The sequence below is a fragment of the Streptomyces spectabilis genome, from assembly GCF_008704795.1.
GTDB classification, from domain to species: Bacteria; Actinomycetota; Actinomycetes; order Streptomycetales; family Streptomycetaceae; genus Streptomyces; species Streptomyces spectabilis.
This window is the reverse complement of the sequence record NZ_CP023690.1, coordinates 8,964,765-9,807,160: the sequence shown is the minus strand read 5'-3', so window position 1 is coordinate 9,807,160 and position 842,396 is coordinate 8,964,765. Positions and strand designations below refer to the sequence as shown.

General features: G+C 72.9%; 678 protein-coding genes, 12 pseudogenes and 2 riboswitches. Of the genes and pseudogenes, 327 read left to right on the top strand and 363 right to left on the bottom strand.

Going from position 1 to position 842,396, the window contains the following annotated elements; genetic code table 11:
• Window positions 1-83 precede the first annotated feature (83 nt).
• The 4 genes from CP982_RS41450 to CP982_RS41435 all read right to left on the bottom strand — a co-directional run bounded on the left by CP982_RS41450 (window position 84) and on the right by CP982_RS41435 (window position 4,362).
• On the bottom strand, window positions 84-803 hold the full coding sequence (locus CP982_RS41450; RefSeq protein WP_150508607.1) for a DsbA family oxidoreductase: 720 nt from the start codon (window positions 801-803) through the stop codon (window positions 84-86).
• On the bottom strand, window positions 800-2,041 hold the full coding sequence (locus CP982_RS41445) for an acyltransferase family protein (RefSeq protein WP_245004342.1): 1,242 nt from the start codon (window positions 2,039-2,041) through the stop codon (window positions 800-802). Before CP982_RS41445 ends, CP982_RS41450 begins: the two co-directional genes overlap by 4 nt.
• Window positions 2,038-3,660, bottom strand: coding sequence for an MFS transporter (locus CP982_RS41440; protein WP_229879767.1), 1,623 nt, complete (start codon window positions 3,658-3,660; stop codon window positions 2,038-2,040). Before CP982_RS41440 ends, CP982_RS41445 begins: the two co-directional genes overlap by 4 nt.
• A 99-nt stretch (window positions 3,661-3,759) precedes the next feature.
• Window positions 3,760-4,362, bottom strand: a complete 603-nt coding sequence (locus tag CP982_RS41435) for a TetR/AcrR family transcriptional regulator (RefSeq protein ID WP_229879765.1) — start codon at window positions 4,360-4,362, stop codon at window positions 3,760-3,762.
• Window positions 4,363-5,317: 955 nt separating this feature from the next.
• Here CP982_RS41435 and CP982_RS41430 point away from each other — a divergent pair.
• Window positions 5,318-6,505, top strand: coding sequence for an IS701 family transposase (locus tag CP982_RS41430; RefSeq protein ID WP_150508611.1), 1,188 nt, complete (start codon window positions 5,318-5,320; stop codon window positions 6,503-6,505).
• Between the two features lie 56 nt (window positions 6,506-6,561).
• On the opposite strand, the gene CP982_RS41425 is transcribed toward CP982_RS41430, so the two are convergent.
• The 4 genes from CP982_RS41425 to CP982_RS41405 all read right to left on the bottom strand — a co-directional run bounded on the left by CP982_RS41425 (window position 6,562) and on the right by CP982_RS41405 (window position 12,994).
• Window positions 6,562-7,296 carry an SDR family NAD(P)-dependent oxidoreductase gene (locus CP982_RS41425; RefSeq protein WP_150508612.1) on the bottom strand — a complete coding sequence of 245 codons (735 nt, stop codon included), beginning with the start codon at window positions 7,294-7,296 and terminating at the stop codon, window positions 6,562-6,564.
• Between the two features lie 439 nt (window positions 7,297-7,735).
• Window positions 7,736-8,584, bottom strand: coding sequence for an NAD(P)H-binding protein (locus CP982_RS41420; RefSeq protein WP_150515219.1), 849 nt, complete (start codon window positions 8,582-8,584; stop codon window positions 7,736-7,738).
• A gap of 1,467 nt (window positions 8,585-10,051) precedes the next feature.
• On the bottom strand, window positions 10,052-10,240 hold the full coding sequence (locus CP982_RS42900; RefSeq protein WP_245004359.1) for a hypothetical protein: 189 nt from the start codon (window positions 10,238-10,240) through the stop codon (window positions 10,052-10,054).
• Window positions 10,241-12,460: 2,220 nt separating this feature from the next.
• On the bottom strand, window positions 12,461-12,994 hold the full coding sequence (locus CP982_RS41405) for a GNAT family N-acetyltransferase (RefSeq protein ID WP_150508614.1): 534 nt from the start codon (window positions 12,992-12,994) through the stop codon (window positions 12,461-12,463).
• A 756-nt stretch (window positions 12,995-13,750) separates the two neighbouring features.
• On the opposite strand from CP982_RS41405, the gene CP982_RS41400 reads away from it, so the two are divergent.
• Window positions 13,751-14,239, top strand: a complete 489-nt coding sequence (locus tag CP982_RS41400) for a hypothetical protein (RefSeq protein ID WP_229879763.1) — start codon at window positions 13,751-13,753, stop codon at window positions 14,237-14,239.
• Between the two features lie 1,773 nt (window positions 14,240-16,012).
• A pseudogene (locus CP982_RS43320) lies at window positions 16,013-16,792 on the top strand (ScbA/BarX family gamma-butyrolactone biosynthesis protein); the annotation flags it as partial.
• Window positions 16,793-17,021: 229 nt separating this feature from the next.
• On the opposite strand, the gene CP982_RS42880 reads toward CP982_RS43320, so the two are convergent.
• The 6 genes from CP982_RS42880 to CP982_RS41370 all read right to left on the bottom strand — a co-directional run bounded on the left by CP982_RS42880 (window position 17,022) and on the right by CP982_RS41370 (window position 24,904).
• On the bottom strand, window positions 17,022-17,216 hold the full coding sequence (locus tag CP982_RS42880) for a hypothetical protein (protein WP_170316301.1): 195 nt from the start codon (window positions 17,214-17,216) through the stop codon (window positions 17,022-17,024).
• 9 nt (window positions 17,217-17,225) lie between these two features.
• On the bottom strand, window positions 17,226-19,859 hold the full coding sequence (locus CP982_RS42875; RefSeq protein WP_150515217.1) for an acyl-CoA reductase: 2,634 nt from the start codon (window positions 19,857-19,859) through the stop codon (window positions 17,226-17,228).
• A 137-nt stretch (window positions 19,860-19,996) separates the two neighbouring features.
• Window positions 19,997-21,163, bottom strand: a complete 1,167-nt coding sequence (locus CP982_RS41385) for a LuxE/PaaK family acyltransferase (protein WP_150515216.1) — start codon at window positions 21,161-21,163, stop codon at window positions 19,997-19,999.
• Between the two features lie 59 nt (window positions 21,164-21,222).
• Window positions 21,223-22,374 (bottom strand): GNAT family N-acetyltransferase, encoded by a 1,152-nt coding sequence (locus CP982_RS41380; protein ID WP_150515215.1) that lies wholly within the window; start codon window positions 22,372-22,374, stop codon window positions 21,223-21,225.
• Complete coding sequence (locus tag CP982_RS41375) at window positions 22,371-23,645, bottom strand: MFS transporter (protein ID WP_150515214.1); 1,275 nt, start codon at window positions 23,643-23,645, stop codon at window positions 22,371-22,373. The genes CP982_RS41380 and CP982_RS41375 overlap by 4 nt, the downstream gene beginning before the upstream one ends.
• Window positions 23,642-24,904: a phenylacetate--CoA ligase family protein gene (locus CP982_RS41370; protein WP_150515213.1), complete on the bottom strand. Its 1,263-nt coding sequence runs from the start codon at window positions 24,902-24,904 to the stop codon at window positions 23,642-23,644. Before CP982_RS41370 ends, CP982_RS41375 begins: the two co-directional genes overlap by 4 nt.
• 874 nt (window positions 24,905-25,778) lie before the next feature.
• On the opposite strand from CP982_RS41370, the gene CP982_RS41365 reads away from it, so the two are divergent.
• From CP982_RS41365 to CP982_RS42865, 5 genes and pseudogenes are all read left to right on the top strand, one after another.
• Window positions 25,779-26,390, top strand: a complete 612-nt coding sequence (locus CP982_RS41365) for a TetR/AcrR family transcriptional regulator (protein ID WP_150515212.1) — start codon at window positions 25,779-25,781, stop codon at window positions 26,388-26,390.
• Window positions 26,387-26,785 (top strand): DUF6069 family protein, encoded by a 399-nt coding sequence (locus CP982_RS41360; RefSeq protein ID WP_150515211.1) that lies wholly within the window; start codon window positions 26,387-26,389, stop codon window positions 26,783-26,785. The genes CP982_RS41365 and CP982_RS41360 overlap by 4 nt, the downstream gene beginning before the upstream one ends.
• 90 nt (window positions 26,786-26,875) lie before the next feature.
• Window positions 26,876-27,124 (top strand): hypothetical protein, encoded by a 249-nt coding sequence (locus tag CP982_RS41355; protein ID WP_150515210.1) that lies wholly within the window; start codon window positions 26,876-26,878, stop codon window positions 27,122-27,124.
• 94 nt (window positions 27,125-27,218) lie between these two features.
• A pseudogene (locus tag CP982_RS42870) lies at window positions 27,219-27,407 on the top strand (phytoene/squalene synthase family protein); the annotation flags it as partial.
• Between the two features lie 258 nt (window positions 27,408-27,665).
• A pseudogene (locus CP982_RS42865) lies at window positions 27,666-27,965 on the top strand (VOC family protein); the annotation flags it as partial.
• A gap of 50 nt (window positions 27,966-28,015) precedes the next feature.
• Here CP982_RS42865 and CP982_RS41345 read toward each other — a convergent pair.
• A complete protein-coding gene (locus CP982_RS41345; RefSeq protein ID WP_150515208.1) occupies window positions 28,016-28,306 on the bottom strand; it encodes a hypothetical protein in 291 nt (96 codons plus the stop codon).
• Between the two features lie 523 nt (window positions 28,307-28,829).
• Between CP982_RS41345 and CP982_RS41340 the strand changes: the two genes are divergently transcribed.
• The gene (locus CP982_RS41340) at window positions 28,830-29,891 is read left to right on the top strand and encodes a beta-ketoacyl-[acyl-carrier-protein] synthase family protein (RefSeq protein ID WP_150515207.1); all 1,062 of its coding nucleotides are present in this window, start codon (window positions 28,830-28,832) and stop codon (window positions 29,889-29,891) included.
• Between the two features lie 79 nt (window positions 29,892-29,970).
• On the opposite strand, the pseudogene CP982_RS41335 reads toward CP982_RS41340, so the two are convergent.
• A pseudogene (locus tag CP982_RS41335) lies at window positions 29,971-30,657 on the bottom strand (MBL fold metallo-hydrolase); the annotation flags it as partial.
• Window positions 30,658-30,712: 55 nt separating this feature from the next.
• On the opposite strand from CP982_RS41335, the gene CP982_RS41330 reads away from it, so the two are divergent.
• The 4 genes from CP982_RS41330 to CP982_RS41315 all read left to right on the top strand — a co-directional run bounded on the left by CP982_RS41330 (window position 30,713) and on the right by CP982_RS41315 (window position 33,975).
• Window positions 30,713-31,186, top strand: coding sequence for a TetR family transcriptional regulator C-terminal domain-containing protein (locus CP982_RS41330; RefSeq protein ID WP_308294331.1), 474 nt, complete (start codon window positions 30,713-30,715; stop codon window positions 31,184-31,186).
• 209 nt (window positions 31,187-31,395) lie between these two features.
• Entirely contained in the window at window positions 31,396-31,674 is a 279-nt protein-coding gene (locus CP982_RS41325) for a polyprenyl synthetase (protein WP_150515205.1), read from the top strand.
• The gene (locus CP982_RS41320) at window positions 31,664-32,719 is read left to right on the top strand and encodes a polyprenyl synthetase family protein (protein ID WP_150515204.1); all 1,056 of its coding nucleotides are present in this window, start codon (window positions 31,664-31,666) and stop codon (window positions 32,717-32,719) included. The genes CP982_RS41325 and CP982_RS41320 overlap by 11 nt, the downstream gene beginning before the upstream one ends.
• A gap of 95 nt (window positions 32,720-32,814) precedes the next feature.
• Complete coding sequence (locus CP982_RS41315; protein ID WP_150515203.1) at window positions 32,815-33,975, top strand: oxygenase MpaB family protein; 1,161 nt, start codon at window positions 32,815-32,817, stop codon at window positions 33,973-33,975.
• 123 nt (window positions 33,976-34,098) lie between these two features.
• On the opposite strand, the gene CP982_RS41310 is transcribed toward CP982_RS41315, so the two are convergent.
• Window positions 34,099-34,314, bottom strand: coding sequence for a hypothetical protein (locus CP982_RS41310; protein ID WP_229879107.1), 216 nt, complete (start codon window positions 34,312-34,314; stop codon window positions 34,099-34,101).
• Window positions 34,315-34,704: 390 nt separating this feature from the next.
• On the opposite strand from CP982_RS41310, the gene CP982_RS41305 reads away from it, so the two are divergent.
• Both CP982_RS41305 and CP982_RS43315 read left to right on the top strand, forming a co-directional pair.
• Complete coding sequence (locus CP982_RS41305; protein WP_150515201.1) at window positions 34,705-35,424, top strand: RNA polymerase sigma factor; 720 nt, start codon at window positions 34,705-34,707, stop codon at window positions 35,422-35,424.
• A gap of 262 nt (window positions 35,425-35,686) precedes the next feature.
• A complete protein-coding gene (locus tag CP982_RS43315; protein ID WP_372503540.1) occupies window positions 35,687-36,349 on the top strand; it encodes a hypothetical protein in 663 nt (220 codons plus the stop codon).
• Between the two features lie 54 nt (window positions 36,350-36,403).
• Here the strand turns inward: CP982_RS43315 and CP982_RS41295 are convergent, their stop codons facing one another.
• The gene (locus CP982_RS41295) at window positions 36,404-40,141 is read right to left on the bottom strand and encodes an nSTAND1 domain-containing NTPase (protein ID WP_150515200.1); all 3,738 of its coding nucleotides are present in this window, start codon (window positions 40,139-40,141) and stop codon (window positions 36,404-36,406) included.
• Window positions 40,142-40,251: 110 nt separating this feature from the next.
• Between CP982_RS41295 and CP982_RS41290 the strand changes: the two genes are divergently transcribed.
• A complete protein-coding gene (locus CP982_RS41290) occupies window positions 40,252-41,829 on the top strand; it encodes a glycosyltransferase family 39 protein (protein ID WP_229879108.1) in 1,578 nt (525 codons plus the stop codon).
• Between the two features lie 241 nt (window positions 41,830-42,070).
• The gene (locus tag CP982_RS41285) at window positions 42,071-43,660 is read left to right on the top strand and encodes an alpha/beta hydrolase (RefSeq protein ID WP_150515199.1); all 1,590 of its coding nucleotides are present in this window, start codon (window positions 42,071-42,073) and stop codon (window positions 43,658-43,660) included.
• 62 nt (window positions 43,661-43,722) lie between these two features.
• On the opposite strand, the gene CP982_RS41280 is transcribed toward CP982_RS41285, so the two are convergent.
• The 6 genes from CP982_RS41280 to CP982_RS41260 form a co-directional block, all read right to left on the bottom strand.
• On the bottom strand, window positions 43,723-44,802 hold the full coding sequence (locus CP982_RS41280; RefSeq protein WP_150515198.1) for a beta-ketoacyl-[acyl-carrier-protein] synthase family protein: 1,080 nt from the start codon (window positions 44,800-44,802) through the stop codon (window positions 43,723-43,725).
• A 264-nt stretch (window positions 44,803-45,066) separates the two neighbouring features.
• Entirely contained in the window at window positions 45,067-45,900 is an 834-nt protein-coding gene (locus CP982_RS41275; RefSeq protein ID WP_150515197.1) for an MmyB family transcriptional regulator, read from the bottom strand.
• A gap of 335 nt (window positions 45,901-46,235) precedes the next feature.
• A complete protein-coding gene (locus CP982_RS42860; protein ID WP_229879109.1) occupies window positions 46,236-46,580 on the bottom strand; it encodes a hypothetical protein in 345 nt (114 codons plus the stop codon).
• 49 nt (window positions 46,581-46,629) lie between these two features.
• Window positions 46,630-47,262 carry an NAD(P)-binding protein gene (locus tag CP982_RS42855; protein ID WP_372503539.1) on the bottom strand — a complete coding sequence of 211 codons (633 nt, stop codon included), beginning with the start codon at window positions 47,260-47,262 and terminating at the stop codon, window positions 46,630-46,632.
• Between the two features lie 178 nt (window positions 47,263-47,440).
• A complete protein-coding gene (locus CP982_RS41265; protein WP_150515196.1) occupies window positions 47,441-48,487 on the bottom strand; it encodes a DUF6461 domain-containing protein in 1,047 nt (348 codons plus the stop codon).
• 73 nt (window positions 48,488-48,560) lie between these two features.
• On the bottom strand, window positions 48,561-48,896 hold the full coding sequence (locus CP982_RS41260; protein WP_150515195.1) for a hypothetical protein: 336 nt from the start codon (window positions 48,894-48,896) through the stop codon (window positions 48,561-48,563).
• Window positions 48,897-50,245: 1,349 nt separating this feature from the next.
• Between CP982_RS41260 and CP982_RS41255 the strand changes: the two genes are divergently transcribed.
• The 5 genes from CP982_RS41255 to CP982_RS41235 all read left to right on the top strand — a co-directional run bounded on the left by CP982_RS41255 (window position 50,246) and on the right by CP982_RS41235 (window position 54,640).
• Window positions 50,246-51,172 carry a hypothetical protein gene (locus CP982_RS41255; protein WP_229879110.1) on the top strand — a complete coding sequence of 309 codons (927 nt, stop codon included), beginning with the start codon at window positions 50,246-50,248 and terminating at the stop codon, window positions 51,170-51,172.
• A gap of 131 nt (window positions 51,173-51,303) precedes the next feature.
• Window positions 51,304-52,833, top strand: a complete 1,530-nt coding sequence (locus CP982_RS41250) for an amino acid permease (protein ID WP_229879111.1) — start codon at window positions 51,304-51,306, stop codon at window positions 52,831-52,833.
• A gap of 179 nt (window positions 52,834-53,012) precedes the next feature.
• A complete protein-coding gene (locus CP982_RS41245) occupies window positions 53,013-53,915 on the top strand; it encodes a phytoene/squalene synthase family protein (RefSeq protein WP_150515194.1) in 903 nt (300 codons plus the stop codon).
• A gap of 111 nt (window positions 53,916-54,026) precedes the next feature.
• The gene (locus tag CP982_RS41240; RefSeq protein WP_150515193.1) at window positions 54,027-54,266 is read left to right on the top strand and encodes a hypothetical protein; all 240 of its coding nucleotides are present in this window, start codon (window positions 54,027-54,029) and stop codon (window positions 54,264-54,266) included.
• Window positions 54,266-54,640 (top strand): toxin Doc, encoded by a 375-nt coding sequence (locus CP982_RS41235; RefSeq protein WP_138957558.1) that lies wholly within the window; start codon window positions 54,266-54,268, stop codon window positions 54,638-54,640. Before CP982_RS41240 ends, CP982_RS41235 begins: the two co-directional genes overlap by 1 nt.
• Before the next feature lie 33 nt (window positions 54,641-54,673).
• Here the strand turns inward: CP982_RS41235 and CP982_RS41230 are convergent, their stop codons facing one another.
• A complete protein-coding gene (locus CP982_RS41230) occupies window positions 54,674-55,561 on the bottom strand; it encodes an SCO6745 family protein (protein WP_150515192.1) in 888 nt (295 codons plus the stop codon).
• Between the two features lie 108 nt (window positions 55,562-55,669).
• On the opposite strand from CP982_RS41230, the gene CP982_RS41225 reads away from it, so the two are divergent.
• The 3 genes from CP982_RS41225 (at window position 55,670) to CP982_RS41215 (ending at window position 57,126) form a co-directional block, all read left to right on the top strand.
• Window positions 55,670-56,248 carry a TetR/AcrR family transcriptional regulator gene (locus CP982_RS41225; RefSeq protein WP_150515191.1) on the top strand — a complete coding sequence of 193 codons (579 nt, stop codon included), beginning with the start codon at window positions 55,670-55,672 and terminating at the stop codon, window positions 56,246-56,248.
• Between the two features lie 226 nt (window positions 56,249-56,474).
• Entirely contained in the window at window positions 56,475-56,840 is a 366-nt protein-coding gene (locus tag CP982_RS41220) for a VOC family protein (protein WP_150515190.1), read from the top strand.
• Window positions 56,841-56,856: 16 nt separating this feature from the next.
• Window positions 56,857-57,126, top strand: a complete 270-nt coding sequence (locus CP982_RS41215; protein WP_150516003.1) for a DUF1905 domain-containing protein — start codon at window positions 56,857-56,859, stop codon at window positions 57,124-57,126.
• 429 nt (window positions 57,127-57,555) lie between these two features.
• Here CP982_RS41215 and CP982_RS41210 read toward each other — a convergent pair whose 3' ends face one another.
• Together CP982_RS41210 and CP982_RS41205 are read right to left on the bottom strand one after the other, a co-directional pair.
• Complete coding sequence (locus CP982_RS41210; RefSeq protein ID WP_150515189.1) at window positions 57,556-58,194, bottom strand: hypothetical protein; 639 nt, start codon at window positions 58,192-58,194, stop codon at window positions 57,556-57,558.
• Window positions 58,195-58,377: 183 nt separating this feature from the next.
• Window positions 58,378-59,106: an ArsR/SmtB family transcription factor gene (locus CP982_RS41205; RefSeq protein WP_150515188.1), complete on the bottom strand. Its 729-nt coding sequence runs from the start codon at window positions 59,104-59,106 to the stop codon at window positions 58,378-58,380.
• Window positions 59,107-59,162: 56 nt separating this feature from the next.
• Here CP982_RS41205 and CP982_RS41200 point away from each other — a divergent pair, with 56 nt between their 5' ends.
• Complete coding sequence (locus CP982_RS41200) at window positions 59,163-59,828, top strand: flavin reductase family protein (protein ID WP_150515187.1); 666 nt, start codon at window positions 59,163-59,165, stop codon at window positions 59,826-59,828.
• A 19-nt stretch (window positions 59,829-59,847) separates the two neighbouring features.
• On the opposite strand, the gene CP982_RS41195 is transcribed toward CP982_RS41200, so the two are convergent.
• The 3 genes from CP982_RS41195 to CP982_RS41185 all read right to left on the bottom strand — a co-directional run bounded on the left by CP982_RS41195 (window position 59,848) and on the right by CP982_RS41185 (window position 65,380).
• On the bottom strand, window positions 59,848-60,504 hold the full coding sequence (locus CP982_RS41195; protein WP_150515186.1) for a hypothetical protein: 657 nt from the start codon (window positions 60,502-60,504) through the stop codon (window positions 59,848-59,850).
• 240 nt (window positions 60,505-60,744) lie between these two features.
• Window positions 60,745-64,899: an FG-GAP repeat domain-containing protein gene (locus CP982_RS41190; protein ID WP_150515185.1), complete on the bottom strand. Its 4,155-nt coding sequence runs from the start codon at window positions 64,897-64,899 to the stop codon at window positions 60,745-60,747.
• A 253-nt stretch (window positions 64,900-65,152) separates the two neighbouring features.
• Window positions 65,153-65,380 carry a hypothetical protein gene (locus tag CP982_RS41185; protein WP_150515184.1) on the bottom strand — a complete coding sequence of 76 codons (228 nt, stop codon included), beginning with the start codon at window positions 65,378-65,380 and terminating at the stop codon, window positions 65,153-65,155.
• Window positions 65,381-65,560: 180 nt separating this feature from the next.
• Here CP982_RS41185 and CP982_RS41180 point away from each other — a divergent pair, with 180 nt between their 5' ends.
• The 3 genes from CP982_RS41180 to CP982_RS41170 are packed head-to-tail and all read left to right on the top strand — an operon-like array spanning window position 65,561 to window position 68,759.
• Window positions 65,561-66,124, top strand: coding sequence for a toxin-antitoxin system, toxin component (locus tag CP982_RS41180; RefSeq protein ID WP_229879112.1), 564 nt, complete (start codon window positions 65,561-65,563; stop codon window positions 66,122-66,124).
• Window positions 66,125-66,126: 2 nt separating this feature from the next.
• Window positions 66,127-67,320 carry an MAB_1171c family putative transporter gene (locus CP982_RS41175; protein ID WP_150515183.1) on the top strand — a complete coding sequence of 398 codons (1,194 nt, stop codon included), beginning with the start codon at window positions 66,127-66,129 and terminating at the stop codon, window positions 67,318-67,320.
• A complete protein-coding gene (locus CP982_RS41170; RefSeq protein ID WP_150515182.1) occupies window positions 67,317-68,759 on the top strand; it encodes an FAD-dependent oxidoreductase in 1,443 nt (480 codons plus the stop codon). Before CP982_RS41175 ends, CP982_RS41170 begins: the two co-directional genes overlap by 4 nt.
• 147 nt (window positions 68,760-68,906) lie before the next feature.
• Here CP982_RS41170 and CP982_RS41165 read toward each other — a convergent pair whose 3' ends face one another.
• Together CP982_RS41165 and CP982_RS41160 are read right to left on the bottom strand one after the other, a co-directional pair.
• On the bottom strand, window positions 68,907-69,599 hold the full coding sequence (locus CP982_RS41165; RefSeq protein ID WP_150515181.1) for a VOC family protein: 693 nt from the start codon (window positions 69,597-69,599) through the stop codon (window positions 68,907-68,909).
• Between the two features lie 91 nt (window positions 69,600-69,690).
• Entirely contained in the window at window positions 69,691-70,596 is a 906-nt protein-coding gene (locus CP982_RS41160) for an NADP-dependent oxidoreductase (protein WP_150515180.1), read from the bottom strand.
• Between the two features lie 147 nt (window positions 70,597-70,743).
• Between CP982_RS41160 and CP982_RS41155 the strand changes: the two genes are divergently transcribed.
• The 7 genes from CP982_RS41155 (at window position 70,744) to CP982_RS41125 (ending at window position 87,097) form a co-directional block, all read left to right on the top strand.
• Window positions 70,744-71,109, top strand: a complete 366-nt coding sequence (locus CP982_RS41155; protein WP_150515179.1) for a MerR family transcriptional regulator — start codon at window positions 70,744-70,746, stop codon at window positions 71,107-71,109.
• 183 nt (window positions 71,110-71,292) lie between these two features.
• Window positions 71,293-71,772: a hypothetical protein gene (locus CP982_RS41150; RefSeq protein ID WP_150515178.1), complete on the top strand. Its 480-nt coding sequence runs from the start codon at window positions 71,293-71,295 to the stop codon at window positions 71,770-71,772.
• 596 nt (window positions 71,773-72,368) lie between these two features.
• Window positions 72,369-79,895, top strand: coding sequence for a type I polyketide synthase (locus tag CP982_RS41145; RefSeq protein ID WP_170316608.1), 7,527 nt, complete (start codon window positions 72,369-72,371; stop codon window positions 79,893-79,895).
• A 478-nt stretch (window positions 79,896-80,373) separates the two neighbouring features.
• Complete coding sequence (locus tag CP982_RS41140; RefSeq protein WP_150515176.1) at window positions 80,374-80,685, top strand: CU044_2847 family protein; 312 nt, start codon at window positions 80,374-80,376, stop codon at window positions 80,683-80,685.
• The gene (locus CP982_RS41135) at window positions 80,682-81,557 is read left to right on the top strand and encodes a S1 family peptidase (protein WP_150515175.1); all 876 of its coding nucleotides are present in this window, start codon (window positions 80,682-80,684) and stop codon (window positions 81,555-81,557) included. Before CP982_RS41140 ends, CP982_RS41135 begins: the two co-directional genes overlap by 4 nt.
• A gap of 59 nt (window positions 81,558-81,616) precedes the next feature.
• Window positions 81,617-85,789 carry a CHAT domain-containing protein gene (locus CP982_RS41130; protein ID WP_229879144.1) on the top strand — a complete coding sequence of 1,391 codons (4,173 nt, stop codon included), beginning with the start codon at window positions 81,617-81,619 and terminating at the stop codon, window positions 85,787-85,789.
• 111 nt (window positions 85,790-85,900) lie between these two features.
• Window positions 85,901-87,097, top strand: a complete 1,197-nt coding sequence (locus CP982_RS41125; RefSeq protein WP_150515173.1) for a cation:proton antiporter — start codon at window positions 85,901-85,903, stop codon at window positions 87,095-87,097.
• A 34-nt stretch (window positions 87,098-87,131) separates the two neighbouring features.
• Here CP982_RS41125 and CP982_RS41120 read toward each other — a convergent pair whose 3' ends face one another.
• The 3 genes from CP982_RS41120 to CP982_RS41110 all read right to left on the bottom strand — a co-directional run bounded on the left by CP982_RS41120 (window position 87,132) and on the right by CP982_RS41110 (window position 88,620).
• Window positions 87,132-87,611 carry a hypothetical protein gene (locus tag CP982_RS41120; protein ID WP_150515172.1) on the bottom strand — a complete coding sequence of 160 codons (480 nt, stop codon included), beginning with the start codon at window positions 87,609-87,611 and terminating at the stop codon, window positions 87,132-87,134.
• 95 nt (window positions 87,612-87,706) lie between these two features.
• The gene (locus CP982_RS41115) at window positions 87,707-88,393 is read right to left on the bottom strand and encodes a Rossmann-fold NAD(P)-binding domain-containing protein (RefSeq protein ID WP_150515171.1); all 687 of its coding nucleotides are present in this window, start codon (window positions 88,391-88,393) and stop codon (window positions 87,707-87,709) included.
• Window positions 88,390-88,620: a hypothetical protein gene (locus tag CP982_RS41110; RefSeq protein ID WP_150515170.1), complete on the bottom strand. Its 231-nt coding sequence runs from the start codon at window positions 88,618-88,620 to the stop codon at window positions 88,390-88,392. The genes CP982_RS41115 and CP982_RS41110 overlap by 4 nt, the downstream gene beginning before the upstream one ends.
• Window positions 88,621-88,666: 46 nt before the next feature.
• On the opposite strand from CP982_RS41110, the gene CP982_RS41105 reads away from it, so the two are divergent.
• Window positions 88,667-89,236, top strand: a complete 570-nt coding sequence (locus tag CP982_RS41105; protein ID WP_150515169.1) for a TetR/AcrR family transcriptional regulator — start codon at window positions 88,667-88,669, stop codon at window positions 89,234-89,236.
• Between the two features lie 50 nt (window positions 89,237-89,286).
• On the opposite strand, the gene CP982_RS41100 is transcribed toward CP982_RS41105, so the two are convergent.
• Entirely contained in the window at window positions 89,287-90,165 is an 879-nt protein-coding gene (locus CP982_RS41100; RefSeq protein WP_150515168.1) for a sigma-70 family RNA polymerase sigma factor, read from the bottom strand.
• Window positions 90,166-90,251: 86 nt separating this feature from the next.
• On the opposite strand from CP982_RS41100, the gene CP982_RS41095 reads away from it, so the two are divergent.
• Entirely contained in the window at window positions 90,252-90,710 is a 459-nt protein-coding gene (locus CP982_RS41095; RefSeq protein ID WP_150515167.1) for a carboxymuconolactone decarboxylase family protein, read from the top strand.
• A 49-nt stretch (window positions 90,711-90,759) separates the two neighbouring features.
• Here CP982_RS41095 and CP982_RS41090 read toward each other — a convergent pair whose 3' ends face one another.
• Complete coding sequence (locus CP982_RS41090) at window positions 90,760-91,635, bottom strand: Scr1 family TA system antitoxin-like transcriptional regulator (RefSeq protein WP_170316607.1); 876 nt, start codon at window positions 91,633-91,635, stop codon at window positions 90,760-90,762.
• 273 nt (window positions 91,636-91,908) lie between these two features.
• Here CP982_RS41090 and CP982_RS41085 point away from each other — a divergent pair, with 273 nt between their 5' ends.
• Window positions 91,909-92,370: an ATP-binding protein gene (locus CP982_RS41085; RefSeq protein ID WP_150515165.1), complete on the top strand. Its 462-nt coding sequence runs from the start codon at window positions 91,909-91,911 to the stop codon at window positions 92,368-92,370.
• Between the two features lie 15 nt (window positions 92,371-92,385).
• Here the strand turns inward: CP982_RS41085 and CP982_RS41080 are convergent, their stop codons facing one another.
• The 5 genes from CP982_RS41080 to CP982_RS41065 all read right to left on the bottom strand — a co-directional run bounded on the left by CP982_RS41080 (window position 92,386) and on the right by CP982_RS41065 (window position 97,156).
• Window positions 92,386-93,300 carry an alpha/beta fold hydrolase gene (locus tag CP982_RS41080; RefSeq protein WP_170316606.1) on the bottom strand — a complete coding sequence of 305 codons (915 nt, stop codon included), beginning with the start codon at window positions 93,298-93,300 and terminating at the stop codon, window positions 92,386-92,388.
• Between the two features lie 240 nt (window positions 93,301-93,540).
• Window positions 93,541-94,227 carry a restriction endonuclease gene (locus CP982_RS41075; protein WP_150515163.1) on the bottom strand — a complete coding sequence of 229 codons (687 nt, stop codon included), beginning with the start codon at window positions 94,225-94,227 and terminating at the stop codon, window positions 93,541-93,543.
• Window positions 94,228-94,407: 180 nt separating this feature from the next.
• Window positions 94,408-95,274 (bottom strand): hypothetical protein, encoded by an 867-nt coding sequence (locus CP982_RS41070; protein ID WP_150515162.1) that lies wholly within the window; start codon window positions 95,272-95,274, stop codon window positions 94,408-94,410.
• Window positions 95,275-95,472: 198 nt separating this feature from the next.
• Window positions 95,473-95,610, bottom strand: a complete 138-nt coding sequence (locus CP982_RS42040; RefSeq protein ID WP_170316605.1) for a hypothetical protein — start codon at window positions 95,608-95,610, stop codon at window positions 95,473-95,475.
• A gap of 316 nt (window positions 95,611-95,926) precedes the next feature.
• On the bottom strand, window positions 95,927-97,156 hold the full coding sequence (locus tag CP982_RS41065) for a neprosin family prolyl endopeptidase (RefSeq protein ID WP_150515161.1): 1,230 nt from the start codon (window positions 97,154-97,156) through the stop codon (window positions 95,927-95,929).
• A 571-nt stretch (window positions 97,157-97,727) separates the two neighbouring features.
• Here CP982_RS41065 and CP982_RS41060 point away from each other — a divergent pair.
• The 4 genes from CP982_RS41060 to CP982_RS41045 all read left to right on the top strand — a co-directional run bounded on the left by CP982_RS41060 (window position 97,728) and on the right by CP982_RS41045 (window position 102,910).
• Complete coding sequence (locus CP982_RS41060; RefSeq protein WP_150515160.1) at window positions 97,728-99,755, top strand: hypothetical protein; 2,028 nt, start codon at window positions 97,728-97,730, stop codon at window positions 99,753-99,755.
• Between the two features lie 117 nt (window positions 99,756-99,872).
• On the top strand, window positions 99,873-100,955 hold the full coding sequence (locus CP982_RS41055) for a hypothetical protein (RefSeq protein WP_150515159.1): 1,083 nt from the start codon (window positions 99,873-99,875) through the stop codon (window positions 100,953-100,955).
• Between the two features lie 24 nt (window positions 100,956-100,979).
• On the top strand, window positions 100,980-101,843 hold the full coding sequence (locus CP982_RS41050; protein ID WP_150515158.1) for a DUF3592 domain-containing protein: 864 nt from the start codon (window positions 100,980-100,982) through the stop codon (window positions 101,841-101,843).
• A gap of 122 nt (window positions 101,844-101,965) precedes the next feature.
• Window positions 101,966-102,910, top strand: a complete 945-nt coding sequence (locus CP982_RS41045; protein ID WP_229879114.1) for an aldo/keto reductase — start codon at window positions 101,966-101,968, stop codon at window positions 102,908-102,910.
• Window positions 102,911-102,979: 69 nt separating this feature from the next.
• On the opposite strand, the gene fabG is transcribed toward CP982_RS41045, so the two are convergent.
• Entirely contained in the window at window positions 102,980-103,771 is a 792-nt protein-coding gene (gene fabG, locus CP982_RS41040) for a 3-oxoacyl-ACP reductase FabG (RefSeq protein WP_150515157.1), read from the bottom strand.
• Between the two features lie 351 nt (window positions 103,772-104,122).
• Between fabG and CP982_RS41035 the strand changes: the two genes are divergently transcribed.
• On the top strand, window positions 104,123-104,926 hold the full coding sequence (locus CP982_RS41035; RefSeq protein WP_150515156.1) for an alpha/beta hydrolase: 804 nt from the start codon (window positions 104,123-104,125) through the stop codon (window positions 104,924-104,926).
• Between the two features lie 130 nt (window positions 104,927-105,056).
• Entirely contained in the window at window positions 105,057-105,797 is a 741-nt protein-coding gene (locus CP982_RS41030; RefSeq protein ID WP_150515155.1) for a class I SAM-dependent methyltransferase, read from the top strand.
• 96 nt (window positions 105,798-105,893) lie between these two features.
• On the opposite strand, the gene CP982_RS41025 is transcribed toward CP982_RS41030, so the two are convergent.
• A complete protein-coding gene (locus CP982_RS41025) occupies window positions 105,894-107,009 on the bottom strand; it encodes a TolB family protein (protein ID WP_170316604.1) in 1,116 nt (371 codons plus the stop codon).
• Between the two features lie 252 nt (window positions 107,010-107,261).
• Here CP982_RS41025 and CP982_RS41020 point away from each other — a divergent pair, with 252 nt between their 5' ends.
• Window positions 107,262-108,719 (top strand): amidase, encoded by a 1,458-nt coding sequence (locus tag CP982_RS41020; protein ID WP_150515154.1) that lies wholly within the window; start codon window positions 107,262-107,264, stop codon window positions 108,717-108,719.
• Between the two features lie 46 nt (window positions 108,720-108,765).
• Here CP982_RS41020 and CP982_RS41015 read toward each other — a convergent pair whose 3' ends face one another.
• The 4 genes from CP982_RS41015 to CP982_RS41000 form a co-directional block, all read right to left on the bottom strand.
• Window positions 108,766-108,957, bottom strand: a complete 192-nt coding sequence (locus CP982_RS41015; RefSeq protein WP_150515153.1) for a DUF6221 family protein — start codon at window positions 108,955-108,957, stop codon at window positions 108,766-108,768.
• Window positions 108,958-109,025: 68 nt separating this feature from the next.
• Entirely contained in the window at window positions 109,026-110,588 is a 1,563-nt protein-coding gene (locus tag CP982_RS41010) for a PTS ascorbate transporter subunit IIC (protein ID WP_150515152.1), read from the bottom strand.
• A gap of 48 nt (window positions 110,589-110,636) precedes the next feature.
• Complete coding sequence (locus CP982_RS41005; protein WP_150515151.1) at window positions 110,637-111,425, bottom strand: PTS sugar transporter subunit IIAB; 789 nt, start codon at window positions 111,423-111,425, stop codon at window positions 110,637-110,639.
• A gap of 81 nt (window positions 111,426-111,506) precedes the next feature.
• On the bottom strand, window positions 111,507-113,171 hold the full coding sequence (locus CP982_RS41000; RefSeq protein ID WP_150515150.1) for a carboxylesterase/lipase family protein: 1,665 nt from the start codon (window positions 113,169-113,171) through the stop codon (window positions 111,507-111,509).
• A 245-nt stretch (window positions 113,172-113,416) separates the two neighbouring features.
• Here CP982_RS41000 and CP982_RS40995 point away from each other — a divergent pair, with 245 nt between their 5' ends.
• A complete protein-coding gene (locus tag CP982_RS40995) occupies window positions 113,417-114,454 on the top strand; it encodes an aliphatic amidase (protein WP_150515149.1) in 1,038 nt (345 codons plus the stop codon).
• Between the two features lie 73 nt (window positions 114,455-114,527).
• Here CP982_RS40995 and CP982_RS40990 read toward each other — a convergent pair.
• Window positions 114,528-115,970, bottom strand: a pseudogene (locus tag CP982_RS40990) (S8 family peptidase); the annotation flags it as partial.
• Between the two features lie 530 nt (window positions 115,971-116,500).
• Window positions 116,501-119,257 carry a helix-turn-helix transcriptional regulator gene (locus CP982_RS40985; protein WP_150515147.1) on the bottom strand — a complete coding sequence of 919 codons (2,757 nt, stop codon included), beginning with the start codon at window positions 119,255-119,257 and terminating at the stop codon, window positions 116,501-116,503.
• Between the two features lie 148 nt (window positions 119,258-119,405).
• Between CP982_RS40985 and CP982_RS40980 the strand changes: the two genes are divergently transcribed.
• Window positions 119,406-119,906: an ATP-binding protein gene (locus CP982_RS40980; protein ID WP_150515146.1), complete on the top strand. Its 501-nt coding sequence runs from the start codon at window positions 119,406-119,408 to the stop codon at window positions 119,904-119,906.
• A gap of 101 nt (window positions 119,907-120,007) precedes the next feature.
• Here CP982_RS40980 and CP982_RS40975 read toward each other — a convergent pair whose 3' ends face one another.
• On the bottom strand, window positions 120,008-120,268 hold the full coding sequence (locus tag CP982_RS40975; protein ID WP_150515145.1) for a hypothetical protein: 261 nt from the start codon (window positions 120,266-120,268) through the stop codon (window positions 120,008-120,010).
• Between the two features lie 63 nt (window positions 120,269-120,331).
• Here CP982_RS40975 and CP982_RS40970 point away from each other — a divergent pair, with 63 nt between their 5' ends.
• Window positions 120,332-120,979, top strand: a complete 648-nt coding sequence (locus tag CP982_RS40970) for a class I SAM-dependent DNA methyltransferase (RefSeq protein WP_150515144.1) — start codon at window positions 120,332-120,334, stop codon at window positions 120,977-120,979.
• Window positions 120,980-120,992: 13 nt separating this feature from the next.
• Here CP982_RS40970 and CP982_RS40965 read toward each other — a convergent pair whose 3' ends face one another.
• The gene (locus CP982_RS40965) at window positions 120,993-122,060 is read right to left on the bottom strand and encodes a methyltransferase (RefSeq protein ID WP_150515143.1); all 1,068 of its coding nucleotides are present in this window, start codon (window positions 122,058-122,060) and stop codon (window positions 120,993-120,995) included.
• Between the two features lie 159 nt (window positions 122,061-122,219).
• Window positions 122,220-122,750, bottom strand: a complete 531-nt coding sequence (locus CP982_RS40960) for a GNAT family N-acetyltransferase (protein WP_150515142.1) — start codon at window positions 122,748-122,750, stop codon at window positions 122,220-122,222.
• Between the two features lie 132 nt (window positions 122,751-122,882).
• Between CP982_RS40960 and CP982_RS40955 the strand changes: the two genes are divergently transcribed.
• Window positions 122,883-123,662 (top strand): hypothetical protein, encoded by a 780-nt coding sequence (locus CP982_RS40955; RefSeq protein WP_150515141.1) that lies wholly within the window; start codon window positions 122,883-122,885, stop codon window positions 123,660-123,662.
• On the opposite strand, the gene CP982_RS40950 is transcribed toward CP982_RS40955, so the two are convergent.
• Complete coding sequence (locus tag CP982_RS40950; protein ID WP_150515140.1) at window positions 123,639-124,253, bottom strand: XRE family transcriptional regulator; 615 nt, start codon at window positions 124,251-124,253, stop codon at window positions 123,639-123,641. The genes CP982_RS40955 and CP982_RS40950 overlap by 24 nt on opposite strands.
• A gap of 142 nt (window positions 124,254-124,395) precedes the next feature.
• Between CP982_RS40950 and CP982_RS40945 the strand changes: the two genes are divergently transcribed.
• The 3 genes from CP982_RS40945 to CP982_RS40935 all read left to right on the top strand — a co-directional run bounded on the left by CP982_RS40945 (window position 124,396) and on the right by CP982_RS40935 (window position 126,911).
• Entirely contained in the window at window positions 124,396-125,394 is a 999-nt protein-coding gene (locus CP982_RS40945; RefSeq protein ID WP_150515139.1) for an alpha/beta fold hydrolase, read from the top strand.
• Between the two features lie 66 nt (window positions 125,395-125,460).
• Window positions 125,461-125,823: a PadR family transcriptional regulator gene (locus CP982_RS40940; protein ID WP_150515138.1), complete on the top strand. Its 363-nt coding sequence runs from the start codon at window positions 125,461-125,463 to the stop codon at window positions 125,821-125,823.
• Window positions 125,820-126,911 carry a hypothetical protein gene (locus CP982_RS40935; protein WP_150515137.1) on the top strand — a complete coding sequence of 364 codons (1,092 nt, stop codon included), beginning with the start codon at window positions 125,820-125,822 and terminating at the stop codon, window positions 126,909-126,911. The genes CP982_RS40940 and CP982_RS40935 overlap by 4 nt, the downstream gene beginning before the upstream one ends.
• Before the next feature lie 89 nt (window positions 126,912-127,000).
• Here the strand turns inward: CP982_RS40935 and CP982_RS40930 are convergent, their stop codons facing one another.
• Window positions 127,001-127,375 carry a VOC family protein gene (locus CP982_RS40930; protein WP_170316603.1) on the bottom strand — a complete coding sequence of 125 codons (375 nt, stop codon included), beginning with the start codon at window positions 127,373-127,375 and terminating at the stop codon, window positions 127,001-127,003.
• A 207-nt stretch (window positions 127,376-127,582) separates the two neighbouring features.
• Here CP982_RS40930 and CP982_RS40925 point away from each other — a divergent pair, with 207 nt between their 5' ends.
• Entirely contained in the window at window positions 127,583-128,305 is a 723-nt protein-coding gene (locus CP982_RS40925) for a response regulator (RefSeq protein WP_229879116.1), read from the top strand.
• Window positions 128,306-128,324: 19 nt separating this feature from the next.
• Here CP982_RS40925 and CP982_RS40920 read toward each other — a convergent pair whose 3' ends face one another.
• Window positions 128,325-130,013 (bottom strand): sensor histidine kinase, encoded by a 1,689-nt coding sequence (locus CP982_RS40920; RefSeq protein WP_376700127.1) that lies wholly within the window; start codon window positions 130,011-130,013, stop codon window positions 128,325-128,327.
• A gap of 642 nt (window positions 130,014-130,655) precedes the next feature.
• Between CP982_RS40920 and CP982_RS40915 the strand changes: the two genes are divergently transcribed.
• Window positions 130,656-131,927, top strand: a complete 1,272-nt coding sequence (locus CP982_RS40915; RefSeq protein WP_150515134.1) for a globin domain-containing protein — start codon at window positions 130,656-130,658, stop codon at window positions 131,925-131,927.
• 97 nt (window positions 131,928-132,024) lie between these two features.
• Here the strand turns inward: CP982_RS40915 and CP982_RS40910 are convergent, their stop codons facing one another.
• The 6 genes from CP982_RS40910 to CP982_RS40885 form a co-directional block, all read right to left on the bottom strand.
• Window positions 132,025-132,558 carry a GNAT family N-acetyltransferase gene (locus CP982_RS40910; protein ID WP_150515133.1) on the bottom strand — a complete coding sequence of 178 codons (534 nt, stop codon included), beginning with the start codon at window positions 132,556-132,558 and terminating at the stop codon, window positions 132,025-132,027.
• A complete protein-coding gene (locus CP982_RS40905) occupies window positions 132,555-132,761 on the bottom strand; it encodes an MbtH family protein (protein ID WP_150515132.1) in 207 nt (68 codons plus the stop codon). Before CP982_RS40905 ends, CP982_RS40910 begins: the two co-directional genes overlap by 4 nt.
• Window positions 132,762-132,839: 78 nt before the next feature.
• The gene (locus CP982_RS40900) at window positions 132,840-152,846 is read right to left on the bottom strand and encodes a non-ribosomal peptide synthase/polyketide synthase (RefSeq protein WP_150515131.1); all 20,007 of its coding nucleotides are present in this window, start codon (window positions 152,844-152,846) and stop codon (window positions 132,840-132,842) included.
• A gap of 13 nt (window positions 152,847-152,859) precedes the next feature.
• Window positions 152,860-171,372, bottom strand: coding sequence for a non-ribosomal peptide synthetase (locus tag CP982_RS40895; RefSeq protein WP_150515130.1), 18,513 nt, complete (start codon window positions 171,370-171,372; stop codon window positions 152,860-152,862).
• Between the two features lie 101 nt (window positions 171,373-171,473).
• Complete coding sequence (locus CP982_RS40890) at window positions 171,474-172,823, bottom strand: serine hydrolase domain-containing protein (RefSeq protein WP_150515129.1); 1,350 nt, start codon at window positions 172,821-172,823, stop codon at window positions 171,474-171,476.
• Between the two features lie 84 nt (window positions 172,824-172,907).
• The gene (locus tag CP982_RS40885) at window positions 172,908-174,128 is read right to left on the bottom strand and encodes a cytochrome P450 (protein ID WP_150515128.1); all 1,221 of its coding nucleotides are present in this window, start codon (window positions 174,126-174,128) and stop codon (window positions 172,908-172,910) included.
• Between the two features lie 1,401 nt (window positions 174,129-175,529).
• Here CP982_RS40885 and CP982_RS40880 point away from each other — a divergent pair.
• The gene (locus CP982_RS40880) at window positions 175,530-176,144 is read left to right on the top strand and encodes a hypothetical protein (RefSeq protein ID WP_150515127.1); all 615 of its coding nucleotides are present in this window, start codon (window positions 175,530-175,532) and stop codon (window positions 176,142-176,144) included.
• A gap of 78 nt (window positions 176,145-176,222) precedes the next feature.
• Here CP982_RS40880 and CP982_RS40875 read toward each other — a convergent pair whose 3' ends face one another.
• Entirely contained in the window at window positions 176,223-176,882 is a 660-nt protein-coding gene (locus CP982_RS40875; RefSeq protein ID WP_150515126.1) for an RNA polymerase sigma factor, read from the bottom strand.
• Between the two features lie 166 nt (window positions 176,883-177,048).
• On the opposite strand from CP982_RS40875, the gene CP982_RS40870 reads away from it, so the two are divergent.
• A complete protein-coding gene (locus tag CP982_RS40870) occupies window positions 177,049-178,095 on the top strand; it encodes a MerR family transcriptional regulator (RefSeq protein ID WP_150515125.1) in 1,047 nt (348 codons plus the stop codon).
• 38 nt (window positions 178,096-178,133) lie between these two features.
• Here the strand turns inward: CP982_RS40870 and CP982_RS40865 are convergent, their stop codons facing one another.
• Window positions 178,134-178,793 (bottom strand): fasciclin domain-containing protein, encoded by a 660-nt coding sequence (locus CP982_RS40865; RefSeq protein WP_150515124.1) that lies wholly within the window; start codon window positions 178,791-178,793, stop codon window positions 178,134-178,136.
• A gap of 232 nt (window positions 178,794-179,025) precedes the next feature.
• Here CP982_RS40865 and CP982_RS40860 point away from each other — a divergent pair, with 232 nt between their 5' ends.
• Window positions 179,026-180,699, top strand: a complete 1,674-nt coding sequence (locus tag CP982_RS40860; RefSeq protein ID WP_150515123.1) for a molybdopterin-dependent oxidoreductase — start codon at window positions 179,026-179,028, stop codon at window positions 180,697-180,699.
• Window positions 180,700-180,714: 15 nt separating this feature from the next.
• Here CP982_RS40860 and CP982_RS40855 read toward each other — a convergent pair whose 3' ends face one another.
• Both CP982_RS40855 and CP982_RS40850 read right to left on the bottom strand, forming a co-directional pair.
• The gene (locus CP982_RS40855; protein WP_150515122.1) at window positions 180,715-181,470 is read right to left on the bottom strand and encodes an anti-sigma factor; all 756 of its coding nucleotides are present in this window, start codon (window positions 181,468-181,470) and stop codon (window positions 180,715-180,717) included.
• The gene (locus CP982_RS40850) at window positions 181,467-182,051 is read right to left on the bottom strand and encodes a sigma-70 family RNA polymerase sigma factor (RefSeq protein ID WP_150515121.1); all 585 of its coding nucleotides are present in this window, start codon (window positions 182,049-182,051) and stop codon (window positions 181,467-181,469) included. The genes CP982_RS40855 and CP982_RS40850 overlap by 4 nt, the downstream gene beginning before the upstream one ends.
• Window positions 182,052-182,336: 285 nt before the next feature.
• Between CP982_RS40850 and CP982_RS40845 the strand changes: the two genes are divergently transcribed.
• Both CP982_RS40845 and CP982_RS40840 read left to right on the top strand, forming a co-directional pair.
• Window positions 182,337-183,953 carry an SDR family oxidoreductase gene (locus CP982_RS40845; RefSeq protein WP_150515120.1) on the top strand — a complete coding sequence of 539 codons (1,617 nt, stop codon included), beginning with the start codon at window positions 182,337-182,339 and terminating at the stop codon, window positions 183,951-183,953.
• A 44-nt stretch (window positions 183,954-183,997) separates the two neighbouring features.
• Window positions 183,998-185,374: a cryptochrome/photolyase family protein gene (locus CP982_RS40840; protein WP_150515119.1), complete on the top strand. Its 1,377-nt coding sequence runs from the start codon at window positions 183,998-184,000 to the stop codon at window positions 185,372-185,374.
• 28 nt (window positions 185,375-185,402) lie between these two features.
• Here the strand turns inward: CP982_RS40840 and CP982_RS40835 are convergent, their stop codons facing one another.
• From CP982_RS40835 to CP982_RS40820, 4 genes are read right to left on the bottom strand one after another with little or no spacing between them, the layout of a single operon-like run.
• Entirely contained in the window at window positions 185,403-186,005 is a 603-nt protein-coding gene (locus CP982_RS40835; RefSeq protein WP_150515118.1) for a DUF6286 domain-containing protein, read from the bottom strand.
• Entirely contained in the window at window positions 186,002-186,994 is a 993-nt protein-coding gene (locus tag CP982_RS40830) for a DUF6286 domain-containing Asp23/Gls24 family envelope stress response protein (protein ID WP_150515117.1), read from the bottom strand. The genes CP982_RS40835 and CP982_RS40830 overlap by 4 nt, the downstream gene beginning before the upstream one ends.
• On the bottom strand, window positions 186,991-187,176 hold the full coding sequence (locus tag CP982_RS40825) for a hypothetical protein (RefSeq protein ID WP_150515116.1): 186 nt from the start codon (window positions 187,174-187,176) through the stop codon (window positions 186,991-186,993). Before CP982_RS40825 ends, CP982_RS40830 begins: the two co-directional genes overlap by 4 nt.
• Window positions 187,177-187,221: 45 nt before the next feature.
• Window positions 187,222-187,734, bottom strand: coding sequence for an Asp23/Gls24 family envelope stress response protein (locus tag CP982_RS40820; RefSeq protein WP_150515115.1), 513 nt, complete (start codon window positions 187,732-187,734; stop codon window positions 187,222-187,224).
• 182 nt (window positions 187,735-187,916) lie between these two features.
• On the opposite strand from CP982_RS40820, the gene CP982_RS40815 reads away from it, so the two are divergent.
• From CP982_RS40815 to CP982_RS40805, 3 genes are read left to right on the top strand one after another with little or no spacing between them, the layout of a single operon-like run.
• Window positions 187,917-188,504 carry an RNA polymerase sigma factor gene (locus CP982_RS40815; protein WP_229879118.1) on the top strand — a complete coding sequence of 196 codons (588 nt, stop codon included), beginning with the start codon at window positions 187,917-187,919 and terminating at the stop codon, window positions 188,502-188,504.
• Window positions 188,495-189,187 (top strand): Asp23/Gls24 family envelope stress response protein, encoded by a 693-nt coding sequence (locus tag CP982_RS40810; protein ID WP_221514729.1) that lies wholly within the window; start codon window positions 188,495-188,497, stop codon window positions 189,185-189,187. The genes CP982_RS40815 and CP982_RS40810 overlap by 10 nt, the downstream gene beginning before the upstream one ends.
• Window positions 189,181-189,528, top strand: a complete 348-nt coding sequence (locus CP982_RS40805; protein ID WP_150515114.1) for a hypothetical protein — start codon at window positions 189,181-189,183, stop codon at window positions 189,526-189,528. Before CP982_RS40810 ends, CP982_RS40805 begins: the two co-directional genes overlap by 7 nt.
• Window positions 189,529-189,605: 77 nt before the next feature.
• On the opposite strand, the gene CP982_RS40800 is transcribed toward CP982_RS40805, so the two are convergent.
• Window positions 189,606-189,956 carry a MarR family transcriptional regulator gene (locus CP982_RS40800; protein ID WP_150515113.1) on the bottom strand — a complete coding sequence of 117 codons (351 nt, stop codon included), beginning with the start codon at window positions 189,954-189,956 and terminating at the stop codon, window positions 189,606-189,608.
• 136 nt (window positions 189,957-190,092) lie between these two features.
• On the opposite strand from CP982_RS40800, the gene CP982_RS40795 reads away from it, so the two are divergent.
• Entirely contained in the window at window positions 190,093-190,830 is a 738-nt protein-coding gene (locus CP982_RS40795) for an anti-sigma factor antagonist (RefSeq protein WP_150515112.1), read from the top strand.
• Between the two features lie 25 nt (window positions 190,831-190,855).
• On the opposite strand, the gene CP982_RS40790 is transcribed toward CP982_RS40795, so the two are convergent.
• The 4 genes from CP982_RS40790 to CP982_RS40775 all read right to left on the bottom strand — a co-directional run bounded on the left by CP982_RS40790 (window position 190,856) and on the right by CP982_RS40775 (window position 194,604).
• Complete coding sequence (locus CP982_RS40790; protein WP_150515111.1) at window positions 190,856-191,620, bottom strand: GNAT family N-acetyltransferase; 765 nt, start codon at window positions 191,618-191,620, stop codon at window positions 190,856-190,858.
• A 175-nt stretch (window positions 191,621-191,795) separates the two neighbouring features.
• A complete protein-coding gene (locus tag CP982_RS40785; RefSeq protein ID WP_150515110.1) occupies window positions 191,796-193,013 on the bottom strand; it encodes a hypothetical protein in 1,218 nt (405 codons plus the stop codon).
• 272 nt (window positions 193,014-193,285) lie between these two features.
• Window positions 193,286-194,251, bottom strand: coding sequence for a hypothetical protein (locus tag CP982_RS40780; protein WP_150515109.1), 966 nt, complete (start codon window positions 194,249-194,251; stop codon window positions 193,286-193,288).
• 8 nt (window positions 194,252-194,259) lie between these two features.
• Window positions 194,260-194,604: a winged helix-turn-helix transcriptional regulator gene (locus CP982_RS40775; RefSeq protein WP_150515996.1), complete on the bottom strand. Its 345-nt coding sequence runs from the start codon at window positions 194,602-194,604 to the stop codon at window positions 194,260-194,262.
• 111 nt (window positions 194,605-194,715) lie between these two features.
• On the opposite strand from CP982_RS40775, the gene CP982_RS40770 reads away from it, so the two are divergent.
• Window positions 194,716-195,375 carry an NAD(P)-dependent oxidoreductase gene (locus CP982_RS40770; protein WP_150515108.1) on the top strand — a complete coding sequence of 220 codons (660 nt, stop codon included), beginning with the start codon at window positions 194,716-194,718 and terminating at the stop codon, window positions 195,373-195,375.
• Between the two features lie 192 nt (window positions 195,376-195,567).
• On the opposite strand, the gene CP982_RS40765 is transcribed toward CP982_RS40770, so the two are convergent.
• The gene (locus tag CP982_RS40765) at window positions 195,568-195,765 is read right to left on the bottom strand and encodes an antitoxin (protein ID WP_150515995.1); all 198 of its coding nucleotides are present in this window, start codon (window positions 195,763-195,765) and stop codon (window positions 195,568-195,570) included.
• Between the two features lie 215 nt (window positions 195,766-195,980).
• On the opposite strand from CP982_RS40765, the gene CP982_RS40760 reads away from it, so the two are divergent.
• Together CP982_RS40760 and CP982_RS40755 are read left to right on the top strand one after the other, a co-directional pair.
• Window positions 195,981-197,354 carry an alkaline phosphatase gene (locus CP982_RS40760; protein WP_221514728.1) on the top strand — a complete coding sequence of 458 codons (1,374 nt, stop codon included), beginning with the start codon at window positions 195,981-195,983 and terminating at the stop codon, window positions 197,352-197,354.
• Window positions 197,355-197,578: 224 nt separating this feature from the next.
• Window positions 197,579-197,926, top strand: a complete 348-nt coding sequence (locus tag CP982_RS40755; protein WP_150515107.1) for a DoxX family protein — start codon at window positions 197,579-197,581, stop codon at window positions 197,924-197,926.
• Between the two features lie 95 nt (window positions 197,927-198,021).
• Here CP982_RS40755 and CP982_RS40750 read toward each other — a convergent pair whose 3' ends face one another.
• Window positions 198,022-199,059, bottom strand: a complete 1,038-nt coding sequence (locus CP982_RS40750) for an alpha/beta hydrolase (RefSeq protein WP_150515106.1) — start codon at window positions 199,057-199,059, stop codon at window positions 198,022-198,024.
• 290 nt (window positions 199,060-199,349) lie between these two features.
• Between CP982_RS40750 and CP982_RS40745 the strand changes: the two genes are divergently transcribed.
• From CP982_RS40745 to CP982_RS40735, 3 genes are all read left to right on the top strand, one after another.
• Window positions 199,350-199,943: a helix-turn-helix domain-containing protein gene (locus tag CP982_RS40745; protein WP_150515105.1), complete on the top strand. Its 594-nt coding sequence runs from the start codon at window positions 199,350-199,352 to the stop codon at window positions 199,941-199,943.
• 29 nt (window positions 199,944-199,972) lie between these two features.
• A complete protein-coding gene (locus CP982_RS40740) occupies window positions 199,973-200,380 on the top strand; it encodes a hypothetical protein (RefSeq protein ID WP_030672105.1) in 408 nt (135 codons plus the stop codon).
• A gap of 438 nt (window positions 200,381-200,818) precedes the next feature.
• The gene (locus CP982_RS40735; protein ID WP_150515103.1) at window positions 200,819-201,358 is read left to right on the top strand and encodes a hypothetical protein; all 540 of its coding nucleotides are present in this window, start codon (window positions 200,819-200,821) and stop codon (window positions 201,356-201,358) included.
• A 2-nt stretch (window positions 201,359-201,360) separates the two neighbouring features.
• Here the strand turns inward: CP982_RS40735 and CP982_RS40730 are convergent, their stop codons facing one another.
• Entirely contained in the window at window positions 201,361-201,762 is a 402-nt protein-coding gene (locus CP982_RS40730) for a Rid family hydrolase (protein WP_150515102.1), read from the bottom strand.
• A 104-nt stretch (window positions 201,763-201,866) separates the two neighbouring features.
• Here CP982_RS40730 and CP982_RS40725 point away from each other — a divergent pair, with 104 nt between their 5' ends.
• Window positions 201,867-202,250 carry a winged helix-turn-helix transcriptional regulator gene (locus CP982_RS40725; protein WP_150515101.1) on the top strand — a complete coding sequence of 128 codons (384 nt, stop codon included), beginning with the start codon at window positions 201,867-201,869 and terminating at the stop codon, window positions 202,248-202,250.
• Between the two features lie 32 nt (window positions 202,251-202,282).
• Here the strand turns inward: CP982_RS40725 and CP982_RS40720 are convergent, their stop codons facing one another.
• From CP982_RS40720 to CP982_RS40685, 8 genes are all read right to left on the bottom strand, one after another.
• Window positions 202,283-205,162, bottom strand: a complete 2,880-nt coding sequence (locus CP982_RS40720; protein ID WP_150515100.1) for a type 2 lanthipeptide synthetase LanM family protein — start codon at window positions 205,160-205,162, stop codon at window positions 202,283-202,285.
• Between the two features lie 133 nt (window positions 205,163-205,295).
• Window positions 205,296-205,493 carry a DUF6229 family protein gene (locus tag CP982_RS40715; protein ID WP_150515099.1) on the bottom strand — a complete coding sequence of 66 codons (198 nt, stop codon included), beginning with the start codon at window positions 205,491-205,493 and terminating at the stop codon, window positions 205,296-205,298.
• Window positions 205,494-205,608: 115 nt separating this feature from the next.
• The gene (locus CP982_RS40710) at window positions 205,609-208,416 is read right to left on the bottom strand and encodes an AfsR/SARP family transcriptional regulator (protein ID WP_150515098.1); all 2,808 of its coding nucleotides are present in this window, start codon (window positions 208,414-208,416) and stop codon (window positions 205,609-205,611) included.
• 275 nt (window positions 208,417-208,691) lie between these two features.
• A complete protein-coding gene (locus CP982_RS40705; protein ID WP_150515097.1) occupies window positions 208,692-209,756 on the bottom strand; it encodes a methyltransferase in 1,065 nt (354 codons plus the stop codon).
• A 66-nt stretch (window positions 209,757-209,822) separates the two neighbouring features.
• Window positions 209,823-210,644, bottom strand: a complete 822-nt coding sequence (locus tag CP982_RS40700; RefSeq protein ID WP_150515096.1) for a helix-turn-helix domain-containing protein — start codon at window positions 210,642-210,644, stop codon at window positions 209,823-209,825.
• A gap of 103 nt (window positions 210,645-210,747) precedes the next feature.
• The gene (locus CP982_RS40695) at window positions 210,748-211,215 is read right to left on the bottom strand and encodes an NUDIX hydrolase (protein ID WP_150515095.1); all 468 of its coding nucleotides are present in this window, start codon (window positions 211,213-211,215) and stop codon (window positions 210,748-210,750) included.
• 46 nt (window positions 211,216-211,261) lie between these two features.
• Window positions 211,262-212,887 (bottom strand): amidohydrolase, encoded by a 1,626-nt coding sequence (locus CP982_RS40690; protein ID WP_150515094.1) that lies wholly within the window; start codon window positions 212,885-212,887, stop codon window positions 211,262-211,264.
• 184 nt (window positions 212,888-213,071) lie between these two features.
• On the bottom strand, window positions 213,072-213,713 hold the full coding sequence (locus CP982_RS40685) for a TetR/AcrR family transcriptional regulator (protein WP_150515093.1): 642 nt from the start codon (window positions 213,711-213,713) through the stop codon (window positions 213,072-213,074).
• A gap of 68 nt (window positions 213,714-213,781) precedes the next feature.
• Between CP982_RS40685 and CP982_RS40680 the strand changes: the two genes are divergently transcribed.
• Genes CP982_RS40680 through CP982_RS40670 form a run of 3 tightly spaced genes read left to right on the top strand, consistent with a single transcriptional unit; the run spans window position 213,782 to window position 217,295 of the window.
• Window positions 213,782-215,239: a purine-cytosine permease family protein gene (locus CP982_RS40680; protein WP_150515092.1), complete on the top strand. Its 1,458-nt coding sequence runs from the start codon at window positions 213,782-213,784 to the stop codon at window positions 215,237-215,239.
• A 60-nt stretch (window positions 215,240-215,299) separates the two neighbouring features.
• The gene (locus CP982_RS40675; RefSeq protein WP_150515091.1) at window positions 215,300-216,031 is read left to right on the top strand and encodes an MgtC/SapB family protein; all 732 of its coding nucleotides are present in this window, start codon (window positions 215,300-215,302) and stop codon (window positions 216,029-216,031) included.
• 49 nt (window positions 216,032-216,080) lie between these two features.
• A complete protein-coding gene (locus CP982_RS40670) occupies window positions 216,081-217,295 on the top strand; it encodes an erythromycin esterase family protein (protein ID WP_150515090.1) in 1,215 nt (404 codons plus the stop codon).
• 3 nt (window positions 217,296-217,298) lie between these two features.
• Here CP982_RS40670 and CP982_RS40665 read toward each other — a convergent pair whose 3' ends face one another.
• Both CP982_RS40665 and CP982_RS40660 read right to left on the bottom strand, forming a co-directional pair.
• Window positions 217,299-218,000, bottom strand: coding sequence for a response regulator (locus CP982_RS40665; RefSeq protein WP_150515089.1), 702 nt, complete (start codon window positions 217,998-218,000; stop codon window positions 217,299-217,301).
• 5 nt (window positions 218,001-218,005) lie between these two features.
• Window positions 218,006-219,136, bottom strand: a complete 1,131-nt coding sequence (locus CP982_RS40660; RefSeq protein WP_229879119.1) for a sensor histidine kinase — start codon at window positions 219,134-219,136, stop codon at window positions 218,006-218,008.
• Between the two features lie 154 nt (window positions 219,137-219,290).
• Here CP982_RS40660 and CP982_RS40655 point away from each other — a divergent pair, with 154 nt between their 5' ends.
• On the top strand, window positions 219,291-221,123 hold the full coding sequence (locus CP982_RS40655; RefSeq protein WP_150515088.1) for an alpha/beta hydrolase: 1,833 nt from the start codon (window positions 219,291-219,293) through the stop codon (window positions 221,121-221,123).
• A 99-nt stretch (window positions 221,124-221,222) separates the two neighbouring features.
• Here CP982_RS40655 and CP982_RS40650 read toward each other — a convergent pair whose 3' ends face one another.
• Together CP982_RS40650 and CP982_RS40645 are read right to left on the bottom strand one after the other, a co-directional pair.
• A complete protein-coding gene (locus CP982_RS40650; RefSeq protein WP_150515087.1) occupies window positions 221,223-221,561 on the bottom strand; it encodes a hypothetical protein in 339 nt (112 codons plus the stop codon).
• 148 nt (window positions 221,562-221,709) lie between these two features.
• The gene (locus tag CP982_RS40645) at window positions 221,710-222,681 is read right to left on the bottom strand and encodes a helix-turn-helix domain-containing protein (RefSeq protein ID WP_150515086.1); all 972 of its coding nucleotides are present in this window, start codon (window positions 222,679-222,681) and stop codon (window positions 221,710-221,712) included.
• A gap of 110 nt (window positions 222,682-222,791) precedes the next feature.
• On the opposite strand from CP982_RS40645, the gene CP982_RS40640 reads away from it, so the two are divergent.
• Window positions 222,792-223,832 (top strand): saccharopine dehydrogenase family protein, encoded by a 1,041-nt coding sequence (locus tag CP982_RS40640; RefSeq protein ID WP_150515085.1) that lies wholly within the window; start codon window positions 222,792-222,794, stop codon window positions 223,830-223,832.
• Between the two features lie 78 nt (window positions 223,833-223,910).
• Here the strand turns inward: CP982_RS40640 and CP982_RS40635 are convergent, their stop codons facing one another.
• Window positions 223,911-224,771, bottom strand: coding sequence for a calcium-binding protein (locus CP982_RS40635; protein WP_229879120.1), 861 nt, complete (start codon window positions 224,769-224,771; stop codon window positions 223,911-223,913).
• Between the two features lie 502 nt (window positions 224,772-225,273).
• Here CP982_RS40635 and CP982_RS40630 point away from each other — a divergent pair.
• Together CP982_RS40630 and CP982_RS40625 are read left to right on the top strand one after the other, a co-directional pair.
• Window positions 225,274-226,263: a hypothetical protein gene (locus CP982_RS40630; protein WP_150515083.1), complete on the top strand. Its 990-nt coding sequence runs from the start codon at window positions 225,274-225,276 to the stop codon at window positions 226,261-226,263.
• A 197-nt stretch (window positions 226,264-226,460) separates the two neighbouring features.
• Window positions 226,461-227,033 (top strand): dihydrofolate reductase family protein, encoded by a 573-nt coding sequence (locus CP982_RS40625; RefSeq protein ID WP_150515082.1) that lies wholly within the window; start codon window positions 226,461-226,463, stop codon window positions 227,031-227,033.
• Window positions 227,034-227,068: 35 nt separating this feature from the next.
• On the opposite strand, the gene CP982_RS40620 is transcribed toward CP982_RS40625, so the two are convergent.
• Window positions 227,069-227,944, bottom strand: coding sequence for a dienelactone hydrolase family protein (locus CP982_RS40620; RefSeq protein ID WP_150515081.1), 876 nt, complete (start codon window positions 227,942-227,944; stop codon window positions 227,069-227,071).
• Between the two features lie 111 nt (window positions 227,945-228,055).
• Here CP982_RS40620 and CP982_RS40615 point away from each other — a divergent pair, with 111 nt between their 5' ends.
• Window positions 228,056-229,060 (top strand): GlxA family transcriptional regulator, encoded by a 1,005-nt coding sequence (locus CP982_RS40615; protein WP_150515080.1) that lies wholly within the window; start codon window positions 228,056-228,058, stop codon window positions 229,058-229,060.
• A 149-nt stretch (window positions 229,061-229,209) separates the two neighbouring features.
• On the opposite strand, the gene CP982_RS40610 is transcribed toward CP982_RS40615, so the two are convergent.
• From CP982_RS40610 to CP982_RS40590, 5 genes and pseudogenes are all read right to left on the bottom strand, one after another.
• A complete protein-coding gene (locus CP982_RS40610) occupies window positions 229,210-230,199 on the bottom strand; it encodes a BtrH N-terminal domain-containing protein (RefSeq protein WP_150515079.1) in 990 nt (329 codons plus the stop codon).
• Window positions 230,196-230,999, bottom strand: a complete 804-nt coding sequence (locus CP982_RS40605; RefSeq protein WP_150515078.1) for a MerR family transcriptional regulator — start codon at window positions 230,997-230,999, stop codon at window positions 230,196-230,198. Before CP982_RS40605 ends, CP982_RS40610 begins: the two co-directional genes overlap by 4 nt.
• Before the next feature lie 137 nt (window positions 231,000-231,136).
• Complete coding sequence (locus tag CP982_RS40600; protein ID WP_150515077.1) at window positions 231,137-232,042, bottom strand: geranyl diphosphate 2-C-methyltransferase; 906 nt, start codon at window positions 232,040-232,042, stop codon at window positions 231,137-231,139.
• A gap of 15 nt (window positions 232,043-232,057) precedes the next feature.
• Window positions 232,058-233,403: pseudogene (locus tag CP982_RS40595) on the bottom strand (family 2 encapsulin nanocompartment cargo protein terpene cyclase).
• Complete coding sequence (locus CP982_RS40590) at window positions 233,363-234,775, bottom strand: family 2B encapsulin nanocompartment shell protein (RefSeq protein ID WP_150515076.1); 1,413 nt, start codon at window positions 234,773-234,775, stop codon at window positions 233,363-233,365. Before CP982_RS40590 ends, CP982_RS40595 begins: the two are co-directional and overlap by 41 nt.
• An 801-nt stretch (window positions 234,776-235,576) precedes the next feature.
• Between CP982_RS40590 and CP982_RS40585 the strand changes: the two genes are divergently transcribed.
• The 3 genes from CP982_RS40585 (at window position 235,577) to CP982_RS40575 (ending at window position 238,980) form a co-directional block, all read left to right on the top strand.
• Window positions 235,577-236,179, top strand: a complete 603-nt coding sequence (locus CP982_RS40585) for a sigma-70 family RNA polymerase sigma factor (protein WP_150515075.1) — start codon at window positions 235,577-235,579, stop codon at window positions 236,177-236,179.
• Window positions 236,176-237,312 (top strand): maleylpyruvate isomerase family mycothiol-dependent enzyme, encoded by a 1,137-nt coding sequence (locus CP982_RS40580; protein ID WP_150515074.1) that lies wholly within the window; start codon window positions 236,176-236,178, stop codon window positions 237,310-237,312. The genes CP982_RS40585 and CP982_RS40580 overlap by 4 nt, the downstream gene beginning before the upstream one ends.
• Before the next feature lie 96 nt (window positions 237,313-237,408).
• The gene (locus CP982_RS40575; RefSeq protein ID WP_150515073.1) at window positions 237,409-238,980 is read left to right on the top strand and encodes an acyl--CoA ligase family protein; all 1,572 of its coding nucleotides are present in this window, start codon (window positions 237,409-237,411) and stop codon (window positions 238,978-238,980) included.
• Here the strand turns inward: CP982_RS40575 and CP982_RS40570 are convergent.
• From CP982_RS40570 to CP982_RS40555, 4 genes are all read right to left on the bottom strand, one after another.
• Window positions 238,941-239,558, bottom strand: a complete 618-nt coding sequence (locus CP982_RS40570) for a hypothetical protein (RefSeq protein ID WP_150515072.1) — start codon at window positions 239,556-239,558, stop codon at window positions 238,941-238,943. The two genes, CP982_RS40575 and CP982_RS40570, sit on opposite strands and share 40 nt — an antisense overlap.
• Window positions 239,542-240,927, bottom strand: a complete 1,386-nt coding sequence (locus CP982_RS40565) for a HAMP domain-containing sensor histidine kinase (RefSeq protein WP_150515071.1) — start codon at window positions 240,925-240,927, stop codon at window positions 239,542-239,544. The genes CP982_RS40570 and CP982_RS40565 overlap by 17 nt, the downstream gene beginning before the upstream one ends.
• The gene (locus tag CP982_RS40560) at window positions 240,927-241,628 is read right to left on the bottom strand and encodes a response regulator transcription factor (RefSeq protein ID WP_150515070.1); all 702 of its coding nucleotides are present in this window, start codon (window positions 241,626-241,628) and stop codon (window positions 240,927-240,929) included. The genes CP982_RS40565 and CP982_RS40560 overlap by 1 nt, the downstream gene beginning before the upstream one ends.
• A gap of 62 nt (window positions 241,629-241,690) precedes the next feature.
• The gene (locus tag CP982_RS40555; protein WP_150515069.1) at window positions 241,691-242,380 is read right to left on the bottom strand and encodes a M15 family metallopeptidase; all 690 of its coding nucleotides are present in this window, start codon (window positions 242,378-242,380) and stop codon (window positions 241,691-241,693) included.
• 388 nt (window positions 242,381-242,768) lie between these two features.
• Between CP982_RS40555 and CP982_RS40550 the strand changes: the two genes are divergently transcribed.
• Together CP982_RS40550 and CP982_RS40545 are read left to right on the top strand one after the other, a co-directional pair.
• Complete coding sequence (locus CP982_RS40550) at window positions 242,769-243,383, top strand: hypothetical protein (RefSeq protein WP_150515068.1); 615 nt, start codon at window positions 242,769-242,771, stop codon at window positions 243,381-243,383.
• A gap of 155 nt (window positions 243,384-243,538) precedes the next feature.
• The gene (locus CP982_RS40545; protein WP_150515067.1) at window positions 243,539-243,949 is read left to right on the top strand and encodes a RidA family protein; all 411 of its coding nucleotides are present in this window, start codon (window positions 243,539-243,541) and stop codon (window positions 243,947-243,949) included.
• Between the two features lie 17 nt (window positions 243,950-243,966).
• Here CP982_RS40545 and CP982_RS40540 read toward each other — a convergent pair whose 3' ends face one another.
• Window positions 243,967-244,689, bottom strand: coding sequence for a class I SAM-dependent methyltransferase (locus CP982_RS40540; protein ID WP_150515066.1), 723 nt, complete (start codon window positions 244,687-244,689; stop codon window positions 243,967-243,969).
• 156 nt (window positions 244,690-244,845) lie between these two features.
• Here CP982_RS40540 and CP982_RS40535 point away from each other — a divergent pair, with 156 nt between their 5' ends.
• Window positions 244,846-245,361 (top strand): hypothetical protein, encoded by a 516-nt coding sequence (locus CP982_RS40535; RefSeq protein ID WP_170316602.1) that lies wholly within the window; start codon window positions 244,846-244,848, stop codon window positions 245,359-245,361.
• 17 nt (window positions 245,362-245,378) lie between these two features.
• On the opposite strand, the gene CP982_RS40530 is transcribed toward CP982_RS40535, so the two are convergent.
• Window positions 245,379-246,485: a serine hydrolase domain-containing protein gene (locus CP982_RS40530; RefSeq protein ID WP_150515064.1), complete on the bottom strand. Its 1,107-nt coding sequence runs from the start codon at window positions 246,483-246,485 to the stop codon at window positions 245,379-245,381.
• Window positions 246,486-246,701: 216 nt separating this feature from the next.
• Here CP982_RS40530 and CP982_RS40525 point away from each other — a divergent pair, with 216 nt between their 5' ends.
• Both CP982_RS40525 and CP982_RS40520 read left to right on the top strand, forming a co-directional pair.
• Complete coding sequence (locus tag CP982_RS40525) at window positions 246,702-247,688, top strand: ATP-grasp domain-containing protein (protein WP_229879125.1); 987 nt, start codon at window positions 246,702-246,704, stop codon at window positions 247,686-247,688.
• 7 nt (window positions 247,689-247,695) lie between these two features.
• Window positions 247,696-248,931, top strand: coding sequence for a GNAT family N-acetyltransferase (locus CP982_RS40520; RefSeq protein ID WP_212669216.1), 1,236 nt, complete (start codon window positions 247,696-247,698; stop codon window positions 248,929-248,931).
• 60 nt (window positions 248,932-248,991) lie between these two features.
• Here the strand turns inward: CP982_RS40520 and CP982_RS40515 are convergent, their stop codons facing one another.
• Entirely contained in the window at window positions 248,992-250,077 is a 1,086-nt protein-coding gene (locus CP982_RS40515) for a TolB-like translocation protein (RefSeq protein WP_229879127.1), read from the bottom strand.
• A 232-nt stretch (window positions 250,078-250,309) separates the two neighbouring features.
• Here CP982_RS40515 and CP982_RS40510 point away from each other — a divergent pair, with 232 nt between their 5' ends.
• The gene (locus CP982_RS40510) at window positions 250,310-250,804 is read left to right on the top strand and encodes a MarR family winged helix-turn-helix transcriptional regulator (protein WP_150515989.1); all 495 of its coding nucleotides are present in this window, start codon (window positions 250,310-250,312) and stop codon (window positions 250,802-250,804) included.
• 14 nt (window positions 250,805-250,818) lie between these two features.
• On the opposite strand, the gene CP982_RS40505 is transcribed toward CP982_RS40510, so the two are convergent.
• The 5 genes from CP982_RS40505 to CP982_RS40485 are packed head-to-tail and all read right to left on the bottom strand — an operon-like array spanning window position 250,819 to window position 258,539.
• Complete coding sequence (locus tag CP982_RS40505) at window positions 250,819-251,811, bottom strand: tellurite resistance/C4-dicarboxylate transporter family protein (RefSeq protein ID WP_268255498.1); 993 nt, start codon at window positions 251,809-251,811, stop codon at window positions 250,819-250,821.
• On the bottom strand, window positions 251,808-252,557 hold the full coding sequence (narI, locus tag CP982_RS40500; RefSeq protein ID WP_150515062.1) for a respiratory nitrate reductase subunit gamma: 750 nt from the start codon (window positions 252,555-252,557) through the stop codon (window positions 251,808-251,810). Before narI ends, CP982_RS40505 begins: the two co-directional genes overlap by 4 nt.
• The gene (narJ, locus tag CP982_RS40495; protein ID WP_150515061.1) at window positions 252,554-253,183 is read right to left on the bottom strand and encodes a nitrate reductase molybdenum cofactor assembly chaperone; all 630 of its coding nucleotides are present in this window, start codon (window positions 253,181-253,183) and stop codon (window positions 252,554-252,556) included. Before narJ ends, narI begins: the two co-directional genes overlap by 4 nt.
• Window positions 253,180-254,814 (bottom strand): nitrate reductase subunit beta, encoded by a 1,635-nt coding sequence (narH, locus tag CP982_RS40490; protein ID WP_184924915.1) that lies wholly within the window; start codon window positions 254,812-254,814, stop codon window positions 253,180-253,182. The genes narJ and narH overlap by 4 nt, the downstream gene beginning before the upstream one ends.
• A complete protein-coding gene (locus CP982_RS40485; RefSeq protein ID WP_150515060.1) occupies window positions 254,814-258,539 on the bottom strand; it encodes a nitrate reductase subunit alpha in 3,726 nt (1,241 codons plus the stop codon). The genes narH and CP982_RS40485 overlap by 1 nt, the downstream gene beginning before the upstream one ends.
• Window positions 258,540-258,861: 322 nt before the next feature.
• Here CP982_RS40485 and CP982_RS40480 point away from each other — a divergent pair, with 322 nt between their 5' ends.
• Entirely contained in the window at window positions 258,862-259,779 is a 918-nt protein-coding gene (locus CP982_RS40480; RefSeq protein ID WP_150515059.1) for a glutaminase, read from the top strand.
• Between the two features lie 28 nt (window positions 259,780-259,807).
• Here the strand turns inward: CP982_RS40480 and CP982_RS40475 are convergent, their stop codons facing one another.
• Complete coding sequence (locus CP982_RS40475; RefSeq protein ID WP_150515058.1) at window positions 259,808-260,218, bottom strand: hypothetical protein; 411 nt, start codon at window positions 260,216-260,218, stop codon at window positions 259,808-259,810.
• A gap of 38 nt (window positions 260,219-260,256) precedes the next feature.
• Window positions 260,257-261,222: an LLM class F420-dependent oxidoreductase gene (locus CP982_RS40470; RefSeq protein ID WP_150515057.1), complete on the bottom strand. Its 966-nt coding sequence runs from the start codon at window positions 261,220-261,222 to the stop codon at window positions 260,257-260,259.
• Window positions 261,223-261,366: 144 nt separating this feature from the next.
• Between CP982_RS40470 and CP982_RS40465 the strand changes: the two genes are divergently transcribed.
• Window positions 261,367-262,590 carry a glutamate--cysteine ligase gene (locus CP982_RS40465; protein WP_150515056.1) on the top strand — a complete coding sequence of 408 codons (1,224 nt, stop codon included), beginning with the start codon at window positions 261,367-261,369 and terminating at the stop codon, window positions 262,588-262,590.
• Window positions 262,591-262,716: 126 nt separating this feature from the next.
• Here the strand turns inward: CP982_RS40465 and CP982_RS40460 are convergent, their stop codons facing one another.
• Window positions 262,717-262,917 carry a hypothetical protein gene (locus tag CP982_RS40460; protein ID WP_150515055.1) on the bottom strand — a complete coding sequence of 67 codons (201 nt, stop codon included), beginning with the start codon at window positions 262,915-262,917 and terminating at the stop codon, window positions 262,717-262,719.
• Window positions 262,918-263,825: 908 nt separating this feature from the next.
• Here CP982_RS40460 and sph point away from each other — a divergent pair.
• Window positions 263,826-264,797, top strand: coding sequence for a sphingomyelin phosphodiesterase (gene sph, locus CP982_RS40455; RefSeq protein ID WP_150515054.1), 972 nt, complete (start codon window positions 263,826-263,828; stop codon window positions 264,795-264,797).
• Between the two features lie 18 nt (window positions 264,798-264,815).
• On the opposite strand, the gene dnaE is transcribed toward sph, so the two are convergent.
• Window positions 264,816-268,415 (bottom strand): DNA polymerase III subunit alpha, encoded by a 3,600-nt coding sequence (gene dnaE, locus CP982_RS40450; protein WP_170316601.1) that lies wholly within the window; start codon window positions 268,413-268,415, stop codon window positions 264,816-264,818.
• Between the two features lie 199 nt (window positions 268,416-268,614).
• Here dnaE and CP982_RS40445 point away from each other — a divergent pair, with 199 nt between their 5' ends.
• On the top strand, window positions 268,615-269,544 hold the full coding sequence (locus CP982_RS40445) for a LysR family transcriptional regulator (protein ID WP_150515052.1): 930 nt from the start codon (window positions 268,615-268,617) through the stop codon (window positions 269,542-269,544).
• A 39-nt stretch (window positions 269,545-269,583) separates the two neighbouring features.
• Window positions 269,584-270,021, top strand: a complete 438-nt coding sequence (locus CP982_RS42270) for an SRPBCC family protein (RefSeq protein ID WP_184924912.1) — start codon at window positions 269,584-269,586, stop codon at window positions 270,019-270,021.
• A gap of 26 nt (window positions 270,022-270,047) precedes the next feature.
• Here CP982_RS42270 and CP982_RS40435 read toward each other — a convergent pair whose 3' ends face one another.
• On the bottom strand, window positions 270,048-270,794 hold the full coding sequence (locus CP982_RS40435) for a class I SAM-dependent DNA methyltransferase (protein ID WP_150515051.1): 747 nt from the start codon (window positions 270,792-270,794) through the stop codon (window positions 270,048-270,050).
• 118 nt (window positions 270,795-270,912) lie between these two features.
• Between CP982_RS40435 and CP982_RS40430 the strand changes: the two genes are divergently transcribed.
• On the top strand, window positions 270,913-271,107 hold the full coding sequence (locus tag CP982_RS40430; protein ID WP_150515050.1) for an antitoxin: 195 nt from the start codon (window positions 270,913-270,915) through the stop codon (window positions 271,105-271,107).
• Between the two features lie 68 nt (window positions 271,108-271,175).
• Here CP982_RS40430 and CP982_RS40425 read toward each other — a convergent pair whose 3' ends face one another.
• The 3 genes from CP982_RS40425 to CP982_RS40415 form a co-directional block, all read right to left on the bottom strand.
• Window positions 271,176-272,390, bottom strand: a complete 1,215-nt coding sequence (locus CP982_RS40425; protein ID WP_184924909.1) for an FAD-dependent monooxygenase — start codon at window positions 272,388-272,390, stop codon at window positions 271,176-271,178.
• Between the two features lie 114 nt (window positions 272,391-272,504).
• Complete coding sequence (locus CP982_RS40420; RefSeq protein ID WP_150515048.1) at window positions 272,505-276,641, bottom strand: hypothetical protein; 4,137 nt, start codon at window positions 276,639-276,641, stop codon at window positions 272,505-272,507.
• 2 nt (window positions 276,642-276,643) lie between these two features.
• Complete coding sequence (locus tag CP982_RS40415) at window positions 276,644-280,348, bottom strand: hypothetical protein (protein WP_150515047.1); 3,705 nt, start codon at window positions 280,346-280,348, stop codon at window positions 276,644-276,646.
• Window positions 280,349-280,812: 464 nt separating this feature from the next.
• Here CP982_RS40415 and CP982_RS40410 point away from each other — a divergent pair, with 464 nt between their 5' ends.
• Window positions 280,813-281,538 (top strand): SIR2 family NAD-dependent protein deacylase, encoded by a 726-nt coding sequence (locus tag CP982_RS40410; RefSeq protein WP_150515046.1) that lies wholly within the window; start codon window positions 280,813-280,815, stop codon window positions 281,536-281,538.
• A gap of 54 nt (window positions 281,539-281,592) precedes the next feature.
• Here the strand turns inward: CP982_RS40410 and CP982_RS40405 are convergent, their stop codons facing one another.
• The 3 genes from CP982_RS40405 to CP982_RS40395 form a co-directional block, all read right to left on the bottom strand.
• Window positions 281,593-281,931 (bottom strand): hypothetical protein, encoded by a 339-nt coding sequence (locus CP982_RS40405; RefSeq protein WP_150515045.1) that lies wholly within the window; start codon window positions 281,929-281,931, stop codon window positions 281,593-281,595.
• Between the two features lie 117 nt (window positions 281,932-282,048).
• A complete protein-coding gene (locus CP982_RS40400; RefSeq protein ID WP_150515044.1) occupies window positions 282,049-283,581 on the bottom strand; it encodes a cellulase family glycosylhydrolase in 1,533 nt (510 codons plus the stop codon).
• A 119-nt stretch (window positions 283,582-283,700) separates the two neighbouring features.
• A complete protein-coding gene (locus CP982_RS40395; protein ID WP_150515987.1) occupies window positions 283,701-285,119 on the bottom strand; it encodes a S41 family peptidase in 1,419 nt (472 codons plus the stop codon).
• Between the two features lie 356 nt (window positions 285,120-285,475).
• Here CP982_RS40395 and CP982_RS40390 point away from each other — a divergent pair, with 356 nt between their 5' ends.
• Together CP982_RS40390 and CP982_RS40385 are read left to right on the top strand one after the other, a co-directional pair.
• Complete coding sequence (locus tag CP982_RS40390) at window positions 285,476-287,191, top strand: sigma-70 family RNA polymerase sigma factor (RefSeq protein WP_229879136.1); 1,716 nt, start codon at window positions 285,476-285,478, stop codon at window positions 287,189-287,191.
• A gap of 197 nt (window positions 287,192-287,388) precedes the next feature.
• Window positions 287,389-289,467 carry a M6 family metalloprotease domain-containing protein gene (locus CP982_RS40385; RefSeq protein WP_184924905.1) on the top strand — a complete coding sequence of 693 codons (2,079 nt, stop codon included), beginning with the start codon at window positions 287,389-287,391 and terminating at the stop codon, window positions 289,465-289,467.
• A gap of 108 nt (window positions 289,468-289,575) precedes the next feature.
• On the opposite strand, the gene CP982_RS40380 is transcribed toward CP982_RS40385, so the two are convergent.
• A complete protein-coding gene (locus tag CP982_RS40380; protein ID WP_150515042.1) occupies window positions 289,576-289,941 on the bottom strand; it encodes a hypothetical protein in 366 nt (121 codons plus the stop codon).
• A 254-nt stretch (window positions 289,942-290,195) separates the two neighbouring features.
• On the opposite strand from CP982_RS40380, the gene CP982_RS40375 reads away from it, so the two are divergent.
• On the top strand, window positions 290,196-291,308 hold the full coding sequence (locus CP982_RS40375; RefSeq protein ID WP_229879138.1) for a PQQ-dependent sugar dehydrogenase: 1,113 nt from the start codon (window positions 290,196-290,198) through the stop codon (window positions 291,306-291,308).
• A gap of 87 nt (window positions 291,309-291,395) precedes the next feature.
• On the opposite strand, the gene CP982_RS40370 is transcribed toward CP982_RS40375, so the two are convergent.
• From CP982_RS40370 to CP982_RS40360, 3 genes are all read right to left on the bottom strand, one after another.
• On the bottom strand, window positions 291,396-291,812 hold the full coding sequence (locus CP982_RS40370) for an MmpS family transport accessory protein (protein WP_030671889.1): 417 nt from the start codon (window positions 291,810-291,812) through the stop codon (window positions 291,396-291,398).
• A gap of 96 nt (window positions 291,813-291,908) precedes the next feature.
• The gene (locus tag CP982_RS40365) at window positions 291,909-293,306 is read right to left on the bottom strand and encodes a M28 family metallopeptidase (protein ID WP_150515041.1); all 1,398 of its coding nucleotides are present in this window, start codon (window positions 293,304-293,306) and stop codon (window positions 291,909-291,911) included.
• A gap of 155 nt (window positions 293,307-293,461) precedes the next feature.
• Complete coding sequence (locus CP982_RS40360) at window positions 293,462-294,256, bottom strand: SAM-dependent methyltransferase (RefSeq protein ID WP_150515040.1); 795 nt, start codon at window positions 294,254-294,256, stop codon at window positions 293,462-293,464.
• A 256-nt stretch (window positions 294,257-294,512) separates the two neighbouring features.
• On the opposite strand from CP982_RS40360, the gene CP982_RS40355 reads away from it, so the two are divergent.
• The 4 genes from CP982_RS40355 (at window position 294,513) to CP982_RS40340 (ending at window position 299,329) form a co-directional block, all read left to right on the top strand.
• Window positions 294,513-295,049: a (2Fe-2S)-binding protein gene (locus tag CP982_RS40355; protein ID WP_150515039.1), complete on the top strand. Its 537-nt coding sequence runs from the start codon at window positions 294,513-294,515 to the stop codon at window positions 295,047-295,049.
• Between the two features lie 28 nt (window positions 295,050-295,077).
• A complete protein-coding gene (locus tag CP982_RS40350; RefSeq protein ID WP_150515038.1) occupies window positions 295,078-296,082 on the top strand; it encodes an FAD binding domain-containing protein in 1,005 nt (334 codons plus the stop codon).
• Entirely contained in the window at window positions 296,082-298,343 is a 2,262-nt protein-coding gene (locus CP982_RS40345; protein WP_150515037.1) for a xanthine dehydrogenase family protein molybdopterin-binding subunit, read from the top strand. Before CP982_RS40350 ends, CP982_RS40345 begins: the two co-directional genes overlap by 1 nt.
• A gap of 119 nt (window positions 298,344-298,462) precedes the next feature.
• A complete protein-coding gene (locus CP982_RS40340; RefSeq protein WP_229879140.1) occupies window positions 298,463-299,329 on the top strand; it encodes an SAM-dependent methyltransferase in 867 nt (288 codons plus the stop codon).
• A 13-nt stretch (window positions 299,330-299,342) separates the two neighbouring features.
• Here CP982_RS40340 and CP982_RS40335 read toward each other — a convergent pair whose 3' ends face one another.
• From CP982_RS40335 to uriH, 5 genes are all read right to left on the bottom strand, one after another.
• On the bottom strand, window positions 299,343-300,041 hold the full coding sequence (locus CP982_RS40335) for an alpha/beta hydrolase (RefSeq protein WP_150515036.1): 699 nt from the start codon (window positions 300,039-300,041) through the stop codon (window positions 299,343-299,345).
• A gap of 104 nt (window positions 300,042-300,145) precedes the next feature.
• The gene (locus tag CP982_RS40330; protein WP_150515035.1) at window positions 300,146-300,673 is read right to left on the bottom strand and encodes a hypothetical protein; all 528 of its coding nucleotides are present in this window, start codon (window positions 300,671-300,673) and stop codon (window positions 300,146-300,148) included.
• An 81-nt stretch (window positions 300,674-300,754) separates the two neighbouring features.
• Entirely contained in the window at window positions 300,755-303,472 is a 2,718-nt protein-coding gene (locus CP982_RS40325; RefSeq protein WP_150515034.1) for an ATP-binding protein, read from the bottom strand.
• A 184-nt stretch (window positions 303,473-303,656) separates the two neighbouring features.
• Complete coding sequence (uriT, locus tag CP982_RS40320) at window positions 303,657-305,102, bottom strand: uridine transporter UriT (RefSeq protein WP_150515033.1); 1,446 nt, start codon at window positions 305,100-305,102, stop codon at window positions 303,657-303,659.
• Complete coding sequence (uriH, locus tag CP982_RS40315; protein ID WP_150515032.1) at window positions 305,099-306,046, bottom strand: uridine-preferring nucleoside hydrolase UriH; 948 nt, start codon at window positions 306,044-306,046, stop codon at window positions 305,099-305,101. Before uriH ends, uriT begins: the two co-directional genes overlap by 4 nt.
• Before the next feature lie 306 nt (window positions 306,047-306,352).
• Between uriH and CP982_RS40310 the strand changes: the two genes are divergently transcribed.
• From CP982_RS40310 to CP982_RS40300, 3 genes are all read left to right on the top strand, one after another.
• The gene (locus CP982_RS40310; RefSeq protein WP_150515031.1) at window positions 306,353-307,366 is read left to right on the top strand and encodes a LacI family DNA-binding transcriptional regulator; all 1,014 of its coding nucleotides are present in this window, start codon (window positions 306,353-306,355) and stop codon (window positions 307,364-307,366) included.
• 102 nt (window positions 307,367-307,468) lie between these two features.
• Window positions 307,469-309,046, top strand: a complete 1,578-nt coding sequence (locus tag CP982_RS40305) for an FAD-dependent monooxygenase (RefSeq protein ID WP_150515030.1) — start codon at window positions 307,469-307,471, stop codon at window positions 309,044-309,046.
• Between the two features lie 178 nt (window positions 309,047-309,224).
• Window positions 309,225-310,037, top strand: coding sequence for an ATP nucleotide 3'-pyrophosphokinase (locus CP982_RS40300; RefSeq protein ID WP_150515029.1), 813 nt, complete (start codon window positions 309,225-309,227; stop codon window positions 310,035-310,037).
• A gap of 43 nt (window positions 310,038-310,080) precedes the next feature.
• Here the strand turns inward: CP982_RS40300 and CP982_RS40295 are convergent, their stop codons facing one another.
• The 6 genes from CP982_RS40295 to CP982_RS40270 form a co-directional block, all read right to left on the bottom strand.
• Window positions 310,081-310,695 carry a GrpB family protein gene (locus CP982_RS40295; protein WP_150515028.1) on the bottom strand — a complete coding sequence of 205 codons (615 nt, stop codon included), beginning with the start codon at window positions 310,693-310,695 and terminating at the stop codon, window positions 310,081-310,083.
• 141 nt (window positions 310,696-310,836) lie between these two features.
• The gene (locus CP982_RS40290; RefSeq protein ID WP_150515027.1) at window positions 310,837-311,424 is read right to left on the bottom strand and encodes a DoxX family protein; all 588 of its coding nucleotides are present in this window, start codon (window positions 311,422-311,424) and stop codon (window positions 310,837-310,839) included.
• A gap of 64 nt (window positions 311,425-311,488) precedes the next feature.
• Window positions 311,489-311,884 (bottom strand): hypothetical protein, encoded by a 396-nt coding sequence (locus tag CP982_RS40285; RefSeq protein WP_150515026.1) that lies wholly within the window; start codon window positions 311,882-311,884, stop codon window positions 311,489-311,491.
• Between the two features lie 112 nt (window positions 311,885-311,996).
• Entirely contained in the window at window positions 311,997-312,503 is a 507-nt protein-coding gene (locus CP982_RS40280) for a GNAT family N-acetyltransferase (protein ID WP_150515984.1), read from the bottom strand.
• Between the two features lie 407 nt (window positions 312,504-312,910).
• A complete protein-coding gene (locus CP982_RS40275; RefSeq protein WP_221514724.1) occupies window positions 312,911-313,486 on the bottom strand; it encodes a GNAT family N-acetyltransferase in 576 nt (191 codons plus the stop codon).
• Between the two features lie 135 nt (window positions 313,487-313,621).
• Window positions 313,622-314,164 (bottom strand): IS630 family transposase, encoded by a 543-nt coding sequence (locus CP982_RS40270; protein WP_212669214.1) that lies wholly within the window; start codon window positions 314,162-314,164, stop codon window positions 313,622-313,624.
• Here CP982_RS40270 and CP982_RS40265 point away from each other — a divergent pair, their 5' ends adjacent.
• Genes CP982_RS40265 through CP982_RS40255 form a run of 3 tightly spaced genes read left to right on the top strand, consistent with a single transcriptional unit; the run spans window position 314,165 to window position 315,831 of the window.
• Entirely contained in the window at window positions 314,165-314,863 is a 699-nt protein-coding gene (locus CP982_RS40265) for an HNH endonuclease (RefSeq protein WP_229879142.1), read from the top strand.
• 15 nt (window positions 314,864-314,878) lie between these two features.
• Window positions 314,879-315,562 (top strand): hypothetical protein, encoded by a 684-nt coding sequence (locus tag CP982_RS40260; protein ID WP_150515025.1) that lies wholly within the window; start codon window positions 314,879-314,881, stop codon window positions 315,560-315,562.
• Window positions 315,563-315,597: 35 nt separating this feature from the next.
• Window positions 315,598-315,831 (top strand): transposase, encoded by a 234-nt coding sequence (locus tag CP982_RS40255; protein ID WP_150515024.1) that lies wholly within the window; start codon window positions 315,598-315,600, stop codon window positions 315,829-315,831.
• Here CP982_RS40255 and CP982_RS40250 read toward each other — a convergent pair.
• Both CP982_RS40250 and CP982_RS40245 read right to left on the bottom strand, forming a co-directional pair.
• Window positions 315,798-316,289, bottom strand: a complete 492-nt coding sequence (locus CP982_RS40250) for a hypothetical protein (protein ID WP_150515023.1) — start codon at window positions 316,287-316,289, stop codon at window positions 315,798-315,800. The two genes, CP982_RS40255 and CP982_RS40250, sit on opposite strands and share 34 nt — an antisense overlap.
• A 45-nt stretch (window positions 316,290-316,334) precedes the next feature.
• A complete protein-coding gene (locus tag CP982_RS40245; protein ID WP_150515022.1) occupies window positions 316,335-316,808 on the bottom strand; it encodes a hypothetical protein in 474 nt (157 codons plus the stop codon).
• A 181-nt stretch (window positions 316,809-316,989) separates the two neighbouring features.
• Between CP982_RS40245 and CP982_RS40240 the strand changes: the two genes are divergently transcribed.
• Window positions 316,990-317,523 (top strand): hypothetical protein, encoded by a 534-nt coding sequence (locus tag CP982_RS40240; protein WP_229879143.1) that lies wholly within the window; start codon window positions 316,990-316,992, stop codon window positions 317,521-317,523.
• 242 nt (window positions 317,524-317,765) lie between these two features.
• Here the strand turns inward: CP982_RS40240 and CP982_RS40235 are convergent, their stop codons facing one another.
• Complete coding sequence (locus CP982_RS40235) at window positions 317,766-317,984, bottom strand: hypothetical protein (RefSeq protein ID WP_150515021.1); 219 nt, start codon at window positions 317,982-317,984, stop codon at window positions 317,766-317,768.
• 193 nt (window positions 317,985-318,177) lie between these two features.
• The gene (locus CP982_RS40230; RefSeq protein ID WP_150515020.1) at window positions 318,178-319,095 is read right to left on the bottom strand and encodes an SDR family oxidoreductase; all 918 of its coding nucleotides are present in this window, start codon (window positions 319,093-319,095) and stop codon (window positions 318,178-318,180) included.
• Between the two features lie 98 nt (window positions 319,096-319,193).
• Between CP982_RS40230 and CP982_RS40225 the strand changes: the two genes are divergently transcribed.
• Window positions 319,194-319,883: a TetR/AcrR family transcriptional regulator gene (locus CP982_RS40225; RefSeq protein WP_212669213.1), complete on the top strand. Its 690-nt coding sequence runs from the start codon at window positions 319,194-319,196 to the stop codon at window positions 319,881-319,883.
• Between the two features lie 288 nt (window positions 319,884-320,171).
• Here the strand turns inward: CP982_RS40225 and CP982_RS42845 are convergent.
• Window positions 320,172-320,620: pseudogene (locus tag CP982_RS42845) on the bottom strand (IS5 family transposase); the annotation flags it as partial.
• A gap of 427 nt (window positions 320,621-321,047) precedes the next feature.
• Between CP982_RS42845 and CP982_RS40215 the strand changes: the two are divergent.
• The 5 genes and pseudogenes from CP982_RS40215 to CP982_RS42835 all read left to right on the top strand — a co-directional run.
• The gene (locus CP982_RS40215) at window positions 321,048-321,587 is read left to right on the top strand and encodes a hypothetical protein (RefSeq protein ID WP_150515018.1); all 540 of its coding nucleotides are present in this window, start codon (window positions 321,048-321,050) and stop codon (window positions 321,585-321,587) included.
• 396 nt (window positions 321,588-321,983) lie between these two features.
• Entirely contained in the window at window positions 321,984-323,597 is a 1,614-nt protein-coding gene (locus tag CP982_RS40210; protein ID WP_150515017.1) for a hypothetical protein, read from the top strand.
• Window positions 323,594-323,998 carry a hypothetical protein gene (locus CP982_RS40205; protein WP_150515016.1) on the top strand — a complete coding sequence of 135 codons (405 nt, stop codon included), beginning with the start codon at window positions 323,594-323,596 and terminating at the stop codon, window positions 323,996-323,998. Before CP982_RS40210 ends, CP982_RS40205 begins: the two co-directional genes overlap by 4 nt.
• A 274-nt stretch (window positions 323,999-324,272) precedes the next feature.
• Window positions 324,273-324,518: pseudogene (locus CP982_RS42840) on the top strand (NF041680 family putative transposase); the annotation flags it as partial.
• A 124-nt stretch (window positions 324,519-324,642) separates the two neighbouring features.
• Window positions 324,643-324,894, top strand: a pseudogene (locus CP982_RS42835) (transposase domain-containing protein); the annotation flags it as partial.
• A gap of 1,028 nt (window positions 324,895-325,922) precedes the next feature.
• On the opposite strand, the gene CP982_RS40195 reads toward CP982_RS42835, so the two are convergent.
• From CP982_RS40195 to CP982_RS40180, 4 genes are all read right to left on the bottom strand, one after another.
• Window positions 325,923-326,606: a CBS domain-containing protein gene (locus tag CP982_RS40195; protein ID WP_184924899.1), complete on the bottom strand. Its 684-nt coding sequence runs from the start codon at window positions 326,604-326,606 to the stop codon at window positions 325,923-325,925.
• 305 nt (window positions 326,607-326,911) lie between these two features.
• Window positions 326,912-327,424, bottom strand: coding sequence for a flavodoxin domain-containing protein (locus tag CP982_RS40190; protein WP_150515015.1), 513 nt, complete (start codon window positions 327,422-327,424; stop codon window positions 326,912-326,914).
• 12 nt (window positions 327,425-327,436) lie between these two features.
• Window positions 327,437-328,168, bottom strand: a complete 732-nt coding sequence (locus tag CP982_RS40185) for a CBS domain-containing protein (protein WP_150515014.1) — start codon at window positions 328,166-328,168, stop codon at window positions 327,437-327,439.
• A 32-nt stretch (window positions 328,169-328,200) separates the two neighbouring features.
• The gene (locus tag CP982_RS40180; RefSeq protein ID WP_150515013.1) at window positions 328,201-330,981 is read right to left on the bottom strand and encodes a bifunctional acetate--CoA ligase family protein/GNAT family N-acetyltransferase; all 2,781 of its coding nucleotides are present in this window, start codon (window positions 330,979-330,981) and stop codon (window positions 328,201-328,203) included.
• A gap of 178 nt (window positions 330,982-331,159) precedes the next feature.
• Between CP982_RS40180 and CP982_RS40175 the strand changes: the two genes are divergently transcribed.
• The 3 genes from CP982_RS40175 (at window position 331,160) to CP982_RS40165 (ending at window position 335,639) form a co-directional block, all read left to right on the top strand.
• Complete coding sequence (locus CP982_RS40175) at window positions 331,160-332,056, top strand: universal stress protein (protein ID WP_150515012.1); 897 nt, start codon at window positions 331,160-331,162, stop codon at window positions 332,054-332,056.
• Window positions 332,057-332,172: 116 nt separating this feature from the next.
• The gene (locus CP982_RS40170) at window positions 332,173-332,577 is read left to right on the top strand and encodes a CU044_2847 family protein (protein WP_212669212.1); all 405 of its coding nucleotides are present in this window, start codon (window positions 332,173-332,175) and stop codon (window positions 332,575-332,577) included.
• Between the two features lie 50 nt (window positions 332,578-332,627).
• Window positions 332,628-335,639 carry a trypsin-like peptidase domain-containing protein gene (locus tag CP982_RS40165; protein WP_150515011.1) on the top strand — a complete coding sequence of 1,004 codons (3,012 nt, stop codon included), beginning with the start codon at window positions 332,628-332,630 and terminating at the stop codon, window positions 335,637-335,639.
• A 12-nt stretch (window positions 335,640-335,651) separates the two neighbouring features.
• On the opposite strand, the gene CP982_RS40160 is transcribed toward CP982_RS40165, so the two are convergent.
• Window positions 335,652-335,861 carry a hypothetical protein gene (locus CP982_RS40160; protein ID WP_150515010.1) on the bottom strand — a complete coding sequence of 70 codons (210 nt, stop codon included), beginning with the start codon at window positions 335,859-335,861 and terminating at the stop codon, window positions 335,652-335,654.
• Window positions 335,862-336,113: 252 nt separating this feature from the next.
• Between CP982_RS40160 and ppdK the strand changes: the two genes are divergently transcribed.
• The 3 genes from ppdK (at window position 336,114) to CP982_RS42030 (ending at window position 342,332) form a co-directional block, all read left to right on the top strand.
• Window positions 336,114-338,798 (top strand): pyruvate, phosphate dikinase, encoded by a 2,685-nt coding sequence (gene ppdK / locus CP982_RS40155; protein WP_150515009.1) that lies wholly within the window; start codon window positions 336,114-336,116, stop codon window positions 338,796-338,798.
• Between the two features lie 231 nt (window positions 338,799-339,029).
• Complete coding sequence (gene adhE, locus CP982_RS40150; RefSeq protein WP_150515008.1) at window positions 339,030-341,690, top strand: bifunctional acetaldehyde-CoA/alcohol dehydrogenase; 2,661 nt, start codon at window positions 339,030-339,032, stop codon at window positions 341,688-341,690.
• Window positions 341,691-341,969: 279 nt separating this feature from the next.
• Window positions 341,970-342,332 (top strand): hypothetical protein, encoded by a 363-nt coding sequence (locus CP982_RS42030; RefSeq protein WP_170316300.1) that lies wholly within the window; start codon window positions 341,970-341,972, stop codon window positions 342,330-342,332.
• A gap of 82 nt (window positions 342,333-342,414) precedes the next feature.
• On the opposite strand, the gene CP982_RS40140 is transcribed toward CP982_RS42030, so the two are convergent.
• The 4 genes from CP982_RS40140 to pflB all read right to left on the bottom strand — a co-directional run bounded on the left by CP982_RS40140 (window position 342,415) and on the right by pflB (window position 347,627).
• Window positions 342,415-344,025 (bottom strand): caspase family protein, encoded by a 1,611-nt coding sequence (locus tag CP982_RS40140; protein ID WP_150515007.1) that lies wholly within the window; start codon window positions 344,023-344,025, stop codon window positions 342,415-342,417.
• Complete coding sequence (locus CP982_RS40135) at window positions 344,006-344,416, bottom strand: hypothetical protein (RefSeq protein ID WP_150515006.1); 411 nt, start codon at window positions 344,414-344,416, stop codon at window positions 344,006-344,008. Before CP982_RS40135 ends, CP982_RS40140 begins: the two co-directional genes overlap by 20 nt.
• 206 nt (window positions 344,417-344,622) lie before the next feature.
• Window positions 344,623-345,369 (bottom strand): pyruvate formate-lyase-activating protein, encoded by a 747-nt coding sequence (gene pflA, locus CP982_RS40130; protein WP_184924880.1) that lies wholly within the window; start codon window positions 345,367-345,369, stop codon window positions 344,623-344,625.
• Window positions 345,366-347,627, bottom strand: coding sequence for a formate C-acetyltransferase (gene pflB / locus CP982_RS40125; RefSeq protein WP_150515005.1), 2,262 nt, complete (start codon window positions 347,625-347,627; stop codon window positions 345,366-345,368). The genes pflA and pflB overlap by 4 nt, the downstream gene beginning before the upstream one ends.
• Window positions 347,628-348,017: 390 nt before the next feature.
• On the opposite strand from pflB, the gene CP982_RS40120 reads away from it, so the two are divergent.
• On the top strand, window positions 348,018-348,221 hold the full coding sequence (locus CP982_RS40120) for a hypothetical protein (protein ID WP_150515004.1): 204 nt from the start codon (window positions 348,018-348,020) through the stop codon (window positions 348,219-348,221).
• 214 nt (window positions 348,222-348,435) lie between these two features.
• On the opposite strand, the gene CP982_RS40115 is transcribed toward CP982_RS40120, so the two are convergent.
• On the bottom strand, window positions 348,436-348,900 hold the full coding sequence (locus CP982_RS40115) for an OsmC family protein (protein ID WP_150515003.1): 465 nt from the start codon (window positions 348,898-348,900) through the stop codon (window positions 348,436-348,438).
• Window positions 348,901-350,149: 1,249 nt separating this feature from the next.
• On the opposite strand from CP982_RS40115, the gene CP982_RS40110 reads away from it, so the two are divergent.
• The gene (locus CP982_RS40110) at window positions 350,150-350,641 is read left to right on the top strand and encodes a Gmad2 immunoglobulin-like domain-containing protein (protein ID WP_150515002.1); all 492 of its coding nucleotides are present in this window, start codon (window positions 350,150-350,152) and stop codon (window positions 350,639-350,641) included.
• 66 nt (window positions 350,642-350,707) lie between these two features.
• Here CP982_RS40110 and CP982_RS40105 read toward each other — a convergent pair whose 3' ends face one another.
• On the bottom strand, window positions 350,708-351,613 hold the full coding sequence (locus CP982_RS40105; protein ID WP_150515001.1) for a universal stress protein: 906 nt from the start codon (window positions 351,611-351,613) through the stop codon (window positions 350,708-350,710).
• A gap of 354 nt (window positions 351,614-351,967) precedes the next feature.
• Between CP982_RS40105 and CP982_RS40100 the strand changes: the two genes are divergently transcribed.
• Entirely contained in the window at window positions 351,968-353,710 is a 1,743-nt protein-coding gene (locus tag CP982_RS40100; RefSeq protein WP_150515000.1) for a sensor histidine kinase, read from the top strand.
• Here the strand turns inward: CP982_RS40100 and CP982_RS40095 are convergent.
• From CP982_RS40095 to CP982_RS40085, 3 genes are all read right to left on the bottom strand, one after another.
• Entirely contained in the window at window positions 353,696-354,688 is a 993-nt protein-coding gene (locus CP982_RS40095) for an Acg family FMN-binding oxidoreductase (RefSeq protein WP_150514999.1), read from the bottom strand. The two genes, CP982_RS40100 and CP982_RS40095, sit on opposite strands and share 15 nt — an antisense overlap.
• Window positions 354,689-354,842: 154 nt before the next feature.
• Complete coding sequence (locus tag CP982_RS40090; RefSeq protein ID WP_150514998.1) at window positions 354,843-355,544, bottom strand: response regulator; 702 nt, start codon at window positions 355,542-355,544, stop codon at window positions 354,843-354,845.
• A 170-nt stretch (window positions 355,545-355,714) separates the two neighbouring features.
• Window positions 355,715-356,179 (bottom strand): cyclic nucleotide-binding domain-containing protein, encoded by a 465-nt coding sequence (locus tag CP982_RS40085; protein ID WP_150514997.1) that lies wholly within the window; start codon window positions 356,177-356,179, stop codon window positions 355,715-355,717.
• A gap of 279 nt (window positions 356,180-356,458) precedes the next feature.
• Between CP982_RS40085 and CP982_RS40080 the strand changes: the two genes are divergently transcribed.
• The 4 genes from CP982_RS40080 to CP982_RS40065 all read left to right on the top strand — a co-directional run bounded on the left by CP982_RS40080 (window position 356,459) and on the right by CP982_RS40065 (window position 360,301).
• Window positions 356,459-357,349 (top strand): universal stress protein, encoded by an 891-nt coding sequence (locus CP982_RS40080; protein WP_150514996.1) that lies wholly within the window; start codon window positions 356,459-356,461, stop codon window positions 357,347-357,349.
• 441 nt (window positions 357,350-357,790) lie between these two features.
• Window positions 357,791-358,408 carry a DoxX family membrane protein gene (locus CP982_RS40075; protein WP_150514995.1) on the top strand — a complete coding sequence of 206 codons (618 nt, stop codon included), beginning with the start codon at window positions 357,791-357,793 and terminating at the stop codon, window positions 358,406-358,408.
• Window positions 358,409-358,543: 135 nt separating this feature from the next.
• Window positions 358,544-359,395 carry a universal stress protein gene (locus CP982_RS40070; RefSeq protein WP_150514994.1) on the top strand — a complete coding sequence of 284 codons (852 nt, stop codon included), beginning with the start codon at window positions 358,544-358,546 and terminating at the stop codon, window positions 359,393-359,395.
• Between the two features lie 24 nt (window positions 359,396-359,419).
• Window positions 359,420-360,301: a universal stress protein gene (locus tag CP982_RS40065; protein WP_150514993.1), complete on the top strand. Its 882-nt coding sequence runs from the start codon at window positions 359,420-359,422 to the stop codon at window positions 360,299-360,301.
• A gap of 14 nt (window positions 360,302-360,315) precedes the next feature.
• On the opposite strand, the gene ppk2 is transcribed toward CP982_RS40065, so the two are convergent.
• Window positions 360,316-361,116, bottom strand: coding sequence for a polyphosphate kinase 2 (gene ppk2, locus CP982_RS40060; RefSeq protein WP_150514992.1), 801 nt, complete (start codon window positions 361,114-361,116; stop codon window positions 360,316-360,318).
• Between the two features lie 35 nt (window positions 361,117-361,151).
• Here ppk2 and CP982_RS40055 point away from each other — a divergent pair, with 35 nt between their 5' ends.
• From CP982_RS40055 to CP982_RS40035, 5 genes are all read left to right on the top strand, one after another.
• Entirely contained in the window at window positions 361,152-363,536 is a 2,385-nt protein-coding gene (locus tag CP982_RS40055) for a phosphoketolase family protein (RefSeq protein ID WP_150514991.1), read from the top strand.
• Window positions 363,537-363,575: 39 nt separating this feature from the next.
• Window positions 363,576-364,592 carry a type I glyceraldehyde-3-phosphate dehydrogenase gene (gene gap / locus CP982_RS40050; RefSeq protein ID WP_150514990.1) on the top strand — a complete coding sequence of 339 codons (1,017 nt, stop codon included), beginning with the start codon at window positions 363,576-363,578 and terminating at the stop codon, window positions 364,590-364,592.
• A 677-nt stretch (window positions 364,593-365,269) separates the two neighbouring features.
• Entirely contained in the window at window positions 365,270-367,318 is a 2,049-nt protein-coding gene (locus CP982_RS40045) for a sensor histidine kinase (protein ID WP_150514989.1), read from the top strand.
• A complete protein-coding gene (locus tag CP982_RS40040; RefSeq protein WP_150514988.1) occupies window positions 367,315-369,432 on the top strand; it encodes a sensor histidine kinase in 2,118 nt (705 codons plus the stop codon). The genes CP982_RS40045 and CP982_RS40040 overlap by 4 nt, the downstream gene beginning before the upstream one ends.
• Entirely contained in the window at window positions 369,429-370,091 is a 663-nt protein-coding gene (locus CP982_RS40035; RefSeq protein WP_212669211.1) for a response regulator transcription factor, read from the top strand. Before CP982_RS40040 ends, CP982_RS40035 begins: the two co-directional genes overlap by 4 nt.
• An 823-nt stretch (window positions 370,092-370,914) precedes the next feature.
• Here CP982_RS40035 and CP982_RS43060 read toward each other — a convergent pair.
• From CP982_RS43060 to CP982_RS40020, 4 genes are all read right to left on the bottom strand, one after another.
• Window positions 370,915-371,049, bottom strand: a complete 135-nt coding sequence (locus tag CP982_RS43060; RefSeq protein WP_260422752.1) for a hypothetical protein — start codon at window positions 371,047-371,049, stop codon at window positions 370,915-370,917.
• 392 nt (window positions 371,050-371,441) lie between these two features.
• Complete coding sequence (locus CP982_RS40030) at window positions 371,442-372,131, bottom strand: DUF2637 domain-containing protein (RefSeq protein WP_150514987.1); 690 nt, start codon at window positions 372,129-372,131, stop codon at window positions 371,442-371,444.
• 318 nt (window positions 372,132-372,449) lie between these two features.
• Window positions 372,450-372,644, bottom strand: coding sequence for a ferredoxin (locus CP982_RS40025; RefSeq protein ID WP_150514986.1), 195 nt, complete (start codon window positions 372,642-372,644; stop codon window positions 372,450-372,452).
• Window positions 372,644-373,870 (bottom strand): cytochrome P450, encoded by a 1,227-nt coding sequence (locus CP982_RS40020; RefSeq protein ID WP_150514985.1) that lies wholly within the window; start codon window positions 373,868-373,870, stop codon window positions 372,644-372,646. Before CP982_RS40020 ends, CP982_RS40025 begins: the two co-directional genes overlap by 1 nt.
• A 345-nt stretch (window positions 373,871-374,215) precedes the next feature.
• Between CP982_RS40020 and CP982_RS40015 the strand changes: the two genes are divergently transcribed.
• Window positions 374,216-374,461: a chaplin gene (locus CP982_RS40015; protein ID WP_150514984.1), complete on the top strand. Its 246-nt coding sequence runs from the start codon at window positions 374,216-374,218 to the stop codon at window positions 374,459-374,461.
• A 3-nt stretch (window positions 374,462-374,464) separates the two neighbouring features.
• Here the strand turns inward: CP982_RS40015 and CP982_RS40010 are convergent, their stop codons facing one another.
• Window positions 374,465-374,998: a GNAT family N-acetyltransferase gene (locus CP982_RS40010; protein ID WP_229879082.1), complete on the bottom strand. Its 534-nt coding sequence runs from the start codon at window positions 374,996-374,998 to the stop codon at window positions 374,465-374,467.
• Window positions 374,999-375,088: 90 nt separating this feature from the next.
• The gene (locus tag CP982_RS40005; RefSeq protein WP_150514983.1) at window positions 375,089-377,353 is read right to left on the bottom strand and encodes an ATP-binding cassette domain-containing protein; all 2,265 of its coding nucleotides are present in this window, start codon (window positions 377,351-377,353) and stop codon (window positions 375,089-375,091) included.
• Between the two features lie 384 nt (window positions 377,354-377,737).
• Here CP982_RS40005 and CP982_RS40000 point away from each other — a divergent pair, with 384 nt between their 5' ends.
• Window positions 377,738-378,067 (top strand): peptidase inhibitor family I36 protein, encoded by a 330-nt coding sequence (locus CP982_RS40000; protein WP_150515975.1) that lies wholly within the window; start codon window positions 377,738-377,740, stop codon window positions 378,065-378,067.
• 311 nt (window positions 378,068-378,378) lie between these two features.
• On the opposite strand, the gene CP982_RS39995 is transcribed toward CP982_RS40000, so the two are convergent.
• Window positions 378,379-378,588 carry a DUF2180 family protein gene (locus CP982_RS39995; protein ID WP_150514982.1) on the bottom strand — a complete coding sequence of 70 codons (210 nt, stop codon included), beginning with the start codon at window positions 378,586-378,588 and terminating at the stop codon, window positions 378,379-378,381.
• Between the two features lie 268 nt (window positions 378,589-378,856).
• On the opposite strand from CP982_RS39995, the gene CP982_RS39990 reads away from it, so the two are divergent.
• From CP982_RS39990 to CP982_RS39975, 4 genes are all read left to right on the top strand, one after another.
• Window positions 378,857-379,297: a Fur family transcriptional regulator gene (locus tag CP982_RS39990; protein ID WP_150514981.1), complete on the top strand. Its 441-nt coding sequence runs from the start codon at window positions 378,857-378,859 to the stop codon at window positions 379,295-379,297.
• A 152-nt stretch (window positions 379,298-379,449) separates the two neighbouring features.
• Window positions 379,450-379,779, top strand: a complete 330-nt coding sequence (locus CP982_RS39985; protein ID WP_150514980.1) for a hypothetical protein — start codon at window positions 379,450-379,452, stop codon at window positions 379,777-379,779.
• A 284-nt stretch (window positions 379,780-380,063) separates the two neighbouring features.
• Window positions 380,064-380,447: an RNHCP domain-containing protein gene (locus tag CP982_RS39980; protein ID WP_150514979.1), complete on the top strand. Its 384-nt coding sequence runs from the start codon at window positions 380,064-380,066 to the stop codon at window positions 380,445-380,447.
• 26 nt (window positions 380,448-380,473) lie between these two features.
• Window positions 380,474-380,902: an RNHCP domain-containing protein gene (locus CP982_RS39975; protein WP_150514978.1), complete on the top strand. Its 429-nt coding sequence runs from the start codon at window positions 380,474-380,476 to the stop codon at window positions 380,900-380,902.
• A gap of 53 nt (window positions 380,903-380,955) precedes the next feature.
• On the opposite strand, the gene CP982_RS39970 is transcribed toward CP982_RS39975, so the two are convergent.
• The 3 genes from CP982_RS39970 to CP982_RS39960 form a co-directional block, all read right to left on the bottom strand.
• The gene (locus CP982_RS39970; RefSeq protein WP_150514977.1) at window positions 380,956-382,680 is read right to left on the bottom strand and encodes an acyl-CoA dehydrogenase family protein; all 1,725 of its coding nucleotides are present in this window, start codon (window positions 382,678-382,680) and stop codon (window positions 380,956-380,958) included.
• Between the two features lie 98 nt (window positions 382,681-382,778).
• Window positions 382,779-383,336 (bottom strand): PadR family transcriptional regulator, encoded by a 558-nt coding sequence (locus CP982_RS39965; protein ID WP_150514976.1) that lies wholly within the window; start codon window positions 383,334-383,336, stop codon window positions 382,779-382,781.
• 93 nt (window positions 383,337-383,429) lie between these two features.
• Complete coding sequence (locus tag CP982_RS39960) at window positions 383,430-384,392, bottom strand: SMP-30/gluconolactonase/LRE family protein (protein ID WP_150514975.1); 963 nt, start codon at window positions 384,390-384,392, stop codon at window positions 383,430-383,432.
• A 165-nt stretch (window positions 384,393-384,557) separates the two neighbouring features.
• Between CP982_RS39960 and CP982_RS39955 the strand changes: the two genes are divergently transcribed.
• Entirely contained in the window at window positions 384,558-385,472 is a 915-nt protein-coding gene (locus CP982_RS39955; RefSeq protein WP_150514974.1) for a cobalamin-binding protein, read from the top strand.
• 36 nt (window positions 385,473-385,508) lie between these two features.
• On the opposite strand, the gene CP982_RS39950 is transcribed toward CP982_RS39955, so the two are convergent.
• Together CP982_RS39950 and CP982_RS39945 are read right to left on the bottom strand one after the other, a co-directional pair.
• Window positions 385,509-385,916, bottom strand: coding sequence for a (2Fe-2S) ferredoxin domain-containing protein (locus CP982_RS39950; RefSeq protein ID WP_221514722.1), 408 nt, complete (start codon window positions 385,914-385,916; stop codon window positions 385,509-385,511).
• 62 nt (window positions 385,917-385,978) lie between these two features.
• A riboswitch (cobalamin riboswitch) is annotated at window positions 385,979-386,102 on the bottom strand.
• Between the two features lie 79 nt (window positions 386,103-386,181).
• Complete coding sequence (locus CP982_RS39945) at window positions 386,182-387,402, bottom strand: cytochrome P450 family protein (RefSeq protein ID WP_150514973.1); 1,221 nt, start codon at window positions 387,400-387,402, stop codon at window positions 386,182-386,184.
• A 226-nt stretch (window positions 387,403-387,628) separates the two neighbouring features.
• Here CP982_RS39945 and CP982_RS39940 point away from each other — a divergent pair, with 226 nt between their 5' ends.
• Window positions 387,629-388,252, top strand: coding sequence for a TetR/AcrR family transcriptional regulator (locus CP982_RS39940; protein ID WP_150514972.1), 624 nt, complete (start codon window positions 387,629-387,631; stop codon window positions 388,250-388,252).
• Between the two features lie 108 nt (window positions 388,253-388,360).
• Here CP982_RS39940 and CP982_RS39935 read toward each other — a convergent pair whose 3' ends face one another.
• Both CP982_RS39935 and CP982_RS39930 read right to left on the bottom strand, forming a co-directional pair.
• Window positions 388,361-389,584, bottom strand: a complete 1,224-nt coding sequence (locus tag CP982_RS39935) for an MFS transporter (protein ID WP_229879081.1) — start codon at window positions 389,582-389,584, stop codon at window positions 388,361-388,363.
• 186 nt (window positions 389,585-389,770) lie between these two features.
• The gene (locus CP982_RS39930) at window positions 389,771-393,001 is read right to left on the bottom strand and encodes a bifunctional cytochrome P450/NADPH--P450 reductase (protein ID WP_150514970.1); all 3,231 of its coding nucleotides are present in this window, start codon (window positions 392,999-393,001) and stop codon (window positions 389,771-389,773) included.
• Between the two features lie 353 nt (window positions 393,002-393,354).
• Here CP982_RS39930 and CP982_RS39925 point away from each other — a divergent pair, with 353 nt between their 5' ends.
• Window positions 393,355-393,588 (top strand): hypothetical protein, encoded by a 234-nt coding sequence (locus CP982_RS39925; protein WP_150514969.1) that lies wholly within the window; start codon window positions 393,355-393,357, stop codon window positions 393,586-393,588.
• Window positions 393,585-394,322 carry a hypothetical protein gene (locus CP982_RS39920; RefSeq protein ID WP_150514968.1) on the top strand — a complete coding sequence of 246 codons (738 nt, stop codon included), beginning with the start codon at window positions 393,585-393,587 and terminating at the stop codon, window positions 394,320-394,322. The genes CP982_RS39925 and CP982_RS39920 overlap by 4 nt, the downstream gene beginning before the upstream one ends.
• On the opposite strand, the gene CP982_RS39915 is transcribed toward CP982_RS39920, so the two are convergent.
• Together CP982_RS39915 and CP982_RS39910 are read right to left on the bottom strand one after the other, a co-directional pair.
• Window positions 394,319-395,803 carry a hypothetical protein gene (locus CP982_RS39915; RefSeq protein WP_150514967.1) on the bottom strand — a complete coding sequence of 495 codons (1,485 nt, stop codon included), beginning with the start codon at window positions 395,801-395,803 and terminating at the stop codon, window positions 394,319-394,321. The genes CP982_RS39920 and CP982_RS39915 overlap by 4 nt on opposite strands.
• A gap of 104 nt (window positions 395,804-395,907) precedes the next feature.
• Window positions 395,908-396,597, bottom strand: coding sequence for a GNAT family N-acetyltransferase (locus CP982_RS39910; RefSeq protein ID WP_150515973.1), 690 nt, complete (start codon window positions 396,595-396,597; stop codon window positions 395,908-395,910).
• A 247-nt stretch (window positions 396,598-396,844) separates the two neighbouring features.
• On the opposite strand from CP982_RS39910, the gene CP982_RS39900 reads away from it, so the two are divergent.
• Window positions 396,845-398,293, top strand: a complete 1,449-nt coding sequence (locus CP982_RS39900) for a hypothetical protein (RefSeq protein ID WP_170316599.1) — start codon at window positions 396,845-396,847, stop codon at window positions 398,291-398,293.
• Here the strand turns inward: CP982_RS39900 and CP982_RS39895 are convergent.
• On the bottom strand, window positions 398,201-398,866 hold the full coding sequence (locus CP982_RS39895) for a TetR/AcrR family transcriptional regulator (protein WP_150514965.1): 666 nt from the start codon (window positions 398,864-398,866) through the stop codon (window positions 398,201-398,203). The genes CP982_RS39900 and CP982_RS39895 overlap by 93 nt on opposite strands.
• A gap of 153 nt (window positions 398,867-399,019) precedes the next feature.
• On the opposite strand from CP982_RS39895, the gene CP982_RS39890 reads away from it, so the two are divergent.
• The 4 genes from CP982_RS39890 (at window position 399,020) to CP982_RS39875 (ending at window position 402,451) form a co-directional block, all read left to right on the top strand.
• The gene (locus CP982_RS39890; protein ID WP_150514964.1) at window positions 399,020-400,444 is read left to right on the top strand and encodes an MFS transporter; all 1,425 of its coding nucleotides are present in this window, start codon (window positions 399,020-399,022) and stop codon (window positions 400,442-400,444) included.
• A 34-nt stretch (window positions 400,445-400,478) separates the two neighbouring features.
• On the top strand, window positions 400,479-401,318 hold the full coding sequence (locus CP982_RS39885; protein ID WP_150514963.1) for an SDR family oxidoreductase: 840 nt from the start codon (window positions 400,479-400,481) through the stop codon (window positions 401,316-401,318).
• Window positions 401,319-401,452: 134 nt separating this feature from the next.
• The gene (locus tag CP982_RS39880; protein ID WP_150514962.1) at window positions 401,453-402,109 is read left to right on the top strand and encodes a class I SAM-dependent methyltransferase; all 657 of its coding nucleotides are present in this window, start codon (window positions 401,453-401,455) and stop codon (window positions 402,107-402,109) included.
• A 180-nt stretch (window positions 402,110-402,289) separates the two neighbouring features.
• Window positions 402,290-402,451, top strand: coding sequence for a hypothetical protein (locus CP982_RS39875; RefSeq protein WP_229879080.1), 162 nt, complete (start codon window positions 402,290-402,292; stop codon window positions 402,449-402,451).
• A 94-nt stretch (window positions 402,452-402,545) separates the two neighbouring features.
• Here CP982_RS39875 and CP982_RS39870 read toward each other — a convergent pair whose 3' ends face one another.
• The 9 genes from CP982_RS39870 to CP982_RS39835 form a co-directional block, all read right to left on the bottom strand.
• Window positions 402,546-404,516: an elongation factor G gene (locus tag CP982_RS39870; RefSeq protein ID WP_150514960.1), complete on the bottom strand. Its 1,971-nt coding sequence runs from the start codon at window positions 404,514-404,516 to the stop codon at window positions 402,546-402,548.
• A gap of 182 nt (window positions 404,517-404,698) precedes the next feature.
• A complete protein-coding gene (locus tag CP982_RS39865; protein WP_150514959.1) occupies window positions 404,699-405,352 on the bottom strand; it encodes a DUF5825 family protein in 654 nt (217 codons plus the stop codon).
• 68 nt (window positions 405,353-405,420) lie between these two features.
• Window positions 405,421-407,343, bottom strand: coding sequence for a RiPP maturation radical SAM C-methyltransferase (locus CP982_RS39860; protein WP_150514958.1), 1,923 nt, complete (start codon window positions 407,341-407,343; stop codon window positions 405,421-405,423).
• A 68-nt stretch (window positions 407,344-407,411) separates the two neighbouring features.
• Window positions 407,412-407,540, bottom strand: coding sequence for a hypothetical protein (locus tag CP982_RS43055; protein ID WP_260422751.1), 129 nt, complete (start codon window positions 407,538-407,540; stop codon window positions 407,412-407,414).
• Window positions 407,541-407,553: 13 nt separating this feature from the next.
• Window positions 407,554-409,287, bottom strand: coding sequence for a S9 family peptidase (locus CP982_RS39855; protein ID WP_150515972.1), 1,734 nt, complete (start codon window positions 409,285-409,287; stop codon window positions 407,554-407,556).
• A 59-nt stretch (window positions 409,288-409,346) separates the two neighbouring features.
• Window positions 409,347-410,591 carry an MFS transporter gene (locus CP982_RS39850; protein ID WP_150514957.1) on the bottom strand — a complete coding sequence of 415 codons (1,245 nt, stop codon included), beginning with the start codon at window positions 410,589-410,591 and terminating at the stop codon, window positions 409,347-409,349.
• 429 nt (window positions 410,592-411,020) lie between these two features.
• Complete coding sequence (locus tag CP982_RS39845) at window positions 411,021-411,515, bottom strand: hypothetical protein (protein ID WP_150514956.1); 495 nt, start codon at window positions 411,513-411,515, stop codon at window positions 411,021-411,023.
• 89 nt (window positions 411,516-411,604) lie between these two features.
• Window positions 411,605-413,113 carry an aspartate ammonia-lyase gene (gene aspA / locus CP982_RS39840; protein WP_150514955.1) on the bottom strand — a complete coding sequence of 503 codons (1,509 nt, stop codon included), beginning with the start codon at window positions 413,111-413,113 and terminating at the stop codon, window positions 411,605-411,607.
• A 77-nt stretch (window positions 413,114-413,190) separates the two neighbouring features.
• Complete coding sequence (locus CP982_RS39835) at window positions 413,191-414,234, bottom strand: asparaginase (RefSeq protein ID WP_150514954.1); 1,044 nt, start codon at window positions 414,232-414,234, stop codon at window positions 413,191-413,193.
• A gap of 188 nt (window positions 414,235-414,422) precedes the next feature.
• Here CP982_RS39835 and CP982_RS39830 point away from each other — a divergent pair, with 188 nt between their 5' ends.
• Window positions 414,423-414,890 (top strand): Lrp/AsnC family transcriptional regulator, encoded by a 468-nt coding sequence (locus CP982_RS39830; RefSeq protein ID WP_150514953.1) that lies wholly within the window; start codon window positions 414,423-414,425, stop codon window positions 414,888-414,890.
• 52 nt (window positions 414,891-414,942) lie between these two features.
• Here CP982_RS39830 and CP982_RS39825 read toward each other — a convergent pair whose 3' ends face one another.
• The 4 genes from CP982_RS39825 to CP982_RS39810 all read right to left on the bottom strand — a co-directional run bounded on the left by CP982_RS39825 (window position 414,943) and on the right by CP982_RS39810 (window position 420,297).
• Entirely contained in the window at window positions 414,943-415,749 is an 807-nt protein-coding gene (locus CP982_RS39825; protein WP_150514952.1) for a maleylpyruvate isomerase family mycothiol-dependent enzyme, read from the bottom strand.
• 111 nt (window positions 415,750-415,860) lie between these two features.
• Window positions 415,861-417,600, bottom strand: a complete 1,740-nt coding sequence (locus CP982_RS39820) for an ABC transporter ATP-binding protein (protein WP_150515971.1) — start codon at window positions 417,598-417,600, stop codon at window positions 415,861-415,863.
• 227 nt (window positions 417,601-417,827) lie between these two features.
• Window positions 417,828-419,390 carry a murein biosynthesis integral membrane protein MurJ gene (murJ, locus tag CP982_RS39815; RefSeq protein WP_229879101.1) on the bottom strand — a complete coding sequence of 521 codons (1,563 nt, stop codon included), beginning with the start codon at window positions 419,388-419,390 and terminating at the stop codon, window positions 417,828-417,830.
• A 250-nt stretch (window positions 419,391-419,640) separates the two neighbouring features.
• Window positions 419,641-420,297 carry an NADPH-dependent F420 reductase gene (locus tag CP982_RS39810; RefSeq protein WP_150515970.1) on the bottom strand — a complete coding sequence of 219 codons (657 nt, stop codon included), beginning with the start codon at window positions 420,295-420,297 and terminating at the stop codon, window positions 419,641-419,643.
• Between the two features lie 222 nt (window positions 420,298-420,519).
• Here CP982_RS39810 and CP982_RS39805 point away from each other — a divergent pair, with 222 nt between their 5' ends.
• Both CP982_RS39805 and CP982_RS39800 read left to right on the top strand, forming a co-directional pair.
• Entirely contained in the window at window positions 420,520-421,218 is a 699-nt protein-coding gene (locus CP982_RS39805; protein ID WP_150514950.1) for a type 1 glutamine amidotransferase domain-containing protein, read from the top strand.
• A gap of 242 nt (window positions 421,219-421,460) precedes the next feature.
• Window positions 421,461-422,333, top strand: coding sequence for an aldo/keto reductase (locus CP982_RS39800; protein ID WP_150514949.1), 873 nt, complete (start codon window positions 421,461-421,463; stop codon window positions 422,331-422,333).
• A 9-nt stretch (window positions 422,334-422,342) separates the two neighbouring features.
• Here the strand turns inward: CP982_RS39800 and CP982_RS39795 are convergent, their stop codons facing one another.
• Window positions 422,343-423,590: an MFS transporter gene (locus tag CP982_RS39795; protein WP_150514948.1), complete on the bottom strand. Its 1,248-nt coding sequence runs from the start codon at window positions 423,588-423,590 to the stop codon at window positions 422,343-422,345.
• Between the two features lie 296 nt (window positions 423,591-423,886).
• Here CP982_RS39795 and CP982_RS39790 point away from each other — a divergent pair, with 296 nt between their 5' ends.
• The 3 genes from CP982_RS39790 (at window position 423,887) to CP982_RS39780 (ending at window position 428,067) form a co-directional block, all read left to right on the top strand.
• Window positions 423,887-425,410 (top strand): methionine--tRNA ligase, encoded by a 1,524-nt coding sequence (locus tag CP982_RS39790; RefSeq protein ID WP_150514947.1) that lies wholly within the window; start codon window positions 423,887-423,889, stop codon window positions 425,408-425,410.
• Window positions 425,411-425,867: 457 nt separating this feature from the next.
• Window positions 425,868-427,184, top strand: a complete 1,317-nt coding sequence (locus CP982_RS39785) for a phosphatase PAP2 family protein (protein WP_229879099.1) — start codon at window positions 425,868-425,870, stop codon at window positions 427,182-427,184.
• Between the two features lie 178 nt (window positions 427,185-427,362).
• Entirely contained in the window at window positions 427,363-428,067 is a 705-nt protein-coding gene (locus CP982_RS39780) for an HD domain-containing protein (protein WP_150514946.1), read from the top strand.
• Here CP982_RS39780 and CP982_RS39775 read toward each other — a convergent pair.
• Window positions 428,064-428,675, bottom strand: a complete 612-nt coding sequence (locus tag CP982_RS39775; protein WP_229879097.1) for a CGNR zinc finger domain-containing protein — start codon at window positions 428,673-428,675, stop codon at window positions 428,064-428,066. The two genes, CP982_RS39780 and CP982_RS39775, sit on opposite strands and share 4 nt — an antisense overlap.
• Before the next feature lie 112 nt (window positions 428,676-428,787).
• Here CP982_RS39775 and CP982_RS39770 point away from each other — a divergent pair, with 112 nt between their 5' ends.
• From CP982_RS39770 to CP982_RS39760, 3 genes are all read left to right on the top strand, one after another.
• Window positions 428,788-430,032 carry an MFS transporter gene (locus CP982_RS39770; RefSeq protein WP_150514945.1) on the top strand — a complete coding sequence of 415 codons (1,245 nt, stop codon included), beginning with the start codon at window positions 428,788-428,790 and terminating at the stop codon, window positions 430,030-430,032.
• Window positions 430,033-430,141: 109 nt separating this feature from the next.
• The gene (locus CP982_RS39765; RefSeq protein ID WP_150514944.1) at window positions 430,142-430,636 is read left to right on the top strand and encodes a hypothetical protein; all 495 of its coding nucleotides are present in this window, start codon (window positions 430,142-430,144) and stop codon (window positions 430,634-430,636) included.
• A gap of 118 nt (window positions 430,637-430,754) precedes the next feature.
• Window positions 430,755-430,967, top strand: a complete 213-nt coding sequence (locus tag CP982_RS39760) for a DUF5999 family protein (RefSeq protein WP_150514943.1) — start codon at window positions 430,755-430,757, stop codon at window positions 430,965-430,967.
• A gap of 33 nt (window positions 430,968-431,000) precedes the next feature.
• Here CP982_RS39760 and CP982_RS39755 read toward each other — a convergent pair whose 3' ends face one another.
• Entirely contained in the window at window positions 431,001-431,618 is a 618-nt protein-coding gene (locus CP982_RS39755; RefSeq protein ID WP_150514942.1) for a TetR/AcrR family transcriptional regulator, read from the bottom strand.
• 101 nt (window positions 431,619-431,719) lie between these two features.
• On the opposite strand from CP982_RS39755, the gene CP982_RS39750 reads away from it, so the two are divergent.
• The 3 genes from CP982_RS39750 to CP982_RS39740 all read left to right on the top strand — a co-directional run bounded on the left by CP982_RS39750 (window position 431,720) and on the right by CP982_RS39740 (window position 434,585).
• The gene (locus tag CP982_RS39750) at window positions 431,720-433,225 is read left to right on the top strand and encodes a cytochrome P450 (protein WP_170316598.1); all 1,506 of its coding nucleotides are present in this window, start codon (window positions 431,720-431,722) and stop codon (window positions 433,223-433,225) included.
• A gap of 80 nt (window positions 433,226-433,305) precedes the next feature.
• A complete protein-coding gene (locus CP982_RS39745; protein WP_150514940.1) occupies window positions 433,306-433,551 on the top strand; it encodes a hypothetical protein in 246 nt (81 codons plus the stop codon).
• The gene (locus CP982_RS39740) at window positions 433,548-434,585 is read left to right on the top strand and encodes a glutathione S-transferase family protein (protein WP_150514939.1); all 1,038 of its coding nucleotides are present in this window, start codon (window positions 433,548-433,550) and stop codon (window positions 434,583-434,585) included. The genes CP982_RS39745 and CP982_RS39740 overlap by 4 nt, the downstream gene beginning before the upstream one ends.
• Before the next feature lie 42 nt (window positions 434,586-434,627).
• Here the strand turns inward: CP982_RS39740 and CP982_RS39735 are convergent, their stop codons facing one another.
• Window positions 434,628-435,896: a glycosyltransferase gene (locus CP982_RS39735; RefSeq protein ID WP_150514938.1), complete on the bottom strand. Its 1,269-nt coding sequence runs from the start codon at window positions 435,894-435,896 to the stop codon at window positions 434,628-434,630.
• Complete coding sequence (locus CP982_RS39730; RefSeq protein WP_150514937.1) at window positions 435,893-436,741, bottom strand: MerR family transcriptional regulator; 849 nt, start codon at window positions 436,739-436,741, stop codon at window positions 435,893-435,895. Before CP982_RS39730 ends, CP982_RS39735 begins: the two co-directional genes overlap by 4 nt.
• Window positions 436,742-436,944: 203 nt before the next feature.
• Between CP982_RS39730 and rpmF the strand changes: the two genes are divergently transcribed.
• Entirely contained in the window at window positions 436,945-437,115 is a 171-nt protein-coding gene (rpmF, locus tag CP982_RS39725; protein WP_150514936.1) for a 50S ribosomal protein L32, read from the top strand.
• A gap of 42 nt (window positions 437,116-437,157) precedes the next feature.
• Window positions 437,158-437,688 (top strand): GNAT family N-acetyltransferase, encoded by a 531-nt coding sequence (locus CP982_RS39720; protein WP_150514935.1) that lies wholly within the window; start codon window positions 437,158-437,160, stop codon window positions 437,686-437,688.
• Window positions 437,689-437,765: 77 nt separating this feature from the next.
• Here the strand turns inward: CP982_RS39720 and CP982_RS39715 are convergent, their stop codons facing one another.
• The 3 genes from CP982_RS39715 to CP982_RS39705 all read right to left on the bottom strand — a co-directional run bounded on the left by CP982_RS39715 (window position 437,766) and on the right by CP982_RS39705 (window position 439,969).
• Window positions 437,766-437,999: a hypothetical protein gene (locus CP982_RS39715; protein WP_150514934.1), complete on the bottom strand. Its 234-nt coding sequence runs from the start codon at window positions 437,997-437,999 to the stop codon at window positions 437,766-437,768.
• 15 nt (window positions 438,000-438,014) lie between these two features.
• Window positions 438,015-438,701, bottom strand: coding sequence for a TNT domain-containing protein (locus CP982_RS39710; protein WP_150515967.1), 687 nt, complete (start codon window positions 438,699-438,701; stop codon window positions 438,015-438,017).
• Between the two features lie 143 nt (window positions 438,702-438,844).
• A complete protein-coding gene (locus CP982_RS39705; protein WP_229879079.1) occupies window positions 438,845-439,969 on the bottom strand; it encodes a hypothetical protein in 1,125 nt (374 codons plus the stop codon).
• 352 nt (window positions 439,970-440,321) lie between these two features.
• Here CP982_RS39705 and CP982_RS39700 point away from each other — a divergent pair, with 352 nt between their 5' ends.
• Both CP982_RS39700 and CP982_RS39695 read left to right on the top strand, forming a co-directional pair.
• On the top strand, window positions 440,322-441,248 hold the full coding sequence (locus tag CP982_RS39700; RefSeq protein WP_150514933.1) for an NADP-dependent oxidoreductase: 927 nt from the start codon (window positions 440,322-440,324) through the stop codon (window positions 441,246-441,248).
• Between the two features lie 56 nt (window positions 441,249-441,304).
• On the top strand, window positions 441,305-442,240 hold the full coding sequence (locus CP982_RS39695; RefSeq protein ID WP_150514932.1) for an AraC family transcriptional regulator: 936 nt from the start codon (window positions 441,305-441,307) through the stop codon (window positions 442,238-442,240).
• Window positions 442,241-442,280: 40 nt separating this feature from the next.
• Here CP982_RS39695 and CP982_RS39690 read toward each other — a convergent pair whose 3' ends face one another.
• Window positions 442,281-443,375 carry an alpha/beta hydrolase family protein gene (locus tag CP982_RS39690; protein ID WP_150514931.1) on the bottom strand — a complete coding sequence of 365 codons (1,095 nt, stop codon included), beginning with the start codon at window positions 443,373-443,375 and terminating at the stop codon, window positions 442,281-442,283.
• Window positions 443,376-443,475: 100 nt separating this feature from the next.
• Here CP982_RS39690 and CP982_RS39685 point away from each other — a divergent pair, with 100 nt between their 5' ends.
• The 4 genes from CP982_RS39685 (at window position 443,476) to CP982_RS39670 (ending at window position 447,428) form a co-directional block, all read left to right on the top strand.
• Window positions 443,476-444,132, top strand: a complete 657-nt coding sequence (locus CP982_RS39685; protein WP_150514930.1) for a GNAT family N-acetyltransferase — start codon at window positions 443,476-443,478, stop codon at window positions 444,130-444,132.
• Window positions 444,129-445,058 carry a PaaX family transcriptional regulator C-terminal domain-containing protein gene (locus tag CP982_RS39680; RefSeq protein ID WP_150514929.1) on the top strand — a complete coding sequence of 310 codons (930 nt, stop codon included), beginning with the start codon at window positions 444,129-444,131 and terminating at the stop codon, window positions 445,056-445,058. The genes CP982_RS39685 and CP982_RS39680 overlap by 4 nt, the downstream gene beginning before the upstream one ends.
• 191 nt (window positions 445,059-445,249) lie before the next feature.
• Window positions 445,250-446,383, top strand: coding sequence for a lactonase family protein (locus CP982_RS39675; RefSeq protein WP_150514928.1), 1,134 nt, complete (start codon window positions 445,250-445,252; stop codon window positions 446,381-446,383).
• Between the two features lie 91 nt (window positions 446,384-446,474).
• Window positions 446,475-447,428 carry a 2-dehydropantoate 2-reductase gene (locus CP982_RS39670; RefSeq protein ID WP_150514927.1) on the top strand — a complete coding sequence of 318 codons (954 nt, stop codon included), beginning with the start codon at window positions 446,475-446,477 and terminating at the stop codon, window positions 447,426-447,428.
• A 72-nt stretch (window positions 447,429-447,500) separates the two neighbouring features.
• Here the strand turns inward: CP982_RS39670 and CP982_RS39665 are convergent, their stop codons facing one another.
• The 5 genes from CP982_RS39665 to CP982_RS39645 form a co-directional block, all read right to left on the bottom strand.
• Window positions 447,501-448,094 carry an isochorismatase family protein gene (locus tag CP982_RS39665; protein ID WP_150514926.1) on the bottom strand — a complete coding sequence of 198 codons (594 nt, stop codon included), beginning with the start codon at window positions 448,092-448,094 and terminating at the stop codon, window positions 447,501-447,503.
• 103 nt (window positions 448,095-448,197) lie between these two features.
• Window positions 448,198-448,914 (bottom strand): DUF2470 domain-containing protein, encoded by a 717-nt coding sequence (locus tag CP982_RS39660; protein WP_150514925.1) that lies wholly within the window; start codon window positions 448,912-448,914, stop codon window positions 448,198-448,200.
• Window positions 448,915-449,114: 200 nt separating this feature from the next.
• The gene (locus tag CP982_RS39655; RefSeq protein WP_150514924.1) at window positions 449,115-449,534 is read right to left on the bottom strand and encodes a GNAT family N-acetyltransferase; all 420 of its coding nucleotides are present in this window, start codon (window positions 449,532-449,534) and stop codon (window positions 449,115-449,117) included.
• Window positions 449,535-449,611: 77 nt separating this feature from the next.
• Window positions 449,612-450,259, bottom strand: coding sequence for an MBL fold metallo-hydrolase (locus CP982_RS39650; RefSeq protein ID WP_150514923.1), 648 nt, complete (start codon window positions 450,257-450,259; stop codon window positions 449,612-449,614).
• On the bottom strand, window positions 450,259-451,344 hold the full coding sequence (locus tag CP982_RS39645; protein ID WP_150514922.1) for an S-(hydroxymethyl)mycothiol dehydrogenase: 1,086 nt from the start codon (window positions 451,342-451,344) through the stop codon (window positions 450,259-450,261). The genes CP982_RS39650 and CP982_RS39645 overlap by 1 nt, the downstream gene beginning before the upstream one ends.
• A gap of 110 nt (window positions 451,345-451,454) precedes the next feature.
• Between CP982_RS39645 and CP982_RS39640 the strand changes: the two genes are divergently transcribed.
• Both CP982_RS39640 and CP982_RS39635 read left to right on the top strand, forming a co-directional pair.
• Window positions 451,455-452,273 carry an ABC transporter permease gene (locus tag CP982_RS39640; RefSeq protein ID WP_150514921.1) on the top strand — a complete coding sequence of 273 codons (819 nt, stop codon included), beginning with the start codon at window positions 451,455-451,457 and terminating at the stop codon, window positions 452,271-452,273.
• A 16-nt stretch (window positions 452,274-452,289) separates the two neighbouring features.
• Window positions 452,290-452,781 (top strand): glutathione peroxidase, encoded by a 492-nt coding sequence (locus tag CP982_RS39635; protein ID WP_150514920.1) that lies wholly within the window; start codon window positions 452,290-452,292, stop codon window positions 452,779-452,781.
• Window positions 452,782-452,861: 80 nt separating this feature from the next.
• Here the strand turns inward: CP982_RS39635 and CP982_RS39630 are convergent, their stop codons facing one another.
• Window positions 452,862-453,413, bottom strand: a complete 552-nt coding sequence (locus CP982_RS39630) for a DinB family protein (RefSeq protein ID WP_150514919.1) — start codon at window positions 453,411-453,413, stop codon at window positions 452,862-452,864.
• Between the two features lie 422 nt (window positions 453,414-453,835).
• Here CP982_RS39630 and CP982_RS39625 point away from each other — a divergent pair, with 422 nt between their 5' ends.
• The 4 genes from CP982_RS39625 to CP982_RS39610 are packed head-to-tail and all read left to right on the top strand — an operon-like array spanning window position 453,836 to window position 458,188.
• Complete coding sequence (locus tag CP982_RS39625) at window positions 453,836-455,116, top strand: hypothetical protein (RefSeq protein WP_150514918.1); 1,281 nt, start codon at window positions 453,836-453,838, stop codon at window positions 455,114-455,116.
• On the top strand, window positions 455,113-455,997 hold the full coding sequence (locus CP982_RS39620) for a TRAFAC clade GTPase domain-containing protein (RefSeq protein WP_150514917.1): 885 nt from the start codon (window positions 455,113-455,115) through the stop codon (window positions 455,995-455,997). The genes CP982_RS39625 and CP982_RS39620 overlap by 4 nt, the downstream gene beginning before the upstream one ends.
• A 36-nt stretch (window positions 455,998-456,033) precedes the next feature.
• Entirely contained in the window at window positions 456,034-457,080 is a 1,047-nt protein-coding gene (locus tag CP982_RS39615) for a hypothetical protein (RefSeq protein ID WP_150514916.1), read from the top strand.
• The gene (locus CP982_RS39610; protein WP_150514915.1) at window positions 457,073-458,188 is read left to right on the top strand and encodes a hypothetical protein; all 1,116 of its coding nucleotides are present in this window, start codon (window positions 457,073-457,075) and stop codon (window positions 458,186-458,188) included. Before CP982_RS39615 ends, CP982_RS39610 begins: the two co-directional genes overlap by 8 nt.
• A gap of 28 nt (window positions 458,189-458,216) precedes the next feature.
• On the opposite strand, the gene CP982_RS39605 is transcribed toward CP982_RS39610, so the two are convergent.
• Window positions 458,217-459,590, bottom strand: a complete 1,374-nt coding sequence (locus CP982_RS39605) for an aspartate aminotransferase family protein (RefSeq protein ID WP_229879078.1) — start codon at window positions 459,588-459,590, stop codon at window positions 458,217-458,219.
• A 90-nt stretch (window positions 459,591-459,680) separates the two neighbouring features.
• On the opposite strand from CP982_RS39605, the gene CP982_RS39600 reads away from it, so the two are divergent.
• From CP982_RS39600 to CP982_RS39590, 3 genes are all read left to right on the top strand, one after another.
• Window positions 459,681-460,634, top strand: coding sequence for a LysR family transcriptional regulator (locus CP982_RS39600; protein WP_212669210.1), 954 nt, complete (start codon window positions 459,681-459,683; stop codon window positions 460,632-460,634).
• A gap of 30 nt (window positions 460,635-460,664) precedes the next feature.
• Window positions 460,665-461,534: an AraC family transcriptional regulator gene (locus CP982_RS39595; RefSeq protein ID WP_150514913.1), complete on the top strand. Its 870-nt coding sequence runs from the start codon at window positions 460,665-460,667 to the stop codon at window positions 461,532-461,534.
• A 110-nt stretch (window positions 461,535-461,644) separates the two neighbouring features.
• Window positions 461,645-462,250, top strand: coding sequence for a TIGR03086 family metal-binding protein (locus CP982_RS39590; RefSeq protein ID WP_150514912.1), 606 nt, complete (start codon window positions 461,645-461,647; stop codon window positions 462,248-462,250).
• 68 nt (window positions 462,251-462,318) lie between these two features.
• Here CP982_RS39590 and CP982_RS39585 read toward each other — a convergent pair whose 3' ends face one another.
• Window positions 462,319-462,951 (bottom strand): GNAT family N-acetyltransferase, encoded by a 633-nt coding sequence (locus tag CP982_RS39585; protein ID WP_150514911.1) that lies wholly within the window; start codon window positions 462,949-462,951, stop codon window positions 462,319-462,321.
• A 252-nt stretch (window positions 462,952-463,203) separates the two neighbouring features.
• Here CP982_RS39585 and CP982_RS39580 point away from each other — a divergent pair, with 252 nt between their 5' ends.
• Complete coding sequence (locus CP982_RS39580; RefSeq protein WP_150514910.1) at window positions 463,204-464,130, top strand: S1 family peptidase; 927 nt, start codon at window positions 463,204-463,206, stop codon at window positions 464,128-464,130.
• A 98-nt stretch (window positions 464,131-464,228) separates the two neighbouring features.
• Here CP982_RS39580 and CP982_RS39575 read toward each other — a convergent pair whose 3' ends face one another.
• The 3 genes from CP982_RS39575 to CP982_RS39565 all read right to left on the bottom strand — a co-directional run bounded on the left by CP982_RS39575 (window position 464,229) and on the right by CP982_RS39565 (window position 466,251).
• Window positions 464,229-464,822, bottom strand: coding sequence for a cupin domain-containing protein (locus CP982_RS39575; protein ID WP_150514909.1), 594 nt, complete (start codon window positions 464,820-464,822; stop codon window positions 464,229-464,231).
• A gap of 56 nt (window positions 464,823-464,878) precedes the next feature.
• Window positions 464,879-465,298, bottom strand: coding sequence for a peptidase inhibitor family I36 protein (locus tag CP982_RS39570; RefSeq protein WP_229879077.1), 420 nt, complete (start codon window positions 465,296-465,298; stop codon window positions 464,879-464,881).
• A gap of 179 nt (window positions 465,299-465,477) precedes the next feature.
• Window positions 465,478-466,251, bottom strand: a complete 774-nt coding sequence (locus CP982_RS39565; protein ID WP_150514908.1) for an AraC family transcriptional regulator — start codon at window positions 466,249-466,251, stop codon at window positions 465,478-465,480.
• Window positions 466,252-466,397: 146 nt separating this feature from the next.
• Between CP982_RS39565 and CP982_RS39560 the strand changes: the two genes are divergently transcribed.
• The 4 genes from CP982_RS39560 (at window position 466,398) to CP982_RS39545 (ending at window position 471,240) form a co-directional block, all read left to right on the top strand.
• Entirely contained in the window at window positions 466,398-467,582 is a 1,185-nt protein-coding gene (locus tag CP982_RS39560; protein ID WP_150515963.1) for an MFS transporter, read from the top strand.
• Window positions 467,583-467,670: 88 nt separating this feature from the next.
• Window positions 467,671-468,795: a carboxylate-amine ligase gene (locus CP982_RS39555; protein ID WP_150514907.1), complete on the top strand. Its 1,125-nt coding sequence runs from the start codon at window positions 467,671-467,673 to the stop codon at window positions 468,793-468,795.
• Between the two features lie 244 nt (window positions 468,796-469,039).
• Window positions 469,040-470,245 (top strand): D-alanyl-D-alanine carboxypeptidase family protein, encoded by a 1,206-nt coding sequence (locus CP982_RS39550; protein WP_150514906.1) that lies wholly within the window; start codon window positions 469,040-469,042, stop codon window positions 470,243-470,245.
• Window positions 470,242-471,240, top strand: coding sequence for a Gfo/Idh/MocA family protein (locus tag CP982_RS39545; protein ID WP_150514905.1), 999 nt, complete (start codon window positions 470,242-470,244; stop codon window positions 471,238-471,240). The genes CP982_RS39550 and CP982_RS39545 overlap by 4 nt, the downstream gene beginning before the upstream one ends.
• 55 nt (window positions 471,241-471,295) lie before the next feature.
• On the opposite strand, the gene CP982_RS39540 is transcribed toward CP982_RS39545, so the two are convergent.
• Both CP982_RS39540 and CP982_RS39535 read right to left on the bottom strand, forming a co-directional pair.
• Window positions 471,296-472,027 carry a siderophore-interacting protein gene (locus CP982_RS39540; protein WP_150514904.1) on the bottom strand — a complete coding sequence of 244 codons (732 nt, stop codon included), beginning with the start codon at window positions 472,025-472,027 and terminating at the stop codon, window positions 471,296-471,298.
• Window positions 472,028-472,146: 119 nt separating this feature from the next.
• Entirely contained in the window at window positions 472,147-472,560 is a 414-nt protein-coding gene (locus CP982_RS39535) for an SsgA family sporulation/cell division regulator (protein WP_150514903.1), read from the bottom strand.
• 179 nt (window positions 472,561-472,739) lie between these two features.
• On the opposite strand from CP982_RS39535, the gene CP982_RS39530 reads away from it, so the two are divergent.
• Complete coding sequence (locus CP982_RS39530; RefSeq protein ID WP_150514902.1) at window positions 472,740-474,404, top strand: sigma factor; 1,665 nt, start codon at window positions 472,740-472,742, stop codon at window positions 474,402-474,404.
• A gap of 96 nt (window positions 474,405-474,500) precedes the next feature.
• Here the strand turns inward: CP982_RS39530 and CP982_RS39525 are convergent, their stop codons facing one another.
• Entirely contained in the window at window positions 474,501-474,734 is a 234-nt protein-coding gene (locus CP982_RS39525) for a hypothetical protein (RefSeq protein WP_150514901.1), read from the bottom strand.
• A 152-nt stretch (window positions 474,735-474,886) separates the two neighbouring features.
• Here CP982_RS39525 and CP982_RS39520 point away from each other — a divergent pair, with 152 nt between their 5' ends.
• Both CP982_RS39520 and CP982_RS39515 read left to right on the top strand, forming a co-directional pair.
• Window positions 474,887-476,251: a carboxyl transferase domain-containing protein gene (locus CP982_RS39520; protein WP_150514900.1), complete on the top strand. Its 1,365-nt coding sequence runs from the start codon at window positions 474,887-474,889 to the stop codon at window positions 476,249-476,251.
• A gap of 77 nt (window positions 476,252-476,328) precedes the next feature.
• Complete coding sequence (locus tag CP982_RS39515; protein WP_150514899.1) at window positions 476,329-477,867, top strand: ATP-dependent DNA ligase; 1,539 nt, start codon at window positions 476,329-476,331, stop codon at window positions 477,865-477,867.
• A gap of 13 nt (window positions 477,868-477,880) precedes the next feature.
• Here CP982_RS39515 and CP982_RS39510 read toward each other — a convergent pair whose 3' ends face one another.
• Entirely contained in the window at window positions 477,881-478,501 is a 621-nt protein-coding gene (locus tag CP982_RS39510; protein ID WP_150514898.1) for a DUF2867 domain-containing protein, read from the bottom strand.
• A gap of 85 nt (window positions 478,502-478,586) precedes the next feature.
• Between CP982_RS39510 and CP982_RS39505 the strand changes: the two genes are divergently transcribed.
• Together CP982_RS39505 and CP982_RS39500 are read left to right on the top strand one after the other, a co-directional pair.
• Window positions 478,587-479,240, top strand: coding sequence for a TetR/AcrR family transcriptional regulator (locus CP982_RS39505; protein WP_150514897.1), 654 nt, complete (start codon window positions 478,587-478,589; stop codon window positions 479,238-479,240).
• Window positions 479,241-479,608: 368 nt separating this feature from the next.
• Complete coding sequence (locus tag CP982_RS39500) at window positions 479,609-480,190, top strand: snapalysin family zinc-dependent metalloprotease (protein WP_150514896.1); 582 nt, start codon at window positions 479,609-479,611, stop codon at window positions 480,188-480,190.
• Between the two features lie 230 nt (window positions 480,191-480,420).
• On the opposite strand, the gene CP982_RS39495 is transcribed toward CP982_RS39500, so the two are convergent.
• From CP982_RS39495 to CP982_RS39470, 6 genes are all read right to left on the bottom strand, one after another.
• A complete protein-coding gene (locus CP982_RS39495; RefSeq protein WP_150514895.1) occupies window positions 480,421-481,650 on the bottom strand; it encodes a DUF1015 family protein in 1,230 nt (409 codons plus the stop codon).
• Window positions 481,651-481,731: 81 nt separating this feature from the next.
• Window positions 481,732-483,012, bottom strand: a complete 1,281-nt coding sequence (locus tag CP982_RS39490) for an MFS transporter (RefSeq protein ID WP_150514894.1) — start codon at window positions 483,010-483,012, stop codon at window positions 481,732-481,734.
• The gene (locus CP982_RS39485; RefSeq protein ID WP_229879076.1) at window positions 483,009-484,094 is read right to left on the bottom strand and encodes a PLP-dependent cysteine synthase family protein; all 1,086 of its coding nucleotides are present in this window, start codon (window positions 484,092-484,094) and stop codon (window positions 483,009-483,011) included. Before CP982_RS39485 ends, CP982_RS39490 begins: the two co-directional genes overlap by 4 nt.
• Window positions 484,095-484,234: 140 nt before the next feature.
• On the bottom strand, window positions 484,235-484,660 hold the full coding sequence (locus CP982_RS39480; protein WP_150514892.1) for a hypothetical protein: 426 nt from the start codon (window positions 484,658-484,660) through the stop codon (window positions 484,235-484,237).
• Window positions 484,661-484,805: 145 nt separating this feature from the next.
• The gene (locus tag CP982_RS39475; RefSeq protein ID WP_150514891.1) at window positions 484,806-485,267 is read right to left on the bottom strand and encodes a hypothetical protein; all 462 of its coding nucleotides are present in this window, start codon (window positions 485,265-485,267) and stop codon (window positions 484,806-484,808) included.
• A 109-nt stretch (window positions 485,268-485,376) separates the two neighbouring features.
• Window positions 485,377-485,949, bottom strand: coding sequence for a GNAT family N-acetyltransferase (locus tag CP982_RS39470; RefSeq protein WP_150514890.1), 573 nt, complete (start codon window positions 485,947-485,949; stop codon window positions 485,377-485,379).
• A gap of 9 nt (window positions 485,950-485,958) precedes the next feature.
• Between CP982_RS39470 and CP982_RS42025 the strand changes: the two genes are divergently transcribed.
• The 12 genes from CP982_RS42025 to hemC all read left to right on the top strand — a co-directional run bounded on the left by CP982_RS42025 (window position 485,959) and on the right by hemC (window position 496,577).
• A complete protein-coding gene (locus CP982_RS42025) occupies window positions 485,959-486,099 on the top strand; it encodes a hypothetical protein (protein ID WP_170316597.1) in 141 nt (46 codons plus the stop codon).
• 375 nt (window positions 486,100-486,474) lie between these two features.
• On the top strand, window positions 486,475-486,990 hold the full coding sequence (locus tag CP982_RS39465) for a DUF6174 domain-containing protein (RefSeq protein WP_150514889.1): 516 nt from the start codon (window positions 486,475-486,477) through the stop codon (window positions 486,988-486,990).
• Window positions 486,991-487,121: 131 nt separating this feature from the next.
• Window positions 487,122-487,388 carry a hypothetical protein gene (locus CP982_RS39460; RefSeq protein WP_150514888.1) on the top strand — a complete coding sequence of 89 codons (267 nt, stop codon included), beginning with the start codon at window positions 487,122-487,124 and terminating at the stop codon, window positions 487,386-487,388.
• A 187-nt stretch (window positions 487,389-487,575) separates the two neighbouring features.
• Window positions 487,576-487,863: a hypothetical protein gene (locus CP982_RS39455; RefSeq protein WP_150514887.1), complete on the top strand. Its 288-nt coding sequence runs from the start codon at window positions 487,576-487,578 to the stop codon at window positions 487,861-487,863.
• A complete protein-coding gene (locus CP982_RS39450; RefSeq protein ID WP_225987489.1) occupies window positions 487,853-488,422 on the top strand; it encodes an RNA polymerase sigma factor in 570 nt (189 codons plus the stop codon). The genes CP982_RS39455 and CP982_RS39450 overlap by 11 nt, the downstream gene beginning before the upstream one ends.
• The gene (locus CP982_RS39445; protein WP_229879075.1) at window positions 488,419-489,480 is read left to right on the top strand and encodes a hypothetical protein; all 1,062 of its coding nucleotides are present in this window, start codon (window positions 488,419-488,421) and stop codon (window positions 489,478-489,480) included. The genes CP982_RS39450 and CP982_RS39445 overlap by 4 nt, the downstream gene beginning before the upstream one ends.
• Window positions 489,481-489,661: 181 nt before the next feature.
• Entirely contained in the window at window positions 489,662-490,147 is a 486-nt protein-coding gene (locus CP982_RS39440) for a cation:proton antiporter regulatory subunit (protein ID WP_078868768.1), read from the top strand.
• Between the two features lie 4 nt (window positions 490,148-490,151).
• Window positions 490,152-491,417, top strand: coding sequence for a cation:proton antiporter (locus CP982_RS39435; protein ID WP_229879074.1), 1,266 nt, complete (start codon window positions 490,152-490,154; stop codon window positions 491,415-491,417).
• 69 nt (window positions 491,418-491,486) lie between these two features.
• Window positions 491,487-491,924: a nuclear transport factor 2 family protein gene (locus CP982_RS39430; RefSeq protein WP_150514886.1), complete on the top strand. Its 438-nt coding sequence runs from the start codon at window positions 491,487-491,489 to the stop codon at window positions 491,922-491,924.
• A 134-nt stretch (window positions 491,925-492,058) separates the two neighbouring features.
• The gene (locus CP982_RS39425) at window positions 492,059-493,645 is read left to right on the top strand and encodes an MFS transporter (protein ID WP_229879073.1); all 1,587 of its coding nucleotides are present in this window, start codon (window positions 492,059-492,061) and stop codon (window positions 493,643-493,645) included.
• A gap of 43 nt (window positions 493,646-493,688) precedes the next feature.
• Window positions 493,689-495,236 carry an MFS transporter gene (locus CP982_RS39420; protein WP_150514885.1) on the top strand — a complete coding sequence of 516 codons (1,548 nt, stop codon included), beginning with the start codon at window positions 493,689-493,691 and terminating at the stop codon, window positions 495,234-495,236.
• A 405-nt stretch (window positions 495,237-495,641) separates the two neighbouring features.
• Window positions 495,642-496,577 (top strand): hydroxymethylbilane synthase, encoded by a 936-nt coding sequence (gene hemC, locus CP982_RS39415; RefSeq protein ID WP_150514884.1) that lies wholly within the window; start codon window positions 495,642-495,644, stop codon window positions 496,575-496,577.
• Window positions 496,578-496,618: 41 nt separating this feature from the next.
• On the opposite strand, the gene sigJ is transcribed toward hemC, so the two are convergent.
• A complete protein-coding gene (sigJ, locus tag CP982_RS39410; protein ID WP_150514883.1) occupies window positions 496,619-497,554 on the bottom strand; it encodes an RNA polymerase sigma factor SigJ in 936 nt (311 codons plus the stop codon).
• Window positions 497,555-497,769: 215 nt separating this feature from the next.
• On the opposite strand from sigJ, the gene CP982_RS39405 reads away from it, so the two are divergent.
• Window positions 497,770-498,243: a carboxymuconolactone decarboxylase family protein gene (locus tag CP982_RS39405; protein WP_150514882.1), complete on the top strand. Its 474-nt coding sequence runs from the start codon at window positions 497,770-497,772 to the stop codon at window positions 498,241-498,243.
• Between the two features lie 95 nt (window positions 498,244-498,338).
• On the opposite strand, the gene CP982_RS39400 is transcribed toward CP982_RS39405, so the two are convergent.
• Window positions 498,339-498,725 (bottom strand): hypothetical protein, encoded by a 387-nt coding sequence (locus CP982_RS39400; RefSeq protein ID WP_150514881.1) that lies wholly within the window; start codon window positions 498,723-498,725, stop codon window positions 498,339-498,341.
• A gap of 443 nt (window positions 498,726-499,168) precedes the next feature.
• Here CP982_RS39400 and CP982_RS39395 point away from each other — a divergent pair.
• From CP982_RS39395 to CP982_RS39380, 4 genes and pseudogenes are all read left to right on the top strand, one after another.
• Window positions 499,169-499,816, top strand: a pseudogene (locus CP982_RS39395) (ATP-binding cassette domain-containing protein); the annotation flags it as partial.
• Window positions 499,817-499,959: 143 nt separating this feature from the next.
• Window positions 499,960-500,754 (top strand): ABC transporter permease, encoded by a 795-nt coding sequence (locus tag CP982_RS39390; RefSeq protein ID WP_150514880.1) that lies wholly within the window; start codon window positions 499,960-499,962, stop codon window positions 500,752-500,754.
• A gap of 16 nt (window positions 500,755-500,770) precedes the next feature.
• Window positions 500,771-502,165, top strand: a complete 1,395-nt coding sequence (locus tag CP982_RS39385; RefSeq protein WP_229879072.1) for a sensor histidine kinase — start codon at window positions 500,771-500,773, stop codon at window positions 502,163-502,165.
• Between the two features lie 12 nt (window positions 502,166-502,177).
• Complete coding sequence (locus CP982_RS39380) at window positions 502,178-502,822, top strand: response regulator transcription factor (RefSeq protein WP_150514878.1); 645 nt, start codon at window positions 502,178-502,180, stop codon at window positions 502,820-502,822.
• Window positions 502,823-502,869: 47 nt separating this feature from the next.
• On the opposite strand, the gene CP982_RS39375 is transcribed toward CP982_RS39380, so the two are convergent.
• Window positions 502,870-503,688 carry a septum formation family protein gene (locus CP982_RS39375; RefSeq protein WP_150514877.1) on the bottom strand — a complete coding sequence of 273 codons (819 nt, stop codon included), beginning with the start codon at window positions 503,686-503,688 and terminating at the stop codon, window positions 502,870-502,872.
• Window positions 503,689-503,879: 191 nt separating this feature from the next.
• On the opposite strand from CP982_RS39375, the gene CP982_RS39370 reads away from it, so the two are divergent.
• The 4 genes from CP982_RS39370 to CP982_RS39355 are packed head-to-tail and all read left to right on the top strand — an operon-like array spanning window position 503,880 to window position 512,458.
• Entirely contained in the window at window positions 503,880-506,531 is a 2,652-nt protein-coding gene (locus CP982_RS39370; RefSeq protein ID WP_150514876.1) for a dynamin family protein, read from the top strand.
• 14 nt (window positions 506,532-506,545) lie between these two features.
• Entirely contained in the window at window positions 506,546-510,121 is a 3,576-nt protein-coding gene (locus CP982_RS39365) for an Hsp70 family protein (protein ID WP_150514875.1), read from the top strand.
• A 5-nt stretch (window positions 510,122-510,126) separates the two neighbouring features.
• On the top strand, window positions 510,127-511,509 hold the full coding sequence (locus CP982_RS39360; RefSeq protein ID WP_150514874.1) for a hypothetical protein: 1,383 nt from the start codon (window positions 510,127-510,129) through the stop codon (window positions 511,507-511,509).
• 31 nt (window positions 511,510-511,540) lie between these two features.
• Entirely contained in the window at window positions 511,541-512,458 is a 918-nt protein-coding gene (locus tag CP982_RS39355; protein ID WP_150514873.1) for a protein kinase family protein, read from the top strand.
• A 37-nt stretch (window positions 512,459-512,495) separates the two neighbouring features.
• Here the strand turns inward: CP982_RS39355 and CP982_RS42020 are convergent, their stop codons facing one another.
• The 4 genes from CP982_RS42020 to CP982_RS39340 form a co-directional block, all read right to left on the bottom strand.
• The gene (locus CP982_RS42020) at window positions 512,496-513,260 is read right to left on the bottom strand and encodes a protein phosphatase 2C domain-containing protein (RefSeq protein WP_170316596.1); all 765 of its coding nucleotides are present in this window, start codon (window positions 513,258-513,260) and stop codon (window positions 512,496-512,498) included.
• Entirely contained in the window at window positions 513,257-514,108 is an 852-nt protein-coding gene (locus CP982_RS42015) for a vWA domain-containing protein (RefSeq protein WP_170316595.1), read from the bottom strand. The genes CP982_RS42020 and CP982_RS42015 overlap by 4 nt, the downstream gene beginning before the upstream one ends.
• A gap of 2 nt (window positions 514,109-514,110) precedes the next feature.
• The gene (locus tag CP982_RS39345; RefSeq protein ID WP_170316594.1) at window positions 514,111-516,042 is read right to left on the bottom strand and encodes a caspase family protein; all 1,932 of its coding nucleotides are present in this window, start codon (window positions 516,040-516,042) and stop codon (window positions 514,111-514,113) included.
• Between the two features lie 82 nt (window positions 516,043-516,124).
• On the bottom strand, window positions 516,125-519,628 hold the full coding sequence (locus CP982_RS39340; protein ID WP_150514870.1) for a CHAT domain-containing protein: 3,504 nt from the start codon (window positions 519,626-519,628) through the stop codon (window positions 516,125-516,127).
• 518 nt (window positions 519,629-520,146) lie between these two features.
• On the opposite strand from CP982_RS39340, the gene CP982_RS39335 reads away from it, so the two are divergent.
• Entirely contained in the window at window positions 520,147-521,559 is a 1,413-nt protein-coding gene (locus CP982_RS39335) for a PP2C family protein-serine/threonine phosphatase (RefSeq protein ID WP_150514869.1), read from the top strand.
• Window positions 521,560-521,699: 140 nt separating this feature from the next.
• Here the strand turns inward: CP982_RS39335 and CP982_RS39330 are convergent, their stop codons facing one another.
• On the bottom strand, window positions 521,700-523,199 hold the full coding sequence (locus CP982_RS39330; RefSeq protein ID WP_150514868.1) for a DNA-binding protein NsdB: 1,500 nt from the start codon (window positions 523,197-523,199) through the stop codon (window positions 521,700-521,702).
• 234 nt (window positions 523,200-523,433) lie between these two features.
• On the opposite strand from CP982_RS39330, the gene CP982_RS39325 reads away from it, so the two are divergent.
• The 3 genes from CP982_RS39325 (at window position 523,434) to CP982_RS39315 (ending at window position 527,572) form a co-directional block, all read left to right on the top strand.
• Complete coding sequence (locus CP982_RS39325) at window positions 523,434-524,621, top strand: aminoglycoside phosphotransferase family protein (RefSeq protein ID WP_150514867.1); 1,188 nt, start codon at window positions 523,434-523,436, stop codon at window positions 524,619-524,621.
• 174 nt (window positions 524,622-524,795) lie between these two features.
• Complete coding sequence (locus CP982_RS39320) at window positions 524,796-526,358, top strand: alpha/beta hydrolase (protein ID WP_150514866.1); 1,563 nt, start codon at window positions 524,796-524,798, stop codon at window positions 526,356-526,358.
• Window positions 526,355-527,572 (top strand): serine hydrolase domain-containing protein, encoded by a 1,218-nt coding sequence (locus CP982_RS39315; protein WP_150514865.1) that lies wholly within the window; start codon window positions 526,355-526,357, stop codon window positions 527,570-527,572. Before CP982_RS39320 ends, CP982_RS39315 begins: the two co-directional genes overlap by 4 nt.
• Before the next feature lie 52 nt (window positions 527,573-527,624).
• On the opposite strand, the gene CP982_RS39310 is transcribed toward CP982_RS39315, so the two are convergent.
• Window positions 527,625-528,695 (bottom strand): PP2C family protein-serine/threonine phosphatase, encoded by a 1,071-nt coding sequence (locus tag CP982_RS39310; RefSeq protein WP_170316593.1) that lies wholly within the window; start codon window positions 528,693-528,695, stop codon window positions 527,625-527,627.
• Between the two features lie 235 nt (window positions 528,696-528,930).
• Between CP982_RS39310 and CP982_RS39305 the strand changes: the two genes are divergently transcribed.
• On the top strand, window positions 528,931-530,118 hold the full coding sequence (locus CP982_RS39305) for a serine hydrolase domain-containing protein (RefSeq protein ID WP_150514863.1): 1,188 nt from the start codon (window positions 528,931-528,933) through the stop codon (window positions 530,116-530,118).
• A 228-nt stretch (window positions 530,119-530,346) separates the two neighbouring features.
• Window positions 530,347-532,323: an N-acetylmuramoyl-L-alanine amidase gene (locus CP982_RS39300; RefSeq protein ID WP_150514862.1), complete on the top strand. Its 1,977-nt coding sequence runs from the start codon at window positions 530,347-530,349 to the stop codon at window positions 532,321-532,323.
• Between the two features lie 81 nt (window positions 532,324-532,404).
• On the opposite strand, the gene CP982_RS39295 is transcribed toward CP982_RS39300, so the two are convergent.
• The 3 genes from CP982_RS39295 to CP982_RS39285 form a co-directional block, all read right to left on the bottom strand.
• A complete protein-coding gene (locus CP982_RS39295; RefSeq protein WP_150514861.1) occupies window positions 532,405-532,755 on the bottom strand; it encodes a hypothetical protein in 351 nt (116 codons plus the stop codon).
• Window positions 532,756-532,951: 196 nt separating this feature from the next.
• On the bottom strand, window positions 532,952-533,452 hold the full coding sequence (locus tag CP982_RS39290; protein WP_030675137.1) for a glycosyltransferase family protein: 501 nt from the start codon (window positions 533,450-533,452) through the stop codon (window positions 532,952-532,954).
• A gap of 119 nt (window positions 533,453-533,571) precedes the next feature.
• Complete coding sequence (locus CP982_RS39285) at window positions 533,572-534,264, bottom strand: CGNR zinc finger domain-containing protein (RefSeq protein WP_150514860.1); 693 nt, start codon at window positions 534,262-534,264, stop codon at window positions 533,572-533,574.
• Between the two features lie 163 nt (window positions 534,265-534,427).
• On the opposite strand from CP982_RS39285, the gene CP982_RS39280 reads away from it, so the two are divergent.
• From CP982_RS39280 to CP982_RS39265, 4 genes are all read left to right on the top strand, one after another.
• On the top strand, window positions 534,428-535,153 hold the full coding sequence (locus tag CP982_RS39280; protein WP_229879071.1) for a leucine-rich repeat domain-containing protein: 726 nt from the start codon (window positions 534,428-534,430) through the stop codon (window positions 535,151-535,153).
• A gap of 740 nt (window positions 535,154-535,893) precedes the next feature.
• Entirely contained in the window at window positions 535,894-537,120 is a 1,227-nt protein-coding gene (locus tag CP982_RS39275) for a hypothetical protein (RefSeq protein WP_150514859.1), read from the top strand.
• A complete protein-coding gene (locus tag CP982_RS39270; RefSeq protein WP_150514858.1) occupies window positions 537,117-539,327 on the top strand; it encodes a tetratricopeptide repeat protein in 2,211 nt (736 codons plus the stop codon). The genes CP982_RS39275 and CP982_RS39270 overlap by 4 nt, the downstream gene beginning before the upstream one ends.
• A complete protein-coding gene (locus tag CP982_RS39265) occupies window positions 539,324-539,860 on the top strand; it encodes a flavin reductase family protein (protein ID WP_150514857.1) in 537 nt (178 codons plus the stop codon). Before CP982_RS39270 ends, CP982_RS39265 begins: the two co-directional genes overlap by 4 nt.
• On the opposite strand, the gene CP982_RS39260 is transcribed toward CP982_RS39265, so the two are convergent.
• On the bottom strand, window positions 539,825-541,183 hold the full coding sequence (locus tag CP982_RS39260) for a lysine N(6)-hydroxylase/L-ornithine N(5)-oxygenase family protein (RefSeq protein WP_150515959.1): 1,359 nt from the start codon (window positions 541,181-541,183) through the stop codon (window positions 539,825-539,827). The two genes, CP982_RS39265 and CP982_RS39260, sit on opposite strands and share 36 nt — an antisense overlap.
• Before the next feature lie 756 nt (window positions 541,184-541,939).
• On the opposite strand from CP982_RS39260, the gene argB reads away from it, so the two are divergent.
• On the top strand, window positions 541,940-542,749 hold the full coding sequence (argB, locus tag CP982_RS39255; RefSeq protein ID WP_229879088.1) for an acetylglutamate kinase: 810 nt from the start codon (window positions 541,940-541,942) through the stop codon (window positions 542,747-542,749).
• On the opposite strand, the gene CP982_RS39250 is transcribed toward argB, so the two are convergent.
• Window positions 542,733-543,254 carry a GNAT family N-acetyltransferase gene (locus CP982_RS39250; protein ID WP_260422749.1) on the bottom strand — a complete coding sequence of 174 codons (522 nt, stop codon included), beginning with the start codon at window positions 543,252-543,254 and terminating at the stop codon, window positions 542,733-542,735. The two genes, argB and CP982_RS39250, sit on opposite strands and share 17 nt — an antisense overlap.
• Window positions 543,255-543,435: 181 nt before the next feature.
• Window positions 543,436-543,648 carry an MbtH family protein gene (locus CP982_RS39245; protein ID WP_150514854.1) on the bottom strand — a complete coding sequence of 71 codons (213 nt, stop codon included), beginning with the start codon at window positions 543,646-543,648 and terminating at the stop codon, window positions 543,436-543,438.
• A gap of 168 nt (window positions 543,649-543,816) precedes the next feature.
• On the opposite strand from CP982_RS39245, the gene CP982_RS39240 reads away from it, so the two are divergent.
• Entirely contained in the window at window positions 543,817-544,932 is a 1,116-nt protein-coding gene (locus CP982_RS39240; protein ID WP_150514853.1) for an alpha/beta hydrolase-fold protein, read from the top strand.
• A 99-nt stretch (window positions 544,933-545,031) separates the two neighbouring features.
• Here CP982_RS39240 and CP982_RS39235 read toward each other — a convergent pair whose 3' ends face one another.
• The 7 genes from CP982_RS39235 to CP982_RS39205 all read right to left on the bottom strand — a co-directional run bounded on the left by CP982_RS39235 (window position 545,032) and on the right by CP982_RS39205 (window position 563,934).
• Window positions 545,032-546,732: an ABC transporter ATP-binding protein gene (locus CP982_RS39235; protein WP_150514852.1), complete on the bottom strand. Its 1,701-nt coding sequence runs from the start codon at window positions 546,730-546,732 to the stop codon at window positions 545,032-545,034.
• On the bottom strand, window positions 546,719-557,677 hold the full coding sequence (locus tag CP982_RS39230) for a non-ribosomal peptide synthetase (protein WP_229879070.1): 10,959 nt from the start codon (window positions 557,675-557,677) through the stop codon (window positions 546,719-546,721). Before CP982_RS39230 ends, CP982_RS39235 begins: the two co-directional genes overlap by 14 nt.
• 80 nt (window positions 557,678-557,757) lie before the next feature.
• Complete coding sequence (locus CP982_RS39225; RefSeq protein WP_150514851.1) at window positions 557,758-559,545, bottom strand: ABC transporter ATP-binding protein; 1,788 nt, start codon at window positions 559,543-559,545, stop codon at window positions 557,758-557,760.
• A gap of 2 nt (window positions 559,546-559,547) precedes the next feature.
• Entirely contained in the window at window positions 559,548-560,600 is a 1,053-nt protein-coding gene (locus CP982_RS39220; protein WP_150514850.1) for an iron-siderophore ABC transporter substrate-binding protein, read from the bottom strand.
• A gap of 314 nt (window positions 560,601-560,914) precedes the next feature.
• Complete coding sequence (locus CP982_RS39215) at window positions 560,915-561,754, bottom strand: ABC transporter ATP-binding protein (protein WP_150514849.1); 840 nt, start codon at window positions 561,752-561,754, stop codon at window positions 560,915-560,917.
• Between the two features lie 45 nt (window positions 561,755-561,799).
• Window positions 561,800-562,861, bottom strand: coding sequence for a FecCD family ABC transporter permease (locus CP982_RS39210; RefSeq protein WP_184924866.1), 1,062 nt, complete (start codon window positions 562,859-562,861; stop codon window positions 561,800-561,802).
• A gap of 14 nt (window positions 562,862-562,875) precedes the next feature.
• Entirely contained in the window at window positions 562,876-563,934 is a 1,059-nt protein-coding gene (locus tag CP982_RS39205) for a FecCD family ABC transporter permease (RefSeq protein WP_150514847.1), read from the bottom strand.
• A 349-nt stretch (window positions 563,935-564,283) separates the two neighbouring features.
• Here CP982_RS39205 and CP982_RS39200 point away from each other — a divergent pair, with 349 nt between their 5' ends.
• Window positions 564,284-565,231 carry a methionyl-tRNA formyltransferase gene (locus CP982_RS39200; protein ID WP_150514846.1) on the top strand — a complete coding sequence of 316 codons (948 nt, stop codon included), beginning with the start codon at window positions 564,284-564,286 and terminating at the stop codon, window positions 565,229-565,231.
• A gap of 155 nt (window positions 565,232-565,386) precedes the next feature.
• On the opposite strand, the gene CP982_RS39195 is transcribed toward CP982_RS39200, so the two are convergent.
• On the bottom strand, window positions 565,387-566,094 hold the full coding sequence (locus CP982_RS39195) for a hypothetical protein (protein ID WP_184924863.1): 708 nt from the start codon (window positions 566,092-566,094) through the stop codon (window positions 565,387-565,389).
• A gap of 88 nt (window positions 566,095-566,182) precedes the next feature.
• Here CP982_RS39195 and CP982_RS39190 point away from each other — a divergent pair, with 88 nt between their 5' ends.
• The gene (locus tag CP982_RS39190; RefSeq protein WP_150514845.1) at window positions 566,183-567,760 is read left to right on the top strand and encodes an amidohydrolase; all 1,578 of its coding nucleotides are present in this window, start codon (window positions 566,183-566,185) and stop codon (window positions 567,758-567,760) included.
• 160 nt (window positions 567,761-567,920) lie between these two features.
• Window positions 567,921-569,042 (top strand): M4 family metallopeptidase, encoded by a 1,122-nt coding sequence (locus tag CP982_RS39185; RefSeq protein WP_150514844.1) that lies wholly within the window; start codon window positions 567,921-567,923, stop codon window positions 569,040-569,042.
• Here CP982_RS39185 and CP982_RS39180 read toward each other — a convergent pair.
• Window positions 569,035-569,784 carry a TetR/AcrR family transcriptional regulator gene (locus CP982_RS39180; protein WP_150514843.1) on the bottom strand — a complete coding sequence of 250 codons (750 nt, stop codon included), beginning with the start codon at window positions 569,782-569,784 and terminating at the stop codon, window positions 569,035-569,037. The two genes, CP982_RS39185 and CP982_RS39180, sit on opposite strands and share 8 nt — an antisense overlap.
• Before the next feature lie 162 nt (window positions 569,785-569,946).
• Between CP982_RS39180 and CP982_RS39175 the strand changes: the two genes are divergently transcribed.
• Window positions 569,947-572,178: an MMPL family transporter gene (locus CP982_RS39175; RefSeq protein ID WP_150514842.1), complete on the top strand. Its 2,232-nt coding sequence runs from the start codon at window positions 569,947-569,949 to the stop codon at window positions 572,176-572,178.
• Between the two features lie 70 nt (window positions 572,179-572,248).
• On the opposite strand, the gene CP982_RS42010 is transcribed toward CP982_RS39175, so the two are convergent.
• The 4 genes from CP982_RS42010 to CP982_RS39155 all read right to left on the bottom strand — a co-directional run bounded on the left by CP982_RS42010 (window position 572,249) and on the right by CP982_RS39155 (window position 580,190).
• The gene (locus CP982_RS42010; protein ID WP_170316592.1) at window positions 572,249-575,662 is read right to left on the bottom strand and encodes an SAV_2336 N-terminal domain-related protein; all 3,414 of its coding nucleotides are present in this window, start codon (window positions 575,660-575,662) and stop codon (window positions 572,249-572,251) included.
• Between the two features lie 921 nt (window positions 575,663-576,583).
• The gene (locus CP982_RS39165) at window positions 576,584-577,534 is read right to left on the bottom strand and encodes an AAA family ATPase (RefSeq protein WP_150514841.1); all 951 of its coding nucleotides are present in this window, start codon (window positions 577,532-577,534) and stop codon (window positions 576,584-576,586) included.
• Window positions 577,531-579,792 carry a VMAP-C domain-containing protein gene (locus CP982_RS43050; RefSeq protein ID WP_150514840.1) on the bottom strand — a complete coding sequence of 754 codons (2,262 nt, stop codon included), beginning with the start codon at window positions 579,790-579,792 and terminating at the stop codon, window positions 577,531-577,533. Before CP982_RS43050 ends, CP982_RS39165 begins: the two co-directional genes overlap by 4 nt.
• Entirely contained in the window at window positions 579,789-580,190 is a 402-nt protein-coding gene (locus CP982_RS39155; protein WP_221514720.1) for a CU044_2847 family protein, read from the bottom strand. The genes CP982_RS43050 and CP982_RS39155 overlap by 4 nt, the downstream gene beginning before the upstream one ends.
• A 139-nt stretch (window positions 580,191-580,329) precedes the next feature.
• Here CP982_RS39155 and CP982_RS39150 point away from each other — a divergent pair, with 139 nt between their 5' ends.
• Entirely contained in the window at window positions 580,330-581,628 is a 1,299-nt protein-coding gene (locus CP982_RS39150; RefSeq protein WP_150514838.1) for an aminotransferase class V-fold PLP-dependent enzyme, read from the top strand.
• Between the two features lie 87 nt (window positions 581,629-581,715).
• On the opposite strand, the gene CP982_RS39145 is transcribed toward CP982_RS39150, so the two are convergent.
• The 5 genes from CP982_RS39145 to CP982_RS39125 form a co-directional block, all read right to left on the bottom strand.
• Window positions 581,716-581,961, bottom strand: coding sequence for a DUF397 domain-containing protein (locus tag CP982_RS39145; protein ID WP_150514837.1), 246 nt, complete (start codon window positions 581,959-581,961; stop codon window positions 581,716-581,718).
• Between the two features lie 103 nt (window positions 581,962-582,064).
• A complete protein-coding gene (locus tag CP982_RS39140; RefSeq protein ID WP_150514836.1) occupies window positions 582,065-583,246 on the bottom strand; it encodes a thiolase domain-containing protein in 1,182 nt (393 codons plus the stop codon).
• On the bottom strand, window positions 583,239-584,312 hold the full coding sequence (locus tag CP982_RS39135) for a thiolase domain-containing protein (RefSeq protein ID WP_150514835.1): 1,074 nt from the start codon (window positions 584,310-584,312) through the stop codon (window positions 583,239-583,241). Before CP982_RS39135 ends, CP982_RS39140 begins: the two co-directional genes overlap by 8 nt.
• Window positions 584,309-585,274 carry a Zn-ribbon domain-containing OB-fold protein gene (locus CP982_RS39130; RefSeq protein WP_150514834.1) on the bottom strand — a complete coding sequence of 322 codons (966 nt, stop codon included), beginning with the start codon at window positions 585,272-585,274 and terminating at the stop codon, window positions 584,309-584,311. The genes CP982_RS39135 and CP982_RS39130 overlap by 4 nt, the downstream gene beginning before the upstream one ends.
• Window positions 585,275-585,292: 18 nt before the next feature.
• Window positions 585,293-586,102, bottom strand: a complete 810-nt coding sequence (locus tag CP982_RS39125; protein WP_150514833.1) for a crotonase/enoyl-CoA hydratase family protein — start codon at window positions 586,100-586,102, stop codon at window positions 585,293-585,295.
• Between the two features lie 171 nt (window positions 586,103-586,273).
• On the opposite strand from CP982_RS39125, the gene CP982_RS39120 reads away from it, so the two are divergent.
• The 5 genes and pseudogenes from CP982_RS39120 to CP982_RS39100 all read left to right on the top strand — a co-directional run bounded on the left by CP982_RS39120 (window position 586,274) and on the right by CP982_RS39100 (window position 590,323).
• Window positions 586,274-587,878, top strand: a complete 1,605-nt coding sequence (locus tag CP982_RS39120; protein WP_150514832.1) for an acyl-CoA synthetase — start codon at window positions 586,274-586,276, stop codon at window positions 587,876-587,878.
• A gap of 79 nt (window positions 587,879-587,957) precedes the next feature.
• Window positions 587,958-588,536 carry a carboxymuconolactone decarboxylase family protein gene (locus tag CP982_RS39115; protein ID WP_150514831.1) on the top strand — a complete coding sequence of 193 codons (579 nt, stop codon included), beginning with the start codon at window positions 587,958-587,960 and terminating at the stop codon, window positions 588,534-588,536.
• Window positions 588,533-589,399, top strand: coding sequence for an RNA polymerase sigma-70 factor (locus tag CP982_RS39110; protein WP_150514830.1), 867 nt, complete (start codon window positions 588,533-588,535; stop codon window positions 589,397-589,399). The genes CP982_RS39115 and CP982_RS39110 overlap by 4 nt, the downstream gene beginning before the upstream one ends.
• A 30-nt stretch (window positions 589,400-589,429) precedes the next feature.
• A pseudogene (locus CP982_RS39105) lies at window positions 589,430-590,034 on the top strand (RHS repeat-associated core domain-containing protein); the annotation flags it as partial.
• 76 nt (window positions 590,035-590,110) lie between these two features.
• Window positions 590,111-590,323 carry a hypothetical protein gene (locus CP982_RS39100; protein WP_150514829.1) on the top strand — a complete coding sequence of 71 codons (213 nt, stop codon included), beginning with the start codon at window positions 590,111-590,113 and terminating at the stop codon, window positions 590,321-590,323.
• Here CP982_RS39100 and CP982_RS39095 read toward each other — a convergent pair.
• The 7 genes from CP982_RS39095 to CP982_RS39065 all read right to left on the bottom strand — a co-directional run bounded on the left by CP982_RS39095 (window position 590,292) and on the right by CP982_RS39065 (window position 597,781).
• On the bottom strand, window positions 590,292-591,539 hold the full coding sequence (locus CP982_RS39095; RefSeq protein ID WP_150514828.1) for an epoxide hydrolase family protein: 1,248 nt from the start codon (window positions 591,537-591,539) through the stop codon (window positions 590,292-590,294). The two genes, CP982_RS39100 and CP982_RS39095, sit on opposite strands and share 32 nt — an antisense overlap.
• Before the next feature lie 48 nt (window positions 591,540-591,587).
• On the bottom strand, window positions 591,588-592,127 hold the full coding sequence (locus tag CP982_RS39090) for an HAD domain-containing protein (RefSeq protein ID WP_150514827.1): 540 nt from the start codon (window positions 592,125-592,127) through the stop codon (window positions 591,588-591,590).
• 22 nt (window positions 592,128-592,149) lie between these two features.
• Window positions 592,150-592,758 (bottom strand): cysteine hydrolase family protein, encoded by a 609-nt coding sequence (locus CP982_RS39085; RefSeq protein WP_150514826.1) that lies wholly within the window; start codon window positions 592,756-592,758, stop codon window positions 592,150-592,152.
• 50 nt (window positions 592,759-592,808) lie between these two features.
• Complete coding sequence (locus CP982_RS39080; RefSeq protein WP_150514825.1) at window positions 592,809-595,409, bottom strand: caspase, EACC1-associated type; 2,601 nt, start codon at window positions 595,407-595,409, stop codon at window positions 592,809-592,811.
• On the bottom strand, window positions 595,406-595,768 hold the full coding sequence (locus CP982_RS39075; protein ID WP_150514824.1) for an effector-associated constant component EACC1: 363 nt from the start codon (window positions 595,766-595,768) through the stop codon (window positions 595,406-595,408). The genes CP982_RS39080 and CP982_RS39075 overlap by 4 nt, the downstream gene beginning before the upstream one ends.
• 132 nt (window positions 595,769-595,900) lie before the next feature.
• Window positions 595,901-596,533: a chorismate mutase gene (locus tag CP982_RS39070; RefSeq protein ID WP_229879069.1), complete on the bottom strand. Its 633-nt coding sequence runs from the start codon at window positions 596,531-596,533 to the stop codon at window positions 595,901-595,903.
• A gap of 96 nt (window positions 596,534-596,629) precedes the next feature.
• On the bottom strand, window positions 596,630-597,781 hold the full coding sequence (locus CP982_RS39065; RefSeq protein ID WP_150514823.1) for a DUF6777 domain-containing protein: 1,152 nt from the start codon (window positions 597,779-597,781) through the stop codon (window positions 596,630-596,632).
• A 346-nt stretch (window positions 597,782-598,127) separates the two neighbouring features.
• Between CP982_RS39065 and CP982_RS39060 the strand changes: the two genes are divergently transcribed.
• Window positions 598,128-599,906 (top strand): B12-binding domain-containing radical SAM protein, encoded by a 1,779-nt coding sequence (locus tag CP982_RS39060; RefSeq protein WP_212669208.1) that lies wholly within the window; start codon window positions 598,128-598,130, stop codon window positions 599,904-599,906.
• Between the two features lie 11 nt (window positions 599,907-599,917).
• Here the strand turns inward: CP982_RS39060 and yddG are convergent, their stop codons facing one another.
• Window positions 599,918-600,904, bottom strand: a complete 987-nt coding sequence (gene yddG / locus CP982_RS39055) for an aromatic amino acid exporter YddG (protein WP_229879068.1) — start codon at window positions 600,902-600,904, stop codon at window positions 599,918-599,920.
• Window positions 600,905-601,159: 255 nt separating this feature from the next.
• Between yddG and CP982_RS39050 the strand changes: the two genes are divergently transcribed.
• Window positions 601,160-601,522: a DUF6086 family protein gene (locus tag CP982_RS39050; protein WP_150514821.1), complete on the top strand. Its 363-nt coding sequence runs from the start codon at window positions 601,160-601,162 to the stop codon at window positions 601,520-601,522.
• Window positions 601,523-601,550: 28 nt separating this feature from the next.
• Here the strand turns inward: CP982_RS39050 and CP982_RS39045 are convergent, their stop codons facing one another.
• Both CP982_RS39045 and gap (CP982_RS39040) read right to left on the bottom strand, forming a co-directional pair.
• The gene (locus CP982_RS39045) at window positions 601,551-602,099 is read right to left on the bottom strand and encodes a hypothetical protein (RefSeq protein ID WP_150514820.1); all 549 of its coding nucleotides are present in this window, start codon (window positions 602,097-602,099) and stop codon (window positions 601,551-601,553) included.
• A gap of 49 nt (window positions 602,100-602,148) precedes the next feature.
• Window positions 602,149-603,153: a type I glyceraldehyde-3-phosphate dehydrogenase gene (gene gap, locus CP982_RS39040; protein ID WP_150514819.1), complete on the bottom strand. Its 1,005-nt coding sequence runs from the start codon at window positions 603,151-603,153 to the stop codon at window positions 602,149-602,151.
• Window positions 603,154-603,364: 211 nt separating this feature from the next.
• Between gap (CP982_RS39040) and CP982_RS39035 the strand changes: the two genes are divergently transcribed.
• Entirely contained in the window at window positions 603,365-603,850 is a 486-nt protein-coding gene (locus CP982_RS39035; protein WP_184924860.1) for a MarR family winged helix-turn-helix transcriptional regulator, read from the top strand.
• Window positions 603,851-603,891: 41 nt separating this feature from the next.
• On the opposite strand, the gene CP982_RS39030 is transcribed toward CP982_RS39035, so the two are convergent.
• Window positions 603,892-605,028 (bottom strand): PQQ-dependent sugar dehydrogenase, encoded by a 1,137-nt coding sequence (locus CP982_RS39030; protein WP_150515954.1) that lies wholly within the window; start codon window positions 605,026-605,028, stop codon window positions 603,892-603,894.
• A gap of 216 nt (window positions 605,029-605,244) precedes the next feature.
• On the bottom strand, window positions 605,245-606,006 hold the full coding sequence (locus tag CP982_RS39025; protein WP_212669207.1) for a maleylpyruvate isomerase family mycothiol-dependent enzyme: 762 nt from the start codon (window positions 606,004-606,006) through the stop codon (window positions 605,245-605,247).
• A 64-nt stretch (window positions 606,007-606,070) separates the two neighbouring features.
• On the opposite strand from CP982_RS39025, the gene CP982_RS39020 reads away from it, so the two are divergent.
• Window positions 606,071-607,048, top strand: a complete 978-nt coding sequence (locus tag CP982_RS39020) for a MerR family transcriptional regulator (RefSeq protein ID WP_229879067.1) — start codon at window positions 606,071-606,073, stop codon at window positions 607,046-607,048.
• A 71-nt stretch (window positions 607,049-607,119) separates the two neighbouring features.
• Window positions 607,120-609,777: an AfsR/SARP family transcriptional regulator gene (locus tag CP982_RS39015; protein WP_150514818.1), complete on the top strand. Its 2,658-nt coding sequence runs from the start codon at window positions 607,120-607,122 to the stop codon at window positions 609,775-609,777.
• Here the strand turns inward: CP982_RS39015 and CP982_RS39010 are convergent.
• Both CP982_RS39010 and CP982_RS39005 read right to left on the bottom strand, forming a co-directional pair.
• Window positions 609,741-609,944, bottom strand: coding sequence for a hypothetical protein (locus CP982_RS39010; RefSeq protein ID WP_150514817.1), 204 nt, complete (start codon window positions 609,942-609,944; stop codon window positions 609,741-609,743). The genes CP982_RS39015 and CP982_RS39010 overlap by 37 nt on opposite strands.
• A 147-nt stretch (window positions 609,945-610,091) precedes the next feature.
• On the bottom strand, window positions 610,092-610,904 hold the full coding sequence (locus CP982_RS39005; RefSeq protein ID WP_245004354.1) for a hypothetical protein: 813 nt from the start codon (window positions 610,902-610,904) through the stop codon (window positions 610,092-610,094).
• A 957-nt stretch (window positions 610,905-611,861) separates the two neighbouring features.
• On the opposite strand from CP982_RS39005, the gene CP982_RS39000 reads away from it, so the two are divergent.
• Window positions 611,862-612,185, top strand: a complete 324-nt coding sequence (locus CP982_RS39000) for a YkvA family protein (protein ID WP_150514816.1) — start codon at window positions 611,862-611,864, stop codon at window positions 612,183-612,185.
• Window positions 612,186-612,195: 10 nt separating this feature from the next.
• Here the strand turns inward: CP982_RS39000 and CP982_RS38995 are convergent, their stop codons facing one another.
• Entirely contained in the window at window positions 612,196-612,717 is a 522-nt protein-coding gene (locus tag CP982_RS38995; RefSeq protein ID WP_150514815.1) for a GtrA domain-containing protein, read from the bottom strand.
• A gap of 309 nt (window positions 612,718-613,026) precedes the next feature.
• Window positions 613,027-614,244, bottom strand: a complete 1,218-nt coding sequence (locus CP982_RS38990) for an MFS transporter (protein WP_150514814.1) — start codon at window positions 614,242-614,244, stop codon at window positions 613,027-613,029.
• Between the two features lie 99 nt (window positions 614,245-614,343).
• On the opposite strand from CP982_RS38990, the gene CP982_RS38985 reads away from it, so the two are divergent.
• The 6 genes from CP982_RS38985 to CP982_RS38955 all read left to right on the top strand — a co-directional run bounded on the left by CP982_RS38985 (window position 614,344) and on the right by CP982_RS38955 (window position 618,484).
• Window positions 614,344-615,429, top strand: coding sequence for a helix-turn-helix domain-containing protein (locus tag CP982_RS38985; protein ID WP_150514813.1), 1,086 nt, complete (start codon window positions 614,344-614,346; stop codon window positions 615,427-615,429).
• A gap of 64 nt (window positions 615,430-615,493) precedes the next feature.
• Window positions 615,494-615,688: a hypothetical protein gene (locus CP982_RS38980; RefSeq protein WP_150514812.1), complete on the top strand. Its 195-nt coding sequence runs from the start codon at window positions 615,494-615,496 to the stop codon at window positions 615,686-615,688.
• A gap of 426 nt (window positions 615,689-616,114) precedes the next feature.
• Entirely contained in the window at window positions 616,115-616,474 is a 360-nt protein-coding gene (locus CP982_RS38970; RefSeq protein ID WP_150514811.1) for a DUF6479 family protein, read from the top strand.
• 112 nt (window positions 616,475-616,586) lie between these two features.
• Complete coding sequence (locus CP982_RS38965) at window positions 616,587-616,913, top strand: plasmid stabilization protein (RefSeq protein ID WP_150514810.1); 327 nt, start codon at window positions 616,587-616,589, stop codon at window positions 616,911-616,913.
• Window positions 616,914-616,993: 80 nt separating this feature from the next.
• Window positions 616,994-617,407: an SRPBCC family protein gene (locus CP982_RS38960; protein WP_150514809.1), complete on the top strand. Its 414-nt coding sequence runs from the start codon at window positions 616,994-616,996 to the stop codon at window positions 617,405-617,407.
• A 42-nt stretch (window positions 617,408-617,449) separates the two neighbouring features.
• Window positions 617,450-618,484, top strand: coding sequence for a DNA topoisomerase IB (locus CP982_RS38955; RefSeq protein ID WP_150514808.1), 1,035 nt, complete (start codon window positions 617,450-617,452; stop codon window positions 618,482-618,484).
• A gap of 4 nt (window positions 618,485-618,488) precedes the next feature.
• Here the strand turns inward: CP982_RS38955 and CP982_RS38950 are convergent, their stop codons facing one another.
• The 5 genes from CP982_RS38950 to CP982_RS38930 form a co-directional block, all read right to left on the bottom strand.
• On the bottom strand, window positions 618,489-619,049 hold the full coding sequence (locus CP982_RS38950; protein WP_150514807.1) for a 2'-5' RNA ligase family protein: 561 nt from the start codon (window positions 619,047-619,049) through the stop codon (window positions 618,489-618,491).
• 101 nt (window positions 619,050-619,150) lie between these two features.
• A complete protein-coding gene (locus tag CP982_RS38945; RefSeq protein WP_150514806.1) occupies window positions 619,151-621,487 on the bottom strand; it encodes an FGLLP motif-containing membrane protein in 2,337 nt (778 codons plus the stop codon).
• A 220-nt stretch (window positions 621,488-621,707) separates the two neighbouring features.
• Window positions 621,708-622,547 (bottom strand): endonuclease/exonuclease/phosphatase family protein, encoded by an 840-nt coding sequence (locus CP982_RS38940; RefSeq protein ID WP_150514805.1) that lies wholly within the window; start codon window positions 622,545-622,547, stop codon window positions 621,708-621,710.
• 170 nt (window positions 622,548-622,717) lie between these two features.
• Window positions 622,718-623,209: a hypothetical protein gene (locus CP982_RS38935; RefSeq protein WP_150514804.1), complete on the bottom strand. Its 492-nt coding sequence runs from the start codon at window positions 623,207-623,209 to the stop codon at window positions 622,718-622,720.
• A 160-nt stretch (window positions 623,210-623,369) separates the two neighbouring features.
• Complete coding sequence (locus tag CP982_RS38930; RefSeq protein WP_150514803.1) at window positions 623,370-624,266, bottom strand: ion transporter; 897 nt, start codon at window positions 624,264-624,266, stop codon at window positions 623,370-623,372.
• A 144-nt stretch (window positions 624,267-624,410) separates the two neighbouring features.
• Between CP982_RS38930 and CP982_RS38925 the strand changes: the two genes are divergently transcribed.
• The gene (locus CP982_RS38925; protein ID WP_150514802.1) at window positions 624,411-625,445 is read left to right on the top strand and encodes a PucR family transcriptional regulator; all 1,035 of its coding nucleotides are present in this window, start codon (window positions 624,411-624,413) and stop codon (window positions 625,443-625,445) included.
• A 53-nt stretch (window positions 625,446-625,498) separates the two neighbouring features.
• Window positions 625,499-625,969 (top strand): GNAT family N-acetyltransferase, encoded by a 471-nt coding sequence (locus CP982_RS38920; RefSeq protein ID WP_150514801.1) that lies wholly within the window; start codon window positions 625,499-625,501, stop codon window positions 625,967-625,969.
• Between the two features lie 62 nt (window positions 625,970-626,031).
• Here the strand turns inward: CP982_RS38920 and CP982_RS38915 are convergent, their stop codons facing one another.
• Window positions 626,032-626,436 (bottom strand): ATP-binding protein, encoded by a 405-nt coding sequence (locus tag CP982_RS38915; protein ID WP_150514800.1) that lies wholly within the window; start codon window positions 626,434-626,436, stop codon window positions 626,032-626,034.
• Between the two features lie 466 nt (window positions 626,437-626,902).
• Here CP982_RS38915 and CP982_RS38910 point away from each other — a divergent pair, with 466 nt between their 5' ends.
• The 4 genes from CP982_RS38910 to paaK all read left to right on the top strand — a co-directional run bounded on the left by CP982_RS38910 (window position 626,903) and on the right by paaK (window position 630,403).
• Window positions 626,903-627,778 (top strand): helix-turn-helix domain-containing protein, encoded by an 876-nt coding sequence (locus CP982_RS38910; RefSeq protein WP_150514799.1) that lies wholly within the window; start codon window positions 626,903-626,905, stop codon window positions 627,776-627,778.
• A gap of 21 nt (window positions 627,779-627,799) precedes the next feature.
• Complete coding sequence (locus CP982_RS38905; RefSeq protein ID WP_051855528.1) at window positions 627,800-628,012, top strand: DUF397 domain-containing protein; 213 nt, start codon at window positions 627,800-627,802, stop codon at window positions 628,010-628,012.
• Between the two features lie 124 nt (window positions 628,013-628,136).
• Window positions 628,137-628,955, top strand: coding sequence for an SAM-dependent methyltransferase (locus CP982_RS38900; RefSeq protein ID WP_150514798.1), 819 nt, complete (start codon window positions 628,137-628,139; stop codon window positions 628,953-628,955).
• Window positions 628,956-629,101: 146 nt separating this feature from the next.
• Window positions 629,102-630,403 carry a phenylacetate--CoA ligase PaaK gene (paaK, locus tag CP982_RS38895; RefSeq protein ID WP_150514797.1) on the top strand — a complete coding sequence of 434 codons (1,302 nt, stop codon included), beginning with the start codon at window positions 629,102-629,104 and terminating at the stop codon, window positions 630,401-630,403.
• 31 nt (window positions 630,404-630,434) lie between these two features.
• On the opposite strand, the gene CP982_RS38890 is transcribed toward paaK, so the two are convergent.
• Window positions 630,435-631,058 (bottom strand): DJ-1/PfpI family protein, encoded by a 624-nt coding sequence (locus CP982_RS38890; protein WP_150514796.1) that lies wholly within the window; start codon window positions 631,056-631,058, stop codon window positions 630,435-630,437.
• 24 nt (window positions 631,059-631,082) lie between these two features.
• Window positions 631,083-632,600, bottom strand: coding sequence for an acyl-CoA synthetase (locus tag CP982_RS38885; RefSeq protein WP_150514795.1), 1,518 nt, complete (start codon window positions 632,598-632,600; stop codon window positions 631,083-631,085).
• A gap of 85 nt (window positions 632,601-632,685) precedes the next feature.
• Between CP982_RS38885 and CP982_RS38880 the strand changes: the two genes are divergently transcribed.
• On the top strand, window positions 632,686-633,003 hold the full coding sequence (locus tag CP982_RS38880) for a YqfO family protein (RefSeq protein WP_150514794.1): 318 nt from the start codon (window positions 632,686-632,688) through the stop codon (window positions 633,001-633,003).
• Window positions 633,004-633,043: 40 nt separating this feature from the next.
• On the opposite strand, the gene CP982_RS38875 is transcribed toward CP982_RS38880, so the two are convergent.
• From CP982_RS38875 to CP982_RS38855, 5 genes are all read right to left on the bottom strand, one after another.
• Complete coding sequence (locus CP982_RS38875; protein WP_150514793.1) at window positions 633,044-633,709, bottom strand: response regulator transcription factor; 666 nt, start codon at window positions 633,707-633,709, stop codon at window positions 633,044-633,046.
• Entirely contained in the window at window positions 633,706-634,812 is a 1,107-nt protein-coding gene (locus tag CP982_RS38870) for a sensor histidine kinase (RefSeq protein WP_229879064.1), read from the bottom strand. Before CP982_RS38870 ends, CP982_RS38875 begins: the two co-directional genes overlap by 4 nt.
• A gap of 107 nt (window positions 634,813-634,919) precedes the next feature.
• Window positions 634,920-635,444, bottom strand: coding sequence for a hypothetical protein (locus CP982_RS38865; protein WP_150514791.1), 525 nt, complete (start codon window positions 635,442-635,444; stop codon window positions 634,920-634,922).
• A gap of 147 nt (window positions 635,445-635,591) precedes the next feature.
• A complete protein-coding gene (locus tag CP982_RS38860; RefSeq protein ID WP_150514790.1) occupies window positions 635,592-636,329 on the bottom strand; it encodes a VOC family protein in 738 nt (245 codons plus the stop codon).
• A gap of 79 nt (window positions 636,330-636,408) precedes the next feature.
• A complete protein-coding gene (locus CP982_RS38855) occupies window positions 636,409-638,667 on the bottom strand; it encodes a helix-turn-helix domain-containing protein (RefSeq protein ID WP_150514789.1) in 2,259 nt (752 codons plus the stop codon).
• Window positions 638,668-638,812: 145 nt separating this feature from the next.
• On the opposite strand from CP982_RS38855, the gene CP982_RS38850 reads away from it, so the two are divergent.
• Entirely contained in the window at window positions 638,813-639,220 is a 408-nt protein-coding gene (locus CP982_RS38850) for a hypothetical protein (protein WP_150514788.1), read from the top strand.
• 72 nt (window positions 639,221-639,292) lie between these two features.
• Here CP982_RS38850 and CP982_RS38845 read toward each other — a convergent pair whose 3' ends face one another.
• The gene (locus CP982_RS38845) at window positions 639,293-639,871 is read right to left on the bottom strand and encodes a hypothetical protein (protein WP_150514787.1); all 579 of its coding nucleotides are present in this window, start codon (window positions 639,869-639,871) and stop codon (window positions 639,293-639,295) included.
• A gap of 265 nt (window positions 639,872-640,136) precedes the next feature.
• Here CP982_RS38845 and CP982_RS38840 point away from each other — a divergent pair, with 265 nt between their 5' ends.
• Both CP982_RS38840 and CP982_RS38835 read left to right on the top strand, forming a co-directional pair.
• Entirely contained in the window at window positions 640,137-641,816 is a 1,680-nt protein-coding gene (locus tag CP982_RS38840) for an AfsR/SARP family transcriptional regulator (RefSeq protein ID WP_150514786.1), read from the top strand.
• A gap of 102 nt (window positions 641,817-641,918) precedes the next feature.
• The gene (locus CP982_RS38835) at window positions 641,919-644,333 is read left to right on the top strand and encodes a penicillin acylase family protein (protein WP_150514785.1); all 2,415 of its coding nucleotides are present in this window, start codon (window positions 641,919-641,921) and stop codon (window positions 644,331-644,333) included.
• A gap of 43 nt (window positions 644,334-644,376) precedes the next feature.
• Here the strand turns inward: CP982_RS38835 and CP982_RS38830 are convergent, their stop codons facing one another.
• Together CP982_RS38830 and CP982_RS38825 are read right to left on the bottom strand one after the other, a co-directional pair.
• Window positions 644,377-645,933: an acyl-CoA synthetase gene (locus CP982_RS38830; RefSeq protein WP_150514784.1), complete on the bottom strand. Its 1,557-nt coding sequence runs from the start codon at window positions 645,931-645,933 to the stop codon at window positions 644,377-644,379.
• A 92-nt stretch (window positions 645,934-646,025) separates the two neighbouring features.
• Window positions 646,026-647,129, bottom strand: coding sequence for an NAD(P)H-dependent flavin oxidoreductase (locus tag CP982_RS38825; RefSeq protein WP_150514783.1), 1,104 nt, complete (start codon window positions 647,127-647,129; stop codon window positions 646,026-646,028).
• 194 nt (window positions 647,130-647,323) lie between these two features.
• Between CP982_RS38825 and CP982_RS38820 the strand changes: the two genes are divergently transcribed.
• Window positions 647,324-648,556, top strand: a complete 1,233-nt coding sequence (locus CP982_RS38820; protein WP_150514782.1) for an FAD-dependent oxidoreductase — start codon at window positions 647,324-647,326, stop codon at window positions 648,554-648,556.
• An 88-nt stretch (window positions 648,557-648,644) separates the two neighbouring features.
• On the opposite strand, the gene CP982_RS38815 is transcribed toward CP982_RS38820, so the two are convergent.
• The gene (locus CP982_RS38815) at window positions 648,645-649,751 is read right to left on the bottom strand and encodes a YihY/virulence factor BrkB family protein (protein WP_150514781.1); all 1,107 of its coding nucleotides are present in this window, start codon (window positions 649,749-649,751) and stop codon (window positions 648,645-648,647) included.
• A 135-nt stretch (window positions 649,752-649,886) separates the two neighbouring features.
• Between CP982_RS38815 and CP982_RS38810 the strand changes: the two genes are divergently transcribed.
• From CP982_RS38810 to CP982_RS38800, 3 genes are read left to right on the top strand one after another with little or no spacing between them, the layout of a single operon-like run.
• Window positions 649,887-650,504, top strand: coding sequence for a hypothetical protein (locus CP982_RS38810; RefSeq protein WP_150514780.1), 618 nt, complete (start codon window positions 649,887-649,889; stop codon window positions 650,502-650,504).
• A 2-nt stretch (window positions 650,505-650,506) separates the two neighbouring features.
• Window positions 650,507-650,923, top strand: coding sequence for a phage holin family protein (locus CP982_RS38805; RefSeq protein WP_170316591.1), 417 nt, complete (start codon window positions 650,507-650,509; stop codon window positions 650,921-650,923).
• The gene (locus tag CP982_RS38800; RefSeq protein ID WP_150514778.1) at window positions 650,899-651,402 is read left to right on the top strand and encodes a DUF3618 domain-containing protein; all 504 of its coding nucleotides are present in this window, start codon (window positions 650,899-650,901) and stop codon (window positions 651,400-651,402) included. The genes CP982_RS38805 and CP982_RS38800 overlap by 25 nt, the downstream gene beginning before the upstream one ends.
• Window positions 651,403-651,489: 87 nt before the next feature.
• On the opposite strand, the gene CP982_RS38795 is transcribed toward CP982_RS38800, so the two are convergent.
• Window positions 651,490-654,048 carry a PA14 domain-containing protein gene (locus tag CP982_RS38795; RefSeq protein WP_150515950.1) on the bottom strand — a complete coding sequence of 853 codons (2,559 nt, stop codon included), beginning with the start codon at window positions 654,046-654,048 and terminating at the stop codon, window positions 651,490-651,492.
• 373 nt (window positions 654,049-654,421) lie between these two features.
• Between CP982_RS38795 and CP982_RS38790 the strand changes: the two genes are divergently transcribed.
• Window positions 654,422-655,588, top strand: coding sequence for a S1 family peptidase (locus CP982_RS38790; RefSeq protein WP_372503493.1), 1,167 nt, complete (start codon window positions 654,422-654,424; stop codon window positions 655,586-655,588).
• 78 nt (window positions 655,589-655,666) lie between these two features.
• On the opposite strand, the gene CP982_RS38785 is transcribed toward CP982_RS38790, so the two are convergent.
• The gene (locus CP982_RS38785; RefSeq protein ID WP_150514777.1) at window positions 655,667-656,308 is read right to left on the bottom strand and encodes a TetR/AcrR family transcriptional regulator; all 642 of its coding nucleotides are present in this window, start codon (window positions 656,306-656,308) and stop codon (window positions 655,667-655,669) included.
• Window positions 656,309-656,378: 70 nt separating this feature from the next.
• Here CP982_RS38785 and CP982_RS38780 point away from each other — a divergent pair, with 70 nt between their 5' ends.
• Window positions 656,379-657,590 carry a serine hydrolase domain-containing protein gene (locus tag CP982_RS38780; protein WP_242785941.1) on the top strand — a complete coding sequence of 404 codons (1,212 nt, stop codon included), beginning with the start codon at window positions 656,379-656,381 and terminating at the stop codon, window positions 657,588-657,590.
• Here CP982_RS38780 and CP982_RS38775 read toward each other — a convergent pair.
• A complete protein-coding gene (locus tag CP982_RS38775; protein ID WP_150514775.1) occupies window positions 657,584-671,062 on the bottom strand; it encodes a non-ribosomal peptide synthetase in 13,479 nt (4,492 codons plus the stop codon). The two genes, CP982_RS38780 and CP982_RS38775, sit on opposite strands and share 7 nt — an antisense overlap.
• Before the next feature lie 724 nt (window positions 671,063-671,786).
• On the opposite strand from CP982_RS38775, the gene CP982_RS38770 reads away from it, so the two are divergent.
• Window positions 671,787-672,539 (top strand): GNAT family N-acetyltransferase, encoded by a 753-nt coding sequence (locus tag CP982_RS38770; protein ID WP_150514774.1) that lies wholly within the window; start codon window positions 671,787-671,789, stop codon window positions 672,537-672,539.
• Window positions 672,540-672,638: 99 nt separating this feature from the next.
• Here CP982_RS38770 and CP982_RS38765 read toward each other — a convergent pair whose 3' ends face one another.
• Window positions 672,639-673,031: a cytidine/deoxycytidylate deaminase family protein gene (locus CP982_RS38765; protein WP_150514773.1), complete on the bottom strand. Its 393-nt coding sequence runs from the start codon at window positions 673,029-673,031 to the stop codon at window positions 672,639-672,641.
• A gap of 239 nt (window positions 673,032-673,270) precedes the next feature.
• On the opposite strand from CP982_RS38765, the gene CP982_RS38760 reads away from it, so the two are divergent.
• Together CP982_RS38760 and CP982_RS38755 are read left to right on the top strand one after the other, a co-directional pair.
• Window positions 673,271-674,527, top strand: a complete 1,257-nt coding sequence (locus CP982_RS38760) for an SLC13 family permease (RefSeq protein WP_150515948.1) — start codon at window positions 673,271-673,273, stop codon at window positions 674,525-674,527.
• A gap of 83 nt (window positions 674,528-674,610) precedes the next feature.
• Window positions 674,611-675,099: a universal stress protein gene (locus CP982_RS38755; RefSeq protein WP_150514772.1), complete on the top strand. Its 489-nt coding sequence runs from the start codon at window positions 674,611-674,613 to the stop codon at window positions 675,097-675,099.
• A 27-nt stretch (window positions 675,100-675,126) separates the two neighbouring features.
• On the opposite strand, the gene CP982_RS38750 is transcribed toward CP982_RS38755, so the two are convergent.
• The 3 genes from CP982_RS38750 to CP982_RS42005 form a co-directional block, all read right to left on the bottom strand.
• A complete protein-coding gene (locus CP982_RS38750) occupies window positions 675,127-675,597 on the bottom strand; it encodes a Crp/Fnr family transcriptional regulator (protein WP_184924857.1) in 471 nt (156 codons plus the stop codon).
• Between the two features lie 212 nt (window positions 675,598-675,809).
• Window positions 675,810-676,313, bottom strand: coding sequence for a hypothetical protein (locus CP982_RS38745; RefSeq protein WP_150514771.1), 504 nt, complete (start codon window positions 676,311-676,313; stop codon window positions 675,810-675,812).
• 32 nt (window positions 676,314-676,345) lie between these two features.
• Window positions 676,346-678,265, bottom strand: a complete 1,920-nt coding sequence (locus CP982_RS42005) for a carboxypeptidase-like regulatory domain-containing protein (RefSeq protein ID WP_170316589.1) — start codon at window positions 678,263-678,265, stop codon at window positions 676,346-676,348.
• 711 nt (window positions 678,266-678,976) lie between these two features.
• Between CP982_RS42005 and CP982_RS38740 the strand changes: the two genes are divergently transcribed.
• The gene (locus CP982_RS38740) at window positions 678,977-679,999 is read left to right on the top strand and encodes a S66 peptidase family protein (RefSeq protein ID WP_150514770.1); all 1,023 of its coding nucleotides are present in this window, start codon (window positions 678,977-678,979) and stop codon (window positions 679,997-679,999) included.
• 35 nt (window positions 680,000-680,034) lie between these two features.
• Here CP982_RS38740 and CP982_RS42000 read toward each other — a convergent pair whose 3' ends face one another.
• Window positions 680,035-680,211 carry a hypothetical protein gene (locus CP982_RS42000; RefSeq protein WP_170316588.1) on the bottom strand — a complete coding sequence of 59 codons (177 nt, stop codon included), beginning with the start codon at window positions 680,209-680,211 and terminating at the stop codon, window positions 680,035-680,037.
• Window positions 680,212-680,466: 255 nt separating this feature from the next.
• Here CP982_RS42000 and CP982_RS38735 point away from each other — a divergent pair, with 255 nt between their 5' ends.
• The 4 genes from CP982_RS38735 to CP982_RS38720 all read left to right on the top strand — a co-directional run bounded on the left by CP982_RS38735 (window position 680,467) and on the right by CP982_RS38720 (window position 685,645).
• Window positions 680,467-680,835, top strand: a complete 369-nt coding sequence (locus tag CP982_RS38735; RefSeq protein ID WP_150514769.1) for a CATRA system-associated protein — start codon at window positions 680,467-680,469, stop codon at window positions 680,833-680,835.
• Complete coding sequence (locus CP982_RS38730; protein ID WP_150514768.1) at window positions 680,832-682,340, top strand: CATRA conflict system CASPASE/TPR repeat-associated protein; 1,509 nt, start codon at window positions 680,832-680,834, stop codon at window positions 682,338-682,340. Before CP982_RS38735 ends, CP982_RS38730 begins: the two co-directional genes overlap by 4 nt.
• A gap of 82 nt (window positions 682,341-682,422) precedes the next feature.
• A complete protein-coding gene (locus CP982_RS38725) occupies window positions 682,423-684,858 on the top strand; it encodes a CHAT domain-containing protein (protein WP_150514767.1) in 2,436 nt (811 codons plus the stop codon).
• A gap of 277 nt (window positions 684,859-685,135) precedes the next feature.
• Complete coding sequence (locus CP982_RS38720; RefSeq protein ID WP_150514766.1) at window positions 685,136-685,645, top strand: hypothetical protein; 510 nt, start codon at window positions 685,136-685,138, stop codon at window positions 685,643-685,645.
• On the opposite strand, the gene CP982_RS38715 is transcribed toward CP982_RS38720, so the two are convergent.
• The 10 genes from CP982_RS38715 to CP982_RS38670 all read right to left on the bottom strand — a co-directional run bounded on the left by CP982_RS38715 (window position 685,626) and on the right by CP982_RS38670 (window position 704,492).
• Window positions 685,626-687,170: an alpha/beta fold hydrolase gene (locus CP982_RS38715; protein WP_150514765.1), complete on the bottom strand. Its 1,545-nt coding sequence runs from the start codon at window positions 687,168-687,170 to the stop codon at window positions 685,626-685,628. The genes CP982_RS38720 and CP982_RS38715 overlap by 20 nt on opposite strands.
• A gap of 165 nt (window positions 687,171-687,335) precedes the next feature.
• Window positions 687,336-688,736, bottom strand: a complete 1,401-nt coding sequence (locus CP982_RS38710; protein WP_150514764.1) for an MDR family MFS transporter — start codon at window positions 688,734-688,736, stop codon at window positions 687,336-687,338.
• Window positions 688,733-698,707 carry a non-ribosomal peptide synthetase gene (locus tag CP982_RS38705; protein WP_150514763.1) on the bottom strand — a complete coding sequence of 3,325 codons (9,975 nt, stop codon included), beginning with the start codon at window positions 698,705-698,707 and terminating at the stop codon, window positions 688,733-688,735. The genes CP982_RS38710 and CP982_RS38705 overlap by 4 nt, the downstream gene beginning before the upstream one ends.
• 1 nt (window position 698,708) lies before the next feature.
• Window positions 698,709-699,494, bottom strand: coding sequence for an ABC transporter ATP-binding protein (locus CP982_RS38700; protein WP_150514762.1), 786 nt, complete (start codon window positions 699,492-699,494; stop codon window positions 698,709-698,711).
• Complete coding sequence (locus tag CP982_RS38695; protein ID WP_150515946.1) at window positions 699,491-700,450, bottom strand: FecCD family ABC transporter permease; 960 nt, start codon at window positions 700,448-700,450, stop codon at window positions 699,491-699,493. The genes CP982_RS38700 and CP982_RS38695 overlap by 4 nt, the downstream gene beginning before the upstream one ends.
• A gap of 80 nt (window positions 700,451-700,530) precedes the next feature.
• Window positions 700,531-701,577 carry a FecCD family ABC transporter permease gene (locus CP982_RS38690; RefSeq protein ID WP_150514761.1) on the bottom strand — a complete coding sequence of 349 codons (1,047 nt, stop codon included), beginning with the start codon at window positions 701,575-701,577 and terminating at the stop codon, window positions 700,531-700,533.
• Entirely contained in the window at window positions 701,574-702,569 is a 996-nt protein-coding gene (locus CP982_RS38685) for an ABC transporter substrate-binding protein (RefSeq protein ID WP_150514760.1), read from the bottom strand. The genes CP982_RS38690 and CP982_RS38685 overlap by 4 nt, the downstream gene beginning before the upstream one ends.
• Window positions 702,570-702,745: 176 nt before the next feature.
• Window positions 702,746-703,600 carry a siderophore-interacting protein gene (locus tag CP982_RS38680; RefSeq protein ID WP_150514759.1) on the bottom strand — a complete coding sequence of 285 codons (855 nt, stop codon included), beginning with the start codon at window positions 703,598-703,600 and terminating at the stop codon, window positions 702,746-702,748.
• A complete protein-coding gene (locus CP982_RS38675) occupies window positions 703,597-703,836 on the bottom strand; it encodes a phosphopantetheine-binding protein (RefSeq protein ID WP_144322707.1) in 240 nt (79 codons plus the stop codon). Before CP982_RS38675 ends, CP982_RS38680 begins: the two co-directional genes overlap by 4 nt.
• A gap of 398 nt (window positions 703,837-704,234) precedes the next feature.
• Complete coding sequence (locus tag CP982_RS38670; RefSeq protein ID WP_150514758.1) at window positions 704,235-704,492, bottom strand: hypothetical protein; 258 nt, start codon at window positions 704,490-704,492, stop codon at window positions 704,235-704,237.
• Window positions 704,493-704,672: 180 nt separating this feature from the next.
• On the opposite strand from CP982_RS38670, the gene CP982_RS38665 reads away from it, so the two are divergent.
• The gene (locus CP982_RS38665; RefSeq protein ID WP_150514757.1) at window positions 704,673-705,875 is read left to right on the top strand and encodes a hypothetical protein; all 1,203 of its coding nucleotides are present in this window, start codon (window positions 704,673-704,675) and stop codon (window positions 705,873-705,875) included.
• Entirely contained in the window at window positions 705,868-706,437 is a 570-nt protein-coding gene (locus tag CP982_RS38660; RefSeq protein WP_150514756.1) for a hemerythrin domain-containing protein, read from the top strand. Before CP982_RS38665 ends, CP982_RS38660 begins: the two co-directional genes overlap by 8 nt.
• Before the next feature lie 28 nt (window positions 706,438-706,465).
• On the opposite strand, the gene CP982_RS38655 is transcribed toward CP982_RS38660, so the two are convergent.
• The 5 genes from CP982_RS38655 to CP982_RS38635 form a co-directional block, all read right to left on the bottom strand.
• The gene (locus CP982_RS38655) at window positions 706,466-707,089 is read right to left on the bottom strand and encodes a TetR/AcrR family transcriptional regulator (protein WP_150514755.1); all 624 of its coding nucleotides are present in this window, start codon (window positions 707,087-707,089) and stop codon (window positions 706,466-706,468) included.
• 100 nt (window positions 707,090-707,189) lie between these two features.
• Window positions 707,190-708,758 carry a phytoene desaturase family protein gene (locus CP982_RS38650; protein ID WP_150514754.1) on the bottom strand — a complete coding sequence of 523 codons (1,569 nt, stop codon included), beginning with the start codon at window positions 708,756-708,758 and terminating at the stop codon, window positions 707,190-707,192.
• Between the two features lie 127 nt (window positions 708,759-708,885).
• On the bottom strand, window positions 708,886-711,192 hold the full coding sequence (locus CP982_RS38645) for a serine/threonine-protein kinase (RefSeq protein WP_150514753.1): 2,307 nt from the start codon (window positions 711,190-711,192) through the stop codon (window positions 708,886-708,888).
• Window positions 711,165-712,100 carry an oxygenase MpaB family protein gene (locus CP982_RS38640; protein WP_144322701.1) on the bottom strand — a complete coding sequence of 312 codons (936 nt, stop codon included), beginning with the start codon at window positions 712,098-712,100 and terminating at the stop codon, window positions 711,165-711,167. Before CP982_RS38640 ends, CP982_RS38645 begins: the two co-directional genes overlap by 28 nt.
• 91 nt (window positions 712,101-712,191) lie before the next feature.
• Entirely contained in the window at window positions 712,192-713,004 is an 813-nt protein-coding gene (locus CP982_RS38635; protein ID WP_150515945.1) for an ArsR/SmtB family transcription factor, read from the bottom strand.
• 216 nt (window positions 713,005-713,220) lie between these two features.
• Between CP982_RS38635 and CP982_RS38630 the strand changes: the two genes are divergently transcribed.
• Window positions 713,221-714,738 (top strand): FG-GAP-like repeat-containing protein, encoded by a 1,518-nt coding sequence (locus tag CP982_RS38630; protein ID WP_150514752.1) that lies wholly within the window; start codon window positions 713,221-713,223, stop codon window positions 714,736-714,738.
• Between the two features lie 79 nt (window positions 714,739-714,817).
• Here CP982_RS38630 and CP982_RS38625 read toward each other — a convergent pair whose 3' ends face one another.
• The 7 genes from CP982_RS38625 to tkt form a co-directional block, all read right to left on the bottom strand.
• The gene (locus CP982_RS38625) at window positions 714,818-715,567 is read right to left on the bottom strand and encodes a nucleotidyltransferase domain-containing protein (RefSeq protein WP_150514751.1); all 750 of its coding nucleotides are present in this window, start codon (window positions 715,565-715,567) and stop codon (window positions 714,818-714,820) included.
• A 238-nt stretch (window positions 715,568-715,805) separates the two neighbouring features.
• Window positions 715,806-716,690: a phosphogluconate dehydrogenase (NAD(+)-dependent, decarboxylating) gene (gene gnd, locus CP982_RS38620; protein ID WP_150514750.1), complete on the bottom strand. Its 885-nt coding sequence runs from the start codon at window positions 716,688-716,690 to the stop codon at window positions 715,806-715,808.
• A 6-nt stretch (window positions 716,691-716,696) separates the two neighbouring features.
• Window positions 716,697-718,355 (bottom strand): glucose-6-phosphate isomerase, encoded by a 1,659-nt coding sequence (pgi, locus tag CP982_RS38615; RefSeq protein WP_150514749.1) that lies wholly within the window; start codon window positions 718,353-718,355, stop codon window positions 716,697-716,699.
• Window positions 718,348-719,289, bottom strand: coding sequence for a glucose-6-phosphate dehydrogenase assembly protein OpcA (gene opcA / locus CP982_RS38610; protein ID WP_150514748.1), 942 nt, complete (start codon window positions 719,287-719,289; stop codon window positions 718,348-718,350). Before opcA ends, pgi begins: the two co-directional genes overlap by 8 nt.
• Window positions 719,286-720,836 (bottom strand): glucose-6-phosphate dehydrogenase, encoded by a 1,551-nt coding sequence (gene zwf, locus CP982_RS38605; protein ID WP_150514747.1) that lies wholly within the window; start codon window positions 720,834-720,836, stop codon window positions 719,286-719,288. The genes opcA and zwf overlap by 4 nt, the downstream gene beginning before the upstream one ends.
• A complete protein-coding gene (tal, locus tag CP982_RS38600; RefSeq protein ID WP_184924852.1) occupies window positions 720,833-721,996 on the bottom strand; it encodes a transaldolase in 1,164 nt (387 codons plus the stop codon). The genes zwf and tal overlap by 4 nt, the downstream gene beginning before the upstream one ends.
• A 28-nt stretch (window positions 721,997-722,024) precedes the next feature.
• On the bottom strand, window positions 722,025-724,109 hold the full coding sequence (gene tkt, locus CP982_RS38595) for a transketolase (protein ID WP_150514745.1): 2,085 nt from the start codon (window positions 724,107-724,109) through the stop codon (window positions 722,025-722,027).
• 205 nt (window positions 724,110-724,314) lie between these two features.
• On the opposite strand from tkt, the gene CP982_RS38590 reads away from it, so the two are divergent.
• The gene (locus tag CP982_RS38590) at window positions 724,315-725,229 is read left to right on the top strand and encodes a helix-turn-helix domain-containing protein (RefSeq protein WP_150514744.1); all 915 of its coding nucleotides are present in this window, start codon (window positions 724,315-724,317) and stop codon (window positions 725,227-725,229) included.
• Between the two features lie 18 nt (window positions 725,230-725,247).
• On the opposite strand, the gene CP982_RS38585 is transcribed toward CP982_RS38590, so the two are convergent.
• Window positions 725,248-726,438 (bottom strand): acyl-CoA dehydrogenase family protein, encoded by a 1,191-nt coding sequence (locus CP982_RS38585; RefSeq protein ID WP_150514743.1) that lies wholly within the window; start codon window positions 726,436-726,438, stop codon window positions 725,248-725,250.
• 477 nt (window positions 726,439-726,915) lie between these two features.
• Window positions 726,916-728,235 carry an amidohydrolase/deacetylase family metallohydrolase gene (locus CP982_RS38580; RefSeq protein ID WP_150514742.1) on the bottom strand — a complete coding sequence of 440 codons (1,320 nt, stop codon included), beginning with the start codon at window positions 728,233-728,235 and terminating at the stop codon, window positions 726,916-726,918.
• Window positions 728,236-728,651: 416 nt separating this feature from the next.
• On the opposite strand from CP982_RS38580, the gene CP982_RS38575 reads away from it, so the two are divergent.
• Window positions 728,652-729,587, top strand: coding sequence for a COG4315 family predicted lipoprotein (locus CP982_RS38575; protein WP_150514741.1), 936 nt, complete (start codon window positions 728,652-728,654; stop codon window positions 729,585-729,587).
• A gap of 38 nt (window positions 729,588-729,625) precedes the next feature.
• On the opposite strand, the gene CP982_RS38570 is transcribed toward CP982_RS38575, so the two are convergent.
• Complete coding sequence (locus CP982_RS38570) at window positions 729,626-731,077, bottom strand: FAD-dependent monooxygenase (protein ID WP_150514740.1); 1,452 nt, start codon at window positions 731,075-731,077, stop codon at window positions 729,626-729,628.
• Between the two features lie 71 nt (window positions 731,078-731,148).
• On the opposite strand from CP982_RS38570, the gene CP982_RS38565 reads away from it, so the two are divergent.
• Complete coding sequence (locus CP982_RS38565) at window positions 731,149-731,790, top strand: TetR/AcrR family transcriptional regulator C-terminal domain-containing protein (protein ID WP_229879971.1); 642 nt, start codon at window positions 731,149-731,151, stop codon at window positions 731,788-731,790.
• Between the two features lie 21 nt (window positions 731,791-731,811).
• Here the strand turns inward: CP982_RS38565 and CP982_RS38560 are convergent, their stop codons facing one another.
• From CP982_RS38560 to CP982_RS38535, 6 genes are all read right to left on the bottom strand, one after another.
• Window positions 731,812-732,288 (bottom strand): VOC family protein, encoded by a 477-nt coding sequence (locus CP982_RS38560; RefSeq protein WP_150514739.1) that lies wholly within the window; start codon window positions 732,286-732,288, stop codon window positions 731,812-731,814.
• A 123-nt stretch (window positions 732,289-732,411) separates the two neighbouring features.
• Entirely contained in the window at window positions 732,412-732,873 is a 462-nt protein-coding gene (locus CP982_RS38555; protein ID WP_150514738.1) for an NUDIX hydrolase, read from the bottom strand.
• A 110-nt stretch (window positions 732,874-732,983) separates the two neighbouring features.
• A complete protein-coding gene (locus CP982_RS38550) occupies window positions 732,984-733,607 on the bottom strand; it encodes a maleylpyruvate isomerase family mycothiol-dependent enzyme (protein ID WP_150514737.1) in 624 nt (207 codons plus the stop codon).
• 59 nt (window positions 733,608-733,666) lie between these two features.
• Entirely contained in the window at window positions 733,667-734,638 is a 972-nt protein-coding gene (locus tag CP982_RS38545) for a universal stress protein (protein ID WP_150514736.1), read from the bottom strand.
• Window positions 734,639-734,741: 103 nt separating this feature from the next.
• On the bottom strand, window positions 734,742-737,120 hold the full coding sequence (locus CP982_RS38540; RefSeq protein WP_242785939.1) for a phosphoketolase family protein: 2,379 nt from the start codon (window positions 737,118-737,120) through the stop codon (window positions 734,742-734,744).
• Window positions 737,121-737,371: 251 nt separating this feature from the next.
• Window positions 737,372-738,241, bottom strand: coding sequence for a universal stress protein (locus CP982_RS38535; RefSeq protein WP_150514735.1), 870 nt, complete (start codon window positions 738,239-738,241; stop codon window positions 737,372-737,374).
• A 387-nt stretch (window positions 738,242-738,628) separates the two neighbouring features.
• Here CP982_RS38535 and CP982_RS38530 point away from each other — a divergent pair, with 387 nt between their 5' ends.
• Window positions 738,629-739,207, top strand: a complete 579-nt coding sequence (locus CP982_RS38530) for an Rv1733c family protein (protein ID WP_150514734.1) — start codon at window positions 738,629-738,631, stop codon at window positions 739,205-739,207.
• Between the two features lie 55 nt (window positions 739,208-739,262).
• Here CP982_RS38530 and CP982_RS38525 read toward each other — a convergent pair whose 3' ends face one another.
• Both CP982_RS38525 and CP982_RS38520 read right to left on the bottom strand, forming a co-directional pair.
• On the bottom strand, window positions 739,263-740,186 hold the full coding sequence (locus tag CP982_RS38525) for an NAD-dependent epimerase/dehydratase family protein (protein ID WP_150514733.1): 924 nt from the start codon (window positions 740,184-740,186) through the stop codon (window positions 739,263-739,265).
• A gap of 439 nt (window positions 740,187-740,625) precedes the next feature.
• Window positions 740,626-741,342, bottom strand: a pseudogene (locus CP982_RS38520) (GbsR/MarR family transcriptional regulator); the annotation flags it as partial.
• Between the two features lie 253 nt (window positions 741,343-741,595).
• Between CP982_RS38520 and CP982_RS38515 the strand changes: the two are divergent.
• The 4 genes from CP982_RS38515 (at window position 741,596) to metE (ending at window position 746,520) form a co-directional block, all read left to right on the top strand.
• Entirely contained in the window at window positions 741,596-742,495 is a 900-nt protein-coding gene (locus CP982_RS38515) for an ABC transporter ATP-binding protein (RefSeq protein ID WP_150514731.1), read from the top strand.
• Window positions 742,492-743,373, top strand: coding sequence for an ABC transporter permease (locus tag CP982_RS38510; RefSeq protein WP_150514730.1), 882 nt, complete (start codon window positions 742,492-742,494; stop codon window positions 743,371-743,373). Before CP982_RS38515 ends, CP982_RS38510 begins: the two co-directional genes overlap by 4 nt.
• A gap of 122 nt (window positions 743,374-743,495) precedes the next feature.
• Window positions 743,496-743,708: a hypothetical protein gene (locus CP982_RS38505; protein WP_150514729.1), complete on the top strand. Its 213-nt coding sequence runs from the start codon at window positions 743,496-743,498 to the stop codon at window positions 743,706-743,708.
• Between the two features lie 124 nt (window positions 743,709-743,832).
• A riboswitch (cobalamin riboswitch) is annotated at window positions 743,833-744,022 on the top strand.
• A 179-nt stretch (window positions 744,023-744,201) separates the two neighbouring features.
• On the top strand, window positions 744,202-746,520 hold the full coding sequence (gene metE / locus CP982_RS38500; protein ID WP_150514728.1) for a 5-methyltetrahydropteroyltriglutamate--homocysteine S-methyltransferase: 2,319 nt from the start codon (window positions 744,202-744,204) through the stop codon (window positions 746,518-746,520).
• Between the two features lie 63 nt (window positions 746,521-746,583).
• On the opposite strand, the gene CP982_RS38495 is transcribed toward metE, so the two are convergent.
• Entirely contained in the window at window positions 746,584-747,954 is a 1,371-nt protein-coding gene (locus tag CP982_RS38495; protein ID WP_150514727.1) for a hypothetical protein, read from the bottom strand.
• 217 nt (window positions 747,955-748,171) lie between these two features.
• Between CP982_RS38495 and CP982_RS38490 the strand changes: the two genes are divergently transcribed.
• Window positions 748,172-749,482, top strand: a complete 1,311-nt coding sequence (locus CP982_RS38490) for a molybdopterin-dependent oxidoreductase (RefSeq protein WP_150514726.1) — start codon at window positions 748,172-748,174, stop codon at window positions 749,480-749,482.
• A 364-nt stretch (window positions 749,483-749,846) separates the two neighbouring features.
• On the opposite strand, the gene CP982_RS43155 is transcribed toward CP982_RS38490, so the two are convergent.
• The 3 genes from CP982_RS43155 to CP982_RS38470 are packed head-to-tail and all read right to left on the bottom strand — an operon-like array spanning window position 749,847 to window position 752,019.
• On the bottom strand, window positions 749,847-750,611 hold the full coding sequence (locus tag CP982_RS43155; RefSeq protein ID WP_150514725.1) for a class I SAM-dependent methyltransferase: 765 nt from the start codon (window positions 750,609-750,611) through the stop codon (window positions 749,847-749,849).
• The gene (locus tag CP982_RS38475; RefSeq protein ID WP_150514724.1) at window positions 750,608-751,276 is read right to left on the bottom strand and encodes a TIGR04282 family arsenosugar biosynthesis glycosyltransferase; all 669 of its coding nucleotides are present in this window, start codon (window positions 751,274-751,276) and stop codon (window positions 750,608-750,610) included. Before CP982_RS38475 ends, CP982_RS43155 begins: the two co-directional genes overlap by 4 nt.
• Window positions 751,273-752,019, bottom strand: a complete 747-nt coding sequence (locus CP982_RS38470; RefSeq protein WP_229879206.1) for a glycosyltransferase family 2 protein — start codon at window positions 752,017-752,019, stop codon at window positions 751,273-751,275. The genes CP982_RS38475 and CP982_RS38470 overlap by 4 nt, the downstream gene beginning before the upstream one ends.
• A 123-nt stretch (window positions 752,020-752,142) precedes the next feature.
• Between CP982_RS38470 and CP982_RS38465 the strand changes: the two genes are divergently transcribed.
• Both CP982_RS38465 and CP982_RS38460 read left to right on the top strand, forming a co-directional pair.
• Window positions 752,143-752,955 carry a response regulator transcription factor gene (locus CP982_RS38465; protein WP_150514723.1) on the top strand — a complete coding sequence of 271 codons (813 nt, stop codon included), beginning with the start codon at window positions 752,143-752,145 and terminating at the stop codon, window positions 752,953-752,955.
• The gene (locus CP982_RS38460) at window positions 752,952-754,067 is read left to right on the top strand and encodes a sensor histidine kinase (protein ID WP_150514722.1); all 1,116 of its coding nucleotides are present in this window, start codon (window positions 752,952-752,954) and stop codon (window positions 754,065-754,067) included. Before CP982_RS38465 ends, CP982_RS38460 begins: the two co-directional genes overlap by 4 nt.
• A gap of 27 nt (window positions 754,068-754,094) precedes the next feature.
• Here CP982_RS38460 and CP982_RS38455 read toward each other — a convergent pair whose 3' ends face one another.
• On the bottom strand, window positions 754,095-755,144 hold the full coding sequence (locus CP982_RS38455) for an NAD-dependent epimerase/dehydratase family protein (RefSeq protein ID WP_150514721.1): 1,050 nt from the start codon (window positions 755,142-755,144) through the stop codon (window positions 754,095-754,097).
• Between the two features lie 275 nt (window positions 755,145-755,419).
• Between CP982_RS38455 and CP982_RS38450 the strand changes: the two genes are divergently transcribed.
• Window positions 755,420-756,004 (top strand): YbhB/YbcL family Raf kinase inhibitor-like protein, encoded by a 585-nt coding sequence (locus CP982_RS38450; protein ID WP_229879204.1) that lies wholly within the window; start codon window positions 755,420-755,422, stop codon window positions 756,002-756,004.
• On the opposite strand, the gene CP982_RS38445 is transcribed toward CP982_RS38450, so the two are convergent.
• From CP982_RS38445 to CP982_RS38430, 4 genes are all read right to left on the bottom strand, one after another.
• Window positions 755,988-758,114: an MMPL family transporter gene (locus tag CP982_RS38445; protein ID WP_150514720.1), complete on the bottom strand. Its 2,127-nt coding sequence runs from the start codon at window positions 758,112-758,114 to the stop codon at window positions 755,988-755,990. The genes CP982_RS38450 and CP982_RS38445 overlap by 17 nt on opposite strands.
• Window positions 758,111-759,337, bottom strand: coding sequence for a beta-ketoacyl-[acyl-carrier-protein] synthase family protein (locus CP982_RS38440; RefSeq protein WP_184924846.1), 1,227 nt, complete (start codon window positions 759,335-759,337; stop codon window positions 758,111-758,113). Before CP982_RS38440 ends, CP982_RS38445 begins: the two co-directional genes overlap by 4 nt.
• Complete coding sequence (locus CP982_RS41995; RefSeq protein WP_170316587.1) at window positions 759,334-759,600, bottom strand: acyl carrier protein; 267 nt, start codon at window positions 759,598-759,600, stop codon at window positions 759,334-759,336. Before CP982_RS41995 ends, CP982_RS38440 begins: the two co-directional genes overlap by 4 nt.
• A gap of 571 nt (window positions 759,601-760,171) precedes the next feature.
• Window positions 760,172-760,678 carry an HD domain-containing protein gene (locus CP982_RS38430; protein WP_150514718.1) on the bottom strand — a complete coding sequence of 169 codons (507 nt, stop codon included), beginning with the start codon at window positions 760,676-760,678 and terminating at the stop codon, window positions 760,172-760,174.
• Window positions 760,679-760,754: 76 nt separating this feature from the next.
• On the opposite strand from CP982_RS38430, the gene CP982_RS38425 reads away from it, so the two are divergent.
• From CP982_RS38425 to CP982_RS38400, 6 genes are all read left to right on the top strand, one after another.
• Window positions 760,755-761,318: a DinB family protein gene (locus tag CP982_RS38425; RefSeq protein WP_150514717.1), complete on the top strand. Its 564-nt coding sequence runs from the start codon at window positions 760,755-760,757 to the stop codon at window positions 761,316-761,318.
• Window positions 761,319-761,408: 90 nt separating this feature from the next.
• Complete coding sequence (locus CP982_RS38420; protein ID WP_150515939.1) at window positions 761,409-762,296, top strand: LysR family transcriptional regulator; 888 nt, start codon at window positions 761,409-761,411, stop codon at window positions 762,294-762,296.
• 203 nt (window positions 762,297-762,499) lie between these two features.
• Window positions 762,500-763,156: a hemerythrin domain-containing protein gene (locus tag CP982_RS38415; RefSeq protein ID WP_150514716.1), complete on the top strand. Its 657-nt coding sequence runs from the start codon at window positions 762,500-762,502 to the stop codon at window positions 763,154-763,156.
• 178 nt (window positions 763,157-763,334) lie between these two features.
• A complete protein-coding gene (locus tag CP982_RS38410; RefSeq protein WP_150514715.1) occupies window positions 763,335-764,645 on the top strand; it encodes an SgcJ/EcaC family oxidoreductase in 1,311 nt (436 codons plus the stop codon).
• Window positions 764,646-764,723: 78 nt separating this feature from the next.
• The gene (locus CP982_RS38405; RefSeq protein ID WP_150514714.1) at window positions 764,724-765,191 is read left to right on the top strand and encodes a MarR family winged helix-turn-helix transcriptional regulator; all 468 of its coding nucleotides are present in this window, start codon (window positions 764,724-764,726) and stop codon (window positions 765,189-765,191) included.
• 617 nt (window positions 765,192-765,808) lie between these two features.
• Window positions 765,809-766,417, top strand: a complete 609-nt coding sequence (locus CP982_RS38400; protein ID WP_150514713.1) for a DJ-1/PfpI family protein — start codon at window positions 765,809-765,811, stop codon at window positions 766,415-766,417.
• Between the two features lie 43 nt (window positions 766,418-766,460).
• On the opposite strand, the gene CP982_RS38395 is transcribed toward CP982_RS38400, so the two are convergent.
• From CP982_RS38395 to CP982_RS38370, 6 genes are all read right to left on the bottom strand, one after another.
• Window positions 766,461-767,279, bottom strand: a complete 819-nt coding sequence (locus CP982_RS38395; RefSeq protein ID WP_150514712.1) for an alpha/beta fold hydrolase — start codon at window positions 767,277-767,279, stop codon at window positions 766,461-766,463.
• 25 nt (window positions 767,280-767,304) lie between these two features.
• On the bottom strand, window positions 767,305-768,516 hold the full coding sequence (locus CP982_RS38390) for an ABC transporter substrate-binding protein (RefSeq protein ID WP_229879203.1): 1,212 nt from the start codon (window positions 768,514-768,516) through the stop codon (window positions 767,305-767,307).
• 68 nt (window positions 768,517-768,584) lie between these two features.
• Window positions 768,585-769,523: a hypothetical protein gene (locus CP982_RS38385; protein WP_150514711.1), complete on the bottom strand. Its 939-nt coding sequence runs from the start codon at window positions 769,521-769,523 to the stop codon at window positions 768,585-768,587.
• Complete coding sequence (locus tag CP982_RS38380) at window positions 769,520-771,016, bottom strand: VWA domain-containing protein (protein WP_170316586.1); 1,497 nt, start codon at window positions 771,014-771,016, stop codon at window positions 769,520-769,522. Before CP982_RS38380 ends, CP982_RS38385 begins: the two co-directional genes overlap by 4 nt.
• 34 nt (window positions 771,017-771,050) lie before the next feature.
• Entirely contained in the window at window positions 771,051-773,477 is a 2,427-nt protein-coding gene (locus CP982_RS38375) for a serine/threonine-protein kinase (protein WP_170316585.1), read from the bottom strand.
• Window positions 773,474-775,201 (bottom strand): trypsin-like serine peptidase, encoded by a 1,728-nt coding sequence (locus tag CP982_RS38370; protein WP_150514710.1) that lies wholly within the window; start codon window positions 775,199-775,201, stop codon window positions 773,474-773,476. The genes CP982_RS38375 and CP982_RS38370 overlap by 4 nt, the downstream gene beginning before the upstream one ends.
• A gap of 78 nt (window positions 775,202-775,279) precedes the next feature.
• Here CP982_RS38370 and CP982_RS38365 point away from each other — a divergent pair, with 78 nt between their 5' ends.
• The 7 genes from CP982_RS38365 to lanL all read left to right on the top strand — a co-directional run bounded on the left by CP982_RS38365 (window position 775,280) and on the right by lanL (window position 784,443).
• Window positions 775,280-775,576: a trypco2 family protein gene (locus CP982_RS38365; protein ID WP_170316584.1), complete on the top strand. Its 297-nt coding sequence runs from the start codon at window positions 775,280-775,282 to the stop codon at window positions 775,574-775,576.
• A gap of 337 nt (window positions 775,577-775,913) precedes the next feature.
• A complete protein-coding gene (locus CP982_RS38360; protein WP_150514709.1) occupies window positions 775,914-776,978 on the top strand; it encodes a radical SAM protein in 1,065 nt (354 codons plus the stop codon).
• A gap of 61 nt (window positions 776,979-777,039) precedes the next feature.
• Window positions 777,040-777,123, top strand: coding sequence for an ALQxL family class IV lanthipeptide (locus CP982_RS43310; protein ID WP_223279873.1), 84 nt, complete (start codon window positions 777,040-777,042; stop codon window positions 777,121-777,123).
• 85 nt (window positions 777,124-777,208) lie between these two features.
• A complete protein-coding gene (locus CP982_RS38355; protein WP_150514708.1) occupies window positions 777,209-778,882 on the top strand; it encodes an ABC transporter ATP-binding protein in 1,674 nt (557 codons plus the stop codon).
• A complete protein-coding gene (locus CP982_RS38350) occupies window positions 778,879-780,681 on the top strand; it encodes an ATP-binding cassette domain-containing protein (protein ID WP_150514707.1) in 1,803 nt (600 codons plus the stop codon). The genes CP982_RS38355 and CP982_RS38350 overlap by 4 nt, the downstream gene beginning before the upstream one ends.
• Window positions 780,668-781,726, top strand: a complete 1,059-nt coding sequence (locus tag CP982_RS38345) for a radical SAM protein (protein ID WP_150514706.1) — start codon at window positions 780,668-780,670, stop codon at window positions 781,724-781,726. The genes CP982_RS38350 and CP982_RS38345 overlap by 14 nt, the downstream gene beginning before the upstream one ends.
• Window positions 781,723-784,443: a class IV lanthionine synthetase LanL gene (lanL, locus tag CP982_RS38340; protein WP_150514705.1), complete on the top strand. Its 2,721-nt coding sequence runs from the start codon at window positions 781,723-781,725 to the stop codon at window positions 784,441-784,443. The genes CP982_RS38345 and lanL overlap by 4 nt, the downstream gene beginning before the upstream one ends.
• A gap of 132 nt (window positions 784,444-784,575) precedes the next feature.
• Here lanL and CP982_RS38335 read toward each other — a convergent pair whose 3' ends face one another.
• Window positions 784,576-785,178: a hypothetical protein gene (locus CP982_RS38335; protein ID WP_150514704.1), complete on the bottom strand. Its 603-nt coding sequence runs from the start codon at window positions 785,176-785,178 to the stop codon at window positions 784,576-784,578.
• A gap of 112 nt (window positions 785,179-785,290) precedes the next feature.
• Between CP982_RS38335 and CP982_RS38330 the strand changes: the two genes are divergently transcribed.
• The 7 genes from CP982_RS38330 (at window position 785,291) to CP982_RS38300 (ending at window position 793,585) form a co-directional block, all read left to right on the top strand.
• On the top strand, window positions 785,291-787,237 hold the full coding sequence (locus CP982_RS38330; RefSeq protein ID WP_170316583.1) for a trypsin-like serine peptidase: 1,947 nt from the start codon (window positions 785,291-785,293) through the stop codon (window positions 787,235-787,237).
• A gap of 363 nt (window positions 787,238-787,600) precedes the next feature.
• Complete coding sequence (locus CP982_RS38325) at window positions 787,601-789,133, top strand: pyridoxal phosphate-dependent decarboxylase family protein (protein WP_150514702.1); 1,533 nt, start codon at window positions 787,601-787,603, stop codon at window positions 789,131-789,133.
• Complete coding sequence (locus CP982_RS38320) at window positions 789,133-790,248, top strand: pyridoxal phosphate-dependent aminotransferase (RefSeq protein ID WP_150514701.1); 1,116 nt, start codon at window positions 789,133-789,135, stop codon at window positions 790,246-790,248. The genes CP982_RS38325 and CP982_RS38320 overlap by 1 nt, the downstream gene beginning before the upstream one ends.
• A gap of 13 nt (window positions 790,249-790,261) precedes the next feature.
• Complete coding sequence (locus CP982_RS38315) at window positions 790,262-791,470, top strand: MFS transporter (protein ID WP_150514700.1); 1,209 nt, start codon at window positions 790,262-790,264, stop codon at window positions 791,468-791,470.
• Between the two features lie 45 nt (window positions 791,471-791,515).
• Window positions 791,516-792,508 (top strand): dihydroxyacetone kinase subunit DhaK, encoded by a 993-nt coding sequence (dhaK, locus tag CP982_RS38310; RefSeq protein ID WP_150514699.1) that lies wholly within the window; start codon window positions 791,516-791,518, stop codon window positions 792,506-792,508.
• A gap of 62 nt (window positions 792,509-792,570) precedes the next feature.
• A complete protein-coding gene (gene dhaL, locus CP982_RS38305; RefSeq protein ID WP_150514698.1) occupies window positions 792,571-793,182 on the top strand; it encodes a dihydroxyacetone kinase subunit DhaL in 612 nt (203 codons plus the stop codon).
• Complete coding sequence (locus tag CP982_RS38300; protein WP_150514697.1) at window positions 793,175-793,585, top strand: PTS-dependent dihydroxyacetone kinase phosphotransferase subunit DhaM; 411 nt, start codon at window positions 793,175-793,177, stop codon at window positions 793,583-793,585. The genes dhaL and CP982_RS38300 overlap by 8 nt, the downstream gene beginning before the upstream one ends.
• A gap of 12 nt (window positions 793,586-793,597) precedes the next feature.
• Here the strand turns inward: CP982_RS38300 and CP982_RS38295 are convergent, their stop codons facing one another.
• The 4 genes from CP982_RS38295 to CP982_RS41990 form a co-directional block, all read right to left on the bottom strand.
• Complete coding sequence (locus CP982_RS38295) at window positions 793,598-794,608, bottom strand: ROK family protein (protein WP_150514696.1); 1,011 nt, start codon at window positions 794,606-794,608, stop codon at window positions 793,598-793,600.
• A gap of 54 nt (window positions 794,609-794,662) precedes the next feature.
• Window positions 794,663-795,715: an ROK family protein gene (locus CP982_RS38290; RefSeq protein ID WP_150514695.1), complete on the bottom strand. Its 1,053-nt coding sequence runs from the start codon at window positions 795,713-795,715 to the stop codon at window positions 794,663-794,665.
• A 39-nt stretch (window positions 795,716-795,754) separates the two neighbouring features.
• Entirely contained in the window at window positions 795,755-796,486 is a 732-nt protein-coding gene (locus tag CP982_RS38285) for a hypothetical protein (RefSeq protein ID WP_150514694.1), read from the bottom strand.
• A 95-nt stretch (window positions 796,487-796,581) separates the two neighbouring features.
• Window positions 796,582-797,091 (bottom strand): RNA polymerase sigma factor, encoded by a 510-nt coding sequence (locus tag CP982_RS41990; protein WP_170316582.1) that lies wholly within the window; start codon window positions 797,089-797,091, stop codon window positions 796,582-796,584.
• 153 nt (window positions 797,092-797,244) lie between these two features.
• Here CP982_RS41990 and CP982_RS41985 point away from each other — a divergent pair, with 153 nt between their 5' ends.
• Both CP982_RS41985 and CP982_RS38275 read left to right on the top strand, forming a co-directional pair.
• On the top strand, window positions 797,245-797,445 hold the full coding sequence (locus CP982_RS41985) for a hypothetical protein (protein WP_170316581.1): 201 nt from the start codon (window positions 797,245-797,247) through the stop codon (window positions 797,443-797,445).
• A 116-nt stretch (window positions 797,446-797,561) separates the two neighbouring features.
• Window positions 797,562-798,740: an acyl-CoA dehydrogenase family protein gene (locus CP982_RS38275; RefSeq protein WP_150514692.1), complete on the top strand. Its 1,179-nt coding sequence runs from the start codon at window positions 797,562-797,564 to the stop codon at window positions 798,738-798,740.
• A gap of 18 nt (window positions 798,741-798,758) precedes the next feature.
• Here the strand turns inward: CP982_RS38275 and CP982_RS38270 are convergent, their stop codons facing one another.
• Complete coding sequence (locus CP982_RS38270; RefSeq protein ID WP_150514691.1) at window positions 798,759-799,634, bottom strand: GNAT family N-acetyltransferase; 876 nt, start codon at window positions 799,632-799,634, stop codon at window positions 798,759-798,761.
• A gap of 183 nt (window positions 799,635-799,817) precedes the next feature.
• Here CP982_RS38270 and CP982_RS38265 point away from each other — a divergent pair, with 183 nt between their 5' ends.
• Window positions 799,818-801,035, top strand: a complete 1,218-nt coding sequence (locus tag CP982_RS38265) for an alpha/beta hydrolase family protein (protein ID WP_150514690.1) — start codon at window positions 799,818-799,820, stop codon at window positions 801,033-801,035.
• Between the two features lie 7 nt (window positions 801,036-801,042).
• On the opposite strand, the gene CP982_RS38260 is transcribed toward CP982_RS38265, so the two are convergent.
• The gene (locus tag CP982_RS38260) at window positions 801,043-801,660 is read right to left on the bottom strand and encodes a TetR/AcrR family transcriptional regulator (RefSeq protein ID WP_150514689.1); all 618 of its coding nucleotides are present in this window, start codon (window positions 801,658-801,660) and stop codon (window positions 801,043-801,045) included.
• Between the two features lie 272 nt (window positions 801,661-801,932).
• Here CP982_RS38260 and CP982_RS38255 point away from each other — a divergent pair, with 272 nt between their 5' ends.
• The 3 genes from CP982_RS38255 to CP982_RS42810 are packed head-to-tail and all read left to right on the top strand — an operon-like array spanning window position 801,933 to window position 805,631.
• Window positions 801,933-803,408, top strand: coding sequence for an MFS transporter (locus tag CP982_RS38255; RefSeq protein WP_150514688.1), 1,476 nt, complete (start codon window positions 801,933-801,935; stop codon window positions 803,406-803,408).
• A 37-nt stretch (window positions 803,409-803,445) separates the two neighbouring features.
• A complete protein-coding gene (locus CP982_RS38250) occupies window positions 803,446-804,228 on the top strand; it encodes an SDR family NAD(P)-dependent oxidoreductase (protein WP_150514687.1) in 783 nt (260 codons plus the stop codon).
• Between the two features lie 35 nt (window positions 804,229-804,263).
• Window positions 804,264-805,631: an alpha/beta hydrolase fold domain-containing protein gene (locus CP982_RS42810; RefSeq protein ID WP_229879202.1), complete on the top strand. Its 1,368-nt coding sequence runs from the start codon at window positions 804,264-804,266 to the stop codon at window positions 805,629-805,631.
• Window positions 805,632-805,649: 18 nt separating this feature from the next.
• On the opposite strand, the gene CP982_RS38235 is transcribed toward CP982_RS42810, so the two are convergent.
• Both CP982_RS38235 and CP982_RS38230 read right to left on the bottom strand, forming a co-directional pair.
• Entirely contained in the window at window positions 805,650-806,198 is a 549-nt protein-coding gene (locus CP982_RS38235) for a GNAT family N-acetyltransferase (RefSeq protein ID WP_150514686.1), read from the bottom strand.
• A gap of 211 nt (window positions 806,199-806,409) precedes the next feature.
• A complete protein-coding gene (locus CP982_RS38230; RefSeq protein ID WP_150514685.1) occupies window positions 806,410-806,829 on the bottom strand; it encodes a nuclear transport factor 2 family protein in 420 nt (139 codons plus the stop codon).
• Between the two features lie 208 nt (window positions 806,830-807,037).
• Between CP982_RS38230 and CP982_RS38225 the strand changes: the two genes are divergently transcribed.
• The 3 genes from CP982_RS38225 to CP982_RS38215 all read left to right on the top strand — a co-directional run bounded on the left by CP982_RS38225 (window position 807,038) and on the right by CP982_RS38215 (window position 809,176).
• Entirely contained in the window at window positions 807,038-807,430 is a 393-nt protein-coding gene (locus CP982_RS38225) for a VOC family protein (protein WP_150514684.1), read from the top strand.
• A gap of 67 nt (window positions 807,431-807,497) precedes the next feature.
• Window positions 807,498-808,091 carry a 3'-5' exonuclease gene (locus tag CP982_RS38220; protein WP_150514683.1) on the top strand — a complete coding sequence of 198 codons (594 nt, stop codon included), beginning with the start codon at window positions 807,498-807,500 and terminating at the stop codon, window positions 808,089-808,091.
• A 98-nt stretch (window positions 808,092-808,189) separates the two neighbouring features.
• Window positions 808,190-809,176, top strand: coding sequence for a fibronectin type III domain-containing protein (locus tag CP982_RS38215; protein ID WP_150514682.1), 987 nt, complete (start codon window positions 808,190-808,192; stop codon window positions 809,174-809,176).
• A 39-nt stretch (window positions 809,177-809,215) separates the two neighbouring features.
• Here CP982_RS38215 and CP982_RS38210 read toward each other — a convergent pair whose 3' ends face one another.
• Window positions 809,216-810,778 carry an amidase gene (locus tag CP982_RS38210; protein ID WP_372503491.1) on the bottom strand — a complete coding sequence of 521 codons (1,563 nt, stop codon included), beginning with the start codon at window positions 810,776-810,778 and terminating at the stop codon, window positions 809,216-809,218.
• A gap of 169 nt (window positions 810,779-810,947) precedes the next feature.
• Window positions 810,948-811,523, bottom strand: coding sequence for a PadR family transcriptional regulator (locus CP982_RS38205; RefSeq protein WP_150514681.1), 576 nt, complete (start codon window positions 811,521-811,523; stop codon window positions 810,948-810,950).
• Between the two features lie 149 nt (window positions 811,524-811,672).
• Between CP982_RS38205 and CP982_RS38200 the strand changes: the two genes are divergently transcribed.
• Window positions 811,673-812,125 carry a nuclear transport factor 2 family protein gene (locus tag CP982_RS38200; RefSeq protein WP_150514680.1) on the top strand — a complete coding sequence of 151 codons (453 nt, stop codon included), beginning with the start codon at window positions 811,673-811,675 and terminating at the stop codon, window positions 812,123-812,125.
• 43 nt (window positions 812,126-812,168) lie between these two features.
• Here CP982_RS38200 and CP982_RS38195 read toward each other — a convergent pair whose 3' ends face one another.
• The 3 genes from CP982_RS38195 to CP982_RS38185 are packed head-to-tail and all read right to left on the bottom strand — an operon-like array spanning window position 812,169 to window position 814,800.
• A complete protein-coding gene (locus CP982_RS38195) occupies window positions 812,169-813,494 on the bottom strand; it encodes an aldehyde dehydrogenase family protein (protein ID WP_150514679.1) in 1,326 nt (441 codons plus the stop codon).
• The gene (locus CP982_RS38190) at window positions 813,491-814,105 is read right to left on the bottom strand and encodes a TetR/AcrR family transcriptional regulator (RefSeq protein ID WP_150514678.1); all 615 of its coding nucleotides are present in this window, start codon (window positions 814,103-814,105) and stop codon (window positions 813,491-813,493) included. The genes CP982_RS38195 and CP982_RS38190 overlap by 4 nt, the downstream gene beginning before the upstream one ends.
• Window positions 814,106-814,107: 2 nt before the next feature.
• The gene (locus tag CP982_RS38185; RefSeq protein WP_150514677.1) at window positions 814,108-814,800 is read right to left on the bottom strand and encodes a type 1 glutamine amidotransferase domain-containing protein; all 693 of its coding nucleotides are present in this window, start codon (window positions 814,798-814,800) and stop codon (window positions 814,108-814,110) included.
• 158 nt (window positions 814,801-814,958) lie between these two features.
• On the opposite strand from CP982_RS38185, the gene CP982_RS38180 reads away from it, so the two are divergent.
• The 4 genes from CP982_RS38180 to CP982_RS38165 all read left to right on the top strand — a co-directional run bounded on the left by CP982_RS38180 (window position 814,959) and on the right by CP982_RS38165 (window position 818,648).
• Window positions 814,959-815,927: a LysR family transcriptional regulator gene (locus CP982_RS38180; RefSeq protein WP_150514676.1), complete on the top strand. Its 969-nt coding sequence runs from the start codon at window positions 814,959-814,961 to the stop codon at window positions 815,925-815,927.
• Window positions 815,928-816,094: 167 nt separating this feature from the next.
• On the top strand, window positions 816,095-816,598 hold the full coding sequence (locus CP982_RS38175) for a hypothetical protein (RefSeq protein WP_150514675.1): 504 nt from the start codon (window positions 816,095-816,097) through the stop codon (window positions 816,596-816,598).
• A 155-nt stretch (window positions 816,599-816,753) separates the two neighbouring features.
• The gene (locus CP982_RS38170; RefSeq protein ID WP_150514674.1) at window positions 816,754-817,497 is read left to right on the top strand and encodes a sugar phosphate isomerase/epimerase family protein; all 744 of its coding nucleotides are present in this window, start codon (window positions 816,754-816,756) and stop codon (window positions 817,495-817,497) included.
• Between the two features lie 14 nt (window positions 817,498-817,511).
• Window positions 817,512-818,648, top strand: a complete 1,137-nt coding sequence (locus CP982_RS38165; protein WP_150515933.1) for a Gfo/Idh/MocA family protein — start codon at window positions 817,512-817,514, stop codon at window positions 818,646-818,648.
• A gap of 34 nt (window positions 818,649-818,682) precedes the next feature.
• Here the strand turns inward: CP982_RS38165 and CP982_RS38160 are convergent, their stop codons facing one another.
• From CP982_RS38160 to CP982_RS38150, 3 genes are all read right to left on the bottom strand, one after another.
• A complete protein-coding gene (locus CP982_RS38160; protein WP_150514673.1) occupies window positions 818,683-819,273 on the bottom strand; it encodes a PadR family transcriptional regulator in 591 nt (196 codons plus the stop codon).
• 53 nt (window positions 819,274-819,326) lie between these two features.
• The gene (locus CP982_RS38155; RefSeq protein WP_150514672.1) at window positions 819,327-821,357 is read right to left on the bottom strand and encodes an NADPH-dependent 2,4-dienoyl-CoA reductase; all 2,031 of its coding nucleotides are present in this window, start codon (window positions 821,355-821,357) and stop codon (window positions 819,327-819,329) included.
• 124 nt (window positions 821,358-821,481) lie between these two features.
• Complete coding sequence (locus tag CP982_RS38150) at window positions 821,482-822,015, bottom strand: hypothetical protein (protein WP_150514671.1); 534 nt, start codon at window positions 822,013-822,015, stop codon at window positions 821,482-821,484.
• A gap of 359 nt (window positions 822,016-822,374) precedes the next feature.
• On the opposite strand from CP982_RS38150, the gene CP982_RS38145 reads away from it, so the two are divergent.
• Window positions 822,375-822,872, top strand: coding sequence for a methylated-DNA--[protein]-cysteine S-methyltransferase (locus CP982_RS38145; RefSeq protein WP_150514670.1), 498 nt, complete (start codon window positions 822,375-822,377; stop codon window positions 822,870-822,872).
• Window positions 822,869-823,642 (top strand): 2OG-Fe(II) oxygenase, encoded by a 774-nt coding sequence (locus tag CP982_RS38140; protein ID WP_150514669.1) that lies wholly within the window; start codon window positions 822,869-822,871, stop codon window positions 823,640-823,642. The genes CP982_RS38145 and CP982_RS38140 overlap by 4 nt, the downstream gene beginning before the upstream one ends.
• Here CP982_RS38140 and CP982_RS38135 read toward each other — a convergent pair whose 3' ends face one another.
• The gene (locus CP982_RS38135; RefSeq protein WP_150514668.1) at window positions 823,643-823,879 is read right to left on the bottom strand and encodes a hypothetical protein; all 237 of its coding nucleotides are present in this window, start codon (window positions 823,877-823,879) and stop codon (window positions 823,643-823,645) included.
• 158 nt (window positions 823,880-824,037) lie between these two features.
• On the opposite strand from CP982_RS38135, the gene CP982_RS38130 reads away from it, so the two are divergent.
• Window positions 824,038-825,834 (top strand): DnaA ATPase domain-containing protein, encoded by a 1,797-nt coding sequence (locus CP982_RS38130; protein WP_170316580.1) that lies wholly within the window; start codon window positions 824,038-824,040, stop codon window positions 825,832-825,834.
• A 13-nt stretch (window positions 825,835-825,847) separates the two neighbouring features.
• Here the strand turns inward: CP982_RS38130 and CP982_RS38125 are convergent, their stop codons facing one another.
• Both CP982_RS38125 and CP982_RS38120 read right to left on the bottom strand, forming a co-directional pair.
• Window positions 825,848-826,516: an alpha-ketoglutarate-dependent dioxygenase AlkB family protein gene (locus CP982_RS38125; protein WP_150514667.1), complete on the bottom strand. Its 669-nt coding sequence runs from the start codon at window positions 826,514-826,516 to the stop codon at window positions 825,848-825,850.
• On the bottom strand, window positions 826,516-827,670 hold the full coding sequence (locus CP982_RS38120) for a methyltransferase (RefSeq protein WP_150514666.1): 1,155 nt from the start codon (window positions 827,668-827,670) through the stop codon (window positions 826,516-826,518). The genes CP982_RS38125 and CP982_RS38120 overlap by 1 nt, the downstream gene beginning before the upstream one ends.
• Window positions 827,671-827,850: 180 nt before the next feature.
• On the opposite strand from CP982_RS38120, the gene CP982_RS38115 reads away from it, so the two are divergent.
• The 6 genes from CP982_RS38115 (at window position 827,851) to CP982_RS38090 (ending at window position 833,322) form a co-directional block, all read left to right on the top strand.
• On the top strand, window positions 827,851-828,675 hold the full coding sequence (locus CP982_RS38115) for an SGNH/GDSL hydrolase family protein (protein ID WP_150514665.1): 825 nt from the start codon (window positions 827,851-827,853) through the stop codon (window positions 828,673-828,675).
• Between the two features lie 18 nt (window positions 828,676-828,693).
• Entirely contained in the window at window positions 828,694-829,947 is a 1,254-nt protein-coding gene (locus tag CP982_RS38110; protein ID WP_150514664.1) for an acyltransferase family protein, read from the top strand.
• 129 nt (window positions 829,948-830,076) lie between these two features.
• The gene (locus tag CP982_RS38105; RefSeq protein ID WP_184924840.1) at window positions 830,077-830,727 is read left to right on the top strand and encodes a GerMN domain-containing protein; all 651 of its coding nucleotides are present in this window, start codon (window positions 830,077-830,079) and stop codon (window positions 830,725-830,727) included.
• Window positions 830,724-831,416: a response regulator transcription factor gene (locus CP982_RS38100; RefSeq protein ID WP_150514663.1), complete on the top strand. Its 693-nt coding sequence runs from the start codon at window positions 830,724-830,726 to the stop codon at window positions 831,414-831,416. Before CP982_RS38105 ends, CP982_RS38100 begins: the two co-directional genes overlap by 4 nt.
• Window positions 831,413-832,849, top strand: a complete 1,437-nt coding sequence (locus CP982_RS38095; RefSeq protein WP_150514662.1) for a sensor histidine kinase — start codon at window positions 831,413-831,415, stop codon at window positions 832,847-832,849. Before CP982_RS38100 ends, CP982_RS38095 begins: the two co-directional genes overlap by 4 nt.
• Window positions 832,846-833,322 carry a GerMN domain-containing protein gene (locus CP982_RS38090; protein ID WP_150514661.1) on the top strand — a complete coding sequence of 159 codons (477 nt, stop codon included), beginning with the start codon at window positions 832,846-832,848 and terminating at the stop codon, window positions 833,320-833,322. Before CP982_RS38095 ends, CP982_RS38090 begins: the two co-directional genes overlap by 4 nt.
• Window positions 833,323-833,362: 40 nt before the next feature.
• Here CP982_RS38090 and CP982_RS38085 read toward each other — a convergent pair whose 3' ends face one another.
• From CP982_RS38085 to lnt, 3 genes are all read right to left on the bottom strand, one after another.
• Entirely contained in the window at window positions 833,363-834,070 is a 708-nt protein-coding gene (locus CP982_RS38085) for a hypothetical protein (RefSeq protein ID WP_150514660.1), read from the bottom strand.
• A gap of 120 nt (window positions 834,071-834,190) precedes the next feature.
• Window positions 834,191-834,661 carry an NUDIX hydrolase gene (locus CP982_RS38080; protein ID WP_150514659.1) on the bottom strand — a complete coding sequence of 157 codons (471 nt, stop codon included), beginning with the start codon at window positions 834,659-834,661 and terminating at the stop codon, window positions 834,191-834,193.
• 10 nt (window positions 834,662-834,671) lie between these two features.
• Window positions 834,672-836,264: an apolipoprotein N-acyltransferase gene (gene lnt / locus CP982_RS38075; RefSeq protein WP_150514658.1), complete on the bottom strand. Its 1,593-nt coding sequence runs from the start codon at window positions 836,262-836,264 to the stop codon at window positions 834,672-834,674.
• A gap of 214 nt (window positions 836,265-836,478) precedes the next feature.
• On the opposite strand from lnt, the gene CP982_RS38070 reads away from it, so the two are divergent.
• Window positions 836,479-837,516 (top strand): O-antigen ligase family protein, encoded by a 1,038-nt coding sequence (locus CP982_RS38070; protein WP_150514657.1) that lies wholly within the window; start codon window positions 836,479-836,481, stop codon window positions 837,514-837,516.
• 32 nt (window positions 837,517-837,548) lie between these two features.
• On the opposite strand, the gene CP982_RS38065 is transcribed toward CP982_RS38070, so the two are convergent.
• Window positions 837,549-838,106 (bottom strand): hypothetical protein, encoded by a 558-nt coding sequence (locus tag CP982_RS38065; RefSeq protein WP_150514656.1) that lies wholly within the window; start codon window positions 838,104-838,106, stop codon window positions 837,549-837,551.
• Between the two features lie 126 nt (window positions 838,107-838,232).
• Window positions 838,233-839,033: a glutamate racemase gene (locus CP982_RS38060; protein ID WP_170316579.1), complete on the bottom strand. Its 801-nt coding sequence runs from the start codon at window positions 839,031-839,033 to the stop codon at window positions 838,233-838,235.
• Window positions 839,034-839,091: 58 nt separating this feature from the next.
• On the opposite strand from CP982_RS38060, the gene CP982_RS38055 reads away from it, so the two are divergent.
• Window positions 839,092-840,282, top strand: coding sequence for a glycosyltransferase (locus tag CP982_RS38055; protein WP_150514655.1), 1,191 nt, complete (start codon window positions 839,092-839,094; stop codon window positions 840,280-840,282).
• Window positions 840,283-840,322: 40 nt separating this feature from the next.
• Here CP982_RS38055 and CP982_RS38050 read toward each other — a convergent pair whose 3' ends face one another.
• Complete coding sequence (locus CP982_RS38050) at window positions 840,323-841,636, bottom strand: TerD family protein (protein WP_483409934.1); 1,314 nt, start codon at window positions 841,634-841,636, stop codon at window positions 840,323-840,325.
• A gap of 280 nt (window positions 841,637-841,916) precedes the next feature.
• Between CP982_RS38050 and CP982_RS38045 the strand changes: the two genes are divergently transcribed.
• The gene (locus CP982_RS38045; RefSeq protein ID WP_150514653.1) at window positions 841,917-842,369 is read left to right on the top strand and encodes a DUF6643 family protein; all 453 of its coding nucleotides are present in this window, start codon (window positions 841,917-841,919) and stop codon (window positions 842,367-842,369) included.
• Window positions 842,370-842,396 lie beyond the last annotated feature (27 nt).

Sequence of the window (842,396 nt, the reverse complement as noted above, 5' to 3'; positions counted from 1 at the left end):
CGGCCGCGCCGCTTCCCCCTGCCCGCCCCGCCCCGCCCCGGCCGGGCCGGGCCGGGCCGGGGCGGGGCGGGGCGGGGCGGGGGTCAGGTGCCGTGCAGGCGGGCCGGGCCCGCCTGCGGGCGGGCCTTGGGCACCGGCGCGGGAAGCGGCATCCCGGGCGGGGCCTGGGTGGTCATGTCCCACACCCCCGCCGGGGCCGGCGCGGCGGGTGCCGTGCCGGCGGCGATCGCCTCGTCCACGGCCCCCGCCAGCTCGGCGGCCGTGGGCACCCCGTCGATGCGCCGCTGCCCGGCCACGATCACCGGCACCATCGACACCTGTGCCTGGCCGCGCGCGTGCGCCAGGCCCTGCTGGTGGGCGCGGGCGTAGCGGGCCGACATGATGGCCGCGCGGAACCCCGCCCGGTCCAGGCCCGCCTCCACCGCGAGCGCGGCCAGGACCGTGGGATCGGAGATGTCCTGCCAGTGGTGGAAGTAGGCGCCGAAGACCAGGTCGGTGTAGCGGGCCCCGGCGCCGTGCTCGGCCGCGTAGCGGTAGCCCAGCAGCGCCATCCGGGCCCGGCGCAGCGGGGTGCCCGGCGGCCCGGCCAGATGCACGCCGCGTTCGGCGCCCAGCGGGCGCACCGAGTTCTCCCACACCCCGCGCGGGTACTCCCCGGCCTCCTCCACGCAGTTGGGGTTGACCTCGAAGGGATGGAAGGCGGGGGCGGCGTCCTTGCCGTCCAGCGCCCTGGCCAGCACATGCCGGGTGATCAGGCTGTAGGGACAGATGAAGTCGAACCAGACGTCGATCGTGACGGTCATCGGGCCTCTTCGGACGCGGGCGGAAGAACCGGACGGGCAGCGGGCGCGGGGCCTTTCGCCCCGCGGGCCCGGGGCAGCGGGCCGCGGGCAGACGGGCGCGGGCGGGGGCGGGGGCGGGGGTGGCCGAAGCGGCGCAGCAGGGGCTGCTCGACGGCGGTGTGCATCGCCCAGGCCAGCACCAGGGTCAGGGCGGCGGCGGCCATCAGCAGCCCGGCCGCCGCCGGGGTGGAGAAGGCGCGGTGCTCGCCCAGCGCGCGGTGGCCGTGGAACTGCACCAGGCGGTGCAGCAGGTAGAAGGCGAAGGACACCTGTCCCAGCCAGACCAGGGGGCGGGCGGCGAACGGGCTGGGGCGGCCGCGCAGATCGGCCTGGGCGCCGGCGGCGACCAGCCAGGCCAGCGGGAGCACGCCGAGGGCGGCGATGCCGTAGGCCACCGGGGCGGCCAGGGCCGCGGTGTAGGCGCAGGCCAGGGCCAGCAGCGGGGGCCACAGCCCGGCGTGGGGCAGGCGGCCGGTGCTCACCAGGCGGGCCATCAGCATGCCCAGGACGAACTCCGCGGCGCGTACCGGCGGGAAGGCGAGCAGGAACCAGTAGTGCTCCTCGCTGATGGCCAGCCAGTGCAGGTGCGGCCCGGCCGGCCACAGCGCGGCGGCCGCGAGCGGCATGAGGGCCACGGCCGCCGCCAGGGCGGCGGCCCACCGCCACAGATGTTCGGGGCGGATGCGGCGCACGCCCGCCCACAGGGCGGGAAAGGCCAGGTAGAACAGGGCTTCCGCGCTCAGTGACCAGCTGACCGGGTTGGCGCTGAGGATGACGTCGGCATCCGGCCACCAGGCCTGCACCAGCAGCAGGTTGGGCAGCAGCCCGGGCCGGGGCAGGCCGGCGGCGGCCAGCAGCACCACGGCGGCGGCCAGGGTCAGCAGATGACTGGGGTAGATCTTCCACAGCCTGCGCCGCCAGAAGGCCCGCCAGGTGTCGCGGGGGCGGGCGGAGAAGGCCAGCACGAAGCCGCTCAGCACGAAGAAGAACGACACCCCCGTCCAGCCGGCCTGGCTGACCGCCTCGGCGAAGGCGTCGTTGACCCGCCGGTCGGCGAAGAGGTTCTCGTAGGAGGCGTGGAAGCAGAACACCAGCAGCGCCGCGGCGAACCGCATCCCGGTCAGCGACGGCAGCCGCCCGCCGCGCACGGCAGGCCGCGCCGCGGGCCGCGGGGCGGGCGGCGGGGCGGGGCCGTTCACCGGTGCGGGCCGGGCGCGCGGGCCGGGCCGGGGGCGGGGTGCAGCAGGCGGGGCGCCAGGGCCAGCGCGGTCAGGGCCAGCAGCGCGGCCACCGCCAGGCCGGCCCCGAACGCCGCCGGGTCCGCCGGGTGTCCGCCGCCGCGGGCGGCGAAGGCCAGGCCGGTCAGGGTGACGCCGAGTGCCATGCCGAGCTGGGCGGCGGTCTCCAGCACCCCCGAGGCCGCGCCCGCGAGCCGGGCGGGCACCTGCTCCAGGGCGGCGGCGAACAGCGGGCTGACCCCCAGGCCCTGCCCGAAGCCGATCACGGCCAGGCAGGCCGGCAGCACCGCGGTGTGGGTCCGGTCCGCCACCGCGGCGGCCAGCAGCGCCAGCGTGCCCGCGGCGTTGAGGGCGTAGCCGGCCACGAGCAGCCGGGGGCCGATACGTTCCTGCAGCCGCGGGGCCCCCAGTGAGGCCAGCACGAACATCACCGCCAGCGGCATGAAGCACAGTCCCGCGCGCAGCGCGCCGTAGCCCAGGACGGTCTGCAGGTGCAGGGTGAGCAGGAAGAACAGGCCCGCGTTCCCGGCGAAGAAGGCGACGGCAAGCGCGCTGCCCGCGCCGAAGCGGCCCCCGCTGAACAGGCCCGGGTCCACCACCGCCTGCCCGCCCCGGCGGGCCAGCGCCCGCTCGTGGCGCCAGAACAGGGCGGCCCCCGGCAGCGCGGCCGCCGGCAGCACCAGGCTCCACACCGGCCAGCCGGCCCCGTGCCCGAGCGTGAGCGGCACCAGCAGCGACACCAGGGTCCCGGCCAGCAGCAGCGTGCCCGTCCCGTCCAGTGCCGCGCCCCGCCCGCCCCGCCCGCCGCGCCGGCCGCGGCGGCCGGTGCTGTGCGGCGGGCGGCGGGCGGGGGGCAGGGTCAGGGCGGCGCCCAGCAACAGCAGCAGCCCCAGCGGCACGTTGAGCAGGAAGACGGGGCGCCAGGACAGGCCGAACAGGTCGGCGTGCAGGAGCAGGCCGCCCAGGAGCTGGCCGGCCACCGAGGCGCCGCCGATGGTGGCGCCGAACATAGCGAAGGCGCGCACCTGGCGGCGGCCGGTGAACGCGGTCTGCAGCACGGACAGGACCTGGGGGTAGAACAGGGCGGCGCCCAGGGCCTGCACGGCGCGGAAGGCGATCAGCGCGGGCGCCGAGGCGGCCAGGCCGCAGGCCAGGGAGGCGGCGGTGAACAGGGCCAGGCCCGCCAGGAACAGCCGCCGGGGGCCCCACAGGTCGCCCAGGCGGCCGCCGGCGACCAGGAACAGGCCGTAGGCCAGCAGATAGCCGGAGACGGTCAGTTCGGCCTGGGCGAAGCTGGCGCCCACCCCCGCGCGCACGGCCGGCAGCGCCACGTTGACGATGAACCCGTCCATGACCGCCAGGAAGGTGCCGCCCATCACCACCACCAGCAGCAGCCCGTCCCGCCGCCGTGCCCCCGCATCAGTGCCCGTGCCCGCCTCCCTCTCCGGGGCCGGGTCCGTCGCCGTCTCCGGGTCCGTCTCCGGGTGGGGGCCGGCGGCCGCGGGCGGGGCGGCGGGGGCGGGGGCGGGGGGTGCGGGGGGCTCGGGCTCGGCGGGGGCGACGACGTCTGTGTCCGCCACGGGGCAGCTCCTTGCAAAGACACCGGCAGCAGGGGGTGCTTCCCACCCTCGGCGGCCACGGGCGGTGCGGCAACGCCGACTTGCGCAAGACGCAGCCGCCTACCCCTGGCGCCCGCACCGGATGCCGTACAGGGCCAGCTCCCAGATCCGCGCCAGCTGTTCGGGGGCGCTCTTGCAGGTGTCGCAGCCCTGGGCGGCGCAGCTGCGCAGGTAGGACTCCACCCCGGCCACCAGGTGCCCGACCAGGGCCAGGACGGTGCGCGGGTCGCAGCCCGCGCGCAGCTGGCCCGCGGGCATGGCCTCCAGCAGCCCCTCCACGGCCGGCAGCCAGGAGGAGGGCCACGGCGCGCCCTGCGGTGCGCTCTCGCGCTCGCGGGTCAGGCGGGCGGCGGCGCGCACCACCGCTTCCTCCTGGAGCAGCGCGGCCAGCTCCAGGGTGAGGTCCACGACCGTCTCCAGGGCCGCCTCACGGCCCGTCAGCAGCCGCTGGACGGCGTCGCGGGTGACGGTGAGCCCGCGCAGCTGCACGGTGTCGGCCAGCTCGTCCTTGGTGGGGAAGTGGAAGGTCAGCGCGCCCATGGAGATGCCCGCCGCCTTGCTGATCCGGCCCAGGGAGGTGCCGTGGAAACCGGCCCGGTCAAAGGCCTCGGCGGCGGCCTGCACCAGAGCCTCGCGGGTGCGTGCGGCGCGTTCCTGTTTCACTGTCGACTCCCTTGGGGACGTGGGACACCCCCGCGCACCACAGACCGGCGCAGGGGGGTGAAGGCGGTACATGAGCGGTCGGAGCGGGGCGCACGGCCGGCGCGGACGGCGGGCCCGCGCGGCCGGGCGGCGGGCCCGGCCCGCGCCCCGCCGCCGCGGGCCCCGGTGCCCGCCCGCCGCGGGCCGGGGACCGGCGCCCCGCGGGGCGCCCGCGCGGGGCCGCGGGCGGTCCGGGCGGAGCCGCGGGCGCCGCGGGCGGGCCGGCGTGTCCGGCCGCCGGCCCCGCCGGACACGGCGAAGGCGCCGGACACGCCGGGTGCGGCGGATGCGGCGGGTGCGGCAGATGCGGCGGACACGCCGGATGCAGCGGATGCGGCGGATGCGGCGGGCGGGCCGGGTACGGGGGCGGGAGCGGGGGGCTGCCGGTCCGGCCCGGGGCGGCGGGCACCGCCGGTGCGGGCCCGGGCGCCGTGTGCACCCGCCTGTGCGCCACCGAAGCCTCCCTTCCCCGCGACCGACGTACCGGACTTTGAGCCTCCGACGCGAAGAGAGCCACCACAACGCCAACGTGGGAAAGCCGCAGGGTTCTTTTTCCCTCCCCACTCCCCCTCTTTCCACAGTTTTTCGCCCTTTCGTCCGACCGGACACCGAAGGCCCGGACTCTCCCGCGAATCCCCCGAAGCCCCACACCACCCCCACCCGCCGGGACCGCACGGCCCACCGGGCGGCGGGGCGGGAGGGGGCGGTGCGGGCAGGGTGCCGGGGCGGCGTGCAGGGGCCCGCGGGGCGGGGCGCGGGCGGCGGCGCGCGGGGCCGGGGGGTGCCCGCGCGGGCGTGAAGTCCCGTGCCGGGCGCCGGAGTTCACCAAGTCGCACCGGTGCGCTCCCCGCTCTCGAAAACAAAGCGAACGTTCGCTACGCTTTTTGGGTCGGACACGTCACGGAGGGGAACGACCATGGCCGGACAGCAGCAGGTGGGGGTGGCGTCAGCGGCGGGGGGCAGTGATCCGCTGCCGGCGTTCGCCGCGGCGCTCTTCGGGCATCTGCCGCGCGCCGATCAGCGGCGCTGGGCGCAGGGGTATCTGCAGGGACTGCTCTCGACGCCGGGCAAGAAGTCGGTGCGGCGCCTGGCGGCGGCGATCTCCGATTCGCCCACCGCCTCGCAGTCGCTGCAGCAGTTCATCAACGCCAGTCCCTGGGAGTGGGACCCGGCCCGCAAGGAGCTGACCCGGTATGTGGAGCAGCGGGGCGCCCCGCGGGCGTGGATCATCGCCACCGCGGTGCTGCCCAAGCGCGGCGGGCACTCCTGCGGGGTGCACCGCCGCTTCGTGCCCGAGGCCGGGCGCACCATCAACTGCCAGCTGGGCATCGGGGTGTTCCTGTCCCTGGGCGAGCTGCAGCTGCCGGTGGACTGGCGGCTGATGCTGCCCGAGCAGTGGAACGCCGACGAGCGGCTGCGCGAGCGCGCCCGGATCCCGGCCCTGGCCCGGCACCGGCCGCTGTGGGCGCACGCCGCGGACCTGGCGGCCACCCTGGCCCGGCGCACCCGGCACACCCCGGCGCCGGTGGTGGCCGACATGAGCGACCACACGGACGTCGCGCAGCTCATCGAGCAGCTGCACCGCCAGGGGCGCGCCATGGTGGTCTCGGTGCCGCCGGGCATGGGGGTGTGCCCGGCCACCGCCCGCACCACCGCCGCGCACCTGGGCGCCCACAGCCCCGGCGGGGCGCGGCAGTTCCTCTACCAGCACAGCACCCGCCACCCGCACGTGGTCACCGTCACCACGCCCGAGCACGGCCAGCGCCACATCCGGATCCTGTCCGGCCTGATCCGCCTGCCCGGCACCGCCCACACCCTGCGGATCTTCACCCAGTGGCGGCCCAGCCTGCAGCGCCCGGCCCGGGTGTGGGTCTCCAACCTCTTGGACGCGCGCCTGGACGAACTCATGGCCCTGGCCCAGCTGCACACCCGCACCCGCGCCACCATGACCCATCTGGAGGACGAGTGCGGGCTGCTGGACTTCGAGGGCCGCTCCTACCCCGGCTGGCACCACCACATGACCCTGGTCTCGGCCGCCTACGCCTACAGCCGCCTGTGCGCCCCGGCTAGCGCCGCCGCCCCGCCCCTGCCCCGCACCGCCTGACCCTCCCCGGCCCCCGCCCGGGGGGCGGCACTCCGGGCGGGGGCCGGGGGGTGGGGTCAGGCGGCGGTCCAGCCGCCGTCGACGGCCATCGCGGCCCCGGTGACGAACGAGGCCCGGCCGCTGCACAGCCAGGCCGCGGCCTGCGCCACCTCCTCGGGGCGGGCCATGCGCTTCTGCGCGGAGCGGGCCACGAAGGACTCCTCCAGGGCGGGCGCCTGGGCCAGGACATCGTCCATCAGCTCGGTACGGGTACTGCCCACCACCAGCGCGTTGACCCGGATGCCCCGGCCCCCGTACTCCTCGGCCGCGGCCCGCGTCAGGCCGATCACCCCGTGCTTGGCCGCCACATACGGCGCCGCCGCGCCGGTGGCCACCACCCCCGCGACACTGGCGGTATTGACGATCGCACCGCCGCGCCCGCCCGCGAGCATCTGCGTGACCTGCGCCTTCAGACAGTTCCAGGCCCCGCGCAGATTCACCTCCACGATCCGGTCGAACACCTCGTCGTCCGTCTCGTGCAGCCGCGTGCCCGCGGTCGCCCAGCCCGCGTTGTTGAACGCCGCGTCCAGCCCCCCGAAGACATTGACCGCCTCCTTCACCACCCGCACCGCGTCCTCGGCGACCGTGACGTCCCCCGCCACCGCCAGCGCCCGCCCGCCGCCCGCCTCGATCTCCCCGGCCAGCGCCCGCAGCCGCTCCTGACGCCGCGCCATCAGCACCACCGCCGCCCCCTCCGCCGCGAACAGCCGCGCCGCGGCCGCACCGATCCCGCTCGAGGCACCCGTAATCATCACCGTCGCCCCGCCCAGCAGACCCCGCCCCGCTCCCAGAACATCCCTCACCAGCAAACCCCTCCCCGATCCGATCCCGTATGAGTCCCGCACCCGCACCGGCCCCCCGGCCCACGGACACACCGGCGTACCGGCGTGCTGATGTGCCGGTACGCCGGTGCCGGTGTACCGACTTGCTGACGTGCCGACGTACGGATGTGCCGACGTGCTGGTGCACCGGCGTACTGGTGTGCCGGCCTGCCGGGGTGTCTGCGCACCCGGGCCCGGCGGCCGCAGACGCCCCGGGCGGGCGGATCCCGCACACCGGCAGCAGAAACCTTTCCCCGCCCCCGGACCCCACAGGCCACAGGCCGCAAGCCCCTGTCCCCGGGCCCGGAAGGGGAAGCGGTGCCCGCCGGGCGGCGGGGCGCGGGCGCCCGGCCCCCTGCCCGGGGCCGGGCTAGCGGAAGAAGCGGGCATGGCGCCGGGCCCAGTCGGCGAAGTCGGCCGGTGCGCGGCCCGTCACCTGCCGCACCGCCTGGCTCACGCCCGCCTTCGCCCCGGCCCGCTGGCGTTCGGCGCTCTCCAGCAGGGCCCGCGCATACGGTTCGGGATACCGCGCGCGCCACAGCCGCCACGCTTCCTGCACGTCCAGTTCCTCGAACCGCAGCGGCCGCCCCAGCACCCGCGCCAGCACGGCCGTCTGCTCCCGCGCGCACACCGGCCCCGGCCCGGTCAGCTCGTAACAGCGCCCCGCATGGCCCGGCGCGGTCAGCACCCGCGCGGCCACCGCCGCCACATCCGCGGGATCCACGCACGCGTTCACCGACGCCCCGTACACCGCGCGCACCACCCCCTGGCGCCTGACCGACGGCGCCCAGCCAAGCGCCTTGGACATGAACGCCCGCGGCCGCAGCAGCGTCCACGGCAGACCGCACGCCCGCAGCCGCTCCTCGCACGCCCGCTGCCAGCACGTGATCACATCCCCCGCGCCGGGATCCGTCACCGCGAGCGCGGACAGCTTCACCACATGCCCCACCCCCGCCCGCACCGCCGCCCGGAGCACCCGCTCATCGTGATCGGGGCGCAGCGGGTCACTGGTGATCAGCAGCAGCGCGTCCCCGCCCGCCAGCGCCCGCTCCAGCGAGCGCCGGTCGGCGAAATCGGCCCGTACCTTCTCGCCCCCCACCCCCGCCCGCGCCGCCGCCCGCGGATCACGCGTCAGCGCCCGCACCTCATACCGCGCCTCCAGCATCTCCACCACCAGCCGCCCCACCGTCCCCGAAGCCCCCGCCACCACCACCCGCACACCACCCGAACCGCCCCCACCACCACGCCCACGCCCACGCCCGCCTCCGCCTCCGGCACGGGAGCCGGAGCCAGTGCCGAGGCCAGGGCCAGTGCTGGAGGCGGGGCCGGTGCCGGAGGCGGTGCCAGGGTCGGAGGCGGTCACACTGCCCGCTCCACGTATCCCGCCCACACCCCCCGCATCACCTGCATCACCTGCATCACCTGCACTGCTCCCGCCACCCGCACCACCAACACCTCCCCCACCACCTGCACTACCAGCACTTCCCCTGGCGCCCGCGCCACCGGCGCCGCCCCTGGCGCCCGCACCGGCTGCCGCACACATACGGCCCGTATCCCCCGCACCGCCCCAACTGCCCCCGCCCCCGGCACCGCCCTCGCCCGCCGCGCCAACTGCCGTACGCCTACGGCCCGTGCCCCCGCCACCGCCGGGGCACCCGCGCCGCGCTCCGGGCCCCCCGCGCGGACGCCGACATGGGCGCTGTGGGGCCCCGGCCCCTCAAGTCCGGGTACGGCGCGCCGCCCGAAGCCCCGCCGCCCGCACCGCATGCACCGACCGCGCAGCCGGTACCGGCCCCGCCGTCCTCGCCGCGCGGGCCACCCGCACCGGCTGCCGCACACGCACCGCCATCACCACACCCGCCCCCCGCACCGCCCGCAACACCCGTACTCCCACATCACATGAGGCATCCGCGCCGCCCGCACCACACCCGCTGCCCGTCTCCCCGCACCACCAGTACCGCCCCGCCACCGGTACGGCCGCTGCCGCCTCCGCCGGCCCCGCCACGCACACATCCCGCGCCGGCCGCCCCACCCGCAGGGCCGGTGCCGCAGCTACTGTCCACACCACCCGGACCGTCCCGCCCGACCTCGCGGCCGGCAGTGACCGCACTCCCCGTACGGGCGACGGCACCGACAGCCCCCGCACCGCCTGTACCAGCTCCACCACGCCCGCCACCCGCACGGCCCGCACTGCCAGCCCCGCACGCACCACCAGCACCGCCCGGCCAGCCACCTGCACCCTCCGGACCACCCGCACCCGATACCCCGTCAACTCCCCCGGCCCCGCCCGCCCGCCCGCACCGGCCGCACCGCGCACGCCACCCGCACTGGCCGCACTGGCCGCGCTGGCCGCACTGGCCGCACTGGCCGCACTGGCCGCACTGGCCGGGCCGAACGCGCCGCTCACCCCTCGGCACCCCCCGTACCACCCACGCGGTCGCCGCCACCGGCACCGCCCGCACGGCCGCCTCTACGGCCGGCGAGGTCCGCGCGGGCACCGAGGTCCGCGCGGGCGGCACGGTCCGTACTCCCCTCACGGCCCGCACCGCCCACGGCATCCGCCTGGCCCGCGCGCTGGGCACGACCGGCCCGGCCCGCGCGGCCCGGCCCGTCCGTCTTGTCGTCCGTCTCGCCCGGGCTGTGAACGCCCCTGCCGGTAACGACACCCCGCCCCCTCTTTTGTCGGCTACTGGCCCCGGCCGGGATCCAGATCGATCGCGGCCGCGGCCTGCGCGCACGCGATGCCCGGCAGCAGCAGCTGCCACATGTGCACGATCCGCTGCGGCAGCGACGCCGTCGTCCCGGTCAGATGCGCGTGCTGCTGCGTCCCCGTCATCGCCCCGACCACGAACTCCGCCACCACCTCGGGCTCCACCCCGGCGCCAGCTCCCCTGCTCGCGCGCCACTTCCAGCCAGCCCTGGAAAATCTTCTCCCACTCGTAGAACGACGTGTCGTCCTCGATCCCGTGGCTGCGCTGCTCCACCGCCAGCCGCACACCCGCCCGCAGCAGCGGATTCACATTCAACTGATGCGCCCACACCAGCGACAGGTCCACCAGCCGCTGCAGCCCCTGCGAATGCACCCGCGGCACCATCACCTCCGGCTGCGCGCGGATCACCGCACGCGCCAGCGCCTCCTTGTTCTCGAAATGGAAGTAGACGGCCCCCAGCGTCACCCCCGCCGCCGCATGATCTCCCGCATACTCGCCCCCGGTACCCCAGCTCGTCGAAAGCCAGCGCCGCCGCCCGCAGAATGTCATCCCGGGTCTTCACAGCACGCTCCTGCTTGGGCTCCACCATCGAGCGTCCCTGCCCTTCCTCGCCACAAAACGAACGGCCGTTATTTTACGCCCCGCCCCGCCCCGCACCAGGCCGCCAACCCCACCCAAACCCACCCCGGACACCTACCCCCGGCCCGCCACCCGGCCCCGCCGGATCACGCCAACACCCCGGCACGATCAACACCCCCCAGACACCCCGGACGGCCCACACCCCGCCCCCGGCACCGGGCGGGCCGACTCCACGGAACAGCAGTCCGGCACGACGAGACCACCGGCACAACAGGCGGCCAGGCCGCACAGTTGCAGACAACAGGCCGCGCCCGGCCGGACCCGCACAGCACAGCCCGCGGCCCGCGCCAGCGCATCCCCAAGCCCCGCAGGCAGCCGCGCGCGGCGGCACCACCGGCCCCGCCAGGACCGGTCCGGGCAGAGCAGGCCACCGCCCGCACCCCGAAGAACCCGCAACAGGCCTGCCCGGACAGGCACATGCGCTGACGGGCACAGCACCGGACACGGCCACCGCCTCCCCCGGGGAGCGGCCGGGACACAGCCAGCAGCCTTCCCGGGCAAGCGACCGGACGCGGCGGCGGCCTCCCGGGTGAGCAGCCCGGTGCGATGGCTGCTTTCCCCGGTGAGCGGCCGGATGCGGGGGCAGTATGAGCGGGCCGTGCGCCGGGACGGGCAGCATCTTCAGGCCGCTGCCGTACGCCTCCGCCGGGCCACCGGCCCCGCGGCCGCAGCCGGCACACCGCCACGAGCCACCGGCATCCGGCCCCGCGCCCCTGGAACCCGCCGCCGGACCCGGCCCGACCCGGGCCCCGCCGCCCCGTACTGCGCAAACCGGCCACCCGCCCGAAGACACCGGCACGGACACCGCACCCGGACGCCGACCCACCGCCGCAGCCACAGCAACACCCGGCCACCGACACCCCCGCCCCGCCCCCGCCCCGCCCCGCGAGCCGGACAGAACCGGAACCAGACCCGCCCGGACTCCAGCAACCTCCCCCCCCGGGGGGGCGACCCGGCCTGCCGGAACGCCGCCCGTCCCCGGCACGACGGGAATCCCTGAAATCCCCACCCCTGCTAAGGGGTAGGTCAGACCTGCTCATCTGGGTTCCCCGCCCTGAGCCAGCCGGCCCGTGGTGGAGTGCCGCAGCGGAGCGGCCGCCCGATAGGGCGGGGCGAGTTGTCCAGGGTGAGCGAAGCTCAGCGCGCAGCGCCGCCGCAGGCGCCCCTGGCCCCCGGCACGGCCCGCGCCCTGCATGAGCGGGCGGCCCGTTCCTCGTTGTTCGACAGCAACCGAATGGGGAACCCGAGCGAGCCCGGGGCATTCCGCCGGTTTCCCCTCACGCCCCGGCCCGGCAGTTGGCCACCGGCCCCCGCTCACCGACGGACCCGGACCCACGCCCGGCCCGCGGCGGACCACCGGCACACCGCCGCACCCGGTGGACGGTGACCGCACCCCGGAAAAACCGGAACCGGAAAGAGAACACCCCTCCCGCCGAACCACACAGCCACGGCCCCGAGGACTTCCGCCGCACCGAATCACCGCACGCCCCGCCCCGCGCGCCCGCTCGGTACCGGCCCCGACAGGAGCGCCCCGCACCCCGGCAGCGGCCGCAGTCCCGCGAAAGCGAAGACCGGCGACAGCCCGCCAGCCCGCCAGCCCGTCGGCCCGTCAGGGAAAAGGCACCATCCGCCGCCCGCAGGCGGCGGATGGTGCCGCGGCCGACGCCCCCCGGGGGACGCAGGAACAGGAGCCAGAAGCCAGGGGCAGGGGTCAGGGTCTTGTGGCGGCCGGCGGCCGGGCCGGCTCACGCCTGGAACTCGGTGAGGTCGATGCCGTGCACCCGCACCGGATAGCCGTACACCGGGTGCGCCATCTCCCGCTCGGGCACCATCCCGAGCTTGCGGATGACGTTCTCCGAAGCGCTGTCCCCCACCCGGCTGACACTGATCACACGGTCCAGACCCCGGTCCTGCAGGGCGAACTCCAGCGTGGCATGGGCGGCCTCGGAGGCATACCCCTGCCCCCAGAACTGCGAGCCGATCCGCCAGCCCACCGCCACCCCGGGCAGCACCTGCGCCAGCGCCTCGGGCACGGACAGCCCCGCAAAACCGATCAGCTCACCCGAGGCCAGCAGCTCGACGGCGAAGAGCCCGAAACCCTCCTCGTCCCACTCCTGCTCCCACCGCTCGATGTCCTCGGCCGTACGCTCCAGGTCCCGCACCGAACCGTCCCCGATCCAGCGCATGACCCGCAGGTCCGCATGAATGTCCGCCATCGGCACAAGGTCATCGTCCTGCCAGCCACGCAGCAGGAGACGGGGAGTACGGATCTCAGTCATCCCCCCATCCTGCCCAACCCAACACCCCCACCACCAATCCAGACCCCACCTCCACCCCACCCGCACCCGCACCCGCACCCGCACCCGCGTGGAGTCCACCGCGACACCCCCGTTCAGGCCCCGTCCGCACCAGCACGGTGAACACCCGCCCCAGGCACCCTCGGCGCCCCGTCTCCGCAGCCGGCTCCAGACGCCCCGCCCGGTGCCGTACCCCTCCGGCACACAGAGCCACGGCCCTCCGGCCCGGAACCCGGACGCAACCGCGCCGCTCACCCCGCGGCAGCCACGCCACCGGCCACCGCGCACCGGCGCCCGGCCCGGGAGCAACGGCCCGTCTCCGCACCCGCCACCCACCCGCCCGCCCGCCACGCATCCGCCGGCAACACACCCGGACCGGCAGCCAGCCGGCCCCAACGAAGCCGCCCGGACGCCACACCACCCGCAGCACGCGCGGCACACCAACCACCAGACACGGCCAGGCCGACAGCCCGACCACCGGCGCAGGCACCGGCAGCACCACCGGGCCACGAGACCGCTGGGGCAGCACGGCCGGGCAACGAGACCGGGGCCACGGCAGCCCGCCCCGGCACCACGGCCCTCCGCACCACCCCGGCCCGGCCCCCTGGACAGGGCCGGGGCCGCGCCCTTCACCCCCAGCCGGCCGCCCGCACCGACAAGAACGTTGGCCCGCCCGCACCCCTCCCGCCCCGAAGCCCCTCTGGCGCACCCGCCACAACAGCGCGCAAGCTGACCCGCATGGACTGGCTGCCCCTGCTCTCCACCCTGACCGGAGCCGCGATCGGCATCATCGCCACCCTCCTCGCCGAGCGCAGCCGCTGGAAACACGAAGACGCCAAAGACGCCCTCCGGCTACGGCTCGACACCTACACGCAGTACACCACCACCGTCAAAGTCCTCGGCGAAACCCTGCGCGCCCTGGCCGCACAAGAACACCCCTCCCCCGGCCACCGGGCACACGCCCTCAACGAAGCCTTCCGCACCTCCGACATCGCCACCGCATCCGAACGCCTCTGGCTCACCGCACCCGAACCCGTCATCCACGCCGCCGACACCGTCTTCCACTGCCTGCGAAACATCCGCGACAGCTACATCAACGGCACCCCCGTCAGCAGCCCCGAAGACCACACACACTGGCAAACACGCGCCACAGCAGCCGCCCACATGCGCACACTCATGCGCAAAGACCTCGGCATCACCCCCCTCACCCCACACCACACCACCTGAACACCCCCACCAACCCCTCCCGCACACCGCCCCCGACCCAAGCACCAGACCCGACCCACCACCCACACCAGAAACCAGACCACCCCACCCACCCCACACCCACACCACCCCGCAGAACGAAACCACCCGGAGCAACCACAGACACCCACAGACCCGGACCGGCCAGGAGCCGAGCCGGCCCGCCGACGGGAAGACACCAGAAGCCAGAAGCCAGAAGCCGGAAGCCGGAAGCCGGAAGCCGGGAGCCGGGAGCCGGCACAGCGTCAGCCCTCAAGACAGAAACGGCCTGAGAGCCGGGAACACCGGCAGCCAGCCCAGAGACGCAGACACACCTCCCCGAGGCGAACGGCCGAGGCAAAGACCCCCAGGCAGCGAGGAGATACCGGGCACCAAACACTGCACCCGCCCCAAGACCCGGGGAACAAGAACGGCCAGGGACACCAGACCACATCAGCCCGAACGGCACAGACCCGAACGACAGGGCGGCGCCCCGGAGAACACGGGGCGGCTCCGCAGACACCCAGAGACCAGAGAACCACCGACCACCCAAGACCCGGGCACCGCCAACCCGGAAGAACACAGGCAGCAGGAAGCGAACACAGCCGGGGACAAGGAGACACCGGGCACCAACGCAGCATCAGCCCTGAGAGCCGAAGACGCCGGAGAGATGCCGGAGAGAGGCCGGAGAGAGGCCGGGCACCATCAGCCCGCCCGGAAGACAGAGACAGCCCCCGAGACACCGGCCACCGAAGCACTGGGCACCGCCAGCCCGGAGAACCGGAGACAGCCGGGAAGCGGAGACGGCCAGAGAGCCGGAGACCCCCCGGAGGGGGCGGAGCCGGCCCGGAGGGCGGAGCCGGCCCGGGATGGGAAGACGCCGGGCACCGGACACCGTCAGCCCTGAAGACAGAAACGGCCGCAGAGCCAGAGGCACCGCCAGCCCGGAGGCGAAGACCCCCGAAGAGGAAACAGCCGGGCCGAAGCCCCCCCCGGGGGAGACGCCGGGCACCAAGCACTAACACACCGTCAACCCGGAGAACACAGACGCCCGAAGGGCCGACGACGCCCAGGAGGCCCCGGAGGCCGGGAAGCCCCGGAGGCCGGGAAGCCCCGGAGGCCGGGAAGCCCCGGAGGCCGGGAAGCCCCGGAGGCCGGGAAGCCCCGGAGGCCGGGAAGGCGGGAAGGCGGGAGGGTGCCCGGCACTGAAGCGCCGGGCATCGTCAGCCCCGAGCGCAGGGGCAGCCGAGGGGGGACGGCCGCCCCCCGGGGAAGGGAGGGGGAGCGGAGACGCCCGGGGACAGGGAGGCGCCGGGGACGGGCGCCGACGCGGCGTCAAACCTGAAGACACAGACGGACCCGGGGGCCAGACAGCCCGAGGGCCGGGGACACCGCCCCCCGGGGGGCGCCCCCCCCGGGGGGCGGCGGAGACAGCCCGGGGGCCGGGGGCACCGCAGCCCGCGCGGGGGCGGAGCCCCCGGGGGGCGGGAAACGGCCACCCGCGCCGCGACGGATGACTACCTTCCACTTTCAGCCACCCGCAGCCCCCGCGACCCCGCCCCGCGGCCCCAACTCCCGCCCCCCGCCGAACAGTTCCGGTCAACTCCACCACCCCGCCCGCCCCCGCACCACCCCCGCCCGCCCCCGCCCCGCCCCCGCGTGCACCCGCCCGACGAGCCCGGCTTCCCCCCGTACCCCCACCACGGCCCGCCGCCCCGGCACCCGGTGCCAGGGACAGGATCCGGACACCCCTCGACAACAAAAAGAACACTCGTTATGTTGCTGGACGGCGAGACAGCGCCAACCGAGCACAAGTGCAAGCGGTCACTCGCAACCACTCAACGGGGGCTCACCATGCCTGTCACCCAGCACCTCACCCGCACACCCGCCCGGAACACCCTCGCACCCCACCACGTGCACAAACACAACCCCGCCGAAGTCCTCCTCACCGGCCTCGACACCCTGCGCACCGACACCTTCACCGTCACCGCCAGGTGGCCGACACACCACCCCTTCTACACCCCCACCCCCCACCTCAACGACCCACTGATCTTCATCGAAACCATCCGCCAGTGCTTCCCCCTCCTCGCCCACCACGCCTACCACCTCCCCCACGGCCACCACCTCATCTGGCAATACCTCACCGCCGACATCAACCCCCACGCCATGCACCACACCCCCCACCACCCCGCCCACCTCACCCTCCACATCACCTGCTCCGACATCCGCCGACGCCCAGGCGGCCACCTCACCGCCCTCACCCTCCACGCCATCGCCCTCAGAAACGGCACCCACCTCGGCACCGCACAAACCCGCTTCTCCGCCCACTCCCCCACCATCTACCAACGCATCCGCGGCACCCACCCCAACACCCCCACCACCCCACCACCCCCCACCCACCCCACCCACGTAAACCGCCACCACCCCCACGACGTCGTCCTCGCCCCCACCCCCCACCCCCACCACTGGCTCCTGCGCAACGACACCACCCACCCCACCCTCTTCGACCACCCCGTCGACCACACCCCCGGCATGCTCCTCCTCGAAGCCGCCCGCCAAGCCACCCACGCCACCCACCACACCACCACCCACACCACAGACACCCGCACCGGCACCGGCACCCGCACGAGTACGGACACGGACACCGGCATGGGCGCGGGCATGGGAACAGACACACTCACCCGCACCACCCACACCCGAACCGCCACCCTCACCCGCACCCACACCACCCGCACCCACCCCCACCCCCGCACCGCCACACCCGCCACCCCACCCGGACCACCCCCTACCCCACCCACATCCACGCCACCTTCCTCCAATTCCTCGAATACACCACCCCCACCCACATCACCACCACCACCCAAACCACCCCCACCAACACACACACCAACGCCACCACCAGCCCAGACACCCCCACCACCACCCACATCACCGCCACCCAGAACAACCACACCGCCTTCACCAGCACCATCACCACCACACCCCACCCCTAACCCACACCAGACCACCACCACACAGCGGGCCAGGGCAGGCCAGTACGGGCCAGGGCAGCCACCCGCCCCAGCCCGCCCCCACTACATCGACACCCCCTCACATCAACCACCCCACGCAACTTCCCACTCCCCCCAGTGCGCTCAAAACCCTGGCCGTCGACAAGCTCCACCGAACAGGCCAACAAACCCTCCTCCGTGACGGCCGCGGCGAGATCGGGAATGGCCGCCAGGAACACAGCCCGCGCCCGACCAGGATCAGCGGCATACCGCCCGTCCAAACGCACCGTCAAACACTCACCGGCAGCCCCGGCCGTCAGCATCAACTGCAACTCGCCGCAGTAACCCAGACGCTCCTGAGCCACCTCCACGAAACGGCGGTAGTTGAAGAAATACGAACCAATACGGAACACATCGCCGTGGCGGCCCAGGAGTTCGATGCGCGGAGCATGGCTGCCGCACGGGCAGACGCCTGTCACGGCGCGGCCCAAGTCGCCGATCTGATAGCGCTCCAGGCGCTGGCCGGAGCGGTGGCGGCTGGTGAAAACCAGCCGACCCGGCTGTCCTGCGGCCGCCGGGCGGTCCTCCTCCGGGTCCAGGATCTCCAGGGTGTGCAGCTCGGTCAGGATGTGGTGCACCGTGCCCTCGGCGTGGGCGCACTGGTAACCCAGCGGGCCCAGGTCCGTGCTGCCGTAGGAGGCGGAGCGGATGACCTCGACGCCGAAGGTGTCGGTGAGGGTGCGGCGCTGCTCGGCGGTGAAGTGTTCGCCGCCGTAGAACACCTTGCGGATTCCGCCGTACGAGCGCAGCACCTCGCCCTGGGAGTGGAACAACTGCCAGAGGTAGGACGGCATGCCGAAGAGGGTGTCGACGCGGTGGGTGACCAGGGCCTCGACGACCGTCGCGTGGTCGGTGCTCGCCGCCATCGGGATCTGGGTGGCGTTCAGGCGCTCCAGGATGGAGAAGAAGCTGATGAACCCGCCGTACATGCCGCCGCAGAAGAAGAGGTTGGCGGCGCGGTCACGCGCGGGGTCGAACCCGGCGGCGAGCAGGCCGCGCGCGGCGGCCCGCATCTGGGTGTCGTAATCGTGGTGGGTGAACAGGGACAGGGCCGGGGTGCCGGTGGTGCCGCCGCTGCGGAAGTACAGCTGGGCGTGCTCGGGCGCCAGTGTCGCCAACTGCCGTTGTACGCCTGCCTTGTCGAGGAGGTCGCCGGTCGGCGGGGCGGGGGTGGGCAAGGGCGCGACCAGGTCGTCCAGGCAGGCGGTGGTCTTGAAGTTCCCGGTGGTCTGGACGCTGACGCGGCGGCTGTAGCGCGGGAGCGCGTAGACCCCGTCGTGCGGTTCGCCGTCGTAGCTGTCCAGCATGCCGCCGACGGGGGTGACGCGCAGCGCGCCCGCGGTGATGAGGGTGCGGGAGAGCCGGGCGATGTCGGTGCGGCTGCCGCCGACGGCGGCGGTCTGGAGGTAGCGGCGCATGGGGCGCAGCGTGGCGGTGATGTCGCGGGCGGGCAGCGGCTTGACCCAGATGCTGCGGTGCAGTGGGGACGCGGTGAGCGCGGGGCGGGTGTCGGCGAGGACCCGCCAGGTCCCGTCGTCGGCTGCGACAACCTTGGTCAGGCCCAGGTGCTGTTCGAGGCGGGCGAGCAGTTCGGTGGTGGTGATCTCGGCCTCTTCCGCGGCATCTGGGTACGAGCCCGGGACGGCGGCAGCGGAGGCCTTGGCCAGGGCGGGAGCGAAGGCCTCGGCGAAGGCGAAGACGTCCTCGGCGTCCTCGGTGTCGAGGTAGACCACCTGAGGGCTGGAGCACGCCTGCTGGTCGAGACGGCAGACGTCCGCGGCGAGGGCTTCCAGCGTCGCCGGGTCCTGCCAGACGTCACGCGTCAGGTAGGCGAGGGAGATCTTGTGACCCCACTCGACCAACCGGCAGCCGGGCGGGGCGAGTTCGGCGATGGCTGCCACCGCTTCCTCGCCTCCCCACACGGCGATGGCATCGGCGGGCGAGCACATCAGGCCCAGCCAGTCCTGACGGCTTGAGGAGAAGCGCAGCGCCACGATGTGGCGGGCGAGTGCGCCGGTGGGGTCGGCAGCGGCCAGTTCGGCGAGCAGGTGCTGGGCGAGCAGGGTGTCGCCGCTGCTGGTCTTGAGTACGTTGACGTTGCCCGTGAGCAGGCCTTCGACGACGCTCAGCGGCGCGACGGCCGCGGCGTTGCCGGGGGCGATGTGCACCAGCAGGCCGACCGGGGCCCAGGCCTCGAAGACGGTTTCGCGGGCGTCGGGACGGGTCAGGCGCTCGGGCGCGGTGCCGCCGAGCTCACGCCGCAGCTTGCGCTCCAGGGCGGGCCGGGCGAGCGCGGCGGCCAGTTCGGTGAGAGTCGCCTCGGCCTCCGCCGGGTCGGCGAAGTGAGGGGTGCACCGCTCCCGTACCGCGCTCGCGGGATCGCTCAGCGCGGCGCTGAGCGCCGCGCACGCGCTCAGGACGGTCTCGGTGGGAAGGGGTTCGGCCAGGGCCTTCTCGACCAGGGCCGGAAGGTCCGCCAGACGGGCGGCGGTCTCGGCGTCGTCGAGGAACTCGCCCTGCCAGTAGTGCACGTCTTCGGTCGTTGCAGGGGTCACTTCGAGGGGTGCTTCCATGGTCGTTGTCTCAGGCGTGGTTGTCTCAGGCGTGGTTGTCTCAGGCATCGCGGTCTCAGACGTCGTTGTCTCAGGCATCGCCGTCCCAGGCATCGCCGTCTCAAGAGTCGCGGTCTCAGGAGTCGACGTCGGGGTACTCATGCCCGTCCCTTCAGCAGCTCGGCGGCAGCCACCGCGCAGCTGCGGTTGCGGCTCACCCCGGCACGGCCGTGGATGGTGAACCACGGCGTGGGCAGCGGGCAGCCGCACTCCTCGGCGGGGTGCAGCGAGGCGAGGTCGCCCATGACGACGCTCTGGGCCGGTACGGAGGTGATGTACGGGGAGACCAGGTGCAGGAACCCGCGTTCGCCGTACGGCAGCGGTCGCAGGGTCCGTGTGTCGCGTACGGCGGCGCGGGACCACACCGGCACGTGCAGCCGGTGCCGGGCACACTCGATGTAGGGCACGCAGTGCTCCACGGAGCCGAAGGTGTCGCGGATCCGCTCCGGCTCGACGCCGAGCAGCTCGGTGACCTGCGCGTAGAACTCCGCCTTGCCGATCCGCTGGTCGGCGTGGCCCTTCCAGCCGCCGCCGAGCACCACCAGCGATCCCGCGGGCAGCTGGATCGGCGGCGTGCCCTGGGCGCGCATCCTCTCCAGGGTGAAGTGCAGGAACGCGGGGAAGCCGAGGATGCGGACCGGCAGGCCCTCCTCCGCGTACCGCCGCAGCGCGCTGACGCAGCCGTGCACGTCGAACTCGTGGCCGTCGCCGGTGTGGCGCAGGGCGTGGGTGACGTCCTTGGCCGGGGCGAAGTCGCACAGGTAGTTGTCGGTGAAGGAGGTGCCGAGCTTCATGCTCGGGGCTGGTTCGTAGCTGTAGAGCAGGTAGTTGACGGGCTGGTCGGGGGTGATCCAGCCGTAGTGGTCGAAGATCCGGGCCACCATGCGCTGGGCGGAGCGGATGGTCCACTCGTCGAAGAACATCTGTGACTTCTGACCGGTGGTGCCAGAGGAGGTCAGATGGAGGAAGACGTCCTCGCGCGGGATGGACAGCACCTCGTGCCGCTTGAAGAAGGTGGCGTGGACCAGCGGGGTGCGGATGCCGGCGCCCACCGTCGGTGCCGCGGCCTCGGGCACGTCGGCGAGCAGCGAGCGGAAGAACGGCGAGCGCGCGGCGTGCCAGTCGTTGGACTCGGCCATGGCGGCCGCGAACAGTGCGTCGGCGGCGGGCCCGTGGGCGTACGGCTCCGACAGGTCGCACAGGCGCTGGACGTGGGCGAGGGTCTGCGCGTGCGGGACGTGCACGGGGGCGAGATGGGGGTTCACCGGAGTGTCAGAAGTGACCGAGGCGTGCGGGACGGCCGGGGCCTTTGGGGTAAGCGTATTCACTGGGCAACCTCGTGGCGGGGCAGATAGGTGGCGGTCCAGGCCGTCAAGTAGGCGCTCACATACGGTTGGAGCGGCCCGCTGACGGCGATGGTCCGGAAGTCGATCTGGCGGCTGGTGCGGGAGAGCACCACGTAGTCGTGGAAGGTCTCGCCGATGCGGCGCATGGCCGGGTAGACGGCGCTGGGTACGAAGCCCTGGGCCAGGAAGGCGGTCAGGCTGGCGGTGTCCGACAGCGGAAGGAGCGTCTCCACGTAGTCGGCGCCGGACCGGGAGACCGTTCTCATCAGGGGTTCCAGGGCGTGCGTGACGGCCGCCGGATAAGGATGTACGGCGATCAGGGCGCAGCTCCCGGCGACCGGGTTGAGGTCCACGTACGCCTCGAAGGCGCCGTCCGGCGGCACCAGGACGGCGTTGGGGGCGTGCAGCGGGTAGTAGCGTCCGGCGGGGTCCGGGAAGAGTTCGAGGAAGCGGCGGCGTACGAATCCGGGCGCGCTGATCACTTCCAGGTCCGCGGTCGGCGGCTGGGCCGGGCCGTCGGGGCCGACCGATCCGAGGGTGTCCGAAGGCAGTACGACTCCGTACGGGACGCCGGTGCTGGATTCGGCGGCGGTGAGCAGCGGCCCGAGCGCGGCGGGCGCGCGGTGCACGCTCGCGCGGCGGGCCAGGACCCCGTCGGCGAAGCGGGCGAACAGGCCCAGGCTCTCGCATCCCGCCACTTCGGCGGCGTTGGGCAGCAGGCCGAGCGGCTTGAAGCCGTTGCGGACCACGACCTGTTGGGGCCCTTCGGTGACCATGCGGACGGTGGCGTAGACGGAGTCCAGGCGCTCGGCGGCGAAGGCCGCGTCGCACACGGCGCCGGTGAGGCGCCCGGCGAGGCCGCCCCGGCGGCGGTCGGGGTGGACCGCGAGGCCGACGAGCTTGCCGATGCGGCTGCCCGGGTCGGTCTGCACGACCGCGGAGCCCGCCAGCGCGCCGCTGTCGGCGAGCCGGGCGGTGAGCCAGTGCGTGTGCGGGTCGGTGATCAGCCGCCGCATCACCGCGGGGTCGCTGCCCAGCGGTACGGGGTATCCGTGGCCGTACACGTCGAAGTACAGCTGCCGCAGTTCCGCGATGTCCTGGAGCGTCGCGGGGGCGAAGACGGCGGTCATCGGACGGCCTCCGGGACAGCGGCGGGGGCCACGTCCGGAACGCCCGGCGCCTTGGCGTGTCCGTGCCGCCCGAGCAGGAACAGGGCCGCCGCGACGGGCAGCAGGCCCACGCCCTGGACCAGGCAGAGCCAGCGCGCGTCCAGGCGGTCACCGAGCGCCCCGAACAACAGGGAGGACAGCGGGAAGGTCGCGCCGAGCAGCGCCTGCATCACCGCGAAGAACCCCGGCTTGTCGGCGGCCGGGACCGACCGCTGGAACAGGGCGACGAAGCGTACGCCGATGACGCCGAGGCACCAGCCCGCGAGGCCGAGCGCTGCCAGCGCCACCGCCGCGCTCGGCGCGATGCCGGGCAGGGCGAGCGCGAGCGCCATCAGCGCGAGGCAGGTGCCGCCGACCGTGGTCGGCGCACCCGGGATGCGCCCTCCGGTGAAGGATCCCAGCAGGGTTCCCGCCCCGAGGGCCGCTTCCAGAGCGGCGACGGTCGAGCCCCGGCCGTCGAGGACCGAGCGGGTGTAGAGCGGCATGACGACGTACACGGCCGTCGTGAAGACGTTCGCCACGGCGAAGCAGAGCAGGGCCCGCCGGATGAAGGGCAGGTCGGCCAGGATCTGCCGCAGCGTCCGGGGCCGCGGTACATCGGCGGCCGGGCCGGAGGCGGCCCTGGGGAAGCGGGTCAGCGCGACGAGCAGGGCCGCGAGGAGGTACGCGGCCGCGCACCCGGCGACGATGCCCGCCAGGTCCCAGGCGTCGACGAGCAGCGGTCCGAGCAGGCCGCCCGCGAGCCCGGCCAGGGACTGCGTGGACAGCTCGAAGCCGGTCGCGGCCTCGATGTCGGCGTCCTCGACCAACTCGGGCACCGAGGTGGTGAGGCACGGGTCGAACAGGGCCTGGCAGCCCGCGAGCAGCAGGGCCGCGGCGTAGACGACGGCGGTGGGCAGCGGGGCCGCGCAGGTCCAGGTGGCGGTTGCGGCGGCGACCAGGCCCGCCACGGCCGCAGCGCCGGCGAGGACGGTGCGGTGCGGGCAGCGGGCGATGACCCTGGCGACCAGCGGTACCAGGAGCACCGGGGGCAGCGTGCTGACGGCGAGGAACGCCCCGGAGGCGACGCCGCGGCCGTCACCCCCCACCTGGCTGACCAGCCACCACACCACGCCGACCTGGAACATGCGGGCCGCCGCCTGGGTGAGGACCTGCGCGGTCCACACCGCTCCGAAGGAGCGGTTGCGCAGCACGACGGGCAGTCGGCGACCCGTTCTCACGGTCGCGGTCATGAGCCCGGCCGTTCGTCCACGACGCGGATCAGCTTGCCCGAGCGCGCGTTGACGGCCAGGTCGCCGTGGCGTACCCACTCCACTGTCAGCGGGTGGATGTGCCGGGCCCGCACCGCCTCGTCGAAGAGCGGGCGCTCCGTCAGGAGTTCCTTGCGGATCGCGTCGGCGAGGTGGCCGCGTCCGGCGGGGTCGGTGTCGGCCGCCAGGCGCAGCAGCAGGCCGTCGCGACCGTCCCAGTGGCGCAGGACCAGCTGCGCTCCGGTCACGTGGCCCGCGACGTCGGCACGTCGGACGAGGTCCTGTACGTCCTGCGTGTAGAGCGAGACCGGCCCGACACGCACGCCTTCCTGTGAGCGGCCCAGGATCCGGAAGTACCCGGCCGCGGTGCCGGTCCACTCGGCGCGGTCGCCCGCCGGATAGCGCAGTACGGGCATCAGGCGTCGGCGCAGGTCGCTCACCACGACCTTGCCGGGCACGCCGGGTTCGGTGATCGGCTCACCGGTCTCCTCGTCGAGGATTTCCACGACGCTGTACGGGGTGAAGGCGCGGTGGACACGCGAGTCGGGGCCCGGCACGGAACGCCCGAGGAGTCCGGCGTCGACGCTGGCGTACCCCACCGAGCGGGGCCGGGCGTTGGGGAACGCGCGGGCGAGCAGGGGTTCTTGGTCCGCGTACAGGCTCTCCCCGCCGAAGAGCAGCAGTTCCACCTGCGGGAGTTGCCGGTCGGCGGTGACGAGGTGGTCGGCCAGGGCGCACAGCGTGGTCGGGGTGCCCGCGACCACCTCCACGTCGAACTGCTCCAGGGTGTGCACGGTCGACTCCAGCGGCGCGGCACCGCCGATGGGCAGCCGGACGTTGGAGACGGGGCAGCGGTGCAGCGAGTCGAGGATGAAGGTGAAGCTGGCGTACAGCTCACCGGCATAGAAGAGGTCGGCGACCCGGTGGCCGGGGCGCAGCCCGGAATCCACGAGCCCGGCGCCGAAGGCGGTGGTGAAGTCCCGCCATTCCTCTCGGGTGTAGAAGGAGAATTTGGGCGAGCCGGTCGTGCCGCCGCTTTTGAAGACGACGGCCTCGTCGAGAGGGCCGGTCAGTAGTTGATTGTCCCGGGGCGTATTGGCCTGCCAGAACGCGGTCTGGGGCACGACCGGAAGCTGCGTCAGATCGGTGACGCGGTCCGGAAGCCCCGCATAGAGCTCGGCATAGAACGGAGATTGACGGCGCACGAAGCGTATGAGTTCCGTCAATGGTTGAACGGGCATCAATTCCTGCTTTACGACATACGAAGGCGGCGACATCCCCTGTGGGAGAGATCGCCTGGTGTGGTTGGGTGGCGTCCGCCTGCCGGGGCCTGCCCGGACCTTCTGTCACGGGCGGCCCGCCGGTGTCACGGACTGCGTCCAGAAGATTACCGCATGGCGAACGCTCCGAATTCCCACCTGTGTTCTGGACTCCCGCCAGCGACATCTTCCAGCCACTGCGCTCCGAGTCCACGCGTGGTGGGGTTTTGAGGGCGCGTCAGGCGCGTGGATCGCCCTTCGCACCGTGAGGGCCGAAGGCCCACGATCACGCTCTCGCACGTATGGCAATGGACAACCGAATCATCACCCAGTACGTCGTCGCAGCCGCCTCCGCATACCCCCAAGCCCCCCGCGCGAGGCGAACTCACTCCGAAGCCCCAGCTCACGCAGCTATGCCACATGAGGGCTCATCGCCACCCGCGACAACCCCCATGCGGTCCACAGCTCGCCACACCACCTGGCAGCAGGCCAGCCCGGCGAAGGCGTCCCCCACCTCACGGCCACCGAACTCGCTCAACCGGACGCGCAGTCAACCAAGCTTCTGGCGAACGAGCCCGCAACCCCACGCGGGGCCTCGCACAGCGCGCGGTCGGGCCCGAGCGCCTGGCAGCGACTGGCAGCGACTGGCCGAATGTGGACACAAGCGATATCTCGCCGCAGGCGTGCCGATCTTCAACGCGCCTACGCCCTATGCCGCTTGGGCGATTGACCGCGTCTCAGACCGCCCCCACCGCCACAGGAGCCGCCCTGTCGAGAGCCGTCGGGCGCAGGAAAACGAGCGGAGTGAGGACTCACTCATTGACGGAGTGAGCACTCACTCCGTACTCTCGCGGTCATGACAGCGTCCAAGGAGAACCAGACCGCCCGCCGCCGAGCCCCGGGCATGTCGCCGGAGCAGCGCCGCGAGATGATCATCCAGACCGCGATCCCGCTGATCGCCGAGTACGGCGCCGCGGTGACGACCGCGAAGATCGCCCGTGCCGCGGGCATCGGAGAGGGCACGATCTTCCGCGTCTTCGCCGACAAGGACGAACTGCTGCAGGCCTGCGTGGCCAAGGCGCTCTCCCCCGAGCACGCGGTCCGCGAACTCGACGCGATCGACGTGTCCCAGCCGCTGCCCGACCGGCTCGCGGAGGCCGCCGAGGCACTGCAGGCGCACCTGGCCAGGATGGGCGCGATCCTCGGCGCGCTGGGGCATCGCGGCGGCAAGCACCCCGGCTCGGTGCGCGGCGCGGGCCGCGACGAGTCGACGACCCGTATCCGCGCGGCCCTCGCGGAGCTGCTGGAGCCCGACAGGGCCTCCCTGCGCCGACCGCCGGAGCAGATCGCGGCCCTCTTCTTCGGGCTGCTCTTCACTCAGCCGCGTACGGAGGACGAGCCCGACCTGACCGCGCAGGAGTTGGCGGAGGTCTTCCTGTACGGGGCGCTCTCGGGGGACGCCGCATGAGCCCGTGGAGAGGGCGCCCGGCGGTGGTGGCCCTGGCCGTCCTGGCTCCCGTCCTGGTGTGGTTGGTCGCGGATCCACTGCTGGGGCACCGGCTGCGGATCGCCGACGGAGAGCGGACACTCGACATCGGCGCCGTGCCCGTGGCGGTCGTCGCGCTGCTCGTCTCGCTCTGCGGCTGGGGGCTTCTGGCCGCCCTGGAACGGTTCGCGGCGCGGCGCGCCCGCGTCATCTGGACCGGGGTGGCCGGGGCCGTACTGGCCGGTTCCTTCCTGCCGTTCATCGGCGACGGCATGGACGGCGGCACCCGGGTCGCCCTCGCCCTGATGCACTTGGCGGTGGCGGCGGTACTGATCCCGGGCCTGGCCGGCAGGCCGCCCAGGGCGGGAGCGGCGTAGTTCCGGCTGTCGCCGCCCCTCCTACCGGCCCAGACTTGAGGACCGGGGCGCTAACCGGTGACCCGGTGAGAGGGCTGGATGATGACCTGCTTGACGGAGGCGCACCGTGTCGTACGGGCCTACAGCACCACCTGGTACGAGCCTGTGACGTCCATGCCACCAGGGCTCGGGGAGGCCGTGACCACGGCCTCCCTGTGCATGCGCGGCATCGACGAGGTGGAGGGCCATCCCCGGCTGTCCGGGGAGACGAAGGCGCGGGCGCTGCGCCGCATGTCCGGTGCCTGGCAGCTCCGTCCTGGTGAGACGGCGTTCGCCGCGGCGGTCGCGGGCTGGCTGTGAGCAGAGCCCGCCGGAGGTGAGTCTGCGGCTGGCGGAGTGGACGGCGCTGGCCCCGGTGGAGATCGCGCCGCGGGTGTGCGAGACGTTCGCGACGATGGCCGAGCGGATGGCGGCCTGGGCCGAGACCGGTTTCGTCATCCGCAACGAGCCGGATCTGGACCGCTACACCTATGTGGTCGCCGGAACGCTGGTGCTGCTCCTTTCGGATCTGTGGCAGTGGCATGACGGGACGACCGCGCACCGTGGGCACGGGGTCGGCTACGGCCGCCTCCTCCAGGCGGTCAACATCCTCATCGACCGGGCGGAAGACGTCGGCCGGGGTGTGGACTTCTGGCCCGACGGCTGGGGAGAGGCGGAGATGGCGGCGTACGCGCGGCAGGAACTGGTGCCGGCCGAGGCATATCTCGCCGGGTTGGCGCCGGGCCCGGCCCGCACCTTCTGCGCCGCTCCTCTGGCCCGTGCGAGGGAGGCGATGCGCGCCAGGCCCTGGGTGGCGACGGCCCGCAAGACTCGTTCCCCCCGGCCCGAAGGAGGCCGGATCGAGCAGCACCTGGGGCTGAAGCGCTCTGACGCGGGACCGCCGCACGCGGTCGTGTTCGACACCAAGCCGATCGCGTTCGCCGTCCGCGACGTCGTCGCGGGCGTCGACCTGGACGCGGTCCCGCAGCCGGGCCAGGGGGTGGCGCTGTGGCTGCACGCCCCCGACGCGCAGGACATCCACGACGCCCTCGCCGCCGCCGGCGCGACGATCGTCTCAGCGCCCGTCGACGGCCCGTTCGGCCGCACCTTCACGTTCGCGGACCCCGACGGCTACCAGGTGACCCTCCACGACCGCGGCTGAGCCGTGCGTCCTGGGCTGCGGCGCAGCAGGCGCCCTGCGCGGGCCTCTCCTCACGGCGGGCCAGCCGCCAGGGACACGGCGACGCCCTCTCCCGGAATGCCGACATCATCAGCACCGAGGCCAACGCCCACGGACGCGAGTGCTGACTGACGCCCCAGCAGATACACGCCCTCGCCCAGCTGCCCGCCGCCCACCTCCAGGAACGCTACGCACACAGCCCGTTCAGCCGATTCGGCTTCACAGGCATCACAGCCGTAGGCCCGAACCAGACATTCAGCGGCCGACACGGCATCCGAGTCGGCGCCATGCCGGTGGAACTCATCGAGATCGGTCCTGTTCACAGCGCGACCGGCCTCGTCGTCCGCCTGCCGGATCAGGCCATCGTCGCGGTGGGCGACATGTCTTCGCCGATGACCGCCCGGTGCACTGGCACGGTTCTTCCTCCTCCGCACTCAGGGCCTGCCAGACAGTCATTGACCTGGGCCCACGCTGATCGTGCCGGGCCATGGCCGGGTCCGCGACCCGGCCGAGGTACGCACCTGTACGACGTGTCTCGGCGGGCTTGGGCATCTCATCAAGGAACGGCACACCAGGAGGTGGCCCGCCTATCGGGCTGCCGCCGACATCCTGGCGCGCGGCTTCTATCCGGACACGGGCGCCCCGAACGCGTCGTCATCATCACTGGCGCCACATACGCTCACCTCGACGGCCGCAAGCCCCCAAGCGCGTGCTCTAGGTCGCCGAGCAGGCGGCGCGCTGGACCTACGAGCAGCGCCTCCGTCCCGGCTACGACGGCATAACCCGGCGGGGCGCCCGCGCCGACCAGCCGCACCTCAGCGACCAGAGTGACAGCAGGAGCAACGAGTGCAGACCTACGTCAGCCCGCCCGGGATCGCGCACGGGCAGTACGACATCGCCACCGACGACATAGCCGCCGTCATGCGTCGGCACCATCCCAGGCCCACCGCACACCCGGACGTCCTCGCCACGGCTCGCGCGGTGAGCGGGCGGCGCCGCAGACGTGTGCACCCGTTTCCCGACGGCCGTGAGCCCACGCCGTACACGGCGGAGGACCGCCACCGCGATCTGCGCGAGCTGATGGAGCAGGCGTGCCGCAGCGCGCTGCGCCAGGCGGGGATATCCGCGCAGGACGTGGGAGGACTGGTGGTCGTCCAGGATCCGTCCCCCGCTGGGGCCGATCAGCTCCTCGACAGCGACTTGGTACTCGCCCTGGGGCTGCCGTCCACGACCGCACGCGTGCCGCTGACCGGCTTAGCCGGCACCGGCGCGGTCCACGCGCTCATCGTGGCGGAGGACATGGCGCGCCTGGGCAAGCCCACCCTGGTGGTGACGGCCGAGATCCACCAGCCGTTGACCGCCCTCACCGCCGGCACCGCCTCCCCCGCCACGCTCGTACGTCAGCTCATGGCCGGCGACGGCGGCGCGGCCGTGATCGTCAGCGGCGAAACCCTCACTGCACCCGGTCTGGTCATCGACGAGACCTGGCAGTACGCGCATCCCGACACACGCACCTCCGCGCAGGCCGAGGAACTCGGGCATCCCGCCCAGGACCATCCGGGCCTGGCAGCACTGCCTTGGCTGCGGCCGGGCCAGCGGCTGCCCGACTTCGCACTCGTCCACCCCGGCGTCCCGGACCCGCTGCACTCCCTGTCCGGAAGGAGCCCCTTGCCGCAGCGGGCACTTGAGCCCTCGCTCGTCGGCATCGCCGAGGACGGCGACCTGGGCGCCGCAGCCGTGCTCCAGATGCTGACCCGTCTCCACCAGCGGCCTCCCGCCGCCGGATCCCCAGGACTGCTTCTGGGCCTGGCCCCAGGCTACCTGGCAGCAGCATGCAGGGTCAGGTGGACCCCCTCAGCCACTACCCGGCAGGAGCGGCCGAAGTCGGCGCACAGAGCTGCTTCCTGACCGCTTGCGTGCACCGCATCGATTCAGTGGAGAGCGTGAGCGTCTGCGAGAAGTGCCCTCTGCCTGGCTTCGTTTCCGGTCATGTGGCCAGGTCCAACCATTGACCGACGGCCAGTACGTGTGCGCGCCGTGCGGCGTGGGTGCGGAACTCGCTCTCCGGGTCCGAGACCTCGACGTAGCCCGCGATCTTGTCCGGCTGCTCCGCCTCGTAGTGCATCGGCACTGCGTAGCGGGCGTCGAGGATCTCCGCGGCCGCGGCGGCCTGCCTCGGGTCCAGCGCGGCGGGCAGCGGGCTCGGCGGCTGCAGGTGCGGCGCGTCGACCACCGCGCCGTTGGCGGGCAGGAACACCGCGTCGAACGGGCTGAACCGGCGCGCGATGAGCCACCAGTAGCCGTGGAACATCGTGTCGCCGCCGTGGAAGACGCGCTGCCCCTCGGCCTGCACCACCCAGTTCAGCTGCGGGTCGCCGAGGCCGTCGACGGCGGGGACCGCGGTGACGCTGAACGGCCCGACTTCGCGGGTGGACCAGGGATCGACGACCTCGGCGGCCAGCCGGTGCAGGGCCAGTTCGCGCTCGGCCGGGAGCGTCGTCACATTGTCTACGTCGTCGCCGTGGCCGGGCGCCGGTCGCAGCACCGGCGCCCCAGGCATCAGCGCATCCGCGAGCGCGGCCGCGTCAGTGTGGTCCCGGTGCAGATGGGTGACCAGCGCGACGGCGGCCTTCCCACTCGGTACCGCCAGCCGCTCACCGGGCTTCCACGCTGTGCCCGAGGAAGGGCTTGACGGCATCACCATCGGCCGGCTCGCCGAGGAACTGGAGATGAGCAAGTCCGGGGTGCACAAGCACTTCGGCGCCAAGGAGACGCTCCAGATCTCCACGCTGGACAAGGCGTTCGTGGACTTCTGGCACCGGGTGGTCGAGCCCGCGCTGGCCGAGCCGCCGGGGCTGCGGCGGCTGCGCGCGGTGTGCGCCAACTCCGTGGGTTACCTGGAAGAACCCCTGCTGCCCGGCGGCTGTCTGATGACCGCGGCGCTCACCGAGTACGACGGCCGCCCCGGCCGGGTCCGCGACGCGGTGGCCGAGGTGTGGTCGCGCTGGCGGGAACAGCTGCGGGCGGACCTGACCGCGGCGGTGGACAACGGCGAGTTGCCCGCCGGGTTCGACATCGACCAGGCGCTGTTCGAGATCGTCGCCGCCGGTCTCGCGCTGAACGCGGCCATGCAACTCCAGCACGACCGGGCGGCCGTGGGCCGCGCCGACCGCGCCATCGAACGGGCCCTGTCCCAGTCCTGACCCCACGCCAGGCACTGACCCACCACACCAAGACCTCCCCATAGGTGGTCGAGCGGGTCGACACACGGCAGCCCCGGTGATTCGTACAGTCGCGCAATGCGATCACTCGATCGTGAGTTCCTCCGCTCACGCGCCCGACGTGGCGCGATGCTCGGACGAACGGCGCGGGACCGGCGCCGACCGGATGTGTGCTGCGGGTGGGGAAGAGCATGACGCGAGAAGCGGGACGTCCAGGGCGGCTGGACGAGCAGGCGGTGTTGTTGGTGGCCGGGCTCGCCGATCTGGCGGTGAGCACGGTGGGTTCGGCCCTGGGAACGGTACGAGGGCTGTTGCGCCGGTCGGACGCCGCGGATCTGGCGGCGCAGGCGGAGCACGACCTCGTGGCGCGCGGGCGCCTGGTCCTCGACCGGTACGCGGTCGTCCCACCGGCCCACTTGGAGGTCCTGGCCCAGCACGCGCTCGCCCGCAGGGCCGCTGATGAGGGCTGACCGGTGGGAGCCGGAGACGTTCAAGAACCGCACTGACGAGGTGCTGCGCCGGTTCGTCGCCCAGGAGGCCGATCAGTTCGCCGCGATCGATCCGCTCCTCACGCCGGTGGCCGAGCAGTTGGAGGCGGCGGTCGCGGACGGCAAACGGCTGCGGGCGGCGTTCTGCTACTGGGGCTGGCGCACGGTCGGGCAGCCGGACAGCGACGCGCTGGTGCGGGCGGCGGCGTCCATGGAGCTGGTGCACGCCGCCGCGGTCGTGCACGACGACCTCATCGACGACAGCCCGCTGCGCCACGGCCGCCCCACGGCCCATGTCGCGCTGCGCGGTGCCGTGCGCCGCCGCCCGCGCGCCGATGCCGCCGCAAGATCCCTTGCGATGCTGGCGGGAGACCTGCTGATGGCACTCGCCGGGCAGCTCTTCGCCACCAGCGGTCTGCCCGCCGCCTATCTGGCCCGCGCCCGCCCGCTGTGGTCGGTGATGGCCCGGGACCTGGTCGCGGGCGAATGCCTGGAGATCCTGCGCACCGGTGCAGGACCGGACACCACCGCGTCGCTGAAGGTGATCCGCTACAAGACGGCCAAGTACACCGTCGAGCAGCCCTTGCTGATCGGCGGTGCCCTGGCCGGAGCAGGCGCGGCGCTGCGTGAGTGCTACTCCGCGTACGGGCTGCCGCTGGGCGAGGCGTTCCAGCTGCGGGACGACCTGCTCGGCCTGTTCGGAGATCCGCGACGTACGGGCAAGGCCAACGCCGACGACGTACGCGGCCAGCGGCCCACGGCCCTCCTTGCCGAGACCTGGCGCCTGGCCGGCGCCGACGACCGCGAGCGGCTGCGCGCCCTGCTGGGCCGACGCCGCCTGGACACCGACGCTCTGGACGCGGTCCGCGAGGTGATGCGCCGTCTCAAGGCTCCCGATCGCATCGAGGACATGATCAGCGCGCGGGTCGAGGAGGCGCTCGGCGCTCTCCACGAGCTGAACGTACCCGCGCACGCCGCCGCCGCGCTCGCCGCGCTGGCGCAGTCGGCGGCGGTCCGCCCGTCCTGAACCCTCGCGGCCGAGCAGGCTCAGCCCCGCGCCCCGGCCCGCCACTCGTGGGCGGTCGCCCGTGGACGACCCCGTCAAACACAAGGAGCCCTGCCATGACCCGCACCGAGGCATCGATGGACGCCCTGCGGCAGGCCGGTGACGAACTCGCCGACGCCACCGTCGCCACCCTCTTCGAACGCGGCCAGGTGGGCACGTTCAACACCCTGATGCGCTACGTCTCCACCGCCGGCGCCCCCCTGCCGGACGGGCTGCCCGACGTCGCACGGGAGTACCTCGAAGCCACCCGTGTCCCTCCGCCCTGGGTGGACTGGTCGGAGATGGAGAAGGCACGGCTGTTCTTCATCGACAACAACGTGCACATCTCGACCGCCCTGTCCTTCGCCTCCATGCCCGCCTGCTACGTCGTACCGCATGTGGCGAAGCTGCTGTCGGCCTCCCACGGGTTGAACTACCCCTCGAAACGGATGGCGGAGACGGGCCAGTTCACGGTCTATCTGATGCAGCCCGACGCCTTCGAAGCAGGGAGTCGTTTCATCCCTGCCGCCCAAAAGGTCCGCCTGCTGCACGCCTCCATCCGCCACCACCTCGCACGCGAGAACCAGTGGGACAGCGCGGCGCTGGGGGTGCCGATCTGTCAGGAGGACATGATCGGCGGGCAGATGTTCTTCTCACTGCTCGTCCTGGACAGCCTGCACCGCCTCGGCATCCACATGACGCAGGAGGGCGCGGAAGCCTACTACTACGCGTGGCGCGTGGTCGGCGCCATGCTCGGCGTCGACCAGGACGCCGTCCCCAAGACCCTCGACGAGGCCCGGCAGTTCCTCGACCTGTACATGGTCCGGCACATGGGCCCCTCCGAGGACGGCGCGCACCTGACCCGGCAGCTCATCGACCTCTACGAGGAAGTCGTGCCCGGCACCTTCTTCGACCCGATCGTCTCCGCCCTGATCCGCTACCTCGTCGGCGACACCTGCGCCGACTGGCTCGACGTGCCGCACACCCCGTGGGACACCGTCGTCAAGGCCGTGCCCCACCTCCTCGGCGTCCTGGAGACCCTTGAGGACCGCTCTCCCCTCGGCGCCTGGGCCCTGGACCGACTCGGTCACCTCACCACCGTCCTTGAGCTGTCCTCCCTCACCCGCGGACGCGTCATGCACTACGCCATCCCCGAACAGCTCAAGAAGGACTACGGCGTCTCCAACGCGGTCCCCCGCACGCGCCGTTGGACCCCACCGGCCGCGACGGTCTCCTGATCACCACGCGTCCGGACCTTGGCCGCCGGGCCGTGCTTCTCCGCCCGGGCGGGGGCGCCGTGCGGGCGCTGCCCCGCCGCTGCGTCAGTCGGCGCTCCCCGTTGCCTCCGCGCAAGCGGGACATCAGCCGATGAGGCCTCGGAGCACCGGAACGCCGGCGCCGCCTGCCGTGAGGCCGACCAGGGCCGCTTCGGCGGCCGTGCCGCCGCCGACGAAGACGAGCCCGCCCATGACCAGGCCGACGACGACCGCTGTCAGGAGCACGAGGGCGGTGTGCACCGTCAGGAACGGACCGCGCTCGGGCTGGTTCGGCGGCGTGGGTGCGGACGAAGAACTCACGTACGTCTCCATGGCTGGTTCGGGGTTGTGACGACGACTCCTATGTCGCAGCCGTCCGGGTACCCCACGGGCGTGTCACGGCGGACGGGCCTCCCTCGGACTGCCCCGAAGAACCTTCGGACCGCCCCAAAGAATCTTGGAAGGGCCCGTGGGGTCCTCGTCGGCGGCGGACGTACAAGGGGGCGTCCCGTGCGGGAGCCGAGGTAGCCGCCAGACCGAGCGCTTCCGGCCGGGGCGCGACGGTGACAACCAGAGGGGGAGGCGATGCGAGATGACGGCCGGCCCGGCGACGGGCAGTCCGCCGGTACGCGTGCCCGCAACCCACAACCTGCCGGTGAGCCCCGCGGGAATCAGCTCGGCGCCCCGGTCCCCGCGAGCACACTGCGTAAGGTGGACGCCCCTCACAGACGCGAGACGCGCCGGTTGCAGGAGAACATCGACCGTCGCATGGCCGACCAGCACATGGTCCTGCTGCTGGCCCGGGACGGCTTCGCAGGGCGTCGTTACGAACGGTTCGCGGAGGAACTGGCCCGGTACGGGATCTCGGTGTTCCGCGCCTGGATGCACTCCGGGTTCTTGTTCCAGCTCCTCGCCGCGCACGGCTTCGACCTCCACCCTGATGAGCACGAGATCGAAGAGCTGGCCCGGGACGGCGACGTGCGGGAGGAGTTGGCGACGATGACTGTCGCCCGCGCCCTGCCGCGGTTCCGCCAGCGGGCCCTGGTGGAGGGCGGGTGGAACCGCGACGGCGGCGCCAGCGTCGCCACGTACTTCATCGGCGCGTGCGTATACGAGTTCCCCAACGAATACCGCAGGCACCGCAGCCACCAGGAGAGGTGGCGCCGCGCCGTGCACCAGGCCGGGGCCACCGCCGAGAACCCCACGGTCAACAACGTCGCCTCCGAGGTCCTGGGCAGGCTTCGGGTCCTTGACGACCTCACCAACATCTGCGACCCGCGCATGCGGACGGCCGTCGCCCTGACGCTCGACGACTACACGCAGGAAGAGATCAAGGAGATCCTGGGCGCGTCATCGGTCCGCGCCGTCGAGGGACTGCTCTACCGGTGGAGGACCGCGGCAAGGCGGGAGGAGGGTGAGCGCCATGGGTGACCAGGACGAGCCCGTCGACGCCCGGGACGGGGCCGTCGACGCTCAAGATGAGGCCGTCGACACTGACGAAACCTTTGACGCTCTGTTGCGGCAGTCGTCCCTGGGTGCCACGGGCGCCCGGCAGCTCAGCGAGCGCACGCCGCTCTCCCTGGCCCGCGCGGTGCGCAGGATCGCGGACGACGAGGTTCCTGATGGTCTGCGCGCGTCGGCGCTGCGCGCGGTGTTGGCCACAGCGAGCGCCGAGGCCGTTGACGCGAGCCGCGTGGAGCAAGCGTCTGGGCGCCCTGGAGAGCCCTCCCGCCGTCAGTCGTCCGCAGGCCGTGCTCCGGCTGCCAGGGCACGTACGTCTGTCTCTCAAGGAACTCGCGAACGTTCCACCGACGGCCCGGGGCGTAGTGCCGTCGGCCTCCAGGAAAGCAGGAACTCCGACGTCTCCCGCACCACCGGTGACCACAGCACCGGTGACCACAGCGCCGCCGCGCACACCCGTGCCGACCACACCGAGGAAGCCGACCACACCGACGAGCAATGCGCCGAAGCCCCCCGGCTCTGGCACGTCACTCTGTCTGTCACCGGCCCGGCCAGGCCGCTGGCCGAGGTCCGCCGGGCCCTTGAGCAACTGGCCCACGAGTACCCCTTCATCCTGACCACCCGTTACGCGACCGACCACGCCGAGATCCGCTACTGGGAGGAGGCCCGCGACCTGCACGACGCGGCCGCCGTCGCACTGCGGGTGTGGGGCGAGCACCGGGGCTCCGCAGGGCTGCCGTGGGAGGTCGACGGACTGGAGGTCATCGACCGTCAGACCTACCACCAGCGCATCGCAGACGCATCGGCCGTCACCGACTCCGGCGTGGACGAGCCGCGAGGCGGACGCGGCAAGGCGGTCGCGGATCGCGGCCGCCCCTCCGGTGATTCCGCATGACTGTCTACGGAGGCACCATCCGAGCCCCCTGCTGGGATCGCAGAAGTTCGCTGCTCAACACGTATCGCGGAAGGGCAGATTCGGCAGATAGGTCTCCCACTGCGCACGCGTGAGCCCCCCGTCGGCCCGTCGGCACGCCGTGGCCGCCGCGCGCGCGGCGGCGAGCGGCACCTCCCGTACGGGGGTGCGCGGTGTCGCGACCCGCAGCGCGTCCCCGGCGAAGCCGAGCGCGAGGACGGGGCCGTCGGTGGCCGGGTACTCGGCGCCGGTGAGGCGCGGGGTGTCGGTCTCCCAGACGCGGACGCCGCCGTCCTCGCGGCCCATGGCGATCAGGCGGCCGTCCGGTGAGAAGGCGAGCGACATGGCATCGCCCGCGGCCGAGGCGTGCGACTCCGCGGTGAGCGCGCCGAGGCGGCGGGTGCCGCGTGCGTTCCACAGGGTGAGTCTGGCGTTGGCGTCGACCACGGCGAGGTAACGACCGTCCGGGCTGAAGACCGCGTACGCCAGTGCTCCTTCCCCGCGCAGGACCCTCGTCGAGCGGCCGGTCGTGACGTCGGTCAGCTTGCCGTTCGAGGCGAGGACGAGCCGTCCGTCCGGGGAGATCTCGCTCCAGAGCCCACCCGCGTGCCCGCGCAACGCGCGGGAGGGCGCCCGAGTGCCGACCTCCCAGACGTCGAATAGCCCCGCGTCGTTATCCCGGACCTCGGCAGGCGAACCGGAGGTCAGGGCGGGCACGTCGTCGCCGGGCACCGTGATGCTGTCCACCATCGACGGAACGAGCTGGTCGGCCGGCTCACGGCGTGCGCCGACGTTCCACCGGAACACCCGCGCCCCGAGGGGGTCCCCACGCCGGTCCACGACGGAAGCCGCGGACACGAGGGTGTTCCCGCTCGGGCTGAACCGCAGGAGCGGAGCGGGACAGTCCGGGCATGCCCGCCCCGGTAGTCGTGCTCGTACGCGGCCGTCGCGCGCGTCACGCAGCTCTACGTCCTGACCCGCGCGACCGCTTCCCGCGACCGCCAGGGTGCGGCCGTCCGGGCTGAACTCCGCCCGGGTGATGGGGCGGTCGGCCGAGCCCGAGCCCGCGAGCGCGTCGCGTACGTCGATGGCGCGCACCACCGCGCCGTCGGTCTGGTACCTGATCACTCCGTCCGCCCGGTCGAGGCGGGGCACTCCGTACACGGGCTCGACGAGGGCGTACCGCATCACCGGCGCGCCGGGCCTCGCCGTACGCCACAGCGCCAGTTCGCCGGGGGCGCTGGTGACGGCCAGGCTGCCGTCCTCGCTGTAGTCCACCTCGTGCTCGTCGACGTCCGGTACGTCGAGGCGCGGGCGCTCCCTCGCGGAATCCAGCTCCCGTGTCCGCACCCTGCCCCCGGCGGTGAAGGAGAGCGCACGGCTGTCCGGGGTGAAGACCCGGCTCTCCGCCGCGCAGGCCAGCCGTTGTGCGGCACGCGGCCACGGCACGTGTCGCGTCCTGCCGCCGTCGAGCGGGTGGAGGGTCAGGTTCCGGCCGTCCCGCGTGCAGGTGAGGAGGCGTCGGCCGTCGGGGCTGAGCAGCGGAGACGGGCTGTCTCTCGTGATGTCCCCGGCGACGCGCGCGAGCCGCTTGTGCCGCCGCACGTCCCACACCTGGACGACCATGCGGCCGCGTCCCCTGCCATGCAGGTCCCGGCCACGGAGTTCCCGGCCGCGGATGACGAACAGCCGTCCGCCCGCAGCGAATTCGCCTTCCACATCCGCCAGGTGGGGCGTACCGAGGGGCGGGGTGACCGTGCGCCCCACCCGTACGTCCCGGACGGAGAACCCCCGTTTCGTACGGAGAGCGAGCAAACCGCCGTCCGGGCTGAAGGCCGCGAACCGCCGGGAGACACCCGGGTACGCGTCCGTCCCGAGCCGCCGTCCGCTGCGCGCGTCCCACCACGTCACCTCGTCGCGGTCGACGACGGTCAGGACGCGGCCGTCGTCGCTCAGGAGAGAGGGGGAGTTCGGGGCGTTCCCCGCCTGGAATCCGGCGACCGTCGCGACCTCGCGCTGTGCCCCCGCGGTCCGTACCGCCTCGCGCGTCTCCGGCAGGTCGGCGATCCGCCAGGCCGCGACGCCGAGGCGGATCGCGGTGCGGGGGTCGGACACGCGCAAGGTCTGGGCGATGCTCGCGATGCGGCGGGCCTGGGCCTCGGCGGCGCGGCGGTCGCTGACGCGGTTCTGCTGCCAGGCGAGGGCGCCCGCGACCGCGGCGAGGCACACCAGGACGGCGAGCGCGGACAGGAGCGCGCGGCTGCGGCGCGCGGCGCGTGCCTTCGCGCGGACGCCGTGGTCGTGGGCGGCGAGGGACGCCGCGAGGAAATCGCCTTCGAGGGCGGTGAGTTCCGTGGTGTCGGTGAAGGCCTCACGAGCGGTGGAGAGGCGCGTTCCCCGGTACAGCGCGCCGGGGTCGCGCTCCAGGTCACGCCAGCTCAGCGCGGCCTCGGTCAGCGCGCGGTGCAGCCGCAGCCGCTCCCGGTCCGTCTCGATCCAGCGGCGCAGCCTGGGCCAGGCGCTGATCAGCGCCTCGTGGGCGAGGTCGACGCGCGTGCCGTCGACGGTCAGGAGCCGCGCGGCGACCAGGCGTTCCAGTACGGCGTCGCAGTCGGAGCCGAGTTCGGCGCGCTCGACGGTGCGCCGGGTGTCCTGCGTCCCGTCGCCGGGCGCGACCATGCGCAGCAGCAGCGCCCGCGCGCGGGCCGCCTCCGCTTCCGTGAAGTGCCCGAAGACCTCCTCCGCGGTGTGCGCGACGGCTCCCTGGACCCCGCCGATCGCCTCGTACGCCGTCAGCGTGAGCGTTTTGCCACTGCGCCGCCGCCAAACCTCGCGCAGCGCGTGGGCCATGAGCGGCAGACCGCCGGGCTCGTCACCGGTGTCGGCGACGAGCCGTGCGGTCAGTGCCCTCTCGACGACGAGCCGTTCGGCCACCGCGGGCCGCACGATCGCCTCGCGCAGCCGGTGCGGCGGCAGCGGCCCGACGAGCAGCGTCGCGTCCCGCAGGGCCTCGGCGAGCGGCCCGTGCTCGGCGAGGCGCCCGTAGAAGTCGGCGCGTACGGCGATGACGACGCGCAGGCGGCTGCCGGGGGCGCGGGCGGCGAGCACCCGCCCGATGAACCGCTCCCGCTCGGCCGTGTCGTGGCAGAGCGAGAAGACCTCCTCGAACTGGTCGACGACGAGGAAGGTGTCACCGGCCTCTCCGCTCCCCTCGCCTCTCCCTTCGCCGTCCTCGGCGCCTTCGTCGCTCGGCTCGAACCGGGCGCTGTGCGTACGAGCGGGTCGTTCACCCGGCGTGAGGACGCGGACCGCGGCGAGGCGGGGGCCGTCCGCCGGGGCGGGGCCCCCGTCCCGTAACGCCGGGATCAGGCCCGCCCGCAGCAGCGACGACTTGCCGCTGCCGGACGCGCCGACGACCGCCGTGAGACGGCGGCGCCCGGTCAGGGCCAGCAGCTCGGCGACGAGGTCGTCGCGGCCGTGGAAGCGGTCGCGGTCGTCGGGGCCGAAGCGGGCGAGTCCGGGATAGGGCGACCCGCCCCCGTCCGGAGCGGGTTCGGCGGCGAGCGCCTCGCGCCACCGCGCCTCCCACGCAGCGCGGTCGCCGCCGCACGCCTCCACGTAGGCGAGCAGCACCGGCAGGGAGGGCAACCGGTCGCCCGAGGCCGCGGCCGACAGGGTGGGCGCCGAGTACCCGGTGCGCTCGGCGAGGGCCCGGTAGGTGGGGCTGCCCGCTTCGGCGCGGAGCTTGCGGAGGTCGTACGCGAAACGCTGCACGGGCCCCGCCGTGGGCTCCAGTGGTTTCTCCCGCCGCCCCATCGCTCCCCCTCCCCCGCCCCGGCCCCCACAGACCGGCCGAAGCGACGCTAGCAATTGATAGGCGGCCCGTGACAGGGCTGCCTATCAACCGGCACGCGGCTGAACTCGGGTTTCTCCTCGCCTCCTTCGTGCTTCTGGAGCCCGCCATCGCTGCCGTCGACACCTCTTCGCACGCGTCAAGACCCGCGCGGACGACCGCTCCTCCCGTGGCCTCGCGCCGTCGGCGCGGACACGCGTGGGCCGTCGCGGCGCCCGGCGTCCTGCTGTCCCTGGTGCTCGGCCTGTGGGGCGTACGGCGTGAGGGCACGCTGTGGCGGGACGAGGCGGTCACGTACGACATGGCGCGGCGCGGCCTGCCCGACCTGTGGCACACGCTGGGGAACGCGGACGCCGTCCACGGGCTGTACTACCTCCTCATGCGGGGACTGTTCGCCCTGTGTGGGGACGTCGACCCGCTCCTGGTGCTGCGGCTGCCGTCCGTGGCGGCGACGGCCGTCGCCGCGGCCGGGGTGGCGTGCCTCGGCCGACGGCTCGCGGGGCCGCGCGCGGGGCTCCTGGCCGGGGCGGCCTTCGCGTCGCTGCCCCTGGTGCAGCGGTACGCGCAGGAAGGACGGTCGTACGCGCTGGTCCTGGCGGCGGTCGTGTGGGCGACGTACACGCTGGTATGTGCGGTGGAGACGCGCGGTCCGCGCCTGTGGGTCCTCTACGGGGTGCTGATGCTGACGGCCTGCCTCCTGCACGAGTTCGCCGTGCTCGCCCTGGCGGCGCACGCCGTGGCGCTGCCCCGCGCGGCTCGGCGCCGCTGGTCCGTGGCCGCCACGGCCGTCACCCTGGGGCTCGCCCCCTTGGCGCTCCTCAGTCACCGGCAGTCGGCACAGGTGGACTGGATCGGCGGCCCCAGCTGGTCCGCGGTGCTGTGGTCGCTCGGCCTGTGGACGCTCGGGCTGCTCGCCGCGGTGGTCGTCACGGGGCGACCGACCTCCCCGCGTGCAGCGCGCGGCACCGTCTCGCTGCCGGTCCTCGGGCTCGCGCTGCTCATCCTGCCCCCGCTCGCCCTGGGGCTCGTCTCCCTGGTCAAGCCGCTGTATGTGGACCGGTACGTGCTGTACGGGCAAGCCGGTCTCGCCCTCCTTCTCGGCGCGGCCCTGGACCGGCTCACGCGCGGAGCCCGACGACGCGCCCTCGCGGCGATCGCAATGTCGGTCACCGCCGCCGTGGCCCTGATGCCGCTCTGCCTCGACATACGGGCCCCGGAGAGCCGGGTCGACGACACCACGGCGGCCGCGCGGGCCCTGCGCGACATCGGAGCGCCTGGCGACGCCGTGCTCTACCTGCCGCTGCGCCGCCGCGTCTGGGCACTGCCGTACCCGTGGGCCGCGCGCGGCCTGCACGACATCGCCCTCGACCGGAGCCCTGCCGCCTCGCACACCCTGTACGGCACCGAGGTGGCCCCCGGCGTCCTGCGCGCCCGTCTGGTCGCCGAGAGCCGGGTCGTCGTGGTCACCGATCCCGCCGGACAGCCCGTCGACGCGGTACCGGGCGAGACGGTGAAGCGGCAGGTCCTTGCGCACCACTTCGAACCGTGCGCGACCCGCCGCGCCCACGGCGCCCGCATCGTCCTCTACGCCCGGCCGGGGCTTTGCTGATCGCTGGTGGGGCCGGATGACATGGCTGCGGACGCGAGCACCGTGTCATCTCCGACGCCATCGGCATGGCCCAACCGTCTGTCCACCCGGCAGGGGGCCGCTTTCACGCGACTGTGCATCGCGTACTCCGTAACGGAGTTGACGCTTCCATGGCAGGGGTCGCCGATCGGACATCCACCGGTCTAGTACATCCTTTGGTCGCACACCTATATCGCCTACGCCGACCGGAAGGACCGTGTCCGTGACCCACCCCTCACGACGCCGCCACCTCTCACGACGCCGCCACCTCGCACCGCTGCTCGCGCTCGGCGTGACGGCGGCGCTCGTTCCCCAGTTAGCTCTCCAGTCGGCCTCGGCCGCCGCGTCTGCCGCGGAGCCCCCCGCACACCAACTCGCCCCGTACACCGGGCAGAAGCTGACCTGGAAGCCCTGCGCGGCCGACCTGCCCGCCACACTCCAGTGCGCCACGCTCAAGGTGCCGCTCGACTACCGGAGACCCGACGGCAAGCGCATCGACATCGCGATATCCCGGGCCGAGACGAGCGTACCGGGCAAGCGGCGCGGGATCATGGCCTTCAACCCCGGAGGTCCTGGAGGACCGGGGCTCGACTTCCCCGACATGGCCGCCAAGGAACTGCCCAAGCAGGTCACCGAGCGCTACGACCTGATCGGCTTCGACCCCCGCGGGGTCGGCGAGAGCACACCCGTCACCTGCGGGCTCGGCGGCACCGACCTCAGCTTCCCGCGCCCCAACCGGAGCCGGCAGGAATTCGACGCGAACACGGCCTGGTCGAAGAAGGTGGCCCGCGCGTGCCGGGCGCGGGCGGGCGGTCTGCTGCCGCACATCACCACCCGCAACACCGCGCGGGACATGGACGTGATGCGCGCGGCCCTGGGCGAGAAGAAGCTCAGCTACTACGGACTCTCCTACGGCAGCGCTCTCGGCGCCGCCTATATGCAGCTGTTCCCCGGGCGTGCCGACCGGTTCGTCGTGGACAGTGCCATCGACTCACGTCGGATGTGGCGCGGCATGTACCGCATCTGGGCGCCGTCATCGGAGCGAGCGTTCGAGCGGTGGGCGAAGTGGACCGCCGAGCGCGCGTCTGTGTACCACCTGGGCGGGACGCCGAAGCGGGTCCGCGGCGCCTTCTGGATGCTGGTGAAGCGCGCGGAGCGGGAACCGATCGAGCTGGACGGGGTGAAGTACGACGGCGCCGGCATACGCGACCTGATGCGCGCGCAGTTCGTGAAGGTGCGCCAGAGCGCCGAGCTGGTGGTCAAGCTGAAGAAGGCCGCCTCGGGCCAGTCGGTCCCGCCCGGCCCCGCCGCGCCCCCGGCGGCACCTCCGGGTGACAACGCGGCCGTGAGCCAGTGGGCCGTGGTGTGCGCGGACGGCTCCGACTGGCCGCGCGACGTGGCGACGTACCGCCGGGACGTGGTCCGCGACTCGGCCCGCTATCCGCTGTACGGGGACTTCGTCTCCGGAACCTCTCCCTGCGCCTACTGGCCCAGGGCCGCCGAAACCGCCGGACCGGTCAGCAACCGCGTCCCCTCCCTGATCGTGCAGAACGAGTGGGACCCGCAGACTCCCTTGGCCTCGGCACGCAGCCTGCACCGCGACCTGAAGGGCTCGCGCCTGGTCACGGTCCGCGGGGGCGAGGGACACAGCGTCCGCTTCTACACCGATACGCGTAACGCCTGCGCGGATCGGCAGGTCGATGCGTATCTGATCACCGGCGAACTCCCTCGCGAGGACGTCACCTGCCAGGCCGCTCCGGACGCCCGGAAGCGGTTGGCTGCGGCACCTCCGCTATTTGGCCTCGGAGTCTGACCGACAGCGAGTCGGCGCCTGTGAAGGGCTAGTGAGGCTCGTCGAACCGAGGTGATGGGCGTCTACTCAGCGCCCTCGCGGCTGGTCGTCGGGTTGTGCCATCGGCCCTCGACCGCGGCTCCGGTGAGTCCAGGACCGATGCCCAGCAGGAGGGTACGGCTCCCGTGGAGCGGGCCACTGGCCGCGGTGCGGGCGAGAACGTCCAGGACTGCGACGCCGCCCAGATTGCCACGGGTCCGCAGGCTTTCCCACGAGTGCGTGAGGAGTTCAGGGGCACAGCCCAGGCCCTTGGCGGCGTCCTCCAGGATCCGGGGGCCGCCCGGGTGTGCGATGACGACCTCGGGCACCCAGTACGGGTCGGTCTTGCGCAGCCACTCCCACAGCGGGCCCATCAAGTGGTTGATGCCGTCAGGGGCCCACTTCTCCGAGGTGAAGTGCAGACCGGTGGGTTCGACCTCGAGCGTGTAGGAATCCACCGTGTTCGGCACGACCTGCTGCCAACTGCCACCGACTTCCAGGCAGGCGTTGCGGGGGTCGCTGGAGACGACGCAGGCGCCTGCCCCGTCGCCGAACAACATCCGGTAGAGGATGCCCGCCGGGTCGTTCTTCTCACGCCGGTACACGGTGCTCAGCGCCTCGCCGATCACGACCAGGATGCGCAGCCCTGGCATGGCGTCGGCGAGCCGTGCGGCCCAGGCCAGGGCATGGGCGCCGCCGACGCAGCCCAGCTGGGTGGCGGGCATGCGCATGACGTCCGGCCGCAGACCGAGCTCGTTGACGAGGTGGACGTCCAGTCCGGGGGTCGCGGGCGTGGTGCTGTGACTGGTGACGACGCAGTCGACGTCGGTGCGGTCCAGGCCGACGGCGTTGAGGGCGTCGCGGGCCGCTGTCGTCGCCAGGCGGTACATGGCCGGGCGAGCGCGGTTGTTGCGTTCGGTCACCGTGCCGATCCGGGAGACGACCTCCAGCGGCGCGACGAACCGCCGCGTTTCAACCTTGAGGTTCCCGGCCCAGCGATTGATGACGGCGGGAGAGGGCACCTGAGGGTCCGGGGGCAGGGCCTCGACGATGTCGCGGACGATGGCCGACGTGGGTATCTCATGCTCTGGGAGGACGATCGAGGGCCGGGTGACGTAGGCCACGAGGGCGCTCCGTTCTGCACACGCGAGGGATGTGGTCTGTAGCCGCCCCCTCAGTGCACAGGCCTGTTCTGTTCCTGCTGCTCGGTCAGTGTCCCAGCCGTGAAGGGAGCCCGCGGGAGCGGACTGGTCGACGGTCGCGGTCGGGAGGTCGCTCTGACGGGTGAGGCTCTCGCAGATTACATGGGGAGGATCAGTGCACACTCCGGCTAAACCTCGCGAACCACATCAAAATCAAAGCGAAGTCGAGAAGCGGCAGGTTCCCCGTCAGGCGACCGGCGTCCATTTCATGAAGATGACCCGCCCGTGGTCGACACCCACGGGGGTGCCGGCGGCCGCGTCCAGCACGCCGATCTCCCGGCGGGTGCCGTGGACCATGAGGCGGCGCGAGCCGTCCGGATGGATGCAGGAGTCCAGGACGCTCTCGTACATCTCCTTCAGGTCAGGGTGCTGAAGCACCTCGCGTTCGATCTGCCGCAGTTCCTCGTGTGCCTTTCTCCGTTCGTGGAGCGCGCTGGCCAGCTGGCTGAGCGCCACCGGCCCCCAGCCCTCCGCCCAGCCGGGCATGGCGGCGCGGCTGTCCTCCTGCGGGGGCAGCGACAGCATCCACCGCATGACGTTCTGCGGCATGGGATTGAACAGGGCGTTCGCGGCCTCGTTGTACGTCAGGACGTTCCAGGCCCCATCGCTGATGTACGCCGGGTGCTCCTGCCCCTGGATCGCCCAGTTCCAACTGTCGTGGAGGGCGAGCATGCTGGCCGGGCGCAGCGGGCTGGGGGCCCGGTGGCCGAAGGCGGCGATGTAGAGGTCGTGCCACTGGTGCTCCTGCAGGTTCAGGATCGTGGCGATGCGGCGCAGCAGTTCGTCGGAAGGGTTGGCGATCAGGCCGCGTTCGAGACGCGCGTAGATCCCGCGGCTGGCGTCGTAGCCGAGGAGCAGAGAGATTTCGACCTGGGAGAGGTAGGACAGGCGGCGCCCACCCGGGCCCCGTGCGGCGGTCAGTCCCGCCTTGTGTCTCAGTTCGGGCAGTTCCGGGTAATCGGCAGCATCGGTGCGCCGACGCGCGCGAGTCAATATCAGACCGAATCGTTCGCTGTCCATGAATCCTCCCCAGGGCCCGCCCGCGACCAGCGCCGGCCCGGGCCTCTCTTCAACGTTCAGTCATCCGAGATCGTTCGCACTGTGCACCGGCCCGTCCTTCCATCAGAATCGACCGGCTGTGCGGTAGCGATCTTCGCGTATGCGGACGACGGTCCGCTAGGAGGGGGGTCCGTGATGTGCAAGAAGGCCCGTGGCGGGTCAGTCGGTCGTGCTTTGCGTACGCGCGCGGTGCCGAGTCCCGCGCGCCGACGTGCCTCATCCACGTAGGGACTTTCCGCAGGGGCTGGGCCCAGGAACAAGAACCCGATCAGCTGTGGCTCTGCCGACACACCCGGTCAGCGATGCGCGGCCGCAGGGAGCAGTGCGCGGCCGACGCCGGCCAGGAAGCGGGGTGAGCGCAGGACGGAGGGATGTGTCTTCATGTTCACCACGTCGAGGAGTACCTCGTTGACCCGGCGGTCGGCCGCGGAGGCTCTGTTGATCCGCTCGAAGAGCTTCTTGGAGATCGGGTAGCCGGGCGGGTAGGGCCCGTTCACGTGTGGCAGGGCGAGGTCCGAGAGCGTCGACAGGTCCCAGGCCGCGTCCACGCAGACCGCGAGGTGCTCGAAGTACGCCCACGCGGGGCTCCGCAGGTCGTGAGGCCGCCGTAAATAGGCCGCCAGGCACGAGGCGTGCAGCACGGCTGACGTTATTCCCTGTGCGTAGACGGGATTGTACGAAGCCACCGCGTCACCGACGGCGAACAGTCCACCGGGCAGCGCTTTCAGCTTCCCGAATTGACGCCGTTGGGAGTGCGCCAAGTGGTAGGGCTCGACGTCGGTGAGCATGTCGCACCGTTCCGCGATCACGCGGAACGGGTGAGGACCGATGCGCCGCATGCGCTCGGCTGGAGCGGCCCATCGCGTCGACGACGGCGTCGGCCTGAAGCTCTCGGACAACACCGCTGTGCGGTTCCCGGTAAAGGATTCCGGAGATCCGGGGACCGGTGAACTCCAGCCCGCAGGCCTTGCTCCGCACCGTGGTCACGTGCTTCTCGGCGGATACGCGCCGACGTACGTGGCCCTCGAGCAGTTCCCGTGTCACGCCGACCAGTTCATTGCCCGGCACCCCGAACTTGCGCGCCCCCGCCGTGTACATTTCGATCTCTTCACCCGCTGCCAGTGAGGCTCCGTCAGCCACCAGGTCTCGGGTGAGATGGGGAAACATACGGTCCAGCTGTGTGCGCCCCATATCCAGCAGCGCATGGAGTTGCTGGCGCTGCGGAACGCCATTGCGTAAGCCGCCGGAATGGCCGTCCGGCTCCACGATCGTCACGTGGACGCCCGCTTGACTCAAAACGCGTGCCGCCGTGAGTCCGGCGATGCCCCCTCTGCAGTCGCCGGTTCACCCCGGAGTCCGCAGGTGAAACAGCACTCCGGCACACTCTGAAACTCACGGCCGGGCCCTGCCCGCTGTCGGCCACCGCTGTCTCCCCGCCTTCAGCGGGCCGACGCGGCGGACCGCGGCCTCGTGACCGGGATCGGGATCGGCCCCGGCGAGTTCATCGAAGACCGCGCCGGGCCGCCGTGTGCAAGTGCTCGACCATCCGGAACTCCTGAACTCGTTCATCGCCACCGACCACCACCGTGGCCAGATCGCTGACGATGTCCGGCAGGCGGCCCACAGGCAGGTCGGCGGCCACGCAGTCGGCCAGGACGCCGAACACGGCGGCCCGTCGGAAGGAGAGCTGGGAGGGGCTCTCCCACGCGGGTACGAAGGCGTCGTCTTCCTCGGCCCGTGTATGGGCGTGGGACAGGTACGTATGGTGTGTGGCGGCGAGTTCGTCGCGCAGCCGGGCCCTCGCCGCGGCATCGAGTCCGTCTGCCGCGAGGGCTGCCAGGGCCAGCGGGTGTTCACTCAGATCGAGGTGCGCCAGGGCCAGATCCAGCGCGTGGCGGCCCATGCGCCCCAGCGCCGGGGCCAGGTCCGCCAGATAGCCCACGAAAGGCTCCCGCTTGAGCAGCGGCGAGTCGGCAAGGCCCTGCGGCAGCAGGTGGTCCGGGACGGGCTCGATCTTCACCGCGCGGTGCGGGCCCTGTACCCACGGGGTGTCGAAGCGCGCACCCGTCGCGCGCTCGACCGCCGCTAAGCCCGAGCCCCAGTCGGGGAACCCCAAGGTCAGCCCCATCAGCAGGGGCTGCCAGGCATCGGGGTGCGCTCCGTACACCTCCTCAGGCGCGTTCATGTCGAGGGCTGACGAAACCAGTCCGTCCTCGGCCAGGCTCAACCGGGAGACCAGGTTGATGTTCCAGAAGGCGCTGGCGGTGCGGCCCATGCCAGACAGGGGGCGCAGCACTTCCTCACGCGATCCCTCATAGCCGTTGCTCTCCACGACGACGACCGCCGGGCCCGACCGGGAAACCAGGATGAGGTCCCCGTCGTAGTGCTCGCGCAGTTCCTCCAACTCCGTGGGTCGGGCCTGCTCGGGATCGCCACCGAAGAGCCGGATCACGGCATCCTTGTCCCCGCCGTGTACGGCCGTGAACGTGGCCGCCTCCTCAAGCCCCAACTCGGTGAGGAGGCCATCCAGGTGCTCGGGTGAAGTCATGCCCGCATTGTGGCCACCACTGACATCGGGCACTCGTCCGGGTGGGTGCGACACCGTCCGACCGCAGTGCAGGTCAAACCACGCTGTCGCTATCGCTACTGAGAGTCCGCCTCGCTTCGTCCCAGAGCCGCTCGAATTCGGCTGCGGAGATCTCGGTCGCCCGGGGCTGCTCCTGCCAGCCGTCCACGGGGCCTTCGGCGAGAACGCCGTACCGCTCTTCATAGCGCGCCATCGCTGCGAGATCGGCATGGCCACGCAAGTGCAGCACCTCTGCCAGGGAAGCAGCCGTCACCGGCCGCGAGTCCTGCGCCCTGACCTCCACCTGACGCACCGCACAGACTTCGTCATCGGCCTCGAAACACAGCCACAGGTCTTCGTCTTCGTAGTAGGTGCGGAACCACGTTGTCATGTCGCTATCCTGACCCACCGCCGTGACCAAACGCGCCAGCGCCTTCCGGCCTCTGCTGCCGCCACGCTCCACCGCGGGGGTCCCCAGCCTTCCCTAACCCTGACGAGCCGTGTAGGAGCTGCGTCTGTACGCCCGTACGGAGGGCCGCGAGCAGCAGGCGCACCGAAGTGAGCCGGTCCCGTGCGGCGTGCGAAGCGGGCACGGGGCCGACCCGGTGCCGCCTCCTGTCACAGCGGCACCCCAACGCTACGACCAGTGTCTCTGTCCGGCACGCGGCGCTCTGCCAGGCAGGTGGCGCGACCTCTCGGCCCATGCGCCTCCGCCCTCCAGGCCCGGGCCTGGCAGGCAGACGTGAAGGTCCTTGGCAACACCGCGAACCAGGTGATGCGCCGCGCGCCATTGAAGATGGACATCCTGGCTATGTCCAAAGGCAAGGTGCGAGGGCCGCTCGGCCCTCGGCGCGGATGGTCCTTCGACGGCTCCGCGGAGATGCAGTTCCGGCACTCGATGAATCTCGGCCAGGAGGACCTCGTCGCCGCTCGGCAACCTGACCGGCCCGCGCGGGCACTCCCTGCGCTGTTGCGCGTACCTTCCGGCGGACCACCGTACTCACGCGGGGGGGGAGAGAACGGGAACGACGCCGTGTCACCGGTGGATCCCATACCCTTTGGCGCACGCCAACTCCCCACCAGACCAGTCGTGTTCGCCAGGTCACACACGCTACCTGATCATCCGTCAGCAGACGGTGTGTCAGGGCGCACCTCGGCTCGCCGTACCTGCCGAGGATGGCCGAAGCTCGCTTCCCCACTTTGAGTTGGTACGCACGCGCATCTTGCGGCCAGAGGGATTAGGGGGGAGTAATGATGGGTGCACCGGCGCCCCCGCGCGCACCGGGCGGGGTTCACCACCCTCCTCGGACTCGATGACGGCTGCGCACACGCGATCGCCACCGCCGCGAAACGGGACCTGCATGTGCCGGTGAGGGCAGCACGGCACCGCGGCGCCACGAGGCGTCGGCACCACGGCACCACGGGGCGTCCGCACCACGGGACCACGACCACCCGCACGCACCGCCCTGGCCGGCAAGAGCCACCGCACCCAGGCCTCTTCGGACGGCGGCACGCACAGCAACGTCACTCGTAACGGGCCACGTGAACCGGCGGCACAGACCATGAGGGGGACGACGCACATGGCACCAGGACAATCTCCGCCCCACGGCGCCCGGCGGAGGGGACACACCACCCGAAGCCCCCTGCTCCGGGGCCCCGGCCGAAGTCGTATCCATCTCCCCCGCGACGAGGCCGAGCGCCCTGGAGCAGGGCTTCCGACCGCCCACAGGAAGCCGAGCCGTGTCCACCAAGCTTGACTCACACCCGGCGAGGGACGACGAGGCGCTGCGGCACGTGCTCGAGGACGCCTCGATGGGCCGGTGGGAAGGTCCACGGGACGTGCTCACCGCCACCGGCTCTGACTGGGACCGCAGGATCTTCCGCCTTCAGGTCCTCGCCGAGGCCGGGGCCCGCCTCAGGTTCGCCGACACCTGGGCCGAGGCCGAGCCGCACTCCCCGCACGCCCTCGCCCTGCTGGCGAACGTACAGGCGCTGCGCGCGATGATCGCGGGACACGACAAGGGCCGGACCCAGATGGAAGAGGCGTGGGCCACCTGCCGAGCCGCGCTCGACGTGTGGCCGCAGGACGTGGCGCCCCTGGTCGTCATGCTCGCGCTGCTGCGCACCCACGCCCCCGACCGCGACACGCTCGACCACGTGTGGTCGGAGATCAAGCAACGCGATCCGTGGAACCGCGAGGCGCACCACGAGATCGTCACCTACCTCTTCCCCCGCCATCACGGCGCCCAGGGCGAGGCGATGTGGTGGGCCGAGGAGCAGGTCGCCCTCGCTCCCCCGGGTCTGCCCCTCGCGGTCCTGCCGCTCGTGGTGCTGGCCGAGGCGCACCGCTGTCGGCAGGAGCAGAACCAGGGCGCGTACGGGCTCGTGATCCACCCCTGGGCCGACTGCCCCCAGGTCGAGCACGCCCTGGAGCGCTGGTGGCGCTACCGGACACCGCAGCCGCACGCCTGTTTCGCCGATGACGCCAACTACCTGGCGCACGCCCTGTCGTTCGCGAACCGCCACGGCGAGGCCCGTGAGGTCTTCGACGCGATCGGCCCGTACGCCACGCACGTCCCCTGGTCCTACTGCGGCCGCGCCCGCGAACTGTTCCTGCGCCACCGCACCTGGGCCTACAGCCCGCCCCGGCGGCGAAAGCGCCCCTGAGAGCGGAGCGGCCCCGCACGTCACCACCATCAAGCAGAAGTCGCACGGAAGTCGCAGAAACGTCGCACGGAAGTCCCACCAGAGCCCCACCAGAGTCCGGCAAGAGTCTCGCAGGAAGGGAAGGGCACCCGGTGCCTCTCGATGTATCCCGCGTCTCCGACGAGGAGCGCCTCAAGCAGCTCGGCTACCGGCAGACGCTGTCGCGCTCCATGTCCGGCCGCGCCAACTTCGGCGTCAGCTTCACCATCATCTCGATCCTGTCCGGCTGCATGACGCTGTACGGCTACGGCATGAACACCGGCGGCCCCGCCGTCATCATGTGGGGCTGGCTGTTCGTCGGCCTCATGACGCTGTTCGTCGGCCTGTCCATGGCCGAGGTCTGCTCCTCGTACCCGACGAGCGCGGGCCTGTACTTCTGGGCCCACCGCATGGGCCCGCCCCGCACCGCCGCGGCGTGGGCGTGGTTCACCGGCTGGTTCAACACGCTCGGCCAGATCGCGGTCACCGCGGGCATCGACTTCGGTGCCGCCACCTTCCTCAACGCCCTGCTGGATCTGCAGTTCGGCTACGCCGCCACCCCGGAACACACCATCGTCCTGTTCGGCGCCATCCTGGTCCTGCACGGCGTCCTGAACACCTTCGGCGTGCGCATCGTCGCCTTCCTCAACGAGCTCTCCATCTGGTGGCACATCGGCGGCGTCCTGGTCATCTGCGGCGCCCTGGTCCTCATCCCCGACCACCACCAGTCGACCCGCTTCGTCTTCGGCGAGTTCGTCAACAACACCGGCTTCACCTCCAGCCTCTACGTGGTGGCCATCGGGCTGCTGATGGCCCAGTACACCTTCACCGGCTACGACGCCTCCGCCCACATGACCGAGGAGACCATCGACGCGGCCACCGCGGGCCCCAAGGGCATCGTCCGCTCGATCCTCGTCTCCCTCGCGGCCGGATTCGTCCTGCTCTTCGGCTTCACCTACGCCATCCAGTCGTACTCCGGCGCCCTCGACTCGGACACGGGCGTGCCCCCGGCACAGATCCTCATGGACGCCCTCGGCGCGGCGACCGGCAAGTGGCTCCTCGTCGTGATCATCGTCGCGCAGCTGTTCTGCGGCATGGCCTCGGTGACCGCCAACTCCCGCATGATCTACGCGTTCTCCCGCGACGGCGCCCTGCCCTTCTCCCGGGTGTGGCACAAGCTCCATCCAGGCACCCGCACCCCCACCAACGCCGTCTGGCTCGCCACCGGCGGCGCCTTCTGCCTGGGCCTGCCCTACTTGTGGAACAGCACCGCGTACGCGGCCGTCACCTCCATCGCCACCATCGGCCTGTACATCGCCTACGTCATCCCCACGTTCCTGCGACTGCGGCAAGGCGACCGCTTCGAACGCGGCCCCTGGCACCTCGGCTCCTGGTCCACCATCGTCGGCACCATCGCCGTCGCCTGGGTCGTGGTGATCACCGTGCTCTTCATGCTCCCCCAGGCCTCCCCGGTCACCGCCAAGACCTTCAACTACGCCCCCATCGCCGTCGGCGTCGTCATCGCCTTCTGCACCACGTGGTGGCTGGCCTCGGCCCGGAAGTGGTTCCTCAACCCCCACCACCCACGCAACCGGGCCCCGCACCAGGTACAGGTCGTCGAGCAGGAGGCGAGTCGCCCTTAGCGTCCACGTTCGCGTCGTCCGGGGCGGCGCACGCGCGGCCCGCCCTCGTCCGGCTGCCGGGCGGTGCGTAGCTTTGCGGGTGGTGGGCCGTCGCCATTCCGTGGGGACCGCGTACGGTCACCTCGGAGTACACGTCGTGTGCGGGTCGGCGGTCACCGGCCGGGGAGCTGAGGAGTGCGATGAATTCCTGGAAGGCCATGCTGGACGCGGCGGGCATCGACGGTCCCGAGCCGCGCGCGGACTTCACGCGCCTGCGCCACGTGGTCTCGCGCTACCGACGCCACCAGTACCTGGCCGTCCGCCTGCTGCTGCCCGGGGCCGTCGTGCCGCACGTGATCGCCGCTACGGTCTTCATGCACTACACCGACACCCTCCTCGACCGGGAAGGGCCGGTGGAGCAGCGCGCCGCCGACTACGACCGGTGGGAGAAGCTGGTGCACGAAGCGCTCGCCACCAAGCAGAGCGACCACCCCGTGCTGCGTCCTCTTCTGCACACGTACGGGACGTACCCCCAGCTCGAACACCACATCAAGGAGTTCCTCGGCGCCGGGCACGTGGACCTGGAGTTCTCCGGGTTCGCCGGGGAAGAGGACTACCAGCACTACGTCGACGGCTACTCCCTCCCCGCGTTCATGCTCGTGGCCCATCTGCTGGCGCCCGACGCGGACGAGGCCGGCTACCGCGGCGCCTGCCGTCAGTTCATCGACGGCAGCCAGCGGCTCGACTTCGCCACCGACCTGGCCGAGGACCTGCGCGCGGGACGGCTGAACATCCCCGCGCAGACGCTGGAGCGGCACGGGGTGACCCGTGCCGACCTCGCATCGCGCACGGACTCCCCCGAGGTCCGCGCCCTCCTGGCCGAGTTGATCCGACAGGCGGAGGCCAGTCTCGTCGAGAGCTACGCGCTGGTGACGCATCTGCCCGAGGCCCATCGCCCGATGGGCCGGGCGCTCATCGGCATGGAAGAACTGACGGCCGACGCCGCCAGGCGCAAGGGAGCGCAGCTGCTGAGCTCCTCGGCGCGCGCCTCCGTCCCGGCGGCACTGCGCCTGCTGGCCCGCGAGTACCGGCGCCGGAGCTGACCACAGCCGTGGGGAGCGGCGGACGGGAGCCGACGGACGGGAGCGGCGGACGGCGAGCTGCCGCAGACGGAAGGATTCCGATCAAGGTACCTAGTAGGTACCATCGGAGTCATGCCGTCTTTGAACATCAGCTACAGCGACGAGGAGATGGAGGAACTGCGGGCCGCCGCGGCCGCCGCAGGCGTCTCCCTCAAGCAGTACGTCCACGACCTGTCGCTGCGCGAGAAGCAGCGGCTGCAGTTCGTGCGGTACGCCGTGTCCTGGGGCGAGCGGCACCGCGGCGAGTTCGACGAGGCCTTCCCCGACGAGGTGCCCCCGTCGCCCCGCGCCCAGGGCACCGAAGCCGCCTGATGGTCCTCCACATCGACATCGCCTGGCTGCTCGACGTCCAGGAGCAGTCCGTGCCCGAGGACGTCACCGTCGCGGACTACTCCGCCCTGGTCGCCGCGGTGGCCCGCCACAAGACCCGTATCCCCCGCCCCGGCATCACGCCGCCCGACGCGGCCTGGCGCGCCGCCGCCCTGCTGCACACCCTGGTCCGACTCGAACCGCTGCCCCACCGCAACTCCCTGTACGCCTGCCAGGTCGCCGTCTCCTACATGCACGCCTGCGGCGAAGGCATCGACCCGCCCTACGGCGCGCTCGTCGAACTGGTCCGTGACATCCAGGGCCGCAAGACCACCGTGTACCAGGCGGCCGACCGCATCCGCGGCTGGCGGCTCTGACGTCGCTCCGCCGCGGTGGGGGCGCCCGACGGCTCACACCGTGCCGATCCCCAGCGTGTTCGTCCCCGGCAGCATCCCCGAACCGATGACCGCCACCCAGTAGTCCCCCAGCAGCTCGCTGAGCCGGTCCGCGCCGGCCGCGCCCAGCGCCTGCCAGGGTGCCGCCGCCAGCTCGTCCGTGTGACGCTCGACCTGGGCGCGCAGCGCGCGCCCCGCTTCGGTCGCCGTGCCGTCCGCCTCCACCAGGCCGCGGCCGACCAGGCGCTCGCGCCCCGCGGCCCACTCCTTCTCGCTCCAGCCCCGGCTCCTGAAGGTCTCCTCGGGCGCCGCCCCGATGGCCGCGAACGACACCAGTGACTCCACCGGGTCGAGCCCGGCGATCAACAGCGCCGCGAGATGGCCGTCCCCACGGTGTTCGCGCAGGATCGTCGCGGCCTGCCAGAGCACCAGGTGAGGGGCCTCGGGCCAGGGCTGCGCCGCGTTGGCGGCGGCCAGGGGCCGGCCCGCGTGCTCCGCGGCCTCGGCGACGCGGCGCGCCAGGGCGGCGGCCTCGGCCAGCTCGCGGTCGTCGAGGCGGCCGCCGAGGAGCGCGCGGTACGTACGATCGACGGCGCGACGGCGAGCGTCCAGGACGGTCGCGGGGTCCGCGGCGCCCCAGACGGAAGGGATGTGCTCCCTGACCATCCCGGGGCTGAAGCTGTAGAACGCCGACGTCACCTGCTCGTGGCCGACCGCTCCGAGCGGCGCGGCCCGCCAAGCGAAGTACCGCGGCCAGCGGCCGGACTCGATGCCGAGCCCGTCCGCCTCCGCGGCGGCTTCCGGAGCGAAGTACACCACCGCGTGCAGCGGCTCCAGCAGATGCCACAGCTGACGCACGCGGCCGAGCTCGATCTGCCCCGCCTGATCCTTCTGGTCCGCCATGGCGCTCTCCCCGTCACAGGTCATCCATCCGTCCGAACTTGACAGTGACAAGATTGCTCGCGCCCCTCGAACTTGTCAACGCCTAGATGTGGCGCGACCATGGGGGACATGGCCACCACCAACAGCGGCTCGTACCATCACGGCGATCTGTACCGCGCCGTCCTGACCGCTGCCCTCGACGTCATCGCCACCGACGGGCCCGGCGCCCTGAGCCTGCGTGATCTCGCCCGTCGCGCGGGCGTCTCGCACGCTGCCCCCGCCCACCACTTCAAGGACCGCACGGGCCTGCTCACCGCGATCGCCGCGGAAGGGTACGAGCTGCTGGCGGACGCCCTGGCCGAGGGTGCCGACCTGCGCGAACGCGGGGTGTGCTACGTCCGGTTCGGGATCGAGCACCCCGCGCACTTCCAGGTCATGTTCCGCCCGGACCTGCTGCGCGGCGACGACGCCGCCCTGCTCGCCGCCCGCACCCGCGCCGGAGCCGAACTGCGGGCCGGGATCGCCGAGGTCCCGGCGAGCGGGCGCGGCGAGGACGCACGACTCGCGGGCATCGCCGCATGGTCGCTCGCCCACGGATTCACCACGCTCCTGCTGAGCGAGAACCTGCGGGACCCGGTGGGAGAACGCGATCCGGAGGACGTGTTCCGGACCTTGGCCGAGCTACTGTTCTCCGGCGGCCGGGGTTAGGCGGTCACGTGGGTTCGACGCAGCGGTCGGCAGGTCGATGCCCTGGGGGCGAGAGGCCGTTCAGCCGACGCAATGGCTGCTCAGGCATCGAGGGCGCTGCCCAGTGCCGCATCAGGCAGCGTTCGCCCTGTTGAGGGCCCTGTCCGGTCGATCGTCGTGGCCAGCGATGAGTTTTCCCGTTGGCCTCCGTCCTACCTGGTGAACGCCAAGGACGTGGAGGCAGGCAATGAGCAGGACCACTCACATCACGCAGGTCGCCACGGTCGGGATTCGCGTCACCGACCAGCAGAAGGCGACCGAGTTCTACGTCGGTGAGCTCGGCTTCGAAGTACGACGCGACGTGCCCTTCGGCGAAGGACGCTGGATCGAGGTGGCACCGCCTGGAGCGACCACGACTGTCGCGCTCGTTCCCGAAGGAGTCACGACCGGTATCCGTCTTACGACCCAGGACGCCGACGCCGACCACGTGCACCTGCGCGCACGCGGCGTCGACGCCGATGCAGAGGTCGTGCGGATGGGGCCCGCAGTACCACCGATGTTCGCTGTGCGTGACCCGGATGGCAACAACCTCATTCTCGTCGAAAGCTCCTGAACAGGCGGTATCCATGATGGACAAGCAATTCACCGCGACCCTGCAGAAGAGCCCGAAGAACGGCGGCTGGACTTACGTCGTGTGGCCTGAGTCGGCCGAGTTCTTCGGCACCCGCGGCCTGGTGAAGGTCCGGGGCACTATCGATGGTCATCCCTTCCAGAGTTCCTTCATGGCCCTGGGGGACGGCAGGCACAAGCTGCCTGTGAAGGCGGAGGTGCGCAAGGCGATCGGCAAGGAGGAAGGGGACACCGTGACCGTCCATCTGAAGGAGCGGGTAGACGACTAGCATCCGGAACGATTGCCCTGGCGTGATGTGGCGCGGCGCGCCGTCTGGCTTGATCCCCCAGCCGGTGCGCCCCGCGAGGTGATCCCCCGCATGCCGTCAGCGAACGCCTGTGTGCAGTTGTCGACAGGGCGAACGTTGCCTGATGCAACGCTAGTCCCCTACCTCATGGGCGCAGGCGCTCAACGTGGCGTCATCCTCGGTCGGGCTGGGACAGGGCGGGTCGTCGTAAGTGCTCGATGGAGTCTCCGACGGCGCGCCACGGCCCGGGTCCACCGCGTGGCCCTCACCACCGCTCAAGTAGAGCGTCAGGAGCCCACCGACCACCACGAGAACCGCCCACACGGCCATGACCACCGGCCACCAACGTCGCCGCACTCGTCACCTCTTCGCGCGTGGGCACAGCTGCACCGCGCCGGTCCCGCACCGTCGTCACGCCGACGAGCGCGACCGCTCCTTGCGGCCTTCGTCCGCGTCCTCGTCCGGCGCTTCGCCTCCGTCGTCCGTCACATCTGGTTCTGTCAGTTGAGTGCTGGGGGTTGGGCCGGAGCCCGCATCAACTTCGTCCGATGAAAGCAGCCAGGAACCGTCGGATTGCTTCACGAACGTCACCGTGTGCGGCAGTGAGTACTCCTCGTACTCCGGTGCTCCCCCAGCCACGTCCGCAGGTGTGAGCGGCGCGTAGAGACGGCCGTCTTCAGTGATCTCGAGGGTGGCGACATTGCCATCGAGCGATGAACCCGTGACCGTGACGTCAACGACAGCCTTGCTGTAACCGCCGTCGACACCCTCGTACATCTTGCCCTTCGCCTTGAGTCTCACGAACTCGTCCTCAAGGCGATCCGCCATGGGCGGAGTGGCGCCCAGGAGGGTGCGTCGCGGGGCTTGAGGGCTGGTCGTCACCATGCTGGCTCGCGTCTGGAGGTAGCTCTCCGCGAGGTGCGACAACTCCGCTGTCCGGGCCGCTGAAATGGATTCGGAGTCTGCGTCGCCCAGGCCTGACGCCTGAGTTGCCAGCAGTCCGCTCAACACCGCAGCGGCGAGTCCGGCGGCAGCTTGCTTCGTGCGCACGCGTTTCACTCCTGCCCCCGGCCGGATCGTGGCTGATTGGCATCAGTTGTATCCATCGGGAGGGGCAGCGCCGTCTCCGCTGGCGCGGCAAGGCTGGTTTGGAGGTTGGAATGACTTGTTCCTGTGGGGCGAAAGCGCCATGGAGCAGCGTAGAGCGGTGAAGCCGGTGTACGTGTAGGGCGCTCATCTCCCGGCGAGCAGATCACCGGGCAAGCCGAGGTGGTGGTGGAGAGCCTGTTCGCCGAGCGGGGTGACGACGACCGCGCGGGTCGTGCCGACGCGGCTGATCCAGCCTGTGTCGAAGGCGTGCCGGCACAGGGCGGCACCGACCGCGCCGGCCAGATGGGGGCGGCGTTCGGTCCAGTCCAGGCACGACCGCACCGACGGCCGACGCGTCCCCGTCGGGACGGTGATGCCGAGATCTTCGAGCCAGTCCGCTCCGGCGCGGGTGAGGCTGAGCCCGTGTGCCAGATCGAGTAGGCGTCGCTCGATCATCGTGTCGGTGATGGCCACCCCGATGGTCCCGGCGAGGTGGTCGTAGCAGGTGCGGGCGTGCGCGAGGGCCTGTCGGCGGCCTGCCGCCGACAGGGTGCGGGGAGGTGCGGCGTGTTCGGGGGCCAGCGCCGCGAGGCTTTCGACCAGCTCGGCGACGTGGGGCCCGGCCAGACGCACGTAGCGATGGCGGCCCTGGCGTTCCTCGGCGAGCAGGTTTCCGCGTACGAGCAGATGCAGGTGCTCGGTCGCGGTGGAGGGCGCCACTCCCACGTGTCGGGCCAGTTCCGTCGCCGTCCATGCGCGGCCGTCGAGCAGGGCCAGACAGAAACCCGCCCGCGTGCCATCGGCCAGAAGCCTCGCCACGGAGGCCAGATCGGGGCCGCTCCCCGGTGCCCGCTTCGCATTCATGCAGTCCATTGTCACCCGTGACGCTTCGGCCGCTACCGAAACATCCGGCTCCTACGCTTCCCTCCATGAACACAGCACCTCCCGGGATCCGGGCCCAGGAAACAGCCGTCACCCACGTGGAGATCACACCGAGCATCCTGTACTTCGGGACGCCGGTGGTGCTCCTGACCACGGAGAACCAGGACGGCACCTTCAACCTGGCCCCGATGTCCTCCGCATGGGCCCTCGGCCATACGGTCGTCCTGGGTCTGGGCCGCGACGGACAGACCGCGCACAACCTCGGCAGCCGCCCCGACGTGGTGATCAACCTGCCCGCCCCCGCCCAGTGGCCGGCGGTGGAACGTCTCGCGCCCCTGACCGGCCGGAACCCGGTGCCCTCCACCAAGCCCGACGGCTGCCGCTTCGAGCCGGAGAAGTTCGCCGCGGCCGGGCTGACCGGCGAACCGTCCCACCTGGTCCGGCCTCCTCGCGTCGCCGAGTGCCCGATCCAGCTGGAGGCCCGCGCCGAGCGGGTGCGGCCCGACGTCTCGGGAGAGTTCGTCATCGTGGAGGCCGTCGTGCGCAAGGTCCATGCCGATGCCCGCGTCGTCGTGCCCGGCACCGACCACATCGACCCCACGGCCTGGAGCCCTCTGATCTACAACTTCCGCCACTACTTCGGACTCGGCCCGGAACTCGGCCATTCGTACCGCACCCAGACACCTCGCGGTTCCCACCAAGTACCGGCGTAGTGCTCGGCCCGGCCTGCCCTCAGGAGGACTCGACCCGCACCTCCACCACCGAGAGCCACTTGCCGTCCTGCTGGACGGTGACACGCAGGAGGGTGCCGTCGCCGACGGCGGGGCCCGACCAGCGCGGCCGCTCGCCGCCCCGGTACCTCAGACCGCAGGCCTCCAGTTCCGCCTCGTAAGCCGCACGCTCGCGTCCGGCCACCTCCGGGCTCGCATAGGAGACGATGCGGTGGCTCGCGGAAGCCGCGCCGTCGGCGCCCTCGGAGTAGTACGTGGCGGAGTACTGCACGTGCTCGGGGGTCTTCCGCTCGCGGAACGAATCGGGGCACGAGCCGCTCTCCGCGATCCGCGGCAGCGGTGAGTCCTTCGTGTCCTCTTCCTGGGCCTGCCAGTGCCAGCGGCCGTTCCCGGGGACCTCGTCGGGGGGCAGGATCCGCGGCATTCCGTCGACGACGATCGCCGGGGTGCTCGGGCCGGTCGACGGGCGCGCGCGTCCCTCGTCGCCGTCCACGCCCGCCCACACCAGCGCCCCGGCCATCACCGCCGTCGCGGCCACGACCGCGCCCGCGGCTTGGCGCCGGGCCCGCCGCCGCCCGCCCCGCGCGCGCACCTGCACAGCACTCGGCAGGTGCACCACCACGTCGTCGAGGAGTTCCTCGATCTTCACGTCAGCCATGGTTCGCGACCTCCTCGGTGATGGATACGGGACGGGCCGCGCCGTTGGTCGCGCCCGTCTCCGGCAGGTCCAGGAGGTGGTGCAGGGCCGCCACCTGTGCACGCCCGGGAGGGCGGCGATGTTACGTCTCCGTTCCGGCGGGTGGCTCCTGCGCCGACCGATGGCGTCGAGCGGCAGGCGTGACAGGGACCCGCGCTGCGGGCAGCAGTGGTTCGACGCCGGCCGCAGTGCCATGGGCGATCACGCTTCGAGTTGCTCCAGTGTCTTCTTGGCGTTGGCGAGTTTGGGCCCGTAGGTGACGGGGTCCTCGGTGTTGAGCTGGGTGTAGAGGTCGACGGCTTCCCGCACCAGGTCAATGGCGCGCTGCCGCTGGCCCGTGCTGACCAGGAAGGCAGACGCGGGCGACATGATCCAGTCGGCCAGTTGCGGGCGGTGGGAGGGGTTCTTCGTGCTGAGGGTCCGCAAGTTGTCGACAGCTGAGACGGTGAGACCGGTCGCCTTGGCCTGGAGCTCGGGCTTGCCCCACAGGTGGAGAGCGATGTCGATCGATGCCCACGAGAGGCGGTAGGCAAGCTCATCGTCATCCGGGTTCTCCGCGACGAGCGTGCGATAGAGACTGATCGACTCGTCGCCCACCGCCACGGCCTCGTCCCAACGCCCCGACTGTGCGAGGAATGCCGCTGCCGGAGAAGCCGCCCACTGGGCGAGCTGCCGACGGTAGGAGGGGCTCCTTCTGCTGAGGGTCCGCAAGTTGTCGATGGCTGAGACGGTGATTTCCGTCGCCCTGCCCTGGAGTTCCGGCTTGCTCCAGAGGTGGAGGGAGACCTCGATGGACGACCACGAGACGCGGTAGACGAGCTCGTCGTCGGCCGGGTTCTGCGCGGCGAGCGTGCGGTAGAGGGTGATGGCCTGTGTTCCGAGCAGATGCGCCTCGTCCGTGCGGCCGACGTGCGCGAGGAACGGCGTGGTCGGCGAGGTGGCCCAGGCGGCGAGCTGGGGCCGGTAGGTGGGGTTCTTGGCCGCCAGCATGCCGGCCGTCGAGGTGCCTTGGAGGGCGAGGTCGGCGGCTTCGGCCTGGAGGTCGGGCTTTTGCCACCAGTGCCCGGCGATCCCGATCAGGGCCTCGGCGGCGCGGTGGGCGAGTGCGTCGTCCTGCGGGTGATCCGCGGCGAGCCGCCTGCAGAGTGCGATGACTTCCCGGCCGGTGATCACCGACTCCTCCCAGCGGCCCGCTGCCGCGAGGAAGTGCGTCAGGCGGACCAGTGCCTGGGCGGTCTGGGGCAGGTGGCGGGGGTCCAGCTGGGTCAGGCGGCGCAGGAGGAGGCACGCCGTCTGTTGCGGATCGACGGCTTCCGCGGCGCGCTGGTTCCCGGACAGCTGGCCGGCGCACGCCTCCAACGCGGTGGCCAGGCGTTCCGCTCCCGTCTGCTCCTCGACGGTCAGGGTGTGGTCGGCGGTGGCCCAGTGGTACGCCACCGGTCGATTGCCGAGCAGGGGACGGGTGAACAGCTTGCCGCTGGAGGGGTCGAACACGGCCAGCTCCGCTGTGCCGTCGCCGTCATAGTCGGCGGGTACCGGGAAGTCACCGGCCTGGCCCCAGGTCTCGGTGAGGGTTTCACCGTCCGAGGACCGCCGGACGTGCCAGAGCCCCTGCTCCGGTTCCCAGACCGTCTCGTCCACGATGCCGTCGCCGTCGAAGTCCGCCCGTACGATCATGGGCGCGGGCGCCGGACCAGGGGACTTCCGGCGGAAGTGCCAGTACCAGAGGGTGACGTAGGCGGCGCTCAGGCCGCCGAGGTCGAGCTGGGCCTCCTGGGCGGCGGCCGGCTCGATGGTGATGCGCCAGGTCGTGGCGGGGCTGCGGCCGTAGAAGGCCTGGTCGGTCATCGGCCTGCCGGGGTCGTTCTTGTCGAAGGTCGCCTGGACCGTGCTGGACCGGGGGCCGGCCGTCGCCGTGCGCGGGGAGCCGTCGCGGTACCGGTTGGTGGCCGCGCCCGGATGCTCGACCAGTACGGTCATGCGGGGGTTGGCACAGGTGGCGCCCAGCAGGCCGACGTGCAGGTAGGCGGTCTTCATCTCGAAGCGGTCGGCGAACGCGTCGAGGGGGACGGTGAAGCTCGCGGTGCCGTGGGTCCTGAGCGCGTTCAGCACCTCGGGAGCGGTCAGGCGGAGGTAGTGGACGTCCTGGTTCAGGCCGTACGAGTCGTACTCCTTGCGCCGGTCCATGAGCGCGGACAGCTGCCTCTTGGAGTACTGGTACTGCTCCAGCAGGCCGTTCACACGGCTGTCGTCGCCGCGGGCCAGCGGGTGGTAGGCGTTCTCGATGTCATCCGGGTGCAGATAGCCGAAGTCGAAGGTGAAGGCGGGCGCGTGGCTGCTGAAGGTCCAGAGGTCCACTGTCCGGTTGGCGTAGTAGCAGTACTCGGTCAGCAGGTCCATGTAGTGCTGGTTGCGGGTGATCATCCGGCGGCAGATGTCGATGAGCTGGGAGATGTCACGCTGCCAGCCCCCCTCCAGGTTCGTCAGGCGCGCGATGTCGTTCGCATTGACGGCGATCTTGGCATCGGCCACGGCCAGGTTCAGCTGCTGATGGGTGATCTCCAGCATCTGCAGCGCCCGCTCCCTCGCCAGCTCCAACTGCCGGACCAGGAGGTTCTTCTCCTCGTTCTCCAGCTTCCCGTCGACCTTGGCCTGGAAGAGCTGGACCAGGGTGCCGGACGCGTTGATGAACGCGGCGGCCTTGTCACCGAGGTCGGTGAGCTTGGAGGTCTTGATGTCGATCCCGGGGCGCGGCTTGGGAACGCCGCTGGCCCAGTCGAACCAGTTGACCAGATAGCTGCCGTCCCGGTACTTCCCCGTAGCGGTGTCGAAGCCTTCCATGGACGCGGCGGTCTTGGCGAGCATGTCGCTCGCGACGAGCATGGCCGCGATGGTGGCCCCGCCGGTGTAGAGGGCGGAGACGGCGGCGGCGACCACGATGGCGGCACCGATCACCGGACCCAGATCGTTTCCCGGCGGGAACTCCAGGCGCTCGCTGGCCATCTTCGTGCGGACCGCGTCGAGTTGGGCCTGGACCTCGCGCAGCTGTTTGTCGAGGATGTCCGCCCGGCCCTTGGCGGCGTCGACTCCCGCCTTGGCCGCCCTTCGCTCCGTGTCCAGGACCGTCTTCATGTCGTTGAGGTGGCCCAGATCGGTCTCGACCAGCTGGATCTTCTGCGCCTCCCCCTTGGCGAAGAGCAGCAGGTCCGTCGCCGCCGTGTACACACCCACCACCAGATCGCCGTAGGCGGTGACGAACTGCTCCTGTGCCGGGAAGTGCGGCACGACATCCACGTCGTACGGCACCCCGAGGGGGGTCAGGTTGGTGGCGAGGTACCGGGAGAGTTCCACCGCGCGGGCATGCCCCGGCCGCAGCACGAGCGCCTGGGTGAACTCGTGCCCGGCCGTGATCCGGTTGTCGTTCCTGTCCGCCAGGCCCGGTGCGTAGCAGCGGAACAGGAACTCGCCGACCCGTGTGCGGTACTCCGCCCAGGCCTCGGTGTACACCGCTCCCAGCTCCCCGCGCGCTATGGCCCACCACGCGTCGGCGGTGTGCGTGAGGAACGCGGGGGTCACGCCCGGGCCCGCAGCCGGGCCGGGCTGGCCCGCCGGACCGTCCCGCCCGGGCTCTCCGGGGCCGTTGTAGCCCCCGCCTCCGGCTCCTCCGCCGCCTCCCGCCCCGGCGGGTCCTGCGTCGCCGCCACTGCCGTCGCCCAGCACGCCCGAACGCTCGACGGTCTCCACGCGTATCTGGGCACCCGGCCCGCCGACTGCCCCGTTTCCGCCGCGTCCGCCCGGGCCGCCGTAGCCGGGATCCCGGCCGTCCTCGCCCGGCTTGGGCGGCTTGGTGCCGTCCTTGCCCTGACCTCCTTGGCCGCCGGTGCCGCCCGAGCCACCCCTGCCGCCCCGCGCGACCAGCCGTACGTTGCTCGCTCGCGCCGCGAGCAGGGTGATCGGAGTGGCCGCGCCCCCTGGCCCGCCGTTGCCGCCCGGGCCTCCGGACTTGCCGTCGCGGCCCCCCGCACCGCCGCCGGTGCCCCCGGCGCTGCCGATCTCGCCGCCGACACCGACAGGTCCAGTGGTGTCGACGCCTCCGCCGTTGCCCCGGTAGGTCTCGGCAACCAGCAGCACTGGGTGCCCGGTCACGGACAGGACGTACCCGGGATCGTGCGTGATCTCACGAGCGATCAGCACCAGCCGCGTCCCCGGGGCCGGTTTGTCCCCGCGGATCTCGTGCGACAGGGCGCTGTTGACCCTGATGGTGTCCCGCAGATAGACCCAGTCGGCTGCGGATACGTCGACGTTGCGCGCCTGCTGTACCAGGTCCGCAGAGGTCCCAGGGTTGGCTGAACTCATCACGTGTTCCTCCGGTCGATGTGTCGGCCCGACGGCGGTGCGGCGCTCGGACGCGGAGAGGGCGGGCTGGCGCTACGGAACCGGGCTCTACCGCGCTGTCGGGCGGCCGCGCCTCCTGCCGGGCGGGCAGGGCCGGACCGTCGTCCGGCTGCCCGAGCCGACCCCCGCGCCCTGGCACCCACAGCCCTGCCCACTCCCCCGTCCGGGCACATCCGGCGCCAGTGCCCCTGCCGTCACGGCTTGCCCAGGATGCCTACGCGGGGCCGATGGCACACATTCCGGTCCACTGAGCGGAACACGCGGCCCTGACCGGGAGTTTCGCGCTGCGGCAGGTGCCCAGGCGCACCGGCGCGTACAGATCGACGACACCTGAGACGTGAACGAAGGTCACGGCGGTGTCGCAGATCTGACGTCCTGACACCATTTCTCCGGCCTGATCCCCCGGCAGGCTTTTCGCTTTCATAAAGCCGATGGTGGTCACAGCGTGACGAGTAGGAGATCGTCGGTAACCACGGGGGGACTTGCCGGTGCGTCTGCTCACCGCGGGCGGTGCCTTGGGAGCCGAGCGGCACACGCGTAGCCGACGGGTGCGGCAGCGCCCTCCGAACCACTGCCCGGGCACGGTGTCACCCGTGTCCGCCAGACCGGCCGACGGAGAGACATGGGAGTCGAGCGGACCATGCGCCGCCTGTGCAACACGCTGCTGGCCGGACTCGAACTGCCCTCCTCAGCCACGACAGTCGACCTCTTCGCGGCGCTGTGCGCCCGCATGAGCCAGGAGCGGTCCCGGAGGGTCACGTTCCAACTGGTGCATTTCCCCACCACGTCGTCCGTGAGCGGGCTCTGGCTGAATCTCGACGGCCAAGACCTGCTGGCCGTGGAGCGGCACACCGACCCGAGTCACCAGTGTGTGATCTTCGGCCACGAAGTCTGGCACATGTATCAGGGCCAGTGCCGTCCCGGCGGACAGGAAGCGGTGCTCGCCACCCGGCTGCTGGCCGGGAAAGTCGACCTGGAATCCGCCAAGGACGCGGTCCTCCGGGTGGCGGCCCGCACCCACTTCGACAACGAGACGGAGGAGCGCGAGGCCGACGCCTTCGGCTACCGGCTCAGTACGCGCTGCCGTCCCCTGCTGAGACCGTCCGCCGACGGCAGCCGCACACCGCGCGACGCGCTGGCTCGACGCATCGAAGCGGCACTGGGGCACCGCGGGCCACAGGAGTAGACGTGCAGGACTCGGCCTACTACTTCCCCGCTGCGGCTCTGGCCGTGGCCACCGCCGCCAAGACGCCTGCCCTGATCCGTCACAGGCACGATCCGTTCCTGCGGTCGGTGTGTGCCCTGTTGGTCTTGTCCGTGGCCGTGTTCTTCTTCGCCGCGCCGCCGACCATCGCAGCCGTGAACGACCTCACCGGCATCGTCAACTTCTCGGCTCCGCTGGTGTATTGCGTCATGTCTGCCTTCAGCGCCGCCTGCCTGGCCCTGATCATCAACTGGCGCGGCGGGCGGCCCGAGGACGTCCGCCGTGCCGCCCGCGGTTGGATCACCGCCTACGGGGTGGTCATCGTGCTGCTGATCACGCTGTTCGTACGCGGTGACGCCCCCGTCGAGCGGCTGCGCGACCTGGACACTTACTACGCCAACACCCCTTACATCCGCGAGATGATCGTGCTGTACCTGGTGTCGAACACGGTGGCGGCCGTGGTGATGACGACGCTGTGCTGGCGCTGGTCGATGAGGGTGCACGGCTGGCTGCGCGCGGGACTGGTCGTCATCGTCATCGGCTACGCGGGCAATCTCGCCTTCGACGCCACCAAGTACGCCGCCGTCGTCGCCCGCTGGAACGGCGCCGACTGGGACGAGTGGAGCACCGACTACGCCCCGCCGCTGGCCGCGGGCGGCGCCGTGACCAGCGCCGTGGGGTATCTGCTCCCGCTGGTCGGGCAGCGGCTGTCCGACGCCCGGCGCAACTGGTCCGCGTTCCGGGCCCTGGGCCCGCTGTGGCGCGCCTTGCACCGGGACGCGCTCCTGCCGCCCGTCCCGATGCCGTGGTGGTCGTCTTCCGGGCTGCGCCTCACTCAGCGCGAGGCCGCCATCTACGACGGTCTGCTCGCCCTGACTCCCCGCCTGGACCCGGCGGTGCACGAGCGGGCCCGGGCCAGGGCGCTGAGGGCCGGGGCGCACGCGGACGAGGCGGAAGCCATCGCTCTGGCCGCGATGGTCGTCTGCGCACTGGACGGCAGGGGGGAGATCCGGCCGCCTTCGGAGGACGCCTCCTCCCCCACGCTGGCGGTCAGTTCAAGGGTCCTGGTACGCATGTCCCGTGCCTTGGCCCAGTCTCCCGTCGTCCATGCCGTCCGCCAGGACGCCTCACGCGGCGTGCGCCAGGACGCCTCACGCGCAGAGAGCCAGCCGTCATGACGCCTTCCCGGCCCCGTTCCTCGTACCGTCGACGCCGAGCCGTCGTCATCGGTGCCGGTCTGACCGGCATGCTTGCCGCGGCCGCGCTCGCCGAGGTGGCCGACGAGGTGGATGTGATCGAGCGGGACACGCTGCCCGTCGGCCCGCGGCCGCGCCAGGGACTGCCCCAGGCCCACCACGCCCATCTGCTGTGGTCCGGAGGCGCCCGCGCGATCGAGGCGCTGCTGCCCAGGATCACCGATCACTGGCTGGCTGCCGGGGCTCGCCGCATCCCGTTGCCCACCGGCCTGGTCAGCATGAGCGCGGCCGGCTGGCTGCCTCGCTGGCCGGAGATGCAGTACGTCATCGCCTGCAGCCGTGATCTGCTCGACTGGGTGGTCCGCAGCCGCGTCCTCACACACCCGGTGATCACCGTGTACGAGCGGGCCGAGCTGCTGGGTCTGACCGGAACGGCCCGGCGCGTGTGCGGGGTGCGCTTCCGGGCCCGGGACGGTACGGAGGCCACGCTCGACGCCGATCTGGTCGTCGACGCCAGTGGCCGCGGCTCGCGCGCACCGCGGTGGCTCGCCGCCCTCGGCGTGCCCGCCGTGCGCGAGGAGACCGTCGACTCCGGACTCGCCTATGCCAGCCGCTTCTTCAGGGGTCCGGAAGGCAGCGAGCGGTTTCCCATCGTCAACGTCCAGTCCGATCCGCGCCGCCCCGTGCCGGGGCGCACGGCGACCATCGTGCCGATCGAGGGCGCCCGGTGGCTGGTCACCCTCTCCGGCACCCGCGGCGGGCAGCCCACCGGCAGCGCAGGTGCCTTCGCCGACTTCGCGCGCCTCCTGGTCCGCCATCCGGTCGTCGGCGACCTCATCCCTCGGGCCGAACCACTCACCGACGTAAAGATCTCGCACAGCACGGTCAACCGCCGCCGCTTCTACGAGAAGCTCGCCACCCCGGAGGGCTTCCTCGTCCTCGGCGACGCCGTGGCCACCTACAACCCCCTCTACGGCCACGGCATGTCCGTGGCCGCGCAGAGCGCGCTCGCCCTCCGCGACACGCTGCGCACCCACGGTCTGGACGCCCACGGGTTGGCCCGCCGGGTGCAGAAGGCCACCGCGCGTCCGGTCGGCACCGCCTGGGACCTGGCGGCCGGGCAGGACATGCTGTACCCCGGAGCCATCGGCAAGCAGTCGCACATGGGCGCGAAGCTGCTGCGTTCCTACGTCGACCGGCTGATGCTCACCGCCACCGGCCGCCCACGCGTCACTCGCGCGTTGTTCGATGTGGTGACGCTGCCGAAGCCACCGACGTGTCTGTTGCACCCCGATACGGTGCTCGCCGTCCTGCGCGGGCCCGGGCGGGCGCCGGTCGCTCAGCCACCGCTGACGTCGTTGGAGTGGCGCGTCGGCAGTGGATCCGAGACCGTCGAGCACACAGGGACTCACGGCGGCTAGGGCTTGCATCAAGAGTGGATCTTGGCGGCATCAATCGCCTCAGACCCCACCGCGCCATCGCCACGCGATACGACGAGCTCGCCGTCCGCCAGGACGCGGCCGTCCTCGCCCCAGCCCTCAACGAGCGCCTGTGGCCTGCACGTTGTCTCAGTTGTCCCGGCCCTGCCATGTGGTGACGCAGGCTTCGTTCCCCTCCCGGTCGGCAAGCACCCAGAACGCGGGGGCACGGGCCGCGGACACAAGCCGACCCCCAGCCGCCAGCGCGTTCTCGATCCGTCGGGGTGCCTCGTCGTGCGGAACACTGATGTCGAGGTGGATGCGATTGCGCTGCGGACGCGCGCGGTCCATGTGCTGGAACCAGATGGCCGGGCCCTGCCAGAGCGGATCAACGAGCGGATCCTCCGCTCCCTCGGCGCCCGCCTCATCGGCATAGCCCAACACCGCCTTCCAGAACGGCCGGATCCCGGCGATGTCCAGGGCATCGATGGCGATCTCGACTAGCTGGACAGACCGTGGCGCCCCCGTTCCGCTTCCAGCCTCCGGCAGAAACCCTGACGTGCCGACAGTGGCAGAGATCCGACGCGCGAGCTCGACATCCCGGGTGGTGACCGTCGCATGGTCCAACGACTGCAGAGTGAAGACGGCCCGGTCGGCGCGGACATCGACGCGGAGGTGCCGATCCGCGTCGTCGCCACACACCGCGACAGCGTCCGCCGCCAAGCTGATCGCTTGCGCCAGCGTCCCGACCGGAACCGACGTTTGCAACGAGCCCAGCAAGTAGCGCCACCCGTGATCCTGGACCGCCTCCGACGCTTGCTGCCGACTCAAGATCTGCTCCATGACCGCATCCTCGCAGCCCCGCTGTCAGCCGCGTCCGCCGGTACGTCCCGTACGCGTCGAAGGCGCGAGGAGCCGCGGACCGCGGGCAAGCTCACACGCACACCACGATCTTCCCCCGCGTGTGTCCGCGCTCGGCGTGCGCGTGCGCTTCCGCGATCCGTTCGAGCGGGTAGGTGCGCTCGACGCGCGGTGTGTAGTGGCCTTGCCGGCCGAGTTCGCCCGCTTCGGCGAGGAGCGTGGAGTCGTTCGCCGCGTTGACCAGATGGACGCCCAGGCGATGCGCGTTGGTGTAGTCGGCGATCGTCGCCACGCGGGCGGGGTCGCCCACGATCGCGATGAGGTCGGTCAGGGAACCGGAGGCCGCGGTGTCGAGGGCGAGGTCGACACCGGTCGGAGCCAGGGTGGCGAGCCGCTCCGCGAGGCCGGGGCCGTAGGTGGTGGGAACGGCTCCGAGAGAGGTGAGGTACTCATGGTTGCGCTCGCTGGCCGTCCCGATCACGGTGGCGCCCTGTGCCACCGCGATCTCGACCGCGGCACTGCCCACGCCTCCGGCGGCGCCCTCGATGAGAAGGGTGCGTCCCCGCAAGGGACCGAGCACCTTGAGGCCGCCCAGCGCGGTCACGGATGCCAATCCGGCACCGGCGGCCTGCTCGTCGGTCCAGGTGGTGGGCGCGTGGGCCCAGGCCGAGAGCACGGCCAGCTCCGCTGTCGCGCCGGTGACGCCGCCGAGCCCGAAGACACGGTCGCCCATGCTCACCCCCTGCACGCCCTCACCGATCTCGTCGATCACGCCGACGACATCGCGTCCGGGAATCGCGGGCAGTTCCACGGGGAGCACCTCGCGCACCGCGCCGGAACGCACCTTCCAGTCGACGGGGTTGACACCGGCCGCCGCGACGCGGACGCGGATCTCGCCGGGCCCGGGACGCGGGTCCGGCACCTGCTCGACCACGAGGGTCTCCACACCGCCGTACTCGTGATAACGCACTGCGCGCATGACGTTCTGCCTTTCCACGCGGCCGGAACCGGCCGTTCGCGAGCTCAGTGGGGGTGAATGGCCGGCGATCACCGACGCCCCCTACGCTAAAAGCTGACGTTGGCGTCAGGTGCAAGTCGGGCGGGCCGCCCGAACGGAGGAGGACCGGTGCGCATCGGTGAGGTCGCCGACAAGGCGGGAGTGAGCGTCCGGGCGCTGCGCTACTACGAGGAACAGGGTCTGCTCCCGGCGCGCCGCAGCCCCGGCGGTCAGCGGCACTACCCCGACTCCGCCGTCGGCCGGGTCCGGCTGATCCAGCAGCTGTACGCCGCGGGCCTGCCGAGCAGGGTGGTCCGTGAGGTGCTGCCGTGCGTGGACTCGGGTGACGTACCCCCGGGGCTCCTGGACCAGTTGGAGGCCGAGCGCGTTCGCGTCGACCAGCGGATCACCGACCTGCTCGCGGTGCGCGACCGGCTCGACGACGTGATCGCCGTCACGCGGGACCCTGATGCCGACTGCTCTCACACGCAGTGAGCATCGCTACCAGCAGCGAACGGCACCACCCGCGAGGATGAACGAACGACACGCACGGGTGATTTCGCCCTGCGCATCGTGGCCAGCACGGCGTGTTGGATTGACTCTGAGGTCATGGACAAGTGGTTCATGACCCACACAAGCGCACACCGATTCCATGTATCCGCGCGGTGGGCAGCGCGGTTGGCGACCCTGCTGGCCGCCGCGACGCTCGCCGCCGTCACCCTGGACGCCGCTCACGCCGGTGCGGCGCCACCGGCGACGAACTGCTTCGTCAACGGCCAGCGCCAGCCGGGCCCCGAGATCTACGGCACAGCTGGTGACGACGACATCCAGTGCGACAGGCTCGACTCCGGAGACGTGATCTTCGGCCACCACGGGAACGACACCATCCGAGTCACCTACAACTACGCCGGAGTCATCAACGGCGGCAACGGCCGGGACACCATCCGCCTCGAAGAGGAGAACACGGGCCTCATCCAGGCCGGCGACGGCCGCGACGACGTCATCGCCTCCTACAACAACGGTCGATTCGGCCGCATCCATGGCAATACGGGTGACGACGAGATCCAGGTCCTGCTGAACCACGGGCAAGTCGACGGCGGCCCCGACAACGACGTGTGCCGCGTCAACGAGGGCACTGTCCTCAACTGCAATCCCTAGGCAGACAGTCGGCGAGCCCGCTGGGCACAGGGACCCCTCCCCCTGGACTCAGCGGGCTGCGCCACGCCGCACTTCGCCCGGCCAGTGGGCTCTCGGCTCCCCGGGCAATTCCCCAGGCATACGGGCGCGGGCACGGCCTCGTGGAAGAGTGAGCCAGGCGTCCACTGTGGCGTCTCTGCCGCCGTACGCCGCGCCGAGCCCTGGAACCCCTGTCAGCTCCAACCCCCCATGCCACACGGGCGTTCGGACGCGGACAGCACTCCGAAGCAGGCGCAGAGCACCACGACTGCATGCGCCGCCGCCAGGGGCCCGAAAACCGCCGAAACGCGGTGCCCCAACGCGAGTTCCCCGGCCCCCGCGTCACCGGCTTCCTCCCTGGTGAACCGGATCGACCTGCCCAAGGACAGCCCGCCGCTGGCCGCGGCGGGATGGATTTGTCAGGATGGCCGCGAACAGGAGTGTGTACAGAGCGCATAGCTACGAATAATTCCGCCATCCTTGTGGGCCCACGGCTACCAACCGCCCCTTCGGGCAGCTTCTGTTGCGATGGCACCAGCTCTGGCTCAAAGGAGGCGGTGGTGGAGGGTGAACCTGTCGTGACTCTGGATGAGCCGATAGCGGTGGTAGGCGCGTCGTGCCGGTTACCGGGCGGGATCAACGGCCTGGACGAGTTGTGGACCGCGCTGGTGGGAGGGCGTGACCTGGTCGGTGTGGCGCCGCCCGACAGGTTCGACGCGAAGCGGTGGCTGTCGGCGAACCCCCGCCGGAGCGGCAAGTCGTACACGGTGGCGGGCGCGTTCCTGGAGGACGTGGCGGGCTTCGACGCCGACTTCTTCCAGATCTCCCCGCGGGAAGCGGCCCAGATGGACCCGCAGCACCGGCTGCTCCTTGAGCTCGCGGTGGAGGCCCTGGACGACGCGGGCGCCGTCACCAGCGAGCTCGCGGGCACGGACACCGGTGTCTACGTCGCTGTGGGCGGCCACAGTTACGCCCTGCTGCAGGCCATGCGGCCCCGGCTGATGGACAGCCACAGCGCGCTGGGCATCATGACCTCCTTCGCGGCCAACCGCATCTCCTTCCACTTCGATCTGCGCGGGCCGAGCCTGGTGGTGGAGTCCGCGTGCTCGTCGTCTCTGGTGGCCCTGCACGAGGCGTGCGAGGCGCTGCACCGGGGACGGGTCGGCATGGCCGTGGCGGGCGGCGCCAACCTGCTGTTGGCTCCGACCGACTTCGTCGCCTCCTCCCGTGCCACGATGCTCTCCAGGAGAGGCCGTTCACAGACGTTCTCCGCCGCCGCGGACGGCTATGTGCGCGGTGAGGGCGGCGGCCTGGTGGTGCTCAAGCGGCTCGCGGACGCCCAGCGCGACGGTGACCGCGTGCACGCGCTCATCCGGGGCATCGGCACCAACAACGACGGGCACACGCCCGGCATTTCGGTACCGGACGCCGGAGCGCAGCTGTCCCTGTTGGAGCAGGTCTATCGCCGGGCGGGTGTCGACCCGGGCGATGTGGTGTACGTGGAGGCCCACGGCACGGGCACGCCCGTGGGTGATCCGATCGAGTGCCGGGCACTGGGTCAGTGGATGGGCCGCACGCGGGGGGCGGCCGATGCCCTGCCGATCGGCTCGATCAAGACCAACGTGGGGCACCTGGAGGGTGCTTCCGGGATCGCGGGCCTGCTCAAGGCGGTGCTCGTGCTCCGCCACGGGGAGATCCCGGCCTCCTTGCACGGCACGCCCCTGAGCAAGGCGATCGACTTCGCCGCTCTGGGTCTCGAACCCGTCCTCGCCCGGCGGCCCCTCGCGGTGGACGCGCGCTCGTTGGTCGGCGTCAACTCCTTCGGCGCGGGCGGGTCCAACGCGCACGCGATCCTCGCGCCTCCTCCCCCGGCCGCGGCCGCGTCTGCCGAGCCTGCCGAGCCTGCGGAGCACTCGGACGTACGGACCGTACCGGTCGTCGTCTCCGCGCGGACCCGTGACGCGCTCGCCGAGGCTTCGCAGCGGATGGTGCGGCGTCTGGAGGGCCTGGAGGAGCCGGACTTCTATCATCTGGCCGCCACGTCGGCTCGCCGCCGTGAGCGGCACCCGTACCGCGCGGCGGTCCTGGCGAGCACCACCCGGCAGGCCGCCGAGCGGCTGAGGGCGCTGGCGGAGCGCTCGCCCGACTCCCGGGCGGCGGCCGCCGCCCGTGGAGTCGCGCGCGGCAAGGTGGCGTTCGCGTTCAGCGGCAACGGCTCCCAGTGGGCGGGCATGGGAGCCGATCTCCTGGACGGCGACGCGGTGTTCGCCGCCGCCGTGGCGCGGGTGGACGCGCTCCTTGCCCCGGCCCTCGGCTGGTCGGTGGAGCAGGAGTTGCGCGCGGCGAAGCCGGAGAGCTCCGCCGCGACGGAGATCGCCCAGCCGTTGCTGTTCACCGTGCAGGTGGCCACGGTGTGCGTGCTCGCCGAACGGGGTTTCAAGCCGGAGGCGGTGGTCGGGCACAGCGTCGGCGAGGTCGCGGCGGCGTGGGCCGCGGGCGCGCTCGACCTGCCCACGGCGTGCCGGGTGGTCGCCGAGCGCAGCCGGGCCCAGGCACCGACCGCGGGCCTGGGCCGGATGGCCGCCATCGGGGTCGGCGGCGAACAGGCCCGCCTCCTGCTGGCCCCCTACGAAGGACGCCTGGAGATCACGGCGTTCAACAGCGATCGCGACCTCACCGTCGGCGGCCCCCTGGTCGCGCTTGAGGAACTGGGCGCCGAGGCCGTACGGCAGGGGATCTTCTTCCGGCTGCTCGACCTGGACTACGCGTTCCACACCTCGGCGATGGACGGCATCGGTGACGGTCTCCTCGCGGCGCTCGAAGGCGTCGAGGCGCGCGCCACGGACACGGCGTTCGCCTCGACGGTGACCGGAGGTCTCGTCGACACCCGCAAGCTGGGCGCGGGCTACTGGTGGGACAACGTGCGGCAGCCGGTGCGGTTCGCCTCCGCCGTCCGGGAACTGCTCGCCGAGGGCTGCGACACGTTCGTGGAGATCGGGCCCCATCACGTCCTCAAGGGCTACCTCGCCCGGCTGTGCTCCGAGGTCCCCGCACAGACGGCCGTCGTTCCCACACTGCTGCGCGACGCCGACGGGCCGGGCTCGCTCGACACCGCGCTCGCGCATCTGCTGGCCGTCGGCGCCGACGTCGTATGGGAGGAGTGGCTCCCCCGGCCGGCCCGGGTGGTCGATCTGCCGTCCTACCCCTGGCAGCACGAGCGGCACTGGCACGGAGCCCCCGACTGGTGGGACGAACGCCTTGCGCTCGGCAGCGTCGGCCATCCGCTCCTGGGAGAGCGCGCGGCGGGCCCCGATCCGGGCTGGGAGTGCGATGTGGAGCCCGAGCGGGTGCCGTGGGCGGGCGACCACCGGATGAGTGAGAGCGTGGTCATGCCCGGCATGGCGTTCGCGGAGATGGCCGTGGCCGCGGGCGTCGAGGTGTTCGGCGCGCCCATCGAGGTCGTCGGCCTGCGGATCGACACCGCGCTGACCCTTCCCTGGCAGGACGACGCGATGGAGGTGCGGCTGCGCACCAGCCTCAGTCCTGACGACGGTGTGACGCAGATCAGCAGCACCGACGGCCAGGGGTCCGGCTGGCGGGCCCACGCGCGCGCCCAGGTGCGGCGTCTCCTGCGGTCCCGGCCCGGCCCACTGGACCCCGAGGCCGGTGCCGGTGCGGCTGCCGCTGCCGCTGCCGCTGAAGGCGAGCGGGCGGCCCAGGCCCACTACGCCCGCTGCGCCGAGGCCGGGCTGACCTACGGCCCGCTCCTGCGGGTCCTGTACGACCTGCGGCGGACGGCGGACACCGTCACGGCCCGCTACGCGCTGCCGCTGTCCGACGGCACCGCCTTTCACGCCCACCCGGTCGTCATGGACGCCGCGCTGCAGGCCGCCCTCGCGCTGCTGCCCGACGACGGCCGCATCTACCTGCCCGTCGCCGCCGGTGCCGTACGGTGCTGGCACACACCGGACGCCGTCGGCCTCATCGACGTACGAGCGCGGGCGATCACATCCGACGAAGGCATCGTGGACGTCACGGTGACCGACGCGGACGGCGCGGTCGCCCTGGAGATGACCGACGTACGGCTGAAGGCGCTGGACGAGCGCCGCCGACGGCCCACGGAGTACTACACCACCGAGCTGCGCGCGGTGCCGCTGGCCGCCGCCCCCGCCCCGGTCATCACGGCGTCCGAGGTGGCGGAGGAGACCCGCGCCGAGCGGGAGGCGCTGCCGCGCGGGTGGCGGGACAGCCGGGAGAACGGCCTGGCCGCCCGGACCGGCGAGCTCAGCGGCCACTTCTTCGCCCAGGCCGTGCAGGACATGCTGCCCGGCGAGCAGGAGTTCAGCCTCGGCCGGCTCCTCGCGGCGGGACTGCGGCCCGACCGGCAGCTGTTGGTCCGCTCACTGGCCCGGATGGCTTGCGACGCCGGGATCATGACCGCCGTGGGCGACCCCGACACCGTGACCGCCCCGGGTGACTCAGCCATCACGACCACCCGCTGGCGGATCGTCGCGCCGCCGCGCCCCGCCGCCGTCCTGCAGAAGATGACCGACGACTTCCCGGGCGAGGCGGCCTTCCTGACGCTGTGCACCCTGTCCGGCAGCCATCTGGCACCCATGCTCCGGGGTGAACTCGACCCGGTGGACCTGATGTTCAACGGCGCCGACCGGGAACTCATCGAGCAGGTGTACAGCACCACCGTGCCCTCCCGCCTGGCCCGGCAAGCGGCCGGGATCTATCTGCGCGAGTTCCTGGCGCGCTGGCCCGCCGACCGGCCGCTCAACGTGCTGGAGGTCGGCGGCGGCACCGGCGGCACCACCGCGTCGCTCCTCCCGCTGCTGCCCCCCGAACGCACCCGGTACGTCTTCACCGACGTGTCGGCCGGCTTCTTCACCCGCGCCCAGGAACGCTTCACCGCCTACGACTTCGTCGAGTACCGCACGCTGGACATCACCTGCGACCCCGTGGCGCAGGGCTTCGCCGAGGGCGAGTTCGACCTAGTGATCGCCGCCAACGTCCTGCACGTGGCGCCGCGCCTGACCCAGGCGCTCCACCACGTGACCTCGCTGCTCGGCGACCGGGGAGCCCTGCTGGCCGTGGAGGCGAGCGACCCGCGCCTGGACAACCTGTGCTTCGGCGGCTTCGACGGCTTCTGGCAGTTCACCGACGCGCCCCTGCGCACCCGCAGCTGCCTGCTGACCGCCGACCAGTGGATGCCGCTGCTCGCCGAGTGCGGCTTCACCGACGCCACGTACGCCACTCGGGACCTCGACGTCGACCACGCCGACGACAGCGTCCTCTTCGCCACCCGCACAGCCCCTGATACGACGCCTGCCGGCGCGGAGCCCGCCGCACCGGACGGGCGCGACGCCCCGCGGTGGCTCGTCGTCGCGGAGCGCCCCGAAGCGGAGCTGACCGGTCGGCTCGTCGACTCGCTGCGGCGGTGCGGCAGCCCCGAGGTGGCACTCGTTCCGGCGTACGACGTCTCCTGCGCGCAGTGGCCGCCGCAGCGGGGGGAGCGGCCGTCCGGCGTCGTCGTCCTCCTGGACGAGGCGGCCGCCGGGACCACGGCGACGGCGGCTCGGCGGCCGTCGGGCCGCTCCTCACCCGACGACCTCGTAGATCCCATGCTCCGACGGGCCGCCATGCTGCGGGATCTGGTCGCCGCCCGGCGCCGCGACCCCTCGACCGACGTCCAGCCGCTCGTCGTCGTCACCCGGCCCAGCGGCGCACTGCCCGCCCCCGAGCGCCCCCTCGTGCCCGCGGACGCGGCCGTGTGGGGCATGGCGCGCAGCCTGGCGAACGAAGAGCCTTCACTGCGCATCCGGCGCATCTCCCTGGACCGCGGCGACGACGCCGCGTCGGACGCCGCCCGGCTCGCCCAAGTGATCAACGCGGACACGGCGGAGGACGAACTCGTCTTGACCCGCGGCGGCTGCTTCGCTCCCCGCACGACGGCCCGCCTGCCCGCCGCTCCACCGCCTGCGGGCACGCCCTTCCGCCTCCACACCGACCGCGGCGGCCCGACGCCGTCGCTGTCCTGGATCCAGGACGAGGAGCGCGCCCCCGGCCCCGGGCAGATCGCGATCGCCGTGCGGGCCGCCGCGCTCAACTACCACGACGTCATGACCGTCACGGGCTTGATCACCGAAGACGCCGACTCGGCCGACTTCGAGCACGACCGCGTGGGTCTGGAGTGCGCGGGAACCGTCACCGGAGTCGGGCCCGGGGTGACGGGCTTCGCGCCCGGCGACCGCGTGTTCGCCTTCACCACGTCCTCGATCTCCTCCCAGGTGACCGCTCCGGCCCGGCTCGTGGGGCACATCCCGTCAGGGATGAGCTTCGCCGAAGCCGCGACGCTGCCCATCGCCTTCGCCACCGTCCACTACGGCCTCAGCGACCGGGTCGACCTCCAGGCGGGCGAGACCGTCCTGGTGCACGGCGGTGCGGGCGGCATCGGCCTGGCCGTCCTGCAACACGCCCGGCACGTCGGCGCCCAGGTCATCGCCACGGCGGGCACCCCCGCCAAGCGCCGTCTGCTCCGCCACCTCGGGGTGACCCACGTCCTCGACTCACGGAGCCTTGACTTCGCCGAAGAGGTCCGCAGGCTCACCGACGGCGAGGGAGTCGACGTGGTCGTCAACTCCCTGACCGGCGAGGCCGCTGCCCGCAGCCTGGACCTCCTGCGCCCCGGCGGCCAGTTCGTGGAGCTCGGCAAGCGCGGCTTCCAGGCAGGCAGCCGTCTGCTGCTCGAGGCGCTCGCCGCCAACTGCAGCTATCTGGCCGTCGACATCCTCAAGGTCGTCGCGGGTCCGCCGGGCCGCGCCCAGCGGATCACCGAAGCCGTCGCCGACCTCGTCCGCCGCGGCGTCTACCGGCCCCTCCCGCACACCCTTCATCCCGCGGCGCACCTACAGGAGGCGTTCACCCTCCTCCAGCACTCGCGCCACATCGGCAAGGTCGTCCTGTCCCTGGAAGAGCGTCCGCCGGTCCGCTCCGTACCCGCCCCACTCCATCTGGACCCCCACGGCACGTATCTGATCACCGGTGGCCTCAGCGGCTTCGGCGCCGCCACCGCCCGCCACCTGGCCACGCTCGGAGCCCGGCACCTCACCCTCGTCGGCCGCCGCGGCGACAGCACCCGCGAATCCGCGGACCTCCTCAGCGACCTGCGCGCCCGGGGCGTCGGCGTCAGTGTCCACGCCACCGACGTCACCGACCCCGCGGCCCTCCGCGCCGTGATCGACGCCGCTGCCGTGCCGCTGCGCGGTGTCGTGCACGCCGCGATGGAGCTGAGCGACACCCTCCTCCGGGACGCCACCGACGAGGCCTTCCGTGCCGCGCTGCCCGCCAAGGCCGCGGGCGCGCATCTCCTCGACACCCTCACCCGCCGCCACGACCTGGACCTCTTCGTCCTCTACAGCTCGGCGAGCTCCCTGCTCGGCTGGCCGGGGCAGGCCAACTACAACGCGGCCAACGTCTACACCGAAGCCCTGGTCCGGTCACGGCGCGAGGAGGGCCTGCCCGCCCTCGCCGTCGGCTGGGGTGCCATCGCCGAGGTCGGTTACGCCGCCCGCACCTATACGGACGAACACCTCGGCCGGCAGATCACCGCTCCCCTGGCTCCCGACACGGCCCTGGAGACCCTCGCGCTCCTCACCCACTCCACCGTCGACGTCGCCACCGTGGCCGCCCACGTCGACTGGCACCGGGTGCGCACCGCCACCGTGGCCGGCGACGTCCCCCGCCACACGCACGTACTCGCGACCGTGCCCGAAGCCACCGACGGCTCCCACACCCTGCGCGAACAGATCACCGCACTCGACCCCGCGCAAGCGGAGACCCTGGTGCGCGACACCCTCACCGAACTGCTCGCCCGGCTCCTGCGCACTCCCGCCGAACGCATCGACCAGTCCCTCGCCCTCAAGAACCTCGGCATCGACTCCTTGCTCGCCACCGAACTCACCACCACCATCCGCCGCAACCTCAACTGCGAACTCGCCACCCTGGCCGTCATCAACGCCCCCGGCACCGACCATCTGGCGCGCATCCTGCTCCCCCAGCTCATGACCCCCGACGGTGCGCGCAGAGACCCGGATTCGTAGGTCGTACGCATGGCTCGCGCGCCGCCGCTGATGTCGGTCGGCCGGGAGTCCACCGCACGTCACACAAGTGGGGGCGCCTCGTGATCCACGAGGCGCCCCCAGTGCGGTGTCAGCGGTGGCCGCCACCTCGCGCACCAGCTCCGCGCGCTCCCAGAGCGTCAGTGCCCGCACTGCCGCGTCCCGGACCTGGGGACGCCGGTCGCGCAGCGCCTCCTGCCTTTCTCGTGTTCCTGCGGGAGCGCGGCGATTCCCCAATGGCGGGGTTCGGACGGCCGCCCCGGGTGAACGTGTCCGCCTGGGGTGCGTGGTGGCGTGGTTGCGGAGTCCGGGCGCGCTCCCCGTCTCGCCGAAGTCGTGACGCGCACGCTCGGCCGTCGATACGCTGCGCAGCGACACACCGCGCGTCAACGTCCGCTGCGCAGGCGGCACTTCGCGTCCGGCGAGCGTCCGGCGCGGCACGGGGGAAGCGGGTAGAGCCATGACCCACGTCAGAGTCGAGACCGTCGCGCTCGACGCGGGCGGGAACCGGCAGATCGCCAGCAGGACGCGGACGACGTCGCCGCTCGACGACCGTGCCGCCGAGGTCGAGGAGGCCATCGTGCAGGCCTCGGCCATCGCGCAGCAGTCCCTTTCGCAGGTGCCGGAGCGCGACGGCTGGCGGGTCTCCAGCATGCAGGTCACCTTCGGCCTCACGCTCGCCGCCGAGGCCGGAGTCATCCTCTCCAAGGCCTCCGCCGAGGCGTCCTTCGAGGTCACCCTGACCGTGGAGCGGGCCTCGGACGCGCCGTGACCTGCGAACCGTACTGGGTGGATCTGCACCGGGCCGAGCAGCGGCTCGGCGGCGGCTTCCTGCTGACCAACTGGCTCGTGCTGACGGCACTGCACTGCCTGCGCGGCCTCGTACGCATGGACGAGCCGGTCGACGTCGTCCTCGCCGACGGCCGTCGGCTCGAAGCCCGCGTCAGCCGCCTTGACGCCGAGGCGGACCTGGCGCTCGTCAGCATCGCGCCGCCGCAGCGCGCGACCCCGCAGCTCCCGAAGTCGGGGCCCGCCCGGATCGGCGGCCGCTGGCGGGGCCCGTACCGCCCCGCCGCCGACGAAGTGGAGCTCAGCGGGCGCATCGACACCCGGGCGGCGGCCCATCTGTGCGCGGGCGGCGGCACCATCGAGGCGCTCCAGCTGTCGGCGGACCAGTTCCTCGGCGACTACTCGGGGTACTCCGGCGGCCCGGTCGAGGACACGACGCACTGCGACGGCCACACCGCCGAGCCCACCAGGGGCAAGGACGCGGTGGTGGTCGGCATCCTCCTGGAGCAGGTGCCGGAGCGGACCGCGGCCGACCGGGCGGCCAACGTCCTCTTCGCCGCCACCATCGCGGAGGCGATGCGCCGCTTCGACTACCTGGACGTCGCCCACCTCATCGACGTGCTCCGCCCGCCCGGCGGCGCGGAGCCCACCGTCGCGAGTGCCCCGCCGCCCGCGGCCTTCGTGCCCGCCCCGATGGCCGGGCCCCTGTCCGCAAAGGCCGACGAACTCCTGGAGACCATCCAGGAGTGGTCCAGGCAGGGCCTGATGGACCCGGCCCAGATCGCCGAGCTCACCTTCATGGTGGCGAAGCGGAAGATCCAGGCCGAGCTCGGCGAGGGCGGTGGTGACCCATGACGGACGGAAGGCGGACCCTTCGGCGGCGGCCGCGGCCCGCGAGGAACCTGTTGCGGCACGTGCTGGACCAGGCACGAGCCGCCGTGCGCGGCGACCGCGGAGCCCAGACCCGGCTCTTCGACGGCCTGTCCCGGCTGCGCCGCTCCCCCTCCGCCCTCGGCCCGGCCACCGCCGCACAGGACTTGGCGGCGCTGACCGCGCTCCTGGACGCGCTCGGCCGGCACGGCGACGCCCAGGCGCTCCTCGACGACCTGGCATCGGGGATTCTCCAGGGCACGGTGCAGGTCAGCCCGGAAGCCGTGGCCCGCAACCAGCTGGCCGCGCTCCTCGCCGGACGCGGGCAGCTCACGGCGGCGGCCCGCCTCCTGGAGGACGTAACGCCCCCGGATGCACCCCCTTCGGACGCACCCTCTCCGGATGCACCCCCTCCAGACTCACGCGCTTCGGACGCGCCCCCTTCGGACGTCGCCCCCGGGACCACCACGCTCGCCGCGCACACCCTCGCCAACGCCTCCGGTATCGCCTTGCGGCGCGGTGACCTCGCCGCGGCACGGCGGCAGGCGGGTCAGGCACTCGACGCGCTCGGCGCGGGGGCCGACCCCGCGTCCCGCCGCGACGTACGGCTGCTGGCGCTGGCCGTGAGCACGGCGGCGGCGCGCGCCGAGGGCGACCATCACAGGGCCGACTCGCTGCTGCCCGCCCTCGAAGGCGCGGTGCGGGACGTGGTGGCCGCACGCGGCAGCGACCACCCCGCTTCCCTGTCCGCGCTCGTCACCCTCGCCTCCGCCGAGTCCGCGTCAGCGCGCGCGGCGGGCGACGCTGAGCGCTCGGAGCGGGCGGCCGACGTGCTCGCCATCGCGGCCCAGAAGGCATCGGCCCTCATGGGCCCCGAGCATCCGCAAGCGGTCTCCGCGACGCTCGCCCTCGCGGCAGCCGAGTACGAGGCCGCGACCGGCTCCGGGTCCCCGCGGCGCGTCGACGACGCCAGGGAGCTGATGGCGGCCGCGGGCGAGCGGGCCGGGGCGCTCCTGCGGGACACCGGCGCGAACACCGAGGGCTCGCGCGGCGCGGTGGACGCCGGACATCCCGGGGTCGTCGGAAGCGCCCGGCCCACCGGTGCCGCGAGCGATGCAGGAGCCACCGTCGAGGAGCCGGGCAGCCACGGCGCCACCCCACCGGCGGGCGACCCCACCGAAGCCGAACTCGCCCTGACCCGGGACCAGGTGCGCGACGCCCTCATCCCCCTTCCGTCCCGCACCCCCCGGGCCCCCGTCCTGTGGGGGCGCCTCGGCGAGCTGAGCCTTCAGGACTTCGTCCGTGGCGGGGAGCCCCACGATCTCATCGCGGCCGCCGAAGCCTTCGAGGTCGCCTTCCGCACTCCCGGGGACACGGCCCACTGGCACCGGTGGCGCCTTCTGTACGGACACGCCAAGGTCCTGCGGCACGAGATCAGCGGCGGCGCCGGACTCCTGGACGAGGCGCTGGAGTTGCTCACCACCGGCATGGCCTCCCTGCCCCCGGGCGACGCCAGCGGCGACGGCCTGCGCGAGCTCGGCTTCCGGCTCCTCGCCGAGTGCTCCAGACGACGGTACGAGTACTGCCGCGACCACCCGGGCCTGCGGCCGGAGCTTCGGCCGCAGGATTTGCTCGACCTGACCCTGCGCCACCACGAGGCGGCCTTGGCCCATGTGCCGCCTCGCACCGCGGAGTCGGCCGCCTTCATCGAAACGCTCGGCCGCCTCCATCTGGAGCGCCACCGACTGCGAGGCGAGACGCAAATCCCCGCCACCACCGGCCGGGCCACGCCCTCGGACGGCGACAGTGCGACGGAGGGCCCCGTGGACAGCGACAGCGCGGCGGAGGGCGCCTGGGGAGCGCTCGCCGCCGCCGCGTACGCCCACGGCCTGATCTGGCGCGAGACGCACGACGAGGCCCACGCCGCCCCGGCCGATCCGGCGTTCGCCGTTCTGGTGTCCGCGCCCGATGCCCTGGAGCGGCTGTCGCCGCATGTCCTCGACACTCTCGGGCGTCTTGCTCACCACCGGGGGAAGGCCCGCTCCGACCGCGCGACGCTCAAGCACGCGATCACCCTCATGGATCTGGCCGCGCAGGCGTGGCCCGCCGCGTGTCAGGAGGAGCGTGCCGCCTCGATCGGCCTCCAGGTCCAGCTGCGTCGCGACCTGTTCCGGGCGAGGCGCGGCACCCGCCCCGACGACGCGTACGAGGGCACGCGCGCGGTGGACCTGGCGGAACTGGCCCGGGAGTTGACGACCGAACCGGGCCTGACGGCGAGTGCAGTCGTCCTTGACTCGTTCTCCTGGAACACGGGACGCGAGGAGTCCGGTCATGCCCGCCTGAGCGCCGCTCAGATCGCCGCGCTCCAGGCCCAGTCGTGTCTGAGCGGAGGCGACCTGGCCACCGCGGACCACCACCTCGCCACCGCGACCGGCATCCACGCCGCGTTCGGCGCCGACCACCCCGCGCGCCTGGAGATGTGGTTGCTCCTGGCGCACACCGGAATCCTCCGCGACTCCCTCGCCCACCGCCTCGGCGAGGAGCCCACCGGGCACCTCGTCGCGCCGCCAACCCCGGCCCAGATCCGCCAGGGCGCCGCCCGGCTCTCCGGCGCCTGGCGCACCCAACTGCTCGGTGAGACCGCCATCCACCTGCTGGTGGGCAGCGACGAGGGCCGGTTCACCGAAGCACTGGCGCTCCTGCGCGAGGCGTACGAATCCCTGGACAGCAGCGACGACGCCTTTCTGCGCTACGCCTACTACCTGGGCAGCGCCGAATGCGCCGCCGCCACGGCGCGGTACGACAGGGCCGAGCGCGACGCCGGGCTCGACAGCGGGATCCGCCTCCTCAGGCGAGCGGCCGCCGCCCGCTCCGGGGGACCCGGCCGGAAGGGTTGGGGCAGCGTCATGATCGCCCTGGCCCGCGCCTACCGCACGCGCGACGCACGGCACCTCGACGACCGGGCGGCGAGCCTGCGCGCCGGGCTCGCAGCCGTGCACGCTCTGGCGACGCCGCCCGTCCTCGGACGCGACCGCCCCGGCCACCGCTCCCCCGGCCACAACGCCGTCGTGGCACGGGCCGTCACCGCGGCCCGCGAGGTCGCCGCCTGGTGCTGCGACGACGGCGAGCTCACCGAGGCCCTCTACCTGCTCGATCTCTGGCGCGTTCTGTCCCTGCGCGGCGAGCCCACGGGCCCGCCGCCGGCCGCCGACGAGATCGGTCGGGCCCTGTGCGCGTCCGGCAAGCACGCGCTGGTGTATCTGGCCCCGGCGACGCACTCCCACGTCGGCACGGCGCTCGCGGTCACCGCGGCGGGCCAGGTGCGCGCCGTCCCGCTGCCCGGCCTGACCGAGGACGCCCAGCCCTTCGCGGAGTACGCGCGCGGCGCCTCGCCCGGCGCCGAGCTGCTGAGCTGGGCGGCGCGCGCCGCCATCACCCCGGTCCTCACAGCGCTCCTGCCCGGGTGCTCCCGCCTCGTCCTGGTGCCGTTGGGCGCCCTCAGCGGCGTCCCCTGGCACGCCGCACGGAAGCGGACCACGCGCCTCCGTCGCCGTGGCGGCGGATACGCCCTTGAGGCCGCGGAGTTCTCCTACGCCGTCTCCGCCCGGGCGCTGTGCGACGCGGCGGCCGCCCCCCGCGCGCCCGACGGCGGACCACCGTCCGCTCCCGCTCCGGTGACGGCCGCGCGCGACCCCAAGGACGCGCTGTCCCAGTTGCGCACCGCCCCCGCGGCCGACGGCGGCGTCCTGCTGCTCGCCGGTCCGGCCAGCTACCACACGGACGACTTCGGCCGGTCCGAACTGACTCTGCCCGAGGGCCCGTTGGCTCTGGCATCCGTCGCCGAAGCCATCCGCCACAGCGGCCGCGCCCCCACCGCGGTGCTGGTCACCGACTGCCACGGCGACGGCCTGACCTCCGGCGCCGAGGCGTCGCTGCGTTTGGCCCGCGCCCTGCTCGGGGCGGGTGCGGGCGCGGTGGTCGCACCCCTGTGGCCCGTACGCGACCGGGCGAAGTCGGTGTTCCTCCACCTCGTGCACCACTGCTTGCTCACCCAGGACACCACCCCCGCCGCGGCACTGCGGCGGGCCCAGCTGTGGCTCCTGGACCCGTACCGCCGACTGCCCGACGGCTGGGGCCCTGACCTCGCGGAAGAGGCGAGCCGCCTGAGCGCGGACGACCCCGCCGACTGGGCCGGGTACGTCTGCTTCGGCCCCTGACCACAGGCGGCGGCATTCAGGGCGTGTCAATCCCTCCTCCCGGAGCGGCGGCCCCGAGACTGGTCATCCCTGTTCACGGGAGTTCCCCCACGTCCTCTGCTGCGGGTTGTCGTGCCGGCTTTCATCGTTGTGCTGTCGCTGCTGTTCCTCTGGTCCCTCGTCTCGCGCCGGCTTGCCCGGTGGAGCATCACCGCGCCGATCGCCTTCGTCGTGGCGGGCATCGTCCTCACCCGCGGCCCGCATCCGGCCGTGCCGTTCGACCTGGACGCGCACAGCTTCGAGGTGGCCGTCGAGATCGTGCTGGCCGTGATGCTGTTCATGGACGCCACTGAGGCCCGTGACTACGAACGCCTGGGCAGGTCGGTCGGCGAGGGCCGTCTGCTCGGCATCGCTCTGCCCGCGTCCGTGGCCCTGGCCACCGTCCTCGGCGCCCTGGTCTTCCCCGGCACCAGCTGGTGGCTCCTGGCGGTGGCCGCGCTCGTCGTCATGCCCGTCGACCTCGCGCCGATCGCCGGGTTCCTGCGCGACGCGCGGGTTCCGCTGCGGGTGCGGGCCGCGCTGAACATCGAGGGCGGCTTCAACGACGGCCTCATCTCGCCCCTCTTCCTGTTCTGCGTGGCGAACCTGGCCACCGCGCACGGCAGTACGTTCGCGGAGCTGCTCTGGAGCGTCGTCAAGGGCGCACTGCTCGCCGTCGTCATCGGCAGTCTGCTGGGAGCGGGGGCCGCCTGGCTCGTGCGGCGGGCGCGGGACGACGGCTGGGCCCGTCCCGCCGCGCTGCGCACGGCGAGCCTCGTCCTGCCGTTCCTCGCCTACGCCGTCGCCACCACCGCGGGCGGCAACGGCTTCGTCGCGGCCTTCGTCACCGGCCTCTGGTACGCGACCACCGCCCACGCGATCGCCGGGGACAACCTCGGCCTCGTCCACGAGGTCTCGGAGCTGATGGCGCTGGCCGTGTGGTTCACCCTGGGCAAGGTGGCCACCGACGCGTTCGCCGACGGCGTCTCCGCGCGCGTCGTCCTGTACGGGCTGCTCGCCCTGACCGTGGCCCGCCTGGCGCCCGTGATGGCCTCGCTGACGGGCACCGACCTGCCCCGCACCGAACGCTGGGCGGTCGCCTGGCTCGGCTCGCGCGGCGTCACGTCCATCGTGTTCGCCCTGCTCGCCTACATCCAACTCCCGCCGGACGAAAGCGACTTCATCGTCCAGGTGATGTGTACGACGGTCCTGCTGAGCGTCGCGCTGCACGGCATCACCCAAGAACCCGTCGCCCGCTGGTTCGCGCGCGCCCCGCAGTCCGCCACGTGACGCCCGTCGGCGGACGCACCGGGAAGGGCCGGGGTCAGGCGTTCTTCCACGCGGTACGGGCCCGGGCGGCGAAGTCCTTCGCGTCCTCGCGCCGCGCCACCGTGCCGTAGCGGTCCGCCAGCTCGTCGACCGGTCCCTCGGCCGCCTCCTTGACGTCCAGGACGAGCAGGCTCGTGCCGTCCTCCACGTCCGCGCTGAGCAGGATCATCGCGGCGTACTCCTCGCCCTCGCGCTGCGCCTCGAGGGTGCTGCCGAGCGCGGCGCCCGCCGTGGCCCCGAGGAGCGCGCCCAGCGGACCGGCGGCGAGGCCGAGCAGCCCGCCCACCGCCCCGGCGCCGACCGTCGCCTCGCCCGCCTCCGTGTTCTCGCCGAGAGGAACGTCCAGCGTGCCGTCTGCGGCGCGCTCCAGGACCGCGACCTGGCGCAGGCCCGGCAGCCGCAGGGCATCGGCGTAGGCGACCCGGCACTGCTCGGGATCGCCGAAGGCGAGAGTGACAACCCGATGGACAGCCATGCGTGAGCGACCCTCCTGCTCATGACGCTGAGTGATGCCATCGACGCTAGGTCACACTCCTCACCGCCGCCACCGTGGTGTGCGGTCGTGGTCGCTCAGGCGGTCCGGCCGATGCGTGCGAGGTCGTTGATCCCCCGGGGGCCCTGGTGGGGCTCGGGTGCCCCGGTGGCAGCTACGGCGATCATCGCGCGCCCGAGTTGCTCGGTGGTGGTGACCTGGTGCGGCAGCAGCCGCCTCAGGAGGGGGTAGAGCGGGGCGAGCACCGCGTAGAGGGCCCGGTACAGGCGGGTCCTGGAGGTGATGCCGTGGAGGGGCTGGATGTAGCCGGGCCTGAAGAGGTACGTGGTCATCGGGAGGGCGAGCAGGTCGTTCTCGGTCTTCCCCTTGACCCGGGCCCACATCGTCCGGCCCTGTTCGGTGCTGTCGGTGCCCTGCCCGGACACGTAGACGAACGTGAGGCCGGGGTTCTGGGCACAGAGGGCGCGTGCGACCGACAAGGTGAGGTCATGGGTGACGCGGCGGTACGCCTCCTCGGTCATGCCGACGGCGGAGACGCCGAGGCAGAAGAAGCAGGCGTCGTATCCGGACAGCTCCTTCGCCATGTCCGGCCGGGTCACCAGTTCCGCCAGGTCGGGGGCGACGATCTCCCGCAGCTTCGGCTGCTCGACGCCGAGAGTCGTACGTCCGAGCACGAGGACTTCGCTCACGCGCTCGTCGCGCAGGCACTCCCGCAGGACCCCTTGGCCGACCATGCCGGTCGCGCCGAACAGAACTACCCTCATCGGTTCACGGTTCCCTTCTGCCGCTCCACGGCGGCGTCACTCATCCGCTGGAGCGTCGGTCCGATGGCCCGGTCGAGGAAGCCCCGCAGGGGGCGGGCGAGCAGCTTGCCGGGCCTGGTCAGGTCGAACGCCGCCCGGTACACGATCCGGCAGCTCGTCTCGTCGACGGGTTCGAGGCGAACGCGCTCGACGAGCTCCGCCTTGCCCCACGCCCTCAATGTAGCCACCGACAACAATGATGTCAACGACAACATCGAATGCTAGGGTGCCGCCATGGCGTACCACCACGGGAATCTCCGGTCCGAGCTGCTGGCCCGCGCCGAGGAAGTCGTCGCCACCGACGGCGCCGACGCGCTCTCGCTGCGCTCTTTGGCCCGCGACCTCGGCGTCTCGCACGCGGCCCCCAGCCGGCACTTCGCCGACCGCCTCGCCCTGCTCGACGCGCTCGCCACCCAGGGCTTCGGACGGCTCGAAGCAGCGCTTGAGGCCGCCGTATCCAGTGACGGGACGTTCGAGGAGCGGCTGCGCGGCGCCTCCCTCGCCTACGTCGGGTTCGCGACCGGGCACCCGGCGCTCCTTGAACTGATGTACGCCCGCAAGCACCGCGACCCGGCGCCGGAGCTGCGCGCCGCATCGGACGCCTGCGCCCGGACCCTGCTCGGCCTCCTCGCGGACAGTGGCGGGGCGATCAGCGACCCGGAGCGGTTCGGCGTGATCCTCCTCGCCTGTCTTCAGGGCATCGCCACGTTCGTCGCCGGTGACAGCCTGCCTCCGGAGCACCGCCCCGACGAGCTTGTCGCCGATGCCGTCCAGCGCCTCCTGCGGGGATCGCGCGACCGCTGACCCTCCACGAACCCGGGTTCGCGGACGAACGGCCCGCCGTCAGCAGGGAGTCACACCGGGTCCGGCAGGCCCATGACGGCGAGTACGGCCGGGTCGATCACGGCGGTGATCTCGGTGATGCGGCCGTCGGTGACGGTGAAGGCCAGGACGGAGAGGGGGGTACCGTCCGCGCTCCAGGCGATGACGCCGGGGCAGCCGTTCACGGTGGCCGCGTGTCCGCGGGCCGCACCGCCGGCCACGCGGGCGCGGGTGGCGACTTCGGTGGCTCCCAGCGTGACGAACCTGCCGTTCGGGGTGTGGACGGTGAACTTCACTTCGGGGTGCAGAACGTGCAGCAACTGCTCGAACTCACCGTCGCGGGCCGCGGCCAAGAAGGCCTGGACCACCTCGCGTTGCTGTCGCCCGGCACCCGTCGGCTGCTCCTGGGCGGACCGCACCTTCCTGCGAGCCCGGCTGGCGAGCATCTTGGTCGCGTCGGCGGACTTGCCGAGAATGGTGCCGATCTCCGCGAACGGCACGGCGAACACGTCGTGCAGGACGAACGCCAGCCGTTCGTCCGGGCGCAGCGAGTCGAGGACCGTCAGGAGCGCGAGACCGACGGAGTCCCCGAGCGACACGAGTTCGTCCGGAGCGGGAGCGGTGTCGAGCGTGACGGTGGCTTCGGACGGCCGGTCGTCGAAGGAGACTTCCGGGCGGGTCCGGCCCGAGCGCAGCACGTCGAGGCTGATGCGGCCGACCACGGTGGTCAGCCAGCCGCCGAGGTTGTTGATGGTGTCGGCGTCCTGGCGGGACAGGCGCAGCCATGCCTCCTGGACCACGTCTTCGGCGTCGGCGTGCGATCCGAGCACGCGGTGGGCGACGGCTCTGAGCCGGTCGCGGTGGGACTCGAAGGCTTCGGCGATCGGGTCCGTGGGCGTGGTGCCAGACATCGTGTTACCTCCGTGAGAGCTGCTCCGTCATAGGGATGACGGGCAACCGCCCCGCAACGTAACCCGATGAAGGAGAGCACTCTCCCATGGAGAACCGCCTCAAGAACAAGAACACGAACAACCCCGATGTGTGGACCGCCGTCCAGCACCTCCACAAGGCGATCGCCGCCGGGGGCGTCGATCCGAAGCTGCTCGCACTGGTCCACCTGCGCGCCAGCCAGATCAACGGCTGCTCGGCGTGCGTCTACGCCAGTGTGGCCGGGGGCAAGAAGGCCGGTGACACCGACGAGCGGCTGCACAATGCGGTGGCGTGGCGCGAGGCGCCGTTCTACACCGAAGCGGAGCGTGCGGCCCTGGCGTTGACCGAGGCCGCCACCCGGATACAGGACGGCGCGGCGGGCGTCACCGACGCGATCTGGGAAGAGGCCAACGCCCACTTCACGGAGGAGCAGATCGGCGCGATCAACCTGGAGATCGCACTGACCAACTTCTTCAACCGCCTCAACCACACCATCAAGGAACCGGCCGGCCAGACCTGGGGCTGAGCCCGGCAGCGCCGATCGCCCCTGACCCCGCGGGGTGACTGGCCCAGGTTCAGGGAACGCGCGCGACGGCCCCCTCCTCCGGGGGCAGGTGCGGGGTGAGGGTGGTCGGCCAGGTGGCGGCGGCCGCGGTGCCGTTCAGGGCCTGGCGCCAGCGGGCGACGGTGGCCTCGTCGTCGGTGATGGTGGTGGCGAAGGGCCGGTGTTCCACGACGTGGTCGGGGATGTCGGCGTCCACGCGCAGATGCCGTACGGGCGGCGCCCCGAGGAGCGGGTACGGCGCGGAGTCCAGGGGCATGACCTGGAGGGCGGTGCGTTGCTCGGCCAGGCCCGCTTCGAGTGCCTGGAGCTGGGCGCGGCGCACGCCCGGCCCCCCGATGACGGGGTGCAGGGCGGCGGCGGACAGGACGGTCCACAGGCGGGCGCCGCGCTGCCGCTGGCGCTGCTGCCGCTCGTGGACGAGTTCCACGGCCAGGTCGATGTGCGCGGGCGGCGCCTCGGGGTGCAGCGCGCGGTGCAGGGCCGCGGTGTAGGCCGGGATCTGCAGCAGGCCCGGCACGTGCCCGGGTGCCCACAGGCGGATGGCGGAGGCGGCGCTCTCCAGCGCGATCCAGTGCTGGTAGGCCGCACTCATGACCGGGCGGTAGCGATGGTGCCACCAGCCGGGTTCGGCGGCCTGACGGGCCTGTTCGAGGAGGGTGCGCAGGGCGTCGCCCCGTACACCGTACGCCTGGAGCAGCTGCTCGATCTGGACGGTGTTGATGCTGGTGGCCGCGCTCTCGATGCGGCGGATCGTCATGTGGGTGGTGCCCACGAGCTGGGCGGCCTGCGCGGGGCTGAGCCGTGCCTGTTCGACGCGTACGCGCTGCAGACGGCGGGCGAGTACACGGTGCGCGATCGTCGGGCTCGCGCGCGGAGCCTGGGCCACGGCATCTCCCCGTCCCTGGTCAGTGGCTGGTTTTCCGCCACGGTTCCGCGGCGGCTGGCGCCTCCAGATTGCCATGCGTGTGCATCACACGCATGGTGGATACTGTGTCTACCCCCATACGGCTCCCGCGCTCCGCGTGCCGCACGGGGCCCGCACGGCACGGACAGCAGCGCCAACCCTGAGGTTGATCATGCTCTTCCCCCGCACCACCGCCTCACATCGCCCGCCGATACTCCCCGGGCCGGGAGCCCTCCTTCCGGGAGGTCCGCGCGGATGAGCTCCGATCCCCCCGACGCGGTGCTGCCGCTCGGCAACGAACCGAGCGCGGCGCCGTTCGCCCGCAACTACACCATCGCCGTCCTGGAACGCTGGCTCGACGGCCGGAACGGCCACGCCGATGTCATCGACGCCGCCGCCCTCATCACGACCGAGCTGGTCAGCAACGCCCTGCGCCACAGCACGCCCTACAACCTGCGCCTTCAGCTGAGGGGCGAGTCCGTGGTCATCACGGTCACCGACACCGGCAGACAGCTGCCGGTGCGGCGCGCGTCGAACCCTTACGACGTCAGCGGGCGCGGCCTGGAACTCGTCGAAGCGTTCGCCACGCACCTGGGCTGGGGCCGCGCCGCGGGCCGCAAGGCCGTCTGGGCCCGGCTGGATCTGCCCCCGGCGCAGGGCGGCCCCGGCCGAGTGGGGGCTCAGCGCGGCCCTGCCCGGACCACCGAGCCGCGGTAGCCCGGACATGGCCGGTCACGCGAGTGGCGTGTGCACCGCCGTCGGCCCCGCACCGGTCCCGGTCCCGTCGGGCTCGGCCGCGCGCGGCGAGCCGCCGCCCCCGTGCTGAAGGGCTTCCTCGCAGGTCAGCTCGACCACGGAGACAACGGATGACGAGTGCCGTGTGGGCAGCCGATGGCAGCCGCGCGGTACGACGTGGAGCCGGGCCGCGGGCAGTTGCGCGGCCAGGCGGTGCGAGTGGACGGGCGGAACGGTGGGATCGTCCTCCCCGACGAGGACGTGTACGGGGATGCGCCGCAGGGCGTCCAACTCGGTGACGTCGTGGCGCATCAGCGCTTTGAACCACCGGCCGGCCACGTCCATGGGCGGCTGCGTGCTCAGCCGCGGCTGCCAGAGGTTGTGCAGGCGGAGCGCCACGCCGGGCGCGTACACGCACACGCTGGCCATGACGTGCCGCATCAGGCCGACCAACCGCGTCGGGAGCGGATACCCGGCGGCCGCGAGGTCGAGACCGCCGCCGCTGGTCGCCACGAGCAAGGCCCCGGTGACCTTGTCCCCGAAGAGCCGGGGCCGGGCAGCGGCCAGTTCGAGGACGGCCGCGCCGCCCATGGAGTGTCCGACGAGGACGACCGGTACGTCCCCGGGCGCGGTGGCGGCGATGACGGCGTGGAGGTCGTCGGCCAGCAGGGACATCGCCGGGCGGGCGGTGCCGGTGGTGGAGTTGCCGTGTCCGCGCTGGTCGTAGCGCACTACGAGGGTCCTGGGCCGGGACAGTTGTTCCACGGTCTTGTCCCAGATGGCAGAGGTCGCCTGCCAGCCGTGCGCCAGGACGAGCACCAAGTCGGGGTCGCGCGGCCCGTGCGGGTACAGGGCCAGGCGGGCGCCATCGGGCCGCAGCAGGCCGACGGGGGTGCGGGGGATCTCGGGCACGAACGTCTCCTTGGTGCGGACGGCAGCACGGCTGCCCGGGCGAGCGATGACGACACGGCGCGCCCTCGCGCGGCAGGGCCGTTTCATGCCCTGCCGCAGGTGAGAAGGCACCCGAACAACAGACGCAGGAGGCCACCGCTCTGGTTGTAGAAGGGCTCGCTGTCGCCCTCGCCGACCACGCCCGGAGCCTTCTCGCGCAGCGGCTGCCACGGGGCCGTGCCTGCCGCAGGCGGGGCCGACTCAGACGGGCCGGGGTCGCGTAGCCCCGCCGCCGCTTCCGCTCAGCGGGATCAGCGTCTCCAGATGCGCGCCCCTGACCCAGGCGCCCAACAGGTCGCGGTGCAGAGCCACGATGTCCTGACGCACCGCAAGGCCAAGGGCGGCCTTGGTGAACGTACGGCAGGTGGTGACGAACAGGGCGACGTCCGCACCGTGTTCCAGGCGGGCGGTGCCGACGAACTTCTGCATGTCCTGCGAGGACACGCTGCGATGGGGCGCGTACTTCTTGCACTGGACGACGAGCTTGCGGCCATCGGAGAGACAGCCGACGACATCCGCGCCCAGGTCGCCGCTCTTGCCGCTCACGACGACCTTCGTGCAGCCGTCCCTTCGGCACAGATCAGCGACGTACCGCTCGAATTCCTGCCAGGAGAGCGCGTCCACTTCCGTCATCGACAGCTCGCGCGCCCGCGCCTCCTCCTGGGCTCGCCAGTGCCGGTCCTCGCCGACCGCGCGCCGGTGCGCACGCCACAGGCCCCAGCCCGCCCCGCCCACCACGGACAGGGCGCACACGACCGCCAGGACGGGCCACACCGCCGCCCAGTTCCCCGCCACCCACAGGCCAGCGGCCAGCGCCGCCACGCTGCCCCAGCCCTGCACCTGCCTGCGCGTCCGCTTCCGCAACCGCCGACGCCGTCGCGCTGCCATCAGAGCCCCCCCCACTCCCCGGTCCCGTGCCCCGCAGTGTGGAAGCCCGGCCGGGCCGCGGCAAGAGGGCCTGGTCCCATGTGAGGCACCGGCGGTCGCACCGGACCGGGTACGAGACGGTGGGTCACAGGCATGTCATGCCAGCATCAGAAGCGCCGCCGGGAGCGGCCTGGCCTCAGCTCACCTGTGCGGCCGAGGCGCGTAGTCCTCGGGGGCACGGGGGGCGTGGGAGCCCGCCTCGGCGTACAGCGCACGGATCGCGGTGACCAGTTCCGGATGGTCGTCCAGGTCGACGCTGTCGCTGTCGACGGCGTAGCCGATCAGGCCGAACATCTCGTGGATGAGGTGGTCCTGTTGAGCGGCGGTCAGCCGGTCGGGGTCGGGCGGCGCGGAACGCTCGGGGTCCTGCAGGTCCTCGATGCGGGGCAGATGCCGCTGCTGGGCCGCGCGGTGGGCGGCCTCGGCCCGCACCGCCTCGGCGAGCCGGGCGGGCCAGGCAGAGCGGAGCGGGGCCGGGTCGGGCTCGCCGGAGCGGTGGGCGTGCAGGGCCGCGACGGCGTTGGCGCGGGTGGCCCTGGGGCACCGGTCGGCACGCTGCTGAAGGTGGGGAACTGCCGCGAAGCGCCGGGCTAGGGCGGTGATTTCGCTGCGGTGCGCGACCGCCCAGCGCTGCTCGGCGTGGCGGTCGCGATGGGTCCGGACGGCTTCGACGCGCTCGCTCTGCGTCAGCGGGTGGCCGACGATGTCATCCTGATCGCGGCGCAGTTGCAGGTAGCGGCGCTCGGCCGCCTGGCGGGTGCGCAGTTCCAGTGCCGTCGCGATCCGGGACCAGATGACGTTCTGGTGGCGGGCAGCGGCGATCAGCCGTGACTCGTCCGTCAGAAGCTTGTCGCGCAGCAGGCGTGTGAGCAGCAGGGCGGCGAGCAGATCGGTCTCGGTGACGTGGTCCGCGGCGTCTCGTTCGACCAACTCGGTGATCCGGTCGTACTTGGCGGCGATATCGGCCAGTGCCCCCGTGTGCGGTAGCGCGCTCGTGATCTGAGCCATCTCCCCCAGCCAGGCGTGCGCGCCGGGTGATTGGGGCGTGTGCAGATGACGCCAGGCATCACCGCGGTTGATTTCGGCATCGGGGTATCGCGGAAGTGTCGTCTTACTGATGACGTTTTTCGTCGTCCTTAAGACGACACTGCTTGGTTCCGGCATGTCTTCTCATCCTTTCCTTTCGCCATAGGGGGCGTGGTGTGGCTATTCACGATTTCCTGGCGTGAGGTCCTCGTCCGGCCCCGGCCTGCGTCGGCGCCAGGCGTTGACCAGGGCACTGGCTGCCGCTCCGGTGGCCAGGGCCAGGACTCCCGCGACGTACTCGGGCCAGGCATCGCTCATCAAACTGTTCAACATCGCAGTTCAGCGCACTGCCGTGCGCTCATACCCCTTCAGATGTCGGGAGGGGGCGACAGCTCGCCCGGCGAACATTCTTATGCCAAAGACATGATCGCCACTTACGGTCGAGGGGTGGCGGACCCTAGCGAATTGGCGAACCTCGGTGAGATGGGGGAATGCAGAAGCCCGGCTTGCCATACCACGCAACCAGCGGGGTGTTCACGCACGCGGCGGAGCCCCGGCCCATGACGGGCCGGGGCTCCGCGCCGACTGGCCGCACCCCAGGGCACCTTCCTCGCCCCTCATGCGGCAGCGGGATTCAGCAGGAGTTCCCGCCCGGCCCTCCGAAGAACAGGTAGCTCCCCCAGTCGGACCCTGAGTTGTTGGTGATCTGGAGGGAGTAGCAGGGGCCGTGCACCGATCCCGCCTCCGAGAGGTTCGCGTGCACCGTGCCGCCGCTCACGGGGTACACCCACGCGACGCGCTGGTACGCCGCCTGCCCGAAGCCCGCCGACGCGCGTTGTCCGGAGCCCATCGGGGGCCACTGGGTGATCAGGGTTCCGACCTCGCCGCCGAACTTGGCGCGGGCGGCGTTGGTGGCCATCGGCCCGTTGTCGAACCATGCCGCCGGGTAGCAGCCGATCGCGTGGTCGTCGAAGTAGAGCCACCACGCGTTGTTGGTGAAGTAGAAGCCCATCTTGTGCTCGACCTGCGTGCCGCCGCTCTGCGACACCGCCAGCGGGGCGCCCGGACGGACGTAGGGGTTGGAGACCGGCTGGAACGCCTGGCCTTTGTCGTTGTAGAAGGAGTGTCCGGCTTCGTAGTTCCGCCGGGTGGAGAAGACGAAGAAGTGGGGCGTGGCGTTGCCGTACATCTCGATGTCGACGTGCCAGCCGCATTCCACGGTCTGCAGGACGGGTCCTTCCAGTCCGGCGTAGTACCACTGCTGGCTGAAGGTCGACTGGTTCGACGCCGCGGCGAACGGGTTCCACACGTTGATGCGGCTTGCTCCGCCCAGGCAGGTGATGTTCTGCTCGCCGGTCGCGTATCGCTTGCCGAGCGCGGCTGCCGTTGCCTCGGCGTCGGCGGGGGGCCTCTGCTTCGCCGAGGAGGCCGCGAGGTTCGGGAACCGGCACAGCCCCGAGAGGGTGGTGCGGTACAGCGGCGTGGTACCGGCGGGGGCGCTCCGTACGGCCGACTGCGGCGGTGGGCTCACGGCTTCCCGCGACCTCGGGTCCTGTGTCATCGGCTGGTCGGGGCCGGGTGGTTGAGGGGGGCCTTGGTCGGGAGCGACGGCGAGGCCTCCCCAGCGGCGCGCGGCGGGGTGCGCGTCCTCGGGGATGCAGTCGACGACTTGGCCGTCGGTTTCGACGTAGCTCTCGACGGTGTCGACGCCCTGGTAGAGATCCAGGACGTACGCCTGCATCTCGTCGAAGTCCTGTGCACTCGCGACGGCGGCGCCAGGCAGTCGGCGTGCTTCCTCGTACGTGGTCGAGGCGACGGACCTGAGAAAGGCGTCCAAGGGCTGCGGGGAGATTTCAGCAGTCATGGGGAATGCTCCTTGGTCGGATATCCGCATGCGCACGGTCAGCGGCTGCCCCGGGTACCGAGCCTTCCAGAGGGCACCGACGACGAGGAGCCGTTTCGATTACACCTTCGACTCGCGTCTGGATGTCGGGGCACGGGCCTAGTTCACCCCTATGAGGGAGGGGAGGCCGCAAGGCCCGCGAACCGGCCACCAGCCTCACATTTTCCTCATCGTCTTCACTCAGCCTTCTCATCCAAGGCCACACCTGCCACGCTCACCCCGGCTGCCGGACCGCCCGCAGCGTGAGTGCTGCCGCGTCCGCAGACACTTCTCGTTTCGCGACCAACCCGAGAACAGGGGGAGTCACGTGCGCATTCGCCATACCGCTCTGTCCGCTCTTACGGCCTTCCTTCTGCTGTCCACCGGCCTGGTGTTCAACGCGCCGTCCGCCGCGGCCACTTCCGGCCCGGCCAGCGCCCCGGCACTGAGCACACAGGGAGCGCCAGCAGCAGCCCAGGGCGCAGAAGAAGCACGCAGACCCCGGGGCGGGGCCGACCCCTCGGGCGGCCAGTACGTCCCGATGAGGGCCCGCGTGCTGGACAACGTCGCGGTGGAACCCGGCGCGACGCTGACGGTGAGACTGTCCGGTACCGCGGGACTTCCGGCCACGGGGCTCGACTCGGTCGCCGTGAACGTGGCCGCCAAGGGCGACAGCGACTCCGGGACGGTGGTCGTCTATCCGTCGGGCGAGCTGGAGCCGGACGCGACCAGCGTGAGCTACGACAAGGCCCACTACGCATCCACGACGCTGGTGACCAGGGTCGGCTCCGACGGCCAGATCAAGGTCGTCAACCAGGGCACGGCCACCATGCGCGTATATCTGGACGTTCAGGGCTACACCCTGCGACAGGACGACAGCCAGGGCTCTTCCTATGTGGCCCTGCCGCCCCAGCGCGTCCTGAACCCCACCGGCCTCGGCGGCGGGGGCAACCTCGAACTCAAGCCTCTCGGCAAGGGCGGCGTACCCGCCGCCGATGTCACCGCCGTCGCGCTGACCGTCACGGCCAAGAGCACCTCCACGGGCACCATACGGGTCTACCCCGCGGGCGAGGGCTGGCCTGCCGACGCCACCATCGACTACCCCAAGGACGCGGCCCAGCAGAACTTCGCCATCGTCAAGATCGGTGCCAACGGCGCGGTCAACATCCACAACCTCGGCTGGGGCAGCGCAGACGTCGCGGTCGACGTGGTCGGCTACTTCACCCGCTCCACCGGTACCGCCCAGCGTGCCGACCTGCGCTCTGTTCCCCCGGTCAGGGTCGCCGAGAAGCTGGTGATCCCGGCAGGCGGTGACAAGGTCGTGGACCCGCGAGGCGTGGCGGGCGTCCCCGTCCTCAACACCACGGCCGTCGGCATCAGTGTCACCGCCTTCGGCACCGGAACGGGCGGCATCCAGGTGCACCCCACCCAGACCGCCGCCGCCCCGGGCCCCACGGTCAGCTACGTTCCCGACAGCGAGGCCACTGGCTTCACCCTCGCCAAGCTCGGCGGTGACGGGAAGGTCAACCTCCACAACACCGGATCGAGCCCGGTGACCGTCTGGGTCGACGTCCTGTCCTACGCCGAGCTCGTCGACCGCAGCTTCCCGGCCCCGTCCACCGTCGGCGAGGCCATCGAGAACATCACGGGCACCGCGGACGTCAGCGGCACCGTGGACAGTGACAGCGAGAACATCGCCATCACCACCAAGACCGACGACTCGGGTACGACGACGGTGAAGGTGCCACGGGACCCGCAGCAGGGCATCAAGGTCAGCAACGACTCGGGGACCACCACCCTCAAGCTGCCCGCCTCCGGCACCGCCACCCGCACGGCCGGGGGAACCGTCCTCTACGACGGCACCAGCGCCCACCACTCCATCGGCGTGCAGCCCACCACCGACGGCGGCTTCCGCACCTTCGCACACCTCGACGACGCCTCCGCCCCGACCAGTTACTCCTTCCCCCTGGACCTGCCCACCGGCACCCGGCTGGCCGTCGACGAACTCGACGGCAGCGCACTCATCGTCAAGGAGCACGCCAGCACCACGGAACCCGCGGTGCTCCTCGAAGAGGTGACCCGGATCCAGAAGCCCTGGGCCAAGGACGCGAACGGGCGGACCTGGCCCACCAGTTACACCATCGAGGGCAACACCCTCAAGCTCAACATCGATCTCACGCCGGCCGCCGACACCTCCGGCGCCACCGTCTCGCCCCGCTTCCCCGTGGTCGCCGACCCGTGGGTGAAGAGGAACTGCGGCATCGTCACCTGCTCCTGGTACTTCAGCAAGGCCACCACGCGCTGGATCAAATCGAAGTTCGACAACCACGGCTGGAAGGTGGCGACAGCCAGCACCGTCATCTGCGGCAACCTCCCGCACCCCGTGGCCAAGGGAGCATGTGCCATCGCCATCGCCTACTACTACAACAGCGCCTTCAACAACACCCGCGCCGCGTACAACCGGGGAGGGTGCCTGGTGGTGAGAGTCAACGTCCTGTGGGGCGCGACGCCCGCCACCGCGTGGAGAACGGTGCGATTCGACAACGTTCCACTCAGCAACCGGTACTGCTACAGCAGCTGACGCAGCACCCGACCGCGGCCATGAACTCGCTCACCACGCCTACCCTTGCGGGCCGCGACGGCGAACCCTCATCCCAGGGCCTGTCGGCCGTCACCGATGATGTGCACAATCGGCGCCATGACGATCACCGCGGGCGCACCGCCCACGCACGACAAGCCCGCCGACCTCGCTCTGGGGTTCCTGACGGGCGGGGTGATCGGGGCGTCGCTGACCGCCTTCATCGGGGGCTGCGTCGTCGAGAAGGTGCCGCTGATCGTCACGGGGCTCGCCCTTCCCGCGGTCTTCGGGCTCGTCTTCTTCCTTGCCACGCTGCCGCGCCGTGCCCGGGAGGCCGCGGTCGTGCCGCGTGTGGCGCTCGCGATGATCGAGAGCCTGGAGGCCGTCGGGGGCGAGACCAGCGATGTGCCGGTGCGGTTCGAGCTGTCCGTCGTGCCGGACGACGCATCCGCGTTCCGGGTCGAGATGCGGCAGGAGGTCAACCTCGTCGAGTTGCCCGACTACCGGCCGCGCGGGGTCGTGGTGGTGGAGTATCCGCCGGACCGGCCGTGGAAGACGCGGATCGTGAGGCGGCCGACGCCGCAGTGGGAGGAGCGGGCCGCCGCGGCCCGGCTGGACTCGGTGCCCGGTCCGGCCATGAAGAGCGAGACCGAGGGGGGTTGTTCCGGCTCGCTCCTCACGCTGTTGGGGCTGCTGCTCGGTTCGGCCGCCGTGCTCTTGCTGTTCCGTGCCGACCTGTTCGGCTCCGACGGGAGCGAGAGCGGCTCCCCCAGGCCGTCCGTCTCCTCCTCGTCGTCCACGAGCACCGTGACGTCGGCGACGGGCACGGTCACCCTCGGCCCTGGCCAGTCGATGCTCGACGAGGGTGAACTGCGCAAGGCCGTCGAGTCGTTGACGCGGAGCGCGGACCGGCGCCGGGCGCTCACCGTCGTGGTGCAGGACCGCCTGCTGACGGTCGTCTTCGCCTCCCGTGGTGTGAAGGGGGCCGGGTTCGACGCGCGGTCCCTGCCCTACGACCGTGTGCCGGGCCTGGTCGAGGAGGCCAGGACCACCCTCGGCGTCGAGTCCCCGCGGAGCTGGCAGCTCACCGCCGACGGGGTCACCGGCTCGCTCACCCTCAGGGTCGTGGTCACCGGCGGCGGGGGCACCGGAACGCTGGAGGCGGACGGCCGGGGCAACGTCCTCCGGCACAGCGGAAGTTGACCGGAACGTCAGGAGGAGGGGCGCATGGGGTGGGACGAGGTCCTGACGCTGTGGTGTGCGGCGTGGGGTGTGGCGGCGCTGGTCGGCTACGGCATGTCGCTGGCCGGGGTGACCAAGGCGCAGCGCACGGTCCGGCTCACCGGACGGATCGAGCGGGTGCGGGAGCCCCGGCACGGCGGTTCCCGGGCGGGCGGGATATCGGTGGTCGTCTCCTACCGGGACCCGGCCTCGGGTCAAGACGTGATCGTGACCAACGACGGCGAGCGCGGCGAAACGATCACCTGCGCGTGGGAGGGCCGGGAGATCGGGGTCAGCCATCCCCGAGGCAGACCGCACGCCTACCGATTCTCCAACACCGTGCAGGAGGCCAGTCGTGGCCTGGGCCGGCCCGGTTTCGCGGTCTTCCTCGTCTACGTCGGCCTTGTGGTCCTCGCCGCGGTCGGCCGGGGGTGGCCGTGGGCTCTGATCGGCTTCGGCGGGCCGGGGGCCGTCTTCGCCGCCGCTCATCTGCCCGGGCCAGTACGCGCCAAGAACCGGCGCGTCGAGAGACTGGCGGCGATGGACAGCGTGCGCGGGCAGGTCGTCGCGGTCCTGAAAGACGTCAGCGTCGACCAGGACGACGGCCACACCTTGACGACCATCACTCCGGTCGTGTCGTTCACCACCCGCGAGGGCACAGCCGTCACGGCCCACTGCACGTCGCACCTGCCGGACCCCGCCAACGCGTACGGCCGTGAAGTGACGGTCCACTACACGGCCGCCGACCCGGCCGAATTCACGCTGGACCGCGCGGCCGAACACCGCTCGGAGGGGCAGGACGTGACGTTCAACGTCGTGGTCACCGTCGTACTCGCGGCGACGGCCGTGGCGGGAGCGGCGATGCTCTGAAGCGCCGTGAACGAAGGCCTGCGACAAGGAAGACCTGCAGTAAGAACGTGTGTCCTGGGCACATCTCAGAAGTGAAGGGCCACTGGGACACAAGGACCACGGGGACAGAGGGAGGGCGACGCATGGCCGAACAGACCGACGTACGCGCCGGACAGCCGGTGTACGGGTGCATGGGGCTCGGCGGTACCTGGGACAGCGTGCCGTACACCGCCGCGGACATCGCGCACGCCGAGGCCGCCGTCGAGGCTGCCCTCGACGTCGGCATGACGGTGTTCGACCACGCCGACATCTACCGGCGCGGCAAGGCCGAGGCGGTCTTCGGCGAGTTGCTCGGCCGGGCGTCCGGGCTGCGGGAGCGCATCGTCGTGCAGACCAAGTGCGGCATCCGGCAGGCCGACGGCCACCACCCCGGCATGTACGACCTGCGGAGCACGCACATCGTCCGGAGCGTCGAGAAGAGCCTCACCCGGCTGCGTACCGACGTGATCGACGTACTGCTGCTGCACCGGCCCGACCCGCTGGCCGACCCGCAGGACATCGCGAAGGCCCTCACCTCCTTGCACGGGCAGGGTCTGGTGCGCCGCTTCGGTGTGTCGAACATGAGCGCCGCGCAGATCGAGCACCTCCAGAGCCACCTCGACATCCCGCTGGTCGCCAACCAGCTGGAGATGAGCCTGGGCAGCCGGGACTGGGTCGAGGCGGGCGTCCTGGTGAACACCCCGGCGGCGGCCGCGAACGGCTTCCCGCACGGGACCGTCGAGTACTGCGACGCCCGCGAGATCCAGCTCCAGGCCTGGGGCGCCCTCGCCCAGGGCCGCTACACCGGCGCCGATGACTCACCGACCGCGCGACTCGTCTCCGACCTCGCCGAACGCAAACAGACCACACCGGAGACGATCCTGCTGTGGTGGCTGCAGCGCCACCCGGCCCGCATCGCCCCGGTCATCGGCACCAGCCGGCCCGAACGCATCCGCGCCTGCCGCGACGCCGTCGGCCGCGAGCCCGAACTCACCCACGAGGAGTGGTACGACCTGTGGGTCACCGCGCGGGGCGGCCCCTTGCCCTGAACGACCCGCACAGAGGCCACGTGGGCGCCCTGTGCGGGCCGCTGTGCGCCATCGAAGGTCCATCGAAGGTCAGGGGCGGGCGGCGAAGGCGTCGAGGGATTCGGGGAGGGTCTGGCCGCCGTCGATGGTGAGGGTCTGGCCGGTGATGAAGGAGGCCTCGTCGGAGGCGAGGAAGAGGACGGCGTGGGCGATGTCGGACGTCTCGCCGATGCGGCCCAGCGGGATGCAGTCGGTCATCCGGCGCAGGTAGTCCGGCCCGAGGTCGGTCAGGCCCTCGGTACGGACGTTGCCGGGCAGGACGGCGTTTACGGTGATGCCGTGCGGCGCCAGCTCCAGGGCGGCCCCGCGCAGGAAGCCCAGCTGCCCCGCCTTGCTGGCCCCGTAGTGGGACCAGCCCGCGTAGCCGGTGGTCGGCCCGGTGATCGAGGAGGTCAGAAGGACACGGCCGCGCCCGGCCGCCCGTTCCAGGGCGGGCAGACAAGCGCGTACGGAGAGGATGGAGCCGCGCAGGTTGACGCCCAGGACCTCGTCCACGTCCTCGGCGGTCAACTCCCGCAGCGGACGCTCGGGGAAGACCCCCGCATTGGCACACAGCACGTCGATGCCACCGTGGCGCCGCTCCGCCTCGGCCGCCATCTCCTGGATCTGCTCCGGCTGCCGCACGTCCATGCCGATCCCTGAGACCCGCCCGCCGGTGACCTGCGCGAGGTGGTCGGCCACCTTGCGGGCCGTCTCCGCGTCACGGCCCGTGAGCAGCACGGCGGCGCCTTGGCGGGCGAACAGTTCGGCGATGCCGTGCCCGATCCCGCGCGTCCCTCCGGTCACGATGACAGACCGGTCCTGCCAAGGCGTGAACGTCATGGTGTGTGCCCCTTCGTCGCTTCCTCGCCGGTCCTCGCCGATGAGGCCCGGCCGGCGGCCACGGTAGCGAGATCAGCAGGAGACACACGGACGTGACGGCGAAGACCGGCCAGAGGAGTGTCGGGCGGCGCGGCCGTGAGGACAAAGTGTGCGGCTCACCGCGCCCGTCTCCGCGGGTGCGCGCCGCTCCCGCGCGCGTTCACGGACACGCGGTGCCAGACTGGAAACGAGTGGTCCTCGTACGGTGCCGCACGTGCATCGGCGCATGTCAGAGCGCGTGCCGCGCGCACTCCGCCGACCGGCGGGGTGTTCCCCAGGGAGCGAGAGAGGGAACTCCACAGGAGGTACCCCATGGCAGCGAACCGCACGCGCGTCATGTTCATCCATGGTCTGTGGCTTCACTCGACAAGCTGGCAAGGGTGGGCCGAGCGATTCCGGGAAGCCGGCTACGAGCCCCTTCTGCCGGAATGGCCCGGAGTCCCGGACACCGTCGCCGAAGCGCGTGAAAAGCCCGGGCCACAGGCCGGTGTCGGCCTGGCCGAGATCTCCGAACACCATGCCCGCATCATCCGCGGCCTCGACACCCCGCCGATCCTGATCGGGCACTCCGTGGGCGGCTTCATCGCCCAGCACCTCCTGGGCCAGAACCTCGGGGCGGCCGCGATCGCGATCTGCCCCGGTCAGATCAAGGGCGTCAAGGCCATCGGCCCGGCACAAGCGAAGTCGGCGTTCGCGTTCCTGCGCAACCCGGCCAACACCAAACGCACGGTCTCCCTCAACCCCGCCCAGTTCCGGTACGCCTTCGCCAACGCGGTGTCCCAGGAGGAGTCCGACGACCTGTTCGAGCAGTGGACGATACCCAGCCCGGCCCGGCCGCTGTTCCAGCTGGCACTGGGCAACTTCGCCCCCAACTCCCCCGCCAAGGTCAACACCGGCAACGAGTCCCGCGGGCCGCTGCTCCTGCTGTCCGGCAAGCTGGACCACACCGTCCCCGACGTCCTCACCCGCTCCACGTTCAAGCAGTACCGCCATTCCAGCGCCTCCACCGAGTACCAGTGCTTCGAGGACCGAGGCCACTCCCTCATCGTCGACAGCGGCTGGCCCGAACTGGCGGACACCTCCCTGACGTGGCTCCGCGGGAACAACCTCACCTGACGGTCCCCTATCTCCGCTCGACGCATCGGTCGGCTGGTCCTGACCCTCAGGGCAAGTCTGTTGGCCTCCGCGGTGTGGTCGCGGCGCTACTGGTCGCGGCGCCGTGCCGCCCTCGCTATGGTCCCCGGTCATGAGTGACTCCTACGCGGGACTCTCGGCCCACTACGACCTGATCATGACCTCCGGCTACTACGACTACGACGCCTACGCCCGCGCCCTGATCACCCTCATCGGCGACCGCCGCGAGCTCCTGGAGCTGGGAGTGGGGACCGGTCTCGTCTGTGCCAAGCTCCTCGGCCTCAAGGCCTCCGGGCTCACCATCACGGGCATCGACCACACGGAGAGCATGCTCGCGCAGGCGCGCCGCCGCCTCGGCGAGCGGGTGCGGCTGGTCGCCGGGGACATCCGCGAACCCGTGCTTACGGCGCCCTTCCAGGCGGCGTACTCCGTGGGTGGGATCTGGTACTTCATCCATGACGAGCAGAACGACGCGATCATGCTCGGCAGTCACCTCGTGACGGAGGAGGACAATGCCACGGCGCTCGCCCACCTGCACGACGCGTTGGCGCCCGACGGCATCCTGGCCCTGGCCGTCCAGGTCCCACACCACGCCTACGAGCGCCCGCTGCCCGGCGGCCTCGTGTATGCCCAGGAGGTCCGCCAGGTCGACGTCGGGGTCTTCGTCAAGGACTACTACGTCAAGCAGGGCGGTACGGAAGGACGAGCCGGGTCGGGCGAGATCGTGGCGCACATGTGCTGCCCGTACCGGGTGTTCCCTGCGGGTCGGGCCGAGCGGCTGCTCACACAGTGCGGGTTCCGCTCCGAGGGCCCCACGGGCGACGGGCTGTTCCGCCAGTTCACCCGGCAGTAGCAGCCCCGTAGCACCTGGCTGAGCGCTGCGCTGGCGCCTTGCTCGATGCCCGGGTGGGTGGTGTCGCCCGTCAGAGCCCGACCGGAGCCCCGCAGGTCAGAGGAAGTGGCGCACGAACACGTCCGACTTGCCGTTGGTGTCACCGGGCACGATGTCGTCGGCCGTGGACTGGAAGACCACATCGCGCCCGCCGGCGCTGACCGCGTCGGGCCTGGCCGAGGCGGGCTGGTGCGCGACGGTCTCGTCGGTGCCCGTCGGCAGGTCGCGCAGCACGAGCGAGGGGCCGGTCGTGTCGTGCGGGGCGTACAGCAGATAGCGGCCGGTGGGATCAATGGCCACGCCCCGCGCGTTCGGCACCAGTTGGGCGGTGCCCGCGCTCACGTCGTGGACGTAGGTGTCGGAGCCCGAGAGGTAGACGACCTTGTTCCCGTCGTCGCTGAGCTGGACGAGCGTCGCCGCTTTGGACGGGCCCTCGATCGGGCCGGAGGCGGTGGCACCGGTCGGGTCCCACACGAAGACGTCCTGTGCCTTGCCGTCCTGGTAGGCGACACGGTGGCCGTCGCCGCTGATGGACGGGGCGGACGGTTGGGTGTGGCCGAAGTCGGCGAGGGTCTGTTTGGTGCCGGTGTCCCAGTCGTGCACCTCGATGCGTTGGCCGGACGCCGATGGCTTGCGGATGACCAGGGCGATGTGGCGGGCATCCGTGCTCAGCGAGGGCTGGTTGCAGCTGTAGGCCGAGCAGTTGGCGGACACCGTCGCTCCCGTGCTCACCTGGTACTGGCGGATCCGCACGTTGTTCACCCACTGCACCGGGTAGGCGACGTGCTCCCCGTCGCCGCTGATCACCGGGGGCTGGAGCGGGGACAGTGATCCGATCCGCTTGGTCTGGCTCGTCCGATGGTCGCGCACGTACACCAGGTCGCCCGGCTCCGGGGCGTCGGGCGTGAGGTTCTTCGCCGACGACGAGAAGACGACGTGGCGGCCGTCGGGTGTGATCGAGGCGCCGGACGAATTGCCGTCGGCCTGGGTGCCGTCGCCCGCGACGGTGATCCTCTCGACACCGGCTCCGCGGCCGCCCGCGACGCCCTCGGGGGCCGTGGGCCCGGCCGAGGCGGCTGCGGGCAGCGCCGCCGTGACCGCGCAGACGGCGACCGCCACGCTCAGGGCGGCCCGCACATGTCTGGTGGTGCTCCGGTTCGGATGTACCGTCATTTTCCCCCCAAGAAGGACACGGCTTCTCCTCCAGTTCCTCACCAGAGGACCACAGGCATGCAACCGCGAGGGAGCAGTGGGGTCAAGACGGCGCTGCGGGGTCGGTGCGTCATATGACGCGTTGGGGGCCGCTGGTCGGGTCGGCACCGGCGTAGTCACCGGACTGCACCGGACCGGGCTGGCTCGCCGGTTCGTCCCGTTGCGCGAAGAGGCGTTTTATGGCTTCACCGAGGGCCCCGTACTGTCCGATTCATGTTCACGGAACGGATTTTTCAGACGGCCGAAGAACTCATGGCCGCGCTGCGCGCGGGTGAGGTGTCCTCGGCGGAACTGACCGACGAGGCGATCGCCCGTATCGAGCGGGACGACACGGCGGTCAACGCGATCTGCGTGCCGGACTTCGACCGTGCGCGGGCCGCCGCGCGCGACGCGGACGAAGCGCGTGCCCGCGGTGAGGACCGGCCGCTGCTCGGCCTCCCGGTCACGGTCAAGGAGTCCTTCGACATGGCCGGACTGCCCACGACTTGGGGCATGCCGCCGCACCGGGACTTCGTACCGGCCGAGGACGCGGTGCAGGTGTCGCGGCTCAAGGACGCGGGCGCGGTCATACTCGGCAAGACCAACGTGCCCTTGGGCCTGCAGGATGTGCAGAGCTTCAACGAGATCTACGGCACCACCAACAACCCGTGGGACCACGGCCGTACGTCAGGTGGCTCCTCCGGCGGATCGGCGGCGGCCCTCGCCTGTGGATTCGGCGCGCTGTCCATCGGCTCCGACATCGCCGGTTCGTTGCGCACCCCCGCCCACTTCTGCGGCGTCTACGCGCACAAGCCGACACTCGGCCTCGCGGCGTCCCGCGGCATGGTCCCGCCGCCAGGGCCCGCCCTGCCCGTCGAGTCCGACCTCGCCGTCGTCGGGCCGATGGCGCGCACGGCCCGCGACCTCTCGCTCCTGCTCGACGTCATGGCAGGACCGGACCCGCTGACGCTCGGCGTGGCCCACGACGTGACGCTGCCGCCCGCCCGACACGAGCGGCTCCGCGACTTCCGGGTCCTGGTCCTCGACGAACACCCGCTCATCCCGACCGGGTCCGCCGTACGGGCGGGCGTGCAGCGGGTGGCCGACGCCCTGATCGACGGCGGCGCCCGCGTCGAACGGCACAGTCCGCTGCTGCCCGACCTGGCCGAGGCCGGGGTGCTCTACACGCAGTTGCTGATCTCCGGCTCCGTCGCGCGCTTTCCCGTCGAGGGGTACGAGCAGCTGCGGATCCGGGCCGCCGAGCTGAGCGAGGACGACCAGAGCCTCGACGCCACGCGGCTGCGCGCCATGGTGTTCAGCCACCGCGACTGGATGGAGGCGAACAGCCGCCGCGAGCTGCACCGCCACGCCTGGCGGCAGCTCTTCGCCGAGTTCGACACCGTGGTGTGTCCGATCACGCCCACCCCGGCGTTCCCGCACGACCACGACCCCGATCCGTTGCGCCGCCGACTCGACATCGACGGCGTCGGCCACCCCTACTTCGATCAGCTCGTCTGGGCCGGTGTGGCCACCATGCCCGGCCTGCCCGCCACCGCCATTCCCGCGGGCCGGTCCCCCGAAGGCCTTCCGGTGGGGGTGCAGCTCATCGGCCCGATGCTCGAGGACCGCACCCCGCTGCGCCTTGCCGAGCTGCTCGAGCGAGAGATCGGCGGCTTCCGGGCACCGGTGTAGCGCGAGCCCGCAAGGGGCAGGAGCAGCCCCCGGTCACCCCGCGCGGCTACGCCTGCCACTCCTCGAGGTAGCCCAGCCGGCTCGCGTACGGCTGGGCGAGCAGGCGGACCGTCGTCCACGCGACAGCGGCGCTCTGCGCGTTCTCCGCGTGGCGCCATACCCGCAGGTTGAGCCCGACGATGCGCCGCTTGGCCTCGGTCTCGGTCAGGATCTGCCGCGGCACCCCGCACGAGCGCACATGACCGCTCCCCGGAGGGCCGGGGCGGCGCGCGCCAGGGCGTGCGGGGCACGATGGCCCCTGGGGCGTCAGTCCGTGCTCGGCGGCGCGGGTGGTCTCGGTGCGCCCGGGGGCGGGGCGATCTTTCCGTACGCGGTGGTCGGGGCGGCGGGTGCCGTGGAGGGCGGCGGTTCCTCGCGGGGCAGGAGCGCGTCGCGGCGGGCGCCCGGGTCCCAGCCCGTTTCCACGACCCGCTTCTGCATGACGATGGCCCCGGCCAGGATCACCGCGCCGAGCAGCAGCATCAGGACGACGCCTCCCGCCGTCCCGGCCTTGGCGGCGTTGCCGATGAGGGCGCCGAACCAGCCGAAGTCCGCGTCGCCGAACGTCGTGTTCTCCTTGCCGAAGGCGCCGAGGACCTCCAGGAGCAGCGCGGGCAGGAACGTGATGAGGACGCCGTTGAGGAAGGCGCCGACCACCGCGCCGCGTCGGCCTCCGGTGGCGTTGCCGTACACGCCCGCCGCTCCGCCGGTGAAGAAGTGCGGCACCAGGCCGGGCAGGACCAGAGCGAGGCCGAAGGCCGGTTCGAGGATCCAGGCGAGCAGGCCGAGGCTGACCAGACCGCCGACGAAGCTGGAGATGAAGCCGATGAGGACGGCGTTCTGCGCGTACGGGAAGACGATCGGCGCGTCCAGCGAGGGCACCGCGCCCGGCACCAGCCTGTTCGCGATGCCCTGGAAGGCGGGCACGAGCTCGCCGAGGATGGTCCGTACGCCGAAGAGGATCACGGCGACGGCGATGCCGAACTGGAGGCCCTGCATGATCGATTGCATGACGTACGCGCCGATGCCGGGGGCCGCTGGACCGCCGTCGGTGGCGAACGCCTTGAACGCGGCCTCCTTGCCCGCCTTGGCGAGGAACACCAGCGACATGATCACGTAGATGAGCACCATCGACAGGGCCGTGGCGACCATCGAGTCCCGCAGGAAGCGCAGGCCCTCGGGCAGCTTCATGTCCTCGGTGGAGCGGCTGCGCCGACCGACGACCTGCCCCGCGGCCCCGGCGACGACGTAGCCCGCGGTGCCGAAGTGACCGATCGCGACGGTGTTGTTGCCGGTGACGCGCTTGGTCCACGGGTGGGCGAAGGCGGGCATCGCCACCAGCAGGATGCCGAGCAGGACCCCGCCCACGACGACCACGACCCACGACTCCTGTCCGGCGGTGGCCAGCACCACCGTCAGGAGCGTGGCCATGAACAGCATGTGATGGCCCGTCAGGAAGACATAGCGCAGCGGCGTGAAGCGGGCGAGCACGAGGCTGACCGCGAAGCCGAGGATCATCAGCCAGGCCACCCGCGAGCCGTACTCGGCCTGGGCGATGCCGACGATGGCCTCGTTCGTCGGGATCACGCCGTGCGCACCCGTCGACCCCTGGATCATCTCGCCGAGCGGCGCGAGGGCGGCCACCACGAGGCCCGCGCCCGCGCCGATCAGCAGGAAGCCGAGCGTCGCCTTGATCGCGCCGCCGAGGACCTGCCCCGCCGACTTGCGCAGGGCGATCAGACCGGCGGCCGTGATGAGCCCGATCAAGTACGCGGGCTGGCTGAGGATTTCATCGACCAGGAACTTCGCCACCGACACCAGCCAGTCCACGACGTCCCACCTCCTGCTTCTTCGCTGTTGTCGCGTGCGGTGCCGCGCTCACACGTCGTACGTGTCCCGCAGCACCCGGTCGGCCTCCGCGGCGGAGGTGAAGTCGTCCACGACCTTCACGGGGATGCCGACGTCGCCGAGGGTCCTGGCGATCTCGCGGGACGTGAGGATCGCGACGGCCTCCGCCGCCTTGCCCTTGGCGGAGATGGTGTCGGTCGCCTCCACGGTCACGTACCGGCTCCACCCCCAGCGGTCGAGGACCTGCTCCAGGGTGTTCTTCAGGAACAGGCTGGTGCCCAGGCCGTTGCCGCAGACGGTGAGGATCTTGTGCACGGTGCGGCCGCCGGTCGCGGCGCCTTCCGCCGCCTTGCCCCGCACGGGTCCCGGCTCCTCCCCCGCGAGGAGGGCCCGCAGGGCCTGCGGCGTGGGCGCCTCCCGCAGGGCCCGCTCGGTCTCCGGATCGGCGAGCAGCCGGGCCAGCGAGGCCATCGCCTCGGTGTGCTGCGAGGCGTCCCGCGCGGCAAGCGCGACGACCAGGTCGACGGGGTCGTTCGTCTCGTGCCCGAACTCCACCGGCCGCGCGAGCCGCACCCAGGACATCCGCGTACGCAGTACCGCGGGCGAGGGCCGTGCGTGCGCGAAGGCGAAACCCGGCGCGAGCACGATGTACGGACCGTTGTCCTCGACGCTCCGGATCATCTCGGCGGTGTACGTGTCGGTGCTGCTTCCGGTCGCCACCAGCAGCTCGCCCGCAGCCCGGACGGCACCGCGCCAGTCCTCGGCGGCGGCGCCGAGCCGGATCGCCTCACTGGGCAACAGATCACTCACAGACACCATGGAGCTGATCGTTCCACAGGCCCCGGTGCCTGGCCCAGGCCGGTGGGCATCATCTCCGGGGCCAGGCGGGGGCTCATGCCGTCAGTCGGCCAGCCGGTCCCAGAACGCGCAGTGGTGTGCGGCGGCGGCGTCCACCGGGCGGATGCCGCCCGCGCCGGGTGCCAGGGACTGCACGGTCGGGCCGGGGCCGAAGCGGGGCCACTCGGGGGTGTCCGGGGAGTTCGGGTCGCCGGTGGTGGCGAAGCGGGTCCAGTAGGCCGTCATGTGGTCGGCCAGGGCGCGCTGTTCCGGGGTGAACTCCGGCACCGTGGCCCTGGGGAAGAGGTAAGCCAGCTCGAAGCCGTGGGCCGCCCCGTAGGGATAGCCCGCCACCACCGGCAGGCCCGGCAGGCGCGGCGCGTTCGCGTCGCTGAACAGATAGGCGTACGTGGGTACGCGCGCGGCCAGGGCGCGGTCCGCCCGCAGCGCGCCGCAGGTGAACGAGGCGTCGGTCACCAGGGCGGCCCACGCGAGGCCCGGCGAGGGGTGATCGGCCAGCGGGTACCGCGCCTCGACGGCCGGCGCCGACGCGCCGAAGGAGTGGGCGAGGCGGGCCCGGTACGCGCGGGCGTCAGGGATCGGGGTCGTCGACTGGGTCAGGGCGAGGAAGAGCCGCATCTCGTCCCGATTGGTTCCCTGCACCACGGGGACGCGGTGGAAACGCCCCTTCTCCAGGGCCCGGTCGGGGCGCAGGGGCAGTCCGCCACCGCCGTAGGAGACGAGGGAGAACGTCTGCATCAGGGCGGGTGTCACCAGTTCGTCGGTGCTCAGACGGCGCAGGCAGTCGAGCGTGTCGCCCGGCCGCACGCAGCCGAGCGTGGCGGCCGCGGCCACGCCCGCGGTCTCCGTACGGCTCCGCGGTACGAACGGCTCGTAGCGGGGCTGTGCGGGGACGACGGCGCCGCGCGGGAACGCGGTCATGCAGGACCCGCTCTGCAGCGCGGCCCGCTGGAAGAGTCCGGCGGACTTCGGCGACGTGAGGTGCGCGCAGGTGCTCAGCGCCCCCGCGGACTCGCCGAACAGCGTCACGCGGCCCGGGTCGCCGCCGAAGCGCGCCGCGTTCGCCCGCACCCAGCGCAGCGCCGCACGCTGGTCGGCGAGGCCGAAGTTCGTCGCGCCGCGCAGCTCCGGGTGGCCGAAGAAGCCGAGGACGCCGAGCCGGTAGTTGAGCGTCACGACCACGGTGTCGCCCCGCACGGCGAGGCGCTCGGCGCGGTACGTGGAGCCCGAGCCGAACGTGAAGGCGCCGCCGTGCACCCACACCATGACCGGCCGTCCCCGGCCCGGCGCCGGGGACGACGGTGCGGTCACGTTCAGGGTGAGGCAGTCCTCAGAGCCGGTGGCCGGACCGGACCCGAGCATCGGGAACTGCGGACACTGCGGGCCGGGGGCGCCCGCGTCGCGCACCCCCTGCCAGGGCCGCGCGGGCCGCGGGTCGCGCCAGCGCAGCGGCCCGGTCGGCGGTGCGGCGAAGGGGATCCCCTCGAAGGTGTCGTACGCGTCGTGGGAGCGGCCCCGCACCGGCCCGTGGTCGGTGACGACGACCGGTCTGTCGGCCGCCGGGCCACGCGCCGTCGGACGGCCGCTTTCGTCGGCGCCCGCCGCCGGTACGGCGACGGCGGCGGTTGCAGTGAGGAGGGCGGACAACGCGAGGACCAGCGCGCGCAGCGCGCCGCCCCGGCGTCGTGGGGGACGGGGTTCCGGCATGATGACGTCCTTCGGCGGCCGGGGGCCCACGGGTGGGCCCGAGCGCCCGAGTACGTACCCCGGACCGCTCGTGGTCATCTGTTCGGGGGCCCGTACGCGGCGGGTTTCACCCGTTCATCCGCACCGGCCTCGGGCCGGACGTCGGCTGTGGCCGTTCGCTGTCGGAACGCTTGTCATGCCGACGGGCCGGGCGCTTGTCTGGGCGGGGACACCCTCGTACGGCAACGCAACGGAAGGAGCGGACGATGCGCCATGGCGACATCTCCTCCGGCCCGGACACTGTCGGGGTCGCAGTCGTGAACTACAAGATGCCCCGGCTCCACACCAGGGCCGAGGTCCTTGACAACGCGCGGAAGATCGCCGAGATGGTGAGGGGCGTCAAGGTCGGCCTGCCGGGGATGGATCTCGTCGTCTTCCCCGAGTACTCCACCCACGGCATCATGTACGACCCGGACGAGATGCTGGACACCGCGTCCCGCGTGCCCGGCGAGGAGACCGACGTCTTCGCCGCCGCCTGCCGCGAGGCGGGCGTCTGGGGCGTCTTCTCACTGACCGGCGAGCGCCACGAGGACCACCCGCACAAGCCGCCGTACAACACGCTGGTGCTCATCGACGACCGGGGCCGGATCGCGCAGACGTACCGGAAGATCTTCCCGTGGTGCCCGATCGAGGGCTGGTACCCGGGGGACACCACGCGCGTGACCGAGGGCCCCAAGGGCATGAAGATCTCGCTGATCGTCTGTGACGACGGCAACTACCCCGAGATCTGGCGGGACTGCGCGATGAAGGGCGCCGAGCTGATCGTGCGCTGCCAGGGCTATATGTACCCGGCCAAGGAGCAGCAGGTGCTCATGGCCAAGGCGATGGCCTGGGCGAACAACGTCTATGTCGCGGTCGCCAACGCCACGGGGTTCGACGGCGTGTACTCCTTCTTCGGGCACTCCTCACTGATCGGCTTCGACGGGCGGACGCTGGGCGAGACCGGTGAGGAGGAGTACGGCATTCAGTACGCCCAGCTGTCGGTGTCCGCGATCCGTGACGCGCGCGCCCGTGACCAGTCGCAGAACCACCTGTTCAAGCTGTTGCACCGCGGCTACTCCGGGGTGCACACGGCGGGCGAGGGCGAACGGGGTGTGGCCCAGTGCCCGTTCGACTTCTACCGGCTGTGGGTCACGGACCCGGCCAAGGCCGCGGAGAACGCCGAGGCCATCACGCGGGACACGGCGGGCGTCGCGGAGTGTCCCGTCGGCTCGTTGCCCGTACCGCGTCCGAAGGAGCAGTGAGTGCTGCTGGGCGTACGCGGGGCGGGGCCCGGTGCCGTCGCGGCACCGGGCCCCGGTGGGCTCAGCGTGCGCCGAGTGCGGACAGGGTCGTCGTCGCGTCGGCCAGGCCCGCGCCGCAGCCGCCGGAGCAGGTGCCGGGCAGGGGGCGGGCGTTGCTCTTGATGGCCGACTCGATCTGCGCCGGGGTGATGCCGGGGCTCGTCTGGTACATCAGGGCGGCGAGGCCCGCGATGTGCGGTGCGGCCATGCTGGTGCCCTGGTAGGCGACGTAGTTCTCGCTGCCGATGCCGCGGGTGCCGGAGTTCAGCGTGGACAGGATGCCGTCGGCGGTGTTGGGCGAGGTCTCGCCGCCGGGGGCGGTGATGTCCACGGCGCTGCCGTAGTTGGAGTAGACGGCCCGGTTGCCCTGGCGGTCGGCGGCCGCGACGGCGATGACGTTCTTGCAGCTGGCCGGGTTGAAGTTCGCGGCGTTGGCGTTGGAGTTGCCGGCCGCGACGACGACGGTGGTGCCGCGGTTGACGGCGGCGTTGATCGCGCTCTGGGTACCGGCGTCACAGGCGCCGCCACCGCCCAGGCTCATGTTGATGACGTCGGCGGGGTACGGGTTGCCCGTCACACCCTGCACGGTGCCGCCGGAGGACCAGGTGATGGCGTCGATGATGTCCGCCGTGGTGCCGCCGCACTTGCCCAGGACGCGGACGGGCTGGACCTTGGCCCGGTGGGCGATGCCGGTGACGCCCTTGGCGTTGTTGCCGGACGCGGCGATCGTGCCGGCCACGTGGGTGCCGTGCCAGGAGTTGTTGGTGTCGCGGGCGGGCACGGGCTGGCCGTTGCGGTCCGTGCCGCACTCGCCGCGGTTCATCCAGTCGCCGGGGTCCGCGGGGTCGCTGTCCCGGCCGCCGCCGTCCTGGGCCATCCAGGCGTCGGAGATGAAGTCGTACCCGGAGACCACGTTCGCGGCCAGGTCGGAGTGGTTGACGTAGCCGGTGTCGATGACAGAGACGTTGACACCTTCGCCGGTCGCGCCCTTGGCCCAGGCGCCGGGGACGTTCATGCCCGCCCGGTCCTCGAAGAGGTCCCACTGCCGGGGGTAGTACGTGTCGTCGGGGGCGGCCGCGGCGTACATGCGGGTGTCGGGAACGACGTAGGCGACGTCGGGGTCGGCGGCGTAGGCGGCCATGACGTCCTTGACGTCCTTGGTGCCGAGCTTGTCGCCGAGGTCGACCAGGGCGGCGCCGGTGCCGAGGCGCCGCTTGAAGTCGAGGCTCTCACCGACGTCCTCGCCCTTGTCGCGGGCGTCGTCGCGGGCCTCGGTGTTGGAGGTCGCCTCGTCGGCGCGTGCGGTGTAGCCGACGATGATGCGCTCGGTGGGGACCGCCTTCGCCACGGACGCGCCGGGGGTGGCGGCGGCGTCCGGGCCCGGGGCTGCGAGGACGGTGGTGACTCCGGTGCCGAGCAGGGCGGCCGTGGTGGCCGCCGCGAGCAGGGATATGCGTGTGCGTCTGGAACCGCGCAAGGTGTGGCCTTTCACGGGCTGGTCCGGGCAGGCCGGACCAGCGGTTCGTGCCGTGCATGACAAATCGCTCGATGTACTGCGCGTCCGGCCGTTTCGTGCGTGTGGGGATGTGGGGGCGGCACGGACGCGCTGACGCGCGGGCGGCGCGGGTCCGTCCGCCGGGTCATCGGCGGACGTGCCCCGCACGGGAACCGCGGGGGACAGTCGTCAACCGCCCGTCGGTCGGACGGGGCGCCTGGTGGGGATCCCTGCGGAAGTGCCGTTGCGCATCACCGGCCGGGCGCACGTCCGTCCGTCACGCAGGATTCGTACGACCTGCAACAGATGAATGTTCGACCAACCGGTGGCAGGGAACTTATGGCCGAGCGGACACCGCGCCTATCCGGAAGGGCCAACCTACGGATACGCAATTAACCAGGGCCGTGAGCCGTGTTGGTCTAGGCCTGACCTGGGGTTTTAGCGGCGGAGTGAGCATCGGCTCCCTCAACACACCCTCGCCCGGGGCATGTTGGGCCGTACGAATGCCGGAGCTACTGGCCGGCCATGCCCAACTCCTGCCGTGTCGCTATGCCCAGTTTGCGCATGGCCCGGGCCACGTGCTGTTCGACGGTACGGGGCGACAGATGCAGGGTGGTGGCGATCTCGCGGTTGGTCAGGCCGTTGCCCGCCAGTTCGGCGACTTCGCGCTCGCGCGGGGAGAGCTGGTCACGGTAGGAGGGCCGACCGGGCCTGCGGCGTTCCTTCTCGGGCTGGTGGGCGCGGGAGAGCGCGCGCACGCGGGCCGCGTCCCAGGCCGCGCCGAGGTCACTGAACTGCTCAGCGGCGAAGGCGAGTTCGGCGAGGGCTTGCTCGCGGGTGCCGCTGCCGGCGCCTTCCGGGGTGTCTTGGTCCGCCGCTCTCAGGGCACAGCGCCCGGCGCCCTCGGCCGTCAAGGCGCGGGCGTAGGGCCGGGGCAGGGCGGCGAGGGCGGTCGATGCCTGCTGGTAGAGGGGTACGGCCCGCGCCGGGTCGCCGGTGGCTTCGGCCAGCGCGGCGCGGGTCCACACCAGGGCCGCGTCGGCGGAGGGGGACGCGAGACCGGTCAGGCCGTGGGCGAAGGCGTCCGCGATCTCGTGCGCGCCCGCGGCGTCGCCGTCGCGCGCCAGCGCCTCCACCGCCCAGGGCGCCAGCTCGGCGGCCCACACGAACACGCCCTTGGTGAGGATGGCGTTCCAGGCGGAACGGGCCTGCGCGGCGGCGCCCGCCAGGTCCTCGCGCGCCAGGGCCAGCCGGATGAGCGCCCCGGCCAGGGTCGCGCCCAGGGGCGCGGCGGCGTGTTCGGCCAAGGGCGCTTCCTTGCCCGACAGCCACGATCCGGCCGGGCCCCAGCCGCCCCGGGCGAGGCGGAGCAGGCCCAGTACGGTGCGGGCGTCCGCCGAGATGACGGGCATGTCGGCGGTTTCACGGACGAACGCCTCGCAGCGTTCGCTGAGGCCTTCCCACTGTCCCGTGGCCCACTCCAGGAGCAGCCGGGTGCCCATCGCGGTCCGCTCGGTGTAGGGGGCACCACTGCGCGCGGACAGCTCAAGGCCCTGGTCGAGGAGTTCGCGCGTACGGTCGTAGAAGCCCAGCCACACCGAGGAGTCCGCGGCGTTGCACAGGCCGCGGGCCACGTGGCGGCGGCAGCGCGGGTCGGGGCTGTCGACGGGGAGGGCCTTCAGCAGCTCCCAGCCCTCGGGGTTGCCGTAACTGAGGGCCAGGCCCGCCCGGTTCGCGGCCACGGCGGTCTTCACGACCTCGTCGCCGCTCGCCGCGCTGGCCCGCTCGGCGTCGCGCATCCAGGCCAGGTGGACGTCCAGGGAGTTACCCGGCCAGTAGGGCATGGCCAGGGCCGACATGGCCCGGGCCGCCAGCTCCGGCCGCTCCTCGCGCAGTTCCGCGGCGGACCGTTCCAGCTCCGCCCAGCCGTGTGTGCTCCTGCCGACCTGGTTGCACAGCAGCAGGCCCAGGTCCAGGCGCATCTCGCCGCGCACGGCCTGCGGCAGGTTCTCGTCCTGCACGATCTGCGTGAGCACCTCGACCGTCTGGTCGGAGCGCAGCGCGACGACGGCGCTGGCGGCGAGCACGGGAGCGAGACGGGCTCGCGCGGGCCGGGACACCAGGGGCGAGGCGAGCGTGTCCTCAAGGAGCGCGATGGCTTCCTGGTGGCGGCCCTCGGCGGCGGACTGCCGGGCCGCGCGTTCCACGGCCCGCAGCCAGGCGCGCATCTCACCACCGGCCCGGCGGTGGCGGGCCAGGGCCGCCCACGGCACGGGGTGCCTGCGCTGGAGCAGTGCGGCCGCCCGGCCGTGCAGTTCCTGGCGTACGGGACCGGGGACCGACTCCAGCACGGCGGTGGCCGCCAGCGGAACCGGCAGGACGTAGCGGTGCTCGGCGTCTTCCAGGAGGGCGGCTCCCTCAAGGGCGGCTATCAGGGCGCCTGCGCCATCGGGCCCTGCGTGGCCGTTGCGGTTGTCGCGGTTGTCGGAGCTGTCGGAGCTGTCGTCCGGTGCCGCCGTCTTCGGCGGCGCCAGTCCGGCCACCGTCAGCAGGTCCGCCCCGGACGCCGGTTCACCGAGGACCGCCGCCGCCCACACCACGCGCCGTGCGGGTCCGGGCAGGGCGCGGGTGCGGTGCAGCATCAGCTCGGCCAGCCGCACGGGCACCCCCGCGGCGTCGACGTCGGCGGCGGTGCAGCGCTGCCCCGCGCTGTCGCGCAGGACGGCCAGCAGGTCGACCACCACCTGGGCCACGCCGCCCGACAGTTCGTGCAGCCGTGCCGCCGCTTGCGGGGCGCACCCCTCCCCCAGTGCCGAGCTCGCCGCCTCGGCGACCTGACCGGCCTGCCAGGGCCGTACGTGGTGGCGCAGGACCACCAGGTCCTCGGGGTAGCGAAGCGGTGCCGCGCCGAACGGCAGGCCGGGGTGGGCCAGCTCTTCGGGACGGTAGGTGACGACGACGGCCCCCCTCGCGCCCGGGCGCTCCACCAGATCCCGCACCCGGGCCAGGGCGTCCTCGTCCGCCACGTGGACGTCATCCACAAGGAACAGGGCCGGGGCATCGGCGCCGAGGTCCGGGGGCTGCTCGCGGCCGCAGCTCCAGGACGTGACCGCGCCGACGGCCTCCGGCAGCCCGGCCAGGCGCCGCAACAGCCGGCTCTTGCCGGTGCCCGCGGCTCCACCGACCAGGACCAGGACGGGGTCGGCGCTCTTCTCGGTCAGAGTCCGCCGTATCCGGCCTATCCAGAATTCTTCACCCTGCGTGACCACGCTGCTCCTGAACGCCGTCTACCAGGCCTTCCGGCCTTCTTTGCGTATCCGTATTTCGCCCGGCACTGATTGCTTTTCGCCCACCGCGGTTGACAGCGTGCTAAGCGCCCGTGCTGCGACGCCGCGGGCACGGCAGCGGGAGGACCGCATGATCACCGCCCAGTACGAGCGCCGGTCCCGGACGGGCACCGCTGCGATCCCGGCCACGCCTCCGGCGCCTCCTGGTCCGGCCGCCGCGCACCGTGAGTCGCTGGCCACCCTTGCGGCCACCGCCGAAGCGGCCCCGGCCCTGCGCCGCTCGGCGACGGCGTCCGCGCGCGCCTGGCACCTGGATGCCGCCACCTGCGAGGCGCTGGCGCTCGTCGTCACTGAGCTGGTCACAAACGTCATACTGCACAGCGGCAGCCCCCGTGTCACTCTGCGGCTGCGGCTGCTGCCCGGCGTCCTGCGCGCCGAGGTCCACGACACCGGCTGCTGGCACCGCCGGGTGACGCGCCGCCGCGCCGCCGCCACGGACGGTGCCACCGCCGACCCGCTGCGCGCCGAGTCCGGCCGCGGCCTCGCCCTCGTGGAGGCGTACGCGGACCACACCACGATCCGCCCTTCGCGCACGGGCACGACCGTCCTGGCCGAGTTCGCCCTGCGCTGAGCCGCGGACACCGGGCGGGCCCCAGGCGGCCTTGCCTCCGCGGCGGCCGTGGACTCCGGCGTCGCCGACCTGACGGGAGTCCGCAGCGGCGGGTGAGGAGGTCAGGCGAACGGGTCGCCCGTCACCCCGCCGAGGCGGACGAGGCCGGGCCTGCCGTCGTCGGTGACGCGTACGTACAGGGTGTAGGCCGAGCCCGTCTCCGCCGCCTTGGCGCGCGCCCAGGCCAGGACCTCCTCGACGTCGGCGCCCGTCACCTCGTACTCGTCCGATGCCGTCGACGACCTGTCCCAGAAGTACACCCGGTAGGTGGCGTCGTCCTGCTCCCAGGTGGTGTCTCGCGGATCCACTCCTCGTACGTGCATGGGCCAACCGTAACGACCCGCCCCACGGGCGGGCGCTCCGGCTCCATCCGCTACGGTCTCCCGGTGACCGAGCCTCAGACGTTGCAGACCACCCGTGAGTCCTATGACGCCATCGCATCGACCTACGCGGAGCTGTTCCGCGACTCCCTGCGCGAGCGCCCTCTGGAGCGTGCCCTCCTGGGCGCGTTCGCGGAGCTGGTGCGAGCGAACGGGGGCGGTGAGGTCGCCGACCTCGGCTGTGGGCCGGGGTACGTGACCGCTCATCTGCACGGGTTGGGCCTGAACGCCTTCGGTGTCGACGCTTCCCCGGCGATGGTGGAGCTCGCTCGCGAGGCGCACCCCGGGCTTCGGTTCGAGGTCGGCTCGATGGCCGCCCTCGACATCGAGGACGGCTCGCTGGGCGGAGTCCTTTCGCGGTGGTCGGTCATCCACACCCCGCCGCGGGACGTGCCGCCCGTCCTGGCCGAGATCGCCCGGGTGTTGGCTCCCGGCGGGCAGCTGTTGATCGACTTCCCCGCCACCGACGGCCCCGACCACGAGACGCAGGCGTACGACCACGCGGTGGCGACGGCCTATCGCTGGTCCCCCGACGTCCTCGCCGCGCTCCTGCGCGACCACGGGCTGGCCGAGGCCGCCCGTACGGTGATCGAACCGGCCCCCACCGACCAGCGGCAGTTCCAAGAGGTCCAGTTGCTCGCCCGCAAGGCGTAGCCCTCGGTCCCGCTCAGGAGCCGTCCGTCCCTGACGCGTCGTCCAAGGCCTGGGCCTCGACGATGCTCAGGACGGTAGGTGTGGGCACGACGCGGGTCAGGCGCAGGCCCGCCGCCGTCAGCAGCGTACGGAAGTCGTCGTACGTGCGCTCGCGGCCCACGAGCGAGGTCATCATCAGAAGGTCCAGGTCCTTGGCCTGGTGGGGGCGGTTGTCCGGTGCGATGACCGCGTCCACCACGAGGATCCGGCCGCCCGGAGCGAGCGCGCGGCGGCAGGCGCGCAGCAGGCCGACGCAGCTCTCGTCCTGCCAGTCGTGCAGGATGCGTTTGAGGACGAGGATGTCGCCCCGTGGCACGTCGGCGAAGAAGTCGCCCTCGGCGGTGGACCACCGGCCGGCGAGCGCCTCGTCGTCGCCCAGTTGGTGCCCGGCCAGGACGTGGGTCCGGTCGTACAGGACACCGTCGAGCCCCGGGGCGGCCCGCAGGACGGCGGCGAGGAATCCGCCCTGGCCGCCGCCGACGTCCACGACGGTGCCGGTCTTCGGGAAGTCGTAGGCGTGGGCGATCGGTCCGTTCTCCACGCCGGACATGGCGGCCATGCCGTCGTGGAAGACGGCGGCGGTCTCGGCGTCCTGGGCGAAGTGGTCGAAGAACGGCTGGGGGAAGATCTCCTCGAAGACGGATTCGCCGGTGTTCAGGCAGTGGTCCATCCGCCCCGCCGGGAGCCAGAACGTACGGTCGGTGATCATGAGGATCGCGTCCCGCACGGACCCTGGGACGTCGGACCGCAGCGCCTGCCCGGCCGCCTCCAGGCGGAACCTCCCCTGTTCGTCCTCGCCGAACAGGCCCCGCGTGGCGAGCAGTCGGAGCACCCGGGTCAGGGCCGCCGGATCCGTCCCGGTGGCGGCGGCCAGCTCGGCGGGTGCGCGCGGTCCCTCGGGGAGGTGGTCCGCCACGCGCGCGAGAGCGGCCGCCCTGAGCGCGGCCGGGAACACGAAGCCGAGCGCCGCCTCGACGAGTGCGGCCCCTCCCCCGTCCCCGCCGCGCGCCGCCCGCTCACCGGCCGTGCCCGTGTCGCTCATCGCCCCGGCTCCTTCCGCTCCCGTGCCCGGTCGAGCACAGCCGTGCCCCACGGGCCGCTCCCTCAACCCCTGTGTCCCCAGGACGGGTTGTTGATGGCTCATACTTCACGGTCCGGCGGACCGTGAGGTCACGCGACGGGAACCACCGGCCCGCCAGCCCTACGGCTTCCAGTCCCGGGCGAGGAGCCCGAGCAGCACCTCGTCGACGAATTCGCCCATCACCCAGGCCGAGGAGCGGAGCACGCCCTCGCGGACGAAGCCGTTGCGTTCGGCGGAGCGCAGCATCGCGGGGTTGTCCGCCAGCGTCTCGATCTGCAGCCGGTGCAGGCCGCGCACGACGAAGCCGTAGTGGCTGAGGACGGCGACCACGTCGGTGCCGTAGCCCTTGCCGCGGGCGGACGGCAGCAGGCCGAGGCCGATGTGCGCGGACCGGTTGTGGTTGTCGATGTTCCACAGCACCGCGTCGCCGACCAGTGTGCCGCCGCCCAGTTCCACCACGGAGAACGAGACGTGCCGCTGCTCCTTGTCGTCCACCACGAACTGCGAGTCCTTCGAGCCGGGCGTGACCGGTCGCCACGGGCGGGTGTCGGACCGCGAGTAGTTGACCACGTCGTCGTTGAGCTCGGCCTGGAGGATCGGGATGTCGTCCTCGTGCCGGGCCCTGAGCCCGACCTTGTCGCCCCTCAGCATGCGAGCTTCCTATCCGAGGGGAGCCATCGGCGGCAAACCGTTTCGCACGGGCGAGAAGTCTGTCCGGAAAGCACACCCTGCGCGGCGCCCCCGGCACTTCGTCCGCTGATCAAGCCGCTAGCCTCCGTATGCATGACCGATACTCAAACCCACGACCAGCGCGTCGGTGAGCTCGTGAGACCGCCCGCCCGCCGCGTCCTGTGGTGCGCCGCAGGAGCCACCGCGCTGTTACTCGCCGCCGACCTCGGTACGCGTGCCTACAACCACTACGACTCCATACCGACCATCCGCAGGTTGGTGAACGTCGACGTCGAGGCCAACTTGGCCACGTGGTGGAACAGCACGCTGCTGCTGGCCGTGGCGGGGGTGGCGCTGGCCGCCGCGCTGCTCAGCGGGCGCGACGCGCGCCCGGGGCGCCTCTCGTGGCTCGGTCTCGCCGCCGCCACCGCCCTGTTGAGCATCGACGAGACGGTGTCGTTGCACGAGCGCCTCGGCGAGGTCGGCCGGTCGTGGAAGGAGTGGGCGGGTGGTGCGCTGCCCACGCACGCCTGGGTGCTGCCCGGCGCGCTGCTCGCGGCGGCGGGCACCGTGTGCGCCGTGCTGTGGGCGCGCAAGCTCCCGCGCGACCTGCGGAACGGGGTGCTCGGCGCACTGGGGGTGTATCTGGGCGGGGCCCTGGTGACCGAGGCGTTCAACGGCTGGGCGCTCGAGAACGGCCACAGCGTCGTGCTCATGCTGGGCACGCTGGTGGAGGAGGGCCTGGAGATGAGCGGCTGCATCGTCGCCCTCGCCGTCCTCAGCCGGTACGTGATCCTTGAGCGTGACCCGGCGTCCGGGCGCGCGGCGGTACGGCTGCGGGGCGACTGGGCCCCGGCCGAGCCGCGGACCTCAGGCGCCCCTGAGCGGCCCTGAATCGGCTGTGACGCGCGGCCGCAGGCGCTCGCCCTGCGGCCCGAACATGACGAGGTACTCGACCGGTCCGCCCGACCCGGCGTTGGCGACTCCGTGCGGGGTGCGGGTGTCGAACTCGGCGACTTCTCCCGCGGTGAGCACGAGGTCGTGCTCACCTAGCGCCAGCCACAGCCGCCCGGACAGCACGCACAGCCACTCATGGCCTTCGTGGGACGACTGACGCGGCCGTGACGGCTGGTCGCCGGTCGCGGGCAGGACGTGCTTGTGGGCGTGCAGGCCCCCGACGAACCGGGTCAACGGCAGGACGGCCTTGTCGCTCGACGGCCGCCGCCGCGGGGGCCCGCACGCCTCCCGCGCCGCGGCGGGCGCCGTGCCTGCCAATTCGTTCAAGGGGGTGTCGTACGCCTTCGCCAGGCGCAGCAGCAGTTCCAGGTTCGGCTTGCGGCGGCCGTTCTCGACGCGCGACAGCGTGCTGAGGGGGATGCCGGTCGCGCGGCTCACGTCGGTGAGCGTGTCTCCGCGCCGCTCGCGCGCGGCCGCGATCCGCGCCCCCATGGCGGCCACGACCTCGTCGACGTCGTCGTCCCTCATCCCGCCCCACTCCTCCCAAGCCGGTTTGTGCGACCCCTTTGACCTGTCAGTTTGCCAAAGCGTCAAGGGCGTTCACGTTCCCCGGCCGTCGAGACGCATGATCGATGCGTACCCGCGGTCCGCTGGAACACGAGGAGAAGCCATGCACCGGCCCACGCCGTCCGAAAAGCCGCGCCATCGCGTCGTCGACGCACCCGCCGGGAGGCTGCACCTGGTCGAGCAGGGGGCCGGGCCGCTGGTCCTGCTCGTCCACGGCTTCCCCGAGTCCTGGTACTCCTGGCGCCGTCAGCTCCCGGCACTCGCGGCGGCGGGGTACCGGGCGGTCGCACTGGACGTGCGCGGCTACGGCCGCTCCTCCAGGCCGTCGGCGACGCGGGAGTACCGGATGCGCGCCCTGGTGGAGGACAACGTCGCCGTGGTCCGCGCCCTGGGCGAGGAGACGGCGGTGGTCATCGGGCACGACTGGGGCTCGAACATCGCGGCGACGTCCGCGCTGCTCCACCCCGAGGTCTTTCGCGCGGTGGGTCTGCTGAGCGTTCCCTACGTCCCGCCCGGCGGCCCCCGCCCCAGCGAGGTCTTCGCGGGGATGGGCGGGGACGAGGAGTTCTACGTCTCGTACTTCCAGGAGCCCGGCCGGGCCGAGGCCGAGATCGAGCCCGATGTCCGGGGCTGGCTCGCGGGCTTCTACGCGGCGCTGTCCGCCGACACCATGCCCGCGCGCGGGGAGCCCGACCCGCACTTCGTCAGCGGCGGCGCGACACTGCGCGACCGCTTCCCCCAGGACCGGCTGCCCTCCTGGCTCACCGAGGCCGATCTCGACGTCTACGCCGGGGAGTTCGAGCGCACCGGGATGACCGGCGCCCTCAACCGCTACCGGAACATGGACCGTGACTGGGAGGACCTCGCCGGACTCGACGGCTCGCCCCTCACCCAGCCGTCCCTGTTCATCGGCGGCGCCCTGGACGCCTCCACGACCTGGATGGCCGACGCCGTCCAGGCCTACCCGGCCACGCTTCCCGGCCTCGTCTCGTCCCACCTCCTGGACGGCTGCGGCCACTGGGTGCAACAGGAGCGTCCGGACGAGGTCAACCGTCTCCTGGTCTCTTGGCTCGCGGCGGTGTCCGTGCCGGGGGGTGCGTGATCGCGTACTCCCCTCTCCGACTATTCTGGATTCCGTAATAGTCGGTGAAACAGAGGAGCGACCTCGGTGGCAGACCAAGCGGCGGCCCATGGGACGGCGGCCTGGACCCGGGCGGCCCTGCCGCTCTGCCTCCTCGGGGTCCTCGACGGCGAGGCGAGGAGCTACGGGTACGCCCTGCTCAGCCGCCTCGCCGACGCGGGACTCACCGGCGTGAAGCCCGCCGCCCTGTACCCCGCCCTGAGCCGCCTCGAAGAGGAGGGCGCCGTCGAGATCGAGTGGGGCGCGGGAGAAGGCGGGCCGGGGCGCAAGTACTACCGGATCACCGAGGCCGGACGGCAGCGGCTGCGGCGGGAGCGAGCCGCGTGGCACGCGTTCACCGCCACGGTCGCCACGCTGGCCGACGGTGCGGGGGACGAGGAGCAGCCGTGACCACGTCACAGAACGAGTCGCAGAACAAGACGCGGAAGAACAGGCTCCGTTGGGACCGCGAGGAGGACGCGGACTGGGCGGCGACGGTCGAGGTGCGTCTCGTGCTCGACCACGACGCGCCCGCCGGGCTCGCCGACGACGTCCTCACCGAGGTGCACGAGCTGGTGCGCGAGGAGGGGCGCACCGCCCAGGAGCTGTTCGGCGCGCCGGCGGCGTACGCGCGTTCCGTCGCCGATGAACGGGTCAGCGAGGAGTACCGGGCGCGGACCGATACGCACGGCCTCACCCCCGGAGAGCGCCTGCCCGCCGCGCTCGGCACGCTCGGTGTGGTCGGTGTCGTCCTGTGCGCCATCTCCTGGGTGAGCGACGGGCTGTGGGTGGAGGTGAGCTGGCCCGCCGTCGTGGCCGTCACCACCATCGTCCTCGCCGTCGTCCTGACCGCCGTGGCCGTCGTCGCGCGGTCCGCAGGGCGGTTCAAGGGCGCGTACGCCTTCGCCGCCGGTGTGCCCGGCGTCATCGCCGCCGGAGGCGGGGTCGGCGTCGCCGTACCGGAGGGGCACCTGTTCAGCGTGCCCGTGCCGGTCCTCCTCGCCGGGTGCGCGGCGTGGGCCGTGGGCACCTTCGCCTTCCCGGAGCGGGTCGTCGACCGGTGGTTCGCGGCGCACCCGCCCGCGGGACGCGACGACGCGGCGTGGCTCGCGCGGCTCGGCGGGCTGCTGCGCGGGCGGCACGGCATGACGATGGCCGAGACGCGCGGGCACGTGCGCGAGGCCCGGCAGCACCTCGCCGCCGTGCCCTCCGGCGAGCACGCCGAGGACGTCTTCGGGGACGTCGAGATCTACGCCCTGCGGCTCGCCGACGGCCCGCGCCGCAAGCAGCGCGCGGCCCGCCGCAAGATGTACGGGACGCTGCTGCTCCTCGGCCTGGTCACCATGCTGTTCGTGGACCAGGTGGTGGACTCGGGGGCCTCCCTCGACTTCTGGCTCGCGCTCTACACCGGCGTGGTCGGCAGCCTGGGCTGGACGGCGGTCAGCGAATGGCGCGCCAGCCGCCGCCCGGACGCCGCCGAGTCCAGCGGCGCCGAGTAGGCCCTCCTCCCTGGCCCGCTCAGCAGGTGGAGACTGGCCTGGTCGGCCGTGGCCCGTCCCGGTGCCACGGCCGGCGAGGCCCGGTGGGCTCAGTGCTGGCACAGGCAGAACGGATGCCCGGCCGGGTCCGCGTAGACGCGCCAGTTGGCGTCCGCGCGCAGTTCGTCCGTGCGCTCCAGGACGGCGGCGCCGAGGCTGAGGGCGCGCTCCTCCTCCATGTCGAGGTCGTCCACGTCGAAGTCCAGATGGAGTTGTTGCGGGTGCTCCTGGCCGGGCCACTCCGGCGGCCGGTAGCCGTCCACCCGCTGACAGGCCAGGGGCGTTCCCTCGAAGCCGTGCACCTCCACCCAGTCGGGATCCTCCGGTTCCGCGACGACTCTGCCGCCGAGCAACTCCGCGTAGAACTCCGCGAGCCGTACCGGATCCGCGCAGTCCAGCGCGATCGCCTGCAGCCTTCGAATCACTTGCGACACCCCTTGTTCTCCGGTCACTTCCGTGACACCCGTACGGGGTCGGTAGTACCCGTCACCGCGGCCGGGATGCGCGGCCGTCCCCCGGACCGCCGTCGGCTTCACCCGAAAGCGAGCCCGACTCATCCCATCGGGCTGCCGGTCGCTGCTGCCCGGGGCGGGCCGTCGGAGCGCACCGCCCGGCCCGTAGGCTGGTCTTCCGTGGAAGCACGTACACACACCGAACCCGTTCCCGCGCCCGTCTCACCGCTGCGGGTGTTCATCCTCGACGACCACGAGGTGGTCCGGCGCGGCATACGCGACCTGCTGGACGCCGAGCCGGACATCGTGGTGGCAGGGGAGGCCTCGGACGCCCGCGAGGCGCTCCTGCGTGTGCCCGCGGTCCGGCCCGACGTCGCGGTGCTCGACGTGCGCCTCGGCGAGGGCGGCAGCGGTGACCACGCGGGCGTGGAGGTGTGCCGGGAGTTGCGGGCGCGCATGCCGGACCTCGCCTGTCTGATGCTGACGTCGTTCGACGACGACGAGGCGCTGTTCGACGCGATCATGGCCGGAGCGGCCGGATACGTGCTCAAGCGGATCGACGGCTCGGACCTGGTGCACGCCGTGCGCACGGTGGCGGGCGGGGCGTCGATGCTGGACCCGCGCGCGACCGCCCGGGTGATGGCGCGCCTGCGCGACCCGCGTCCGGAACCCGAACCCGCCCTCTGTCCCGGGCTTGAGCGGCTGTCCCCGCGCGAGACGGAGATCCTTGCGCTGATCGGTGAGGGGCTGACCAACCGGCAGATCGCCGACCGGCTTTTCCTCGCGGAGAAGACCATCAAGAACCGGGTCTCCGCCATCCTGACCAAGCTCGGCGTCGGCCGCCGCGTCCAGGCCGCGGTGATCGCCGAGCGGCTGCGGGAGCGGCAGGACGCCCGGCGGTAGCCGGGGAGTTCGCAGGAGTTCAGTCGCAGGGCAGCGGCACCCGCCACTCGATGCGGGTGCCGCCCTCGGCCGGGCACTCGACGGTGAGGGTTCCGGCGCACTGCTCGGCCCGGGAGCGGAGGTTGGCAAGACCGCCGCTGCGGCGCGGCCGGTCGGCCTTCGGGGGGATGCCCACGCCGTCGTCCGTGATGGTGAGGACGACGCCGTCCCCGGCTGCGGGAACGGCGAGGACCACGTCCGCGCGGCGGGCCCCGGCGTGCCGGGCGACGTTGCTGAGGGCCTCGGCGGCGACGGCGAGGACGTGTTCGGCCACATCGGCGGGCACGGTGGAGTCCACCGGTCCGTCGATGCGCAGGGAGGGGCTGAAGCCCAGGGACTGGGCGGCGAGCCGGGCGGTGTCCGGCAGGCGGCGGCGCAGGCCCGGACCGCCGCGGTCGTCGCCCGCGGACCGCAGTTCGAAGATGGTCGACCGGATGATCTGGACGGTGGTGTCCAGGTCCCGCACCGCCCGTGCCACGCGTTCGGCGGCGTCGGGGTGCTCGATCATGCGGGTCGCGCTCTGCAGGGTCATGCCGGTGGCGAAGATCCGCTGGATCGCCAGGTCGTGCAGGTCGCGGGCGATGCGGTCGCGGTCCTTGAGGATGGCCAGCTCCTCCGACTCGGTGCGGTGCCGGGCGAGTTCGAGGGCGATCGCGGCCTGATCGGCGAAGCGGGAGACGAGCGGCACCTCGGTGTCGTCGAAGGCCGGGCGGCCGGATCGCCTGCTCAGGCGCAGGGCGCCGGGGGCCGATGTGCCCTGGGACAGCGGGACCACGATGGTCGGGCCGTAGGCGGCCGCCGCGCCGAACGGGTGGGCGCGCGGGTCGCTTTCGGCGTCCGCGGTGGCCACGGCCTCGCCGTTGCGGGCGGCGAGCCCGGCGAGGGACTCCCGCGCGGGCAGGGTCACGCCCTCCATGTCCGCGGCGCCGGGGCCGTGCGCCACCTCCACGGTGAGCAGGTCGCCGCCCGCCGGGGCCGGGAGCAGCACGGCGGCGAGGTCGGCGTCGGCCACCTCGCTCGCCCGGCGCGCGATGAGGCGCAGGACCTCGCGTGCCGCGGTCCCCGCGAACAGGCTGCGGGTGATCTCGCTCAGCGCTTCGAGCCAGCGTTCGCGCCGGCGGCTCTCGTGGTAGAGGCGGGCGTTGTCGATCGCCACTCCGGCGGCGTTGGCCAGGGTCGTCAGGACGGCCTCGTCGTCGGCGTCGAATCCCGCGCCGCCGCGCTTCTCGGTCAGGTAGAGGTTGCCGAACACCTCGTCCCGCACCCGGATGGGCACCCCGAGGAAGGTCCGCATCGGCGGATGGTGCTCGGGGAAGCCGAAGCTGGCCGGGTGGGATCCGAGGTCCGTCAGGCGCAACGGGGCCGGGTTGCTGATGAGTTCCCCCAGGATGCCGCGTCCGCAGGGCGCCTGGCCGATCCGGGCGGCCAGTTCGTCGGCCATGCCCACCGGCAGGAACTGCGAGAGGCGACGGCCGTCACCGATCACGCCGAGCGCCCCGTACTCGGCGTCGGTGAGCGTGACGGCGGCTTCCACGATGTCCCGCAGGACCTGGGGGAGTTCGAGGCCGTGCCCCAGGTTCATGACGGCGTCGAGCAGGTTGTGGATGCGGTCCGGCACGTCGAGCCGCGGCCGCGCGGGGGCTGCCGCGAGGGCTGGTGAGTCGGGCATCGAGGGAACTCCTGATTCGGTCGGTCCTCCGTAGCGTACGGCCGCCGCTCCTGCCCGAGCGCATCGGCCGCGCTTCCTTCCGCCGTCACGTTCGCCCTGGTCAGCGGCGTACCGAGAGAGGCCGTTGGACCCTACCCGCGGGTCCGCGCGGGGACTGTTCGGCCCTATCGGGACCCGGTGCCCCACCGGCGATCATGTGGCGGCGGCCGGGAAGCGCCGCGCCCCGTCCCCCCGTAGTGTCGGCGCTTCCCGGCCGCCGACGTGGTGAGCGACAAGGAAGGACGCCGTCCGGTGGACGAGGCGCAGATACAGCAGGTGACGGCCGCGCGGCCCCGAGGCGGTCCCGCCGTGGCAGGCCGGGCGGACCGGCCGTCTTCGGCGGTGTGACGGCGCTGTTCATGCGCGCCGAGCCGGCCCGGCCCGTTGCGTTCGCCCACGGCCGCACGGTCCATCGCCGCGACCGGATCGAGCGCGAGCGATAGGACGCGAGCACCGGGTCCTACTGCCTCGACAGGGCCGAAGGTCCCTGCGTATCCCGCTCTCCCCAGGGCCGGATGCCCCTAGAGGTAGGGCCGTTCGGGCAGCGGTCCCCGGTGCGAGACTCGCGGAGCACTCCACGGAGCCAGGGCAGGAGAACCCGCTGTGACGACCGACCCCACCGACCAGTTCGACGAGTACCGCGTGCTGCTCTCGCGCCAAGAGGCGAAGCGGCTGCGGCAGAGCCTGTTGAGCCCTCCCGCCCCCGTGGCGGCGGATCCTGTCGATGCCCCACTTGGTGCCGACCACCTCCACGACGGGGCGGACGACCGCGGACTGATCACCGAGACGCTGCCCCTCGTCACCCCTTTCGACCTGCTCATCTCGGATCTGTACGCGGTCATGTTCGACCAGCATCCGTATCTGCGGGGCCTCTTCCCCGAGTCAATGGCCTTCCAGCAGGCCCATCTGGAACGGGCCTTCCACTTTCTGATCGACCGTCTGGACCGCCCGGAGGAGGTGACCGCCTTCTGCGCCCGGCTCGGCCGCGACCACCGCAAGCTGGGGGTACGCCCGGTGCACTACGAGGTGTTCGAGACGGCTCTGGTGGAGGCGTTGCGCCGCCGGGCCGGCGCCTTGTGGCGCCAGGACGCGGAAGAGGCCTGGAAGCGCATGCTGCGGCGGGCGGTGGCGGCCATGGTGCGGGGCGCGGAGGCGGCTCTGGCGGAACGGCCCTTCTGGAACGCGACGGTGACGGAGCATCAGCTGCACCGGCCGGACCTGGCCGTGCTCCGGGTCTCCCCCGCCGAGCCGTTTCCGTACCGCGCCGGTCAGTACGCCCTCCTTCAGTCGCCCCTGCTGACGCGCGCCTGGCGGCCGTTCCACGTGGCGTGCGCTCCCCGGCGGGACGGTGACCTCACGTTCCACATCCGCCGCACAGGACCGGGCGGGGTGAGTGACGCGCTGGTCCACCGCACCCGTGTCGGGGACCCGCTCCTCATCGGCCCGGCCCAGGGCACGATGACGCTCGGCGACGACGACCTCAAGCACGACGTCGTGATCGCGGCGAGCGGCACCGGCTGGGCCGGTGCCAAGGCGCTCGTTCAGGACCTGGCCCGGCGCCGTCTGCCGGGCCGGGGCGCGCAGTTGTTCCTCGGCGTGCGCACCCGTGACGATCTGTACGACCTGGCCGCCGTGGCCGATCTGGAGCGCCGCCACCCGTGGCTGCGTACCGTCACCGTGACCGGTGGGGCCGCCGAGGGCGACGCGTTCGCCGAGGCCATGGCCCGGCGCGCGGCCTTGTCGCGCGGGCTCGTCTTCGTGAGCGGCCCGCCCGCACTCGCCGCCACGGTGCGGCGGCTGCGCGCTCTGGGCCTGCCCGCGGAGCGCGTGCGCCACGACCTCGCCGCCTCCTCGCCCGCCGCGCTCGGGGGCTGAACTCCGCATCCGCCCCGGCCGCCCCACCCCTCGGCGGCCCTGGCGGTGACCGTCGTCCGTACGGGGCGGACCCGGCGGCCGGGACGGATGCGGTGGCTCACGCCGTGTCGGTGAGGGGGATCAGGATCATCTTGGTCACCGTGCCGTCCTCGCCGACGACGTCGCGGACGTGCCGGGCGTTGAGGCGTCGGCAGAGCGCGAGGCTGGCCTCGTTCTCCGCGCCCACCATGCCGTACACCTCCTTGAGCCCGAGGTTGTCGGCGGCGTGGCGCATCAGGCCGTGCACCACCTCGGTGCCGAATCCCTTGCCCCAGTACTCCGGGAGCAGCGCGGCGATCAGTTCGTGGCCGTCGACATTGCCGGTCTTCTTGCACTCCGCATGGCCGATGTAGGCGCCCTCGTGCCAAATGCCCCAGGCGTCGAAGAGGCGCTGGGGATACACATCGGTGAAAATGGCCTTGTACAACGTGCGCAGATCGGGTTCGGGGACCTGGTCCTGACCCATCCAGCGGCAGACCACCTCGTTGCGCAGCAGGGCGACGAAGTGGTCCTCGTCCTCGGGACGGTAGGGCGTGAAGTCCAAGCGCTCGGTCCGCAGCGGTGGTGGCGTCGTCGGCGGGGTCGTCGTCATCGGGGAGCTCCTTGTTCCATTCGTTCGCGCAGGCTGCGGGGGCGCATGTCGGTCCATACCTCGTCGACGTAGGCGGAGCACTCGGCCTGGGTGCCCTCCTTGTCCGTGCGGTGCCAGCCCGCCGGGACATCGACGTCTATCGGCCACAGCGAGTACTGGTCCTCGTCGTTGCGCAGCACCTGGTAGCGGGTGGTCTCATCCATGGCGTGTCTCCTCTCGTGGGTGTGGTGTCACCGCCCCGGGGCACCGGCGGTGCGGGTGCCCCGGGGCGGAGTGTGGGGTCACAGGCTGCCGCGGGCGTGCCTGGCTATGTGGTGCAGGGCCGTGCTGAACTCCTCGGCGACGCGGCGCACCGTCTCCGTGTCGTGCAGTCCTGTGCGGTGGTGCCAGGTGAACGCGAGGCGGCCGTCCTGGACGGCGCCGACCACCTCCAGGGGGTGGGAGCCGCTGTCCCGGGGGTCGTGGTCCTGGCCGAGGGAGCCGTGCTCGGCGCGCACCAGGCCGCTGCCGGGGTCGGCGGGCCGGGCGTCCCACTGGCCGAGGTAGTTGAACACCACCTGGCCGTGCGCGGCCGCGCCGAGCCGCTCGCGCACCTCGGGCGGGCCGAAGGTGCGCAGGGCGCCGTAGCCGAGGCCGTTGCCGGGCACCACACGCAGCTGGCGGCGCACGGACTTCACCAGGGCACGCCAGTCCCGGGACGCACCGAGGTCGTCGGGCCGGGTCACCTGGAGGGCGACGGGGTGGACGGTGGTGAACCAGCCGACCGTACGGGACAGGTCGACGCCGTCGAGCAGGTCCTCGCGGCCGTGTCCTTCGAGGTCGAGGCGGACCCGGTCGCGGCCGGTCCAGCGGGCGAGCGCAAGGGCGAGGGCGGCGAGCAGGACGTCGTTGACGCGGGTGCGGTAGGCGGTCGGCGCGGCCCTCAGCAGCGCCGTGGTGTCCTCCTCGGTCAGTTCCACGGTGACCTGCCGGGCCTCGCCCTCGTCCGTTGCGGGCGCCTCGGCGGCCGGGAGCGGTTCGGCGGTCACCGTCTCCTCCCAGTACGGCAGTTCGTGGTCGAGGCCACCCTCGGCGACGTGCGCGGCGAGCCGTAGGGACCAGTCCCGGAAGGAGGTGGTGCGCTCCCCCAGGGCGACGGGTTCGCCCGCGGCCGCCTGCCGGTAGGCGACCTCCAGGTCGTCGGCGAGGATCCGCCAGGACACCGCGTCGACCACCAGGTGGTGGCCGACGAGGAGGAGGAACACGGGGCGGTCGGCGTCGCCGGTGAACAGCGTCGCCCGCAGCAGCGGGCCGCGGCCCAGGTCGAAGCCGGTGTGCAGGTCGTCGGCGGCCTTGCGCATGCTCTCGTCGGCTTCCGCCTCGTCGAGTCCGCGCAGGTCGTGCTGGGTGAGCAGGCCGTCGGCCGCGGTGTCGGCGGGCGGCTGGTTGAACTGCTGCCAGCCGTCGGCGTCCTGGGTGAAGCGCATGCGCAGCGCGTCGTGGTGTTCGAGCAGTGCCTCCAGGGCGGCGCGCAGGGCCTCCGGGTCGGGGGCGCCGTCGAGTTCCAGGAGCGCCGACTGGTTGAAGTGGTGGTGTGCGGCGCGTGGCGTGGTCAGGAACCACTCCTGGATGGGGGTGAGGGGTACGTCGCCGCTCACCGGGCCCTCGCCGGAGCGCTGCGGCGCGGTCCTGACGACGGCGGCCAGCTCGGCCACGGTCTGGTGGGTGAACAGGTCGCGGGTGGCCAGGTGCAGTCCGTCGCGCCGCAGCCGCGACACGACCTGCATGCTCAGGATCGAATCGCCGCCGAGGAGGAAGAAGTTGTCGTGCGCGCCGACGTCGTCGACGCCGAGGACGTCGCCCCAGATGCGGGCGACGCGGCGTTCGGTCTCGGTGCGGGGCGCGACGTGCGGCCCGGTGGCGGTGTGCGCGGGCCCGGGTGCGGGCAGGGCGCGCCGGTCGGCCTTGCCGTTGGGGGTGAGCGGCAGCCGCTCCAGGGGGACGAACACCGAGGGCACCATGTGCAGCGGAAGGAGCCCGGCGAGGTGTTCGCGCAGTTCGGCCGCCGGGAGCTGTTCGGTGTCGTCGGCGGCGGGGACGACGTACGCCACGAGCCGGTCGGAGCCGCCGTCGGCGCGGACGACGACGACCGCGTCGCGCACCCGGGGGCTGCGGCGCAGGGCGCTCTCGATCTCGCCCGGTTCGATGCGGTAGCCGCGCAGCTTGATCTGGTCGTCGGCGCGTCCGGCGAAGCGCAGCGCTCCGTCGGCGTCCCAGCGGACCAGGTCGCCGGTGCGGTACATGCGCTCCCCCGGCGGCCCGAACGGGTCGGCGGCGAACCGCTGGGCGGTCAGGCCCGGCTGGTTCAGATAGCCGCGGGCGAGGCCGGGCCCCGCGACGTACAGCTCGCCGGTCACTCCGGGCGGAACGGGCCTGAGGGCGGCGTCGAGGACGTACAGACGGGTGGCGCCCGCCGGGCGGCCGATGGGCGGGGCGCCCGCTCCCGGTGCCAGGGGGCCGGTCCAGGAGGCGACCACGGTCGCCTCGGTGGGCCCGTAGGAGTTGATCATCCGGCGGCCGGGGGCCCACTCCTCCACGAGGTCGGGCGGGCAGGCCTCCGCGCCGACGATCAGCGTGCGCAGGTGCGGCAGGCTCGCCGCCGTCTCCGGTGGCACGGTGGCGAGCGCGGCGGGCGGGATGAGGGTGTGGCTGACGTGCCGCTCGGCGAGGACCTGGGCGAGGCGCTCGCCGACCAGCGGCCCCTCCTCGCCGGTCACCAGGGCGGCGCCGCTGAGCAGGGAGACGCACAGTTCCAGGACGGAGGCGTCGAAGCTGGGCGAGGCGAACTGGAGGACCTTGTCGCCGGGGCCCGCCGCGTACCGCTCGGCGGCGGCCGCGGCGAAGCCCGCCAGGCCCCGGTGCGTCACCACGACGCCCTTCGGGGTTCCGGTGGACCCGGAGGTGTAGATGACGTACGCGGGGTGGTCGCAGGTGAGCCACGCGGTGCGGTCGCTGTCGGTGGGCGCCGTCTCGGGCCCCGCGGCGGCCCAGACCTCGGCCGGGTCGTCCAGGGTCAGCCAGGCGCCCGCGTCGCGCACCATGAACTCGCGCCGCTGCTCGGGGTAGGCGGGGTCCACGGACAGGAAGGCTCCGCCCGCCTTGGCGACCGCGAGCTGTGCCACCACCGCTTCGGTGGTCCGGGACAGGGCGAGGGCCACCACCCGCTCGGGGCCGACGCCGCGGCCGATGAGGTGGTGGGCGAGGCGGTTGGCGGCGCGGTCGACCTCTTCGTACGTGAGCTGCCGGGAGCCGTCGTCGAGCGCCACCGCGTCGGGCGTGCGGGCCGCCTGCCGCTCGAACAGGCGCGGCAGGGTGACAGCGGTGACCGGCGGGACGGCGCCGCGGCCCTGCTCCAGGAGGGTCTTCAGCTCCGCGTCGGACGACAGCGGCAGGGCGCCCAGGGGGCGGTGCGGGTCGTCGGCGACGGCGGTCAGGAGCGTGCCGAGCTGGTCGGCCATCCGCTCGGCGGTCGCCGCGTCGAACAGGTCGGTGTTGTAGGTGAGCAGGCCGTGCAGCGCTCCGGAGTCCGTCTCGGCGAACTCCAGGGTGAGGTCGAACGCGGCGTGCTGGAGCTCCGCCTCGATGTCGGAAACGTCGAGTCCCGGCAGGTCGAGGTCGCCGGTCGGGGTGTTCTGGAGGACCACCATGACCTGGAAGAGCGGGGTGCGGCTGGTGTCGCGCACCGGCTGGACCTCGTCCACCACGCGCTCGAACGGCACGTCCTGGTGCGCGAAGGCGTCGAGCACGGTCTGCCGTACGTCGTCGAGGAACTCGGGGAAGCCGCGCTCGGGCTCGACCCGTGAGCGCAGGACGAGGGTGTTGACGAAGAAGCCGACCAGGTTCTGGACCTCGGGCCGGTCGCGGCCGGAGGTGACGGTGCCGACGGCGATGTCCCGTCCGCCCGACAGGCGCGCGAGGAACGTCTGCGCGGCGGCGACGAGCGTGGTGAACAGGGTGGCTCCGCGCTCCCGGCCGACGCGTGCGAGGCGCCGGGCGGTCCGGGGTGCCAGGGTCAGGCGTGCGGTCGCGCCGTGGTGGGTGCGCACCGCGGGGCGCGGCCGGTCGGTGGGCAGGTCGACGGGCTCGGTGTCGGCCAGGTGCTCCTTCCAGTAGGCGAGCTGGGTGTCGGCGTCCGCGCCATCGGCGGTGCGCTGCCAGTGCGCGTAGTCGGCGTACTGGACGGGAAGGGCCGGGAGGTCGCCGGTGCCGGTGCCGAGGGCCTGCCGGTAGAGGTGGGCCAGGTCGCCGGTGAGGACGGCGGTGGACCAGCCGTCGGTGACGATGTGGTGCAGGGTGAGCGCCAGGACGTGGTCATCGGCGGCGAGGCGCACCAGGGCGGTGCGCAGGAGCGGGCCGTGGCGCAGGTCGAAGGGGCGGGTGCGCTCGTCCGTCAGGAGGTGTGCCAGCTGGGCCGCCCGGTGCTTCTCGGAGGTTCCTGACAGGTCGTGGGTCGGCAGCGGTACCGCGCGCGGCGGGTGCACGAGCTGTACGCCGTGGCCGTCGACGGTGTCGAAGGTGGTGCGCAGCGACGCGTGCCGGGCCACCAGGCCGCTCAGGGCCTCGGTGAGGGCGTCGGTGTCGAGGCGTCCGCGCAGCCGCAGCGCGAACCCGGTGACGTACTCGGCGGTGCCGCCGGGCGCGAACTCCGCGAGGAACCACAGGCGTTGCTGCGCGTACGACATGGGGGCGGTGGCGCGGGCGACGGGGACGATGGCGGGGCGTGCCGTGCCGGTGCCCCGGTCGGTGGTGACGAGGGCGGCGAGCGCGGCCGGGGTGGGGTGGGTGAAGACCGCGCGCGGCGAGACGTCCGTGCCGAACTCCTCGGCCAGGCGGGAGGCGAGGCGGATGCTGAGGATGGAGTCGCCGCCCAGGGTGAAGAAGTCGTCCTCCGCGCCGGGCAGGTCCGTGCCGAGGACGTCGGCGAAGACGTCGGCGACGCGGCGTTCGGCGTCGGTGCGGGGCTCGACGCGCGCGGCGCGGCCCGCACCGGTGTCCGGCTCCGGCGCGGGGAGCGCCGCCCGGTCGACCTTGCCGTTGGCGTTGAGCGGCAGGGCCGCCAGCGGGACGTACGCGGAGGGGACGAGGTAGTCGGGCAGGGAGCGGGCGGCGAACGACCGCAGCTCCTCCAGGTCGTCGCCGGCCGGTCCGACGAGATAGGCCACCAGACGCCGGGCGCCGGGCCGGTCCTCGCGGGCCACCACCGCGACGTCCGCGACGCCGGGGTGGGTGGCGATGGCGGCCTCGGCCTCGCCGGGTTCGACGCGGAAGCCGCGGATCTTCACCTGGTCGTCGGCGCGGCCGAGGAAGGCGACCGTGCCGTCCGGGTGGCGCCGGGCCAGGTCGCCGGTGCGGTACATGCGGGCGCCGGGCGGCCCGTAGGGGTCGGCGAGGAAGCGGCCCGCGGTCTCGCCGCCGCGGCCGAGGTAGCCGCGTGCCACGCCCTCGCCCGCGAGGAACAGTTCGCCCGCGCAGCCCGGCGGCACGGGCCGCAGGCGGGCGTCGAGGACGTGTGCCCGCATGGTGTCCAGCGGGTGGCCGATCGGCACGGTGTCGGGCACGCCGGTCGCGTCGGCGAGGGCGAAGGAGGTGGCGAAGGTCGTGGTCTCGGTGGGGCCGTAGCCGTCCACGACGGTAAGCCCCGGGCAGGCGGCGAGGACGCGGCGCACGGCCGGCGCCGGGACCACGTCACCGCCGGTCCACACCTGGCGCAGGCCGGTGAAGCAGTCCGGGGCGTCCTGGGCCAGGAGCCGGAAGAGGCCCGCGGTGAGCCACAGCGCGCTGAGGCCGCCGTCACCGGCGAGCCGCCGCAGCAGGGCCGCGTCCACCGCCCCTTCGGGGGCGACGACCACGGAGCCGCCGGTCAGCAGGGGCGCCCACACCTCGAAGGTGACGGCGTCGAAGGCGACCGGGGAGTGCAGCAGGACGCGGGCGCACACGCCGTCCGCGAAGCGGCTGTCGGTGGCAAGAGCGGCCACGTCGCGGTGGCGCACGGCGACCGCCTTGGGCCGGCCCGTGGAGCCGGAGGTGAACATCACGTAGGCCAGCTGGTCGGGGTCGGCCGACGCGGCGATCGGCGTCCCGGCGGGGTCGGTGCGCGCGGCGGCGACGTCCTCACCGGTGAGCCCGGTGGCGGCGTCGACCTGGTCGAGCAGGGCGCGGCGGCGCTCCTCGGGGGCGCGGGTGTCGATCGGCACATAGGCGCCGCCCGCCTTGAGGACCGCGACCTTGGCGACCACGAGTTCGGCGGAGCGGTCCATGAGCAGGGCCACGCGGTCCTCGGCCCGCAGGCCTTCGGCGAGCAGCCGGGCGGCCACGCGGTCGGACCAGTCGTCGAGTTGACGGTAGGTCACCTGCCGGTCGCCGTCCTGGAGAGCGACCGCGTCGGGGGTGTGGCGGGCCTGTGCGGCGAACAGGGCCACCGGGGTGCGCGGCGGCGTCCGGTCGGTGCCGGTGGCGTTCCACCGCTCCAGCAGGTCCCGGTCATCGGCGGTGAGCAGGTCCAGGTCTTCGACGGCGCCTTCGAGTCCTTCGGCGAGCCGGGCGAGCAGCGCGGCGAGGCGGTCCGCGGCGCGTGCGACGGTGGCCGGGTCGAAGAGGGCGGCGTCGTAGGCCAGGTCGAAGCCGAGCCCTTCGGCGAGATGGGCGCGCAGGCACAGCGGGAAGGTGGTGGCGTCGTCGGCGCGCACCTCCTCGACGCGCACGCCGGTCCTGGCCGCGGCCGCCTCGTCGACCGGGTAGTTCTCGAACACCACCATGCTGTCGAACAGCGCCTCGCCCGACGGGACGTCGGTGAGGGCCTGGATGCGGGGCAGCGCGAGGAAGTCGAAGCGGCGTGCGTCGCTCTGCCGCTCCTGGAGGTCGCGCAGCCAGAGCAGCACGCCGCCGGCGGGGACGCGTACCCGCGTCGGCACGGTGTTGATGAACATGCCGACCATGGAGTCCACGCCGGGCAGCTCGGCGGGGCGGCCGGAGACCGTCGTGCCGAACACCACGTCGTCGCGGCCGCTGTAGCGGGCGAGGAGCAGTCCCCAGGCGGCCTGCACCACGGTGTTGACGGTCAGGCCCGCGCGGGCCGCCGTCTCCCGCAGCGCGCGCGAGACGTCCGGGTCGAGTGCGCGCGTGACGGCCGCGGCGGAGCGGGCGCGGTGCGCCTCGGCGGGAACGCGGTCGTAGGGCAGCGGGGTGCGCGCGGCGCATCCGGCGAGCTCCTCGGCCCAGTGCGCTTCCGCCGCGGTCTCGTCCTGGTCGGCGAGCCAGCGGAGGAAGTCCGCGAACGGCCGCCGGATCGGAGCGGCGGCGTCGGGGCCGCCGGTGAGCGCGGCGTAGCGCTCGCAGACCTCGATGAGGAGCTGGCCGCTGCTCCAGCCGTCCAGGATGAGGTGGTGCGACGACCACAGCAGCAGGACCTCGTCACCGGGCAGGGCGGCCAGGGTGATCCGGGTGAGCGGCGCGGCGGTCAGCTCCATGCCCGCGGCGCGGTCCTCGGCGAGCAGCCGCTCGACGGCCTCCGCGCGCCCGTCGGGTGTCAGTGCGCGCCAGTCGAGGTGGGTGACGGGCAGTTCGGCGCGGTGGTGGACCACTTGTACGGGCTGCGGAAGGCCCTGCCAGTGGACGCTGGTGCGCAGCGCCGGGGTGCGGTCGGCGACCTGCTGCCAGGCGGTGGCGAGCGCCCGGGGGTCGGTGACCCCGGAGAGCCGTACCGCCGTGCGGTCGAAGTAGGCGCCCGCGGTGTCGACGAGGCCGTGGAAGAGCATGCCGGCCTGAAGGGGCGTCAGCGGCAGGACGTCCGCGACGTGCTGCCCGTCGCCGACGAGCCGGTCCAGGTGTTCCTGGGTGAGCCGGGCGAGCGGGAAGTCGGAGGGCGTGCGGCCGCCCGTGTCGGGGCGGGCGCAGTGGGCGACGATGTCGCGCAGCGCCGCGCGCGTCTCCTCGGCGAGTCGGCGCACGGTGGCCTCGTCGTAGACGGCGGGCGGGTAGGCCACGGCGAGTTCGAGGCGCCCGTCGTGGACCACGCCGGTGATGTCGAGAAGGTAGGGGCGGGTCTCGTCGGGGTCGGTGTCGCGGCCCGCGGACGGCAGGGCGGGGCCGTAGAGCCCGCCGCCCCGGGGCCCGCCGGTGTCCCACTGGCCGTGGTAGTTGAACCCGACCTGGGGTGCCGGCCCTTCGGCCAGCGGGCTGTCGGGAAGGAGGTGGCGCAGGGCTCCGTGGCTGAGGCCGTGCAGGGGCACGGCGCGCAGCTGCTCCTTGACCGAGCGCAGCGTGTCGCGCCAGTCGGCGTCCGGGGCGACGGTCAGGGCGAGGGGGAACTCGGCGGTGAACCAGCCGACGGTCCGCGACAGGTCCACGTGCTCGAAGAGGTCCTCGCGGCCGTGGCCCTCCACTCCGACGAGCACGGTGTCGCGTCCGCACCAGCGGGCCAGGGTGCGGCCGATGGCGCTGAGGAGCACGTCGTTGACCTGGGTGCGGTAGACGTCGGGGACCTGCCGCAGCAGGGCGTCGGTCTCGTCGGGCTCCAGGGTGACCGTGACGGTGGCGGCGGCGCCGTGGGTGTTGGGGCCGGGGCGCCCGGCGGGCAGCTCCGCCGCCGCCGTGGCGGTCCGCCTCCAGTGGGCGAGGTCCGGCTCCAGGGCGCCGGAGCGGGTGTGTTCGTCGAGCCGGGCGGCCCAGTGGCCGTACGCGGTGCCGACCGGGGGCAGCTCGACGGGCCGCCCGGCCGCGGCGGCGCGGTGGGCGGTCTCCAGGTCCCCGAGCAGGATGCGCCAGGAGACTCCGTCCACCGCCAAGTGGTGGACGGTGAAGACCAGTTGAGCGGGCCGGTCGGGGCCGCGGTCGAAGACCAGGACCCGTACCGTCCGGCCCTCGGTGGGGTCGAGCGAGGCCTGGGCCGCGTCGGCCGTGCGCTGCACCTCCGCCTCCAGGGCCGTCTCGTCCAGGCCGGTCGCGTCGTGGAGGGTGAACACGAGTCCCGGTGCCTCGGCCAGGAGTTCCTGGCGCCAGCCCTCGTCGGTGCGGCGGAAGCGGGTGCGCAGGGCCGCGTGGTGGCGTACGACGGCGTCGACCGCCTGCTCCAGGGCGGACAGGTCGGTGCCCGGGGTCAGTTCGAGGCGCTGGGTCATGGTGAAGCGCAGCGCGTCGCCGGGGCGGCGGGCATCGAGGTACCAGCGCTGGATCGGGGTGAGCGGCGCCTCGGCGGGCGGGGCGGCGCCCGGGGCGGCACCGGCCGGGCCGGCGTCGGTGGCGCACAGGGCGAGCTCGGCGACGGTCGGCGCGCGGAACACGTCCTTGGTGGTCACGGCGAGGCCGGCGCGGCGGGCCCGGGAGACGATCTGGATGCTGAGGATCGAGTCGCCGCCGAGCGCGAAGAAGTTGTCGCGCGCGCCCACCCGGTCCACGCCCAGGACCTCCGCCCAGATCGTGGCCAGGCACTCCTCGGTGCCGGGCCGCGGCGCCACGTAGGACGTCCGGGTGTCGGGCCCCGAGGGCGGGGCGGGCAGGGCGCGGCGGTCGGTCTTGCCGCTGCTGGTGCGCGGGATGCGCGTCAGCGGGACGAACGCCTGCGGCACCATGTGGTCCGGCAGCGTGCGGCGGAGCCCGGCCCGCAGTTCGTCGCCCGTCGGGGTGCGGTCCCCCGCGGGCACCACGTACGCCACGAGCAGGGCGCGGCCCGCGTGCTCATGGGGCGCCACCACGGCTTCGGCGACGTCCGGCCGGGCCGTCAGGGCGGCCTCGATCTCGCCGGGTTCGATGCGGAAGCCGCGGATCTTGACCTGTTCGTCGGCGCGGCCCAGGAACTCCAGAAGGCCGCGGTCGTCCCAGCGGGCGCGGTCGCCGGTGCGGTACATGCGCGTGCCCGGCGCCCCGTAGGGGTCGGCGAGGAAGCGCCCCGCGGTCAGGCCGGGCCGGTTGAGGTAGCCGCGGGCCACCTGCGCGCCCGCCAGGTACAGCTCGCCCGGGGTGCCGGGCGCCGCCGGGCGCAGCGCGTCGTCGAGGACGTAGGCGCGCAGGCCCCGGCCGGGGCGGCCGATGACCGGGCGCTCGGGCCGCTGCGCGCACGGGCCGTAGACGGCGTCGACGGTGCACTCGGTGGGTCCGTACACGTTGTACGCGGTGACGCCGAGGTCCTGTGCCGCGCACAGCTCGCGCCAGGTGTCGGCGCCGAGCGCCTCGCCGCCGACGAGGAGCACGCGCGGGTGGTGGCGGCCGGGCGCGAGGAGGCCCGCGGCGGTGAGTTCGCGCAGGAAGGACGGGGTGACGTTCACCAGGTCGAGGCGGCGCTCGGCGACCTGGGCGCAGAACGCCTCCGGGTCCAGGCGTACGTCCTCGTCGACGAGGTGGACCTCCTGGCCGAGCGCGAGCAGCAGCGGCCCTTCCCAGGAGGTGTCGAAGGAGAAGGACGCGCTGAGCGCGGCCCGCAGCCGCCGTCCGTCGGCGGTGTGGGGGGCGACGAGCCCTTCCTGGTGGTCGTGGCAGAGGTTGACGAGCTGCCGGTGTTCCACGGCGACGCCCTTGGGCCGCCCGGTGGAGCCGGAGGTGTAGATGACGTACGCCGTGGTCGCCGGGCGCAGCGGCGCGATCCGGTCGGCGTCGGTCGGGTCGTGGGCGGGCAGCCGGTCCCAGGGCACCGCGCGCAGGGTCTCGGCGGTCAGGAGGGCCCGCGGCGCGGCGTCGGCGGTGAGGTACGCGACGCGCTCCTCGGGCAGCTCCGGGTCGAGGCAGAGCAGGGTGCCGCCCGCCTTGAGGACGGCGAACAGGGCCACCATCTGGTCCGAGGTGCGCGGCAGGCGCGCGGCCACGGTGTGCTCGGGGCCGACGCCCTGGGCGATGAGGTGGTGGGCGAGCCGGTTGGCGCGCTCGTTGAGGGCGGCGAAGTCGAGCGTGGCGTCGCGGGCCACCAGGGCGGTGGCGTCGGGGGTGCGCGCGGCCCGCGCCTCGAACAGGGCGGGGAAGGTGGTCTCCGGGGCGGGTGCCGGGCCGCCCTGCCACTCCTCCAGGACCTGGCGTCGTTCGGCGGCGGTCAGCAGCGGCAGCGCGCCGACCTCCTGGTCCGGGTCGTCGGCGACCGCTTCCAGGAGCAGCCGCAGTTGGGCGGCGAGGCGTTCGGCGGTGCCGGGGTCGAACAGGCCGGTGCTGTACTCCAGGTGACCGGTGACGCCGCCGTCGTGCTCGACGAAGTCGAAGGCGAGGTCGAAGGTGGCGTGCCGCACCGGAGGGGTCACGGCCTCGACGTCGAGGCCGGGCAGGCCGGGCGCCTCGGTGCCCAGGTTGTGCAGGGCCACCATGACCTGGAACAGGGGGGTGCGGCTGGTGTCGCGCTCGGGGCGGACCGCGTCCACCACGCGCTCGAAGGGCACGTCCTGGTGGGCGAAGGCGTCGAGCGTCGCGGCGCGCGCCCGCTCGAGGAGGCGGCGGAAGGACAGGCCGGGGGTGACCTCGCCGCGCAGCACGAGGGTGTTGACGAACATGCCGACCACGTCGTGGAGTTCGGCGCGCTCGCGGCCCGCCGTCACGGTGCCGACGGCGATGTCCTGCTGGCCCGTCCACCGGGCCAGCAGGACCTGGCACGCCGTCAGGAGCGTCGTGTAGAGGGTGGCGTCGGCCTCGCGTCCCCGCGCGCGCAGCCGCTTCACGAGCGGGGCCGGGAGCGGGAAGGTGACCAGGGCGCCCTCCCGGGTGCGCACGGCGGGGCGCGGCCGGTCCGTCGGCGGCTCCAGCGGGGTCAGGCCGTCCAGGACCTGCTTCCAGTGGGCGAGCTGCCGCTCGGCCTCGTCGGTGCGGCCCCGCTGCCAGGCGGCGTGGTCGGCGTACCGCACGGGCAGTTCGGGCAGCTCGGGGCGGCGGCCCTCGCGCGCGGCCGTGTACAGCTCGCCGAGGTCGCGGCCGAGGACGCCGAAGGACCAGCCGTCGGTGACGATGTGGTGGAGGGTCAGGACGAGCACGTGCTCGGCGTCGGCGAGCCGGACGAGGCGGGCCCGCAGCAGGGGTCCCGTGCTCAGGTCGAAGGGGGTGGCGGCCTCGTGCTCCAGGAGGGCGTCCACCGCGTCGGCAGGGGCGTCGGTGAGGTCGTCGACGCGCAGGTCCACGCCGTGCGGCGGACCGACGATCTGCCGGGCTCTGCCGTCCTGTTCGGCGAACGTGGTGCGCAGGGCCTCGTGCCGGGCGACCAGGCCGTCGAGCGCGGTGCGCAGGGCGGGCTCGTCGAGCGCGCCGCGCAGGCGCAGGGCGGACACCGTCGTGTACTCGGTGCTGCCGGGCTCGAAGCGGTCGAGGAACCACAGGCGCTGCTGGGCGTACGACAGCGGCGCCGCGGCGGCCGGGTCGGCGGCCGGGATCACCTCGGGGGCCGCGGTGCCCGCCGGTTCGCCGAGGGCGGCGGCCAGGGCGCACACGGTGGGGTGGGTGAAGAGCAGCCGGGGCGAGACGTCGGCGCCGAAGGCCGCGCGCAGCCGCGAGGTGACGCGGACGGCGAGGATGGAGTCGCCGCCGAGGGCGAAGAAGTCGTCGTCGGCGCCCACCTCGTCGGTGTCCAGGACGTCCGCCCAGGCGGCGGCGACCAGGCGTTCGGCCTCGGTGCGCGGCGGGGTGCGGTCGCCCCGGGCGGCGAAGCCGTCGGCGCCGGGCGCGGGCAGGGCGCGCCGGTCGAGCTTGCCGTTGACGGTCAGGGGCAGCGCGGCCAGCGGGACGTAGGCGGCGGGCACCATATGGGCGGGCAGCAGGCGTTCGAGGTGCGCGCGCAGCTCGGCGGGCGCCGGGGCGCCGCCCTCGCCCGCGCCGACGACGTGCGCGACCAGGCGCCGGGTCCCGGAGGTGTCCTCGTAGGCACCGACGGTGGCGGCGCCGATGCCGGGGTGGGTGTGGAGGGCGGCCTCGATCTCGCCGGGTTCGATGCGGTAGCCGCGGATCTTGACCTGGGTGTCGGCGCGGCCGAGGTACTCCAGGGTGCCGTCGGGCCGCCACCGGGCCCGGTCGCCGGTGCGGTACATGCGGCTGCCGGGCGGCCCGAACGGGTCGGGCAGGAAGCGGGTCGAGGTCAGGGCGGGCAGCCCCAGATAGCCGCGGGCCAGCCCTTCGCCCGCCACGTACAGCTCGCCGACGGCGCCGGGCGGTGCCACGGCCAGGTCGTCGTCGAGCACGTGGACGCGCAGGTCGGGGATGCCGGTGCCGATGGGGCTCGCGGCGCCCGCGCGGACGGTCGCCGTGTCGAGAGGGGCGTAGGTGACGTGCACGGTGGTCTCGGTGATGCCGTACATGTTGACCAGGCGCGGCGCGTCGTCCGGGTGGCGGGCGTACCAGTCGGCGAGCCGGTCGACGTCGAGGGCCTCACCGCCGAAGATCACCTGTCGCAGCGTCAGGCGTGCGCTCAGGTCGGGGTGTTCGGCGTCCGCGCGGACCAGGGGGTAGAAGGCGGACGGGGTCTGGTTGAGGACCGTGACGCCTTCGTCCGCGAGGAGGCGCAGGAAGTCCTCCGGGGAGCGGGCCGTGTCGTCGGGGACGACGACGAGCCGGCCGCCGTGCAGCAGCGGGCCCCACAGCTCCCATACGGAGAAGTCGAAGGCGTAGGAGTGGAACAGCGTCCACACGTCGTGCTCGTCGAAGCCGAACCGGTCGCGGGTGCGGGTGAACAGCCGCACGACGTTGGCGTGCGGTACGACCACGCCCTTGGGGCGGCCGGTGGAGCCGGAGGTGTAGATGGCGTAGGCGGGGCTCTCCGGCAGCGGGCGCCGGGCCGGGCCGGGGCCTGCGGCCGGGCGCCGTTCGAGGTCCGCCCGGACGTGCGCGTCGTCCAGGAGCAGGACGGGGAGGTCGGTGCCGGGCGTGCGCACGTCGGTGTCCGCGGTGGTCACCAGGGCCACCGGGGCGGCGTCGGCCAGCAGGTGGGCGACGCGCTCGGCGGGCAGCTTGGGGTCGATCGGCAGATAGGCGGCGCCGGACTTCAGGACGGCGAGGACCGCCACGACCAGGTCGGTGGAGCGGGGCAGGGCGAGCGCCACGAAGCGCTCGGGGCCGGCTCCGGTCTCGGCGAGCCGGTGGGCGAGGCGTCCGGCCGCCGCGTCGAGGGCGGCGTAGTCGAGGCGGTCGGCTCCGCAGGTGACCGCGGTGGCGCGGGGGGTGCGCGCGGCCTGGGCCTCGAAGAGGTCCACCAGGGTGTGCGCGGGCCGTCCGTGCGCGGTGCCGTTCCAGTCGGTCAGGATCCGCCGGCGTTCCTCGGCGGTCGTCGTGGCGAGGTCGCGCAGCGGCCGGTCGAGGTGGTCGGCGAACTGCGTGAGGAGCAGGCAGAGGCGGTCGGCGAGCGCCCGCGCGGTCGCGGCGTCGAACAGGTCCGGGTCGTAGGCCAGGTCGAAGCCGAGCCGCTCGCCCTGGTAGGCGCGGAGCACCAGCGGGTAGTTGGTGGCGTCGCGGGAGGTGACGTCCAGGAGGCGGACGCCGGTGGTGGCCGCGCGGGCCTCGTCGAAGGGGTAGTTCTCGAAGGCCACCATGCTGTGGAACAGCGGGGTGCCGGACGGCACGTCGCTCAGGGCGGTCAGTTCGGCCAGGGAGACCGCGGAGAAGCGCCGCGACTCGGCCTGCGCCTCCTGGAGTTCGCGCAGCCACGCGCCCGCCGTGCGGCCGCTGTCGACGTGGACGCGGGTGGGCAGGGTGTTGATGAACATGCCCACCATCGACTCCACGCCGGGCAGTTCGTCGGGGCGGCCGGACACGGTGGTGCCGAACACCACGTCCCGCTCGGCGGCGTGGCGGGCGAGCAGCAGCGCCCAGGCGCCCTGGACCAGCGTGTTGGCGGTGAGCCCCGCCGCCCGCGCGGTGCGGGCGAGGCGCGCGGACGCCGCGTCGGACAGGCCGGTGGTGTGGACGCCCGCGGAGCGGGCCCGGTGGGCCTCGCGCAGGGGCCGGTCGACGGGCAGCGGTGTCGGCGAGGCGAAGCCCGCGAGGACCTGCTGCCAGTGGGCGCGCGCGGCTGTGCCGTCCTGCTCCGCCAGCCACCGTACGTAGTCGCCGAAGGGGCGGCGCACGGGCGGCGGCGTGGTGCTGCCGGTGGTGAGCGCCGCGTACCGCTCGCCGACCTCGGTGAGCACCTGGGCGAGGCTCCAGCCGTCCAGGATGAGGTGGTGGGAGGTCCACAGCAGGTGCAGGCGCGCGTCGGGAAGACGGACCAGCGTGAGCCGCATGAGGGGGGCCGTCGCGAGGTCGATGCCGCGCGCGAGGTCGTCCGCGCGCAGCCGGTCGAAGCGGGCGGCGCGCTCGTCCTCGGCGACGTCGCGCCAGTCCACGTGGGTGACGGGCACGCGGGCCTCATGGTGCACGACCTGGAGCGGGGCGGGGACGTCCTCCCACACCACCGACGTCCGCAGGGCGGGCGTCGTGTCGGCCACCTGCTGCCAGGCCAGGGCGAAGGCGTGCGGGTCCGCCACGCCGTCCAGGAGCAGTGCCGCCTGGTCCACGTACACGTCGTCGGCGCCGCCGACGAGGCGGTGGAAGAGCATGCCTTCCTGGAGCGGCGTCAGCGGCAGCAGGTCCGCCACGTTCCTGCCGTCGCCGACGAGACGGTCCACACCGGCCTGGTCCAGGCCGGCCAGGGGGTAGTCGGAGGGGGTGCGGCCGCCCGCGTCGGGGCGGGCGCAGTGCTCGGCGATCGCGGTCAGCGCGGCGGCCATGCCCGCGGCCAGGTCCTCGACGGTGGCCGTGTCGTGCGTGTCCTGGCTGTAGTGCCAGGTGATCTCCAGTTCGCCGTCCGCCGCCACGGCCGTGACGTCGAGCAGGTGGTCGACGGGCTCGTCGGCGGCGAGGTCGCGGCCGGGGACGTCGGCGGCCGGGGCGAAGTCCCCGGTGCCGGAGGTGTCCCACTGGCCGTGGTAGTTGAAGGACACCTGGGGCAGCGGCAGGTCCCGCAGCGCGCGGGCCGACGGGTCGGGCGAGCCGAGGCGGGCGAGGGCCTCGTAGCTCAGGCCGCGCCGGGGCACGGCCCGCAGCCGCTCCTTCACGGCCTTGAGCGTGGCGCCCCAGTCGGGCGCGCCGGGCGGCCCGACGGGGGCGAGGGTGACGGGGTACTGGGTGGTGAACCAGCCCACCGTGCCGGACAGGTCGAGGGCGTCGTCCTCACGGCCGTGGCCCTCCAGGGCGACGGTGACGCGCCCGGCGCCCGCCCAGTCGGCGAGCACCCGGCAGAGGGCGCTGAGCAGCACGTCGTTGACCTGGGTGCGGTAGACGCCGGGCACCCGGCGCAGCAGCGCGTCGGTGGTGGCGCGGTCCACCCGGGTGCGGACGGTGCGCACGGATCCGGCGCGCGGGGCCGCGGTCCGGTCGACGGGCAGCGGGGTGCGGGGCTCGGCGGCCTCCGCCGTCCAGGCGGGCAGGTCCTCGTCGAGGCCGCCGGACCGGACCAGCTCGGACAGGTGGCAGGACCAGTCGGCGAAGGGGGTGGCGGCGGGCTCCAGGCGGACCGGCTCGCCCGCGGCGGCCTGGCGGTAGGCCTGCTCCAGGTCGCGGAGGAGGATGCGCCAGGAGACGCTGTCCACGGCCAAGTGGTGGGCGGTCAGGAACAGTTGCGTCCGCTCCCCTGCCTCGGGCCGCACGCCTGCCCCGGGCCGCTCCCCCGCCCCTGCCGGCTCCTCCGCCGCGGGCCGCAGCAGGGCCGCGCGCAGCAGCGCGCCGGTCTCCGGGTCCAGGGCGGCGCGGGCCGCGTCGGCGGCCGCCTCCCGGGCGGGTGCGGCGTCGGCGGCGGGCAGGTCGTGGCGGGTCAGGAGGCCGGTGGCGGGCCCCTCTCCGGGGTCCTGGCGCCAGGTGCCCTCGGTGCTCACGAAGCGCGTGCGCAGCGCCGGATGGTGGGCCGCGAGGGCTTCCACGGCCCGTTCCAGGGCCGCTTCGTCCAGGTCGTACGGCAGGTCGAGCAGCAGGGACATGCTGAAGTGCCGCAGCGGTCCGTGGGTGGCGAAGAACCACTCCTGTACGGGGGTCAGCGGGGCGGGCCCGTCCGTGCGGGCCCGGCGCGGCGCGGGAACCTCGGCGCTGCGCAGGGACGCGGCGGCGGCCAGGTCGGCGACCGTCTGGTGCCGGAACACGTCCTGCGAGCTGAGCCGCAGTCCGGCGGCGCGGGCGCGGGAGACGGCCTGGATGCTGAGGATGGAGTCGCCGCCGAGCTCGAAGAAGTTGTCGGTGACGCCCACCCGGCTCGCGCCGAGCACCTCCGCCCAGATGGCGGCCAGGGTCTCCTCGTCGGGGGTGCGCGGGGCGACGAACTCCCGTTCGCGGGAACCGGTGTCGAGGTCGGGGGCGGGCAGCGCCCTGCGGTCCAGCTTGCCGTGGGCGGTCAGCGGCAGCGCGTCGAGCACGGTGAACGACGACGGCACCATGTGGTCGGGCAGCACGCGGCGGCACGCGGCCCGCAGCGCGGAGGCGGCGGGCCGGCCGGCGCCCGCGGCGGGCGCGACGTAGGCGGCGAGGCGCAGATGGCCGTGCGCGTCGGGCACCGCGACGACCGCTGCCCCGGAGACGTCCGGCAGATCGAGGAGCACGGCCTCGATCTCCCCCGGCTCGATGCGGTGGCCGCGCACCTTCACCTGGTCGTCGGCGCGGCCCAGGTAGTCGAGTTGCCCGTCGGCGGTCCAGCGGGCCATGTCCCCGGTGCGGTACATGCGCGTGCCGGGCGCGCCGAAGGGGTCGGCGAGGAAGCGGGCGGCGGTGAGCCCCGGCCGGCCCGCGTAGCCGCGGGCCACCTGCTCGCCCGCCAGGTACAGCTCGCCGCCGACGCCGGGCGGCACCGGCTTGAGCCGCCGGTCGAGGACGTAGGCCCGTACGCCCGGCAGCGGGCGGCCCACCAGCGGCCGCCCTTCGCCCTCGATCCGGCAGGCCAGCGCGTCGACGGTGCACTCGGTGGGCCCGTAGAAGTTGTACGCGGCCACGTCCTGGTGTCCGGCGAGTTCGCGCCACAGGGCGGGGCCGATGGCCTCGCCGCCGAGCATCAGGATCCGGGGGTGGTGGCGGGGGTCGCTCAGGAGTCCGGCGGGCAGCAGTTGCCGCAGGTACGAGGGCGTCAGGTCGAGGAAGTCGACGCGGTGTTCGACGACGTACTCGACCAGGGCGGCGGCGTCCAGGCGTGTCGTCTCGTCGACCAGGTGCAGCGGATGGCCGTCGGCCATCAGGAGCACGCCCTCCAGCGAGGTGTCGAAGGAGAACGACGCGGTCAGCGCCACGCGCAGCGGACCGCCGCCCGCCGCGGCGACGAAGCCCTCGCGGTGCCCCGCCAGGAGGTTCGTCAGGGAGCGGTGCGACACGGCGACGCCCTTGGGGCGGCCGGTGGAGCCGGAGGTGTAGATGACGTAGGCGGTGGTGTCCGGGTCGAGCGGCACGGCCGGGGGCCCGGCGGCGGGGGCGGCGTCGGGCACGGCCGCGAGGGCGGCCTCGTCGAGGACGAGGGCCGGTCGCGCGTCGTCGAGCAGGAACCGCACGCGCTCCTCGGGCAGCGCCGGGTCCAGCGGCAGATAGCCCGCGCCGGACCTCCAGACGGCGAGCATCGCCACGATCATGTCGGCGGTGCGCGGGAGCCGCAGCGCGACCAGTCGTTCGGGCCCGGCGCCGTGGGCGGCGAGGTGGTGGGCGAGGCGGTCGGCGCGGGCGTCGAGCGTCGCGTAGTCGAGGCGTTCGTCCCCGGCGACCAGGGCGGTGGCGTGCGGGGTGCGGGCGGCCTGCCCGGCGAAGAGGTCGGGGACGGTGTCGGCGGCGGGGGCCGCGGTCGCGGTGGCGTTCCAGTCCTGGGTGATCCGCCGCGTCTCCTGCGGGGAGAGCAGGGGGATCGTGCCGAGCGAGCGGTCCGGCTCATCGGCGGCGGTGTCGAGGAGCCGCACCAGTTGGTCGGCCATCCGCTCGGCCGTGGCGGTGTCGAACAAGTCGGTGCGGTACTCCAGGAGGCCGACGAGTTCGTCCCCGTCGGGTACGAACTCCACGCTCAGGTCGAAGGTGGCCGCCTGCCGGGGCACGGTGACCGGCGTGGCGCCCACGCCGTTCATGCCGGGTGCCTCGGGCGGGGCGGGGTGCAGCAGGACCATCACGTCGAACAGCGGGTTGCGGCCTGCCTCGCGGGTCGCGCCCACGGTCTCCACCAGGCGCTCGAAGGGCGTGTCGCCGTGTGCGAACGCGTCGTTGACGGTGTCCGCCGTGGCTCCCAGGAGGTCGCGGAAGGACCCGGCTTCCGCCACGGGGGTGCGCAGCACGACGGTGTTGACGTAGAAGCCGACGGACCTCTCCAGGTCGGTGTGGGAGCGGCCGGGCGTCAACGAGCCGATGATGATGTCGTCCTGCCCCGACCAGCGGGCGAGGAGTGCCTGGCAGCCCGCGACCAGGGACGTGAACAGGGTGGTGTGCCGCTCCGTCGCGAGCGCGCGAAGGCGGGCTGTGGTGGCGGTGGACACGGTGAAGGTGTGGACGGCGCCCGCACCCGCCTCTTCGCCGCGGCGCGGCCGGTCAAGGGGCAGGTCCGGCGGCACGACGCCGGTCAGCTGCCCGGTCCAGTAGGCGAGGTGCCGCTCGAGGCGCGGCCCGGAGAGGCGCTCGCGCTGCCACACCGCGAAGTCCGGGTACTGCGCCGCCACCGGCGGCAGGTCGGGTGCCGTGCCGCGGGCCAGCGCGGCGTAGGCGGCGCACAGCTCCTCCAGGACCACGCCCATCGACCAGCCGTCGGTGACGATGTGGTGGGCTGTGAGGAGCAGGACGTGGGCCGTTTCGGCGCTGCCCGGCTCCCGCAGCAGCAGGGCGCGCAGCAGCGGGCCGCCGCTCAGGTCGAAGGGCCGCTCGTACTCCGCGAGGAGGGCCTCCTCCAGGGCGGCCTTCCCCGCGGCGGGCAGGTCCCGCACGGGAAGGGGCACCGGACCGGCCGGGCTCACGGTCTGCGCGGGGCGCCCGTCGGTCTCCTGGAACGTGGTGCGCAGTGCCTCGTGGCGCTCCACGACGGTGTCCAGGGCGCGGGAGAGGGCCGCACGGTCCAGGGCGCCGGTGAGCCGGAGCGCGACGGCGCTGTTGTAGCGGGAGTCGCCGGGGCGCAGCCGGTCGAGGAACCACAGCCGCTGCTGGGCGAAGGACAGCGGCAGCGGCTCCGACCGGTCCGCGGGCGGGATGCCCGGCCGTCCGGCCGTGCCCGGTGTCCCGTCCTTGCCGGGCGGCGTCGTTCCGGCCGCGCCGGCGCGCCCGGCGAGGCGGCGGCGCAGCGCCTCCTGGAGGTCCTTGGGCAGGGCCGCGGCGCGGTCTCGCTTCGAAGACGTCATGGTCTGGCAGTCCTCACCGTTCGTCGTGGTCGCTGTCGCCGCGTGCGGCGTCTTCGAGTTCGCTGAGCACCTGCTCCTCCACCAGGTCCGCCAGGGCGGCGACCGTGCGGTGGACCAGGACGTCGCGGGGCGTGAGGGTCACGCCGAACGCGTCGTTGGCACGGGAGGCGATGAGCAGGGCACGCAGGGAGTCGCCGCCCAGGGAGAAGTAGTCGTCCTCCACGCCCACCACCGTCTGCAGGACCTCCTCCCACAGGTCGGCGATGGCCTCCTCGGTGGGGGTGCGCGGGGCGACGTGGCCGGACGTCTCCTCCTGGTCCGGTGGCGGCGCGGGCAGCGCGGCCCGGTCGGTCTTGCCGTTCTGGGTGAGCGGGAAGCGGTCGAGGACGACGTACGCCGAGGGGACCATGGGGCCGGGCAGGGTGCGGGCGGCGAGCGCCCGCAGCTCCGCCGCGGCGGGCCGCTCGGCACCGGGTGCGGCGAGCAGATGGGCGACCAGGCGCGGCAGGCCCGGCTCGTCCTCGCGCACCGTGACCACGGCGTCGAGCACGGCCGGGTGGCCGACGAGCGCCGCCTCGACCTCGCCCGCCTCGATGCGGTGGCCGCGCAGCTTGAGCTGGTGGTCGGTGCGGCCCAGGTAGTGCAGTTCGCCCTGGGCGTCGCGCCGGACCAGGTCGCCGGTGCGGTACATCCGCGAGCCGGGCGGACCGAACGGATCCGCCGTGAACCGCGAGGCGGTCAGCGCGGGACGGTTCAGATAACCGCGGGCCAGCGAGGGGCCACTCAGCCACAACTCCCCCGCCACACCATCCGGCACCGGCCGCAACCGGCCATCCAAAACGTAGACCCCGGTGTCAGGCAACCGACGGCCAATGGGCGGCGCGGAACCGTCCGCCGTCAACGGACCCGACCACGTCGCGACCACCGTCGCCTCAGTGGGCCCGTAGGAGTTCACCAGACGGTGGTACGGCGCCCAGCGGGCCACCAGTTCGGCGCTGCACGCGTCGGCTCCGACGGTCAGCGTCTTCAGGTCCGGCAGGGTGCCGGGGGTGTCCGGCGGCAGCGTGGCGAGCGCGGCAGGGGGCAACAGGGTGTGCGTGATGCGTGCGGTACGCAGGACCTCCGCCAGTTCCCCGCCGAGCAGCGGCCCCGGCGTGGGCACGACCAGGGCCGCGCCGTGCGGCAGGGACATGCACAGCTCCAGGACCGACGCATCGAAGCTCGGCGTCGCGAACGCCAACACCCGGTCCCCGGGCTCCACTTCATAGTGCGCGGCCTCAGCGGCGGCAAAGCCAGCCAGACCACGATGAGTCACCACCACACCCTTGGGCGTACCGGTCGAGCCTGACGTGTAGATCACATACGCCGGATCGTCGAGGCACAGCGGACGGGCCCGGTCCGTGTCCGTCGGCCGACGCTCCGGGACACCCTCCGCCGCGAGCAGATCGGCCACCTGATCGGCGTCGAGCGTCAGCGCGGGCGCCGCGTCCCGCAGCATGAACGCCACCCGCTCCTCGGGATACCCCGGGTCCACCGGGACATAGGCCGCGCCCGCCTTGGCCACACCGAGCTGGGCGAGGACCATCTCGGCCAAGCGCGGCAGGACCAGGGCGACGAGGTCACCGGGGCCCACACCTCGGGTGATCAGCTGGTGCGCCAGCCGGTTCGCACGCGCCTCCACCTCCGCGAAGGAGAGCGTCAGGCCAGGCCCGACCAACGCCGTCGCGTCCGGCGACCGGTCCACGGCAGCCTCGACAAGCACGGGCAGCACCTCCGGCACGACCGGAGCCAACTCGGGACGCACCGCACCCCGCACCAGCCGCTCGTACAGCTCGGGCGGCAGGGCGTCCACGGCGTCCAGACGCGTCCCGTCCGGCGCGGCGACGAGGGCGCGCAGGGTGTGGACGAGCTGGGCGGAGAGGGAGCGTGCGGTCGACTCCTCGAAGTAGCGGGGGTCGTAGCCGACGACGACGCCCATCCGGCTGCCCGGCAGGATCACCACGGTCAGGGGGTAGTTGGTGGACTCGTGGGCGTCGAGGTCGCGTACCCGGACGCCGTGCGCTCCCGCCGTGTCGTCGCCGACGGGGTAGTTCTCGAAGACCAGCAGGCTGTCGAACAGCGGTGTCCCCGGGGGCAGTCCGCTGACGGATTGCAGGTCGGTGAGCGGTACGTGGTCGAAGCGGCGGTCCTCGGCCCGCGCGTCCTGCGTCGCGCGCAGCCACGCGGCACACGGGGCGTCGCCGTCCACGGTGACCCGGGCGGGCAGCGTGGTGATGAACAGACCCGCGATGGTGTCGGCCCCTGGCATGTCCGCGGGCCGTCCGGAGACGGTCGTACCGAAGCACACGTTCCGGTCGCCGCTCCAGCGGGAGAGGAGGAGCGCCCAGGCGCCCTGCACCACGGTGTTGAGGGTCAGCCGGTGGCGCCGGGCGAAGCCCGCCAGGCGGTCCGTCTCGCTCTCGTCCAGGTACTCCGCGAGCCAGCTGCCGGAGCGGGCGGGGGCTCCCTGGACGGGCCTGCGGTCGTACGGCAGCGGGGTCGGGGCGGTCAGGTCGGCGAGCGCGCCCGTCCAGTGCTCCTCGGCCCGCGCGGTGTCGCGGGCCGCGAGCCAGGCGGCGTAGTCCGCGAACGGCCTGCGGTCCGGCAGCCGCGGCTCCTCCCTCCGGGAGAGGGCGGCGTGGGCGGCCACGACGTCCCCGAGGACGTGGAAGACGCTCCATCCGTCGAGCAGCGCGTGGTGGAAGGTCCACACCACGCGCACCTCGTCCGGGGTGAGGCGGATCAGGGCGACGCGCAGCAGCGGCACCCGGTCCAGGTCGATACCGCGGGCCTTGTCCTCGGCGAGCAGGCGCTCCAGCTCCGCGTCGCGCGCGTCCGGCGCGAGGGCGCTCCAGTCGTGTTCGGTGACGGGCACGGCGACGGCACGCCGCACCGCCTGGAGCGGCACGGGCGCCCCGCTCAGGACCACGGCGGTGCGCAGTACGGGTGTGCGGTCCACGACGTGCTGCCAGGCGGCGGCCAGCACGCGGGCGTCGGGCACGCCGTCCATGACGAACGTGATCTGCTCGACGTAGAGCCCTTCTGCGGGCTCGTCCATGCCGTGGACGAGCATGCCTGCCTGGGTGGGGGTGAGCGGGTAGAGGTCCACCACATCGCGTCCGGTGCCCACCAGGCGGTCGACGCCGTCCTGGTCCAGCGGGGCCAGCGGGAAGTCCGACGGGGTGCGGCCCCCGGCGCCGGGTTCGGCGCAGTGCCGCGCGATGGCCCGCAGTTCGTCGGCCATCTCGGCGGCGAGCCGGGCGACGGTGTCGCTCCGGTGCACGTCGCGCGAGTACGACCAGGTGAACTCCAGGCGCTTGTCCGTCACGCGCCCGATCACGTCGATGAGGTGCGGGCGGTCCGCGGCCGTGTCCATGCCGCCCGCCAGGTCGCCGTGCGGCGCGTGCAGCAGGCTCCCGGAGGCGTGTCCGTCCTGCTGGCCCAGGTAGTTGAAGGAGATCTGCGGCAGGCCGGGAAGGCCCGCGCCCGCCGTCGGGTGCAGATGGCACAGGGCGCCGTGGCCGAGGCCGCCGTGGGGCACGGCGCGCAGGCTCTCCTTGACGGACTTCAGCGCGGTGGCGGTGTCCGCGTCGCGCGGCACGTCGAGCGCGACGGGGAACACGCTCGTGAACCAGCCGACCGTGCGGGACAGGTCGACGTCGTCGAAGAGGTCCTCCCGGCCGTGGCCCTCAAGGGTCACGGCCACCCGGTCCCGCCCCGTCCAGCGCGCCAGGACCCGGCCCAGGGCGCACAGCAGCACGTCGTTCACGCGGGTGCGGTAGACGCCCGGCACGTCCTGGAGGAGCTGCCGGGTCTCCTCGCTGTCGAGGCCCACCGTCACGGACTCCTCGCTCGCGGCGGTGTTCGCCCCGGTGAGGTCGGTCGGCAGGGTGGGGCCGTCGGGCACGTTCCGCCAGTGGTCGAGTTCGCCGTCGAAGCCCCCGGCCTCGGTGTGCGCGGCGAGACGGCGGGCCCACGCCTGGAAGGACGTCGTCTTCGGCCCGAGGTCGGCCGGGTTCCCGGCGCGCAGCGCCCCGTACGCGGTGTCGAGGTCCTCCAGGATCAGGTGCCAGGACACCGCGTCCACCACCAGGTGGTGGGCGGCGAGCACCAGGACCGGTCGTCGGCCGCCGCCGGAGCGGCACAGCGCGGCCTTGAGGAGGGGCCCGGATTCCAGGTCGAAGCCCGCGCACAGGCGGTCGACGAGAGTGGCGGGCGGCTCCCCCGGCAGGTCGTGCACCTCCCAGTGGACCGGTTGCCCCGGCGCGGTGCCGTGCTGGCGGCGGACCCCGTCGGCGTCCGTCGGGAAGCGCAGGCGCAGCGCGTCGTGGTGGTCGTGGACGGCGGCGAGCGCGGCGCGCAGGGCGGCCTCGTCGGTGTCGGCGGCCAGCTCGTAGGAGACGGCCTGCGTGAGGTGTGCCGGGTCGCCGGTGAGGGTGTCGAACAGATAGCGCTGGACCGGTGTGAGCGGTGCCTCGCCGACCACGGCGCCCTGTTCGGCCGCCGTGCCGGCGGCAGGTAGGTCCTCGGCGGCGGTGGCCAGCTCGGCGATCGTCTGATGGCGGAACAGATGCCGTGGCGTCAGGGCGAATCCGGCCCTGCGGGCCGCGGCGACGATCTGGATGCCGAGGATGGAGTCCCCGCCGAGCGTGAAGTAGTTGTCCTGCGCGCCCACGTCGGGCACGCCGAGGACCTCGGACCAGATCGCGGCGAGCGCCTTCTCCGTGTCGGTGCGCGGCGGGACGCCGCCCCCGTCGGCCGGGGCCGACCACACCGGGTCGGGCAGCGCGTTCCGGTCGAGCTTCCCGGTGGCCCCGAGCGGCAGTCGCTCCAGCGGTACGACGACCGCCGGGACCAGGTGGTCGGGGAGGGTGCGGGCGAGGAAGTCGCGCAGCGCGACGGGGTCCGGGGCGTCGCTGCGGCGCGGCACCGCGTACGCCACGAGGCGGCGGTGGCCGTCGCGCTCCGACACGCGGGCGGCGGCCGCGGCCACGTCCGGGTGCCCGGCGAGGGCCGCCTCCAGCTCACCCAGCTCGATGCGGAAGCCGCGCACCTTCACCTGGTGGTCGGTGCGGCCCAGGTAGTGCAGTTCGCCCTGGGCGTCGCGCCGGACCAGGTCGCCGGTGCGGTACATCCGCGAGCCGGGCGGACCGAACGGATCCGCCGTGAACCGCGAGGCGGTCAGCGCGGGACGGTTGAGATAGCCGCGGGCCAGCGAGGGGCCACTCAGCCACAACTCCCCCGCCACACCATCCGGCACCGGCCGCAACCGAGCATCCAGGACGTAGACACCCGTGTAGGGCAGCCGACGACCGATGGGCGGCGCGGAACCGTCCGCCGTCAACGGACCCGACCACGTCGCGACCACCGTCGCCTCAGTGGGCCCGTAGGAGTTCACCAAGCGGTGGTACGGCGCCCACGCTGCCACGAGCTCCGGACCGCAGGCGTCGGCGCCGACCGTCAGTGTCTTCAGGTCCGGCAGGGTGCCCGGGGTCTCCGGTGGAAGCGTGGACAACGCGGCGGGGGGCAGCAGGGTGTGCGTGATGCGCTCCGTCCGGAGCACCTGCGCGAGGTCCGCACCGAGCAGCGGCCCCGGCGCGGGCACGACCAGGGCCGCGCCGTGCGGCAAGGACATGCACAACTCCAGGACCGACGCGTCGAAGCTCGGCGTCGCGAACGCCAACACCCGGTCCCCATGCTCGACTTCATAATGCGCGGCCTCAGCGGCGGCAAAGCCCGCCAGACCACGATGCGTCACCACCACACCCTTGGGCGTACCGGTCGAACCGGACGTGTAGATCACATACGCCGCATCGTCAAGCAGCAACGGACGCACCCGGTGCTCGTCTGTCGGGCGGTCCTCCCTCGAACCGTCCGCCAGCAGGTCGGCGACCCGCTCCGCGTCGAGCGTCAGCGCGGGCGCCGCGTCCCGCAGCATCAACGCCACCCGCTCCGCCGGATACCCCGGGTCCACCGGCACGTACGCCGCGCCCGCCTTGGCCACACCGAGCTGGGCAAGGACCATCTCGGCCGAGCGCGGCAGGACCAGGGCCACCAGATCACCCGGACCCACACCCTGGGCGATCAACCCGTGCGCCAGCCGGTTCGCACGCGCCTCCACCTCCGCGAAGGACAGCGTCAGACCCGGCGCCACCAACGCCGTCGCGTCCGGAGACCGGTCCACGGCAGCCTCGACGAGCACGGGCAGCACCTCCGGCACGACCCGAGCCAACTCGGGACGCACCGCACCCCGCACCAACCGCTCGCGCTCCTCCGGCGCCAGGACGTCCACCGCGTCCAGGCGGGTCTCGTCGGACGCGTCGGCCAGGAGACGCAAGGTGTGCAGGAGCCGCTCCGACAGGGAGCGCGCGGTCGACTCCTCGAAGTGGGCGGGGTCGTAGTCCAGGATGACCGACAGGATGTCCCCCGGGGCGACCACCACGTTCAGCGGGTAGTTGGTCGGCTCCACGTCGCGTTCCTGCTCGATGGCCAGGCCGTGGCGGGCCAGGGCGCCCTCGTCGAACGGGTAGTTCTCGAAGACCACGATGCTGTCGAACAGGTTCGTGCCGCCCGGCACCTCGCTCCAGGTCTGGAGCTGGGCGAGCGATACGAAGTCGTGCCTGCGGGACTCCGACTGCGCGGCCTGGAGCTCCCGCAGCCACTCCAGGAGACCGCGGCCGCCGTCGATCCGTACGCGCGTGGGCAGGGTGTTGATGAACACCCCGACCATCGAGGTCACCCCGGGCAGTTCGGCGGGGCGCCCGGAGACGGTGGTGCCGAACACGACGTCGTCCCCGCCGCCGTACCGCGACAGGAGCAGCGCCCAGGCGCCCTGCACCAAGGTGTTGACGGTCAGTCCGGCACGCTGCGCGGTCTCGCGCAGCCGCGCCGACGTCCCGGCGTCGAGGGCCACGCCGACGGTCCCCGAGGACGACGTGCGGTGCGCCTCGGCGGGCCGCCGGTCCCGGGGCAGCTCGGTCGGGGCGGAGAACCCGGCGAGCGTCTCGCGCCAGTACGCCTCCGACCGCGCGGTGTCCTGCCGCGACAGCCACTCCAGATAGTCCCGGAACGGTGCGCGGTCGGCGATCTCGGGGCGGCGCCCGGCGGTCGCCGCCGCGTACCGCTCGCACACCTCGTCGAAGACCTGGGCCGCGCTCCACCCGTCGAGCAGGATGTGGTGGAACGTCCACACCATCCGTACGCGGTCCGGTGCCAGACGGATCAGGGTGAGGCGCATCAGGGGCGCTGCGCCCAGGTCGATCCCGGCGGCCCGGTCCTCGTCGAGCAGCCGGTCCATCTCCCGGGCGCACCAGTCGGCGGGACGGCCGGTCCAGTCGTGGTGGGCGACGGGCACGGTGGCCCGGTGCCGGACCGCCTGGAGCGGTTCGCGGGTCTCCTGCCACACCAGGCGTGTGCGCAGCATCGCGTTGGCGTCGGCGGTCCGCTGCCACGCCTCGGCCAGGGCGTGCGGGTCGGTGACGCCGCACAGCACCAACTGGACCTGGTTGACGTACGTCCGCGCGTCGGGGTCCATCAGGCTGTGGAACAGCATGCCCGCCTGCATCGGCGTCAGCGGATACAGGTCCGCGACCGCGCGGCCGTCGCCCACGACGCGGTCCAGGGCCGCCTGGTCCACGCGGGCCAGCGGGAAGTCCGACGGCGTACGGCCCCCGGCGTCCTCGCGGCAGCAGTGCGCGACGATCTCGGTGAGCGCGCGCAGCATGGCGTCGGCGAGGCGCGCGACGGTCTCCTCGTGGTGCAGCGTGTGGCTGTAGTGCCAGGTGATCTCCAGCTCCCCGCCTTCGACGCGGGCGATCACGTCGAGGAGGTGCGGGCGCGCCGCGTCGGGCGCGTCGGCGCCGCCGAGTCCGCCGAGCACGCCGCGCACCAGCGTCCCGTCACGGCCCGTCGGCCAGTCGAACCGGCCCAGGTAGTTGAAGCTGATCCCGGGCGCGGGTGCCGCGGCGAGGCGGTCGTCCCCGGCGAGGCGGGCGAGGGCGCCGTGGCCGAGGCCCCGGTCCGGCACCGCCCGCAGCTGTTCCTTGACGGACTTCAGGGCGGTGCCCCAGTCGGCGTCCGGTACGTCCAGGGCGATGGGGTACAGGCTGGTGAACCAGCCGACCGTGCGGGACAGGTCGATGTCGTCGAAGAGCTGGTCCTCGCGGCCGTGGCCCTCCAGAGCAACCGTGACGGTAGAACGTTCGATCCAGTCGGCGACGGTACGGCCGAGCGCGGTCAGGAGCACGTCGTCGATGCGGGTGCGGTAGGCGCCGGGCGCCTTGCGCAGCAGGTCGTCGGTGTGCTGCCGGTCCAGGCGCACGGTGACCGAGCGGACGTCGGCCATGGTGGTGGTGCCCGGTGCGGCGCCGGTGTCCAGGGGCAGCGGTGCGGCGCAGCGCCCGGACACGTCCCGCCAGTGGGCGCGCTGTTCGGCGAACCCGCCGGACGCGGTGTGCGCGCGCAGGCGCCGGGCCCACTCCTGGACGGACGTGGTGCGTTCCGGTAGGCGTACCGGTGCACCCGTACGCGCCTGCTGGTAGGCGGTGTCCAGGTCCTCCAGGAGGATGCGCCAGGACACTCCGTCGACCACGAGGTGATGGACGGTCAGGAGCAGACGCGGACGCGCCCCGGTGAACAGGCGGGCGTTCAGGAGCGGGCCGGTGGCGAGCGGGAACGCGACGTGCTCCGCGGCGTCGGGGCCGTTCGTGTCGCAGACCTCCAGGAGGTCCGGTGCCGTCCCGTCCGGGCCGGGGACGTGCTGGCGCCAGGCCCCGTCGTCGCCGAGGACGAACCGGGCGCGCAGGGCGTCGTGGTGGGACCACAGGGCCGCGAGGGCGCGGCGCAGGGCGTCCGCGTCGACGTCCGGGTCGGTCTCGACGAGCAGGCACTGGTCGAAGACCTCGGGGCGGCTCGGCCCGGGGTCGAGGAACCAGTGCTGGATGGGCGTGAGCGGGACCTCGCCGGTCACGGGGCCGGTGCCGGCGACGGCCGCGGCCGTTCCGGTGGCGGCGGCGAGGGCGGCGACGGTGGGGTGGCGGAAGAGATCGCGCGGAGTGAGCCCGAGCCCGGCGGCGCGGGCACGCGACACGACCTGGATGCTCAGGATCGAGTCGCCGCCCAGGGTGAAGAAGTTGTCGTCGGCGCCGACGCGGTCCACGCCCAACAGGTCCGCCCAGATGTCGCTGAGGACGCGTTCGGCCTCGGTGCGGGGCGGGCGGTAGGCGGTGTCGCCCGCCGTGGACCAGTCCGGCGCGGGCAGCCTGCCCCGGTCCACCTTGCCGTTGGCGGTCAGCGGCAGCTCCGGCAGCGTGACGAAGGCGGCGGGCACCATGTAGTCGGGCAGTTCGGCGGCCACGTGGGCGCGCAGTTCGCTCGTGGTCGGCGCGCCCGCCGCCGTGGCGGGCACGAAGTGGGCGGCCAGGCGCTTGCGTCCGGCGTGCTCGCACACGGACACCACGGCCTCGGCGACGCCCGCGTGCGCGGTGAGCCGGGCCTCGATCTCGGCGGGCTCGACGCGGAACCCGCGCAGTTTGATCTGGTCGTCCGCGCGCCCCACGAAGTGCAGTTCGCCGTCCCCGCCGAAGCGGACGATGTCGCCGGTGCGGTACATGCGGCCGCCGGGCGGGCCGAACGGGTCGGCCACATAGCGGGCCGCCGTCGCGCCCGACTGCCCGACGTAGCCGCGGGCGAGCCCGGCTCCGGCGATGTACAACTCCCCCGGCACACCCGGTGGTTGCGGCTGGAGGGCGGCGTCGAGGACGTACGCGCGGGTGTTGTCGAGCGGGCGTCCGATGGGCAGCACCGGAGGCAGCGGGTCACCGGCGCGGAAGGCGCGCCGCGTCGCGAAGGTGGTGGTCTCGGTGGGGCCGTAGCCGTCGACGACGGTAAGGTCGGGGCAGGCGTCGAGGACGCGGCGCACCACGGCGCCCGGCACGGCCTCGCCCCCGGTCCACACCTCCCGCGCGCCGCGCAGGCACGTGGGGTCCTCCTGGGCGAGGAGGCGGAAGAGGCCCGCGGTGAGCCACAGGAAGCGCACGCCGCGCTCGGTGATCGCGCTCCGGACGACGGCGGCCTCGACGTCGCCCGGCGGGGCGAGGACGGCCGTCCCGCCGCGCAGCAGGGGCGCCCACAGCTCGTACGTGGAGGCGTCGAAGGCGTGCGGGGAGTGCACGAGGACGCGGTCGTGCCCGGTGAAGGCGCGGTCGAACGCCAGGGCGGCGACGTCCCGGTGGCGCGCGGCGACGCCCTTGGGGGTGCCGGTGGAGCCGGAGGTGAACATCACGTACTGGACGGAGTCGGGGTGCAGTGCAGGGGCGGCGGTGTGCGGTGGCGCCTGCTCCGGCTCGTGGTCGGGCCGCAGCACGGTGCCGTCGGGCAGCACTTCCCGCGCCGTCCGCTCCCACTCGGCGTCGGTCAGGATCAGCTCCGCGCCCACCTCGGCGAGTATGCGCCGCAGCCGCTCGCTCGGCGCCCGGCCGTCGAGGGGGACGTAGACGCCACCGGCGAGGGCGAGCGCGAGCTGGGTGACGACCAGGCCGACCGAGCGGTCCATGAGGACGCCGACGGGCACTTCGACGCTCACGCCGTGGGCGGCGAGCCGGGCCGCGAGGACCCTGGCCCGGACGTCCAGGTCCCGGTAGGTGAGGCGGTCGGCGCCCGCCTCCAGGGCGGGGGCGTCGGGCGTGCGCCGCACCTGTGCCGCCCACAGGTCCGCGACCGTCGCCTCGGGGGCGGGGGTGGCGGTGTCGTTCCACTCGTCGAGGACCTGGCGGCGGCGGGCGGGGGTGAGCAGGGGCAGGCGCGCGGGCGGGCGCTCGGGCCCGGCGGCGATGCCGTCGAACAGGACGGTGAGGTACTCGGCCATCCGCGCGACCGTGGCGGCGTCGAACAGCGCGGGGTCGTAGCCGAGGCGCAGGCCGAGTTCCGCACCGGGGTAGGCCACCAGGCTGAGCGGGTAGTTGGTGGTCTCGATGCCGTCGAGGTCGCTCAGGCGCAGCCCGTGGGCGGCGGCGAGGTCGTCGTCGACGGGGTAGTTCTCGAACACGACGATGCTGTCGAACAGGGCGGCCTGCTCGGGGAGTTCGGTGAGGGCCTTCATCCGTGTGAGCGGCACGTGGTCGAAGCGGCGGTCCTCGCTCTGGTCGTACTGGAGGGCGCCCAGCCAGTCGACGAGGGTGCCCTCGCGCGGGACCCGGACGCGGGTGGGCAGGGTCGCGATGAACAGGCCGGTCATGGCATCGGCGCCCGGCAGCTCGGGCGGCCGTCCGGAGACGGTGGTGCCGAAGACGACCTCCTCCCGGCCCGCCTGGCGGCTCAGGAGCAGCGCCCAGGCGCCCTGGACCAGGGTGTTGAGGGTCAGGCCCGCCGTCCTGGCCAGGTCTTCGAGGGCGCGCGTCGTGGCCTGCGGCACGGTGACGCGGACCGCCTCGGTGGACTCCGCGTGGTGGGTCTCGCGCGGCTCGCGGTCGTAGGGCAGCGCGGTCGCCTCGGTCAGGCCCGTGAGGCGCTCGCGCCAGTGCCGCTCGGCCCGTTCGCCGTCGTCGCGGTCACGGTCGCGCAGCCAGGCCACGTACTCGCTGAAGGGGCGCCGTGCGGGCAGTGGGTCGCCCCGGTCCTCGGAGCGGGACAGGCTCGCGTGGCAGGCGAACACGTCGGACAGGACCTGGAACAGGCTCCAGCCGTCCAGGATCAGATGGTGGAAGGACCACACCACGCGTACGGAGCTGTCGGAGAGCCGGGCGAGGGTCAGGCGCTGGAGCGGGGCGCACGCCAGGTCGATGCCGCGCTCGCGGTCCCGGTCGAGCAGGTCCCGCAGCCCGTTCCCCCGCTCGTCGTCGGCCGGTTCGCGCCAGTCCAGGTGGGTGACCGGCACGGACGCGTGACGCCGTACCACGAGCAGCGGTTCGGGCACGTCCTGCCAGACGGCGCGGGAGCGGAGCACCGGGGTGCGGTCCGTCACGCGCTGCCAGGCCGCCGCGAGCACGGCCGGGTCGGGCACGCCGTCCAGGACGAACGACACCTGCTGGAAGTACACGCTCTGGTCGTCCTGCGAGAGGCCGTGGAAGAGCATCCCGGCCTGGGTGGGCGTGAGCGCGTGGACGTCCTCGACGGCGCCGGGGTCTTCGCCCACGACGCGGTCCACGGCCGCCTGGTCGAGCCGCGCCAGCGGGAAGTCCGAGGGGGTGCGGCCGCCGGTGCCGGGTCGGGCCGCGTGCCGGGCGATCCCGGCGAGCGCGTCCGCGAACCGCGCGGCGAGGCCCGCGACGGTCGCCTCCTGGTGCAGCGCGTCGGAGTAGAACCAGGTGAACTCCAGTACGTCGCCGTCGAGGTGCCCCACGACCTCCAGCGGGTGGGGGCGCGCGGACAGCGGGTCGGCGTCCAGTTCGAGGGGGCGGCACGGACCGGCGTACAGGCCGTCGGGTGTATCCGGGAGCCCGAACCGGCCCAGGTAGTTGAAGCTGACCTGCGCGGCGGGCGCGGCGGGCGCCGTGCCGGGTCCGGTCAGGTAGCGCAGCGCGTCGTGTCCCAGGCCGTGCCGGGGCACCGCGCGCAGCTGCTCCTTGACCTGCTTCAGGACGGCGTCCCAGTCGGCGTCCGGCGGGACGGCGAGGGCGACGGGGTGGCGGGTGGTGAACCAGCCGACGGTCCGGCTGGTGTCGACGTCGGCGAACAGCTCTTCGCGCCCGTGGCCTTCGACGTCCACCAGGACGCGCTCGTATCCGGTCCACGCGCACAGCACGCGCCCGAGCGCGCTCAGGAGCACGTCGTTGACCCGGGTGCGGTAGGTGTCGGGAAGGGTGCGCAGCAGGGCGGCGGTGTCCTCGGCGGTGAGGCGTACGGTCACGGAGCGGGCCGTGGCGTAGGTGTTGGCGCCCACCGCGTCCGTGGGCAGGGACGCGGTGGCGCCCGCGAGGGCCCGCGTCCAGTACGCCGTCTCGTCGTCGAAGCCGCCGTCGGCCGCGTACGCGGCCAGGCGCCGGGCCCAGTGGCGCAGCGGGGCGGACTTGGCGGGCAGTGCCGCCCGGGCGTCGCGGCCCTCGCGGCGGGCGCGATAGGCCCGGTCGAGGTCTTCGAGCAGGAGGCGCCAGGAGACCCCGTCGACCACGAGGTGGTGGACGGCCAGGTGCAGGACGGGCGGGAGCTGCGCGTCCCGCTCGTGCAGCACGGCGCGCAGCAGCGGGCCGTTGCGCAGGTCGAAGGGGCCGTGGTGCGGCGCGTCGGTGGCGGGGCCGGTGTGGCGCGCCAGGCGCAGGCGCGGGGTGTGCTCGTCGACGTACCAACGCGCGCCGGTCGCGCCGTCGTTCTGGAAGTGGGAGCGCAGCGCGTCGTGGTGGGCGACGAGGTCGTTGAGGGCGCCTTCGAGCGCCGCCGTGTCGACCGTCTCGGGCAGCTCCACCGACAAGGTCTGGGCGAAGTGACCGGACCGTGCGGCGGCGCTGTCGAACAGCCAGTGCTGAATGGGCGTCAGCGGGGCCGGTCCCGTGGCCGGTACGTGCGCCGGGGCGGTGGGCCGCTGTCCTTTCGCGGTGTCCGCGCGGCGGGCGAGGTCGGCCACCGTCTGGTGCCGGTAGACGTCGCGGGACGTGATGGTCAGGCCCGCCTGCCGGGCCTGGGCGACCACCTGGATGCTCAGGATGGAGTCGCCTCCGAGCGCGAAGAAGTTGTCGTCCGCCCCGACGCGCTCCACGTGCAGGACATCGGCCCAGATGCGGGCGAGGACGCGCTCGGTGGGCGTGCGCGGCGGCACGTGGCGGGCGGTGCGCCCGGCGGGCCCCGGGTCGGGCAGCCGGTCGCGGTCCAGCTTGCCGTTGGGGTTCAGGGGCAGCGCGCCGAGTCCGACGACGACGGCGGGGACCAGGTAGTCGGGCAGGGCGCGGCCGAGCTCGCGGCGCACCGCGTCCGGGTCCACCCGCTTGCCGGGGGCGGGGACGACGTAGCCGACCAGGCGCCGGTGGCCGTCGCTCTCGCGGGCGGCGGCGGCCGCCTGCGCCACGCCCTCGCAGCGCAGCAGCGCCTCCTCCACCTCGCCCAGTTCGATGCGGAAGCCGCGCACCTTGACCTGCTGGTCTGTGCGGCCCAGGTACTCCAGCTCGCCCGCCTGGGTCCAGCGCACCAGGTCCCCGGTGCGGTACATGCGGTCGCCGGGCGCGCCGAAGGGGTCGGCGACGAAGCGGGTCGCGGTCAGTCCGGGGCGGCGCAGGTATCCGCGCGCGAGGCCGCCGCCGCCGAGGTACAGCTCGCCCGTCACGCCCGGCGGCTGCGGGCGCAGCAGCCGGTCCAGGACGTAGGCGCGGGTGCGGGCCACGGGCCTGCCGATCGGCGGGGCCTGGTCGGGCTCGGTCTCGTCGGCGAACCAGGCGGTGGCGTAGACGGTGGCCTCGGTGGGGCCGTAGATGTTGGCCACCTCGCAGAACGGCATGGCCCGCCGCAGGTCGCGCACGGTCTGCGCGGGCAGCGCCTCCCCGGCGAGGACGAACGTGTCCGAGGCGATGGCCGCGCCGCCCTCGGTGAGCAGCCGCGCGATCACCGACGGCACGCCGCTGACGAGCCCGGCGCCGCGCAGGTCGGGGTCCTCGGCGAGGGCGGCCAGGTCCGCCACCACCTCGACGCCGCCGCCCGCGAGCAGCGGGCAGATCAGCTCGAACACCGAGACGTCGAAGTTGAGCGAGGTCGAGGCGATCACATGGGCGAGGCGCTCGGGCCCGAACCGTTCCTCCACCCACTCGGCGAGCGCCGCCACGCTGCGGTGGGCGACCACGACGCCCTTGGGGCGGCCGGTCGAGCCCGAGGTGTAGATGACGTACGCGGGGTGGTCGGGCAGCAGCGGCCGTGCCAGGTCGGCCGCCGTCAGGTCCGCGTCCCCCGGCAGGTCCGCGCAGTCGGCCGGGCAGTCCTCCAGGATCAGCGGCTCGCAGTCCGCGGGCAGCGCGCCGGCGGTCTCGCGGGCGGCCACGACGAGGGCCGGGGCGGCGTCGGCGAGCATGAAGCGGATGCGCTCGGCGGGGTAGCCGGGGTCGACGGGCAGATAGCCCGCGCCGGACTTCAGGACCCCCCACAGGGTCGGGACCAGGTCGGCGGAGCGCGGCAGGCACAGGGCCACCAGCGTCTCGGGACCCGCGCCGCGGGCGACGAGCTGCCGGGCGATGCGGTTGGCGCGCCGGTTCACCTCCGCGTAGTCGAGGCGCGTGGTGCCGCAGGCCACGGCGGTCCGGTCGGGGGTGCGGGACACCTGGGCCTCGAACAGCGCGGGCAGCGTGGGCGCGGCGGTGTCGTCTCCGGCGCGCACGGGCGGGTTCCAGGCCTCGATGAGGGTGCGCCGCTCGCCCTCCAGGAGCAGGGGCAGTTCGGCGAGCGTCCGGTGCGGCCTGTCCGCCATGTCCTCCAGGAGGCGGTGCAGATGGCGGCTCATCCGGGCGACGGTGTCCACGTCGAACAGATCGGTGTTGAACTCGACGGTCAGCTCCCGGCCGCCGTCCGCGCGCGGCGCGAACTCCAGGACCAGGTCGAAGCGGGAGGCCGGGCGCGGCAGCGGATGGTCCTCGACGCTGAGGGCGCCCGCCCGCGGCGGGTGGTCCGGTGCGGTCTGCTGGACCACGAGCACCTGCACCAGCGGCGTACGGCTGGGGTCCCGGGGCGGGGCCAGTTCCTCGACGACGCGGTCGAAGGGCACCCCGTCGTGTGCGAAGGCGTCCAGGACGGTCGCGCGCATGCGCTCCACGAAGCCGCCGACGGTGGTGGTGTCGTCGACCTCTTCGCGCAGCACCACGGTGTTGGCGAAGAAGCCGGTCACGTCCTCCAGGTCGCGGCGCCGACGCCCGTTGGTGACGGTGCCGAAGGCCACGTCGCGCTGACCGGAGTACCGGGAGAACAGCACGGCCGACGCGGCGGCGAACAGGGTGAACACGGTCGTGCCGCGGTCGGCGGCCAGCCGCCGAACGCGCTCGACCAGGTCCGCGGGGAGCGGGTGGCGGTGCGCGGCGCCGGCGGTGGTGCGCACCGGCGGCCGGGGCCGGTCGGTGGGCAGGTCCAGCTGCTGCATGCCGGTCAGATGCCGCTTCCAGTACGCGAGGTCCTCGCTGTCGGCGCCGGAGGAGCGCCGGCGCCGCTCCCACACCGCGAAGTCCGGGTACTGGACGGTCGGTGCGGACAGGCCGTCCGGCGCTCCGGTCGTCTCCGCGTGGTAGAGCGCGGCCAGTTCGCGGGTGAGCAGGCCCACCGACCAGCCGTCGGTGACGATGTGGTGCTGGGCGAGCAGCAGCAGGTGCTCGTCGTCGGTGACGCGGACGAGGAGCGCTCTGGTGAGCGGTCCCGCCGTCAGGTCGAAGGCGCGGCCGAGCTCCTCGGTCAGCAGCCGTTCGGCGACCTCGGCGCGCCGTCCGGCGGGCACGTGCGCCACGTCGGCCGTGCGCAGGGGCAGTTCGGCCTCGGGGCTCGTCCGCTGCACGCCCTGCCCGGCCACTGTGGCGAAGGTGGTGCGCAGGGCGTCGTGGCGGGCGGCGAGCCGGTCAAGGGCGCGGCGCAGCGCGGCGCGATCCAGGTCGCCGCGCAGTCGCAGGGCCACGCCGGTGTTGTACTCCGTGCCGCCCTCGCTGAGGTCGTCGAGGAACCACAGCCGCTGCTGCGCGCTGGACAGGGGCAGGGGCCGGTCGCGCGGGGCGGGCGGTATCGGCTCCGGCGGGGCGGTGGCGGACGGGTCGCCGATGAGCGGGGCGAGGGCGGCGACGGTCCGCGCGGTGAACACGTCCCGCACCGCGAGACGGACGCCCAGTTCCTCGGTGACCCGCGACAGCGTCCGGGCGGCGAGGACGGAGTCGCCGCCGAGGTCGAAGAAGTCGTCGTCGGCGCCCACGGCGTCGACTCCGAGGACCTCCCCCCAGATGGCGGCCAGTGCTTCTTCCCGGGGGGTGCGCGGCTGGGTCCACCCCTCGGCGGCCTCGCGGACGGGGGCGGGCAGGGCGCTGTGGTCCACCTTGTGGTGGCTGGTGAGCGGGAGTTCGTCCAGGACGACGACGGCGGACGGGACCATGTGGGCGGGCAGGACGGCGGCTGTCGCCGCGCGCAGCGCCGCGGGCTCCGGGGCGCTGCCTGCGTCGGTGGGTGTGACGTAGCCGACGAGCCGTCGCCGTCCCGGCTCGTCCTCGCGCACCACCACGACGGCCTCGCGCACGCCGGGCAGGCGCAGGAGCGCCGCCTCGATCTCGCCGGGTTCGATGCGGAAGCCGCGCACCTTGACCTGGCGGTCGACGCGGCCGAGGAACTCGAGCTCGCCTTCGGCGTTGCGGCGGCCGCGGTCGCCGGTGCGGTAGAGGCGGGCGCCGGGCGGGCCGAAGGGGTCGGCGACGAAGCGGGTCGCGGTCAGTCCTGGGCGGCCGTGGTAGCCGCGGGCCACGCCGTCCCCGCCGACGTACAACTCGCCGTCGGTGCCGGGCTCGACCGGTCGCATCGCCGCGTCGAGCACGTGCACCTGGGTGCCGGTCAGCGGGGTGCCGATGCTCGGTGCGCCGCTGCCCGCGGTGAGGGGTCCGGTCCAGGAGGCGACGACCGTCGCTTCGGTGGGGCCGTAGGAGTTGATCATCCGGCGGCCGGGGGCCCAGCGGTCGACGAGGGCCGGCGGGCAGGCCTCGGCTCCCACGATCAGCGTGCTCAGATGGCGCCCGACGTCGCCGCCCGCCGGGTCGGGCAGGGTGGCGAGGGCGGCGGGCGGGATCAGGGCGTGGGTGATGCAGTGCTCTTCCAGGACGGCGGCGAGTTCGTCGCCGAGCCACGGTCCGTGCGGGGGCACCACCAGGGTGGCGCCGGACAGGACGGAGCTGCACAGTTCGAGGACGGCGGCGTCGAAGCTGGGTGAGGAGAACTGCAGGACGCGGTCGCCGGGCCGCACGGCGTACCGCTCGGCGCAGCCGCGGCTGAAGCCCGCCACGCCCCGGTGGGTGACGGTCACGCCCTTGGGCCTGCCGGTGGATCCGGAGGTGTAGATGACGTACGCCGCGTGGTCGGCGTCCACCGGCTCGGGCCGCGGGTCCTCGGCGGGACCGGCCGCGTCGTCGAGGACGGCGCGGACCCGGGCCAGGTCGTCCAGGACCACCGCGGGCGCGGCGTCGGCCAGCATCAGCTCGCGCCGCTCGGCGGGGTAGCCCGGGTCCACGGGCAGGAACGCGGCGCTAGCACGTGTCACGGCGATCTCCGCCGCGATCAGTTCCATCGACCGCGGCAGCACGAGGGCCACCGTGCGGTCCGGTGCGGCCCCGCGGCGCAGGAGGTCGGCGGCCAGGCGGTCGGCCCGCTGTGCCAACTCCCGGTAGGACCAGGTCCTTTGGCCGTCGGTCACCGCGGGCGCGTCGGGCGTACGGGCCACCCATGCGGCGAACAGCTCACCGAGCGTTGGGTGCGGGTGCGCACCGGAGCTCCCGCTTCCGCCGCCGGTGGCGACGTGGTCGGCCGGCGGCAGGGAACTCGCCGGGGTGGGCTCGTCATGCAGGTCCGTCATGGGGGGATGTCCTTCGGCGCGGGGACGGTGCGGGTACGCGCGGGCACGGGGACTTCCCGGCAGGGCAGGGCCGGGCGTGCTCACGCCGGAGCTGGGTGTGCTCAGGAGGTGCTGGTGCGGCGGGCGGTGCGGCCCGAGATCTGCACGCGGTCGACGGTGCCGGTGGCGGCGTCGCGGTGGAAGCGGCCGCCGGGTTCGCGGCGGCCGGTGGCCGGATCGACCAGGTCGCACGTCAGGTCGGCGTAGCAGACGAGGGGCAGCGGAAGGTCGCCGTCCACGGACAGCGCCGGGGAGCCGTCGACGTCGAGGGTGATGCGGTAGGCGAGCGCGCCGTTGCGGTAGGTGCCGACGCACTCGGGGAGGGCGACGGGTTCGCCCCGTTGCGCGGGTGCCGGAGCGGTCGGCACGCGCACGCCGGTGAGCCGGGTGAGGTCGTCGGCGAGGTCGTGCCACAGGGCGGTGGCGCCACCGGCGTTGCCCGTGAAGGCGACGACCACGCCGCTGTCGGGCTCGGCCCGCAGATGGCAGGAGGTGCCCTGGGCGTTCCCGTCGTGGCCGCACCACCAGCGGCCGTCCTCCTTGAACAGCGCGACACCCAGGCCCCAGGCGTCCGCGAGGACTCCGGGGTCGGCGCCGGGCACGGGGGTCCGCATGAGTTCCGCGACGGCGGGCGGCAGCACGGCGGACCTGCCTATCAGGGATCTCCCGAGGGCGGCCAGGTCCTGGGCGCTCGCAAGGAGGGCGCCCGCCGGTGCCTCGACGGGGGCGAGGTTCTGCCGGGCCGGGCGCAGCTGTCCGGTCGCGGTGTTCAGGGCGTGGCCGACGGCGGCCGGGCGGGTCGGGGCGGACGCGCCGAGGTGGGCGGCCGTGGTGCCGAGGGGTTCCAGGAGCAGGGCGCGGACGGCTTCCTGCCAGGTCATGCCGGTGACGGACTCGATCAGCCGCCCGGCGGCGACGTAACCGGCGTTGGAGTACGAGAATCCGGTGCCGGGTGCGAACAGCGTGTCCTGGGTGGCGCAGACGCCCGCCAGGTAGCGCGAGACGGTGGTGCCCGCGGCGGTGTCCGAGTCGGGTCCCGTGGGCAGGCCCGCGGTGTGGCTGAGCAGGTGACGTATCGTTACCTCAGGTAACGCGCGTAGCTCGGGCAGGAACGCGCTCGCGGGGTCGTCGAGTTCCAGGTCGCCGTCGTCGGCGAGGAGCATCACGACGGCCGCGGTGTAGGCCTTGGTGACGGATCCCAGGGGTACGGCCGTGTCCGCGGTGAACGCGGTGCCGGTGGTGGCGTCGGCGGTGCCGGTGTGCACGCTGACCACGTCCGTGCCGATGTCCACGGCCAGGTGGGCACCGGGGACCCGGTGGGTGCGCGCGAGCACGTCGAGACGGTCCTGCAGGGCTTCGCGTAGGCGGGACGGCGACCGCTCGATGATCGTGGCGGCGGTGGTGTACGGCATGACGAAGTGGCTCCCGTTAAACAGTGGCTCAGGGCGGGTGGCGCGCCGACCGGCGGGCTCCGGGCCGGACGTGGGGCGCGGTGCTTACGGTCTGACGACGTCGACCGGCAGGTGGCGGACGCCGACCAGGACGGCGGGGTTCTGGTACGTGACGTCGTCGTAGGTCGAGACGGAGAGGTCGCGGAAGCGGTCGAGCAGCATCCGCAGCGCGATGCGGGCCTCCAGGCGGGCCAGGGGCGCGCCGAAGCAGAAGTGGATGCCGTGGCCGAAGGTCAGATGCGGGTTCGGGCTGCGGGTCACGTCGAGGACGTCCGGCTTGGTGAAGCGCTCGGGGTCGCGGTTGGCGGCGCCGAGGTGGGCCATCACGAGGGCGTCGGCGGGCAGTTCGTGGCCGCCGAGGACGACGGGCTTGGCGACGCGGCGGCCCAGTTCGGGGAAGGGCGGCAGCCAGCGCAGCACTTCCTCGATGGCGTCGGGCAGCCGTCCGGGGTCGGCGCGCAGGGCGGTGAGCGTGCCGGGGTTGCGGTCGAAGGCGACCAGGGCGTTGCCCAGGAGGGCGGTGGTGGTGATGTGTCCGGCCACCAGGAGCAGGGCCACGAACCCGACCATCTCCTGGTCCTCCATGCGGACGCCGTCCACCTCGGCGGCGATGAGCTTGCTGATGAGGTCGTCGCCGGGCGCGGCACGGCGGCGGCGGATGTGCTCCAGGACGTAGCCGTTCATCTCGCGCACGGTCGGGGCGATGGCCTCCAGGGCGCGCTCCAGGTCGGCCATGTCCGGCGTCTCACTGAGCTGGTCGCCGCCGAAGAGGGTGGCCGCCCACTCCTGGAACAGCGGGTGGTCCTCGGCGGGGATACCGAGGAGTTCGGCGATCACGATGATCGGCAGCGGGTAGGCGAGCGCGTCGACCATGTCGATCCGGTCGCGGTCCGCCACGGCGTCGAGGAGGCGGGCGCACACGGCCTCGATGCGCGGTTCGAGCCCGTGCACCACGCGCGGGGTGAACGCCTGGCTCACCAGGGTGCGGAACTTGCGGTGCTCGGGCGGGTCCATGCCGACGAAGTTGCCCTGCCGGAAGGCTTCGAAGTCCTCCTGGGTGGGGGCGATCGGGGTCATGTCCGAGGAGTACGTCGCGGGGTCGGCGAGCACGGCGGCGACCCCTTCGTGGTTGACGACGTGCCACACCCCCTGTGCCTCGTCGTGGTGCACGGGCCCGGCCGCACGCAGGGCCTGCCACTGTTCGGTCAGCGTGTCGAACAGTAAGTGGTCCTGTGTCGATGAGCTGTTGCTCGAATTGCTGGTCACTTCTCTCCCTTGAGTGGGGGGATGCGCGGGCACGACGAAAGCAGGGGGTGGGGCGGTCGCTCTGGCTGAGTCGCCTCGGGCACGCGGGGCGGGGCCGTCGTGGCACCGCGCGGGTCGCGTGTCCTCGCACGGGCCGAAGGGCCCCGCGGGGTGAACGCGGCGTGCGGGCAGGCCGATGGAGCGTCCGTCACGGAGGGCGGGCAGGCCCTAGCGACGGGCGGTGTCCTCACCGACCCGCACGCCTGCCATCCGCCGTCACCGGGGCCGCTTGGCCTGGCTCAACACGTCCGCCCCATCGCACTTCGGCTTTCCGTCCGCCCTTCGGCGAAGGACGGCACCTGTTGTGCGAACCAAGCCGACATCACTCATCCCCCAGTGAAACGATCCCCGCGGCTGTGCGCGAGATTTCCCCATGCTCGTGCGAATCGGTGGCGCGGCCCCGCGAAGGCGGGACTCCCCGCTGCGGACGACAACGTACGCACATCCCATGGATGCGGTCCTGTGCTTTGCACCACGCATATTCAGAGCACCCTCGCCACAGTCTTCACGGTGGGTCACTCGATAGCAACCCCCAGAAGTTGAACGGAGGGTGCTTCCACCGTCTGTTTTGCGTAACCGCCGAGTAGCTTTCGAACGGTCTTGTTCGCTCCTCAACAATCCAGTGCGGACCGCCGCCACGCGTGTGCCCCACCGCCCCATGGCCAAACACCCAACCATAGAAATCGCCGCCTTCCGCCTGCTGACATCCGGCCAGGAGCGGCCCCCACCAGGCACGGTCGCCTACCTTCGACCAGGAGCGACTGCCGCCGTGAAAGATGGTGACCGGTTTCGCACCCTCGCTGCCCACTTTGACGCCATCCCACGACATGGACCGATCAGGGATGCCCGGCCTCCGGAGGGCCCCTCCGACTGGGATCCAGCCGTGGCCGAATTTCATAGGGGGCGCACAGGGGCGCACGGTCACGCATTGTGCGCGGGCGCGCGCTTCCAGCAGAAACCTCTTTCCTTCTTCATCTCCGTGGAATTCTCTCCGGTTAACGGCGAATGTCGGGTTAACGGCCAATGCCTTGGCCAATGATTGGGGTATGCACGGGACGAAAGAAGATCCTTTCTCGCTTCGCGACGGCATCGCCGCCACCGATAAGGAGCACCTTTATCGATCTCGTACGGCTGCATGATCGCAAGGGTGGGTGCCGCCCCACCTGGGACTCCTGACACACCGGACGACACCGCGGCCGGAAGAGGAAGCGGTCGGTCCATACGGGCGGAATCGGCTCACCTTGCGGGTGTTTCAAGCCGATTCAGGGTGCCGGTGCGGAGAGACGGGTGTGGCTGCACATGCTTCTGACATGAGCGGTGCCCGAGAGGCGGGTATCGCGTCCTGAGACAGGGGGGTCTTGCATGAACAAGGGACGACGCGCGGCCAGACGGGCCGCTATCGGGGGTGCCGTCCTCGCGGCAGCGGTGCTTGGCGCGCCGCCCGCGCTCGCTGCGGACCGGGGAGCCGCGGCCGACATGCCGGGCTTCCTTGAACCCTCGGATCTGCCCCCGGACCCCTTCTCGGCCTGGTACTACTCCAGTTTCCCCACGGAAGGGCCGCACTGGCCGCTGTGCGTGACATCGGCGCTCCCGGACAGCGACGTCTGGCACGCGACGTACTCCACGCCGGAGACCGCCGGGGCGACGCAACTCTCCGTGACGTTGCCGACGGAGGCGGAGGCCGTCGAGACGGCCGCGCGCTTCGAGACCGAGGTCCGGGGCTGCAAGCAGCGCATGGAGCAGGAGGACCCGAACCGGCCCGTGACGTTCTGGGACCACGGCGGTCTCGACGTGGAGGAGGGCGCCCACGCGTACGGCATCGGCTTCCAGGGCGGCTGGGGCTACCAGAACCAGCTGATCTCGGTGGGCCGTGACGGACGCACCGTCACCGTCGTGACGTGGGAGAGCAACTGGGGCGACCCGCCCGTGGACGCCTTCAAGGGGACCACGCGCACGGCCGTGAACAAGCTGCACTGAACGAATGGGGGTCCGGGCGTCGCGCCCGGGCCCCCGCCCCCGGTGCGCGCCGCCGCGACGCGGCCGCTGCCGCCGGGGTCATCCCGGGGTCTCCCCCGCACCGCTCTCCCGCAGTTGGCGGCGCAGCTGCTCGAGTCCCCGGCGGGCGTGGCTCTTCACCGTCCCGAGCGGCCAGCCCGTGACCACGGCGATCTGCGGCTGGGTGAGGTCGTCGTAGAAGGCGAGCCTGAGCACGCGCCGTTGGGCGGGTGACAGACGGCTCACCTCGTGGCCGATCATCACGCGGTCGAGCACGGCCTCCGGGTGGTCGGCGCGCCGGTTCTCCCGTGCGGGCGGCACGGTCGCCGCGAGGGCGACCAGGTCCGCCCGGCGCGTGCGGGCCGCGAGGGCGTCGGCGATCTTGTGGCGGGTGATGCCGATGAGCCATCCGGGGAACGTGCCTCTGCCGACCGCGTAGGTGGTGCGCGCTCGCCAGGCGGCGAGGAACACCTGCTGGGTGATGTCCTCGGCCTCGCGCGCGTCACCGAGTGCGCGCCGGCCCAGTGCGTGGACCAGTGGCCCCCAGCGGCGGAAGGCGGCGGCGAGGCCGTCCTCCCCGCCGGACACGAAGCCCCGGGCGATGTCCTCGTCGCTCTGCTGCGCCTCGGCCTGCTCCGGACCCGCGCGCCGTGGGGGCGCGGGTGGCTGGTCAGCCACGCGGGGGCCGAGCGTCCGTCGGGCGGAGTGAGTGGAGGGCATGACTGCGGCTCCTTAGGCAGGGAACTGCGGCTGCGCGGCGAGCGGTCGGACCGCTCCGCCGACCGGGGCACGGTGTCCGCCTCAGCGGGGGCGGCCGGGTTCTCATCGTCCGCAGGCCGCGTCGAACGAAGCAACATGCGTCGTTTCTGCGTCGTATGGTGACTGCGTGGCCGACAAGCAGCAGGCGGAGCGGGACGGGGGCGACGGCGCCGCCGTGACGACGGGGGCGCTCGCGCGGCGTCTGGGCGTCTCACCGACCACACTGCGGTCCTGGGACCGGCGCTACGGCCTGGGCCCCGCCGTGCGCGCGGACGGCCGCCATCGCCGGTGGAGCCGCCACGACGTCGCCATGGTCGAGGACATGTGCAGGCTCACCGCCACGGGCGTGCCACCGGCGGAGGCCGCCCGGATCGCCAAGCGGCGCGGCCGCGGCCCGGCCGAAGGTCCTGCGACGGGTGTGCCGACCCCGCCCGCGCCTCCGCCCGCTCCCGTACGCGGTGATCGCGCCGGGGGCGGGCTGCCGCTCGGGGACGTGCGGCAGGAGTCCAGGGGCCTGGCCCGCGCGGCGGTGCGCCTCGACGCACCCGAGGTGCAGAACCGGCTCAACGCCCTGGTCAGGGAGCACGGCCTGACGGTCACCTGGGACGAGGTCATGGTGCCGACCCTGCGGGCGGTGGGCCGGAAGTGGGCGTCCTCCGGGGACCGTTACGTAGAGGTCGAACACCTGTTGTCATGGCACATCTCGACCACGCTGCGCAGCGTGCCGCTGCTCGTCCCCGCCCGGCCCGCCGTCGACGCCGCGCCCGTGCTGCTGGCCTGCGTACCGGACGAGCAGCACACCCTGCCGCTGGAGGCGCTGCACGCCGCCCTGGGCGGGCGGGGCGTGCCGACGCGCATGCTCGGCGCCGCCGTTCCCGTGGAGGCGCTGCTCGCGTCGGTGCGCCGCGTCGGCCCGGTGGCCGTGGTGCTGTGGTCCCAGGCGCGCTCCACGGCCAGCGTCCCGCTCGCCCAGCACCTGACCGCCATGGAATGGGGCGTGAAGGGGGCGCGGCGCAGCCCCGCGGTCCTCACCGCGGGTCCCGGCTGGGCGGGCAGAGCGGTGCCGGGGCTCGTGCGCTGCCACGGCCTGGAGGACGCGGCAGCCACGCTCGGCGGGCTGTACGGCGACCTCCTGGAACCGCCGTCCACGGCGGCGCAGGCGGCCGACCACTGACCGCCGCTAGTGCTACGCCCCAGCGGCGAGCGGGCGCGTCACTTCTTGGGCATCAGAACGCTGTCGATGATGTACACGTTCGCGTTGGCGGTCCTCACGTTGCCGCACACGACGGCGGCGGAGTCGTTGACCTCGTACGACTCCCCCGATCCCGAGGTCCTGAGCCTGCTCTTCTCCAGGGTCGGGAAAGAGCCGTCCTCCAGGGCCTCGGGAGTGAGCTTCTGCCCCACGACGTGGTAGGTCAGAATGCTGGTCAGCTGTGCCTTGTCGTTGAGGACCTCGTCCAGGTCCTTCTGGGGGATCTTGGCGAAGGCGTCGTTGGTGGGCGCGAACACGGTGATGTTCTCGGCGTTGTTGAGCGTGTCGACGAGGCCGGCCTTCTTGACCGCGGTGACCAGGGTCGACAGGGCCGGATTGTGCGAGGCGGCCGTGGCGACCGGGTCCTTGGCCATGCCGTCGAAGCTGCCCGCGCCGTCCTTGGGAACCGAGGAGCACGCGGGGCCGAACGGCTCGTCGGCGCTCTTCGTCGCGTCGTCCGCGGCGTCCTTGCTCGCGTCGTCCCGCGCGGCGGTGGACTTCTTGCCGGAAGCGCCGTCCTCGCCGTCGCTGTCGTCCGAGCACGCGACGAGGGCCAACGGCAGGACGGCCGCGGTGGCCAGGGCCAGGGCGACGCGGCGCATACGGAAGGTGCTGCTCATGATCTGCTCCTCGATGGGGGGTCGGAGGGAGCGGAACTGCTCTTCCGCTCCCCGCACCGGTGATTCGGAGCTGTGGGCCGTTCGGCTTGGCCGTTCCCCCGAAGAGATCAGTCCGTTCTCGGTCGCCGCAGGTCATCGCGGCGCTGTCCCCCAAGACTCGGTGTGACATCCCGCGTGCCCCGCCCGTGGTGCGGAACCAATCCGTCCACGGGAGCGGCTACGGATGCCCGGTATGAGCGATGAATCGAGAACCCCTCGGCGCCGCACGGCCCTTCGCCTCGGCGCCTTGGGCGCGGTGAGCGGACTGCTCGCGGGCCACACGGCCTTGGCCGTGGCCGAGCTGGTGTCCGCCGCGGTGCGTCCCGAGGCCGGGCCCGTGGTCGCGGTCGGCGGCGCTGCCATCGACAGGACCCCCGCGTCCCTCAAGCTGTGGGCGATCCGTACGTTCGGCACGAACGACAAGCTCGTCCTGCAACTCGGCATTCTCGGCGTCCTGGGCCTGTTCGCTCTCGTCCTGGGCGTCCTGGCCGCGCGATACCGGCGGGTCGGCTCCGCGGGCGTCCTGCTCTTCGGGGCTGTCGGGGCGCTGGCCGCGACGGCGCGTCCGGACTCCACGGGCGTGGGGGACGCGCTGCCCTCCGTCGTCGGCGCCGCGGCCGGCGCCGCGCTGCTGTACTGGCTCGCCGGGAGGCTCCGGCAAACGCCGCCCGCCGAGGTACGCGCGAAGCCACGGCCGCCGTCGTCCGACGAACCTGCCGAAGCTGATGAACGCGGGCGCCCCGAACGCGACGGCGGGGAAGGCACACAGGGCCCCGGATGGGATCGTCGCAGGTTCATCGGCGCCGCCACAGCCGCGGCCGCCGCGTCGACGGGTGCTGGTCTGCTCGGCCGGGCACTGAACCGTGCGGGCGGCGAACGGGCGGCGAAGGCCCGCAGCCGCGTCGCCCTGCCACCACCGTCCTCGCCCGCTCCCCGGGTGCCCCGGGGAGCGGCCCTGCGCGTCCCGGGCATCAGCCCGTTCACCACGCCCAACGCGGACTTCTACCGGGTGGACACCGCCCTCGTCGTGCCCCGGGTCGTGCCCTCGTCCTGGAGCCTGCGCATCCACGGCAGGGGCGTCACTCGTGCGCTTCGGCTGTCCTACGACGACTTGCTGAGCATGCCTCTCGTCGAGCGCGACATCACGCTCACCTGCGTATCGAACGAGGTCGGCGGGCCGTACGCGGGCAACGCGCGCTGGATCGGCGTGCGCCTGGAAGGCCTCCTCGCCCGCTGCGGTGTCGAACCGCCGTCCCGGGGCGGCCCCGCCGATCAGCTGGTCGCCCACTCGGTCGACGGAATGACCCTCGGCACTCCGGTGGAGGACGTGATGGACGGCCGCGACGCGATGCTCGCGCTCGGCATGAACGGCGAGCCGTTGCCGCTCGCCCACGGCTTCCCGGTGCGCATGGTCGTCCCCGGCCTCTATGGGTACGTGTCCGCCTGCAAGTGGATCGAGGACATCGAACTGACCACCTTCGACGACTACGACACGTACTGGGTCAAGCGGGACTGGGCGCGGGAGGCACCCGTCAAGACCCAGTCCCGCATCGACACGCCCAAGCCCTTCGCCCGCCCCGAACCGGGCACGGTCGTGATCGCCGGGGTGGCGTGGGCCCAGCACCGCGGCATCGACAAGGTCGAGGTCCGCGTGGACGACGGCCCCTGGCGGCGGGCCGACCTCGCCGCGGAGGACACCCGGGACACCTGGCGCCAGTGGTCCCTCCCCTGGGAGGCCACGTCCGGCAGTCACACGCTGACCGTCCGTGCCACCGACCGCACCGGCACCACACAGACACAAGAACGCACCCGTACCGTCCCGGACGGTGCGAGCGGCTGGCACTCCGTGCTCGTCACCGTCGGCTGAGGCTCGCCGACGACGTCAGGCGGGGAAGTCCACGAGCGCGACGGGCGGTGAGGTGGGCTCCGCCGAACCGCCCGCGGGCTCCACGGTGATGCCCATGCCGGTGGCGTCGCCGACCGGGCCCTCCATCAGGACCGCCGTGGTGGAGCGGTCGCGGTCCATGAGTCCGGCGGAGCGCATGGAGCCCTTGTCGTCGAACCACAGCTGGTAGACCTTGCCGCGGGGCGGCTCGGCCATGCCGGACGCCAGGAGCGCGGCCCGGTCGCGGCTGCCGGAGACGACGACCGTCGCACGTGCCCCGTCGGCGAGCTTCGCGGTGCGGGCCCTCGCGTCGGGCGCGGCCAGCAGGGCCGCCAGGTCGTCCGACCGCTCCTCGGCCTGTCGGGCCGTCTCGCGCGCCTCTTCGGCCTGGTGCTGCTGCCAGACGGCGGTACCGCCCAGGGCGGCGGCCGCGGTGAGGCAGGCGGCGAGGGCCCAGCGGGGCGCGCGGCGCACCCGGTGCCACGCGGCGGCGCCCCGCGGTTCCGGCCGCGACGGCGGTGCCTCCTGACGGACCGTGGTGATGCGCCGGAGCACCTCGTCCTTCATCGCACGGCGGGGCGGGGCGGCCGCCGCGAGGCCGAGGCGCGCCGCGGCCGCCGTCAGTTCCCGCACCTCCTGGACGCAGGACGGGCACCGGGCCAGGTGCTCCTCGACCATGCGGCGCTCGTCGTCGTCCAGGGCGTCGACGGCGTAGGCACCGGTGAGCGTGTGGGGGTCCGCGCCGATGGTCATGCGCTCACTCCCAAGCAGTCGCGCAGCCGGATGAGGCCGTCGCGCAGGCGGGTCTTGACGGTGCCCAGGGGCAGCGAGAGGAGTTCGGCGACCTGACGGTAAGTCAGGCCGCGGTAGTAGGCCAGCGTCACGGACTGCCGTTGGACCTCGGTGAGGGCGCGCAGGCACCGGCGGACCTGCTCGCGCTCAAGACGGGTCTCGACCTGCTCGCTGACCTCGTCGTACTCCGGCGTGTGCGTGAGCAGGGCCGCCTTCTGCTCCCGGGCGGTGGCGGCCTCCACGGAGCGGACGCGGTCGACCGCGCGCCGGTGTGCGAGGGTCAGGACCCAGTTCATGGCGGTGCCGCGGTCCTCCCGGTAGCGCGGGGCGGTGCGCCACACCTCCACGAGGACTTCCTGGGCGACCTCCTCGGACTGGGCGTGGTCGCGCAGCACGCCGCGCACCACCCCGAGCACGGGGGCGGTCACCGCGTCGTAGAGGGACGAGAACGCCTGCTGGTCGCCACGGGCCACCCGGGCCATCAGCTCCTGAAGGTCGGGGCCCGGTGCCGCCCGGGATCCGATGTGCACGACTTCCTTCACGTGAGGGCCTCCCGGACAGCGGTGGATGTTCTTCCGTATTCCGAAGCCGGGGGCGTCATGGATTGGCCTGACGCGCGATGTGTCCGCGGATTCCCGCGTCGGGCCTCGGCATGAGTGCCGTGTCGCGTGCTCGTGGGTGGTCCGTGGCCGAGGAGCGTCTCCGCCCGTCACCCGCGTAGCTGCCCGCGCCGGGCGCATCCGTCCGGCTCGTTCGCACCGTAGAGAGTGATGACGGACGCGCTACGGCGACGGCGGCCGAGCGAGCGGCGAACGGCGGGAGCCACGATGAGCGACGACGACACCACGGCGACCGGGTCCCGGGCGGGCGGTGGTCCGACCTGCCTGGTGACCGGCGCGAGCGGGTACATCGGGGGGCGGCTCGTCCCGGAGCTGCTCGCCGCGGGCCACCGGGTGCGCTGTCTGGCCCGTACCCCGCACAAGCTGCGTGACCATCCGTGGGCCGACCGCGTGCAGGTGGTGCGGGGCGACGTCACGGATCCCGCGTCGGTCGCGGAGGCCATGCGCGGCGTGGACGTGGCCTACTACCTGGTGCACTCCCTCGGCACCGGGCGCGGCTTCGAGGAGACCGACCGGCGCGCGGCCCGCGTCTTCGGGGAGCAGGCCCGCCGTGCCGGGGTCGGCCGGATCGTCTACCTGGGCGGTCTGACCCCGGGGACGGTGCCCGAGCGGGAGCTGTCGGCGCATCTGCGCTCCCGCGCGGAGGTCGGGCGCGTGCTGCTCGACTCGGGTGTCCCGACGGCCGTGCTGCGCGCCGCCGTGATCATCGGCTCCGGCTCGGCCAGCTTCGAGATGCTGCGCTACCTCTCCGAACGGCTGCCGGTGATGGTCACCCCGCGCTGGGTGCGCACCAGGATCCAGCCGATCGCGGTGCGCGACGTGCTGCGTCTGCTGGTCGGCTGCGCGGACCTGCCCGCCGATGTCAGCCGCGCCTTCGACATCGGCGGTCCCGAGGTGCTCACCTACCTCGACATGATGCGGCGCTACACCGCCGTCGCCGGTCTCCCCCGGCGCCTCATCCTGCCCGTGCCCCTCCTGACGCCCGGCCTGTCCAGCCACTGGGTGGGCCTCGTGACGCCCGTGCCGTCCCGGATCGCCCGCCCGCTGACGGAGTCCCTGCGGCACGAGGTGGTGTGCGCCGAGAACGACATCGCGCGGTACGTGTCCGCGCCCGCGGGACATCCCATCGGATTCGACCGCGCCGTCGCCCTCGCGCTGCAGCGCGTCCGCGAGGCCGAGGTCACCACGCGCTGGTCGTCGGCCTCCGTGCCCGGGGCGCCCAGCGACCCGCTCCCCACCGACCCCGACTGGGCGGGCGGCAGCCTCTACACCGACGTGCGCGAACGGGAGACCGAGGTCGCGCCGGAGGCCCTGTGGGACGTCATCGAGGGCATCGGCGGCGAGAACGGCTGGTACTCCTTCCCGCTGGCGTGGGCGGTGCGCGGCTGGCTCGACCGGCTGGTGGGCGGTGTCGGCCTGCGCCGGGGCCGCCGTGACGCGCGACGGCTCAGGGTCGGCGACTCCCTGGACTTCTGGCGGGTGGAGGAGATCGAACGCGGGCGGCTGCTGCGGCTCCGCGCCGAGATGCGCCTCCCGGGCCTCGCCTGGCTGGAGATGCGGGTGGACGACGACGGGGCCGGGGACGTGCGCTACCGGCAGCGTGCCCTGTTCCATCCGCACGGTCTGCTGGGTCAGCTCTACTGGTGGAGCGTCTCGCCCTTCCACGCGGTCGTCTTCGGCGGCATGGCCCGCAACATCGTCCGCGCGGCCGAGCGCGCGACTCCCCCGCCGGCCGGCGGCGGTGCCCACCGCCCGGACGCGGCACCACAGGACCCAGGCGCCACGGCAGCGCATCCGCGGAGCGGTCTCCGGCGGAAGACCTGAGTGTCCCCAGCGGCTCCGCGCTCCCCCGAAAGAAGTTGACACCCATGCACGTCTCGGTCGTCCTGTTCACCTCCGACCTGCGCCTGACCGACCATCCGCCGCTGCGGGCGGCCCTGGACGCGGCGGACGCCGTCGTACCGCTGTTCGTACGGGACCGCGCCGTCGAGGCGACCGGGTTCGCCGCGCCCAACCGCAACGCCTTCCTGGACGACTGCCTGGCCGATCTGGACTCCGGGCTGCGCGAGCGGGGCGGGCGGCTCGTGGTGCGCTCCGGCGACCTGGTGGCGGAGGTGTGCCGGGTGGTGACCGAGGCGGACGCCGACGAGGTGCACATGTCGGCGGGGCACACCCGGTTCGCCACCGTCCGGGAGGAGCGGCTGCGCTCCGCCCTGGAGGCGGCGGGGCGCCGCCTCTTCGTGCACGACGCGGTGACCGTCGCCGTACCGCCCGGCACGGTGACCCCCGCGTCCTCCGACCACTTCGCCGTCTTCACGCCGTACTACCGGCAGTGGGCGCAGGTGCCGCTGCGCCCGGCCTTCGGCACCCCGCGCCGGGTGTCCGTACCGGAGGAGGTGGGGGGCGAGAAGGTGTCCGCGCACGGCGGGAGTTCCGAGGTGTCACCCGCGCTGCCGCCCGGCGGGGAGAGCGCGGCCCGCGGCCGGGTGACCGCGTACTGGCGCCGTGGTCTGGGCGCTTATGAGGACACCCGCGACGACCTGGCCGCCGACGCCACCTCGCGCTTCTCGCCCCATCTGCACTTCGGCACGCTGTCCCCGGTGGAGCTGGTGCGGCGCGCGCGCCGCCACGGCGGTCCCGGCGCCGAGGCGTTCGTCCGGCAGCTCGCCTGGCGCGACTTCCACCGCCAGGTCCTCGCCGCCCGGCCGGACGCCGCCCGCGCCGACTACCGCACCAAGCACGACCGCTGGCGCACGGAGCGCACCGCCGCCGAGGACATCGAGGCCTGGCGCACGGGCCGCACCGGCTATCCGCTCATCGACGCGGCCATGCGGCAACTGCGCCACGAGGGCTGGATGCACAACCGCGCCCGGCTGCTCACGGCGAGCTTCCTGGCCAAGACCCTGTACGTCGACTGGCGGATCGGCGCCGCCCACTTCCTGCACTGGCTGGTGGACGGCGACGTGGCCAACAACCAGCTCAACTGGCAGTGGATGGCGGGCACCGGCACCGACACCCGCCCCAACCGGGTGCTCAACCCGGTCACCCAGGCCAAGAAGTACGACCCGGAGGGCACGTACGTGCGCCGCTGGGTCCCCGAACTCGCCGGTGTCGACGCTCCGTTGGTGCACGAGCCGTGGAAGCTGCCCGGCCTCGACCGCGCGGCCCTCGACTACCCCGACCCCGTCATCGAGCTGTCCGACGGGCTCGACCGCTTCCGGCACGCCCGCGGCAAGCAGCCGTAGCAAAGCCCCGCTCGCCGCCCCTGGGCGCTCACCGCAGTCGGCGCGCGGCGTGCGGGCGGACCTCGAAGTGGATCTCGGTACGGAGCGTCCGGGGCGCGACGGACTCCCGCGCCTCGGCCAGCGTGCCGCGGGCGAGCCGCTGGAGCACCGCGGCCGGTGCGGCGCCGGGCGTGAGCGTCACCGTGACGTGGGCCCGAAGGCGCCGCGGGCGGCCGTGGAGGCGCACCCGGGCCCGGTCGACGCCGGGCGTGGACCGGGCCCGGTCGGTGAGGGCCGCGGCCAGGGCCGTGCCGGACAGGGTGATGCCGCCGTCCTTCGCGGGCCTCGGGTCTCCCAGGGGCAGCCGGCGCAGTCGCCCCGGCCGGATCCCGTACGCCGCCCAGGCCCCGAAGGCGAGCACCCCGAGCGCCAGCGCGGCGATCACGGCGGCGGGCCACAAGGCGTGCGCCCGCCACCGGTCCAGGGCCGCCGCGTCCAGCCACACGCGGTCGGGGTCCAGGCGCGCCCACCCCTCGGGCAGCCGCCGTCGCACGGCGTCGGTCGTCGAGGCCAGTGCCGCGCCCGCGAGCACGGCGAGACCGCCGGTCACCAGCAGGGCCGCCCTGTTGGCGGTGGAGCGCAGGCCACTCATCCCGGCGCTCCTCCGCCCGCGTCGACGGCCGCGGCGGCGGGGACGTCCGGCCCGGACCGCAGCCGCACGCGCAGCCGTGGAGGCCGGGCGAGGCCGCATCCGCCCAGGGCGTCCTCCGCCGCGCGCGTCACCGCTTCCAGCGCGCCCGGCCGATCGCCGAAGGCCAGTTCCGCGCGCACCCGCGCCCGACGGCGGCCCACCCGCACCCGGACGCGGGTGATCGCGGGCAGCACGGCGACGGAGTCGCGCAGCAGCACCGCCACCGCGCCCCGGGGGAGTTCGGCTCGGGTGTCCTCGTCGGGCGGTGCCATCGGCAAGCACGCGCGACGGCCCGGGGTGACGGCCAGGACGACCATCCACAGGCCGAGCAGGATGGTCCCGGCCGCCGCGAGGCCGGTGACCGTGCCGCCGTCGGGCCCGTGCGCGGACAGCCACGCGACCAGGCGGACGCGCCACTCGGCCGGAGCGCGCCCGGCCGCGTGCACCGCCACCATGTCGTACAGCGGCACCGCGCACCCGGCCGCGACGACGAGCGCGCCCACGGCGACGGGCAGGCGGCGCGGGGACCAGGGCCGCCGGGCCCGGCGCGCGGGACGCGGGCCCGGCTTCGCCGAGGAGACAGCGGGGGCTTCCAGCGGACCCTCCGTCCCCTCGGGGCCCCGCTCGCACCGGTCCAGGGCCCGGACGTGCACGCTGACGGGCCGCACGGTCAGACCGGTGAGTTCGGCGGTGCGCGCGGTGACGTGCCGCTGGACCGCACGGGCCGACGCGTCGAGGACGCCCGGGTACGGCAGTGCCACGGTGACCCCGACGCGGGCGCTCGGGCCCCGCACGACGGCGGAACCGCCGTCGGCGCGCACCCCGCCGGGGATCGGCGTCTGTGCCGCGGCGCGCTGCGCCACACGGCGGACCGCGCGGTCGGCGACGGTCGTCGTGCCGCGCTGCGCCGGGGGCGTGCGGGGTGCCGACGGGCGCGGGGGCGTGGTCATCGGCGCTCCGAGCCGCGGCCGGTGAGGAACTCGCGCAGGCCGACGCCGTCGTCCACGAGTCGCCCCACCACGAAGCCCACCGCGCCGAGCGCGGCCACGAGCAGGAAGGCGCCGAAGCCGCCGAACCAGCCGGCGAATCCCAGGGCCATGCCCACGATCAAACTCACTAGGGCTGTACTCATGCTTCACCTCATGTCGGGGGACGGGACGTCACGACGCGCGGGCGCTCACTCCACGCGCGCCGAGCCGTTGTCGGCGTTGTCGTCCTCAGGCAGGTGCACGTCGTTGATGGCGACGTTGACCTCCACGACCTCCAGACCGGTGATGCGCTCCACGGCGGCGATGACGTTCTCGCGCACGTCGTGGGCGACGTCCGTGATCGGCACGCCGTACTCGACGACGACGTCGAGGTCGATGGCGGTCTGGCGCTCGCCGACCTCCACCTTCACGCCGCGCCCGACGTTCGAGCGGCCGCCCGGGACGCGGTCGCGTACGGCGCCGATGGCACGGGACAGGCCGCCGCCCATGTCGTACACGCCGGGGATCTCCCGCGTGGCCATGCCCGCGATCTTGACCACGACCACGTCGGCGATGGACGTCCTGCCGCGCGTGGCCGCAGGCTCGTCGGCGCCGGTGCGGCCGGTGAGGGTGGTGGCTCCCGGCGCGTTCTGCCGGCCGCCACCGGTGTTCTCCGCGGTCTGGGGCGTGTTCGCCTTCGAAGCCAGCTCTTGAGTCGCCATGGGGCCTCTCCTCGTCTCACGGTGGTGTCCGTAGGTGCCTTCCTCTGCTCTGACCCGAGTGCCCGTGCGCGTGTTACGCATCCGCGGGCACTTCTTCGACCGAACAGGAATCGGTCAGGGTCGCGTAACATCCGCGCCCCCGGCCGTGTCGTAAGGAGAGGACCACCAGAGAGGAGCCGAGCGTGCCCGGGGACGACTACGGGACACCGTGGGAAGCAGGACCTTCCCCCCGGCACGACGACGCGTTGCTCGCGGTGCGGGCGGCGGAAGGGGACGAGGAGGCCTTCGAAGTGCTCGTCCTGTGCCACGGCCCCCGGCTGCTGCAGCTGGCCACCCGGCTCCTCGGCAGCCCGACGGAAGCGGAGGACGCCGTGCAGGAATCGTTCGTGAGCGCCTGGCGCAAGCTGCCCGAGTTCCGCCGTGACGCTCGCTTCGGCACCTGGATGCACCGCATCGTCACCAACAGGTGCCTCAATCTGCTCCGGGCCCGCCCCCGTGTCGCGGGCCTCGATGAGGTGCCCGAGCCCGCCGCGCCCGAGTACCAGGTCTCGCCGCCGCGGGCCGTGGAGGGCTTCGCCGCCGTCGAGGACCTGACGAAGGCCATGGAGGGCCTCTCGGCGGAGCAGCGCGTGTGCTGGGTCCTGCGCGAACTCGACGACATGCCGTACGAGTCCGTGGCCGAGACGGTCGGCATCACGACGGGAGCGGCGCGGGCCCGGGTCTTCCGGGCGCGGCGCCACTTGATGGAGACGATGGCGGCATGGCGGTGAACGAACACGGCGGGCCCGGAGCGGGCGACGAGACGCCGATCCCGTCCGGCGGCACCCCGGACGGGACGGCGCCGGAGGAGGAGCGGCTGCTCTGCGGCCGCAGGCTCATCGAGGTCTGGGAGGCCGGGGAGGCGGGCGAGCCGGATCCGCACGTCGCGGACTGCCCGTACTGTCTCCCGGCGCTCGACGGCTTCTACGAGTTGCAGGACGTGGTGCGGCGGGCGCGGGACGCGCAGCGCTCCGCGTGGCCCTCGGACGCCTCGGCGCTCAGTGCGCGGATCATGGACGTGGTCCGGCTCGAACTGCGGCCCGGGCGCACGCTTCCCCTGGGGGAGCCGGACGAGGACGCGTGGATCGTGGAGGCCGCGGCCGCGCGCACGTTCCGCGCGGCGGCCGAGACGCTGCCGGGCGTGCGGGCGGGCAGCTGCCGCGTGGCCCCCGCGGGGCCCGGCGGTTCGACGCGCGCCCCGGTCGGCGTGCGCATCGAGATCCAGGCCGCCCCGTTCTGGGACCTGCCGGAGGTCGCGGACCGCGTACGGCGCCGGATCACCGACGCGGCCGCGGACGACCTGGGCCTGCGCGTGGCGGCCGTCGACGTGGTGATCACCGATCTGCTCGACGGTCCGCCGTCGGCGGACGGGCCGCGTGGCGGTACGGACCGGAGCGGAGGCGGGGCATGGTGACCGGGGCGCAGGACGACCGGCGGCTCGTCGAGGCCGTCGCCGCGGCGGTGGGCGAGGTCCCCGGGGTGGCCTTCCTGCGGCCGGGGCTCGCCGAACGCCTGCGCGCCGCCGCGTCGGCGCGCCGCGTCGACAGCGCGCCGACGGCGCCGACTTCGGCCGTACGCGTCCGCGGCGCGAGCGGCGGCGGCATCACCTTGGAGGTGTTCGTGGTGGCGCACCGGGGCCGCCGTGCCCTCGACGTGACCCGCGCGGTCCGCGAGGCGGCGACGCGGGCCGCGCGGACCGTCATGTCAGCGAGGGTCCCGGTGCACGTGTCCGTGACGGTCAGCGGCATCGTGTGACGGCGCACGGAGGTGCGGGCACAGCTGGCACCGGGCGCAGGCCTCGACGTCGGCGACGGCCTGGGGGCAGGACCGGTTCAGGCGCCCCTCATGGATTCCTGGTCGGCCTGCGGCGCGGCGGCGTGCGGGGCGTCGACCTGGGCCAGGAGGCCCAGGAGGGACGAGACGGTGAGGCCGGCCTCGGCGGGGTGACGCAGGATCGTTCCCGGTTCGATCTGGTAGGTGTTGCCGCGCCCTTCGCGGGTGTGGGACAGGTACCCGCTGTGCTCCAGATCGGAGATGATCTTCTGGACGGCGCGTTCCGTGAGTCTGCAGTGAGCGGCGATGTCCCGGACCCGCGCGTTCTGGTCCTCGGCGATGACAGCGAGTACCCGCGCGTGGTTGGTGATGAACGTCCATCCCGTGTGCGGCTCCGATGCTCCACTCATGGAGCAGATCGTACGCTAGGTGATTCAGGCATGAAAATACGTGAACCAGATTTCGTGTATCCGTTGACGTTGGTTCGTGGGGCGGCGAATCTGGTGACGGCAGAAACACAGGTGCTCCAGGCCAGGGGAGAAGACCATGCCGCAGGCGGCGCAGCCAGAGACCGGGCGAGCCGAAAGCCGTGCCGGGCTTGCCGCTTCCCGCGGCACGGCACCGCAGACCGAGCTGACGCTCCACACCCGGGCCGAGGGCGACCGGCTGGTGGTCGCCGTCCGCGGTGATCTCGACCTCGACACGGACCAGGAGCTGCGACGGGAGCTGCGGGCGGCGCTCAGCCGCTCCGCCCACGGCATCGACGTGGACCTCGGCGGCGTCGAGTTCTGCGACTGCTGCGGCCTCAACACCCTGCTGACCCTGCGACAGCAGGCCCTGGACGAGGCGAAGTCGGTCAGGATCCGCGCGCTCAGCCCGGCGGCCGAGCGGGTCTTCGCCCTCGCCGACGCCCTCCCCCTGTTCACGACCGGGGCCGACGCGGCGACGGGCGTCCCGTCCGCCGCCGACGGCTCCGGCAACTCCGGTGACTCCGAGGTCAATCTGCGCGTCAAGGTCGTCCAGCTGCGGCGTGCGATGCAGACGCGGGGCCCCATCGACACGGCCCGCGGGATCCTGATGGCCGTCTTCACCCTCGGGGAGGAGGAGGCGTGGGACGTCCTGGTCATGACCTCGCAGAACACCAACATCAAGCTGTATCTGCTGGCTCAGCAGGTCGTCGGTTCCATCAAGGGCGCCCCGCTGCCGGAAGCGGTCCAGGAGCAGCTGTCCGCCGCCGTCACCCACGTCACGGCCGTACACGAGCGGGCCAGGACCGGGCAGTGAGGCGCGGCGCCCCGCGCCGCGGGCCTCACGCCGCGCCGACGATGCGCGCCGAGACGCAGTGGTCCTCGTCGCGGTAGCCGAGCCGGTCGTAGAGCCGCTGCGCGGGTGCGTTGTCCGAGATCTGCCAGAGGGTGCAGAAGCCGTGCTCGCGCACCGCGTACCTGGTCAGCCAGGCGGTGAGCGCGGCACCGAAGCCCTGGCCGCGCCGGGACGCGTCGGTGGCGACGGACGCCATCAGCGGTGCTCCGCTGTCGCGCAGGCTGCTCAGGGCGCCGCAGGCGACGAGCTGCCCGTCGGCGTCGCGGATCCCGGCCCAGAGGCTGACGTCGGCGGAGCCGGGGCCCGTGGAGTGGGCCGGGCTGTGCGCGCCGAGGAAGGCGATCAGTTCCTCGTGGTGCTCCTCGCCGAGCGCGACCACGCGCTCCTCGTTGCGCATGACGGGCGGCTCCACGAGCGTCCAGCGGAAGACCCACTCGACGACGTCGGTGAGCTCGCGCCGCTGCCCCACCAGCTCGTCACTGCCGCGCGGGCCGGTGAACTCCCGTATCGCACCGGGTCGTTCACGCTCGGCGTTCAGCACGAGTTCCGCGGCGGCCGCCGCGTCGCCCACGCTCCACACATGTCCGCGCCCGGCGTCCAGCCAGGCGACCGCGCCGTCGCCGGACCAGCCGGTCCGGTCGTCCTGGCGCCGCCGCGCGGCGCCGAAGCGCAGCAGGGCGGCACCGGACTGTCGCTCCAGGCCCTGGTCGAACAGGTCGGCGGTCCGGGAGACAAGAGTCGTAGCCTGCATCGCTCTCTGCAAAGGAAGGGGGTACGGGTACACGGATCCGGGAACGTCAGGCGCTCGACCGACCGGGACGGCCACTCTGACATACGGGCCCCGGGGCGGCGCAAATCGGCTCTGACGTGGCCATATACCGAGGGTCGCCCACCCAGGACGGCCCGGCCGGTGCGGCGGGGCCTCGTCAGTGGCTCAGCGCCTCGGCGAGCTTCGCCAGCCGCTGCCGCACGTCCTCGCGGGCACCGTCCTTCCCCGGCACCCGGGTCCGCAGGCTGAGCAGTTCGGTGCCCAGCTCCCGGACGCGGCCGGGCTCGGTGACGCGGTGCCAGGCGTGGTGGGCGCGGTCGACGGCCTCCGCGACGGCGGGGTGGCTCTCCGGCTGCTCGGCCATCAGACGGGTGACCGCGCCCCGCATCCACAGCTCGCACGCCCGGTCCACGGCACCCTCCGCGAAGGCCAGGAAGGCGCGCACCTCGATCCAGTGGGCCACCTCGGGCGAGGTCGCGCCGTGGCCGCGCAGGGCGTTCTGCTCGCACGCGGCGGCGACGGCGGCGGCCTCCGCGTGCCGCCCGGCCTGGCTCGCCTCGCTGATGGCGCGGTGCGGATCCGCGAGGGACAGGGCCGCGGTGGGCGGCGCGGGCGCGGCGGAGACGAGGGCGGCGGTCGGCGCGCCAGGTGCCGTCCTGGGTTCGGGGACGCCGACGGGAACGCCCACAGGATGCCGCTCCGCGGGGGGCGCCGGAGCGACGCCTCCCAGCCAAAGAGTCGCGGCGGCGTCGACATCGGGCACGGCGGCGCCGACGGCCTCCTCGTGCAGCACATGAGCGGGAGGAGTGGCCGAAACCGTGCGCAGTATGTGGGCGAAGGCGCGCGTGTAGGCAGGAGTGGGCCGATGGCGGCGGTCCTCCAACTGCACGGCTCCGTACAGCGCGTAAGGGCCGTCGAGCGCCTGCTCACGGCTGACGAGCGCCTGCCACACACCGGCGTCAGCGGCCAGGTCGGCGACCACGGTCGTGCTGCCCGGCGGCCGGTGCCGCAGCTCGGCGGCGAGCCAGTGCCACGGCAGGGCCGTGTAGCGGACGGTGCGTGCGGTGGTGCGGGCAAGGGCCAGGTGGAGGCGGTGCTGGCGGGTGTCGACGACCAGGTGTCCGGCCGCGTACACGAGCAGGTGCCCCTCCGCGGCGGCAGCTGTGCGCAGACACGTCAGAACGGTCTGGGGGTCGTCGGGATTGGCCAGTTGGACCGCGCTCGCCTGCCGGGTGCCGACGAGCCGCGCCGGCGGGAGCGCGGCCAGCGGCGGCAGTTGGGCGGTGACGGCGAGCGGGTGGCGCACCGGTGGCTCGGCGGCAATCAGCAAGGCGTATCCGGGCAGGTCGTGGTCGGTGCTCGTGCTGTTCGCCATGCCCAGCACCGTATCTGGCCAGTCGGCGGGCGCCGGAGTCTTTCGCCCGACTCCTCCGGCGCGAGCGCGCCACTTGTCTCCTTCCAGGCCGAATGGTCCCGAACGCGGCGGGCGCCGCACCGGAGACACTCGGCCAAATCCGGTGCGCGGCACGCATGGCCGACGCCCGCTCGGGCACACTGATGGCCGGGCCCGCCGTGCTCCCCCGTCGCGGCGGGCCCACCTGTGAGCAGGCTGTGCCGACCGGGGCGCGCGGCTCGGCGGCGCGTCGTTCAGCGGTGGTCCGCAGCGTCCTCGTAGACCAGTCTGCTCGTCTCCGACGGCATCCAGGGGATCCCCTGGACCGGCTGCCCTTCGGGCAGGACGGGCGCCAGGGCCAGGAAGACCTCCCGGACCCGCTCCGGACCGTAGGCCCAGATGTTCTCCGTCGCCCGGAGCGATGCCCCGCCGCCGGGGAGCGGCTCCACCTCGTGGAAGGCGCCGCTTCCGCGCAGGGCGTCGATGCCGCCGAGCGCGGCCACCACGCCCGGGGGACAGACCGTCCACCACGCATATCCACGGAGCACGGTGTCCAAGTGCGGGAACGTGTCCTCGAGGAGCAGCCCGAGATCGGTTTCGAGGGCGGTCCTCCCCGTGACGGATTCGCCGTCGTCCGTGATGTTTCCGTAGAGGAGGCCCTCGTGACGCCGCACCTGCGTGCGGAAGAACTCGGTCCAGCGTCGCTGGGCTCCGTGCCGGGCACCGGGGTCGGTGAACTCCTCCGTCGTGCGGGACGCGACGAGCGAGACGCGTTCCGGGGTTTCGTGTTCCCTGACCACGGACACGTCGAGCCATGGCTCGTCGGGGTCGCCGTCGCGGCCGATGGCCCTGAGTCCGACGCTCGCGTGACCGGGCATGGCGGCGAGGTCCCGGAGAAAGGCGGTCCAGTTCTTCGGGGTCCAGGGGACTTCGTACGGCTTCTGGCGGCGCTCGGTGGGTTCGAGGAGCACCAGGGTCGCCCACAGCTCCCCCGGTGCCGCTTCGCCGCGGCTGAGTGCGGCGGCACGGTGGGTGAAGTCCGCCGCGGGCGTGAACCGCGCCCCCAGCGGGCCCGCGAGTTCGTCGAGCGCGGCCGAGAACCAGGCTTCGGCCAGTTCGCGATAGGCGGCCCCGCTCGCCGGGCAGGGCAGGTTGATCTCCGCGCGCAGCGTGGAATTCAGCGTGATTCCGCCCTGCGCCTCTCCGTCGTGTCCGGCCATGGCTGCGCTCATTCCGTCTCGTAGGCCGCTCTCGCCGCGACGATCTCCGGCGCGTGGGTACGCGCCCAGTCGCAGGCGAAGTCCAGCGGTTCGAGCAGCGAACGCCCCAGAGCGGTCAACTCGTACTCCACTCGCGGCGGGTTCTCGTCGTGCACGGTCCGGCTCACGAAACCGTTGCGCTCCATCGAGCGGAGCGTCTCGGTGAGCACCTTCGGGGTGACCCAGTGCAGCGGCACCCTCAGCTCGGTGAACCGGCGCGGGCCGCCCTCCAGACAGCGCAGCACCATCCCGGTCCACTTGTCGCCGACGCGGAACGGCCCCGCCCGGTCGGAACAGCCGGGATCGGCGAACATCTCCGGGTGCAGGGGCTGGTGCGACGGCTGCGGCGCTTGCTGGTTCACCCACCCGACGCTAACCCCAGTACCTTTGCAGTAACCAGGCACCCCCGTCCTACCGTCGGCCGCATGAACAACGACCTCATCGTTTTCGGAGCGGGTGGACGCGTCGGCCGGGCGGCGGTGGCCGAGGCCGTGGCGCGCGGCCACCGGGTGACCGCGGTAGTACGTGACCCCGCCACGTACCAGGACCTGGGCGGCGAGCACGTCACCGTCGTACGGGGAGACGTGACCGATCCGCGCTCGGTGGCGGCCCTCGCACCGGGTCACCGCGCGGCGGTCAACGCGTCGGCGCGCCTCGACATCGGCTCCGAGGAATACTTCACCGCGGCGGCGAACGCGCTGGTCGCGGGGCTCGCGGAGGCGGGTGTGCGGCGGCTCCTCGTCCTGGGCATCGCCACCACGCTGGAGACGGCCCCCGGCGTACGGATCATGGACGGCACGGACTTCCCTGAGCAGTGGCGGGCCTTCGCCCAGGGGCACGTCGCGGAGTTCGAGCTGCTCTCCGCGGCCGGGCCGGAGCTCGACTGGCTGATGGTCGTGCCGCCGCTGGACCTCAACGCCGACGCCGCGCCCACGGGCGGCTACCGGACCGCCGTCGGCACCGTCCTCGACGGTCCGGGCCGGATCTCCCACGCGGACCTCGCGATCGCCCTGCTCGACGAGATCGACACACCGCGCCACAGCCGCGTGCAGCTGGCGGTGACAGCGGGCGCCGCCGGGGTCTGACGGCACCACGTGTCCGCGAGCGCGCGGAGCGCCCCGTCCGACCGGACCGGGCGCTCCGCGCGCCACCGCACCTCGCTCCCGCCGTCCCCGCGTACGGCCCGACACGGGCCACGGCCGGGAGCCCTCCGCCCCCGTCTCACGGGTGCGCCGCGCCGCGCCCGCCGCCTGGCCGCCCCTCCCCCGGCGTACGGCTCAGGCCTTCTTCTCGCCCAGCTTCCCGACGACGTCCTGTGCCTTGTCCACTGCGGTGTCGATCTTGCCGCTGTGCTTGCCGTCGGTCTTGCTGTCGATGAAGTCGCCGACCTTCTCAAGCCCGCCCGAGATCTTGTCACCGTGGGCCTGCGCCAGGTCCTCGGCCTTGTCCTTGAGGTTCTTCAGGGCGTCGAACATGTACTGCCTCGTCCTTCTCATTCTGGGTTTCCCCTGGTCAGGGCCATGATCCCATGCGGTTGGCGCGATGGGGCGGCTGGGGGCGCGGCCCCCGCTCGACAAGATCCACTTCGTGTCACGCGCACGTCAGGGAAACAACGCCGGGGCGTTCCCGCCGGTTCACACAGCGCTGGTGAAGTGTCCGACAAGTCCAGTACTTCATCGAGGAGTCGTGCATGTCCATCCCGCGCCGGTCCCCCCGCACTCTCATAGTCGCCGCTTCCGTGGTCGCGGCCACCGCCACCGCCGCCGTCGCGGTCACCGCCACGGCGGGGGCCTCGGGCGGCAAGGAGCAGGCCCAGGCCGCGATCAAGGGCGGGAAGGCGAAGAACGTCATCCTGCTCATCGGTGACGGCATGGGAGACTCGGAGATCACGCTGGCCCGGGACTACACCGTGGGCGCGAGTGGCCGTCTGAACATGGACAAGTTCCCGCTGACGGGCAGCTACACGACGTACGCCGTGCACCCCGACGGCTCCCCGGAGTACGTGACCGACTCCGCCGCCAGCGGCACCGGCTGGGCCACCGGCCACAAGACCGTGAACGGCCGCATCTCCAAGACGCCGGACACCGACAAGGCCGTGCCGACGATCCTGGAGCTCGCGCAGCGCAGGGGCTACGCCACCGGCTCGGTGACCACCGCCGAGCTGACCGACGCCACCCCCGCGGTGCTCGCCTCGCACGCCACCGACCGCAGCTGCCAGGGCCCCGCCGACATGGCCAAGTGCCCCGCCGACACCATCGCCAAGGGTGGCCCCGGCTCCATCGCCGAGCAGAGCGTCAACCACAAGGTGGACGTGCTCCTCGGCGGCGGCAAGCAGCGCTTCGACCAGAAGGTCACCGACGGCAAGTACAAGGGCCGCACGGTCACCGAGCAGGCGAAGAAGCTGGGCTACCAGGTCGTCACCGACAAGGCGGGCCTGAAGGCCGTCAAGCCGGGCAAGCCCGTCCTCGGCCTCTTCGCCGACGGCAACGTGCCCACGGAGTGGACCGGCAAGCCCGCCGCCCTCGGCGGCACCGCGCCGCAGCGCTGCGTCACCTCCAACCCGGGCCGCCCGGACGGCACCCCGGCCCTCGCGGACCAGGCCACCCAGGCCATCAAGCTCCTCGAGGCCAAGCAGCGGAAGCAGCACTCGAAGCAGGGCTTCTTCCTGCAGATCGAGGGTGCCTCCATCGACAAGCAGGACCACGCGGCCGACCCGTGCGGCCAGATCGGTGAGACCGCCGCGTTCGACCGCGCGGTGAAGGTGGCGCGCGCGTACGCCGCCAAGCACCCCGACACCCTCGTGGTGACCACCGCCGACCACGGCCACACCAGCCAGATCGTGCCGCTGGACGCCCAGCCGCCCGGCATGACCTCCACCCTCGTCACCGACGAGGGCCAGCAGCTGAAGGTCAACTACTCGACCAACCCCCCGGGCAAGGCCCAGGAGCACACCGGCACCCAGGTCCGCATCGCCGCCCAGGGCCCGCAGGCCTACCGCGTCCTCGGCGTCACCAACCAGACCGACCTGTTCACCACGGTCCGCGAGGCGCTGCGCCGGCGCTGACCCGGCTTGAGCCACGCCCGTACGGCACACGACCCCAGCGGTGGTGTGCCGTACGCGCGTGTGGGGTCGCAGGGGCGCCTCCGCACACCGGTGGACGAGAAAGCCGTGCGGACCTGTCACATTCCCCGGCGCCGGTGCGTCAGACCCGTGACGGCGACGCCAGCGACGCTGGGAGGCCGTCGTCGCAAGCATCCGACCCGCTCAGCCGTCTCCGAGGAGTGCCCATGTCCACCACCGCCGTCGTCGTCACCGTGCTCACCGCCGCCTGGGTCGGCTTCTCCGGCTTCTCGCTGCTGCGCAAGGCCGCGTTCGTCACGGAGCCGCTGGTCCAGTACGGCGTCCCGCAGTCCTGGTGGACCCCGCTCGGCCTGGCCAAGACCGCCGGCGCCGTCGGCCTGCTCGTCGGCCTCGCGGTGCCCGCGATCGGCGTGGCGGCCGGGATCGGCCTGATCCTGTACTTCGGCGGCGCGGTCATCACCGTGCTGCGCGCCCGCTCGTACAAGACCGTCGCCTTCCCGGTGCTCTACCTGGCGCCCGTCGTGGCCGCCCTCGCCCTCGGTCACGCCGCCTGACCAGCAGCCCCCTCCCCCGCGACACCCCAGCCCGCGACCGGCCGTCCCCACCGATCGCGGGCTTGCGCGTGAACGGGGCCCGGATCGGGCGCCGTTCACGCGTCCTTCGTGCCCGACTGGGCGAGCAGGCGCCGCAGCCAGCGGGTGCGGGCGTCGCGGGCGTCCAGGCTGACGGCCGCCTTCGGCGCGATGCCGTCGAAGCCGTGGTAGGCGCCGGACCACACGTGCAGTTCGGCCTGGCCCCCGGCCCGCCAGATCGCGTTCGCGTACGCGATGTCCTCGTCCCGGAACATCTCGGCCGAGCCGACCTCGATGTAGGCCGGGGGCAGCCCGGCGAGGTCCGTGGCCCGGGCGGGGGCCGCGAGGGGCGACAGGTCGGCGGCGCCGTAGCGGTCGCCGAGCACCGCCTGCCACACGGTCGTGTGCGAGGTGAGGTCCCACAGGCCGCGGCCCGACATCTGGTGGCTGGAACAGGTGCTGTTGCGGTCGTCGAGCATCGGGCACAGCAGCAGTTGCCCCAGCGCCCCGGGCCCCCCGCGGTCACGGGTCAGCAGGGCCAGGGCCGCGGCGAGCCCGCCGCCCGCGCTCTTGCCGCCGATGATGACCCGGTCCGCGTCGACGTCCAGTTCGGCCGCGTGCTCGACCGCCCAGACGAGTCCCGCGTAGCAGTCCTCCAACGGCCCCGGGTACTGCGTCTCCGGCGCGAGCCGGTACTCCACCGAGATCACCGCGAGACCCAGCGGCAGGGCCCACTCGCTGAGGACGCGCGGCAGCACGGACCAGGCGTTGCCCATCACCATGGCGCCGCCGTGCAGGTAGTACAGCAGGGGCAGCGGGCCCGCGAGCCCCGCGGGCCGCGCGCTCACGAGTGTGACGTCGGGTGCGCCCCGCGGCCCCGGTACGCGCAGCTCCGTCACCTCGAAGCGGCCGTCGGCGCGCAGCTCTTCGGCCGTCGGCCGAGGACGTGACGCCGCGTCCCGGGCTCGCCGCTCCTGGAGGTTCTCCGGGGTGACCGGCTCCCTCGGCCCGGCGCCCAAGGCCGCGAGGGCGACGCTCAGTTCGGGGTCGAAAGGGGGCGCCGCGGCCGTCTCCGGGACGCGGCAGGGCCGATCCGGTGCGGGGCCGCGGCTCATGATCCGCCCTCCGGTCGGACGGCGGCACCCGCCCCGGCACGACAACCCACCCCCGCGCACGCGCGCCCTGGGAACATTCGTCTGAGACCCATACGGCGTACCCAATCACACCCCCGCCCCCGCGCCCTGGTGGCACGGGGGCGGCCGCCTCCCTCACCGCCCGTCCGGGTACGGACGTTCACGCAGTTCAGGCAGGGTGCCGCCGGACGCTAAACCCGTCGGGGGCGCCGCTGAGTACGTTCGGCGTCAGTCCGAAATTCATCTCGCTCGGGACGTCACGGGAGGCCCCAGTGAGCTTCATCATCCACCGACATCTGCCGGACGAACGAGCGGTGTTCACGCTCTTCCGGGACGTCTACCTCGGTGGGGCACCCGTGTGGGCCGTCCAGGAGTGGGTGCGGAAGGAGGCAGCCGCGTACTACGCCTCCGAGGTCCGCCGGTTCAGCTCGAACTGGGTCGAGTTCCGCGGCAGGACCATCGCCAAGGCGCGCAAGCACCGGAGTGCGCTCCTGTCCGGCCGCTCGGGCCCCGCCACCTTCTATCTGGAGGACCTTCCCCCGCTGCTTTCGAGACAGCTCGACGAGCATCTCAACGACGCCGATCTGCCGCCGGGATGGGATCCGGCCGAGAAGAAGCAGACGATCCTCGGCGGCCTGCACTACGTGAGCGAGGGCAATCTCTCGGAGCGCGAGAAGGCGGTCTTCCACATGGCCGGGGTCATGCGGATGCCGAGGCCCGAGATCGCGGACGCCATGGGGATCACGACCGGCGGCGTCAAGGCCCACTTCAGCAACGCCTGGAAGGCCATGAGCGAGGACCACGTGGACGTCGACGGCCTCGAGTGGCTCCTGTCCGGACGGCGACGCGAGCCCGTGCATACGTGAAGCGGCACGTGAGTGACGAGAGGGAATCGATGACCAGGCCCTGCACCACCAGCACCGCCAAGGAGGAGGCTCCGATGGGTGAGTTCCGTACCTATTCGTTCGACCCGGAGAAGCATGTCCGCGCCTACGCCGACACCGTCCACAAGGCCTGCCGGGACGAACGCCGGTCCACCCGGGCGCGCACGCACAGCACGATCGCCAAGGTGCCGAACGCGGCGATGCCGCTCGGCGCCGCCATGGTCAGCATCTGCATGACCGTCACGATGCTGCTGTTCTGGGGGATCTCCACGGCGGTCGCCCTGCAACTGGGGGCCGGGATGGCGACGCTGTACACCGCGACGAACGACGTGCGGATCTCGGTGGTCCGCAACAACCCCGGCTGGCGGCAGCGGCACCGGATCCTGGCCCGCCTCATCCCCCAACACCCCGTGGACTAGCCGGGGTTCCGCCCAGCGCCCGCCAGGATTCCGAGCCCGTGGCAGACGCTGAGCGGCCTCGGCCCGTCCACGGCCCCGCGCCACCTCCTCGACCTCATCACGGAAGAGCCGATGCCCTCATTTTCATCGCGACGCCCCGCACGGAGAACGAATGACCGGGAAACACCTCAGTTCGCACGCTTCCGCGTGTCCGCCCGGCCGGAACGGGCCGCGTCGTGCCCAACCCCGTCCGGACCACGGCGGCCGCGCGCGATAGCGCCGTCCGGCCGGGCGCGAAAGCCCTGAAACGACCGCGGCCCCAGGCTTGGTGGAGCCCGAGGCCGCAGCTGTGATGTGCGCCGCGTCACCGGCGCACGGAGAACCTTCAGACGCTCGTCGGTCGACCTGTGCAGGACCTGGCCGGCGGGCTTCCTCCTAGTTCCCGGTTAGGACAACCTCATGGTGCCCCCTTGTTCTTCCTCTCCGTGGCAAAACACGGATGACACCTGCGGCAGCGGTCTGTTTCAGGCCAGCAGCGCGGCGTCGGAGGGCTTCAACGACACCTTCACCTGGGTCGCTCTCCTCACCGCGCTCGGCCTCGTCCTCGCCGCCGTCTACCGCTGGCGTGACAAGAGGGCCAAGCTCCTGGAGAAGGATTACGTGGTCCTCGACAAGGTCGTCGTCGAGCTCGACGCCCTCCAGTCCCTGACCGCGACCCATGCAGACCTGGGCGGCCTGAGGAGGGAACTCAGCCTCGTCAAGCAGGCGGAGAAGCGCTTCCCGAAGATTCCGTTCGGCGCCGTCGTCGACACGGTCGAGGCATACGAGACGACGGTGTTGAGCACCGAATGCGCCAAGCGGATCACCAAACGGATCTCCGACAAGAAGTCGGTGACCGAGGCGCTGGAACTCTCGCGCCGGCAGGGTGCGAAGATCGCGGACGTCCGTGCCGCGATCGACGCCGCTCAGCGCGTCATCGACCGCCGCCTCAGGCGATGACCTCAGCCGGGCAGCCGTACGTCGGCGACGAAGCCGATCTCCACGACCTGGCCGGGGAAGGTCAGTTCGGTGACGCCCACCACGGTGCTGGCCGGGCGGTGCTTCCCGAAGTAGGCGAGGTTGCCCGCCGCCGCGGCCTCGGCGTGCCGCCGCAGATCCACCACGTACAAGGTCTGGGCGACGATGTGGGCGCGGGTGATGCCGTAGTGGTCAAGGATCCTGTCGACGTTGGCGTACGTCTGCCGCAGTTGGGCGGCGAAGTCGTCCGCGTGCCGGAACGCGCCCGCCGCGTCGAGCGAGAGCTGTCCGGAGGCGTGGATCAACTCGCCGCACCTGATGGCCTGAGCGTAGCCGAAGGCGCTCTCGGCCGGCACGTCGCAGTGGAAGACATCGGTGGTGGTCATGGTGCACTTCCTTCTCCCGTGGCGGTCTCTTGTGGTTACTCGGAAACCGTAGGAGAGTGAGCGCCGACCTGGAAGAACGCACTTTTCCGTGACAGGGGTACCTCATGGTGACCAAGCAGCTCCTCAAGGGCCTGCCCGAAGACGCCGACTTGAGGCGGGCGGACTCCCTCGCGCGGGAGATCTTCTCGGACATCGCCAACAAGTGGGCGTTCCTGATCATCGAGGCGCTCGGCGAACGCACCCTGCGCTTCAGCGAGTTGCGCAACGAGGTCGAGGGCATCAGTCACAAGATGCTCACCCAGAACCTGCGCATGCTGGAGCGCAACGGCCTGGTGGAGCGGACCGTGTACCCCACCGTGCCGCCGCGCGTCGAGTACGCCCTCACTGGTCCCGGCCGGGCCCTGCGCGCAGTCGTCGACGGCATCTGCGGCTGGACCCACGCCCACCTCGGCGACATCGAGACCTCCCGCGAACGCTTCGACGGCTGACGCCGCCCGGCGCGGTGTGGCCGGCCGAGGCGTCAGTCGAGCAGCAGCGGGTCGGGCAGTCGGGCCGCGGGGTGCATGCGCAGGAGGGTGTGGAGCACTCCCGCGAGGCCGGACATGAGGCTCGGGGAGAACGCCTCGCGGGCCAGGCCGCCGACCGGACCGCGTTGTTCGAGGCCGGTCAGGATCTCGCCGTCGAGGTCCTGCGGGTCCCCGACGCCCAGGGACGTCAGGAACTCCCAGAGGCCGAGGTCGCCGTGGCACAGGGTGTGGCTCCAGCCGAAGCCCTCGGTGGCGCAGGCGCGCGCGGCGCGCCGGGCCACCTCCAGGTGAGCGGGGTCGCCCGCGCGCCGGTGGAGGTCCAGCATGGCGACGCCGATGCCCGTGCTGCCGTGGCACCAGCTGGTGAAGAAGTCCTCCTCGGCGCCGACGCGCACGTCGAGCCAGTTGTCGTGCTCGGGCCGGTAGAGGGACTCCTGGTAGGCGAAGGCCCGCTCGGCGAGGCGGGCCCAGCCGCGCCGTTCGCCGGGCGACCCCGCCTCGGTGAGGGCGAGCCGCAGCAGGGACCAGCCGATGCCGGTGGCGCCGTGGGCGAAGCCGCCGATGCCCTCGGGGTTGAGCCGGGTCGTCCAGCGGGCACCGCTCCCGTCGACGAGGGCAAGGCCTGAGAGGCGGCGGCCGATCCGCGCCGCGGCGGCCAGCCACCGGTCCTGCCCCGTCGCCTCGGCCAGACCGAGCAGCGGGACGATCCCGCCCGCCGCGCCGTTGAGGAGGTCCACCTCGACGTCGTCGTCGACCAGCGGGCCCGCCTCCAGCAGCACGGCCCGTTCGGCGGCCCGCGCCAGGAACCGGTCCTCGCCGCGCACCCGGTGCAGCGCGAGCCACGTCCACACCTGTGACGCGGCACCGCTGAAGGCGCCCGCGGACGGCGTCGGCGTCCGGTCCTCGGTGCTCTCCAGGACCCGCAGGGCCCCCGCGAAGGCCTCGGCGACGCCCGGCACCTCGTCCGCCCGCCCGGCCCGCACCTCCTGGTCGTACTCCGCGAGCGTCAGCGCCACCCCGCCCTGCCCGGTGTAGAGGTCGGCGGGCAGCACCCTGATCGACCATCCGGCGGGCGTGAACACCGGGCTGATCCAGGTGACCGTGCCGTCGTCGCCGCGCACCGCGCCGTCGCACAGGCGCCGCACCATCCCCGCGGCCAGCTCCCGGCGGCGGCGCTCCCGGTCACGGGCGTGCGGGTCGCGGGCGGCGGTCTGCACGCGCGGGGGCAGCGACCGCTCGTTGAGGTACGCGCCCACCAGCGCGTCCTGGATCACCGACTCCTCCAGGGCCAGGTCGGCGGTGCGCCAGTCCTCGACGGTGGCGCGGACGACGCCCGCGTCCACGGGGAAGGTGACCATCGGCACGTCACCGACCAGGAGGTCCGCGATCTCGCCGTCGATGGCGGCGCGGTCGGTCGGCGCGCCCGGCAGCACCTCGGCGTTGCGCCGCAGGATGTCGCGGGCCCGCTCGACCGCGGTCGGTTCGTCGTGCAGCGACGCCGGGTGCCACAGCATCCGGCCGATGTCGACGTACGCCTGCGTCGGCCGCAGGATGCGCCGCGCCCGGGCGCCTTCGAAGCGGCGCAGGAGCGCGTGCGGATCGGTGCCGGGCCGCCGCAGGTGCGCGGTCAGCTCGCGGAAGCCCGCCAGGATCCGGTCCCAGTACGCGCTCAGGACCGGGGTGGGGCTGGGGTGGTTGCCCGCCGTGGGCATGGCCACCAGGTCCACCTGGAAGCGGGCCGCCGCGGTGCCGCCGTCCGCGATCACGGGGTGCGGGATCAGCGGCTGCTGGCCGGGGAGCGCCCCGATCCCGGAGATGTCGACGCCGCCGAGCGCGAAGCCCGTGCCGCGCACGGGCAGCAGGCCGGTGCGCAGCACGGTGCGGCGGATGGCGGCCGCCGCCACGTCGACCGCGTCGCCGCGGCCGCTGGGCGGGAAGGGCGCGGGCGCGTCGAAGAGGGTCTCGGCGTCCACGATCACCGGGACCGGGCCCGCGGCGATCATGTTCTCGGCGTGCATGTCGGTGCCGCCGACGCAGCGCAGGACGGCGAGCCAGTGGCCGACGTTGCGGTAGAACGCGGCGAGTTCGGCGTCGTCGGCGCAGTAGCGGTGCGCGACGAACTCGGCCCAGCCGTAGCCGTCGCGGGCCAGCGTCCTCGGCACCCGGACGCGTGCGTCCGGCGGCGGGGCGCCGGGCAGGTCTGCGAACAGCTCGTCGAGGAGCGCGCCGAGGGCGACGTCGGCCCCGGACGGCCGGGGCTTGTACATGACGCTTCCGGCGGCGAAGTCCACCCGGCTGACGGTCAGGCCGCCCCGGTGGCTGTCGCCCGCGCCGAACGCGACGGCCCGCACCTCCCCCGCCGGCCCCGCGAGCAGCGGCGTCAGCAGGTCACGGTCCGTGGCGAGGCGCTCGGCGAACCGGGCCGTGGCCGCCACCGAGAGCCGCGCCACCGACGCGACCCGCGAGCCGAGGGTGGGGTACCGGTGGGCAAGGCCGTCCAGATAGCCGTCCGCACCGGCCTGGTCGATGAACGCGGCCCAGGTCCGGTCGTCGGACCCGGGGTCGGCCGCCGCGCCCGCGCCGGTCGGACCCGGGTCCGTCGCCATGCGCAGCGCGTGCAGTTCGATCAGGAAGAGGCGGGACAGCTTCGCGTGCAAGGAGGTGAGCAGGGCGGTGTGACCCGCCTCCAGGATCACGTCCCGCTCGCGCCCGCCCAGCGCGTCCACGGCGGCGAGGCGCCGGGCCAGCTCCTCCCGCCAGGGGCGGGCGATGTTCCGTACGGGCCGGGCGAACCATCGCGCCTCGTCCCGGCCTTGCCCGGCCCCGTCCGTCCGGTCCTGCCGTGCGGTCTTCTCCGGTGCCGCTCCGCTCACGGGCCACCGCCTCCGTCCCGCGCCGCGCGTCGGCGCCTGTCGAGCCGCTCCGAAGGGGGTGCGGGGAGCCGCGAGCCGAACCGGCGTGCTCCCGGTGCCGGGAGTGCCGTGGCCCGTGGCTCCCCGCGAGGGGTCAGCAGCACCAGCTGCCGTGCGACCCGCTCGGGCTGGAACAGAAGCCGTACAGGGAGTCACTGGGGTCGGTCAGCGCGGCCTCGGCCGCGCTGCCGCCGACGTAGAGCGGCCCCGCGGGGTTGGCCTGGCCGTACGCGCTCTCGGCGCCCGACAGCCACGCTTCGAGAACGGCGGACTGCACACGGGTCTGGGGCATGGGCGGGCCTCCGGAAGTAGGAGTTGGGGACGGATTGTCGAGACCTGAGTATCAGCCGGACTCAAAGCCTCCTCAGCCGCCTGATCCGGCCACGCTCACGCGGGTTTCGTGGGGCTCAGGACGGCCCTTGGGACAGGAGGGAGCGCACGCGCTCGGCCTGGCCCTCCCGGCCCTGGGTCTCGTACAGGGCCAGGGCCTGCTGCCATGCCGCTCGGGCCGGGCCCTCGTTGCCCAGGGTGCGGTGGGTCTCGGCCAGGTTGGCGAGGGTGTCGGCCTCGTTCGAGGAGTCCGCGTAGCCGCGGAAGAGGGCCAGGGCCTGCTCGTAGTACTCCACGGCCTGTTGCTGTCGGCCCGTGTGGTGGGCGATGTAGCCGAGGCTGTCGAGGGTGGAGGCGGCGTCGGCGGGGCGGCCGTGCTCGCGGTAGAGGCGCAGCGCGTGCTCGCAGTGGGTCTGTGCCTGCGGGTAGCGGCCGAGCCGGGCGTGCATCCAGCCGACGGCGTTGAGCTGGTTGGCCTGCCAGACGGGGTTGTCCAGGCGCTGGTAGAGGGCGAGGGCGCGCAGGGCGTGTTCGAGGGCACGCTCGTCGTCGCCGTGCTGCTCCCAGACGCGGCCGAGGGTGCGGCAGATGTGGGCCTGCCCCGCGATGTCGTCGGTGCGTTCGGCCACGGTGAGGGCAAGGCCGATGTGGTCGAGGGCCGCGCCGTGGTCGCCCGTCAGGGCGCGGGCGTGGCCGTAGCGCCAGTGGGCGAGGGCCCTGGGCGCGGGGGCGTCGCCGTGCCGCTCGGCGGCACTGAGGGCGGCCCGCCAGGCGGTGAGGTACTCGGCCAGGTGGTAGCCGCCCTGGTGGTACGAGATGAGCGTCCAGGCCAGTTGCCAGACGTGCGGGAGGCGGCCGGTGTCCAGGGCGAGGGACTGCACGGCGAGCAGGCAGGCGTGTTCGGCGTCGAACCACCGCAGCGCGGCGGCGGTGTCCGCCGGGCGCAGCGGGCCGCAGCCGGGGGCCGGGGGCTCCGGCCTGACCATGAACGGCGTGTTCGGCCCGTCGAGGAGCCGGTTGGCGGCGAACGCGGTGTGCAGATGGAAGTCGACAAGACGGTCGAGGGCTGCCTCGACGTCCCTTTCGGACCGCCGGCGGGCGGCCTCTGCGGCGTACAGCCGGATCAGGTCGTGCGTCCGGTAGCGGCCGGGGCGGTCCTGGCGGACCAGGTGCGCGGCTTCCAACTCGGCGAGGAGCACGCGCGTCCGGGCTTCGGGCAGTGCCGCGAGGCTCGCCGCGGCGGCCGGTGCGATGTCCGGTCCCGGGGCGAGGCCGAGGAGCGCGAACAGGGTCGCGGCCGCCGGAGTGAGCGCTTGGTACGAGGCCTCGCAGGCGGCGCGCAGACTGGCGGTGAGGTCACCGGCGTCCAGGGCGTCGAGGCGGTCGGCGGCCCGGCTCAGTTCCGTGGCCAGGACGGCGAGCGGGGCGTCGGGCTGGGTGGCGGCGCGGGCGGCCACGATGCCCAGAGCCAGCGGCAGGCCCGCGCAGTGGTCGAGGAGCGCGTCCACGGCGGCGGGTTCGCCTGCCATCCGGGGCAGGCCGAGATGGCTGACCAGAAGCCGGTGTGCCGCGTCCCGGCCGAGGACGTCGAGCGACAGCGACCTGGCGCCGTGCGTGGCCACCAAGGCGGTCAACCGACTGCGGCTGGTGACCAGGACCGTGCAGGAGGGGCTGCCGGGCAGCAGCGGGCGGATCTGGTCGGCGTCGCGGGCGTTGTCCAGCACGATCAGCATGCGGCGTTCGGCGACGAGGCTTCGGTAGAGCGCGGCCCGCGCGTCCGGGTCCGACGGGATGCTGTCCGGGTCGGCGCCGAGGGCGTCGAGGAAGCCGCGGACGGCGGTGGGCGGGGGCATCGGCGGCGCCGCCGGGTCGAAGCCGCGCAGGTTCACGTACAGCTGGCCGTCCGGGAAGCGGTGGGCGTTCTCGTGCGCCCAGCGCACGGCGAGCCACGTCTTGCCGACGCCGCCGATGCCGCCGATCGCGGAGATGACCACGGTCCCGCCCCGGCCGTCTGCCGCGGCGGCGCCCAGGGTCTTGGTGAGGCGGTCGAGCTCCTCGTCGCGCCCTGTGAACACCCCTGGTGAGGCGGGCAGTTGGCGGGGCACGGGCGGCGGTGCGGCAGGCGGGAGGCGCGGCGGGGTGAGGGGGAGGTCGCCGGTGAGGATCCGCTGGTGCAGTTCCCGCACGGGGCTGCCCGGGTCGACGCCGAGCTCGTCGGCGAGGCGTTCCCTGAGGCGGCGGTAGTGGGCGAGGGCATCGGCCGTCCTGCCCGCCCCGTGCAGGGCGAGCAGGAGCTGGCCCGCGAGGCGCTCGTCCAGCGGGTGCGCGTCGGCTCTCGTGGTGAGCGCGGCCAGGAGTTCGCCGTAACGCCCTTGCCGAAGGGCGATGTCGGCGCGGTCCAGGTCGACCGCGTGCCGCTCGCGGGCGAGGGCTTCGCGCAGGGCGTTGAACCAGGGCGTGTCCAGACCGGCGAACGCCTCCGCCTGCCAGTGGGCGAGGGCCTGGTCGTACAGGACCGCGGCGTGTCCGTCGTCCGCCGCGGCCCGGGCCTCGGCCACCAGGTCCCGGAAGCGGTGCAGGTCCACCGCCGAGGGATCGACGGTGAGCCGGTAGCCGCCGGGCCGCTTGTCGATGTGCGCCCCGGTCGTCCCGGCCTGGCCCAGGGCCTTCCGCAGGCGGGACAGATAGCTGTAGAGGGAGGACCGGAACCGCTGCGGGGGCCGGTCCGCCCAGACGCGATCGGCGAGTTGGTCCACGGACACGGTGCGATTGGCGTCCACGAGGAGCGCCGCGAGCACGCCGCGCTGGCGCAGGTGCCCGATGCCGAGCGGTCGGCCGTCCAGCAGGACCTCGACGTTTCCGAGCACCGCGAACCGCGCCGTCACCGCACCGACCCTCCTGCCCCCGTCGCCCGCGCCCGGCCGCTCCCCGTCGGTACTCGGCCGTTCCCGGCGCCTGTCGACGCGCGCCGCACGGCGTCCCGCGGGCCTGGTCGCACCACCCTGACCGGGACATTCAAGGTTTGTCCAAGGCTTGCCCCACCTTGACCGAAACAGGGTGGGGCCGAATCAACCAAAAGGGGCTGGCTCATGCCTTTTTGCGATCCCGGGCCGTTCGGCGAGGGCGGCCTGGATCATGACGTGGCCGCGGCCGCACGGGGTCAGTCGGCCACGGCCTCGATGACGGAGAAGGGCGGGGCCGCCGCCAGCGGGGTGACCGAGGTCAGGGCCAGGCCCGCACGGTGGCACACGTGCTCGAAGTCGGTGCGGGTGCGTTCCCTGCCGCCCACGTTCACCATCATGTTGAGGTCCGTCAGATAGGTGATCCCGCCGTCGGTCACGTCGGCATCGGCGTGGATGTCGACGACTTCGGGCAGGACGGGCTCCACGATCAGGACGCGTCCGCCGGGCGGCAGCACCTCGCGGCAGTGGCGCAGGATGGTGACCGCCTGGTCGTCCGTCCAGTCGTGCAGGACGCTCTTGATCAGATAGAGGTCCGAGCCCTTGGGAACCGAGCGGAAGAAATCCCCCGCGGTCACGGAGCAGCGGTCCGTCAGACCGTGCCGTGCAAGCGTCCTCGGCGTCCCGGCCAGGCCATCCGCCGTGTCGAACACCACTCCGGTGAGGGCCGGATGGGCGTCGAGGACACTTGCCAGGAGGGTTCCGTCACCGCCGCCGACGTCCGTGACCGAGGTGAACCGGCCGAAGTCGAAGGCGTGTGGCAGCGCGGCGGCGGTCTCCGCGACGGCCTGGCTCATCGCCGCGTTGAACTGCCCCGACAGTTCGGGGTGGTGGCCGAGGTGACTGAAGAAGTCGGTGCCGAAGAGGGTGTCGAAGGCGACCTCGCCGGTGCGGACGCTGGTGTCCAGGTGCTCCCAGGCGCGCAGCAGGGTGGGGTCGGTGAACATGCCCACGAAGGACGTGAGGGACGCGGGGTGTTCGGGGTCGAGGAGCCCGCCCGCGGGAGTCAGCGAGAAGCGGTCGGGGGCGTGTTCCTCCAGCAGGCCGAGCCCGGCCAGGGCGCGCAGCAGCCGGGTCATGGGCTGGTGTGCGGTTCCCGCGTCGGCGGCCAGGTCCGCGGCCCGGCGCTGTCCGTCGCCGATGAGTTCCACCACCTTCAACCGGACCGCCGCGCGCAGGGTTTGCGCGGCCATGCTGCCGAACGCGAGCCGGACGACCAGTTCGCCGTCGGCCGCCTCGGCCGCTCGGACATCGGTTTTCGACATGGGTGTCTCCCTGTTCGTGGGGTGTGTGCCCTCTACGTGAGATGTACGGGCTCTGTGCGAGCCCGGTCAGGCGGCCGACGTGGCCGTGCCGGCCAGCGCGCCCGGCGTGCACCCGGCGAGGGCCTGTACGTCGCGATGGAGATGGGGCTGGTCGACGTAACCGCAGGCCAGGGCGGTGTCACTGGGGTTCTCACCGGCGCCGAGCGCGCGGGCGGCGCGGTCGAAGCGGACCAGCATGGCGGCGCGCTTGGGGGTGAGGCCGATCTGGTCGCTGAACCTGGACCACAGCTTCTTGCGGCTCCAGCCGCAGGAGGCGGCGAGGTCGGCGACCCGTACGCGGCCGCTGCTGCGCACGATGGTCTCCCAGGCGGCGGCGACCTCCGGTGTCATCGCGGGGGCCGGGGCGGCCCGCCGGGTGAGGAACGCGTCGGTGAGTGTGAGCCGTTCCTGCCAGGTCGCGGCGGCGGCGAGCCGCTCGCGGAGGTGTCGCTCGCGGTGCCCCCACAGGTCTTCGAGGCTGGTGATGGACCCGTCCAGTTCGCGTGGGGAGACGCCGAGCACCGCGTAGGCGGCCCGGGGTGACAAGGTCACTTCGACGCACTCGACCCGCTCGCCGCGGATCCGGGCCGGGCCCGGCGTCAGCGCCGCGACGAAGCTCCGCAGGCGCCGGTCCCCCGTGGCGCTCTCCACCGTGACCGGGTCGTCCCCGAGCCCGATGACGACGACCACGGCGGGCTGGGGAAGCACGCGCAGGTCGAGGCCTGCCGCGGCACGGTCGCGGAAACCCGCCATCCGGACGCCGTCGAGGGACGCGCTGCCCGGGGCGACCTCCCAGCCGTCCTCGACGTCACGGGCAAAGGGGGCGGGCCCCGCTTCGTTTCTGTGCATGTCTCCACAGTCGCCGACTCCGGCGGTCCTGTCTTGGACGAAAGTTCCCGCGGTCCCACCCGCACGGGTGCCGTGCGGCGGGCGGGCGGCGGCTCCAGCCGCCTCAGCCCACCGGCACGAGCCCGCTCCGCCGCAGCATCGGCAGGATCTCCTCCTCCACCGCGGGAGCGAGCCGTACATCGGTCTCGGTGCCCGCGATCCAGCGCAGACGGGCCAGTTCGGCCGCGGGCCGTGGCACCTGACTGAGGCCCGCGGTGAAGACCGTCAGATGCAGGGGCACCCCTTCAAGGGCCGCCGTCGACTCGATCTCGGCCAGGAACGTCGGCGCCACGGGACGGACGCCCAGTTCCTCGTCCAACTCCCTGACCAGGGCCTCCAGCGGCTCCTCGCCCGCGTCCGGCTTGCCGCCCGGCAGATAGAACACGTCCGGGGCCGCCTTCTTGCTCACGACCAGCAGACGGCCCTCCTGGACGATCACGGCGGCCACGACGGCCAAGGACTCCGGCCCGTCACGCAAGGAGTCCGACCCGTCGCGGCCGCCGTCGGCGACCGCTCCTCCGATATGTGCCATGCACATCATTCTCGCAGGCGCCTGCCGCCGCGCCCGCGTCGGCCGGTCACAACCGGGCGTCCCGGTGGGTCGGTTCGCCGTCGACGACGGTGAGCAGCACCGGGAGGTCGGGCAGTTCGGTGGCGGCGGTGGTGAGCGGATCGGCGGCGAGGACGGTCAGATCGGCGCGGTGGCCGATCGCGATGCGGCCCGCCTCGTGCTCCTCCCCGGCCGCGTAGGCGGGGTTGACGGTCATGCCCTGGAGCGCCTCGAGGGCCGTGAGGGCCTGCTCCGGGCCGTGCGGGTCCTGGGTGAGGTCGCGGCTCGGGCGCCGGTGGCGGGCCCCGGCCATGACGCCGAGCGGCGGGGCGGGAGCGATGGGCCAGTCGGAGCCGAGGACGACGACGGCCCCCGAGTCGTGCAGGTCGCGGCAGCGCCAGGCACGGGCGGCCCGCTCCTCGCCGAGGCGGCGCGACCAGTTGTCGGTGTGGTCGGCCCGGGTGAAGTCGCAGCAGTGGGTCGGCTGCATGGAGGCGACGACGCCGAGCTCCGCGAAGCGGCGCAGGGTGTCGTCGGGGACGGTCTCGATGTGCTCGACCCGGTGCCGTACCGCGCGCCAGTCGTCGGCCTGGGCCTTCTCTACGGCGTCGAGGACGTGGCGTACGGCCGCGTCGCCGATGGCGTGGGTGGCGGTGGGCACTCCAGCGCGGTGGAGCGCGCCGATGACGCGGGTGTACTCCTCGGGGTCCGGCCAGAAGGCGTCCCGGGACTCGCCGTGGCAGTCGGGCTGTTCCAGCCACGCGGTGCCGTTGTCGATGGTGCCGTCCATGAAGATCTTCACGCCGTCGGTGCGCCACAGGCGGCCGCCCGTGCCCTGCTGGTCGATGAGTGCGCGCAGGCCGTCGGCGTCGGTGCCGGGCTGGCACCAGGGGGCGACCCGCAGCCTGAGCGGCAGGTGCCCGGCCTCGTCGAGTTCGGTGTAGAGGGCGAAGCTGTCGCCGTTGGCGTCCATGGCGTGACCGCCGGTGAGGCCCGCGGCGGCCATCGTCCGCAGCGCGGCGGCGAGCCGGTCGCGGCGCTCCTCGCGGGTGGGCTGCGGGGCGGCCCGCCGCACGAGTTCGCAGGCGGCCTCTTCCAGGAGCAGCCCGGTGGGCCGCCCTTCGGCGTCGCACACCACCTCGGCGGTCGCCTGGTCGAAGGTCCGCGGCCCGTCGACGTCCGCGAGTTCGAGGGCGCGCCTGCTGGCCAGCATGGAGTGGGCGTCGAAGAGCAGCAGTTGGGCGGGGACGCCGTCGAGTACGTCGTCGAAGGGGGCGGTCGCGACGGGGACGCCCGCGAACACGTTGGGGTCGAGGCCCCAGCCGCGCAGCCACGCGCCGGGGGCGAGGCCGCGCACCTCGCGGGCGAGCGCGGCGCGCACCTGGACCACGTCGGTACAGCCCGACAGGTCAAGGCCGTCGGTCAGTTCGGCACCGGTCACGGGGTGGATGTGGCCGTCGACCAGGCCCGGTGTCACCACCGCGCCCTTGAGGTCGATGACCTCGGTGGCGGGGTCCGCGAGGGCGCGGACCTCCTGGGCGTCTCCGAGGGCGGTGATGCGTCCGCCCGCCGCGGCGAGCGCGGTCTGCGGCAGGAACTCACCGGACACCGGGTCGAGCAGACGGGCCGAGAGCAGGATGAGGGAGGTGCGCACGGGGGTCTCCTTGCGGGGTCGTCGGTGGGAGCGGCGACGGTCTGCGTTCTTGCTGCTGCGTACTGCGTACTGCGCGTACTGGCGGCTGCCTTCTGGCGGCTGCGTGCTGCGTGCTGCGTGCTGCGAAGGGAATCGGTCAGGATCAGCGGCGGCACGACACGGGCAGACGTGCCGCCGGGGGAGGTCAGTCGGACGTCGTGGGCCTCAGCGCGCCCGGTTCCAGGCCGAGTTCGCGCTCGGCCGTGATGGCGGGAAGGCACAGCACCTCGGGCGGGCTGTCGAGGGCGTCGCCGCTGTTGACGAGCGCGCCGAGGCCGTCGAGCACGACCAGGATCCGCATGGCCGTCACCATCGGGTCGTCGGTGCGGAACTCCCCCCGTGCGACGCCGTCGCGGATGTGCCCTTCGAGCCGGTCGCGCCAGGCCGCCTCCTGCGCGGTGACGCGGGCGCGCAGCGCGGGTCGGTAACGGCTGAGGTGCCGGGCGTTGAGCCAGAGGCGGCTGAGGTCGTCGAACGCCTCTCCGACGGCCAGGGCGAAGAACCGCGCCAGGTGCCGGGTGCAGGTGGCGTCCGCCCGGTCGGCCGGGAGGAGTTCGTCGAGTTCGGAGCCGGCGGCGGTGCCGTAGGCCTCGGCCACCAGGTCGTCCACGGCCGGGAAGTAGTGGCTGATGAGTCCCGGCCTGACGTCCAGTTCCTCGGCGATGCGCCGGAGCGTGATGCACTCAAGCCCCTCGGCCAGTGCCACCCGAGCCGCAGCCACAACGATTTCCGCACGTCGAGCCGCTGGAGACTTACGGATTCGCTTGTTCTGGAGCCTTGACGTCATGGAATCCATGCTATTGAGTGTGCGACCAATAAACAAGCAGGTGGGTACCCAGCTTCCGGAGGGGCCGCATGGCGTCCACGCTTCCCGACCCGCACGAAGTCCCCCTCAGCCCCCGGACGGCGCATCAGGAGGCGCCGCCCCCGACGGGCGGGGCGGGCCGCATCGAGGCCCACGGCATCGACCACATCCCCGAGCAGGAGCGGCACGGCCACCCCCGGCGGCTGTTCTCCGTCTGGGCCGCGGCGAACGTCAACTATCTGAGCCTCATCGTCGGCGGCACCCTGGTCCTGATGGGCCTGACGCTGTGGCAGGCCCTCGCGGTGATCGTGACGGGCAATCTGTTCTGGTCGCTCACCGGGCTGCTCGCCGTATCCGGCCCGGCCGCGGGCGCCCCGAGCGAAGTGATCACGCGCGCGATGTACGGAATCCGCGGCAACCGCGTCAACAACGCGGTCGTCGGCTGGATGATCTCCGTCGCGTACTTCGCCCTGAACCTCGCCGCCGCCGCGACCGCCGCGTTCTCGCTCGTCGAGAAGACCGGTGCCACCGCGAGCACCGGCGTGAAGGTCGTCGTGGTCCTCGCCATCGCCGCGCTCACCCTGACCATCGGCGTCTACGGCCACGCCACCATCATGAAGCTGTACCTGCCGATCACCCTGGCGCTCGCCGCGGTCTTCGCCGTCGTCGCGGTCTGCGTGTTCCGGCGCGCCGACTACGCCTACGCGCCCGTCGAGCCGCTGACCGGCGCGCAGTTGTGGGCGGTCCTCATCTCCGGCGTCACCCTGGTCGGCGCCGCTCCGCTGTCGTACACCACCAGCGCCGACTTCTCCCGCTATCTGCCGAGGACGACGTCCGCCAAGGCCGTCCTCGGCTGGACCGCCCTCGGGGGCTTCCTGCCCGGCGTCGTCGTGTGCTCCCTCGGGGCGCTGGCCGCGACGGCGGTCGACATGGCGGACCCGCAGGCCGGGCTCCAGGGGATCCTGCCGGGCTGGTTCGACCCGGTCTTCCTGCTCGCCCTCGTCCTCGGCACGATCGCCCTCAACGCCCTGACCTCCTACAGCGCCGGGCTCGCGCTCCAGGCCGTCGGCATCCGCATCCGCCGTTCCCTCAGCGTGATCGCCGACGGCACCGCCGCGGTCTCCCTCACCCTGTACGCGCTCCTCGTCTCCGACTTCCTCGACACCGTCAGCAACGTCCTCCAGCTCACCGTCGTCCTGCTCGGCCCCGCGACCGCCGTCTACGCCACGGACATCCTGCTTCGCCGCAACCGCTACGACGGTCGTGCCCTGATGGACGAGACCCGCGCCGGCCCCTTCTGGTACACCGCCGGGGTCAACCCGGCCGGGGCCCTGGCCCTGGCGGGCGGCGTCACCGCGGCGGCCCTGTGCGTCGACACCCTGTACACCGGGCCGGTCGCCGGGGCCCTGGGCGGCATGGACCTCTCGCTGCCCGTCGGCATCGTCGTCGCCTCGTCCCTCTACACGATCCTCACCCGGGCCACGGGCCGCTGCCGCGACCGCGGTTGAGGCGACAGGTGTGCCCGGCACCGTCCGGGGCAGGGGCGAGGGCGGTGACAGGAGGTGCACATGGTCCATCTGGCGATGCCCCTGTGGGGCCTGCGGAGCGGGCAGGGCCCCCGGCAGCTCTCCGAACTCGGGCTCGCCCTGCTCCTCTCGAGCCTCATCGGCTGGGAGCGCGCGGCCCGGCACAAGAGTGCCGGGCTGCGCACGTACACCCTCGTGGGCGTCGCGAGCGCGCTGATGATGGAGGTCTCCCAGCACGGCTTCGACGGCGCCCTCCGGCTGGCCGACGTGTCCTTCGACCCCTCCCGGGTGGCCGCGCAGATCGTCTCCGGGATCGGTTTCATCGGCGGCGGCCTGATCTTCGTACGCCAGGACGTGGTGCGGGGCCTCACCACCGCCGCCGCGGTCTGGCTCACCTGCGCGGTGGGCATGGCCTGCGGCGGCGGCCTGCCCGTGCTCGCCCTGGCCGCGACGGCGCTGCACTTCCTCGTCGTGCGCGGCTACCCACGGCTCGCCGCGCGGTGGTTGCCCCGCGCGAGCGGCTCCGCCTTCGCCCTGCGCATGACGTACCGCACGGGTACGGCCCTCCTCCCCCAGCTGATGGAGACGTGCACCCGGCGCGGATTCCGCATCCTCCAGGTCAAGGTCGACCGGCTGCCCGGCGGGAGCGATCCCGCCGCCCGCGTCCTGCTGTCCCTGGAGGGCACCGCCGACACCGGCAGGCTGGCCGCCGAGCTCTTCGACAGGGACGACGTGATCGAGGTCGAGGTGACCGCGGCCACCGACGAGGAGTAGTCAGCCGCTCCTTGACCTCAACCGAACTTCACGTATGAGCATCTGAGGCATGACGAACGACACCACCGCTCTTCAGGACTCCCTCCCCGCGCCCGTGGAAACCCCGGGTCAGCGGCCCGTCGGCGCCGGGCCGCTCTCCGAAGCCGCGCTCGACGCCCTGGCCGATGCGCTCGCCGTCGAGGCGACCATCATCGGCATCGGCGAGTCCACGCGGTTCTCCCGGGACACCTTCGGCATCCGTGACCAGCTCTTCCGTCGGCTCGTCCGGCGGCACGGCTTCCGGGCGCTCGCCGTGCAGGACAGCGCCGACGTCGCCGCCGACCTCGACCGGTACGTGCGCGGCGGCGCGGGCTCGGCCGAAGCCGTGCTCGCCGGTGCCTGGCGTCCGTGGCGCACCGCCGAGATGGCCGAAGCCCTCGACTGGATCCGGGAGTTCAACCGGGACCACCCGGACGATCCCGTACGGGTCTTCGGCGTGAAGCCCGCGCAGGCGCGGTCCGACGACTACGACGCGGTCCTGGACCACGTGCGCGCGTCCGCCCCGGAACTCCTCGCGGACGTGGCGTCCCACCTCGACCCGATCCGGACCGCGCACGACATCGACGAGCACGTGCAGCGCGCCCGGGGCACGCATCCCGGGCGGCCGTTCGCCGAGCACGCCCGCGACGCCCTCGCGCTGATCCGGGCGCTGCCCGGCATCGGGGACGACGACGTCGTGACCCGGATGCGCCTGATCGAGAGCTTCCACGCGGGCAGCGTCGCCGGGCGCGGCAGCTTCACGAGCGACACCGCGAGGGAGGCGGACGCCCTCAGTGACACCCAGCTGCGGACCGGCCTGCGCATGGTCTATTGGGACGGGATCGCGCACACGGCGGCGGCCGGGACGACCATGGGCGACGCGGCTCCCGAGTCCGGTCCACAGCCCACCGCCGGCACGCTCCTGCGGGAACGCCTCGGCGCGCGGTACGTCTCCGTGGCGATCGGCTTCCACCACGGTGACCTGGGGGTCGTCGCCGTTCCCGAGCCGGGCGCGGATCTCCTCGACGCACGGCTCGGCGAGACGGATACGCCCGCACGCTGGCTTGACCTGCGCCACGACGACGTACGCCGCCAGTGGGACGGCCCCGCGAGGCTCCGCGTCATCAGCGGCGTCTACGACCCGGCGCAGGACGCGTCCCAGTACGTCGCGGTCGCTTCGCTGGCCGACGCGTTCGACGTGCTCGTCCACGTGCGCCGGGCGACTCCCGTGCGGTGGCTGGCCTGACCGTCAGGCGCGGCCCATCTGCCCCGACTCCCAGGCCCAGGCCGCGATCTCGACGCGGTTCCGGACGGCGAGCTTGGCCTGGATGTTGACCAGGTGGCTCTTCACGGTGGCGACGGAGATGTACAGGTCGGCGGCGATCTCCTGGTTGGTGCGGCCGCGCGCCACGAGCCGGGCGACGTCCAGCTCCCGCTCGGACAGCTCGTGCGGTGCGGCCCCTTCGGCCGCCGCGCCGCACTGCGGGCCGTGCCGGTCCGCCATGCGCGAAAGGAGCCGCAGCGTGACGGCGGGCGAGACCAGGGCGTCGCCGCGGGCGGCGGCGCGCACCGCCTCCACCAGGAGACCGGGCCCGGCGTCCTTGAGCAGGAAGCCGACGGCGCCGGAGCGCAGGGCCTCGTCCAGGTAGTCGTCCTGGTCGAAGGTGGTCACCACAACGACGTGCAGGGGGTCGACCGCGTCCGGACCGGCAAGGAGACGGGTCACCTCCAGGCCGTTGAGCTTCGGCATGCGGACGTCGACCAGGCACACGTCGGGGCGCAGCCGCCGGGCCAGCTCCACGCACGCGGCGCCGTCCGCGGCCTCGCCGACCACCTCGATGCCGGGCTGCGCGGCGAGGATGAGACGGAAGCCGGTGCGCACCATCTCCTGGTCGTCGGCGATCAGCACGCGCAGGGGCGCGGTGGCGGTCTCGGGGGTCGTAGCGCTCATCGTGGTCAGTGTGGCAGGTGCGCCGGGGGGAACTCGGCGCGAACCCGCCAGCCCCCGTCCGGGGCGGGCCCCGCGTCGAAGCGGCCGCCGAGCGCCTCCACCCGCTCGCGCAGGCCGACCAGGCCGAGCCCGCCGCTGCCGCCGGGCGGCGGCCGCTCCCCCGCGGGCGCGGGCCCGTTGCCGACCTCGACGCGCAGTCGGCTGCCGCGCGCCGTCAGACGTACGCGGACCTCGTCGGCCCCGGGTGCGTGGCGGCGCACATTGGTGAGGGACTCCTGCACGACGCGGTGCGCGGACGTCTCGACCTCCGGTGCGAGGGCGAGGGCCCGGGCGTCGGCGGAGACGTCCAGGGTGGCGGCCGCTCCCCCGCCGTCGCCGTGCGCGGCCACCAGGGCGGCGAGTTCGGTGAGCAGGTCTGCGGGCCGGGTGGGGGCGTCGGGCGCGGCCCGCAGCACGTGCACGAGGCGCCGCATGGAGGCGAGCGTCTCCGTACCGGCCCGCTCGATGCCCGCCAGGAGCGGGTCGAGCTGCTCGGGCGCGGTCTCCCGGATGGTGCGGGCCGCCTGGGCCTGGACGACGATGCCGGTGACGTGGTGGGCGACGAAGTCGTGCAGGTCACGGGCGAGGGCGAGGCGCTCCGCCTCCTGCACGGCGCTCACGGCGCCGGCCCGGCGCCGGTCCAGGGAGCGCAGGTAGCAGCCGAGCGCGAGCGCGCCGCCCGCCGCGACCGTCAGCAGGAAGGCGAAGGTCTGGGCGTCCGAGGGGAAGCCCATGCGCACCGGCGCGGCCGCGATCGCGACGGCCAGGAGCGGGCAGAGGACGTACGCCGCGGGCACCCGTGCCGTCCGGGCCGCCACGGCGAGCAGCGCGAGCAGGGCCGCCGACTCCAGCACCCCCCAGCTGCCGCCCGCCGGAGCGAACCGGAGCATCCCGAGCGTCAGCGCCCCGGACGCCAGCGCCGCCGCGGCCGTGAGGGTCTCGACGGCGACGCGGTGGCACGCGAGCAGTGCCCCAAGGGCCAGGGGACCGGACAGCAGCGGGAGCCGGGATCCGTCCGGTCCGTTCGACACGAGGTCGCCGAGCCAGAGCAGCAGCGCGGGCGGCAGGGCGAGGAGCAGCATGCGGCGGCGGTTCACACAGCGAATGTACGGACCAGGTCGTACGCGGGGGCTCAACCGAAAGCCGGACCGGCGCGGCTCCGATCCATCGAATGGCTGAGGCGGCGCCCGGCGGCGCTCGGCGACCGTGGGGATACGCAGCATTCCAGGACTCCTGAAGAGAGCGACGCCCATGCCCCGAATTCCGCGCACACCGGCCTGTGCCCTCGGCGTGGCCGCGCTCGCCGTCCTTGTGACGGCGTGCGGCGGCTCGTACAACCCCTTCGACGACCACCAGGAGAAGGCGACGTACAAGACCGGGGCCGAGGCGAAGGAGGACCGGAAGTCCGTGCCGCGATGGCTGCCGGACGACGCCACCGACGTCTCGTACGTGATGTCGACGACCGGCGAGGACCGCATCCTGCGGTTCACGGCGAAGGACGGCGCGTTCCCGGCCTCCTGCGTGCGGGGGAAGCCGCAGGGCAAGCCGCGCCTCAAGGCCGACTGGTTCCCGTCCGACGTTGCCGCGAAGGCCGGCTTCAACTGCGGCTCCTGGTCGGGGGCGCGCATCGGGGGCGCCCTGTACGCGTGGCAGGACCGCGACGTCGCGTCCGTGGGCCGGGGCACGGCAGCCGCGCGGATCCCGGCGCAGCGCGTCGCCTGGAAGGCCTGCCCCAGCGGGGAGGGCATGCCCAAGGGCGCCGACTGCGGCACCGTGCGTGTGCCCGTCGACTGGAAGAAGCCCGGCGGCAAGAAGATCGACATCGCTGTCGCCCGGCGCACGGCCACGGATCCGGACCGGCGCGTCGGCACCCTCGTCTTCCTGCCCGGCGGCCCCGGCAACTCCGGCGTCGACACGGTCCGGGCCACCGACGCGTGGGGCAGCCTCGAGCGGCGCTTCGACATCGTCAGCCTCGATCCGCGCGGTGTCGGCGCGAGCAGCCCGGTGCGCTGTCCGGCCGGGCCGTACGTCGCCATGGCGGGGGACAAGAAGCCCGCCGCCTCGGCCGCGGAGTTCGCCCGCGAGCGGAAGCGGGCGAGCGCCTTCGCCGAGGACTGTGCCCGCGCGTCCGGCCCTGTGGCCGCGCGCACCGACGCCACCAGCGTCAGCCACGACGTCGAGACCGTGCGCGCCGCGCTCGGTGAGGACCGCGTGTCCCTGTACGGGCACTCGTACGGCACCGTCTACGGTCAGCGGTACGCGCAGCTGTACGGCGAGCGGGTGCGGGCCGCCGTGCTCGACGGCGTGATGGACACGGCGGTGAGCCGACGCGACTTCAGCGCGACGAGCGCCCGCGCCCTGGAGCGGGCCTACGGACAGTTCGCCCGGTGGTGCGGCACGAGCGACGAGTGCGCGCTGGGCGACAAGGACCCGCGCACGGTCTACTGGCGCGTGGCCGCCAAGGCCGCCGACGGGACCTTGCGCAACGACGGCAAGAAGGTCACGCCCGCCGCCCTGAACGGCACGCTCGACCAGATGCTCCTGACCCCGTCCTGGCCGGTGGTCGGCGAGTACCTCCAGGCCCTGGACAGCGGGAAGCCCTGGCAGGAGGACGCCGAGGAGCAGCCCGCGGCAGAGCTGCTGCCCGTCGCCGACCAGGCGGTGTGCGTCGACCTGAACCTGCGCGCCCCGGACGCGGCGGCCTACCTCGCCGACCAGAAGGCGGCCCGTGAGGCCGCGCCCGCCTTCGGCTTCTCGCCGAACGCGGTCGGGTACGCCAACCTGTGCCTGGGTCTTCCGGAGCGTCCCACGCCCCGGGCGGCGCGGCCCGAAGAGTTCCGCACCGAGAAGCCGATGCTGCTGATCAACGCCCGGCACGACAACGCCACGCCCGTCGACTGGGCCCGCTCCGTCGCACAGCGTCTCGGCGACAAAGCGACGCTCGTGGAGGTCGACGGCTGGGGGCACGGCGCGAAGGTCTTCAACGGCGGCGGCGAGCGGGAGGCCATCGTCGACTACCTCACGCGCCTGGCCGTGCCCGCGCCCGGCAGCGTGGTCAAGGGCAGCGTGCCGCCCGGCGCCTGACCGCACCGCGCTCGATCGAGCGACGGCGCGCGCCCGAGCCGGTCCGACCGCCCGCGAGCGGTCGGACCGGCCTGCACACGGAGCCGCAGCCTCTGCGGATCACGCTCGCACGGTGACGGTCAGGCGCTGCGAGGCGTGCCAGTCACCGGCGGGGTGGCCCACGAGATAGCTCACCCGCGCTGTGCCCGGGGAGAGCCCCACGACGGTGAAGACCTTGACCTCTCCGACCTCACCGGCGTCGATGACCTGCGTGTCTATCCGGGACGTGCGCAACACGCCGGTGTCCCAGCGCAGTTGGACCTGGTCCCCCGCGGCCATCCCCGCGTACGGCTCGATCCGCACCATCAGCTCGGTCCCGCGACCGTCGAGGGTGACGACTCCGTCGGCGGCTTCGTGGATCCTCGGCGCGGCCAGCGGATGTCCCGATGCGTCCTTCATCTCCCGGCCCCCTGCTGCTTGTTGTCCGGCCAGGGAACCGCGGCGTCCGGGCCCCTTGGCTTCCCTCTCCTTCACTGTCCATTCTTGACGGACTCCCTTACACGTAGCATCAGCTCGCCTTACGTTTGCCCATCGTTTGCCGAAGCGGCTACTTCACGCCGCGCGCGGGTCCCTTGACGGGGCCTCGTGACCGGAATGTGCGGCGGTAGGCGTCCGGCGGCACGCCGACGGTGCGGTTGAAGTGGCGGCGCAGGGTCGTGGCGGTGCCCATCCCGGTGGCCGCGGCGATGGCGTCGATGCCGTCGTCGGTCCGCTCCAGCAACTCCTGGGCGCGGCGGATCCGTTGGGTCAGCAGCCATTGCAGCGGGGTGGTGCCGGTCGCGGCCTTGAAGTGCCGGCCCAGGTGGCGCGAGCTCATCCGCGCCCGGCGGGCCAGGTCCTCCACGGTCAGCGGTTCGTCGAGGCGCTCGATCACCCAGGGGAAGAGACCGGCGAGCGGATGGTCGTCCCGGGCGGGCACCGGGGCGGTGACGAACTGGGCCTGGCCGCCGTCCCGGTGCGGCGGCACGACCAGGCGGCGAGCGACGGCGTTGGCGACCGACGAGCCGTGGTCCAGGCGGACGAGGTGCAGGCAGAGGTCCATCGCTGCGGCCTTGCCCGCGGAGGTGAGCACGCTGCCGTTGTCCACGTAGAGCACGTCCGGGTCGACCTCCACCCGCGGGTGGCGGGCGGCCAGTTCCCCGGTGTGCGCCCAGTGCGTGGTCGCGCGCTTCCCGTCGAGCAGGCCCGCGGCGGCCAGGACGAAGGCGCCGGTGCACAGGGACGCCACGCGCGCGCCCGCGTCGTGGGCCGCGCGCACCGCGTCGACCAGTTCGGCGGGAGGCCGCACGTCGACGTCGGCCCAGCCGGGGACGATCACGGTGGTGGCGTGGCGGAGCCGGTCGAGGCCGTGGTCGGGCTCGAGCCGGAACCGGCCGAACCGCACCGCGTCCGCACCGCACACGCTGACGTCGTACCAGGGCCCGGGGACGGCGTCCGGTGCGGAACCGAACACCTCGTACGCCACGGACAGTTCGAAGTGGAGCATCCCGTCGGTGACGGCGAGCGCGACAGAACTCATGTCCGAAATTGTATGCGTCATGTCGTTCCAGACACTCACGCAGGGCGTCCGCAGCGGCCAGGATGGTCCTAGTTGATCGTTCAAACACGATGCGAGTGCGAGGAGCAGTCATGGCAACGGGGCAGACGGTGGCGGTGTACGGCGCGTACGGGCACACCGGCCGGTTCGTGGTGGCGCAGCTGCGGGAGCGCGGGTTCGTCCCGGTCCTGTCCGGTCGGGACGCCGACAAGCTGCGGGCGCTGGCCGCGTCCCACCCCGGTCTTGAGGTCCGGCCCGCCCCGGTCGACGATCCGGCCGCGCTCGATCGCGCCCTCGCCGGTGCGGCGGCCGTGGTCAACTGCGCCGGGCCCTTCGCCACGACCGCCGCTCCCGTGATCGAGGCGGCGCTGCGCGCCGGGATCCCGTACCTGGACGTGGCGGCCGAGATCGAGGCCAACGCCGACACGTTCGCGCACTTCGCGGACCGGGCCCGGGCCGCGGGCACGGTGATCGTGCCCGCGATGGCCTTCTACGGCGGCCTCGGCGACCTGGTGGCCACGGCCGCGATGGGCGACTGGACCAAGGCCGACGAGGTCCACATCGCCTACGGCCTGAACGGCTGGCACCCCACCCCGGGCACGCGCGCCGCGGGCGCGGTCTCCCGGGAGCGGCGCGGCGGCCGGCGCGTGCGCTTCGCGAACGGGCGGCTCGAGTACCGCGACGACGCCGCGCCCACCCTGAAGTGGGACTTCCCCGACCCGGTGGGCACGCGTTCCGTGATCGGGGAGTTCTCGATGGCCGACGTCGTCACGGTCCCCAGCCATCTGGCCGTTCCCGAGGTACGCACGTACATGACCGTCGAGGCGGCCGGGGACGTGACGGCCCCGGACACACCGACCCCGGCGGCCGTCGACGAGCGGGGCAGGTCCTCGCAGACCTTCCTCGTCGACGTCGTCGTGCGCTCCGGCGACACCGAGCGGCGCGCCGTGGCCCGCGGCCAGGACATCTACGCGGTCACCGCGCCGCTCGTGGTGGAAGCGGTGCACCGCGTCCTGACCGGGCGGGTCAGGGCGGTGGGCGTCGCCTCCGCGGGCAGCGTCTTCGACGCGCCGGACTTCCTCCGCTCGCTGGCGCCGCACATCACCGTCGAGACCTTGGGGCCGCGCCCGTAGCCTGCGGCTCCGCTCGTGCGGCGGCGCGGACCCGGGACGGTCGGCCGCCGGCCCCGGCGGCCGACCTTGTGCGGGGTGTCAGTCCTGGTGGACTTCGTTCCTGCCGGGGCCGCCGGACAGGGTGTCCCGGCCGGCACCGCCGTACAGCTTGTCGTCGCCGCTGTTGCCGTAAATCGTGTCGTCGCCGCCCTCGCCGCGCAGGACGTCGTTGCCCTTGCCGCCGTAGACGAAGTCGTCCCCGGCACCGGCGCGGATCGTGTCGTCGCCGTCACCGCCGGAGAGGTTCTGCCGGTTCCCGGTGCCGCGGATCACGTCGTTGCCCGCTTCGCCCTCGACGTCGCTGTTCTCGCCGCTGGCGTAGATCGTGTCGTTGCCGTTGCCGCCCTTCGAGATGGCGCCCCGGCCCGCGCGGATCGTGTCCTTGCCGTCGGCGCCGAGCACGACGCTGACCTCGCCGACCGTGAGGGTGTCGTCGCCCGCGCCGCCCAGGATCGAGTTGCCCTGGACGCCCGCGGCCTCGGTCAGGGTGTCGTTGCCCTTGCCGAGGTCGAGCGCGGCGAAGTAGTAGGCGTCGTCCGTCCTGTTGGTGTACTTGACGGTGTCGTCGCGGTCACCGGTGGACAGCTCCAGGGTGGCGTACGGGTCCTGGCTGTCCCGGGTGTCCACCTTGCAGGACACCTTGGTGCGGTCGGAGCTCGTGGGGTAGGTGCAGCCGCTGCCCGCCTTGATGGTGACCACGTCGTCGATGACGTAGGTGAGGTTGTCGATGCCCGAACCGGTCCTCGACGCGGTGACGTCCAGCTTGTTCACCTGGCCCGCGGCGGCCGTGTAGACGACCGACTTCCCGTCAACCGCGGCGGTGGCCGACGGCGCGGCGGCACTCGCCGATCCGGACAGGAGCACCGGCGTGGCGATCCCCGCGCCGAGAGCCAGTGCCAACGCCGAAGCAGCGCTTAACGTACGGCCATTGATGAGTCGAGAGCGCATTTCCCAACCTCCATGAGAAGTAAGTGGTTTCAACAACAACGTGGGACTCGTGGAGTAGGCACTTGGTTGCATTCCCACCGTCCAGGAAAGCCGCACCCAGGCTCGATCAATCCTCCGCCATACACCTCTGACCTGCACCTTTCATATCCTCGCGAGCAAATTGACAACACAGGGAAAGGGTGAGTTCATCGTGAATTCACCCACACCTCCAGGCAATCGCCCTGAACTCGAGCGCATGTAACGGCATTTCGTGCGGCGACACTCCGTGGGCGGTGCGAGCGCCTTTGCGGAGTCGACTGTTCACGGCGCGTCACACCGTCCCGCGCCACGCACACCGCGCACACCCCGCACCCGCCGACGGACCGCGGAGCCGCCGCGCGGCCGCAACGGCACCCTGGCTCGAAACCGATCATCGAAATGATCATGGACGGGGCATCGCATGTATACCTTTGCCGTGACTTTGCGTTCTTTCTTCACCCGTTCCTGTGCCGTGGCCGTCCTCGCCACGGCCGCCGTCTCCGCACCGGCCGCCGCGGCGGAGCCGTCGGCGGCGGCTCCCCGGGCCGCCGCCCCGGCCGACAACACGCTGTGCGTCTACAGCACCGAGATCACCGAGAGGACCACCGGCGGCTACGTCTGGGACGTGGGCACCCGCGCCTACACCCTCTGGAAGTCCGAGGACTTCCAGAACAAGTACGGTCAGCTCTCCTACGGCGAGCAGACGAACAAGCTCCTGTACGAACTCAACGTCAGCCAGCACGTCTTCGGCCACAGCTGGCTGGTGCACTTCAACTCGCACGGCGCCTTCGAGCGCAAGCTCGCCAACGGCGGCACCGCGCGCTACGACACGTACTCGTTCCAGCCGCAGGACCCCGACGGCCGCAACGGCGACGGCAGCACGGTGGACGGCATGTCCGTCAACTACACCGGCTACGACATCAACACGCCCGGCAAGCCGCTGATCGAGTGGGACCGGCCCAGCCGCAAGCAGGACCGCAACGGCGCCTACGCGCCCCGCGCGGCCCGCTGCAAGGCGCTCAACCCCGCCCAACAGGCCGCCTTCGAGAAGGAGATCGAGCGGCGCAAGCAGGTCGACGAGAAGTACACCCTGCTGCCCACCTGGAAGTACCTGCTGACCGGGGGCTGGGCCGGCACCCCCGCCCGCAACTGCACGACGTTCGCCCTTCAGGTGTGGGACGCCGCGATGGTCAACGCCCCCGCCGAACGCATCGACCCGACCCTCCGGCTGCCCGCCGCCGAGCTCAACCGGCTCGGCGCCAAGGTGCCCGCCGACCTCACCCAGAGCGAGTTCTCCGCCTGGATCCCGGCCCTCGCGGGCAAGTGGATCCACGAGAAGAACGGCAACCGGGACGAGAACGACGAGGTGCCGCGCTTCGCCACCGACGACCCCGCGCCCGCACCGGTCAGGCACCTCGCGCCCTGATCCGGCGCCGCGACGGCGACAGCGACAGCCGCCCGCTCGGAGGACCGAGCGGGCGGCGACCGATGAGTTTCTCCACGGCCCGAGGTCATAGATCATGGCTGGTGCGGCCGACGCCGCGTGGGCGGCGGGAGCGCGCACCGACCGAACTCGCCGAGAACCGGGCACCTGAACCGGACACGAGAGACCGAGGAACCCAGATGCGTACTGTGATCAGCACCGCTTTCGTCTCGCTCGACGGCGTCGTGGAAGCTCCCGGCGGCGAGCCCGGTTACCGCAACTCGGGGTGGACCTTCAAGGACGTCGAGTTCCTCCCCGAGGCCTTCGAGATCAAGGGCCGGGAGCAGCAGGAAGCCGCCGCCATGATGATGGGCCGGGTCAGCTACGAGGCGTTCAGCCCGGTGTGGCCCGCCATGGAGGACTTCGCGGACTACAAGGTGATGCCGAAGTACGTCGTCTCCACCACCCTCGCGGAGAGCGACCTGGTGTCGAACTGGGGCGAGACCACGATCCTGCGCACGCTGGACGACGTCGCCGCGCTCAAGGAGACCGACGGCGGCCCCATCATCATCCACGGCAGCGCCACCCTGAACCGGAGCCTTTCGGACGCCGGTCTGATCGACCGCTACCACCTGCTCGTCTTCCCGCTCCTGCTGGGCGCGGGCAAGCGCCTGTTCAGCGACACGGACAAGGACACCCAGAAGCTCAAGCTGATCGAGCACGAGGCGTACGCCAACGGCCTGCAGAAGAACGTCTTCGACGTCGTCCGGTGAGGTGACGGCTCGGGCTGCGGCCACGTGCCGGGGCGTCAGTCGGTCCCGGCGTCCGGCAGCCCGAGCCGCTCGGCCAGGAAGGCGATGATCTCGTCGCGGGCCCGCGCGGTCGGATGACCCTCCTGGTCGACGAGGTGTGCCGTGACGACGCTGTGGGCGCAGCCGACGACGTCCCGGAAGAAGGGCGGAGGGTCCGTGTGCGCCGCCGCGCCGGGCAGGACGCGGCCGTCGAAGGCGTCGCCGAGCAGCGCGCGGTAGGCCGCGAACCGCCGGCCGGTGCACCACGTGTCGTCGTCGAAGCGGTAGCCGAGCACCCGCAGTCCGTCCCGCTCGACGCGTTCGGCCACGGCGGCGGCGTCCTCGGCGCTCATCTCCAGGCCGCCGGGGTCGTCGAGCGGCAGCGACGGATGGTTGACCACGGGGGCGATGACCGCGGGTTCGAGCGTCATGGTCAAGGCGAAGTTGCCGGTGAAGCACAGCCCGACCGCGCCGACGCCGGGCCCCCCGCGCTCGGCGTGCGCCACGCGGGCGAGGCCGCGCAGCCAGCCCACGACAGGGCTGGTGCCTCCTTTGGCGAACGCCCGGAACTCGGCGCTGACGCAGGCGGGCCGCACCACGCGCTCGACCGCGTCGGCACGCGGATAGGCGCCGTCGACGCCGAAGAGCGAAGGCAGGTACACGGAGAGCCCGGCAGCGCGCAGCCACCGCGCGAACCGCGCGACATCGGGGCTGATGCCCGGCATCTCGGGCATCAGGACGACCGCCGGCCCCGACCCGGTGACGTACACGGTCTTGCCGATGCCCTCGACGCTGACGGTCCTCCGGGTGAAGTCGTCCAGCGGATCGTCCTGGGCCCGTGGCGGACGGCTCCCGGTCCGCGACAGGTCTCTGTGGGCTCGCTCGGTTGTCATGGGCGCAAGGATGGCGAGAGGCTGCCTCTCCGGAGAAGCGGCGGTATCGCCATGTCTCACGGTGATGTCGCCAAACGATGTCGCCACCCGTCGGGTGACCGGAGGTGCCGTATGAGTCCGCTGCGCGTGAGTGTCCTCGCCTACCCCGGCTGTTTCGCGTCGGAGGTGTTCGGCGTCCTCGACCTGCTGACCATGGCCACGCACGTCGCCGCGGCACACGGGGCCGAGGAGCCGTCGTACGAGGCGTCGGTCGTCTCCCCGCGCCGCAGCGTGACCGCGTCCGGCGGCTCGCGCGTCGACGTCTCGGCGGTGCGCCCCGCGGACGTCGTCGTCGTGCCGGGCTTCGAGCTGTCCCCGGCGATCGACCTCGACACGACCCTCGCGAAGCTGGCGCCGGAGACGGCCGCGATCCGGGCGGGGGCCGCTTCGGGCGCCGCGGTCGTCTCGATCTGCGTCGGCGCCTTCCTGATCGCCGAGGCCGGTCTGCTGCACGGGCGCGAGGCGACGACGTCCTGGCTGTTCGCGGACCGCTTCGCGCGCCGGTACGCCGATGTGCGGGTCCGCCCCGACCAGTTGGTCGTCACCGACCGGGGCGTGACGACCACCGCCGCCTTCAGCGCGATGTACGACTTCGCACTGCGGCTCGTGCGCGAGCACGACGGCCCGCGCGTCGCCCGCGGCACGGCGCGCGTCGCGCTCCTCGACGACGCGCGCTCCAGCCAGGCCGCCTACGTCGACCCGGAGCTGCTGCCCACGGCAGGCGCGGGCTTCTCGCACCGGGTGAAGCGGTGGCTCGACCAGCGCCTCGCCGCCCGCTACGACCTGACCGCCCTCGCCCGCGCCTTCGGCGTGAGCACGAGGACGATGCTCCGGCGCTTCGGCGACGAGGCCGGCGAGACGCCGCTCGCCTATCTGCAGGGCGCCCGGGTCCGCCGCGCCAGACTCCTGCTGGAGACGACCGACAGGACCGTCGCGAGCATCGCGGGCGACGTCGGGTACCGCGACGCCGGGACGTTCAGCGGCGTCTTCGCCCGGCACACCGGCCGACAGCCGAGCGCGTACCGCTCGGCGTTCCGACGGCACGAGCCCCCGGAGAACCTCTTGACGCGCACATGACCCACAGATACCTTCCGCACCGATCGCCGGTCAGATGACGGCCCCTGGTACGGGAACGGCGCCGCCGTGCCGTCCTCACTGTGCGGCGGCACGGTCAAGAAGGGCCTCGGCCCGAAACCCTTCCTGAGGGCGCCCCGACCCCCGGCTCCTCAGTCCCGCAGGAGGCTCAGTTCCCGCATGGCCTCGCTCTCGATGCGGGACAGCTCGCCGAGGACCGTGCCCGCTTGCACGAGACACCGCTCGTCGTTCGACTCACCGGCCTTCTCGACGAGCGCCGCCACTTCGGTCCACAGCGTGGCGGCCTCGGCGTACAGCGTCTGCCCGGTGCGCAGGTGGTCGCTGTCGACCAGCTCGGCGGACTCGGCGAGGAAGTCGCGGTACAGGTTGCGGAACAGGGCACCACCGGTGCCGCCGCGCTCCATCAGGAGGGCGGCAAGCGGCAGGTCCCGCTGCGGGTCATCACTGCGCCGGAGCCAGGTGCGGACGAGCTTTCCGGCCTTCTCGATGCCTCGGTGGCCCAGGTTGGCGATGGGCGGATGGAGGAAGGCCTCGGCGCAGGCCTTGATGGCGGGAACGATGTGGTCCCGCGGCCGCACGGCCCCGGCCGGAGCGGTGAGCGTGAAGGAGCGGTGCCGGGCGGACATCGGACCGCGCGCGGCCCTGGCCTCCGCGAGGCCGGTCAGTGCCGTGGTCACCGCTCCGCCCTGCTGGGCGGTGTCCACCAGGTAGGCGTCGTCCTCGTCGTAGCCGTACATGGCGACGACGTGACCGGCGAAGTGGACCTTCGAGGTGAAGTAGTCCAGGTAGTAGCTGTCGAGCTGGAGCCCGACGGGCCGGCCCTCGTCGAGCGGCCCCGCCACGTTCTGCCAGGCCTTGCGGGCGGACGTGGTCTCGCGGACCTGGAGGTCGAGGCCGAGCCGTGCGGCCACGTTCCGCGTGAGCTCGAAGGGTTTCACCCGCCCTCCGAGGAAGGGGAAGTCCTGGTTCTTGCTGTCCCAGTAGATGAACGTCAGCCCTGACCCGAGCCCGAACAGCATCGGCTCGGACAGGTCGATCCCTTCGTGCTTCAGCAGCACGTCAAGCGCTGTGGTCTCGCAGTGCCGCATCCCGCGGGCATCGACGTCCTTCACTCGCGTCATGCGTTCTCCTCGACAGGGATGACCAGCCTGGTCATCAGTTCTTCCGGTGGTGCTTCCGCGGGTCCGACCAGATAGGCCTCCCGTACGGGTCCGTGCGGGCGAAGCCCGCGCTCGTGGATGGCGGCGAAGAGGGCGTTGTAGGCCAGGGGCAGCTGGGCGTAGGGCCCGATGTGCACGGTCTGGGCCGCGGGCCCCGGGGGCAGCACCTCACGCGTCAGGCCGGGGACGCGCGCGCCCTGCGGCGTCTGCGCTCCCACGGCGATCCGGGTCCGCTCCTCCAGGTCCAGGGGGTACAGCCCCCACAGCGGCGGCTCCCATCCGACCGATGCCCCGCCGAGCAGGGGCAGCAGTCGGCCCACGCACGCTCCGACCGTGTCGCCGATGTCCGTGGCGGCGCAGGTCGCCCGCGTCACCGCCAGGTGCCGCGCGGGTTCCGTGGCGACGCTGACCTCGTACCCGGGCAGGCCGCCCTCTTCGAGCCGCTCCAGCATTCCGAGGCGCGCCCGGTCCCGGCTGATCCGCTCGGCGAGGCGGTCGCGCTCCGCGCGCAGGAGCTCCGCCCTGCGCCCGGGCTCGGCGGCCAGGGCCTCGGCGATCACGGCCAGGGGCAGATCCATCTCGCGCAGCAGGGCGATGGTCAGGGCGTCGCGCGCCTGGCCGGGCGCGTAGTAGCGGTAGCCGGAGCTGGCGTCGACGTGTATCGGCGCGAGCAGCCCCGTCTCGTCGTAGTGCCGCAGCTGTTTCACGCTGAGCCGGCACAGCCGGGCGAAGCGCCCGATGGTCAGAAGTTCGTCTCGCACGTCTCCATCGTGGACTCTCCCCCCGTGGGAGAGTCCACCCGAGCCGGTCCGGCCCTGCCGCGTGTCCCGGCGGCGGGGGCACGGCGGGGGCCGGACCTGTCGGACGACGGGCCCGGCCCCCGTGCTCTCCCGTCGGCTCAGACGCGGTCGGCGGCGATCAGGACGTACTGGAACGAGCCGTCCCTGTACGAGTTGATGAACGCCTCCTCAATGCCCGTGACCAGGGACGACGTGGCCCGCAGCTCCCAGTACGGCAGGGTCGCGGGGGTCAGGTCGACGACGGCCTGCGGCACCAGGCGGTTGTCCGCCATCGCGCGCAGATACTCCCGGCGGGAGTGGATGTTGCACTCGAAGTGCGCGTTGATCTGCGAAACCCACTTCGACGGCTGTCCGTACCGGGGGTTCCAGCAGCCGGTGATCGTCACATAGCGGCCGCCCACGGACAGGACGCGGGAGTGCTCGGCCATGAGGTCTTCCAGGTCGACGTACATGCTCGACTCGTTGTTCCACGAGCCCGCGGCCTGCCCGGTCTCGAAGGGCATGGCGAGCATGTTGCAGACGCGGGAGCGGACGGAGTCCTCGATGCCCAGCTCCAGGGCACGCTGATTGCCGAATTCGGCCTGCTTGGCCGACAGGGTCAATCCCTCGACCTTGCAGCCGAACCGCTGGTGGGCCATGACCATGGAGCCGCCGCGGCCGCAGCCCGCGTCGACGAGCGTGTCGTCGCGGGCGATGGCGCCGAGGTGGTCAAGGAGCATCTCGGCCTGCGCCGACTCCAGGCGGTGCAGCTCGGCGATCAGCCTCTTCTCGTACGCGTCGTCCCCGGTGTCCCCGAGTGCGGAACGGTCGACGTCACCGATGCCGTAGTGGTGGTGGTAGAGGCCGTCGACGTCGCCGAGGCGCAGATTGACGGGCCGGGCCTCGTGGTCCCAGTAGCGCGCGATGTCGCCCTGGTAGGGCGTCGCCGGGGCGGGGATGAAAACGGGCTGGTCGGCAGAGCCGTTCACAGACGTGACATCGGTGGTGAAATCGGTGCTGGACATTGGATAAGTCCCCCTTTACCAGAAATCGGGAAGGCTGTAGCGGTAGGTGTTGGTCATGTGCCAGTAGTGGTTGCCGTCGACCCAGACGGCCACGCCCTTGAGGAAGCGCAGCACGCGCGGGTCGGGGAAGGAGGCGGCCAGCTCCGCGGCCGCGGCCTCGAACTCGTGCATGAGTTCGTTGTGGACCTCGATCGCCTTGAGGTAGGCCTCCTTCTCGGAGACGTCCTCCCGCTCGGCGATCACCACGGGCAGGTTGAGGTGCTTGCCGGGGCTGGCCAGCTCCTTGGTGTACGAGTACAGGTCGTTGACGATGGTGGTGGCGTTGCCCGCCAGGGCGATGACCCGCTGCATGGCGGGCTGTGCGTGCAGGTCCGCCGGGAGTTCGTAGCCACCGACGGTGTCGGTGATGGTGGGGCAGGGGCGGAAGTTGTTGAACTGGCGCATCGCCAGGTACTCCCACACCTGCGGCACGTAACTCGTCTCGGCCCAGGCCGCCTCCGCGAGGTACCCCAGGTGCAGCCGGGCCATGTCGTGCCGGAACCGGTCGGCCTGGGAGGGGGTGGCCAGCTGGACGAAGTACTCCATGGCGGAGCGGTACGCGCGCCGCGGGGCGTCCGACTGGAGGGATTCCACCCAGTCCGGCGTGTACTCCTTCGTCGTGTGGAGCGGGTCGAGCGCGGTGTGTGCGAGCAGCAGCCTGCCGCCGAGCCCCACCGGGGAGCCGCCGTGGTCCTCGCAGTAGCAGTCGTCGACCGCGTTCTCGGCGACCATGAGCCGGGCGGCGACCATCACGTGCTCGACGGTGGGCGCGTCCGGGTGGCAGGCGACCATGTACCGGCTGGTGGAGAAGCCGTCGAACTGGTCCTCCCACTCCGGGGGGTACGCCTCGACCTCGTCCACCGCCCAGCGCTTGATCCGGTGGCCGACCTCCTCCACCCGTACGGGATCGGGCTCCGGCACCGGGTGGAAGTACAGACCGGGGATCGGCCTGCCCTCCGCCGGAGGCGGCTGCTCCGGCGGCTCGGGTGTCAGCGACTCGGCCTCCGGCGGCTCCGGATCCGGCGGGACCGGCAGCTCGTCGCGCCGGACCAGGCTGAGGCTCGCCGTGCCCAGGCCGCTGGGGCCGCGCAGGACCCGGGCGAGCGCGGGGTTCGCTTCGCTCGCGCTCGGTGGCAGGGGGGAAGGCCCGGAATCGGGCATCCGTGACTCCTAGATGACGTGGGTGGGCCGCCCTGGGCCCGGCTCCCCGGCGTGCCCGGCCGGTCCGGAGCGGCACGGGCCTTGGCAGCCGGGGGAAGGCAGGCCTCGACGGCGGGACGGCTAGTCGGGCCTGCGGGCGATCTGGACGTTCTCCAGCACACCCAGTGCGTCGGGCACCAGGACGGCCGCGGAGTAGTACGTCGTCACGAGGTAGGACAGGACCGCCTGGTCGTTGACCCCCATGAAGCGCACCGAGAGGCCCGGTTCGTACTCCTCCGGCAGGCCGGTCTGGTGGAGGCCGACGACGCCCTGGTTGTCCTCGCCGACGCGCATGGCGAGGATCGAGCTGGTGTTCTCCTTGGTGATCGGGATCTTGTTGCAGGGCAGGATCGGGACGCCGCGCCAGGCCGGGACCTGCTGCCCGCCGAGGTCGACGTTGTCCGGGTAGAGCCCGTGGGCGCTGAACTCGCGCCCGATCGCCGCGATCGTCCTGGGGTGGGCGAGGAAGAACTTGGTGCCGCGGCGGCGGCAGAGCAGCGCGTCCATGTCGTCCGGGCTCGGCGGGCCCGCGTGGGGCTGGATCCGCTGCTTGAGGGCGGCGTTGTGCAGCAGCCCGAACTCGCGGTTGTTCACCAGCTCGTGCTCCTGGCGCTCGCGCAGCGCCTCGATGGTGAGCCTGAGCTGTTCCTCGGTCTGGTTCATCGGGCCGTTGTAGAGGTCGGCGACCCTCGTGTGGACCCGCAGGACGGCCTGGGCGACGGAGAGTTCGTACTCGCGCGGGTGGAGTTCGTAGTCCACGAACGTGCCGGGGAGCGACGGCTCGCCCGTGTGTCCGGCCGAGAGCGCGATCTCGGCCTCGCCGTGGCGGTTCTGCCGCTGCTGGGGCAGCGTGCTCCACTGCTCGATGTGTGCGCGCAGGCTCGGCGCCGCGTCCAGGAGGGCGGCGAAGTCGCGGCGGGACAGTGTGACAAGGGTGCCGTCGGTCTCGGCGGTGGCCGTGAAGTCCCAGGTGGCGTCGGCGTCAAGGAGGGCGTCGTCGCCGAAGCGGTCGCCGTCGCCGAGCACCGCGACCGCGACCTCCTCGCCGTACTTGCCGACGGAGGTCTGGTTGATCCGGCCGTGGGCGATCAGGTGGAGCCGCTCTGCGGCCGCGCCGCGCTCGACCAGGACCTCGCCCGCACGGAAGTCGTGCTGCACGCACCGGTCGGCGATCGCGGTCAGCACGTCGTCCTCTTCGAAGCCCCGCAGCAGGGCCAGTTCGCCGAGTTCCCGGGGGATGACACGGACGTCCGCGCCGTCCTGCACGAAGTCGATGCGCCCGTCGCCGACGGTGTACGTCAGTCGGCGGTTCACCCGGTAGGTGCCGCCCTTGGTCTCCACCCAGGGCAGCATCCGCAGCAGCCAGCGGGAGGTGATCTCCTGCATCTGCGGGGCGGATTTGGTCGTGGTGGCCAGGTTGCGGGCAGCCGCCGTGCCCAGGCTGGTCCGCGGCTGCGGCTCCAGCTGTGCCTCCCGGCTGGCGTCAACGGTCATCGGGCAAGCTCCTTCACAAAGCACGTGACGGCAGCCAAGGGCACGCCTGTGCATAACTGTTGAAAGTTGATAATTCGGGGCTAATATCGGTGAATCCGTCCAGAACTCAGGGAACAGTAACGGCCGTTGTGCCCCGTCCACCCAGGAAATCCATGGGTATTACTTCGATGCAGTGAGCTTGACCGGCAGGGCGTTTGCGGCGGTCATCAGTGGTTTTCGGACAGCAGTCAATCCGGCCCATAGACATGGTGCGGCCGCACACTCCTCTTCCCTCCCCGGCGTCTCACACCCAACCCGGAGGGACTGGTACCGAATCCCTGGACGACGCCTCGTCAAACCGCCCTGCACGCACAGACGTTGACGTAGACAAGGCCCCCCTTCCCTCAGGACGCAATCCGCGCGCCCGGCTCAAACGAACCCCCCGCACAGACATGTGGCACTCCGCCGATGCGCAAGATCACGACAGACCAGGGAAGGGTCCATGACCACACGCGAGAAACGCCGTCGTACGCGGCAACCAATCCTGCTGGGGGTCCCGTTGCTGTCCGCCGGAGACATCGTGCTGCCCGCCGTGCCGAGTTCGGCTTGCGAGGGGTGAGCACACACGAGTGCGGGGGATGCGGGGAGTGCTCGTCCACTCCCCCGTACACGTGCGCGTCCAGCTCCCCTCCCCCCGCCGCGGCACGGCGTCCGCCCGGCCCGTCACGGGGGTACGGGCCGCGGCGGGCGCCGGCACCGCCGCGACGGCACCGATTTCCGCCAGGGGGTCCCGGAACCACGCCTTCGCGGGACACTTCCGCCATGGCCTCCTCCCATCAGGCGCAGCCGCGCGGCGGGCTCGACGAGGCGACCGGGGCCGTTCCGGAGGACCGTCTGGAGGTCCAGGCCCTCCTGCTCGCCGCCGACGAAGACGCCTTCCGCGAGATCTACGAGCGGTACTCCCCGCTCGTACGGGGCCTCGCGGCGCGCATCACCCGCGACCACAGCGCCGCCGACGACGTCGTTCAGGAGGTGTTCGTCCGGCTCTGGGAGAGCCCGCTGTCCTACGACCCGGCCCGTGGACCCCTGCGCGCCTGGCTCGGCGTGGTCGCCCACCGGCGCGCCGTCGACTGGGTCCGCCGTGAGGAGCGGCACCGCAGGACCGCCGAGCCACCGGCGCCTTCGGGCCACGACGAGACCGCCGAGACCGTGACCGCGCGCCTTGAGGCGCTCGGTGTACGCTCCGCCGCGGCCCGGCTGCCGGACACCTTGCGCACTCCGCTGCTCCTCGCCTACTACGGAAGCCGTACCTATCGTCAGGTGGCCGGTGACCTCGGCATCCCCGAAGGGACCGCCAAGACCCGCCTGCGGGCCGCCCTGCGCGCACTGGCCGCGGCACTCGCGGAGGAAGGGATCACACCATGAGCGGTGCCCCCCGCCCCGCGCCCCACGAACACGCCGCGCTGCGCGCCCTGTTGGGCGCATGGCTGCTCGACGCCTGCTCGGACCAGGAGAGCGCCGCCGTGGCGGCGCACCTGGAGCACTGTGCCCCGTGCGCGGCCGAGGCGCGGTACCTGTACCCGGCCACCGCCGCCCTCGCGGAGCCGTCGCCGCATGAGGACGCGGCACCGCACGAGGCCACCGCGCCGCCCCCGTACGACGGCACCGCCACGGCCGGACCCACCGGGAACCAGCCCCGCCCTTCCGGCGACCGCGTCACGGTCCTCGCCTTCGCCCGCCGACCGCCCGCGCCCCGTGCCGTCCCGCCCCACATCCGTCCGTACACGGACCAGGTGGCCACGCTGGACGCCGTCCTGCGCGACCTGACCGCCGAGGAGTGGGACACCCTCACCGTGGAGGGCTGGACGGTGGGGCAGCTGGTCGCCCACCTCGCCGCGACCGACAGCCTCCTGACCGAGGCGCTCGACGCCGGGACCCGCGGCCCGCTCGACCTGCCGGGCGACACGGTGCCCGCCCGCACCCGGGCCTGGACGTCGTGGGCGGTCGAGCGGTCCCCCCGGTCGATCCACGCGGCGTGGCGCGCGCAGGCCGACGCGCTGCGCGCCGTCCTGCTCGGCGAGGCGGCCCTCCCCGCCGATGCCGAGCGTCCTCTCTCCCTCGCCGGTGACCCCCCGCTGCCCGTGGCCCACCACACCACCGCGCGCGCCTTCGAGACCTGGATCCACACCCGGGACATCGCCCTGCGCACCGGCCGTCGGCTGCCGCCGCCCACCACGCGCTCCCTGTCCCTCATGTCCGACTTCGGCGTCCGCCTGCTCCCGCTCGCCATGCGGATGCGGGGCACACCCCTGGGCCGCCGCGTCCTGCGCCTCGAACTCACCGGCCGCGGCGGTGACACGTGGCTCCTCACCGACCCGGGCCAGGCCCCGCCGACAGGCCCTCCCGACGCCCATCTCGCCCTCGACGCCATGGAGTTCTGTCTCCTCACCGGGGACCGCCTCGCGCCCGCCGAGGCCGCGGCCCGCACCCGCGTCAGCGGGGACGCCGCCCTGGCCGAGGCGGCCCTCGCGGCGGCGTCCGCCTTCGCCGGTCCTTGATCGAGCACGGGGCGCCCCGGCGGCCGGGCCCCCGGGTGCCGGGCCCATGGGCCCCGGGCAGCCCTCCCCCCCCCAGCCGACACGTGAGGACTTCCGATGCATACCCCACTCACCCCGCTGGCCTTCCTGCGCCGCTCCGCCGAGGTCCATCCCGACAAGACAGCGATCGTCCACGGTGAACTGCGCCTCACCTACGCCGAGTTCGCCGCGCGGGCGACCCGGCTCGCGCACGCGTTGCGGGCCTCCGGCGTCGCGCCCGGTGACCGGGTCGCCTATCTCGCCCCGAACATCCCCGAACTGCTCGTGGCGCACTTCGGCGTGCCGCTGGCCGGTGGTGTGCTGGTCGCGGTGAACACCCGCCTCGCGCCGGCGGAGGTCCGCCACATCTGCGACCACTCCGGCGCCCGCCTCCTGGTGGGCGACGCGGAGTTGCTCGCCTCGGCTGGTCTGGACACCGGAGGGCTCGCCACGGTCCGCGAGATCATCACCGTCGGAGCAGGCGCCGGTGCGGCGCCCGGCACGCCGTACGCGGCGTTCCTCGCCCGGGGCGACGACAACCCGCTGCCCTGGGACGTCCCGGACGAGAACGCGGTCATCGCGCTCAACTACACCTCCGGCACGACCGGGCGGCCCAAGGGCGTCATGTACACCCACCGCGGGGCCTACCTCAACGCCCTCGGTGAGGTGCTGCACTCCCGGCACACGCCCGACAGCGTGTATCTGTGGACGCTGCCCATGTTCCACTGCAACGGCTGGTGCACCGCCTGGGCCCTCACGGCGATCGGCGGGACCCATGTGTGCCTGCGCGCGGTGGTCGCCGAGGACGTCTGGCGGCTGCTGGGCACCGAGGGGGTCACGCATCTCAACGGCGCTCCGACCGTGCTGCTCACCCTCGCGACGGCCCCGCAGGCCCACCGGCTGCGGCGCCCGCTCACGGTGACGGTCGCGGGCGCGCCGCCGAGCCCCACCCTGATCCGCCGCGTGGAGGACCTCGGCGCCGACGTGGTCCACGTCTACGGACTCACCGAGACCTACGGCCCGTACGCCGTGTGCGAGCCGCAGCCGTCCTGGGACGCCCTGGACGGCCCGGCGCGCCACGCGCTGCGGGCCCGGCAGGGCGTCGGCATGATCCAGACGGACGGCCTGCGCGTCGTCGACGCGGACATGTGCGACGTCCCCGCCGACGGCACCACGATCGGCGAGGTCGTCATGCGCGGCAACAACGTCATGGCGGGCTACTTCGAGGACACCGAGGCCACCGCCGAGGCCTTCCGCGGCGGCTGGTTCCACTCCGGGGACCTCGGGGTGCGGCATCCGGACGGCTATGTGGAACTGCGCGACCGGGCCAAGGACATCATCATCTCCGGCGGCGAGAACATCTCGACCGTGGAGGTGGAGCGGGCCCTGGACTCGCACCCCGCGGTGCACGAGGTGGCGGTCGTGGGCGTGCCCGACGAGAAGTGGGGCGAGCGCCCGAAGGCCTTCGTCGTGCTGAGCCCCGCCGCGGACGGGGTGGAGGTGACCGCCCAGGACCTCATCGACCACGTGCGCTCCCGCCTGGCCCGCTTCAAGGCGCCGGACCAGGTCGAGTTCGTCGCCCGCCTGCCGAAGACGTCGACCGGCAAGATTCAGAAGTACGTGCTGCGGGAGCGCCCGGGGCAGGCCTGAGCGGCGGCCCTCCGGGGCAGGTCGTGCCACGGGCGCGAGGCGACGACCGGCACGCCCGAGGCCCGTGCCCGGTCGGCCAGCCAGCTGCCGTACCGCACGCTGACGTCCGCCCGGTGCTGCTGGGGTCCGGCGTCCGGTTCGCGCGCGAGGTAGTTGGCCACCACCTGCTCCGTGTCGTCCTCGTGGACGAAGACGGCCCGGACGGGTCCGCCCTGCACCGCCAGTTCGGGGAGCAGGTAGTCGCCTTCGACGATGACGGGCGTATCGGTGTCCACGTGGTTGGCCACCACGGCCTCGACGGCGGGAAGCAGTGTCCGGGCGATCGCGATCTGCCGCTCCACCACGGACTCGGGCGACTCGTACGCCGCTTCGGGGTGGGTGCGCCAGACGTGCAGCTCGGGAAGGTGCTCGGGCCGGGTCACCGCGAGGAGCGCCTCCACGATGTCGTCGACCTCCACGACGGGGGTGTCGAACCGTCGTGCCAGTGCGCGGCTGACGGTCGTCTTGCCCGTCCCCGAGGCGCCGCCGACGAGGAGGACGCGCCAGTCCGGGCGGGTCGGTTCACTGGTGGTGTTCACGCGGGAACGGTAGCGACCGCCCGGCGGGCTTCTTCGGGTGGGGCGGGAGCTGGAAGCCGACCTCCGCGCCGCCGCCGGTCGCGCCGGTGGCGAAGACGGTGCCCTCGTCGGCCGTGATGATGTCGTGGACGATGGCGAGGCCGAGCCCCGACCCGGGGATGGACTGGGTGCGGGGGCCGCGGAAGAAGCGGTCGAAGACGGCGTGCCGGTCGTCCGGAGCGATGCCGGGGCCGTGATCGCGTACCGTCAGGCGGCTGCCGTCGACGCGGAGGACGATGGGCGCGGGGGCCTCGCTGAACTTGACGGCGTTGCTCAACAGGTTGTCGACGCAGCGTTGCAGCGCCCGGGGCCTGGCCCGGACCGGGACGGGCCCCTCGACCGTGACGGAGATGTCGCGGCCGGTGCGCTGGCGGTAGCGCTGCGCGCTGTCTTCCGCCACGGCGGGCAGGTCGACGCTCGTCGGGTCCTCACCGGTGTACCGGTCGGTGGCCAGCTCGACGAGTTCGCGGACGAGCTCGTCGAGGGCCGTGGTCTCGGTGACCAGGGTGGTGAGGATCTGCTCCTCGTCCTGCGGGTCGAGCCTGCCGCGGGCCCGTTGGAGGAGTTCGGCGCTGCCGCGCACCGAGGTCAGGGGGGTGCGCAGTTCGTGGCTCGCGTCCTGCACCAGTTGCTGCTGCTGGGCGCGGGAGCGGCGCAGCGCGCCCAGCATGGCGTCGAAGCTGCGGGTGAGCTGGCCGATCTCGTCCGCCCCCGCGGGCGGCAGGGGCGTCGACAGGTCCTGGGTGGTGGTGATGCGCCCGGTGGCGCGGGCCAGACGGCGGACCGGGCGCAGGATGCGGCCCAGGACGATCCAGCTCAGCACGGCGGAGAGGCCGGTCGCGGCCAGGGTGGTCCAGGGCACGCGCCACAGGAAGGCGTTCTCGACGCGTACGGCGCCTTGGTAGTGCTGGCCGACCATGACCGCTCCCCCGTCGGGCAGCGGCTTGGTCAGCACGCCGTACTCACGTCCGGAGACCACCACGTCCCGGCGGTTGGTCCCGGCGCCGGTGCGGGCCACCCGGCGGTCCGCCTCCGAGACCGGCAGCAGGTGCCGGCCCGGGCTCAGGGGGCGCACGGTGCCGTCGGCGAGCAGCAGCTGCTCGGTGGTGTCGGGGCGCACCGGCGGTTTGCGGGACGCGGCGAGCAGGGTGGTGACCGTGTCGGCACGGTCTTCGAGCCCGCGCTCCAGCTCGTTGCCGACGAGTTCGCTGACGCTGCGGTAGGACGCGGCGACGGTCACGGTGATGGCGAGCACGACCGCCGCGACGACCACGAGGGTGACCTTCGTGCGCAGGGCGAGGCGGGCCAGCCACGCCAGGGGGCGCGCCATCACGCCGACCTGACGGTGTAGCCGACGTTGCGCACGGTGTGGATGACCCGTGGGGCGCCGTCGCGTTCGGTCTTGCGGCGCAGATAGCCGATGTAGACGTCGAGGGAGCGCGACGTGGTGTCGAAGTCGTAGCCCCATATCCGCTCATAGATCTGGGTGCGGGTGAGCACGACCCCCGGGTTGTTCAACAGCAGTTCCAGGACGTCGAACTCGGTCTTGGTCAGGTCGAGCGGGTGGGGTCCCCGGTGGGCCTGGCGGGTGGCGGGGTCCAGGGTGAGGTCACCGACGGCCAGGAGCTCAGCGGCGGCCGCGGGAGGATCGGTGCGGCGCAGCAACGCGCGGATGCGCGCGAGGAGTTCCTCGGTGGCGAAGGGCTTCGCGAGGTAGTCGTCGGCCCCGGCGTCGAGCCCGGCGACGCGGTCGCCGATCTGGTCCCGGGCGGTGAGCACGAGCACGGGGAGGCGGTCGCCGCGCCTGCGCAGCATCCGGCAGAGCGCCAGTCCGTCCAGGCCCGGCATCACCACGTCCACCACCGCCAGATCGGGGCCCTCCTCCTCGATCAGGGCGAGCCCGCGCAGTCCGTCGGGGGCCGGCAGGACGCGGTAGCCCTCGAAGCGCAGCAGTTGGTCCAGGGTGCTGCGCACGCCCGGGTCGTCCTCGACGACCAGGACCGTGCGACGGTGCTCAGTTGCCTCAGTCATGAGCACATCTTCGCTGGTGGGGGCCCTGAACGTGGTGGGCGGCCCCCGTTGTGAGGCTGCGTTCAGGCCGTCGAGGTGTGTTCCGTCGGACCGTAGCGGGCCGCGTCCGCGCCGGTGAGCAGGGCCCAGTAGCGGTCGCCGTAGGACCAGTGCCACCACTCGGTGGGGTAGTTCACCAGGCCCGCGGCGGTGAGCACCGAGCCGAGCAGCTCCCGGTGGGCGCGGGCCCGGGCGCTGATGTTGAGGGCGTCGGTGTAGCAGGCGCCCTCGCTCTCCTCGGGGTCCGCGTTCATGCGGGTGCCCAGGTCCAGTTCGCGTCCGTCGGCGTCGGCCAGGGTGAGGTCGACGGCCGCGCCCGCGCTGTGCGGGGAGATCTCCGGCGGCGACACGTACCGGCTCGCCGCCGCGTGGAGCCGCTCGGCGGGCCAGTCGGGGTGCAGCGCCCGCAGTTCGTCGGTGTACTCCTCGAAGTACGCGCGCTGCAGCGCGAGCGGCCGGTATCCCTCGACGAACAGCAGCCGCACCTCGGGCGGGAGCAGCGACTGGGCCTTCAGTAGGCGCTCCAGGACGCCTGCGCGCAGTTGGGCGAAGGCGTCCGCGGGCCGCAGGTGGGCGAAGCCGTCGTCCGGGTCCCGCTGCCGGTCGTCGACGCGCAGACCGCCGTCGGTCCGTACGTTGACGAGCTGTTCGCCGCACTCGGTGACGGGTATCGCGGCGACCCTCGGATCCGACATCAGAATGATCTCGCTCATCACGCGATCATCTCCCAGGAGGGCCGCGCCCGGAAGGGGACTTCGGTCCTGTCATCGGCGGACTCGGCGCATCGGCCCGGTGCCGGTCGCGTCCCGTCCGCGCGAAGTCAACCGCGCGGGCGCGCTCGCCACCCCGCGGAGTACGACGTCCCAACCCGGACTGCGACCGCGCGACTTGGGTACACAGGCCGCCCTTGGGTAGAGAAGGAGCCATGTCCTGCCTGCCGCACCTGGTGACCGGTGTCGTGGTGGCCCATGTGGTGTCACGCTGATGAACCCCGCGCAACGTGTCGCCAGAGCAAGTCTCGCCGACTAAGCAGGATCATGGCGAGAAACATGCGGGTAGGATCCGCCGACACCCCGTTCGCACTCAGGAGAGGTGGACGTCATGTCTGACGCCCTCACCACACCGACCGGACTCGAGAGTCAGTACGCCACGCAACTGGCGACCGACCTTGAGCGCAATGCCACCGAGCAGGAACGTATCGGAACCGAAGTGCAGTCCTTGCAGGAGCAGTTGCGCGGCCTGCAGCACGACCGCGAGCTGCTCCTGAAGATGCAGCAACTGCTGGACGACGGGCCCTCGGGCGCCGTCCGGCAGGCCGGTGCGTCCCGCACGGCACGGGTCCCCGCGCCCCGTGAGTCCGCACCCCGCGCCAAGCGCACCGTGCGCAAGAAGGCCGCGGCCGCCGCCAAGGCCAAGCCGCAGCCCAAGTCCACCGAAGGTCCCACCCTCATCGAGCTGGTGCGGACCCACCTGGGTCAGCAGGCCGAACCGCGCTCGGCGGCCGAGGTGACGACCGCGCTCACCCAGGGCCACCCGGATCGCACCATCAAGACCACGGTCGTGCGCACCACGCTGGAGAAGCTGGTCGCCAAGGGCCAGGCCCAGCGCACCCGGCAGAAGAACTCCGTCTTCTACAGCACGCCCGACGCCACGGAGCAGGCGGAGAAGTCCGACGAGGGCGCGGCGGCCGCCGAGAAGCCGGAGTCGAAGGACTGACGTCCGGTCCGAAGATTGTTCTGTCCAGCGGAATGCGAGGAACGGCACGGGACGTTCTCATAGAACGTTCAAGCAGTTGGGGAGCCGGACCGGCTCCCCACCAGTGCCGCCCTCGCACCGCGTGGCGGCCGCACATCGCAAAGGATCGCCAGGACATGACGAACGACGCCCGCACCCTCACCAACCCCGACACGCTCCACGACCCGGCCCCCTTCGGTTACAGCCACGCCGCATCGGCGCCCGGCGAACTCGTCTTCATCGGCGGCCAGTACGCCTCCGACGCCACCGGCGCCCCGGTGCCCGGTGACTTCGCCGCCCAGGTCGAGCTGGCCTTCGAGCGGCTGAGATCGGCCCTGGAAGGGGTGGGTCTCGGCTTCGAGCACGTCGTGCGTCTCGGCACGTACATCGTGGACCACGACGTCGACAAGCTCGGCGACCTCGGCAAGACGCTCCACGCCCACTTCGGGGACCGCCTCCCGGCGCAGACGCTCAGCGGGGTCGCCTCGCTCGCGCTGCCGGGCATGCTCTTCGAGGTCGACGCGGTCGCCGTCCGCCCCGTCGGCTAGCCGATGCGCCGCGGCCGTCACGGCCGCTCAGCGCGGGGGTGCCTGCACGGCCGGCGCAGCCTCACGGCCAGGAACAGCGGCTGGCGGTGGGTCTTGTCGTACCGGCGCGGATCGACCCTCCGGGCCTCCTCCATGGCTCTCGGCTCGACGAGCTTCTCCACCAGGAAGCCCGCGCCGAGCAGTTCGCCGAGGAAGACCTCGAGGGTCATCCGCCGGTACGTGAGGGTGAACCCGTCACCGAACGGCAGCTCCACCCGGTCGTCCGCGAAGTAGGACCCGCCGAAGTACGTCCAGTCGCTGGTCGGGTGGGTCGTGGAGACCAGCAGGGTGCCACCCGGCCGCAGCACGCGCCGCACTTCGGCGAGCAACTGCTCGCGCGCCTCGACGTGGTGGAGGACGAGGGCCATCACGACCACGTCGAACACCTCGTCCCGCAGGAAGTCCAGCGGCTCCTCCAGGTCGTGCCGGCGCAGCACGGCACGCTCACCGACCCGCTCCCGCGCGGCCGCCAGCAGGGACTGGCTCCCCTCGACACCGGTGACGTGCGCGGCTCCCCGCTCCAGGAACGCGGCGGCGTAGTGCCCGCCCCCGCATCCGAGGTCGAGGACCCGCAGCCCCCGCACATCACCGGCCAGTTCGAGCATCGCCGGGCGATCGGTGTACGCGTGGTACACGCTGTCCGTGGCCTGCGCGGCGAACTGCTCGCCCATCTCACCGTGGTACGCGGTCTCAGCTGTCATGCCGCGATCCTCGCAGCAACTTCCGCGCGTCTCGCGGCAGGGCCGGGGTGGCTCGATCACGCCATCGGGCCGTAGTGCCTGCCCGGCTCGGCCGGAGGCGGGGCCCGGCCGCTCGCGGCGGGCGAGCTGAAGTCCCTCCTGCTCCGGGACGCGGACGTGCCGCAGGCCGAGCGCAGCACGGTGCAGGGGCCCGTGCCCCGCTACGACCCGCGGGTGAGGGTGCCGGGCCGGGGCTGCCAGGACGTGTTCGACGCGCTCGTCGCGCACCACGCGTCCACGTCAGTGATCCAGGACTTCTGGTGGAAGGGCACGCGCTGGGGCGGTCGCACCTGGCTGGCCTCGTACGCGGGCGCCGGGGCCGCCGAGCGGTTCCAGAAGCTGACGGACGGGCTCAAGAGCTGCGGGACGCTGGTGGGGCAGACCTCGGAGGGCAGGCTCAACTCCCGGATATCCCAGGTGAGAACGGCGGCGTTCGGTGACGAAGCGGTCACCCTCGATCTGAGTTCGACAGGGCCGGACGGCACCGCGCTGGTCGACCACCACACCTGGGTGCGCGTGGGATCCCTCACCGTGGACATGAGCGACCGCGGTGCCGAGCGTCCGCCCCGCTTCCCCATCGACGTGGTGATCGACAGGCAACTCGACCGGCTCACCCGGGAATCGCGGACGTAGCGCGCCCACCCTCGGGGTCAGGCGCGCAGGCCCATGAGCCCGTCGTAGGCGGCCATCACGACTTCCAGGCCCCGGTTGTCGTCTTCGGGGCCGCGCATCTGGTTCGTCACGTAGGCCACCGCCATGCGGGCGTCGGGCTCGACCATCACGAGGGAACCGCCCCAGCCGCCCCAGCCGTAGGTGGTGCCGAACAGGCCGTAGCCCATGCCGTACCGCACCGAGGTGCCCAGGACGCGGTCCTCGCCGTGGAACTGCTCCTCCCACGCGCGGTCGCAGCCCGCCTTCGAGAGCAGCCGCACCTCGCCCACCGCTCCCCCGCACGCGAGGACCGACTGGACGAGCGCGACCGAGCGGGCGTTGCCGAATCCGCTCGCGGCGGGGATCTCCGCACGCCGCCAGGCGACGCTGTTGCCGTCGCGTACCCGGATCGCGGTCGCGGCCGACGGGGCCGAGCCGGGGCCCGGCGCGCTCGCCGCGTAGTCCTCGTCCCGGGACAGCGGCGGCACGGTGAGCGCGACCCGTCCGTCGTGCTCGGCGGGAAGACCCAGGTGGAAGTCCGCGCCCAGCGGCCCGGCCACCTCATCGGCGAAGAACCCGCCGGGGCCGCGCCCGGTGATCCGGCGCACGACCTCGCCGACCAGGAACCCCTGGGTGAGCGAGTGGTATCCGGCGGCGGTGCCCGGCTCCCAGCGCGGCGCCTGCGCGGCCAGGCGTGCCGTGGCCGCCTGCCAGTCGTACAGCTCGTCGACCGGGCCCTCCCAGTCGGGCAGGCCCGCGGTGTGCGCGAGCAGGTGCCGGACGAGGACGGCCTCCTTGCCCGCCGCCGCGAACTCCGGCCAGTACCGTGCGACCGGCGCCTCCAGGTCGAGCTCGCCGCGGTCGGCCAGGATCAGGGCGCACAGCGCCGTCATCGTCTTGGTGACCGACCAGGAGTTGACGAGGGTGTCACCCTGCCAGGGAGTCGTACGGGCCGCGTCGGTGAAGCCGCCCCAGACGTCGACCACCGGCTCGCCGTCCACGAAGACGGCTGCCGAGGCTCCCGCGTCCCCCGAGTCGAGAAGCGCCGCGAGGGCTTCGGGGACGGCGGTGAACAGATCATCATATGTGCCCTGAACGTCGGCCATGCGGGGAATCTAGCCCCTGTCGCCGCATCTCGGTCAACCGGTTTTCCGGCGGCACGGCCGCTCCACCACGCCCGACCGGCCCGGTCCGCCGCCGCGGCGCCCCGGTCGCGACCCGGCCATACCGCCGGTGCCCGGCCGCCGGTCGCCGGTCCTTCTGTGAGACTGGCCCCTTCCGATCCGCCGCTCACCAGGGCGGCGTCGAGACGAGGAGCCAGTGTGCAGCCACAGGACCGTACCCGCCCGGTGATCGCGGCGCCCGCGCGCGTATGGATGCTGGTGCGGCAGCAGCCCACCGCGCTGCGCAGGTCCACGCGTGAACTCGCCGACGCCCTCGCGGACGCCCACGGCGAGCGTTTCGCGGTGTGGCACACCGACGAGCTGCTCTTCGGCGTCCAGGGCGGCCGCCTGGTCCTGCGCACCCTCGGCGGCGCGGAACTGCCCGCTCCCGACGTGGTGTGCGTACGCCAGGTGGCGGGGCCCATGCGCGACGACCGCGAGGTGACCCTACTGCGGCACCTGGAGCGCATGGGCAGCATCCTCGTCAACGGCGTCGGCGCCCACCTCAACAGCCGCAACAAGATCTGGCAGCTGCAAGAACTCGCCCTGGCGGGCCTTCCGGTGCCCGACACCCTCTCCTACGCCACCGCGCCGCTCGAAGGGGTCGTCCGCAGCCTCGGCACGGAGGGGGCGTGCGTGGTGAAGACCGTCAGCGGCTGCAAGGGCACGCAGGTGTTCCTCGCTCCCGACGCCCGGATGCTGCGCGCGGTGGCGGGCAGCCTCCAGCAGGACGTCCCGTTCCTGTTCCAGGAGCATGTGGCGCACTCCCACGGCCGTACCCTGCGCGTCATCGTGGTGGACGGCGAGCCGGTGGACGCCGTCCTGCACACCTCCGACAACGGCGGCCTCACCGCCAACATCGCGAAGGGCGGCTCCGCCGCGCTGTGCCGGGGGCGCTACCCGCGCGCGGAGGCGCTCGCGGTGGACGCGGCCCGCGCCCTGGGCCTGGACATCGCCGGGGTGGACCTGCTGTTCGCCTCCGAAGACACCTACACCGTCTGCGAGGTCAACGCCGTCCCGGGCTGGCGCCCGGCGATGGACGCGGTCGTCCCCGCCATCACCGCCTGTGTGAACCGTCGTCTGGCCGCCAGGAGCGAAGGTGCCGGGGGAAAATCGATGGACGACCAGGTTCGGGCGCTGCGATAGTCCGGCGGTGAAGACGATCGTGCCCCCTCCCGCTCCCGTTCCGCTGCCCGGCGGGCTCGTGCTGCGAGAGGCCCGCCCCGCGGACCTCGATCAGATCGGCGCGCTCCTTGCCGGGCGGGGTGAACCGGCCGACGCCCTCGACCACCGCCTCGTGGTCGAGGACCCGGAGGCCGGGTGGTCCGCCTGCGCCGTGGTCGTCGACGGCGACCGGGTCGTCTCCACCGCGACGCTCCTCGACGAGGACCTCCGCGTCGGCGGCGTCCGGCTCCCCGCCGGCCAGGTCGAACTGGTCGCCACCGCCAAGGAGTACGAGGGGCGCGGGCTCGTGCGGGCGCTGATGGGCTGGGCGCACGACCGCTCCGCCGCGCGGGGACACGTCGTCCAGGCGATGATCGGGATCCCGTACTTCTACCGCCGGTTCGGCTATGAGTACGCCATCGACATCCCGCAGGCCCTGGCCGTGCGCACGCCTCCGCCCGGCGAGGGGACGCCCGCCCTGCGCGCCGCCGGGCCGGACGACATCCCCGCCGTGGCGGCCCTGCAGGACGCGGCCCAGGAGCGGTTCGACGTGGCGATGCCGCACTCGGCCGCCTGCTGGCGGTGGCTCCTTGAGCACGAGGCGAGCGACCTGCGGGTCCTTGAGCGCGACGGCGCCGTCGTCGCCGCCGGGCGCACCACACCCCCGGACGGCGATGTGCTCCTCGCCGAGGCCGCAGCGCGTGACGAGGCGGCGGCCCGGGAGCTGCTGCGCGGTGTCGCCGCCCTGGTCCCCGACGGCCGGGTGCGCGTCGTCGACCGGGCGGGCACGGTGACCGCCACCGCCTGGCAGGAGTTCCTGGAGCCCGAACCGCGCGAGCAGGCGGAGCAGTACTACGTCCGCATCCCGGATGTCGCGGCGCTCCTGGATCTGCTGCGGCCGCTGCTCTGGCAGCGGCTCACCGCGGCCGGTGCGGATCCGGGCGGCCGCGACATCATCGTGTCCACGTTCGGCGCCCACTACCGGATCCCGGTCCTCCCCGAAGGGCTCGGTGCCGTGGTCACCGGCGGGCCGATGCAGGGCCCCAGGGCCGTGGCCGGCGCCGGGGTGGCTCCCGACCAGCTGCCCGCCCTGCTCTTCGGCCCGCACGGCCTGAAGGGTCTGAGCCGGATGCGGCCCGACGTCTACGCCGCGCGGGAAGAGCTGTTCCAGGCGCTCTTCCCGCCGCTGACCGCGGATGTGCTCAGCTTCTACCTGCCGTACTGACATCTGCCCGCGGGGCCCGGCGCGGTCGCGACGGCCGCGCCGGGCGGAACGGTCGGGTCGTCAGTGGGCCCGCCACAGGAAGATGTCGGCCTTGCCGTTCGTGTCGCCCGGTACGACGTCGGCGTCGAGGCTGTCGAAGACGAGACGGCTCTGTCCCGCGATGGCGCCGGGCACGGCCCTGGCGTTGTCGTGGACGACGGTCTCGTGGCCGCTCGGGACGTGGCGCAGACGGAGTTCGGAGTACGCCACGGGGTCGTTGCTCTGGTGGAGCACCTGGTGGCCGTTCTGGCTGAGCGCGTCGATCCTCTTGCCGGGCAGCCGGGTGACGGCACCGGTGGGTACGTCGCGGACGTAGGCGCCGTCCGCCGTGTTGATGGCGACGGTGCGGCCGTTGCCACTGAGCTGGACGAGTTCGCTCGACCCGCTGTCGTCGACGCGGACCCGGGTGCGCTGGTCGCGGTCGTAGCGCCAGACCTCGCCGGTGCCCGCGTCGCGGTAGGCGACGTAGCGGCCGTCGGCGCTGATGGAGGGGGCCTGCATGTCGCGGGTGGAGATCGGCGGGCCCTCGCTCACGGTCTCGTAGGTCCCCTTGACGCGGTCGTAGACGTCGACGCGGGACGGGATCGAGGGGTGGTCGGGCTGCTGGGTGAAGGCGATGTAGCGGCCGTCGGCGCTCATGGTGGCGCTGTCGGACCCGGCCTTCGACGGACCGCTGCTGACGATCTTCGTCTCGCCCGTCTCCAGGTCGGCGAGCTTGACCTTGACGGTGTGACTGCCCCAGCCGAGGTAGGTGACGTACCGCCCGTCGTCGCTGACGGCGGGGTCCTGCAAGGAGTCCCTGATCCGCTTGACCTCGCCGGTCCTGTTGTCACGGATGTGGACGGCGCCGGGCGGGCGGGGCGTGGGTTCCTGGGTGAGGTTGGTGGCGGCGCTGTGGAAGAGGGTGAAGGCGCCGTTGCGCGAAAGGGCCGCGTGGGTCGAGCCGTTGTTGGCCTCGGTGCCGTCGGCGGCGACGGACACGCGCCGCACGCTCGGCGCGTGTGACCCCGCGGTGGCGGGCAGCGCGGTGAAGGTGACGGCGCCGACCGCCGTGACCGCGACGGCGGCCGTGCGGATGCGTAACGCGCCTGCGGCGGACGACTGCACGCGTCTAGCCAAGGACATGTTCCCCCCAGAGCGTGTCGCCCCCGGCCCGACGCCGAGGGCCTCCACGGATCCAAGCGCACCCCCCGGCACGGGTCAATCGGCTGCAATGCGTACAACCTGGACGGGCGCCTAAGCGTCTCCGCGGTGCGCGGTGGTCTTGGGAAGGCCGGAGGAGTGGACGAGCCCTGTGCATCCCGATCCGGCCATGGGGCGTATGCCCTACGGTCTTGCCATGGTGTCGAGTGCGGTGGTCGAGGAAGAAGACGTGGTCGCTGTGGTGATGGCGGCCTCGCGCCTGGTGATGGGCATGTCGGCGCGGGCGTTGGCCGAGGTGGACGAGTCGCTCTCGCTCCCGCAGCTGCGGACGATGGTCGCCCTGGAGGGGTGCGGCCCGGTGAAACTGGCGGAACTCGCCGAGGTGCTTGGGGTGAACGCGTCGACCGCGCTGCGTGCGGTGGTACGGCTCGAAGCGGTCGGCCTCGTGGACCGCCGGGCCAATCCCGACAGCCGACGCGAGGTGATCCTCACACTGACGCCGTCGGGCGCCACCCTGGTGGCACGCGTGCTGCGGCACCGGCGCCGGGAGGTGGCGAAGCTCGTCGAAGCGGTGCCGCCCGAGGCGCGGTCCGGCCTGGTGGCGGGGTTGCGGGCGCTATTGGACGTGGCGGGCGACCGCTCCGTCCATGTCCCCGAGGCCGCCGAGGAGTTCCGCCGGCTGGTGCTCTGACCCACGGTGCCTGCTCATGGCCGGACCGGTCGCCGCGACGCCACGGCGTGGCCCTGGACCGTCAGCCACACCGCCGCCGCGACCCACGCGAGGAGGTGCACGGCGGTGCTCGGCGCATGGGGCGCCAGCGTGGTGGTGACGCGCGCGGTGGCGGTGGCGTACATGCCGACGGGGAAGACCACGCACCACAGGGCGGGTTCGTACGTCAGCGGAACGCGGTGGCGCAGGTGCCGCCAGCAGCCGGTGGCGAGCAGGGGCGGTATCAGAGCGGTCGCCCCACCCCAGAGGACGACCACGGCGAGACCGACTGTGCCGCGCAGCGCGTGTGGCAAGGAGGCCTCGTGGTCGTGGAGTTGGGTGCCCGCGAGGGTGCTGATGGCCACGGCCCCCATCGCGACCCAGTACGCGGGAGTGCAGCGCGCGGGTGTTGGCGGACGGCGCAGCAGTCGGCGGCCGAGCACGGCGGCGGTCACCGCGTACAGCAGGACCCCGCACCACCACAGGACGAGCGCAGACGGCACGAGCACATGGCGCGGCGGCAGGCTGGTCAAGCAGAGGACCAGCGACTGGAGGCCGACGGTGGCCAGGAACCAGGTGCCGTCGGCCTCGCGTGCGGCCGCACGCGGCAGACGCGTGAGGCAGCGGGCGAGCGCCACCCATGCCACGCCTGCCAGGGCGAGGAGGACGTACGCCGCCCCGCGTGCGGGCCCGTGGCCGAGGCGGGCGGCGAGGACGCCGGACGCGGCGACGAACGTGAAGTGGCCGAACACCCCCTTCGGGTCGGCCAGTTCGGATCCGAGGGCGGCCGGGTGACACCCGGCCTTGAGGCAGCTCGCCGCGAGGAGGCACGCGTAGAGCGCGCACGCGAAGGCGAAGAGCAGCGTGGAGACCGTGCGGGCCCCGGCTTCGTTCAGGGCCCGGGACACGATGCCGGTCGCCATCACGGGCGCGAAGCACGCCGGTGGCAGCGACCGGCACCGGTCACGGAGCCGGAGCCCCTCTCTCACCGGCGGGCGGCGGTGTTCCGTACCTGCGGGGAGGCCACCGGGGCGGAACGGCTCACGGGGACGTGCCGTGCGCCGCGGGAGCGGTAGACGATGTACGGGCGGGCCAGATAGCCGACCGGGGCGGTGAAGGCGTGCACGAGGCGGCTGAACGGCCACAGGGCGAACAGCGCCATGCCGAGCAGCGTGTGCGTCTGATAGACGAACGGGGCGTGGGACATGGCCGACACGTCGGGATCGAGGGCGAACAGGGAGCGGACCCACACGGAGACGCCGAGCCGGTAGTCGTAGTGGTGGGGCGGGGTGGTGGAGGCGGTCGCGGCGAGCCCGGCCACGATCACCGCGGCGAGGAGCGGATAGACGGCGCGGTCGCTGCGGCTGGTGGCGCCACGCACGGCGGGCACGCGCAGGCGGCGGTAGAGCAGGATCGCGAGCCCGGCGAGGGTGGCGAGGCCCGCGATGCCGCCGACGAACAGGGCGTTGGCGTGGTAGAGCCACTCGTGGACGTGGACGCGGTCGGTGAAGGCCTCCGGGATGAGCAGGCCGATGAGGTGTCCGCCGATGACGAGGAGCAGGCCGAAGTGGAACAGGGGGCCGCCGATCCGCAGGAGCCGGCTCTCGTGCAGCTGGCTGGAGCGGGTGGTGAAGCCGAACCGGTCGTAGCGGTAGCGCCACATGGTGCCCGTGGCCATGAAGGCCACGACGAGGTAGGGCAGCACGCCCCACAGGGTGGTGTGCAGGTGGTTCACGGGACGGGCTCCTCCTCGTACGGGTGCGGGACGGCTCGTCGGGGGAACGGCAGGAGCCCGACCGTCTCGGTGGGCGGGCCGCCGCGGGCCAGGCGCAGGGCGGCGGCGCGGTCGCCGGGCGAGGCGCCGGGCAGGGTGCGGCAGACGGCTTCGAGGACGTCGGCGTACGGGCTGCGGTGGTCGCGGAGCGCGAGCCGCAGCAGCTCGACGGCGGCGCGGTGCTCCCGCAGGGCGGCACGGCCCGGTTCGGGGCAGCGGGCGGCGAACTCCAGGGCCAGGGGCAGGAAGTCGGGCAGTTCGTCGGCGGGCGGCCGCCAGCCGTGCGCGCGGTACAGGTCCTGCCAGCGCAGCAGGGACTGGCCGCGGCGGCGCGTGTCGCCGTCGGTGTAGTACGTCAGGTGCAGGGTGCGGCGGCGGCTGCGGTCGAAGGTGGCGACGTAGCGGGCGGACAGGTCGAGCACGGGGACGTCGGCGACGGCCGCGCAGAACCGCAGCAGCGGCTCCGCGCGCGGGCCGGGGGCGGTGGCGAGGGCGTCGGTGACCGTGCGGAGCCGGTGCGGCCAGTCCGCGTCCGGGTGGAGCAGGAGCAGGGACGCCGCCTGGTGGACGAGGGGGAGGTCGCTCATGCCTGGTGTCCCTCGCGCCCCGGGAAGAGGCCCGCGGGGCGCCCCCGCCCGTTCCAGTTGAGGAGGTTGACGCGGCCGCGCAGCGAGGTTCCGGCGTGTTCGGGCTCGGGCTCGGCGGTGCCGGGCAGCGGGGTGTGGAAGGCTTCGGCGTCGTACATGCCGGGGCCGTGGTCGTGGTCGAGGCTGCAGCCGTCGGGTTCGTCGCCGGTGGCGGTGGTGTGGTAGCCGGTGGGAATGACGTAGCGCTCGTCGTACTTGGCGAGGGCGAGGAGGCGGTACATGGCCTCGATCTCCCCGGTGTCCATGCCGACGGCGCGGGAGATGGCCGGGTCCTGCTCCTCGCCGAGGTTGACGCGCCGCATGTGGGAGCGCATCGCCGCGAGGCGGCACAGCGCGGCCTCGACGGGGGCGGGGTCGCCCGCGGTGAAGAGACCGGCGAGGTAGGAGACGGGGATGCGCAGCGAGTCGATGGCGGCGAAGAGCTTGGCGGGGTCCTCGCCGTCGTGGCCGGTGGCGGTGAGGGACTCGACCACGGGTGACAGCGGCGGGACGTACCAGACCATGGGCAGCGTCCGGTACTCGGGATGCAGGGGCAGGGCCACCTTGTAGCGGCTGATCAGGTCGTACACCGGGGAGCGGCGTGCGGCCGTGATCCAGTCGTGCGGGATGCCCGCCGCCTCGGCCGCGGCCGCGACCCGGGGGTCGGCCGGGTCGAGGAAGCAGTCCAGCTGTGCCTGGTAGAGGTCCTTCTCGTCGGCGGTGGCGGCGGCCTCCCCCGCCTTGTCGGCGTCGTAGAGGATCACGCCGAGGTAGCGCAGGCGGCCGACGCAGGTCTCGGAGCAGACGGTGGGCTGTCCGGCCTCGATCCGCGGGTAGCACAGGGTGCACTTCTCGGCCTTGCCGGTGGTGTGGTTGAAGTAGACCTTCTTGTAGGGGCAGCCGGTGACGCACATGCGCCAGCCCCGGCAGCGGTCCTGGTCGACGAGGACGATGCCGTCCTCGATGCGCTTGTACAGCGCGCCGGAGGGACACACGGCGACGCAGGACGGGTTGAGGCAGTGCTCGCAGATGCGGGGCAGGTAGAACATGAAGGCCTGCTCGTACTCCAGGCGCACCTGTTCGTTGAGGTCCCGCAGGACGGGGTCACCGGCGAGGTGCCGGGGTCCGCCGCCCAGGTCGTCGTCCCAGTTCGGGCCCCAGGTGACGGCGGTGGGCCGCCCGTCGATCTGGGAGCGCGGCGCGGCCGTGGGGACGTCGTCGCCGAGGGGCGCGGTGATGAGGTTGTCGTAGTCGTACGTCCACGGCTCGTAGTAGTCGTTCAGGGAGGGCAGTTCGGGGTTGGCGAAGAGCCGGGCGAGGCGGCGGGCGCGGCCGCCGCTGCGCGGCACGAGGCGGCCGTGCTTGAGCTGCCAGCCGCCCTTCCACCTGTCCTGGTCCTCGTAGCCGCGGGGGTAGCCCTGTCCGGGGCGGGTCTCGACGTTGTTGAACCAGGCGTACTCGGTGCCCGAGCGGTTGGTCCACGTCTGTTTGCAGGTGACCGAGCAGGTGTGGCAGCCGATGCACTTGTCGAGGTTCATCACCATCGCCACCTGTGCCAAGCAGCGTCCGACAGTGGCTTCGTCACGGGGCATCAGTACTGCACCTCCTGGGAGCGACAGCGGATGACGGTGACCGCGTCGCGCTGGTTGCCGGTGGGGCCGTAGTAGTTGGGGGCGAAGGACAACTGGGCGTGTCCGCCGATGAGGTGGGTCGGTTTGACGAGCAGCCGCGTCAGGGCGTTGTGGACACCGCCGCGGCGTCCGGTGCGCTCCGACTTGGGGACGTTCACCAGGCGTTCCTGCACGTGGTACATGAACACCGTGCCGGGTGGCATCCGGTGGGACACGACGGCGCGGGCGACGACCACGCCGTTGGCGTTGACCGCTTCGATCCAGTCGTTGTCCGCCACGCCGATCGCCTCGGCGTCGCTCACGCTGATCCAGATGACCGGGCCGCCGCGGGCGAGGGTCTGCATCAGCAGGTTCTCCTGGTACTCGGAGTGGATGGACCACTTCGAGTGGGGCGTCAGATAGCGCACGGTCACCGAGGTGCCGTCGGCGGTCGGCTGCTCGCCGAGGAGGGCCAGGTCGAGGGGTGGCCGGTAGACCGGCAGCTGTTCGCCGAACTCGGTGATCCAGGGGTGGTCGAGGTAGAAGTGCTGCCGTCCGGTGAAGGTGTGCCAGGGCTTGCGGTGCTCGGTGTTGATCGTGAAGGGCGCGTAGCGCCGGTCGGACGCCTCTTTGCCGGACCACTCGAAGCTGGCGCTGACCTGCACGGGCCGGGCCTGCGTGTCGGAGAAGACGACGCGCCGCTCGGCGACCGACGCGGCGAGTTCCTCCAAACCGCTGTCGCCGCCGCAGCGTTCGGCCAGCCGGCGCAGCCCTTCGGCGGCGACGCGGCCGTTGGTGGTGCCCGAGAGGGCCAGGATCGCCTCGCACAGCTTGACGTCCGTGTCCAGCAGGGGCCTGCCCCGGGCCGGTCCTTCGGCGGCGGTGCCGCAGCGGGCCGTCAGCCAGTGGCTCTCGGCCGTGGTGCGGACGGTGACTCCCTTGACCTGCATGCCCTGTTCGTCGGGCAGCGGGCCGAGCGCGGCGAGCTTGTCGGCGATGGCCCGGTAGTCGCGTTCGACGAGGGCGTACTGCGGTGCGGTGGGTCCCGGTGGCGGTGCCTCGCCGGGGGTGTCGTGCTGCAGGGCGGTGGCCACGAGGTCGTGGGCGACGTCCAGGCGGCCGTGGGCGAGCCGGGACACCTCGGCGGCGAGCCCGTGGAAGATCTCGAAGTCGGTGCGGGCCTGCCAGGGCGGGTTGATCGCCGGGGAGAAGGCGTGCACGTAGGGGTGCATGTCCGTGCTGGACAGGTCGTGCTTCTCGTACCAGGTCGCGGCGGGCAGCACGAGGTCGGCGAAGAGGGTGGTGGAGGTCATGCGGAAGTCGAGCGCGAGCAGCAGGTCGAGCTTGCCGCGCGGGGCCTCGTCGCGCCAGGTGACGTCCTGGGGCCGGTCGCCGGGCGGGACTTCCTCGGCGCTCGCGTTGTCCGTGGTGCCCAGGAGGTGCCGCTGGAAGAACTCGTTGCCCTTGGCCGACGAGCCGATCAGGTTGGCCCGCCACACCGTCAGGACGCGGGGCCAGTTGGCGGGGTCGTCGGGGTCCTGGAAGGCGGGGGTGAGGCGGCCCGCCGCCTGTTCGGCGGCCACCCAGGGGCCGGGGTCCGCTCCCGCCTCGCGGATGCGCCGCCCCAGGGTCAGCGGGTTGGCCGCGAAGGTGGGGTAGGCGGGCATCCACCCCTGGCCGGTCGAGCGGGCGATCAGGTCCGCGGTGTGCAGTCCGCTCAGCGCGCCCGCCCCGGTCGGCGAGGCGAGGGCGTCCGCGGTGGTGCGGTCGTAGCGCCACTGGTCGGTGTGCAGGTACCAGTAGGGCGTGCCGGCCATCTGCCGCGAGGGGCGGACCCAGTCGGAGCCGGTCGCCAGCTGCTGCCAGCCCGCGTAGGGGCGGACCTTCTCCTGGCCCACGTAGTGCGCCCAGCCGCCGCCGTTGACGCCCTGGCAGCCGGTGAGCAGCAGCAGGGTGAGGAAGGAGCGGTAGATCGTGTCGGAGTGGAACCAGTGGTTGGTCCCGGCCCCCATCACGATCATGCAGCGGCCCCGGGTCTGCTCCGCGGTGCGGGCGAACTCCCGGGCGGCGCGCACCACCGCCCCCGCGGACACCGAGGTGATGGCTTCCTGCCAGGCGGGGGTGCAGGGGGCCGACGCGTCCTCGTACGGGACGGGCGGCTTCCCGTCCAGGGCCTCGCGCGCCACGCCGTACTGGGCGAGCATCAGGTCGAACACCGTGGTCACCAGGCGGCCGCCGACGCGTGTCGTGGGCACCGTGCGGCGGACCGTCGCGCCGGCTCCGGCTCCGCCCGTCTCCTCCGCGCCGTCCGTGCCGCCCGCCCCGCCGGTTCCGCCCGTTCCGCCCGCTGCGTCGAAGCGGGGCAGCACCACCGTCGCGGTTCCGGCGTCCGCGTGCCCCAGCAGGCTCAGGAGGGGGTCGAGGTCGCCGAGGTCGAGGTTCCAGCGGCCTTCGCCGCCCTTGCCCCAGCGGTCGCCGAGGGTGCCGTTCGGCACCACGGTCGCGCCCGTCACCGCGTCGATGAACACGGGCATCCAGCGCCGCGCGTCCGCGTGCGCCTCCCGCGCCCGGTCCGCGTCGACGGCCGTGACGAAGGAGCCCGGGGCGTACGTTCCCTGCTCCCGCTCCTCCAGGGCGACGAGGAAGGGCAGGTCGGTGAAGCGTTTGACGTAGTCGGTGAAGTACGGCACCCATCGGTCGACGAAGCACTCGCGCAGGATCACATGGCCCATCGCCATGGCGAGCGCGCCGTCGGTCCCGGGGTGCGGGTGCAGCCACTCGTCGGCGAACTTCGTCGCGTCGGCGTAGTCCGGCGACACGACGACGACCTTCTGGCCGCGGTAGCGGGCCTCGGCCATCCAGTGGGCGTCCGGGGTGCGGGTCACCGGCACGTTCGAACCCCACAGCATCAGATACGCGGCGTCCCACCAGTCCCCGGACTCGGGCACGTCCGTCTGGTCGCCGAAGACCTGCGGCGAGGCCACGGGCAGATCCGCGTACCAGTCGTAGAAGGACAGCATGGGCGCGCCGATCAGCGCGTGGAAGCGGGCGCCGACGGCGTGCGAGGCCATCGACATCGCCGGGATCGGCGAGAACCCGGCGATCCGGTCGGGGCCGTACGCGCCGAGGGTGTGCACATACGCGGCCGCGGCGATCTCCAGGGCCTCCTGCCAGCTCACGCGCACCAGGCCGCCGTGGCCGCGCGCGGCCTGGTAGCGGCGCCGCCGCTCCGGGTCGCCGGTGATCTCGGCCCAGGCCGCGACGGGGTCGCCGAGCCTCCGCCTGGCGGACCGGAACATCTCCACCAGAACGCCGCGGGCCAGCGGGTACCGCACGCGCGTGGGCGAGTAGGTGTACCAGGAGAAGGACGCTCCGCGCGGGCAGCCCCGCGGCTCGTAGTCCGGCCGGTCGGGCCCGGTGGAGGGGTAGTCCGTGGCCTGCGTCTCCCAGGTGATCAGGCCGTCCTTGACGTACACCTGCCATGAACACGAGCCCGTGCAGTTCACCCCGTGGGTGGAGCGCACCACCTTGTCGTGCGCCCAACGGTCCCGGTAGGGCTGGTCATTGACGGTCTGGCCGGGCCGGAAGACCGCCCGGCCCTCCGGTGTCGTGGGCGCGTTCTGAAGTAATCGGCCGATCTCCAGCAGCCGCTCGGCGGCGTCCGCCGCGGCGCGCCGCGCCTTCGCCCTGCCTCGTCCCCTGCCCATGTGCGGGCTCCCCTCGGGCATCGCGGTGCCGTCGTGCGGTGGTGGTCACGTCGGCACACACCTCATCGATCGAGGGTCAGAGTGCTCCTGGTCAGGCTCTGGTGTGGACCATTTTTCGGCCAGTTGGTTGTAGTTAGAACTTATTTTTCTTGCTCTTTGCAATGGTTCAGCGCGCGATCGCTCACCCGTTCCCCGCGCGTCGGAACAGGCCAGGTGGAGGCAGCCTCCGGGCACCGCCCACGGCCCTGATCGTTTCCGCCCGTGACCTGCCGTAAGGTACTGACGCCCCACCGCAAGAAGCACGAACACGGAGCAAGTACGCGTGTCACCCTCCCTCCAGCCGGTCCTCGACCGCATCGCTGACGAGATCCAGCGCCTGCCGGGCCGCGGCCGCCCGGCCGACTACATCCCGGCGCTCGCCTCCGCCGACCCCCGGCGGTTCGGGATGGCGGTCGCGGAGCTCGACGGCACGGTGTACGGCGTCGGGGACTGGCAGCAGCCCTTCTCCACCCAGTCGATCACCAAGGTCTTCACGCTCGCCCTCGATCTGAGCCTGGAGGGCGAGCTGCTGTGGGAGCACGTGGGCCGGGAGCCGTCGGGCAACCCCTTCAACTCGCTGGTGCAGCTGGAGTACGAGCACGGCATCCCGCGCAACCCCTTCATCAACGCCGGGGCCCTCGTCGTCACCGACCGGCTGCAGAGCCTGACCGGCGACGCGGCCGGGGTGCTGCGCGACTTCCTGCGCGCCGAGTCCGGGAACGACCGTCTCACCTTCGACGAGCACGTGGCCGACAGCGAGACCGAGCACGGCGACCGCAACGCCGCCCTGGCCCACTTCATGGCGTCGTACGGCAACATCGCCAACGCCGTGCCCGAGCTCCTCTCCCAGTACTTCCGCCAGTGCTCCGTCGAGGCGTCCTGCGGCGACCTCGCCCTGGCCGCCGGGTTCCTCGCCCGGCACGGCATACGGGCCGACGGCTCCACGCTGCTCACCCGCAGCCAGGCCAAGCAGGTCAACGCGGTCATGCTGACCTGCGGCACCTACGACGCCGCGGGTGACTTCGCCCACCGCGTGGGCCTGCCCGGCAAGAGCGGTGTGGGCGGCGGCATCATCGCCGTCGTGCCCGGGCGCTGCACCCTGTGCGTGTGGAGCCCCGGCCTCGACCAGCGCGGCAACTCCGTGGCGGGCGTCGCCGCGCTCGACCGCTTCACCACGCTCACCGGGCTCTCCGTGTTCTGAGGGCGGTGGTTCCGAGGGCGGTGCGGGCTCAGCGTCCGGCGTACGGCGCCCCGCGGTCGGCGCCCGTCAGACGCAGCTGGACCTGCACCTCCTGGTCGCCCGACGCCGTGCCCTGGGCCGCGGCGCTGAAGGCCCCTTCGAGCACCGCCCGCAGACGGCCGACCGCCGCCGGGCCGCCCTGCAGATCGGCGGTCACGGCGCCCGAGAGGAGCACCCCGGGCACCGGGCCCGGGGCCTGCGCGGCCAGGAAGGAACCCGTCCACACAGCGGGGCGGCTCGCCTCGGTCTGGCGTGGCGCGTCGTCCCCGCGGTCGCCGCGGAAGTGCGTGCACAGGGCTCCGAAGACCGCGTCCGCGTCGGCGGCCGAGCAGTCGCTCAGCACCACCTGCACCAGGTCGGGGGACGAGTCCTGCGCCTGCGGGCTCGGGGTGTCGTTCATGCTGTTCTCCAGAGGGTTCGCGGGTGGCTGTCGCGGCGTCACAGGTCGCGCAGCGCGGGCAGCAGTTCCTTCTCGGCCCAGTCGATGTACGGCAGCTGGTGGTCGCCGCCGACCTGGACGAGGGCGATCTCGGTGAAGCCCGCCTCCGCGTAGGGGCGGACGGCGTCGACGAACGTGTCGACGTCGGAGCCGCACGGGACCTGCCGCGCGATGTCCTCGCGCGTGACGTGCTGGGTGGCAGCGGCGAAGCCCGAGGGGCCGGGCAGCTCGGCATTGACCGGCCAGCCGCCCACGCTCCAGCGGAACTGCTCGTGGGCGCGGGCGATCGCCGCGTCCTTGTCGGGGTCGTAGCAGACGGGCAGCTGACCGATGCGGGGCTTGCCCCGGCCGCCGTGCCGGTCGAAGGATTCGAGCAGCTCGGCCTTCGGTTCGGTGGCGATGACCAGGTCGGCCTGGCGCCCGGCCAGGGCGCACGACAGCTCGCCGGAGACGGCCACCCCAATGGGCGGCAGCTCGTCCGGCACGTCCCACAGGCGCGCGTTCGTCACGTCGAAGTGGGCGCCCTGGTGATGCACATTGTCGCCGGTGAAGAGCTCCCGGATGATCTCCACGGCCTCCTCCAGCATCTCCAGGCGGATCTGCGGGGAGGGCCAGCCACCGCCGACCACGTGCTCGTTGAGGTTCTCGCCGCTGCCGAGGCCCAGCCGGAAGCGGCCCTCGGACAGCAGCTGCATCGTGGCGGCCTTCTGCGCCACCACGGCGGGGTGGTAGCGCAGCGTCGGACAGGTCACGTACGTCATGAGCGGGATCCGCGAGGTCGCTTGCGCGGCCGCGCCGAGCACGCTCCACGCGTACGGCGAATGCCCCTGCTCCTCCAGCCACGGGAAGTAGTGGTCGGAGGTCACCGAGAAGTCGAACCCGGCGCCCTCCGCCGCGACCAGATGCTCGACGAGGGAGCGCGGCCCCGCTTGCTCGGTCATCATCGTGTAGCCGATTCGTACCATAATCTACGCTTTCGCCTTATCGGCCTGGCTGAAACCTGTGCGCACGACCGGTCGCCGGCGCACGGCTGCGCCCCGGGAGTCGGGGTACTGGGTACCGAGTGGCCCCCACAGTCCGAAGTAGGCGGGCCGGAGAGGTGGCGTCTGATGCGTACCGTGGGTGTGGAGGAAGAGCTGCTCCTGTTCGACCGTGCGAGTGGGGAGCCGCGGGCCCTGTCGACGGCCGTCCTGGCCCGCGCCGCCCGGGACACCGCCGAGAGACCCGGATCCGCCGAGGACGGGGGCGCGGACGGGGACGGGGACGGCGGCGCGCACGGCGCCAGGGACGACGGGGACGCCGACCACTCCGAGCACTCCGAGAACTCCGAGAACGACGCCTTCGAGGACGACGCCTTCGAGAAGGAGCTGCACGGCCACCAGATCGAATTCGCCACCCGGCCGCAGTCGGACATGGACAGCCTCTCCGCCGAGATCGTCCGGTGGCGGGCGGAGGCGGCCCGGCACGCCGGGGACGTCGGCGGCTCGGTGGCCGCGCTCGCCACCTCTCCCCTGCCCGCGAGCCCGTCCGTCAACGTGGGTGGCCGCTTCCAGTGGATGGAGGAGCAGTTCGGCCTCACCACCCAGGAGCAGCTGACCTGCGGCTGCCACGTCCACGTCTCGGTGGAGTCGGACGAAGAGGGCGTGGCCGTCGTGGACCGGATCCGGCCGTGGCTGGCGGCCCTCGTCGCGCTGAGCTCCAACTCGCCGTTCTGGCAGGGCAAGGACAGTCAGTACGCCAGCTACCGCAGCCGGGTGTGGGGACGCTGGCCGATGGCGGGCCCCACGGAGCTCTTCGGCTCGGCCGAGCGGTACGAGCAGCAGGTCAGCGACATGGTGACCACAGGGGCGCTGCGCGACCGGGGCATGATCTACTTCGACGCCCGGCTCTCCCACCGCTACCCCACCGTCGAGATCCGGGTGGCGGACGTCTGCCTGGACGCGGGCACCACGGTCCTGATCGCCGCGCTCGCCCGGGGCCTCGTCGAGACGGCCGCGCGGGAGTGGCGCGCGGGCACGCCGCCGCTGGGGCACGGCGTCAGCCTGCTGCGGCTCGCCGCGTGGCGGGCCGCGCGCTCCGGCCTGGACGACACTCTGCTCCATCCGCTGTCGATGCGCCCTGTCCCCTGCGCCGAGGTGGTGCGGGCCCTGCTCGACCACGTGAGCGACGCCCTCGCCGACAACGGCGACCTCGCCCTGGCCCGCGAGCGCACGGCACGACTCCTCGACCACGGCACCGGAGCCCGCGTCCAGCGAGACCTCTTCGCACGCACGGACAGCCTGAGCACCGTGATCACCGAGTGCGTACGCCGCACGCAGGCGCCACCCACCTGATCCCTGACGGCACCTGCCTGGGCATCGCCGTGGCGCTCGCCGCGACGGCGACGCCGGCCACGACGGCCCCGAGCGCGACAGCCACCGATAGGCCCCGGCTCGTCGATCACCGAGTTCCGCTGTGACTCAGTCAGATTTCTCGTACGGACTGCACTTCTCTATGTCCTCGGGGACTCTCTTGGATTGACGCGCAGCAGTGCTCCGAGTTTGCACTGATTCGCCGTTCGTGCTGCGGGCGCCCGAATCCCAGAGGCCGCTCCGTGTTTCCGGCGCCTGCCGCCCGCTCTTCTCGCCCTCTTCCTGGTCGGCCTTCTTGTTCTTCGCCATGACGCCTCCGGGTTCGGTGATCCCCCGGTTCAGTAGCTCACCGGTGCTTCATGGTCAGAACCTGACGTAGGCCGAACGGGTTACTCGCCAGCAAGGCGAGGGACGGCTTCATACGGGGTACGGCCTGAACTTGGTCTGGACCTCAGCCTGTTCATGAGGCATTTGGCACCCTGTCGTGTGACTCGGCGGATACGCATAGCCCATTCGGGCTATTGAAGACTAGGCGCAACCGGTGTGTTGGAGCAGCGGAGAACTGCGTAAAGATGGGTGGAGCGAGAGGCGCCAGCCCCGCCATCGAGCAACCCAACCCACCAGTCCAGGAGTTCCGCCATGCCCGAAAGCGCATCGTCGAGGCCGTTTCTCGAGATCCACATCGGTGGCTTTCACCTCGTGGTCCAACGCGTGCCGGTGCGCCTCCTCGCGGTCCTCGCGGCAGTGACATGCTCCGGCTTCACGGCCTGGTGGACTAGTCATTGATGCAGGGCGAGGCGGCCCGACGTCCGCACCGGGGCGGAGCCATGCACGGGGCTGTCACATCCCTCGCCTGTCAGCGCGGCGCGCCGGACATCCCTGTCAAGTGATTCCGCTGACCATTCAGCGCGTCCCCGGGTGGCTAGTCGCCGTCGTCACCACGGCGGGCGGTGCCGCGGGGACATGGTGGGCGCAGCGGTAGACCCCATGTGATCCCCGGGCGGCCGGGCCCACTCCCCTCTCGGTCCAGCACGAACCGGCAGGTAGGTGGACCGCCGCGCTCGCGGCACGCCGGGACGGTGGTCCGTCGCCCGGGCGCGCCCCATGATCCTCTCCACGCTCACCCGTACGTCAATCCGTCGTAACCCACGCCGCCTTGGATGACCGCGCCGGTGCTTTGAGCCGGTTCCGTTCCCACCCCCACAGGGAGAGACTCCGTGCCCCACTCCACCCCGCGCACCGCCCTGGGCATCACCGTGGCGCTCGCCGCCACGGCGACGCTGGCCGCGACGGCCCCGAGCGCGTCGGCCGCCGACACGCCCCGGCTCAAGGTGCTCACGTACAACGCCTTCCTGTTCAGCAAGACGCTGTACCCGAACTGGGGGCAGGACCACCGGGCCAAGGAGATCCCGGCCGCCGGCTTCTTCCGGGGGAACGACGTCGTCGTGGTGCAGGAGGCGTTCGACAACTCCGCGTCCGACGCCCTGCAGAAGAACGCCTCGGCGCAGTACCCGCACCAGACGCCGGTGATGGGCCGCGGCAAGTCCGGGTGGGACGCCACGGGGGGCGCGTACTCGGCGCTGACGCCGGAGGACGGTGGCGTGACGGTCCTGAGCAAGTGGCCGATCGTGCGCAAGGAGCAGTACGTCTACAAGGACGCCTGCGGCGCGGACTACCACTCCAACAAGGGATTCGTGTACGCCGTCCTGGCGGTGAACGGCGCGAAGGTGCACGTGGTCGGCACCCACGCGCAGTCCACGGACCCGGGCTGCGGGGCGGGCGAGGCGGCTGCGACGCGCGCCAAGCAGTTCAAGGAGGTGGACGCGTTCCTCGACGCCAAGCGCATACCGGCGAACGAACAGGTGCTGGTCGCGGGCGACTTCAACGTGGACTCGCGCAGCACGGAGTACGCCTCGATGCTCGCCGACGCCGGTCTGGCGCCCGCGGACGAGCGGACCGGGCACCCGTACTCCTTCGACACGCGGGACAATTCGATCGCATCGGAGCGCTATCCGAGCGACCCGCGCGAGGACCTCGACCACGTCCTGCACCGCCAGGGGCACGCCCGTCCTGCGGGGTGGAAGAACGAGGTGGTCAAGGAGCAGAGCGCCCCCTGGACGGTGTCGAGCTGGGGCAAGCAGTACACGTACACCAATCTCTCCGACCACTATCCGGTGGTGGGCGGCTGACGGACGCGCCCGTCGGGGTCACCCGGTGCCCGCCCACGCGTCGGCCCCGAAGGTGCCCTTGACGTCGGAGGCGAGGGTGGCGGCGTTCACCCTCGCCTCCAGGGCGTAGACGGTGGTCTTGCGCGGGCCGCGGACGGTGAGGCGGACGGGGCTGTCTCCGGGGTGGGCGGCCAGGATCCGTTTGAGGCCGGCCACGGACCGCTCGGTGACGCGGTGGGCGGGCAGGGCGAGCAGGACGGGCGGCCTGCCGCCGTGCTCGGCGGAGGACACGTCGAGCACGGTGAGCTCGCGGCCGAAGACGTTGAGGGTGCCGTCGCGGTCCTCGGCCCTGCCCCGGACGGAGATGACGTTGTCCTCGGTCAGGGCGTGCTGGACCAGCTGGTAGGCGGCGGGGAAGAAGAGGACCTCCACGCTCGCGTCGCGGTCGGCGAGCTGGACGACGGCCCAGGCGTTGCCCTGCTTGGTCACCTTGCGCTGGATGCCGGTGATCAGGCCGGAGAGCCGGACCTCGCCGCCGGTGCGGCCGGAGGCGAGGAGTTCGGCGATGGAGCGGTCCCGGGCGCCGGTGAGGATGTGCTCGGCGCCGTCGAGCGGGTGGGCGGAGACGTAGAGGCCGAGCATCTCGCGCTCGGTCGCCAGGAGCTGTCCGCGCGGCCACTCCGTCGCGTCGAGGGGGAAGTCGAGACCGAAGGCCGGTGTGTCGGCGTCCTGCGGGCCGCCGAGGTGCGCGAACAGGTCGTCCTGGCCGAAGGCCGCCGCCTTCTTCACCGGGGTGATCGCGTCGATGGCGTCCTCGTGGACGGCTGTCAGGCCCTTGCGCGAGTGCCCGAGCGAGTCGAAGGCCCCGGCCTTGATCAGGGATTCCACCGCCCGTTTGGGCAGCGCGGGCAGGTCGGCCTTGTCGAGGAAGTCGGGGAAGGAGGTGAACTTCCCCTTGCGGCGGCGGGCGTCGACGACGGCCTCGATGACGCTGTCGCCGACGTTGCGCACGGAGCGCAGGCCGAACCGGACGTCGTCGCCGATCGCGGTGAACTCCGCGAGGGACTCGTTCACGTCGGGCTGGAGGACCCGGACGCCGTTCTTGCGGGCGTCGGCCAGATAGACCGCGGCCTTGTCCTTGTCGTCGCCGACCGAGGTGAGCAGGGCGGCCATGTACTCGGCCGGGTAGTTCGCCTTGAGGTAGGCGGTCCAGTACGACACGAGGCCGTATCCGGCGGTGTGGGACTTGTTGAAGGCGTAGCCGGAGAACGGCAGCATCACGTCCCAGAGGGCCTTGACGGCCTCGTCGGAGTAGCCGTTCGCGCGCATGCCGCCGTGGAACTTCTCCCACTCGGCGGCGAGCACCTCGGGCTTCTTCTTGCCCATCGCGCGGCGCAGCATGTCGGCGCCGCCCAGGGTGTACCCGGCGAGCTGGCGGGCGATGGCCATGATCTGTTCCTGGAAGATCAGCAGGTGGTGGGTGGAGCCGAGGATCGGGTCGAGGGCCTCCTTCAGCTCGGGGTGGATCGGGGCGGGTTCCTGCTTGCCGTTCTGCCGCAGCGCGTAGTTGGTGTGGGCGTTGGCGGCCATGGGGCCGGGCCGGTACAGGGCGTTGGCGGCCGCGATGTCCTCGAAGCGGGTGGGTGCCATCAGCTTGAGCAGGGCCCGCATGCCGCCGCCGTCGAGCTGGAACACGCCGAAGGTGTTGCCCTCGGCGAGCAGCCGGTACGTCCTCGCGTCGTCGAGGGGGATCACGACGGTGTCCGGGTCGCCGTCGCCCGGGTCGACGGTGGCCAGGCGGACTCCGCGGTTCTCCCGGATGTTGGCGAGGGCCTGGTCGATGACGCCGAGGTTCCGCAGGCCCAGGAAGTCCATCTTGATCAGGCCCATCGCCTCGCACGACGGGTAGTCGAAGCCGGTGATCTTCGCGCCGTCGGCGGCGCGCATGTGCAGCGGGATCCGGTCGGTGAGGCGCGTCTTGGACAGGATCACGGCGGCGGCGTGCACGCCGGTGCCGCGGGTGAGGCCCTCCACGCCGCGCGCGGTGTCGATGACCCGCTTGACGTCCGGATCCGCCTCGTACAGCTGCCGGAGCTCCCCGGCCTCCGCGTAGCGCGGGTGCGCGGGGTCGAAGACGGCGGCCAGCGGGGCGGGCTTGCCGTTCTGGTCGGGCGGGAGCGCCTTGGTGATGCGCTCGCCGTGGGCGTAGGGGTAGCCGAGGATGCGCGAGGAGTCCTTGATCGCGTTCTTCGCCTTGATGGTGCCGAAGGTGTTCACGAAGGCGGTGTACTCGTCGCCGTACTTCTCGGTGACGTAGCGGACCATGCGGTCGCGTCGGCGGTCGTCGAAGTCGAGGTCGACGTCCGGCGGGTTGATGCGCTCGGGGTTCAGGAACCGCTCGAAGAGCAGGCCGTGTTCCAGCGGGCACAGCTCGGTGATGCGCGTCGCGTAGGCGACGAGGGAGCCGGTCGCCGAGCCGCGGCCGGGTCCGATGGGGATCCCGTTGTCGCGGGCGTAGCGGCAGATGTCGGCGACGACGAGGAAGTACGCGCTGAACCCCATGGGGCCGATGACCGACATCTCGGTCTCGAAGCGGTCGAGGACGTGTGCGGGGACCGGGTCGCCGTAGCGCAGGATGAGCCCCTTGCGGACCTCCTCGCGCAGCCACGACTCCTGGGTGTGGCCCTCGGGGACGTCCGGGAAGCGCGGCATCTCGTCGACGTGGTCGAAGACTTCGTCGTAGGGCTCGACGCGCTCGGCGATCAGCAGGGTGTTGTCGCAGGCCTGTGGGAGCTCCGAGAACAGCGCGCGCATCTGGGCGGCGCTCTTGAGGTAGTAGCCGGAGCCGTTGAAGCGGAAGCGCCTCGGGTCGTCCTTGTTCTTGCCGACGCCGATGCACAGCAGGTTGTCGTGGGCGTCGGCCTGGTCCTCGGTGACGTAGTGCGCGTCGTTGGTGGCGAGCAGGGGGATGCCGAGTTCGTCGGCCAGGCGCAGCAGTCCGGCGCGCACCTCGCGTTCGATGTCCAGGCCGTGGTCCATCAGCTCCAGGAAGTAGTTCTCGCGGCCGAAGAGGTCCTGCCAGGCCGCGGCGGCGGTCTTCGCCTCGTCGTACTGGTCGAGGCGCAGGCGCGTCTGGATCTCGCCGGAGGGGCAGCCTGTGGTGGCGATGATGCCGTCGGGGCGTTCGGCGATCAGCTCGCGGTCCATGCGCGGCTTGCCCGCGGGGAACTGGCCCTCGTAGCTGGCCCGGGTGCTGAGCCGGAAGAGGTTGCGCAGCCCTTGGGCGTTGCGGGCCCACATGGTCATGTGGGTGAAGCGGCCGCCGCCGGAGACGTCCTTGGAGCCCTCGCCGTCGTGACCGACGGCTCGGCGGCCGCCCGGCCCCCAGAACTCCTGCTTGCGCGCGAAGCGTGACGAGGGCGCCATGTACGCCTCGACGCCGATGATCGGCCGCACGCCGTCGAAGTCCTTCGCCACCTGCGCGAACTCGTAGGCGCCGAACATGTTCCCGTGGTCGCTCATGGCGATGGCGGGCATCCGCTGCCGGGCCACCTCGGCGAACATGGGCCGCAGCTTCTGGGCGCCGTCCAGCATCGAGTACTCGGTGTGGTTGTGCAGATGGACGAAGGAGTCGGACACGGGTGCGTCACCTCCGGGGTGAGGGGCGGGGCGCCGCCGGGCCGGGGCATGCGCAGCACGCTCGCGACCGGCCGGTTCGGGCAACCATTCGTTGACCGGCGCCGTCAAGGCGCCATCAAAGCGAGCGTCCACGCCTCCGATCAAACAACCTGCTCCCCAGCGAGCCACAACCATGTGTTGTGTCAGTAGGCTGCGCGGTGTGGATCTCAACTCCGTACGCACCTTCGTCGCCGCCGCGGATGCCGGGCAGTTCCAGAAGGCCGCCGTCGATCTGTCGCTCACCCAGCAGGCCGTCTCCAAGCGTGTCGCCGCGCTCGAGGAGGAGCTCGGCGTGCGCCTGTTCGCCCGTACTCCGCGCGGGGCCCGGCTCACCATCGACGGGCAGGCGTTCCTGCCGCACGCCCGGGCGCTGCTCCTGGCCGAGGAGCGGGCCGCCGCGTCCGTGCGCCCGGGGCGGCGCGCCCTGCGCGTGGACGTGGTCGGCCGCCGCGTCGCGACCGCGGGTCTGGTGCGCGACTTCCACCGCGCGCACCCGGACGTGGAGCTCGACGTCGTCACGCTCTACGGCGCCGACGCGGCCGTCGAGGCCCTCGCGTCCGGCACCATCGACGCCACGTTCCGGGCCGTGACCATGCCGGGCCGGCAACTGCCGGACGGCATCAGGGCGGTGCCCGTCCTCGACGAGCCGCTGCGCCTGTTCACCGGGCCCGCCCACCCGTTCGCGTCCGCCCCGTCGGTCAGGCTCGCCGACCTCGCCGGGCACCGTATCTGGATGCCCGGCAACGCCCCCGGGACCGAGTGGGCGGCGTACTACGACGCGCTCGCCGAGGCCTTCGGCCTGTCCATCGACGCGATCGGCCCCGACTTCGGCGTCGAGGCCCTCCTCGACACGATCGTGGACTCCACGACCCTCGCGACCTTCCTGAGCGAGCGCACTCCCCTCGTCTGGCCGGTGGGCCACGACCTGCGGCTCGTGCCCCTTCGCGACCCGACGCCGGTCTACCCGCACTCCCTGCTCTGGCGCGCCGACAACCCGCACCCGGCCCTGGCCACGCTGCGCGACCACCTCGTCTCCGCGCACCCGGACGCGCCGGATGCCGACGTCTGGAAGCCGGAGTGGGCCCGCTGACGGCGCCTCGTGGCCCTGCGGTCTGCCTACGATCGGCGCATGGCCCTCTTCCGCATCGTCCGCACCACGCCGCTGAGCGCCGACGAGGCGTGGCTGCGCCTGACGGACTGGGAGCGGCACGGGCAGGTCATGCCCCTGACCAGGGTCACGGTCTCCGGGGCGGCGGGCGGCGTGGGCGCCCTGCTGACCGCGCGGTCCGGGGTGGGGCCGCTGGCGTTCGAGGATCTGATGGAGGTCGTGGTCTGGCGGCCGCCGCGGGGACGGCACGGGGCCTGCCGCCTGGTCAAGCGCGGCACCTTCGTCACCGGCTGGGCCGAGATAGAGGTGGGCCCTCGCAGCGACAGCGGGGGCGCGCGGGTCGTCTGGCGTGAGGAGCTGCGGGTCCGGTGGCTGCCGCGGGCGCTGGATCCCGTGGTGGCGCGGTCGGCGTCGTGGCTGTTCGGGCGGGCCGTCGACGCGCTCCTCGCCGGGCGTTGACTCAGTGGCCGAGGGCCGGGGGCCGGTCAGTCGGCGGGCTTCTCCCACACCGAGACATGGCTTGTGCTCTCGCTGGTGAAGGGCTTGCGGTGCCAGTCCTCCCAGCGGTCGCGCAGCCGCAGTCCGGCGAGCCGCGCCATCAGGTCGAGCTCGGCGGGCCACACGTACCGGAACGGAACCGCGCGGTGCTCGGCGCGGCCGTCGACGATCGTCACGTAGTGCGAGCTCATCGACTGCGTGGCGACGTCGTAGGTGTCGAAGGCCCACTGCGTGGAGCTGATGTGGAACGGTACGGCGGTCTGGCCGGGCGGCAGGAGCCGCAGGTCGGGCACGCCGACCTCGATCACGAAGCTGCCGCCGGGGCGCAGATGGGCCGCGGCGTTGTGGAAGCAGGCCACCTGGGCGTCCTGCGTGGTCAGGTTGTTGATCGTGTTGAAGACGAGATAAACGACGGAGGCCGAGCTCGCGTCCGCCACGTGGGTCGAGGCGAAGTCGCCGATGGTCACGCCGACGGCGTCGCCGCCCGGCTTGTCCCGCAGCCGGGACGCCATGGCCCGGGACATCTCGATGCCGTGCACCGGGACGCCGCGCCGCGACAGCGGCAGGGCGATGCGGCCCGTGCCGACGCCGAACTCCAGCGCCTGTCCGTCCCCCGCCAGCGCGGCGAGGACGTCGACGACCGGGTCCACCGCCTCCGGGCGGAACATGTCCGCCGACGACTCGTCGTAGGTGGCGGCGACCTCTTCCGCGAAGTGTCCGTCCTCATGGGGCATGCCGGGACGGTAGCGCCCGGGGCTCCGGTGACGCACAGGGTTTTCCGCCGCACGGGATGCGGATCGGTCGGTGCGCGGTGAACCTGGAGACAGGGGCGACAGCGCAAGGAGACATCCCATGTCTGTGATGGACAAGCTCAAGCAGATGCTGAAGGGCCACGAGGACAAGGCGGGCCAGGGCATCGACAAGGCGGGAGACTTCGTCGACGACAAGACGCAGGGCAAGTACAGCAGCCAGGTCGACACCGCCCAGGAGAAGCTCAAGGGGCAGCTGGGCGGCGACCAGGGGCAGCAGAACCCGCCGCAGTCCTGATCGAGGCACCGAGTGGTCCGGGCCCCGGCCCGGGCCACGGGGACGGCACGTGACCCGGCCGCTCGGCGCTAGTCGCGACCGGCCGGGGCGCGCGTGTGCGCGGTCCTGGCGAGCTTCGGGCCCAGCCAGCGCTTGAACCGGCGCAGCGCGTCGACCTGTCCGACGGCCTTGTCGAGGCCGTAGTAGAGCTGCGGCGGGACGTACGGCAGCAGTGGCGAGTGGCGCTGGCCGAGCAGGGCGAACATGCGGTGCGGGGGCAGGTTGATGTACCGCGGCAGGTTCTCGTACCACTGGGCGCTGTGGCGGGCCGCGCTCTGGACGGGCAGGAGGGCGGCCTCGCGCTCCCGCTGGTAGGCGGCGAGCGCTCCCGGGAGCGTGGGGTGAGCGCGCAGGGCCGCGGCGAGGGCGATGGCGTCCTCCAGGGCGAGGGTGGTGCCCGCGCCGATGGAGTAGTGCGTGGTGTGCGCGGCGTCGCCGAGGAGTACGACGTTGTCGCGGTACCAGCGCTGGTTGGTGAGGGTCTGGAAGGTCAGCCACTGGGTCCGGCCGTCGCTGGTGGAGCGGCCGATCAGCGGGTGCCCGTCCAGGAGGCGCTCGAAGAGCTTGCCGAGGAGGGTCAGGCCTTCGGCCTCGTCCGCGCGGTCGAGGCCGAGCCCGGTCCAGGTCTCCGGGGCGCACTCGACGACGCAGGTGCTGCCCTCGGCGCCGTAGCCGTACGCGTAGCACCAGATCCAGCCGTGCTCGGTCTCCACGAAGGCGAAGGTGAAGGCGTCGAAGACCTTGGGGGTGCCGAGCCAGATGTACGGGTTGCGCCCGGCGGTGACGCGCGTGCCGTGGTGGTCCGCGCTCCGGCCGCGCAGCGTGCTGTGCAGGCCGTCACCGGCGACGACCAGGTCGGCGTCGGCGGGCAGTTCGTCGGCCGTCATCTCGTGGCCGAACTCCAGGCGGACGCCGAGGGACCGGGCCCGTGCGGCGAGGAGTTCGAGGAGCCGGTGGCGGCCGATGCCGAAGCCCTCGTCGCCGCGGTGGCGTGTGCTCCGGTCCCCCACGTGTGCGACGCCGTCGCACCAGCGGACGGAGGCCTCCTCGACGGCGCGCGCGGACTCGGGGTCGTGCGCGTGGAGTTTGTCGAGGAGCCCGCGCCAGTACGTGACGCCCCAGCCGTAGGTGGAGCCCTCCGCGTTGCGCTCGTGGACGGTGATCTCGGTGGACGGGTCCTGCCGTTTCAGCAGGATGGAGAGATAGAGACCGGCGGGCCCGCCTCCGACGCAGGTGACCTTCACGCACACCTCTGCAAGTTGCTCACGATGACCATGCGATGACAGAGAGTAGCAGCAGAGGTGGTGGTTTCCCGACGCGCTGCGGTGGGGCCCGGCCTGCTCGGCCGGGCCGGTTTCCTACAGCTTGAAGTCGATCCGGCCCAGGAGGCCGACGGTCAGGTCGAAGTAGTCGGCGTGCACCAGGCGCCTGGCGGCCGGTAGGGGGGTGCCGTTGACGGTGACCGTGTCGGTCGCCGTGTCCTTGTCGGTGCGGTAGAGCTCGTGCTCCTGGACGAGCAGCCGGTAGAGGGTGAGGGGTTGACCGGTGGGGGCCGTGATGCCGCCGGACCAGGCGAAGCCCGTGCCGTCGGCGCGGCAGGCCAGGTCCGCCGGGGTGCCCAGTTGCTTCCAGTCCATGTCGTCGTCGCCCAGGCTCGCCCGGGTCTGGAGGGTGAGGGTGACCCGGCGGCACGCGGCCGCGGCGGCGGTGCCCGTGCCGCTGATCTCGCCCAGTTCGTTGTACGTGGCCGGGCCGGTGAGGGCGACCGTGAGCTGGGTGCCCTCGCGCCGCCCGGTGAGCGTGCGCGGCGGCAGGAGCTGCGCGAACTCCGCCCGCTCCACCTTCGACAGGTGCAGCGGGTCGATCGCGTACGGCTGGTAGCGGGCGAGCGCGAGGCGCAGATACGGGAAGTAGGCGGTGGCACCGCCGCTGCCGAAGTCCACGTCGATGTCGACGTACCAGAGCTTGCGTCCCTTGTCGTACGACGGGGTGAAGGCCGCGGCGTCGACCAGGACCGGGGCCGTGTCGGGTGAGCCGGGCAGGCGCAGACCGGTCGGGCGCTTCTCGGCGTTCGGGAAGTGCGTGGCCTGCGGGCGCGGCAGGACCGTGGTGTCGGACCAGACCGGGTCGACGCCCCAGCGGGTGGCGAGGGTGTCGGGCAGGCCAGTGCCCGTGTCGAGCACCACGGCGAGCATCTCGTCGTCGCCCGAGGAGTACCAGGGGCGGTTCAGATGGACGCGCAGGCCCGCGGGGCGGCGGCGCTGGGTGACGGCCGCCCGCTGCTGGTCGACGCTGCGGTCGTGGCGCAGGGTCGGCACGACGTAGGCGACGGCGGGTGGTTCGGGCCTGCGGGAGCTGGGCACCGGCAGGGGGGCCGCGGTCGGGCCGAGGCGGGTGACCTTGGCGCGGTCGTCGGTGAGGCTGGGGTGGAAGTACTCGCGGAAGCGGGTGACGGCGGTCGGCGTGTACAGGACGTTGCGGTGCCGGGTGTCGCCGAACTCGTGGGTGCGGGTGACCCGTTCCTCGTCGTCGGTGTAGCCGAGGGTGATGTCCTCCAGCTGCTTGTGTCCGGCGACGCGGGTGGGCCCGGCCTGGGTGACGTCGTCGAGCCACTCGCTCCAGCGGGCGTCCACCTCGACGTGGCCGGTGCTCTCGGCGTGGCTGGTGACCTGGAGGGTGATGTCGGCCGCGGTCCGCTCGGCCACCCGGGACGCGGCGAGTTCGGCCAGGCGCGGTGGCTCGACGGGCTTCTCCACCGCGTGCACCAGCGTGATCTCCGTCCACGGCGTGAGCATCCAGTTCTCGCCGTCGGCGGTGGCCCGGGTGAGGAACGCCCGGTCCTCGTCGCGCAGGTCCTGCCAGAAGGCGGACTCGGTGAGCAGCCCCCACTGGCGCAGCAGGGGGAGCTTCCGCGGGTCCAGATAGCAGCTCAGGCGGACCGTGGCGATCTCGCCCTTGGGCAGGTACACCTCCAGGACGCGCTGGGTGAGACCGACCCAGTGGGGTTCGCCGCTGCCTTCCTTGATCCGGATCCGGAAGGGCTCGGCCTGCGGCCAGGAGCCGGGGAAGGGGATCTTGCGGTTCTCCCGGTCGCCGGGAAGGCCGCGCAGCATGACGCCCTCGGCGAGGACGTCCGGGAGGTACGGCAGGAGCAGTTGGTGGGTGTCGTGCACGATGAACTCACCCCGCTTCAGCCCGGCGCCGCGGCGTGCGAGGGGCAGCGGGGTGACGGGCAGCGGGTCGTGCACGTCGTGCTTGGCGACGCGGATGGAGCCCTCGAGCAGCAGGTCGCGCTGGAGGTGCGGCCAGTGCGGGTCGCGTACGACGGTGTCCAGGAAGGACCCGGACTCGCGGGAGGCGGCGGCGAAGTACTCCTCGCGCACCCGGTCGGGTCTGCCCGCGCCGAAGGCGGCGTCGAACACACCGTGTTCCTCGGCCATCTGCAGGGCCGTCTTCGGCGGTGCCACGTGCCGTTCCGCGATCGGCTTGTACTGGCGGTCGAGGCCGTCGACGTCGGAGCGCGCCTTGTGGTCGGGGACGTTGGAGCGCCACAGGACGTACTCGTCGGGCGAGATGTGGCGGCCGTCGTCGGTGACGGTGCTGCGGATGACCAGGCGCTCGGCGGACTCGCCTTCGTTGAACGGCAGGAGCGGCACCACCACGGGCTGCGGGACAGGCTCCCAGCGGCCGTAGGTGAGGGCGTCGGACTGGACGGCCTCGGGTGTGCTCGCCGTGTGCTCGAGGCTGTTCCCCGCGAGGTCGACGACGCGGGCGCGCATGCGGTACGTGCGGCCGAAGCGCAGCGCGGGCAGCGAGCCGGGCTCCGCCGTGAACCTGGTCTCCAGGGGCACGTCCGGCGACACGGGCGGGGCGGGTGCCTCCGGCTCGTCGTCGAGGCCGATGGTGCGGCCCGGGCGGGGCGCGGCCAGGCTCCAGCCGTGCCAGCCGAAGACGGCCTGGTGGCCGTAGACGTCCTCGGCGCCGACGGACTGGGCGGTCACGGCGCTGGCGCGCACCAGGCCCTCGTCGGGGCGGACCTGGAGGGGCACGGGCTGCTGTCCGGGCCACCGGATCGTGTAGCGGCCGCGGCGGCGCAGCAGCGACTGCCACTGGCGGACGGCGCCGGTGGCCGGGTCGACGGTGCCGATGTCCACGCGGTAGCCGCGCACCAGGCTCTCGGCCGTCAGATGGATCTTCCCGGTGCCGGCGCGGCGCTTGAAGTCGGTGCCGATCTGCCCCGCTAGGTGCCGGTCGCGGTCGGTGTGCAGCAGGGTGATGCCACCGCCGCGGGCGGCCGGGGTGGCGGTGCCCGCGACCTGGTAGGCGACCGATCCGGGGCTCGCCGGCACCTCGCGGTCGTACAGGACCGCGATGGTGCGGGCGTAGTCGAGGTGCTTCAGGACCGCGGCGTCCACGTCCAGTTCGGTGAGGTGCCAGGTGTCGGGAGCGCCGAGGTTCAGCATCCCGCCGGTGATCAGGCCCTCGGTTTCGACTCCCGCTTCGAAGACGCTGCCCCGCACGAGCCGGATCTTCGTCCAGGGGCAGCGCGCGTCGGCGTTGAGGACGTCGGCGCCGGGGACGCCGCTGTCGAACCGCACCCGGACGGAGGCGCCGTCGGGCACGCCCGCGGGCAGGGTGAACTTCCGGTCGACGACGAGGCCGAACCTGCGCTGCAGCTCCGGATAGTCGCCGAGCAGGCCGCACGCCTCGTGGAAGTCGACGCGGTGCGTTTCCTCATCCTCCGACGCGGCCTGGGGCGTCGGCTTGGGCCGGTCGTAGAACAGGGCGGTCTCGGCCAGGGGCAGCATGTGCTGGTGCGCGGTCTGGTGGTACACGTCGGTCGTACGGTCCATGAAGCGCGGGGTGAAGTCGTCCGCGGCGGCACGCGGGTCGTCGCTGTGCGGGTTGAGCGCCGCCTTCACCGCCTCGTAGCCCTTCGCCATGTCCCGGCCGATGGTGAGGACCTGTGTGCTGATGATGTCGGGCATCAGATACAGGGCGGGCATCTCCCAGCCCCGGTGGTCCGTCGGGGGCTCCTCGCACAGGGCGCGCTCCTGGCGGGCCCATTCGCCGCCCAGGCGGCTGCGCGTCGTGGTCACCGCGACGGCCTGGTACACGCCGGTGACCTCGTCGTGCACCATCTTGCCGGGGAAGGAGCGCAGCGTCTTCGGTGCCTCGGCGGCGAGCGCGGCCGCCTGCGTCGGCGCTTTCACCAGGGTGGTGTCCTTGAACAGGGCCTGCCACACGTCGAGGTCGGCCGCGGGGTAGCGGCCGGTCGGCTCGTGCTGGGTGACGTAGGTGTGTTCGGGGGTGTCGAACTCGAACGTCAGACCGGACAGCAGGGTGGTGAGCCGCTCGGGCCATCTGATGAACGCGTCGGACTGGCCGAGTCGGCTGATGTCGGTCAGGTTCGGGGTGACGAGGACGGACACGCGTACGGTGTCACCCTCGATGACACCGTCGGGCAGGACGGTCCATCGGATGCTGTCCACCATGGTCAGTTCACCTCCGCGAAGGCCGTGCAGTAGTCGAGGACGGGGTCGACGCGGGCGCCCGTGACCGGGTCGGTGTACGGCGACATGAGGTCGGCGAACGACGGCGGTGTGAGCTCGGGGGCGGGGGCGGCGCCCGCGAACCCGTCGCGCTTGCCGCTGCCGGCGAACTTCTTCTCGCAGCGGATCGTCACGGACTTCTCGAAGAAGCCGATCTCGATGCTGATGGTGAGGCGGGCGCGGCCGACGGCGTAGCCGTCCTCGTAGCCGAGTTCCAGGTAGAGCTCGATGGAGGCGGAGACGATGCCGAGGACGTCGACCTCGCCGCGGGCGCGGAGGTAGCCGACGAGCTTGACGCTCGGGCGGCTCACCTTGTGGTCCGGCCTGCTCGGGTCGGGCGTGATGTGGCGCACTTCGAGCCGGAAGTAGACGCCCGCCATGACGGACAGGCTGCCGCTGGCCACGCCGAAGTTCATGGACACCGCGGCGCCGAACTCCAGGGCGGCGTCCAGGACGGCGATTTCCTTGGGGTTCAGGACGATGCCGAAGTAGCCGCCACCGCCGAGCATCGACACGGTGAGGCGGAAGGGCGCCTCGCGGCGGCAGAAGGAGAAGCCCGCCTGGAGCGGGGTGTTCCCGATGAACGGCACGGAGAGCATCGCGTTCAGGGAGAGGTTCTCCAGGCTGAACACGCCGACGGCCGCGTTGGGCAGCTGCATCGAGTAGTTGGCGTGGATGCCGGAGCTGTCCACGGTGAGGGCGGGCGGGTCGCTGAAGCCGTCGAGCGGGATGAGGTTGCGCAGGGTCTGGATGAACTCCAGGTGGCCGATGAACTCGAGGTCGCGGAACTTCACCTCGACGTCCGGCTTCTTCCCGGCGCGCATGGTGAAGCGGATCCGCTCGAAGTCCAGGGCGATCGCTTCGAAGTCCGGGACCATGCGCAGCTTGAAGTTGTCGAGCGTGCAGGTGACGTCGGCGGCCTGGGGCACGTCGGGGCGCAGTGAGCCGCGCAGGTCCGCGACGAGGGTCAGCTTGCCGGTGGGCCAGAAGACGGCGTCCTTCTCCCGCGTCGGGGGGTCCTTCCGGTCCGGCGCCCACGGTTTGATGTCCGGCTGCCACTGAAGGCGGGAGCTGACGACGTCCGGCAGCTTGGCGCCGAGCGCGGCCGTCTTGATGGCGTCCCGCAGCGCGAGGACTTCTCCCGCCCCGTTCTCGTACGTGGCCGTCGCCTCGGCGATGCGGGTGAGCAGTTGCCGCACCCCGGTCTCGACCCCGGCGGGCAGGTTGACGCGCAGGTCCCTCAGGGCGTCGGCGAAGGCGCGGAAGGCGGTGTCGACGTCCTCGATGCGCGTGGGATCGGGACGGTGTTCCACGTTGCTGGTGATGTAGGCGAGGAGCACCTCGACGAAGCGTGTCGCGGTGTCGACGACGCGGGTGACGCGGTCGGCGGTCTCCGGGAACTGCTCCTGGACGCTTGCCAGGGTGTCGCGCAGACCGCGCAGATCGCTGAGGAAGCCGGTGACGGCGTTGACGGTCGCCGTGAGGAAGTTCGGCGCCTTGAGCTTGTCGAGGCCGACCTCCTTGAGGATCTCCCACAGCGGGAACATTCCGAACAGCTTGGCGTCGGCGATCTGCTTGAAGTAGTCGAGCGGGTTGAACCGGCCCTGGAGGAGGTTGACCCACTTGTCGGCCGGGTCGGCGGCGGGCCCGAGGGACGTGGCGGGGACGGCGGCGACCGGGCCGGTCAGCCGGGACAGACCCGCGACGGAGAAGTTCGGCTGGGCGAGGGCTCCGGCGCTCTGTCCTCCCCCGCTGAAGGTCAGGTCGAAGGGCTCGACGAGTTCGATGAACAGCTGGCCCTTGTTCGCGTCGGTGAAGGCATCGCGTACGTACGGCTCGGGGTGGAACACCGACTGCGGCCGGTCCCCGCCGGAGCCGGTGCCGAAGCGGCTGAGGGCGGGCACGACGGCCCGTGCCCAGCGCACGGTGGGCAGGAACAGGGGCTCATCGGCGGGGGCGGACGCCGGGGTGTTCGCGGCGCCCCAGACGAGCTGGCCGGTGGAGAGGGTCGTGTCGTCCGGCTTGTGGCTCGGCGCGTAGGCGATGGCCTGGCCGCGTACGTCGGCGACGACGCGCTTGACCTCGTCGTGGCTCAGGTCGGGCGGCGCGGGGCTCGGCGCGGTCAGGGCCGGTGTGTAGCGGGCGACGAAGTTCTCCACGTCGGCACGGCTCTCGTACAGGTTCTTGCCGACGAAGGCCATGGGCGTGCGGAACTCCACGAGGCGGCCGTCGAGGTCGGTCATGCTCACCTGGAACTGGAAGGGCACCTCCTCGTCGGTCTCCGGGAAGAAGGCGAGCCTCTTGTTGGGCGGGTCCTCAAGGGCTTCGGCAAGGCCGGGGAAGGGGCGTGGCGCGTGCAGGTCGGGGGTGACGAGGGTGAGCAGGCGGACGCTGGTGAACGGGAAGAGGCGGCGCAGCCGCTTCAGTTCCTCGGTGTCCTCGGGCGCGCCGTAGCGGCGGACCGGCTCGCGCACCATGATGAAGAACCGCTGGTTGAGGTAGGCCGCGTGGTCGGGCCTATCGCGGTCGAACTTGCGCTCGGTGACCTTGACGAGGTCCGCCAGATGACCGAAGGGGAAGAGACGGCCCCGGTACATGACGCGTACGTAGTGGTCGCGGCCCAGGGACGCGCGGTGGCGCCACTGGGTGACCTCGAAGCCGGCGGGCGGCCGGTCCCAGCGCCCCAGGGAGTCGAGCCAGCCGCCCATGGCGGACAGCATGAGGTTGTCACCGGTCAACGGTGTCGGCTGAAAGCCCCCCGGCAGCTGGGTGTTGGAGCTGAGGTGCACCACGGATGACCGGTCCTCGGGGGTCATGGCCATGATGAAGTCGTTGCCGGTGGGGTCAAGGGGGTGGGGGACGGCCGGGTCGAAGCCCGGGTCGCGCGTCCAGACGGCGCGGGCACCGGTGGCGGGCAGGCGGGTGTGCCACAGTTCGACGCGGCCGGTGGGGTCGGCGAGTTCGGTGCTGTGGGACCAGGTGGCGCCCTGCGGCGGCGACAGCAGGAGCCGGTAGGGCAGTTCGATGCCGGTCTTCGGGTCGTCCGGGTTCGCGAGCGGGTTCTCGGGCCGGGCTCCGGCGGCGGGCTCCGCGGCCGGGGCGGCGCGCAGTCCCGCGTCGACGGGTGCGTCGGCGCCGTGCCGCGCCGTGAGCTCCGCCACCGTGCGGGCCAGGCGCAGGGCGTGGAAGACGTTGTCCGGCGCGCTGGTCACGGCCTGGTGCAGGCCCGTCGCGGCGGCCGGTGCGCGGGCGGCGTCGACGACGCGCAGGGGCAGCTCCCGCATCGCGGTGAGCAGGCCGGTGTCGGTGTAGGTGACGGTCTTCTGGGCACCCACCTCGAACACCAGGACGCTGCGGCCGCCGATGCGGGAGGCCACGGGCGGCGGCTTGTGCGGTTCGCTCCCCGCGAGGGCGGCGTCCTGGGCGGCTTCGGGGAGGCCGGGGCTGATCTCGAAGAACGCCTGCTCGACGACGTGCTGGGGGCCGAAGGTGACGACGAGGTGGCCCGGCTCGTCCGGCTCCGCGCGGACCAGTTGACGGGGGCCGAGCACGGGCTTCTCCAGGCGCAGGCCCAGGAAGCGGAAGTGCAGGTCGAGGAGGTCGGTGGCGCGCAGCAGGCGGTAGGGCTGCGGCGGCGGTGGCACGGACATGGGTTCTCCCATTGCCGGGTCCGAGGACCCCGTAGGGCGGCATGGTGTGTCGCGGGAGTGGTGGAGGGAGGCGTGTCAGGACGCCGGCGTCGCGGCCGACCGGCCTGGCGTGCGGTGGGAGGAGGGAGCGGTGTGCCCACGCCGTCGCCGGAGTGAGGCGTGGCAGAGCCGCCACGGAAGCGAAGTGAGATGCGCCCTGGGATGTGTGATCCATGGTTCTATCGCACGCCGGACGCTGTCGTCGCTGTCAATTTCGGCCTTCATGCCAGCTCCTGCCCGCACGCCGCTTCCGACTCAGGATCCCTGTGCGGCGGGAGCGCGCGGGGATCGATGCGCGCAGCTCACCCCATCGGACGAGCCGGAGGCGGCCGGAGGCGCGCCGCCGGGCCGGGCGCGGGCGCGACGCGGTGCGCCCGGCGGAATCCGTTCGCCGCGGCGCGCCCCCGCGCCTTACCCTCGGCGGCATGAGCAAGCCTCTCGTCGCCCTTCTCAGCGGAGCCGGCATCTCCACGGACTCCGGCATCCCGGACTACCGCGGGCCCAACGGCCTGTGGCGGCGCGACCCCGAGGCCGAGAAGCTCGTGACGTACGAGTACTACATGGGCGACCCGGAGATCCGGCGCAGGTCGTGGCAGATGCGGCGGGAGAACCGGACGCTGCGGGCCCGGCCGAACGCGGCGCACCACGCGGTGGTGGAGTTGGAGCGCTCCGGCGTCCCGGTGCGGGTGATCACGCAGAACGTGGACGGGCTGCACCAGTTGGCCGGGATGCCGGACCGCAAGGTGCTCGAACTGCACGGCTCGGCGCGCTCCGTGGTGTGCGCCGGGTGCGGTGCGCGCGGGCCGATGGAGGAGGCGCTCGCCCGGGTCGAGGCGGGCGAGCCGGATCCGGCGTGCACCACATGTGGGGGCGTCCTCAAGTCGGCGACGGTGATGTTCGGCGAGCGGCTCGATCCGGAGGTGCTCGGCGACGCCGTGGCGATCACCAAGGCCTGCGAGGTGTTCATCGCGGTGGGCACGAGCCTTCAGGTGCAGCCCGCGGCGGGGCTCGCGGGCCTCGCCGCCGACTTCGGTGCGCGCCTCGTGATCGTCAACGCCGAGCCGACTCCGTACGACGACCGGGCCGCGGAGGTGGTGCGCGAGCCGATCGGCACGGCGCTGCCCGAGTTGCTGCGGGGGCTCGCCGGCTAGGGGTGGACGGCGGGGCCAAGGAGGGGCGGCCCCGCCGTCCTGAGGGGATGGCTCTCAGCCGAACTTCACGCTGTGCGGAAGGGGCTCGAAGTAGCCGCGCTCCTCACCGGCCTCCAGGGTTTCCGCGGCTTCCTCGCAACCGTGGTCGTAGTACACGGTGGCCTCGGTGTCGGTGTCGTTGTAGACGGCGTCGGCGCCTTGGAGCAGGAGGTAGCACTCGCCGTTGTCCGGGTCCTCGATCTCCAGGTCACCGGACTCGGGCGAGTGGTAGAAGAAGATGCCGTCGGCGGCGTGGGCGGTGCTGGTGGGCAGGGCGGTGAAGACGGCGAGGGCGGCAGCGGCGGCGAGGGCCGCCCGGCCGACGCGCGCCGCCTTCATGCGTGTGGTGGTCATGGGTGCCACGGTTCCGGACGGGGGTGGAGACACCCAGGGGACACGGTCCCAGACGACCGGGAAGCAGGAGCGGGCAGCCGGTCCGCGCGCCCCTGGTTCGCGCCTGGCACGCCCCTCTCAGTCCGCCTTCCGCTCGGGTGACTCGTGCGGGCCGTGACCCGGGCCGGGTGTGACCCGTACGTCGACCGCCTCGTGGCGGGCCGCCCACACCTTCACCTGGCCCGCCCGTCCCGCGGGCACGCTGTCTGCGCTGGCGTGCGCCCCGCGGCCGGAGACCTGGACGCGCCATCCGGTGGGGCTCGGCGGCAGGGAGAGCTCGGTGGTGCCGGGGCGGCGCGTGGCCCGGTAGGAGAGGCGGTAGGTGGCGGTGCCCGGGTCGTGGACGTCCTCGCGCACGGTTCCGGCGACCGCGGGGGCGTAGGGCGTCGCGGTGCGCTCCTTGTTCGTGCGGAAGCGGCCGTCGGGGTCGAGCGCGCAGTAGCCGCCGCCGTAGCACCACACGTAGCCCGCCCAGCCGGAGGAGTAGCGGTTCAGCGAGGCGAGGGCGTCGTCGTAGAAGCGGCGCATGTTCGGCAGACCGTTGTTCAGGGGGCCCCACTCCCCCACCACGACCGGCAGCCCGTGCTCGCGCGGGTAGGCGGTGACGGCCCGCTCGTACGCCTCGATCCAGCCCGCCGACGGGTCGTAGTCGGCGCCCGCCTCCATCGCCGTGTTGTAGAAGTGCGGCGCGTACACGACCCGTTCGTCGTCGATCCGGCCGAGCCCCGTGGGGACGCCTTCGCCGACGATCGGGGTCGGCTCGACGAACAGCCAGGTGGCGTGGTCCCGGGTGCGGATGGCGTCGGCGAGCCGGTTGTACAGGGGGGTGAGCTGGGTCGCCTCGATGCGGCGGGCGGCGGTCGCCAGGCCCTCGCCGGGGCGGAGTTCGCCCATGGGCTCGTTGATGAGGTCGTAGCCGAGCAGTGCCGGGTGGCCGCCGAAGCGGTCGGCGATCAGGCGCCACATGCGGACCTGGGCGGTGCGCAGGTCCGCGTCCTCGTAGAGGTGCGTGAAGGCGCGCTGGACGGCGGGCTCGAAGTACTCGGCGAACCAGTCGTCGGGGTGCGGGGTGAACGGAAGCCCGTCGGTCCGCGTCGCCCAGCGGGGGATTCCGCGGTGACCGAAGGCGGGTCCGAACACGTCCTGGTGGGCGTCGAGGACGACCTGGACGCGGTGCTTGTGCGCCCAGCCGAGGATGCGCTGGATCTTGCGCAGATAGCGGTGGCTGTAGTGGCCGCGGCGCGGCTCCAGGTCGTCCCAGAAGACGAGGAGGCGGGCGACGTTGAAGCCGCGGGCGCGCAGGTCCCTGAAGTGGCGTTCCGTGATCGCGCTGAGTGCTTCGTCACCCTGGTGGGTCTTGTCCTCGACGTTCCAGCCGCGGAGCGTGAGAGTGCGGCCGCGGCGGTCGGTGAGGCGGGGGATGTCGGTGGCTCCGGCCGGGGGCGAGGTGCCCCCGGCTCCGGCGCGCGGGCTGTCGTCGGCCCGCGCGGCCGCGGGCCCGGCCTGGACGGTGGGGGGACCGGCTTGGGCGGTGGGGGTCAGCACCCCGCCCAGGAGGGCGACGGCGAGGAGCACGGCCGGGACGAGGCGGCGCACGCGGCGCGGAGCCATGGCGGACCTCCGGTGGTTGACGGGAACACCCTCGGTGTCGAAGTGTTCGCGACATCCAACATGTTCGCTGACGGTCCATCAAGACATCTGCGTGAGGCTCTGGTTGGTGTTCCCCTCGGTCACCGCGCGGTCAGGACGCGCAGGGCCCGGTCGAAGGCCGAGTCGCGGTTCTTGGCGAACTCCTCCTTGGTGAAGACGGGTTCGCTCAGGTGCGGCGGGACGCCGGTGCCGTCGAAGGTGCGGCCCGTGCGGGTGAGGAACTCCTCGTTCGGCAGCCAGACGGCCATGCCGCCCGGGAGGTCGCGCGCCAGGACGTCGGAGAACACGCCCTGGGTGGGCCGGCCCACGCGCACGGTCCTGCCGGGCCGGTCCATCAGGGCCTGTGTGAAGGTCTCCCCCGCGCTCACGGTCGAGCCGCCGGTCAGCAGGGCGATCGGGCCGGTGTAGCGGGGAGCGTCGGCCGGGCGGACGCGGATGGGCTCGGGGCGGGTGTGCTTGCCCGGGTCCGCGGGGTCGTTGCGGGCGCGCTTGGAGTACGCGACGTAGGGCGTGTCGGTGAGGCGCTCGGCGATGCGGATGCCCAGGAGGTCGGAGCCGCCGCCGTTGACGCGCAGGTCGATCATCAGGCCCTTGAGGCGCTGGGTGCGGTCCTTGGTGAGGACGGTGTCGAGCGCCCGGTCCAGCTCGGCCAGGTGCGCGGCGAACGGAGCGCCCTGGGGCGCGTATCCGGCGAAGCCGGAGATCCGCAGATAGCCCTGGCCGCCGGGCAGGTCGGCGTAGGTGATCCGGCCGCCCGCGAAGTCCTTGCGGTACGTGGCGTGCTTCAGGTCGCGCTTCTCGATGAACTTCTTGACCTTGGTGTCGAGTTTCTTCGAGGGCATGACGGTGCCGGGGCGGACCTCGGCGTAGACGCGCTTGCCGTCGATGACCGCGACGTGGGCGTCGTGGAGCGGCTTCACCATCTTGCTGAAGATCGAGAACAGTTCCTTGCGCGTGGTGTCCGTGTGCACCTGGGGGCGGTAGCGCTCGCGCACGGCGTCCCAGTCGACGCCCTTGGCCGCGAAGAACGGGTAGTTCTCCGCGAAGGACTGCCAGAACACGTCGAAGGCGGCACGGGGCCCCTTCGGGGCGGGGCGCGTGCAGTCGTCCGGCAGCGCCTGGACGCGCCGCAGGGCGCGGTGGCCCACGGAGCTGTCGAAGCTCAGGGTCGCCCGGTCCTTGCCGGGCCCGGTGCGGACGGTGCGGACGCTGCCGTCGGCCGCCGTGTAACGCCCGTTGCCCGTGCGCCGGGCCGAGTCGCCCTTGAGGCAGCTCACGGAGGTCGTCTGATACTCCTGGAGGATTCCGTTCCGTAGGGCGAGGACGGTGCCGTAGCCGTCCACGCGCCAGTAGCCGTCCGCGGTCGGCCGCTTCTCGCCGGTGGTCCGACGCTCGTCGCCGGTGGTCGGACGCTCGTGCGCGACGGCGCTCGGCGCGGCGCCCGCGGCCAGGGCCAGGACGACGGCGGTGGCGGTGGCGGTGACGGTGGCGGTGCGCACGATGGGGCCTTCCGGATGGGCGAGGGGTTCGGTGACGCGGGCCGGTGACGCGCTCCGTGTCGCCCTCACGCTTCCGTACGGGGCCCGGCGCGGCCATCCGGCTGCCTGGTGGTGCGGGGGTGGGGACAACCCCCGCCGCTCGACACGAGCCGGTCCGGACCACGTCCGTCCCAGGGTTCTCACACGCCACTCGACATCACTCAGACCTCACAACATCACTCAGGCCTCACACCGCTCGACGTGACACAGGTCTCAAAGTGATCTGCGCGGTTTCTGTTATCCCCTCGCGCCCCGCAGGATCTCCGATGCAGTGGGCGTACTCAGCACCACGCAGCGATCAGGACAGGAGATGTGCCGTGCAGCACGATCAGTGGGAGCCGCAGCAGGGGGACGGCGCCGGGCTTACCGCTCTCGTCGTCGCGGGACGGGCCGGGGACGCGCGGGCCCAGGACGAGCTGGTCGCCGCCTTCCTGCCGCTCGTGTACAACATCGTCGGGCGCGCCCTCAGCGGGCACGCCGACGTCGACGACCTGGTGCAGGACGTCATGGTGCGGATGCTCAGAGGGCTTCCCGGCCTGCGCGACCCGGCCTCGTTCCGGTCCTGGCTCGTCGCCATCGCCATGAACGAGACCCGCCGCCACCAGCGGCCCGCGCCCGTCGACAGCGGTCTTCAGGACGCGTACGACGTCCCGGACCCGGGCGGTGACTTCACGGACGTGACGATCCTCAGGCTCGGTCTGTCCGGGGAGCGCAAGGAGGTCGCGCGGGCCACGCGCTGGATGGACGACGACTACCGGGAGCTGCTCGCGCTGTGGTGGCTGGAAGCCGCCGGTGAGCTGTCGCGGGGCGAGGTCGCCGCGGCCCTGAAGCTGACCCTTGAGCACACCGCCGTGCGGGTGCAGCGCATGAAGGCCCAGCTGGAGACGGCACGCGTGGTCGTGCGCGCCCTGTCCGCCGAGCCGCGCTGCCCCGTCCTCGCCCAGGTGGCGGCCACCTGGGACGGCAGGCCGTCCGCGCTGTGGCGCAAGCGCCTGGTGCGGCACACCCGTGACTGCGCGGCCTGCGGTGGCCTCGGCGCACGCCTCACGCCCGCGGAGGGACTGCTCGCCGGGCTCGCTCTCGTGCCGCCGCTGCTGGTCATGGGAACCGGGCACGTCGCCGGGACGGGCGCCGGCGGCGACGCCATGGCGTCGACCGCGCACGCCGGATACGGCGATACCGGCATACAAGCGATGTATCCGTACGAACCAACATCTTTCGGAGAGGGCGGAGTCGACGACGTGACGCCCCTCTCCTCGACGGGCACCCCGGGCTCGCGCGCGCGGCTGCGGCAGGGGCGGCGCAGCGTGCGCCGGCGGCGGCAGGCGGTCGGCGCGGGCGCCGGTGTCGCCGCGATCGCCGCCCTCGCCGGTGTGATGCAGCTCGCCGACGGCTCCTCGGGGAGCCCGGACAAGGGCTCGGCGGTGGCGCTGGAGTCGAACGAGTCCTCCGCGGAGCCGTCGGCCACGGTCGAGCCGAGCCGGTCGCCGTCCCCCTCCGCGTCGCCGTCGAAGACCAAGAAGCCGTCGCCGACCGCGAGTCCCTCGCGCGCGAGCAGGAAGAAGACGCCGAAGGCCCCGCGGCCCACGCCCTCCAGGACGGCCGCGCCCCGCCCCACGACCGAGAAGCCCGCGCCGCCCGCGCCCTCCGGGTCACAGGCCCAGCAGGTCCTCGGTCTTGTCAACACCGAGCGCGCCAAGGCCGGGTGCGCTCCCCTGACCCACAACGCCGCGCTGGCCACCGCCGCGCAGCGCCACTCCGCCGACATGCGGGCGCGCGGCTACTTCGACCACGCGTCGCCGGACGGCACCGACCCGGGGCAGCGCATCACGGCCGCGGGCTACAAGTGGAGCACGTACGGCGAGAACATCGCGCGGGGCCAGCGGACCGCCGCCTCCGTGATGGACTCCTGGATGAACAGCGAGGGCCACCGCGCCAACATCCTCAACTGCTCCTTCAAGGAGCTGGGCGTCGGGATCGAGCAGGGCGACGGCGGCCCGTGGTGGACGCAGAACTTCGGGGCGCGGGGCTGACGGGCGAGGGGCTGACGGGCGAAGCGCCCGGCCGCCTCACGGACGGCCTCGCGGACGGTGGGCCCTCAGCTGTGCCCACCGTCCCACCAGGCAGATCCGTCCCAAAAGACTGTTGACACCCCAATGGCGCCCGGCGGAGGGTACCGCTGAACGGCTTGTCATGTTCTTGTCCACACCCTCCAGGCAAGAGGTGAGCCTTGTTCCTCCGCCGTACACGTCGCAGAAGTACGCTCGGCGCCAGAGCGCGCCGCCTCCCGGCCCGCCGCCTCGGTCTCCTCGCGGCGCTCCTGGGACTCACCGCCTCCGCCCTCGCCATCGGCCCGGCCCGGGCGACCCCCGAGCCCACGCGCCGCCCTCCCCTCGTCCAGCCCATCGACCCGCAACGCTGGCAGAACCCCGACGACATGACGTGGGCCGACCACCGGTCCGTGCCCGGCACCGACTGGGCCGACCCCGACCTCAAGCCCACCCAGCGCACCTTCAAGGGCGCCCTGGTGCTCCTGGACTACCCCGACGAGGAGTTCACGGTCAGCAAACCGGCCGGATCCAGCCTCTTCGGCAACCCGCAGCCGAGCGCGGCCAACGTCCCCCGCGCGCAACTGCCCGCGTTCTACCGCGACTTCCTCAACAAGCCCGGCGCGCTCAACCGCGGCCACACCATCAACGAGTACTGGATGGAGGACTCCGGCGGCCGCATCGGCGTCGACCTGACCTCCTTCGGCGTGTACCGCATGCCGTACAAGTCCTTCCAGTACGGCATCGAGCCGCAGATGAACCCGGGCGCGTGTCCGCGCGGCAGCAGTTGCGGCAAGGACATCCGCGCCGACGGCAAGGCCGCCTGGACCGCCGACGTGGGCGGCGGCGAGACCGCCAAGTACGACTTCGTCTTCTTCCTCACCGCCGGGCAGGACGAGTCGTCCGTGTGGCAGGAGTTCGGGCAGATGAAGTTCGCCTCGCCGCAGGGCGTGCCGTCGGCGTGGGGCCCGCCCGCACCCATCGCCACCGGCAACAACTCCGCGAGCACCCGCTACGTGCCGTGGACGTCCTGGGCGGCCGCGGCCCGCATCTGGCCCAACGCGACGGCCGGTTCGTCCACGCAGGCCGAGAGCTCCGGGATGGGCGTGTACGCGCACGAGCTCAGCCACATCCTGGGGATCGGCGACAACTACAACAACCCGTACGGCAAGCCGCTGCGCCGCGCCTACACCGGCATCTGGAGCATGCTCTCGCGCGGCTCCTTCAACGGCCCGGGAGGCCCGCACACCCGCTGGCAGATACCGGCCACCAACGGCGGCTCGATGGGCTCCCAGCACGTCCTGCGCGACAAGCTCAAGCTCGGCATCGTCGACGAGAAGAACGTGCTGCGCCTGGACCGCGACGCGCTCAAGGGCTCCGGCACCGTCGTGGCCCGCGTGACCGCCCGCTCCGCGCCGCCCGGCGCGAAGGGGCTCAGCGGCGTCAACATCACCATGAACCGCGATCTGTCGCCCGCCTGCGATCCGGCCACCGACCCCCTGTGCGACGGCGGCGGCTACCAGAACTACACCGTCGAGGTCGTCGACCGCATGGGCATGGACTCCTTCACTCCGGACAACGGCGTGCTCCTGTCCAAGACGAAGAACGAGGACCGGGCCCCGTTCGCGTGGGTGGTCGACGCGCACCCCGAGGACATCGACATGGTGGACTTCAAGCGCCCCGACGGCACCCTGCAGAAGATCACCATGGGCGACTACCGGCAGCTCAGCGACGCCCTGCTGCACGCGGGCGCCGACTCGGGCAGCGAGTACGAGTACGTGGACCGGGCCAACAGGCTGCACTTCTACGTCCTGGACCTGGAGCGCACCCCGAGCGGCGTCCTGTCGTACACGATCGCCGTCAAGTCGCTGGACGGCGCGGGTCCGCAGCGCCGGGGCGTGGCGCTGGAGCGGGGGTACGCCAAGGGCAGCGCCGAGCGCCGGGCCGTGTGCTCCTTCGACCTGGCCAACACCGGGCGCGGACTGCCGTCGCGCCCGGGGCACCCCGAGAACGTGGACCGCTATCTGCGCTCCGACGTCTACCGCCTGTCCGCCCAGGCGTCCGGCCACGGCTGGTCCGCCTGGCTGCCCAACCGCCTCGCCACCGCGAGGTCGGGCCAGTCCGTCGAGGTCGACGTCGCCGTGAGCGCGCGGCGCGACGCCGACCGGCACGGCCGCGTGGTGCTCACCGCCCGCTCGGAGAGCGATCCGGGCAAGTCCGCGAAGGCGGTCTGCAAGGTGCGCAAGGGCGGTCACCACTAAGGACACCGCCTTGGGCGCCGCCGCCGAGGCGGGCCCGGAAGCGCGACGCGGCGGCCCCCGCACCGGTTCCGCATCCGGTGCGGGGGCCGCTCGCGCGGCGTCGGCCCGTCAGTTCAGCGGGGCCTTGGGAGGCGTGCCGTAGAAGGTGATGCGCGGCCAGCCGCGCTTCGCCGCGACCTCGTTGAGGGCTTCGGCGATCTCCTCGGGCGAGATGTCGTACTGGGCGGGCGACTCCTCGGTCTTGACCTTGAAGGTCAGATTCAGCTCCGCGTAGCCCGTGCCGTGCTGGACCCGGCCGCTGAACTCCGTGCCGGGCGGGAACGCGACAGCCGCCGTCTGCGTCCTCTCGGCGGTCTCGGGGGCCTTCGCGCCCTTGTCGTCGTCCGCCTGCGCCGTACCGGCCGAGGCGAGCACCGCGCCCGCCGCGGCCGAACCCGAATAGCCCAGCAACGATCTTCTGGAGACTCCGGACATGTTTCCCCTCCTGACAATCACTGGCCCCTCCCCTGGAGGCCCGCGGTGATCATAAGTAACGCGGCGGGCCCATGGGCCGGAACAAGATCGTCCATATGAGCGCGGCCGCGAACCCGCTCCACAGCGGCCACCGGAGAACGGCCGATCCCCCTCGTTGACAGGTACATCACATGCTCCTACGGTGCCCCCACCCAACAGGGAAGCTTCCGCACTGCCAGGGCCATCAACTCCCCCCACTCCCCCTGGAGGACACCGTGTCACGCATCCGACGCCACCCGTCCCGGACCCTGGGCACGCTGGCGGCCGCGGCCACCGCCGTCTCGCTCTGCGCGGCCCTGACCACCGCCGACGCCGCCACGCGGGCCGAGCCGGGCACCCCCGACCCCGGCACCGTGACGACCCTGGCCAGCGGCCTGGACGTGCCGTGGGGCCTGGCGTTCCTGCCTGACGGCGCCGCGCTCTTCACCGAGCGCAACACGTTCGACGTCTACCGCCTCACGAAGACGGGGCAGAAGACGCTCCTCGGCAAGGTGCCCTACTCCCAGACCACCGGCCTCGAAGGCGGCCTGATGGGCCTGGAGATCTCGCCGACCTTCGCCACCGACCACTACCTGTACTTCCTGCACACCTCGACCGACGGCAACCGCATCGCCCGGATGACGCTGGAGAACAACACCCTCACCGGGTACAAGGTGCTCCTCGGCGGCATGACCAAGAACCGCGCCCACAACGGCGGACGGCTGCGCTTCGGCCCCGACGGCAAGCTCTACGCGGGCATGGGCGACGCCCAGAACGGCGCGCTCGCGCAGAACAGGAACTCCCTCAACGGCAAGATCCTGCGCATCAACCCCGACGGCACGATCCCCTCCGACAACCCCTTCGGCAACGCCGTCTGGTCCCTCGGCCACCGCAACCCGCAGGGCCTCGACTTCGACTCCCAGGGCCGCCTGTGGCAGGCCGAGTTCGGCAACAACGTCATGGACGAGGTCAATCTGATACAGAAGGGCGGCAACTACGGCTGGCCCAACTGCGAGGGCACCAGCGGCAGCTGCACCGGCTCCGTCCCGCCCAAGAAGACCTGGCCGGTGGCCTCCGGCTCGCCCAGCGGTCTGACCATCATCAACGACCACGTCTTCGTGGCCACCACCCGGGGCCAGCGGATGTACCGGATGCGCATCGACGCGAACTCCGGCCTGGCCGACCAGCGGACGTACTTCCAGGGCACGTACAACCGGCTGCGCACCGTCGAGGTCGATCCGCAGGGCGACATCTGGCTGACCACGTCCATCGACAGGGACGGCGCCCCGGGCAACGACCGGATCCTGCTGATCGACGTGGTGTACTCGGGCGCCGCCGACCGGCGGTGACGCGCCCGGCCCGCCGCCCCTCAGCGCACGCGGACCGGCGGGGGCGCGTCCCGGAACCGAAGCCGGGACGCGCCCCCGCCCGGAGTGCTACTTGCCCATCGGCGAGACCGCGATGCAGCCCGCCACGACGTTCTCGCCGGACGCCTCCTTGATGACCTTGCCCTTGTAGATCACCTTGCAGGTGAGGTCGGAGCCGGTCGGGTCCGTGGAGATCGGGACGACGGTGGGCGGCATGATCCCGCGCAGCGTGACCGTCTTCTTCCAGGGCAGCTCCGGCTTGGCGGCCTTCTCCAGCTTGGGGTTGGCGGCGGAACCCGCACCGGCGGCGAACTCGATCTCGTCGACGCTCTTGCCGGAGACCTCGTAGGTCACCTCGTACTTCTCGTTGACGGCCTTGTCGACGGCGTCGACGGCCTTCTTCTCGGCCTCGGAGCAGGCGCCGAGCGTCAGGGCGAGACCGGCGGCGGCGAGCGCGCACACGGCGGTGCGGATGCTTCTCTTCATGTGCGCAGACAACAGTAAAGAGCACGCAAAGTCAATCTCTGACCGGCCGATATCCCCAGGTCACCGGGGGCCGTGGCGCGACGGACCGCACGCCTTTCAGCGCTGCGGCGCCGGGAACGCGACCGGGCTGCGCAGACCGGCCCGGTTCACCGCGCGCACGCCGAAGAACACGTTGTCCTTGGAGAGGTCGACGGTGTGCCGGATGGCATCGCCCACGGGGACCGCGTGGGTCCACTCCGGCGAGGTCGTCTCGCGCCACACGACCTCGTAACCGGCCAGGTCCGGCTCGCCGCCGCGCTCCCAGACCAGCTCGGTCGCGTTGGTCAGGGCCGTGGTCACGATCTTCGCGCCGCGGGGCGTGCCCGGGGCCTGGGCCAGGCTCCACAGGGCGGCGCCGTTGACGCGGGCGACCCGCGCGACGAACGGGAAGTCGCAGAACTCGGGCAGGTCCCCGTACTGCTTGCCGTCGACGATCCGCACGTCCTGGTGCTGGTGGGCGTAGTCCTCGGCGGGTTCGGTGAACCGGCCCGCCGGGTAGGCGCGTTCGAGGAACGGGATGTGGTCGCCGCCGCGCAGATAGCGGTCGCGCCGGTAGATCACGCGGACCTTCATGCCGGTCGCGTCGGGGTCGGCGACCTCGCGCACGAAGCGGGCGAGCTGGCGCGAGGGCGAGTCGTTCTCGCCGCCGACGGAGCGCCGGACGTCGGCCTCCTGCGGCGTCTCGGAGGTGGGGACGCCCTCGGCGAAGAGCCGGATGGTGTGCGGGTCGCGGCTGCCGTCGTCGGCGGTGGAGCTGCCCACGATGTCGTTGGTGAACATCCCTTGTACGTCGACCCGTCGGTCCTTGTAGCTCTGGGCGAGGTGGGCGGCGCCGTACAGCCCCTGCTCCTCGCCCGCCACGGCGGCGAACACCAGGGTCGCCGCCGTGCGCCGGGTCGCGAGGACGCGGGCCAGCTCCAGGACCACGGCGACCCCGGAGGCGTCGTCGTCGGCGCCCGGGGCGTCGCTGGTGTGGTCCATGGGGTCGCTGGCGCGGGAGTCGTAGTGCCCGGAGACGACGTAGACGCGGTCGGGCGACGCCGTGCCGCGCAGGGTGGCGACGACGTTGGAGATCCGCGTCGGGGCCGGGATGCGCGGACCGGGCGGCTGCACCCAGGACTGGAGGTCGACGGTCATGCGGCCGTCGGACTTCCGGGCGTACTCCCGCATCCGGGCGAGGATCCAGTCGCGCGCGGCGCCGATGCCGCGTTCCGGGTCGTCCTGGTCGGAGAGGGTGTGCCGGGTCCCGAACGCGGCCAGGCGGCGTACGGTCGCCTCGATGCGGCGGTGGTCGATCTCCCGCAGCAGGGCGCGCAGTTCGCGCGAGGGCGGCCGCGGGGCGAGCCGGGCCGGTTCGGCCGCGGCGGCCGGGCTCGCGGCCTGGACGGTGGCGGCGGCCGCGGTGGCGGCGCCGGTGAGGAGGGTGCGCCGAGGGGTGCCCTTCGGATTCGCCATGGGCACATGGTCATGCACGCAACAACGGGCCCGCAAGACGCGCACCGCCCGGAGTCGCCCGGGGCCCGGCTGTCGCGTCCGCGCCCGGACCCGACGGCCGGTGTCAGCCCTCGGGCGCGACGGCCGGTGTCAGCCCTCGGGCGCGACGGCCGGTGTCAGCGCTTGCGCGCCACGCCCCCGAAGTCGTCGACCTCCACGGGCGGCCGGCCCTCGCCCGGCTCGGGGCGCCAGCGCGAGACGGACACCACGCCGGGCTCCAGGAGCTCCAGGCCGTCGAAGAAGCGGGCGAGCTGCTCGGGGCTGCGGTTGACGCGCGGGTTGTCGCTCTCCTCGTTCCACTGCTCGATCATCTCGCGCATCCGCTCGGGGTCGAGCACCTCGGTGTCGTCGCAGAGGACCAGATAGCTGCCGGAGGGCAGGGCGTCCATCAGGCGGCCCACGATGGCGTAGACGGAGTCGTCGGTGATGTGCGCGGTGATCCCGAGCAGCATCAGGGCGACGGGCCGGGTGAAGTCCAGGGTCTTGGCGGCCTGCTCCAGGATCGCGTCCGGGTCGCGCAGATCGGCGTCGATGTACCCCGTCGCGCCCTCCGGGGTGCTGGTGAGCAGCGCCTCGGCGTGGGTGAGCACGATCGGGTCGTGGTCGACGTAGACGATCCGCGCGTCGGGGGCGAGGCGCTGGGCGACCTCATGGGTGTTGTCGGCGGTGGGCAGCCCCGTGCCGACGTCCAGGAACTGACGGATGCCCGCCTCTCCGGCGAGGTGGCTCACGGCCCGCACGAGGAAGTGCCGCTGGGCGCGCGCGATCTCGATGATCCCCGGGTTGGCCGCACGGATCTGGTCGCCCACCTGCCGGTCGACCTCGTAGCAGTCCTTGCCGCCCAGCCAGTAGTTCCAGATGCGGGCGGAGTGCGGCACAGTGCTGTTGATCAGCGTGGGGTCATACGACATGAGGGCCCTCCCGGGGTCGACCGCAGCGGAGCTTAACGCAGCTCTCGGCGGCCGTCGGCGCCGGATACGGCCACCACGGCGGCGGGCAGGGCGGGCACCCTCGACGGGCGCTCCGGATGGGCGTCGGAGGCCGGCGTCGCAGCCCGGGCAGCGTGAGACGTTCCGTACCAGTTACTCACTGATTGCCCGACTCTGCTCCTTGTGTGAGGCTCACTCTTGGCACGACGCGTCCCGCAGGGCCTGAGGAGGCACCGCCATGACAGTGCGCACACCGGAGACCAGCACGGCACCGGACACGGGCGAGCGCGGTCCAGGGCCGGTGAAGGTGCGGCTCGCCGTCAACGGCGCCGAGCGGACCGTCGAGATCGAGCCGCGGGTCAGCCTGCTGGGAGCGCTGCGCGACAGCCTCCAGCTGACCGGCGCCAAGCGCGGCTGCGACCAGGGCACCTGCGGGGCGTGCACGGTCCAGGTGGACGGACGCCGGGTGCTCGCCTGTCTGACCCTCGCGATCACCTGCGAGGACGCCGAGGTCACCACCATCGAGGGCCTCGCCGCACCCGACGGCACCGGCGACGGGCAACTCCACCCGATACAGGAGGAGTTCATCCGGCACGACGCCTTCCAGTGCGGGTACTGCACACCCGGCCAGATCATGTCGGCGCTCGGCTGCGTCCAGGAGGGGCACGCCGACGAGGACGCCGACATCAAGGAGTGGATGAGCGGCAACATCTGCCGCTGCGCCGCCTACCCGAACATCCGGGCGGCCATCCGCGCGGCCCGCACGCGGACCTGAGACCGAGAGCCCGAGGAGTCCACCGGCCATGCGCCCCATCAGCTATCTGCGCCCCGACGGCACCCAGGACGGCATCGAGAGCGCGCTGCGCGCCGTCGCCACCGACCCCGGAAGCCACTTCCTCGCGGGCGGCACCACCGAGGTCGACCTGCTGCGCCAGCACGTGCTGTCCCCGCACCGCCTGGTCGACATCAACCGGCTGCCGCTCGCCGGGATCGAGGAGCTGCCCGACGGCGGGCTCAGGATCGGCGCGCTCACCCGCATGAGCGAGGTCGCCGCCGCCCCCGCCGTGCGCCGCCGCTTCCCGTTCGTCGCGCGGGCGCTCGAACTCGGCGCCTCCGCGCAGCTGCGCCACATGGCGTCCATGGGCGGCAACATGATGCAGAAGGTCCGCTGCGGCTACTACCGGGACGCCGAGTCCCGCTGCAACAAGCGCCTTCCGGGCAGCGGCTGCGCCGCCCTCGGCGGCGTCAGCCGCACGCACGCGATCCTCGGCACCAGCGAGCACTGCATCGCCACCCACCCCTCCGACGTCGCGGTGCCGCTCGCGGCGCTCGACGCCCGCATCCACACCCGCACCCTCGACGGCGCGCACACGTACGACACCGACGCGTTCTTCCTGGCGCCGGGCGACACCCCCGATCGCGAACACCCGCTCACGCACGGCGAGTTGATCACGGCGATCGAGGTGCCCGCCCTCGCGATGGCCGAGCGTTCGCTGTACCTCAAGGTCCGCGACCGGGAGTCGTACGAGTTCGCGCTGGTGTCGGTCGCCGCCGCGCTCGACGTCGAGGACGGCGTGGTCAAGGGGGTGCGGATCGCGCTCGGCGGCGTCGGTACGCGGCCCTGGCGGGCCCGGCGCGCAGAGGACGCCCTGGTCGGCGCGGTCGCCACGGCACAGAGCTTCGACCTGGCGGCGCGGGCCGAGCTCGGCGCCGCCCGCACCACCGCGATGAACGCCTTCAAGCCCGAGCTCGCCCGCCGCACCCTGGTCCGGGCGCTCGAAACGCTCACCCGCGACGGGAGCCGGTGATGACCACGACCACACAGCGGCCGAAGGGCCACGACGGCCCGATCGGCCGCCCCCTGGACCGCGTCGACGGCCACGCCAAGGTCACCGGCGGAGCCCGCTACGCCGCCGAGGTCCCGCTGCCCGGACTGACGCACGCCGTGCTCGTCGGCGCCCGCGTCGCCCACGGCCGCATCACCTCCCTCGACACGACCGAGGCGGAGCGGGCCGACGGCGTCGTCGCCGTCCTGACCCACCAGAACCTGGGGAAGATCGCCACCCAGCCCCGACTGCTGCCCTCGCTCGCAGGCTCCGTGGCCCCCGGTGAGACCTTCTTCCCGATGCAGAGCGACGAGATCCACTACGCGGGCCAGCACGTCGCCCTGGTCGTCGCCGACACCTACGAACGCGCGCTGCACGCCTCGCACCTGGTGCGGATCACCTACGCCGAGGAGCCGTCCGTCACCGTCATCGACCAGGGCCGCGACCAGGCGTACGAACCGGAAGCCATCTTCGCGGGGTTCGTTCCCGGCCGCTCGGAGCGCGGCGACGTGGCCACCGCCCTCGACGGGGCCGCCGTGACGGTGGACCGCACGTTCACCTTCGCGGCCAACCACCACAACCCCATCGAGACCTCGGCCACCACCGCGTACTGGGAGGGCGACCGGCTCACGCTGCACGACGCCACGCAAGGCGTGACCGCCACCCAGCACACCGTGGCCGCGCTCCTCGGCATCCCGCACACCCGCATCCGCGTCATCGGCCACTACACGGGCGGCAGCTTCGGCGCCAAGGCCATGGTCTGGCACCATCCGGCCCTCGCGGCGTTCGCCGCCCGCGCGGTGGGGCGCCCGGTGCGGCTCGCCCTCACCCGCGAGCAGATGTTCTTCGGCTGCGGGCACCGCGAGGAGCAGGAGCAGCGGATCGCCCTCGGCGCCGACGCCGAGGGACGTCTGGTGGCCCTCCGGCACCACAAGCTGTCGCCGACCTCGCCGTTCGACCACTGGGCCGAGCCGTCGCTCGGCGTCGCCGGGCAGATGTACGCGTGCCCGAACTACGAGGGCGTCTACCGGCTCATCCACGCCCACACGATGACCCCGACGTTCATGCGCTGCCCCGGCGAGGCGACCGGCCTGTTCGCCCTGGAGACCGCCATGGACGAGCTGGCCGAGCGACTCGGCCTCGACCCGCTGGAGCTGCGGCTTCGCAACTGCTCCGACACCGACCCGGCGTCCGGCCGCCCCTGGAGCAGCAGCGGTCTGCGCGAGTGCCTGCGGCAGGGCGCCGACCGCATCGGCTGGGCGCGCAGGTCCGCTCCCCCGGCCGAGGACGGCGACTGGCTGATCGGCCTCGGCATGTCCGCGAGCGCCTATCCGGTGTACGGACCGTACAACCCGCAGCGCGCCCGCGCCCGCGTGTACGCCGACGGCACCGCCGTCGTCCAGGCGGCGGTCACCGACATCGGCACGGGCGTCCTCACCGCGATGACGCAGGTCGCCGCGGAGGCGCTGGGCCTGCCGGTGGAGCGGTGCCGCTTCGAGGGCGGGGACACCGACCTGCCCAACGTCGCCGCCGCCGTCGGCTCCTCGGGCGCCGGCATGGTCAGCGCCGCCGTGCACACCGCCGCGAGCGCGCTGCGCGAGCAGTTCGTCGCCCGCGCGGTCGCCGACGAGGGCTCCCCGCTGCACGGCGCGGACCCCGCCGACGTCGTCGTCCGCGACGGCCGGATGGTCCTGCGCGGCTCGCCCGGGACCGGCGAGGGCTATGCGGAGCTGCTGCAGCGCCAGTTCCTGCCGGACCTGGAGGCGACCGGGTCGTGGGGGCCGCCGCCGCAGGACGCGCCGTACGCGTCGATGACGTTCGGCGCGCAGTTCGCCGAGGTCGCCGTCGACCCCGTGCTCGGTCTGGTACGGGTGCGCCGCCTCGCCGGTGCCTTCGCGCCGGGGCGCGTCCTCAACGCCAAGACCGCGCGCAGCCAGTTGATGGGCGGCATGATCTGGGGCCTCGGCCAGGCCCTCCTGGAGGCCACGCACATGGAGCCCGGCACCGGCCGCTGGGCGAACGCGAGCCTCGGCGAGTACCTGGTGCCGGTGAACGCCGACGCGCCCGACGTGGACGTCGACTTCGTCGAGGTGGCGGACACCGTCGTCAACCCGCTCGGCGTCAAGGGCGTCGGCGAGGTCGGCCAGGCGGGCGTCGCCCCGGCCATCGCCAACGCCATCCACCACGCCACGGGCCGACGGGTGCGCAAGCTGCCCATCACGATCGAGGACATCATCGCCTAGCCGTCGTCGACGGCACATTCCTGGCTCAACTACGTCCTCACGAACCGCTCGGGTGACAGGTGCAATGTCCTTGTACGTGCGGAGGGTTGGAATCCGCACCCACAAGGAGGAGACGCACCATGGCAGCGGAGGCACAGGGCACGGCTCCCACCCCCGACGAGGTCGGGGCGATGTACGACCAGTACGGCGACCTGCTGGCGGACCTGCTGGGTTCGAGCGCCGTGCACATCGGCATGTACGTGCCGCACGGCACGCGCGCACCCGTGACGACGCTCGTCGACATGGCCGACGTCGCGCAGGACCGGCAGACCGAGCACCTCATCGACACCTTCGACCCGGCGCCGGGCACCCGCGTGCTCGACATCGGCTGCGGCACCGGCGCGCCCGCGCTGCGCCTGGCGCAGCGCACCGGGTGCCGCGTCACGGGCATCACGGTGAGCCGGACCCAGCTGGCCCGGTGCCAGGAGCGGCAGGCGGTCCATCCGGCCGCTGAGCGCGTGGAGTTCGCGTACGGCAACGCCATGGCGTTGGAGTACGACGACGCGTCGTTCGACGCCGCCTGGTCCATCGACTGCGTGCCGCACCTGTCCGACCGCGCCCTCGGCCTGCGGGAGGCGCTGCGCGTGCTGAAGCCCGGCGGGCGCTTCCTGCTGACCGAGTTCACGCTGCGCGGCACGCCCACCGAGGCGGAGATGTCCGCGTACACCACGCTGTGGGCGTGTCCGCCGCTGCGGCCCTTCGCCGCGCTGATCGGCGAGATCGACGAGGCCGGGTTCCAGGTGGAGCAGGTGCAGGACATGACCACCAACGCCGTGCTGTGCGGCGAGCTGATGGGCGTGCTGTACCAGGACCGGCGCGAGGAGATCGAGCGGCGCTTCGGCAAGGAGGCGCTCACCCACACCGACCCGCTGATCGGTCCGTTCCGTTCCTTCACCCGCCGGCACACGGGCTATCACGTCCTGGTGCTCCGCAAGCCGGCGGGCTGAGGCTCGCGGAGGGTCAGCCGGAGCCGGCCTCGTCGGCCGCCGCCTCGATGAGGTCGGTGACGGGGACCGGCTGGGAGGCAAGGGAGGCGTGGCCGGCGTCGAGTTCGATGGTCTTGCGCGGGTTCATGCGCCGGGCCATGCGGCGCTCGTTGTCCGGGTGGATCATGCGGTCGGCGGTGGAGACCTGGTACCAGCACGGCTTGGCGCGCCAGGCGGGCGCGGTGATCGTGTCGCCGAACGTCGAGCCGAGCGGCGCCTTCTGCGTGACGGCCATGACCAGCGCCTCGTCGGGCGTGAGGTCCTGGGCGAAGCTCTCGTGGAACGCGTCCTGCTTGATCCACAGATAGCCGTCGGAGTCCGGGGCGATGTTGTCGAAGGCGGCCGGGGGCTTCTCCTGGCTGATCTGTCCCGGGCTCTCCCCGGCGTCCGGCGCGAACGCCGCGACGTAGACGAGTGCGGCGACGTTGGGCAGGTCGCCCGCCTCGGTGATGACCGCGCCGCCGTAGGAGTGGCCCACGAGGACCACCGGCCCGTCGATCTGCCTGAGCATCTTGCGGGTGCGCTCGGCGTCGTCGGCGAGGGAGGTCAGCGGGTTCTCCACCGCGTGCAGATCGTCGAAGCCGCGCTTGTTCAGCTCCACGATGACGTTCGCCCAGTGGGCAGCGCCGCCCCAGAATCCGTGCACCAGAACAACGGCCGGTCTGCCTGCCATGGCGATTCCACCTGTTCGTTCCACGATCCCCCATCGGCTGATGTGCGCTCTCACGCTATGCAGGCCCGGTCCGGGGCGCGACCGGAGGCCTGGGCCGCACGGTTTCAGCCGCGCGCGCCGGTCAGCTCGTCGAAGGCCGCGAGCAGGTGCAGGAACGGGGCCTCGCCCCACGCGGCCACCGCGAGGGCCGCCGCAAGGACCGCCCTGCCGTGCGCGCCCGCGCCCTCGTCCTGCCAGGAGGCGCGCAGCGCCGCGTCGTCGCGGCTCGCCCAGGCCCGGACCGCCCGGACCGTGCCCGGCTCGTGGCGGGGCGGGCCCGCGGCGGCGATCCGGTCGGCAGTGCGGACGACGTCGGCCGGGGTGAGGGTGCGCGGCCCCGACAGGACGACGCCGACGACGAGGCCCAGGACGTCACGGGTGACGGAGGGCAGCTGGGCCCGCACCGCCGGGTCCGTGGTGTCGAGGGCTGCTGCGATCGTCGCGGAGTCCCCGCGGGCGTAGGCGCGGACCAGGGCGACACCTCTGCGCGTCGCTTCCCGGCCCGCCGGTTCGGCGGACCCGGGGCGCCGCCGGGTCCGGTCGGCCTCCATGAGCGACCCGTGGGGACCGTGCGGTGCGGGGTGCGAGGTCATGCCCCGGCTCCTTTCGCGAGACGTGCCCCGATCCTCCGACCTCAAGTGCGGTTGAAGTCAAGCCCGGCCGCGCCGGGCGGATCACCGGGGCTTCGGGCCGGGCCCTTCGTCGAGGTCCACGCGAGCGAGTTCGGCGCGGGCGGCGACGCCGGACTTCGCGAGGACGTCGGCCACGTGGCGGTGGACCGTACGGGGGCTGAGCAGGAGCTGCGCCGCGATCTCGCGGTCGGTGAGGCCTTCGGCGGCCAGGCGGGCCACGTGCCGCTCGCGCGGCGTGAGCGCCGGCTCGCCGGGCGGTGCCGGATCCGGGCGGTGGATCCGCTCCCCGGCCCGCTCCTGTGCGGCCAGGGTGCGTTCGAGCAGAGGCGCGGCGCCGAGCCGGCGGAAGGTCTCGGCCGCGTCGGCGAGCTGTGCGCGGGCGTCCGTACGCCGCCGGGCCCGGCACAGCCACGTGCCGTACAGCAGACGCGTACGGGCGTGGTCGAAGGGGCGGCGGGCCGCCTCGGAGGCGTCGAGGGCCCGGCGGAAGAGCGCCTCGGCGTCGCCGCGGTCGGCGGTGAGGAGCGCGGCGGTGCGGTCGGCGGCGGCCCGCGCCCAGTCGGCGCCGGTGCGGTCGGCCCAGGCCCGCAGGGTCCGCAGGGCGGCTCGCGCGTCGGCCCGCGCACCGGTGCGGAGCGCCGCCTCCGCGGTGTCCGGGGCGGCCAGCAGCGCGAGAGTGGGGTGCGCGGCGTCGTGGCCGGGCTCGGTGAGGCGGTGCAGCCACTGAAGCGCCTCGGCGTCCCGGCCCGCGAACAGGGCGGCCTGACCGCGGATCCAGTACGCGGCGGCGGTTAGGTCGCGCGCACCGCGCGGCACCGCACGCTCCACGGCACGGTCGGCGAGCACGGCGGCGGCGGATGCGTCACCGCGCAGCGCGGCAAGCCAGGCGAGCGAGAGGCGGCACTGGGCCGCGGCGTGGTCGGCACCGGTCTCCTCCGCGACGCGCAGGGCCTCGGTGGCGTCAGCGGTGGCCCGGGCCCAGTGGCCGCGCACGATGGCGAGGGGCGCGGTGTGCGGGGCCGTGCGCACCAGCGCGCCGGTCACGTCGGTCGCCCGCAGCTCGCCGAGGCGGGCACGGTGGGCGTCGGCGAGTGCGGCCTCCTCGCCCCAGGCCACGGCGAGCGGGGCGGGCGGGAGCAGCGGCCACGAAGCGGCGCCGAGCCGGGCGACGGCTTCGCCGGTGAGGGACGCGGCGGCGGACGTCTCGCGCTCGGTGTCCCACCACTGTTTGAGCGCGGGCAGCAGCGCGGCCTCGGGCAGGTCTCCGTCGGTGGCGAGCCTCTCCAGGACGCGCAGGGCCTCGGCCTGCCGGTCGGTGGAGCCCGCGGACCAGCCGGCCCGCACGGCCACGCAGGCCAGTTCGACGGCGCGGCCCCGGTCGGCGACTGCGCGCAGGTCCCGCAGGAGCAGCCGGTTCGCGCTCTCCTGGTCGCCGTGGGCGTGTGCGATGAGGCCGCGCAGGCCGCCGCTGATCCCGGCCACGACCTCTTCGGTCGCGCACCGCTCGGCCTGGTCGAGCAGGTCGCGTGCGGTGTGGGCCGGCCCGGCCTCCCAGGCGGACCGGGCGGCGAGGGCGAGGCGTCTGCCCTTGTCGTGCGGTGCGGCGGACAGCTCGGCAGCCCGGCACAGGGCGCGGACGGCCGAGGCGTGGCCACCGCGCCGCCGGGCCTGCCGGGCGCAGTCCTCCAGCTGGGCAGCGACGGCGTCGTCGGGTCCTTCGGCGGCGGCCGCGCGGTGCCAGGCCCCCAGGGCGGCGCGGTCCTCGCCGGTCACGGCGTCCGCGAGGGCGCGGTGGACCCGGCGGCACTCCGCGGGCGGGGCGTGGTCGTAGACGACGGTGCGGACCAGAGGCGCACGGAAACCGACGCGGTCGCCTTCGGCGTGCAGCAGACCGGAGCGCAGGGCGTCCTGCCAGGCGTGTTCCGTGACGCCGAGCGTGGCGGCTGCGGCACGGACGGCGTGGCGGTCGCCGCGGTCCTCGGCGGCGGCGACGAGGAGCAGCGTGCGGGTGGGCGCGGCGAGCCGTTCGACACGCGCGACGGCGGCCCGGCGCAGACGGGAACCGACGCCGCGTGGCCCTGCGTCGACGTCGGGCGGTTCGCTCAGGGCGAGGGGGTTGCCGTGTGCGGCCCGCAGGGCCCGGCGGACGGTCTCGCCGTCGGCGTCCGGAGCGGCATCGCGTACGACGGCTTCGGCGGCGGTGTCGTCGAGCCCGCCGATCTCCAGGACGGTGCCGCCGTCGCCGGGGCCGCCGGGCGCGGGGGCTTCGTGGCCGACGGCCAGGAACAGGGCGATGGGTTCGCCGGGTACGCGGCGGGCGACGAAGGCGAGGCACGCGGCGGTCGGCTCGTCGAGCCACTGGGCGTCGTCGACGGTGATCAGGAGGGGCTGTTCCGTGGCGAGTTCGGACAGCAGCGTGAGGGTGGCGACGCCGATGAGGAAGCGGTCGGGGCACTCCCCGCCGCGGCCGAGCGCCGCGCGCAGGGCCGCGGCCTGGGGTGCGGGCAACGCGTCGATCCGGTCGGCCACCGGCCGCAGCAGCGTGTGCAGCGCGGCGAAGGCGAGCGGGGCCGCCGTGCGGGTGCCGCGACAGGCCAGGGTGGTGAAACCGGTCGCCGTGGCGGCGGCGTGCTCGAGGAGAGCCGTCTTGCCGATGCCGGGATCCCCCCACAGCACGAGCGCCGCGCCGGTACCCTCACGCGCCTCTCGCAGAACACGGGCGAACGCGGCCTTCTCGTAGTGCCGTCCGTGCACGTTCATGTGGTCGAGATTTTAGGGCAGACACGGTCCGTCCTGACAAAGAGTCTCGCCATTCCCCTCCTACGGACTGTGTTCGACCGGTCCCCGTCCGGCCGCGCCCCGAGGGGCGCCCGAAGGGGCGCGGGGAACTGCGCGACCAGCCACGACGAACCCGCAGCCGAGGACACCGCGCCCCAGCGAAGCGCTAACCGTGTTCTTCGGCCGACACCGGCTTCGGGATCAGGAAGGACGTCACGAAGGCCGCCGCGATGAGGACGACTCCGGCGATCATTCCCGCCGAGTAGCCCGTGACCGAGGTCTTGTCCGCCGGCGCGGCCGCGGTCTGCACGGCGAACAGGACGGCGAAGCTCAGGCCCGCGCCCAGGTTGAACGCGCCCGCGTTGAGGCCGGGCAGCACACCGGGGCTCTCCTTCGGCGAGAGGACGATGCCGAGGCCGTTGAGGACGATGTTGGCCACGCCCGCGTACGTGATGCCGATGAGGATCGAGGAGAGGAGCAGCAGCGGGCGCGAGTCGGCCTGGAGCGTGACGAGCATCAGGGCGACGGTCGCGGCCGAGCCGACAAGACCGAAGCGCAGGACCTTGCCGTAGCCGAGGGTGGCGGCGAGGCGGCCCGAGAGCGGGCCCATGGCCAGGCCCGCGAGGGCGTAGGGGGTCAGGGTCCACCAGGCGGACTGCTCGGCGGTCATGCCGAATCCGGCCTCCGCGTTCTGCGCGAACGCGGGGATCATGCCGTTCATGACGGCGAAGACACCGGTCATGGTGAGCACGGTCGTCAGGAGCAGGGCCCAGGTGGAGCGCTGGCGCAGGTGCCGGGTCGCCACCAGCGGGTGGCTGCTGCGGTCCTCGGCGCGCCAGAACACGGCGAAGGCGGCCGCGGCGACGACGGCGAGGACGGCCACGAGCGGCCAGTTGGCGTTGCCGAGCTTGCCCGCTTCGTTGAGGGCGACGAGGGCCGCGCCGACGGAGACGACCAGGATGGCCACGCCGGGCCAGTCCATGCGGGTCCCGGCGGCGTCGGCCGCGGTCGACTCGGGGGTGAGCACGGCGACCAGGACGGCGGCGAGACCGGCGACGACGGCCATCACCCAGAACACCGACTGGAAGCCGTAGTGGTCGGCGAGCGAGCCGCCCGCGATGGAGTCGACGCCCGCGATGCCGCCGTTGACGGCGGTGATGACGCCGAGCAGGGTGCCGTAGCGCTTGGGCTCGTGGACCTCGTTGCGGAGCATGATCAGGCACAGCGGGACCGTCGGCCCCGACACGCCCTGGATGACGCGGCCCACGAACAGCATCGGCACGCTCTGCGCGAGCGCGGCCACGACACAGCCCACCGCCATCAGGACCATCATCGCGGCGAGCACCCGGCGGCGGCCGACGAGGTCGCCCAGGCGCGGCAGGAACAGCGAGAACAGCGCGGCGGAGGTGAAGAACGCCGTCTGGGTGAGGCCGACCTCCGCGGTGGTCGCGTCGAGGGAGTCCTCGACGTTCTGCAGCGCCGGGCTGAGCATGCTCGCGTTCAGCTGGAAGGCGAAACACGCCACGAGGAGGGCGACGACGAGGACCCAGAGCCGGACCGGGCGGCGGCCCGGCGCCGTCGTGGCGGCGGGCCCGGTGACGGAGGCGTTCACGCGGACACCTCGCCGATGCGCTCCAGGGCGTCCACGACGAGGTCCCAGAACCGGCCGTGGTCCAGGTCGACGGCGACCTGGGTGTGGCAGTCGGCGGGCGCGGGCGAGCGGAAGTCGGCCACGGTCATGCCGAGGGTGAGGGTGCCGGTCAGCTCGATGTCCACGGGGGCCTTGCGCACCGTCATGACGCTCGGGTCGATGACGTACGCGACCGCGCACGGGTCGTGCACCGGCGGGTGCTCGAAGCCCTGCTCCCGCAGGTACATGGTGCCGAAGAAGTCCAGGAGCTCGCCCACGAACGCGGCGGGCCCCGTGCCCACGGCGGCGATGCGCGCGACGACCTCGGGGGTGGCGAGCGCCTGGTGCGTCAGATCGAGGCCGACCATGGTGAGGGGCCAGCGCTCGTTGAAGACGATGTGCGCGGCCTCCGGGTCGATCTTGATGTTGAACTCGGCGACGGCGCTCCAGTTGCCGGTGTGGTAGCCGCCGCCCATGAGGACGACCTCGCGGACGCGCTCGGCGATGCGGGGCTCCTTGCGCACGGCAAGGGCGATGTTGGTCAGACCGGCCGTCGGGACGATCGTGATCTCGCCGGGCTCGTGGGACATCACCGTGTCGATGATGAGGTCGACGGCGTGACGGCGGTCGAGCTCCAGGGTCGGCTCGGGCAGGACGGGTCCGTCCAGGCCGCTCTCGCCATGGATCGACTCGGCGACCTCGACCTCGCGCACCAGGGGGCGGGGGCAGCCCGCCGCGAAGGGCACGCCGGTGATGTCGGCGATGCGGGCCACGGACAGGGCGTTGCGGGTGACCTTCTCCAGGGTCTGGTTGCCGACGACGGTGGTGACCGCGACCAGTTCGACGTCCGGGTTGCCGTGGGCCAGGAGCATGGCGATCGCGTCGTCATGCCCTGGGTCACAGTCGAGGATGATCTTTCTGGCCATCGCGGAACCTCTTTGTTCGGCTGAGGCGGCGCTGGCGGGCGTCACCTCGGGAAAACGTTCTCCGAAGACTTTGTGCACGGGTGCGCATTATGTCAACGATCCGGAGTACTCCGTTCATGCTCCCGTGCTACGCCCCTGACCTGGTAGTACGTCAGGCCTGTCCCGAGCGGTCCACCACTGTGTCGCGCTTTGGTGCCCCTGAGTGATGTCCAAGGCCGTTGATAACGTTCTCCGAAACGTACTGAAGGGGAACGTGCCGAAGGGGAACGTACCGAAGCGGAACGTTCCGAAGGGGGTGGGCAGGGCGTGGCCGATGTGACGCTCCGGGACGTGGCGCGGGCCTCCGGCTGCTCCGTCGCCACCGTCTCGCGGGTCCTGGCCGGGACCCGGCCCGTGGGCGCCGACACCGCACGGCGCGTCCGGGCAGCCGCGGCGAGCCTCGGCTACCGGCCCAACCACGCGGCCCGCGCCCTGCGCAACCGCGCCACCGGCACGGTCGGCCTCGTCCTGCCGCAGATCACCAACCCCTTCTACCCGGCCCTGGTCCGGGAGCTGACCCACGCGCTGCACGCCGAGGGGCGTGCCGTGCTCCTCGCCGACTGCGACGACGACCCCGTGGCGGAGGCGGAGCGCATCGAGGACCTGCTCGGCCGCCGTGTCGACGCCCTCCTGGTGATCCCGGCCGACGAGCGGCGCAGCCGGGACGCGGTGGCCGCTGCGGCGGCCCGGGTGCCGCTGGTCCTCCTGGACCGCCGGTGCGGGCCGGGCGTCGCCGACTCCGTGGCCGTCGACAACGCCGCCGGCATGGCGCTCGTCCTGGAGCACCTCGCGGCCACCGGGCGCCGAAGGCCGTGCTTCGTCGGCGCGCACGGCACGGCGTCGGCGGCCGCCGAACGGCGCGCGGCGTACGCGGCCGGGTCCGGCGCGCTCGACGCCGCGGCGCCGGAGCGGACGGCGCTCGGCGACTTCTCCGTGGCGTGGGGCCGGGCCGCCGTCGACGCGCTGTGGGAAGCGCGGCCCGACGCCGTGGTCTGCGCGAACGACCTCATCGCGATCGGTGTGCTGCAGCGCTTGCAGGAGCTGGGCGCGGACGTGCCCGGCGAGGTCGCCGTCACCGGTTTCGACGACATCCCGATGGCAGGCCTCGCGGCCCCCGGCATCACCACGGTCCGCCAGCCGGTCGCCGAACTGGCCGCCGAGGCGACGCGGTTGCTCGCCCACCGCCTCGGCGCCGACGGCGCGGGACCGCAGCGGGCGCTGCGGCTGGCTCCGGACCTCGTGGTGCGGGGTTCCAGCGCCGCGCCGCACGTTCGGGCGTAAGCGGGGTCACGGGCGTTGCGGCCCGCGACGGGGTCCGGGAAATTGACCCCATGCCGGCTCAGCCGTCGTCGAGGCCGCCGCACCCGCCGCTGAGGAGCCGAGATGCCCGGAGCAGAGGCCGATCCGGAGGTCCTGATCGTCGGCGGCGGGCCCGTCGGGCTCACCGCCCGCGCGCTGCTCGCCCGCTGGGGGGTGCGGACGACGCTGGTCGAGAAGCACACCGAGCTGTCCCCGTTTCCCCGGTCCCGGCTCGTCAACGTGCGCTCGATGGAGATCTACCGCCTCCTCGGCCTCGCCGCCCCCCTCACGGACCGGGCCTTCGCGCCCGAGTACGGCCGCATCCGCTTCCGCGACACCCTGTGCGACCGCGACTTCGCCACGGCGGCGATGGTCGGGGTCAACGCGCCGGTGCCCGAGAGCCCCGAGACCGGAGTGCTCACCTCGCAGGACCGCCTTGAACCCCTGCTCCTTGCGGCGGCGGACACGCCGGTGCGGTTCGGGGTCGAGCTCGTCGACCTGGCGGAAGAGGCCGACGGCGTCGTGGCCGTGCTCGCCGACCGCCGCGGCGGCGAGCGGACGCGGGTCCGCGCGCGGTACGTCCTCGCCTCCGACGGCGCGAACTCCACCCTGCGGCCGCTCCTCGGCATCGGCACCACGGGCCCCGGAGCCCTGGGCAGCTTCACCACCGTCGTGTTCGACGCCGACCTCAGCCGCTGGTGCGCACGCCGGCCCGCCGGGGTCTACTTCACCGCGCACGGGTCCTTCGGACCGGTCCACCCCGAAGGGGGCTGGATGTGGTTCGGCGTCACGCCGGACGACGCCGCGGACGCCGACTGGCCCGGCCTCGTCTCCCGCGCCCTGGGGCCGGGCGCCGGGGTGCGGCCCGAGGTGCGGCGGGTGCAGCACTGGGTGATGAACGCGTTCGTCGCCGAGCGCTTCCGGCACGGCCGGGTGCTCCTCGCCGGTGACGCCGCGCACGCGCTGCCCATCACCGGCGGCCTGGGCATGAACACCGGCGTCGCCGACGCGCACAACCTCTGCTGGAAGCTGGCGGGCGTCCTGCGCGGCTGGGCGGGCCCTGCCCTGCTGGACACGTACGGCACGGAGCGCCTGCCCGTCGCCCATCGGACCCTGGACCAGACGGTGGCCGGCACCCGCCTCATGGTCGAGGTGCAGAGTCGGCGGCACGAGCAGCTCCGCTCCGGCGAGGCGACGTCGGATCCGGTCGAACTCCCTTGGTCCGACCGGTACTTCGCACAGCTGGGCCTGGTGCTCGGTGTCGCCTACCGCTCCCGGGCCGTGCTCACCGACACCCCCTCGTCCCCCGGCCCGGCGGATCCGTCGGCGCCGGGCACGGACTACGTCCCCACCCCCAGGCCCGGCCATCGCATGCCCCACCTCTGGCTCGCCCCGGGCCGCTCGACGCTCGACGCCTGCGGCGAGTGGTTCACCCTGTTCACACCGGACCCGGCCCGGTGGGTGCAACGGCTGGGCGGGCCGTGGCCCTCGCGCGTGGAGGCCCTCACCGCCGAGCAGGCCGACAGCTGCGCGCTGGGCGCCCACGGAGCGCTGCTCGTCCGGCCCGACGGCCACATCGCCGCCCGCTGGCCCGACGCCCCGCCGAGCGACACCGCGCTCCGCCGGGCCCTCGCGGCGGTCACCGGCTCGGCAGGCGGCTGACAGCCCCGCTCCCCCACGCGATTCCGCCGCCGGACGGCCGCATCACGCCAATGTCCGCCGCGCGGGCCGCTCGACGGTACTTCTGCGCCGTTCGTCCGTTGTCCCCGGCGACGATCACCGCCCGCCCCGCTGAACCGGGGCGGGCGGTGCCACGCGCGAGAAGGGACACCACCGCCGCATGACCACGCAGCACCGCCTGGGCCGGACCGCCGCCGTACTGGCCGCCGCCGTCGCCCTGTCCACGGCCACGACCGGGCTCACCGCGTACGCCGCCGACCACTCCGCCAAGACGGGCAAGCACACCACCGCCACCGCTCCGCACGGCGGCCCGGCGCAGCGCGACGACGAGGACGGCTGGGAGCGCGACGGGCTGCGCCTGGATGCCGCCGAGAACCGGAAGGTCGACACCTACCTCGCCCGCGCCCGTGCGGCCGAGCCGTCGATCAGCAGCGACGTACGGGACGCCGCCGACCTCAGCCAGGCCGAACTCGTCGGCTTCGACCACCGCCTCAAGTCCCCCGACTCCCTCAAGCGGAAGGTCGCCACGGACCTCAAGGAGCACCCGGAGCAGAACGTCGACGACGCCCTGGCCCGGCTGAGCGACGCGGTGCGCTACACCTTCCAGTGGTCCGACGACGACTACGTCACCGGTGTCACCATCGCCTCCGAGGTACTGTCCGCCTGGGGCAACGACAACACGAAGTGGTCCAACACCTGGGGCCGGCCGAAGGGCTACAAGGGACTCAACTCGGGCTGGCGCGCCCCCGGTTCGCAGCAGCGGTTCGAGGTGCAGTTCCACACCCCGGCGAGCAAGTACGCCCAGGAGGAGACGCACAAGCTGTACGAGGAGCTGCGGCTGCCCTCCACCAGCCCCGAGCGCAAGAAGGAGCTGCAGGAGCAGCAGGACGCGATCTTCGCCGCGGTGCCCGTCCCGGACGGCGCTCCCGCCCTCGCCGCGCCCGGCCGCACGGCTCTGGCCCCGGCCGCCTGACGCCCGCCGCGCGGCCCCGGCCACCCGGCCGGGGCCGCCACCCTCAGCTCCCCCGCGCCGCCCGCTCCAGGATCTCCGCGACCACGTCCGACTTGGCGTCGGCGTAGTTCTGCGTGTACGCCCAGGTGCGGGCGGCGAGTTGCCGCTTGGTGCGGGCGTACAGCTCCCGGTCGTCCGGGTGCGCGCGCAGCCGGTCACGGAACGACAGCATGCGCGTCACCTCCGGGCAGCCGCTCGGGAACACGTGCAGGTTCGCCGAGTCGGCGCCCGACCCCAGGTCCTGTTTGCGCAGCACGCGGTGCTCGAACCACTCGGGTTCCCGGATGGCGAGCCGGAATCCGATCCCCTCCAGGGCCGGTACGTACGCCGCCTCGTCGCCGGGCTCGGGCAGGGTGAGCACCATGTCCACGACCGGCTTGGCGACGAGCCCCGGCACCGAGGTCGACCCCGCGTGCTCGATCTCGTGCCGCACTCCGCCGAGCACGTCCCGGATCGCCGCCGCTTCCCGTGCGAAGGCCTCGGCCCAGCGCGGGTCGTACGCCCTGAGCGTCACCTGCCCATCGAGGCGCGGCGCCGCCCCGACCGTGGCCGCCTCGATCTCCTGCGCGCTCATCGGCACACGAGCCTGTTCCTCGTCCTGACTCTCCTGTGCGGGCATGACGGCTCCTGTTCGGGGAGTGGTGGTGGACTCCCCCACCCAAGGCGGAGAGCGACACACCGTCAAGTACGTCCGCTTTCGCGCTGAATGACACCGGGGCGGCACCCGCGGGTGCCGCCCCGGCCTGCCGGGCGTACCGGCTCAGTCGCGCAGGACGACCAGGACGAACGCGGCCGAGAGGGCGCCGAGGGCGACCGCCGCGACGCCTCGTGCGAAGCGGTGGTCCCGCAGGACGGGCAGGAGGTGGTCGGCAGCGACGCGGCCCGGTCCGGTGAGGGCCAGGGCCACCGCGCCGGTCAGCAGGACCAGGTCGTACTCGACGCCCTCAGGGGCGAAGAAGCCGCCGCCCCACTTGGTGGCGATGGCGTTGAGCATGATGCCGAGGATGCCCGCGCCCGCGAGCGGGGTAAGCAGTCCGATGGCGAGGCCCAGGCCGCAGAAGGTCTCGGTGAGGGCGGCGACCCAGGCCATCGCCTTGGCGGCCTTGTAGCCGTCGGCGGCGAAGTACTCGGCAGTGCCGTTCAGGCCACCGCCGTCGAACCAGCCGAACAGCTTCTGCGTGCCGTGCCCTGCCATGGTCAGTCCGACGGCGACGCGCAGGAGCAACAGCCCGAGGTCGGTGCCGGTCCGGAGGTCGGGAGCGCCGGGGGCGGCCCGGTGAAGGACGGGCGCACCCGGGGTGGTCAGGCCCTCGGAAGGGGCCGGGGGACGGGAAGGGTACGAAGACATGCTGGATCTCTCCTTGGTGACGACGGAACGGTGCGCGGCAAGCGGGGAGGGAGGAGAGGGCCCTCTACGTTCTGATGACGCACGTTCTATAGAGATCGACAGCGGTGGCGTCGGCGGGGCCCGTCGGGCGCCACGTGGCGGCAACGGGTGCCGCGTCGCCGCTGGTCGGCGCGGGCCGGGGAGCGGACGCACAGGGCTGGTCGGGTCGGGGCAGCGCCGCGCTGCGCGGCGTGTCCTGCCCGTCTCCGTCCTGGCAGCCACTGGTGTCGGGTCCCACCGACACCTCGACGGCCGAGCCGTACGGGGCCGTCGCGCGCGTGCGCTCGGCCTTCTCCGGGGCGGAGGAGGCCGACGCCGCGCCTGAGCCGAAGGCCGTGAGCATGCAGACGACGAAGGCGAGCAGGCACAGGGCGCCGGTGCGCCACGCACCGCGCCGGATCCTGACCTCTCGCCCGCTCATGCCGCCCGATACTAGGTCCGCACCACGGAGATACTGAAGACTTCAATGAGCCTGATGCGCCACGGCTGCACACGCTTCACACGGCCGTACGCGGCTTCACTTGTACGCGGCTTCACACCGGGCGCCGCATGCAGACCCTCGGCCACCGGTCCAGGCCGTGGGCGGCCTCCTTCTGCCGCACCGCCCGCAGCTCCGGGCCGATCGACGCCTCGTCGACGGTCTCGAAGCCGCAGCGGGCGTAGTACGGCGCGTTCCACGGCACCTCGGCGAAGGTGGTGAGGGTGAGCGCCGGGATTCCACCGGCCTTGGCCGTGTCGGCCAGGTGCTCGATGAGGGCGCGGCCGACGCCGCGGCGCGCGTGGTCGGGGTGGACGGACACCTGCTCGACGTGCAGAGCGCCGTCGACGTGGTCCGCGAGGAGGTACGCGACGGGCCGGTCGCCGTCGTCGACCGCGACCCAGGCGCGCCCCGCGCGCCGGTAGTGCGCCAGCTCCGCGAGCGTCGGCGGCTCGTCGTCGGCGATCTCCGGCATGCCGACGTCGCGGAAGCAGCGGCCCGCGGCCCTCTCGATGTCCTGGAGCAGGGGAAGTTCACCGGGGTCGACCACTCGAATGCGCATCATCCAATTGTTCCCTATGACCGCGCGGTGGAGTACCGCCCAAGCAGCACGAACGGACAGCGGCTCGTAACGCCGTGCACATCCAGTGCACAGCGCTCGCCGTCAGGTCTCCACAAGCGGTTCGGCCATGTAAGGCCAGAGCGCTTCCGCCCTCACAAGCCGACTTGCCTTCCTGCGCAGTGAAGCCCCCACCGGTCATGACTGCTGCTCCTCTCCTTCCGTTCACTGCGCGATCCGCGATATCTACCCTCCCGAGAAGGAGGCCCTCGGCGTCTTCGCCATCCACCTCACCCCTGCCTGGTGGCTCGTCACGGAACCCTGGCCGGGCTATCGGTCGATGAATGAATCAGGGAGTCGGCCGCAAGTGCGTCTTCGGTTCGGTGCGGGCGGGGTGTTTGCGGGGATCGTCAGCCGCAGTCAGCCAGGGCTGTCGTGCCGGTTTCGCCGACGGGCCTGTCGATGCGATAGACGTAATGGGTGCGGTCGTCGTCCGGATGGTCAGGGGCCAGGTCGGCGGTGCCGATCCTGAGCAGTCCGGCCTTCTCCAAGGCTCGCCATGACGCACGGTTGGCGGCATGGACCGGGACGACGACGGCGGACGCGTCCGGATAGTCGGTCCATGTGGCCGCCACGATCGCCCGGATGATGCGGGGCCCCAGTCCCTGCCCCACCCGTGCAGGGTCGCCGAGCAGGTAGTCGATCGTGACCGCCGTGTCGGGGAGTTCGACCTGGCCGGCCACCTCCGCGAGGTAGTCGGGGTAGTCCGCGAACCGGCACCGTTGGACCAAGGCGACCGGCGTGTCGTCCAGCATGACCAGAAGATCCTCGGACGGCTCTTCGCCGCGCGTCGCCGGCCCGAAGTCCCGCGCGACCGCCTCCATGGAGGTGTCGTGGCTCCACCAGCGGGCCACATGCGGTTGCATGAGCCACTCCCGCAACACCCCGAGGTCCCCCTCGGCCACCCTCCGCCACGTGATCACCATGCCTCCTCACCCCGCCAGGTCACGCCAACCCTAGCCAGTGGCTCGTCAGCCATGGCTGGGTAATCGGTCCATGACCGGATAGGTGAGTTGGCTGCGAAGGCCGTCTTTACGAGTTGGTGCGGTGCGAGCGTTGCGTCAGCGGATGTAGGCGGCGATGGCGGCGTTCTGCTCGTCGTGGCTGCGGTGGTCGGTGCCGTTGAGTGCGAAGTAGCGCAGGGCCGCGAACTCGGCCTCGATCCAATTCAGCCATGAGCCGTAGGTCGGCAGGAATACCCGCTCGATGCCGTTGCCGGCCACCCAGGCGCGGACCTTGGCGTGCTTGTGCGGGGAGAAGTTGTCCAGCACCACATACAACTTCTCCCCGGGCCAGCGGGCGCGCAGGGCTTTGAGGAGGTCGAGGAACTCCCGCCACCGATTGCGTGGGCGGATGCGGTAGTACACCTTGCCGGTGGCCAGGTCGAGGGAGGCGAGCATGTGCCTCACGCCGGCGGTGCGCCGGTAGGTGGCACGGAGCCTTCGTGGACGCCTGACGGGCCCCCATGCCTTGCCCTTGCGGGGCATCAGGTTCAGCGGCCCGAAATCGTCGACGCATATCACCCGCCCGTCGACGAGCGGAGTGTCGTACAGCGCCAGGACGCGGTGCATCTTGGCGATGAACTCCGGGTCGGTGGACGCCACGTGGTGGTGGTCTTCCAGGAGACTTTGCCCTCGCGCAGGATCCGACGCAGGGTCTCCCGGCTGATGGCGTCGGTCACCATCTGCTTGATGAGGTGGCCGGCGAGCTTGCTCAGGCTCCAGGTGGAGAACGCGGCGATGCCCCAGTCGGCGGGGGACGTCCGGGCAATCAGGCAGATGTGCTCGCGCACCTGGTCACTGGCCGGCGATGTCTTTCGACTCGCACGGCTGCGATGGGTTATGAAGGCCTCGATGCTGATGACGCTCGCCAACAAGCACCGCTCATCGGTGTCGAAGATGGCCCGCAAATGCGCGGCCACCATCGAGACGCCGCACGGGCCGCGCAAGTGCTTCGAAGCCCGCGTCGAACAGCCAGGCAGGAAGCCTCTGGTCGGACGGTTCGGCGGGATTCCGCTGAGACAGAACAAGAAGGTGGTCATCACCGACCGCCAGCTGGCGCCGGTCAATATCAAACGCGAGGAGCTGGTCACCCGGCTCCTCGCGGGACGATGCGAGGCATGTGGGTGTGTCGACGAGGTGGAAGTCCACCATGTCGCCAAGCTCGCAGGCCTCGGAAGATCCGGCGATCGGCCGCCGTGGGCAGATCTCATGGCCGTGAGGCACCGCAAGGCCCTTGTGGTCTGCGGAAATTTCCACGTGGACATCCACGGAAGAAGATCCGTCGCAGCACTCACGGAGTAATCACTGGAGAGCGACGTGCGAGGAAAGCTCGCATGCGTCGTTCGGGCTGGGGGCCGTGGGAAAGGGACCTGCTCAGCAGGCACCTCGCCGACGGCCCACCAGTACCCTTGGCACAACCTGGGCGAAGCCGCCGAGAAGTGCGTCTACCGGCACCGCGACTGCCTGCGCCCCACGCCGCAACCGCCGGAGGAGCCCCAGGGCGAGGCGGCGTCGGCCGCGTCATCGCCCTGGCCAACAGGGCACCGCTTCGCCGAACGCACCCGCGCCGAGCACGCCACCATCCACGCTCTGCTCGCCGCCGGACACGGCAAGCGGTCCGTCGCCCGGCAACTCGGCATGACGCTCAACACGATCCTGCGCTTCTCCCGCGCCGCCACTCCGGAAGAGATGTTCACCGGGCAGTGGCAAAACCGTCCGACCAGGCTCGATGCCTACAAGTCCTACCTCGATCAACGTTGGCAGAAAGGATGCACCAATGCCTGGAAACTATGGGAGGAGATCAAGGAACAGGGCTATCCCCGCGGATACGCCGGAGTCCGCGCCTACGTCAGCAGGAATCTCCGCGGCAAGCCCCGACCAGTCGGTCCCCGCCCGCCATCGGCCCGCGCCGTCACACGCTGGATCCTGACCCACCCCGACACCCTGCCTGAATGCGACCGGATTCAACTCAAGGTGGTCTTGGCCAACTGCCCAACCTGACTGCGCTCGCCGGGTACGTGCGCTCCTTCGCCTGCATGGTCACCGAGCTGCACGGCGAGCGGCTGCCGGAGTGGATCGAATCTGCCCGAGCCGCCGCCGACCTGCTCAGCCTCAGCCGGTTCGCCCAGCACCTCGAACGCGACCTCGATGCGGTCATCGCCGGCCTCACCCAGCCGTGGAACTCGGGTGTCGTCGAAGGCCACGTCAACCGGATCATTCTGTGGAATCAGCGATGTCAAGCCGTGTGCTTGTGCATCACGTCGAGGTAGTGCCGATCGTGGTGCGGAACATGGTGGTCCCGGCCAGGCAGGCTAAACACAGCGCAGACCTCGGCCGGCTGGGTGAGGATGCTCGACTGCTCGCCGAAGGTCAGGACAGAGTTGACCTCGTGGTGACAGCCGGCGGTGTCGAGGGCAGTGACCAGTTCCTCGCGGAGCACGGTGGCCTCGAATGACTCGGAATCGGGCAGGACGAGCGGCGGGAGTTTGGCGGTCGAACCACGCCAAAGGTTGATCCAGATGCCACTGACGGCCCGCTGCGTGACCACCAGTCGCAGCCCGTTCCAGGAGTAGGGGTAGCCGTCGATATCGGGCCCCTTCATGATGTGGGCGGGGTGCGGGCGCCCCGGGCCGAGCAGGTCTTCAGCCTCGGTCAGCGGCATCCCGCAGTGAAGAGGGCCGATCCGGCCGGTTCGGGCGAAGTCGACGAGCACGTTCATCAAGGTCACGGCAGTGACTGTGACACTCTCCCGGGCCTGTGCGCACTCCGATTATCAGCGCGGTGCGGAGCCCGCCCCGCCCTGTCGGACGTCGACGATCGGCAGAAGACGGGCTGTCGTCGGGAGGTCCAGTTCGCGTGGTGTCGGGCCGGCCGGAGTGGGTGTGTCGGCGAGGCGGTCGAGTAGCCGGTCCAGGGCCGCCTGTCCGTCCACATCATCAGCCAGGTCGCCGCCTGCTCGTGCCGGCCAAGTACCTGCCACTTCTCCGTCAGCGCCGAACCCCTCAGGGAAGACGTCCAAGAACTCGCGACGCGAGGGGTCGGTCTCCTCCGCAGCCATCGAACCGAGCAAGTCCATGAACGGGTGTGGCTCCTCTGGAGGGACGGGAGTAATCATGGCCATCCGCACCTTCACCAAGAGAAGTTGATCCGTTCGCACTCCGTATGCGCCCGCCGCCCGACCCGCCGATATACCGAACGCGATCTCAGCGTCATGGACCTCTCCCGTCAGCGTGAAGGCGGTGATCATGACGGGGCAGGGAAGCCCTCAAGGCACCAAACCAGCTCACGGTGTCCCTTCGGAGGAGCTACACGACGTGTGAGCAGAGCTTGAGCGGGCTCCGAGGTCGGACTGTGCTCCCCCACGCGGCGGACCACGGTCCATCCAGTGGGATGATCCCCAGATTCCGCAGCTCCGGCAGGGTGAAGACATGGCAACCACAACACCCCTTCCTCAAGTCCCCACCGGGGCCGCGCCGACAGCACCACTCCGCGTACCCGTCTGGGCCGAACGCATCGCGCATGCCATCCCCCTGGTAGTCCTGCCCGTCGGCATCTGGCGGCTGCCCTTCGCGTTCGGATCCGGCATGGGCGGTGAACCACTGCCCCCGGCCTGGTACAACGCCCCCTACGTCTTCGGCCTGACGATCCTCACGGAGCTCTGCGCCCTGCTCAGCTTCGGCCTCGTCCGCCGCTGGGGCGAGGTCGTCCCCCTCTGGGTGCCGTACCTCGGCGGGCGCCACATCCCGCCGACCGCCGCCATCATCCCCGCCACCCTCGGCGGCCTCCTCTTCACCGGGCTCGGCGTGCACTGGCTGCACGAGGCGATCACCGCGGGCACGGCGGCCTGGCCCTACGACGCGGGCTGGGACGTCCTGGCGATGGTGATGAGCGGCCTGATGAACCTGTGGGGCCCGCTGCTCCTCATCCTCACCTACGCCTACTACCGCCGCCGCTGCACCTGAGACGCACCACGCCACCATCTGGCACGCGGTCGCAGGAAAGTTCCGATGGGGGTGGCTCCGCGGGAGGGCCAGGCACGCCTGGGCCCATCTGCACCTGCACAAACAGAAGTTGATCAGTCCGCGCCCCTCGTACGCGCCCGCTGTGCGACCGGCCGATATACCGAGCGCGATCTCAACGTCATTGATCCCTCCCCGTTTGCGCGGACACGGCGATCATGACGGAGCAGAGAGCCCTTCAGGCATCAGACCGCCAGCTCACGGTGTCCCTCCAGAGGAGCCACACCCTCCATGAAATCGCTTCGCTGATCATTCGGCAGGTGAGACACCAGAGCGGCGACACTTTCCAGGACCTTCACCGCGCCATCCGGGTCCATCTGCTCGTCCTCGCACCCCTCCACGAACCAGAGGACATCGACCAGCGCCTCTGCCAGAGCTCGTGTCAGCGACGCATACCCGGACATAGAACGGCCTCCTCCACAGCAATCGACAGAGTGCGGCCATCTCACCACAGGCCACAGACATCACCACTGGTGAGCTCTCCACAACAAGTGGGCCAGAGCCAAGGAGCAGCACTTGTCCGCCACTTCGGGAGGTGGCGCGAGAGCGTGAGGAACCGAACGGCCTTGGCTGCCGCAGGCTGCGGCTGGGTGTCGTTTACAGTCGCTGGGTCTGGATGGAGACCCCTGTGAGTCGTTCGGCCACGGTCCACAGGCGTGCTGCGGCGGTCTTGTCCCGAGCACTGCGCGGCAGGGGGGCGGCCTTGGTGGGGCCGACCATGGACCAGCGCGGACCGTAGTAGCCGCCGGGTGTGGCGGCGGGGTCGGTGGCCGCGTACAGCAGCGGTTCTGCTCCCTGTTCCGGTCCCTGGGACGGCACGATCTTGTACAGCAGCGATTCGAGCCGGCCGGGTCGGCCGCCGTTCAGGGTGGGGCCGGAGGTCATCAGGTTGGTGCGGGTGTAGCCGGGGTGCGCACCGGCCGACAGCAGCGGCCAGGCGTGCTGCGCGGCGAGGTCGGCCAGGTGGATCATCATCAGCAGGTCGGCGAGCTTGGACTGGGCGTAGGCCCGGGTGGGGCTGTAGGCGCGGGTGGACTGCAGGTCGTCGAAGCTGATGCGTGCCCGGTTGGCGGTGCCGCTGCTCATCGTGGCGACCCGCGGGGCGGGAGCGGCCAGCAGCAGGGGCAGGAGCTGGACGGTGAGGGCGAACGGGCCGAGGAAGTTGCTGCCCAGCTGCAGCTCGAAGCCGTCGTCGGTCTCCGTGCGCCGGGGCACGTTCATCACGCCGGCGTTGTTCAACAGCAGATCCAGTGGCTTGCCCTCGGTGGCCAGGCCGTCGGTGAACTCGCGGACCGAGGACAGGCTGGCCAGGTCCAGGCGGCGGACCTCCACCCGGGCGCCGGGGTGTGCGGCGAGGATCTCGTTCCGGGCCTGCTCGCCTTTGGCCGGCGTGCGCACCGCGAGGACGACGTGGGCCCCCGCTCCGGCCAGCCGCTTGGCGGCCTCCTTGCCGGTGCCGCTGTTCGCGCCGGTCACCACGGCGACCTTTCCGCGCTGGTCAGGAACCTGGTACATGACGAAACTCCATAACGGACTGCCGGTATCTTACCTCCGATCACCATAACGGACCACTGGTATCTACGCAATGGACCAGTGGTCCGTAATATGGGGGCGTGACATTCCAACGTGCCCGCACCGACGAACAGCGCAGCCAGCGGCGGCGTCAGATCCTGGACACCGCGGCGGCGATGCTGACCGAGATGCCGGTCGCGAAGCTGAGCCTGAACGAACTGAGCCGCCGCGTCGGCCTGGCCAAGGCGAACGTGCTCCGCTACTTCGACTCGCGCGAAGCGGTCCTGCTCGACCTGCTCGATACCGAGATCCAGTCCTGGATCACCGAACTGGAGCGAGCACAGCCGGGCGGCGAGGGCACAGCGCGAGAACGCGGGGACCAGCTGGCCGACCTGCTGGCCACCTCGATGACGCGGCGGCCCGTGCTGTGCGACCTGCTGAGCGCGCAGGGCGCCGTACTGGAGCACAACATCTCTGCCGAGACCGGCATCCGCCACAAGCGCGCCGCCCGCACATCACTGAAGGACCTGGTCCAGCTCGTCCTGCGCCACCTTCCCGAACTCGGCACCGAGGGCGCCGCCGCACTGGTGGAAACGACTTTGTTGATGGCCATGACAGCCTGGCAGTGCAGCCGCCCCTCGGAGGCGATGCTGGCGGTCTACGCCTCCGACCCCGAACTGGCCTCCATGCGTCTGGACTTCACCGACCTCGTCCGCCGGACCACGGCAGTGACGGCCTCCGGCCTGCTGGCCCGACACGAAGCACCGAACAACGCCGTCCCGGCCTCCTGAACGACAGCCACTCCCCACCTCCACGAAGGCCCGGTGCACCTTCGCGCTCTCGAACCGCCGCCTCCCGAAGTGGCGGACAAGCACTGCTCGTTCTCATAAACAAAACCAACATCCCGGAGATCCGCCTCACGACTACATCGGAACCACCTCCGCAGTGCGCCCTTCGATGCCTCGGTAACTGGCTGGCTCTGGCCCCGCGGTTCCTTCGCAGGTCCAGGCCAGGTCCCGCAAGTGCGCCCCAGGCGGCCAGCAGGCCGTACACGGGCCCTGTTGTGCGTTCCGTGGTTCCGCCAGGTGGACCTTCGTGGTGAGACCGCCGCGGGGAGCAGCCGAGTCCTTGGTCGCCCTGGTGGCGGGCTGGCCGCTCTCGCCTGCCGGTCACCTTCGGGGGCCGGAGACGGTCTCCTGCGACGTGCTGGTGAGCCCGACAGACTGTTGAGTCCACGATTGCCATTGACCAGTCGATGCGTTCCTGCATATCGGCATCGGCTTGGACGGCCCACAGGAACTTCTCTCACCTGCCGTCCGCCGACCAGCGGCTGTGCCGGTCGTATGCCGCCTGACACTTACCGAACCGGGAAGGCAGAACGCGCCACGGGACACCGGTCCGCAACCGGAGTAGAACCCCGTTGATCACCCTGGGGCGACACGTCCAACGCCCGCACCGCCCCACGTTCCTCGGCAAGTACGACTCCAGCCCCAGCCCACTCCGCGTCACTGAGATCGCCCCGCCCCACGCACCCAGGAACGAGACCTCGCCGGGGTTCGCCTCTGAACCGTCGGACAGGCCCGAGGTGCGCACAAAGACTTGAACGACGTGCGAGGCCGGGAATCTGCTTCAGCGGGACGCCCCCTGGAACGGAAACTGAGGGGGGAGAACTTGGTGAAGGGCGCCGACGGGCTCGACACCGGGGCCGACGAGGACCCGTCCTGCCGCCTCATGCCGACATGCCCGAGAAGGAGTCGCCGTCATCCGCGCCGAGGCCACCCGGCGCCAGCCCCGCTGCCCCTGCGCCCACTGCGCCGAGTTGGAACGCGAGCAGGCCATCGACGATGGCGTATCGCACCGAGCCCTCCGATGACCCGCCGCTTCCACATGTGACCCCGCGCCCCGCCGTACGTCCCTCGTTGCGGCGGGGCCTTCGTCGTTCCTGCACGATGACGGTGCGCGCGCCGCTACGCTCCGGGGCCACACCGACCTCAACGTCACCGCCGAACTCATGCTCGGCGCCCCAAGGCCAGCTCCCCCCCCCGCTGGACCGCGCCGAGGCCGAACCGCAGGAGCCCTCCTCCTCGTTCCTGTGCAGCGACACCGCCGCCCAGCACCTGTCCCGCCTCGCTGACGAACCCGTCGAGGCCGACGGCGCCCTGCACGACTGCCTGCTCAACCTCGTCCAGGAACGGGACCCAGCCCTGTGGTGGCAGTTCGCCGCCGGCGCCGGCAACGCCACCGCCGCCCACTGTCTCTACCTTCTCCACCTGCACCACGGCGAACTGCGCGACGACTGGGCACACCAAGCCTTCATCCTCGGCGCCCAGATCCAACTCACCCCACGCCCCTGCTGCCACCAGCTGGACACCCACACCAAAGCACTACGCGAGGCCGTCGACCGCCTGAAAGCCGACCAAGTCGACGGCGCCCACCTCCACCACCCCGACCAACACCTCGCCGGCCGGATCGAAGAACTCGCCGACGCCTGCTGACCGTCCTGAGCGGCCAGGGGGTGCAGGCGATTGGCGGGCCGGAACTTCCACACGATCCCGTTCATGGACCCTCCGGTCATCCAGCCGACTGCGCACCCGGACCGACAAGGGCAACAATAGACGGATGAACCCCTACTCCACAGCGGTTAGTTCATGGCCTCGAACCACTCAGCCGTCACGCAGAACCCAGCATCATTGGTCGACACCATCTAGAACGGTAGGACGAGTCAAAAGATCTGCGCTCGGCTTGAATTGCGTAGTGCTCGGAGAAAGGGTTCTGTTGGAGGAATGTTCCCGGACAACGGTGCTTGGCCCGGCGAGCTGGCCCATACTGGACCGACTACGGTCGCCAACTTCTCGCATTGACACGAGAGTTCGAAGTATCGGGGGTGTGGCGTGCAGAGCTGCTCCCGTACGGAAGCCACCCGCTTGCTGTGCGCCGGCGTCTACCTCGACTCCGACTTTCGCCACAAGGTGATCGAGGAACTGGTTGAGCATGAAGAGCGCCCTATCGCCCCTTCTCTGGGAATCGACGCCGGCGCTGTGCTGAGTCACGCGTTGCGCGCTCGTACCCAGGAGCTCCATGTAGCCTGCGTGATGCTTGCCGCCTGGGCCGCCTTCTTCGCGTTCGAAGTGGATACCGGCGGCCTGCACATCGACTTCGCCGACGGCAGATGGCTCGACATGCCGGTGCTCTGGGCTCCGGCGTACGCGGTGGTGTGCTGCCTGCTGTGGGCCGGGCGAGTGAGTACGGGCCGCAGCATCGCCGTGTACACCCTCGACCGGGCCACGCTGAAAAGGGCAACACACGGGATCAGGCGGCTCACCCTGCTCCTGCCGCTCTTTCCGCGGACGCTGATGCTCGCGTACTGGGCCACCGTTCTTTTCATCCTGTTCACCAAGGGCCACAACCTGTACGCGGTGTACTTCCCGCTGCTCATGACGAGTGTCGTATGGCTGCACCGCAGCCGGGTGGCGTGGATCATGTCCCACCAGCTGGACCGGGACGTCTTCCCCCGGCTGCCGCCGCCTCCTCTACCGGACACCCGGACCTATCGCCGTATCGGTAGGGCCATTGCCCGCGAACAGTACGCAGGGTTGGCTCTCTACGACCCGTCCCGCCCCTTCGTGGGTGCCGGAAAACCGTACGAACCGTGGTCGTTCGCGATCGAGCTGAAACCGAAGCGCGGGGCTGAGGTCAGTGACCGCCCGCTGGGGACCCGTACCATCGTCGACCTGATCAGACCGCGGCTGGAGGCACTGCGGGAGTCGATGGCAGTCACGAGCCGGGACCGGCTGGGCGACCTGGAAATCGATGAGATCGTCTATCTGCCTGCCGGCGCGGTGCCGCGCACAAGTGTTTCCTATGACACCGCCACTGTGGCATGGCACATCCGAAACGCCGTCGACGAGGGTGGAGAGGCGCGCCGCCACTTCCTGCGAATCCGGATCAGTGCGTGGCAGGAGCACATCGTGGTGACTCTGCTGGTACGGGTGCACACGCAGGGCGGGATGCTCGTGCTGGAAGTGGCCCCGCACGTTCTCACCCCGGTCCGGCCGGAATTCACGGCGGTCGACGTGATCGCGGCACGAGCCCGCCTGGTACTGCGCGACGGCCTGCAGGCGCTGCTCACCAGCCCCACCGCCACCTTCGCCTCGGGTGTGTCCGCGATCGGCACGGCTGCCGCGGTGTGCCGGACCTGGCTGGCCGATCCGCAACGCGCGCTACCGGACGGGCCCGTCACCTCTGTGCGGGAGCTGGGCAGTGTGGAGGAGATCTCGCTGTTCCAGGAGATGGACGTCAGCCGTTACGTGAAGACGTTGCAGGACCGGATCGCCAGCGGGGTGCTCGACGCACTGCGTACCGAAGGCTACGAGACCGGCGAGTTCGAGCAGCAGATCGTCAATGTCAGCGGCGGCGTCTTCATCGGCGCGATGAGCGGCGGCGCCGTTGCCGTCGGTGGCGGGGCAACGGCAGAAGACCGGGGCGGAAGGGGAGGCAGGACATGACCACGAGCCGGGATGCCGACGGCGGACCAGGCGGGCAGGGGCACATCTCTATTGGGGTGATGACGGGAGGTGCCGTGGCCGCGGGGGCAGGTGCCCACGCCATCGACGCCGCGGTGCGGACCGCGGCGGGGCGGCCGGGCGAGGTAGTCGACGCTCCGCCAGAGCTGCTTGGGGCGATCCGAACCCTGCGCGAGCACCTGCGCATGATGACGCCAACCGATGAGACAGCCCAGGTCGATGAGGCTCTCGCCACCCTGGAGGAGGACCTTTCAAGCACGGGCAGGACGGAACGGGGCCAACTGGCGCTGCTGGCATCACGCTTAAACGTCGGCGCCACGGCCCTGGCAGGTCTGGCATCCGCGGTGGCTGTGGCCCAGACCATCAGCACCTTGCTGGGCTGAGACCGAAGGAGGCGGTCAGCATGGCGCAGTGGGACACCCATCGACAGGAATGGGTGCGGGACACTCAGGGCCCGCCGCCCGGACTGCGTGGCTCGCGGATTCTGATACTGGCGACGGTGGCGATACTGCTGTGCTGCGCTCTGGGGTATGGAGCTTGGTTGCTGCTGCGGGGCATCGACTGGGGAAGCGACGAGCCCTTCCCGGGGGTGAGCCTGAGCGCGGAACATGTGCCTCAGAGCTTGCGATGACGTGACGGCGGCAGGGCCCAGGCGGAATGATCCAGGGCACAGTCATCCTGCTCGAAGTGGACCGCCTGCCCGGCGACAGTGACCCGATTCCGGTCTGGCTCCGGTCCTCGAAGACCGGCCTGAACCTCCGAGGTCGATGACCGATGGCCGGTGTTCCTGCGCCAGTTCGACATCGAGCACACCTTCCGCCTGTCAAACAGGCCCTCGGATGGACCCGGCCGAAGACGCGTACGCCACAGGCCACGAACCGCTGGACGTGGCTCGTCATAGCGCGATGCCGCGAAGTCAAGGGCCCAAAGGCGGCGTCAAGAGGGCACGAAATGCTGCAGGGCCCCTACTGTCCAGGGGATCGACCAAGATCTTCCCGAGAGCTGGGGCCCTGTGGTCCAGTCTGTCATGGCCGCCGGCCATCTCGGTGAGTTAACGCAGGCCGTGCCCCCGGAGTCGGTGGACGTAGTTCTGGAGGGGACCGGAGCGCGGAAGCGACGGCTGCGATGTCTTCCGCCCCAGGTAGGGGTGTACTTCGTTTTGGCTTTGGGAGTTTTCGATCGTCTCGGCGCCCGCCTCGTATGGACCAAGCTGGTCGCGGAGCTGACCGTCTGCGTCCCCGAGCCTTCCGAGAAGGCGCTTCGCGACCTGCGTCAGCGAATCGGCCCGGACGGCAGATCGAGTGCGCCTACCTGGCGCTGCGTCACACACTCCTCAAGGCCCGCGTCCTGCGCTCGAAGGATCCTGCCGGACTCACCCTGGAAGTATGGGCACCGCTCACCCTCTACCAGGCATCGCGATCCGCCACGGTCACCACCGTGGAGACCCAGCTTGGTGCCGTCCCGGACCGCGCCGCCTTCATCATCGCCCTGGAGGCCGCCTACGACACCGTCACCCTCGCCACCACCCGACAGCGGCCCTCGGCTACGTCCACACGGACCTGGTCGGGCACATCGGCACCGGTCTCCTGGGCGCCTTGCTTCCCCAACGCCGCCCGCGGACCTCCGTTCGGATCGCGAAGCGCGGCATCTCGCGCTACCACACCTGGAACCGCGATCCACGCCCCCGCAACAGCCCTCCACTCACTGCCAACGACATCACGGTCAAGGCCCTCGTTCTCCCGACCGCACAGGGTCCGGCCCTGAAGGCATCCACCCCTGGGACCGGTTCTGCCAGATCCTTACCGCGCACGCCAACCAACCCATGCCCGCCCACGACCTCGCCGACCAGATGAGGCTTACGGCACTCCAATCCCGCAGGAACCTCGCTTCTCAACTCTGCTTCTGGACCCGCCACAGCCTGCTCACCCCCGAGGCCGCGGCCGATCTCCGCGGCCCCTGGGAGAAGCGGGCCGAGCATGCCCGGCTCATCCCGGCCCGCGTCCGCCGCGGGATTCGGAACCTCCGCACGACACTGCCCTGTCCCCCGCGCGAGCACCGAAATATGCCGGCCCAGGCACTGGGCACCCTTCAGGCCGAAGAACGGCAGCCAGCGTCCCCGGCTCGTACGAGGAAGGCAGCACGAGCCGATAGACCAACAGCCCCATCCACGGCTGCAGACGGGAGAAGTCCGGCCTGTCTTCCTAGTCGAGGACCACGACCTCCCCATCTAGATCCGCCGGTCCCTCCACGCTCTGGCCCGGGGCACAGAGCGTGGAGTACGCCGCGGCTCCCCAAGAGGCGGCCCGCTCACGGATGGGACAGATCGAGACGGATGTCGACGACGCCCTCGACCGCGCGGGCCGCCCGGGCGAGCACTGGTACGAGCGCCTTGTCTCGCAGCGTACCGGCGAGCGTGACGATGCCCTGATGCACGCGGACCTCGACTCCGGACGAGGCGGGCAGCGGCGCGAGCACGCTGCTGCGGACCTCCTCGGCGATGTCCACGTCCGCGCGGAGGAAGACCTTGAGCAGGTCGCTGCGGCTCACCACGCCTTGTAGCAGGCCGGACTCGTCGACGACGGGCAGTCGCTTGACCCGGCGCCGTGCCATGATCCGGGCGGCTTCGGCGAGGGTGGCATCGGCATGGACAGTGACAGCGGGGCTCGACATCAGCTCGCCCGCGGTGACCGCACCTGCCTTGACCATGTCGGACAGGCGGCGCAGCACGTCGTAGCGGGTGGGGTCGGTGTCCCGGAGCTCCTCCTTGGGCAGCAGGTCCGCTTCGGACACGACGCCGATGACGCGGCCTTCACCTTCGAGGACGGGCAGGGCGCTGATCTTCCACTGCTCGATGAGTTCGACGACTTCCTTGAAGGGGGCATCGCGGCCCACGGCGATGCTGGTGTGCGTCATCACGTCGCTGACGGTGTACGGCGAGTGCGTGGGCAGCGCCTCGGGGGACTCTGGGGCGGTGCGTGGGGTGTCAGGCATGGGGGCCTCCGGTGGTGTGCGTACAGCGGTCAAGTTGAGAGTGGGTGACGCGGGAGACGCACGGGTCGTGATTGCGCCTCGTTCGTTGGCACAGGTCCGTCAGTTCCGCGTCGGTCACGTCCTGAACGGGCAGTGCCCGAGAGGCGGTGAGGCGAGGTCGTCCTCGCACTAGCGGGGGGACCGATTCTGTCCGGAGCCCCCCCCCAGCGCGCCGGTGCCGAAGGCGGAGCTCGGTCTCGTGGTTGGAGAGCCCCGTCGGAGGTCCGTCGCCGCTGAGTGTGGTGGGCACCCGGGTGGGCATCACGTCACCCCCTGCTCTCTTCCGCAGGCACGAGTTGCCGCGCGATGCTCTCCGCCCAGGTGGACACCGCGTCGAAGTCGCGGAAGTCGCCACCCTCGCCGGACTTGACGATCATCCGCGCGAGCCGGCCGTCGGCCCGTGCGTCGAGCCGCCCGCCGAACGTCATGTGCTCGCGGGCACCGAGGCTGTGCACCAGGCGCCGCACCGAGGGCGGCGGCGGAAGGTTCCGCCGCGCGGCCGAGGAGTCCAGCGGGCCGCTGCTGAACAGCCACAGCGGGAGCCGGGCCAGGGCCCGCCGGTGACGGCGTGCGAAGCGGCGGGCGTCGCGCTGCCACCGCCCGGCGTACAGCGCGCCGCCGAGGACCACCGCTCGGTACGGCGTCAGGTCCCGTACCGAACCGGCGGACCGCACCTCGGTGGTCAGCCCTGCCTCGCGGAGCACGTCGCCGGCCCTCCGGGCCAGTTCAGCGGTCGAACCGTACGTCGATCCATAGGCGACGAGAACGGTCGGTGCCATCGTGCACCTCCCTCACAGCTTGCGCAGCCAGTCGTCGGCGACGCCCTTGAGCGCTTCGTCGGTGGGCCGCAGATGGGAGTCGTCGTAGCGGTAGGTGAGCTTGTCGACGACGGCGACGACGCCGTCCGTCTGCTGGGTCATGCGCACGGCCACGGACACCTCGCTGCGCCGTTCCAGCTGTCCGCACAGAGTCACCACGCCGTCGAGGACGTCCACGGTGAGGGTGTGGGGAGCCAGCCACAGCGTGTCCACCAAGACCTGCTGGACGACTTCGCGGCGGATCTCCGCGTCGGGCCGCAGGAAGACCTGGAGCAGGTCGCGGCGGGTCACGATGCCGACGAGCCGTTCCTCGTCGTCCACGACCGGCAGCCGTTCGACGCGGTGCCTGGCCATGGTGCGGGCGGCCTCGACGATGGTGTCGTCGGCGTGCACGGTGCGGGCCGGCTGTGACATCAGCTGTCCGGCCATGCGGGCGTGGGCCTTCGCCGCGGCCCTGCGCGCGCCCGGCAGCAGCTTGTGCCAGCGAACTGCGGGGGCAGGCGCGTACGGGTCCTCGGCCTCCGCCTGCCGGATCATGAGGTCGGTCTCGGAGAGCACTCCGATGACCTGTCCGTCGGCGTCGACCACCGGCAGGCCGCTGATGCGGTGGCTGGCGAGGAGACGGGCCACTTCCTTGAACGGGGTGCCGTACCCGGCGGTGACGACGTCACGTGTCATGACCGAGCCGACCTTGCTGTGCTTCATATGCGTTCGCCTCCTCGGCGCACCGCCCTGGTTCAGCGGAGTCGTCGTAGTTGTCGCAGGTAGGGGTCTTGGGAGCGGCGCGGCAGCAGCCGGATCCGCACGTCCAGGGCGGTGATCCGCTCGGGCCTGGCCAGGACCGGGTTGAGGTCGGCCTCGGCGAGTTGCGGCAGGTCGCTCGCGAGCCGCGAGAGCCGCAGCAGCAGTTGTTCGATGCCTCGCAGGTCGACCGGGCCGCCACCGCCGTGTCCGAAGAGCAGCGGCGCGCAGCGCGGCGCGGTGATCAGGTCGTGCACGTCGTGGTCGGTGAGCGGCGCGAGCCGGGCTGCGTGGTCGGCCAGGACCTCGGTGGCGGTGCCGCCGAGGCCGGAGAGAACCAGCGGCCCGAAGACCTCGTCCTGGACGACGCCAGCGAACAGCTCGGTGCCGCGCGGGGCGAGCGGCTGGATGACCACGCCGGTCATCAGGTGCCCGAAGCGGGTCTCCAGGTCCCGGTAGGCGGCGCGGACCTGGGAGTCGCCGCGCAGGTCGAGGTGGAGCGCACGCTGGTCCGCCTTGTGCAGCAGGCCCGGCCAGTGCGCCTTGAGGACGACGAGCCCGTCCGGGCCCTTGAGACGTTCGGCGGCGAGTACGGCGTCGTCCTCGGTCTCGGCCCAGGCCCAGGGCAGTTGGGGAATGCCGTAGCAGTCCATGAGTTCGGCGCACTCCCCCGGGCCGAGCCAGCCGCCTTCGGGGTGCCGGTCGAGGTAGGCCTCGACGGCCGCGCGGGCACGGGGCGCGTCCACGCCGTCGAGCTCGGGCACTGTGCCGGGCGGCCGGGCCAGCCACCGGCCGCGCGCGACCGCGTGGGCCAGGGCGCGGGCAGCCGCCTGCGGCTCGGCGTACGCGGGTACGGTACCTGCGGCGGCGGGCAGCAGCCGTACCGGCTGCTCCTGGTCGACGAGCACCGCGGCGACCGTCTTGTCACGACGCCGGTCCGGGGCGTGGGTGAGGGACCGGACGAGGACGTCGCCGGTCGCCGCGGCGACCGCGGTGGGCACGAGCGCCACCAGGACCGCGTCGACGCACCCGCTCGCCGCGACGCGGTCGACGCAGGCACTCAACTGCTCCTCGCTGACCGCGGCGGTGGCGTCGATGGGGTTCACGGCGCTCGCGCCGTCAGGAAGCACGTCGAGTACGTCCTCGACGAGCTGATCGCTCAGTGGCGGGAGGCTCAGTCCGGCCTCTGCGCAGGCGTCGGCGGCCAGCACTCCGGCTCCGCCCGCGTTGGTGACCACGGCGATCCGGGGTCCCGACGGCAGCGGCTGAGAGTGCAGGAGGGCGGCGGCTTCGAGGAGTTCGGAGACGGAGTCGGTCGCGGTGATCCCGGCCTGGGCGAACAGTGCCCGGCGCGTCATGGTCCCGGTGGCGGCCGCCGCGGTGTGCGATGCGGCGGCGGCGCGGCCCGCCTCGGTGCGCCCGGCGTCGACCGTCAGGATGGGCAGCTTCCGGGTCACGCGCCGCGCGGTGCGGGAGAAGGCACGCGGGTTCCCGAACGACTCCAGGTGCAGCACCGCCAGGTCAGTGGTTCCGTCGCACTCCCACCACTGCAGCAGGTCGTTGCCGCTCACGTCGTACTTGTCGCCGAGCGAGACGAAGCTGGACACGCCGACGCCGAGCCGGGCGAGTCCGCTGAGCAGCGCGATGCCCACGCCGCCGGACTGCACGGCCACTCCGGCAGTGCCGGGGGTGGGGTGGGTGGCGGCGAAGGTGGCGTCCAGGCTGATGTCCTCCTCGGTGTTGGCCAGGCCCAGGCAGTTGGGCCCGACGAGGCGCATGCCGTGGGTGCGGCAGGTGTCCAGGAGGGCCCTCGCCTGGGCGGCGTCCAGGCCGGAGGAGAGGGTGAGCAGGGCTCGTACGCCGAGCTTGCCGCACTCCTCGGCGGCGCTGGGGACCTGGGCCGCGGGCACGGCCAGGACGGCGAGGTCCGGGACCTGGGGCAGCGCGTCCACACTGGGGTGGGCGTGGATGCCCAGGACCATGGCGGAGTGCGGGTTGACGGCGAACACCCGGCCCTGGAAGCCGCCGGTGCGCAGGTTGCGCAACACGGCTCGGCCCACCGAACCCGGTTTGCGGCCGACTCCGATGACGACCACGGACTCCGGACGCAGCAGCGGACGCAGACTCGCCACGTCGGCGGTGCGTCCGCGAGCCTCGACGGACGTCAAGTAGCTGTCGGTCTGATCGAGTTGGACGACACATCGCACTTCGCTGCCGTCGAAGTGTCGTGCGGTGCTCAGGCCGAGGTCCGCGAAGACCTTGAGGACCTCGTGGTTCTCGGCGAGCGCGTCGGCGGTGAAGGCGGTGATCCCGTCGGCACGGGCGGCTGAGACCATGTGCTCCAGCAGGAGGGTGCCGACACCTCGGTGGTGCCAGTGGTCGGCGACGGCCAGGGCGATGTCGGCGGTGACCTGTCCCGGTGCCGGAGAGTCGCCCTCGGTGGGTTCGTACTCGGCGATCCCGATGAGGTGCCCGTCGTGTTCGGCGAGGAGCGCGCGGTAGCCCGAACGGCCGCCCCTCACAGGCACGGAGCCGCCCGGTGCGGCGCACTGCCGCAGGCGCGCCGCTGCCTGCGTGGCCGAACGGAAGCTGGCCACGAAGAACCTGAACCGCAGTTGCTCCGGGGTCATCGTCTCGTACAGGCGCAGCGCCGCGTCGTGGTCGTCCGGTCCCGCGAACCGGATGCGTACCGTCGTGCCGTCTGCCAGCAGGGCGTGCGTGGAGCCGCCCGTCGCCGTGCGGGGAGCGGGAGAGCTGGGAGCGGTCCTGCTGGCCATGGCCTACCTCGCGCTTCTGTTCGGTCGGTTGACGTCTTCAGCGTCCGGCTCGGCGGGCGTGCCGCGCAGTGGCCGGACGGGCACGAGCCGGGGCCGGTCGGCCCCCGCCGGAGGCCGGTGTGCCCGTGTTCCCGCCGACCGTGTCGCGCGACGCTTGCGGTACGAGGAGGTGAGGTCGATGCTCCGGCCGATCGTGGTGGGCCTGGACGGCTCACGAGAGAGTGTCGCCGCCGCGGACTGGGCGGCCAGGGAAGCGTTGCGCCGAGGGCTCCCCTTGCGTGTGGTGCACGCCTGGGAGGGGCTTCCCAGGGACGGTGAGGCAGTGAGTCTGCCCGAGCTGTCCGCCCCGCAGTACTGGGCGCGGCGCATCCTGCGGGGCACCCTGGACCGGCTGTGCGAGCGGTACCCGCAGGTTTCGGTGACCGCCGAGCAGATCGGCAGGTCTCCCGTCCCCGCGCTGCTCGACGAGGCCGGGACCGCGGAGTCGCTGGTTCTCGGCAGCCAGGGGTTCGGCGGCCTCGGCGGGCTCCTCGCCGGTTCGGTGGCGATGGCCGTGGTGGCACACGCACCCACACCCGTGGTCCTCGTACGTGCGGGCTTCGACGCCGTGGCCGAACACCTCCCTGACGGTTCCGGCGCGGCATCGGCGACGACGCCGCACCGATCGGTCGTGGCGGCTGTCGACCTGCGCCACAGCTGTGACTCCGTGCTCTCCTTCGCCTTCGAGGCCGCCCAGCGCCGCGCCGCGCCACTGCACGTGGTGCACGCCTGGCGGCTGCCGAACACCCGTGGCGCCACCGATGAGCAGGGGCACGTGCCCACCCAGCGGGACGCCGAGTGGGTCCTGGAAACCGTCCTCGAACCGTGGCGGGACAAGTACCCGGACCTCACCGTCCACGCGACCGCGGATCAGGGCCGTCCTGTGCACGTGGTGCTGCGCGCCGCACAGCATGCGGGGCTGCTGGTGCTGGGCCGTGAGATGCGGCGCGGCAAGGTGGGCACTCATGTGGGGCGCGTGACACACATGGCCATCCGGCAGGTGAGCTGCCCGGTGGCTGTCGTCGCCCATGCCTGACGCGGGCCGCTACGACGGACGCGTTTTCTCGTACGCTGGGAGGGTGCCCGAGGCAGGGCCGTCTTCAGCCACCGCTGGACGGCGGCGGGCGGCGGCCTCGGGGCGGGGGAGGCTCCATGACAGTCCACAGCTCGAACTCGGAAGTACGCGGCCCTGAGGCGTCGGCCGCACCCGGCGGCTTCGCCAAGAGGTCTCACGACCGCGCCCAGGGCCGTCCTCTCCCGCCCGAGAGCGGACCGCTGTTGGTCGACTTCGCGGCCGGGCGTGGCCTTCGCCAGGTCGCGAGCGGCCCCGCCGATCTCGTCCGCCGGTCCGAAGCGGCCGTCGACTCGGCGATGGGCACGATCCATTCGATGGCACGCCGCGTCGACGAGACCATCGGTGCTCTTGCGCACCGCCCCGACGAGGTGGAGGTCGAGTTCGGCATCACGCTGGACGCCGAGAGCGGCGCGCTGATCGCCAAAGTGAGCGCGGGGGCCTCCCTCACCGTGCGGCTCGCCTGGGGCCCGGGCCCCCCGTGACCGGGGCGCCACCTGCCGGGTATCAGGTCCGACTGCAGAACGTGCGGCTGATGACCGTGCGGGTCGCGCTGTCCGACGGAGGTGCCACGCTCGGGACCGGTGTCGCGATCGCCCCACAGGGGCTGGTCGTCACCTGCAGGCACGTGCTGGAGGCGGGCGGGCTCGACGTGAAGGCCGCGGAACCCCCGCGCGTCGACGTCCACTTCCCGTCCGTGGACCACTGGAAGGCCCTGCGGCTGCGGGCGAGCGTCGTCGCGTACTGCGCCGACAGCGACGACGACCTGGTGTGTCTGCGGACCGAGGCTCCCCTGCCCCGCGGCCGCGTCGCCGTGCTCGGGGACGCCGCCTCCTCCCAGTGGCACGAGTTCATCACCTACGGCTACCGCAGCCTCGGCAAGTACCGTGGTCTGCTCGCCCAAGGCACCATCATGGGCGAGATCGAGGCTCCCGAAGGGCACTTCCTGCTCGCCGAGCCCGTGCAGCTGAGGTCGTCGGACGTCGCCGAGGGGATGAGCGGCGCGCCGGTCCTCGACCGCGTCCGCAATCTGGTCGTGGGCATGGTCTCGGAGAAGTGGGGCTCGGGCGCCACGGCCGAGGACCGCGACACCGCCTGGGCCGTCAACGCACACCTGGTCACGTTTCCCCCGTTCTCCCTCGTGGTGCGGTCCGACGCGCTGCCCATGGAGCACGCCGAGCCGCCGCGCATGGCCGACGAACTGCTCGGCCGGGTACAGCCGCCGCGCTTCGACCACCTTGAGCACGCGCCGCGCCCGCTGACCGAATGGGTTGTGCGCGAGTCCGTCCTGGAGCGCGTCGACCGGGCGGCGGACGACCCCGAGACACTGGTGGTGGGACTGGTCGGGTTCGGCGGAGAGGGAAAGACCACGCTCGCCCGCCAGTGGCTGGAACGCCGCCGTACGCCCGACGACACCCCGCACCTCGCGGACCGGTCGCCTGCCACGGACACGCGCTGCTTCTGGTGGAGCTTCGCCGAGCGCCCCAGCGCCGACGACTTCCTGGAGGCCGCGCTCGACTACGTCAGCGGCGGCCGCGTCACCTCCGACGACTGCGCCGACGGGCGCGCCCGCGCGGAGATCGTCGCCTCCCTGCTCGGCACGCAGCCGTACGTGTTCGTGCTCGACGGCCTGGAGACCGTGCAGGAGCAGCGAGGCGACCACTACGGCAGCGTGCTCAGCGCCCACCTGCGTGACTTCCTGACCTTCTTCGCCACGCCCGGCCACCGTTCCCTGTGCCTGGTCACCTCGCGCGCGCCGATCGTCGACCTCGTCGCCTTCGTGACGTACCGGCAGATCGACGTCCCCGCGCTGACCGGGCCGGCCAGTCGGGACCTCCTGGCCACGTCCGGGGTAACCGGCTCCGACGCCGCCCTGGAACGCGTAGGTCTGCGCTGGGGCGGGCACGCGCTCACCCTCAGTTTGATCGCGGCGTACCTGGTCAGACGGCACGGCGGGGATGTCCGCCGGGTGAACACCCTGCCGCCGCCCGACCCCGACCTGCCGCGCGCCGAGCTCGTGCACGACGTGCTCGCCCAGTACGACGCGTGTCTGTCACCGGCGGAGCGGCACCTGCTCGTCGGCCTGAGCGCGTTCCGCACGCCGGTGGGCACGGAGGCCTTGCAGGTCGTGCTCGCCCACGGCACTCCCGGGCAGGAAGGCGCTGCCCCGGTCTCCGAGCCGTCCGCGCCGCAAGCAGCGTACGCCGCGGCATTGGTGCACCTCGTCGACGCCCGCGTGGTGCGGCGCGACCAGGACGGTCGAGTCAGTACGCATCCGCTCGTACGCGCGTACTTCGCCGCCTCCGTTTCACCGGTGGACACCGTCCGGCTGCACACCTGGGCCAAGGGTTACTACCTCCGCGTCGCCGAGGCGAGTGCCGAGCCGCCGACTACGCTCGAAGGGCTCGATCCGCTCATCGAGGCCGTTCACCACTCCTGCCGTTCCGGCGCGTACGCGGAGGCGTACGCGCTGGTCACCCACGCGCTCTACGCCGGTGACCGCGGTCTGATGACCCGGGAACTCAACGCCTACGACATGGTGCTGGCCTGTCTCGCCGACTTCTTCCCGCGCGGCGATGTCCGCCGTGAGCCCCATACGGCCGACGGCCTCCCCCAGATGCGCGGCTGGCTGCTGCACGAAGTGGCGACCAGCTTGCAGATGCTGGGACGGCTGTGGGAGGCGGTCGCCACGCTGCGTCGCGCCGAAGCCGCCTTCCGTGGCCTCGGACGCCACCACCAGGCCGCCATCAGCTGTCAGAACCGGGTCGAACTGCACTTCGCTCTCGGCCAGTTGACGACGGCCGAGGGGGCCATCACGCACGCGTACGAGCTGGCGGGCCGAGCCCAGGACCGCGAGGACGAACTCGTCGCCGAGACCCTCCACGGCACTCTCTGCCACTACCGGGGGCAGGACGCGGAGGCAGAGCACGCCTTCGCCTCCGCGCTGCGTCTGGCCCGGGAGTTCACCCCCATACCCCTGCTGTACGGCTGGAGCGGCATCCATTATGCGGAGCACCTGCGCGCCACGGGGCGCCCTCGTGCCGCACGCCGTGTCCTGGAGGCCAACCTGGAGATCTGCCGCCGGGCCCGCTGGACCGCCGACGAGGCCGTCAGCCTGATCGGCCTGGGCGAGCTGGCCCTGGACGGGGCCCGGCGGAGCGGCGCCGCAGGACGCCGGGCGGCTCTGGCGGAAGGCCGCACGCGGATCGAAGCCGCGCACACTCTGGCGCAGAGCACCACTCGCCGGGATGTCCTGATCCGCTCGCTGCTCGCGCGCTCCCGGCTCGCCTCCGCCGCCAACAAACCCTCCCTCGCCCGCGAGGAGGCGACGCAGGCCTTGTCCCTGGCCTACAGCGGCGGCTACCGCATCGCCGAGGTCGAGGCCCGCCTGGCCCTCGCCCGCATCCACCACGGGGCCGACGACCCCGACGCGGCCTGGCAGGAGCTGATCCGGGCCGCGGAGACCGCCCAGGAGATCGGCTACCGGCGGGGCGAAGACGCCGCACGAGAGCTCGAAGGCCTTCTCTCCGGGGACGGCATCGAATAGGGCGGAAGTCCCTCAGCCCTCCGAGTGGCTCGTCTGCCCCGTGTCCTCGCTGGTCTCGTCACCGACTTCGCCCTCACCGACGACCTCCTCCTCGTCGTCGACGTCGTACGCCGCGAACTCCCGTGCCACAGAAGCCAACAGCGCTTCTGGCACGCGGCCGTCCATGGCGGTGGTGTGCTGCTCGTCAGGAGGATCCGGCACTTCGTCCGGCGGTGCTGCCATATCCCCCTCCTCTCCCCCGCCATCCTCCCACCGCCGGGGCCGAGCGGCCCACCGCCGAGGACGTCCAGTACCTGTCACGGGGCGGGGGCCGCGTTCAAGGATGAGAAGGCACCGTGTGGACGGACCGAGCGTGCGGATCACACCACGTGACGTACGAGGGGCGTGGCCGGGCGGTGCCGTTCCGCGCCTTCGCGCACGGCCGACCCCCGTTGGCACTCCCAGTACGCCCCGGCAGAAGGGAAACACACCGCCATGGACCAGTACGTGTACGCGTTCACCGAGGGCGGCCGCGACATGGCCGGCCTGCTCGGCGGCAAGGGTGCCAACCTCGCCGAGATGACCCGGCTCGGCCTTCCCGTGCCGCTCGGTTTCACCGTCACCACCGAGGCCTGCCGCGCCTACCTCAGCACCGGAGCGGAGCCGGACGGCCTGGCCGACGAGATCGCCGCGCACCTGACCGCCCTGGAGCGGGAATCCGGACGGCGGCTCGGGCAGGCGGACGATCCGCTGCTGCTCTCCGTGCGGTCCGGGGCACGCTTCTCCATGCCCGGCATGATGGAGACGATCCTCGACATCGGCCTCACCGACGACTCCGTGCGGGGCCTGGCGAAGGCGTCGGGCAGCGAGCGCTTCGCCTTCGACTCCTACCGGCGTCTCATCCAGATGTTCGGCAGCACGGTGATGGGCGTCGACTCCGCTGTGTTCGAAGGCGCGCTGTCCCGCCTGAAGGAGTCCCGGGGCGCTCCAGACGACCTGCACCTGGACGCCGCCGACCTCGCCCGGCTCGTCGAGACCTACAAGGTCCTGATCCGCGAGAGGACCGGCGAGCCCTTCCCGCAGGACCCGGCCGAGCAGCTGCGCCGGTCGATCCTCGCCGTCTTCGCCTCCTGGAACAGCGAGCGGGCCCGTCTCTACCGCCGCCGCGAGCGCATCGCCGACGACCTGGGCACCGCGATCAACGTCCAGCGCATGGTCTTCGGCAACCTCGGCCCCGACTCCGGCAGCGGCGTCGCCTTCACCCGCGACCCGGCGACCGGCCGCCCCGGGCCGTACGGCGACTACCTGTCCAACGCCCAAGGCGAGGACGTCGTCGCGGGCATCCGCAACACCGTGCCCCTGACCGAGCTCCAGCGCCTGGACCCGCCGTCGTACGCGCGGCTGCGCGAGCACCTGGCGACGCTGGAGGCCCACTACCGGGACCTGTGCGACATCGAGTTCACCATCGAGCGCGGCACGCTGTGGATGCTGCAGACCCGGGTCGGCAAGCGCACCGCCGAGGCCGCGTTCGCCCTCGCCGCCGCACTGGCCGACGAGGGGATCATCACCCCTGACGAGGCGCTGGCCCGCGTCGGCGGCGAGGGCCTGGCCAGGCTGATGTTCCCGCGGTTCGACGCCTCGGCGGTCGGCGTGGCGCTCGCGAACGGCCTTCCGGCGTCGCCCGGCGCCGCCGTGGGCGCGGCGGTGTTCGACTGCGCCGAAGCGGTGCGCCGCGCCGCCGCGGGAGAGAGCGTCGTACTGGTACGGCAGGAGACAACCCCTGACGACCTGCCGGGCATGGTCGCCGCTCAGGCCGTCGTCACCAGCCGAGGCGGCAAGACCAGCCACGCGGCCGTCGTCGCCCGCGGCATGGGCAAGGTCTGCGTGTGCGGCGCCGAGCAACTCGACGTGGACCTGAACGGGCGCCGCTTCACCGCGAGTGGTGTCACCGTCGAGGAGGGCACCGTCATCTCCGTCGACGGCTCCACGGGTGCCGTGTACGCCGGGGCGGTCCCGCTGGTCGACTCCGTGGTCATGCGGTACTTCGAGACGGGCGAGGGCTCCGCAGGACTGGTCGACGCGGTGGCCCGCGCCATGGGCCACGCCGACGCCGTCCGGCGCATGGAGGTGCGGGCGAACGCCGACACGCCGGAGGACGCCGCGCGGGCCCGGCGCTTCGGCGCACAGGGCATCGGTCTGTGCCGCACCGAGCACATGTTCCTCGGCGACCGGCGGCAACTGGTCGAGGCGATGATCCTGGCCCGTACGGGCGAGGACCGCGAGCGGGCGCTGGAGGCCCTGCTGCCCCTGCAGCGACAGGACTTCGTCGGGATTCTGGCGGCGATGGACGGCCTGCCGGTCACCATCCGTCTCCTCGACCCGCCGCTGCACGAGTTCCTGCCCGACCGCACCGAACTCGCCGTGCGCCTCGCCGCCGCAGAGGCGCACGGTGACGGGACGAGCGAGCACGACGCCGAGCTGCTCGACGCCGTGAACCGCATGCACGAGGAGAACCCCATGCTCGGCCTGCGCGGCGTACGCCTGGGTCTGGTGGCACCGGGTCTCGTCGCCATGCAGGTGCGTGCCATCGCCGAAGCCGTGGTGGAGCGCAAACGGGCGGGCGGGGACCCGCGTGCCGAGATCATGGTCCCGCTCATCGACACGGTCGAGGAGCTGCGTCTCGTGCGCGAGGAGGTGGAGCAGGTGCTCGCCGAGGTCTCGGCGGCCTCGGGCGTCCCGGTCGCGTGCCCGGTGGGCACGATGATCGAGCTGCCGAGGGCGGCCCTCACCGCCGGGGACATCGCGCGCGAGGCGGAGTTCTTCTCCTTCGGCACGAACGACCTCACCCAGACCACCTGGGGCTTCTCCCGCGACGACGTCGAGGCCGCCTTCTTCTCCGCCTACCTCGACAAGGGCATCTTCAAGGTCTCCCCCTTCGAGACGATCGACCGCGAGGGCGTCGGCCGACTGGTCGAGATCGCCGTCGCCGAGGGCCGGGCCGCCAGGGCCGAGTTGAAGATCGGGGTCTGCGGCGAGCACGGCGGCGACCCGGAGTCGATCGCCTTCTTCCACGCGGCGGGCCTCGACTACGTGTCCTGCTCCCCGTTCCGCGTGCCGGTGGCCCGCCTCGAAGCAGGCCGGGCGGCGCTCTCCGGTACGGACACGAGCGACACCAGGTGACAGCGCGGCAGCCCTCCCGTGTCCGGCGGCGACGGGCCCGGGGTCCCGGGCGGACCGTTCGGCCCAGCGGATCCGGGACCGTCAGCCTCCACCCGTAGCCCGAAGAGGCCCTCGGCTCCTTCCCGGGGGCGCGCCACTGTGCTGAGGAGGGGCCCGGGTCCGCCAGGTCCCTTCCACGCCGCTCACGCCCGCACCGCGGTGCCGGCTCACGACGACGGAGGCAGACCTTCCATGACCCGCAACGAAGACCGCTCCCGGACCGCTTCCCCGGCAGACCCAGCGCCGGGCGCCACCGTCGCTGTGGACCGCCTGGTCTCGGCCGGGCTCACCGCACTCGCCGCGTACGAGGACCTCACCCAGGAGCAGGTCGACCACATCGTGAACAAGGCCTCGGTCGCCGCCCTGGACCAGCACACCGCGCTGGCGCGCCTCGCGGTCGAGGAGACCGGGCGAGGGGTCTTCGAGGACAAGGCCGTCAAGAACATGTTCGCCTGCGAGCACGTCACACACAGCATGGGCCCGATGAAGACGGTCGGTGTCATCGCCCGTGACGACACCGAGGGCATGGTCGAGATCGCGGAACCGGTCGGTGTGGTGTGTGCGATCACCCCCGTCACCAACCCCACCTCCACCACGATCTTCAAGGCGCTCCTCGCCCTCAAGACCCGCAACCCCGTCGTCTTCGCCTTCCACCCCGCCGCCCAGCGCTGCAGCGCCGAGGCGGCACGAATCGTACGAGACGCGGCCGTCACGGCGGGGGCACCGGAGCACTGCGTCCAGTGGATCGAAGCCCCCTCCGTCGAGACGACCGGCGCGCTGATGCGCCACCCCGGTGTCGCGCTCATCCTGGCCACCGGCGGCAACGCCATGGTCAAGGCCGCCTATTCGGCAGGCAAGCCCGCCCTGGGCGTGGGCGCGGGCAACGTACCCGCCTACGTCCACAAGACCGCGCTGCTGCGCCGGGCGGTCAACGACCTGGTGCTGTCCAAGGCGTTCGACAACGGCATGATCTGCGCCTCCGAGCAGGCCGTCATCCTGGACGACGCGATCTACGACGCGGCCCTGTCCGAGTTCCGCACGCTGCACGCCCATCTGGCCACCGCGGAAGAGAAGGCGAAGCTGGAGGCGTTCCTCTTCCCCGCAGGGGCCGAAGGCTCGGGCTGTTCCCCCAAGGTCAATCCGGCGGCCGTGGGCCAGAACCCGGTGTGGATCGCCGAACAGGCGGGCTTCAGCGTGCCCGCCGGCACCTCGCTCATCCTGGTGGAGGCCGACGGGGTCGGCCCGGCGGAACCGCTGACCCGGGAGAAGCTCTGCCCGGTGCTCACCGTCCTGAGGGCCGGATCCGAGCACGAGGGCTTCGACCTGGCCGCCGCCATGGTCGCCTTCCACGGACAGGGCCACAGCGCCGTCATCCACGCCGAGGACCCGGACCTCGCGGAGGCGTACGGCAGGCGCCTGCGGGCCGTACGGATCATCGTCAACGCCCCGTCCTCGCAGGGCGCCATCGGCGGCGTCTACAACAGCCTGCTGCCCTCGCTCACCCTCGGCTGCGGCTCGTGGGGAAGCACGTCGGTGTCCGACAACGTCTCCGCCGCCCAGCTCCTGAACGTCAAGCGCCTGACCACGCGCCGCAACAACCTCCAGTGGTTCAAGGTGCCGCCGAAGATCTACTTCGAACCGCAGGCCATCCGCTACCTCGCCGACATGCCGGACGTGCACCGTGTCACCGTCGTCACCGACGCGACCATGACCCGCCTCGGCTTCGTCGACCGGATCAGGCACGTCCTGCGCGGCCGTCGGCAAACCGTCACCGTCCAGGTCATCGACAACGTCGAACCCGAGCCGAGCATCGACGCCGTTCAGCGCGGCGCCCGCCTCATGCGGGACTTCCGCCCGGACACCATCATCGCGCTCGGCGGCGGCTCCCCCATGGACGCGGCGAAAGTGATGTGGCTCCTGTACGAGCAGCCGGACGTCGACTTCGCCGACATGCGGCACAAGTTCTTCGACATCCGCAAGCGGGCCTTCCGCTTCCCCGTGCTCGGTTCCCGCGCCCGTCTGGTGTGCGTACCCACGACGTCCGGCACCGGCGCCGAGGTCACCCCCTTCGCGGTCATCTCCGACCCCGCCACCGGCAAGAAGTACCCCCTGGCCGACTACGCGCTCACCCCCAGCGTGGCCATCATCGACCCACAGCTCACCACGGACCTGCCACCCGCCCTGGCAGCCGACAGCGGCTTCGACGCGCTCACCCACGCCATCGAGGCGTACGTGTCCGTGTACGCCAACGACTTCACCGACGGCCTGGCCCTGCACGCGATCCGCATGGTCTTCGACCACATCGAGGCGGCCGTGAACGACCGCGCCCGGCAGCCGGAGGCACGCGAGAAGATGCACAACGCGGGCACCATCGCGGGCATGGCCTTCGGCAACGCCTTCCTCGGCATCGTCCACGCCATGTCACACACCCTGGGCGCCACCTTCCACATCGCGCACGGCCGCACCAACGCCGTGCTGCTGCCGCACGTCATCCGCTACAACGGCACCGTCCCCGCGAAGCTCACCGGCTGGCCCAAGTACGAGCACTACCGCGCCCCCCAACGCTTCCAGGACATCGCCCGCACCGTCGGCCTGCCCGCCACCACGCCTCAGGAAGGCGTGGAGTCACTCGCCCACGCCGTGGAGCGACTGCGCGACGCCATCGGCATCGAGCCGTCCTTCCAGTCCCTCGGCGTCGACGAGACCGCTTTCCTCAACGCCCTGCCCCAACAGGCCCTCAACGCCTACGAGGACCAATGCGCGCCCGCGAACCCGCGGATGCCGATGCTCGACGACATGACGGAGATCATGCGGGCGGCGTACTACGGCACCAGCATCGGGCCGACCTCATAGGAACCGAGCCCGGCTCCGTGAAAGGGAGTCCCGGGCTCCCTGCACTCGCTCATGGGAGGCATCATGCGTCTGAACCCACCGCCGGGTTGGCCCCCTCCGCCGGACGGCTGGATACCGCCACCCGGCTGGCGGCCGAACCCCAGTTGGCCGCCTCCGCCGCCCGGCTGGCCTCTCTGGGTCAACGAACCGGAACGCCCGGCCCGGTCGCCCGCGGCATCATTCCTCGTCCTGGCGGCCGGAGTGACAGTTCTGATCGGTTCGCAGCTGAGCTTCTTCACCGTGGCGGGCATCGATGTGCCGTTCAGCAACGACGAGTACCGGACATCGTGCCGGATATGGGCGGTGCTCCTCATCATCATCGGCTTCGTCGGATTGGCGAGGAAGCAGGACAGCTTCAGGCGCGGCACAGCCACGATCGTCCTGTCGTTCCTGATCAACTCCTCGGCCTGCATGGCTCTGGGATCGGCCAGGAGCTTCACGGCCTCGTGGATGGACCCCGAGCCCGGCGCCGGTCTCGTCCTCACTTCCGTCGGCTCACTCGTCGCCCTCTTCGCGGGGGTGCGCATGACACGGGCCGGCGCATCGCAAGCGCCCTACCCCGTGGCCTCGCCTCAGCGGTTCGGCGGTCCCGGCGGCGTATGACCACGGGGGGGGAACGAGCGCGGGGCCAGGGCAACGACTGGCTGCCGCACGCGTTGACCGGCCTTCGAGCGGCACACACCCCTCACTGGAGGCTCACTGTGACGAGGAAGGCCCCGAGGATGAACAGCAGGAGAGTGAGAGCCGCGTACAGGACGACGACCGGGCCCCGCGGGCGGCTGTCGCCCCTTCCTGGCAGTTCGTGCCCGTCTTCGGGACGCAAGTCCCGTGACGGACGCACGGGAGCGGCTCCGCGAGAGAGTGCCGCTCGCCTGGACCGCATCCGCCGGATCTGGCCCTGCAACTGCTCAGTACGGGCGAAGTCGCTCGACGCCCACGCCCTGTCCACTTCACGCTCGCACCACTCGATGTCCCGCTCCAAGAGGCTGTGCTCATTCATGGCGAGACGCCGTTGCTGTTCCGCCGAGAAGTCGTCCCAATAGTTTCGGTAGACGGCCAGAGCATGTGGGCGCTGTATCGCGTAGTCGAGCAACCCCTCGTATCCCGCACACATCTGGCCTTCGGTCTCAGGGGCCAGGATTCCACCCATGTGCAGTTCCTGGATCAGGTCCGAAATGAAGGTGGGGGTCGGTACCACTTGGCCGCCGAGGAATCGAGTCACCTCCCCTCCGGAATAGCCGTGGGCTCGCTCGAACTGCTCCGGCGTGCGTCGCGTGTAGGGGAACACTGCTCGCAAGTATGCAGCGAAGACCTGGAGCGGCTGCTCCCCCGAGTCGGCCGGCCAGAATCGGGGCGGATCGTGCATCACTGGCATTCCGCGATGCGGGTCCGGAGAGTACGCCCGGTGAGAGGGGGCTTCCGCGCGAGGGAGTGGGGGCGGCGAGGAAGGCCTGGGTGGTACGACGGTGGTCTTGGTGCGTACGTCATGTGCGAGTGGGCCGGTCCGACGATGGGCCGGTGCGGTCGGCAGTGGCAGGTCCTCGCTGGGTACCCGAGCAACCGCTAGTCGACCATCGCACCCCAGCAACCAGCGCCTCGGCGTCTGCCGACCCCCGTCGGCCAGAATGCGGTCCCGCACGTGGAGATAGAGGTCGTCGACAGATACGACGCCGTCCCCATCGACGTCGGCCTGACCGGTGCGCAACCCGTCGACGACGGCTGCTGTGAAGGTGGAGAGACTACCGCGGTCCAGCTCGGTGATGCGGCTGTCCTCCCAGGCGAATTGGAGCGCGTTGGTCGCGGTGATGACCGCAATTCCCGTCCCCTCGAATCTCTCCCGGAGATTGACGGATCGGTCCGCCTTGGTACTCGGGGTAAAGGCACCGCTGTAACAGCAGTCAAGCAGGACGACGATGCTCCTGGCAGCACAGCGTTGCAGTTCGGCGCTCAGGAACGCCGCTGGAACGGCGCTGGACTCCAGCAGCTCGGGATCGTGATCAGTGTCGACTCCCGCGAAGTACAGACAGCCGTCGTCGTCCTTGATGCCGTGACAGGAGAAGTAGATGAAAAGCTGGTCGTCAGTCCGGCGTCGTACGAGGAATTCTTGCAGCCGTCGCCGGATCACGTGTGCTGACTCGTTGCGGACGGTGTGCACCGAGTAGTTCCCGATGTGGGGCGCCGTCAGGACCTCAGCGAGCGCACGGACGTCCTGGTCCGGTGCTCTGAGTTCACGCAGCTGCGGGTCGTGGTACGACGACGTCGCGACCAGCAGGGCGTCACGTTGGGGCACGCCCATCGGATGTCTCCTCGTCTGCGGCGGCGGACCACCTGCGGCGGAAATCCGCGATCAGTTCACGCTGTTGCTCTTCGGACAGACCCGAGACCAGCAGAGAGCGGCCGTCCTCCACGATCTCCACAGTCCGCCCTGCCGCACGCGCGGACCAGCTCTGGATCATCGCCACCACAGAGGTCAAGACGGCTGGTGCCAAGCTGACGATCAGTGCGCCCACGACGACGGCGTCCCCGGCCTTGGCGCCGTCGGACGTCTCGCCGTTCCGCAGCAACCGGGCGCCCTCCACGCCACTCTGCAACAGGAGCCTGCGCAATTGCTGTGTTCCACGCACGCGTTCCTGCTCGTCGGAATCCACACCGGTCCGGATCACAACGCAGATGTCTCTACGGCTCATTTCCCCCTCCAGGAGAGGGCGCGGCTCGTCCTCATGCCTCAGCCCTCTCGTCCTCCACTTCTTCGACTCCTCGCGCTCGCACAGAAAGAGTGTGACGCCTCAACGCGTGACCGGACTATGGGTCGATCGACCCGAACACTGACCGAACAGCACCCCTTCCCCCGTGGTGGCGGTTCCGCACGCAGTGCGTCATCCACGGCGCCACCTCAGTACGCCCGAAGCCCGTGTCTCCGGAACTGTTCCCGCACCCCCTCGACGAGTTCGGGCCCCGGACCTGGCGTATCGCGCAGCGGGAAGGGAAGGCCGAGGGCGTCGTACTTGTGGGCCCCGAGTTTGTGGAACGGCAGGACGTCCACCCGCTCGACGTTGTCCAGGTCGGCCAGGAAGGCGCCGAGGCTGTCGACGCGGGCCGGGTCGTCGGTCCAGCCGGGGACCAGGACGTAGCGGATCCACATCGGGACGCCGAGCCGGTTCAGGCGGGTGGCGAAGCTGAGGGTGGGGGCGAGTTCGCCGCCGGTCAGCTTACGGTACACCGCCGCGTCGAAGGATTTGATGTCCAGGAGGACGAGGTCGGTGTCGGCGAGCAGGGAGTCGTCGGCGCGGGCGCCGAGGAAGCCGGAGGTGTCCAGGGCGGTGTGCAGGCCCGCCTCCTTGCAGCGGCGCAGGACGGAGGCGGTGAAAGCGGGCTGGAGCAGGGGCTCGCCGCCGGTGAGGGTCACTCCGCCGCCAGCGGCGGTGAGGAAGGGCCGGTAGCTGTCGATCTCCGCCATCGTCTCGTCGACGGTGGCCGGTCGGCCGTCGCGCATGTGCCACGTGTCGGGATTGGCGCAGTAGAGGCAGCGCAGCGGGCAGCCTCTGACGAAGAGCACGAAGCGGGTGCCGGGGCCGTCCACGCCTGTGGAGAGGTCCCAGGAGTGGACGCGTCCCGTCACCTGGTCGGTCGCGGTGTTCACAGCGCTCCGTGGAAGGTGCGGCTGATCACGTCGAGCTGCTGCTCGCGCGTCAGGCGGACGAAGTTGACGGCGTACCCGGAGACGCGGATCGTCAGCTCCGGGTACTTCTCCGGGTGTTCCATGGCGTCCTCGAGCACGGCCCGGTTCAGGACGTTGACGTTCATGTGGAAGCCGCCGGAGGCCACGTAGGCGTCGAGGATGCCGACCAGGTTGCCGGGCCGGTCGTCCGGGTGGTGGCCCAGCCCCTCGGGCGTGATCGTGGTGGTCAGGGAGACGCCGTCGCGCGCCTGCTCGTAGGGGAGTTTGGCCACGGACAGCGCCGATGCGACCACCCCGTGCCGGTCACGGCCGTTCATCGGGTTGGCGCCGGGCGCGAAGGGCTGTCCGGCGCGGCGCCCGTCGGGGGTGTTGCCGGTGTGCTTGCCGTAGACCACGTTGGAGGTGATGGTCAGGACGGACTGCGTGTGCTCGGCGCCGCGGTAGGTGGGGTGCTTGCGCACCTTCGCCATGAAGGACTCCACGAGGTCGACGGCGATCGCGTCGGCGCGGTCGTCGTTGTTGCCGTAGGCCGGGTACTCGCCCTCGGTCGTGTAGTCGACCGCCAGTCCGGTCGCGTCCCGGATCACCTTGACCCGGGCGTACTTGACGGCCGACAGGCTGTCGACGGCCACCGAGAGCCCGGCGATCCCGCAGGCCATGAAGCGATGCACGGGGTGGTCGTGGAGCGCCATCTCGATTCGCTCGTAGGCGTACTTGTCGTGCATGTAGTGGATGACGTTGAGCGCGTCGACGTAGGTCTGCGCCAGCCAGTCGAGCATCCGGTCGTACGCCACCCGCAGCTTGCCGTACTCCAGGTACTCGTTGCGCAGCACGGGCGCCTCGGGGGCAACCTGCTCGCCGGTCAGTTCGTCGCGTCCGCCGTTGATGGCGTACAGCAGCGCCTTGGCCAGGTTGACGCGCGCTCCGAAGAACTGCATCTGCCGGCCCACCGTCATCGCCGACACGCAGCAGGCGATCGCGGTGTCGTCACCGGTGCGCGGCCGCATCAATTCATCGGACTCGTATTGGACGGCACTGGTATCGATGGACACGCGGGCGCAGAACTCCTTGAAGCCTGCGGGCAGTCCGGGGGACCACAGCACGGTGAGGTTCGGCTCGGGCGCGGGACCCAGGTTGTAGAGGGTCTGCAGGAAGCGGAAGGAGGTGCGGGTGACCAGGGGGCGGCCGTCGACGCCGATACCGCCGATGGACTCCGTCACCCACGTCGGGTCGCCGGAGAACAGGGCGTCGTACTCGGGCGTGCGCAGGAACCGCACGATCCGCAGCTTGATCACGAAGTCGTCGATGAGCTCCTGGGCCCGGCGCTCGTCGATGACGCCCTCGTCCAGGTCCCGCTGAAGGTAGACGTCCAGGAAGGTCGACGTGCGGCCAAGCGACATCGCGGCGCCGTTCTGCTCCTTCACGGCGGCCAGGTAGCCGAGGTACAGCCATTGCACCGCCTCGTGCGCGGTGACGGCGGGGCGGGTGACGTCGCAGCCGTAGGTGGCTGCCATCTGCGCCAGCTCCCCCAGCGCCCGTACCTGTTCGGCGAGTTCCTCGCGGTCGCGGATGACGTGCTCCGTGGAGGCACGGGCGTCCAGCAAGGCGCGTTCGGCTCGCTTGGCGGCGATCAGCCGGGCGGTGCCGTACAGCGCGACGCGCCGGTAGTCACCGATGATCCGGCCGCGGCCGTAGGCGTCCGGCAGACCGGTGATGACTCCTGCCTTGCGGGCGGCCCGCATCTCCGGCGTGTAGGCGTCGAAGACGCCGTCGTTGTGGGTCTTGCGGTAGGTGCCGAAGACCTTCGTCACGAACGGGTCGGGTGCGCGGCCATAGGCCCGCAGTCCGTTCTCGACAATCCGCAGACCGCCGTTCGGCATGATCGCACGCTTCAGTGGGGCGTCCGTCTGCAGACCGACGACGAGCTCCCGATCGCGGTCGATGTAACCGGGGGCGTGCGAGGTGATCGTCGAAGGCGTGGCGGTGTCGACGTCGAGGATTCCCTTGCGCCGCTCCTCGGGGAACAGCGCGCTGACCTTGTCCCACACCGCGCGGGTGCGGTCGGTGGGGCCCGTCAGGAAGGCCTCGTCGCCCTCGTAGGGCGTGTAGTTGGCCTGGACGAAGTCGCGCACGTCGACGCGCTCGCGCCACCGCCGGCCTGTGAAGCCGCGCCAGGCGGTCTCCGGCGCCGTCGCGTTTGTCGGAGCCACTGTCGTCATCGCTTGCCTCCGCGTCAACTCGCACTGCCGTCCGCAGGACTCAGCGGACGCCTCCGCTGTCGATGCTCGTCCCCGGCGGGGGCCGCCGACAGGGCCGTCGGGCTTCCTCCGCGGGCCGACCGGCCCTGATTCCGTGGAGCCGCACGGCCGACGTTCCTCGGCCTTCGGCCTGTTCCCTCATCGTCGAGCGGCCCGCGACACCCATCGGCCTGCCCCGTCGGCTTCGTCCAGTCATGAGATCCCTACGACTCCCAGGCGCTGACGGGCTCAGTCGGGTCTGCCCGTTCGGTACCGCGCCAGAGCCTTCCGGCACGCTGCGCCGTCGACCCTCAAGGAATGCGATGGAAGCGGAACAACAGCCTGGACTCGCGGCGAACGGAGAGGCACGTCATGGGTACGTCCTTGACTCCGGACTTCTGGCAGCTCTTCGTCGTACTGGTGGTCACATCAGTGGTGCTCACGGTGATCATCAGTGCGGCCCTCGATGCTCTGGTGGTGCGTCTGCGTCAGCGCCGTTCGCCTGAGGTGCGGCCGCCCCAGCGGGTACGGCGACCGCGCAGGGGGGACCAGGTCTCGGCAAGTCCGGGCTCCTGAGATCCCTGGGTCCGCCCGGACGAGAAGGCGGCCGACTCAGGGTCCGTGAGGAGCAGCTCGGCAACGCCTTCCTCCAACCGCCGCCCTGACGTCCTTCTCGGTGACGGCCCGCCCTGAGGCCCCGAGCAGTACCTTGCCCTGAAGCGTGGCGGGTTTTCCCGGTGTTCCCCATGGGTTCGGCGGCCCATTCATGACGTTCTCCTCGTCCGGACGCTCAGTCCACGGTGACGCTGACGTCGGGTGGCTGACGCAGGGTGTTGTGTACCGTGCAGTGGTCGACCACCGCGCGCAGAGCCCTCCGCTCGGTCGCGGTGAGCCGTACGGGCAGCAGGAGCCGCAGGCGGACAGCCGCCACGCGGGCAGGCCGGTCTGCGGCCATGTCGAACTCGCACCGCACGCGCAGGTTCTCGTACGGCAGGTGATGGCGTCGCAGGAACTGGCCCGCGTAGTAGGCGACGCAGGTGGCGAGCGAGGAGACGAACAGTTCGACCGGGGTGGGCCCGTCGTCGTCCCCGCCCGCCGTGAAGGGCTGATCGACGGTCAGCTCGTGGTCGCGGATGAACACCGCGTACGCCTGTCCGGAGATGTGGGTGATGTCGACGTGCTGTGCTACCGACGCTGGAAGCAGTGGCGTGTGGTCCGGCTCTTCCGCGGCGGGCGCGGTGATCTGGTTGTTCATCTCTGTGCCTCCTTCACGTGCGTCGTCCCGCGATGCCCGATCCACCGGGTGGCCGGTGCCAGGCGACTCCTGTCGGCCGAGCGCACCGAACGCGTCCGGCCCTGCCTTGCTTCCAGCTCAGCGCGCGGGGGCCCGGCCTGCCACGGGCCGGGCGGGCCGCACCCGGACCGATGGGCCCCTCAAGAGCGGCCGTGTGCTCGCCCCTCAGGCCCTGGAGTGGCGGTGGCGAGCCGTGACGGCGCCCGGCGTCGCCCCGATTCCCCCCGAGCCGTCGAACGTCGTCACCTGAAGTACCGTCACATCCACCAGCGCCCCGCACACTCCTGTCTCGCGGTCGACGAGGCCCCCGGAGGGGCGGCGCCCAATACGGCCCCCTTCCCGCCGTCCATCGTCCCGCTCCGCCTTCCGCCGTCGGACGGGCTGTCCGGGCCCCGCCTGGGGGCATTCGGCATCTCAGCCTCCCCTACTGGTCGCGCCACGCTTAGGCAACCGGCCCCGACGGGGTGGGCCGGTAGGGGGAGGTAGTCATGACAGCCGTGCGCGATGCTTCGCCCCACGTCCGTGCGGCCCACCACTTGGTGCGTGCTGCCGTACTGGCGCCCTCGCTGCACAACTCCCAGCCGTGGCTGTTCGCGTGCTCCGACAACGCGTTGCTGCTCTACGCCGACGGCCGACGGCGCCTGCCGTTCTGCGACCCCTACGGGCGGCAGTTGGTGATCAGTGCTGGCGCGGCTCTGTTCAATCTGCGGCTCGCCATAGGGGTGCCGGCAGCGACGAAGCCGGTCCGAGCGTCGGCCCCCGGACGTCCCACGAGTACAGCGCCCGCCGTAAGCGCAGGGAGCGTTGGGACCGCAGGTACCGCCGCAGGCATCCGTCGTCGACGTCCAGTGGTCGGTAGCACCGGACGGGTGCCGGGACCTCACGCCGCTTCAGGGGGCACCAGGACCTGTCCGATGGGTCGTGTGACTGTCCCGCATCTTGATCGTCGTTCGCGTGGCGGGTTGACGACGAAGATCCGCGTGTCGGTGAGGGCGGACTCCCAGCGGGCCAGCATGACGCGACGGCGAGTGCCGGACTTGGCCGTGGTGCTACAGCGCGCCGCAGCCACTCGCCGCGCGGGCCGAGCGGCCCGTCCTCGGGGTCGTTCGGCGAGCACGGCCAGCGTGCCCGAAAGCGGCTCTTGCCGTGTTCTGAGAACGGAGTTGAGTGGGCGGTAAGGAGCACGTTCCTTCTCCACACGGGAGGGTTCATGACGAACCGGATCGACCAGCCGCGCAAGCTCGACCTCGTGGCCAGCACGATCCACGTGAGCGGCATCGGCACGGGACACGAGGCCACGCTGCAGTACCGCGTCGGTGACGGTCACGACGAGGTGACCGGCCACTTCACGGTCGGCGGCGGGACGGGCGAGCACGGGCAGTTCCACGTCCAGGTCGACGTGCGCAAGGCCTCGTTCAAGGCCGACCAACTGCTCGTCCAGGTCTTCGAGAAGAGCCCCAAGGACGGCAAGGAGATCAACGTCGTGACCGTGCCCGTGCTCTACGGGACACGCATCGTGCCGGGCTACTACGGCTACCGCGAGCACAAGGTGGTCAAGGGCGACACCCTTTCGGGCCTGGCCAAGACCTACTACGGAGACGCCGCCCTCTACCAGCGCATCATGCGCGCCAACCCGGACCAGATCACCGACCCCGACAAGATCTTGCCGGGGCAGCTGCTCCGCGTCCCGATCGGCACCTGAGCCGTCCTCCGGCCGCCGCCGTGACGGCGGCGGCCGAACCGGTTGCCACGTCACCGCCCGAGAGCCTCAGGAGTGGGGAACGACGGCCACCGGGCAGCGAGCGTGGCGGCTGACCGCATGCGTGACGGGACCGGTGCGCGTGCCCACGTACGGCTCCTCGCGCGTGCGCCGGCCCACCACGAGCAGGCAGGCTTCAGCGGCGGCCCGCACCAGCGGTGGCGACGCCCTTCCCTCGACGATGTCTCCGGTCACGGCAACGGTCGGGTACTTGTCCCGCCACGTGCACAGCACGGCGCTCTGGAAGCCCCGCCGCTCCTCCGACCACTGCGGCCCGTCGATCAGGCCCACCTCCCCCGGGCCCAGGCTGAGCACTGACGGCGCACGCCAGGCGGAGACGACCCGAACCCCGGTGTTCCGCAGCCGCGCCGCGTCGAAGGCGAAGTCGATCACCTCGTCGCAGGGATCGTTCAGGTCGAGCCCCAACACGACGTCACGGCCGCCGGCACGGGGCACGCCCGCGCGGCGGGCGTCGTACCGCCATCGGTCGTCCGGCGCTCGCCCGACGCGGACGAGTACGACGGGGCACGAGGCCCGGGCCACCACTGCTCGGGCGACCGACCCCAGGACGAACCCAGTGAGAGCGCTCAGGCCACGGAACCCCAGGACCAGCACCGCCGCCTCCTCGGCCGCGGACAGCAGCGCCCTGGACCCGGGCCCTTCGGCCTGCTCGGAGGCGACACGCACACCGGGGCACGCGGCCCGCACGTACTGCTCCGCCGCGCGCAGGACACGCAGGGCCACAGGTCGCCGCGAAGCGCTCTCCGAGGCTCCGGACGACACGGGCGTGCACCAGGCGCGCACGTGCAGCAGTCGTGGTGGAACCTCCCGGCGCGACGCCTCGCAAGCCGCCCACACGGCAGCGGCGCGGCTCTCGCGGGATTCGTCGACTCCGGCAATCACCTGACGCGTCATGGCACGGCACCCCCCACATGTGTCTGTCTCGACGCGTCCACTCCGCCGAGCGATGTGTTCCCCTCGGCTCGGCCCGCTCTCGCTCCGCCATCGTCACGCCCCCGCACGGTGACGGGCAGGGGCCGAGTGGACCGTTCCCCGGGTCCGTACGTCCCCGCCCGGCCCGTCCTGGCGGTCGGTGGCCGAGGCACCGGCCAACCAGGCCTTCCGTACAGCCACCGGTGGCCTGAAGCCGGACTTCGTCCCGTGCCGACGTGCCCCGATCACGCCCGGCACCACATCGGCGACGGTACGGTGAACACCAATGCCATCGGTTGACCACACCAAGTTCACGTGAGCCAGGTGGAGGAAGCGATGACCGGGGAAGCGATCGACGACCGGGCCGGTGACGCCGAGCGCCACCTGCCCAAGCTGCGTCTCGACGAACTGCTCGACGAACTGCAGACACGCATCGACGCCGCCCGGGGAACCCGCGACCGCGTGCACAGCCTGCTGGAAGCGGTGCTGTCGGTGGGCCGGGAGCTGGATCTGCCGCAGGTGCTGCGGCGCATCGTCGAGGCCGCCGTGGTCCTCGTGGACGCCGAGTACGGTGCCCTCGGAGTGATCAGCGACGATCGCACGCTGTCCCAGTTCCTGACCGTGGGCATCGGCGAGGAGGAGCGGGCCCGGATCGGTGACCTGCCCAGCGGCCACGGCATCCTCGGCGAGCTGATCCGGCACCCGGTGCCGCTGCGGCTGCCGGAGCTCTCGGAACATCCGTCCTCGTACGGCTTTCCCCCGGGGCATCCGCCGATGCACTCGTTCCTCGGCGTACCCATCCGGGTGCGGGACACAGTGTTCGGCAATCTGTACCTGACCGAGAAGCGCGGCGCACAGGAGTTCGACGCCGAGGACGAGTCCGTGCTGTCGACGCTCGCCGTCGCGGCCGGGGTCGCCATCGAGAACGCGCGCCTGTACGAGGAGACGCGGCTGCGTGAGCGTTGGATGCGGGCGAGCGCCCAGGTCACGAGCACCCTGCTGTCGGGCGCGCCGAGCACCGAAGTCCTCAGGTTGATCGTCGAGCAGGCCAGGGAGATCGTGTCCGCCGACGTCGGCATGATCGCTGAGTACGTCGCCAACTCGGAGGAGATGCGGCCGCTGCTCGCCGTCGGGGCCGACGCGGAGCGCCGCGGGGGCCTTGTCCTCCCGGCGCGCGAGGGGCTCGTCGGAGCCGCGCTCGACACGGCGGAACCCGTGGTCAGCGCCGACATCTCCCACGACCCCCTAGGGCGTGGGGACGGCTCGCCGTGGGCCGGGCTCGGCCCCGTGGTCGCGGTGCCGCTCGGCGCCGGGGGCAAGTCCCGCGGGGTCTTGGTGCTGGGGCGGCTGAGCGGTCGTACGCCGTTCTCCGACGCTGACGCCGGGCCCCTGCTGGGCTTCGCGGGCCAGGCCGCGCTGGCCCTGGAGCTCGCCGACCGGCGGCGTGACGCGGAGCAGATCACCCTGCTCCAGGACCGCGACCGGATCGCGCGCGACCTGCACGACCTGGCCATTCAGCGGCTCTTCGCGGTCGGCATGACGCTGCAGAGCACGCAGCGCTTCGTGGATCACTCCGAGGCCGTCGAGCGGCTGTCGCGAGCGGTCGACGACCTCGACGACACGATCAAGATCATTCGATCGACCATCTTCGGCCTGCGCACGCACGGCGGCGGGGCGGAGCGCGCGGGCCTGCGGGGCCGGGTGTCGCGGGTGGTCGGCGACTCCGCCACCTCGTTCGGCTTCACACCCGCCCTGCGGATCGAAGGACTCGTCGACACCGACGTCCCGGCCGACGTCGCCGACCACGTGCTCGCCGTCCTCGGCGAGGCGTTGAGCAACGCGGCCCGGCACGCGCAGGCACACGCTGTGGACGTGCACCTGCACTGCGCCGACCGCGAGTTGACGCTCACGGTGACCGACGACGGCTGTGGCATCCCCGAGGAGGTCAAGCACAGTGGTCTGCGGAACCTGGCGGAGCGCGCCCGGGCGCTCGGCGGCACGCTCGCGATCGGCGCAGGCCCGGACGGGAGCGGTACGCGCCTGGTGTGGCACGTACCGACCGGTTCAAGCCGGAGTTGAACCACCGCCGCCGGACAGCACCCGCCGGACGTCGCGGCGCGGCGTGGACGGTCCTGACGGGCCGTAGCCCAGACGGATGACCATCTGCGCGTGGCCGCGCCCATGACTGGGTGGTGGCGCGAGCCGCTCGCGCAGGTCCGGCCATTCCAGGGCCTGGTGCAGCAGCGACGCGCGCACACCATGGGTGGTGGCCACCAGGAGCACGCGTTCCAGGGCCTGGCCCGCGCGCAGCCAGTCGGCCCGCCGGTCGTGCGCCGTGGACAGCAGGGCGACCGTCGGGTGCCGCTCGAAGGCCTGGGCGGGCAACCCGCCGGGGTGCGGATGGGCGCCGAAGTCCCGCATCGGCATACGCTCCTGGAAGTCCTGCGGCCCCAGGGTCCGGGCGGGCATGCCCAGGCCCGACCGGTCCGGGTCGCGCACCCAGTGGCGGCTCTCCGTGGCCCTGTCCGCGCAGGCGTTGTTGCGTCGTTCGCCCTCCCTCGTCACGAGCAGCAGTCGCCGGATCTCGACGGCGGAGGGCAGCGTCAGCCACGCGCCCTCGGACCGGGCTGCTTCCGAGAGTTCGGCGAGGACACCGGCGGGCAACGGCGTCTCGGAGAAGGGGAACCGGCTGCTGCGCCGGCGCCACAGGGCGTCGTACAGACCCGATGGGCGCGGCTTCGCGCTGCCGCCGAGCCGGACCGCGGCCAGCAGCCCCGGCGTGTCCGGGCGGGGCAGTAGCCGAGTCACCGGTTCCCAGCCGACGTGGGCCACCGCTACACGCAGATTGAGGATCGCGCACCCGACCGAGACGTGCAGGGCCCGCCCGGTCGGGTCGGTGTGCCGCAGGCCGCGTTCCACGGCGGCGTGGATCTCCAGCGTGACGGTGTCCGGGTCGAGCCGGAAGCGCCACGGCTGCGTGTTGTGGAGGGACGGGGCGGCCACGGCCGCGGACACCAATTTCTCCAGGATGGACGCGTTGAGCGTCGTAGGACTCATGGCGAACTCCTCCCCGCCCGGCGCCGTGGGGGCCGGGGCCGGTCCGTGACCGGTGATCAGTCCGGTGCTCCTGCTGACCAGCCTGGGGGTGCCCGCCGTCGGCCGGGGAGGGGCCATACGGTCTCCTGCCGCAGCCGGGCGGCCCGTACGCCCTTCACCGTGCGGCGTCACCGCCCCGCTCGGGAGCTTGCAACTGCGTGGCGATGACCGCCGCCTGCACGCGGCGCTGCACTCCGAGCTTCGACAGCAGCCGGGAGATGTGGTTCTTGACGGTCTTCTCCGAGAGGTAGAGCCTCTTGCCGATCTCGCGGTTGGTCAGACCGTCGCCGATCAGGGCCAGGATGTCCCGCTCACGCTCCGTCAGGCCCGCCAACTCGGGCGCGACAGCGGGCGTCTCGACGGGCTCCGCGCGCAGGGAGCGCATCAGCCGCGCGGTCGTCGTCGGGTCGAGGAGGGACTGGCCCGAGGCGACGGTGCGCACCGCCGAGACCAGGTCGGATCCCTTGATCTGCTTGAGTACATAGCCCGCCGCTCCGGCCATGATCGCGTCCAGCAGGGCCTCCTCGTCGTCGAAGGAAGTCAGCATCAGCACGGCCAGGTCCGGCATCTGGCTGCGCAGCTCGCGGCAGACGGTGATGCCGTCCCCGTCGGCCAGGCGCACATCGAGCACCGCTACGTCCGGGCGCAGCGCGGGCCCACGAGTCAGCGCGTGTTCGGCGCTGTCGGCGTCGCCGATCACCGCGATGTCCGGTTCGGCGTTCAGCAGGTCGGTCAGTCCGCGTCGGACGACTTCGTGGTCGTCCAACAGGAAGACGCGGATCGGATCCTGCTCCGTGAAGGTGCGTGTCTCAGTCATGACGGCCTCTGCTCCCCTGTCCGTCGCGGTGGCTGTGACGGGCTGCGGACTGCCCGTGTGAGCGTTGACCACGCTCTGGTACGCAGATCATCACTCGCTGGCATCAGGCGCACCAGTGCCGACCGGTGTCGGGCACGCGGAAGCCGCCGGGGTCCGGCCACCGCGGCCGATCACAACGTGCTACCGCTGCCGTACGGCGCGTACAGGTCGAGGAGACGGGTGCGCGCCGAGCGCAGTCGGTGGGCGAGGGTGCCGCCCACCCAGTCGGCGATCGCCAGGCCGAACGCGGGATCGCCCTGGCACATGGCCCGCACGGCCGTGGCGTCGAACTCGTATGCGCGCACCGGCGACGCCGTCTCGGCGCCCAGGTGCCACACGGGCGGTCCGAACAGCCAGGACCAGCCGACCAGTTCGTCGTGGCCGAGGGTTTCGATGACGGCCGCCCGGCGACCGGGCACCTTCATGTCGAGGTCGATCGAGCCGGTGCGCACGACCCAGAAGTGATCGGCACGCCCGCCCTCCGAGAAGAGGCGTGTCCCCTGGGGGAACGAGACCTCGTGGGCGACGCCCATCAGGCGCTCCCGATGTTCGTGAGGCAGTGACCGCAGGGTATGGGATGCGGACGAAGTGTTCATGGCGTCCTCCGAGGCAATCAGGTGGACCTCCTTCCAGCATGATCCGAGACTCCGTACGAGGCCATGGGCCACTCGGCCCTCAGACAGGTCACCTGGCTCCCACGAGGACATCGGGCACACCCGGGCTTGTGGTGAGCTGATACAGGACAGCCGTGAAAAGGCCGAACGACCTCCATCCGGGCCATGCGGGCCCTTCCCTCGTCTGCGTACCGGCGCGACGGTCGGTCCTGAGGGCCGTGTCGGCATCGGGCGCGGCCACGGATGCGGGAGGTGCGCACCATGGATCGGTTCGTCACTGCGGGTGTCGACGGTTCCGCGGAGAGTCTCGCGGCCGCTCAGTGGGCGGCTCGGGAGGCGCTGCGCCGGAGCGTCCCGCTGCGCCTCGTGCACGCGTGGAGGTGGCATCCGCATCCGGCCTCGTCGGTCCCGGCCGACAGTACCGAGCGCGCGGTCGCCGAACAGGTCCTCAGCGAAGCCGTGGGCAGCGTCCGCGCCGCCCATTCGGGACTGCGGATCGATGAGCGGCTGGTGCCCGGCGCCCCGGTCACCGCTCTGGTCTCCGCCGCCGAGACGTCGGAGCTGCTGGCCGTCGGGTCCCGCGGCCTGGGCCGTGTCGCCGGATTCGTCGTCGGTGACGTGTCGCAGCGGGTCGTCGCCCGCTCCCCGTGCCCGGTCGTTCTCGTCCGCAAGGGCGAGACCTCCGCCGATGAGCACCTGCCCGCGCTGCACGGCATCTCCCCGGACGAAGTGCCGGAGACTCCCTACCGCGACGTCGTGCTCGGTCTCGACACCGAGCACCCTTGTGACCAGCTGATCGAGTTCGCCTTCGTCAGCGCGCGGGAGTACGGGGCGTCCCTGCAGGTCGTCCACGCCTTCCGCCCCGCGCCACCGCGTACGGCTGAGGGACAGCCGTTCCCGGGGCCGGAGTTGCTCGCGGCCCAGGAGCGTGCTGTGATCGCCGCGCTGCGGCCGTGGTGCGCGAAGTACCCCGAGGTGTTCGTGGTCGAGTGCGTCTCGGAGGAGCGAGCCGCCGGTGCACTGGTCCACGCGGCGAGGGCGGCCTCCCTCGTCGTGGTGGGGCGCAAGGCGTCCAGCAGCCACCTCGGCGCGGTCACCCACGCTCTACTGCATCACGCCGCATGCCCGGTGGCCGTCGTACCGCATCAATGACTCAAGTCGATTCAGCCTTCACGGACGGCGCGCGCATCGGGGGCCACAGGCCACGTCCGGGGCACCGCGAAGCACTGCCGCGTCACCGCCTCACCCGTCCGCCCCGAGATCCTCTCGCATAGCGTCCTGGTCACGTTTCCAGCGGATCCGGTCAGCGATCAATGTCGATCCGACACCGATGGTCGCGCCGAGTCCCGTCCCCATGAGCGTCCCCCAGTCCACGGGCCCACTCTAGGGCCGTGATGTGCGGCGGTCTCGCCGTCGCCCAGCCAGGCGCGAAGTGCCGTACGGTCGCTGCCGCACCGGGACCGACCGGCCTTCTCAGAAGGACCTTCCGGCCCCGGTGTCCCGGACGTTCGGCACACGGCCCGGCCGGGTCCGTGCGGCCAGAGTGAGGGGTGCCCCACGAAGACGCCGTCGAAAGCCGGAAGGAGCACGACCATGAGCACCCACGACCACCCGCACCGGAGCATGGGGGTTCCCATGCCCTCGTTCAAGCGCCGCACCGCGGCCCACGCGGCATCCGCGGCCGCGCGTACGCACACCGCCCGGGCCTACGCCTTCGCCTCCCTGCGCCTGTTGATGGGGGCTGTCTTTCTGTGGGCCTTCCTCGACAAGGCCTTCGGGTTCGGCTACGCCACCGCGTCCGGAAAGGGCTGGGTCGACGGCGGGTCGCCCACCAAGGGGTTCCTCAGCGGTGTGGCAGCCGGGCCGATGGAGTCCACGTTCCACTCCTGGGCGGGTGACGCCTGGGCGGACTGGTTGTTCATGACCGGGCTGCTCGGCATCGGCATCGCCCTCGTCTCCGGTGTCGCCCTGCGCCTGGCGGCCGCCGCCGGGACGGCGATGATGATCCTGATGTGGATGGCCGAGTGGCCGCCCGCCAAGCACCTCTCCGACGGCTCGCCGAGCATGTCCACCAATCCCGTCCTGGAGTACCACGTCATCTACGCGGCCGCCCTGATCACGCTCGCCCTCGCCTCCGCCGGTGACGCGCTCGGCGCCGGTGCCCGTTGGGTGAGGCTGCCGTTCGTACGTGACCACAGCTGGCTGCGGTGAACCTGTCGAGGCCCCGGGTGAACGGCCGGTGCGCGGCAGGGCCTGTCGGTCCTGAGCCGGGACCTGCGGCCCCTGCCCCAGGGTCACGGCACGCGCAACGCTGACACGACAACACCGGAGCAGGAGGTGGGCGACATGCCCCGAGCCGTCATCGTGGGCCTCGACGGCTCACCCGAGAGCCAGGCCGCCACGGAGTGGGCCGCCAGGGAAGCGAAGCTGCGCGACCTGCCGCTCACCCTCGTCAGCGTGCTGGAACCGGTGCCAGAGCCTGTCACCCAGGCGCCGCTCATGGGACCGGAGACGAGCCGGCACTGGATCGACCGCATCCCTCGCGAGTACGCCGAGGGGCTGCGCCTGCGGCACCCCGGCGTCACGGTCGGCGTACGCCGACTCTCCGGCAGCCCCGGGGACCTACTGCCGCGACGGGCTCGGGAGGACGAGGCACTGCTCGTCCTCGGCTCGCGCGGCCTGAGCGGACTCACCGGGTTCCTGGTGGGCTCCGTGGCGCTCGCGGCCCTCGCCCACGCCGGGCAGCCGGCGGTGCTGGTGCGCGCCGGGGAACAAGCCGTCGACGAGCACCTGATGGACCCCGTCGGCATCCCGTCCACGGCCGCTCCGTACCGGCCCGTGGTCCTCGGCCTGGACACCGTGAACCCGCACGACGCCGTCGTCGCCTTCGCCTTCGAGGCGGCCGCGCGCCGCTCCGCCCCGCTGCGCGTCGTGCACGCGGATCCGGACCCGCGCTCCCCGGCCGAGCTGGCCGGGATGCTGCGGCCGTGGGCCCGTGCGTTCCCCCAAGTGGCTATCGTCGACGAGGCCCGTTCCGGCGGTGCGGCCCAGCACGTGACCGCTGCCTCCCAGGACGCCTCCCTCCTCGTGGTCGGCCGCCGGATCCGCCGCACCCCGATCGGCCCCCACATCGGGCCGGTGGTTCACACCGTGCTCCGCCGCGCCGCGTGTCCCGTCGCGGTCGTCCCGCACCACTGAGCGTGCTGAGGAGAGGTGAGGTGGATGGAACTCCCCCTCGTCGTAGGTGTCGACGGCTCCGACCACAGCCTGCGCGCCGTCGACTGGGCCGCCGACGAGGCGGCCCTGCGGGAAGTGCCGTTGCGGCTGGTGTACGCCGCGTCGTGGGAGAACGACAGCGAGACCCCTCTCGCGCACCTTCCGGGCAAGCCGTCGGCCATGGAGCTGGCCGACTTCGTCGTCTACACCGCCGCGCAGCGGGCGCACCGCCGCGAGGAGGGCCTCAAAGTCTCCCTCCACGTCAGGCACGAGGATCCCGTCCCCGCGCTGCTGAGCGAGGGCCGCAGCGCCCTCGCCCTGGTGGTGGCCTCACGCGGGCGCAGCCGCCTCGCAGAGCTGCTGCTCGGATCGGTCAGCCTCGGCGTCGCCGCCCGCGCCGACTGCCCGGTGATCGTGCTGCGCGGCAGCCACGACAACCAGGCCAGGGCCAGTACGCGACAGCGCGTCATGGTGGGCGTCGGCGAGCAGCCGCACTCCGCGGCGGCCATCCGGTTCGCCTTCGACGAGGCCGAGCACCGGCACGTCGTCCTGGAGGCCGTACACGTGTGGCGTCGATCCCTGTACGAGACCCCCGTGCCCGACCATCGGCCCGGTGAGCCCTCCACCTCCCACGAGCGGCTCGCCGCGGACGGCCTCGCCGCGGCACTGCGCGACGCCGTGTCGGACCACCCCTCTGTCGCGGTGCTGGAGCACGTCGTCGAGGGCGCCGCTCACCTGGTGCTCCTCGACGCCTCAGCCCGTGCCGACCTGCTCGTGGTGGGCGCTCAGCGGCGGCGCGGACCGTACGGGCTCCAGCTCGGCCGCGTCGCGCACATGCTCCTGCACCACTCGGCCTGTCCGGTCGCCGTCGTACCGCAAGCAGCGTGATCGGAGTGCGCGGTTCAGAGCGTCGCCGCGTGGTCCGCAACATAGGTCTGCAGGTCACGCGGCGGGCGCTGGTAGCCGGTCGACGCGGGCCGTGGCGGCAGTTCGAGCACCGGCGGGGGCACCTCGTGGTAAGGCACGGAGCCGAGCAGGTGGGCGATCATGTTCAGCCGGGCCCGGCGCTTGTCGTCGCTCTCGACCACGTACCACGGGGCCTCCGCGATGTCGGTGTGCACCATCATCTCGTCCTTGGCCCGGGAGTAGGCCTCCCAGCGCGTGATGGACTCCAGGTCCATCGGCGACAGCTTCCAGCGTCGCGTCGGGTCCTTCAGGCGCCGCTGGAAGCGCTCCTGCTGCACCGCGTCGCTCACCGAGAACCAGTACTTGCGCAGCAGGACGCCATCCTCCACCAGCATGCGCTCGAAGATCGGGCACTGACGCAGGAACAGCTGGTGCTCCTCCTTGGTGCAGAAGCCCATGACGTGCTCCACCCCGGCGCGGTTGTACCAGCTGCGGTCGAACAGCACGATCTCCCCGGCCGCCGGCAAGTGCTCGACGTACCGCTGGAAGTACCACTGGGTGCGCTCGCGCTCGGTGGGCTTGGGCAGAGCGACGATGCGCGCGACCCGCGGATTCAGATGGTCCGCGATCCGCTTGATGGTGCCGCCCTTGCCCGCGGCGTCCCGTCCCTCGAACACCACGACCAGCCGGGCACGCTCCGCGCGCACCCACTCCTGGACCTTCACCAGTTCCGTCTGCAGGCGCAGCAACTCCCGCTCGTACACCCCACGCGGCAGCGACGACGCCTTGCCCGTCATGCCGTTCCCTCCGTCCGACGACTTACGGAGTCCTCATGCCCTCGGCCGAACACCAGAACAGCACCGTACTGACCGATGACGAACTGCGCACCCTGGACGCCCACTGGCGGGCAGCGAACTACCTCGCCGCAGGTCAGATCTACCTCCTCGCCAACCCTCTCCTGACCGAGCCGCTGACGGCCGAGCAGGTCAAGCCCCGCCTCCTCGGCCACTGGGGCACCTCACCCGGACTCAACCTCGTGCACACCCACCTCAACCGGATCGTGCGGGAGCGCGACCTGGACGCGCTGTGCGTCTGGGGACCCGGACACGGCGGCCCCGCCGTGCTCGCCAACTCCTGGCTGGACGGCAGTTACAGCGAGACGTACCCGGACGTCACGCGCGACGCGACGGGCATGGCGCGGCTCTTCCGGCAGTTCTCGTTCCCCGGCGGCGTGCCCAGCCACGTCGCGCCCGAGACGCCCGGCTCCATCCACGAGGGCGGCGAGCTCGGCTACTCGCTCGCCCACGCCTACGGCGCCGCCTTCGACAATCCGCGCCTGCTCGTCGCCTGCGTCATCGGCGACGGCGAGGCGGAGACGGGACCGCTCGCCACCTCCTGGCACTCGAACAAGTTCCTCGACCCGGTGCACGACGGTGCGGTCCTGCCCGTCCTCCACCTCAACGGCTACAAGATCGCCAACCCGACCGTCCTGGCCCGCCTCCCCGAGGACGAACTCGACGCGCTGCTGCGCGGATACGGACACGAGCCGATCCACGTCACCGGCGACGACCCGTCGCGGGTCCACCGTGCCATGGCCGCCGCCCTCGACCGGGCCGTGGACCGCATCGCGGAGATACAGCACGCGGCCCGCGAGGAAGGCGAGGCCGAGCGGGCGCCCTGGCCCATGATCGTGCTGCGCACGCCCAAGGGCTGGACCGGCCCGGCCGAGGTCGACGGCGAGCCGGTCGAGGGCACCTGGCGATCCCACCAGGTGCCGCTGGCCGGTGTCCGCGACAACCCGGAGCACCTGCTGCAGCTGGAGGACTGGCTGCGCTCCTACCGCCCCGAGGAACTCTTCGACGCCGAGGGCAGGCCCGTGCCCGACGTGCTCGCCTGTGTCCCCGAGGGCTCCCGCCGCCTCGGCTCCACCCCGCACGCGAACGGCGGCCTGCTCGTGCGCGAGCTGCCCATACCCGACCTCGACCGCTACGCCGTCCCCGTCGACAAGCCGGGCGCCAGCCTGCACGAACCCACCCGGATCCTCGGCGACCTGCTGGAGCAGGTCATGCGGGACACCTCGGAGCGCCGGGACTTCCGCCTCGTCGGCCCCGACGAGACCGCCTCCAACCGGCTGGGAGCCGTGTTCAGCGCCAGCGGCAAGGCATGGCAGGCCGCGACCCTCGACGTGGACGAGCACCTGGACCGGCACGGCCGGGTCATGGAGATCCTCTCCGAGCACCTCTGCCAGGGCTGGCTGGAGGGCTACCTCCTCACCGGCCGCCACGGCCTCTTCTCCTGCTACGAAGCGTTCGTGCACATCGTCGACTCCATGGTCAACCAGCACATCAAGTGGCTCAAGACATCGCGCGAGCTGACATGGCGCGCGCCCATCCCGTCCCTCAACTACCTGCTCACCTCGCACGTCTGGCGCCAGGACCACAACGGCTTCTCGCACCAGGACCCCGGCTTCGTCGACCACGTCCTCAACAAGAGCCCCGAGGTCGTGCGCGTCTACCTGCCGCCGGACGCCAACACCCTGCTCTCCGTCGCCGAACACGCCCTGCTCAGCCGGGACTACGTCAACGTCATCGTCGCGGGCAAACAGCCCTGCTTCGACTGGCTGTCCATGGACCAGGCCCGCGCGCACTGCGCCCGCGGCGCGGGAATCTGGGAGTGGGCAGGCTCGGCCGGCGACGGCCGCGAACCCGACGTCGTCCTGGCCTGCGCCGGTGACGTCCCCACCCAGGAGACCCTGGCCGCCTCCGCGCTGCTGCGCCGCCATCTGCCCGAGCTGGCCGTCCGGGTCGTGAACGTCGTCGACATCGCCCGCCTGCTACCCCGCGAGGAACACCCGCACGGGATGAGCGACTTCGAGTACGACGGCCTCTTCACCACCGACAAGCCGGTCATCTTCGCCTACCACGGCTACCCGTGGCTCATCCACCGCCTGGCCTACCGCCGCACCGGCCACCCCCACCTGCACGTGCGCGGCTACAAGGAGATGGGCACCACGACCACGCCCTTCGACATGGTCGTGCGCAACGACATGGACCGCTACCGGCTCGTCATGGACGTCATCGACCGCGTCCCCGGCTGCGGCGTCCGCGCCGCCGAGCTACGCCAGAAGATGGCCGACGCCCGCACCCGCCACCACGCCTGGATCCGCGAACACGGCACCGACCTGCCGGAGGTCGCCGAGTGGACCTGGACCAGCTGAAGCCCTGAGAAGACCCGATCCGCGAAGGAGCGCACCACCATGACCGTACGCGTCGGCATCAACGGCTTCGGCCGCATCGGCCGCACCTATCTCCGCGCGGCCCTCGACCGCGCCGAAGCGGGCACGCAGGACATCGACGTGGTCGCTGTCAACGACATCGCGCCGCCCGCCACGCTGGCGCATCTGCTGGAGTACGACTCGACGTTCGGGCGCATCGGCCGCGCGGTCTCCTACGACGACACGTCGATCACCGTCGACGGCAGGCGGACAGCCGTCACCGCCGAACGCGACCCGTCCGCCCTGCGCTGGGGCGATCACGGCGTCGACATCGTCATCGAGTCCACCGGCCGCTTCCGCGACCGCGCCTCCGCCGAGCTGCATCTGAAGGCGGGTGCCCACACCGTGCTGCTGTCCGCGCCCGGCAAGGACGTGGACGCCACCATCGTGCTCGGCGTCAACGACGACGCCTACGACCGCCGACGCGACAGGATCGTCTCGGCGGCCTCCTGCACCACCAACTGCGTCGCACCAATGGTCAAGGTGCTGCACGAGCGCTTCGGCGTCGAGCGCGGCGTGATGACCACCATCCACGGTTACACCAACGACCAGGCCCTGCTCGACGGCCCGCACAAGGACCTGCGCAGGGCCCGCTCGGCGGCCCTCAGCATCATTCCCACCAGCACCGGCGCGGCCCGGGCCGTGGGCCTCGTGGTCCCCGAGCTCGCGGGTGCCCTGGACGGGATCGCGGTCCGCGTGCCCGTGGAGGACGGCTCCCTCACCGACCTCGCCGTGGTCCTGGCCCGAGAGACGACCGCCGAGGAGATCAACGCGGCCTTCGCCGAAGCCGCCGACGGCCCGCTGCGCGGCATCCTGCGCGTGTCGAAGGCCCCCATCGTCTCCCGCGACGTCATCGGCGACCCGTCCTCCTGCGTCTTCGATCCCGCCCTCACCCAGGTCCACGGCACCCTGGCCAAGGTCTTCGGCTGGTACGACAACGAATGGGGCTACACGCACCGGCTCCTCGATCTGACGGCGCTGGTGGCCCAAGACCGATGAACACCCGACACGACGCTGTCGGCTCCAGCCCCACGCGGGCTGGGAGCTAGCGCGCTCTCTTGGGGCGCGCAGCCTGGGAGTTCGCACAAGAAGCCCTCGCCGACGACATCGCCCACGTCCAAGGCGACACCACCGGCGAGGGCATCCAGCTCCTCCAGCCCGGCCGCCTGCGCATCGCGCTGCCGGAAATCCGACCGGCCTCCGATCCCCGTGGTTCTGGCAGACCGCGCGGTGGCGGTGGCACCAAGGGAAGAGTACTCGCTGGCACTTCCGTGCTGAGGCGTGTGTGAATCCCCAGCAAACGTTCCACCGCGTCACGAGCACTGGCCATTGCTTGCTCCCTGGGCCCCGTTCTGGGACGTTCGTCATGTGACAGGAGCAACTGCTCCTCGACTGATGCGACTTCACTTCGTTCGTTGCTCGCCAGTCGAAGAGTCATTCGGCATCACGGTCGGCCACCTGATCGCGGACAGGCGGTCCCTGACCATCCGTCCCGCGCCCCGCCAGCCGAATGGGCGCTCCCCTCCCCGAGCCTCCGTTCTCCCCGGAATTCCACCCAGCCGAGCCATACGCACGGGGAGGGACCTATGGGTGCGTCCGCGGCAAATTGTTCGAGGGCCGCGAGATGCCCAGTGAGACCTCAACTGGCCTGGGCAATATGGATCAGCATCCTTCTCATGGGTGTGGCGACCTTCACCCTGGTCCTGCCCACCCAGTCCGCCCCTCGCCCTGAGTGGCACACCTGGGAGCTTGCCATAGGGGAACCCATCGCCCTGGTGGCGTACTCCTACCCAGGGTTCGTCGTGGCCCGACAGCGCCCGGGCAACCCTATCGGATGGCTGCTGCTGGTATCCGGCTTCGGGGGGCTGCTCGATGCGCTGGGGCATGCATACACGGACTACGGGTACAGGCGTCACATCACCGGGGTCGCACTGTCGGGATGGGTATCAAATTGGGCCTTCGCGCTGAACCTCTTCCCTCTCTTCCTGTTGCTGTTGGCGTTTCCTGACGCCCAGCTCTCGGCCGGGCGGATCCGATTCGCCGCGTGGTACGTCAGCGCGTGCGGACTACTGGTGGCCCTGTCCGCGAGCGTCATTCCCGGCCCCGTCGACCAGGACTACTACCCCACGCTCGAGAATCAGTTCGGCATTTCAGCACTCACTTTCCTCGCCCGCTACGAGGGCCCGTTGTCGTTTTTCCTGGTGGCTTGTCCCTTCCTCCTCTCCGCCTATCTCTTGCTGTGGCGGTTCCGGCAGTCCTCAGGGCCGACACGACAGCAATTCAAGTGGATCGCCTTCGCGGTGCTGGTGGACACAGTCGTGGCAGTGGGGACGTTCCTTGTCGACCGAGACGCGTGGTTCACCGCCGCGGTCAACTTGATGCTCGTCGTGTTCAGCATCTGCCTCGCGCTGGCCATCGTCCGTCACGGCTTGTTCGACATCGACCGTCTGTTGAATCGCTCGCTCGTCTACCTGAGCTTGACGGGGTGCGTGATCGGGTTGCACGTCGGTGTGGTGGGCCTCTCCGGGCTCCTGCTCCGGCAGTCCGCCCCAGGTCTGGCCTCACTGCTCTCCACGGGTGTGGTGGCTTTGGCCCTCCAGCCGTTGCGCAATGCGCTCCAGAAGACCGCGAGCCGGGTGGTGTACGGCCTGCGCGACGACCCGTACGCGGCCCTGGCCGGTCTCGCCCGCAGACTTGAGGCAGTCGGCGCTCCCGCCAGGGTGCTGCCGGAGGCCGCCGCTACCGTGGCCGAGGCGTTGCACTTGCCCTATGTGGCCGTCGAACTGGACGGCCCCACCAGGACGGGACGGGTGCGGGCCGTGACGGCCGCCTACGGCGCCGAGGCCCCCATCGCGCTGCGTTTCGCGCTGTCCCATCAAGGTACGGAGATCGGAGCGCTCACAGTGGCGGCCCGATCGACCGACGAACGGTTCTCAGCCTCCGATCTGCGACTGCTCCGGGATGCCGCGCTCCACATAGCCCAGGCAGCGGCGAACGTACGGCTCTCGTTGGACGTTCAGCACTCACAGGAACGTGCCGTTGCCGCGCGGGCCGAGGAGCGCCGGCATCTGGCCAAGGCGCTGCGCGAAGGAGTCGGTCCGGCACTCGGCGACGCGACCGGCGCGGTGGATGCCGCGGCCACACTGGTCCGGACCGACCCCGGGCGGGGGCCAGAACTTCTGGCCGCGGCCTTGGAGCGCATCCGCGAAGGCACAGAGAACCTGCGCAGGATCTCGATGGAGTTGCGCTCGCCCGTTGATCAACTGGGCCTCCGTGAAGCCATGCTGAGCTATCTCGACCGGGTACCCCTGGCCGTCCGCATCACCTTGCCCGACGACATACCCCCACTACCTGCGGCAGTGGAAGAGGCGACGTACCGGATCCTGACCGAGGCGATGGCGAACGCCCTCCAGCGAGGCCAGGCCGATGGCGTGCACGTCAGCTTCGAACTGGCTGCCAGGCATATCACGCTGACAGTGACAGCTGACGGCCCGGATCCCCCCACAGTGGACCAGCGCGTCGCCGACCTGGCCCCGGCACTCGAGCTCGCCACCCAGATCGGGGGAACCTGCGAGGTGCGTCGCTCTGCCGGTGGCGGCACCGAATGCACCGCGCGCCTTCCCCGTCGACTGCCCGGATCCGCACTCCCGGAGGCTCGGGAGGCCCCTCCCTTGCAGCCGGGAACGGGCCGACACGAGGGTGATCGTGCTGGAGGTGGGCCATGAACGAGCTCGCGGGAGCTCAGGCGACGCGCGCGGCACCTGATGCGGCGGCTCGGCTGCTCACACGACTGGCGAAGAAACGGACCGCATGGACCGTATCGGTGGCCACCGCGCTCGTCGTGGCGGCGACGGTGACCTTCGCGGTGCTGTCCCGGGCCGCCCCGCGTCCGGCGTGGCATCCGTGGTGGCTGATCGTCGCGGACTCGATGTTCGGCGTCCTGCTTCCTTCGCTGGGCACGCTGGTGGCCTCGCGCCGTCCGAGCAATCCTGCGGGATGGTTACTGCTCGCCGCTGGGTTCGGCGCGGCATTCGACTCGCTCGTGCACGCCTACGCGCTCTACGCAGTGCCCCGCGGGCTGCCCGGCGGCGTACTGGCCGCCTGGTCGGGCAACTGGAGTTTCGTACTCTTCACCTTTCCGATCATGTTTCTCTTCCTGATCTTCCCGAACGGCCGCCTCCCCACGCCATGCTGGCGTGTCACTGCCAAGTACGTGGGCGCCTGTGGGCTGCTGAACGTGATTGTCGGGGCCCTCCTGCCAGGAACGCTCGGGAACGGCTACTTCCCCTCGATCACCAATCCATTGGGCCTTCCGGCGCTGGAGCCCGTCGTACCGCGCCTCGGGCTCATCTCGATCGTGACGAATCTCCTCCCCCTGCTGCTGTCGGTGGCCTCCTTGCTGTTTCGATACCGCCACAGCACTGGGCTGGTACGGCGTCAGCTGAAGTGGGTGGCCTGGGCCACGATGGTGGCCATCCTCCTCGTGACCGTACAGATCATGGTGGGAGACAGGCCCCTCGGTTCGATCGCCATCGGCCTGGTACCGGTACTGCTCAGCGCGGCCATCACCGTCGGGATCGTGCGCCACAACCTCTTCGACATCGACCGTCTGCTCAGCAACACCCTGATCTACGCCGCGCTGACCGGCCTCGCGGTCGGCTTGTACATCGGCACGGTCAGCGCCTTCGGGCTGCTGCTGCAACGCTCTTCCTCCGGCTTGGCCGCCCTCTTCGCCACGGGCGTGGTGGCCGTTCTGCTGCAGCCCTTGCACACCTTGTTGCACCGCTCCGTGAGCCGACTCGTCTACGGCCTGCGAGATGACCCCTACACGGCGCTGGCCGTGCTCGGCAGACGTCTGGAAGCAACTCACGATCCGAAGAGGATCCTGCCCGAAGCGGCCGCCGCAGTGGCCGAAGCCCTCCGCCTGCCCTACGTGTCCATCGAGCTGGTCACCTCGTCATCGGCGGGCCGCAACCACACCCGCGTCGCCACCCGCGGTACGGAGCCTCACGAACTCATCGAGCTGGCCTTGGTGCACCAGGGGGAAGAGATCGGCAGCCTGATAGTGGGGCCCCGCTCCCCCGGTGAGCACTTTTCGAAAGCGGACACGCGCCTGCTCCGGGACGCCGCACGGCACATCGCGCAGGCCGCCTCGGCCGTACGCCTGTCGCTGACGCTGCTGGCCGCGCAGGAGCGAGCCGTTGCCGTGGCTGCCGAGGAACGCCGACGGCTGGCCCGCGACCTGCACGACGGGGTCGGTCCCGTGCTCACGGGTGCCACTTGGACCCTGCAAGCGGCCCTGACCACCTTGCACAGGGACCCCGATGCCGCGCACGAGCTACTGGCCACAGCCCTGGTGCACCTCCGCCAAGGCACCGAAGACCTGCGCCTCATCGCCACGGGCCTGCGCTCACCGGCCGATCAGCTCGGGCTGCGGGAAGCCGTTCTGACCCACCTCGGCCGCGTTCCCCTCACCATGCACACCGCCCTGCCCGATGACATCCCACGGCTTCCGGCCGCAGTGGAGGAAGCGGCCTACTGGATCCTCGCCGAAGCCGTCGCCAACATCCTCAGGCACGCTGATGCCGACAACTGCTGGGTGACCATGGACCTCGACGACACGCTGTCCTTGACCGTCGCGGACGACGGCTCCGGCCTTCCGGACCGATTCCGCCCCGGAGTGGGGATCGCCTCCATGCGGGAGCGTGCTGGTGAGATCGGTGGCACATGTGACATCCGTCCGCGCCCCCGTGCGGGAACCGAGGTCGTGGTGTGCCTGCCGCGGGCCCTCCCCGGCGCCGGGACCGGACGTCAGGCGGTGAAGGGCGGCATCACGTGACAGAGCAGAGCATCCGCGTCGTCATCGCCGACGACCACGCCTTCACCCGGTACGGGCTGCGTGTGTTGCTCGAGTCCGACGCCGGGATCACCGTCGTCGCCGAGGCCCGGGACGGCAGGGAAGCCGTGGAGCAGACGATCGGACTCCGTCCCGACGTCGTCATCATGGACGTACGCATGCCCAACGGCAGCGGACTCTGGGCGACCCGGGAGATCCGAAGAGCCCATCCGGACACCAAGGTCCTCGTCCACTCCGAGTACGAGACGGACCCCAACGTCATGGCCGCGATGCGCGCCGGCGCCTCGGGGTTCCTGATGAAAGCGGGAGACGTCACCCAGATCATCCGCGCGGTCCGCGACGTCGCCGCCGGTGCCTGGATCTTCAACCTTTCCGACACCTCTCGCATGCGCCCGTGGTTCGACGAACTGCGCACAGCACGGCGCGACGGTGCCTTCCCCGAACTCACGCCCCGGGAACGCGAGATCCTCAACCTCATCGCAACCCCGTCGCAGACCACGGCCGGCGTCGCCGCCCGCCTCGGCATCAGCACCAAGCGCGTGGAGAACGCGGTGACCGACATCAAGACCAAGCTGGGTGCCGCCGACCGTGCGCAACTCATCGCCATGGCGCGGGCCGCGGGGCTGGGAACGGGGCCGTGACCTGCTCTTCCCGCCTCCTCGGTAGACCGTTCCCGTGACGGTGGGAGCCACTCATCCGCAAGCTGGATTCCACAGAGGTCACGCGGACACGGTCGCATCGGGGAGAAGCAGATGCACGACAAGAAGCCAGAACGTCACAGGACACGGCCCGAGAGGAGGCGTGGTCGCAACTGGGGCAGGGCCACGCGGCTGTGGACACCGGCTGTCACGAGCAGCATCACAACAGCCATCGCCGTCTACGGGGCATGGCGCGGGCAAGGAACGTGATCGCGAGCTGATCCGCCTTCTGAGGCGCTGCCTCCGGGAACTGCGGTGCGCGGCGACGTCTCCGACAAGCCGTGCGTCGCGGGCCGTCACCGCGAGACGCCTGCTCCGTTCGGTCCCCGCTCGAACGCAATATGTGCCCCTGACTGGACCATTCCTGTGGACCGGCAGCCCCTTCCGGCTCAACCGGCCGTGGTGGGACAGTCCTGGCAGAGTTCGAGCGGGGCATTTTCCGTGGGGTGGTGCGGCCGATGCACAAGTCCGAAGGCAAGCGGGTTCCGTGCTGGCGGTGGCGCCGCAATCCCCAGCGATGACGCAGCAATGTGGTGGAGGCATGGGTCATCCTGATCGTATGGGCGACAGCGACGGGCGGGGGGAGCGGCAGTCGGTGCCGGTGGCGCGCACGCGGTGGAGAAGTCCGCGGAGCAGGAACGGCAGGAGCGGCGATTGGTCCAAGCAGTGCTCCTGGAGGACGCGTCGGCCGATGCGGGGCACCGGCGCCGCGTCCCAGTTCGTACGGTGCCCGGCACCTCGCGGTCGCACCGGGCCGCGGGTTGCCTCACTCGCACGACGTGTCCGCCGGGCAGAAGGAGGCGCGAGCTGTCGTGAGCCTGCTCTCCACTTCTGTGACCTCGGGGCCTGCGGACACGATGCCGTACAGCATCGTGTCCTGAGCCTCGAAGCGGTGGTCCATGACCTGCTGCGGACCGTCCTCCGAGTCGTAGTGGAAGGAGAGCCGCGCCCAGGTGTCTCCGGATCCCCGGTCCAGGACCTCGTATCCGGAGCGGCGGTACGCGTACCCGAAGGCGGGGTTTCCTCCGCTTCCCGCAACGACTCCTGTGTTGTCTGCTCGATGACTTCGAACAGAGTCAGACGGCTGGCCCCGTCCTGGGAGGCAGAGGTGACAACGGTCGGCAAGCCTTCCCGTTGCTCCGTGGAGCGCGTCCAGCCTTCCGGCACCGTGACCGTGGAACCGAGCGGATCCGTCGACGAGCTGACCACGTCGCTGGCTAACCACGCACGGACCCGAACCTGATCTCTCAGCGTCACACGACACGACAGCGACACTCGCGAAACGGTGTGGCACTACTCATTCGGCCGGTGGCCGCGTACGCCAACGTTACGGCCGTCGCTCCGACGCCTCCGCACCAGAGCGGCCAACCGCCTGGAGCGGGCCGCACCGACGCGTAGTTCCCTACGCAGGGTCTCGGCGGACACGGGGCGCTGATGCACCTCCCGGTATCGGGCATCCAGCGCCTGCGCCCTCGCCAGCAGCGGATCCTCACCTTCGTCCGCCCCCTCACTGTCTGCGGAGGTGCTCCTCTCTTCCGCGGGCCCGGCCTCGCCGTCTGCGGGGACACCGGTGCGGTGCATGAGCAGTTCCACCGCCAGCAGCAGTGCGACCGGAGGCCAACCAGCGACCAGCACTGGCTGCCACGCCAGAGCTGGTGCTGCCGCGGTGTTCGCGGCCAACGAGACCGCGATACCCAGCAGAAACGCCGACCACATCGCGCCGCGCGTCCGGCGTGTGCCAGTTCCAGGGCTCTTCAGCAGACCCGCCGTGGCCAGCAGCAACAGGCCGTCGACGGACAACGGCCACAGCGCGGCGCTGACCTCATCCGCTCCGCCTTGCAGCGCGAACGTACGCTGGTGCACGTAGGAGGCATAGGCCGCGACCCCGGCCACGAGGAGGGCACACAACGGCCTGATCCATGAGTCGAGGGTGAAGCCTCGCCCCTTATCGGCCGCCTTTCGGTTTTCGGGGGCCTGACTCATCGGAGCCGCCATTCGCCACGCGCTTGGCCGTTCCGTGCGATCGCCGCACGCCCGTCTCGCGCAGGCCCTGGTACGCGAACCGAGGTCAGAACGCGTGCACATCGCGTGCACACTCCCACGGGAACTCCCGGGAAGCCCCAGGCAGAGACGGGAGGTCCGCCCTCGCGGACAGAGGCTCCGACCCCTATGGGCGCCCAGGTCAGAGGCCCGGCAGAAGCCAGGTGAGCGGGAACCAATTGTTCCCGACGGCTTCGGTCCGTGCTCCTGCTTTTCCTCGCGGAGCGGGCGGGGGCCGCCACCGGCCCCCGCCCGCGCGCGTCACTCGCTCTCGACGGTGATGGCCTGCACCGGGCAGGCGCGTGCTGCCTCCTTCAGCATCGGGTCGTCCGCTCCGTCGGCGCTGCCGGGCAGCAGTTCGCTGAACCCGTCGTCGTCCTGGGTGAACACGCCGGGGGCGGTCAGGACGCACTGGCCCGCGCCGATGCAGCGGTCCGTGTCGATCGTGATGCGCATCAGCCGCGCCCCCAGCTGACGGGCAGCTCGATGAGTCCTTGGATCGTGTCGCCCGGCTTGATCGGAACCTCGTCGGGCGGGACGGCGAGCCGCAGGTCGGGGACCCGGGCGAGCAGTGATGCGAAGGCGATCTCCAGCTCCAGACGGGCGAGGTTCTGCCCGAGGCACTGGTGGATGCCGAAGCCGAAGGCAAGGTGGTGGCGGGCGCTCCTGCGGACGTCGAGGTCGTCCGGTTCCGCGTAGACGGCGGCGTCGCGGTTGATGGCCGACGCGGCGAGGAACACGCCCTCGTCCGCGCGGATGGTCTGCCCCGCCACCTCGATGTCGGCGGTGGCGACCCGCTGGAGTCCGTCGGCGATCGACAGGAAGCGCAGCAGTTCCTCGACCGCGTCGCGGACGAGTTCCGGCTCCGCGCGCAGGGCGGCGAGCTGATCCGGGTGTTCGAGCAGTGTGAAGGTGCCGAGCGAGATCATGTTGGCGGTCGTCTCGTGCCCGGCGACCAGCAGGATCAGCGCCATCCGCGCCAGTTCGTCGCGGTCGACCTCGCCGGTGTGCAGCCGCTCGCGGACGAGGTCGTCGAGCATGCCTTCGGCGAGGCCCGCCTCGGCCCCGGGGTGGCCCTCGGCGATCCCGGCCTTCCGGTCGACCAGTCCCTCCAGGTACTCCATGAGGTCACGGCGCGCCTCGTCGGACTCGTCGGCCGTCTTGCCGCGCAGCAGGCGGCGCGAGGCCTCCTCGAAGAAGTCGTGGTCGGCGTACGGCACGCCGAGCAGCTCGCAGATCACCATGGACGGCACGGGAAGCGCGAACGCGGACACCAGGTCCACGGGCGGCCCCTGTTCGAGCATGGCGTCCAGAAGCTGGTCGACGATGTGCTGGATGCGGGGGCGCATGGCCGCCACCCGCTTCACGCCGAAGGGCGGGATGAGCATGCGGCGCTGTCTGTTGTGCTCGGGGTCGTCCACGCCGAGGAGCGCGGTCCGCACGCGGCGTGAGAGCTCGAAGCGGGGAGCGATGTTGGGAAAGGCCGGATTCTGTCGGTTTGCGGAGAGGCGGGGGTCGGTGAGCAGCGCCTGCGCTTCGGCGTGCCCGGTGACCAGCCAGGCCTCGGTGTCGTCGTAAAGCGTGATGCGGCTGAGCGGGCCCTGTTCGCTCAGCGGGCGGTAGCCGGCGGGCGGGTGGTAGGGGCAGGTGCGGTCCTGAGGAAAGGGAGCTGCTTGCGTCATGCTGTCTCCGGTGTATGGACGGGCGGATGGATCTGCCGGTCCCCCGAGGCGTTCCGCTCCCCACTACATGCCCCTTGCAGCCATTTGGGCTATGTGCGGTTCGGCCAAGTTCGTCGCGCATGTCCCCCACAGGGATGATGAAGGCCGGAAACAGTGCCTCCTGAAGCCGTGCCGCGCCGCGCCCGTCCCAGCTCCCTCGATCCGCTGCGCGCACCGGACATCCCGCAGCCCCCACCGAATTGGCCGGTTCTCGCTGTTCATTCCATCGGGCTACCAGGACTTTCTCCCGTACCGCGCTGCGGCGAGGCTCGGGAGGAACGATCCCTTCGCACCAGGAGGTACCCCATGCGCACTCGCGCGCTCCTCGCCTCGGCCGCGCTCGCCGTGACCGCGCTGGTCGGCGGCGCCACCTCGGCCGCCGCCGACGCCGACGCCGACGGCACGGTGGAGAACTCGCCCGGCGTCCTCAGCGGCAACCTCGTCCAAGTGCCGGTCGACATCCCCGTGAACCTCTGCGGCAACACCGTGAACGTCGTGGGCGTGCTCAACCCCGCCACGGGCAACAAGTGCTCGGACGGCCACGGGAAGTAGCGCCTAACGCGGCGCGGCCAGGCCCTTGAGGTCGCGGACGTACCAGTTGTGACACGTCCCGTCCGTCTCCCGGACCTGCTTCATGTACGTGAAGCCCGCGCGCCGTGCCACCGCTTCCGACGCGGCGTTGGCGGGGTCCACCCGGATCACGCCGACGCGCGCGCCCTCCGTCGCCGTGTAGCGGCAGACGAGGTCGACCGCGCGGGTCGCGAGGCCCCGGCCGCGCCAGGCCGGGTAGAGCCCGTAGGCGATGTTGGCCGCGCCGGGGGCGAGGCCCGGCAGGGTGAGCCGTACGTCGATGGTGCCCGCGAGCGTCAGGCCGTCACCGGCACGCACGCCGAAGGCGCGCAGCGTGCCCTTGTCCGCCCACTGGTCCTGGCAGTGGCGCACGTACTCCTCCGTGCTCGCCCGGGTGCTGGGCTCGCCGTTGAGCCAGCGCACGAGGAGGTCGTCCTCGCCCGCCAGATGCGCGTCGACGTCCTCCAGGGTCAGGGGGGACAGGGTGACCACGCCGTCCGACAGCTCGATGTTCCGCACGGGGCGACTGTCGCCTCCTGTCGCCGCGAGGGCAAGCGAATATCACGGGCGGTGCCGTGGGGCGCGCGGCCCGCACCCCACGGCACGGGCTCAGGAGGCCACGTACTCCCGAAGGTGACGTGCCGTCAACGTGCTTCCTCCCTCGACGAGTTCGGCGGGCGTGCCGGTGAACACCACCTCGCCGCCGTCGTGCCCGCCGCCCGGGCCGAGGTCGATGATCCAGTCGGCGTGGGCCATCACGGCCTGGTGGTGTTCGATCACGACGACCGAATTGCCGTCGTCGACGAGCCGGTCGAGCAGGGCGAGCAGCTTGTCCACGTCGGCCAGGTGCAGCCCGGTCGTCGGCTCGTCCAGGACGTACGTGGACGACTTCTCGGCCATGTGGATGGCGAGCTTCAGCCGCTGCCGCTCCCCGCCGGAGAGGGTGTTGAGCGGCTGCCCGAGGCGCAGATAGCTCAGCCCGACATCGGTCAGGCGGCCGAGGATGGTGTGCGCCTTGCCCGACGGGAAGAAGTCGTGGGCCTCGGCGACCGACATGCCGAGCACCTCGCTGATGTTCTTGCCGCGCAGCGTGTACGTCAGGACCTCGGGGGTGAACCGCTTGCCCGCGCACTCCTCGCACACCGACGCGACCTGCGCCATCATCCCGAGGTCGGTGTGGACGAGGCCGATGCCGTTGCACTTGGGGCAGGCGCCTTCGGAGTTGGCGCTGAACAGCGCCGCCTTGACGCCGTTGGCCTGGGCGAAGGCGGTGCGGATGGGACCGAGGAGGTTCGTGTACGTCGCCGGGTTCGAGCGGCGCGAGCCGCGGATCGGCGACTGGTCGGCGACCACGACGCCGTCCTGTCCGGACAGATAGCCGTGGATGAGGGAGCTCTTGCCCGATCCGGCGACGCCGGTGACCACGGTGAGCACCCCGAGCGGCACGTCGACCGCCACGTCCTTGAGGTTGTGCCGGTCGGCGCCCTTGATGGACAGGTGCCCCTGGGGCGTGCGGACGCTTCCGCGCAGCTCGGCCCGGTGACCGAGGTGGCGTCCGGTGAGGGTGCCGGACGTCCGCAGGCCCGGGACGTCGCCGGTGTAGCAGATCCGGCCGCCCGCCTCGCCCGCGCCGGGCCCGAGGTCCACGACGTGGTCGGCGATCGCGACGACCTCCGGCTTGTGCTCGACCACCAGCACGGTGTTGCCCTTGTCGCGCAGCCGCAGCAGCAGGCCGTTCATGCGCTGGATGTCGTGCGGATGCAGGCCGATGGTCGGCTCGTCGAACACGTACGTCACATCGGTGATGCTGGAGCCGAGGTGGCGCACCATCTTCACGCGCTGCGCCTCGCCGCCGGACAGGGTGCCCGAGGGCCGGTCCAGGCTGAGGTAGCCGAGGCCGATCTCCACGAGCGAGTCGAGGAGGTCCCGCAGACCGGCGAGCAGTGGCGCCACGCCCGGCGCGTCGATGCCACGGACGAACGCCGCCAGATCGCTGATCTGCATCGCCGAGCACTCGGCGATGTTCAGCCCGCCCACCTTCGAGGCGAGTGCGGCCCGGGTGAGCCGGGTGCCCTCGCACAGCGGGCAGCGGGTGAACACGACAGCGCGCTCGACGAAGCTCCTGATGTGCGGTTGGAGCGACTCGCGGTCCTTCGCCAGCCAGCTCCGCTGCATCTTGGAGACGAGGCCCTCGTAGGTGAAGCCGTTGGAGCCCACCTTCACCTTGACGGGGCCCTTGTGCAGCAGGTCGTCCCACTCCCGCGCGGTGAAGTCCCGCAGCTTCTTGTCGGGGTCGTGGAAGCCGGAGTTGACCATGATCTGCCAGCTCCAGGAGTCCACCGCGTAGTAGGGGACGACTATGGCCCCCTCCTTCAGCGAGAGGTCTCGGTCCACCAGCTGGTCGACGTCGACGGTCGCGACCTCGCCGGCGCCCTCGCAGTCGGGGCACATCCCCTCGGGCACGTTGAAGCTGAAGGCTCCCGCGGTACCGATGCCCGGCCGACCGAGGCGGCTGAAGATGATGCGCAGCATCGTGTACGCGTCCGTCGCGGTGCCCACCGTGGAGCGCGAGTTGGCGCCCATGCGCTCCTGGTCGACGACGATCGCCGCGCTGAGGTTGCGCAGCTCGTCGACGTCGGGGCGGCCGACGTTCGGCATGAAGGACTGGATGAACGCGGCGTACGTCTCGTTGATGAGCCGCTGCGACTCGGCGGCGATCGTGCCGAAGACCAGGGAGGACTTCCCCGATCCCGAGACTCCCGTGAAGACGGTCAACCGGCGTTTCGGCAGGTCGAGCGATACGTCCTGCAAGTTGTTCTCCCGCGCACCGCGGACCTGGATCACGGAGTGGCTGTCGGCGGGGGTGACGTTCACGAGCGCTCCTCGCACTTTGGTTCGACCTGAGGGAACAGCGTACACCGTACCCAGTGAGGGCGAGGGGGATATCGGCACGCCTCCCGGCCGGGGGCGTTCACCAAGGCGTCACGCCCCGCATTCGCCTTCCGCGCGCCGCACTTGCGAAGAAAGGCTTCTTCTCTCCCATTGATCCGTCGTTCGGGTGAATGCCCGAATGCCGTCATCGCGCCGAGGGCAGTCTGGCCGTGCCCGCCCAGCAGCAGCGGCGCCCCCACCTATGTGGTTCAAGAGAAACGAACAGAAAGGCCCCTCCCGCACATGAGCACGAAGCCCGTCTCCTCCGCCTCCAAGAACCCCGCCAAGCGCGGCCTCCTCGCCACCGTGGCGGCGGCCGCCCTGCTGATGACGGGCGGCCTGGTCGCCGCCGCGCCCGCCGGTGCCGCCGACTGCCCCAGCGGCCACTTCTGCACCTGGGAGCACGCCAACTACGACGGCCAGCGCGCCAACTGGTCCGGTGACGACGGCTGGTGGGAGAGCTGGATCGCGGACGAGGACTCCTCCTGGGCCAACCACGGCATCTCAGGCCCCGGCGTCAAGGACCACGTCAAGGTGTACTCGCGGGCCCACCAGGGCGGTCACATGACCATCTGCCTGACGCCGGGCCAGGAGGTCCACTACAACGGCGCGGCCAATGACAACGGCGACTCCCACACCTGGGCCATGAGCTGCTGAACCCACCACGTCGGCGCGGGCCCGCACCCCTCTTCCGGGGTGCGGGCCCGTTCACATGCTCAGCGGGGCAGCACGTGCCCGCCGCGCCCGTCGGGGGCAGCGGTACGGCCGCGATGACGGGCCGCATGGTCAGGCCGATCAGGAGTACGGCCGGGGCGTACGCGAGCGGACGGCACCGGGTCCGGCTAAAGCGTCGGGGCCGGAGGACGTGGTGGCTCCGGGCTCGGCGGGAGGGTGCACGACGCACCTCCTCGGGGGTGACGGGGCGAACGGCCCGGCCGGTCAGGGAGGTGACGGTGGATCGGCCCGGCTCAGGCGGAGACCTCCGCCGCGTGGCACGTGCGGCAGACGACGCGGCGGCCCGGCCGGTCCCGCGTCGCCTTGCCCAGGCCGCCGGGCCGATGGAGGACGGTCGGCGTGACGTGCCCGTGGTCGGCGCAGACGACCAGGTTGCAGCGGCTGCAGATGCCGATGCCCGTGGTGGCGCCCCTGCCGTCGAGGTCGCAGTCGTAGCACTTCATGGGGGGTCTCCGTCGGGGTCGCACGCCGGCGGCCTCCCCGGTTCGGGGCACAGCTGTCCCCGGAACCGGTGGGGCGGCGCGGCGGAAGAGGGGTGGGGTCGCGTACGGCGGCGGTCGCGCGCCGATCGGCTCGGGCGGTCGGCGGTCCGTCGCCGTACGAGACAGTAGCCCGCCAGTTTGGACAGAGTCAATTCTAGGATCGGATCGCGCTCAGGGTGCCGGGCGTGATCCCGTTAGACTTCCGGGACGGAACTGGGGGTGCATCGTCATGGAGCAGCGAGCGGCCGGACTGCTCAGGGCCAAGGGGCTGCGCAGCACGGCACAGCGTCGCGCCGTGCTCAGCGCCCTGGACGGCCATCCGCACTCCACGGCGGCCGAGTTGGAGAGCCGCATCGGCGTCGCCGCCGAGGCCTCGCCCGCCGCCGGGAGCCTGTCCCGGCAGGGCCTGTACAACGTCCTCGACGACCTGGCACGGGCGCGGTTGATCCGCTGCATCGAACCGGCGGGCTCCCCCACCCGCTACGAACTGCGCGTCGGGGACAACCACCACCATCTGGTCTGCCGGTCCTGCGGCCGCATCGAGGACGTCGACTGCACCGTCGGCCACGCCCCGTGCCTGACGCCCGAGAACGACCGCGGCTTTGCGGTCGACGAGGCGGAGATCATCTGGTGGGGCGTGTGCGCGAGCTGCCGACCGGCACGCGGCTGAGGCGGGACCCCACGCCGAGCGGCCGTCACTTCGCCGCCGCCCTTCCCGTCCGAACCGGGAACGTTTCCCGGCCCGTCCCGGCGCCGCCCCCTATTGCTCGGGAGTCTCCCGGCAGCACGCTCTAGATGCTGTCCGAACAGGGAGGAAACGGCATGAAACTCTCGATCCGCAGGCTCACCACCCTCGGCACCGCGCTCGTCGCGGCCACGGTGCTCATGGCACCCACCGCGTCGGCCGTCAAACCCGGCGAGACGTTCCGCTACGGCACCCTGGACTGCACCGCCGCGACGGACTTGAACAAGAACGGGTCGCTGAGCTGCACCGGCACCATGAACGTCACCTGGCGGGCCAAGGTCAAGTGCAAGGCGGGCTTCACGTACTACGGCACGTGGCAGAACAACGTCGACGGCGGCACCAAGGAGTCCAAGACCGAGTCCAAGTGCGTCTTCGCCGTCGAAGACATCATCATCGACCCCATCTGACCCGCGCCCGCACCAGCGCTTTAATCGTTGGCGCACGCCACGACGCCGTGGCTAACCTGGCGTTCACACCGCTGATCACCGACCGGGCCGTGTGCCCCTGAGAGAGGTGTCTTGATGCCCCGGGTCGCGCCGAGCGCGCCTCGCCGCACCGTCTGAGCGTCCGTTTCTCGCGCCCCCGCGTCCGCGCGGCGGCCGGACGCCGGAATTCCGGTGCGCTCGTTCCGCCGAGGCCGCTCGGCCTGCTCTTGCTGTCGTTTCCCATTCCTCAGCAAGGAGTATCCCGGGTGTCCCACCACACCGGCGCTCGTCAGAGCGACGCCCACAACACCCTCAAGCTCACCACCTTCGCCTGCGCATGGTGCGGCCTCACCGTGTCCGCCACCACCGCCGACGGCGTGCCGCGCGACCACTGCCCGTCGTGCCTGCACTCGCAGCACGTCACCGACCACGTCGAGGGCGGCCCGAGCCCGTGCCACGGGCGGATGTCACCGATAGCCATCGCCGTCCTGCGGACCGGCGACTGGCGGGTCATCCACCGCTGCGTGCGCTGCGACGAACTCACCTCGAGCCCCGTCCGCACGGACGACAACCAGCTCATCCTGATGCGCATGGCGGTCCGGCCGCTCGCCCAACCGCCCTTCCCGCTCGAAGCGTTCGGCTCCCTGTGACCCGGACCGAAGGGAAGGAGACCACCATGCCGCGACGCAACCACTCCCGCGAGCCGTCGTCGGCGCGCCTCCGCCCGCAGCGGCACAAGGACGTCCTGCATGCTCGGGGCGGCCACCGCGCGCACGACTTCCGGTGCGTCGGCTGCCGGCTCGACGTGTCCCTGGACGCGCCGGGCACCGGGCACCGCAACCACTGCCCGCACTGCCTGGCCAGCCTGCACGTCGACCACCGCGTCCCCGGTGACCGGGCCTCGCCCTGCCGCGGCCGCATGGAGGCGCTGACCATGACCGCGCGCCCGGACGGCGAGTGGATGCTCATCCACGAGTGCCTGACGTGCGGCGAGCTCAGCGCCAACCGCGTCGCGGGCGACGACAACGCGCTGGCTCTGGTGCGCCTGGCCCTCAAGCCGCTCCAGGACACCGGGGTCGCCCGGCGCACACTGCTCACCCTGTGACAACCGGGGCCGCCGTGGCGACACGGCGGCCCCGTACCTGCGCGGCTCCGGGGCTACGGCGCCATCTCGTACGTCCCGGACAGCGCCTCGACACGGGCCCAGACGCGCGCCAAGCGAGCCTCGTCGACGACCGGGCGCCGGACTGCGCCGAGGGCCCAGCCCTGCTGCGCGGCGGTGGCGGAGTCCTTGCCGTGCAGCTCGACGGCGTACGCAGAGAAGTCCCGTACGAGGACGGCGAAGAGCTCGTCGAGCACGTCCTGCTCCAGGCCGGTCAGGCGCGCCTGCTCCAGGATCAGCTGGCCGTGCACGACGAGCGCGAACAGCTGGCCGACGGCGAGGAGCAGATCGAGGTCGCGGCTCTGCTCCTCGTCCGGGGCTGCCGTGGTGACGAACTCGCAGAGGGCGTCGGCCTGTTCGCGGAAGCGGGCGACGTTCGGCACGTCGGCGTACGCGTCGTAGGCGGTGCGCCAGTCGTGGAAGCGGATGGAGCCGAGGCCCCGGGCCGGTCCCTGCTGGAAGAGGAAGGCGTCGTCGGCCGCGTCCAGACGGGTCGGCACGGGCGCGTACTCGGCCGGGTTCAGCAGGTGGTTGCCCATGAACTTCAGGATCAGGGCCAGGTTGACGTGGACCGTGCCCTCCAGCTTCGGCAGGCCCCGGATCTCGGTGGCGGCCTGGGCGAAGTAGGTGTCCTTCTCGAAGCCCTTGGCCGCGATGACGTCCCACATCAGGTCGATGACCTTCTCGCCCTCCGTGGTCACCTTCATCTTCGTCATCGGGTTGAAGAGGAGGTAGCGGCGGTCGTCGGGCCCGGCCGAGCGGAAGTAGTCCACGGCGCGGTCACTGAACAGCTTCATGCCGACGAGGCGGACGTAGGCGTCGGTCAGCTCGCGGCGCACGTGCGGGAACGCGGTGACGGGACGGCCGTAGAGGATGCGGTTCTGGGCGTGGGTGACGGCCTCGTACATCGCGTGCTCGCAGATGCCGATCGCGCCGGTGCAGAGGTTGAACTTGCCCACGTTGACGGTGTTGAGGGCGGCGTCGAAGGCCGCGCGGCCGGTGTGCAGGATGTCCTCGGCACGGACCGGGTAGTTCTCGAGCCGGAACTCGCTGACGTACTTGGAGGAGTCCACGACGTTCTTCACCAGGTGGTACGCCTCGTGGCGGCTGTCCGCAGCGAAGAAGACGTAGCCGTCGGGGCCCTCGACGTCGGTGCGGCGGCCGAAGACGGAGACGAGGCCCGCGGCGTTGCCGTTGCCGATGTAGTACTTGGAGCCGCTGGCCCGGAAGCCGCCGTCGCCGTCCGGCTCCAGGAGCATGTCGGTGGAGTAGATGTCGGCGCCGTGGGTCTTCTCGGACAGGCCGAAGGCGAACACCTCGCCCTGCGCGAGGAGTTCGGCGGCGCGGGCGCGGGCGGCGGCGTTGTCGCTCTGCCAGACCGGGCCGAGGCCGAGGATGGTGACCTGCCACGCGTACCAGTAGTCGAGCCCGTAGAAGCCGAAGATCTCGTTGAGGGCGGCGATCCGGGCGGTGTCCCAGCGCTTGTCGCCCTCGCCCTCCCCGGCGGCGGACGCCGGGGTGAGGAAGGTCGCGAACAGGCCCTCCTTGGCGGAGAACTCCAGGAAGTCCGCGAGCCAGGCGCGGGAGCGGTAGTCCTCGATCAGCCTGCGCTTGCCCCGCGCCTCGAACCAGTCCACGGTCGCGCGCAGCAGCCTGCGGGTCTCGGGGTCGAAGTGGGTCGGGTCGTAGGTGCGGGGGTTGAACAGCAGCGCGTCGGCCATGGCCAGTCGCCTTTCCGGCTCGGGGTCGGGGAGGTCCCGGACGTCGTGGAAGGGAAGGGGGTGGGGAAAGCTGGAGGTGCGGGAGAGCTGTGGATACGTCAGCGCCGGGCGCCGAGCCGTTCGAGGGTGTCGATCACGTCGTCGAGCCAGGCGAGCGTCATCTGCTCGTACGCGATGCCGCCGCGCAGCACGACGTGCTGGAGCTCCTGGCGGTCGTCGAGGGGAGCGGGGGCCTCGGGTCCGGTGAAGTCGCGCCGCTCCCCCGCGAGGTAGTGCGCGAGCCGCTCGGCGTGCGCCTGGCGGTAGCGCCGCACCTCGCGGATCAGCGCGGCCGGGTCGTCGAAGGCCGCGCCACGGATCTTCACGGCGAGCTCGTGCCGGACGCTCTCGGGTTCGATCGGCTCGTGCAGCCACCCGGAGAGCGCGGCGCGGCCGAGGGCCGCGACGGAGTACTCCTTCTTGTCGGGGCGGTCCTGCTGCGCCACCTCGCGGGCCTCGATCCAGGCGTCGCTCTCCATGCGCTTGAGGACGCGGTAGATCTGCTGGTGCGTGGCGGTCCAGAAGTAGCCGATGGACCGGTCGAACCGCCGGGCCAGCTCGTAACCGGAGCCCGGCTGCTCCAGCAGGGAGACGAGGATCGCGTGCTCAAGCGCCATGCCCGAATCCTTCTATGCAACTCGTTGCATAGACAAGCGGTGCCGTCCAGGTGAGACACGGCTCACCCGGACCGGCACGGCGGCTTCGGCCGTCTACGAGGGGTCGGCACCCGCGGGCACTTCGTAGATCTTCCCGTCGACGCCCGCCCGGTAGAGCCTGCCCGCGGAGAAGCCGCGGTCGCCGTGGCCGTAGGCGACCTGGGTGGAGAGGTGGAGGCCCGAGGCCACGGCGCACAGGCGCCCGTCCTCGACGCGCCAGATCTGGCCCGCCGCGTGGGTGGTGATCAGTGGCCGCCCCTTGCTGTCGAGGGTGAGCCCGTCGGGGAGCGCGAGGACGTCGGACGGTGCCACCGAGACCCAGCGCCGCGGGTGTGCCGGGTCGTCGGCCGGGATCCGGTAGAGGCCGGGGGCGACCGTGGTCTGGATGACGTAGACCTGCTCCCCGTCCGGGGACACGGCGATCCCGTTGGACTGGGGCACCCTGGCCCAGGCCGGGTCGACCTCGCCGTCCGGCGTGACGCGGCCGATGTTCCGCCCGCCCAGGGTCGTGGTGTACACGGTGCCGTCGGCCGCGAGCGCGACGCCGTCGATGCCGCCGAGCCCGGCGGCGTACGTCGTGACCTCGCCGGTGTCCGGGTCCACGAGGAGGAGCTTCGACGTGGGCAGCGCGTCGCCGGTGAGCGAGTGCAGGACGTCGTTGCCGGTGCCGACGAGGAGGCGGCCGTCGTCCCGCACGACGATCCCGCCGTTGGCGCCCACGTTTCCGGTGAGGGGTACGGGGGTGCGGCCCGGCGCGTCGATCCGGTAGACGCGGCCGGTGAAGTACGCGGTGGCGAACATCCGGCCGTGCCGGTCGACGACGATCGACTCGACCCAGTCGGGGATGCGCGCCACCTGCGCCGGCGCTCCCGGTCCCGTGGCGGCACAGGCCGGTGCCGCGGACGCGGGGGCGGGTGCGAGCACACCCGCGGCCGCGGCCAGCAGAGCCAGCGACACGATGCCGCGGCCCGGCCCCCGTAAGACTCCGCGCGGCGCCCTGCTCACCTTCAACGTCATCGGTTCCCCTCCGTCGTCGGGTCGGTCTGCCCGGCGAAGTATCGGGGCCGGGGGCCGCGAGCACCACAGCCAGGGGGCGTCTGCTCGGACACACCGGCGGGGGTCGGGGCCGCGACCGGGGCCGGGGCGGGACCGGGGCGAGGACCAGGGCCTTAGGGTCGGCACATGCGCATCGTCTCCCTGCTCCCCGCCGCCACCGACATCGTCGCCGAACTGGGCCTGGCGGACCGGCTCGTCGGGCGCACCCACGAGTGCGACTGGCCGCCGCGCGCGGTGGCGTCCGTGCCCGTGGTGACCGGTGCCGACCTGGATCAGGAGACCTTGAGCAGCCGTGAGATCTCCGACGCGGTGGGCGGTTCCGCCCACTCCGGGTCCTCGCTGTACACCCTCGACACCGAGGTGCTCGCGGCCCTGCGGCCCGATGTGGTCCTCACGCAGGACCTGTGCGACGTCTGCGCGGTGTCGTACGAGAGGGTCAGCCGCACCGTGCGGCTCCTGGACGCGGGCACCCGGGTCCTGAGCCTGGAGCCGCGCACCCTGGACGACGTACTGGACTGCCTGGTCACGGTCGGCACCGTGCTCGGGGTGCGGGAGTCCGCCGAGCTGCGCCGGGCCGAGCTGCGGGCCCGTCTGGAGCGGGTGCGCGAGCGGACCGCCGGACGTCAACGGCCCCGGGTGGTCGCGATCGAGTGGCTGGATCCGCTGTGGCCCGCCGGGCACTGGGTGCCCGAACAGATCGCCGCCGCCGGGGGCGAACCGCTCCTTGCCGCGCCCGGCGAGCACACCGCACCCATGACCTGGGACGCGGTGCGCGCGGCCCGGCCGGAGGTGCTGCTCGTCCTGCCGTGCGGCTTTCCGCCCGAGCGGACGCTGCGCGAGACGGACCTGCTCACCCGGCTGCCCGGCTGGTCCGAGCTGCCCGCCGTCCGGGCCGGGCGCGTCTGGGTCCTGGACGGGCCCGCGTACTTCAACCGCCCCGGCCCGCGCGTCGTGCGCGGGGCCGAGGTGCTGGCCCACGTCCTGCACGGGGTGCGGGCCGGGACGGCGGTGACCCCGGCGGAGGCGCGCCCGTTCCGCTGACGGCGAGGCCCCGACGCCCCGGCCCGGCGCGGCCGTTCAGGACACGGCGCGGCGGCGCGGCGGGGTGAAGGCGTACAGGTCGAGGATCTCCGGTCGCGGGGCGACGCCCGGGCCTCCGGCGCGGACCCAGGCGACGATGTCCTCGGTCGCGTCCGCGTCGTTGACCAGGCCGAGCCACACCGGTCGGGCACCGGCCGCACGGCCCTCGGCGGAGGGCTGGACCACGATGACGTTGGCCTGGTCGCACACGTCCAGGCAGGCCGAGACGCGCACGGGCGCCTCGGCCCGCAGGCGCGCGGTCTGCGCGGCGTGGTCGACGCCTGTCACCTTCGGGCTGCCGCAGCAGCAGTCCCGGCACACGACGACCCGGCAGGGCGCCGGGGCGGCGGCCGCCCCGGAACTCCGCGCGGCCCCTGCTGACTTGCCGACCGGTCTTGCGGGCATGCCGCGTCCTGCCTCTCTCCGGGGAGATCCGCCCCGGTGTTCCGTGGAGGAGGCGACCGCGTGAGTCTCCTGGCTCTCGGGTCGATGCCCGTCCCGGCCTTCCCACCCCTCGCGGGGCAGTGGCCAGTCGGGACAGGCTCGCCGATCACAGTGGCGGGACCGCGCCGGATTCACACCGGCTTCCTCGGACCGCCGTCGCCTTGTCGCCCGTCATCATTCCATCCGGCCGTCCGGTGGTACCCGGGGGCCCGGCTCCGGGGCCGCGCTATCCGCCGTACAGGGTGACCGGCAGGGCCTGGACGCTGTTGCTGACGAAGGACGGCAGCGGCACCAAATCGGCGCGCGGTACGGCGAGTTCCAGGTGCGGGAACCGCCGGAACAGAGCGGGCAGGGCGATGCCCGCCTCAAGGCGCGCCAGGGCGGCGCCGAGGCAGTAGTGCGGGCCGTGCCCGAAGGACAGGTGTTTCGGCCGGGGGCGCGCGATGTCGAACTCGGCGGCGTCGGCGCCGAATCGGCCGGGGTCGCGGCCCGCGGCCGCGTACGAGGCGAGGATGGCCTCGCCGCGCGGGATCACCACGGTGCCGACGGGGATGTCGTCGAGGGCGTAGCGCAGCGGGAAGTGCGCGACGGGCGAGTCCCACCGCAGGGTCTCCTCCACCACGGCGTCCCACGGCCGTCGTCCGGTCGTGACGGCGGCGCGCTGTTCGGGGTGGGTGAGCAGGGCGGCGGTCGCGTTGGTGATCAGGTTGAGGGTGGTGCCGTGGCCCGCGACGAGAACCAGGATCAGGGTGCCGATCAGCTCCGGCTCCGAGAGCCGGTCGCCGTCGTCGCGCACGGCGATCAGCCGGCTGGTCAGGTCCTCCCCCGGCCGCGCCCGCCGTTCGGCGACGAGGTCGCCGAGGAGCGCGTGCAGCCGTCGTTGGGTGGCGATGGTCTCGTCGGGCGTGGTGACGCTGCTGGTCAGGCTGGCGGAGAGGGTCCGGAACTCGTCGAAGCGCTCCTCCGGCACGCCGAGGAGGTCCCCGATCACGGCCATGGGCAGCGGATAGGCGAAGTGCCGGCGCAGGTCCACGGCGTCGCCGCCGCGCTCCGCGAGGGCGTCGAGAAGCCGCAGCGTGATCGCCTCGACGCGGGGCCGCATCGCGGCGACGCGCCGCGCGGTGAAGGCCTGGGTGACCAGGTCCCGCAGGCGGCGGTGCTCTTCGCCGTCGGCGGTGGTCATGCCGCGGTTGGTGACCACGCTGATCAGCGGCCACCCCTCCGGCACCTCTCCCGCGCGCCACGCGGACCAGTGCGCCGGGTCCTTGGCCGTACGGGGGTCCGCCAGGAGTTCTCGGAGCAGGTCGTGGCGGGTGATCACCCAGGCGGGCACCCCGCCGGGCAGCCGCACCCGCACGGCGGGGCCCAGCGCGCGGAGCTTCTCGTTCTCGCCGTGGATGTCACCGGCGCTCGCGTCGAGGCGGAAGAGGGGGGTCTGGGTGTCCACGGGTCACCTCTGGCTGGTCGACGACGGGGTCGATCGTGGAGCGCGTGCGCGGGACGGCGACTGGATCGTACGGTTGCGCGCGCGCCCGGAGAAGAGTGCGCGCGGCACCTGTCCGGCGAGTCGCACGCACGTTCCAGCCGGGTTGTTCGGTCGAGTTGTCCCTCGAGTCGCTCCGCCGAGTTGTTCAGTCGACTTTTTCGGCTGACTATGTCGCTACTATGTACGCATGGCTCATGTGACTGCGGCCGAGCGCCGCCCCCAGCTGATCAAAGCGGCCATCGCCCTCATGGCCAGGGAGGGTGTCGCCGCCGGAAGCACCCGCGCCATCGCCGCCGAGCTCGGTGTCGCCCAGGCGACGGTGCACTACACCTTCGGCACCAAGGAAGACCTGTACCGCGCCGTCATGGAGCAGCTCAGCCAGGACCTGCTGGCACAGGTCCGGGAGTCCGCGCCTGCGGACGCCGGTTTCGAGGAAACGCTCGCCGCGCTCACCGGGGCGCTGTGGCGCACCGTGGGCGAGCAGCCCGCCAGCCATCAGTTGCTCACCGAACTGACCATGTACGCCCTGCGGACACCGGCGTTGCACGAGGCTCTGGAGAGTCACTTCCGCCAAGCGCACGACGTGGCGGCGCAGTTGGTGACGGAGGCGGCCGAGCGCACCGGCCAGCGGCTCGCCGCGTCCCCCGACACCATCGCTCGCTTCCTGCTCGCCGGTTTCGACGGGCTCATCCTGCAGCGTCTGGCCCTGCCGGACGAGGAGGCCGAACGGCACGTCGTGCGGGCCCTGGCCGCGGGGGCGGCGGCGCTGGCGGGCGGCACCCTCGGCCTGCCGCGGGCGGCCGGCGCCTGACAGCGCGCGAAGCGGCCACCTCCCCTGCTCGGAGTCGGGGGAGGTGGCCGCTTCGCGTGGTGGGCCCGGGGCAGTGGGGCCGAACGGCGCCCGCGGTGTGACGGGCGCTCAGCGGGTCGGGGCCGCTCGGGCGGGCTCGGGACGCCGGGCCCGGTCGGCCGTCGCGCTGGCGACCGTCATCCTCAGCGGCGGCACCGAGGCGACGAGGGTGCCGAGAGCCAGGAGGACGCCGAGCACTCCGGCGCCCGCCGTGTCGAGGACGGCGCCGACGGCCAGCGGACCGATGCCGGTGCCCAGCGCGCTCGCTCCGCTGAGGGAGGCCACCAGGCGCCCGCTCGGGTCGAGGAGGGCGGCCGCCGCGAGGGTCTGTACCAGGACGGCCAGCTGGCAGGCCTGCCAGAGGACCGCCGCGACGACGAAGAGCACCGGGTCGCGCGTGAGCACCAGGACCGCCATCGAGAGGGCCTGCGCCACGATGAAGCCGGCCAGGGACCGCGTACGGCCGAAGCGGCGGGCGGCAACGGGGCCGAGTGCGGCGCCGACGAGGGCCACGACACCGGACACGGCGAGGACCACCGACACGGCCGATGCCGACATGCCGGCGTGTTCGCGCCCGAAGACCGAGGCGTACGCCCAGGCGCCCTGGGTGACGGCCCACAACAGCGCGATCGCGCCCAGCAGGACCCAGGAGGGGGTCGCCGTCGTGGTCGGGCCTTCGGCCTCGGGCGTGGCCCCGGCCCCGGTCCCGGGCGCCGTGGGCGTCGCCGTCGCCGGGCCGTCGGGGAGCCCGCGTACCAGGGGCCAGGCGAGCAGACACCACAGCGCCATGACCAGGAAGCCGGTCCCCTCCCCCAGGCTGTGGTTGGCCGCGGGCACCGCCATGATCAGCAGGGCGGTCACGACCACCGTGCCCGCGATGGTGACCGCGGAGGCCTTGTCGGCGTCGTCGGTCGCGGCGATCGCGGCCGTGGCGGCCGCGTAGACCGCGCCGAGTCCGGCGCCGATGACGAGGTTCGCCAGGATCAGGGTCGGCAGGTCGCTCGCCGCGGTCGCCCCGACGAAACCCGCTCCGGCGACGGCGAGGCCGGTGCGGGTCATGCGTACCCGGCCGGGCCGCGCGGCCCGGCCCGCGAGCCGCAGGGTGACGACCGCGGTGGCCATGAGCTGGGCCGCGCCGACGAGTCCGGCACCGGAGTCCCCGAGCCCGAACCGTGCGGAGAAGTCGTCGATGAACAGCGGCATGAGGTTCGCGCCGCCGTTGCCCAGGGTCGCGCCGGCGATGAGCGCCACGGCGACGCCGAGGGTCAGGACCGCCGTCCTGCGCGCGGTCACCGGTGGGCCCTCGGGGTGCGGTCGGCCACGGCGCATCGGCGCGTGGTCGGGTGTGCGAACGGCATCGGAGTCCTCTCGGTGGGAGGTGCGGAAGGAGTGCTCGGGGCTCCGGTGGCCACGGGCGCTTCGGGCGCCCGTGGCCACCGGGTGGGGCGAGCGGGGAGCCGGGTGCGGCTGCCGCCCGCTTCAGCCGGTCCAGACGTCCTCGACGTAGCGGCCGGACTCGACGAGGGCGTCCAGCCAGCCGGCCGCCTGCTCGTCGTCCGCGCCGGTGTGCTCGCGGTGGACGGCCATGAACGCCTCCCGCACCGCGGGGGCCATCCGGCGGCCGTCGCCGCAGACGTGGACCCGGCCGCCCGCCCGCAGCACGTCCCACACCTCGTCGCTCTCCCGGGCGATGCGGTCCTGGACGTAGCGGGCGCCGCCCTCGGGGGCCTGGGAGAAGACGGGCCGCATGCTGACCGCTCCGGCCGTCTGGGCCCGCTCGAACTCCTCGCGGTGCAGGTAGTCGACCTCCGGGTGGTCGCAGCCGAAGTAGCACAGGAGCGTGCCGGTGGACCCGGTGTGCAGCCGGTCGAGGACGGCTCCGCGGAACGGCGCGAGGCCGGTGCCCGCGCTGACCAGGATGACCGGCACCGTGTCGTCGTCGGGAAGGCGGAAGGACTCGCCGCACGGCAGCACCCTGGCCCGGAGGGTGTCCCCGGCCCGCACGCCCTGCACGTAGTGCGAGGCGATGCCGTGGAACGTGCCCTCGCCCGCCCGGTGGGGCGCGGCGAGCAGCGACACCATCAGGTCGATCTCGCCGGGCGCGGCCTGCGCGGAGGACGAGATGGAGTAGTGGCGCGGGCGCAGCACCGGAAGGAGTTCCAGGAAGCGGGCGAACGGCAGCTCGCAGGCGCGGAAGCGCTCCAGCAGGTCGAGGACGCTGAGCCCCGGCGCGGTGACCTGCTCGTGGAAGGCGTCGGCGTCCGCCGCGGCGAGTTCGGCCAGGGGGCGGCGCTCGGGCGGGCAGGCGGTGTGCTCGGCGAGGACGGCGATCTGCTCGGGTGTGGCTGCGGTCTGGAGTTCCACGAAGTCGGTGAGCAGGTGGCGCAGGGTCAACGGCCGGTCGACGGGAAGGGTGTTGCGGCTGCGGCGGCGGGCGCTCAGCCGCACGGTGCGCTCCAGGTCGAGGCCGAAGCGGTCCGCGACCCGCCGGACGAGGGTCTCGGGGTTGCGCGGCAGGACGGCCAGGTGGTCGCCGGTGCGGTAGGTGACGCCTTCGGGCAGCCGCAGCTTCAGAAAGCGCTTGGAGCGGCCCAGCTCGTGCTCCATGTCGACGAGTTCGTAGGCGTCGAGCACCTCCATGGGCTGTACGCCGTGCCGGGCGGCGAGTTCACCGGTGACGCACGCGGTGGCGTCCTCCAGCTCGTACAGGCCCGGCTGCTCCTCGGGGCCGGGCTCGGGGCGCGTCGCCTCGTCGTCGGCGGTGCCGTAGCGGTCGAGCAGCGCCGTCCACAGCTCCGCGGTCCAGCGGTCCACGGCGCCCGCGAAGTCACCGGAGGCGTCCGCGGCGCCGCGCTCCAGGAGCGGGGTGGCGCCGGCGGCGGTGAGCCACCGCTCGATGAGGGTCGGCACGTGCTGGTAGGTGGCGGCCCAGTTGCGGTCGCCGACGCCGAGGACGGCGTACTGGAGGCCGTCGAGGGCGCCGGGCTCCAGGCCTTCAAGCCAGGTGACGAACTCGGCGGCGTCGTCGGTGGGCCGGCCGTTGTAGGAGGCGGCGACGATCACGACGGGGCCGTCGGCGGGGCTGAGCCTGCCGGCCAGGTCGTTGAGGGGCGCGACCGCGGTGGTGAACCCGTGGTCGTCGCCGTCGGCCGCCAGGTCGTGGGCGAGTCCCGCGCAGGTGCCCAGGTTGGAGCCGTGCAGCAGGGTGAGCGCGGTCGCGGCCGCCCGGCGGGCGGCGGGTCGGTCCGCGCTCACGGGCGCCGCGCTCGCGGCGGCGGGCAGGCGTCGCTCACCGCTGGTGCGCCGGGCGAGCTTCAGGGTGAACGCGTCGGGCTTGATGGTGAGCGACTGCTTGATCGTCAGCCGGTAGTCGGTGTGGTCGAGCAGGCGGTAGCGGTGGACGAGCAGGCCGAGGAGCAGCGTGGCCTCGTGCAGCGCGAACTGCCGTCCGATGCAGGCGCGCTCGCCGCTGCCGAAGGGCTTGAAGAGGTGGACCGGGCGCGCGGCCTCGCGCTCGGCCGTGAACCGCTCGGGGTCGAACAGCTCGACGTTCTCGCCCCAGGCGGGGTCGCGGTGCAGGGCCGGGGTGAGCACCAGCAGGCTCTCGCCCTGCCGCACGGGGTACGTGCCGCCGATGACGGTGTCCTCGATCGGCTCCACGGCGAAGGCGGGCGCGGTCGGCCAAAGGCGCAGGCTCTCGTTGAGCACCTGACGGATGTACGTCAGCTTGCCGATGTCGCCGTACTCGGGCGCGGGCGCGTCCGCGTCGCCCCACAGCGCGTCCACCTCCGCCTGTGCGCGGGCCAGTACCTCGGGGTGCTTGGTCAGGTAGTACAGGGCGAACGACAGGGCGCCGCTGGTGGTCTCGTGCCCGGCGATGAGGAACGTGATCACCTGGTTGCGGATGTTCACGTCGTCCAGGGGCTCGCCGGTCCGCGCGTCACGGGTGTGCAGCATCCGGCCCAGGAGGTCGTCGGTTCCGGTGTCCCCGGAGGCCCTGCGCTGCCGGATCACCTCGTCGACCAGCTCCGTCATCAGCACGGCATCCTTGCGGAACTGCTCCGCCTGCTTCCAGCGGAACACCTCCGTGCCCGGGATCGACTCGCCCTTGGTCTGGGTGAAGGCGAGCGCCCTGCTCATCGCGTCGACGAAGGGGTGCGCCTCGTCGCGCCGGAACGACTCGAAGTCGTAGCCGAATCCGCAGAGTCCGATCGTGTCGAAGGTCAGCCGGGTCATGTCCTCGGGCACGTCCACCGGGTCCGCGCCGGCCGCGCGGTCCCACTTGGCGATCAGCGACCGGGCGACGTCGAGCATCGTCGCGTGGTAGCCGCGCATGGCGCCGAGCGAGAACGCGGGCATCAGGATGTCGTGCGCCTTCTGCCAGTTGGGCTCGTGGTGGAAGGCCGTGAAGAGGCCGTCCCCCGCGATCTCCCTGATCTCGACGAGGTCCCCGTGCACGTTCTTGCGGAAGCGGGTCTCGTCCGACAGCTCGGCCACCAGGTCAAGGCCGCCGACCACCACGGTCTCGGAGCCGAAGGCGCGGATCCGGAACACCGGGCCCAACTCCTTGACCTCGTTCATCAGATGGACGAGGCCGTCGGCCCCGCTCGGGATGTCGAGCGCGTGACCGATCAGGGGGAGCGCCGGGCGCTCCGGGATCGCCTGTGCCGTCGTCGTGGAGGTCGGCTCGGTGGTGGACGCGTGAGTCATGGAGGGGCCTTTCGTTCCGCACGGCAGGTCGCTTGATCCATAAGATACAACCGACTTGGTCACCTGACCATGTCGGCTGATTGTGTTGCTCGACACGGTCGGTTGGCTGAACCTTCCGGGTGTCCGAGGCGTCGAGGGTCCGCACGCCCGCGCCGACGTGCGCGCCGCGAGCGGCGAAGGGGGCGCGTAGACGGGGCCCCTTCGGGCGCAGGGGCGGCACCCCTGCCGTCTGGCGTAGCCCGGCCGCCACCGCCTTCGCCGACCGTGGGGACGCGCCTACGCCGGCCTCCCGGCGCACCGGCACTCGCGCGGCGCACGCCGGACCAGGGGGCGCGATGGGGGGCAGGGACGCGGTGGGCGCGATCGCGGCGGTGATCGGCGCGGTCGGCATGATCGCGGCGGCGTTCATCACCGTGTGGGGACAGGATGGCGGCGGCGAACGGCAGAGCCCGGGGACGATCGTCCAGACCAACGAGCGGGGCGACAACCAGGTTTGCGTCGGCCAGCGCGTCCAATGCGGCGCAGGAGCGACATCGAGCGCCCCCGGCACGGACCGGCCCGCACCGCGAGGGAGTTCCGGCGGATGACGAGAGCGCCGCACCGCACCGCATCGGCGGTGGCGCTGCTCTGCCTGCTCCTCCCCCTCAGCGGCTGCGGCGGCGACAAGGGGGCCTCGCAGGGCCAGAGCAACGAGAACGGCAACAACCTCGCCTGCAACGGCCATCACGTCCAGTGCGTCAACGGCACCCTCATCGTGTCGCCGCCGCCCGCTTCGCCGTCGTCGTCGGACAGCGCGTCGCCCTCACCGTCCGACAGCCCGTCGCCGTCCGCGTCCCCCTCCCCCAGCTGTACGCCCACGCCCACGGACGACGGCGGGGACTCCGGCGGCGACGGTCCCGACGTCACCGCCGCGCGCCTGGACCGCGCGCCCCGGGCGGTGCTGCGGGGGCCCGGCCTCGGCTCCCTGCGCATCGCCGTGCTCGACGTGGACTCGCCGCAGCCGCGGTGGAGCACCCTGGGCATCGGCGCCCGCCAGCTGCGCGCCGCCGGGGTCGGCGGGGTGCTCTTCCGGCTGCCGTCGCCGGTTCCGGCTTCGGTGAGCGTCGACACCGCACAGGCCCCGACCGACGTGGAGTACGTCTTCTTCGACGGCAACGGCCTGCGCCTGGGCACCCAGACGGCCGCCAGTTGCGCGGTGCTGTGCCCCTCGTTGACGCAGAACCTCGTCACCGCCCCGCAGTACCAGCACCTCTTGGTGACGGATGCCGGGCGCAGCGCGGGCTGGCCGCTCGGGCAGCGCTACCTCTCCACCAACGGCTAGGCCAGACCGCCCGCCGCCCGGATGAGGCGTACGAGGTCCTGGTGGAACACGTCGTAGTGCGCGCCCCGGGGTGGTCCGCCCTCGCGGATCAGCTCGGACGCGTCGACGCCGACGTACCCGGAGGACGGCAGCGCGCCCTCGGCGAGCGCGTCGGCCAGGGTGAGGGCGGGGCTGCCGTCCATGCCCTGGATCCCGTCGTAGCCGAGCGCGCCCCAGGTCCGCCCCGCGCCGGAGAGCAGGGCGCCGTCGCCGATCCTGCGGCACGCGAGCGGGAAGAACAGGCCGAGTTCCAGGTCGTGGTGGGAGTAGCAGCACACGACGGGTCCCGCCACCCGCTGGTGCAGGCCCGCAAGGGCTCCCCCACCGCTCAGTTGGGGCAGGTGCTCGGCGAACGCGAAGTGGGAGAGGGCCGCCTGGAACAGGCACAGCGAGGCGACCCGCTCGTCCGGCCCGAGGCCCCGCGCGGCGTAGGCCACCAGGCGGGCGCCCGCGCCGTGGCCCACGAGGTGGATGCGGGTGTCGGGCAGGCCCTCGCCGAGGCGCCGCAGGAGCGGGGCGAGACCGCGCTCGCCGACGAGCCCGGCGTGCCTCCTCATCGCGTACGACGCGACCTGGCACAGCAGTTGGCGGGCGCCGTCCCACACGCGGTCCGACGGGCCCTCGGCACGCGGGTCGCGCAGGGGGCGCTCGCTCGGCGCGAGGGACTCGGGCCTCGACAGGCGCTCGGTGGGGTCGTCGGCGGAGCGCGGCCCGGCCGTGCCGGACTCCGTGAGCGTGCCGTGCTTGGACACGTCGGGCGCCCCGGAGCCCGACTGCGCCTCCTCGAACCGCTCGGGGCTGCGCTCCTCGACCCGGTCGGTCTCCTGCCTGGCCGCGTCGAGCGCCTCGGCGAAGCCCTCGCACACCTGGGTGGGGCTGTCGATGAGCATGGCCGGGTCGGTCTGCGGCAGGACGTCCGCGCCCAGGTCGGTGCCGTAGGCGTGCACGGGGGTGTCCAGGGGCTGTTCGACGAGGCGGCGCAAGGCGATGCCCACGTCGTCGAGGGGGCCGTTGCCCGGGGGCCGTTCGTCCAGCAGCCCGAGCAACCTGGCGAGGGTGTCCTCGCCCTCGGGGAAGACCCGGCGCAGCCCGGCGAGGTCGGTGTCGGTGAGACCGGTGCCGGTGGGCCGCTCCTCCTGACCGTCATCCGGTCGCGCGAAGCACATGCTCGGCCAGCGCACTCCCAGGAGTCCCACGCCCTCCGTGCCGCCGACCTCCGCGAACAGGGTGCGGCAGCGCGCGTCGACCCGCTCCGTCAGGCCGGGCTCGTGGTGGGCGGTGTGGGCGAGCACGACCAGGTGGCGCACGCCCGCCTCGCGGGCCGCGTCCGCCACCCGGTCCCCCTGCCGCTCGTCCTCGGCGTCCCCGTGCGCGTCGAATCCGACGTCCCACCACGGCGGCGCGTTCGTGGTCCTGTCCCCTGTTCCCCGCGTGTCCCGCATCCGCCCCCCTGTTGTCTCGCGAGCACCGTGACGCGACGTCACATGCACGGCGAGTGCCCACACCGGGGCGGGCTACGCACGGCGGCTTGCGGCCCCGAGCCCGGTCACGGGGTGCGGAAGCCCTGGAACGTCACGGGCTTGCGGGTCTCGAACCCGAGTCCCTCGTAGAGGGCGATGGCGGCGGAGTTCGCCTCGGCCACGTGCAGGAACGGTTGCTCGCCCCGGGCCAGGATGCGTGCGGACAGCGCGCGCACCAGACGGGCGGCATGGCCCTGGCCGCGTACCTCGGGGGCCGTGCACACGGCGCTGATCTCGGTCCAGCCCGGCGGCCGCAGCCGCTCGCCCGCCATCGCCACCAGGGATCCGTGTGCGCGGATCCCGAGGTAGGTGCCGAGTTCGACGGTGCGGGTCCAGAACGGCCCCGGCTCGGTGCGCTTGACGAGGTCGAGCATCTCGGACACGTCGTCCGGGCCGAGGTCCACGATCGCGACGTCGGCCGCGGAGCGCGGCCCGCCGGGCTCGCGCCGGTCGGGCCAGATCATCTGGCGCCCCTCCAAGACGAAGACCGGCTCCCAGTCGGACGGCGGGGCCGCCGCGTTGCTGAACATGTCGGCGAAGCCGTCGTGGCCGAGCAGTCGCGCCAGATCGGACCAGTCCGCCGGGTCGGGCTCCGTCGGCAGCGCGCAGAAGGTCGTGACGTCCGGCAGGTAGGTGGCCGCCCGGCCGACCCGTCGGGCCAGCTGCGCGTGCTGTCCGAGCAGCGACTCGGCGACGGGGTTGTCGAGCACGGTCATATCAGTGTTCACGCGCCTGATCTTTGCATCCCGGCCCTGCCCCGACGCAGCGAGGTCGCCGCACGCCTCGCCCGACCAGACGTGCGCCGAGGCCTCGCTCGTGCACCGGGGGTCGCGGCGGAGTGAGGGGGTCCAGGGCGCCGCCGGGGTGGGCCACCACGCTCCGCCCCGCGCTGCCGCGGCGGCGCGGCGGGCCGTCGAGCGCGACGCCCGACCGACAGGTGTTGACGGCAGAGATAATGGGCCTGTGACTGAAATGGGTGGGGACTTGGATCAGTTGGGCGGCGACGAGCGGTTGGCACAGGAGTGGCTCGGCGGCCTGACGCTCCAGCCCGCCTTGCCCGCGTCGGTACTGGCGCGCCTGCTCACCGTGGAGGAACTGCCCGCGTTCACCCCCGTCTGGCTCACCCTGTGCACTCTCGACCGGGAGAGCACGGCCGTGCTGGTGGCCGCCCCACAGTCCGACCACCGGAGGCAGGCCGCGGAGAACCCGTCCGCCGATGTCGACGCCCTGGTGCCGCTGGCCCGCGATGCCGAACCCCGGGTCCGGTTCGTCTACGCGCTGGTCGCCGATGACTTCGGGCGACGCGTACCGGACGGAGTGGCGGACATTCTGGCCCGCGACAGCGAGGCGAAGATCCGGCGGACGGCAGCGCGGTGGGACCTGCCGATGCCGGTGCGGATGCGGCTCGTCCAGGACGAGGACGCCGCGGTGCGGGCCTCGGCCCTCACCGCGGAGCTGTGGCCCCTGCTTCCGGCCGCCGTACGCGAGGCGCTGCTCGCCGACCCCGAGCCCCTGGTCCGGGACGCCGTCGCCGCGCTGTTCCCGGGCGAGCCGGAACCGGAACCCCGCCCCGCGCCCGACGTCCGCGTACAGGACCCGGACCCCGCCGTACGAAGGGCGGCGGCCCAGGACCCCGAGGTGCCGACCGCCCTGGCCCTGCGACTCGCCGAGGACCCCGACGACAGCGTCCGGCTCTCCCTCTCGATGCGCGAGGACCTCACCGAGGAGCAGCGCTCCGCCATCGCGTACGTCGTGCCGCACGGCTATCACGTGCCCCCGCGCTGGATCGAGGAGCGCGGCCACGAACCGGACGTCGCCCGCCGGGCCGCGGCCTCCGGCCACGTCCTGCTGCGACGGAGCATCGCCAGGCAGCCGCAGCTGCCCGCCGACGTGGTGGACCGGCTGGCCGCCGACGAGGACTTCTTCGTCAAACTCACCCTGTGCGAGTCGTGCCGGGAGGCCCCGCACGCCCTCGTACTGGAGATGTACGCCCACTGGCACGGCCTGAAGTGGGCCTTCCTGCGCAACCATCCGAACTTCGCACGGCCCGGCCTCGCCCGCTTCGCCGATCACCCCAATCCGCGGCTGCGCCACGCGGCCCTGGACGATCCCGAGGCCGGGCCCGAACTCCTGCTGCGGCTGATCGACGATCCGGACGTCGGCCGCTGGGTGCTGCGGGACCCCCGGCTGCCCCGCGAGGAGCTGCACCGGCGCCTCGGCGTGCCCGGCTCCGCACGGGACGCCGCGGCGAATCCCGCCCTGCCGCCCGCGACGATGCACCGGCTCCTCGACCTGGCCGGGGTGGCCGGCTGCCGCGCGTCAGCGGGTGGGGGTGTGGAGGATGCCGTTGATCAGGACCTCCAGGGCCCAGGTGTCGCGGTCGCCGGCGGAGAAGAGCGCCTGCCGCAGTGAGGTGACCATCGGGTAGCGGTCGGCGGGCAGGGCGGCGTAGCGGCGGTCCGCGGCGGCGATGGCGCTCACCTCGTCGGAGCCCTTGGAGTCGTAGGCGCTCTGCTCGGTGGCGGCCGCGGCGGTGTGGAGCCAGAGGAGGTCGACGGCCCAGGCGGCGGCCTTGTCGTCGAGGCCGCCGTCCTTGAGCAGGGCGAGCGCGCGGTCGAGGACGAGCAGGACGTTGTCGCCGGTCGGAATGGCGCCGAGGGCGACGGCGGCCAGGCCCTCGTGGCGGCTCATCGCGTCGACGGCCGCGGCGATCAGGGCACGCAGCTGTTCCTGCCAGGTGCCTTCCCAGGTCAGCCGGACCTGTCCGAGGGCTTCGTCGAGCATGGCCGCCATGAGGTCGTCGCGGTTGGCGACGTAGACGTAGAGCGAGGCGGGGCCGGTGTCGAGCTCCTTGGCGACGCGGCGCATGGTCAGCGCCTCCAGGCCGTCGCGGTCGAGGATCTTCAGGCCGGTGCGCACGACGACGTCGCGGCTGAGGGGGGCCTTGGCGGGCCGCGCGCGGCGGCTGACGGGCTGCGTGCTCATGGGGAAACCCTAGCCCGAAACGAACACTGTTTGACACGAACACCGTTCGTTACTTACCTTCGGAACGAACGATGTTCGCGACGAACCATGTTCGTCCTGGAACTGTCTTCGTCCTGCCGGAAGCCCCTCCGTCCTGTTGCCGGAAGCCCCCTCATGACCACCACCCTCGCCACCCCGCCCGCCCCGGCCGGGGTGCTGCCTCCCGCCCGCCGCCGGGCAGTCCTCGCCGTGATCCTGGCGGCCGAGGTGCTCGACCTGATCGACGCCACCGTCACCCACCTCGCCGCGCCCACCATCACCGCCTCGCTCGGCGGCGGACCGTCCCTGATCCAGTGGCTCGGCGCCTCCTACGCCCTCGCCCTCGGCGTGCTCCTGGTCGTCGGCGGGCGGCTCGGCGACAAGTACGGACGGCGCCGGGTCTTCCTGACCGGCCTCGCCGGGTTCACCGTCGCCTCCGTCGCCTGCGGCCTCGCCACCGGGCCCGCCCCGCTCGTCGCGGCCCGCCTCGTCCAGGGCGCCTTCGGGGCGCTGCTGATCCCGCAGGGCTTCGGCATCCTCGGAGCCGTCTTCCCCCGCGACCGGATCGGCAAGGCGTTCAGCGCCTTCGGGCCCGTCCTCGGCCTGTCCGCGGTCGGCGGCCCGATCCTGGCCGCCGTCCTGATCGACACCGATCCGCTGGGGCTCGGCTGGCGTGCCATGTTCCTGATCAACATCGTGCTCGGCGGCGCCGCCCTGTTCGCCGCGCACCGTCTGCTGCCGCACGACACCGGCGACCGGGCCACGGTCATCGACACCGTCGGCTCGGTGCTGCTCGCGGGGGCGATGGCGGCCCTGCTGTTCGGCCTGATCGACGGCCCCGCCCACGGCTGGCGCCCGGCCGCCTGGGTCGCGCTCGCCGCGTCGGCCGTGTTCTTCGCCGCCTTCGCCCGCCGCCAAACCACCGCGACGAACCCGCTGATCAAGCCCTCACTGTTCCGCAATCGCGGCTTCGTCTCCGGACTCGTCCTGGGCATCGCCTTCTTCGCCGCCGTCGCCGGACTGCTGTACGTCGTCTCCCTGTTCCTCCAGGGCGGCCTCGGCTACTCGCCGCTGCGCACCGCCCTGGTCGGCAGCGCCCCCGTGGCCGCGGGCATCGTCGTCGCCTCGATCGCCTGCCACCGGCTCATCGGCCGTCTCGGCCGCACCCTGATCCTGATCGGCCTCGTCACCACCCTGACCGGCACGCTCGGCCTGTGGGCCGCCGTCCACACCTGGGCGACCGGCACCGGTCCTGCCGTCATCGTGCTCGCGGCCGTCGTGATCGGGCTCGGCATGGGCACCTGCTTCGGCACCGTCTACGACATCACCCTCGGTGACGTCACCCCGGACGAGGCCGGCTCCGGCTCCGGCTCCCTGACCGCCGTCCAGCAGCTCGCCAACGCCCTCGGCGCCGCCGCCGTCACCACCGTCTATCTGCACACCCCGCACCGGCCCGCCGAGGCCATGACCACCAGCCTCCTCGTCGTGGCCGCGATCACGCTCGCCTGCTGCGGCCTGGTGCGCCTGCTGCCGCGCAGGTCCCAGCCCCAGCACCACTGACCCACTCTTCCGACCAGAAGAAAGCACCGGAACCATGTACTTGATCACCGGAGGCCGCGGCGCGGTCGCCACTCGTCTGACCACCCTGCTCCACCGCGACCGGCTGCCCGTCCGCGTCGGCTCCGCCCGCCCCGAGGACCTCACGCCGCCCGACGGAGTCGCGACGGTCCGCCTCGACCTCACCGACCCGGCCACCTTCCCCGCCGCGCTGGACGGCGTCACCACCGTCTTCCTCTACGCCGCCCCCGACCGCATCGGCGACTTCGCCGCCGAGGCCCACCACGCCGGTGTCACCCACGTCGTGCTGCTCTCGTCCTCCAGCGTCCTCGGCCCCGACGCCGCCGGCGACCCGCTCGCCAAGTCCCACCTCGACGTCGAACAGGCCCTGCTGGCCTCGCCGCTGACCACCACGATCCTGCGGCCCGGCTCCTTCGCCTCCAACGCGGGCGCCTGGGCCTGGCCCATCAAGGCCGGAAGGCCCGTCAGCCTGCCCTATCCGCACGCCCACAACGACGCCATCCACGAACACGACGTCGCCGAAGCCGCGTACGCGGCCGTGACCGATCCCCGGCACCGCGGCGGCCGGTTCACCCTCACCGGACCCGACTCCCTCACCTTCGCCGGGCAGATCGAGCAGCTCGCCGCGGCCATCGGCCGCCCGATCCCGGTCCACCGCGCCTCCCGCGAAGAGTGGAAGCGGGAGATGGCCGACCACATCCCCGCCGTGTACGCCGACGCCCTGCTGAACTGGTGGGAGTCCCACGACGGCAGGCCCGTACCCCTCACCGACGCGGTCGAGCACCTCACCGGCCACCCCGCCCGCCCCTTCACCACCTGGGCCGCCGACCACGCCACCGAATTCACCGCCTCCTGAACCGCCTCCTGAACGGTCAGGCCGTGGTGACGCCCCGTCACCACGGCCTGAAGCCATGACGCCCGGACGATGAGGGGCATTGCTCGAAGCGCGGAGACGACCGCCCCGGCCAGGCCCGGGAAACGAGGTCACTCATGGTCATGCGCCTCTACGACGGCAGCGCCGACGACGTCGACCACGGCGCGTTCGGGCACCGCCACGCCTCCTGCCGCCGCCCGGACGAGCGCATCGCCCACGTCATCGCCCAGGCCCTCGGCGACGCGCGTGACGTCCTCAACGTCGGCGCGGGCACCGGACCGTACGAAGCCACGGCCCGCACGATCACCGCCGTCGAGCCCTCGCTCGCCATGCGCGCCCAGCGACCCGCCCGGCTCGCCACCGCCGTCGACGCCGTCACCGAAGACCTCCCCTTCGCCGACGGGCAGTTCGACGCGGCGATGACCCTCTTCAGCGTCCACGAGTGGTCCGACGCCGAGGCCGGGCTGCGCGAGATGCTCCGCGTCACCCGCGGCCCCGTCGTCGTCCTGGCCTGTGGCCCCGCGCGCGTCCGCGACTTCTGGCTCTACGAGTACGCCCCCGACGCCCCGGAGACCGAAGCCCGCCGCTACCCCTCCCTGCACCGGCTCGCGGCCGCGCTCGGCGGCACCACCACCGTCCGGCCCGTACCCATCCCGCTGGACTGCACCGACGGTTTCAACGAGACGTACTACGGCCGTCCAGAACTCCTGCTGGACCCCGCCGCCCGCCAGGACTTCGACGGATCGCTGGTGCTCCTGCGCGCCACCCCGTGAGGCCGGTGCGGTCCCTCGCGCGCCGAAAGACGATCGCCCCGCTGCTCGTCGAACGGACCCCTTGCGCACACCCTGCGAACGCCCCGGAGGCAAGCACCGGGTCACCCCCTCCCCCTCCTCCCACCGAGCACGCCGAGTAGGGTGATGCCCCCGACGACCAGCAGAAACGGACGACAAAGCGTGCATACCGCAGAGCCCACCGCACCCATCTACGACCTGCTGATAGCCGAACGAGGTGACGTGGTCGCCATCGCCGCCCGCACCGCGGAGGAGACCCAGCGCGAAGCCGACGCGATGCTGGACTTCAGCGCTCTGACCGGGCGCCGGGACCGCACGGCGTAGGACGCCTTCCGCGCCTGCCGCGACGCGGGGTCACTCGGTGCCCTCTGGCACGCGGCACCCGGGAGGAGTGGTGACCGCGTCCCCTCGCCGTCGCTCACATCCGCCGGTGGGCGTGCAGCAGGTACTCCTCCCGGTGCAGCGGGTTGTGGTCCGTCCGGGCCCGGGTCGGCGGGGGCGTCGTCGCGCGGTAGTGGCCGAAGGACGTCTCCAGGACGCCCTCGCCACCGGTGAGCTCGGGCAGCTCGCGCTCTAGGCCGTGCACCTGGTCCGCGGGCAGGTGGCCCTCGACGACGAACGCGTCACCGCGTGCCGCGGGTGTTCCCGGCACGGCCCGGTGGCGGGCCAGGGCGAGCGCCACCGGCGCGTACGCCTCCTGCGGGACTTCGAGGACGAACCGGTGCATCGGCTCGTGGACCACCGTCCCGGCCCGGCTCAGCGCGGTCATCAGGACCAGGGGCGTCAGCGCGCGGAACTCGCCCGCCGTGCTCCTGATGCTGCAGAAGCCCGAGTGGGTCATCGTCACCACGCAGTCGGGGACCTGCCAGCCGTACACCCCCTGCGTCAGTGTGGTGCGGACCGTCTCCTCCACGGCACGCATGTAGGCCGGCGGCAGCGAGCCGAGTTCCACGTCGAGCCGGAAGGTGACGCCGTCGCCCGCCCGGCCGGGCTCCACGCGCAGCCCCACCGTCGCCAGGAAGGGATTGTCCTCCTCGTCGAGGATCTCGTGGGCCGCGCCGGTACCGGTGACGCGCTCGACGCAGATCGGTGTCGTCTGCCGGAACGCGACCGTCAGGTGCTGTTCGGCCAGGCTCGCCGCGAGGACCTCCTTCTGCACCTCGCCGTAGAGGGAGACGGACAGCTCCCGGCCGCCCGGGTCCTGCCGCAGCCCGATCAGGGGGTCCTGCTCGGCGAGCCGGGTCAGGGCCATGTGCAGCGCTCCCTGGTCGGCCGGGTCCGCGGGCACCACCACGGTTTCGAGGGAGGGCGGCGCGAAGACGTGGTCGTAGGGGCGGCCGAGCAGCGGGCTGCCGATCACGTCGCCGACGCGGACCGCCGCGAGCCCGCGCAGCGTGGCGATCTCCCCGGCACGCGCCGCCGTCCGGCGCTCCAGCGCGCCCCGGTCGAAGACGGCCGCGTCGGTGACCTTGGCCTTGGTGTCTCCGACCGCGACGCGCTCGCGGACCGCGAGCGAGCCGGAGAACAGCCGGGCGTACGCGACCTTCTCGCCGCCCTCGCCGCGCTCCACCTTGAAGACCCGCCCCGACAGGGCGCCCTCGGTGTCGGGGTGCTCGGCGGGCAGCAGCTCCTTGATGCCCGCGACGAGTTCCCGGATGCCCGCGCCGGTGATCGCCGAACCGACGTACACCGGATGCACCCGGCCCTCGCGGGTCTGCGCCACGAGGGCGGCGTGCAGCCGCTCGTACGGAACGGAGGCTTCGTCGGCCACGTACGCGGCGAGGAGGGCGTCGTCCCGTGCGGTGAGCACGTCGAGGAGCCCGCGCGTGAAAGGGGCATCGCGCTCGGTGAAGGCCGTGACGCGCGCCGTGTGCGTGCCGAGGCCTTCGGTGACGCGCCCCATCGCGACGGTGGGCACGCCGAGCCTGCGCCCGGCCTCGCGCAGGACACGCGTGTCGTCGGCGCCGCGCCGGTCGGCCTTGTTGATGAAGAGCAGGGTCGGGATGCCGAGCCGTTTCAGCGTCCGCATCAGGATGCGCGTCTGCGGCTGTACGCCTTCCACGGCGGAGACGACGAGCACGGCCCCGTCGAGCACGCCGAGGACCCGCTCCACCTCGGCGATGAAGTCGGGGTGGCCGGGCGTGTCGATCAGGTTCACCGAGACGGCCGAGGAGCCGCTGCCGAGCCGGAAGTTCACGACCGCCGACTTGATGGTGATGCCGCGGCGGCGCTCCAGGTCGAGCGAGTCGGTGTGGGTGCTGCCCGCGTCGACGCTGCCGATGGCGTCGATGGCCCCGGCCTCGTACAGGAGCCGCTCGGTCAGGCTCGTCTTGCCGGCGTCAACATGCGCCAGGATTCCCAGGTTCAGCGTGCGGTGCGTGGTGCGCACAGAGCGTCATGTCCTTCAGGTTGATGACTGTTCCTTTCGTCTGGGACATGGACGTTCCGCGCATCGCCTGCTCCTTGATCTCGTCGGCTGCTGCGGCGATGGTCGCACCCGGGGTTCAGGGCCGTCGACCGAATATTCCGGCGCGGCCCTCATATTCCGGCGCGGCCCGCACGGCACCTCGTTCAGATCGCGATCGACTGCTGGAGCCAGCGGCTGACGCGGTACGGGATCCACCAGGCGTACGAGCCGACGTCCAGGGCGAGTTGTTCGCCGCGGAAGTCGTCGAGGGCGGCCTGCGGGACGGTGTCGGCGGGGGCGCCGTAGTCCAGGAGGTCGATGGCCGTCTCGTACTCGGGTTCGTCGGCGGTGAAGCGGCGCAGCTCGCCCCAGCGGCGGTCACGGATCTGGATGAAGCCGGGCCCCTTGCGCCACAGGCATTTGCACAGGTAGTGGCCGCGCCGCCAGGTGCGCAGGGAGTCCTCGGCGTCGGCGGGGCCCCGGAGCGCGGCGGGCGGCTGGAGGTGGCTGAGCACCCGCAAGGCGTCCCCCGCGTCCGGGTCGAGCAGCAGCTCCCACTCGACCATGACGGCGCGTGCGGTCAGGTCCCTCACCAGGCTGAGCCAGTGCAGGGCGGCGACCGGATCGGTGGCGGCGGTCAGGTCGACGGGGGCGGGCAGGCGCACCCGGCGCGCGCCCAGCTCCCACAGGCGCGCCGCCTCGCCGCGGGCCGGGCCCGGCAGCGGCACCTCGCCGAGGAACATGCCGGGCAGCGCGCACGCGGCGGGGTCGTAGTCGCGCCAGGCAAGGAGCGTGGGCGAGGTGAGCGTTGCGGTCATCGGGCTCCTCGTCGGACGGTCGAGCGATCGGGCGGGCAGGCGGTCGGGCGGGCGGCCGACCGGGCGGGTCAGGCCGGCTCGGGCACGGCTGCGGAGTCGGCCGCGCCGTCCTCCGCGTGGACGTGCCGCATGAAGTCGAGGCGCAGCAGGTCCTCGTTGACCGCGGCCGGGGCGATGTGGACGTACTGGCCCGCGTCCGCGAAGACGATGCCCAGGGCGAGCCAGGAGTCGAGGAGCCGCCGCAGCCGGTCCTCGTCGACGGTGGCTTCCGGGACGCGCGCGGCGGCCTTGCGGGTGAGGGCCTGGAGGCCGTGCGGCTGGTCGAGGAGGCGGAAGACGGCCAGCTCCAAGGGGTCGCTCAGCTCCATGGCGCGCCAGGCGAAGGCGCGCCTGCGACTGACCAGGACGATGCGGTCGCCGTGGTCGTCGTGGGTGAGGCGGGCGTCCGTGTGGTGCTTCTTCCAGTCGCCGAGGGCCGCGTTGAGGGCGTTGACGGTCTCCTCGCCGACGCCTCGGGCCGGGGCCTCGAAGACGTACGCCATGCCGTACAGCTCTTCTTCGGGCAGGTCGTAGGTGAAGCGGTAGTGCGCCTCGGGGCGCAGCCCGGTGAAGCCCAGTTCGGGCCGCTCGAAGTAGGGGCTGAAGCGCTCGATGGCGATGCGGGCGGAGAGGTCGACCGGTGGGTCGAGGTGTTCGAGGGCGGGGATCTGCGCGACGACCGGGTCGTAGTCCTCGGCGCTCTCGCCCGGGAAGCCGTGCAGATAGTTCCAGGCGACGGAGAGACCGGTCTCGGCGCCGTCGCGCAGCATCCGGACGTTCTGGCAGCCGCTGACGCCCTTGTCCATCAGGTCGAGGACGCGGCTGTTGAGGCTCTCGATGCCCGGCTGGACGTAGATCAGTCCGGCGTCGGCGAGGGTGCGCAGCTGGCTGCGCTTCATATTGGCCTTGATCTCGATGTGCAGGCGCAGGTCGTACCCGCTGTCGATGATGCGGGGCAGCACGGTCGTCAGGTAGCGCATGTCGAGGATGTTGTCGACGACGTACATGTCGAGCACCCGGTGGCGGCGGGCCAGGTCCATGATCTCTTCGTAGAAGGTGTCCGGGCTCTTGGAGCGGAACTCCATGAACGAGCCGTTGAGCCCGCAGAAGGTGCAGTGGTGCTTCTCGCCCCACCAGCAGCCGCGGGCGCCTTCGACGACGAGCTTGGGCTCCACCCAGTTGCGGGCCACCGAGGCGGCGAGGCGCTCGAAGTAGCCGCTGTAGTCGGGCGGCAGGATGGCGGCGGGCGGCAGCGGCCGGGTGGCCATCGGGTTGGCGACGCTCACTCCCGTCGCGTCGCGGCGGCACAGGCCGGGCACGTCGTCGACCGCGGACTCCTCGCCGAGCGCGGTGAGCAGCTGCGGGAAGGCGCCCTCGCCCTCGCCGCGGACGACGTAGTCGACGAAGGGGAAGTTGCGGTGCACGGCGGCGCCCTGCTCGCCGTCGCAGTTGGCGCCGCCCAGGACGGTCACGACGTGCGGGGCGAGTTCCTTGACCCGGCGGGCGGCGGCGAGCGCGGCGGTGTTCTGCTGGAAGGTGGAGGTGAAGCCGACGACGTCGGGCTCCTTCGCCACGATCTGCCGCGCGATCATCTCGACGAACTCGGGGACGACGCGGTGCAGTTCGCGCGTCATTTTCATCCGCGCGGCCTTCAGCTTGCCGGTCATCGTGGCGGTGAACTCCTCGTCCCGCCAGCCCGGGTCGTCGTACAGGGCGGAGGAGAAGACCCAGTCGCCGCAGCCCATGAAGTACGAGGAGAGCGCGTAGTACTCGTAGTCGTCACCGGTGAACTCGGTGCGCTCGGTGATCCAGTCGGTGAAGGCGAGGTTGGCGTGCAGGACCTCGGCGGTGGCGCCGGGGACGCGCTCGTCCACGCTCCGTTTGAGGATGCCCAGGGCGAGGGACGGAAGGTCGATGGGCGACCAGGGCATGTTGACCAGCAGTACGCGCATGGGCGCTCCTCCGATGGTGGGGCCGGCCGGCCCCCGGGGGGTGTTCCCGGGGGCCGACCGGTTCGGGATCAGTCCTCGACGCTCTCTTCGCCGTCCTCGGCGTTGCGGAACGGGACGGTGACCGTGATGCCGATGCTCGGCTTCCGGTTCGTCTCGTCCTCCGCGAGCGGGTCGTTGTGGATGACGTCCTTCTGCATGGGCTCTCTCCTCTCAGTGATGGGCGGTGCGGTGCGCTGACCCCCCTCCGGGCGGACGGGGGCGTCTGGGTGGGGTGGTGCCGCGGAGCTCCCGGTCGAGGAAGAGCACCGCGCGGCGCAGCACGGCCACGTGGTCGCCGCCGTCGTAGCCGTCGTGTCCGGAGTCGAGCCACAGGGACTCGTGCCGGGCACCGATGGCGTGGAGGGCGCCGAGGTAGGAACGGACCTGTGCCGCGGGGCACTTGGTGTCGTGCGTGGCGGCGACGACCAGGAGCGGATCCCGTACGTGGACGGCGTAGCGGATCGGGGAGCTGTGCGCGTAGCGTGCGGGCACCTCCTCGGGGGTGCCGCCGAAGAGGCGCTCGTCGAGGGCGCGCAGGGCCGGGGTCGCCGAGGCGTGGGCGGCGGCGTAGTCGGCGACCGGCTTCACGGCGACGCCCGCCCGCCACAGGCCCGGCCGGGTGCCGAGGGCGAGCAGGACGAGGTAGCCGCCCCAGGAGGTGCCCCACAGGCCGGTGGCGTCGGGGCGGATCAGGCCGCGCGCGGCGAGGTCGGCCCGCACGGCGGCGAGGTCCTCGACCTGGGTGTGGCCGACGCCGTCGGGGAAGGCGCGCTGCCAGCGGGGGCCGTAGCCGGTGGAGCCGCGGTAGTTGACGCGGGCCACGGCGAAGCCGGAGGCGACCAGGGAGTGCACGGTGCCGTCGTAGGCGTCGCGGTCGTGGTCGGCGGGGCCGCCGTGCACCAGGAAGACCGCGGGGAACGGGCCGGGACCGTCCTCGGGGAGGCTGAGCAGGGTGTGCACCGGGCCGTCGGGGCCGGGCGTGCGGATGTCGCGCAGGGTGCCGGGGACGCTGCCCTCGACGGTGCCGAGCGGCGGCAGCGGCGTGCCGGCGGTGGAGGCCATCCGCGGCGGGTGCGTCGTGTCGGTCCAGAGGGTGTGGAGGTCGCCGCCGGGGTGCGGGGCGGCGTCGAGAAGGGTGCCGGGGGGCGCGGGGACGGCGTCGAGGGTGCGCCGTTCGAGGTGGGCGCGGTGCAGCAGGGAGCGCCCGTGGCGGTCCTGGCGGATGAGGACGGAGCGGCCTTCGGGGTACCAGCGGGCGGTGATCTGGGTGTCGAACGCGCACCAGTCGTGCGTCACGGTGCCGGTGGCGGGAGTCCAGGTCTCCAGCAGGTAGCGGTCGTCGCGCTCGCGGACGAGGAGCAGGGTGGCGCCGCCCGGTCCTGTCGGCGCGAAGCCGAGGGCCCACAGCCTGCCGTGCGCGCCGTCCCCGGGCAGGACCGCGGCCGCGGAGCCTTCGGGGGTGAGGACTGTGACGGCGCGGGGCGAGTCGGCGGCGCGGGTGAGGGCCAGCAGGTCGCCCGCCGGGGTGAGTCCGGCGAGCGCGGCGGGGCCGTCGACGCGCGTCACCTCGCGGCCGGGGCCGCCCCGGGATCCGATGTGGACGGCGGTGCCGTCGTCCAGGCCGACGCCGACGGCGGCGATGGCGCCGCCGGTCACCGCGAGGCCGCGGGCGGTGCCGTCCGGAACCCCTGCGAGTCCGGGCCTGCCGGGACCGCCGGTGAAGGGCTGGAACCGCCAGTGACCGACGCCCCGGGCGTCCTCGGCGAACCACCAGACCCGCGCGTCCCGGTCGATCGCGCCGTGCAGGGTGCCGCCCGGCCGGTCGGTGACCCGGCGCGCGCGGCGGGTGGCCACGTCCCAGGTGAAGACCTCGCAGCGGCCGTCGGCGTCGGCGGTGAACACCATCCGGCGCGGATCGGCTGCGCACACCTCGGGCAGGGCGGCGCGGTAGACCTGGAAGCGACTCACGCGGCGGCCTCCGTGAGGGCGGCCCGCCGGGTGGTGTGCACGGCGAGCAGGGCGGTCAGGACGGCGCAGCCGAGGGCGGGCGCGGCGGTGTCCACCCGGTCCGCGAACACTCCGGCGAGCACCGGGGCGAGGGCCGCGGCCCCGCCGGACGCGGTGCCGAGGACCGCGCCGACGCGCGCCTGCACCGCGGGCTCGGCCACCAGCAGCACCCGCGCCTGGAGGACCACGGCGGCCAGTGGGACGAGCAGGCACACCGCGCCGAGCAGCAGTCCGTACGCCCAGGGTCCGGACGCGGTGGCGAGTGCCGCGGTGAGCGGGACGAGCAGCCAGGTCACGGCGGTGACGAGCCGGGCGGCACCGAAGCGGACCGCGACCTTCGGCGCGGCGAGCGAACCGGCGAGTCCCGCGCCGCCGGAGACCGCGAGGACCACGCCGAGCGAAAGCGCGCCCGTGCCGGAGCGCTCGAGGGCGAAGACGGCGGCGTAGTAGAGCGCGACGGCGACGCCGTTGACGAGGGCGATCCAGACCAGGACGAGGCGGAGCAGCGGCTGCCGCCGTACCAGGCGGAGGCCCGCCGCGGCCTCGCGGAGCAGGCCGTCTCCCGACGGCTCCGCCGGGGCCTTCAGGTCGGTGCGCATCCCGCGAACGCAGCCGGCGGCGACGGCGTACGAGACGGCGTCGGCCAGGAAGGGCAGGGCGCGCGAGAGCTGGTAGGCGGCGCCGCCGAGCGCCGGGCCGAGGATCAGCGCGCCCTGGTCGGCGGCGGCGAGCCGGGCGACCGCGCGGGGCTGCTCGTCGGGCGGGCAGACCAGGGCGACGGTGCCGCGCGAGGCCGCCTCGTGGCAGGCGGTGGCGAACCGCTCGACCAGGACGGCGCCGAGGAGGTGCGCGAGCGTGAGCCGCCCGAGCGCGAGGGCCAGGGCGACGGAGCCCATGGCGAGGGCGGAGACGGCGGCGGACCAGAACATGATCGTCTTGCGGGCGCCCCGGTCGGCGGGGATCGCGGCGAGCGGGCCGAGCAGGATCCCGGCGGCCAGTGAGAGCCCTGCGACGAGTCCCGCCGTCTGCGCGGAGTGGCCGAGCGCGAGGAGCAGCAGCGGCAGGACGACGCCGGACGCCTGGGTGCCGAGCGCGTCGGCGGCGTTGGCCCACCAGAAGAGGCGGAAGTCGCGGGCGGAGAGGGGCCGCGACGCCACATCACCCTGGCGGTCCGGTGTGCCCGCGTCCGTCGATGGCTCCACGCAACCCCCTCACATTCATGAAGCACCTGTGTAGAGATGTGCAGATAGTGAAACGAGAGCGGGATCGTAGCCAGCCCTCGGAGCGGCCTACAAGATGGCGGAGTCGCTGACTGAAAAGCGCCGTGGCGGGACCCATGGAGCGCACACCGGACGGAACATCAAGAGGAGGAGTGAGTTCCGCCAGGCCGCGCGGACCCGCTGGTGCCCGAGTGGTGGATGTGACGTGCGAGGCAGGGTGAGGGACGTCAACGCCTGGGGCCGACGGGGTTCTTGTGGTACCGACGGTCCGTCAACTCCGGTACGCGGGAACGTGGTTGAGGGTTCCACTCCGGCAGGATGATGGCCGGTTCCCGACGACAGGAGTGCTCGCCGGCTCCGCCAGGGACGGGCATCGACGACGCAGCCGGCGAGCGTTCGGGAGAGGGACGGTCAGCCCTCGGGCGGCACGGGCAGGGTCCGCGCGACGTGTTCGTAGGCCGTCAGGACGTCCAGGAAGGCCTCGCGGCCCCAGAGCGTCAGGCCGAGGAGCACGGTGAGGACGGCGGTCACGTGGATGTCGCCGAGCGGATCGTCGGCGTGGGCGCTCCGGAGCCCTTCCCGGTCGCCGCGGGCCCAGGCGCGGACCGCCTCCGTCACGGTGAACTCGTGGTCGGCCGGGGCGACGGCGGCGACCTCGTCGGCGAGGCGCACCACTTCCCGGGTCCGCAGCTCCCGGTCCGTCAGCTGGACGATGGCGAGGGTGGACCGCAGCAGGCCGCCGAGCACGGCGTACGTCTGCCGCTGTTCGGCCTCACCGGCACGGGCCAGGGCCCCGGTCACCGCGACGGCGTCGCGCGCCGCGTAGCCGCGGACCACCCCGAGGGCACGGTCCGCGGCCGTGGCGGCCGCTCCCGGCCCGACCGGTCCCCGCTGCGCGTCGCTCATGATCGCCACGCTAGGTCAGCGCGGTGCTCGTGGACTCCGTCTGTGGTTGCGGCCGGGCTCGGTCGATGGCACTAGGACCGTCGAGAGCGCTAGGACCACTGGACACGCTGGTCGGACGCGCCCGCCAGGCGTTCGGGAGTGAGCAGCTCGGCCAGCCGCTCGGCGGGCAGCAGGCCCTTCTCCAGGGTGAGTTCGGCGACGCCGCGGCCGGTGCGCAGGGCCTCCTGGGCGATGGCGGTGGCCGTGGTGTAGCCGATGTGCGGGTTGAGCGCGGTCACCAGGCCGATGGAGTTCTCCACGGAGGCGCGCAGCGCTTCGGTGTTCGCGGTGATGCCGCCGTCCGGCCCCGCGACGCAGCGCTCGGCGAGGGTCAGACAGGCCGCCCGCAGGGACGTGATGCTCTTGGCCAGGGCGTGCAGGATGACCGGCTCGAAGGCGTTGAGCTGGAGCTGTCCGGCCTCGGCGGCCATCGTGACGGTGAGGTCGTTGCCGATGACTTCGAACGCGACCTGGTTGACGACCTCGGGGATCACCGGGTTCACCTTGCCCGGCATGATGCTCGAACCGGCCTGGACCGGGGGCAGATTGATCTCGTTGAGCCCCGCGCGCGGCCCCGAGGAGAGCAGCCGCAGGTCGTTGCAGGTCTTGGAGAGCTTCACCGCGATGCGCTTGAGGACGCCGGAGAGCTGCACGAACGCGCCGCAGTCCTGGGTGGCCTCGACCAGGTTCGCGGAGGTCACCAGGGGCAGCCCGGTGATCTCGCACAGCTGGCGGCGGGCCGTCTCCGCGTAGCCGGGCGGGGTGTTGAGGCCGGTGCCGATCGCGGTGGCGCCGAGGTTGATCTCGTGCATCAGCTCGACGGCCTCGGACAGTCGACCCCTGTCCTCCTCCAGCATGACCGCGTACGTGGAGAACTCCTGGCCGAGGGTCATGGGCACGGCGTCCTGGAGCTGGGTGCGCCCCATCTTCAGAACGTCCCGGAACTCCACGGCCTTGGCGGCGAACGCGTCCTGGAGCACCGCCATGGCCTGGAGCAGCCCGTGCACCGCCGTGATCGTCGCGATGCGCAGGGAGGTCGGGTAGGCGTCGTTGGTGGACTGGCTGAGGTTGACGTCCTCATTGGGGTGCAGGTGCGCGTACTCCCCCTTGGCGTGGCCGAGGAGTTCGAGGGCGCGGTTGGCGACGACCTCGTTGACGTTCATGTTCGTGGAGGTCCCGGCACCGCCCTGGATGACGTCCACGACGAACTGGTCGTGCAGGTGCCCCGCCCGGATCTCCTCGCAGGCGGCCACGATGGCGCGGGCCTTGTCCGCGGGCAGCAGGCCCAGTTCCTCGTTGGCGCGGGCCGCGGCCTGCTTGACGGCGGCAAGCGCGTCGACGAGCTGCGGGTACACGGAGATCGGGACGCCCGTGACGGGGAAGTTCTCCGTGGCGCGCAGCGAGTGGATGCCCCAGTACGCGTCGGCGGGTACGTCGCGGTCACCGAGCAGGTCGTGCTCACGGCGGGTGCGCGGGGGCCCGGCCGGGGTGTGCGGAGCGTCCGCGCCGAGCGGGCGGTCGGATGCGGGTGCGGCGGTCGGCCGGGCGGGGGCGGTCATGGGGTGGTCCTTCGAGTACGCGAGGCGGTGCGGGGAGGAGTCCCGGAGCGCGGGGCTCCGGGGGGCGGGGGCGCGGGTCAGGCGGCCGAGGCGGATTCCTGGCCCTGGCCCAGGTCCGGGGTGCCCAGGAGCCGGCGGAGCAGCGCGCCCTGCTGCCGGGGCGCGGCGTCCGCGAGCAGCGCGGCGAGGACGGCGATGCGCGCCTGCCCGGCCCGCAGGGTGCCGGTGAGGACCGCGCCCGCGGCGACCAGGTCGACCGCGCCGCCGCCGGTGTAGATCTCGGCGACCGGCCCCGAGTGCACCCGGGTGGTGAGGGCCACCAGGACGCCCCGGTCCACGGCGGCGGCGATGGCCTCGGCGAACTGCGGTGTCGCGTTGCCCGCTCCGGTGGCGACGAGCACGATGCCCCGGGCCCCGGCCGCGACCGCGGCGTCCAGGAGCAGCGGGTCGGCGTCGCAGTGGTGCATCACGATGTCGACGCGCGGCAGCGCGCCCGTTCCCGTCGGCACGGGCAGCGCCTCGGGCCGCTCGGGGCGCCGGTCGATGTCCACGCGCCCGAAGCCCAGCCGCCCCACGAGCGGCCCGGACGGGTCGGCGAAGGGGTGCGGGTCCAGGGTGCGGGTCTTCACGGTGCCGCGCGCCGCGTGCACCGTGCCGTCGAAGACGACCAGGACCCCCATGTCCCGTACCGTCGCGGCGACTTGCAGGGCGTCGTACACATTGCCCGGACCGTCGCCGTCGGCGGCGCCCAGCGGGCGCTGCGCGCCGGTGAAGACCACCGGGCGCGGGTCGTCGTGGTGCAGGTCGACGAAGAAGGCCGACTCCTCCAGGGTGTCGGTGCCGTGGGTGACCACGACACCGGCGACACCGGCGTCGGCGAGCGCCTCGTGCACCGCGCGCAGCAGCGTGAGCTGGCGGGCGGAGGTCATGCTGGAGCTGTTCACGTTGAACAGGTCGACGACCTCGACCGTGACGCCGTCCGGCACGGCGGCCTGGGCCAGGACCTCGCCGCCGGAGGCGTCGGCGGCGTACCCGGTGCCCTGCCAGCGGCTGGCGATGGTGCCACCGGTGCTGATGACGACGACCCGTCGCGGGGCCGTCCGGGGTGCCAGGTGCGTCATCGGCGCGGGCCTGCCTCTCCATGAAGTCGGGAGTGCGGCCGGGCGCCGCTCGTGGCACCGCGCCGACCGCATCGAACCGACGGCCCGAGGTTCACGGACAGTCGCGCCGCAAGAATAGGCGAGTCCGTGCGCAATAGGATTGCGATATCAACCCGTGAATGCCGCCGGAGCTGGTGCACAATTGCGCCATGGACCGGATTGATCTCGATATCTTGCGTGAGCTCCAGAAGGACGGTCGGCTCAGCAACCAGGAGCTGGCGCAGCGGATCGGCCTCAGCGCCTCCCCCTGCATGCGGCGGGTGCGGCAGCTGGAGCAGGACGGGGTGATCCAGGGCTACCGCGCGATCGTGGACCCGGAGGCGGTCGGCCGTGGCTTCGAGGTCCTGGTCTCCATCGAGGTGCGCCGGGACCGGGAGACGGTCGAGGCGTTCGAGGCGGCGCTCCAGGACATCCCCGACGTGATCGAGGCGTACCGCCTCTTCGGCAGCCCCGGGTGCCTGCTGCGCATCGCGGTCGCCGACCTGGCCGCCTACGAACGCCTGTGGATCGAACGCCTCACGACCCTGGACGGGGTCACCGAGGTCAACTCCCAGATCATCATGAAGCGCATCAAGGAGCCGCGCGGCCTGCCGGTGGACCGGGTGCCGAAGTCCTGAGCGGACGGCACCGGCCAGTGCGGGCCCTCGGGCCCATCAACGCGCCCGCCCCCTACTTCCGCAGCCAGTGACTCACCGTCTCCCGCCACTGCTCGTACAGGGCCCGGTCCCCGATGATCTCGGGGCCTTCGGCGAGGACCGACTCGCGCTGGTAGAGGGACAGGAGCAGCGCGGAGGCCGGGCCGCGGACCGCGACCGCGGCCTTCTCGTGCGCGCGCCGGGTGGTGATGGCGTCGCCGGTGAGGTCGACGAACCACTCCCCGGCGTCGTCGGACTCGGCGTCGGCGTCGGTGGCGTGGAAGTGGACCGTGCGGCCGGGGCCGAGCAGGGCGCGCAGCCGCTCCTCGGACTCATAGACCTGCGGCAGCACGGTGAACTCCATCCATTCACCCACGCCGATCAGCGCGACGTCCGTCGCCAGGGTGTACGGGCCGCCGACGGCGACGGCCGCGTCCGCCCGGTGCAGGACCGTCTCGAACAGCATGCGGCGCGCCCAGAACTCCGGGGTGCCGCCGGGCGCGGGCGTCCACACCGGGGCGTCCGGTCCCGCCTCGCGCAGGGTGCCCGCGAGGCGCGCCGCGCCCCCGGCCACCCGGTCCGCGAGCGCGGCGGCGTCGGCCGCGTCGTCCCCGGCGACGTCGTCGACCTCGTCGTGGGGCACCGGGCCGCTCGCCCGGGTGCGGACCACGGCCTCGGCCCAGCGGTGCGCGCCGCCCACGTGCCGCAACAGGTCGCCGAGGCTCCAGCCGGGGCAGGTCCGCACCGGCACCGCCAGGTCCGCGTCCTTGACCTGGGTCCTCAACAGGTCTGCCTGCGTGATGATTTCGGATACGTGACGATCGAAGGTGACCTTGGTCATGACCTCACGGTAGATCACGGCGCCGGGCTCCCGCGCGGGCTTTCCCCACGCCGCCCGCCCGATCGCGATCACGCCGCCGCCTCCGGTCCCGGCGCCGCCGCGGTCCGCGCGTCAGGACGCGGTCGCCAGGAACTGCGTCGCCGCCAGCTCGCCGTACAGCGGGTCCTCCGTCACGAGTTCCTCGTGCGTGCCCGTCGCGCGGACCCGGCCCGCGTCCATGACGACGATCTGGTCGGCGAGCGTCACCGTCGACAGGCGGTGCGCGACGACCAGGACCGTCACCTCCCGGGACACCTCGGCCACGACGTCGCGCAGCGCGAGTTCGTTGACCGCGTCGAGCTGCGAGGTGGCCTCGTCCAGGAGCAGCAGCCGAGGCCTGCGCAGCAGGGCGCGGGCGATGGCCACGCGCTGGCGCTCACCGCCGGAGAGCTTGGAGCCGCGGTGGCCGACGACCGTGTCGAGGCCGTCGGGCAGCCGCTCGACGAGGGCGTCGAGCCGGGACCGCACCAGCACGTCACGGAGGTCGTCCTCGGTGGCGTCCGGGGCGGCGAACACGAGGTTCTCGCGCAGGGTGCCCGCGAGGACGGGTGCGTCCTGCTCGACATAGCCGATGGCGGCGCGCAGATCGGCGAGCGGCCAGTCCCGTACGTCCTTCCCGTCGACGAGGACGCGGCCGCCGGTGGCCTCGTAGAACCGCTCGACGAGTCCGAACACGGTGGTCTTGCCCGCGCCGGACGGGCCGACGAAGGCGGTCATGCCGGGGCTCGGGACGATGAAGCTCACGCCGTGGTGGACCAGGGGCAGCTCGGCCTGGTAGCGGAAGGTGACGTCGTCGAAGGCCACCGCCGCGGGAGTGTGCTCCGCCCCGGCCGCGCGCGGCGAGGGCTCGTCGAGCTCCTCGGTCTCCATGCGCTCGGCCCGCACGATGCGGGCGACGGCGGCGGAGCCCACCTGGTACTGGGTGACCGCGTCGACGAGCCTGCTCACCGGGTCGATCAAGTAGAAGAGCAGCATCAGGAACGCCACCAGGGTGGCCACCGAGATCGCCTCGGAGGCGACGCGCGCGCCGCCGACGCCGAGCACCGCGAGGAACGACACCTGGATGGCGAAGCCCATGGAGCTCCACGCCACCGCCTGCCACTTGGCGGACTTCACGCCGTACCGCCACGCCTCGTGGGCGGCCTCCTCCACGGTGGCCGTCTCGCGCCGCTCGGCCCCGGATGCCTTCAGGGTGCGAAAGGCACCGAAGGCGCGCTCCAGGGCGGTCGAGATCTTGCCGACGGCTTCCTGGGAGCGCTCGGTCGCCTTGGAGATCTGCGGCATGACGAGGGCGGTGGCACCGCCGAAGAGGACGATCACGCCGAGGGTGACGCCGAGGAGCACCGCGTCCATGAAGGCCATCATCACGATGGTCGCGATGACGGTGAGGGCGCCGGAGAACGCCGACACCACCGACTGCGTGGTGACGGCCTGGAGCAGCGTCGTGTCCGAGGTGACGCGGGACATCAGGTCACCGGGCTGCACGCGCTCGATCTCGCTGACCTTCAGCCGCAGCAGACGGCGTATCAGGGAGCGCCGGGAGTCCAGGACGACGGACTGGGCGGTGCGTTCCAGGATGTAGCTGCCGACGGACTCGACGGCGGTGCCGATGACGAGGAGTCCGGTCAGCAGGATCAGGATCGAGGCGATGGACTCGTCGTCGGACAGCCGGTTGACCAGTTCCTCGATGGCCACGGGCTGGGCGAGACCGGTGGCCGCGCCGATGAGCGTGAACAGCGCGCCCAGCGCCACCACGCCGCGGTGCGGCCGGAAGTGCCGGTAGAGCACGCTCCAGGTCTCCTTGGCCGGCAGGCGCTCGGGTCTGCCCGTCCCGCCGTCGGCCTTCGTGGGCTCCTCACTGCTGTCTTCAGTCACGTTTTGCTCAGCCTTGGTCTGCTCGGTCGGGTCTCTCTCGGCCTGGGGCCGCTTGCCGAAGGAAGGATCAGCGCCAGTCACACCTGGCAGGACGCAGGGCGGGGGCACCTTGCCTGACTCGACCGCACGGACATTCGAGCATCGATTTCCGGCCAGCCAGGGCGTCAGCGCAGCCGCAGCCTCAGCTCACCGACCCGCAGCAGCCGCGCGAGCAGCAGATAGCCGAGGGCCATCGCGGCCGCGCCGGTGGTCAGCGCGAGCGCGGTCCGCAGGGTGCCCGCGGCCCCATCGGCCGCGAGTCCGTGCGCGACCGCCCAGGCCAGCGCACCCGCGGGGGCGGCGGCGAGGCCGAGCTTGCCGTAGGTGCGGAGCAGGCGCTTGCCGTCCATGCGCCCGCCGAGGCGCCTGCGCAGCAACCGCGCGGTGAGCAGCAGCCCCACGGCGTACGACAGCGTGTACGCGCCCGCCATGCCCACGACGGCCCAGCGCGGCGGGAGGAGGTGGTGGCAGGCGGTGGCCAGGGCGATGTTCACGGCGGCGATCCACACGGCCATCCAGAACGGCGTGCGCGTGTCCTCGAAGGCGTAGAAGCCGCGCAGCAGCAGGTACTGGGCGGAGAACGGGATCAGCCCGAGCCCGAAGGCCTGGAGCATCTGGCCGAGGGGCTGCGCCGACGAGGCGTCGGCCGTGCCGTGGCCGAACAGGAGGGTCGCGGTCTGCGGGCCGAGCGCGAGGAAGAAGAACCCGGCGGGCACGATGACGGCGCCGGTCAGGCGCAGCGCGCGCGACAGCTCACCGCGCAGGTCGTCGGTGCGGCCCTGCGCCGCCGCCGTGCTCAGTCGCGGGAGCAGCGCCGTGACCAGGGAGACGGTGACGATGGACTGCGGCAGGAGCCAGATGGTCTGCGCGTACGAGTACGCCGTGTACCCGGCGCCCGCGGTGGGCAGTTGCTGGTCGGCCGCGTTGGCGTAGTTGGTGACGACGGTGAGCGCGACCTGGTTGGCGAGGACGAACAACAGGGTCCAGCGGGCCGCCCGGGCGCTCTTGCGCAGGCCCGCGCCGCGCCAGTCGAACCGCGGCCGGAAGCGGAAGCCCGCCTCACGGACGTACGGGATCAGGGCGAGGGCCTGGAGGGCGATGCCGCAGGTGGTGCCGGCGCCGAGGAGGCGGACCTGGCTCGCGGTGATGTCCCCGACGTGGTCCGGCGCCGTCATGAGGCCCAGATAGGCGCCGAACATGCCGATCAGGACGATGTTGTTGAGGACGGGCGTCCACATCATCGCGCCGAACTTCTCCCGGGCGTTGAGGACCTGCCCCAGCATCCCGAACATCCCGTAGAAGAAGATCTGCGGGAGCAGGAACCGCGCGAAGACGACGGTGAGTTCGAACGCCTCGTGGTTGTCCGGGGTGTCGCGCATGTACAGGCCGACGATCTCGGGAGCCGCCCACACCGCGAGGGCCGTGCCCACGGCGAGCACGCACAGCACGAGCGTGACCAGGCGCTGCTCGTAGGCCCGGCCGCCGTCGGGGTGGGTGGTCCGGGCGCGGACCAGCTGCGGCACGAGCACGGCGTTGAGGGCGCCGCCGATCAGCAGCGTGTACAGGCCCGTCGGGACGGTGTTCGCCGTGTTGTACGTGCTGGCGAGCAGTCCGGTGCCCAGTGCCGCCGCCTGGAGGACCTGGCGGATGAGGCCCGTCGCGCGGGACACGACGGTGCCCACCGCCATCAGGAGCGAGGAGCGCGCGAGGCCGCCGCCCTTCCCGGCCGGGGCGGCGCGCCTGCCCGGCCGTGCGCCGCGCTTCGGTGGGGCGTGCCGCCCCCTCCTGCCTCGGTGCCGTCCCCCGCGCCCGTTCAGCTGCTGCCGCTCGTCGGGCGGTGAGCCCGCCGTGGTGTTGGTCCCCTCCGTCATCGCGCCAATCTACCCATCGAAGATCATTCGGCGGGAAGGGGGGCGGACCGAACGGCGGCGCCGCCTCCTACGCCCGGAAGGTCTCGGGCCGTTCCGGGCTCGCCTCCGCCAGGGCCTTCGTGACCTCCGCCGTGCCCGCCCGCAGGCCGTACACCGGGGTGTCGGGCTGCTGGCGCCAGGACTCGTCGATGCCGCCCGCGTCGACGGTGTCGAAGCCGAGGGCGTCGATGAGGTCGCGGACGGTGGCCTTCGCCGACTCGTCGTCCCCGGCCACGGGCAGCGCGATGCGGCCGGGGTCGCCCGCGGGCAGCGGCTTGTCGAGGATGTCCTCGGCGTACGTGCCGTTGAAGGCCTTGATGACCGGGTGGCCGATGTGCTGCTCGGTCCAGCGGCTCTCGGTCAGGCCGTTCTCGATGGCCTCGATCTTTCCGTCGCGGCCCGGGTAGTAGTTGCCGGTGTCGATCACGGCGAAGCCCTCGGCCGCCCCGTCGAACAGGCCGGACGGCAGGTCCGGGACGTTCTTGAGCGGGACCGTCACGACGACGACCTCCGCACCGCGCGCCGCCTCGGCCACGGTGACGGGCGTGGCGCCGGTCTCCTCGGCGAGAGCGGTGAGCGTGTGCGGGCCGCGGGAGTTCGCCACGGACACGTCGTGGCCGAGCGTGGTCAGACGGCGGGTGAGGTTCCCGCCGATGTTGCCCGCGCCGATGATGCCGATCTTCATGAGGTCCTCCAGGGCCAGACGCGCCGCGACCCCGTGCCGTCGACGCATGTGCCTCCAACCCCGGGTCGCGGCGCTCTATTTCCCTGTGAACAGGGGATGAACAGGCACGCGGACCACGCATCGGTCCGGCGTTGGCTATTCCCTCCCAGCCATCGGATGTCCAATGGCAGCGACTTGCTTCCCTATTGGATACCTATGGCTCGGTCGGCCTACCTTCGGGGCATGTCGAAGATTCTTTTCGTGATGACCGGCGCCGCGCACTGGACCCTCGCCGACGGCACCCCGCACCCGACGGGCTTCTGGGCCGAGGAGGCGGTGACGCCCTACGCGGCCCTCAAGGCCGCGGGCCACGAGATCGTGGTCGCCACGCCGGGCGGCGTCGTACCGCCCGTGGACCGCGCCAGCCTCGCGCCGGAGGTGAACGGCGGCGAGGAGGGCGCCGCGGAGACCGCCGCCGCCCTTGCCGCCTTCACCGAACTCAACTCCCCCGTCCCGCTCGACGGCGTGGACCTGGACGCCTACGCCGCCGTCTTCTACCCCGGCGGTCACGGCCCCATGGAGGACCTGGCGGTCCACGCCGCCTCCGGCAGGCTGCTGACCCTCGCGCTGCAGTCGGGCAAGCCGCTCGCCACGGTGTGCCACGCCACGGCGGCGCTGCTCGCCGCCACCGCGGCCGACGGCACCAACGCCTTCGCCGGCTACCGCCTCACCGGCTTCACCAACGCCGAGGAGACCCAGGCCGGTCTGGCGGACAGGGCCGCCTGGCTGCTCCAGGACCGGCTCGTCGAGGCGGGCGCCGCCTTCGAGGAGGGCGAGCCCTGGGCCCCGTACGTGGTCGTGGACCGCAATCTGATCACGGGTCAGAACCCTGCGTCCTCCGCCGGGGTGGCCGCCGAGCTCCTGAAGCGGCTGGAGGGCTGAGTCCGGCGGGTGGCGGCCTGCCCCGTCCTGTCCGTGTCCTGTCCTGTCCGACGTGACGCCCCACCTGCACGGGAGCCGCGGCCGGGCACCGGCCGACGGACTGCCGGTGCCCGGCCGAAGGCGCCCTTCACGCCTTCTTGCGCATAGGTTCGGTGTCACACACCTCGTGTCACTCATACCGTGTCGTTCGTACGTTGTGATCCATATGTCGCGATCCGTACGCTGTGAAAGGACCGCTCCCCATGAGCACCCCGAACACCTCGCGTCCCGCCGCCGCCTCGGGCACGTTCGCCCTGGGCGGTGACCTGCCCGTCCACCGCCTCGGCTACGGCGCCATGCAGCTGACCGGCCCCGGCGCCTGGGGCGAGCCCAAGGACCGGGACGAGGCCGTCCGCGTACTGCGCCGTGCCGTCGAGCTCGGTGTGACCCTCATCGACACCGCTGACGCCTACGGCCCGTTCGTCAACGAGGTCCTCATCAAGGAGGCGCTGCACCCGTACGCCGACGACGTGGTCATCGCGACCAAGGCCGGCTTCAGCCGCCCGGGCCCGGACGAGTGGCAGCCGCTGGGCCGCCCCGAGTATCTGCGCCAGCAGGCCGAGCTGAGCCTGCGCCACCTCGGCGTGGAGCGCATCGACCTGCTCCAGCTGCACCGCATCGACGAGCAGGTGCCGCTCGCCGACCAGTTGGGTGCGCTCGCCCGGCTCAAGGAGGAGGGCAAGGTCCGTCACATCGGTCTGTCCGAGGTGACCGTCGAGCAGCTCGCCCAGGCCCGCGAGATCACGGAGATCGCCTCCGTGCAGAACAAGTACAACCTGGCCGACCGCGCCTCCGAGGACGTCCTGGAGTACGCCGAGCGCGAGAACATCGCGTTCATCCCGTGGTACCCGATGGCCACCGGCGAGCTCGCGCGCCCGGGCGGGCCGCTCGACGCCGCCGCGAAGGAGCAGGGCGCCACTCCCTCGCAGCTGGCGCTCGCCTGGCTGCTGCGCCGCTCCCCCGTGGTGCTCCCCATCCCGGGCACGTCCCGGGTGGCGCACCTGGAGCAGAACACCGCGGCTGCCGGGATCACCCTGACCGACGCCCAGTTCGAGGCGCTCGAAGCCGCGGTCTGACCCCGGCCGTCATCGGCTCCGGCGCCCACCGGCCACGGTGGGCGCCGGACCGCCTGCCCGTCCGGCGCCCCACGCGAGCAGGACCGCCGTCGCGGCGACCAGACCGCCGCAGACCATCACCGCGGCCGCCGACGCCCGGTCCACCACGGCGCCACCGGCCAGCGCACCCAGGGAGAAGGTCGCCTGGAAGGAGGCGGTGAAGAGGACCGAGGCCGCCTCCGGCGCACCGGGCGCCGCGACGGCGAACCAGGTCTGCGAGCACACCGGCACGGCTCCGTACGCGACTCCCCAGACGACGAGCAGCGCCACCGCGCCGCCCGCCCACCGCCCGACGACCGGCAACAGCAGCGTGGCCAGGGCGATCAGTCCCGCCGCGACGGCGAAGGCGGCGCGCGGCCGACGGGCCGCCACCGCCCCGCCGACGAAGTTCCCGATCACCCCGGCCGCGCCGTACACCAGCAGGAACAGGGTCACGAGGCCCGGACCCACCTGCGTCACCTCGCCCAGGAAGGGTGCTACGTACGTATACGCACCGAAATGCGCGAGGACGACGAGGAAGGTCATGAGCAGCGCGAGCCGCGTCCCGGAGCGCCGCAGCAGTCCGCGCAGGGCCGTCGGGTGAACGGCTTCGGCGGGCGGCAGCGGAGGCAGAAGGACCAGCATCGCCACCCATACGGCCAGGGTCAGGACCCCCATGGCGGCGAAGGCGGTCCGCCATCCGGCGACGTCCCCGACGAAGGTGCCGAGGGGCACGCCGAGCACCGAACCCAGCGGAACGGCCGAGAAGATGACCGCCTTCGCCCGGCCCACCGACTCCCGGGGCACGAGGCGCTCGGCAAGACCGGCCGCTATCGACCAGAAGCCGCCGATGGTGACGCCCACGGCGACGCGCGAGACGAGCACGAGCCAGTAGGCGGGCGCGGCCGCCGCGAGTGCGCTCGCGGCGGCGAGCAGCAGCATGAAGGCGCCCATCATCGTGCGCCGGTCCACGCGCGCGGTCGCCATGGTCACGACGGGCGCGGAAAGGGCCGCCAGCAGACCGGGCATGGTCATCATCAGCCCGGCCGTGCCGTCCGTGACCCGGAAGTCGTGGCCGATGGCGGGCAGCAGGCCGATGGGCAGGATCTCCACCGTGACGATGGCGAAGATCCCCATCGCCACAGAGGCGACGGCGAGCCGGCGGATGAGCGGGGGCCGGGCGTCCACAGCGGGCTCTTCGGGGGCGGGCATGGCTGAGGCGGTGCTGGCGGAAGGCATGGGTCCGTCCTGGTGAGGGGCTGATCGCGGGCATCAGTCCAGCAGGGGTCCCACCCGAGGTCTGGCAGGTACGCGACGCGATGGTCCGGCGCCGAAGCCACCGCGCCGAAAATTCCCCGCCCTCGTTCCCCGCACGGCTGCTAGCATCCCCACCATGATCACGTCCGAGTGCAGCTGCGCGATGATGCCCCGCCAACGGGGCTGCTGATACCGGACGTTCGCGTTTCCGAGGCCCCGAGTCGGGGCCTCGTTCCGTTTCCGGCTTCGGAGCCCCGCCTCCCCCACTGGAGGTTCCGATGACCACACCCCGTACGTACGTCACGACGACGATCCCGTACGTCAACGCCCGCCCGCATCTGGGCTTCGCCCTCGAAGTCGTCCAGGCGGACGTCCTCGCCCGCCACCGGCGCCATCGCGGCGACGAGGTCCGGCTCCTGAGCGGGACGGACGACAACTCCCTGAAGAACGTCCTGGCCGCCGAGGCCGAGGGCGTGCCCGTGCGGGACCTCGTCGACCGCAACGCGGAGGCCTTCTCGGCGCTCCGGGCACCGCTCGCCCTCTCCTTCGACGACTTCATCCGGACCAGCCGCGACCCGCGCCACCGCGTGGGCGTGGAGCGGCTGTGGCGCCAGTGCGCGGCGTCCGGGGATCTGTACCGCAAGCACTACGAGGGCCTGTACTGCGTCGGCTGCGAGCAGTTCTACACCCCGGCCGAACTCGTCGAGGGACGCTGCGCCGAGCACGGCACCGCACCGCAGCCCGTCGCGGAGGAGAACTGGTTCTTCCGTCTGTCCCGGTACGCGGACCGGCTGCGCGAACTGATCACCTCCGGCGAGCTGCGCGTCGAGCCCGCCGCCCGCCGCAACGAGGTGCTCGCCCTCATCGACGGCGGCCTGCACGACTTCTCCGTCTCCCGCTCGCACACCCGCGCCCGGGGCTGGGGCATCCCCGTCCCGGACGACCCCAGCCAGGTCGTGTACGTCTGGTGGGACGCCCTCGGCAACTACGTCACCAGCCTCGGCCACGGCACCGGCGATCCCGCGTACGCCCGCTGGTGGGAGGGGAGCACCCGCCGCGTCCACCTCGTCGGCAAGGGCGTCGTGCGCTTCCACGCCGTCTACTGGCCCGCCATGCTCCTGTCGGCCGGCCTTCCGCTGCCCACGGACGTCCTCGTCCACGACTACCTCACCGTCGACGGGCGCAAGATCAGCAAGTCCAGCGGCACGACCGTCGACCCGGCGGAGCTGGCTGACGCCTACGGCACGGACGCGGTCCGCTGGTGGCTGCTGCGGGACGTGCCCCGGGTCGGGGACGCGGACTTCACCCGGGAGCGGCTCGTCGCGCGGGCCGACGCCGACTTCGCCGGGGGTCTCGGGAACCTCGTCAACCGGGTCGTGACCATGGCGCACCGCTTCCGCGACGGCCGCATCACCCGTACGCGGGGCGCCGTCGCGGGCACGGAGCGGCTCGACTCGGCTTGTCGCCACGTACAGGAGGAGGTCGACGCGGCCCTGGCGGACTTCGACTTCCGACGGGCGACGGCGGCGGTGTGGCGGATCGTGGAGGAGGCCAACCGCTGCGTCGACGCGACGCGCCCCTGGGAGCTGGCCAAGGCCGAGCGCGCCGGCGACGAGCAGGCGGGCGCCGATCTCGACGCGGTCCTGGCCGCCCTCCTCCGCGCCTGCCGTGCGCTCTGCGACCAGCTCGCCCCCTTCGTCCCGGACGCGGCGGCCCGCGTCGCGGCCCAGCTGACGGAGACCGACGGCCGCATCCCGACGGCACGCCCCCTGTTCGCACGGATCGGCGGCCCTGCGGACTGAGGCCCCGCAGACCGCCGGGCAGTGACGCCTCCCCCGAGTTGATCGTGACCCTCGCGCCCATTCCGTAGCCGAGCGGAAACTGAACGTGACATTCAGCGACTCGGGGGGCGTCAACGTCCTCCCACGGGCGACCAGTTCACCCCTACGCGCCCACGGTTGAGACCCGCGGCCAACCCATGGAACCCTCAACGTCCGTAAGGCGTCGAGAGATTCATGCCCCCTACGCGTCGGACTCTTCGAGCACAGGATCGACTCGCCTTCTTACAGCCCGTGACCAGCGAAACCCACTCGCGCCGCTCCGATAGCATGATCCGACTCACGACCACCTCCTGCCCGCCCCCGACCGCGAACCCGTGCCGTCAAGGACACCGGGCTCACCGTTTAGCTAACGTCTAACAAATCGGCCAGACAATTGATATCCAAAGCATCGCGGCTGCTCTCGCGAATTAACTGCAGAATTTCATTCGCCACGCTGCGCCAACCACGGGTGATCCTGTGGGCCACCGCGGGTGTGGTGACCCTTGGATTCCTCATCGTGCTTGAGATCGCCGCGCGCCGCTACGGGCTGCCGGGGCCGATCACCAACCAGGTGCAGGAGGTGATTCTCCCGCCCGCTTCGGGGCCGCTGCTCTATGCGGGCATGGCCTTGATGATGGTGGTGCTCACCTGGCGGGAAAGGTTCGTCGCGCTCGGCATCGCGGTCGCGATCGACATTCCCTTCTTTCTGGTCCGGTGGGCGCTCGGCGAGAAGCTGACGTTCGGCAACGGCGCGCTGTGGGTGGTTCTGGGCTACGCGGTCATCGCCGTCACGCGCCGCACCGGCAAGGAGCGGATGCTGCTCCTGAAGGGCGTCGGTCTCGGCCTGCTGCTCGTGGCCGGCCGCAAGACCGGTGACGCCTGGCTGCTCATCACGTCGAAGACCCGGCCGACGGTGCTCGACCAGTACGTGGCGACCGCCGATCACGCGCTCGGCAATCCGTCGTGGCTGGCGGGCCGGATCGTCAGGGCGGCCGGTCCGTTCGGCGAGCACTTCCTCGACTTCGTCTATGTGCAGCTCGCGGTGGCCGCGGTCGTCGTCGCCGCGTACCAGCTGCGGAACGTGGCGGGCGAGCGCCGCTTCCCCCGCCACCACCTGGTGCGCACGTTCCTGGTGATCGGCCTGCTCGGGCCGAGCATCTACATGATCTTCCCGGTGGTCGGGCCGGTCTTCGCCTACGGCACGGGCGCCTTCGGCACCGGCGGCGAGCAGTGGGCGGTGGCCAACATCTGGCCGGACACGCTGCCGGGCATGACGCCGGGCCCGATGACGTACGACGGGATCACCCCGCGCAACTGCATGCCCAGCCTGCACACCGCGTGGGCCACGATCATCTTCATCCACTCCCGCAAGGGCCCGCGAGCGCTGCGCTACGCGGGCACGTTCTGGCTGGTCGCCACGCTCTCCGCGACGCTGGGCTTCGGTTACCACTACGGCGTGGACCTCATCGCCGGCGTGGTCTTCGCGCTCACGGTCGAAGTGGCCGTGCGTTCCCTGGCCCTCGGCTGGGACCGGTCCGCCATCCAGCTGGTCGCCCACGGGGCGGCGGTCTTCGCCGCGCTCCTGGTGTCCTACCGGTACCTGGCCGTGGACATGGCGACGTACCCGTGGATATTCGGACCGCTCCTCCTGCTCGCGATGACCTCCGTGATCTACGGCTACGTACGCACCACCAAACGCTCGGCCCCGAAGCCCACCCCGTCCCTGCACCCGGAACCGCAGCCGGAAATGGTGTGATTCCTTCATAGTCGGGACAGACCGAGCCCCTCCGCGCGTGGCCGTGCGCGGAGGGGCTCGGTCATGCGCCCACCGGCCCTGCCCTGCCTCCCTTCCCGGGGAAGCCGTTGAGCGCATGGCAGCATAGGTGGGCTTTTCGTCATTGCTGACATCGCTGAACCGCTGAAGAATTTCCCGCATGACGCGAGAGAACACACAAGCAGTGAAGACAGCGGATTCGGGCGACACCGCATGGGGGGAGTTCGGCCTTCCCGAGAGTGAGGTGGCGCGGGAGGCGCTGCGGTACACGCGGGGCATCGAGACGCCGGCGATGTTCCACCACAGCATTCGCACGTACCTGTACGGCCGTTGCGTCGGCGAGCGGCGCGGGGTGGTTCCCGGGCGCGACTACGACGACGAGCTGCTCTTTCTCGGATGCGTGCTGCACGACCTCGGCCTCACCGAGGAAGGCAACGGCGAGCAGCGGTTCGAGGTCGACGGCGCGGACCTGGCCGCCGAGTTCCTCACCCGGCAGGGGGTGCCGTCGGAGCGGGTGGAGGTCGTCTGGGACGCGATCGCCCTGCACACGTCCGAGGGCATCGCCTCGCGCAAGCGGCCCGAGATCGCACTGGTGTCCGCGGGGGCGCGGACGGACATCGCGGGCCATGCCGGTCAGCTGCCGCCCGGGTACGCCGACCGCGTGCACGCCGCGCTCCCCCGGCTGCACGCGGCCGCGGTCCTCCACGACGTGATCGTCGCCCAGGCCCTCGCCGAGCCGCGCAAGGCCCCGCCGTTCAGCCTGCCCGGCGAGCTCCTGATGCTGCGGACGGAAGCCCCGCGGCCCACGTGGAAGCAGATCACTCAGTCACCGGGCTGGAACGACTACGCCGGTTACGAGGGCTAGGCTTCCTTCGCCTTGCGGTGGTTCGCCACGCGCTCCCGGGTGGCGCAGCGGCGCGAGCAGTAGCGCCGTGCCGCGCCCCCGCCGACCGCGAGGTACACGTTCGCGCAGCGCGGCGAGGCGCACAGGCCGCCCGGAGGGCGCTGACGGTCCCACACGAGCACGGTCAGGGCCATGCACGACGAGGCGAGGAGCCACTCCGCCCAGGGCGCCTCGTCGTCGCTGTCCAGGTGCGGGTGCCACGGCGCGCCGCCGCCGTGCGCGGTGAGGCGGACCGGGCCGCAGCTCTCGGCGAGGATGCGGTTCAGGCGGTGGGCGGCGGTGTCCACGTCGGGCGCGGCGAAGACCTCGCGCAGGGACGCGGCGGCGGCGCGCATCGCCCGTACGTCCTCGGCGGACAGGTCGAGCGGGTCGTCCTCGCCGTACTCGCGCAGCACCGCCCGGACCGCCGCGGCGTCCGGTGCCGCGTCCGGTGTCCCGCCGAGGACGTTGACGAGCGCGGCGGCGCGCCGCGCGCTGCGCACCACGGAGTGCCGGGTCGACCAGTCGCCGTCCGGGCCGCCGCCGGTCTCGCCCACGCCGCCCGGACCGTTCGCCGACTCCCGCATCATCTCTCCCATCACCTGTCCCCGCGCGCCTGTCCCCGCGCCTGTCCCGCCTAGGGATCTCGCCGGGGTGTAACGCTCTTTCCTTGGATTTACGTTACTGCGTAACGTGCTGAGCATGATCAGACGTTACAGACTCTCGTCCTACTTGGCAGGCGCCATGGCGGCCCGTACCGGTGACGAGATGTCGGGGCCCGCCCTCCTGCTCGTCGGGCTCGCCGTCACCGGGTCCGCGTCCGCCGCGTCCGCGCTCCTTGCCGGGATCACCGTGTCGGCGGCGGTGGGCGGCCCCGTCATCGGGGCCATGCTCGACCGCGCGGCACGGCCGGGGCGGCTGCTCGCGGGCGCGCTCGCCGCGTACGCGATGACGCTGCTGCTCATCCTGCTGGGCCTGGGGCGGATCCCGCTGCCGGTGGTGGTCGCCACCGCCGTGATCGGCGGGCTGCTCGGTCCCGCGCTCGCCGGTGGCTGGACCGCCCAGCTGCCCCGCGTGGCCGCCCCGGACGGGTTGCCGCGCGCCACCGCCCTCGACGCGCTGACCTACAACGTCGCGGGCCTGGCCGGACCAGTCCTGGCCGGGCTCGTGGCCCTGCTGGCCGGGGCCCCTGCGGGCGTCGTCGTGTCCCTCGCGCTGATCCTGCTGGCGCTGCCCGCGGCCTGGGCCCTGCCCGCCCGCTCTTCGCCTGAGGGCGGCTCGGTGGGGGCTTCCCGGGGCGCCCCCGCGACGTCGATCGCCGACGATCTGGTCTCCGGGTTCGTGGCCATCGCCCGCACCCGGCCGCTCGCCCGCGCGACGCTGACGTCCGTCGTGTCGTACGTCGGTCTCGGCGTGCTCGTCACCTGCACGCCCCTGCTGGGCGACGCGGCGTTCGGCTCGCCGCACTCCGGGACGTTCCTGCTGACCGTTCTGGCGGCCGCGGCCCTCGCCGCCAACGCCCTGCTGGCCAAGCGCCCGGGGCTGCTGCGGCCCGACGCCACCGTCCTGGCGAGCACGCTCGTCCTCGGCGCCGCCTTCGCCCTCGCCGCGACCGCGTCGCCGGTGCCCCTCGTCGCCGCGATGGTCGTCGCGGGGGCAGCCGAAGGCCCCCAGCTCACCGCGCTGTTCGCGGTCCGGCACCGGGAGGCGCCGGAGCGGCTGCGCGGCCAGATCTTCACCACCGGCGCCAGCCTGAAGATCACCGGTTACGCGGTCGGAGCGGGCCTCGGCGGGCCGCTCGCCACCTGGTCGCTGCCCGGCGCCCCGCTCGTGGCCGCGGCCTGCGAACTCCTCGCGGCGGCGGGCTACCTGGCCTGCGGTGCACCGTCGCGGCGCGTCGGCGGGCGGCCGCCCCGCTCGTGGACGAGGGCCGGATCGGGCACGTGACCAGAGTGGTACGTCACCCTGACGCGCAGCCGCCATGCCCCGGCAACCGGCGCGCGTCGCCGTAACGTCCGCAACGCCCTTCACTGCTGCCCCACCGGAAAGGCCTCCGATGTCTCCCAGAGCGGCGAGCGATGCCGTGGTGCTCCAGGACTACGACCAGCACGGCCGGGTGTGGGCACTGGCCCCGGCCACGGGGTTGCTCACCCCCGCGTCCGGGCGCTGTCACGGCTTCCTCCACCTCGACACCGGGACCGGCGGCACGGGCGAACTCCCCGTCGCCGCCGCCCTGTACGCGGAGGGACCGGGCACCGGAGCGCTGTGGCTGCAGTACGGGCCGCGCCGGTGGGACTGCGCCACGGTCGCCGTACGGCAGGCGTGCGAGGCGGACGGGCACCGCCTGTTCACGGTCTTCGGACAGCGCGGGCCGGAGCTCGAACTCCGCTACCCGGCACCGGATCCGGGCCCCGCGGAGCCCGCTGACGACTGGATCGACACGGTCGCCGACGACTTCTTCCTCTGGACCGCCGAGCGCCTCACCGACGACACGGAGGGCGCACGGCGCGCACTGCTGAGGCACTTCGGCACGGGGTTCCTGCCCGTGTGACTCAACATGCCCTAGTAAGCCCCCGAAGCGATGACTCCGTGAGCGAGCCGGAGTCATTACACGTACTAGAGGGTGCCACGCGAAGCGGCACCGACGTACTGCGACCCGGAGGTGTGCCATGTGCGCCCATCAGCCGCCGTGCCCGTCAGCGCAGGGTTCCGACCGGGACGCCGCGCTGGTCGTCAGCGCCCACCCCGAACAGGGCTGGAGTCTGCTGTGCAACGGCACCATCGTCTTCGACGACACCGGTGAACTCCTGCCCGACGGACGCGTGGTGCCACCACTGCCCCCGCTCTCACCAGAGCCCCCGACCCTGGCGATAGCGGCCTGAGCGGCGCGCCTCCCCCGGCATGACGGGCCGCGCTCACGGCAGGATCGCGCCGAGCAGCGCCCGCGCGCACAGGTCCCGCACCTGATCGCGGCCCAGCTCCCCGTCGTCGAGCGTGTCGAGCCACTCCAGGCACACGGCGACCATGAAGGCCAGCCAGCCGCGCACGGCGAGGCGCACGGCGGGCAGGTCGTCGGCCAGGTGCGCGGTGCCGGGGTCGGCGGCGAGGGCCGCGAGGATCTGCCGCTCCTGGGCGGCGAGACCCTCGCGGTAGACCTCGCGCACCACCGGGTCCCCGGCCGCCTCCGCGCTGTGGAAGGCGCGGAAGCCCTGGGCGTTCCGCTCGACGTACGCGAGGAACACGTCGAGCCCTGTGCCGATCTGCTCCCGGAACGGCAGGCCCGGCTCGGCCGTCGTCAGGCGCAGCATGCGCGCGCTCTCCCGCTGGACGACGGCGGCGAAGAAGTCCCGCTTGGTCGGGAAGTAGTGGTAGAGCAGGCCGCGCGAGACGCCCGCGATCTCGGCGACCTGCTCGATCCAGACCTCGTCGTAGGGGTTTCGCGCGAAGAGGCGGGCGCCCACGGTGAGCAGCTGTTCCCTGCGCTCCTCCGTGCTGAGTCTGCGGCGGGTGCGCTCCTGGGCGTTCGCGGCCATGCGAGCACCTTACTTGACGTCGGTTCAACAGCGGGCAGAGACTGGCCCCGACTATTGAATCCACGTACAAGAAGGCCGAACTCGGCTGGCTGGCAAGGGAGATGGTGGTCGTGGCGCAGACGACGCGACAGCCGGGCGGTGCCACCGCGCTGCCCAAGGGGTTTCGGGGCGCGGAGCTCGGCTGGCCGCAGCTGCGCCGGATCCCGCATCCGCCGCGCCGCGTGCCGCTGCTCGGGGACGTGCTCGGTGTCCGTCCGCGCACGCCCATCCAGGACTCCATGCGGATCGGGGCAGGGCTCGGGCCGATCTTCCGGCGCAAGGCCTTCGGCAAGGAGATCGTGTTCGTGTGGGGCGCGCGGCTCGCGGGCGAGCTGGCCGACGAGGCGCGGTTCGCCAAGCACGTGGGGCTCGGCGTCGCCAATCTGCGGCCCATGGCGGGCGACGGCCTGTTCACCGCGTACAACCACGAACCGAACTGGCAGCTCGCGCACGACATCCTCGCCCCCGGCTTCAGCCGGGACGCCATGGCGGGCTACCACCCCCTGATGCTGGACGCGGCCGGACAGCTGACGGACCGCTGGGACGCCGAAGCGGCGGCGGGGCGGGCCGTCGACGTGCCCGGCGACATGACCAAGCTGACGCTGGAGACGATCGCCCGCACGGGCTTCGGGCACGACTTCGGCTCCTTCGAGCGCACCAGGCCGCACCCGTTCGTGACCGCGATGGTCGGCACGCTGTCGTACGCCCAGCGCCGCAACGTCGTGCCGCCCGCGCTGGCGCCCGTACTGCTGCGCGGCGCCGAGCGGCGCAACGCCGCCGACATGGCGTACTTGAACCGGACCGTGGACGAGGTGGTGGCGGCCCGCCGCGCGGCGGACGCCTCGGGCGCCCACGGGGACCTCCTGGACCGGATGCTGGAGGTCGCGCACCCGGAGACCGGCGAGCGCCTGTCGGCCGAGAACATCCGGCGCCAGGTCATCACGTTCCTGGTGGCCGGGCACGAGACGACGTCCGGCGCCCTGTCGTTCGCCCTGCACTATCTGGCGCGCGACCCCGGGGTGCTCGCCCGCGCGCGGGACGAGGTGGACCAGGTGTGGGGTGACGCGGCGCCACCGGCGTACGAGCAGGTGGCGAAGTTGCGGTACGTGCGCCGCGTGCTCGACGAGTCGCTGCGGCTGTGGCCGACGGCACCCGCCTTCTCGCGGGAGGCCCGCGACGACACCGTGCTCGGCGGCGTGCATCCGATGCGCCGCGGCGCCTGGGCGGTGGTCCTGGCGGCGCTGCTGCACCGGGATCCGGAGGTGTGGGGCGAGCGGCCCGAGGAGTTCGACCCGGACCGGTTCGCGCCCGCCGCCGTGCGGTCGCGGCCCGCGCACGTCTTCAAGCCGTTCGGCACGGGCGCGCGGGCCTGCATCGGCCGTCAGTTCGCGCTGCACGAGGCGACGCTGGTACTCGCCCTGCTGCTGCGCCGCTACGACCTGCGGCCCGAGCCCGACTACCGGCTGCGGGTCGGCGAACGCCTCACTCTGATGCCCCGGGGGCTGCGCCTCCGGCTCACCCGCAGAGGCGTTCCGGGACCTTCGGACGGGTACGCGCGGGGCGCTTGAGGGGCAATTGTCAGACCCGTGCGCAAGAGTGGAGGTTGCACTTTCACACAGTGGACCCGCGGGTTAAGGAGCCAAGCGACATGACCGGCACGACGTATCCCGAACTGGCCGCGGCCCAGGCCTGCTTGCGGCTGCTGCACACCGCGCGCGCCGCGCTGTCCGACCCCGTGACACCGCAGACCGCGGCGCTGCTCGCCGTGCCGATCGCGGACGCCGACGAGGCCCTGCGCAGGGCGGGCCTCGCGGGCAACGAGGCGGCTCTGCTGAACCGCATCTACGATCTCGCGCCCCTGCCCGCCCCCGCCCGTGAGGGGAGCGTGCGGTGAGCGGCGACGACAGCGACTCCCAGGCGGCGAAGAGCAACGCCGCGTACGGCAAGAAGCCCTTCAAGCGCTCCAAGAGCCACTTCGCCGACCGCGTCACGGCTGACGGCCGCGACGGCTGGCCGGTCGAGGCGGGGCGCTACCGCCTGGTGATCAGCCGCGCCTGCCCCTGGGCCAGTCGCGCGGCCATCTCCCGGCGACTGCTCGGTCTGGAGTCCGCGCTGTCCCTGGCGGTCGTCGACCCCATCCAGGACGACCGAAGCTGGCGCTTCACCCTCGACCCCGACGGCCGTGACCCGGTCCTGGGCATCCGCTATCTGAGTGAGGCGTACGACGCGCGGGAGACCGGCTATCCGGGCGGCGTGAGCGTTCCGGCCCTGGTGGACGAAGTCAGCGGCAAGCTGGTGACGAACGACTACCAGCAGCTGACCCTCGACCTCGCCACCGAGTGGCGGGACCTGCACCGGCCGGGCGCGCCCGACCTGTATCCGCAGCCCCTGCGGGACGAGATCAACGACGTCATGGACGGCATCTACCGCGACGTCAACAACGGCGTGTACCGCGCGGGGTTCGCCGCGAGCCAGAGCGAGTACGAGGCCGCGTGCCGGGACGTGTTCCGCCGCCTGGAGGAGACCTCGCGGCGGCTCGCCGACCGCCGCTATCTGGTCGGCGACAGCATCACGGAAGCCGACATCCGCCTGTTCACGACCCTGGTGCGCTTCGACGCCGTGTACCACGGCCACTTCAAGTGCAACCGCTGGAAGCTGTCGGAGGACCCGGTGCTGTGGGCGTACGCCCGCGATCTCTATCAGACGCCCGGCTTCGGCGACACCGTCGACTTCGACCACATCAAGCGGCACTACTACGAGGTGCACACGGGCATCAATCCGACGGGCATCGTGCCGCTCGGACCCGACCTCGACGGGTGGCTGACGCCGCATCACCGCGAGGGGTTCGGCGGTCGCCCGTTCGGCGACGGGACGGCGCCGGGGCCGGTGCCCGACGGCGAGGAGGTGCCGGTGACGGGGCAGCCGTGACGGAGGGCGTCCGCCCAGGGCGGCGGGGCGCGGGCTCGCTCCTCAGGGGCGCCCCGGGCGTGGGGTGCGCCCGGCACGCCGGGTGCGCCCGATGCGCGGGGCTCGCCCGATGCCTTCGACGGCCTTGAGGACCTGCCCCGCTCCGTCCTCCGTCGCCATGACGCGGGCGACGGCCTTCGCGGCGGCCGTGTGCGCGCCCTCGCGCACGGCACGGGTGAGGGCGTCGGCCAGGCGTTCCGCCGTGAGCTGCTTGTACGGGATGACGGTGGGCGCGGCACCCAGCGCGGCGAGACGGCCCGCCCAGAAGGGCTGATCGGCGGCGACGGGCACCGGCACCGCGGGGACCCCGGCCCGCAGCCCCGCCGCCGTGGTGCCCGCGCCCGCGTGATGCACCACGGCGGCCGTGCGCGGGAAGAGCAGGGCGTGCGGCACCTCACCGACCGTCAGGATTCCTTCGCCCGTGGCCTGCAGACCGGCCCGGCCGGTCTGCAGGACGCCGCGCAGCCCGGCGCGGCGCAGGGCCGCGACGGCCAGGTCGCTCAGCCGCTCGCCCTCGCCCGCCGCCATGCTGCCGAAGCCGATGAACACCGGGGGCGGGCCGTCGTCCAGGAAGTCCTCGACGACGGACGGCAGCCGGGCGCCGGGGGCGTGGTGCGGCCACCAGTTCCCCACGACGTCCAGCCCCGTGCGCCAGTCGGCCGGGCGCCGCACGACGGCCGGGGAGAAGCCGTGGAGGACGGGCCAGCCCGCCGCTTCCTGCCGGGCGCGGACGGCGGCGGGTGCGACGGCGGGCAGGTCGAGCCGGGCGCGCAGCTCCCGGACCGCGTCGGCGTAGACGCGGTCGACCATGCGCAGCGAGAAGCGGCCCGCCGCGCGGTTGCCCACGGCGCCGAGGGAGCGCCCGCCGCTCACCACGGGCGCGAAGTCCCGGGTCGGGTGGACGGGCTGGAGGTAGGCACCCAGGGTCGGCACGCCCATTGCCTCCGCGAGCTGCCAGCCGAGCGGCGCCGTGGTGGCGGACAGGACGAGCAGGTCGGCCCCGTCCTCGGCGGCATCGGCGACTCCGGCGCCGAGTTCCCGGACGAAGGCGCTCGCGGTTCTGATGAGGTCCTTGCGGCGCGTGGCGGGCCCGCTCCCTCCCGGATCGCCGGGCAGGGGGCGAAAGCGCAGGCCGGAACCGCGCACAAGGCGTTCGAAGGTGGCGTGGGCGGCGAGCGTGACGTCGTGGCCCGCCCCGGCCGCGTGGGCGCCGAGGCCCGTGTACGGGGCGATGTCGCCGTACGAACCGGCCGCGGTGATCAGGATCTTCATCGGCTTCCTTCGGCTGAGGAGCGGGACGACAGGGCACTCTCACCCTCAGGTTTAGGGTGAGGTTGAGCGTTGGCGGGGTCGTGCGCGGCGGCGTTCGCGTGGACGGCCTGCCACAGATAGCGCGCGAGTCCGGGCCGCTGCTCCGCGGGCGGCACGAGCAGGGCGAACGCCCGCGGGTCGGCCACGAAGTCGTCGGCGATGCGCAGGTGCATGGCGGGCGGGCAGTCCGTGAACCAGCGGCCGATGTACTGCCGGTGCCGCTCGGCGAGCGCCCTGACCACGGGTCCATCGGGAGGCCGCTCGACATCGAAGGCCGCGAGGACCTCGGCGCGCCAGGCCGCCGCCTCGCTCATGATGCGGGCCCAGTCCTCCTTGGAGTGCTCGGCGGCGCGGGCCATGGCCTGCCGGTACCCGGCGCCGCCCTGCCACTTCAGCTCGGCATCGGTGGCGTAGCTGAGGTCGAAGCCGATCTCGCCGAACACCTCGAACCGCTCGCGCGGAGTGAGCCGCACGCCGGTCCGCTGCACCTCCATGGCCCGCTCGGCGACCTCCACGAGCCGCTCCAGTTTCCCGATCTGCTCCCGCAGCGCCTGGTGCCGGGCCCGTAGCCGGTCGAGCGCGTTGGCCTGCGGGTCCGCCAGGATCTCCGCGATCTCGTCGAGCGCGAAGCCCAGCTCCCGGTAGAACAGGACCTGCTGGAGGCGGGCGAGGTCGGTGTCGCTGTAGAGGCGGTAGCCACCCGGGCTGCGCTCGCTGGGCGTCAGCAATCCGGCCCGGTCGTAGTGGTGCAGGGTACGGACGGTGACCCCGGCGAACCCGGCGACCTGTCCGACGGTGTAGCTCATGGCGCTTGCCCTTTCGTCGGCGTACAGCGTGCGGCCTGACGCGACGTGAGGGTCAACAGGACGTCGCCGGTGGCAGCCGCTTCAGCGACGCCGCCACCAGGCAGCCGGACCGTACCCCTTTATTACCGCACCCCTTTGTTAATGGAAGCCATTTTCATGTACGGTCGACAGGCCCCGCCCACCCCACCCCCAGGAGGTTCCCGATGGCCGTCCCCAAGCGGAAGATGTCCCGCAGCAACACCCGTCACCGCCGCGCCCAGTGGAAGGCCAGCACGGCCCAGCTCGTCCCGGTCACGGTCGACGGCGTCACCGTGCACGTGCCGCAGCGCCTGGTCAAGGCGTACGAACGCGGGCTCATCCCCGTCGAACGCTGACCCGGCGGCCCCGCTCCCCCGGCGCTGAGGGATCATGCCGGAATGACTGATCATCTGTCTGAACCGGCGACGGCCCTGCGGCTCGCGGAGTACACGCGTGCCGACCAGAACGAAATCCTCGGCGACGGCCCCGACCCCTTCGGCGTCGCGGACACCGGCCTCACCTGGCTGCCCAAGGAGGAGCACTTCGGTGTCCGGCTCGACGGCCGCCTGGTGGCCCACACCGGTCTGCTGCGGGCGCCCATAGCGATCGGCGGCACCACGACCGAGGTCGTGGGCATCGGCGGAGTGGCCGTCGCGGCGGACGTACGAGGACGCGGCCTCGCCCGCACCGCCATGGCCGCCGCCCTTGACCACGCCCGGACGATGGGGCCGCGCCACGGGCTCCTCTTCTGCCGTCCGCCGCTCGTCGCCCTGTACGAGCGGCTCGGCTGGCGGGCGCTCGACCAGGACGTGTACGTCGAGCAGGCCGACGGACCCGTGGTGATGCCGCTGCGGACCATGTGGACGCCGCTGCGGGACGGGGCGGACTGGCCCGCGGGAGAGGTCCGGCTCCTGTCGTTCCCCATGTGACAGGTGACCGCGGGCGCGTCCTCAGGCCTCCGCTCTCGGCTCTCGGCTGTCGGCTCTCGGCTCTCGGCTCTCGACGCTCAGGTCAAGAGCCGCAGCATCCGCCGGCACGCCTCGGCCTCGTCCAGGCCCCGCGCCAGCGGCTGCCACGCGCCCCTTTCGTACGTCCCGACCTCCCACGCCCCCTGACCGTCACCGCGCAGGTACACGAAGTCCGGGGGTGTGGGCACCGGTTCGTGGACGCCCTCGATCCAGTGGTAGCCGTCGGGCACGCCCGACGCGCGCAGCGCGGACCGCAGTGCGTGGACGTCCACGGTGCGCCCGCGCCGTCAGGCCTTGGCGGGCTTCAGGTAGCCGTGCTCCAGGAGCCACTTGACGTTCAGGCGCTGCCCTTCGCCCGGGTTGAGGAAGCCGGGGTCGAGCTTGATCTGCTCGCCGCCGCCGGGCTGCTCGAACCAGGGCGCTATGCCGCCCTGCCAGACGTCGAACGGCTTGGCCACCTTGTACACGCGGTAGTCGCAGGCGTACGCGGCTTCGCGGGTGTTGAGGTTCTGCGGCGGCAGGGAGCGCTCCGCGTAGGAGTCGCCCGCGGGCGCGAGGAAGGAACCGTACTCCGAGCCGAAGCGGTCGAGCCGCTCCCCCGGCTCCAGGGTCTCGCGGTGCTTGTCGACCTGGCCGTTGACCGTCTCGAAGCCGTCGTTCGGCGGGTACTTCCAGCTGCCCGTGGAGGCCGGGCCCTCCCAGTACTTCTTCAGGAACGCGGACGGCGTGAGCTTTCCGGTGCGCTTCCAGCCCTTGAGGAGGGGGCCGACCGGCCGCTGCCACTTCTTCGGCAGCCACGCGGGGCCGAGGCGCGCGTCGTCCTGGTAGGTCCCGGTGCACGGCTCGTGCGGCGTGCCGGTCGACGTCGGCGGCTTCGGAGCCGGGGCCGCGGTCGCGGCGGGGGCGGCCGCCACGGCCGTCGCGAGCGTGGCCGTCACTCCCATCGCGGCCAGGGTCGTACGGATCCGGATCACACGGCTGTGGTCCACTCAGTGGCTCCTCGTCTGCGCTCATGGCTGTTCCCGCGCGGTGGCGCGGGAACAAAGATTCACCCGCACAGACGGTCGATCCGTGGTTCTGGAGGGTCGACTGACCGATATGACATGCCTGGTGACGCCTATTCGGCCAAAACGCATCGGGGCCCGGTCCGGGCGGCGTACGAGCGCGCGCCGATGAGCAGGGCCCAGCCGAGCCCGGCGAAGGCGAGGCCGCCGAACGCCACCATCCATGTGAGCCCGGAAGCGGTGGTGAAGACGCCCTCCGGCTCCGGGCTCGGCAGGACACCGGCCGCCATCAGCGCGGCACCGAGCGTCAGGAGCGTTCCGTAGCAGGCGAGTCCGGCGCCGGTGAGCCAGGCCGGAGCCAGTGGCAGCAGCCGCGGCACGCGGCGCCCGGACAGGAAGGGCGCCCAGCGCGGGAAGACCTGCCCCCAGCGGTGCAGCAGGCCCAGGAGCAGGAAGACGCCGAGGAGCGCGGCGAGGACCGTGACGTCGATGCCCACCGACGCGAGGGCCCTGGGGGCGCCGGACGACTCCGTCTCGACCTCCCGCCGCCAGGCTTCCGCGCGCACGCCGATCGCGTCGCCGCCGCACAGCCAGACGGTCTTCACCCCGGCCCAGGGCAGCAGGCCGCACAGCAGGGCGTACGCCGTCGCTCTCGTCCGGCGCGGCGCGGACGACGGCGCCGGATGCGCCAGGGGCCCGTCGTTCGGGCCGGCGTGCGCCTGCCCGCAGCGGGGGCAACGGCCCTTGAGGCGACGGCGGTAGGCCACGGCGACCGCGGTGAGCAGGACCGTGCTCCCCGTCGTCAGCAGGAGCTGCACCAGGCCGGTGACGCTGTCCACGCCCGAGCCGGAGGCCAGCGTCACGAAGGTCGGCGGAACGCCCGGCACCGTCCAGCCGAGCGCGGGGATCAGGACGACCAACGACACCCCGACCACGGTCCGGCCCCGTCGGGTGAGCGCCCGCGTGGAGGCCAGGCTCACCCCCGCGGCGAGGATTCCCGCGACGGCCGTGGCGAGCAGCGCGGCGGGCGGGTAGTACCGCTCCCCCGCCAGCGGTACGCCGGTGCCGGACACCGCCCAGGCCGCCTGCACGGCGGCGCTCGTGACGGCCCACAGGGCGGCGGCCCGCGGCGCCAGGGCGGGCCAGCGCCGCCACCACGGCGCCCTGGGCGCGTCACTGCTCGGGCCCGAACCGGCGGGCGCCGCCGGGGAGTCGGGAAGGGGGGTCGGGAGTGTCACGGTGTCCTCCGGATCGGCAAGGGCGGTACGCGACCTGGCGTCCGCGCTCCCGAGCCTCCCGGCGCCGGGCACCCGGCACATCGCTCCGTCGGCGCACCCGCCTCCGCCGCGCGGGGGAGACCGTGTGCGCCCGGTGGTGACGATGGGACCGCGCCGCGGACGGTGGCCGCGAGGGCCTCGGCGCCACCGCATGGCCCGCACTCCTGTCGCGTGAGACGACAAGACATCTTTTGGAGCGTGCAGGATATTCAGCGGCTCGTTCGATCTTCCTAGGGTTGAGCACATCAACACGCCGGGCGGGGCCGCGGATCGCCTCCGCGGCCCGAGCCCCCAGCCACGAGGAGATCCCGTCATGCGCGCAGTCATCCAGCAGTCCTTCGGCGGTCCCGAGGTCCTGGAGACCGTCGAGACCGAACGGCCCACGCCGCTGGGCGGTGAGGTGCTCGTCCGGGTGCGCGCCAGCAGCGTGAACCCGGTCGACGTGGCGGTCCGGTCGGGTGTCTACCCGCTGCTCGGCGAGCCGCCGTACGGCGTCGGCTGGGACATCTCCGGCGTCGTCGAGGAGGCGGCGCCCGGCGCCCGGTTCACGCCCGGTGACGAGGTGTTCGGCATGCCGTTCTTCCCGCGTGCGGCCACCGCGTACGCGGACTACGTAGCCGTGCCGTCGCGCCAGGTGGCCCGCAAGCCCGCCGCCGTCGACCACGTGCACGCGGCTTCGGTGCCGCTCGCCGGGCTCACCGCGTGGCAGGGCCTGGTCGACGCGGCCCGGCTCGGCGAGGGCCAGCGCGTGCTGATCCACCGGGCCGCGGGCGGCGTAGGGCACTTCGCCGTGCAGATCGCGAAGGCGCGCGGCGCGCATGTGACCGCCCTGGCGAGCGCCGCCAAGCACGAGTTCGTCCGCGGCCTGGGGGCCGACGAGGTCATCGACTACCGCACGACCGACTACGCGGAGGCGGTCAAGGACCTCGACGTGGTCTTCGACTCCTCGTCGGACGGCATGCGTGCGCTGTCGGTCCTCCGCCCCGGCGGGACCCTGGTGAGCATCATGGAGCACGGGAACCAGGAGCTGGCCACGGCCGTCGAGAAGGCGGGCCGCCGTTTCGCGGGTGTCTCCGTGGAGCCTGACTACGCGTCCCTGGAAGCGATCGCCCAGCTCATCGACGCGGGGCGGATCCAGCCGCACGTCTCCGCGACGTTCGACCTCACCGAAGCCGCGCAGGCGCACGAGCTGGTCGCGTCCGGTCGCACTCAGGGCAAGGTCGTGTTGACCGTCTCTTGATCAACGGGCCGTATCGTGGGCGGCCCGATCGTGAACGACGACGAAGGGGCGGGGCGTTGGACATCCTGACCGAGGCGCTGAGCTCGATGCGGACCGGGCATCCCACATCCGTGCGCACCGAGGGGCGCGCCCCCTGGGGCCTGCGTCTCCCCTCCGTCGCCGGTGCCGGTTTCCACGTGGTGCTGCACGGCACCTGCTGGCTGATCCCCATGGGCGCCCCCCCTCTCCAGCCGATCGCCCTCAACCCCGGCGACGTGGTCTTCCTGCGGGACGGCACCGCGCACGTCCTCGCCGACCACCCCTCGACACCGGCCGAGGAGGAGCGGGCCGAGCAGTTCAGCCCGGGTTCGCCCATCGGCACGGTCACGCTGGGCGGCGAAGGGCCGCGCACCAGCCTGCTGTGCGGCAACTACCACCTGGACCAGGGGCGTCCGCATCCGCTGGTGGGGCAGCTGCCCGAGGTGGTCCATCTGTCCACCGGGCGCGGCCGCCACCCGGAGCTGAGCGCCGCCGTCCAGCTCCTCGGCACCGAACTGGAGCACCCGCGCATCGGCTCGGCCGGGATCGTCCCCGCCCTGATCGACTCGCTCCTGCTCTACATCCTGCGGGCCTGGCTGGAGGACCAGCCGCCCGCCACCGCCAAGGGCTGGGCCGCCGCGCTCAGCGACTCCGCGGTCGCCCCGGCCCTGGCCGCGATCCACACGGACCCGGCGACCCAGTGGACCGTCGAGTCCCTCGCCGATCGCGCGGGCCTGTCCCGCGCGGCCTTCGCCCGCCGCTTCGCGACGCTGGTCGGGGAGCCGCCGATGGCGTACGTGACGCGCTGGCGGATGACGACCGCCGCCCAGCTCCTGCGGGAGTCCCAGGTCCCCCTGACCACGGTCGCCGCCCGTACGGGCTACGGCTCCGAGTACGCCTTCGCCAAGGCCTTCAAGCGCGAGTACGGCCAGGCTCCCGGCGGCTACCGCCGCCGCTCGCGCGCCGGCGCGTGAGCCTTCCACCGAGCGCCGCACCCCGCGCACCGGCCGCGCCTCACCCCTCCGGGACCTCGAGGTCCCGGACGAAGTGGCGTTGCCCGGTGAGGAATCCGGAGGCGTAGACCGACCGGGGGGCGAACACCGCGGTGAGGGTGATCTTGATCTCGGAGCGCTCGAGGTCGTACGGCACCAGGGAGTGGGTGGCGTCCGGGTAGCGCTCCACGCGCAGGCCCGTGGCGGGCAGGAGCGCCCGGTAGGCGGACTCCGTCTCGGCGACGTCGACGTTGTCGTCGTGGCCCGCCAGGACGAGCAGGACCGGTGTGCCGGACATCGCGCGCAGGTCCGCGGTGGCGTCGGCGGTGTGGTTCCGCGAGACGAAGCGCCATCGGTCGGCGGTCATGCCGCGCGGGTCGTGGACGGCGGAGCGGTACGCGTCGTACGACGCGCCCTCGCGCAGCAGCCGCAGCGTCACCTCGCGTCTGCGCAGCTCGGCGGCCTTCCGCGCCGGGGACGCGCCGTCGCGGCGCAGCTCGGCGAGGAGGTTGTAGCGGCCCTGGCGCTGCCAGTTGACAGCGGGCGAGACCGCGATGACGAACTGGAGGTTCCGGTCGCGGGCGGCGACCTTGGGCAGCACCCAGCCCGCCTGGCTCGCGCCCCACAGCCCTACGCGCCGCCGGTCGACGTCCGGCCGGGCGCGGGCCCAGGCGACCGCGGCCAGGGTCTCCTCCGCCCGGTCGGCCATGCTCTGCTCAAGCCAGTCGCCGCCCGAGCCGTCGACGCCGGGCTTGCTGAAGGACAGCGAGGCGTATCCGGCCTTGGCGAAGGACTCCCACAGGGGCCGGTAGAACGAGTCGTGGGTCGCGTCGACGGGCCCGTCACCGTGGACGAACACGACCACGCCGAACGGCCCTTCGCCCTTCGCCGGGCGGGCGAGGACGCCGTCGAGCGTGTGCCCGTCGTGCCGCAGGCGCACCCGCTCCTCGCGCAGCGCGTACGTGTTCTGCCAGAGCACGACGCCGCCGAGCCCCGCGGCCACGAGCACGGCGCCGACCAGGCACCACACCACTACGCGGCGCCGTCTGCTCGCCTGCCGTCTGCTCGCCTGCCGCCTCCTCAGTACCCCCCACACGCCGCGCAGGTGCCCTCGCATACCCCACCCCGAATCTATTGTTTGAGAAACGCCCGTTCTGAGCATGAACGTAATACACTCGAACGCACAAGGGGCGGATCGACGGGGAGGAGCGGTACGCATGAGCACGACGGAGCACGGGCGCACGGCGGCGGCAGACGGAGCACCCGACGTGCGGCGAGGCGTCCCCGAAGGCGCGGAGGACCAGGTCGCCGCGCTCTACTGGGAGGCCTTCGGGCGGAAGCTGGGTCCGGGTCTCGGCCCGGCCGACGCCGGGCAGGCCTTCCTCGCCCGGCACCTCCACCACGACCGGGGTGTCGTCGCCACGCGCGGCGAGCGGGTGGTGGGCGTCGCCGGATTCCAGCTGGACGGGCGCGCGCTGACCGGCGGGGGCATACGCGACGTCCTGTCCGCGTACGGCCCGCTGCGCGGCCTGCCCCGGCTCGCGGTGCTCGCCCTCTTCGAGCGGACCGCCGCCGCCGGGGAGCTGGTCATGGACGGCATCGCCGTGGCAGCGGACCAGCGTGGTCACGGCATCGGCAGCCTGTTGCTGCGGGAGGTCGCCGCCGTCGCGGCCGAGGCGGGCTGCCGCCGCGTCCGCCTGGAGGTCATCGACGTCAATCCGCGAGCCCGCGCCCTGTACGAGCGGCACGGCTTCACCGCGACCCGGACCCGGCGCACGCCGTATCTGCGTTCCCTGATGGGCTTCGACGCGGTGACGCCCATGCACCGCGCGGTCACGCCCGCGCCCACCCCCACAGCCCGGGAGACACGATGAGCACCACCGCACGCGAGATCGCCGACGCGTCCGCCGACCGGCCGGAGATCCCGACGCGCCTGCTGGTCCACGCCCTCGTCCGCGAGGACGGCACGGTCGACGCGGGCGAGCTGTACACGGTCGCGAACGTCCTCGGCATGAGCGACCAGCAGGTCCGGCTCTGCGTCAAACGGCTCGTCGGCGAGGGCCGGTTCACCCACGAGGGCCGGGGCCGCAAGGCCGTGCTGCGCGCCGTCGCCGACGTCACCGGCTCCCTCGCCCCGGACGCCGCGTATGTGCGGCACGCGTACCGCCAGGATCAGGGCCTCGCGCCCTGGGACGGCACCTGGCACCTGTTCGCCTTCGCCGTGCCCGAGTCGAGCCGCGCCGCCCGCGACACGCTGCGCGACACCCTGCTGCACCTCGGCGCCGCCCCCGTCCAGGGCGGTCTGTACGTGTGCGCCAACGCCGTCGAGGACCTCGTGGAGGCGCAGGCCCGCCATCTCGGCGTCCTGCCCTCGGTCACCTTCCTCACCAGCAGGGATCTGCGTATAGGCGGCCTGGACGCGCCCCGCGAACTGGCCGCGTCCCTGTGGCCGCTCCCGGAGATCGCCGAGCGCCACGACCGGCTCGCGGCATTCGCCGCGTCCTGTCTCGCGGTACTGGACAGCGCCACGGGGCCGACGGACGTCGAGCGGCTCACGCTGGCCGTCACGCTCGCCTCCGCGTTCTCCGCGGCGATGGAGCCGGACCCGCTCCTTCCCCCCGAGCTGCTGCCCGAGCCCTGGCCGGGAAGCAGGGCCAGGGCTCTCACCGCGCGCTGCTGGGCGCGCCTCCTGCACACGCGGTCGACCGAGGGGCGGTCCACGCCACGCCTGTTCCGCCTCTACGAGGACGCGTTGGCAGATGCACACGAGCAGGAGGACGGAGAGCGAGTCGACGCCTGACGTCCTCGCCTGACGCCCTCGTGACGGGGAGGGCGGTGGAGCGGAGCGCGCGGTTCGGGTCCGCCAGACACCCCCTTGTCCGCGTTGCACATGATGCAACCCATGTTGCGACTATTGCCTGTTCAACCGCCCAGGGTCCAAGGTGTCTGCCACACCGCCACTACCGTCACTTCTGACACACGAGGTGCAGCATGGACAGACGCCGGTTCATCGCTACGACGCTCGCCGCGGCTGCCGCCGGAGCCGTCACCACCACGTCCGCGGGGGCCGCGCCGCTCCCCGCCAGCGGGCGCCCCCTCTTCCTCGGCACCTACACCTCCGAGCCGGGCGGCGGCACCGGCATCGGCCTCGCCACGTACGACGAGACGACCGGCCGCGTCACCGGTGCCGGGACGCTCGCCGGAGTCCTCGATCCGTCCTATCTGACGGCGCACCCCTCGGGGCGGACGCTGTACTGCGTCAACGAACGGTCGCCGGGCGGTGTGACCGCCGTCGCGCTCTCCCCCGACGGCGCCCACCGGGTGCTCGGCACGCGCGACACCGGAGGCGCGGGGCCCTGCCACCTGTCCGTGCACCCGAGCGGCCGCTGGCTGCTCAGCGCCAACTACAGCTCCGGCAGCGTGGCCGTGCACCCCATCGAGGAGTCGGGCGCGCTCGGCGAGCGCACCGACCTCGTCACGCACTCCGAGCCCGCGCCCGGTCCCGGGCAGCAGGGCCCGCACGCCCACCAGATCGTGACGTCGCCGGACGGCCGCCACGTCCTGGCCGTCGACCTCGGGACCGACACGGTGTACACGTACCGTCTCGACACGGAGGCGGGCAGGCTGCGCCCGGTCACGCGCGTGACGCTGCGGGCGGGCGCCGGGCCGCGCCATCTCGCGTTCCACCCCTCGGGCTGCTTCGCTTACGTGGCCAACGAGTTGGACAACACGGTCGTGGCCTGCGCCTACGACGCCACGACCGGGCGTCTGACGCCCGGTGAGCCGCAGTCCACGGGCACCCCGCCCGGCATCACGAACTACCCGGCGCAACCCCTCGTGACCCGCGACGGCCGCTTCGCGTACGTCGCCAACCGGGGGCACAACTCCCTGGCGCGGTACGCCGTCGAGCGCGACGGAGCCCAACTCCGCCTCCTCGGCACGACGTCATCGGGCGGGGACTTCCCGCGGCACCTGGCCTTCTCCCCCGCGCAGCGGCTGCTGTTCGCCAGCAACCAGCGGTCCGGTTCGGTCAGCGTCTTCCGCGTCGACGAGGGCACGGGCGAACTCACCCTGACCGGCGAGCCGTTCAAGGCACCGGTCGCGGTGTGCGCGCTGCCCTTGTAGTCGTAGGGCGCCGCGCGGTCCCGGCATAGTCTGACCCGATCCGGGCCGCGGGCGCCCGGCGCGACGACCGGGAATCAAGGGGAGGTTCTCCATGGCGGGGAAAGCAGGGGCGAGGCAGGTCCGCGTCGCGGTGATCGGCACCGGCGGGATCGGCGGGTACTTCGGCGGACGGCTCGCCGCCGCCGGGCACGACGTGCGCTTCGTCGCGCGGGGCGCCCATCTGGAGGCCCTGCGGCGCGACGGTCTGCGCGTGGACAGCACGGCAGGGGACTTCGCCGTGGCCCCGGTGCGCGCGACCGACGACACCCGGGACATCGGGGAGGTCGACTACGCCCTGCTGTGCGTCAAGACCTGGCAACTCCCGGCCGCCGTCGCCGCGTTGAAGCCGCTCGTCGGTGCCGACACGGCGGTCGTGACGTTCCAGAACGGCGTGGAGGCTCCCGAGCAGGTGGCGCGGGCGGTCGGCCGCGGCGCGGTCCTGCCCGGCACCGCGAAGATCATCGCGCGGTTGGACGGGCCGGGGCGCGTGCGGCATGCCGGCGGCCCGGCCGCGCTGGCGTTCGCGGAGTGGGACAGCAGCGCGTCCGAGCGCGTGGAGCGCCTCGCGTCCGCCCTCACGGGCGCGTCCGTGGCCGCCTCTGTGCCGGACGACATCTGGGCGGAGCTGTGGTCCAAGTTCCTGTTCGTGGTGCCCTTCGGCGGGCTCGGCACGGTGACGGACGCGCCGTTCGGCGTGCTGCGCTCGCGGCCGGGGACACGGAAGCTCCTCGTCGAGGGCATGACCGAGATCCAGCACCTGGCCGCGGCGCACGACGTGGCGCTGCCGGAGGACATCGTGGCGCGGACGCTCGCCTTCCTCGACCAGCAGCCCGCCGAGGGCACGTCGTCGCTCCAGCGCGACATCCTGTCCGGCCGCCCGTCCGAACTCGACGCGTGGAACGGCTCGGTCGTCCGGCTCGGCGAGCGCACCGGGACGCCGACCCCGGTCAACCGCTATCTGTACGAAGTGGCGAGCGTCCTCGCGACACGGTCGGCGGACGCCTGATCACGCGTCCCGCCGACGTCTGTGGCCGCCCACCGCGCGGGCGGCCACAGGCGTCCCGCGCCCGGGCGCGCCTCAGGAGGCGGTGAAGCTCACGTCGTCGGCGCTCGGCACGATCTCGACCTCGTCGCCGAGGGCCCACTCCGCGACGCGCGAGACCGTCGCCGCGGGTACGGCGTCGCTGATGCCCTCGGCCGCCGGGATGTCGTACGTCCCATGAGCGTCGTGCGGCATGACCACGCGGAAGTCCAGATCGAGGGCGGTGCGCGCGGTGGCGCTCACACACATCTCCGACATGACGCCGCAGACCGCCAGCGACGTGACGCCTTCCTCGCGCAGCAGCTCCTCCAGTTCGGTCTCCTCGAAGCCGTCGTCGTACTCCTTGCGGATCACGACCTCGCCGCGGTCGGGGTCCACGGGCAGGTGGAGGCGCCAGCCGGGCGTGCCCGGCTCGTCGGTGGCGCCTTCCGGGCCGTCGTTCTGGAGCTGGACGACGAGGGCGTCGGCCGCGCGGGCCTTGGCGATGAGCTGTTCGGTGCGCTGGAGCACACGCTCGACGTGAGGAATGGCATCGTCGCCGGAGACGAAGGCGGACTGCATGTCGACGACGATCAGGGCCTGAACCGGTTCCACCGGATCGTTGGGCAAAGACTTACTCTGCGCGCTCATGGTGCCCATCATGCCTGGATCACTCCGGTGACCGGTAACCGGCCCATCGATCAGCGCGGCCCCATCTCCCCCACGGGGAAAAGCGGTTCGGCCGGAAGGGTCCTCAGGACTCCGGCGGAGCCGGACGCAGCGCGGGGCGGCGCAGCAGTCGCGCCTTGGTGAGCAGGGCGTGCATGCACTCGGTGACCTGGCCCAGGTCCTCGACGGGCGCGTGGAAGGGCAGACGCACATCGGCCTGACTGCTGACGCGTTCGAGGCGCAGGGTGAGGCCGTGCCGGTCGATGGCGAACGGTTTGACGTTCACGACACCGCTCAGGCTCTCCGCGGCGATGAGCCGGGTGAGCTGCTCGACGGCGTCGGGATGGGAGTCGGCGAGGTGGGTGAGCAGCCGGGACTCCGCGTGGGCGAGCGGGTCGGGGTCCGCGAGCGCGAACTCCTCGAGGTCGACGCCGGTGCGGCCGTGGGTGTCGTGCAGGACGACCGCGGTCGGCTCGAAGACGAGTTCGTCGCGGGTGGCCGTGAGCGAGCCCGAAAGCCACAGGCGGCTGCGCACCCGGTCCCGCACCGGCACCGGCGAGACGTCCGCGAACTCCACGAGGGTGGACGGCTCGCCGCGCGGCGCGCAGATGAGGGCGGCCGCGAGGGCGCTGTCCTCCGGCGGGTCCAGGCGTACGGCACCCCGCTCGCTGACGCTGTGGGCACCGAGGAGTTCGTCCCTGCCGATCTCCGTGGTCACCGCGCAGGACCAGGCGGTGGCGAGCACGGAGCGGGCGCGCGCCGCCGCTGCGGGCATGGTCGTGCTGATGTGTCGGACACCCATCCTCAACCTCCATAAGGTAAGCCTTGCCTAACTTATCGGAGATCGAGGAGCGCTGCCAGCACGCGCGACCTGCGGCGCACCCCTCTCGACGGATCGACCGGATCAGCAGGCCCGCCCCCTCGCCGGGTCGACAGAGCCGTCACCCGACGCGGATCGGCGGGGCCGTCACTCGATGCCGATCGGCAGGGCGCCGGACGGCGTCAGACGCAGCGCTGCATCCCGATCGACACGGGAGCCGTGTCGCGGAAGCCGAACTTCTCGTACAGGAAGCGCGCGTCGCCGTCCGCGATGAGGGAGACGTACGCCCCCTTCGGCGCCCGGCGCTCCAGTTCGTCGACGAGCGCGGCCATGATCTGCTTGCCGAGCCCCTGCCCCTGATGCGCGGGCAGGACGGCCATGTCGACGATCTGGAAGACACACCCGCCGTCGCCGACGACGCGGCCCATGCCGACGGGCTCGTCCCCGGCGTGGACGGTGACGGCGTACCAGGTGCGGGGCAGTCCGGCCGCGGCCTGCTCGACCGTCCGCGGGCTCAGCCCCGAGGCGGCGCGAAGGTGGAGGTAGGTCTCGACGGAGGGCGTCTCGGCGCGGACTTCGTAAGGGCCAGTATGCGTATTCACCCGCTACAGGCTAGCAGTGCGGAAAGGCCACCCGCGGGGCATTTCCGCAGGTGGCCTTCCAGGGGGTGACGCCGGACTCAGTGGCCGCGCGCGATCCACTCCCGCACGTGACCGGACTCCGAGCCGATCGTGGTGTCGTCGCCGTGGCCGGTGCGCACGACCGTCTCCGGCGGCAGCGTCAGGAGCCGCTCACGGATCGACTCGACGATCGTCGGGAAGTCACTGAAGGACCGGCCGGTGGCGCCCGGTCCGCCCGCGAACAGCGTGTCGCCGGTGAACACGGTGCCCAGACCCGGTGCGTACAGGCTGATGGCACCCCGACAGTGGCCCGGGGTGTGCAAGACCGTCAGGGTCGTCCCCGCGACGTCCAGTTCCTGGCCGTCGGCCAGCTCGCCGTCCGGCGCGCGGTCCGGGTGGGTGAGCTTCCACAGCTCCAGGTCGTCCGGGTGCAGCAGGACGGGAGCGCCGGTGCGGTCGGCAAGCGCGGGGGCGGCGTCGACGTGGTCGTCGTGGGCGTGGGTGCACACGATGGCGACGAGGCGCCGGTCGCCCACGGCCGCGGCGATGGCGTCGGCGTCGTGCGCGGCGTCGATGACCAGGACCTCGCGGTCGTCACCGACGAGCCACACGTTGTTGTCGACGTCCCAGGTACCGCCGTCGAGGGAGAACGTGCCGGAAGTGACGAGGTGTTCGACGCGGACGGGGCCCTCCGTCGCGGGGGCCATCAGAAGACCACCACCGAGCGCAGCACGTCGCCGTGGTGCATCCGCTCGAAGGCCTTCTCCACCTCGTCGAGCGCGATCGTCTCGGTCACGAACGCGTCGAGGTCGAGCCGCCCCTGCCGGTAGAGATCGATGAGCATGGGGAAGTCCCGCGCGGGCAGGCAGTCGCCGTACCAGCTCGACTTGAGCGCGCCGCCGCGCCCGAAGACGTCGAGCAGCGGCAGGTCGAGACGCATCTCCGGGGTGGGCACGCCCACCAGGACGACCGTGCCCGCCAGGTCGCGGGCGTAGAAGGCCTGCTCGTACGTCTCCGGGCGGCCGACGGCGTCGATGACGACGTCGGCGCCGAAGCCGCCGGTCAGCTCCCGGACGGCCTCGACCGGGTCGGTCGAGCGGGAGTTGACGGAGTGGGTCGCGCCGAGGCCGCGGGCGGTCTCCAGCTTCCGGTCGTCGATGTCGACGGCGATGATCTTCGCGGCTCCGGCGAGCCGGGCCCCGACGACGGCCGCGTTGCCGACCCCGCCGCAGCCGATGACGGCCACCGAATCGCCGCGGGTGACCCCGCCGGTGTTGATGGCGGCGCCGAGACCGGCCATCACACCGCAGCCGAGCAGACCGGCGGCGGCCGGGGACGCGGCCGGGTCGACCTTGGTGCACTGCCCGGCCGCGACGAGGGTCTTCTCGGCGAACGCGCCGATGCCGAGCGCGGGCGCCAGCTCGGTGCCGTCGGCGAGGGTCATCTTCTGCCGCGCGTTGTGCGTGTTGAAGCAGTACTGGGAGCGGCCCCGCCGACAGGCGCGGCACTGGCCGCACACGGCACGCCAGTTGAGGATCACGAAGTCGCCCGGCGCGACCTCGCTGACGCCGTCGCCCACCGACTCTACGACGCCCGCCGCCTCATGGCCGAGCAGGAACGGGAATTCGTCGTTGATGCCGCCTTCGCGATAGTGCAGGTCGGTGTGGCAGACACCGCACGCCTGGACCTTCACCACGGCTTCCCCAGGCCCCGGATCCGGCACGGTGATCGTCTCGATCCGTACCGGCTCGCCCTTCGCGCGTGCGATCACGCCCCGCACTTGCTGCGCCATGACTGGTCGCCCTTCTGTCGCTGCGTACGTCCGTCCGGCGCAATCGCCTCACCAGAGGACGAACGCGCCGGTAGGAAGGAGCCTACGGCCCCCGCGCCTAGGGTGTGCCTGTGCGTGTACTCGCTGCTCAGACGCTGCTGCCCGTGAACGTGACACTGGGTGTCGTCCTGCTGGTCCTGCTCCTGGCGGCGGCCTCGGCGGCGGCGGTGTTCCGGCTCTCGCCGGACGGGTCGCGCGGCAGGGCCCGGGAGATCGCCGTGGCCGGCGCACGGGCGACGGCGCAACTGGCCGTGGTCTCCTCGCTCATCGGCTGGGTGGTGCACCACACGGCGGCCCTGTTCGCGTTTCTGCTGCTCATGCTGGGCGTGGCCGCGCGCACAGCGGGGCGCCGCATCACGCCGAACGACACCTGGTGGTGGGCGGCGGTGCCCATCGCGACGCCCGTCGTGCCGGTGGTCGCCGTGCTCACCCTGACCGGGCTCGTCCCGGTGCGCGGCATCGCCATGGTCCCGGTGACCGGCATCCTCATCGGCGGCGCGCTCACCGCGACGGTGCTCGCAGGGCGCCGCGCCCTGGACGAACTTCACACCCGCTTCGGCGAGTTCGAGGCGGGCCTTGCCCTCGGTCTGCTCCCGCACGACGCCCGTCTGGAGGTCAGTCGTCCGGCCGCGTCCGACGCACTCCTTCCCGGGCTCGACCAGACCCGCACCGTCGGCCTGGTCACACTTCCCGGCGCGTTCGTCGGCATGCTGCTCGGCGGCGCCTCGCCCGTGCAGGCGGGCGCGGTGCAGCTGTTCGTCCTCATCGCCCTGATGGCGGTGCAGGCGATCGCCACGGCCGTCACCGTCGAGCTGGTCGCCCGTGGCAGGCTGCACCGCGACGGGCCGCCGGAGCCCGCCCGGCCCGGCTCCGCGCCCGGCCGGGCCTGAGCGTAGGCTCCGCAGCATGTCTGTCTACGACGCAGTAGAGATCGAGAGCCTCCAGGGCGGCCCCGCGAACCTGTCCCAGTACCTGGGCAAGGCCGTCCTGATCGTCAACGTCGCCTCCAAGTGCGGCCTCACCCCGCAGTACGCCGGCCTGGAGCGCCTCCAGGAGACGTACGCCGCCCGTGGCTTCACCGTCCTCGGGGTGCCGTGCAACCAGTTCATGGGCCAGGAGCCCGGCACGTCCGAGGAGATCGCCGAATTCTGCTCGGCGACGTACGGCGTGACGTTCCCCCTGACGGAGAAGGTGGACGTCAACGGCGCGGGGCGGCACCCGCTGTACCAGCACCTGGTGACGGAGGCGGACGCCGAGGGCCACACCGGCGACATCCGCTGGAACTTCGAGAAGTTCCTGGTCTCCGCCGACGGGACGGTCGCCGCCCGCTTCGCCCCGCAGACCGAGCCCGAGTCGGCCGAGGTCGTGGCGGCAGTCGAGGCGGCGCTGCCCGCCTGACGTCCGGGCCGCCGCGGCCGGTGGACACCTGCCGGGAGGCGGGTGTCCACCGGTCGCGGCGCGGGGACGGCGTCACGCGGTCACTGTCCGACCCTTCCGTCCACGCACTCCCGCAGCAGGTCGGCGTGCCCGCAGTGGCGGGCGTACTCCTCCACGCGGTGCACCAGCAGCTCCCGTATCGAGATGTTGTTTTTCCCCACGCGCGCGCCCAGGTCCGGGTACCGGGCAAGCGCCGCGTCGGTCTCCGCCTGCTCCCGCTCCAGGTCCGCGTACGCGGCGTCGACCACGGCCTGGTCGGCGACGGCCCCGTCGAAGTCCCCGTCACGCACGCCGTACAGCTTCGGCAGCGGATCGCCGAGCCAGCCGCGCCAGTCCCGCTCGACTTCGGCGAGGTGCCGCACCAGGCCGAGCAGCGACATCGTCGACGGCGGCACCGACCGGCGGGCCAGCTGCTCCGCGTCAAGACCCTCGCACTTCATCCGCAGAGTGATGCGGTAGTTCGTCAGGTAGTCCTGGAGGGTCGGGAGCTCGCCGTCCGGCGTGCCCCCGTTGTCGCGGGGGTCGTCGCCCGGGTCCGCCCACATGTCGGGGTAGACGGTCGCCTGGGTCCATCGGGAGGGTTGATCATTCATGGCCCCATGGTCGTCCGCGAGGTCCCGGACCCGCCAGTGAGTTTTGGCCGGGACTGGCCTTCCCCGGGCTCCGGCCGGGCAGGACGCGGTGCGGGGACGGCGGAGTGCGCCCTGGCCGTCGACGGTCCGACAGCCACCCGCCGAAGGACCTCAGCCGTCACACGAGCCTGCCGCACCACAAAGGGCATGCATTCCCTCACGGGGAATGGAAATGCCGCCACATTTCCATTGTTCGGGAAAGCGCGAGGCGATGCCGTAATCGCTTTCTGGCAGTAGCATCTCGGCTACACAATCGGCCGGTACGTTCAACTCGACGCTGGGGGGCGAACGGTTGAACGAATCAGGGTCTTGGGGGCCCTGAATGCGCTACGGCTGCCTGTCCGGGGGGACTCATGGGCGACATGATCGGCGCGGGAGACATCGTGAGCGCTGTCAGCAATGTGCTGGTGGCGGGGTTGCAGTACCGGCAGGCGGCCGACGATCGACGAGCCACCGCCGATGAACGCCGGGAAACGCAGGCGCACGAGGCGGAACTCGAACGCCTGCGCACGGAGAATCTCCGCGAGGAGGCTCAGCTCAATCAGCGATTGGCCCGGGAGGAGGCAGCGCACCAGGAAGCCGTACGCCGCAGCCGGGTCCAGGAGGAAATCGACCGGGACCACTACCCGTTCCACGGCCTTCCGGGAAGTTTCCGGGCCGACCTCGAACTCGAGTACCGAGATCTCTCACAGAAGCCGGTACTGGCCCTCCTGATGCCGGACACACGTCAGGATGGAACCCCCTGGCACGGGCTCCGCGCACGGGTGATGGGGGACCTTGGATCGTACGAGCGGCTGAATCTGCTCCGTGTGCGGCTCACCGACCGGCACTTCGCCTGGCCGCACGCCCGGCTCTACGCCAACGACCTCAAGGACCTTCCGGCGCTCGTCGTCGAGACCTCGCACGACCTGTACCGACTCCATGTGCGCATCGGCGGCTGTCACCTCAGCGGAGACCGGGGCGGCAGCCGCATCCAGGCCAGCCAGCAGGTCTACGTACTGCGGTTCCCCACCCTCTCCGCCTGGACGCCGGAGCGGATGGAGGTCCTCAACAGGACGGCGAGCGCGCGCCTGGCGTTCCCGCTGCCGACCCCGACCGACGACCAGCAGCTGATGGAGGTCAACCGCGAGCTGGCCAGCCGCATCGTGGCGCTCTGCGTCGTGGCTGCCATGGACGGCTTCCACCTGCTGCGCCAGCCCGTCTACGACGAACAGTTCGACCGGGCCGCCGAGGCCACCGGCCTGTGCGACGACGACTGGCCCGTCGACCTCGGCGTACCCGCGGACATCGCGGCCGACCCCGCGTACCACCTGCTGCACATCGCGGAGCGGCACCTCGTCCGGGGCGCGTCCCGGACGGCGCTCGACACCGTCACCGAGGTCATCGAGGTGTCCCGCTCGGCGCCCCTGGCCGACAAGCACCGGGACAAGGCACGCGAGTTGCTCGGGCGGTTGCCCGACTCCGGCGACACCCGAGCGCTGCTCGCCCGCCTGGACGCCCCGCCGCGGCCCGAGCCCGCTCCCCCGCGCCTTCCCGCCGATGCGCCGACCGTCTTGCGGCCGACGCGCCCCACGCCCGGTACGTACTCCCACGACCTGCACGACGAGCACGGGTACGACCCCAGCGGCGACCCCCTCGGCACGGGTGGCGGGACGGCGTCGTGAACATAGTGATGCTGGGGCACAGCCAGGCCGGCAAGACGACGTACATGGCGCTGATGTACAGCACGATGAACAACGGCCCGTACGGCTTCGAAGTGCTCTGCCAGGACCGGGCGCAGCACCAGCAGCTGCTCCTCGCGGCCCGGGCCGTACTGCGCGGGGACTATCCGCCGCCGACCGACCACCGGCAGGTCTACGAGCTGAAGTTGCGGCACGGCCCGAGCGACCTGGTCGACTTCCGCTGGCGCGACCACCGCGGCGGCGCGCTCACCGAACGGTCCACCTCCGGGCAGTCAGCCGAGCTGCGCCGCGACCTGCTCGCGGCGGACGCGCTCGTCGTCTTCGTCGACGCGTACGAACTGCTCACCTCGCCCAGGGGAGCCCGCAAGGTCAGGTCCCTCATGGCGCCGATCACGGCGGCCCTCGCCGACCGGACCACGTTCGCCCCCTTGGTCATCGCCCTGACCAAGTGCGATCTGCTCGGCGATGACGACGACGTCCGACGCTTCAACCAGGCCTTCGACCCGCTCATCAACGCCGTACAGCAGAGCCGCCACGTCTACGGCACGCTCATCGAGCTGGCCTGCGGACCACAGCCGCAGAACGTCGTCGGCCCGGTGCTCTTCTGCCTCTACTGGGCCATCGCGAAGCGCGCCGAGGAGCTCAACGGCCACATCGAGTCCGCCATGCGGCAGGCCGCCGCGTACCAGGCGCAGAACCACCTGGTGGGGCGCTGGCGTGCGGCCTGGCGCGGCGAGCCGCACCCGGGGTGGAGCGCCGCCGAGATGCTCAACCGGGCGCAGGCCCAGTACGCGCAGCTGCAACCGCTCATCGAGCCGGGCAAGCGGCTCGAGAACCTCCTGGGCGAACTACCACTGTTCTGAAGTCGAAACCCACGCGGCAGGACCGGGGGCCTCGCTATGAGTACCGACGACACCCACCAGATCACCGTCACCATGCTCGGGCCCAGCCTCTCGGGCAAGACGACCTTCCTGCTCGGGATGTACTCCGTCCTGTCGGCGGGCCTCAACAACTACTTCCTGCACGCCTGCGATCCGGATCAGGACCTCGACCTCTCCGAGGCCTGGGACGCGCTCATCGACGACGGGCTGCTGCCGCCGCCCAACGAGGCGGACCGGCTCAAGCCGTACTCGTTCGTGTTCCGGGAGCACTTCAACCCGCTGCTCTCCATCGACTGGCTGGACTACCGCGGCGGCGCCCTGGACGACCGGGTGCGCGGCGAGGACAGCGACACCTCGGCGCTCATCGCGCGGCTCGACCTGTCGGACGCGGTCTACCTGGTGCTCGACGGCAGGTATCTGCGGGATCCCGTGACGCCCCACACCGTGCGGCGGGTGCAGCGCGCCTCCAAGGCCCAGCGCATGACGTACCTCCTCCAGGAGTCGATGCGGAACAGGAGGAAGGCCGACCAGCCGCCGCCCGCCGTCGTCGTTCTGGTGACCAAGGCGGACCTGGTGGCGGAGGCGCGGTCCCCGGCCGAGCGCGCGGTCATCTGGGACCAACTGGTGGAGGACGTCACGAAGGTGCTGCCGGTCTGCTTCCAGCAGGGCGTCACCACCCTCGTCTGCCCGGTGATGCTGGGGCACTTCGGAGCCGAGGAGACCCAGCAGGTGGATCCGCAGACCGTCCGCCCCATGGGGCTGCACAAGCCGATCCTCTTCTCGCTCCTTCGGTATCTGGAGGAGATCCGTCTCGGCCTGCACCAGACGGAGTCGGACTTCCGCCAGGAGGTGAGTCGGCGCGAGCTGGCCGTCGCGAACCACCGTCCCACCTTCTGGCGCAAGGGCCGCCACCTTGAATACGTCGAGGCGGTGGTGGACGCTCGACAGCGGGTGGAGGAAGTCGCCCAGATGGCACGGCTGGCCCTCGAGTTCCACACGCGCGTCGCACGCGAGCTCAGGGGCCTTCCCGTCTTCAAGGACGGAGTGAAGATCAGCGATGTCTGAACCAGACGAGGCGCACCGGCCGAGGGAGTCCGGGGGGCGCCCGGACGCGGACGAGACCTCCCCGCGGGAAGAGGCCCGTCCCGGTGAAGGGGGTCCGTGGACTCCCGTGGTCTACGGCCGCACCAGGCGGGCCGACCGCTGGTGGCGGGCAGTCCCGAGGGACGTGGACCGGGAGTGGCTGGCCGCCGTGGTCACGGGGCTCACGGCGGGCGGCCGGGACCTGGACCAAGGGCCGCGGTTCCTGCTCGCGCAGAACCGCCGCAACAGGCTGGTCGGCGTCGCCTGTCGCGCCGCCGAGATCAGCACCTCCATGAACTCCGACGGCTCGCGCCCGCTGTACTGCTTCGTCGGCTGGTGCGCGCCGCTGGCCGGGGCCGCGGGCGGCGGTCCCGTCCTCGCCGAGCTCCAGGACCGCTACGTGCCCTGGGCCTCCCCGGTGTACGAGAAGTGGATGAGGGCGGACTGGGAGACCCACCCGAGCCGACTCCACCAGCCACACGAGCCGCCGCCGGGCCCGCCGCCGTGGGGGACGGCCCCGGCGAGGACAGCTCCCCTGCGTCCCGAGCCGGAGCACCCCCTGCACTGGCCGGCCGCGGACGCCGACATTCCCTGGCGCATCGCGAGGGACAGCGGGTCGCCCTGTGCGGTATCCCTCGGCTGGCGCCGGGCCCGGGACGCGCAGGCCTTGACGGGGGTCCGGTCCGACATCGCCGCCGACGACGTACGCGAGGTGGTGAAGGCCGGGCGTCCGGCCCCACCTCCCGCTCCGCCGTCGCGGCCGCCGCCCGCCTCTGCGTCGCCCGCCAAGCAGGCCGGCCCCCGCACGGGTGATGGCCCGTCAGGCGGCTCGTCCCCGGGTCGTCCCGGGAATCCTCCTGTCGTGCCCCGCGCCCTCCGGCCGTCGGCGGACGGCTCCGGGAAGCCGCCGGCCGTTCCACAGGATCCGCGGGTTCCGCGGAAGGAGGCGTCACCGGGCTGGTCTCCGCTGTCCAAGACCTGGGAATGGGGGCGGCGCAAGATGAAGCGCCTGGTCTCGCCCTCGGACGGGCAGGACACGGCCCAGGGACGACGCGGCGAAGGGCGGTCCGGACGGGGGCAGGGCGGCTGAGTCGGGTCTCACGGTGAAGGCGCAGGCCTCAGAGCTCCGCGCGGGCCTCGGCGATCGCCTGGTCGAGGATCGTCAGGCCGAGGGACAGCTCGTCCTCGGTGGCGGTCAGCGGCGGTGCCATCCGCAGGACCCCGCCCATGCCCGGCAGTTGGACGATGTTCATGTGCAGGCCCAGTTCGAGGCAGCGCCGGGTGACGTGCGCGCCCAGCTCGCTGGAGCTCCGCTTGCTCTCCCGGTCGACGACGAGTTCGAGCCCGGCCAGCAGGCCCCGGCCGCGGATGTCGCCGACGACCTCGTGCCGCTCGGCGATGTCCGTGAGGCCCTGGCGGAGGAACGCGCCGAGGCTCCGCGCCCGCTCGTCGAGCCTGTCGCGGACCAGGACGTCGAGGACGGTGTTGCCGACCGCGGCCACCAGCGGGTCGGCCACGTGCGTGGTGAAGAACAGATACCCGCGGTCGTACGCCTCCTGCTCGATCTCGGCGCTGGTGACCACGGCCGCGAGGGGGAGCCCGGCGCCGAGCGTCTTGGACAGCGTGAGGATGTCGGGCACGACGCCGTCGCGCTCGAACGCGTACCAGGTCCCCGTGCGGCACAGGCCGGTCTGGGCCTCGTCGAGGATCAGCAGCATGCCGCGTTCCCGGCACCTGTCGCGCAGGGCCGCGAAGTAGCCGGGCGGCGGCTCGATGATGCCGCCGGAGCTGAGGATCGGCTCGACGAGGCACGCGGCGAGGCTGCCGGTCGACTGGGCGTCGATCAGGTCGAAGGCGAAGTCCAGCTGGCGGCGCCAGTCGAGCGCGCCGTCGGCCGTGGTGAAGTCGGGGCGGTAGGCGTTCGGCACGGGAATGGCGAAGTTGCCCGGAGCGCCCGGGCCGTAGCCCTTGCGGCCCGCGCTGTACGTGGCGGAGGCGGCGGCCTGCGTCATGCCGTGCCAGGACCGCGCGAACGAGACGATCTCGTGCTTGCCGGTGACGAGCTTGGCCATCCGGACGGCGGCCTCGTTCGACTCGGCGCCGGTCGTCAGCAGGAGCGCCTTCTCCAGCGGCGCGGGCAGGCTCTCGGCGAGGCGCCGGGCGAGGTCGACGACCGGGCGGCTGAGCATGCCGCTGAAGAGGTGGTCGAGCGTCGCGATGCCCTGCTGGACGGTCGCGACGATCTCCGGGTGCGAGTGGCCGAGGATCGCGCTCATCTGCCCGGAGGTGAAGTCGAGGATCTTCCGGCCGTCCGCGGTGTACACGAAGCTGCCGGCGGCGCGGTCGATGATCTCGCGCGTGAACGTGCCGCCGTACCGGACCAGATGCCGGTCGGCATCGGCCCAGAAGGCCTCCGGCGACGACGGTGACGCCCGCCCGGGGACGGGGGCCAACGGAGCGGTGAGGGGCGGAGGGGTGTGCGAATCAGCCATGCGGCCGACGGTAGGCCGCCCCCGAGCGACACGTCCATCTCACAATTCCGGCTTTCCTGTTCGGCGGAACCGAACAACAATCGTGGGGTGATGAACCCCTGGAGACTGCGTCTGCTCACCCAGCTGGACACACTCGGCACCGTCCGGGCGGTCGCCCAAGCCGCCAATCTGAGCCCGTCGAGCGTGTCGCAGCAGCTCGCCGTGCTCGAATCCGAGACGCGCACGCAGCTCATCGAACGCACGGGGCGCCGGGTGCGCCTGACCTCCGCCGGGCTGATCCTGGCCCGGCGGGCCCGGGCGATCCTCGACCACATGGACAGCGTCGAGGCCGAGCTGCGCGGGTTCGGCGAGGAACCGGCCGGGCTCGTGCGCCTCGGGGTGTTCCAGAGCGCGATCCACACCATGGCCGTACCGGCGGTGACCCGGCTCGCTCGGGAGCATCCGCATCTGGACGTCGAGGTGCTCCAGCTGGAGCCGCACGAGAGCATGCCCGCGCTGCGGGGCGGCGACGCGGACCTCATCATCACGACCACGGACTTCGACGAACTGCCGCTGGGGCCCGACCTCGACCTCGTACCGCTGGCCACGGACTCGATCCTGCTCGTGGTGGATCCCGGGCATCCGGCGGCCGGGCGCGGCGCCGTGGACCTCGCGTCCCTCGCGGACGAGGCGTGGGCGTTCGACATGCCGCAGTCGTACATGGCGAACCTCGCGCTGCGCCTGTGCCGACAGGCACGGTTCGAGCCGCGGGTGGTGTGCCGGTTCAGCAACTACATGATGGCGCTCCAGCACGTCGAGGCGGGTCTGTCGATCGCGCTCCTTCCGGGCCTGGCGGTGGACCGCCGCTATCGCGTCGCCACCAGCGAACTCGCGACCCCCGTGACGCGTACCATCACGGCGGCGGTCCGCCGCGGCGCTCCGCCGCGCGCGGGGGTGCGCGCCGTTCTGGACGCGCTGCGACAGCCTCCGGACGCGTCCCTGCCCGCGGGCACCCGACCGCATCGGGCACAGGATGTCGGGTCGGGCGGGGTCGGTCCTTCCTAACGTGAGTGATCGAAAGGGAAGGAGATCCGCGTGCTGGAGCGGCTGAACCAGGCGATGGAGCACATCGAGGCGCACCTCGGCGAGCCGATCGAGGTGCGCGACCTCGCGCGCATCGCCATGACGTCGGAGTACCACTTCCGGCGGCTGTTCTCGGCGCTCGCGGGGGTCCCGTTGTCGGAGTACATCCGGCTGCGGCGGCTGTCCACGGCGGGTGCCGAGGTGCTCGCCGGTGAGCGGACGCTGCTCGACATCGCGGTGCGCCACGGCTACGGATCGGGCGAGGCGTTCGCGCGTGCGTTCCGCGCCGTCCACGGCGTGGGGCCGAGCGAGGCCCGCCGCACCGGAGCGGCGCTGCGCTCGCAGCCCCGGATGTCCTTCCGACTCATCGTCGAAGGGAGCAGCAGCATGCGCTATCGGATCGTGGACAAGGACGAGTTCCGCGTGGTGGGCAGGAAGGCCCGCGTCCCGCTCGTCCACGAAGGGGCCAATCCGGCGATCGCCGAGTTCATCCGGAGCATCGACGCCGAGACGCTGCGACGCGTCGCCGCACTGTCCGACCAGGAGCCGAAGGGGATCGTCGGGGTCAGCGACCAGCTCGACCCCGGCCGTGCCGAGGGGACCCAACTCGACTACTACCACGGGGTGGTGACGGGCGCGGAGGCGCCGGAGGACCTGGACGCCCTCGCCGTTCCCGCGGGAGCGTGGGCCGTCTTCGAGAACTCCGGTCCGTTCCCGCAGGCGCTCCAGCACCTGTGGCGGGACGTGTTCACGCAGTGGTTCCCGTCGAACCCGTACCGGAGCAGGCCAGGGCCGGAGATCCTGCGGGTGAACGTCTCCGAGGACCGGGCACGGGCGGACGCCAGGCTCTGGATTCCCGTGGAGCGGTCCGCTTCCGGCTGACGGGGCGCCTCGTGGTGGTGCGGGCGGGACCCGCCCGCACCACCACGAGTGATCACATCGGCGACCGATTCCCGCCGGACGCAAGGTCATCGGCGAGCCAGGCTGAGCACATGAACGACACGGACGACGCACTGCTCGGCTACTTCGACACCGCGGCCGACGGTTTCGGCGCCCGGCTCCGAGCGGTGCCGGACGCCTCCTGGGAGAACTCCACGCCCTGCTCCGCCTGGAACGTACGGCAGTTGGTCAAGCACATGATCCAGGGCAGCCGCGTCTACTCCGCGCTGCTGCGCGGCGGCGGCAGCGCGGAGTTCATGGCGAACCTGGACCAGGAGGACGCGCCCGGCGACGACCTGGTGGCCGTGTACCGGGAGGCGGTGGCCGAGTGCCGGGCCGCGTTCCACGCCACCGGCGCGCTGGACCGGGTCGTCGACTACCCGTTCGGTCCCGTGCCGGGCAGGCAGTTGCTCGGCCTGTACGTGGTGGACGCCGTCACGCACACCTGGGACCTCGCCCGCGCGGTACGGCTCGACGAACGACTCGACACCCGCGCGGTGCGCTGGGTCCTCGGCAACGTCGAGTGGATCTATCAGGACGTCAGCGAAAGCCCACTCGTGGACGGCGACCGCTACTACGGGCGGCCGCAGCGGACACCGACGCCGGACGCCGCGCCCGCACAGGACCGTCTCCTGCGCCTGATGGGGCGAACCCCGTAGGCCGCGTACCGGCTGCGAGCCGAGCGTGAACCGGCCGCGAACCGGCCGTGATCACCGACCCTTCCCGGTCACGGCCGGTAGATGCACGCCGCCAGTGGAGCGCTCTGCTTCCAGCCCAGCGTCCCGTACAGGGCGTGGCCGTCGTCGGTCGCGCCGAGGACGCCGAGGCCCGCGCCGCGCGCCAGCGCCTCGTCGGCGAGGACGCGCATCACGTGGCTGCCGAGGCCCCGTCGCCGGTGCGCCTCGTCCGTGACGACGCGGTCCACGACGGCGGCCTCACCGAGGACGGCCATCTGCCCCTGGGCGGCCGGTGCGCCCGTCTCGTCGCGCACGCGCACGAAGGTGACGCCGTCGCGCGTCTCCACCGAGGCGGTGTAGCCGTCCGGTACGGCCGGGTCCGTGGCCCGGAAGGACACGGACATCAGATGGCCGCACTCCTCCTTGTCGACCGTCCAGCCCTCGGGCAGCCAGGGCTCGACCTCCTCCGGCTCCCCGGGCACCTTGAGCCAGGTGTCCGGCACACGCACCGAGGCCGCCGCCGCGCGCACGACGGACTCGGTGGCGTACGGCAGTACATGGCGCCCCACTTGACCGGCGGTGCCCACGTCGAGGTAGATCCCCCACGGCCGCTCCACCGGCGGCGGCGTGCGCCGCGACACGGCCCAGCCGGCCGCCCAGGTCCTGACAAGTTCCGGAACCACACGGTCCTCCCGAAGTCGTCGCTCCTTGGCCTCGCCTGTGCGTCACACACGAGGATCGTACGATAAACAGTACGCCAGAGCAGAATATCGCTCAGCACGGAAGACTTGAAGTCCCTTGTGCAGCACGGAGGTTCCGCGGAGTCGGCCGTACATGGTCTTGTTCCTGGGGGTGGGGTGGCCCAAGAATGCGCATGACAAAGCTGGGGGGTCGGTCGACCCTCCGGTCACAGAGCCATCAGAGGGGACCCCCACATGAACAAGCCTCTCGTCGGTGCCGTCTTCACCACGCTGCTCCTCGGCGCGACGGCGATACCCGCGGCCGCCATCACCAACGAGGCGCCGACGGCCGACAAGCGCACGACAGCGACCAAGCCCGTGGCCGCGACCAAGGCCAAGGTCAACGCCAAGGCCGTCACCTACGCGGGCACCGTGGCGCTCAGCAACTGCTCCGGCTCCGTCGTGCGCGTGCCCAATTCCCAGCCCACCGACAAGGCGCTCGTCCTGTCCAACGGCCACTGCCTGGAGACCGGCTTCCCCGGCCCCGGCCAGGTCATCGTCAACCGTGCGTCCACCCGCAGCTTCACCCTCCTGAACGCCAGCGGCGGCAACGCGGGCACCGTGCGCGCCAGCAAGATCGCGTACGGCACGATGACCGACACCGACGTCTCGCTGTACGAACTCACCAGCACCTACCGCGACATCGAGACGCGCTACGGCATCAAGGCCCTCGACCTCGACGCCGCGCACCCGCAGGCGGGCCGGGCCATCACGGTCGCCTCCGGCTACTGGAAGCGCATGTACAAGTGCAACATCGACGGCTTCGCCTACCGGCTCAAGGAAGGCCGGTGGACCTGGAAGGACTCGGTCCGCTACACCCAGCCCTGCCAGGTCATCGGCGGGACCTCCGGCTCACCGGTGATCGACGACCAGACCGGCAAGGTCGTGGCCGTGAACAACACCATCAACGAGAGCGGCCAGCGCTGCACCGACAACAACCCGTGTGAAGTCGACGAGAACGGCAACGTCACCGTCCGCAACAGCATCGGGTACGCCCAGCAGACCTACATCGTGGTCCCCTGTGTCGGCGCCGGCAACAAGATCGACCTGAACCGTCCGGGCTGCACCCTGCCCAAGCCCGCGGCGGCCGCGAAGCACCGCACGCCCGCCGGCCGCAACTAGCAACCGGTAACCGGCAACCAGCAACCAGCAACCGGTCGAGACGGCGGGGCCGCGGCGGCAGTCGCTCCGTGGCCCCGCCTCAGACCAGAGGCCGAGGCTCAGTAGAGGCTGGAGAACAGCACGACGACCATCTGCGCGGGCTCGTCGCCGTCGTTGCGGAAGGTGTGCGGATGGCCTGCCGCCCACTGGATGCGGTCCCCCGCGCGCAGTTCGTGGTCGACGCCGTTGTAGCGGGCCACGAGCGTGCCGCGGGTGACCATCACCAGGTCGGTGCCCTCGTGCTGGAGGTCCTCGACCAGGCCGCTGTGCGGCGCGAAGTCCCCGGTGACGACCTGGTATCCGAGCTCGGGGGCGCGCAGCACTCGGTAGACGACTCCCGGGGCACGGTTCAGGGTCTCCTGTTCCTCCCTGGGGTACACCGAGGGCGTGGCGCGGCCCCGGGAGAAGCCGAGGAACGAGCCGACGTCGTGCCCGAAGACCTTGGCGAGGCGCCCGAGCCGCTCCAGGGCGATGTCGGTCTCGCCGCGCTCCAGGGAGGCGAGGAACGACACGGACAGGCCGCACTCCGCGGCCACCTGACGCAGCGACATGCCCCGCTGGGCGCGCAGCCGGTGCAGGACCTCGCCCGGGGGCGGAAAGCCCAGCTCGGGGTCCCTGGAGGACGTTCGGGTCGAGGGGTCCTGAGCAGCCATGACCGCATCCTAAGACCGCGGTCCCCCGCCGGGCCCGGGGGCCTGCGACCGAAGGCTCAGCCGTCCTCGCCGGGCGGCGTCCCGCAGCTCGGGCCGCCGGGCCCGTTGAACTGCACCGAGCTGAAGAAGTCCCGGTAGGTGGGGAAGAAGTTGCCCTTGCCGGTCGGCCCCGACGAGGTCACGGCCGTGCAGCCGGAGTAGGCCGTTTCCGACCAGAGGTAGATGGTCGACGGCGTCCGGTTCCAGTCCGACTTGGCGCGGTTGTCCATCTCTCCGAGGTCCGCGGTGTTCCCGTTGAGCTTGATCATGTCGCCGGTCCCGTCGAGACCCGAGAACATGCAGTAGAAGCCGTCGGGGCACCGGTCGTACCCGTCGGCCGCGTGGGCCGTGGACACCGGAGCCGCCGCGACGGCTGTGGCGGCCACCGCCACGCACAGCGCGGAGAGCCTCTTCCTCATCGCCTTCACCCTGGGCATGCCGATCCTCCGTCCTCGGGGCCCGCGCGTTCGCGGACTGCGGCCACCGGAACGGTGGCACGCGGGCCGTGGTGCCCCCAGGTTTGTTGATCTGCTCGGTGTGTCGCGATCCCCCACACGTGGGGCGTACGGAAGTCGGTACGGCGCGGGGAGCGCGCAGGGAAGCCGGTGCGCCCGGCTCAGGCACGCCGTTGGTGCGTGCCCGGCGTATAGCCGAACGACCGCCGGAAGACGTCGATGAACGCGCTCGTCGAGGACCAGCCGCAGCGGTGCGCCACCGCGGTGACGGGGACGCCGTCGCCGAGCATCCGCAGGGCGTGGTACAGCCGTGACTGGGTGCGCCACTGCGGGAAGGTCATGCCGAGCTCGGAGCGGAAGAGACGGCTGAGGGTGCGCTCGCCGACCCCGGTCGCGGCACCGAGCCGGGCGAGCGTGCGGGGGTCGGCGGGGTTGTCGTGGACGAGCGCGCAGACCGCCGCGAGGCGCGGGTCCGCGGGCGTGGGCAGCCGCACCGGCTGCTGCGGGGACGCGCGCAACTGGTCGCGCAGGACCGCGCGCAGCCGGTGGCGCTCCGGGCTTCCGCTCTTGGGGCCGCGGGCGTATTCGATGATCAGCTCGCGCAGCAGCGGGCTGACGGCGAGGACGGTCGGCTCGTCGAGGTGCAGCGGGTTGTCGTCGGCGGGCAGACCGACGAAGTACATCTCCAGGTGTCCGTACGCCCGGTGGGAGTGGACGGTGCCCGCGGGCACCCAGATGGCGCGGGTGCCGGGCGCGTACCACGTACCGGCGTCCGTGGTGACCGCGACGACCCCGGAGCCCGCGTAGGCGATCTGGTGGTCGTCGTGCCGGTGCGCGTCGATGCGGTCCCCCGGGGCGAGGACCCGGACGTGGGTCGGGGCCACGGGGGTGTAGCGGATGGGCTCCGGTTCCGGCGGGGGCGCGGCTTGCGGCATGGGCTCCACGGCTTCCCCGTATGGTGTGCGTCACGCTGGCGGGTAATCGTCAGACCTTGGCATTTTATCGGAAGCCCGACAGGGTGGGGCGGGGCGACGATCGGTCCGTGTCCAAGCCCTCGCCCCGCAACAGGCCCCTGACCCTGATGTCCCTCGGCCACACCTGTGTGGACGTCTACCAGGGAGCCGTGGCCGCCCTGGTCCCGTACTTCGTGTCCGAGCGGGCGTATACCTACGCCGCCGCCTCCGGCATCGTCCTCGCCGCGTCGCTGCTCTCGTCGGTGGTGCAACCGCTGTTCGGGGCGCTCACCGACCGGTGGGCGATGCCGTGGCTGCTTCCGGTGAGCACAGTGGTCGGCGGCGTCGGTGTCGCGCTCAGCGGCGTCTTCGACTCGTACGCCCTGACCTTGGTGGTGGTCGCCGTGTCCGGCATCGGTGTCGCCGCCTACCACCCGGAGGCCGCGCGCGTGGCGCGCGTCGCCAGCCGCGGCAGCCACACGGCGATGGGGTGGTTCTCCCTCGGCGGCAACATCGGTTTCGCCACGGCCCCGTTGCTCGTCGCGGCCGTCATCGCGACCGGCGGTCTGCGGGCCTCTCCGCTCCTCGTCGTGCCCGCCCTGGCCGGAGCGGCGCTGTGCGCGGCGGCGCTGCGCGAGGTCAAGGCGCCGCTCGCGGCCACGGCGGCGGCCGCCCGTGCGGCCAAGGGCACCGGCGCCGACGACTGGGCCTCGTTCCTGCGGCTCTCCGGCGCGATCGTGTGCCGCTCGATCGTGTTCGTCTGCCTGAGCGCGTTCATCGCGCTGTACGTGCGCGAGCGCGTCGGCGGCGGCGAAGTCGCCGGTACGGCCGGCCTGTTCGTGCTCTACATCGGCGGCGCCGTGGGCACGGTGATCGGCGGGCGGCTCGCCACCCGCTACAGCCGGGTCGCCGTCGTGCGGTGGTCGTACGCCTTGAGCGTGCTCGCCGTCGCCGGTGTCGTGTTCGTCCCCGGACCGCTGCTCTATGGGTGCGTGGCGCTCACATCGGCGGGTCTGTACGTGCCCTTCTCCCTGCACGTCACCCTCGGCCAGGACTACCTGCCGAGCCGCGTCGGCACCGCCAGCGGGGTCACGCTCGGCCTGACCGTCAGCGTCGGCGGCGTGGCCAGCCCCCTCATCGGCTCCCTCGCCGACGCCACCTCGCTGCGCACCGCCCTGGCCCCGCTGATCGTCCTTCCCGCCATCGGCTGGCTCCTGCTGCGGCCACTGCGCGAACCGGCCGAGCCCGAACGCCCCGCTCCGGTACCGGTCGAGGAGCCCCCTCGTGCTGACACGGTTCGAGGACGCCGGTGAGGTACTGGCCGGGGCCTTCAAGACGCACGGCGTAATTGGCGATATTCCGTCAGATCCGGATTTTCCTCCGGGTGTCACCATGGCCCCTATGGGAAACCCCGGGGACACGGCAGGGTCGGCGGCGACCGTCACGGTGGGGGTCGAGGAGGAGTATCTGCTGGTCGACCCGGTCACCCGGGAGCTGAGCCCCAGCGCCGACAAGGTCGTGGCGGAGGCCGCCGGTGAACTCAAGGACCGGGTCACCACCGAAATCACGCGCTACCAGGTCGAAGGACGCACCGACCCGCACACCGACCTGGCCGAGCTCGCCGTCCAGATCCGGTCCACGCGCGGAGGCATCGCGCGGGCCGCGGCCCGGCAGGGGCTGCGCGTCATCTCCAGCGGCACACCGGTCCTCGGGCACCCCGTGCCACCGGCCTTCACCAGCACGCCGCGCTATGTGAAGAGCCTCGCGCAGTTCCGCGCCCTCGACTACGAGCAGAGCACCTGCGCCTGCCACATCCACGTCGGGATCCCCGATCTGCCGACCGCGTTGCGTGTGAGCAACCACCTGCGGCCGTGGCTGCCCGCGCTCGTGTCCCTGGCGGCCAACTCGCCCTACTGGTACGGCGAGGACACCGGGTACGCGAGCTGGCGCACCTTGGTCTGGGGGCGCTGGCCGGTCTCGGGGCCGCCGCCGTACTTCGAGTCCCAGAGCCACTTCGAGGACCTCGTGGAGGACCTGATCGCCACCGACACCCTCCTGGACCGGGGCGGCTTGTACTGGGACATCCGGCCCTCGCACCACGTGCCCACGGTGGAGGTCCGGGTCGCGGACGCGGCCTCCACCGTGAGCGACGTGGTGCTGCTGGCCGGGGTCGTCAGGGCCCTGGCCTGCGCCGCGCTCCAGGCCATCGAGGCCGGGGTGCCCCCGCTGCGCCCGCCGCCGGAGATGCTGCGGGCCGCCTGCTGGCGGGCCGCGCGCGACGGGCTCGGCGGGGACGGCATCGACCTGTCCACCAGGCGCCTCTCGCCCGCGGCCACACAGGCCGCGCGCCTCCTGAGCCGGGCACGGCCCGCCCTCGAACACCACGGCGACCTCCCACTGGTGCGCGCCGCCTGGTCCCGCCTGCGGGCCGACGGCGGCGGCGCCGAACGCCAGCGGGCGGCGTACCGGCGGCGCGGCAGCCCCGTGGACGTCATCGACCACCTCATCTCCAGCGTCGAGACCTGACCCCGCCCGCGGCGCCCGGTGCTGTCCGCCCGCCGCGACTTCGGTCGTCCCACCGTCGGCTTCCGGCCGCGGCATGAGGGCTGGGGCGCGCGCGACACGTGTGCGGCACGTGTGCGGCGCCCTCGCCCTCACCGGCCTCGCGCGGGCCGTGCGCACCGCCCGACTGGCGGAGTTCGAGCGCCCGACGACCCCGGCCGGGCCAAGCCGATCTGCGTGGTCCCGAGGCCGCTCCTACGGTGGCTGAATGACCATCAGATTTCTGTCGCCCGCCCTGCGCCGCTCTCTTTTCCGCACGTCGGCCCTCACCACCGGGGCGTTGGTCTGCCTCACGGGCACCGCCGCGTGCGCGGAGCCCACGCCGCCCGTGCGGCAGCCCGCCTACACCTCGTCGCTGCTCGACCGGCCCGGCACCCAGGTGCGGCCCGGGTCCGCCGCCCCGCCGCTGCCCGGCGTCTCGGCCCTGTCCTGGGTGGTGGCCGACGCGCGCACGGGCGAAGTGCTCGCCGCCCGCGACGCGCACCGCAGGCTGCCGCCCGCCTCCACGCTCAAGTCGCTGTTCGCCCTGGCGGCCCTTCCCCGGCTGCACCCGGACACACGGCACACGGTCACCGACGCCGAACTCGCCCGCGTCGGCGGCGGCAGCAGCCTGGTGGGGGTCTCGGCGGGCCGCAGCTACCGCGTGTCCGACCTGTGGCGCGGCGTGTTCCTCAGCTCCGGCAACGACGCCGTGCACGTGCTCACCGCCATGAACGGCGGCATGGACCGCACCGTCAGGCAGATGCGCGCCAAGGCCCGGGCGCTCGGCGCCCGCGACACGCACGTCGTCTCGCCGGACGGCTACGACGCCGCGGGCCAGGTCTCCTCCGCCTACGACCTGGCGGTGTTCGGCAGGGCGGGCCTCGCGGACCCGCAGTTCGCGCGCTACTGCTCGACGACGGTCGCCTCCTTCCCCGCGGGCGGCTGGTCGTATCCGATCCAGAACACCAACCGGCTGCTCACCGGCGCGGGCGGCGTCGCCCGCTACCCCGGTCTGATCGGCGTCAAGAACGGTTACACCAGCAGGGCCGGGAACACCCTCATCGCCGCCGCCCACCGGGGCGCGCGCACGCTCGTGGTGACGGTGATGAACCCCCAGAACGGCGGCTACGCCGTGTACGAGGAGGCCAGACGGCTGCTCGACTGGGGCTTCGCGGCGGCGGGCCGGGTGCGCCCCGTCGGCTCGCTGGTGCCCGCGAAGCCCCGCACGGCGCCCGACAGGGCCCGGCACGCCGCCGCGGCGGCCCCCGCGTTCGCGCCGTCCACGGAGTCCGACGACGACTCCGCCTGGCCCGCCCTCGTCCTGGTCGGGGCGGGTGCGGCGGTGCTGCTCGCCGGGTGCGTGGTGATCGTGCGGCGGCGTGCGGCTACGGTGACCCGACGGTCGGGCGCGGGAGGGGAGTTCGTGGAGTGAGTGAGCCGCTGGGGGTGGCCGTTCTGGGCGCGGGCCACATGGGTGCCGATCATGTGCGCCGTCTCGCGCGGACGGCCGGGGCGCGGGTGGCGGCCGTCGCGGATCCGGACACGGGGCGGGCCGAGCAGGCGGCGGCCGGGCTCGACGGCGTGCGCGTGCACGCCGAGGCCCTCGCCGCCCTCCACCAGCCCGACGTGCGGGCCGTGTTGGTGGCGTCCCCGGACGCCACCCACGAGGAGGCGCTGCTCGCGGCCGTCGCGCGCGGCCTGCCCGTCCTGTGCGAGAAGCCCCTCGCGCCGGATCCCGGGGCGGCGCTGCGGGTTGTCGAGGCGGAGGCACGGGCCGGGCGCGCCCTGATCCAGGTGGGGTTCATGCGCCGCTACGACACCGCGTACCGGCGGCTGAAGGCGCTGCTCGACGCCGATGAGCTGGGCAGGTCGCTGATGCTGCACTGCCGGCACCGCAATGTGTCCTCTCCCCCGCACTTCACCTCTTCGATGCTCATCAGCAGTTCGGTGTCCCATGAGATCGACGCGGCGCGCTGGCTGCTCGGCCAGGAGATCACGGCGGTGACCGTGGCCCGGCCCCGGCCGTCGTCCGGGGCGCCCGCCGGGCTGCTCGACCCGCAGCTCGTGCTGTTCGAGACGGACGGCGGCGTGCTGGTCGACGTCGAGGTCTTCGTCAACTGCGGCTTCGGCTACGAGGTGACGTGCGAGGCGGTCTGCGAGCGGGGCACCGCCCGCGTCGGCGACGAGCCCGCGATGGTCGTGCGCTCCAAGGGCGGCGCGCGCCGGGAGATCGCCCAGGACTACCTGGTGCGTTTCGCCGACGCCTACGACCGTGAGGTCCGGGCCTGGGTGCGGGCGGCGCGCGCGGGGCGGACGGCGGGCCCCGGCGCCTGGGACGGATACGCGGCTGCGGCCGTCGCCGAGGCCGGGGTGCGGGCGCTGGACTCCGGGGAGCGGGTCACCGTGGAGCTGGCCGAGCGGCCCTGAGCCCGCCCTCGGGTCGGATGCCCCGCACTCACCGCGCCGCCGTGTGCCGTCGCCGTCAGCCGCGCCCCGGCCGCCAGTAGCCGAGCGCGTGGACCCGGTCCTTGGGCAGCCCCAGTTCCTTGCGTACGTACGCGGTCAGGGCGCGGGTGGTCGTCGTGTCACAGGTGATCCAGGCGTAGGCGTCGGGCGCGTCCTCGACGGCGGCGGCGAGACCCGCCTTGGCCTGCTTCACCAGTTCCGCGCCGGAGGCCTGCCGGTCGATCCAGTGCACCTCGTGCAGCGCCGGGTCGACGCCCAGCGGCAGTTCGCGGTCCGAGGCGTGCTGCGTCTCGAACCAGATCGTCGCGGGGATGCCCGGCATCGACTCCAGGAGGGAGTTCACCGCGGGCAGCGCGGCCGTGTCGCCCACGACGAGCAGCCGCGACGGCTCCGGCTGCGGCAGGTCGAAGCCGGTGCCCTGCACGGTCGCCTCGATCGTGTCACCCGGTCCCGCCTTGCGCGCCCACTCGCTCGCGCAGCCGTCGTGCAGCGCGAACTCCAGGCTGAACGTGCCCTTTTCGGGGTCCGGGTCGACGAGGGTGTAGGCGCGCTGATGCGGTTTGCCCGCGTTGTCGAACCACAGCCGCACCCACATCGTGGGGTGCACACCGGTCTGCGCGAGCATGCCGCCGTCGGTGACGTGCAGACGACGGTAGTGATCCGTCACGTCCTCGGCACCGGTCACCGTGAACCGGAAGTCCTTGCCTCGGAACAGCTTGAGGACGACGCCTTCCCAGCCGTGGCCCACCCCGGTCTCCTCCCCTGAGATCCTGAAACGCCCGTTTCACGTGGAACATGCGAAACCTACGGACGCACGTGATCGAGTTAGGCTAGCCTAACCTATATTCAAGGGGCGGGTGCGCCGGTTCAGACTCCGCCGAGGAGCTCCGTCAGACCGCGGTCCAGATCGAGCCCCACCTCCTCGCCCTCCGCGGCCACGACGGCGTACGTACGCATCAGGAAGCGCCGCAGCGCACCCCGGTCGAACTGCACGAGCGCGAGGCCGTGCGGCGCGTGGAACTCCAGGACGGTACGCGCGCGGCCGCATGGCCAGACGTGCACGTCACCCGTGCCCGCCGGGGCGTCCAGCCCCTCCTCCAGCAGGCGGCGGGCGAAGACCCAGGTGACCTCTGCGCCGTCCAGGGACACCTCGGGCGGGAAGGCGACCTGCACCGCGAGCGGATCGCTCGCGGCGTAGCTCAGCGCCACGGGGATCGGACGCTCACGGCCCTCGGGGGTGATCAGGCGGGCACGGGCGGACTGCTCAAGCGTGACGGCCATGGTCGGGCTCCACTTCTGCCGGTTCCTTACCCCTACGACCCAGTGACAGGTGCCCGCATTACGGAAGTGCATGAAGAGCCCGCTGTGACCTGCGTCACCTATCCCTGATATGTCCGACATTTCTCACCTAGTCTTTCGACCTCATCCACACCTCCGCAGTGGGACAGGAGTGTCCTGTCATGTCCGACGTCCCTGCCGACGTCCCCTCTGACGTCCCCGCCGTCGTTCCGTCCGAGCCCGCCACGGACGCGTCCGGAGCCGTCACCGCCGCTTACGCGCGCGTCTACGAGGCCGAGCACCCGCGTCTGGTGGCGTACGCCCGCTCCCTGACCGGCAACGCCTGGGTCGCCGACGACCTGGTCGCCGAGGCGCACTTCCGTGTCTGGCGGCGCCTGGCCGCGGGGCACGAGATCGAGAACGTGGCGGCGTACCTCATGACGACCGTGCGGCACCTCGCGGTGTCGGTGGGGCAGGCCGCCGCGAAGGAGACCCCGCACGATCCGCAGGCCCTCTGGGCGCCCGAGGTCATCGACGTCACCACTGTGGCCGACGGCGTGGGCGACCCGGCGGCGCGGGTGTCGTCCGTCGACCTGCTGACGCGCGTCCTCGGCCAGCTGCCCGAGCGCTGGGTGAAGGCGCTGTGGCTCGCCGAGGCCGAGGGGCAGCCGCTCGACGCGATCGGCCGGAGCATCGGCGCGGGCCGCGGCGCCACGGCGGTGCTGCTGCACCGGGCCCGCGAGGGCATGCGCCAGGCCTTCCTGCGCGCGCACCCCGGTACGCCCGAGAGCCCGGCCTGCGAGACCCACTGGGACCGCATGCCCGCGCACATACGCGGCGAGGCCTCGCCGCGGCAGTCCGAGACGCTGGTCGCCCATCTCGGCGGCTGCTCCGACTGCCGGGCCCGTCTCGCCCTCCTGACCAGCGCCAACCACCGGCTGCCCGCGCTCGTCGGGCCCGCTCTGCTCGTGTTCGTCCTCGGCGGCGCGGGCAAGTTCCTGGTGCCGCTCGCGGCCGGAGCAGGCGCCGGGGCCGCCGCCTCCACCGGCGGGGGCACGTCCGGCTCCGGCGGGCTGCTGCACGGCCTGCGGCACGCCCTCACCGCGGGTGGGAAGCTTCCCGCGGCCGTGGTCGGGGCCGTCGGCACCACGGTGGCCGGAGCGGCCGTCGCGGCGGGCCTCGTCCTGAGCGGCACGGGTCACTCAGCGGACCCCGCCCGCGCCGTGACGGCGGAGAGCGGCGTGGCCTCCCGTCCGGTGGAGGCGCCGGGTGAGGCACCGGAGTCAGCGCCGGACGTCGCCGCGCCGGAGCCGCGGCCGGGCACGGCGGCGGAGCCGCGGCCCGAGGCTCCGGCGGTTCCCCCGGCTCCCGAGGCTCCGGTGGTTCCGGTGGCGCCCCCGGCTCCCCCCGCCCCCGTGGCTCCCGTGGCTCCCGTGGCTCCCGTGGCTCCTCAGCCTCAGGCCGAGCAGCCCGCTGAGCAGCCTGCCGACCCGCCTGTCGAGCAGCCGCAGAACCCGGCCCCCGTACAGCCCGAGCAGACACAACCTGCCCCGCCCATCTCACCAGTCCCGCCCGTGACGCCACCGGAACCGCCTCGCCCGCCGGAGCCGACGCCCACGCCCACGCTCCCACCCACCCCCACGCCGAGCCCGGCACCGACGGAACCCCCGGCACCGTCCCCCACACCGACCCCGACGCCCACCCCGCCTCCGGAACCCACGCCCACCCCGACGCCGGTGGAGCCCACCCTTCCCCCCGACCCGACGCCGACGCCGACCCCGCCGCCCACCACGGGCCCGGTCTGCGACCACTGGGTCGGTCCCCTCTTCATCTGCCGCGGCTCCTGACGGAGCCGACAGCACGGACGGGCGGACACACGCCGGCGGGAGCCGGTCGTGGTCCGCCCGTCCTCAGGTCAGGCGCCGGGCGTCAGGCGCGTGGCGTCACCAGTTGTAGACGATGTCCCCGTTGCTGTTGACCATCTTGAACGTCCCGTCCCCCTGGTCGATCACGCACCCGAAGCCACCGTCCCCGGTCGCCCCGCAGAACGTGTCGGCGCTGGCCGGGCCCGCCACGGCGATCCCACCGCCCACGAGGGCCCCCACGGCGGCCACGGCGACGGCGAACCTCTTGACCCGCCTGCGACCGGGCGTGCTGCTGTTCCGCTGTATGTGCATTGCTGACTCCCTACTGCCAATGGGCTGTCGGTCACAGGGGGTTCGGAGCAGCCACCCGGCCGGATTGCCGCCTTCGTACCGAAGCCCTGTGCCGGTCGGGCGTACAAGTCGGTCCTCGACGGAACGCGGCAGAGCGGGTAGGAGTACGAGGCGTGTCCTCACCTCATACGCATCGCGCCGCCGACAGCGCCGCCGCCCGTGTCTCCGCGCGCCAGGCCATCGCCGCCGTCACCTCCGACTTCACCGAGCTTCCTGAGCCAGTGGGGGCGGGGCGGCCCGACGGCCCGCTCGCCTGGTCCGGGTACGACGACGCGCGCGCCGCGGCGTACGAGCGCACCGGCGAGACGGAGTCCGTCGTGTGCGGCACGGCCGTCGTCGAGGGTGTCCGCGCCGTCCTGGTCTCCTTCGAGTTCCGGTATCTGGGCGGCTCGCTCGGGGAGCGGACCGGCGACCGTCTGGAGGCGGCGTACGCGGCGGCCCGCGCACACCGACTGCCGCTCGTCTCGCTCGTCGCGACCGGCGGCAGCCGGATGCAGGAGGGCATGCGGGCCCTGTCCCAGCTCCAGCGCGTGGCGGCCCAGTCGGCGCTCAACCGCGCGGCCGGGCTGCCGCAGATCGCCGTGGTGCGCGACCCGACGACCGGGGGCGGCTGGGCGACCTTGGGGGCGGGGGCCGACGTCGTGCTCGCCCTGCCCGGCGCGCAGGTGGGGTTCGCGGGCTCGCGGGTCCGGCCGCCGGACGCGGACCCGTCGGCGTACACCGCCGAGGGCCAGCTGGCGGCGGGCGCCGTCGACGCGGTCGTCCCGGCGGACCGGCTGCGTACGCGCCTCGGCCGCTGGCTGCGGCTGCTCGGCTCGCCCGCGCGGGGGCCCGTCGCGCCGCCGCGCGCGCTCGGGGACGCGCGGCCGCCCGGTACGGGCTGGGAGGCGGTGCTCCGGGCCCGCTCGCCCGAACGCCCGCGCGCGGCGGCCTACCTCGACGCGTACTTCTCCTGGCGGGAGCAGATCAGCGGGGACCGGTGCGGGGGCACGGACGCGGGCCTGCTGTGCGGGTTCGGGCTGCGGGAGGGCCGGTCGGTCGCGTACGCGGCCCAGTGCGGCACCGCGACGCGCCCCGCCGGGTACCGCACGGCGGCCCGGCTCATCCGGCTCGCCGACCGCCTCTCCGTCCCCGTGCTCACCCTGATCGACACTCCGGGGGCAGCGAACGACGCCGAGGCCGAGCGCGCGGGGGCGGGCGCCGCGATCGCGGACGTCTTCGCCGCGGTGGCCGCCGCGCGCACCCCCGTCACCAGCCTGGTCATCGGCGAGGGCGGCTCCGGCGGCGCGCTCGCCCTCGCCGCTCCCGGCCGCACCTGGGCGGCGCCGGACAGCTACTTCTCGGTGATCGCCCCCGAGGCGGCGGCCGCCATCCTCAAGCGTCCGCGCGCGGACGCTCCCGGCCTGGCCGAAGAACTGCGGCTGCGCCCGCGGGACTTGGTGGACCTGGGCGTGGTGCGCGGCATCGTCGGGCACTGAGCGGACCGCCGGGCCGGGCATCGATCCGGACGGCGGCCCGCCGTGCGGGATCGGGCCCCGCGTTGCAGGATGGCGGCATGTTGTTCGCCAGGGTCGCCGAGGTGTCCAAGGAGGTGGCGGCGACGGCGGCGCGGTCGCGCAAGGTCGCCCTGCTGTCCGACCTGTTCCGGGCCGCCGGGCCCGCCGACGTCCCGCTGGTCATCCCGTATCTGGCGGGACGGCTTCCGCAGGGGCGGATCGGGGTGGGCTGGAACGCGCTCAAGGAGCCCGTCGCCCCGGCGCCGGAGCCGACCCTCGCGGTGGCGGACGTGGACGCGGCGCTCACCGCCCTCGCCGCGGTCGCGGGCGCCGGAGCGCAGGCGGAACGGCGGCGGCTCGTCCAGGAGTTGCTGGGCGCGGCCACGGCGGACGAGCAGAGGTTCCTGTTCGGCCTGCTGACCGGTGAGGTGCGCCAGGGCGCCCTCGACGCGGTGGCCGTGGAGGGGCTCGCGCGGGCCACCGGGGCTCCGGCGCCGGAGGTGCGGCGGGCCGTGATGCTGGCGGGCGGCCTCACACCGGTGGCGCGGGCCCTGCTCGAACGAGGGGCGGACGCGCTGGCCGACTTCCGGCTGACCGTGGGCCGCCCCGCCCAGCCCATGCTCGCGCACAGCGCTCCGACCGTCGGTGAGGGGATCGACAAGCTGGGGCCGTGCGCGGTCGAGGAGAAGCTGGACGGCATCCGCGTCCAGGTGCACCGCGACGCCGACGACGTGCGTGTCTATACGCGCACCCTGGACGACATAACGGATCGCCTTCCCGAACTGACGGCCCTCGCGGGCGAACTGGCGGGTTCACGGTTCATCCTCGACGGCGAGGTCATCGCGCTCGACGCCGACGGGCGGCCCCGCACGTTCCAGGAGATCGCCGGGCGCGTCGGCTCGCGCCTCGACGTGGCCGCCGCGGCGGCCGAACTGCCCCTGTCCCCCGTCTTCTTCGACGCGCTGTCCGTCGACGGCCAGGACCTCCTCGAACTGCCGCTGCGCGAGCGGCACGCGGTGCTCGCGCGGCTCGTGCCCGAACCGATGCGCGTACGCCGCCTGACCGTCGAGGACCCGGCCGACGACGCGGCCCGCCGCGCCGCCGACGACTTCTTCGCCGCGACCCTCGCGCGCGGGCACGAGGGCATCGTCCTCAAGGGCCTCGACGCCCCCTACAGCGCGGGCCGCCGCGGCGCGTCATGGCTGAAGGTCAAGCCCGTGCACACCCTCGACCTGGTGGTCCTGGCCGCCGAATGGGGCCACGGGCGGCGCACCGGCAAGCTCTCCAACCTCCATCTGGGCGCCCGCCGCCCCGACGGCACCTTCGCCATGCTCGGCAAGACCTTCAAGGGCATGACGGACGCGATGCTCACCTGGCAGACCGAGCGCCTGCGCGAACTGGCCGTCAGCGAGGACGGTTTCGTCGTGACCGTGCGCCCCGAACTGGTGGTGGAGATCGCCTACGACGGTCTGCAGAAGTCCTCGCGGTACCCGGCGGGCGTCACGCTCCGCTTCGCCCGGGTCGTCCGCTACCGCGAGGACAAGCGGGCGGCGGACGCGGACACCGTGGCCACGGTCCTGGAGCAGCACCAGGCCTGAGCCCGGCCGCGGATCATTCCGGGTGCGCGGCCCCGCCGGCGCGCCGATGCGGGCGGCCGTGCTCCAGCCAGGCACGTTCCCACTGGCGGGTCAGCGCCGGATAGACGATGAGGTAGCGGAACGGAAGGACGCCCGCCATGTAGAGGCGTCCGAAGAGGCCGTTGGGTTTGACCAGCGCCGCCATGCGCAGTTCGTACGCGCCGTCGCCGGTCCGCACCCAGCCCACGTGCATGATCGTGTGGACGGTCTTGTTGCCCAGCTCGCGGGCCGCTTCGTCGTCGAGCTGGTACACCTCGGAGAACGGGTCGGTGCAGGGGACCGCGTCGTTCGCGGTCCGGGCGAGGTCGGGCGGGAGGCGGTCGCGCAGCGAGGCGACCCGCCCGCCCAGGCCCGCCCGCGGGGTGTCCCAGCCGAGCAGCGCGCCGAGCTTCCAGCGCACCGCGAACAGGAACCGGACCGCGACGGGGTCCTTCTGGTTGTCGTACGCCGTCTTGAGCGCCTTGACCATCACGGGGAAGTCGTCGGGCCCGGCGTCGGGCGCGCGGAACGACCACACGTCCTCGATCCGGAAGTCGCGGGTGAACTCGTGTATCCGCCACGGCTGTGCGGTGTGGGCGGCTTTCGGGATGCGCATAGGTCATTCCTTCCGAGCCGGCGTGCCGGAACCCTTGGTTATGGAACCATTGGTTTCGTTACCACTGGTTCCGTATGATGCACCCATGTCTGCTCGGAAGCAAGCGCGCAACCAAGGGGGCCGCCCCCGGGACGGCCGCGTCGACGACGCCATCGCCTCAGCCGTCCGAGAGCTGCTGACCGACGTGGGGTACGCGCGCCTGACGATGGCCGAGGTGGCCGCGCGGGCGGGCGTGGGCAAGGCGGCGATCTACCGCCGCCACGCCACCAAACAAGAGATGATCTTCGACGTGCTGCTGCCGGACCGGTTCCTGGCCGTGGCGCCCGACCTCGGATCGCTCCGCGCCGATCTGGCCGCCGTGCTCGCCGAGGTCGCGGACGCCATGAGCCTGCCGCCGCAGGGGACGGTCCCCGGCCTGCTGGCCGATGTCCACGCCGACCCCGCGCTCCGGGACCGGTTCGACGAGCGGTACGTGGGCGCGCAGCGCCAGACCCTCACCGAGATCCTGGACCGCGCCGCCGCCCGCGGCGAACTCGCCGCCCGCCCCGACCCGGCCGCCCTCAACGCCCTGCTCGTCGGCCCCGTCTTCGCCTGGCTGTTCCTCCTGTCCGAATCCCCCGCCGGCCTCCCCGTCCTCACCTCCGCCGTCCTCGACGCGATCCTCGCCCTCGTGGGCCCGGGGCCGTCCGCCGCCCCGGTCGCATCCGGCGCCAAGTCCGCGCCTCCGCACCGCCTTTGAACGTGTCGGCATCCCGACAAGACGGGGCTTCTCCGACCTTTGCGCGGGGTCGAAGGGCCGCTCCGGAAAAATTCTCAGCCCTGGGGCTGCTGTTGCGCGCGTTCGGCGCTGTACCGTCTCGCACGAGCGTCGGTGGTGTGGAATGGAGCGACGCATGCCCAGCCCCCTGACCCGAGTCGGCACCGCTGCGGCGGGCGCGCTCGGGTGCTCGCGCACCTCTCGGGCGTACGTCCTCGTCCTCTCCCACGCGCGTCTTCCACCGCTCGGACGGCGGTCGGCGCGGGGCCTTGCTGATCACGCCACCCTTCCTTCCATTTTCTCGGTTCCCGGTGGAACCGAGCCCCCACAGAACGAAGGGACAGACGACCATGCTGCACCCCATACGGCTGGGATTAGCCGGTACCGCCGTGGCGGTCCTCCTCACCGCGGTCCCGGCGGCGAACGCCGTGGCCGCGCCGGAGCCCGCCGCCGCGAAGAGCGACGCCGCCGCGGTGACGCTCCGCTACGACTCCAGCCGGGCCAGCGGCTGGGAGGCCGCCATCACGGCCGGAGTCGCCTCGTGGAACGGGAACGTTGACAACGTCAAGCTGGTCAAGGCCGCGCCCGGCACCCGGGCCGAGATCCAGATCGTGGCCACCAGCGGCTGGCCGCAGGCCACCCTCGGCCCGGTCCGCCCCGGCGGCCGCGCGGTCGTCCAACTCGGCCAGCAGGCCGTCACCGACGGCCACGACAAGACCCGTATCGCGGCTCACGAGATCGGCCACAACCTGGGCCTGCCGGACACCAAGCCCGGCCCGTGCTCCCAGTTGATGTCGGGCTCCAGCGCCGGTACCAGCTGCAAGAACGCGGTGCCCGACGCGGCCGAGCAGGCACGGGTCGAAGCCGCGTACCGCAACGGCGCCGCGGCGCACACGCCCACCGACGGCCGCGTCCTGGTCGACGCGCGGTAGCCGCGAGTCCTGAGCACGACCTCGGCACGACGATGCCCGACCGTGTTCCCCACGGTCGGGCATCAAGCCGAGTGTTCCGTCCCCGTCAGTGCCCCCGTGGCATGTGTCCTTCCCTCATGCCGCCAGCCTGGCGGGCCCGTGTGCTGGAGCCATGACGTCCGCGTACGGGCTGTGCATCGGATGCCCGGTCGCCCTCCGGCGGGGGCGCGGCCGCTCCCGCCCGTCGGCCCTTACGACAGGCCGATGACCCGCAACGCCAAGCCGATCGCCGGTTTCGGCCCGAACGACGTGGACTTGCGGGGCAGCAGCACCCCGGCCCGGGCCAGCTCCCGCACCTGCTCCTCCCCGAGCGCGGGCAGCAGCACGGCGCTGCCACTGCCGGGCGCGGCGACCGCCGCGACCGCCCGGTCCGCGTCGTGCAGATGACGTACCGCGCCGGGCAGTTCCGGCACCGACCACGCGGCGCCGAGCAGGAGGTGGTCGGCCACGGCGGAGGGAAGCGCCGCCCACTGCGGCGGCCGGCCGGTGAGGGCGTCGCGCAGGGCGCCGGGGTCCGGATCGCTGACGGCCCAGGCCCGTCCCCCGCCGACGAGGACCACCTCGTCCGGCGCGGGCGGGCGCGGCCCCCGCGGCAGCCGCCGGACGCGCGCGACCTCGACGGCCGCCGACGCCGCCTTCTCCGGGTCGAGGCCGGGGAGCACCCGATGGATCGCGGAGAGCCGCGGCGGATGGGCGACCGTGTCCACGAACAGGGCCAGGCTGCTCGTCCAGGGACCGCTCCCCTCCGCGCCCAGGCTCAGACAGGCGGCGTGGCGGTGGTGGCCGTCGGCTATGAGGGCCTGGTCGGTCTCCACGCCCGCGCTCAGCAGGGCCGTTTCGGCTTCGTCGTGGCACGCCCACATCAGGTGGGTCGTGTCGCCGACGCGGGCCACGGCCGTCGGAGTGCGCCGGGTGATGTGGTGCGTGATCTGCGTGGCCGTGGACCGCGTGCCGCGGTACGCCAGGAGCAGCGGCTCCAGTTGGGCCCGCAGGCCCGCCATGTGCGCGGCGCGCTGGCGTACGACGTGGGCGGAGACACCCTCGTGCGGCAGCAGGGGCCACTCCGTGCCCCGCGCGCGCGGAATCGGCAGTTCGCCGATCACTCCGCGCTGCAGGATCCGCGCGCCGCGCTGCTGCTGGTACACGTACAGGGCGGGCCGTTCGTCGCGCCGCAGTACGCCGCGCCGCAGCCAGCGCTGCAACTGGCCCGCAGCGGCCTGCGGGTCGGCGGCGTAGAGGAGGCGCGCGATGTGGTGCGGGCGCACGCGCTGGGCGCGCGCGTGCGCCGGGTCGAGGTCGTCGTGGGGCGGGGCCACGAGGGCGGACAGGTCGCCGGCGCGGTCCTCGTCGTAGCGCACGGCCCGGAAGGGGCGCAGGCGCGGCGGAGTCGGGCCGGACACGGTCGGGTCGGAGGTGGGCATGGGGCACTCCTGTGGGATGACGCGGCCTGCCGGGGGCAGGCGTCAGACGACGCCTGCCCCCTTCTGCCACGGGTCAGTGGGTCAGGCGGCCGCGGGCCGCGGCGCGGGCGGCGCCAATCGGCCAGTGCGGTGCAGGCCGTACAGCGCGCTCGCGCAGGCGAGGCCGAGCGCGAACAGCGCGGCCCAGGGCAGCGCGGGAAGCCCCGCCTCACGTGCGGCGTCGAGGGCGGCGCCGGTGAGGAGGTTCCCGACCGTGATGCCGACTCCGCACACGGTGTTGTAGAGGCCGTAGTGGGTGGCGACGAGACGATCGCCGGAGAGCCTGACGATGGTGTCCATCTCGAAGGGGTAGGCGATCATCGTGCCGAGGGCCAGGAGCAGCGCGGCGAGCGCCGGCGGCACGGCGGCGAGCGCCCACAGGCCGATGCCGGACCCGGGCACGGGCACGGCGGTGGCCAGGAGCAGCGGCACGAAGGCGACCCCCATCACGGCGAGGCCCCTGACCAGGGCTTCGCCTGGTTCGTAGCGGGCCTTGCACCAGGCGGTGACCTTGGTCTGGCCGACGATGGTGCTCAGTCCGCTGACGGCGAAGAGCGCCGCCACCGCCACGGTGCCGAACTGCCCGTCCCCGCCGACCCTGCGCACGTCCAGGGGCAGGGCCAGATAGACCTGGAAGGACAGGACGTACGAGCCGATCATGGCGGTGGAGAACAGCAGGAACGGCCGGTTGGTGAGGATGCCCCGCCACTGGGTCAGCACGCCCTCGCCCGCGCCCTGGGCGCGCTGTCCGCCGCGGACGGGCAGCGCGCGGATCTGCACCACCGAGAGCAGGGCGAAGATCGCGGCCGCCACCAAGCAGGTGATGCGGAAGTCGACCCCGGTGAGGACCATGCCGACCAGCGGGCCCAGCAGGATCCCGGCCTGGTAGAAGACGTTGAAGAGGGCGAACGCCTCGACCCTGCGCTCCCCCGCGTCCACCGCGAGGTACGCGCGCACCGCCGGGTTGAACAGCGCGCCCGCGAGGCCGGTGGCGGCCGACGCGGCGAGCAGCGCGGGCAGCGAGTCGACCAGGCCGAGCGTCGCGAAGCCCACGGTCCGCAGCACGCAGCCGGCGACGATGAGGGGTTTGTAGCCGAACCGGTCGGCGAGCGTGCCGCCGACCAGGAACATGCCCTGCTGGCTGAAGTTGCGCACGCCGAGGACGAGTCCGACGAGCCAGCCCGCCAGGCCGAGCGTGCCGGAGAGGTGGGCGGCCAGATAGGGCATGAGCATGTAGAAGCCGAGGTTGATGGTGAACTGATTCACCATCAGCAGCTGGACGCTGCGCTCGTAGGACCGCAGCTGCGCGAGGGTGGCTTTCACCGGCCCGCCTCCCCGGCGGCGGTCAGGGTCAGCGGGTCGACGACATCGGCGCACCGGGTCCAGCGGTGCACCTCCTTCTCGTCGGCGCGGCCGATGACCTCCGGTTCGGCGGGCGGCGGTCCTTCGAGCAGCCCGTGCCGCGCGCAGTACTCGTCGTCGTACACGGTGCCGAGGTAGCGCTGCGGTCCGTCCGGAAAGATCGCGGCGATGCGGGTGTCGGCGGGCAGGGTGCGGGCGAGCCAGCCCGCGACGAGCGCGACGGCGCCGACGCTCCAGCCGCCGGTGGCGTAGTGGGACGCGGCGAGGCGCCGGCAGGTCCACACCGCCTCCTGCGGGGCCACCCAGTGGACCTCGCGGAAGGTGTCGTAGGCGACGTTGCGGGGGTAGATGCTGGAGCCGAGGCCGCGCATGAGGCGGGTCCGGGCGGGCTGGCCGAAGATGGTCGAGCCGATGGTGTCGACGCCGACGATGTCGATGTCCGGGTAGAGCTGGCGCAGGACGCGGCCGACGCCCGCGGAGTGACCGCCGGTGCCGACGCTGCACACGAGGACGTCGATGTGGCCGAGCTGGGCGGCCAGTTCGAGGCCCAGCGGGGTGTAGGCGCTGGTGTTGTCGGGGTTGTTGTACTGGTCGGGGCACCACGAGCCGGGGTGGGCACCCAGCAGTTCGGTGACGCGGTCGCGGCGGGCCTGCTGCCAGCCGCCGGTGGGGTGCGGCTCCGCGACGATGTCGACGCTCGCCCCGTAGGCGGTGAGCAGGCGCGTCATGGACGGTTCGAGGCCGGGGTCGGTGACAAGGGTGACGGGGTGGCCGTGGACCATGCCGGCCAGGGCGAGGCCCAGGCCGAGGGTGCCGCTGGTGGACTCGATGATCCGGCCGCCGGGGCGCAGTTCGCCCCGGGAGCGGGCCCGCTCCACCATGTGCAGGCCGGGCCGGTCCTTGATGCCACCCGGATTGAAGCCTTCCAGCTTGGCCCAGAAGCCGTGTCCTGCGGGCGCGAGGGGCTCGGACACGCGCAGCAGCGGCGTGTCCCCCACGAGGGCCGACAGGGCGGAACGGTCGGTCGTCCTGGCGATGTTCATCGGTGACTGCATCTCTTTCGCTCTCGCTCGACGAATGCGCGGTGCGTGTTCATCTCGCGTCGCGGCCTCGCGGCGGACGGGCGGTCCGTGTCTGCGGGGTCGCGAGCGCGGCAGCCGGGGTGTGGCTGCGGGCGAGCGGTCTAGATGCGCCACCGGGCCGTGCGGACGAGAGCCGTCCTGCCCGTACGTGTTCTTCGACGCCGCTGTGTCCTGCGCGGCTTCGGCCCTCTGAGCACCGCGAAGGCCGCGGCGGCCGTGAGGACTCCCGCGCCGGTGGGCGGCTGATCCGCGGCCGGGGCGACGGGGGTGCGCAGGGGGCCGTCGGGGGCGCACTCCTCCGACCCGTGGTGTCGGTGGGGGCTGTGGGGTGCGGCATCCTCTGTGGTGGGAACGGCGACCGCGACGGGCGGGCGCTCGGGCCCGTGGTTCTCGTCGAGCGGTCCGTGCACGAGGGCGCACAGCCCCATGACGGCGAGGAGGCTGCCGCGCACCAGCGCGGCGATCCTCCGCCGCCACGGTGTGCGCCGCCGCCGCGGGCGGACGGGCATGCGGGTGGGTACGGACACGGGTCCTCCGGTCGCGCCTCCTCGACGGCGGCAGCCGTGGGGAAGGCGCGACGGATGTGAGTGGGGGGTGGGGGGAGCGGACGACCTCCGGCCACAGCCGCTCCCCACCGTTCGGGGACGGGAGGGCGTGGCCGGGTGTCGCGGGCTAAACCTGTTGGACCACGGATGTCTTGAGGGCCACGGCGGGCGTGACCGCGTACTCAGCCGTGCCGGGGCTCCGTCCCGCGGCCGGGTGTCCGGGCGTGTCCGGCTGCCCGACGGAGGCCGCGAGGCAGGAGGGCGCGAAGGCCGGTCCCTGCGTGGGCTGTCCGGAAGCGCACTGTTCGTTGGAGTGGACGGGGCCGTGCTCTGCGTGCCCGTCGCCCGCCGCGCCCAGGGCGGTCGGCTCGGCCGTGGTGACGGGCAGGTCCTCGGCCGCGCTCTGCACGGACACGGCGCTGGTGGCCAGGTGCGCCCCGGTGGTGCCGGGACTCGCCCCGTGTGTGAGGGCGACGGCGAACAGCAGCACGGCGAGCGCGAGGAACCGCAGCAGCGGCCCCGGCGCGACGCTGGACTCCGCTACAGCACGGGCCCGCACGATGTGCCGGGGTGACCAAGCCGTAACCACGTCGTGATACTAACCACCGCCGGACGATGCTCAGCCAACTCTCCAGAAACAACAGCATCACGCCAGGCAAATGACCGAATCCCCTACGGAACCGCGCCGGAGTGCGTGGTCAGCGCAGGTCGAGCCGCATCAGGACGCGGGGGTGCCCGGACAGCACCGAGGTGGTGTCGGCGGCGTGGGTGAACCCGGCGCGTTCGAAGTTCTTGCGGATCCCTGCGTAGGCCATGGTGAGGTCCACCCGGGCGTCGCCGTTGTCGAGCGGGTACGCCTCGATCACCGGGGCGCCCTGGTCGCGGGCGAACTCCACCGCACCGGCGATCAGGGCGTGCGAGATGCCCTGCTTGCGGTGGCCGGGGCGGACGCGGACGCACCACACCGACCACACCGGCAGGTCGTCCAGGTGCGGGATCTTCCGGCTGCGTGCGAACGAGGTGTCCGCGCGCGGCGCCACGGCTGCCCAGCCGACCGGCTCGTCACCGTCGTAGGCGATGACTCCGGGAGGCGGGTCGGCGCGGCACAGCCCGGCGACGTACTCGCCCCGGGCGGGGCCGCGGAGTTCGTTGTTGAGTTTGGCCGGGATCCGGTAGCTGAGGCACCAGCAGACGTTCGCTCCCGGTGACTTCGGACCGAGCAGGGTGCGGACGTCGTCGTAGGCCGACGCCGGGCGGACCTCGATGACCATGGAGCCACGATGTCACGACGCACGCGCCGACGCCGCTCGATCGAGGGGCCTTCCGCGATCACGACGGGCCCCCGCGGGCACGAGACGGGCGGACTCGGCGTACGGAACGGGCATCTGTCCGCCCCGTGCGGGCGCGTGCCGCCCGGCTGAGCACCGGGAACCAAGGGGGCCGCTCAGTCACAACCGGTCAGAGAAAGGGTCCTCGCGGGCAGGGGTGACCTGTTGCCCAGCCGGTAGAAAGGTCTACGGCTGTCAGTTTCGAGTGGTTGCGGACGGCAGCACAGCCGCGCTGATGCGCCCGCGCGCCGCCACCTCGCTCACGCGTCCGGGGTCGCCTACAGGTGCTGGGGCCCCGGCCACGGGAACGATTGACGTCGGCGGCAGCGGACACGGCGTGCATGGCGGTGACCGGGCGGTATCCCGGTCACCGCCGTACGCGCGCGTCCACGGCGGCTTCCCTTCCCCCCTTCGAACGTTCCTGACCCCGGCGGCGTCATAGCGGTATCCGTCGTCGAAAGGGCCGACATGACCACCGCGCGCTCTCGTGTTCCCGTCCGCCTCCTGGCTTCCGCCGCTCTGGTCGCGGGGGTGGTGGGCGCGGCCTCCGCCTGTGGGGACGAACCCTCCGCGTACGTGCTGAAGGCGCAGCCCGCGCCCGCTTCCTCGGCGGGCGGGGCCGGATGGAAGGAGCCTTCCTCGTACGCGTACACGCTCAGGTCGGGTGAGGGCGAGCGGTCCTTGATCGGGACGTTCCGCGTGACGGTGCGCGACGGGAAGGTGAGCGAGGCGGTCGGCCTCGACGACAGCGGGCGCCGGGTCGTCAAGGAGCTGCCCGACCAAGTGCCGACCATCGGCGCGCTGTTGAAGGAGGCCGAGCGGGCCGAGCGCGAGAAGGCGCACAAGGCCGAGACCCGGTACGCGGCCGACGGGCACCCGGTGCGGATCACGCTGGACTGGGACAAGGCCGCGATCGACGACGAGGCCCTGTACGTCATCAGCGCCTACAAGCCGCTCGGCGGCACGGCACAGCCAAACGGGTGACGAACGGTCACCTTTCCGGCCGAGGCGCTGTTACGTGTTGCGGCAGGGCGAGATGAGTGTCCGACCCCGACGCTCCGACGGCATGGCCGTCGCGTTCCGCAGGCCGCCGCTGCCGGGAAGGAAGAACGATCGTGAAGATCGCCAAGGCCGCCTTCGGTGTCGTCGGCGTCGCGATGGCCCTGGGGGCCGCGACTCCCGCCGTCGCCGCCGAACCGCTGGGCGGCGGACAGCAGTTGCTGGACACCGCCGTCACCGGGAACAAGACCCCGCTCGACGCCGTCGACGTGAAGAAGGTCGTCGGCACCGTGGACGAGACCGCGGGGAAGCTGAAGAAGGCCGACGCCGCCACGGGCGCGGCCAAGGTGAGCGAGGTCGCGAACGGCGCGGGCGCCCTCTGACGTCCAGCGCGACGACGCGGCGCCCCGGGAGACCGGGGCGCCGCGTTTCGTTTGCCCCCGCACCCCGCCGCCTCACGCGCACGCCCCTTCGAGATGACCAGCGCCATGTCACAACTCCGCGCTACAGAGCCACTGTTGAGCGAGCGGCGCCGCGGTGGCGGCGCGGGAGACGAGAAGGGGCACGCGCGTGGATCCTGTGGTGGCCGGGGCAGTGGCGACGGTGCTCGTCAGTGTCGTCAGCGGCGTGGTGAAGACAGTCCGCCTGTGGATCGGCAGGGAGGTGGAGCTGGCGCGCATCACCCACGAGGCCCTGACCGAACGGGTGCGCTGCACCGCCCCGGTGGCGTCGCTTCGGGAGTCCCGCGACGGCCATCACGTCCAGGTCGTCGCCGCGTGGCACGGAGCGGAACGAGCGGCCGCGCGTCCGGATCCGTGGATCGGGGGTGGCTGTCGTGGAGGAGGCCGTGAGCGCTGAGCTGAGTCCGCCGCGGCCGCTGGAGGCCGATACGGTCGCCCTGCCGGGCCGGGAGCTGGCCGAGGAGCTGCACGAGTCGGAGTACCCGGCTCTGGTGCGGTTCCTGCTGTTCCACGGAGCTTCCTGGAGCGAGGCGCAGGACGCCGCGCAGGACGCGTTCACGCAGATGTGCGCGCCGGGCGTGTCCATCCGTTACCCCAAGGCCTGGCTGCGCACGGTGGCCTGGCGTTCGTGGGTGGCGCAGCAGGTCCGACTGGAGGACAGCTGCGCGGAGCCGCCGGAGCCCCGCGTGCTCGTGCGGTGGCAGACGCCCGCGCACGCGGCGGAGCTGGGCGAGGAGGCCCGGCACGTCACCGCCCTCCTGCTCGGGCTCCCCGCCAAGCAGCGGGCCGCGATGGCCTGGCACCTGGACGGGTTCACCACCCAGGAGAGCGCTCGCGCGATGGGGACGACACAGGCCGCGGTCCGGCAGAACCTGGCACGGGCCAGGGCCGCGCTGCGGGCCGGTCTCGGCCTGGCGGGCGGCGGAGTCGGCGACGTGCACGAGGGGTGGCGATGAACCGCGACGGGGGCACGACGGGTCACGACCGGGAGTCCCCGCCGGGCCCCGGCCCTCACGGCGCACGCGCGGCCGACCGCGCCCTTGACGGTCTGCTGGCCGCCGCGCACCGGCGCGTCGGCATCGCCGTGCACGACCGGATCATGGGGCAGGGCGGTCCGCCCGAACTCCGCGACCCCGACCTCGCCCTGGACCGGATGCTCGCCACCACGTACCGGCAGACCGAACTCGCCGTCACCACGCGGCTCGACCGGGAGACCCGGGCCGCGGCCGGGGAGCCGAGGGCGGCGCAGGAGCCCGGGGCGCCCGTGGACGGCGCGCTGATGCGGCGGCCCGCGGCGGTCCGCCTCAAGTACCGCCTGGAGGCGCTGCGCATCGCCCATTCCTTCGGCCCCGTGGGCCTGCTGGACTCGCTGCGGGCCGCGCTGCGCGCGGCGCGGCGCCTCGCGGAGCTCCTGGAGGCGGGCACGGCGCCCGCGGGGGCGCGCGACGCCGTCCGCCACCTCGACGCGCGCCTGGCCCAGGTACGCCTCCCGCCCGCGCCCCGGCGCCGCGCGTCGCCCGTGATCGGCAGCGACTACCTGGCCGCCGTGGAGGACCTCCTCGCGCCGGGCGCGGAACAGCTCGTGCGGGCCGTGCGGGACGTGCGGCTGCTGTTCGGCGAGGAGCTCGTGCCGTGCCTCGTGGGCGGGACGGACGGGGCGGACAGCGCGGGTGAGGCGGGCGGGGGGACCGCTGCTCCCCGCTACCCGCTGGGCGCCGACGTCGTGGCGCAGGACCTCGTGGACGACCTGGCCGACGCCCATGACCAGGCCGTGTCCCTGTGCCGCGCGATCAGCGACGTGGAGCGGGCCTGCACGGACTTCGTCGGGGCCGATCTGCGGGCCGCCCGCCTCGACGGCGTGCAGCTGGAGGGCATCAGGTGGGACGCGGCCACCGCGTGGCCCGCGGAGTGGGAGCCCCTGATCCGCCGGGCGTCGCTGCCCGTCGGCGGGGAGCGGGGCGTGCTCGTCGTCGCGGCGGAGCCGTACGACAGCGTCGTGTCGGCCGACGCGTAGACGGCCGCGCGCGGCGGAGGGGGAAGGGGCGGGCTCCCCCGGGACCCTGCCGGTGCCCCCGACCTCCCTCCGCGTACCACCAAGCACCGGCCAAGGAACGGCAAAATCCGGACCGATAGGGTGGCATGAACACGAAGCCACCCACCAGCACGAAATGACCCACCAGCACCAAGGGAGAGCTGTGTCCGCCTCACGTTTGAGCCGCACCCCGTTGCCCGGCATCGGCACGCGCTACGACCTCACCACGCGTGAACAGCGACGGCTTTCCGTCGTGGCGCACCGGGACGGCGGGCGCACGCTCAGCGCCTACCGCTCCGACGACCCGGACGCCTGCGCCCTCTCGCTCCGGCTCAGCTCCGGCGAGGCGGCGGCGCTCGGTGACGCGCTGCTGCCCGCGCCGCAGTGCTCCACGGTGCTGCACACCACCGACCTCGGCCTGGTCGCCGAGCGCGTCGAGATCGCCGGTGCCTCGCACTGGAACGGGCGGCTGCTCGGCGAGACGCGGCTGCGCACCGAGACCGGCACGTCGGTCGTGGCGGTGCTGCGCAGGGCGGAGGCCATTCCGTCGCCCGCGCCGGACTTCCGGCTCGCGGGCGGGGACACGCTCATCGTGATCGGCACCCGCGAGGGTGTGGAGAGCGCCGCGACGATACTCGGCCGGGAGTGAGCGCGTGCACTCTGCTGTCCTACTGATCGAGTTCGGCGCGATCATCCTCGCGCTCGGCCTGCTCGGGCGGGTCGCCGGGCGGTTCCAGTTCTCCCCCATCCCGCTGTACCTCCTCGCCGGTCTCGCGTTCGGCACCGGCGGTGTGCTGCCGCTCGGCGCCAGCGAGGAGTTCGTCGCCATAGGCGCGGAGATCGGCGTCATCCTGCTGCTCCTCATGCTCGGCCTGGAGTACACGGCCAGCGATCTGGTCAGCAACCTCAAGACGCAGTACCCGGCGGGGATCGTCGACTGCGCGCTCAACGCGGTGCCGGGCGCGGCCGCCGCCCTCCTGATGGGGTGGGGTCCGGTCGCGGCGGTCGTACTCGCCGGAGTCACCTGGATCTCGTCCTCCGGCGTCATCGCCAAGGTCCTCGGCGACCTGGGGCGGCTCGGCAACCGGGAGACCCCGGTGATCCTGAGCATCCTGGTCCTCGAAGACCTGGCCATGGCCGTCTACTTGCCCATCATCACGGCCCTGCTCGCCGGGGTTGGCTGGGCCGCGGGCGGTCTCACCCTCGCGATCGCGCTCGGCGCGGCGGGCCTCGTGCTCTTCGTCGCGGTGCGCTACGGGCGTCTCATCTCACGGTTCGTCTCCAGCGACGACCCGGAGAAGCTGCTCCTGGTCGTCCTCGGCCTGACCATCCTGGTCGCGGGCATCGCCCAGCAGCTGCAAGTGTCCGCCGCGGTGGGCGCGTTCCTCGTCGGGATCGCGCTGTCCGGCGAGGCCGCCGAGGGCGCGCACACCCTGCTCGCGCCGCTGCGCGATCTGTTCGCCGCCGTGTTCTTCGTCTTCTTCGGCCTGCACACCGATCCGGCGAGCATCCCGCCAGTGCTGCTTCCCGCCCTCGCGCTCGCCGTCGTCACCGCCTGCACGAAGATCGCCACCGGGTACTGGGCCGCGCGACGGGCCGGCATCTCCGTCAAGGGGCGCTGGCGGGCGGGCGGCGCGCTCGTGGCGCGCGGCGAGTTCTCCATCGTGATCGCGGGCCTCGCGGTCTCCGCGGGCATCGAGCCGTCGCTGGGGCCGCTGGCCACGGCGTACGTCCTGATCCTGGTGGTGGCGGGGCCGCTCACCGCACGCTTCGTGGAGCCCGTCGCCGCCTTCGTGAGCGGCCTGTCCCGGCACCGGGACGACCAGGGCCGCACGCAGGAGCGTCCTCCCGCGGACCGTCCCGAGGAGCGCGCTCCGGCAGCCGAGCCGCTTACCTCCGAGGTCATCGACGTGGACTGAGCCCTCCCCGACACTGTCGATCACGCCGCGCGCCATCGGGGCGCGCGGCGTGACCCGGGGAGGAGCCACATGAGCGAGAACACGTCCACGGCCACGCGCGCGGCCGTCCAGGAGCTGCTGCGCCGGATCGGCGAGGGTGCTCCGGAGCGGATCGCCGCCCTGTACGCGCCGCGCGTCGACTGGCTGCTCGACTGGCCCGACGCCGAGCACAGGCGCGCCGCCACGCCCTGGATCCGGCGCCGGTCCACGCGCGCCGACATCGCGGAGCACTACGGCCAGCTCGGCGCCTACCACGTGCCGGGCGAGGCCGCCACGCAGATCGAGCGGATCCTCGTCGACGGCCCGGACGCGGTCGTCCTCGGGGAGATCCGGCAGACCGCCAAGCCCACCGGGCGCGCCTACCGGGCCCGGTTCGCGCTGCACCTGACCGTCGAGGACGGCCTGGTCACCCGGCATCACGTGTACGAGGACTCGCTGGCCGTCGCCAAGGCGTTCGCCGGGCGGTGAGCGGCGCGGCGCGAGCGTTCCCGGCGCCGTCCCGCCCAGGTCGCGGCACCGTCCCCGCCCAGGTCGCGGCGTCTGGGCGGGGCGCTTAGCGTGTGACGGGGGTGTCTTTCGAGGCGGGGGGTCTGGAGGCCACCATGGACCACACGCCCGGCCCAGAGCCCGCGCCGCGGGACACCCCGGACCCGATCCCCCACGGGGCGGAACCGATCGCCCATACGGCGGACCCGAGGCCGCAGTCGGCCACCCCGCCGCCCGCGCACACCGCGCTCCACACGGGCGGGAAGCACGAGCACCGGTGGCTGATCCTCGCGGTCATCGCCGTCGCGCAGCTCATGGTGGTCCTGGACGCGACGATCGTGAACATCGCGCTGCCGTCCGCCCAGCGCGACCTGGGCTTCACCGACGGCAACCGGCAGTGGATCGTCACCGCCTACGCGCTCGCCTTCGGCAGCCTGCTGCTGCTCGGCGGGCGCATCGCGGACCTGGTGGGCCGCAAGGCCGTCTTCATCGCGGGGCTCGCCGGATTCGCGCTCGCCTCCGCGCTCGGCGGCGCCGCGACCAGCTTCACCATGCTGGTCGTCGCCCGCGCCCTGCAAGGCGTGTTCGGGGCGCTCCTCGCACCCGCCGCGCTCTCGCTGCTCACCACCACGTTCACGGATCCGCGCGAGCGCGCCAAGGCCTTCGGCATCTACGGCGCCGTCGCGGGATCGGGCGCGGCCGTGGGCCTGCTGCTCGGCGGCGTCCTGACGGAGTACCTGGACTGGCGCTGGTGCCTGTACGTCAACCTCGCCTTCGCCGCGGCCGCCATCATCGGCGGCGCCCGGCTGCTGCACCCGGGAGCCCCGCCGGACCGGCCGAAGCTGGACGTGCCGGGCACCCTCCTGGTCTCCGCGGGCCTGTTCTGCATCGTCTACGGCTTCTCCAACGCCGAGACCCACGCCTGGAGCGACTGGATGACATGGGGCTTCCTCGCCATCGGCGTGGTGCTCGTCGCCGCGTTCGCCTGGTGGCAGACGCGGGCCGCGCATCCCCTGCTGCCGCTGCGGGTGGTGCTCGACCGGGACCGCGGCGCGTCGTTCCTCGCCATGTTCATCTCCGGCGCGGGCATGTTCGGCGTGTTCCTGTTCCTGACGTACTACATGCAGCAGATCCTCGACTACACACCGGTCAAGACCGGTCTGGCGTTCCTGCCCATGGTCGCGGTCATGGTCGTGGTGTCCGTGCTCACCACCAACGTCTTCGTGCCGCGGTTCGGCGCCAAGCCCATCGTGCCGCTCGGCATGGGCCTCTCGGCGGCCAGCATGGTCTGGCTGACGACGCTCGGCACGAGCAGCGGCTACGCCGCCCACGTGCTGCCGCCGCTGCTGGTCATGGGACTCGGACTCGGCCTCGTCTTCGCCCCGGCGATGAGCATGGCCACCGCGGGCGTCGCCGCGCACGACGCGGGCGTCGCCTCCGCGATGGTCAACACCACCCAGCAGGTGGGCGGTTCGATCGGCACGGCGCTCCTGAACACCCTCGCCACCAGTGCCGCGTCGAACTACCTGGCGGGGAAGCGGCCGACGCCCGCCGTCCAGGCCGAGGCCCAGATGCAGAGCTACGAGACGGCGTACTGGTGGTCGGCCCTCTTCTTCGCGATCGGACTGCTCGTTACGTTCGTCCTGTACCGCAGGGGCCGTCCCGTGGGCGGGCACCTGAGCGAAGGCGCGGTCCACATGTGAACGCGCGCCGATGAACGCCGCCGAGCGGGGAGGAGGGTGAGCGATGACCACGTCCTCCTCCCCCGTGCCGTCCTCCGCCGACAACGCCGGTGTGGCCCTGGCGTCGCCGCGCGGCCGCTGGGTCCTCGCGTGCGCGGTCCTCGCGTCCGGCATGGCGATGCTGGACGGCACGGTCGTCAACGTCGCCCTGCCGACCCTCGGCCGCGACCTGGACGCCTCGATCTCCTCCCTCCAGTGGGTGGTCAACGCCTACATGCTCACGCTGTCCGCGCTGCTGCTCCTGGGCGGCGCGCTCGGCGACCGCATCGGGCGGCGGCGCACACTCGTCATCGGCGTGGTGTGGTTCGCGCTCGCCTCCGCGCTGTGCGGGCTCGCCCAGGACGCGGGCACACTGATCGCGGCGCGGGCTCTGCAAGGGGTCGGCGGCGCCCTGCTCACGCCCGGTTCCCTGGCCCTTGTGCGGTCCTCGTTCCGGTCCGAGGACCAGGCCAAGGCGGTGGGCGCCTGGTCGGGGCTCGGCGGCGTCGCCGGGGCGGTGGGGCCGTTCCTGGGCGGCTGGCTGATCGACGGACCGGGCTGGCGCTGGATCTTCCTCATCAACATCCCGCTGGCCGCGGTCGTGCTCCTCGCGGCCCGGCACGTGCCGGAGAGCCGCGACGAACGCACCGCCACCCAGCGGTTCGACGTCCTGGGCGCCGTGCTCGCGGCGCTGTTCCTCGCGGGCGTCAGCTTCGCGCTGATCGGCGCGTCCGGTGACTCGTCGGCCGCGGCCGGTCTCCTGCCGGGGCTCGGCGGTCTGCTCGCGGGCGCCGCCTTCCTGGCCGTCGAGCGACGGCGGCGCGACCCGATGCTGCCCCTCGGCCTGTTCCGCTCCGGCCTGTTCTCCGCGGCGAACGTCATGACGCTGTGCCTGTACGCCGCCATCGGCGGCATCCTGTTCCTGCTGCCCGTCCAACTGCAGACGACGCTCGGCTACGACGCGTTGCAGGCGGGCACGGCGACGCTGCCGATCACGGTCCTGATGCTGCTCCTCTCGGCGTCGGCGGGCGACCTGGCCCGGCGCGTCGGACCGCGCCTGCCCCTCACCCTGGGCCCGCTGATCGCGGCCGCCGGCGTCCTGCTGATGCTGCGGATCGGGCCCGGCTCCTCGTACGCCGCCGACGTGCTGCCCGCGGTCGTCGTCCTGGGCGTGGGCATGAGCGTGTTCGTGGCGCCCCTGACAGCGACGGTCCTGGCCTCCGTGGACGCCTCCCGTGCCGGGCTCGCCAGCGGCGTCAACAACACGGCCGCCCGCATCGCCCAACTCCTCGTGGTCGCCGCCCTGCCGCTGGCCGTGGGTCTGACCGGCACGGCGTACGCGGACCCCGACGCGCTGGACACGGCCTTCGGCAAGGCGGCGTGGGGCTGCGCGGGCCTCTTCGTCCTCGCGGCGCTCGCGGCGGTGGTCTTCATCCGGCCCCGCCCCGACGACTGGCACACCGAGTCGGGCAACGCACCGCACTGCAAGGCCAATGTAGCGGTGTCGGCACCGCCGTTGGAGCCAGGAGTGTGCGGCGGGGAGGGGGACGAGGGCGGCCGACGGGCGGTGTGAGCCCGCGGGTCGGCTCGGGCTGACCGGCCGGTAGGGCCGGGCCACGGGATCCGGACACAGATCGTGCGGGACGGAGAGCTCGAAGGGGAGGTCCCGGTGTTCCACGACAGCGCGCGGACGGACCGCGCGGACTTCGCACACGACGACGAGACGTGGCCCGCCGACCGCCGCGGGAGTGGCGCGGGCAGGGCTCCCACGACTCCGACAGCTCCCGGAACCGGCCGCCACCTGGAGGGTTGTCCGGCGTACGGGGCCGATCCCGGAGCGAGGGGGTCCGTACGCCGAGCGCGTCGGGCGCGTGGCGAAGGGCGGACGGTTCGCCTCCGTCAACCGCCAGGTTCCGTAGCCCAGTTAGATGACGCGCCGGTGCCGGGGCCTCGCCCGCGAGGGCCTAAGGTGTACGTCATGTCCGCTCCCGAGCTGATCCGCATCGTCTCCCGCTCCTCCCCCATGGCCCTGGCCCAGGTCGAGCGCGTACGCACCGAACTCGCCGCCCTGCACCCCGGAGTCCGTACCGAGGTCCTGCCCGTGACGACCTCCGGGGACCGCTGGATGGGCGACCTTGCGCAGCTCGGCGGGAAGGGCGCGTTCACCAAGGAGGTCGACGCGGCGCTGCTGGCCGGTGAGGCCGACCTCGCCGTGCACTGTGTGAAGGACGTGCCCGCGGACCGGCCGCTGCCGCAGGGCACGACGTTCGCCGCCTTCCTCAAGCGCGACGACATCCGCGACGCGCTGATCCACCCGGACGGCCTGACGCTCGACCAGCTCCCCGCGGGCAGCCGCATCGGCACGTCGTCGGTGCGCCGCATCGCCCAGCTCGCCGCGTCCCACCCGCATCTGACGTGCGTGCCGATGCGCGGCAACGCGGGCCGCCGACTGCAGAAGCTCGCGGCGGGCGAGGCCGACGCCCTGATGCTCGCCGTGTCCGGCCTGGAGCGGATCGACTCGATGCACCTGGTCTCCGAGGTGCTGTCCGTGGAGACGATGTGTCCGCCGATCGGCGCCGGGATCCTGGCGCTCCAGTGCCGCGAGGACGACGCCGACACCATCGACCTGGTGAGCGGGCTCGGGGACCGCGACGCCTGGCGCGAGGCCACGGCCGAGCGGATGTTCCTGCACGTGCTCCAGGGGCACTGCAACTCGCCGATCGCCGGGTACGCCCGCTGCGACGCGGGCGGCGACCTGTCACTGCGCGCCCGGGTCTTCACGCCCGACGGCAAGCGGGTCCTCAACGCCCACGAGTGGGCGGGCCCCCTCGACCCGGCGACGCTCGGCACCTCGGTGGCCGTGACCCTGCTGCGGCAGGGGGCACGTGAGCTGATCGACTCGATCGCGCACTGATCCGGTCGGCCCCGGTGGGCGGTGGTGCGGTGCGGCCATAGTCAGGCCGTCGTCCACGGCCGGAGCTTCTCGGGGTTGCGTACCGACCAGAAGCGGCTGATCCGGTCCCCCGCGAAGTCGAACGCGACCACGGACGCGATGGCGCCCTCGTGCTCGACCACCAGGCCGGGCTGACCGTTGACCGTCCGCTCCACGAGCATCAGGTCGGGCACCATGGTGATCACAGTGACGAGCTGGCGTGCGACCGCCTCGTTCCCCACGGTGAGCGGCACGGTGCTGACCATTCCCCCGCCGTCGGCGAGACCCACGGCATCGGGGTCGAGGAGGTCCACGAGGGCGGCGATGTCCTTGGCCTCCCACGCCTCCTTGAACCGCCTGACGACGGCGGCGCGCTGTGCCGCCGGGGTCGCCGCGGGCGCGTCCGACGCGCGCATGCGGCGGCGCGCCGACGAAGCCAGCTGACGGCACGCCGCCGGTGTCCTGCCGACGATCTCGGCCACCTCGGCGAAGGAGTAGCGGAAGACGTCGTGCAGGACGAACGCCACGCGCTCGGCCGGAGTCATCGACTCCAGCACCACGAGGAACGCCATGCTGACCGACTCGTCGAGGGTGACCCGGTCGGCCGGATCGGCCGCCCTGCCGCCCGACCGCGCGTCCGCCCACTCCCTGTGGTCCGGCACCGGCTCCGGAAGCCATGCGCCCACATAGCTCTCGCGCCGGGCCCGCGCCGAGCCGAGCAGATCGAGGCAGATGCGGCTCGCGACCTTCGTCAGCCAGCCCCCGGGCGAGGCGATGGCCTCCCGCCGCTCGCGGGACATGGCGTACCAACGGGCGTACGTCTCCTGTACGACGTCCTCGGCGTCGGCGAGGGAGCCGAGCAGCCGGTACGCGACGTTGATCAGCTGACGCCGCTCGCTCATGATCGCGCTCAAGCCCGGGTCCAGGCCGTCGTCCTCGGATTCGTACGGGGTCCTCATGGTGTCGCTGCTCCTTTGGCCGTGTCCGCCGTCACCAGTACGACGAAGCAGCCCGCCGAAATGTGAGATCGGCGCGGGGCCTCACATTCCGCGAGGCTGCCTCGTCGGAGGTGCGCAGCGAGCACGGCTCGTGACTGCGGCGCGCACGCGGTCCCACGAGCGGCGCTCCGTCCACTCGGCGCGGCCTGGTGGTCGCGCGTACCAAGGAGATCATCATGGAACCCCGTCTCAACTTCCTCGCCCACCCGGCCTCGGGCAAGGCCCTCAAGCACCTCGCATCGGCGGGCAAGGCGCTCGCGGAGTCCACCCTGCCCGACGCGACCCGGGAGTTGGTGGCGCTGCGGGCCAGCCAGATCAACGGCTGCGGCTTCTGCGTCGACATCCACACCAAGGAGGCCACGCACGCGGGAGAGACCCTCACCCGGCTCCACCTGCTCGCGACGTGGCGGGAGGCCTCGGTGTACACCGAGGCCGAGCGGGCCGCCCTGGAGCTCACGGAGCAGGGCACCCGCATCGCCGACGCGGCCGGCGGGGTCACCGAGGAGACCTGGGCCAACGCCGCCAAGCACTTCGACGAGGACCAACTCGCCGCGCTGGTGGCGGAGATAGCCGTCATGAACGCCTTCAACCGCCTGAACGTCATCACCGCGAACCCCGGAGGTGACTACCAGGTGGGCCAGTTCGCCTAGGACGGGCCGAGCGCGGGACCGCGGTGTCCATCGCGGTCCCGCGCCCGTCCGATTCCGCTGTCGGCTACCAGCCGCCGGCTGTCAGCCGCCAGCTGTCAGCGGATCGGCCGGAACGAGTAGTAGTGGTGGGACGGGTCGTTCCACGAGAAGCCCGGGGAGACCAGTGCGGTCGCGCTGCCGGAGCAGTTGCTGGTGGGCCACAGGTGGACCGTGCGGTTGGTCTTGTTGGTCCCTCGGACGGCGCCGCCCGAGGACGTGTTGTAGCAGCGGCCGACCTCGGGGTCGAACTCGATGGTGCGCGCGCCGCTGCTCTCGTAGTACTCGAAGTAGCAGCTGCCACCGCCGGGCGGCGGGCACGCGGGTTCTCGGGCCTCGGCTGCCGCTCTGGACCCGGTCGCGCCGCCCGTCTGGGCCAGGCCGGTGAGGCCCAGGGCGAGCACGCAGGTCAGGGCGATGCGCAGGGTGGTCTTGGGGTACGTCATGGTTCCGCTCCTCGGTGTCGCGAGCACGCTCTGGTGCTTGCCCAGCTGATGTTTGACGGCTGATGTTTGACGGCTAGGGCTGTCGGCGGGTGTTTGTCCCGACACTTCCGGATCGTGAGGTCCACGCGGCACGGTCGTCCATCACCCACACGAGCGGGAGCGGCGCGCAGGGGGGCTCGTTGGCTGGATCCTCGGGGTGCGGGCGGCGCCGTCGCCGTCGCCGTCGCCGTCCGGGGATCGTGATCGGTCGCTGCTGGCTCTCGTCGTCGGCTCTCGTCGTCGACTTTCGTCGTCGACTTTCGTCGCTTGCGGCCGATCGCCGCCTGGGGGAAAACCCCCAGGTCAGTCGGAGGAAATCACCGTTCCTGCGGTGCTGGTGGGCGGCCTAGCGTGAGGTGTGTTGACCACGCCGGGCGCGGGCCGGGCTTACCGCAGGAGTTGTGATGATCGAGGTCCAAGAGCTCACCAAACGGTACGGACCCACCACCGCCGTGGACGCCCTGAGTTTCGAGGTGCGTCCGGGGGCCGTGACGGGCTTCCTCGGGCCGAACGGCTCGGGCAAGTCGACCACGATGCGCATGGTCATGGGCCTGGACAAGCCCGACACCGGCTGGGCCCGGATATCCGGACGCCTGTACGGGGAGCTGAGCTGGCCCCTGCGTGAAGTGGGCGCACTCCTGGAAGCGCGCACATTCCATCCGGGCCGCAGCGCGCGGGCGCACTTGGCGGCGCTCGCCGCAGGCGGTGGCATCGCGAGGGCGCGGGTGGACGAGGTGTTGGGTGTCGTCGGCCTGAGTGACGTCGCCGGGCGGCGGGCGGGGACGTTCTCGCTGGGGATGGCCCAGCGACTCGGGATAGCGGCCGCGCTCCTGGGCGATCCGGAGGTACTCCTCTTCGACGAGCCGGTGAACAGCCTCGACCCGGAAGGCGTGCGCTGGATCCGCGAGTTGATGCGCTCCCTGGCCGCCGAGGGCCGCACCGTGCTGCTGTCGAGCCATCTCATCAGCGAGATGGCGCTCACCGCCGACCACTTGGTGGTGATCGGACAGGGGCGGCTCCTCGCCGACACCTCGGTGCGAGAGCTCACGGCGGACGGCCGCTCACTCGAAGAGGCGTTCTTCGAGCTGACCAGCGGATCCGCCGAGTACCGCGGCGTCACCACCCCTCCGTTCCCCAGTACTCCCCAGCGGGCCCGCGGCGTCACCAAGCCCGTCGGCGCCGAGAGGAATCCGCAATGACCACCCTCGCCACCACCGCCAGTGCCCCCGCCAGGTACGGCTTCCGTCAGGCCGCCCGCATGGAGTGGGTCAAGCTGCGCACCCTGCGCTCGACGTTCTACGCGCTGTTGCTCACCGTGGTGAGCATGGTCGCGATCGGCGTCGTCACCATGGCCAACACCAAGGCGCCGTCGCCGGACAAGGCAGCCACCTTCGATCCGACGAACAACGTCCTCGCGGGTGTCGCCCTCGGCCAGTTGCTCATCGGGGTCCTCGGCGTCCTCATCGTCACCGGGGAGTACTCCTCCGGGTCCATACGCTCGACACTCGCCGTCCTACCCGACCGCCGCCTCCTGCTGACCGCCAAAGCGTGCGTGTACGGCGGGGTGGTGCTCCTCGTGGGCGAGGTCGTCGCCTTCCTGACGTTCTTCGCGGGGCGTGCCGCCCTGGCCGCAGGGGTGCCGAGGCCGGACCTCGGGGACGCGGGAGTGCTGCGGGCCGTGCTGATGTCCGGCGCCTATCTGGGGATGATCGGCCTGATGGGCCTGGGGATCGGCGCGATCATCCGGCACACGGCGAGCGCCATCGCCTCGCTCGTCGGCGTCACTTTCGTCCTGCCCGCGCTCATCGGCGGCATATCGGGTCCCACCGTCGCCAAGTACTTCCCTACCATGATCGCTGGTAACTCCCTCGCGGTCACCAAGCCGGTCTCCGACATGCTCGCTCCATGGACCGGATTCGCCGTCCTGTGCCTGTACACCGCCGTTGTCCTCGGCGTGGGCGCACGGCTGCTGGCCCGACGCGACGCCTGACAGGAAAATGATCACTATGCACGACACCAGCGAGGCTCCCTCGCGCTCGCACTCCCCCACTGCCTCCGGGCGCTCCTTCCTCCGCGTGATGCTGCGAGCGCCCCTGACACGGCGCGCCTGGAGAGAGACGGCCTACTGCCTGCTCGCCCTTCCGCTCGGGCTTGTGGGCGGCGTCGTCCTGGCCGTATTGCTCGCCCTGGGCGCGGGCCTGGCGGTGTCGCTGCTCGGCGCGGTCGTCGGTGTCCTGATCCTGGTCGCTGGGGTGCGACTGGCGCGGGCCCTCGGCTCGGTGCACCGGCGCATGGCAGCGGGGCTCCTCGGCGAGCGGTTGCCGGCCCTGGAGCCGCCCTCCGCGGGCACGGGGCTCTTCGGACGGCTCGACGCGGGGCTGCGGGACGGCGTGGGCTGGCGAGCCGTGTCCTACGTCCTGGTGAAGCTGCCGGTGAGCGCACTCGGGATGTATGCGGTGCTGTGGTGGCTGACCGGTCTGGTCAATGTCACGGCGCCGCTGCGGTGGGCGGTCTTCGGGCAGCAGCCGAGCCCCGGTGACACGGACGGCATGCCCGTCCTCACGCCGATTCCGGCCGGTGACCTCGAAGTGGACACCTTCGCCGGGACGTTCGGGGCCCTTGCGCTGGGTGTGGCGCTGCTGCTGCTCGCACCGTGGCCGACACGGCTTGTGGTATCGGCCGACCGCTGGCTGCTGCGTGCCCTGCTCGGCCCGAGTCAGCTCGCCGACAGGGTGCGTGACCTGGAGGAGACCCGCGCCCTGGCGGTCGACGACTCGGTGGCGCTGCTGCGCCGCGTGGAGCGCGATCTGCACGATGGAGCGCAGGTCCGGCTCGTCGCGGTCGCCATGAGCCTGGACATGATCAAGGAGCGGCTCGGCACGGCGGACAGTGACGACCGGGCCGATCCCTCCGACGACCCCATCGACCTGACCCGTGTGCGACAACTCGTCGACGGTGCCCATCGGAACGCGACCGAGGCACTCACCGAACTGCGCGACCTCGCCCGGGGCCTGCACCCGCCGGTGCTCGACGACGGTCTGCCGGACGCCCTCGCCACGCTCGCCGCCCGCAGCAGCATCCCGGTCGAGCTGACCGCTGATGTGCCCCGGCGCCCCACCCCGGCGATCGAGACCATCGCGTACTTCTGCGCGGCCGAGCTGCTCACCAATGTGATCAAGCACAGCGGCGCGACGCAGGTGATCCTCACGGTGGACGAGTGCCACGACGGGATGCTGCGGCTCCAGGTCGTGGACGACGGCCGGGGCGGTGCGGCCGTCGGCGCGGGCAGCGGCCTGACCGGTCTCGTCCAGCGGGTGCGCCCGGTCGACGGCCGACTGGTGGTCCACAGCCCCGAGGGTGGACCGACGACAGCGGTCGTCGAGCTGCCGATGCACGCGTGAGAGCATTCCACCATGCGTGTCGTGATCGCCGAGGATGCCGCTGTACTGCGGGAATTGCTGGCCCAGATGCTTGTGGAGCGGGGGCATGAGGTGTGTGCAGCCGTCGGTGACGCGGACGCACTGCGCGTGGCGGTGGCCGAGCACCGACCCGACGTCACCGTCGTCGACATCCGGATGCCGCCGTCCCATACGGACGAGGGCCTACGGGCCGCCATCGACATCCGCCGTACGCACCCGGGCACGGGAGTGCTGCTGTTCTCGCAGTACGTGGAGACGAAGTACGCCACGCGGCTGCTCGCGGGCGGCTCGGCAGGGGTGGGCTATCTGCTGAAGGACCGGGTCGCCAACATCGCGGAGTTCGCGGACGCGCTGGAGCGGGTGGCGGCGGGCGGCACCGCGCTCGATCCCGAGGTCGTCACCCAGCTCGCGGGCGCGAGCCACCGCGCGGCGGAGCTGGCGCCGTTGACCGAGCGGGAGCGGGAGGTGCTGAAGCTGATGGCGGAGGGCCGTTCGAACGCGGCGATCGCACAGGCCCTCGTGGTGTCGGCGGGCACGGTGGAGAAGCATGTGGCGGCGGTCTTCGACAAACTGGGGCTGCCCGTGTCGCACGACCACAACCGACGGGTGCTCGCGGTGATCCGCTATCTGCGGGCCTGATGAGCCGCACAGGTCCCACGTCCGACGGCGCGACCGTGGAGTGCTGGTCAGTCGGAGGCGGTGAAACCGGGGGCGTCCGACAGGGCTGAGCCGTACAGCGCGCTCTTCGAGCGGTCCATGAGGTAGCAGAAGACGGGGCGGCGGCCCACGCTCCAGGAGGAGCGGCCGACGGTGCCCGCGGTCCAGTTCAGGTCGTCGGTGCCGAGGTAGGCGTCGGTGAAGGCGGTGAAGCGCTGTGCGCACTGTTGTCGGGCGTGCGCCTGGGCGACGGCGTCCCCGGGGTAGGTGGTGGCTCGATAGCGCGGGGCGGTGGCGAAGAGCTCGAAGTGGTGGGCGTCGTCGCAGTCGACGCGCAGCGCTGTGGTGCGGGCCTCGCGTGCGGCCACGCAGTCACCCACGTCGAGGTCGGCCCAGCTGACGGGCGTACCGGAGGGGGTGTCTGTGCCCGGATCGGTGTCGGTGGCCGTGGCAGCGTCCGTGGCTGTGGTTGTGGCTGTGTCCGTGGCCGAAGGAGAGTCCTCGCCTCCTGCCGCCGCCGTGGTCGTGTGCGTGTCCGTGGAGGTGTGCGGTGTGCGTGAGCGGTCGGGGAAGGGGCCTACGCCCCAGGCGGGCAGCCAGTCGTTCGGAAGGGTCTCCTGGCTGAGGGCGGCCGCCGCCGAGGTGCCCAGGGCGAGCACGGCCACGAGCACGAGGGCGCCGCGTCGTACCCGGCGGCGGCGCGGGGCGGTGGGGCGGCCGGGGCCCGGCCCGTCCACGTGTCGTCCGGTGGGCAGGTCGGGCTCGGGGACCCAGGAGTACGGGATCTGGAACTCCCCCGGGTCCCGCGCGTAGGGGTCCCCCTGATGTCCCTGGCGCGGCGTGGCCATATCCCGAGGGTGCCAGGCGCAGGTCGTACCGAGTACAACTCCGCGCGAATTCAGGGAAATTGGCACATCCTGTTGCCCAACGGGGGCGTTTCGCGGGACATTGCCCTGAGCGCCGACTGCGGCGGTTCGTCACGGTCCCGAGGGCCGGTGGCACCCTGCGCGGGGACGGCGCAGGGGGGAGGTCCGCTGTCATGGGCGCCAGTACGGACATGTACGCCCAGTGGGCGGTCGGCATGCTCGAAGCCCTGGAGCGCGCTCCGGCGCACGATCCGGACGAGGACGCGCTCGCGTCCCGGCGGGCGGAGTTCCGGTCGGGGGTCGCCCATCTCCTGGGGGAGGCGCGTGATCCGCTGTCGATCGGTGTGGTCGGCGAGTTCAGCGCGGGCAAGTCGCTGCTGATCGAGGCGCTGCTGGGGATGCCGGGTCTGCTGTCGGTGAGCCACGTGCCGACCACGGGGAACGTGACGGCCATCCGCATAGACCAGTCGAGCGACGGGGAGCCGGGGCCGTCGTTGCAGGAGCGCGCGGTCGTCTACTGCACGGCGCCCGAGACCGCCGAGCTGATGGCGCATCTGCACGGCAGGCTGAAGGAGTTGGCGGGCCTGGAGGGGCTTGGCGAGCGGGAGCTGGACGAGCTGGGTGCGGCGCGGCCGGGGCCCGAGGGGTGGCAGCCGCTGGTCGACTGGTGCCGCCGGTACGGCCTTTCCGCGCAGGGCTCCAAGATGAGTGCCGTCGCCGAGGAGACCCTGCTGCTGCACGGCGCGTACGAAGAGGGCGCGCCGCTGCTCGGGCGGCGCTACGACCTGTCCGACGCGCAGGCCAAGCAGGCCATGTCGCTGCCCAGCGTGCCGCGGGAACGGGACGGCGGCTGGGACCGGCGCGGCACGGCGGCGCCGGGCAGCCGGATCCCGGACGACGTGCTCGCCGCGTGCGTACCGCTGATCAGGAAGGTCGAGCTGCGGGTGCGGGTGCCGCGGACCGTGTGGGACCTGGGGGACGTGGGCGCGCTCACGCTGATGGACTTTCCCGGTCTGAACAGCCCCAAGTCGGGTGTGCGGGACCGGTTCCTGAGCCGGCGCGAGCTGCGTGACATCCACACCGTGCTGGTCCTGATGAACGCCCAGCGCGGACCCGTGGCCAGTGAGCAGGACTTCTTCGACATGCTGCGCGAACCCACGGCGGACGGGCGCGAGCGCAGGTCGGACGAGGAGCTGCGCGAGAGCATCCTGGTCGCGGGCGGCCGCTTCGACCAGCTGCCGGTCGACGACGCGGCCGGCCTCGAGGCCGCGCTCCTGGGCGCGCCCGAGCGCCTGACGGAGCGGCGGCTGCTCGGCCAGAAGGACACCGGGGTGCTCGACGACATCGTCGAGGCCTCGCAGTCACTGCTGCCCGCCGGGCAGCACAAGCAGCTCATCCTGGTTTCGCCCATGGTGGGTCTCGCCGCGCTGCGCGCCTCCGGCGTCCTCGGCGGCGAGGGGGCGGACGGGACGCGCGCCCGCGTGCGCGAGGCGGGCAGCGACACCGGCCAACCGGTGCTGACCGGCCTGTGGGCGCGCGTCGCCGACCGGCTCGAAGCGGACGCACCGGGCAGCGGGCTGATCCGGGCGCTGCGGGAGTACGCCCACGACGGCGGGCTGCGGCTGCTGCGCGGTGAACTCACCGCGCACGCCAGGGAGCACGGTGGCACCCTCAAGAGCAGCGCGGTGCGCCGTCGGGCCGGAGCGGTGGAACGGGCCCGGCTCGCGCTGATCACCGCGGAGCGCTCGGCGCACCCGGAGACGGAGTACCCGCCCGCGTACCAGGAGATCCAGCGGACCCTGCACTCCACACGGCAGGCGCTGGCCGCGCTGCGCGAGGTGCTCGTCCTGGAGCGGGCCACGGACGGGGCGCGCGGCGACGACGCGCTGCGCCGGCACTTGGTCGACGAGGCCGCCGTGGCGGTCGCCGCATGGCCGCAGTGGAAGGAGCTGTTCGCGGCGGTGGACCGGGAGCGGCACCTGGTCGTGGCGCCGCACGCCACCGAGGGCGACGCGGACTTCGCCCAGCACGTGCAGGACGAACTGGCGCTCCTCGGCCTCTTCACGCAGGAGCCCGCCGCCGCGGAGAGCGATCCGGCGCCGGGCATTCCGAGCGGCCCCGAGGAGCTCCTGGTGGCGTTCCGGGCGTCGCACGAGGCGCTGCTTGCCCTCGTTCACGACCGGATCCGGGCCGCGTACGAGGCGCGGCTCGACGACCACGCCGACTCCCTCGAGGACCTGCGCCGCGACTGGATCGAGATCACCGCGGAGGAGCAGCGGCGCGGCAAGCTGCCCCCGCCGCGCCGGGACCGGCTCGGCGCGCTGATCGCCACGACCAACCCGGAGTGGTACCGCGCGGAGCTGCGGCAGACGGTGCCCCCGCAGCCGGATCCGGTGGACGTGGACGCCGGCTTCCCGCTGCGGCTCGACCGCTGTTTCCCCTGGCATCCGGACCAGCCCGAGGACCGTGACCCGCTGGAGCGCCATGTCGCGCATGTGGTCCGGATGCGGCGCGAGCTGGTCGCCGCCCTCGTGGATCTGGTGCACGGGCATCTGGCTGCCCACCAGGCGGAGTTCGCGCGGCAGGCGGGCAAGGCCCTGGCACAGGGCGAGCGCTATGTGAACGCCACCGACACGCCCGAGCTGCTCCTGTCCGGCCTGCGCGGCGACGGCGCGGCCCAGGGCGGCGCCCCACTGGACCTGGCCGCGCGCCTGGAAGCGATGCCCCTGCCCCGGCCGTCCGCGCGCCCCGGCGCGGCCCGCGGCGGGCGGACGTCCACCGTCAAGGGCCCCGCCCAGCAGCCCACCGCCCTGCGCAAGTCCTGACCCACGGAGACGCCATGGGACTGCATGCCCGTTTCGTAGCCTCGGGGCCGTCGTGCGTGGCGGACGCCCGCGGCGGCGGATTCACCCTGCTCGGCCCGCTGTCGGCCGTCCAGCTGCCCGATGTGGAGCTGCGGCCGACCGGCGGGGGTGTCGTCGTCAGCAAGGCCGAGGTGCTGCACACGGACCCCGGCCTTCCCGTGCTCGAAAGGACCGCGCTCGACGGCGCGTTCCGCTCCGTGGAGGGCCAGGTCGTCAGGGCGCCGGTGACCGTGCGGGCGCGCGGTGCCGTGGCGCTGGCCGAGCGTCTTGAGCGGACCGCGCTGCCGCTGGTCGTCCGCTTCACGCATCACGAGATCAATCCGGTCACCGGGCGTCCCGTGGGCACCATCCACGCCACGACCGAGGTCTCCACCATCCTGCGTCTGGACATGGCCATGGCCCCACCCGTGCCACCCGTCCCGCCGGTCCCCCCGGCCTCCCAGGCCGCTTCGGCACAGAGCTCCGGCTCCAGCTCCGGACAGTGGTACGACGCCGAGCTGTGGTCCAGGTCTGCGGCCAGTGAGCCCGCCCGGCGCGGCGACGCCTTCGCCGCGCCCAGCGCGTCCCACGCCGCGCCCGCCGACCCCGCGCCCCGGCCCCCCGGGGCCGCCGAGCCCACCGGTGCCGCGCCCGGCGGCCCGGGAGCACGCCGGGTGCCGGAGGGCGCCGTGCGTCACTTCGGCTTCGCGGCGGTGGACTTCGGCACGACGAACTCCACGGTCACCGTCCACGACATGCGCCAGCTCGACGTGCGCGCCATGTCGCGGTACCAGGAGGGGCGTCTGCGCAAGGAGCTGATGAAGCTGCTCGCCGATCCGGACGCGTGCGCCGGGGAGCGGGCGCAGTGGCGCGAACTGCTCACCGACGTCGCGCGGCAGTACCTCACGGAAGGCGACGCTCCACGGGCCGAGGCGGGCGGCGGGCAGGCGCTCGCGAACGCCTTGGAGAGCGGGTACGGCGGAGACGGCTGGGTGCACGCGCTGTACACCGCGCTCGAACTGCGGATCGCGTCCCGGGACGAGCGGCTGCGCCGGGCGGCGACGCCCCTGCTGCACCAGTGCTACCACCGGGCCTTCGACGAGTTGCCGCTGGACGTGCTCAGGCTGTTCCCCGTCGACCTCGACCAGTTGGGCGGCACGGAGCTGGCCAGCCGCATCGAGGTCGTCGCCACGAACCCGGAGCTGCGGGTGCGGATGGGCCAGGAGCGGATCCCGGTGGGCGGACTGCCCATGGGCGGGGCCCAGTCGTACCGGGGCGTCAAGCAGTATCTGGGACGCGATCACGAGATGCCGGGCCTCGAGCGCTTCACGGCCGACGACCTGATCCGTGAAGGGCTGCGCTATCTGCTCGACCAGACGGACGACTACCTCGCCGCCAACCCCAAGGAGTTCCACCAGGGCAGGCTGGACCACGTCGTGATGACGTATCCGACGGTGGCGCCGCCCGGGGTGCGCCGCAGGCTGCGGGAGCTGGTCGGCGCGGGGGCCGACGGCGCGGGCGACGGGCTCGGCGTGACGCTGGTGGACACCCAGTTCGACGAGGCGGTGGCGGCCGCGCTCTTCTTCATCATGCGGGACTTCGGCGGCGACTTCGTGGCCGGTGTCGAGGCGTTCCGGGCGCGCTGCCGCCCGCTGCCCGGCCCGTCCCCGGCCTGGCAGCAGAACGTCCTGGTCATCGACATCGGCGGCGGCACCACTGACCTGGCCCTGATCAATCTGCGGCTCAAGGACGCGACGCCCGACCCGGTGCCGGGTCAGGATCCCCGGTTCACCGGCCGTCTGTACGTCCTCACGCCCACGCTGCTCGGGTCCACCGGCCACCTCCAGCTGGGCGGCGACCTCATGACGCTGCGCCTCTTCCGCTGGTACAAGGCGGCCTTCGCCGACCATCTGCTCACCGGCGAGGCGGAGCGGTTCGAGCACGTCGTGGGCTCGCTCAAGGCCCCGTACGCCGTCGACGGCCGCTATGTGCCGCGCACCCTGCTCGACCGCGACCCCGAGATCGAGGGGTATCCGGCGGACCTGGTGGACCGCGTGGTGCCCACGCGGTGGAGCGCCGACACCGTGGTGGCGGCGGACCGGGAGGACGCGGAGCAGACGTTCTGGCTGCTGTGGGAGCTGGCCGAGGACGCCAAGTTCCGGCTCGGCGCGGGCGAGGCCGCGTACCAGCCGCTGCCGGAGACGCTGGAGGTGCTCCTGGGGCGGCTCGGGGCGGCGGGCGAGCACGCCGGGGCAGGCGGCGCGTGGACGCCGGTGCTCGATGCCGCGACGTTCGCGGGGCTCCTCGCGCCGGACCTCAAGGAGATCATGGATCTCGTGGTCGCCCTCACGAAGAACATCGTGACGGCCAGCGAGCTCGACCGGATCTTCCTCACCGGCAAGAGCAGCCGGATGCCGCTGGTGCGCCACACCTTGGAGCGCAGGCTGCGGCAGGAGAGCGAGGTGCGGTGGAACCCCGCGGGCGTCGCCGTGGAGGAGGAGTACGGCAAGAAGGCGACGTCCATCGGGGCCTGCTGGGGCCACCACGTCCGCCGGTTCGCGCACACCGTGCGCAACGCCCAGGGCGTCCTCGGCCGCGGCCGCTACGTGCTGCGCATCGAGGTGGACAACCTCAGCTACTACCTGCCGTGCGACTTCGGCCCGACGTACCAGCTGGCGGCCAACGACCCCACGCACGCGCTGCTGAGGGTCGGCGCGCGGCTCAGTCCCATCGGACCCGGCGGCACCTGGGCGGTGCGCAGCAAGTGGCAGAGCCTGCCCGCGAGTCTGCGCATCCACCGCAACATCGGCACCGGCTGGAAGGAGTGGGGCGCCTTCGACCCGGACGCCTGGGTCCGCCTGGAGGAGCCCGGCTTCACGCTGAACATGGCGGAGTGGACCCGCGAGGCGAAGTTCCAGGTGGAGGTGAACGCCGATCTCGACCTGGCCGTGCACCTCGCGCGCGGCGCGCCGCAGTACGAGGTGGAAGGCCCGGCCCCGGTCCAGGTCGACCTCGGCGGCGGCCCCGGCGGCCAGTGGGTGCCGATCGAGATCGTCGCCGACAACCGGGTGGCCGGGGACCGGCCGGACAAGGGCGTGGTCGTCTTCAGCCTGCTCCAGGACCCACGCCGCCCCGCGGCGGCGCAGGCCGAGGCTCCGCGCTTCGACGAGGTGTTCCGGGTGCGGGGCGCGGGGCCGGACACGCGGGCGGTGCGGGGCATGACGAGCGGGCCGATCGGGCCGCCGCCGTACGACGGCTGGTCGTTCTATCTGCGCTATCCCGGAGAGCCCGAGCGGAAGTGGGACCTGCTCGGCGTCGTGTCCGTGCCCGAGCGGAGCGGCACGGAGTCGGCGTACGGCGCCGAAGGCATGGAGGCCGAGCAGGGAGTGACGTACGTGGCGACGCTCGACGAGCAGGGGCTGCTGCGGGTGCACCGGGAGCCGGTCCCGTACTGGAGGGCCGCCTCGCTCGCCGGGATGTGGGGCGCGCCGGGTTCGGTGTTCCGAGTGGACATGAGCGACACGAAGGCCTCGTACATCGCCGAGCGCGATCCGTTCAACGGGGGGCACTGATCGCTGTGGACGCGCTGCGCAGGCTCAGCCGACTGCCGGATTCGCACCTCGCGGCGCTGGCACGCGCCCACCTGGCGGGCGTGCGGGCCGCCCTCGGCGTGGCCCTGGATGCGCTGCCCGACGACGCGGGCGCGGCGGAGTGCCGGGCCGCGCTCGCGGAGGTGGCGGCGGTCCTCGCACCGGAGGGTTCGCCGCCGGAGGGTGAGCCCGGCACGCTCCCGGGCACCACCGAGGCCGAGGGATCCGTGACGACCGGAGCCGTGACGACCGGAGACATGTCGACCAGAGCCATGGCGGCCGGAGCCATGGCGGCCGATTCCGCGGCCGCCGGTTCCACGGCCGACTCTTCCGCCGACGAGAGCACCCCGCCGATGGGCACCCCCGTACCGGTCACGCGGGAGCCGGTCGCCCCGGTGCCCCCGGATCCTCTGGAGCCCCAGGAGCCCGTGCCGGCGAAGCCGTCCGTGCGGCCCTCCCCTCACGCCGACGCCGAGCTGGCCGCGCTGGCCGCGGAGTTGACGCGGAGCCAGGAGTGCGCCACCTTCCTCGGCCCGCTGGCCGTGCCCGAGGCCGACGACACGGCCGCGCTGTGGAGCTGGTTCCAGTTGACGCTGCTGCGCCTGCCGAGCGCGTACGCGACGCGGTGGCGCGCGCGGGCGGCGGACCTCGCGGTGGCGGCACGGACCGCGCCCGAGGAGCGGTGGGACGAGTGGCGGGCGCTCGACGGCGTCGAGGTGGTCCTGCCGCCGCTGCCGCGTGCCGGAGTCACCGGCGTGCGCCTCGGCGCGGCCGGGCCCCTGGCGGACTGGGCGGTGACCGCCGCGGGCGGCGTCCACGGCGTGCTCCCGGCCTCCGGGGACCGGTCGCCGCTCGCCCTCTGTGTCGTCCTGTCCGGCTGGGTGGCCGAACTCGCCGCGCGGGACGGCCAGTTGCACCACTGTCTGGAGAGCGTCGCACATCGGGGCGTGATCCCCCTGTGCGACGCCGAGGCACGTGCGACCTACCGCCAGGAGCTGGCCCAGCGGCTCGGACGGCTGGCCCGGCAGACGCCGGGCTCGCCGGAGGAGCTGCGGGCCGCCCTCGCGGTGGACGAGGCGCTGTGCTCGGTCCTGCACCTGCCCCCCGCCGCACCCGGCAGCTGGTGGGCGCGGGTCGCCGAGGCGTCCCAGCGGATGGTGCTCGAACTGCGGCGCCGGGTGCGGGACAACGGCGGCGACGTCGCCGTGCAGGTCCTCGCCCCGACCTATCGCGAGGCCCGCCGCCGTACCGGGGGCAACGACATCCCCCTGGACGCGGGCGGGCGCAAGGGCCAGGTGCTCGCCGGGCTGCGGCTGTGGGCCAGCGTCGAGGGCCGGGAACTGCCCGGCCGGGTGGTGTACCGGGCATGAGGCGTCCCGGCGGGCCCGAGGGGGACCCGGCATGAGCGGCACGCCGGGCCGCCCGGCACGCTGGCCGACGAAGACGGAGTACGCACAGGCGGTGCAGGACCCGGCCACGGCGTTCGCCGAGCCGGATCTCGCCGGGGGCGTCCTCGACCTCAACCGGCTCGGCATGCCGCGCACCAGCTCCGGGCGGAGCGCGGTGGTGTTCCGGCTGCTCGGGCCGCGCGGCGCGTGCGCCGTGCGCTGCATGACGCGGGCGGCCGCCGCCGGTGCCCTGCGCTACGACGCGCTGCGCCGCTATCTGCGGGGCCGCGCCTGCCCCGCCCTGACCCCCGCGACCTGGCTGGAGCAGGGCATCCAGGTGGGCGGCGCGTGGTGGCCGGTGGTCCTGATGCCGTGGGTTCCGGGAGACACCTTCGACCTCGCGCTTTCGCGGCGCCTGAGCGAGCCGCGCGCCCTGCGGCACCTGGCCGCGAACTGGCGCGTGGCGCTGCGCCAGCTGGCCCGCGCAGGCCTCGGCCACGGTGACCTCCAGCACGGCAACGTCCTGGTGGACGACGAACTGCGGCTCCAGCTCGTCGACCTGGACGGGGTGTGGGTGCCCAGCGGCCAGGACTGGCCGCGCGCCGACGCCGGTCACCCCGACTACCGCCACCCCAAGGAGGACGGCGCGCCGCACGGGGTCCGCCTGGACGCCTTCCCTGCCTCCGTCATCTTCCTGTCGACGCTGGCCGTGGCCGCGGACCCGGGCCTGTGGAAGCTGCACACCCAGGAGAACCTGATCTTCCGTGCCGCCGACTTCGCGCGCCCGCGCGGCACGCCCCTGTGGGACCGTCTCGCCCGCTCCCCCGACCCGCGCGTCTCGGTACTCGCCGACCGTCTGGCCACGGACTGCAAGCGCGCCCCCGGTCAGGCGGGCACCCCGGAGGACCTGGTGGCCGCCCTGCACCGGTGACCGCCCGGCCCTTCGCCCAGGGGCGTCCGACCCCGTGTCACTCCAGGTCGACGCGGCACCGCACCAACGTCACGTCGTCCTCCTCCAGTTCGCCCCGTCGCCACAGCGCGCGTACCTTCGTGGCGAACGTGCTCGCGTCGCACTGTCGCAGGAAGTGCCATACGTCCGGGCTGTGGGCGGCCCGGGTCAGGGCCCAGCGGGCGAGGGCGTCCGTCATCACGAGGAGGTCGTCGCCCGCGCGGCTCGCTCCGGCGATGACGTGTGCGGCGCTCACCGCGTCCGGCAGCGCCGTGGGGGACGTCGGCAGCAGGGCCGGGGCCGAGGTGAACTGCTCGGGGTGGTGGAGCGGGAACGACAGGGTCGGCGCGGCACCGCGCAGGGTCACCAGGCAGGTGTCGCCGACGGCCACGGCCAGCCACCGCAGGGTGTCCGCGCCGGGCGGCGCGGGGTCGGCCACGAATCCCAGGAGGGTGGCGTAACTGCCGCGCTCGACGGCGTCCCAGAGGTACGGCGGCGCCTGCGGGGACAGGCGTACGCACCGCGACCACTCCGCGGCGGCCGCGCGGACCCAGTCGCCGAGCGCGGCGCCGTCGAAGCCTTCGGGGGGCCGTGCCACGAACCGGCGGACGAGGCAGTGCGCCCAGGGGCCGGAGGCGAGGGCGCGGGTCGCGCCGTCGGAGACCGCGATGCGCCCGCGCGCCGGGTCGAGCGCCGCGGCGTCCTCGCTCGGTTCCGCGGCCGACTTGGGCACGGCGAGCACCTCGCCGCCGACGAGCGCGAGCGACGGCCCGGTACCGGTCACCCGGCGCGCACCCGGCCGGTGGTGGCGGTGCCGATCCGCATGAAGTCGACCAGCTCCGGCACGTCCGCGTTGTACACGAAGCCGCGGGCGCCGGGGGCGATGCGGTCGGCGTAGCCCGCCTCCTCCACCAGGCCCGCGGGCAGTTCGCTGGACATCTCGTACAGCAGCTCGGTGGCCGGGTCCGTGCCGCCGACGGGGGCGGAGGGGAAGTACACGGCATGCTCGCCGCGCGCCGACAGGTGCAGGTTGAACAGCAGGAGGCGCCCGTCGGCGGTACGCAGCCTGCGCAGCCGGGCCGCGGCCCGGCGCGGGTCGCCGTCGGTGGCCATGCCGTCGGTGACGTGCAGCACGATGGGCGGGAAGGAGTCGCGGTGCCGGGCCGCCCAGCGCTTGAGCACCTTGTGCGCGTACTGGAGCGCCGCGCACATCGGTGTCGAGCCGTACCAGACGGGGTCGAGCCACACCATGCTGCGGCGGCTGACCTGGCGGTAGCGGCCCTCACTGTCCGGGAGGAGCTTCTCGCGGGTCTCCACGCGCGCGTAGCGCGGCAGATGGGCGCTCGGCACGAGCGGCTCGCGGCCTGCGGCGCCGACGACGGGGGCGACCGTGCCGGGCCCGCCGTAGCCGATGACGCCGACGTCGAAGTAGTGCCGGGGCTCCTCCTCGCGCACGTCCTTGGTGCACTCGATGAGCACGGCGTACAGCACGTCGTTGACGGTGTCGCTGAGGGCCTGGCCCTTGCGCACCTGTGCGCTGCCGCCGATGGCCTGCTGCATGGTGCCGGACTGGTCGACGAGGAAGAGGAAGCAGCCGGGCCGCCGCCGGTCGATGCGCTGCTGGTAGGGCACGGTTACCTCCCGGCGTGCGGGGCGTGGTCGGACGGGCCGGTGCGGCGCCCGTGGTGGAGGAGGACGTCGCAACGCGTGACGCGGTAGCGCACCGGTGGCTCCGCGGTCTGCGGCACCCGGGCGTCGCGCACGCCGGTCAGGACGTCGTCGACCAGCCGCTGGAGGGCCGAACCGCCGGGCCCGCGCCGGGCGATGCCGCGCTGTGCGAGCCGCGTCAGGTCCTGCGGCCGGTCGGTGACGACGGCGACGAGGGTCTCGGGCCGCGGCGCGCCGCGGGGCAGGCCGTCGGGCCAGTACAGCTCGATGCCCGCGAGCCGGTGGCTGCCGGGGAGCCGGAACAGTTCGTAGTGGGCGTCCGGGTCGAGGCCGACGCCGGCGGGCTCGGTGGTGGTGAGCTGGGTGACGGCGCCGCGCAGACCGACGTCGAACACGGACACGTGGCGGCGTTCGGCGGCCCTGTTGTGGATGCTGACGACGATCTCGTCGCCGTGGAAGACGTGTGCGCCGCTGCGGTCCAGGGGCAGTTGCGTGCCGTCGGCGCACAGCAGCGCGTAGTGGAAGGCGACGTCGTCGGGGAGCGCGGCCGGGCCCGTGCCGGAGGCCAGGGCCCGGACGTGGGCGGCCCGCGCGAGCTGACGCAGGTCCTGGGTGAGGGAGTCGAGCCCGGCGTCGGTGGCCGGGGTCGCGCCGGCGCTCAGCGGTTCGCCGTCGGAGTCGGCCAGGCGCAGCCCGTCGGAGGTCAAGGTGAGGGCCGCCAGGGCGGGTTCGTCGCTCCGGGCGATCCGCAGATGGGCACAGGCGCGAAGGCGCGCGGCCACGTGGGCGCGGTCGGGGTGCTCGGCGGGTCGCAGGAGGACGGGGCGGCGGCCCAGGGAGACGTGGCGGGGGTGTGCCTCGGTGCCCGGCGGGATCTGGTGCGGGCCGGGTGCGGCTTCGCCCTGGAGGCGCAGTCGGGCGGTCCCGGCCTCGGCGCGGTCGACGACGGCGAGGGCGAGGGGCCGCTCCGGGTCGCCGCCCGGGGGCACCAGCGCGTACTGGTCGCCCACGGCGATGCCGAACAGCTCCGCGCCGTCCAGACGGGCCCCGTCCCGGTCGGCCGCCACCGGCAGCACGCCAGTGGCCCGCTGCTCCGTGGTCTCGAACAGGATCCGGTCGGCGGGCCCTTCGACTTCCGGCCGCTGGAAGGGCACGACGTCGAGGACGGCGGGCCGCAGCAGGCCCAGGAGGGTGCGCCAGGTCAGCCGGGAGGCGCCGGGGGCGCGCAGGAGCCGGGCGAGGCTCGCGGTGAGCAGGCCGCGCGGGCCGTCGAAGCCGGGGAGCTGGACTTCGTAGGCACTGGCGTCGGGTTCGCAGGCCACTAGGCGGACGACGGACGGGTTCGACTCGGCGGCGGTGCAGCCCGAGCGGGGCGGAGCGGCCCGCACCGCCGCCCGCCAGGCCGCGTGGACCGTCGCCCAGTCGCGGCCCTCCGTGCGGGCCTTGGGCACCTGTCGGGCGGTGCGGGCCATGCGGGCGGAGTGGCAGCTGTCGATGACGGTCGTGACGTTCTCGGTGCGGGCGCTCAGGTCGTCCTGGAGCGCGCTCAGCTCGTCGGCGAACAGGCCTCGGAACGCGCCGTGCGGGCCGGGCTCGTCGATGTCGGTGGGGCACAGGTACTGAATGCGGGCGGGCTGCCCGGGGGCGGGTGCGGAGCCGGGGTCGCGCGCCTGGCCGCCGTGGCCCGAGTAGTAGACGACGGCCGCGTCCCCGGCTCCGGTGGCGTCGATGAGCGCGCGGTAGGCGTCGATGATTCCCCGCCGCGTCGCGCGCGGCCCGGTGGCCCGGGTCACCTCGAAGCCGAGGGGGGTGAGGGTGTCGGCCATCAGCGCGACATCGGCGTCCACGCCGCGCAGCGCCCCGGTCCGACAGCCGATGAGCAGTGCCCGTTTACGCATCCCAGCCCCCCGTGACGCGCGTCGTAGCCGCCAGGATGGCATGACGGACCACCCTGGTCACCCCTTTGTCCGCGGCACGGCGTCAACCGCCGACGTGGATGAACGGAGCCCAGTGGTAGGGCAGCGGGGACGTGTGCCGGGTGAGGGCCGTGGGCGGGCGCCCGTCGCGTGCGCACTCGGCCGCGGCGCCGCCGCCGGTGGCCTCGCGCAGCCGCTCGTACGCGCCTGCGCGCCCGTCGGCGTCCAGGGCGCGCAGGCGGCGCTGCGCGCTCGTGAGGGCGTCGGCCACCGGGGTGCCGGGGCGGGCGAGCAGCGCTTCGTAGAAGTACGTCATGAGGACGGCTCCGGAGGCGTCGTCGACGGGCCACAGCGACACCACCGCGTGCCGGGCGCCCGCCGCGACGGCGGCGCGGACCAGGCCGATGACGTCTCCCCCCGCGGTGGCGGTGCCGCGCCCGGTGTGGCAGGCGGAGAGCACGACGAGGTCGGCGGTCAGGTCGAGCCCGGTGACGTCCCCGACGGTCAGCCGGTCGTGTCCGGCGAGCGCGACGTGGCTGCGGTGCGGGCCGCGTTCGTGCAGGACGCCGTGGGTGGCCAGGTGCAGTACGGCGCGGCCGGGTGCGGAGGCGGTGACGGCGGCGGCCGTCGCGGCCTCGCCGAGCAGCGGTTCGGTGCCGAGCAGCCGGGCGATGGCCCGCACTTCCGTGGCCGTGCCGGGCAGCCGGGCGAGGCCCCGGCCGGGTGCGTACGCGGGGTCGCCGACCAGCAGCGCGGGCGCGTCACGGCCCGGTGGCCTGTCGCAGCCGGGCCGGGTGATGAGGGACGCCGAGGGCAGCTGGGAGATCACGCACCGCTCTCCCAGCGGTACGTCGCCGACGGGCAGGACGGCGAACGGCACGAGGGTGAGCGCCCGGTGCGGCACGACGTACAGGCGGCGACGGCTGCGCACGGCGTCCGCGACGGGGTCGAGGAGCAGGCGCGCCAGGGCGCCCGCGTCCGCGGTGTCGTGGTGGCCGCCCGCGCACGCGGAGTGGAACCGCCGTACGGCGCAGGCGAGGTCGCGGTGGTGCACGGTCCTGCGGGTGTGACGGGCGCCGTGCCGGTCGACCGCCCAGGTGACCAGGTCGTCGTCGAACGTCTCGTACATCAGGAGCAGCGCGTCGTCGGGCAGCGCTGCGCGCACCGCGTCCAGACGGGTGCCGCGGATCCGCCGCCCGTCGTCGGCGCGTCCGCGCAGCAGGCCGGGCGCGTGGGTGGCCACGTGGGTCTCGGCGGCTTCCAGCTCGTCCTCGGCGGCGAGCACGGTGGCGCGAAGGCGCGCGGAGGACGGCGTGCGCGCGGCGTCGCCGCGCACACTGTCCACGAGCCCCTCATAGGCGGCCGCCCAGGCCGAACCGGCGCGCAGCCAGCGGCGAGCGGCGTCGAGCGGCGGCCCCGGCGGCAGGTCGTCGAGAGCGCGCAGCACGTCGACGGCGATGCCCCGGCAGCGGTCGGAGAGTTCGAAGGCGAGGGCGCGTTCGGCGTCGGGGTCGACGGTGCCGTGCGGGCCCCCGGCGGGCGGGCCGGCCGGGGCCTGCCGGGCTTCGTCGGCAATGCAGAGGTGCACGCGGGCCGCGATGTGGTACATCGCCGCGACGTTCACGTCGTCGGTCATCGAGGTGCGCAGGACGTCCCGTACGAGCTGGTCCGACCACTGCTCGAAGCGGGTCACCGCGTCCCCGCAGAGCCGGGCGGCGGTGGTGTGGTCGCCGAGGGCCTCGGCGAGTTCGGCGCGGCGCGCCAGGTCCTCCCAAGGGCGGTCCGGGTCGCCCCTCCAGGACGTCTCGTCCAGTACGCCGAGGGCGTGGCGCGCGGTGTGCGGGTCGCCGAGTCGCAGGAAGAGGCTGACGGCGTGGTCGGGGTGCAGGCCGCCGCGCCGGAAGAGGCGGGAGGCGAGGGCGTGGGCCTGTTGGCGCAGGCCGAGTTCGTACAGGAGCGCCGTGCGCAGCAGTGCGTCGTCCCCGGCGCGATCGAGCGCGGCGCGGAGTGCGGCGTGTGCCTCGTCGCGGAAGCCTGCCTCCAGGGCGCGGCGGCCCCGGTGGCGCAGCAGTTGGGCGGGCGCGCGCCGCAGGCTCTCGCGCACGATGTCGATGGCCTGCCGCGCGGGCGGCCAGGATCCGGCGAGGCGTTCGGCCGCGGCCGCCACCTCGCCGAGCCGTGCCTGGGCGATGCCCTTCAGGTCGGGGTCGGCGAGCGCCTCCACGGCCCGGTCGAGCGCCAGGGCGAGGTCGGCGGCGCGCAGCCAGCTGCGTTCGTCGGCGTCCCGTGCGCGCAGCGCGGCCGTGGCGTGCGCGGTGTCGGCGGCGAGGAGCACGGTCGAGGCCTGCCGGAAGTTCAGCCGGTCGACCAGGTCGACGTACGCCCGGTCCGTGAGGTCCGCCTCCAGGGGGGCGGTGATCCGGGCGGTGACGAAGCGGGCGGCCCGCAGACAGCGCAGGGCGGCCAGGGTCAGGCCGTCGCGCTGCCAGGCGGCGGCCCGCGCGAGCAGGAGCCGGACCAGGCCCTTCAGATAGCTGGAGCTGCCGTCGTCGCGGCACCAGCGCGCGAGTTCGTCGAGGTCGCGGCGGTCGGCGTCGAAGCCGTCGGCGAGCCGGTCGAGCAGCCGGTGCGTGGTGGCGAGCGCGGCGAGGGAGCCCGCGCCCGCGCGGTCGGCCAGGGCGGCGGCCCGCTCGCCCGCGCGCACCCGGGCGGGACCGTCGCCGCGTGTGCGGGCCAGGTGGGCCAGGCGCAGGGCGACGCGGGCGCGGCCGCGCGGGGCGGGCAGGCGCGCGTAGAGGGCGTCGGCCGCCTCGTAGTGGGCGCGGGCCATGGCCGGGTCGGCGGGGACGTCCACGGGGGCGGTGCCCGGTGCGGCCGCTTCCGTCGGGCCGAGGCGCAGGCCGAGGAGGTCGGGGTGGGAGCACGGGGTCAGGGCCGCGTCGCCCTGGAGGAGGTAGACCCGGGCGAGCACCCAGGGGTCCCCGTGCGCGTCGTGGCGGCACCGGTCGAGGGCGGCCAGGACGTCGGCGTCGCGTCCCGCGCGCCGGGCCACGTCGGCGGCCGCGAGGTGGACGTGCGCCCGCACCCAGCGCGTCAGCGCGGCGTCCGCGCCCGGCAGGTCGTTCGCCTGCCGCTCCGTGTCGCGCAGCACGTGCGCGACGGCCCAGTGGTCGCCGCCGGTCCGGGCGTTCTCCACGATGCCGCGGGCCGACAGGAGCCGGGGCAGGAAGCGGGCGGCGCAGAACTCCAGCAGGGCCGCGTCGGGGGCGGGTTGCCGGGGCGGCCCCGCCGCGAGCCGTTCCGCGTCGCCGTCGGCGAGCACCGCGCCCTGGCCGCCCGGATACCAGTTCAGGTCGAGGGCGTGCGCCGTCACGCGCAGCGCGGCGGCCATGTCGTCGGTGGCGCCCGGCTCGCGCACGCCCGCGAGGTGGCGCAGGGCCCGCCGGGGCTCGCCCGTGGCCAGCGCCCGCGCGCTCGCGACGAGCGGGTGCTCGGGCCGTGCCGCGTCCCGGCCGAGCCCGGGTTCACCGGTGAGCAGTATGCGGATCACGTCATGGGCCAGATCCATGCGCTTCCCCCCAACACCCCGCCTCCGTACGAGAGTTGGGGCCTCGCCCGCGCTTTTCGGACACCAGCGTACTGAGCGCGCCGCCCGACGGCCGCCCCTCACCGAAAGCCCGCAGGATGCCCCAGGTGTGGCGAACGAGCCGGGGGCCCGTCACCTTCGAGCCACGCTTCGTTCGCGCGGTGCCGCACCACCCTCAGCCACCGACGACGCGGACGAGGCGCGGACGGCCGCCGTTTCCCCGAAGGACGGTGGCATATGACAACAGCACCACCACATCGGGTGTTGCCAAATCCCTTACGTGCCTGAGTCCGCTGTGCCAGAGTCGTTACCGGTCGAAGAGTTGTTTCTGAAGTCAGCACGGAAAACGGCACGGACATCAGCATCAGCACAGACGTCAGCATCAGCACGGAAGCCAGCACCACGGAAGCCAGCAGCGCGGCCAGCCAGGAAGCCCGCCGCCCCCACCAGCGCGGCCCCGCGAGCCGACCCGCCCGCATCGCATCGCCTACGGAGCCCCCATGCCGTCCCACGTCTTCGCGGACCGAACCGCCCAGCCGCCCGAGCGCGGCGCGGTCGACGCGCTGATCACGCAGACGCGCCGGCTCCGCGGCGAGGTCGACGCCGTGCGCCGCGAGGCCACCGCCGACCACAGCGACCCCACAGGCCGCTGGCAGCGCGCCCTGTGCGACCTCGCGGTCCACCAGCTCAACGACCTGCACGGCCACTTGGCCCAGCTGCGGGACGGCCCGCCGCGCACGCACCGGCAGCACGCCGGTGCCGCGCGGCCGGAGCCGCCCGCGGGCTCCCTGCTCAGCCGGGTCGGCAGCGCCGAGTGGAACCTCCTCACCGACGAGGCGAGCTGGTCCGGCGAGCTGTACCAGATCCTCGGCCGCGACCCCGCCGCTCCCCCGCTCTCCCTCGACGAGCTGCCCTCCCTCGTGCACCCCGACGACCACGCGCTGCTCACCGCGATGGTCACGGACTGCCTGGTCGACGGCAAGCCGATCGACGGCGAGTTCCGCGTCGTGCGCGCCGACGGCGGCGTCCGCCAGGTGCACATGATGGGCGAGCCCGTCCTCGCCGCCGACGGCTCCACCGCCTCCATGTGGGCGGTCCTGCGCGACGTCAGCGAGCTGCGCCGCAGCCAGCTCGCGGTCAGCGAGAGCCGCGACACGCTGCAGCACCAGCGGCACCTCGCCCAGACCGAGCACCGGCTCGCCGTCGAGCTCCAGGAAGCCGTACTGCCGCCGTGGCACGGCTCCCTGCGGTTCCCGCACGGCGGCCCGGCGGGCCTCGACCTGGCCGCCCACTATCTGCCGTCGTCGTCGAGCGCCCTCATCGGCGGCGACTGGTACGACGCCCTCGAACTGGCCGACGGCCGGATGCTGCTGAGCGTCGGCGACCTCACCGGCCACGGCGTCACGGTGACGTCGGGCATGGCGATGCTGCTCGGCGCGCTGCGCGGCATGGCCGTCGCGGGCACGCAGCCGGGCCAGCTGATGGCCTGGCTCAACCAGCTCCTCGACACCTCGGCGCAGCCCGCGCTCGGCAGCGCCGTCTGCTGTCTGTACGACCCCGAGCGGCACGTGCTGACCTGGTCCCAGGCCGGGCACCCCGCCCCGCTGCTGTTCCGCGACGGGACGGGGCGCACCCTATCGCCGCCCGACGGCGTGCTGCTCGGCGCGACGTCCGGCGCGACGTACGAACAGGCCGAGGAGACACTGCGCCCCGGTGACCTGCTCCTGCTGCACACGGACGGCCTGGTGCCGCGGCGTTCCCGAGATGCCGCGACCGGCCGACTGCTCGCCCTCGCACCGCGCTTCGCCGAAGCGAGGACGGCTCAGGACTGTGTGCGCGTCACGGTCGAGGAGTTCGGCGTGGCCCCGCGTGAGGACGACGCCTGTCTGCTGGTGGCCAAGGTCGACACGTAGCCTTCACGGTCCACCGCGCGCGGGACCCGGATGGGGCCCCGCGCCGGACGACCGGTGGCCGCGCGGAGCCGATGCGCTCCACGGGCCCCGAGTGCTACGAAGCCCTAGCCCCGACTTCGTACCGTCGTACCCGACCCTCCTCACGCCCGCGCCCATTTCCCTCCCCCCGGCCTGCCCGCGGCCTTGGGAAGGGCGTGCTTGATCTCCTCGCGCAGGTCCTCGATCTTCGGATAGCCCGCGTACTGGGCGGTCAGCCGGTACATCTCCCGTAGCCGGTCCCACGTGCGGTGCGAGGAGTTCGAGCCCATCGACACCAGTGCGAGCCGGGCGTACCGGTCGGCCTGTTCGGGGTCGTCGGCGATGAAGCAGGCCGACGCCAGCGAGATGTAGTCGAAGATCGTGGAGCGGTCACGGCCCTTGGCGCGCAGGGCGATGGCCTCCTTGGCGTGGCGCTGGGCGACGTGCGCGGCGGACGGCTCGTGGTCCGCGAGCGTGCGGTAGGCGAGCGCCTGCATGCCGTGCAGATCCGCCTCGTCGAACATCTGCATCCAGCTCGGCGGCGGCACATCGCCCTTGTCGGAGACGAACAGGTCCTCGGCCCGGCCGAGGGTGCGCCGCATCGCCTGGCCCTTGCCCATGGACGCCTGCGCCCAGGCCTCGATGGTGTGCAGCATGGCCTGGGTGCGCGGCAGCGTCTGCTCGCCCGAGCCGGACGTGGCGAGCTTCATCAGGTCGAGGGCGTCGTCCGGCTTGCCCAGGTGCACCATCTGGCGCGCGGCGCGGGACAGGGCCTCCCCGGCGCGCGGCCGGTCACCGCCCTCGCGGGCCGCGTGCGCGGCGATCACGAAGTACTTCTGGGCGGTGGGTTCGAGGCCGACGTCGTGGGACATCCACCCGGCGAGGACGGCGAGGTTGGCGGCGACGCCCCACAGGCGTCGCTGGAGGTGGTCGGGGTGCCGGTAGGCGAGCATGCCGCCCACCTCGTTCAACTGGCCCACCACGGCCTTGCGCTGGAGCCCCCCGCCGCGGGAGGCGTCCCAGGCGCGGAACACCTCGACCGAGCGCTCCAGCTCCTCGATCTCCTGAGAGCCGATGGGGGCGGCCTCATAGCGATCGAACCCGGCGGGATCGGCGTGCAGGGGATCGTCGAGACGGGGGGCGTCGGCCTTCAGGGTCGGGTCGGTGTGCAGCCAGTCGTGCATGGCGCTGGTGAGTGCGGAGCCGGCGGCGAGCGCGGCGCCCGCGCCCACCAAGCCGCGTCGGTTGAGCATGAGGTCCATTCCCGTGAATTCGGTGAGGACCGCGGCGGTTCGCTCGGGCGCCCACGGCACGCCGTCCGGGTGCTCGACGCTCCCGTCGGCGCGCTGTTTGCCTACGCGCCCGTGCCGGACCAGACCGAGGTCCTCGATGGTCACGACACGGCCGAGACGCTCGGTGAACAGGACCGCCAGAACCCGCGGCACCGGATCGCGCGGGATCTCTCCCATGTCGATCCAGCGCCGCACCCGCGAGGTGTCGGTGGCCAGCTGCGGATGACCCATCGCGGCCGCCTGCCGGTTCACCAGTCTGGCGAGTTCGCCCTTGGACCAGCCGGCGAGGCCGAAGAGGTCCGACAGGCGGGTGTTGGGTTGTCCGTTCACGTCAAGCCCCCAGGTTCTCGGCTGAGTTGACAGTAGCCGTCTGTCAGTTGCTGAGCGACTATTCGCCAGGGTTCGCCAGGGTGCGCCACATGGTGTGCCAGGGGCCTCGGGGTGTCAGGTAGGAGTGCGCCACCCCGACCCGGTCCCCACGAGGCATTCCCCAGGGTGCACCCACGGAGGCCGGGGCGGGAGGGCGCCGCAACTCGCAGGCACACGAAGGGATCTGTATCGCCCATGTACGCAGCATCGTCCTCCGTGTCCGCCCCGCCCCGGCCGCTGCGCCCCCACTCGCCGTCCCGTGGTCCCGCCCGCCCGGCGGAGGTCCCGCTCCAGGGCGGCGGCCCCTATCTGGCACCGGCGCGCGCCGCGTCGGCGCCGCTCGGCACCGGGCGGACGCGGCGCGCACCCGCGACCGCGAACGGGCCGCTCAGCGGGAGACTCGACTTGTCCGGCCCCCAAGGCGCCCAGCTGCGCACGGCCATCGCGTCGGTGCACCGCATCTGTCCGGAGTTCCACCCGGTGCAGGTCCTTCGCCGCAGCGGCCGTACCGTCCTGCTCGTCGGCACGACGGGCCGCAGCACGGCCGTCGCCAAGTGCCTGCTCGACCACTCGTCCTTGTGGACCGAGCGGATCAGGCACGAAATAGCTGCATACCGCTCGTTCGTCAGGCATCGTCCGCCCGTGCGCGCGCCGCGGCTCATCGCGGCCGACCCGGACGACTGCACCCTGGTGATCGAGCGGATGCCGGGCCGGGTCGCGGCGCTGCTGCGGCACCCGGCGGAGGCCCCGCCGCGGGCGGACGTACGGGCGGCCGTGGGCGCCGTGCACCGCCTGAACCAGTGGCGTCCGCCGAACGACATGTTCGGCAAGCCGCTGGACTACCCCCGGCGGATCGCGCGCTTCCACGAGCTGGGGCTGCTCACCGACCGGGACATGGGCGATCTGCAGAAGCTGCTGCACGGCATAGCGCATGCGTACGCGTCGCAGCCGCAGGCCATGTGGCAGTTCTGCCACGGCGACGCGCTCCTGTCGAACGTGCTGCTCTCCCCGGCAGGTCCCGTGCTCGTCGACTGGGAGCACGCGGGCTGGTACCTGCCCGGCTACGACCTGGCGACGCTCTGGGCGGTTCTCGGCGACGCCCCGGTGGCGCGCCGCGACATCAGCCAGCTCGCCCAGCAGGCGGGCCCGGCGGCGCGCGACGCGTTCCTGGTCAATCTGATGCTGGTGCTCACGCGCGAGATCAGGATGTGCGAGACGGCGGTGCAGCGCACCCTGCACGACGCCGCACCGGTGGCACCGTCGGGCTCGCCCCATCCGGTCGCGGTGCCGTCCGGCGAGGAGCAGCGCCTGCTCCTTCGGCGTCTGCACGACGACTGCCAGATGGCCCGGCGGGCCGTGCGGGCGGCCGTCGGCACGCGCTGACGGGGGTGGAGGCCCGTGGTGCGCCCCGAGCGGGGGCGCACCACGGGCCTTCGCGTGCGCGCGGCGCCGCGCCTGGGGGCTGCCCTCAGCAAGGGATCTACGGGTAGCCCCATGTCGGGGCGGGGCGCGGGCTTCTAGCGTCAGGGGCGACATCGCTTGATCCAAAGGAGCACCATGCGCCTCGCACCCGCCGTCACGATCAGCCTCGGCCTGGTGGGCCTACTCGCCGGAGCCGTCCCCGCGACGGCCTCCCCCGCCCCCACGTCCGCCCGTGCCGACCGTGCCGACCGGCATCAGCATCTCGACTGGGGTGCCTGCTCCGCGCGGCAGCAGGAGCTGAACGAGGCGGGCGCGCAGTGCGCGAAGGTGACCGTTCCCCTCGACTACTCACGGCCCGACGGCCGTACGATCCAGCTCGCGATCTCCCGCATCAAGGCCAAGGCTCCGGGCGAGCGGCGCGGCATCCTGCTGTCCAACCCCGGCGGCCCCGGCGGCACCGGGCTCGCGAACACCCTGGCCCTGCGCCCCGCCCTGAAGGACGTGGCGGACCGCTACGACCTGATCGGCTTCGATCCGCGGTTCCTGGGCGAGAGCAGCCCGCTGGTCTGCGCCCCGGCCGGGCCGCCCACTCCTCCTGGGCCGACGACGTCCGCCCGGAAGGACTTCGAGGACTCGGTGCGGTCCGCGCGGGACACGGCCCGGCGCTGCCGCGAGCACGGCGACAACACCGGGCTCCTCCCGCACGCCTCCACCCGCAACGTCGCGCGGGACATGGACGCGATCCGGGCCGCCCTGGGTGAGCGCAAGCTGTCGTACTACGGCGTGTCCTACGGCGCCGACCTGGGTGCCGTGTACACCCAGATGTTCCCGCGCCGCACCGACCGCATGGTCATCGACTCCTCCACCGATCCGGCGGCCACGCAGTACGAACTGTTCCGGCGCTCCGGCGAGCCGCTGGAGAAGTCCCTGGACGAATGGGCCGGGTGGGCCGCGCGGCACCACGGCACGTACCGGCTCGGCCGCACCGGCGCCGAGGTGCGGGCCACCGTGCAGCGGCTGCTCGACGGGGCGGAGCGGCGGCCCGTCGAGATCGCGGGGCAGCGGCTCAACGCCCCCGTCCTGCGGCTGATCCTGAAGCAGCCCATCCAGCAGCAGGAGAACGATCCCGCCCTCGCGGCCATCGTGCGCGACCTGGTCGACGCCGCAGCGGGCAAGCAGGTCCGGCCGGGGCCTGAGCTGGCCGCCATGCTGGAGCTGCTGTCCTCGCCCGACCTGGCGGACAGCTTCGTGGGCGGTGCGATCTTCATGTGCGGCGACGGCGGCTGGCCCGCGGGCGGCTGGCCCGGCGACCCCGAGACGTACTGGCGCAACAGCGTGCGCAGCCGCGCCTCCCAGCCGGTCTTCGGCCCGTACGTCAACGGCATGATCGCTCCGTGTGCGTTCTGGGGCACCGAGCCCCGGGAGCCGGGCACCAGGATCGACAACGGCGTGCCCGTCCTGATGCTCCAGGCACGCCGTGACAACAACGTCCCCTACGAGGGTGGTGTAGCGCTGCACCGCAAGCTCACCGGTTCACGTCTGGTGACGGCGGACATCCGTGCGCACGGCGTGTACGGGCGCGGCGCCGAGGGGCACCGCCCCGTGCCGTGCGCCGACCGGGCCGTCAACGACTATCTGCGCGGCGGGGATCTGCCCGCCACCGACGTGACCTGCGCCGCCGGCGAGGTGACCCGATGACCGGGACCGGACCGGCGGTGAGCCGACGCGCCACCATGGCGGTGGCCGCCGGGGCCCTGCTCGCGGGCGCGGCCCCGAAGGCCGCGGCAGCTCCGCACGGCACGGCGGCCGGCGCTCGCGGGCGCGACGCTCTCCAGGCCGGTGTCGACGCCGTCCGGGCGACCGGGGCCACCGGGGTCATCGCCGAGGTGCAGACCGCACACGATCGGACCACGGCGCGCGCCGGAGTGGCGGACCTGGGGTCCGGTCGGCCGGTGCCCTGGGACGCGTACTACCGCATCGGCAGCGACACCAAGACGTTCACCTCGGTGGTCGTCCTCCAGCTCGTCGGCGAGGGCAGGCTCGCGCTGACCGACACGGTCGAGCGCCGACTGCCCGGAGCGATCCGGGGCAACGGCAACGACGGCGCCAGGATCACCGTGGCGAATCTGCTGCGTCAGACCAGCGGCCTCAACGACTATCTCGCGGTCGCGGAGGGCGAGTTCACACCGGAGGCCTACCGCAAGGGGCGGTTTCGCACGCACACGCCGCAAGAGCAGTTGGCGGCCGCGCTCACGAAGCCTCCGCGGTGGCTGCCGCGCCCCGACGACCCTGCGGCCGAGCGGCGCTGGGGCTACGCCAACACCAACTACGTCGTCGCGGGCCTGATCATCGAGGCCGTGACGGGCCGCCCGTGGGCGCAGGAGATCCACGAACGCGTCATCGAGCCGCTCGGCCTCCGGCACACGCTGATCCCCGGCGGGGGTGCCTACGTCCCGCAGCCGACGGCGACGGCGTACACGCGGTTCCCCGGCAGCGAGCGCCTGACCGACACCACCCTCGCCGCCGTCAGCGGCGCGGACGGCGGCCTCATCAGTACGACGCGCGACCACGGTGTCTTCCTGCGGGCCCTGATGGGCGGACGGCTGCTGCGTCCGGCGCAGTTGGCGGCGATGAAGCGGACCGTCCCGGCCGACGGCTGGATCCGGGCGAAGGGCGTCCGCTACGGCCTCGGCATCGCCTGGCGGCCGGTGGCGGGCGGCGCCGGGGGCATCTGGTTCCACGGCGGCACCCACCTCGGCGTGGTCTCCGAGTCCGGTGTCACCGAGGACGGCGCCCGCGCCGTGACGTCCGCGACGTTCACCCTGCCCACCGAGGAGGCGCAGCAGGACGCCCAGGCCGCCGCCACGCTCCGCCTGGTCAACGACGCGCTGCGGGAAGGCCGTGGCCGCTAGGCCCGCGGCCCCGGATCGGCGCTCCGCGGGCGGCCGAAGGACACGACCGCCGTCACGCCGTCGAGGAACGGTCGGCCGACCTCGGCGACGCGTCGTGGACCCGGGCGGCCGGAACGGGGGCGGGCTGGGCGAGCAGCAGGGTGAGGTCGTCCGTGAGGGGGGCGCCGCCGGTGTGGCGGTGCAGCAGATCGGTCAGGCTCCGCAGCGCGTCGTGCGGGGCGGGCGCGGCCAGGGCGGCCTGGCACTGCGGGGCGTCCAGCGGGAAGGGGGCCCGGTCGGCGTCGCGGGCATCGGTCAGGCCGTCGGTGTACAGGAGCAGGCGCTGCCCCGGGGTCAGGTGGACGCGTTGCAGACAGGGGGCGGGGCGCAGGCCCAGCGGGGGTGAGGGCCGGGGCGGGGAGAGCAGCTGGAGTCGGCGGCCGGTGCGCAGGGGCGGCGGGTGACCGCAGTTGACGATGTGGGCCTCGCCGGGGTGGAAGTCGACGAGCAGCAGGGTGACGAAGTCCTCCGGGCCGAGTTCGGGGCCGAGGTGTTCGTCGAGGGCGTGGGCGAGCCGGACCGGGTCGGGTTCGGTGGCGGCGGTGCGCCGGAAGGCGGCCAGGACCGCGGCGGCCACCCGCATCGCCTGGACGCCGTGGCCCTTGACGTCGGCGAGCAGCAGGCGCGGGCCCGCGGCGGTGAGCACGGCGTCGTGGACGTCGCCGCCGATGCGGGCGTGCCCGTCGGCGGGGCGGGCGTGCACGGCGAGGTCGACGTGACCGACGCGGTCGGGCAGCGGAGGGGCCAGTGCCTCCTGCGCGGTGACGGCAAGTCGGGTCATGTCGTCCAGCGCGCGCTCGGCGCGCACGCGGGAGTGCGCCGTCACCACCGCCCAGGCGGAGACCGCCGCGATGTTCAGCACGGAGGCCAGCTCGTGCGCGGAGGCGGGCGGCGATCCCAGCAGTGTCAGAGCGAGGGCGGCGGCGCCCAGGGCGGCGGCGGTGCGCGCCGAGAGCCGTTGGGCGGCCAGCATCGGCCCGGCCAGGAGCAGTGCGTGCAGGGGCAGCTGAGCGAGGATCGTGACCGAGGCCGCGGCGGCTTCCGCCGCTACCGCCGTGGCGAGCCACTTTCGCCGTGTTTCCACTGCGTCCCCTCTGGTCGTCTGGTGACGTTCGGTTTTCCGCGCACGACCCCTTCGTGCGGGGTACTGTGCCAGCTTTGGTGACGGTCCGTGGCCAATTCGCCACAGCTCGCGCACCGCTGCGTCGGCGCCGCTGGCGTCGAGCGGGTCCGCGATCTCATCGGCCAGGTCCGCGATCTCATCGGCCAGGCCTGGGAACAAGCCGCAGGAACGCCCTGTTGTCCCCCACGTCCAGTACATGATCAAGCTGTTGGGGGAACACGTGGAACACGACGCGGACCAGGTGCGGGGGACCGTGGCGGCGGGGTTCGAGGGCGTGCGGGAGGCGTTCGCCGAGGTGCTCGGCGAGCAGCGGCACGCGCCCGAGGCGCAGCTGGTCGTGCACGTGGACGGTCACCGGGTGGTGGACCTGTGGGGCGGGCCCGGCACCGCGGCGGACACGCTGACCGGGCTGTACTCCATCACCAAGGGCGCCGCCCACCTCGTGGTGGCGCTCCTCGTGCAGGACGGGGTCCTCGACCTGGACCGCACGGTGGCCTCCTACTGGCCGGAGTTCGGAGCCGAGGGCAAGGACCGCCTCACCCTGCGCGAGCTGCTCGCGCACCGGTCCGGGGCCGTCGGCGTCGACGGCGGCTTCACCTTGGCCGAGCTGGCCGACGACCGGCTCTCGGCCGCGCGTCTCGCCGGTCACCGGCCGTTCTGGGAGCCGGGCACCGCGTACGGCTACCACGCCTTCGTCATCGGCGCCCTGACGGGCGAGGTGGTGCGCCGGGTCACCGGCCGTTCCCTGCAGGAGGTGTACGAGGAGCGGATCCGCGCCCCGTACGGGCTCGACTTCCACCTCGGCCTGCCCGAGGCGCTGGAGGAGCGCTACGCGCAGGTGCTGCCGCTGGAGCCCACCGAGGAGGAGCAGCGGCTGCTCCTGGCGGACGCCGCGGCCCCGGACAGCGTCCCGGCGGTCGCCTTCAACCAGAACACGACGCCGCCCACCGATCTGGTGGCCTTCGCCAACACCCGTGCCGTGCGCGCCCTCGGCCCCGCGTCGTCCGGCGGCGTCGGCACGGCGCGCGGCGTGGCAGGGATGTACGCGGCCGCGATCAGCGAGGTGGACGGCAGGGCGCCGCTGCTCGCCCCGCACACCATCACCGAGTTCGCCCGGGTCAGCCACCGCGGGACGGACGTGGTCACCGGCAACGACGACGTCTTCGGCCTGGGTTTCGAATCGATGAGCACGCGCTATGCGTTCCTCGGCCCGGAGGCCTTCGGCCACAGCGGCGCGACGGGCTCCCTCGCCTTCGCCGACCCCGCGAGCGGCGTGGCCTACGCCTACACGCGCCGCCGCTTCGGCTTCCCGTCCGGCTTCGGCGCGGGCCTGGAGAACCACCGCCTGGCGGAGGCGGTCGCCCGGGCGGCGAAGGGCCGGTAGCCGACGGCGTGGCCCCGCGCGGCGGCGACCGCGCATTGGTCCATTCCACTGACGCGCGGCAGGCGATCGCGCTACCTGTGGCGAAAACCAGTGGAAGCGCCGCTGACATGGGAAATCCCTTCCTCTGGGCATGATTGACGGATCGTCGGTGAGCGGGTACCACTGACGCACGCCCGGCCCCGCACGCCCCGTTCCGGCTCACCGGCCCAGAGGTCCCAGGAGGCTGCCTTGCGAGGATCCGCCCACGTTCCCGAATCCGCCGCGCGCAGACGCACCGTGAGGGCGGCGGGCGCCCTCGCGTCCGCCGCTCTGCTGGTGCCGCTCATCGGCGCCGCCCCGGCGCCGTCCGCCGAGAAGCCCGCTGGCCCCGGCTCCCTGCAGCGCGCGTTCGCGGCGGCCGCCGCCGAGTACGACGTGCCGCAGAGCGTGCTGCTCGGCGTCTCCTACCTCCAGTCGCGCTGGGACGCCCACGACGGCGCCCCGAGCGTGACCGGCGGCTACGGCCCGATGCACCTCACGGACGCGCGCACGGCGCTCGCCTCGGCCCCGCACCACAGCGAGGGCGACGAGGACCCGCGCGGCGACGAGTCCCGCGCCACGCTGAGGCCGCGCCAGGTGCCCGACGACGCGCAACTGCCCGCCCGGCTCAAGACGTTGAAGCGCGCCGCACAGCTCAGCGGCATCCCCGAGGGCGAGCTGCGCCGGGACTCCGCGGCGAACGTCCGCGGTGGCGCCGCGCTCCTCGCCGCCGCGCAGAAGCGGCTCGACAAGCCGTTCAGCGACGATCCGGCCGACTGGTACGGGGCGGTCGCCGCGTTCTCCGGCGCGGACGAGCAGGCGGGCGCCGCCTCGTACGCCAATGAGGTCTTCGCCGTCATCCGCGACGGCGAGCGGCGCACGACCGACGGCGGACAGCGGGTGACGCTCGCCCCGCGGCCCGGCCTCAGGCCCGACGCGGCGCAGGTCGAGCGCATGGGCCTGCGCAAGGCGCCGGCGGCGGAGACGGACTGCCCCCGGTCCCTGGCCTGCGAGTGGATCCCCGCTCCGTACGAGGAGTTCGGGGACAACGACTACGGCAACCACGACAAGGCCGACCGGCCCGGCTCCCAGGGCATCAAGTACATCGTCGTGCACGACACCGAGGGCAGGTGGGAGGGCGTCCTCAAGCTCGTCCAGGACCCGACGTACGTGTCCTGGCACTACACGCTGCGCTCGTCCGACGGCCATGTCGCCCAGCACGTGCGCACCAAGGACGTCGCCTGGCACGCGGGCAACTGGTACGTGAACTCGAAGTCCGTCGGCCTGGAGCACGAGGGCTTCCTCACGGCGCCCGACACCTGGTACACGGAGGCGATGTACCGTTCGTCGGCGCGCCTGGTGAAGTACCTCGCCAAGCGGTACGACATCCCGCTGGACCGGCAGCACGTCCTCGGCCACGACACCGTGCCGGGCACCACGGCGGCCACCATCCGCGGCATGCACACCGACCCGGGCCCGTACTGGGACTGGCAGCACTACTTCGAGCTGCTCGGCAAGCCGCTGCACCGCACGGCCGGCCCGAAGGGCGGCCTGGTGACGGTCGCTCCCGAATTCAGCAGGAACCAGCCGGAGTTCACGGGCTGCGTCAAGCCGGGCGAGAAGTGCGTGCCGCACGGCTCCAGCGCGGTGCGTGTCCACACCGAGCCCCGTGACGACGCGCCACTCATCAAGGACATCGGCCGCCGCCCGGGCGGTGAGCCGTCCACGATCGACGTGAACGACATGGGCTCGCGCCTGTCCACAGGACAGCGGTACGCGGTCGCCGACCGCCAGGGTGACTGGACGGCCGTGTGGTACCTGGGCCAGAAGGCGTGGTTCAAGAACCCGCGGAAGCAGCCGACGGCCGTCGACGCGCGCGGATGGACGGTGACGCCGAAGGACGGCGTGGGCGAGGTCCCGGTGTACGGCCGCGCCTACCCGGAGAAGGAGGCGTATCCGCCGGAGGTCCCGGTGCAGTCGGTCTCCCCGCTGCCGTACAAGCTGCTCGCGGGCCAGAAGTACGCCATCGGCGACAAGGTGCCCGGTGAGTACTTCTACGCGCCGACGTTCGACCTGAAGCCGCACCGCGTGGTGCGCGGCAAGGACGTCTACTACGAGATCCAGTTCGGTCACCGGGTGGCGTTCGTGCGCGCCGCCGACGTGAAGGTGGTGCCGTCCGGCACCTGACCGTGACGTCGAGTTCCCGGGAAACCGCCGGGCCCGGACCTGCATGGGGGCAGGTCCGGGCCCGGCGTGCGTGCGGGTGGATCAGCCGGCGGTCTCCGTGCACCAGATCGGCTGGCCCTGGTAGTAGATGCACACGTTGCCGTCGTCCTGGACGGACAGGATGGCCCCGTGGCGCCCGGACGTGTTCGACGCCCACACGGGGCGGTCGTCCTGGGCGTAGACCACGAGGTTGCCGTCGCCCTGCATGACCGCGCGGTACCCGTCCGGGCGGGTGTCCGGCGACCAGACGGGCTTCTCGACGCTGTCCCGGTAGACGACGAAGTTGCCGTCCTCCTGGAGCCGGAGGAGCGTGTGGCCGTTCCCGGAGGTCCAGGCCATGTTGCGGTGGATCGTGCTCGACGGCGTGTTCGGATAGACGTCGTTGTTGCTCATGCGCGACTTCCCTCCCGGTCGAGATGGGCGGACACCCCGCTCCCCCACGACGCTAGGGGCGACGACGTCCCGCGCCGCAGAGCAAAGCACGCCAGCCTGAACATGACGGTACGAACCGGGGGAAACGGCCGGTCAACGGAGGTTCTCCACCGGCTCCGGAGCCCGTACCGGCCAGCCGGGCCCGGGGCTGCGGGGCTCAGCCCTGCTGGAACAGCTCGGCGGGCAGGGGCTTGAGGAGCGCGTACAGGTCGTCGGTGATGGGGCGGTCCCAGGCGGCGATGGTCACCAGGACGTTGTCACTGCGGTCGAACTGGACGCAGGAGATGCGGCTTTCGGAGAGCCGCAGACGGCGCACGATCAGGAGGTTGTCCCCCTGCATCACCGGCACGTCCTCGCTGGAGACCACGGTGACCTCCTCGTCGTTCTCCAGCGCGAGCAGGAGCTGGGCCACCTCGAAGGGCACCTCGCCGTCGGCGAGCTCGCGGGCCGGGGAGCCCTCCGGCAGATTGCCGATGATCATCGCGGGGCCGCGGCCGCCGAACAGGTCGTAGCGGAGGAAGACGCCCTGGCAGCTGCCGTCGGGGGCGGGCAGCAGGCCGGCACCGAGGTTGCCGGGCCAGTCCCCCGGATCCATGGCGAGGACATCGAAGTCCGGGCCAGCGGGTGTGGCGGAGCTGCGGCGGCGGAGGAAGGACATGCGGCCATGGTACGTGCCCGCGGTGACGTTTCCGGCCCGGGGGCGGCGGCGGAGAAACCCGTGGTCACCGCGGGCCCCGGGGGTGTGCGAGAGCGATGCGCGCGCCGCCGGGCGGCGCCTCAGGCGGGGCCGCGGGCCCGCTCGTGGTGGCGGGCCACGCGGGCCCGGTTGCCGCAGGACGGCTTGCACCACTCCTGGCGCGGGTGCTCCTTGAGGAAGTAGCGCACGCAGCGCGGCGCGTGACAGGCGCGCAGGCGCTGCCGGTCGGGCCCGGCGATGAAGGCGTGCGCGGCCCGGGCCAGGGCGGCGTCGAGCAGGTCGGCGCGCCGCGCGGGCGAGGCGTGCCCGGCGCCCGGCACGGGCTCGTCCCGCACGAGCGGACCGGCGCCGTCCGGCCAGCTCAGCACCGGCACGGTGAGCACCTTGGCCGCGGCGTCGTTCAGCCGGGTGACGGCCTCGGCGAGCGGCAGGAGGCGGCGGGCGTCGGCGGGGCTCGGCTCGCCGGGGAGCACCGCGTGCGCGAAGAGCGCGCGGACGGCGGAGCGCAGCGCCCGTACCCGGTCGAGCGCGGCGGCGTCCGCACGGTAGCGGCGGGCCGCGAGGTCGTCGGGCAGCAGCTCGGCGCGGTCGCTCACCCAGGCGGTGAGGCCCTCGGGCGTGTCGAGGTCGTCGGCGACACCGCCGTGCCCGTCGTGGCGGATGGTGGCGGCGAGGTCGAGCGTCAGGCGGGTCTGCGCGGGCGTCGGCCGGGTCGGCGCGGGCGTCGGCGCGAAGGCCCTGGACGGTGCGGAGGCCTTGGACGGTGCGGGCATGGGCTAATGATAGGTTCCGCCGCATCCATTAGGCGGGTTTCTCCGCGCGGAGTCCACGGGGGCCGGGCACGGTCCACCGGGCCGAGCCGGGAGCCCTTCGCGGCGGGCGCCGCCCGGTCGGCGTCGAGGGGCGTCGCGGGGCCGCGCCCGGAAAGAGGTGCCGGTGACCAGCGCGACCGTACTGAACTACTGGCGGGCCGGACTCCCCGGCGTACCGGACGAGGTGTGGCGCCATCCGCGCCTGGAAGTCCTACTGCTGCCCGACAACGCGCTCGCGCACCTGCCCGCCCGTCTCGGCACGCTGACCGCGCTGCGCACCCTCGACCTCGGCCACAACCGGCTCACCTCGGTGCCGCCCGAGCTCGGCGATCTCACCGGATTGAGCGACTTCCTGTACCTGCACGACAACCGTCTCGCCTCCCTGCCCGCGGAGTTGGGCCGGCTGACGCGCCTCGCGTATCTGAACGTCGGCGAGAACCGGCTCACCGCCCTGCCGGACACCCTCGGCGCCATGACGGGCCTGGTCGAACTGCGTGCCCAGCACAACCGGCTCGCCTCGCTGCCCGCCTCGCTCGGCGACCTGCGCTCCCTGCGGGAACTGTGGCTGCGCGGCAACGCGCTCACCGCGCTGCCCGATTCCGCCCGGAACCTCAGCGCCCTGCGCGAGCTGGAGCTGCGGGAGAACGCCTTCACCGCGGTGCCCGGGGCGCTGCGCGGACTCCCGCTGCTGCGGCGCCTCGATCTACGGGCCAATCGGCTGTGCGAACTTCCCGGCTGGCTCGCCGAGTTGCCGTCCCTGGAGAAACTCGATCTCCGCTGGAACGAGGTGCGGGACGACGATCCCACCGTCATGGCCCTGCGCGGCCGCCACTGCGTCGTTCTGCGTTGAGCGGCTCGCACTTCCGCGCCGAACGGCCCGCACACGGAAGAGAATTCCTTGACTCAAAGCGCGGGCGCGTTAACTGTCCAAAGGTATAGGGAGATTCCTGAAGCTGGCATTCCTTTGCCTTTCAGGTCGACAACACGTCTGTGACCTGCCATGACTCAGGAGCGTCGCAGACACGCCAAGTCACTTTGCCCACCGTCGAATTGACCTCGCGGCGACGGTATACGGATGCCCGCATTCCCGGGTTGACATGAAAGGCGGCACCCCGCCAAGCTGTCCACGGACCAGTGAAGAGGGATCTGGATATTCCACTCCCAGAGATTTCACTGGGGTCCTGGCACATTTCCCGCGGTGGCTTTCCACGCCCTTTTGCGAATCGGGCGCGCCACCCGGGCTGCCACCCGAGGAAGTGACCTGGCGCCGCCGGATCCGGGCGTCATTCCTCTCCTGGCGGCGGAGTTCCGCTCCACCGCCGACTCCACGGCTCGCCGGATGAGCCATCGGGCCCCGGCCCGGCCTCCGGCCGCCAGGTCACACGTCCCACTGGGACCAGCCACCGAGAGGAGGAAGACCATGAAGAGGATGCCGATCCGCAAGGCCGGTCCGATCCGTCTGACGACCGCCTGCTACTACGTGTGCTCCGAGCACTGAGCACCGCGGAGCCGGGCCCCGGTCCGGGCCCGGCTCCGTCCCCGCCCGGCCCGGCCGGGCCCATCCGACCGCACGGCAGAGAGGCACGCCGGATGAGCGTGACCGTTCCGGGCGGCACCACCGTCCGCCTGCACCGTCTGACGATGGTCGCCGAGGACGACGGCGTCATGGTCGGCCGCCCCGACACCGGCTCGTACGCGGTGTTCCCCGAGGAAGGCGCCCAGGTCCTGCGGCTGCTCGACGCCGGGGGGACCGTCGCCGACGCGGCCGCGTGGTACGCGCGCACCTGCGGCGAGACCCTCGACATGGAGGACTTCCTCGCCGCCGTCGACGACCTCGGCTTCCTGCGCGCCGACAACGACGCCCCGGACGCCGCGGAGTCCGTGCCCGCCCCCGTGCGCTGGCAGCGGCTCGGCCGCTGGACGTTCTCGCGCCCCGCCCTGGTCTGCTACGGCGTGCTCGTGACGGCGGCCCTCGCCGCCATGGTGAACGACCCCGCGCTGCGGCCTTCGTACCACCAGCTCATGTTCACGAGCCACATCTCGCTGATCGCCGTCACCCTGTTCGGCGCGGCGATCCCCTGCATCCTGGCGCACGAGGGCTTCCACGCGCTCGCGGGCCGCCGGCTCGGGCTGCCCTCGACGCTCGGCATCGGGCGACGCCTGTACTACCTCGTCGCCGAGACCCGCATGGACACGCTCCTCAGCGTCGAACGGCGCCACCGCTACCTGCCGTTCCTCGCGGGCATGCTCGCCGACGTGCTGCTGGTCAGCGTGTTCACGCTCACCTCCGCCGGGCTGAGCCGCACGGGCGCGCCCGGCTGGCTCCCCGCCCTCTTCCTCGCGGTCTCCTTCACGTGTGTGCTGCGGCTGATCTGGCAGTTCCTGTTCTACTTGGAAACGGATCTGTACTACGTCGCCGCCACCGCCCTGCGCTGCACCGACCTGCAGAGCGCCACCCGCTTCCACCTGCGCGCCCTCATCCGGCGCCGACTGCGCCGACCGCCGCCGCGGGCCGACACGGAGTGGTCCGAGCACGACCGCGCCATGGCGCGCCGCTACGCGCCGGTGCTGGTGTCCGGCTACGCCTTCTCGCTCGCCAGCCTCGCCTGGGCGGCCGTCCCCACCGCTCTGACCTTCTGGTCCACGGCCATCCACCGGTTCACCCGGGCGGGCACCCCGGCCGCCGATCTCTTCGACGCCGCGTTCTTCGTCGCCCTCACGACGTGCGAACTCGGCCTCCTGCTCTACGTCACCGTGCGGGACGGGCGTGCCAAGTCCCGCACCGCCACCGCCGCACGCCGAGGAGCATCCGCATGACCGCCCTGCCGCCCCACCACCGCTGGATCGTCACCACCGAAGACCCCGCGCCGACCGGCGAACCGCCCGAACTCCCGCGCCCCGACCTGGAGGTCGGCTGTCACCGGCGGCTGCGCGGGCCGTTCACCGGCGGCGGCTTCCTGCTGCGCCGCATCGTGCCCGAACTGCTCACCTGGGACCCCGAGCTGGTGGCCGCGCACGCCACGGAGATCACCGTGATCGCCCCGGACCTCGCGCCGCTGGTCCCCCGTACGCCGCGGACGCTGACCAATCTGGCCGGGGCCAAGGAGCGCACCCGCTTCTACCCGGCGCCGCGCGCGCTGCGCATCGCCCACGGCGTGGCCGAACTCGCCCTGGACTGGGCGCGCCTGGTCCGCCCCGCAGGCGCCGTCATCGCCTTCCACGACGTGGACGAGGCCGACCCCACCGACCGCGAGCTCGTGGCCATCCTGCTGCGCCGCTGCGACCCCGCGCGGCTGACCGTGGTCGCACGGAGCGGCGGCGACCGCGAGGACGCGCTCACCCGCGCGCTCACCACGTACACCGTCCGCGCCGCGCGCCCGCAGGAGCCGCCGTCGCACCATGGCGCGGACACCGATCCGGCCCAGCTGTTCATCGATGCGGACGGCACCAGCAGCGATCCCGCCGTGCGGCAGGCCTACCGCGCGCTGGCGCCCGCCGAGCGGGCCCGTCGGCACACCGAGCGCGCCGCGGCCCTGACCGCCCTGGACGATCCGACGCTGCGCTTCGGCGCCATCCCGTACCACTTGGAGCACGGCACCGATCCGGCGGGCGCGGGCGTCGCGGCCTTCGTCGAGGCCGTCAACGGCTGCTTCGCCGCGGGTCTGTACGAGGCCGTCGTCGACCTGGCCGCGCGCGGGCGCCGTCTCGCGGCCGACGGTGGGTGGTCGAAGGCGTACCGCACCTTCACGCACAAGGCCGCCGCGTGCCTGTGCTATCTGGGCCGGGGCCATGACGCGTTCGCGTATCTGGAGGAGATGCGCCGCAGCACGGCCGACCCGGACGTCCACATGGGCACGGCGTATCTGACGGCGATGCTCTACACCCGTTTCCTGCCCCGGGAGGACCACGACGAGGACCTGGCCCTCGCCTGGGTGAACACGGCCATCGCGCTCGCCGACAGCCACCCCGAGCCCGAACGGCGGGTGCTCGCGCGCGCGTTCATGCGCAACGCCCGCGCCCTGGTCGAACTGCACCGCGGTGACCTCGACGTCTCCCTCGCGCTCGTGGAGGAGGCGATCGCCCTCACCGACGCCGACTTCGCCCCGGACGAGCAGCTTCTGCACCGCTCCGTCCTGCTGTACAACCGGGCGCAAGTGCGGGCCGCGCGGGGGGACCACACGGCTTCGCTGCGCGACTACGACGACGTGATCGCCCGCGACCCGGACTACGGCGACTACTACTTCGAGCGCGCCGCGCAGTACCGGGCCCTCGGCCGCCACGACGAGGCCCTGCGGGACTACGCCACGGCGATCCGGCTGACCCCGCCGTTCTACGAGGCGCACTTCAACCGCGCCGATCTGCTGATCGAGCGGGGCGACGACGAGAGCGCGCTGCGGGACCTCGACTACGCCCTCGAACTGGAGCCGGACCACGTGGGCTCCCTCACGCACCGGGCGGAGCTGCTCCTGGAGCGCGGCGACACCGCCGGGGCCCGCCGTGACGTCGAGCACGGCCTGGCCCTCGATCCGCGCCACGCCCCGCTGCTCGCCGCGCAGGGCGCGCTGCTCGAGGCGACCGGGGACGCGGACGCCGCCTACGAGAGCTACTCGGCCGCCCTGGTGACCGAGCCCGCGTTCGTGCCGGCCTGGGTCAACCGTGCCGTCCTCGCCTACTCCAGCGGCCGGCCCGAGCAGGCCATCGCCGACCTGGACGCGGCGCTGCGCATCGCGGACGACGCCACTCTGCGGGCCAACCGCGCCCTGGCGCTCCAGGACCTGGGCGAGCACCGCCGCGCGCTCGCGGACCTCGACGTGGCGGTGCGCGCCCTCGGCTCCGACGACCCGGACGTGTTCTATCTGCGCGGCGTCAGCCGGCACGCCCTGTCCGACACGCAGGGGGCGTTGGCGGACTGGAGCGCCCATCTGCGGGCCTTCGGGCCGCACGAGACGTCACCGCGCGGCAAGGAGATCGAGCTGCGGGCCGGTGACCTGACCCTCGCGGAGATACGGGAGGGAGTGGGGTGACGGACAGCGGGTCCGCGTGGCGCGGGCCGGGCGCCGACCCCGACGTGGTGCGGCGGGCCCTGCGCCATCACGCGAAGGGCGTCGCCGTCGTCACGGCGGGCGTCGGACGCCATCCGGTCGGCTTCTGCGCCACGTCGGTCACGTCCCTTTCGCTCGACCCGCCGCTGATGTCGTTCACGGTGGGGCTGCGCTCCGCCTCGTGGCCCGTGGTCGAGAGCGCGTCCCACGTCATGGTGCACCTCTTGGCCGCGGGCCAGGAGTCCGTGGCCCGGGTCTTCGGCGGCGCGGGCCGGGCCAAGTTCGGCCCGGACACGCGCTGGCGCCGCGGGGCGCACGGCCTGCCGGTCCTGGACGGAGTCCTGGCCCGGCTGGCGCTCGCGCCCGTCGACCGCATTCTGGTGAGCGACCACGCCCTGGTCATCGGTCGGGTGACCAGGGCGTGGCACGCGGCGGACGGACGGCCGCTGGTGCACCACGACGGCGGTTACGTCCGCCTGTCAGCCGGTCTGGCGCTGACGCCGGGCGAGGAGTGAGTCACGGATCTCACCCGCGCGCACCGCCGTGTTGGAGAGCAGCGTCGACGTCAGACCGTGGGTGTGCTCCGTGCCGCCCTGCAGATAGACGGCGGCGCTGACGTTCGCGTTGGTGGCCACGCGGTGGTCGCGGCTGACGACCAGCTCGTCCTCCTCGTCGCGGCGGCACAGCTTGTCGACCTCGCCGAGGCGCTCACCGAGGCCGCGCGGCCGGTAGCCGGTGGCGTAGACGAGCACGTCGGCGGCCAGCGTCTCGCGCTCCCCCGTGGGCAGGAACTCCACGCCGATGTCCAGGCGGTCCGGCTGCGCGTCGATGTCGCGGATGCGGGTGACGTTCAGCATGCGCAGCCGCTGCCGCCCCTGGACCTTCTCCTGGTACATGGTCTTCGACAGGGACTCGATCAGGTCGATGTCCACGACCGAGTAGTTGGTCGAGCGGTGGTAGTCGAACAGCGACTGCTTCACCTCGCGGGGCGCGTGGTAGAAGAGGTCCACCGCCTCGGGATCGAAGATCCGGTTGGCGAAGGGGCTGTCGTCGGCGGGCGTGTAGCCGTACTTGGCGAACACCGAGCAGACCTCGGCGTCCGGGAAGTTCCGGTGCAGATAGTCGACGCACTCGGCGGCGCTCTGCCCGGCGCCGAGCACGACGGCGCGCCGCACCGGTGTCGCGGTCTCCTTGAGCGCGGCCACGCGCGGGATCAGCTGGCTGTTGTGGAAGATCCGCTCGGAGTTCTCCATGCCCGGCGGCAGGTGCGGCTCCAGGCCCGTGGCCACGCAGATGCTGCGCGCCCGGCGTACGACCGTCCGGTCGGGGTCCGTCGCGTCGCGGCTGACGACCTCGAAGTGCGTGATCTCGCCGTCCTCCGTCACCGGACGCACGGCGATCACTTCGGCGGAGTAGTCGACGAGGTCGTCGACGCGGGCCGCGGCCCACTCCAGGTAGTCGTGGAACTCGACGCGCAGCGGGAACAGCGTCTTCTGGTTGAGGAAGTCCACCAGCCTGTCCCGCTCCTGCAGGTAGCACAGGAAGCTGAAGGAGCTCTTCGGATCACGCATCGTGACCAGGTCCTTGAGGAAGGACACCTGCATGGTCGCGTCGTCGATCAACATCCCCCGGTGCCAGCCGAACCGCGGCTGCTTCTCCAGGAATCCGGCGCGTATCCGGTCGCTCTCGCCGAGCCGCGCGTTGTGTTCGTGGACCGCGATCGCGAGCGCCAGGTTCGATGGCCCAAATCCGATCCCCAGGACGTCGTACATCACGTCCGTCCCCCTGTGCTCATTACTCGTCTCCGGCCCACTGTGCACGGCATTCACCCGCTTCATCGCCTCCTTAAGCAGCCACATGTTAGATAAGGTTAGCCTTACCTTGCAATGTCTGAGGAGGAATCACATGCGGGGCGCCGCCTTCGACCACCAGATCTGGTGGTGTCGGACGCCGCGGACCTTGCTTGATTCCGAGGCCGCTTCGCCGGGCCCCCAGCGGGAAGTGCCCCTCACCGCCACCCACTTCAAGGGCGGCCGCGCCCGCACGAGCGAGTGACCATGCACACACGGGACCGGGACGACCGGGCGACCGACATCACAGTCCGATCCGATCGCCGCCGCCCCACGGGACACCGGGCGACCACCCTGGATTCCGGCCAGCCGCACGCGGCACGTTGAACGTACACGACACACCACCCCCCGCGAACACAGGCGGCCCCACTCTCAACCAAGCGGACATATCGCGCACATCGACCGTGTCGCACTCGCGCGCACGCGCCAGGTGACCGGAAATTCATCGGCCATCGATTCGGCAATTCCCGCCACGCCATGGCCCATTGGGCGGCATTCCCGAGCGAGGGGCAGAGCAATGGCCCACCTTAGAACTTAGGTTAGGCTAAGCTAAACGCAATCTTGATCGGCCCACCTGAAGAGGTGGGCCCGCCCATGAAATGGAGTGGCTCCGTGAGCGTGACCGCTGCCCGGGGATTGCCCACCAGCGGGGTGCCCGCCAGGATCAGCGAATCCGGCGACCCCCTTCCCTGGCCGGAGGAGCTCCGGGACAGCGCGGTCGTCGTCAAATTCGGCGGCAACGCCATGGTGGACGCGAACCTGCAACGGACCTTCGCCCAGGACGTCGTGGAGCTGTGGCAGGCGGGCCTGCGCCCGGTCGTCGTGCACGGCGGCGGCCCCCAGATCAGCGCGATGCTCGACCGCCTCGGCCTCGAGACGCGGTTCGAGGCGGGCCTGCGGGTGACCACTCCGGAGACCATGGACGTCGTACGCATGGTGCTCACGGGCCGCGTCCAGCGGGAGCTGGTCGGCCACATCAACGCCCATGGGCCCTTCGCCGTGGGCATGTCCGGCGAGGACGCCCACACGATGACCGCCGTGCCGCGACCGGCGTGGGTGGACGGGAAGCCGGTGGACATCGGCCTCGTCGGCGACGTCGTGGACGTGAACCCGGACATGGTGCGCACGCTCCTGGAGCAGGGGCACATCCCGGTGGTGTCCCCCGTGGCCCGCGGCGAGGACGGTCAGGTCTACAACGTCAACGCCGACCTCGCGGCCTCGGCCCTGGCCGTGGCCCTCGACGCCGAGCGCCTCGTGATGCTCACCGACGTCGAGGGCCTGTACGCGGACTGGCCGCACAGCACCGAGGTGATCGAGCATCTGACGGCCGACGCCCTGAACGGGATGCTGCCGGGCCTCGCGAGCGGGATGCTGCCGAAGATGGAGGGCTGTCTGCGCGCCGTGCGCGGCGGCGTGCGCAAGGCGCACGTGGTCGACGGCCGGGTGCCGCACGCGGTGCTGCGCAGCGTCCTCGCGGAGACGAGCCCGGGCACCACCGTGGTCCCCGACGACGCCTTCGCCCGCGAGCGCCGGACCGTCACACGGACTTCGTGAGGATCCGGGCATTGCGGCGGGGGTCAAGGGACGCTGCCCACGACGGAGGCGCGAGGCGCGCCGTCGTGGGCGTGAACCCGTAGCGCAGGAACAGGCCGCCCCCGCCGGTGGTGGCCGTGAAGAGGGCGCCGAGGCCCTGGGCGTGCGCCGCGGCGAGCACGGCGCGCAGCAGACCGGCGCCCACGCCGCTCCCCTGCTGGTGCTCGGCCACGCAGAAGTTGTACACGACGCCCGCGGGGACGTCGCCTGCCGCCGGAGCCGCCCGGTGCGCGCGCAGGCCCACACAGCCCGCGAAGGCGCCGTCCGCGGCCTCCGCCACCAGGAAGTCGGCCGCGTGCGCGGCGTAGAGCGACACCGGCCGCTCCCGCAGCGCGCCCGAGCGCACGAAGGGGCGGGAGAGTTCGGCGAGCGCGGGCGCGTCCTCCCGGCTGGCGGTGCGCACGCGGTGCGTCGGCGCGGGCCGGGCGTGCGGCTGCGGGGCAGGGCGCGGCGTAGCCGTGATCAAGGCTTTCCTTCCTCGGTGGCACGATTTCGGTGAACGATCTCGGTGGCACGATCTCGGTGACACGATCCAAGAACGGCTCGTCGCCGTGTTCCCCTGACGGGGCATCAAAGTAAGGTCGGCCTTACCGTTCATAGACGCGGCCCGCGCCGCGGTCGCGGGCGGGCCGAGCGGCTCGACCTCGTCAGGCGTCCATGGCCGCGGCGAGGGAGCGGGGGCGCAGGTCGGTCCAGTGGGACTCGACGTACTCCAGGCAGGCGTCGCGCGTGTTCTCCGCGAAGACGACCGTCCATCCGCCGGGGACCTCGGCGAACGACGGCCACAGCGAGTGCTGGCCCTCCTCGTTCGTCAGGACCAGGAAGCGGCCTTCGGTATCGTCAAACGGGTTGGTGCTCATGTTCGTTGTCTCCTCGGGATCGACGGGCCGGCGTCAGCCGCGTCGAGCATGCGAATCAGCTCGTCGGCACGCGCCGGAAAGAGAGAGGCGCGCCACGATTAGGTTAGGCTCACCTAATTAAGATTAGCCTATTCCTTCCCCATCCCTCTCACAAGGAGCGGTCCTGTCGTGACGGAACCTGCCTCCGGCGCCACCGCCGGAATCGACGACACCTTCGACGAGTTCGGACTGCCCGGCGCGCCCGGCAGCGACACGTTCTGGGCGGCTGTCGGAGCACCCGTGTCGGTCCCCGCCGACGACGGCGGCTGGGTGACCCTGTTCCTGTGGCGCGGCTCCTCCCCCGCGAGCCTCGACTTCGAGAGCTGGTCGGAGCCGGTGCCGCTGCGCCGCTGGGACGACACGGACTGCTGGTACGCCGCGGTGCCCATGCCCGCGCGGCTGCGCGTCACCTATCAGTTCCGCACGGACGACGCGGCGTACGCCGATCCCTTCAACCCGGTCGGCGCGGGCGGCGACCGCTCCATCGCCGCCACCCCGGACGCCCCGGACCAGCCGCACTGGCCCGTCGTCGGCCCCGACGACGTCCTGCCCCTCCCCCGCACCCGGCTGCGCTGGACCAGTGAACGGCTCGGCGGGCGGCGCACGGTGCGCGTGCACGCCGTGGACGGCGGCGGCCCTGTGGTGCTCCTGCTCGACGGGGACGACTGGCTGTATCTGCACCCGGCCGCGGCGGCGTTCGACGCGGCCGCCGCCAGTGGCGAGATGCCGCCCTGCACCCTCGTCTTCCTCCCCGCCAAGGACAGGGCGGCCGAGTTCGGGTGCGCGCCGGCGCTGTGGGAGGCGGTCCGCGACGAACTCCTGCCGCTGGTCGCGGAGTCCGGCGTCCGCGCCGACCTGGACCGGCTCGTGGTCGCGGGGCAGAGTCTCGGCGGCCTGAGCGCGCTGTACGCGGCCCTGGAGTACCCGGACCTGGTGTCCCGCGTCGCCTGCCAGTCCGGGTCGTTCTGGTGGACGCCCGAGGCCCTGGACACGGCGGACCCGCTCGGCGGCCCGGTCGGCGGCGCCGTCGCCGCGCGCCTGCGGGAGCGCCCCGACCTGACCGGCCTGCGGGTCGCGTTCGACGTGGGGGAACACGAGGCGCGGATGCTGCCCCACTGCGAGCTGACCGAGACCCTCGCCGAACAGGCCGGTGCGACCGTGCGGGTCTCCCGGTCGGCGGCGGGCCACGACCGCGCGGGCTGGCGGCAGGCGCTGCTCCGGGACGTCGCCTGGGCGCTCGGCTGATCACCTGACGAAGGCGGCCCGCACGCGGCGGGCCGGACACGGCTCAGCGGTTCCGGGGAGGTCGTCCACCTCCCCGGAACCGCTGAGTGCGTCATGAGGTCACCGCGCCACGGCCAGGCAGTACCCCTCATCCGTGGCGAGCAGGTTCCGGTGGGTGTCCTCGGCGGTGATGACGCCGTCGTCCAGGACGAGCACGCGGTCGGCGGCGTCCAGGAGGGCCGGGCTGCTGGTGATCACGATGGTGGTGCGGCCCCTGCGCGCCTTCGCCACGTTGCGCGCGATGAGCTGCTCGGTGACCGCGTCGACAGCCGTCGTCGGGTCGTGCAGGACCAGGACCTCGGTGTCGGCGGCCAGGGCCCGCGCCAGGGAAAGGCGTTGGCGCTGCCCGCCGGAGAGGTTCGCGCCGCGGTCACGGACGGTGTAGTCGAGGCCGTCGCGGTGCAGGGCGACGACGTCGGTCAGCATCGACGCCTCGACGGCCTCGTCGACGCGGCGGCTGGTGCCCGACGGGTCGATGTTCGTGCGCAGGGTGCCCGCGAAGATCTCCCCGTCGTACGGGTTCACCAGGATGTGCTCGCGCACGGACTCCATCGACAGGTCCGCGACCTCCTGGCCGCTGACCCGCACCACGCCGTCGTACGCGTGCGGCGGGACCTTCACGGCGAGGACCGACGCGAGGTCGGCCGCGCCGCGCGGCTGATAGGGCGCGATCGCCACGAACTCACCCGCCGCCACCTGGAACTTCAGCTTGCGCAGCGAGCCGTAGCGGACGCAGTCCACCTCCAGGTCGCCGCCCGGGGCCGGGCGGCCGGGGCCCGGCGTCGACAGCGGCGGGGCGGAGAGCACCAGGGACATGCGGGCGGCCGAGGCGCGCGCGATCATCACGTACTTGGGCATCTCAGAGAACATCTTGAGCGGCTCGATGATGAACTGCGCGAGGCCCACGGCCATCACGAGCTCCCCGATGGTGATCTGCCCCTCGAACGCCAGCCACCCGGCCGTGATGGACACGGCGGCGGCGAGGATCGCGTTGAGGGCCAGCGCGGTGCCCGCGTACACGCCGTTCACCCGGGCGACAGTGATCGCCTGGTGCTTCGCCTCCGTGCTGACCTTCCGGTAGGACCGGAACGCCGCGTGGTTGCCGCCGAAGCCGTGCAGCGGGCGCAGCCCTGTGATCAGGTCGGCGACCTTCGCACCCGCCCGCGCCACACGGGCCTGCTGCTCCTGGGTGCTGGAGCCGATCCGCTTCGACATCACGCTCAGGACCGACAGGATCGCGACCGTGCCCACGACCACCAGGAGGCCGAGCCGGAAGTCGGCGAGGCCGAGGGCGACCGCCGCGACCACCACCGCGACAAGGGAGCTGATCAGCAGCGGCACCACCTCGACGATGTCGGCGGTCTGGTCGGCGTCCTCGGTGGCGATGGTGAGCACCTCGCCGGACTTGAGGTCGACGTCCCTGGCCACCGGCTGGAGGCCGCAGGACGCGACCTTCACGCGCCAGCGGTGCGCCTCGGTGGTGTTGGCCTTCTGCAGGACGCGCATGCCGAACCGCCACGACAGCGAGACCGTCGTGATGATCACGGCGAGCGCGCCGATGGACAGGCCGAGGGCGCCGAGGCTCCGGTCCCTCATCGTGTGCTCGACGATCAGGCCGAGCGCGATCGGGAAGGCGGTCTCACCGGCCTGGTACAGGCCCATGAGGACGGTACCGGCGGCCATGGCGCCGACGTTGCGGCGCAGCGCGGTGCGCAGGATGTCTGCCCCGGGGCGGGGCCGCTGCTTTTCAGGAGTGGTCATCGAGGTGGCGGGCAATCGCTTCGGGGGTTCGTAGGGTGAACAGGTCGCGGATGGTGATCACAGGTCCGAACTCGCGGCGGAGCAGCCCGTTGAGCCGCACCGCCAGCATGGAGTGCCCTCCGAGGGACACGAAGTCGCTCACTGCGCTCACCTCGTCATCATCCAGGTCGAGTGCTTCGGCGAAGTACTCGCACACCAGGGTCTCGGTCTCGGTCTCCGGACGCCGCTCCGTCGCCGTGGTCAGCGCGCCGAGCGGCTTGGCCTCCGGCAGCGCCTTGGTGTCCGCCTTCCCGTTCACCGTCAACGGGATGCTGTCGACCTGGGCATAGTGCGTCGGGCGCAGGAAGTCCGGAAGACCCGTGCCCACCTCGGCCGCCACCGCCGCGAGGTCCGCGCCGTCGAGGACGAGGTACGCGGCGAGCCGGTACGCGCCGTCGACCTGCGGGTCGGGCTGAGCGACCGCGGCCGCGAAGCGCACCGCCGGGTGCGCGGCGAACGCGGCCTCGACCTCGCCGAGTTCGACGCGGTGCCCGCGGATCTTGACCTGCTGGTCGGTGCGGCCCAGGTACATCAGGTTCCCGTCGGGCCGCCGCACCACCAGGTCGCCGGTGCGGTACATCCGCTGGCCGGGCGCCCCGAACGGGCACGCGACGAAGCGGTGCGCGCTCTGGGCGTACTGCCCGAGGTAGCCGCGGGCGATGCCGATGCCCGCCACGTACAGCTCACCGGGTACGCCGTCCGGCAGCGGCCGCAGCCACGGGTCGAGGACGTACGCGTCGGTGTTGTCGATGGCCACGCCCACCACCGGGTCCTGGCACTCGAAGGTGCCGACGCCGAGGGTGTTGATGGTGTACTCGGTGGGTCCGTAGAGGTTGTAGCCGACCGTTCCCTCGGTCTCGGCGAGCCGCTGCCAGAGCGTCGGGGTGACGGCCTCGCCCCCGAGGAGCACCAGGGCCGGGCGCCGTTCCGGCTTGTCGAGCAGGCCCTCGGCCACCAGCTGCTGCGCATAGGTGGGGGTCACGTTGATGACGTCGATCCCGTGCTCCAGGCAGTACTCGACCAGGCGCGGCGCGTCCCGGCGCAGCTCCTCGTCGCAGATGTGCACCTCGTGCCCGTCGGCGAGCCACAGCAGCTCCTCCCACGACATGTCGAACGCGAACGACACGGTGTGGGCGATCCGGAAGACCCGGTGGCCGTGGTCGGCGAGGACCGGCTCGAAGATCCGCCGCTGATGGTTGACCAGCATGTTGGTGAGCCCGGCGTACTCGGTCACCACGCCCTTGGGCTTTCCGGTCGAACCGGAGGTGTAGATCGTGTACGCGGGGTGCCGCAGCCGGTCCGGGTCCTCGGGCGCGAACGTCACGTACGGCTCGGCCGGGGGCAGCGGGCGGTCGAGCTCGATCAGGTCGCCGGTGAGCCGGGGCGCCACGGCGCTCACGGTGAGGATCACCTCGGGCCGTGCGTCGTCGACGATCGCGGCGATCCGCTCGTCCGGGTGGTCGAGCTCAAGGGGGACGTACGCGGCGCCGACGCGCAGCACGGCGAACAGCGCCACGATCGAGTCGAGGGAGCGCGGGATCGCGAGACCCACGGTCGTCTCGGGGCCGATGTTCCGGGCGGCGAGCACGCCCGCCACCGCGCGGCTGCGGTCCCGCAGCTCGGCGAACGTCATGGTCGCGCCGTGGGCGACGAGCGCCACCCGCTGCGGATCCCGGTCGGCGGCACGGTCGAACCGGTCGACGACCGTGTCCGTGCCGACGTCCGTGCGCTCCACGGGCCGCGGCTCCTCGCCGAGGCCGGGCAGGGCGCCGACGGGACCGGTCGAGCGGGCCAGGTCCTCCAGGACGCGCACGTAGTCGCCGAGGAGACGGCGGGCGTTGTCCGGGTCGCCGTCGCGGTGCTCCAGCTTGACCGTCAGGCGGTCGCCCGGCGTCACGACCCAGGTGAACGGATAGTGGGTGGAGTCGTCGGCCTTGACCGAGGTGATGCCGTGCCGGGAGTTCATCGCGGCGAACGCGTCCATGTCCAGGAAGTTCTGGAGCACGAAGAGGTTGTCGAAGAGGGTGTCGTGTCCGCTGGCGCGCTGGATCTCGCCGAGGCCGACGTGCTCGTGCTCCATCGCCTCGACCCGGGCCCGCTGCACGGCCTCCAGGTAGTCCCGTGCGGTGTCGTCGGGGCGGGCCCGCGTCCACATGGGCACGGTGTTGAGCAACACGCCGACGATGTCGGACAGGCCCTCGCCGTCACGGCCGGAGACGGTCACGCCGAACACGGCGTCGGCGCGGCCCGTGTGGGCGCCGAGCAGCAGGCCGAACGCGCCGGTGAGGAGCGAGTTCAAGGTCACGCCGTGTGCCTTGGCCGCGTCCCGCAGCAGGTCCGACTGCTCGGTCGTGAGGGTGTGCACGAGGGCGTGCGGCAGGTCGTCCGACAGGGCCGGCGCGGCTCCCGCGAGCAGCGTCGGGCCCGACAGGCCCGCCAGGTGCTCCGCCCAGAAGCGTTCGGAGACGACGGGGTCCTTGGCGTCGAGCGCCCTGGCGTAGTCCTCGAAGCTCGGCGTGGCGGGGGCCGGGTCGAGGGACTCGCCCGCGCGGAGGGCCGCGTAGGCGTCGAACAGGTCCCGCAGCACGATCTCGCGGGACCAGCCGTCCCACAGCAGCAGGTGGTAGCTCAGGAGCAGTCCGTCGCCGCCGTCGGGCCTGCGCACCACGGTCAGGCGGATCAGCGGCGGCTCGGCCGGGTCGAAGCCCGTGTCGCGGTCCCGGGCGCGCAGGTCCTCGACCTCCGCGTCCGTCGCCAGGTCGACCGTGCGGACGTCGACGCGGCGGCTCGCCGCCTTGAGGACCTGGACCGGGTTGCCGTCGTCGTCGGTGGCGAAGCCCGCGCCGACGACCGGGTGGCGCCACATCACGTAGGACATCGCCCCGGCGAGCGCGTCGGCGTCCAGGCGCCGGTCGAAGGTGAAGTAGCTCTGCGCGACGTAGTGTCCGGCCGTGCCCGCCATCTGGGCCTGGAAGAACAGGCCGCGCTGGAGGGGGGTGACCGGTGCCGTGCGCTCGGCCGTCGTGGCGGCGTCCGCGAGGTGTTCGAGGGCGCCGAGCCAGTGCTCGGTGATCTCGTCGGGAACGCCGTCGGCGAGGGTGAAGGCCGCGTGCAGGCTGCCGGTGGCCGCGTCGGTCCAGGCGTTGACCTCGACGGCGTAGGGGCTGCCCTGGTCGCCGCCGGTGAGGTGGAGCGCCTGGGACTCGCTGCCCCGGCCGAGGTAGTTGAAGAGGACCTGCGGGCGGGCGGTGAGCAGCGGGGCCGTCTGCGGGTTGAGGTACCTGAGCTGGCCGTAGGCGAGCTGTCCGTGCTCGTCCGGCTGGCGCTCGGCGACCTCGCGCGCCGCCGCGACGGGGTCGGTGTGCGCGCTCAGGCGCACGGGCGCGATGGCGGTGAACCAGCCGACGGTGCGGGTGTAGTCGTGGTGCTCCTCGACCGGGACCCGGCCGTGCCGCTCCAGGTCGACCGCGAGGTCGGTGGGCGAGGCCTGGATCCGCGTCAGCGCGGTGCGCAGCGCGCCGCACAGCAGCTCGGTGAGGTCGACGCCGAGCGCGGCGGGCGCGGTGCGCGTCACACGGTCGCTCGTCTCGGGGGCGAGCACGACGGTCCTCTCGCGCAGCTCGCCCGCCGCCGGGAGCAGGGCGGGCGCCCGGAGCGTGTCGACCCAGTGCCCGAGGCCGTCGAGCGTCTGCGTGGACCGCAGCGTCAGGGCCTCGGCGTACTCGGCGTAGGACGTGGTGGGCGGTGCCAGGTCCGCGCCCTTCATCGCGGTGGCCAGGTCGTCCAGGAGGACGAGCCAGGACACCGAGTCGACGGCGAGGTGGTGCACGGTGACGACGAGGGTCCTGCTGGCCTCCAGCCAGGCGAACGCGATGACGTCCCCGGATGCGGGGTCGAGGCGTCCGGCGGCGTCGTTCGCCACGGCCGTCGCGTCGCTCGCGGCGGTCTCGTCGGGTCGTACGACAGTGACGTCGCGGGCCGGTTCGGTGCGCAGGGTCCACACGCCGTGCTCGGCGCGCAGGCACAGGCGCAGGGCCGGGTGCGCGGCGACGACGGCGTTCGCGGCGCGCTCGGCGTCGGCGAAGCCGGTGCCCTCGGGCGCCACCAGGGTCCGGGCCTGGGCGAACCGGGCGAGGGAGCCGCCCAGTTCGCGCTGGCGCAGGATGATCGGCGTCGGGGTCAGCGGGCCGTCCTCGCGGCGGGCGGGCGCGGCCGCGGCCGCCGTGGCCCGCGGCGCCTGCGCCTCCAGGTGCTCGGCGAGGGCGCGCGGCGTCCGGAACAGGAACACGTCGCGGGGCGCGAAGTGCAGACCGAGCGCCCGGCCGCGGTTGATCAGGGTGATGGCGACGATGCTGTCGCCCCCGGCCTTGAAGAAGTCGGTGTCACCGTCCACTGCGGAGCCGGGCAGCGTCTCGGCGAAGAGGTCGACGAGGGTGGCGAGCACGGCACCGCCCGACGGGGCACCGCTCCGCGCGGCGCCCGTGTCCGCCGGCGTGTCGTCCTCGGCGGCGCGGGCGATCAGGGCCTTGCGGTCGAGCTTGCCGTTGACGGTCAGCGGCAGCGCGTCGAGTTCCAGGACCCGGCCCGGCACCATGTGCACGGGCAGCTTCGTGGCCAGGAGCGCGGCGAAGTCGCCGGGCACACGGCCCACGACGTGCGCGACCAGGTGGTCGCCGGTGTCCGCCACGGTGACGGCCGCGTCGATGACGCCGTCGAGCTCCCTGACCGCGGACTCCACCTCGCCGAGCTCGATGCGGAAGCCCTTGAGCTGCACCTGGTCGTCGGCGCGGCCCGCGAACTCCAGCTCGCCGTCGAGCGTGCGGCGTGCGAGGTCGCCCGTGTGGTACATGCGGGAGCCGTCGGCGGCGAAGGGGTCCGCCACGAACCGGCCCGCGGTGAGCCCGGGCCGCCCCAGGTAGCCGAGCGACACCTGGTCGCCTGCGACGTAGATGGCGCCGACGCGGCCCGGGGGCACCGGCCGGAGCCGGTCGTCGAGCAGATAGGTCGCCAGGCCGGGGATCGGACCGCCGATGGGGCTGACGTCGTCGCCGGCGCCGAAGTCCTCGGCGGTGAGCACCCGGTGGGTGACGTGGACGGTGGTCTCGGTGATGCCGTACATGTTGACGAGCTCGGGCGCGGCGGTGCCGTGCCGCTCGACCCAGCCGCGGAGCCGTCCGAGGTCCAGGGCCTCGCCGCCGAAGATGATCCGGCGCAGCGCGGTGACCGGCTCGTCGGCGAGCCGGTCGGCCTCGACGAACTGGTAGAAGGCCGACGGGGTCTGGTTGAGCACGGTCACCGCGCGCTCCCGGACCAGGCGGTGGAAGTCGACCGGGGAGCGGGTCAGGCCGTACTCGGGCACGAGGAGTTCACCGCCGTGCACGAGGGCGCCCCACAGCTCCCAGACCGCGAAGTCGAAGGAGTAGGAGTGGAACTGCACCCACACGTCGTCGGGGCCGAAGTCCATGTCGGCCCGCGTGTTCGCGAGCAGCGTCACCACGCTGGAGTGCGGGACGACGACGCCCTTGGGCCGTCCTGTCGAACCGGACGTGTAGATCACGTACGCGGGGTCGTGCCAGTGGGCCTCGGGCGCGGGTCCTGCCGGGGCCTGCGGCAGCTCGTCGCCCTGGACGAGCACGCGGGCCGGGACTCCGGCGCGGGCGAGGAGGCCGGTGAAGCGGTCCCGCTGGTCGGCGTCCACGAGGACGACCTGCGGGGCGGCGTCGGCGAGGACGTACTCCAGGCGGTCGTCCGGGTACGCCAGGTCCAGGGGCACGTACGCGCCGCCCGCGCTGACGATGGCGACCAGGGCGACGACCTGCTCGACGGAGCGCGGCACCGCGACGGCGACACGCTTGCCCGGCCCGACTCCGGCGGCGCGCAGGGTCGCGGCCAGGGCGTCCTTGGCTGTCGTCAGTTCGCCGTAGGTCAGCGACCTGGTGTCGCCGTCGAGACCGCACTGGGTGACGGCGGTGGCGTCGGGGTCGCGGAGCGCGGCGGCGTCGAAGAGGGCGCCCAGGGTCGTCGGGGTGACCGGGTCCTGAGTGCGGTCGCTCGCGGAGGCCAGGTCGTCGACCAGGGCGTCCGGGCGGGTGAGCAGGCCGGTGAGGGTCCGGGTGAAGGCGCCCAGGATCGTCTGCGCGGTCGCCTCGCCGAGGAGCGCGCCGTCGTAGATGAGGTTGAAGCGGGGCCGGCCGTCGAGGGCGCGCTCCACCACCAGCGTCAGCGGGTAGTGCGGGGCGCCTTCGTTCACGATGTCGGCGATGACGAGGGTGTCGTCGGGCCGCCGCAGGGCCTCGACGTCGGTCGCGACGTCGAAGACGACCAGGGTGTCGAACAGGGAGCCGGAGCCGGTCTGGCGGCCGATCCTGGCCAGCGAGACGTGCTGGTGCGGCAGGACCGCACTCTGGTGTTCGCGCACCGCGGCGAGCAGGTCGCGGGCGGTGGTGTCACCGGTCCAGCGGGCGCGCACGGGAATGGTGTTGATGAACAGGCCCACCATGTCCTCGATGCCGGGCACGTCCGCGTCGCGCCCGGAGACGGTGGAGCCGAACACGACGTCGTTGCCGTGCAGGATGCCGCCGAGGGTGATCGCCCAGGCGCTGTGCACGGCCACGCTCAGCGGCACGCCCGCCGAGCGGACGGCGGCGTCGATGTCCTCCTGCGGTTCCACGACGGTGTCGGCGAACCGCTCGGAGGGGGTGTGCCCCTCGGCGACGAGGGAGGCGGCGGGCAGCTCGGCGAGTTCCTCGCGCCAGACCCGGTCGCTCTCGTCGTCGTCACGCGCGTCGAGCCAGCGCACGTAGTCGGCGAAGCCGCCGAGCGGGTAGACGGTGCCGGGCGCGTGGTACTCGGCGAGGAGCGCGCGGAGCATCGGCGGCACCGACCAGCCGTCGGCGATGATGTGGTGCACGGTCTGTACGAGGACAGTACGGCCGGTGCGGCCGGAGCCCGCGCGGATGAGCGTGTAGCGCATCAGCGGCCCGGTGGCCAGGTCGAAGCCCGCCCGCCGGTCCTCCTCCGCGTACGCGCGGATCTCGGCGTCGGTGATGCCGGGCCGCTCCAGGGTGGTGAAGGGCGCTTCCACGCCGCTGTCCAGGACGGAGACGACCCGTCCGTCGGCGAGCGCGACGAAGCGCGCGGCGAGGTTGGGGTACAGCGTGAGCAGCCGGGTGGCCGCCGCCGCGAGCCGGTCGGCGTCCACCTCGCCGTCCAGGGTGAGGAGCTGCTGCTCGACGTAGGCGCCCGCCGAGTCGTCGTCGAAGACGGAGTGGAAGTACAGGCCTTCCTGGAGCGGGGTCAGCGGCAGGACGTCCCGCAGCGCCGGGCCGTCCAGGGCGTCGACGTCGGCCTGGGTGAGGGGCACGAGTCCGAAGTCGCTGGGCGTGTGGCCGCCCTCGTCGAGCGCGGCGAGGCCCGCGAGGGCCTCCTGGAAGTAGCCGCCGATGGTGGTGATGTCCTGGTCCGTGAACATCCCGTCGGGCCAGGAGATGGTGGTGACCAGCTCGTACTCGCCGCTCGCGGCGGGTTCGGCGATCGCGTTGAACTCCAGGGCGCGCGGCAGGCGCATGGCGGGGTCGCGCTTCTCGCCGAGCTGCCCGGTGGTGTGCGCGAGCTGCCAGTCCCCGGCGGCGCCCGCGTCGAAGCGGCCGAGGTAGTTGAAGAGGACCTGCGGCGCGGGCGCGTCGAAGGCGGTGTCGGCCAGGTAGCGCAGGGCGCCGTAGGAGACGCCGTTGCTCGGCACCCGGGCGAGGTCCTCCTTGACCGCCTTGAGCGCGGCGGCGAGGTGGGCGGGCGCGGTCGGGTCGGGCGCGGCGCCGGGGTCCACGGTCACCGGGAACAGGGTGGTGAACCAGCCCACGGTGCGCGACAGGTCGGGCTCGAAGCCGACGGCGTCGGCGACGAACTGGCCCTCGCGGCCGTGGCCCTCCAGCTCGATGTGGGCGAACGTCTGGTCCTGTCCGAGGTCGCGGCGCCACCGGGCGAGGGCGACGGCGAGCCCGGTGAGGAGGACGTCGTTGACGCCCGCGTGGAACTTCGCGGGTATCTCGCCGAGGAGCGCGGCGGTGACCTCGGCGTCGACGGAGACGGTGCGTATTCGCTCCCGTGCCACGGTGTCGGCGTCGGACAGGGCGCGCCTGCCGACCGGCTCGTCGACGGCCGGCAGGGGCCGCTGGAAGTAGGCGCGGTCCGCCTCGAACCCGGCGCGGTCCAGGAGCTGTGTCCAGCGCCGGAACGAGGTGCCCACCGGGGGCAGTTCGAGGGCCTTGCCCTCGGTGCTCTGCCGCCACGCCGTGGCCAGGTCCTCCATGAGGACCCGCCAGGACACGCCGTCGATCACCACGTGGTGGGCGACCAGGACGAGCTGTCGTGCCGCGCGGCGCCAGACGGCGCGGAGCATCACGCCGTCCGCCGGGTCCAGGCCCTCGGTGGCGAGCGCGACGCACTCCTCCAGGGGCCGGTCGCTCTCCTGCCAGTCCGCGGTGGCCCGGTCGGCCTCGGGGATGTCGAAGCTCCAGCGCTCGCCGCGCACCAGCCTGGCGCGCAGCATGTCGTGGCGGCCGACGACGGCGGCGAGGATCGCGTCGAGGGTGTCGGCGGTCAGGTCCGCCGGGGTGTTGAGGACGACGGACTGCACGAAGCCGTCGACGGCGTCCGTGGTCTCGCCGAGCCACTGCACGATGGGCGAGCCCACGACGGCGCCGGTCGCGGTATCGCCGTGGTCCACGGTGGCGACGTCCTCACGGCTGGCCACCGCGGCGAGGGCGCCGAGGACGCTGTTGCTGAAGATCTGCCGTGCCGTGACGAACAGGCCCGCGTCGCGCAGCGCGCTGAGCAGCGAGATCGCCAGGATGCTGTCGCCGCCGAGCTGGAAGAAGTCCTGGTCGGCGCCTACTTCGTCGAGCTGGAGGAGCGCCGCGACCGTCGCGCACACCACGCGCTCGTTCTCGGTGGCGGGTGCGAGAAGCGCGCCGGTGCCGATCACGGGTTCCGGCAGGGCGTTGCGGTCGAGCTTGCCGTTCGCGGTGAGCGGGAACTCCGCCATCACGACGACGTGGGCGGGCACCATGTACTCGACCATGTGCGCGGTGGCCCACGCCTTGACGTCGTCGGCCCGCAGGTCCTCGCTCCCGGCGGCCGGGATCACGTATCCGACGAGGTAGGTGCCGCCCGCCGCGTTCTTCTTCGCGACGACGCAGGTGTGCCGCACGCGGGGGTGCTCGGCGAGGCCGGCTTCGACGTCCTCGATCTCCAGGCGCATGCCGCGGATCTTGATCTGGTTGTCGGCCCGGCCGAGGAAGTCGAGGGAGCCGTCGGGGGCGAACCGGGCGAGGTCGCCGGTCCGGTAGAGGCGGGACCCGTCGGCGGCGAAGGGGTTCGCCACGAACCGGGACGCCGTCAGACCGGGGGCGTTGACGTAGCCGCGGCCCAGCAGGAATCCGCCCACGTAGAGCTCGCCGCCGACGCCGACCGGCACCGGGCGCAGCTCGTCGTCGAGGACGTACAGCTGGGTGTTGGGGTTGGCCTTGCCAATCGACGTCGACAGGCGCTCGGCCTCGCCCCGGTAGATGACGTGCGAGACGCCGATCGTCGTCTCGGCCGGGCCGTAGCCGTGGTACATGGGGATGTCGAGCCGGGTGCGGAACCGTTCGTACAGCTCCGGGGTGAGCACCTCGCCGCCGCACCACACGTGCCGCAGGCTGTCCAGGCGCCCGGAGTCGCCCGCTATCTCAAGGAGCACGTCCAGCATGGACGACACCAGGTACGTGAAGGTGACGCGCTGCTCGGCGATGACACCGAGCAGGTGGTGCGGGTCGCGCTCGCCGCCGGGCCGCAGGACCACGAGGCGGCCGCCGCACACCAGCGGCAGGAAAATCTCGTTGATGGAGATGTCGAAGGACAGCGGCGCCTTGAAGAGGGACGCGTCGTCGTGCCCGAAGCCCAGGATCTCACCGACCTGCCAGAGCAGGCGCTCGCTGATCGCCTCGTGCCGGATCATCGCGCCCTTGGGCCGTCCGGTCGAGCCGGACGTGAAGATCACGTATGCCAGGGCGTCGCCGAGGACCGTGATCCCGGTGCCGCCCGCGGGGTAGGAGCCGTACGCCCAGTCGCCGAGGTCGACGGCGACGGCGTCCGGTTCGCTCGGGTCGTGCGCGCCGGAGTCGTTGAGCTGGAGCACGACGCGGGCGTCGGCGATGACGACGGCGCGGCGCGCGGCGGGCCACTGCGGGTCGAGCGGGACGAACGCGCAGCCCGCCTGGAGCACGCCGAGCAGCCCGATGACCATCTCGGCGGAGCGGCCGAGCGAGATGCCGACGACCTGTTCGGCGCCGAGGCCGCGCTCGATCAGGTGGTGGGCGAGCTGGCTGGACAGCTCGGCCGCCTCGCCGTAGGTCAGCGAGCGGTGCTCATCGACGATGGCGACGGCGTCCGGCCGGGTCCGCGCCTGCTCGAGGAACATCTCCACGATGGTCGGGCGGACCCGGTCGGCCCGGGTGTCGTTCCACTCGGCCAGCGCTTCGAGGCGGGCCGTGACGCTGGACGGGCCGATGGAGCCGAGCGGCCGGTCCGGGAAGTCGGCCAGGTCGTCGAGCGCGAGCTGCGCGTCGGCGAGTGCGACGTCCTCGGGGACGGCGATGCTCCGGCCGTCCGCGGCGGCCTCCCAGCCGGTCGGCGCGAGGCCGCCGTTGTCGACCCATGCGAGGACGTCGGCGAAGAGCGTGCCCGCGGTGAGGTCGATGCCGTCGGGGCCCTGGCCCGTCGCCCAGTACGAGAGACCGATGGCGCACGCTTCGGCGATGGTCCGGTCGGAGTGGTCGCCCGTTCGACGGCGTACGTCGGCCAGGGCCGCGGGAGAGAGCCGTACGCGACGAGCGCCCGGTTCCATCGTCGAAGACTCAGCGTTCATCGAAGACTCAGCGTTTCCTTCCAAGGAACGAACGGTGACCTGACCGTGGTCAGGGGTGTCCTGACCACGGTGAGGGTTGCCTAACTACCTTCTCGCCACGCCTGCCACAGCCGCGCGTACCGGCCGCCCAGGGCCACCAGTTCGTCGTGGGTGCCCAGCTCCACGACGCGGCCCGCGTCGAGGACGGCGATGCGGTCGGCCGCCATGGCCTGCGTCAGGCGGTGCGCCACGAACAGCGTGGTCCGGCCCGCGCACGCGGCGCGCACGGCCCGCTCGAGCTCGGCGGCGCCCTCGCTGCCCGCCTCCGCGGTCGACTCGTCGAGCACGACCACCGGCGAGCGGCCGAGGACCAGGCGGGCCAGGGCGATATGGGCGACCTTGGTGACGTCCAGGCGCTCGCCGCCCTCGCCGACCAAGGTGTCGAGGCCTTCGGGCAGGGCCTCGACCCAGCCGTCGGCGCCGACCGTGCGCAGTGCGTCCATCAGCTCGGCGTCGGTGGCCTCGGGCGCGGCCAGGCGCAGGTCGTCGGCGAGCGGGCCGGAGAACACATGGGTCTCCTGCGTCAGGATGCTCACCAACGCGCGCGCTCCGGCCTCGTCCAGACCGGCGAGGTCGGTGGTGCCGATGCGCACCGATCCGGCCTGGGGGGTTCCGATGCCCGCGATCAGCGCGGCCAGGGTCGACTTGCCCGCGCCCGTCGCGCCGACGAGGGCGAGCGAACCACCGGCGGGGATCGTCAGGTCGACGTCCTTCAGGACCGGTTGCTCGGTGTCGGGGTAGCTGAACGTGAGGCCTCGCACCGTCACTGGGTGCGGCGTGGTGTCCGCCGGGGTGACGCCCGCGTCGCCGACGAGGCGCTCCTCCGCGGGCTCGCCGAGGACACCGACGAGCCGGGTCAGGCTCGCGCCCGACTTCTGCGCCTCGTCGAAGGTGAACATGATGGCGCCCAGCGGGGTGAAGAGGCGGTGGAACATCAGCGGGGCCGCCGCCACCTCGCCCAGGCTCGCGGCGTCGGCCTCCAGGAGGGCGTACCCGACCACGAGGATCAGGACGAGGCCGATGAACTCGGCGCGGTTCTCCCTGCCGACGAAGCGGCCGAAGAACCGGAACACCTCGATGCCGTAGTTGCGCACGCGCCACGACTCGTGGGTGACCTGCTCGCGGACGGAGTCCTCCAGGCGGTACGCCCGGACCGTGTCGATCCCGTTCAGGCCGCTGATGAGCGCCTGTGCGCGGTCGGCCTGGGCCACCCGCTGCTTCTTGTAGAGCGGGGCGGACCGGGGCAGGTACCAGCGCAGGGCGAGGGCGTAGGCGGGCAGCGCGCCCGCGCCCGCCAGGCCGAGCCGCCAGTCGAGGCCGAACATGCCGACGGTGGCGATGAAGACGAGGACGCCCGCGGAGAACACCGTGGGGATGGCCATGCGGATGCCCTTGGAGAGGACGGCCACGTCGTCACCGACCCGGGACAACACGTCTCCCCGGCCGACCTGTTCGACCCGTGCGCTCGGCATGCCGAGCACCGCGCGGACGGCGCCCTCGCGCAGCCGCGCGAGGAGATCCGCGCCGAGCCGCCCGATCAGGTACGTCGACACCGCGGTGGCCACCGCGCCGAGCAGCGCGGCGGCCCCCATCAGCACGCCGACCGTGAGCAGGACCGAGCGCGACTCGCCCTCGACCACCCCGTCGACCACGCGGCCGAGCAGCAGTACCGGGAGCACCTGGAGGGCTGCTCCGACCACCGTGGTGAGCACGGTGGCCGTCGTCAGCCAAGGGATCTCACGGCAGTGCGCGGTGACCCATCGGGTGGCCTCGCGGCCGGTCGCCGTGCGCAGGGTCGCCGGGGCGACCCTCGTAGCGGTAGTGCTCACACCTAGCCGACCGACTTGACGAGTTCGTCGATGGCGTAGGGCATGGAGAGCAGGGTGCCCTGGGAGATGGCGGCGCCGACCGCGGGGCCCTCGCTGTCCAGCAGGTAGGAGACGTTGCCCTTCTTCACCGCGTCCAGGTTGCTGAAGAGCTCGGACTTCTTGAGCGCCTTCATGTCCGCCTTGTCGTTGATGACGAAGATGCGGTCGGTGTTGACCAGGTCGATGCGCTCGGGCGACAGGACGGTGAAGAACTTGCCGTCCGCGACCTTGTCGATCTTGGTCTGGTACTTGAAGCCGATGCCCGTCACCAGGCGGCCGCGCACGTCGGTGGAGGTGAACGGCGCGACGGAGTTCTTGTACCAGGACAGCGCGACGGCGTCCTTCTTGGCGAACTCGGGGTGCGCCTTCTTGGCGGCGTCCAGCTTGCCCTGGATGCCGTCGACGAGCTTCTCGCCCTTCTCGGCCTGGCCGAGCGCCTTGGCGATGTGCAGGGCGTTGTCCTGCCACGGAGCGCTGAACGGCTCCTTCTCGCCCTTGGTGCGGCCCACGGTCGGGGCGATCTTGGAGAGCTTGTCGTAGGCGGCCTTGTCGATCTCGGAGTACACCGCGATGATCAGATCCGGCCGCAGCGAGGCGATCTTCTCGAAGTTGGGGCCGGAGTCACCGTTCTTCATGATGACCTCGGGCTTGGTGTCGCCCCACTTGTCCTTCACCCAGGGCCACTGGGTGTTGATGTCGGGGGACTTGCCCGCCGGGTTCGGGTACTGGTCGGTCATGCCGACCGGCTTGGTGCCGAACGCGAGGACGGTCTGGTCGTCGGTGTAGCCGACGGTGACGACCCGCTTGGGGGCCTTCGATATCTTCGTGGATCCGAACGCGTGCTCCACGGTGACCGGGAACTTGCCGGCGGCGGCAGCCGGAGCGGCGTCGTTGCTGTCCTTGTCCGACTTGTCCGAGCCACATCCCGCGAGGAGTCCGACGCCGAGGGCCGCGGCGGACACCACGGCCGCCATCCGCCGCCAGGGCCTCATGGTCGTCGTTCGATGGAGATGCATCCGAGATCCCTTGCTTTCACGCTGTCCGGTGCGCCCCTGTCTCAGGGCAGCCAAACCTTACCTTGCGGTTGTGAGGTAAGCCTAGCCTAACTTTCAACTTGTCTGTGCGCGGGGCCCGTCGGGCCGCTCGTGCGCGGACGCGGTCCCGCCGCAGGTCGGGCCGGGTCGGAGCGGCACGAAGGCACTCCGGGGGCGCGCAGGTGCGAGGGCGCGCCACACGGGAGGGGGCGCGGCCACACGGCGCACGGAGGACTTCCGCGCGCCGGGGCCCGGGGGCCCGTCGACCGCCCGGCACGGGCGCGGCTCGGCTCGGTTCAGTTCAGCTGCACGTGCGTGCGGCCGATCGGCACGATGAGGGGCCTGTCCCCTACCGGGTCGTCAATCACCCTGGCGCGCAGCCCGAACGCCTCGTACAGCAGCTCGGAGGTGATGACGTCGCGCGGGTGCCCCTGCGCCAGGATCGTCCCGTCCTTCATCACGACGAGGTTGTCGCTGTAGCGCGTGGCCAGGTTGAGGTCGTGCAGGACCATGACCACGGCGCACCCCGACTCGTGCAGGTCGTCCACGAGGTCGAGCACGTCGACCGCGTGCGCCAGGTCCAGATACGTCGTCGGCTCGTCGAGGAGGAGCAGGTCGGTGCCCTGGGCCAGGGTCATCGAGATCCAGACGCGCTGGCGCTGCCCGCCGGAGAGCGAGTCGACGGGCCGGTCGGCCAGATCGGACACGCCGGTCATGGCGAGGGCGCGCGCCACGACGTCGGCGTCGTCCGACGACCACTGCCGCAGCCAACTCTGATGCGGGTGGCGGCCCCTGGCCACCAGGTCCGACACCGTCAGGCCCTCCGGCGCGACGGGCGCCTGCGGCAGCAGGCCCATCTTCTTCGCCACGTCCTTGGTCTTGAGCCGGACGATGTCCTCGCCGTCGAGGACGACGGACCCCTTGGTCGGCTTGAGCAGCCGCGACAGGGTCCGCAGCAGCGTCGACTTGCCGCAGCCGTTGGGGCCGATGATCGTCGTGATCACCCCGGGCGGTATCGCCACGTCGAGATCGTCGATGACGGTCCTGGCGCCGTAGCCGACGCTGACCCCCCTGGCCGTGAGCCGTGCGGCGTCGTCGACGTCGGACTCGATCTCGGTGATGTACTGAGTGACCACAAGCCCCCCTCTGCGCATTTAGGTATGCCTCACCTTTGTATCAGGCTATTTGAGGTTCGCCCGCACCAGGAGGTAGATGAGGAAGGGGCCGCCCACCGCCGCGGTGACCACGCCGACCGGGAGTGTGATCGGCAGGGCCTCGCGCGCGACCAGGTCCGCGCCGATCAGGAGCAGCGCCCCCACCATGCCGGAGGCCACGAGGGGCGGCGTGGGGCAGCGCGCGAGGCGCATCGCCACCTGCGGCGCGACCAGGGCCACGAAGGGGACCGGGCCCGCGGCGCTCACCGCGACGGCGGCCAGCAGGACCGCACACAGGAGCAGGATCGCCCGCACGGCCTGGAAGCGGACGCCGAGGCCCGCGGCGACGTCGTCGCCGAACTGCAGGGGTTTGAACTGGAAGGCGACGCAGGCGACGACGGCCAGGAGCGCGAGGGTGCACCAGAACGCCACCCAGACCTCGTCCCACGACCGGTTGTCCAGGGAGCCGACGAGCCAGGACTGCGCCTGGACCACGTCCTTGATGTCGGCCTTGACCAGGAGCCAGGTCGTGATCGCCTCCATCACCGCGCTCACCGAGATGCCGATGAGGATGAGCCGGAAGCCGTCGATCCCCCGCCGCCAGGCCATGAAGTACACCAGCAGGCCGGTCAGGAGGCCGCCGCCGAGCGCGGCCGCGGACAGGCCCACGGAGCCGACGACCGCCGCCGACGCCCCGCCCGACACCGTGAGCAGGAACACCGAGACCGCGCTCGCGCCCTGCGTGATGCCGAGGACGTCCGGGCTTGCCAGCGGATTGCGGGCGATGGACTGGGTGAGCGCGCCGGACACCCCGAGCGCGATGCCGACGACGAGCCCGGCGAGGGCGCGCGGCATCCGCAGATCCATGATCACGAACTCGTCGACCTGTTCGCCCCGGCCGAAGATGGTGGCGATCACCCGGGACAGGTCGACGGGGAAGTCCCCGATGCTGATGGACAGGCAGAACACCACGAAGGTCGCCACCGTGAGGACCAGCGTGACGAACGCGACCCACGGCCGCCACACGAACGACACCTGGCCGATCCGTATGCCCGGCGCCACCGACGACTTCACATCTGTCCCGTTCACGACGTCCGCCCCGTTCACGCGCTCTTGAACTTTCCACGCCACACCAGCACCGCGAAGAACGGGGCGCCGAGCAGGGAGACGACGACCCCCGCGTCCAGCTCGCCCGGCCGCACCACGACGCGCCCCACGATGTCGCAGACCAGCAGCACGACGGCGCCGAGCAGACCGGCGTACGGCACCAGCCAGCGGTAGTCGGGGCCGGTCACGTAGCGGGCGATGTGGGCCACCATGAGCCCGAGGAAGGCGATGGGACCGCACGCCGCGGTCGCCGCGCCCGCGAGCAGGGTGATGGCGGCGATGCCGATCGTCCGGCTCAGCGCGATGTTCACGCCGAGGCCGCGCGCCACGTCGTCGCCCAGGTTGAGCAGGTTGAGCGCGGGCAGCGTGATCGCCGCGAGAGTGAGGCCGACCGCCACGAATCCGGCGATGGGCCAGATGACCTCGAACTTGACCCCGGACACCGAGCCCGAGTTCCAGAACCGCAGCGCGTTCAGGGACTTCTGGTCCGACAGGGCGATGGCGGTGGTCATGGCCGTGAGGAACACCGTGATGCCCTGCCCTGCGAGGGCGAGGGTCAGCGGGTTGCCCGCTCCCCTGCCGATGCTCGCGAGCCCGAACACGACGACCCCGGCGACGGCCGCCCCCAGGAAGGCGAACCAGACGTACTGGAAGGGGTTGGAGAACCCGAACACGGCGATCGCCGACACCACGGCGAAGGAAGCGCCGGCGTTCACGCCGAGCAGGCCCGTGTCGGCGATCGGGTTGCGCGTGTACCCCTGGATCAGCGCCCCGCCGACGCCGAGCGCGATGCCCGCGACGATCGCGAGCACCGTCCGGGGCACCCGTACGGTCTGCACGATGAGCCTGATCTCATTGAGCCGCTGATCGGCGTCCGGCGAGGCGAAGAGGCCGTGCCACACCTCGGTGGGGCTCAACGCGCGCGCACCGACGGCGAGGGACGCGGCCGCCGCGATCACGAGGACCGCCGCCAGCACGCCCAGACCCACGACCCGCCGTCGGCGGGCACCTGATGAACCCGTGGGCGCAAGGCGCTCAACTGCAGTTATGCCCATGCGACGTACGTTATCCCTTTGCTCGGGCGGGGACGCACGGCCTGTGGGGCACCTCGCGCCCGGCAAGGGACGCACCCACGACTCCGCCCCCGCCCTGGTCCCCTGGCAGAGCGCTGCGGCGCGCCCGCCACCCTAGCTGGCGGCGGCTCCCGACCGGTCGGCACCCGGACCGACCCCTCCTCATTTCACTTAGGCTAGCCTAAGCTAAACTCGTACGCGGGTCGAGGGGGCGGTCGCCGTGCGCGAGCACCGGCACCGGACAACTTCGGCACCCCGTGCGGCCATTGCACACCAAGGTAAGCCTTGCTTTACTTGCCGCCGGTCAATCCCTGCTCTGAGGAGGAACCCCATGCGGGTCGTCATGTTCGGTTACCAGACCTGGGGGCACCGCACCCTGCAAGCCCTCCTGGACTCCGAGCACGACGTGGTCCTCGTCGTGACGCACCCCAAGAGCGAGCACGCCTACGAGAAGATCTGGAGCGACTCCGTCGCCGATCTCGCCGAGGCGCACGACGTGCCGGTCCTCATCCGCAACCGTCCCGACGACGACGAGCTGTTCGAGCGCCTCAAGGAGGCCGACCCGGACATCATCGTGGCCAACAACTGGCGGACCTGGATCCCCCCGCGCATCTTCGGCCTGCCGCGCCACGGCACGCTGAACGTCCACGACTCGCTGCTGCCGAAGTACGCGGGCTTCTCGCCGCTGATCTGGGCCCTGATCAACGGCGAGACCGAGGTCGGCGTCACCGCGCACATGATGAACGACGAGCTCGACGCCGGTGACATCGTCCGGCAGGAGGCCGTGGCGGTCGGCCCGAAGGACACGGCGACCGACCTCTTCCACAAGACGGTCGACCTCATCGCCCCGGTCACCACCGGCGCGCTCGACCTGATCGCCTCCGGCGAGACGGAGTTCACCAAGCAGGACCGCTCCCAGGCGACCTTCTTCCACAAGCGCGCCACCGAGGACATCCGCATCGACTGGACCTGGCCGGCGCAGGACCTGGAGCGCCTCGTCCGCGCCCAGTCGGAGCCGTACCCCAGCGCCTTCACCTACCACAAGGGCAAGCGCCTGGAGGTCGTGGCCGCGGTCGTCTCGGAGGGCCGCTACGGCGGCACGCCCGGCCGTATCTTCTACCGCGAGGGCGAGGGCGTGGTGATCGTCGCCGGGGCCGACGCCCGCACCGGCCGCAACCACGGCCTGGCCATCACGCGCGTACGGACCGAGGACGGCCGCGAGCTGTCCGCGGCCGAGTACTTCACCGCCATGGGCGGGTACCTCACCCAGCGCCCCTGACCCCGACGCGCCGATCCCGCCTCCTCGGTGCCAGGGACCGGCCGAACACGCCGCCGCGCGGATCCCGGTCCGCGCGGCGGCGCTGTCATGCGTGCACATAGCCCTCTATATACGGGTGAAAGGGGTGAACCAGCGGCTCCGCCGCCTCCAGGCCGTTACGCCCCAGAGGTGGCGGCCGTGCCGCCGGTGGAGCCGGGGCCGCCCGGGGCGCCCCCGCCGTCGGCGCCGTCACCGTTGACCCGCCTCGCGCCCGCATCACCGCCCATATCGCCCTCATCTACGCGCACTAGGCGATATCCCCGCTCGAACCGCGGGCGGCCGCGGCGGTCCGCCTTCTTGGTGCGCGCCCGGCGCGCGGCGGCGAGGAGGGCGGCGACCTCCGGGCTCTTGCGGCGCAGCCGCAGAAAGGATTGTTCGGACCAGCCGCCGAGGGCGGCCGCCGCCGACTGGACGGACCCCTCCCTTATGGCCTTGAGGACCACGCGCAGCGCGGCCGGACTGAGCCCGGAAACCGCGACCTCCGCCCGGGCGGCCCGCTCGCGCTCCCGCTCCGCAAGCTCCGCCGCGGCCGTCATGGCCGCCGCGAAGGCGGGGTCCTGCTCCTGCCAGTTGCCGAGCATCCGAGGGGACACGCCCGCCGCCACGGCGCACCCGGCGGGGCCGAGGCCGAGCGCGGCGGCGCGCAGCGCGTCGGCGCGGCGCACGGCGGTCTCCTCGCGCAGGCTCGGGTCGCCCCGCAGGGCATGCGATAAGGACCGCTCGACGTCTTCTTGCGCGTCGAGGCCCGCGACCACACCATCGGCCCAGGCCTCGAGCCGGTGCGCACAAGCCGCGCGCCGACGTTCCACCCGTCTCTCGTCCACCCCACCCACCACCGTTAGAACTTAGGCTAGCCTCACCTAACAATAGCTCGCGCAGGACGAAGATTCACTCCCCCGAAGGGATCTGTTCGTGCTTTGCTCCAGGATCACCAACGCCACCATCCTCACGATGGATCCGGCCCGCCCCACCGCCCGGGAACTCGGCATCTGGCGCGGCCGCGTCGTGGGGCTCGACTCCGACATCGCGGGGCTCCCGGCGCGGCGCGTCCTGGACCTCGACGGCGCGACGGTCCTGCCCGGCTTCATCGACAGCCACGTGCATCTCATCTGGGCCGGGCTCAAGGCACGCGCGCCGAGCGTCGCGCCCAGCAAGCGGGTCGACGCGATCCTCAGGGCCGTGGCCGACGCCGTGACGGCCGCGCCCGATGGCGGCTGGGTGAGCTTGGGTGGATACGACCAGCGCACGCTCGACCGGCCGCTGACCGCCGCCGACCTGGACGCGGTGAGCGCGGGCCGCAAGGTGTACCTGGGGCACATCTCCGGGCACGCGTGCCTGGTGAACTCGGCCGTTCTCGGAGAGCTGCCGCCGCACGTCGCGAGCCCGGACGGCTTCCTCGCGGAGGACGCCATGGGGGCGGCCCTCGCCCTGCGCCCGCCGCACACGCTGGCCGAACTGGCCGACGCCGTCGCGGAGTCCGGCCGCGTCTGCCGCTCCCAGGGCGTCACGGCCTGCGCCGAGGCGGGCATCGGCAGCGAGCTGTTCGCGCACAGCCCCCTTGAGGGCGCGGCCTTCCAGCTCGCCCACGAGACAGGGCGGCTGCCGCTGCGCGTCCAGCTCATGGTGGCGGCGGACGCCCTGCGTCCGGTCGAGGCCGCGCCCGAGGACACCACCACGCGCTCCTTCGGCCTCGGTCTGCGCACGGGCTTCGGTGACGGCCGCCTCTCGCTCGGCGCCCTGAAGGTGTTCACCGACGGCGGCATGATGGCGCGCACGGCCGCGCTCACCGAGCCGTACGCGGGCAGCACGTCAAGGGGGCAGCTCCAGGCCGACCCCGAGCTGCTCACGGAGACCATCGTCGAGGGCCACCGGGCCGGCTGGCAGCTCGCGGTGCACGCGATCGGCGACCGCGCCGTCGACCTCGCCCTGGACGCCCTGGCCGCGGCCCGCCGCGCCAAGCCGCGCGCCGACGCCCGCCACCGCGTCGAGCACGCCGGGCTCGTCCGCCCGGACCAGCTCGCCCGCTTCGCCGAGCTCGGGGCGATCGCCGTCGTCCAGCCCAGCTTCCTGCGGTACTTCGGCGACGACTACGCCACGATCATGGGGCCCGAGCGGGCGCCGTGGATGTACCGGGGGCAGGGCTTCCTGGACCACGGCGTGCGCCTCGCGGGCAGCTCGGACCGGCCCGTCGCCGACGGCTCGCCGCTGCGGGCCGTCCAGTTCATGGTCGAGCGGGCCTCGGCCTCGGGCCGGCTCATCGGCCCCAAGGAGGCGATGAGCGTGGATGAGGCGCTGCGCGCGTACACGGCCGACGCCGCGTACGCCTGCCGCTGGGAGGGCGACGCGGGCAGCATCTCCCCCGGCAAGCGCGCCGACCTCGTGGTCCTCGGCGACGACCCGAGGAAGGTGGACCCGGGGCGCATCGGGGACATCGAGGTGGTGCGCACGTTCGTCGAGGGTGAGGAGAGCCTGGACGGCGTGGCCGCCTGACCGAAGGGGGCCGGTGGTCCGGCCGCCGGGGCGGCATCGCGCGCGGCATATCGCACGGCGATGGCTTGTCGCGCTCCTGACAATCCGCCGCCGTCCTGGCAGGCTCGTCCCGGCGCACTCCCCCACCCGCCCCGCGCACCAGCCGCCGGAAGGAGCCGACATGGCCCCGCCCCGCACCTCCCGCCGTCGCACCCGTCGCACCCGTCGCACCGGAGCACGGCTCCTGCTCGCCACGGCCGTCGTCGCGGCCTCGGTCGTCCAGGGCGGCCTGGCCGGCGCGAGCCCGGCGGCGGCGCGCGCGGCGGCCGGGGTCGGCTGCGGCACGAACGTGGGGCGCGTGCCGCTCGACACCACGTACAACCCGGCCACCGGACGCTACGAGCTCAACGACCCGAAGCGCGGCAACCACAAGACGTACGACATGCAGAACGGGACCGGCGGGTCCGGCACCGTGGTGACCGACGACGACAACGACTGGTGCGAGGGCGGCCGCCAGTCCGACGCCGTCGCGGCGCACTACATCCACGCGGTGTTCTGGGACTACTTCCTCGGCGTCCACGGCCGCAAGGGCGTGCGCGGCGACGGCAAGGGCGGGTGCAGCCGCGTGCACTACGGCCGCGACTACGTCAACGCCTTCTACGAGTCCGCCTCCAACTGCGTGACCTACGGCGACGGCGCGTCGAATCCCGCGCGGCCCCTGATCCGCATCGAGGTCGGCGTGCACGAGCTGACCCACGGCGTCACCGCGGCCACCGCGGGGCTCGGCTTCTCCGGGGAGCCGGGCGGCCTCAACGAGGCGACGAGCGATGTCTTCGCGGCCGCCGCGGAGTTCCGCGCGGCCAACCCCGCCGACCCCGGCGACTACCTCTTCGGGGAGCGCCTCGACACCACCGGCGGGACCGCGCTGCGCCACATGGACCGCCCCTCACGGGACGGCCAGTCCAAGGACTACTGGTACGCGGGCATCGGCCAGCTCCCGCCCGCCCACTCCGCAGGCCCCGCCGACCATTTCTTCTACCTGCTCGCCGAGGGCAGCGGCCCGAAGGTCGTGGGCGGCGTCTCCTATGACAGCCCGACGTACGACGGCAAGCCCGTCAGCGGCGTCGGCCGGGCCGCCGCGGAGCGGATCTGGTACCGCGCGCTCACCCTGTACATGACGTCCACCACCGCCTACCGCTCCGCGCGCACCGCGACCCTCGCGGCGGCCGCCGCCCTGTACGGCACGGACAGCGCCGAGCACCGCGCGGTGGGTGCCGCCTGGGCGGCCGTCAACGTCACCTGACGTCCGCGGCCGGGGACGGGATCCGGCGGCGCAGGTCCTCGATCAGGTTCCGCATCGCCAGGCGGAAGATCTCGGCCTGGTGGTCGCCGATGAAGGAGGTGTGCCCGAACACCTCCAGGACGACCAGGCCGTGCAGTTGTCCCCACGCGCTCATCAGGAGGGCGACCGCGGGCGGCGGCAGTGACCCCAGACCGTCCGCGGGCAGCCGCTCCAGGTCCTCCCGCAGCGCGGGCGAGAGCTCCGGTACGTCGGCCGCGGCGAGTTGCTCCGTGGTGAAACCGCCGAACAGCTCGCGTTCGAAGATCGCGCCCATGCGGCGCACGGCCTGGGTGGTGGGGCCCTCCGGAGGCGCCGCGTAGTACCGCAGGGGCGTGCCGTACAGGAGCTGGAACCGCTCGGGGTGGTCGATGGCCCACTGCCGGTAGGCCCCGGCCACGGCCACCAGAGGCGGCGCGCCCGGCTCGTCCGCGGTCGTGTCGAGGCTGGTCTGCAGGGCCGCGGCCAGGTCGTCGTACGCCTTGGCGATGAGGGCGGTGACGAGGTCGTCCCGGCTCGGGAAGTAGTGGTAGAGCGCCTGCACCGTCATGCCGAGGCTCCGGGCGACGGCTCGCAGGGACAGGGCCGCGGGGCCGTGTTCGCTCAGCTGCGCCTCGGCGGCCTCCAGGATCTCCTGGGTGGCCGCGGCCCGGCGCCGCTCGCGCAAGGTGGGCCGGGCCGGGGCGAGTGGGTCCGTAGCGGTCATGCGGCGACCGTACGCCGAAGTCCTCGACAGCGTAAGGAAGTTCTTCGAGCTGTGAGGAAAATCTAACACTGCCAAATCTTCTTCCCGGTCAATACCTTCGTCCTGCGGCGACGAAGAGTGCGACACCGCACCCGCTCCGCAGAAACGCAAAGGAGAGAGCGCGTGTTCGAACGCATAGCCGAGCTGGCGATCCGCAGGTCCCGGCTCGTCCTCATCGTCGCCACCCTGGTGGTGGCCCTCATGGGCGCCCTCGGCGCGGGTGCGTTCGGGAAGCTGCTGGGCGGCGGCTTCGACGACCCGGCCTCCCAGTCCTCCCGGGCCAGGGACGTCATCGACGAGAAGTTCGGCGGCGAGACCAACCTGGTGTTCCTGGTCCGCGCCGCCGACGGCCGCGTCGACTCCGCGGCCGCCGAGCGCAGCGGCCGGGCCCTGGTGGCCGACCTCAAGGAGGAGCGGGACCTCACCAACGTGGTCTCGTACTGGGACGCCGAAAGCCCCGACCTGCGCTCCGATGACGGCCGCGAGGCCATCGTGCTGGCCCGGGTGAAGGGCCACGACGCGGAGCAGCAGGACAACGCCAAGGGCGTCATCGACGCGTACGCGGGCACGTACGAGGACACGCTCACGGTCAAGGCCGGAGGCAGCGCGGGCGTCAGCTACGAGATGGGGCCGCAGACCGAGGAGGACCTCGTCCTCGCGGAGACCATCGCGGTGCCGCTGATCCTCCTGCTGCTCCTCGTCGTCTTCGGGACGGTGGTCTCCGCCCTCCTTCCGCTGGTCATCGCGCTCATCGCCATCGTGGGGGTGTTCGCGGAGCTGTACGTCGTCGGCAGCGTCACCGATGTGTCCGTCTTCGCGATCAACCTCACGACGGCGCTCGGCCTCGGACTCGGCGTCGACTACGCCCTGTTGATGATCAGCCGGTTCCGTGAGCAGCTCGCGGCGGGGGCGAGCGTGGAGGACGCCGTCCGCAAGACGATGAGCACCGCGGGCCGTACGGTCGCGTTCTCCGCCGCGACGGTGGCGGCCGCCCTGGCGGCGCTCATGGTGTTCCCGCAGTACTTCCTCCGCTCGTTCGGCTACTCCGGCGTCGGGGTCGTCCTCATCGCGGCCCTCGCCACGCTGTTCGTGATGCCGGCGCTGCTCAACGTCCTGGGGCACCGGGTCAACCGCGGCCGGATGCCGTGGGCCAAGCCGGGGCGCGCCGGAACCGGGACGTCCGTGTGGGGGCGTCTCGCCCGTACCGTCATGCGGCGGCCCGCGCTGACCGCCCTGCCCGTGCTCGCGGTGCTGCTCGCGGCGGCGAGGCCGCTGCTCGGCATCACCTTCGGCACGGCGGACGAACGCGTTCTGCCCGAGGACGCCCAGAGCCGCCAGGTCTCGACGGCCCTGCGGGAGAACTTCGACGGCAATGACGCCGCCGCGCTGCACGTCGTGATCAACAAGCCCGTGGACCAGGACCCGTTGGCGTCCTACGCGGTCAAGCTGTCCGCCCTCGAAGGCGTCGCCCGCGTCGAGACCAGCACCGGGGTGTACGCCGACGGGCGGTCCGAGGCGACCGGCCCCGGCAATCCGGCGCTCGGCCGCCCCGCCGCGCAGCAGCTCAACGTGGTGACCTCCCTGACGCCGAAGTCGGACGAGGCCAAGGACCTGGTCGAGGGGGTCAGGACGGCCGCCGCGCCCTCCGGGACCGCCCCGCTGGTGGGCGGGGCCGACGCCGAACTGGTCGACTCCAACGACTCCATCGGCGGCAGGCTCCCGCTCGCCATCGGCCTCATCGCGGTCACCACGTTCCTGCTCCTGTTCCTGTTCACCGGCAGCGTCGTGCAGCCGCTGCGGGCGCTGGTCCTCAACATGGTCAGCCTGGGCGCGACCATCGGCGTCATGACCTGGATCTTCCAGGACGGCCATCTCTCGGGCCTGCTCGGCTTCACGCCGCAGCCGATGGAGACGTCGATGACCGTGCTGATGTTCTGCGTCGCCTTCGGTCTCTCCATGGACTACGAGGTGTTCGTCACCAGCCGGATCAAGGAACTCCACGACCTCGGCGAGGACAACGAGTCCGCCGTGGCCGACGGCCTCGGGCACACCGGCCGCATCGTCAGCGCGGCGGCCGTCCTGCTCGCGGTGAGCTTCTTCGCCTTCGGCACGGCCGAGATCAGCTTCATGCAGCTCTTCGGCCTGGGCAGCGGGCTCGCCATCCTCATCGACGCCATCGCCGTCCGCGGCGTGCTCGTCCCCGCCGCGATGCGTCTGCTCGGCGGTTCGGCCTGGTACGCGCCCGGCTTCCTGCGCGCCTTCCACACCCGCTTCGGCCTCAGTGAGCGCGGTCCCGCCCCGGCGCCCGTACCGGCGGCGGAGTCACCGCGGGTGGAGACCACGCCGGTGCCCTGACCCCCTCTCCCCCCGCGTGCCCGCCTCCTCGGATCCGGAGGCGGGCACGCCCGCGTCCGCGGCGCGCACGTCAGGGGAACATCGGCCGCCGCCCCAGGAGCAGCGCCGCGAGGCGCAGGTAGGCCTTGTAGGCGACGGGGGTAAGCCAGGACAGTTCGACGGTGCTGGCCATGGCGAGGTGGCCGTCGCGCGGGACGGTCACCAGGCCGCGGCAGCGCGAGCGCAGGGCGCGCACACTGGCCGAGTCGAGGGTCCAACCGGCGGCGGGGCGGCTGTGGTTGAGGACCACGACGGCCTCCTCCACCAGGTCGGGGCGGTTCAGGGTGACGAGACGGTCCATGGTCTGCTGGGCCTGGGTCAGGCCCGCGGGGTCGGCGCGCGAGACGATGACGACGCGGTCGGCGTGCTCCAGGACCAGTGACACGGGCTTGTCGGAGTCGATCAGGGTGAGGCGGAAGTACGGGCGCGTCGCCCACAGCACCTCGCGGAAGTCCTGGTCCGTGTACTGGCCGCCCGCCGAAGGACGCGACACCGAGTCGTTCGCGAGGACCGTCAGTCCTGAGCGGTGCGGCGAAAGGAACAGGCTGAGGTCCTCGAAGCGGCGCACCTCCGGCAGGGAGGCCGCCAGATCGGTCAGGCCCGCGAACGTGCCGCGGAAGACGCGGCCGCCGATGCGCACGTGCCGTCCCGCGTGCTTGTCGGCGTCGATCGCGAGGACCCGCTCCTGGCGCTGGTCGGCGAGGACGGCGCCCAGCATCATGGTCGTCGTGGTGCAGCCCGCGCCGTCCTTGACGCCGACGAGGACGATCCGCAGCGGCTTGTTCAGGGGCGCCCGGATGGTGCGCGTCCAGGTCTCGCTGTCGTCGTCCTCCGGCTCGTCCGCGCTCTGCCGCTCCTGCGGCGTCTCGGGGGCGAGCGCGTCGTCGGCCTCCTCCCACGGCTGTGCGCCGGGCAGCCGGGCGCTGAGGGCGTCCGCCACCTCCCGCACCGTGGGTCTGCTCTCCGGTTCGGCGGTGACGCAGCGCAGGAGGAGGTCGGCGAGTTCCCCGTCGAGGTCCCCGAACCACGGGTCGCGCCGCAGGGCGTCGTGCTCGTAGCCCTGCCACGCGCGGCCGGTCGCGGCGTGCAGCAGGACGGCCCCCAGGGAGTACACGTCCCCGGCCGTGATGCGGGACTCGCCCCAGTACGTCACCTCGGGCGCCCGGTAGGGCGATGCGGGCGGCATCGCCGAGACCGAGGCGCTCCAGGCGCCGTCGATGCGCGCCGACGTCCAGCTGATGACGTGCAGGGTCGACTCGGTCACCAGGACCGCGCCCGGCGTCAGCGAGCCGTGCACGATGCCCCGGCGGTGGCTGCGGCTCACCGCCCGCGTCAGGTGCCAGCCGAGCCACAGGAACAGCGGGGTGCCCGCCAGCGGTCCGGCCGCGTCGAGGACCGCGCGCAGCGTCGGCGCGGGCCGCCCGTCGCCGAGGGTGTCCAGGCGAAGCGCCAGCCAGGGCACGGGCACGTCGCGCAGGTCGCTGGCCACGACGGCGGGGGCGTACGCGCCGTCCATGCGGCGCAGCGCGGCCCGCTCGTTGTCGAGCAGTTCGCGCGCCACCGGCGAGGCGGACGAGGAGGAGACGCGCAGCAGGACCTGCAGTCCGTCCTCGTCCTCGCCGATGTACGCGGTGGGCGTGCCGCCGGCGCCGTCCCGGCGCAGCAGCGTGTAGGGGCCCAGGGCGTGCAGGTCCTGAAGGCGCAGGGGCAGCCAGGACGGGGCGGCCTCAAGCCCCGAGGGCAGCAGGACCTCCTCCTGCGCCGCGGCCCCGTTCGGGGCGGGCGCCGCCATGGGGCGGGCGCCGATGTGGGTCAGGAGCCGGTCCTCGAGCCAGGCGAACGGCCGGGTGCCGGGCAGGAGTTCGCTGGTGCCGGAGGGGTGCGCGAGCCAGGCGGGGAAGTCCGGTGAGCGGCCGACGAGCGCGCGCAGGCGCTCGGTGACGGTCCTGGTCGTGCGCAGCAGGTCGATCGGGGACGCCGTGTCGAGGAGGATGTCCTGGGCGTCGCGGGCGAATCCGAACCTGCGGTGCGGCGCGGGCAGCCGCGCGTCGGCCGGTTCGACCTGCTGCATGAGCCCGCCGAGGAACACCTCGGCGAGGTGCGCGGTGTCCGTCCGCCAGGGGACCGCGGCCTGGACCAGCCGCATCACGGGCACGGTCAGGGGTGACACGGCGGCGAGGTGCGCGGCGAGCCGGAAGGCCTCCGGCGACGCGGCGTCCCGGAACCGCAGGACGGCGGTGGCCGCGTCGGAGCCCCGCGTGTCGGCCCGGCCGCGCGGCGTCGGCGCGTGCGACGGGACCAGCAGGGGCAGCTCCGTGCTCGCGCCGGGCGAGGCCACGAGCCGCGCCCAGGCGGCGACGGCCGGTGGGTACGGTTCGAGAACCGGTACGGGGATGTCCGTGAAGTCCTCGCCGAGCCCGGAGGGCAGCAGCGGGTCGGACACGTACCAGGTGTCGTTGGCGGCGCCCCGGCGCCGGGTGGTCACCAGCCAGGGCTCGGAGCGGATGCCGGAGGCGCCCCACAGATGGGCGGGCAGGGCGTGCAGGATGGCGGTCGGGCCCTGGCGTGCCCAGCGGCCGAGCGCCCCGCGCATGCGCCCGTCGCGCCAGCAGGCGCCGACGCCGTCGCTGATGACCAGGACGAGGGTGCCGCCGGAGGGGTCGACGGCCGACGCCGGGGACAGCAGCGCGGAGTTGGCGTCGAAGGGGCGGGCGCGCAGCAGCGGTGCCCGCCGGGTGCGTGTGTCCAGGCCGAGCACCCGGATGCCGCGGAACGCGCCGAGGCGCTCCAGGAGGGCGCGCAGCTCGGTCGCGAGGCGCCGCCACAGGAGCATCGAGATGCCGTCGTCGATGAGCAGCACCAGGTCGAGCCAGCGCTGCCGCGCGGGCCGGGTCACCACGTCGGGCAGGCCGGTCTCGGCGAGAGCCGCCGCCGTGGCCGCCTCATCGAACTCGCGCCGGTGCGGGTGCGGCTGGGGCTGCTTCAGGAGCCGCAGCGCCCGGCCGAAGCGCAGCTCCTCGTCGCCCAGCGCCTTCTCCTCGGGCACCCGCACCGGGAGCGCGCCGTCGTCCGGCCGGAGCCGGTCGTCCGCTCCGAGCCGGGCGAACTCGGGGGCGCTGCGGGCCGCCGCGGCCGCGTGCAGGGCACCGAGCAGCTGGGCCGGTGGCGGGGGTGGCGCCGGGGTGCCCGGCGCCTTGCCGCCGTCGGCGGGTTCGCCGTCCCCGGGGCGGGCGTCGGCCGGGGGCGCGGGCTCCGCCGCAGGGCCGGGGCCCTGCGCGGGCAGGGCGGTGCCGGACAGCGCCCGGGCGAGGGGCGCGTCCCCGTCGGCGGGCAGGCGTCCCGCGAGCCAGACGGCGTCGAGCAGTTCGTGGATGGACAGCTCGTGCCCGGTAAGACGACCGAGCAGGCCGAGCAGCACGGGAGACGACTCACGGCCACGGTCCACCACGCCCCCGCCGGCCGCCACACCCCCGCGGGACGACACCCCTCCGCCAGACGGCGCAGCCCCGCGGGACGACTCACCACCGCCGAACGGCACACCCTCACCGGGCGAATCACCCCCACGGGACGATTCACCACCGCTGGACGGCCCACCCTCACCGGGCGACACATCCCCGCCGGGCGAATCACCCCCACAGGACCACTCACCACCGCCGGACGGCACACCCTCACCGGGCGACACATCCCCGCCGGGCGAATCACCCCCACAGGACCACTCACCCCCACTAGGCGGCACACCCCCGCCGAACGGCGCAGCCCCGCCGAACGGCTCACCCCCACGGGACGATTCACCACCGCCGGACGACACACCACCGCCGGTCGACGCATCCCCACCCGGCGACACACCCCCAGTGGACGGCTCACCGCCGCCGGACGGCACACCCTCACCGGGCGACACACCCTCACCAGACAACTCACCCCCACAGGACGATTCACCACCGCCGGACAGCACACCACCGCCGCTCGGCGCAGCCCCACCGGGCGACACACCCCCAGTGGACGGCTCACCGCCGCCGGACGGCACACCCTCACCAGACAACTCACCCCCACAGGACGATTCACCACCGCCGGGCGTCACACCCCCGCCGGACGGCGCAGCCCCACCCAGCGACACACCCCCACCAGACCACTCACCCCCACCAGACGACACACCACCGCCGGACAGCACACCACCGCCGGACGACTCACCGCCCCCGGAAGGCACAGCCCCACCGGACGACACACCCCCACGCGACCACTCACCCCCACCAGGCGGCACACCCCCGCCGGACGGCGCGGCCCCGCCGGACGGCTCGCCGCCAGGTGGCCGGGGCGGCGGCACCCCGCGCGGGCGCCCGGCCGAAGGGTCCCCGTGGCCGGGTGGCATCTACAGCGCTCCGCCGAGGCGGTGCAGCACCGCGTCCAGGAGCCCCTCGGCGTCCAGGTCGACGCCGCCCTTGCGCAGGAACACGGCGTTGAGCAGCTGGTCCGTGGCCAGTTCACCGGGGGCGCGGCGGTTGAGGAAGGCGTGGAGGAGGTCGTCCATCCCGGCCAGCGCCTCCTCACCTAGGTGTGCCGACACGATCTCGCGCAGCCGGGCCTCGTCGGGGTCCGGCAGGGCCAGGCGTACGCAGCGGCGCATGAAGGCGGGCGGGAAGTCGCGCTCGCCGTTGCTGGTGATCACCACCACGGGGAACTCGCGGCAGCGCACCCGGCCGCGGGTGACCGTGACCCATTCGCCGTCCGTGCCGTGGGTGAGGACCGACACCTCGGACTGGTCGTCGGGGAGCCGGGACAGCTCCGGGATCTCGAACTCGCCCTCCTCGAACACCGTCAGGAGGTCGTTGGGCAGGTCCACGTCGCCCTTGTCGAGCTCGTCGACGAGCAGGACGCGGGGGCGGTCGCGGGGCACCAGGGCCGTGCCGAGCGGGCCGAGGCGGACGAAGGTGCCGATGCCCGGCTCCGCCGCGCCGCGCTCCTGGCGCAGATGGGTCTCGCGCAGCCGGCCGATGGCGTCGTAGCCGTACAGGGCCTCCTTGAGGGCCGAACGGCTGTTGACGGCCCACTGGAGCACCGGCCCGAGGGTGAGTTCGTGGGCGACGGCGTGCGCGAGCGACGACTTGCCGGTGCCGGGGTGACCGGTGACGAGCAGGGGGCGGCGCAGGTGAAGGGCGGCGCTCACGACATCCGCCTCGGCGCGTCCGATGAGGTAGGGGCGGGGCCGGGGGCGGGCCCCGGAGCCGTCGGGGAACCGGCGCCAGGGCGGGGCCTCGGGCAGCTCCACCCGCCGGGCCACCCGGTCGCCGCGGAACAGCCGCCATCCGTCGCGCTCGTTCATGTCGCCTGCTCCGTTCCCTCGGCCGGGTCCGCGGGTCCTGTCAGCCCCTCCGCGGGGTCGGCGAGCTGCAGTTCGTCGGGCAGCGGCAGCTCGATGTCCTCCCACACCAGCGCGGGGCGGCTGCCGGTCAGCGCGTCGGCGTACGCGCGGACGCGGAAGTGCCGGACCCGTTCGGGGAGTTGGTCGACGGGCCCGTCGGGCGTGAGCATGCCGAGGTCCGCGCCCTCCCCCGGGGCGCGGGGACCGCGGTCCCACAGCACGATGGGCACGCCCATCACCAGGCAGACGGGGAGCAGTTCACCGCGCTGGGCCGCCGTGCCCTGGACCAGGACGCGGGCGGTGTCCCGGTGGACCGTCTTGAGCAGGCCGATGAGTCCCGCCCGGCCGCCGACGCTGCGGTCGGCGCGCAGCGGGTCACCGCGGTGGCGGGCGTTCCAGCGCCGGGTGAGGTCGACGGCGCCGGTGCGGGAGCGCCGCCGCAGCCGCGGGCAGCGCAGGATGAGGTGGAAGTCCTCGCCGAGCGGCGCGGGGATGTATTCGTCGACGCCCGCCCCGTCCCACTCGTCCACGGCCAGCTCCAGCGCGTCCGGCGGTACGGAGACCGCGACCAGGGCCACTCCCCGCTCGGCGCCCTCGGTGCCGCCCGCGATCTCCCGGATCAGCCGGGCGATCTCGCGTCCGGCGCGGGGCCGTTCGGTGCCGGTGACGGCGCGGGCCGCGGTGCCGTCGGCGCGCAGTCGCCAGACCGCGCAGCGGTAGTGGTCGGCGGGGTCCTTGGCGTGCCGGTCGAGCTCCACCAGGATGCGGGCACCGGCCGCGGCGGACCGCTGCGACCAGCGTTCGGCGTCGGCGCGGCGCTCGCGCAGCGCCGAGGCGTGGATGCCGAGGCGCGCGGCGACCCGGCCGCTCCACTCCTGCAGGGCCCGGCAGGCCAGGCCGCCGGTCTCGGCCGCCACGTACTCGACGACGCGCAGAAGGGCGGGAAGGCGCGGCGTCTCTTCGGGCACCGGGGAGCTGTCGCCCGGCCAGGTCTCCAGCTCGCGCAGCACTCCGTCGACGGCGGCGGGCGCGAGCCGGGCCGCGTGCAGGGAGTGCGGCAGGTCCAGGTAGGGCAGGGCGGCGGTGGCGGCCCGGTGCAGCAGGCCGGGGTCGTGCCGGCACAGGTGCTCGAACTTGGCGCGCAGCAGCCGGTGTTCGGCCACCGAGAGCAGCCGGGCCGCGCCGGTCAGGCGCCCCAGGGCGAGCAGCCGGTCGAGTTCGCCGCGGCCGCGCGGGTCGTCGGCCACGGTGGGGGCGAGGGACTCGGCCAGGGTGGGCAGTGCCCGCTCGGTGCGGGTGAGCAGCTGGGCGAGGTCGGCGACGGCGGGAGCGGTGCCGTCGGCGGGGGCGCGCAGGCCGAGTTCGCCCGCGAGCGCGGTGGCGTGGGCGGTGCGGGCCGCGGGGTCGCCGAGCAGCAGGTGCAGCGGGCCGACCATCATGTCCCGTACCGTCTCGGAGGAGTCGGGGTCGGCACCGGGCACCGGCGCCGGGGAGCGCGCGAGGCCGGACAGGTACGCCTCGGGCAGGGCCCCGGCGCGGCGCAGTTCGAGCAGCACGGACTGCCAGCCGAGGCCCCAGCTGCGCCGGACCGTGTGCTGGGCGGACAGGGCGGCGTCCGGGGCGGTGATGCGGCCCATGACCAGGCCCACGGCCGCGCCGTCGGCGACGCACCACAGGGGCCCGCCGCTGTAGCCCTCGTCGACGGCGGCGCCCGACAGCTGTCCGTCGAGGTAGCCGATGCCGTCGTCGTACGCGGCCACGCGCACGTCGGCGTAGGAGAACGGCTGCCCGCCGCCGTACCAGGCCCTGACGTCCTGCCCCCGCGCCATCTCCAGCCAGCGGACGGGGCCGACGGGCGGCGGGGGCTCCTCCCCCAGCTCCAGGACGGCCAGGTCGCCCGCCCACTCCAGGGAGCCGTCGGGGACCGGGCCGAGGTGGTGCGCGCGGGGTGGTATCCACGCCACCAGGCGGGCGGGGCGCGGCGCGGCGGCGGAGAGCACGGGGAAGGACACGTCCAGCGTGACGCCGCCGGGGTCCCGTGCACTGAGCATGCGGTGCCCCAGGGCCGCGTTGACCACGTGCGCGCAGGTCAGAAGGGTGCGCCCGCAGAGGTAGACGCCCGCGCCCGCGGTGCGCGCCCGGTCCGCGCTCAGGACCCGCACCAGGGCTCCACGGGCGTCCGCGTACCGGTCGCCGTCGGTCGCCGTGAACCAGCTCATCTCTCGGTCCGCGGGGACAGCTGCCAGGTCGCCGATACGGTCATGCTCGCCTGGCCGCCCGCGCCGACGATGCCGAGGCGCAGGTCCTGGCCGATCTGGACGCCGAAGTCGACGGAGAGTTCCCGGGGCGGGTCGGGGATGCCGCGCACGGCGTCGTGCACCTGTTGCAGGACGGGCCCCAGCGGGCTCAGCACGGTGCGCAGCGCGTCCGTGGCGAGCGTGCCCACGCGCACCCCGCGCCCCACGGGCGTCACGCCGGAGATGCCGCCCGGCAGGTCGGCCTCCGTCCCGTCGGGCGCGGCGGCGGGAGCCTCCCCCGCGGGGGCCAGCTCCAGACGGACGCGTACTCCGTCGTCAAGGGTGAACTCCAGGTAGTCGTAATGCGGCACAGGAAGCATTGTGCAGATCAAGTCTCCCTTCAGATAGGGGAGTTGACGATTCCGTAAGGTCGCGGGCAACCGTTTCGCCCCCTTGACTCGCCGCCCGCGTTCCGTTCGAGTGCATACCGTCGGTCGGGCGATTTCCGGAGGTATCAGGATGGACAGACGGAGCATGCTGGCGGGCGCGGTCGGATCCGCGGCGGTGGCGGCGTGGGGCGGCGGGATCGCGGAGGCGGCCGAGACCGCCGCGGCGGACACCCGGCGGCTCCTTGGGGCGGACGGGCGGCCGGACTGGGGTGCGGTGCGGGCGCAGTTCCGCCTCGATCCGGACTGGGTCCACCTGGCCACGTTCTATCTGGCGTCCCAGCCGCGCGCGGTACGGGCGGCCGTGGACCACCTGGCCCGGCAGCTCGACGCCGACCCCATGCTGGTGCCGACACGGCTTTCCCTGCCCGACGGCCCGACGGGCTGGGACCGCGTACGAGGCTCCCTGGCCGCGTACGCGGGCGGCGAGGCCGACCACATCGCGCTCACCGCGAGCACCACCATCGGCCTTGGGGTCGTGTACAACGGCGTGCGCGTCCGCCCCGGCCAGGACTTCCTGCTCAGCGAGGACGACCACCCGGTGCACCAGGCCGCCGCCCGGCTCGCGGCGGACAAGCACGGGGCCCGGGTGCGCCTCGCCTCGTGGTTCGCCGACTCCGCGCGGGCCACCACCGAGGAGGTGGTGAGCGCGGTCCGCAGCCGGATCCGGCCCACGACCCGCGTGCTCGGCATCACCTGGGTGCAGTCGAGGACCGGGGTGCGGATGCCGGTCGAGGCCATCGCGAAGGTGGTGCGCGAGGCCAACCGGGGGCGCTCGGAGTCCGATCGCTGTCTGCTGGTGGTCGACGGCGTGCACGGCCTCGCCGCCGTGGACGCGGACGTCGCGCGGCTCGGGGCCGACGTCGTGGTCGCGGGGACGCACAAGTGGCTGTTCGGGCCGCGCGGCACCGGTCTGGTGTGGCTGGCTCCGCACGCGCTGGCCCAGGTGCGTCCGACGTTCGCGAGCTTCATGGGGGAGGAAGGAGCCGCCGCGCTGTCACCGGGAGGCTTCCTCGCCTACGAGCACGCCTTCGCCCTGCCGGTGTCCGTCGCGTTCCACCAGACCCTGGGCCGCTCCCGGGTCGCGGGACGGATCGCGGAGCTGTCCACGCGGGCCAAGCAGGGGCTCGCCCGCATCCCGGGCGTGACGGTGCACACGCCCGCGGCACCGGAGATGTCCGCGGGCATCACCTGCTTCAGCGTGCGGGGCCACGCCGGGTCCGCCGTGGTCGACATGGCCGCCGAGCGCGGCATCCGGCTTTCGTCGCTGTACCACGACAGTCTCGGGTACGCGCGGATCGGCACCGGCGTCATGAACTCCGCACGGGACGTCGACGCCGCGCTGCGCGTGGTGCGTGACATCGCGGGCTGACGGGTCGATCCTGCGGCCCGGACGGGACGCAGGACCGAACCGCGTCGGCGGCTGACACGTGGCGCCGGGGGCCGTCGGCCCCCGGCGTCACGTCAGGTCGAAGCGGCCCTCGCGGGCCCCGTGCACGAACGCGCCCCACTCCGCGGGCGTGAAGATCAGCGAAGGGCTCTCCGGGCGCCCGCTGTTGCGCATCGCGATGAAGCCCTCGACGAAGGCGATCTGCACGTCCCCGCGGCCGTCGCTGCTCGACCGCCAATCGGCCACGCTGAGGTCCAGGTCCGGCTTCTCCCAGCCCGCGAGCGGATGCTGCTGAGTGGTGGTGCTGTCGGCCACGTCCGTGCTCCTCCCAGTGCGTCGTCCGCCGCCAGCCTAGCTTTCCGCCCCGGTGCCGGACAGGCCGCGGCATCAGGACGGCGCCCGGGTACGACGGGGCGCGTCAGGTCGTGGGAGGTTCGGCCCCGACGAGCCACATCGCGAAGAACTGCGAGCCACCGCCGTAGGCGTGCCCAAGTGCCCTGCGCGCACCGTCGACTTGGTGCTCCCCGGCGAGGCCGCGCACCTGGAGCGCGGCCTCCGCGAAGCGGATCATGCCGGACGCGCCGATGGGGTTGGTCGACAGGACACCGCCCGACATATTCACCGGAAGGTCACCGTCCAGTTCTGTCACGCCGGACTCGGTGAGCTTCCAGCCCTCGCCCTCCGGAGCGAAGCCGAGGTTCTCCAGCCACATCGGCTCGTACCAGGAGAACGGCACGTACATCTCGACGGCGTCGATCTGGCGGCGCGGATCGCCGATGCCCGCCTGCCGGTAGACGTCGGCCGCGCAGTCCTTCCCGGCGCGCGGCGACACGAAGTCCTTGCCCGCGAACATCGTGGGTTCGCTGCGCATCGCGCCGCCGTGCACCCAGGCGGGCGGCCGCGGCGCGCGGGCGGCACCGGCGCGGTCGGTGAGCACCATGGCGCAGGCGCCGTCGGACGACGGACAGGTCTCGGAGTAGCGCACGGGGTCCCACAGCATCGGCGAGGACTGGACCTTCTCCAGGGTGATGTCGTGTTCGTGCAGGTGCGCGTAGGGGTTCTTCAGGGCGTTGCGGCGGTCCTTGTACGCCACCAGGGAGCCGACGGAGTCGGGGGCGCCGCTGCGCCGCATGTACGCCCGGATGTGCGGGGCGAAGAACCCGCCCGCGCCCGCGAGCAGGGGCTGCTGGAACGGGATGGGCAGGGAGAGCCCCCACATGGCGTTCGACTCGGACTGCTTCTCGAAAGCCACGGTGAGCACGGTGCGCTGGACGCGGCTCGCGACGAGGTTGGCGGCGACGAGCGCGGTGGAGCCGCCGACGGAGCCCGCGGTGTGCACGCGCAGCAGCGGTTTGCCGACCGCGCCGAGCGCGTCGGCGAGGTACAGCTCGGGCATCATGACGCCCTCGAAGAAGTCGGGGGCCTTGCCGATGACGACGGCGTCGACGTCGGCCCAGGTCAGCTCGGCGTCGTCGAGCGCGCGCCGCGCGGCCTCGCGGACGAGCCCGGCGATCGACACGTCACGGCGGGCGGCGACGTGCTTGGTCTGGCCGATCCCGACGACCGCGACGCACTCCTTCGCCGTGGCGGCTTCAGACACGGGACTCCCCTTCCAGGACGGCGACCAGGTTCTGCTGGAGGCAGGGGCCGGAGGTGGCGTGGGCGAGCGCCCGGTCACTGGCGCCGCGGTGGACGCGGCCGGCGGCCTCGGCGACGCGGATGAGTCCGGCGGCCATGACGGGGTTGGCGGCGAGCGCGCCGCCCGAGGGGTTGACGAGAACGCCGTCGTCAAGCCGGAGCGCCCTGCGCAGCACGACTTCCTGGGAGGTGAAGGGCGCGTGCAGCTCGGCGGTGTCCACGGGGCGGACGAAGGCTCCGGCGCGCTCGGCGGCCAGGCGCGTGGAGGGCGAGTCGGTGAGGTCACGGACGCCGAGGGAGTGGGCCTCGACGCGATGGTCCATGCCGCGGATCCAGGCGGGCCGGGCGCACAGCGCGCGGGCCCGGTCCCCGGCCGAGAGGACCACGGCGACGGCGCCGTCGCCGACGGGCGGGCAGTCCCCGGTGCGCAGCGGCCGGACGACGTACTCCCCCTGCGGGCGCGCGCCCCGCAGTTGCGCGTGGGCGTTGTCGGCCGCCGCGTCCCTGCTGCGGGCGGCGACGGCCGCGAGCGCGGGTTCGTCGGCGTGGCCCGCGTCGAGGAGGGCCTGCGCCTGGAGGGCGGCGAGGGCGACGGAGTCGGGCCACAGCGGGGCCGCGTAGTAGGGGTCGAGCTGCCGGGTGAGCACGTCCCGTACGGATCCGGGCGAGGACTTGCCGTAGGCGTAGACGAGCGCGGTGTCCGCCTCCCCGGTCAGGAGCTTGATCCAGGCCTCGTACAGCGCCCAGGCGCCGTCCATCTCCACGTGCGACTCAGAGATGGGCGGCCAGGCGCCCACGCCGTCGAGCGCCAGGGTGAAGGAGAAGGCCCGGCCCGCGAGGTAGTCGCTCGATCCGGAGCAGGTGAAGCCGATGTCGGCGGTGGTCAGACCGGTCCGCTCCAGGACCTCGTGCAGGACCGGCATCAGCATCTCCACCTCGGACAGCTCGTCGGTGCGGCGCCGGTGGTCGCTCTGCGCGCAGGCGACGATCGCCACGTCCCTGGGCGCGCCGGTGAACTCCCCTGTCACAGCAGCTCCTTGTACGTGTCGTAGTCGGCGTCGGGCTCGCCGGTCGGCCGGTAGTGGTCGGGGTGGCGCCCGTCCTCGGTCCACACCGGTTCGACGCGAAGACCCATGCGGACCTGGTCGTACGGGATGCCGCCGATGCGTCCGTGCAGGGCGAGGTCGGCGCCGTCCAGGGCGATGTGCGCGTACACGTAGGGCACCTCGATGTCGAGGTTCTTCGCTTTGATGTTGACCACGCAGAAGGTGGTGACCGTCCCGCGCGGGCCGACCTCCACCTGCTCGGTGGTGGCGACCCCGCAGGTGGGGCAGGCGCCGCGCGGGGGCACGTAGACCTTGCGGCAGCGCGGGCAGCGCTCGCCGACGGCGCGGCGCTCGGCCAGGGCCGCCAGGTATGCGGTCTGGGCCCGGCCCGGGGTGTAGGTGTAGTCGAGACGGGCGGGGGCGACGACACCGGTCACCGCGTCGCCCGTGAACTCCCCGCTGTGCGGCACTGCCTGACGGTACGTCGGCTCGCCCCCGTACGGCTCGCCCTCGTACGCCTCGAAGCAGGCGATGTCCGTGATGGCGCCGGTGCGCTCGGCGGCCCAGCGGACGCGGACGCGCAGTCCGGTGCGGACGGCGTCGGGCCCCGGCGCGTCCAGGGCGTGCAGCAGCGCGGTGTCGGCGCCGTCGAGGCGGACGAGGACCCAGGCGAAGGGGGTGTCCAGGGGCTGGCCGCGCCGGGGCGCGGGGTTCCAGGCCCAGGTGGTGACGGTGCCGGTCGCCGCGACCTCGACCAGGTCCCGTAGCTCCGCCGCGGTCTCGGGGTCGTACTCGACGGGCGGGACGAGCACCGTGCCCGCGGTGGTGCGCACGCCGAGCACGGTGCGTGCGCGCAGGCCGGTCAGGAAGGCGGACTGGACGGGGCCGAGGGAGCGGGTGAAGGGGAACTCCACGACCATGGGTGCGCTGAGCACGTCGGACATGTCGTCGGCTCCTCGGGGTCAGGCCCGCCGGTAGACGGGCGGGCGCTTCTCGGCGAAGGCACGGGCGCCTTCCTTGGCGTCTGCGGTGTCGAAGACGGGCCAGCCGCGCTTCAACTCGGCGGCGAGCCCCTCGGCCTCGCTCAGGTCGGCGGTCTCGTACACGGAAGCCTTGACGGCCTCGACGGCCAGCGGCCCGCAGGCGTTCACCTGCTCGGCGATGGCGAGCGCCCGCTCCAGGGCGGTGCCGTCCGGTACGACGTGGCCGATGAGCCCGACGTCTGCGGCTTCCCGCGCGGTGTACGGGCGGCCGGTCAGCAGCATCTCCAGGGCGTGCGTGCGCGGTATCTGGCGTTGCAGGCGCACCGTGGAGCCGCCGATGGGGAACAGGCCGCGCTTGACCTCGAAGAGCCCGAAGGTCGCGGACTCGCCCGCGACGCGGATGTCGGTGCCCTGGAGGATCTCGGTGCCGCCCGCCACGCAGGGCCCCTCGACGGCGGCGACGACGGGTTTGCGCGGCCGGTGGTGGCGCAGCATCGCCTTCCAGTGCAGATCGGGGTCCGCCGCGAGGCGCTCGCGCCAGCGCGCGTCGTCGGCGCCCCGCATTCCCTTGCCCGCCAGCGCCTTCAGGTCCATGCCCGCGCAGAACGCCCCGCCCGCCCCGGTGAGGACGACCGACCGCACGCTGTCATCGGCGTCGGCGGCCAGCCAGCCGTCGTAGAGGCCCACGAGCATCGGCAGTGAGAGCGCGTTCCTGGCTTCGGGCCGGTTCAGCGTGAGCACCAGTGTGGCGCCTTCGCGCCGCACGGAGAGATGTTCCGTGTCACCCATGGCCGTCCTCCCGTCTTCAGACCTGGAACAGGTTGCAGGAGGCGAGGTGCCAGTTCAATAGATTGCTGACACTCAGTCAGATTTCTTCCGCGCGGCCCCTTCCGCCTTCCGTGCGCCTCTGCTCTGATGACCGCCACACGGCACGTCACGGCGTCGGGGTCAGGAGGAGCGGTGGAGTACAACCTTGCCGACCTGTTCGAGTCGGTCGTCGACGCGGTGCCGGACCGCGAGGCGCTCGTGCATCTGGACCACCCCGGCACCGGGGCCGAGCGCCGCCTCACGTACGCGGAACTCGACGCGGCAGCGAACCGTGTCGCCCACCATCTGATCGACAGCGGCCTCAAGCCCGGCGAGCACCTGGGCCTGCACCTGTACAACGGCGTCGAGTACCTCCAGACGGTCCTCGGCTGCCTCAAGGCCCGCCTGGTCCCGGTGAACGTCAACTACCGCTACGTCGAGGAGGAGTTGGCCTACCTCTACCGGGACGCGGACCTGGCGGCGCTCGTCTTCGACGGCGAGTTCACCGACCGGGTGGCCGCCGCGCTCCCCCGGGCGCCCGGGCTGCGGCACCTGATCCGGGTCGGCGAGGGCGCCGGGGCGCCGCACGCCGTGCCCTTCGCCGAGGCAGCGGCGTCCGGCTCCCCCGCGCGCGGCTTCTCGCCGCGCTCGGCGGACGACCTCTTCATCATCTACACCGGCGGCACGACCGGCATGCCCAAGGGCGTCATGTGGCGCCAGGAGGACCTGTTCTTCTCCGGGCTCGGCGGTGGCGCGCCGACGGGCGAGCCGGTCACCCGGCCCGAGGAGGTCGCCGAGCGGGTGGCGGCCGGCGGCGACGGCATCACGTTCTTCCCGACGCCTCCGCTGATGCACGGCACCTCGACGCTGACCGCCTTCATCTGCTTCCACTTCGGCCAGCGCCTGGTCATCCACCGCAAGTTCGCCCCCGAAGAAGTGCTGCGCACCATCGAGCGCGAGCGGGTCACCAGCGTCTCGCTGGTGGGCGACGCGATGCTGCGCCCGCTCATCGACGCGCTGAACGGCCCCTGTGCGGGCACGGACCTGTCCTCCCTCTTCAGCGTCTCCTCCTCCGGCGCGATCATGTCGGACACGGTCCGCGCCCAGTTCAGGGCGCTCGCGCCGAACGTCATGCTCCTCAACAACTTCGGCTCGTCCGAGTCCGGCTTCAACGGCACCGCCACGGACGACTCGGGCCCGGAGCGCGGCTTCCGCATCCAGGTCAACTCCCGTACGCAGGTGGTGGACCTGGTCACCCACGAACCGGTGGCCGTCGGCGAGCCGGGGCGCATCGCCCAGCGCGGCCACGTCCCGCTCGGCTACTACAACGACCCGGAGAAGACCGCCGAGACGTTCTTCCGGCGCGGCGACGAGCGCTGGGTCCTCCTGGGCGACATGGCCACGGTCGACGCCGAGGGCATCGTGACGGTCCTCGGCCGCGGTTCGCAGTGCATCAACACGGGCGGCGAGAAGGTCTACCCCGAAGAGGTCGAGCAGGCCCTCAAATCCCATCCCGACATCTACGACGCGCTGGTCGCCGGGGTCCCGGACGAGCGCTGGGGCACCCGCGTCGCGGCCGTCGTCCAGCTCCGCCCCGACGCCCCTCCCCTGGACCTCCCGGCCCTCAAGGCCCACTGCCGCACCCGTCTCGCCGGCTACAAGATCCCGCGCTCCGCGGTGTTCACGGACCACATCCAGCGCTCCCCGAGCGGCAAGGCGGACTACCGCTGGGCCCGGAAGGTGGCGGCCGAGGCCTGAGGCGGGGTGTCACATCCGCGAGCCCGGCGGTGTCTTCATGACGAACAGCCGATCAGGCACTCGTACAAGGAGAACCGCAATGGCGCTACGCATCCACAAGGCCGAGCTCCCCGCCCAGCTCAAGGAAGACATGATCAAGCAGCTCGGTGCCGTGCCCGAGAACGTCGAGGTCGTCTGGCACAGCCCTCAGGTCGCCCAGGACAACCTGGAGTTCGGCGCCAAGGTGGGCGCGTGGGACGCGGCCGACGAGAGCCTCAAGTCGTTCGCGCACATGGCCGTCGCGGCGCAGGTCGGCTGCGGCTGGTGCCTCGACGTCGGCTACTTCCAGGCGCGGAACGCCGAGCTGGACCTGACCAAGGCGAGCCAGGTGCCGCGCTGGCGCGAGTCGGAGGTGTTCACACCCCTCGAGCGGGACGTCATGGAGTACGCCGAGGCCATGACGGCCACGCCGCCCACCGTCACGGACGCGCTCTACGCGAGCCTCCTCGAACGGCTCGGACCGGCGGCGATGGTCGAACTCACCGCGTTCGTCGCCTTCATCAACCTGGCGACCCGGACCAACGTGGCGAGCGGGGTCTCGTCGCAGGGCTTCTCGTCCGCCTGCGAGATCCCCCTGGCGACGCGCCCGGAGAGCTCCGGCGTAGCGTCCGCCTCATGACCGAGGACCCTTTCGTCACCCACCGCAGCCTGCTGTTCACCGTCGTCTACGAGATGCTCGGCTCGGCGGCCGACAGCGAGGACGTCTTGCAGGAGTCCTGGCTGCGGTGGGCCGACGTCGACCGTGCACAGGTGCGTGACCCACGGGCGTACCTCGTCCGGCTCGTCACGCGCCAGGCCCTCAACCGGCTGCGCACTCTGTCGCGCAGCCGCGAGGACTACGTGGGCGAGTGGCTGCCGGAGCCGCTCCTCACGAGCCCCGATGTGGCCGAGGACGTCGAGCTCGCCGACAGCGTCTCGATCGCGATGCTGACCGTCCTGGAGACGCTCGCGCCCACCGAGCGCGCGGTCTTCGTGCTCCGCGAGGTCTTCGAGGTGCCGTACGGCGAGATCGCCGAGGCCGTCGGGAAGTCCGCGGCCGCGGTACGGCAGATCGCGCGGCGGGCCCGCGACCACGTGGCGGCGCGGCGCCCGCGCGTCCAGGTGAGCCGGTCGGAGCAGCAGGCCGTGGTGGACCGCTTCCTGGCCGCCCTGCGCACCGGGCACCTCCAGGAGCTGATGGAGGTCATGGCCCCGGACGTCGTCATGATCGCCGACGGCGGCGGCCTGGTCAGCGCCGCGCTCGCCCCGATCCACGGGGCCGGCACGGTGGGCACCATCCTCGCCCGCGCCCATCTGTCGGCGACCGCGCTCGACACGAGGCCGGTGTGGCTCAACGGCTCCCCCGCGGGCCGCGTGACCTTCGACGGCGAACCGGCAGCGGTGAGCCTCACGGTCGAGCACGGCCGAGTCACCCGGATCTATGTGGTCCGCAACCCACGAAAGCTGACACGCCTGGACGATCTGGCCGAACTCGCGAGGTAGGCAACCACTTTCGGCGACGACGCCTACACCTACAACGACGCCTCCCAGCTCACCTCCCTCACCCAGGGCGGCCGGGAGTTCCAAGGGCGGTACGCCTCCACCGACCAGTCCGAACGTACCCAGTTCGGTGACACCACCTTCCACAACGGCCCCGTCGGCCTCTCCGCGCAGACCACGGGCGGGGTGGACATGAACCTCACCCGCGAGCCCAGCGGAAACCTCAACTCCTTCCGCACCGAGGCTCCCGCACGGACGAAGAGCACGTACTACTACCTCACGGACGCCATCGGCACCACGCGGGCCGTCGTCGACGACCAGGGCGAAAAGGTCAACGCCTACGACTACAGCCCGCGCGGCGTCACCCGCGCCATGACCGAGAAGAAATCCCCAGCCCCACCGCTTCGCGGGCGGCTACCAGGACCCGACAGGCCTCTACCACAACGAAGCCCGGTACCTGGACCCCCGCACGGGCCGCTTCACCCAGCCCGACCCGTCCGGCCTGGAGACCAATCCGTACCTGTACGCCTCCGGCGACCGGCGGCGCCTCGGCCGTGGGCGGTCAGGCAGTCTGCTTCGCCGGTTCCTGGGCGGCTGGTGAAGCCGCCTCCGGTCTCGTCGAATGGGGCCTCGGCTGACACTTGACCCGCTGGGGTGGAACCGGCAACGGTGCCACCCCAGCATGTCTGTCCGCTACTCGGAAGGTGAATGGATATGGGCCGTCCAGGTTGGACGAGGGAACAGCAAGCGGGGATCCGCTTCTACACCAGGATCACGAACATCCTCACCCTGGTATTCGTCGTCCTCTTCTCGACCCTGGCGATCGCCACGGGACGACACCGGCTATGGGTGGTCATCGGCGCCGTCGCCCTCTTCTGGGCATGCTTCACCCTTTTCATGAAGCGCACCGGGAAGGGGCAGCCGTAGTCGGCGGACGTACGCTCCGGAAGAACCTCCGGATGTCGTCGACGAGGAGTGCCGGCTGTTCCAGGGCCGGGAAGTGGCCGCCTCGGTCGTGCTCCGTCCACTGCACGATGTTGTTCGTGCGGTCGGCGATGTGCCGCAGGGGGATGAAGTTGTCGTGCGGGAAGACGGCCAGGGCGGTCGGAGTGGTCGACGGCTCGGGTGGGGTGCCCCAGTAGTCCGCGTGGGCGCGCTCGTAGTAGAGGCGGGCGGACGAACCCGCCGTGCCGGTGAGCCAGTACAGCATCACGTTGGTGAGCAGCCGGTCGCGGTCGACCGCTTCCTCGGGACGGCTCTCGGAGTCGGTCCACTCCTTGAACTTCTCCACGATCCAGGCCAGTTGCCCGACCGGGGAGTCGGTCAGCGCGTACGCCAGGGTCTGCGGCCGGGTGGCCTGGATGTCGGCGTAGCCCTGGCGGTCGCGGCTCCACGCCTGGAAGCTCGCCCAAGAGGCCGAGGCGCGCTCCCGTTCCCGCAGGTCGAGCGCGGCCAGCTCCTGCAGGCTCGGCGCCTCGGCCTGGAACGCGTTCGGCAGGAGGTTGAGGTGAACGCCGGTGACCCGCGAGGGCCAGGCGCGGCCGAGCTCCCTGGAGACGGCCGCGCCCCAGTCGCCGCCCTGCACCCCGTAGCGCGCGTAGCCGAGGCGCTCCATCAGTACGGTGAACGCGGCGGCCACGCGCTTGAACTCCCAGCCCGTCTGGACCGTGGGGCCGGAGAAGCCGAAACCGGGGATGCTGGGCAGCACCAGGTGGAAGGCCTCCGCACCGGCGGCGCCGTGCGCCCGGGGGTGGGTGAGCGGGCCGATGACGTCGGCGAACTCGACGATCGAGCCGGGCCAGCCGTGGGTCATGAGCAGCGGCGTCGCATCCGGTTCGGGCGACCGGATGTGCGCGAAGTGGACGTTCGCGCCGTCGATCGTGGTGGTGAACTGCGGCCACTGGTTCAACTCTTCCTCGGCGGCCCGCCAGTCGTACGTGTGGCGCCAGTAGCCCACCAGCTCCTGAAGGTAGCCGCGCGGCGTGCCGTAGGCCCACCCAACGCCCGGCAGCTCGTCCGGCCACCGGGTGCGATCGAGCCGCGCGTGCAGATCATCGAGGTCACTCTGCGGCACGTCGACACGGAACGGACGCACCGCCTCGTCGTCTGAGGAGGAGGCGGCGGAGGCAGAGATCGTCGTCATGCGCCGCATGCTACGTCCGCCCGCGCCGGCCACGTCCGCCAACCCGGCCTACGTACGCCCGGACCCGCCGCCCCCGGACCGCAGCCACTCATCGAGCGTGACGAAGTCCTCGTCGAGCAGGCCGATCCGGGGGTCGACGCGATGGAGGAGGGCCCGCCCCGGGTGGCAGCCCGCCACCCAGGACCGGTCCAGACCGGAGATCTCGTCGTCCACCCAGGCGAAGGGGCGTCCGTCCGCCCACTCCACGAGAGCGGGAGTCTTCCAGTGCAGGCCGCGCGGACCGTCCCTCTCGGACGCCTTTGGCCACTCGACCCAGGGCAGCTCCGGCAGCCCCAGCCACGGCGCGACGCAGTCGTTCGCGTCGGCCCTCCATGTCGTGGCCCAGACCAGGTCGCACGGCAGGGCCAGCAGCCGCGGTCCGTGCGCCGGATCGATGCGGGTGATCAGCGGATTCTCCGTGGCTCCACGCGGCTCATGCGCGGTGTCGTAGGTCGGGTATCCGTTCGGCAGTTGCGCGCGCGTCGCGCCGAAGGGGATGAGGGGACCGTCAACGTCGAGGAAGAGCAGAGGCCGCGTGGAACCGTTCACAGGAGCACCGTGGACGGCGTCGTCACCGCGTGAGGGTGGTGACCCACTCGTCCACGGTGAGTACGTCGAACCACTGCGGGAACAGCTTCTCGGTCAGGAAGCGGTGCACCTCGGGGTCGAGGTCGAGGCAGGCGTCGCCCAGGACGGTGAGGTCGAGGTCCAGGTCGTTGCCCGCGCAGACGGTGTGGAGCACGACGCCGCTGGTGGCGATGCCGGTGAGGACGAGGCCGTTGATGTCCCGGGCCCGGAGCACCAGGTCGAGGTCGCTGCCGGAGAACGCGCTCCCCCGCCTCTTCGTGACCACGATGTCGCCCTCCTGGGGCGCGATGTCCGGGTGGATCTCGTTGCCGGGGTTGCCTTCGGTGAAGAGGCCTATCCGCACGACGTTGGTGACTATCTTGTTGCGCGGGCTCACCTCCGTCTTGTCCGCGCGCAGGCCCATCACGACGTAGATGACGGGCATGCCCGCCGCCCGGGCACCGTCGATGGCCTTGCCCAGACGGGCGAGGTACGCCGAGCTGTCACCCGCCTCCACCCCGGGCGCGGCTCCGGCAAGCGCGCCTCTGCCATGCGCGACGTCCACGACGTCTCGCTGTACGTCCATCACGAGAAGGGCAGTGTTGTTGGTCATGGGGTCCGTCCTTTGCCATTGCGTGTCATTGAGAAGGGGAAGGTGGCGCTTCAGGGAGCTTCCGCAGGTGTCCGTTGGCTGGCTCGGAGCGCCCGCGAGGGGTGGGCGATGGCCTGCGTGGACGGGCCCTCCTCGGCGGCGCCCGCGTCGCGGGGCAGCGCGCGGGCCTTGTCGAGGAGCTGCCGGGCCAGTGGGTGGTTCTGCCGCGCCCACTCGACCTTCGCGGCCAGGCGATAGGCGTAGTTGAGGCTGGCGGAGTCACCGGCCGCCTCGAAGAGGGCGACCGCGCGGTGGGCGTGCCGGGCGGCCGCCGGGAGGTCGCCCGCCTTGCGCAGGGCCTCCGCCGCCGAGGCGTGCGCGTGCGCGGCGCCCTCCTTGTCGCTGTGGGCGGTGAGCAGCTCGGCGGCCTGGTCGGCCAGGGTCGCGGCGGCCGGGAACCGCCCGGCGAAGGTGTGCAGCGCGGCCTGCCCGACGAGGCACTCGGCCAGGAGCTTCTCGTCCCCCGCGTCCTCGAAGCAGGTGTGCGCCTCGGCCTGGAAGCGCATGGCGTCCTCGACGAGACCGGCGATCAGGGCCCGCTCGGCGAGGTTCATGAGCCGATGGCCCAGGTCGACCGGGTCGGCCGGGTCCTTTGTGCCCTGCCGTGCCGTCCGGGCGGCGCGGCGGAGTTCGGCCGTCACCTCCTGCCGTACGCCGGCGAGTTCGCGGGTGCGCTGCCGCTGGTCGCCGGGGCCGAGTTCGCCGCCCAGGAGGGCGAGGCAGCCCCGGGCGCGGGCGATGCCCCGGCCGTCGGCGCGGCCCGCCGCGTACCGGTAGGCGGCTTCGGCTTCCTCCCTGGCCTCGTCGAGGCACCGCTCCTCGCGCAGCGCGTCGGCCACCTCGCAGCTCAGCTCGGTCGCCACGGTCCACCGGTCCTGGCGCGCCGCACGCGCGGCCGCGCGCAGCTCGGGCAGGGCCGCCACCCGCCAGACCCGGTCGGCGCCGCCCTCCCGCGTGGCCTTCAGGCGCCGCCTCAGGTGCAGATACAGCCAAGTGCGGCACAGGGCCTGCTCCTGGGCGCTGGTCTGCGAGTAGCTGCGGTAGAGGGCGTGGAAGGCGTACCGGCCGTCGCTCCGCTGGAGCAGCCCCGCGTCGACGAGTTCCTCCAGCATCAGCCCGCAGATGCCGGGCGGCATCCGGCTCAGGGCCGCCGCCGAGTGCCGGTCGAAGTCCGGTCCGGGGTGGCTGACGCAGGCGTGCAGGACGTGCCGCTGCCGCTCGTCGAGCGCTTCGTAGGACATGGTGTACGCGGCCCGCACGCGGTCGTCGTCCCAGCGCAGGTGCTGCAGCGGCCGGTCCGACTCGCGCATGGCGTCCAGCATGAGGTCGGGCGGCGTACGGCGCAGGCGGGCGGCGACGGGGTACAGGGCGAGCGGGAAGCAGCTCAGCATCCGCGCCATCGCGGTGAGCTCGGCGTCGTGTCCGGTGAGCCCGCTCAGATACCGCATCATCTCCACCGCGTCCTCCAGGGCGAGGGGAGCGAGCGGGTAGCGGCGGGCGTCGGGCCCGGCCTCGGTGAGCGAGGCGCGGCTGGTGACCACGACGAGCGCGTCGGGCGCGGCCCCGGCGGCCCTGGCCACCTCGGCGACGTCCGTGACCTCGTCCAGGAGGACGACGGGGAACGCGGCCTCGGGGTGACCCGGGCGGCGGCCGGTGAGCCGCTGGTGGAGCTCGGCGGCCAGGGCCGACTTGCCCACGCCGGGCGGGCCGTGGATGACGAGGAGCCCGGGTCCCCTGGCCGCGTCCTCGGCCAGCTCCCGCAGCTCGCGGTCGCGGCCGAACAGCCGCTCTGCGGGCGGCGGTTGCGGTGCCGCCGCGTTCCCGTGCTCCTCGGCCCGCGCGTGCTCGACGTAGGCACGATTGCGGAAGACGGCGATCCGCTCACCGGAGTTGTGGGTGCCGAGCTGCGGGTGCTGGGGGTGCTGCCGGGCGCTCAGGCGCTGGTGCAGGCGGGCGTGCAGCGTGCCGAAGTCGAGCACGGGGCCGGCCTCGGGCACTCCCGTCCGCACCAGGTCGACGAGGGCGCCGGTGAAGGCGGTCAGCTCTTCGCCGGGCGGCGCGTAGGCGAGTTCGGTGGCCGCGCTGGAGGTCAGCACGCAGACCCCGTCGATGTCGGCGGCCTGCTTCAGGAGCGCCTCGGGGTGGCTCATGCCGCCCTCGACGGCCGCGCCGCTGAAGCAGCAGTCGAGCACCACGGCGCACTTCAGCTGTCGCTGCCGGTGGGCCGCGCGCACCTCGTCACGGATGTAGGCGTACGGGAGCGCCCGCCACATCTGCTGCTCGTTCGAGTCGTGCAGGGCGAGGTGGAGTTCGGTGGGCCGGTCGGGGTGCAGCAGTCCGTGCCCGGCGTAGTAGACGAACAGGGTGTCGCTCGCCGCGTGCACCGCCTCGTCGATGGCCCGCATGACGTCACCGCCGGTGGCCTCGGGGCCCAGCACGCGGCAGCTGGCGGACGACAGGCCCCAGCCGACCTCGTCGCACAGGACCTCCCGCAACGCGCTGATGTTCCGCCGCACCGCGGGTAAGGGGGAGAGCCCGGCCTGCTCGGCGTAGGCGTGCACCCCGATCAGGACCGCTCGGGAGGACGTGCGGGCTGACAGGCGCACGGTCATGCTTCGGGCCGCTCCCGCTCGCGGCGTGCCCGTACGGTGTCGAGCACTTCCTTGGCGGTTCCCTCCACCACTGTCCCGTCGTCCTCGATCACCCGCACCAGGGGTGGTTTGACGCCGCGCGGGCGGCGCCAGGCGGCGACGGCGATGAGCAGCGAGAAGATGCCGACCGTGCTGTTGACGACGGCGGTGACCGTCTCCACGGCGCCCATCGCGCCGCCCGCTTCGGGCGACGCCGAAGGGGTGGGGCCCGCGGCCTCGATCTCGACGCCCGACCGTGCCATCCCGGGGTCGCGCCGCAGCCATCCGGCGAGCGCACCAGCCCCCGCGGCATCTCCCGCGTCGATCCAGACTTCGCCCATGCACACTCCCCCGTGCTCGCTCACACCGGCCCTGTGACCGGCTGGTACCTCAGGGTCGCATCTTCCGTACGGGCTGGGGGAGGTGTATGCCGACGTGCATCCATTCAGGGGTGACTTCCCGCCATCGCTTGCTTATCCGCACACGGACGGCAAGGCTCTGCGCAACGCTGTCGCGTGCAATGTGTCAAGGCCTCGCGCGTGTCGTACGTGCGCGGTGGCCGCTGTCAGCAGGCCGTCGCAGTACGGCGCAGTGCGCGTGGGCGCGGATGCGGCGAGGGCGCGGACGAGTTCGCCGTTGACGCGGTTGATCTCCTCGCGGACCTTGCCGAGGTCGGGCCGCTCGGTGGGGGCCGACGACGGGTCGGCGTCCCACTGCCTGTGCAGGGCGCGCTGGACGAGTTTGTTCGCCTCGATCTGGTCGCGGAAGACGCGCACGGTCGACTCCGGGTCCCCGCCCGCCTCCACCGCCTGGCGCGACACGGCGTCCAGCACCTGTTGCTCGCGCGCGGGGTCGTCGATGGGGCTCCCCGTGCCGTACTTGGCGGCGGCGACGAGATCGGCGGTGGCCAGGCGGTCGGCGGAGAGCGCGGCGAGGGTGCGGAGTTGACCGTACGGACCGGCGTGCGAGGCCGCTCCGACGGCGGGTGCCGTCCGTACCGCGGGCGCGGCGACGGCGCCGCTCCCGCCGAGGACGAGCACGGCGGCTGTCACGCCGACGGCGAGCGCACGTCCGAGGCGAGCGGCGGTGGAGGTGGTGCGATGCACGGGAGCCTCCTGAAAGTGCTTCGGCGGACCTGGGCGTGGACGCTGCACAGGAGCACCTTACGGCCGACCGCCGCACGGCCCGGCGCGCCTCGGGGCCTATTCGGTCACCCGCGTCAGGGAGTTGCACCCTTGCTGCTGCGCGACAGTGGCACACACCTTGAGCGTTTCCGTGCCGGTCAGTTCCCAGGTGGCGTCGAAGCGTTCCACGTCCTGGCAGGTCTGCGGGTCGACTGAGACCACGGTGCCCGTGTAGCGCGGTCCGCTCCCGTTCACGGTCCAGATCTCACGGCCCGCCTCGACCACGCAGCCGTCGGCCACTTCGTTGTCGGAAGCGGTGCGGCCGGTGAACGTGTCCGGGCCGCGCTCCTCGACGCGCACCCGCTCACCGGCGGACTCCCAGGTGCCGACGATCTCGGAGCGCGTCGGTCCGGCACTGGACGGTGCGGCGTCCGACGGCTCCGGGCCGCCGGTCCCCGCGCCTGCCGGGGGCAGTGGGGGTGGTGCGGGCAGCCGGACGTCCCGCGCCGCGTCGGTGCCCGCCGTGCGCCCGATGCCCTTGCCGCTGTCGAGGTCGAGGAGCCGGAACCTACCGATGCGCTTGGGCTTCTTGCCGGGCTTGACGGTCGTGGTCCTGTCCCGGTCGTACCGGTCGCGCCATTCCGCGTCCGGGATGCTGCCCGTGTCGACGTCACCGGGGCTCACCGAGGGCGCCGCGAGCGGGTTGCCGCAGTTGCACTTGACCACCGGCTGGCCGATCCGGTCGACGAGCACCGCGATGCCCGCTTCGAGGAGGGACTCGAAGATCGTGGCCACGCCGTTGCGGAAGCCATGGTTCCGGACGAGTGTGTCGGTGCGCAGCAGGACGGGTGTCAGGCCCCGGATGTAGCGCCGGACGTTCTTGATGTCGATGCCGCGCACCCGCGACCAGGCCGTCGCCTTCTTCGCGTTGCGCCTGTCGGTCAGGAAGTCGGCCAGTGCGGCCTTGTCGCAACTGCTCTTGTTCAGCGTCCCGCCGTAGAGCCCCGGGGTGCTCCCGGGGCGTACGCCGCCGCCGGACCGGGGTGTCAGACCCTCCCGGTCGCGCCCCAAGGCCTCCGCGAAGAACGGATCCGGTCCCAGCTCACCCGCGGCCACCGGGATGACCTCTTCCTTCGGGTCCTCGTCGCCCCCGCACGCGGTGGTGACGCCGACGATCAGCAGGACCGCGACCAGCGTCGCGACGGCGCGCCGTCGCGTGGAAAGCTTCAAGGTGCCCCCCTTGCACACACAGTCTTCCCCTCCCTCACCATCGCGCGGACCGGCAGAGCTGGAAAGCGCCCGGGGCCCGGCGGAGGGGGCGCACCGCAGCGCACCGACAGCGCCGGTCGAGCCACCGCGCGCCACCCGTCGACGACGGCGTGCCCGGCTCCATAGGGGCCCCATGCGCTGGTTCAGGCCATTCGCCGCGGAACCCTGTCCTCACTGTGTGAAGACGGTCACGATCTGAACGAATTCTCCGTTCGAACAGGACAGATCTCACCCCGCAGATCTCAGTCGGACGGATCCCAGTCGGACAGATGGAGCGCTCATGACACGAACCGCTTCCCATGCGCCCGTGCTCATCGAAAGACCGTCCGTCAAATTCTCCAGTGCCCCGCAGCGCCCTTCCCTGCGCCACCTGGGCAACCCCTCCTTGCGCACGTCGTCGTCCGGCACCCGGCGGCGCGCCCACGGGGAGTCGCCGCGCGTGCTGCTCCTCGTGCCCTCGTACACCCGAGTCGTCGAGCCCTCCCCGCAACGGAGCAGCTTCCGGGCGCTCGGTCTGGACACCTTCGAGGTCATGAAGCGGGCGGGCACCCCGATCGGCCTGCTGCGCATCGCGGCGAACGCCCGTCTCTCCGGCTTCGAAGTCCGCATCGTCGACTCGCCCTTCGCCGGCTGGGAGCAGGAGCGCCGGCACGTCGACCTCGGGAGCGGCAGCAGCCTGGTGCGCTACGGCCTCGACGACGCCCAACTGCGGGCCCTCATCGAGGAGTTCGACCCCGATGTCGTCGGCGTCCAGTGCATCTACACCGTCCAGTGGGGCAACGCACGGGCCCTCGCCGATCTGGTCAAGGACATCGACCCCGAGATCGTGACCGTCACCGGCGGTGCCCACCCCAGCGGCGACTGGCAGTACGCCGTGCCGGACTCGCCCTTCGACTACGTGGTCATCAACGAGGCGGACCAGACCTTCACCGCGCTGCTCCACGCGCTGACCGAGGCGGACGGGGACATCGACGCCGTGCCCGGCATCGCCTACCGGCGTGCCGACGGGGCCGTCGTCCGGACAACGGCCATGTCGCCGTACATGCGGATCCTGCCCAAGCGGCAGGGGCTCGACCAGCGGCTCGGCATGATGCCGCTGCCCGACTTCGGCATGCTGGACATGCGCCAGTACGAGCAGGGCTACCACTCCTCGGGCAAGCGGGTGCGCGACCACGGCTCCTGGGCGCAGATCTTCTCCACGATCGGCTGCAACGTCGGCTGCGACTTCTGCTACATCCCGATGGTGAACGGACCGTGGCGGGCGCTCGGCACCGACTGGTTCGATCTGCACCTCGGCGAGATCCGCAAGCACGGCGTGACCGAAGTCCTCATCGAGGACGACCACTTGCTGCACGACCCGCTGTACGCGATGGAGATCTGCAAGCTGCTGCGCAAGCACGACCTGCCGTGGGTCGAGGAGGGCGGTCTGAGCCTGTTCAACCTCGTCCTGTTGCACCTGGGGTCCGAGTTCGCGGACAGCATGGACGAGGCCGAACGGCGCAACCCCAACTTCCGCAACGTGCTCGCGGCGATGCGGGCCGGGCTCACCTGCCGGGACCTGATCAAGGCCATGGCGGACGGCGGCTGCTACAGCGTCTACCTCGCGGTGGAGAGCGCCAACGAGGACAGCCTCGTCGAGTCGGGCAAGCCCCGCCTCAACTCCTTCCAGAAGGCGACGGGTGACATCGTGGAGATGTTCACCGAGTACGGCATCCAGGTCACCGGCGGCTTCATGCTCGGCTTCGTCAACCCGCCCGAGCAGCCGGGCGGCGAGCCGTACATCGAGTCCTTGGAGCAGATCGAGAAGACCATCGACTACGCGGTCACGCTCATGGGCCACGGCATGGCGTACGCCAACCCGTTCATCGTCACGCCGCTGCCGGGCACGAAGATGTGGGACTTCCAGAAGGACTACGTCGTACGCCACTACGACAACGGCTGGTCGCACGAGAAGGGGACCATGGCCACCGACCGGTGGAGCGCGGAGGACATCGAGCGCGCGCGGCTCGAACTCCTCGTGCGGGCCAACGGCGCCGACAAGGTGGTGGAGATGGTCCGCCGGGGCACCTGGCCGGTGGACGCCTGATCCGGCCGGGCTCAGCCCCTTCGCGGGTGGCCGGGCCCGGCACGGCCTCGCCGGCGCGCCGCTCGCACGGCGTCCGCCGAGGCCAGCGTGGCACCGCCGGCGATCAGCACGCTGGCGGCGGCGACGGGCCAGCTCGCGTCCGCCCGCCCGGTCGCGACGAGCAGCGCAGTGGACAGCAGCGGGGCGAAGTACGAGAACGTGCCCAGGAGTTGGATGTCGCCGTGTTTGGTGCCGTGGTCCCAGACGTAGAAGGCCCCGCCGACCGGGCCGAGGCCCAGGGCGAGCACGGCGAGCCACTGCCAGCCGTCGGGCCGGACCGTGTCCTCGAACACCAGGTGGCAGACGGCCGCGAGCGCCGCCGTGGCCAGGCAGAAGAAGGCGACCATGTCCGTGGGCACCTGTGGGTACCTGCGGTTGGCCACCGAGTACGCCGACCACACCACCGCGCAGACGGCGGCCGCGGTGTACCCGAGCAGGTACTCGCCCCGCAGCTGCACCCCCTGGCCGCCGGTGACCAGGAGGAAGGTGCCGCCGAGTCCGAGCACCGCGCCCGCCGTGTGCCACCAGCGCAGCCGTTCGCCGGGCAGGGCCGCGGAGAACACGACGATCAGCAGCGGCCACAGGTAGGCGATGAGCCCGGCGTCGACCGCGGGGGCGTTGCGCAGGGCCAGGAAGTAGAAGAAGTGGTAGCCGAACAAGCCGCCGATGCCGAGCGCCCAGGCGCCGGCGGGCAGCCCGCGGGCCATCGCCCCGCCGCCGCGCACGGCCCGGGGAAGGCCGATGATCCCGCCGACCGCGAACGCCATCGCGGTGAGCTGGAACGGCGGAATCCGCCCGGTCAGGGTGGTGACCAGAGCGAGGGACGCCCACAGCAGGACGGCCACCCCGCCGATGCCGGTGGCCCGCAGCTGACGCGCCGAGTGCGCCGCTCCCCCGCGCTCGTTCCCCGCCGCGATGACATCGGCCGACCGGTCCCGTTGTCTGTCCCGCGCGTCCACCAGTCCAGCCCCCCGTGCCCGGTAACGGTGCGTCCCCCTGCGGATACCGGGAAATGCTACTGAGGCGCGCCGAAGGCACCCGCGCATTCCGGACAACCGCATCAGCGACCAGAGGTTACTGACAGTGATGGGTTGATGGGGAGAATTTGGCCTTCGTGGGGGGAAGTTCCCCGGTTCGATCACGCTCGGTCGCGGCGCGTCGTACGATCTTGGCCGTTGTTCCCACTGCCTGCCATCAGACCCGAAAGGCGCCGTGTGAGCCAGTACTTCGAGATGGGCGACGAGACGCTGTGGAATCCCTCCGGCGGTGCGGCGCGGCTCTTCCTGCGCCAGGTGGAGGTCTTCGAGGCGGAACTCGGTGTGCCCTCCGGCGTCGGCCCGATGGAGAACGACGAGTCACACATCGACCCCGATGTGTTCGGCGACTTCGTGAACGCCTTGGTGGCCCACCACCGCAGAACCCATCACGCCGTCGTGCTCGCCCTGACGGACGGCTTCCTCGCCACGGTCCTCGCCCTGGCCGAACGGGCCGGGGTCGCGGCGGAGTTCGACGACGAGGACGGGGCGGCGCGACTGCGGGAGCGGGTCCGCGAGCTCGACCGGTACATGGCGCGTTGAGCGTGCCGGGCCTGCGCACGCCGGACGGCTACCGGCCGCGCGGCGACACGGCCGCCGTCCCGCGCAGCGCTTCGCGCGCGATCGCCACGAAGGCGAGGACCGCCTGCCAGAACGGCGCGTAGCAGGCGTTGAAGCGCTCCTCCGCGCCCGCCTCGTCCCCGATCATCGCGTTCAGGGCGCGGTAGTTGTCGGAGGTGGACCGGCGCAGCCGGTTCGCCGCCTCCGCCACCTCGGCGGGGCCCTCCAGGTCCACCACCCACACGCGGTGGCGCAGTACGGCGTACTCGTCGCGCAGCCGCAGCCGCAGATCCGTGAGCGCGCCGCGCCGGTCGGCGGCGTCGGGGTCACCGGCGACGTCGGTGACCTTCCAGTACATGTCCCCCATGCGCTGCGCCTGTTCGATGACGCCGACGTACGCGCTGCGCCGTGCCGCGCGCAACCGGTCCACGTGCTGGCTCTCCGCCGCGGCCTCCGCCTGGATGCGCGCGGCCCTGGCCGTGCCCCGGCTGGTCACCCAACTCGCGACCACGGCGGTTCCGGCGGTCAGGACCCCGACCCAGAGCGTGTTGTCAGCCATGGGGGCATTGTGGCGGACCCACCGACCGGCGACGGCACGGGCCTCGGCGCTACAGGGAGGCGCCCACGAGCAGGGCCAGGTCGATGAGCCGGTTCGAGTACCCCCACTCGTTGTCGTACCAGCCGACGACCTTCACCTGCGGGCCGACGACGCGGGTGAGTTCGGCGTCGAAGACGCACGAGGCGGGGTCGGTGACGATGTCGCTGCTGACGAGCGGCGCCTCGCTGTAGGTCAGCAGCCCCTTGTACGCGCCCGCCGCGGCCTCCGCGTACGCCGCCTTGACCTCCTCCACCGTGGTGCGACGGTCGGTCGTGACCGTCAGGTCGGTGACCGAGCCGTTGGGCACGGGCACGCGCAGCGCGAACGCGTCGAGGCGGCCCCGCAGTTCGGGCAGGACGAGGCCGATGGCCTTGGCGGCGCCGCTGGAGGTCGGCACGACGTTGAGCGCTGCGGCACGGGCGCGGCGCAGGTCCTTGTGCGGGGCGTCCTGGAGGTTCTGGTCCTGGGTGTAGGCGTGGACGGTGGTCATCATGCCGGACTCGATGCCGACGGCGTCGTGCAGCACCTTGGCGAGGACGCCGAGGCAGTTGGTGGTGCACGAGGCGTTGGAGATGATCGTGTGACGCAGCGGGTCGTACGCGTCGTCGTTCACGCCGAGCACGATCGTGACGTCCTCGCCGCTGGCCGGGGCCGCGATGATGACCTTCTTCGCGCCGCCGTCGACGTGCGCGCGGGCCGCGGCGGCGTCGGTGAAGATGCCGGTGGACTCGATGACGACGTCCACACCGAGATCGCCCCAGGGCAGCGCGGCCGGGTCGCGTTCGGCAAGGACCCGCACGGTGGTCCCTCCGGCGCGGATCACGCCGGGCTCGGCGGTGACCTCGCCGGGAAAGCGGCCGAGCAGGGAGTCGTGGGCGAGCAGATGAGCCATGGTGGCCACGTCGCCGAGGTCGTTGACCGCGACGATCTCCAGGTCCTCGCCACGCGCCGCGGCCGCGCGGAAGACGTTGCGGCCGATCCGCCCGAAGCCGTTGATGCCGATGCGCACTGTCATGGTCTCTCCTTGGGCGTTCTTGCCGGGGCCTTCTTGCAGGGGCTTTCTTGTACGGGCGTTCTCGCGCGGCGGCGCTGCCGCACGGCGGCGTTCCCTCGTGGTGTGCCGAGCCGTCGCACACCGCAGCAGCGGGCCTGCCCCGAACGTGCTCGCCGGGACGCCCCGAGAACAGCATAAGCCGCTTATATAAGCGACGCGATATATTTCAGCCGTGGACGATCTCTCGCACGCCGACCCCTCGCCCCCGCGCTCCCCCGACCTGGACGTGGACGCCTTCACCGCCGCCCTCGAGAACTTCAACCGCTTCTACATCCGGCTGCCCACCCTGGAGAAGCACCCCTTCACGACCCTGTCGGTGCTCGACACCCTGGCCTTCGGCGGCAGCCCCAAGCGCCTCACCGAGCTGACGAGGACCGAGCAGATCACCCAGCCCGCCGTCACCCAGCTGGTCACCCGGCTTGAGCGCGACGGCCTGGTCGAGCGCCGGCCCGACCCGAGCGACGGGCGCGCCGTCCTCGTCCACATCACCGAGGCGGGACGGCGCGTCGGCCGGTCCCGCCACGACGACCGCACCCGCCATCTGGCGCCGCTCGTCGCGCGGCTCGCCCCGGAGGACCGCCGGGCGCTGGCCGCCGCGCTGCCCGCGCTGACCCGTCTGGCGGAACTCGGCAAGGCCGACGGCCACGAGCCTCAGTAGCCGTCGGCCGCGTGCTCACCCCCTGCGGCAGGGGGTGGGCGTCACGCTGGATCGACGCGGTGGATGCTGCCGCCGATGTCCAGCGCGTACAGCTCGCCCCTGCCGCCCTGCACGAACGAGACGACCTCGCCGCCGTTGACCCCGAGGTCGCCGGTGCCGGTCACCTTGCCGTTCTCGATCTTCAGAGTGCGCAGGGTGCCGTCGCAGTAGTCGCTGTAGACGTACTGTCCCCTGAGCGCCGGGATGGCCCGGCCCCGGTAGACGAAGCCGCCGGTCACCGAGCAGCCGAGGCCGTTGCGGTCGTACTCGTGGACCGGCGGCACGTGGTTCGCGGGCTCCGTGCCGCCGCGGAACGGATGGGTGCCCTCCATCTGGGACCAGCCGTAGTTCTCGCCGCCCTTGCTCCTGGCCGGGGCCCAGTCGATCTCCTCCCAGGCACTCTGGCCGACGTCACCGATCAGCACGTCGCCCGTGCCCGCGTCGAAGGAGAACCGCCACGGGTTGCGGAGCCCGTACGACCAGATCTCGTCCCTGGCCTTCGGGTCGTTCACGAACGGGTTGTCCTTCGGGATCGCGTACGGCTTGCCGCCCCTCGGGTCGATCCGCAGCAGCTTGCCGAGCAGCGTGTCCAGGTTCTGCCCGTTGCCGTGCGGGTCGCCGCCCGCGCCGCCGTCGCCGAACGCGATGTAGAGGTAACCGTCCGGGCCGAACTTGATGTCGCCGCCGTTGTGGTTCGCGTACGGCTGCGTCTGGGTGAGGACGGTGCGCCGCGTGTGCGGCCGGATCTTGCCGTGCCGTACGGCGAACTCGTCCACGACGCTGGTGCCTTCGAGGTTCGTGAACGAGATGTAGAAGTGCGCGAACTTCCTGTCGAACGCGATGCCGAGGAGGCCGCGCTCGCCGTCGGTGGTGGTCTCCTTCGAGATGTCGAGGACGGGCGTCCCGAGTCCCTTGGCGTCCAGGACCCGCACGGTGCCCGCGCGTTCGGCCATCCACACCGTGCCACCGGGCCCGGCCGTACCGGCGATCGGGTTCTGGGCCGTGGCCACCTTCGTGAGCGCGACCTTCGCGGGCTGCCGCGGCGCGGCACGTTCGTCGGCGGACGCCGTGGTCAGGGCGAGCGATGCGACGAGGCAGAGGGTGCCGACGATCGCCGAGCTTCTGGTGCGTACGTTCACGTTCACCGTGATCCTCCTGGAGGCGGCGAAGGGGGAGGTCACCCGGCTGCTGGGGCAGTTCCAGGGGGCATCGCCCGTGCCAGCACGCAACCTGGGTGGGGGGATGGTGTGCTACTGGCCACGGATGAGCGTACTGGGATAGCCGTGGTTGGTGTAGACTAAGGCCCCCTCCATCTACCGCCGTTCCACCTCCGCACGGCCCGGTGCGGTGCGGGCTCACAGTGCCGCGTGGGCCAGCCAGTGGTCCAGGAGTGGGCGGGTACCCGTCACCGTCAGGCCGTCGGCCTCCGGTGGGACGCGGCGGTAGGCCACGAGGAGGAGGTCCGGTGCGGGGCCCGTCACCACCGCGTCGGCGTGGACGGGGCCGTGTTCCCACCGCACTCCCTCGGGGGTTCGGGTGGCCACCCAGCCCGATCCTGAGGGGAGCCGGAACCCGATCCGTTCGCCGTGGCCGCGCAGTTCGGCCGCCGCGGGCCTGAGTGTCTCCCAGCCCTGCGCGGCGAGCAGCTCCAGGTGCTCGCTGATCACGTCGGCCGCGAGGTCGTCGGCGACCTGGAACGCGGTGTCCGTCGCGTGGGCCGCGTCGTAGTGGTGGACGCAGGTGTCACTGAGCATCCTGCGCAGCCAGGAGACCGCGGGCCGCGGGCCCAGGAACGTCGGCACCTCGGTGTCCGCGCCGACCTCCTCGATCGCGTGGATCACGTCGTCGGCGCCCTCGCGCAGCCACCGGGCCCAGTCCTCGGGGGCGCCGGGATCGGCGTCCCACGGATCGGGAACGGGCAACTGCTCACCCTTGCGCACCAGTTCGGCCGCCCAGCGGTGTTCCTGGCCGACGTGTCCGACGAGGGTGCGCAGCGGCCACTCCGGGCAGGTGGGCACCCGGGTGTCCTGCGGTTTTCCGGCGACCGCGCGGATGAACCCTCCGGTCTGCTCCCGAAGGCCCTCCACGAGCCGCGCGGTGCGCAGCGTCGACGACATCACGAAATCTCCTCCCATGGGGCTACGCCGGTACGGTAGGAGCTCCAGTCCAGTGGAGGTTCAAGTGCCTTTACTCGATGGCACGCTCGGCATCGGCGACCTGGCACGACTGACCGGCGTGCCGGTGCGGACCGTTCGCTTCTACTGCGACGAGGGCATCGTCGACTCGGTGCGCAGCACGGGCGGCCACCGCAGGTTCGACCCGACGGCGGTCGAGCGGCTCCGTCTGGTCCGACGGCTGCGCGGCCTCGGCCTCGGCCTCGCGTCCATCAGGAACGTGCTCATCGGCGAGCGCTCCGTGGCGGAGGTCGTCGCCGCCGAGCGGGCCGCGCTCGACGTGCAGCTCGCGGACATGGCCTGGCGGCGGGCCTCGCTGCGCGCGGTCGAGGAGGCCGAACCGGCCGACCGTGCGGCCCGCCTCGAACTGCTCGCCGCCGTGGAGGGCGGGGGCGCGGCCCGCGACGCGCTGATCGACTTCTGGCGGCGCACCATGGTCGCCCCGGCGTCCGAGGCGATGCTCTCCGCGTTCGTGACCATGGCGGTGCCGGAGCCGCCCGCGGACCCGACTCCGCCGCAGGTCGTCGCCTTCGCCGAGCTGGTCGCCCTGACCGGCGACCGGGTGCTCACGCGCGGCCTGCTGGCCATGGCGCGGGCCAACGCCGAACTGATCGCCGACGAGGCAGAGTTGATCAGCGGCATCCGTGAGGCGTGCGCCCTCGCCAGGCCCCGCGTGCAGGCGTGCGAGGCGCCCCGCCGGGGTCCCGAACTCGACCGCTTCGTCGCCGTGCACGCCTCGGTGCGCGGCACCACCGACACACCGCGGTTCCGCCGCCGCCTCCTGGCGGACGTGGCCGCGGACCACGACCGCGGCATGCGCCGCTACTGGCACCTGGTCGCCGAGGCCAGCGGCGACCCCCTCACCCTCGGCGCGTCGCACCTGTGGCTGACGGACTCCCTGGAGCGCTGCGTACGGGCGAGGGACGCACGCCCGTCCGAGAGGGCGGGCGGGGGCGGGCCCGTGTCGGCGAAAGCCCCCTCATGACCTAAAGTCAACGCAGGGAGCCCCACTCACGACCGAGCGGGGCGCGGGAACAGCACGGCGAGGAACGTCAGGTGCACGGTCGGCAGAGCGGGCTCTCCTTTCGGCTGCTCGGGCCCGTGGGCGGCCGGGCGGGCGACGAGCCGCTCGCCGTGGGATCCCCCCAGCAGCAAGCCGTCCTCGCGATGCTGTTGCTGCGCGAGGGCCGGGCCGTCTCGATGGCGGAGCTGGTCGACGGCCTGTGGGGCGAGGAGCCGCCGCGCACCGCGCACCGCACGGTCCTCACCTACGTCTCGCGGCTGCGGACCGTCCTGGAACCCGGTCGGCGCGCCGGAGAGAGCGGTGGCGTGCTGGTGTCCGTACCCGGCGGATACGCGCTGCGGGCCGAGGGCATCGAGGTCGACTCCGTACGGTTCGAGCGGGAGGCGACCGACCGGCGCGGTGGCGTCCGCGCCGTGCACGACCGGCTGGACGGGGCGTTGGGCCGCTGGCGCGGGGCCGCGCTCGCCGGTGTTCCGGGGCCCTGGGCGCAGCGCGAGCGGGACCGTCTCGAGGAGCTGCGGTCCACGGCGCGCGAGGCGCTCTTCGGCCACGCCCTCGATCTGGGGAGGCACGCCCAGGTCGTGCCGGAACTCCAGGCCATGGTCGCGGAGTTCCCGCTGCGCGAGCGCCTGAGCGAGCTGCTCATGCTCGCCCTCTACCGCTGCGGGCGCCAGGCCGAGGCGCTCGCGGTCCACCGGGCCGCGCGGGAGGCACTGCGTACCGAGCTGGGGATCGCCCCCTCCGCTTCGCTCACGGAGGTGCAGCGGCGGATCCTCACCGCCGATCCGGGCCTCATGGCGTCCGGGGAGCAGTCCGGGGCCGGTGGCCGGGCGGCCCGTCCTGCCGCGCCCGCCCCGTCGGTACGACCGCTCCCCCAGCAACTGCCCTCCGACATCGCCGACTTCACCGGCCGCGACGCGGCGGTCGACGCGATCCTCGCCGTCCTGGACGGCGACGGTGAGGAGCAGAAGCACGCGGTCACGGTCTGTACGGTCAGCGGCACCGCGGGCGTGGGCAAGACCGCCGTCGCCGTGCACGTCGCGCACGCCCTGGGCGAGGCGTACCCGGACGGGCGGCTCCACGTGGACCTGGGGGCGGGCAGCACGCCCGCCGACCCCGCCAGCGTGCTCGCGGACTTCCTGGCGGCCCTGGGCACCCCGTCCGACCGGATCCCGCTGGGCCTGGAGCAGCGGGCCGCGCTCTACCGCACCCTCCTCGCCGACCGGCGCGTGCTGCTCGTCCTCGACAACGCCCTGGACGCCGAGCAGATCCGCCCCTTGCTGCCGGGCACGGCGGGCTGCGCCGTCCTGGTGACCTGCCGCTCCCGCGACCTGGCGCTCCCCGGGGCGCACCGTTTCGATCTCGACGTGCCGCCCGGGTCCGAGGCCCTCGCGCTGCTCGCCGCGATCGTGGGCCCCGAGCGGGTGAACGCCGAACCGGAGGCCGCGCGGGCCCTGGTGGAGGCCTGCGGGCGGCTGCCGCTCGCCGTGCGGATCGCGGCGTCCCGGCTCGACGGCCGCCCGGGCCGCAGCATCGCCTCGCTCGAACAGCGGCTGCAGGACGAGCGCGCCCGGCTCGACGAACTCCGCGTCGGCGGTCTGGCCGTGGCGTCGGCCTTCCGCCTCGGCTACGGGGCGCTGCCGCCCGACGCCGCTCGGGCGTTCAGGCTGCTCGCCCTGTCCGACGCGCCGGACATCCCGCTGCCGGTGGCGGCCGCGCTCCTGGACACCGACGAACGCACCGCCGAGCACCTCGCCGAGACGCTCGTGGACGCCGGCATGCTCGAATCCCACACGCCGGACCGCTACCGCTTCCACGACCTGCTGCGGCTGTACGCCCGCCACGGCACGGACCACACGGACCCTCCCGCGGAGCACGAGGCGGCCCTCGTGCGCGTGGCGGAGCTGCTGATCGCCACCGCGCTGCGGGCCGCGCGGGCCGTCGTCCCCGCGGAGCCTCCGCGCGCCTGGCTGCAACCGGTGCGGCACTCGGGTGTGGCCTTCGCGGGGGCCGAGGAGGTGCGGGAGTGGTTCGGCGCGGAGCACGCGCTGCTCACCGCCGCGGTGAACCAGCTCCTCCCCTGGGGCCCACACGCGCTGCGCACCGCGATCGAGCTGCTCGGCGTCGTCGCCGTCAGCGGGCACTTCATGGGCCGGGCCCACTATCTCGAGATCAGCAGGATCGCGGGCGCCGCCGCCGACCGCACCCTGGCCCGGCAGGACCCGGAGTACCGTGCCCGCGCTCTGCACACCCGCGCCTGGCTCGCCTTCCTCGCCGCGCGGCACGAGGCGGCGGAGGCCGATCTGCGCACGGCGCTCCGCTGTGCCGCCGAGACCGGCAGCGCCCTGCGCCACCACATGTCGGGCATCCTGCTGGCCCTGGTGCTCTGGGCGACGGACCGGCCCGAGGAGGCCGAGCGCACGATGCACGAGGCGGCACGCTTCGCGGGCGACCTCCAGGACCCGGCGAGCCCCGCGTCCGTCGCCCGGTACGTCGCCCGCCTGTACACCGCCCTCGGCTCCCGCCAGCCCGACGTCACGGTCATGACCCCCGTGATGCGCACCGCCGACGCCACCGGCGAGTCGCTCACCACCACGGAGGGCCTGCAACGCCTGGGCACCCTGCTGCGACGCCCGGATCCCGACCCTTCGGATCAGCGGCGCGCTCGCGCCTTGCCGAACTCTCCGTAGAGCGCGAGGGCGGCCCCGAGCACGAACAGGGCGGCGTATCCCGCCGTGGGCACGTCCCACCACTTCTGGATGAGGCCCCAGGAGTCTCCTCCGAAGATCCGGCCCAGGACTCCCAGGGCGCCCTGGATGCCGACGACCCAACCGACGATGGCGATGATGTCTTTCATGCCTTCAGCGTCGCCCGCGTCCGGGGCCTGGTCATCGTTCGCCGGTCGGACCTGCGAGTAGGCCGAAGGATGCACACCACTGACGACAGTGGCGGGAGGACAGGGAGGCGTAGGACGGGAGGGCGACACGCGAGGTCGTGCGGTCCGTCAACCCCGCGTACTCGCCCCATGCGGCCGGACGCCGGGCCGCAGCTCGACGCGGACCGAGTCGTCGTCCTCGATGACGAACGTCGCGTCCCGGTCCTTCCGCCAGCCCAGCGGGAGGACGTAGTAGCGGTGGTCGCGCTCCACCAGGAGCCGCAGGCCGCTGTAGCGGTAGCGGTAGCGCAGGCCCTCGCCGAGGTTCTCGTCCACGACACCGGGGCCCGTCAGGCTGAGGCGTTCGGTGCTGAGGACGACGACGGCCACGCGGTGCACCAGGCGGTGCGCGGTGCGCCGGGCGTCCCGTCGGCCCAGGTCGCCCGCCGCCAGGGCCACGACCCACATCAGGAACACTCCGGCGACCACGAGGGAGACCGCCCGCTCCCACGCGCGTCGCCGCCGGGGCGAGCGGGCGGTCGCCGCCGAGGTCTGCCCGAGCAGCAGCCCCACGGCGACGCACAGGGGCGCGAGCCAGTTGAGGCCGCGCAGTGGTTGCCACAACGCCATGAGGACGGCCCCGGCGACGATGAGGAAGGGGTGCAGCCGCGCGAGGGTGTGACCGTACTCCCGGACGGCTCGCACGCGCCGCTCCGGCACCCCGAGCAGGGCCAGCAGCTCCGGCGTGTACGGGATGAGGACGAGCACCACCAGGGTGGCGAACACCGGCAGCGTGACGAGTCGCAGACTCCGCAGCGCGAACTCCAGCGAGTCGAAGCCGACGGCGAAGGTGCCGAGGTGGAAGTAGCTGTAGAAGGCCTCGATGTAGAGATAGCCCGCGTAGAGCATCAGGGCCACGACGAACGAGCCCGCGCCGAGCAAGGAGTTGGCGTACTCCAGGTGCCCGCCGGTGTCGGCCGCCGAGGGCGCGTTCGGTGGTGCGTCCGGTGACTGCCTGGCCCGGGGCCGACGCGGTGCCGGGCGGGCCGGGCCGCGCACCCGGCGCCGGGGCGCCGGACGGGGGCGCGCCCCACCACGGCGAGGCGTGCGCGGTGGCGGGTCCGGCGACGGCATCGGCGCCTCAGGACCCGTCGTCCGCCGTGGGCGGAACGTTCTCCGAAGCTCCGGGCGTGGACGGCGGCGGGCAGGAGGCGTCGGCGGTGGCGACCGGATCGGCACACGGCGGCGGAGGGTCGGTGGTGGCGCCCCCGGAAAGCCCGGCGGAAGCGGTCTGGTGCCCGCCTCCGGTGCCGCCGGTGTCTCCGCTGGGGTACACACCGATGCCGCCGGTGCCCCCGCCCGTGTTCCCCGGCGCGACGGGTGGCGCGGAGACCGGCGGAATGTCGTCTCCGCCCTCGGCTCCCCCACCGCTGTCTCCGCCGCCGCGGTCGCCGGACGAGTCCGTGCCGGAATCACCGGACCGGGCGGAGGTGAGCGAGGAGGACGCCGGCAGTCCGGAGCCGCCGCGCGGGTCCGTCGGGGCCCCTCCGCCGGGGGCGCCTCCCCCGCACCCCGACACGCCGCAGGCCAAGAAGACCACTGTGAGGCCCACCGCGCCCGCGCCCCTGACGCGCCGCCTTGTCCGCATCGAGCCCCCCTGGACAGCCCGTACGTACGCTGTCTGCAGGAAGGATCCCACCGCGCCGGGCGAACCGCAGCACCGTGCGTGACCGACGTAGGGAATCTGAGCCCCATGACGGAGAGACCGGACTCCGGACGCCGTATGTCCCGGACCACGGCGCGCGGTTCGGCGTGCTTCATGGGCACCGGGGTAACCGTCGCGCAGCGGGCGGCCCCGCGTCACGGCGCGCGCCCGGGCCGGACAGCCGGAGGCTACCCATGAGTGAGCAGAACTGGCCAGTGGCGCTGATCGTGATCGTGGCGCTGACGCTCGTGGTCACGGCAGGTGTCGCACTCGTGCTGTTCCTGCGGCTCCTGCGCACCCGGCGCCTGCTGCGCGAGGCGGGGATCCCGGTGGAGAACAAGCTGGTCTTCTGGGGCGCTCTGATCTACGTGATCTCTCCGGTGGATCTGCTCCCCGACCCCGTCTACCTGGACGACATCGGCGTCCTGCTGCTCGCCCTGCGCTCGCTGCGCACCGCGAAGCTCCGCTCGGACGGGACCGACCGGGCCTCTTCGGCAGCTGCGGCGCCGCCCGGGTGACGGTGAACGGTCAGGCGGCCCGGCAGAGCACCGCGGGCCCGGTCGGAGCCGCGGCGCGGGCCACGGTCGTGCGCACGGGAGCGGCGGTGGCGACCGCGGCCCGCGAGCGGTTCCGCGCGAAGACGACGAGGCGCAGCACCACGAACCGGGCGACACCGGCGAGTGCGGAGGCGGACAGATAGACGACCTGCTCGAGCACCGCGCCGGGCGCGGCCACCAGCTGCTGCAGGACGAACATCGCCCCACAGGTCACCACGTACGCCGCTGCCGCCGACCCGGCCGACTGCGTGTGCTGGCTCCAGGTCGCGCGCCCGCCCTTGCCGAAGGTGAAGCGGGCGTGCAGCTCGGTGGCGAGGAGCGTGGAGACCACGGTGATCAGCGCGTTGGCCAGGGCCCAGGGAATCCAGGAGGCGAGGCCCGCCACGGCGAAGCTGGAGGCGAGGCCCACACCGCCGCCGCAGAGCACGAAGCGGGCGAAGGCGACGAAGGCGCCCGGTGCCGCCACCTGCTGCTGGCTCTGCGCTGTCTCCATGATCCGACCCCTTCGATGACTCTCCGAAACGCGCGCTCCTGGCCTGTGAGACCGAGGAGCACCCCCTCATGTCGCCATCATGGCACATCCATGGCGCCATGGCGAGCCACTTGTGGCGCCATGCGCATCACGCGTGGCGCCAGAGCGTGGACGGAGTGACGCATCCGCAGGTCAGAGGGTCATGGCCGGTTCGGCACGCCTCGGAACACGACACACGCCGGAGCCGCAACGGAGGAGTTCGAACCGGGTGCGCACTCGACCATGGCGCCAGCTGGTGCCAACCGGGTGCCGCTGGCACCCGCTCCGGCGTCAGGAATCCCCCTGCCTCATCTCTTGGCCCCTCTCCTTGGCGACGGCCGAGGCGGAGACGAGGGTGACAGCGGTGAGACTGCCCCAGAGGGCCGTCGGTCCGTGCGGGGCGAGCGCGGTGAGGGCCATCGGCGAGACGGCGAGGCCGAAGCCCGTGGAGAGTTCGAAGCGGGCGAGGGCGCGGCCCAGGGCGTGCGGCGGGGCGAGATGGGTGACGAGGGCGGTGGCGCTGCCCGCGTAGATGATCTCGCCGAGCGTGCAGACCACGGAGACCACGGCGACGGCGGGAGCACCCCAGCCGCGCCCCAGGGACGTGGCCGCGAGGAACCCGAGATAGGAGGCCGCGAGTACGACGCCCGCGAGGGCCAGGACGGTCCGACGCGAGAAGCGGGACATCAGGACGGTGAGCGGCACCTGGAGGGTGACCACGAGGACCGTGTTGGCCACGAAGACGGCCGCCGACCACACCGGGGACGCGTGCAGCTGCGTCACCAGGACCAGAGGGAGGGCGATTTCGGGGACGTTGAGGCAGAAGACGTAGATCACGTTGGCGGCGAGGAGCGCGCGCATGCGGGGCGCGGGCTCGGCGTCCCCGCTCTGCGGCGAGGCAGCCGCCGGCTGCGCGTACAGGTGGACCGACCACGCCAGGCCCGCGGCGACGAGGTAGGCGAGGCCGGTGACGACGGCAAGGGCCCGCAGCGCGGTGGTGCCGCCCGCGAGGCAGACGGTGGCGATGAGCGCGCCCACGCCCAGGGCGGCGTTGCGCAGGGCGCGCCCCGCGGCGAGAGCGGCGTCGCGTTCCCGGCCGTGGGCGACCGTGGCCACGAGCGCCGCGTGGGCGGCGGGCCAGGCCTGGTTGCCGACGCCGAGGACCAGCGCCGCCGTCGCGAAAAGACCCACGTGCCCCGCCGGGGTGGCCAGGAGCAGCGCCACCCCCACCACCCGTACCAGCATCGACGCCGCTACGACCGTGCTGCGTGCGCCCCGGTCGAGCCAGCGGCCCACCGCGGGCATGCACACCAGACCCACGACGACGCCGACCGTCATGGCGATGCCGGTGGCCGGTGCGGAGAGCCTCAGCACCGTCACGCCGTAGAGCAGGAGGAAGGGCCGCAACAGGCCGGTGCCGAGCGCGTCCACGGCCAGGGCGACGGCGTAGCGGGGGCCTCCGGAAGCGCGGACGAGGGCGCGGGGCCGCATCTTGGTGGTGGTTGCCATGGCGCCAACGGTGCGGACGGCGGCCCGGCTGACCTCGTCGGTTGACGGACCCCGTCAACCGACGCCGAGGTCCGTCGGCCGGTCGGTGATGATGTGCGGATGACGCTGAGGATCGACATCAGCGGTCTGCCGTCCGAGCGGCTGCGGTTCGCCGCTTCCCCGCTGGCCGAACTGACCGCGATGCTGCACGTGCTGGCCGAACCGGGGCATCATCCGCAGTTCGCCGGGTGGGCCGGGGACGTCTGGGCGGGGCTGCGGCCGGAGCTGGCCGAGCGGTTGCGGGAGGCGGAGTTCCTCTGGCGTTCCTCACAAGCGGACTTCCTGCTGCCCGCCCGGCCCCGGCCGACCCTCGCCGAGGAGCTGGACGACGTGGACCGGATCGCTGACGAGGCGTACGTGACCGCCGCGCTCGTCACCACGTGCGGCAGCAACCGGCTCCGCTCCGCCGCGCCGTCGCCCCTCACCGACGCGACCGCGCGCGAGCGGGCCCTGGATCTGGCCCAGGCCCGCGGCGCCCGGCAGGAGGCCTTCGCGGAGCGGCTGCTCGCGGACCCGGCGGCCGTGCGGGCGCGGGTGCGCCAGACCCTCGAACAGTGCGCCGACGCGTTCTTCGATGCCGCCTGGACGGGTGTGGCCGTGCGGCTGGCCACCGATCTGCGCCTCAAGCACGACCTGCTGAGGCGTCAGGGCGTCGGGGCGGCACTCGCGTCGGCCTCCCGCGCGGTCGCCCTGGCACCGGACGGCGACTGCATCGTCGTGGACAAGCTCCAGGACAAGGCGACCTCCGCCCACGGCACCGGGGTCACCTTCATCCCCAGTGTCTTCGGCAGCCCGCACCTGGTCGTGGTCCACGCGCCCGGATGGCAGCCGGTGGTGCAGTACCCCGTGGCCGAGCCCGGCCCGGCGGAGCCCGTGTCCCTGGAAACGGTCACCCTGCGCCTCGATGCCCTCGCCCACCCGCTGCGGCTACGCCTCCTGCGCACCCTGGCCCGCGGCCCCCACACCACCGGCGAGCTGGCCCATGCCTGGGAACTCTCCCGTCCGGAGGTCTCCCGCCACCTCGCCGTCCTCCGCCGCGCGGGCCTGCTCACCTCCCGGCGGCACGGCCGCTACGTCCACCACGCCCTCAAGGTGCCGGACCTGTCGGCACTGGGCACGGATCTGCTGGCCGCCGTGCTGCGCTGAGTACGCCGCGCGGTCGGCGGCTTCCCGGTCGCGGGGCGGTGGAGGCCGACGTAGACCTGGAGTCATGGACGAGGAAAAGACGACATGGCATCCCGGCGAGGTCGTGCCCTCCAGCGGGATCTACGAATGCGACTGCGGCGGCGAGCATCACTGGAGCACCGATGTGAAGTCCCACCGGTTTCCACCGCTTCCGGCGGGCTGCTCGGGCGAGTACTGGCGGCTTCAGACGCAGGCCCACCCGGAGGAATCACTCGGCTGACCCAACGGGCGTCGGCGATGGCGGTGCGCCGCGATCGCGCACGGCATGGCTCCGGCCGGTCGGGGTCAAGCATTTCACGTTCACGTCCGTCACCGAAGGCCGGAAGCGCCGCATTCATAAGGCGCCGAGTATGGCCGTCATGCTCGGATCGACCACCGGGAAAACACTGCCGGGGAATTCCTTCCCTGCTCTCCCCGACACCGGGCACAGAGCTGCCGAGAAGAGAACGAGAGCGAGGGCGGCCGCAATTCCATACCGCCACGCGCATGCGGTACGCCCCTGAGGCCAGCAGTCCGAGCCCACTGCCGCAGGTAGGCGAATACCTATTCCGAATTCACATAGTACGTCACAGCGGGATTCCCCCTGGTCATACGGGAGGCGTCAATGACTGGCTATTTTTCGAGTGGAGACGGGTACAACACTGATATGAAGACCATGGAGTGGGAACTTGCTGCCTCCTCCGGCACGGCGTTGCTGATGTGGATTGCCGGTATTGCCGTGGTCGGCGTTCTCCTCGCGGCCTTCGTCTGGGGCCGCCGCGTGCAGTCGCGGGAGGCCAGGCGGCCGCGTCCGGACGAACAGCCGCACCTCCCCGAGGACGGCCCCGTCAGGGAAGTCCGGGAGTACCGGGACCCCGACGAAGTGCCTCACGACGGCGGCTGGCTCACCCCGCACGAGCTCAAAGAGGGCTACGGCCAGTCGAGCACGCACCCCAGCGACTCCCAGGACCCGAAGGACCACCGGAAGGGGCGCGGCAGCAGCTTCGGTGGAGGCGGTCTCGGATAGCCGGGTCGGCCCCTGGAGAAGCGGCCCCGCCCGTTTGCCCCGAGAGAGGAAGGGCACGCGTAGGCCGAACCCGAGCGCGGCGCCTTCGAGAGCACCGAGGAGAGGTTGTCCCATGCCCGCTGGATCCAGCAAGAAGCGTGAGCGCCAGTACGAGCACATCAAGGAGAGCGCGGAGAAGCGCGGGGAGTCCACCAAGCGCGCGAAGGAGATCGCAGCCCGCACGGTCAACAAGGAGCGGGCGCGTTCCGGCGAGTCCAAGACCGCGAGCAAGACCTCGACGCGCGACAAGAAGTCCGCGTACCAGCGCGGCGGCGAACGCTCGCACAGCGGCTCCGAGGGCCCCACCCGTGACCAGCTGTACGAGGAGGCCAAGAAGAAGAACATCGAGGGCCGCTCGTCGATGAACAAGAAGGAACTGAAGCGGGCGCTCGGCCACTGAAGTCTCCGCAGGGGGCTCACGTTCGCGTACGGCGGGTACTGGTGTCTGCCGTATGGCCGCCGCCCGAGGACGGGACCGCCATGACCGAGTACGAGCGTTCACGCACGATGCCCGCGCAGCCCGAGCACGTCTTCGACCAGGCCGCCCAGGTCGACCAACTCGACAGCTGGCTGCCGGACGCCCTCCATGTGCGGGCCGAGCACCTCCCCGAGGTCAGCGTGCACGAGGACCGCACCGACGAGGACACCGCCGCCGAACTGCGCACCCTGCGCGAGCGGATGCGGCTCGAATGGGGCACCCGCGACCAGGGAAGCTACACCGGCTGGCTCCAGGTCACCGAGGTCGACGGCGGCTCCAGCGAGGCGACCGTGCACCTCACCTTCTCCGACGAGAGCCACGACCCGGGCAAGGAGGCCGTCGACGCCGCGTTGGACAGCAGCCTCCGGCGCCTGGAGGAACAGGTGCGGCTGCGCGTCGACAACGCGGCGGGCTGACAAGCGCCGACAGCGATCCGCCGCGAGGTCCAGGAGGTTCGTGTGCGCCTCTGCCACTGCCGCCCCACCGATCCGGGCTACGCCCGCAAACGGCACGGGCGGGGCTTCCGCTACCTCGATCCGCACGGACGGCCCTTGCGCGACGCCGCCGAGCTGGACCGCATCAAAACGCTCGTGATCCCGCCCGCGTGGCGCGACGTCTGGATCTGCGCCAAGGCCAACGGTCATCTGCAGGCCGTCGGCACCGACGCCGCCGGGCGACGGCAGTACCTGTACCACCCCCAGTTCCGTGCCGAACAGGAGCAGGCCAAGCACGAGCACGTCCTCGACGTCGCGGACCGCCTGCCGAAGGTGCGGGAGGCCGTGGAAGCACACCTCGGTGACCGCGGACTCACCAGACTGAGAGTCCTCGCCACCGCCGTACGCCTCCTCGACCTGGGGTTCTTCCGGGTCGGCAGCGACCGCTACGCCGATCTGAACGACACCTACGGCCTCACCACCCTGTTGCGCGAACACACCCGCTGCCGACGCGGCGAGGTGGTGTTCACCTACCCCTCCAAGCAGGGCAAGGAGCAGGTCCACGCGGTCACCGACCCCTCCGCGTGCCGCAGCATCGTCGCGCTCGCCCGCCGCCGCCACGGCGGCGAGCGGCTGTTCGTCTACTGGGAGCGCCCCGACTGGCACGAGATCAGCGCCGCGGAAGTCAACGCCTATCTCAAGGAGTTGGCCGGTCTGGAGGTCACCGCCAAGGACTTCAGGACCTGGCACGCCACCGTCATGGCCGCCGTGGCTCTCGCCGTCTCGCAGGGCGCCGCGCACAGCGAGGCCGCCCGGCGGCGCGCCATCGGCAGGTCCGTCCGGGAGGTCGCCACGTACCTCGGCAACACTCCCGCCGTCTGCCGCGCGTCCTACATCAACCCCAGGGTCATCGAGTTGTACGAGGAAGGCGTCACCGTGGCCGCCGTCCTGCCGCTCCTCGGAACCACGGGCACCCACGGGACCCCGGCGACGCAAGGGCCCGCCGAGCGGGCCGTGCTGCGCATGCTCCGCACCGGGCGGGCGCCCGGGGCGAAGTGAGCTGTCATCCGAGCGCGTACTCGGTGCGGCTCTGCCAACGGGAGCCGTCCCACACGATCAGATCGACCGTCCGCACGCGGCAGACCAGCGGCAGCGCGGTCGCGATGTCGCTCTCCAGCCGGTCGTACGCGGCCTCTTGCGTGGCGGGGCCCTCGCTGTTCGCGACCGTCAGGTGCGGGTCGAGCCCGGCGCCGAAGATCCCTCGGTAAGGCACCGCTTCCGGCCACCGCTGGGTGAGCTCCTTGGTGAGCACCTGAACCAGGTCGCGCGGCCATGGATCGAGGTAGAGCACCCCCGGGTAGCGGCCGAACGCGGCGAACGTCAGGGTGAACGCGTCGTGCCCGGCGAAGAGTGCGGAGAGCTCGCCGTCGAGCCGCGCGTCGATGCGGCTCTCGTGCAGGAACGGGTAGAGCACGGTCACATGGGCGGGAAACCCGGCCCGTACCAGCGGATCCGCCTCGGGAATCCTGAGGGTGAGCGCGGTGTCACCGGGTATGTCCGGCCAGCCGTCCGCCCCGTGCTCACCCCCGTGCTCACCCTTGGCGAGGTCCCCGTGTGTGGTCATGACACGCCATGATCGCACGGGCGATCACGCCCTCCCCATCCCGGCTCCGGGCTCCCGGCACCGGCCACCGGGCACCGGGCACCGGGCACCGGGCACCGGCGTCAGGCCGTCTGAGGCCGCCGCTCGTAACGCCCCACGTACCACCGCAGAGCCAGGGAGACGGCCCCGAACACCACGAACAGGCCGGTGGCTATGCCGAGCGTCCACCAGCGCAGGTCCCCGTCGACCACCAGGTCGCTGCCCACACCCGGGTGGAGGCTGTGCAGCAGGACGTGGAAGAAGAAGGTCAGACCGATGAGGTAGAGGGCGTACCAGGCGGGCTTGTTCCAGTCCTTCAGGCTGTGGCCGTCCATGCCGGACAGCGGGAGCAGGCCGAACACCACCACCTCGACGCCGGCGACGACCGTGAGGCCCACGGCGTAGGCAAGGGCGTACCGGAGGCTTTCGGGCCGCGCGTGCTCCGCCTGGACGGCTTCGAGCAAGGGCGCGCCCAGCACCCACAGGAGGACCACTGCGGCCAGTACGCAGATCCCGCCGATCAGGACCGCCTGGCCCTTGGGCAGGCCGTCGTCCGGGTCACCGGAGCCGCGGCGGGGCGAGCTGAGCACCATGTACACGGCGACCAGGCCGTAGACGTACGGGACCGGGAACTCCAGGAACCGGGACATCGCCGTCATCAGGCCCGCGAGCAGCAGTCCCGCGGGGACCACGCGCAGCTCGGAGCGGAATCCGTTCCGCCGAGGGCTCAGCAAGGAGTCCTTGGTCTTCTCGTAGGCGACCAGGATGACGAGCATCCCCCCGGCCGCGCCCGCGGTCTTGATCGCGGTCGTCGAGCTCAGGCCCGTCGTGGCGTCGGCCCAGACAGCCAAGGAGCCGCCCAGGAGCGCGAAACCGCACACCCTGGCCCACCCGGGCAGCCTCGGCGGCCGGGACCGCCTCTGCTGCTGACGGCGGAGCCACCAGCGGCCCAGCGCGTTGTCGGCGAGCTGTGACGGGAAGGCCCTCTCCAACAGGAGGACCAGGATCAGGAACCAGGCGGCCATGCCGACCGATCCGGCCAGGTCCTTCAGCGCCCAGGAGACATCGGCCGGGGTGCGCAGGGCACCGACGAGGCCGAGGTCCGGATCGTCAGGGGTCGAGCCTTGCGGGTCGTCGCCGTCCTTCCCCTTTTTGTCGTTCGGCCGGGTACTCGCGCCGTCATCGTTCTTGTCCGGATCGTCCTTGTCTCCGCCCCGCTGGTGCGAGCCGCCGTTCTTCCCATGCGTCTTGTCCGGCGAGGGGGACGGTGTGATCGGGCCCTTCTCCCCTTCTGGATGCCGGGTGGACCCTAGGGGTAGCTGGAAGAGCGTCAGCTGGTCCCGCGCCGGAAGGGTGATCTCGCCTGCCTTCTCCCAGTCCCGGCCCGTGCACTTCAGGCCCACGTCCCTGCGGCCAGTCATGTCCGTCGGGATCTTGGCGTGGAGGTCGATCAGCTCCCAGCGTCCCTTCGCGGCTCCGCCCTCGAACGAGTCGGCGTCCAGCCAGGTACTGAGTCGGCGGCCGCCGATGACGATCGAGCCGTCGACGCAGGCGGCCGGGTAGTCGGCCATGTGGATCGTGACCTCGCGGGGGTCGTCACGCGGCTGCGTGACCTTCGGTGGGTCCACGCTGAAGCTCGCCGAGGCGCTGACGCCTTCCGGCGTCCGGCAGGCCGCGGCCACCTCGTGCGCCCCCTCCGAGGCGCCGGCCGGGACGTGTAGCGGGACGGTGACGGCTCCGCTCTCCGAGGGCGTGCCGCCCGCCACGACCCGGCCGTCCCACAGGACGTTCACCCCCGCTCCCGCGTCGCACGAGAACCCCGTGCCGCCGACGGTCAGATGCGATCCCGCAGGCCCGGAGTCGGGCGACAGGGAGATCCGCGGGTCGGGCCGGTCCGCCTCCAGGACCTCGAACACCGCTGTGGCGGTGGGCGCGTCGGGCACCTCCGCACAGTACGCCTGCATGCCGTACTGCCCCGGGGCCGCGTCCTCCGGCACGGAGACCGGCTGCTGGAAGCCTCCGCTGGCCCCCACCGTCACGGTCACCGGGGCCCGCCCCTCCACGCTGAAGGTCAGCGGGCCCGCGAGACCGGCCCCATCGGAGCAGTCGAAATCGCTGCCGGTCGCCGTGAACGTCTCGCCCTGCAGCACCTGTTCACCCGACGGCCCCAGTGTGGGGTCGACGGGCGGAGGCTCGTCCGGTCCGTCCGTCGGGGTGTCCGAAGGCCCTGTGACCGGCTGTGTCTCCGAGGGGGACGCAGACGTGGCCGACGGCTCAGCCGTCTCTTCCTCCCGGACCCCGGCGACGGCCTGGGCGGCCGCGCCGCCCACCACGGCCACGCACGGCATCGCCGCCGTGATGACGAGGAGCACCGCCCCCAGGAGCGCCCCCCATAACCGCCGCCTTCGTGCTCGTCCCATCCGCTCCATGGCCGTGCACCCCCATAACCGCACGGCCTCCCCCGGCCGCGCCCCCTCGGCTCTCTCCCTTGAGACGAACGAGCGGCTCCCGGTCGTTTCCGGCCATGGGGGCGCAGCGTGGTGCGACCGCGCGCACGCCGGGGACGCGCGCTCCCCCGCACACGCGCCCGCTCCTCGCTTCCCGCGCTTCGGGCTTCGCGTTTCCGGTGGTGGGGGCGCTCTACGTCAGGTCGAGGTCGGTGCGCAGCAGGTCGTGGTCCGAGTGGGGGGTGGTCTCCACGCGATGCCTGAGCGGGGCAATGCCCCGCAGAAAGACGTAGTCGAACTTGCTGCGCCAGTCGGTGGTCGGCTCACAGGCGCCGACGAGCGAGGGGTGACACTGGGGGTCGGCGTCCGCGGCCAGGGCCCACATCCGGCGGAGCTCGGGAGCGTCCGGCACCGCGTTGAAGTCACCGAGGACGATCGCCCGGTCGTGCCGGGCGACCGCCGCGGCGAGCACCTCGGTCTGTCCCGCTCGGACCGCCTCCTGCCGGCGTTGCGCGAGGTGCGTGTTGAAGACCCGGACCGACTTGCCGCCCACCGTGGTGGTGACGGCCATGTACCCCCGGTCCTCGGACCCGCCGTCGGGGTACTCGACGTTCACCCGGTCCGTCATGGGCGCCGCCGAGAGGATCGCCTGGCCGAACGCTCCCGGACTCCATGGCCATCCCCCGCAGCGGCCCCGGTTGCGCAGGACCGACCCGTACTCCACGTGGTAGACGAGCCCGTAGAGGTTCCTCAGATGGTCCCGGATCCTCTCGACGTCCCGTACGCACGCTTCTTGCATGCCGATGACCTGGGGCGCGTACGCGGCGATCTCCGCCGCCCGGCCGACGTTGGTGTCGCCGCAGGGGTTGCAGATGTTCCACGTCATGACCCGGTTCGGCACGATGTCCTTGACCGCTTCGACGGGCTGCGACCTTCCGAAGAGGGCGCCGCCCGGCGTGCTGGGGCCGATCAGCGCCATGCAGGCCACGACCCCCGCGCCCGCGAACAACCGCGTGCCCCTTGCGAGCACCATCGCCTCCCGAATGGCTACACGTGACACCTGGCGTCTCCATGCACGAGGTTATGGGACGCGCCTGTGAGCGACACATGGGGAGTACCGGAACTCGTCAGCGATGTGCCTCGGGCCGCCGCTGGAGCCTCTCGTTCACCGCCGACCGCTCCGTCGGCCTCTCCGTCGGCCGCTCAGGAGCCGTCGCCCGGCGTCGGCGGGGTGATCCCGGAGGCCTGGGCCGTGGGCGACGGCGAGCAGGAGGCCGCATCGGTGGTGGAGTCGCCGCACGGCGGGGGCGGGGAGTCGGAGGGGCTGGCCGGAGGGCCGCTGCTGTCGGCGCCGCCGATGTCCCCGCTGGGATACACACCGATACCGCTGATGTCGCCTTCGTTGCCCGGGGCGACGGGTGGTGCGGGAACGTCCGGGATGTCGTCGCCGGCGTCACCGCCGCCACCGGCACCGCTCTCGCCACGGTCGGCACCGCTGCGGTCGTCGGCGCTCCGGCCGGGCTCGTGCCCGCCGGAGCCGCCCGGCTGGGCTCCGGTCAGTGAGGAGACGGGTCGGTCGGAACCGTCCGGCGGGTCCGACGGAGCCGCTCCTCCGCCGCCGCAGCCCACCGCGCCGCAGACCATGAGGGCCACCACGAGGCCCAGCGCGCCTCTGACATGTCGCCTTGTCCGCATCGGATCCCCCTGGACAGCCCGTGCCTACGCTGCCTTTCGCCAGGGTGCCACCGCCCCGCGCGGACCGCAGCACCGCGCGCGACCGGCGTAGGGAATCTGAGCACCTCGGCGGACGCGCCGGACTGCCGACGCCGTACGTCCGCCCCGTCGGCCCCTGCGGTCAGCGGCGGGCCCCGGGCAGGCGCTCCAGGCTCTCCTCCAGGTCGTCCAAGGCCCGGCGTGCGGTGGCGATGCGGGTGCGCAGCTCGTGCTCGGCGTCGTCGGTCGCATCGGCTGCATCGGCCGCGCTCGGCCGCCCACGCTCCCGGGCCTGCTGCTCCTCCATCGTCCGCGCCTCGTCGAGCGAGGTGATCACCACGCCGATCAGGACGTTGACCAGCACGAAGGAAGCGATCAGGACGTACGTGGCGTAGTAGACGAAGCTCCACCGGGAGATCTCCAGGCCCGCGCGGACCGCGTCGCCGAGGCCGTCGAGGGTCATCAGGAGGAACAGGGTGAGCACGGCGCGGCCGATGGAGCCGAAGTGTTCGGGGTCGTCGTCGGCGAAGAAGACCCACCCGACCATCGCGTACACGTACAGCACGAGCGCGCCGACGAGCAGGAAGCTGACCGTGCCGGGCAGGCTGCGGCCCACCGCCACGAGCACGATGCGGAGTTGGGGCAGGAACCGGGCGGTGCGCAGCACCCGGGCCAGGCGCAGCAGGCGCAGCACAGTGGTGTTCTCCCGCGCGAACGGCAGGAAGGCGCACAGGACCACGGCGAGGTCGAAGAGGTTCCACGGATCGCGGAAGAAGTCGCGGGGCCGGTCGGCGTGCGCGCCGATCCGCAGGAGGACCTCCGCGGTGAAGAGCACGAGGAAACAGTGCTCGACGACCTTCAGCTCCCCGTGCCATCGGTGCACGACGCCGGTGTACGTCTCCACGCCGAGGACGGCGGCGTTGGCGAGGATGAGGACGAAGACCGCCAGGCCGAACCAGCGGGCTTCGGTGAGGCCGCGGCAGCGCTCAGCCACCGCCTGTCTGCCGGGTGTTGAGCGTGTGAGCCCGTCGTACGTCATCGGGTATCGCACTGCCCCTCGCCGGAATTCCGTATGCCGCCCACCGGAAGTCGATCTTACGAGCTCCGGCTGCGCGGGGCGGTCGCGCCGGTCGGGAACGGCCTGGTCACGCCCTCCGCCGGGGGCGGCACCTATGCTCCTGTCATGGAGGCACTGGCCGCACGTCTTTCGCAGCTGGACGCGCACGTCGAGGGCGCGATCCGCGTCGTCATGTTCTACGACACGCTGATGCGGCGGCGGGTGGACCTTCCGGCGCTCGCCCGGGCGTCGGCCGGTCTGGCCGAGTGCGTGGCAGGCATCCGGCTGCACGGCACGGACCGGCCGATCCGCTTCTCGCCCGACGGGACGGAGGCGACCGCCCCGGCGCCGAACGCTTCCACCACGGCGCCGGTCACGCTCGACGAGGAGGAGATCGGCGCGGTGTGGCTGGAGCGCACCGGCCCGGCGGGCCCGCTCGACGAGGTGCTCCTCGACCGGCTCGCCATCGCCGCCGCGGCGGTGGTCGAGCGGTACGGCCCGGCCCGCACCACCATGGCCGACCCCGCCCTCGTCGAACTCGCCATCAGCGGCGACAGCGACGCGGCGGCCAGGGCCCGTGCGCTGCGCCTGCTGGGGTTCACCGCCGGGCTGCCGCTGCGCGTCGTGGCCGTGCGCTCGTCCGTTCCGCTCGACCGGATCAGCGCCCTGCTCTGCCCGAACCGCCCGGTGAAGGCGGCGCCTCTCGGCGATGTGGGGGTCGTGCTGGCCGGCGCCGTGGACATGGAGCGGTTCCCGGTGGGCGTCCGCGCGGGCATCGGCGCCGCCGACAGTCCCGAGCGGTCCTGGCGGGAGGCCCGTACGGCGCTGCGCTTCACCACCGGGAGCCAGCCGGTCGTCCGCTACGAAAGCCTGGGAGCGCTCGCGCTGCTCGCGCAGGTGCCGCGGGACAGCGCGCGCGGCAATGCCGACGTGGCCGCCATCGGGCGCGTCGCCGACACCCCCGAGGACCTGGAGACCCTGGACGCCTACTGCGCCACCGGCACCCTGCGCCGCGCCGCCGACCGGCTCCATCTGCACCACAGCAGCGTGGCCCGCCGGCTCGACCAGATCGGGAAGGCCCTGGACATCGAACTCACCACGCCCGCCGGGCTGATCCGCGCCACCCTCGCCCTCACCGCGTGGCGACTGCTCGACGACTGAGCCGCCCCGCACCCGGCTACGGCCTGCCCGGAAGCGACTGTGACACTGTCCGAATGATCATCAGACTCGCTACGGAGAACGACTTCCCGGGTTTCCTCGGCCTGGCGGCCCAGGTGGAGGACTGGTTCGGCCCGATGGTGGAGGAGCCCGGCTTCCACCGTGCCGTGAAGGAGCACATCGGGGCGTCCGCCGCGCTGGTCGCCGCCGCGCCCTCGGGTCCGGACCTCCTGGGCGGGCTCCTCTTCGGCGGGAGCGCCCCGACGCACCACGTCCACTGGCTCGTCGTCTCCGGCGAGGCGCGTGGCCAGGGCGTGGGGCAGGCCCTGATGGCGGAGGCCGAGCGCCGCTTCGGCCCCGGGCCCGCCACCATCGAGGTCATCACCTTCGGGGCCGATCACCCGGGCGCCGTCACCAGCGGCGCACGCGACTTCTACCTCCGTCTCGGCTTCACCCCGGGCGAGGCCGCCGAGCCGGGGCCCGAGGGCGGATCCCGGCAGGTGTTCAGGCGCGTCATGGCGCCGTGAGGGGCGACGTTCAGGCTCGCCCGACCGCGGTCGCGGGGCCCGTGACGACGCCGAAGCGCCCCTCACCCGCCCGTGCCTCCGAAGTCCGGTGACACCGGCGAAAGATCGGCCCACACGATCTGCCCGGCGCCGCCCGGAACGCGGGTGACGCCCCAGTCCTCGGCCAGCGCGTCCACCAGTGCGAGCCCGCGGCCGCTCTCCCTGTCGGGGTCCGGGGGGCGCTGCGCGGGGGCCGTCTCGCCCCTGGCCTGGTCCTCGACCTCGATGCGGAGCCGTTGACCGGCCACGCACAGGCGGCACACCACGTGGTCGCCGAAGGCGTGCGCGATCGCGTTGGTGACGAGTTCGGAGATGACGAGGACCGCGTCGTCGCCCACCTCCGGGGCGATGCCCCAGTCCGTCATCCGCTCGTGCACATGGGTGCGGGCCGCCCGTACGGAGGCGGCCGCCGCCGGTAAACGGAACACGGTCGACCGGTGCGCGGGCAGGGGCCCGGGCACGAGATCCGAAGGCGTGGAGTGGGTGGGGGAAACCACGTGGGTCGCCTTTCGCTCGCCGCCGCCTCACCGACGGTGTCCGTCACGCGCCACGGCGTGACGACGCGTGCGTGCTCGCCCTCCGCCCGCCGTCGGGCCGCCCGGGCGGTGGTGCCGGGGCGACACCACCGCGGGCGAGTCATGGCCGGGGCCCGGAAGGGCCCATTCCGTCATGACGTACTGCCAACTCCGGGATCACCACGGGACATTGGCGATCACCTGACAGCACATCCACTGTGGCATCTGTGAAGAGCGAACTGCAACCGCTGAGTTGAAATTTTCAATTCGTGACGCGCATCCTGCTCACATCGGCCGATGATCGTGACAGACTGCGATCGCGGCACCCACACGACGCATGGGGCCCGCGCAAGCGACGTACGAGCGGGGGGAGGTGGGCATGGCAGCGGAAACATCGTGGGGCGGAGCCCCCTCGGTCCTGCGCATGATCCTCGGCAAGCAGCTGGAGGGCCTGCGGACGCGCGCGGGCCTGACCTACGAGCAGGCGGGCGAGGCGATCGGCGTCAGCCATTCGACGATCCGGCGCCTCGAGGCCGCCAAGGTCGCGCGGCTGCGGCTCTCCGACGTCGAGAAGCTCCTGCGGACGTACGGCGTCGCCGACCAGCGCGAGATCGACACGTTCCTCCAGTCGGTCCGCGAGGCCAACAAGCGCGGCTGGTGGCACTCGTACCGCGACGTGATGCCCGACTGGTTCACCGCGTACCTCAGCCTGGAGCAGGCCGCCCACCACATCCGTGCCTACGAGTCACAGTTCGTCCACGGCCTGCTGCAGACGGAGGACTACGCCCGCGCCCTGCTGAGCGCGGGCAACCCGCACGCGTCGGCCGAGGTCACCGAGCGTCAGGTCGCCCTGCGCATGGAGCGCCAGGAACTCCTGAACCGCCCCTCTCCCCCGCATCTGTGGGTCGTGATGGACGAGACCGTGCTGCGCTGGCCGGTCGGCGGCAGCGCCGTGATGCGGGCGCAGATCGACCATCTGATCGCCGTGACCGCGCAGCCCCATGTGACGCTGCAGATCATGCCCTTCAGGAACGGCCCGCACCCGGCCATGCGGGCGGGAGCGTTCCACATCTTCCGGTTCAAGGCCCCCGAGCTGCCGGACATCGTCTACGTCAACGGCCTGGTCGGGGCCGTCTATGTCGACAAGGGCGACGACGTGGTGGTCTACCGCGAGGCCCTGGACCGGCTCGGCGCCCAGGCGGCGTCCGTCAGGAAGACCGAGGCCCTGCTCGGCTCGATTCGTAAGGAGCTGTGAGTGCACCCCATCCGCAACGGCATGCCTTCCCGGGAACTCGGCGCCCACGGCTGGCGCAAGCCCTGGAGCGACGACGCCGGAGGCGCCTGCCTGGAGGCGAAGAAGCTCGTCGACGGGCGCGTGGCGCTGCGCCAGTCGACTGACCCGACGGGGCCCGCGCTGATCCTCACCCCCCGTGAAGTGGCCCGCTTCCTCGCGAGCGTCAAGGCGGGCGACGCCGACTTCCTCTGCTAGTACGGCTCCGAGCGCTCCCGCGAAACGGTTCAGCACACAGCTCACCACAGCTCGACGCACAACCCAGCACACAACTGAGCACACAGCTCACGGCACAGCGAGATCACGACTGACAGGAGGGGCCGTGTCGCACGACGACGGATGGCCGGCCGAACGGATCGACACCGCGAGCGCCCACTCGGCGCGCATCTACGACTACATCCTCGGCGGCAAGGACTACTATCCAGCCGACAAGGAGGCGGGGGACGTGATGGCCCAGGAGTGGCCCGCCCTGCCCATCCACATGCGGGCCAACCGCGACTTCATGGACCGCGCCGTCACGTATCTGGCGCGGGAGGCGGGCATCCGGCAGTTCCTCGACATCGGGACCGGCATCCCGACCTCGCCGAACCTCCACGAGATCGCGCAGTCGGTCAACCCGGCGTCCCGGGTCGTGTACGTCGACAACGACCCCATCGTGCTCACCCTGTCCCAGGGCCTGCTCGCCAGCAGCACCGAGGGCATGACCTCGTACATCGAGGCCGACATGCTCGACCCGGACACGATCCTGAACGCCCCGGAGCTGCGCGAGACCCTGGACCTCGGCGAGCCCGTCGCCCTCACGATCATCGCGATCGTGCACTTCCTGCTCGACGAGCACGACGCCACCGGCATCGTGAAACGCCTCCTGGACCCGCTGCCGTCGGGCAGCTACCTCGCGATGTCCGTCGGCACCGCCGACTTCGCGCCGGAAGACGTGGCGCGGGTGGCGCGCGAGTACGCGGCGCGGGGCCTGCCCATGCGGCTGCGCACCCGGGCCGAGGCCGGACAGTTCTTCGAAGGCCTGGACCTGGTGGAGCCCGGGATCGTGCAGGTCCACAAGTGGCGCCCGGACGGCACGGAGGACGGAACGATCAGGGACGAGGACATCGCCATGTACGGCGCGGTCGCCCGCAAACCCTAGTTTCCCGCCGGGCGCCCCGCGCCCGCTGCTGCGGCCGAGGCAGGGGTACGAGACCCTTGCCACAAGCCATGAAACCTTGAATTACTGACCCCGAAACAAGATCGGCCGATAGCTCGGCCGCCCGGCTCGGACGGGGGTATCCGCCCATGGCGCGTACACCGGCACTCCTGGACGCCGCGGAGCGGCTCGGTCGTGAGGAGCTCGAAGCGCTGCAGCTCGAGCGCCTTCAGGACACCTTGCTGCACGCGTACGAGAACGTTCCCTTCTACCGGGCCGCGTTCGACGCGGTGGGGCTCAGCCCCGACGACTGCCATACGCTGGCCGACCTGGCCCGCTTCCCCTTCACCACGAAGGCGGACCTGCGCGCGAACTATCCCTTCGGGATGTTCGCCGTGGAGCAGTCGGAGCTGCGCCGTCTGCACGCCTCCAGCGGCACCACGGGGCGGCCCACCCTCGTCGGCTACACCGAGCAGGACCTGTCGATGTGGGCGGACGTCGTGGCCCGCTCGATCCGGGCGGCGGGCGGCCGGCCCGGGCACAAGGTCCATGTGGCCTACGGATACGGCCTGTTCACCGGCGGGCTCGGCGCGCACTACGGCGCCGAGCGGCTCGGCTGCACGGTGATCCCCGCGTCCGGCGGCATGACCACGCGCCAGGTGCAGCTGATCCTCGACCTGCGCCCCGAGATCATCATGGTGACGCCCTCGTACATGCTGACGCTCCTGGAGGAGTTCGAGCGGCAGGGCATCGATCCCCGTACGACGTCCCTCCAGGTCGGCATCTTCGGCGCGGAGCCGTGGACGGAGGAGATGCGGCGCGAGATCGAGGAGCGGTTCGCCATCGACGCCGTGGACATATACGGCCTCTCGGAGGTGATCGGCCCCGGGGTCGCGCAGGAGTGCGTCGAGACGAAGGACGGGCTGCACATCTGGGAGGACCACTTCTATCCGGAAGTGGTCGACCCGATCACCGGTGAGCTGCTGCCCGACGGCGAGCACGGTGAGCTGGTCTTCACCTCGCTCACCAAGGAGGCCATGCCCGTCATCCGCTACCGGACCCGGGACCTGACGCGGCTCCTTCCGGGCACGGCCCGCGTCTTCCGCCGCATGGAGAAGGTGGCGGGCCGCAGTGACGACATGGTCATCCTGCGCGGGGTGAACCTCTTCCCCACCCAGATCGAGGAGATCATCCTCCGCACGCCCGGCCTCGCCCCGCACTTCCAGCTCTGCCTCACCAGGGAGGGCCGTATGGACGCCCTCACGGTGCGCGTCGAATCCCGCGTGGACACACCGCGCGGGCGCCGCGTCACCGCTGCCCGCGAGGTCGAATCGGCGGTGAAGGACTCCATCGGCGTCTCGATCTCGGCGGAGGTCGTCGACCCCGAGTCGATCGAGCGCTCTGTGGGCAAGGTGAAGCGGATCGTGGACCTGCGGAACCTCAAGCCCTGACGCGGGGGCGGCCCGCGGGGGCCGCTCCCCGTCACAGCCCCGCCAGGAACGCGCCCACCGCCCCGGCGAACCCCTCCGGGTCGGTCTCGTGCACGGTGTGCCCGGTGTCCAGCTCCACCAACTGGACTCGCGCCCGCCGCCAGGCCATGTCCCCCGCCTGCCCGGCGTCGAGGACCCGGAAGCACAGGTCGAGGCCCGCGCCGGTGCTGGTGGCGACGTCACCGTGGGCCGCGTACAGCCTGTCCGGCTCCACGCGCACCTGGGAGAACTCGCGCCGCAGCTGTTCGGCGCGTCCCCAGTGCGTGGTGGCCGAGCGGCCGTCCAGCAGTCCGGTGCGGGCCAGTGCGAACACCCCGGAGCAGATCGTGACAAGGCGTGTTCCGCGCGCGTGCGCCCGCAGCAGCGCCTCGCGCACGGGGTCGGAGAGCGGTTCCTCCACCGGCAGCCAACCAGGGACGATCACGGAGTCCGCGCTGTCGAGCGCCGCGAGGCCCTGTGACACGGCCATCGCGTACCCGCCGTTGGTCGGCGCGGGGCCGGGCTCCTCCGTGCACGTCTCGAAGGCGTAGCGCCGCGGCGTGCCGAAGGTCTCGACGGCGCAGCCGAGTTCGAACACCGATGGGACCGGCCGCACCAGAGCCACCACGCGACGCATGGCAGGAAAGTACCCCACGACGCGTCAGTCGGGCTCAGGCGCCGAGAACCGGTCCCGCAGCTCCCGCTTGAGGATCTTGCCGCTGGCATTGCGGGGCAGTTCGTCCACGAACAGGACGCGTTTGGGGGCCTTGAAGGCGGCCAGCTTCTCGCGCGCGTGGGCGATGAGTTCGGCCTCGGTGACCCCTGACCGGTCACGCGCGGGGACCACGACGGCCGTCACGGCCTCGATCCAGCGGACGTCCGGCAGACCGATCACGGCCGTCTCGGCGACAGCGGGGTGGGTGTAGAGGGCCTCCTCGACCTGGCGTGAAGCGACCAGGACGCCACCGGAGTTGATGACGTCCTTCACGCGGTCGACGACGGTGAAGTAGCCCTCCGCGTCCCGCACGGCCAGGTCGCCGGAGCGGAACCAGCCGCCGCGGAACGCCGCTGCGGTCTCCTGCGGCTTGTCCCAGTAGCCGTCGCACAACTGCGGCGAGCGGTAGACGACTTCGCCCTGCGTCCCGTCGGGCACCTCCTTGCCGGAGGCGTCGACGACCCTCGCCTCCACGAAGAGGACCGGCCGCCCGCACGAGGCCATCCTCCCCTCGTGCTCGTCGGGCCCGAGGACCGTGGCGAGCGGGCCGATCTCGCTCTGCCCGAAGCAGTTGTAGAAGGCGAGCCCCGGCAGCCGCTCCCGCAGCCGCTCCAGGACCGGCACCGGCATGATCGAGGCCCCGTAGTACGCCTTGCGCAGCGCGCTCAGGTCGCGGCCTGCGAAGTCGGGGTGCTGGGAGAGCCCGATCCACACGGTGGGCGGCGCGAACAGGCTGTCGGCGCGCCCCGCCGCCACGAGGTCGAGGATCCGTCCCGCGTCGGGCCCGTCGAGGATCGTGTTCTCGGCCCCCACCGCCAGGTACGGCAGCAGGAACACGTGCATCTGCGCGGAGTGGTACAGCGGCAGCGAGTGCAACGGCCGGTCCGTCGCCTTGAGGTCCAGGGCATGCACCGCGCTCACGTACTCATGGACGAGGGCTCTGTGGCTCATCATCGCGCCCTTGGGATGGGCGGTCGTGCCGGAGGTGTACAGGAGCTGCACGAGGTCGTCGCCGCCCGGCTCCTGCCCGTCGTACGGCGCCGCGGCGGCGAGCCGGGTGAGCAGCGAGTCGGCCGTGTCGCGCAGGGGCAGCACACGCACGGTGTCCGGCAGCCGGGGCGCGAGGTCCGGGTCGGCGAGGACGAGGCCGCTGCCGGACTGGCCGATGATGTACGCCAGGTCGTCGCCGGTGAGGTTCTGGTTGACCGGCACGTGCACCAGGCCCGCCCTGGAGCAGGCCAGGAAGCCGATGAGGTAGGCGTCGGAGTTGTGCGCGTACGCCCCGACGCGGTCGCCCCTGTCGACCCCGCTCTCGCTGAGGACCCGCGCGGCCCGGGAGACGGCGTCGTCGAGCTCGGCGTACGTCCACACCCGCTCTGCGTACCGCAGCGCGACGCGCTCCGGCGAACGGCGCGCACTGCGCCGCAGGACTCCGTCGACTGTGCTGCTGCGGACACCGGTCATGGCGTGATCCTGGGGTGCGTCGAGGCGGGGGTCAAGGCGACGGGGGCACGAAGGAGGTACATGGCCACGCGCTATGGTCCTGATCATGGCGCGTCTGAAGATCGAGATATCCGTTCCGGAGACACATGTGAATGCGGTGGTCGAGGCTCTCCACTCGGCCGGAGCGGGGCGGGTCGGCGCGTACGCGCGCTGTTCCAGCGTGTGGAGGGTGACCGGCAACTGGCAGCCGCTGCCCGGCTCTCAGCCGTACGACGGCGAGGTGGGTGTCGTGCGGCACGGCGAGGAGTGCAGGGTCGAGTCGGTCTGCGACGTGGAACAGGCCCGCGCCGTCCAGCAGGCCGTGCGTGCCGCCCATCCCTACGAGGAAGCGGTGATCCACTTCCTGCCCCTGTACGAACCGTGAGCCGAGGTGCGGTGCACCGTTCGTGCGCGTCGGTGGCAGGTCAGGCCAGACCCGCCTCGATGGCGCGTCGTACGGCCTCGGCCCGGTCGCGGATCGCCGCCTTGGCGAACAGGTTGTTGATGTGGGTCTTGACGGTGGCCTCGCTGATGAAGAGCTTCTCGGCGATGCCCCGGTTGGGCAGGCCCTGGCCGATCAGGGCGAGCACCTCGCGTTCGCGGGGTGTGAGGTCGTCGGGCAGGGCCTTCACGGGCGCCGGGGCCGTGGTCCTGACGGTGGCGAGGAGTCGGTCCTGGACCTCGCGGTCGAGCACGGACTGCCCCGCGGCGGCGGCGCGGATGGCGCGGGTGATGTCCTGGCGCCCCGCGTTCTTGGTGAGGTAGCCGCGGGCTCCCGCGCCGAGGGCGCCGAGGATCGAGTCGTCGTCGGCGAAGGTGGTCAGCACGACCACCGCCACCTCAGGGTGTTCCTCGCCCAGGCGGCGGGTGGCCTCGATCCCGTCCATCCCGGGCATCCTCAGGTCCATCAGGACCACGTCCACCGGTCCGGCGGCAACGGCCGTCAGCACCTCGTTCCCGTTCGCGGCGGCCGCGACGACGTCGATGTCCTCGGACAGTCCGAGCACCGCGGCGAGCGGCTCCCGGACGGCGGCCTGGTCGTCGGCGACGACGACCCTCAACCGCTGCGGCTTCTCGGTCGGTTCGCTCATTCCGGGATCACTGCCTCCACCTGCCAGCCGCCTTGGTGCGGTCCTTCGGTGACCGGGCCCGCGGTGACCGTTCCGCCCAGCAGGGCGACGCGTTCGCGCATTCCGATCAGTCCCATTCCGCTGCCGACACCGGCGTTCACCCTACGGGTGGCGGGGCCGTTGCGGATCCTCAGCGCGGTCGACGAGGCGGCGTACGCCAGTTCCACGTCGACCTCCGCCCCGGGCGCGTGCCGAGCGGCGTTGGTCAGTGCCTCCTGGGCGATCCGCAGCAGGTTCTGGGTCACCCGGGCCGGAACCGCGCGGACGGTCCCGGTGACGGTGAGGACGTCGCGGTGGCCCGACGACGCGAGCATCGCGGTCAGGCTCTCCACCAGCGGCAGCGCGTCCTCGCGCAGGGCGTGCACGGTCCACTGCGCCTGTTTCAGGCTCTCTTTGACCAGGCCGTGGGCCTTGTTGTTGGCCTCACGGACCTTCTCCAGGTCGCCGGTGTCGAGCAGCGCGTCGGCCAGTTCCAACTGCATGTTGATCCCGGCCAGTGAGTGCGCGAGGACGTCGTGCACGTCCCGGGCGATCCGGCCGCGCTCGGTCAGTACGGCGGTCCGGGCCTCGGCACGGGCGGCCCGTTCGGCCGACTCCGCCGCTTCGATGGCCGCCCGTACGGCTTGGCGCTGGCTGCGGTTGACGATGCCGATCAGGACCGGGGCGCCGGTGGTGAGGCCGAGTGTCCAGGGCAGCAGGTGGTGCCCAGGACCGAGGTGGAAGTACAGGACGCCGCCGCAGAGGAGGCCGCAGGCCCCCGCCAGCACGAGGGCCTGTGCGGTCTTGAGGCGGTAGCCGATGTGACCGGCGAGGAAGAAGGCGAAGAGGTAGCTCGTGCCACTGCTGCTGACGCCCATCAAGGCGGCCGCGGCGACGATGCCGAGCGTGAGCCAGGTGAACACGAGGTGCTGGGGAAGCTTGTGCTCGGGCAGGCGCCGGGCCAGCAGCGCGGCGGAGTTGACCACGAAGAGGGCGGCGACGGCGAGGCCCCGGCCGCTGAGGCCCACGGGCCGGATCGTCAGGGCGCCGACGGCGATGACCGCGAGGGTCAGTGCCCATTGCACGCGCGGGTCCTGCCCCGGAACCGGCCGGGGACCCGCCCCCTGGTCCGGGGTGCTCCTGGGGGGCGGGGCGCTCTGGGGTGCGGACACGGGCAGAACATACTTCACGGTCAGGCCGTACGGTCGAGGGCGGGTGCGGGGCGGGTCGCCGCCCGGGACCGGCTCCGTATGAAGATCGTGGCCACCCGCGTCACCACCTCGGTGAGTGCCATCAGTACGAAGGCCGTCACCCAGGCCTGGTCGCTGGTGATGTGGTGGGCGACGCTGAAGCGGGCGACGTCGTCGGCGCCCCCGCCGTGCTCGACCCACGTCTGGAACCCCATCCGCGCGCCCATGCCCACGACCCACAGGACCGCCGACACCGCCCCCGCCTTGATCATGAGGTGTCCGTCGAGGCTCCGGATCCGGGTGTAGAAGCCGCCGGTGACGCCGAGCGCGGCGCCCACGCCCATCAGGACGGCGATGAGCGCCAGGTCGTTGCCCGCGGTGGGGATGGAGTCCAGGTACGAGTAGCCCACATAGGCCACGATCCCCAGGGGGATCAGGAAGGTCTTGTGGTCGAGTCGGTCTTCCCGCAGTTGCCGGAAGACGACGAGGATGAGCGCGATGTCGGTGATCCACTCGGTGGTCGTCATGCCCTTCAGACTGCTGCGGGAGGGCTCTCGGCACCTGGACCCACGGGTGGAACCGTGGGTGGAGTTCGGTTGCGCCTACGATCTCCACCCACGGGCCGAGCGGCCGCCACCCTCACGGGGCGAACGGCCGCCGCCCCACCACCCGACTCAGCGCGGGGCGAGGACGCAGAACTCGTTGCCCTCCGGGTCGGCGAGGATCGTCCACGGGACATCCCCCTGGCCCACGTCGAGGGGCGTGGCGCCGAGTGCCTGGAGCCTGGCCACCTCAGCCTCCCTGGCGTCACCGGAGTACGGCCGGAGGTCGAGGTGGACGCGGTTCCACACGGTCTTCGGGTCGGGCGAGCGGAAGAACTCCAGATACGGGCCGACGCCCTTGGCGGAGCGCAGCACCGCGCGGTCGTCGGTCACCTCGTGCACGGTCCAGTCCATCGCCTCGCCCCAGAACCGGGCCATGGCCCGCGCGTCGGCGCAGTCGACCACGACGGCCGCCATCGGCCCGGTGTCCCGGTAGATCTCCCGAGGTTCGAGGACGCAGAACTCGTTGCCCTCCGGGTCCGCGAGGACCACCCACGGGACGTCGCCCTGACCGACGTCGACGGGCGTCGCCCCGAGGCCCTTGAGGCGGGCGACCAGCTCCTCCTGGTGCGCCGCGGAGGTGGTGGCGAGGTCGACGTGCACACGGTTCTTCACCGTCTTGGACTCCGGCACGCCGATGACGTCGATGCACACGGCGGTGGGTCCGGGATACTCGAAGCCCTCGGGCTCGATGTTGGTCTCGACGCCCTTGTCGCCGGTGACGCTCCAGCCCAGGGCCTGCGCCCAGAACCGCCCGAGCGCGGAGTTGTCCCGAGCCTGCATGGAAATCTGTACGAGTCGTGTCGCCATGCCGCAGATCTTAGGCGTGTACGGATCAAGAAGCACCGAGGTATTCCGCGCACCCGCCGATCAGCCCCCCCGGCCGCCCTCAGCCGTCGTCGGCCTCCGGGTCCGGAGAGGGCGGCGTGGCCGCGCCGTCGGGGTCCAGGCCGTTCGGCCACCGGACCGGGACGTTCAACAGCCAGGCGTAGCCCATATCGGCGGCCTTCAGGGCCGCGCGTTCGGCGCCCGCGAGGTCGCCTTCCCGCTCGCGCATCCGGACGAGGCGGAACAGGGCGTGGGGATCGCCGTCCTCCGCGGCTCGCCGGTAGAGGAGTTCGGCGCCCGTGCTGTCGCCCTGTCGTTCGCGCAGGGCCGCGTCCGTGAGGGGCTGGAAGCCTTCGGCGTCCGCCGCGCTCCGGGCCAGGCGTTCGACGCGCTCGACGGCTCCCGCCCGCTCGTACGTCTGCGCCAGGCGGAACAGGGCGAGCGGATCCCCGGCTTCGGCGGCCTGCTCGTACAGCCGCTCGGCGCCGTCGCGGTCGCCCGCGCGCTCCGTCAGGGCGGCCTCCCGGTAGAGGACGGCGGTGCCTTGGACGACGTCGCCGCCCAAGTCGGCCGCGCGGCGGACCAGATGGTTCGCCCACTCCAGGCGAGCGCTCTTGAAGGCGACGGTGGAGAGGGCGAAGAGGTCCGGGGCCGGAAGGTGGTCGTAGGCGGCGTGCCAGAAGGAGGCGGGCGGGAACTGCGTGCGGCGCGTCCTGCGGCCCATCTGTGCGAGGTAGTCCGTGAGGCGCAACGTCAGGCCGCCAGGGGCATCTGCCCGCTGCCGCCCAGGGGCCTCGGTTCCGGGGTGGCTCCGTACCGGACTCAGCGGCGCCATGCGGCCGTGGACGGGCGCGGTGGCCTCGGCGACGGCGCGGTCGGCCCAGTCGCCGGACAGGCCGTCGTACTCGGCGTCCGACAGATAGCCGAGCGCGGCTTCGGTGAGGAAGGCGAGCGGCAGGGCGGGGCCCGTGCCACAGCGGCGGGCGTCGATCGCGGCGGCCAGGAGTGCGCGCGCGGGCGGGGTGGCCGTGGAGTAGCGGCGCAGCAGTTCCGGCGCGGCCGCGAGGAGCTGGGGGACGCGGCCGCCGCGGCTCCAGGCGAGTGCCTCGGAGAGGGGTGCGTCGCCGTGCCGGGCCAGGGCCCTGGCGGATGCGAGCGCGTCCTGGTCGAACGAGTCGGGGACGGCGATGAGGTGCCCGGCGAGGAGTTCGCGTACGCGGCGACGCGGGTCGGGCGCGCCGGGCGCGGGCGGATCGGTGAAGGCCCGCGCGTACTCGGGCCACAGGGTTCCCAGGACGAGGACGGGGCCGCGCTCGGGGCGCCCGAGCAGGTCGTGCAGCGCGGCGGCGAGCCGTTCGCCATGGCGGGGCCGGCCGAGGTAGTGCTGGCTCTCGTCGAGCCACACCACCGTGTGGGGCCGGACGTCCTCGATGCCGCGCAGCGCCGCCTCAGCACGGGTGGGATCGCACGGGTGCCACAGGTGCCAGCCCTTCGGCGCCAGCGACTTGACCGCTTCCCAGCAGGCCCGGGTCTTGCCCGTCGAGGAGGATCCCACGAGGACCGCGAGGCGGCTGTTCCCCTCGGCGGCGGCCGACACCACGCGGGCCAGGGCCCGGTCGTGCGCGCGCGGGACGTACCCCGAAAGCGCCGGTTCGGCGGCGGTGCCCGACAGGGGTGCCGCCGGGTGGACGTCCAGGTCGAACGGGCTCCACCGGCTGATCGGTCGTACGGCGGGCGGCGCGTCGTCCCGTGCGGCGGGCGGAGCGGCGGCCCGGAGCACCCCCTCGACGGCCGGTCCGCGCTCGGCTTCCGGCAGCGTGCCGATCAGGGCGTGCGCCACCTGGAGGGCCTGCGGCAGTGCGGGGTCGGGGCTGCGGAGCGCGCGCTCGATCGTGGACTTCCCGAGGGGGGTCCCGGCGGCCGCCAGGCGCCGGGCGATCTCGCGGAGGCTGAGTCCGGCCTCCTCCTGCAGCACCAGCAGGTGGTCGTGCAGGCCGCTCGGTCCGGCCGGCTCGCCGCTGGTCGTCGCCTGGTCCTCGGCGTACGCCTGGCGCAGGCGCAGCTCCAGCGCCTTCGTATCGTCCTCGGCCAGGCCCAGGAAGGAGGCGACGAGGCGCAGTTGGGCTTCGCTGACGAGGCGCTCGCCGTTGAACACCCGGGACAGCGACGCGGGGCTCAGCCCGGTGGCGAGGGCGAGGGAGCGCAGGGTGAGGCCGGACTCCGCGCGACGGCGCCGCAGTTCCGCGGCGAAGGAGCGGCGCGCGGGCGGCAGGTCCGGCCGCAGCGCGGCCATGGGACGTCCGGCGCGGCGGGACGTCATGCTGGATCACCACCCCTCAACTGCATTGTTTCCATTGTCTCAGAAACTCTGGGACAGTGTCGGGAGGGGACGCCCCGTCAGCCCTGTCCGTCCCGCCCCGTCCCCTCGTCGTGCCCGCGCGGCACTTCGCCCCGAGGGAGTCTCCGTGTCCATCGTCGTCGCCGTGCTCCTGGGGTGCACCGCCCTGGCCGCCGCGGTCTGCGCGCGCATCGCGTTCCGCCTGGCCCTGGGGGACGGGTCCGGCCGCGCCAGGGCCTGGGGTGCGGCCGGGGCCGCCGCCATGGCCGTGATCACGGATGTGTGCACGGCCGCCGCCGCCCTGGAGCTGGGCGACGGGCGCCCCGGCGTCTCCCGCGTCGCGGTCACGGTCGTCACCGTCGCCCTCGCGCTCTTCCTCGGGTTCATCGCGTACGACGTCACAGGACCGGCGCCCGCGCCCGCCGCGGGACCGCCCGCCGCCGCGCTGAGCAGGCCGAAGCGACTCGCCTCCGCGGCCACCGCGTTCACCAGTACGTTCATCGTGCTCGCCCTCGTGCTGCCACTGCTCGACTGACCCATGGCGCCGGGCCGTCGCTCCCCGGCGCGCCGGGGAGCGTGCGGGGAAGGGACCCTACAGCAGGGCTGCCTACGGAAGGTCCGCGCGGAACTTCTTCGTCAGGTCCGCTCCCCGGATCACACCGCCCGAGTGGTACTTGAGGCCCCAGGCGTCGATCACCGAGCCGTCGCCGAACATGCAGCCGGGGACCACCTTCTCCGGGCTCGTCTCGCCCTTCTTGGCCCAGCCGCCGCCGTCCGTCGCCTTGGGGCCGTACATGGCCGTGCCGTTGAGGGCCTTGCAGTAGCCGATGGACGGGTTGCCGGGGTGGCCGCCCGGGTCGGCGGGCTTGTGGACGTAGGCGAGGGCGGCGAGCGTCGGCTTCGTCGCAGCGAGCGTGTCCGCCGCGACGGTGAGCTTCGAACCGTCGTCCGCGGTGAAGACGCACATCTCCCGCTCACCGCCCAGACGCACGATCTGCGTACCGGTCTTGGTGTAGTACGGAACCTGGACCTGCGGCTTGCCTCCCTTCTTCGCGCACCACTCGGCGGCCGGTGACCGGTGGTGGGCGGAGGACCGCGCGGCGGATCCTTCGGCGGCACTGGCCGCCACGGCGCTGCCCGACAGCAGCAACAGGACACTCATGGCGAGGGCTTGAGAACGCTTCATGTTTCTCCTCCGCAAGGAATCGAACGAGCACTCAAAGAGATCGGAAGACTCACGGGCCCCAGGGGCTCCCGGGATTCGCAGGACATCTTCCGGAGTGGAGTTCCCGCAGGTCAACGCGGAAGCGGAAGCAATCGACAACCTTGGCGACAACGTCGCGAACCCTCGCCACGGCCGCCCGTGACGTGCCGCGATGAACAGCGAGATCCGGCCAGTAATTCACGGGTAACAGGCGTGGTCGCGCCCCTGGCTGGAGAGACTGCACCCCATGGGCTCGCCAGCACGCGTGTACGACAGCGGGAGCGGCGCCCGCGAGGCCGGCGGTGCGGCCGGTGCGGGCACCGGCCCGCTGCATCTGTATCTGCTCGGCGGCTTCCGGGCCGAGCGGCCCCACGGCGTGCCGCCCGCCGGGCGCTGGCCGCGCCCCGGCGCCCGCACCCTGGTGAAGCTCCTGGCACTCGCCCCGGGCCACCAACTGCACCGTGAGCACGTCATGGCCTCCTGCTGGCCCCATGCCGAGCTGGGCGCCGCGCTGCGCAACCTGCGCGTCGCCCTGCACACCGCCCGCCACGCCCTGGAGCCCGAGCTCAGGCCCCGGGCCGTCTCCTCCTACGTCGTCACCGACGGGCCACTGCTGCGCCTTGTGCCCGGAGCGGTGCTCGTGGACGCGGACCGCGTCGAGACGCTGGCCGAAAACGCCTTGTCGCAAGGTGGTGTGCCGGAACTGGCCGCCGCGTTCGAGGCGTTCACCGGTGAGCTGCTCCCGGAGGACCGCTACGCCGCCTGGGCCGATGCCCGGCGCACCCGCCTGGCCGACCTCCGCGCCACGACGGGATGCGCGCTAGCCGAGCGTCACCTCGCCGACGGCGATCCGGCACGCGCGGCGGCGGTGGCCCGGCGCGTCCTCGATCAGGCCTCCGGCGATGAGCGGGCCCGCCACCTCCTCATGGACGCCTCCCGGCGCCAGGGCCCCCGACGGCCGCGAGCACCACTGCCCGACGCGCGCGAGGACACCGGCCTTGAAGCCGCGCGCGTCCGCCTCGACTGGGCGCTCACCCTGGACCGCGCGGGCCGCTACGACGAGGCCATCGACGTACTGCGCCAGGCCCTGGCCGCGTACGCGCCGCGCGGCCACGCCGACGCCCGCGCCCTCGCCGCGGCCCGCCTCGCGGAGGTCCTCGCCCGGCGCCACCGCCCGGCCGAGGCGCACGCGAGCCTGCGTGCGCACGCGCCGGGCCCCGCCGCCCCCGTCGAGGTCGGGGCCGCGCACCACATGGCGTGGTCGATGGTCCTCTTCTACGAGGGCGCCTACGAGGCGGGGCTCGAAGCGGCGCGCACGGCCCAGGCCGCGCTCCGCACTCCCCCGCCGCCGGCGAGCGCGAGCCACGCCGTGCCGTCACCGCACGCCGCGCTCCTGGCCCGCTCCCTCGCCCAGCAGGCCGTCTGCAACGGCCTGCTGGGACGCTTCGACGAGGCGGCCGCCCCGGCCGAGCGGGCCCTCGGCGCCGCCGAGGCATCCGGTGACCCGGCGCTGCTCGCCAACGTCCTGTCCGTCCTGCGGGAGAACGCGCGCCGCGCGGGCGACCTCGCGCAGGCCCTGCGCCACGGCCGTCGCGCCCTCACCCTGGCCGAGCAGGCGGGCCGCCCCACGGCCACCGCGTTCGAACGGGCGAACCTCGCCGAACTCCATCTGACCCTGGGCGAGTCGGCCGAGGCGGAGCGCCTGGCCCGGGCCGCGGCCGAACTGGCGGAGCCCTTCGGCGGCACCGTCCTGGCCTTCGCCCTCACCGCCCTGGCCCGCGTCCGCACCGCCGCCGACCCGGCCGGGGCCGCCGCCCTGCTCGACCGCGCCGAGCGCTGCGCCCGCGAGGGCGGCCACCGCCAGGCGCTCGACGAGGTGCGCGCCGCCCGCGCGGAGTGGGCCGCGCACGGCCGCTCCCCCGGCTGACGCGAGCCCCCGCGCCGATCGGCCGCCGACGCCCTCCGGACAAGCGACATACCGGTTGGTACGCTCCAACGGCCACTGCTCTCACAGTAGTTGGGAGGCACGATGCGCATACGTATCAGACCCGCCGTAGCCCTGAGCACGGCGCTGCTCACCGCCTCGGCCCTGCTGCCGGCCACGGCGGTAGCCGCGCCCGGCGCCAACGAACGGCCCTCGGGCGGCGGCCTGTCCGCCACCATCCGCTACACCGAGTACGGAGTCCCGCACGTCCTGGCCGATGACTACGCGAGCCTCGGCTTCGGCACCGCCTGGGCCCAGGCCGCCGACCAGGTGTGCGTGCTCGCCCAGAGCTTCACCACCGTACGCGGCGAGCGCTCGCGGTACTTCGGCCCCGACGGCGACCCCGGCGGCGGCCTGTCGTCGGCGACCACGAACCTCACGAGCGACCTGTACTTCCGGGGCGTACGGCAGGCGGGCACGGTGGAGAAGCTCCTGGACCAGCCCGCGCCGCGCGGCCCGAGCCACGCCGCGAAGGAACTGATGCGGGGCTTCGCCGCGGGCTACAACGCGTGGCTGCGGCAGCACCGCGTCACGGACCCGGCGTGCGCGAAGGCCGACTGGGTGCGCCCGGCGACAGCTCTGGACGCGGCCCGCCTCGGCCACGCCGTGTCGGTCCTCGGCGGCCAGGGCCGGGTCGTCGACGGCATCACCGGGGCGCGCCCGCCGGGCCCCGGCGAGAGCCGCCGCGCACCCGACCCGCGCGGGACCGCACAGGCGGCGCGCCGGATGCTCGCGCCCGGGGCCGAGGGCGCCGACATGGGCTCCAACGCCGTGGCCTTCAGCGGGAGGACCACCGCGGGCGGGCGCGGCCTGCTGCTCGGCAACCCCCACTACCCGTGGCAGGGCAGCCGCCGCTTCGCGCAGGTCCAGCAGACCATCCCGGGCGAGCTGAACGTCTCGGGCGCGGCCCTGCTGGGCACTCCCGTCGTCAACATCGGCTTCACCAGCCATGTGGCGTGGAGCCACACCGTCGCGACGGGCGTCCCGTTCAACGTGCACGAGCTGACGCTCGACCCCGCCGATCCGACCGCGTATCTCGTCGACGGCGCGCGGGAGCGGATGACGCGGCGGACGGTGACCGTGCCGGTGCGGGACGGCGCCCCGGTGACCCGCACCCAGTGGTGGACGCGCTACGGCCCGGTCGTCACCTCGCTCGGCTCCCAGCTGCCCCTGCCCTGGACGGCCAGGACCGCGTACGCCCTCAACGACCCCAATGCCGCGCAGCTGCGCGCCGCTGACGCCGATCTGCGCTTGGGCAGGGCCCGTTCGGTCAAGGGCGTCCTGCGCGCGCTGCGCGACACCCAGGGGCTGCCCTGGGTCAACACCGTCGCCGCGGACCGCGCGGGGCACTCGCTCCTCACCCAGTCGCAGGTCCTGCCCCGCATCACCGACGACCTCGCGGCGCGCTGCTCGACCCCGCTCGGCAAGCTGACGTATCCGGCGGCGGGCGTGGCCGTCCTGGACGGCTCCCGGGGCGACTGCGCGCTCGGCTCGGACAAGGACGCCCTGCAGCCCGGCACGTTCGGCCCGTCACGCATGCCCACCCTCAAGGACGCGCCGTACGCGGAGAACTCCAACGACAGCGCCTGGCTCTCCAACGCGGAGCGACCCCTCACCGGCTACGAGCGGATCTTCGGCACCATCGGCACCGAGCGGTCGATGCGTACGCGCGGCGCCGTCGAGGACGTCTCCGCGCTCGCCCGGCGCGGCGGCCTGACGGTCGGGGACCTCCAGCGGCAGCAGTTCGCGAACCGCGCGCCCGCCGGTGACCTGGCCGCCGCCGACGCCGCGCGCGCCTGCGCGGCCCTGCCCTCGGGGTCGGCGACGGGCAGCGACGGCAAGGCCGTCGACGTGCGCGAGGCCTGTGCCGTGCTGGGGGCGTGGGACCGCACCATGGACACCGGCTCGCGCGGCGCGCTGCTCTTCGACCGGTTCTGGCGCGCGCTCCGCGCCGAGGTGCCGGGCGCGCAGCTGTGGAAGGTGCCGTTCAGCGCGTCCGATCCGGTGCGTACGCCGCGTTCCCTCAACACGGACGCGCCCGGTTTCGCCACCGCGCTGGCCGACGCGGTGGCGGAGCTGCGCGCCGCGGGCATTCCGCTCGACGCCCGGCTCGGTGACCACCAGTTCGTCGTACGGAACGGCAAGCGCCTGCCGGTCCACGGCGGTACGGAGTCCCTGGGCGTCTGGAACAAGATCGAGGGGCGCTGGAACCCGGCGGGCGGCGGCTACACGGAGGTCGGCAGCGGCTCCAGCCACGTCCAGGCCGTCGGCTGGGACGCCTCCCGCTGCCCGCGGGCCCGCACGCTCCTGACGTACTCCCAGTCGGCGGACCCGCGCTCACCGCACTACAGCGACCAGACGCGGCTGTACTCATCGGAGCGCTGGGTGACGTCGCGGTTCTGCGAGCGGGACATCCTCAAGGCGCCCGGCCTGAAGGTGGTGAAGGTGCGCGAGCGCTGAGGCCCACCACCGGCCCGGGCGGGCCGCGCTGGAGGGCGGGGCCTCAGACCGCCTTCTCCCGGCCCGCCCAGTAGGGCTCGCGGAGCCGCCGCTTGTAGAGCTTGCCGTTCGGGTCGCGGGGCATCGCCGCGATGAAGTCGACGCTCTTCGGCCGCTTGTAGCCCGCCAGGTGGCGCTCGCAGTGGCGCAGGATGTCCGCGGCGAGCGCGTCGCCCGCCGGGTGCCCTGGCGCGGGCTCGACGACGGCCTTCACCTCCTCGCCCCAGTCGTCGTGCGGGATGCCGAACGCGGCGGCGTCCGCGACCGCGGGATGGGCGAGCAGGGCGGACTCGATCTCGGCGGGGTAGATGTTGACGCCGCCCGAGATGATCATGTCGATCTTGCGGTCGCGGAGGTAGAGGTAGCCGTCCTCGTCCAGGTGGCCGAGGTCGCCGACGGTGAAGAAGTCGCCGATGCGGTTCTTGCGCGTCTTCGCCTCGTCCTTGTGGTATGAGAATCCGCCGGTGGTCATCTTCATGTAGACGGTGCCGAGTTCGCCGGGCGGCACCCGGCCGCCGTCGTCGTCGAAGACCGCGAGTTCGCTGATGGGCCAGGCCTTGCCGACGGTGCCGGGCTTCTTCAGCCAGTCCCGTGCGGTCGCGAAGGCGCCGCCGCCCTCGCTGGCCGCGTAGTACTCCTCGACGCACTCCCCCCACCAGTCGATCATCGCCCGCTTCACGTGCTCGGGGCAGGGCGCGGCCCCGTGGATGGCGTGCCGCATCGACGACACGTCGTACGCGGCCCTCGTCGCCGCGGGCAGGGCGAGCAGGCGGTGGAACTGGGTCGGGACCATGTGTGTGTGCGTGCACCGGTGGCGGTCGATCAGGCGCAGCATCTCTTCGGGTGTCCACCTGTCCATGAGGACCAGGGGGTGTCCGATGTGCAGGGCGGCGCCCGCGAATTGCAGGACGGCGGTGTGGTAGAGCGGGGAGCACACCAGGTGCACGTTGCCGTCGAAGGGCTTGATGCCGAAGATGCCGAGGAAGCCGCCGAGGTAGGCCTCCTCGGGGGGCTTGCCGGGCAGCGGGCGGCGGATGCCGCGCGGCCGTCCCGTCGTGCCGGAGGTGTAGTTCATGACCCAGCCGAGCGTCCGGTCATCGGGCACCGCTTCGGGCTGCCCCGCGAGGAGTGCGGCGTACGGGTCGAAGCCGGGGACGTCGCCGACGGCGTAGCGGCGCTCGACGGGGAGCCGGGCCTCGTCGGCGGCGGCCGTCGCCGCGTCGGCGAACCGCTCGTGGGCGATGAGCACCTTGGCGCCGGAGTCGGCGACGATCCAGGCGATCTCCGGGCCGACGAGGTGGTGGTTGACGGGGACGAGGTAGAGGCCCGCCTGCGAGGCGGCGAGGTACGCGGTGAGGAACTCGACGCCGTTCGGCAGGACGACGGCGAACGCGTCACCGCGCTCCAGGCCGGCCGCGCGCAGCCCGTGCACGAGCTGGTTGACGGCGGCGTGCAGACGGCCCGCGGTCCAGAGGGCCCCGTCGGGCGCGGTGACGACGGTCCGGTCCGGGTCGGCGGTCGCCTGGGCCCAGAAGCCGTTGGGCGGGGCACTGGTGGTCATCGAGCTGCCTCCTCGGGCGAGTTCGGGCCGGGTGGTCAGGGCCGTCCGGCGCGATCCGGTTCGTCCGGCGTGGTCAGGGCCGTCCGGTGGGGTCAGGGCCGTCCGGCGATGCGGTTGAGGCGGGCGACGGCACGCTCGAATCCGCTGGTCAGATCGTCGAAGACGGCTTGGACGCCGCGCTCGGAGGTCATGCGGCCGACGATCTGCCCGACGGGCGTGCCGAGCAGGGGCTCCACCTCGTGCTTCTGGATCCGCGAGACGGCCTCGGCGACGAGCAGCCCCTGGAGCGGCATGGGCAGCGTGCCGGGACCCGCCGGGTCGTCCCAGGCGTCGGTCCACGCAGTACGCAGCTGACGCGCGGGCTTGCCGGTGAGCGCGCGGGAGCGGACGGTGTCGCCGGAGCCCGCGGCGAGCAGCTTGCGCGTGAGGGCCGGGGAGTGCAGGTCCGCCTCGGTCGTGGTGAGCCAGACGGAGCCCAGCCACACGCCCTGGGCGCCGAGGGCGAGGGCGGCGGCGACCTGTTCGCCGCTGCCGATGCCGCCCGCGGCGAGCACGGGCAACGGCCCGACGGCGTCGACGACTTCGGGCGTGAGGACCATGGAGGCGATCTCGCCGGTGTGGCCGCCCGCCTCGTAGCCCTGGGCCACCACGATGTCGATGCCGCCCTCGGCGTGCTTGCGCGCATGCCGGGCGCTGCCCGCGAGCGCGGCGACGAGGACGCCGCGCTCGTGGGCGCGTGCCACGACGTCCGCGGGCGGTGAGCCGAGCGCGTTGGCGAGCAGCTTGATCGGGTAGTCGAAGGCGACGTCGAGCTGACCGCGGGCGACCTGCTCCATCCAGCCGGTGATGCGCCAGCCCGCCGCCTCGCCCTCGGCGAGTTCGGGGACGCCGTGCCGGGCCAGGGTGTCCTTGACGAACTGCCGGTGGCCTTCGGGGATCATCGCCTCGACGTCGGCCTCGCTGACGCCCTCGACCTTCTTCGCGGGCATCACCACGTCGAGGCCGTAGGGCAGGCCGTCCACGTGGTCCTGCATCCAGTCGAGGTCGCGCGCGAGGTCGTCGGGCGCCGTGTAGCGCACCGCGCCGAGCACGCCGAAGCCCCCAGCCCTGCTGATGGCGGCGGCCACCGCGGGGAACGGCGTGAAGCCGAAGACGGCGTGCTCGACTCCCAGTCGCTTGCTCAGCTCCGTCTGCATGGGCGCAGGATGCCGCAGGCGCGCAGACGACGGAAGAGACTTTCTGATGCAACGTCAGATTCTCCTCCGCGCCCGACGCCTCACCGGCCGAGCGCATCACTGACCGATCGGTCAGACATCTGACCGATCGGTTAGAGTGCTGCGCGGGCGGCGCCCGGCGAGACGAGGCGCCCCGGGAGGGACGAGGTGTCGACATGGAACGCGAGCGCACGACGTGCTGTGTGGTGGGCGGCGGGCCCGCGGGCATGATGCTCGGCCTGCTGCTCGCCAGGGCCGGTGTCGAGGTGACCGTCCTGGAGAAGCACGGGGACTTCCTGCGCGACTTCCGCGGGGACACCGTGCACCCCTCCACGCTGCGGCTGCTCGACGAGCTCGGCCTCGGCGAGCGCTTCGCCGGGCTGCCCGCGCGAAGACTCCAGGAGATGCGCATGCGCATCGACGGCACGACGGTCGTCGCGGGCAGCCTGCGCCGCGTCCCCGGCCGCCACAAGTACATCGCGATGGTGCCGCAGTGGGACTTCCTCGACCTGCTCGCGGGCGCGGCCGCCGAGGAGCCCTCCTTCACCCTGCGGATGCGGACGGCGGTCACGGGCCTGCGCACGGGCCCCGGCGGCCGGGTCACCGGCGTGACGTACGTGGACGAGCGCGGCGTCCCCGGCGAGCTGGCCGCCGACCTCACCGTCGCCTGCGACGGCCGCGACTCACGGGTGCGCCGCGAGGCCGGGCTCACGCCCGACTACTTCGACGTCCCCATCGACGTGTGGCAGGTACGGGTGCCCGCGCCGCGCGACGCGGTCAAGGACGGCCGGGTGTTCCTCAGCATCCGCGACGGCCAGGTCGCCGCCACCATGGACCGCGGCGACTACTACCAGACGTCCTACCTCATCGAGAAGGGCGCGGACGCGCGGCTGCGGGCCCACGGCATCGAGTGGTTCCGCGACCGGCTGGGCGACCTGCTCGACTGGGACCGCGAGGCGCTGCGCGGGATCGGGTCCTGGGACGACGTGAAGCTGTTGGAGGTCACGATGGGACGGCTGCGCCGCTGGTACCGCGACGGACTCCTGTGCATCGGGGACGCGGCCCACATCATGTCGCCGGTCGGCGGCGTCGGCGTCAACCTCGCGGTGCAGGACGCGGTGGCGGCGGCGCGCTTCCTCGCCGCCCCGCTGCGCCGTGGCGACGTCGGCGTACGGGACCTGGAGCGGGTGCAGAAGCGGCGCCGGCTGCCCACGGCGGTGACGCACGCGTCCCAGCGGGGCGAGCACGAGACGCTGCTGCGGCCCGCCCTGGCGGGAACCCTCCGCGGCGATCGCCTTCCGCTGCCGCTCAAGCTGCTCCAGAAGGTCCCTCCACTGCGGACGGTCACCGGCTATCTGGGCGGGGTGGGCGTGCGGCCGGAGCGCGCCCCGGGATTCGCCCGGCGCTGACCGGCCGACCGCACACAGGGCTCCGCTCCGCTCGCACCGGGGGCCGCACCTCGGAATCAGCGACTCCGCATGCTGGCGGGAACCGTCCTTACCGGACCGCTCCCCCGCTGCCGCCGCTCTTGCGCAGCCGCTTGCGCAGCTCGCGCGGCCACTTGCGGGTGTCGCGCGGCTCCACGTACGGCTCCTGCGTCTCGGGCATGCCGCCGCTGATCGCTCGCTGGCGGGCCAGCTCGGCGTCGAATTCCAGGCCGAGGAGCACGGCCAGGTTCGTGAGCCACAGCCAGACGAGGAAGACGATGACGCCCGCGAGCGTGCCGTACGTCTTGTTGTACGAGCCGAAGTTGGCCACGTACACGGCGAACCCGGCGGAGGCGATCAGCCACAGGACGACGGCCACGGCGCTGCCGGGGCTGATCCAGCGGAACCCGGAGGTGCGGGCGTTGGGCGCGCGCCAGAACAGCAGGGCGATCATCACGACCACCAGGACGAAGAGCACCGGCCACTTCGCGATCGACCACGCGGTGACCGCCACGTCGCCCGCGCCGATGGCGTCACCGGCCCGTTCGGCGAGCGGGCCCGTGAACACCACGATCGTCGCGCTGACGGCGAGCAGCACCATCAGGACCAGCGTGAGGCCGAGCCGCAGCGGGGTCAGCTTCCACACGGGGCGGCCCTCGGCCACGTCGTAGACGGCGTTGGCCGCGCGGATGAAGGCGGCTACGTAGCCGGAGGCGGACCAGACCGCCGCCGCGAGCCCCGCGACGGCCACCAATCCGCTGACTCCGCCCCGGTCCTGCAACTGCCGTACGGCGTCCGTCAACAGGTCGCGCACCGCGCCCGGCGCCAGGTCGTCCAGGTTGTCGAGCACGGTGCGCGTGGCCGACTCGCCGATCACCCCGAGGACGGAGACCAGGACGAGCAGCGCCGGGAAGAGGGACAGCACGCTGTAGTACGTCAGGGCGGCGGCGCGGTCGGGCAGGTCGTCGTCGAGGAACTCCTTCACGGTGCGGCGAAGCACCGCCCACCAGGACCGGGCGGGCAAGTCGCTCGGCTCGTCCGGGGCGGCCCGCTCGACCTCCCGGCCGGGGCCGGCGGCGGGCTCCGCCGCAGGCTCGGGGGCCTGTTGGTCATCGTGCTGCCGCGCGTCCGTCGGCCCGCCGTGCCGCCGGTCCACTCGTTCGTCGCCGTCTGCCATACGGGCACGGGTGACCCGATCGCTCCGCGCCAATCCGGGGTGCGCCGTCGCGTGTCGCGCACGGACGGTGTTCCGATCAGCGCCCCGGGTACCCGGCGCCGCGTCCGACACCAGCACCCTGCCCGAGGAGGCACCATGGATCGGAGCGACAGGCCCCACGAGACCGGCCGGGACCGAGCGACGGGGCACAGCGCCGCGGACGCCGCCCGCGAAGGCGCGGCCGACGTGCTGCACGAGTCCGCCGCCCAGGGCCGCGACCTGTACGAGCGGATGCGCGAGCAGGCCGTGGACGAGGCCGAGGCCCAGCTGCGGCGCCTGGCGGCCACCATCCGCGACGTGTCGACGGACCTGCGGCACATGGGCGACAGCGCCAAGCCGGACTCTCCCGCGGCGTCCCTGGTACGGCAGGCGGCGGGCGGCGGCCACCGCGTCGCCGACCGCATCGAGCACCGCGGCGCCGCCGACCTGCTCGACGACGTACGGCACTTCGCGCGGCGCCGCCCGGGGCTCTTCCTCATCGGTGCGGCCCTCGCCGGGTTCGCGGCCTCGCGTGTCGGCCGGGGCACCGCCGCGGCCGAGCCCGCCACGGCGGACGAGCCAGGACGTGAGGTGCCCGCCACGGCCTACACGCCCGATCCGGCCCTGGCTCCGGGCGAGGGGCCGCCGCCCATGCCGCGCCTCGGCACGTCCGGCACGGCGGCGCCGGAGCCCCCCGGCCCGACCCCTCCGCCACCGCCCGGCCGGGGGTGGTGACCGTGCGGGCACCCCACACCGCTCACGGCCACGACCGCGACCGCGAGGCATCCGTCGGCGCGCTCGTCGGCGAGGTGACGCACGACCTCACCCGGCTCGTGCGCACCGAGGTCGAGCTGGCCAAGGCCGAGCTGAAGGAGCAGGGCAGGCCGGCGGGGCAGGCGGCGGGCCTGTACGGGGGCTCCGGATACGCCACAGGGCTCGCCCTCGCCCTCGCCAGCCTCGCGGCGGTCTTCGGCCTCGACCACGTCATGGACCGCGCGTGGGCCGCCCTGATCGTCGCCGCCGTCTGGGCGGTGGTCGGCGCGGTGCTCTACGCCACCGGCCGCCGCCGCATGCGTTCCGTGCGACTGACCCCCGAACGCTCACTGGACTCGTTGAAGGAGGACGCCAAATGGGCTCGACACCCGACCGGTTGAGGCAGGAGACCGAGGACACCCGCGCACATCTGTCCGACAGCGTGGACCGCCTCGCCGAGCGGCTCAGCCCGCCCCGCGTGGCCCGCCGTCGTGCGAGCGCCGTGCGCGCCCGCGCGACGACCGCGAGGGACCGGGTCATGGGCACCGCCCAGGCCACCGCCAGGCAGACCGGCGACACCGCGGGGCAGGCGCGCGCCCAGGCCCAGGGCAGCCCGCTGGCGGCCGGGGCGATCGCCTTCGGCGCGGGCCTGCTCGTCGGCGCGCTCTTCCCGCCGACCGACGCCGAGACCCGCGTCGGCCAACGCGTGCGCGACCACGCCGACGATGTCGTCGGCCCCGTGCGGGAGACCGCCCGGGAGGCGACCCGCGAGGCCGGGGCCAAGCTGCGCGAACCGGCCCGCGAGGCCGCGTCGTCGGTCAAGGACACGGCTCAGGAGGCGGCACGCTCGACCGGCCGGGAGGCCCGCACGTCCGAGTGACGTCCCGGTCGCCGCGGTCCGCGAGTCGCCGCGGTCCGCGATGAGCACGGCTGATCCCGCGCTCGCGGCGCACGCTCGGTCGGTCGGTCAGGGCGCGGAGCACGGCAGTGTGCCGTCCTGGGCGCCCTCGATCAGTCGCTCGTGGGCGGTTCTGATGCGCTCGGCGTCGCCTTTGAGGACCTTGCGGTCGTACGTCAGCAGGCCGTTCAACTCGCCCTCCACATCGGCGATCTGGGTGTAGACGGCGCCGTTTCCGCCCTCGCAGGCGAGGGCGCGGACCTCGGCGAGACGGGCCAGGTAGTCGTCGGTGTACGTCGCCGGGTCGACGTCGACGTACGACATCTGGACCGACCAGGCGTGCCCGGGGACCGCGAGCCCCAGTCCGCCGTACTCACCGCTGACGAGGGCCCGCCTGCCGTCGGGGGCGGGCAGGGCGGGGGCGGGGTAGCCGTGCTCGTCGAGGATGTCACCGGCGCCGCCGTCGGTGCCCAGGTTGACGCCCGACATGTTGTTGACCAGGCGGGTGGGGTCCCAGCGCTTGACCTGCTCCGCGACGCGCGCCACGTCGTACTGGCCCCAGCCCTCGTTGAAGGGCACCCACATGACCACGGAGGGGCTGCTCGCGTGCTCGTCGACCATCTCCTTCAGCTCGCGCTCGAACCGGGCCCGGGCGGCACCGTCGGGCACCGCCCCCGCGGTCATCGCGGGCATGTCCTGCCATACGAGCAGGCCCAGCCTGTCCGCCCAGTAGAACCACCGGTCCGGCTCCACCTTGATGTGCTTGCGCACCGAGTTGTAGCCGAGCCTCTTGTGCGCCCGCAGGTCGTAGGCCAGGGCCTCGTCGGTCGGCGCGGTGTGCAGCCCGTCCGGCCAGAAGCCCTGGTCGAGGGTGGCCATCAGATAGACGGGGCTGCCGTTGAGCAGAGTGCGCGGAGTGCCGCCGGTCTTCTCCACGGCGATGGAGCGCATGCCGAAGTAGCTGCCGACGCGGTCGCCGCCGACCGTGACCTTCAGGTCGTAGAGGAACGGGTCGTCCGGTGACCAGAGGCGGGGCCCGCCGATCTCCAGAGCGAGCGGGGTGCCCGTCCAGCCGGTCGCCGTCGCGACCTTCCTGCCGTCCGCGTAGGCGGTGGCCGTGACCGGTACGCCGGCCCGTACGCCCTTCGCCTCCACGACGGCCCGGCTCCCGGGGACATCGGGGGTGATCTTGAGCGATTCGACGTGGTCGGCGGCCACCGGCTCCATCCAGACGGTCTGCCAGATGCCGGACGAAGGGGTGTACCAGATGCCGCTCGGGTCCAGGCGCTGCTTGCCGAGGGGCGGGTTCTCGCCGCCCTCGGCGTCCGTCGGGTCGTACACGCCGACGATCAGCTCCTGGGTGCCGCCGGGCTTGAGCGCGTCGGTGACGTCCGCGCTGAACTTGTCGTAGCCGCCCCGGTGTTCGGCGACCTCGCTGCCGTTCACGTACACCCGCGCCTGCCAGTCCACGGCGCCGAAGTTCAGCCGCAGGCGCCGGCCGTCGCCGATGCGCCAGCCCTCCGGGACGGTGAACGTACGCCGGTACCACATGCGGTCCTCGTGCCGCTGTACGCCCGAGAGCTGGGACTCGACCGGGTACGGCACCCGAATGCGCTCGGCGAGGTCCTTGCCGACCGGCGGGGCGTCGCCCGCGGCGGCCGCGGCGAACTGCCACCGGCCGTTGAGGTTGCGCCACTCGGTCCGGGTGAGCTGCGGGCGCGGGTACGCGCGCCACCCTTTGCCCGCCTCGGCGTCGCCCGCCCAGGGCGTGCGCAGTTCGTACCGGGAACGGTTGACGCCGCCGCTGAGGAACGCGTCGACCTCGTCGCCGCCGACGGCGGCGAGACCGCCCCGGCCGTCGTAGCGCACGTCCACGGTGCCGCGCGCGGTGCCGTCCTTGTTGCCGACGACCGGCTCCTTGAGCCGGACGAGCAGGACGCTGGGGTCGGCCTCGTCGAGCGCTGCGGTGGCCAAGGGCCACGTGGCGCCGCCGATGACGGCCTCGATGTGTCCGGGGAGCGTGCCGGGCGGCGGCGCCAGCCGCTGCGGGAAGTCGAGGGCGAGGGTGCGGCCGTCGGCCCGCACGGTGGCGTCGGTGGCACCGTCGTAGTGCCAGCCGTCGGGCGGCCGGAACGCGCTGCGCGGCACGGCGGTCTTCTCACCGTCCGGGGGGATCCAGCGCAGGCGCAGATGCGAGCCCCCGTAGTGTTCGAAGTACTCGACCTTGATGTCGTGGGACGTGCCCGCGCTGAGCTCCACGGGCCGGGAGTTCTGTTCCCTGTCCCAGTCGTCGACCCAGTGGTCGATGACGAGTTCACCGTCGATCCACAGCCGGAAGCCGTTGTCCCCGACCATGGAGAAGGTCGTGGGTCCGCTCCTTTCGGGCACCAGCTTCCCGGTCCAGCGGACGGTGGCATCGTCGTTGCGGCCGGTGGCGGCGGCCAGCCGGGGTTCGAGGGTGGCGAAGTCGATGGCCGGGTCGAAGACGGTGGCCTTGAGCTCGTGGAAGTCGAAGGCTCCCGGGGCGGACTGGGTGTAGTACTCGCCCTTGAGTCCATGGCTCGTCGGTGGATCCCCTGCGGCCGTGGCCGCGGGCGTCGCCGTGAGTCCGGCGGCGCCCAATGCCATGGCCACCAGCAGGACCAGCCCGCGTCCGAGCCCGGTGAACTGTCGCAGTCGCACGGATCCTCCTTGGCTGCTGAGGAAGGCGGCGGCCCGGGGGCCGCGAGGGGGGAACGGCCGTGCACGGCGTTGCGAGGTGGTCCGGTTGTCCGTAGGTACCAGAGCACACCTCTGATGCGAGAGCCAGGCCCGTGGAAGAAGTGACCGCGCGCCCGGGCCGAAGCGGGCACGGATCCGGGCGAGAGCGGGCACAGAACGGCGTCCGCCCGGTCTGGACTTGGCATCGCGGCTTCCCTACCCTCGGCCCCAGCCGCAATGAGAGCGCTCTCAGCAACCCCGGTTCCACCCCCACCTCGTTGGAACGACGAAAGGGTCCCCTGTGAGACGCAAGACGGGAGTACGTCTGGCTCTGTCCGCCCTGCTGGTGATGGCGACCTGTGGCGGCACCGGCCTCGCCACGGCCGCCACCGCCACGGCCACGACCACGGCCACGCCCGGGTCCTCCGAGGCACCCGCGTCCGCCGCGCTCCTCGACGCGATGGAGCGCGACTTCGGCCTGTCGCCGAGCGCGGCGCGTGACCGGCTCGCCGCCGAGCGGCGCGCCGTCGGGGTCGAGCGCGCCGCGCGCGAGGCGGCCGGCGCCGCCTACGCCGGGTCCTGGTTCGACGCCGGACGCGACCGCCTGACCGTGGCCGTGACCCGGCCGCGGGCGGCCGAGGAGGTGCGCCGCGCGGGGGCCGCCGTCCGGCTCGTCGAGCACAGCGCCGCGCGCCTCGACGCCGCGAAGGCACGCGTGGACCGCATCGAAGCGCCCTCAGGTGTGGCGGGTTGGCGTGTCGACCCGCGGGCCAACCGCGTCGTGGTCTCCGTCGTCGCGCGGCACGCGTCCGACAAGGACGTCGAGGCCTTCGTGCGCCGTGCCCGCGCCACCGCTCCCGTGCGGGTCGCGACGGTCGCCGACGCACCGCGCACCTTCGCCGCCGGGACCGTCGGCGGCGACCCCTACTACACCGGCAACGTCCGCTGTTCCATCGGCTTCTCCGTGCACGGCGGCTTCGTCACGGCCGGACACTGCGGACGCGCGGGCGCGGCCGTACGCGGCTGGGACGGCTCCGACATGGGCACCTTCCGGGGCTCCTCCTTCCCCGGTGACGACTACGCCTACGTCTCCATCGGCCACGGCTGGTGGACCGTGCCGGTCGTGCTCGGCTGGGGCACCATCCCCGACCGGCTCGTGCGCGGCTCCACCGAGATGCCGGTCGGCACGTCCATCTGCCGCTCCGGCTCCACCACGCACTGGCACTGCGGCCAGGTCCTGGCCAAGAACGAGACGGTGAACTACTCCGACGGCACCGTCGTGCACCAGCTGACCAAGACCAGCGTCTGCGCCGAACCCGGCGACTCCGGCGGCTCGTTCATCAGCGGCGACCAGGCACAGGGCGTCACGTCGGGCGGCTGGGGCAACTGCCGCAGCGGCGGCGAGACGTGGTACCAGCCGGTGAACGAGATCCTCTCGCGCTACGGCCTGACCCTGCACGTCACCTGACGGCCGGCGAGCAGGCCGCACCGCCTCCGGCGCGCCGCGCGACGTGCCCCCCCGGCGCTGCCGGTCGGCTGACCGGCTTCAGTCCCCCGCGCGGCGCCGGGCGCGGCGGCACGTGCCGGTGAAGACGCGGTCGATGCGGTCGTCCAGGGCCGCGAGGACCGCCGGTTCGGGTGTGCCGTCGGGGTCGATGTGCGTGTGCAGGGCGAGCCCCTCCGCGCACGCGACGATGCGCAGGGCCTGGCCGGTGGCGTCTACCTCCCGGGCGACCTCGCCGCACGCCGTGCCGTTCTCGATGGCCCGGGCGACGCGGGCGCGGATCCCCGCGAGGGTCTCCCTCTGGACCGCGGCGAGGCGGGCGTGGTGCGCGGCCCGGTCCGCGAAGGCGAGGCGGACCAGGAATTCGGCGCGGCGGGCGTCGTCGAGCGGCACGAGCTCGGCCAGGGCCTGCCGCAGCATCGCGGCGATGGTGCGGCCCTCGGCCTCGCCGCGGTTCACCAGCGCGTCCACCCGCGCGGTGAAGCGCGCGTTGACGCGCGTGAACGTGGCGAGGAGCATCTCGTCCTTCGCCGTGAAGTAGTGCTGCACCAGGCCCACGGACATGCCCGCCTCGGCGGCGGTCCGCGCGACGGTCACGGCGCTCAGACCGTCCCGCACGATCAGGCGCTGGACGGCATCGGTGATCTGCCCGTGGCGGGCGTCATGGTCGGCGACTCTCGGCACGCGAAGACGGTACCGTGCGCTATAACCGTACGTACATATTGCTATCGGAAGAGGGCCCTTGATGATCTCGATGACGCGACGCCGCACAACCCGCTTACTGGGAACGGCGCTTGCGCTCTCCTTCCTGCCGCCGTCCGGGGTGGCCGCGGCCGACGCGGCCCCCGGCGGTCAGGCCCGCGCCTCCCGTGATCCGGCTCTCCAGGAACTGGTCGACCGGGTGGTGGCCGATCCGCACCCCAATCCGGGTGCCTTCCTGCTCGCCCGCGACGGCGAGCGGACCCGCTTCGGCGCGGCCGGCGTCGCGGACCGGGCCACGGGTGCCGCGATGCGTCCGGACCTGAGGTTCCGTTCCGGAAGCCTCACCAAGACCTTCACCGCGACGGTCGTCCTGCAACTCGTGGCCGAGCACCGGCTGCGCCTCGACGACACCGTGCAGCGGCTGCTCCCCGACCAGGTCCGCGCCGACAACGCGCTGTCCGGCGCGCCCGTCACCGTCCGCCAGTTGCTCAACCACACGAGCGGCCTGTACGACTACCTCGACGGGCTGATCCCCCACTTCGAAAGCCTCGACCAGTACTGGCCGCGCGACCAGCTGATCGCCATCGGCCTCGCGGGGCCCCGGTACTTCCCGACCCCCGGCACCCGGTTCCGGTACTCCAACACCAACTACCTGTTGCTCGACCTGATCGTCGAGCGGGTCACCGACCGCGACCTGCGCACCAACCTCGAACGCCGCGTCCTCAAGCCGCTGGGCCTGCGGGACACCTCGTACCCCCTGGCGGACACCACGATCGACGGGCCACATGTGCACGGCTACGCGGACGTATCGCGGCTGCTGCCGAACGTGCCCGACCCCACCCGCTACGACGTCACCTCCATCAGCCCCTCCGAAGCCGGGGCGTCGGGCGCGATCGTGACCACCGCGGCCGACGTCGCCCGCTTCTACCGGGCCCTGCTGCGCGGACGCCTGCTGCCCCCGGCGATCCTGCGGCGGATGCTGGACGACACCGTGCCCACGACGGGCAGCCCTCGGCCCGCGGTCGGCTACGGCCTGGGGATGTACGTCTACGCCACGGACTGCGGGCCCGCGTACGGCCACGGGGGCAGCGCGCCCGGGTACCTGACCTTCGCCCTCAACAGCCGCGACGGGCACCGCCAGCTCGTGGCCCACACCAACTGGAACCCCCTCGTCGACGCGGGGCTCGACGAACCCTTCTGGGCGGCCTTCCAGAAGGGTTACTGCCGCCGGGGCGCGGACGCCCCGGCGGCGACGCCTCACTGATCGATGACCAGCCGTGCCACCTCCTCGGCCCGGTCCTTGACGAAGTAGTGTCCCGCGTCCTCGATGACGTCCAGCGTCACGTCGTGGGCGTAGTGCTCCCAGGCCCGGTAACCGGTCGCGTAGCCGTCGGTGAGCGGGTCCGCGCCGCCGATCACGACGCGCACCGGGGTGCGCAGCCGCTCGAAGCCGCCGGTGGCCTCGCGGTGGAAGCGCGAGCCCTCCAGCATGTCGTGGCGGACGACGGCCAGGACGCGGCGCCGGTCCCTGTCGTCCAGGGCGCCGGAGAAGCCGCCGATGGCGCTCAGGCCCGCGAAGAGGTCGTCGTCACCCGCCGCTTCCGTCAACTGGTCGTCGCTCGGTGCGTCCTGCGGGAAGGCGGCGCCCAGGACGATCCGCGACGGGGCGGCTCCCCTGTCCTCCAGCAGGCGGGCGACGAGGACGGCGAAGAACGTGCCGGCGCAGTGTCCGTACAGGGTGTACCGCCCGCGCACCGTCTCCGCGATCTCCTTCGCCACGCGCTCGGCGGTCTCGGCCCAGGGCTCAAGGGGCTCGTCGGGGCGCACCGGATCGTGCCCCGGCAGCTCGGCGGCCCAGAGGTCGACGTCGGCGGGAAGCCGCCCGGCGAGGGGCTGGTAGGCGGTGGCGTTGCCGCCGCCGTAGGGGATGCAGACCACGGTGTGCCCGGGGCCGTTGTCCGCGTCGCGCCCGGGTGTGAGGCGGTGCAGCAGCGCGGGCGTTCCCTGCGCCGCCTCCAACGAGGCGAGGCGCGCCGCCAGTTGTCGTGGTGTGGGGTTCTTGAAGACCTCCACCACGGGCAGTCCCTGGCCGATGGCACGGGCCAGCGTGACCGCCTTGAAGGAGTCTCCCCCGGCGTCGAAGAAGTCGTCGTCGACGCCGACGCCGTACGGGTCCGTGTCCAGGACCCGGGCCCAGGCGCGGACGACGTGGAGCTCCAGGGTGCTGGTGGGCCGCGCGGCCGCGGGGCCCGAAGCAGTGCGCGCGGGCGCGGGCAGGGCGGCGCGGTCCAGCTTGCCGTTGCCGGTCAGCGGGATGGAGTCGAGCGGTACGAAGGCCGCGGGGACCATGTAGTCGGGCAGGACGGCACGCAGCTCGGCGCGGAGCACGGCGGGCTCGGGCAGGCCCTCGGGACCCGCCGGGACCGCGTAGGCCGTCAGGGCCTTGTCCCCTGCGGAGTCGACCCGGACGACGACCCGTGCGTCGGCCACGTCGGCGCGGGCGAGCAGCGCCGCCTCGACCTCGCCGGGCTCGATCCGGAAGCCGCGGAGCTTGATCTGGTCGTCCGAGCGCCCGGCGTACTCCAGCTGCCCCCGGGGCGTCCACCGGGCCAGGTCGCCGGAGCGGTACAGGCGGCTGCCGGGCGGTCCGGACGGGTCGGCGACGAACCGCGCCGCCGTCAGGTCCGGGCGGTTGAGGTAGCCGCGCGCCACCTGGTCACCACCCACGTACATCTCGCCCACGACACCGGCGGGCACGGGCCGCAGCGCCCCGTCGAGGAGCCGTACGTCCAGGCCGGGCAGGCCGACGCCGATCGCGGAGCCCGCGGCGCCGCGCACCAGGTCCGGGTCGAGCGGGCCGTGGGTGACGTGCACGGTGGTCTCCGTGATGCCGTACATGTTCACCAGGCGCGGGGCGTCGGCGGCGTGCCGCTCGTACCACTCGGTGAGACGCGGCAGGTCCAGTGCCTCGCCGCCGAACACGACGGTGCGCAGGGCGAGGCTCCGTCCCGGGCCGGGGTTCTCCCGGTCCGCGCGGATCAGCTGGTAGAAGGCCGACGGGGTCTGGTTGAGCACCGTGACCCGCTCGCGCGCGAGCAGCGCCAGGAAGTCCTCCGGCGACCGTCCGACGTCGTGCGGGACGGTCACGAGGCGGCCGCCGTGCAGCAGCGGTCCCCACAGCTCCCACACCGAGAAGTCGAAGGCGGGCGAGTGGAACATCGTCCACACGTCGTCGGCGCCGAAGCCGAACAGGTCCCGTGTACGGGTCATCAGGCTCAGCACGTTGCGGTGCGTGACCAGGACGCCCTTGGGGCGGCCCGTGGAGCCCGAGGTGTAGATGACGTAGGCGGCGTCGTCCGGGCCGAGGGTGCCGCGCTCGGCCGCGTCCAGGTCGTGGGCGGGCAGCGCGGCGAGGGCCGCGTCGGTGTCGGGGGCGTCGATGAGCAGGCGCGGCCCCTCCGGCACCCGGTCGGCGAACGCGGCGTCGGTGACGACGAGTTCGGGCCGGGCGTCGGCGAGCGTGTACGCGACGCGGTCGGCCGGGTGGCCCGGGTCGACCGGCACGTACGCGGCGCCGGTCTTCAGGATCGCGAGGATCGTGACGACCAGGTCGGTGGAGCGGGGCAGTGCCACCGCCAGCGTCCGGCCGGGGCGTGCGCCGTGCGCGCGCAGCAGCCGGGCTAGACGGTTGGCCGCCGCGTTCAGCCGCGCGTAGTCGACCGTCACCGCGTCTGAGGTGACGGCGGGCCGGTCCGGGTGCGCGGCCGCCGTCGCCTCGAAGACCTGCGGCACGGTCAGGTCGGGGACCGGGGCGCCGGGGCCGCCCGCGCGGGACCACTCCCGCAGACACCGCAGCTCCCTCTCCTCCAGGACGTCCACCGCGCCGACGCGCTGCGCGGGGTCGGCCACGAGCTGTTCCACGACCCGGACGAAACGGTCGGCGAGGCGCTCGGCCGTGGCGCGGTCGAAGAGGTCCGTGGCGTATTCGAGGTGCCCGACGATGCCGTGGCCCGGCAGCGCCGCCAGGTTGAAGAACAGGTCGAACTTGGCGGTGGCGGTGCGCAGCGGCTCCAGGCCCACCCGCAGGCCGGGCAGCGCGAAGTCCTCCCGGGCGAAGTTCTGCCAGGCGAGGACCACCTGGGTCAGCGGCGCGTAGGCCGTGGACCGCTCGGCGCTGACGATGTCCACCAGGCGCTCGAACGGCACGTCCTGGTGGTCGTACGCGCCGAGGGACTTGGCGCGTACCTGGTCGAGCAGGTCGAGGAAGGCGGGGTTGCCCGCCACGTCGGCGCGCAGGACCCAGGTGTTGACGAAGAAGCCGATGAGTTCGGTGAGGTTGTCGTCGGTGCGGTTGGCGATGGGGGAACCGATGGCGATGTCGTCGCCCGCGCCGTGCGCGTGCAGGAGCACGGTGAGCGCGGACTGGAGCACCATGGACGCGGTGGCGGAGCGGCTGCGCGCCAGTTCCTCCACGGCGGCCGCGGTGCGCGGGTCGAGCGCGAACTCCACCACGTCTCCCCGGTGGCTCGCGACGAGGGGCCGCGGGCGGTCGGCGGGCAGCTGGAGGGGCTGTGGGAGGCCCGTCAACTCCTCCTTCCAGTAGTCGACCTGTGCGGCCAGGAGGCTGTCGGGGTCGCTCTCGGAGCCCAGCAGCTCGTGCTGCCACAGGGTGTAGTCGACGTACTGCACGGGCAGCTCCCGCCAGCGCGGCGGCTCGCCGCGCAGCCGGGCGGCGTAGGCGGCGGACAGGTCCCGGACGAGCGGGGCGAACGACTCGCCGTCGGCCGCGATGTGATGGATCATCAGGAGCAGGACGTGGTCCTGCTCGGCCAGGCGCAGCAGCGTGGCGTGGAGCGGGATCTCCGCGGCCAGGTCGAAGGGGCGCGCGGTCCTCGCGGCCAGCGCCTCCTCCAGGTCCTGCGGCGCCACGTCGACGACGGGCAGGTCGACGGCGAGCGGTCCGGCGTCCAGGACGTGCTGGCGCGGCTCGCCCGCGGCGTCCTCGGGGAACACGGTGCGCAGGCTCTCGTGGCGCACCACCACGTCGCGCAGGGCCGCGGTGAGCGCGGGCACGTCCACCGTGCCGGTCAGGCGCAGCGGGAACGGCGCGTGGTACGTGGTCTTGTCCGCCTCGAACTTGTCGAGGAACCACAGCCGACGCTGCGCGAAGGAGAGCGGAACCGCGTCGGGGCGCCGCGCGGTGCGCCGCAGCGCGAGCCGGGCGCGGGCGCCCTTGGGCAGGTGCTCGACGAGTTCGGCGACCGTGGGGGCGGCGAACAGGACGCGCAGCGGCACCTCCACGCCGAGGACGGAGCGGACCCGTCCGGCCAGGCGGGTGGCGAGCAGGGAGTGTCCGCCCAGGTCGAAGAAGTCGTCGTCGACGCCGACCCGGTCCAGGCCGAGCACCTCGGCGAACAGGCCGCACAGCAGCTCTTCCTGCGGGGTGCGCGGGTCCCGCGCGGTCCGGCCGTCGCCGGGGCGGGCGGCCGGGGCGGTCCCGGGTCCGCCGCGGCCACCGCGGTTTCCGGCCCGGGAGCCCGCGCGGACGAGCTGTCCGTCCGGGGTCCGGGCGACGACGTCCACCGCGCCCACCGGGGTGTCGGGGTCGGTGGCGAGGCGGCGCAGGACCTCCGCGTACGCGGCGGCGACGGCACCGGCCCGGTCGCGTTCGAAGAGGTGGTGCTGGTACTGGATGCCCACCTTCAGATGGGGTTCGGCGAGGGCGACGACCATCATCGGGTAGTGGGTGCCGCTGAGCGGGCTCAGGCCGGTGATCTCCACCCCGGCGGCCGTGGTCGCCTCGGTGATGCCCGCGCCGTCGACGGGGTACGACTCCAGGACCACCATCGTGTCGAAGAGGGTGCTGAGGCCGAGGGACTGCTGGATGTCGAGGAGGCCGTGGTGCTGGTGGTCGAGCAGGACGCCCTGGCGCCGGTGCAGTGCGGTGAGGACCTCGCGCAGGGTCCGCCCGGGGTCGCAGTCGACGTACACCGGCAGGGTGTTGATGAACAGGCCCACCATCGAGTCGGCGCCGGAGAGCTCGGGCGGGCGGCCGGAGACGGAGGTGCCGAACACCGCGTCCCGCCGCCCCGTCAGACCGGCGAGGAGCACCGCCCAGGCTCCCTGGAGCAGGGTGCTGACCGTGACGCCCGTCTCGGTCGCCGTCCGGGCGAGATCACGTGCCGTCTGCGCGGACAGGGGCACTTCGAGCATCCCGATGCCCGCGCTGTGCCCGTCCGCCGGTGCGTCGGGGGCCAGCAGGGTGGGCTCCTCCAGGTCGGCCAGTTCCTCGGCCCAGGCGCGGGCGGCCGCCTCCCGGTCCTGCCCGGCGAGCCAGGCGAGGAAGTCACGGTAGCCGCGCACCGGGGGCAGCGCCGTGCCGTCGCCCGCGGCGGCGTACAGGCGCGGCAGCTCCTGCATCAGGAGCGGCATCGACCAGCCGTCGAACAGTACGTGATGGGCGGTCAGGACCAGTTCCCAGCGCTCCGCCTCCAGCTTGACCAGGGTGAGCCGGAGGAGCGGGGGCGCGGCGGGGTCGAAGTGGGCGCCGTGGTCGGCGGCCAGGAACCGCTTCAGCTCCTCGTCGCGCTCCGCCGCGGCCAGGGTGCTCAGGTCCACGAGACGCCAGGGCAACCGCACCTCGCGCGGGACGAGTTGGCGCCACTCCCCGGACTCGTTCTGGGCGAAGGCCGCGCCGAGGTTCGGGTACCGGTCGAGCAGGGCCTGTCCGGCGGCGCGCATGCGCTCGGGGTCCACCGGGCCGGACAGGTGGAAGGCGAGCTGCATGTGGTAGGCGTCGAAGGACGTCCTGCCGGTGAGCAGGCTGTGGAAGAGCAGTCCTGACTGCATCGGGGTCAGGGGCCACACGTCCGCGAGGCCCCGGTAGCGCCGTTCCCACCTGTCGAGTTCGTCCTGGCCGATGTCGACGAGGCCGGTGTCGGAGGGGGTGAGGCCGCCCGCCTCCGGCCGGGTGCTGTGCTCGGCGAGGGCTTCGAGGGCCCGCTGCCACAGGTCCGTGAGTTCCTGTACGTCGTCGTGGCGGAGCAGGTGCTCGGGGTAGCCGACGCGTGCCCTGAGGCGGGGGCCCTGGGGGGTGTCGCTGACGTAGGCGTTGATGTCCAGGGTGGCGAAGGCGGGCATGTCGGCGTCCGGCGCCGGTATCAGGCCCGTGGTGCCCGCGCTGGTGGTGAAGCCCAGGCCGTGGAGGTCGTCGGGCATGTTCCCGGCCGCGGTGAGGTGGCCCAGGTAGTTGAAGGAGATCTGTCCGGTGGAGTACCGCCGCAGGACCTCGGCGGTGTCGGGGTTGAGGTGGCGGAGCAGGCCGTAGCCGATGCCCTTGTCGGGGATGGCCGCGAGCTGTTCCTTGACGGCCTTGATGGCGTCACCTGCGGCCGCGCCGCCCGCGAAGGCCTCGTCGAGATCGGCTCCGCGCACGTCGAGGCGGACCGGGAACATGCTGGTGAACCAGCCCACGGTGCGGGACAGGTCGGCGCCGGGAACGGCCGCCTCCTCGCGGCCGTGGCCTTCGAGGCCGAGCAGGAGCGACGCATCGCCGGTGCCGCGCCGCTCGCGCCACCGGGCCACGGCCAGGGCGAGGGCGGTCAGCAGGCCGTCGTTGACGCCGCTGCGGAACGCCGTCGGCAGGGTGGTGAGCAGCGCCCGGGTGAGGGGCGCCGGCAGGTCCAGGTGCACGTGCCGGACCGTGGAGGTCACGTCGACGGCCGGGTCGAAGGGGCGCGGCCCCAGGTCGGGGTCGGGATCGGCGAGGATCCGGCGCCACAGGGCGAGCTCACCGGTGCGCCAGGGCGCGGCCGCCTCTTCGGTCAGGGCGTGGGCCCACCGGCGCACCGACGTGGCGACCTCGGGCAGGCGCGGGGTGCGGCCGTCGCGGACCTCGCGCCAGGCGGCGGCCAGGTCCGGGAGCAGGACGCGCCAGGAGACGCCGTCGACGACCAGGTGCTGGAGGACGAGGGTGAGGCGCCCGGCGGTCTTCGGGCCCGCGTCGAACCACACGAGCCTGACCATCGCACCGGCCGCGGGAGCGAGGCGGCCCGCGGCGGCGTCCGCTTCGGTCCGCGCGCGTTCCTGCCAGGCCTCGTCCCACACGCCGTCGCAGGGCACCCGGTGGATCAGGGCCGCCGCGTCGACCGTGCCGGGCGCGGCCACCTCGATGCCCGTCTCCTCCCCGGTCACCAGGGTCGAGCGCAGGACGTCGTGCCGGTCGAGGACCGCGGCCACCGTCGCGACCAGGCCTGCCGCGTCGATGCCGACGGGCAGGTCCACCGTCGTGGCCATGGCGAACCGGTCGTGGCCGCCGCTGAGTTCCAGCAGATGGCGGCCCGCCGGAAGGAGCGGCATGAAGCCCACGCCGCCGCCGTCCAGCTCTTCGAGGGCGGACGTGCCCTGGCCGTGCCCTGCCGTCTCGGCGAGGGCGGCCACGGTGCGGCATTCGAAGATCTGCCGGGGTGTGACCTCGACGCCCCGCGCCTTGGCGCGGGAGACGACCTGGATCGAGCGGATGCTGTCGCCGCCGACGGCGAAGAAGTCGTCGTTCACGCCGATCCGTTCCCGGCCGAGCACTTCCGCGTACACGGCGGCCAGGATCTCTTCGACGGGGGTGCTCGGGGCGCGGTAGGCGCCCGCGGCGAACTCCGGCGCGGGCAGCGCCTTGGCGTCGACCTTGCCGGTCGGGGTCAGCGGGAACCGGTCGAGCAGCACGAACACGGACGGCACCATGAACTCCGGCAGCCTGGTGGCCGCGAACCTGCGCAGCTCGCGCGCCGACACCGCGGCCGCCAGGTCCACGTCCATCTCGCCGAGGCTCTGCACGCCGCCGATGCCGTCCGTGCCGGTGTCGACGGGCACCACGTAGCCCACCAGGCGCGGGTCGCCGGCCCGGTCCTTGCTGACGGCGACCAGGGCCTGGGCGACACCCGGGTGGGCGACGAGGGCGGCCTCGACCTCGCCGGGTTCGACGCGGATGCCGCGGATCTTGATCTGGGTGTCGGCGCGGCCCAGGTAGTCGAGCTGTCCGTCGGCGTTCCAGCGGGCGAGGTCACCCGTGCGGTACATCCGGGCCCCGGAAGGCCCGTACGGATCGGGCACGAAGCGCTCGGCGGTCAGGTCCGGACGCCCGAGGTAGCCGCGCGCCAGGGGCCCCGCCACGTACAACTCGCCGGTCACGCCCGGCGGTACGGGGGTCAGTCCGGGGCCGAGCACATAGGTGCGCATGTTCCCCAGAGGTCTGCCGATGGGCGCGTTCGCCGCTTCCAGCCAGTCAGCTTCCGTGGTGGAGGCGGTGGCGTAGAAGGACTCGGTCTGGCCGTAGGGGTTGATGACGCGTACGCCGGGGATGGCCTCGCGCACGCGGCGTACGAGGGCGGCGGGGAGCGCCTCGCCGCCCGTGACGACTGCGTCGGCGCGGACGTTCGTACCGCACCGGTCGAGGAACGCGGAGAGGACGGAGGGCACGGCGCTGATGACGCCGCCCTCCCAGCCGCCGCGTTCGGCGACGGCCAGGATGTCGGGCACCACCTCGACGGTGCCGCCCCTGGCGAGCGTCGTGATCGTCTCGAAGACGGAGACGTCGAAGTTGACCGAGGTACCGGCGAGGGTGCGGGTTCCCGCGTCGATGCCGATGACGTCGGCCAGGCCGAGGACGCCGTTGACGACCTCGCGATGGGTGATGACCACGCCCTTGGGCGTGCCCGTCGAGCCGGAGGTGTACATCACGTACGCGGCCTGCGCGGGGCGGGCGGAGGCGGGCACGACGTCCGGGCCGGGCCCTGCGAAGTCCACGTCGCCGAACAGCAGGCGCGGGGTGTCGGTCTCCGGCAGGACGTCGGCGGTGCCCTCCTCGGTGAGGACGAGGGCGGGCCGGGCGTCGTCGAGGATGAAGTCCAGGCGGGAGCTGGGGAATCTGGGGTCGATCGGCAGATAGGCGCCGCCCGCCTTGAGGATGCCCAGCATGGCCACGACCAGGTCGGCCGAGCGGGACAGCGCGAGGCCCACGACGGTCTCGGGGCGCACGCCGCGGCCGGTCAGCTCGCGGGCCAGACGGTCGGCCCGCGCCTCCAACTCCGCGTAGGTCAACCGCTGGTCCTCGAAGACCACCGCCACCGCCTCCGAAGCGGCCGCCACTCGCCGCGCCACCAGCTCCGGAACGGTCAGCTCGGGCCGCTCGACCGAGGTGTCGTTCACCGCGCCGAGGACCGCTCGCCGCTCGTCCGGTGCCAGGAGGTCGGTCGTGGCCGCGCGGGCCCGGGGCTCCGCGACCATGTGGCGCAGGACGCGCACGAACCCGTCGGTGAGGCGCCGCACCGTGGAGGCGTCGAACAGGTCGGTGGCGTACTCGATGGCGCCTCGGACCTCGGCGCCGTGCTCCGTGTCGGTCTGGACGAGGTGGACGTACAGGTCGAAGCGGGCCGTGCCGGTCCTGGCCCAGATGACCTCCGTGCGGTCGATGCCGGGCAGGTCGAGTTCGGCCCGGTCGGTGTTCTGCCAGCCGAGCATGACCTGGAAGAGCGGGTGGTAGGAGGTGGAGCGCTCGGGGTTGAGGAGTTCCACCAGGCGCTCGAAGGGCGCGTCCTGGTTGTCGTACGCGGCCAGGGCCTTGCGCTGGACCTGGGCGAGGAGGTCCTCGAAGGAGGGGGTGCCGGAGAGGTCCGCGCGCAGCACCCAGGTGTTGGCGAAGAAGCCGACCATGCCGTCCGCGGCGTCGTCGGTGCGGCCCGCGATCGGCGAGCCGATCGGGATGTCCTGGCCACCGCCCAGTTGGTGCAGCAGCGCGGCCAGGGCCGACTGCATCACCATCGAGACCGTGACGCCCCGGCCGCGCGCAAGGGCCTCGGCCGCGCCGAGCAGCTCCGTGTCGACGGTGAACTCGACGCGGTCGCCGCGGTGGCTGGGGCGGGCGGGCCGCGGCCGGTCGGCGGGCAGCGCAAGGGGCTGCGGCACCCCGTCCAGTTCCTGCTGCCAGTACGCGGCCTGACGGGCCAGGAGGCTGTCCGCGTCACCCGGGTCGCCCAGCTCGTCGCGCTGCCACAGCGCGTAGTCGGCGTACTGCAACGGCTGGTCGTGCCAGTGCGGCTCCTCGCCCCGGACCCGCGCGGCGTACGCCGTGGAGAGGTCGCGGAACAGCGGCGCGAACGACTGGCCGTCCCCCGCGATGTGATGGACCACCAGGGACAGGACGTGCGCCTGGGGCGCGCAGCGCAGGATCCGCACCCGCACCGGCAGGTCCACGCCCAGGTCGAAGCGGTACTGGGCGGCCCGTGCCAGCGCCTCGTCCACGTCCGCTTCAGCCGTCTCGTCGACGGCGAGGTCCAGGCGCGTACGGGCCTCCGCCGCGTCCAGGACCCGCTGGAACGGCACGCCGTGCGCGTCAAGGCCGTAGACCGTGCGCAGGATCTCGTGGCGCACGACCACGTCCGCCACCGCCGCGGCCAGGGCACCGGTGTCCAGGGCTCCGTGCAGCCGCAGGCTCATGGGGATGTTGTACGTCGCCGACGGCCCCTCGAAGCGGTCGATGAACCACAGGCGGTCCTGGCCGTACGACAGCGGGATCCGGTCCGGGCGGTCGTCCCGGCGGCGCAGCGCCGTGCGCGCCCGCCGGCCCGCCCGCACCCGCGTGCCGAGGCGCGCCACCGTGGGGAAGTCGAAGACGTCACGGATCGCCACTTCGGCGCCGAGGGCGGCGCGGATCCGGCCCGCCAGGCGCATCGCCAGTAGGGAGTGCCCGCCCAGGTCGAAGAAGTCGTCGTCGATGCCGACCTCGTCGACCCCGAGGACGTCGGAGAACAGACCGGTCAGCACCTCCTCCTGCGGGGTGCGCGGGGCCCGGTGGGCGGTGCTGCCGGTCGCTTCGAGGGCCGGGAGCGCCTTGTGGTCGAGCTTGCCGTTGGGGGTCAGCGGCAGGCGGTCGAGACCGACGAACCGCGCGGGCACCATGTACGCGGGCAGCCGCTCGGCGGCGAAGGCCCGCAGCTCCGGCTCCCACTCCGGCTCCGTGGAGGCCGCCCCTTCGTCGCCCTCGACCGGCACGATATAGGCGACCAACTGCCGTGAGCCGTGCGCTTCGTGGGCCACGACGGCGGCCTGGGCGACACCCGGGTGGGCGACGAGGGCGGCCTCGACCTCGCCGGGTTCGACGCGGATGCCGCGGATCTTGATCTGGGTGTCGGCGCGGCCCAGGTAGTCGAGCTGTCCGTCGGCGTTCCAGCGGGCGAGGTCACCCGTGCGGTACATCCGGGCCCCGGAAGGCCCGTAGGGGTCGGGCACGAAGCGCTCGGCGGTCAGGGCGGCTCGCCCGTGGTAGCCGCGCGCGACGCGCCCCGCCACGTACAACTCGCCTGTGACGCCGGGCGGTACGGGGCTCAGACCGGGCCCCAGGACGTAGGCGCGCATGTTCCCGAGGGGGGTGCCGATCGGGGCGCTGGAGGTGCCGGTCCGGCTCTCGTCGGCGGAGTGGGCGGTGGCGTAGAAGGACTCGGTCTGGCCGTAGGCGTTGATGACGCGCACACCGGGGACGGCCGCGCGCACACGGCGTACGAGGGCGGCGGGGAGCGCCTCGCCCGCGAGCACGACGGCGTCGGCCCGCAGGTCCGTGCCGCATCGGTCGAGCAGCGCCGCGAGCGCGGAGGGGACGGTGCTGAGGACGCCGCCCTCCCAGCCGCCGCGTTCGGCGACGGCCAGGATGTCGGGCACCACCTCCACGGTGCCGCCCAGCGCGAGCGTCGTGATCGTCTCGAAGACGGAGACGTCGAAGTTCACCGAGGTGGCGGCGAGGGTGCGGGTGTCCGCGTCGATACCGACCGTCTCGGCCAGACGCAGCACACCGTTGACGACCTCGCGATGGGTGATGACCACGCCCTTGGGCGTGCCCGTCGAGCCGGAGGTGTACATCACGTACGCGGCCTGCGCGGGACGCGCCGACGCCGGCTCGGCGTCCGGGCCCGGGCTCGCGAAGTCCACGTCACCGAGCAGCAGGTACGGGGTACCCGCCCCCGGGAGGACGTCGGCGGTCTCGGCGTCGGTGAGCACGAGCGCGGGCCGGGCGTCGTCGAGGATGAAGTCCAGGCGGGAGCTGGGGAATCTGGGGTCGATCGGCAGGTAGGCGCCGCCCGCCTTGAGGACGGCCAGCATGGCCACGACCAGGTCGGCCGAGCGCGGCAGCGCGAGGCCAACGAGCGTCTCGGGACGCACGCCGCGGCCGGTCAGCTCGCGGGCAAGGCGATCGGCCCGCGCCTCCAACTCCGCGTAGGTCAACCGCTGGTCCTCGAAGACCACCGCCACCGCCTCCGGAGCGGCCGCCGCCCGCCGCGCCACCAGCTCCGGAACGGTCACCTCGGGTGTGTCGACCGCCGTGTCGTTCACCGCGCCGAGGACCCGCTCGCGCTCCCCCGGCCCCAGGACGTCGACCGAGCCGATCGCGGCCTGCGGATCGCGCGCCACGCCGTTGACGAAGGCGACCAGGGTGGCGGCGAGACGGTCCACGTCGTCCTCGCTGTACGAGGTGCTGCTGGCGTCCACGCGGACGTGCAGGTCACTCCTGGCGCGGCCGTCGTAGTAGATGCCGAAGTGCAGGTCGTCGATCGCTCCCCAGGACGAGCCGGGCTGCATGGACGCCCTGGCGCCGTCGAAATCGACCGGCCTGACGAAGGGAAGGATGTTGAGGGTGGCGCCGAAAGGGCTGGCGACCGACTCCTTCTCGAGTGCCGCCCCGGCACCGAGACGGATATCGGAGACCTGGTGCGTGGAATGCTCCCGCACGCGCCGCAGTTCGTCGGAGAGCGCGTGCGCCACGTCGTGGAACCGCGCCGACAACGGCGCGTGCGCGCGTACGGGGAGAAGCGTCGCCTGCGAGCCGTAGAAAGACCTCGCGGCTTCGGTGCGGCCGAGGCCCGTCATGGAGAAGGTGAAGTCCTGGCGGCCGCTGAGGTGCCGGAAGAAGATGGTGGCCGCCGCCGTCAGAAAGGCGGGCATGCGTACGTTGATGGACGCGGCGGCTTTGAACCACGCGATTGTGTCCGCCGCGGACACCGCCAGTGTGCGGTGCAGTGCGGCGGGGCGGTCCGAACTCCGCTCCCCCGGAAGCCGAAGTGCCTCGGGCGCGTCCGCGAGATAGCTCTGCCAGAATGCGGCGTCCTCGGTGAATTGCGGGGAGTTCCGATAGCGCAGGTCCTCCAGGTAGATCTCCTCCGGGCCGCTCTCCGGGCGGGCCGGTATCGCCGTGCCCTGCCGCAGGGCCCGATAGCACTCCGCCGTCCGGAGCGGCAGGAGCTGGCCCAGGGTGTAGCCGTCGGCGACGATGTGGTGGGCGGCGAGGATCAGCAGATGGCGCGACGCGGAGAGCCGGATGATCCCGGCCCGGAACAGGAGGTCGCGCTCCAGGTCGAACGGTTCCCGCTCGATGGCTGCGGCCCTGGCCCGGCCCGACGCCTCGGGGTCGTCGTCATCGCTCACGTCGTGGAAGAAGGGCTCCCAGGAGTCGTCGTCCTCTCGGACCACCTGCCGCAGCTCGTCGTCCAGCTGCCGGAAGTTCACCCGGGCCGCGCTGTTCTCGCGGAAGACGATCCGCAGCGCGGTGCGCAGCAGCCGCTCATCGATCTCGCCCTCGATGAGCCATCGTGAGGCGGGGATGATGGGCATCTCCGGCGTGATCTTCTGAGCCAGCCATAGGCTTTTCTGCGCTTCCGAGACTCTGTAGGAACGCAATGAATCCAACTCCCTCGTCACTGCACGTCAATAGAGGAAAGACATCAACGGGATCGAGACGGGGAGAGGGAAATCAACAGCACTTGACTCACCCTCACAAAATCCCTTCGAGGGATTGCACAGGTGAGGGACCGCCCCCGTACCTTCAGCGCATGTTCCCCGCGGACGAGCCGCTCAGGATGAGCTCCGGATCCGAATCCCCCATTCCGGAACTGCCCGTCCCCGACCGACCGGCGGACGGTGCATACATGCCACGTGAAGGTAGCGAAGAACCTAGCTCAGCGACCGCTATGGGTACAGCTCCCACTCGGTTCTCCCGCAACTCCCATATGCACGGGCGAGTTGCGTCCCGGCGACAGTACAAGGAAATCGCCCGGCGCCTTCTGTCCCGCCTTTTCCTTCGCCGCCCGCGGCCGGGTCACGTCCCTTCCCGGCGACCCGCGTCAGGCGAACCCGGGCGGCGGGCCGGAGCCTGACCTGGTGGGGTAGCGTGGACCGCACTCATATGCGATCCACGCGTGACGAAGGACTGAAGCCATTGATCACGGCGTCCCCCAGCGGCCGCCGACGACACTGAGCCGGCCGCCTCCCGGGCGGCAGGCCTCCGGGTGTCGTATCCGCATCCTCACGGCGGCCCGACGACGCGGTGCCGACGTACCGCGGCCTTGTCCCCGCGCGACTCCACGATCCGCCACAGCGGCGGGAGCGCGCTTCGCCATGCCATCCGCGTGAGGTCACCATCACCATGGACATCGACGTCCAGCGCTTCGCCGTCACCAACCTTCGCCGTCGACCCGAGGTGGTCGAAACGGCGTGCTTCGTCGTGGGAATCGATCCCACGACCACCAGCCCGTACGTCAACTACGCGACGCCGGTGCCCGGCGCCCGACCCGACGAGCGGGACGTCGCGGCATTGATCGCCGCGTTCCGCGAGCGCGGTCTCAAGCCACGCCTCGAGTTCGCGCCGGACACGGTGCCCGACGTGGCACCCGCCCTGCGCCGGGCGGGCTTCCTCACGGAAGCCGTGCACGAGTACCTCGTCTGCACCCCCGCCACCCGCACCGGCCCCCGCAACGGACGCCTCGTTGTCGAAACCCCGTCCACCGACGCCGACTTCACGGAAATCGACATCGCCCTTGCCGAGGCGTACGGCGGTGAGTTCCCGCCGAGCCCGGACGGCGCCGCACGGCTGCGGCGCACACAGGAACGGGGTGGCGCCGTCCGCTTCGTACGGTCCGCCGACGGCGGCTGCGCGGGAGCCGCCTCCTGCTCCGCGCCCGCCCTGGGCACCGCGGAACTGGCAGGTGTGGGCACCCGTCCCGCCCATCGGCGCCGAGGCATCGCCGCCGCCGTCACCGCGTCCCTGGCCGAGGCGATGTTCGCCAAGGGCGCGGACTCGGTGTGGCTGGAGTACGGCGGCGAGGGCTCGCGCAGGGTCTACGAGCGGGTCGGATTCCGCCCCCGAGGCACGCGTCTCTACATGTCGTTGGAGAACTGAGGGCCGGATCTCCGGTGCGCACCGAGGAGATCCGGGTGGCGGCTCGGCGTCCGGCCCTTCGCCGAGTGTCAGCGGCCGGAGATGCCCCGCCTCGGCGCGTCACTCCCCCGGCGCGCCCTCGCGGTCAAGGTCCCCCTCGGCCCCGCGATCCGCGTCGAGCTGGTGGTCCGCCCACACATAGCTCTCGGGGAGCAGGTCGGTGATGGGCACACTGCGCACGCGCTCCCCCGCGCCGACGATGACCTGAAGGTCCGGGAAGCAGTCGAGCAGGACCTGACGGCAGCGGCCGCACGGAGGCACGACTCCCCGGTCGCGGTCGCCCACGGCGACGATCGTGGCCAGGTCGTAGACGCCCTGGGCGGCCGCCGCCATGGTGTGGTCGTCACCCCGGCAGCGCGTGCGGGCGACGTGCGCCGCCGCCTCGATGAGTTCGTAGTCAACGCGTTCGTAGTCGACGCGTTCGGAGTCGACGGGGTGGTTCCGGGTGGTCATCCTCTCTGCCTTCGCCGGGCCACAGGCCCGCCCGCGGCGAGCCTCAGGAGACGTTGGCCTGAGCGACGAGGGTGTGCAAACGGACAGGAGGGCGTGTTCGTACCGTCGGCGGAGTGCCGTAGGGCCGCGGAGAGTGCGGAACCCCGCAGAGTTGGAGGATGACACGACAGCGGATCATGCTGTCCTGCTGTTCCCCTCCCGCCCTGCGCGCTGCCCTCCCCTCCCGAAAGGCTCCGCTCCTGAACGCCTCCCTCGCCGAAGCCCTCTCCGCCGTCCTGCTCCTGGCGGTCCTGGCCTGCGCGGTGATCCGGCCGTGGGGCTGGCCGGAGGCGGTCGTCGCCGTCCCCGCCGCCGGGGCGGTCATCGCCACCGGGGCGATCTCGCTCGGCCACGCGGCGGACGAAGCCGCCCGCCTCGGGCCGGTGATCGGCTTTCTGGCGGCCGTGCTGATCCTGGCTCAGCTCTGTGACGACGAGGGCCTGTTCCAGGCCTGTGGTGCCTGGATGGCCCGGCGGGCGGCCGGGAGCCCGCGCCGCTTGCTGGTGCAGGTCTTCGGCGCCGCCTCGCTGATCACCGCGGTGCTCAGCCTGGACGCCACGGTCGTCCTGCTGACGCCGGTGGTGTTCGCCACCGCGGCCCGGCTCGGCGCCCGGCCCAAGCCGCACGTGTACGCCTGCACCCACCTGTCGAACACGGCCTCGCTGCTGCTCCCGGTGTCCAACCTCACCAATCTGCTCGCGTTCGCCGCGAGCGGACTGAGCTTCACCCGCTTCGCCGCTCTGATGGCCCTGCCGTGGGTGGCCGCGATCGCGGTCGAGTACGTGGTCCTCCGGCGGTTCTTCGCCACCGACCTGGACGCAGGGGCCGAGGCGCCGCCCGCCGCCGAACCCCGCGAGGTGCCGGTGTTCGCGCTGGCCACGGTGGCCTGCACGCTGGTGGGTTTCGTGGTGACCTCCGCGGCCGGGATCGACCCGGCGTGGGCAGCGGCGGCGGGCGCGGCCGCGCTCGGGGGCCGCGCCCTGGTCCGGCGCCGCACCACTCCCAGCGCTCTGGTGCGTGCCGCGGCCCTGCCGTTCTGCGCCTTCGTCCTCGCCCTGGGCATCGTGGTCCGCGCGGTCGTCGACAACGGACTCGCCGACGCCCTGGGCCATGTGGTGCCCGACGGCACGGGGCTCGCCGCCCTGCTCGGCATCGCGGCCCTTGCCGCCGTGCTGGCCAACGTCATCAACAACCTGCCCGCCGTCCTTGTGCTCCTTCCGCTGACCTCCCCGACAGGGCCCGGCGCCGTCCTCGCGGTGCTGCTCGGGGTGAACATCGGCCCCAATCTCACCTACGCGGGTTCCCTGGCCACCCTGCTGTGGCGGCGTATCGTGCGCGAACACGACAGTGACGTGGAGCTGGGCGAGTTCACCCGGCTCGGCCTGCTCACCGTGCCCGCCGCGCTGCTGGCCTCGGTGGTGGCGCTGTGGGTCTCACTGCTCGTGATCGGAAGCTGAGGGAGCCGGAGAGCCGGAGAGCCATGGGCCCGGGCCAAGGGAGCCACGGGAGCCCCGGGCCAGGAAGCGAGGAGGCTGACACCGTGACCGTCATCGCCTGGGTCGTCGAAGGCACCTGGCCCGCGTGCGTCGACGCCGCCCGCGCCCACGCGCCCGAGCACGCCGACATCCTGCTCCTGCACGTCACGGGACCTGAGGCGCCCGGTGCGGCCCACGGCGCGTACGCCGGACTCCTCGGCCGGGCCCGTCCCGACCGCGACCCCGGCACCGCCGTCGAACACCTCGCCGCCGCCTCCGCCGCACGCCTCCTGGCCGCCGCGGCCGAACGCCTCGGTCGCCCCAGCACGCGCACCGAGCGCGTCGGCCGCGCCGAGCGGGAGGTCGTGGCCGCCGCCGAAGGGGCCGAGCTGCTCGTCCTGGCCCGCGACGGCGACCGCACCCACCTGGGCCCCCGCAGCCTCGGCCCCGCGAGCCGCTTCATCGTCGACCACGCCCCGTGCCCGGTCCTCCTGGTCTGGCCGGAGGCCACCCCCAGCACGGCCACGCTCCCGCCCCCGCCGCCACACCACTAGCGGGGCATCAGTCATCGCCGCGGACTGTCACCGCGGGCCACCGCTGCCGTAGGGCGCGTACAGGTCGAGCAGCCGGGTGCGGGCCGACTGGAGCCGGTGGGCGAGGACCTTGCCGACCCACTGGGCGACGGCCGCACCGAGCCGAGGGTCGCTCGCGCAGAGGGACCGCACCGCCGTCGCGTCGAACTCGTAGGCGCGCACGGGAGTCGTCGCCACGGCGCCGAGCTGCCAGACGTACGGCGGGAACAGCCAGGACCAGCCGACCAGTTCGTCGAAGCCGATCGACTCGATCACCGGTGAGCGGCGCCCCGGCACGTGCATGTCGAGGGTGACGGTGCCGGAGCGGACGACCCAGAACCGGTTGGCGCGGCCGCCTTCCTCGAAGAGCCGGGTGTCCTGCGGAATGGTGACCTCACGGGCGACACGCAGCAGACGGGCCCGGTGGTCGTCGGGCAGGGCCCGCAGCATGCGGGTGCTGGACATGGTCATGACGTTCATCGCTGTGCCTTCCTGCCGCGCCGCCCCGGGCCGCGCCCGGCGGCGGACGCGGCCACCTCCCCGGCGCTGCCGAACCCTGCGGCGACGCCGATCCCGGCCGTTGACGTGCTCAGCGTCCACCTCGGCGGGTGCGCGGCACAATGGCCGGGCGGGGCAGCGGTCGGGGCCGGGCGGCGCCCGGGAGCGGGCCGAACGGCCCTCGCCTCGGTCGTTCAGACGGGCTCGGCGGCCGCGCGGCCACGGCGTACGTCCGGCACGGGTGGCGCCTGGAAGCCGTCCCGCGTCCAGGCGACTTCGAAGGGCATGTCCGGGTCGGGGTTGCTGAAGCGGGCGGACACGTCGCGGCCCGCGACGAGCACGGTGACGACCAGGGTGTCGGGCAGGTCGATGCCGTGTCCCGCCGCGAAGGCCGACGGGTCCGCCGCCGCCTCCCGTGCGAGGTCCGGGTCGTCGGCGACGGCTCGCAGCACCTCGCCGACGCGTGCGTCCCGGGCGAGTTCGACGAGGCGCTCGTGCTTCGTGATGCGGCGTTCGACACCGGCGAGGTCGCCGCTGAGCGCCTCGCGTGACAGAGGCGGCTTCGGCGGTTCGGGCCAGGGCGGCCTGCGGCGCAGCATCTCCCTGAGCCTGCGGGCCTGCCGGTGCAGATCGGCCAGGTCCGCCTGGTGCAGGTCGACGAAGCGCAGGAGCGTGTCCTGATGCGGATTGCCGGACATGTCGGTCCCCCACTCGTGTGTCTCTCGCACTTCTAAAGGGCGGTGTCCCAGCTCCCGGACCGGTAGGCCATGACGGGGTCGGCGGTGAGGCCGCCCCGCTCGTCGAGGGTGAACCGCAGGACGTACCAGAGCCTGCCGGGCTCACCGGGGACGTCGGCGACGGCCCAGCGGCCCCGGCTCGTGGGCAGCGAGGCGGCGTCGACGCTGAGCAGCGACAGCGAGGCACCGGAGTGGGCGAGGGTCTGCTCGCCGGAGAAGTTGTCGATCCAGCAGCGGTACTCGCCCGGTACAAACGCCCCGGCGACCGGCGTGATGGTGATGCGCTCGGGTCCGGCGCCCCCGCGCTCGTCGACGTCGAGGCGGGCGAAGGGGACGGGCCGCGCGTCGTTGAACAGGCAGTGGAAGCGTCCCTCGCCGCCGGTGGGGCCGGAGCAGTGCAGGTCCAGGTCGCGCGGCAAGGGACCCCGGTCGAGTTGCAGCACGTACGCCATGGGTGTCTGGACGGACTCGTCGCGGTGGAGCCTGACGGTGACGGTCACGGTTCCGGACGCCGGGACGGTCGCGGGGACGCTGCTCGGCAGGTAGCCGGTCGTCGACGCCCGTACGGTGGCGGCCCCGGCGGGCCGGACGAGGAGGAAGGTCGCCTCCGGCGGCGAGCCGCCGGTGGTGGCGGTGCGGGCCGCGCCGCCGACGGTGAGCCGGACGTGGGCGCCGTCGAGCGGCTGGTCGGCGTTGTCGGCGTCGACCACGCGCACGACGACGGTGGCGGAGGCGCGCTGGACGACCAGCTCGACGTGGTCGCCCCGGGAACCGACGGTCACGATCCGGTCGGCGCTGGGGTCGTGGTCGGTGGAGAGCTTGATCTGCCCGTGCGGGACGCAGGCGAACGAGAAGCGCGCTTCGACGTCCGTCCTGGTCTGGTACGGATCGCCGTCGAGGTCGAGGATCGGGCCGCCCTGAACATCCGTGACGTACACCCATTCGCCAGACATGGGGGTGCCTGCCGAGTCGAGGACGCGTCCGGTGACCGTCGTGCAGTCCATCGGGATCCGCACCTCGACGGCGCCTCGGTCGGGGACGGTGTCGGTGACGGTCGCGGTCTGGAAGCGGTTCGCCGTGGCCCGCAGCTCGATCGGCCCAGCGGGCACGCGGTCGCGGACGGCGCCGTCGACGGACGCGGTCAGCCCGGCGCGGCCGTCGGTCGGCGCGGGCCGCGTGTCCCCGGCGAAGGGCACGCTCGGCGGCAGCGCGGTGACTTGGGCGTCCGCGACCGGTGCGCCGGTGCCGCGGCGGGTGACGACGGCGGTGACGCGCGCGCAGCGGCGGCACGCGGCATCCAGGGGCGGGCGCCAGCCGAGGCCGGGCCGTACCTCGTTGAACTCGATGGTGAACGAGGTCGCCGCCGGGCCACCGGGTTCGGCGTCGCCGTCGACGCGGCGGGGGCTCGCGTCGTCGCGCAGCCGCCAGAACCGCTCCGGCCGGGCCTGGTTGCGGGTGGCGAAGCTGAACCTCACCTGGTCGCCGGACTTGATCGGCGTGCCGAAGGGGGTGGGGCTGCCGCCCGTCATCCCGGAGATCGTGAACGTCCGCTCCCTCGGGTCTCCGGGCGTGTAGGCCGGAAACCCAGCCTGCAACGGCGACGACACCAGCAGCGCGCGGTCGCGCCCGCCGAACTGGTACGTGACCAGCTGGGGGTCCTTCTTGCTCCGCCGGGGAAGCACCAGCACGCCGTGGTCGACCCGGACCAGGACGTCCGGCAGCGGCCGCCACGTGCCGTCGACGGCCCGCAGCACCATCTCGTCCCCACTGCGCACGGGCCAGCTCGTCGGCCGGTCGATCAGGAACGTCTCCCACGTCCCCGGCGCCCCCGCCGTCGGGCCGAGGTACCCGGAGTAGGCGGTCGGCCCGTCGACGGTCCCCAACAGACGGCCGTCCGCCGTACGGATCCGCACGGCATTGGGCTTGTACGGCGCCGGTCGGCACTCGCCCTCGACACAGTCACACCATTCCGAACAGGGAGGCCAACAACTCATGGACGCGCCCTTCCACCGCCCGCCACCCGACCCCACCCCGCGGCCGGCCCCGCCGGGGCGAAATCGGCTTGAGGGAGACCTACTTGTGGGGGCAGGGGGTGTCAAGGCGGGGTCGTCCGAGGGGCCGGGTGACGGGTCGGGCCAGGGTCTCGGCAGCGTGCCCGGTGAGGCGCCTCCGACGCCCGTCATGGTGGGCAGAGCCGAGATCGTTCGCCCTCGTGCCGTGTTCTCAAATTGGTGTGGACCAGTTGGGGTCCGTGACGCCGGGATGGACCTAGCCTGAGGGGAGCCGGCCGTCCGCCCCCCTTGGCGACCGGTGGGCTCCCGCGCCTGCCCCCGGCGCGGGGGCCGAGGGGGCGGGTCCTGGCGCGCCGGCACTCGATGTGCACGGAGCCGCGCGAGGGTCACGCAGTTCAGGCACCAGACCTCTTCCCGGCCGATGCACCTGCGCGAGCGGGCATCGGAGAGTTGCGTCCGCCCGAGGGCGCCGTCCGCCGCGCTGTCACGGTACTCCGCCTCGCCCGGGCGAATTCGGCGGGTCGAGATGGGAAGAAACACTCCCTGTGGCCGGCCAGTCGGCCGATCGGTTAATGAGTGGCGTGCTGTTACGGGGGTCGGGACACTACCTCGGTGACCCGTACCGCACTGCCTCAACTGCTGCGCCCTCGCGCCCTCGTGCCCGGAGACCTCGTCGTCGTCGCGGCGCTGTCCGGGCCGCTCGCTGCCGGATACGCGCCCGATCTCGAACGGGCAGTGGCCGAGATCGAGCGGATGGGATTCCGGGTGCGCCTCGCGCCGCTCCTCGAAGCCGGACGGCACCGCTGGTGGAGCGCGGCGCGGCCGGACGAGATCGCCAAGGAGTTCAACGGTCTGCTGCGTGATCCCGAGGTGCGCGCGATCGTCGCGCACGACGGTGGCCATACGGTGTTCGGGTACCTCGACCTGATCGACTTCGACGCGATCAGGGCCGACCCCAAGCCGATCCTCGGTTACAGCGACATCTCACTGCTGCACCTGGTGCTCTACGCGCGCACGGGCCTGGTCGGATTCCATGCCGACCTGGCCACACCCGGTCTCGGCGGGTACTGGCAGCGGGCGTCTGCCGCTCACAGGGAAGAACTGAGGAAGCTCTACTCGACGCTGCTGACCGGCACGGAGGCGATCGGCGCGCTGCCCACGGGCCCGTCGTGGGAATGCTGGCGTACCGGGCGCGCCGAAGGCCCGCTGATCGGCGGGGTCATCAACCGCATCGTGCTGGCGCAGGCGACACCCTTCGCGCTTCCGCTCGAACGCTTCGACGGCGCGGTGCTGTTCTGGGAGGAGCTGGGCGGCCACGCATCACACGTGTGGAACTACCTGCAGATACTGCGGCACAGCGGCATTCTCGATCGGATCGCCGGCATGGTCGTGGGCGTTCCGGAGGCAATCGACGGGCTCGACTCGCCCGACGGTTCCCCGACCCTGGCCGAGATCGTCCTCGACGTCCTCGGTGACCGCGACATCCCGGTCCTGGGCAACGTCGAGACCGGACACGCGGGCCCGAACCTGCCGATGCCGGTCGGTGTCCGTGCCGCCCTCGACGCAGAGGAGCGGACACTGTCGCTGCTCGAACCGGCGGTACGGCCGCACCCGACGCCGGAGCGGGCCGGCTGAGCGACGCGCATCGAGCCGACGGCCGTGGCAGCCGCTCAGTCCTCACCCCGTACGACGTTCCCGTCAGGGTCCACGGGCGGTGCGAGCTGAGCGCTGCCGTCGGGCACGGGCGCGAGGCACGTGCGCACACCCCTGCCGCGCAGGCGGCGGGCCTTCGCCCAGCCGGTCTCGTACAGGCGCAGGACTTCCCTCTTACCGGTGCGCGCGGTCACGGCGCTTCAACTTCTCTCTGCGTCGGGTGGTTGGAAGACGATCGGCGGAGCGACGGAACCGCCGTCAGGCAGCCGTCCCGGCTCCCCGCGATGTGCCGTCCGGGTTCCCGAAGCCACGGGCGGGAAACGCTTCCCGCCCACGCGACCACGTCCCGCCCTCGCGGCACAGGTTTCGCCGAAGCGGTGTACGGGCCGCGTGCCGTCGAAGACAATCGGCTTCCGTTCCTGGGTGGTGGTACGCGGCTGGGGGGCAGCGTGGCTGAGACGGCGGCGGGAAACGACTTCGAAGAGGCGGCGCGGCAGGCGGCGTCGGCGCTGGGGCGGATCGTCGAGTGGTCGATGCCCGCGACGCGGTGGCGCGCCGTGGTGGCGGCCGTCGAGGCCGTGGGGCAGTCGTGGCGGGCCGGTGACGGTGAGCGGTTGCGGCTCGCGGCGGCCCGCCTCGCCCTGGCCGGGCCGCGTCTCGTGGCCACGCGTCACGAGGACGACCCCCTCGTCCCGGCGCCTGCCGAGGTGCACGAGCGGTCCAACGTGCTGATCACGGAGATCTTGAGCCGGTCGAGGTCCGACTGGCCGACTTCCCGGGCGGAAGGCGGGGACGACCGGGACGGGGGCGGCGCGTGAGCGCCGTCGTGCGTCGGGCGCTTCTGCTCCATGTCTTCTACGGGGTGGGCCGCGCGGGTCTGGGCGCGCGGGCCCCGCAGGTGCAGCGCGTCTGGGACGACTGCGGCCGACTGGGGTTGCACGCGGCCGTGCCCGGCGAGGCCCTGCTCGACGAGGTGCCGGGGATCGGCGGGCCCGCGCCCGGCTACCGCGTCCTGGCGGCGCGACAGCGGACGGGCGGCGGGCTGCACCAGGCGCTGCTGTACCAAACGCATGACGTCGTCGGGGTCACGCTCCTGCTGGCTCCGGAGCAGGAGAGCGGCTGGGACTCCCTTGAGGGGGCGGTGTCGTGGGCCTGTCCGGGGAGTCTCGGCTCCGTTCACGTGCTGCTCGGGCTCAGTGCGGGCGCGTTGTTCACGGCGGACCGGGGTGGTGCCGTGGTGCCGGCGGTGGCCGGTGAGGTGGGTGGTCTGTTTCCGGGGCACCGCCCCGGCGCGCCGCACCGCACCCGGCAGGGCTTCGCGCTCTGGGAGGTGCCCGGGGCCGTCGCCCCGGCGGTCCGGAGGCGGCTCGTGGCGCTCGCCCCCGTCGCGCGAGAACGCCAGTTGGACGCCTTCGCCTGGCACGCCCGGGACCGGCTCGCCCCCTTGACGCGCTACGCGCTGCACGCGGCGAAGCTGCGGTACGAGCGGGCGGTGCTCGACGGCAGCCGTCACGGGGAGCTGCGCGACCGCGCCGATGAGGCGGTGCGGCGGGCGTCGGAGGTCACCGCGCGGCTGCTCGGCGGGGACCGGCCCGCCCTGCGCGAGGTCCTCGACGCCCGTGTCGTCCTGGTCGCGTTGAGGACCGACGCACAGGGGCTGATCGTGGCGGCGTCGAGGCTGCGGATGCTGCGCCGCACGGTGGAGATCGCCCGCGCCAACCTGGTCGCGTCCGTGCCCGGGGAGTGCGATCCGGCGCCGGACGCCGGGCTCGCGGACGCGGGCCCGTTCGCCGGTGACCTGCTGCTCGGGGAGCGGCTGCGGCAGGACGTCGACGACGAGTTGGAGTACCTCCAGGCGACCATCGAGGCATCGGCCGAGGTGTCCCGCGAGGCCCTGGCGGCGACCGACCTGCACCTGGCCGATCACCGGCAGCGTCTGACGCTGTTGCAGACCTCCTTCATCGGCGCCTTGTTGATGGGTCTCGCCGCCGTGCAGGCCTTCGGCCATCGCGTGCCGATGCCCGGCCCGGTGCGGGCGCCGGTGATCGCCCTGCTCGCGGCGCTCGCCCTGACGCTTCCCGTGACCGTGATCGCCTGGTCGCGCTCCACCGTGCGTACGGGCTCCTACGCCGTGCTGCACCACGTACTCCTGGGAGCCGTGGGCGCGTCGGTGGGGTGGGTCGCCGCGACCCTGGTGGCCGAGGGCACCGAGGGCGGTGCGCAACAGGCCGGGTGGTCGCTGGTGGGCGCCGGGGCCGGTGCGGTGGTGGCGGCCTCGGCCGACGTGCTGGGCCGACGGCGACGGACGCGGAACGGGACGTGAGCACGAGCGGCGTACGAGAAGCGGAGCAGCGGTGCGAGCCGCGTACGCGGGACGGGACATGGGGACGAGGGGGGAGCACGGCATGGGGATCCGGCGACGGCTGCGGGCCGAGGTCAAGCGCGTCGACGGGGTGAAGGCGGCGCGCGAAGGGCGCTGGCAGGCCGCCCGGGACGACCTCACGCTCGCGCTGGAGGCGCTCACCGCCGAAGGCCTCGACGACGAACTGCCCAAGGTGCTCGAACCCCTGGTCACCGCCTGCATGATGGCAGGGCTCCTGGACGAGGCGGAGCGGCGCGCCCTCGACTACCGCGCGTGGGCCGCCGACCACGGCAGCCCCGAGGACCGGGCCACCGCCCTCGGAAAGTACGGGGAGGCGGTCGCGCAGATCGGGCGGCTCGTCGAGGCGGCCGAGGCGTTCCGGGAGGCGCTGGTGGCCCTTGGTGAGCCCGCTGACGAGACGGGCCGGGAGCTGCGCTGGTCGCTGTTGAGCAACCTGGGCAGCGCCCTCGCCCATGCCGGGCGCTTCGGGGACGCGGAGCAGGTGCAGCAGCAGGCCTTCGAGGTCGCGCGGGAGCTGGACAGCGCTCCCAGGGCGGCCCTCGCCGCGAGCCAGCTGAGCCTGGCGGCGAACGGGGTCGGGCACCGTGAGCGAGCCCTTGAGTGGGCCGAGACCGCCCGTGGTTGGATGCGGTCCGACGATGACGACCTCGTGGTGGCCGAGGTCGAGGGCAACCGGGCGCTGGCCCTCAGCCGGGCGGGGCACACCGACGAGGCCGAAGAGGCCATGCGGCGGGCCTGGGCCGCGGCCCGGCACATCCCGCTGCTCGCCCAGCAGGCGCAGGTGACGAGGCTTGAGGTGCTCAGCCGGGCGGGCCGGCACGAGGAAGCGGTGGCCATGGCCGACGCGCTGCTCGCCGCTCTGCCCCCGGGACAGCCGCGGCAGCGTGCCGTCGCGCTCAACCTCCGGGCGGGCATACGCCTTCAAGGAGGCCGGCCCGCGGAGGCCGTCGCGGATCTGGAGAGCGCCCTCGAGCTGAAGCGGCGCATCGCCGATCACCGGGGGATGGCGACCGGGCACCTCAATCTGGCGCACGCGTTCCTGGGCGCCGGGGACCTGCCCTCGGCCCGTCACCACGCGCGGCGGGCCGAGGAGTTGTGGGCGCCCCTGCTGCGGGCGGCGAGCGACGAGGCCGGTTCGGTCGGCCTCTTCGACGTGCATGCCACGGCCCTCACCCAGGTCGCCCAGGAGCTGCGGCTCGGCGTCGAGGACGTGACCGGGGCCCTGGAGGCCGCCGAGCGGGGCCGCTCCGGCCCGCTGAGCGAGCGCATCCGCGCCGCCCGCCCCGCTCGGGCCCAGGTGCCGGCGGAGCCGCCCGGCAGCGAGCGGATGCGGCGGCTGGCCCGCCGATTGGGAGCGACGCTGCTGGTGTACGCCCCTCACTTCGAGATCGAGGCCGTCAGCGGCCAGGCCCCCCGGCTGCGGGAGATCCACATGTGGGTGGTGGCTCCCGACGGGGGCATCCACCACGAGGTGCAGCGCGAAGTGACCGACGACGAGCGCTTGGACGAGTCGCCTCCGGTGGATCTCCTGGACGCCGTACGGCAGTTGGAGAGCCAGGTCGGCGATGCCGCGCTCATGGCGGGGTGGGCCGAGGTGCTCCTGGGGAAGGTCGCGCGGCTGCTGCCCGAGGGGCCGACGGCGCGGCTGGTCATCGTGCCGCAGCGCGGCCTGTGGTCGGTGCCCTTCGCCGCGCTGCCCGTCGGCTCGGGGGAACCGCTCATCAGCCGGTGCTCCCTCACCCTGGTGCCCTCCCTGCACGCCCTGGAGCTGATCGCGCACGACGACGTGTGGCGCGACGGCGAACGGGAGCCCGGGACGTCAGGCCCACTCGTGGTGGGCGGCGTCCGGGACGCGGTGGTGCCGACCCCGGACGGGCGCCTGCTGCCGCTGTCCGACCTGCCCCTGACGCTGGAGACGGCGCGGGCCGTGGCGCGCGTCCACGGAGGTTCCGCCCTGGCGGGCCCCGCGGCGACCGTACCGGCCGTGCTCGACCGGATGGGCTCGGCGGATCTGCTGCACTTCTCCTGCCACGCCGTGCTCGACGCACGGCTGCGGCTCGACCAGCTCCCCGGCTGCATCGCGCTGACCCCCGCGGGCGACGAGCACGGGCAGCTCACCAGCACCCTGCTGGCCAGCACCCCGACCCGGGCCAGGATCGCCGTCCTGGGGTGCTGCGCGACCGGCCAGGGCCTGGTGACCGCCGACGGCGTGCTCGGCCTGGCCCGCACCTTCCTCATGTCCGGTGTCTCCACGGTCCTCGCCACGCTCTGGGAGGTGCCCGAGGAGCCCACCCATGACGCCCTGGTCTGCTTCCACCAGGAGCTGGCGCTGACCGGCGACCCCGCCGAGGCGCTGCGGCGCGCGGTGCTGACGACGCGTCGCAAGTGGCGGGCCCCGGAGATCTGGGCCGCGTTCACCCTCGTCGGCTCGCCGGGGCCGCGGCGGCGCGCGGAGTGATGCCCGGCCCCGGTGCCGTCGTCTGCGAGCAGAGCCGCTCCCCCATGGCGAAAGTTCATTCGATTCACGGTGGGCCGGGTCGTCCGTCGTACGTATCCCGGACGGTGTCGTCCCTGGTCGGCACAGGTTGGCCGAGGTCGTTCTAGGCTCCGTCCGCCGCACGCCGTACGTTCCTCGTGGTCCCAGACCCCGGCCATCGCTGTAGCCGTCGGGCCGCGAGCGAGTGGGTGAGCGCTCCCTCATGGCCTCTCTTCTGGCACATAGCTGGAGGGCTGGTATGCCGACCGCCGTCCACCGCCCTGTGGACCTGACCCGCGCCCGGGGCGCCCGGCTGCCGAGGCTGTGCCTCGCCGTCGAGGTCGGTCGCGCGCCCCGCACCCAGATGCTCCTGGGCGAGGCCGCCCAGTGCCTGCTCACCGCGATCGGCGCCCCACCGGTGCTCGCGCGGCGCGCGGCGGAGGTGGCCCGGCTCGGCGCCGACTACGTGGCGGGCCACAGCGAGCGGCCGCGCTGCCGCCTGTGGGTGCACACCGATCCCGACGGGGTCACCCTGACCATCACCGACTTCGCGGGCACCAGCCCGACCGGTCAGCCCGCCTGGCTGCCCGCGTCGCCCGCCGACCAGGAGCAGCCGCTGCCGGTCCCGCGCCACACGTACGGGCAGCGCGAGGTCGACGAACACGACCTCGCGCTGCACCTCACCCCCGAGGGGCATCTCCGCTTCGCCTTCCACGCCTGCTGGCCGGGCGGGCCCTCGGGGGCCGGGGTCAGCGGCGTACCGGAGTGACCGCGATCGGCGGGAGGGACCGCAGACAGGAGGTGTCACCCGGGTCGTTGGCGCGGATGAAGCGCGAGGAGACGCCCGCCACGCAGCGGCTCAGCTCAAGCTCGGGCACGTGGCCCATGTTGCGGACCGAGTGGAAGCGGCTGTCGCGGAACTGCCCGGCGGCCTTCTTCCCGCTGGCGTCGGGGGTGTTGGAGTCGAGGTCGCCGGACAGGACGAGGACCGGTACGTTCGGCAGCTTCGGCTTCGTGGGCTGGGGGTTCGGGGTGTCCTTGCCCGGCCAGCCGATGCACACGTCGCCCGCGTCCGTGGTGCCCTCGGTGAAGCCCTTGGCGCTGAACGCGCCGTGCTCACCGGGGCGCACCGCCGCGAGGGCGGCGCGGTACTGGCGCCACCGCTCGGACCGCGACGCGTCCTTCGACCAGTCCCTGCGGTAGTCGTTGCAGACGACCGCGATGTAGGGGGCCTGGTCCAGCTCGCTGCCCGACTCGCCCTCCGCCCGCACCAGCTCGCGCAGCGGCGCGGTGTCACCCTTCACGAACCGGTTCAGGGCGTGCGGCAGTTGGCCGAGCAGCGAGGGCTTGTCCGGCTCGAAGCCGACCCCGCTGCTCGCCGCCTCGAACAGCAGGTTGGCGAGCTTGTCCTCGGTGAACTTCTTCTTGTAGACGCCGTGGCCGGTGGCTATCGGGATCGTCAGCGGCTCGGCGCGCAGGCGCGCGGCCGTGGTGGCCAGGTCCCGCACGGTCTGCTCGCCGTCGCACGCCACCGGCACGCTGCGCTCGCACACCCGGCGCAGGGTCAGCGAGACCGCTTGCGCGCTGGGCCGCGCCATGGTGTCGAGCGCGAGGGGGTAGGCCCCCGAGAGGACGATGTTGCGTACGCTCTCCGGGTGCCGGGAGGCGTAGACCGGCATCAGATAGGTGCCGTACGACAGGCCGTAGAGGCTGAGCTTGCGCACCTTGAGACGGGCGCGGATGGCGTCGATGTCGTCGGCGGTGGCCGCCGAGGTGAAGCCCGCGGCCTTCGGCCCGAGGTTCTTGCCGCACCGCTCCACGGCGGCCCGCTGCTGGGCGCGGGTGCCGAACCGGTACTCGGCGTCGGTGACGCCGCACGGGACGCGCTCCGACTTGCCGGTGCCGCGCGGGTCGACGAGCAGGACGTCGTGGTCCTTCAGCAGCCCCTCCAGGGCCCAGGTGACCTCCTTGGCCTTGTCGATCAGGGTCTCGCCCGGGCCGCCCGGATTCAGGGCGACGGTGCCCTTGGCGGGGCCCGGCGCGCGGTGGCGCACCACCGCGTAGCTCACCTTGACGGCGCCGAGCTGCGGCTTGCCCGCCACGAGCGGGCGCTTCTCCTGGCCGCAGTCGACCTCGTGCCCGGGCACGGAAGGGCACCAGCCGGAGGGCACCGCGGCCGCGCTCGCCGGCGCGGCGGTGGTGGCCGTCGCGGCCGCGGTGGGCAGCACCGAGGCCAGCACCGCCAGCACGCCCACCGCCAGGCCCGCGCGCCGCGCCTTGTTCTTGTACGTCATCGCCCTCTCCTCTGCCTCGGGCCCCTCGGGCTCCGGGATCGCCCGGTGTCCCCCGGGTGCGAGCACTACGGTGCAGGGCGCGCTTCACAGCGACGGCAGAGCTACGGCAAAAGCACGTAAGAAACAGCTCGCGGGGGGCGGGCCCGGCCGGGGGCCGGGAGCGTCCTACGGCTTCCTGGCCTGGGTCCGCGGTAGTCGTGTCGCCCCGGCGGCCGCGAACAGGCAGAAGCCGAGGACCCACCAGAAGGTGTCGCCGAACGCCCAGGAGACGTCGGCGTCGCGCGCGGAGAGCCGGTTCTGCAGGACCACGGCGAGGACGGCGGTGCCGAGGGAACCGCCCACCGTGTTGAGCAGGTTGAGGGCTCCGGAGGCGCGCGGAAGGTGTTCGGGCTCGATGCGGCTGTAGACGATGTTCATCACCGGTGCGCCGATCATGGCCATGCCGACACCCCGCACGGTGAGCGCCGCGGCGATCACGATGTCCGGTGGCTCATGGCCGAGTTGGGTGAACGGGACCGTGCCGACGACGATCAGCGCGATGCCGGAGACCACCAGGGTCCGGGGCGCGACCTTGTCGATGGTGCGGTTGACCAGGACCGAACCGGCCGCCGCGCCCAGGCCCTGGGGGGCGAGCAGCAGCCCGGCCTCCCACGCCGACAGGCCGCGGCCCGTCTGGAAGTACAGCGGCAGCAGGAACATCGTGCCGAACACCGAAGCGCCCAGGACGAGCAGGGCGAGCGCGGCGGCGCCGAACGGCGGCCGGGTGAACAGCCGCGGGTCGACCAGCGGTGTCCGGCTGGTGCGCAGCCCGTGCACCGTGAACGCCACGAGCATCGCCAGGCCCGCCGTGACGCCCAGCGCGGCCGGGAGGGTGCGGCCGTGGGCGACCTCGGTGAGACCGTAGACGAGGATGGCGAGTCCGGGCGACAGGAGGACGGCGCCCCGCAGGTCGAACGCCGTCCGCCGGGGGGACGGCGGCACCTCGGGCACGTAGCGGCGCGCGAGGAGCATCGCGGCCGCGCCGATCGGCAGGTTCACCAGGAACAGCCACGGCCAGGACGACACGCCGAGGATGGAGCCGCCGACCAGCGGGCCGAGCACCGGCGACAGGAGCGGTACGACCGAGACGACGCTGATCACCCGCCCGGTGCGCTCGCGGCCCGCGATCCGGGCGAGCAGGGCCTGCCCGGTCGCGGGCAGCATCCCGCCGCCGAGGCCCTGGATCACCCGGAACACGATCAGGCTGGTCGCCGACCAGGCGAGCGCGCACAGCGCGGAGCCGAGCAGGAACACGCCCACGGCGGCGAGCCAGGTCCGGCGGCCGCCGAACCGTCCCGCCAGCCAGCCGGACGCGGGCACCGCGGCCACCACCGCCAGCAGATAGGCGGTGGAGACCCACTGGATCTCGGTGACCGAGGCGCCGAACTCCGCGGACAGGGTGTCGATGCCGACGCTGACGATCGTGGCGTCGACCGTGGCCATGAAGGTGCCGAGGACCAGGATGAACGCGATGCGCAGCAGTTCCGCGTCGACCTTCGCGGGCGGCGGTACGACCTTCTCGCTCATCGGCGCTCCAGCAGATCGCGTACGTCGTCGTCGAGGTGGGCGCCCAGGGTGCGGAGCAGGTCGAGGAGTTCGTCGGCGAGCCCGTCGACGTCCACTCCGGCCCGGTGGGCGAGCACGCCGGTCCAGCCGTCGCCGTCCGGCATGACGGTCAAGGTCACCGGGTGGTGGGTGGCCTCGCGGAAGCGGGTGCCGACGACGGTGAGCCCGGGGGCGGGTTCGCGCAGCCGGTCGGGGTCGACCGGGTAGTTCTCGAACACCACGAGGCTGTCGAAGAGCCGGTGGCGCCCGGTCAGCCGCTCCAGGTCGGTCAGGGCGACGTGCTGGTGCTCGACCAGGGCCCGCTGCCGGGCCTGGAGGTCGGTGAGCGCCTCGGCGAGCGTGCCGTCGAGCCGTGCGCGGACGGGCACGGTGTTGGCGAGCAGACCGATGATCTCCTCGGCCCCTTCGAGCTCCGGGGGACGGCAGGCGACCATGGCGCCGAAGCAGACGTCCGCGCGCCCGGAGCGCCGGGCGAGGAGGACCGCCCACGCGCCCTGCACCAGGGTGTTCTGGGTCAGGCCGCGGCGTGCGGCGAGCCGGGCGAGGTCGGCCACCAGGGGCGCCTCGAACGCGATGAGCGCGGGCTCCTGCCACGTGGGCCCCGGCTCGCCGCTGTGCACGTGGTCGCCCTCGGGCAGGCCGTCCAGTTCCGCGGCCCAGACGTCGAGGTCGGGCTCGTGGTCGGCGCGCCAGCGCAGATAGTCGCCGAACGGTACGGGAGCGGGCAGGTCCGGCTCCTCGCCCCGGACACGGGCGGCGTAGAGGGCGAACAGCTCGGTCAGGATGCGCGGCGCCGACCAGCCGTCGGAGAGCACGTGATGGGTGGTCAGGACCAGGTCGGCGCGTTCGGGGCCGCGGCGGATCACGGTCAGCCGGACGAGCGGTCCTTCGGCCAGGTCGAAGGGCTCGGCCAGATCGGCCGCCAAGGCCTCCTCCGCGGGCCCGTCGGTCACCCGGAAGTCCGGCCGCGGCGACTCCGGGATCACCGCGAGGCCCGCGGGGAACACGGCGCCCAGGTTCGGGTGCCGGGCGAGGAGGCCCTCGCCCGCGACGCGCAGGGCGTCGACGTCGAGCTCACCGGCGAGCGTGAACGTCGACTGCACGGTGTAGGGGTCGGGGCGCTCGGTGCGCGCGTGGCGCAGCATCACCTCCTGCAGCGGGGTGAGCGGCTGCACCTCGGCGATCGGCCGGTCCCCGTCGAGCCCGCTGATCTCCGGTGCGGCGGCGGTGCGCAGCAGCGCGGCCCGGAGGTGCCCGGCGAGGTCCTCGATCTCGGCGGCGGTGAACAGCGCGGACGGCCAGGTGATCCGCACCCCGAGCGCGTCGTCGCGCACCAGGGCGTTGACCATCAGGCTGTGCGGCAGGGGCAGTTCGTCGGTGCCTCCGGAGCCGAGCGGGTCGGCGTCGGGGGCGGGCTGCCACGGCGTCTCCGCGGTCGGGGCGCCGGGGAACTGGCCGAGGTAGTTCCAGGCGACTTCCGGTGCCACCGGGTCGAGCAGCCCGGCCGCGGCGAGGATGCCGTGGCCGAGGCCGTCGCCCTGGGCGCGCAGCCGTTCCCTGACGGCCCGCACGTCGTCGCGCGCGTCGAGGCGTACGGGGTGCACGGCGGTGAACCAGCCGACCGTCTGCGACAGGTCGACCGACGTGGGACGGCCGTGGCTCTCCAGGGCGACCAGGACCTCCGGGGTGCCGCGCCAGGCGTGGACCGCCTGGGCGAGCGCGGTCAGGAGCACGGCGTCCGGCGTGCTGCGGTACGCGGCGGGCAGGGTCGTGATCAGGGCGCGGGTCGTGTCGGCGTCGAGCCGGATCTCGTGGTGCGCCGCGGTGGCCACGGTGTCCCGGGCGGGGTCGAGCGGCCCGGTGAGCGCCCGAGTGGCGGTCATGCCCTGCCAGTGCGGCAGTTCGGCCCGCCGGTCGGCCTCGCGCAGCGTGCGGGCCCAGCCGACGAACGACTGGCCGTGCCGGGCGAGGGCGCCGCCGGTGTAGGCGTGCTGCACGTCGTCGAGGAGGACGCGCCAGGACACGCCGTCGACGACCAGGTGGTGGGCGATCAGGACGAGCCTGCCGGGCCGTTCGGGTCCGCGGTCCACCCACAGCGCGCGCAGGAGGGGTCCGGTGCGCGGGTCCATCGCCGCGCGGACCGCGGCGACGTGGGAGTCGACCAGGGCACGCGGCTCTTCGTCGTCCGCCCGTACGCGGGTGAGGACGTCGGCGGCGGTGACGGCTCCGGCCTCGGGGACGCGCAGGGCGTCGTCCACCAGGTGGGCCCGCAGTACGTCGTGCCGGGCCAGGAGCGCGTCGAGCGCGGAGCGCCAGGTCGTCTCGTCGCCGCCCGCGGGGACGCAGATCTCCACCCACTGGCAGAAGCCGTCGGCGGCGGTGCCCGCGCGGCGCAGCAGGTCCCGCATGATCGGGGTCAGCGGGGCGTCGCCGGTCACGGGGCCCGCGCCGCCGTCCAGGGCGCGGGCGCGCGCGGCGATCCCGGCGACCGTCTCGCCCTCGAACACGTCCCGCGCGGTCAGGCCGAGGCCCTTGCGGCGGGCGCGCGAGACCACTTGCAGCGACACGATGCTGTCGCCGCCGATGGCGAAGAAGGCGTCGTCGGGTCCGATGTCGTCGGTGCCGAGGACGTCCTGGAACACGCGGAGGAGCACGGCTTCGGCCTCGGTGGCCGGTGCGCGGCGCGCGGCGGCCGCGATCTCGGGGGCGGGAAGGGCGGCGGCGTCGAGCTTGCCGCTGGGGCTCAGCGGCAGGCGGTCGAGCTCCACGAACGCCGTCGGCACCATGTGGTCGGGCAGTTCGCCCGCCAGGTACGCGCGGAGCTCCGCGGTGTCCAGGTCCGCTCCGTCGGTGGGGATGACGTAGCCGACGAGCCGGTCCTCGCGCACGATCACCGCGCTGGCGCGCACGGCGGGGTGGCGGGTCAGCGTGGACTCGATCTCGCCCAGCTCGACGCGGAAGCCGCGGACCTTGACCTGGTGGTCGACGCGGCCGAGGAACACCAGCTGTCCGTCCGGCCGCCAGCGCACGAGGTCGCCCGTGCGGTACATGCGCTCCCCCGGCGCGGCGAACGGGTCGGCGACGAACCTCTCGGAGGTCAGACCGGGGCGGCCGAGGTAGCCGCGGGCCACGCTGGGCCCGCCCAGGTACAGCTCGCCGGTGACGCCGGCGCCGACGGGCTGGAGCCCGCCGTCGAGGACGTAGGCGCGGACGTTGGGGTCGGGGCGGCCGATCGGCAGCGGGCCGGGGTCGTCCGGTTCGTAGGTCCAGGTCACGGAGTTGATGGTGACTTCGGTGGGGCCGTAGGCGTTGAACAGCGCCTTGCGGCCCGTGCCCCAGCGCCGGGCCAGCTCAGGGTCGAGGCGCTCGGCGCCGACGACGAAGAACACGTCGGGGTCGACGGTGCGGTCGTCGGGCATCGCGGCCAGGAACGACGGCAGCAGGTTCACCCCGGTGACCCGGTGCTCGACGATGTAGTCGAGGAGTTCGTCGCCGGGGACGCGGACCTCCTCGGGGGCGATCACGGAGGTGCCGCCGGACAGCAGCGGCACCATGGTCTGCCAGAACGCGACGTCGAAGCTGGTCGACGCGAAGTGCAGATACCGGTCGTGCTCGGTGACGCCGACGACCTCCTCCTGGAGGGCGATCAGGTCGGGCACGCCGCGGTGAGTGACGCCGACGCCCTTGGGGCGGCCGGTGGTGCCGGAGGTGTAGATGACGTAGGCGAGCGCGTCGTCGGTGAGGCGGGAGCGCGCCTCGGCCGGGTCGGTGCCGGGGGCGGCGGCGAGCGTGGCCGCGTCGTCGAGCCGCAGGACCGGGATGTCGCTCTCGGCGGGCAGTTCGGCGCCGGTCGTCACGGCGGCGGCCGGGGCGATGTCGTCGAGCATGAACGCCAGGCGCTCGCGCGGGTAGCTCGGGTCCAGGGGGACGTACACGGCGCCCGCCTTGGCCACGCCGAACAGGGCCACGGTCATCTCGATGTCGCGCCCGAGCAGGACCGCCACCGGGTCCTGAGGCCGTACGCCGCGCGCGATCAGCGCGTGGGCGAGGCGGTTGGCCTCGCGGTCGAGCTCGGCGTAGCTGAGGCTGCGGTCGCGGCAGACCAGGGCCTCGGCGTCGGGCTTGTGGCGCACCCAGGCGGCGAACTCCTCCAGCCAGTGGCCGCGGGCCTTGGCGGGGACGACCTCGGTGCCGGTGCGCAGCATCCGCTGCCGCTCCTCGGGGTCGAGCGCGGGCAGCCGGACCGCGGGCCGTGCCGGGTCGGCGACGATCTCCCGCAGGAGGTTGTGCAGCCAGCGGCCGTAGTCGCGCACGGTCGTCTCGGCGAAGGCGCTCGGCTGGTAGCCGAGGCCGATGGTGATCGCGTCGTCGGGGATCACGATCACGGTGAGCGCGTAGTGCGTGGCGTCGGTGATGTCCACGCCGGTCAGGTCGAGGCCGGGGGCGAGCGGGGTGCGCTTGCGGCTGGAGAGCGGGAAGTTCTCCATCACCAGCATGGTGTCGAACAGTTCGCCGACGCCCACCGCCCGCTGGATTCCGGGCAGGCCGACGTGGTGGTGGTCGGCGAGGGCCACGCTCTGGGCGTGTACGTCCGCCATGAGGTCCCGCGCGGTGCGGTCCTGGGGGTGCGCCACGCGCACCGGGATGGTGGTGCCGAGCTGGCCGATCATCGACTCCACGCCGTCGACCTCGGCGGGCCGCCCGGACACCGGGCAGCCGAACACGACGTCGCGGCGCCCGGTGAGCCTGCCGAGCAGCAGGCCCCAGGCCGTCTGGAGCACGGTGGTCAGGGTGATTCCCTGTGCGCGGGCGAAGGCGCGCAGGCGGTCGCTGAACTCCCGGCCGAGGTCGACGGTCACGCGGCCGGGCCGCTCGACGCCGGTGACGGTGCTCGCGGGGGCGAGGCGCGTCGCGTCGTCGACTCCGTCCAGGGCCTCGCGCCACGCGGCCAGGGACGCCTGGTGGTCCCGCCCGGCGAGCCAGCGGAAGTACTCCGACAGGGGCGGGGCGGTGGGAGCGGCGGGGCCGCCGCCCAGTTCGGCGTAGAGGGCGAGCAGGGTGCGGCCGACCAGCGGCATCGACCAGCCGTCGAGCAGGGCGTGGTGGTTGGTGATCACCAGCTTGTGCTCGTGCGGGCCGACGCGGGACAGCAGGAAGCGGATCAGCGGCGGGTTCGCCGGGTCGAAGGGGCGCTGGAGCTCGGTGCGGACGGCGGTGTCGAAGTCGTCGTCCTGCCGCCAGTCCAGGGCGACGTCGGCGGGGATCACCTGCACCACGTCGTCCCCTGCCGTGCCCAGGTACACCCGCAGCGCGGGGTGGCGGCGCAGCAGCTCGCGGGCGGCCGCCGCCATCCGGTCCGGGTCAAGGTCGCCGACCAGAGTCGTCACGGCCTGGACCACGTAGACGTCGGTGTCCTGCTGTTCGCGGACCAGCGTGTGGAAGGACAGGCCGAGTTGCAGCGGGGTCGCGGGCAGGACGTCGGCGACGCGGCCGGTGCGTTCGAGGGCGTCGATGGCGTCCTGGTCGAGGTCGACCAGGGGCAGGTCGGAGGGGGTGAGCCCGCCGGGGGTCGTGCGCGCGTGGGCGGCGAGGGCGGCGAGCGCGGCGGCCCAGGCCGTCTGGAGGTCCTTCACGGCGTCGGCGGGGAGGACCTCGGTCGCGGCCGTCCACTCGACGGCGAGGCGGGGCGCGCCCTCCTCGTGGACGAAGCAGTTGAGGGCGAGGACCTGTTCCAGCGCCTTGTCGTCGGGTTCGGTGACCGCGAAGGCGTCCCGCTCCGGCAGGCGCCAGCCCGGCGCGGTCAGCGGGGCGAAGCGGCCCAGGTAGTTCAGGAGCACGTCCGGCGGCGGCGTGGCCGCGAGTTCGGGGCCCGCCTGCGGGTCGAGGTGGCGCAGGACGCCGTAGCCGACGCCGCCGTCGGGGACGGAGCGCCGGGCCTCCTTGGCCGCGCGCAGGAGCCGTCCCGCGTCGCCGGACGCGGGGACGCGCACCGGGTACTCGCTGGTGAACCAGCCGACGGTGCGGGCCAGATCGAGGTGTTCGCGGCCGTGGCCCTCCATCGTGACGGTGACGGCGTCGCCGCCGACGCCCCGGTTCCGCAGGGCGAGGACGAGCGCGGCGAGCAGGACCTCGTCGACCCCGGCGCGGTAGGCCGCGGGCAGGGTGGTCAGGAGCGCCTCCGTGACCTCCGGCGAGGCCACGGTGACCGAGCGGTGGGCGGTGGCGACGGTGTCCCGCGTCTGGTCCAGGGGGCGGGCGCCGAGGCGGGGCGCGGAGTCGAGCGCGGCGCGCCAGTGGTCGAGTTCGCCGCGTCGCGCGCCGGAGGTGCCCTGCTCGGCGAGGAGCGTGGCGTGGCGCCGCCAGGACGCGCCGGCCGGGGCGAGGGTGCCGCCGGTGCAGGCCGTGTGCAGGTCGGGCAGCAGGACGCGCCAGGAGACGCCGTCCATGGCGAGGTGGTGCACGACGACGACCAGGCGGTCGGGGGTGCCGTCGCCGGTCCTCACCAGGGTGGCGCGCAGCAAGTCGCCCGAGCGCGGGTCGAGTTCACCGGCGAGGTGCTCGGCGAGCGCGGTCACGTCCTCGCCGTGCACCTCGTTGACGACGGCGCGCACCGCCCCGCGGGGCAGCACCTCCAGGCCGTCGTCCACGCGCAGGCGCAGCGCGTCGTGGTGGTCGAGGACGGTCTGGACGCCCTTGGCCAGGTCTCCGTGGGTGAGCTCTTCGACGCGGAGGGCGGTCCACTGGGCGTATCCGGCGACGGTGTCCACGTCGGGGTGCGGGTCGAGCAGGCCGCGCACGATCGGCGGCGCGGGCACCGGCCCGGTCGGGTCGTCCGTGACCCGGGTGTCGTCGTCGACCGCGTCGGCGGACGCGGCCAGGGCGGCGAAGCTGCGGCGGGCCAGCAGGTCGCGCGGGCGCAGCTCGAAGCCCTTGGCCCGGAGTCGGCTGCTGACGGTGATGGCGGTGATGCTGTCGCCGCCGAGGGCGAAGAAGTCGTCGTCCACGCCGACCCGTTCGACGTCGAACACCTCGGCGAGTACGGCGCACAGCAGCCGCTCCCGCTCGGTGCGCGGCTCCCGGCCGCCGCCGGTGGCCGCGGGCGCGGGCAGGGCGGCGCGGTCGAGCTTGCCGTTGGGCGTCACGGGCAGTTCGTCGAGGACCACCACGGCCGCGGGCACCATGTGCTCGGGCAGCCGCTCGGCCAGGTGGGCGCGCACGGCGTCACCGGTGACCGAGGCGGCCACGACGTAGCCGATCAGGCGGGACGAGCGCACCGTGGCGGCGGCCGCGGTGACGCCGGGCACCGCGCCGAGCGCGGCCTCGACCTCGCCGGTCTCCACCCGGTGGCCGCGGATCTTGATCTGGCCGTCGCCTCGGCCGAGGTATTCGAGGCCGCGTCCGGGCACCCAGCGGGCCTGGTCGCCGGTGCGGTACATGCGCTGGCCGGGCGCGCCGAACGGGTCGGCGACGAAGCGCTCGGCGCTCGCCCCGGGCCTGCCGAGGTAGCCGCGGGCCAGGTGGGGTCCTGCCAGGTACAGCTCGCCGGCGGTGCCGTGCGGTACGGGCTGCAGGGCGTGGTCGAGCAGGAGGACGCGGGTGCCCGCCAGCGGGTGGCCGATGGTGGGCTCGTCGCCGGTGATCCGCGCGGTGGTGGCGTCCACGGTGGCCTCGGTGGGCCCGTAGATGTTGCGCGCGGTGATCCCCGACGCGGCGACCTTGCGCCACAGCGCGGGCGGGGTGGCCTCGCCGCCCAGGACGAGGAGCGCCGGGCGCAGGTCGAGCAGGCCGCCCTCGATCAGCGGCGCGGCCATGGACGGCGTGGTGTCCACGACGTCGATGCCGTCGCGGGCGTACGCGGCGAGCAGGGCGTCGGCGTCGCGCGCCGTCTCGGCGTCGTAGACGTGCAGTTCGTGGCCGCACAGGAGCCACACCAGGTGGTCGAAGGCGGAGTCGAAGGCGAACGAGTAGGTGTGGGCGACGCGCAGCCGCCTGCGCGTGGCGCCCTCGGCCTCGGCGATGACCGTGGCCCGCTGGTGGTGCAGGAGCGCGGCGAGGCCGCCGACCCGGCCGAGGACGCCCTTGGGGCGGCCGGTCGACCCGGAGGTGTGGATCACGTAGGCGAGGTGCTCGGGGTGGCGGGGAGCGGCCAACTCGTCGTCCCGCAGCGGCGCGTCGGACAGCGCGGCGGCCTCGTCGAGCAGGGTCGTCCACGGCAGTCCGTCGAGCGTGCCGTCGGTGAGGACGAGCGCGGGGCGGGTGTCGTCGATCAGCTCGCGCAGCCGCTCGGCCGGGTGCGCGGCGTCGAGCGGCTGGAAGGCGGCGCCCGCGTCGAGGACCGCGAGCAGCGCGACCACCAGGTCCGCGGAGCGCGGCAGGGCGAGGGCCACGAGGTCGTCGGGTCCGATGCCGCGGGCCCGCAGCGCGCGGGCGACGCGGTGCACCCGGCCCGCCAGGTCCCCGGCGCAGAGGCGTTCGGCGCCGTACACCAGGGCGGTGCCCGCGGGGTCCGCGGCGGCCATCGCGGCGAACGCGGTGGGTACGTCGACGGGGGTGCCGGGCAGGGCGGGCGGTGCCCAGTCCGCGAGGAGCCGGTCCGCGTCGTCGGTCAGGGCGATCCGGCCCACGGGCAGGCCGTCGGTGAGCCCGGCGAGCAGGGCCCGCAGGCCGGTCAGCTTGGCGTCGACCGCGGCCTGGTCGTTGGTGCGGGCGTCGACCTCGAAGCCGAACAGCAGGCCGCCGTCGCGGGTCGGCAGGACGCTCAGGCCCATGTCCTCCGGCGGGCCGCCCGCGACGTTGCGCATCACTCCGGTGGACCCGGCGAAGTCGAGGGTGAGGTCGAACGCCTTGAGGTTGATGCCGCGGCCGTGCAGGAGCGCGCCCGCGCCGGGCACGCCGAGGTCGCGGGGCAGGTCCTCGCCGCGGTACCGCTGGTGGTCGCGCATCTCCTTCATGGCGGCCGCGACCCGGCGGCTCAGCTCGCCGAGGCCGTCGCCGGGGTGCACGGCCACGCGGAGCGGCAGGACGTTCACCGCCATGGCGGGGGTGCGCAGTTCGGTCGAGCCGGTGCGGCACATCAGCGGCAGGGCGAACACCACGTCGGTGCGGCCCAGCATGCGGTGCAGGAACGCCGCGTATCCGGCGATCAGCGCCTCGCCCCAGGTGACGCCCGCCTCGTCGGCGAACGCGCGCAGCCGGGCCACCTGGCCGGCCGGGACGACGGCGCGGGCGGTCAGGGTGCGCTCGGGCGGCCCCGCGGCGGTGTCGACGTCGCCGAGGTCGGGCAGCGGGGTGAAGCGCTCGACCCAGTAGGCGCGGTCCTCGGCGGCCCGGTCGCTGTCGCGGTAGGCCCGGTCGGCGGCGACGAGTTCGGGGAAGGAGCCGAAGGTCGACCTCGGCGGCTCGGTGCCGCGCACGAGGGCGGTGTAGCGGGCGGCGGTGCGCCGGGCGAGCATCGCGGCGGTGTAGCCGTCGAAGATCAGGTGGTGGCCGAGCTGGGTGTACCAGACCTCGCGGTCGGACAGTTTGATGACCGTGCGTGAATAGAGCGTTCGTTCTACCATGCCTCGACATGTCTCGCCCGCCCGCGCGCGCTCGGCGTCGACGAGCGCGGCCGCCGCGGCGGCGGGGTCGGCCGCACCGCTGACGTCGACCACCTCGGGTGCGGGGACCGGCTCGTCGCTGACCGACTGGCGCGGTCCGTCCGGCGTCTCGCGCACCCGCAGCCGCAGCGTCTCGGCCTCCTCGGTGGTGGCGCGGACCGCTTCGACCAGGGCGTCCACGTCGACCGGGGCGTCGCCGGATATCTCGACGACGTCGCCGACCACGTAGTACGGCGAATCCGGTTCGAGGCGCTGGGCGTTCCAGATGCCCAGCTGGGCGCTCGTCAGGTCGAGCGGACCGGCCGAGGACGAGGACACGCGTGCGGTGCTCAATTCACTCTCCTTGCAGTGTGGGGACGACCATGGGCGTGTCCGTCACGGGGTCGGGGACGATGACGCTCGGCAGGTCGAAGACGTCCTTGATCAGCGCGGCGTCCACGATGGCGCCGGGCTCGCCCTCGGCGACCACCCGGCCGTCCTTCATGGCGACCAGGTGGTCCGCGAAGCGGCACGCCTGGTTGATGTCGTGCAGGACGGCGATGACCGTGCGGCCCTCGTCTCGCAGCCTGGCCAGCAGGCCGAGCAGTTGGTACTGGTGGGTGATGTCCAGGAAGGACGTCGGTTCGTCGAGCAGCAGGTAGGGGGTCTCCTGGGCGAGCACCATGGCCATCCAGACGCGTTGGCGCTGACCGCCGGAGAGCTGCTGCACCGGCCGGTCGGCCAGGTCGGCGACGCCGGCGGCGGCCATGGCTTCGGCGACGGCCTCCTCGTCCCGGGGCGACCACAGGGCCAGGAGCGACTGGTGCGGGAAGCGGCCCCGGGCCACGAGCTGGCGGACCTTGATGTCCTCGGGGGCCAGCGGATCCTGCGGCAGGAAGCCGAGCTGCTTGGCCAGGGCCTTGGTCGCGTAGCCGCCGACCGCGCGGCCGTCGAGTTCGACGTGCCCCGAGTCGGGGCGGAGCAGCCGTACGAGGGCCCGCAACAGGGTCGACTTCCCGCAGGCGTTGGGGCCCACGATGGCGGTGAACGCGCCGTCGGGCACGTCCAGGCTCAGCCGGGTGGAGACCACGCGGTCTCCGTAGCGCAGGGTGATCTCCCGCGCGGTCAGGCGTGCGGTCACGCGCGCCTCACCTCCTTGGTAAGCAGCCAGATCAGGTAGCAGCCGCCGATCGCGGTGCTCACCACTCCGACGGGCAGGGAGACGGGCGCGAGCAGCATCTGAGCGATCAGGTCCGCGCCCTGCAGCAGGACCGCGCCGGTCAGCGCGGCGGGCAGCAGCGGCACGCCGGGCGCGCCCGCGAGCCTGCGGCCGATCTGCGGTGCGGCCAGGGCGATGAACGCGATCGGCCCGGCCACCGCGGTCACCGTGGCCGTGCAGCCGACGCCGACGAGCACCATGAGCAGCCGCAGCCGGTCGAGTCCGACGCCGGTGGTCACGGCGACGGCGTCGCCGAGCGAGGCCTGGTGCATGGCGTGCGCCCGGGTGGCGATCAGGGCCAGCAGGACGCCGATGACCGTGAAGGGGATGCCCACGTTGTCCCAGCCCACGTCGTTGAGGGAGCCCGCGCTCCAGCCGACCGCGGCGATCGCGACCTCCAGTTCGGCGCGCAGCACGATCCACGAGTTGAGCGCGGTCACCATGGCGTTGACGGCGACGCCGATCACCACCAGGCGCAGCCCTGAGAAGCCCCGGTCGTACGCGAGGAGGTAGATCGCGGCGGCGACGACGAGACCGCCGAGCACCGAGCCGACGGCCAGTTGCGCGGAGGTGCCCGAGAGGACGGTGAGGGCGACCAGGGCGCCGGTGTAGGCGCCCGCGTCGAGGCCGATCACGTCCGGGCTGCCCATCGGGTTCCGGGTGAGGTTCTGGAAGAGGGCCCCGGCCACTCCGAGCGCGGCGCCGAAGACGACGGCGGCGAGGACCCGCGGCAGCCGCCAGTCCTGGATCACCACGGAGGGCTCGGCCCCGCTGAGGGCGGCGAACACCTCGCGCGGGGTCGACCAGGACGCGCCGTAGCAGAGCCCCACCAGGCCGAGGGCCAGGATCAGGACGGTCATGACCGCGACGAGGACCATCGTCCGGCGTTCGACCCGCAGCCCGAGCGCGCTCACGGCGCTCCCCCGCCGGGTGCGCACGGCGGTCGTTTCCGGCGTGTTCACAGTGCCCCCGCCCCGTGGCGGCGGACCGCCCAGATCAGCATGGGTCCGCCGAGGAAGGCGGTCACGATGGCCACCGGCACCTCGCCGGTGGGCAGCAGGACCCGCGACCCCATGTCGGCGACGAGCAGCAGGATCGGGCCGAGCACCATCGTGTAGAGAATCGTCCACGGCACGGAGCCCCCCGCGGGCTTGCGGACCAGGTGCGGCACGATCAGGCCGACGAAGAGGATCGGTCCGGCCACCGCCGTGGCCGCCCCGCTGAGCACGGTGATCAGGACGAGCGCGGCGGCCCGTACGCGGGCCACGCCCGCGCCCAGGGTCTGCGCCACGCTCTCGCCGAGACTCAGGACGTTGAGCGCCCGGCTCAGGAGCAGCGCGCCGATCAGGCACACCACGATCGCGGTCAACGGCCACGCCAGCGGTGCGTTCTCCCGGGCCGCGAGCGAGCCCACCGACCAGAAGCGGTAGGTGTCGAAGACGTCCGGGAAGATCAGGCGCAGACCGAGGGCGACGCCGTTGAGGACCGCGGTCAGGGCGACGCCGGCGAGCACCAGGCGCAGCGGTGAGTGCCGCCCGACGGCGACGACGAGCAGGGCCGCGAGCACGGAACCCGTGACCGCGAAGCCCAGTTCGCCCGCCTGTCCCCCGACCAGGCCGAGTGCCGAGCCGAGGGTGATGGCGAACCCGGCGCCCGCGGTGACACCGAGGATGCCGGGCTCCGCCAGGGGGTTGCGGGCCAGCGTCTGGATCAGCGCGCCCGCCACCGCGAGGGCGGCGCCCACCGCGATGGCGAGCAGCGCGCGGGGCACCCGGACGTCCCGCACGACCACGTGGTCGTCGTCGGTGCCGTGGAAGTCGAACAGCGCCCGTACGACCTCCATGGGCGGCACCGGGCGGGCGCCGACGCCCATGCTGACCACGGCGACGGCCGCGAGCAGCACCAGGCCGCCGACGAGCAGCCCGAACCGCGGCGCCCCCCGCTTGGTGGGTGCCGTCTCCCGCCCGGTGGGCGCCGCATCGGACACGCGGCCCGCGACGGTCACCGCTTCAGGAGCGGAGCGAACGACTCGTCGATCGCGTCCAGGGTCTGCATGGCCTGCCCGTAGGTCGCGGCCTCGGTGTAGCGGATCGGGAAGGTCTTCTTCGCCTTGACGGCGGGGAGGTTCTTCCACAGCTTCGAGTCCATGACGTACTGGACCGACTTCGGGACGCTGCCGTCGGCCATGACCGAGTACGTGATGGCGTCGGCGTCGCGCAGCGAGGCGGGCAGTTCCTCGATGGAGGGGTACTCGCTGACCGCGCGGGAGCCGGGCCCCGCCTTCTTGACCTTGCCGTAGTACTTGGCGCCGGCGTCCTCGGCGATGTTGGTGCCCCAGGAGCGGCCGAACTCGCGCTGGAAGGTGCCCTTGGCGGACTCGCCGTAGGCGCCGACGTGCCCCAGCTTGAGCTGGGGCAGCACGTTCTTGTACTTCTTCTTCAGCTCGGCGGCCTTGGCCTCGTACTTGGCCTGGAGGGAGTCGAACTGCTTGAGGGAGCCCGCGGCGTCGGCCTGCTTGCGGGACAGCTCGCGCCACGCGGAGGGCACGGTCGGGCCGATCGCCACCACCGGGGCGATGGACTCCAGGCGCTTGACGTCGATGTCGCCGAGCACCGGGGCGGGGACACCGATGACGATGAGGTCGGGCTTGGCCTCGGCGATGGCCTCGTAGTTGGTCTCCGTCGCCTGCTCGCCCGCGACCTTGGGGAGCTTCTTGTAGGCGGCCAGGTCCTTCTTGCTCATCATGGGCTCGCCGCGCTTCCACGACGAGATGCCGACCAGCGGGGCGTGGGCCTCGATCATGACGGGCACGGCATAGCCGGTGGCGACCACGCGCTTCGGCTTGGCCGGGATCTTGATCTTGCCGTTGTCCGCGGCGAACACACGGGTCTCGCCCTTGTCCGAGGCGTCCGCCTTGTCCTTGGACGACCCGCATCCGGTCAGTACCAGGCCCAGCGCGACGGCGCCGACCAGGCCCGACGATCTGCGTATCGACATGTGGAGCTCCTTGCTCGTTCGGGGAGGCCGCCCCTCGGGCGGCGTTTCGGGGAGGGGAGGAAGGCCGAGCGGTGGCCTTCCGGTGGCCCGGGGCGGGCCGGTCTTGACCGTCGGCCGATCCGTCGGCCGGTCAGTCAGTGGTCGTGCTCGTCCAGTCAGTGGTCGTGCTCGTCCAGTCAGTGGTCGTGCTCGTCGTCGAAGTCGGCGATGCCGCGCTTCCAGTAGCCGGTGATGTCGTGGTCGGCCTTCTCCAGGCGCAGTTCGTCACGGACCCAGCGGCGCAGCGGCTTGATCTGCCCGGCCTCGCCCGCGACCCACACGTAGAGGCGTTCGCCCTCGGGGACAGTCACCTCGGTCACGGCCCGTGCCAGGGCGTCGCCGGTGCCCGGCGGGCGGTCGCCGCGGTGCAGCCAGCGCACCTCGACGCCCTCGGGCGCGGAGAGCTCGATCTCCTGCGTGGCGTCGGCGACTTCGACGAACGCCCAGCCGCGCGCGTCCCTCGGCAGTTCCTCGAGCCAGCGCGCGATCGCGGGCAGCGCGGTGATGTCGCCCGCGAACAGATAGCGGTCGTAGGCGTGCGGGACGATCAGGCCGCCGGGCGGGCCCGCGAGGTGCACGACGGCGCCCGGCTCGACCTCGTGGGCCCAGTCCGACGCGAGGCCGCCGGCGTGCGGGACGATGTCGATGTCGATCTCGCCCGCGACGGGGTCGTAGCGGCGCACGGTGTACTCGCGCGAGGTGGGCGAGGGGCGCGGCCAGCGCAGCATCGATCCGTTCGGCTCGGGAAGGCGCAGCGAGCCGTCCGGCTCCGGGAAGAGCAGCTTCACGTGCTCGTCCGGCGAGTGGGCCTCGAACCCGGCCGCGCCGGGCCCGCCCAGGGTGAGGCGCAGCAGACCGGTGCCGACCATGGCGGTGCGGACGACCTCGGTCTCCCGGACGCGGATCGGATAGCCCACCTCCTCGGCGTGGCGGCCCCCCCGGACCTCCGCGATGCGCTCCAGGTGCCGGTCCCGGTGGTCTTTGAGCGTCATGCGGCGCCACCCGTCAAAAGGGCGGTCCAGTGGCCGAGTTCGGGCCGCTCGGCCAGGTCGGGGAACTCGACGGAGGCCGCCCCCGCGGCGCGCCAGCGCTCGATGAGGGTCATGATCCGCACCGAGTCCAGACCGTGGTCCATCAGGTTGTCGTCCGGCGCGATCTCGGCGGGGTCGCAGTCGAGCAGCTCCGCGACGTCGGCGCGGATCCTCTCGGGCGACAGGGTCTGACTCATCGGGTGGCTCCTGTGGGAATCGGTGCCGACGGCGCGGTCGGCGCGGCAATGCCGCCGTCGGCGAACGGGCTCTGCGGAAGGCCGCGCGGGGCGGCGGAAGCACGGGAACGGCACGGAGTTGGCGGCGCGTCAGCGGGTTGGCCGGATCTGAGGGATCCACGCCGCACCGCATCGCCGCGGTCGCTCCGAAAACTAGGGCGACCAGCCCTGAAACCCCCGCAATCCACGCATACTCCCCCGCTCGCTCAGGTAAGGCTAACCTAACTACTTATCGGCGGAGTATGCAAGTGATCTTCACGCCGTACGCCCTCGCACGACACGACTTCGCGCCACGGACGACGCGGGGCCATATGACGTCACGTCATATGGCCCCGCGTCATGGGGCTTCCAGCCCCGCGTCATGAGGTCCCGCGCCCCCTCACCCCTGCCGAGCCCCCTGGCTCCCGCCGCTCCCCTGCCCCACACCTCCGGCCCGCCCCGCGCCACTCGATCAGCGGCGACACGGCGACTTCGACCGGATCGAGGTCCAGGCCCGCGCGCCGCAGGAACTCGGACACATCCGCCACGCCGTGGGCGACGCCCACGTTCTCCCCGTGCACGTCCACCCGTCGGCCGCCGGACGGGGACGCGCGATGCACCACTATCTCTGCTGTCATGCCTCCAGCGTGCGCCCGCGGCCCGCGAGGCGCTCCACGAGCGCCCGGACGCGGTTCTCACCCCGCGCGGCCGACCGTCCTCGGCGCGTGGCCGGGCGGCGCCGGTCCGTCGTTTCGCCCCCCGGGCCCCGGGTACCCGGCGGCGGCCTTGTCCGGCACCGCGAAGCCGAGGAGTCCCGGATGACCCTGAACCCCCTGGAACAGCGAGGCATTCCGCTGGAGCGGCAGGTGCGCTCCTGGCGCGAACTGGACGTGGAGCCGATCGACCCCGACCACTGCGATCCGTACACCCGCTGCCGGATCATCGCGATGAACGGCATCGAGGCCGAAGCGGTGCTCTTCAGTCACCAGTTCGCACGTCACTGTCCGGACCCGGAGGTACGGCGCCGCCTGGCCGAGGTCCGCTACGTCGAGCAACAGCAGCAGAAGGCCGTCAACTGGCTCCTGCCGGGCCTCGCCTCGGTCCTGGAGACGACTCTCGCGTACGAACAGGTCGCCGTGGACCTCACCGCCTGGGTGGCCCGGTCGGAGCCGGATCCGTATCTCCGGCAGGCGTACCAGTTCGGCGTCCTGGAGGACTTCGACCACCTGTTCCGGTACGCGAACCTCTACGAGATGATCGAGCACCGCAAGGCCGACTCGATCGTCGAGCAGCTCACCGAGGTCATGCCGGGCCGCCCCACCAAGCTCCACCACCGGCACCCCGAGGACAACGTCCGCGAGCCGTACGACCGCGCCACCGCGCAGCCGCTGTCCAAGCTGCACGCGCTGACCGTGACGGCCGCCGAGCAGCAGACCATGAACTTCTACATGAACGTCGGCCCGCAGTACATGGAGCCGATCGCCCGCCAGCTCTACCAGGAGATCGCGCTCATCGAGGAGGCGCACGTCACCCATTACGAGTCGCTGATCGACCCCGGCGAGACGTGGTGGGAGCAGCTCGTCACCCACGAGTACAACGAGTGCTACCTCTACCACTCCTTCATGGAGCAGGAGACCGACCCCCGGGTGAAGGCCATCTGGGAGCTGCATCTGAACATGGAGCTGGAACACCTGCACGTCGCCTGCGACCTGATGCGCCGTCATGACGGCCGCGACCCGCAGGAGGTCCTCGCGCCCGAGCTGCCGAACGTGCTCACCTTCGAGCCCAACAAGCAGTACGTGCGCGGACTCCTCGACACGCAGATCGACCTGACCACGCTGGGCACCGGCTACGTACGGGACGCGCACGAGCGGTTCCGGCGGATGCAGGAGCGGGTCCACGGCGGCGAGGAGCCGCCGAGCGAGCGCGTCATGGCCCAGCACGAGGACCTGTTCGGGCGCGAGTACCGCTCGCAGACCGAGGACGCCGCCCGGGAACGGGAGAGGAACCACCATGCCTGACACGCCCGCGGGCGACGGCGACGTCGTCACCCTGCTCATGCGGCAGCACGGCGACATCCGCAACCTCTTCGACGCGGTGGAGCACACCACCGGCGACGAGCGGCGCGCCGCCTTCCGCCGCCTCGTCCGGCTGCTCGCGGTGCACGAGACGGCCGAGGAGGAGGTCCTGCACCCCTACGCGCGCACAGTGTTCGCGGGCGGCCGCGACATCGTGCGGGACCGGCTCGCGGAGGAGAGAGAGGCCAAGGAGCTGCTCGCGCGCCTCGAAGGCGTGGACCCGGAGGACCCCAAGTTCCTGCCCGCGCTCGCCGTGCTGCGCACCGAGGTGACGCGGCACGCCCGCGCCGAGGAGCGGTACGAGTTCCCGCACGTGCGTCGGCACACCGAGCCCGGTCGTCTCACCACCATGGCGGCCGGGGTGCGGGCGGCCGAGGCCGTGGCGCCCACGCGCCCGCACCCGGGGGTGGAGTCGGCCGCGGGGAACGTGGCCCTGGGCCCGCTCGCGGCCCTCGTGGACCGCACCCGTGACGCCGTGCGCAAGGCCATGGGCAACGACGGGTGAGCACCGCGCGGGTGAAGCCCTGACTCGGTCAGGACCTGTCGATCGCGTGCAGGGTGAACGTCACCAGCTCGTCCGCCGCCGCGTTCAGGTCGAGGTCCGGGTGGGCCAGCCAGTGGCTGATGACGCCGTCGATGGCGCCGCCGACGGCCAGGGAGACCGTGGCGGGGTCGAACGGCCGGAAGTGCCCGGCCTCCTGGCCCGCGGCGAGCAGCTCCGCGAGGGCCTGCCAGCGGCCCGCCGTGTCGTGGCGTCCGGGCGTCTTCAGGCGGGTGCCGCCGTGGTCGTCGAGGAGCATCTCGGTGATGACGCGGACGTGGCGGCGGTTCTCCGCCTGGTAGCCGACCATGGCGCGGACGTAGGCCACGACGGCGGCGCGCGGGTCCGGCGCCGCCGCGACGCGCTCGCCGACGTACGCGGTGAACTCCTCCAGGACGTGGGCCAGCGCGGCCCGGGTGAGGTTGTCCTTGGAGGCGAAGTGGTAGAGGACCGCGGCCTTGGACAGACCCGCCCGCTCGGCGATGGCCGACAGGGACGTCGACGGGTGGCCCTTGGTGGAGATCAGGTCGATCGTGCACTCGATGAGCTGGCGGCGGCGGGCCCGCTCGGTGAAGGTCGGCGCGTCCGCCTGGCGGCCGTCTCGTCGGGCAGCCATGGTGAGCACCTCTCGCTTTCCTCCACACGCGCGAGGGACATCCCTCCCGGCCCCTCGCGTCGGCCGGAACCGACCGTACACCAGCACCGGTCCCCGCTGATCAGCGCTCCAGGACGGCCATCGCGGCGTTGTGGCCCGCGATGCCGCTGACGCCACCGCCACGGCGGGCGCCCGCGCCGCACAGATGGACGTTCGGGTGGGCGGTGGCCACGCCCCACCGGTCCTCCCACCGGTCCTCGTGGCCGGCGGCGTCGTCCGCGTACGGGAAGGAGAGGTCCCCGTGGAAGATGTTGCCGCCGGGCAGGCGCAGCTCGCGCTCCAGGTCGAGCGGGGTCTTGGCCTCGACGCAGGGGCGGCCGTCCGCGTCCGTGGCCAGGCAGTCGGCGATCGGCTCGGCCAGGTGCGCGTCGAGCTGGGCCAGGGTCGCGGTCAGGAGCGCGTCGCGGGCCGTGGCGTTGGTGGCGTCGGTGAACAGTCGGGCCGGGGTGTGCAGTCCGAAGAGGGTCAGGGTGTGGTAGCCGCGCTCGACCAGGTCGGGGCCGAGGATGGTGGGGTCGGTCAGGGAGTGGCAGTAGATCTCGGAGGGCGGTGCCGAGGGCAGGGCGCCGCCCGCGGCCTCGGCGTGGGCCCGCGCCAGCTCCGCGTAGCCCTCAGCGATGTGGAAGGTCCCGGCGAAGGCCTCGCGGGGGTCGACCGAGGCGTCGCGGAGCTTGGGGAGCCGCTTCAGCACCATGTTGACCTTGAGCTGGGCGCCTTCGGCGGGCGCGGGCGGCGTCTGACCGGTGAGGGCGGCGAGTTCGTGCGGCGAGGTGCCGACGAGCACGTGCCGGGCGGCGACCGTGCCGTCGCCGTCCGCGGTGCGGTAGGTGACCTCGGCGCGTTTGCCGTCGGTCTCGACGCGGGTGACCTCGTGGCCGGTGAGCAGCTCGGCGCCCGCGGCCAGGGCGCGCTCGGCGAGGGCGCGGGTGAGCGTGCCCATGCCGCCGACGGGCACGTTCCAGTCGCCGGTGCCGCCGCCGATGACGTGGTAGAGGAAGCAGCGGTTCTGCCGCAGGCCCGGATCGTGGGCGTCGGCGAAGGTGCCGATGAGTGCGTCGGTGAGGACGACGCCGCGCACCAGGTCGTCGGCGAACCGGGCCTCGACGGCCCGGCCGATCGGCTCTTCGAACAGGGTGCGCCAGACGGTGTCGTCGTCGACGAGCCGCCGCAGCTCCGCCTTGTCCGGCAGCGGTTCCGTGAGCGTCGGGAAGATCCGCCGGGCCGCGTGGGCGGTCAGCGCGTAGAAGTCGCGCCAGGCCTCGTACGCCCGGTCGTCGCCGGTCAGGCGGGCGAAGGAGGCCCGCGTCCGGGACTCGCCGCCGCCCACCAGGAGCCCGGTGGGGCGCCCGTCGCGGACGGTGGGCGTGTACGACGACACGTTGCGGGTGCGGACCCGGAAGTCCAGGTCCAGATCGCGGACGATCTTCCTGGGGAGCAGGCTCACGAGGTACGAGTAGCGGGAGAGACGGGCGTCGACGCCGGGGAACGGGCGGCTGGACACGGCGGCCCCGCCCGGTCGGCCGAGGCGTTCGAGGAGCAGTACGGAGTGGCCCGCGCGGGCGAGGTAGGCGGCCGCCACCAGCGCGTTGTGGCCTCCGCCGATCACGACGGCGTCATAGCTGGGTCGCATGCCTCTTCGTAGCACGGATCGGTTTTCGAGTGGGTGTTTCACGGGGAGTGGAGTGCGCGTCGGGGCGTACGAGGTGCGTGGGACCCGCCGGATGCGCGGAGCGCGGGATGCGCGGGGTGCGCGGTCGTCAGTGGCCGCCCGTCGCCCGCTGCTGGCGCAGTGCCGCCACCCTGCGGTACAGCGCCACCGCTTCCGCGCCGCGCCCCAGCTGCTCCAGGCAGTGGGCCTCGTCGTTGCGGCTGGCGAGCGTGTCGGGGTGGCCGGCGCCGAGCACGCGCTCGCGGGCCGCGGCCACGTGGCGGTAGGCCGTGAGCGCGTCCGCCCAGCGGCCGAGCCAGCCGAGGCCGACGGCGATCTCGCGGCGGCTGACCAGGGTGTCGGGGTGGTCCGCGCCGAGCACGCGCTCGCGCACGGCGCAGACGTCGCGGGCCTCGGCGAGCGCCTCCTCCCAGCGGCCCTGGCGGCCGAGGTTGACGCCGAGGCCGTGGCGGGCGCGCAGGGTCTCGGGGTCGGCGGGGCCGTTCACGCGGGCGCGGTCCTCGATGAGGGCGCGGTACAGCTCCAGGGCCTCGGCACTGCGGCCCAGGCGGCCGAGGCTGATGCCGACCTCGTAGCGCGCGGCGAGCGTGTCGGGGTGGTCGGCGCCGAGGGCCCGCGCACGGGCCTCCGCGACCTCGCGATAGGTCTGCAGCGCTTCCGGCCAGCGGCCCAACTGGCCCAGGGTGTAGGCGACTTCGTAGCGGGTGACGAGGGTGTCGGGGTGGGTGGGTCCGAGGACGCGGGCCCGGGCGGCGGCGACGTCGCGGGCCAGGCGGTAGGAGTCCTCCAGGCGGCCCAGACGGCTGAGGTTGAACGCCAGGTTGTGGCGGCAGCGCAGGGTGTCGGGGTGGTCGGGGCCCGCGGTGCGCTCCCGCACGGCGAGCACCGATGTGTACATCTGGTGGGCCTCGAAGTGCCGTCCGAGCTGGCCCAGGACGTACGCCATCTCCTGGCGGACGGCGAGCGTGTCCGTGTGTTCGCCGCCGAGCGCGCGCTCGCGACCCTCGGCGACGCGGGTGTACTCGCGCAGGGCGTCGGCGGGCCGCCCGGTGCGGCTGAGCGTGAACCCGACCTCGTACCGGCTGGCGAGGGTGTCGGGGTGGTCCGCGCCGAGGACGTGCTCGCGCTCGGCGGCGACGGCGCGGTGCACCTCGCCCGCTTCCGTCCAGCGGCCGAGGCGGCCGAGGCTCAGGCCCGCGTTGTGCCTGCTGACGAGGGTGGCGAGGACGTCGGGCGGCGGGGTCGGCCGGGCGGTCGCGGGCCGCGGCACGACCGGGCGGCGGCCGCCGGCGCGCGGGATCCACTCGCCGGTGAGGCCCGCGGCCGCGTCGGGCGGGGTCAGGCGCAGGGGGCCCGCGCCGGTCGCCTTGTGGCCGGTGGTCATGCCGCGCGTCCACGACGGCAGGGACGGCTCGGGGCGGCCGGGTGCGGGCCGCTCCCCGGACCGCTCCCCTGACCGCTCGGGAGGCGGGTGCTGGGTGCGGCGCAGGTGCGGGCTGACGACCGTGGGGACGTAGGTGGCGCGGTTCGGGTGCGCGCCGCGGCCCGCGGCGATGCGGCGGCCCAGCTCGCGAGCGTCGCCGGGCCGCTGGTCGGGGTGCTTGGCGAGCAGGTCGAGGACGATCCGGTCGAAGAACTCGGGGAGTTCGCCACGGCGGCGGCGCGGCGGCTCGGGCTCGGTGTCGCGGTGGCCGACGAGGATCGCCCACGCGTCGTCCAGGTCGAACGGCGGCGCCCCGGTGGCCAGTTCGTACAGGACGCAGCCGAAGGAGTACAGGTCGCTGCGCTGGTCGACCTCGGCTCCGCTGATCTGCTCGGGCGACATGTAGTGCGGGGTGCCCATGGCGATGTTCGTGTTGGTCAGGCGGGAGGTGAAGCCGATGTCGTGGCCGAGCCGGGCGATGCCGAAGTCGCAGATCTTCACCGTGCCGTCGACGAGTCGCATGATGTTCGCGGGCTTCAAGTCGCGGTGCACGATGCCCTGTTCGTGGGTGTAGGCGAGCGCGGACGCGACCTGCTCCGCGATGTCCACGACGTCGGGGACGGGCAGCGGGTGCTGCTGGTTGTCCTCCAGGAGCTGGCTGAGGTTGCGCCCTTCGAGGAGCTCCATCACCAGGTACAGGACGCCGTCGGACTCGCCGAAGTCGTGCACGACGGTGATGCCGCGGTGCTGGAGCGCGGCGGCGACCCGGGCCTCGCGCCGGAAGCGCTCGCGCAGGACACGGGTGAACCCCGGGTCGTGCTGGGGCCCGAGCGGCTTGAGGCACTTCACGGCGACCCTGCGGCCCAGCGATTCGTCGCGGGCCCGCCACACCTCGCCCATGCCGCCGCGGCCGATCAGGTCGAGCAGCTGGTACCGGCCCTGGATCAGCCTGGTGTCCCCCGACTCTGGCATCTCGTGCTGTCGCCCCCGTCGCGTCGTCGCGCCCTCCCCGGCCCGTCCAGTATGGCGTCCTGTCTGTCGACTTTGTACGACGCCGGGCGGCTGCCCGGGCCGAGCCGGGCCATGGCGCGCAGGATGTGCTTGGGCGGCAACTGCCAGCGCAGTCGGGCGGGAACACAGCGCAGCAAGGTGCCCGTGGTGACGAGGCGACGCGTCACCGTCGCGGGCGGCGGCGCGGGCCTGCCGTACAGGGCGTGGGCGTAACGGGGCAGCGACGCGTAGGCCAGGTTCGCCACGCGCCGCCACAGCAGGGCGCGCGCCGGGACCAGCAGGGGTGCGGTCGGCGGCCGTTGCAGGAAGTCGTCGACGACGCGCGCCTCCGCTCCGGCGGCGAGGTCGGGGGCCACCTTCTCGAAGTACGCGGCGAGTTCGGCGGTCGACGCCGGTACGCGCGCGGGGTCGAGGCCCACCAGGCGCGCGCTCTCGCGGTGTTCGGCGACGTACCGGTCGGCGGCCGCGGCGCCGACCGGGAAGCCGGAGCGGCGGACGACGTGGAGGTAGGAGTCGATCTCGGCGCAGTGCACCCACAGGAGCAGCTCGGGTTCGTCGACGCCGTACCGCTCCCCCGTGTCCGGGTCGGTCGCCGACAGCATCGTGTGTATCTTGCGCACCCGGGCGCCCGCCTTCTCGGCGGCCTCGGTGGTGCCGTACGTCGTGGTGCCGACGAAGCCCGCGGTGCGCATGAGGCGGCCCCAGGCGTCCTTGCGGAAGTCGGAGTTCTGCATGACGCCGCGCACGGCGCGCGGGTGCAGCGCCTGCAGGTACAGGGCGCGTACACCCGCGACCCACATCATGGGATCGCCGTGCATCTGCCACGTCACCGACGAGGGCCCGAAAAGCCCGGGGTCCGCGTCCCGCATGCCCCCACCTCCTCCTGGCAGGTTACGCACACATCGGCGGCCCGTCCCCGGCGGGGGCGAAGTGCGTCGGCGGGAGGTCCGCCCCGCCGGGTCAGGCGTCCCGCTTGGCGGGGTCCGGGAGTTCCTCGCCCGTCTCCAGGAGGGTCTTGAGACTGGACAGGAGCGCGGCCCAGCCGTCTTGGATCATGGCGAGGACGGTGCTGCCGGGCTCGAAACCGTCGTGGACGACGGTGAGCTTGACGGTCTCGCCCTGCGCCTCGATGTCGAACGACACCTTGGAGCGCTTCTCGGCGGAGATCTTCGCGAACGTCTCGTCGTCGACCTCCACCGCCTTGGCGAAGCCGGGCGTGAAGGTGTGCCAGGTGTAGGAGAGCCTCCGGTAGGGGTCGCACTCCAGGACGACCTGCTCGGGGTCGGGGCCGGTCAGGCCGTGGCCCTCCCAGGCCATCACCGATCCCGGCTTCCAGTCGGTGACGAACTCCAGGCCCCAGTAGCGCCGGGTGAAGGCCGGGTCGGTCAGGGCCTGCCACAGCTTCTCGGGCGTGGTCCTGATGTACGTGGTGTAGACGAACGCGGTGTTGTCGCTGCTGCTCATGGCGGTGCTCTCCAATGCGTGCTTGAGATCGGCGAGCGCGTGCGCCCGCGCGCGGTCGTAGCGGCTGATCCAGCGGTCGGCGATGGCGTTGATGGGCTCGGCGTTCAGGTAGTGGAGCTTCTCCCTGCCCCGCCGGACGGTGGTGACCAGGTTGGCCTCCTCCAGGAGGGCCAGGTGCTTGCTCACCGACTGCCGGGCCATGTCGAGCTCCGAGCACAGCTCGCGCAGACTCTGGCCGTTGCGGGCGTTCAGGCTGTCGAGCAGCCGCCTGCGACTGCTGTCGGCCAGCGCCTTGAAGACCTCGTCCATCTCGTCGTCCATCTCCGCCCCCAGATATGCAGCCATCCAGCTGCCTAAAAACAATAGGCAGCCATTCGGCTGCATGTCAAGGCGGGCGTGCGGCGGGAGACCCCCGATGCGCCGTGCAACCTTTGGGGGACCTGGGCGGTCAAGGGGGGTGAACCGGCGGTGAACTCCCCACGGATGTTCAGCGCCGTCCTTCGATCAAAGGAATATGGAAGCCCTATGTCTCGAGCACGTCGCCGAGCCCGTCTCACCACGCCCCTGGTCGCCATGTCCCTGCTGACGGGCGGGCTGACGATCTGGTCCCTCGGCCAGAGCCCGGCCGAGGCCGCCACCCCCGCCGCCAAGAAGACCGCCGCCGCCGAGGCGACCGACGACTTCAACGGCGACGGCTACGCCGACCTCGTCGTCGGCGCCCCGGGCGCCACCGTCTCCAGCAAGAAGAAGGCCGGATACGTGGCGGTGGCCTACGGCTCCAAGAACGGTCTCGACCCGGCCCACAAGAAGATCATCAGCCGCTCCACCAACGGTGTGCCCGGCCCGGCCGCCACCAAGCAGGAGTTCGGCCGCTCCTTCACCAAGGGCGACCTGGACGGCGACGGCTTCACCGACCTGGTCATCGGCACCGGCTGGCGGGACGCGGGGTCGGTGATCATGTGGGGCTCCGCGTCCGGCCTCACCAGCGGCACGAAGATCAACACGTACGGCCACGCCCCGCAGGCGGGCGACTTCGACGGGGACGGCAAGACCGACCTGGCGTTGTTCGCCACCGTGGCCTACCACGGCGACGACCCCGTCGACCAGCGCGCCAAGCTGTGGAAGGGCCCGATCTCGCGCACCGCGAAGCCCACCGCGACCCTCGACTTCATGGACAAGTCGCAGTGGTGGAGCTACGGCGGCGACGAGCGCCCCGACCTCGACTGCTCGCCGCTGCCCGGCAAGCCGGAGAGCTGCATCGACGGCCCGCGCTCCGTGAAGGGCCCGGTCGTGCCCAAGGCCGTCGGCGACATCAACGGCGACGGCCGCGCCGACATCGCCATGAACGACTACTACGGCGACGGCGAGTGGGGCAACAGGGTGCTGTACGGCTCGCCCACCGGCTTCAAGCGCGGCCAGGCCGTCGGCTCCGACGGGGCCCTCGCCCTCGGCGACATCAACGGCGACCACTACGACGACCTGGTGGTCGGCGACAGCGAGTACGAGTCGAAGGTCATGGTCGCCTACGGCTCGAAGGACGGCCTGAAGCTGGGCGAGGGCCAGGTCCAGAAGTTCAACCAGGACCTGCCCGGTGTCCCCGGTGCCGAGGAGGACGGTGACGCGTTCGGCGCCTCCGTCGCCGTGGGCGACGTCAACCGCGACGGCTTCGCCGACATCGCCGTCGGCGTGCCCGGCGAGGACGTCGGCCGCGTCAAGGACGCCGGTTCCGTCGTCCTGGTCCGCGGCAGTGCCTCCGGTGTGACCGGTACCGGCGCACAGGCCTTCCAGCAGGACACGCCGGAGATCCCCGGCGTCGGTGAGAAGGGCGACGCGTTCGGCGCCGCCACGGCCCTGCTCGACGTCACCGGCGACGGCCGCGCCGACCTCGCCGCGTCCTCGGTCAACGAGAACGCGAGCGCGGGCGCCCTGTGGTCGCTGCGCGGCACGTCCACGGGCCTGACGGCCAAGAAGTCCGTGGCCTTCGGCCCCAAGGACCTCTCGGCCCCGTCCGTCGCGGCGCTCTTCGGCAGCGCCCTGCGCTAGCAGCGCTTCGCCGGCAGCCGCGACGGGCCGTCGGCCGCCCGTAGGGGCGGAGAGCCACGGCTCTCCGCCCCTACGTCGTTCAGCCCGCCGCCGCGAACAGCTCTTCCGCCTCCGCGACCGCCCCTGCCAGAACCTGCCGGTCCGGGCGCAGGGACGCCACGATCGCGTCGATGCCGTGGAGCCCGGCCCGTTCCAGGAGCCGCTTCTCGTTCGTGGTCCACTCGCCGCGCGCCGCGAGGACCGCGTGTGCCGTGTCCATGGCGGCCACGGCAAGGGCCCCCGCGACCTCGGTGGCACGGCCGCGAACGACGTACGCGCCCTTGGCGTACTGAAGCGTCAGGGCGGCGCGGCCGTGCCAGAACGCCGGGGCCGTCCCGCGCAGCGCCGCCGGGTACGCGGGGCGGGGCAAGGTGCCGCTCAGCACCTGGTTGACGGCGAGTTCGGCGACGAGGAGGTAGCTCGGGACGCCCGCCAGGTGGAACATCAGCGGCTCCCAGTGGAAGCGCCCCTGCCGGGCCTCGGCCAGTTCGTGTGCGACGACATCGAGGTCGCGGTAGTGGACGTCGACGCTGCGGCCCTCGATGGTCAGCCACGCCCCGCCGTTGAAGACGCCCCCGCCCCAGTCGCCGAGGCCGGAGACCTCGCCGTCCCAGCCGACGGCGCGCAGGTCGGCCGGGTCGAAGCCGCCCCGGTAGTAGACCGCCATGTCCCAGTCGCTGTCTGGCGTGTGGGTTCCCTGGGCGCGCGAGCCGCCGAGGGTGACGGCGTGCACGGCGGGCAGGGCGGCGAGGCGTTCGGTGACGGAGCGCAGGAAGGTGTCGTCGGTCATGGGGTTCCGATCGTGTGAAGGGATGACGGGCGTGCGGGCGCGCCTCGCCGACGCCGGAGCCGGGGCTCGAACGGCGTCGCGCGGATCGGCGCGCGGAGGTCATCACTCACTTCATGGGGCGCGATCGTAGGGCCCCTGCCGCGACGCGGCCAGCGAGTTTCCGCGCGGCTCCCCACGGTGCGGGAGGGGGAGCCGCGCGGGTGAGCGGGCTGTGGAGCACAGCCCGCTCAGTGCTCGCTCAGTGCTCGCTCCTGGACTCGACGGCGTGGCCGCCGAACTGGTTGCGCAGCGCCGCGATCATCTTCATCTGCGGCGAGTCGTCCTGCCGCGAGGCGAAGCGCGCGAACAGGGACGCCGTGATCGCGGGCAGCGGCACCGCGTTGTCGATCGCCGCCTCGACCGTCCACCGGCCCTCGCCGGAGTCGGCCGCGAAGCCGCGCAGCTTGTCCAGGTGCTCGTCGTCGTCCAGCGCGTTGACCGCCAGGTCGAGCAGCCAGGAACGGATCACCGTGCCCTCCTGCCACGACCGGAAGACCTCACGGACATCCGTGACCGAGTCCACGGCCTCAAGCAGCTCCCAGCCCTCGGCATAAGCCTGCATCATCGCGTACTCGATGCCGTTGTGAACCATCTTGGAGAAGTGGCCCGCGCCGACCTTGCCCGCGTGGACGTAGCCGAAGTCGCCTTCGGGCTTGAGGGCGTCGAAGACCGGCTGGACGCGGGCGACGTGCTCGTCGTCGCCGCCGACCATCAGCGCGTAGCCGTTCTCCAGGCCCCAGACGCCGCCGGAGACACCGGCGTCGACGAAGCCGATGCCGCGCTCGGCGAGTTCGGCCGCGTGCTTCTCGTCGTCGGTCCAGCGGGAGTTGCCGCCGTCGACGACGACGTCGCCCTCGGCGAGCAGGTCCTTCAGCTCGTCGACGGTGGACTGGGTGGGGGCTCCGGCCGGGACCATCACCCAGACCACGCGGGGCCCTTCGAGCCTCTCGACGAGTTCGGCGAGCGAGTCGACGTCGGAGAGCTCCGGGTCACGGTCGTAGCCGATGACGGTGTGGCCCGCGCGGCGGATGCGCTCGCGCATGTTGCCGCCCATCTTGCCGAGGCCGATGAGTCCGAGTTCCATGTCGGTTCACTCGCCTTCCGGGGTGCGGCCGCGCAGGGCGCGGTAGGTGGCGACCAGGGCCTTCGTGGACGGGTCCAGGCCGGGTACGTCGGCGCCCTCGGTCAGGGCGGGTTCGACGCGCTTGGCGAGGACCTTGCCGAGTTCGACGCCCCACTGGTCGAAGGAGTCGATGTTCCAGATCGCGCCCTGGACGAACACCTTGTGCTCGTAGAGCGCGATGAGCTGGCCCAGGACCGAGGGCGTCAGCGCGCGGGCCAGGATCGTCGTCGTCGGGTGGTTGCCCCGGAACGTGCGGTGGGCGACCTGCTCCTCGGCGATGCCCTCGGCCCGCACCTCGTCCGCGGTCTTGCCGAAGGCGAGCGCCTGGCCCTGCGCGAACAGGTTGGCCATCAACAGGTCGTGCTGGCCCGCGAGTTCGCCGAGCTCGTCGACCGGCTCGGCGAAGCCGATGAGGTCGGCCGGGATGAGCTTGGTGCCCTGGTGGATCAGCTGGTAGTACGCGTGCTGGCCGTTGGTCCCCGGCGTGCCCCACACCACCGGACCGGTCTGCCACTCCACCGCACGGCCGTCCCGGTCCACCGACTTGCCGTTGGACTCCATGTCCAGCTGCTGGAGATACGCCGTGAACTTCGACAGGTAATGCGAGTACGGCAGCACCGCGTGCGCCTGCGCGTCATGGAAGTTGCCGTACCAGACCCCCAGCAGACCGAGCAGCAACGGCACATTCGCCTCCGCCGGCGCCGTACGGAAGTGCTCATCGACCAGCCGGAACCCGCCGAGCATCTCCCCGAAGGCATCCGAACCGATCGCGATCATCAACGACAGGCCAATGGCCGAGTCGAACGAGTACCGACCACCGACCCAGTCCCAGAACTCGAACATGTTCGCCGTGTCGATACCGAAGTCCGCGACCTTCTCGGCATTCGTCGACAGGGCCACGAAGTGCTTGGCCACGGCCGCCTCATCGCCGAGGGAAGCGAGGAGCCAGGAGCGCGCGGCCTTGGCGTTGGTGATCGTCTCGATCGTGGTGAACGTCTTGGAGGCGATGATGAACAGCGTCTCCGCCGGGTCGAGGTCGCGGACGGCCTCGTGCAGGTCGGCGCCGTCCACGTTGGACACGAAGCGGACCGTCAGATCGCGGTCGGTGTAGGCACGCAGCGCCTCATGGGCCATGGCGGGGCCGAGGTCGGAGCCGCCGATGCCGACGTTGACCACGTTCTTGATGCGCCGGCCGGTGTGCCCCGTCCACTCACCCGTACGGACCCGCTCCGCGAACGCCGCCATCTTGTCGAGCACCGCGTGGACCTTCGGCACGACGTTCTCACCGTCGACCTCGATCACCGCGTCGGCGGGCGCACGCAGCGCGGTGTGCAGCACCGCACGCCCCTCCGTCGTATTGATCTTCTCGCCCCGGAACATCGCGTCCCGCAGCCCGAACACGTCCGTGGCGGTGGCCAGTTCCTGGAGGAGGGCGAGGGTCTCGTCCGTGATCAGGTGCTTGGAGTAGTCGACGTGCAGATCGCCGACCTGGACCGTGTAGCGCTCGGCGCGGCCCGGCTCCGCCGCGAACAGGTCGCGCAGGTGCGTGCCCTCGGACTTGGCGCGGTGGTCCTCCAGGGCGGCCCACTGCGGTCGGCGCGTCAACAGGGGCGTGGTGTCAGGCATGTTGAACAGACTCCTTGGAACCGGAGGTGTCTCCGTGCAGCGCGACGGCGTACATCTCGTCGGCGTCGAGGCGGCGGAGCTCTTCGGCGATCAGCTCGGCGGTCGAGCGGACCTTCAGGGCGAGGGTGCGCTCGGGCTGGCCGGGCAGGGACAGGGTGGCGAGGGGGCCTTCGGGGCGGTCGATGCGGATCTCTCCGTTCGCCGTGCCGAGGCGGACCGCGGTGACGACGGGGCCCGCGGTGGTGACGCGCTCGACCGGGACGCCGAGCCGGACGCCGAGCCAGCGCGCGAGCAGCTCGGCGCTGGGGTTCTCGGCCTCGGACTCGACGGCGGCCGACGTGACGTCGACGCGGGCCTGGTCGAGGGCCGCGGCCAGCATGGAGCGCCACGGCGTGAGCCGGGTCCAGGCCAGGTCGGTGTCGCCGGGGGCGTAGGACCTGGCGCGGTCCGCGAGCGCGGCGAGCGGGTCCTCGACGGCGTAGGCGTCGGTGATGCGGCGGGCCGCGAGGGCGCCGAGCGGGTCCTTGGCGGGCTCGTCCGGGGCGTCGACGGGCCACCACACGACGACGGGGGCGTCGGGGAGCAGCAGCGGCAGGACGACGGAGTCGGCGTGCTTGCCGACCTCGCCGTACAGGCGCAGGAGCACGGTCTCGCCGGTGCCCGCGTCGGCGCCGACCCGGACCTCCGCGTCGAGGCGGTTGCCCTGCCGGTCGCGCGGGGAGCGCGCGGTGCGCCTGATGACGACGAGGGTGCGCGAGGGGTGCTCGCGGGCCGCCTCCTGGGCCGCCTTGGTGGCGTCGTAGGCGTTCTCCTCGTCGGTGACGATGACCATCGTGAGGACCATGCCCACGGCGGGGGTCCCGATGGCGCGGCGCGCTTCGACGAGCGCCTTGTTCACCTTGCTAGCCGTGGTGTCGGTCAGATCGATCTTCATGGCCTGCGCCAGCTCCGTCCGTCTCGTGCGAGCATGTCGTCCGCCTCGGCCGGGCCCCACGTACCGGACGGGTACCGCGCGGGCGTGCCGTGGGTGTCCCAGTGCTCCTCGATGGGATCAAGGATGCGCCAGGACTCCTCGACCTCCTCCGTGCGCGGGAAGAGGTTGGCGTCGCCGAGCAGGACGTCCAGGATCAGCCGCTCGTAGGCCTCCGGGCTGGATTCCGTGAACGACTCGCCGTACGCGAAGTCCATCGACACGTCGCGGATCTCCATCGAGGTACCCGGGACCTTGGATCCGAAGCGTACGGTCATGCCCTCGTCCGGCTGGACCCGGATGACGATCGCGTTCTGGCCGAGTTCCTCGGTGGCGGCGCCGTCGAACGGGGAGTGCGGGGCGCGCTGGAAGACGACCGCGATCTCGGTGACGCGGCGGCCGAGGCGCTTGCCGGTGCGCAGGTAGAACGGCACTCCGGCCCAGCGGCGGTTGTCGATCTCCAGCTTGACGGCCGCGTAGGTGTCCGTCTTCGAGGTGGGGGCGATGCCGTCTTCCTGGAGGTAGCCCTTGACCTTCTCGCCGCCCTGCCAGCCCTCGCCGTACTGGGCGCGCACGGTGTGCGCGTCCAGGTCGGCCGGGACGCGGACGGACTTCAGGACCTTGAGCTTCTCCATGACGAGCGACCCGGCGTCGAAGGAGGCGGGCTCCTCCATGGCGGTCAGGGCCATGAGCTGGAGCAGGTGGTTCTGGATGACGTCACGGGCGGCGCCGATGCCGTCGTAGTAGCCCGCGCGGCCACCGATGCCGATGTCCTCGGCCATGGTGATCTGCACGTGGTCGACGTAACTCCGGTTCCAGATGGGTTCGTACATCTGGTTGGCGAAGCGGAGCGCCAGGATGTTCTGGACGGTCTCCTTGCCCAGGTAGTGGTCGATGCGGAAGACCTGCTCGGGCGCGAACACGTCGTGGACGATCGCGTTCAGCTCCTTGGCCGACGCGATGTCGTGGCCGAAGGGCTTCTCGATGACGGCGCGCCGCCACGAGCCCTCCGGCGCGTCCGCGAGGCCGTGCTTCTTGAGCTGCTGGACGACCTTCGGGAAGAACTTCGGCGGTACGGAGAGGTAGAAGGCGTAGTTGCCGCTGGTGCCGCGCTTCTCGTCCAGCTCGTCGACGGCGTCGCGCAGCTGCTTGAAGGCGGTGTCGTCGTCGAAGTCGCCGGGGATGAAGCGCATGCCGTCGGCGAGCTGCTGCCAGACCTCCTCGCGGAACGGCGTCCGCGCGTGCTCGCGCACCGAGTCGTGGACGACCTGGGCGAAGTCCTGGTCCTCCCACTCGCGCCGGGCGAAGCCGAGGAGCGAGAAGCCCGGCGGGAGCAGCCCTCGGTTGGCGAGGTCGTAGACGGCGGGCATCAGCTTCTTGCGGGACAGGTCGCCGGTGACGCCGAAGATGACGAGCCCGGAGGGGCCCGCGATGCGCGGAAGGCGGCGGTCGCGGTCGTCCCTCAGCGGGTTCCGCCACGTGCTTCCGGCGCTCGCGCTGTTGGCGCTCACTTGGATTCAACTCCCTTGCCCTGAAGGGCCTGGAGGCCCTGGAGGCGGGTGGCGACGGTGCCGAGGAGGTCGTTCCAGGCGGCATCGAACTTGGCGACGCCCTCGTCCTCCAGGAGCTGCACGACCTCGTCGTAGGAGATGCCGAGGGCGTCGACGGCCTTGAGGTCCGCGCGGGCCTGCTCGTAGCCGCCGGTCACCGTGTCGCCGGTGATCCGGCCGTGGTCGGCGGCGGCCTTCAGGGTCGCCTCCGGCATGGTGTTGACCGTGTCGGGCGCGACCAGCTCGTCGACGTACAGGGTGTCCTTGTACGCCGGGTCCTTGACGCCGGTGGAGGCCCACAGCGGGCGCTGCTTGTGGGCGCCCGCGGCCGCCAGGACGCCTGCGCGCGCGGAGGCGAAGACCTCCTCGTACGCCTCGTACGCGAGGCGGGCGTTGGCGAGCGCGGCCCTGCCCTTCAGCTCCTTCGCCGCGTCCGTGCCGACCCGGTCGAGGCGCTTGTCGATCTCGGAGTCGACGCGCGAGACGAAGAAGGAGGCGACGGAGTGGATGGCGGAGAGGTCGTGACCGCGCTCGTGGGCGAGTTCGAGCCCCTTGAGGTAGGCGTCCATCACGGCGCGGTAGCGTTCGAGGGAGAAGATCAGCGTGACGTTGACGCTGATGCCGAGGCCGATGACCTCGGTGATGGCCGGGAGGCCCGCCGTGGTCGCCGGAATCTTGATCATGACGTTGGGCCGGTCGACGAGCCAGGCCAGCTGCTTGGCCTCGGCGATGGTGGCCTCGGTCTCGTGGGCCAGGCGCGGGTCGACCTCGATCGACACGCGGCCGTCGCGGCCGCCCGTCGCGTCGTACACCGGGCGCAGGACGTCGGCGGCGGCGCGAACGTCGGCCGTGGTCATCATGCGGACGGCCTCGTCGACGGTGACGCCGCGCACGGCCAGGTCGGCGAGCTGGTCCTCGTAGCCCTCGCCGGAGCCGATGGCGGCCTGGAAGATCGAGGGGTTGGTGGTAACGCCCACGACGTGGCCGTGCGCGACGGCCTCGGCGAGGTCGCCGGACTCGATGCGCTTGCGGGACAGGTCGTCCAGCCAGATGGAGACACCCGCGTCGGACAGGGCCTGCAGGGCCGGCGAGGTGGGGACGGCGTTGCTCATGTTCTTCATCTTCTTTCGCGTACGTGCTGCGTAATGATCAAGCGCGGGCGGCGGCCAGGGATTCCCGGGCCCGCGCGGCGACGTTCTCTGCGGTGAAGCCGAACTCGGCGAAGAGCGTGGCGGCGTCCGCGGAGGCGCCGAAGTGCTCCAGGGAGACGATGCGTCCGGCGTCGCCGACATAGCGGTACCAGGTCAGGGCGATGCCCGCCTCGACGGCGACGCGTGCCTTGACGTGCGGCGGCAGGACGCTGTCGCGGTACTCCTTCGGCTGCTCCTCGAACCACTCCACGGACGGCATCGACACGACGCGGGTCGCGATGCCCTCGGCCTCCAGGCGCTCGCGGGCCTCGACGGCGAGCTGCACCTCGGAGCCGGTGGCGATGAGCAGGACGTCCGGGGTCTTCGCGGACGCCTCGGCGAGGACGTAACCGCCCTTCGCCGCCGCCTCGTTCGCCTCGTACGTCGGTACGCCCTGCCGGGTGAGGGCCAGGCCGTGCGGGGCCGGGTCGGCCGAGCCGCGGCGCAGGATCTCGCGCCAGGCGATGGCCGTCTCGTTGGCGTCAGCCGGGCGCACGACGTTCAGGCCGGGGATGGCGCGCAGCGAGGCGAGGTGCTCGACCGGCTGGTGGGTGGGGCCGTCCTCGCCGAGGCCGACGGAGTCGTGGGTCCAGACGTAGGTGACGGGCAGCTGCATCAGCGCGGACATGCGGACGGCGTTGCGCATGTAGTCGGAGAACACCAGGAAGGTGCCGCCGTAGACACGGGTGTTGCCGTGCAGGGCGATGCCGTTCATCTCGGCGGCCATCGAGAACTCGCGGATGCCGAAGTGCACGGTGCGGCCGTATGGGTCGGCCTCCGGCAGCGGGTTGCCCCGGGGCAGGAAGGAGCTGGCCTTGTCGATGGTGGTGTTGTTGGAGCCCGCCAGGTCGGCGGAGCCGCCCCACAGTTCGGGGATGACCGGGCCGAGCGCCTGCAGGACCTTGCCGGACGCGGCGCGCGTGGCGACCTTCGTGCCGGTCTCGAAGGCGGGCAGAGCCTGCTCCCAGCCCTCGGGGAGGCGGCCCGCGATGACGCGGTCGAGGAGTGCGGAGCGCTCGGGGTTGCCGGTGCGCCAGACGGCGAGCCGCTTGTCCCAGGCGGTGTGCGCCTCGGCGCCGCGGTCCAGGGCCTCGCGGGTGTGGGCGATGACCTCGTCGGCGACGGCGAAGGACTGCTCGGGGTCGAAGCCGAGGACGCGCTTGGTGGCGGCGATCTCCTCGGCGCCCAGGGCGGAGCCGTGGGAGGCCTCGGTGTTCCGCGCGTTCGGCGCGGGCCAGGCGATGACCGTGCGCATCGCGATGAAGGACGGGCGCCCGGTCTCGGCCTTGGCGGCGGCGAGCGCCGCGTACAGGGCGTGGACGTCGATGTCGCCGTCGGCGCGCGGGGTGACGCGCTGCACGTGCCAGCCGTAGGCCTCGTAGCGCTTGAGGACGTCCTCGGAGAACGCGGTCTGGGTGTCGCCCTCGATGGAGATGTGGTTGTCGTCGTAGAGGAAGACGAGGTTGCCGAGCTGCTGGTGGCCGGCGAGGGACGAGGCCTCGGCGGAGACGCCCTCCTCCAGGTCGCCGTCGGAGACGATCGTCCAGATGGTGTGGTCGAAGGGGCTGGTGCCCTCGGGGGCCTCGGGGTCGAACAGGCCGCGCTCGTAGCGGGCGGCCATGGCCATGCCGACGGCGTTGGCGGCGCCCTGGCCGAGGGGTCCCGTGGTCGTCTCGACACCGGCGGTGTGCCCGTACTCGGGGTGGCCCGGCGTCCGGGAGCCCTGGGTGCGGAACGCCTTGAGGTCGTCGAGGTCCAGCTCGTAGCCCGCGAGGAAGAGCTGGGTGTAGAGCGTGAGGCTGGTGTGGCCGGGAGACAGCACGAAGCGGTCGCGGCCCGTCCACTCCGGGTCGGCCGGGTCGTGCCGCATGACCTTCTGGAAGAGCGTGTACGCGGCCGGGGCCAGGCTCATGGCCGTGCCGGGGTGTCCGTTGCCGACCTTCTGCACGGCGTCGGCCGCCAGGAGGCGGGCGGTGTCGACGGCACGCTGGTCGAGGTCGGTCCACTCGAAGGGGCCGAGGGTGTCCGGTGTCTGCGTGCTCATCTGTATGAATTCCTTCGCATCCGTGAGTCGTCCTTCGTGCCCGAAGGCACGGTCCGCCGAGGACCAAAGCCCCTGGTCGAACCCTCTACGAAGGTAAAGGTCATACTTTTGGCGAGGTAGGTGCCCCCGTGCCAGCGTTCGGTGAAAATGGGACATGCACAGCGGTCAGGGTCTCCGTAAGGTCCCTTTGAGCCAAGGACAGTGGATGACGGAGCAGGGCGGCGCACGGACGAGCGCACATCTGGGAGCCGCGGAGCACATCCGTACCTACCCCTTCGACACGGGCGCGAGCGTGTCCGGGGTCGGGATGCAGGTCGGCCCGATGGGCACGGAGGGCCCCTGGGCGGGCGGCGAGGGTCTGTCGCGGCGCGTGCACCGCATCGACTTCCACGTCCTGCTCTTCTTCCGCGACGGTCCGGTCCGCCACACGGTCGACTTCACGGAGTACGAGGTCGGGGCGGGCGACGTCCTGTGGATCCGGCCGGGGCAGGTGCACAGCTTCTCCGCGACCGACCGGTACGTCGGCACGGCGCTCACCATGCAGCCCGGCTTCCTGCCGCGGGCGACGGTGGAGGCGACCGGCCTGTACCGCTACGACCGTCCGCCGCTGCTGCGCCCCGACGAGGCGCAGCGCGCCGCGATCGACGCCTCGCTCGAACAGTTGCAGCGCGAGTACCTCGACACGGCGACGCTGCCGCTGAGCCTGCACACCTCGGTCCTGCGGCACTCCCTGACGGCGTTCATGCTGCGGGTGGCGCACGTCTCCGCGCAGGCCGCGGCGGACGAGTGCAGGCCGCAGCCGGACACGACGTTCACGCGGTTCCGCACAGCGGTCGAGCAGGGCTTCACGACCAACCACAGCGTCAGCGCCTACGCCGACGAGCTCGGCTACTCGCGCCGTACGCTCGTGCGCGCCGTGCGCGCCGCCACCGGCCAGACCCCCAAGGGCTTCATCGACCGCCGCGTGATCCTGGAGGCCAAGCGCCTGCTCGCCCACACCGATCTGCCGGTGGGCCGCATCGGCGCGGCCGTCGGCTTCGCGGACTCGGCGAACTTCTCGAAGTTCTTCCAGCAGCACACCGGGGTGACGCCGGCGGGGTTCCGGGGGGAGCAGGCCTGAGGCGGCCCGGCGGCCCGGTCAGCGGCGCACGCGGGGCATGCCCAGGCCGATCCACGAGATGATCTCGCGCTGGATCTCGTTGTTGCCGCCGCCGAAGGTGAAGATGACCGCGGAGCGGTAGCCGCGCTCCAGTTCGCCCTGGAGGACGGCGCCCGCCGAGCCCTCCTTGAGGGCGCCCGCGGCGCCCACGACCTCCATCAGCCAGGCGTACGCGTCGCGGCGCGCCTCCGAGCCGTAGACCTTGACGGCGGAGGCGTCCTGCGGGGTGAGCGTGCCGTCCTGGACGGCGTTCACCATCTGCCAGTTGAGGAGTTTCATCGCGTCCAGCTTGACGTGGGTCTGCGCCAGGCGGCGGCGCACCCAGGGCAGGTCGACGACGCGGAGGCCGTCCGCGAGCTTGGTGCCCGCGGCCCAGTGGCGCACGTCGTGCAGGGCCCGGATCGCCATCGTGCCGTGCGCGGCGAGGGTGACGCGCTCGTGGTTGAGCTGGTTGGTGATGAGCCGCCAGCCCTTGTTCTCCTCGCCGACCCGGCGACCCGCGGGCACACGGACGTTCTCGTAGTAGCTGGCCGTGGTGTCGTGCCCGGCGAGGGTGCTGATGACGGTGCAGGAGTAGCCGGGGTCGGTCGTCGGTACGAGGAGCATGGAGATGCCGTGGTGCGGCGGCGCGTCGGGATCGGTGCGCACGGCGAGCCACACCCAGTCGGCGGTGTCGCCGTTGGTCGTCCAGATCTTCTGCCCGTTGACCGTGTAGTGGCCGCTGTTCTCGTCACCCTCGCGCACGGCCCGGGTCCTCAAGGAAGCGAGGTCGGTGCCCGCGTCGGGTTCGCTGTAGCCGATGGCGAAGTCGATCTCGCCGGAGAGGATCTTCGGCAGGAAGTACGCCTTCTGCTCGTCGGTGCCGTAGCGCATGAGGGTCGGGCCGACGGTGTTGAGTGCCATCAGCGGCAGCGGGACGCCCGCCTGGGCGGCCTCGTCAAAGAAGATGAACTGCTCCATGGGTGTGAGCCCGCGCCCGCCGTACTCCTCGGGCCAGCCCACGCCGAGCCAGCGGTCGGCGCCGAGGCGTCGGATCGTCTCGCGGTAGAACCGCTTCTGCGCGGCGCGGTCGCCGAACCGGGCGGTCGCGTGGTCGGGCACGAGCTCAGCGAAATACGTACGCAGTTCGGCGCGCAGCCGCTGCTGCTCGGGCGTGTATGCGAGGTGCACGACCCCTCCTGGCGATCCGTTCGCGGTGTCGACCTGACGCCGTCCCCAGCGCCACCGCACGGCGGCGGCCCGGCTTGACGGCGGACACAGTAGAACGTGTTCCAGTAAGGGGGAAGGGCGACGACGGGCTCGCTTCGCGCACGCGGAAGACGTCGAGGCGCGGGCCACCGGACCGGAAAACTGGCCGATTCGATGACCGCATCGAAGCATTCCGCGCAACGGGCCGCCGCGCGTGGCGACGGTCATGGTTTGGCCTTGATCGGGCATGAAACGGGCTTTCCCACAGGTCAAGCGGGCGTCCGAAGTCAGGATTGCAGCGCCATTCCGGCAGGTCGCTCCCAAAGTCGCTGAGAGAGTGATCGGTCATCCTCGGTCAATTTCTTTGCAGTGGCGGGCGCACCCCTGAAGAACAGCGAAGGCCCCCTCCGAGGAGGGGGCCTTCGTGGTTCAGGGTGTGCTGTCGTCAGTGCTGCGTGGTCAGTGCTCCCCCACCGGGTCCGTCGGCTTCGCGGTCGGGGTCCACTTCTTGGCCGTCAGGCCGTTGAGGTCCCAGACCACCTCGCCACCGCGGACGGTGAGCTCCGTGGAGAGCTTCTGGGTACCGTCGAGGCGGAAGCCGAAGCTGTCCACGTACCCGAACGTGCCCTTCTGGTTGGCGAACACCGCGATGTCGGCGGGCGCCCCCACCGAGAGGTTCCCCAGGTCGGGCCGCTTGATCGCCTTCGCGGGCTTCCAGGTCGAAGCGTCGACGACGTCCTTCAGCGGCATGCCGAGGGTGAGGAACTTCGACATGACGTTGGACATGTCCTTCATGCCCGAGTTCATGCTGGTGATGTGCAGGTCGGTGGAGATGGCGTCGGGGGTGAAGCCCTCCTTCATGGCCGGGACGGCGACGCGCCAGCCGAAGCTGCCGCCGCCGTGACCGACGTCGTACAGGACGCCGCGGTCGCGTCCTTGCTGCATCGCCGGGTTGAGCTTGCCGTCCTCGCCCAGCTCGCCGCGGTTTCCGGAGTAGGCGTGCGAGTAGATGTCACCGGGGCGCAACTTCTCGGTGAGCAGCGTCTTCAGGGGGCGTTCGGGCCGGGGCTCGCCGAAGTCGACGAGGACCGGGACGTCGGCGTCCTTGCCCGCCTGAAGGGAGTTGTCGACCGGCGTCCACTCCGGCCCTTCGTAGTGCGCCGTCTTGATGCCGACGATCGTGCCCGGGTACTGGCGGGCCTTCTCGGCGGCCGGACCCGGCTTCATGTCGCTGAGGTCCTGCTCGGCCGGGTTGCCCGCCATGCCCTTGCCGACGATGTTGAGGAAGGCGAGGACGCGGGTCTTGGAGCGGTCGATGGTGTTCTTCTTGAAGAGGTCGAAGTTGGAGGCACCGGCGGATCCCGCGTCCACGGCGGTGGTGACGCCGGAGCGGAAGGTGAAGCCGTCGGGAGCGACGCCGTTCTTGCCGTTCGCGTACGCGCCCTCCGGGCCCGGGAAGAGGTGGGCGTGCAGGTCGATCAGGCCGGGCGTGACGTACTCGCCCGCCGCGTCGACAGTCTGCTTCGTGGCCGAAGTGTCTATGTCCGCCGCGACCTTGGCGATCTTTCCGTCCTTGACGGCGACGTCGCGGACGTCGTCGATGCCGTTCTTCGGGTCGATGACGTGGCCGCGCTGGATGACGAGGTCGTAGGCCTCCGCGGCGCCGGCCTTCGTGCCGGCCGTGGCGCCCGTGGAGGGCGTGGCGCCGACTGTGGCGCCGACGAGCAGGGCGATGCCTGCGGGAAGAAGGATTCGGTGGAGCCGGTCTCTTGTGGGCATGCGGGTTCCCATCTCAGATACGGCGATGTGGTCTAGACAACTGTGCCTGATGGGTCGCCGTTCAATCAATGAAGAGGGCACGCATTCCCCTGGGGCACACAGGGGATCGATCAAATCAAGCCACTTTGCAACCCGTGGCCGAAGCGGGACCTGCGGGCTCGATGACGGGGCCCGGTCGCGACCTCTCGTATCCCGGCTCACGCAAGCCCAAGTTCCAGACAGAGACTTCCTTTAGACATTGTCTCGGTTTGGTCACGAGCCACGAGATCCCTGAACGCCGCCGGATGCGGTGCCCGTACTCACGCCACGAAGGCACACGTAGGCACTCGTAGGCATTCGAAGGAACTCGACAACTCAGCGTCCACGACCGGCCCGGCGCCGCGGCGCCCCGGCCGACCGAACCTCAGGAGACCGCGATGACCAAGAAGACCAAGCCCGCCCTGCTCCTCGCCTCCCTCGCCACCGTCGGAGCCCTCGCCCTGACCGCCTGCGGTGGCGGCGGCAGCGACGACGGCGCCAAGAAGGCCGCGGGCAACGCCCCGGCCGCCAACGCCGACCGCGCCGGGGGCCAGGCCGGCGGCGGCTCCGGCTACGACCTCTCCCTGCGGTCGGGCACGGCCCGCGAGAACCACGCGCCACGGCGGACCGGCGATTGGGCCAACCCGCCCGGCAAGCCCGCCGCGGAGCCGGTGCAGCGCAAGTGGGTCCAGCTGTCGGCGAGCCGGGCGGGCGACCTCGACCCGGTGGTCGTCAACGGCTCGGGCTTCACCCTCTACCGCTTCGACAAGGACACGGCCCGGCCGTCCAAGTCGAACTGCTCCGGCGCCTGCGCGACCACCTGGCCGCCCGTGCTCGTCGACCCGGGCAGCAAGATCTTCGTGGACGGCGTGAAGGCCGCGGACGTCGGCGTCATCAAGCGCGACGACGGCACCCGCCAGGTGACGATCGGCGGCTGGCCCGTCTACCGCTTCAACAAGGACCTCAAGCCCGGTGACACCAACGGCCAGGGCGTGGGCGGCACGTGGTTCGGCGTGACCCCGAACGGACAGAAGGCCGGGCAGCCCGCCGGGGGCGGTACGGACCAGGGCGGCGGCCAGGGCCAGGCCGACCCGGCGAGCAGCGTGATCCTGTTCGACAACCCCCGGTTCCAGGACCCGGCGCAGGGCGTGGCGGGCCCGGGCTGCCAGAACGTGGCACGCCCCAAGGTCGCCTCGTCCCTGTCGGCCGACGGCTCCCTGAAGCTGTGGTCGCGCCCGAACTGCAAGGGCGAGTCCAAGGTGGTCTCCGGGGACGTCGCGGACCTGGGCAGCGTCGGCTTCGACGACAAGGTGAGCTCGATCGCGTTCGGCTGACCCGGCGGGCGGCGCGCACGGGAGCGTGTCAGGCGGTGTCAGGCGGCTTCCCGCACCCACCCCACGTGCCCGTCGGGCCGGATCAGCGCGGAGCCCACGCCGTCCCAGTCGCGGCGGTCCCCGTCCGGCGGCCCCTGGTGGACGATCACGTCCGCCGAGGGGCCGTCAGCGTGTCCGGCGAAGTCGAGCAGGACGGGCCGTCCCGCGTGCAGCAGGTCGAAGAGGCGTACGTCCGGGCCGAGTCGGAGGTTCGGAGCGCGGCGACCGGTCAGCGGGTGGCCGCCACCGCCGTCGCCGGTCTCATACGTGTCCGTGTACGCGGTCGTGTACGCGACGCCGAGTCCCGAGAGGCCGTCGGCCAGGCGCCGGGAGAACGCGGGCACGGTGGCGACGGCCGTGCCGAGCACCTCGCGCAGGGCGCGCCCCTCGCCGGAGTAGGCGGTCATCAGGGCGGTCTGGGCGCGGGTGCTGGTGAGCAACTCGGCGCCGACCGGGTGCCGTTCGCTGTGGTAGGTGTCGAGCAGCGCGTCCGGGGCCGCGCCGCGCAGGACGGCGGCCAGTTTCCAGCCGAGGTTGGTGGCGTCCTGCACGCCGACGTTCAGGCCGACGCCACCGGCCGGGAAGTGCATGTGGGCCGCGTCGCCCGCGAGCAGGACCCGGCCCTTGCGGTAGGTCGCCGCCTGGCGCGTCGCGTTGCCGAACCGCGAGAGCCAGCGCGGGTCGCGCATCCCGAAGTCGTCGCCGACGACGCGCAGGACGGTGGCGCGCAGTTCGTCGAAGGTGAACTCACCGGGCCAGTCGGCCCGTTGGCCCTCGGGCACGTTCCCGACGAACCGGTGGACCCCACCGGGCATGCGGACGCACATGACGCCGCCCTGGGGCGTGGAGGCGCTCAGCGCGGGCCGGGCGGGCGGCCGGTCCAGGACGACGTCCCCGAGCCAGCCCCATGTCGTGGCGTCGGTACCGGGGAAGGCGATGTCCGCGGCGGCGCGCACCGTACTGCGGGTGCCGTCGCAGCCCACGACGTACGCGGCCTCGACGGCGTACGCGCCGTCGGGGCCGACGGCGTCGACGCGCACCCCGGACGCGTGCTCGGCCAGGCCGGTGAGGCGGTGGCCGCGCCGGATGTCGGCGCCCGCGGCCCGTGCCCGCTCTTCGAGGAGGGCTTCGGTGCGGACCTGCGGCAGCGCGAGCGTGAAGGGGTAGGGGGTGTCGAGGACGCTGAAGTCGAGGCGCTGGTCGAGCGCCCCGTAGTGCCCGTCGGGGATGCGCAGCCCCTCGGCGAGGAACGGTTCGACGGCGCCGCGGAAGGCCAGGACCTCCAGCGTGCGCGGGTGCACGGTGAGCGCCTTGGAGTGCGGGGACGGCTCGGGCCGCGCTTCCAGGACGGTCACCCGCGCACCGCCCAGGCGCAGTTCGGCGGCCAGCCACAGGCCGACCGGGCCCGCCCCGGCGATGACGACGTGGGAGTGGGGATGGTGTGTGCGCACGGGCGCTCCTCTGCCGCAGGTCCCATATTTGGTCAGTGACCAATTTCGGATGACCTCAGTAGACTAGGTCAGTGACCAAAAGGCAAGAGCCGCCCGTGCGGGCGGAGAGCAGCTACCGCGCGGGCCTGAGCCCCCGGGCCGTCGCCCGCGCCGCCCTCGGCATGCTGGCCGAGAAGGGCGCCGACGGCGTCTCCGTGCGCGGCACGGCGGAGCGTCTCGGGGTGCGGATGAACACCGTGCTGTGGCACGCCAAGACCAAGACCCGGCTCCTGGAGCTGATGGCAGACGCGATCGTCGACGAGGTCTCGCTGGAAGGACTGCCCGCCGAGTGGCGGGAGCGCGTGCGCGAGCTGATGCTCCGCTTCCGGCGCGTGCTGCTCGCCCACCGGGACGGCGCCCGGATCGTCACGGGCACGTACGCGGCCGAGCCCGCCACGCTGCGCTTCGCCGAGACGCTCACCACGGCGCTGCTCGACGGCGGCCTGCCCGGGCGCGAGGCCGCGTGGACGGCGTGGAACCTCCAGTACTTCGTCCTGGGCCTGACGCAGGAGGAGCAGTCCGTGCCGGACGAGGGGGACCCGCGCCTCGCCGAGGCCCTCGCGGCGGGTGACTACCCGTCACTCAGCCGTCTGTCGGCGCACTTGCGCGACACGTCCTTCGACGGCCGGTTCGACCACGGGCTCGAACTGCTCCTGGGGCCCGGGCGCCGCTGAGCGCGCGGGCCCGCGCCGTCCTCAGGCCTTGTCGGCGGCGGCCAGCAGGGCCGCCACGTCGATCTTCCGCATCTCCATCAGGGCCGCGAACGCCCGCTGGGTGCGGCCGGTGTCCGGATCCGTCATCAGCTCGCCGATGACGGCCGGGACGACCTGCCAGGACAGGCCGTACTTGTCCTTCAGCCAGCCGCACTGGCTCTCCTCGCCGCCGTCCGCGGTGAGCCGGGACCAGTAGTGGTCGACCTCCTCCTGATCCGCGCAGTCGATCACGAACGAGACGGCTTCGTCGAAGGTGAACTCGGGGCCGCCGTTGAGAGCCGTGTACGCCTGGCCGTCCAGCTCGAAGTCGACGGTCAGCACGGTGCCCGCCGGGCGGGGCCCGCCCTCTCCGTAGTACGACACGTGGTTGACCTTCGAGTCCGGGAAGACCGAGACGTAGAACTCCGCGGCCTCCAGGGCCTTCGTGTCGAACCACAGGTTGGGGGTGATCTTGGGCATGGCACTCTCCTGTCGCCTGGTCATCGGCGGCGGCCCGCGGGCCGCCGCTCTCTCCCACTGATGACCCTCGCCCGGGCCGGAACTCATCGCCACCGGGCGGAGGAGCGCCTGAAAGGCCGCCCCTCAACCCGTCAGGAGAGCGGTGAGGCGCTCCAGGAAGGCGCGCTGGCCCGCGACGAGCCTGTCGTGGGCCCGGTCGAGGGGAAACCAGCCGACGCGGTCGAGTTCCGGGAACTCCTGGACGCGGCCCGAGCGCGGCGGCCACTCCATCTCGAAGGTGCCCGGCACGACGGTCGCCGGATCCAGATCGGCCTCGACGGCCCAGACGGTCACCGTCTTGCCGCCCGCCTGGCGCACGTCGCCCAGCGGCAGGAAGGGGCCGGTGGGGGCCGGTCGCCCGAGTTCCTCCTCGAACTCGCGCACCGCGGCGGCCAGCGGCTCCTCGTCGTCGCCGTACTCCCCCTTCGGGATGGACCAGGCGGCGGCGTCGCGGCGCGCCCAGAACGGGCCGCCCATGTGGCCGATGAGGACCTCCGGGCCCGGCGTGCGGAAGAGGAGCAGTCCGGCGCTGCGGCGGGCGGTCATGACAGGGGTCGGTGTGGGGGCTGCATGCGCAGGGACCTTACGCCGTGGGCGGCGCGGGGAGGCGGGACGCGCCGCCGTCCGTGGACGGCGCGGCCACGGCGGCGAAGCGCTCAGGCCGCCGTCAGCGCGGGGACTCCCGGCCCTTCGAGCTCGGTGAGTGCCGCGCGCCGCCCGGAGACGGCCAGGAGCAGGGAGAGCGCGGGGCCCTCGACCTCCGGGCCCGTGCCGATCGCCAGGTCGGTGTCCGTCGCCGTGAAGCGGACGCGGGCCGTCAGCTCCTTGGCGCCGCCGAAGGAGGCGGGCGTCCGCGTCTGGAGGCGGAGCGCTCTGACGACGGCTTCCGGCGGGTAGGCGCGGGTGAGGCCCACCGCCCTGCGGATGTCCTCGCCGTGCACGACCTCCTCGACGAGCCTGCTGTCGAGGGGCGCCGGAGGGGTCGACGTCCGGGTCGCCACCCGGCGCAGGCGCTCCAGCGTCTCCCCCGGGGTGGCACCGCGCTCGCGCTCCACCCCGCGCGCGTTCTGACGGTCGAAGTCGAACCGCGCCCGCACGAGCCCGGCCACGAAGCCGAGGCGCGTCGTGCGGGCCGTGTCGACCAGGTGGGCCGCCACGTCGTGCACGCTCCAGCCCGCGCACAGGGACGGCGTGCTCCACCGCTCGTCGTCGAGGTGTGCGAGGTCGTCGACGAGTGCCGCGCGCTCCGCGTGCACCAGCGACCAGACGTCGTCCTTCATGGCAGTTCCTCCGCTCGATCACCGGATCTGCCAGGTGGGACCGGTGGGGCGGCGGGAACTCATCGCCCAGTGCGTAGCCCGTAGGGCACCACCGCGACAGGGCAGGACACGCGGCGCACCGCGGAGTGCGCGGTGGCGCCCAGGCGCGGGCCTGTGGTGACGTGGCGGCCGACGACCAGCAGCGAGGCCCCGAGCGAGGCCTTCAGGAGATGGTGCCCCGGACGCCCGAACACCGCCTCCTCCACCACCTTCACCTGCGGGTACGCATGCCGCCACGGACGCAGGACGGTGGTGAGCCGCTCCCGTGCGGCCGCCTCGGCGCGAAGGAGGCCGGGCAGGTCCGTCGGCTCGGCCGCGGTGGCGGGCCGCCCCACCGTCCAGGCGTGGACCGCGTGCAGCGGCGCGCCCCGGGCCGCCGCCGCGGCGAAGGCGTACGCGAACGCGGAGCTGCCGGGGTCCTCGACGTCGACGCCGAGGACGACGGGGCGGTACGGCGTGCCGCGCGAGGGAGCTCCGGCGGCGTCGGGCACGTGCGCGTCCTCGGGCCGCTCCCCCGCGCGGACGAGGACCACGGGGCGTTCGGCGCGGGCGGCGACGTCCGCGGCCACCGAGCCGACCTGGAACCCCGCGAACCCGGACGGGCCCGAGAGCCCCCGGGAGCCGAGCACCAGGGACTCGGCCTCCGTCGACGCGGCGAGGAGCGCGGGCACCGCGGGTCCGCAGGGCTGCTGGGCGTGGATCTCCAGGGCCGGATGGACGTACGCCAGTGTGATGGCGGCCCGGTCCAGGACGCTGCGGGCCCGGCCGACCAGGTGCAGGACGCGGCGCCCGCCGACCGGGTGCGCGGGCGGGATCCCGGCGTGCACCAGGCGCAGCGGGACGCGGTGGCGCAGGGCTTCGCGGGCTGCCCAGTCCGCGGCGTCCATGCTGGCGTAGGAGCCGTCGATGCCCACGGTCACGACGCGGGGGACGGCGGGCCCGGCGGCGCCGAAGCGGGTGCCGGAGGCGGACGGGGTGCGGTTGTGTTTCATGTCGTGCCCCAGCGGGGTGGAGGGGTGAACAGTCGGTGCGGGTCGGCAGGGACGGCTCCGGGCGGGCCCGATCAGGCAGGCCGATCGGGCCCGGGAGGGCCGGTCAGTAGGGCCACGACCAGTCCGCGACCTCCGGCAGGTCGGTGCCGTGCTCGCGGATCCAGGCGTGGTGGCGCGTCCGGGCGTCGGCCATGAGCTGGCGCAGTCCCGCGGCGCGCACGGACAGGTCGGCGACGCGGTCGATCACGTCCATGACCAGGCGGTACCGGTCGAGGTCGTTGCGGACGACCATGTCGAAGGGCGTGGTCGTCGAACCGCTCTCCTTGTAGCCGCGCACGTGCAGATGGCCGTGGCCCGCGCGGCGGTAGGCCAGGCGGTGGATGAGCCACGGGTAGCCGTGGTAGGCGAAGATGACCGGCTTGTCGCGGGTGAAGAGCGCGTCGTACTCGAAGTCGGCCATGCCGTGCGGGTGTTCCTCGCGCGGCATGAGGCGCGCGATGTCGACGACGTTCACGACGCGCACCGCGAGTTCCGGCAGGTGCTCGCGGAGCAGGGCCGTGGCGGCGAGGACCTCCTGGGTGGGCACGTCGCCCGCGCAGGCGAGGACGACGTCCGGGTCGCGCAGTCCGTCGTCGGTGCCCGCCCACTCCCACACGCCCGCTCCGCGCGCGCAGTGGGCGCGGGCGGCGTCCAGCGGCAGCCAGTCGAAGCAGGGCTGTTTGCCCGCGACGATGACGTTGACGTAGTCCCGGCTGAGCAGGGCGTGTTCGGCGACGGAGAGCAGGGTGTTGGCGTCCGGCGGCAGGTAGACGCGGACGACCTCGGGGCTCTTGTTGAGGACGTGGTCGACGAAGCCGGGGTCCTGGTGCGAGAAGCCGTTGTGGTCCTGGCGCCAGACGTGCGAGGTGAGCAGGTAGTTGAGGGACGGGATGGGCGCGCGCCATGTCAGCTCGCGCGATGTCTTGAGCCACTTGATGTGCTGGTTGACCATGGAGTCGACGATGTGCACGAACGCTTCGTAGCAGGAGAAGAGGCCGTGGCGGCCGGTGAGGAGGTAGCCCTCCAGCCAGCCCTGGCAGAGGTGCTCGGAGAGGACCTCCATGACCCGGCCGTCGGGGGCGAGGTGTTCGTCGGTGGGCAGCGTCCGCTCCTGCCAGGCCTTGCCGGTGACGGAGAACAGCGCGCCCAGGCGGTTGGACTCGGTCTCGTCGGGGCCGACGACGCGGAAGTCACGGCGTTCGGCGGTGTCGGCCATGACCTTGGCGAGCAGCCCGCCGAGCACCCGGGTCGGCTCGTGCAGGGCGGTGCCGGGCTTGTCGACCGGGACGGCGAAGTCCTCCAGGGGGCGCACGGGAAGGCTGCGTGTGAGCCGGCCGCCGTTGGCGTGCGGGCTCGCGCCGAGGCGCCGGTCGCCCTCGGGAACACAGGCCAGGACCTCTGCGGTGGGGCGCCCTTCGGCGTCGAAGAGCTCGTCGGGCCGGTAGGAGCGCAGCCAGTCCTCCAGCTGCCGCAGGTGCTCGGGGTTGTCGCGGACTCCGGCGAGCGGCACCTGGTGGGAGCGCCAGGTGCCCTCGACGGGCTTGCCGTCCACGCTCGCCGGGCCGGTCCAGCCCTTCGGGGTGCGCAGCACGATCATCGGCCACGGCAGGCGGCGGTCCCCGGAGCCGGGGGCGCGGGTGTTCTGCGTACCGGAGGCGCGGGCCTCCTGCTGGACGGCGGTGATGCGGTCGACGGCCCGGTCGAGGGCCTCGGCGAGGTCGCGGTGCACGGCGCGTGGGTCGTGGCCGCTCACGTGCAGGGGCTCGTAGCCGTATCCGCGCAGCAGCGCGTCGAGTTCGTCCTCGGGGAGGCGGGCCAGGACGGTCGGGTTGGCGATCTTGTAGCCGTTGAGGTGGAGGACGGGCAGGACCGCGCCGTCGTGCACCGGGTCGAGGAACTTGTTCGAGTGCCAGGAAGCGGCGAGCGGTCCCGTCTCCGCCTCGCCGTCGCCGATGACGCAGGCGACGAGCAGGCGCGGATTGTCGAAGGCGGCGCCGTAGGCGTGGGCGAGCGAGTAGCCGAGCTCGCCGCCCTCGTGGATGGAGCCGGGCGTCTCGGGCGCGACGTGGCTGGGCACCCCGCCGGGGAACGAGAACTGCCGGAAGAGCCGCGCCATGCCCGTCGCGTCGCGCGTGACGTCCGGGTACGTCTCGCTGTAACTGCCGTCCAGCCAGGAGTTGGCCAGAACGGCGGGGCCGCCGTGCCCCGGCCCCCAGACGCACAGCGCGTCCAGGTCGCGCTCCCGCACGATCCGGTTGAGGTGGGTGTGGACGAGGTTGAGTCCGGGTGAGGTGCCCCAGTGGCCGAGGAGGCGGGGCTTGATGTGCTCGGGTTTGAGCGGCTCGGTCAGGAGCGGGTTGGCGAGGAGGTAGATCTGGCCGGCCGCGAGGTAGTTGGCGGCGCGCCAGTGCGCGTCCAGGACGGAGAGCTGGTCCAGGGCCATGGGAAGCCTCGATTCCGTCGGGGGTTTCCGAGGGGGGCGGGGTGGCCGGGTTCCACGGCGGGTGCGGTTCAGGCCGGGTGAGTCACCCACGCCGGACGGCCTGCCCCGCGCCGGGGGCGTTCCCCACTTGGGGGCGGCCCGGTCGGGGGGTGCTGGGGAGGAGGTCGGGGGCGGGCGGGGGCCCGGCGGGGTGCGGTCCTCCCCCCTCCCGAGAGGGCCGCACCGCAGTCACTCGGGTGTGCGACGCTCGGTCATGCGTGCGGCACCACGGCCACCGGACAGGCCGCGTGGTGCAGCACCGCGTGGTTCACCGAGCCGAGCTGCATGCCCACCTGGCCGGCGCGGCGGCGGGCGCCGACGACGAGCAGATCGGCGGTGGCCGCGGCGTCGAGCAGGGCGGCCCGCGGGCTGCCCTCGACGACCCTGCGGTGCACGGGGACGGCGCTGTGGGTGCGGGCCAGGCCGCCCAGTGCCTCCTCGGCCGCGCGCTCGGCGCGCTCCTGATGGGTGTCCGCAGCGTCGGCCGCGCGCGGCCGCTCCGGTGCCTCGTGCGCGGGGCAGCGCCAGGCGTGCACGACGTCGAGGGTGGCGCCGCGCCGCTGCGCGCAGCGGACGGCGAAGTCGAGCGCGGGCCGCGCGTCCGCCGCCTCGTCGATGCCGACGACGACCCGCCGGTGGCTCCCGCCGAGGTTCGCCGCCTCGCCGCGCACCACGACGACCGGGCACTGCGCGTGCGCCGCCACGGACAGGCTGACCGAGCCGAGCAGCAGGCCCGCGAGTTTCCCCCGGCCCCTGCTGCCGACGAGGACCCCGCTCGCCTGGCGGCTCTCGCGTATCAGCGCGGCCGCCGGGTCCTCGTCGAGCGTCTGGCTGGTGACCTTGACCGAGGAGCTGCGGCAGTGGGCGCGCTCGGTCGCGTCCGCGACGACGCGGTCCGCCTGCGCCCGCACCAAGGCGCGGTTGATGCCGAAGGAGGGCTCGCGTCCCTCGTACCACTCCCAGCTCGACGCGTGCACGATCCGCAGCGGCACCGCCTGGCGGTCGGCCTCGTCGACCGCCCAGTCCAGCGCCCGCAGGCTCGGCTCGGAGCCGTCCACGCCCACGATCAACGGATGCTCCACGGGCCATCGCCCCTCTCGTCCAGTCGCGAACTCTTCGGATACTTCGGACTCTTCGGAGAAGGCCGCGGCGCAGTCCCCCGGGGCTTCCTCGGGGTCACGTCCGGGAGGCGTCAGGGCCTTCCCGGATGACGCTGACACCGCGACGACGCGCGCGCGAGTGGCGAACAGGCCTGTACGTGGAGGCCGTTCGGCCCTGTGGCCGAGACCCGCCCGTCCACGGGGCCGCGCGGCACAGGGCCGCGCGGTCCGGGTGACACGTGGCGGCGGGGCCCGGTGTCCCGTTGCCCTCCCGGACCCCGCGGAGGGGCGTCCGACCTGCTGCTCGCAGCGGCCGGGGCCGCTACGCTCGAAGACGCGGACCCCTTGCGTGGTGCGGAGGTTGACGCGATGCGCTCTCGGGTTCTGTGGTGGCGCTGGCGACGCGGTCCGCTGCGCCGCCGCTCGGACGTGGTCGAGGCGTGGACGGTGCTCGTGGTGGGCGTCGTCCTGTTCCTGGGCGTTCCGGCGGCCGGGGCCGCCGCCGGGTTCGCCGTGCACGCGGACGCCGAGCGGGCGGCGCGGGCCGCGGCGGCCACCCGGCACCGCGTGACCGCGACGCTCACCGCGGACGCGCCCCCGCCGGTCCCCGCGGTCGGCGCGGTGCCCTTGTACGACGTCCCGGCGCGGTGGACGGAACCGGACGGCGCCGAGCGCACCGGCAACGCGCGCGTCATCGCGGGCAGTCGGCGCGGTGAGCACGCGGCCGTGTGGCTGGACGAGCGCGGCCGGGTGGCCGGGGCGCCGCCGGGCGCCGAGGACGTGGCCCTGCGGACGGCGAGCGCGGCCCTCGCCGCGGCCGCGGCCACCGCCCTGGCCGCGCTCCTGGCGCGGCACGCGGTGGGCCGCGTCCTCGATCGGCAGCGCCTGGCCGCCTGGGAGCGGGAGTGGCGGCGCACGGGTCCCGAGTGGAGCGGCTGGACGGCCTGACACGGGCTCGGCGTGCGGACGTGCCCGCCCCGAGCCCGGTCCAGGCCCCGGTCCGTCAGCCGCTCTCGGCCGACGTCAGCCGCTTGCGGATCCACTCGACGGCCGAGTCGTACCGCGGCGACCAGCCCAGTTCGGCGCGGGCCCGTCCGCCGCGCACCCGGCTGTTGGACCCGAGGGCGTACACGGCCGGTTCGTAGCCCCACTCCTCGATGGCCGCCTCGATGTCCCACGGCTGCGCGGTGCCGCACTCCAGGGTGTCGGCGATGGCCTGGGTCATCTCGCCGAACGAGGCCTCGCCGTTCTCCACGAAGTAGAAGGCTCCGGCGGGCGCCGACGCCAGGGCGAGCTCGTACAGGTCGGCCACGTCGTCGATGTGGACGTTCGACCAGATGTTGCGCCCCGGGCCGATGTGCCGGGCCACGCCGCTAACCTCGGCCTGGCGGGTGAGCCGGGGCAGCTGCACGCTGTCGCGCGACAGGCCGTACCCGTGGCCGTAGATCAGGGTGTTGCACAGCACCACGGACCGGATGCCGCGCTCGGCCGCGGCGAGGACGAACCGGTCGAGGTCGACGCGCGGCGCCTTGTCCGGCTCGGCCCGCCACGCGGTGCCGGGCGCGATGTCGGCCTCGGTGAAGACGCGCTCCGACACCTCGCCGCGCGCGTCGTCGGCCACGATGCTGGAGCCGCTGGTGTGCAGCAGGGGCTTGTCCGTGCCCGCAAGGGCGGCCACGAGGGCTTCGACGGCGGGCCGGTGGTCGCTGTCCGCCGCGTTGATCACGGCGTCCGCGTCGCGCGCGGCGGCGCCGAGGACCGCCGCGTCGTCGAGGTCGCCCAGGACCGGGGTGATGCCGCGCTCCCGCAGGGCCCGCGCCTTGCCCTCCGTACGGGCCAGGCCACTCACGTCGTGGCCCGCCCCGCTCAGCCGGGTGGCGAGGGACCCGCCGATGAAGCCGGTGGCTCCGGTGACGAAGATGCGCATGCTCGACCTCCAAGATTACTTGCAGACGCCGTATATAATTGTGTGCAATACCAGGCGCACACAACTGCTGACGTCGTTCCGACCGCGCGCGCACCGGGTACGCGAAGCTCAACGCGGGTCGCCCACGCCCGAGGTCGAGCGGACGGTGAACGGCGGCCTGTTCGTGCAAGTCGGCTCCACGCGGCCGAGGCGCCCCCATGTCGCACCCCGCGAGGCGGTTCGCTCATGTACGGGCGAGCGCCGCGCGCTGTTCCGGGGTGAGCCGTTCGGTCCGGGCGATGACGGTGTACATGCCGTCCGGGCCGTGGTGCAGGGCCAGCGGGTCGGCGACGTCCGGGTGTCGCCCGGCGTCGTGCAGGGCGGTCGCGACGCGCTCCCGCGGCCAGCCGAGCGCCGTCGCCAACCGCCCGCTGTCGAGCGGTACTCCGGCGTGGACGAGGGCGGCGAGCACGGTGAGGGCGTCGGCGAACGCGGCCGCCGTGGAGCCTCCGGCCATGTCGTCGCTGAGGCTGGTGAAGAAGCGCCACATGTGGTCGAGGCGGGCGCCCGCGGGGGTCGCGGCGCCGAGGACCTCGACGCCCGCCTCCGCGGTGTCGGCCATCATCGCGTGGGCGCGGGCACTCGCCAGCCAGGTCCGCAGCCACATGTCGTCGTCGATGACGTACCGCTCGCGCCGCCCGGCGGGCACGCGCTCGCGCCGTACCAGCTCCAGGCGTTCGAGATAGCCGACGGCCTTGGAGATCGAGGCGGGGCTGACCCGCAACAGCGCCACCAGATCGGCGGCGGTCAGGGTGCCCGAGTCGGTGGTGACGAGGCTGGCGAGCACCCGGGCGGGCATGCGCGGCACGCCGGTGTGCGTCATCAGCTCCGCGAACTGGGCCACGAAGTCGCGCACCACCCCGGCGTCGCGCCCGTGCCCGACGTCGGGCGGGGCGGCGGCCGGGGCCGTCGTCGTGGTCCTGCGGGCGCGGCGCGCGGTGGCGTGCTGGGCGTGTTCGGCGCGGTAGCGGCCGGGCCCGCCGTTGCGGGCCACTTCCCTGCTGATGGTCGACGTCGGTCTGCCGAGCCGCCGGGCGATCTCGGCATAGCCGAGCCCGTCGGCGAGTCCGTGCGCCACCTGTCGCCGGTCCTCGTGGGTCAGCCTGCCTCCTGGCACCGCGCCCCCGCCTTCCACTTGCGATCGCTCACCACCGGCCCGCGTTCTGCGCCACCGGCCCGGCCAGTATGCGTTGACCTTCAGCTCATTGCAACGGTTGATCACGAAGATTGCATTCACACCCATGTCGGTTGCAATGAATTCCCTTAAGGCCGCCTCCACTTGCCCATACACCCGCTGTTTTCGTTGATGACTTCGTAAACGCAACGTAGCTTTCGAGGTCTCCGAACTTCCTCAAGGCCACGGTGGACTGATGACGAATTCCAGCGAAGCCGACATCGTGCTCGATGTCGACGGGCTCCGCATGCGCTACGGCACGACCGATGTGCTGCGCGAGGTGACCTTCCGCGCCCGGCACGGCGAAGTGCTCGCCCTGCTCGGGCCGAACGGCGCGGGCAAGACGACCACGATCGAGATCCTGGAAGGCTTCCGGGCCCGCTCGGCGGGCCGGGTCCAGGTGCTCGGGCTGGATCCCGCGCACGGCGACGACCGGTGGCGGGCCCGCCTCGGCATCGTCCTGCAGTCGTGGCGCGACCACGGCAAGTGGCGCGTGCGCGAGCTGCTCACGCACCTCGGCGCACACTACGCCCCGTACGCCACGGCGGACATCCCCCGCCCCTGGAACACCGCGGAACTCCTCGCGGCCGTCGGCCTGACCGAGCAGGCGGAGCACAAGGCGAAGACGCTGTCCGGCGGCCAGCGGCGCCGCCTCGACGTGGCCATCGGCCTGGTCGGCCGCCCCGAACTGCTCTTCCTCGACGAGCCCACGGCCGGGCTCGACCCCCAGGCACGCCACGCGTTCCACGGCCTGGTCCGGCGCCTCGCCGCCGAGCGGCGCACCACCGTCCTGCTCACCACGCACGACCTCGCCGAGGCGGACAAGCTCGCCGACCGCATCCTGATCCTGGCGGGCGGCCGGATCGTCGCGGACGGCACCGCCGACGAGCTCGCGCGCCGCATCGTGGGCGAGGACGAGGTCCGCTGGACCCGCGCCGGGCGGCGGTTCACGCGGACCACCGCCGAATCGACGGCGTTCGTACGGACGTTGTTCCACGAACACGGCGAGGCGATCGGCGAACTGGAAGTGCGCCGGGCGTCCTTGGAGGACACGTACATAGCGCTGGTGCGGCGGCAGGAGGCCACGGTCCGATGAGCGCTCCTCCCTCCCGCGCGGCACGCCCGGCACGTGCGACCGGCACGGCACTGCGGGCCGGATGCGGCCGCGGCGCCATCGAGCTGCGGCAGTCCTTCACCAACGGCGGCGACCTGGTGTCCCATCTGCTGTGGCCGGTCCTGATGCTGATCACCCTGTTCTTCCTGCGGGAGCGGGAGTTCGGGTCGAGCGGCCTCGCCCTCGGCACCCTGGCGCTGCCCGGCATCCTCGGCATGAACGCGGCCATGGGCATGGTCAGCATGAGCCAGATCCTCACCGCCGAGCGCGAGGACGGCACGCTGCTGCGCGCCAGGGCCACGCCGAACGGCATGCGGAGCTATCTGACCGGCAAGGTCATCGCGGTGGCGGGCGGCCTGGTCGCCGATCTCGCGATCCTGCTGGTGCCCGCCATGTTCCTGATCGACGGGCTCGCCGCGGCCCGTCCGGGCGCCTGGCTGACGCTCGCCTGGGTGCTCGTACTCGGCCTGGTGGCGACCCTGCCGATCGGCGCGGTCCTCGGCTCGCTGTTCCCGAGCGCCCGCAGCCAGGGCCTGATCCAACTGCCGGTCATGGGCATGATCGCGATCTCCGGCATCTTCTACCCCGTCACCGCCCTGCCCGGCTGGCTCCAGGCCGTCGCCCAGGTCACGCCCGTCTACTGGCTCGGCCTCGGCATGCGCTCGGCGCTGCTGCCCGGCACGGCCGCCGAGGTGGAGATCGGCGACTCCTGGCGGCACTGGGAGACCGCCGGGGTCCTCGGGGCGTGGGCGGTGCTCGGACTGCTCGTGGCCCCGGTCGTGCTGCGGCGCATGGCGCGCCGCGAGTCCGGGTCGAGCGTGGCGGAGCGCCGCGAGAGGGCCCTGCGTCGCATCGGCTAGCCGGGCCGCCGCTCCACCCCTCGTACGAGGGACAGGACGCATCCACGCGCCTCGACTTGGGCAGCCATGTCGGCGCTCCACCCGCGCCCGGGCGGAGCCCTCCGCCAGCAGAAAGAGACCTCATGCGCCGACGCCTGACCGCAGCCCTCCTCCTCGGCCTGGCCCTGACCGGCATCTCCACCGTCACCGCGGCGGCCGCCGGCCCCGCCCCGACGGCCCGGCACGCCCCGGCGAACCCGTCCCCGCTGCTCCCCGCGCCCGAGTCGCTGATCACCGAGGGCATCTCCATCGAGGGCCCGCTGATCAACAACCTCGGCCTGCCGATTCTCTTCTGAGCGGCTGCTCCGGCCACCGCGTACGGCCCGCCGACGACCGGCGGGCCGTACGCGTGCGAGCAGGGCCTTCCGGATCCTGGACGGCACTGTTCTGCGGGGGCATCACCCCGTAGGGTGTCCGCAGCAGCTGGTTCGCCCCACCCGCCAGGTGGGAGCGTCGTAAGAGGGAACCCGGTGAGAATCCGGGACTGCCCCGCAGCGGTGAGCGGGAACGACCGCCGTCACACGCACTGGGCCCGACCGGGCCTGGGAAGCGACGGCTAGTAGGTGTCCTCCATGAGGACGTGCCCGCGAGTCCGAAGACCTGCCAACTGCCCGTGCGCGGACCACTCCGCGCGCGGAAATCCCGGTGACCTCGAGGGCGGGTCGGCGTACACACCAGACGGACGACCGCGCTGTGCCGCGCGAGGTCGGCTCCGTCCGGTTCGTCATCCCTTCGCGCTCTCGTCCCCTCGCCGGGACGTCATGGATTCATCTCGCGAAGGAGATCCACGTGACCAGCAAGTCCGCAGCCGCGGCAGCACGGGCCACCGTGTACGGCTACCCCCGTCAGGGCGCCAACCGAGAGCTGAAGAAGGCGATCGAGGGCTACTGGAAGGGCCGCGTCACCGCCGACGCCCTCCGTGCCACCGCCACCGAGCTGCGCGCCGCCAACTGGCGGCAGCTCGCCGACGCCGGCGTCCACGAGATCCCGACCGGCGACTTCTCGTACTACGACCACGTTCTCGACACCAGCGTGATGGTCGGCGCGATCCCCGCGCGCCACCGGGCCGCCGTCGCGGCCGACGCCCTCGACGGCTACTTCGCCATGGCGCGCGGCACCCAGGACGTCGCGCCGCTGGAGATGACCAAGTGGTTCGACACCAACTATCACTACCTCGTGCCCGAGTTGGGGCCTGACACCGTCTTCACCGCGAGCTCCGCCAAGCAGGTCGCCGAGCTCAAGGAGGCCCAGGCGCTCGGCCTCACCGCGCGCCCGGTCCTGGTCGGTCCCGTGACCTATCTGCTGCTGGCCAAGCCCGCCCCCGGCGTGCCCGCCGACTTCGAGCCGCTGACCCTCCTGGACCGGCTCCTGCCCGTGTACGCCGAGGTCCTCGCCGATCTGCGCGCCGCCGGTGCCGCGTGGGTACAGCTCGACGAGCCCGCCCTGGTCCAGGACCGCACCCCGGCCGAACTCAACGCCGCCGCCCGCGCCTACCGCGACCTCGGCGCCCTCACCGACCGGCCCAAGCTGCTGGTCGCCTCCTACTTCGACCGGCTCGGCGACGCCCTGCCCGTCCTGGCGAAGGCCCCGGTCGACGGCCTGGCCCTGGACTTCACCGACGCCGCCGCGGCCAACCTCGACGCGCTGGCCGCGGCGGGCGGCCTGCCCGGCAAGCGCCTGGTCGCGGGCGTCGTCAACGGCCGCAACATCTGGATCAACGACTTCGAGAAGTCCCTGACCACCCTGGGCACGCTGCTCGGCCTGGCCGACCGCGTCGACGTGGCCGCCTCCTGCTCCCTCCTGCACGTCCCCATCGACGCCGCGGCCGAGCGGGACATCGACCCGCAGATCCTGCGCTGGCTGGCCTTCGCCCAGCAGAAGACCACCGAGATCGTCACCCTCGCCAAGGGCCTGTCCCAGGGCACCGACACCATCGCCGCCGAACTCGCGGCCAACCGGGCCGATCTGGCCTCCCGCGCCGGATCGGCCATCACCCACGACCCGGCCGTACGGGCCCGCGCCGCCGCGGTCACCGACGCCGACGGCCGCCGCTCGCAGCCGTACGCCGAGCGCGCCGCCGCCCAGCGCTCCCACCTCAAGCTGCCGCTCCTGCCCACGACCACCATCGGCTCGTTCCCGCAGACCGCCGAACTGCGCGCGGCCCGCGCCGACCTGCGCACGGGCCGGATCGACACCGCCGGGTACGAACAGCGCATCGAGAACGAGATCCGTGAGGTCATCTCCTTCCAGGAGAAGACCGGGATCGACGTCCTGGTGCACGGCGAGCCCGAGCGCAACGACATGGTCCAGTACTTCGCCGAGCAGCTCACCGGCTACCTCGCCACCCAGCACGGCTGGGTCCAGTCCTACGGCACCCGCTACGTACGCCCGCCGGTCCTCGCCGGTGACATCTCCCGCCCCGAGCCGATGACCGTGCGCTGGACCGCGTACGCCAACTCCCTCACCGACCGGCCGGTCAAGGGCATGCTCACCGGCCCGGTGACGATGCTCGCGTGGTCGTTCGTCCGCGACGACCAGCCCCTCGGCGACACCGCGCGACAGGTGGCACTCGCCCTGCGGGACGAGGTCAACGACCTGGAAGCGGCAGGCACATCGGTGATCCAGGTCGACGAACCCGCACTGCGCGAGACACTGCCCCTGCGCGCCACCGACCACGCCGCGTACCTTGAGTGGGCGACGGAGTCCTTCCGGCTCACCACCAGCGGCGTACGCCCTGAAACCCAGATCCACACCCACATGTGCTACGCCGAGTTCGGCGACATCGTCCAGGCCATCGACGACCTCGACGCCGACGTCATCAGCCTGGAAGCGGCCCGCTCCCACATGCAGGTCGCCCGCGAGCTCGCCGCACACGGCTACCCGCGCGAGGCGGGGCCCGGCGTGTACGACATCCACTCACCGCGCGTCCCGGGCGCCGAAGAAGCCGCCGCCCTGCTGCGCACCGGCCTTGAGGCCATCCCCGCCGAACGGCTGTGGGTCAACCCCGACTGCGGCCTGAAGACCCGCGGCTGGCCGGAGACCCAGGCGTCCCTGGAGAACCTGGTCGCCGCCGCCCGCACGGTCCGGGGTGAACTGCCCACCTCCTGACCGCAGATACGCCGTGGGCCGGGGCGCCGCGAGCGCCCCGGCCCTGGTCCCTGCCCGGCATCTTCACCAGCCGGTGAGCAGCAGATGGTTGACGGCCAGGGCGAGGGCCGCCTGGGCCGTGAGCCAGAGGCGGCGGCCTCGTTCGGGAAGCAGTGCCGTCGCCGTGAGCAGGAGCACGGCGAACGGCAGCCAGATGCGTTCGGTCTCCGCCTTGCTCATGCCCGAGGCGTCCGCGACCGCCACCGCCAGGAGGGCCGCGAGGGCGAGGCCCGCGACCCGGTCCGCCGCCGTGGACGCCCCGGCGCGCCAGCGGCGCACCGCACCCGGTGAGGAGCCCGCCGCCCGTCGCACCCCGGCCACCGTCGCGAGCCCCGCGATCAGCACCGTGCAGGCCGGATTGACCCAGATCCAGTACCAGTAGGGCCGCACCCCGCCCGCGCCCTGGTAGTAGCGCTCCACCAACAGGTGGTACGCCTCCCACCAGTTGAAGCCGAACGCGGTGAACACCGCGGGGACGACGAGCGCGCCCGCCACGAAGTACGGCAGCGGGCGGACCGTCCTGGCGAGGACGAGGACGCCCGCCGCGATCACCGCGAAGAGCGTGAGACCGTACGACAGATAGCAGAGCAGGCCGTACAGGAGACCCGCCGCGCAGGCGGCGAGGGCCGGGCGGCGGACCGTACGCGTCGCGGCGAGCGCGAGCAGCGCCGTCAGCCAGGCGGCGACGGCCGCGAAGTAGCCGTCGGCCGACGTGCCCATCCACACGGCGGCGGGAGCGAGCACGAGGAACGGCGCCGCCCGGCGCGCGCTCGCCTCGTCCCCGAGGGCCTTCAGCGTGATCAGTACGGCGATGACGGCCGTACTGCCCGCTGTGATGACGAAGGCGCCCGCCCATCCGCCGCCGCCCAGACCGATCCGGTCGAGCAGGACGAAGGTGAGCGGGGCGGCGGGCGGGTGGCCCGCGGTGTGCGCGGGCCAGTGGTACGCGCCCGGCTCCCCGAGCAGGATGTACTGGGTGTAGTCCCGCAGCGTCGCGGGGATGTCCGCGAAGCGGTCGACGACCTGGAGGTACTCGTACTTCGTGGTGAGCCGCACGGCCACGCCCCGGTGCCAGCCGTCCACCAGCGCGAGCGACCAGATCCACGCCGTCGACGCCGCCCACGCCGCGGCGAGCAGCGCCCGCCAGGGCAGCCGTGCCGCGAGCACCGGGCCGTGGGCGACGACCGCGACGGCGACGGCGAGTGCCGCCGGAGTGCCGGGGCCGACGTGCGGGTCCCAGACGGCGTACAGCGGCGGCCAGTTGACGTGCAGGCTGCCGTCGGAGCCCTCGACGGCCCGCCCGACCACGACGGCGGCGGTGACGAGGAGTGCGGCGAGTCCGGCGGCGAGCAGATCGCGGCGCGGGCCTGAGGTGCGTCGTTCGGGGTGGTTCACGCTGGCACGCTAGGCGGCCGGGGGCGCGTGCGGACCGCTGTGCCGCCCTCTGTCACGGAACCGTCAGATCCTCCGCCGCCCCCGGTGCGCCGCGGCCGGGCCCGCCGGAATCCGTCAGCGTTTCGTCATGCGTCGCGGCCGCCGTCGGGCCGCCCGCCGGTCTTACGGTCGACGCGAGGCGACGGACCCGCGTCGCGCCGACCAGCGAGGACATGCCATGGGCAAGCCACAGGGGCCGCCGGCCGCCGACACCGCACGCTCCGCGGCGGCTCGCGGACCGACCGGCCTGTGGCGCAGCCCGCTGCGCGGTCCCTGGTTCACCTCCGTGCTCGGCGTGGTGCTCCTGGCCGGTATGACGCTGCTCTTCGTGACCGGCCTGCTGTCGTACGCCGCGTACAACCCCGGCCTGTCGCCCGTCAACGACAAGACGCCCGACAAGGGGATCCTCGGCTTCTACCTCTTCCCCTGGCCGACCCGTCCGCGCTGGCTGTACCGCCTCACCCAGGGCCTGCACGTCACCGTCGGCGTCACGCTCGTACCGGTGCTGCTCGCCAAGCTGTGGTCGGTGCTCCCGAAGTTCTTCGAGCTGCCGCCCGTGCGGTCCGTGGGGCACGCCCTGGAACGCCTCTCCCTGCTGCTGCTCGTGGGCGGCGCGCTGTTCGAGTTCGCGACGGGCATCCTGAACGTGCAGTTGGAGTACGTCTTTCCCGGCTCCTTCTACCCCCTGCACTTCTACGGCGCGTGGGTGTTCTTCGCCGGATTCGCCGCCCACGTGGCGCTGAAACTACCGCGCACCGTACGGGTGTTGCGGGAGCGCGGCTTCCGGGCGCAGCTGCGGACGCGCGCGCCGGAAGGCGACGGCGGCTCGGGGCTCGTCGCCGCCCGGCCCGCCGAGCCGACCGTGTCCCGGCGCGGCGCGCTCGGCCTGGTCGGCGGCGGCTCGCTGCTGCTGTTCGCGACGACCGCCGGGCAGAGCTTCGACGGCTGGCCGCGCGCCACGGCCCTGTTCGCGCCGCACGGCGGCCGGGACCCGGGCACCGGGCTCGGCGCGTTCCAGGTCAACAAGACGGCCGCGGCCGTGGGCCTGGGGCGCCGTGACCTCGTCGACGGCTGGCGGCTCGACCTGGTGGGCCGGGGCCGCACCGTGCGCCTGACCCGCGCCGACCTGCTCGCCCTGCCGCAGCACCGCGCGGACCTGCCCCTCGCGTGCGTGGAGGGCTGGTCGACGTCCGACCAGGCCTGGCAGGGCGTGCGCCTGCGCGACCTGGCCGCGCTCGTCGGGTACGACGGGGAGAGGGCCGACCCGCCCGGCGTCCTCGTGGAGTCCTTGCAGACGCGCGGCGCCTTCCGCCGCGCCGCGCTGCGCGACAACCAGGTCCGCGACCCGCGCTCGCTGCTCGCCCTGCGCGTCAACGGCGCCGACCTGAGCCCGGACCACGGCTACCCGGCACGCGTCATCGTGCCCGCCGCGCCGGGCGTGCTGAACACCAAGTGGGTGGCGCGGATGACGTTCGGGGAGCTGGTGTGAGGCGCACGGAGAGGCCGACGGCAGGACGACCGGGCGCGGGGAGCCGGTGGGCCGCGGCGGCGCGCCGCCGGTACGGGGCGGGCCCCTGCCACCTCGTGCTGCTGCTCGCCTCGTTCGCGCTCGCCGGGTACGCGGGGGTGCGGCTGCTGCGCGACGACTGGGCGGCGGTCCCGGTGTGGTTCGTCGGGGCGGCGCTGCTGCACGACCTCGCGCTCGTGCCTCTGTACGCGGCCGCCGACCGGGCCGTGACGGCCGCGCTCGGCGGGCGGCGCCGGAACCTGACCGCGTTCGTACGGGTTCCGGCGGCCCTGTCGCTGCTGCTCCTGCTGGTGTGGTTCCCGCTGATCACCCGTCAGGTGCCGCGCTACGAACGCGTCACGGGGCTGTCCGCCGACGTGTTCCTGGCCCGCTGGCTGCTGGTCACGGCGGGCCTCTTCGCGGGCTCGGCGCTGTGGCTCGCGCTGCGGGCCGCGCGCCGCCGCAGGGCCACGAAGCAGCGGCCGTCGGCCGTCCACTGATCGGCCGGGCGCAGCCCCGCCCGGCGGGCGTACCCGAGGAGCGCGGCCGCGCCCAGCCGGGCCCACGGGAACGTGGCGCCGGGCCGGGCGCGCCCCGTGCCGTCGTCGACCCGCACGCGCACCCGCTCGTCCATCTCGACGGGCGCCGCCTCGGCGATCAACAGGCCGCCGGGGGCGAGGAGTTCGGCCACGCGGACGAGGAGCGCGGCCGGGTCGCCGCCGATGCCGACGTTGCCGTCCATGAGCAGCGCGGTGCCCCAGCGGCCCTCGCCCGGCAGCGGGTCGAAGACGGACCGGCGCAGGGCGGAGCCGCCGATGCGCAGCGTGTGCCGGACGGCCGCCTCGCTGACGTCGATGCCGAGTGCGCGGTGGCCCCCGGAGGCGAGCGCGGCGACCAGTCGGCCGGGGCCGCAGCCGATGTCGAGGACGGCGCCCGCGCAGCGGCGCAGCGCCGACCGGTCGGCCGGGTCGGGCGCCGCGCACCAGCGCTCCACGTCGAGCGGGAGCAGCCAGCCGTCGGCGCGGCGCAGGAACAGCGGGCCGCGCCCGGCGCGCAGCGCCTCCTCGTACAGATCGGCGCCCCACGGCGTCGGAGGGACGACGGTGCTCATCGGCGGACCCTCCGGCCGATCCTGGCGAGGCGGTCGATCCTGGTCAGTTCGGCGGCGAACCGGGTGCCGGGGGCGCGGGCCGCGACGCGGGCGGCGTCGGCCGCCGTGTCGACGTCCCGCAGCACCGCGAGGTCGCGCACGCGCAGACCCGCCCCGGTGAGCCGGGCGCGCTGCGCGGCGCCGGTCGTCGGCGTGGACATGGGGACCCCGCGCAGCAGGTCCGGGTCCGGCTCGGCGAGCCCGAGGGCCCAGAACCCGCCGTCGGCCGCGGGCCCGAACCAGGCGTCGGCGTCCCGCCGGGCGTCGGCCGCGAGCGCGGGCGCGAGCAGCGCGGGCGTCACCTGCGGGGTGTCCATGCCGACGAGCACGGTCGGCCCCGCGCAGCCCGCGAACGCGGCGGCGAGCCGTGCGTCGAGCCCGCCCGCGCCCTGCGGCACCACCTCGATGCCGGGCGGCAGCCAGGGCCCCGGCTCCCCGGCGAGGACGAGCACTCTGCGCCGCGCGGGCGCCGCGAGCACGGCGTCCAGGGTGTCGGCGAGCGCGGCCTCGGCGAGCCGGGCGGCTTCCTGCGGGGTGTAGGGCGGGGTGAGCCGGGTCTTCACGGCGCCCGGGAGCGGAGCCTTGGCGATGACCAGGAGGGTGGCGGGCCCGGTGCGTGCGGTCATCGCGCGGCCTCCTTCCGCGGGCCGCGCGGGCCCGTGGCGAGGGGCGGCTCGGCGAGGACGCGGCGCATGTCCCGCACCGCCTGCCAGGTGCCCCGCCAGGTGCCGGTGACCTTGGACGCGCCGACGCGCGGCAGATACGGCACGTCGCGCTCCTCGATCCGCCAGTCGGCGTCGGCGGCCCGCACCACCATCTGCAAGGGGTAGCCGCTGCGCCGGTCGGTGAGCGCGAGGGACAGCAGGTCCGCGCGGCGTGCCGCCCGCAGTGGGCCCAGGTCGCGCAGGGTGAGACCGGTGCGGCGGCGCAGCATCAGCGACAGCGCGAGGTTGCCCGCGCGGGCGTGCGGCGGCCAGGCCCCGCGCCTCCGGGGCCGCCTGCGGCCGAGGACGAGGTCGGCGCGGTCGGCGGCGACCTCGCGTACGAACGGCACGAGCAGCCCCGGGTCCAGGGAGGCGTCGCAGTCGCAGAAGCACACGACGTCCGCGTCGGCGGCGGCGAGCCCGGCGTGGCAGGCGGCGCCGAAGCCGCGCCGCGGTTCGTGCACGACGGTCGCGCCGAGCGCGCGGGCGATGTCGGCCGAGCCGTCGGTGGAGCCGTTGTCCACGACGATCGCGCGCCAGCCCGCCGGGATGCGGGCGAGCACCCAGGGCAGCGCCGCGGCCTCGTCGAGGCAGGGCAGCACGACGTCGGCGGGCGGAACGGGGCGCTCCACCGGGACCGGGGAGGCGGGGGAAGGGTGAGTCACGGCCCTCACCCTACGAAGCAGAAACGGGCAAAACGGGCTTCGGGTCCTTACGAAACGCGGACGTCGGGGCCGTGGGGCTCCGCGCGGTCCGCGCGCGTGAGCGCGTGGTGCGAGGCTGGTGACATGCGGAATCCACCCTCAGGCACCGGTGCGCGCGTCCTCGTCGTGGACGACGACCTCACCGTCGCCGAAGTCGTCACCGGCTACTTGGAGCGCGCCGGGTACGCGGTCGACCGGGCGGTCGACGGCCCCGGCGCCCTCGACCGCGCCGCGGCGCGCGAGCCCGACCTCGTCGTCCTCGACCTGATGCTGCCCGGCATGGACGGCCTGGAGGTCTGCCGCAGGCTGCGGGCCCGCGGCCCCGTACCGGTGATCATGCTGACCGCGCGGGGCGACGAGGACGACCGCATCCTGGGCCTGGAGATAGGGGCGGATGACTACGTGACCAAGCCGTTCAGCCCGCGCGAGCTCGTCCTGCGGGTCGAGTCGGTGCTCCGCCGCAGCCGCGCGGCCGCACCGGCGCCGCGGCCCGGCGCGCGGCTGCGTGCCGGAGCCCTCGCCCTGGACCCGGCGGCGCGCCGCGCCACCAAGCGCGGCGCCGACCTCGCCCTGACCGTCCGCGAGTTCGACCTCCTCGCCCACTTCCTGCGACACCCGGGCCGCGCCTTCGGCCGCGAGGAGCTGATGCGCGAGGTGTGGGGCTGGGACTTCGGCGACCTGTCCACGGTCACGGTCCACGTCCGCAGGCTGCGCGGCAAAGTGGAGGACGACCCCGGGGCACCGCGGCTGATCCAGACGGTGTGGGGGGTCGGGTACCGCCTGGAGGCCGGCGAGGCGGAAGTGCCGGGTGTGCCGGGTGAGGTGGAGGAGCCGGGGGCGGAAGCCCCGGCGGTGGCCGCGGATCCCGCGGGCCGCGAAGGCGGCCCGCGCCCGTGACCGACATCCTGCTCATCGCCCTGTACGCCTTCCTCGGCGCGGCGGCCGCCGGACTGCTCGGCGCCGGTGCGCTGCGGCTGCTGCGCCACCGTTCGCTCGTCGTGTCCCTGACCGTCATCGTCGCGGTGGCCGTCACGGCCATGCTCGCGGGGACGCTCGCCGTCGCGTGGCAGATGTTCCTGTCCCGGCACGACCTGACCGTCGTCACCATCGTCGTGGCCATGGCCTCCGTCGTGTCCTTCGCCGCGGCGCTCCTGCTCGGCCGGTGGGTCGTCGCCCGCAGCAGGGACCTGGCGCGGGCGGCCCGCTCGTTCGGTACCGGCGGCAGCTTCGCCGCCCCCGAGGCGCCCGCGACGGCCGAACTCTCCGCGCTCAGCCAGGAGTTGGAGCACACCAGCGCGCGCCTCGCCGAGTCCCGCGAGCGGGAGCGGGCCCTGGAGAACTCGCGCCGCGAACTCGTCGCCTGGATCTCGCACGACCTGCGCACCCCGCTCGCGGGCCTGCGCGCCATGGCCGAGGCCCTGGAGGACGGCGTGGCCGCCGAGCCCGACCGCTATCTGCGCCAGATCCGCACCGAGGTCGAGCGCCTCGACGGCATGGTGGGCGACCTGTTCGAGCTCTCCCGCATCCACGCCGGGGCCCTCGCGCTCACCCGCGCGCGGATCTCCGTCTACGACCTGGTGGGCGACGCCCTGGCCGGGGCCGATCCGCTCGCGCGCGAGCACGGCGTACGGCTCGTGGGGCAGCGCATCGACGCCGTACCGGTGGAGGTCGACAGCAAGGAGATGAGCCGGGTCCTCGGCAATCTCCTGATCAACGCGATCCGCCGGACGCCCGCGGACGGCACGGTCGCCGTCGCGGCCGAGCGGTCGGCCGACGGGGTCGTCCTGTCGGTGACGGACGAATGCGGCGGCATCCCCGAGGAGGACCTGGCGCGGGTCTTCGACATGGGCTGGCGGGGGACGCACGCGCGGACCCCGCCCGCGGGCGCCGGGCTCGGCCTCGCCATCGTGCGCGGCATCGTCGAGGCCCACCGGGGCCGCGCGGCCGTGCGCAATGTCTCCGGCGGCTGCCGTTTCGAGGTGGTCCTGCCACCGGCCGGGGCCGTGTAGCCCCGGCCGGCGCGCAGGGCCGCCCGGCTACCGCAGCGGCGCCCCGGCGAACTCCCGCATCCCCTCCGCGAACCCCGTCCTCGGCTCCCACCCGAGCTCCCGGCGCAGCCGGGCCGAGTCCGCCGTGATGTGCCGTACGTCGCCGAGCCGGTAGGCGCCCGTGGTCACCGGGGCGGGCCCGCCGTGGGCCAGGGCCAGCGCCCGGGCCATCTCGCCGACCGTGTGCGGCTCCCCGCTGCCGGTGTTGTACGCGGTGAGCGACCCGGCCGCGCGGGACCCCGCCGCCTCGGCGGCCGTCGCCGCCGCCGACGCCACGTCCCGTACGTGGACGAAGTCCCGCAACTGCCCGCCGTCCTCGAAGACCTGCGGCGCCTCACCCCGGGCGAGGGCGGACCGGAACAGGGACGCCACCCCGGCATAGGGCGTGTCGCGGGGCATGCCGGGCCCGTACACGTTGTGGTAGCGCAGCGACACCGCGCGGCCGCCGGTGCTCCGGGCCCACGCGGCGCACAGGTGCTCCTGCTGGAGCTTCGTCGCCGCGTACACGTTGCGCGGGTCGGCGGGCGCGTCCTCCGGGACCAGGCCCGGCGCCAAGTCGTCGCCGCACAGCGGGCAGAGGGGCTCGAAGCGGCCCGCCGCCAGGTCGACGTCGGCGCGCGGCCCCGGCCGCACCGGACCGTGACGGGCGCACGTGTACCGCCCCTCTCCGTAGATCACCATCGACCCGGCGAGGACCAGACACCGCACCCCGGCCGCGGCCATCGCGGCGAGCAGCACCGCTGTGCCCAGGTCGTTGCAGCCGACGTACGCGGGCGCGTCCACGAAGTCCTTGCCGAGACCCACCATCGCCGCCTGGTGGCAGACGGCGTCGACGCCGCGCAGCGCCTCCGTGACGGCCTGCCCGTCCCGTACGTCCGCGAGGACGAGCCGCTCCCCGGGGCGGGCCGCGCGCGCCGGACCCGTGTGCGCCGATGCCAGGAGCGCGTCGTAGGAGACGACGTCGTGGCCGCGCTCAAGGAGCGCGTCGACGAGGTGTGTTCCGATGAACCCGGCGCCGCCGGTGACCAGTACCCGCATGCCGCCCACGCTAGGCGGCGGTGAGGGCCGTCGGCCGGTGGCACCGGCCCGCGTCACCGTTCCGTAAGACCTCGTCCTCGGCACGCTCGTCCCCAGCAGACGCGTCCCCAGCAGGCTCGCGCCCTCCAGGTTCGTGAGAGCGAGAAAAGTACATCGATTGAATCGATAAGTGACATGACGTCAAAACCCGTGGTGCATACGCTGGTTCCACCGCACGCATACCGCTCTCGCGCCACGGACACCTCAGCGACCACAAACATCCTCGGGAGCCTCCAGTGAGAAGTGCAAGGATCGTGCTGTGCGCTCTGCTCATCACCGGGGCCGCCGCCCTCTCGCCGGCCACGGCTTCGTCGGCGCCGTCGGCACCCCGGAGCGCGTTCGCCCTGTCCAGCACCGCGTTCACCGACGGCGGCGTCATCCCCAAGGTCCACGAGTGCACCAGCGGCGGAGGGAGCGACCCCGCCAAGAGGAACGAATCGCCTCCCTTGACCTGGTCGGGTGCTCCGGCCGCCGCCAAGAGCTACGCGATCGTCATGCGCGACCTCGACAACGGCAACCTCATCCACTGGGTCATCTACGACATCCCGCCGAGCACGACCTCACTCCCCCAGAACGTCGACCACACGTACCGGCCGTCGGTCCCGGCGGGAGCCCGGCAGGTCTACTACCGCGGCAGCGCGAGCCTCTACGGCTACCAGGGGCCGTGCTCGCCCTCGACGGTGAACACCTACGAGTTCGTCGTCCACGCCCTCGACCAGCCATCACTGACCAACCTGAACTCCGGCTCGTCGACCCGGACCGCCGCCAGGGAGATCGTCGCGGCGACGATCGGCTCGGCCAGGATCACCGGCGAGTCATAGCGCGGCAACCGTCAGCATGGCTCTCGACCGAGTCCGCGAGAGGGGCACTTCGACGGACTCCCCGTCCCTGTGCCCCGGTCGGGTCGCCTTGCGGCAGCCACGCGGGCGCCCACCAGTTGGCGCGGCCCGCCAGGGTGAGGAAGGCAGGGACCAGGATTCCCCGGACCACGGTGGCGTCAAGGAGCACGGCGACGGCGAGCCCGGTGCCGAGGAGCTTCAGGACCGTCAGTCCGGAGGTGGCGAGCACTCCTGTGACCAGGGCCACCGCGAGGGCCGCCGTGGTGACGAGCCGCCCGGTGCGGGCCACGCCCTCCACCACGGCGTCCCGGTTGTCCAGGCCCCGCAGCCACTGCTCGCGCACGCGGGAGAGCAGGAAGATCTCGTAGTCGATCGCGAGTCCGAAGGCCACGGCCGCCATGAGCAGGGGCAGCGTCAGGTCCAGCGCGCCCGTGACGGCGAACTCGCCGAGCACACCCCGTAGATGGCCGTCCTGGAAGATGTGCACCACCAGGCCGAAGCTCGCCGTCAGGCTCAACGCGCCCACGAGCAGCGCCTTGAAGGGCAGCAGCACGCTGCGGGTCAGCAGGAAGAGCATCGCCCAGGTGGTGACCGCCAGTACTCCGCCGGCCAGGGGCAGCCGCTCGGCCACCGCCGCCTTGGTGTCGACGAGCATCGCCGCGCGGCCCGCCACCCGGGCGCCCTCGGGGGATGCCTCACGGAGGTCGGCCACAAGCCGCTGCGCGGCGGCCGATTGGGGTTCCGCGGTGCCGACGACGGTCAACACCGGGCCGAGCCCGGGCACGTTCGCGGGGCGGACCGAGGCCACGTCGTCCAGGGCGGCCACCCGCCGCCGGTACGCCTCGGCGTCAGCCGCCTTGGGCAGTACCACCGTGAGGGTCCGCTCGGCGGGCGCGGCGAAGCGCCCCCGGATCTCCTCCCCCGTCGCATGGGCCTCGGTGCTCGCCAGCAGCGTCCGCTCGTCGATGAGCCCGAACCGGACGTGCCCGAACGGCATCGCGCACAGCACCAGGGCCACCGCGCAGCCGATCCCGTACAGCGCCGGCCGCCGGGTGACCACCTTCGCGGCCCGCCGCCACAGCGGGCTGTCGGGGCGCCCGGTGCGGCCGATGCGCTCGCCGAGCAGAAGCAGCAGCGGCGGTACGACGGCCAGGGCGGCGGCCGCCGCGAGGAGCGCCACCGCCATGCCCGCGCAGGCCATGGAGCGCAGGAACGGCAGCGGCAGCACGAGCAGCGCCGCCATCGCGAGGGCCACCGTGCAGGCCGAGACCACCACCGTGTGTCCGGTGGTGCGCACCGTGCGCGCCACCGCGTCGGGCACCGCACGGCTGTGGCCCAGCTCCTCGCGGAACCGGGTGATGAGGAAGAGTCCGTAGTCGACGGCGAGGCCGAAGCCGAGCGCCGTCGTAAGGTTCATCGCGAAGACCGACACCGGCATGGCGTACGTCAGCGCCCGCAGCAGCGCCGTCGTGCCCACGACCGCGAGCGCGCCGATCACGACGGGCACAAGGGCGGCGAGCAGCGAGCGCAGCGCCACCGCGAGGAGCAGCAGGGTGAGGGGCGCCGCGATCAACTCGGCGGTGACGAGGTCCCGTGCGCTCGCCTCCGCGGCCTGCACGCTCACCCAGGAGGCGCCGGTCGCGGTGATGTCCAGGGGCCCGCGGTGGCCCGTGAGCTCGGGGACCAGCTCGCGGGCTGTGGCTGTCGCGTCCCGGTCGGCGCCTTCGAGGTCGGCGGTGACCAGGGCGGCCCGCCCGTCCTTGGAGCGCAGCAGCGTGTCGGACGTGATCCAGTACGAGCGGGTCGAGGCCACCCCGTCGGCCGCGGCCAGCTCCCGCGTGAGGCCGAGGCCCGTCCGTCGGGCACCTGCCGCGTCCACCCCCGTGGAGGACCGGGCGAGGAGCACCAGGTCCGGCGGGGCCGCGCCCGCGCGGGCCAGCACCGCGGCCGCCCGGTCCGCCTCCGTGTCCTTCGCGGTGTAGCCCCCGTTGGCGAGCCGCTCGTGCGTGCCCGCGCCCGCGACCGCGCAGAGGGCGGCCACCAGGGCGGCGAGCAGCAGCACAAGACGGGGGCGGGCGGTCACTGGCGTCATGCGGCCCGGAAGAAGAGCACCGCGTTCTGACCGCCGAAGCCGAAGGCGTTGCTGAGGGCGCCCGTCATCCGGTGGGCCCGGGGCGCCTTGGTGACGACGTCGATGGCCAGGCCCTCGTCGAGCTGGTTGAGGTTGGCGGTGGGCGGGACGAGCTGCCGCTCCAGGGAGAGCACCGTCACCGCGGCCTCCACTGCCCCGGCGGCGCCCAGCGTGTGGCCGATGGCACCCTTCACGGAGGTCACCGGGGGTGTGCCCGACCCGAAGAGGGTGCCGAGCATGTTCGCCTCGATGCGGTCGCCCTGTGGGGTCGAGGTGCCGTGGGCGTTGACGTGGTGGACTTCCGCCGGTTCGGAACCGGCGTCGGCGAGGGCCGCTTCGACGGCCCGCCGTGCGCCGTCGCCGTCCGGACGGGGGCTGGTGGCGTGGTAGCCGTCGGCGGAGGCCCCGTATCCGGCGAGGTAGCCGCGGATCCGGGCGCCGCGGGCACGGGCGTGCTCCGGGCGCTCCAGGACGACGACGCCGGCGCCCTCGCTGAGTACGAAGCCGTCCCGGTCCACGTCGAAGGGGCGGGACGCGGCGGCCGGATCGTCACGGCGCTGGGAGAGGGCGCCGAGCCGGTAGAAGGCGGCCGACCCCATCGGTACCCGGGCGCAGTCGGTGCCGCCCGCGATCGCGATGTCGCAGGAACCGGAGCGCAGCAGGTCGCGCGCGATGCCGAGAGCGGTGGCCCCGGAGGCGCACGCCGTCGATGTGGTGAGGCAGGGCCCGGTCGCGCGCAGGTCCATCGAGACCTCGCCTGCGACCATGTTGGGCAGCGAACGCGGCAGTGTGAGCGGCGAGATGGCGTTGACGCGGCCCTCGGCGAGATGGCGGTAGGCGTCCGTCCAGGTGTCACCTCCGGCGGCAGCCACGCCGAGGACGACGGCGACCCGCGGCGCGTCCCACTCCTCAGGGTCCAGTGCCGCGTCCGCCACCGCCTGACGGGCGGCCACCATGGCGAGTTGAGTGAACCGGTCGATGCGCCAGGTGAGCCGCGGGCCGAGCAGGGCGGCAGCGTCGAAGTCCGGCACCCAGCACGAGAAGTCGACGGGGAGACCGGTGAGGACCTCGTCGCGCGCCGCGAGTCCGCTGCCGGCGCAGATCCCCGTCCAGGACTCCTCGACACCCACGCCCGCGGGGGTGACGAGACCGAGCCCTGTGACGGCCATGTCCCGCGCTGTCACCGGACCGACTTCTGCAGGCGGTCAGCCGCTTCCGCCGCGCCGACGGCCGCCGTGAGGTACTCGGCCGCTTCGGCGAGCGTCATGTCCACCCGGTCCTCGGGCAGGCTCACGCCGAAGGTGTCCACGAGCACCATGCCCAGCTCCAGCCGGGCGAGTGAGTCGAACTCCAGCGCCTCGAAGGTGGCATCCGGGCGGATCTGATCCTCCGGCACGCCGAAATGCTCGGTGAGCAGGCGGGCCATTACGTCGTAGACGGGCTCCATCGTCATTCTCCTTCGCGTCGGTGGGGGCAGAGAGTGTGAGGTAGGTCGGGTCGTTGCCGCCGACGCGCACGGTGCCCCCCGCACGCCCGCCGTACGGAACAGTGAGAACAAGCCCGGGAGTGCACTGCCCGGCCACGGCAGTGACCCTGGTGCGCGACGGCCGCCTTCACACCGGGGCGGCCAGTCGGCGAACGCCTGTGAGGAGGCGGCGAGGCTCACAGCGGCGCTATCGGGCACCAGGGATGCCGCGCGGCGCGTGAAAGAGAACCGGATGGGCAGCAAAGCACGTTGATTTCCCATCATTTCATGGCGAAACCAGATTTCCCGCCCAGTTTGACCATGCCGGAAGCGAAAATGGCGCTACCGGCACGCGGATTCCTCCATTGGGAGGACGCACGAAGCACACCGGAAACCACGCACCGGAAACCACGCACCCGACACCCGGGAAATGCGAGGTGCGGCCGGACGGGACAGGACGGTTCGTGGCGGGCCGGGGTTGTCGCGGGCGCGGATCAGCGGACGGCGTTGAACTCGCGTGCCACCTGTGGAAGCGCCGTCACGCCCGCGCTGCTCATGAGTGAGTGTCCAACTCGCCGAGCAGCGACGGGTTGACGAGGCGGACGACGGCCTCGATGTCGTCCCGGTTCGCCGCCGGCCACAGCACGGCGCGCGCGGCGCGGTACTTCGCCGCCAGGCGCTCTCGCTGGTCGGCGGATAGCCGCGCGGCCCGGGCGGGGTGGCTGTTGTGCGCGTTGTCGGCGATCTTCACGAGGGTCGCCTGGGGATCGGCGGTGACGCGGCGGATCATTTCGTCGTATGCCATGCCCGGCTGACGGGTCACCGCCTCGACGATCTCGACGACCCGGGTCGGCACCCCCGCCTTCCGCAGTCGCTCGGCGGTCCAGTCGGTGTCCTCCAGGATGTCGTGCAACAAGCCCGCCATGACGAGTTCGTCGCCGAAGGGGCGGAGCCCGGCGGCCACGGCCCGGACATGCTCGACGTACGGCACGCCGATCTTGTCGGTCTGCCCGGCGTGCGCGCCGTCAGCCAGAATCTCGATCTCACGGACAGAGGTCACGTTCACTCCTTGGGCAGTGCGACGACGGCGTCCGCGAGGGGCACAGCCGGGTTTCCGCTGTATGTAGTGTGCGGAAATGACAAGAAGCGTGCAGCTCGCGGAGCAGTTGGACTGGCACTGGCGCAAGAACCTGCGGCCTCGGCTGGACGGTCTCGCCGATGAGGAGTACTTCTGGGAGCCGGTGCGCGACTGCTGGAGCATCCGCCCACGTGGCACGTCGGCCACATCGATGCCGGAAGGCTCGGGGGAATGGACGATGGACTTCGCGTCCCCCGGCCCGGAGCCCGCGCCGGTGACCACGATTGCCTGGCGGTTGGCGCACGTCATCGTCTCCTGTCTGGGCTATCGGGTCGGATGGCACTTCGGCGGCCAGGACGTCGACTCCCGGACGTTCCCCTACGCGGGGACCGCCGACGAGGCGCTGAGACAGCTCGATGAGATGTACGAGAGATGGAACGCCGGGGTCCGCGAACTCTCGGACGCCGACCTGGAGAATCCGCCCGCGGCGGGTCCCGAGCGGCGTCCCATGGAGGGCATCGTCCTGCACGTCAACAGGGAGCTGATCCACCACGGCGCCGAGATCTCCCTGCTGCGCGACCTCTACCGCCGGCAGGACGGAGCCGTACCGCGCCGAACATGACTCTCCGGCCCGCGCAACGGTGATCAACATATACTTCTGCGGCTCGGCAGCCTCCGGACTGCCGGGCCGCAGAAGGACACGGGGGGCGTGATGGAGCTGCGGGACATCGAGATCTTTCTGGTGGTGGCCGAGGAGTTGCACTTCGGCCGGAGTGCCGAGCGGCTGCTGGTCTCCCAGGCACGGGTCAGCCAGGCGATCAGGAAGCAGGAGCGGCGCATCGGCGCCGCGCTGTTCGAGCGCACCAGCCGCACCGTGCGCCTGACCAGCGTCGGGCGCCAGCTCCGCGACGACCTGCAGCCGGTCTATGCGGGCCTGCACGCGTCCCTGGAACGCGCCCGGATGACCGCAAGCGGTGTCACCGGCAGGCTCCGCGTCGGCATGATGCCGTTCAACCTCGTCGACATGCACCACTACTGGAGGACGTTCCGCTCGCGGCATCCGCAGTGGGAACTGGAGATCCGCCAGCTGGCGTACGTCGATCCGTTCGGCCGGCTCCGTGACGACGCCATGGACGTGCTCGTCACCTGGCTGCCCGTGCAGGAGCCCGACCTCACCGTCGGCCCGGTCCTGTGCACGGACTCCCGGGTCCTCGCGGTGGCCGCCGGCCACCCACTCGCCGAGCGGACGTCGGCGCACCTGGAGATGTTCGCCGACTTCCAGCACGCCGTCGCCCCCAACATGCCGGACTACTGGGAGGACAGTTACCTGCCCTTCCATACCGCCCAGGGGCGGCCGATCGAGCGTGGAAGCCTGGTGACCAACGCCGAAGAGCTGATCAATCAGGTCGGCATGGGCGAGATCATCCACGGCTTTCCCAGCCATGTCACCCGGCACTGGGGCATGCCGAACATCCGCTGGCTGCCCGTCACCGACCTCGCGGCCTTGTCCTTCGCCCTGGTCTGGCGGACCGAGGCGGAGAACGAGCTGATCAGCGCCCTCGCCGACACGGTCCGCGAGGCCGGCACCCTACGGTTCTGAACTCCGATAACCGTCGAGTTATCGATCAACGCACGAAGCTTGCGTTGATCCGGCTGCTGCTCCCGCGGGAGGCTTGAGGCACACGGGCAGGCCGCTCCTGGGGACTCGCTCCCCCGGCCGTCACCGCCCGGCCCCTTCTTCCCCCTGGTGCCCCGCGCCGTCGGGCGCGGCTTCGCGCTGCCCTGTTCCTGGAGGGACCAGTCATGAGAGACAGGCTCGACATGACCGTGACGTACGCGATGCACGACGCCCTGCGAAGGGAGTTGCGCTTACTCGCCCGGGCCACCACCCGCGCCGGTCCCGATCCTCGCAACGTCCTGCGCACCGCGGGCTGGCAGCTGTTCCGGACGGCTCTGCACGCCCACCACTCCGCCGAGGACGACGCGCTGTGGCCCTCCCTTCGACAGGCTCTGCACGGTCACCCCTTGTCCCTGACGCGGCTGGAGGCGATCGAGGCCGAGCACGCCGTGCTCGCCCGCCTGCTCCAGATGATCGACCAGGCCCTTGCCGACCCGGATGTCGGTCTCGACCTGTGCGGTGAACTCACGGACTCGCTGGTCACCGGTCTGCGCGGGCATCTCCGCCATGAGGAGGAGGCCGTCTTCCCGCTGGTCCAGAGCGTCTTGAGAGAGGAGCAGTGGGAGCACTTCGGACGCGTCCACGCCCGGCGCGTCGAGGCCGACGCGGCTCAGATCCTGCCCTGGATCCTGGACGGCGCCGCCGAGGGGACCGTCGCCGCCGTTCTGGCGCAGCTCCTGCCGGAGTCCGCGCACCGCGCGTACGCGGACCGCTGGCGGCCTGCCTATGCGGCGCTCGACCTGTGGGACACCTGGGCGGATCTGACCGTCACGCGGTTCTGAGCCGTGCCCCCGCCGCGGACGGCGGCGGGTCCGTGCCCGTGGACCGCGTTCCACGACCACATGCCCCACCCCTCGCGCGTCCACGCACGACTCCCCCGTGGGTCCGCGCGCGGACGCGCAGCAAGTCAGCACACCACCTGACGAGATGTCACATCTCGTTCCTCACGACGGGAATGTCATGAAGGTTCTGCTCACCGGTGCCACCGGCTACATCGGCTCCGCCGTCACCGAGCACCTCGCCGCCGCGGGCCACCAGGTCGTCGCGCTCACCCGGAGCGCCGAGCCGCAGCCGGGCCGGGGCTGGCACGGCCAGGTCGTCGGCGACACCGCGGACCCGGCCTCGCTGGCCGACGCGGTGACCCCCGAGATCGAAGCCGTGATCCACCTGGCTCCCCCGAGCGGCGACGCGGACGTCGACACCGCCGTCGTCGCGGCGCTCGCCACTCCGCTGCGCGGTACCGGCCGCCCCTTCGTCTACACCAGCGGCGTCTGGGTGCTCGGCGCCACCGGCGATGCCCAGGAGGTCGGCGAGGAGGCCCCGACCGACCCGATCGGCATCGTCGGCTACCGCCCGCGGATCGAGCAGCGGGTGCTGGCCGAGGCCGCCGAGGGCGTGCGCGCGGTCGTGGTCCGGCCCGCCATCGTGTACGGCCGCGGCGGCGGCATCCCCGCCATCCTGGTCGACCGGGCCCGCCGGCAGGGAGTGCCCGAGTACTACGGCGAGGAGGGCGTGCGCTGGCCGACCGTCCACGTGGACGACCTGGCCGAGCTGTTCGTGGCCGCCGCCGAGCGGGCCGAGGCAGGCACCGTCTGGCACGGCGTCGGCGACTCGGCCGTCGCGGTCCGTGACCTCGCCCGCGCCGCCGGGCGCGCGGCCGGAGTGCTCGCCGCCCCGCACGCGGTGCCGGTCGAGCAGGCCGCCGAGGTCTTCGGCCGGCTCTTCGCGGACGCGCTCGCCCTCGACCAGAGCGTCAGCGGCGCCGCCGCCCGTACCGCCCTCGGCTGGCAGCCGGTCCGGCCGGGCGCGGTGGCCGAGCTGACGTCGGGCTCGTACCGGCCGGTCGAGGTGTTCGGGGCCCCCGAGGGCCCGGAGACCGACGCCGAGGTGGCCGCGATCCGCCGCCTGGTCGCCGAGGTCGAGCACGCCCAGCAGAACGAGCTGGCCGACCGCTTCCTGAGCCTCTTCCGCCGCGAGGACCCCGTGTGGACCACCGGCCACGGCAAGCGGCTCTCGGGCTACGAGGAGATCGCGGCCTTCACCCAGAAGGTGCTGCCCGGCGCGACGGCCGAGTCCACCGCCGTCTACGACGTCGAGCGCGTGCTGTTCCTGCGGCCCGACGTCGCCGCGGTGAACGTCCGCCAGCAGCCGGTACGCCCCGACGGCACCCGCATCGCCGACCGGCCCGAGGGCCGCCCCTTCTACATCCTGGCCAAGGAGGACGGCGCCTGGCGCATCGGCGCCGCCCAGAACACCCTCGCGGCCGACTGACCCCACGAACGGCTCGCGGCAGCCGCTTTCGAACCCGAAGTACCCGAAGCGCCCGAAGTACTCGAAGGGAAACGACTCATGACGACCCAGCAGCCGACCGACGCCCAACTCGCCGGACAGCCCGCCGCCTACTGGACCGGCGTGGCCTACGAGGCGCTGATCACGTACACCCGGAACCGGCAGGCCGAAAAGGGCTACACCCAGCCGCAGTTCTGGCTGCTGCGCAACCTCTCGGTCAACGACATCTCACCCGACGGCCAGGGCATGACCGTGCCCGAACTGCGGGAGGCCATGAGCCTCTACATCCGGCCCGAGGACGACCTGGCGGCCGACTCCGCGGTGCTCGTCAAGCGCGGCTGGCTGAGACGGGACGACGACGACCGGCTGTGGCTCACCGAAGAGGGGGAACAGGCCCGCGTCGACCTGTCACGCAACGCCCCGGCGATCCGCGCCGCCCTCCATGAAGGCATCGCCGACGCGGACTACGTCACCACGCTGAAGGTCCTCAGGCAGCTGATCCTCAACGCGGGCGGGACGCTGCCCTAACGGTCCGACGGGCCCCGCGGAGGTACGCGCCGAACGGTCCGGGCAGGAAACGGTCACCGCCACACCCGCATACGGAGGCGCGGGCGGGCGCGTCCTGCGGCAATGCCCCGCCGAACGGAACGAATACGGGCACGATCAACACCCGTACGGACACACGTGTCACCGATGCGGGCTGGTAGAAACCAAGTGGCACGGACACGGGGGCGGACAAGAACTGTCCGGTTCGGGGGAACGATGTCCGCGGCGCAGCCAGGCACCTGTGCCTGGCTGCGCCGTTGAGGGGGAAGACGACATGGCCGTCCAAGGGCGCCACGACGAGACCGACCGCGCTGGACGCGACTGAGCAGTAGTCCGCGAGCGCGCGTCAACCGACCATCCTCCACAGGCCGGGCAGCCCGTGACGACGACCCCGTCCGGGCCCCCGGCCCGCCGCCGTCGAGCCGAAGCCGTCCCCCGCGGCCGGCTCGACGGCGGCGCGCGGCCAGGTGTGCCCGGACCGCGTCAGTCGGGCCCCGGGCGGGCGGGCATGCCACTGGCTGTCGATTGGCCCGTGCTTCGTGGTGGTGCGGCGGTGAGGGTGGGAGGGCTCATCGACGCCCAGCTGGAGGGGATCCGCGATGCAGGTGGCCGTGGTCACGTTCGACGGGTTCAACGAACTCGACAGTTTCATCGCTTCCGCGCTCGTGAACCGGTGCCGCAAGGACGGCTTGGAGGCCTTCATCACGACCCCGACGCCGCGCGTCACGTCGATGAACGGCGTCGAGGTGACCGGGCAGCGCCCGCTGGAGTTCGTCGCCGATGCCGACGTCGTGCTCATCGGCAGCGGGGTGAAGACGCGCGATGTGGTCGCCGACGACCGGCTGGTCTCCCGGCTGCCGCTGGATCCCGGGCGCCAGCTGATCGGATCGCAGTGCTCCGGCGCTCTGGTGCTCGCCCGGCTCGGGCTCCTGTCGGGCATGCCGGCCTGTGCCGACAGGACGTCCAGGCCCTTCGTCGAAGCCTGCGGCGTCACGGTGCTGGACGCTCCGTTCCACGCCGAGGGGAACATCGCCACGGCGGGCGGCTGTCTGGCCTCCCAGTACCTCGCGACCTGGGTGATCACCCGCACGCTCGGGCAGGACGCCGCGCGTGCCGTCCTCGACTACGTGGCTCCGGTCGGCGAGAACCAGGAGACCGTCGAACGCGCCCTGCGCGCGGTGCACATGAGCGAGGGCGCGCTGCGCTGACGCGTGTGTCCCGGCGAGCGGCGCTCGGAGCCACCCGTCCGCTTCAGGGCAGTGGAGTGCGGCCGCCGGCCTCGCCCCAGAAGGCATCGACCCGTGCGTTGAACGCTCCCGGGGACTCTTGGAACGGTTGGTGCGCCTCGCCCGGCAGGACTTCGAAGCGGGCGCCGGGGACGGCGTCGGCCACGATCCGCCCCAGCCGCGGGGGCGTGGCGATGTCCCGTTCACCGGCCAGGACGAGGGTCGGCTTCGTGATGCCGGGCAGTCGATCGAGCGTGTCGTGCCGCATGAACGCCTCCAGTTGACGCTGGAAGGCCTCGGCGGACTGCGGGTGGGCGAAGGCGAGCGTTTCGTCGACGATCCGCCGCACCGTGCCGTCGGCGTGGGCGCGCGGCGAGTAGATCCACAGGAAGAACGCCTCCAGCAAGGCGCGCTCGTCGGGCGCCTCCGTCACCAGCCAGTGCCAGAAGCGGGTCATGGAGGTGACGTAGGCGTCAGGCCGCGCCCAGGTACTGACCAGGACGAGGCTGTGCACGGCCGCTGGGTGACGTAGCGTCAGCTCCTGTGCGATCGCGCTGCCGCCCGAGAAGCCGACGACGTGCGCCGTGTCGACGTGGAGCGCCCGCAGCAGTTCCGCGGCGTCGTCAGCCATCGTGGCCACGGACAGGGGCCCCTCGGGCAGCGGGGTCCGCCCCACCCCTCGGTTGTCGAAGGCGATGACCCGGTAGCGGTCCGCCAGCCCGTCGAGCTGGGCGTGCCACGCCTCCGCGGGGTCGCCGAGCCCCGCGATCAGCAGGACGTCGGGCCCCCGGCCCCGGCTCTCGGTCCAGATCGTGGTCCCGTTGACTTCGACGTACTCACCCATGGAATGTCCTCCGCCCGGGGGCAGGTCAGCCACCGCCGCACACCGGCAGGTCCTGCACGGTGCGTACCGCCTCCAGTTCCGTCAGGCGGGCGTCCAGGTGTTCCGGGGCGACGAGGAAGCGCAGTACCGCCTGGTGGAAGGCGTCGCGGGTGGTGCGGGGCATGGCGTCGGAGGCGTCCCAGCAGCGGGGCCCTCCCGGTTTGCGCAGGAGCTCTCCGATCTCCCGCTTCGTGCTGCCCTGTCGACCGTCCGGCTCGGCCTTCTTGTTTGCGGTGTACTCCGGCAGTGCCGTGTCGGGGTCGGCCAGGTAGCGGATGAACTGTTCGGCCTCCGGCGAGGGGTCGAGCAGGGCCGCGAGGTCGCCGGAGACCTCATAGGCCCCGTCGTTCGGCCCGGCGTCGGGGACGATCTCGGCGGAGTGGACGTAAGCGCCTTCCGCCCGATCCCAGTGGTCGGCGCGGAAGGAGCCCTGGTGTTCCAGGCGGTCGGGGGCGCAGTCCGCGCCGAAGCCGGTGGTCAGGGCCTGCTCGACACGGCGGTTCCGGCCGGCGCCGACCAGTTCGCCGAAGGTGGTCCAGGCCTTGCGCACGGCGCCGTCGGTCCAGGGGAGTTCGCCGTTCGCCCAGTCCTCGTACACCCGGGGCCCGGCCTGCTGGAGCAGGATGTCCTCCACCCAGTCGGTGCCCGGCCAGCCGGAGGTCGCGCCGGACTCCATGCCCAGACACCACCGTCCGGGCGTGCCCGGCGACCGTACGTCGGGCCAGTCGTCCTTGTACCACACCATGCTCTTGAGCCCGGTCTTGACGGGGAGCCAGTAGGTGTGGGCGCCCCGGCCCGGGATGGTCACCTCCGGCGCCCAGATGCCGTCGTACTGTCGGCGGTCGAACAGTCCGTCCAGGGGCTCGAGCCTGCCGTCGGCCGCGTAGCTCAGCAGTTCGCCCGGCCCCGGCAGGACCGCCACGTCGGGCGGGTTCCCGGCCGCCACGTCGGCGGCGAGCACCTGGCTGAGCGCGGAACTGCCCTGGTAGACGACGTCGATCCGGTGCTCGTCCTCGAACGGCTCGATGACGTCCTCCTCGAACCGCTCGCGCTCCGCGCCGCTCCAGTTGGCGAGCAGGGTGACCGAGCCCGTCACGTCCCGTGCCCAGCGCACCCCGGTGACCACACCCGCGCCGAGCAGGACGAGGCAGACGGCGAGGACGGCGAGGGTACGGGGGCGGCGCAGCGCGGCACTCATCCCGCTCCTCGTCCCGGCCCTCATCCCGTTCCTCATCCCGTCCCTCGTCCCGGTCCTCGTTCTGGTCCTCATCGTGGTGCCCTGAACCGGTACTCGGCGATCCGCGGCCACAGCCCCCACACCGTCAGCGCCATCACCACGGCCCCTCCCAACAGCACCCAGGTGGACAGCGACGCCCAGAGCCCGGCGTGCGTCAGCGCGTCCTGCACCTGCTCCGCGACCCTGGGGATGTCGTCCGGGTCGTCCTTCGGTACGCGGATCCCGGCGACGGAGTCGGTCATGGCGCCGTGCGCCTCGACCGTGACCCACGCAAGGAGCGGTACGCCGACCGCGCACACGGCGGTCGCGGCGAGGAGCCGCACCTGAACCGGCCGCCGGAAGCGACGCCGTACGTAGCGCTGGGTCTCGAGGAGCGCGGCGCACAGCGCGACGTACAGCACGGCGACCGTGCTCCAGCCGAGCCACAGCGGCCACGGGAAGGCCGCCTGCTGGCCGGCCTCGTCGAGCTGTCGGCCGCGCAGGGCGTCGAGGCGGCTCATGATGTCTCCGTCGGCACCGGGTTCGGCCTGGAGGCCGAGCACCTGCTCGGCGTAGAACAGATAGGCGGCGCGCAGCGGGGAGCCGTCCGGCTCCTGGCCCCAGCGCTCCACCCAGCCGGAGTAGACGGCGATCAGACCGGTGATGGTCTGCAGGTCGTGGCGGCCCTCCAGTCCGGTGACGTTCTCCGAGGCGGCGAGCGCGAGGCTCTGGTGGGCGACCGAGGTCTGGGTGTGGAACTCGCTGCTCATGTCGCCCTCCGGCCCGCCGTCACGGACCACCTCGTGGGCCTTGCGCATCGCGCTCTGCGCGGTGTCGACGGCCAGTATCCCGGGGGTGCTCGACGACGACAGCGGCACGCTGTCGTCGTGCACGCCCCGGTAGGCGAGGAACAGCACGAAGGTGGTGGCGGCCCCGAGTGCCAGGAGCAGCCTGAGCCTTCGGGTCAGGTCCCGGCCGGTGGTGCTCACGGCCGGGACCCGAAGTGGTGACCGCAGGAGGGGCAGAACCGGGCCGCCGCCGGTGCCTTGTGGGCGCAGACCGGGCAGGGCACGGTGGCTCCGCCCGGCCCCCCTGCGGCCGTGCCCGCGGGCGCGCTGACGCCGCCGGTACCGGACGCGGGGCCGTAGCTGCTGTGGCTGCTGGCGGTGATCAGATGCTCGAAGTCGACGGCCGTGACGTCGGGGCGCAGGGTGACCCGCCCGGCGCTCGCGTCGTCGATCCGCACCAGCTGGGCGAGGCGGGCCAGGTGCTCGTCGGCGCCCATCGCCCGGGCCAGCTGCGCCGCCCGGCCCAACTGGTGCTCGGCGAGGTCGCGTTCGCCGCGGCGGTGGGCGTCGGTCGCGGCGGCGACGGCCTCGCCGAGCCGCTGGTGCTGCTCGAAGTGCTCGACCCGGGCGTCGGTGTGCCGGGACAGGGCCGGGTTGTCGGTCCAGTGCACCAGGCAGGGCTGCGGCGCCGGGAGCCCTATCTCCTGGGCGCCGGGTAGGTCGACGGCGACCACGGCGAGTTGAAGGTCCTCGCGGCGCGGGTGGCCGGCCGGGTCGGCGGACAGGCACAGCTGGTAGCGGCGGGTCTCGTCGCCCCAGGCGCGGGTGACGAACCGTTCGGTCCTGTCGACCCGTTCGGCACCGGTGGCCCGTGCGGCCCCGTCCTCGGGGGTCAGCTCCGCCTCGGTCGGGAAGACCTGCTTGAGGTAGCGCACCTCGGCCCCGGGCATCGGGGTCACCGAGATCGCCAGCTCGGGGACGGTCTTGGTGAGGAGGCGGTTCACCAGCTTCTCGTACTCCGCGGGAAGGGCCCCCTCCTCCCGCACCGAGGAGGCGGAGCCGTGCAGCCGGCGGGTGATGCCGAGCAGCTCGCGCGCGTCCCAGCCGTCGCCGATCCCCCACGCGTCGCAGACGAACCGGCCCGCGCACTCCTCCAGGACGCCCGCCAGCGGCATCTGCTCGTCGTGCTCGTTCTTTCCGTCGGTGAGCAGCAGGACGTGCCCGATGGGGGCGCCCTGCTCGGTCAGCAGCCGACGGGCGAGGTCCAGCCAGGCGCCGATGCAGGTGCCGCCGCCCGCGACGAGGCCGTACACCGCCCGCTCCGCCCGCTCCCGGGTCTCGTACGAGGCGCACGCCATGCTCGGGGTTCCGGGGTACGCCATGGTCCCGCCCTCGTTGCCCCGCACCACCGCGAACGGCGTGCCGTCGGGCAGTTCACGGATCGCGGCGACGGCCGCCTCCTGAGCCGCGTGCAGCTTCTCCGGCGGCCAGGTCATCGAGCCGGAGCAGTCCAGGGCCAGCACCTGCGCGAGCACCGGGCCACCGCCCTCGGTGCCGTCCACACGCACGCTGAGGACGGCGTGCATCTGGGGGTCGCTCGCCTCGCCGGAGAGGTACTTCCACTGGCTGACCTCAAGGCCGACGGTGACCTGCCCGGCCGTTCCGCCCGCCTTCGGCGCTCCTGTCTCCACCATGTCCGCGCACCTCCTCGACCTCGTCCTCGGTCGCTCACGCCGTACGTCTCAGGCCCCGCAGCAGATCGCGGACGACGGTCGGCTCGGGGAGCACCGCGTACGCCCGGTCCAGCAGGTCGCCGCGCTCGCCGGCGCTGCCCGCCTGGTCCGCGAGCCGCTTCAGCGACCGGGACAACAGCCCGGCAAGGGCCTCCTCGGTGTCCGCAGGGCCGAAGAGGTCACCGGTGGGGAAGCCGCTCCCCCAGCCGTCGGGCGGACGGCAGCCGAGCGCGTGCTCCCTCAGTTCGGTGGCCAGGCGGTCCCAGGAGCCGCTGCCGTCCAGGTGCAGCCCCGCAAGGCGTTCGGCCGCCGCGCGCAACTCGGCGGCGCCGGGCGCGGATCCGTCGGGCAGCCGTCCGGCAAGGACCCGGACCGCGGCGACGCGCGCGGCGTCGTAGTGCCGCGATGTGGTCGGCACCTCGTCCAGGACGGCGACGGCCCGGTGCCGGTCGCCGCGGCGCAGCTGGACGCGGGCCAGTCCGAAGGCGGCGCTGCCCTGGGTGCGGTCCCGGCACCGAACGGCCTCGTAGTACTCCTCGGCCTGCCGCTCGCGGACCTCGGCGCGCCCGGACCGCTGCTTCTCGGCGCGCCGGGTCCGGGCCGGGGCCGCCCCGGACCCGGGTGCCGTGATCTCCTGCCCGGCCGGGTCCCGCAGCCGCTCGGCCAGGTACTCGGCGCAGTAGCCGAGGGCCAGCTTCGGCGCGACCTCGCCCGGCAGGGCGGCGTAGGCGGCCATGAACTGGCCCTCCGCCGACTCCACTTGGCCCCGGGTCAGCTGGACGAGCCCTTGGTGCCAGCGGACGCGCCAGTCGTAGTCGCCGCCGCGCTCCTCGGCCGTCCGCACCCACGCCGCGGCCGATGCGGCGTCCCCCGCCTCCAGATAGGCGCGGCACAGCCACAGCGCGGCCTCCGCGGTGCGCAGCGCCGGGTCGCTCTCCGCCCGCTCGGCGATGCGGTCGGGGGTGTCGGCGGCGAGCCCGCCGAGCAGTACGGCGGCGGCGTCGCCGGCGTCGGGCAGGGGTACGGGCAGGGCTCGGGCGGTCTCCCGGGGGCCGGGGGCGCCGACGGGCAGCTCGGGGGCAAGCGGGGCGGTGACGGGGCGGTGGGTGAAGTGCTCAAGGGCGGGAACCGTGCCGAGGGCGGCGCCGAAGAGCGCGGCGGTCGGCTCGAACCGGGTGGACCGCTCCGGATAGGGCTCGTGCCCGCTCAGCGCCTGGTGCTCGCGCAGCACCTCCCACAGCTGGCGGGACATCTCGGCGGCCGAGCGGAAGCGGGCGGCGGGTTCGGGGTGGGTGGCGCGGCGGATCAGCGCGTCGAAGGAGCGGGCGGCGAGCCCGGCGGGTGGTCCTGCCCGCTCGGCGAGGACCTTCAGGGTGCGGCCGACGGAGTACAGGTCGCTGTCGACGTCGAGGCCGTGTTCCTCGCGCTCCTTCTTCGGCGGGGCGTAGCCGAGGGTGTACACGAGACCGGAGGAGCGGTCGTCGATCCGGCGGATGGCGCCGAGGTCGATGACCTTGATCTCGCGGCCGTAGTGGATGACGTTCTCGGGCTTCATGTCGCAGTAGAGCAGGCCCTGGTCGTGCAGGTACTCCAGGGCGCCGAGGATCTTGCAGCCGTACGTGATGACGTGCCCGAACTCGAAGCCGCCGGGCCCGAAAAGGCGGGCCAGGTCCTCTTCCGGGGCGAACCGGACCCAGGCGAGGGGGCGGCCGCCGACGTACTCCATCACGATGTAGCCGGTCGGCTCGGTGTCGCCGGGCGCCTGGTGCTGTACGTACGTCACGATGCGGACGATGTCCCGGTGGTGCAGCGTGGTGAGCGAGCGGCGTTCCTCGACGGCGGCCCGCCGGGCCACGGCGTCCCCGGTGTTGATCAGGCCTTTGAGGACGACGTGCAGGCCGGGCACGCGGGTGTCCTCGGCGAGATAGACCCAGCCGTGACCGCCGACCGCGAGATAGCCGAGCACCTCGTAGTGCCCGGCGATCCGGTCGCCGGTGCGCAGTTTCGGGCGGAAGGAGTACTCCGTACCGCACTCGGGGCAGAAGCCGTGGTCCGGTGCCGGGCCGCCGTCGTAGGAGACCCCGATCGTGCTCGGGCAGTTGTCGACCCCGCAGCGCCGCCCCCCGGTGGGCGGCCGGGCCGCGGTGTCGGCGGCCTCCGAGGGCTCCGGGGAAGGCAGATACGGCAGCACGAGGAGACCGTCGCGGTCCAGTTCACCGGCGGCCGGTCCGGAGGAACGCCACGCGCCCTCGGCGGCCTCGCCCGTGCCGGTCGGTGTCCCGGTCGCTGATCCGTCCGGCACCGGCGCGTCCGGCACCGGCGGGTCGGGGGCGACGGCCCGCCGGAAGCAGGTGTCGCAGAACCCGGTCACCATGATGCGGCCGCCCTGGCAGTCGGCTCTGGCGCAGGCGGCCCCGCTCATGCCGGGCCCCCGTTCGGGCCGGGGCGGCTGCGGCTGGGGTGGGTGTCGACATGGTGGGTGTCGACATGGTGGGTGTAGGCGTCGACCGCCGTCTCGGCCGCGTGCACGTCGCAGGGGCGGGTCTGGAGCAGGTCGTGTGCCCGGAGATAGAGGGCGTCCACCGCCGGGTCCTCCTCGCCTTGGGTGGAGTGCTGGTGCAGGACGTGGTAGCTGCGCAGGCGGCCGCCGAGTTCGTCGCGGCGGTCGCTCAGGCGGTCGAGCCGGGCGATGGAGCGGGTGAGGCGGGCGGCGACGCGTTCCGCCATCCGCTCGTAGCGGGCCAGGTCCGGGCCGCGGTCGGGGTCGGGGTCGCCGCTCTCCGCCCGGAGCAGATCGGCCAGGGCGGCGTGGGCGGCCACCAGATCCGAGTCGACGGGCCGGACGCCGTGCGGCACCACGGCCGCCCGGCGTTCGCTCAGGGCCCCGGCGAGCGGCCCGGTGATCTCTCCCAGCCGGGCGACGAGCCGTTCCCGGTGCTCGCGTGCGGGCCGCACGAGGAGTTCGCCGCGGGCACGGTGACAGCAGCCGCCCGCGGTGCGGAAGACGAGGAGCAGCCTGCTGCCCCCGGCACGCAGCACCTCGAGGAGGTCGAGCAGGGCGGGCGGGTCGAGCGCCTCGTCGACGCCGACGACGACCAGGTTGAGGGTGACCCCCGCGGCCCGGATCCGGTCGGGGGCCGAGTCCCCGTGCTCCGGCCACAGGCCCATGCGTTCGGCGATCCGCTCGGCGATCTCCGTGGAGGTGAGCCCGCCCGCGTGTACGGCGAGATCGTGGCCGCCGGCCGAGGGGACGGTGCCCGGCGGGTCGAGCGAGGCCCGGCCGACGGAGGCCGCGGTGCGCAACTCCCGGTCGGCGAGGGTGATGGCGCGGCGCAGCGTGGCGCCGCGGGCGGCGTCGCCGTGCCGGACGACGCTGATCTTCACCTGGCGGCCGTCGTCCCGGAGCCAGGCGGCGAGACGCTGGGCGAACGGCTCGTCGAGCAGTTCCCCGGCGGCGTCGTCCTCGGTGGAGCGCAGTCGGTCGTCGACGGCGGTGGGTCCCTCGATGAACGGCTCGACCTGGGGCAGGTGCCGGACGACGGTCTCGGCGGGGCTCATGAAGGAGAACCGGTTGCCGTGCTGGTCCTTCTGCCCGGTGAGCACCAGGCCGATGACCTCGCTGGTGGCGCTGTCGGCGACGCCCGCGCCGCTGCAGCCAGGGCTGGCCAGTTCGCCGGGGCTGGTGGGGCTGAGCTGCACCTGCCCGTCGCGTCCGCAGCCGCCGACGACGGTGGCGCGGAACCAGATGCCGCCGTTGTGGTCGTAGGGGAAGCCGTACATCCGCACCGCGCGGCCCGGCGTGGACAGCCGGTGCAGCCGGACGGCCTCCTCGGCGGGCCGGGGCCGCTCCAGGCGGAGCAGCGCGACATCCCCGCTGGGGTCGCCGTCCGCGTCCTGTGTCTCCGGTACGTAGGCGTCCCCGTCCACCCAGGCGGCGATCGCGGGCACGCTGTGACCGGCGGCGCCCACGAACTCCGCGGTGACCCGGGCCGCCGCCCGGTCCACCACATGGGCGCAGGTGAGGACCTGGTCGGGGCTCAGCAGAATGCCGGCCCCCGCGATCTCCCCGTCAGCGCCCCGGATCCGCACGGCCCAGCTCGGCGTCTCCGTCGGCGAGGCGGCTTGGACTCCCCCGCCAGCAGCCATACTCCGCAACTATACGGGCGCCCACCCCTGTCGCATACTAGTGCGATACGAGATCAACGGGCCTTCTGGGGAGGCGAGTTGTCGAACGAACCGGGGTTCGTGGGACTGGCCGAGGTGATCCGTCAGATCAAGGGCGAGCTGGAGGCGGCCCGCCTGGAGAGCCCGGGCCAGGACCTGAGCTTCGCCGTGGAGAACGTGAGCCTCACCTTCACCGTCCAGGTCCACCACTCCGGAACGGGGCGCGGCGGATTCCGGATCGGTGTGGTGACGGCCGAACTCGGCGGCAGCGTCGACCGCCAGACGACCCATCAGGTCCAGGTCGACCTGACACCGGAGCTGGCGAGCGGGGGGCGGGTGAACGTGAGGCGGGACTAGATGCCGCCCAGCCTCACGTCGATGACCCACCGCGCCTTTCACCACCCCGTCATTCTATTTCCAGGAACACTCCCCCGGGCAGGAATAGGTGCTCGGCAATTGCCTGACGTAGCGGTGGAATTGATGCCTTCTGCTTCCGGATTGGGTCCGCTCAGTGGAACATCATTCGCCCCCTCAATAGGCCATCGCTAGGCTGGGCACCGCTTCGAAATTCAGTTTGCGAAGCCGTAGAAGTGGGCCGTTGACCACGTCATCGTTCCGACCGAAATCGACCGAAAGATTTCCTTACGGCAAGCGCGCGCAGCACTGCTGTGCCCGGAAAACGGGGAGTGGACCGATGTCGAGCCCAGTGGCGACCGTATCCGGTGGCCCCAATGTCATCGTGTGGGACATCACCTACTCCTGTCCGCTGCGATGTACGCACTGCTATTCCGAGTCGGGACGGCGCGCGTCCAGGCAACTGCCCCTCGTGGACATGGTGCGGGTCACGGAAGCGATGCTTTCGCTGCGTCCCGGGGCCATCGTGCTCGCGGGCGGCGAACCACTGGTGGTGAAAGGCCTGCAGGAGGTCGTGGACCGCATCGTCGACGCCGGCGTGCGGCCGTACCTCTACACCAGTGGATGGTCACTGCGCAGGTCCGCCATCGACGACGTCCTGGCGAAGTGCGCGGATGTCAGCGTGAGCGTCGACGGCGCGACGGCCGAGGTCCATGACGCCGTCCGGGGCAGGGCCGGCTCCTTCGACCGCGCCATGGCGACACTGGCGCTGCTCGACCGGTGGGTCGCAGGACAGCGAGCCGGTCGGGCCGAGCACTGCACCTTGACCCTGGACACCACGCTCGTGCGCAGCAGCTTCGACCAACTGGAGTTGTTCTGCACCGATGTCGTTCCGCGGTTTCCGGAACTGCATCAGGTGTCCATCGGCGCGGCCATGCCGATCGGTCTCGCCAGCCGTTCCAGTTTCGCCGAGCAGGAACTCCTCACCGATGAGCAGGCCGATCTCCTGGTCGATCCCCAGCACGTCGCATGGTTGCGTTCCCTCGTGCCGCCATCGGTCCAGGTATCGGTCAACGACAATCGTCTGCTCCGTTACCACCCCGACCTCCTGGCTCAAGGCCGCATACCCGCGATGCAAGTGGAACCGGACGGCCGCGTACGCGCGATGGCGATATACGAGGGCACCGTCGGCAGCCTTCTCGCTGATCCGCCGATGGAACTGTGGAAGCGCTCGGTCGCCCGGTGGAGCGACCCGTTCGTGACCGAAACGCTTTCGTCCGTGTACACCATGAAGGACTGGGCCGCGGCAACCCGCCGCATCGACTACCGGTTCGGCACAGCTGACGACCGTGCCCGTATCGACGCCCGTCCATCCGCAATTCCCCAAGGCCTTCCCGCCAGCTGAACACGCGTCGTTCGGCGGGAGGAAGTTCCACCGTTCCGATACTGAAAGGGGGTGTATTCGCATGGAATTCGACGTGACTGCCCTGCAGGTTCTGGAGGAGCCCGAGCCCGAGCTCGGCCTCTTCCCGTGCTGCGGCACCTGCTGAGTGCCACCGGTCCGGCCCGCTGCCCACGCCGCGCGCGTGGGGGCGGGCCGGACTCCCACCGACCGGTGACCGCCACGGAGAACCGATGCCTCACGTTCACCTCCGCCATGCGCGGCTCGCGCCCGCACCCGTCGTGACCAAGGCCGTCGCGACAGCCGTCGCGGTGGGCGCGGGGCTGCTGCTTCCGGTGGTGCTGGCCCGCGTGGTCGACCGGACGCTGGCGGGCCATGACACCGACGCGTGGCTGCTGGCGTTCGCCGGGCTGCTGATCGTGCGCACGCTGGCCGAGGCGGGCGGCGAGATCGCGGGAGTCACGGCGGAGACCTCGGTACTCGGCCGCCTGCGGCATCAGGTCGTGCGGCAGGTGTTCCTGCTGGGCGTGCCCGGCTCCTGGCGCCATGCGCTCGGCGACCTCATCGCCCGCCTGAGCGGAAACGCCGTGTCGGCGGCCAAGGCGGTGCCCTATCTGATCGAAGCCGGAGTGGAGATCCTGGCCGCGGTCTGCGGGGCGGTGGCCCTGTGCTGGATCGACTGGCGGGCCGGCCTCACCTTTCTGGCCACCGCGGCCCCGCTGGCGTACGCGGTCAGACGGCTCGCCCTGCGCTCGTCGAGCGCGTTCGCCACCTATCTCGCCCGGCTCTCCGACATCGCGGCCCGGTTGACCGACGCGGTGTCCGGACGCAGGACCATCCGCGCCTGCGGAACCGGCCCCCGGGAGGTCGCACGCGTGCTGGCTCCGCTGCCGGACCTCGCCCGGGCGGGGATGGCCACCTGGCAGGTCCGGCGCTCGGTCTCCTGGCAGGTCGCCTTCGCCCAGACCGTCATCAGGGTCCTCGTCCTGCTGGTCGCCGGCCTTGGGGTCGCCGACGGCCGGATCTCCCCCGGCGCCTTCTTCGCGCTGACCCTCTACCTCACCATCGCCCTGGGGTTCGTCCAGCAGGTGGACACCCTGCTCTTCCTCGCCGACGCGCGGGCCGGCGCGGCCCGCGTCCGGGAACTCCTGGAGGAACGGACTCCGACGGCCGGAGGAACCGCGCAGCTTCCGGCCGGGCAGGGCGAGTTGTCCTTCCGCGGGGTTTCCGTACGGCACGGCAGCCGTACCGTCCTTGACGCCGTCAGCCTGGACGTACCGGCCGGCGCCGTACTGGCGGTCGTCGGTCCATCGAGCAGCGGCAAGACCACGCTCGGGCTGCTCGCGGGCAGGCTCATCGACCCCGATGAGGGGGAGGTGCTGCTGGAGGGCGTCCCCCTGCGCGCCCTGGACCCTGCCGCCGTCCATGCCGCCGTGGGGTACGCCTTCGGCCGCCCGGTGCTGCTCGGCGAAACCATCGGCGACGCCATCGGCTTCGGCAGCCGGGCGGGGGCCGACGCCGAACACGCGGCCCGCATCGCCCAGGCCGACGACTTCATCCGCAGGCTCCCGGCCGGGTACCACACCAGGCTCGACCAAGCCCCGCTCTCCGGTGGGGAGCGGCAGCGCATCGGGCTGGCGCGGGCGATCGCCGGTCAACGGCGCGTACTGGTCCTGGACGACGCCACATCCAGCCTGGACACCGTCACCGAGGCCAAACTGGCCGCCGCGTTCACCGAAGGCCTTGCCGACCGCACCAGGCTGGTGATCGCGCACCGCGCCGTCACGGCGGCGCGGGCCGACCTGGTGGCCTGGATCGACGAGGGCCGCGTCCGGGCGGTCGCGCCCCATCACACCCTGTGGGCCACCGATCCCCGATACCGCGCCGTCTTCGGGAGCGCCGCGTGAACGGCACCGGGCGCACGCTGCTGCTCAGTGTGGTCCGCGAGCGGCGGAGCACACTGGCGTGGATCCTGCTCTGGTCCATCGTCGAAACCGCCCCCGTGGGAGTCTCGGGGCTGCTGATCGCCACGGCGATCGACCACTTCCTGTCCCACGACGTACCGCCCGCCACCGTGGCACTCGCCGCGCTGCTTGTGGCCGCACTGGTCGGGGCGGTCGCCACCCGCCGCCTCTTCCCCCTGATGGCCGCCGTCATCGAACCGGTGCGGGACGCCTTCGTCACCGCGCTGGTGGAGGGCGTGCTCACCGATGCCGTCCGCTCGGCCCGCCCGCCGGACCTGGCGTCCGTCGCCCGGCTCACCCAGCAGGTCCAGACGGTCAGGGAGGTCCTGCACGCCGGGCTCCGCATCGTCCGCCAGATCGTGTTCGCCTCGGTGGCCGCGCTGGTGGGACTGAGCCTGCTCGCGCCGCTGGTCGCCCTGATCAGCGGCGGGCTCGTCCTTGCGGCGCTCGCGCTGTTCGCCTGGCTGCTGCCCGGCCTCACCGCGCGTCACAAGGCGGTGCTGCTCGCCGAGGAAGAAGTGGCCCAGCGGGCGGGCACCGCCTTCAGCGGGGTCCGCGACGCCATCGCCTGTGCGGGCGAGCAACGGGTCATCGCGGACGTCGACCGGGCCGTGGACGAGCAGCGGCGCCGTGCCCGCGCGCTGGCCAGGGCGACCTCCGCACGGACACTGGTGGTCTTCGTCGGCGGCCAGCTGCCGGTGCTCGTCCTGCTGGCCGCCGCGCCCTCGCTGCTGCGCCACGGCTACGTGAGCCTCGGCGAACTCGCGGGCGCCGTCGCCTATCTGACCGTCGGTCTGGAACCCGCCCTTCGCCGGTTGCTCGAGGTCATGGCCACGTGGGGCCTGGAGATGGCGGTGAGCGTCACCCGGCTCGGCGAGACCTTCGCCGAGCCCGGCGAGTCACCGGGCACAGGCCTCGTCCCGGACGCGTACGACCTCCGGATCGAAGGCCTCACCTTCGCCTACGGCCCGCACGCCACGCCGGTCGTCCAGGACCTCGGCTTCGCCGTGCCGGAAGGGAGCCACCTGGCGATCGTCGGCCCCAGCGGCATCGGAAAGTCCACCCTGGCAGGGCTGCTCACCGGACTGCTGACGGCCCGGCACGGCCGGGTGCTGCTCGGCGGGGCCGACCTCGGCGGCATCGACCCGCGCGAACTGCGCCGCCACATGGCCCTGATCCCGCAAGAGGCGTACGTGTTCACCGGAACGCTGCGCGAGAACCTGATCTACCTCGCCCCCCGGGCCACCGAGGCCGAGATCGCCCGGGCCCTGGCCGCCGTCGGTCTGCGAGCGGTGGCCGACCGGCTGGGCGGGATCGACGCCCGGGTCGGCGCGGGCGGCGCCGAACTGTCGCAGGGCGAGAGGCAACTCGTGTCGCTGGCCCGGGTGTACCTGTCGCCCGCCCGGCTTGTGATCCTCGACGAGGCCACGTCCGAGCTCGACCCGGAGGCCGAGGCGAAGGCCGAGGCCGCGTTCGCCCGACGGACCGGAACGCTGATCGTCATCGCGCACCGGATCAGCTCCGCCCACCGCGCCGACCAGGTGCTCCTGCTCGACGGGGACACCGCGCACCTCGGTACGCACGACCAACTGGCCGCCGCTTCCCCGCTCTACGCCGATCTGGTCTGCCACTGGGACCACGAGCGCGGCCGTCCGCTCACGCCTTCCGGCAACAGACTCGCGCCTTCCAGTAACAGACTCACGCCTTCCGGCAACAGAGGAGACAAGGATGCAGATACCTGACCGTCCCGGCTACATCCTGTGGGACATCACCTACCACTGCCCCCTGCGCTGCACGCACTGCTACTCCGAATCGGGCAGGCGGCCCGCACGGCAGCTGAGCCTCGACGACAACCTCCGCGTCGCGGACGCGATCATCTCGCTCGCCCCGGACAGCGTCGGCCTCGGCGGCGGCGAAGCGCTGGTGGTTCCCGGCATCTTCGAGATCGTCGAACGGATCACGAGCGCCGGGATCGAGGTGTACCTCTACACCGGGGGATGGCCGCTGCGCGAGCGCGCGATGGAAGAGATCCTGCGGCTGCGGCCCCAGGTGCACATGAGCGTCGACGGGGCCACGGCGGAGGTGCACGACCTCATCCGCGGCCGGGCCGGCTCGTACGACCGCGCCATGAAGGCGCTGCGGCTCCTGGACGACGCGGCGGGCACGGCACGGTCACGCGGTGAACCAGCGCTGAAATTCGGCATCGACAGCACGGTCCTGCGCAGTAGCTACGACCAGATGGAACTCTTCTGCACGGACGTGGCCCCCCGCTTCCCGGAGTTGGGCTTCCTCTACCTCAGCGCGGTGGTGCCCTCCGGCCTCGCCAACCGGCAGAGCTTCGTGGACCGGGAACTGCTCACCGACGAGCAGGCCGCACGCCTCGCCTCGCCCGAACTCACCGAGCGCCTGAAGGCCCTGGCACCTCCCGGGCTGGAACTGGCCGTGTCCGACAACTGGGGCACGAGCATGCGCCCCGACCGGATCGCGGCGGGCAACTTCTTCGCCGCGATGGCCGTGGAGCCGGACGGAGCCGTCCGCGCGATGTGCATCTACGAGGGCGTGGTCGGCAACATCCTCGACGACGACCCGCTCCTGCTCTGGAAGCGCGCGGTCGCGCGCTGGCACGACCCGTACGTGGTGGAGACCCTTGGGCCGGTCCGCACCATGCGGGAGTGGGCCGAGGCCGCCCGCCGGATCGACCGCCGCTTCGGCACCGCCGAGGACCTGGCCCGCATCGACCGGCGCCCGGAGTTCGCCGCGGCCCTGCCGCTGCGAGGACGCTCATGACGTTCGGGGACCGGCTGCTCGTCGACTGCGCCGAGGCGGCGCTCGCCCGCCACGACGGCCTGGGCTGGCAGACCGTGCCGGGCGACTTCTGGTGCTACGTCGAGTCGCCGCGCGGGCGTTCGGTGAGGCAGGGATGGAAGCTGCACCTCTCCGCGACCCCGCTGTCCGCGCCCCTGGTACTGGCCCGAGCGGCCGACGTACTGCTGCGCCGGAGCTGCCCGTTCAAGTTCGCCAGGACCCTCGCCCAGGTCGAAGAGCTCGGCTCCCGGCTGTGCCGGCGGGGCGCGGGCGGCAAGTTCCTCACCGCGTACCCCGAGTGCGACCAGGAGGAGTTGGTCGACCTTGCGGAGGAGCTGCACCGGGCCACCGCGGGCCTGCCCGGACCGGGGATCCTCTCGGACCGGCCCTACCGGCCGGGCAGTCTGGTGCACTACCGCTTCGGGGTGTTCACCGGCGTACCGATGCTCGGCAACGACGGCAGCTACGAGGCGATGCTGGTCGCACCGGACGGTCGTCTCGTGCCCGACCGGCGCGAGGCATGGTTCGCGCCGCCTCCGTGGGCGCCGCGCGACCCCTTCCGTGCCGGGGCCGATGCCGCCCCGGCCACCCCCAAACCCGTGCTGCTCGACGACCGTTACCTCGTGCGGAAGGTCATCCGCCACGCCTTCACCGGCGGTACGTTCCTGGGCACCGACCAGAAGACCGGGAACGACGTCGTCATCAAGCAGGCACGGGCGCACACCGGCGCGGGCCTTGACGGGCAGGACATCCGTGACCGGCGTCGGCGCGAAGCGGAACTCCTCGCCCGGTTCGCCCCGTCGGGGCGCACGCCGCACCTTGTCGCCGTCTTCGAGCAGCAGGGCGACCTGTTCCTCGTGCAGGAAGCGCTGCCGGGCGTCACCCTGCGTCAGTGGGTGCGCGAGAACCTCGTACCGGACGACGGCGGGCCGTGGGGCGGGCACGTGTCCACGCTGCGCGACATCGCCCGCGAACTCGTGGACCTGCTGCGGCTGGTGCACGACAGCGGGCTCGTCACCCAGGACTTCAACCCCGGCAACGTCATGGTCCTGGCGAACGGGGAGCTGCGCCTGATCGACCTCGAACAGCTCGCCGAGGACGGCGCCCGGGTCAAACGGTCCCACACCCCGGCCTATGCCGCACCGGAGCAGCTCGGCGCCCCGCTGTTCGGGCCCGCTCCCGCGCCTTCGGCAAGTCTGTACAGCCTCGGCGCCACCCTGTTCTTCCTGGTCAGCGGCGCCGACCCGGCGCTGGCCCCGGACGAGCCGCAGGAGCGCACCACTGCCGAGCGCATCGCTCACTGGCTGCGGCGGATCGCCCCGCGCAACGCGGCGGCGCGGTTCCTCGCACCGCTCGTCGTCGCCCTCCTCGACGCGGATCCGCGGCGGCGCCCCGGTCTCGACGCCGTACGCGCCCGGCTCACCGGGGCGGAGGAGCACGAGGCACCCGCCGTAGCCGGTCGCGTCGGCGACCTCGACCTGGACCTGGACCTGGACCTGGACCGTCTGGTCTCGGACGGATTCACGCACCTGCTGGACTCCATGGATCCGGCGAACGACCACCGCCTGTGGCCGCCGGGGCGCGACGACGCGGGCACGGATCCGCTGAACGTCCAGCACGGCAGCGCTGGTGTGCTCAGCACGCTCGTGCGCGGCTGCCGGGCCGACCGAGGGCTCGTGGACGGCGCCCGGGTGGCGGCCGACTGGACGGCGCGCCGCGTCGCACGCGAACCACGCGTGCTGCCCGGTCTGTACTTCGGCCGCTCCGGGACGGCCTGGTCCCTGCTGGAGGCCGGTCTGCTCCTCGACGACGAGCGGCTGTGCCAACAGGCCGCGGACCTCGCCCGACGGGTGCCCGTGCGCTGGCCGAACCCCGACGTCTGCCACGGCACAGCCGGAGCGGGCCTGGCCCAGCTGCGATTCTGGGAGGCGACCGGGGACGAGGAGTTCCTGACCCGGACCCGGACGGCGGCCGACGCACTCGCCACGGCCGTCGAGCACCGCGACGGGCAGGTGAGATGGCCGATCGCCGCGGATTTCGCCTCGGCTCTCGCGGGCGTCGCGCACTACGGGTTCGCACACGGCGTGGCCGGAGTGGGAACGTTCCTGCTCGCGGCGGCCCACGCGACCGGCGAGACCCGCTACGCGGAACTCGCCGTCGCCGCCGCGGACACCCTGGCCTCGCTCGTACGGATCGACCGGGGCGCCGCGTACTGGCCGAGCGACGACAAGGGCGGACTCCTCAAGACCAACTGGTGCAGCGGATCCTCCGGGATCGGCACCTTCCTGATCCGCGTGGCGCGGAGCTCGGGCGCGGAGCCGTACGCCGCCCTCGCCGAGCAGGCGGCCACGGCCGTCCGCCGCTCGCGCTGGCACATGGGGACCTGCCAGTGCCACGGCCTGGCCGGGGACGGCGACTTCCTCCTGGACCTGGCCGACTTCCGGGGCGACAAGCGCTACCGCGCGTGGGCGGCAGAGCTGGCGGAGAGCATCGAACCCCGCCACGCCCTGCACCGCGGCCGCTCGGTCGCGCCCGACGACTCGGGCGCTTCGGTCACGGCGGCCTTCAGCACCGGCCTCAGCGGGGTGCTGGCCTTCCTGATCCGCCTGCGCGACGGCGGCCCCCGGCTCTGGCTGCCCGGATGCCTGACGCAGCCCTCTGCGGGCCGGATCGTCGAGGGCCCGGCTCATTCGGAGTGACGGGTATCGCGCCAGAGCGCCACCGCGTGACCTCCGCCGCCGCACGGCCGACGCCGCCGCCCTTGCCCGCGACGGCGAGGGCTCCGGAGCGTGGTCGCACAACTCGCACAACTCGCACGCCGACGTACGCCGTTATGACGACGCACCACCGGCACGGTCGCGGCGCCGGCGGTTCCACACCAGGACCCCGCCGAGCAGGCCCCCCGCCGCCGCGGCCGATACGGCGCCGACCGCCACGCCGCGACCGAAGCCCGAACCGCTGTCGCTGTCACCGTCGCCCGGGCCCTTGTCTTCGCCGCCCTCGGCCCCGGTGACCGTGAGCCGCTCCCGCAGGACGATCGCCGGGTAGTCGCACATGTAGTCCTCTTCCCCCTCGCCGACGCAGTCGGCGTCCTTGTGGCGGAGGGTGAACTTCACCTCGTACGTGCCCGGCCGGGTCTTCGGCTTGATCCGGCCGGCGCCGACCCAGGCCCTGCCGGTGTCGCCCATGGCCGTGTCGCCGGTCAGCGCGGGACTGGACACGTCCACCGAGGTCGGCCGCGGATTGCCGGGACGCTCCTTGACCGTCAGCTCCACGAGCTGGCCAGGTCCGGCCGGGTCGCCGACGGACGCGTAGCCGCGCCCCTCGAAAGGGAGTTGGTCGGCGTGGGCCGCGCCCGCCTGGCCGAGCAGGAGGGCGGATCCGGCAATCGCGGCAACTCCGCCCCATACGGGTGAGCGTGTGAAGTTGATCATATGCGGACTTTGCCTTTCCTTGGTGCACATCGGTCATACGATCTTGGCCGACCTTGACGCAGTCACGCCACATCGGGTGACAGGCGTCTCATTCATGTGGGGGGAAACAACCATGCACGTGCGCAGAGCGCTGGGTGCCGCGGCGGGAGCCGTGGCCCTGATCATGCTGCCGGGTCTTCCGGCGTACGCGGATCCCGGCGACCCGACGCCCACGGCGAAGTCCACCGAGTCCGCACCGGCGGCCGAGCCCACGCCGGAGGGCAAGACTCCGGCCCCGCCCCGCGTACCGACGAGCAAGCCCCGCGCGCCGAAGGCCAAGACCGCGGCCCCGACGGGCACCCCGGGTGACACGTCCCCGGTGCCGACGCCCGTGCCGGACGGCGGGGACAACGACGCCCGCGCGTTCACGCCGTCCGACGCCGACGACTACTGGACGCCCGAGCGCATGCGCGACGCGGAGCCCGTCGTCGAGGACACGACGCGCAAGCCCGGCGCCCCGGCCGGCGCCCCGACCCGGCGGCCGCGCGCGGCCAGCAACCCCTTCGAGGGGCTGCCCATCGTCGGCACCTTCTTCTGGAACGACGGCACCAACACCGGCCGCTTCTGCGGCGGCACGGTCGTCAAGAGCCCCGGCAAGAACATCGTGATGAGCGCCGGGCACTGCTTCGACGACCAGGACGCGCGCAAGAACCTGACGTTCGTCCCGCAGTACGACGACGGCAAGAAGCCGCACGGCGCCTTCACCGTCAAGCCCGGCCGCATCTACGTCGACAAGCGCTATCTGTCCAAGGGCCCGGACGCCGCGGCCGACCTGGACTTCAACTTCCTCGTGCTCGAGCCTCGCGGCGGCAAGAACGTCGAGGACGTCGTCGGCGGCGCCGAGCTGAAGATCAACGCCGGCTACGCGCACGACCCGGTCCGCCTCATCGGCTACCCGGCCAACCAGAAGCGCCCGCTGGACTGCACGGACAAGACGGTCCGCTACAACAGCACCGACCCCAAGATCCCGGGCAGCTTCCTGCGCATCTCCTGCGCCAAGTACTCCGGCGGCGCCTCCGGCGGCCCGTTCCTCATCAAGCAGGGCAGCGGCTGGGGCATCATCGGCGTCATCGGCGGCTGGAAGACCGGCGGCGACGTGGACGACATCTCGTACAGCTCGTACCTGGACGGCGACGCCAAGGCGCTGTACGACGACGCGGTGAACAACAAGCCCCCGGCCGGGCGCGGCATCCTCGGCAAGGCCGAGACCTGGCAGCACGCCGAGGTCATGGCGGGCGGCTACTTCACCGACGGCAACGCGGGCTCGTGGGACTACTCCGACCTGGTCGTGCGCTGGTCGGACGGCGAGGTCACCCTGTACCGGGGCGCCGGCGAGGAGGGCGACAACTTCGACAAGGAGATCCGCCTCACCGGTCCGAACGGCACCTGGAAGCACGCCGTCACCATGGCCGCGGGCGACTTCTCCGGGGCCGACACGGACGACCTGATCGTGCGCTGGTCCGACGGTGAGCTGACGCTCTACCCGGACGTCGACGCGGCGGGCTTCCACGGCGAGGTGCAGCTCCAGAAGCCCAACGACCTCTGGAAGCACGCCACGTCCATCACCGGCGGCCGCTACACGAGCGACAACAAGTGGACCGACGACCTCGTGGTCCGCTGGAGCGACGGTGAGGTCACGCTCTACACCAACCTCAACCGCGACGGCTTCCACGGCGAGAAGAAGCTCGCCGCGCCCAACGGCACGTGGACGCACGCCTCGACGATCACCTCGGGCGACTTCACCGGCAACGACCAGCACGACCTCATGGTGCGCTGGACGGACGGCGAGCTGACGCTCTACAAGGACATCGACCAGAACGGCTTCCACGGCGAGGTCCAGGTCAAGAAGCCCAACCGGCTCTGGACGCACGCCACCATCCTCGGCGCGGGCGACTACACCGAGAACAAGCACCCGGACGACTTCCTGGTGCGCTGGTCCGACGGCGAGGTCTCGATGTACCCGGACGCCGACGAGACCGGTCTGAACCGGGAGATCACGCTGGTGTACCCGCCCGCCTGACGGCCACCGGTACGCGCGTGACAACACGCTGACGGGCCCCTCTCCTTCGGGAGAGGGGCCCTTTCGCGTGGCCGCACGGTGGCCGTGACCTCCTTGGGGTTGCCCAACCGCGGATAAAGGTTTCTTTACGCGGTTCCCTGCTGACATGGGCGCGGGCATGACAGATGATCTTCGAGTGCGCGGGGCGGGCTGACCACCACCCGCGCCTTCGCACCAGGGGGAATCACCACGAGAACCGCGCGATGCGCCCAGTCGGCGCCGCGCCTCGTTTCCATGCGCACAGGGGCCCGTTGCCGTGTCCCGCGCGCCCTTTTGTCGACGTACCGATGTACCGACGTACCGATCAATGACACAGGAGTCGTCATGCCGCCTGTTCCGCCTGTTCCTCAAGCCGACCGGACCCGTCCGTTCTCCGCCGAAAGCCGTGACGAGACGGCCGCGTTGCTGACCAAGGCGCTCCAGTTGGGGCTCGACTTCAAGCTGCAGCCGGAGGTGTTCCGCGAGCGCGTGCCCTCCGCCGAGGCGCGCGACCGTCTGGTGACGGAGCTGCCCGAGCGTCCGGCGAGCGTCGACGAGGCCCTCGCCGAGTTCACCGACACCATGCTGCCGCTGTGCAAGAACGAGGCGAGCCCGCAGTTCCTCGGCTTCGGCGACACGGGGGACGACGTCGGCGCGCTCACCGGCGGCGTCCTGGCCCTGCTCACCCAGCAGAACCTCATCAACCAGAGCTTCGACTCGCCGAGCGCGACCTTCGTCGAGACCACGGCCCTGCGCTGGCTCAGGGAGCTCATCGGCTTCACCAACCCGCCGGTCGGGGAACTCTCCACGGTGTTCGACGTCGGCGGGGTCATCACCCACGGCGGCACGATGAGCAACTCCCTCGCGATGATGCTGGCCCGCGAGCACAAGGTGCCGGGAACCATGGAGCACGGCGTGCGGGACCCCGGGCAGTACTCGATCGTCGTCCCGCGCGACATCGGCCACTACAGCGTGAAGAGCGCGCTGAAGTGGATCGGCCTCGGCTACCAGGTCATCGAGGTGGACACCGACGGGTTCCGCTACGACCTGAAGGCCCTGGAGCGGACCCTGCGCGAGCACGCGGGCCGCGTGATGTCCGTGGTGGCGTACGCCGGTGACAGCCGCACCCAGACCGTGGACGACCTGCGCGGCGTGCGCGACGTCGTGCGGGCCGCGGACGAGGACATCTGGCTGCACGCGGACGCCTGCTGGGGGCTGCTGTGCTCCTTCAGCGACGCGCTGCGGGGCAGGATCGCGGGCATCGAGGACTACGACAGCGTGACCGTGGACCCGCACAAGGTCATGGGTGTGCCGCACAGCCTCGGCGCGATCCTGGTCCGGGACCCGGCCGCCCTCCGGGCGATCTCCAGCCACTCGGGCCTCATCATGGGCGACGACTTCGACTTCGGCCAGGTCACCCCGTTCGTCGGCACCAAGGCGTGGCTGTCGCTGAAGCTGTGGATGATGATGCGCACCCACGGCCGCTCCGGCCTCGCGCGCCTCGCCGAGGACCGCGTCGGCACCGCGCGGCGGTTCGCCGATCTCGTCGACGCGCGCAGCCGTCTGATCCGGCTGCACCCGGTGGACATGATGGCGGTCACCTTCATGTACGTACCCGCCGACGTGGACGTGACGGCCCCGGACATCGAGCGGATCAACGAGGCCAATCTGCGCATCCACGAGCGCATGCTCGCCGACGGGATCTGGCATCTGCACCACTTCGGGCTGCCGGACGACGCGGGCGTCCTGAAGTACGGGGCGACCTTGTACCCGATGCGGTTCATGGCGGCCAACCCGCGCATCGAGGAGCACCACATGACGGGGGTCCTCGACTATGTCCTCGCTCTCGGCGCGCAGTTCGACGAGGGGCAGCTGTGATGGAGCGTCACAACGCCCTCGGAGTACGGGAATTCCCGTCTCTCACGCCCTTCCGCGCCAGCCCCGTCGCGCACGACCCGCACGACGTGCTGCGCTTGGCCCTGTCCGAGAACCCGCTCGGCGCCTCGCCGAAGGCCATGGCCGCCGCGCGGGCCGCCGTCGAACAGGCCCACTGGTACCCGCACTCCGACGGCGAGCCCCTGCGCGGCCGACTGGCCGCCCACTACGGCCTGCCCGGGCACAAGGTGATCGTCGGCAACGGCGTCGACGAGATCATCCTCCTCGCCGCGCTCGCCACCTCCGGCCAGAGCCGCCCCACGGTGATCACCGCCAACACCTTCGCCGGGTACGCGGCCTCGCTGGAGACCGCAGGACACGCCGTGACCACGGTGCCGCTGGCGACGTCCGGAGGGGTCGACCTGGACGCCGTCTGCGAGGCGGCGAGCCGCGCAGCCTGCGTCGTGGCGTGCAATCCGCACAACCCGATGGGCACCGTCCTCAGCGCCGACCAGGTGCAGGCCCTCGTCGAGGCGTGTGCCGACGCCGGAGCCCTGCTGATCCTGGACGAGGCGTACGCGGAGTTCGCCGATGCCACCCGGTTCGGCAGCGGTCTGCCGCATCTGCACCGGCCCGGCGTCGTGGTCCTGCGCACCTTCTCCAAGGCGTACGGGCTCGCGGGATTGCGCTGCGGCTACGCGCTCGGCGACGAGGACCTCATCGCCGCGATGACCGCGATCCGTACGGCCCTGCCCTACAACACCAACCGCGTGGCCCTGGCCGCGGCGGCCGCCGCCCTGGCCGACCAGGACCACCTGCGGACCGTGGTCGACGAGTGCACGGCGGCGCGGCAGGTCCTGACGTCGGGCCTCGCACACATGGGCGTGCCCACCCTGCCCTCGCAGACCAACTTCGTGCTCGCCCGCCTGGGCGACGGCGCCGACGACGCCGGGGCCGTCATCGCCCGCCTCGCGGACCGGCACGGCATCCACATCCGGGACATGACGGGCCTGGGCCTCCCCGGCTGGGCGCGGATCAGCGTTCCCCGTACCCGCGACGTGCCGCTGTTGACCACCTCGCTGCGGTGTGCCCTGGCGGCACCGGACGCGTCCGTCTGATCCGGAGCCCTCGTTGTCGAATCCCTACCGCAAGATACTCGCCGCGCCCGGCGCGGCCTCGTTCACCGCCGCGGGCTTCTTCGGGCGCATGACGCTGTCCATGATGGGCGTCGGCATGATCACGTTGGTCTCCCAGGTCACCGGGCGGTACGGCCTCGCGGGCGCGCTGGCCGCGACCTTCGCGCTCGCGGCCGCCGCCATCGGCCCGCAGACGTCGCGCCTGGTGGACCGGCACGGCCAGGCGAGGGTGTTGCGTCCGGTGACCCTCGTCGCCGTCGCCGCGGTGGCGGGCTTCCTCCTCTGCCTCCACCGGGACGCCCAGGAGTGGGCGCTCTTCCTGTTCGCCGCGGGCATCGGCTGCGCGCCGAACGTCGGCTCGATGGTCAAGGCCCGCTGGGCCGAGGTCCATCAGGGGTCGCCGCGCGACCTGCACACCGCGTACTCCTGGGAGGCCGTGGTGGACGAGGTGTGCTACATCGTCGGCCCCATCGTCTCCATCGGCCTGTCCATCGCGTGGTTCCCGCAGGCGGGGGTGGTCCTCGCGGGCGGGTTCCTCAGCGTCGGCGTTCTCTGGCTCACGGCCCAGCGCGGCACCGAGCCCGCTCCGCATCCCCGCGCGGCGCACGACGAGGGCTCGGCGCTGCGCTCCCGGGGCCTTCAGGTGCTCGTCGCCACCTATGTCGCCATCGGTGCCGTCTTCGGCTCCGTCGACGTGGTCACGGTGGCGTTCGCCGAGGAGCGCGGCCACAAGGGCGCGGCGAGCCTGGTGCTCGCCGCGTACGCGATCGGTTCCTGCGCCGCAGGCGTCGTCCTCGGCCTGGTCCACCTCAAGGGCCCGCCGTTCACCCACTGGTTCGTGGGTGTCTGCGCCATGGCGGCGACGGTGCTGCCGCTGCTGTTCGTGACCAGTCTGTGGCTGCTCGCGCCGCTGCTCTTCCTCGCCGGGCTCTGCATCGCGCCCACCATGATCACCGCCATGCCCCTCCTGGAACGGCACGTGCCCCGGAGCAAGTTCACCGAGGGCATGTCATGGACAGGCACGGGCCTGGCCGTTGGCCTCGCCGTCGGCTCCGCGGTCTCGGGCCGGGTCGTGGACTCCTCGGGCGCCGAGTCGGGGTACGTCGTGCCGTGCGCGGCGGGGGCGATGGCGGTCGTGGTGGCGCTCGTGGGCGGCCACCACCTACGAGCGCCCGCCGAGAAAGACCTCGGAGGCTTCGCGTGACCGTCGCTGCCGCAAGGTCAATACTGCCCATGACAGGAGGTACCCATGAGGATGCTCATCAACGTGGCGGAGAGCGTGGTCGCGGACGCGCTCAGGGGGATGGCGGCCGCGCACCCGGAGCTGGCCGTGGACGTCGAGAACCGGGTGATCGTCCGCAGGGACGCGCCCGTCGCCGGGAAGGTCGCGCTGGTCTCCGGCGGGGGCTCGGGGCACGAGCCGCTGCACGGGGGATTCGTCGGTCCGGGGATGCTCTCGGCCGCGTGCCCGGGTGAGGTGTACACCTCACCCGTGCCGGACCAGATGGTGCGGGCGGCGGCCGCGGTGGACAGCGGCGCGGGCGTGCTGTTCGTCATCAAGAACTACACCGGTGACGTACTGAACTTCGACATGGCCGCCGAACTCGCCGAGGACGAGGGCGTCCAGGTCGCCAAGGTCCTCGTGAACGACGACGTGGCGGTCAGCGACAGCCTCTACACCGCGGGGCGGCGCGGCACCGGCGCGACCCTGTTCGTGGAGAAGCTCGCGGGCGCGGCCGCCGAGGAGGGCATGCCCCTGGAGCGCGTCGAGGCCGTCGCCCGGCGCGTCAACGACAACGCGCGCAGCTTCGGCGTCGCCCTCAGTGCCTGCTCCACGCCCGCGAAGGGCTCCCCCACCTTCGACCTTCCGGCCGGTGAGCTGGAGCTGGGCATCGGCATCCACGGCGAGCCGGGCCGCGAGCGGCGCCCGATGATGACGTCCGGCGAGATCGCCGACTTCGCCGTGCACGCCGTCCTCGAGGACCTCGACCCGCGCAGCCCCGTGCTCGTCCTCGTCAACGGCATGGGCGCCACCCCGCTCCTCGAGCTGTACGGCTTCAACGCCGAGGTGCACCGCGTGCTCCGCGAGCGCGGCGTGGCCGTGGCCCGCACGCTCGTGGGCAACTACGTGACCTCGCTCGACATGGCGGGCGCCTCGGTGTCCCTGTGTCAGATCGACGAGGAGCTGCTGCGCCTGTGGGACGCTCCGGTGCACACAGCCGCGTTGCGCTGGGGCAGGTGAGAGCCGCGGTCGGACGTCCGACCGCGCGCACGCTTCCGGAACACCCGACGCGAGGAGGCCCCGTGCTCGACGCCGACTTCTTCCACCGCTGGCTCGCCGCGGCCGCGGCGGCCGTGGACCGCGAGGCGGACCGCCTCACCGAGCTGGACTCGCCGATCGGCGACGCCGACCACGGCAGCAATCTGCGACGCGGCTTCACCGCCGTCGTCGCCACGCCGGAGAAGGAGGCCCCCGACACCCCGGGCGCCGTCCTGACCCTCGCGGGACGGCAGTTGATCTCCACGGTGGGCGGCGCGTCCGGACCGCTGTACGGCACGCTGCTGCGCCGCACGGGCAAGGCGCTCGGCGAGGCGCCGGAGGTCAGCGAGGCGGAGTTCGCCGAGGCGCTGCGCGCGGGGGTGGACGCGGTGGCCGCGCTCGGCGGCGCCGCGCTCGGCGACAAGACGATGCTGGACTCGCTGGTCCCGGGCGTGGACGCGCTGCCGACGTCGTACGCGGCGGCCCGGGAGGCGGCCCGCCGAGGGGCCCTTGCGACGATCCCGCTCCAGGCGCGCAAGGGCAGGGCCAGCTATCTGGGCGAGCGCAGCGTCGGCCACCAGGATCCGGGGGCGACCTCGTCGGCCCTGCTGTTCGAGGCCCTCGCCGAGGCCGCCGGGGAGGCGCCCGGTGAGTGACGGCGTCCAGCGCGTGGGCATCGTGCTCGTCTCGCACAGCGCCGCCGTCGCGGAGTCCGTCGCGCTGCTCGCCCAGGACCTCGCGGGCGGCGGGACAGGCCCCGTCGCCCCGGCGGGCGGCACCGCGGACGGCGGCCTCGGCACCAGCTCCGACCTCGTCGCGGCCGCCGCCCACCGGGTCGACCGGGGCGCGGGCGTGGCGATCCTCGCCGACCTGGGCAGTGCCGTGCTCACCGTGAAGGCCCTCATCGCCGAGGGCGACGAACTGCCCGCCCTCAGCCGCCTGTTGGACGCCCCCTTCGTCGAGGGCGCGGTCGCGGCGGTCGTCACGGCGTCGGCGGGCGGGGACCTCACCGCCGTGGCGGCGGCGGCCCAGGAGGCGTACTCCTACCGGAAGGTGTGAGGGGCGGCGGGTTCAGGTGACCGCCGTGCGCCGGGCCTGCGGCCCGGGCACACAGAGGCCGTCGCGGGCGAGGAGCGCGGCGCCGACCCACCCCGCCTCCGGGCCGCAGCGGGTCAGCCTGATGTCCGGCAGGTCGCGGTGGGCGCGCGCGGTGACGTACTCCTCGAAGCTCTCCCGCACCGGGGTGAGCAGGGGTTCACCGGCACCGGCCACGCCACCGCCGAGGACGATCAGTTCGACGTCGAAGAGGTTCACGAGGGTCGCGATGCCGATGCCGAGCCAGTGGCCGATGCGGGCCAGCTGCGCCCGCGCGGCGGGGTCTCCGGCCTGTGCGGCGGCGGTGACGTCCTCGCCCGTGACCCGGCGGCGGCCCGCGGCGAGGTGGCCCGTCGGCCGCCCCGCCGCCGCCAGCGTGGCGTAGCGCGCCAGTGCCGGGCCGGAGGCCAGGGGTTCCAGACAGCCGATGGTGCCGCAGCCGCAGCGCTCGGTGCCGTGCGGGTCGACGATCATGTGCCCGATCTCCGTGCCGATGCCGGTGCCGCCGCGGAAGAGCCGGTCGTCGAGCACGAGACCGCCGCCCACACCGGTGCCGACGGTGACGAAGGCCATGTACGAGGCGCTGTGCCCGAGGCGGTACTCGGCCCAGCACGCGGTGTTCGCGTCGTTGTCGACCACGGTCGGCAGGCCGGTCGCGTCCCGCAGCAGGCGGCGCAGCGGCGCGTCGCGGAAGGCGCTGTTCGGGGCCGTGCGGACGCGGCCGTCGGGCCAGTCGACGAGCCCGGCCACCCCCACCCCGACGCCCGCGACGTCGGGGTGGCGGGAACGCAACGCCTCGATCAGCAGGACGGCCGCCTTCAGCATCGCGTCCTGATCGGCCGCGGGGCACGGCACCGCGGGCACGCGTTCCACGATGTGCCCGTCCGTGTCGACGACGCCTGCGGCGATCTTCGTACCGCCGACGTCGAGGCCGAGGAAGCGGGGGGCGGACGGCCCGAGGGAAGGGAGGGAGGGAAAGGGGTCCATGGGGCTTCTCCTAGTGGGGTTCGAGCCGGGGCTCAGTGGGGTGGGAGCCCGGGCTCAGTGGGGTGGGAGCCGCACGCCGAAGCAGTGCTGCAGCGCGATCAGGGCCGCGCCGTGCGCGCCCCGGTCGGCGACGAGCGGCTTGGTGACGAGGTGGCAGTCGCGGTTGTCGTGGAAGGCGTACGAGCGGTACGTGCCCACCGCGCTCAGGAAGGCGTTGGCCGCGCGGTGCCCGCGGCCGCTGATGAGCAGGCTGTCGGCGGCGTACAGGACGACGTGGCTCGGCCCGAAGAGGGTCAGCAGATGAGCGAGTCCACGGGCGACCGAGGTGCCCGCCTTGCGGAAGGCGGCGACCGCGGCCAGGGCGTGCGGGTCGTCGCCGTCGGCGAGGTCCACCGCCGCCTCCAGGCCGTCCAGCTCCCGCCCGGTGAGGTCCTTGATCGCCCCGGTCAGCGCTCGGTTGCCCACCTGGCTCTCGATGCAGCCGCGCATGCCGCAGTCGCAGACGCGCCCTTGCGGCCACACCCGCAGGTGCCCGAACTCCATGGGCACGCTGAGGCGTTCGCGGCGCACCACCATGCCGGCGCCGACGCCGTCGCGGACGAGCACCACGGCGAAGGTGTCCGCGTGGCGCCCCGCCCCCAGCGTCTGTTCGTAGGCGGCGAAGGCGTGCGCGTCGTTCTCGACGACGGTGTCCCAGCCGGTGGCGGCCCTGAGTCTGGGGCCGAGCGGGAACTCCACCCACTCATAAGGCGGTGGCTTCTCCTTCCCGTGGTCATCGGGTCCGTTGACCAGATGGCGCACCAGGCCCGTGTCCGCGTCGACGGGCCCGCCGACCTGTACGCCGACGCACACCCGGTTCCTGGGGAAGGAGCGCCCCAGCTTGCTGTCGGCGAGTGAGCGGATCAGCGCCGCCGCGCGCTCGACGACCGCCTCGGGCTCCATGTCGGACAGGTCCGTCCGGGACCGGGCGGTCACCACCCCCTCGCTGGTGACGACGACACCGGCGAGCTTGTAGGGGAGTACCTCTATCCCTATCGCGTAGTGCCCGTGGTCGAGTTCGTACGACCGCCGAAGGACTCGCCGCACCTTCGCGTCGTATCCGTCCATGTTCCGGTCCCCCCGGGTGTCTCTCCGTGCGCGGTCGGATCACGGCGGGAAGCCGGGACCGACGATGTCGGGGTAGCGCTCGACCGCGGTGCGGACCGCGCGCCGGGTCAGCGCGACCACCTCGTCCATGTCGCACTCCTCGACGCCTCCGACGCGGCGCAGTCGCGCTCCGCCCTCGGCGGTCGCGGACGCCCCCACCCGCTGGACCAGGCGCGGCTCGCCCGTCTGCTGGAACGCGTCGTCCGGCGCTCCGATGTCGATGAGCCGGCTCGCCCGGTAGGCGTAGGGCAGATGACGTACGCACTCGGTGAGGAACGCGGCCTTCGCCTCCGTCCCCGCGGTGCGGGGGCGGGGCGCGCTCTCCGGCCGCTCCATCTCGTCGCGGAAGGTGTTGACCGCCCGTGCCACCGTCTCCACGACGAGGTCGTCGACCTCGTCGCGGCGCGGCCCCGCCCCCGCGTACTCCGTCGTCGCGATGGCCGTCAGCCACAGCTGGACGACGTGGAGTCCGTAGACCACCCAGTCGGCGCGGGTGCCGAAGTCGGACGTGTAGGCGTCCAGCTCCCCCGCACCGCCGCGGCCCCGCGCGTGCGCGTCGAGCACCGTGCGCAGTCTGGCCTCCACCTCGTCCGGCGTGAGGTCCGCGTCGACCTCGGACCGAACCGCTCGGAGATACCGCTCGTAGGCCGGGTGCACCTTCAGTTCGGCGCCCGTCCGAGGCGGCGGGCTGACTCGGATCGAGGTGGGATTCCGGCTGTCCCCCATGGTCATGTGCGGCCTCTCCTTCTTGTCCCTCGTGGGCACGCTCGTTCCTCGTGGGCACGCTCGTTCCTCGTCGGCACGCTCGTTCCTCGTGGGCACGGCGGTCACAGTCCGTCTCCCCGCTCGCCCTCCAGGCCGCGCCGCAGCGCGACGCGGGCGTGCCGCAAGTGACTGCGCACCGTGCTCACTTCCGTCTTGAGCAGTTCGGCGATCTCGTCCGTGGAGTATCCGTCCACGTACAGGGCCATCACGGCCCGCTGTCGCGGCGGCAGTTCGACGAGCTGCTGCCGCACCCACTCCCTCTCGTCCGGGTCGTCGCAGTCCTGTACGACCCGGGGGTGCAGGCAGGCCTGCCACTCGCCGTTGGTCCGCTTGCGGTCGCGTTCCGCGATCTTCAGGTACTTGTGCCAGGCCACCTTGCGGACCCAGCCGTAGGGGCGGCGGCAGTTCGGCCAGATGCCCGCGAGTTCGAGCATGGCTTCCTGCGCGACGTCCTTGGCCTCCTCCACCCTGGCCCCGGTCGCGGCCAGGGTGCGGACGAGGCGGGGGTATTCCGCTCTGAAGAACTCGGAGAACTCCGGTGGGACGGCCCCGTGGTCACCTGTACGGCTCACGCAGCCACCTCCTTGGGTCGGTCTCCCTATAGGGCCCCGCGGGGCCCGTTCGCGTGCAAGGAGGACGGCACTTTTCCTCGCCACGAAGGGAGTTGCACGGCGACAGCTCGAAATCGCCCTTCTTCGTACGAGTACGGAGGAGGCAGAACACTCATGAAGCGGAAGATCGGAACACGGCACAAGGACGACACGGCGGAGCGGCGTTCCCGCCGCCCCTCCCCCGCCGAGATCGTGAAGCTCGTCAACGGCACGGCGATGGGCATGGGCGGCGCCTACGTCCTCACCTCGTCGGCGCTGATCGCGGTCCTGGCAGGCGTACTGGCGGTGGTGCTGGCCGCGCTCTACTTCCTGTAAGGCTGCCGGGGCCCGAGGCGGTGACCGCCGGTCGGAGCCCGCGATCCGGGCCGCGGGGCGGACGCGTGAGACGTGCGTGAGACGATCGGGAACCACACCACGAGGAGAGGGTTTCCATGGGGGGCACGGGTCGGCTGCATGTCAGCGCGGAACTGGCGGGGGTGCTGGAGCGGATCGACGCCCTCGGCGGGATGCTCGACGAACGGGCCGATGCCGCCGAGGCGTTGGGGAGGCTGCCGGAGGACACGGCGCGGGCCCTGCTCGACACGGGGATCGTCCGGGCCGAGCTCCCGCTGAGCCTCGGCGGATACGAGTTCGCGCCGCGGCAGCTGATCGAGACGGCGGAGCGGGCGAGCTACCACGACGCCTCGGCCGGGTGGACCATGTTCGCGCTGCAGATGATGACCGGTACCACCGCGGCGTACCTCGCCGGGGACGCGGCGGCCGCCCTGTTCCCCGACGTGCCGAACGGGAAGTACGCGCTGCTCTCCGGGCACGGCACACGCCCCGGCCGGGCCGTCCCCGTGGAGGGCGGCTACCGGGTCAGCGGCCAGTGGCAGTTCGCGTCCGGGATGGCGCACGCCACCCACATCCACAGTGCGATCCAGGTCGAGGGCACCGATGAGCTGCGGGTCCTCGCGATGCCGAAGTCACAGGTGACCCTGGACGGCAACTGGGACGTGCTCGGCCTGCGCGCGACCCACAGCATCGACTACCACTGCGCCGACGTGTACGTACCGCACGAGTACACCTACGTCGCGACCACGGACACCCCGGTCAACGGCGGTGCCGTCTACCGCCTCGGCCTGGTCAACATGTCGGCGATCGGGCACACGGGCTGGGCCCTCGGCGTCGGCCGGCGGCTCCTGGACGAGCTGAGGCGGGTCGCCGCGGCGCGGACCGGTTCGCGGGGCGCCGCGGTCGACACCTCCCAGTTCCACGCCGAGTACGCGACGGCGGAGGCCCGCCTGCGGGCAGCCCGCGCCTGGGCGAACGACGTCTGGCAGGACGTCGAACAGACCTTGGACCAGGGCGAGTTGCCGAGCACCGAGCAGGACACTCTGATCCGTCTCGTCCTGAACCACACGACCTCGACCGTGTCCGAGGTGGGCCGCACCGTACACCGATGGGCCGGCTCGGCGGCGATCCGGCGCGGCCCGGTCGACCGCTTCCTGCGCGACCTCGGGACGGGCACGCAGCACATCACGTCGAGTCCGGTCGTGCTCCAGAACTGCGGCAAGTGGCTCAGCGGCGCCCGGCCGGAAGCCCGGTGGAGCTTCCTCGACCTGACCTGACCCTCCGGGGAAGCGCCCTCAGTCCCGGTACCGGTCCCGCATCTCGGGCAGCTCCCGGAAGCCCGCTGACGCGTAGGTGGCGACGGCGCCGACGTTGGAACTCGGGGTGCAGACGAGCGCGCTCGACGAGCCGAGCCGCCGGAGCGCGGCCGCCGCGGCCACGGTGATCGCCCTGCCGTGGCCGTGGCCGCGGTGGTCTTGGTGCACGCCCATCGGCTCCAGCACGCCGGGCCTGCCCGGACCCGCCGACCACACCGTCACGGCCGCCACCGCGTCGTCCCGCTCGTCGTACGCGACCAGGCAGCGGGCGTCGGCGTACGGCGATCCGGCCGCCATCGCGTGCCAGCGCTCCGCCGTGAACGCCGCCGTGTCGAACGCCGACCGGAGGACGGCGGCGAACACGTGCGCCCGCTCCGGTCCGATCTCCTCGATCCGCAGGCGCGGCGGGGCCGCCGGGTCCTCGACCGGCGGCGTGAGGTCCCGGCGCAGCGGCGTCCACGGCTCGTCGGTACGCCAGCCGTGCTCACCCAGCAGGTCGTGGACCAAGGCGTCCATCGGCGCCTCGACGTTCGCCTTCCCGGCGGGCAGTACGCCGTGCTCCGGCGTGACCACGTCCTCGACCAGGCGCCGGGCCAGTTCCTCGTCCCTCCGGGCGTCGGGCGCGGTCGTCAGGCGCAGCAGCCCGGGGCCGTCCAGGAGCCCGACGGCGAGGATCCGGCCGTCCCTGCTCCACGTCCGGACGGCCTCGGCCACCGCCCGCGCACCCGACCGGAAGAACCAGCCCAGGTCCCCCGGGTGCAGCTGCATCGGCGCCCCCTCGTGCTGCCACTCCCGCAGCGCACCCACGGCTTCGTCGAGACCGTCGACTTCCGGCCTGCCCCATTCGATCGCCATGCCCCTGATCACACACCGCCGCGCGGGCCGTCCGCACCTGGTTTTCTCCAGCCGCGGCCTGGCTCTCCAGGGCTACGCCCGGGTTGGCTCCGCGGCGTGATTCCTTTCGGGTTCGGCGTTTCTACGGTGGTTCCACCGAGGCCGACGTCGTCGTGCGCGGTCGCCGAGAGAGAGGTTGTGGACATGTCGTCACGTCGTCGTGGAGCCGTTGCCGTCCTGCTGGCCGGCGCGGTGGCCGCGGGCGCGGTCACACTGACCGCCTGCGGCTCCGGAGAGGCTGCCGCCGCGTCCTCCGGCGAGACGGCCGGGGAGCGGAGTCAGGCGCGGCGGCTCGCGCTTCCCGCGCCCACCGGTGCGCACGCGGTGGGCCGGAGCTCGCTGCACCTCGTCGACAACAACCGGCGCGACCCCTGGGTGCCGAAGGCGGGTGCCCGGGAGCTGATGGTGTCGATGTACTACCCGGCGTACCGTCCGGCGCGGAAGCCGGCCGGCACCCCGGCCCCGTACATGAGCACCGCGGGCGCCCGGGCCTTCCTCAAGGAGATGGAGGTGGAGCTGCCCGCCGACGTGCTCAGCTCCACCCGCACCCACACGTTCGAGGGCGCGAAGGCCAGGTCGGGGACGTTCCCGCTGGTCGTCCTCTCGCCCGGCTTCAGGACGCCGGGCGCGACCCTCACCGGGCTTGCCGAGGACCTGGCCAGCCGCGGCTACGTCGTCGCGGTGGTCGACCACGCCTACGAGGCCGCGGGCGTCGCGTTCCCGGGCCGGGGCATCCTGCCGTGCGCGGCGTGCGGGAAGATCGGCCCCACCACCTTCCGGCCCGCCGCGGAGGGCCGGGCCAAGGACCTCCGCTTCGTCCTTGACCGGCTGGTCGGGAAGGCGTCGCCGTGGAAGGACGCGGGTCTGATCGACAAGCGCAGGGTCGCCATGGGCGGGCACTCGCTGGGCGGCGCCGCGGCCGCGGCGGCCATGGCGGACGACCCGCGCGTACGGGCCGGGGTGAACATGGACGGCCCCTTCGTCGACAGCGGCGACGCGTCCGGCCTGTCCGGCCGCCCGTTCCTGATGATGGGCACCGAGGCCGACCACAGCCCCGGTGGCGAGGACGGCAGCTGGGACGTGGTCTGGAAGCGCCTCGAAGGCTGGAAGCGCTGGCTCACGCTGTCCGGCGCGGACCACTTCGCCTTCACCGATCTGGCGCCGCTGGCCGGGCAGTTGGGCGAGGACGACCCCGAAGGCCTGCCGGGCCAGCGGGCCGCGGGGATCACCCGTGACTTCGCGGGGGCGTTCTTCGACGAGCACCTGCGCCACCGCCGCACACCGCTGTTCGACGGTCCGAGCGCGGCCAACCCCGAGGTCGCCTTCCAGCACGCCTCCGGCAAGGCTGCCAAGGGCGCCTGACTGTTCCTCACTCCGGCGACCGGGCCCAGACCCCCGCCCGAGCCCCGGCGGCCGCCGACCGCGCCGCCGCGTCCGCGTCCGCGTCGGTCAAGGTGTACCCCCTGTTGAGGAGGGCGTAGTACAGCGGTGCCGAGACGGCTGCGACGACGGCGTGCGGGTCGGTGGCGGTGGGGAGTTCGCCGCGCGCGATCGCGTCGCGGACGCAGCCGGACCACTCCTCGATCCGCACCTCGTAGAAGCGGTGCAGGGCCTGCGCGGCCTGGTCGTCGCAGAGGGAGGCGGCGATGAGCGCCTTGAAGAGGCGGCCCTGCCGGGAGTCGGTGAGGGTCTTCACGACCAGGCGGGCGTTCGCCCGGAGGTCCTCGTCCAGGCTGCCGGTGTCGGCGCGCCGCAGCGACTGCTCGGCCATGTCGGCCAGGAGGTCGGCGGCGAGTGCGCCGGGGGTGCCCCAGCGGCGGTAGACCGTGGTCTTGCCGACGCCCGCGCGGGCCGCGATCTCGGTGAGGTCGAGCGCGTCGAACCTGTCGGCGGCCAGCGCGTCACCGGCCGCCCGCAGGACGGCCTCACGTACGCGGGCGGTGCGTCCGCCGGGCCGGACGGTGCCAGGGGCCGGGGTGCCGGGCATGGGTCCCCTCCTAAGGGTGTCGAGCTACGGGCCCTGGGGGTGCCGAGCTGCGGACGTCGAGCGGTGCTTCACGGTGCGCGCACCATCGTATCGGGACTCCAGTTCCCTTACCGCCTTCGGCGTGCTAACTTCTCAGCCATAACGGAACGACAGACCCATTAGGGCAGGTCGCTCTCCGGTCTCCCCGTCCTGCCCGGCGCCCCGGCGCCCCTGGCACCTCCCGCACCACCGCTTCCCGCGCCGCCGCGGCGAAGCCGAAAGGAAGCCCTCCGATGTCCGCAACCGAGCTCGCGGCCCGCCCGGCCCCGCGCCGCACCGAAGCCGCCGCTCCCCCGGCTCGACCGCAGCGGCTCACCGGCGAGTTGAAGCTGGTCCTGGCCGTCCTGCTTGTCGCCCAGTTCATGCTGGCCGTCGACTTCTCGATCCTGAACGTCGCTCTGCCCGCCATCGGCGAAGGCCTCGGCTTCTCGCTCTCCAACCTCCAGTGGATCGCCACCACGTTCGCCCTGAGCGCGGCCGGCTTCACCCTCTTCTTCGGCCGCATCGGCGATCTGATCGGCCGCAAGAAGATCTTCATCGGCAGCCTCGCCCTGCTGGGCGTCGCCTCGCTCGCCGGCGGCCTGGCGACCAGCCCGGAGGTGCTGCTCGCCGCCCGCGTCGCCCAGGGGCTCGCCACGGCCGCCGCCACCCCGGCCGGGCTCTCGCTGCTCACCACCTCCTTCCCCGAAGGGCCGCTGCGGCAGAAGGCACTGGGCATCAACGGCGCCCTGATGTCCGCCGGGTTCACCACCGGGGCGATCCTCGGCGGCGTCCTGACCGATCTGCTCTCCTGGCGCTGGGCCTTCTTCATCAACGTGCCCGTCGCCCTGGCCGTGATCGTGATCGCCCCCGCCGTCATCAAGGAGTCCAAGCCGGCCGTCCGGCCGAAGCTGGACCTGCCCGGCGCCCTCACCGTCACCCTCGGCCTGCTCGCCCTCGTCTACGGCCTCACCCAGGCCGGTGAGCACGGCTGGACGAACGCGCACGCCCTGACCGGCCTCGCCGCGGGTGTCGTGCTGCTTGCCGCGTTCTTCGCCATCGAGCGCAGGGTCGCCGAGCCGCTCGTCCCGCTCAGGACGCTGGGCCGCCGCAACGTCGCCTGGGGCAATGTCCTTGGCCTGCTCGCCTTCGTCACCGAGACCTCGCTGGTCTATCTGCTCACCCTCTACCTGCAGAAGACGCTCGGCTTCACCCCGCTCACCGCCGGCATCTCCTTCGGCGTCCTGGGCGTCGGCACCGTCGTCGGCGGGCTCCTCGCGCCCAAGGTGATCGCCCGTCACTCGACGCTGACGGCCCTGGTCACGGGCGGCGTCATCCAGACGGTGTTCACCGCCGCGCTCCTCTTCCTCGGTACGACGACGGAGGCGTCCCTCGCCCTGCTGCTGCCCGCCACCTTCTTCGGCGGCATCGGCAACATGCTCGTCATCGTCGGCTTCATGGTGACCGCCACCAGCGGGCTCCCCGACGCCGAACAGGGCCTGGCCACCGGGCTCGCCTCGATGTCCCAGCAGGTCGGCATCACCATGGGCACGCCGATCATGTCCGCGGTCGTCACCGCCACCAGCGCGGGCGCGGCCACGGCCTCCGCCGTCCACCACGGCGTGACCGTCGCCATCGCCGTCAACGCCGCCCTCGTCCTCCTCGGGGTCGTGTTCGCGGCGGTGTTCCTCCGGACGAAGCGCGGTACCGGAACCCCAGCCAAGGCCTGACTCCAGCCCCCGCCCCCAGCCCGCAAGGAGCAAGACCATGGACCTCCAGCTCACGGACAAGGTCATCGTCGTCACCGGCGCCACCAGCGGCATCGGCCAGGCCACCGCCCATCTGCTCGCCGACGAGGGCGCCCACGTCATCGCCGTGGCCCGCGGCACCAACGGCGCCCTGCCCGCCAAGGCCGCCTTCGTCGCCGCCGACCTCACCGACCCGGCGGCCGCCCAGCAGATCGTCGAGCACGTACGCGCCACCCACGGCCGCCTGGACGGCCTGGTCAACAACGCCGCCGCCCTGACCTCCCAGCCCTCCTTCGCCGCCATCGACGACGACCAGTGGCACACGACCTTCGAACTCAATCTGCACGCCGTCGTCCGACTCACCCGCGCCGCGCTGCCCCTGCTCCAGGCCAACCCGCACGGCGCGAGCCTCGTGCACGTCGCCAGCGAGGCCGCCCGCCTTCCCGACGCCACCATCGCCGACTACGCCGCCTCCAAGGCCGCCCTGCTCTCCGTCTCCAAGTCCCTCGCCACCAGCCTCGGCGACTCCGGCGTGCGCTCCAACGTCGTCTCGCCCGGCCCCACCCGCACCGCCCTCTTCGACGCCCCCGGCGGCTTCGCCGAGCAGCTCGCCGAACGCTTCTCCCTCCCCGCCGACCAGGCCGTCGACCACTTCATCCGCCACGAACGCCGTCTGCCCACCGGCCGCATCGGCGCCCCCGAGCAGGTCGCCGACCTCATCGCCTACCTCCTCTCTCCGCGCGCCTCCCAGGTCACCGGGGCCGAATGGAGCGTCGACGGCGGGGCCCTGCGCCAGCTGTGACCGCGTCAGCCGGACACCGAGAGGACTCCTCCGCCATGAGCACGAGCAGCACCACCGCCGTCCGCACCGACGAAGTCGCCTGGCGGCGCCTGACCGTCCCGGCGTCCAACCCCGTCCCGGTCCGCCTGTACGAGCCCGGCGCGGGCAGCGGGACCGGCACCGGCGGCTGGCTCGTCTGGGCGCACGGCGGGAGCTGGCAGTACGGGTCCGCCGCCGACTGGCATCCGGTCACCCACCGCCTGGCGGCCCTGACCGGCTGGACCGTGGTCAGCGTCGACTACCGCCTCGCTCCCGCGCACCGCCACCCGGCCGCGCTCGAAGACGTCCTGGCCGTACTGGACTGGGCGGGCGAACGAGCCGGTGCCGCAGCCCGGATCGCCGTCGGCGGGGACAGCGCGGGGGCCACCCTGGCCGCGAGCGCCGCCCTCGCCCTCCGCGATCGCGGGCAGCGCCTCGACGCCCAGCTGCTGGCCTACCCGCCCCTCAACCCGTCCTGCGCCGCCCCCAGTTACCGGCGGGATCCGGCCGCCTTCCCCGAGGCCGCCGCGCTGCGCCGGTCCTGGCGCACCTGGCGCGGCACCGGACCCGCCACGGCCGCCGCGTCCGACGGCACGGCCCTGCACAGCACCCCGCTCGACGCCGAGGACCTCCGCGGTCTGGCACCCGCCGTGCTCGCCGTGGGCGCCCTGGACCCCGTGGCCGACGACGTCCTCGCCTACGCCGAACGCCTCAGGGCCGCCGCCGTCCCCACCCGCCTCATCCACGCACCCGACGCCGCCCACGCGGACCTGCTCGCCCCCCACAGCCGCCTCCTGCCGCGCCTGGCCGACGCCCTGCGCGACCTGCCTTGCCCCCTCCCCCTTCATCTCTCTAGAAAGGACGTTCTATCCATGACGACCACACGTCCGCCCACCCCCACACCCGCCCCCATGGGGGACCTCCTCCGCCACTTCGCCGACCTGCGCGACGGCACCCACGCCGGGCACACCGAACGCCGGGACAAGGAGGCCGCCTTCGCCAGGACGACCGAACTGCTCGACGCCCCCGCCCGCCGGGCCCTCACCGAGTACGACACGCAGCTGCTGCTCGGCACGGGCACCCTCCAGGCCACAGGGCTGCGCCGCGACCAGCACGGCGGCAGCTACGCCACCTGGCGCCTGACCTGGCCCGAACAGCTCCGCACCGGCATCCCCGCCCTCTGTCTCCACGCCTACTTCGGCGCCGGGTTCCACCACCCCCACCTGCGCGGCACCACCGTCGCCGACTGGCCCCTCAACGTCTTCACCCACGCCCAGGCCGCCGAACTCCTCCCGACCTTCCGCGCCATCATCGCCGCCGACCTGCACAACCTCGTCTTCCAGCGGGACTGGCGCATCGTCCCCGCCCTGCGCACCTCCCCCTAGACGGCGTCGACGTCGCGGCTACGCGGCCAGAATCGCGTCCGCCGGGACCTCGAAGACGAAGCTGATCCCCTCGCGCTCGTCCCCCTTCTCGCCGACGCGAGTGAAACCGAAGCCCGCGATGGTGGCCAAGGAGGCCTCGTTGTCCGACCGGATGGTGGCCCGTACGGTCCTGACACCGGGTTCGGCGGCGGCCCTGACGAGCAGTTCCCTCAACATCGCGCGGGCGTAGCCCTGACGGCGGTGGCCGGGCACGACGGTGTAGCCGACCTCGACCACGCCCGCCTCGTCCGGCGGCCCGTGGAACCCGGCGTCGCCGACGACGGCGCCGTCCGGCACGGACACCGCGGCCCGCGTGGTCCAGGGCGCGGCGGACGGATCCTTGGCCAGCTGCTCCGCGCGATAGCCGAAGATCCAGCGGGCCCGTTCGGAGACGAAGTGCGCGTCGAGGGCGACCCCGGCCTCGGCGCTGCCGCCGGAGAGGTCACCGTCGGCGAGTGCCCGCAGTGCCTTGGCGCTCAACGAGACGAAGCGGATACGGCGGGGAGGGAAGGGAGATTCGCTGTTCATCGCGGAGATGCTCACCCGGCACCAGGGATCTGTCCAGCGCTTTTGCGGCTTCGGCCAGGCCCCGGCGGGCCAGCGCGCCGGGAGTAGAGACTCAGCCAATTCGCGGCCGGGCGCACATGGGCGGGGCCGGTGGGGGCACACTGAAGGCCGGGCCCGCCGCGCTCCCCCGTCGCGGCGGGCCCTCTGCTCGCCCCCTCCCGCGAGGCCGGCCTCAGCTCATCAGGTCGGGCGCGAAGTAGTCGCGCAGCCGCGCGATCTTGTCATCGCGGACGCGGAAGATCTGCACGAGGGAGATGGTCACGTCGTCCCCACCCCCGTCACCGTCCCCGTCGAAGACCGTGTCGATCTCGGCGATGAAGACGTCGGGATCCGAGGTGGTGTGCAGCACGTAGCCGGACTTCTCGAGGTTCGGCACGCGGTCGTCCCGCGCCTGTCGTCCGTAGTACGCAGCCAACGCGGTACGGATCTCCTCGCGGCCCACCAGTCTCCTGGGGAAGGAGGCGCCGGGAGGCATGAGCGGTGCCTCGAAGACGCCGTCCTCGGTGAAGCTCTCGGCGACGGCGTCGGCGTTCCGGGTCATGGCTCCGGCGTGGACGTACCTCTCGAAGATCTCCTGCGGCGTTCGGGGCATGAGGGCCTCCCTGGGCTCGGACGCGTCGGATCGGACGCTTCCCGATCGCCGCGGCAGGTATGCGCGACCAGGAGGCCCGGCCGGCCCCACCCCCGCGCCGCCCTCGACGCGCTCGGGGAGGCTTCCTGTCAGAGACTGTTCGGGATCTGGCAGATCGCCGTGCGACGGCCCGTGCCCGCCGCAACCGGACCGGAGGAGAGAGCACTCCATGAGGATTCACCTGACCAGCGTCTTCGTCGACGACCAGGCGAAGGCCGAGCACTTCTACACGGAGATCCTCGGCTTCGTGAAGAAGCACGACGTTCCGGTGGGCGAGACGGACCGGTGGCTGACCGTCGTCCCGCCCGACGAGCCGGGCGGCGTCGAGCTGCTCCTGGAGCCCGCGGGGCACCCGGCCGTCAAGCCGTACCGCGACGCGCTCGTCAAGGACGGCATCCCGCTCGCCCAGTTCGCCGTCGACGACGTGCGCGCGGAGTACGAGCGGCTGCGTGGCCTCGGCGTCCGCTTCACCCAGGAGCCCCTGGAGATGGACGAGATCACCTTCGCCGTCTTCGACGACACGTGCGGCAACCTGATCCAGATCGCGACCCAGCCGCAGTAGAGCGCGGGAGAGCGCGGGAGAGCGCGGGAGAGCGCGGGAGAAGGCGAAAGGGAAGGAGAACGTGACCGTGTCCACCTTCGTGGTTTTCGACCTGGAGTTCACGACGTGGCCGGGAGCCCTTGAGGCGGACTGGTCGGGCCCCGGCCAGCTGCGCGAGATCGTGCAGATCGGGGCCCTGCGCCTCGGTGCGGACCTCTCGGTCGTGGAGGAGTACGAGGCGCTGGTGCGGCCGGTGGTCAATCCACGCCTCTCCGCGTTCTTCACCGAGCTCACCGGCATCGAGCAGGAAGCGGTCGACCGGGAGGGGCTCGCGCCCGCGCGGGCCCTGAGTGACTTCCTGGGGTTCTGCAAGGGACAGACCGTGCTCTCCTACGGCAACGACATGGTCGTCATCGGGGAGAACACGGGCTGGGCGCGGGCACGCGGCGAGCGGATCGAGAACAGCTGGCTGGACGCCCACTTCCTGAACGTGCGGCCCTGGCTCAACACCCTGGCGCCCGCGACGACGGGTGTGAACGTGGGGCGCCTGTGGCAGGTGCTCGGGCTGCCCAGACCCGCTGCCGGGCAGGAGCATTCGGCCCTCTTCGACTGCTACTCCTTCGCGGCGGCCCTCCGGCACCTCGGTGCGTCCGGGGCCGCCTTGCTGGAGGGGTGCCTCTGACGTCCGGCCCCCGGTTGATCCACCCCACCTCTTGATGTGCCCCGGTCACGCCTGCCACATTGGTCCGGACCAATTGCCGTCGAGTGGAAGGCAAGCCCGTGCGACGGACCCCCCACACACGTCACCTGCCGCCCGTCTGCCTCACCGTCACCGTCGCCTGTCTGCTGAGCGCCTGCGCCTGGGGCGGTGAGGAGAGCGGGGGCGCGGCGCCGCCGGACGCGCCGCGCGGGGTGACCGTACAGGCGGGCAGCGCCACGTCGGTGCACGTGATGTGGAACCGGTCCACCAGCCGCACCGGCATCGACGGGTACGAGGTGTACCGGGGCGCCACCCGGGTCAAGCGCGTCCCGGCCGCCCAGCACATGGTCGACATCACCGGGCTCAAGCCGTCCGCCACGTACACCTTCTCCGTCCGGGCGCGCGACGCCGACGGGAACCTCAGCGCCGACAGCAAGAAGCTGACGGTCACCACGCCCGCCGCGGCGGCGGCCGACACCGAGGCGCCCTCGCGTCCGCCCGGGCTGCGCGGCGCGGCCGAGGGCGGGCACGCCGCGACCCTGTCGTGGGGCGCGTCGAAGGACAACCGCAGCGTGGCCTCGTACGAGATCTACCAGGGCACGACGAAGATCCACAGTGTCGGCGGCGGCACCACGGACACGCTCATCACGGGGCTGCGGCCGGGAAGGGCGTACACGTTCACGGTGAAGGCGCGGGACGCGGCCGACAACTTCTCGCCCGCGAGCCCCGCCGCGCGCGTGCGGACCTCGGGCAGCAAGGACAGCGGCCGCGGCACCGCTCCGGCCGGCCTCCGCGCGACGTCGCGCCAGAAGGACGGGGCGTACTACGTCGACCTGTCCTGGAAACCGCCGCACACCGGCGGCGCGGTGACGGAGTATCAGATCCATCTGGACGGCGAGAGCGCCACCTCGCTCGTCTTCGGCGGCACGGTCCCGCAGGGCCGGGTGAAGCACAGCTTCTACGTGGGCAAGAAGCCCGGCGTCACCCACCGGGTGCGGCTGCGCGCCAAACTGCCCGACGGCACGTGGGGCGGCTACTCGGCCGAGCGCGCGGTCACCACGCGGTGAGGGGCGTGCGGTCGCCACGCGCGTGGCGACCGCACGGTCTCAGCGGGCGCTGCCGGTGCCGATCGTCGGCAGGTAGCGCGGGGCCCGCCAGGCCTGAAGGCGGCGCTCCACCGCGGCGCCCAGGGACAGGAGTTCGGCGTCCTGGTGGTGTCCGGCCGTCAGGAGCACGCCGACGGGCAGCTCCCCGACGGACCCGGCCGGCACCGACAGGGACGGGTAGCCGGCGACGGCCGCCGGGGTGGAGGACGGGATGACGTCGTTGTCGCCCCGCTTGCAGTCGGTGGTCCAGGCGGGCGGGTTCGTCGGCGCGGCGATGGCGTCGAGGCGGTGGGTGGCCATGGTCTCGTCGATGGAGCGCCGCGAGAGGTCCTTCAGCTCGGCGCGCATGGCCTTGTAGGCGGGGTCGTCGGTGGACGGCGCCGCGAGCGCCTGCTCGAACAGCTCCTGCCCGGCGAAGCAGGTCTGCTCCTCGGGGTGGGTACGGTTGAACTCGATCAGCGCGGCGAGATCCCGCGGGCCCTTGCGAGTGGCGAGGTACGCGTCGATGTCGCGGTGGAACTCGCTGAGCAGCGCCGGGAATTCGAGCTCCGCGAGGCGCTTCTGGTACGGGGGCGTCACCTCGACGACCTCGGCCCCGGCTTTCCGCAGCTTCCCGGCGGTGCGCGTCATCAGGGCGTCCACGTCCGGGCCGAGCTCGGGCAGCCGCCACAGGCCGATGCGCTTGCCGTGCAGGCTGCCCGGGCGCACCTGCGCGTCGGGGAGGGCCTGCGCCCCGGCGGGGTGTCCACCGTCGCGGCCGCTGAGGACCGCGAGCGTGAGCGCGGTGTCGACGACGTTGCGCGCCATGGGTCCCGCGGTGTCCTGCTCGGCGGAGATCGGGACCACGCCGTCCTGGCTGACCACGCCGAGGCTGGGCTTGAGGCCGACCACGCCGTTCATCCCGGCGGGGCACACGATGGAACCGTCCGTCTCGGTGCCGATGGCCACCTGCGCGAGGGACGCCGCGAGCGCGGCGCCCGAACCGGCGGACGACCCGCACGGGTTGCGGTCCAGGACGTACGGGTTGTGGGTCTGGCCGCCCACCGCCGACCACCCCGATGTCGGCTTGGCGCCGCGGAAGTTGGCCCACTCGGAGAGGTTGGTCTTGCCGAGGATCACCGCCCCGGCCTTCCGCAGCCGCTTCACCAGCAGCGCGTCCGCGTCCGGCGGGCTCCCGGCGAGCGCGAGCGACCCGGCCGTGGTGGGCAGGGAGCGCGTGTTCACGTTGTCCTTGAGGAGGACGGGGATGCCGTCGAGGGGGCCGCGGGCGCGGCCCGCGCGGTGCCTCTCGTCGCTCGCGGCCGCCTGGCGCAGAGCCGTCGGGTCCGTGCGGAGGACCGCGTTGACCTTGGGGTCGACGGTGTCGATCCGGCGCAGATAGGCGGAGGTCAGCGCCTTCGAGGTCAGCGAGCCCTTCGCCATCCGCGCCTGTAGCCGCGGGATGGTCACCGTGTCCAGGTCGACGCCGAGGCCCGCGGCCGACGCCGGAGCGCTCGTGCCGTCATCGGCGCGCACGTCGGGCGTCCCCGCCCAGAGCGTGCCCGCGACGAGAGCGGCGGCCACCGTGGCAACGCCGCCCGTCCGCACGGCTCTTGAGCCCCCTGCCGTCGCTGCCGCACCTGCCGTCGCCGTCGTCCGCGTGCTCTTCGTACTCCTCGTGCTTCGCATGCTCCTCATGCGCCCTAGCCGACTACAGGGCGACGGACCCGCGCAAGGGCATCGCGGGCCGTACTCAGGGGCGGGCCTCGCAGGCCCCGGCGCGCCGCGCCGCCAGCAGGTCCGCCGCCCGCTCGCACCACTCGCGCGTCTCCCGCTCGAAGGCGAGCCCGCGCAGACAGGTCAGATAGGGCCCGACCCGCTGGCCCGTCCGCAGGAACTCCTCCTCGTCCAGGTCGCCGCGCAGCCGTCGCAGGAGCGCGCCGAGGACCTCGGTCTTGGCCTCGGCGACCCGCGCCCGGTCCCGCAGCTGCGCGATCACCGGCGTCGCGTCGACGCCGTCCACCGCCTGCACCTTGACCAGCAGGTCGTCGCGGATGAACGAAGGCTTGGCGGTGTCCGCAGCGAACCGCTCCAGCTCGGCGACACCCGCGTCCGTCACCGTGAAGAGCCGCTTGTTCGGCCGCCCTTCCTGCACCACCTCGCGCCCGGCCACCAGGCCCTCGCCCTCCAGGCGCGACAGTTCGGCGTACAGCTGCTGCGGCAGCGCGTGCCAGAAGTTGGCGACGCCGATGTCGAACCCCTTGGCGAGCTGATAGCCGCTGAACTCCCCGTCCAGCAGCGCCGCGAGCACCGCGTGCCGCAAGGCCATGCGCCACCGCCTCCCCTTCTCCTCGCCGCCTCTTCCCTTTGCCGACCGGCTCCCCCATCATAGTCATCGATCTGACTAGTTAGATTCTTGACTATGAGAGCCGGGGCCGGCCCCGGCGATACCACCCGCAGCCCTCAGGAGGTTCCACCGTGACCGCGAACCGTCTCGCAGCCACCGCCGACCGCTTCCGCGCCGCCGTCGAGAAGCGTGAACTCGCCGCCCTGGAAGAGCTGTTCACCCCGGACATCCGCTTCTACAGCCCGGTGAAGTTCCGGCCCTTCGAGGGCCGTGAGATGGTGCTCGGCCTGTTCGGCGTGCTCCTTCGCACCTTCGAGGACTTCCGGTACGTCGGGTCCTTCGACGGCACGTCGCAGACGAGCGCCGACGGGGCCGAGACCCCGTCGGCCGTCCTGCTGTTCCGGGCAACCGTCGGCGGCAAGGAGATCCACGGGATCGACCTGCTGCACGTCGACGAGGACGGCCGGATCAAGGAGTTCACGGTGATGGTGCGGCCGCAGTCCGCCGTGGAGCACCTCGGCAAGGCGGTGTACGCGGGTCTCGTCGCCGACGGACTCGTACCGCCGCTGCCCGAGGGGCGGTGAGCCCCGCCGGACAGCGGCGGGAGTCCCTGCCGCCTCAGGGGCCTCAGGAGCCGAGCGGAACGTCCAGGCGCGCCTTGCGGTGGCTGAAGACCGCGATCGAGTGCGGCCCGTGGTAGGCGCCCATGCCGCTCTCGCCGACCCCGCCGAACGGCAGCTCGGGGACGGAGAGATGGGCCATCGGCAGCCCGAAGCCGAGGCCGCCCGACGACGTCTCCGCGGCGATGCGCCCGCGCGTGTCCGCCGAGTCGGTGAAGGCGTACAGGGCCAGCGGCTTGTCCCGGTCGTTGATGAACGCGATCGCCTCGTCCAGGTCCGCCACCTCGACGATCGGCAGGACGGGCCCGAAGATCTCCTCCCGCATGACCGGCTCGTCGGGCCGCACCCCGGCGAGCACGGTCGGCGCGATGTACTTCGCGGCCCGGTCGGTCTGCCCGCCGGTGACGACGCGGCCCGAGCCGAGCAGCCCCGACAAGCGGTCGAAGTGCCGCTCGTTGACGATGCGCCCGTACGCGTCCGACGCCGCCGGGTCCGGCCCGTACAGCTCCTCGACCGCCTTGGCCAGGTCGGCTTCCAGCGCGCGGGCGGTGTCCGGGTCGGTGAGGACGTAGTCGGGCGCCACACAGGTCTGGCCCGCGTTCGCGAACTTGGCGCGGGCCAGGCGCCGGGCGGTCTCGGCGGTGTCGACGCCCGCGTCGACGAACACCGGTGACTTGCCGCCGAGTTCGAGCGTGACCGGCGTGAGGTGCTCGGCGGCGGCGCGCATGACGATGCGGCCCACGGTGCCGTTGCCGGTGTAGAAGATGTGGTCGAAGCGCTGCGTGAGCAGGGCGGTGGTCTCCGGCACCCCGCCCTCGACGACGGCCACGGCGTCGGTGTCCAGATAGCGCGGCAGCAGGTCCGCGACCAGCGCGGAGGTGGCGGGGGCCAGTTCGCTGGGCTTGACCACGACCGCGTTGCCCGCGGCGAGCGCTCCGGCGACGGGCACGAGGAGGAGCTGGGCGGGGTAGTTCCAGGGCGCGATCACGAGGACGACGCCGAGCGGGTCGTACTGCGTGCCCGCGCTCGCCGCGTCGCCGAAGACGCCGCTCACGTCGACGTGCTGCGGGCGCAGCCACTCCGCCAGGTGCTCCAGGGTGTGGTCGATCTCGCGGATCGAGAAGTCCACCTCGGAGCGGTAGGCCTCGGCCCGGGGCTTGCCCAGGTCCGCGTGGAGCGCGTCGGCCAGGTCTTCGCGGTGTTCGCTGAGCAGCGTCCGCAACCGGGTGAGCTGCCGCTCGCGCCAGTCGAGGGGGCGGGTGCGGCCCGAGCGGAAGGTCGCCCGGAGCCGGGCGACGAGGGCTGCGGGATCGGTGGGCGCGAGGTCGTTCATGAGGTCCTCTGTGGGGTTCGCGAGGGTGCGGTGTGGTGGGGCAGCAGCCCGGTGAGCAGGGCGTCCGTGGCGGGCCGCAGCAGGCGGGCCGCGTCGGGCGCGGTTTCGAGGCCGACGACGAGGGCGAGGCAGATGTCGGCGCGCTGCGCGGGCGTGGGGCCCGCGTCCGCCGCGCCAGGGGCGCTCCCGGGGCCCGGTTCCGCCCCCGCCGCCGCGAACTGCTCCGTCAGGAGCGCCCGGAGGCGGGCCGTGAACGCGTCGCAGATGTCGCCGGAGAGCCGTGCGCCCGGATCGAGGAGTTCCACGGCGTGCGGGGAGCGCCCCGTGAGGTCGAGGACCAGGTCCAGCTTCGCGGCGAGGATGCCGTGGACGCGCTCGGCGGGCGGGACCGCGGCGACGGCGGCGGCCTCCGCCCGCGCGAGCGCCCGGTCGTGCAGCCGCAGGGCGAGCCTGCGGACCGCGTCGTCCTTGCCGCGCACGTACTGGTAGACCGCCGACCGCGACACCCCCATCTCGCGGGCTATGTCGTCCATCGTGGTGCGCCGCACGCCGTACCTGCTCAGACAGGCGTACGTCGCGTCGAGGACCTCGGGGAGACGGTCGGCGGCCACGGTCAGCCCAGCGCCTTCACGAGGTCGGCGGCCAGCGGCGCGGCGGACGCCGGGTTCTGGCCGGTGTACAGATTGCGGTCGACGACCACGTACGGGGCCCACGGCTGCCCCTCCTGGAAGTCGACGCCGAGGGCCACGAGCCGGTCCTGGAGCAGCCACGGGGCGCGGTCGGCGAAGCCGGACTGGGCCTCCTCGGCGTTCGTGAAGGCCGTGACGCGGTAGCCCGCGAAGGGCGATCCGCCCTCGGCTCCGGTGGCGAGCAGGGCGGCGGGGCCGTGGCAGACGATGCCGAGGGGCTTGCCGGAGGCGAGGGCCTCGCCGAGGAGGGCGCCGGACGCGGCGTTCACCGCCAGGTCCTCCATCGGGCCGTGGCCGCCCGGGTAGAAGACGGCGGCGTACTCGTCGAGCCGCACGTCCTCAAGAGCGACGGGCTGCCGCAGGGCGGTGACGCGCCTCAGGTCCGCGGCGATCGCGTCGGCGTTCTCCTGCCCGCCGTTCAGCTCGGGCGCGAGGCTCGCGGGGTCCATCGTCGGCACGACGCCACCGGGCGTCGCGACGACCACGTCGTGGCCCGCCGCGGTGAAGGCCAGCCACGGGGCCGAGACCTCCTCGGCCCAGAAGCCGCTCGGGTGCGCGGTGCCGTCCGCCAGCGTCCATACGGCGGAGCCGGTGACCACCATCAGGATCTTCGCCATGTCTGTCTCCTCTGCTGCGGGGCGTGCGCGCCTGCGCCGCTGTGCGGGGCTGTGCGTGCTGGGTTCCGTACGCACTGACGTTTCGTACACGAAGTGTCAGCACGTCTCGCCCTCGACCGTAGACCCACCTCCCATAGAGATCCAATAGGATCTCCGACATGCCCCATAGGGATTCCAATGGCACAGCCGCCGGAGGCGCCGCGGGCGCCCCGCAGGCCCCTCGCGCGCCGCTCGACCTGTCTCTGCTGCGCACCTTCCTCGCGGTCCACCGCTCCGGTTCGTTCACCGCGGCCGCGCGGCTTCTCGGTCTGTCGCAGCCGACGGTGACGACGCAGATCCGGTCCCTGGAGCAGCAGTTGGGGCGGGAGCTGTTCGAGCGGCGGCCGCGCGGTGCCGTGCCCACATCGGTCGCCGACGAGCTGGCCACCCAGGTGGCGGGCCCCCTGGACGCCCTCGCCGCGGTGGCCGACCGCGGCCCGCTGGCCACCGAGCGGACACCGGACCCGGTGCACCTCGCGGGCCCCGCCGAGCTGGTGTGCACCCGCGTCCTGCCCGCGCTCGCCCCGCTCACCGACCAGGGGGTACGGCTCCGGGTCACCATGGGCCTCACCGACGAGCTCCTGGACGGGCTGCGCGGCGGCCGCTTCGACCTGGTGATCTCCACGATGCGGCTGCGCGGCCGGACGCTCAGCGCGGTGCCGCTCGCCGACGAGGAGTTCGTGCTCGTCGCATCCCCCGAGTGGGCGCGGCGGATCGGCCCGGAGCGGGTCGCCGCGGACGGCGCCGCCGCGCTGCGCGGGGTGCCGCTCGTCGCGTACGCCGACGACCTGCCGATCGCCCGCCGCTACTGGTGGCACGTCTTCGGCGAACGGCTGACCGCGCGGCCCGCCCTGACGGTGCCGGATCTGCGCGGGGTGCGCTCGGCGGTCGCGGCCGGGGCGGGGATCTCGGTCCTTCCGCGCTATCTGTGCCTGGCGGACCTCGCGTCGGGCGCCCTGGTGCCGCTGCTCCTGCCGGAGGACCCGCCGATCAACACCGGCTATCTCGCCCAGCGCCCGGGCACGCCGCGCAACCCGCACGTCCTGCTCGTGCGCGACCGGCTGCTGCAGGCCGCCCCGTCCTGGTGACGCCCGGTCAGCCGTCGGCCGGACGAAGGATCCCGTCACCTGCCCGGAGGCCGTCCGCATGCGGTGCGGCCTGACGGCACGTTGGCTCGACGTCAGGCAGCACGGGCGCTTCCCCATTCCGGCGGCGCATGGACGTTCCGCCTCCCGTGCCGCCGGAGGGCAGATTCATGCGTACTACCCAGATATCCCTTCGCTCCGGCCTGACCGTCGCCGCCATCGCACTTCCCCTCGCTCTGAGCGCCCCCGTGGCGCTCGCGGCACCGGGGATCACCGTGACCGTCACCGGCACCACCGTGCAGGCCACCACGACCGCATGCGCCAACGGAGGCAAGGCCGCGTTGCTCAGCAACGGCGCGGCCAACTTCGCCCAGGGCCGACAGGCGACCCTGGCGGGCTCCAGCGCCTCCTGGCAGAACGTGACGCCCGGCACCCATACGGTCGTGGTGATCTGTCAGGACGGTTCGACGGCGGGCTCGCAGACCGTGACGGTCGCGGGTGCGCCGACGACGTCGTCGACGACGGCTCCCGCGCGCGGGGTGCGCGGCGGCTTCGGCGGCGCGGTCGAGGACTACGGAACGGTGACGCTCGCCGCGGGCGGCGCCCTGGTCGTCGCGGCTGTCGGCGGCGGCGCGTGGTACCTGCGCCGCCGCAGCGTCCGCGGTCACCTCTGACACCCCTTCCCCCACCGGAGCCGGGCAGCCGGTCCGGCTCCCCGAACCAGGCCGGGCCTTCGGGCCCGGCCTTCCGTCGTCCCGGGGCCCGCCCGCCCCCTTGTTCACGTCGCCCGCGCGCCTTACCGTCCTCCCAGCCGACTGGGAGGGCCGCCATGCCACGACCGCTCAGCGTCCAGCTGTACTCCGTACGCGACGAGCTGGCCGCCGACCGGCCGGGCACCCTCGAGCGGCTCGCGGCGATGGGGTACGGCGCGGTGGAGGCCTTCGACGTGACCGACGACGCGCCGGGGCTCGCCCGGATCGCCGACGGCCTGGGCCTCGCCGTATCGGGCGCGCACGTCGCGCACGCCCTGGCCGGGGACCCGGGGCCCGTCTTCGACGCGGCCGCCGCGCTCGGCACAGGGCTCGCCATCGTGCCCGCGGGCTTCCCGCACGAGGACTTCACGACGCGCGACGGCCTCGCCCGGGTCGCCGAGCGCCTCAATTCCCTCGCCCCGCGGGTCGCCCGGCACGGGCTGCGGCTCGGCTACCACAACCACTGGTGGGAGGTGGAGCCGCGGCTGGACGGCCGGCACGCCCTCGACGTGCTCGCCGGGCTCCTCGACCCGGACGTGTTCCTGGAGGTCGACACCTACTGGGCGGCGGTGGGCGGAGCGGACGTGCCCGCGCTGCTCGGCCGCCTCGGCGACCGCGTGCAGGCCCTGCACCTCAAGGACGGCCCCGGCACCAAGGACGATCCGAACGTGGCCGTCGGCGGCGGCACCATGCCGGTGCCCGAGGTCCTCGCGGCGGCGCCGGACGCCTGGCGGGTCGTCGAGTTCGACGCGTGCGCGGGCGACCTGTTCGGCGAGCTGGCCGCGAGCCGCGTCTACGTCAGCGCCCTGGAGGCGCCGTGAGCGGCGCGGGCGGCGTGAGCTCGGGCCCGGTCGGCGTCGCGGTCGTCGGCGCGGGCGTCATCAGCGCGGAGTACCTGCGGACCCTGAGCCGCTTCCCCGACGTGCGGCTCCTGGCCGTCGCGGACCTCGACCAGGAGCGGGCGGCCACCGCGGCCCGCGCCCACGGCATACCGCTGCACGGGGACGTGCCCACCGTCCTCACCGCACCGGACGTGGAGCTGGTGGTGAACCTGACGGTGCCCGCCGCGCACGCGGGCGTCGCGGCGGCGGCGCTGCGGGCGGGCAAGCACGTGTACGGGGAGAAGCCCCTGACGCCGACGCCGGTGGAGGCGGAGAAGCTCATCGCCGACGCGTCCGAGCGCGGGCTGCTGCTCGGCGGCGCGCCCGACACGTTCCTCGGCGCGGGCCTCCAGTCGGCGCTCCGCGCCGTCCGGGCGGGCCACATCGGCACGCCGGTGGCGGCGACCACGGCGGTGCAGAGCCTGGGCCCCGAGTCCTGGCACCCGGACCCGGCGTTCTTCTACCAGCCGGGCGCGGGACCCCTGTTCGACCTCGGTCCGTACTATCTGACGGCCCTGGTGGCGCTGTTCGGCCCCGTGTCGAGGGTGGCGGCGACGGCGGCGCGGGCCCGCGCGCGGCGCACGGTCGGCTCGGGCGCCAGGGCCGGGCAGTCGTTCCCGGTCGACGTACCGACGCACGTGAGCGCCCTTCTCGCGTTCTCCTCGGGCGCGAGCGCCAACGCGACGTTCAGCTTCGACAGTGCGCTGCCGCGCATCCGCTTCGAGGTCACCGGCACGGAGGGCACCCTCGCCGTACCGGACCCGAACACCTTCGGCGGTCCGCTGCGGCTGCGCCCGAACGGCTCCGACGCCTGGCACGAACTGCCCGTCCACGGGCGCACGGACGGCCGGGGTCTCGGCGTCCTGGACATGGCCCGCGCGATCCGCGCCGGAGCCGGGCGGATCACGCCCGACACCCAGAGCACGCACCGCGCCTCGGGCGCCCTGGCCCTGCACGTCCTCCAGACCATGACGGCGATCACCGAGTCCGCCGCCCGGTCCACGTTCACCCCGCTCGCCACCCAGGTCGTGCCCCCGGCACCGCTGCCCGACGACTGGGACCCGACGGCGGCGACCCTCACCGGGACGTGACGCCCGGCGCGCCGACGGCCTGGGGTACGGCCGGCTAGGCCTCACCGGCGCGGTCGTGGACCTCGTCCGCCAGGTCTGAGGGGCCGTTGGGCCCGGGCGCGGTCAGTTCGTCGAGCGCGCGGGCCAGCCATCGCGTCCAGAACGTCTCCAGGTCGATCCCCGCCCGCAGCACCACGTGCCGCAGCCGGTCCTCGATCGCGTCGCTGCCGGGCGGGAAGTCACGGCACTCGATCTCCTCGTACTCCGCGAGCCGGTTCCGGTGGAGCGCGAGGTGGCGGCGCAGGTCCTCCTCGATGCCGTCGGTGCCGACGACGGCGGCGGCCCGCAGCCGCAGGAGCAGCGCGTCGCGCATCGGCTTGGGGTCCTGGCCCGCCGCGGTCCAGCGCGCCAGCTCGGCGCGGCCCTCGGGCAGCACCTCGTAGCTCTTCTTCTGGCCGCGGGTCGCCGTCGCGGACGGCAGGGCCCGGATCAGGCCGTCCCGCTCGAGCCTGCCGAGTTCGCGGTAGATCTGCTGGTGCGTGGCCGACCAGAAGTAGCCGATCGACCGGTCGAAGCGCCGGGTCAGCTCCAGGCCCGACGACGGCTTCTCGAGCAGGGCGGTGAGGATCGCGTGCGGCAGTGACATGCGGGCATCCTAGGGACGCGGCGCGGCCGTGCGTCCGGCCGCGCCGCGGCCGCTCACAGCGCGGCGGCCAGCTCCGTGCCCTGCTTGATGGCGCGCTTGGCGTCCAGCTCGGCGGCGACGTCGGCGCCGCCGATGAGGTGCGCGGCCACGCCCGCGGCCAGCAGGCCGTCGTACAGGTCGCGCCGGGGTTCCTGGCCGGTGCAGAGCACCACGGTGTCCACGGGGAGCGTGCGCGCGGCGCCGTCGACCGTGAGGTGCAGGCCCTCGTCGTCGATGCGGTCGTAGCGGGCGCCCGCGACCATCTCGACGCCCCGGTGGCGCAGTTCGGCGCGGTGGATCCAGCCGGTGGTCTTGCCGAGGCCGCCGCCGACCTTGGACGTCTTGCGCTGGACGAGGTGGACGGTGCGCGGCGAGAGGGGCCGCTCGGGCGCGGCGAGCCCGCCGCGCTCCCGGTAGTCCATGTCGACGCCCCAGTGCTTGAAGTACGTCGCCGGGTCGAGGCTGGCCTTGTCGCCGCTGTCGGTGAGGTACTCGGCGACGTCGAAGCCGATGCCGCCCGCGCCGACGATCGCCACCCGGTCGCCGACGGGCGCGCCGTCGCGCAGCACGTCCAGATAGCCGACGACGCTCGGGTGGTCGACGCCCGGGATGTCCGGGGTGCGGGGTGTGACGCCGGTGGCGACCACCACGTCGTCGTACCCGGCGCCCGTGAGCAGGTCCACCGTCACGCGGGTGTTCAACCGCACGTCCACGCCGCGCAGTTCGAGCTGGGTGCGGTAGTAGCGCAGCGTCTCGTCGAACTCCTGCTTGCCGGGGACCCTGCGGGCCACGTTCAGCTGGCCGCCGATCTCGGCCGCGGCGTCGTAGAGCGTCACGTCGTGGCCGCGCTCGGCGGCGGAGACGGCGCAGGCGAGTCCGGCGGGGCCCGCGCCGACCACGGCGACGCGCTTCCTGCGGCGGGTCGGCGCGAGGACGAGCTCCGTCTCGTGGCAGGCGCGCGGGTTCACCAGACAGGAGGTGATCTGGAGGTTGAAGGTGTGGTCGAGGCAGGCCTGGTTGCAGCCGATGCAGGTGTTGATGGCGTCGGGCTGCCCCTGCCGCGCCTTGGCGACGAAGTCCGGGTCGGCGAGCAGCGGGCGGGCGAGGGAGACCATGTCGGCGGCGCCGTCGGCGAGCAACTGCTCGGCGAGTTCAGGGGTGTTGATGCGGTTGGTCGTCACCAGGGGCACGGACACCTCGCCCATGACCTTCTTGGTGACGAAGGTGTAGGCGCCGCGCGGCACCGAGGTCGCGATGGTGGGCACGCGCGCCTCGTGCCAGCCGATGCCGGTGTTGATGATGCTGGCGCCCGCGGCCTCGATCTCCTTGGCCAGCTGGACGACCTCGTCGAGCGTGGAGCCGCCGGGCACGAGGTCCAGCATGGACAGGCGGTAGACGATGATGAAGTCGTCGCCGAGGCGCTCGCGCGTGCGGCGCACGATCTCGACGGGGAAGCGGATGCGGTTCTCGTAGGCGCCGCCCCAGCGGTCGGTCCGCCGGTTGGTGGGGGCCGCGATGAACTCGTTGATCAGATAGCCCTCGGAGCCCATGATCTCGACGCCGTCGTAGCCCGCGTGCCGGGCGAGTTCGGCGGTGCGGACGAAGTCCTCGATGGTCCGCTCGACCTCGTCCGCCGTCAGGGCGCGGGGCGGGAACGGGCTGATCGGCGCCTGGAGCGCGCTCGGCGCGACCAGGTCCGCGTGGTAGGCGTACCGCCCGAAGTGCAGGATCTGCATCGCGATCCTGCCGCCCTCGCGGTGCACGGCGGCGGTGATCGGCGCGTGCTGCTCGGCCTCCGCCTCGGTGGTGAGCTTGGCGCCGCCCTCCCAGGGGCGCCCTTCCTCGTTCGGCGCGATGCCGCCGGTGACGATGAGGCCGACGCCGCCGCGCGCCCGGGTCGCGTAGAACTCGGCCATGCGCGCGAACCCGCCCGGCGCCTCTTCGAGGCCCACGTGCATGGAGCCCATGAGGACCCGGTTGGGCAGCGTGGTGAAGCCCAGGTCGAGCGGGCTGAGCAGGTGCGGATAGCGGCTCTGGGAGTCCATGCGGCCTCTTTCGTACGCGGAGCGCGAAGTCGTCAGGACAGTTGTAGGCCAGCCCCACCCCTTATGCAACTAGTTGCACAACGGGCGGGACGCAGCTCACACCCTGGCGGCCGGCCGCCGCCCCTCACTCCCCCTGCGCGTTGTCCTGGAGGAACCGCTCCACCTCGCTGGCCACCCCCGCCTTGGCCGTCGACGCCCTGGCGCCCGCGCGCGTCGACGCCTCGTGCACGCCGAGGCCGCCCACCCACACGTAGCCGAACGACGGTTCGCCGTCGAGCCGCGGGCTGACCTGGACGTCCACCTGCTTGAGCTTGGCCACGGGCGCCGCCGCGTAGAGGGTCGCCGTCACCCGGCGCTGCGGGTACAGATTGAAGTCCCGGATGACGACCGAGCCGTACTCGTCGACGAACGCCCCGTGTCCGTCCCGGCCCACGCGCACGTCGAAATGCCATGGGTGGTCGTGCAGATCGATGGTGACGAACTCGGAACCGCGGTTCTCGAAGGTGACGTCGAAGGCGATGTAGGTCAGGCCCTTGGCGTCCTCGTCCCGGCCGCGCTTGGGAGTGGCCCGCTTGAGGCCGTGCACCCGCACGCGCAGCCCTGCCAGTTCGTCGGACTGGTACTCCTGCCAGTCCCCGACGACGTTCGGTACGTCCATCTTCCCCACCCTTCGGTCGGCACAAGGCTAGAACGAGCTGCCTCTCTGACCTTTCCCCACTTGATCACTACCGGCCGGAGCGGCTAGTTATCCCCGGGCGCACGCGTGACCGATGACTTCTCGCCGCCGCCCCGTCCCGCCGCCGCCCCCGCCGTCGCCCACGCCGCGCGGGTCCGGGACACCGCGTTCGGCCGTCGGGCCGCCGACGTGCGCGGGACCCCGTGAGGGTCGTGTCCGAAAACCGCCAGCCGCGCCCTCGCGCGCGACGCAGACTGATCACAAGGACACGCTCCCCCGACCCCCTCCGAGCCTCCGGAGGGGATCCGGAACCCGCCAGACCATCGGAGAGGACAGGCGCGATGACCGTCTACACCACCCTCGACAGCCCGCTGGGCGACCTGCTGCTCGTCGGCGAGCCCTCGGCCACCGCCAAGGGCGGCACGGCGCTCGCCTCGCTCTCGATGCCGGGGCAGAAGGGCGCGGCGGCCGTCCAGGACGCCTGGATCCGTGACGACGAGGCGTTCACGGCGATCGCCGACCAGCTGCGGGCGTACTTCGCGGGCGCCCTGACGCAGTTCGAGATCGAGTACGCCACCGGGTCCGGCACGGACTTCCAGCGCAAGGTCTGGGACGCCCTGGACTCCGTGCCGTACGGCACCACCACCACGTACGGGGCGCTCGCCGCGCGGCTCGGCCTGTCCCGCGCCGCCGTGCGCGCCCTGGGCACCGCCATCGGCCGCAATCCGCTGCTCGTGGTGCGCCCCTGCCACCGCGTGATCGGCGCGGACGGCTCGCTGACCGGCTACGCGGGCGGTCTGGAGCGCAAGCGGCAGCTCCTGGACCTGGAGACGGCATGACCAGGACCACGCCCGCCCCGGCGGCACCGGGAGCGACCGGGCCCTCCCTGGCCGGGCCCTCCACCGCCGGACCCGCCGCCCGGGTCGCCGCCGCAGACTGGCCGGGGGTCGCCGCCGGGCTCGGCGCCCACGGCTGCGCCCTGACGCACCCGCTGCTCGACCCCGACGCGTGCCGGTCGATCGCCGCTCTGTACGACGAGGCGAACCTGTTCCGCGCGACCGTGGACATGGCCCGGCACCGCTTCGGCTCCGGTCAGTACCGCTACTTCGGCCACGACCTGCCGCGCCCGGTCGCCGAGCTGCGCGCCGCCCTCTACCCCCGGCTCCTGCCGATCGCCCGGGACTGGGCGGCCCGCCTCGGCCGCCCCGCCCCGTGGCCCGACGACCTCGACGAGTGGCTCGACCGCTGCGACCGCGCGGGCCAGTCCCGGTCCTCGCAGATCCTGCTGCGGTACGAGACCGGCGACTGGAACGCGCTGCACCGCGACCTCTTCGGCGAGCTGGTCTTTCCGCTCCAGGTCGTCATCGGCCTCGACGTCCAGGGCGAGGACTACACCGGCGGCGAGTTCCTGCTCGTCGAGCAGCGCCCGCGGGCCCAGTCCCGGGGCACCGTCACCGTGCTGCCGCAGGGGCACGGCCTGGTGTTCACCACCCGCGACCGCCCGGTGCGCTCCGCCCGCGGCTGGTCGGCGGCCCCGGTCCGGCACGGCGTGAGCACGGTCCGCTCGGGCCTGCGGCGCTCCCTCGGCCTGGTGTTCCACAACGCGTAGTCACCGCTCCGGCGGCCTCCGATCGCCGCTGTCGGGCGGGCGAGGACCGGACGCGTCCCGCGCGTCCGGGGCCCGGGGCGTGCCCTCCTGCCGCTGCCAGGCGGCGTACAGGGTGGACAGGCCGATCGCGACGGTCGACACCGTCTCGGCCCTCACCCCGCACAGAATGAGGACGACTCCGGTCACCAGGACCGCGAGGAACGCGGCGAGGTCGGTTCGCCGCCGTGGAAAGTGCATCGCTGTGCCTCTCTGATTCTCTTGCCCCGTCTGCCGCCTGATGTCGTGTCAGGCGGCAATCAGGCTGACGAGGGTGCGAAGTGTTGCGGTAGGCGGCACAGTTGCCACGTGTCGCAACGCCGAGCGGCAGGAGCAGTCAGGGAACACATGGAGGGGACATGGGCAGCCTGGTGCCGCTGGGCGGGCAGCTTCCCGACGAGTCACGGGCGCTCGCCGAGGCGCTGCGCCGCCTCTTCGACGGGCTCGGGCTCAGCGTGCGCCGGTACGCGGCCCGGCGGAGCTGGGACGCCGGGTCCCTGTCCCGCTTCCTCAACGGCACGCGCATCCCGACCTGGGAGTTCGTCAACTCCCTCTGCCACGACGTGGCCGAGCGGCAGGGCAGGCCGCCCACGCCCGAGGCCATGGAGCTGCTGCGCCGGCTGCATCGCGAGGCACTGGCCCGCAGCGGCTCCCCGCTCCACCGGGTGCAGCTTCTGGAGGACCAACTGGCCGAGGCCGACCGGCAGTCGACCCGCTCGGCGGCGCTTGTGCGGGCGCTGGAAGGGGCGTTGGTCGACGCGCAACACCGCGCGGCGGACCTGGAGGTACAGATCGGACAGCTGCGCGCGCACCAGGGCCGCGAGCACGCCGACGCCGACAAGGTGCTCCAGCTGTACGAGGACCAGCTGGCCGGGCTCCGCAGGGAACGGCAGTCCCTCATGCAGCAGGTCGAGGCGCTCGGCGGGGAGCTCCGCGACGCCCACGCCCGCCGCGTCGAGGCGGAGCAGCGCTGCGAGGAGCTGGAGCGTCAGCTGATCGCGGCCGAGGAGCACTGGCAGGACGACGACGCCCCGCACCCTCAGGAGGCCCGCCGGGAGCCCGATGGCGGCCCCGAGGGCGCCGCCCCCGGCGAGCCGCACGCGGCAGCGGCTCCGCCCTCGCCGCCGCGCCCCCGTCCGCCCGGCAGGAGCCCGTCACCGGGATCGCTGAACCCCGGCTACGTCTTCGACACCTTCATCGTCGGTGAGTCCAACCGCTTCGCGAACGCGGCCGCCCTCGCCGCCGCGAAGCGGCCCGGACGGGCGTACAACCCCCTGTTCATCTACGGCACTTCGGGGATCGGCAAGACGCATCTGCTGCACGCCGCCGCGCACTGCGCGCGCGACCTCCACCCCGACCTGCACGTCCGGTACGTGCACGCGGAGGACTTCTCCATGCCCCGGGGAGGCCACCGAGAGGCGGACATCCTGCTGGTCGACGACCTCCACTTCCTGGCGCACACCAGGTCGACGCACGCGGAGTTCCTCCACACCTTCAACGCGCTCCACGAAGCGGGCAAGCAGCTCGTCCTCGCCTCGGACCGGCCACCCAAGCAGCTGACGAACCTCGAAGCAGGGCTGCGCGGCCGCCTGGAGTGGGGCCTGATCACCCACATGCAGCCGCCCGAGCTGGAGACGCGCGTCGCGCTCCTGCACCGCAAGGCCGCGGCCGACGGGCTCGACACCCCGGCGGAGGTGCTCGAATTCATCGCCACCCGCACCCCGCGCAGCATCCGGGAGCTGGAGGGCGCGCTGAACCGGGTGACGGCGTTCGCCAACCTCAACCAGCAGCCGGTGGACATCGGCCTGGCGGAGATCGCCCTCAAGGACCTGGTGCCCGACCGCGCGCCGTCGCGCGGGGAGCGGTTCGGCCAGCTGATCATCACCGAGACCTCGGACTACTTCGGCCTGGCGGCGGACGACCTGTGCGGAACGTCCCGGAGCCGGGTCCTGGTGACGGCACGTCAGATCGCCATCTACCTGTGCTGCGAGCTGACGGATCTGCCCCGGCCGAAGATCTGCGCGCTCTTCAACCGGCACGACACGGCCATCGTGGACCACGCGGCCCGCAAGATCCGCGCGCTGATGGCCGAGCGCCGCTCCATCTTCAACCAGATCACCGAACTCACCCGCCGGATCATGGACGCCGCCGACTGACGGGGTCGTCGCGTCAGTCGAGCCCGCTCACCCGCAGCGTGATGTTCAGACGCCCCGTCAGGCCGAGCTCCGATGGTGCCGTACCGGCGTGGATCCGCGGGACGCCGTGGTACGCGAGACGGGACGGGCCGCCGAACACCATGAGGTCGCCGCTGCGCAGCTCGACGTCCGTGTACGGACGCGAGCGCGTCTCGGTGTTGCCGAACCGGAAGACGCACGCGTCCCCGATGCTCAGCGACACCACCGGCGCGCCGGACTTCTCGTCGCTGTCGCGGTGCATGCCCATGCGGGCGTCGGCGTCGTAGTAGTTGACGAGCGCGATGTCGAACGCGGACGAGTCACCCGCGTCCGCACCGGCGACGGCCTCCCCGTACGCGTCCCGCACCGCCGCGCGCCCCAGCTCCGCGAGCCACCCGGGCATCGGCTTCACCGGCGCGCCGTCGCCGTCGACGACGGTGCGCGCGTAGCCGTACGGGTACCAGTGCCGGCCGAGGCACACCTGGCGGGCGGTCATCGTGCCGCCGCCGGGCAGGTGGACGGTGCGCAGGCCCGCGGGCGGGCGCGCCCACTCCCGGCAGGCGGCGAGGAGTTCGCGCTGGCGGTCGATGCCGAGCCAGCCGGGCACGTGCACCGCGCCCGGGGCCACCTCGCCGCGCTCGCGCGGGAACAGCTCGTCGGTCATCAGCGCTTGACGGCCCGCAGGATCACGAACTTGCGGTTGCTCGCGGCCACTTCGACGTTGCCGAACAGCCGCTTCAGCCGCACGTGGTAGCCGAGGTGGCGGTTGCCGACGACCCACAGCTCGCCGCCGGGCCGCAGCGCGGTGCGGGCGCCGCGGAACATCCGCAGGGCCGTCGCGTCGGTCGTGGCCTGGTGGCTGTGGAAGGGCGGATTGTTCAGGACCAGGTCCACGGACGCGGCGGGCATCGCCGTCAGCGCGTCCCCGGCCAGGAACTCGGCCTTCGCGGCGGACGCGTTGGCCCGGAACGTGGCCTCGGCCGAGGCGACCGCCTGGTAGGACTCGTCGACGAACGTGACCCGGGCCTCGGGGTTGGCGGCCGCCGCGGCCGTGCCGAGCACGCCGTTGCCGCAGCCCAGGTCCACGACGTGGGCGTCGCCGTGGCTCGCGGGCAGGTGCTGGAGGAGGAACCGCGTGCCGATGTCGAGGCGTTCGGCGCAGAAGATGCCCGCGTGGTTGACGGCGGTCAGGCCCGCGCCCGCCCCGGAGTCGACGGGCAGGACGTACCGGCGCGGCCAGGGGCTGGGCTCGCGGGCCCGCTCCGGGTCCGGCGTGGTGAAGATCAGCCGGGCCTTCTGCCGGGCCAGCGAGGTGCGCGTCGGGCCGATGATCCGCTCGAAGAGTTCGAGCGTCGAGGTGTGGATCTCGGTGACCATGCCGGTGCCGACGACGACGGTGTCCGCGTGCAGGGCGGGGGCGATCCGGTGCAGCTGGTCCTCCAGGAGCGCGAGGCTCTTGGGCACCCGCACCAGCAGGACGTCGATCCGCTCCGGCGGAGTGTCCCGCGTCGTCAGCAGTCGGGCCGGGTCCGGCGCGTGCCCGGCCCGCTCCAGGTTGGCGAGGGTCGCCTGCCGGGCGAGGAAGGAGTCGGTGATCAGCACGGGCCGGTGCGCGGCGAGCGCCGTGGTCAGCGCCCCCCACCGGTCGCCGATCACGGCCACGGTGCCGTCGAGGCCGACCGGCGCACCGCCTTCCTCTCCCGCCAGGTGCCGCAGCAGATAGGCGTCGGCCGCGGACCAGGCCCGCAGCTGCTCGCGTGGGTCCTCCGGGAAGCGTGTGAGGTCGTACGCACCCCATGACGTGCTCAAACGGTTCATCGTGCCCTCAGGCTACTGGTCCGTGCGCGGCGGCGCGGACCCGGCCGACGGCTGCCCCTGCCGTCGGCGCCCTCGCTGCCCGGTCCCGCGCGGGCGGCCTCCATGACGGCACCCCGCTCATCATGTGACCGGACGATGACAACGGCTCTCGCCCGTGATCCGCGCTGATTGCCTGGCGCCATGAACACCGAGACCGACACCTCGTCCCGGCGGGCCCGGCGCACGCGCCGTCGCCGCCCTCTCCTGCTCGCCGCCCTGCTCACCGCCGCGACGGCCGCGGCCCTCACGGGCTGCGGCGCGGGCGACGACGCCCCCGGGCGGAGCGCCTCCGACGGCACCCCCGCCAAGACCGGCAAGAAGGTCCTGTGGATGGGCGACTCCATCGCCGGGAGCGAGGCTCCGGCCCTGGGCGCGGCGCTCGAGGCGAGTGGAGTGACGTTCAAGGACGCGTCCTCCACCGGCGGCGGCACCGTCGTCACCGGGGACAAGATGGCGGGCCAGATCGCCCGGACGACGTGGAAGGACCTCACCGAGAACATCGCGTCCTTCCGGCCGAACGTCATCGCCTACCAGATCACCACCTACGACTGGGGCACCTCCGCCCAACAGCGCGCCTCGTACGGGAAGCTGGCGAAGACGGCGCGCCGGGCCGGTGCCGAGCTCGTCCTCGTCTCCGCTCCGCCCTTCAAGATCGACGACTTCTACCGGAAGTACGAGGCCGCGATCAGGTCCGCGCCGAAGGCGGCGCAGCAGGTCGCCGCCGCCGGTGGCGGCAAGGTGCGCTTCTTCGACGCCGGTGCCCTGTGGGGTACGGACGCCGCCGCCGGCAAAGCGCAGCGCTCATCGGACGGCATCCACTCCTGCCAGCAGGGTTCGGCCGCCTTCGCCCAGTGGTTCACCGGGCGGCTCGGCAAGGAGCTCGGATTCGAGCCCGCCGCGCTGGAGAAGTGGGCGAACGGCAAGTGGACCGCGGACAAGCGGTTCGGCAAGCTCGGCTGCGGCTGAGCGGCACACGGGACCGTCATGCGACCGCTTCTGTCCGTTCCGTCCCGGCCCCGGCCGGGCCGTCGCGCCCGCCGTGCCGCACCGCCCGCCCGCGGCCGGGCGCGGCACATCGCCCCGCTGGACGGGCTGCGGGGGTGTGCCGTCCTCGCCGTCCTCCTGTTCCACGCGGGGCACCTGGGCGGCGGCTTCCTCGGCGTCGACCTCTTCTTCGTCCTGTCCGGCTTCCTGATCACGGGCCTGCTGCTCGGCGAGACCGCGCGCCGGGGCCGCGTGGACCTGGCCGCGTTCTGGGGGCGGCGGGCCCGGCGGCTGCTGCCCGCGCTGACCGTCATGGGCACCGTGACCCTGCTGCTCACCTGGGCCTTCGGCACCCCGGCGGTCCTGGGTTTCGCCCTCGACGACGCGCCGTGGGTGGCCGCCCAGGCCGTGAACTGGCACTTCGTCACCGAGCAGATCGGGTACTGGAACGCTTCCGGCACCCGCGTCTTCGCCCATCTGTGGAGCATCGCCGTCGAGTGGCAGTTCTACGCCGCCTGGCCGCTGGTGGTCGCTGTCGCCGGGCGCGGCCGGGGAGGAGAGCGGCGCGTCGCCGTTCTCGCCGGAGCGGGTGCGCTGGTGTCGCTCCTGCTGATGCTCCGCCTCGGCGACGCCGTGGACACCACCCGGGCGTACGAGGGCACCGACACGCGCGCCTTCGCGCTGCTGCTCGGCGCGCTCGTGGCCACCGCGCCCGTGCGGGGCCTGATCGCCCGCGTCCCGGCGCGGCTCGCGGGTGCCGCGTGTGCCCTGCTGGTCTGCGGGCTCGCGGCGGCGTGGGCGCTGACCGAGGGTCAGCACGCGCCGGGCCTCTTCCGGGGCGGCCTCTTTACGCATTCCCTGGCCTGCGCGCTGCTCATCGCGCTGCTCGCCGCCGCCCCCGACGGGCGCGTGGGCCGCCTGCTCGGCAGCGCCGTCCCCCGCCGCCTGGGTGAACTGTCGTACAGCCTCTACCTCTGGCACTGGCCGGTGTATCTGCTGCTGCCTGACGAGGTCCTCGGCGTCGGCGGCCGGGGCCGCACGGCGCTGGCGATCGCCGTGTCGCTGGGGGCGGCGGTGCTCTCGAAGGTCCTGGTGGAGGACCCGGTGCGGTTCCGCGCGCGGTGGGCCGCCGGGCGGCGGGGCCTGGTCGCGCTCGCCGCCGCGGCGGCCGTGGCGGCGGGCGTGTGGGCCCTCGTGCCGCAGCCCCACCCGGGCGCGGGAACGGTGGACGTGGAGCGGCTGGAGGCGACGTAGACGCGCGGGCCCATGGCATCCGGCGGTCGGCGAGAAGGGCGCACGAATGAGACAAACTGGCGGATACGAAGCACCTGAGGCAGGCGCTTCCGGACGAGGTGGCGGCTCCAGGAGGGGAACCACGTGCCGATGACGCGCGCAGCACCGCGGCGGGCCGGACGTCCGGCATCCGCCTGCGTGCTGCTCGCCGCGCTCGCGCTCTCCGGCTGCGGGATCGCGGACTCCGGGCCCGGACACGCCGGTGCGCCCGCGCGCGGGGCGTCGACGAAGACCGCGGACCGCACCCTGCGCATCACGCTCGTCGCCCCGCACGGCTCCTGGACCGTCACCCGGTCCGCGCCCGCCGGGGCCGGACCCCAGCAGGCGCTGGACGCGCTCCTCGCGGGCCCCACCACGGCCGAGCGGGCGCGCGGCATCACCACCGCGCTGCCGTCGGGGCGGCACCGGGTGCGCGCCGTGGCCGCCCCGGGAGCCGTCGACCTGTACCTGCCGTGGCTGGTGCCGGAGCTGGCGCGGACAGCTGTGAACCAGCTGGTGTGCACGGCCGCCGCCGCGCCCGGAGTACCCGGCGGGAAGCGACCCGTGGACGTGGTCGTACGGGTCCACGAGTCGGGCCTGACCGGCAGCCCGTGGCACGTCAGGTGCGACGAGACCGGTGCGGCCGCGCCCGCCGACGCGCCGCGTACGAACGGTCCCGCGCCGGGCTCCGCACAACGGCTCTCCGCCGAGGGACGCCGAGACAAGAGGTCGAACGTCGTGGAAAGTGAAGGTCTCTCATGACCCGCGTCCTGCTGATCGAGGACGACCCCGGAGTGCGCCGGGGCGTCACCCTCGGCCTGCGCCGCCGGGGACACGAGACCGAGGCCGTCGGCACGGGTGAGGACGGCCTGGAGTCGCTCACCGCCTTCGCCCCGGACATCGTCCTGCTCGATCTGATGCTGCCCGGCATGAGCGGCCTGGAGGTGTGCCGCCGCATCCGCGAGATCAGCCAGCTGCCCATCGTGATCCTCTCCGCGCGCAGCGACGACGTGGACGTCGTCGTGGGCCTGGAGGCGGGCGCCGACGACTACATCGTCAAACCCGCGAGCGACGAGGTCATCGAGGCCCGCATGCGCGCCGTCCTGCGCCGCCTCGCCCCGCCCCCGCACACCTCGGTGACCCCAGGGAAGCCCGAGGTCCACGGCGACCTGGACCTCGACCGGAGCGCGCTGCGCGTGGCCAAGCACGGCACCGAACTCACCCTGGCCCCCTCCGAACTCAAGCTCCTGCTCTTCCTCTCCGCGTCGCCGGAGGCCACCTTCAGCCGCCAGCAACTCCTGGAGCAGGTCTGGGAGCACAGCTACTACGCGGACGCCCGCCTCGTCGACGCGTGCGTGAAACGGCTGCGCGCCAAGATCGAGGACGACCCGCGACGGCCGCGCTACGTCCAGACGGTGCGCGGGTTCGGCTACCGGTTCGGCCCGCTGTGAGGCGCAGGGTCGTCCCGCGGGGGCTGCGCACCCGGCTCGTGGTCGCGTTCGTCCTCGTGTCCGCGCTCAGCGCCCTGACCACGGCCGCCCTGACCTTCCGGCAGGCGCGCGCCGCGATCCTCGACCGGGCCCAGGACAGCGCCGTGCACGACCTGCGCACCCAGGTCGACTCGCTTGCCCCGGACCTGCCGGCCTCCCCCGAGGACGCGGACCTGCGCGCCCTCGTGCTCCAGTTGGACCGTGCCAACGGCGCGCGCGGCTGGCGCACCGCGGCCGCCTTCCGCGGCGGCGCCCCCGTCGCCGTGGCGGCTCCGGCCCCAGCGCTGCCCGCCCGGCTGCGCGCCACCGGCGGCACCGCCCGCGGCGCCGTCGCCCAGCGCTTCCACCACGACGGGACGCCCTGGCTCGCCATCGCCCTGCCGGTCACCCGCGCGGAAGAGCCGTCCCGGCCCTCCGGACTCGTCGTGTACGCGTCCTTCTCCCTGGCGTCGCAGAGCCGGGACGTCGACACCCTCGTCTCCGCCGCCCGCGCGGGCGTCGTACCCGTCGTGATCCTGTCCGCCGTTCCCGCTCTGCTCGCCGCCCGCCGCGTCCTGCGCCCGGTACGCCGACTGCGCTCGGCCGCCGAGGACATGGCCGCGGGCGCCCTGGACACCCGCATCACCGTCGTCGGCGACGACGAACTCGCCGACCTGGGCCGCACCTTCAACACGATGGCCGCGACCCTCCAGACCGACGCCGCCACCCTGCGGAGCATGGAGGCCAAAGCGCGCCGGTTCGCCGCCGACGTGTCCCACGAACTGCGCACGCCGCTCGCCGCGATGACCGCCGTGACCGGCGTGCTCGACGCGGACGCCGCCGCCGGGGACCTGCGCCCGGAGACCGCGGAGGCGCTGGAGCTGGTCGCCGACGAGACCCGCAGGCTCGGCCGCATGGTCGAGGACCTGATGGAGATCTCCCGGTTCGACGCGGGCGCCGCCGCCCTGCACCTCGACGAGATCGACGTCGGCGAGCTCGTCGGCAAGACCCTGGGCCTGCGGCACTGGCAGGACCGGGTCGCTGTGGACGTGCCGACGGGGCTGCGCGCCCGCGTCGACCCGCGCCGCGTGGACGTCGTCCTCGCCAACCTGGTCGGCAACGCCCTGCGCCACGGCGGCCCCTCGGTCCCCGTACGCGTACGGGCCGGGGCCGTCGGGGACGCGCTCGTCCTCACCGTCACCGACGAGGGGCCCGGCATCCCCGAGAACGTCCTGCCGCACGTCTTCGACCGCTTCACCAAGGGCGACGCCTCCCGCACCCGGAGCGAGGGCAGCGGCCTCGGCCTGGCCATCGCCGCCGAGAACGCGCGCCTGCACGGCGGCACCCTCACGGCCGCCAACGCCCCCGGCGGCGGGGCGGTGTTCACCCTCACCCTGCCCCGGGACCCCGCATGAGGCGCCCCACCGCCCTGGCCCTGCTGCTCGCCGCGGCCCTGACCGCCTGCGGCATCGACGACACCGGCCCGGACCCGGCCGGACCCGCGGCCTCCGGAATGCCCCGCGCACACGACCGCTCCGCACCCGCCGTGCACGTGTACTTCTACTCCGCCACCGGTCTGGAGCGCGTCTCGCGCCTCTACCGCGGCCCCGACGCACGACAGCGGGCCATCGACGAACTGGTCCGGGGCCCCGACGCGGCCGAGCGCGCCCGGGGCCTGATCAGCTTCGTGCCCGCCACCGGCGCCGGCCCGACCCTGACCGTGGACGCGCACGGGACGGCCGACCTGTACCTACCTCCCACCTGGACGCCGGGCCGCACCGCCCTGCGCCAGCTCGTATGCACGGCCGCCGACGGATCCCGCACCACCAAGGTCCGCCTCCACCCCCCAGCCGACGGCCCACCGACCACGGAAAGATGCACACGCTAGGCAGAAACGACACCGAGCAGCGGCCGCAGGGCGCGCCTCATCAGGAGCGTCGCGGTCGCTGTCGGGGCATTGCGACGCGGGTGCGGTCGGGGTCGGTCGGGTGTTCGGGGTCGTACACCGCGAGGACGGGGCGGTCGAGGGCCGCGCGGTCCACGATCACGGGGACGGCGTGGCGTGTGCCGAGGTGGTCGTGGAAGACCACCGTGACCTCGCCGCGCCTGCCGCGCACCGGCCGCCAGCCCTCCAACTGGGCCTCGGCCGTGGTGAACCCGGAGCGCACCCGGCGCAGCGCGGCGGTCCTGCGCAGGCTCACGACGGCGCCCCACACCGCGACGAGCCCGCCGACGGCCGCCACCGACCACGAGAACGCCAGCCAGGCCGTCACGGAGTACCGCCCGACCGGCGCGAGCAGCATGAAGTCGGTGACCGTGCCGTACGAGACTCGGCCGTCGTCCATCGCGTCGTACCAGCCCGCGACGGCGGCGAGCGCGCTGAGGGCGATCACCACGCCCACCGTCGCCCGGTGCAGGAACCGGGCGGAGAGGAAGCCGAGCAGTACGGCCGCGCCGATGCCGAGCTCCGGGGCCAGGGCCACCATCTGGTCGCTGCCGCAGCCCACGTCGTCGTAGCAGGACCAGCCGGCGCTGGCGGCGTCGTACGTGCTCAGATGCCACACGAGCCAGACCTGCCAGGCGACGAGCGCGCAGGCGACCCCCCGCAGCACGACTCCATAGGTCTTCCGGCTCAACTCCCGTCCCTGCCTCAGTGGTTCGGCGGCGCCTCGGGGGCGCCGCACGGACAGCATCCGTCAATATCCGTGCAGGCTACACGCTGTCCGGGGCGGCCACCACGGGGCCCCGGGCCCGGCTCAGTCGCGGGCGAACCAGGTCGGCCCGTCCGCCATGGCCTGCTTGATGCGGAACAGACCGGTCTCGTGCAGCTCGGGAAGCCGGTCAAGCGCGAACCAGCCGACCTCCAGGGACTCGTCGTCGTTGACGCGGGGCTCACCGCCCACGGCCCGGCAGCGGACGGTGATGTCCATGAACTGGCAGACGTCGCCGTTGGGGTAGGTGACGGGCTCCAGGGTCTCCACGAGGACCACGCGCTCGGCCACGCACCGCACGGCCGTCTCCTCGAAGACCTCCCGCTCGGCGCACTCGGCGGGCTGCTCGCCCGGCTCCGGGATGCCGCCGATCACCGACCACTTCCCGTTGTCCGCGCGCCGTCCGAGCAGGACCCGGCCCTCGTCGTCGAAGACGATCGCGGTGATTCCGGGGAGCCACAGCAGTTGGTGGCCCACGTCGGCGCGCAGGGTCTTGATGAAATCCGGAGTAGCCATGATCAGCACCCTAACTGCCGGTACCGGCCCGCCTGCGCGCGATCACCCAGCCGATTCCGGCCACTCCCAGACCGGCCAGAAACACCTCGGGCCACACCCCGAGCTTCGTCGCGGGCGTCTTCGAGCTGCGCTTGGGCACGTCCGCGACCAGCGACTCCGCGGTGAACATCCCGGTGCGCTGGGCGACGGTGCCGTCCGGGCGGATCACGGCGCTCACCCCGCTGGTCACCGGGACCATGACGGCCCGGCCGTGCTCGACCGCGCGCACCCGGTCGATGGCCAGCTGCTGGTACGTCATCTGGCTGCGCTCGAACGTGGCGTTGTTGCTCGGCACGGACAGGATCTGCGCGCCCTCGTTCACCTGGTCCCGCACCACGTCGTCGAACGCCGCCTCGTAGCAGGTCACGGGCCCGACCTCGGTGCCCGCCATGTCGAACACGACCGGCTTCGTGCCGGGTTCGAAGACACCGGCGCGGTCGACGTCCGAGCTGAAGATCCTGAAGAAGCTCCGGTAGGGCATGTACTCGCCGAACGGCTGGAGGTGGCGCTTGTCGTACGAGGCCCCGGGGCCCGTCTCGGGGTCCCAGAGGATCTGCCGGTTGCGGGGCTTGCCGTCCTTCGCCGCGACGACGGCGCCGACGGAGACGGGGGCGCCGATGGCCTTCGCCGCCTTGTCGATCTCCGCGTAGGCGTCGGAGTTGGTGAACGGGTCGATGTCGGAGGAGTTCTCCGGCCACAGGACCAGGTCGGGCTGCTTGGCCTTGCCCGCCTTGACCTCGGCGGCCAGGCGCAGCGTCTCCCGGACGTGGTGGTCGAGCACGGCCCGGCGCTGGGCGTTGAAGTCCAGGCCCATGCGCGGCACGTTGCCCTGGATGACGGCGACCGTGGCGGTGCCGTGCTCCGCCGCCGTGGACACCAGCGGTGCGGCGGCGGCCCCGGCGGCCACGGGCGCGACCGTGAGCGCGGCCGCGGTCAGCACGGCTCGGTCCCGGGCCCGGGGCGCGGCCCGCAGACGGCGCACGACGTCGGCGAGCCCGAAGCCGCTCAGGACCACCGCGAAACCGAGCAGCGGCGTCCCGCCGAGCGCGGCGAGCGGCAGGAACACGCCAGTGGGCTGGCCGAAGGCGACCTTGCCCCACGGGAAGCCCTCGAAGGGGAAGCGCGCCCGCGCCGCCTCGGACAGGAGCCACACTCCGGAGGCCCACAGCGGCCACGCCGGGAGCCGCGACACCGAGGCGATGCCCAGGCCCGCCAGACCGATGAACAGCGCTTCGGCGACGGCGAGGGCGAGCCACGGCAGCGGCCCCACGTCGACGCCCGTCCACGACAGGAGCGGCACGAAGTAGCCGAGCCCCATCAGCAGGCCGAGGCGGAACCCCGAACGGGGCCTCCTGCCGTGCAGGACGAAGCCGCACAGGGCGAAGGCGAAGGGCGCGAGCCACCACAGCTCGCGCGGCGCGAAGCTGAGGTAGAGCAGGACGCCGGAGAGCACCGCGGCGACGGCCGGAACCAGCCGTCGCCGCACCCGCTCCGCGCGGGTTTCCGGTCCGGGCTGCGATGCGGTCTGCTCCGACGTCTCGGTGGGAGCGGTGGTGGCGGTCACTCGGGGAGTCTACGGCTCGCCACCTGGGCGCGGACAGCGCGGTCGGCACCCGCGCGCGGGCACCCCGAGCGCCCCGTCCACACATCTGCTAGATCGTTTCTGCGCAAGACATCCACAATTCCCCTCGGCAGCCGCTACGGTGTCCCGCAGTCCCTGACGAGCGGCTGGAACGCGCTGCCGCACGGCGGGGGCCCGCGGACATTCGGGGGGCGGGTTGGGGTCGACGGGGGCGGTGACGGCCGAGCGGGCCGGCGAGCGGCACGGAGTGGCCGACGCGAGCGGTCTGGCGGTCCTCGCGGCGTGCGCGGCCTGGGCACTGATCACTTCGGCGCTCGGCGGCGGGCGGCCGGACGGCGTGCTGCTCGCGATCCTCGCGGTCGCCGCCGGGTACGCGGGCGGGCGCATCACGGGAGCGCTCCTGCCGGTGGCCGCCCCGTGCGCCGGGGCGCTCGCGGGGGTCTGTCTCGCGGCCGCGGCGCCGCACGTCACTCCCGGCCCCGCCAGCTCCTCGCCGCTCGGCCCCATCGGCGCCACCGCCGCGCTCCTGAGCCTGTCGGCGGGCGCGATCTGCTGCGCGGCCTGGGCGGCACGCGGTCCCGCGCTCCGGCTGTGTCTGCGCCTCGCCGCCCTCGGCGTCGTGGGCTGCGCGGCGGCCCTCGGCTCCACGGCGGGCTTCCTCGCCTGCGCCGGGATCGTGCTGTGCTCGCTCGCGGCGTCCCTGACCCGCAGGACGCTGGGCCTCGCGGGGTTCGCGCTCGCCTCGGTCCTGGTGGCCGGGGCGTCCTGGGCCATCGCCGAGGACGTGCTCCCCCGCGGTCTGACCGCCTCCCTGGAGGGCCAGCTCGGCCCGCACCGGGTGCGGCTCTGGCGGGACGCCGGGGACCTGGTGGGCGCTCATCCGGCGTTCGGGGTGGGCCCGGGGCGGTTCGGCGACGCGTCACCGAGTGTGATGGAGGGCCTGCTCCAGGACGGCAGACCGCACTCGGCGCTGCTCCAGCAGGCGGCCGAGCAGGGCTTCACCGGGGTGGCGCTGCTCACGGCGGCGTTCGCCTGGCTCCTGTTCGCGCTGTGGCGCTCGCCGCGCTCCACCGCGGTCGTCCTGACGGCGGGCGCGGCCCTGACCTCCGTGGCCGCGGTGGCCACGCTCGGCAACGCGCTGAGCGTGACGTCCGTGACGGCGGGCGCGGGCCTGCTCGCGGGCATCGCGACGGCACGGCCGTTGCAGGACGGCGGGGAGGCGGACGGCCACTAGCGGGCCGGTGGCTCGGGCCCCGAGGCGGCAGCTCAGACCGTGGACGCGGGAGGAGGCGTCAGGCGCAGGTGGTCACGGATGACCCGGACCGCGCTCTCCGCGTTGTCCACGGTGACCGTGAACTTGTGGCCGTCCCCCAGCTGCAGGACGACGCCCTCGCCGCGCCGCACGATGACGGCGGTGCCCTGCTCGGGCCGCCAGCGGTAGCCCCAGCCGCCCCAGTGCCGCGGCGTGACGGCGGGCGCGAAGTCGGCGCCCACGACGTGCGAGAGCGGGATGCGGCGGCGCGGCACGCCGATGTGGCCGCAGCGCACCTCCAGGCACTCCTTGTCGACCTTCACGGCCACGTGGACGAAGGCGAGGGTGCCGAAGAGCATCAGCAGGCCGACCGCGATGCAGCCGACGATGGACATGACCAGCGGCAGGATGCCCGCGGGCCACAGGGACTCCACGGCCAGGTCGATCCCCAGCGCGAGGCAGGCCGCGCCGGCGCAGGCCAGCAGCCACTGGACGCGGTTCGACGCGCGTCCGGTCCAGATCTCGGGCTGATCGTCGGCGGCAGCCCGTTCGCCGTGGGCGGGGTCCGTCATGGAATCGAGGTTACTCACGATCCGCGGCGAAGGCACCGCGTCGCGGAGAGTTACCTCTCCGGCCGGACACTCCGAACACCAGGATTCCCGGTGGGAGGGTCCGTCTCAGCCCTTCAGGGCCGGATCTCAGCCCTTCAGGGCCGGGCTCGCCGACGCCAGGAGGCGTCCCTCTGCGTACGCCAGGGCGGCGGGCGGCAGCGGGGCCTCGCGCCCGCTGAGGAGCACCCTGACGCCGCCGTGGCCGCCTCCGGCCGCCGGACGCGCGCCCGGCACCTCGCCGATGCGGCGCAGCGTCTGGGCGGCGACCGCCCCGGCCGAGCCGTGCAGGACGAGCGGCGGCCGGTCCGCCCGCTGGACGGCGGCGCGGATGCGCTCCGCGACCAGCTCGTAATGGGTGCAGCCCAGGACGACGGCCCTTACCTCGGGCGGGGTGAGGGCGGCGGCCGCCGCGATCGTCCGGTCGATGGCGGCCTCGTCGGCCCACTGCACGGCGTCGGCAAGGCCCGGGCAGGGCACCTCGGTGACGTCGACGCCGTCGGCGAACTCCTCGATGAGGCCGCGCTGGTAGGGGCTGCCGGTGGTCGCCGGGGTGGCCCAGATGGCGATCGGCCCACCCCCTGCCGCGGCGGGCTTGATCGCGGGAACGGTGCCGATGACCGGCAGGTCCGGCTCGAAGCGGGCGCGCAGGGCGGGCAGCGTGTGCACGGTCGCGGTGTTGCAGGCCACGATCAGCGCGTCCGGGCGGTGCGCGGCGGCGGCCGCGGCGACCGCGAGGGACCGCTCCGTGAGGTCCGCGGTGTCGCGGGGGCCCCAGGGCATGCCGTCCGGGTCCGAGGAGAGTACGAGATCGGTGCCCGGGGCCAGGCGCCGTACCGCGGCCGCCGCGGCGAGCAGTCCGATACCGGAGTCCATGAGCGCGATCTTCACCCGGTCACCTTAGACGATGGGCCGCACGACCCGGTCACCGTGGGGCAGACTGCGGCGGATGAGTGCCGTTGCGTGGATCTCCGCCGCCTCGCTCGCCGCGTGGCTGTGGCTGCTGGTCGGACAGGGCTTCTTCTGGCGCACGGACCTGCGCCTGCCACCCCGGCGCGAGCCGGAGCGATGGCCGGCGGTGGCGGTCGTCGTCCCCGCGCGGGACGAGGCCGGGGTACTGCCCGCCAGCCTGCCGTCGCTGCTCGCGCAGGACTATCCGGGGCACGCCGAGGTGTTCCTCGTCGACGACGGCAGCACCGACGGCACCGAGGAGGTCGCGCGGGAGCTGTCCGAGCGGCACGGCGGACTGCCGCTGACCGTCGGCTCGCCGGGCGAACCGCCGCCGGGCTGGACGGGCAAGCTGTGGGCCGTGCGGCACGGCATCGGCCTGGCACGCGCGCGTGAGCCGGAGTACCTGCTGCTCACGGACGCGGACATCGCCCATGAGCCCGACAGCCTGCGGGAGTTGGTGGCCGCCGCGGAGTCCGGCGGCTTCGCCGTGGTGTCGCAGATGGCACGGCTCCGGGTGGCCAGTGTCTGGGAGCGCCTGGTCGTCCCGGCGTTCGTCTACTTCTTCGCACAGCTGTATCCGTTCCGCTGGATCGCACGCGAGGGCGGGCGGACCGCCGCCGCGGCCGGTGGCTGTGTGCTGCTGCGCGCGGACGCCGCCGAGCGGGCGCGGGTGCCGGACGCCATCCGGCACGCCGTGATCGACGACGTGGCCCTGGCCCGGGCGGTCAAGCGGAGCGGCGGGCACATCTGGCTGGGACTCGCCGATCGCGTCGACAGCGTGCGCCCCTATCCGCGCCTCGCGGACCTGTGGCGGATGGTGGCCCGCAGCGCGTACGCCCAGCTGCGCCACAACCCCGCGGTGCTCGTCGGGACGGTGGCGGGGCTCGCGGTGATCTACCTGGTGCCGCCAGTCGCCGTGGCCGTGGGCCTGGCCGTGGGCGACGCCTCCGCCGCGGTCCTCGGCGGCCTCGCCTGGCTCGTCATGACGGCGACGTACCTGCCGATGCTGCGCTACTACCGCCAGCCGCTGTGGCTCGCGCTCACGCTGCCCGCCACCGCTTTCTTGTATCTGCTGATGACGGTGGACTCCGCGGTGCAGCACTACCGGGGGCGGGGCGCGGCGTGGAAGGGCCGGACGTACGCGCGGCCCGAAACCCACCCCGAGGCGGCTCCCGACTCGCGGCCGTGACCGGCGCCTCCGACGTGCCGGGAGGCGCCGACGTCCGCGGTCACTTCCTGCCGGGCGTCCAGTTCATGCCCCAGCCGTAGGCGTAGTCGATGGTGCGCTGCGGGCTCACGCCGCGCTCGGGCACCAGATAGCGGGCCTCGCGCTGGACGACGAGCTCGCCGTTCTGGTTGGTGATGAGCGCGAGGGCGCACACCGTCGACGGCACCGTGCACTCGTCGAGGGAGAACTCGATCGGCGCGCCGTGCTGCGGCGTCAGCGTGACCGTCGCGTTGAGGTCGGCGAAGCTGCGCGCGCCCTCGTAGATGGTCACGAAGATGACCATGCGCTTGAAGTCCTGCGTGTGGTCGAGGTTGACGGTGAGGTTCTCACCGGTCGACACGGCTCCGGTGCGGTCGTCGCCGTCCAGGAGCATGTACGGGGGCTGGTTCAGGGCTCCGAAGGCGTTGCCGAGGGCCTGGACGACTCCCTTGCGGCCGTCGGCCAGTTCGAACAGCGCGCACAGGTCGAGGTCCAGGTCGGCGTGCATCGCCACGGCGCGCCCGAGCTTGCTGGCCCAGCCCTTGAACTGCTTGCGCACCTCCCAGTTGAGGTTCACGCGCAGCGCGCCCGATGTGCCGCCCTGCTTGGTCAGGGAGACGGTGGGCGCCTCCTTGGTGAGCGTGACCTTGGTCAGCCGCACCGGCTGGGCGGGGGCGGCGGGCGGCGGGGGCGGCGAGACCGGAGCGGGCGCGGCCACGGGCGGGGCCGGGGCGGGTGCGGGAGCCGCCACCGGCGGGGCGGGCGCGGGCGGCGGGGTCGGTGCGGCCGGCTGCTGGGGCTCGTCCACCGTGATGCCGTAGTCCGTCGCCAGGCCTGCCAGGCCGCTGCCGTACCCCTGGCCGACGGCGCGGAACTTCCAGGCGCCCTGGCGCCGGTAGAGCTCACCGAGGACGAACGCCGTCTCCACGCTCGCGTCGGCGCTGTCGTAGCGCGCGATCTCCGCCCCGCTCGCGGCGTCGAGGACGCGGATGTGCAGACCGGGGATCTTGCCGAACGAGCCGCCGTCCGAGGACGCGGCGAGCACGACCGTCTCGACGGCGGGCTCCACGCGCGCGAGGTCGACGACGAGCGCGTCCGTCACGGTGCCGCCCGCGGTCCGCTTGCCCTCGTGGCGCACGGCGCCCGATGCGTGCGTCGCCTGGTTGTAGAAGACGAAGTCCGCGTCCGAGCGCACCTTCCCGGAGGCCGCGAGCAACAGCGCGGACGCGTCGGCGTCCGGAACTCCGGGTCCGGAACCCCACCCCAATTCGATCCGTACGGCAGATGCCTGCACGGGAACATTCGAACCTTTGGCCATAGACATGTCTGCCCCCATCACCAGTGCCGGGCCCGGCAGGACCGCCGTTCCGTTCCCGCCCAACCTATTACCTGGCATTCGCGGAGCCGCACCGACCCACCCGTCAATCGCTCCGCGTCAACCGCCGGTCGACCACCGGTAACCCAGGAGACCTCGCCTTTTACAGGATCCCTACGTCGGCGCGCGACCGATTTTCCCAGGTTCGCTCGCATTGAGGATCCGAAGGCACTGGCAACACGGCAAACAACCCTCTTATCGGTCTCCCCAACCAGCACATCAAGGGCTTAACTTATGGAGCATGACCTCCCCCCGCTCCACCTATGGCGGCGGTTACTACTCCGCGCCGTCCTTCCCGGACACCCCGATCTACGACTCTCTGGTCGCCGAGCGGGGCACTCCTCAGATCGCCCCGATCCGGGTGAACCCCTCCCCTTATGACACGGGCAGCCACCTCCCGGCCCTTCCGGCCGCGCTGCCCGCCCTGCCGTCGGCGCCCTCCGGGCCCTCGACGGCAACTCCCCCGAACGCCGCGTACGGCTACGCGCCCGCCCCGCAGCCCGCTCCGCTGCAGCAGGCTCCCGCGCCGTACATCCCGCAGCAGGCGGGTCCGCCCCGCGGCTATCCGGGCCCGCAGCAGCAGCGGCCCATGGGGACCACGACGGGCTATGAGGCGATGCGCCCCGCGGCGCCCCGCCCGGCCCCCGCGCCCCACGAGGACCCGTACAACCGACAGCAGTACCGGGGCTACTGAGCGGCGGCGGCCATCGCCGTCGGAGTG

Bases quoted from the DNA above. Each gene is read 5' to 3' on its own strand.
- CP982_RS38195 (WP_150514679.1), bottom strand. From the start codon at position 813,494: ATGAACGACCTCGCGCCCACCGATCCCGCAGCCCTCGTCGCCCGGCTC.
- CP982_RS39630 (WP_150514919.1), bottom strand. From the start codon at position 453,413: ATGAATGATCAACCCTCCCGATGGACCCAGGCGACCGTCTACCCCGAC.
- CP982_RS39745 (WP_150514940.1), top strand. From the start codon at position 433,306: ATGACCGGCACGACGTATCCCGAACTGGCCGCGGCCCAGGCCTGCTTG.
- CP982_RS39780 (WP_150514946.1), top strand. From the start codon at position 427,363: ATGACGCGAGAGAACACACAAGCAGTGAAGACAGCGGATTCGGGCGAC.
- rpmF (WP_150514936.1), top strand. From the start codon at position 436,945: ATGGCCGTCCCCAAGCGGAAGATGTCCCGCAGCAACACCCGTCACCGC.
- CP982_RS40100 (WP_150515000.1), top strand. From the start codon at position 351,968: ATGACCGGGGAAGCGATCGACGACCGGGCCGGTGACGCCGAGCGCCAC.
- paaK (WP_150514797.1), top strand. From the start codon at position 629,102: ATGGCGCGTACACCGGCACTCCTGGACGCCGCGGAGCGGCTCGGTCGT.
- CP982_RS38995 (WP_150514815.1), bottom strand. From the start codon at position 612,717: ATGGAGACAGCGCAGAGCCAGCAGCAGGTGGCGGCACCGGGCGCCTTC.
- CP982_RS40685 (WP_150515093.1), bottom strand. From the start codon at position 213,713: ATGACGTCAAGGCTCCAGAACAAGCGAATCCGTAAGTCTCCAGCGGCT.
- CP982_RS40485 (WP_150515060.1), bottom strand. From the start codon at position 258,539: ATGGGCAGGGGACGAGGCAGGGCGAAGGCGCGGCGCGCCGCGGCGGAC.
- CP982_RS38375 (WP_170316585.1), bottom strand. From the start codon at position 773,477: ATGAGCGGGGCCGCCTGCGCCAGAGCCGACTGCCAGGGCGGCCGCATC.
- CP982_RS41085 (WP_150515165.1), top strand. From the start codon at position 91,909: ATGAGCTCCGATCCCCCCGACGCGGTGCTGCCGCTCGGCAACGAACCG.
- CP982_RS40070 (WP_150514994.1), top strand. From the start codon at position 358,544: ATGCCCCGAGCCGTCATCGTGGGCCTCGACGGCTCACCCGAGAGCCAG.
- CP982_RS40755 (WP_150515107.1), top strand. From the start codon at position 197,579: ATGTCCACCACCGCCGTCGTCGTCACCGTGCTCACCGCCGCCTGGGTC.
- CP982_RS39485 (WP_229879076.1), bottom strand. From the start codon at position 484,094: ATGAACATCGCCAGGACGACCGACCGTTCCGCCCTGTCGGCCCTCGTG.
- CP982_RS39765 (WP_150514944.1), top strand. From the start codon at position 430,142: ATGTCTCCCAGAGCGGCGAGCGATGCCGTGGTGCTCCAGGACTACGAC.
- dhaK (WP_150514699.1), top strand. From the start codon at position 791,516: ATGAGGATGCTCATCAACGTGGCGGAGAGCGTGGTCGCGGACGCGCTC.
- CP982_RS41985 (WP_170316581.1), top strand. From the start codon at position 797,245: ATGAAGCGGAAGATCGGAACACGGCACAAGGACGACACGGCGGAGCGG.
- CP982_RS40760 (WP_221514728.1), top strand. From the start codon at position 195,981: ATGTCCATCCCGCGCCGGTCCCCCCGCACTCTCATAGTCGCCGCTTCC.
- CP982_RS38325 (WP_150514702.1), top strand. From the start codon at position 787,601: ATGCCGCCTGTTCCGCCTGTTCCTCAAGCCGACCGGACCCGTCCGTTC.
- CP982_RS40965 (WP_150515143.1), bottom strand. From the start codon at position 122,060: ATGAGCGACACGGGCACGGCCGGTGAGCGGGCGGCGCGCGGCGGGGAC.
- CP982_RS38840 (WP_150514786.1), top strand. From the start codon at position 640,137: ATGGGCTCGCCAGCACGCGTGTACGACAGCGGGAGCGGCGCCCGCGAG.
- CP982_RS38640 (WP_144322701.1), bottom strand. From the start codon at position 712,100: ATGCGGGACGCGGACCCCGGGCTTTTCGGGCCCTCGTCGGTGACGTGG.
- CP982_RS38970 (WP_150514811.1), top strand. From the start codon at position 616,115: ATGAAGACCATGGAGTGGGAACTTGCTGCCTCCTCCGGCACGGCGTTG.
- CP982_RS39385 (WP_229879072.1), top strand. From the start codon at position 500,771: ATGCACGACACCAGCGAGGCTCCCTCGCGCTCGCACTCCCCCACTGCC.
- CP982_RS38715 (WP_150514765.1), bottom strand. From the start codon at position 687,170: ATGACGTACAAGAACAAGGCGCGGCGCGCGGGCCTGGCGGTGGGCGTG.
- CP982_RS38810 (WP_150514780.1), top strand. From the start codon at position 649,887: ATGGATCGGAGCGACAGGCCCCACGAGACCGGCCGGGACCGAGCGACG.
- CP982_RS38545 (WP_150514736.1), bottom strand. From the start codon at position 734,638: ATGAAACACAACCGCACCCCGTCCGCCTCCGGCACCCGCTTCGGCGCC.
- aspA (WP_150514955.1), bottom strand. From the start codon at position 413,113: ATGACCGCCCCCGCCCGGCCGACCGCCGCACCCGCATCCGACCGCCCG.
- CP982_RS39445 (WP_229879075.1), top strand. From the start codon at position 488,419: ATGAACCGCGACGGGGGCACGACGGGTCACGACCGGGAGTCCCCGCCG.
- CP982_RS39130 (WP_150514834.1), bottom strand. From the start codon at position 585,274: ATGTCCGACGTGCTCAGCGCACCCATGGTCGTGGAGTTCCCCTTCACC.
- CP982_RS40255 (WP_150515024.1), top strand. From the start codon at position 315,598: ATGGTCACCGAGCTGCACGGCGAGCGGCTGCCGGAGTGGATCGAATCT.
- CP982_RS39010 (WP_150514817.1), bottom strand. From the start codon at position 609,944: ATGAAAGACATCATCGCCATCGTCGGTTGGGTCGTCGGCATCCAGGGC.
- CP982_RS40640 (WP_150515085.1), top strand. From the start codon at position 222,792: ATGGCAACGGGGCAGACGGTGGCGGTGTACGGCGCGTACGGGCACACC.
- CP982_RS39335 (WP_150514869.1), top strand. From the start codon at position 520,147: ATGCCGTCCCACGTCTTCGCGGACCGAACCGCCCAGCCGCCCGAGCGC.
- CP982_RS40705 (WP_150515097.1), bottom strand. From the start codon at position 209,756: ATGTCGAAAACCGATGTCCGAGCGGCCGAGGCGGCCGACGGCGAACTG.
- CP982_RS41115 (WP_150515171.1), bottom strand. From the start codon at position 88,393: ATGAGGGTAGTTCTGTTCGGCGCGACCGGCATGGTCGGCCAAGGGGTC.
- CP982_RS40295 (WP_150515028.1), bottom strand. From the start codon at position 310,695: ATGCCCGCACAGGAGAGTCAGGACGAGGAACAGGCTCGTGTGCCGATG.
- adhE (WP_150515008.1), top strand. From the start codon at position 339,030: ATGACCCGCAACGAAGACCGCTCCCGGACCGCTTCCCCGGCAGACCCA.
- CP982_RS40715 (WP_150515099.1), bottom strand. From the start codon at position 205,493: ATGCCCCAGACCCGTGTGCAGTCCGCCGTTCTCGAAGCGTGGCTGTCG.
- CP982_RS38540 (WP_242785939.1), bottom strand. From the start codon at position 737,120: ATGGCCCTGGACCAGCTCTCCGTCCTGGACGCGCACTGGCGCGCCGCC.
- CP982_RS38665 (WP_150514757.1), top strand. From the start codon at position 704,673: ATGACCCTGAACCCCCTGGAACAGCGAGGCATTCCGCTGGAGCGGCAG.
- CP982_RS40555 (WP_150515069.1), bottom strand. From the start codon at position 242,380: ATGAGCGAGATCATTCTGATGTCGGATCCGAGGGTCGCCGCGATACCC.
- CP982_RS40980 (WP_150515146.1), top strand. From the start codon at position 119,406: ATGATCACCGCCCAGTACGAGCGCCGGTCCCGGACGGGCACCGCTGCG.
- CP982_RS39555 (WP_150514907.1), top strand. From the start codon at position 467,671: ATGGGAAACCCCGGGGACACGGCAGGGTCGGCGGCGACCGTCACGGTG.
- CP982_RS40245 (WP_150515022.1), bottom strand. From the start codon at position 316,808: ATGATCACCGCCTTCACGCTGACGGGAGAGGTCCATGACGCTGAGATC.
- CP982_RS38625 (WP_150514751.1), bottom strand. From the start codon at position 715,567: ATGACCGACGACACCTTCCTGCGCTCCGTCACCGAACGCCTCGCCGCC.
- CP982_RS40810 (WP_221514729.1), top strand. From the start codon at position 188,495: ATGGCGGTGAACGAACACGGCGGGCCCGGAGCGGGCGACGAGACGCCG.
- CP982_RS38980 (WP_150514812.1), top strand. From the start codon at position 615,494: ATGGACGAGGAAAAGACGACATGGCATCCCGGCGAGGTCGTGCCCTCC.
- CP982_RS38490 (WP_150514726.1), top strand. From the start codon at position 748,172: ATGGGCAAGCCACAGGGGCCGCCGGCCGCCGACACCGCACGCTCCGCG.
- CP982_RS39550 (WP_150514906.1), top strand. From the start codon at position 469,040: ATGACCATCAGATTTCTGTCGCCCGCCCTGCGCCGCTCTCTTTTCCGC.
- CP982_RS38045 (WP_150514653.1), top strand. From the start codon at position 841,917: ATGACCTCCCCCCGCTCCACCTATGGCGGCGGTTACTACTCCGCGCCG.
- CP982_RS38885 (WP_150514795.1), bottom strand. From the start codon at position 632,600: ATGACCGGTGTCCGCAGCAGCACAGTCGACGGAGTCCTGCGGCGCAGT.
- CP982_RS39220 (WP_150514850.1), bottom strand. From the start codon at position 560,600: ATGCATCTCCATCGAACGACGACCATGAGGCCCTGGCGGCGGATGGCG.
- CP982_RS38685 (WP_150514760.1), bottom strand. From the start codon at position 702,569: ATGTCGATACGCAGATCGTCGGGCCTGGTCGGCGCCGTCGCGCTGGGC.
- CP982_RS39420 (WP_150514885.1), top strand. From the start codon at position 493,689: ATGACCACGTCCTCCTCCCCCGTGCCGTCCTCCGCCGACAACGCCGGT.
- CP982_RS40290 (WP_150515027.1), bottom strand. From the start codon at position 311,424: ATGTCTTCGTACCCTTCCCGTCCCCCGGCCCCTTCCGAGGGCCTGACC.
- CP982_RS40025 (WP_150514986.1), bottom strand. From the start codon at position 372,644: ATGCGCATCACGATCGACACGGACCGCTGCATCGGCGCGGGCCAGTGC.
- CP982_RS38695 (WP_150515946.1), bottom strand. From the start codon at position 700,450: ATGGTCCTCGTCGCGGTCATGACCGTCCTGATCCTGGCCCTCGGCCTG.
- CP982_RS40140 (WP_150515007.1), bottom strand. From the start codon at position 344,025: ATGGGCGTGCCCCAACGTGACGCCCTGCTGGTCGCGACGTCGTCGTAC.
- CP982_RS39860 (WP_150514958.1), bottom strand. From the start codon at position 407,343: ATGCGCGTACTGCTGGTCAACATGCCCTGGTCGCCCATCGACCTTCCG.
- CP982_RS40835 (WP_150515118.1), bottom strand. From the start codon at position 186,005: ATGAGTGGCCTGCGCTCCACCGCCAACAGGGCGGCCCTGCTGGTGACC.
- CP982_RS40875 (WP_150515126.1), bottom strand. From the start codon at position 176,882: ATGCCCTCCACTCACTCCGCCCGACGGACGCTCGGCCCCCGCGTGGCT.
- CP982_RS38800 (WP_150514778.1), top strand. From the start codon at position 650,899: ATGGGCTCGACACCCGACCGGTTGAGGCAGGAGACCGAGGACACCCGC.
- CP982_RS39680 (WP_150514929.1), top strand. From the start codon at position 444,129: ATGAGCACCACCGCACGCGAGATCGCCGACGCGTCCGCCGACCGGCCG.
- CP982_RS40280 (WP_150515984.1), bottom strand. From the start codon at position 312,503: ATGCGCATTCGAGTGGTCGACCCCGGTGAACTTCCCCTGCTCCAGGAC.
- CP982_RS39855 (WP_150515972.1), bottom strand. From the start codon at position 409,287: ATGGTGTTCACCGCCGACGCCGACGGCCGCTGCGAGGTCTTCACCTGG.
- CP982_RS38330 (WP_170316583.1), top strand. From the start codon at position 785,291: ATGCACGTGCGCAGAGCGCTGGGTGCCGCGGCGGGAGCCGTGGCCCTG.
- CP982_RS38630 (WP_150514752.1), top strand. From the start codon at position 713,221: ATGTCTCGAGCACGTCGCCGAGCCCGTCTCACCACGCCCCTGGTCGCC.
- CP982_RS38170 (WP_150514674.1), top strand. From the start codon at position 816,754: ATGCCACGACCGCTCAGCGTCCAGCTGTACTCCGTACGCGACGAGCTG.
- CP982_RS38090 (WP_150514661.1), top strand. From the start codon at position 832,846: ATGAGGCGCCCCACCGCCCTGGCCCTGCTGCTCGCCGCGGCCCTGACC.
- CP982_RS41000 (WP_150515150.1), bottom strand. From the start codon at position 113,171: ATGCCGGAACCCCGTCCCCCACGACGCCGGGGCGGCGCGCTGCGCGCG.
- CP982_RS39100 (WP_150514829.1), top strand. From the start codon at position 590,111: ATGGGCCGTCCAGGTTGGACGAGGGAACAGCAAGCGGGGATCCGCTTC.
- CP982_RS40920 (WP_376700127.1), bottom strand. From the start codon at position 130,013: ATGCCCGACTCACCAGCCCTCGCGGCAGCCCCCGCGCGGCCGCGGCTC.
- CP982_RS39995 (WP_150514982.1), bottom strand. From the start codon at position 378,588: ATGAAGTGCTACGACTGCGACCTCGACGGCAGGGGCGCCACCACGGGC.
- CP982_RS41365 (WP_150515212.1), top strand. From the start codon at position 25,779: ATGACAGCGTCCAAGGAGAACCAGACCGCCCGCCGCCGAGCCCCGGGC.
- CP982_RS38720 (WP_150514766.1), top strand. From the start codon at position 685,136: ATGCCGACCGCCGTCCACCGCCCTGTGGACCTGACCCGCGCCCGGGGC.
- CP982_RS41315 (WP_150515203.1), top strand. From the start codon at position 32,815: ATGACCCGCACCGAGGCATCGATGGACGCCCTGCGGCAGGCCGGTGAC.
- CP982_RS38710 (WP_150514764.1), bottom strand. From the start codon at position 688,736: ATGAGCGAGAAGGTCGTACCGCCGCCCGCGAAGGTCGACGCGGAACTG.
- CP982_RS39920 (WP_150514968.1), top strand. From the start codon at position 393,585: ATGACGAGAGCGCCGCACCGCACCGCATCGGCGGTGGCGCTGCTCTGC.
- CP982_RS38550 (WP_150514737.1), bottom strand. From the start codon at position 733,607: ATGAAGGACGACGTCTGGTCGCTGGTGCACGCGGAGCGCGCGGCACTC.
- CP982_RS40165 (WP_150515011.1), top strand. From the start codon at position 332,628: ATGACCGTGCGGGTCGCGCTGTCCGACGGAGGTGCCACGCTCGGGACC.
- CP982_RS40665 (WP_150515089.1), bottom strand. From the start codon at position 218,000: ATGAGCGCTACGACCCCCGAGACCGCCACCGCGCCCCTGCGCGTGCTG.
- opcA (WP_150514748.1), bottom strand. From the start codon at position 719,289: ATGAAGATCGATCTGACCGACACCACGGCTAGCAAGGTGAACAAGGCG.
- CP982_RS41360 (WP_150515211.1), top strand. From the start codon at position 26,387: ATGAGCCCGTGGAGAGGGCGCCCGGCGGTGGTGGCCCTGGCCGTCCTG.
- CP982_RS39230 (WP_229879070.1), bottom strand. From the start codon at position 557,677: ATGAACGCTGAGTCTTCGACGATGGAACCGGGCGCTCGTCGCGTACGG.
- CP982_RS40785 (WP_150515110.1), bottom strand. From the start codon at position 193,013: ATGGCGAACAGCACGAGCACCGACCACGACCTGCCCGGATACGCCTTG.
- CP982_RS38940 (WP_150514805.1), bottom strand. From the start codon at position 622,547: ATGGTGCTCGCAAGGGGCACGCGGTTGTTCGCGGGCGCGGGGGTCGTG.
- CP982_RS38395 (WP_150514712.1), bottom strand. From the start codon at position 767,279: ATGGGTGAGTACGTCGAAGTCAACGGGACCACGATCTGGACCGAGAGC.
- CP982_RS39180 (WP_150514843.1), bottom strand. From the start codon at position 569,784: ATGACCGCTACGGACCCACTCGCCCCGGCCCGGCCCACCTTGCGCGAG.
- CP982_RS38295 (WP_150514696.1), bottom strand. From the start codon at position 794,608: ATGGACCCCTTTCCCTCCCTCCCTTCCCTCGGGCCGTCCGCCCCCCGC.
- CP982_RS41120 (WP_150515172.1), bottom strand. From the start codon at position 87,611: ATGGCTGTCCATCGGGTTGTCACTCTCGCCTTCGGCGATCCCGAGCAG.
- CP982_RS40090 (WP_150514998.1), bottom strand. From the start codon at position 355,544: ATGACTGAGACACGCACCTTCACGGAGCAGGATCCGATCCGCGTCTTC.
- CP982_RS41055 (WP_150515159.1), top strand. From the start codon at position 99,873: ATGACGATCACCGCGGGCGCACCGCCCACGCACGACAAGCCCGCCGAC.
- CP982_RS40470 (WP_150515057.1), bottom strand. From the start codon at position 261,222: ATGGTACGAATCGGCTACACGATGATGACCGAGCAAGCGGGGCCGCGC.
- ppk2 (WP_150514992.1), bottom strand. From the start codon at position 361,116: ATGACGGGCAAGGCGTCGTCGCTGCCGCGTGGGGTGTACGAGCGGGAG.
- CP982_RS39890 (WP_150514964.1), top strand. From the start codon at position 399,020: ATGACCACCACCCTCGCCACCCCGCCCGCCCCGGCCGGGGTGCTGCCT.
- CP982_RS38410 (WP_150514715.1), top strand. From the start codon at position 763,335: ATGAAGGTTCTGCTCACCGGTGCCACCGGCTACATCGGCTCCGCCGTC.
- CP982_RS40460 (WP_150515055.1), bottom strand. From the start codon at position 262,917: ATGGCGAAGAACAAGAAGGCCGACCAGGAAGAGGGCGAGAAGAGCGGG.
- CP982_RS39720 (WP_150514935.1), top strand. From the start codon at position 437,158: ATGACTGATCATCTGTCTGAACCGGCGACGGCCCTGCGGCTCGCGGAG.
- CP982_RS38935 (WP_150514804.1), bottom strand. From the start codon at position 623,209: ATGCGGACAAGGCGACATGTCAGAGGCGCGCTGGGCCTCGTGGTGGCC.
- CP982_RS38990 (WP_150514814.1), bottom strand. From the start codon at position 614,244: ATGGCAACCACCACCAAGATGCGGCCCCGCGCCCTCGTCCGCGCTTCC.
- CP982_RS41205 (WP_150515188.1), bottom strand. From the start codon at position 59,106: ATGGACTGCATGAATGCGAAGCGGGCACCGGGGAGCGGCCCCGATCTG.
- CP982_RS38110 (WP_150514664.1), top strand. From the start codon at position 828,694: ATGCGACCGCTTCTGTCCGTTCCGTCCCGGCCCCGGCCGGGCCGTCGC.
- CP982_RS39000 (WP_150514816.1), top strand. From the start codon at position 611,862: ATGAGTGAGCAGAACTGGCCAGTGGCGCTGATCGTGATCGTGGCGCTG.
- CP982_RS39305 (WP_150514863.1), top strand. From the start codon at position 528,931: ATGATCAAGCTGTTGGGGGAACACGTGGAACACGACGCGGACCAGGTG.
- CP982_RS40540 (WP_150515066.1), bottom strand. From the start codon at position 244,689: ATGACAGCTGAGACCGCGTACCACGGTGAGATGGGCGAGCAGTTCGCC.
- CP982_RS38420 (WP_150515939.1), top strand. From the start codon at position 761,409: ATGGAGCTGCGGGACATCGAGATCTTTCTGGTGGTGGCCGAGGAGTTG.
- CP982_RS40430 (WP_150515050.1), top strand. From the start codon at position 270,913: ATGTCTGTGATGGACAAGCTCAAGCAGATGCTGAAGGGCCACGAGGAC.
- CP982_RS41030 (WP_150515155.1), top strand. From the start codon at position 105,057: ATGAGTGACTCCTACGCGGGACTCTCGGCCCACTACGACCTGATCATG.
- CP982_RS40435 (WP_150515051.1), bottom strand. From the start codon at position 270,794: ATGCCCCATGAGGACGGACACTTCGCGGAAGAGGTCGCCGCCACCTAC.
- CP982_RS39080 (WP_150514825.1), bottom strand. From the start codon at position 595,409: ATGACCGTGCGCCTGTCAGCCCGCACGTCCTCCCGAGCGGTCCTGATC.
- CP982_RS38765 (WP_150514773.1), bottom strand. From the start codon at position 673,031: ATGACCACCCGGAACCACCCCGTCGACTCCGAACGCGTCGACTACGAA.
- CP982_RS39570 (WP_229879077.1), bottom strand. From the start codon at position 465,298: ATGCCCAGGGTGAAGGCGATGAGGAAGAGGCTCTCCGCGCTGTGCGTG.
- CP982_RS41260 (WP_150515195.1), bottom strand. From the start codon at position 48,896: ATGACAACGTGGTTCCGCACCTACTACGAAGACGAAGACCTGTGGCTG.
- CP982_RS39510 (WP_150514898.1), bottom strand. From the start codon at position 478,501: ATGCGCATCCCGAAAGCCGCCCACACCGCACAGCCGTGGCGGATACAC.
- uriH (WP_150515032.1), bottom strand. From the start codon at position 306,046: ATGGCCAGAAAGATCATCCTCGACTGTGACCCAGGGCATGACGACGCG.
- CP982_RS41165 (WP_150515181.1), bottom strand. From the start codon at position 69,599: ATGGAGCAGATCTTGAGTCGGCAGCAAGCGTCGGAGGCGGTCCAGGAT.
- CP982_RS38855 (WP_150514789.1), bottom strand. From the start codon at position 638,667: ATGACGTCCCGCCGCGCCGGACGTCCCATGGCCGCGCTGCGGCCGGAC.
- CP982_RS38910 (WP_150514799.1), top strand. From the start codon at position 626,903: ATGGCAGCGGAAACATCGTGGGGCGGAGCCCCCTCGGTCCTGCGCATG.
- CP982_RS40045 (WP_150514989.1), top strand. From the start codon at position 365,270: ATGGGTGTGGCGACCTTCACCCTGGTCCTGCCCACCCAGTCCGCCCCT.
- CP982_RS40975 (WP_150515145.1), bottom strand. From the start codon at position 120,268: ATGCACGTACGAGGAGTGGATCCGCGAGACACCACCTGGGAGCAGGAC.
- CP982_RS40420 (WP_150515048.1), bottom strand. From the start codon at position 276,641: ATGGTGGACAGCATCCGATGGACCGTCCTGCCCGACGGTGTCATCGAG.
- CP982_RS40890 (WP_150515129.1), bottom strand. From the start codon at position 172,823: ATGCCGTACACCACCGCCGCCACGATCATCGAGCGGTCGCCGTCCCGC.
- CP982_RS38675 (WP_144322707.1), bottom strand. From the start codon at position 703,836: ATGAGTCAGACCCTGTCGCCCGAGAGGATCCGCGCCGACGTCGCGGAG.
- CP982_RS38920 (WP_150514801.1), top strand. From the start codon at position 625,499: ATGATCATCAGACTCGCTACGGAGAACGACTTCCCGGGTTTCCTCGGC.
- gnd (WP_150514750.1), bottom strand. From the start codon at position 716,690: ATGGAACTCGGACTCATCGGCCTCGGCAAGATGGGCGGCAACATGCGC.
- CP982_RS38575 (WP_150514741.1), top strand. From the start codon at position 728,652: ATGACCAAGAAGACCAAGCCCGCCCTGCTCCTCGCCTCCCTCGCCACC.
- CP982_RS40180 (WP_150515013.1), bottom strand. From the start codon at position 330,981: ATGGCCAGCAGGACCGCTCCCAGCTCTCCCGCTCCCCGCACGGCGACG.
- CP982_RS39760 (WP_150514943.1), top strand. From the start codon at position 430,755: ATGTGCGCCCATCAGCCGCCGTGCCCGTCAGCGCAGGGTTCCGACCGG.
- CP982_RS38255 (WP_150514688.1), top strand. From the start codon at position 801,933: ATGTCCGCAACCGAGCTCGCGGCCCGCCCGGCCCCGCGCCGCACCGAA.
- CP982_RS40275 (WP_221514724.1), bottom strand. From the start codon at position 313,486: ATGGTGATCACGTGGCGGAGGGTGGCCGAGGGGGACCTCGGGGTGTTG.
- CP982_RS40325 (WP_150515034.1), bottom strand. From the start codon at position 303,472: ATGAACGTGCACGGACGGCACTACGAGAAGGCCGCGTTCGCCCGTGTT.
- CP982_RS39075 (WP_150514824.1), bottom strand. From the start codon at position 595,768: ATGGGCGAAGTCTGGATCGACGCGGGAGATGCCGCGGGGGCTGGTGCG.
- CP982_RS38250 (WP_150514687.1), top strand. From the start codon at position 803,446: ATGGACCTCCAGCTCACGGACAAGGTCATCGTCGTCACCGGCGCCACC.
- CP982_RS40335 (WP_150515036.1), bottom strand. From the start codon at position 300,041: ATGGCAGGCAGACCGGCCGTTGTTCTGGTGCACGGATTCTGGGGCGGC.
- CP982_RS40135 (WP_150515006.1), bottom strand. From the start codon at position 344,416: ATGAGCCGTAGAGACATCTGCGTTGTGATCCGGACCGGTGTGGATTCC.
- argB (WP_229879088.1), top strand. From the start codon at position 541,940: ATGGTGGACGCGAACCTGCAACGGACCTTCGCCCAGGACGTCGTGGAG.
- CP982_RS40340 (WP_229879140.1), top strand. From the start codon at position 298,463: ATGGCAGCGGAGGCACAGGGCACGGCTCCCACCCCCGACGAGGTCGGG.
- CP982_RS38815 (WP_150514781.1), bottom strand. From the start codon at position 649,751: ATGGCAGACGGCGACGAACGAGTGGACCGGCGGCACGGCGGGCCGACG.
- CP982_RS40110 (WP_150515002.1), top strand. From the start codon at position 350,150: ATGACGAACCGGATCGACCAGCCGCGCAAGCTCGACCTCGTGGCCAGC.
- CP982_RS38590 (WP_150514744.1), top strand. From the start codon at position 724,315: ATGACGGAGCAGGGCGGCGCACGGACGAGCGCACATCTGGGAGCCGCG.
- CP982_RS41235 (WP_138957558.1), top strand. From the start codon at position 54,266: ATGGTCCTCCACATCGACATCGCCTGGCTGCTCGACGTCCAGGAGCAG.
- CP982_RS39320 (WP_150514866.1), top strand. From the start codon at position 524,796: ATGCGCCTCGCACCCGCCGTCACGATCAGCCTCGGCCTGGTGGGCCTA.
- CP982_RS39670 (WP_150514927.1), top strand. From the start codon at position 446,475: ATGGCGGGGAAAGCAGGGGCGAGGCAGGTCCGCGTCGCGGTGATCGGC.
- CP982_RS40615 (WP_150515080.1), top strand. From the start codon at position 228,056: ATGAGTCCGCTGCGCGTGAGTGTCCTCGCCTACCCCGGCTGTTTCGCG.
- CP982_RS38510 (WP_150514730.1), top strand. From the start codon at position 742,492: ATGAGCGCTCCTCCCTCCCGCGCGGCACGCCCGGCACGTGCGACCGGC.
- CP982_RS40040 (WP_150514988.1), top strand. From the start codon at position 367,315: ATGAACGAGCTCGCGGGAGCTCAGGCGACGCGCGCGGCACCTGATGCG.
- CP982_RS41105 (WP_150515169.1), top strand. From the start codon at position 88,667: ATGGCGTACCACCACGGGAATCTCCGGTCCGAGCTGCTGGCCCGCGCC.
- CP982_RS40115 (WP_150515003.1), bottom strand. From the start codon at position 348,900: ATGAACAACCAGATCACCGCGCCCGCCGCGGAAGAGCCGGACCACACG.
- CP982_RS39845 (WP_150514956.1), bottom strand. From the start codon at position 411,515: ATGAGCGACGCGCAGCGGGGACCGGTCGGGCCGGGAGCGGCCGCCACG.
- CP982_RS38445 (WP_150514720.1), bottom strand. From the start codon at position 758,114: ATGACGCCAGTGACCGCCCGCCCCCGTCTTGTGCTGCTGCTCGCCGCC.
- narJ (WP_150515061.1), bottom strand. From the start codon at position 253,183: ATGAGCGACCTCCCCCTCGTCCACCAGGCGGCGTCCCTGCTCCTGCTC.
- CP982_RS38560 (WP_150514739.1), bottom strand. From the start codon at position 732,288: ATGCCCAAGATCACCCCCAACCTGTGGTTCGACACGAAGGCCCTGGAG.
- CP982_RS39965 (WP_150514976.1), bottom strand. From the start codon at position 383,336: ATGGCGCTTGAGCACGCGATCCTCGTCTCCCTGCTGGAGCAGCCGGGC.
- CP982_RS39975 (WP_150514978.1), top strand. From the start codon at position 380,474: ATGCCGCGACGCAACCACTCCCGCGAGCCGTCGTCGGCGCGCCTCCGC.
- CP982_RS39295 (WP_150514861.1), bottom strand. From the start codon at position 532,755: ATGAGCAACAACGACGTCTATCCGAACACGCCGTCGAGCACGATCCAC.
- CP982_RS40240 (WP_229879143.1), top strand. From the start codon at position 316,990: ATGGCAACCACAACACCCCTTCCTCAAGTCCCCACCGGGGCCGCGCCG.
- CP982_RS38745 (WP_150514771.1), bottom strand. From the start codon at position 676,313: ATGTCCGGCAATCCGCATCAGGACACGCTCCTGCGCTTCGTCGACCTG.
- CP982_RS40065 (WP_150514993.1), top strand. From the start codon at position 359,420: ATGGAACTCCCCCTCGTCGTAGGTGTCGACGGCTCCGACCACAGCCTG.
- CP982_RS40795 (WP_150515112.1), top strand. From the start codon at position 190,093: ATGCCGCAGGCGGCGCAGCCAGAGACCGGGCGAGCCGAAAGCCGTGCC.
- CP982_RS39575 (WP_150514909.1), bottom strand. From the start codon at position 464,822: ATGGCTGCTCAGGACCCCTCGACCCGAACGTCCTCCAGGGACCCCGAG.
- CP982_RS39790 (WP_150514947.1), top strand. From the start codon at position 423,887: ATGACCACACCCCGTACGTACGTCACGACGACGATCCCGTACGTCAAC.
- CP982_RS40960 (WP_150515142.1), bottom strand. From the start codon at position 122,750: ATGCTGAGGGGCGACAAGGTCGGGCTCAGGGCCCGGCACGAGGACGAC.
- CP982_RS39365 (WP_150514875.1), top strand. From the start codon at position 506,546: ATGGGACTGCATGCCCGTTTCGTAGCCTCGGGGCCGTCGTGCGTGGCG.
- CP982_RS38650 (WP_150514754.1), bottom strand. From the start codon at position 708,758: ATGCGACCCAGCTATGACGCCGTCGTGATCGGCGGAGGCCACAACGCG.
- CP982_RS39880 (WP_150514962.1), top strand. From the start codon at position 401,453: ATGGTCATGCGCCTCTACGACGGCAGCGCCGACGACGTCGACCACGGC.
- CP982_RS43310 (WP_223279873.1), top strand. From the start codon at position 777,040: ATGGAATTCGACGTGACTGCCCTGCAGGTTCTGGAGGAGCCCGAGCCC.
- CP982_RS39380 (WP_150514878.1), top strand. From the start codon at position 502,178: ATGCGTGTCGTGATCGCCGAGGATGCCGCTGTACTGCGGGAATTGCTG.
- CP982_RS40895 (WP_150515130.1), bottom strand. From the start codon at position 171,372: ATGACGGACCTGCATGACGAGCCCACCCCGGCGAGTTCCCTGCCGCCG.
- CP982_RS39470 (WP_150514890.1), bottom strand. From the start codon at position 485,949: ATGGTCATCGAGGTCCGCCCGGCGTCGGCCTACGACGACGTCCGCACC.
- CP982_RS39270 (WP_150514858.1), top strand. From the start codon at position 537,117: ATGACCGCCCTGCCGCCCCACCACCGCTGGATCGTCACCACCGAAGAC.
- CP982_RS40410 (WP_150515046.1), top strand. From the start codon at position 280,813: ATGAGCAAGCCTCTCGTCGCCCTTCTCAGCGGAGCCGGCATCTCCACG.
- CP982_RS39200 (WP_150514846.1), top strand. From the start codon at position 564,284: ATGCGGGTCGTCATGTTCGGTTACCAGACCTGGGGGCACCGCACCCTG.
- CP982_RS38525 (WP_150514733.1), bottom strand. From the start codon at position 740,186: ATGCGCATCTTCGTCACCGGAGCCACCGGCTTCATCGGCGGGTCCCTC.
- CP982_RS39285 (WP_150514860.1), bottom strand. From the start codon at position 534,264: ATGCCCGCACCGTCCAAGGCCTCCGCACCGTCCAGGGCCTTCGCGCCG.
- CP982_RS38965 (WP_150514810.1), top strand. From the start codon at position 616,587: ATGCCCGCTGGATCCAGCAAGAAGCGTGAGCGCCAGTACGAGCACATC.
- CP982_RS38680 (WP_150514759.1), bottom strand. From the start codon at position 703,600: ATGACGCTCAAAGACCACCGGGACCGGCACCTGGAGCGCATCGCGGAG.
- CP982_RS39865 (WP_150514959.1), bottom strand. From the start codon at position 405,352: ATGACCGCAACGCTCACCTCGCCCACGCTCCTTGCCTGGCGCGACTAC.
- CP982_RS39370 (WP_150514876.1), top strand. From the start codon at position 503,880: ATGGGCGCCAGTACGGACATGTACGCCCAGTGGGCGGTCGGCATGCTC.
- CP982_RS41170 (WP_150515182.1), top strand. From the start codon at position 67,317: ATGACGCCTTCCCGGCCCCGTTCCTCGTACCGTCGACGCCGAGCCGTC.
- CP982_RS40000 (WP_150515975.1), top strand. From the start codon at position 377,738: ATGACGGGCGGCCTGGTCGCCGCCGCGCCCGCCGGTGCCGCCGACTGC.
- CP982_RS40580 (WP_150515074.1), top strand. From the start codon at position 236,176: ATGAGCGGTGCCCCCCGCCCCGCGCCCCACGAACACGCCGCGCTGCGC.
- CP982_RS38180 (WP_150514676.1), top strand. From the start codon at position 814,959: ATGCCCCATAGGGATTCCAATGGCACAGCCGCCGGAGGCGCCGCGGGC.
- CP982_RS40725 (WP_150515101.1), top strand. From the start codon at position 201,867: ATGGTGACCAAGCAGCTCCTCAAGGGCCTGCCCGAAGACGCCGACTTG.
- CP982_RS39950 (WP_221514722.1), bottom strand. From the start codon at position 385,916: ATGCCCGCAAGACCGGTCGGCAAGTCAGCAGGGGCCGCGCGGAGTTCC.
- CP982_RS40645 (WP_150515086.1), bottom strand. From the start codon at position 222,681: ATGAGTTCTGTCGCGCTCGCCGTCACCGACGGGATGCTCCACTTCGAA.
- CP982_RS39260 (WP_150515959.1), bottom strand. From the start codon at position 541,183: ATGAAGCGGGTGAATGCCGTGCACAGTGGGCCGGAGACGAGTAATGAG.
- CP982_RS40300 (WP_150515029.1), top strand. From the start codon at position 309,225: ATGACCACGCAGCACCGCCTGGGCCGGACCGCCGCCGTACTGGCCGCC.
- CP982_RS38400 (WP_150514713.1), top strand. From the start codon at position 765,809: ATGCAGGTGGCCGTGGTCACGTTCGACGGGTTCAACGAACTCGACAGT.
- CP982_RS39530 (WP_150514902.1), top strand. From the start codon at position 472,740: ATGTCCGACGTCCCTGCCGACGTCCCCTCTGACGTCCCCGCCGTCGTT.
- CP982_RS40590 (WP_150515076.1), bottom strand. From the start codon at position 234,775: ATGACCGTTGACGCCAGCCGGGAGGCACAGCTGGAGCCGCAGCCGCGG.
- CP982_RS40775 (WP_150515996.1), bottom strand. From the start codon at position 194,604: ATGTTCGCCGATCCCGGCTGTTCCGACCGGGCGGGGCCGTTCCGCGTC.
- CP982_RS41020 (WP_150515154.1), top strand. From the start codon at position 107,262: ATGTTCACGGAACGGATTTTTCAGACGGCCGAAGAACTCATGGCCGCG.
- CP982_RS40905 (WP_150515132.1), bottom strand. From the start codon at position 132,761: ATGGATGAGACCACCCGCTACCAGGTGCTGCGCAACGACGAGGACCAG.
- CP982_RS40765 (WP_150515995.1), bottom strand. From the start codon at position 195,765: ATGTTCGACGCCCTGAAGAACCTCAAGGACAAGGCCGAGGACCTGGCG.
- CP982_RS38065 (WP_150514656.1), bottom strand. From the start codon at position 838,106: ATGACGGACCCCGCCCACGGCGAACGGGCTGCCGCCGACGATCAGCCC.
- CP982_RS39615 (WP_150514916.1), top strand. From the start codon at position 456,034: ATGAGTACCGACGACACCCACCAGATCACCGTCACCATGCTCGGGCCC.
- CP982_RS40655 (WP_150515088.1), top strand. From the start codon at position 219,291: ATGCCCCGAATTCCGCGCACACCGGCCTGTGCCCTCGGCGTGGCCGCG.
- CP982_RS39835 (WP_150514954.1), bottom strand. From the start codon at position 414,234: ATGACGCACCTGGCACCCCGGACGGCCCCGCGACGGGTCGTCGTCATC.
- CP982_RS40330 (WP_150515035.1), bottom strand. From the start codon at position 300,673: ATGACCTCGCACCCCGCACCGCACGGTCCCCACGGGTCGCTCATGGAG.
- murJ (WP_229879101.1), bottom strand. From the start codon at position 419,390: ATGGCGGTGGGCACCGTCGTGTCCCGCGCGACGGGCCTCATCCGCCAG.
- CP982_RS40175 (WP_150515012.1), top strand. From the start codon at position 331,160: ATGCTCCGGCCGATCGTGGTGGGCCTGGACGGCTCACGAGAGAGTGTC.
- CP982_RS42875 (WP_150515217.1), bottom strand. From the start codon at position 19,859: ATGGAAGCACCCCTCGAAGTGACCCCTGCAACGACCGAAGACGTGCAC.
- CP982_RS40095 (WP_150514999.1), bottom strand. From the start codon at position 354,688: ATGAGTCCTACGACGCTCAACGCGTCCATCCTGGAGAAATTGGTGTCC.
- CP982_RS40840 (WP_150515119.1), top strand. From the start codon at position 183,998: ATGCACGTCTCGGTCGTCCTGTTCACCTCCGACCTGCGCCTGACCGAC.
- CP982_RS39955 (WP_150514974.1), top strand. From the start codon at position 384,558: ATGCGCATCGTCTCCCTGCTCCCCGCCGCCACCGACATCGTCGCCGAA.
- CP982_RS40030 (WP_150514987.1), bottom strand. From the start codon at position 372,131: ATGAGTCAGGCCCCCGAAAACCGAAAGGCGGCCGATAAGGGGCGAGGC.
- hemC (WP_150514884.1), top strand. From the start codon at position 495,642: ATGTCCGCTCCCGAGCTGATCCGCATCGTCTCCCGCTCCTCCCCCATG.
- CP982_RS40680 (WP_150515092.1), top strand. From the start codon at position 213,782: ATGGCGTCCACGCTTCCCGACCCGCACGAAGTCCCCCTCAGCCCCCGG.
- CP982_RS40750 (WP_150515106.1), bottom strand. From the start codon at position 199,059: ATGAGCCGCGGCCCCGCACCGGATCGGCCCTGCCGCGTCCCGGAGACG.
- CP982_RS41225 (WP_150515191.1), top strand. From the start codon at position 55,670: ATGGCCACCACCAACAGCGGCTCGTACCATCACGGCGATCTGTACCGC.
- CP982_RS40205 (WP_150515016.1), top strand. From the start codon at position 323,594: ATGACCACGAGCCGGGATGCCGACGGCGGACCAGGCGGGCAGGGGCAC.
- CP982_RS39805 (WP_150514950.1), top strand. From the start codon at position 420,520: ATGTCGAAGATTCTTTTCGTGATGACCGGCGCCGCGCACTGGACCCTC.
- CP982_RS39775 (WP_229879097.1), bottom strand. From the start codon at position 428,675: ATGATGCGGGAGTCGGCGAACGGTCCGGGCGGCGTGGGCGAGACCGGC.
- CP982_RS39355 (WP_150514873.1), top strand. From the start codon at position 511,541: ATGAGCGGCACGCCGGGCCGCCCGGCACGCTGGCCGACGAAGACGGAG.
- CP982_RS40370 (WP_030671889.1), bottom strand. From the start codon at position 291,812: ATGAAGAGAAGCATCCGCACCGCCGTGTGCGCGCTCGCCGCCGCCGGT.
- CP982_RS39660 (WP_150514925.1), bottom strand. From the start codon at position 448,914: ATGGGTGTCCGACACATCAGCACGACCATGCCCGCAGCGGCGGCGCGC.
- CP982_RS38455 (WP_150514721.1), bottom strand. From the start codon at position 755,144: ATGCGGGTACTGGTCACCGGCGGCGCCGGGTTCATCGGAACACACCTC.
- CP982_RS41160 (WP_150515180.1), bottom strand. From the start codon at position 70,596: ATGCGCGCAGTGCGTTATCACGAGTACGGCGGTGTGGAGACCCTCGTG.
- CP982_RS39735 (WP_150514938.1), bottom strand. From the start codon at position 435,896: ATGAAGATCCTGATCACCGCGGCCGGTTCGTACGGCGACATCGCCCCG.
- CP982_RS39110 (WP_150514830.1), top strand. From the start codon at position 588,533: ATGACCGAGGACCCTTTCGTCACCCACCGCAGCCTGCTGTTCACCGTC.
- CP982_RS38235 (WP_150514686.1), bottom strand. From the start codon at position 806,198: ATGAACAGCGAATCTCCCTTCCCTCCCCGCCGTATCCGCTTCGTCTCG.
- CP982_RS40405 (WP_150515045.1), bottom strand. From the start codon at position 281,931: ATGACCACCACACGCATGAAGGCGGCGCGCGTCGGCCGGGCGGCCCTC.
- CP982_RS39985 (WP_150514980.1), top strand. From the start codon at position 379,450: ATGAAACTCTCGATCCGCAGGCTCACCACCCTCGGCACCGCGCTCGTC.
- CP982_RS40190 (WP_150515015.1), bottom strand. From the start codon at position 327,424: ATGGCACCGACCGTTCTCGTCGCCTATGGATCGACGTACGGTTCGACC.
- CP982_RS39205 (WP_150514847.1), bottom strand. From the start codon at position 563,934: ATGGGCATAACTGCAGTTGAGCGCCTTGCGCCCACGGGTTCATCAGGT.
- CP982_RS42040 (WP_170316605.1), bottom strand. From the start codon at position 95,610: ATGAGCGATGCCTGGCCCGAGTACGTCGCGGGAGTCCTGGCCCTGGCC.
- CP982_RS41375 (WP_150515214.1), bottom strand. From the start codon at position 23,645: ATGACCGCGACCGTGAGAACGGGTCGCCGACTGCCCGTCGTGCTGCGC.
- CP982_RS38285 (WP_150514694.1), bottom strand. From the start codon at position 796,486: ATGACCATGGGGGACAGCCGGAATCCCACCTCGATCCGAGTCAGCCCG.
- CP982_RS40650 (WP_150515087.1), bottom strand. From the start codon at position 221,561: ATGAAGGACGCATCGGGACATCCGCTGGCCGCGCCGAGGATCCACGAA.
- CP982_RS41095 (WP_150515167.1), top strand. From the start codon at position 90,252: ATGGAGAACCGCCTCAAGAACAAGAACACGAACAACCCCGATGTGTGG.
- CP982_RS40770 (WP_150515108.1), top strand. From the start codon at position 194,716: ATGAACAACGACCTCATCGTTTTCGGAGCGGGTGGACGCGTCGGCCGG.
- CP982_RS40365 (WP_150515041.1), bottom strand. From the start codon at position 293,306: ATGGCGAATCCGAAGGGCACCCCTCGGCGCACCCTCCTCACCGGCGCC.
- CP982_RS38830 (WP_150514784.1), bottom strand. From the start codon at position 645,933: ATGACCACCAGTGCCCCGCCCAACGGCTTCTGGGCCCAGGCGACCGCC.
- CP982_RS39515 (WP_150514899.1), top strand. From the start codon at position 476,329: ATGTTGTTCGCCAGGGTCGCCGAGGTGTCCAAGGAGGTGGCGGCGACG.
- CP982_RS39885 (WP_150514963.1), top strand. From the start codon at position 400,479: ATGTACTTGATCACCGGAGGCCGCGGCGCGGTCGCCACTCGTCTGACC.
- CP982_RS38355 (WP_150514708.1), top strand. From the start codon at position 777,209: ATGCCTCACGTTCACCTCCGCCATGCGCGGCTCGCGCCCGCACCCGTC.
- CP982_RS39325 (WP_150514867.1), top strand. From the start codon at position 523,434: ATGTACGCAGCATCGTCCTCCGTGTCCGCCCCGCCCCGGCCGCTGCGC.
- CP982_RS41995 (WP_170316587.1), bottom strand. From the start codon at position 759,600: ATGGAGCCCGTCTACGACGTAATGGCCCGCCTGCTCACCGAGCATTTC.
- CP982_RS38050 (WP_483409934.1), bottom strand. From the start codon at position 841,636: ATGGGGGCAGACATGTCTATGGCCAAAGGTTCGAATGTTCCCGTGCAG.
- CP982_RS38175 (WP_150514675.1), top strand. From the start codon at position 816,095: ATGCGTACTACCCAGATATCCCTTCGCTCCGGCCTGACCGTCGCCGCC.
- CP982_RS41200 (WP_150515187.1), top strand. From the start codon at position 59,163: ATGAACACAGCACCTCCCGGGATCCGGGCCCAGGAAACAGCCGTCACC.
- CP982_RS40820 (WP_150515115.1), bottom strand. From the start codon at position 187,734: ATGGCGACTCAAGAGCTGGCTTCGAAGGCGAACACGCCCCAGACCGCG.
- tkt (WP_150514745.1), bottom strand. From the start codon at position 724,109: ATGAGCACGCAGACACCGGACACCCTCGGCCCCTTCGAGTGGACCGAC.
- CP982_RS40670 (WP_150515090.1), top strand. From the start codon at position 216,081: ATGACGAACGACACCACCGCTCTTCAGGACTCCCTCCCCGCGCCCGTG.
- CP982_RS41140 (WP_150515176.1), top strand. From the start codon at position 80,374: ATGACCCACGTCAGAGTCGAGACCGTCGCGCTCGACGCGGGCGGGAAC.
- CP982_RS41045 (WP_229879114.1), top strand. From the start codon at position 101,966: ATGGCCGAACAGACCGACGTACGCGCCGGACAGCCGGTGTACGGGTGC.
- CP982_RS39290 (WP_030675137.1), bottom strand. From the start codon at position 533,452: ATGTCCTTCCTCCGCCGCCGCAGCTCCGCCACACCCGCTGGCCCGGAC.
- CP982_RS39465 (WP_150514889.1), top strand. From the start codon at position 486,475: ATGACCACCGCGCGCTCTCGTGTTCCCGTCCGCCTCCTGGCTTCCGCC.
- CP982_RS39495 (WP_150514895.1), bottom strand. From the start codon at position 481,650: ATGCCCACCTCCGACCCGACCGTGTCCGGCCCGACTCCGCCGCGCCTG.
- sigJ (WP_150514883.1), bottom strand. From the start codon at position 497,554: ATGAGGACCCCGTACGAATCCGAGGACGACGGCCTGGACCCGGGCTTG.
- CP982_RS38725 (WP_150514767.1), top strand. From the start codon at position 682,423: ATGGGGATCCGGCGACGGCTGCGGGCCGAGGTCAAGCGCGTCGACGGG.
- CP982_RS38155 (WP_150514672.1), bottom strand. From the start codon at position 821,357: ATGGACTCCCAGAGCCGCTATCCGCACCTGCTCAGCCCGCTCGACCTG.
- CP982_RS40380 (WP_150515042.1), bottom strand. From the start codon at position 289,941: ATGTCCGGAGTCTCCAGAAGATCGTTGCTGGGCTATTCGGGTTCGGCC.
- CP982_RS41215 (WP_150516003.1), top strand. From the start codon at position 56,857: ATGGACAAGCAATTCACCGCGACCCTGCAGAAGAGCCCGAAGAACGGC.
- CP982_RS43155 (WP_150514725.1), bottom strand. From the start codon at position 750,611: ATGAGCACCGTCGTCCCTCCGACGCCGTGGGGCGCCGATCTGTACGAG.
- CP982_RS40735 (WP_150515103.1), top strand. From the start codon at position 200,819: ATGGTGCCCCCTTGTTCTTCCTCTCCGTGGCAAAACACGGATGACACC.
- CP982_RS40230 (WP_150515020.1), bottom strand. From the start codon at position 319,095: ATGTACCAGGTTCCTGACCAGCGCGGAAAGGTCGCCGTGGTGACCGGC.
- CP982_RS39115 (WP_150514831.1), top strand. From the start codon at position 587,958: ATGGCGCTACGCATCCACAAGGCCGAGCTCCCCGCCCAGCTCAAGGAA.
- CP982_RS38115 (WP_150514665.1), top strand. From the start codon at position 827,851: ATGAACACCGAGACCGACACCTCGTCCCGGCGGGCCCGGCGCACGCGC.
- CP982_RS39795 (WP_150514948.1), bottom strand. From the start codon at position 423,590: ATGCCTTCCGCCAGCACCGCCTCAGCCATGCCCGCCCCCGAAGAGCCC.
- CP982_RS39810 (WP_150515970.1), bottom strand. From the start codon at position 420,297: ATGAAGATCGGCATCATCGGCGCGGGCAACATCGGCGGGAACCTCACC.
- fabG (WP_150515157.1), bottom strand. From the start codon at position 103,771: ATGACGTTCACGCCTTGGCAGGACCGGTCTGTCATCGTGACCGGAGGG.
- CP982_RS39990 (WP_150514981.1), top strand. From the start codon at position 378,857: ATGGAGCAGCGAGCGGCCGGACTGCTCAGGGCCAAGGGGCTGCGCAGC.
- CP982_RS40825 (WP_150515116.1), bottom strand. From the start codon at position 187,176: ATGAGTACAGCCCTAGTGAGTTTGATCGTGGGCATGGCCCTGGGATTC.
- CP982_RS39730 (WP_150514937.1), bottom strand. From the start codon at position 436,741: ATGAGCTACACCGTCGGACAGGTCGCCGGGTTCGCCGGGGTCACCGTC.
- CP982_RS40625 (WP_150515082.1), top strand. From the start codon at position 226,461: ATGCGTACTGTGATCAGCACCGCTTTCGTCTCGCTCGACGGCGTCGTG.
- CP982_RS41370 (WP_150515213.1), bottom strand. From the start codon at position 24,904: ATGCCCGTTCAACCATTGACGGAACTCATACGCTTCGTGCGCCGTCAA.
- CP982_RS38750 (WP_184924857.1), bottom strand. From the start codon at position 675,597: ATGAACGTCATGACCATGTCCAGCACCCGCATGCTGCGGGCCCTGCCC.
- CP982_RS38875 (WP_150514793.1), bottom strand. From the start codon at position 633,709: ATGAGCGAACCGACCGAGAAGCCGCAGCGGTTGAGGGTCGTCGTCGCC.
- CP982_RS39685 (WP_150514930.1), top strand. From the start codon at position 443,476: ATGAGCACGACGGAGCACGGGCGCACGGCGGCGGCAGACGGAGCACCC.
- CP982_RS41240 (WP_150515193.1), top strand. From the start codon at position 54,027: ATGCCGTCTTTGAACATCAGCTACAGCGACGAGGAGATGGAGGAACTG.
- CP982_RS41070 (WP_150515162.1), bottom strand. From the start codon at position 95,274: ATGGCTCAGATCACGAGCGCGCTACCGCACACGGGGGCACTGGCCGAT.
- CP982_RS40790 (WP_150515111.1), bottom strand. From the start codon at position 191,620: ATGCAGGCTACGACTCTTGTCTCCCGGACCGCCGACCTGTTCGACCAG.
- CP982_RS41400 (WP_229879763.1), top strand. From the start codon at position 13,751: ATGGACTGGCTGCCCCTGCTCTCCACCCTGACCGGAGCCGCGATCGGC.
- CP982_RS39185 (WP_150514844.1), top strand. From the start codon at position 567,921: ATGGCCCCGCCCCGCACCTCCCGCCGTCGCACCCGTCGCACCCGTCGC.
- CP982_RS38105 (WP_184924840.1), top strand. From the start codon at position 830,077: ATGACGCGCGCAGCACCGCGGCGGGCCGGACGTCCGGCATCCGCCTGC.
- CP982_RS38795 (WP_150515950.1), bottom strand. From the start codon at position 654,048: ATGGCATTGGGCGCCGCCGGACTCACGGCGACGCCCGCGGCCACGGCC.
- CP982_RS38265 (WP_150514690.1), top strand. From the start codon at position 799,818: ATGTCGTCACGTCGTCGTGGAGCCGTTGCCGTCCTGCTGGCCGGCGCG.
- CP982_RS38380 (WP_170316586.1), bottom strand. From the start codon at position 771,016: ATGGTGGAGACAGGAGCGCCGAAGGCGGGCGGAACGGCCGGGCAGGTC.
- CP982_RS40360 (WP_150515040.1), bottom strand. From the start codon at position 294,256: ATGTCGTATGACCCCACGCTGATCAACAGCACTGTGCCGCACTCCGCC.
- CP982_RS40955 (WP_150515141.1), top strand. From the start codon at position 122,883: ATGACCGATACTCAAACCCACGACCAGCGCGTCGGTGAGCTCGTGAGA.
- CP982_RS39425 (WP_229879073.1), top strand. From the start codon at position 492,059: ATGGACCACACGCCCGGCCCAGAGCCCGCGCCGCGGGACACCCCGGAC.
- CP982_RS40105 (WP_150515001.1), bottom strand. From the start codon at position 351,613: ATGACGCGTCAGGTGATTGCCGGAGTCGACGAATCCCGCGAGAGCCGC.
- CP982_RS40740 (WP_030672105.1), top strand. From the start codon at position 199,973: ATGACCAGGCCCTGCACCACCAGCACCGCCAAGGAGGAGGCTCCGATG.
- CP982_RS38985 (WP_150514813.1), top strand. From the start codon at position 614,344: ATGACGCTGAGGATCGACATCAGCGGTCTGCCGTCCGAGCGGCTGCGG.
- CP982_RS38950 (WP_150514807.1), bottom strand. From the start codon at position 619,049: ATGACCACACACGGGGACCTCGCCAAGGGTGAGCACGGGGGTGAGCAC.
- CP982_RS39505 (WP_150514897.1), top strand. From the start codon at position 478,587: ATGTCTGCTCGGAAGCAAGCGCGCAACCAAGGGGGCCGCCCCCGGGAC.
- CP982_RS41065 (WP_150515161.1), bottom strand. From the start codon at position 97,156: ATGACTGCTGAAATCTCCCCGCAGCCCTTGGACGCCTTTCTCAGGTCC.
- CP982_RS38360 (WP_150514709.1), top strand. From the start codon at position 775,914: ATGTCGAGCCCAGTGGCGACCGTATCCGGTGGCCCCAATGTCATCGTG.
- CP982_RS40805 (WP_150515114.1), top strand. From the start codon at position 189,181: ATGGTGACCGGGGCGCAGGACGACCGGCGGCTCGTCGAGGCCGTCGCC.
- CP982_RS39430 (WP_150514886.1), top strand. From the start codon at position 491,487: ATGAGCGAGAACACGTCCACGGCCACGCGCGCGGCCGTCCAGGAGCTG.
- CP982_RS42810 (WP_229879202.1), top strand. From the start codon at position 804,264: ATGAGCACGAGCAGCACCACCGCCGTCCGCACCGACGAAGTCGCCTGG.
- CP982_RS38865 (WP_150514791.1), bottom strand. From the start codon at position 635,444: ATGACGACCACCGAGTGGATCACCGACATCGCGCTCATCCTCGTCGTC.
- CP982_RS38845 (WP_150514787.1), bottom strand. From the start codon at position 639,871: ATGAAGCGTTCTCAAGCCCTCGCCATGAGTGTCCTGTTGCTGCTGTCG.
- CP982_RS41325 (WP_150515205.1), top strand. From the start codon at position 31,396: ATGACGCGAGAAGCGGGACGTCCAGGGCGGCTGGACGAGCAGGCGGTG.
- CP982_RS39405 (WP_150514882.1), top strand. From the start codon at position 497,770: ATGGAACCCCGTCTCAACTTCCTCGCCCACCCGGCCTCGGGCAAGGCC.
- CP982_RS41005 (WP_150515151.1), bottom strand. From the start codon at position 111,425: ATGGTGTCTGTGAGTGATCTGTTGCCCAGTGAGGCGATCCGGCTCGGC.
- CP982_RS38130 (WP_170316580.1), top strand. From the start codon at position 824,038: ATGGGCAGCCTGGTGCCGCTGGGCGGGCAGCTTCCCGACGAGTCACGG.
- CP982_RS41180 (WP_229879112.1), top strand. From the start codon at position 65,561: ATGGGAGTCGAGCGGACCATGCGCCGCCTGTGCAACACGCTGCTGGCC.
- CP982_RS40545 (WP_150515067.1), top strand. From the start codon at position 243,539: ATGACGAACGACGCCCGCACCCTCACCAACCCCGACACGCTCCACGAC.
- CP982_RS39825 (WP_150514952.1), bottom strand. From the start codon at position 415,749: ATGACCAAGGTCACCTTCGATCGTCACGTATCCGAAATCATCACGCAG.
- CP982_RS38475 (WP_150514724.1), bottom strand. From the start codon at position 751,276: ATGACCGCACGCACCGGGCCCGCCACCCTCCTGGTCATCGCCAAGGCT.
- CP982_RS39770 (WP_150514945.1), top strand. From the start codon at position 428,788: ATGATCAGACGTTACAGACTCTCGTCCTACTTGGCAGGCGCCATGGCG.
- CP982_RS40475 (WP_150515058.1), bottom strand. From the start codon at position 260,218: ATGAACGACACCCCGAGCCCGCAGGCGCAGGACTCGTCCCCCGACCTG.
- CP982_RS38230 (WP_150514685.1), bottom strand. From the start codon at position 806,829: ATGCCCCGAACGCCGCAGGAGATCTTCGAGAGGTACGTCCACGCCGGA.
- CP982_RS40075 (WP_150514995.1), top strand. From the start codon at position 357,791: ATGAGCACCCACGACCACCCGCACCGGAGCATGGGGGTTCCCATGCCC.
- CP982_RS39500 (WP_150514896.1), top strand. From the start codon at position 479,609: ATGCTGCACCCCATACGGCTGGGATTAGCCGGTACCGCCGTGGCGGTC.
- CP982_RS40120 (WP_150515004.1), top strand. From the start codon at position 348,018: ATGGGTACGTCCTTGACTCCGGACTTCTGGCAGCTCTTCGTCGTACTG.
- CP982_RS41195 (WP_150515186.1), bottom strand. From the start codon at position 60,504: ATGGCTGACGTGAAGATCGAGGAACTCCTCGACGACGTGGTGGTGCAC.
- CP982_RS38505 (WP_150514729.1), top strand. From the start codon at position 743,496: ATGCGCCGACGCCTGACCGCAGCCCTCCTCCTCGGCCTGGCCCTGACC.
- CP982_RS40170 (WP_212669212.1), top strand. From the start codon at position 332,173: ATGACAGTCCACAGCTCGAACTCGGAAGTACGCGGCCCTGAGGCGTCG.
- CP982_RS39930 (WP_150514970.1), bottom strand. From the start codon at position 393,001: ATGACTCACGCGTCCACCACCGAGCCGACCTCCACGACGACGGCACAG.
- CP982_RS40055 (WP_150514991.1), top strand. From the start codon at position 361,152: ATGCCCTCGGCCGAACACCAGAACAGCACCGTACTGACCGATGACGAA.
- CP982_RS40400 (WP_150515044.1), bottom strand. From the start codon at position 283,581: ATGGCTCCGCGCCGCGTGCGCCGCCTCGTCCCGGCCGTGCTCCTCGCC.
- tal (WP_184924852.1), bottom strand. From the start codon at position 721,996: ATGAAGAACATGAGCAACGCCGTCCCCACCTCGCCGGCCCTGCAGGCC.
- CP982_RS40415 (WP_150515047.1), bottom strand. From the start codon at position 280,348: ATGTCCGTGCCACCGCCGCCGCAGCCCTACCGCCTGCTGCGCGCCACC.
- CP982_RS38770 (WP_150514774.1), top strand. From the start codon at position 671,787: ATGGACATCGACGTCCAGCGCTTCGCCGTCACCAACCTTCGCCGTCGA.
- CP982_RS40510 (WP_150515989.1), top strand. From the start codon at position 250,310: ATGGTGTCGAGTGCGGTGGTCGAGGAAGAAGACGTGGTCGCTGTGGTG.
- CP982_RS38645 (WP_150514753.1), bottom strand. From the start codon at position 711,192: ATGCCAGAGTCGGGGGACACCAGGCTGATCCAGGGCCGGTACCAGCTG.
- CP982_RS38635 (WP_150515945.1), bottom strand. From the start codon at position 713,004: ATGGACGAGGTCTTCAAGGCGCTGGCCGACAGCAGTCGCAGGCGGCTG.
- CP982_RS40305 (WP_150515030.1), top strand. From the start codon at position 307,469: ATGCCCGGAGCAGAGGCCGATCCGGAGGTCCTGATCGTCGGCGGCGGG.
- CP982_RS40530 (WP_150515064.1), bottom strand. From the start codon at position 246,485: ATGGCCGACGTTCAGGGCACATATGATGATCTGTTCACCGCCGTCCCC.
- CP982_RS39590 (WP_150514912.1), top strand. From the start codon at position 461,645: ATGAACGACACGGACGACGCACTGCTCGGCTACTTCGACACCGCGGCC.
- CP982_RS41265 (WP_150515196.1), bottom strand. From the start codon at position 48,487: ATGACTTCACCCGAGCACCTGGATGGCCTCCTCACCGAGTTGGGGCTT.
- CP982_RS39525 (WP_150514901.1), bottom strand. From the start codon at position 474,734: ATGCACATACAGCGGAACAGCAGCACGCCCGGTCGCAGGCGGGTCAAG.
- CP982_RS40845 (WP_150515120.1), top strand. From the start codon at position 182,337: ATGAGCGACGACGACACCACGGCGACCGGGTCCCGGGCGGGCGGTGGT.
- CP982_RS43060 (WP_260422752.1), bottom strand. From the start codon at position 371,049: ATGGACCACCGCTTCGAGGCTCAGGACACGATGCTGTACGGCATCGTG.
- CP982_RS41425 (WP_150508612.1), bottom strand. From the start codon at position 7,296: ATGATTACGGGTGCCTCGAGCGGGATCGGTGCGGCCGCGGCGCGGCTG.
- CP982_RS38345 (WP_150514706.1), top strand. From the start codon at position 780,668: ATGCAGATACCTGACCGTCCCGGCTACATCCTGTGGGACATCACCTAC.
- lanL (WP_150514705.1), top strand. From the start codon at position 781,723: ATGACGTTCGGGGACCGGCTGCTCGTCGACTGCGCCGAGGCGGCGCTC.
- pgi (WP_150514749.1), bottom strand. From the start codon at position 718,355: ATGCCTGACACCACGCCCCTGTTGACGCGCCGACCGCAGTGGGCCGCC.
- CP982_RS40945 (WP_150515139.1), top strand. From the start codon at position 124,396: ATGCACCGGCCCACGCCGTCCGAAAAGCCGCGCCATCGCGTCGTCGAC.
- CP982_RS39045 (WP_150514820.1), bottom strand. From the start codon at position 602,099: ATGGCTGACAACACGCTCTGGGTCGGGGTCCTGACCGCCGGAACCGCC.
- CP982_RS40900 (WP_150515131.1), bottom strand. From the start codon at position 152,846: ATGACGTCTTCGAAGCGAGACCGCGCCGCGGCCCTGCCCAAGGACCTC.
- CP982_RS43055 (WP_260422751.1), bottom strand. From the start codon at position 407,540: ATGCAGAAGGACGTCATCCACAACGACCCGCTCGCGGAGGACGAGACG.
- CP982_RS39095 (WP_150514828.1), bottom strand. From the start codon at position 591,539: ATGACGACGATCTCTGCCTCCGCCGCCTCCTCCTCAGACGACGAGGCG.
- CP982_RS40610 (WP_150515079.1), bottom strand. From the start codon at position 230,199: ATGACGCGAGTGAAGGACGTCGATGCCCGCGGGATGCGGCACTGCGAG.
- CP982_RS38425 (WP_150514717.1), top strand. From the start codon at position 760,755: ATGACAAGAAGCGTGCAGCTCGCGGAGCAGTTGGACTGGCACTGGCGC.
- CP982_RS38275 (WP_150514692.1), top strand. From the start codon at position 797,562: ATGGGGGGCACGGGTCGGCTGCATGTCAGCGCGGAACTGGCGGGGGTG.
- CP982_RS40465 (WP_150515056.1), top strand. From the start codon at position 261,367: ATGCGTACCGTGGGTGTGGAGGAAGAGCTGCTCCTGTTCGACCGTGCG.
- CP982_RS38205 (WP_150514681.1), bottom strand. From the start codon at position 811,523: ATGGCCTTGCGGCACGCGGTGCTCGCGGCGCTGCTGGACGGGGAGTTC.
- CP982_RS41075 (WP_150515163.1), bottom strand. From the start codon at position 94,227: ATGGCAGCGCGACGGCGTCGGCGGTTGCGGAAGCGGACGCGCAGGCAG.
- CP982_RS38415 (WP_150514716.1), top strand. From the start codon at position 762,500: ATGAGAGACAGGCTCGACATGACCGTGACGTACGCGATGCACGACGCC.
- CP982_RS40345 (WP_150515037.1), top strand. From the start codon at position 296,082: ATGACCACGACCACACAGCGGCCGAAGGGCCACGACGGCCCGATCGGC.
- CP982_RS38880 (WP_150514794.1), top strand. From the start codon at position 632,686: ATGGCGCGTCTGAAGATCGAGATATCCGTTCCGGAGACACATGTGAAT.
- ppdK (WP_150515009.1), top strand. From the start codon at position 336,114: ATGGACCAGTACGTGTACGCGTTCACCGAGGGCGGCCGCGACATGGCC.
- CP982_RS38140 (WP_150514669.1), top strand. From the start codon at position 822,869: ATGACCAGGACCACGCCCGCCCCGGCGGCACCGGGAGCGACCGGGCCC.
- CP982_RS38405 (WP_150514714.1), top strand. From the start codon at position 764,724: ATGACGACCCAGCAGCCGACCGACGCCCAACTCGCCGGACAGCCCGCC.
- CP982_RS40085 (WP_150514997.1), bottom strand. From the start codon at position 356,179: ATGAACACTTCGTCCGCATCCCATACCCTGCGGTCACTGCCTCACGAA.
- CP982_RS40195 (WP_184924899.1), bottom strand. From the start codon at position 326,606: ATGCCTGACACCCCACGCACCGCCCCAGAGTCCCCCGAGGCGCTGCCC.
- CP982_RS40800 (WP_150515113.1), bottom strand. From the start codon at position 189,956: ATGAGTGGAGCATCGGAGCCGCACACGGGATGGACGTTCATCACCAAC.
- CP982_RS39800 (WP_150514949.1), top strand. From the start codon at position 421,461: ATGAGCACCCCGAACACCTCGCGTCCCGCCGCCGCCTCGGGCACGTTC.
- CP982_RS39535 (WP_150514903.1), bottom strand. From the start codon at position 472,560: ATGGCCGTCACGCTTGAGCAGTCCGCCCGTGCCCGCCTGATCACCCCC.
- CP982_RS38335 (WP_150514704.1), bottom strand. From the start codon at position 785,178: ATGATCAACTTCACACGCTCACCCGTATGGGGCGGAGTTGCCGCGATT.
- CP982_RS38655 (WP_150514755.1), bottom strand. From the start codon at position 707,089: ATGGCTGCCCGACGAGACGGCCGCCAGGCGGACGCGCCGACCTTCACC.
- CP982_RS40160 (WP_150515010.1), bottom strand. From the start codon at position 335,861: ATGGCAGCACCGCCGGACGAAGTGCCGGATCCTCCTGACGAGCAGCAC.
- CP982_RS40355 (WP_150515039.1), top strand. From the start codon at position 294,513: ATGACAGTGCGCACACCGGAGACCAGCACGGCACCGGACACGGGCGAG.
- CP982_RS41220 (WP_150515190.1), top strand. From the start codon at position 56,475: ATGAGCAGGACCACTCACATCACGCAGGTCGCCACGGTCGGGATTCGC.
- CP982_RS40585 (WP_150515075.1), top strand. From the start codon at position 235,577: ATGGCCTCCTCCCATCAGGCGCAGCCGCGCGGCGGGCTCGACGAGGCG.
- CP982_RS38160 (WP_150514673.1), bottom strand. From the start codon at position 819,273: ATGTCACTGCCGCACGCGATCCTCACCGCCCTGCTCGAGAAGCCGTCG.
- CP982_RS39600 (WP_212669210.1), top strand. From the start codon at position 459,681: ATGAACCCCTGGAGACTGCGTCTGCTCACCCAGCTGGACACACTCGGC.
- CP982_RS38925 (WP_150514802.1), top strand. From the start codon at position 624,411: ATGGAGGCACTGGCCGCACGTCTTTCGCAGCTGGACGCGCACGTCGAG.
- CP982_RS40880 (WP_150515127.1), top strand. From the start codon at position 175,530: ATGAACAAGGGACGACGCGCGGCCAGACGGGCCGCTATCGGGGGTGCC.
- CP982_RS38390 (WP_229879203.1), bottom strand. From the start codon at position 768,516: ATGAGTGCCGCGCTGCGCCGCCCCCGTACCCTCGCCGTCCTCGCCGTC.
- CP982_RS38270 (WP_150514691.1), bottom strand. From the start codon at position 799,634: ATGGCGATCGAATGGGGCAGGCCGGAAGTCGACGGTCTCGACGAAGCC.
- CP982_RS41025 (WP_170316604.1), bottom strand. From the start codon at position 107,009: ATGACGGTACATCCGAACCGGAGCACCACCAGACATGTGCGGGCCGCC.
- pflB (WP_150515005.1), bottom strand. From the start codon at position 347,627: ATGACGACAGTGGCTCCGACAAACGCGACGGCGCCGGAGACCGCCTGG.
- CP982_RS41050 (WP_150515158.1), top strand. From the start codon at position 100,980: ATGGGGTGGGACGAGGTCCTGACGCTGTGGTGTGCGGCGTGGGGTGTG.
- CP982_RS38100 (WP_150514663.1), top strand. From the start codon at position 830,724: ATGACCCGCGTCCTGCTGATCGAGGACGACCCCGGAGTGCGCCGGGGC.
- CP982_RS38530 (WP_150514734.1), top strand. From the start codon at position 738,629: ATGCGCTCTCGGGTTCTGTGGTGGCGCTGGCGACGCGGTCCGCTGCGC.
- CP982_RS38835 (WP_150514785.1), top strand. From the start codon at position 641,919: ATGCGCATACGTATCAGACCCGCCGTAGCCCTGAGCACGGCGCTGCTC.
- CP982_RS38290 (WP_150514695.1), bottom strand. From the start codon at position 795,715: ATGGACGGATACGACGCGAAGGTGCGGCGAGTCCTTCGGCGGTCGTAC.
- CP982_RS39560 (WP_150515963.1), top strand. From the start codon at position 466,398: ATGTCCCTCGGCCACACCTGTGTGGACGTCTACCAGGGAGCCGTGGCC.
- CP982_RS40865 (WP_150515124.1), bottom strand. From the start codon at position 178,793: ATGAGCAGCACCTTCCGTATGCGCCGCGTCGCCCTGGCCCTGGCCACC.
- CP982_RS38225 (WP_150514684.1), top strand. From the start codon at position 807,038: ATGAGGATTCACCTGACCAGCGTCTTCGTCGACGACCAGGCGAAGGCC.
- CP982_RS39915 (WP_150514967.1), bottom strand. From the start codon at position 395,803: ATGCGGGACACGCGGGGAACAGGGGACAGGACCACGAACGCGCCGCCG.
- CP982_RS40830 (WP_150515117.1), bottom strand. From the start codon at position 186,994: ATGACCACGCCCCCGCGCCCGTCGGCACCCCGCACGCCCCCGGCGCAG.
- CP982_RS39165 (WP_150514841.1), bottom strand. From the start codon at position 577,534: ATGAACGAGCGCGACGGATGGCGGCTGTTCCGCGGCGACCGGGTGGCC.
- CP982_RS40550 (WP_150515068.1), top strand. From the start codon at position 242,769: ATGTCTGACGCCCTCACCACACCGACCGGACTCGAGAGTCAGTACGCC.
- CP982_RS38515 (WP_150514731.1), top strand. From the start codon at position 741,596: ATGACGAATTCCAGCGAAGCCGACATCGTGCTCGATGTCGACGGGCTC.
- CP982_RS40620 (WP_150515081.1), bottom strand. From the start codon at position 227,944: ATGACAACCGAGCGAGCCCACAGAGACCTGTCGCGGACCGGGAGCCGT.
- CP982_RS38820 (WP_150514782.1), top strand. From the start codon at position 647,324: ATGGAACGCGAGCGCACGACGTGCTGTGTGGTGGGCGGCGGGCCCGCG.
- CP982_RS38125 (WP_150514667.1), bottom strand. From the start codon at position 826,516: ATGACCGACGAGCTGTTCCCGCGCGAGCGCGGCGAGGTGGCCCCGGGC.
- CP982_RS38185 (WP_150514677.1), bottom strand. From the start codon at position 814,800: ATGGCGAAGATCCTGATGGTGGTCACCGGCTCCGCCGTATGGACGCTG.
- CP982_RS40565 (WP_150515071.1), bottom strand. From the start codon at position 240,927: ATGGCGCGCCCCCTGGCGTGGCTGGCCCGCCTCGCCCTGCGCACGAAG.
- CP982_RS40185 (WP_150515014.1), bottom strand. From the start codon at position 328,168: ATGAAGCACAGCAAGGTCGGCTCGGTCATGACACGTGACGTCGTCACC.
- CP982_RS38930 (WP_150514803.1), bottom strand. From the start codon at position 624,266: ATGACGTACGACGGGCTCACACGCTCAACACCCGGCAGACAGGCGGTG.
- CP982_RS39690 (WP_150514931.1), bottom strand. From the start codon at position 443,375: ATGCGAGGGCACCTGCGCGGCGTGTGGGGGGTACTGAGGAGGCGGCAG.
- CP982_RS41450 (WP_150508607.1), bottom strand. From the start codon at position 803: ATGACCGTCACGATCGACGTCTGGTTCGACTTCATCTGTCCCTACAGC.
- CP982_RS39400 (WP_150514881.1), bottom strand. From the start codon at position 498,725: ATGACGTACCCCAAGACCACCCTGCGCATCGCCCTGACCTGCGTGCTC.
- CP982_RS38580 (WP_150514742.1), bottom strand. From the start codon at position 728,235: ATGCCCACAAGAGACCGGCTCCACCGAATCCTTCTTCCCGCAGGCATC.
- CP982_RS40730 (WP_150515102.1), bottom strand. From the start codon at position 201,762: ATGACCACCACCGATGTCTTCCACTGCGACGTGCCGGCCGAGAGCGCC.
- CP982_RS38555 (WP_150514738.1), bottom strand. From the start codon at position 732,873: ATGACCGCCCGCCGCAGCGCCGGACTGCTCCTCTTCCGCACGCCGGGC.
- CP982_RS38905 (WP_051855528.1), top strand. From the start codon at position 627,800: ATGCCTTCCCGGGAACTCGGCGCCCACGGCTGGCGCAAGCCCTGGAGC.
- CP982_RS40600 (WP_150515077.1), bottom strand. From the start codon at position 232,042: ATGTCCAGCACCGATTTCACCACCGATGTCACGTCTGTGAACGGCTCT.
- CP982_RS39150 (WP_150514838.1), top strand. From the start codon at position 580,330: ATGGACAGACGGAGCATGCTGGCGGGCGCGGTCGGATCCGCGGCGGTG.
- CP982_RS38465 (WP_150514723.1), top strand. From the start codon at position 752,143: ATGCGGAATCCACCCTCAGGCACCGGTGCGCGCGTCCTCGTCGTGGAC.
- CP982_RS41245 (WP_150515194.1), top strand. From the start codon at position 53,013: ATGAATTCCTGGAAGGCCATGCTGGACGCGGCGGGCATCGACGGTCCC.
- CP982_RS39755 (WP_150514942.1), bottom strand. From the start codon at position 431,618: ATGGCCGCGAACGCCCAGGAGCGCACCCGCCGCAGACTCAGCACGGAG.
- CP982_RS39235 (WP_150514852.1), bottom strand. From the start codon at position 546,732: ATGACCACTCCTGAAAAGCAGCGGCCCCGCCCCGGGGCAGACATCCTG.
- CP982_RS38120 (WP_150514666.1), bottom strand. From the start codon at position 827,670: ATGAACCGTTTGAGCACGTCATGGGGTGCGTACGACCTCACACGCTTC.
- CP982_RS39315 (WP_150514865.1), top strand. From the start codon at position 526,355: ATGACCGGGACCGGACCGGCGGTGAGCCGACGCGCCACCATGGCGGTG.
- CP982_RS40020 (WP_150514985.1), bottom strand. From the start codon at position 373,870: ATGACGCAAGCAGCTCCCTTTCCTCAGGACCGCACCTGCCCCTACCAC.
- CP982_RS43050 (WP_150514840.1), bottom strand. From the start codon at position 579,792: ATGAGCTGGTTCACGGCGACCGACGGCGACCGGTACGCGGACGCCCGT.
- CP982_RS38135 (WP_150514668.1), bottom strand. From the start codon at position 823,879: ATGCACTTTCCACGGCGGCGAACCGACCTCGCCGCGTTCCTCGCGGTC.
- CP982_RS41035 (WP_150515156.1), top strand. From the start codon at position 104,123: ATGGCAGCGAACCGCACGCGCGTCATGTTCATCCATGGTCTGTGGCTT.
- CP982_RS42270 (WP_184924912.1), top strand. From the start codon at position 269,584: ATGGCCCTCTTCCGCATCGTCCGCACCACGCCGCTGAGCGCCGACGAG.
- CP982_RS41230 (WP_150515192.1), bottom strand. From the start codon at position 55,561: ATGGCGGACCAGAAGGATCAGGCGGGGCAGATCGAGCTCGGCCGCGTG.
- CP982_RS39605 (WP_229879078.1), bottom strand. From the start codon at position 459,590: ATGGCTGATTCGCACACCCCTCCGCCCCTCACCGCTCCGTTGGCCCCC.
- CP982_RS40860 (WP_150515123.1), top strand. From the start codon at position 179,026: ATGAGCGATGAATCGAGAACCCCTCGGCGCCGCACGGCCCTTCGCCTC.
- CP982_RS39895 (WP_150514965.1), bottom strand. From the start codon at position 398,866: ATGAGCACGCAGCCCGTCAGCCGCCGCGCGCGGCCCGCCAAGGCCCCC.
- CP982_RS38660 (WP_150514756.1), top strand. From the start codon at position 705,868: ATGCCTGACACGCCCGCGGGCGACGGCGACGTCGTCACCCTGCTCATG.
- gap (WP_150514990.1), top strand. From the start codon at position 363,576: ATGACCGTACGCGTCGGCATCAACGGCTTCGGCCGCATCGGCCGCACC.
- CP982_RS38145 (WP_150514670.1), top strand. From the start codon at position 822,375: ATGACCGTCTACACCACCCTCGACAGCCCGCTGGGCGACCTGCTGCTC.
- CP982_RS41405 (WP_150508614.1), bottom strand. From the start codon at position 12,994: ATGACTGAGATCCGTACTCCCCGTCTCCTGCTGCGTGGCTGGCAGGAC.
- CP982_RS39375 (WP_150514877.1), bottom strand. From the start codon at position 503,688: ATGGCCACGCCGCGCCAGGGACATCAGGGGGACCCCTACGCGCGGGAC.
- CP982_RS41190 (WP_150515185.1), bottom strand. From the start codon at position 64,899: ATGAGTTCAGCCAACCCTGGGACCTCTGCGGACCTGGTACAGCAGGCG.
- CP982_RS39345 (WP_170316594.1), bottom strand. From the start codon at position 516,042: ATGCGTAAACGGGCACTGCTCATCGGCTGTCGGACCGGGGCGCTGCGC.
- CP982_RS39665 (WP_150514926.1), bottom strand. From the start codon at position 448,094: ATGAGCGCGCAGAGTAAGTCTTTGCCCAACGATCCGGTGGAACCGGTT.
- CP982_RS38080 (WP_150514659.1), bottom strand. From the start codon at position 834,661: ATGGCTACTCCGGATTTCATCAAGACCCTGCGCGCCGACGTGGGCCAC.
- CP982_RS40015 (WP_150514984.1), top strand. From the start codon at position 374,216: ATGCGCACTCGCGCGCTCCTCGCCTCGGCCGCGCTCGCCGTGACCGCG.
- CP982_RS38055 (WP_150514655.1), top strand. From the start codon at position 839,092: ATGAGTGCCGTTGCGTGGATCTCCGCCGCCTCGCTCGCCGCGTGGCTG.
- CP982_RS39635 (WP_150514920.1), top strand. From the start codon at position 452,290: ATGTCTGTCTACGACGCAGTAGAGATCGAGAGCCTCCAGGGCGGCCCC.
- CP982_RS38945 (WP_150514806.1), bottom strand. From the start codon at position 621,487: ATGGGACGAGCACGAAGGCGGCGGTTATGGGGGGCGCTCCTGGGGGCG.
- CP982_RS39125 (WP_150514833.1), bottom strand. From the start codon at position 586,102: ATGGGTGACACGGAACATCTCTCCGTGCGGCGCGAAGGCGCCACACTG.
- CP982_RS38825 (WP_150514783.1), bottom strand. From the start codon at position 647,129: ATGCAGACGGAGCTGAGCAAGCGACTGGGAGTCGAGCACGCCGTCTTC.
- CP982_RS40350 (WP_150515038.1), top strand. From the start codon at position 295,078: ATGCGCCCCATCAGCTATCTGCGCCCCGACGGCACCCAGGACGGCATC.
- CP982_RS39340 (WP_150514870.1), bottom strand. From the start codon at position 519,628: ATGGATCTGGCCCATGACGTGATCCGCATACTGCTCACCGGTGAACCC.
- CP982_RS41100 (WP_150515168.1), bottom strand. From the start codon at position 90,165: ATGTCTGGCACCACGCCCACGGACCCGATCGCCGAAGCCTTCGAGTCC.
- CP982_RS41275 (WP_150515197.1), bottom strand. From the start codon at position 45,900: ATGGACAGCGAACGATTCGGTCTGATATTGACTCGCGCGCGTCGGCGC.
- CP982_RS40575 (WP_150515073.1), top strand. From the start codon at position 237,409: ATGCATACCCCACTCACCCCGCTGGCCTTCCTGCGCCGCTCCGCCGAG.
- CP982_RS40995 (WP_150515149.1), top strand. From the start codon at position 113,417: ATGCGCCATGGCGACATCTCCTCCGGCCCGGACACTGTCGGGGTCGCA.
- CP982_RS38670 (WP_150514758.1), bottom strand. From the start codon at position 704,492: ATGACAGCAGAGATAGTGGTGCATCGCGCGTCCCCGTCCGGCGGCCGA.
- CP982_RS40950 (WP_150515140.1), bottom strand. From the start codon at position 124,253: ATGAGGGACGACGACGTCGACGAGGTCGTGGCCGCCATGGGGGCGCGG.
- CP982_RS41330 (WP_308294331.1), top strand. From the start codon at position 30,713: ATGAGCAAGTCCGGGGTGCACAAGCACTTCGGCGCCAAGGAGACGCTC.
- CP982_RS40700 (WP_150515096.1), bottom strand. From the start codon at position 210,644: ATGCACAGAAACGAAGCGGGGCCCGCCCCCTTTGCCCGTGACGTCGAG.
- CP982_RS39390 (WP_150514880.1), top strand. From the start codon at position 499,960: ATGACCACCCTCGCCACCACCGCCAGTGCCCCCGCCAGGTACGGCTTC.
- CP982_RS38960 (WP_150514809.1), top strand. From the start codon at position 616,994: ATGACCGAGTACGAGCGTTCACGCACGATGCCCGCGCAGCCCGAGCAC.
- CP982_RS40285 (WP_150515026.1), bottom strand. From the start codon at position 311,884: ATGAGCGGGCGAGAGGTCAGGATCCGGCGCGGTGCGTGGCGCACCGGC.
- CP982_RS38320 (WP_150514701.1), top strand. From the start codon at position 789,133: ATGGAGCGTCACAACGCCCTCGGAGTACGGGAATTCCCGTCTCTCACG.
- CP982_RS40780 (WP_150515109.1), bottom strand. From the start codon at position 194,251: ATGGCCGGACACGACGGAGAGGCGCAGGGCGGAATCACGCTGAATTCC.
- CP982_RS39245 (WP_150514854.1), bottom strand. From the start codon at position 543,648: ATGAGCACCAACCCGTTTGACGATACCGAAGGCCGCTTCCTGGTCCTG.
- CP982_RS39645 (WP_150514922.1), bottom strand. From the start codon at position 451,344: ATGGCGCAGCAAGTGCGGGGCGTGATCGCACGCGCGAAGGGCGAGCCG.
- CP982_RS39650 (WP_150514923.1), bottom strand. From the start codon at position 450,259: ATGGCCCCCGCGACGGAGGGCCCCGTCCGCGTCGAACACCTCGTCACT.
- CP982_RS40855 (WP_150515122.1), bottom strand. From the start codon at position 181,470: ATGACCATCGGCGCGGACCCCCACACGCTCACCGGTGCCTACGCCGTC.
- CP982_RS42025 (WP_170316597.1), top strand. From the start codon at position 485,959: ATGTCACGACGCACGCGCCGACGCCGCTCGATCGAGGGGCCTTCCGCG.
- CP982_RS39275 (WP_150514859.1), top strand. From the start codon at position 535,894: ATGAGCGTGACCGTTCCGGGCGGCACCACCGTCCGCCTGCACCGTCTG.
- CP982_RS39675 (WP_150514928.1), top strand. From the start codon at position 445,250: ATGGACAGACGCCGGTTCATCGCTACGACGCTCGCCGCGGCTGCCGCC.
- CP982_RS39155 (WP_221514720.1), bottom strand. From the start codon at position 580,190: ATGCTTCCTGTGCCGCATTACGACTACCTGGAGTTCACCCTTGACGAC.
- CP982_RS39940 (WP_150514972.1), top strand. From the start codon at position 387,629: ATGGCTCATGTGACTGCGGCCGAGCGCCGCCCCCAGCTGATCAAAGCG.
- CP982_RS40560 (WP_150515070.1), bottom strand. From the start codon at position 241,628: ATGACTGAGGCAACTGAGCACCGTCGCACGGTCCTGGTCGTCGAGGAC.
- CP982_RS39700 (WP_150514933.1), top strand. From the start codon at position 440,322: ATGCGCGCAGTCATCCAGCAGTCCTTCGGCGGTCCCGAGGTCCTGGAG.
- CP982_RS39830 (WP_150514953.1), top strand. From the start codon at position 414,423: ATGGACCGGATTGATCTCGATATCTTGCGTGAGCTCCAGAAGGACGGT.
- CP982_RS39565 (WP_150514908.1), bottom strand. From the start codon at position 466,251: ATGCCGCAAGCCGCGCCCCCGCCGGAACCGGAGCCCATCCGCTACACC.
- CP982_RS41430 (WP_150508611.1), top strand. From the start codon at position 5,318: ATGGCCGGACAGCAGCAGGTGGGGGTGGCGTCAGCGGCGGGGGGCAGT.
- CP982_RS40910 (WP_150515133.1), bottom strand. From the start codon at position 132,558: ATGACGACGACCCCGCCGACGACGCCACCACCGCTGCGGACCGAGCGC.
- CP982_RS39970 (WP_150514977.1), bottom strand. From the start codon at position 382,680: ATGGCCGACGCGCTGCTGTTCAACCCCCGCACCTACGACCCGACCCAC.
- gap (WP_150514819.1), bottom strand. From the start codon at position 603,153: ATGACAGTGCGCATCGGCATCAACGGCTTCGGGCGGATCGGCCGCAAC.
- CP982_RS39580 (WP_150514910.1), top strand. From the start codon at position 463,204: ATGAACAAGCCTCTCGTCGGTGCCGTCTTCACCACGCTGCTCCTCGGC.
- CP982_RS38890 (WP_150514796.1), bottom strand. From the start codon at position 631,058: ATGCGTCGCGTGGTGGCTCTGGTGCGGCCGGTCCCATCGGTGTTCGAA.
- CP982_RS39910 (WP_150515973.1), bottom strand. From the start codon at position 396,597: ATGACCGTGCTCGACAACCCCGTCGCCGAGTCGCTGCTCGGACAGCAC.
- CP982_RS39025 (WP_212669207.1), bottom strand. From the start codon at position 606,006: ATGTCGTCGACGCTGCGCACCGCGCGGCTCGTGGAGGGCCTTCGGGAG.
- CP982_RS38780 (WP_242785941.1), top strand. From the start codon at position 656,379: ATGACGCGACGCCGCACAACCCGCTTACTGGGAACGGCGCTTGCGCTC.
- CP982_RS38370 (WP_150514710.1), bottom strand. From the start codon at position 775,201: ATGGCTGCTGGCGGGGGAGTCCAAGCCGCCTCGCCGACGGAGACGCCG.
- CP982_RS38150 (WP_150514671.1), bottom strand. From the start codon at position 822,015: ATGGACGTACCGAACGTCGTCGGGGACTGGCAGGAGTACCAGTCCGAC.
- CP982_RS40695 (WP_150515095.1), bottom strand. From the start codon at position 211,215: ATGGCACATATCGGAGGAGCGGTCGCCGACGGCGGCCGCGACGGGTCG.
- narH (WP_184924915.1), bottom strand. From the start codon at position 254,814: ATGCCCCGTGACGAAGCCACTGTCGGACGCTGCTTGGCACAGGTGGCG.
- CP982_RS39750 (WP_170316598.1), top strand. From the start codon at position 431,720: ATGGTGGTCGTGGCGCAGACGACGCGACAGCCGGGCGGTGCCACCGCG.
- CP982_RS39960 (WP_150514975.1), bottom strand. From the start codon at position 384,392: ATGACGTTGAAGGTGAGCAGGGCGCCGCGCGGAGTCTTACGGGGGCCG.
- CP982_RS40080 (WP_150514996.1), top strand. From the start codon at position 356,459: ATGGATCGGTTCGTCACTGCGGGTGTCGACGGTTCCGCGGAGAGTCTC.
- CP982_RS41320 (WP_150515204.1), top strand. From the start codon at position 31,664: ATGAGGGCTGACCGGTGGGAGCCGGAGACGTTCAAGAACCGCACTGAC.
- CP982_RS41380 (WP_150515215.1), bottom strand. From the start codon at position 22,374: ATGACCGCCGTCTTCGCCCCCGCGACGCTCCAGGACATCGCGGAACTG.
- CP982_RS40675 (WP_150515091.1), top strand. From the start codon at position 215,300: ATGGTCCATCTGGCGATGCCCCTGTGGGGCCTGCGGAGCGGGCAGGGC.
- CP982_RS39085 (WP_150514826.1), bottom strand. From the start codon at position 592,758: ATGACCAACAACACTGCCCTTCTCGTGATGGACGTACAGCGAGACGTC.
- CP982_RS39610 (WP_150514915.1), top strand. From the start codon at position 457,073: ATGTCTGAACCAGACGAGGCGCACCGGCCGAGGGAGTCCGGGGGGCGC.
- CP982_RS38860 (WP_150514790.1), bottom strand. From the start codon at position 636,329: ATGGCGACACGACTCGTACAGATTTCCATGCAGGCTCGGGACAACTCC.
- CP982_RS38260 (WP_150514689.1), bottom strand. From the start codon at position 801,660: ATGCCCGGCACCCCGGCCCCTGGCACCGTCCGGCCCGGCGGACGCACC.
- CP982_RS40235 (WP_150515021.1), bottom strand. From the start codon at position 317,984: ATGTCCGGGTATGCGTCGCTGACACGAGCTCTGGCAGAGGCGCTGGTC.